General features: G+C 66.0%; 658 protein-coding genes, 9 tRNA genes, 8 pseudogenes and 2 riboswitches (1 of these 677 running past the window's edge). Of the genes and pseudogenes, 300 read left to right on the top strand and 375 right to left on the bottom strand.

The window, feature by feature from the left end:
* Positions 1–145, top strand: partial view of a TlpA family protein disulfide reductase gene (locus EAH76_RS08420; protein ID WP_140849792.1) — the 3' portion only. 362 nt of this gene lie to the left of the window's left edge; only the last 145 of its 507 coding nucleotides appear in the window; the start codon falls outside the window, past its left edge; its stop codon occupies positions 143–145.
* Positions 146–219: 74 nt separating this feature from the next.
* Here EAH76_RS08420 and EAH76_RS08425 read toward each other — a convergent pair whose 3' ends face one another.
* The 3 genes from EAH76_RS08425 to gap form a co-directional block, all read right to left on the bottom strand.
* Complete coding sequence (locus EAH76_RS08425) at positions 220–1410, bottom strand: phosphoglycerate kinase (protein WP_140849793.1); 1191 nt, start codon at positions 1408–1410, stop codon at positions 220–222.
* Positions 1407–1814: an MOSC domain-containing protein gene (locus tag EAH76_RS08430; RefSeq protein WP_140850432.1), complete on the bottom strand. Its 408-nt coding sequence runs from the start codon at positions 1812–1814 to the stop codon at positions 1407–1409. Before EAH76_RS08430 ends, EAH76_RS08425 begins: the two co-directional genes overlap by 4 nt.
* Before the next feature lie 140 nt (positions 1815–1954).
* On the bottom strand, positions 1955–2965 hold the full coding sequence (gene gap / locus EAH76_RS08435) for a type I glyceraldehyde-3-phosphate dehydrogenase (protein WP_140849794.1): 1011 nt from the start codon (positions 2963–2965) through the stop codon (positions 1955–1957).
* Positions 2966–3144: 179 nt separating this feature from the next.
* Between gap and EAH76_RS08440 the strand changes: the two genes are divergently transcribed.
* The 4 genes from EAH76_RS08440 (at position 3145) to EAH76_RS08455 (ending at position 4771) form a co-directional block, all read left to right on the top strand.
* Entirely contained in the window at positions 3145–3333 is a 189-nt protein-coding gene (locus tag EAH76_RS08440) for a hypothetical protein (RefSeq protein ID WP_140849795.1), read from the top strand.
* Entirely contained in the window at positions 3333–3620 is a 288-nt protein-coding gene (locus EAH76_RS08445; RefSeq protein WP_140849796.1) for a cell division protein ZapA, read from the top strand. Before EAH76_RS08440 ends, EAH76_RS08445 begins: the two co-directional genes overlap by 1 nt.
* 399 nt (positions 3621–4019) lie before the next feature.
* Complete coding sequence (locus tag EAH76_RS08450) at positions 4020–4565, top strand: 5-formyltetrahydrofolate cyclo-ligase (RefSeq protein ID WP_140849797.1); 546 nt, start codon at positions 4020–4022, stop codon at positions 4563–4565.
* Positions 4562–4771, top strand: coding sequence for a DUF2842 domain-containing protein (locus tag EAH76_RS08455; protein ID WP_140849798.1), 210 nt, complete (start codon positions 4562–4564; stop codon positions 4769–4771). Before EAH76_RS08450 ends, EAH76_RS08455 begins: the two co-directional genes overlap by 4 nt.
* Before the next feature lie 150 nt (positions 4772–4921).
* Here EAH76_RS08455 and EAH76_RS08460 read toward each other — a convergent pair.
* Both EAH76_RS08460 and EAH76_RS08465 read right to left on the bottom strand, forming a co-directional pair.
* A tRNA-Asp gene (locus EAH76_RS08460) sits at positions 4922–4998 on the bottom strand.
* Between the two features lie 44 nt (positions 4999–5042).
* Positions 5043–6257: an AI-2E family transporter gene (locus tag EAH76_RS08465; RefSeq protein WP_140849799.1), complete on the bottom strand. Its 1215-nt coding sequence runs from the start codon at positions 6255–6257 to the stop codon at positions 5043–5045.
* A gap of 55 nt (positions 6258–6312) precedes the next feature.
* On the opposite strand from EAH76_RS08465, the gene EAH76_RS08470 reads away from it, so the two are divergent.
* Together EAH76_RS08470 and EAH76_RS08475 are read left to right on the top strand one after the other, a co-directional pair.
* The gene (locus EAH76_RS08470; protein WP_140849800.1) at positions 6313–7779 is read left to right on the top strand and encodes an FGGY family carbohydrate kinase; all 1467 of its coding nucleotides are present in this window, start codon (positions 6313–6315) and stop codon (positions 7777–7779) included.
* Positions 7780–7906: 127 nt separating this feature from the next.
* Positions 7907–8875, top strand: coding sequence for a CPBP family intramembrane glutamic endopeptidase (locus EAH76_RS08475; RefSeq protein WP_140849801.1), 969 nt, complete (start codon positions 7907–7909; stop codon positions 8873–8875).
* 3 nt (positions 8876–8878) lie between these two features.
* On the opposite strand, the gene EAH76_RS08480 is transcribed toward EAH76_RS08475, so the two are convergent.
* Positions 8879–10204, bottom strand: coding sequence for a glycosyltransferase family 39 protein (locus tag EAH76_RS08480; RefSeq protein WP_140849802.1), 1326 nt, complete (start codon positions 10202–10204; stop codon positions 8879–8881).
* Positions 10205–10351: 147 nt separating this feature from the next.
* Positions 10352–12058 carry a class I adenylate-forming enzyme family protein gene (locus EAH76_RS08485; protein ID WP_194150990.1) on the bottom strand — a complete coding sequence of 569 codons (1707 nt, stop codon included), beginning with the start codon at positions 12056–12058 and terminating at the stop codon, positions 10352–10354.
* A 194-nt stretch (positions 12059–12252) separates the two neighbouring features.
* Between EAH76_RS08485 and EAH76_RS08490 the strand changes: the two genes are divergently transcribed.
* The 6 genes from EAH76_RS08490 (at position 12253) to EAH76_RS08515 (ending at position 20466) form a co-directional block, all read left to right on the top strand.
* Entirely contained in the window at positions 12253–13476 is a 1224-nt protein-coding gene (locus tag EAH76_RS08490; RefSeq protein ID WP_170208007.1) for a serine hydrolase domain-containing protein, read from the top strand.
* 119 nt (positions 13477–13595) lie between these two features.
* Positions 13596–15629, top strand: coding sequence for a 3-hydroxyacyl-CoA dehydrogenase NAD-binding domain-containing protein (locus EAH76_RS08495; RefSeq protein WP_140849804.1), 2034 nt, complete (start codon positions 13596–13598; stop codon positions 15627–15629).
* Between the two features lie 100 nt (positions 15630–15729).
* Positions 15730–17031 carry an amidase family protein gene (locus EAH76_RS08500; RefSeq protein ID WP_140850434.1) on the top strand — a complete coding sequence of 434 codons (1302 nt, stop codon included), beginning with the start codon at positions 15730–15732 and terminating at the stop codon, positions 17029–17031.
* Positions 17032–18213, top strand: coding sequence for an acyl-CoA dehydrogenase family protein (locus EAH76_RS08505; protein ID WP_140849805.1), 1182 nt, complete (start codon positions 17032–17034; stop codon positions 18211–18213). It begins immediately after the preceding gene.
* 107 nt (positions 18214–18320) lie between these two features.
* The gene (locus EAH76_RS08510) at positions 18321–19448 is read left to right on the top strand and encodes an acyl-CoA dehydrogenase family protein (protein ID WP_140849806.1); all 1128 of its coding nucleotides are present in this window, start codon (positions 18321–18323) and stop codon (positions 19446–19448) included.
* A 142-nt stretch (positions 19449–19590) separates the two neighbouring features.
* Positions 19591–20466, top strand: a complete 876-nt coding sequence (locus EAH76_RS08515) for an acyl-CoA thioesterase (protein WP_140849807.1) — start codon at positions 19591–19593, stop codon at positions 20464–20466.
* Positions 20467–20469: 3 nt separating this feature from the next.
* Here the strand turns inward: EAH76_RS08515 and EAH76_RS08520 are convergent, their stop codons facing one another.
* From EAH76_RS08520 to EAH76_RS08540, 5 genes are all read right to left on the bottom strand, one after another.
* A complete protein-coding gene (locus tag EAH76_RS08520; RefSeq protein WP_140849808.1) occupies positions 20470–21270 on the bottom strand; it encodes an SDR family NAD(P)-dependent oxidoreductase in 801 nt (266 codons plus the stop codon).
* A gap of 99 nt (positions 21271–21369) precedes the next feature.
* Complete coding sequence (locus EAH76_RS08525; protein ID WP_140849809.1) at positions 21370–22134, bottom strand: SDR family NAD(P)-dependent oxidoreductase; 765 nt, start codon at positions 22132–22134, stop codon at positions 21370–21372.
* Between the two features lie 127 nt (positions 22135–22261).
* A complete protein-coding gene (locus tag EAH76_RS08530) occupies positions 22262–23317 on the bottom strand; it encodes a phosphotransferase family protein (RefSeq protein ID WP_140849810.1) in 1056 nt (351 codons plus the stop codon).
* A complete protein-coding gene (locus tag EAH76_RS08535; RefSeq protein WP_140849811.1) occupies positions 23317–24402 on the bottom strand; it encodes a Zn-dependent alcohol dehydrogenase in 1086 nt (361 codons plus the stop codon). The genes EAH76_RS08530 and EAH76_RS08535 overlap by 1 nt, the downstream gene beginning before the upstream one ends.
* 98 nt (positions 24403–24500) lie before the next feature.
* A complete protein-coding gene (locus EAH76_RS08540; RefSeq protein ID WP_140849812.1) occupies positions 24501–25778 on the bottom strand; it encodes an acyl-CoA dehydrogenase family protein in 1278 nt (425 codons plus the stop codon).
* Between the two features lie 144 nt (positions 25779–25922).
* Here EAH76_RS08540 and EAH76_RS08545 point away from each other — a divergent pair, with 144 nt between their 5' ends.
* From EAH76_RS08545 to EAH76_RS08555, 3 genes are all read left to right on the top strand, one after another.
* Positions 25923–27179, top strand: coding sequence for a TetR/AcrR family transcriptional regulator (locus EAH76_RS08545; protein WP_140849813.1), 1257 nt, complete (start codon positions 25923–25925; stop codon positions 27177–27179).
* Between the two features lie 110 nt (positions 27180–27289).
* Positions 27290–28474 (top strand): acyl-CoA dehydrogenase, encoded by a 1185-nt coding sequence (locus EAH76_RS08550; RefSeq protein ID WP_140849814.1) that lies wholly within the window; start codon positions 27290–27292, stop codon positions 28472–28474.
* 105 nt (positions 28475–28579) lie between these two features.
* On the top strand, positions 28580–29707 hold the full coding sequence (locus EAH76_RS08555) for a CaiB/BaiF CoA transferase family protein (protein ID WP_140849815.1): 1128 nt from the start codon (positions 28580–28582) through the stop codon (positions 29705–29707).
* Here the strand turns inward: EAH76_RS08555 and EAH76_RS08560 are convergent.
* On the bottom strand, positions 29704–30987 hold the full coding sequence (locus EAH76_RS08560) for a sugar MFS transporter (protein WP_140849816.1): 1284 nt from the start codon (positions 30985–30987) through the stop codon (positions 29704–29706). The two genes, EAH76_RS08555 and EAH76_RS08560, sit on opposite strands and share 4 nt — an antisense overlap.
* 138 nt (positions 30988–31125) lie before the next feature.
* On the opposite strand from EAH76_RS08560, the gene EAH76_RS08565 reads away from it, so the two are divergent.
* Together EAH76_RS08565 and EAH76_RS08570 are read left to right on the top strand one after the other, a co-directional pair.
* Positions 31126–31887 (top strand): class II aldolase/adducin family protein, encoded by a 762-nt coding sequence (locus EAH76_RS08565; RefSeq protein WP_140849817.1) that lies wholly within the window; start codon positions 31126–31128, stop codon positions 31885–31887.
* A gap of 101 nt (positions 31888–31988) precedes the next feature.
* Positions 31989–32171, top strand: coding sequence for a hypothetical protein (locus EAH76_RS08570; protein ID WP_140849818.1), 183 nt, complete (start codon positions 31989–31991; stop codon positions 32169–32171).
* A gap of 37 nt (positions 32172–32208) precedes the next feature.
* Here the strand turns inward: EAH76_RS08570 and EAH76_RS08575 are convergent, their stop codons facing one another.
* The gene (locus tag EAH76_RS08575; RefSeq protein WP_140849819.1) at positions 32209–33006 is read right to left on the bottom strand and encodes a DODA-type extradiol aromatic ring-opening family dioxygenase; all 798 of its coding nucleotides are present in this window, start codon (positions 33004–33006) and stop codon (positions 32209–32211) included.
* A gap of 164 nt (positions 33007–33170) precedes the next feature.
* Here EAH76_RS08575 and EAH76_RS08580 point away from each other — a divergent pair, with 164 nt between their 5' ends.
* The 5 genes from EAH76_RS08580 (at position 33171) to EAH76_RS08600 (ending at position 37580) form a co-directional block, all read left to right on the top strand.
* A complete protein-coding gene (locus EAH76_RS08580; protein WP_140849820.1) occupies positions 33171–33710 on the top strand; it encodes a (2Fe-2S)-binding protein in 540 nt (179 codons plus the stop codon).
* A 111-nt stretch (positions 33711–33821) separates the two neighbouring features.
* Positions 33822–34844, top strand: a complete 1023-nt coding sequence (locus tag EAH76_RS08585; RefSeq protein ID WP_194150958.1) for an RcnB family protein — start codon at positions 33822–33824, stop codon at positions 34842–34844.
* 85 nt (positions 34845–34929) lie between these two features.
* Positions 34930–35610, top strand: a complete 681-nt coding sequence (locus tag EAH76_RS08590) for a prolyl hydroxylase family protein (protein WP_140849821.1) — start codon at positions 34930–34932, stop codon at positions 35608–35610.
* Positions 35611–35662: 52 nt separating this feature from the next.
* A complete protein-coding gene (recJ, locus tag EAH76_RS08595; RefSeq protein WP_140849822.1) occupies positions 35663–37426 on the top strand; it encodes a single-stranded-DNA-specific exonuclease RecJ in 1764 nt (587 codons plus the stop codon).
* Between the two features lie 79 nt (positions 37427–37505).
* Positions 37506–37580, top strand: a tRNA-Glu gene (locus EAH76_RS08600).
* Positions 37581–37864: 284 nt separating this feature from the next.
* On the opposite strand, the gene EAH76_RS08605 is transcribed toward EAH76_RS08600, so the two are convergent.
* On the bottom strand, positions 37865–38506 hold the full coding sequence (locus EAH76_RS08605) for a TetR/AcrR family transcriptional regulator (protein ID WP_140849823.1): 642 nt from the start codon (positions 38504–38506) through the stop codon (positions 37865–37867).
* A gap of 95 nt (positions 38507–38601) precedes the next feature.
* Between EAH76_RS08605 and EAH76_RS08610 the strand changes: the two genes are divergently transcribed.
* From EAH76_RS08610 to ggt, 4 genes are all read left to right on the top strand, one after another.
* A complete protein-coding gene (locus EAH76_RS08610; protein ID WP_194150959.1) occupies positions 38602–40077 on the top strand; it encodes an efflux transporter outer membrane subunit in 1476 nt (491 codons plus the stop codon).
* Entirely contained in the window at positions 40070–41233 is a 1164-nt protein-coding gene (locus EAH76_RS08615; protein WP_194150960.1) for an HlyD family efflux transporter periplasmic adaptor subunit, read from the top strand. Before EAH76_RS08610 ends, EAH76_RS08615 begins: the two co-directional genes overlap by 8 nt.
* A 180-nt stretch (positions 41234–41413) precedes the next feature.
* Positions 41414–42940 carry a DHA2 family efflux MFS transporter permease subunit gene (locus EAH76_RS08620; protein WP_140849825.1) on the top strand — a complete coding sequence of 509 codons (1527 nt, stop codon included), beginning with the start codon at positions 41414–41416 and terminating at the stop codon, positions 42938–42940.
* A 181-nt stretch (positions 42941–43121) separates the two neighbouring features.
* On the top strand, positions 43122–44873 hold the full coding sequence (ggt, locus tag EAH76_RS08625) for a gamma-glutamyltransferase (RefSeq protein ID WP_140849826.1): 1752 nt from the start codon (positions 43122–43124) through the stop codon (positions 44871–44873).
* Positions 44874–44896: 23 nt separating this feature from the next.
* On the opposite strand, the gene EAH76_RS08630 is transcribed toward ggt, so the two are convergent.
* Complete coding sequence (locus EAH76_RS08630) at positions 44897–47650, bottom strand: hybrid sensor histidine kinase/response regulator (protein ID WP_161988997.1); 2754 nt, start codon at positions 47648–47650, stop codon at positions 44897–44899.
* 285 nt (positions 47651–47935) lie between these two features.
* On the opposite strand from EAH76_RS08630, the gene EAH76_RS08635 reads away from it, so the two are divergent.
* Positions 47936–48277 carry a hypothetical protein gene (locus EAH76_RS08635; protein ID WP_140849828.1) on the top strand — a complete coding sequence of 114 codons (342 nt, stop codon included), beginning with the start codon at positions 47936–47938 and terminating at the stop codon, positions 48275–48277.
* A gap of 110 nt (positions 48278–48387) precedes the next feature.
* Here the strand turns inward: EAH76_RS08635 and EAH76_RS08640 are convergent, their stop codons facing one another.
* From EAH76_RS08640 to EAH76_RS08655, 4 genes are all read right to left on the bottom strand, one after another.
* Entirely contained in the window at positions 48388–49155 is a 768-nt protein-coding gene (locus EAH76_RS08640; protein ID WP_241659605.1) for a ThuA domain-containing protein, read from the bottom strand.
* Between the two features lie 266 nt (positions 49156–49421).
* Positions 49422–51785: a TonB-dependent receptor gene (locus EAH76_RS08645; protein ID WP_241659606.1), complete on the bottom strand. Its 2364-nt coding sequence runs from the start codon at positions 51783–51785 to the stop codon at positions 49422–49424.
* A gap of 364 nt (positions 51786–52149) precedes the next feature.
* Positions 52150–52605, bottom strand: a complete 456-nt coding sequence (locus EAH76_RS08650) for a DUF3237 domain-containing protein (protein ID WP_140849830.1) — start codon at positions 52603–52605, stop codon at positions 52150–52152.
* Between the two features lie 289 nt (positions 52606–52894).
* Positions 52895–54091, bottom strand: a complete 1197-nt coding sequence (locus tag EAH76_RS08655) for a LysR family transcriptional regulator (protein WP_140849831.1) — start codon at positions 54089–54091, stop codon at positions 52895–52897.
* A gap of 114 nt (positions 54092–54205) precedes the next feature.
* On the opposite strand from EAH76_RS08655, the gene EAH76_RS08660 reads away from it, so the two are divergent.
* Positions 54206–56071, top strand: coding sequence for a phosphoenolpyruvate carboxykinase (GTP) (locus EAH76_RS08660; RefSeq protein ID WP_140849832.1), 1866 nt, complete (start codon positions 54206–54208; stop codon positions 56069–56071).
* Positions 56072–56320: 249 nt separating this feature from the next.
* On the opposite strand, the gene EAH76_RS08665 is transcribed toward EAH76_RS08660, so the two are convergent.
* Positions 56321–57148, bottom strand: coding sequence for an alpha/beta fold hydrolase (locus EAH76_RS08665; RefSeq protein WP_140849833.1), 828 nt, complete (start codon positions 57146–57148; stop codon positions 56321–56323).
* 237 nt (positions 57149–57385) lie between these two features.
* Between EAH76_RS08665 and EAH76_RS08670 the strand changes: the two genes are divergently transcribed.
* The 9 genes from EAH76_RS08670 (at position 57386) to EAH76_RS08710 (ending at position 65875) form a co-directional block, all read left to right on the top strand.
* Positions 57386–58372 (top strand): alpha/beta hydrolase, encoded by a 987-nt coding sequence (locus tag EAH76_RS08670; protein WP_140849834.1) that lies wholly within the window; start codon positions 57386–57388, stop codon positions 58370–58372.
* A 150-nt stretch (positions 58373–58522) separates the two neighbouring features.
* Positions 58523–59323 carry an SGNH/GDSL hydrolase family protein gene (locus EAH76_RS08675; RefSeq protein WP_140849835.1) on the top strand — a complete coding sequence of 267 codons (801 nt, stop codon included), beginning with the start codon at positions 58523–58525 and terminating at the stop codon, positions 59321–59323.
* Positions 59320–60948 carry an alpha-L-fucosidase gene (locus EAH76_RS08680; protein WP_140849836.1) on the top strand — a complete coding sequence of 543 codons (1629 nt, stop codon included), beginning with the start codon at positions 59320–59322 and terminating at the stop codon, positions 60946–60948. Before EAH76_RS08675 ends, EAH76_RS08680 begins: the two co-directional genes overlap by 4 nt.
* Positions 60945–62171, top strand: coding sequence for an L-fucose:H+ symporter permease (gene fucP, locus EAH76_RS08685; RefSeq protein WP_140849837.1), 1227 nt, complete (start codon positions 60945–60947; stop codon positions 62169–62171). Before EAH76_RS08680 ends, fucP begins: the two co-directional genes overlap by 4 nt.
* The gene (locus tag EAH76_RS08690) at positions 62168–63133 is read left to right on the top strand and encodes an aldo/keto reductase (protein ID WP_140849838.1); all 966 of its coding nucleotides are present in this window, start codon (positions 62168–62170) and stop codon (positions 63131–63133) included. Before fucP ends, EAH76_RS08690 begins: the two co-directional genes overlap by 4 nt.
* Positions 63130–63426, top strand: a complete 297-nt coding sequence (locus EAH76_RS08695; protein WP_140849839.1) for a UxaA family hydrolase — start codon at positions 63130–63132, stop codon at positions 63424–63426. Before EAH76_RS08690 ends, EAH76_RS08695 begins: the two co-directional genes overlap by 4 nt.
* Positions 63423–64625 carry a UxaA family hydrolase gene (locus EAH76_RS08700; protein WP_140849840.1) on the top strand — a complete coding sequence of 401 codons (1203 nt, stop codon included), beginning with the start codon at positions 63423–63425 and terminating at the stop codon, positions 64623–64625. Before EAH76_RS08695 ends, EAH76_RS08700 begins: the two co-directional genes overlap by 4 nt.
* Positions 64622–65350 carry an SDR family oxidoreductase gene (locus EAH76_RS08705; protein WP_140849841.1) on the top strand — a complete coding sequence of 243 codons (729 nt, stop codon included), beginning with the start codon at positions 64622–64624 and terminating at the stop codon, positions 65348–65350. Before EAH76_RS08700 ends, EAH76_RS08705 begins: the two co-directional genes overlap by 4 nt.
* Positions 65351–65440: 90 nt before the next feature.
* Complete coding sequence (locus tag EAH76_RS08710; RefSeq protein WP_140849842.1) at positions 65441–65875, top strand: DUF4826 family protein; 435 nt, start codon at positions 65441–65443, stop codon at positions 65873–65875.
* Positions 65876–66187: 312 nt separating this feature from the next.
* Here EAH76_RS08710 and EAH76_RS08715 read toward each other — a convergent pair whose 3' ends face one another.
* Together EAH76_RS08715 and EAH76_RS08720 are read right to left on the bottom strand one after the other, a co-directional pair.
* On the bottom strand, positions 66188–69031 hold the full coding sequence (locus tag EAH76_RS08715; protein WP_140849843.1) for a TonB-dependent receptor: 2844 nt from the start codon (positions 69029–69031) through the stop codon (positions 66188–66190).
* 344 nt (positions 69032–69375) lie between these two features.
* Entirely contained in the window at positions 69376–70983 is a 1608-nt protein-coding gene (locus EAH76_RS08720; protein WP_140849844.1) for a DUF5597 domain-containing protein, read from the bottom strand.
* Between the two features lie 225 nt (positions 70984–71208).
* On the opposite strand from EAH76_RS08720, the gene EAH76_RS08725 reads away from it, so the two are divergent.
* Positions 71209–73551: a TIM-barrel domain-containing protein gene (locus EAH76_RS08725; RefSeq protein WP_140849845.1), complete on the top strand. Its 2343-nt coding sequence runs from the start codon at positions 71209–71211 to the stop codon at positions 73549–73551.
* Positions 73552–73628: 77 nt separating this feature from the next.
* Positions 73629–74444, top strand: coding sequence for an IclR family transcriptional regulator (locus EAH76_RS08730; RefSeq protein WP_140849846.1), 816 nt, complete (start codon positions 73629–73631; stop codon positions 74442–74444).
* 93 nt (positions 74445–74537) lie between these two features.
* On the opposite strand, the gene EAH76_RS08735 is transcribed toward EAH76_RS08730, so the two are convergent.
* From EAH76_RS08735 to EAH76_RS08775, 9 genes are all read right to left on the bottom strand, one after another.
* Entirely contained in the window at positions 74538–76799 is a 2262-nt protein-coding gene (locus EAH76_RS08735) for a glycoside hydrolase family 3 C-terminal domain-containing protein (RefSeq protein ID WP_140849847.1), read from the bottom strand.
* Positions 76800–76980: 181 nt separating this feature from the next.
* Positions 76981–77859 carry a hypothetical protein gene (locus EAH76_RS08740; RefSeq protein WP_140849848.1) on the bottom strand — a complete coding sequence of 293 codons (879 nt, stop codon included), beginning with the start codon at positions 77857–77859 and terminating at the stop codon, positions 76981–76983.
* A gap of 37 nt (positions 77860–77896) precedes the next feature.
* Complete coding sequence (locus tag EAH76_RS08745) at positions 77897–78070, bottom strand: CsbD family protein (RefSeq protein ID WP_140849849.1); 174 nt, start codon at positions 78068–78070, stop codon at positions 77897–77899.
* Complete coding sequence (locus EAH76_RS08750) at positions 78067–79599, bottom strand: helix-turn-helix transcriptional regulator (protein ID WP_140849850.1); 1533 nt, start codon at positions 79597–79599, stop codon at positions 78067–78069. The genes EAH76_RS08745 and EAH76_RS08750 overlap by 4 nt, the downstream gene beginning before the upstream one ends.
* 5 nt (positions 79600–79604) lie before the next feature.
* Complete coding sequence (locus EAH76_RS08755; RefSeq protein WP_140849851.1) at positions 79605–79970, bottom strand: CsbD family protein; 366 nt, start codon at positions 79968–79970, stop codon at positions 79605–79607.
* 184 nt (positions 79971–80154) lie between these two features.
* Positions 80155–80712, bottom strand: a complete 558-nt coding sequence (gene pnuC, locus EAH76_RS08760) for a nicotinamide riboside transporter PnuC (RefSeq protein WP_140849852.1) — start codon at positions 80710–80712, stop codon at positions 80155–80157.
* Positions 80712–81854, bottom strand: coding sequence for a phosphotransferase enzyme family protein (locus EAH76_RS08765; protein ID WP_140849853.1), 1143 nt, complete (start codon positions 81852–81854; stop codon positions 80712–80714). The genes pnuC and EAH76_RS08765 overlap by 1 nt, the downstream gene beginning before the upstream one ends.
* A gap of 4 nt (positions 81855–81858) precedes the next feature.
* Positions 81859–84105: a TonB-dependent receptor gene (locus EAH76_RS08770; RefSeq protein ID WP_241659662.1), complete on the bottom strand. Its 2247-nt coding sequence runs from the start codon at positions 84103–84105 to the stop codon at positions 81859–81861.
* Positions 84106–84197: 92 nt separating this feature from the next.
* Positions 84198–84307, bottom strand: a riboswitch (TPP riboswitch).
* 32 nt (positions 84308–84339) lie between these two features.
* Positions 84340–85032, bottom strand: a complete 693-nt coding sequence (locus EAH76_RS08775) for an RluA family pseudouridine synthase (protein WP_140849855.1) — start codon at positions 85030–85032, stop codon at positions 84340–84342.
* 69 nt (positions 85033–85101) lie between these two features.
* On the opposite strand from EAH76_RS08775, the gene EAH76_RS08780 reads away from it, so the two are divergent.
* Entirely contained in the window at positions 85102–85929 is an 828-nt protein-coding gene (locus tag EAH76_RS08780) for a M15 family metallopeptidase (RefSeq protein ID WP_140849856.1), read from the top strand.
* Here the strand turns inward: EAH76_RS08780 and wrbA are convergent.
* Together wrbA and EAH76_RS08790 are read right to left on the bottom strand one after the other, a co-directional pair.
* Positions 85919–86521 carry an NAD(P)H:quinone oxidoreductase gene (gene wrbA / locus EAH76_RS08785; RefSeq protein WP_140849857.1) on the bottom strand — a complete coding sequence of 201 codons (603 nt, stop codon included), beginning with the start codon at positions 86519–86521 and terminating at the stop codon, positions 85919–85921. The two genes, EAH76_RS08780 and wrbA, sit on opposite strands and share 11 nt — an antisense overlap.
* 176 nt (positions 86522–86697) lie before the next feature.
* Positions 86698–87396, bottom strand: coding sequence for a pirin family protein (locus tag EAH76_RS08790; protein WP_140849858.1), 699 nt, complete (start codon positions 87394–87396; stop codon positions 86698–86700).
* A 124-nt stretch (positions 87397–87520) separates the two neighbouring features.
* On the opposite strand from EAH76_RS08790, the gene EAH76_RS08795 reads away from it, so the two are divergent.
* From EAH76_RS08795 to ctrA, 3 genes are all read left to right on the top strand, one after another.
* A complete protein-coding gene (locus tag EAH76_RS08795; protein WP_140849859.1) occupies positions 87521–88426 on the top strand; it encodes a LysR family transcriptional regulator in 906 nt (301 codons plus the stop codon).
* Positions 88423–89487 carry an AI-2E family transporter gene (locus EAH76_RS08800; RefSeq protein WP_140849860.1) on the top strand — a complete coding sequence of 355 codons (1065 nt, stop codon included), beginning with the start codon at positions 88423–88425 and terminating at the stop codon, positions 89485–89487. The genes EAH76_RS08795 and EAH76_RS08800 overlap by 4 nt, the downstream gene beginning before the upstream one ends.
* Before the next feature lie 108 nt (positions 89488–89595).
* Positions 89596–90300: a response regulator transcription factor CtrA gene (gene ctrA, locus EAH76_RS08805; RefSeq protein WP_140849861.1), complete on the top strand. Its 705-nt coding sequence runs from the start codon at positions 89596–89598 to the stop codon at positions 90298–90300.
* 74 nt (positions 90301–90374) lie between these two features.
* Here ctrA and EAH76_RS08810 read toward each other — a convergent pair whose 3' ends face one another.
* A complete protein-coding gene (locus tag EAH76_RS08810) occupies positions 90375–92036 on the bottom strand; it encodes an amidohydrolase (protein ID WP_140849862.1) in 1662 nt (553 codons plus the stop codon).
* Between the two features lie 54 nt (positions 92037–92090).
* On the opposite strand from EAH76_RS08810, the gene EAH76_RS08815 reads away from it, so the two are divergent.
* On the top strand, positions 92091–93329 hold the full coding sequence (locus EAH76_RS08815) for a threonine ammonia-lyase (protein ID WP_140849863.1): 1239 nt from the start codon (positions 92091–92093) through the stop codon (positions 93327–93329).
* A 221-nt stretch (positions 93330–93550) separates the two neighbouring features.
* Positions 93551–94354, top strand: coding sequence for an arginyltransferase (locus tag EAH76_RS08820; protein ID WP_140849864.1), 804 nt, complete (start codon positions 93551–93553; stop codon positions 94352–94354).
* 13 nt (positions 94355–94367) lie between these two features.
* Here the strand turns inward: EAH76_RS08820 and EAH76_RS08825 are convergent, their stop codons facing one another.
* The 5 genes from EAH76_RS08825 to EAH76_RS08845 all read right to left on the bottom strand — a co-directional run bounded on the left by EAH76_RS08825 (position 94368) and on the right by EAH76_RS08845 (position 100627).
* Positions 94368–95180 carry a transglutaminase family protein gene (locus tag EAH76_RS08825; protein WP_140849865.1) on the bottom strand — a complete coding sequence of 271 codons (813 nt, stop codon included), beginning with the start codon at positions 95178–95180 and terminating at the stop codon, positions 94368–94370.
* Positions 95180–96115 (bottom strand): alpha-E domain-containing protein, encoded by a 936-nt coding sequence (locus EAH76_RS08830; protein ID WP_140849866.1) that lies wholly within the window; start codon positions 96113–96115, stop codon positions 95180–95182. Before EAH76_RS08830 ends, EAH76_RS08825 begins: the two co-directional genes overlap by 1 nt.
* Before the next feature lie 40 nt (positions 96116–96155).
* Positions 96156–97649, bottom strand: coding sequence for a circularly permuted type 2 ATP-grasp protein (locus EAH76_RS08835; RefSeq protein WP_140849867.1), 1494 nt, complete (start codon positions 97647–97649; stop codon positions 96156–96158).
* A 90-nt stretch (positions 97650–97739) separates the two neighbouring features.
* Complete coding sequence (gene bla, locus EAH76_RS08840; RefSeq protein WP_140849868.1) at positions 97740–98591, bottom strand: subclass B3 metallo-beta-lactamase; 852 nt, start codon at positions 98589–98591, stop codon at positions 97740–97742.
* Entirely contained in the window at positions 98588–100627 is a 2040-nt protein-coding gene (locus tag EAH76_RS08845) for a protein-disulfide reductase DsbD family protein (protein ID WP_140849869.1), read from the bottom strand. Before EAH76_RS08845 ends, bla begins: the two co-directional genes overlap by 4 nt.
* Positions 100628–100702: 75 nt before the next feature.
* Here EAH76_RS08845 and EAH76_RS08850 point away from each other — a divergent pair, with 75 nt between their 5' ends.
* Positions 100703–102349 carry an alkaline phosphatase family protein gene (locus EAH76_RS08850; protein WP_140849870.1) on the top strand — a complete coding sequence of 549 codons (1647 nt, stop codon included), beginning with the start codon at positions 100703–100705 and terminating at the stop codon, positions 102347–102349.
* 149 nt (positions 102350–102498) lie between these two features.
* On the opposite strand, the gene EAH76_RS08855 is transcribed toward EAH76_RS08850, so the two are convergent.
* From EAH76_RS08855 to EAH76_RS08875, 5 genes are all read right to left on the bottom strand, one after another.
* Positions 102499–103428 (bottom strand): right-handed parallel beta-helix repeat-containing protein, encoded by a 930-nt coding sequence (locus EAH76_RS08855; protein WP_140849871.1) that lies wholly within the window; start codon positions 103426–103428, stop codon positions 102499–102501.
* An 81-nt stretch (positions 103429–103509) separates the two neighbouring features.
* The gene (metH, locus tag EAH76_RS08860) at positions 103510–106191 is read right to left on the bottom strand and encodes a methionine synthase (protein ID WP_140849872.1); all 2682 of its coding nucleotides are present in this window, start codon (positions 106189–106191) and stop codon (positions 103510–103512) included.
* 159 nt (positions 106192–106350) lie between these two features.
* Positions 106351–107397 carry a homocysteine S-methyltransferase family protein gene (locus tag EAH76_RS08865; RefSeq protein WP_140849873.1) on the bottom strand — a complete coding sequence of 349 codons (1047 nt, stop codon included), beginning with the start codon at positions 107395–107397 and terminating at the stop codon, positions 106351–106353.
* A gap of 127 nt (positions 107398–107524) precedes the next feature.
* Positions 107525–108469, bottom strand: a complete 945-nt coding sequence (metF, locus tag EAH76_RS08870) for a methylenetetrahydrofolate reductase [NAD(P)H] (RefSeq protein ID WP_140849874.1) — start codon at positions 108467–108469, stop codon at positions 107525–107527.
* Positions 108466–109425 (bottom strand): ArsR/SmtB family transcription factor, encoded by a 960-nt coding sequence (locus EAH76_RS08875; protein ID WP_140849875.1) that lies wholly within the window; start codon positions 109423–109425, stop codon positions 108466–108468. Before EAH76_RS08875 ends, metF begins: the two co-directional genes overlap by 4 nt.
* A gap of 156 nt (positions 109426–109581) precedes the next feature.
* Between EAH76_RS08875 and EAH76_RS08880 the strand changes: the two genes are divergently transcribed.
* From EAH76_RS08880 to EAH76_RS08890, 3 genes are read left to right on the top strand one after another with little or no spacing between them, the layout of a single operon-like run.
* Positions 109582–109884 (top strand): hypothetical protein, encoded by a 303-nt coding sequence (locus EAH76_RS08880; RefSeq protein ID WP_140849876.1) that lies wholly within the window; start codon positions 109582–109584, stop codon positions 109882–109884.
* Positions 109884–110093: a hypothetical protein gene (locus EAH76_RS08885; RefSeq protein WP_140849877.1), complete on the top strand. Its 210-nt coding sequence runs from the start codon at positions 109884–109886 to the stop codon at positions 110091–110093. Before EAH76_RS08880 ends, EAH76_RS08885 begins: the two co-directional genes overlap by 1 nt.
* Positions 110090–111040 carry an aldo/keto reductase gene (locus tag EAH76_RS08890; protein ID WP_140849878.1) on the top strand — a complete coding sequence of 317 codons (951 nt, stop codon included), beginning with the start codon at positions 110090–110092 and terminating at the stop codon, positions 111038–111040. The genes EAH76_RS08885 and EAH76_RS08890 overlap by 4 nt, the downstream gene beginning before the upstream one ends.
* 229 nt (positions 111041–111269) lie before the next feature.
* On the opposite strand, the gene EAH76_RS08895 is transcribed toward EAH76_RS08890, so the two are convergent.
* The 4 genes from EAH76_RS08895 to acnA all read right to left on the bottom strand — a co-directional run bounded on the left by EAH76_RS08895 (position 111270) and on the right by acnA (position 118468).
* Complete coding sequence (locus tag EAH76_RS08895; RefSeq protein ID WP_140849879.1) at positions 111270–112865, bottom strand: isocitrate lyase; 1596 nt, start codon at positions 112863–112865, stop codon at positions 111270–111272.
* A gap of 142 nt (positions 112866–113007) precedes the next feature.
* Positions 113008–113793 carry an SDR family oxidoreductase gene (locus EAH76_RS08900; protein ID WP_140849880.1) on the bottom strand — a complete coding sequence of 262 codons (786 nt, stop codon included), beginning with the start codon at positions 113791–113793 and terminating at the stop codon, positions 113008–113010.
* Between the two features lie 122 nt (positions 113794–113915).
* The gene (locus tag EAH76_RS08905) at positions 113916–115301 is read right to left on the bottom strand and encodes a helix-turn-helix domain-containing protein (RefSeq protein WP_140849881.1); all 1386 of its coding nucleotides are present in this window, start codon (positions 115299–115301) and stop codon (positions 113916–113918) included.
* Between the two features lie 494 nt (positions 115302–115795).
* On the bottom strand, positions 115796–118468 hold the full coding sequence (gene acnA / locus EAH76_RS08910; protein ID WP_140849882.1) for an aconitate hydratase AcnA: 2673 nt from the start codon (positions 118466–118468) through the stop codon (positions 115796–115798).
* Between the two features lie 312 nt (positions 118469–118780).
* On the opposite strand from acnA, the gene EAH76_RS08915 reads away from it, so the two are divergent.
* From EAH76_RS08915 to EAH76_RS08930, 4 genes are all read left to right on the top strand, one after another.
* A complete protein-coding gene (locus tag EAH76_RS08915; RefSeq protein ID WP_140849883.1) occupies positions 118781–120529 on the top strand; it encodes an aspartyl protease family protein in 1749 nt (582 codons plus the stop codon).
* A 239-nt stretch (positions 120530–120768) separates the two neighbouring features.
* Positions 120769–121767 (top strand): ferritin-like domain-containing protein, encoded by a 999-nt coding sequence (locus tag EAH76_RS08920; RefSeq protein WP_140849884.1) that lies wholly within the window; start codon positions 120769–120771, stop codon positions 121765–121767.
* A 32-nt stretch (positions 121768–121799) separates the two neighbouring features.
* Positions 121800–122819 (top strand): ferritin-like domain-containing protein, encoded by a 1020-nt coding sequence (locus EAH76_RS08925; protein ID WP_140849885.1) that lies wholly within the window; start codon positions 121800–121802, stop codon positions 122817–122819.
* Positions 122820–122948: 129 nt separating this feature from the next.
* The gene (locus EAH76_RS08930) at positions 122949–123482 is read left to right on the top strand and encodes a superoxide dismutase family protein (protein WP_140849886.1); all 534 of its coding nucleotides are present in this window, start codon (positions 122949–122951) and stop codon (positions 123480–123482) included.
* Between the two features lie 4 nt (positions 123483–123486).
* Here EAH76_RS08930 and EAH76_RS08935 read toward each other — a convergent pair whose 3' ends face one another.
* A complete protein-coding gene (locus EAH76_RS08935) occupies positions 123487–125046 on the bottom strand; it encodes a spinster family MFS transporter (protein WP_140849887.1) in 1560 nt (519 codons plus the stop codon).
* 258 nt (positions 125047–125304) lie between these two features.
* On the opposite strand from EAH76_RS08935, the gene EAH76_RS08940 reads away from it, so the two are divergent.
* The 4 genes from EAH76_RS08940 (at position 125305) to EAH76_RS08955 (ending at position 128023) form a co-directional block, all read left to right on the top strand.
* The gene (locus tag EAH76_RS08940; protein WP_140849888.1) at positions 125305–126039 is read left to right on the top strand and encodes a Bax inhibitor-1/YccA family protein; all 735 of its coding nucleotides are present in this window, start codon (positions 125305–125307) and stop codon (positions 126037–126039) included.
* Positions 126040–126114: 75 nt separating this feature from the next.
* Positions 126115–126894 carry a transglutaminase-like domain-containing protein gene (locus EAH76_RS08945; RefSeq protein WP_140849889.1) on the top strand — a complete coding sequence of 260 codons (780 nt, stop codon included), beginning with the start codon at positions 126115–126117 and terminating at the stop codon, positions 126892–126894.
* A 56-nt stretch (positions 126895–126950) separates the two neighbouring features.
* Positions 126951–127268, top strand: coding sequence for a hypothetical protein (locus EAH76_RS08950; RefSeq protein WP_140849890.1), 318 nt, complete (start codon positions 126951–126953; stop codon positions 127266–127268).
* 215 nt (positions 127269–127483) lie between these two features.
* Positions 127484–128023 carry a hypothetical protein gene (locus EAH76_RS08955; RefSeq protein ID WP_431357977.1) on the top strand — a complete coding sequence of 180 codons (540 nt, stop codon included), beginning with the start codon at positions 127484–127486 and terminating at the stop codon, positions 128021–128023.
* Positions 128024–128033: 10 nt separating this feature from the next.
* Here EAH76_RS08955 and EAH76_RS08960 read toward each other — a convergent pair whose 3' ends face one another.
* From EAH76_RS08960 to EAH76_RS08975, 4 genes are all read right to left on the bottom strand, one after another.
* On the bottom strand, positions 128034–128783 hold the full coding sequence (locus tag EAH76_RS08960; protein ID WP_140849892.1) for an NUDIX hydrolase: 750 nt from the start codon (positions 128781–128783) through the stop codon (positions 128034–128036).
* Positions 128780–129628 (bottom strand): oxygenase MpaB family protein, encoded by an 849-nt coding sequence (locus EAH76_RS08965; protein WP_140850438.1) that lies wholly within the window; start codon positions 129626–129628, stop codon positions 128780–128782. Before EAH76_RS08965 ends, EAH76_RS08960 begins: the two co-directional genes overlap by 4 nt.
* Positions 129629–129758: 130 nt before the next feature.
* The gene (gene galU / locus EAH76_RS08970; RefSeq protein ID WP_140849893.1) at positions 129759–130628 is read right to left on the bottom strand and encodes a UTP--glucose-1-phosphate uridylyltransferase GalU; all 870 of its coding nucleotides are present in this window, start codon (positions 130626–130628) and stop codon (positions 129759–129761) included.
* Positions 130629–131745: 1117 nt separating this feature from the next.
* Positions 131746–132435, bottom strand: a complete 690-nt coding sequence (locus tag EAH76_RS08975) for a sugar transferase (RefSeq protein ID WP_140849894.1) — start codon at positions 132433–132435, stop codon at positions 131746–131748.
* Positions 132436–133122: 687 nt separating this feature from the next.
* On the opposite strand from EAH76_RS08975, the gene EAH76_RS08980 reads away from it, so the two are divergent.
* Positions 133123–133599, top strand: coding sequence for a PilZ domain-containing protein (locus EAH76_RS08980; RefSeq protein ID WP_140849895.1), 477 nt, complete (start codon positions 133123–133125; stop codon positions 133597–133599).
* Between the two features lie 742 nt (positions 133600–134341).
* Here the strand turns inward: EAH76_RS08980 and EAH76_RS08985 are convergent.
* From EAH76_RS08985 to EAH76_RS09010, 6 genes are all read right to left on the bottom strand, one after another.
* Positions 134342–135187, bottom strand: a complete 846-nt coding sequence (locus EAH76_RS08985) for a family 16 glycosylhydrolase (protein ID WP_140849896.1) — start codon at positions 135185–135187, stop codon at positions 134342–134344.
* 116 nt (positions 135188–135303) lie between these two features.
* Positions 135304–136002 carry a metallophosphoesterase family protein gene (locus EAH76_RS08990; RefSeq protein WP_161988998.1) on the bottom strand — a complete coding sequence of 233 codons (699 nt, stop codon included), beginning with the start codon at positions 136000–136002 and terminating at the stop codon, positions 135304–135306.
* A gap of 167 nt (positions 136003–136169) precedes the next feature.
* Complete coding sequence (locus EAH76_RS08995) at positions 136170–136745, bottom strand: polysaccharide biosynthesis/export family protein (protein WP_161988999.1); 576 nt, start codon at positions 136743–136745, stop codon at positions 136170–136172.
* A 50-nt stretch (positions 136746–136795) separates the two neighbouring features.
* A complete protein-coding gene (locus tag EAH76_RS09000; RefSeq protein ID WP_161989000.1) occupies positions 136796–137773 on the bottom strand; it encodes a glycosyltransferase family 2 protein in 978 nt (325 codons plus the stop codon).
* Positions 137770–139077 (bottom strand): outer membrane beta-barrel protein, encoded by a 1308-nt coding sequence (locus EAH76_RS09005; RefSeq protein WP_140849900.1) that lies wholly within the window; start codon positions 139075–139077, stop codon positions 137770–137772. Before EAH76_RS09005 ends, EAH76_RS09000 begins: the two co-directional genes overlap by 4 nt.
* A gap of 90 nt (positions 139078–139167) precedes the next feature.
* A complete protein-coding gene (locus EAH76_RS09010) occupies positions 139168–141333 on the bottom strand; it encodes a GumC family protein (RefSeq protein WP_277754267.1) in 2166 nt (721 codons plus the stop codon).
* A 196-nt stretch (positions 141334–141529) separates the two neighbouring features.
* Between EAH76_RS09010 and EAH76_RS09015 the strand changes: the two genes are divergently transcribed.
* The 3 genes from EAH76_RS09015 (at position 141530) to EAH76_RS09025 (ending at position 145027) form a co-directional block, all read left to right on the top strand.
* On the top strand, positions 141530–142681 hold the full coding sequence (locus EAH76_RS09015) for a glycosyltransferase family 4 protein (RefSeq protein ID WP_140849902.1): 1152 nt from the start codon (positions 141530–141532) through the stop codon (positions 142679–142681).
* Entirely contained in the window at positions 142678–143688 is a 1011-nt protein-coding gene (locus EAH76_RS09020) for a glycosyltransferase family 2 protein (RefSeq protein WP_140849903.1), read from the top strand. Before EAH76_RS09015 ends, EAH76_RS09020 begins: the two co-directional genes overlap by 4 nt.
* A 112-nt stretch (positions 143689–143800) precedes the next feature.
* A complete protein-coding gene (locus EAH76_RS09025; RefSeq protein ID WP_140849904.1) occupies positions 143801–145027 on the top strand; it encodes an acyltransferase family protein in 1227 nt (408 codons plus the stop codon).
* On the opposite strand, the gene EAH76_RS09030 is transcribed toward EAH76_RS09025, so the two are convergent.
* The gene (locus EAH76_RS09030) at positions 145010–146383 is read right to left on the bottom strand and encodes an O-antigen ligase family protein (protein ID WP_140849905.1); all 1374 of its coding nucleotides are present in this window, start codon (positions 146381–146383) and stop codon (positions 145010–145012) included. The two genes, EAH76_RS09025 and EAH76_RS09030, sit on opposite strands and share 18 nt — an antisense overlap.
* Positions 146384–146388: 5 nt before the next feature.
* Positions 146389–147639 carry a glycosyltransferase family 4 protein gene (locus tag EAH76_RS09035; protein ID WP_140849906.1) on the bottom strand — a complete coding sequence of 417 codons (1251 nt, stop codon included), beginning with the start codon at positions 147637–147639 and terminating at the stop codon, positions 146389–146391.
* A gap of 157 nt (positions 147640–147796) precedes the next feature.
* Between EAH76_RS09035 and EAH76_RS09040 the strand changes: the two genes are divergently transcribed.
* The 6 genes and pseudogenes from EAH76_RS09040 (at position 147797) to EAH76_RS09060 (ending at position 155799) form a co-directional block, all read left to right on the top strand.
* Positions 147797–149338, top strand: coding sequence for a lipopolysaccharide biosynthesis protein (locus tag EAH76_RS09040; protein WP_140849907.1), 1542 nt, complete (start codon positions 147797–147799; stop codon positions 149336–149338).
* Positions 149338–149673: pseudogene (locus EAH76_RS24835) on the top strand (glycosyltransferase family 2 protein); the annotation flags it as partial. The gene EAH76_RS09040 and the pseudogene EAH76_RS24835, both read left to right, overlap by 1 nt.
* A 204-nt stretch (positions 149674–149877) precedes the next feature.
* Positions 149878–151566 (top strand): glycosyltransferase, encoded by a 1689-nt coding sequence (locus EAH76_RS09045; RefSeq protein WP_241659609.1) that lies wholly within the window; start codon positions 149878–149880, stop codon positions 151564–151566.
* An 82-nt stretch (positions 151567–151648) separates the two neighbouring features.
* Positions 151649–153073 carry an alkaline phosphatase family protein gene (locus tag EAH76_RS09050; protein WP_140849909.1) on the top strand — a complete coding sequence of 475 codons (1425 nt, stop codon included), beginning with the start codon at positions 151649–151651 and terminating at the stop codon, positions 153071–153073.
* A gap of 500 nt (positions 153074–153573) precedes the next feature.
* Positions 153574–154800 (top strand): family 16 glycosylhydrolase, encoded by a 1227-nt coding sequence (locus EAH76_RS09055; RefSeq protein WP_161989001.1) that lies wholly within the window; start codon positions 153574–153576, stop codon positions 154798–154800.
* A gap of 141 nt (positions 154801–154941) precedes the next feature.
* On the top strand, positions 154942–155799 hold the full coding sequence (locus EAH76_RS09060; RefSeq protein ID WP_140849911.1) for a glycosyltransferase family 32 protein: 858 nt from the start codon (positions 154942–154944) through the stop codon (positions 155797–155799).
* Positions 155800–155842: 43 nt separating this feature from the next.
* Here EAH76_RS09060 and EAH76_RS09065 read toward each other — a convergent pair whose 3' ends face one another.
* Positions 155843–156262 carry a hypothetical protein gene (locus EAH76_RS09065; protein WP_140849912.1) on the bottom strand — a complete coding sequence of 140 codons (420 nt, stop codon included), beginning with the start codon at positions 156260–156262 and terminating at the stop codon, positions 155843–155845.
* Between the two features lie 85 nt (positions 156263–156347).
* A complete protein-coding gene (locus EAH76_RS09070) occupies positions 156348–156602 on the bottom strand; it encodes a hypothetical protein (RefSeq protein ID WP_140849913.1) in 255 nt (84 codons plus the stop codon).
* A 445-nt stretch (positions 156603–157047) separates the two neighbouring features.
* Here EAH76_RS09070 and EAH76_RS09075 point away from each other — a divergent pair, with 445 nt between their 5' ends.
* Positions 157048–157476, top strand: a complete 429-nt coding sequence (locus EAH76_RS09075; protein ID WP_140849914.1) for a hypothetical protein — start codon at positions 157048–157050, stop codon at positions 157474–157476.
* 13 nt (positions 157477–157489) lie between these two features.
* Here EAH76_RS09075 and EAH76_RS09080 read toward each other — a convergent pair whose 3' ends face one another.
* Entirely contained in the window at positions 157490–158554 is a 1065-nt protein-coding gene (locus EAH76_RS09080) for an acyltransferase family protein (protein ID WP_140849915.1), read from the bottom strand.
* A 424-nt stretch (positions 158555–158978) separates the two neighbouring features.
* Between EAH76_RS09080 and EAH76_RS09085 the strand changes: the two genes are divergently transcribed.
* Genes EAH76_RS09085 through EAH76_RS09095 form a run of 3 tightly spaced genes read left to right on the top strand, consistent with a single transcriptional unit; the run spans position 158979 to position 160548 of the window.
* Positions 158979–159896: a glycosyltransferase family 2 protein gene (locus EAH76_RS09085; RefSeq protein ID WP_161989002.1), complete on the top strand. Its 918-nt coding sequence runs from the start codon at positions 158979–158981 to the stop codon at positions 159894–159896.
* A complete protein-coding gene (locus tag EAH76_RS09090; protein WP_161989003.1) occupies positions 159890–160204 on the top strand; it encodes a hypothetical protein in 315 nt (104 codons plus the stop codon). The genes EAH76_RS09085 and EAH76_RS09090 overlap by 7 nt, the downstream gene beginning before the upstream one ends.
* On the top strand, positions 160168–160548 hold the full coding sequence (locus EAH76_RS09095) for a hypothetical protein (RefSeq protein WP_140849918.1): 381 nt from the start codon (positions 160168–160170) through the stop codon (positions 160546–160548). Before EAH76_RS09090 ends, EAH76_RS09095 begins: the two co-directional genes overlap by 37 nt.
* Here EAH76_RS09095 and EAH76_RS09100 read toward each other — a convergent pair.
* Together EAH76_RS09100 and EAH76_RS09105 are read right to left on the bottom strand one after the other, a co-directional pair.
* Complete coding sequence (locus EAH76_RS09100; RefSeq protein ID WP_161989004.1) at positions 160545–161372, bottom strand: glycosyltransferase; 828 nt, start codon at positions 161370–161372, stop codon at positions 160545–160547. The two genes, EAH76_RS09095 and EAH76_RS09100, sit on opposite strands and share 4 nt — an antisense overlap.
* An 841-nt stretch (positions 161373–162213) precedes the next feature.
* Entirely contained in the window at positions 162214–163041 is an 828-nt protein-coding gene (locus EAH76_RS09105; RefSeq protein WP_161989005.1) for a phytanoyl-CoA dioxygenase family protein, read from the bottom strand.
* A gap of 681 nt (positions 163042–163722) precedes the next feature.
* Between EAH76_RS09105 and EAH76_RS09110 the strand changes: the two genes are divergently transcribed.
* On the top strand, positions 163723–164205 hold the full coding sequence (locus EAH76_RS09110; protein WP_206667854.1) for an NUDIX domain-containing protein: 483 nt from the start codon (positions 163723–163725) through the stop codon (positions 164203–164205).
* A 533-nt stretch (positions 164206–164738) separates the two neighbouring features.
* Here the strand turns inward: EAH76_RS09110 and EAH76_RS09115 are convergent.
* Positions 164739–164814: transfer RNA gene (locus tag EAH76_RS09115), tRNA-Ala, on the bottom strand.
* Positions 164815–165058: 244 nt separating this feature from the next.
* Here EAH76_RS09115 and EAH76_RS09120 point away from each other — a divergent pair.
* Positions 165059–166075 (top strand): DUF2171 domain-containing protein, encoded by a 1017-nt coding sequence (locus EAH76_RS09120; RefSeq protein ID WP_140849921.1) that lies wholly within the window; start codon positions 165059–165061, stop codon positions 166073–166075.
* A gap of 139 nt (positions 166076–166214) precedes the next feature.
* Here EAH76_RS09120 and ypfJ read toward each other — a convergent pair whose 3' ends face one another.
* A complete protein-coding gene (ypfJ, locus tag EAH76_RS09125) occupies positions 166215–167141 on the bottom strand; it encodes a KPN_02809 family neutral zinc metallopeptidase (RefSeq protein WP_140849922.1) in 927 nt (308 codons plus the stop codon).
* Between the two features lie 152 nt (positions 167142–167293).
* On the opposite strand from ypfJ, the gene EAH76_RS09130 reads away from it, so the two are divergent.
* The 3 genes from EAH76_RS09130 to EAH76_RS09140 all read left to right on the top strand — a co-directional run bounded on the left by EAH76_RS09130 (position 167294) and on the right by EAH76_RS09140 (position 170040).
* Positions 167294–168451: a patatin-like phospholipase family protein gene (locus EAH76_RS09130; protein ID WP_140849923.1), complete on the top strand. Its 1158-nt coding sequence runs from the start codon at positions 167294–167296 to the stop codon at positions 168449–168451.
* A 28-nt stretch (positions 168452–168479) separates the two neighbouring features.
* A complete protein-coding gene (locus tag EAH76_RS09135) occupies positions 168480–169265 on the top strand; it encodes a 3-hydroxybutyrate dehydrogenase (protein WP_140849924.1) in 786 nt (261 codons plus the stop codon).
* Between the two features lie 97 nt (positions 169266–169362).
* Positions 169363–170040, top strand: coding sequence for a DUF4893 domain-containing protein (locus tag EAH76_RS09140; RefSeq protein WP_194150961.1), 678 nt, complete (start codon positions 169363–169365; stop codon positions 170038–170040).
* A 3-nt stretch (positions 170041–170043) separates the two neighbouring features.
* On the opposite strand, the gene EAH76_RS09145 is transcribed toward EAH76_RS09140, so the two are convergent.
* From EAH76_RS09145 to guaA, 3 genes are all read right to left on the bottom strand, one after another.
* Positions 170044–170994 (bottom strand): cation diffusion facilitator family transporter, encoded by a 951-nt coding sequence (locus tag EAH76_RS09145; protein WP_140849925.1) that lies wholly within the window; start codon positions 170992–170994, stop codon positions 170044–170046.
* A 58-nt stretch (positions 170995–171052) separates the two neighbouring features.
* Complete coding sequence (locus tag EAH76_RS09150; RefSeq protein ID WP_194150991.1) at positions 171053–172402, bottom strand: amino acid permease; 1350 nt, start codon at positions 172400–172402, stop codon at positions 171053–171055.
* Positions 172403–172525: 123 nt separating this feature from the next.
* Positions 172526–174082, bottom strand: coding sequence for a glutamine-hydrolyzing GMP synthase (guaA, locus tag EAH76_RS09155; RefSeq protein WP_140849927.1), 1557 nt, complete (start codon positions 174080–174082; stop codon positions 172526–172528).
* 49 nt (positions 174083–174131) lie between these two features.
* On the opposite strand from guaA, the gene EAH76_RS09160 reads away from it, so the two are divergent.
* A complete protein-coding gene (locus EAH76_RS09160) occupies positions 174132–175322 on the top strand; it encodes a 50S ribosomal protein L11 methyltransferase (protein ID WP_161989006.1) in 1191 nt (396 codons plus the stop codon).
* A gap of 8 nt (positions 175323–175330) precedes the next feature.
* On the opposite strand, the gene EAH76_RS09165 is transcribed toward EAH76_RS09160, so the two are convergent.
* The 35 genes from EAH76_RS09165 to rpsL form a co-directional block, all read right to left on the bottom strand.
* Positions 175331–177457 (bottom strand): prolyl oligopeptidase family serine peptidase, encoded by a 2127-nt coding sequence (locus EAH76_RS09165; RefSeq protein WP_140849929.1) that lies wholly within the window; start codon positions 177455–177457, stop codon positions 175331–175333.
* A gap of 77 nt (positions 177458–177534) precedes the next feature.
* Positions 177535–177957 (bottom strand): 50S ribosomal protein L17, encoded by a 423-nt coding sequence (rplQ, locus tag EAH76_RS09170; RefSeq protein ID WP_140849930.1) that lies wholly within the window; start codon positions 177955–177957, stop codon positions 177535–177537.
* A gap of 241 nt (positions 177958–178198) precedes the next feature.
* Entirely contained in the window at positions 178199–179263 is a 1065-nt protein-coding gene (locus tag EAH76_RS09175; protein WP_133189613.1) for a DNA-directed RNA polymerase subunit alpha, read from the bottom strand.
* 95 nt (positions 179264–179358) lie between these two features.
* Positions 179359–179748 (bottom strand): 30S ribosomal protein S11, encoded by a 390-nt coding sequence (rpsK, locus tag EAH76_RS09180; protein ID WP_010164557.1) that lies wholly within the window; start codon positions 179746–179748, stop codon positions 179359–179361.
* Between the two features lie 55 nt (positions 179749–179803).
* Positions 179804–180172, bottom strand: a complete 369-nt coding sequence (rpsM, locus tag EAH76_RS09185) for a 30S ribosomal protein S13 (protein ID WP_010185518.1) — start codon at positions 180170–180172, stop codon at positions 179804–179806.
* Positions 180173–180324: 152 nt separating this feature from the next.
* Entirely contained in the window at positions 180325–180909 is a 585-nt protein-coding gene (locus tag EAH76_RS09190; protein WP_140849931.1) for a Uma2 family endonuclease, read from the bottom strand.
* A gap of 29 nt (positions 180910–180938) precedes the next feature.
* Positions 180939–182294, bottom strand: a complete 1356-nt coding sequence (locus EAH76_RS09195) for a HAMP domain-containing sensor histidine kinase (protein ID WP_140849932.1) — start codon at positions 182292–182294, stop codon at positions 180939–180941.
* Positions 182291–182983, bottom strand: coding sequence for a response regulator transcription factor (locus EAH76_RS09200; protein ID WP_140849933.1), 693 nt, complete (start codon positions 182981–182983; stop codon positions 182291–182293). Before EAH76_RS09200 ends, EAH76_RS09195 begins: the two co-directional genes overlap by 4 nt.
* Positions 182984–183379: 396 nt before the next feature.
* Positions 183380–184030 (bottom strand): adenylate kinase, encoded by a 651-nt coding sequence (locus tag EAH76_RS09205; RefSeq protein ID WP_140849934.1) that lies wholly within the window; start codon positions 184028–184030, stop codon positions 183380–183382.
* Between the two features lie 28 nt (positions 184031–184058).
* A complete protein-coding gene (gene secY / locus EAH76_RS09210; RefSeq protein WP_140849935.1) occupies positions 184059–185411 on the bottom strand; it encodes a preprotein translocase subunit SecY in 1353 nt (450 codons plus the stop codon).
* A 258-nt stretch (positions 185412–185669) separates the two neighbouring features.
* Positions 185670–186212, bottom strand: coding sequence for a 50S ribosomal protein L15 (gene rplO / locus EAH76_RS09215; RefSeq protein WP_140849936.1), 543 nt, complete (start codon positions 186210–186212; stop codon positions 185670–185672).
* 260 nt (positions 186213–186472) lie between these two features.
* Positions 186473–186649, bottom strand: a complete 177-nt coding sequence (gene rpmD / locus EAH76_RS09220) for a 50S ribosomal protein L30 (RefSeq protein WP_010164564.1) — start codon at positions 186647–186649, stop codon at positions 186473–186475.
* Between the two features lie 5 nt (positions 186650–186654).
* Positions 186655–187401 carry a 30S ribosomal protein S5 gene (rpsE, locus tag EAH76_RS09225; protein ID WP_140849937.1) on the bottom strand — a complete coding sequence of 249 codons (747 nt, stop codon included), beginning with the start codon at positions 187399–187401 and terminating at the stop codon, positions 186655–186657.
* Positions 187402–187403: 2 nt separating this feature from the next.
* Positions 187404–187763, bottom strand: coding sequence for a 50S ribosomal protein L18 (gene rplR / locus EAH76_RS09230; protein WP_010185509.1), 360 nt, complete (start codon positions 187761–187763; stop codon positions 187404–187406).
* Positions 187763–188296, bottom strand: a complete 534-nt coding sequence (rplF, locus tag EAH76_RS09235; RefSeq protein WP_010185508.1) for a 50S ribosomal protein L6 — start codon at positions 188294–188296, stop codon at positions 187763–187765. Before rplF ends, rplR begins: the two co-directional genes overlap by 1 nt.
* A gap of 1 nt (position 188297) precedes the next feature.
* On the bottom strand, positions 188298–188693 hold the full coding sequence (gene rpsH, locus EAH76_RS09240; RefSeq protein ID WP_010185507.1) for a 30S ribosomal protein S8: 396 nt from the start codon (positions 188691–188693) through the stop codon (positions 188298–188300).
* A 10-nt stretch (positions 188694–188703) separates the two neighbouring features.
* Entirely contained in the window at positions 188704–189009 is a 306-nt protein-coding gene (gene rpsN / locus EAH76_RS09245; protein ID WP_010185506.1) for a 30S ribosomal protein S14, read from the bottom strand.
* A 1-nt stretch (position 189010) separates the two neighbouring features.
* Positions 189011–189604 carry a 50S ribosomal protein L5 gene (rplE, locus tag EAH76_RS09250; protein ID WP_029625217.1) on the bottom strand — a complete coding sequence of 198 codons (594 nt, stop codon included), beginning with the start codon at positions 189602–189604 and terminating at the stop codon, positions 189011–189013.
* Positions 189597–189914 carry a 50S ribosomal protein L24 gene (gene rplX, locus EAH76_RS09255; protein WP_140849938.1) on the bottom strand — a complete coding sequence of 106 codons (318 nt, stop codon included), beginning with the start codon at positions 189912–189914 and terminating at the stop codon, positions 189597–189599. Before rplX ends, rplE begins: the two co-directional genes overlap by 8 nt.
* A 1-nt stretch (position 189915) precedes the next feature.
* On the bottom strand, positions 189916–190284 hold the full coding sequence (gene rplN, locus EAH76_RS09260) for a 50S ribosomal protein L14 (RefSeq protein WP_010164574.1): 369 nt from the start codon (positions 190282–190284) through the stop codon (positions 189916–189918).
* 145 nt (positions 190285–190429) lie between these two features.
* Positions 190430–190702 (bottom strand): 30S ribosomal protein S17, encoded by a 273-nt coding sequence (rpsQ, locus tag EAH76_RS09265; RefSeq protein ID WP_010185503.1) that lies wholly within the window; start codon positions 190700–190702, stop codon positions 190430–190432.
* 10 nt (positions 190703–190712) lie between these two features.
* Positions 190713–190931 carry a 50S ribosomal protein L29 gene (gene rpmC / locus EAH76_RS09270; protein WP_140849939.1) on the bottom strand — a complete coding sequence of 73 codons (219 nt, stop codon included), beginning with the start codon at positions 190929–190931 and terminating at the stop codon, positions 190713–190715.
* A 1-nt stretch (position 190932) separates the two neighbouring features.
* Positions 190933–191367 (bottom strand): 50S ribosomal protein L16, encoded by a 435-nt coding sequence (rplP, locus tag EAH76_RS09275; RefSeq protein WP_010185500.1) that lies wholly within the window; start codon positions 191365–191367, stop codon positions 190933–190935.
* Positions 191368–191377: 10 nt separating this feature from the next.
* Positions 191378–192079 (bottom strand): 30S ribosomal protein S3, encoded by a 702-nt coding sequence (gene rpsC, locus EAH76_RS09280; RefSeq protein WP_010185499.1) that lies wholly within the window; start codon positions 192077–192079, stop codon positions 191378–191380.
* Complete coding sequence (rplV, locus tag EAH76_RS09285; protein ID WP_010185498.1) at positions 192079–192459, bottom strand: 50S ribosomal protein L22; 381 nt, start codon at positions 192457–192459, stop codon at positions 192079–192081. Before rplV ends, rpsC begins: the two co-directional genes overlap by 1 nt.
* Positions 192459–192734, bottom strand: a complete 276-nt coding sequence (rpsS, locus tag EAH76_RS09290; protein ID WP_010164582.1) for a 30S ribosomal protein S19 — start codon at positions 192732–192734, stop codon at positions 192459–192461. The genes rplV and rpsS overlap by 1 nt, the downstream gene beginning before the upstream one ends.
* Before the next feature lies 1 nt (position 192735).
* Positions 192736–193590, bottom strand: coding sequence for a 50S ribosomal protein L2 (rplB, locus tag EAH76_RS09295; protein WP_133189631.1), 855 nt, complete (start codon positions 193588–193590; stop codon positions 192736–192738).
* Between the two features lie 4 nt (positions 193591–193594).
* Positions 193595–193906: a 50S ribosomal protein L23 gene (locus EAH76_RS09300; protein ID WP_010185496.1), complete on the bottom strand. Its 312-nt coding sequence runs from the start codon at positions 193904–193906 to the stop codon at positions 193595–193597.
* Complete coding sequence (rplD, locus tag EAH76_RS09305; RefSeq protein WP_133189635.1) at positions 193899–194525, bottom strand: 50S ribosomal protein L4; 627 nt, start codon at positions 194523–194525, stop codon at positions 193899–193901. The genes EAH76_RS09300 and rplD overlap by 8 nt, the downstream gene beginning before the upstream one ends.
* 2 nt (positions 194526–194527) lie before the next feature.
* Complete coding sequence (rplC, locus tag EAH76_RS09310; protein ID WP_010185494.1) at positions 194528–195283, bottom strand: 50S ribosomal protein L3; 756 nt, start codon at positions 195281–195283, stop codon at positions 194528–194530.
* A 216-nt stretch (positions 195284–195499) separates the two neighbouring features.
* Positions 195500–195808, bottom strand: coding sequence for a 30S ribosomal protein S10 (gene rpsJ, locus EAH76_RS09315; protein ID WP_007406109.1), 309 nt, complete (start codon positions 195806–195808; stop codon positions 195500–195502).
* A gap of 201 nt (positions 195809–196009) precedes the next feature.
* Positions 196010–197200, bottom strand: a complete 1191-nt coding sequence (tuf, locus tag EAH76_RS09320; protein WP_010185493.1) for an elongation factor Tu — start codon at positions 197198–197200, stop codon at positions 196010–196012.
* A 118-nt stretch (positions 197201–197318) separates the two neighbouring features.
* Positions 197319–199415: an elongation factor G gene (fusA, locus tag EAH76_RS09325; RefSeq protein ID WP_140849940.1), complete on the bottom strand. Its 2097-nt coding sequence runs from the start codon at positions 199413–199415 to the stop codon at positions 197319–197321.
* Positions 199416–199495: 80 nt separating this feature from the next.
* Positions 199496–199966 carry a 30S ribosomal protein S7 gene (rpsG, locus tag EAH76_RS09330; protein ID WP_133189639.1) on the bottom strand — a complete coding sequence of 157 codons (471 nt, stop codon included), beginning with the start codon at positions 199964–199966 and terminating at the stop codon, positions 199496–199498.
* A gap of 55 nt (positions 199967–200021) precedes the next feature.
* The gene (rpsL, locus tag EAH76_RS09335) at positions 200022–200393 is read right to left on the bottom strand and encodes a 30S ribosomal protein S12 (RefSeq protein WP_019516007.1); all 372 of its coding nucleotides are present in this window, start codon (positions 200391–200393) and stop codon (positions 200022–200024) included.
* 262 nt (positions 200394–200655) lie between these two features.
* On the opposite strand from rpsL, the gene glpD reads away from it, so the two are divergent.
* The 3 genes from glpD to EAH76_RS09350 all read left to right on the top strand — a co-directional run bounded on the left by glpD (position 200656) and on the right by EAH76_RS09350 (position 204390).
* Positions 200656–202146, top strand: a complete 1491-nt coding sequence (gene glpD / locus EAH76_RS09340) for a glycerol-3-phosphate dehydrogenase (RefSeq protein ID WP_140849941.1) — start codon at positions 200656–200658, stop codon at positions 202144–202146.
* Between the two features lie 65 nt (positions 202147–202211).
* A complete protein-coding gene (locus tag EAH76_RS09345) occupies positions 202212–203276 on the top strand; it encodes an NAD(P)-dependent alcohol dehydrogenase (protein WP_140849942.1) in 1065 nt (354 codons plus the stop codon).
* 181 nt (positions 203277–203457) lie between these two features.
* Positions 203458–204390, top strand: a complete 933-nt coding sequence (locus EAH76_RS09350) for a rhodanese-related sulfurtransferase (protein WP_140849943.1) — start codon at positions 203458–203460, stop codon at positions 204388–204390.
* A 23-nt stretch (positions 204391–204413) separates the two neighbouring features.
* On the opposite strand, the gene EAH76_RS09355 is transcribed toward EAH76_RS09350, so the two are convergent.
* From EAH76_RS09355 to EAH76_RS09395, 10 genes are all read right to left on the bottom strand, one after another.
* Positions 204414–204794, bottom strand: coding sequence for a GFA family protein (locus EAH76_RS09355; RefSeq protein WP_241659610.1), 381 nt, complete (start codon positions 204792–204794; stop codon positions 204414–204416).
* Complete coding sequence (locus EAH76_RS09360; RefSeq protein ID WP_140849944.1) at positions 204791–206323, bottom strand: aminoacyl--tRNA ligase-related protein; 1533 nt, start codon at positions 206321–206323, stop codon at positions 204791–204793. Before EAH76_RS09360 ends, EAH76_RS09355 begins: the two co-directional genes overlap by 4 nt.
* Positions 206324–206371: 48 nt before the next feature.
* Complete coding sequence (locus EAH76_RS09365; protein ID WP_140849945.1) at positions 206372–206995, bottom strand: DUF938 domain-containing protein; 624 nt, start codon at positions 206993–206995, stop codon at positions 206372–206374.
* Entirely contained in the window at positions 206992–207198 is a 207-nt protein-coding gene (locus tag EAH76_RS24445; RefSeq protein ID WP_241659612.1) for a hypothetical protein, read from the bottom strand. Before EAH76_RS24445 ends, EAH76_RS09365 begins: the two co-directional genes overlap by 4 nt.
* Positions 207198–207494, bottom strand: a complete 297-nt coding sequence (locus tag EAH76_RS24450) for a hypothetical protein (RefSeq protein ID WP_241659613.1) — start codon at positions 207492–207494, stop codon at positions 207198–207200. The genes EAH76_RS24445 and EAH76_RS24450 overlap by 1 nt, the downstream gene beginning before the upstream one ends.
* A gap of 12 nt (positions 207495–207506) precedes the next feature.
* Entirely contained in the window at positions 207507–209075 is a 1569-nt protein-coding gene (gcvPB, locus tag EAH76_RS09375; protein WP_140849946.1) for an aminomethyl-transferring glycine dehydrogenase subunit GcvPB, read from the bottom strand.
* Positions 209072–210430: an aminomethyl-transferring glycine dehydrogenase subunit GcvPA gene (gene gcvPA, locus EAH76_RS09380; protein ID WP_140849947.1), complete on the bottom strand. Its 1359-nt coding sequence runs from the start codon at positions 210428–210430 to the stop codon at positions 209072–209074. The genes gcvPB and gcvPA overlap by 4 nt, the downstream gene beginning before the upstream one ends.
* Before the next feature lie 125 nt (positions 210431–210555).
* A complete protein-coding gene (gcvH, locus tag EAH76_RS09385) occupies positions 210556–210927 on the bottom strand; it encodes a glycine cleavage system protein GcvH (RefSeq protein WP_140849948.1) in 372 nt (123 codons plus the stop codon).
* Complete coding sequence (gene gcvT / locus EAH76_RS09390; RefSeq protein ID WP_140849949.1) at positions 210924–212177, bottom strand: glycine cleavage system aminomethyltransferase GcvT; 1254 nt, start codon at positions 212175–212177, stop codon at positions 210924–210926. The genes gcvH and gcvT overlap by 4 nt, the downstream gene beginning before the upstream one ends.
* Positions 212178–212339: 162 nt before the next feature.
* A riboswitch (glycine riboswitch) is annotated at positions 212340–212442 on the bottom strand.
* Between the two features lie 65 nt (positions 212443–212507).
* Positions 212508–213185 (bottom strand): hypothetical protein, encoded by a 678-nt coding sequence (locus EAH76_RS09395; RefSeq protein ID WP_241659614.1) that lies wholly within the window; start codon positions 213183–213185, stop codon positions 212508–212510.
* A gap of 104 nt (positions 213186–213289) precedes the next feature.
* On the opposite strand from EAH76_RS09395, the gene ispH (EAH76_RS09400) reads away from it, so the two are divergent.
* From ispH (EAH76_RS09400) to rnhA, 3 genes are read left to right on the top strand one after another with little or no spacing between them, the layout of a single operon-like run.
* Positions 213290–214252: a 4-hydroxy-3-methylbut-2-enyl diphosphate reductase gene (ispH, locus tag EAH76_RS09400; protein WP_140849950.1), complete on the top strand. Its 963-nt coding sequence runs from the start codon at positions 213290–213292 to the stop codon at positions 214250–214252.
* A gap of 3 nt (positions 214253–214255) precedes the next feature.
* On the top strand, positions 214256–215206 hold the full coding sequence (gene thrB, locus EAH76_RS09405; RefSeq protein WP_140849951.1) for a homoserine kinase: 951 nt from the start codon (positions 214256–214258) through the stop codon (positions 215204–215206).
* On the top strand, positions 215203–215667 hold the full coding sequence (gene rnhA / locus EAH76_RS09410; protein ID WP_140849952.1) for a ribonuclease HI: 465 nt from the start codon (positions 215203–215205) through the stop codon (positions 215665–215667). Before thrB ends, rnhA begins: the two co-directional genes overlap by 4 nt.
* Here rnhA and EAH76_RS09415 read toward each other — a convergent pair.
* The 3 genes from EAH76_RS09415 to EAH76_RS09425 are packed head-to-tail and all read right to left on the bottom strand — an operon-like array spanning position 215664 to position 217927.
* A complete protein-coding gene (locus EAH76_RS09415; RefSeq protein WP_140849953.1) occupies positions 215664–215837 on the bottom strand; it encodes a YegP family protein in 174 nt (57 codons plus the stop codon). The two genes, rnhA and EAH76_RS09415, sit on opposite strands and share 4 nt — an antisense overlap.
* A 45-nt stretch (positions 215838–215882) precedes the next feature.
* Positions 215883–216977 carry an NAD(P)/FAD-dependent oxidoreductase gene (locus tag EAH76_RS09420; RefSeq protein ID WP_140849954.1) on the bottom strand — a complete coding sequence of 365 codons (1095 nt, stop codon included), beginning with the start codon at positions 216975–216977 and terminating at the stop codon, positions 215883–215885.
* Positions 216974–217927: an alpha/beta fold hydrolase gene (locus tag EAH76_RS09425; RefSeq protein WP_140849955.1), complete on the bottom strand. Its 954-nt coding sequence runs from the start codon at positions 217925–217927 to the stop codon at positions 216974–216976. Before EAH76_RS09425 ends, EAH76_RS09420 begins: the two co-directional genes overlap by 4 nt.
* A 48-nt stretch (positions 217928–217975) precedes the next feature.
* Between EAH76_RS09425 and EAH76_RS09430 the strand changes: the two genes are divergently transcribed.
* From EAH76_RS09430 to EAH76_RS24250, 8 genes are all read left to right on the top strand, one after another.
* Positions 217976–218458 carry an A24 family peptidase gene (locus EAH76_RS09430; protein ID WP_140849956.1) on the top strand — a complete coding sequence of 161 codons (483 nt, stop codon included), beginning with the start codon at positions 217976–217978 and terminating at the stop codon, positions 218456–218458.
* A gap of 35 nt (positions 218459–218493) precedes the next feature.
* On the top strand, positions 218494–219516 hold the full coding sequence (gene cpaB / locus EAH76_RS09435) for a Flp pilus assembly protein CpaB (RefSeq protein ID WP_140849957.1): 1023 nt from the start codon (positions 218494–218496) through the stop codon (positions 219514–219516).
* The gene (locus EAH76_RS09440; RefSeq protein WP_140849958.1) at positions 219516–221195 is read left to right on the top strand and encodes a type II and III secretion system protein family protein; all 1680 of its coding nucleotides are present in this window, start codon (positions 219516–219518) and stop codon (positions 221193–221195) included. Before cpaB ends, EAH76_RS09440 begins: the two co-directional genes overlap by 1 nt.
* Positions 221196–221213: 18 nt before the next feature.
* A complete protein-coding gene (locus EAH76_RS09445; RefSeq protein ID WP_140850443.1) occupies positions 221214–221855 on the top strand; it encodes a CpaD family pilus assembly protein in 642 nt (213 codons plus the stop codon).
* Positions 221855–223141: an AAA family ATPase gene (locus tag EAH76_RS09450; RefSeq protein ID WP_140849959.1), complete on the top strand. Its 1287-nt coding sequence runs from the start codon at positions 221855–221857 to the stop codon at positions 223139–223141. The genes EAH76_RS09445 and EAH76_RS09450 overlap by 1 nt, the downstream gene beginning before the upstream one ends.
* A gap of 71 nt (positions 223142–223212) precedes the next feature.
* Entirely contained in the window at positions 223213–224187 is a 975-nt protein-coding gene (locus tag EAH76_RS09455; RefSeq protein ID WP_140849960.1) for a type II secretion system F family protein, read from the top strand.
* A 4-nt stretch (positions 224188–224191) separates the two neighbouring features.
* On the top strand, positions 224192–225190 hold the full coding sequence (locus tag EAH76_RS09460; protein WP_140849961.1) for a type II secretion system F family protein: 999 nt from the start codon (positions 224192–224194) through the stop codon (positions 225188–225190).
* Positions 225191–225268: 78 nt separating this feature from the next.
* Entirely contained in the window at positions 225269–225877 is a 609-nt protein-coding gene (locus EAH76_RS24250) for a hypothetical protein (RefSeq protein WP_194150962.1), read from the top strand.
* 34 nt (positions 225878–225911) lie between these two features.
* Here EAH76_RS24250 and ppdK read toward each other — a convergent pair whose 3' ends face one another.
* From ppdK to EAH76_RS09480, 3 genes are all read right to left on the bottom strand, one after another.
* Positions 225912–228575 (bottom strand): pyruvate, phosphate dikinase, encoded by a 2664-nt coding sequence (gene ppdK, locus EAH76_RS09470; RefSeq protein ID WP_140849962.1) that lies wholly within the window; start codon positions 228573–228575, stop codon positions 225912–225914.
* Between the two features lie 78 nt (positions 228576–228653).
* Positions 228654–231023, bottom strand: coding sequence for a glycine--tRNA ligase subunit beta (gene glyS, locus EAH76_RS09475; RefSeq protein WP_140849963.1), 2370 nt, complete (start codon positions 231021–231023; stop codon positions 228654–228656).
* Between the two features lie 214 nt (positions 231024–231237).
* Positions 231238–232107, bottom strand: a complete 870-nt coding sequence (locus tag EAH76_RS09480; RefSeq protein ID WP_133192043.1) for a glycine--tRNA ligase subunit alpha — start codon at positions 232105–232107, stop codon at positions 231238–231240.
* Positions 232108–232375: 268 nt separating this feature from the next.
* Here EAH76_RS09480 and EAH76_RS09485 point away from each other — a divergent pair, with 268 nt between their 5' ends.
* The 7 genes from EAH76_RS09485 (at position 232376) to EAH76_RS09515 (ending at position 237069) form a co-directional block, all read left to right on the top strand.
* Positions 232376–232591, top strand: coding sequence for a helix-turn-helix transcriptional regulator (locus EAH76_RS09485; protein ID WP_140849964.1), 216 nt, complete (start codon positions 232376–232378; stop codon positions 232589–232591).
* Complete coding sequence (locus EAH76_RS09490; protein WP_140849965.1) at positions 232578–233006, top strand: hypothetical protein; 429 nt, start codon at positions 232578–232580, stop codon at positions 233004–233006. Before EAH76_RS09485 ends, EAH76_RS09490 begins: the two co-directional genes overlap by 14 nt.
* A gap of 33 nt (positions 233007–233039) precedes the next feature.
* The gene (locus EAH76_RS09495; protein ID WP_140849966.1) at positions 233040–233963 is read left to right on the top strand and encodes a TraB/GumN family protein; all 924 of its coding nucleotides are present in this window, start codon (positions 233040–233042) and stop codon (positions 233961–233963) included.
* Positions 233960–234823 (top strand): TraB/GumN family protein, encoded by an 864-nt coding sequence (locus EAH76_RS09500; RefSeq protein ID WP_140849967.1) that lies wholly within the window; start codon positions 233960–233962, stop codon positions 234821–234823. Before EAH76_RS09495 ends, EAH76_RS09500 begins: the two co-directional genes overlap by 4 nt.
* Positions 234824–235116: 293 nt before the next feature.
* Positions 235117–235797, top strand: coding sequence for a 50S ribosomal protein L25/general stress protein Ctc (locus EAH76_RS09505; protein WP_140849968.1), 681 nt, complete (start codon positions 235117–235119; stop codon positions 235795–235797).
* A 94-nt stretch (positions 235798–235891) separates the two neighbouring features.
* Complete coding sequence (gene pth, locus EAH76_RS09510) at positions 235892–236467, top strand: aminoacyl-tRNA hydrolase (protein ID WP_140849969.1); 576 nt, start codon at positions 235892–235894, stop codon at positions 236465–236467.
* On the top strand, positions 236464–237069 hold the full coding sequence (locus tag EAH76_RS09515) for a TIGR02466 family protein (RefSeq protein ID WP_140849970.1): 606 nt from the start codon (positions 236464–236466) through the stop codon (positions 237067–237069). Before pth ends, EAH76_RS09515 begins: the two co-directional genes overlap by 4 nt.
* A 131-nt stretch (positions 237070–237200) precedes the next feature.
* Here the strand turns inward: EAH76_RS09515 and EAH76_RS09520 are convergent, their stop codons facing one another.
* On the bottom strand, positions 237201–237851 hold the full coding sequence (locus EAH76_RS09520; protein ID WP_140849971.1) for a hypothetical protein: 651 nt from the start codon (positions 237849–237851) through the stop codon (positions 237201–237203).
* A gap of 184 nt (positions 237852–238035) precedes the next feature.
* Between EAH76_RS09520 and ychF the strand changes: the two genes are divergently transcribed.
* The 4 genes from ychF (at position 238036) to EAH76_RS09540 (ending at position 241519) form a co-directional block, all read left to right on the top strand.
* A complete protein-coding gene (gene ychF / locus EAH76_RS09525; protein ID WP_140849972.1) occupies positions 238036–239136 on the top strand; it encodes a redox-regulated ATPase YchF in 1101 nt (366 codons plus the stop codon).
* A gap of 53 nt (positions 239137–239189) precedes the next feature.
* On the top strand, positions 239190–239651 hold the full coding sequence (locus tag EAH76_RS09530; RefSeq protein WP_241659615.1) for a GNAT family N-acetyltransferase: 462 nt from the start codon (positions 239190–239192) through the stop codon (positions 239649–239651).
* Positions 239652–239756: 105 nt separating this feature from the next.
* Positions 239757–241031 carry an ectonucleotide pyrophosphatase/phosphodiesterase gene (locus tag EAH76_RS09535; RefSeq protein ID WP_140849973.1) on the top strand — a complete coding sequence of 425 codons (1275 nt, stop codon included), beginning with the start codon at positions 239757–239759 and terminating at the stop codon, positions 241029–241031.
* Positions 241032–241069: 38 nt separating this feature from the next.
* Positions 241070–241519 (top strand): MaoC family dehydratase, encoded by a 450-nt coding sequence (locus tag EAH76_RS09540; RefSeq protein WP_140849974.1) that lies wholly within the window; start codon positions 241070–241072, stop codon positions 241517–241519.
* A 60-nt stretch (positions 241520–241579) separates the two neighbouring features.
* On the opposite strand, the gene EAH76_RS09545 is transcribed toward EAH76_RS09540, so the two are convergent.
* From EAH76_RS09545 to petA, 5 genes are all read right to left on the bottom strand, one after another.
* Positions 241580–241987, bottom strand: coding sequence for a hypothetical protein (locus EAH76_RS09545; RefSeq protein ID WP_140849975.1), 408 nt, complete (start codon positions 241985–241987; stop codon positions 241580–241582).
* Positions 241988–242079: 92 nt separating this feature from the next.
* Positions 242080–242616, bottom strand: coding sequence for an adenine phosphoribosyltransferase (locus tag EAH76_RS09550; protein ID WP_140849976.1), 537 nt, complete (start codon positions 242614–242616; stop codon positions 242080–242082).
* Positions 242617–242725: 109 nt separating this feature from the next.
* Entirely contained in the window at positions 242726–243544 is an 819-nt protein-coding gene (locus tag EAH76_RS09555; protein WP_140849977.1) for a cytochrome c1, read from the bottom strand.
* A 15-nt stretch (positions 243545–243559) separates the two neighbouring features.
* Entirely contained in the window at positions 243560–244867 is a 1308-nt protein-coding gene (locus tag EAH76_RS09560) for a cytochrome b (protein ID WP_140849978.1), read from the bottom strand.
* 10 nt (positions 244868–244877) lie between these two features.
* Positions 244878–245450 (bottom strand): ubiquinol-cytochrome c reductase iron-sulfur subunit, encoded by a 573-nt coding sequence (petA, locus tag EAH76_RS09565; protein ID WP_140849979.1) that lies wholly within the window; start codon positions 245448–245450, stop codon positions 244878–244880.
* A 188-nt stretch (positions 245451–245638) separates the two neighbouring features.
* Here petA and EAH76_RS09570 point away from each other — a divergent pair, with 188 nt between their 5' ends.
* From EAH76_RS09570 to EAH76_RS09580, 3 genes are all read left to right on the top strand, one after another.
* A complete protein-coding gene (locus EAH76_RS09570; protein ID WP_140849980.1) occupies positions 245639–246088 on the top strand; it encodes a tRNA (cytidine(34)-2'-O)-methyltransferase in 450 nt (149 codons plus the stop codon).
* A gap of 189 nt (positions 246089–246277) precedes the next feature.
* Positions 246278–247117, top strand: coding sequence for an oxygen-dependent coproporphyrinogen oxidase (gene hemF, locus EAH76_RS09575; protein WP_140849981.1), 840 nt, complete (start codon positions 246278–246280; stop codon positions 247115–247117).
* Positions 247118–247121: 4 nt separating this feature from the next.
* Positions 247122–247712 carry a GNAT family N-acetyltransferase gene (locus tag EAH76_RS09580; protein ID WP_140849982.1) on the top strand — a complete coding sequence of 197 codons (591 nt, stop codon included), beginning with the start codon at positions 247122–247124 and terminating at the stop codon, positions 247710–247712.
* Here EAH76_RS09580 and EAH76_RS09585 read toward each other — a convergent pair.
* Together EAH76_RS09585 and EAH76_RS09590 are read right to left on the bottom strand one after the other, a co-directional pair.
* A complete protein-coding gene (locus EAH76_RS09585; protein ID WP_140849983.1) occupies positions 247685–248425 on the bottom strand; it encodes a hypothetical protein in 741 nt (246 codons plus the stop codon). The genes EAH76_RS09580 and EAH76_RS09585 overlap by 28 nt on opposite strands.
* Positions 248422–249252 carry a hypothetical protein gene (locus tag EAH76_RS09590; RefSeq protein ID WP_194150963.1) on the bottom strand — a complete coding sequence of 277 codons (831 nt, stop codon included), beginning with the start codon at positions 249250–249252 and terminating at the stop codon, positions 248422–248424. Before EAH76_RS09590 ends, EAH76_RS09585 begins: the two co-directional genes overlap by 4 nt.
* Positions 249253–249365: 113 nt before the next feature.
* Between EAH76_RS09590 and lipB the strand changes: the two genes are divergently transcribed.
* The 3 genes from lipB (at position 249366) to EAH76_RS09605 (ending at position 251252) form a co-directional block, all read left to right on the top strand.
* The gene (lipB, locus tag EAH76_RS09595; protein WP_140849984.1) at positions 249366–250049 is read left to right on the top strand and encodes a lipoyl(octanoyl) transferase LipB; all 684 of its coding nucleotides are present in this window, start codon (positions 249366–249368) and stop codon (positions 250047–250049) included.
* A gap of 88 nt (positions 250050–250137) precedes the next feature.
* The gene (locus EAH76_RS09600; RefSeq protein WP_140849985.1) at positions 250138–250395 is read left to right on the top strand and encodes a hypothetical protein; all 258 of its coding nucleotides are present in this window, start codon (positions 250138–250140) and stop codon (positions 250393–250395) included.
* A 179-nt stretch (positions 250396–250574) separates the two neighbouring features.
* A complete protein-coding gene (locus EAH76_RS09605) occupies positions 250575–251252 on the top strand; it encodes a hypothetical protein (RefSeq protein WP_140849986.1) in 678 nt (225 codons plus the stop codon).
* A gap of 22 nt (positions 251253–251274) precedes the next feature.
* Here the strand turns inward: EAH76_RS09605 and queE are convergent, their stop codons facing one another.
* The 8 genes from queE to EAH76_RS09645 all read right to left on the bottom strand — a co-directional run bounded on the left by queE (position 251275) and on the right by EAH76_RS09645 (position 258375).
* Positions 251275–251907: a 7-carboxy-7-deazaguanine synthase gene (gene queE, locus EAH76_RS09610; RefSeq protein WP_140849987.1), complete on the bottom strand. Its 633-nt coding sequence runs from the start codon at positions 251905–251907 to the stop codon at positions 251275–251277.
* A gap of 4 nt (positions 251908–251911) precedes the next feature.
* Entirely contained in the window at positions 251912–252622 is a 711-nt protein-coding gene (gene queC / locus EAH76_RS09615) for a 7-cyano-7-deazaguanine synthase QueC (protein ID WP_140849988.1), read from the bottom strand.
* 179 nt (positions 252623–252801) lie between these two features.
* Entirely contained in the window at positions 252802–253233 is a 432-nt protein-coding gene (locus tag EAH76_RS09620) for a DUF3617 domain-containing protein (protein ID WP_140849989.1), read from the bottom strand.
* Between the two features lie 92 nt (positions 253234–253325).
* Positions 253326–254252 (bottom strand): Hsp33 family molecular chaperone HslO, encoded by a 927-nt coding sequence (locus tag EAH76_RS09625; RefSeq protein ID WP_140849990.1) that lies wholly within the window; start codon positions 254250–254252, stop codon positions 253326–253328.
* A gap of 117 nt (positions 254253–254369) precedes the next feature.
* Positions 254370–255287, bottom strand: coding sequence for an ornithine carbamoyltransferase (gene argF / locus EAH76_RS09630; protein ID WP_140849991.1), 918 nt, complete (start codon positions 255285–255287; stop codon positions 254370–254372).
* Positions 255288–255444: 157 nt separating this feature from the next.
* On the bottom strand, positions 255445–256644 hold the full coding sequence (locus EAH76_RS09635; RefSeq protein WP_140849992.1) for an aspartate aminotransferase family protein: 1200 nt from the start codon (positions 256642–256644) through the stop codon (positions 255445–255447).
* Positions 256645–256764: 120 nt separating this feature from the next.
* Positions 256765–257472 carry an efflux RND transporter periplasmic adaptor subunit gene (locus EAH76_RS09640; RefSeq protein WP_140849993.1) on the bottom strand — a complete coding sequence of 236 codons (708 nt, stop codon included), beginning with the start codon at positions 257470–257472 and terminating at the stop codon, positions 256765–256767.
* Positions 257473–257526: 54 nt separating this feature from the next.
* Positions 257527–258375: an ABC transporter permease gene (locus EAH76_RS09645; protein ID WP_431357978.1), complete on the bottom strand. Its 849-nt coding sequence runs from the start codon at positions 258373–258375 to the stop codon at positions 257527–257529.
* A 63-nt stretch (positions 258376–258438) separates the two neighbouring features.
* Between EAH76_RS09645 and EAH76_RS09650 the strand changes: the two genes are divergently transcribed.
* A complete protein-coding gene (locus tag EAH76_RS09650; RefSeq protein ID WP_140849994.1) occupies positions 258439–259188 on the top strand; it encodes a GcrA family cell cycle regulator in 750 nt (249 codons plus the stop codon).
* A 172-nt stretch (positions 259189–259360) separates the two neighbouring features.
* Here EAH76_RS09650 and EAH76_RS09655 read toward each other — a convergent pair whose 3' ends face one another.
* Positions 259361–260230 (bottom strand): outer membrane protein, encoded by an 870-nt coding sequence (locus EAH76_RS09655; protein ID WP_140849995.1) that lies wholly within the window; start codon positions 260228–260230, stop codon positions 259361–259363.
* Positions 260231–260390: 160 nt separating this feature from the next.
* Here EAH76_RS09655 and parE point away from each other — a divergent pair, with 160 nt between their 5' ends.
* The 3 genes from parE (at position 260391) to EAH76_RS09670 (ending at position 265097) form a co-directional block, all read left to right on the top strand.
* Entirely contained in the window at positions 260391–262373 is a 1983-nt protein-coding gene (gene parE, locus EAH76_RS09660) for a DNA topoisomerase IV subunit B (protein ID WP_140849996.1), read from the top strand.
* 112 nt (positions 262374–262485) lie between these two features.
* The gene (locus EAH76_RS09665) at positions 262486–263805 is read left to right on the top strand and encodes a serine hydrolase (RefSeq protein WP_241659616.1); all 1320 of its coding nucleotides are present in this window, start codon (positions 262486–262488) and stop codon (positions 263803–263805) included.
* Between the two features lie 95 nt (positions 263806–263900).
* Positions 263901–265097 carry a tetratricopeptide repeat protein gene (locus EAH76_RS09670; protein ID WP_140849998.1) on the top strand — a complete coding sequence of 399 codons (1197 nt, stop codon included), beginning with the start codon at positions 263901–263903 and terminating at the stop codon, positions 265095–265097.
* Here the strand turns inward: EAH76_RS09670 and EAH76_RS09675 are convergent.
* From EAH76_RS09675 to EAH76_RS09695, 5 genes are all read right to left on the bottom strand, one after another.
* Positions 265094–265369 carry a hypothetical protein gene (locus EAH76_RS09675; RefSeq protein WP_140849999.1) on the bottom strand — a complete coding sequence of 92 codons (276 nt, stop codon included), beginning with the start codon at positions 265367–265369 and terminating at the stop codon, positions 265094–265096. The genes EAH76_RS09670 and EAH76_RS09675 overlap by 4 nt on opposite strands.
* Positions 265366–265902: a GNAT family N-acetyltransferase gene (locus EAH76_RS09680; RefSeq protein WP_140850000.1), complete on the bottom strand. Its 537-nt coding sequence runs from the start codon at positions 265900–265902 to the stop codon at positions 265366–265368. Before EAH76_RS09680 ends, EAH76_RS09675 begins: the two co-directional genes overlap by 4 nt.
* A complete protein-coding gene (locus tag EAH76_RS09685; protein ID WP_140850001.1) occupies positions 265899–266690 on the bottom strand; it encodes a LysR family transcriptional regulator in 792 nt (263 codons plus the stop codon). Before EAH76_RS09685 ends, EAH76_RS09680 begins: the two co-directional genes overlap by 4 nt.
* A gap of 127 nt (positions 266691–266817) precedes the next feature.
* Positions 266818–267216: a Co2+/Mg2+ efflux protein ApaG gene (gene apaG, locus EAH76_RS09690; protein ID WP_140850002.1), complete on the bottom strand. Its 399-nt coding sequence runs from the start codon at positions 267214–267216 to the stop codon at positions 266818–266820.
* Positions 267213–268418: a trans-sulfuration enzyme family protein gene (locus tag EAH76_RS09695; RefSeq protein WP_140850003.1), complete on the bottom strand. Its 1206-nt coding sequence runs from the start codon at positions 268416–268418 to the stop codon at positions 267213–267215. Before EAH76_RS09695 ends, apaG begins: the two co-directional genes overlap by 4 nt.
* Before the next feature lie 93 nt (positions 268419–268511).
* On the opposite strand from EAH76_RS09695, the gene EAH76_RS09700 reads away from it, so the two are divergent.
* Positions 268512–269819 (top strand): phospholipid carrier-dependent glycosyltransferase, encoded by a 1308-nt coding sequence (locus EAH76_RS09700; protein ID WP_241659617.1) that lies wholly within the window; start codon positions 268512–268514, stop codon positions 269817–269819.
* A gap of 69 nt (positions 269820–269888) precedes the next feature.
* Here EAH76_RS09700 and EAH76_RS09705 read toward each other — a convergent pair whose 3' ends face one another.
* On the bottom strand, positions 269889–271778 hold the full coding sequence (locus EAH76_RS09705; protein WP_241659618.1) for a methyl-accepting chemotaxis protein: 1890 nt from the start codon (positions 271776–271778) through the stop codon (positions 269889–269891).
* Between the two features lie 72 nt (positions 271779–271850).
* Between EAH76_RS09705 and EAH76_RS09710 the strand changes: the two genes are divergently transcribed.
* Positions 271851–273059, top strand: coding sequence for a carbohydrate porin (locus EAH76_RS09710; protein WP_241659619.1), 1209 nt, complete (start codon positions 271851–271853; stop codon positions 273057–273059).
* An 83-nt stretch (positions 273060–273142) separates the two neighbouring features.
* Here EAH76_RS09710 and EAH76_RS09715 read toward each other — a convergent pair whose 3' ends face one another.
* From EAH76_RS09715 to EAH76_RS09745, 7 genes are all read right to left on the bottom strand, one after another.
* The gene (locus tag EAH76_RS09715; RefSeq protein WP_161989007.1) at positions 273143–273586 is read right to left on the bottom strand and encodes a Csu type fimbrial protein; all 444 of its coding nucleotides are present in this window, start codon (positions 273584–273586) and stop codon (positions 273143–273145) included.
* Positions 273583–274614, bottom strand: coding sequence for a fimbria/pilus outer membrane usher protein (locus EAH76_RS09720; RefSeq protein WP_140850006.1), 1032 nt, complete (start codon positions 274612–274614; stop codon positions 273583–273585). Before EAH76_RS09720 ends, EAH76_RS09715 begins: the two co-directional genes overlap by 4 nt.
* A 45-nt stretch (positions 274615–274659) precedes the next feature.
* Positions 274660–275832: a fimbria/pilus outer membrane usher protein gene (locus EAH76_RS09725; RefSeq protein WP_140850007.1), complete on the bottom strand. Its 1173-nt coding sequence runs from the start codon at positions 275830–275832 to the stop codon at positions 274660–274662.
* Between the two features lie 11 nt (positions 275833–275843).
* Positions 275844–276539 carry a fimbrial biogenesis chaperone gene (locus tag EAH76_RS09730; RefSeq protein WP_161989008.1) on the bottom strand — a complete coding sequence of 232 codons (696 nt, stop codon included), beginning with the start codon at positions 276537–276539 and terminating at the stop codon, positions 275844–275846.
* A 67-nt stretch (positions 276540–276606) separates the two neighbouring features.
* Positions 276607–277017: a Csu type fimbrial protein gene (locus EAH76_RS09735; protein WP_140850009.1), complete on the bottom strand. Its 411-nt coding sequence runs from the start codon at positions 277015–277017 to the stop codon at positions 276607–276609.
* A 328-nt stretch (positions 277018–277345) separates the two neighbouring features.
* Positions 277346–278860, bottom strand: coding sequence for a PAS domain-containing sensor histidine kinase (locus EAH76_RS09740; protein ID WP_161989009.1), 1515 nt, complete (start codon positions 278858–278860; stop codon positions 277346–277348).
* 4 nt (positions 278861–278864) lie between these two features.
* Positions 278865–279515 (bottom strand): response regulator, encoded by a 651-nt coding sequence (locus EAH76_RS09745; RefSeq protein ID WP_161989010.1) that lies wholly within the window; start codon positions 279513–279515, stop codon positions 278865–278867.
* A gap of 562 nt (positions 279516–280077) precedes the next feature.
* On the opposite strand from EAH76_RS09745, the gene EAH76_RS09750 reads away from it, so the two are divergent.
* Positions 280078–280737 (top strand): response regulator transcription factor, encoded by a 660-nt coding sequence (locus EAH76_RS09750; RefSeq protein WP_161989011.1) that lies wholly within the window; start codon positions 280078–280080, stop codon positions 280735–280737.
* Positions 280738–280886: 149 nt separating this feature from the next.
* Positions 280887–281528, top strand: a complete 642-nt coding sequence (locus EAH76_RS09755; protein WP_140850013.1) for a PilZ domain-containing protein — start codon at positions 280887–280889, stop codon at positions 281526–281528.
* Between the two features lie 41 nt (positions 281529–281569).
* Here EAH76_RS09755 and EAH76_RS09760 read toward each other — a convergent pair whose 3' ends face one another.
* From EAH76_RS09760 to recO, 3 genes are read right to left on the bottom strand one after another with little or no spacing between them, the layout of a single operon-like run.
* Complete coding sequence (locus EAH76_RS09760; protein ID WP_140850014.1) at positions 281570–282670, bottom strand: glycosyltransferase family 2 protein; 1101 nt, start codon at positions 282668–282670, stop codon at positions 281570–281572.
* On the bottom strand, positions 282667–283719 hold the full coding sequence (leuB, locus tag EAH76_RS09765; RefSeq protein ID WP_140850015.1) for a 3-isopropylmalate dehydrogenase: 1053 nt from the start codon (positions 283717–283719) through the stop codon (positions 282667–282669). Before leuB ends, EAH76_RS09760 begins: the two co-directional genes overlap by 4 nt.
* Before the next feature lie 46 nt (positions 283720–283765).
* Complete coding sequence (gene recO / locus EAH76_RS09770; RefSeq protein WP_140850016.1) at positions 283766–284392, bottom strand: DNA repair protein RecO; 627 nt, start codon at positions 284390–284392, stop codon at positions 283766–283768.
* A gap of 192 nt (positions 284393–284584) precedes the next feature.
* Here recO and EAH76_RS09775 point away from each other — a divergent pair, with 192 nt between their 5' ends.
* Positions 284585–285256: a hypothetical protein gene (locus tag EAH76_RS09775; RefSeq protein ID WP_140850017.1), complete on the top strand. Its 672-nt coding sequence runs from the start codon at positions 284585–284587 to the stop codon at positions 285254–285256.
* 44 nt (positions 285257–285300) lie between these two features.
* On the opposite strand, the gene EAH76_RS09780 is transcribed toward EAH76_RS09775, so the two are convergent.
* From EAH76_RS09780 to EAH76_RS09815, 8 genes are all read right to left on the bottom strand, one after another.
* The gene (locus EAH76_RS09780) at positions 285301–286218 is read right to left on the bottom strand and encodes a GNAT family N-acetyltransferase (RefSeq protein WP_241659620.1); all 918 of its coding nucleotides are present in this window, start codon (positions 286216–286218) and stop codon (positions 285301–285303) included.
* Positions 286218–287174, bottom strand: a complete 957-nt coding sequence (locus EAH76_RS09785) for a polysaccharide deacetylase family protein (RefSeq protein WP_140850019.1) — start codon at positions 287172–287174, stop codon at positions 286218–286220. Before EAH76_RS09785 ends, EAH76_RS09780 begins: the two co-directional genes overlap by 1 nt.
* A gap of 73 nt (positions 287175–287247) precedes the next feature.
* The gene (locus tag EAH76_RS09790; protein ID WP_140850020.1) at positions 287248–288651 is read right to left on the bottom strand and encodes an NAD(P)H-dependent flavin oxidoreductase; all 1404 of its coding nucleotides are present in this window, start codon (positions 288649–288651) and stop codon (positions 287248–287250) included.
* A 64-nt stretch (positions 288652–288715) separates the two neighbouring features.
* A complete protein-coding gene (locus EAH76_RS09795) occupies positions 288716–289858 on the bottom strand; it encodes a glycosyltransferase family 4 protein (protein WP_140850021.1) in 1143 nt (380 codons plus the stop codon).
* Between the two features lie 12 nt (positions 289859–289870).
* Positions 289871–290458, bottom strand: a complete 588-nt coding sequence (locus EAH76_RS09800) for an NADPH-dependent FMN reductase (protein ID WP_140850022.1) — start codon at positions 290456–290458, stop codon at positions 289871–289873.
* Positions 290459–290585: 127 nt separating this feature from the next.
* A complete protein-coding gene (locus EAH76_RS09805) occupies positions 290586–291701 on the bottom strand; it encodes a glycosidase (RefSeq protein WP_140850023.1) in 1116 nt (371 codons plus the stop codon).
* Positions 291698–292459: an SDR family oxidoreductase gene (locus EAH76_RS09810; protein WP_140850024.1), complete on the bottom strand. Its 762-nt coding sequence runs from the start codon at positions 292457–292459 to the stop codon at positions 291698–291700. The genes EAH76_RS09805 and EAH76_RS09810 overlap by 4 nt, the downstream gene beginning before the upstream one ends.
* Positions 292460–292627: 168 nt before the next feature.
* Positions 292628–293488, bottom strand: coding sequence for an alpha/beta fold hydrolase (locus EAH76_RS09815; protein ID WP_140850025.1), 861 nt, complete (start codon positions 293486–293488; stop codon positions 292628–292630).
* A gap of 62 nt (positions 293489–293550) precedes the next feature.
* Here EAH76_RS09815 and EAH76_RS09820 point away from each other — a divergent pair, with 62 nt between their 5' ends.
* From EAH76_RS09820 to EAH76_RS09860, 9 genes are all read left to right on the top strand, one after another.
* The gene (locus EAH76_RS09820) at positions 293551–294909 is read left to right on the top strand and encodes a protein adenylyltransferase SelO (protein ID WP_140850026.1); all 1359 of its coding nucleotides are present in this window, start codon (positions 293551–293553) and stop codon (positions 294907–294909) included.
* Positions 294910–295100: 191 nt separating this feature from the next.
* Entirely contained in the window at positions 295101–296513 is a 1413-nt protein-coding gene (gene astD, locus EAH76_RS09825; protein WP_140850027.1) for a succinylglutamate-semialdehyde dehydrogenase, read from the top strand.
* Positions 296506–296961 carry a GAF domain-containing protein gene (locus EAH76_RS09830; protein WP_140850028.1) on the top strand — a complete coding sequence of 152 codons (456 nt, stop codon included), beginning with the start codon at positions 296506–296508 and terminating at the stop codon, positions 296959–296961. The genes astD and EAH76_RS09830 overlap by 8 nt, the downstream gene beginning before the upstream one ends.
* 23 nt (positions 296962–296984) lie before the next feature.
* Complete coding sequence (locus EAH76_RS24090) at positions 296985–297197, top strand: hypothetical protein (RefSeq protein WP_140850029.1); 213 nt, start codon at positions 296985–296987, stop codon at positions 297195–297197.
* A gap of 92 nt (positions 297198–297289) precedes the next feature.
* A complete protein-coding gene (cobA, locus tag EAH76_RS09840) occupies positions 297290–298078 on the top strand; it encodes a uroporphyrinogen-III C-methyltransferase (protein ID WP_140850030.1) in 789 nt (262 codons plus the stop codon).
* Positions 298075–298371, top strand: coding sequence for a DUF2849 domain-containing protein (locus tag EAH76_RS09845; protein ID WP_140850031.1), 297 nt, complete (start codon positions 298075–298077; stop codon positions 298369–298371). The genes cobA (EAH76_RS09840) and EAH76_RS09845 overlap by 4 nt, the downstream gene beginning before the upstream one ends.
* A 261-nt stretch (positions 298372–298632) precedes the next feature.
* On the top strand, positions 298633–300264 hold the full coding sequence (locus tag EAH76_RS09850) for a nitrite/sulfite reductase (protein WP_140850032.1): 1632 nt from the start codon (positions 298633–298635) through the stop codon (positions 300262–300264).
* Positions 300257–300754: a DUF934 domain-containing protein gene (locus EAH76_RS09855; protein WP_241659621.1), complete on the top strand. Its 498-nt coding sequence runs from the start codon at positions 300257–300259 to the stop codon at positions 300752–300754. Before EAH76_RS09850 ends, EAH76_RS09855 begins: the two co-directional genes overlap by 8 nt.
* On the top strand, positions 300747–301502 hold the full coding sequence (locus EAH76_RS09860; RefSeq protein ID WP_140850033.1) for a phosphoadenylyl-sulfate reductase: 756 nt from the start codon (positions 300747–300749) through the stop codon (positions 301500–301502). The genes EAH76_RS09855 and EAH76_RS09860 overlap by 8 nt, the downstream gene beginning before the upstream one ends.
* Before the next feature lie 236 nt (positions 301503–301738).
* On the opposite strand, the gene EAH76_RS24840 is transcribed toward EAH76_RS09860, so the two are convergent.
* The 3 genes and pseudogenes from EAH76_RS24840 to EAH76_RS09870 form a co-directional block, all read right to left on the bottom strand.
* The gene (locus tag EAH76_RS24840; RefSeq protein ID WP_431357986.1) at positions 301739–302143 is read right to left on the bottom strand and encodes a hypothetical protein; all 405 of its coding nucleotides are present in this window, start codon (positions 302141–302143) and stop codon (positions 301739–301741) included.
* Positions 302135–303168: pseudogene (locus EAH76_RS24845) on the bottom strand (RNB domain-containing ribonuclease); the annotation flags it as partial. The gene EAH76_RS24840 and the pseudogene EAH76_RS24845, both read right to left, overlap by 9 nt.
* Positions 303131–304642, bottom strand: a complete 1512-nt coding sequence (locus EAH76_RS09870) for a replicative DNA helicase (protein WP_140850034.1) — start codon at positions 304640–304642, stop codon at positions 303131–303133. The gene EAH76_RS09870 and the pseudogene EAH76_RS24845, both read right to left, overlap by 38 nt.
* 112 nt (positions 304643–304754) lie before the next feature.
* Between EAH76_RS09870 and EAH76_RS09875 the strand changes: the two genes are divergently transcribed.
* Genes EAH76_RS09875 through EAH76_RS09885 form a run of 3 tightly spaced genes read left to right on the top strand, consistent with a single transcriptional unit; the run spans position 304755 to position 306398 of the window.
* Entirely contained in the window at positions 304755–305237 is a 483-nt protein-coding gene (locus EAH76_RS09875) for a UPF0262 family protein (RefSeq protein ID WP_140850035.1), read from the top strand.
* Positions 305238–305256: 19 nt separating this feature from the next.
* Positions 305257–305946, top strand: coding sequence for a glycoside hydrolase family 25 protein (locus tag EAH76_RS09880; protein WP_140850036.1), 690 nt, complete (start codon positions 305257–305259; stop codon positions 305944–305946).
* Positions 305943–306398, top strand: a complete 456-nt coding sequence (locus EAH76_RS09885) for a cytidine deaminase (RefSeq protein WP_140850037.1) — start codon at positions 305943–305945, stop codon at positions 306396–306398. The genes EAH76_RS09880 and EAH76_RS09885 overlap by 4 nt, the downstream gene beginning before the upstream one ends.
* Positions 306399–306550: 152 nt before the next feature.
* Here EAH76_RS09885 and EAH76_RS09890 read toward each other — a convergent pair whose 3' ends face one another.
* Positions 306551–307222: a hypothetical protein gene (locus tag EAH76_RS09890; protein ID WP_140850038.1), complete on the bottom strand. Its 672-nt coding sequence runs from the start codon at positions 307220–307222 to the stop codon at positions 306551–306553.
* Between the two features lie 115 nt (positions 307223–307337).
* Between EAH76_RS09890 and dcd the strand changes: the two genes are divergently transcribed.
* The 9 genes from dcd (at position 307338) to EAH76_RS09940 (ending at position 320981) form a co-directional block, all read left to right on the top strand.
* A complete protein-coding gene (gene dcd / locus EAH76_RS09895) occupies positions 307338–307892 on the top strand; it encodes a dCTP deaminase (protein WP_140850039.1) in 555 nt (184 codons plus the stop codon).
* Between the two features lie 1322 nt (positions 307893–309214).
* A complete protein-coding gene (locus tag EAH76_RS09900) occupies positions 309215–310897 on the top strand; it encodes a ShlB/FhaC/HecB family hemolysin secretion/activation protein (RefSeq protein ID WP_140850040.1) in 1683 nt (560 codons plus the stop codon).
* Positions 310898–310949: 52 nt separating this feature from the next.
* Entirely contained in the window at positions 310950–313595 is a 2646-nt protein-coding gene (locus EAH76_RS09905; RefSeq protein WP_206667856.1) for a filamentous hemagglutinin N-terminal domain-containing protein, read from the top strand.
* A gap of 4 nt (positions 313596–313599) precedes the next feature.
* Positions 313600–314418: a L,D-transpeptidase gene (locus EAH76_RS24290; RefSeq protein WP_206667857.1), complete on the top strand. Its 819-nt coding sequence runs from the start codon at positions 313600–313602 to the stop codon at positions 314416–314418.
* Positions 314419–314420: 2 nt separating this feature from the next.
* Positions 314421–316103 carry a DUF6065 family protein gene (locus EAH76_RS09920; protein WP_140850041.1) on the top strand — a complete coding sequence of 561 codons (1683 nt, stop codon included), beginning with the start codon at positions 314421–314423 and terminating at the stop codon, positions 316101–316103.
* A 316-nt stretch (positions 316104–316419) separates the two neighbouring features.
* Positions 316420–316971, top strand: a complete 552-nt coding sequence (locus EAH76_RS09925) for a Csu type fimbrial protein (protein WP_241659622.1) — start codon at positions 316420–316422, stop codon at positions 316969–316971.
* 16 nt (positions 316972–316987) lie between these two features.
* The gene (locus EAH76_RS09930; RefSeq protein WP_161989014.1) at positions 316988–317725 is read left to right on the top strand and encodes a fimbrial biogenesis chaperone; all 738 of its coding nucleotides are present in this window, start codon (positions 316988–316990) and stop codon (positions 317723–317725) included.
* 350 nt (positions 317726–318075) lie between these two features.
* Positions 318076–320127, top strand: coding sequence for a fimbria/pilus outer membrane usher protein (locus EAH76_RS09935; RefSeq protein ID WP_140850043.1), 2052 nt, complete (start codon positions 318076–318078; stop codon positions 320125–320127).
* Entirely contained in the window at positions 320124–320981 is an 858-nt protein-coding gene (locus EAH76_RS09940) for a Csu type fimbrial protein (protein WP_161989015.1), read from the top strand. Before EAH76_RS09935 ends, EAH76_RS09940 begins: the two co-directional genes overlap by 4 nt.
* A 197-nt stretch (positions 320982–321178) precedes the next feature.
* Here the strand turns inward: EAH76_RS09940 and EAH76_RS09945 are convergent, their stop codons facing one another.
* From EAH76_RS09945 to EAH76_RS09960, 4 genes are all read right to left on the bottom strand, one after another.
* Positions 321179–321607, bottom strand: a complete 429-nt coding sequence (locus EAH76_RS09945; protein WP_140850044.1) for an ExbD/TolR family protein — start codon at positions 321605–321607, stop codon at positions 321179–321181.
* A gap of 54 nt (positions 321608–321661) precedes the next feature.
* The gene (locus EAH76_RS09950; RefSeq protein WP_170208009.1) at positions 321662–322144 is read right to left on the bottom strand and encodes an ExbD/TolR family protein; all 483 of its coding nucleotides are present in this window, start codon (positions 322142–322144) and stop codon (positions 321662–321664) included.
* A 92-nt stretch (positions 322145–322236) separates the two neighbouring features.
* On the bottom strand, positions 322237–323025 hold the full coding sequence (locus EAH76_RS09955) for a MotA/TolQ/ExbB proton channel family protein (RefSeq protein ID WP_140850045.1): 789 nt from the start codon (positions 323023–323025) through the stop codon (positions 322237–322239).
* Positions 323026–323091: 66 nt separating this feature from the next.
* A complete protein-coding gene (locus EAH76_RS09960) occupies positions 323092–323760 on the bottom strand; it encodes an energy transducer TonB (RefSeq protein ID WP_194150965.1) in 669 nt (222 codons plus the stop codon).
* 221 nt (positions 323761–323981) lie between these two features.
* On the opposite strand from EAH76_RS09960, the gene EAH76_RS09965 reads away from it, so the two are divergent.
* The gene (locus EAH76_RS09965; RefSeq protein ID WP_140850046.1) at positions 323982–324833 is read left to right on the top strand and encodes a hypothetical protein; all 852 of its coding nucleotides are present in this window, start codon (positions 323982–323984) and stop codon (positions 324831–324833) included.
* A gap of 131 nt (positions 324834–324964) precedes the next feature.
* Here EAH76_RS09965 and EAH76_RS09970 read toward each other — a convergent pair whose 3' ends face one another.
* The gene (locus EAH76_RS09970; RefSeq protein WP_140850047.1) at positions 324965–325282 is read right to left on the bottom strand and encodes a Rossmann fold domain-containing protein; all 318 of its coding nucleotides are present in this window, start codon (positions 325280–325282) and stop codon (positions 324965–324967) included.
* Complete coding sequence (locus EAH76_RS09975; RefSeq protein ID WP_194150966.1) at positions 325279–325686, bottom strand: dihydroneopterin aldolase; 408 nt, start codon at positions 325684–325686, stop codon at positions 325279–325281. Before EAH76_RS09975 ends, EAH76_RS09970 begins: the two co-directional genes overlap by 4 nt.
* Before the next feature lie 112 nt (positions 325687–325798).
* On the opposite strand from EAH76_RS09975, the gene EAH76_RS09980 reads away from it, so the two are divergent.
* The 4 genes from EAH76_RS09980 to EAH76_RS09995 are packed head-to-tail and all read left to right on the top strand — an operon-like array spanning position 325799 to position 328727.
* Entirely contained in the window at positions 325799–326311 is a 513-nt protein-coding gene (locus EAH76_RS09980) for a GNAT family N-acetyltransferase (RefSeq protein ID WP_140850049.1), read from the top strand.
* 45 nt (positions 326312–326356) lie between these two features.
* On the top strand, positions 326357–326923 hold the full coding sequence (locus EAH76_RS09985; RefSeq protein WP_140850050.1) for a DUF1285 domain-containing protein: 567 nt from the start codon (positions 326357–326359) through the stop codon (positions 326921–326923).
* Positions 326920–327516 carry a CoA pyrophosphatase gene (locus tag EAH76_RS09990; RefSeq protein WP_140850051.1) on the top strand — a complete coding sequence of 199 codons (597 nt, stop codon included), beginning with the start codon at positions 326920–326922 and terminating at the stop codon, positions 327514–327516. The genes EAH76_RS09985 and EAH76_RS09990 overlap by 4 nt, the downstream gene beginning before the upstream one ends.
* Positions 327504–328727 carry a CCA tRNA nucleotidyltransferase gene (locus tag EAH76_RS09995; protein ID WP_140850052.1) on the top strand — a complete coding sequence of 408 codons (1224 nt, stop codon included), beginning with the start codon at positions 327504–327506 and terminating at the stop codon, positions 328725–328727. The genes EAH76_RS09990 and EAH76_RS09995 overlap by 13 nt, the downstream gene beginning before the upstream one ends.
* Here EAH76_RS09995 and EAH76_RS10000 read toward each other — a convergent pair.
* A complete protein-coding gene (locus EAH76_RS10000) occupies positions 328697–330412 on the bottom strand; it encodes a putative bifunctional diguanylate cyclase/phosphodiesterase (protein WP_431357979.1) in 1716 nt (571 codons plus the stop codon). The genes EAH76_RS09995 and EAH76_RS10000 overlap by 31 nt on opposite strands.
* Before the next feature lie 109 nt (positions 330413–330521).
* Complete coding sequence (parC, locus tag EAH76_RS10005; protein WP_140850053.1) at positions 330522–332768, bottom strand: DNA topoisomerase IV subunit A; 2247 nt, start codon at positions 332766–332768, stop codon at positions 330522–330524.
* Positions 332769–332881: 113 nt separating this feature from the next.
* Here parC and EAH76_RS10010 point away from each other — a divergent pair, with 113 nt between their 5' ends.
* The 7 genes from EAH76_RS10010 to purQ all read left to right on the top strand — a co-directional run bounded on the left by EAH76_RS10010 (position 332882) and on the right by purQ (position 339587).
* The gene (locus EAH76_RS10010; RefSeq protein ID WP_140850054.1) at positions 332882–333742 is read left to right on the top strand and encodes an alpha/beta hydrolase family protein; all 861 of its coding nucleotides are present in this window, start codon (positions 332882–332884) and stop codon (positions 333740–333742) included.
* 211 nt (positions 333743–333953) lie between these two features.
* Positions 333954–335168 carry a kynureninase gene (gene kynU, locus EAH76_RS10020; protein ID WP_140850055.1) on the top strand — a complete coding sequence of 405 codons (1215 nt, stop codon included), beginning with the start codon at positions 333954–333956 and terminating at the stop codon, positions 335166–335168.
* Between the two features lie 159 nt (positions 335169–335327).
* Entirely contained in the window at positions 335328–336179 is an 852-nt protein-coding gene (locus tag EAH76_RS10025; protein WP_140850056.1) for a hypothetical protein, read from the top strand.
* A gap of 99 nt (positions 336180–336278) precedes the next feature.
* Positions 336279–337058 carry a phosphoribosylaminoimidazolesuccinocarboxamide synthase gene (gene purC, locus EAH76_RS10030; protein WP_133189851.1) on the top strand — a complete coding sequence of 260 codons (780 nt, stop codon included), beginning with the start codon at positions 336279–336281 and terminating at the stop codon, positions 337056–337058.
* Between the two features lie 6 nt (positions 337059–337064).
* On the top strand, positions 337065–338606 hold the full coding sequence (locus tag EAH76_RS10035; protein WP_140850057.1) for a hypothetical protein: 1542 nt from the start codon (positions 337065–337067) through the stop codon (positions 338604–338606).
* 82 nt (positions 338607–338688) lie between these two features.
* Positions 338689–338919 (top strand): phosphoribosylformylglycinamidine synthase subunit PurS, encoded by a 231-nt coding sequence (gene purS / locus EAH76_RS10040; protein WP_010185224.1) that lies wholly within the window; start codon positions 338689–338691, stop codon positions 338917–338919.
* Positions 338916–339587, top strand: a complete 672-nt coding sequence (gene purQ / locus EAH76_RS10045) for a phosphoribosylformylglycinamidine synthase subunit PurQ (RefSeq protein WP_140850058.1) — start codon at positions 338916–338918, stop codon at positions 339585–339587. Before purS ends, purQ begins: the two co-directional genes overlap by 4 nt.
* Positions 339588–339717: 130 nt before the next feature.
* On the opposite strand, the gene EAH76_RS10050 is transcribed toward purQ, so the two are convergent.
* The gene (locus tag EAH76_RS10050) at positions 339718–340482 is read right to left on the bottom strand and encodes a queuosine precursor transporter (RefSeq protein ID WP_140850059.1); all 765 of its coding nucleotides are present in this window, start codon (positions 340480–340482) and stop codon (positions 339718–339720) included.
* An 80-nt stretch (positions 340483–340562) separates the two neighbouring features.
* On the opposite strand from EAH76_RS10050, the gene EAH76_RS10055 reads away from it, so the two are divergent.
* Positions 340563–340639, top strand: a tRNA-Arg gene (locus EAH76_RS10055).
* Positions 340640–340644: 5 nt separating this feature from the next.
* Here the strand turns inward: EAH76_RS10055 and EAH76_RS10060 are convergent.
* The 7 genes from EAH76_RS10060 to EAH76_RS10090 form a co-directional block, all read right to left on the bottom strand.
* Positions 340645–341649: an MBL fold metallo-hydrolase gene (locus tag EAH76_RS10060; protein ID WP_140850060.1), complete on the bottom strand. Its 1005-nt coding sequence runs from the start codon at positions 341647–341649 to the stop codon at positions 340645–340647.
* 150 nt (positions 341650–341799) lie between these two features.
* Positions 341800–342657, bottom strand: coding sequence for an RDD family protein (locus EAH76_RS10065; protein ID WP_140850061.1), 858 nt, complete (start codon positions 342655–342657; stop codon positions 341800–341802).
* On the bottom strand, positions 342638–343663 hold the full coding sequence (locus EAH76_RS10070) for a stage II sporulation protein M (protein ID WP_140850062.1): 1026 nt from the start codon (positions 343661–343663) through the stop codon (positions 342638–342640). The genes EAH76_RS10065 and EAH76_RS10070 overlap by 20 nt, the downstream gene beginning before the upstream one ends.
* Complete coding sequence (locus EAH76_RS10075; RefSeq protein ID WP_140850063.1) at positions 343663–344973, bottom strand: DUF58 domain-containing protein; 1311 nt, start codon at positions 344971–344973, stop codon at positions 343663–343665. The genes EAH76_RS10070 and EAH76_RS10075 overlap by 1 nt, the downstream gene beginning before the upstream one ends.
* 142 nt (positions 344974–345115) lie before the next feature.
* On the bottom strand, positions 345116–346096 hold the full coding sequence (locus tag EAH76_RS10080; RefSeq protein ID WP_140850064.1) for an AAA family ATPase: 981 nt from the start codon (positions 346094–346096) through the stop codon (positions 345116–345118).
* Entirely contained in the window at positions 346078–347313 is a 1236-nt protein-coding gene (locus EAH76_RS10085) for a hypothetical protein (RefSeq protein WP_140850065.1), read from the bottom strand. The genes EAH76_RS10080 and EAH76_RS10085 overlap by 19 nt, the downstream gene beginning before the upstream one ends.
* Positions 347310–347990, bottom strand: a complete 681-nt coding sequence (locus EAH76_RS10090; protein ID WP_241659623.1) for a DUF4129 domain-containing protein — start codon at positions 347988–347990, stop codon at positions 347310–347312. Before EAH76_RS10090 ends, EAH76_RS10085 begins: the two co-directional genes overlap by 4 nt.
* A gap of 238 nt (positions 347991–348228) precedes the next feature.
* Here EAH76_RS10090 and EAH76_RS10095 point away from each other — a divergent pair, with 238 nt between their 5' ends.
* A complete protein-coding gene (locus EAH76_RS10095) occupies positions 348229–348699 on the top strand; it encodes a DUF2141 domain-containing protein (RefSeq protein ID WP_140850067.1) in 471 nt (156 codons plus the stop codon).
* The gene (locus EAH76_RS10100; protein WP_140850068.1) at positions 348696–351290 is read left to right on the top strand and encodes an MMPL family transporter; all 2595 of its coding nucleotides are present in this window, start codon (positions 348696–348698) and stop codon (positions 351288–351290) included. Before EAH76_RS10095 ends, EAH76_RS10100 begins: the two co-directional genes overlap by 4 nt.
* A 337-nt stretch (positions 351291–351627) precedes the next feature.
* Here EAH76_RS10100 and EAH76_RS10105 read toward each other — a convergent pair whose 3' ends face one another.
* Both EAH76_RS10105 and EAH76_RS10110 read right to left on the bottom strand, forming a co-directional pair.
* Complete coding sequence (locus EAH76_RS10105) at positions 351628–352665, bottom strand: MlaA family lipoprotein (RefSeq protein WP_241659624.1); 1038 nt, start codon at positions 352663–352665, stop codon at positions 351628–351630.
* Positions 352666–352697: 32 nt separating this feature from the next.
* The gene (locus EAH76_RS10110; protein WP_140850069.1) at positions 352698–353303 is read right to left on the bottom strand and encodes an ABC transporter substrate-binding protein; all 606 of its coding nucleotides are present in this window, start codon (positions 353301–353303) and stop codon (positions 352698–352700) included.
* A 283-nt stretch (positions 353304–353586) separates the two neighbouring features.
* Between EAH76_RS10110 and ispH (EAH76_RS10115) the strand changes: the two genes are divergently transcribed.
* On the top strand, positions 353587–354543 hold the full coding sequence (ispH, locus tag EAH76_RS10115; RefSeq protein ID WP_140850070.1) for a 4-hydroxy-3-methylbut-2-enyl diphosphate reductase: 957 nt from the start codon (positions 353587–353589) through the stop codon (positions 354541–354543).
* A gap of 8 nt (positions 354544–354551) precedes the next feature.
* Positions 354552–355697, top strand: coding sequence for an adenosyl-hopene transferase HpnH (gene hpnH / locus EAH76_RS10120; protein ID WP_140850071.1), 1146 nt, complete (start codon positions 354552–354554; stop codon positions 355695–355697).
* Here hpnH and EAH76_RS10125 read toward each other — a convergent pair.
* From EAH76_RS10125 to hpnA, 7 genes are read right to left on the bottom strand one after another with little or no spacing between them, the layout of a single operon-like run.
* Positions 355617–356396, bottom strand: a complete 780-nt coding sequence (locus EAH76_RS10125; protein WP_140850072.1) for a phosphorylase — start codon at positions 356394–356396, stop codon at positions 355617–355619. The two genes, hpnH and EAH76_RS10125, sit on opposite strands and share 81 nt — an antisense overlap.
* Positions 356393–358453 (bottom strand): terpene cyclase/mutase family protein, encoded by a 2061-nt coding sequence (locus EAH76_RS10130; RefSeq protein WP_140850073.1) that lies wholly within the window; start codon positions 358451–358453, stop codon positions 356393–356395. The genes EAH76_RS10125 and EAH76_RS10130 overlap by 4 nt, the downstream gene beginning before the upstream one ends.
* A gap of 9 nt (positions 358454–358462) precedes the next feature.
* Entirely contained in the window at positions 358463–359716 is a 1254-nt protein-coding gene (gene hpnE, locus EAH76_RS10135) for a hydroxysqualene dehydroxylase HpnE (RefSeq protein WP_170208010.1), read from the bottom strand.
* Positions 359713–360552, bottom strand: a complete 840-nt coding sequence (gene hpnD, locus EAH76_RS10140; RefSeq protein WP_140850074.1) for a presqualene diphosphate synthase HpnD — start codon at positions 360550–360552, stop codon at positions 359713–359715. The genes hpnE and hpnD overlap by 4 nt, the downstream gene beginning before the upstream one ends.
* Positions 360549–361400: a squalene synthase HpnC gene (gene hpnC / locus EAH76_RS10145; protein ID WP_140850075.1), complete on the bottom strand. Its 852-nt coding sequence runs from the start codon at positions 361398–361400 to the stop codon at positions 360549–360551. The genes hpnD and hpnC overlap by 4 nt, the downstream gene beginning before the upstream one ends.
* Complete coding sequence (locus tag EAH76_RS10150) at positions 361397–362623, bottom strand: glycosyltransferase (protein WP_140850076.1); 1227 nt, start codon at positions 362621–362623, stop codon at positions 361397–361399. Before EAH76_RS10150 ends, hpnC begins: the two co-directional genes overlap by 4 nt.
* Complete coding sequence (gene hpnA, locus EAH76_RS10155) at positions 362620–363633, bottom strand: hopanoid-associated sugar epimerase (protein ID WP_140850077.1); 1014 nt, start codon at positions 363631–363633, stop codon at positions 362620–362622. The genes EAH76_RS10150 and hpnA overlap by 4 nt, the downstream gene beginning before the upstream one ends.
* Before the next feature lie 428 nt (positions 363634–364061).
* On the opposite strand from hpnA, the gene hpnI reads away from it, so the two are divergent.
* The 7 genes from hpnI to EAH76_RS10190 all read left to right on the top strand — a co-directional run bounded on the left by hpnI (position 364062) and on the right by EAH76_RS10190 (position 370570).
* Positions 364062–365219, top strand: a complete 1158-nt coding sequence (hpnI, locus tag EAH76_RS10160) for a bacteriohopanetetrol glucosamine biosynthesis glycosyltransferase HpnI (RefSeq protein ID WP_140850078.1) — start codon at positions 364062–364064, stop codon at positions 365217–365219.
* A 3-nt stretch (positions 365220–365222) separates the two neighbouring features.
* Positions 365223–366647, top strand: coding sequence for a hopanoid biosynthesis associated radical SAM protein HpnJ (gene hpnJ, locus EAH76_RS10165; protein WP_140850079.1), 1425 nt, complete (start codon positions 365223–365225; stop codon positions 366645–366647).
* Positions 366648–366722: 75 nt separating this feature from the next.
* Positions 366723–366920: a hypothetical protein gene (locus tag EAH76_RS10170; protein ID WP_140850080.1), complete on the top strand. Its 198-nt coding sequence runs from the start codon at positions 366723–366725 to the stop codon at positions 366918–366920.
* Positions 366917–367741, top strand: coding sequence for a hopanoid biosynthesis-associated protein HpnK (gene hpnK, locus EAH76_RS10175; RefSeq protein WP_140850081.1), 825 nt, complete (start codon positions 366917–366919; stop codon positions 367739–367741). The genes EAH76_RS10170 and hpnK overlap by 4 nt, the downstream gene beginning before the upstream one ends.
* A 14-nt stretch (positions 367742–367755) precedes the next feature.
* The gene (locus tag EAH76_RS10180; protein WP_140850082.1) at positions 367756–368658 is read left to right on the top strand and encodes a ferritin-like domain-containing protein; all 903 of its coding nucleotides are present in this window, start codon (positions 367756–367758) and stop codon (positions 368656–368658) included.
* A 356-nt stretch (positions 368659–369014) separates the two neighbouring features.
* Entirely contained in the window at positions 369015–369989 is a 975-nt protein-coding gene (locus EAH76_RS10185; protein ID WP_140850083.1) for a lysylphosphatidylglycerol synthase domain-containing protein, read from the top strand.
* A 62-nt stretch (positions 369990–370051) separates the two neighbouring features.
* On the top strand, positions 370052–370570 hold the full coding sequence (locus EAH76_RS10190; protein ID WP_140850084.1) for a hypothetical protein: 519 nt from the start codon (positions 370052–370054) through the stop codon (positions 370568–370570).
* Here EAH76_RS10190 and EAH76_RS10195 read toward each other — a convergent pair.
* Complete coding sequence (locus tag EAH76_RS10195) at positions 370554–370940, bottom strand: winged helix-turn-helix domain-containing protein (protein ID WP_140850085.1); 387 nt, start codon at positions 370938–370940, stop codon at positions 370554–370556. The two genes, EAH76_RS10190 and EAH76_RS10195, sit on opposite strands and share 17 nt — an antisense overlap.
* A gap of 116 nt (positions 370941–371056) precedes the next feature.
* Between EAH76_RS10195 and EAH76_RS10200 the strand changes: the two genes are divergently transcribed.
* The gene (locus tag EAH76_RS10200) at positions 371057–373108 is read left to right on the top strand and encodes an NAD(+) synthase (protein ID WP_431357980.1); all 2052 of its coding nucleotides are present in this window, start codon (positions 371057–371059) and stop codon (positions 373106–373108) included.
* 117 nt (positions 373109–373225) lie between these two features.
* Here EAH76_RS10200 and EAH76_RS10205 read toward each other — a convergent pair whose 3' ends face one another.
* The 4 genes from EAH76_RS10205 to EAH76_RS10220 form a co-directional block, all read right to left on the bottom strand.
* Entirely contained in the window at positions 373226–373666 is a 441-nt protein-coding gene (locus EAH76_RS10205) for a response regulator (protein WP_140850087.1), read from the bottom strand.
* Entirely contained in the window at positions 373663–374769 is a 1107-nt protein-coding gene (locus EAH76_RS10210) for a PAS domain-containing protein (RefSeq protein WP_140850088.1), read from the bottom strand. Before EAH76_RS10210 ends, EAH76_RS10205 begins: the two co-directional genes overlap by 4 nt.
* Positions 374770–374914: 145 nt before the next feature.
* A complete protein-coding gene (locus EAH76_RS10215) occupies positions 374915–375247 on the bottom strand; it encodes a DUF6481 family protein (protein WP_140850089.1) in 333 nt (110 codons plus the stop codon).
* 36 nt (positions 375248–375283) lie between these two features.
* A tRNA-Ser gene (locus EAH76_RS10220) sits at positions 375284–375373 on the bottom strand.
* A gap of 147 nt (positions 375374–375520) precedes the next feature.
* Here EAH76_RS10220 and hspQ point away from each other — a divergent pair.
* Entirely contained in the window at positions 375521–375901 is a 381-nt protein-coding gene (gene hspQ / locus EAH76_RS10225) for a heat shock protein HspQ (RefSeq protein ID WP_133189921.1), read from the top strand.
* 122 nt (positions 375902–376023) lie between these two features.
* Here the strand turns inward: hspQ and EAH76_RS10230 are convergent, their stop codons facing one another.
* On the bottom strand, positions 376024–378786 hold the full coding sequence (locus EAH76_RS10230; RefSeq protein ID WP_140850090.1) for a TonB-dependent receptor plug domain-containing protein: 2763 nt from the start codon (positions 378784–378786) through the stop codon (positions 376024–376026).
* A gap of 484 nt (positions 378787–379270) precedes the next feature.
* On the opposite strand from EAH76_RS10230, the gene rplU reads away from it, so the two are divergent.
* From rplU to EAH76_RS10245, 3 genes are all read left to right on the top strand, one after another.
* Entirely contained in the window at positions 379271–379633 is a 363-nt protein-coding gene (gene rplU / locus EAH76_RS10235; RefSeq protein ID WP_140850091.1) for a 50S ribosomal protein L21, read from the top strand.
* 13 nt (positions 379634–379646) lie between these two features.
* Entirely contained in the window at positions 379647–379919 is a 273-nt protein-coding gene (gene rpmA, locus EAH76_RS10240) for a 50S ribosomal protein L27 (RefSeq protein ID WP_140850092.1), read from the top strand.
* A gap of 170 nt (positions 379920–380089) precedes the next feature.
* A complete protein-coding gene (locus tag EAH76_RS10245) occupies positions 380090–380635 on the top strand; it encodes a GNAT family N-acetyltransferase (RefSeq protein WP_140850093.1) in 546 nt (181 codons plus the stop codon).
* 104 nt (positions 380636–380739) lie between these two features.
* On the opposite strand, the gene EAH76_RS10250 is transcribed toward EAH76_RS10245, so the two are convergent.
* Complete coding sequence (locus EAH76_RS10250) at positions 380740–381600, bottom strand: metal-dependent hydrolase (RefSeq protein WP_194150967.1); 861 nt, start codon at positions 381598–381600, stop codon at positions 380740–380742.
* A 54-nt stretch (positions 381601–381654) separates the two neighbouring features.
* Here EAH76_RS10250 and EAH76_RS10255 point away from each other — a divergent pair, with 54 nt between their 5' ends.
* The 10 genes from EAH76_RS10255 to lptG all read left to right on the top strand — a co-directional run bounded on the left by EAH76_RS10255 (position 381655) and on the right by lptG (position 392005).
* Positions 381655–382251, top strand: coding sequence for a TetR/AcrR family transcriptional regulator (locus EAH76_RS10255; RefSeq protein WP_140850094.1), 597 nt, complete (start codon positions 381655–381657; stop codon positions 382249–382251).
* A 28-nt stretch (positions 382252–382279) separates the two neighbouring features.
* A complete protein-coding gene (gene obgE, locus EAH76_RS10260; protein WP_140850095.1) occupies positions 382280–383320 on the top strand; it encodes a GTPase ObgE in 1041 nt (346 codons plus the stop codon).
* A gap of 44 nt (positions 383321–383364) precedes the next feature.
* Positions 383365–383925, top strand: a complete 561-nt coding sequence (locus EAH76_RS10265; RefSeq protein ID WP_140850096.1) for a Uma2 family endonuclease — start codon at positions 383365–383367, stop codon at positions 383923–383925.
* 42 nt (positions 383926–383967) lie between these two features.
* Positions 383968–385086 carry a glutamate 5-kinase gene (proB, locus tag EAH76_RS10270; protein WP_140850097.1) on the top strand — a complete coding sequence of 373 codons (1119 nt, stop codon included), beginning with the start codon at positions 383968–383970 and terminating at the stop codon, positions 385084–385086.
* Between the two features lie 43 nt (positions 385087–385129).
* Positions 385130–386047, top strand: a complete 918-nt coding sequence (locus EAH76_RS10275) for an NAD-dependent epimerase/dehydratase family protein (protein ID WP_140850098.1) — start codon at positions 385130–385132, stop codon at positions 386045–386047.
* 61 nt (positions 386048–386108) lie between these two features.
* Positions 386109–386351 carry an acyl carrier protein gene (locus EAH76_RS10280; protein ID WP_140850099.1) on the top strand — a complete coding sequence of 81 codons (243 nt, stop codon included), beginning with the start codon at positions 386109–386111 and terminating at the stop codon, positions 386349–386351.
* Between the two features lie 4 nt (positions 386352–386355).
* Positions 386356–387618, top strand: a complete 1263-nt coding sequence (spt, locus tag EAH76_RS10285; RefSeq protein WP_140850100.1) for a serine palmitoyltransferase — start codon at positions 386356–386358, stop codon at positions 387616–387618.
* A gap of 50 nt (positions 387619–387668) precedes the next feature.
* Positions 387669–389621 carry an ATP-binding protein gene (locus EAH76_RS10290; RefSeq protein ID WP_140850101.1) on the top strand — a complete coding sequence of 651 codons (1953 nt, stop codon included), beginning with the start codon at positions 387669–387671 and terminating at the stop codon, positions 389619–389621.
* 90 nt (positions 389622–389711) lie between these two features.
* Positions 389712–390911 (top strand): LPS export ABC transporter permease LptF, encoded by a 1200-nt coding sequence (gene lptF / locus EAH76_RS10295; RefSeq protein WP_194150968.1) that lies wholly within the window; start codon positions 389712–389714, stop codon positions 390909–390911.
* Positions 390908–392005 carry an LPS export ABC transporter permease LptG gene (lptG, locus tag EAH76_RS10300; protein ID WP_194150969.1) on the top strand — a complete coding sequence of 366 codons (1098 nt, stop codon included), beginning with the start codon at positions 390908–390910 and terminating at the stop codon, positions 392003–392005. The genes lptF and lptG overlap by 4 nt, the downstream gene beginning before the upstream one ends.
* 237 nt (positions 392006–392242) lie before the next feature.
* Here the strand turns inward: lptG and EAH76_RS10305 are convergent, their stop codons facing one another.
* Positions 392243–393340 (bottom strand): fatty acid desaturase family protein, encoded by a 1098-nt coding sequence (locus EAH76_RS10305; protein WP_140850102.1) that lies wholly within the window; start codon positions 393338–393340, stop codon positions 392243–392245.
* Between the two features lie 126 nt (positions 393341–393466).
* Here EAH76_RS10305 and EAH76_RS10310 point away from each other — a divergent pair, with 126 nt between their 5' ends.
* Positions 393467–394624: an N-acetyltransferase gene (locus tag EAH76_RS10310; protein WP_140850103.1), complete on the top strand. Its 1158-nt coding sequence runs from the start codon at positions 393467–393469 to the stop codon at positions 394622–394624.
* Positions 394625–394723: 99 nt separating this feature from the next.
* Here EAH76_RS10310 and EAH76_RS10315 read toward each other — a convergent pair whose 3' ends face one another.
* The 6 genes from EAH76_RS10315 to EAH76_RS10340 all read right to left on the bottom strand — a co-directional run bounded on the left by EAH76_RS10315 (position 394724) and on the right by EAH76_RS10340 (position 401034).
* Positions 394724–394978 carry a hypothetical protein gene (locus tag EAH76_RS10315; RefSeq protein WP_140850104.1) on the bottom strand — a complete coding sequence of 85 codons (255 nt, stop codon included), beginning with the start codon at positions 394976–394978 and terminating at the stop codon, positions 394724–394726.
* A 307-nt stretch (positions 394979–395285) separates the two neighbouring features.
* The gene (gene xth / locus EAH76_RS10320; RefSeq protein ID WP_140850105.1) at positions 395286–396056 is read right to left on the bottom strand and encodes an exodeoxyribonuclease III; all 771 of its coding nucleotides are present in this window, start codon (positions 396054–396056) and stop codon (positions 395286–395288) included.
* Between the two features lie 30 nt (positions 396057–396086).
* The gene (gene erpA / locus EAH76_RS10325) at positions 396087–396425 is read right to left on the bottom strand and encodes an iron-sulfur cluster insertion protein ErpA (protein ID WP_133189958.1); all 339 of its coding nucleotides are present in this window, start codon (positions 396423–396425) and stop codon (positions 396087–396089) included.
* Positions 396426–396472: 47 nt separating this feature from the next.
* Positions 396473–397666, bottom strand: coding sequence for a M23 family metallopeptidase (locus EAH76_RS10330; RefSeq protein ID WP_140850106.1), 1194 nt, complete (start codon positions 397664–397666; stop codon positions 396473–396475).
* Between the two features lie 222 nt (positions 397667–397888).
* Positions 397889–398359: a peroxiredoxin gene (locus EAH76_RS10335; RefSeq protein WP_140850107.1), complete on the bottom strand. Its 471-nt coding sequence runs from the start codon at positions 398357–398359 to the stop codon at positions 397889–397891.
* Complete coding sequence (locus EAH76_RS10340) at positions 398356–401034, bottom strand: glutamine-synthetase adenylyltransferase (protein WP_140850108.1); 2679 nt, start codon at positions 401032–401034, stop codon at positions 398356–398358. Before EAH76_RS10340 ends, EAH76_RS10335 begins: the two co-directional genes overlap by 4 nt.
* 106 nt (positions 401035–401140) lie before the next feature.
* Here EAH76_RS10340 and EAH76_RS23920 point away from each other — a divergent pair, with 106 nt between their 5' ends.
* Positions 401141–401299 (top strand): hypothetical protein, encoded by a 159-nt coding sequence (locus EAH76_RS23920; RefSeq protein WP_161989016.1) that lies wholly within the window; start codon positions 401141–401143, stop codon positions 401297–401299.
* 21 nt (positions 401300–401320) lie between these two features.
* Here the strand turns inward: EAH76_RS23920 and EAH76_RS10345 are convergent, their stop codons facing one another.
* The 3 genes from EAH76_RS10345 to EAH76_RS10350 all read right to left on the bottom strand — a co-directional run bounded on the left by EAH76_RS10345 (position 401321) and on the right by EAH76_RS10350 (position 403060).
* On the bottom strand, positions 401321–401965 hold the full coding sequence (locus EAH76_RS10345) for a sigma-70 family RNA polymerase sigma factor (RefSeq protein ID WP_140850109.1): 645 nt from the start codon (positions 401963–401965) through the stop codon (positions 401321–401323).
* Between the two features lie 76 nt (positions 401966–402041).
* Positions 402042–402185, bottom strand: coding sequence for a hypothetical protein (locus EAH76_RS24155; RefSeq protein ID WP_170208011.1), 144 nt, complete (start codon positions 402183–402185; stop codon positions 402042–402044).
* A gap of 68 nt (positions 402186–402253) precedes the next feature.
* A complete protein-coding gene (locus EAH76_RS10350; protein ID WP_140850110.1) occupies positions 402254–403060 on the bottom strand; it encodes a response regulator in 807 nt (268 codons plus the stop codon).
* 248 nt (positions 403061–403308) lie between these two features.
* Between EAH76_RS10350 and EAH76_RS24465 the strand changes: the two genes are divergently transcribed.
* From EAH76_RS24465 to EAH76_RS10360, 3 genes are all read left to right on the top strand, one after another.
* Positions 403309–403485, top strand: coding sequence for a NepR family anti-sigma factor (locus EAH76_RS24465; protein ID WP_229839242.1), 177 nt, complete (start codon positions 403309–403311; stop codon positions 403483–403485).
* 7 nt (positions 403486–403492) lie between these two features.
* Entirely contained in the window at positions 403493–405088 is a 1596-nt protein-coding gene (locus EAH76_RS10355; protein ID WP_140850111.1) for a sensor histidine kinase, read from the top strand.
* Between the two features lie 305 nt (positions 405089–405393).
* A complete protein-coding gene (locus tag EAH76_RS10360; protein WP_140850112.1) occupies positions 405394–405528 on the top strand; it encodes an entericidin A/B family lipoprotein in 135 nt (44 codons plus the stop codon).
* Between the two features lie 90 nt (positions 405529–405618).
* Here the strand turns inward: EAH76_RS10360 and tatC are convergent, their stop codons facing one another.
* From tatC to argS, 8 genes are all read right to left on the bottom strand, one after another.
* The gene (tatC, locus tag EAH76_RS10365; RefSeq protein WP_140850113.1) at positions 405619–406398 is read right to left on the bottom strand and encodes a twin-arginine translocase subunit TatC; all 780 of its coding nucleotides are present in this window, start codon (positions 406396–406398) and stop codon (positions 405619–405621) included.
* Entirely contained in the window at positions 406395–406847 is a 453-nt protein-coding gene (gene tatB, locus EAH76_RS10370; RefSeq protein WP_140850114.1) for a Sec-independent protein translocase protein TatB, read from the bottom strand. The genes tatC and tatB overlap by 4 nt, the downstream gene beginning before the upstream one ends.
* A 19-nt stretch (positions 406848–406866) precedes the next feature.
* Positions 406867–407103: a twin-arginine translocase TatA/TatE family subunit gene (locus EAH76_RS10375; protein ID WP_010183821.1), complete on the bottom strand. Its 237-nt coding sequence runs from the start codon at positions 407101–407103 to the stop codon at positions 406867–406869.
* 26 nt (positions 407104–407129) lie between these two features.
* A complete protein-coding gene (scpB, locus tag EAH76_RS10380; RefSeq protein ID WP_140850115.1) occupies positions 407130–407717 on the bottom strand; it encodes an SMC-Scp complex subunit ScpB in 588 nt (195 codons plus the stop codon).
* A complete protein-coding gene (locus tag EAH76_RS10385) occupies positions 407714–408457 on the bottom strand; it encodes a segregation and condensation protein A (protein WP_140850116.1) in 744 nt (247 codons plus the stop codon). Before EAH76_RS10385 ends, scpB begins: the two co-directional genes overlap by 4 nt.
* A 76-nt stretch (positions 408458–408533) precedes the next feature.
* A complete protein-coding gene (locus EAH76_RS10390; protein ID WP_140850117.1) occupies positions 408534–409541 on the bottom strand; it encodes a glycoside hydrolase family 3 N-terminal domain-containing protein in 1008 nt (335 codons plus the stop codon).
* A 187-nt stretch (positions 409542–409728) separates the two neighbouring features.
* The gene (locus EAH76_RS10395; RefSeq protein WP_194150970.1) at positions 409729–410400 is read right to left on the bottom strand and encodes an SPOR domain-containing protein; all 672 of its coding nucleotides are present in this window, start codon (positions 410398–410400) and stop codon (positions 409729–409731) included.
* A complete protein-coding gene (gene argS / locus EAH76_RS10400) occupies positions 410400–412124 on the bottom strand; it encodes an arginine--tRNA ligase (protein ID WP_140850119.1) in 1725 nt (574 codons plus the stop codon). Before argS ends, EAH76_RS10395 begins: the two co-directional genes overlap by 1 nt.
* A 149-nt stretch (positions 412125–412273) precedes the next feature.
* On the opposite strand from argS, the gene EAH76_RS10405 reads away from it, so the two are divergent.
* Entirely contained in the window at positions 412274–414190 is a 1917-nt protein-coding gene (locus EAH76_RS10405; RefSeq protein WP_140850120.1) for a CocE/NonD family hydrolase, read from the top strand.
* 153 nt (positions 414191–414343) lie between these two features.
* On the opposite strand, the gene EAH76_RS10410 is transcribed toward EAH76_RS10405, so the two are convergent.
* Together EAH76_RS10410 and EAH76_RS10415 are read right to left on the bottom strand one after the other, a co-directional pair.
* Positions 414344–415492: a DUF1501 domain-containing protein gene (locus EAH76_RS10410; protein ID WP_140850121.1), complete on the bottom strand. Its 1149-nt coding sequence runs from the start codon at positions 415490–415492 to the stop codon at positions 414344–414346.
* Positions 415493–415495: 3 nt separating this feature from the next.
* Positions 415496–417031, bottom strand: coding sequence for a DUF1800 domain-containing protein (locus EAH76_RS10415; protein WP_140850122.1), 1536 nt, complete (start codon positions 417029–417031; stop codon positions 415496–415498).
* Between the two features lie 210 nt (positions 417032–417241).
* Here EAH76_RS10415 and EAH76_RS10420 point away from each other — a divergent pair, with 210 nt between their 5' ends.
* Positions 417242–417532 (top strand): hypothetical protein, encoded by a 291-nt coding sequence (locus tag EAH76_RS10420; RefSeq protein ID WP_140850123.1) that lies wholly within the window; start codon positions 417242–417244, stop codon positions 417530–417532.
* 58 nt (positions 417533–417590) lie between these two features.
* Here EAH76_RS10420 and EAH76_RS10425 read toward each other — a convergent pair whose 3' ends face one another.
* The 20 genes from EAH76_RS10425 to EAH76_RS10525 all read right to left on the bottom strand — a co-directional run bounded on the left by EAH76_RS10425 (position 417591) and on the right by EAH76_RS10525 (position 441905).
* A complete protein-coding gene (locus tag EAH76_RS10425; RefSeq protein WP_140850124.1) occupies positions 417591–418763 on the bottom strand; it encodes a deoxyguanosinetriphosphate triphosphohydrolase in 1173 nt (390 codons plus the stop codon).
* Positions 418764–418791: 28 nt separating this feature from the next.
* On the bottom strand, positions 418792–421212 hold the full coding sequence (locus EAH76_RS10430; protein WP_140850125.1) for an SPOR domain-containing protein: 2421 nt from the start codon (positions 421210–421212) through the stop codon (positions 418792–418794).
* Between the two features lie 124 nt (positions 421213–421336).
* Positions 421337–422797, bottom strand: coding sequence for a cell division protein FtsZ (gene ftsZ, locus EAH76_RS10435; protein WP_140850126.1), 1461 nt, complete (start codon positions 422795–422797; stop codon positions 421337–421339).
* A gap of 111 nt (positions 422798–422908) precedes the next feature.
* Complete coding sequence (gene ftsA / locus EAH76_RS10440) at positions 422909–424171, bottom strand: cell division protein FtsA (RefSeq protein ID WP_140850127.1); 1263 nt, start codon at positions 424169–424171, stop codon at positions 422909–422911.
* Between the two features lie 29 nt (positions 424172–424200).
* Entirely contained in the window at positions 424201–425184 is a 984-nt protein-coding gene (locus EAH76_RS10445; RefSeq protein ID WP_140850128.1) for a cell division protein FtsQ/DivIB, read from the bottom strand.
* Entirely contained in the window at positions 425181–426086 is a 906-nt protein-coding gene (locus tag EAH76_RS10450) for a D-alanine--D-alanine ligase (protein ID WP_241659665.1), read from the bottom strand. The genes EAH76_RS10445 and EAH76_RS10450 overlap by 4 nt, the downstream gene beginning before the upstream one ends.
* A 130-nt stretch (positions 426087–426216) precedes the next feature.
* On the bottom strand, positions 426217–427077 hold the full coding sequence (murB, locus tag EAH76_RS10455) for a UDP-N-acetylmuramate dehydrogenase (RefSeq protein WP_431357981.1): 861 nt from the start codon (positions 427075–427077) through the stop codon (positions 426217–426219).
* A 134-nt stretch (positions 427078–427211) separates the two neighbouring features.
* A complete protein-coding gene (gene murC / locus EAH76_RS10460) occupies positions 427212–428630 on the bottom strand; it encodes a UDP-N-acetylmuramate--L-alanine ligase (RefSeq protein ID WP_140850131.1) in 1419 nt (472 codons plus the stop codon).
* Positions 428627–429772 (bottom strand): undecaprenyldiphospho-muramoylpentapeptide beta-N-acetylglucosaminyltransferase, encoded by a 1146-nt coding sequence (gene murG / locus EAH76_RS10465; RefSeq protein WP_140850132.1) that lies wholly within the window; start codon positions 429770–429772, stop codon positions 428627–428629. Before murG ends, murC begins: the two co-directional genes overlap by 4 nt.
* Positions 429769–430992 (bottom strand): FtsW/RodA/SpoVE family cell cycle protein, encoded by a 1224-nt coding sequence (locus EAH76_RS10470; RefSeq protein ID WP_140850133.1) that lies wholly within the window; start codon positions 430990–430992, stop codon positions 429769–429771. Before EAH76_RS10470 ends, murG begins: the two co-directional genes overlap by 4 nt.
* Positions 430989–432404, bottom strand: coding sequence for a UDP-N-acetylmuramoyl-L-alanine--D-glutamate ligase (gene murD / locus EAH76_RS10475; protein ID WP_241659625.1), 1416 nt, complete (start codon positions 432402–432404; stop codon positions 430989–430991). Before murD ends, EAH76_RS10470 begins: the two co-directional genes overlap by 4 nt.
* Positions 432401–433471 (bottom strand): phospho-N-acetylmuramoyl-pentapeptide-transferase, encoded by a 1071-nt coding sequence (gene mraY / locus EAH76_RS10485; RefSeq protein ID WP_133190014.1) that lies wholly within the window; start codon positions 433469–433471, stop codon positions 432401–432403. The genes murD and mraY overlap by 4 nt, the downstream gene beginning before the upstream one ends.
* Positions 433471–434874 carry a UDP-N-acetylmuramoyl-tripeptide--D-alanyl-D-alanine ligase gene (locus EAH76_RS10490; RefSeq protein ID WP_140850134.1) on the bottom strand — a complete coding sequence of 468 codons (1404 nt, stop codon included), beginning with the start codon at positions 434872–434874 and terminating at the stop codon, positions 433471–433473. Before EAH76_RS10490 ends, mraY begins: the two co-directional genes overlap by 1 nt.
* A 136-nt stretch (positions 434875–435010) precedes the next feature.
* Positions 435011–436426, bottom strand: a complete 1416-nt coding sequence (locus EAH76_RS10495; protein WP_140850135.1) for a UDP-N-acetylmuramoyl-L-alanyl-D-glutamate--2,6-diaminopimelate ligase — start codon at positions 436424–436426, stop codon at positions 435011–435013.
* Positions 436423–438162, bottom strand: coding sequence for a peptidoglycan D,D-transpeptidase FtsI family protein (locus EAH76_RS10500; protein ID WP_140850136.1), 1740 nt, complete (start codon positions 438160–438162; stop codon positions 436423–436425). The genes EAH76_RS10495 and EAH76_RS10500 overlap by 4 nt, the downstream gene beginning before the upstream one ends.
* Complete coding sequence (locus tag EAH76_RS10505) at positions 438159–438770, bottom strand: hypothetical protein (RefSeq protein ID WP_140850137.1); 612 nt, start codon at positions 438768–438770, stop codon at positions 438159–438161. The genes EAH76_RS10500 and EAH76_RS10505 overlap by 4 nt, the downstream gene beginning before the upstream one ends.
* Positions 438770–439729 (bottom strand): 16S rRNA (cytosine(1402)-N(4))-methyltransferase RsmH, encoded by a 960-nt coding sequence (gene rsmH, locus EAH76_RS10510; protein ID WP_194150971.1) that lies wholly within the window; start codon positions 439727–439729, stop codon positions 438770–438772. The genes EAH76_RS10505 and rsmH overlap by 1 nt, the downstream gene beginning before the upstream one ends.
* On the bottom strand, positions 439726–440226 hold the full coding sequence (locus tag EAH76_RS10515; RefSeq protein WP_140850138.1) for a division/cell wall cluster transcriptional repressor MraZ: 501 nt from the start codon (positions 440224–440226) through the stop codon (positions 439726–439728). Before EAH76_RS10515 ends, rsmH begins: the two co-directional genes overlap by 4 nt.
* Before the next feature lie 333 nt (positions 440227–440559).
* Positions 440560–440862: a hypothetical protein gene (locus EAH76_RS10520; protein ID WP_140850139.1), complete on the bottom strand. Its 303-nt coding sequence runs from the start codon at positions 440860–440862 to the stop codon at positions 440560–440562.
* 50 nt (positions 440863–440912) lie between these two features.
* Positions 440913–441905 (bottom strand): cysteine synthase A, encoded by a 993-nt coding sequence (locus tag EAH76_RS10525; RefSeq protein ID WP_140850140.1) that lies wholly within the window; start codon positions 441903–441905, stop codon positions 440913–440915.
* 37 nt (positions 441906–441942) lie between these two features.
* Between EAH76_RS10525 and EAH76_RS10530 the strand changes: the two genes are divergently transcribed.
* Positions 441943–442281 (top strand): type II toxin-antitoxin system VapB family antitoxin, encoded by a 339-nt coding sequence (locus EAH76_RS10530; protein ID WP_140850141.1) that lies wholly within the window; start codon positions 441943–441945, stop codon positions 442279–442281.
* Positions 442278–442673, top strand: a complete 396-nt coding sequence (locus EAH76_RS10535; protein ID WP_140850142.1) for a type II toxin-antitoxin system VapC family toxin — start codon at positions 442278–442280, stop codon at positions 442671–442673. Before EAH76_RS10530 ends, EAH76_RS10535 begins: the two co-directional genes overlap by 4 nt.
* Positions 442674–442676: 3 nt before the next feature.
* Here the strand turns inward: EAH76_RS10535 and EAH76_RS10540 are convergent.
* Positions 442677–442994: pseudogene (locus EAH76_RS10540) on the bottom strand (Mpo1-like protein); the annotation flags it as partial.
* A gap of 107 nt (positions 442995–443101) precedes the next feature.
* On the opposite strand from EAH76_RS10540, the gene EAH76_RS10545 reads away from it, so the two are divergent.
* The 5 genes from EAH76_RS10545 to aat all read left to right on the top strand — a co-directional run bounded on the left by EAH76_RS10545 (position 443102) and on the right by aat (position 447203).
* Positions 443102–443608, top strand: a complete 507-nt coding sequence (locus EAH76_RS10545; RefSeq protein WP_140850143.1) for a DUF1993 domain-containing protein — start codon at positions 443102–443104, stop codon at positions 443606–443608.
* Positions 443609–443678: 70 nt separating this feature from the next.
* On the top strand, positions 443679–445073 hold the full coding sequence (locus EAH76_RS10550) for a type VI secretion protein ImpB (protein WP_241659626.1): 1395 nt from the start codon (positions 443679–443681) through the stop codon (positions 445071–445073).
* Positions 445074–445174: 101 nt separating this feature from the next.
* Positions 445175–445552 carry a hypothetical protein gene (locus EAH76_RS10555; RefSeq protein WP_140850144.1) on the top strand — a complete coding sequence of 126 codons (378 nt, stop codon included), beginning with the start codon at positions 445175–445177 and terminating at the stop codon, positions 445550–445552.
* A 188-nt stretch (positions 445553–445740) separates the two neighbouring features.
* Complete coding sequence (locus EAH76_RS10560; protein ID WP_140850145.1) at positions 445741–446466, top strand: ParA family protein; 726 nt, start codon at positions 445741–445743, stop codon at positions 446464–446466.
* A complete protein-coding gene (gene aat / locus EAH76_RS24470) occupies positions 446463–447203 on the top strand; it encodes a leucyl/phenylalanyl-tRNA--protein transferase (RefSeq protein WP_194150972.1) in 741 nt (246 codons plus the stop codon). Before EAH76_RS10560 ends, aat begins: the two co-directional genes overlap by 4 nt.
* A gap of 35 nt (positions 447204–447238) precedes the next feature.
* Here aat and EAH76_RS24780 read toward each other — a convergent pair.
* From EAH76_RS24780 to EAH76_RS10590, 5 genes and pseudogenes are all read right to left on the bottom strand, one after another.
* Positions 447239–447472: pseudogene (locus EAH76_RS24780) on the bottom strand (DUF2155 domain-containing protein); the annotation flags it as partial.
* A gap of 194 nt (positions 447473–447666) precedes the next feature.
* A complete protein-coding gene (locus tag EAH76_RS10575; RefSeq protein WP_140850146.1) occupies positions 447667–448059 on the bottom strand; it encodes an NADH:ubiquinone oxidoreductase subunit NDUFA12 in 393 nt (130 codons plus the stop codon).
* Between the two features lie 42 nt (positions 448060–448101).
* On the bottom strand, positions 448102–448593 hold the full coding sequence (locus EAH76_RS10580) for a DUF192 domain-containing protein (protein ID WP_140850147.1): 492 nt from the start codon (positions 448591–448593) through the stop codon (positions 448102–448104).
* A gap of 8 nt (positions 448594–448601) precedes the next feature.
* Complete coding sequence (locus EAH76_RS10585; protein WP_241659628.1) at positions 448602–449192, bottom strand: cold-shock protein; 591 nt, start codon at positions 449190–449192, stop codon at positions 448602–448604.
* A gap of 103 nt (positions 449193–449295) precedes the next feature.
* Positions 449296–449847 carry a regulatory protein RecX gene (locus EAH76_RS10590; RefSeq protein WP_140850148.1) on the bottom strand — a complete coding sequence of 184 codons (552 nt, stop codon included), beginning with the start codon at positions 449845–449847 and terminating at the stop codon, positions 449296–449298.
* A 125-nt stretch (positions 449848–449972) separates the two neighbouring features.
* On the opposite strand from EAH76_RS10590, the gene EAH76_RS10595 reads away from it, so the two are divergent.
* From EAH76_RS10595 to EAH76_RS10620, 6 genes are all read left to right on the top strand, one after another.
* Positions 449973–451754: a fatty acyl-AMP ligase gene (locus tag EAH76_RS10595; RefSeq protein WP_241659629.1), complete on the top strand. Its 1782-nt coding sequence runs from the start codon at positions 449973–449975 to the stop codon at positions 451752–451754.
* 126 nt (positions 451755–451880) lie between these two features.
* Complete coding sequence (locus EAH76_RS10600) at positions 451881–454241, top strand: putative bifunctional diguanylate cyclase/phosphodiesterase (RefSeq protein ID WP_140850149.1); 2361 nt, start codon at positions 451881–451883, stop codon at positions 454239–454241.
* 47 nt (positions 454242–454288) lie between these two features.
* Positions 454289–454365, top strand: a tRNA-Trp gene (locus tag EAH76_RS10605).
* A gap of 407 nt (positions 454366–454772) precedes the next feature.
* Positions 454773–456074 carry a c-type cytochrome gene (locus EAH76_RS10610; RefSeq protein ID WP_241659630.1) on the top strand — a complete coding sequence of 434 codons (1302 nt, stop codon included), beginning with the start codon at positions 454773–454775 and terminating at the stop codon, positions 456072–456074.
* Positions 456071–456535, top strand: a complete 465-nt coding sequence (locus tag EAH76_RS10615; protein ID WP_140850150.1) for a (2Fe-2S)-binding protein — start codon at positions 456071–456073, stop codon at positions 456533–456535. Before EAH76_RS10610 ends, EAH76_RS10615 begins: the two co-directional genes overlap by 4 nt.
* Positions 456532–458841 (top strand): xanthine dehydrogenase family protein molybdopterin-binding subunit, encoded by a 2310-nt coding sequence (locus tag EAH76_RS10620; RefSeq protein ID WP_140850151.1) that lies wholly within the window; start codon positions 456532–456534, stop codon positions 458839–458841. The genes EAH76_RS10615 and EAH76_RS10620 overlap by 4 nt, the downstream gene beginning before the upstream one ends.
* A gap of 43 nt (positions 458842–458884) precedes the next feature.
* Here EAH76_RS10620 and lldD read toward each other — a convergent pair whose 3' ends face one another.
* From lldD to EAH76_RS10675, 11 genes and pseudogenes are all read right to left on the bottom strand, one after another.
* Positions 458885–460024, bottom strand: a complete 1140-nt coding sequence (gene lldD, locus EAH76_RS10625; RefSeq protein ID WP_140850152.1) for an FMN-dependent L-lactate dehydrogenase LldD — start codon at positions 460022–460024, stop codon at positions 458885–458887.
* Positions 460025–460241: 217 nt separating this feature from the next.
* Positions 460242–461204 (bottom strand): 2-hydroxyacid dehydrogenase, encoded by a 963-nt coding sequence (locus EAH76_RS10630; RefSeq protein ID WP_140850153.1) that lies wholly within the window; start codon positions 461202–461204, stop codon positions 460242–460244.
* A gap of 604 nt (positions 461205–461808) precedes the next feature.
* Positions 461809–462600, bottom strand: a complete 792-nt coding sequence (gene cobA / locus EAH76_RS10635; protein WP_140850154.1) for a uroporphyrinogen-III C-methyltransferase — start codon at positions 462598–462600, stop codon at positions 461809–461811.
* Positions 462587–465259, bottom strand: coding sequence for a nitrate reductase (locus EAH76_RS10640; protein ID WP_140850155.1), 2673 nt, complete (start codon positions 465257–465259; stop codon positions 462587–462589). Before EAH76_RS10640 ends, cobA (EAH76_RS10635) begins: the two co-directional genes overlap by 14 nt.
* Positions 465259–465603 (bottom strand): nitrite reductase small subunit NirD, encoded by a 345-nt coding sequence (nirD, locus tag EAH76_RS10645; RefSeq protein WP_140850156.1) that lies wholly within the window; start codon positions 465601–465603, stop codon positions 465259–465261. Before nirD ends, EAH76_RS10640 begins: the two co-directional genes overlap by 1 nt.
* The gene (gene nirB / locus EAH76_RS10650; protein ID WP_140850157.1) at positions 465600–468068 is read right to left on the bottom strand and encodes a nitrite reductase large subunit NirB; all 2469 of its coding nucleotides are present in this window, start codon (positions 468066–468068) and stop codon (positions 465600–465602) included. Before nirB ends, nirD begins: the two co-directional genes overlap by 4 nt.
* Positions 468065–469282: an alginate export family protein gene (locus tag EAH76_RS10655; RefSeq protein ID WP_140850158.1), complete on the bottom strand. Its 1218-nt coding sequence runs from the start codon at positions 469280–469282 to the stop codon at positions 468065–468067. The genes nirB and EAH76_RS10655 overlap by 4 nt, the downstream gene beginning before the upstream one ends.
* Positions 469282–470564 (bottom strand): annotated as a pseudogene (locus EAH76_RS10660) (nitrate/nitrite transporter). Before EAH76_RS10660 ends, EAH76_RS10655 begins: the two are co-directional and overlap by 1 nt.
* A gap of 184 nt (positions 470565–470748) precedes the next feature.
* A complete protein-coding gene (locus tag EAH76_RS10665; RefSeq protein WP_140850159.1) occupies positions 470749–471963 on the bottom strand; it encodes an ABC transporter substrate-binding protein in 1215 nt (404 codons plus the stop codon).
* Entirely contained in the window at positions 471960–472538 is a 579-nt protein-coding gene (locus EAH76_RS10670; protein ID WP_140850160.1) for an ANTAR domain-containing response regulator, read from the bottom strand. Before EAH76_RS10670 ends, EAH76_RS10665 begins: the two co-directional genes overlap by 4 nt.
* A 425-nt stretch (positions 472539–472963) precedes the next feature.
* Entirely contained in the window at positions 472964–474292 is a 1329-nt protein-coding gene (locus EAH76_RS10675) for an amidohydrolase (protein WP_140850161.1), read from the bottom strand.
* 11 nt (positions 474293–474303) lie between these two features.
* On the opposite strand from EAH76_RS10675, the gene EAH76_RS24480 reads away from it, so the two are divergent.
* Genes EAH76_RS24480 through EAH76_RS10685 form a run of 3 tightly spaced genes read left to right on the top strand, consistent with a single transcriptional unit; the run spans position 474304 to position 479638 of the window.
* A complete protein-coding gene (locus EAH76_RS24480) occupies positions 474304–474876 on the top strand; it encodes a hypothetical protein (protein WP_241659631.1) in 573 nt (190 codons plus the stop codon).
* Positions 474773–477823, top strand: coding sequence for a TonB-dependent receptor domain-containing protein (locus tag EAH76_RS10680; RefSeq protein ID WP_241659632.1), 3051 nt, complete (start codon positions 474773–474775; stop codon positions 477821–477823). Before EAH76_RS24480 ends, EAH76_RS10680 begins: the two co-directional genes overlap by 104 nt.
* A gap of 21 nt (positions 477824–477844) precedes the next feature.
* Positions 477845–479638 (top strand): amidohydrolase family protein, encoded by a 1794-nt coding sequence (locus tag EAH76_RS10685; protein ID WP_140850163.1) that lies wholly within the window; start codon positions 477845–477847, stop codon positions 479636–479638.
* A gap of 258 nt (positions 479639–479896) precedes the next feature.
* On the opposite strand, the gene asd is transcribed toward EAH76_RS10685, so the two are convergent.
* Positions 479897–480748 (bottom strand): archaetidylserine decarboxylase, encoded by an 852-nt coding sequence (gene asd / locus EAH76_RS10690; RefSeq protein WP_140850164.1) that lies wholly within the window; start codon positions 480746–480748, stop codon positions 479897–479899.
* A gap of 730 nt (positions 480749–481478) precedes the next feature.
* Between asd and EAH76_RS10700 the strand changes: the two genes are divergently transcribed.
* Both EAH76_RS10700 and EAH76_RS10705 read left to right on the top strand, forming a co-directional pair.
* Positions 481479–484247, top strand: coding sequence for a M16 family metallopeptidase (locus tag EAH76_RS10700; RefSeq protein ID WP_161989017.1), 2769 nt, complete (start codon positions 481479–481481; stop codon positions 484245–484247).
* Positions 484244–485737: a tetratricopeptide repeat protein gene (locus EAH76_RS10705; protein WP_140850167.1), complete on the top strand. Its 1494-nt coding sequence runs from the start codon at positions 484244–484246 to the stop codon at positions 485735–485737. Before EAH76_RS10700 ends, EAH76_RS10705 begins: the two co-directional genes overlap by 4 nt.
* 126 nt (positions 485738–485863) lie before the next feature.
* Here the strand turns inward: EAH76_RS10705 and EAH76_RS10710 are convergent, their stop codons facing one another.
* A complete protein-coding gene (locus EAH76_RS10710) occupies positions 485864–486229 on the bottom strand; it encodes a winged helix-turn-helix transcriptional regulator (RefSeq protein WP_140850168.1) in 366 nt (121 codons plus the stop codon).
* Positions 486230–486319: 90 nt separating this feature from the next.
* Between EAH76_RS10710 and EAH76_RS10715 the strand changes: the two genes are divergently transcribed.
* Positions 486320–487069, top strand: coding sequence for an SDR family NAD(P)-dependent oxidoreductase (locus EAH76_RS10715; RefSeq protein ID WP_140850169.1), 750 nt, complete (start codon positions 486320–486322; stop codon positions 487067–487069).
* Between the two features lie 108 nt (positions 487070–487177).
* Here the strand turns inward: EAH76_RS10715 and EAH76_RS10720 are convergent, their stop codons facing one another.
* Both EAH76_RS10720 and EAH76_RS10725 read right to left on the bottom strand, forming a co-directional pair.
* Positions 487178–487588, bottom strand: coding sequence for a VOC family protein (locus EAH76_RS10720; RefSeq protein ID WP_140850170.1), 411 nt, complete (start codon positions 487586–487588; stop codon positions 487178–487180).
* Positions 487589–487613: 25 nt separating this feature from the next.
* Positions 487614–488471: an SDR family oxidoreductase gene (locus EAH76_RS10725; RefSeq protein WP_140850171.1), complete on the bottom strand. Its 858-nt coding sequence runs from the start codon at positions 488469–488471 to the stop codon at positions 487614–487616.
* Positions 488472–488570: 99 nt separating this feature from the next.
* On the opposite strand from EAH76_RS10725, the gene EAH76_RS10730 reads away from it, so the two are divergent.
* Positions 488571–489290 (top strand): TetR/AcrR family transcriptional regulator, encoded by a 720-nt coding sequence (locus tag EAH76_RS10730; RefSeq protein WP_241659633.1) that lies wholly within the window; start codon positions 488571–488573, stop codon positions 489288–489290.
* Between the two features lie 103 nt (positions 489291–489393).
* On the opposite strand, the gene EAH76_RS24850 is transcribed toward EAH76_RS10730, so the two are convergent.
* From EAH76_RS24850 to traA, 8 genes are all read right to left on the bottom strand, one after another.
* Positions 489394–489582: a DUF6538 domain-containing protein gene (locus EAH76_RS24850; protein ID WP_431357982.1), complete on the bottom strand. Its 189-nt coding sequence runs from the start codon at positions 489580–489582 to the stop codon at positions 489394–489396.
* Positions 489583–490158: 576 nt separating this feature from the next.
* Positions 490159–490521 (bottom strand): DUF6883 domain-containing protein, encoded by a 363-nt coding sequence (locus EAH76_RS10735; protein WP_140850172.1) that lies wholly within the window; start codon positions 490519–490521, stop codon positions 490159–490161.
* Positions 490505–493789 carry a type I restriction endonuclease gene (locus EAH76_RS10740; RefSeq protein ID WP_140850173.1) on the bottom strand — a complete coding sequence of 1095 codons (3285 nt, stop codon included), beginning with the start codon at positions 493787–493789 and terminating at the stop codon, positions 490505–490507. The genes EAH76_RS10735 and EAH76_RS10740 overlap by 17 nt, the downstream gene beginning before the upstream one ends.
* Positions 493786–494730, bottom strand: a complete 945-nt coding sequence (locus EAH76_RS10745) for a GIY-YIG nuclease family protein (protein WP_140850174.1) — start codon at positions 494728–494730, stop codon at positions 493786–493788. Before EAH76_RS10745 ends, EAH76_RS10740 begins: the two co-directional genes overlap by 4 nt.
* On the bottom strand, positions 494727–496058 hold the full coding sequence (locus EAH76_RS10750; protein WP_140850175.1) for a type I restriction endonuclease subunit S: 1332 nt from the start codon (positions 496056–496058) through the stop codon (positions 494727–494729). The genes EAH76_RS10745 and EAH76_RS10750 overlap by 4 nt, the downstream gene beginning before the upstream one ends.
* Positions 496055–497890 (bottom strand): type I restriction-modification system subunit M, encoded by a 1836-nt coding sequence (locus EAH76_RS10755; RefSeq protein WP_140850176.1) that lies wholly within the window; start codon positions 497888–497890, stop codon positions 496055–496057. The genes EAH76_RS10750 and EAH76_RS10755 overlap by 4 nt, the downstream gene beginning before the upstream one ends.
* A gap of 362 nt (positions 497891–498252) precedes the next feature.
* On the bottom strand, positions 498253–498819 hold the full coding sequence (locus EAH76_RS10760; RefSeq protein WP_140850177.1) for a DUF6118 family protein: 567 nt from the start codon (positions 498817–498819) through the stop codon (positions 498253–498255).
* A gap of 9 nt (positions 498820–498828) precedes the next feature.
* Positions 498829–501786 carry a Ti-type conjugative transfer relaxase TraA gene (gene traA / locus EAH76_RS10765; protein WP_140850178.1) on the bottom strand — a complete coding sequence of 986 codons (2958 nt, stop codon included), beginning with the start codon at positions 501784–501786 and terminating at the stop codon, positions 498829–498831.
* Positions 501787–501956: 170 nt separating this feature from the next.
* Between traA and EAH76_RS10770 the strand changes: the two genes are divergently transcribed.
* The 3 genes from EAH76_RS10770 to EAH76_RS24095 are packed head-to-tail and all read left to right on the top strand — an operon-like array spanning position 501957 to position 502702.
* Positions 501957–502277, top strand: coding sequence for a conjugal transfer protein TraD (locus EAH76_RS10770; RefSeq protein WP_140850179.1), 321 nt, complete (start codon positions 501957–501959; stop codon positions 502275–502277).
* A gap of 19 nt (positions 502278–502296) precedes the next feature.
* On the top strand, positions 502297–502521 hold the full coding sequence (locus EAH76_RS10775) for a conjugal transfer protein TraD (protein WP_140850180.1): 225 nt from the start codon (positions 502297–502299) through the stop codon (positions 502519–502521).
* Entirely contained in the window at positions 502502–502702 is a 201-nt protein-coding gene (locus EAH76_RS24095; protein ID WP_140850181.1) for a DUF6771 family protein, read from the top strand. Before EAH76_RS10775 ends, EAH76_RS24095 begins: the two co-directional genes overlap by 20 nt.
* Here the strand turns inward: EAH76_RS24095 and EAH76_RS10785 are convergent.
* From EAH76_RS10785 to EAH76_RS10795, 3 genes are all read right to left on the bottom strand, one after another.
* The gene (locus tag EAH76_RS10785; RefSeq protein ID WP_140850182.1) at positions 502699–503622 is read right to left on the bottom strand and encodes a nucleotidyltransferase and HEPN domain-containing protein; all 924 of its coding nucleotides are present in this window, start codon (positions 503620–503622) and stop codon (positions 502699–502701) included. The genes EAH76_RS24095 and EAH76_RS10785 overlap by 4 nt on opposite strands.
* A gap of 73 nt (positions 503623–503695) precedes the next feature.
* Positions 503696–504019, bottom strand: a complete 324-nt coding sequence (locus tag EAH76_RS10790; protein ID WP_140850183.1) for a sigma factor-like helix-turn-helix DNA-binding protein — start codon at positions 504017–504019, stop codon at positions 503696–503698.
* Positions 504016–504939, bottom strand: coding sequence for an ArdC family protein (locus EAH76_RS10795; RefSeq protein WP_140850184.1), 924 nt, complete (start codon positions 504937–504939; stop codon positions 504016–504018). Before EAH76_RS10795 ends, EAH76_RS10790 begins: the two co-directional genes overlap by 4 nt.
* Before the next feature lie 839 nt (positions 504940–505778).
* Here EAH76_RS10795 and EAH76_RS10800 point away from each other — a divergent pair.
* Positions 505779–505982: a helix-turn-helix transcriptional regulator gene (locus EAH76_RS10800; protein ID WP_140850185.1), complete on the top strand. Its 204-nt coding sequence runs from the start codon at positions 505779–505781 to the stop codon at positions 505980–505982.
* A gap of 45 nt (positions 505983–506027) precedes the next feature.
* Here the strand turns inward: EAH76_RS10800 and EAH76_RS24485 are convergent, their stop codons facing one another.
* The 4 genes from EAH76_RS24485 to EAH76_RS10815 form a co-directional block, all read right to left on the bottom strand.
* Positions 506028–506414, bottom strand: coding sequence for a hypothetical protein (locus EAH76_RS24485; protein WP_241659668.1), 387 nt, complete (start codon positions 506412–506414; stop codon positions 506028–506030).
* Positions 506300–506665, bottom strand: a complete 366-nt coding sequence (locus EAH76_RS24490; protein ID WP_241659634.1) for a nucleotidyl transferase AbiEii/AbiGii toxin family protein — start codon at positions 506663–506665, stop codon at positions 506300–506302. Before EAH76_RS24490 ends, EAH76_RS24485 begins: the two co-directional genes overlap by 115 nt.
* Positions 506665–507522 carry a type IV toxin-antitoxin system AbiEi family antitoxin domain-containing protein gene (locus EAH76_RS10810; protein ID WP_140850186.1) on the bottom strand — a complete coding sequence of 286 codons (858 nt, stop codon included), beginning with the start codon at positions 507520–507522 and terminating at the stop codon, positions 506665–506667. The genes EAH76_RS24490 and EAH76_RS10810 overlap by 1 nt, the downstream gene beginning before the upstream one ends.
* A 442-nt stretch (positions 507523–507964) precedes the next feature.
* Positions 507965–508261 (bottom strand): exonuclease domain-containing protein, encoded by a 297-nt coding sequence (locus EAH76_RS10815; RefSeq protein WP_140850187.1) that lies wholly within the window; start codon positions 508259–508261, stop codon positions 507965–507967.
* Positions 508262–508504: 243 nt separating this feature from the next.
* Here EAH76_RS10815 and EAH76_RS10820 point away from each other — a divergent pair, with 243 nt between their 5' ends.
* Together EAH76_RS10820 and EAH76_RS10825 are read left to right on the top strand one after the other, a co-directional pair.
* Positions 508505–511171 carry a PD-(D/E)XK nuclease family protein gene (locus tag EAH76_RS10820; RefSeq protein WP_140850188.1) on the top strand — a complete coding sequence of 889 codons (2667 nt, stop codon included), beginning with the start codon at positions 508505–508507 and terminating at the stop codon, positions 511169–511171.
* Positions 511168–514323: a UvrD-helicase domain-containing protein gene (locus EAH76_RS10825; RefSeq protein ID WP_161989018.1), complete on the top strand. Its 3156-nt coding sequence runs from the start codon at positions 511168–511170 to the stop codon at positions 514321–514323. Before EAH76_RS10820 ends, EAH76_RS10825 begins: the two co-directional genes overlap by 4 nt.
* Before the next feature lie 52 nt (positions 514324–514375).
* On the opposite strand, the gene EAH76_RS10830 is transcribed toward EAH76_RS10825, so the two are convergent.
* From EAH76_RS10830 to EAH76_RS23930, 6 genes are all read right to left on the bottom strand, one after another.
* Positions 514376–515572: a hypothetical protein gene (locus EAH76_RS10830; RefSeq protein WP_140850190.1), complete on the bottom strand. Its 1197-nt coding sequence runs from the start codon at positions 515570–515572 to the stop codon at positions 514376–514378.
* Between the two features lie 89 nt (positions 515573–515661).
* Positions 515662–516102 carry a Mov34/MPN/PAD-1 family protein gene (locus EAH76_RS10835; RefSeq protein ID WP_161989019.1) on the bottom strand — a complete coding sequence of 147 codons (441 nt, stop codon included), beginning with the start codon at positions 516100–516102 and terminating at the stop codon, positions 515662–515664.
* A 2-nt stretch (positions 516103–516104) separates the two neighbouring features.
* Entirely contained in the window at positions 516105–516857 is a 753-nt protein-coding gene (locus tag EAH76_RS10840) for a multiubiquitin domain-containing protein (RefSeq protein ID WP_140850192.1), read from the bottom strand.
* A 102-nt stretch (positions 516858–516959) separates the two neighbouring features.
* Entirely contained in the window at positions 516960–520400 is a 3441-nt protein-coding gene (locus tag EAH76_RS10845; RefSeq protein WP_140850193.1) for a UvrD-helicase domain-containing protein, read from the bottom strand.
* On the bottom strand, positions 520400–520975 hold the full coding sequence (locus EAH76_RS10850) for a hypothetical protein (RefSeq protein WP_140850194.1): 576 nt from the start codon (positions 520973–520975) through the stop codon (positions 520400–520402). Before EAH76_RS10850 ends, EAH76_RS10845 begins: the two co-directional genes overlap by 1 nt.
* On the bottom strand, positions 520972–521778 hold the full coding sequence (locus EAH76_RS23930; protein WP_161989020.1) for a hypothetical protein: 807 nt from the start codon (positions 521776–521778) through the stop codon (positions 520972–520974). Before EAH76_RS23930 ends, EAH76_RS10850 begins: the two co-directional genes overlap by 4 nt.
* 171 nt (positions 521779–521949) lie before the next feature.
* Between EAH76_RS23930 and EAH76_RS10855 the strand changes: the two genes are divergently transcribed.
* The 3 genes and pseudogenes from EAH76_RS10855 to EAH76_RS10865 all read left to right on the top strand — a co-directional run.
* Entirely contained in the window at positions 521950–524259 is a 2310-nt protein-coding gene (locus tag EAH76_RS10855; protein ID WP_161989021.1) for an AAA family ATPase, read from the top strand.
* A gap of 227 nt (positions 524260–524486) precedes the next feature.
* Entirely contained in the window at positions 524487–525305 is an 819-nt protein-coding gene (locus EAH76_RS10860) for an endonuclease (protein ID WP_140850196.1), read from the top strand.
* Between the two features lie 232 nt (positions 525306–525537).
* Positions 525538–525663, top strand: a pseudogene (locus tag EAH76_RS10865) (transposase); the annotation flags it as partial.
* Between the two features lie 143 nt (positions 525664–525806).
* Here EAH76_RS10865 and EAH76_RS10870 read toward each other — a convergent pair.
* From EAH76_RS10870 to EAH76_RS10915, 10 genes and pseudogenes are all read right to left on the bottom strand, one after another.
* Positions 525807–526040: a hypothetical protein gene (locus EAH76_RS10870; RefSeq protein ID WP_140850197.1), complete on the bottom strand. Its 234-nt coding sequence runs from the start codon at positions 526038–526040 to the stop codon at positions 525807–525809.
* Positions 526040–527686: an IS66 family transposase gene (gene tnpC, locus EAH76_RS10875; RefSeq protein ID WP_140850198.1), complete on the bottom strand. Its 1647-nt coding sequence runs from the start codon at positions 527684–527686 to the stop codon at positions 526040–526042. The genes EAH76_RS10870 and tnpC overlap by 1 nt, the downstream gene beginning before the upstream one ends.
* Positions 527687–527735: 49 nt before the next feature.
* The gene (tnpB, locus tag EAH76_RS10880) at positions 527736–528077 is read right to left on the bottom strand and encodes an IS66 family insertion sequence element accessory protein TnpB (RefSeq protein WP_140850199.1); all 342 of its coding nucleotides are present in this window, start codon (positions 528075–528077) and stop codon (positions 527736–527738) included.
* On the bottom strand, positions 528074–528415 hold the full coding sequence (gene tnpA / locus EAH76_RS10885) for an IS66-like element accessory protein TnpA (RefSeq protein ID WP_140850200.1): 342 nt from the start codon (positions 528413–528415) through the stop codon (positions 528074–528076). Before tnpA ends, tnpB begins: the two co-directional genes overlap by 4 nt.
* A gap of 235 nt (positions 528416–528650) precedes the next feature.
* On the bottom strand, positions 528651–529973 hold the full coding sequence (locus EAH76_RS10890; RefSeq protein WP_140850201.1) for an ATP-binding protein: 1323 nt from the start codon (positions 529971–529973) through the stop codon (positions 528651–528653).
* Positions 529970–530674, bottom strand: a complete 705-nt coding sequence (locus EAH76_RS10895) for a GTP cyclohydrolase II (RefSeq protein ID WP_140850202.1) — start codon at positions 530672–530674, stop codon at positions 529970–529972. Before EAH76_RS10895 ends, EAH76_RS10890 begins: the two co-directional genes overlap by 4 nt.
* A gap of 475 nt (positions 530675–531149) precedes the next feature.
* Positions 531150–531476, bottom strand: a pseudogene (locus EAH76_RS24495) (amino acid permease); the annotation flags it as partial.
* A 39-nt stretch (positions 531477–531515) separates the two neighbouring features.
* Positions 531516–534455: a DEAD/DEAH box helicase gene (locus tag EAH76_RS10905; RefSeq protein ID WP_140850204.1), complete on the bottom strand. Its 2940-nt coding sequence runs from the start codon at positions 534453–534455 to the stop codon at positions 531516–531518.
* Complete coding sequence (locus EAH76_RS10910; RefSeq protein ID WP_140850205.1) at positions 534452–536263, bottom strand: phospholipase D family protein; 1812 nt, start codon at positions 536261–536263, stop codon at positions 534452–534454. The genes EAH76_RS10905 and EAH76_RS10910 overlap by 4 nt, the downstream gene beginning before the upstream one ends.
* Complete coding sequence (locus tag EAH76_RS10915; RefSeq protein WP_140850206.1) at positions 536260–537573, bottom strand: DUF6361 family protein; 1314 nt, start codon at positions 537571–537573, stop codon at positions 536260–536262. Before EAH76_RS10915 ends, EAH76_RS10910 begins: the two co-directional genes overlap by 4 nt.
* 390 nt (positions 537574–537963) lie before the next feature.
* Between EAH76_RS10915 and EAH76_RS10920 the strand changes: the two genes are divergently transcribed.
* The 3 genes from EAH76_RS10920 (at position 537964) to EAH76_RS10930 (ending at position 541492) form a co-directional block, all read left to right on the top strand.
* Entirely contained in the window at positions 537964–538875 is a 912-nt protein-coding gene (locus EAH76_RS10920) for an HNH endonuclease (RefSeq protein ID WP_140850207.1), read from the top strand.
* 1 nt (position 538876) lies between these two features.
* Positions 538877–540619, top strand: coding sequence for a class I SAM-dependent methyltransferase (locus EAH76_RS10925; RefSeq protein WP_161989022.1), 1743 nt, complete (start codon positions 538877–538879; stop codon positions 540617–540619).
* Between the two features lie 87 nt (positions 540620–540706).
* Complete coding sequence (locus EAH76_RS10930; RefSeq protein ID WP_140850209.1) at positions 540707–541492, top strand: hypothetical protein; 786 nt, start codon at positions 540707–540709, stop codon at positions 541490–541492.
* Between the two features lie 366 nt (positions 541493–541858).
* On the opposite strand, the gene EAH76_RS10935 is transcribed toward EAH76_RS10930, so the two are convergent.
* Genes EAH76_RS10935 through EAH76_RS10945 form a run of 3 tightly spaced genes read right to left on the bottom strand, consistent with a single transcriptional unit; the run spans position 541859 to position 543273 of the window.
* A complete protein-coding gene (locus tag EAH76_RS10935) occupies positions 541859–542251 on the bottom strand; it encodes a hypothetical protein (protein WP_140850210.1) in 393 nt (130 codons plus the stop codon).
* Positions 542248–543084 carry a hypothetical protein gene (locus EAH76_RS10940; protein WP_140850211.1) on the bottom strand — a complete coding sequence of 279 codons (837 nt, stop codon included), beginning with the start codon at positions 543082–543084 and terminating at the stop codon, positions 542248–542250. The genes EAH76_RS10935 and EAH76_RS10940 overlap by 4 nt, the downstream gene beginning before the upstream one ends.
* 9 nt (positions 543085–543093) lie before the next feature.
* On the bottom strand, positions 543094–543273 hold the full coding sequence (locus tag EAH76_RS10945) for a hypothetical protein (RefSeq protein ID WP_140850212.1): 180 nt from the start codon (positions 543271–543273) through the stop codon (positions 543094–543096).
* Positions 543274–543399: 126 nt separating this feature from the next.
* Here EAH76_RS10945 and EAH76_RS10950 point away from each other — a divergent pair, with 126 nt between their 5' ends.
* Positions 543400–544008 carry a hypothetical protein gene (locus EAH76_RS10950; RefSeq protein ID WP_140850213.1) on the top strand — a complete coding sequence of 203 codons (609 nt, stop codon included), beginning with the start codon at positions 543400–543402 and terminating at the stop codon, positions 544006–544008.
* Positions 544009–544036: 28 nt separating this feature from the next.
* Here EAH76_RS10950 and EAH76_RS10955 read toward each other — a convergent pair whose 3' ends face one another.
* From EAH76_RS10955 to EAH76_RS10965, 3 genes are read right to left on the bottom strand one after another with little or no spacing between them, the layout of a single operon-like run.
* Entirely contained in the window at positions 544037–544657 is a 621-nt protein-coding gene (locus tag EAH76_RS10955) for a hypothetical protein (RefSeq protein ID WP_140850214.1), read from the bottom strand.
* Positions 544657–544947, bottom strand: a complete 291-nt coding sequence (locus EAH76_RS10960; RefSeq protein WP_140850215.1) for a hypothetical protein — start codon at positions 544945–544947, stop codon at positions 544657–544659. Before EAH76_RS10960 ends, EAH76_RS10955 begins: the two co-directional genes overlap by 1 nt.
* A gap of 30 nt (positions 544948–544977) precedes the next feature.
* Positions 544978–545979 carry a hypothetical protein gene (locus EAH76_RS10965; RefSeq protein ID WP_140850216.1) on the bottom strand — a complete coding sequence of 334 codons (1002 nt, stop codon included), beginning with the start codon at positions 545977–545979 and terminating at the stop codon, positions 544978–544980.
* A gap of 449 nt (positions 545980–546428) precedes the next feature.
* Between EAH76_RS10965 and EAH76_RS10970 the strand changes: the two genes are divergently transcribed.
* The 4 genes from EAH76_RS10970 (at position 546429) to EAH76_RS10985 (ending at position 552050) form a co-directional block, all read left to right on the top strand.
* Positions 546429–547079: a DUF4062 domain-containing protein gene (locus tag EAH76_RS10970; RefSeq protein ID WP_206667858.1), complete on the top strand. Its 651-nt coding sequence runs from the start codon at positions 546429–546431 to the stop codon at positions 547077–547079.
* Positions 547069–548463: an RNA-binding domain-containing protein gene (locus tag EAH76_RS10975; protein ID WP_140850217.1), complete on the top strand. Its 1395-nt coding sequence runs from the start codon at positions 547069–547071 to the stop codon at positions 548461–548463. Before EAH76_RS10970 ends, EAH76_RS10975 begins: the two co-directional genes overlap by 11 nt.
* A gap of 805 nt (positions 548464–549268) precedes the next feature.
* Complete coding sequence (locus EAH76_RS10980; protein WP_140850218.1) at positions 549269–549529, top strand: hypothetical protein; 261 nt, start codon at positions 549269–549271, stop codon at positions 549527–549529.
* A 454-nt stretch (positions 549530–549983) separates the two neighbouring features.
* The gene (locus tag EAH76_RS10985) at positions 549984–552050 is read left to right on the top strand and encodes a hypothetical protein (RefSeq protein ID WP_140850219.1); all 2067 of its coding nucleotides are present in this window, start codon (positions 549984–549986) and stop codon (positions 552048–552050) included.
* Positions 552051–552472: 422 nt separating this feature from the next.
* Here EAH76_RS10985 and EAH76_RS10990 read toward each other — a convergent pair whose 3' ends face one another.
* The 3 genes from EAH76_RS10990 to EAH76_RS11000 form a co-directional block, all read right to left on the bottom strand.
* Positions 552473–553519, bottom strand: coding sequence for an IS110 family transposase (locus EAH76_RS10990; protein ID WP_140850220.1), 1047 nt, complete (start codon positions 553517–553519; stop codon positions 552473–552475).
* 278 nt (positions 553520–553797) lie between these two features.
* The gene (locus EAH76_RS10995; RefSeq protein WP_140850221.1) at positions 553798–555168 is read right to left on the bottom strand and encodes a S8 family peptidase; all 1371 of its coding nucleotides are present in this window, start codon (positions 555166–555168) and stop codon (positions 553798–553800) included.
* Between the two features lie 171 nt (positions 555169–555339).
* Positions 555340–556383 carry a hypothetical protein gene (locus EAH76_RS11000; RefSeq protein WP_140850222.1) on the bottom strand — a complete coding sequence of 348 codons (1044 nt, stop codon included), beginning with the start codon at positions 556381–556383 and terminating at the stop codon, positions 555340–555342.
* A gap of 828 nt (positions 556384–557211) precedes the next feature.
* Here EAH76_RS11000 and EAH76_RS11005 point away from each other — a divergent pair.
* A complete protein-coding gene (locus EAH76_RS11005; protein ID WP_140850223.1) occupies positions 557212–560901 on the top strand; it encodes an SIR2 family protein in 3690 nt (1229 codons plus the stop codon).
* A gap of 76 nt (positions 560902–560977) precedes the next feature.
* On the opposite strand, the gene EAH76_RS11010 is transcribed toward EAH76_RS11005, so the two are convergent.
* From EAH76_RS11010 to EAH76_RS11030, 5 genes are all read right to left on the bottom strand, one after another.
* On the bottom strand, positions 560978–562159 hold the full coding sequence (locus tag EAH76_RS11010; protein ID WP_140850224.1) for a hypothetical protein: 1182 nt from the start codon (positions 562157–562159) through the stop codon (positions 560978–560980).
* A gap of 129 nt (positions 562160–562288) precedes the next feature.
* Positions 562289–565309 (bottom strand): RelA/SpoT domain-containing protein, encoded by a 3021-nt coding sequence (locus tag EAH76_RS11015; RefSeq protein ID WP_161989023.1) that lies wholly within the window; start codon positions 565307–565309, stop codon positions 562289–562291.
* A 97-nt stretch (positions 565310–565406) separates the two neighbouring features.
* Positions 565407–565727 carry a thermonuclease family protein gene (locus EAH76_RS11020; protein ID WP_241659636.1) on the bottom strand — a complete coding sequence of 107 codons (321 nt, stop codon included), beginning with the start codon at positions 565725–565727 and terminating at the stop codon, positions 565407–565409.
* A 446-nt stretch (positions 565728–566173) separates the two neighbouring features.
* Positions 566174–567391 carry a tyrosine-type recombinase/integrase gene (locus EAH76_RS11025; protein WP_140850227.1) on the bottom strand — a complete coding sequence of 406 codons (1218 nt, stop codon included), beginning with the start codon at positions 567389–567391 and terminating at the stop codon, positions 566174–566176.
* A 149-nt stretch (positions 567392–567540) separates the two neighbouring features.
* A tRNA-Thr gene (locus tag EAH76_RS11030) sits at positions 567541–567616 on the bottom strand.
* A 198-nt stretch (positions 567617–567814) separates the two neighbouring features.
* Here EAH76_RS11030 and EAH76_RS11035 point away from each other — a divergent pair.
* Positions 567815–569128 (top strand): PAS domain-containing protein, encoded by a 1314-nt coding sequence (locus tag EAH76_RS11035; RefSeq protein WP_140850228.1) that lies wholly within the window; start codon positions 567815–567817, stop codon positions 569126–569128.
* Positions 569129–569217: 89 nt separating this feature from the next.
* Positions 569218–573822 (top strand): NAD-glutamate dehydrogenase, encoded by a 4605-nt coding sequence (locus EAH76_RS11040; protein WP_140850229.1) that lies wholly within the window; start codon positions 569218–569220, stop codon positions 573820–573822.
* 131 nt (positions 573823–573953) lie between these two features.
* On the opposite strand, the gene EAH76_RS11045 is transcribed toward EAH76_RS11040, so the two are convergent.
* From EAH76_RS11045 to EAH76_RS11065, 5 genes are read right to left on the bottom strand one after another with little or no spacing between them, the layout of a single operon-like run.
* On the bottom strand, positions 573954–575081 hold the full coding sequence (locus EAH76_RS11045; RefSeq protein WP_194150973.1) for a PepSY-associated TM helix domain-containing protein: 1128 nt from the start codon (positions 575079–575081) through the stop codon (positions 573954–573956).
* Positions 575082–575765, bottom strand: coding sequence for a Fe2+-dependent dioxygenase (locus EAH76_RS11050; protein ID WP_140850230.1), 684 nt, complete (start codon positions 575763–575765; stop codon positions 575082–575084).
* On the bottom strand, positions 575759–576490 hold the full coding sequence (locus EAH76_RS11055) for a tetratricopeptide repeat protein (protein ID WP_140850231.1): 732 nt from the start codon (positions 576488–576490) through the stop codon (positions 575759–575761). Before EAH76_RS11055 ends, EAH76_RS11050 begins: the two co-directional genes overlap by 7 nt.
* Entirely contained in the window at positions 576490–578955 is a 2466-nt protein-coding gene (locus EAH76_RS11060; RefSeq protein WP_140850232.1) for a TonB-dependent receptor, read from the bottom strand. Before EAH76_RS11060 ends, EAH76_RS11055 begins: the two co-directional genes overlap by 1 nt.
* 48 nt (positions 578956–579003) lie before the next feature.
* Positions 579004–579282: a ribbon-helix-helix domain-containing protein gene (locus EAH76_RS11065; RefSeq protein WP_140850233.1), complete on the bottom strand. Its 279-nt coding sequence runs from the start codon at positions 579280–579282 to the stop codon at positions 579004–579006.
* Between the two features lie 127 nt (positions 579283–579409).
* On the opposite strand from EAH76_RS11065, the gene EAH76_RS11070 reads away from it, so the two are divergent.
* On the top strand, positions 579410–580207 hold the full coding sequence (locus EAH76_RS11070; protein ID WP_140850234.1) for a COG4705 family protein: 798 nt from the start codon (positions 579410–579412) through the stop codon (positions 580205–580207).
* Between the two features lie 110 nt (positions 580208–580317).
* On the opposite strand, the gene cobT is transcribed toward EAH76_RS11070, so the two are convergent.
* Both cobT and EAH76_RS11080 read right to left on the bottom strand, forming a co-directional pair.
* On the bottom strand, positions 580318–582147 hold the full coding sequence (gene cobT / locus EAH76_RS11075) for a cobaltochelatase subunit CobT (protein ID WP_140850235.1): 1830 nt from the start codon (positions 582145–582147) through the stop codon (positions 580318–580320).
* A 144-nt stretch (positions 582148–582291) separates the two neighbouring features.
* Positions 582292–583308: an NAD-dependent epimerase/dehydratase family protein gene (locus tag EAH76_RS11080; protein ID WP_140850236.1), complete on the bottom strand. Its 1017-nt coding sequence runs from the start codon at positions 583306–583308 to the stop codon at positions 582292–582294.
* 122 nt (positions 583309–583430) lie between these two features.
* Here EAH76_RS11080 and acs point away from each other — a divergent pair, with 122 nt between their 5' ends.
* Positions 583431–585371 carry an acetate--CoA ligase gene (acs, locus tag EAH76_RS11085; RefSeq protein ID WP_140850237.1) on the top strand — a complete coding sequence of 647 codons (1941 nt, stop codon included), beginning with the start codon at positions 583431–583433 and terminating at the stop codon, positions 585369–585371.
* Positions 585372–585574: 203 nt separating this feature from the next.
* Here the strand turns inward: acs and EAH76_RS11090 are convergent, their stop codons facing one another.
* Entirely contained in the window at positions 585575–588406 is a 2832-nt protein-coding gene (locus EAH76_RS11090) for an Rne/Rng family ribonuclease (protein ID WP_241659637.1), read from the bottom strand.
* Positions 588407–588972: 566 nt separating this feature from the next.
* On the opposite strand from EAH76_RS11090, the gene EAH76_RS11095 reads away from it, so the two are divergent.
* The 4 genes from EAH76_RS11095 (at position 588973) to EAH76_RS11110 (ending at position 594927) form a co-directional block, all read left to right on the top strand.
* On the top strand, positions 588973–590187 hold the full coding sequence (locus tag EAH76_RS11095) for an N-acetylmuramoyl-L-alanine amidase (RefSeq protein ID WP_140850471.1): 1215 nt from the start codon (positions 588973–588975) through the stop codon (positions 590185–590187).
* 184 nt (positions 590188–590371) lie between these two features.
* Positions 590372–592915 (top strand): penicillin-binding protein 1A, encoded by a 2544-nt coding sequence (locus EAH76_RS11100; RefSeq protein WP_140850238.1) that lies wholly within the window; start codon positions 590372–590374, stop codon positions 592913–592915.
* A gap of 123 nt (positions 592916–593038) precedes the next feature.
* A complete protein-coding gene (gene prfB / locus EAH76_RS11105; RefSeq protein ID WP_140850239.1) occupies positions 593039–594166 on the top strand; it encodes a peptide chain release factor 2 in 1128 nt (375 codons plus the stop codon).
* On the top strand, positions 594166–594927 hold the full coding sequence (locus tag EAH76_RS11110) for a class I SAM-dependent methyltransferase (protein ID WP_140850240.1): 762 nt from the start codon (positions 594166–594168) through the stop codon (positions 594925–594927). Before prfB ends, EAH76_RS11110 begins: the two co-directional genes overlap by 1 nt.
* On the opposite strand, the gene EAH76_RS11115 is transcribed toward EAH76_RS11110, so the two are convergent.
* Positions 594922–595440 carry a JAB domain-containing protein gene (locus EAH76_RS11115; protein ID WP_241659638.1) on the bottom strand — a complete coding sequence of 173 codons (519 nt, stop codon included), beginning with the start codon at positions 595438–595440 and terminating at the stop codon, positions 594922–594924. The genes EAH76_RS11110 and EAH76_RS11115 overlap by 6 nt on opposite strands.
* On the opposite strand from EAH76_RS11115, the gene EAH76_RS11120 reads away from it, so the two are divergent.
* From EAH76_RS11120 to EAH76_RS11155, 8 genes are all read left to right on the top strand, one after another.
* The gene (locus EAH76_RS11120) at positions 595439–596233 is read left to right on the top strand and encodes a thymidylate synthase (RefSeq protein ID WP_140850241.1); all 795 of its coding nucleotides are present in this window, start codon (positions 595439–595441) and stop codon (positions 596231–596233) included. The two genes, EAH76_RS11115 and EAH76_RS11120, sit on opposite strands and share 2 nt — an antisense overlap.
* A 58-nt stretch (positions 596234–596291) precedes the next feature.
* A complete protein-coding gene (locus EAH76_RS11125; protein ID WP_140850242.1) occupies positions 596292–596810 on the top strand; it encodes a hemerythrin domain-containing protein in 519 nt (172 codons plus the stop codon).
* Between the two features lie 52 nt (positions 596811–596862).
* The gene (locus EAH76_RS11130) at positions 596863–597333 is read left to right on the top strand and encodes a dihydrofolate reductase (RefSeq protein WP_140850473.1); all 471 of its coding nucleotides are present in this window, start codon (positions 596863–596865) and stop codon (positions 597331–597333) included.
* Between the two features lie 100 nt (positions 597334–597433).
* Positions 597434–598600, top strand: a complete 1167-nt coding sequence (locus EAH76_RS11135) for a dipeptidase (RefSeq protein ID WP_140850243.1) — start codon at positions 597434–597436, stop codon at positions 598598–598600.
* 33 nt (positions 598601–598633) lie between these two features.
* Complete coding sequence (locus tag EAH76_RS11140) at positions 598634–599569, top strand: bifunctional riboflavin kinase/FAD synthetase (RefSeq protein WP_140850244.1); 936 nt, start codon at positions 598634–598636, stop codon at positions 599567–599569.
* Between the two features lie 769 nt (positions 599570–600338).
* Positions 600339–600659, top strand: coding sequence for a glycine zipper 2TM domain-containing protein (locus EAH76_RS11145; protein ID WP_140850245.1), 321 nt, complete (start codon positions 600339–600341; stop codon positions 600657–600659).
* Between the two features lie 72 nt (positions 600660–600731).
* Positions 600732–601160: an OsmC family protein gene (locus EAH76_RS11150; protein WP_140850246.1), complete on the top strand. Its 429-nt coding sequence runs from the start codon at positions 600732–600734 to the stop codon at positions 601158–601160.
* 108 nt (positions 601161–601268) lie between these two features.
* Positions 601269–601814, top strand: coding sequence for a glycine zipper 2TM domain-containing protein (locus EAH76_RS11155; RefSeq protein WP_140850247.1), 546 nt, complete (start codon positions 601269–601271; stop codon positions 601812–601814).
* Between the two features lie 55 nt (positions 601815–601869).
* Here the strand turns inward: EAH76_RS11155 and EAH76_RS11160 are convergent, their stop codons facing one another.
* Positions 601870–602100: a hypothetical protein gene (locus EAH76_RS11160; protein ID WP_140850248.1), complete on the bottom strand. Its 231-nt coding sequence runs from the start codon at positions 602098–602100 to the stop codon at positions 601870–601872.
* Between the two features lie 124 nt (positions 602101–602224).
* On the opposite strand from EAH76_RS11160, the gene EAH76_RS11165 reads away from it, so the two are divergent.
* The 6 genes from EAH76_RS11165 to EAH76_RS11190 all read left to right on the top strand — a co-directional run bounded on the left by EAH76_RS11165 (position 602225) and on the right by EAH76_RS11190 (position 606133).
* A complete protein-coding gene (locus tag EAH76_RS11165; RefSeq protein WP_140850249.1) occupies positions 602225–603004 on the top strand; it encodes a hypothetical protein in 780 nt (259 codons plus the stop codon).
* A gap of 105 nt (positions 603005–603109) precedes the next feature.
* Positions 603110–603484, top strand: coding sequence for a fluoride efflux transporter CrcB (gene crcB, locus EAH76_RS11170; protein ID WP_140850250.1), 375 nt, complete (start codon positions 603110–603112; stop codon positions 603482–603484).
* Positions 603481–604602 carry an RluA family pseudouridine synthase gene (locus EAH76_RS11175; RefSeq protein WP_140850251.1) on the top strand — a complete coding sequence of 374 codons (1122 nt, stop codon included), beginning with the start codon at positions 603481–603483 and terminating at the stop codon, positions 604600–604602. Before crcB ends, EAH76_RS11175 begins: the two co-directional genes overlap by 4 nt.
* Before the next feature lie 16 nt (positions 604603–604618).
* Positions 604619–605230 (top strand): FMN-binding negative transcriptional regulator, encoded by a 612-nt coding sequence (locus tag EAH76_RS11180; protein WP_140850252.1) that lies wholly within the window; start codon positions 604619–604621, stop codon positions 605228–605230.
* Positions 605231–605234: 4 nt separating this feature from the next.
* Positions 605235–605915, top strand: coding sequence for an HAD-IA family hydrolase (locus EAH76_RS11185; RefSeq protein WP_140850253.1), 681 nt, complete (start codon positions 605235–605237; stop codon positions 605913–605915).
* On the top strand, positions 605912–606133 hold the full coding sequence (locus EAH76_RS11190) for a hypothetical protein (RefSeq protein WP_140850254.1): 222 nt from the start codon (positions 605912–605914) through the stop codon (positions 606131–606133). Before EAH76_RS11185 ends, EAH76_RS11190 begins: the two co-directional genes overlap by 4 nt.
* Before the next feature lie 13 nt (positions 606134–606146).
* On the opposite strand, the gene EAH76_RS11195 is transcribed toward EAH76_RS11190, so the two are convergent.
* From EAH76_RS11195 to EAH76_RS11215, 5 genes are all read right to left on the bottom strand, one after another.
* Complete coding sequence (locus tag EAH76_RS11195) at positions 606147–606404, bottom strand: hypothetical protein (RefSeq protein WP_133186153.1); 258 nt, start codon at positions 606402–606404, stop codon at positions 606147–606149.
* Between the two features lie 111 nt (positions 606405–606515).
* On the bottom strand, positions 606516–607985 hold the full coding sequence (locus tag EAH76_RS11200; protein ID WP_241659639.1) for a sensor domain-containing diguanylate cyclase: 1470 nt from the start codon (positions 607983–607985) through the stop codon (positions 606516–606518).
* Between the two features lie 47 nt (positions 607986–608032).
* Positions 608033–608614 (bottom strand): hemerythrin domain-containing protein, encoded by a 582-nt coding sequence (locus EAH76_RS11205; protein WP_140850255.1) that lies wholly within the window; start codon positions 608612–608614, stop codon positions 608033–608035.
* A gap of 68 nt (positions 608615–608682) precedes the next feature.
* Positions 608683–608759 (bottom strand) — tRNA-Pro (locus EAH76_RS11210).
* Between the two features lie 66 nt (positions 608760–608825).
* Positions 608826–609488 carry a hypothetical protein gene (locus EAH76_RS11215; RefSeq protein WP_241659640.1) on the bottom strand — a complete coding sequence of 221 codons (663 nt, stop codon included), beginning with the start codon at positions 609486–609488 and terminating at the stop codon, positions 608826–608828.
* A gap of 262 nt (positions 609489–609750) precedes the next feature.
* On the opposite strand from EAH76_RS11215, the gene yajC reads away from it, so the two are divergent.
* From yajC to EAH76_RS11240, 5 genes are read left to right on the top strand one after another with little or no spacing between them, the layout of a single operon-like run.
* Positions 609751–610092 (top strand): preprotein translocase subunit YajC, encoded by a 342-nt coding sequence (yajC, locus tag EAH76_RS11220; protein WP_140850256.1) that lies wholly within the window; start codon positions 609751–609753, stop codon positions 610090–610092.
* A gap of 4 nt (positions 610093–610096) precedes the next feature.
* Positions 610097–611683 (top strand): protein translocase subunit SecD, encoded by a 1587-nt coding sequence (gene secD, locus EAH76_RS11225; protein WP_140850257.1) that lies wholly within the window; start codon positions 610097–610099, stop codon positions 611681–611683.
* A gap of 12 nt (positions 611684–611695) precedes the next feature.
* Entirely contained in the window at positions 611696–612655 is a 960-nt protein-coding gene (gene secF / locus EAH76_RS11230) for a protein translocase subunit SecF (RefSeq protein ID WP_140850258.1), read from the top strand.
* Complete coding sequence (locus tag EAH76_RS11235) at positions 612655–613035, top strand: Mth938-like domain-containing protein (RefSeq protein ID WP_140850259.1); 381 nt, start codon at positions 612655–612657, stop codon at positions 613033–613035. Before secF ends, EAH76_RS11235 begins: the two co-directional genes overlap by 1 nt.
* A 54-nt stretch (positions 613036–613089) precedes the next feature.
* Positions 613090–614304: a DUF3089 domain-containing protein gene (locus EAH76_RS11240; RefSeq protein ID WP_140850260.1), complete on the top strand. Its 1215-nt coding sequence runs from the start codon at positions 613090–613092 to the stop codon at positions 614302–614304.
* Here the strand turns inward: EAH76_RS11240 and EAH76_RS11245 are convergent.
* Positions 614290–615462 carry a glycosyltransferase gene (locus tag EAH76_RS11245; protein ID WP_140850261.1) on the bottom strand — a complete coding sequence of 391 codons (1173 nt, stop codon included), beginning with the start codon at positions 615460–615462 and terminating at the stop codon, positions 614290–614292. The two genes, EAH76_RS11240 and EAH76_RS11245, sit on opposite strands and share 15 nt — an antisense overlap.
* A 70-nt stretch (positions 615463–615532) precedes the next feature.
* Positions 615533–616357 (bottom strand): class I mannose-6-phosphate isomerase, encoded by an 825-nt coding sequence (locus EAH76_RS11250; RefSeq protein WP_140850262.1) that lies wholly within the window; start codon positions 616355–616357, stop codon positions 615533–615535.
* Positions 616358–616472: 115 nt separating this feature from the next.
* Between EAH76_RS11250 and EAH76_RS11255 the strand changes: the two genes are divergently transcribed.
* The gene (locus EAH76_RS11255; protein WP_140850263.1) at positions 616473–617426 is read left to right on the top strand and encodes an outer membrane protein assembly factor BamD; all 954 of its coding nucleotides are present in this window, start codon (positions 616473–616475) and stop codon (positions 617424–617426) included.
* 76 nt (positions 617427–617502) lie between these two features.
* The gene (gene recN, locus EAH76_RS11260) at positions 617503–619167 is read left to right on the top strand and encodes a DNA repair protein RecN (RefSeq protein WP_140850264.1); all 1665 of its coding nucleotides are present in this window, start codon (positions 617503–617505) and stop codon (positions 619165–619167) included.
* Between the two features lie 159 nt (positions 619168–619326).
* Here the strand turns inward: recN and EAH76_RS11265 are convergent, their stop codons facing one another.
* Positions 619327–619659: a hypothetical protein gene (locus tag EAH76_RS11265; protein ID WP_140850265.1), complete on the bottom strand. Its 333-nt coding sequence runs from the start codon at positions 619657–619659 to the stop codon at positions 619327–619329.
* Positions 619660–620007: 348 nt separating this feature from the next.
* Between EAH76_RS11265 and EAH76_RS11270 the strand changes: the two genes are divergently transcribed.
* The 3 genes from EAH76_RS11270 (at position 620008) to EAH76_RS11280 (ending at position 620967) form a co-directional block, all read left to right on the top strand.
* Entirely contained in the window at positions 620008–620214 is a 207-nt protein-coding gene (locus EAH76_RS11270) for a cold-shock protein (RefSeq protein WP_010185321.1), read from the top strand.
* 41 nt (positions 620215–620255) lie between these two features.
* A complete protein-coding gene (locus EAH76_RS11275; RefSeq protein ID WP_241659641.1) occupies positions 620256–620510 on the top strand; it encodes a hypothetical protein in 255 nt (84 codons plus the stop codon).
* 250 nt (positions 620511–620760) lie between these two features.
* Positions 620761–620967, top strand: coding sequence for a hypothetical protein (locus EAH76_RS11280; protein ID WP_140850266.1), 207 nt, complete (start codon positions 620761–620763; stop codon positions 620965–620967).
* Positions 620968–620994: 27 nt separating this feature from the next.
* Here the strand turns inward: EAH76_RS11280 and EAH76_RS11285 are convergent, their stop codons facing one another.
* Positions 620995–621300, bottom strand: a complete 306-nt coding sequence (locus EAH76_RS11285) for a hypothetical protein (protein ID WP_140850267.1) — start codon at positions 621298–621300, stop codon at positions 620995–620997.
* Between the two features lie 112 nt (positions 621301–621412).
* On the opposite strand from EAH76_RS11285, the gene ligA reads away from it, so the two are divergent.
* Both ligA and EAH76_RS11295 read left to right on the top strand, forming a co-directional pair.
* Positions 621413–623548, top strand: coding sequence for an NAD-dependent DNA ligase LigA (gene ligA, locus EAH76_RS11290; protein WP_140850268.1), 2136 nt, complete (start codon positions 621413–621415; stop codon positions 623546–623548).
* Positions 623549–623738: 190 nt separating this feature from the next.
* Complete coding sequence (locus EAH76_RS11295) at positions 623739–626498, top strand: TonB-dependent receptor (protein ID WP_140850269.1); 2760 nt, start codon at positions 623739–623741, stop codon at positions 626496–626498.
* Positions 626499–626562: 64 nt separating this feature from the next.
* On the opposite strand, the gene EAH76_RS11300 is transcribed toward EAH76_RS11295, so the two are convergent.
* On the bottom strand, positions 626563–627153 hold the full coding sequence (locus EAH76_RS11300) for an HD domain-containing protein (protein WP_140850270.1): 591 nt from the start codon (positions 627151–627153) through the stop codon (positions 626563–626565).
* Positions 627154–627355: 202 nt separating this feature from the next.
* On the opposite strand from EAH76_RS11300, the gene EAH76_RS11305 reads away from it, so the two are divergent.
* The gene (locus tag EAH76_RS11305) at positions 627356–628480 is read left to right on the top strand and encodes a sensor histidine kinase (protein WP_140850271.1); all 1125 of its coding nucleotides are present in this window, start codon (positions 627356–627358) and stop codon (positions 628478–628480) included.
* Positions 628477–629277, top strand: a complete 801-nt coding sequence (locus EAH76_RS11310; protein ID WP_133186090.1) for a LytR/AlgR family response regulator transcription factor — start codon at positions 628477–628479, stop codon at positions 629275–629277. Before EAH76_RS11305 ends, EAH76_RS11310 begins: the two co-directional genes overlap by 4 nt.
* A gap of 123 nt (positions 629278–629400) precedes the next feature.
* Here the strand turns inward: EAH76_RS11310 and EAH76_RS11315 are convergent, their stop codons facing one another.
* Both EAH76_RS11315 and EAH76_RS11320 read right to left on the bottom strand, forming a co-directional pair.
* Positions 629401–629673 carry a DUF3297 family protein gene (locus EAH76_RS11315; RefSeq protein ID WP_140850272.1) on the bottom strand — a complete coding sequence of 91 codons (273 nt, stop codon included), beginning with the start codon at positions 629671–629673 and terminating at the stop codon, positions 629401–629403.
* A gap of 96 nt (positions 629674–629769) precedes the next feature.
* Entirely contained in the window at positions 629770–630153 is a 384-nt protein-coding gene (locus EAH76_RS11320) for a hypothetical protein (RefSeq protein ID WP_140850273.1), read from the bottom strand.
* A gap of 235 nt (positions 630154–630388) precedes the next feature.
* On the opposite strand from EAH76_RS11320, the gene EAH76_RS11325 reads away from it, so the two are divergent.
* Positions 630389–631060 carry a peptidylprolyl isomerase gene (locus tag EAH76_RS11325; protein ID WP_140850274.1) on the top strand — a complete coding sequence of 224 codons (672 nt, stop codon included), beginning with the start codon at positions 630389–630391 and terminating at the stop codon, positions 631058–631060.
* Between the two features lie 17 nt (positions 631061–631077).
* Here the strand turns inward: EAH76_RS11325 and EAH76_RS11335 are convergent, their stop codons facing one another.
* The 4 genes from EAH76_RS11335 to EAH76_RS11350 form a co-directional block, all read right to left on the bottom strand.
* Positions 631078–632769, bottom strand: a complete 1692-nt coding sequence (locus EAH76_RS11335; protein ID WP_140850276.1) for a putative bifunctional diguanylate cyclase/phosphodiesterase — start codon at positions 632767–632769, stop codon at positions 631078–631080.
* Between the two features lie 66 nt (positions 632770–632835).
* Positions 632836–633405, bottom strand: coding sequence for a Smr/MutS family protein (locus tag EAH76_RS11340; RefSeq protein WP_140850476.1), 570 nt, complete (start codon positions 633403–633405; stop codon positions 632836–632838).
* Positions 633406–633461: 56 nt separating this feature from the next.
* Positions 633462–634652: a murein transglycosylase A gene (gene mltA / locus EAH76_RS11345; protein ID WP_140850477.1), complete on the bottom strand. Its 1191-nt coding sequence runs from the start codon at positions 634650–634652 to the stop codon at positions 633462–633464.
* A gap of 80 nt (positions 634653–634732) precedes the next feature.
* Positions 634733–635377 carry a Tim44/TimA family putative adaptor protein gene (locus tag EAH76_RS11350; RefSeq protein WP_140850277.1) on the bottom strand — a complete coding sequence of 215 codons (645 nt, stop codon included), beginning with the start codon at positions 635375–635377 and terminating at the stop codon, positions 634733–634735.
* Between the two features lie 190 nt (positions 635378–635567).
* On the opposite strand from EAH76_RS11350, the gene secB reads away from it, so the two are divergent.
* The 3 genes from secB to trpS are packed head-to-tail and all read left to right on the top strand — an operon-like array spanning position 635568 to position 638738.
* Positions 635568–636080: a protein-export chaperone SecB gene (secB, locus tag EAH76_RS11355; protein WP_140850278.1), complete on the top strand. Its 513-nt coding sequence runs from the start codon at positions 635568–635570 to the stop codon at positions 636078–636080.
* Between the two features lie 60 nt (positions 636081–636140).
* A complete protein-coding gene (murJ, locus tag EAH76_RS11360; protein WP_140850279.1) occupies positions 636141–637733 on the top strand; it encodes a murein biosynthesis integral membrane protein MurJ in 1593 nt (530 codons plus the stop codon).
* Positions 637734–637736: 3 nt separating this feature from the next.
* Positions 637737–638738 (top strand): tryptophan--tRNA ligase, encoded by a 1002-nt coding sequence (gene trpS / locus EAH76_RS11365; protein WP_140850280.1) that lies wholly within the window; start codon positions 637737–637739, stop codon positions 638736–638738.
* Here the strand turns inward: trpS and EAH76_RS11370 are convergent.
* The 5 genes from EAH76_RS11370 to mutM form a co-directional block, all read right to left on the bottom strand.
* On the bottom strand, positions 638735–639022 hold the full coding sequence (locus tag EAH76_RS11370) for a PIN domain-containing protein (RefSeq protein WP_206667859.1): 288 nt from the start codon (positions 639020–639022) through the stop codon (positions 638735–638737). The two genes, trpS and EAH76_RS11370, sit on opposite strands and share 4 nt — an antisense overlap.
* A gap of 95 nt (positions 639023–639117) precedes the next feature.
* Complete coding sequence (locus EAH76_RS11375) at positions 639118–639348, bottom strand: AbrB/MazE/SpoVT family DNA-binding domain-containing protein (RefSeq protein WP_140850281.1); 231 nt, start codon at positions 639346–639348, stop codon at positions 639118–639120.
* Between the two features lie 50 nt (positions 639349–639398).
* Positions 639399–640799: a chromosomal replication initiator protein DnaA gene (dnaA, locus tag EAH76_RS11380; protein WP_140850282.1), complete on the bottom strand. Its 1401-nt coding sequence runs from the start codon at positions 640797–640799 to the stop codon at positions 639399–639401.
* Positions 640800–641300: 501 nt separating this feature from the next.
* Complete coding sequence (gene rpsT / locus EAH76_RS11385) at positions 641301–641564, bottom strand: 30S ribosomal protein S20 (RefSeq protein ID WP_140850283.1); 264 nt, start codon at positions 641562–641564, stop codon at positions 641301–641303.
* A gap of 91 nt (positions 641565–641655) precedes the next feature.
* Entirely contained in the window at positions 641656–642465 is an 810-nt protein-coding gene (mutM, locus tag EAH76_RS11390) for a bifunctional DNA-formamidopyrimidine glycosylase/DNA-(apurinic or apyrimidinic site) lyase (protein ID WP_140850284.1), read from the bottom strand.
* Positions 642466–642721: 256 nt separating this feature from the next.
* On the opposite strand from mutM, the gene EAH76_RS11395 reads away from it, so the two are divergent.
* From EAH76_RS11395 to coaBC, 4 genes and pseudogenes are all read left to right on the top strand, one after another.
* A complete protein-coding gene (locus EAH76_RS11395; RefSeq protein ID WP_140850285.1) occupies positions 642722–643465 on the top strand; it encodes a class I SAM-dependent methyltransferase in 744 nt (247 codons plus the stop codon).
* Between the two features lie 145 nt (positions 643466–643610).
* Entirely contained in the window at positions 643611–645146 is a 1536-nt protein-coding gene (gene ubiB, locus EAH76_RS11400) for a 2-polyprenylphenol 6-hydroxylase (protein ID WP_140850286.1), read from the top strand.
* Positions 645147–645183: 37 nt separating this feature from the next.
* Positions 645184–646293 carry a hypothetical protein gene (locus EAH76_RS11405; RefSeq protein ID WP_140850287.1) on the top strand — a complete coding sequence of 370 codons (1110 nt, stop codon included), beginning with the start codon at positions 645184–645186 and terminating at the stop codon, positions 646291–646293.
* Positions 646290–647464: pseudogene (gene coaBC, locus EAH76_RS11410) on the top strand (bifunctional phosphopantothenoylcysteine decarboxylase/phosphopantothenate--cysteine ligase CoaBC). The gene EAH76_RS11405 and the pseudogene coaBC overlap by 4 nt, the downstream one beginning before the upstream one ends.
* Before the next feature lie 150 nt (positions 647465–647614).
* On the opposite strand, the gene EAH76_RS11415 reads toward coaBC, so the two are convergent.
* Positions 647615–647839 (bottom strand): DUF3072 domain-containing protein, encoded by a 225-nt coding sequence (locus EAH76_RS11415; RefSeq protein WP_140850288.1) that lies wholly within the window; start codon positions 647837–647839, stop codon positions 647615–647617.
* A 109-nt stretch (positions 647840–647948) separates the two neighbouring features.
* On the opposite strand from EAH76_RS11415, the gene dut reads away from it, so the two are divergent.
* The 6 genes from dut (at position 647949) to EAH76_RS11445 (ending at position 652899) form a co-directional block, all read left to right on the top strand.
* On the top strand, positions 647949–648407 hold the full coding sequence (gene dut / locus EAH76_RS11420) for a dUTP diphosphatase (RefSeq protein ID WP_140850289.1): 459 nt from the start codon (positions 647949–647951) through the stop codon (positions 648405–648407).
* Positions 648404–648784: a hypothetical protein gene (locus tag EAH76_RS11425; RefSeq protein WP_140850290.1), complete on the top strand. Its 381-nt coding sequence runs from the start codon at positions 648404–648406 to the stop codon at positions 648782–648784. Before dut ends, EAH76_RS11425 begins: the two co-directional genes overlap by 4 nt.
* The gene (locus tag EAH76_RS11430; protein ID WP_140850291.1) at positions 648781–649530 is read left to right on the top strand and encodes a HesA/MoeB/ThiF family protein; all 750 of its coding nucleotides are present in this window, start codon (positions 648781–648783) and stop codon (positions 649528–649530) included. Before EAH76_RS11425 ends, EAH76_RS11430 begins: the two co-directional genes overlap by 4 nt.
* A 34-nt stretch (positions 649531–649564) precedes the next feature.
* Positions 649565–650704, top strand: a complete 1140-nt coding sequence (gene wecB / locus EAH76_RS11435) for a non-hydrolyzing UDP-N-acetylglucosamine 2-epimerase (RefSeq protein WP_140850292.1) — start codon at positions 649565–649567, stop codon at positions 650702–650704.
* A 78-nt stretch (positions 650705–650782) separates the two neighbouring features.
* Positions 650783–652084, top strand: a complete 1302-nt coding sequence (wecC, locus tag EAH76_RS11440) for a UDP-N-acetyl-D-mannosamine dehydrogenase (protein WP_140850293.1) — start codon at positions 650783–650785, stop codon at positions 652082–652084.
* Positions 652085–652146: 62 nt separating this feature from the next.
* Positions 652147–652899 carry a metallophosphoesterase family protein gene (locus tag EAH76_RS11445; protein ID WP_140850294.1) on the top strand — a complete coding sequence of 251 codons (753 nt, stop codon included), beginning with the start codon at positions 652147–652149 and terminating at the stop codon, positions 652897–652899.
* A gap of 10 nt (positions 652900–652909) precedes the next feature.
* Here the strand turns inward: EAH76_RS11445 and galU (EAH76_RS11450) are convergent, their stop codons facing one another.
* The 4 genes from galU (EAH76_RS11450) to rpsU all read right to left on the bottom strand — a co-directional run bounded on the left by galU (EAH76_RS11450) (position 652910) and on the right by rpsU (position 655304).
* Positions 652910–653779, bottom strand: coding sequence for a UTP--glucose-1-phosphate uridylyltransferase GalU (galU, locus tag EAH76_RS11450; protein WP_140850295.1), 870 nt, complete (start codon positions 653777–653779; stop codon positions 652910–652912).
* 92 nt (positions 653780–653871) lie between these two features.
* Positions 653872–654429 (bottom strand): FKBP-type peptidyl-prolyl cis-trans isomerase, encoded by a 558-nt coding sequence (locus tag EAH76_RS11455; RefSeq protein WP_140850296.1) that lies wholly within the window; start codon positions 654427–654429, stop codon positions 653872–653874.
* Between the two features lies 1 nt (position 654430).
* Complete coding sequence (locus EAH76_RS11460; protein ID WP_140850297.1) at positions 654431–655018, bottom strand: FKBP-type peptidyl-prolyl cis-trans isomerase; 588 nt, start codon at positions 655016–655018, stop codon at positions 654431–654433.
* Positions 655019–655097: 79 nt separating this feature from the next.
* Positions 655098–655304 (bottom strand): 30S ribosomal protein S21, encoded by a 207-nt coding sequence (gene rpsU / locus EAH76_RS11465; RefSeq protein ID WP_010162663.1) that lies wholly within the window; start codon positions 655302–655304, stop codon positions 655098–655100.
* Positions 655305–655457: 153 nt separating this feature from the next.
* Between rpsU and cysS the strand changes: the two genes are divergently transcribed.
* A complete protein-coding gene (cysS, locus tag EAH76_RS11470) occupies positions 655458–656885 on the top strand; it encodes a cysteine--tRNA ligase (protein ID WP_140850298.1) in 1428 nt (475 codons plus the stop codon).
* A gap of 193 nt (positions 656886–657078) precedes the next feature.
* Complete coding sequence (gene era / locus EAH76_RS11475) at positions 657079–657984, top strand: GTPase Era (protein WP_140850299.1); 906 nt, start codon at positions 657079–657081, stop codon at positions 657982–657984.
* Positions 657985–658051: 67 nt separating this feature from the next.
* Here the strand turns inward: era and EAH76_RS11480 are convergent, their stop codons facing one another.
* Both EAH76_RS11480 and EAH76_RS11485 read right to left on the bottom strand, forming a co-directional pair.
* Complete coding sequence (locus EAH76_RS11480) at positions 658052–658327, bottom strand: GCG_CRPN prefix-to-repeats domain-containing protein (protein ID WP_194150975.1); 276 nt, start codon at positions 658325–658327, stop codon at positions 658052–658054.
* Between the two features lie 104 nt (positions 658328–658431).
* The gene (locus EAH76_RS11485; protein WP_140850300.1) at positions 658432–659133 is read right to left on the bottom strand and encodes an NAD-dependent deacylase; all 702 of its coding nucleotides are present in this window, start codon (positions 659131–659133) and stop codon (positions 658432–658434) included.
* A 172-nt stretch (positions 659134–659305) separates the two neighbouring features.
* On the opposite strand from EAH76_RS11485, the gene dapB reads away from it, so the two are divergent.
* From dapB to EAH76_RS11505, 4 genes are all read left to right on the top strand, one after another.
* Complete coding sequence (gene dapB, locus EAH76_RS11490; protein ID WP_140850479.1) at positions 659306–660034, top strand: 4-hydroxy-tetrahydrodipicolinate reductase; 729 nt, start codon at positions 659306–659308, stop codon at positions 660032–660034.
* On the top strand, positions 660031–660705 hold the full coding sequence (gene nth / locus EAH76_RS11495; RefSeq protein ID WP_140850301.1) for an endonuclease III: 675 nt from the start codon (positions 660031–660033) through the stop codon (positions 660703–660705). Before dapB ends, nth begins: the two co-directional genes overlap by 4 nt.
* A 1-nt stretch (position 660706) precedes the next feature.
* Entirely contained in the window at positions 660707–661075 is a 369-nt protein-coding gene (locus tag EAH76_RS11500) for a hypothetical protein (protein ID WP_140850302.1), read from the top strand.
* A 41-nt stretch (positions 661076–661116) separates the two neighbouring features.
* Positions 661117–661193, top strand: a tRNA-Arg gene (locus EAH76_RS11505).
* Between the two features lie 224 nt (positions 661194–661417).
* On the opposite strand, the gene EAH76_RS11510 is transcribed toward EAH76_RS11505, so the two are convergent.
* The 8 genes from EAH76_RS11510 to EAH76_RS11545 all read right to left on the bottom strand — a co-directional run bounded on the left by EAH76_RS11510 (position 661418) and on the right by EAH76_RS11545 (position 668281).
* The gene (locus EAH76_RS11510; protein WP_140850303.1) at positions 661418–662113 is read right to left on the bottom strand and encodes a sulfotransferase family 2 domain-containing protein; all 696 of its coding nucleotides are present in this window, start codon (positions 662111–662113) and stop codon (positions 661418–661420) included.
* Between the two features lie 530 nt (positions 662114–662643).
* Entirely contained in the window at positions 662644–662949 is a 306-nt protein-coding gene (locus EAH76_RS11515) for a UBP-type zinc finger domain-containing protein (RefSeq protein ID WP_140850304.1), read from the bottom strand.
* Positions 662949–664343, bottom strand: a complete 1395-nt coding sequence (locus EAH76_RS11520; RefSeq protein WP_140850305.1) for an FAD-containing oxidoreductase — start codon at positions 664341–664343, stop codon at positions 662949–662951. The genes EAH76_RS11515 and EAH76_RS11520 overlap by 1 nt, the downstream gene beginning before the upstream one ends.
* Positions 664340–664792, bottom strand: a complete 453-nt coding sequence (locus EAH76_RS11525) for a DUF4126 domain-containing protein (protein WP_140850306.1) — start codon at positions 664790–664792, stop codon at positions 664340–664342. Before EAH76_RS11525 ends, EAH76_RS11520 begins: the two co-directional genes overlap by 4 nt.
* Before the next feature lie 65 nt (positions 664793–664857).
* Positions 664858–666372, bottom strand: a complete 1515-nt coding sequence (locus EAH76_RS11530; protein WP_140850307.1) for a cation:proton antiporter — start codon at positions 666370–666372, stop codon at positions 664858–664860.
* A gap of 75 nt (positions 666373–666447) precedes the next feature.
* Positions 666448–667539: an extracellular catalytic domain type 1 short-chain-length polyhydroxyalkanoate depolymerase gene (locus EAH76_RS11535; RefSeq protein WP_140850308.1), complete on the bottom strand. Its 1092-nt coding sequence runs from the start codon at positions 667537–667539 to the stop codon at positions 666448–666450.
* Between the two features lie 120 nt (positions 667540–667659).
* Entirely contained in the window at positions 667660–667923 is a 264-nt protein-coding gene (locus tag EAH76_RS11540; RefSeq protein ID WP_140850309.1) for a hypothetical protein, read from the bottom strand.
* Between the two features lie 76 nt (positions 667924–667999).
* Positions 668000–668281, bottom strand: a complete 282-nt coding sequence (locus tag EAH76_RS11545; protein ID WP_140850310.1) for a CsbD family protein — start codon at positions 668279–668281, stop codon at positions 668000–668002.
* A 147-nt stretch (positions 668282–668428) separates the two neighbouring features.
* On the opposite strand from EAH76_RS11545, the gene EAH76_RS11550 reads away from it, so the two are divergent.
* Both EAH76_RS11550 and EAH76_RS11555 read left to right on the top strand, forming a co-directional pair.
* On the top strand, positions 668429–668692 hold the full coding sequence (locus EAH76_RS11550; protein WP_140850311.1) for a DksA/TraR family C4-type zinc finger protein: 264 nt from the start codon (positions 668429–668431) through the stop codon (positions 668690–668692).
* A 126-nt stretch (positions 668693–668818) separates the two neighbouring features.
* The gene (locus EAH76_RS11555; RefSeq protein WP_140850312.1) at positions 668819–669703 is read left to right on the top strand and encodes a DUF4886 domain-containing protein; all 885 of its coding nucleotides are present in this window, start codon (positions 668819–668821) and stop codon (positions 669701–669703) included.
* Between the two features lie 9 nt (positions 669704–669712).
* On the opposite strand, the gene EAH76_RS11560 is transcribed toward EAH76_RS11555, so the two are convergent.
* Positions 669713–670138, bottom strand: a complete 426-nt coding sequence (locus EAH76_RS11560; RefSeq protein ID WP_140850480.1) for a pyridoxamine 5'-phosphate oxidase family protein — start codon at positions 670136–670138, stop codon at positions 669713–669715.
* 17 nt (positions 670139–670155) lie between these two features.
* Positions 670156–670785 (bottom strand): PRC-barrel domain containing protein, encoded by a 630-nt coding sequence (locus tag EAH76_RS11565; RefSeq protein WP_140850313.1) that lies wholly within the window; start codon positions 670783–670785, stop codon positions 670156–670158.
* Between the two features lie 194 nt (positions 670786–670979).
* Here EAH76_RS11565 and EAH76_RS11570 point away from each other — a divergent pair, with 194 nt between their 5' ends.
* Complete coding sequence (locus EAH76_RS11570) at positions 670980–671528, top strand: hemerythrin domain-containing protein (protein ID WP_241659642.1); 549 nt, start codon at positions 670980–670982, stop codon at positions 671526–671528.
* Positions 671525–671671 carry a hypothetical protein gene (locus tag EAH76_RS23935; RefSeq protein ID WP_161989024.1) on the top strand — a complete coding sequence of 49 codons (147 nt, stop codon included), beginning with the start codon at positions 671525–671527 and terminating at the stop codon, positions 671669–671671. The genes EAH76_RS11570 and EAH76_RS23935 overlap by 4 nt, the downstream gene beginning before the upstream one ends.
* 4 nt (positions 671672–671675) lie before the next feature.
* Here the strand turns inward: EAH76_RS23935 and EAH76_RS11575 are convergent, their stop codons facing one another.
* A complete protein-coding gene (locus EAH76_RS11575; RefSeq protein ID WP_161989025.1) occupies positions 671676–671858 on the bottom strand; it encodes a hypothetical protein in 183 nt (60 codons plus the stop codon).
* A gap of 22 nt (positions 671859–671880) precedes the next feature.
* Positions 671881–672429 carry a division/cell wall cluster transcriptional repressor MraZ gene (locus EAH76_RS11580; RefSeq protein ID WP_241659643.1) on the bottom strand — a complete coding sequence of 183 codons (549 nt, stop codon included), beginning with the start codon at positions 672427–672429 and terminating at the stop codon, positions 671881–671883.
* 376 nt (positions 672430–672805) lie between these two features.
* Between EAH76_RS11580 and EAH76_RS11585 the strand changes: the two genes are divergently transcribed.
* On the top strand, positions 672806–675193 hold the full coding sequence (locus EAH76_RS11585) for a TonB-dependent receptor (protein ID WP_140850317.1): 2388 nt from the start codon (positions 672806–672808) through the stop codon (positions 675191–675193).
* A gap of 192 nt (positions 675194–675385) precedes the next feature.
* Positions 675386–676057: an outer membrane protein gene (locus tag EAH76_RS11590; protein WP_140850318.1), complete on the top strand. Its 672-nt coding sequence runs from the start codon at positions 675386–675388 to the stop codon at positions 676055–676057.
* 81 nt (positions 676058–676138) lie between these two features.
* Here the strand turns inward: EAH76_RS11590 and EAH76_RS11595 are convergent, their stop codons facing one another.
* Together EAH76_RS11595 and EAH76_RS11600 are read right to left on the bottom strand one after the other, a co-directional pair.
* A complete protein-coding gene (locus tag EAH76_RS11595) occupies positions 676139–678523 on the bottom strand; it encodes a TIM-barrel domain-containing protein (RefSeq protein ID WP_140850319.1) in 2385 nt (794 codons plus the stop codon).
* On the bottom strand, positions 678520–679773 hold the full coding sequence (locus EAH76_RS11600) for an MFS transporter (RefSeq protein WP_140850320.1): 1254 nt from the start codon (positions 679771–679773) through the stop codon (positions 678520–678522). Before EAH76_RS11600 ends, EAH76_RS11595 begins: the two co-directional genes overlap by 4 nt.
* Before the next feature lie 225 nt (positions 679774–679998).
* Here EAH76_RS11600 and EAH76_RS11605 point away from each other — a divergent pair, with 225 nt between their 5' ends.
* Entirely contained in the window at positions 679999–680766 is a 768-nt protein-coding gene (locus EAH76_RS11605; RefSeq protein WP_140850321.1) for a FadR/GntR family transcriptional regulator, read from the top strand.
* A gap of 161 nt (positions 680767–680927) precedes the next feature.
* Here the strand turns inward: EAH76_RS11605 and EAH76_RS11610 are convergent, their stop codons facing one another.
* Both EAH76_RS11610 and EAH76_RS11615 read right to left on the bottom strand, forming a co-directional pair.
* The gene (locus EAH76_RS11610) at positions 680928–681818 is read right to left on the bottom strand and encodes an HpcH/HpaI aldolase/citrate lyase family protein (protein ID WP_140850322.1); all 891 of its coding nucleotides are present in this window, start codon (positions 681816–681818) and stop codon (positions 680928–680930) included.
* Complete coding sequence (locus EAH76_RS11615) at positions 681815–682267, bottom strand: MaoC family dehydratase (protein WP_140850323.1); 453 nt, start codon at positions 682265–682267, stop codon at positions 681815–681817. Before EAH76_RS11615 ends, EAH76_RS11610 begins: the two co-directional genes overlap by 4 nt.
* Before the next feature lie 164 nt (positions 682268–682431).
* On the opposite strand from EAH76_RS11615, the gene EAH76_RS11620 reads away from it, so the two are divergent.
* From EAH76_RS11620 to EAH76_RS11650, 7 genes are all read left to right on the top strand, one after another.
* Positions 682432–683442 carry a S1/P1 nuclease gene (locus EAH76_RS11620; protein ID WP_140850324.1) on the top strand — a complete coding sequence of 337 codons (1011 nt, stop codon included), beginning with the start codon at positions 682432–682434 and terminating at the stop codon, positions 683440–683442.
* A 107-nt stretch (positions 683443–683549) separates the two neighbouring features.
* A complete protein-coding gene (locus EAH76_RS11625) occupies positions 683550–683639 on the top strand; it encodes a potassium-transporting ATPase subunit F (protein WP_081476845.1) in 90 nt (29 codons plus the stop codon).
* A 13-nt stretch (positions 683640–683652) separates the two neighbouring features.
* Positions 683653–685344 carry a potassium-transporting ATPase subunit KdpA gene (kdpA, locus tag EAH76_RS11630; protein ID WP_140850325.1) on the top strand — a complete coding sequence of 564 codons (1692 nt, stop codon included), beginning with the start codon at positions 683653–683655 and terminating at the stop codon, positions 685342–685344.
* Between the two features lie 14 nt (positions 685345–685358).
* Positions 685359–687386 (top strand): potassium-transporting ATPase subunit KdpB, encoded by a 2028-nt coding sequence (kdpB, locus tag EAH76_RS11635; RefSeq protein ID WP_140850326.1) that lies wholly within the window; start codon positions 685359–685361, stop codon positions 687384–687386.
* A 10-nt stretch (positions 687387–687396) separates the two neighbouring features.
* Positions 687397–687996, top strand: coding sequence for a potassium-transporting ATPase subunit KdpC (kdpC, locus tag EAH76_RS11640; protein WP_140850327.1), 600 nt, complete (start codon positions 687397–687399; stop codon positions 687994–687996).
* A 133-nt stretch (positions 687997–688129) separates the two neighbouring features.
* A complete protein-coding gene (locus tag EAH76_RS11645) occupies positions 688130–690769 on the top strand; it encodes a sensor histidine kinase (protein ID WP_140850328.1) in 2640 nt (879 codons plus the stop codon).
* A 130-nt stretch (positions 690770–690899) separates the two neighbouring features.
* Positions 690900–691577, top strand: a complete 678-nt coding sequence (locus EAH76_RS11650; RefSeq protein WP_140850329.1) for a response regulator — start codon at positions 690900–690902, stop codon at positions 691575–691577.
* Here the strand turns inward: EAH76_RS11650 and EAH76_RS11655 are convergent, their stop codons facing one another.
* Positions 691578–693008: a glycosyltransferase family 2 protein gene (locus EAH76_RS11655; protein WP_140850330.1), complete on the bottom strand. Its 1431-nt coding sequence runs from the start codon at positions 693006–693008 to the stop codon at positions 691578–691580.
* 101 nt (positions 693009–693109) lie between these two features.
* Between EAH76_RS11655 and EAH76_RS11660 the strand changes: the two genes are divergently transcribed.
* Entirely contained in the window at positions 693110–693673 is a 564-nt protein-coding gene (locus tag EAH76_RS11660) for a cytochrome b (RefSeq protein WP_140850331.1), read from the top strand.
* Between the two features lie 133 nt (positions 693674–693806).
* On the opposite strand, the gene EAH76_RS11665 is transcribed toward EAH76_RS11660, so the two are convergent.
* The 6 genes from EAH76_RS11665 to rpiA form a co-directional block, all read right to left on the bottom strand.
* On the bottom strand, positions 693807–694820 hold the full coding sequence (locus EAH76_RS11665; protein ID WP_140850332.1) for an acetamidase/formamidase family protein: 1014 nt from the start codon (positions 694818–694820) through the stop codon (positions 693807–693809).
* A gap of 46 nt (positions 694821–694866) precedes the next feature.
* On the bottom strand, positions 694867–695664 hold the full coding sequence (locus EAH76_RS11670; protein ID WP_140850333.1) for a Cof-type HAD-IIB family hydrolase: 798 nt from the start codon (positions 695662–695664) through the stop codon (positions 694867–694869).
* The gene (gene gnd, locus EAH76_RS11675; RefSeq protein ID WP_140850334.1) at positions 695661–696644 is read right to left on the bottom strand and encodes a phosphogluconate dehydrogenase (NAD(+)-dependent, decarboxylating); all 984 of its coding nucleotides are present in this window, start codon (positions 696642–696644) and stop codon (positions 695661–695663) included. Before gnd ends, EAH76_RS11670 begins: the two co-directional genes overlap by 4 nt.
* A 110-nt stretch (positions 696645–696754) precedes the next feature.
* Positions 696755–697864 carry a transaldolase gene (gene tal / locus EAH76_RS11680; protein WP_140850335.1) on the bottom strand — a complete coding sequence of 370 codons (1110 nt, stop codon included), beginning with the start codon at positions 697862–697864 and terminating at the stop codon, positions 696755–696757.
* 211 nt (positions 697865–698075) lie between these two features.
* Entirely contained in the window at positions 698076–700163 is a 2088-nt protein-coding gene (gene tkt, locus EAH76_RS11685; RefSeq protein WP_140850336.1) for a transketolase, read from the bottom strand.
* Between the two features lie 81 nt (positions 700164–700244).
* Entirely contained in the window at positions 700245–700913 is a 669-nt protein-coding gene (rpiA, locus tag EAH76_RS11690) for a ribose-5-phosphate isomerase RpiA (RefSeq protein WP_140850337.1), read from the bottom strand.
* A gap of 258 nt (positions 700914–701171) precedes the next feature.
* Between rpiA and EAH76_RS11695 the strand changes: the two genes are divergently transcribed.
* Positions 701172–701801: a DedA family protein gene (locus tag EAH76_RS11695; protein ID WP_140850338.1), complete on the top strand. Its 630-nt coding sequence runs from the start codon at positions 701172–701174 to the stop codon at positions 701799–701801.
* A gap of 89 nt (positions 701802–701890) precedes the next feature.
* Positions 701891–702547, top strand: a complete 657-nt coding sequence (gene msrA / locus EAH76_RS11700) for a peptide-methionine (S)-S-oxide reductase MsrA (protein WP_140850339.1) — start codon at positions 701891–701893, stop codon at positions 702545–702547.
* 186 nt (positions 702548–702733) lie between these two features.
* Here msrA and pdeM read toward each other — a convergent pair whose 3' ends face one another.
* Positions 702734–703423 (bottom strand): ligase-associated DNA damage response endonuclease PdeM, encoded by a 690-nt coding sequence (gene pdeM, locus EAH76_RS11705; protein WP_140850340.1) that lies wholly within the window; start codon positions 703421–703423, stop codon positions 702734–702736.
* A 137-nt stretch (positions 703424–703560) separates the two neighbouring features.
* Here pdeM and EAH76_RS11710 point away from each other — a divergent pair, with 137 nt between their 5' ends.
* Positions 703561–705495: a potassium transporter Kup gene (locus EAH76_RS11710; RefSeq protein WP_140850341.1), complete on the top strand. Its 1935-nt coding sequence runs from the start codon at positions 703561–703563 to the stop codon at positions 705493–705495.
* A gap of 117 nt (positions 705496–705612) precedes the next feature.
* Here the strand turns inward: EAH76_RS11710 and EAH76_RS11715 are convergent, their stop codons facing one another.
* The 5 genes from EAH76_RS11715 to EAH76_RS11740 form a co-directional block, all read right to left on the bottom strand.
* On the bottom strand, positions 705613–706785 hold the full coding sequence (locus tag EAH76_RS11715; RefSeq protein WP_140850342.1) for a zinc-dependent alcohol dehydrogenase: 1173 nt from the start codon (positions 706783–706785) through the stop codon (positions 705613–705615).
* A gap of 313 nt (positions 706786–707098) precedes the next feature.
* Positions 707099–708508: a M20/M25/M40 family metallo-hydrolase gene (locus tag EAH76_RS11720; RefSeq protein WP_140850343.1), complete on the bottom strand. Its 1410-nt coding sequence runs from the start codon at positions 708506–708508 to the stop codon at positions 707099–707101.
* 236 nt (positions 708509–708744) lie between these two features.
* Positions 708745–709698 carry an aspartyl protease family protein gene (locus EAH76_RS11725; protein ID WP_140850344.1) on the bottom strand — a complete coding sequence of 318 codons (954 nt, stop codon included), beginning with the start codon at positions 709696–709698 and terminating at the stop codon, positions 708745–708747.
* Between the two features lie 333 nt (positions 709699–710031).
* Positions 710032–712446: a ligase-associated DNA damage response DEXH box helicase gene (locus EAH76_RS11735; protein WP_194150977.1), complete on the bottom strand. Its 2415-nt coding sequence runs from the start codon at positions 712444–712446 to the stop codon at positions 710032–710034.
* 50 nt (positions 712447–712496) lie between these two features.
* Positions 712497–713225 carry a hypothetical protein gene (locus EAH76_RS11740; protein WP_241659644.1) on the bottom strand — a complete coding sequence of 243 codons (729 nt, stop codon included), beginning with the start codon at positions 713223–713225 and terminating at the stop codon, positions 712497–712499.
* A 233-nt stretch (positions 713226–713458) separates the two neighbouring features.
* On the opposite strand from EAH76_RS11740, the gene EAH76_RS11745 reads away from it, so the two are divergent.
* The gene (locus EAH76_RS11745; protein WP_140850345.1) at positions 713459–714457 is read left to right on the top strand and encodes a ligase-associated DNA damage response exonuclease; all 999 of its coding nucleotides are present in this window, start codon (positions 713459–713461) and stop codon (positions 714455–714457) included.
* 66 nt (positions 714458–714523) lie between these two features.
* Complete coding sequence (locus EAH76_RS11750; RefSeq protein ID WP_140850346.1) at positions 714524–715012, top strand: hypothetical protein; 489 nt, start codon at positions 714524–714526, stop codon at positions 715010–715012.
* Between the two features lie 21 nt (positions 715013–715033).
* On the opposite strand, the gene EAH76_RS11755 is transcribed toward EAH76_RS11750, so the two are convergent.
* On the bottom strand, positions 715034–715366 hold the full coding sequence (locus EAH76_RS11755; RefSeq protein ID WP_140850347.1) for a hypothetical protein: 333 nt from the start codon (positions 715364–715366) through the stop codon (positions 715034–715036).
* 187 nt (positions 715367–715553) lie between these two features.
* Here EAH76_RS11755 and EAH76_RS11760 point away from each other — a divergent pair, with 187 nt between their 5' ends.
* Complete coding sequence (locus EAH76_RS11760; protein WP_140850348.1) at positions 715554–715874, top strand: tetratricopeptide repeat protein; 321 nt, start codon at positions 715554–715556, stop codon at positions 715872–715874.
* Between the two features lie 57 nt (positions 715875–715931).
* On the opposite strand, the gene rpoN is transcribed toward EAH76_RS11760, so the two are convergent.
* Positions 715932–717430 (bottom strand): RNA polymerase factor sigma-54 (gene rpoN / locus EAH76_RS11765; RefSeq protein WP_140850349.1); only part of this gene is annotated, 1499 nt, incomplete at its 5' end.

A 717430-nucleotide genomic window follows, 5' to 3' on the forward strand; every position in this document is an offset into this window, starting at 1 on the left:
CTACGCCGCGATGGCGGGCGTGCCGACCAATTTCATCATCGATCGCGCGGGGCGGCTGCGCTACGCCAAGGCGAACGCGTTCGAACTCGACGAGCTGAACACATTGCTCGTGCCACTGCTGCAGGAACCCGTGCCGGCAGGTTGAGCCCCGACAATCCCCTTCCCCGGCCCCCTTCCCCGGCCTCTGCCGCGAAAGGGGATCGTCAGTGTCATCGGGACTTAGCGCGAAAGCGCAGCAACCCCCGGCAAGTCCTTGCCTTCCATCCATTCCAGGAACGCACCGCCCGCGGTCGAGACGAAGGTGAAGTCGTCCGCAGCACCCGCCTGGTTGAGCGCCGCGACGGTATCCCCGCCGCCAGCGACCGAGACGAGCGAACCGCTCTTGGTCAGCGCCGCAGCGGTCTTCGCCAGCGCGACCGTCGCCGTATCGAACGGCGGCGTCTCGAACGCGCCGAGCGGGCCGTTCCACACCAGGGTACGGCAGTTCTTGAGCACGTCGGCCAGCGCCTCGGTCGCCGCGGGCCCCACGTCGAGGATCATCTCGTCGGCGGCGACTTCGTGGACATTGACGATGCGGACCGGCGGATTGGCGCGGAATTCCTTCGCCACCACGACGTCATAGGGCAGATGGATCGTGCAATTCGCCTGCTCGGCCGCTGCAAAGATCTCTTCAGCAGTGCCGGTAAGCTCATGCTCGCACAGGCTTTTTCCGACATCGACACCACGCGCCGCAAGGAATGTGTTGGCCATGCCGCCGCCGATGATCAGATGATCGACGCGCGCGACGAGGTGCTTGAGCACGTCGAGCTTGGTCGACACCTTGGCGCCGCCGACCACGGCTGCGACGGGATGCTCGGGATTGCCGAGCGCCTTGTCGAGCGCGTCGAGTTCGGTCTCCATCGCGCGACCGGCGAACGCCGGGAGCAGATGCGCGAGCCCCTCGGTCGAGGCGTGCGCGCGGTGTGCCGCCGAGAAGGCATCGTTGACGTAGAAATCGCCGAGCGCGGCGAGCTCCGCCGCGAAGGCCGGGTCGTTCTTCTCTTCACCGGCGTTGAAGCGCGTATTCTCGAGGATCGCGACGTCGCCCGGCTGAAGGTTGGCCATCGCGTCGGCCGCGCCGTCATAATCGACGAACTGGACCGGGCGGCCGAGCACCGTCTCATACGGCTTGGTCAGCAACGCCAGCGACATGTCGGGATTGCGCATGCCCTTGGGCCGCCCGAAATGCGCGAGGATCAGCACGATCGCGCCCTTGTCCGACAGTTCGGTCACCGTCGGCAAGGTTGCGCGGAAGCGCGTGTCATCGCTGACTTTTCCGTCGGCCATCGGCACGTTGAGGTCTTCGCGGACCAGCACGCGCTTGCCGCGCACGTCGCCCATGTCGTCGAGGGTCTTGAAAGCTCTTGTCATGGTTCCACCCTGATAGAATCGCCGACGCGGATGATCCCGCCGACAAGAACACGCGAACAGGCGCCGCCGCGCCAATCGGGCAGCAGCGCCGCCTTGAGGCCCGGCGCGAGCGCTTCCATGCGCTCGCACGGATCGGTCTCGCGCGTGATGGTGAGGACGACATCGTCCCCGATCCGCAATTTGGTGCCGGCAATCTGTGGCAGATCAACGCCTTCGACGAGTAGGTTCGAACGCCGCTCGAACCACGGGAGGCTGTGCCCGACCTCGGCCATCGCGGCCTCCCAGTCGGCGCGCTCGAGCAAGGTCACTTGCCGCCGCCCCTTGCCGCCGGGCTTGATCGTCCCGCGGAAATCGCCGTGCAGACCGCCGTCGAGCGTGACCTCGACATGATCGATCGTCTCCATCGGCCCCTTGGGTCGGCCGTGGCGGGCGATACCCGCCAAAACCCCCGTCGCCCCGGCGAAGGCCGGGGCCGCTGCGGTATCGGGCGTAGAGCCCTCCAGCAGAGCGGCCCCGGCCTGCGCCGGGGCGACGGCGTCTTGCATCAGAGGAACTTCCCCATCGCGCCGGCGGTATCGACCATCCGGTTCGAGAAGCCCCATTCGTTATCGTACCAGCTGACGACGCGGACGAGCTTGCCGTCCATCACCGCGGTCTCGAGGCTGTCGACCGTCGACGATGCCGGCGTGTGGACGATGTCGATCGAGACGAGCGGCTCGTCCGAATAGACCAGGACACCCTTGAGCGGACCGCTCTCCGACGCTGCCTTGAGCACCGCGTTGACTTCCTCGCGCGTCGTGTCGCGCGACGGGACGAACGACAGATCGACGAGGCTGCCATCCGGCACGGGAACGCGGATCGCCGAGCCGTCGAGCTTGCCCTTCAGTTCGGGCAGCACTTCGGCGACGGCGCGGGCGGCACCCGTCGTGGTCGGGATGATGTTCATCGCCGCTGCGCGCGCACGGCGCAGATCGGGGTGGATCTGGTCGAGGATCTTCTGGTCGTTGGTGTAAGCATGAACCGTGGTCATCAGACCGCGCTCGATACCGATCGCATCGTTGAGCACCTTGGCGACGGGCGCGAGGCAGTTGGTCGTGCACGACGCGTTCGAGACGATCGTATGCTCGGCGGTCAGCTTGTCGTGATTGACGCCGAACACGACGGTCAGGTCGACGCCCTTGCCCGGTGCCGAGATCAGCACCTTCTTGGCGCCGGCGTCGAGATGCTTCTGGCAGCTCGCGCGATCGGTGAAGAAGCCGGTGCACTCGAGCACGATGTCGACGCCCAGTTCCTTGTGCGGGAGATTGGCGGGGTCGCGCTCGGCGGTGACGCGGATGCGCTTGCCGTCGACGACGAGGTCATTGCCCTCGGCCGAAACTTCACCGGGATATTTGCCGTGGACCGAATCGCGGCTGAACAGCCAGGCGTTCGACTTGGCATCGGCGAGATCGTTGATCGCCACCAGTTCGAGACCCGTGTCGCCGCGCTCGAGCACAGCACGCGCAACAAGGCGGCCAATGCGCCCAAAACCGTTGATCGCTACCTTGATCGTCATCGTCCTGGCTCCTTCAAGCACTTGCGGTCGATCGGCGGCGCGCCGCCGACTCTTCTTCGATGCGCGCGTCTTTGCGGGCGCGCGGCGAGCGCGTCAACCGCCCCGAACGCGCGGCGAGTCGGGCGGCGCGCGCACGAACCCGCCTTGTTCGGGCGGTGTGCCATGCTATCTCACTCGGAATGGCAGACACCTCCACCTCCTCGACCCTCGACCGCATCGACCGCGCGCTGGAGCGCATCGAAGCCGCCGCCGCCGCCCGCACCGCCAGCAACACCGCGCTGCAGAAGCGCCACGAAAAACTCCGCACCCGCATGGCCGAAGCCGTCTCCGCGCTCGACGCGGTGATCGCGCGCGAGAGCGAAGCCTGATGGCCGACGTCACGCTCGAGATCGGCGATCGTCGCCACGTCGTCGCCTCGCCCGACGGGCAGGAGGACCAGTTGCGCCGCCTCGCGGCGATGCTCGACGCGCAGTGGCCGATGGCGGTGCGCGCTTCGGGCGGGCTCAGCGGCGAGCGCACGATGATGTTCGTTGCTTTGATGCTCGCCGACTCGCTCGAGGAGGCCAATCGCCGCCCGGCCGAGATCAAGGACGAGGTGCTGCTCACCACGATCGCCGAGCGGCTCGAATCGCTCGCCAACTCCCTTGAGCAATAGCCGCACAGCGCCTATATCCTCTGGTGGCGGGCACTGCCCGGTACGAGCCTTTATTATCCCTGAGGCTATTCATCATCCAAGGGGGTTGTCCCTGCTAGGGTCTTGGCCCGAAGCACATGATCCCCACCTGACGTACCGCGCGTCAGAGGATAACCCGGCACACGGCCATGGCGGTCCCGCCACCGCTTCCCAAACCTTGCGACACCTCCGTCGCCCCGGCACAGGCCGGGGCCGGCCGGCGACGCGCACGCGGCCAGCCCAGCGCGCCCGGACCACCGCGTCCCCATCCTCGCAACATCCCCGTCGCCCCGGCGAAGGCCGGGGCCGGCCAGCGGTGCGCGCACGGCCAGCCCATCGCGCCCGACATAGCGGCCCCCGCCTTCGCCGGGGCGACGGGTGGTGATCGACAAGCGGGCCCTGCGCGCGCGTATCCGCGCCGCGCGCGACGCCTTCTTCGCAGGCGGTCCGCCCGCCATCGTGCCGCCGCCAGAATTGCTGGCGCTGCTCGCGCCCGGCCTGACCGTCACCTCCTACGTTCCGATCGGCAGCGAAGCCGACCCCTCCCCGCTCGCACGCGCCGCGGTCGAGGCCGGATGCAGCATCGCGCTGCCGCACGTCACGACGCGCAGCGAACCGATGCGCTTCCTCGCCTGGGATACCGAGGCTGCGCTTCAGGCGGGCCCCTACGGCCTCCACCAGCCCGCCAGCGAGGCACAGGCGCTCGCCCCCGACATCATCCTGACGCCGCTGCTCGCCTTCGACGCCAAGCTCGACCGGCTCGGCCAGGGCGCGGGCTATTACGACCGCGCCTTCGCGCAATTCCCCACCGCGCGCCGAATCGGCGTTGCGTGGAGCGTACAACAGGTCGAAACCCTGCCGACCGACGCGTGGGACATGCCGCTCCACGCGATCATCACCGAAACCGGATGGATCGAACGCCCATGACCCCAAGCTGGCGCAAACCGGTCGGGATGCTCGCCATCCTCGTCCTGATCGGCCTGTGGTGCGTGGCGGCGGCGAGTCTGTCGGGCGTGGTCGGTGGGTGGCACCCGCTGCTGCAGGCGCTGTTCTACCTTATCGCGGGAATCGCCTGGATCTGGGTTTTGCCGCTCCGGCGCATGTTGGCGTGGATGGAAACCGGCACCTGGTAGGCAGCGCATGATTCGCGGGGCCACATTCAAGCGCCCGAGACGATCCTGCAAAACACGACCGACTGAGCCGCGGCAGCACGACAGTTGGCCGGAGATTTGCGTCTAATGTCTGGGATCTAAGTCCGCGAAACGCCATCCCAAATCAGGGAATGGCGCGAGTGACGGGACTCGAACCCGCGACCTCCGGCGTGACAGGCCGGCGCTCTAACCAACTGAGCTACACCCGCTTATTCAGCGTGAGGCGCGTCTCTATGGGGGTGACTCCAGACTGTCAACCGCCCGTTTCACGTTCTTCCGAAGAATTTGCAAAATTGCCGGGACGGCGCTGGGTCAAAGTCCCGTGTTCAAACAGGAAACCGGCGATATCGGGTTTTCCCGCCGCTCCGAGCACGGTTTGCAGGATGATCAGCAACGGCACGGCGAGCAGCGTCCCCGCCGTCCCCCACACCCACGACCAGAACGAAATCGACACGAGAATCATGATCGGGTTGATCGTCAGACGGTGCCCGACGATCAGCGGGGTGATCGCATTGGCCTCGACCAGATGGCAGCCGATCATCACGAACGCCGGCACCAACGCGACCCAGATGTCCTGGAAGGTCATCAACCCACCGAGCGCGAGCAGCATCGCTGCGGTGATCGGCCCGAAATAGGGCACGTAATTGAGCAAGGCGACGATCCCGCCCCACATCAGCGGGAACGGCATCCCCATCAGATAGAGCAGCGCCGAAATCGCCAACCCGAGCGCGAGGTTGATGATCGTGATCGTGCCGAGATAGGCCGAGGTATCGTCGACGACATTCTGGATCACGCGCGCGGTCGCCATCGCGCCGCCGAAGCTTGAGCGGCTCGTGATCGTGCGGCGCCGCAGCCGCGTCCAGCCCGACAGGAAGAAGAACACCACCAGGATCCCGAAGAACACCTGAACGATCACCGATGGCGCAAAGCTCGCGGCGAGTTCGAGGATCGAGCTCGGCGGGGTCACCGCCGCGGTCGGCGGCGCCTTGACCGGTCCGGTCGCGGCGAGGTGCTGCACCGTGCGATTGAGATATTTCTGGAAGCTTGCGTAGAGGTCGATCAGCGGCGCGATATTCATCTGGATCCGGTCGATCCGCTCGGGCAGCCGGCGGAAGAATTCGGTCGCGGGAACGATGATCGCCGCGAGCGCGACGTTTGCGGCGATGAGGAACAGCAGCACGCAGGTCAGCGCGGCGAGCGCCGAAGGCACGCGCCGTCGCTCGAGCCACTCGAGCACCGGAACCAAGGCGATCGCAATCACCAGCGCCGCCGTGGTCGGCAGGAAGAACTCCGCCCCCGCCTTGAGTGCGAACGGCAACGCCACCGTCAGCCCCACCCCGGCAATCAGCGTCAGCGCCGCCAGCAGGCGATCGCGCCGCATCGCGATCCGCCATTCATCCTCGGGCTCCTCGGCGGGAACCGGGGGCAGTTCGAACGCCCCACTCATGCTGTTGTCGCGATCTGCCATACAGGCGACCGTAGCGGCATTCCCACGCCACGCAAACGGCGCTAGCCATACGCATATGTCCGATCTTCTTCTCGTCATCGACGAAGGCACGACCTCGACTCGTGCCATGCTGTTCCAGCCCGACGGCCAGTGCCGCGCGACCAGAGCGGTCGAGCTCACGCAACATTATCCCGCACCCGGCCGAGTCGAGCATGACGCGCGCGAGATCTGGGAAAAGACGCTCGCCGTCACACGCGCCGTGATCGACGAAGCGGGCGGCGCCGAGAAGATCGCTGCGATCGGCATCACCAACCAGCGCGAAACCGTGGTGTTCTGGGACCGCGAGACCGGCGAGCCCTTGAGCCCCGCGATCGTCTGGCAGGACCGCCGCACCGCGGCGACCTGTCGCGACCTGAAGGATGCCGGCAACGAGCCGATGGTCCAGGCAAAGACCGGCCTGCTGCTCGATCCGTATTTCTCGGGGAGCAAGATCGGCTGGGCGATGGCGAACTGGCCCGAGGTGAGGGCGGCGGGCAAGCGACTCGCGGTCGGCACGGTCGAGAGCTGGCTGATCTGGAAGCTCACGGGTGGCTTGCACATCACCGACGCAACCAACGCCAGCCGCACCGCGCTGATGGCGATCGGCAGCGGCAATTGGGACGACGGGCTGATCGAGCTGTTCGGCGCGCCGCGCGGCGCCTTGCCAGAGATCGTCGATTGCGCCGGCCGCTTCGGCGAAACGACGCTGTTCGGCGCGGCGATCCCGATCTGTGGCATCGCCGGCGACCAGCAGGCGGCGACGATCGGCCAATCGTGCCTCAAGATCGGCGAGACCAAGGCGACCTTCGGCACCGGCGCGTTCGTGCTGAGCCAGGCCGGCCCCACCCCACCGACCTCGCGCAACCGCCTGCTCTCGACGATCGCGTGGCAGCTCGACGGGCGCCGCGCCTATGCGCTCGAAGGTTCGGTGTTCGTCGCGGGCAGCCTGATCAAATGGCTGCGCGACGAGGTCGGGCTGATCGGCAGCGCGGCCGAGACCGAGGCGCTCGCGCATAGCGTGCCCGACAATGGCGGCGTCTATTGCGTCCCCGCGCTGTCGGGCCTCGGCGCGCCGTGGTGGGAGCCCGATGCGCGCGGGACGATCTCCGGCCTGAGCTTCTCGACCGGCAAGGCGCATATCGTCCGCGCCGCGCTCGAGGCGATGGCCCACCAGGCGCACGACCTCAAGACCGCCTTCGCCGCCGACGGCGTCGATTGGAAGAGCGTGCGGATCGACGGCGGGATGGTCGCCAACAATTGGATGGCGCAGGACATGGCCGATATCCTCGGCGTCTGCGTCGAGCGGCCGAAGTTCGCCGAAACGACTGCGCTCGGCGCGGCGATGCTCGCCGGGATCGGTTGCGGGCTGTTCGCCGATCTCGCCGCGGCGAGCGTCATGCGCGGCGCGGTCGAGAGTTTCGAGCCCGCCATCGCCGACGAGGATCGCGCCGCACGGCTCGACGGCTGGCGCGCGGCGGTCCAGCGGGTGATCGCGGTGCCGTGATCCGCTCCGGCGCGTACCGTCTCGTGTCGCGCGCAATGTGTGTCGCTTCGCAACGACTTGGCGGTATTGCCTGCGCTTGCGAATCGGCCGTCGGACGCGATCCCGGCGGAAATGCCAGGGATCCATGATGACCGATACCGACCTGCCAAGCCCAGCGCATAGCCAGCGATCTTTCGTCTTCATCGGCAAGGATGGCCTGCGCGCCGGGTGGAGCCTGCTACTCTATCTGATCTTCGTCGCGGTCTTGGCCGCGGTGGTGGCCGGGGTCACGATGGGCTTCCATCCCCCGACGCCGAAGGCCGGAACCCCGCAAGCCCCGCTGCCGACGATCGGCGGCGAGGCGGCGAGCTTCTTCGTCGTCGCCTTCGCGGCCTTCCTCGTCGCGGGGATCGAGCGGCGTCCGTTTTCGCACTATGGCCTGCGCGCCGCGGCACTCCTGCCCGATCTGCTCAAGGGCATGGCGTGGGGGCTGGCGATGCTGTCGCTGCTCGTCGGCATGCTCGCGCTGTCGGGCGTGCTGGTGTTCGACGGCGTTGCGCTGGGTCTCGGCGAGGCGCTTCGCTATGGCGGCTTGTGGTTCGTCGCCTTCTGCCTGGTCGGGCTGTTCGAAGAATTTCTCACGCGCGGGTTTCTGCAATTCACGCTCGCGCGCGGGATCGCCGGGATCGTCTCGGCGATATCGCCGACCAATACCTATGCGCGGACGATCGGCTTCTGGGTCGCGGCGGCGGTCTTCTCGGTCGGCCTGTTCGCGGTCGGGCACCTTTTCAACAACGGTGAGACCGCGATGGGACTGGTCAGCGTCGCATTGGCGGGGCTGACTTTCGCCTATGTGCTGTACCGTACCGGCTCGCTGTGGTGGGCGATCGGCTTTCACGCGACCTGGGACTGGGCGCAGTCCTTCCTCTACGGCGTGCCCGATTCGGGCGGCATGATGCAGGGGCATCTGCTGCTGACGCACCCGGTCGGCGCGACGTGGCTGTCGGGCGGCGCGACCGGCCCCGAGGGCAGCGTGCTGGTCATCCCCGTGTTGCTGCTGACAATCCTGATCATCCACCGCACGCTGCCGCGTCGCGCGACCGCGTTCGACGCCTGAGCCTCAGGCCAGGCGCGCGCGCAGCCGCCTCGCCGGCACGCGTGCGGCCAGGCGCCGCAGCAGCAGCGCCAGCATCCAGCCCGCCGCCAGGATCAGGAACGGCATCGCCGGATAATGATAGCGCGTCTGGCCGGTAAAGCCGAACGCCGTCAGCGTCGCGAACGCCGGCATGCACCCGAGCAGCAGCAGCGGCGCATGATCGAACCGCCCGCGCAGTCGATCGCGCACCGCCACGCCGAGCGCGAACAGGCCCAGCCCGACCAGCGCCATGTAATATAGCTGGTCGACGCCCTGCACCACGCGCCATGCGGTCGATCGATCGGGATAGGTCTTTTCGAGTGACCAGAAGGCGTCCGAGTCCTTCAGCCACAGCATCGCCATCTTGCGGACGCCGAGCAGGCTCCATTGCGCCGGATGCGCGGCGATCCAGGCGATCGCGCGCGCCTTGAAGCGACGGTCGAGCTCGACCTGCTGCGCGACACGCTGGCTATAGGGGATGCCGACCATTTCGTCCCAATACGGCGTCCGCTCCCACGCGAACCAGTCACCCGTCGCACGGTCGTTGGCGCCGTAGAACAGCGCAACGCCGCCATTGGTCGAGACCGGCACGAACGTCCCCATCCGTTCGCCGTTGCGCAGCGTCCATGGCAACACCACCGCCGCCAGCGTCACCTGCACCAACACCACCGCTCGCAACGCATCGCGCCACCGGAAATCGCGGAAACTCAGCAGCAGCGCGACGATCACGCCAAGCGGGAACACCAGCATCTGCGCACGCATCAGCGTCGCCAGCCCGAACAGCGCGCCCGCGGCGATCAGCGCGAGGCTGTTCTTGCGCCCGGCGATCAGCGCCACCACCGCAACCATGCTCAGCGCGGTCGATGCCGTCTCCGAACAGGGCTGCCCGACATAGGCGATGTGCGCCGGGTACAGCGCGTAGAGCAGCAGCGCGAGCCGCGTCGCCAGCGGCCCGGCGCCGAGCAACCGCCCGAGCCAGACGATCGCACCGAGGATCACCGCGACCGACACGAGGTTCAGCAGCAACGGCCCGAACAGCCCCGGCCCGAACAGCATCATGCTGCCCGCCAGCAAAGCGGGATAGCCGACCGGCCAGAACGCGGTCGGATATCCGGCCTCCTGATAGCCCATCCCGCGCGCCATCTCGGCGGCGCGCACTATATACCATTCGCCATCGGACACGGCGTCCTGCGGAAGCAGCACGAGCAAGGCGAGCCGCAGCAGCAGTGCGAGCGCAAACAGCGCCGGCACAACCCAAAGCGAGGTCTCGAATACCGCGATCCGTGTGCCGAGCGATCGACTCGCCGTCATGCCCTGCCCTCCCCGTCGTGTGCGACAGGACAAAGCGCGAAATACGCCCGAAGCGCCAGAGCGTTAAGAACGAATTTACCCGACGCGCGCCACCAATCGGTTACCGCCGCCTTAACGGAGGTGGTTAAGGTCTTGCCCCGGGAACGCTCAGGCGACCGCGCTCAACCGATCCTCGAACAGCACTTTCAGATCCTTTTTGAGGATCTTGCCATTGGCGTTGCGCGGCAGCGTGTCCGGAACGAAGCGGATCGCCACCGGCGTCTTGAAGATCGCGAGCCGCGCCCGCACCCACGCCTGCAGCTCGGCCTCGCTCGCGCTTGCGCCGGGGCGCAGATGCACCACCGCCGCCGGCTCCTCGCCGAGCGTGCGGTGCGGGATGCCGATCAGCGCGCAATCGGTCACCGCAGGATGCGCGTAGAGGACGTTCTCGACCTCGGACGAATAGATGTTCTCGCCGCCGCGGATGATCATGTCCTTGGCGCGATCGACGATATAGAGGAACCCCTCGGCATCGAGCCGCGCGAGATCGCCCGTGCGCACCCAGCCATCGACGAAGGTCGCCGCGGTCGCCTCGGGCTTGTTCCAATAGCCCTTCACGATCATCGGCCCGCGCGCCCACAGTTCGCCGACTTCGCCGGTTGGCAGCTCGGTCGCGCCATCCTCGTCCATGATCTTGAGGTCGGCGACCGGCGCGGGCGGCCCCGCGCTGGTCGGGCGTGCGAGATAGTCCTCGCCGCCATGCCCGGTGACGGTCGCCATCGTCTCGGTCATCCCCCAGCCGTTCGACGGCAGCGCGCCGAATTCGGTGTAGATCCGCCGCACCAGTTCGGGAGCCGACGGCGCGCCGCCATAGGCGATCGCCTCGAGCGAGGAGAGATCGTAGGTCGCGCGGTCGGGATGTTCGAGGATCTGCCACGCGATCGTCGGGACGCCGCCTGTAACCTGCACCTTCTCGCGCTCGATCAGCTCCATCGCGCGGACGGTGTCCCATTTGCGCATGAAGACGAGCGTGTTGCCGAGCGCGACCGACATCATCATCGTCGCGCTGCAGGCGGTGACGTGGAACATCGGGATCACGGTGAGGAAGGTCTTCGGCGCGGGCGCAGGCGGCGCCTCGCCGCGCCGCAGAAACGCGCGCGCGCCGCCGAACGCCGAGGTCAGGATGTTGGTGGTCAGATTGCGATGCGTGCCGAGCGCGCCCTTGGGGTGGCCGGTCGTGCCGCTGGTGTAGAAGATCGTCGCATCGTCGTCGGTGTCGATCGCGACCGAGGGCAGATCGCGCTCGGGGAGCGATGCATAGCCGTTGGGCGGGCCGACGAGATCCTCGAGCCGGACCGCGTCAGCGCCGAGGGCTACCGAGGCGCGCGCGACGATCGTGGTTTCGACCGCGGGGAACGCCGCGCCCTCCGCCACCAGCCGCTGATAGCGCTCGTCATCGACGAACAGCATCCGGCAGCCCGAATCGGTGATGCCGTAGGCCAGCTCGCCCGCGGTCCACCACGCGTTGAGCGGCACGACGATCGCGCCGATGCTGGCAGCGGCGAAGAAGATCACCGGCCATTCGGGCAGATTGCGCATCGCCAGGCCGACGCGGTCACCCTTGCCGATCCCCATCTCGACCAGTGCGTGCGCAAGCGCCGCGACCGCGCGGAAATTGGCGTCGTAGCTGACGCGTTCGTCCTCATAGACGGTGAAGATGCGATCACCATGCGCGCGCGATGCCGCGATCAGCCAGGCGAGCGACGGCGGCGCATGCTTCCACACGCGAGTCGGGATGCCGCGGATCGGGATCGTCTCGATCTCGAACTTTCCGCCCGGCGTGACCAGCGCCGCATCGACCTGATCGAGCGTCATCTTGGGCCAGGTCGGATCGAGCGCGACGAGCGGTTCGATATCCACGATAGTCTCTCCTGAAAGCCCGTCGAGCACGCCCGAGTTGAAACTCGGGTTTGCCGCGGAACAGCATTTGCGCAAGGTTAGTGTTGATTCGCGCGCCACTCAAGGCAATAGGGTATTCTCGCTTTCGAACAGGGGGTATGGAAACGCCGATGGCCGCAGACTTGCCCTCCCACACACGATTCGACTCAGGCCGGCTGGCGCGGATCGATGCGTTTCTCAAGGATCGCTATCTCGATTCGGGCAAATTGCCCAACGCGCAGCTGCTGATCGCGCGAGGCGGCGAGATCGTGCATTTCTCCTCGCAAGGCGCGGCGCGCGAGGGTGGCGGCGCGTCGATCGACGAGGGCTCGCTGTTCCGCATCGCCTCGATGACCAAGCCGATCACCTCGATCGCCTTCATGATGCTGGTCGAGGAGGGCAAAGTCGCGCTCGATACGCCGGTCCATCACGTGCTGCCCGAGTTCAAGGATATCGGCGTCTATAATGGCGGCGGCGCGGGCGCGCCGTTCCAGACCCGGCCGACGAGCGAGCCGATGCGGATGGTCGATCTGCTGCGTCATACGTCGGGGCTGACCTATGGCTTCCAGAACCGCTCGAACGTTGACGCGGCGTACCGCGAAGGGCGGATCGAGAATTGGCATGGCGGGCTCGATCTCGACGGGTTCGTCGCGGCGCTCGGCCGGCTGCCGCTCGAATTCTCGCCGGGCACGGCATGGAATTACTCGGTCGCGACCGACGTTCTCGGCGCGGTGGTCGCGCGCGTCTCGGGGCTGTCGCTGCCCGATTTCTTCGCGACCCGCATCTTCGCACCGCTCGGGATGCACGACACCTTCTTCGACGTGCCCGCCGACAAGATCGACCGGCTGACCGATTGCTACGCGCTCGCCGCTGGCAAGGGTCGCGTGCTCTACGATCGCGGCGAGGCGAGCGCCTGGAGCAAGCCGCCCAAGCTCGTCTCGGGCGGCGGCGGGCTCGTCTCGACCGCGCTGGATTATCATCGCTTCTGCACGATGCTGCTGAGCGGCGGCGAGCTGGAAGGCGCGCGGATCGTCGGGCGCAAGACGATCGAGCTGATGACGATGAACCACCTCCCCGGCGGCGCCGACCTCTCGCAAATGTCGAAATCGCTGTTCAGCGAGGCGGCGAATGCCGGCACCGGCTTCGGGCTCGGCTTTGCGGTCAATATCGATGTCGCGCGATCGATGATCCCGGGGTCGGTCGGCGAATATTATTGGGGCGGCATGTTCTCGACCGCCTTCTTCGTCGATCCGGTCGAGCGGCTGCACATGGTGTTCATGACGCAGGTCTCGCCGTCGAACGTCTATCCGATCCGACGTGAGTTGAAGACGTTGATCTACAGTGCGTTGACCTAACCCATCCGTCGTCCCGGCGCAGGCTGGGGCCGCTGGGTCGGGCGCGCGTCGCTGACGTCGCGGACCACCTCCAGCGGCCCCGGCCTGCGCCGGGGCGACGTTCGTAGCAGGAGAGAAAAATGACCGGCCCGATCACCACCGAACTCCACGACGACGTCCTTGTCATCATCTCGAACAACCCGCCGGTCAACGCGCTCGGCGCGGCCGTGCGGCAGGGGCTTGAGGCGGGGATCAAGCAAGGCCTCGCCAATCCGCAGGTCAAGGCGATGGTGATCCGCTGCGACGGCCGCACCTTCTTCGCCGGCGCCGACATCACCGAATTCGGCAAGCCGATGCAGGAGCCCGGCCTCCCCACCGTCGTCGACATGATCGAAGCGTCGGACAAGCCGGTCGTCGCCGCGATCCACGGCACCGCGCTCGGCGGCGGGTGCGAGGTTACGCTCGGCTGCCACTATCGCATCGCCGTGCCGAGCGCGAAGATCGGCACGCCAGAGGTCAAGCTCGGCCTGCTCCCCGGTGCCGGCGGAACGCAGCGCATCCCGCGCATCGCCGGGGTCAAGCTTGCGCTCGAAATGACCGCCAAGGGTGACCCGATCCCGGCCAAGCTCGCGCTTTCGGCCGGTTTGATCGATAGGCTCGCGGGCGAGGACAGCCTCGTCGCCGACGCGATCGCCTTCGCGCGCGACATCGCCGACACCAAGCCCCTGCCCCGCGCCCGCGATAAGGTCGCGCAGGCCGACCCCGATGCCGTCGCCGCATTCAAGAAGGACAATGCCAAGCGCTTCCGCGGCTTCGAAGCGCCCGCCGCCAACATCGCCTGCGTCGAGAAAGCCGCCGACGGATCGAGCTTCGACGAGGGCATCGCCTTCGAGCGCCAGGAATTCATGAAGCTGATGATGGGCGTGCAATCGGCAGCACAGCGCCACATCTTCTTCGCCGAGCGCCAGGCCGCCAAGATCGACGGCATCGACCCCAAGATCGCGCTGCGCGAGATCAAGCGCGTCGGCGTCATCGGCGCGGGCACGATGGGCGGCGGCATCTCGATGAACTTCCTGTCGGCGGGCATTCCGGTGACGATCGTCGAGATGGCGCAGGACGCGCTCGATCGCGGCGCGGGCACGATCCGCAAGAATTACGAGGCATCCGCCGCCAAGGGCCGCCTGAAGCCCGAGCAGGTCGAGGCGGCGATGGGCGCGCTCAACCCGACGCTCGATTTCGAGGCGCTAGCCGAGTGCGATCTCATCATCGAGGCGGTGTATGAGAATATGGACGTGAAGAAGGACATCTTCACCCGCCTCGACGCGATCGCCAAGCCCGGCGCGATCCTCGCCTCGAACACCTCCTATCTCGACATCGATGAGATCGCCTCGGTCACCAAGCGGCCCGGCGATGTGGTCGGCATGCACTTCTTCTCGCCCGCCAACGTCATGAAGCTGCTCGAGGTCGTCCGCGGCGCGCAGACCGAGGACGATGTGCTCGCGACCGTGATGGCGCTGTCGAAGACGATCAAGAAGGTCGCGGTGGTGGCAGGCGTGTGCGACGGGTTCATCGGCAACCGGATGCTCAAGCCCCGTCAGGTCGAGGCGATGAAGCTGCTGATGGAAGGCGCCACGCCCGAACAGATCGACAAGGTGCATGTCGCGTTTGGCATGCCGATGGGGCCGTTCCAGATGAGCGACCTCGCCGGCGTCGATATCGGCTGGCACCGCGATCCCAATCGGATCGAGAACATCCGCGACGCGCTCGCCGCCGAAGGGCGCTGGGGGCAGAAGACCGCCAAGGGCTTCTACGATTATGACGAGAAGCGGAACCCGACGCCCAGCCCCCGCGTGGCCGAGATCATCGAGGATTTCCGCTCGAAATCGAACCTGCAGAAGCGCGAGATCAGCGACGAGGAGATCGTCGAGAAGACGCTCTACACGATGGTCAACGAAGGCGCGCTGATCCTCGAGGAGAAGATGGCGCAGCGCGCGAGCGATATCGATGTGGTGTGGATCTACGGCTACGGATGGCCGGTCTATCGCGGCGGGCCGATGTTCTGGGCCGATACCGAGGGGCTGAAGACGATCGTCGCCGGGCTGGAGAAGCACGGCTTCGCCGTGGCGGAACTGCTCAAGTCGAAGGCGGAAAGCGGCGGCCGGTTCAATGGATGAGCAGACCGCCGTCGCCCCGGCGAAGGCCGGGGCCGCTGGGCGTGAGGCACCCGACCTGCACCACAACCGGCCGACCCCGGCCTCCGCTGGGGTGACGGTGATGCGCACCGCGCTCCAAACCGCCGCTGCGATTCGCGCGGGTGAAACCACCGCGATCGCCGAATGCGACGCCGCGATCGCCCGCATCGAAGCCGGCAACGGCGAGATCAACGCCGTCGTCGTCCACGATTTCGACCGGGCGCGCGACGCCGCGCGCGCCATCGACGCCAGCCCGAAAGATGACCGCGCGCTCCTCGGCGTGCCGATGACGGTCAAGGAAAGCTTCGACGTTGCCGGACTGGTGACGAGCTGGGGCTTCCCCGAACATGCCGACCACATCGCCACCGAAGACGCCGTCGCCGTCCAGCGCCTGAAAGCCGCCGGCGCCGTCATCCTCGGCAAGACCAACGTCCCCGTCGGCCTCGCCGACCTCCAATCCAACAACCCAATCTACGGCCGCACCCGCAACCCGCACAATCATGACCGTGTCAGCGGCGGCTCGTCAGGCGGATCGGCGGCGGCGCTCGCCGCGGGCTTCGTGCCGCTCGAATTCGGCTCCGATATCGGCGGCTCGATCCGCGTGCCCGCAGCGTTCTGCGGCGTTTGGGGTCACAAGCCGACCTTCGGCATGCTCGACACCGACGGCCATTATTTCCCGCGCACGCGCGGCGCGGCGCTCAATCTCAGCGTGATCGGCCCACTCGCGCGCGATCCCGACGATCTCGCGCTCGCGCTCGATCTGACCGCGGACCTGCCGCTCCCGAAGCCAGCCGCCCGTGACACGAGCGACTGGCGGATCCTGCTCCTGCCGCAGCATCCCCTCGCCCCCGCCGCGCATCCGATCCGCAGCGCAGTGGAGGCGATCGGCGCAGCCTTCGCCGCCGCCGGCGCGACGGTCGCTTATGAAAGCGACCTCCTCCCCGATCTCGTCGAGCAGCACGCCGATTACATGCGCATCCTCGCGGTCGCGATGGCGCGCGGCCAGCCGCCCCGCGCCGGCCCGCCCTCAACGCCGATGCCGGTGCTGCTCGATCGCCAGGCCGAATGCCGCCGCGCGTGGCGCCGCCTGTTCCGCGACTATGACGCGGTGATCGCCCCCGCCTGGGGCACCACCGCGTTCGCGCACGACGACACGCCGATCGAAACGCGCGAGGCGTGGATCGACGGCGCGCCCAGCCCGTTCGGCGCGCAGATCGCCTATCCCGGCCTCGCCACCTTCCCGCTGCTGCCCGCCACCAGCGTCCCCGTCGGCACCGACCCCGACGGCCTACCGATCGGCGTGCAGGTGATCGCCGACCGTTACGCCGACCATACCGCCATCGCCGTCGCGCGCCTCGCGCACGACCTTACTCGGAGCCGATAGATGACCCAGGATCTCGACACCTTCCGCAGCGAAACCCGCGCCTGGCTCGAAGCCAATTGCCCGCCCGAAATGCGCGAACCCGTGCGTTCCGAAAAGGACGCCAATTGGGGCGGCCGCAACCCCGATTTCCAGCCCGGCCAGAAAGAATGGATGAACGCGATGGCGTCGCGCGGCTGGACCGTGCCCGACTGGCCCAAGGCCTATGGCGGCGGCGGCCTCAACCCTGCCGAGACCAAGATCCTGCGCGAAGAAATGGCCGCAATAAAGGCACGCAATCCGCTCAATTCGTTCGGCATCTCGATGCTCGGGCCGGCGTTGCTCAAATACGGCACTGAGGAGCAGAAGCTCGAGCATCTCACCAAGATCGCCCGCGGCGAGATCCGCTGGTGCCAGGGCTATTCGGAGCCCAATGCCGGCTCGGATCTCGCTAGCCTCGCCACCTCGGCCGAAGATGCCGGCGACCATTACATCGTCAACGGGCAGAAGGTGTGGACGTCGTACGCCGACAAGGCCGACTGGATCTTCTGCCTCGTCCGCACCGACAAGAGCAGCAAGCAGGGCGGCATCAGTTTCGTATTGTTCGACATGGCGAGCGAAGGCGTCTCGACCAAGCCGATCCTGCTGATCTCGGGCTATTCGCCGTTCTGCGAAACCTTCATGGACAATGTGAAAGTGCCGAAGTCGCAGCGCATCCATGACGAGAACAAGGGCTGGGACGTCGCGAAATATCTGCTCGGGCATGAGCGCGAGATGATCTCGGGCATGGGGCTCGCGTCGAGCGGCGGCAATCCGTTGCTCGACGGCGCGATCGCGACGATCGGGCTCGATGCCGAGGGTCGGCTGGCCGACCCGCTGCTGCGCGGCGCGATCGCTATGTTCGAGGTCCGCGCGAAAGCGTTCGGGTCGATGTCCGAGCGTTTCATCGACGAATTGAAGGCCGGCCGCGCGCACCCCGCCCAGCCTTCGATGATGAAATATTACGGTACCGAGCTCAACAAGAGCCGCCATGAGCTGATGATGGCGGCGGGCGGATCGGACGCGCTCGAATGGGAGAGCGAAGGCTCGCGCGGCGGCGCCGAGGCGCGCGCCTGGCTGCGCACCAAGGCCAATTCGATCGAGGGCGGGACGAGCGAGGTCCAGCTCAACATCATCGCCAAGCGCATCCTGGAATTGCCGGCGTAAGCAACGTCGCCCCGGCGAAGGCCGGGGCCGCCGCGTTGCCGCGCGCAACGCCGCGAGTGCCCGTATCACAGCGGCCCCGGCCTTCGCCGGGGCGACGGAGTTTAGAAATGCCCCTCTATCTCAACGAAGACCAAACCGCCCTGCAGGACACCATCCGCGATTTCGTCGCGGAGCAGGCCCCCGTCAGCCACATGCGGGGCTTGCGCGACAGCAAGGACGCCGCCGGCTTCAGCCGCGACCTCTGGAAAAACTTCGCCGAAATGGGCTTCACCGGCATCCTGATCGGCGAATCCGAAGGCGGGCTCGGCCTCGGCCATGTCGAGGCGGGCGTCGTGCTCGAGGAGATCGGCCGCAACCTGTCGCCCTCGCCCTTCCTCACCACCGCGGTCGCGGCGGTCGAGGCGCTCAAGGGCACGGCGCATGCCGAGCGCTGGTTCCCCGGCATCATCACCGGCGACACCGTCGCCGCGCTGGCGATCGACGAAGGTGCCAAGCATCGCGACAGCATCGGCCTCAAGGCCGAGCGTTCGGGCAACGGCTTCAAGCTCACCGGCAAGAAGCAGTTCGTCACGCACGGCCATGTCGCCGACCTGCTGATCGTCGCCGCCCGCACCGCCGGCAGCGTCGACGATGCCGAGGGCATCACGCTGTTCGCCATCCCCAAGGACGCCGCCAACCTCACCGCCACCCCCGAGCGCCTTGCGGACGCGAGCCTCGCGGCGCGGCTCGAGTTCGACGGTGTCGAGGTCGATGCCGATGCGGTGATCGGCGAGATCGACGGCGGTCGCACCCCGCTCGAGCGGCTGCTCCGCGCCGGGCGGACCGGCGCCTCGGCCGAATTGCTCGGCGTCGGCGGCGGCGCGATGGACATGACGGTCGGCTATCTCAAGGAGCGCAAGCAGTTCGGCACGCTGATCGGCAGCTTCCAAGCGCTCCAGCATCGTGCCGCGCATCTCTATTCGGAGATGGAAGTCGCGCGCGCCGCGGTGATGAAGGCGCAGCAACTGCTCGATCTCGACAGCCCGCACGCCGACACCGCGGTGTCCGTGGCGAAAGCAATGACCGCGCTGGCGACGACGCTGTCGGTGCAGGAAGGCGTGCAGATGCACGGCGGCATCGGCATGACCGATGAGTATGACATCGGCTTCTACATGAAGCGCGCGCGCGTGCTGGCCGAGATGTTCGGCGATGCGAACTTCCATGCCGACAAGGTGGCGCGCGCGGCGGGGTACTAATCTCCCTCTCCCCTCAGGGGAGAGGGCAAGCGAGGCGAAGCCGAAGCGCGGGAGAGGGGCCGTCACGCGCACCGCCCGCCATCACACGCCCCCTCTCCCCTACCCTCTCCCCGCAAGCGGGGAGAGGGAGTAAGGACTGCTTATGACCGACCCCACCCCCGCCCAGCTGGCGCAGCAACTCGTCGACCTGCTCGACATCGAGCAAATCGACACCGACCTCTACCGCGGCCCCCGCGGCACCGACGGCTTCGGCCGCGTGTTCGGCGGACAGGTCATCGCCCAGGCGCTCCAAGCCGCGCAGCGCTCAACCGATGCCCCAAAGCAAGCCCATTCTCTCCACGCCTATTTCATGCGACCCGGCGACGAGAGCCACCCGATCCTCTACCGTGTCGTGCGCGATTTCGACGGCAAGAGCTTCGCCACCCGCCGCGTCATCGCGACGCAGCGCGGCGTGCCGATCCTCAACCTCGCCTGCTCGCTGCAAATCCCAGAGGATGGTCTCGCGCATCAGGACGCGATGCCCGACGTCCCTCCTCCCGAGGAGCTGACCAGCGACCGCGAGCTGCGCCTCGCGATGATCGAGCGCATCCCCGAGAAATTCCGCGCGATGTTCCTGCGCCCGCGCATGGTCGACATTCGCCCGGTTAGCCCACGCAGCTGGCTCGATCCGGTCCAGCAGGAGCCCCGCCAGAACAGCTGGTTCCGCGTGGTAGCCCCGATCGGCGACGATCCTGCACTGCACCGTGCCATTCTCGCTTATGCCTCGGACATGTCGCTGCTTGGCACGTCGACGCTCGCGCACGGCGTCAACTGGATGACGCACAAGTTGCAGACCGCCAGCCTCGACCATGCGCTCTGGCTGCACGAGGATTTCCGCGCCGACGACTGGCTGCTCTATGTCTGCGACAGCCCGTGGGCGGGCCATGCGCGCGGCTTCAACCGCGGCAAGATCTTCGCGCGCGACGGGCGGCTGGTGGCGAGCGTCGCGCAGGAAGGGCTGATCCGCCTGCGCGAGTGACCGCTATACCGCGGTCTTGCCATATTCCTGCTTGGTCACCGGATGGCTGCTCGACAGCCCGCCATCGACCGCGATCGCCTGCCCGTTGACGTAGCTCGCCGCATCCGACGCGAGAAACGCCGCCACTTCCGCCAGTTCCTCGGGCTGCGCCCCTCGCCGCAGCGGGTTGAGGCGGCCGATGCGGTCGGTCTTGCCCGCCTCGCGGGCATAGTCGAAGGTCGGCTTGGTCATCCCCGTCTCGGTCAGCCCGGGGCAGATCGCATTGACGCGCACGTTCGATCCCGAAAGCTGCTGCGCCGATACCATCGCAAGATTGATCACGCCCGCCTTCGACGCCGAATAGGCCGGCGACCCGGCGCCCGAGCGAATGCCCGCCACGCTCGCGGTCAGCACGATCGCGCCGCCACCGCGCTCCGCGATCTTCGGTGAGGCATGCTTGATCGCGAGGAACGGCCCGATCAGATTGACCCGCAGCACCTCGGTGATCAGCGCGACATCGGTGTCGAACAGGTTCGCCATCCCGCCCGAGATCCCGGCATTGGCGAACATCACGTCCAGCCCGCCATAATATTCGCACGCGACGTTCACCGCGCGGATCACATCGTCCTCGTTTCCCGCATCGATCTGGATCGCGTGCGCCGCGCCGCCCGCCCGGTCGATCATCGCCGCGGTTTCGTGGACCGTGTCGCTCTGGTCGGCCACGAGCACGCTGCCGCCCTCGGCCGCGAACAGCAGCGCCGTCGCGCGCCCGATCCCCGAGCCCGCGCCGGTGACGATGATCGATTTCCCGCTGAACCGTGCCATTGCATCCTCCGTCGCCCCGGCGGAGGCCGGGGCCGTTTCGTTTGAGGCACATTCGTGCCAAGCCACACACCGGCCCCGGCCTCCTCCGGGGCGACAGCGCTAGATGGTAACCCCGCCGTCGAGCACGATCGTCTGCCCGGTCATGAAGCTGCTCGCCGCACTGGCGAGGAACACGACCGCGCCCGCGATCTCCTCAGGCTCGCCGATGCGGCGCAAGGGCACCGTCTTGTTCGCCGCCTCGATCCGCTCGGGATCCTCCCACAGCGCGCGCGCGAAATCGGTCTTGATCAGCCCTGGCGCGATGCAATTGACGCGGACGTTGTCGGGCCCGAATTCATGCGCGAGATTGCGCGCGAGTTGCATGTCGGCGGCCTTCGAGATGCAGTACGCGCCGATCACGGTAGACCCGCGCAGGCCCCCGATCGAGGAGACGATGACGATGCTGCCCGATCGCCGCGCGCGCATCTCGGGCGCTACCATCGATATCAGCCAGTGGTTCGAGACGATGTTGTTGTCGAGGATCTTGCGGAACTGCTCGTCGGCGATCCCCGCCTGCGGGCCGTAATAGGGGTTGGAGGCGGCGTTACAGACGAGCACATCGATCTGCCCGAACGCCGCGCGGGTCGCGTCAACGAGGTGCTGCAGGCCCCCCTTGTCGGAGATGTTGGCGGCAACCGCAATCGCCGTGCCGTCGCCGAAGCGCGCGTTGAGCTCGGCGGCGACCGAGTCGCAGGCATCCTGCTTGCGGCTCGAGATGACGACCTTCGCACCATGCTCGGCGAGTTCGAACGCGCTGGCCTTGCCGATCCCGCGCGAGGATCCGGTGACGATGGCGACTTTGCCCGTGAGATCGAATTGCGACATGGCCTTCTTCTCCCCTCCCGCTTGCGGGAGGGGTCGGGGGTGGGCGCCCGCTCTCCTTCAAGCTGTGTTCTCGATCGTGAGCGCGAGCCCACCCCCAGCCCCTCCGGCAAGCGGGAGGGGAGGAAAACTACGCCCCCGCCTTCACCGCGAAATCCCACGCCGCATCCGCCAGCCGATACACCTCGGCCGCCGATTTCTCCGCCTGCGCGCTCGACGCTGTCCCCTCGACGATCCGCTTCTTGATCCCCTGGACGATCCCCGTCAGCCGGAAGAGGTTGTACGAGAAATACCAGTTGAGGTCAGGCACCCCGTCCCGCCCCGTCGCCGCGCAATAGCGCTCGACCATCGCCTCGATCGTCGGGATGCCAGTCTCGGGTCCAGTATGCCCGAGCACCCCCGAACGCCCCTCGGGCGCGGTCACCCAGCTCATCAGGAAATAAGAGAAATCCGCGAGCGGATCGCCGAGCGTCGACAATTCCCAGTCGAGCAACGCAATCACGCGCGGTTCGGTCTTGTGGAAGATCATATTGTCGATGCGGAAATCGCCATGCACCACCGACGTCCGCGTCTGCTCGGGCACGGTGCGGCCGAGATAGTCGATTAGCTTTTCGACCTGCGGCATAGGCTCGGTCTCGGACGCGCGATACTGCTTGGTCCAGCGCGCGACCTGGCGCTCGAAATAATTGCCCGGCCGCCCGTACTCGCCCAGCCCCGCCGCAACATGGTCGGTATTATGCAACGCCGCGAGCGTGTCGCACATCGCGTTGTAGACGCCCGTCCGCTCGTCGGGCGTGTAGTCGGGCAAGGTGCCGTCCCACAGATTGCGCCCATCGGCGAATCCCATCACGTAGAAATCGGTGCCGATCACCGCGGGATCGGTGCACAGCCCATAAGGCTTGGCGACCGGGAAACCCGTCGGATACAGACCCGCGATCACCCGATACTCCCGGTCGACCGCATGCGCCGAGGGCAGCAGCACGCCCATCGGCTTGCGCCGCAGCACATAGGTGCCCGAGGGCGATTCGATCTTGAAGGTCGGGTTCGACTGCCCGCCCGCGAACTTCGCGTAGGTCAGCGGCCCCACGAAGCCCTCGACATTGGCGACCATCCACGCCGTCAGCGCGGTCTCGTCGAGCCGGTCCTTCTCGGGAACCGCGATCGTCTGGGGCGCGAAATCGTCCATCACGAAAACTCGATAACGGAGCGCACGGTGTCGCCGGTGCGCAAATTGGCGAGCGCATGGTTGACGTCCTCGAGCTTGATCCGCTCGGCGACCATCGTGTCGAGGTCGAGCTTGCCGTCGAGATACATCTGCACCAGCCGCGGCAGATCGATCGGGAAGCGGGTCGAGCCCAGCAGCGAGCCTTGCAGCTTCTTGCCCGTCAGGAAGGTCGGCCCCGCGATCTTCACGTCATTGCCCGGCGCGATCATCCCGAGGATCGTCGCGGTGCCGCCGCGCCGCAGGATCGTCCAGGCGAGCTCGGCGGTGTTGGGCCGCCCCACCGCTTCGATCGCATAATGCACCCCGCCGCCTGTCATCCCGAACACCTTCTTGGCGAGATCGGCATCGTTCGAATCGAGCGTATGCGTCGCGCCGAGCTTCTCGGCGAGCGCGCGTTTGTCGGCGACCGGGTCGATCGCGATGATCTGCCCCGCCCCGGCGATCTTCGCGGCGTTGATCGCGGCGAGCCCGATCCCGCCGCAGCCAATCACCGCGACGCTTTCGCCGGGACGCAGCTGGCTATCGTTGAAGATCGAGCCCGCCCCCGTAATCACCGCGCAGCCGAGCAAAGCGGCGCGGTCGAGCGGCATTTCCTTGCTGATCGCGACGCAGGCGTTTTCGTGGACCAGCATCATCTCGGCGAACGCCGACAAATTGAGGAACGGCGCGAGCGGCGTGCCGTCTCGCAGGCTCAGTCGTGGCGGCGCGCCCTTGGGCCGCCGGGTCGAGGGATCGACGCACAGCGACGGCCGCCCGGTGACGCACATCTCGCACGCGCCGCAGAAGACCGTGAAGAAGGTGATGACGTGATCGCCGACCTTGAGATGCGCGACGTCCGAGCCGACCGCCTCGACGATCCCCGCCGCCTCGTGCCCCGGTACGGTCGGCATCGGATGCGGGAAGGCGCCATCGACGAAGTGGAGGTCGCTGCGGCACACCCCGCACGCCACGGTGCGGATCAGCACCTCGCGCGGGCCGGGGTCGGAGATCGCGACGTCGTCGATCACCAGCTCGGTGTTGGGGGCGTAGAGGATGGCTGCTTTCATCTCAACTCCGTCGCCCCGGCGAAGGCCGGGGCCGTTGCGCTCTGTGGCACGCGCCGCACGATAACCCAGCGGCCCCGGCCTGCGCCGGGGCGACGCCATTACCGCCGCACCGCATCCTTCGCCGCGACCGCCGCCGGCAGATCGGCGTACTTCCCGAACTCGTTCCGCGCGATCGCCCGGTTGTGCACCTCGTCCGGCCCATCGGCGAAGCGCAGCGTCCGCATCGCCGCCCAGTCGTGCGCCAGCGCGAAATCGCCCGAGACGCCGCCGCCGCCATGCGCCTGGATCGCATCGTCGAGGATCTTGAGCGCCATGTTGGGCGCCTGCACCTTGATCATCGCAATCTCTTGCTGCGCCGACTTGTTACCCGCTTTGTCCATCATGTCGGCGGCCTTGAGGCACAGCAGTCGCGTCATCTCGATGTCGATCCGCGCGCGCGCGATGCGCTCCTCCCACACCGATTGATCGGCGATCCGCTTGCCGAACGCGACGCGCGTCAGCAGGCGCTTGGCCATCGCTTCGATGCCCGTCTCGGCGACGCCGATCGTGCGCATGCAGTGATGGATCCGGCCCGGCCCGAGCCGCCCCTGCGCGATCTCGAACCCACGCCCCTCGCCGAGCAGGATGTTCTCGGCGGGAACGCGGACATTCTCGAGCACGACTTCGCCGTGCCCGTGCGGCGCATGGTCATAGCCATAGACCGACAGCATCCGCTTGATCGTCACGCCGGGCGCATCCATCGGCACGAGGATCTGGCTCTGCTGGCTGTGGCGCGAGGCGTCGGGGTTGGTCTTGCCCATGGTGATCGCGATCTTGCAGCGCGGATCGCCGACGCCCGACGACCACCATTTCGTGCCGTTGATGACATAGAAGTCACCGTCGCGGACGATCGAGGTTTCGATATTGGTCGCGTCGGACGATGCTACCGCGGGCTCGGTCATCAGGAAGGCCGAACGGATCTCGCCGTTCATCAGCGGGCGCAGCCAGCGCTCCTTCTGCTCAAGGGTGCCGTAGCGGTGGAGCACCTCCATATTGCCGGTATCGGGTGCCGAACAATTGAAGCATTCGCTCGCCCAGCCAACCTTGCCCATCTCCTCGGCGCATAACGCATATTCGAGGTTGGTCAGCTGCGTGCCTTCGAAGACGAACGAATCGTCGACATGGCTCTGCCCCGAATGCGGCGGCATGAAGAAATTCCACAGGCCGGCGGCCTTGGTCTTTTCCTTCATCTCCTCGATCACCGGAATGACCTTCCAGCGCTCACCGCCATGGTGCTGCTCGTCATATTCGGCCTGGCGCGGGCGGATCTGCTGGTCGATGAACCCCTTCACGCGATCCCGGAAATAGATCTCGCGTTCGCTGAAGCTGAAGTCCATCTGCTCTCTCCAATCGGGTCGTTGGGAGGCTGGGTATACCGTACCGCGTTTTCGGTAAAGCGTCTTTGGCGCGGAAAAGCCACGCATTGATCGTGCGCACAAAAGGGACTGTTTCTTCTAAAAGATGATGGTACAGGTTGCCGGATGGAGGCAAACGACACCATTCCGACCGCCGAGAGCCTGGACTCCGACACCAGCACCAAGCGCTTCCGCGCCAAGCGCGACGCGATCCTCGCCGCCGCCGCCGAGGCGATCAACGAACAGAGCGCGAAGGGGATGACCTTCGCCGATGTGGCGCGCCGCGTCGGGCTCAACACGACGAGCGTCACTTACTATTTCAAGCGCAAGGAAGACCTCGCCGCCGCCTGCTTCGAGTATACGCTCGAAAAGCTGCTGGCGATGCTCGACGAGTCGCTACTCGAACCGACGCCGCAGGCGCGCGTCGCGAAATACCTCTCGCTCAACATGACCCGCCTCGCGCGGATCCAGCGCGGCGAGGAAACCGCCTTCGCGATCCTGTCGGATCTGCGCGCGATGGAAGAGCCGGTGCTCGGCAAGTTGATGGCGGGCTGGCGCGAAGTGTTCCGCAAGACGCGCAGCCTGTGGGGCCCCGCCGTCAATCGCGCACAGACCGACCTCCACGGCGGCCGCGCGCATGTGCTGCTCGAGAACACGTTCTGGCTACCGATCTGGCTGACGCGTTACGATCCCGACCAATATGACCGCGTCGAGGAACGGCTGATGGACGTGTTCGCGCACGGCATCGCCGGACCGAAGGCGACCTGGGACCCCGAGCTGATCGACCTCGCGCATGACGAGCCCGAGCCCGGCCGCGAGGCGTTCCTGCTCGCGGCGACGCGGCTGATCAACCAGCTCGGCTATCGCGGTGCCTCGGTGCAGAAGATCGCGTCCGAGCTCAACGTCACCAAGGGCAGCTTCTACCATCATCTCGATGCCAAGGACGATCTGGTGCTCGCGTGCTACAAGCGCAGTCTCGACACCGTCGCCGATGCGCAGCGGCTCGCCGACGAGCGCGGCGGGAGCCATTGGGAGCGGCTGTCGGGGACGATCGCGACGCTGCTCGACGTCCAGTTTTCCGAGCGCGGGCCGCTACTGCGCACGACAGCGCTCTCGGGCCTGCCGACCGAATCGCGCACGCAGATGGTCGATCGCTCGAACCGCATCGCGCGCCGCTTCGCCGGGACGATGAGCGACGGCATCGCCGAGGGTTCGATCCGCCCGGTCGATCCGCTGATCGCCGCGCAGGCGCTGATGGCGATGCAGAATGCGGCGTTCGACATGCGCAAATGGGCACACACGATGACACGCGAGCGCGCGATCGGATATTATGCCTCGACGCTGGCGTTCGGCTTGTTCGACGACCGGATTTTGGATCAATAACCGTCGCCCTGGCGAGAGGCCGGGGTCGCTGAGTTTGTGGCACGGCCATCGTTTCACAACCCAGCGGCCCCGGCCTCCGCCGGGGCGACGCGCGAAACAAGGACACTCTCATGGCCGACATGGCGCGTTTCGATTGGGCTGACCCCTTCTTCCTCGACGATCAGCTCGAAGATGACGAGCGGATGATCCGCGATTCGGCGCGGGCGTACGCACAGGACAAGCTCGCCCCGCGCATCATCGACGCGTTCCAGAACGAAACCACCGATCCCGAAATCTTCCGCGAGATGGGCGCGCAAGGCCTGCTCGGGCCCACCGTTCCCGAGGATTATGGCGGGGTCGGCGCGTCCTACGTCGCCTACGGCCTCGTCGCGCGCGAGGTCGAGCGGGTCGATTCGGGCTATCGCTCGATGATGTCGGTCCAGTCGAGCCTCGTGATGTACCCGATCTTCGCCTACGGCTCGGAAGCGCAGAAGCGGAAGTATCTCCCCAAGCTGGCGAGCGGCGAATGGATCGGCTGCTTCGGCCTGACCGAGCCCGACGCCGGCTCCGACCCCGGCAGCATGACGACGCGCGCGAAGAAGATCGACGGCGGGTACCTGCTGTCGGGTGCGAAGACCTGGATCTCCAACTCGCCGATCGCCGATGTGTTCGTGATCTGGGCGAAGTCCGAGGCGCATGGCGACGGCATCCGCGGCTTCATCGTCGAAAAGGGCGCCAAGGGCCTCGCCACGCCCAAGATCGAGGGCAAGCTCAGCTTGCGCGCCTCGATCACCGGCATGATCCTGATGGACGAGATCGAACTGTCCGAGGACGCGTTGCTCCCCGACGTGCAGGGCCTGAAGGGTCCGTTCGGCTGCCTCAACCGCGCGCGCTACGGGATCAGCTGGGGCGCGCTCGGCGCGGCCGAATTCTGCTTCCATGCCGCGCGGCAATATGGGCTCGACCGCAACCAGTTCGGCACCCCGCTCGCCGGGCGCCAACTCTACCAGAAGAAGCTCGCCGACATGGAGACCGAGATCGCGCTCGGCCTGCAAGCATCGCTCCGCGTCGGTCGCCTGATGGATGCCGGCAAGTTCGCGCCCGAGATGATCTCGATCGTCAAGCGCAACAATGTCGGCAAGGCGCTCGATATCGCGCGGATGAGCCGCGACATGCACGGCGGCAACGGGATTTCGGGCGAATATCAGGTGATGCGCCACATGATGAACCTCGAAACGGTCAATACGTACGAGGGCGCGCACGACGTCCATGCGCTGATCCTCGGGCGCGCGATCACTGGGATCGCGGCGTTCTGATGGCGCGCCGCCCTTCCCGTCACCCCCGCGGAGGCGGGCGTCCCGCTTCTTCGGGCGGCGGGAAGATACGGGATTCGCGCCTTCGCGGGAATGACGGAGGATAGGATGAGCGGCCAAGCATCAGCCCCCCTCGCCGGTCTGCGGATCCTCGAAATGGCGGGGATCGGCCCCGGCCCGTTCTGCGGGATGATGCTGGCCGATCACGGCGCGGAGGTGATCCGCGTCGAGCGTCCCGGACCGCCGGGACTGACCGATCCGACGCGCGATCCGCTGCTGCGCTCCCGCCGGACGATCGCGCTCGATCTCAAAAATCCCGAAGCGGTCGCCGCGGTGCGCCGGCTCGCTGCCACGTGCGACGGGTTGATCGAAGGCTTCCGCCCCGGCGTGATGGAACGGCTCGGCCTCGGGCCCGAGCTGCTGCTCGCGGACAATCCCGCGCTGGTCTACGGCCGCATGACCGGTTGGGGGCAGACCGGTCCGCTCGCCGACGCGCCCGGCCACGACATCGATTATATCGCGATCTCGGGCACGCTCCACGCGCTCGGCGAAGCGGGGCGCAAGCCGAGCGCGCCGATCAACCTCGTCGGCGATTTCGGTGGGGGCGGGATGATGCTCGCCTTCGGAATGCTCGCCGCGATCCTGCAGGCCCAAGCGAGCGGCACGGGCCAGATCGTCGATTGCGCGATGACCGAAGGGTCGGCGGTGCTCGCCAGCATGATCTGGGGGTTTCGCGGCATGGGCCAATGGAGCGACGCGCGCGGGACGCACCTGCTCGATGGTGGCGCGCATTTCTACGACACCTATGAAACCGCCGATGGCAAATGGATCGCGGTCGGCGCGATCGAGCCGCAATTTTACGCCGCCTTGCGCCGCGTGATGCAGCTCGACGGCGCCGAATGGGACGCGCAATTCGCGCCCGCCGTCTGGCCGCGGCTCAAGCAGGAGCTCGCCTATCGCTTCAAGCAGCGCGACCGCGACGCCTGGGTCACAGCGTTCGAGGGCCACGAAGCCTGCGTCGCGCCGGTGCTCGGCTTCGAGGAGGCGGCCGCGCATCCGCACAATGTCGCGCGCCAGGCTTTCGTTACGGCGGGCGGCGTTACCCAGCCCGCCCCTGCCCCGCGCTATTCGCGTAGCGCGACGGTGCCCCCGCGCATGGCGGGCGGCACCGACAGTCACGCCATCCTGAACGAGGCCGGCTTCGACCCGGCCGAGATCGAAGCGCTGCTCGGTTAGGCGATCGCCGGCTTGCGCGCGAACACGCCGTAGCAGCCGATGATCGCATAGCAGGCAGCCGGCAGGATCATCGCGAAACGCAGGCTGCTGTGATCGGCAATCAGGCCGGTCAGCGGCGGGATGATCGCCCCGCCGACGATCGCCATCGCCAGCACGCCCGACCCTTCGGCCGCGCGCTTGCCGAGGCCTTCGCTGGCGAGGCTGAAGATCGTCGGGAACATGATCGAGTTGGTCAGCCCGATCGCGAGCAGCGACCAGCCCGAGACGAGCCCGGTGGTGTGCGTCGACAGCGCGATCAACGCGATCCCGGCGATCGCCACGCCGGCGAGCACCTTGCCCGGGGACACATACCGCAGCACCGCCGCGCCGATGAAGCGCCCGACCAGCGCGCCGCCCCAGTAGAACGGCACATGCTTGCCCGCCGCCTCGGCGCCCAGCGCCAGCGTATCGGCCTGGACGAGATAGCTCACGATCAGCGAGCCGATCGCGACTTCGGCGCCGACATAGAGGAAGATGCACAGCGTGCCGAAGCCGAAGCGCGGCAGGCGGAGCAGCCCGAATGCCTTGACGATGCTGCCCTGGTCATCGACCGCAGTCTGCAGCCGGTCGCGGCGCGTCCACACGACCGCGGCGACGATCACCAGCGCAACCGCCAACCCGATATAAGTGTGCACCACGGTCTGCGTCTCGGCGGTGCGATAGGCGTCGAGCGCCGCGCCGGTCAGCGTCTTGGGATCGATCGTCGCGAGCGAGCCGAGGATCACGATCGAGCCGACATACGGGAAGATCGTCGTGCCGAGCGAGTTGAACGCTTGCGCGAAGGTCAGCCGGCTCGACGCGGTCTTGGGCGGCCCGAGCAGCGAGATCAAAGGATTGGCGACGACCTGCACCATCGTGATGCCCGCCGCGAGCACGAACAAAGCGAGCAGGAACACCGCGAACGTGCCCGATTGCGAGGCCGGAATGAACAACAGGCAGCCCGCCGTCATCGTCAGCAGCCCGATCGACGCCGAGCGCATATAGCCCGCCTTGCGCACGACCGCCGCGGCGGGGATCGAGAAGACGAAATAGGCCGCGAAAAACGCCGATTGCACGAGCAGCGCCTGCGCGTAGCTCAGCGTGAACAGGTCCTTCAGCTTGGGGATGATCACATCGTTGAGGCTGGTGATGCCACCGAAGATGAAGAACAGGGCGAACACGAAAACCTGCAGATCGGGGGCGTTGATCCCCTTGGTCGCGATCTCGTCGGTGCCGTTCGGCGTGGCGGCATCTATGTGCATAAGCGGTCCCTAAAGTGGCCGCTTGCGCCGCCTGTCTCTCTTGGCGCCCTCCATGCCCGCGCAAAGCCCGGTCTGGCAATCCGCAGAATGCCATGCGATACTCTCCTGAGAGAACAATCCGGATCAGGAGAGTCCGCCATGGCAACCGCCGCCGTCGCTCGCGTCGAGATGTCCGAAGCCGAATGGGAAGCGCGCCAGGAGCTCGCCGCCTGTTACCGTGTCTTTGCGATGCTCGGCTGGTCGGAAATGATCTACAACCACATCACGCTGAAAATTCCCGGCGAGGATGGCGCCTTCCTGATCAACCCGTTCGGGCTGCATTTCAGCGAAGTGACCGCCTCGAGCCTGGTCAAGATCGACATCGACGGCAACAAGCTCGACGACAGCCCCTATCCGGTCAACCGCGCCGGTTTCGTCCAGCACGCGCTGTTCCATCGCCATCTGCCCGACGCGCATTGCATCATGCACACGCATACGACCGCGGGAATGGCGGTGAGCTCGCTCGAGGGCGGGCTGCGCGCGACGAATTTCTACGCGTGCAATTTCGCGGGGCAGATCGCCTATCACGATTTCGAGGGCGTGACGGTGCGCGACGAAGAGGGTGTGCGACTGCTCGAGCATCTCGGCTCCAAGCGCGTCATGCTGCTCAAGAACCACGGCATCCTGGTGATGGGTCGGACGCTGCCCGAGGCGTTCCTCAAGCATTGGTCGCTGCAGCGCGCCTGCGAAATCCAGGTCGCAACCATGTCGATGGGCACCGCGATCGAAGTCACGCCCGAAGTTGTCGCGGTGCATCAGCGCGATCTGCACATGGTGCAGATTCCGGGCGGCCCGGGCGCGGCCGACTTCGCCGCTATGGTGCGGCTCGTCGACAAGATCGACAACGGCTGGCGCGCCTGAGTTCCGACAAACCGAACCTAATCAGCAACGTACGTTATTAGCATTGCCTCCCACGCGGACGCGCCTAACCTCCGTTAGGTTCGTACCGTGTGGAGACAAAAATGCTCAAGATCCTGCTTGCCGCCGCAACGCTCTCGCTCGCCTCGGCGCCCGCCATGGCTGCGCCGTGCAAGGACGCGAAGGGGCGCTTCATGAAGTGCCCGCCAGCCAAGCCGGTCGCGACCAAGTGCCGGCTGAACGGCAAGTTCGCCAAATGCGGCACGCCCGGCGCCAAGCCTGCCTGATGCCTGTCGGGGCGGCGCCATGCCGCCCCGGGACGCTTCAGCCGAAGCGATAGCCCGACACCACCCAGCCGAGCACGACATCGCGGTAATCGCAGACTGCCGCATCGTCGCCACCGGCGCCGAGCGCGACCATCAGCGGCAGCAGATGCTCGGCCGCGGGATGCGCTAAATGCGCGTTGGGCAACGTCTCCCAGGCAGCGATGCGCGCGGCGCGCGCCACTGGATCAGGATCGGTCACCGCCGCGGTCAGCGCTGCATCCCACCCCTCGGCGACCGGCGTAACCTGCGGTCCGCGCGCGCGGAGGTTGTGGAAGCTCATCCCCGATCCGACGATCAGCACCCCTTCGTCGCGCAGCGGCGCCAGCGCGCGCCCGATCGCGATATGCGCTTCGAGGTCGAGATCGGCGCGCAGCGAAAGCTGGACGAGCGGAATATCGGCATCGGGCACCGCGACCATCATCGGGATGAACACGCCGTGATCCCAGCCGCGCTCCTCACCGTGATGCGCGATCCCCGCAGCCGCGAGCAAAGCGCTCACCCGCTGCGCGAGCGCGGGATCACCGTGCGATGGCCAGTCGAGCTGATAGGTATGCGGCGGGAAGCCGAAATAGTCGAAATCGAGCGGATGCCCGTCGCCGGTGTTGATCGCCAGTTCGGGCGTCTCCCAATGCCCCGACACGAGCAGGATCGCGCGCGGCCGTTCGGGCAGCGAGGCGACCAGCCCGGCGAGATAGGCCTGCATCGGCCGCCACATCGGATCGGGCGGACCGCCGGCCGGATCCATGAAGAAGCACGGGCCGCCGCCATGCGGGATGAAGAGCGTGGGGAGTTTCATGCAGACCTCTATCGCGCGCGGTGGCCGCGCCGACAATCGCACTGCGCGAAACGGCGCGTTTCGCGGGCGGCCTCCTCGCTTGCCCGGGAGGTCGGGCGCGGGCATGGTCGGTGCATGGTCCAGACGAGTGCCCCCTACCCTGCAACGGCGTGCGAGCGACGCGCATGACGCGCTTCACCGTCAACAACCAGCCGGTCCAGTACAAGATGGCGCCCGACACACCCTTGCTCTGGGCGCTGCGCGACGCGTCGAACCTGACCGGCACCAAATATGGCTGCGGCACGGGCGACTGCGGTGCCTGCACCGTCGATATCGATGGCGAAGCGGTGCGGTCGTGCCAGCGCACGATCGGCGCGGTCGAGGGCAGCTATGTCACGACGATCGAGGGCCTGTCTCGCGACCGGTCGCATCCGGTGCAGATGGCGTTTCTCGACAAGAACGTGGTGCAATGCGGCTTCTGCATCCCCGGCATCATCATGGCAGCGGCCGTCCTGCTCAAGAAGAACCGCAATCCGAGCGAGGACGACATTCGCGCTGGCATCACCAACCTGTGCCGCTGCGGCATCTATCCGCGACTCGTCGAGGCGATCCTGCTCGCGGCGAGCGTGCAGCGCGGCGACGAGACGATCGCGGCGCCGCCCCGCCCCGGGATCACGCCCGCCGACGCCGCGCGCGAAGTCCCGGCGCTCACCCCGCCAAGATGAGCCAAAGCTTTCGCAACGCTGTCACCCGAATTCAGCCACGGCTCATCGCGCGCAGAGCATAAGCAATTTAACGACCGGGCATGCTGTCCGGACGAAGATGAGGAAGTATCGATGCGCAAGTCTTTGCTCGCCGCGATCATGGCGGCTTCTGCGTTGATCCCCGCCGCGGCGATGGCGCAGGATAATGGCGACCGGCCGAATCGCGGCGACGGTCAAGGGCGCCGCGGCCAGCAAGAGGGGCAAGGCGAAGGCCGGCCCCAGCGCCAGGCGATCCCCGGCGCCGAAGGCCGTACCAATTGGCAGCGCTCACAAGGCCAGCAGCAGGCGCCCGCGCAGGTCCAGGCACCGGCGCAAGCCCAGCAGCAACCGCAGCAGCGCCCTGATCGCCAGGGTGGCGGCGGTCGCGACTTTGGCGGGCGTGGCGACTATCGCGGCCAGCCGCAGGGTGCACCGCCGCAGGGTGTCCCGCCCCAGGCGCAGGGCGGCGGCCAGCCCGGCTTCCAAGGCGGCCAGCCCGGCGGTCGCCCAGGCTTCGACCGCGGTCAGCGCGACGGTCGCCCCGATTTCAACGGCGGGCAACGCGACGGCCGCCAAGACTTCAACCGCGGTCCGCGCGATGGTCGTCCCGGCTTCGAAGGTGGCCCGCGCGACGGTCGCCCGGCTTTCGACCGGCAACAGCGCGGCGGTGATTTCCGCGGCAACGATCGCGGCGATCCCCGCAACGGACGCGGTGGCGATTTCCGCGGGAACGACGGGCGCTTCGGCGATCGGGGCAATGGTGGAAGCTATGCCGGCGGCTACGGCCGGGGCGACAATCGTGGCGACTGGAACCGCGATTGGCGGCGCGACAACCGCTATAACTATAACAGCTACCGCAGCCAGAACCGCAATGCCTATCACCTCCCGCGCTATTACGCGCCGTCGGGCTGGTCGGGTGGGTATCGCCGCTTCTCGGTCGGTTTCTCGCTGAGCTCGGTGCTGTTCAACCAGAATTACTGGATCGGCGACGCCGATTATTACCGCCTGCCGCCGGCCTACGGTCCGTATCGCTGGGTGCGCTATTACAACGACGCGCTGCTGGTCGATATCCGCACCGGCTACGTCGTCGACACGGTGTACGACATCTTCTGGTAAGCGCCGGAAGACCGACCTCGGGGTCCGCGGGCATTGGCCTTGCGGACCCCTTGTTTTTTAAAGCGCCAGCGACAAAGTCGCGCGCATGGCTCTCTTTGCAAAGAAACCCAACGGCGCCTCCCCGCTGCGGCGACAGTTCGGCGAAACCGTCGGGGCGCGGCTCGATGCCAATCCCGCGGTCAAGCGCTTCGCGGTCGACGGCGCGCAAATCTATCAGCACCCCGATTTCCTCGACGCTGCCACCTGCGACACGCTCGTCGCGATGATCGACGCCAACAAGCGCCGCTCGACCGTCCTCGCCGAGGAGAATATCCAGGAGTTCCGCACGAGCGAAAGCTGCGACATGGACCGCTGGTCGCCCGATGTCCGGCCGACCGACGAGGCGATCGCGCATCTGCTCGGAATCGACCCGGTGCAGGGCGAGACGATGCAGGGCCAGCGTTATGCCGTCGGCCAGCATTTCCGCGCGCATTTCGATTATTTCAACGAGAAGCAGGCCTATTGGCCGCAGATGATCGAGACCGGCGGCCAGCGCACCTGGACCGCGATGATCTACCTCAACCATGTCAAGGAAGGCGGCGCGACCTGGTTCCCGCAGATCGGCATCCGCGTCGCGCCCAAAAAGGGCCTGCTGCTCGCCTGGAACAACATGAACCGCGACGGCAGCCGCAACACCGAGACGCTCCACGAGGGGATGCCCGTGGTCACCGGGACCAAATATATCGTGACGAAATGGTTTCGCGAAGGGAAGTGGATCAAGGGCTGACGCCGGACGCTCCGATTTGCGCTCTTCGGCCAAGCGCGTAGGAGGGCGGGCAATGAACACCGTCCTCAACATCAGCCATTCGATCCTCGGACAGCCCTGGCGCTGGCGCATGCTCGAGACCGACGCACGCGACCCCGGCTTCGCGCCCGACGATCTCGTCACGCAATTGCTGCTCGCGCGCGGCTGCCCGCGCGACGCGCTCGACGCGCACAAGGCGCCGAGCATCCGCGGCTTCATGCCCGACCCCTCGATCTTCCGCGACATGGACCGCGCCGCCGACCGGCTCGCCGATGCGGTGCAGTCGGGCGAGCAACTCGCGATCTTCGGCGATTACGACGTCGATGGCGCGACGTCGGCGGCGCTGATGATCCTGCTGCTGCGCGATCTCGGGCTCGAGGCGCGGCCGTACATTCCCGACCGGATGCTCGAGGGCTATGGCCCGACCGGCCCCGCTCTGGTGCGCCTCAAGGACGAAGGCGCGACGCTGATCGTCACCGTCGATTGCGGCGCACAGGCGTTCGACGCGCTCGCCACCGCGCGCGATGCCGGAGTCGATGTGCTGGTCGTCGATCACCACAAATGCGCCGCGGCGCTTCCGCACGCGCATGCTTTGGTCAATCCCAACCGGCTCGATGAGACCGAAGGGGCAGAGCACGGCCACCTCGCCGCGGTCGGCGTCGCCTTCCTGCTCGGCGCGGCGTTGATCCGCACGTTGCGCGGTCGGGGCTATTTTGCCGACCGCGCCGAACCCAAACTGCTCGACCTGCTCGATCTGGTCGCGCTCGGCACCGTCGCCGACGTGGCGGCGCTGCGCGGCCTCAACCGCGCGTTCGTGGCCCAAGGCCTCAAGGTGATGGCGCAGCGCCGCAACATCGGGCTCAACGCGCTGATCACCGCGTCGCGCCTGACGCGCGCGCCGACCAGCACCGATCTCGGCTTCGCGCTCGGACCCAGGATCAACGCCGGCGGGCGCGTCGGCAAGTCGGATCTCGGCGTACGGCTGCTCATCACGCAAGACCCGGCCGAGGCCGAGCGAATCGCGGTCGAGCTCGATCGGCTCAACGAGGAACGCCGCGCGATCGAAGGCATCGTCCAGGAAGCCGCGGAGCTGATCGCACTCAACCAGAGCAACCGCGCAGTGCTCGTCGTCGCGGGGCATGGTTGGCACCCGGGCGTGATCGGAATCGTGGCCGGGCGACTCAAAGAAAAATACGGCCGCCCTGCCCTCGTCATCGCGCTCGACGATGCGGGGCTCGGCAAGGGCTCGGGTCGTTCGATCACGGGCGTCGATCTGGGCGCAGCAGTGCTCGCGGCGAAAGAGCAGGGCCTGCTCGTCGCTGGCGGCGGTCATGCGATGGCCGCGGGGCTGACGATCGCCGAGGACCAGGTCGATCCCTTCGCGGCCTTCCTCAGTGAGCGACTCGAAGCGGCGGTCACGCGCGCGATGGGCGACCGCGCCTTGCTGCTCGACGCAGTGCTGACCGCCGGCGGCGTCACGCCCGCTCTCGTCACCGCGATGGAGCTCGGCGGCCCCTACGGCATGGGCTGGCCGCAGCCGCGCGTCGTCGCCGGGCCAGTGCGGATCATCAAGGCCGATGTGGTCGGCAACGGCCATGTCCGCGCGATCGTCGCGGGCGATGGCGGCGGGTCGCTCAAGGCCGTCGCCTTCCGCCAGGCCGACACCGCGCTCGGCCAGGCGCTGCTCGGCGCTGCCCCGCACCGCCGCCTGTGGCTCGCCGGCCGCGCCAAGATCGACGATTGGGGCTCGCGCCCCGCGGCCGAACTCCACATCGACGACGCCGCCTGGGCCGATTGAGACGATTTCGTGCAAGAGATGGCTTGACCCGTGCCGCCAGTTTCCCTAACCGCCTCCAACCAACCGGCCACGCCGGCATGGCCCCTTCGTCTAGCGGTTAGGACGCGGCCCTTTCACGGCTGAAGCACGGGTTCGATTCCCGTAGGGGTCACCAAAGCCAAGCACACAATGGCTTGATCGCGTGCCTTCCACGAAAAAGCGCTCACCGTGCGCCCGCATTCCGTCCCACATTTTCGGCAGCCTTCAATGACCGTGATGAAGACTCCTGCCATCATTGGCCATGATCTCCAACCACTCCGCGTCATACACGTCTTCTCGACTTAACGCCGCCTCCAAAAGGCAGTCTGGACTCAAAGCTGACACCATTTGGGACTCGACTAAGCCGACACAGCCCAGAACCGACGTGATAACGCCCACTCGTCGCCTCAGACCCCGACCTTATCCCGCGCTCGTCGCGAAAAGCCGAAGGAAATAGCCGGTGAACCGCCGCGCATCACGCTCGGTCGTGTCGGGGGCATCGGGCGAGATGCCCCATAAGCGGCGATTATGCTGGGTCGTGCAAAGGCCCAGCAGCATCTGCGCCATATCGACCGGATCTTCGTCGCGCAGGCAGCCGGCGCTGATCTGGCCCCGCAGATATCCCGCCAGCGCTTGCTCGACCCGCATCGCTGCGCGTTCGTAGAAGATAGCGCCCAATTCGGGGAAGCGCCCGCTCTCCCCCGCGATCAGGCGCCACGCCGCGACCGCGTCGGGTTGCGCGGTCTTCTGGATGAACCTGCGGCAGAAGCTGAACAGCGTCGTCTCAAGGTCCGCCGAGGCGAGCAGACCGCCTTCGAGCTCCGCGCGAAACTCGGAGGTCACATCCTCGATCACGGCGGCGAACAGCTCCTCCTTCGAGCGGAAATAGCTCCACAAGGTCGCCTTCGATCCGCCCAGTTCGCTCAGCAGGCCAGACATCGACGTCGCGGCATAGCCGTCCTCGAGGAACGAGCGGCGGGCGGCGGCGACGATCGCCTGCCGCCGGTCCTGTTTGCGCGCCTCGCGCTTGCCGAGCGGCGCCGTGTTCGGTTCGATACTCATAATCGTACTATAAGGTACACTTTTTAATTGACAACCGCTCACGCCTCCCCCATTTCAAAACTGTACCTCTTAGTACGGTTTTAGATATGGCGCTCATGACACCCCGCACCGCGATCCGCCCGATGGCACCGCTCGCCCTGCTTCTGCTCTCCGCCTGCGCGACGGTCCCCAGGCTCGGCCCGACTCCGGTAATGGTGCCGTCGACGGCTTATGCCGCGGACACGACGCTTGCCGGCGTCGATCGCTCGGCCTGGCCCGACCAGGCGTGGTGGCACGATTATGGCGATCCGCAACTCGACGCGTTGATCTCCGAAGCGATGGCGGGCACGCCCGATCTCGCCGCCGCGGTGGCGCGCGTTCGCCAGGCCGACGCCTATGTCCAGCAGGCCCAGGCTGCGCGCCTGCCGACGCTCGACGCCAGCGGCAGCGTCGGGACCGCCAAGCAGAGCTACAATAACGGCTATCCCGCGGCCTTCGTGCCGAAGGGGTGGAAAGGCACCGGCAAGCTCGAGGCCGATCTCGGCTTCGACCTCGATCTGTGGGGCCGCAACAAGGCATCCTATGCGGCGGCCCGCTCCGACGCGGAGGCGGCGCGGCTCGACCTCGCGCAAGCGACGCTGACGCTCTCGACCAGCATCGCCGACGCCTATGCCACGCTCGCCCAGCTCTTTGCCGAGCGCGGCGTACAGGCCACCGCGCTCGACATCCGCCAGCAGACCGAGCGGCTCACCGCCGACCGCGTCGTCGCCGGGCTCGACACCCAGGCCGAGCTCAAACAGGCGCAATCCGCGGTGCCCACGGCGCGCGCCGACATCGCCGCGACCGACGAGCAGATCGCGCTGACCCGCAACCGCCTCGCCGCGCTGCTGGGCAAGGGGCCCGATCGCGGGCTCGCCATTACCGCACCGACCGCGATCATCGCCGCGCGCGGCCTGCCTGCAGACGTGACGACCAATCTGATCGGCCGCCGGCCCGACATCATCGCAGCCCGCACCCGTGTCGAGGCGGAGGCGAGCCGCATCAAGGTCGCGCGCGCCGATTTCTACCCGGACGTCAAACTCAGCGCGGTGTTCGGCCTCCAGTCGCTGGGGCTCGGTTCGTTCTTCAACAGCGGATCGACCTTCGGCAATGCCGGACCTGCGATCAGCTTGCCGATCTTCCGCGGCGGTGCGTTGCAGGGGCAATATCGCCATGCGCGCGGGCTCTACGAGGCCGCGGTCGCCACCTACGACCAGACGGTGACCGACGCCTATCGCGCCGTCGCGGATGCCGTCGTCAGCCAGCGCGCGCTGGCGACGCGCCTGTCCGAATCGCGCGCGGCGCTGGTGGCGGCACAGGCGGCGTATTCGGTGGCACGCCAGCGCTACGAAGGCGGGCTGTCGCGCTTCACCGACGTGCTCACCGCGCAGGACCGGGCGCTCCAGTCGCAGCGGACCGTCGCCGACCTCCAGGCGCGCGCCTTCACCCTCGATGTCGCGCTTGTGCGCGCGTTGGGCGGTGGTTTCTCCCCGACCGTGGCCATTTCCCGGACGCTCACGGACCCGACCAGCAAGGACCAGACCCATGGCTGATGCCGACCCCACGCCTCGTCAATTCCACCAGACCGCGACCCCCGAGACGGCCACCGAGAGCAAGATGCCGAACACGCGCAAGCGCCTGCTGACCGGCATTGCCGCTATCGTCCTGCTGTGCGGCGCAGGCTATGGCGGATGGTATGCGATGGTTGGCAGCCATCATGTCGAGACCGACAATGCCTATGTCGGCGCGGATACCGCACAGGTGACGCCGATGGTGTCGGGGCAAGCGATCGCGGTGCTCGCGTCCGACACGCAGCCGGTCAAGCGCGGCGACGTGCTTGTCCGGCTCGACGATAGCGATGCGCAGATCACGCTTGCCAGTGCCGAGGCCGATCTGGCCAAGGCGCGCCGCCAGTTCGGCCAGAGCGCGGCGACCAGCAACGCGCTGTCGGCGCAGGTCGATGCGCGCCGCGCCGACATCGCCAGCGCCCAGGCCCAGCTCGTGTCGGCGCGTGCGGGCTTTGCCAAGGCGCAAGTCGACTTCAATCGCCGGCAAAAGCTCGCGCCCAACGGCGCGGTCTCGGGCGACGAACTGACATCGGCGACCAATGCGCTGGCCGGCGCGCGCGCGACGCTTTATCAAGCGCGGGCTGCGGTGGCGCAGGCGACCTCGCAACAGGGCGCGGCGTCGGGCAATCTCGCCGCCAACCAGGCCTTGATCCAGGGAACCACCGCCGCCACCGCGCCCGACGTGCTCGCCGCCGAGGCCCGCGTTCGCCAGGCAAGGCTCGACCTCGACCGCACCATCGTGCGCGCGCCCGTCGACGGCGTGGTCGCGAGCCGCAGCATCCAGATCGGCCAGCGCGTCGCGCCGGGCACGACGGTGATGCGGATCGTCCCGGTCAACCAGATGTACGTCGATGCGAACTTCAAGGAAGGCCAGCTCGCCAAGGTGAAGCCGGGCCAGGCGGTATCGCTGACCTCCGACCTCTATGGCGACGATGTCGCGTATCACGGTCGTGTCGTCGGCTTTTCGGGCGGTACTGGTTCGGCCTTCGCGCTGATCCCGGCGCAGAATGCGACGGGCAACTGGATCAAGGTCGTCCAGCGCCTGCCGGTCCGCGTCGCGCTCGATCCCAAGGAACTCGCCGCGCATCCGCTGCGGGTCGGCCTGTCGATGACCGCGGAGATCGATACCGCCGCGCGCTAGCCCGAGCGTCGGCACGTGCTTGTCGGGGCGTTCCTTCCCGAACGCCAGAGCCCGGGGTCCCCCCTCCCGGCTCGGGAACGCCCCAACGAGGGCAGGCGGGATCGCGTCGGCGACCCGCCTGCCAGCCTCGATACGAACCCGTTAACCGGGCGCTCCGGCGCCGGCAGGAGTAAGGCGGCGATGGCCGTTCAGGAAGACTTCAAGCCCTTTACCGGGCCCACCCTGCTGTTGGCGGGCGTGGTATTGGCGCTCACCAATTTCATGGTCGTGCTCGATACCACCATCGCCAACGTGTCGGTCGCGCACATCTCGGGCTCGCTCGGCATATCATCGACGCAGGGCACGTGGGTGATCACGTCCTACGCCGTTGCCGAGGCGATCTGCGTGCCGCTCACCGGCTGGCTCGCCGGACGCTTCGGCACGGTGAAGACCTTCATCTTCGGGATGCTCGGTTTCGGCCTGTTCTCGATGCTGTGCGGTTTGTCGAACAGTCTCACCATGCTCGTCGCGTGCCGGATCGGCCAGGGCCTGTGCGGCGGCCCGCTGATGCCGCTCAGCCAGACGCTGCTGCTGCGCATCTTTCCCAAGGAACAGCAGGGCCAGGCGATGGGGCTGTGGGCGATGACCACCGTCACCGCGCCGATCCTCGGCCCGATCCTGGGCGGGACGATCAGCGACAGCTGGTCGTGGCACTGGATCTTCTTCATCAACATCCCGATCGCCGCATTGTGCGCGTTCGGCGCGCACCGCCTGCTCTCGCCGGCAGAAACCGGGACCGAAAAGCTGGCGATGGACAAGATCGGCCTCGCGCTGCTCGTGGTCTGGATCGGCGCGCTGCAGATCATGCTCGATATCGGCCGCGAGCATGACTGGTTTGGCGACGGCCTGATCGTGATCCTCGCCATCGTCGCGGCGATCGGCCTGGTGGTGTTCGTCGCCTGGGAAATCACCGAGCGCCAGCCGATCGTCGATCTGCGCGTCTTTCGCCACCGCGGCTTCACCGTCTCGGTGATCAGCCTCGCCTTCGCCTTCGCGGCGTTCTTCGCCTCGGCGGTGCTCATCCCGCAGTGGCTCCAGAGCAGCATGGGCTATACCGCGACCTATGCCGGCTATGTGACGGCCTTCACCGGGGTCGGCGCGGTCGCGATGTCGCCGATTGTCGCCAAGCTGATCGACAAAGTCGATCCGCGCGGCCTCGTCTGCTTCGGCATCCTCTGGCTGGGCGCGACCTCGCTGCTGCGGGTCCACTGGACCAGCGGCGCGGACTTCTGGACGCTCGCGATGCCGCAGCTGTTGCAGGGGATCGGCATGCCGTTCTTCTTCATTCCGCTCACCACGATCGGGCTCGGTGCGGTGGAGCCCGAGGAAACCGCCTCGGCGGCGGGCGTGATGAGCTTCCTGCGGACGATGGCCGGCGCGATCGGCACCTCGGTCGCGACCACGCTCTATGCCAACAACGCGGTGGTCGCGCGCAGCGAGATCGTGTCGAAGCTCAACGCCGACCCGACCAGCGCGGCGATGCAGGCGGGTGGCTTCTCGCTCGATCAGGTGCGGAGCACGATCGAGCAAACGGTGACGCAGGAAAGCTATGCGATGGCGATCAACCATCTTTTCCTGCTGTCGGCGATCGTCTTCGCCTTTGCCGCGATGATCATCTGGGTGTCGCCCCGCCCTACCCGCGCCGTCGAGGCTGGCGCAGCGCATTAACGTGGGGCTGCTGCCAGTCTCGTGCCCGGGAGCGATGACGAAGTTCGGCGAAGCGCAGATCGCGTTAGTGCGGAAGCAAGCCGCGAATTGTTCCGCGTTCGCTCCCGTTGCGCCCCGCACACGCGTGCGGTCAACTGCGTGGTGCTTTTCAACGCCTGCGGTTTGCGGCACCATCGGCGCCATGCGCACGCTCCTCCCCGCCCTTTGCTTCGCTCTCATTCCAGCGGTCGCGGCTGCTGCCGATCGCGAGCCGGTGGCGGGCTCTGGCGGGATGGTCGTCAGCGCGCAGCAGCTTGCGACGGATGTCGGCGTCGAGGTCCTGGCAAAAGGCGGCAACGCGATCGATGCAGCGGTCGCAGTCGGCTATGCGCTGGCCGTCGTTTACCCCCAGGCCGGCAACATCGGTGGTGGCGGCTTCATGACGCTGCATCTCGCCGACGGCCGCTCTACCTTCCTCGATTTTCGTGAGAAGGCCCCCAGTGCCGCCACCGCAACCATGTTCCAGGACAAAGACGGCAACCCCGTACCGAGCCGATCGACCGACAGCTGGCAGGCGGTCGGCGTACCGGGCACGGTGCTAGGCCTGGAAACCGCACGGGTCCGCTATGGCACCCTGTCGCGCGCGACCTTGATGACGCCGGCGATCCGCCTGGCGCGCGACGGCTTCCTGCTCGGCCAAGGCGATGCCGGTGTGATGGCACTCGAGGGACCCAAGCTCGCGCGCGATCCCGAGGCCGCACGCATCTTTCAGCCACGCGGCAGGCCGCTGACCAAAGGCGACCGGCTGGTCCAGGCCGACCTCGCCAAGACGCTTGCACTCATCGCCGCCAAAGGCCCCGACGCCTTCTACAAAGGATCGATCGGCGGCGCGATCGTCGCGGCATCGGCCAAGGGCGGCGGCATTCTCGCCCGGCAGGATTTCGCCGCCTACCGGGTGCGCGAACTGAAGCCGATCGAATGCGAATATCGCGGCTATCACGTCGTTTCCGCGCCGCCCCCGAGTTCCGGCGGCGTGTCGATCTGCGAAACGCTCAACATCCTGTCGGGCTATGACCTCACCGCGATGGGTTTCCACTCCGCCGCCGAGGTTCATGTGCTGGTCGAGGCGCTGCGCCGGGTCTTTGTCGACCGCAATAACAAGCTCGGGGATCCCGACTTCATCGCCAATCCGATCGCCGAATTGCTTGAGCCCGCTTATGCCGCGAAACTGCGCGCCACGATCGATCCCGAACGCGCGACACCATCCGCGACCCTCGGCCCCGCGGCGCCAGCGCACGAGGGCAAGAGCACCACGCACTATGATGTGGTCGATGCCAAGGGCAATGCGGTGTCGGTCACCTACACGCTCAACGACTGGTTCGGCGCGCACCGGGTCGCCGCCGGCACCGGCATCGTGATGAACGACGAGATGGACGATTTCACCTCAAAGCCGGGATCGCCCAACATGTTCGGTCTAGTGCAGGGCGCGGCCAATGCGGTCGCGCCCGGCAAGACCCCGCTCAGCTCGATGAGCCCGACGATCGTGCTGAAAGACGGCAAGGTCGTTTTGGTGATTGGCAGCCCGGGCGGTTCGCGCATCATCACCATCACGCTCGAGGCGATCCTCAACATGGTCGATCATGGCATGGACGTGCAGGAGGCGATCGACGCGCCGCGCATCCACGAGCAATGGCTTCCCGACACAGTTGCGCTCGAACCGTATGCACTGTCGGCGGACACGCGACGCCTGCTCGAACAGCGCGGCTATACCTTCTCCGACGAGGGACACTGGGGCATTGCCGAGGGCATCGCGCTGGGGGCGCCAAGGCTGCGCAGCCTAGCGGGCACGATGTCGCGATTCCTGTCGCTCGGTGCGCCGCCGCTGGCCGGAGCGACGATGTTCGGCGCGCACGATGCCCGCGGCGGCGCCGGATCGGCCGCGGCAGTGCGGTGAAAGGCTTGTCGATCCAGCGATCCTCAGCGTTTTTCCGCGTCTGACCTACGAAGCATTTCGCCGACCTTGATCCCGAGCGCTTCCATCGTGAAGGGCTTGGTCAGCAACTCCATGCCGGGCTCGAGATGCCCGTTCCCGACGGCCGCATTCTCCGCATAGCCCGTGATGAACAGCACCTTCAGATTTGGTCGAAGCGACCGAGCCGCATCGGCAACCTGCCGACCGTTCATTCCGTTGGGGAGGCCGACATCGGTGATCAGCAACTCGATCCTGGCGCCCGATTGCAGAACCTTCAAACCCGCCGCGCCATCGGCTGCGCCGATCACCGTATAGCCCAGATCTTCGAGCACTTCGTCAACGAGGTGGCGGATCGTTGCTTCGTCGTCGACGATCAGCACCGTCTGGCCGTGCGCGCTATCGCGACGCGTCGAGGCTTCTTCGATCTCGGCGACGGGCGCATCCCCGTGGTGCCGTGGCAAATAGATGCAGATGGTCGAGCCGCTGCCCACCTCCGAATAGATCCGTACCTGGCCACCCGACTGTCGTGCGAAGCCGTAGATCATCGAGAGCCCAAGGCCCGTGCCCTGCCCGATCGGCTTGGTCGTGTAGAAGGGTTCGAACGCGCGCTCGATCGTCTCGGGCGACATGCCGGTGCCGGTGTCGGTCACGCAGACGGAGAGGTACTGACCCGCGGAAAGGTCGCGTTCCCGGGCAGCCCGATCGTCGAGCCACTTGTTGGCGGTCTCGATCGTCAGCCGGCCGCCGTCCGGCATCGCATCGCGGGCATTGATGCACAGGTTGAGCAGCGCATTCTCGAGTTGCCCGGCATCGATGTTGGCCGCCCAGAGGCCAGCGGCGCCGACGACTTCGATCGTGTTGCCAGGACCGACCGTGCGCCGCAACAGCTCCTCCATGCCGCCGATCAGACGGTTCACGTCGGTCGGCTTGGGATCGAGCGTCTGCCGACGCGAGAAAGCGAGCAGGCGCTGCGTCAGCGACGCGGCTCTGCGGCCGGCACCTTGGGCGGCAAGCACGAAGCGATCGATATCGTCGAGCCGGCCGCGCGCGATCCGCAGCTGGAGGAGCTCGAGATTCCCCATCATGCCGGTCAGGAGATTGTTGAAATCGTGCGCCAGGCCGCCGGTCAGCTGCCCCACGGCTTCCATCTTCTGCGACTGGCGCAGCGCTTCCTCGATCTGTTGACGCTCGTCGATCGCCTGGGCGACGCGCTGCTCGAGCGTTCGGTTGAGCTCGCGGACGGCCGCTTCGGCCTGCTTCCTGGCAGTCACGTCGACCGACGAGCCGACGAGGCCGATCACCGCTCCGGCGTCGTCGAACAACGGCGCCTTGGTCGACAGCCAGGTCGCCGGTCTGCCATCCGGAAGCCGGACCTCTTCCTCGGCCTGTTCCTCTACGCCGCTTTCCATGATGCGGCGATCGGTCGCCATGATCCTCTCGCCCTCGACGCGGTCATCGAGGACGTCCAGGTCGGTGCGCCCGATATATTCGGCTGGCGGCTTACCGATGAGCTCGGTGGTCCCGCGGTTGCCGATGAGGAAGCGCCCCTCGCGATCCTTTGCATAGACCACGCCCGGCACGGCTTCGGTGAAAGTGCGCAGCAGCGCAGTCACGCGATCGCGCTCGGCTTCCGCGACACGCCCGGCCTCGATGTCGAGCAGCACGCCCGGAAAGCGAAGCGCGCGACCTTCCCCGTCGAGTTCGACCCGGCCGTTGGCTTCGACCCATCGATACACGCCGTCACTTTGGAGCACACGATACTCGCAGCAATACGGCCCGCCGCGCGCAAGCGCGTCCTCGATCGCGCTGCCGACCCTGCCGCGGTCTTCCGGATGGATCGACGCGGTGACCTGATCGAGCGGCAGGCCCGATCGGCACAGTTCGGGCGACAAACCGAACGATTCCGCGAAGCGATCGTCGGCGATGAAGCTGTCCGCGGGAACGTCCCACACCCAGGTGCCGACGATCGCACCGGCATCGAGCGCGAGCTTCAACCGCTCGGAGGCGTTCCGCTCCTCGGCAACGGGCACGAAGGTGCAGATCGCACCGCGATGCTCGCCCCCGCTGATGATCGGGATGACGCGATATTCGACGGGCAACGGAGGCGCGCCATTGACCGGAAAGAAGAGCTCGTTGCTGACATGGGCGCCGATGCCGTTGCGCGCGCATGTGTAGATCGGGCAGTCGGTGACGGGATAGTGCGATCCGTCGGGATGCTTGGAGTGGATCGTGTCGTGCAGCTTGCGGCCGAGCACGTCCTCCTCGCGCGCGAAGCCCATCATGCGCAGGAACGCGGCGTTGCAAAGCGTCGTCACGCCCTCGGTATCGACCGCGTAGAAGCCCTCCATCATCGAATCGAGCAACAGGCGGATGTTGCTCTGGCTGCCGCTCAGCCCTTCGGTCGCAAGCTTCTGCTCGGTCCTGTCGCGCAGCACCTTCACGAACCCGATCGCATTGTCGGCATCGTCGCGGAGCACGGTGATCTGACAATTGGCCCAGAAACGCTCGCCGCTTCTGCGCTGATACCAGCGCTCGTCGGTGCCGCCTCCCGCGATGAGCGCCTCGTGCAGTTCGGTATCGACGCGGCCGCTTGCAGCGTCCTCGGGTGTGAAGATGCGCGCCAGCGTCTGGCCGAGCATCTCCTCTTCGCTCCATCCAAGGATCAGCCGCGCGCCCGCGTTCCAGGCGGTCACCCGGCCCTCGCGGTCCGTAGCGATGATCGCGAAATCGGTCGCGCTGTCGATGATCCAGCGATTCAAGGCGGTGCTCGGCAAGGGAAGGTCCAACGTAAGATTGAGCGATCTAACGGGATCGACATTTGGCGTCGTAATGCCGGGTATCAATCCACCGCAATCCACCCTTGAGCAAGGTCTTTTGAGTAGCGGCATCGGCGGATCGTCTGCAGCTTCGCTTGGGCAGTTCGTGACCGCAGGCGTCTATGTCTCGAAGCCGACGATCCATTCGCGGTCACCCGCGACGGACTGGGCTGTCGTGGCGCCGGGCGCGCTGCTACAGGCTGCGATGATCTTGGAATTGAGAGACGCATGGCCCGCAAACATTCGAAACATGGCCCGTATGAGGAGCCACAGCTCGAGGAAGAGGATGTACCGGCGACGGTAGCCCCCTGCTGGCTCTGCGGCCGCGTGCTGGGCAAGACGATCGTCTGGCACCATCCCGTGCCGAAAAGTCGCGGTGGGCGCGACGTGGTGCCGATGCATCCGATTTGCCAACAGACGCTGGTCGCAAATTTCACCAATTCCGAGCTGCAGCGCCACGCGATGGATGTGGAGGCGCTGCTCGCAAATCCCGCCGTCCGGAAATTCGTCGATTGGGTCGCGAAGAAGGATCCCGACTTCACCGCGACCATCACCAAGAAGCAGCGCTAACGGCGCTCCTATCTGGGCCTTTTGATGCAGATCGGCGCTAAGCGATCTCATCTGGATGGCCTGGTTCCGGCAATCGTTCCGCGCGGGACGGAGCAGCGTCCTTCAGCGCGTCAATGCTGTCGCCCCAACCCCGTCGCCGTCCAATAGATGCCGCCCAGCAGATGCTGGAGATAGCGTTCGTCCCGATACATGTCGGGGGTATGGCCAAGGAGCGTGACGAACACGCGGCCTTTCTCATAATCCCGAAACCATGCTTCCGGGTGATCCTCGCCCATCCGCTTGCGGACCTGGCCCGGCCAGATCCTGGTCGGATCGTAGCTCGCCTCGTCGACTCTCAGGACTGGATTGATCCTGACGTCATAGGGATTGGCGGTGACGTAGAATTCGTCGCTCCAGATCCAACGGTCGGGAACGCCGAACGTCGCGGGAAACGCTTTGTCCGCGACCGTGACGACGGCGGTCTGGATCATGGGGTGATTGATGAAGGAGCGTCCGACCAGTTTCTCGTACCAGGGCCAGGCCTTGGGCGGGATGATTGCGGCGCGGTGCACGACCATGGCGTTGCCACCGGTGCGCATATAGTCTTCGAAATGGGCCCGCTGGGCTTCGCTCAACTGCTCGGCAGGTGTGTTGAGGAACACGACCGCCGCATATTGATGAAGGTCGCTGTCGAACACTCCGGGATCACTCGTCCAAGTGATCCCGAACGCATGGAGCCGGGCCAGACGTTCGAGGCTCTCGCGGGCGACGGGGATATACTCGTAATGGTATTTGCTCGGTGTCGCGATCACCAGCACCTTGAACTGGTCCTCGGCCCAGGTCGTCGCTGGCAAGCAAATACAGAATAGCGCGGCAAACACCCGAACCATGGCTTTCATCGCACTTTCTCCTCGATAGCTCAGGCTCTTGTACCGCCGGCTTGCGCGAATTCCAGCCAGACCTTCGTCGTGGGGCGAAGCCGATGAGGACCGCGAGTGAGGCTATGGGGATGTGCCCGCCGGGCAGCGTGTCCGCTTGCGCCGCTCGCAAGACGTTTCGACGTGGGGACGGCGCTCGTTTGGTCCTGCCGCCGGGCCTCGATCGTCACTCGGACGACCTCGGGGGACGCGAACCAAGGCGATCGTCGCGCCCCCTCCCCGCGTCGTTAGAAGCGCAGGCCGAAGCGCGCGCCATAGGTCCGGGGCGCGCCGATCGTGCTCGAGACAAAGCCGTTCACGAACGGGCTCTGGTCGCCGCCGCCGCCGGTATAGACCGTCGCGTTCGTGATGTTGCGGACATATCCCCCGATGAACCACCGTTCGCCGGGCGCATTGTAGGTCAGCGTCGCGTTCCAGTTTCCATAGGCACCCGCCAGCGAATTCGGCACGAAACTGGTCGAGGTGTAGCGTTTCGTCGCGAACGCCAGATCGGTGTCGAACGTGACGTTGGCGCCGTTCGTCAACCCGAACACTTGGGTCATGCCGACATTGCCCGAGACCTTGGGCGAGCGCACGAGCGGCTTGCCCGCGCAATTCACCGTTACATACGGACCGAGCGGCCCCGGCGGAATGCTGGCCGGCGATACGGCACAGCCGGTCGACCCGGGGGTGGTGAATTGCGCCGCCTGCACGAAGGCAAATTCCTGATAGCGCGAGTTCACATATTCGACGCCCGCGTGCAGCGTGGTCCCGGCGAACGGCTTGGCCACGACGTCGGCGTTGAAGCCGTAGATGCGCGCTTTGCCGGCATTCTGCGTGGTCAGCGACAGATTGCCCGACCCGTCGAGGATCAGCGAGGACAGCTGGAGATCGCGGTAATCCCAGTAGAACCCCTCAAGATTGAACTGCAATGTGTTGTGCAGGAACCGGTTGCGCAAGCCGACGGTGTAGGCCGTGATCGTCTCCGCCTTGAACGGCAACGCGCGGTTGGTGGCGACGGTATCGACGGCCTGGTTGAACCCGCCGGCCTTGAACCCGGTGCTCACCGTCGCGAACAGCATGCTCTGCGGCGCCAGATCGACCTCGCCGCCGACCTTCCAGGTCGCGCGGTTGAAGGTGCGTGAGCTGTCGAAATTGACCGGCGGCAGGAGGTTGCACTCGGTGCCCGGTGCAAAGGTCGGCGGAACGCACGGGGTGGCGAGCGGCGGCGAACCGGTGACCGTCGGCGAAATCGCAAACTTGCGGAAATTGGTCTGCGACCGCTGATCCGACGTGTAGCGAAGCCCGCCGATCAGGCGCAGCCGATCGGTAAGGCTGTACGTCGCTTCGCCGAACCCCGCGATCGACTTGGATTGCAGGTCCGACGCGATCCGAACGCGCTGGATGACACCGGCGGTGATCGCAAAATCGGTGCTCTGATTTTCCTGAAAGGCGAACGCGCCGATAACCCATTTCAGCTTGCCGCTGGTGCCGCCGAGCCGGGTCTCGAGCGAATATTGGTCGGACGTTTCGCCCTTCGTGCCCTTTCCGCCGGGCGAATAGTTGAAGCCCGGAGATACGGAGAAGATTGCGGTGGTGCGCCGATATGCCGGTATGACGGTGAGAATCGCTCCCCCGAAATCATAGTCCGCCTGACCGCTGATATTCCAGCTTCTCACGTTCTGGAACAGGCGTTCGCTATCCGGGCGGTCGAACACGGCAGCGGGCGGCGACGATCCGCCCGAGGCGACGAAGTTGGCGTTGATGACCGAGAAATAATAGTCCGCGGCCGCCTTCGACGTCGTGCCGGTCCACGGCGACTGCCCCGGAATGCTCGGAAGAACCGCCAAGCCCGAGCCTTTGCCGCCGAGATGGGTGTATCCGCCGAGCAGGTGGACGGACAGCCGGTCGAACTTGGCGAGCGCCTGAAGGCGGATCGACTGATGCTTGTCGTCATCGCCGCCGTCGGTGAGGTAGCCGCCGCGATCGGAGAGCTGGAACGATGCGCGCACCGCGATATCATCCGCGATGGGCAGATTGATCGCCCCTTCGCCGCCCAACGTATCGTAATTGCCGGCGGTGCCCTGCAGATAGCCTTCCGTTTTATTGAGGCGAGGCCGTGCCGCAATGAGGTTGAGCGCGCCGCCGCTGGCGTTGCGGCCATAGAGTGTCCCCTGCGGGCCTTTGAGCAACTCGATGCGGTCGAGGTCGAAGAAATTCCCCGAGATCGCCTGCGGCCGCGAGATCGGCACCCCGTCGAGGTTGGTCACGACGGCCGGGTTCGCGGTCGCGACGACGCCGAAATCGCCCACGCCACGGACATAAATCTGCGTCGAGGTTCCCCCGCCGACCTGCACGCCCGTGGCAATCTTGGTCAGGTCGTCAGGACGCGTCACACCACGATTGGCAATCTCCTGCCCGCTGAACGCCTCGATCGAGATCGAGGCACGCTGGACGCTTTCGGACCGCCGCTGCGCGGTGACGACGATGTCTGCGATCCCCTGGCTGTCAGCGGCCTGCGGCTGCGCTGCGGGCTGCGATTGCGCAGCGGCCGTGCCGCTCATCGACGCCACTGCCACGGCAAACATCGAGCCCGTGATATACCTTTTCATCGTGATCCCCTCCAGATGCCGCCGCGATTTCTTCGCGGCTGTTCTCGACCCCGTCAGGCACCCCTTCGCGCGACCGGCCTGGTAAACGTCGGCTGCCCAAACGTTTACGGCCGGTCAGGACGAGGGGCCGTATTATCGCCACGACGACGGCTAAGCCTCGGTCGTGGCCACATCGGAACGCCTGATCTCAATGTGACTTATTGTATCACTATTGTACTGTCTAGTCAGAATTGAGCCGGAGTCTGGAACGCTGTCACATCGGTCCGCTGCGAGGGTGTTCGGACCGTTCGGCATCTAAAACGGGAGGATCGCCTTGCGCCGGCGTGTCGATGATCCGCCGCCTTTACGAGCGTCCGCCTTCAATTCACGTGATTTCAAAAACGTCTATGGCCACCGCCGATGGTCCCTGTGGGGTCAGGTTTCCGACGAAAATGCGATTGTTGAGGAACGCGTATTTTTCGTGGGACACCTCGAACGTCGGGCGTGTCTTTGCGTACCAGTTGGTCATGTCGATTTCCTCGCCAGCCAGGATCTGCGCCATCATGTCGCGCGCGCCCGGCTGAAGGCCGTCGTTCGTGATCATGATCAGCGCGCCGTCGTCGGTCTGGAGCGTATAGCGGGCCCAGAGGTAAACGGTGCCGTCCGGCCGTTCCAAATTCCAATCCGCCCCGCCGGGCAGGATCGTTCCGCGAAGGCGTTCGCCGACAAAGCGCCCGCCCGTTATCGGAATAATCCGACGATACCCGCCAGGAACCGGACCAATATCGAGAACCGGCCCCAACTCGACGTCCAGGCGCATCAGATGATCGGCAGAAATCATGGTCACTCTCTCCACTATTATAGAATGATTTTTGGGCACACGCCGCCGGCACGTAGTTCGACAACCACAGTCGTCAATGAAAGTACCGCACCATCTGACGGCGTAACGCTCTTTTTTCTATAAGATGCACCCCACCGCTCGGCCTCACTGGCTCGCGCCCGAAGATTGGCTGTCGTCTCAAGTCCAGCAGCCTTCGCCGGATCGCGCATCGCTGTGACACGGTCAAACGGCAATCGCCTTTGCTTGCTTCGCATGCGGAACGGCGCGCTCCCGATGCGCGCTGGAACGCCTATTGCGGCGGCGCTTCGACATCGGCGGACGTTTCCCGGAGGCAGTGCAGGAACGCTTGCTGCGCTCGGGTCGGGAACCAGTCGCGACGCGATATCGCGCCGATCGTGCGCATCGTATCGGGCACGCTCGACTCGATCCGAACAAGCGTCCCCGAATCAATTTCCGCGCTCACCTGGTCGGTCGACAGCAGCGTCAGGAAGTCGCTGCGCACGAGCAGCCCCCGGATCAGCGCGACCGAACCGCATTGGATCGGCGCATCGGGTCGCGGCATCCCCGATCGATCGAACATCTTCTGCCAGCGGTCGAGCAATCCCGACGCGCGCCGCGCGACGATCCACGGATAGGTGGCGAGTTCCTCGAGGCCCGCGACGGCGCCCGCAAGCGGGTGACTGGCGCGCCCGATGATCGTGAGGCGATCGTGGAACAGCGGCTCCTGCAACAGATCCGCCCCGGGATGGTCGCGCAGCGCGCCGATCAGGACGTCGATCCGCCCGCTGCGCAGCAGTTCGACGAGCTCGAAATACGATCCTTCGACCACGTCGACCCGCACATCCGGGCGCTGTTGCAACAGGTTCGCGAGCGTCGCCGGCAACAGGAGCGAGCGCGACAATGCCATCGCCCCGAGCGACAGATACCCGCCGCGCTCGGTCGTCTCCTCAAGACCGGCAGCGAGTTCGGTGACGCCCATCATGAACCCGCGCGCGAGTTTCGACCCGGCGCGGGTCAGTTCGACGCCACGTCCGCGCTGCTCGACGAGCGGCGTCCCCGCCAGACGCTCGACATCGCGGACCGCGCGATGCAGCGAAGGGATCGAGATTCCGACATTTTCGGCAGCGCGCGAAAAGCTGCCGGCTTCCGATAGCGCGATCAGGCCCCGCACATGCGCGGTCGTGAGATACGATTCAAGTCGCTCGGCGGCCTGCGTCTTTCCGATCGCCCGGCACGCTTTGCCAAAACTGCGCATCGCGCGGCGGATTCGCTGCAGGACGGGCTTGCCCTCGGCGGTCGCGATCACGCCGCCTGCGCTACGGTGAAACAGCGACGCGCCGAACGCCTTTTCGAGACGCGCGAGCGCTTGGGTCAGCGCGGGCTGCGAAATCGCCGCCGTCCGCGCCGCGGCGCTCAGGCTACCGGTGTCGGCGATCGCCACGACCATGCGCAAGTGCCGCATATTGAGGTCATAGGGCGTCGCCATCGACTTACTTTAGCATGACCTTATGGCATTCCGATAAAGAAATTTGTTGTAACTCCCAGCGCCGACTAGCCTTGCACAAACACGCGAATGCAAAAGTCTGGAGAGGACGCGAACATGTCGAGCCAATCGACCAACCTGCTGGTTGCCGAGCCAGCGGCACCGACACGTCATCGCGCCCTGCTCGACTGGGTCGCGGAAATTGCGGCGCAGACGCTGCCGCAGAATGTCCATTGGTGTGACGGCTCGGAAGCCGAGGCGGATGCCCTCGCCGCGCAAGCCGTCGAGAGCGGCACGCTCATTCCGCTCAACCCCGCGCTGCGCCCCAATTCGTTCTACGCCCGATCGGACCCGCGCGATGTCGCGCGTGTCGAGAGCCGAACCTTCATCTGCTCGGAGTCGGAGAGCGATGCGGGGCCGACCAACAATTGGGCGCAGCCCGATGAGATGCGGCTTCGGCTCGACGATCTGTTCACCGGCTCCATGGCGGGTCGCACCCTGTATGTCGTCCCGTTTTGCATGGGGCCGCTCGGATCCGACAAGAGCCTGATCGGCGTCGAAATCACCGACAGCCCCTATGTCGTGCTTTCCATGCGCGTTATGACCCGGATCGGCACGCCGGTGCTCGATCTGCTCGGCGACGACGGCTTCTTCATCCGGTGCGTCCATTCGGTCGGCATGCCGCTCGCCGCTGGCGTCGCCGACGTGGCGTGGCCGTGCAACGACGAGAAGTGGATCGTGCATTTCCCCGAGACGCGCGAAATCTGGTCGTACGGCTCGGGCTATGGCGGCAACGCATTGCTCGGCAAGAAGTGCGTCGCGCTGCGCATTGCGAGCGTGATGGCGCGCGACGAGGGCTGGCTGGCCGAGCATATGCTGATCCTCAAGCTGACCGACCCCGAGGGCAGCAGCCATTACATCGCGGCAGCCTTTCCGAGCGCCTGCGGCAAGACGAACCTTGCGATGCTCGAGCCGAGCCTGGCCGGCTGGACAGCCGAGACGATTGGCGACGACATTGCCTGGATGCGGTTCGGCAAGGATGGGCGGCTGTATGCGATCAATCCCGAAGCGGGGTTCTTCGGTGTCGCGCCCGGCACCGGACCGAGCACCAACCGCAACGCGATCGCGACGCTGACCGACAATTGCATCTTCACCAACACCGCCCTGACCGCCGATGGCGACGTCTGGTGGGAGGGGCTGACCAAGACCGCGCCCGACGGGCTCACCGACTGGACCGGAGCGCCCTATGATCCGGCGAGTGGCCAGCCGGCCGCTCACCCTAACGCCCGCTTTGCCGTTCCGGCGGCACAATGCCCGAGCATCGCGCCCGAATGGGATTCGCCCGAAGGCGTGCCGATTGCGGCGATTCTGTTCGGCGGTCGTCGCGCAACCGCGGTGCCCCTGGTGACCGAAGCGTTCGATTGGGCGCACGGCGTCTATCTGGCGGCGAACATCGCGTCGGAGGGTACCGCTGCAGCCGAGAATGCGGTCGGGGCGCTGCGGCGTGATCCGTTCGCGATGCTGCCATTCTGCGGCTATCACATGGCCGACTATTTCAACCACTGGCTGCGGATCGGCGCAGCGGCGCAATCGGACGCATCCGTCCTGCCGAAGATCTTCCTGGTGAACTGGTTCCGCAAGGACAGCGCCGGCAAGTTCCTCTGGCCTGGCTTTGGTGACAACGCGCGCGCGCTCAAATGGATCGTCGAGCGGATCACCGGGACGGCCGCGGCGACCACGACACCCATCGGCCTGTTGCCCGATGTCGACGCGCTCGATCTCAGCGGACTTTCGCTTACCGAGAACGATGCGAACCTGTTGCTGACGGTGGATACGCCGGTGTGGATCGAGGAAGCACGCCTCAACCGGACGTATCTCGAGACGTTCGGCGACCGCCTGCCGCCCGCGCTCCTTGCGCAGCAATTGGCGCTCGAAGCGCGATTGGCTTCACCTTCGATCGATGGGTCTGGCACATCTGCATAGCCGCCGGAGGAATTGACCAGGGACCGGAGCTGAACGTCTGCCGATAGACAGAAGCGCGGCAGGATGGGCGGTGGCCGGAAGCAGGTTCAGCGGAGGCGTTCCGGCCTATTCCGAAACCGCAGAGTTCCGCGGCCCTCGAAGCTGGTCGACACCTCCCGTCGGAGTCGCAGGCGCGACACGCCTCGAAAGGTCGCGCGAAGTTCGCGCAAAAGCGTCGGGTGGCGCCGCGACCCCACCCGACGGCAAAGATCAGCCCGTGATGAACGCCAGCAGGTCCGCATTGATCTGCGCGGCATGCGTGGTCGGCATGCCGTGCGGATAGCCCGGATAGGTCTTGTACTGCGCACCCGGAATGAGTTTGGCCGACAGAGCGCCCGAGATCGCGATCGGCACGATCTGATCGTCCTCGCCGTGCAGCACGAGCGTCGGGACGGTGATCGCCTTGAGATCGGCGGTGAAGTCTGTTTCGGAGAATGCGGCAATGCCGCGGACATGCGCCAGCGCGCTGCCCATCATTCCCTGCCGCCACCAATTGCGGCGCACGCCTTCATGGACCTCGGCGCCGTCGCGATTGAAGCCGTAGAACGGCATGGTGAAATCGTAATAATATTGGGCGCGGTTGGTGGCGGTCTGCGCACGGATGTCGTCGAACACCGCCATCGGCACGCCGTTCGGGTTGGTCGGAGTCTGGACCATCAGCGGCGGCACCGCACTGATCAGCACCGCCTTGGCGACCCGGCCAGGCTTGGCGTGCGCGACATAACGCGCGACTTCGCCGCCACCGGTCGAATGGCCGATATGGATGCCATTCTGAATATCGAGCGCGTCGGTCAGCGCGACGACGTCGGCGACATAGCTGTCCATGTCGTTGCCCGTCGCGGTCTGGGTCGAGCGGCCGTGGCCGCGCCGGTCGTGCGCGATGACGCGATAGCCTTTGTCGAGGAAGAACAGCATCTGGCCGTCCCAATCGTCGCCGCTGAGCGGCCAGCCGTGATGGAACAGGATCGGCTGCGCATCGCGCGGGCCCCAATCCTTGTAGAAGATTTCGGTGCCGTCGCTGGTAGTGATGATGGGCATGATCGGTCTCCTCGGGGCGGGAAATGCACGTGTGGCGGCTACGCGGTACACTTTCGGGTCGGGAACCCTGGGACAGGATCATCGCAGATCGCACCTCGCGCTATCAACCGCGATGATCGCGCGACGGCAAGCGATCCGCGGTGGGGCGTTCGGTGATTGCCGCGGGATGGACGCTACGGCACTACAGCAGCGATCGGCGACGACCGGGCGTGCGCAACGACAGCGGAAGGATTGAGAATGTTCGAGGAATTGACCACGCGGCGGACCCTACTGCTCGGCGCGACGACGCTGGCGGCGGTCGCGTCGGTCGCCACGGTTGCAGCGCGGGCGCAGACCCGCCCGAACGACGAGCTCGTCCCGCTCTGGCCCGGCGCGATCCCGGGCGACCGCCACGCCGCGATCGTCCGCAAGAGCGCCGACCAGTCGCACGATCCCAAGCGGCTCGACCGCTGGATCACCGGGATCGCCCAGCCGATGCTGGTCGTGCGGCGCGCGGCGCAGCCCAACGGCGCCGCGGTGCTGGTGATGCCGGGCGGCGGCTATGGCTTCCTGTCGTACGACAATGAGGGCGAGGAACAGGCGGCGTGGCTCAACGCGCGCGGCATCACTGCGTTCATCCTGCTCTATCGCCTACCGAGCGAAGGCTGGGCGAACCAGGCGGTCGTCCCGCTGCAGGATGCACAGCGCGCACTGCGCGTGATCCGCGCGGGCGCGGCGCGCTTCAAGGTCGATCCCGGCAAGATCGCCGCGCTCGGCTTTTCGGCGGGCGGACACCTTGCAGGGTCGCTCGCGACGCGCTTCGCCGAGCCGACCTACGCGCCGGTCGACCGGACCGACACGCTGTCGGCGCGGCCCGATCTGGTCGCGCTGCTCTACCCCGTGGTCAGCCTCGAGGCGCCGTTCACGCATGCCGGATCGCGCGACAATCTGCTCGGCCGCGATGGGTCCGCCGCCTTGCGCCATGCGGGCTCGGTCGAAGCGCGGGTCACCGCCGATACGCCGCCGACCTTCCTCGTCCATGCCGGCGATGACGGGCTCGTTCCCGTCGCCAACAGCCTGACATTGTACGCCGCGCTGACCGCGCAGAAACGGCCGAGCGAACTCCATGCCTTCGACGGTGGCGGGCATGGGTTCGGCGTGCGCCTGCCGCGCACCAACCCGGCGTCGGCCTGGCCCGACCTGTTCCACACCTTCGGCGTCAGCAAGGGGATTTTCGCGGCCTGACGCGCCGAAGCGGGCCCCGCTGACCCGCGTTCAAATTTGTTCATATGTGCATTTGCGCTTCACAAGTGAACCGGATAGGACAGCCGCGTCACGTCCCGGTTTGCGCTTGCGCGGCCGGGGTGAAGACAGGGAGAGGATAGGATCGTGGATATGACCCGCACCGCGTGGATGCTGCCGTTTCTTGCCGTGTTGGCGAGTGCCGCGCAGGCGCAGACCAATGTCCCTGGCGACCCCTATGCCAGCGATCCGGTCGGCATCGTCACCGATCCCTGCCCGCAGCATCCCAACCCGACCGACGGCCCCGGCTGGGAAGCGTGGAAGCTCCACATGCTGACGCGCGACTTCGCGCAAGCCTGCCGCTACGCGGCCGCCAATCAGGCGCTCGCCAACAGCCGCGCGCCGGTCCGCGTCGTCTTCATGGGCGATTCGATCACCGATAACTGGATCCACTCCGACGCGGCGCTGTTCAGCGAAGGCGTGGTCGATCGCGGCATCAGCGGGCAGACCACGCCGCAGATGCTCGCACGCTTCCGCGCCGATGTGATCGCGCTCAAGCCCAAGGCGGTGCATATCATGGCGGGCACCAACGACGTGGCCGGCAATACCGGTGCCGCGACGATCGAGACGGTCGAGGGCAATATCATGACCATGGCCGAGCTCGCCCGGGCACACGGCATCAAGGTCATCCTCGCCTCGGTCCCGCCTGCAGCCGCCTTCCCGTGGAGCCCGTCGAAACAGCCAGTGCCACAGATTGCCGCGCTCAACAGCTGGCTGCGCGGCTACGCCAAGGCCGAAGGCTTCACCTATGTCGATTACTTCGCCGCGCTGGCGACGCCCGAAGGCGCGATGAAGCCGGGCCTGGCAAGCGACGGCGTCCATCCGACCGCGCAAGGCTATGCCGTGATGCGCCCGCTCGCGCTCGCCGCAATCGCGAAAACGCTCGGCAAGTGAGCCCTACCCGGCGTTCGATCCTCGCCGGCATGGCCGCGCTGCCGATGGCGCGCGGCGCGCTGGCGCAAAGCCCGATGGGCACCGCGCGCGGGCCGGTCGAGCCCAACTGGCCGTCGCTTGTCTCGAACTATCGCTACCCCGACTGGTTTCGCGACGCCAAGCTCGGCATCTGGTCGCATTGGGGGCCGCAATCGGTGCCCGAGCAAGGCGATTGGTACGGCCGCTTCATTTACATGCAGGGTCACCCGATGTACGCGCATCACCTCAAGACCTACGGCCATCCAAGCGTCGCGGGAATGAAGGACATCCAGAACCGCTGGACCGCCGACCGCTGGGAGCCGGAAGCGCTGATCGCGCGCTACAAGAAGGCCGGTGCGCGCTATTTCATGGCGCTGGCGAACCATCACGACAATCTCGATTGCTACGACAGCCGTTATCACGCGTGGAATTCGCTGCGCGTCGGCCCCAAGCGCGACGTGGTCGGCACCTGGGAAAAGGCTGCGCGCGCGGCGGGGCTCAAATTCGGCGTGTCGAACCATTCGGCGCATAGCTGGCACTGGTATCAGACCGCCTATGGCTATGATCCGACCGGTCCCAACAAGGGCGAGCGCTACGACGCGTTCCGGCTCCGCAAGGTCGACGGCAAGGGCCAATGGTGGGACGGGCTCGACCCGCAGGAGCTTTACACCGGCGGTCATGCCGTCATGCCCAACGGGATCGACACGATCGCCGGCATGGAAGCGTGGCACGACAAGCACGATGGCCAGTGGATCGAGACCGGCCCGACCGACGACCCGGCCTATGTCACCAAATGGCTGCTGCGGCAGACCGATCTCGTCGCCAAGTACAAGCCCGACCTCGTCTATTTCGACGATTACGGGCTGCCGTTCGGGTCGATCGGGCTCGAGGCGGCGGCGGATTATTACAACCGCTCGATCGCATGGTCGGGCAAGATCGACGTCGCCTTGTTCGCCAAGCAGTTGAAGCCGCACGAACGCTTTGGCGTGGTGCAGGACGTCGAGCGCGGCTTCAGCGACCATCTGTGGGACGAACCGTGGCAGACCGATACCTGCCTCGGCGACTGGTTCTACAACGTCGCGCGGTTGAACGACAAAAGCTACAAGACCGCCGAGCAGGTTGTGCAACGCCTCGCCGACGTCGTGTCGAAGAACGGCAATCTGCTGCTTTCGGTGCCGCAACCCGGCCACGGCGCGATCGACAGCGAGGAAGAGCAGATCCTCGACCAGCTCGGCGCCTGGACCGCGGTGAATGACGAGGCGATCTTCGGGTCGCGGCCGTGGCGGCTTTATGGCGAGGGGCCGACCAAACTCACGCCCGGGATGCAGAACGAGGCCGGCGCGGGCGCCTTCACGCCGCGCGACGTGCGCTTCACCACCAACAAGGGCGCGCTCTACGTGCTGTTCCTCGGCTGGCCGAGCGGCACTGCCTCGGTCGCCTCGCTCGCACGCGGGCGCGTGTCGGGCGTGATCGAACGCGCGACCCTGCTCGGCGGTGGGCACGTCGCGCATCGCCAGGATGCCGCCGGCCTGCATCTCGACCTGCCGCGCAAGCCCGCGGGCGGCTTCGTCCCCGTAATCCGTCTCGACGGGAAAGGATTGGTATGACGCCACACCCACAGGCTGCCGCACGGATCGTCCCGACCGTCCTGATCGTCGCGCTCTTCTTCCTGTGGGGCGCCGCCAACAATCTCAACGACGTGCTGATCGCGCATTTCAAGGGGCTGTTCAGCCTCGGCGATTTCGGCGCGGGGCTGGTGCAATCGGCTTTCTATCTCGGCTATTTCTGCCTCGCCATCCCGGCGGCCCTGTTTATGCGCGCCTATGGCTATCGCGCCGCGGTGTTGCTCGGGCTCGGACTGTACGGCGCGGGCGCCCTGCTCTTCTGGCCTGCTGCGGCGGCGCTGAGCTATCCCTTCTTCCTCGTCGCGCTGTTCGTCATCGCGAGCGGGCTCGCCTTCCTCGAAACCTCCGCCAATCCGCTGATCGCGCGGCTCGGCAGCCCCGAGACGGCGGCGCGGCGGCTCAACTTCGCGCAGGCGTTCAACCCGCTCGGCTCGATCACCGGCGTGCTGATCGGGCGCGCCTTCATCCTGTCGGACGCGCCGCACACGCTCGACCGCGCGACGCAGGCGGCGTCGGTGCAAATCCCCTATCTCGTCATCGGGCTCGGCGTGCTGTTCTGGGCGCTGCTGATCCGGCTCGCCCCCTTTCCGGCGATCGCGACGCAGCCCGAGCCGAATGAAGGGGTCGGCGCGGCGGCCGATTTCGCCGCGCTTGCCCGCACGCCGCGCTTCCTCGCCGGCGTCCTCGCGCAATTCTTCTATGTCGGCGCGCAGGTCGGGGTGTGGAGCTTCATGATCCGCTATGCCGAAGTCACCATCCCCGGCACGCGCGCAACGGAGGCGGCGGGGTATCTCACCGCCTCGCTCGTCGTATTCATGATCGGCCGCTTCGTCGGCGCTGCGCTGATGGGTCGGATCCGGCCGCTGCCGCTGCTGACGGCGTTCGCTGCGATCGCGGCAGCGTGTTGCGCGTTTGCCAGCCTCGCCGGCGGCATGGCGGGCGTGGTGGCGCTCGTTGCGAGCAGCTTCTTCATGTCGATCATGTATCCGACGATCTTCGCCGAGACGGTCGCTGGGCTGGGGACGCGCACCAAGGCGGGGTCGGCGCTACTCGTCATGGCGATCATCGGCGGCGCGGTGTTCCCGGCGGCGATGGGGCTGGTCTCGGACGCGAGCGGATCGATCGTCCCCGCGATGCTGGTGCCGGCCGGGTGTTTCCTGGTCGTCCTGCTGTTCGGCCTGAGCGCGCGGGGGGCGACACGATGATCGCGCTTCCTACGCTCGGCATGGGCTGTGCCGGAATCGGCAACCTCTATCGCGCGGTCGATGATGCGACCGCGCGCGATACCGTCGCCGCCGCGCTCGCGGGGGGGATCGGCTATTTCGACGTCGCGCCGCATTACGGCTTCGGGCTCGCCGAGACGCGGCTCGGCGCGGCGCTCGCCGAGCATGACCCGCACGGCACGGCGATCGTCTCGACCAAGGTCGGCCGCCTGCTCGAGCCGACCGACAGCCAGGCGGCCGAGCGGCACGGCTTCGTCGATGCGCCCGCGCTCGAGCCAGTGTTCGATTATTCGTACGACGCGGTGCTGCGGAGTGTCGATGCGAGCCGTGTACGGCTGCGGCGCGACCGGCTCGACGTATTGTTCGCACATGATCTCGGCGTGCTGACCCACGGCGACGACGCGGCGCGGCACATGGCCGATTTCGTGGAGGGCGGGTACCGCGCGCTGCGCGGCTTGCGCGACGCTGGCGAGGTCGGCGCGATCGGGATCGGCGTCAATGAGGTCGCGGTGTGTCTCGACCTGCTCGACCGGGTCGAGCTCGACGTCATCCTGCTCGCCGGGCGCTATACGCTGCTCGAACAGGATGCGGCGCGCCCGCTGATCGAGCGCTGCCGCGAGACCGGCACGCGGCTCGTGATCGGCGGTCCGTACAATAGCGGCATCCTGGTCGAGGGCAGCCGCGCCGCCAGCCATTTCAACTACGCGCCCCCGCCCCCCGCGATCGTCGCGCGCGTCGCCGAACTCGAGCGCGCCTGTGCGGCGTTCGACGTGCCGCTTGCGGCTGCCGCACTGCAATTCCCGCGGCGCGAGCCCGTCGTCGCCGGCGTCATCCCCGGTCTGGTCGGCGCGGACCAGGTCGCCGCGACGCTACGCTACGCCGCCTGGCCGATCCCCGATGCGCTGTGGGACGCTGTCGGCGCAGCATCTGAGGCAACGGCATGAGCGCGATCCTGCTGCACCCCGACGACACGATCCTCGTCGTCACCGCGGCGCTCGCGCCGGGCGACACCGTGCTGATCGACGACACGCCAAGCGTTATCCAGACGCCGATCGGCGTCGGCCACAAGATCGCCCGCCAGCCGCTCGCCGCGGGCGAGACGGTGATCAAATATGGCGCGCCGATCGGATCGATGACCGCGTCGGCCGGCCGCGCGGAGCATGTCCATCTGCACAATATGAAGAGCGACTATATCGCCTCGCACCTGCGCGATACGCTCGATCGGAGCCCCTCATGATTTCCGCCTGGTTGCGCGACGATGGCCGCAAGGGCATCCGCAACGTCGTCGCCGTCGCCTATCTCGTCGAATGCGCGCACCACGTCGCGCGGCGCATCGTCGACAAGACCGATGATGCCGACGTCCATCTGATCGGCTTTCCCGGCTGCTACCCCAACAGCTATGCCGACACGGTGATGAAGGCGATCGCGACGCACCCCAATGTCGGCGGGCTGGTGATCGTCTCGCTCGGCTGCGAGAGCTTCAACCGCGAGGGCCTCGCCGCAGTCGCCGCCGCAAGCGGTCGCCCGGTCGAGACGCTGGTCATCCAGCAGAACGGCGGCACCGCCGCCACGATCGCCGCCGGGCTCGCCGCGGTTGCGCGCGTGAAAACGATCGCCGACGCCGGCCCGCGTGGGCCGATGGCACCGAGCGAGCTCGTCATCGGCACGATCTGCGGCGGGTCCGACGGGACCAGCGGGATCACCGCCAACCCCGCGGTCGGCCGCGCGTTCGACCGCTTCGTCGCCGAGGGCGCGACCTGCATCTTCGAGGAGACGGGCGAACTGGTCGGGTGCGAGACGATCATGGCGGATCGCGCGCTGACGCCCGAACTCGGCGCCGCGCTGGTTGCCAGCGTAGAGAAGGCCGAGCGCTATTACACCGTGCTCGGCTTCGGCAGCTTCGCGCCGGGCAATGCCGAGGGCGGCCTCACCACTCAGGAGGAAAAGTCGATGGGCGCCTATTCCAAATCGGGCAGCTCGCCGATCTCGGGGATCGTCAAACCCGGCGACATCCCCCCCTCCCCCGGCCTGTACCTGCTCGACGTCGTGCCCGATGGCGAGCCGCGCTTCGGCTTCCCCAACATCTCGGACAATGCCGAGATCGTCGAGCTGATCGCGTGCGGCGCGCACGTCACGCTGTTCACCACCGGGCGCGGCTCGGTGGTCGGCTCGGCGATCTCGCCGGTCATCAAGATCTGCGCCAATCCCGAGACCGCGCGCAATCTGGCGGGCGACATGGACATCAACGCCGGGCGGATCATCGAGGGGCTCGCGACGATCGGCGATGTCGGCGACGAGATCTACGAGCGCACGATCGCGGTCGCGGAGGGTGCGCGCAGCGTCTCGGAAGCGCTCGGCCACCGCGAATTCATCCTGACCTACAAGACCTTCGAGCCGGTCGGTCCCGCCTGCCTGCCGCGGCGGGCCGCGGCGTGAGCGGGCGTCTGGTGGGCAAGACCGCGCTCGTCACCGCGGCGGGCCAGGGCATCGGCCGGGCGTGCGCCGAGCGCTTCATCGCCGAGGGCGCGCGCGTCTTCGCAAGCGACGTGGATGCCGCCAAGCTCGCCGGGCTCGACTGCGAGACGTTCGCGCTGGACGTGCGCGATGCGGATGCGGTCACGGCATTGCCCGCGCAGACCGGTCCGGTCGATGTGCTGATGAACTGCGCGGGGATGGTCCATAACGGCACGATCCTCGAGTGCGACGAAGCCGCCTGGGCTGCCTCGAACGACCTCAACGTCACCGCGCTCTATCGCACAATCCGCGCGTATTTGCCCGGGATGCTCGCGCAAGGGTCGGGCAGCATCGTCAACGTCGCGTCGATCGCGAGCTCTATCAAGGGCATCCCCAACCGCTTCGCCTATGGCACGACCAAGGCGGCGGTGATCGGCCTGACCAAGGCGGTCGCCGCCGATTTCGTGGCGCAGGGGATCCGCTGCAACGCGATCTGCCCGGGCACGGTCGATTCGCCCTCGCTCCAGCAACGGCTGCGCGACACCGGCGATTACGCGAAGGCGCGCGCCGACTTCACCGCGCGCCAGCCGCTCGGGCGGCTCGGCCGCCCCGAGGAGATCGCCGCCCTCGCGCTGTACCTGGCGAGCGACGAGGCGGCGTTCACGACCGGGCAGGCGCACGTGATCGATGGCGGTTGGGTGAATTAGGGGTGCGGTGGTAAAGGGGTAGGTCTACTTCCGGCCAAAGCCGGTCGGTCCCACGTTGCTCAGGTTTCGCGTGCGAGATACCGTGCTGGCGTGATCGACGATCCAGACAAAGAGGCGGATGACCAGTGGTGCGCCAAGCAGCGTAAGCAGGTCATTGCCTACCTGTCCGAGGAAGGCTTCCCCGCGCCAAATGTGGGGGATTGGCCAGCGTGGCACGTCACCCCTGTTGTATCAGTCTGGGCTGTTAAGAGCATTGAGTACCCCAGAGCCGTTGGCTGGTGGGCTGTTTCCGGCGACTTTCCAACCGATTACACAACTTGTTCAGGAGATCGTAACCCGCGCCAAGCGCTTCGCGACATCGGCGACCGTTGGAGGCAAGCCGCCGCCCGTTGGGTTGACGGGAAGCCTGCGGAAGGTTTCCAGCTACGAAACGCTGCGCACGAGCGTGAACTGGCGCCATTGCTTGCAACCCGTGCGCAACTATTCCTCGACTTCGCAGCTGACGACCGCAATTGGGAGGAATAGCCTCCCGTCGGCTTCCACCCAAAAGTAGACCCGCGCTATTCGTCGCCCCGGCGGAGGCCGGGGCCGTTCGGTGGCTTGGCATATGGCCCGTCCCAAGCGTAGCGGCCCCGGCCTCCGCCGGGGCGACGGTTGCTGGGCTCCAGCAACGCCCACCGCTCGCGATCAGGTGATCACTTCCGCCGATCCCGTCGCTACGCGCACAAAAAATGCCCGCCCGGACGACACCACCGAAGCGATGCCACCCGGACGAGCAGGGGGAGGAACTGAAGCGCCCGCCCGTCACCGGGCGGACCAGGCTGACCAGGTCAGCCGTTAGAAGGTAATGCGGGCGACACCGCTGATCTGGCGATCGCTCATGATCGAATCGCGCGGGCGCGTTTCGATCCCGTAATAGGTCGAGCGGATCGTGTTGGTGAGGTTGGTCGCGTTGAGCGTCAGCGAGAGATGCGGCGTCACGTTGGCAGTGATCGACGCATCGAGCTGGCCCGACGCCTTCTGGAAGATCGGCAGATTGCCGGTCCCGTTCGCCGCCGTCGTCACCAGGAACTTGTTGCGCCAGTTATACGCCACGCGCGCCGAGATGATGCCGCGTTCGTAAATGCCGATCAGGTTGAAATTGTACTTCGACAGACCCTCGAGCGGCAATTGCGTCACCGGGCCCTGGCTCGCCGGGCTAGGCGCCTGCGAATCGACATAGGTGAAGTTGGCCTGGACACCGAGGCCCTTCAGATCGCCCGGCAGGAAGTCGAAGAACTGCTGATAGGCGACTTCGGCGCCCTTCACCTTGGCCTTGGCGGCATTGTTGTAGGTCGTGATGTCGTAGGTCGCGGTGACACCGTCGTTGAAGGTGACCTGGCGCTGGTTGATCACCGTCTGGATGTAGTTCGAAATGTCCTTGTAGAAGCCGGCGACGGTCAGCGAACCGGTCCGCGAGAAATACCATTCGGCCGAGACATCGAAATTGGTCGAGGTCATCGGCTTGAGATAGGCATTGCCGGTCGAAGCGGTGTGCTGCTGGTCGATCTGCGCGGTGCCCGGCTCGGTGATCGTCAGGCTCGGATTGACCTGGCTGAAGTTCGGGCGCGAGATGTTCTTCGATGCGGCGAAGCGCAGCTGGAGCTTGTCGGTCAGATGCGCGCGCAGGTTCAGGCTCGGCAGGACCGAGGTGTAGGTGTTCGTTTCGCCGAGCGCGGTGAAGCTCGGTGCCGCCGTCGACTGGGTGCCGTCGGCCGCGGTGATCAGATCGACCTGTTGATAGAAGCCCGTCACCGCAGACTGGGTCCGCACGACGCGCACGCCGACATTGCCGTCGACCGGCACCGGCAGGTTGCTCGCCTTGAAGAAGGCCGCGACGTAACCGGTATAAGTCTTCTGCGACTGGGTGTTGGTCCCGCTCGGCAGATAGGCCGGCGTCGACCCGATGTTGAGCGCGGCGCGTGTGGCGTCGTAATCGAGCACGGTCGGCAGCGAGAAGGCCTGGATATCGCCGAACAGGTTCGCCTGGCCGCGGAAGAAATCGCCGAGGCCGACATAGGTCAGGTTGGTCGCGGCACCGGTCAGCCCGGTATAGCGATAGCCGGTGTCGCTGGTCGTGTTCTTGCGGTTGGCGTAGCGCAGGCCCGCCTTGATCGAGCTGAGGATGCCGCCGTCGAAGCGATATTCGCCGTCGAGCCGCGCGGCGGTGTCGGTGCCCTCGGAATGGTTGAGGTTATCGAGGTAGAAGCCGTTGCTATACGTCGCCGGGTTGGTCAGCCCGGCCGCCGATGCGATCTGGAACGACGGGATGGTACCCGAAATGTCCTGCGTCAGCGTCGTCGCGGTGCCGGAGAGCCCGACGATCGAGTTGAGGTTGTTGGTCTTGGAATCGACATATTGGAAATCGCCGGTGATCGTCAGATTGGCCGACGGCTTCCACTTGCCGTTGAGCGAGTAGTCGCTGGTCACCGAATGGCGCGTGCCGATCGAGGTGTTGTCGCCGATCGGCACGTTGGTGAAGGTGCCGCTCTGGAAATCGCCGTTCGACGCATAGGTGAAGGGCGCGCCCGCAAGCGGCGTGATCGAGGCGCCGCTGGTATAGGCGAAATAGCTGTAGCCGTACGACCGCAGCTTATAGTCGTTGCGGAAATATTCGCCGGTGAATTCGAGCGTGCTGGTCGGGCGCCACTGCACCGACACATCGACGCCGAGACGACGGCGGTCGCCATAGACTTCGCCGATGCCGGTGCCGTGCGGCAGCGTGGTCGTCTGGCCGGTGCGGCCGAGCAACGCTGCGGTCGCGACGTCGCTCGGGCTGTTGGGCGTGCCATCGGCCTTGCGCGTCTGGTCGAGCGTGTAGAACGGCTCGGTCGAGATCGTGTCCTGGCGGAAATTGGTCTTCTGGTACGAGGCGCTGGCGAGGATGCCGATCTCACCGATGCCGGTGTCCCAGCGATCGCTGATCAGCAGCGAGGCGGCCGGCTGGCTCTTGCCGATGAGATCGTAATAGGTGTTCGTCGCCGAGCCCGAGATCTTGAAGCCCGTGAAGTCGAACGGCTTGCGCGTGCGGAAGTTGATCGTGCCGCTCAGCTGATCCTCGATCAGCTCCGACGACGGGTTCTTGTAGACGTCGATGCCGGCGAGCAGTTCGGAGGGCACGTCCTCGAGGCTCAGCGAATTGCCCGATCCGCTCGCGGTGAAGATGTCGCGGCCGTTGAGTTCGGTGCGGACCTGCGTCAGGCCGCGGATCGCGACCGAGCTGCCTTCGCCGAAATTGCGCTGGATCTGCACGCCCGAGATGCGCTGCAGCGCCTCGGCGATGTTGCGATCGGGCAGCTTGCCGATGTCCTCGGCGACGATCGAGTCGACGACCTGATCCGCATTGCGCTTGATGTTCTGCGCCGAGCGGAGGCTTGCGCGAACGCCGGTGACGACGATGTCCTCGCCTGCGGCCGCTGCGGGCGCGGGCGTGGCGGCATCGGGCGCAGCTGCGGGCGCGGCGGCATCGGGGGCGGTTGCGGCGATCGGCGCCGACGTATCGCCCGAGGGCGCCGTGGTGCCGGTCGATGGCGTGGTCTGTGCGGCGGCGGGGGCAGCGATCGCGATGAACGGCAGGACCGAGGCGCCAAGCAACAGTGCCTTGCTCATCCCCGTGCGGCGGACGGCATCAACAGCAGACATTCGTATTCCTTCCAAGCGATACCTCGACGCGGCGAGGCTCATGAACATCTCGGGAAGGGTGCGACCATCGACGCCGCCTTGCCTCTCCCCTGTGAGCCTCCCTCGCTTCAACCGAAGTTTTGAGGAGGTCTCTCTCGATCGCGGCTCGCTACGCCCGCCAATCCCTAGGGTCAATCGAAATGTGGATAGGTGAGTTTTGTGTTCATATATGAACAAAATGACAGAATTGGTTAGCGCTATCATTATTTGACACGAGCGCGCGGCGCGGGCCGCCCCTGGGGAACGGCTCGATCCGTTTGATCATCACGTGCGAACAATGGCGGCGCGCGAGCGCGCCGCCGCGCTTAGTCGTAGCGCCCCATCGTCACGCGCAGCAGCACGGGATGGTCGATGAAGTTGAGGCCGTAATCGGTCTGGTCGCCATTCCACACGCGATCGACGACAAACGCGCCCTGCACCATCCGCCCCTCCTCGACGCGCAGCATCAGCGCGTTCTTCGGGGCACCTGCAGCAGGCGAGACTTCGATCCGGACATGGTCGCCCGCGACGAGATATTGCGTCGCCGACAGCTGCGCGACGACCGCACCGCCGACGCTCTCGTTCGCCCAGGGCGTCGGCTCGGACTTGATCCAGGTGTCGGTGCGATGGCCGAACTGCCACTCGCCATAGCTCGCAGTGATCTTGTACTGGCCGAGCGTGGTCGATTGCGGCGCGCCGTCGTCGCCCTTGGCGGTGCCCCAGGTGGGATGGTCGAACGCGATCTTCGCCCAGTCGCGCTGCATCCCGGCAAACAGCCCATACGGCGTGGCAAAGGCGTCGAGCGTCTGCGCGTCGAGCGTCTTGGCGCCGAGCGGGTAATTGTAGAAGCCCGTCGCATCCATCCCGAACGGCGCAAAGCCGATCGCGCCACGCCCGATCGCCGCCCAGAAGAAGCGCGCATATTCGGCGGCGTTGCCGATCTCGGGGATCGCCAGCGCATTGTCGGGGCGATGATAGCCGTCGAGAAACGCGAAGACGTTCGCACTCTTGCGGTCGTAAATGTCGGGCGCGGCGAAATCGATCGCGGGCGCGGCGGCCTTCCAGATGTCGAGCACGTCCTGCTGCGGGCCGCCGCTCGCGACGTCGGCCGGCGCGGGGATCTTGAAGGGATCGGCGAGTGCCGCGTTGACGTACATCGGCAGCGGCTTGATCGCCTTGCCCGCCGCCGCGAGCTCGTTGCAATAGGCCGCGGTATACCAGCTGTTGAACGCGCGGTCGGCCTGCGCGCCATAGACCTGTGTCCAGGTGCCGCGCTTGCGCAGCGCCGCCGGCACCTGCCCGTTGAACAGCGCTTCCGGCGCCGCGGCATAATCGCGCGGGCTGCCATAGCTGCCGGTTTCGTTCTCGACCTGCACCAGGATCGTGGTGTTCTGCTGGTCATGGTCGCGCAGATAGGTGATCAGCGTAAGGAACGCGCGCTTGTCGGCCTCGAGCGTGCTGCGGGCATGCGGCGACAGCACATAATGGTCGCTGCCGTCGCGCTTCTTCATCCGCGGGAAGCGCCGATTGTTCTGGCGGACCCAGTCGGGCGTGTAGTTCGGCCCGCTATTCTTGTACGCGCCGAACCACAGCAGCACGAGCCGCTTGTCGTGCGCGCGCGCCTGATCGAGCAGCGTCTGGACGAAGCTCAGGTCGAAATGCCCCTCGCTCGGTTCGATCTGCTGCCAGGCGATCGGCACCTCGACGGTATTGGCATGGAGCCGGTCGAGCATCGGCCACACCGCGGGGAGCGCCGCGGGATAGTTGCTCGAATTGTTGACCTGCGCGCCAAGCATCAGGAAGGGCGCGCCATCGACGATCAGCGCGTGATGGCCGCTGGCGCTCGTCGCGATGTGCGGAACGTCGCGCGATTGCGCCGATAGCGGCGTGGCGCCGAGCGCGAGTGCCGTGAGAAACAGCGGCATGGTCTTCATCGTGAATCCTCTCCCGACACGTCGCCCGTGGCGATCGCGCTTTGCGCGGCATATGCGACCATCGGAGCGATTGTGTTCGCCGCCGACCTGCCCCAAGCCACGCTCTGACGACGCAAGCGAATGACATTCTCACTTGCGCCAGTGAAACGAATACTCATAGGTGAACGCACTGCCCGGCAACCGCGAGTGCGTCAACCGCCGGCATCAAAGGTGAGGATCAGCGATATGGCAATGGTATCGGCACGCAGACGCGCGCTTGCAAAATGGGCTGGCGCAGCGGCTTTCGCGCTCGTCCCCGCAGTCGCAGCGCAGGCCGCGCCGCTCGGGTCGCTCGACCGCAACGGCAGCCACGTCTCGATCGAACCCTATGCCCCCAACATCGTCCGCGTGACGATCGCGGTCGATCGCGATCTCGCCGATGCGCCCCCCGGCCCCGGCCCCAATGCCAAGCCCGATGCCGCCGGCTGGAGCCACAGCACCGATGCGAGCGGCGACGTGTTCACCTCGTCGGCGCTGTCGCTGACGGTCAACGCGCAAGCCTGGCCCAAGGCGCCGAGCCAGATGGAGCGCTATTTCGCGCCGTCGCTGCCGCCGGTGTCGGTCAGCGTGAAGGGCGCCGACGGGCACCTCATCACGCAGATGAACGGCTGGGAAATGGCGCCGCACACCGTCGCGGGCGAGAAGACCTTCAAGGTCGGTGCGAGCTTCGCTGCCCCACTCGACGAGCATTATTACGGGCTCGGCCAGAACCAGGAGGGCAAGCTCGATCTGCGCGGCCGCACGATCGACTGCCGCCACAATTACGATGCGCCGGCGGGCGAAACGGTCTGCGTGCCGTTCATGGTGACCAACAAGGGCTATGGCATCGTGTGGGACAATCCGTCGGCGACGACGGTCTCGCCGGGCCTGCACAACAGCACGCATTGGCAATCCGACGTCGGGGAGCGCGTCTCGTTCTTCGTCATCACCGGCGCGACCACGGATGAACTCTATGCCGGCTATACCAAGCTGACCGGCAAGACCCCGCTCCCGCCCAAGGCCGCGTTCGGTCTGATCCAGAGCAAGGCGCGCTACGAGAGCCAGGCGGAATTGCTCGGCGTCGCGGAAGGGTATCGCAGCCGCGGCTATCCGCTCGACGTGATGGTGCTCGACTGGTTCTACTGGACGCGGATGGGGCAGCTCGACATCGACCGCACCTATTTCCCTGATCCCGCGGGCATGACTGCCAAGCTCAAGGGGCTTGGGATGCGCAGCATCATCAGCGTGTGGCCGCGCTTCGAGAAGGAATCGCGCTATTTCGACATGCTCGCCGCCAAGGGCTGGCTGCTGCATGACACCGACGGCACCGTCGTCGACGGCCTGCCGATCCGCGCCGACCGCGCCGGCGCGCTGCTCGACAGCACCAACCCCGATGCGCGCGGCTGGTTCTGGGGCAAGATCCGCGACAATATCGCCTCGCAGGGCTTCGACTGGTTCTGGCTCGACGAAACCGAGCCCGATCTGGTGCCCGACGGCCATCAATTCTCGATCGGTTCGGGCGATCGCTATCACAACCTGTTTCCGCTGGTGCATACGTCGGGCGTCGCCGAGGGATCGGCCAAGGATCGGCCCGATTTCCGCAACCTGATCCTGTGCCGCGCGGCGTATCTCGGCACGCAGCGCAACGGCTGCCTGTTCTGGTCGTCCGACGTCCAGGCGACGTGGGAAGCGCTCAAGCGGCAGGTGCCGACCGGGCTCAACTTCACCGCGTCGGGGATGGCCTACTGGAGCAGCGACACCGGCGGCTGGCAGAATCCCGCCGGCCCCAAGGCCGAGCATCCCGTGTTGCTCGATCCCGCCGGCGCGACCGCGATGGCGCCGAGTTATGCCGATTATCCCGAGCTGTTCGTCCGCTGGTTCCAGTACAATACCTTCACGCCGACGCTGCGCATCCACGGCCAGCGTCCGGGCACCGCGATCTGGGAATATGGCAAGGCGGCCGAGCCGGTGCTCGCGCAGTATCTGAAGCTGCGTTACGCGCTGATCCCGTATCTCTATGCGATGGGCCACCAGACCTACACGACCGGTGCGCCGTTCATGCGCGGGCTGTTCATGGATTTCCCGAACGACCCCAAGGTCGCCGATCTGGGCGACGAATATATGTTCGGCCCCGCCTTCCTCGTCGCACCGGTGACCGAGCAAGGCGCGACCAGCCGTTCGGTCTATCTGCCAGCGGGGGCCGACTGGTACGATTACTGGACCAACGAGCGCCACGCTGGCGGCCAGACGATCACCGCAGCAGCACCGATCGACAAGATCCCGCTGTTCGTCCGCGCCGGATCGATCGTGCCGATGGGCGCGCAGGTGCCGAGCACCGCGACGCGCCAGAAGCTCGACAGCATCCGCGTCTATCCCGGCCGCTCGACCAGCTTCACGCTGTATGACGATGACGGGGTGAGCAACGCCTATCGCAAGGGCGGCGGCGCGACCGTGCTGCGCTGGGACGATGCGAGCGGCCGGCTGACCGCGTCGGGCAAGCTGACCGGTGGTCAGGACGCCGCAGCGCTGGTGAGCGTGGTCGGTCGCTGAGGCGATGCTTGTGCGCGTTCGACGCCGCGCTCTATGACGGAGCGCGGCGCGCGAACGCGTACCGAACGGGGTGGGGCATGGACGAGCAGGCAAGCGATCCGACCAACGATCTGGCGGACGATCAGGATGGCGAAGACCGGCGCTACAAGGCGCCCGCGCTGGAAAAGGGGCTCGACATTCTCGAGCTGCTTGCCGACGCGACCGACCCGCTCCCGCTCGCGGCGATCGCCGACCAGCTCGACCGGTCGCGCGGCGAACTCCACCGCATGGTGCAGGTCCTGCAATTTCGCGGCTATATCGATCACGATGTCGGCTCGGAAGGCTATCGCCTGACCGACCGGCTGTTCGCGCTCGGCATGCGCCAGCCGCGCACGCGCAATCTGGTCGAACTGGCGCTCCCCGTGATGCGGCAATTGGTGCAGGATTCGGGGGAATCGTGCCACCTCGCTTTCCACAGCCGCGGCGAGATGGTCGTCGTCGCGCGCGTCGAATCGGGCGAGCAGGTCGGCTTTTCGGTGCGCGTCGGCTATCGTCGGCCGATCCCGAGCACCGCGTCGGGCGTCGTGCTCTACGCCTTCCAGGCCGAAGAGGTGCGCCGGCGCTGGGAGGGTCTGTTCGCGCCGAAACTCGGCAAGGACGCGCTGGCCGCCTTCCGCACCCGCGCCGATGCGGTCCGCGCCCACCAGGTCGAGCTGACGCAAAGCCCGCTGGTCAGCAGCGTGACCGACATTTCGGCGCCGATCATGCGCGGCGGTGCCGCGGCGGCGGCGCTGACGGTTCCCTATCTCGAGCGGCGCGAGCCGGTCCACAGCGCGGAGAACGTCGCGCTGATGCTGGTCGCGGCAACGACGACCATCGCCGCACAGCTGGTACAGAGCGACGAGCGATTGTAACGCACTGACGCTGATGGGATCACGCTCGCGTTGATCCGATCAGCCCCCCGCCGTCCCCCCGGTCTCGTGCCGGGGCGACGGTTCAGCTGAACCCTAGCGCGCGCGCCAGGTCGCCGGCATCGTCCGCGCCGGCACGCTGACGGTGACCGTCTGGCGGATGTCGGTCGCCGAATCCGCGAGCATCACCGTGTAGCGGCCACCCGCGATCCGCCACTGATGCCCGGCTTCGTCCCACGTCGCGAGCAGGCGCGGATCGACCGAGACCGACACCGTCTGCCGCGCGCCCGGCGCGAGCGCGACCTTGCTGAACCCGACCAACCGCTTGGGCGCTTCCCAGCCGCCCGCAACCGGCGCGACGTAGATCTGCGGCACCGTCGCACCGGCGCGCGCGCCGGTGTTGCGCACGGTGAAGCTCGCGGTCAGCACGCCGTTCGCGGCGGTTGCGGTCAGGCCGTCGGTCGCGAAGCGCGTGTAGGACAGGCCATGCCCGAAGGCGAAGAGCGGCGTGAGCGCCTTGGCATCGAACCATTTGTAACCGACCGCCGCGCCTTCCTTGTAGACGACATCGCCCGAATGCGGCTTGGCCGGATCGGGGAGTTGATCGACGCTGCTGGCAAAGGTCATCGGCAGGCGGCCCGACGGATTGGTCGTGCCGAACAGCAGATTGGCGATCGCCGCGCCCCCCGCCGTCCCCGGATACCACGCCTCGAGCACCGCGCCGACCTTGCCGAGCCACGGCATCGCGACCTGGCTGCCCGTTTCGAGCACGACGACGGTCTTGGGGTTGGCCGCGCCGACCGCCGCGATCAGCGCGTCCTGCGCACCGTCGAGCGCCATCGGCACGTCGAAAGATTCCCCCTGCCACTGCGTCGCGAAGACGATCACGATATCGGCATTCTGCGCCAGCGCCGTCGCCGCCGCCACGTCGGTCCCGTCGGCATAGCTGACGGTCGCGCCCGGCGCATGGCGCTTGATCTCGTCGAGCGGCGCCGAGGGATAATACATCACCGGGCCGGGCCAGCCCGTCGGCAGCAACCCGGGCACCGCATTGCCGCCGACCGGATAGACCAGCGACGATCCGCCGCCCGCGAGCACGCCCTTGTCGGCATGGCCGCCAATCACGACGATGCGCTTGGCGCTCGCCGCAACCGGCAGCAGGTCGCCGCTATTCTTGAGCAGCACGGCGCCCGCCTCCGCCGCGCCGCGCGTTACCGCAGCATGCGCGGGATAATCGATCGGCTGCTCGCTGACGGGATGCTCGAAGATCCCTTGTGCGAACATCGCGCGCGCGATGCGGTGCGTCATCAGATCAAGCCGCGCCGGCGTCACTGCGCCGCTGTCGAGCGCCTGGCGCAACGCCCCGCCGAAGAAGGGCTGCGTGTCGAACGGGAAGCCCGAATCCTGGTCGAGCCCGGCATTGGCGGCAGGCGCAGTGCTGTGCGTCGCCCCCCAATCGCTCATCACATAGCCCTTGAAGCCCCAATCGGTGCGCAGCACGTCGGTCAGCAGCCAGCTATTCTCGCAGGCATAGGCGCCATCGACGCGGTTGTACGAACACATGACCGAGCCTGGATCCGCACGCTCGATCGCCAATTGGAAAGCGAGCAGGTCGGACACGCGCGCGGCGCTGTGCTCGATCAGCGAATTGCCAGCGTTGCGGTCGGTTTCCTGGTCGTTGAAGGCATAATGCTTGATCGTCGAGACAACGTGGTTCGACTGGATGCCGCGCACCTGCTCGGCGACGATCGTGCCGGCGAGCAACGGATCCTCGCCGCCATATTCGAAATTGCGGCCGTTGCGCGGCTCGCGCAGCAAATTGACCCCGCCCGCAAGCATGACGTTGAAGCCCGAGCGGCGCGCCTCGTCGCCGATCATCGCGCCGCCGGCATGCGCGACGGCGACGTCCCAGCTCGCCGCGATCGCGAGGTTCGACGGCAATGCGGTGCGCTCGCGCTTGACCGCCGCGCCGCCCTGCGTCGCGACGCCCACGCCGGCATCGGTCTGGTGCTGTGCAGGGATCCCGAGCCGCGAGATCGGCGGCACGTAGCCGGCCGATCCGGCGCGCGCTCCGGCGGGCGCCTTGTACAGCGAGCTCGGGAAATCAGTGGCGAAATAGCCGAACACCATGGTCAGCTTCTCGTCTCGCGTCATCGCCGAAACGAGCGCCTTGGCACGCGCGTCGGGGTCGAGCTTGGCATCGTTCCATGCACCGCGGATCGCGGGCTTGGTCCAGGCGGGGAGAATTGGCGTTCCGGCGACCGGCGCGACCTTGGCCGGCGGCGGCGGCGCGGCGACCTGGGCGGACGCAGCGGCGGCAACAAGCAGCATGGGCATGGCGGCGACACGAAGCGTCATGAAGAAATCCTCTCTCGATGGGCGTCGCATCATGCTCGAGACCGTGCGCCGACGCGTGCTCGTATATGCGCGCATCTTTGACAGGTAAACGCCTTACCCGATCGCGCAACGGCGTGTGCGCGGCGGCCCTGCCCGATGAGAGGACGGTGCCACCCGCGATCGGGTGGCACCGTCAACGCCTTCAGAAGCGGCGGCGCGTTGCCGTGGTCGCCCCGAAGCTGGCGGCGCCAGCGCCGATCAGCAGCGCGATCACCAGCATGAACGACGTACCCGCTGCCACACCGGCGGCGGTGTCGGTCGCCGACTTGGCGGTGGCGATCGTGTCGTTCTTGGTCTTGACGAACTGCGCCTTGGCGCGCGTCACTTCGGCCTGCGCCTCTGGACGGCTGACCTTGCGCTGCGCGGCGACGATATCGACGATCCGGCTCTCGGCCTGCGCGCCGTCGGTGCCACCGCGGGCGAGCGCGGGGAGCTGCTTGGCGATTTCCTTCTGCGCCTGTTCGGGCGTCATCAGCGCCGGGTCGGCCGGTGCCGTCGAGAGATAGGCAGCGGCCTCGTTGCGGACGTCGGATGTATCGACCCCGGCGACATCGGCGACCTTGGGCGCCGCGGCACCGATCCCGCTACCGGCGGCACCCGCCACCGCACCGACAGTGCGGAATGCGCCACCGATGATCCCACCGACCGCCGAGGTCAGCAGGTACAGCGTCAGGATGAGGGTCACGCCCCACACGACCAGGCCGTGGACCAGCCCGTCGAAACGATCGTGAACGCCAGCAACGCGCGCTGCGGCATAACCGCCGGCGCCCAGCGCGATCACGGTCGTAACGATCCAGTACAGCCCGGCGCCGATGCCGAAGCCCGTCGCGCCTGGCGTCGTGCCCTCGACCGGATCGACCAGGCTCAGCCCGATCCCCGTGCCGAGAATGCCGAGCACGAGCTGGATCGCGATCGCCAGCACGACGCCGGCAAAGATCGCGCCCCACGAAATGCGCGTCGGCGTCTTCACCAGACGCGCGTCATCGACCGGCACGAAGCCGGGTGTCAGATTGGTAGCCATATTCACTCCTGTTGGTAGAAAAGTGCCGGGACTGGCGTCAGTCGTCGCCGTCCTTCTTCACGGGGCTTTCGCCCCGGGCCTGCTCGGCGCCGGCGTCGCTCTCGCGCCGCCCTTGCCGCTCGACATCGGGGTCGCCGATGATCTTGCCGATCGCTTCCTTGACCGAGCCCTTCGCCTGGCGCGCTCGGCCCTTGTCGGAATGCTGCGTCATGCTGCTATCTCCCGCTCTTGCTTGTCGCTCGCGGGCGCGGTCGGCATCGAATCGCCGTCGAAGCCGCGCGCCCGCGCCCAGACCGCGGCCGCGTTGCGGCGGTTGACCCCGATCTTGGCGTAGATCCGCGCGACATGGTTGCGCACGGTGTTGCCCGACAGATCGAGCGTCCGCGCGATCGACTTGTCGTCGAGCCCGCGGCAGATCAGCGCGAGCACTTCACGCTCGCGATGCGTCAGTTCGTCGAGCCCGACCCCGCTTGGTTCGACCTGCGGCGCACGGACCCGCGCGAGTTTCTCCATGATCGAGCGGCTCAGCCAGCTCGTATCCTGCATCACCGCCTCGATCGCGCCGACCAGTTCGCGCTCGGACGCCTTGCGCGTCGAGATGTCGCGCATCGCCCACAGCACACAGGCTTCGTCGCGCAGCAGGATCGGCTCGGTCGACACGATCGCGTCGATGATCGCGCCATCCTTGAGCCGGATCCGGACCTCCCTGTCGCGCAAGGCGTGCCCCGCGTCGATCTCGCCCTCGAGCGCGCTTTGCAGCGCGGGCGTCTCCCACAGACCGACCTCACCGAGCGGACGCCCGATGATCTCGTCGGCGCCGTAGCCGGTCAGCGCGGTGAAGGCTTCGTTGACGTCGCACAGCCGATGCCGGTCGAGCGCACCGATCGCCAGCGCGACGGGGGCGAGCGAGAAGGTCCGCGTGAAGCGCTCCTCGCTCTGGCGCAGCGCGGTTTCCGCTTTCCGGCGCGGTTCGAGATCGGCGAAAGTGAACAGCATGCACGGCTGATCGCCCATGTCGATCGGCTGGCCGGCGACGATAACGAGCTTGGTCCCGCCGTTCGGGAGATCGAGCTCGGCCTCCATCTGCGGGATCGTGCGCCCTTCCTGCAGCCGCTCCTTGGCGAGATCGCGCTTCTCGGCGCGCGCGAGCACGTCGATGTCGTACACGGTCCGCGCCAGGACCGTGTCGCGGTCATGCCCGGTCATTTCGAGAAAGCCCTGATTGACCTTGACGAAGCGCAGGTCGCTCAGCCGGCAGATGATCGCCGGTGCCGGATTGGCGTTGAACGACTGTTCGAAGCGGTCCTCCGCCTCGAAGCGCGCCGAAACATCCTGGATCACCAGGACGAGGCATTCGGGTTCCTCGTCGACGTTGGTCAGCACAAGGCTGCGCACCTGGTGGACCCAGCGCGGTTCATCCTCGCCCGCCACCGCGACTTCGACGACGACTTCGGAGAAAGCCTCGCCCGCGACGACGCGTTCGATCGGGTAATCGGCCCCGCGAAGGCGGTGGTTGTTGCGATAGCGCAGCTGGAAGCGACCGCGATATTCGTCGACGGTGGCCCCGAGCGCCTCGACCGTATCGACCCCGTGCATCCCGAGCGCCGCTTCGTTGGCCCACAGGATCGATTGGTCGGGGTCGACCAGGATGACGCCTTCGTCGAGCCCCGCGATGATCTGGCGCAGATGGCGCAGATCGGCGGAGTCACGGAGCGACTTGAGGGCCGGGGCCACGGTCACTCGGCTTAGTCGCGCTGCCCGTGGATCAGCCACGCCACGCCATAACCGAGCGCGACCGCTCCGAGCGCCCACAGCACCGGCGCCTGCTTGGCCGAATCCTGTGCCGTCCGCGCACCGCGCTTGGCCGCGTCGAGGGCGCGATCGCCGGCGACCCGCGCCTCGCTGCCGATCTTGTCGGCGAGTTCGGGCGCACCGTCGACGACGTCGCCGATCGCCGACTTGGCACGACCATAGAGGTTCTGCGCCCCGCCAGCGACCTGATCGACCACGCCATCGACCTGCCAGTCGCGGCTGTTGACGGTGTCGCCCACGGCCTTTTCGATCTTGCCGCCGACATAGCGTGCGCCGCCCTGGAATTCGTCCTTGTTCATCGTCTCGCTCCTTGTTCGAAAGGGATCCCCAATCGAGCCGCGCTGGAGGGCGAGATATGCCGCACTGCGCGTTTCGAATTTGGGTTCGGATCGGACCCATAGAACGGCGAAGTCGATGTGCGGTTCCTGGTATCTTTGCACCAGTCGTTGACCAAGAAGTACCAGAGCGGCGGTCGGGCGGGGCCTAAACCTGCTGCGCGCTGCGCCAGCTGCGATAGCCCAGGACCGCGAGGACGATCATCGCGGCATAGAGCCCGGCGGTGAGCATCAGCCCCTTGACCACGAACATGCCGACATAGACGATATCGACCGCGATCCACAGCAGCCAGCTCGCGCGGTGGCGGCGCGCGGTCCAATATTGCGCGACAAGGCTGAAGCTGCTGAGCGCGGAATCGATCCACGGTAGCGCCGCGTCGGTATAGTGGCTGGTGCCCCAACCGATCGTCACCGCGCCGATCGCGCCGGCCGCCAGCGCGAGTGCCGCGGGGACCGGGCGGAGGGGCTCGACCATGACCGCGCCGCTATCCTCCTTGCCGCGCGCCCAGACGATCCAGCCATAGAGGATGGCGATCCCGAACAGCGCCTGCAGCACCATGTCGGCATAGAGCCGCACGTCGAGGAATAGCTTAAAGTAGAGCGCGCAGGCCAGCAGGTTGATCGGCCAGCACAGCATCCGGCGCGCAGCGGTCAGCCAGATCCCCAGAAAACTGACGATGACAGCGACGATCTCGAGCGCGGACATCAGCCGAGCGCCCCACGCTCTGTGGCGTGCAGGAAGGCTTGTCCGTGCGGCGCGAGGAACCAGTCGGCGTGGCCGAGCAGATACTGCTCCCACGCCACGCTCGCCTCCGCGACATCGCCGACGACGCCCGCGAAATAGTCGATCTCGGACAGCGCGAATTCGAGATGGACGAGCGGGAGCACGCGCAACACCGCCTCCACCTTGCCTCGGTCGAGCGGGAGGACCGTGGCATAGCCCGCGAGCAGCGCTCGCGCGGTTTCGGGGTGGCCGATCGTCGCGTCTCTCCCCTGCCCCAACTCCAACCAGTCGATCGCGGTGCGCTCGATCGCGGTGGCGAGGTCGTGGACCGCGCAGGTGCGGTCGGCGAGACCGAAGTCGAACACCGTCTCCACCTGCCCGTCCGCGCTCCACAGCAAGTTCGAGGGGTGCCAATCGTTGTGCGTCCACACCTCTTCGCACCCCGCCAATGCATCCGACACGCCTTGGCCGAGCTCGGCGAACAGTCGCGCCACCGCCGACCGCCAGTCGCGTCGTTCTAGAAACGCCGCCAGCGCCGGCCTAGCGGCGACATACGCCTCGGTCGCGGCCAACGGGTCGGTGCTGGGGAGAATGGTGAAGCTCGCCACCAGGGGCTGCACCGCGCGTGCTGGTGCCAAGAAACCGCGCGATGCCGCGTGCAGCCGGGCGAGCGACGCGCCTGCCGCGTGCGCGTGCGAGACGGAGAAGAACGGCGTCCAGGAAAGCCGTTCGCGATACAGGTCCAGCCCCGCGCCCTGGCGGTGCAGTTCATAGGTCCACTCCCCGACCGTAATCGCGCTTGTCCCGTCGTCCGTCAGTAGGATTTCGGGCACCGGTATCCCGCCCGCCGCGAGATGCGCGATGAAGGCGTGCTCCTCCGCCAGAACCGCAGGCGCCCGCACCGCCGGGTGGTGCCGCTTGAGCACGAACACGCCCCGCGTCGTGCGCACCCGCGCCGCTGCCGAGAAGGGCCGCGGCGAATGCCATTCGAGCGCTTCGAGCTGCCCGGCCGCAGGGAAGCGCGCGAGCGCCGCCGCGGCTTCACCATGCGTGATCGCGGGCCAGGTCGGCGGCTCGAGCGTGGTGCCCATGCCGTGGACGAGATGCGGGGCGCTTGCGGCCATGCTATCAGAACACGCGCGACAGCGTCGCGATCAGCGCCGCGCCGCTCCCGACATAATAGGCCGGCGCAGCACCGGCGATGACGCTTCCGCCGCGCCCGATCGTGTCCTGCGCGTTGGTGGTGACCGCAGCGACGCCCGACAGCACGCGCGGATTGGTCACGTTGATCGCATTGAGCCGCAGATCGGTGCGCTTGCCATCGAGCCACTCGGCCAGATGCACGCCGACCGACAGGTCGAGCGTCGCGTAACCCGGGATGCTCTCGTCATTGACGAAGGTGGCATATTGGCGCGCGACATATTTCAGCGCGCTGCTGCCGAAGAACCGCCCATCGTCATAGGTCCCACCCATGCCAAGCTGGAAGGTCGGGCTCGACACCGCATGCTTGCCGCGCGTCGGCAGGAAATCGGCACCGACCTGCAGGTCATTGTCGAGCCGCGCGTGCAGATATTCGCCCGAAACGTAGAGGCTGACCCCGGCGGCAGGGCGGTAATCGATCTCGCCATCCATGCCGTACGACGTCTGGCTGCCGGCGTTGAGCGTCGAATTGACCTGCGCGCCGCCGACATCGATCAGCGTGCCGAGCTGGCGATTGCGGAAATGGTAATGGAAGGCGGTCACCGACGCCGACAGGCTCGGCCCGATGTAGCGATAGCCGATCTCCTGCGAGACCGAATACTCGTTCTTGAGCGCGTTCGTCCCCTGCGTGCTCAGCACCCCGCCGTCATAGCTGTTGTATAGCGTGAATTCGTTGGGGCCGCGGAAGTTGGTGGTGACGTTGGCGAACAGCTGCTGCCGATCGTCGAGCCGATAATGCAGCGCCGCGCGGGGCAAAGCGGCGAAGCTGTCGCGGCGCACCGCCGATTGCGGACCGGGCAAATAATTGCGCCCGTTGCGCAGCAGATCGACGCCCTTGAAGCCGAGATCGACGGTCAGCCGCGGCGTTAGCGTTATGCTGTCGGCAAGGAAGAAACCCTTGGTCACCGTGACGGTGCGCTGATCCTCATAGGCCAGAAGGCGGCCATCGGCAGTACGGATCGCCGTATTCTGATAGCCCCACGGATCGACCGGACGCCCGTCCGCGCGCACCGCGCCATAGGTCTGCAGCACGCGGTCCTTGCCGTAATCGAACCACAGGCCGGCGGTGATCCGGTGCGCCCCGACGGCCAGCGTGAGCTTGGCAACGGTGCCGCCGCGGAACTGGTCGCCGGTGTAATTGCCGAGCACCGTCGCCGCGCCATCGACCGCGCCGGGCAGCGCGACCGGCCCCAGCGCCTCGGTACCGAGATAATTGCCGGTGGTGGCGAGCTGCGTGGCGTAGGGCGAATTGCCGTAGCCGAACTGGAGATAGCTCGTCGTGTCGAGCGTCAGCCGGTCGCTCAGCGCCAGATGCAGCGGCGCCGCGAGATAGACGTTGCGGAACGGCGCGCGGTACAGCCGCCAGTAATTGGTGTTCCCCGCGCTGTAATCGCGGTCGTAGTTGAAGTCGCGCCCCGCGGCCTTCCAATCGGCGAGCGTCGGGCTGGGATAGGTCGAGGAATTGGCGTCGTTGAACGACACGGCAAGGCTCGCGCGATTGCCATTGCCCCATTCGTTGAGCAGCTTGGCGTCGACATGCTGGCGCGTATCAAACCCTGCCCCGCGCCAATTGTCGGCGCGGATATTGGAATAGGACAGGAATGCCTTGAGCCCGGTCTGGCCGATCGTGCCGGTATCGACCCGCACGAAGGCACGCCGCGCGGCGTAGGATCCGAGCGAGAGATTGACCAGCGCCTGCGGGCTCGCCTTGGGATCGTCGAGCGTCAGCGACAGCAGCCCCCCCGCCCCGCCGACGGTCGGCGAGTCGATATCGACCGCGCCTTGCGCGAGCGTGATCTGCTTGAGGTTCTCGGCATCGGCGAATTGCGCGGGATAGGCGTAATAATAGCCGATATCGTTCTGCGGCGCGCCCTCCATCAGCACGCCGATCTCGTCCTGACCGAGTCCGCGCAGCGTCAGGCTCGAGCTGGTCGAGAGACCGTAAGGGTCGCTCGACGAGACGTTCGCGCCCGGCAGCAGGCCGACCAGTTGGAAGGCGTTGAGCGTCGGCGCCTGCTTGGTGATGAAATCGGCCGAGATCGCGCTTTGCGCTTTCGGCGCGTGCTGGTCGGGCAGCAGGCCCTCGGGATCGGGATGGCCGGTGACGACAATGTCGCTAGGCTGGTCCTTGTCCTCGGCGAATGCCGGGACCGCGAGCACCGCAGCCGACAGCATCGCCAAACCCAGCGCCCTGCGCGAGACACAGCCACCGTCGATCCTGGAAAGCCTGCGCGTCATCCGTCGTCACTCCTACTCGGAGGGGTAACGGAGTCTGCCGCGACCCTCCCTACGCCGGTATCAACCGGATCAGGTTCAGCGGGTCGTGGGCTGCAGCCCACCTCTCAGCCGCGCATAAGCGGCCCCCCGGGGAGCGCGGGGCTTAGTCGGTCAGGTCGCGCGAGGAAAGCGCTATTGCGCGGGCGCCGCGTCAGCCTCGGTGAAACCCGCTGCGATGAAGCGCTCGGGCAGCGGTGCCTTGGCGATGATCGGCTCCTTGCCAGCACGCGGCACCATGAGCTCGGCGGCATGGAGCAACGTCGAGGCGCCGGCCGCCTTGGTGCCGGTGCCATAGATCGGATCGCCGACCACCGCCGCGCCGAGCGCCTCGGCGGCATGGACGCGGATCTGGTGCGTGCGCCCAGTCTCGGGAATGAACTCGACGAAGCTGCGTCCGTCCTTGATCGACAGCACGCGCCACGCGGTCCGCGACGCCTTGCTGCCCTTGGCGCCGAGCGGATCGCCGACCATCCGCCAGCCCGTCTCGGCGGTGCTGACCTTGGCGAGCGCCAAGTCGATCAGCCCGCTTTCGCCCTCGACCACACCCTCGAGCACAGCGAGATAGCGCTTGCGCACCAGCCCCTGCTCGAACGCCTGTTGCAGCCGCGCGTGCGCCTTGGGATTGCGCGACAGCAAAAGGCAGCCCGACGTATCGCGATCGAGCCGATGCACCGGAACCGGCCAGCGCTTGAAGGCGAAGGTCAGCCCGTCGAGATGGTTTTCGAGGGAGAGCGACCCGTCGCGCGGACGATCGACCGGGAGACCGGCGGGCTTGTCGATGACGAGCGCCTCGCCGTCGAGGAAAAGAACATGATTGGCTAGCATCCCACCCCCTTGCCACCGCAAGCGCCGACATGCCAGAGCCGCGCCGTGCGACGGACCGGAACTTGGGCAATGGGGATCGCGCTCGCGCTGTGGGCCGCCCCGCCGACGCGCGCGCAGATCGCGACTCCGCCGCCCGCTCCGACGAGTCTTCCGCCCGGCGTCTATCCCGGCGATTTGCCTGCGGCGATGGCCGATGGGCGGATGCTCGGCCATCTGCCCTATCCAGAAGTCGCGCGCACCGAATTGGTCGCGGCGCCGCCCGGCTTCGCGGTCGGCCAGCCATGCCTGGTCCACCGCGACGCCGCGCCGGATCTTACGCGGATGCTCACCGCCGCCACGCTGACGCCCGGCGTCGGTGCGACGCTGCGCGGGATTTCCTGCTTCCGTTCGATCGCGCACCAGCGCGCGGTGTTCTGCCACAATGGCCGGCCCGGCCGCTGCGGCGATCCGGCGATGCGCGCGCGCTCGGTCGGGCCGCCGGGCTTCAGCGAGCACGCGACGGGCTATGCGATCGATTTCGGGATCCGCCCCTCGGCGGGCTGCGGCGACGTCAACACCTGCATGGCCACAACGCCCGCCGGGCGCTGGCTGATCACCCACGCGCCCGAGTTCGGCTTCGAGCTATCCTTCCCGATGGGCAATGCGCAGGGCGTGACATGGGAGCCGTGGCACTGGCGCTGGGTCGGCGCGAACGTCAACGTGATGGGCGCGGCACGCGCGCGCCTCGCGGTCGCCCGCGCGCGCGCGACCTATCCGGCGAGTCCGCGGGTGACGGACATTTCGGACCTATGGCTCAAGCCACCGTCAGTGCCGCCACCCGTCATTCTACCGCAATTGCTGCCTCCGCCGGTCATAGCTCCGGTCGAGCGGCGGAGGCGCAAATGGTTCAGGCTTTGAGCTTCGCCGCGGTCTCGGCGATACGCTTGCCCTGGTAGCGGGCGCCGGCGAGCTCGTCAGCGTGCGGCTGGCGGCTGCCGTCGCCATCGGCGATCGTCGACGCGCCATACGGGGTGCCACCGACCACTTCCTTGACGCCGGTCATGCCCTGGAAGCCGTAATCAAGGCCAACGATCGTCATGCCGTGATGCATCAGGTTGGTGATGATCGAGAACAGCGTCGTCTCCTGCCCGCCATGCTGGCTCGCGGTCGAGGTGAACGCGCCGCCGACCTTGCCGATCAGCTTGCCGGTGAACCACAGGCCACCGGTGGTATCCCAGAACGACGCCATCTGGCTCGGCATGCGGCCGAAGCGCGTCGGCGCACCGACGATGATCGCGTCATAGTCGGCGAGCGCATCGGGGCTTTCGATCAGGTCGTGCGCGGTATCGGTCTTGAAGTGCGCGGCTTCGATCACGGCCTGCGGCGCAGTTTCGGCGACGCGACGGATGTCGACTTCGGCACCACCGGCGCGCGCGCCTTCGGCGACGGCATCGGCCATCTGCTCGATATGGCCGTAGGACGAGTAATAGAGCACGAGAACTTTGGTCATGGCATGGTCCTTCTTCTTCTAGCTTCCCTCCCGCTTGCGGGAGGGGCTGGTTTCTACTTGCTCCCCTCCCGCTTGCGGGAGGGGCTGGGGGAGGGAAGTCTGAAAGGGAGAGGTTGGCACCCGAGGCACGCCCCTCCCCTAACCCCTCCCGAAAGCGGGAGGGGGATACGCGTACGCTACTGGCTGTCGACGAGCACCAGTTCGGCATCTTCGAGCGCGGTGATCGTCACCGTCTGGCCGCCGTCCATCGCGGCGCCATCGCGCGCCTTGAAGGTCTGGCCGTCGATCTCGACCGAGCCCGTCGCCGGCACCAGATAGGCATGCCGCCCGGGGCCGACTTCGTGGGTGATCGTCTCACCCGCACGCACCAGCGCCGCAAGCACGCGCGCCTCGGCGCGGATCGGGAGCGCGTCGCTATCCTCGGCAAAGCCGCTCGCCAGCGTCACGAACTGGCCCGAACGATCGTCCTTCGGAAAAGGCTTGGCGCCCCAGCTCGGCGATCCGCCCTTGCGGCTCGGCTCGATCCAGATCTGGAAGATCGTCGTCTGCTCGGGCTCGAGATTGTATTCGGCATGGCGCACGCCAGTGCCCGCGCTCATCACCTGGACGTCGCCCGCTCCGGTGCGGCCTTCATTGCCCATCGAATCCTTGTGGGTGATCGCGCCCTTGCGGACATAGGTGATGATTTCCATGTCGCGATGCGGATGCGGCGGGAAGCCGCTGTTCGCGGCGATCTCATCATCATTCCACACGCGGATCGCGCCCCAGCCCATGCGGGCCGGCTCGTAATAATTGGCGAAGGAAAAATGGTGGCGCGCGTTGAGCCAACCATGCTCGGCATGGCCGAGGCTTTCGAACGAACGTTTCTCGATCATCGTGGGTCTCCCGAAGGAATTGCGTTGGGACCAAGATAGGCATTTGGATTGCGCGGTAAATGGAAACACTGGAAACCGATCGTTTCGACATGTAAGAGAACGCATTGCTTGGAGCTGGCACCGAATGCGTCTTCCCGATCTCGAAGCCTGGGCGATTTTCGCCAGTGTTGTCGAACATCGCTCGTTCAGCGGCGCCGCCGATTCGATCGGCGTATCGAAGGCGACGGTGTCGAAAGCCGTGACGCGGCTCGAGGCGCATCTCGGGCAATCGCTGTTCCATCGCACCTCGCGCCGGCTGACGCTGACCGAGACCGGCAAGGGTCTCGCCGAGCACGCCGCGCGCATCCTGGCCGAAGCCGTCGCCGCCGAGGAAGCCGCGCACGATGCCGCGACGACGCCGACCGGGCTCGTCCGGCTGAGCGCGCCGATGACGCTCGGCCTCGCGGTCGTCGCGCCGCTCATCGCCCAGTTTCTCGCGCTTCATCCCGGCATCGAGATCGAGCTGATCCTGTCCGACGCCAAGGTCGACATCGTCGCCGAAGGGTTCGACATCGCGCTGCGCATCGCCGATCTGCCCGACAGTTCGCTGCGCGCGCGCAGATTGGGGCCGATCGCCATCCATATCGTCGGCTCGCCCGCCTATTTCGCGCGACGTGGCCGGCCGACCCACCCGGCCCAGCTCGGCGAACACGCCTGTTTCGGCTATACCAACGTCACCGGCCCGTGGCGCTTCTTCGGCCCCGACGGCGCCGAAGCGGCAGTGCGGCCGAGCGGCCCGCTGTCGTCGAACAGCGGCGATGCCCTGCTACCCGCGCTGCGTGCCGGGCTCGGCATCGGCTTGCTGCCCGATTTCATCGTGGGACCCGACATCGCGGCGGGGACGCTGGAGGTGATTCTCGCCGACTGGCACGGCCCGCCGATCGCGCTGCATCTGATGACGCCGCCGAGTGCGCTGCGCCCGGCGCGGGTCGAGGCGTTGATGGATTTTCTTACGGAAAAAGTCCGCAACCCCTGCGTTACCGACGCGTGAAGCGCCTAGCCCCTGATGCCGACGACGCCCGGTTCATCCGCCGCGTCCTGATTGTCGTTCTGATCGTCGCGATAACCGCCGCGGTGTGGCGCGCGAGCAATCTGTTGATCCTCGCATTCGGCTCGATGCTCGGCGCGGTGGCGATCCGCGCGATTGCCGAGCTGTACGGCCGCGTCGTCCCGCAACGCGCGACGATGCCGCTCGCAGTGACCACCGTGCTCGCCGCGATTAGCTTTCTCGGCTGGCTGTTCGGCGTGCAATTCGCGCAGCAGATCAACCAGCTCGTCACGCAACTCCCGCATCTGCTCGATCAGCTTTCAAACTGGCTGTCGCAATCCCCGGTCGGCGCGAAGATCGTCGAGGCGGTCAAGGCGGCGTTCGCGGGGTCGCGCGTCGCGCGCGATATCGGCGGGCTGCTCAGCGGCGGCGGCGAGCTGATGCTCAACTGCATCCTGCTGCTCGTCGGCGCGCTATTCTTCTCGGCAGACCCGGAAATCTATCAGCGCGGCGCGTTGCTGCTCGTGCCCCCTTCGGTGCGGCCAGCCTTTGCCGATGCGCTGGTCGATGTCGGCACCACGCTACGGCTGTGGCTGCGCGCCGAGCTGATCGGCATGACGTCGATGGGATTGCTCGTCGGCACGGGGCTGTGGATCGCCGGCGTGCCCTCGGCCTGGGCGCTCGGATTGCTCGCGGGCTTGAGCGAATTCATTCCCTATGTCGGGCCGACTGCCGCGATGCTGCCCGCGCTCGGGCTTGCGGCGACCGCGGGAACGACACCCCTGATGGGCACGCTGATCACCTATGCGATCGTCCGCGTGATCCAGACCAACTTCGTCACCCCCTATGTTCAGAGCCGCGTGATCGACATCCCGCCCGCGATCACGGTGTTCGCGATCATCGCGATCGGCTTCGTGTTCGGGCTGTTCGGCTTGTTCTTCTCGGCCGGGCTGCTGGTCGTCGGATTTTCGCTCGTGCGCAGCCTGTATCTGCGTGACGTGCTTGGCGAGGACCTGATCGGCGATACCGAATCGCCACGCGACTCGCGGATTCAGGCCGATTAATGCGAAATTAACCTTTTGCCTTCATCACTGATCAGGTTAATGGTTTGTGTCAGGCAGATCGGGCCGCAGGGAGCTCCGAACGTCTGAAGAGAAACGGGGAACGCCCAGATGCGCGTATTGTTGATCGAGGACGAGCCGACGACCGCAAAGGCGATCGAGCTCATGCTGACGGCCGAAGGCTTCAACGTCTACAAGACCGACCTCGGCGAGGAAGGCTTGGATCTCGGCAAGCTGTACGATTACGACATCATCCTGCTCGACCTCAATCTGCCCGACATGCACGGCTATGACGTGCTCAAGAAGCTCCGCGTCGCGCGCGTCCAGACGCCGGTGCTGATCCTGTCTGGGATCAACGAGATGGACAGCAAGGTCCGCAGCTTCGGCTTCGGCGCCGACGATTACGTCACCAAGCCGTTCCACCGCGAAGAACTCACCGCCCGCATCCACGCCGTCGTGCGCCGCTCGAAGGGCCATAGCCAGTCGGTCATCCGCACCGGCAAGCTCGCGGTCAATCTCGACGCCAAGACGGTCGAAGTCGATGGCAGCCGCGTCCATCTGACCGGCAAGGAATATGCGATGCTCGAGCTGCTTTCGCTGCGCAAGGGCACGACGCTGACCAAGGAAATGTTCCTCAACCACCTGTATGGCGGAATGGACGAGCCCGAGCTCAAGATCATCGACGTCTTCATCTGCAAGCTGCGCAAGAAGCTGTCGCTCGCCTGCGAGGGCGAGAATTACATCGAGACCGTCTGGGGCCGCGGCTATGTGCTGCGCGAGGCCGACGAAATGATGCACCCTGCTGCCGTCGCATAATCGTTTAAAGGTTTACCGCTCCCGCTGCGGCGGGAGACAGGCCGCGACATCGGGGGACGTCGCGGCCTTTTTTGTTACTTGCGGCTCCACGCCTTGGCGCCGCCGATCCAGGTCTGCTCGACCTTGGTCGCGCGGAGTTCGGTGGGCGAGGCGAGCAGCGGATCGCGATCGACGATGATAAAGTCGGCGCGCTGCCCGACCCCGAGGCGTCCGAACTTGTCCTCGGCGAAGCCCGCATAGGCGGCGGCACCAGTGAACGCCCACCACGCCTGTTCGCGCGTGATGCGCTCCTCGGGGCGCCAGCCGCCGAACGGCTGCCCATCGGCATCCTGCCGCGTGAACGCCGCCGCCCAGCCCGCGAACGGATCGGGCTTCTCGACCGGGTAATCCGATCCAAACGCCAGCGTCGCGCCGTTCTTGAGCATCGAATTCCACGCATAAGCGCCGGCGAGCCGATCCGGCCCGAGCCGTGCCTCGGCCATCGCGCGGTCGCTCGTCTGGTGCGTCGGCTGCATCGAGGCGATGATGCCGTTCTTGCCGAAGCGCGGCAGATCGACCGGATCGACGATCTGCGCATGTTCGATCCGCCAGCGGCGGTCGCCCTTATAGGTGTCGGCCATGTCCTCGATCGCCGAGAGCACTTCGGCATTCGCGCGGTCGCCGATCGCGTGGACCGCGACCTGATAATGGTCGAGCGCGGCGCGGCTCAGGTAATTGCGGATCACGTCGTCGGACATGAACCCCGCCCCCGATTGGCCGGGCGCATCGCTATACGGTTTCTTGAGCCACGCGCCGCGCGAGCCCAATGCGCCATCGGCATAGAGCTTGACCCCGCCCATCCGCAGCCGGTCGCCATACAGCCACGGCGTCGGCCCGGCGCCACCGATCCGCACCGCGGTATCGACGCCCATGCCATAGCTCATGATCCGCACGCGCAGATTGCCCGCGTCGCCGGTGCGGCGATACGCCAGCCAGTCGTCCATGCTCGTGCCCATGTCGGCGGTGGCGGTGATCCCGTAGGACATCAGGATCTCCTGCGCCTTGAGGAAGGCGACGTCGCGCTCCTTGGGCTGCGGCCGCGGCACGACCTTCTCGACCAGCGCCTGCGCGGCATCGACGAACACGCCGTTCGGCTGGACGCCGGTCTTCTCGATCCGGCCACCCGCGGGCGAAACCGACTTGGCCGTGACGCCCGCAGCCTTCAGCGCCGCGCTGTTGCCCCAGCTGGCGTGCCCATCGGCGCGCGCGAGCCAGACCGGGCGATCGCTCACCACCGTGTCGAGCTCGGCCGCCGTCGGGAAGCGGCCGAGCCCCCACACTTCCTGGTTCCACCCGCCGCCGATGATCCACTTCTTCTCGGGGTTCGCGGCGGCATAGGCCGCGATCCGCGCCTTGGCCTCGTCGAGCGACTTGGTGCCCGACAGATCGAGCTCGAGCGCGCGGAAGCCGAGTTCCATCACATGCCCATGCGCGTCGATGAAGCCGGGGAGCAGCACCTTGCCATGTTCGTCGGCGCGCCAGTCGAGCTTGACCGGGCGCTTCTCGCTGTCGGCGAGCAGCTTGACGACCTTGCCCTCGGGCGAGACCAGCAGGCCGGTAAAGCGCAGCACCTTGCCGTCCTTGTCGAGCGTGATGCCGGTGACATTGTCGATCAGCCCATCGGCCAGTGCGACGGTCGGGAGCGAGAGCGCTGCGAGGACGAGCGCGGCGCGACGGGCGAAGGAACGGGTCTGCATCCCTAGCGCGATAAGCAATGTTCCTTCGGCGCGCCAGATGGTCTAGGCGGCGGCATGGCTACACATCCCCGCCCCGCGCCCGAAACCCTCCCCGTCACCCTCGCCGACGTCCAGGCGGCGCACGGCCGGATTTCCGACCAGATCGTGCGGACGCCGACCTTCATCAGCAAGACGCTGTCCGAGCTGACCGGGGCGACGGTCTATCTCAAGTTCGAGAACCTGCAATTCACCGCAGCGTATAAGGAGCGCGGCGCGCTCAACACGCTGCTCCAGCTGCCCGCGGGCACGAGCGGCGTGATCGCGGCATCGGCCGGCAACCATGCGCAGGGCCTCGCCTATCACGCCAACCGGCTCGGCATCCCCGCGACGATCGTGATGCCGACCAACACCCCAACCGTGAAGGTGACGCAGACCGAAGGCCACGGCGCGACCGTCGTCCTGTTCGGCGACACGTTCGACGCGGCATACGCGCATGCGCGCGAGCTCGAGGCCGAGTGCGGGCTGACCTTCGTCCATCCGTTCGACGACATCCGCGTGATCGCCGGCCAGGGCACCGTCGCGATCGAGATGCTGCAGGACGTGCCGAGCATCGACACCTTCCTCACGCCGATCGGCGGTGGCGGGCTGATCTCGGGCATGGCGGTCGTCGCGGCCGCTGCCGACCATCCGGTCGAGGTGATCGGCGTCGAGGCCGAGCTGTTCCCCTCGATGTACAACCGCATCAACGGCACCGACATGCCGTGTGCAGGCGATACGCTCGCCGAGGGCATCGCGGTCAAGGAGCCGGGCGGGATCACCTCGGGCATGGTCAAGGCGCTGGTCGATGACATCGTGCTCGTCAGCGAGCGCAATCTCGAACGCGCGGTCAGCCTGTTGCTGCAGATCGAGAAGACCGTGGTCGAGGGCGCGGGCGCCGCTGGCCTCGCCGCGCTGCTCCAGCATCCCGAGCGCTTCGCCGGCAAGACCGTCGGCGTCGTTTTGTGCGGCGGCAATATCGATACGCGACTGCTCGCCAACGTCCTGCTCCGCGATCTGGCGCGCTCGGGGCGGCTCGCGCGGTTGCGGATCCGGCTGCAGGATCAGCCCGGCGCGCTGTTCAACGTCGCGCGGATCTTCGATGCCGAACGCGTTAATATCATCGAGATCTACCATCAGCGTGTCTTCACAACGCTGCCCGCCAAGGGGCTGATCACCGATGTCGAATGCGAGACGCGCGACCGCGCGCATCTCGACCGGCTGATGGGCGCGCTGCGCGCCGGCGGCTATGAAGTGAGTACCGTCGAACTCGCGTGACGAAACGAATCTGGCGTGCGGCCAACCGAGTCCCGCGACTCTATCGCCGGGGCGCGGATCAGTGCATTTTATTGCCAGGGCGCTGAATCGATTCAGCAAATGCGGCATTAACCACCAATCTTGGTAAAGCCGCTTTTCATCACGTTCGCGACGATTCATAACAGCCATGCGAGCTGGCCGCGGGGGGCAGCGGGACGCGCCATTTCAAGGGACCTTACGCGGTGACAGCGCCATTCCGCTTTCCACGATTCTTCGTCACCAGCCCGTCGCCCTGCCCGTATTTGCCCGGCCGCCAGGAGCGGAAGGTGTTTACCGAGTTGCGCGGCGAGCAAGCGAGCGATCTTAACGATGCGCTCGGCCGGATCGGGTTCCGCCGCAGCCAGTCGGTCGCCTATCGCCCGAGCTGCTCGGGCTGCACCGCCTGCGTTTCGGTGCGCGTCGTGGTGTCGGACTTCGAGGCGAATGCGACGCAGCGCAAGCAGCTGCGCAAGAATGCCGATCTCGAAGTCTCCGCCTGCCGCCCCTGGGCGACCGACGAGCAATTCCAGCTGCTGCGCCGCTACCTCGCCTCGCGCCACCCCGGCGGCGGCATGGCCGAGATGGACGAAGGCGATTATGCCGACATGGTCGAGCATTCGCCGGTCAACAGCTTCATCGTCGAATATCGCGAGCCCTCGCTCCACGGCGAACGCGGCCGGCTGATCGGCGCATGCCTCACCGACCAGCATGCCGATGGCCTGTCGATGATCTACAGCTTCTTCGACGCCGACAGCGAGGATCGCCCCGGGCTCGGCAACATGATCATCATGGACCACATTCTCCGCGCGCGCGCCGTGGGCCTCCCCTATGTCTATCTCGGCTATTGGGTGAAGGGATCGCCGCGGATGGCGTACAAGATCCGCTATCGCCCGATCGAGGTGCTCGGGCCGCAGGGCTGGAGCGTGCTGGTCGACGAAGATGCGGTCTATTCGCCGCCTGCCGAAAAATACGCGATCATGGCCGAACAGCTGGTGACGACGCGCTGATCTCCGTGCGGGGCTACTGCCCCGACGTGCGATCGACGTGCAGGTCGACGTCGAGCAATTCCTCGCCCTCGCCGAGCCGCGACCCCGCGACCGGCGCGGCGCCGGCGGAATCGAGCGCGACGGCAACGCGCGCATAGGCTTCGTCGGCGCACAGCCCGGTGCAGGGATCGAACGCCACCCAGCCGAGCCCCGGCACATGCGCCTCGGCCCAGCCATGCGGCGCGGGGCGCGCATCGGCGACATCGACGCACGCCGGGCTGTAGCCCGAAACGTAGCGCGCCGGAACGCCGAGCGTCCGCGCCGCGGTCACGAACACCTGCGCCAGATCGCGCGCGCTCACCTCTCCTTCGGCAAACGCCTCGATCGCGGTACGCCCGGCGACCGGCTTGCCGCGACACAGCGCGAAGCGGCGATGCACCGCGAGGTTCAACGCATGCAACCGCGCGACCGGATCGCTCTCGTCGATCGTCTGCGCGAAGCTGGCGATCTCGGCATTGGGCGTGGTCAGCGGCGTTTCGCGCAGGAACAGTTGCGGCGGCAACGGCTCATGCCCGCCATGCACGATACCGTGCGAGCGATTGGTCAAAACTTCGCCCGACACATGGATCTCGATGCTGTCGATCGGTCCCTCGACATAGAGCATCGTCGTGCGATTGCCGAACCCGTCGCGCCCATATCGCAGCCGCGCGTCGCAATCGACATGGAGGTGCCACCCCGCGACCGACTGGTCGTGCGTGTCCTCGGGCGTCAATCGCAGCAATTGCGTCAGCCGCGCCTGCGGGCTGGTGAAGCGATACGTCGTGCGGTGATCGATCGCGAGCCGCATCAGCTGAACTTGAACTGGCGGCCGACCGCCAGGTGGAGATTGTCGTTCTCGGCGATGAAGCCCTGCAGATATTGGTGCAGACCCTGCGTGATCACCTCGCCCGATTTGGTGCGCGACAGGCGCTGGTGCCGGTTGCGCGCCATCCGGTCGGCTTCGCCGTGCAGCCCGGTCCGCTTGGCGAGCAAATTGAGGATCTCGACCGCTTCCTCGACCGAGGCGGCAAGGCTGCGCGGCAGCTCGGAGCGCGCGATCAGCAGGTCGATGACGTTCGCCGGCTTCAACCCCTCCGAATAGAGCCAGCGATATGCGGTCACCGCCGACACGGTCTGCAGGATCGTCGTCCATTGGTCGCGATCGACCACGCCGCCGACCGACTCACCCTTGGGCAGCAGGATGTGATATTTGACGTCGAGCAGCCGTGCCGTGTTGTCCGCACGCTCGATCGCCTGGCCGAGGCGGATGAACCACGTCGTCTGGTTGCGCAGCATGCGGTGGACCGCGCCCTCGAACCCGCGCGTCTCGGCCTTGACCGCCTCGACCAGATTGAGCGTCGCCATCGCGCCGCCCGGGCTCGAGCGGTTGTCGAAGATCAGCCAGGCGCGGTTGATGCCGGTCCAGGCTTCCTTCGTCAGCGCGGTCCGCACGGCGCGGGCATTATTGCGCGCCATGTCGAGCGCGCGGACGATCGAACCGGGATGACTCGAATCGACCGTCAGGAAGCGCGCGACGGGGTTCTGCGAGATGCTCTGCCCGGTCTTGGCGAAAGCGGCATCGGTCTCGGTAACCGCCAACGCCGAGGCCCACGCCGCCTCGCCCGCCGGGCGCGGCGAGAGGACGTCGAGCCGGACGGTCGCCTCGACGAGTCGCGCGATGAAATCGGTCCGCTCGACATAGCGGCCGAGCCAGTAGAGCGACGATGCGGTGCGGCTCAGCATTGCGGATCGCCCCGGTACGCCGAGAGTGCGACGGGCCCGCTCACGAAACCTGTTCCTGCGATTGCGTCTGCGACTGGAGCTGTCCCTTAGGTTCGGCCCCCGCGCCATTGTCCATCAGCACGAAACTGTCCTTGGTGCCGCCGCCTTGCGAGGAATTTACCACCAGCGATCCCTCCTTGAGCGCGACGCGCGTGAGCCCGCCGGGCACGACCTGTACGCCCTTCGATCCGGTCAGCACGAACGGCCGGAAATCGACGTGCCGCGGCGCCAGGCCCGCCGCGGCGAGCGTCGGCACGGTCGACAGCGCGAGCGTCGGCTGCGCGATGTAACGGTGCGGCTCGGCGATCAGCGCGGCGCGGAAGCTCTCGATTTCGGCCTTGGTCGCGGTCGGGCCGACGAGCATGCCGTATCCGCCCGACCCATCGACCAGCTTCACCACCAGCTCGGGCAGCCGCTCGAGCACATATTTCAGCGCCTGCGGTTCGCGGCAGCGCCACGTCTCGACATTGGGCAGCTTGGGGTCGCCGCCCGAATAGAATTTCACGATCTCGGGCATGTACGAATAGATCGCCTTGTCGTCGGCGATGCCGTTGCCCGGCGCGTTGAGCAGCGCGACATTGCCCGCGGCATAGGCTGCGATCAGCCCCGGCACGCCGAGCATCGAATCCGGCCGGAAGACGAGCGGATCGAGATAGTCGTCGTCGATCCGGCGGTAGATCACATCGACCTTCACGCGGCCCGCGATCGTGCGCATCCACACCACATCGTCATCGACGACGAGATCGGCCGCCTCGACCAGTTCGATTCCCATCGAATCGGCGAGGAAGCTGTGTTCGTAATAGGCCGAATTATAATGCCCCGGCGTCAGCACGACGCAGACCGGCGCGGCGACGCCGACCGGCGCGACCGACTTCATCGTCTCGAGCAGGCGATCGGGATAGGAATCGACTGCCGCGACGTGGAAATCGCGGAACAGTTCGGGGCACAGCCGCAGCATCGCCTCGCGATTCTCGAGCATGTAGCTCACCCCCGACGGGGTGCGCGCATTGTCCTCGAGCACGAAGAAATCGTCGGGCCCGGTACGCACCAGATCGATCCCGCAGATATGCGCCCAGATGTCGTGCGGCGGGCGGATGCCGGCGATCTCGGGGCGGAATTGCGGATTGCCGAAGATCAGGTCGGGCGGCAGCACGCCTTCGGCGAGGATCCGGCGCTCGCCGTAAATGTCGTGGAGGAAGGCATTGATCGCCTCGACGCGCTGGACGAGGCCGGCCGAAAGCCGTTCCCATTCGTCGGCAAGGAAGATGCGCGGGACGATATCGAACGGGATGATCCGCTCGCTCGCATCGCTCTCGCCGTACACCGCGAAGGTGATGCCCAATTGGCGGAAGGTTGCCTCGGCCGATTGTTGGCGCCGCCGCAGCTCGGCGTCGGGCGTGGTCTCGATCCAGGCGCCCAAGGCGGCAAGTTCGTCCCGCGGGGTCGTCGACCCCGCCTGCCCCATGATTTCGTCAAACGCCGGTCGTGTCCCCATCGAGATGATAAAGCCCCCAGATACATCCTGGGTTCCATGCTGCGATGGATTGTTGCGCCGCACAAGCGCTGCTGAAAAGAAATCCGCTGCCTAGCGCTTTGCTGCGCGCGCCAGGGCGCTTGCAAAGTCGCGCCGCGCCTCCGCCACCAGACGCGGGAGCACCGCGCGATCGACGAACGCATCGGGCGCACCCGCATCGCGGCGCTTGGCCTGTCCGAGCAAATCGACCAGATCGGGGTGCATCGGCAGCACGATATCGGCGGGCAGCGTCGCCAGGCGATCGAAACTGCCACGATAATCGGCGACGATGCCGGGATAGGCGCGATTGCCGACCAGGTGATTGCCCGCAACGGTCACGCTGCACGGGAACACCACCATCAATCGCCGCCCCCGCTCGACCACCGGCATCGTCCAGGTCGTGCAGCCCGGCGTATGTCCCGGCGTCAGCACGGCGGTGAGCGCGACGCCACCGACGCTGACCTGCTCGCCATCGCGCACGACCCGGTCGACCGGCACCGGCGCGAAGCGGGTGTGCCCGTTCTCATTGTCGGCCTCGTGCCGACCACGACGCAGCGCAGGCGCATCGCCAGCCGAGGCGACGAGCTTGGCACCACTCCAGCGGCGCAGTTCGGCGAACGCCGCGGCATGGTCGAAATGCGCGTGCGAATTGAGGATCCATTTGATCTGGCGCGGGCGCACCCCAATCGTCGCCAAGTTGCGCTCGATCAGCCCGGCGCTTTGCGCGAGCGGCCCACTGACGAGGATCGTGCCGTCGCGCGTGACCACCGCATAGACACCCAGCCCCTCGGTCCCGACATACCAGATCGGTCCAGCGATATGGAACGGCGCGGTTGGTCGCGACCATGCGGGCGAGGACTGCGCACCCGCCGGAGCGATCCCGACGAACAGCGCGGCCAGTGCGGCGAGAATGCGGGCGATCATAGCGCCGCCAGCATCCCCGGAGTCAGCACCTGTGGCAAGACTCGCGGTTCGGCAGCGCCGGGCGCGTAATAGAGGTACAGCGGCACGCCGGCGCGGTTATGCGCCTCGATGAAGCGCCCCATCGTCGCATCGCCATTGGTCCAGTCGCCGAGCAGCACCGCGACCTTGTGATCGGCGAAGGCCTTGCGCGTCGCATCGGTCTCGATCGCAGCCTTCTCGTTGACCTTGCAGGTCAGGCACCAGTCGGCGGTGAAATAGACGAACACCGGCCGGTTCGCCTTGCGCAGCGCATCGAGCCGCGCCTCGGTGAAGGGCTCGCTGCCCGCCTCCGCCACCGCCGCCTGCGCCGGTGCGCGCGAGACGAGCGCCGCGCCGCCGATCGTCACGATCAGCAGCGCGATCAGCGCGCCCCAGCCGAACGCCAGCCCGCGCGCCTGCCGACGACCGCCGATCCACAGTGCGAAGCCCGCGAACAGCGCCGCGCCGAGGCCGAGCGTCAGCCCGTTCACCCCAGCCTGCCGTCCGAGCACCCACGCCAAGGCAAGCGCGGTCAGCCACATCGGCACCGACAGAATGTGGCGGAAGGTCTCCATCCACGCGCCGGGCTTGGGCAGCCGCTTGCGCAACGCCGGCACGAAGCCGAGCGCGAGGAACGGGATGGCGAGCCCGAGGCCCAGCCCCGCGAACACCGCCAGCGCCGCCGGCCACGGCAGCACCAGCGCCGCCCCCAACGCCGCGCCCATGAAGGGCCCTGTGCACGGTGTCGCGATGAACGCCGCGAGCGCGCCGGTCGCGAACGCGCCGCCCGCCCCGCCCGAGCGGTTGACGAATTGCGGCGTCGGAATCTCGAACAGCCCGCCGAGGTTGAGCGACAGTGCCACCGTCAGCAGCAGCAGCACGACGATCGCGCGCGGATCCTGCAGCTGGAACGCCCAGCCGACCGCAGTGCCGCCAGCGCGCAACGCGAGGATCGCCGCGCCAAGCCCGACGCACACCGCGACGACGCCGCCGGTATAGGCCAGTGCCTCACGCCGCGCCGCGCCCTCGTCGAGATGCCCGCGCGCGAGGCTCAGCGCCTTGAGGCTGAGGATCGGGAAGACGCATGGCATGATATTGAGGATCAACCCGCCGAGCATCGCCCCGGCAAAGGCGATCAGCGTCGCGAGCAGCACGCCGCCCGCAGGCGCCGTCGATGTGGCCGCCGTCGCAGCGACGGAGCCGGCATCGGCGGTCACGCGCAGCCCCTGCTGCGCGCCGATCTGCAGCACGCCGACGAGCGGGCCTGCCCCGCCGGTCGCGCCGGCCTTGGTCTCAACGATCAGACGGTCGCCATCCTGCGTCACCGTCTGCGGCGCGTTGTAATCGAGCAGCCCGGTCGTGACCGGGTAGAAATAGGCATCCTTGAGTGCAGCACCCGCCGGGTAAGGGATCGCGATGCGAATGCGACCGTCGCTTGCCTGGAAGACGCCCTTCGCATCGAGCGGCTTGGGCACGGCGCGGCGCCACGCATCGAAGCGCGCCTGCGTGTCGGGCGCAATCGCGCCGTCGCCGACGGTCAGCGCGAGCGACAGATCGGCCGCTTCGGGCACGCACACCGTCGCGGAACAGACGAGATAGGTGGTGTGCAGCTTGATCGGCAGCGCGGTCCCGGCGGCAAGACCAGCCGGCACCTTCAGCGTGACGAGCGGCGCATAGGGCTTCTCGAACACATAGTTCATCAAATCGGCGACGACGAGCCGCCCCGGCACCGGATAGACCGGCTCGCTTGCGGTCATGCCCTTGGGCAGGCTCCACTCGAGCTTGGCGGGAAAGCCGGCATCGCCGGGATTTTCCCAATAGCCGTGCCAGCCGGCCTCGGGCACCGTCGCCAGCGCGACCGTGACGGTCGATCCCGCGGCGGGGGTCACGCTTTCCGCCACCAACGTGATCGCGAGGTGATGCGCGCCCGGCGCACCGATCGGGCCTCCATCGGCTTGCGCGGCACTTGCCGTCAGCAACGCCAGAACCGTCATCAAGCCGAAATGAAACCAGCGCATTCGCACATCCTTGTAGGTCGCGCGCACCAAGGGCATAGCTCGCGCGGGGTCAAGTATATGGCGCGGAGATCACCGATGAAACGACAGGCTTCCCTCTTGGCGATGGCGCTCGCGCTGCTGTCGGCCCCGCTCTCCGCCCAGCAAGCCGCGCCGTTCACCCCGCCCGCCAGCGCGCCGAAACTGATCGTCGTCATCTCGGTCGATCAATTCTCCGCCGACCTGTTCGCCGAATATCGCAAATCCTTCACCGGCGGTTTCGCACGGCTGCAGCAGGGCGGCGTCTTCCCGAGCGGCTATCAGAGCCACGCCGCGACCGAGACCTGCCCCGGCCATTCGACGATCCTGACCGGCTTCCGCCCCGAACATACCGGCATCATCGCGAACAACTGGACCGACCTCAGCGTCGCGCGCGCCGACAAGGTGGTGTATTGCGCCGAGGACGAGACCGTCCCCGGCACGACGCATGACGGCCAGTACACCGTGTCCGACAAGCACCTGCTCGTCCCCACGCTCGGCGAGCGGATGAAGGCCGCCAATCCGGCGATCCGCGTCGTCTCGGTCGCGGGCAAGGATCGCGCCGCGGTGATGATGGGCGGACACAATGTCGACGAGCTCTGGTGGTGGAACGGCAAGGCGTTCGTCAGCTATGCCGGCCGCGCCACCCCCGCCGTCGTCACGCGCGCCAATGCAGCGACCGCCGCCAGGATCGCCGCGCCGCAAGCCGCGCTCGACGTGCCCGAGGTGTGCACATCGCACGACCGCGCGGTGCAACTCGGCGGCGGCAAGACCGTCGGTGCGGGGCATTTCGAGCGCGCAGCGGGCAGCGCCACGGGCTTCCGCGCCTCGCCCGCATTCGACGGCGCGATCGTCGCGCTGGCGGCGGGGCTCGTTCAGGACATGAAGCTCGGGCAAGGTCCGACCACCGACATCATCGACGTCGGCGCCTCGGCGACCGATTATATCGGCCACACCTATGGCACCGAGGGCGCCGAGATGTGCATCCAGCTTCAGCAGCTCGACGCGACGCTCGGCTCGTTCTTTCAGGTGCTCGATTCGACGGGCGTCGATTATGAGGTCGTGCTGACCGCCGATCACGGCGGCAACGACCTTCCCGAACGCGAAGTCGATGCCGGGCTCCCGGATGCGCAGCGCGCGAAGGTCATGCTCGCCCCCGCCTTCGCGGGGAAGGAGATCGCGGCCAAGCTCGGCATCGCCAAGCCCGTGCTGTTTGGCGACATTCCCAATGGCGACGTCTACATCGCCAAGGACCTCACGAGCGCGCAGCACAAGGCGGTCGAGACCGCAGCGATCGCCTATTACAAGGCTGCACCGCAGGTGGCCGAGGTGTTCACCGCGGCACAGATCCGCGCGACGCCGAGCCCCAAGGGGCCGCCCGAAAAGTGGACCATGCTCGAGCGCGCGCGGGCGTCGTTCCTGACCGGGAGGTCGGGCGACTTCGTCGTGTTGCTCAAGCCGCGCGTGACGCCGATCCCGAGCGCGACGGGCGGCTATGTCGCGACGCATGGCAGCCCGTACGATTACGATCGCCGCGTGCCGATCCTGTTCTGGCGCAAGGGGATGACCGGGTTCGAACATACCGCCGGCGTCGAGACGGTCGATATCGCACCGACGCTCGCACGCCAGATCGCGCTGCCGCTGACCGCGCCGAAGATGGATGGGCGGTGTTTGGATTTGGCCGCTGGCGGAGCGCCCTGCCGCTGAAACAAACCCCTCTCCCTTTGGGAGAGGGTGGCCGAGCAAAGCGAGGTCGGGTGAGGGCAGTCCACGCCGTTGAGGTGTGCTGCCCTCACCCTTCCCACCGGCTACGCCGGCGGGCCGCTTCCCTCTCCCGAAGGGAGAGGGAGAAAAGCTTACCGCACCTCGTACGACCGGATCCCAGCCCCCAGCCGGTTCGCGCCGATCGCAAGCTGATCCCCGCTCATATTGGCAATGAACGCCGGATTGGTCGGCGCACCCGGCGCGAGGCTCGCGTCGTTGTCCTCGATCCGCAGCCCCGCCGCGCTATACGTCTTCGCCTCGGCCGATACGACGATCAGCCCGCTGTGATTTTCCTTGTGCGCCCCCTGCACGAAGGTGTTGCGCGCGATCAGCCCGGTCGCGCCTTGCGACAGATCGATCATGTAATTGGTCTTGCTGCCCTTGGTATCGTCGAAGCTGTTGTCGGTGATCGTGACGTGCGGCGTGCGCAGCTTGACGTAATGCCCGCCGGTACCGCGCTCGAAGCGCGAATTGGTCACCGTCACCGATCCGAGATTGGCGAGATAGATGCTGTGCGAGCAGCTCGGCGTGATGTCGCATTGGCCGAGGCCAGCGAAGGTCGAATGGTCGATCGTGATCTTCTGCCCGCTGGGCTGGCCACCGAGGATACCCTCCTGATTGTCGAGGAACATCGAATTGCGCACGACGAGATCGCCGACCTCGCTGCGGATCCCCGCGCCATTGCCGTCGCCGACCGCGATCTTGCGGAAGACGATGCCATCGACCACCGAGCTCTGCCCGCGCAGCACGAATGCCGCCTTGTCCTCGCACGCCGTCCCCTCGAAGATCGCAGTGCCCGGCGTCACCGCCTTGAAGGTGATGTGCCCGCCCGACTGGATCGTGCACTGGTGATAGACGCCCGGCGCGATCAGGATCGTCGCGGTGCCCATGCGGATCGACTGGACCGCCTCGTCGATCGTCTGGAAGCCTTGGCCCGTCCCCTCGATGGTGAAGGGCGCGCGCTGCTGCGCGGCGGCTGGGGCGGCGATCGCGATGGCGAGCAGGGGTAGAATGCGACGCATGAGGCTGGCTCCTTTGCGCGGCACGATGCCCGCGCAAAGGCCCGGTGAGAAGGCTAATTGAGGGTTAACCCTCCGCGTTCCTCAGTCCAGATTGGGACGCAACCAGCGTGTCGCGGTCGCGAGATCCACCCCGCGCCGCGTCGCATATTCCTCGAGCTGGTCGGGCCCGACGCGTGCCACGCCGAAATACTCCGCCTGCGGGTGGCCGAAATAGAAGCCCGACACCGCCGCGGTCGGCAACATCGCGAAGCTCTCGGTCAGCGTGATGCCGGTCGCGTCGGTCGCGCCGAGCAGCTCGAACAGCATCGGCTTCTCGCTGTGATCGGGACAGGCCGGATAGCCCGGCGCGGGGCGGATACCGCGATACTGCTCGCGGATCAGCGCCTCGTTGGTGAGCTGCTCGCCCTCGGCATAACCCCACAGCGTCGTGCGGACATATTGGTGGAGCCGCTCGGCGAACGCCTCGGCGAGACGGTCGGCAAGCGCTTTCAGCAGGATGTCCGAATAGTCGTCATTGTCGGCCTTGAAGCGCGCGAGATGCGCGTCGATGCCGTGCCCCGCGGTGACCGCGAAGCCGCCGATCCAGTCGCCTGCCGGATCGATGAAATCGGCGAGACACATGTTCGCGCGCCCCTCGCGCTTGGCGATCTGCTGGCGCAGGAAGGGCATCCGGACGCTCGCCTCGTGCGTCCGATCGAGATTGGGCGTGTGGAGGTCGGCCGGGAAGCTCGCGCCGTCGGGACTGCGCTGGGCATCGGCGTGGCTGGTATAGATGTAGACGTCGTCACCATCGCGGTGGCACGGCCACAGGCCGGCGACGCCCTTGGCGGTCAGCCATTTCTCGGCGATGATCTGGTCGAGCATCTTCTGCGCGTCGGCGAACAGCGAAGTCGCGCTCTCACCGACCACCGCGTCGGTCAGGATCGCCGGGTAGTTGCCCGCCAGCTCCCACGCCCGGAAGAAGGGCGTCCAGTCGATCAGCTCGCGCAGATCGGCGAGATCCCAATCCTCGAACACATGCACGCCCGGCTGCTTTGGTGCGTCGGGCTTGAGCGCCATGTCGGCCGGGAACGCATTGGCGCGCGCCGCCTCGATCGGGATGAGCTCGCTCTGTCCCTTATTGGCGCGCGCGATGCGCACCGCTTCATATTCGTCGGCGGTCTTCTGGACGAAATCGTCGCGAATCGTGTCGCTGACGAGCGTCGAGGCGACACCAACCGCGCGGCTCGCGTCGAGCACGTGGACGACCGGCCCATCATAAGCGGGCGCGATGCGCAGCGCGGTGTGAACCTTCGACGTGGTCGCGCCGCCGATCAGCAGCGGCATCGTCATCCCGGCGCGCTTCATTTCCTCGGCGACGGTCACCATCTCGTCGAGCGACGGCGTGATCAGCCCGGACAGGCCGATCATGTCGGCGTCATTCTCCTTGGCCGATTTGAGGATGTCCGACCACGGCACCATCACCCCCATGTCGACCACGTCGAAGCCGTTGCACTGGAGCACGACGCCGACGATGTTCTTGCCGATGTCATGCACGTCGCCCTTCACGGTCGCCATGATGATCTTGCCCTTGCCGCGCGCGCCGGGCTCCTTCGCCGCCTCGATGAAGGGCAGCAGATGCGCGACCGCCTTCTTCATCACACGCGCCGACTTCACCACCTGCGGCAGGAACATCTTGCCCGATCCGAACAGGTCGCCGACGACGTTCATGCCGTCCATCAGCGGGCCTTCGATCACCTCGATCGGGCGCGCGAACAGCTGGCGGCATTCCTCGGTATCCTCGACGACATGCGCGTCGATGCCCTTGACCAGCGCATATTCGAGCCGCTTGCCGACATCGAGGCTGCGCCATTCGGCGGCGGCCTTCTCGGCCACCGCATCGGTGCCCTTGAAGCTCTCCGCCATCGCGATCAGCCGCTCGGTCGCGCCTTCGTCGCTATTGAGGATGACGTCCTCGCACGCCTGACGCAGCTTGGGGTCGATCGCATCGTAAATGTCGAGCTGCCCCGCATTGACGATCGCCATGTCGAGCCCGGCGGGGATCGCATAATAGAGGAACACCGAGTGCATCGCGCGGCGCACCGGCTCGTTGCCGCGGAAGCTGAACGACAGGTTCGACAGACCACCCGAGATATGCGCGTGCGGGCAACGTGCCTTGATGTCGCGGCAGGCTTCGATGAAATCGACCGCGTAATTGTTATGCTCCTCGATCCCCGTCGCGACCGCGAAGATGTTGGGGTCGAAGATGATGTCCTCGGGCGGGAAGCCGATGCCCATCAGCAGATCATACGCCCGGCCGCAGATCTCGAGCTTCCGCGCGCGCGTATCGGCCTGGCCGACGGTGTCGAACGCCATCACCACCACCGCGGCGCCGTAGTTCATCACCTTGCGCGCCTGGGCGAGGAACTGGTCCTCGCCTTCCTTCATGCTGATCGAATTGACGATCGGCTTGCCCGAGACGCACTTCAGCCCCGCCTCGATCACCGACCATTTCGAGCTGTCGACCATGAACGGGATGCGCGCGATGTCGGGCTCGGCGGCGATCAGCTTGAGGAAGGTCGTCATCGCGTACTCGGCGTCGAGCAGCCCCTCGTCCATGTTGACGTCGAGCACCTGCGCGCCGCTCTCGACCTGCTGGCGCGCGACTTCGACCGCGGCGGGGTAGTCGCCCGCCATGATGAGCTTCTTGAAGCGCGCCGATCCGGTGACGTTGGTGCGTTCACCGATGTTGACGAACTGGGCGGTGGAGATGGTCGCGGTCATCTTTGCTTTCTACTCCCTCTCCCGCTTTCGCGGGAGAGGGTCGGGGTGAGGGCCTTCTGCTTGATCGAGACGACCCAATTGAAGACGTAATAGAACAAGAAGGCCCTCACCCTGCCTCTCCCGCACGCGGGAGAGGAGAAGAAGGGCGGTCGCTCGCGGCTAAGCCGCCATCGTCATCGGCTCCAGCCCGGCGAGCCGCGTCACCACCGGCGGCACCGGAAGCGCGCGCGGGGTCAGCCCACCGACCGCCTTGGCGATCGCCGCGATATGCGCCGGGGTCGACCCGCAGCAGCCGCCAAGCACATTGACCTGCGCGTTGGCCGCCCATTCGCGCACCAGGCCCGCGGTGGTCGAGGGCTGCTCGTCATATTCGCCGAGCTCGTTGGGCAGCCCGGCGTTCGGATACACCATGATCAGCGTGTCGCAGATGCCCGACAGCGTACGCACATGCGGCCGCAACTGCTCGGCACCGAACGAGCAGTTGAGCCCGATCGTCACCGGCTTGGCATGCCGCACCGCGTGCCAGAACGCCTCGACCGTGTGCCCCGACAGGTTGCGCCCGGAAAGATCGGTCAGCGTCATCGACAGCATGATCGGCACGTCGCGCCCGAGCGCCTCCGCCGCCTCGAGCACCGCCATGATCCCGGCCTTGGCGTTCAACGTATCGAACACCGTCTCAATCAGGATGAAATCTGCCCCGCCTTCGAGCAGCGCATCGACCTGCTCGCGATAGACGTCCTTCAGATAATCGAAGTCGATCTCGCGGAAGCCCGGATCGTTGACGTCGGGGCTGAGCGACAGCGTCTTGTTGGTCGGCCCGACCGCGCCTGCGACGAAGCGCGGGCGGCCGTCCTTGGCCTGGAACTCGTCGGCCAGCCGGCGCGCGAGCTTGGCGCTCTCGACGTTGATCTCGCGCACGAGATGCTCGGCGGCGTAATCGGCCTGACTGATGCGGTTGGCCGAGAAGGTGTTGGTCTCGGCGATATCGGCGCCCGCTTCGAAATAGGCGCGGTGGATCGCTTCGGGCACCTCGGGCTTGGTCAGCGCGAGGATGTCGTTGTTGCCCTTCTGGTCCTTGGCGAGGCCGAGGTCCCCGGCATAGTCGGCCTCGGAGAGCTTCCAGTTCTGGATCTCGGTGCCGAACGCGCCGTCCGTGATGAGGATGCGCTTCGCGGCTTCGGCGAGGAAGGTCTGGCGGGTGGTCATGATCTTATTCCTTCTAAGCCCCTCCCCTTCAGGGGAGGGGTTGGGGTGGGGAAGTCCGGCAAGCCGATGGCTCAGTGAGACATCCCCCACCCCCTGCCCCTCCCCTGAAGGGGAGGGGTGAAATCCGTTACGCCGCTTGCGCCGCGACCAGCGCCGGCTGCGCACGAATGCCGAGCAGGTGGCAGATCGCGTAGCTCAGCTCGGCACGGTTGAGCGTGTAGAAATGGAAGTCACGCACCCCGCCCGCGTACAGCCGCCGGCACAGCTCCGCAGCGATCGTCGCCGACACCAGCTGGCGCGCCGCGGGACGATCGTCGAGGCCATCGAACAGCGTGCCCATCCAAGGCGGCACCACCGTGCCGCACATCGCCGACATGCGCTGCACCGCGCCGAAGTTCATCACCGGCATGATGCCGGGCACGATCTCGGCGTCGATCCCGGCCTTGGCGGCGGCATCGCGGAAGCGGAAGAATGTCTCCGCCTCATGGAAGAACTGCGTGATAGCCCGCGTCGCGCCGGCATCGAGCTTGCGCTTGAGATTGTCGAGATCGGCCGCCTCGCTCGGCGAATCGGGATGGCATTCGGGGTAAGCCGACACCGAGATCTCGAACGGGTGGAGCTTGCGCAACCCCGCGACGAGCGCAGCAGCATTCTCATAGCCGCCGACCGGCGAGACGAACGGCTGCCCTGCCACGGGCGAATCGCCGCGCAACGCGACGATATGCCGCACGCCCGCCGCCCAATATTCATGCGCGACCGCGTCGATCTCCTCGCGCGTCGCATCGACGCAGGTGAGGTGCGCCGCCGCCGGGATCGTCGTCTCGCGCGCGATCCGGGCGACCGTCGCATGCGTGCGTTCGCGCGTGCTGCCGCCCGCGCCGTACGTCACCGAGACGAAGCGCGGGCCGAGCGGTGCGAGCGTCTGCACCGATTCCCACAACGTCTCTTCCATCTTCTCGGTCTTGGGCGGGAAGAATTCGAAACTCACCCGCGCGTCGCCCGCCAAATCCGCGAACAGCGGCGTCGCCAGAGCGAGCCGCGCTTCCTGCATCTGCGCTACCGAAACCGTCATGCCGCCTTCACCTTTGATACGCTTTGCCCGACCTTGCGGGCGAGCCACAGTTTCACCGTCAATTCGCCGCCCTCGAGCGTCTCGATCCGCGCCGGGGCGAGTCCGGCCGCAGCGAACCACGTCGCCATCTGCTCGTCGGCAAAGCCCAGGCGGGTATGCGCATCCTTGGCGCGCAGATCCTCGCGATCATGCGCCGCGAAGTCTGCGATCAGCAGTCGCCCGCCGGGCTTCAACACGCGCGCCGCCTCGGCGATCGCCGCGCCGGGTTGCTGCGCGAAGTGCAGCACATGGTGGACGATCGCGACATCGGCCGCGTCGTCGCCGAGTGGCAGCGCGTACAGATCGGCCTGGCGCAATTCGGCATTGGCGAGCCCGCGCTCGGTCAGTTTCGCGCGTGCCAGCCGCAGCATTTCCGAGCTGCGATCGATCCCCAGCGCCTGCCCTGCCCGCCCGCCGAACAGTTCGAGCATCCGCCCGGTACCCGTGCCGATATCGATCAGCTGCCCGATCGGCGCGTCTCCCAACACCGCCGACATCGCCGCCTCGACCTCGCTTTCTGCGATGTGGAGCGAGCGGATCGCATCCCATTGCCCGGCATTGGCCTCGAACCAGCTCGCTGCGGAGGCCGCGCGATCGGCGCGCACCGCCGCCAGCCGCGCCGCATCCGCCACCGCCCAATGATCGGGCTCGATCACGCCCCACGCATCGAGCGCGGCGATCACCGGCGCGACGGTCGCGCCGCTGCCGAGCGCAACGAACACCCAGCTGCCTTCCTTGCGCCGCTCGGCGACGCCCGCATCGCACAGGATCTTGACGTGACGGCTGACGCGTGGCTGGCTCTGCCCGAGCACCTGCGCGAGCTCGCCAACCGACAGCTCCATCGTGCGCAGCAAAGCGACGATCCGCAGCCGCGTCGCGTCGGCGAGCGCGCGGAAGATATCGAGGGCGATGGTCATTGTGCCACCTCATATAAAGATATCTTTATATGAGGTCAACGCGGTTCGAACGTCCATAATCTGCAACGCCAGCGCAACAACATGGCGCAGCCGGAGTTGAAGCCCCCGACCCCATCCTCTAGCGTTGCACCCACTTCTGGGAGCCAAGGACCCGCCATGATCAAGACCCGCATCCTCCTGCCGCTCACTGTGCTTGCCGCAATCGGCCTCGCCGCGTGCAGCCCCAAGGCACAGAACGACATCAGCGAAGCCGCCAACAGCGTGGCTGCCGATGCCAATGCCACCGGCGCCAAGGCGGTCGACGATACCGACGCCGCGCTGGGCGCTGCCGAAACGCGGCTCGACAATGCCGGCGCCGTGATCGGCAACAAGGCCGACCGGCTGTCCGACAAGGCCGACCGCGCGGCCGATCGTGCCGGCGCCGCGATTTCCGATTTCGGCAACGACATCCGCGATTGATGCGCATCGGGTCTCAGCGGCGCGCGCTGCTCGTCCCCTTGCTGCTGGTCGCCGCCTGTTCGGGCGGCACCTCCTCGACCGGCGCACCGCCGGGCGAGGACAAGGCGCTTGACGAGGCGGCCGCGTCGCTCGACGCCAATTCTCCCGACACCAACGCCGCGGTGATCGTCGACGACGACGCACCCGGCAACGAGGACCAGCCGCAATGACCACCCTCCGCCGCCTGGGCGCCACCGACCTGCACATCGCGCCCCTGGTGCTGGGCGGCAACGTCTTCGGCTGGACCGCCGACGAAGCGACGAGCTTCGCCGTCCTCGATGCCTTCGTCGCGGGCGGCGGGACTATGATCGACACCGCCGACGTCTATTCGGCGTGGGTCCCGGGCCATAAGGGTGGCGAGTCCGAGAGCGTGATCGGCGCGTGGCTCAAGCAATCGGGCAAGCGCAACCAGGTGCAGATCGCGACCAAGGTCGGGATGCTGCCGGGCGAAGGCGGCGAGAAGCTCGCGCCCGCGCGGATCGCCGCGGCGTGCGACGCCTCGCTCAAGCGGCTCGGCGTCGAGACGATCGATCTGTATTTCGCGCATCAGGACGACGATGCCGTCGCGCAGGAGGATGCGCTCGCGGCGTTCGGCAAGCTGATCGACGCCGGCAAGATCCGCGCGCTCGGCGCGTCGAACTTCCACGCGGCGCGGCTCAAATCGGCGAACGACGCCGCCAAGGCGCACGGCCTGCCGCACTATCACGTGCTCCAGCCCGAATATAACGTCGTCAGCCGCCACAAGTTCGAGGGCCAGCTCCAGGATTATTGCGTCGAGCATAACATCGGCGTGGTGCCCTATTACGGGCTCGCCTCGGGCTTCCTGACGGGCAAATATCGCAGCGCCGACGATTTCGGGAAAAGCGTGCGCGGCGGGCGGATGCAGGCGTTTCTCGATGGAACGGGGCCGGCGGTGTTGGCCGTTATGGACGAGGTCGCTGCGGAGACGGGTGCCAGCCTTGCGCAGATCGCGCTGAAGTGGCTTGCTGAGCAGCCGGGCGTGACTGCACCGATCGCGAGCGCGACGAGCGTTGCGCAGGTCGAGGAGTTGCTCGGGTCGATCACGCTGGAGTTGAGCGCCGAGCAGATCGAGCGGCTGTCGAACGCGGGGGCTTAAGCCCCCTTACGAAAGACGGTCCCCGGCGACGGCCGGGGCCCAGGCGGTATGTCGGAAGTGGCGGGCATTGCGCCAGTTGCCCCGACTTCCTCTCCCGGGCCCAGCCTTCGCCGAGGAGCATCTATAGATCCCGACGCCGCGGCAAAGCCGCGTCGTCGGACGGGGCTGGTGGCCCCGCCGGCCGGGCCTGCCGCGGTTCCGCGCCCGAGCTTGCGCTCGGGCTTGGGCGTCAGGCCGCGAACTGGTTCATCGTATTGTGCGCGCCGCCAGCCTTGAGCGCCGCCTCACCCGCGAAATACTCCTTGTGATCGTCGCCGATGTCCGAGCCCGACATGTTCTGGTGCTTCACACAAGCGATACCCTCGCGGATTTCCTTGCGCTGGACGCCCTTCACATAGCCGAGCATCCCCGCATCGCCGAAATACTCCTTGGCGAGATTGTCGGTCGACAGCGCCGCGGTGTGATAGGTCGGCAGCGTGATCAAATGATGGAAAATCCCGGCCCGCGCCGCGGCATCCTTCTGGAAGGTGCGGATCCGTTCGTCGGCCTCGTCGCCGAGCGCAGTGCCATCATAATCGACCGACATCAGCCGCGCCCGGTCATAGGCCGACACGTCCTTCCCCTCGATCACCCACGCGTCATAGACCTGCTGGCGGAAGTTGAGCGTCCAGTTGAAGCTCGGCGAATTGTTGTAGACCAGCTTGGCGTTGGGGATGACCTCCCGCACCCGGTCGACCATCCCCGCGATCTGCTCGATATGCGGCTTCTCGGTCTCGATCCACAGCAGGTCGGCGCCGTTCTGTAGCGAAGCGATGCAGTCCATCACACAACGATCCTCGCCGGTTCCGGCGCGGAACTGGAACAGGTTCGAGGCGAGCCGCTTCGGGCGAAGCAGCTTGCCGTCGCGGTTGAGGATGACGTCGCCGTTGCGCGCCGTCGCCGGATCGATTTCCTCGCAATCGAGGTACGAATTGTACTGGTCGCCGAGATCGCCCGGCTCCTTCGACACCGCGATCTGCTTGGTCAGACCCGCGCCGAGCGAGTCGGTGCGCGTGACGATGATCCCGTCCTCGACCCCCAGTTCGAGGAAGGCGTAGCGGCACGCACGGACCTTCGCGAGGAAGTCCTCGTGCGGCACCGTGACCTTGCCGTCCTGATGGCCGCACTGCTTTTCGTCCGAGACCTGGTTCTCGATCTGCAGCGCGCAGGCGCCCGCCTCGATCATCTTCTTGGCGAGCAGATAGGTCGCCTCGGCATTGCCGAAGCCGGCATCGATATCGGCGATGATCGGCACGACATGCGTCTGGTAATTATCGATCGCGTTTAGCAGGCGCTGCTCCTCGATTGCGTTGCCGCTCGCGCGCGCCGCATCGAGATCGCGGAACATCATGCCGAGCTCGCGCGCATCGGCCTGCCGCAGGAAGGTGTAGAGTTCCTCGATCAGCGCCGGAACGCTGGTCTTCTCGTGCATCGACTGATCGGGCAGCGGGCCGAATTCCGAACGCAGCGCCGCGATCATCCAGCCCGACAGATACAGATAGCGGCGCTCGGTCGAGCCGAAATGCTTCTTGATGCTGATCATCTTCTGCTGGCCGATGAAGCCGTGCCAGCAGCCGAGCGACTGGGTGTAGGCCGAGGGATCGGCATCGTATGCCGCCATGTCGCGGCGCATGATCGCGGCGGTGTAGCGCGCGATGTCGAGCCCGCTCTGGAACCGGTTCTGCACCCGCATCCGCGCGACGCTCTCGGCGTCGATCCCATCCCAGGTGCCGTTGTAGCGCTGGATCAGGTTCTTGGTCTGGGCGATGTCGGTCTGGTAGGTCATGCTGGCACCCTCGCTGTCGGAATGGGAGGATAAGTACACGAATTGACATTCGCGACAGCCAACAACCTCCCTTTTCAAGGGTCTCGATGTCAAATACTGGCCAATTGGGATGTGACGGTGTAAATTCGTGACATCCCATATTTTAGCTTCGCGCTGGACTTGCAGCCGACCCTGCGAGGATTCCGCCGTCGATCGTCAGCTCGGATCCGGTAATGTAGCAGGCCTCGTCGCTTGCCAGCAGCACCGCGACCGCAGCGACTTCCTCCACCGTGCCGAAGCGTCGCAACGGCGTGTCGGCAGCAAGGGCCGCGTCGCGCGCCGCGCGATCGGCCCCATCGCCGAGCATCGGCTCCCACATCGGCGTCAGGATCGCCGCGGGGTGAATCGCGTTGCAGCGGATCGCAAGCCCCTGTTGCGCGCAATAGAGCGCAACGGTCTTGCTGTGGTTGCGCACCGCGGCCTTCGACGACGCATAGGCTGCCGCGGCCGGGATCCCGATCATGCCCGATCGCGACGAGATGTTGATGATCGACCCCGCCCGCTTCGCGCGCATCGCGGCGATCGCATAGCGACAGCCGAGAAAGGTCCCGTCGAGATTGACCCGGTGGACCGCGCGCCAGTCTTCGAGCGTGGCATGTTCGGGATCATGCGGCACCGCGCCCTGCTCGAACCCGGTCACGCCGGCATTGTTGACGAGCACGTCGATCGCCGGCCACGCGTCCGCGAACCGCGCCCAGTCTTGCTCGACCGCGACGTCGAGCGTCGCCGCGCTCTGGCCGAGATCTGCCGCCAGCCGAAGCGCGCTCTCCGCGTCCTTGTCGGTCACCACTACGCGCGCACCTTCGGCAACGAACGCCCGCGCGATCGCCGCACCGATGCCGCGCCCTGCGCCGGTCACGACGCACAGTTTGTCTTCCAATCGTTTCACGGTAAAATTCCAGAGCTGAGAGGCCGCGATGTCGCGGCGGGATGGTCAGGCAGTCGGCTGCGTGTTCATCGATCTCACTCCGGTCGTGCGCGGTCGAGCGCCGCGCACGGCCAAGCCTGCGCTCAATCCCCCCCGAAAGTAAAGGCACTGACGCCGCGCTCGCGCTCGTTGAACACCAGCGCGCGTCCCGCCGGGGGCAGCGAGCGCTGCGGACAATGGCCCCGCCCACAGGCGCGACATCCCAGGCCGATCGGCATCGCCTCACCCTTGAGATCGACGCCGCGCGCCATCGCCAGCGCGCCGCCATGCTCCGCCGCGACGCCCAGCCCGACGACGAACTCGGCGGTCACCGCGCCGAACCGCCGCCCCTGCGGAGCGACCGTGCGTCCGATCGTGAACCAGCGCGCGCCATCCTCGAGCTCGACCAGCTGCGCGACGAGCTTGCCCGGCCGGTCGAACGCGGCGTGGATCTGCCAGAGCGGGCAGCGGCCATCGGCCTCCGCCAGCGGCGACGCGCTCGCACCCGAGAAGCGCTTCGACGCCTGCCCTGCCCGGTCGAGCCGCACGAGGAAGAACGACAGCCCGCGCGCGCCGACGCGCTGCAATGTCGTCAGGCGATGCGCGACCTGCTCGAACCCCGCGCCGAAGCGGCGCTGGAGCAATTCGATGTCGTAGCCCGTCGCCTCGCACGCCCGCAGGAAGCGCGCATAGGGCATCATCACCGCCGCCGCGAAATAGCTGGCGAGATGGCGGCGATAGAGGCGCTCGGCGGCGCGATCGGTGAAGCCCGCGCCCTTGACCAGGCCGTCGATCTCGCTGCGCGCCTCGATCTCGGCGAGCTGATAGGCGACGGCGAAGGTGCGCGACGCGGGGTCGAGCATTTCCGAGACCTGGACTTGCCGCGCATGCAGATCGGTGCGGCGCAGCAGATCGGGCATGACATCGACGGGCAGCACGCGGATGGTGAGCTGATGCTTGACCCGCAACCGCTCGGCGATCGCGCCGTACAGGTCGCCGGCGCCGAGCCGCAGTTCGTCGGCGAGCTTCTCGGCGATCGTGTCGAGATCGGAAAAATAGCCGCGCCACCGCTCGATCTCGCGCCGAACCTCGCCGACCGAGTCGAGCGCGCCGGGCGCCACCGGGCCGCCGGCACCGATCCGGTCGAAGGCGCGGGCAAAGGCTTCCGCCCCGCCAGGTGCTGCCGCGAGCCATTCCTCGAGCTCGTTGCGGTCGATCTCGAGATCGGCGAACATCGGGTCGGCGAGCCGCCGCCGCAGCGCGGCCTCGCCCCCGCCCGGCTCGCCGGCCGCGAGCGCACGCGGGTCGAAGTCGAAACTCTCGGCGAGCTTAACGATGAGCGAGCCCGAGAGCGGGCGCTGGTTCTTTTCGACGAGGTTGAGATAGCTGGGCGAGATCGTCAAAACTTCTGCCATCGCCGCCTGGGTCAACCCGGCCTGGCGCCGCAAGCGGCGGATGGCGTGGCCAGCGAAGAGTTTGCGATCGGCCATGACACGTCCTCGGATCTGCTACGCGCTCCACCGGAGTCGCAGGCGCACCATGCCCCTATCTGTCACATCTTTACAAGATCACCCGGTATTACATCTAGATTAGTCACGCCTTTACCGATCGCACTGTCGAATCCCGCTAGGCGCCGACCTGACTTCGCCCCTAGTGGCGCAACGACTGGCCGGCAGCTTGTAAAAAGTGCCACAGATCGAATGGCTTTGAGAGTTTCCTGGGGAGGAAAGGATGCCCGTCGCGCTTCGTGCGCGGCGGGCATTTCCTGTTTTATCCCTCTCCCGTCGGGAGAGGGTGGCCGAGCGCAGCGAGGTCGGGTGAGGGCAGCGCACGGTGGTGAGATGTACTGCCCTCACCCTTCCCACTCGGCTTCGCCGAGCGGGCCCCTTCCCTCTCCCAAAGGGAGAGGGAGTTTCTAATCAGCCCCAGATACGAAAAAGGGACGGGCGGCAGCGCCACCCGTCCCCTCTTCATTCCCCGCAGATCAGGCTGCGAGCCTGCGCAGCACGTACTGCAGGATCCCGCCGTTGAGGAAATATTCCAGCTCGTTGACGGTATCGATCCGGCAACGCGTCAGGAACGTCTCAACCGTGCCGTCAGCGCGCGTCATCACGACTTCGACATCCTGCCGCGGACGGATTTCCGAGACCTTCATGATCGTGAAGCTCTCCGACCCGTCGAGCTTGAGCGTCTTGCGATCGACACCTTCGGCGAACTGCAGCGGCAGCACGCCCATGCCGACCAGGTTCGAACGGTGGATACGCTCGAAGCTCTCGGTAATGACGACGCGCACGCCGAGCAGATTGGTGCCCTTCGCCGCCCAGTCGCGCGACGAGCCCGTGCCATATTCTTTGCCCGCGATGACGATCAGCGGAACGCCGTCCGCCTTGAAGCGCATCGCCGCGTCATAGATCGGCATCGTCTCGCCCTTGTACGAGGACATGCCGCCTTCGACGCCGGGGACCATCTCGTTCTTGATACGGATGTTGGCGAAGGTGCCGCGGACCATCACGTTATCGTTGCCGCGACGCGCGCCATACGAGTTGAAGTCGGCACGGTTGACCTGCCGCTCCATCAGCCACGCGCCTGCGGGGCTGTCGGCCTTGATCGAACCGGCTGGCGAGATGTGGTCGGTGGTGATCGAATCGCCGAGGATCGCGAGCGGACGCGCCTCGATGATGTCCTGCACTGGCGCCGGGGTCATCGACATGCCGTCGAAGTATGGCGGGTTGGCGATGTAGGTCGAGGCCGGCGGCCACGCATAGGTGTCCGAGCCTTCGATCGCGATCGCCTGCCACTTGGTGTCGCCGAGGAACACGCTGGCGTAGCGCGACTGGAACATGCCGCGGTCGATGTTGGCGTCCATCACTTCGCGGACTTCGGCGTTCGAAGGCCAGATGTCCTTGAGGTAGACGTCGGTGCCGTCGGTCGCCTGGCCGATCGGGGTGGTGGTGAAGTCTTCGGTCACCGTACCCTTGAGCGCATAGGCGACGACGAGCGGCGGCGAGGCGAGGAAGTTGGCGCGCACGTCAGGCGACACGCGGCCCTCGAAGTTGCGGTTGCCCGAGAGCACCGAGGCGGCGACGATGTCGTTGCCGTTGATCGCCGCCGAGATCGGCGCGGCGAGCGGGCCCGAATTGCCGATGCAGGTGGTGCAGCCATAACCGACCAGGTTGAAGCCGACCGCGTTGAGGTCTTCGCTGAGCCCGGCCTTGTCGAGATAGTCGGTGACGACCTGCGAACCCGGCGCGAGCGAGGTCTTGACCCACGGCTTGGGCTTGAGGCCGTATGCATTGGCCTTGCGCGCGACGAGGCCTGCAGCGACGAGCACCGACGGGTTCGAGGTGTTGGTGCAGCTGGTGATCGCAGCGATCACGACGTCGCCGTCGCCGATGTCATGGTCAAGGCCATCGACCGGAACGCGCTTGGCGTTCGAATGGCCGTAGACCTTGGCGAGATCAGCGTTGAACGTGTCGTCGACCTCGGTGAGGATGACCTTGTCCTGTGGGCGCTTGGGGCCGGCGAGCGACGGCACGACGTTCGCCATGTCGAGCTCGAGCGTGTCGGTGAACACGGGATCAGGCGCATCGGCGAGGCGCCACATGCCCTGTGCCTTGGCATACGCCTCGACCAGAGCGATGTTTTCCTCGCTGCGGCCGGTCAGGCGCAGATAGGTGAGCGTGGCGTCGTCGATTGGGAAGAAGCCGCAGGTCGCGCCATATTCCGGCGCCATGTTGGCGATCGTCGCGCGATCGGCGAGCGACAGCGCGTCGAGGCCAGGACCGTAGAACTCGACGAAGCGGCCGACGACGCCCTTGGCGCGCAGCATCTGCGTGACGGTGAGCACCAGATCAGTGGCCGTAATGCCCTCAGCGAGCGAGCCGTGCAGCTTGAAGCCGACGACTTCGGGGATCAGCATCGAGACGGGTTGGCCGAGCATTGCGGCCTCAGCCTCGATCCCGCCGACGCCCCAGCCGAGCACGCCGAGGCCGTTGACCATCGTGGTATGGCTGTCGGTGCCGACGCAGGTGTCGGGGTACGCGATGGTCTTGCCGTCGGGCGCGACCGAGGACCACACCGTCTGGGCGAGGTTCTCGAGGTTGACCTGGTGGCAGATGCCCGTGCCGGGGGGCACGACCTTGAAATTGTCGAGCGCCTTCGAGCCCCACTTGAGGAACTCGTAGCGCTCGTTGTTGCGCTGATACTCGAGCTCGACGTTATCCTCGAACGCCTTCGGCGTGCCGAATTCGTCGACCATCACCGAGTGATCGATCACGAGATGGACCGGCACGAGCGGGTTGATCTTGGCGGCGTCGCCACCGAGCTTGGTGATCGCATCGCGCATCGCGGCGAGATCGACGACGCAGGGAACGCCGGTGAAATCCTGCATCAGCACGCGCGCGGGGCGATACTGGACTTCGCGGTCGGACTTGCGCTCCTGCTGCCAGTCGATGATCGCCTGAAGATCCTCGGTGGTGACGGTCTTGCCGTCCTCGAAGCGCAGCAGATTCTCGAGCAGCACCTTCATCGAGAATGGCAGGCGGCTGATGTCGCCCAGCTTCTCGGCAGCGGTGGCGAGGCTGTAATAGTCGTACGACGTGCCGCCCACGTCGAGCGTGGTGCGTGTACCGAGTGTATCCTGGCCGATGGCGGTCATAAGCAGCGGGTCCTTCCCTTTGCGTCTGGCCGCGGCGGGGAGGCGAAACCACAGGTTCCGCGCGGGCGCGACCGACTATGCGAATGCGAGAGTCGGGAGGCCGATAGCAGCGAGGTGCGCCTTGGGGAAGGGCACGCGACCGCCGCAGCGCGCCCGCACGGTCATTCCTGCCGCCACAGCAACATTTCGATATGCGACGCCCTGCCCGTTCGGCTATGTCGGCCACACCGAACCGTTGAGGTTGCCGTTGATATCGCTCCCGTTTTGAAGGGGTGGATCAGCGGCAAGACGGTTTTGAAACGGGGAATTGCGATGCGGATGCTGCGCCTGATCCTTCCTGCTCTTGCGCTTGCCGCGCCGGTGCCGGCGATGGCGGGCTGTCAGATCAGCAAAATGCTCGAGCTGCCCGTGACGATGAACGGTCGATCGCCGATGGTGCTCGCCAAATTCGGCGCCAAGGATGCGCGCTTCATTCTCGACAGCGGCGCTTTCTACAGCACGATCTCGCGCGCCAATGCCGCCGAATTCGGTGAGCATGTCATGGCCCTGCCGAGCTATTTCCGGGTCCGGGGAATTGGCGGGGATTCGACCGCGGGCTTCATCACCGCAAAAGACTTCTCGATCGGCGGGATCGCGATCCCCAAGGCCGATTTCGTCGTCGCCGGCAGCGATACCGGCACCGCCGGGCTGCTCGGCCAGAACGTGCTCGGGATCGGCGACGTCGAATATGATCTGCCGCACGGCGCGGTGCGGCTGATGAAAACGACCGGCTGCGCGAAGCTCAGCCTTGCCTATTGGGCGGGCGACAAGCCCGTCACGATGGTGCAGCTCGCCGCGCCTGGGCTGGGTCCGTGGAAGCCGCACACCATCGGCACGATCCTTCTCAACGGCGTCAAGATCCGCGCGATGTTCGACAGCGGCGCGCAAGGCTCGCTGGTGTCGCTCGCCGCCGCGAAGCGCGCCGGGGTCACCCCCGACTCCCCCGGCGTCATCCGCACCGGGTCGAGCCGCGGGCTCGGCGCGCGGCAGGTGCCCGCCTGGCTCGCGCCGTTCGATTCCATCGACATCGGCGGCGAAGCGATCCGCCGCCCGCGCCTCACCATTTCCGAGATCGGGATGGAAAATATCGACATGCTGGTCGGCGCCGATTTCTTCCTGACGCACCGCCTCTTCGTGTCGAACGCCAACCGCGCGCTGTTCATCACCTATGAGGGCGGCCCGGTGTTCAACCTGGCGCCGAAGGGCGCGATGTCGGCCGACGGCAAGGCGCTCGACCTTTCGAACACCGCCCCCGAGCCGACCACCGCGGAGGAATTCAGCCGGCGCGGCGCGGTCTCGTTTTCCAACCGCCGCATCACCGAGGCGCTGCTCGATTTCACCAAGGCCTGCACGCTCGCCCCGACCGAGGGGCGCTATTTCTACCAACGCGCGATGGCACGGCTCGCCAATCGCCAGCGCGACGCGGCGCTCGGTGATCTGGCCGAATCGATCCGGCTCGCGCCGAACGATCCCGACGCGCGGATCGCGCGCGCGCGGCTGACCGTGTCGGGCAGCGCCGCGGCCGAGGCGCTCGACGACGTCAAGGTCGCCGACCACGCGCTCGCGCCTTCGTCGGACAAGCGTCTCGCGGTGGCGAGCCTCTATGACCGGCTCGATACGCCCGAGGCCGCAATTACCAATTACGATCTGTGGCTTGCCAGCCATCCCGAAGACAGTTCGCGGGCGAGCGCGCTCAACGGACGCTGCTGGGCCCGCGGCCTGCTGGGACGCGATCCCGACAAGGCGCTGGCGGACTGCAACGCCGCGCTTCGGATCGAACCCAAGAACCCATCCTATCTCGACAGCCGCGGCCTGATCCGGTTGCGCCGCGGCGAGCTCCGCCAGGCGCTCGCCGATTACGACGCCGCGCTGGCAATCGCCCCGAAGAACGCCTGGACGCTCTACATGCGCAGCCTGGTCGAAGCGAAAAACGGCAACGTCCCCGAGTCCGAGCGCGACCGCGCGCTCGCGCTGAGCCTCGAGCCCAAGGTCGTCGACCGGGCGCGCAAGATCGGACTGTAGCCAGCCGGCGGCTCGGACGCACCGTTCGAAATATCCTGCAATATTTGTTTATAGATGGTGCGTCCCAGGCGTCGTTCTCCCCGTACCTGGCGCGACATGGTGAGCCGAAGCAGTCCCGCTGCGGCGAACGTCATGTCGTGTGTAGGCGCAGCGGTGCGATCGTCGAACCAGGCCTGATGCGGAGCGAAATCCGCGACCCTGGTTTGAGCGATTGACCACACCAGGGGAGGTCTGAACCGATGACCGACGATACAAGCAAGCAGATGCTCGACGTTCTCGACCGGCGCGTCGAACGTCGCAACGAACGCCGCGATTTCTTCAAGACCGCCTTTGGTGCCGCCGCCGTTGCCGGTGCCGGCATCGGCGCAATGTCGATGGGCAGCCGCGCCTCGGCCGCCGATCCGACGACGCCGACCGACGCCGACGTGCTCAACTTCGCGCTCAACCTCGAATATCTCGAGGCGCAATTCTACAGCGTCGCCGTCAACGGCACGGGCCTCGCGGCATCGGTCCTGACGGGCACCGGCACGCAGGGCGCCGCAACCGGCGGCCGCAAGGTCGTCTTCACCGATCCGCTCGTCGCCGCTTACGCCAAGGAAATCGCTGCGGACGAAATCACGCACGTGACCTTCCTGCGCACCGCGCTCGGCAGCTCGGCCGTCGCGCAGCCGACGATCGACATCGGCGTCTCGCCGACCGGTGCGTTCAGCTCGGCTGCACGTGCCGCTGGCCTGATCGCCTCCGCCCCCACCGGCACCGCGCAGACCTCGTTCTTCGACCCGTATGCCGACGACAATAGCTTCCTGCTCGGCGCCTTCATCTTCGAAGACGTCGGCGTGACCGCGTACAAGGGCGCAGCGCCGCTGATCACCAACAAGACCTATCTCGAGGCCGCCGCCGGCATCCTCGCGGTCGAGGCGTATCACGCCGGTCTGGTGCGCACCGCGCTCTATTCGCGTGGCGTCCAGGCACCGTCGCTGCGCACCTCGGCCGATGCGATCTCGAACGCCCGCGACTCGCTCGACGGGACCTCGGATCTCGACCAGGGCATCTCCCCCACGACGATCAACGGCGGGTCGGCATCGAACATCGTGCCGCTCGACAATAACGGCATCGCGTTCAGCCGGACCACCGGCCAGGTGCTCAACATCGTCTATCTGAACAATGCTTCGGTCACGATGGGCGGGTTCTTCCCGGCTGGCGTGAATGGCAACATCAAGACGAGCGCCGCGAACTAAGCCGCGCCGTTCCCATTTGGGGAGATATCGACATGACCGATCAGACCATCCTTACGCAGGTCCTCGAGGCCGGCGAACGCCGTCGCCACGAACGCCGTCAGTTCATGCGCACCGCCGCGACCGCCTCGATCGCGGTTGGCGGACTGTCGTTGCTGGCAGCCTGCAACGACGACACCACCTCCGCGCCGACTCCGACCCCGACGCCGACCCCGACCACCTCGGCGAGCCAGCAGACCGATCTCGACGTGCTCAACTTCGCGTTGAACCTCGAATATCTCGAGGCGCAATTCTATGTGAACGCAGTGTACGGCCAGGGTCTCCCGGCCGCCGCGCTGACCGGAACGGGCACGCAGGGTGCCGTCACCGGCGGCCGGCAGGTAACCTTCACCGATCCCGTCGTCGCGCAATATGCGCGGGAAATCGCGGCGGACGAATCGGCGCACGTCAACTTCCTGCGCTCGGCGCTCGGGTCGGCGGCGGTCGCGCAGCCGGCGATCAACATCGACGGCGGTGCGAACGGCGCGTTCACCTTGGCGGCGCGCGCCGCGGGAATCGCGACCAATGCGAGCGGCGCGATCGACAATGTCGCGGGCACGTTCGATCCGTACGCCAACGACATCAACTTCCTGCTCGGCGCCTTCATCTTCGAAGACGTCGGCGTGTCGGCCTATAAGGGCGCAGCGCCGCTGATCACCAACAAGACCTATCTCGAGGCGGCCGCCGGCATCCTCGCGGCCGAAGCCTATCATGCGGGCCTCGTCCGCACGGTGCTCTATGCCAAGGGACTGGCGACCCCGTCGATCGTGACCGCGGCGGGCAAGATCAGCGACGCGCGCGACAGCCTCGATGGCGCAAGCGACGACGATCAGGGCATTGCCGGCCCCGATGCATCGCAGTCGAACATCGTACCGACCGACGCGAACGGCATCGCGTACAGCCGGACGACGGGCCAGGTGCTCAACATCGTCTATCTGTCGAAGTCGGCCTTGGTCGGCGGCGGGTTCTTCCCGAACGGCATCAATGGCAACATCCGGACGAGCGCGGCGAACTAAAGCGCCCGACCGATCGATCCTGGCCCGCGCGATTCCGGTCGCGCGGGCCTTTTTCGTGTCTGACGGGTTGTACGGTTGCGCAACGCAGCGTTCGCGCGCAGCAAGCCCATTCAAAACACGGAGGATCCTATGCGTAAGGTGATGATCGCGACGACAGCGCTATTGGGCCTGGCAGCCTGCAACACCGAGCATCCCGCCGCCACCGGTGCGCCGATCGCGCAAGGTGCGCACGCTACTGCGATGCTGCGGACCGCCGACGGCGCCGACCTCGGCCGCGCCACTGTCACCGAAGTGTCGGGCGGCCTGCGCGTGACGCTCGACCTGCACGGTTTGCCGCCGGGCACGCACGGCGCGCATATCCACACCGTCGGCCAGTGCGACGCCCCCGATTTCGCCACCGCTGGCGGCCATTGGAACCCGGCCGGCGCAAAGCACGGCTCGATGAACCCGCAAGGGCCGCATGAGGGCGACATGCCCAATCTGATCGTCGGCGCGAACGGACGCGGCACGATCGGCGCGGTGCTGCCCGGCGCGACGATGGCGGGCCTGCTAGATGCCGATGGCGCCGCGATCGTCATTCACGACAAGCCCGACGATCTGATGACCGACCCTTCCGGTAATAGCGGCGGTCGGATCGCCTGCGGCGTGTTCGCCGCGAGCTGATCGGTTAGATCGGCTCCCCTGCCGCGCGCGCCCAGGCCTCTCGATTGGCCTCGGCGCGCGGGACGAGCTTGTACGCGGCGATCCCCGCCGCGATCGTGATCGGTGACACGAGCAGCAGCGCCAGCATCCCTGTCGAGAGACTCCCCGAGAGCGTCGAGATGCGCCCCGCCAGATACGGCCCCATCGCCAGGCCGAGCAACGTCGTGCCGATGAAGAACGTCCCCGTCGCCGTCCCGCGCATCCGCGGCAGCACCAGGTCCTGCATCGTCGCGCCCGCCGCCCCGAGCGCTGTGCTCGCGCAGATCCCGGCGAGGAACACCGCCGGATAGAAGACCAGTGTCGAGGTCGCGGTGAAGGCGAGGATCACGAACGGTATCGGAACGGTCGCACCGAACAGCACGACGAGCAGCCGCCCCGCCGGATTGCGCCGCCGCAAGCGATCGGCCGCGATCCCACCGAGCGTCACGCCAAGGAACCCGCCCAGCGCCCCGCTCGAGCCGACCATCAGCCCCGCCAAGGCCGGTGTCTCGTGCAGCGTACGCAACACGTAAGGCGACGCCCAGAAGCTCACCGCATAGCTCACGAACGCGTTGAGCCCGTAAGCGATGACGACGCAGAGGAAGGCCGGGTTGCCGACGATCAGGCGGAAGGTCGGCGGATCGCGGCGTTTCAGCGCGCACGCCCAGGAAAACACCGCATAGGCGCCGATCCCGATCGCCACCCATTGCGGCCAGGGTTCACCGAACGCGAGCAGGAGCGTGACGCAGCCGACCACGACGCCGAGCCCGAGCAGGTTGACGAGCAGCGCCCTGCCCCCGCCCATCGCCGCGCCGATCAGCGTCAGCGGCGGCAGGATCGTGACGAGCTCAGCGAGGAATTCCTTGAACGGTGCGGGATGCGCGGGCGGCTCGGGGAGCCCTTCCACCGCACCGCGGATCGGCTCGCGCAAGGTTGCGATGACCAGCGCGAGCGCCAGCCCCGGAACGCCGACGATCATGAACGCCGCTTGCCAACCGTGCAGTCCGAACGGGCCGCCGTCGGGATAGGCATGGTTCCAGCGCTGGACGATCAGCCCGCCAATACCGAGCGACAGTCCGCCACCGACGTACAGGCCCGAGGAATAGATCGCGAGCGCGGTCGCGCGCAGCCGCTTGGGGAAATAGTCGGAGATCAGCGAATAGGCCGAAGGGCTCGCGGTCGCCTCGCCGACGCCGACGCCGATCCGCGCGGTCGCCAACATGCCGCCACTGCGCGCCATCCCCGAAAACGCCGTCATCGCCGACCAGAGCGCCAGCCCGAGCGTCATCAACCGGACCCGGTGCCAATTGTCGGCGAGCCGCCCGAGCGGAATCCCGAACAACGAATAGAACACGCCAAAGGCGGTGCCGTAGAGAAAGCCGAGATCCTCGTCCTTCAAATGCAGGTCGCGTTTGATGTCCTCGGCGAGGATCGAGATGATCTGCCGATCGACGAAATTCAGCACATACACAAGGAAGAGGATGCCGAGCACATACCAGGCGTACGCTGGCGCGCGCGTCGGGGCGGAGCCCGCAGGGGTGGCCATCACTCTTTCCTCTCGGCAGTTTCTGCTCTGCCGACCGGCCTAGCAGACCATACCCGAAATACGAAAGCGATTTCCGCACGCGTACAACCAGCCGTTCGCCGGTAACCCGCGCCGTGCTGAGTGCGACAGCTTTTGTAACAAAGTGCTGCTGCCGCCTGAGGCCATCACACGGCCCGGCCGGATTCGCTTGAAATGCCCCCTACCAAGTCCGATATTGCAGCTATCCGGCACTTGGCCGGTCATTAGGAGCTTTTCGCAATGGCAAACTGGTCTGATCCCCGTTCGAATGCTTCGGCATTCCAGACGGCCGGGACCACGCGCACCGACGCGTATGACGCGGGTCTGCGGCGCTACATGCTGTCTGTCTACAATTACATGGCGTCGGCCGTGCTGCTGACGGGTATCGTCGCGCTCGGCTTCGTCGCCAGCGGCTATGCTGCGCAGGTCTTCACCGGCCCCGGCATCCTCAAGTGGGTCATCTCGCTCGCTCCGCTCGGCTTCGTGTTCGGCATGAGCTTCGGCCAGGCGCGTATGACCAACGGTACGCTGCAGGCGATGTTCTGGGGCTTCGCGGTCGCGATGGGCCTGTCGCTCTCGACGATCTTCCTGGTCTATTCGCCGGTCGCGATCGCACAGGCGTTCTTCGCCACCGCGGCGTCGTTCGGCGCGCTGAGCCTCTACGGCTACACCACCAAGCGCGACCTCTCGGCGTTCGGCACCTTCCTCATCATGGGCGTGGTCGGCCTGTTCGTTGCGAGCCTGCTCAACCTGTTCCTGCAGTCGGGTCCGCTCGGCTTCGTGATCAGCCTGGTCGGCGTGCTGCTCTTCGCAGGCCTCACCGCCTATGACACGCAGCGCACCAAGAGCCTCTACGCGCAGGTCGCCGGCACGTCGGACGAGCAGCGCGTGACGATCATGTCGGCGCTCAGCCTCTATCTCGACTTCATCAACATGTTCCTGTTCATCCTGCGCTTGTTCGGCAACCGCAACTAAGCGTAACACGGACACCATCTTCCAGGGCCCGGCGGACCATCCCGCCGGGCCCTTTCTTTTGCGTGAAAGACCAACATGCGGCTCGGGATCGATGTGACGCTCGATTATACGATCGATGGCGCGGCCGACGTGCTGCTGCTGGTCGAGGCGGCCAAGGGCAGCGACCAGCGGCTCGAACTGCAGGACCTGCGCGTCTATTCAAACGATCCGATCCGCGCGGTGCCCGGCGAAGACGGCATCGGCCAGCGCTGCTGGGCGCGCGGCGACGGCCCGTTCCGCGCCGAATATCGTGCGATCGTCGAGATCGTCCGCTCGCCCGTCGATCTCGCGACGCTCGGCGACACGCCGATCCGGCTGATGCCGCCCGAGACGATCCCCTATCTGCTCCCCAGCCGCTATTGCGAATCGGACCGGCTCGAAGGCTTCGTTCAGCAGAAATTCGCCGACCTGACCGCGGGTCCGCTCGCGGTCGCCCTGACCGATTGGGTGAGCGACCACCTCACCTATGCGTGTGGCACTTCGACCGGCACGACGACGGCGATGATGACCTTCGCCGAACGCCGCGGCGTGTGTCGCGATTATGCGCATCTGCTCGTCGCGCTCGCCCGCGCCGGCGGCATTCCGGCACGCTGCGTCTCGGCCTATGCGCCCGGCGTCGATCCGCCCGACTTCCATGCGGTCGCCGAACTGTGGATCGGCGGCGGCTGGCATCTGATCGATGCGACGCGGATGGCGTCGTGCGCTGACCTCGTGCGCGTCGCTGTCGGACGCGATGCCACCGACATCGCCTTTATGACCGTCTTTGGCTCGGCGACGCTTAACTGGCAAAATGTTGCGGTTACGAAACTTCCCTGAGGGAACACCGCAGCGCGTTCAAGTGTTGGGTCTTTCTGCTATTCAGGAGAGCCACGATGACCGAAGACACCAAACTGGTTGATCAAAAGGCGCTCGACAGCCTGTCGGTCGCGCCCGGTGATCCGGCTGACACGTCCGACGAGAACAAGGACATCCACCACCCCCGTCAGAATGCGGGCCAGGATGAATCGATCGCCAAGCGGCTCGAACGCAATCCCGACAGCCCCGATGCGGCGCTCGACAACGCGCTCGACGAATCGATGGACGCATCGGATCCCCCCTCGAACACGCAACCCGGCGGCAATAGCGACGCGCCGAAGTCTTCGGGATACGACGCCGACGCCGAAGCGAAGCGTTCGAGCGACCACGACTGAGCATCCGCGGCGATGGCGCAAATGTTGCGCCGTCGCCGCATGTTCCGAAATTTTCGCGCGTTCGCCGCGAAACCCTCACAAGCTATGTTGCGTTGCATCAAGAAACGTGGTCGCTTGGCGACGGCGGATGTTGTGACGTTAACCATGCCGAAAGGCGTTAGGGCGCAGCATTGCCGGACTGCACTTGATAGTGGGGTGACGGAATGGGCTCTCGAATGAAACCGGCCAATGGCGCGATGACGCTGTCGGAAATCAAGGAATTTGCGACCTTCGCATCGGCGACCCAGCGGTATGTTCGGCGCTCGCTCGATATCGGGCTCGACCGCGCCGACGCGATCGAACGCTGGTCGCGCGACGGAGTCGAGACGGCTAGCATCCGCGCCCAGGCCCGGCTCTACGTCCGGCTCCCCGCCATCCGCGCCTTGCTTCCCGACGATACCGGGCTCGAGGCGATCGAACCTTTCCTTGCCCCGCTGATGACGGTGACGGCGTTCGATCTCGGCCAGGGTCGGCTCACCACCTTTGCCGCGTATCGCTTCCTCTACGAACGCCTGATCGGCGCCGAAGTGCGGCCATGGCTGCCGGCGGCGTTCTGCTCGGCGGCGGCGCTACCGCATCTGCATCCCGATCTGCGCCGCAAGCTGCTGCAATCGATCAGTGAAGCCGCAGCGACCGCATCGGGATGGTCCAACCGCCAGCCCGCTTTCTACCCGAAATGGGTTGAGAAGGTCGAAACCACCGCGCTGCCCAACTGAACGCCTATTGCTATCCCCGAACCGCCGCGCTCATCGGCTCGGCGGTTACGGGATAGCCGAGGTCGTCGGGGATGCAGAGATACTCGACGCCGTCGCGGGTTTCGACCCACGGCGTCACGGTGCGGATTTCGTGGCGTTCGGCATCCGCCACCGCAGCTCCGAAATCCGCGAAGCGCGCCAGCCGCTCGAGGTTGCGGCGCGTCGGAAAGATGATCGTCGCCCGGCCGGCATCGGCCTCGTCCAGCACCGCCTGCGCGGTCGACCAGAAGGTGCGGACGTTCTCGGTATCATCGACCACCGCCGCAGCCGCCGCTTCGGGCAAGCGCGCGAGATAGAAGCGGGTATCGAAGATCCGGCTCGCCGCATGCGCCGGAAGCCACCGCGCAAAGGCGGTGAGCGCCGTAGGATCGAGCGTCAGCGCAAGATTGCGGAGCATCGTCCCGAATGCGACACCGTCGTGCAGCCCCGCCCGCAGACGCTGCAGCGTCGCGTCGGGCATCGACGAAACCCCGACCGCCACGCCGACCTCCTCGATCGTCTCGCGGATCGCGGCGATGCGGGCGGCCAGATCCTCGGCATCCCCGTCAAATTCGAGCGCGAGCGCGTGATCGCCCGGATCGACGCGCCCGCCAGGGAACACCAGCGCCCCGCCCGCGAACACCATCGCGCGCGAGCGTTCGACGAACAGAAGTTCGGGCGCCCCGCCCCCGCCCGTCTCGCGAAACAGCACCAGCGTCGCAGCGGGGATCGGCGCGCTCATGCGCGGAACGCCCAGCGCAGCGTGCTGGCCACGCCGAAGGTCCCCGCGCGCAACAGCGGCAGGCCGAGACTGGGTTGCGCAAGGCCATGCATCTCGCGCGCCCAGCCGGGGAGCAGATCGACGCCCGCGTGCAAGGTCATCGTCGCGAACGGCCCGGCGGCGATCGACGGCGCCGGCTGGTCGAGCAGCACGCTCGCCACGTCGCGGGTGCGCGCATCGACGACGAGCTCTGGCCGCATCGCCGCCATGATCGCCTCGGCCTCGGCGCGGCTGTGCGGCACCGGATCGACGCCGAGCGGCTCGGCGATGCGCGCCATCTCGGCGACGTAGCGATCCTGATCGGCACGCGACATCATCGGCTCGCCATAGCGGATCCAGCCGTCGAGAAAGCTCAGCACCTCGCTGACATGCACCCACGCCAGCAGCGCCGGGTCGCCGGCGCGGTACGGCGTGCCGTCGGGCAGCGTGCCGCCGATATGATCATGGATCTGGCGGACGCGTGCGATCATCGCGCGCGCATCGTCGGGCGCGCCGAAGGTCGTCACTGCGATGAAGCGCGCGGTGCGGCGCAGTCGCCCCTGCATGTCGTCGCGAAAGCCTGAATGGTCCCACACGCCGGCGAGCACCTTGGGATGCAGCATCTGCAGCAGCAAAGCCGCGATGCCACCGACGAGCATCGTCGTGACGTCACCATGGACGCGCCATGCGACCGAGTCGGGCGGAAACAGCGCCTGCGGGTTGCGCTGGACGGGCTTCTCGCCGCGCGCGGAATCGTTGAACAGAGCGCGCACCTGGCCGACGATCAGGCCCTTGAGCGGGCGGGTCAGGCGATCGGCGGAGGTCATGCGGCGCATCGTGCCTGAATGGATGGGACGCCGATAGGGTCCGCGAGGTGCGCGGCATTACCCGCGCAGCTCCGCCAATCCGCGCGACAGGATCGAAACCCGCGCCGCCTGTTATCCTACGGCTCGAAAGCTAGTTGAGCAGGCCGCGTGCGAAACGCTCAACTGCCGGCCCGATATCCTCGCGCGCCAGTGCAAGCGCAAGATTGGCCTGGATATAGCCGGCCTTGTCGCCGCAATCGAACCGTTGTCCGTCGAACGTGAAGCCATGAAACGGCTGATTGCCGATCAATTGCGCCATCGCGTCCGTCAGCTGGATCTCGCCACCCGCTCCCTTCTCTTGGTTCTCGAGGATCCGCATCACCGCAGGCTGGAGGATATACCGCCCGGGGATCATCAGATTGGATGGAGCGCTGCCGAGTTTCGGCTTTTCGACGAGCGCCTTGACCTCGGTCAAACGGCCATCGATGGCCCCTGGCGAGATGATGCCGTATTTGTCGGTTTCGTCGTCCGCCACCTCCAGCGCGCCGACAATGTTGCCGCCGACCTGGTTATAGGCCTCGACCATCTGCGCGAGGAACCCCGGCTTGCCGACCATCAGCTCGTCGGGGAGCAACACGGCAAACGGCTCATCGCCGACGATATCGCGGGCGCACCAAACGGCGTGGCCAAGGCCGAGCGGCCGCTGCTGCCGCACATAGACGGGCGATCCCGGCTTCTGGCGGATCACCTCGATCGCGCTCAGCGACTTGCCGCGCGAGCGCATCGTGTCCTCGAGCTCGTAGGAAATGTCGAAATGATCCTCGAGCGCGCCCTTTCCACGCCCGGTGACGAAAATGATCTGCTCGATCCCCGCCTCGAGCGCCTCCTCGACGGCATATTGGATCAGCGGCTTGTCGACCACCGTGAGCATTTCCTTCGGCATCGCCTTGGTTGCCGGAAGAAATCGCGTGCCGAGCCCCGCAACGGGAAACACGGCCTTGCGTACTCGCGTGATCGTCATTGGTACCTCTTTCCCGACAAGCGGCTCAGTCAGTTCGAGACCCTGCACCGACGTCGACTAGTGCGCCGTTCGCATCTTATCCACGCGCTGGGTCCACATCGGACATACCAGTCGATTGCTCGTGCGGGTAGCGTTATTAAGTTGGGTCTAGTTCAGGAATTGCCTTAAAGAATAAGTCCGATCGCGGGGGCTCCGTATTGGCGGAATCGAGCGAAACGCACACTTCCGAAATTGAACGCTCGATCGATCAACCTTGGTTAGCCCACTCAGATGATAGCGATCCGGGTCGTCTGACTGCCGATACCCCGACATACCGATACCCTAACAAGGTTTGGTGCCTCGGTAAATAATCTTGGAACTACACGTTAGATCATTGATAGCACTGCGATTCGCGCCCATGTTCAGTTGGCGAACAAGGGTGGAAGCGTTGTTTATCCCCTCCACCGCACGGAATGCGTTGCCAGATCGTCGGTATGGTACCCTACGCCGCCGAATTTAGGAACAGATCAAGTGCGCCGGACGCGCCCTTTTGAAGCCGTAAGAGGCACGAACAAGCGTCAGGTTCAATGGTCGGTAGCCACCGATCCGGTTTGGCGCGGAACAACGGGAATAGCAGAACGTTAATTGAAGAACATACGGAGAGGTTATGAAAAAGCATATCGTAACGCGGATGCGTATCCGCCACCATCGCATTCACACGATGCCGTCCCTCATGCGGACACCTACAGATAATAGCGAAGTTATTGCGCATCGATCACGTCCGATCGACGTACCACGCAGTATTTTCCTGGCGTTCGGTGTGTCCGGTATAATTTGGGTAGCTTTGATAGCTGCTGTTAGCCTTTGAACCCGCGCGGTATGCATCAGCCGGGTTAGGGTGTTATTTTCGTTACCGTGGGCAGGGTGAGTGATTGAATCGCGCCATTGTCCTATTGCGCTCGATTTTGATACAGGACGAACCGATAGAACTTTTCTGCGCTGACCGAGCTGAGTGCTCGGGGAGCGGATATACAGCTTGTGACGTCTTTGGTCTTTTAGGCCGGCTTACACAAAGTATAAGTGCACTTTTAGTTTCCGTTGCCTCGCCAACATAGGCGAAGCGATATAACATTTCTGATCAGTACGAACCACGCTGTAAGATTACGGCTGGCAAGGTGAGAACCAAAATTCTGAGATACAATTTAAGCGAACGTGAGCGCGCGAATGCTACGTCCAAGGCGACGCGGCGCCTGTAGCTGACATTGTTTCGACCGCTGATTTGCCATAGACCGCTAATGCCCGGCCGGGTGCTCATGTAATCGGCGATATACCGGCCGTATCGCGGAACCTCAGCCTGTACGATGGGGCGCGGACCGATAAGGCTCATTTCCCCGCGCACGACATTCCAGAGCTGCGGTAATTCGTCGAGACTCGTTTTACGCATGAAACGCCCAATTCCGGTTATGCGGGGGTCGTTCGTAAGCTTGCGATCGCGCTCCCACTCCGCCCGAGCGTCTGGATCGGATTGCAGCAACCGGAGCAAGCGCTCTTCAGCATCTGTGACCATCGTGCGAAACTTAAGGCAATGAAAGGCGCGACCGCCCTTGCCAATTCGCACATGGCCGAAAAAAACCGGGCCGGGATCTCCTAGCCATGTCACGATGATCAGGACAATCATCAGCGGCAACAGGAACAGTAGCCCTAACCCGGCCAGAGATACATCGAGCCAACGAATCACAGCCAGATCAAATCGAGTCGACGATACAGGTTGCTCATATCGTGGAACGCCGACCGGCTTGTCCTGCTTTGCATGTTCCGGCCAACTCACATGCCTATCTCACACCCATAAATGGACATCCGGTCCATACAAACGGCATGGCTAGTCAGGATGTACCAATAACCTAGCGTCGAAACGTTACAAGATCATTTATTTAATTGAAATCGGTTATATCAACAGCCTTGCAGGCTGGCTGCAACCGTCTGCGCCATAGCCGCGAAGGTGCCAGTAACAGACACTGGCGAGCGTGCCGCGCCGCCTTGCGATCCGTCGGTTGATGAAGCGCCGCCGTATCGCCGCTCGAAAACCTTTTCCGAGGCGGAGTAACGAATGCTCTACATTTCTCTCGCATAGTCGCGGATCGCCAAGTGAAGCGATCGATTTCTACCTTACTTTTCGTCACTTTTCGTCCGGCTAATTCGGTCCGTTTTCATAGCACCATATTCCCGCAACGAGGGTAAACTTGTTCTCTGATGTGCGTTCCGCGGGCGCGCTTTCAAAATCGTTCTACCTCGACCGAATACGACCCCGACCACACGAAACTGGCGTTTTGTAATCTCCGACTTAAGCTTGCCGCTTAGATTGAGCCGCCCTTTTGGGGTTGAGACTATGACGGTCGACCTATCATTCACATCGCGGCAGCCCGCCCGCTTTCGAACGCTATGGGCAAACAGTCCTATGTTAACTTTATTTTATCGCTTTATTCCTAGATAGGACGTATCTTAGCAGGACTAGATTATGGCACTGATCGCAAAGCTTGTTAGAGACAGTCGCGGAGCAGAACGCGAGACTCTCGATGTCGCCGGAACATTGCGGCACGTGCGCAACGGGCCGATCGACGTGGTCGTTGAGGATCTGTCTGTAACGGGCTTTCGCGTGCGGACAGAAGTCGGTCTTGATCTTCACGAAAAGGTGACGGTCGGAATTCCCGGCATCGGTCAACGTACTGCATATATCGTTCGTCAGACTGGTGATGGATTTGGCTGTGAATTCCTCAAACCGATCGATCCACAATTGGTGTCCGCGCCGGCAAACGCGCGATCGGTTGTCGAAGTTGATTTCGGCGGGCAACTCGATCAGGCGATGGTACGCGAATGGTCGCGCCAAACCCCTCCAGAAGTCGAACGCGTTTCGCGAGGCCAGCGCTTGCTGGTGGTCGGTGGGCTCGGGGTCGCTGGCTGGCTTACCGTCATCGGGATCATTGCGCTGCTGTAAACGCGTCTGCACCAGGCAGTGAGGCTAACGGCCTAACGCCTTTGAACGACGCGCATGGAGGCTCAATAAGGCTAGAGCACCGGCACGGGCTCGAAATGCGCGACGACCATCAGGCCCTCATCCGCCGGTCTACCAAATTGCGGCGAAGTAAGGTTGTGCCGATGTGTGGCGGCAGACCGCGCCGAAAGCCTCACCTTTTTCTGCAAGCGCTTTCAAGAGCGTATATTCCATACGAACGCGCGATCTGGAGATACGCTTCCCCGGCCCCCTACCGCCTAGAGCGTTTTCAGGTTAGATAGCGACATATCCAGCATTGAGCAGATAGTTGGCGCATTCTGCTGGTGTGAAGCGTTCGAGCGATGCGCATGCAGCGGCGAGCGCACACGCCCACCTGCGACGCTGGTGATACATCACCGCGTTCTCGATACCGCGCCATCCACTTGATCGCGCTCGACGGGCAACCCCAGCGCGCAGCGCCGCCGACCGGGCCGAAGCCCCCGACACCACTGCCTTCACCACACGCTCGCGCAAATCGTTCGAACAGGCTTTCGGCATGACTGCTGGCCTCCCTGTCCAGCAGTCATCTTAAATCAAAAAAATCCTCTCCCCGGAAATCTTCGGTTCAACTCAGCACACAGCCGGTCTGGAGCTGCGCTTTATATCGCAACAGACCAGGCGCGCCTTTGCGCAGACGCCGGGTCTCTCATGCCGCGCGTAAGCGATCAGCGGCGGGGCGATCGGACTAACTGTACCGATAGCCATGAATGATCAACTGCATCTGATCGGCCTGCGACGAAAATCCGTTCCAATGGCCCAGCCAGCTATCCTGTGCGGGTGTGCCCGGCTGGAGATCGAAAAAAGGCTTCATCGCTGACGCTGGGAAGACCGGAGCCGTTGCACGCTGAAAACGATGGACTTCGCGACCATCGATCATCATCGCGATATAGCCGTTCGACTGATCGATCTTGATCCCCAGCCGCGCGCGACGGCCATTGAAATCGGCGGCTTCCGCGACTTTGATCGAATCCGACGACTTCCCGCCCGAATGTAGCGTCGCGAACAAACCAAGCGTACCAAAGAACTCGAAATCTACCTCGTCCTTAGTATCATTCGAATATAAATAGAAAGCCGCGACATCTACGCCCGATCGGAGCGTCGGGATCGACACATCCGCTTCCCACAGTCCTTGGCTATATGCAGGCGTCGCGCCCTGTGCCTGCAGTTGCGCTGCACCCGACTGATTCATCGTGAGTACGACATCAGTGCCAGCCGTCGTTACGTGGTCGAATTTCCATGGCACGACACCCAAGACGCTACCCCATTCGGAGGCGAGCCAAGGCGCCGACCAGTTCCACAATACATTGCCGCGCATGTCGAGTGCCGGGAGAGTCGCCATCGCAACAGAAGCCGCCGACGCCGAACTAGCCGCCGCGGTGGGTGTCGGTGTGGGGGCCGGAGTTTGCAATGGTGCCGGAGTTGGCGTCGCAGTCGCCGCTGCGGGCACCACACTGATCGCCGGAGCGCTCGCCGACGCATCTCCGCCACCGCATGCGGACAAGGTCAAAGCGAACGAGGACAAAAAGGACATTGGTCTACTAACGCTCATCACACACACCCCGTAGCGAGGGGTTCACCTTCCGAGGGTGTGCTTAAAATTATATGACTTTTCCGGATTTTTGTGCCGAAACCGCACAAAACGCCTGCTTAGTCGGTGTTCTGGATGATCCAGCGATCTTCGCCCGCCAACCCCACTGCGGTCAAGATGCCCGTTCGGTACGCACCGGTATCGACCCCGATCCGATATCTGAGCATTTCAGGGCCTGATTCGACGATCGTATGACCATGGACTATGACGGCCTGATGGGGCCCATCATAGTCGAGGAAGGCGTCGCGGATCCACAATAAGTCCGTATCTTCCTGTTTTTCGATTGGGACCCCGGGTCGGATGCCGGCATGTACGAAGAGGTAGTCGCCGATGCGAACCTTGAACGGCAGCGACCGCAACCACGCTACGATCGGTGGCGCGATCGCCTGCTGCAACGCAGCAATCAACTCCCTCATCCGATCGGGATCCATCAGCGCCTCGTCGATAGCGAAGCTGCCTAGGAACTCACGCCCACCATGGCGCAGCCATAGGGCAAGTGCATCATAGCTTCCATCGAGCACGTCGAGCAGCATCTGTTCGTGATTCCCACGAATAACGATGACGTTATCGCGGGTCTGACTGAGCTGATGCATCGTACGCAGCATCTTTTCAGAGTCTGGGCCCCGGTCGATAATATCACCGAGCACGATCATCGTCACTGCACGCCCCATTCGAGCGGTCGTGTCGTCGGCGATCCGATCAAGCAATGCCCAGAACAAGTCGGCGCACGCGTGAATATCGCCAATGGCGTAAACCAAGCGTCCCGGGGGGATCGCCGATGGTCGTTCGCCATCATAACTTGGAAACGAGAGCGTCCGCGATCGTCGCCCGAACAGCGCCCACACTCGTTCCAACAGGCCCTTCCGTGGCCCGGACCTAGCCATGCTTATGCCTTGCTGATATCAGAGCACCGCTGATCCGGAGGTCAGAAGAAACGTTCGCTAACGCGGATGGTATCACCGGGCATGATATTGATAGGGCCGGCCTTAGCATTCACGACAACCTCCGTATCCTGACCCTGCCGCCTTAGATAGATCTTCTTGAGATTGGCCCGGTACGTGAAGCCACCCGCCGCGGCGACCGCCTGCTGCAGCGTAAGGCTGGTCGCGAACGGGTATTTGCCAGGCTTCTGAACTTCGCCAAGGATATAGAACGGACGATAATCGACCACTTCCGCGCTAACCCGCGGATCCTTGATATACCCCTCGGCCAAGCGCCGCGTAATCACCGACGTGACGTCCTTTAGCGACAGGCCGCCGGCAGGCACCTTGCCGACAAGCGGGAAGTCGATGAAGCCCGCATCCGTCACGCTGTATTCGCCAGTCATCGCGTCTTCGCCGTAAACGATGATCCGAACCTTGTCGCCCGATGCCAGCTTATAATCATCGATCATCGTTGCAGTGGTCATCTTGGCGGGCACGCCCATCGCGGTCTGGGCGTTTGCCGTGCCGACGAAACCAGTCATGGCAATCAATGTGATCGCCCCAAACACGCGATTCATGTGGTTCCTCCCCAACAGCACAGCCAAGCTGTGCATTTCTCTTGAACGATTCACGAAGGCAGCGCTAGTCTGACACGGCGCACTGCTTCCTGCAGAAGCATGCCTACCAAAAAAACCGAAACGGCGCCTGAACGCGAAAATGTAGCGACTGCCGCCTTGGCGTCGCGTCGCTTGACCGCTTCGATCAGGAGGCGCCACTGCAGACGCCGATCAACGCTCTGATAATGATCATCGAGCGCTTTTCTTTGCGCGGTCGTCAGGCCAGGAATGGTGGCAAGACCTTGGTCACAATCGCGCAGCATCCGCAGCGCATCAATCGTATGCTCACCGCTCAGCGACGTTGGCCTCACGGTATAAACATATCCCGCCGCCGGAACGAGCAACAGCCGGCCACCGAGCAACAGCGCCCGCGTATAGAGCTCGTAATCCTCACCAAGCCAGAGCGCATCGTCGAACCGAACCGCGTGCCGAACCAGCAGCTCTCGCCGTATCAGCGGCTTGATGAAACCTAAATCACGGCGCCCCTTCGCACCATGGCTGATATTTCCGTTTATGAATGCCGCGGCATCGAGCGCTTGCGGACGGTCCACCGGCGGGAAAAACATCGGGCGTGTCTCGGCCGCCCCTTCGTCGCGAACGAGCAGATCATCGGCAATGAGATCGGCTTCGTCGGCATGCTGTAGCAACGCCGCGAGCCGGCCGGGAAGGAACACGTCGTCGGCATCAAGTACGGTGAACCAGGGCGCCGAACATACTGCGATTCCCCGGTTGCGCGCGCGCGAGGGACCACCGTTGCGGTCCTGGCGCAAGACCTGGAGCCGTCCCGTCCCGTCATCACGGGCGGTCGCCACCGCGACGGTATCGTCGCGGGATGAATCGTCGACGACGATGACGGATGCGGTCTCGGGTTGAGCCAACGCCGACTTTATCGTTTCGCCGATCGTCGCGGCCGCATTATATGCGGCGATTACGATATCGACCGTCCGTATCGGATCGGTGCGCCGCGAAGGATCGTCAACGATGCTCACAGCGTCAATGCGACCCCGACCCGGGCGGTGTTCCCGTTGACGGGCTGGAAAATGCCTGCGTTTCGGTCGAAATGGCGAAGGTTGGCCGAAATCGAGAATTGCCGGTTGAGCCGGTAGATCGCGTCGAACGTGGCTTCCTTTTCGAAGTTCGAACCTTCGATCCCGATCGCATCGATCCGCGACACGCGGATCGCGGGCGTGATGATCAATGGGCGCAACACTTCGTAGCTAGCGCTGAGCTGCCCCGTCGAGCGCAGGTTGCCCGGGCTTGCCAGCGTCGCCGAATTCTCGATATCGCGATTGGCCGTCAGGCGGATGGATAGCAGCCGTGTCAGCGACCAACTTACGTTTGCGAAGAATGAAATTCCGCTGAGGTTGCGTAGGAGCGGGTTGGCATTGTCGCGATGCAGATATCCAACCCGTATGTCGCCGACGAGCTGATGCGTGATCGCCAACCCCACACCCGCCTCGAGGCGATAGCCGGTCGTGTCGCGATCGCCGAGCAGCGATCTGCCATAGTTGATCGTGTCGTATTGGCCGGCAAGAATCAGCGCTGCATTGTGCGTAACGTCATACCGGACGGATCCCTGGTACAACACGCGCAGGTTGTTGCGGTCGGTTTCGTTGATTGGTCCCGCCAGTGTCCTGGCGTTCTCATAAGAGGAATCGACCACTTGAATACCGCCCCGTACGGCGAACGCGCCGAAGCGTTTGTCCGCACGTACATTGCCGTTCAGCATCAACGTTTCGACCGGCTTAAGCGTGAAGGCCAGATTGTCGACGCTGAAGCGATCCTCCGGCTGATGGTCTGCGCGGAAGTTGGCCGAGACAGCCGTATCGTGGCTGATGTCATACCGACCGTTGACCAACGCGCCATAGGCTTCGGTGTTTTCCGTGCTCAATCGATAATAGCGCCGGGCCTGACCGTAAGCGAGGAATTCGAGCTGATGACGACCCCAGTCGGACACAAGCTGCACATCGGCACGCGCGGTCGAGAAACCATCGCTCTTCGCCGCGGTCGGCGTACCCAAGACGTTGTCGCTATACCCCGTGCTGACGGTGAAACGTGGGTAGAGGAAAAAGCTGCCGAGGCGTCCGCCCACCGGGTCGAATTCGGGCTGCCGCCGGGTCAGGACGTCATCATCGGTCTGATCTGGATTGACTGGCCGATAGGCCTCGGTGATCTGTGCGGCGGCCGGCGACGCCGTCGCGACAAAAGCCCCTACGCTCATGATGCCTGCAAGCAGGCGGTATTTACGTATGGACAATGTCACCCCTTTCCACCTTATTTCTTGCTCGGCCACAGGCCCGCGCCGCGATCGCAGACGGCGGTAATAGTATCTGTAGGCAAATGACCCGCTCAAACCGCCCCGTTGACCGAAGCGAGATCGCTCTCAATTCACGTAGTAACCGGCAAACTTCTTATGATAGCTGAAGGTATCTTCCGGCCCGGTGCTGGCAAACTTCTTGACGTCGACGCGCGAGAGCGCGAGACCACGCAAGCGAGCGCCAGCATGAAGCAGCAGCTCAATCGCCGCGTCGACCGCCTTGCGCGAACTCTTGCGCCAGCGCGTCACGATCAACACGGAGTCAGCAGCGGCTGCCAGATCCCGGGTCTCGGCGAGCGCCAGCACCGGCGCGGTATCGAGCAGGATGACGTCGAAGAGCGGCCGCAGATCTTGGAGCATGCGATCGATGTTCGCCTGGGTCATGACGTCGTGACCAACATCGGGGGCAAGTGTCGTACCAAGGATGACTAGGTCGGTGTCCTTGTCCTTCACGAGCGAGTCCTGCATCGAGGTTTCGCCGCGGAAATATTGCAGCAAGCCCTGCGAGCCTTCCGCCAACAGCGCGTCGCTGCTTGAACGGCGTCGGACATCGCAATCGACGAGCACAGTCCGCATGTTTGACGAGACGAAAGTCCGGGCTAGACAGATCGATGTGGTCGATTTGCCCTCGCGCGGCATGGCGGAGGTGATCGCTATAACACGCGCCCCGCTGCCGCCGCGCAGCATCAGGATGGCCCGCAGACTCCGGAACGCTTCGGCAAAGGCCGAATTCGGATGATCGATCAAATAATCCTGCGGGCTCTGCACGTTGCGCATGCCGTCCAGCGTCGATTTGAGCTCCGGCACCGCCCCAGCATAGCGAACGCGCAAGCGCCGCTCCACGTCCGACTTGGTGCTCACCCCGCTGTCGAGATATTCGGCGACAAATACGCCGGCGCAGCCAAAGCCGATGCCGGCCAGGATCGCAACAAGAACCGCAAGCGGGATGTTGGGCGAAACGGGTGTCGTGGGAACGCCTGAGAGAGTCCCGATCCGCGCGTCGGTCGTATTCAGGCCCTTGCGCGAGATCATTTCCTTGGAGCGGTTAAGGTACGCCGCGTAAATCGCGCTCGCGCCTTCGGCCTTGCGCTGCAGTTCGAGCAATTCGATCTGCGACACGCCGTTGGAAGCAAGCTGGCCATGGGCTTGCGCTTGGCTTTGTGTCAGCGATGACAAGCGCGATCCAGCAATCTGTGCTTCGCCGCTCAGGCTGGCGACGATCCGTTGCAGTTCGCGGCTGATCTGGGTCCGGATGTCGCTCAGCTCCTTTTGCGTGCGAACGACTTCGGGGTAGAGATTGCCGTAATGCGCCGTCAAATCCGCGAGGCGGCGGCTGGCTTCCGCTTCCTTACTGCGAAGATCTGCGATTGTGGGGGATTGCAGCGCGGTTTGAAGATCCTGCCCGCCGCCCTGCCCGGCAAGCGAACGCGCCGAATTTAGACGGCCGAGCTTCTCAGCATAGTCCGCACGCGCCTTGGCGATCTCTTCGTTCAACGACGAAACTTCCTGCTCCGCCATCGTTGCGCCCTCGGCACTCATCAGTCCATGCTGAACCTTGTAGCGCTGGACGGCGGCATCTGCCGCGACAGCCCCGTTACGCAGCTCGTCGAGCCGGCTTTGCAAAAAATCACCGGTTGTTTCAGCTGCGGAGTTTTTCCGGTCGAGCCCAGCAGCGATATATTGCTGCACATATTCGTTAGCGATTCGCGCTGCGAGCGCTGGATCCTTTGATTTCGCGGAGACCGTAATAACGAAGGTCAGGCCCACACGCTGGATCAGCATGTGCTGCAGTAGCTTGCGAGCAAGCGGGTTTTGGCTCGGAACCTTGTGATTGTAGACGAGAGGGACTGCGCTGCGATATTCGGCATATTGCTCGAGGTGCAACGCCTCAGCGACGCGGCCCGCCATCGCGGTCGAGGTGAGGATTTGGACTTCCGTGTCCATCTCGTCGTTGCCGGGGGGAGAATCAGCGATCGGCGCCGTGTTCGGATTGCTTGTGATAAATTCAGTTTTACGCGGCTCGATAACAACTGACGCCTCGGCCGCATAACGCGGATGCACCAGCAACAGATAGACGGTAAGAGCGGCTGCGGCGAGCAGCACTGGGATAAGGAACCACCAGATTCTACGCCGAAAAACAGCGAGAATTGTTCTGGGATCGGGAAACAAGGACCTGCTGTCGGACGCACGCTCCGGAGACGGCTCGTTCGCGTCGATCGATTGTGTATTCACCAGCCCAACCCTTATGTAGCGAGGTCTTCTTTGGTTGTGATGGCCCCACCCCAACGCATTTATATAACCTCTTTGCAGTACATCGGCTTTAAGGCAATCAGTTTAAGAGGCGATGAAGGATCGAGCGTTTGAAAATGGGACCGATAAGTTCGTGCTCGATATTGGGCCCGCACGGCCCTAGCGTAGCGCCCTATAAATGAGCGGCGAAACCGGCATGGATCGGACCGTTGGGTATCTCGTTCACGACCTGAACGATGCGGCCGTCGAACGACGCGTCGGCTTGTTCGTCGAAGGCGGCGCGCGGGTGCGCATAGGCGGATTTCGACGCCGGGCGCTGCCTGATACCGTCGGAGCCGCAGACTGTGTGATCGATCTGGGCGTGACCCGCGACATGCGCCTCGTGCAGCGGATCGGGGCGATCATGGCGAACCTCGCCAAGCCAGCTGACGCGCGCCGCGTCGTGGTCGGCGCCGATGTCATCGTAGCGCGCAATCTGGAGATGCTGGCGATCGCTGTACGGATCCGCAAACCTGAGCAAAGGCTTGTCTATGAATGCCTCGACCTTCACCGGCTCTTGCTGTCGGACGGCACCGCCGGGAAGCTGCTGCGTAAGATAGAGCGCAGGTTGCTCGCCGACGTCGCGATGATCGTGACCAGTTCACCTGCCTATATCGAGAAATATTTCCATTCTGTTCAAGGGTATCGCAAGCCCATTCTATTAGTCGAGAATAAGGTGCCCCGCGACGCGTCCAAGGCACTTCCCGCGGTACGACCGGCGCACGGCCATCCCTGGCAGATCGGCTGGTTCGGGATCATTCGATGCCGGAAGAGCCTGATGATACTGGCGAGCTTTGCAGCGGCGTCCGCTGGGCGCGTGGAAGTGCTGATCGCCGGTCGTCCGAACCTGACCGAGATCCCCGATTTCGACGCGATCGTTGCGGCGTCGCCGGGGTTGCGCTTCACCGGCCCCTACCGACTCGAGCAATTGCCTTCGTTATACGCGTCGGTCGATTTTGCCTGGGCCGTGGACTTTTACGAAGAAGGACTGAACTCGAAATGGCTGCTACCGAACCGACTGTATGAAAGCCTGGCGGCGGGCGTTCCCCCCCTCGCGCTCTGCGCTGTCGAGGTCGGACGCTGGCTCGACCGGACACGTGTCGGGCGCACCTTCAATGACTTGGAAGCAGAAGTTATGCCGTTCCTGATGGGGCTGGAACCGACCGCGTACGCCTCTATGCGCGAAGCGGTCGCGGCGTTGCCGGCCGAAAAGACGCGCTTCGTCCAAGGCGAATCGTTGCGGATCGTCTCGACCCTTCTCGGCACGACCGGCATGGAGAACGGCGCATGAAGCCCGATCTGAGCGACGTGCTGGTCGTCATCCCCTGCCTCAACGAAGAAGCTCATCTTCCTCGGTTGCTCGGCCAGTTGCTTGACGACGTCGGCTCCGCAACAATCGTCGTCGCCGACGGCGGCAGCACCGATCGAAGCCGCGCGATCGTGGCTGCGGTTGCAGTCGAACACCCCAACGTCATCCTGCTTGAAAATCCCGCCCGGGCGCAGGGCCCCGGCATCAACTTGGCAGTCAAACGATACGGCGCCGAGCGGCAATGGCTCGCGCGCATAGATGCGCATGCCGACTATCCGCAGGCTTATGTCTCGACATTGGTATCGCGCGCTACTGCGCTTGGCGTATCCTCAGTCGTTGTCTCGATGGAAACGCGCGGGATCGGATGCTTTCAACGCGCCGTCGCGGCCGCGCAGAATTCGGTGCTGGGAACCGGCGGGTCGGCGCATCGTCACGGCGGCGAAGGGCGCTTTGTCGATCATGGCCATCACGCCTTGATGCGGATCGATGCATTTCGGGAAGCCGGGGGATATTGCGAAAGCTTTACACACAATGAGGACGCCGAACTCGATCATCGGATCGGCTTGAACGGCGGCAAGATCTGGCTCGAACCATCGCTGTCGATCATCTATTATCCGCGTGGCGATCCGGCTTCGTTGTTCCGGCAGTATCGAAAATACGGCCAGGGACGCGCGCGAAATCAGCAGCGCCATAAGATGCCGATCAAGCCACGTCAGCTCGCGCCGCTGGTCGTCGTGCCGGCCATCCTCCTGTTGCTGCTGATCCCAGTCTGGGTAGGCTTTGCCCTGCCCTTTGTCGGCTGGGCTGGGGCGTCGATCGCGTTTGGTCTGTATCTTGGCATCCGCGCGCGCAGCGGTTGCGTCGTATGGGGGGGAATTGCGGCGATGATCATGCATAGCGCATGGGCGTTCGGATATCTGCATCAGCGCCTGTTCGGCCGCCCCCCCGGCGCCTCGCCGACCGCCTGGCCGGCCATGGAGCATCCCTAAACCCGCCGTTTTCTTAGGGCGCGTGTCTATCCGCAAAACTATCGGATAGGGCATCCGCCACCATTGCCGAAGATACTGCATCAAGCCCGAGCAAACGATCATAGGATCAATTATGTCGATCGCATCAACCCGGCCGGAATCAAAAATAACGGCTTGGTTCCGAGCGCTGCATCGCGTCGTGATCCACGGCTCGTATCGCCCCGAAGTCGACGGGGTGCGGTTCCTCGCAATCGCCTTCGTGATTGTCGGCCACCTGATGGAGCATGTCGTCCATGAAGTCGGCCGCGCGCGCGCTCTTACTGCATCGGAAGATCTGCTTGCCCGTCTCCTGCCAGCGGCCCAGACCGGCGTGCTGCTTTTCTTTGCTATCAGCGGCTATATTCTCGCCGCACAGTTCAAGCGGCGCTGGCTCCGCAAAGAGCGGCTCGCTTATGGAGCGTATTTTCACCGAAGGTTGGTGCGGATCGCCCCTCCCTATCTGGTCGTCCTGGTCCTCGGCAATATCGCCATTCTCATTGCACCGAGCCTTTCAAAGGCCAGCGGCGGCGATTTCTTTCCCCATCTCGTTGCCAGCGTGCTGTACGTCCACGGCATCGTGTTCGGCGAGTTGCCGCGTGGCTTCCCCCCAGGCTGGTCGCTTGAGATAGAGGTGCAGTTTTATCTGATCGCGCCCTTCTTGTTCTTCTCATATTTCCGATTTCGGCCCCGCGGCCGAGAGATCATCGCCGGCGTGATAACCACGATCCTCTTCGCTTGCTGGATGGTCGCCGGCCAATATGTCTTCGGCGAAGTCGGACGCTATTATTTTGCTTTTCCGAAATTCCTGGGTTTCTTCTGGATCGGGCTATGGCTGGCGGATCTCTATCCGGACGCCGTCACCGACCGTCCCGCCGCCTTCGATGTGATCGATGTCCTAGGGCTGCTCGGCTTGACGCTGCTGGGCGCGCTCGGAACGCTCACTCACTTCATTTCGAGCTGGAATGTCGTCGCGGCGGTCGAAGTTGCCAGGATGCTGGCCGTCCTGCTCGTCTTCTTTGCAGCAATCAGGGGCCAGTTCTTCCGCAGACTGTTCTCGATCCGCCCCATCGCGTTCCTCGGCAGCGCCTGCTACTCCTTCTATCTCGTACACCTCCAGATCGTCCAAATCATGACAACCGTGCTGGTCAAGGTCATCGGCGCACATTCCGTCGGCGGACTCTATTGTCTCCTCCTGCTGCTCGAGACGCCGATTATCGTGCTTGCAGGTTTGATATTCTATGGGCTGGTCGAACGCCCGTTCCAGCTTGGCGATCCGCTGTCGATATTCCGTCGAACCACGCCTCTAGAGTCGTCGCGGTGAATTCGGATAGGAGCGCTGACCCGCTCGGACCTTCGGGACGATCAGATTGTCCTTGATTTCTGTTGACATAGCACCGCGCGACATACGAGCGGGCGCGCTCAGAAAGAAGAGCATGATGATCGTGTCGGGCTGCCAGAGCCCGAGATCAACGCTCTCGGTGAAAATCCGTGAAACATAGTAAGCGGTAATCGCCACGCCTAACGCGTCGACCGGGTTGCCGTGCAGCACGGTCCGTATCAATTGCTTCACGATCAGCGTACCGATCGTCGTGACGACCACGACCATTCCAACGATTCCGCCGGCGACGAGGATCTCTCGACCGGTGTTGTGGAAATTGATGCCCGACCGGCCTGGAATGTTATAAAGCTGCCAAAGCCCTTCGGCGGCTGGATTACCGTGAGTCCAGAAGGCGTCGTAGCCGATACCGAGGAGCGGATGGTCGGCGATGATCTTGTCCGCGGTCGCCCAAAAATAGAGCCGCCCACTCAGCGCCGGCGTTTTGTGGAACGTCTGGAGAATAAGCCCGGTAACGCTTTCTTTGATCGCTTCGCCAAACAATACGTACAGCAAGACAATGCTGACGGCCGCAAAAAGAATAAGAAAGCGGATGCTTCCCGACGCGCGACCGGAGAGCAATGCGACGAAAAACGTAAGCGTTGCGAGTCCGAGTGCGATAATGGAACCGCTGGCACGGGCGATTACGACCGCGTAGGCGCTTATCAGAAAGATCCCGAAAAAGACTGCGAGGGCCATCGTGCGCATCGCAAGCGGGCGCTTCCCATCCCAGACCCAGCTAAGCAGGCAGAGCGATGTGATCGCCGTCAACGCCGAGGTGTGGCCGAACACGTTCTTGCCGCCGCCTAATCCCGCAAAGGCGGTCAGCCCCTCGGCTTCCCAATAAACGCGCCCCCCGAATATCAGCGAGAAGAGCGTAAAGGTGGCATAGGCCGCCCAGACGCCGGTGGCCGCCGAGCGGCGATCCGGCGCGGCGGCGATGGCGATCGCTAGAACGAACGTGGCAACCAAAGCCGCGTCGGAATACAAGGTCTTGAAGGGGAAGATTGACCAGGTCGAAGAGACGAAATAAAAGAGCGGCAGGGCAAACAGGATGGCGTTTCGGCGCAGGGCCGCTATGCTCGCATCAGGTTTCGCGATGATCCACAATGTCGCTATCAGGATGAAGGCGACGATACATAGGCGACTGCCGACTGACGCAAACAGCAGCGCCCCTTCGCACGACCATATCAACAAAAACGACTGCCACGCCGGAGAAAGCGCAGGGCCTGCTGACGACTGGGGTAATCTGACCGAGGGGAAATCGTCTGACGCTTGTATCATAAAGTTTGTCGAACCCATCAAGATCAATCCACGTCGTCGCGATCGATCATCTCGCCGCGGATGATCGCAACGTATCGATCGAGGCTACAATGCTGCACCACCCAGTCACGATTGCGCTGGCCCCATGCGGCGCGGGTTTCCAGGTCGGTGTCGGCCAGGAGTTGCACGGCCTCCGCCATGCGATGCGCATCGCCGGGGGGCACGCGCAGCCGGGGATCGATCTGGCCAAGATACTCCGCGATTCCGGTCGTCTCGGTTGCGATCACCGGACGACCGCACGCCATCGCTTCGACCGCACCCGTCACCCCGGCCGCATAGGTCACGCCGTTCAGCGGAACGACCACCGCTTCAGCACTGCCGTAATAATTGCGCAATTCGGCAAAGCTCACCCGCGGCATGGCGACGACATTGCTCGGACCGTCCTTGTGACGCTCCGCCCCGGCAACGCCGGTCCCGAAGAAACCATGGCCGAATATGCGCATGACATGCTGCGGCGTCTCCGCAAACGCGCGGCGAAGCCCGGCATAGTCACGATTCTCGGCGCCGCACGCGACAAAACCGACATCCGGGATCTTGTCGACAAGCGCCGGATCGAAAAAGCGATCGTCGACCCAATTGTGCAACGCGCGAACGCGCGTGGCTGGAAATCCGGCCAGAGTGACCAGGCTGGCAGCTTGCGCCTGCGACACAGTGATGACCCGATGGAAGGCACCGGCACCGATCCGCTTGAATATCCGTGCGCGACGCGGGGTTATATAATGTGCGAGGCAAACAAGCCGACCGCGCCAGCCGCGCAAGCGAAGCAGCAGCGCAAGCGGCATGCCGACATCTTCCCCCGTCACATAGATAGCATCGTACCGGTGCGCGACGCAGGCGGCATGTACCGCAGATCCAAGATTCGGCCGCTTTGCAAAAAGGCGACAAAACCAGCCTCCGTGCTTAGCCGCACCCGACGTGTAAGACAGGCAATCGCCACCGGTCGCCCGTGCGATCTCGATAAACTCGATGCGGGGCTCGTCGCGACCCGCCGTCCCTGCCAAATACGCACTAAAGTCGCCGTTCCCGACGACAACAGCGCACCTCACCTGTTTGCCTGCTATCATTGCCTGAGCTTTGCTCGCCGGACTTTCGATCGATAACCGCGGATCACGGGTGAGCCTCGCATTCTTGAGGGCAATGCATCTGCGGCCTGCTCGACCGATGCTGCCTTGCAGCGGTAATGCAGGGCAAGCTGCATTGCAACGCAAGCGACCTGAGCCGGCGCGAAAGGGCATTGGGAGGGGTCAGGTACCGGCATGGGACATCCGTCCTTAGTGCAGAACAATAACTAATCTATTGCGGCGCAGAAAAAATCGTCAGAGATCGCGCGAATGATGCTACCCGCTGAATCAGTAGAAATGCAGGCCGTGGCGTAAACGTCGAGGAGTAACGATGCCGACCGATGCCGCTGCCGATACCGAAGTTCCGGCAAACCCCGAAGATTCACCGACCAGCCCAGAGGGCTTTTCACACCGCGCCATGGGTGGCGCGTTGATGCTCGGATCCGCTCAGGGCGTGAAATTCCTGTGCCAACTGGCATCGACCGTTATCTTGTCAAGATTGCTAGCACCAACCGATTTCGGCTTGTTTGCGATGTTGATGCCGCTCGTCTGGTTCGTGATGATGATCCAGGATTTCGGCCTTTCTAACGCGGTGATCACCGTTCGCAACGTGACCCGGGCACACGAAACCACGCTTTTCCTGATTAACGTTGGCTTGTCGGTCGTGCTCGCCCTAGCGTTGGCCGTGGCGTCGCCGCTGATCAGCGATTTCTACAATGCGCCGGCAGTAGTGCCGCTGGCGATCGCGCTGGCGGGGACGATCGTTCTTTCCGGGCTTGCAACCTTGCAGTTCGCGATTCTCGCCCGCGATTTACGCTTTGGCGCGATGATGGTTGCGGAGATCGGGGGAGCGGTCGGCGGTCTTGCGGCTTCAATCGCGATCGCAGTGATTTATCCCAGCCCGTGGGCGCTCGTTGCTTCTGTGATCGGTAATATGGCGATCGGGCTGGTGTGCGGTTGGGTCGCAACTGGGTGGCGGCCGGTACGCCCGGCTCGACTTTCGGAGGTGCGCCACCTCCTCGCCTTCGGGGGTGGCATTGCCGGCGCCAACATCGCAAACTTCATCGCGCGCAATGCCGACAATATCCTGATCGGCCGATATCTTGGCGCCCAACAGCTCGGCTTCTACGACCGGGCATACAAGCTGCTGCTGTTCCCGCTTATGCAGATCGTCAGCCCGCTGTCGCGGACGGTGGTGCCGATTCTATCGCAACTCGCCGATGACGCGCCGCGCTATCGTTCGGCATATCGCCGCGCTGCCAACCAAATCATGCTGGTCGCGATTCCGGGGATGGTGGTGCTAGTGGTCATGGCCGACCAACTGATCCCGCTGGCGATGGGGAAGCAGTGGGTCAACGTCGTGCCGATCTTCCGCTGGCTGGGACTGGCTGGGATCTACATGCCGCTCACGCAGACGTTACCGTGGCTGCTCGTCAGCCAGCAGCGCACACGCGACCTTTCGACCGTGACGACGTTGCACACCATCGTCTGCGTCGCGGCCTTTATTGCCGGGCTGCAATTCGGGGTGACTGGGGTTGCGGCATCGTTCGCACTGGTTGATCTGTTTGTCGGGCTACCGCTGATGATCTGGTATGTCGGTCGATCGGGGCCCGTGTCGACCTGGGATCTCGCGAGCCTGGCGAGTTCGCATGCCGTCGCCGCCTGCGTCGCGGCGGGCGCGTTGATGCTCTTCCGTCACCTAACCGCACTCGACGCGATCCCGGCACTGATCCTGGGGGGCATTATCGGCTATGCCATCTCGTGGCTGGTCATCGCATTGATGCCGGGCGGTCGCGAGACGATCGGTCAGCTCGTCATGCTGGTCCGGCGTGCGGCAGGTTTGCGGTTTCGCCGACGCGCGACGGCCGCGTGATGCGACAGCCCCATGCGGCGCCGCGTGTGTCCGTCGTCATCGCCAATTACAATGGCGCGCGTGATCTTGCTGCGGCGGTTCAGTCCGCTGCGCGACAAACGGTATCTGACCTCGAGATCCTGATCGCCGACGACTTGTCGAGCGACGCGAGCCCGGCAATAGCGCAAGAGCTCGCCGCGGCGGATCCGCGCATCCGCTTCCTCACCGCCGAGCGTAACACCGGGCCCGCCGGCGCGCGAAACCGCGCGATCGCGGTTGCACGCGGCGACTGGATCGCCGTCCTTGATAGCGACGATCTGATGCACCCGTCGCGGCTTGAAAAGCTGATCGCGGCGGCCGAGCATCGTGGAGCGGATATCGTTGCGGACGATCTGCTCGTATTCGACGATCAAGTCGGCGGCGCGATCGGGCGTTTCCTCGAACGGCCCGAAAGCGACGGCCCCTTCGCCCTGACGCCCGAGCGATATTTCGCGCAGACCGTCATGTATGGGCGCAAGCCCAATCTCGGTTTCCTAAAGCCCGTCTTTCGCCGCGCAGCGTTGGCCGCGGCGGGCATAAGCTACGACGAACGCCTGCGGATCGCCGAGGATGACGATATCGTGATCAGAGCGCTGGCGGCGGGTCTGCGCTATTGGATCGTTCCGTCGCTGACCTATTTCTATCGCAAACATTCGCGGTCGATTTCGCACCGGACATCGATCGCCGACCTGAACGCAATGGTCGTCGCTTCGAATCGGATCGCAGGGTTGTTCCCCAATGCCGATCGCGCGACGGCAAATGCAATCTCGCACCGAGTCGCCGCGACGCGCGACGCGCTGGCTTTCCAACACTTCCTTGACGCTGCGAAGGCACGCCGCGTTCCCGCCGCACTTGGCGCGCTGGCCAAACGCCCGTCTGCGGCCCGTCTGCTGCGGCTGCCGCTCGCGGCACGCCTGCGCCGACGCAAGCGAGATCATGCGGTGCCTGATCGGACCGATGGCCGACACGTGCTCTTCGTAAGTCGTCAGCGGATCGTCGGGCGGACCAACGGCAGTTCGACCTATCTTCTCGATATCGCTGCAGCGGTGCGCGCTGCTGGGCTGACGCCGCATCTGTTGCAGCCCGCACCATCGGTGACTGGACGACGGCCGGTGCTGCGGCTGAGCCCCGATCTTGCCGTGTTCGAGACGCACGAGGTGCGCGGCGTATGGAAATATGGTTCGGTGATCGTGTCGCGCGACTTGCGCGTATGGAGCGACGCGTTGCGCGGTATTGCAGCGCGTCTCGTGAAACGGCTGGGGGTTCGCCTGGACCTGGCCGACACGCCATATCCCCACACGATCACAGTGCCCTGGACCGACGCCGACCGGTTGTTCGTCGCACGCCACGGCCGCAGATACGCCGATGCCATCCTTGCCGACTATGTCTTTCAAGCCGAGGCGATCCCGTTATTACTACGCCCGGATGCTCCGAACGCGATCGTCATGCACGATCTGTATGCCGAACGTGCCGGAAGCTTCGGCGACGACGCTTCGCGTGATTCGGTCGCGATGCTGGATGCCGATCAGGAAGTCGCATTGATGCGTCAGGCAGCAGCCATCATCGCAATTCAAGAGCAGGAGGCCGAATGGGTGCGCCGCCACGTTTCCGGCGTCCAGGTCTTCACAGCGCCGATGGCCGCGTATCCGGTTCCGGCCGCCCAGCCTGGAAACGACCGCGACGTCTTATTCGTCGGTAGCAACACATCGCCCAACGTAATAGCGATCGAGTGGCTCCTGTCGGGCGTGTGGAATCGCGTTCGCGCGGCGATTCCTAACGTGCGATTGGTCATCGCGGGCTCGGTATCCGCGGCGTTCCCAGAGACGCAGGGGGACTGGCGCGGCCAAGGCATCGAATTCTGCGGCATGGTGCCTGATCTCGCACCGCTCTACCGCGACGCAGGGGTCGTTATCTCGCCCCTCACGGTCGGTTCGGGCCTAAAGATCAAGCTGATCGACGCGCTGGCGCAAGGCAAGGCGATCGTCGCCACATCGGTTACTCTACAAGGCGTCGAGCGCCAGGCCGGACCCGCGGTGATACGGGTCGACGATGATGCTGGCTTTGCCGACGCCATCGTCGCGCTCTTGCGCGATCCGGCAGAACGTGCCCGTCGAGCCGAGCAAGCCCTCACGGTCGCACGGTCCGCCTTCTCGGCGGAAACGTGTTACGGCCCCCTCATTTCTTGGCTTAGCCCAAAGCGGGACGAATGAACGGGTTACTTCGGTAATAAACTCATGGTATTCACATGGTGCTGTCGACACCGGCGCGCATCAAAATCTTTGGGAAGATTGAATGACAAAAGATGTCATTGTCTTGGAATTCAACGAGCTGACGCCGTCGCTTGTCGATAGATTCATCAAGATGGGCAAGCTGCCCAATTTCGCGAGGCTGAGGCAGGAGTCGCTCGTTGCCGTAACCGACGCCGAGGAGGCGCCACCGGCGCTAGAGCCCTGGATTCAGTGGGTTACGGTCCATACCGGCCTGTCGTACGCAGAACACAAGGTCTTCGACCTGGGTGATGGTCCGAAACTTTCTGAACCGCGTATCTGGGACATGGTATCCGACGCGGGTGAAAAGGCGTGGATCTGCGGCAGTATGAACGCGGCGGTACAAGGTGATCGGTTCAACGGGTTGGTGCTTCCGGACCCGTGGGCCACCGACGTCAAGTCGCAGCCGGCTGGGCTCTTTGAGCCCTATCTCGACTTGGTGCGAACCTATGTGCAGGAATACACTACCAGCCGCCCGAACGTCAGCAAGGCGACGATGATCCGTTTCGCCCGCTTCATGGCGACGAACGGCCTGTCAACCCGGACGATATTCCAGGCGATGCGCCAATTGGTCGGCGAGTTGAGTCAGCCGATCCAGTGGCGGCGTGCGACGATCCTGGATCGTCTGCAATGGGACATCTTCCGAAAATTTTACCGGAGCGAGCGTCCGGTGCTCTCGACGTTCTTCCTCAACAGCACCGCCCATTTCCAGCACTATTTCTGGCGCAACCTTGATCCGGATGCCTTCGCAGTCACGTCCGATTCCGAGACGCAGCAAAAATATGCCGACGCCATCCCGTACGGGTATGAGAAGATGGACGAGATCATTGGCGAAGCCTTGGCGCTTGCAGGGCCGCAAACCTCGATCGTCCTGTGCACCGCGCTCAGCCAGCAACCGATGCTCGATCACGAGGACATCGGCGGCAAGCAGATCTTCAAGATGCACGACGCCGCCGCGTTCTTTGCCTTTGCGGGCGTGCCCGAAGGTTACACCTATGCGCCGGTTATGGCGGAGCAATTCCATCTGATCTTCGATTCCGAAGCGGCAGCAGGTGAGGCGGCCGAGCGGCTTCGTGGCGTCAAGCTGCGCGACGGTACGCAGGTCATGATGGCGCGGAACGAGGGTGATCGGGTCTTTGCCGGTTGCGATCTCGTCGCGCATCCCGTCGCTGGCGCGACGATCTTATCGACCGCGTCGAATGAGTCGCCGGCATTCAACGCAATGTTCTACCCGGTCGAGGCTGTGCGCAGCGGGATGCATCATCCAGATGGCATGTTGTGGATCCGCACGCCCGAACACGTCCATGCCAAGATCGATCGCCGCGTATCCCTGCGCGAAGTTGCTCCGACGCTGTTGGCGCTGACCGACATCGCGCCCCGTCACGCGTTCGCCTGTCCGGCGATGCCGGAACTCGAATGGGCTAAGTCTGTCGAACGCAAGGCGGCCTGATCAGAAACGAGCGATAGGATGACCGCCGCCGGCCACAGTGCTCGTCTTGCCCGAGCAGGCTGCGGGCGACACCCGGCCGTGCGATGCCACAGGTCATACTCAAGCCTGCTCGGTCGTCCGGCCGTAGCCGAATGATAAGGTTCGGCAACGATTATCAGACCTGGGCCCGGGTCGCGCTCGCACTGCTCGCGGGAGCAGCGCTGACCGCGGCGGTAGTGTTGTATCGCGCAGAGCGAAGCGGCCCGGTAACGTCGCGGTTCAACGCGGTCGGGGTCGAGCTCCCTTATTCCAAATCGGTCGACAGTTGGATCGTCAACAGTCCAGCGAAGGAAACCCAGCACGGCACGTCGCTGAAGGACCAGTTTCACGGCGTCGGCGGTGACGTGCTGATTGGTGGCCAAGGAGACGATACCTACACCTTGTGGGATACCGGCAACCTCGTCGTCGAGAGTCCCGGCGAAGGCGTCGACACAGTCGAAAGCTATGGCAATGGCGCAACCGTGCTCGCCGACAACGTAGAAAATCTGACGCTGAAAGGCGACCGGTCGAACTATGCGGGGGGCAACGCCCTCGATAACATCATCACCGCCGGCGATACCGGCGCAACGCTCGACGGCGGTGGCGGCAATGACGTCCTTGTCGGTGGTCGGGGCCCCGACATCTTCCAAATTCGCGCGGGCAATGGAAGCGATGCGATCATCGACTTTACGCAGGGCACCGACAAAGTCCGGCTTGGTGGCTACACGATCGACAGCTTCGACAAGGTCCGCGCCACGATGCGACAGGTCGGCGCGGACACCGTAATCAGGCTCGACAAGACCGAGAAGCTCATCTTGCGCGGCGTTTCTGCAAAAACGCTTACAGCCGGGGACTTTCAGCTACCGATCGACATGTCGAAGCTCAGATTGTCGTTCACCGACGAATTTTCGACGCTTCGCTTGAGGGCCCAGGGCGGCATCTGGATCCCCAATCTGGCGGAAGGCGGCATGACCGACCATGGTCATGTCGACGAACAGCAAGTTTATGTCGACGCCGGTTATGCCGGGAGTGCGACCAACCCGCTCGGCATCAATCCGTTTGCGGTCAGCCCCGACGGCGTCCTTTCCATCATTGCAGCCCCGATCGAAAAGGCCAACGCCGCGGCGCTTGGGCGCGCCGCTTACAGTTCGGGCCTGCTGAGCAGCAAGACCGGTTTCTCACAACAATATGGCTATTTCGAAATTCGAGCCGCATTGCCGAAAGGCCAGGGATTCCTACCCGAATTCTGGCTGATGCCCGCTACGGGCGGATGGCCACCCGAGATCGACGTCATGGAGTCACTCGGCCGCGATCCAGGCATGGTTTACATGACGATGCACGACATCGGCGGCGTCCGGAAGGGTTCCGCCGCGTATTTCGATCATACTGAACGGATGCACACCTATGGCCTGAATTGGACCAAGGAAAAGCTGACTTGGTACGTCGATGAAATGGAAGTGGCGCAGCAACCCGCACCGGCCACTTTCCGCCAGGAATTCTACGTCAATATCAACTTGGCGATCGGCAACCCCTGGGCGGGCAAGGTCGATTCAAGCACGGGTATCGGGGCGTTCAAGATCGACTATTTGCGGGTCTATGCGAATGCCGAGACGGTCAGTCGGAGCGTACATGGCGTAAAGACGCCCCTTACCGGTGCGTCAGCACAGCGACTGAGCGTCGTCAGCGCAAGCCGAAGCGATGCGCGCTGAGTCGCTGCCCCCTCTACGCTTAGCCTGTTCACGAAGCGGGGGAAATGCGTCGATCCTAGTGGTCGGGCGCCCTTGTCCTGATACCGACCTGCTCTATCCCCAGCCAATCGCGGCGAACGACCATTATTTCAGGAGCTCACGATGCCTTCCTCGCCGATGTCCGATATCCCAATCGTGCCGAAAGGCGAGACAATCCCGCGGATCATCCACCAGGCGTTTCCCACGAAAAACCTCCCGGCCCCGATGCGCGCCCTGATCGATGAGCTGTGCGCCAACAATCCGACTTGGGAGCATCGCCTCTACGACCATGACGATATCCGCGAATTCATCCGACGCGAATACGGCCCGAAAATGCTGAAGGCATTCCTGCGGATCGATGAGCGCTATGGCGCCGCTCGGATCGATTTCTGGCGCTATCTCCTGATTTACAAGGTCGGCGGCGTGTACATCGACATCAAGAGCACTTTTAGCAAACCGCTCGATGAAGTGCTGCACACGGATGACGAATATATCCTGAGCAGTTGGGATCAGTCTGCAGGTGCAGAATTCTCCGGCTATGGCATCCATCCCAAACTCGCTCATCGCGAAACCGGCGAGTTTCAGCAATGGCATGTTATCGCGGTAAAGGGGCACCCTTTCCTTCGCGCGGTAGCCGAACGCGTGCTTGAAAGCATCGAGCATTACAATCCCTGGCGAGACGGAGCAGGAAAGGTGGCAGTGCTCAACGTGACCGGGCCGGTTCCATACACGCTGGCGATCGAACCGCTGCTAGCGCACTATCCGCACCGCTTGGTCGCCGACGAAACACATCTGTCATTGGTCTATAACGCGTTGGGCGGGGTGACTTACCAACAGTATCTGCCGCCGCATTATTCTTTGCAAAAAATGCCGCTGATCGACCAAGGCCCGGTCGGCCAAGCCGCTTATGCATCCTATCTCATGGCGAAGCGGGGATATCTCACGGTGAGAGATTTCGGACGCCGCATCATCAAGCGATAAGCACAGGGAATTGGGCCGCACGTCGTATGCGTTGCCCGTCGGGCTAATTGCCCGCAGGCTCGCCGGATCTCGCACCGCGCTGCGTTGCATTCGCCCGGGCCCTGCCCCGCTTGGCGGCTGCCGCGCGACGCTTACCGGCGGAGACCAAATCCTGTTCGGGGATTTCGGCCGGCGTACCTCGGATCAGGCTGCGAACGGTGACATCGGCGGCCATCCTATTCGCGACGACGATGCGATTGTCTCGAACCGCACGCGAATTCCTGTATCGCGCGCCCGGCAAGCCACAGCTTACCGTAAACCCGCGCTTGTCGATGCAGTTTTGGGTATCTCGCCCAGCATCGTCGCAATAAACGAGACGGCCCTGCCCGTCCCGACATCCGTCGGCCAATGCGGCGCCGCCCATCGATAGCGCCACGGCCGCCAAAAGCGTCTTTGCGACGAAGCGCATACGTATTGTGCTCATCGGTTTGCGATAGGCGACGCACAACGCTTAAGCAATCATTTGATCGCCGCAGACGCGTCTGGCCGCCCCACCGTCGAGCCGTTACTCAATGGGTTATCTTGCCCTCAAGCGCAACTTTCATGGCGACGATCGCGATGGTTACGGCGACGAGGCTCGCCATCGTCGATCGGATCGAAACGGGCTTCCCGACGGCAGGCCGGATCAACAGTTCGTAGACGACAATCGCAGACCAGAAGGCGACGATTTGCCAGCGTGTCTCCACGTCTCGCAACAGAAACCGGACGGTCGCACCGGCTGCGGAAAAGATAAGGGCATTTCGCAACGCAAATCCTGTCGACATGCGCGGCTCCGTAGCCGCTAACGTCTGGCCTCACCAGCGCTATTGCGAACATTTAAGGTTGGAAAGACGGGCGGCGCATCAGCCGGCCTTACCCGATATTCGCCTACCGGTTGCGAACAGACAACTATCTCCCTCGACGCAATACGCGCGACGACGATGCTTAATCATGGTATCGTTGCAGTATGCAGGCCTATTGCCCGACGATCATCATACGCATTCGGTCTTCCCAATACGAAGAACGCGTATGCGGATTCAGTATTAGGAGGTTGCGTTGCCACCAGGATCACAAGAGGCCGACGAGCAACGCCTTGCCCGGGACCTATTGATCGAGCGTGTTCTGGGATCTTACACGGCGCCCCCGCCTTCATCACAGCCCCGGCCCCGGCCCGCTACAAAACGCTCAAGTCTATTTAATCGCAAGGGTCTAGTCTCGACCCTGATCGCTTTGGCCTTCGGCGTTGGTGGCGCCACCGCACTCGTCGTTTCGCAGCAGATGGGCGATGGCATATTGCGACATCGGTCGCTTGCGATGCCTGCCTCTGCGCGCTCGATCGTCGCACAAAGCCTTGCGGTGCCGACCGCGCCAGCCGTCGTTACGTCCGCTGTGCCTGCAATGACAGCACCGCGCTCCTCACCCAAACGGCCGAATTGGGCAGCAATCGCGTTGTATCGCGAAAATCGGGAGCGCTTAGCGCGTGAAACCTTGGCGCATGAAACGAACTCGCAGATGGTCGATTACACCGACGTGCCACGTGATGGAGCACCGGCAGTCCACCTCGAAGGGGAAGCGCTGCGGCAGGCTATCATCGCCGACGCCGAGGCTACACGAAAGGCGAACTCGGCCGCCATACCCGTTCAGAACCCACCACGCTGAGCGCCTGACGATGTTACGGTGCGGCGGCAGGTTGAGCGATCGCCCGATTGCCGCGGATCGCCTTTAGGCGACGCCGCAACGCCATATCGATAGCGAGGCACAGGCAGGCGATCACGATCGCTAGCGCGACGATGATCGGAACCGAAATATACTCGACAATTCGCGACGGGCCGGTCCGGTTCAGTAGGCTCGCCGCCTTGATCACAATCGGGTAATGAACGATGTAAAGCGGATAGGACAACAAACCGAGCCACCGCGATATCCGTTGCACGAACCCGCTCGGCCGCTCGTTCATCGCAGCGGTCAGCAACAGCGGAAAGACCAGAATAGCGCAGGCTAAATCGCGCAGCCCGTTGACGGTCGTGAGAAGCGGCGTCGGGATACAAATCGTGGCAAGCAACGCCAGAACGACGAGCCAAAGCGGCGCTGTAATCTGTGGTAGTCGAAACTGAACGCGCATCCGGTACAACAGGATGCCACAGGGGTAGCAAAAGGCGAAGATCGCTACGCCGCCAACCAGCGTTTCAAACGACCAGCCGATGTTGAGCCCACCGAAGTACACGCCGCATGCCGCCATCGCCAACCCGCCCAACCCGACCAGCAGCATCAGGTTGCGATCGCTCAAACGGCCGAGGATCAAACGGTGTACGAGATTCCCCCATATCTCGATTGCAAGCGACCATTGAGGGGCAAGCAGGGGGAACACCGAACTGCCGGGCCACGGAATAAGGCAAATCGCCGCAAGCAGCATCAACCATATCTCGTGGTTGATAGCCCCATCGCCAAAGCCAATCCGAATACCGAGCGATACTGCCAAGCCAAGGAGCAGCAGCGGATAAAGCCGCTCGATCCGAATAGCCAGAAACGCAAACGGCGAACTGGTGCGCATAATGCGGTTTTCGTAAGCGTGCGCGATCACGATCCCGCTCAGCATAAAGAAGAACGGCACCGCCATATACGCATGCGGAATAGCGTATACCAAACCGTACTGATCGCTCGTATGCATGATCACGACTGCGATCGCTGCGATCCCGCGCAGCCCATCCAGCAATTCAAACGTTTCGCGACGCGCCGACATCCGATCTTCCCCTGTCGACGCGGTCTCTTAACCTGGCGTTCGATCGGCGCTTATGGCGGGAAGCCCTTGAAACGGCAAATACAATTACATCGGTCTGCGATGAGCGTGTGATTAGTGAGGCGGAAGAGGACGTACGAGCTTACTTCGACGCCGCAATCTTAGATAGGCCAGCCCTTCGCGCCGCCGACCAGACTGGCAGCCGATTCAGCAGCACGAGCGGGCTGGTGCGCTCGCACCGCGCTAGGCGGCGCCCGGGCGCGGGTATGTCTCTAACCGCGATGCGGCGCCGACTTCTGAAATATCGTTAACCATCCCTTAGCGTCCGTTGCCTAGAGCGGGTCCGTCTTCAGCCGGGATAACGCGAATGCGCAGCGAACGAACCGCGGATTTCGAAGCGGCAATCATGGCAAATCTTGCGATCGACGTGACGATCGTGATGCCGTGTCTCAACGAGGTAGACTGCCTTGCGCATTGCATCGCCAATGCGCGAGTCGCTCTCGCGGCGATTGAAAACGAACTCGGCCTGCTGGGTGAGATCGTTATCGCCGACAACGGGTCGACCGACGGCAGCCAGACGCTTGCCGTGGGTCTCGGCGCCCGCGTCGTCGCAGTCATCGAACGCGGCTACGGCGCCGCGCTCAACGGCGGCGCGAGCGCGGCCTTTGGCGGCTACGTATTGATGGGCGACGCGGACGGCAGCTACGACTTCACTGACGGCGTGGCGATGATCTGCTCGCTCCATCAGGACAGCGCTGATCTGTGCATGGGATCGCGCTTCCTGGGCGGGATCGCGCCCGGTGCGATGCCGTGGAAGAACCGCCATATCGGCAATCCTTTACTGACGGGCCTTCTCAACTTCCTGTTCCGCGCAAGGATCGACGATGCGCATTGCGGTTTTCGCGCGATCCGCAAAGATGCGTTCTTGCGCTTGGGGCTTACTGGTACCGGCATGGAATTCGCCAGCGAAATGGTGATCAAGGCCGCGATAAAACGGCTGAGGATCACCCAAGCACCCGCCAGACTGCTCGCCGACCTGCGCGACCGGCCGCCGCATCTCCGGCCGTGGCGCGACGGTTGGTCACATCTGCGCTATCTCTTCATGCTAAGCCCGACCTGGCTGTCTGCCTTCCCGGGGGGAGCGGCGATCGCGCTCGCGGGCGTCGTGATGCTTGTCGCGCTCGCGCATCTGCTGGGTATGATGCACGCGAGACGCCGTTCGGCACAAGCTGGACGATCGCGGCGGGCTTCTTGTTCACGACTGGCCATCTATCGGCGATCCTCGCGCTTGCCACTCACCTGTCGAGCGTGCGTCAGAGCTATCGACCCTTGGGTCGCGTGCTAACGCGTCATGCACGCGCGCTGACCCTCGAGACGATGCTGATCGCCGGAACCGCAATGATCCTGGTGTCGCTGATCGGCTTGCTGGGAATTGGCACCTATTGGCACAGCAGCGGTTTCGCTGCCCTGCCGAACACGCTGCCGCTGGTGCTCGCAGCGCTGATTGGCGCGGTCGGCGCACAGAACGTCCTTGGCGGATTTCTATTAGCAATCATTGCAGGGCATGAGGCGAAGTTCATGCGTGCAGAGCAAATCGGTTTGCTGCCGTTTGTTTGGTGGGCGAAGCACGCGCGCGGTACCTTGAAAAGCTGAACAATCGGCTAGCGCATTTTCATTATCTATCGACACCAAGCTGGCACACGCTGTGTGCCCGCCATGGCCTGACGGTCGACGCCACCGCTGGCTACCTCGACTATCCCGAGACGCGGCGCTGGGAGACGCTATCGAATATGACCGGCGGCCTGCTCCACAAGCTGGCGGGCGGCAAGGATCGCCCGATCGAGCTACAGCGCAAACTCAAAGTCCGGCAGCTGCAGAACAGCGTGCGGATACCGCGCCCGATCGCGTCGGCGGTCGCGCATGTCGTCAAGATGCATATGGCCGAAGATACGGGGCAGAGTCGGCAATCCTGCCTGCTCGTCACAGGGCGGCGCTAGGATTGGAACGCCGCCGCCGCGTCGGCAAGGACTCTTTCGGTCGAGGCTTCGATCGAAAGCCGGGTTTGGTTGCGCGCATACCATTCACGCGTCGCCGCGCGCAGCGCCGGCCCGCCCCGGTCGCAGGCCATGATCGGTTCGGCAAGCGCTGCGGGCGTATCGTCCGCCGCGACGAACCCGTTATCGCCGGGCTCGACGAGTTCGACCGCGGCGTTGTCTGGCCCGACGACGACGACGACCGGAACGCCTCGCGCGCTCGCTTCGACCACGCCCATGCCATAGCTCTCGCGCGCCGACGGCTGGACGATCGCGGTTGCCCCGGCCATGCCGTCCTCAACGACCGACTGGTCGACGAACCCAGGCAGCGCGATCCATTCGCTGAGGCCGAGCCGGGCGATCTTTGCGGAGATCGCGGCGTGATCAGGCCCCTGCCCGAACAAGGTGGCGCGAAGGGCCGGGTGCCGTTCCATCGCCACGGCCAGCGCGTCGATCAGAAGCGATAGCCGCTTTTCGGGGATGAACCGCCCCGCATAGACGATCGTCGCGGGCGTCGCGGCTTCTGATTGGCTGCGGTAGTTACCGCTCGTGTCCAGGCCGGTCAGCAAGACAGCAAAGCTTTCCAGACCGATCTCACTGAGTCGTGAACGATGCAGTGCGCTAAAGCTGTAGGCAGTCTGCGACACCTTGGCGCACAGCCGCTGGATGCACCAGCCCACGGCGCCGAGCCTACCGAGATATTCGTCCCAATAGCCCCTACTCCAGACCCCGAGCCAGTCGACCGCGATCGTGAACCGGCCGATGGGGCGCAACACCGCTGCGGCCAACAGAGAGAAAAAGGGGAACGATGCCGTATGGACGCGGTCGTAGCGGCGGCCGTGGCGCAGTAGATGGAAGAACACGCCAATCCCGAAGCGGATTGGGGGCCAGATGCGGCGCTTGCCGTTGCGATATAGCGGCATGCGCGGTTCGACCGCTACCACGCGGACCCCGGGGCAGATCGGGCGCGTTGCCCGCGTCCCACTGTGTGAGCGTAAGATAGGTGACGTCGTGGCCAGCGCGCGCCAGCGCCAGCGCCAGGTTGCGATACCAGCGTTCTCCACCGCCGATTGTCCAGGGATATAGACAGTCGTATAGGATGCAAAACCGCATCGTGACCGCTCGCGGCTCGATCTCGATCACGTTGACGTCACTCCTTCGAACCATCCGTCGCCCGACGCCCTGCGGTCGAACCATCGATACCTCGAGCCCGCGGAGCGTGCTAGGCCACTGCGCCCCCGGGAAGTGATGAAGGCCGGGCGTGTCGTCCCCGCTCGGATCGCAGATCCCCGATGAGCGCAGCTAGCAATGTCCTGGACGGGAATGCCTTCGCTGCGTCGATCGACCGTCAGGTGCGCGGTGTCTTAGCGCATGGCGGTCGTGTCGGCATGGTCTTGCAAATGCACAGGTTCGACGCGCAGGCGTTTTCGCACGACTAGCAAAACGCGACGCGGATCCAACTCGTGCGCCTTGATTGGCTGGATCCTATCCGACTGCTGCGCCCTTTTTGCGTCAATGTGCGGACTGCCAGATCGGCAAAGCCCCGATCAGCTCGCGCTGCAGCGCGGACACACCCATCGGCGGCGTATCGGCTGCTTGAGGGCCGTCACATCTGCCCGATCGTGCAAATCAGCCGAGCACGCCATAGCGGTAACTGGGACTCGGATCATAGGGGCCGAATTCGAGTTCGAGAATGAGCCTCGGGCTCGACCGTGCGACCGTGCCGGTGTGGAAGACAAAAGGATCCTCCGAGAAGCCGCTGCCGGCAGGCCCTGTAATCGATGTAAACATGTCGAGCCCATAATAGGATTCGAGGTCGCCCCGCTCCTGCCCATGAAAAAGCGTGTATTGGTGGCGCAGGCCGCGATGCCGGTGGCTGCCGCGAATATAGAGATGCGGCCCGGAGAACTCATCGACGTCTGTAAGGTAGAAGAAGAATTTGAGCGTTCGCCAATCGTTCAAATCGAAGTGGAAACGGTCCTGGGCGGCTCTGCGCAGATCACCGTCGTCGAACCGCCTCGCCGGGAAACTCCACCATAGCCGGACCCGAATATTCTTTGCGTGCTGACCAAGATAATTGCGCGCTACGGCGAGAAGACGCGGATCGACCAACAGTCTATTGACAGCGTCGGAGCGTTCGACCGCCGAGAAATAGTAGCCGGCGAGGATGTCGTTGGAGCGCTCGTGATTGGCCCCGGCAACGTCTTGAGGCAGGAAGCTCATGCCGTCTGCGTCCCGTGAGGAGCAGCAATTTTCATTGGCGAACGTCCGGATTTCCTCAAATGTCGCCGCGGACAGCGAGAAGCCCTCGCAGACGCCATCGCTGTGCAAGCGGCGCGTGACGATATCGGCGTCCGGAGAATCGACGTCGCTGCTAGCTGGCAACGGCGTTTGCAGCGTAGGCTTCGTCCGCAGCTTGCGCTCGATCCAACGCGCCCATTTCAATCGCCCGAACACGATGAGGAAGACCCATCCGGGCCGCTCTCGTGCATATGTCGCATACGAAGGCGCGCGGACCGCTATACGCCTAGCTGAAGCAAGCATCGTTATAGCCTTTGGACACACGCACTATCAAGCGATAGTATTATCGAAGTGACCCGATATCGGCAAAGCTATTATGAGGCATAAGAGATGACAAATTTTTAATGTTACAGAATGAAGCTTCAGCCTACAGCGCTGTTCCTGCGTTTCTAGTTGCGTAATTTTTCATTTTATCCTTATTTATTAGATCCATATAAATCGAAGTTTGGATCACAAAGTAGGCAAGTGGGAAAGCCGGCAAAGGATCTGGCGCCGCCACATACCGGGGTTACGATTGCGGAAGCGAACCAAGGGAGAAGGGCATATGGTCGCTTGCCGGAGCGCGCGGATTGCCATCTTACGCGGGGTAGTGTCGTTTGGATCGAAACAGATTGGTCACTACAGATTTGGGTGGCATCGTCGACTTGAACCCAATGGCATCCATGCCGCCGCACGTACATCCTCACCGAAGCTCTCTCGTCTCGTACCCACAAAAGACGGTCGGCTTAGCCACTTCGTCGTACAATGAAGCAGGGCCGTTTGGTCATCTTTCCAGCCGAGAGGCTCAGCCTGGTGCGGTGTGTTGCACCATGTTTTTTGCAGCGTTAGGGTCAGCCAATGCTGGCTGGCCTTTTGAGATTGACGATGCAAACTGCCGATGGGGTACGGCAGCGGTATTGGCGGTGGCGAGGCCGCCCTCGGCTTGCCACGGCGGCGCTGGCCTATACCCCCGACGGCGAGCTGCTCTTCGTCAGGCAGACCTATACCGACGGTTGGTGCCTGCCGGGGGGCGGGCGTCGGGCGACGGAGGAGCCCATTGCGGCGGCGTTACGTGAATTGCGCGAAGAGATCGGACTGTTCGGCTGGGGTGAGACGCAGTGGCGTACAACCATTCATCGCCCCTTCTCCGGTGTACCGGTCGCGACCGACGTCGTGATCGTGAGCGATGTAACATTTGCGTTCAGACGAAACCTCGAAGTCGAAGCGGTATCGTCTTTCGCTCCTGCTGCATTGCCCGTGGACCTCAACCCTTGGGCTATCACCGTACTCACAGTCGTCGGCCTCTTGCATCCCGTAGAGAAGGCGGCTTTTTTGCCCTGACGCGACTGGGCGGCGACGCGCGATAGCGATGGGGTAACTGGCCCCACTGTTCCGGGAACGTCGATTGCCGGATGCGGCCTGCCGATCAACCTTCGCGAGCGCTACCGCTTGGTCCGCGTAACTCGCACCTTGCCACAGCGGACACATCGCGCGACGATAGTTAGCGGCCGCGCTGTTGCCGGCTTCCGAAGCCAACGGTGGATATCGAAGCGACAGAGCCACCCTAACACATTACGACCTTCTCGTGGCGTCCATCAAGCCGACCGCAATAGCCGAATATTGTCAATTTAGCATTTAAGCTTTCGGCCTTTCGTATCCGGGCGATTCGCTAGCGATTTTCTAAACGCCGCGGCCGAGACAGGACGGTTTGGCATTTTAATGACCAGTTAGGCACAAAGGCTGATCCCCGCGGCGCAATTCAAACTGGAAGCATGTACTACATTGCGTTTACCGCAATGAGACTTCAATCGATCCGCACTAGGCGAACAGTATCCTCAACTTCAAAGCTTGGCTTGGCTTGGCTTGGCGTGGCGTGGTGGAGCTGAGCGGAATCGAACCGCTGGCCTCTGCAGTGCGATTGCAGCGCTCTCCCATCTGAGCTACAGCCCCGCACCACGCCCGGCCCATCCTGTGGGCGGAATGCCGCCTTAGCGGGGCTTTTCTGGCGATGCAACTCCCGGATTTTCCGCCACGATAACCGGCTTGCGACGAAGCGTAGCCGCCGTGCGATGATATGCCGCCGCGTTGCGCGCGAGCCCCGGAACGCTTGGCGATCTCCTGCGCTTGTACCCACAGCCCCGCCGACACGGGCAGATCGTGCGGCGCGGCGTCACCGTCTCAGGAGGACGATATCATGGCTTATGAACGTTATCCCCGCAGCAACTCGGGTGGATATGACGATCGCGACCAGCGACAGGGTTATGGGCGAGACTCGAGCAACCGCGATTCCTACGGCTCGCACCGCGATTCCTATGGTAGCCGCGAGTCCCAGCCATGGGGCGCGTATAACGAGTTCGGACAGCGCGACCGCTATAATGCCGACGATCAGCAGGACCGCCAGCAGCGCTCGAACCGCGACCATGGCTATCAGGGCCAGGGCAATTATGGCCGCGATGGCTACCCCCAAAGCGACGGCCAAAACGATCGCTACGGCGCGCGCGATTATGGTCGCCCCGACATGTACCGCGGCACGACCAACGATCGCTTTCAGCAAGATCGCGGCCGCCAGGATCGCGGGCAGCAAGGCTATGGCCGTCAGCCGCAGGGCTATGACTATGACGATCGCGGTTTCTTCGACCGTGCCGGCGACGAGGTTCGCTCGTGGTTCGGTGACGAGGACGCCAATCGCCGCCGTGATCTCGACGCCCGCTACGACGAGCAGCGCTCCGGCCACCCCAGCGATGACCATTACAGCGACTGGCGCCGTTCGCAGATCGACGCGCTCGACCGCGACTATCACGAGTATCGCCAGGAAAACCGGACCAAGTTCGACAGCGAATTCGGCTCATGGCGCACCCAGCGCCAGACGCAGCGCGGCTCGCTTGGCCAGGTTACCGAGCATATGGAAGTCGTCGGGTCGGACGGCGCGCATGTCGGCACGGTCGACAAGGTGCGTGGCGACCGCATCATCTTGACGAAGACCGACGCGGATGCCGGTGGCCGGCATCACTCGATCCCGTCGCGCTGGCTCCAGTCGGTCGCCGACAAGGTGACGATCTCGAAGACCGCAGAGGACGCAAAGGCGCACTGGCGTGACAAGGAGCGCAACCAGGCGTTCTTCAACGAAGACGGCACGCACCGGAACGAGAAGAGCGACGACAAGACCGCGGCCGGGACGCAGGGTTTCGGCCAGAACACGCGGACCTATTGACGCGAGGCGCCCCGCTCCCGGTGGGAGCGGGGCCAGCCGCGCGAAAGGTGGCGCAGATCACGGAAGCCGCCCCCCCCTTCCGTCGCGCCGCTCCTCGGCCCCTCTCCCACCGGGAGAGGGGCTTTTTGTTGACCTGGGCTTACAGTGCGCCCGAGAAGGTGTCGCACTGCGCGGGGTCGCCGCTGTCCATGCCCTTGCGCAGCCACGCCATGCGCTGCGCCGAAGTGCCGTGGGTGAAGCTGTCGGGAACGACGCGGCCCTGCGACTGCTTCTGCAGCGTATCGTCGCCGATCGCCTGCGCTGCCGTCATGCCTTCCTCGACGTCACCGGCATCGAGCCGGTCCTTGTTCTGCGCGGCCCAGACGCCGGCATAGCAATCCGCCTGCAGCTCGAGCTTGACCGAGGCCTGGTTGCCCTCGACTTCGCTGCCACGCTGCTGGATCGCGGCGACCTGGTCCGACGTGCCGAGCAGGTTCTGGATGTGATGGCCGAATTCATGTGCGACGACATAGTCCTGCGCAAAATCGCCCTTCGCGCCGAAGCGGGTGCCGAGTTCGTCGAAGAAGCTCGTGTCAAGATAGACGCCCTGATCACGCGGGCAATAGAATGGCCCCATCGCGCTCTGCGCCGCGCCACAGCCCGAACGACCGCTGCCGCCATAGAAGACGAGCTTCGGCCGCTGGAAGGTCTTGCCCTCGCGCTGGAAGATCGACGCCCAGGTCTTGTCGGCCGAGCTGAACGCGTTGCACGCCACCTTGCTTGCCGCATCGGCGGTGCAGCTTGCGGTGACACTCTTTCCCGAGCTTGGCTGCCCGACCTGTTCGGTCGGGGCCGAGCGCTGGCTGGTCCCGCCACCGCCGAGCATCCCGAGCCCGCCGCCGAAGAAGAACAGCACCGCGAGCAGAATCGCGACGCCGCCGCAACCGAAGCGGCTGAACACCATCGGCAGCAGGCCGAGCAGCAAGCCGCCGCCACCGCCTCCGCCACCAAAGCCGCCAAAGCCGCTGCCGCCCTGACCGCGTTGGTCCTCGACATTGATGTTGGGGTCGAAATCGTCGAGGCGCATTGGATCAGTCCCGGGGTCGTTGCCGCTTTCTGCTGAATGCTTCGCGCGCCCGCTTGTTGCAAGCCGCTGTTGCCTCCGATCCGCCGCCGGATGACACGGGTTTCATCAAACTGTCGTTGATCCGCTACGGCAACTCGCGCATGTCGAGCCGCATGGCAGATGCAGGCACAGTCCGTCCGAAACGTCACGCCAAGGCGCTTCCCCTCCCCGATTGCGTTGCTTTGGTGCTGCAAGGCGGCGGCGCGCTCGGGAGCTATCAGGCGGGCGTGATCGAGGGCCTCGCGGCGAGCGGGATCGAGATCGACTGGGTCGCGGGCATTTCGATCGGCGCGATCAACGCCGCGATCGTCGCGGGCAATCCGCCCGATCGCCGCGTCGAGCGGCTCAACATCTTCTGGGACAAGGTCACTTCGGCACTGCCGAGCTTCCCGATCTTCCCCGACGACCGGATCCGCGAGTTCCTCCACGAATGGTCCGCGGGCTTCGTGCTCGCGGCGGGCGTGCCCGGCTTCTTCAAGCCGCGGCTCGTCTCGCCGATGTTCGCAGTGCCGGGCACGCCCGGCGCGATGAGCTTCTACGACACCGCACCGCTCAAGGACCTGCTCGATTCCTTGGTCGACTGGGATCTGCTCAACCACGGCCCGGTCCGGCTGTCGGTCGGCGCGGTCGATGTCGAGAGCGGCAATTTCAGCTATTTCGATACGACCGAGACCAAGATCGACGCGCGCCACATCATGGCGTCGGGTGCCCTGCCGCCCGGCCTCCCGCCGGTCGAGATCGACGGGCGGCTGTGGTGGGATGGCGGGCTCGTCTCGAACACCCCGCTGACACACGTGCTCGATCACCAGCAGGGCGCGCTGCTCGCCTTCCAGGTCGATCTCTTCTCCGCCGCGACCGAGCGCCCGCGCACGATCATGGACGTGATGGCGCGCGAAAAGGAAATTCGCTTCTCGAGCCGCACGCGCCAGGTCTCCGACCAGGTGATGCGCATCCGCAAGGACCGCGAACTCGCGCGCCGAGTGCTCGCCAAGCTGCCGCCCGAACTCGCCGACGACCCCGATGTCGTTGCCTTGCGCAACCAGTCGAACGAGGATCCGGTCAACCTCGTCCACCTGATCTACCGCGCCAATGCGTGGGAGGGCGGCAGCCGCGACTTCGAATTCTCGGCGCGCACGATGCGCGAGCATTGGGAAGCGGGCCAGGAAGCCGTCGCCGAGACGATGGCCAACGCCCGGCTCGTCGCCGAGAATATCGAGACCGGCAAGAGCGCCGCGTTCGATCTGACCGTCCACCGCACGCCGCTCCCCTGATCCTACCCTGACCGAAACGGAGATACGCATGTTCCTCAAGGGCAAGACCGCCATCGTCACCGGCTCGACCTCGGGCATCGGGCTCGAATATGCCAAGCTGTTCGCCGCCGAGGGCGCGAGCGTCGTCATCAACGGCTTCGGCGATGCCGCCGCGATCGAGACCGAGCGCGCCAAGCTCGAGGCGGCGAGCGGCGCCAAGGCGCTCTACGACGCTGCCGACATGACCAAGCCCGAAGAGATCGCCGCGATGGTCGCGCGCTGCCATGCCAAGCTCGGCGGCCCCGACATCATCGTCAACAATGCCGGCATCCAGCACGTTGCCAAAATCGAGGATTTTCCCGCCGACAAGTTCGAGGCGATCATCAAGATCAACCTCAATTCGGCCTGGTACATGATGCAGGCCGCCGTCCCGCTGATGAAGGCGAAGAAGTGGGGCCGCATCATCTCGACCGCCTCGGCGCACAGCCTCGTCGCGAGCCCCAACAAATCGGCCTATGTCATGGCCAAGCACGGTCTCGCCGGCCTGACCAAGACGATTGCGCTCGAAACCGCGACCTACGGCATCACCGTGAATTGCATCTCGCCCGGCTATGTCTGGACGCCTTTGGTTGAGGCGCAGATCCCCGACACGATGAAGGCGCGCGGCATGACCAAGGAGCAGGTGATGAACGACGTCCTGCTCGAGGCACAGCCGACCAAGGAATTCGTCACCGTCGATCAGGTCGCCGCGCTCGCTTTGTTCCTGTGCCGCGACGAGGCGAAATCGATCACCGGCGCCAATCTCTCGGTCGATGGCGGTTGGACCGCCGCCTGATCAGGCTTTTCGGCCGCGGCGGCGCGTGGTTGGCAACCTAGCGCTGCCGTGGTTAGTTGTGCTTCCGTATACCGGTCGCAACGAAAGAAGGATCGCCTTGAAGAGATTTGCCCGGGGTTTGGGATCTACGCTGTGTACGCTTCCGTTCGCCCTGTTCGGTCAATGCGGTGCCGAGGCGCATAAGACGGTCGAAGTCCGGATCGAACCGCGCTCGTTGATTGGCGTGTCGAGCGACACGACCGATTGGCGCCGCGTCGCCACCCCCAACGATCGCGAGCGGCTGCGCGGCTGGCGCCAGGCGTGGATCGCCGCGCTCGCCAAGGCATCGGCCAGCGCCAATGCTGGGACGCTGACCGCCGATCCGCTGCTGTTCGACCCCGACCGCGCGCTGCCCGGCGCGACCCCGCCGCCGGGCGCGTATCGCTGCCGGGTGTTCAAGCTCGGCGCGAACGGCACCGCGATGCGCAACGTCACGACCTATCCCGAGGTCGATTGCCACGTCACGCGCGATGGCGCGGTGTCGAGCCTCTACAAGGTTTCGGGTCCGCAGCGCCCGGTCGGTCTGCTCTTTCCCGAAAGCTCATCGCGCGCGGTTTTCCTCGGCACTATGGTGATCGGCGACGAGACCCGCCCGCTCAATTACGGGCAGGACGTCAATCGCGATCTCGCCGGCTATGTCGAGCGGATCGGCGAGCAGCGCTGGCGCCTGGTGTTGCCGCGGCCGCGCTTCGAATCGTTGCTCGACGTGGTCGAGATCGTCCCGGCGCCGCGCTGAGCCTCAGTCCGCCGGCGCCGCCGGCAGCCGCGCCGCGTCTTCCTTGCGCTCGGGGCGGATATAGATCGACGACAATTTGGGTTCGGCCGCCTTCAATTCGGTCTCGATGTCCTCGATCAGCAATTCGGCCTCGCCCATCGTCAGCGAATCCTCGAAATCGGCGCTGATCGCGAGGAAGATGCTTTCGGGCGCGGTATGGATCGAGCGGACATGGTTGACCGCGGTGATCTGCGGCCGGCGATCGACGATCGCGTGCACCTTGGCGACGATCTCGGGGTCGGCGCCCTCGCCGATCAGCAGGCCCTTGGCCTCGCGCGCCAGCAGGGCCGCGACCACGCCGAGCAGCACGCCGATGACGATCGACGCGATGCCGTCGATCCGCGGATCGCCATAGGCATGGCTGAGGAACACGCCGGCACCAGCGACGATCAGGCCGGCAATCGCAGCCGAATCCTCGAACAGCACGATGAAGCCTGCCGGGTCCTTCGATCGGCGCACTGCCTTCCACCAGTTCACGCCGCGATTAGCTGCGGCGAATTCGCGGATCGCGAAGAACCACGACCCGCCCTCGAGCGCGAACGACACGCCGAGCACGATGTAATTGACCAGCGGATCGCGCAGCGGTTCGGGGTGCTTGTAATGCTCCCAGCCTTCATAGATCGAAACGCCCGCGCCGACCCCGAAGATCAGGATCGCGACGACGAAGCTCCAGAAATAGAGTTCGCGGCCATAGCCGAACGGATGGGCTTCGTCGGGCGGGCGCTTGCCGCGATGCTGGCCATAGAGCAGCAGCAGTTGGTTGAAGCTGTCGACCACCGAGTGGAAGCCCTCGGTCAACATCGACGACGATCCCGTCAGCGCCGCCGCGACGAACTTCGCGACGGCGATCCCGAGATTGGCGACGAGCGCTGCGATGACGACGAAGTTCGAGCCACCTTCTTTGGTCGCGGACATGATGGAAGCTCCCTTTGAGCGCGACATAAGCGCGCCGCCGGGCGCTGACCAGTGCGCGTTACTGCGCGACCGTCGCGCGCGCGCGGCCATAGGCGAAATACACCGCCAGCCCGATTGCGTTCCACACCAGGAACGACGCCTGCGTCACGACCTGCAGGCTGGTGAACAGATAGACGCATCCAAGGATTGCGAGCGGCGCGACCAGCCAGGCGAGCGGCGTGCGGAACGGGCGCCGCGCCTTGGGATCGCGCCGCCGCAGCACGAGCACGCACGCGGCGACCGCGACGAAGGCGCACAGCGTTCCCGCATTGGCGAGGCTGGCAATCACGTCGAGCGGGGTCAGCGCGGCGATGACGCTGACGAACACTGCGGTGACGAGCGTGATCCGCGCCGGCGTCCCGCGCGTCGACAGCCGCGCGAGCGCGGGCGGCAGGAAGCCGTCGCGCGCCATCACCAGGAAGATCCGGCTCTGGCCATACAGGAAACCGAGCAGCACGGTCGGCAGCGCGATCGCCGCGGCGGCCGCTACGATCGTCGCGACCCCGCCCTGCCCGATCTGGCGCAGGATCAACGCGAGCGGCTCGCTGCTCTTGCCGAACACCGAGAAATGCACCGCGCCGACCGCGACCGCGGCGACGATCATGTAGATCGCGGTGCACGCGACCATCGATCCGATGATGCCGATCGCTAGGTCACGCTCGGGGTTGCGGGTTTCCTCGGCCGCGGTCGAGATCGCGTCGAAGCCGTAAAAGGCGAAGAAGATGATCGCCGCGGCGCCCATCACGCCGTATTTGACCCCGCCATCGCCCGCGACGCTGCCATAGCCATAGGGCGCGAACGGGTGCAGGTTCGCCGGATCGAAATGCGGCAGCGCGACCGCTACGAACAAAGCGAGCGTGACGATCTTGACCAGTACGAGCACGGTATTGATCCGAGCGCTCTCGCGCGTGCCAATCGTCAACAGCCCCGCAACAATGGCGATGATGAACACCGCAGGCAGGTTGATCCCGAACGCACCGCCGATGCTCGGCCCGTGCGTCGCCCAGTCGGGCAAATCGATGCCGAGGCCATGCAGAAAACCGACCGCATAACCTGACCAACCGACCGCGACGGTCGAGACGACGAGCGAATATTCGAGGATCAGGCTCCACCCGACGACCCAGGCGATAACCTCGCCGAGCACGGCATAGCTATAGGTATAGGCGCTGCCCGAGGCGGGGATCATCGTCGCCATCTCGGCATAGCAGAGCGCGGCACACGCACAGATCGCACCCGCGATCGCGAAGCTCAGCAACACCGCGGGGCCAGCGCGATCGGCGCCCACGCCGATCAGCGTCAGGATGCCCGTGCCGACGATCGCGCCGACGCCGAGCGCGACGAGATGCGGCCACGACAGCGTGCGCGCCATGCGCTCTTCGACCGGCTGGTCGTCGCCGTGGAGGATGATCTTCTTACGGAACAGATCGGTCACAATGCTTTCCCCCCGGACCGCGACGCGATCGTACGCTCAAAACCCCCTAGTCGCGGGAAATCACTCCCACTCGATCGTGCCGGGCGGCTTGCTCGTGTAATCGTAGGTCACGCGGTTGATGCCCTTGACCTCGTTGACGATCCGCGTCGCGACGCGCGGCAGGAAGTCGCCGGGGAACTGGAACGCCTCGGCGGTCATGCCGTCGGTCGATGTCACCGCACGCAACGCGAGCACGTTGTCGTAGGTGCGGCCATCGCCCATCACGCCGACGCTGCGGACGGGCAGCAGCACAGCGAACGCCTGCCAGATCGTGTCGTAGAGACCCGCCGCGCGGATCTCCTCGAGATAGATCGCGTCGGCCTTGCGCAGGATGTCGCAGCGTTCCTTGGTCACTTCGCCGGGAATGCGGATCGCGAGGCCCGGCCCCGGGAACGGATGCCGGCCGACGAACGCCTGCGGCAGGCCGAGCTCCATGCCGAGCGCGCGGACTTCGTCCTTGAACAGTTCGCGCAAAGGCTCGACGAGCTGCATGTTCATCCGCTCGGGCAGGCCGCCGACATTGTGGTGGCTCTTGATCGTCACCGACGGACCGCCGGTGAAGCTGACGCTCTCGATCACATCCGGATACAGCGTCCCCTGCGCGAGGAAATCGGCACCGCCGACCTTGCGCGCCTCTTCCTCGAACAGATCGATGAAGGCGCCGCCGATGAACTTACGCTTCTTCTCGGGGTCGGTCTCGCCCGCAAGCCCGGCGAGGAAGGTATCCTCGGCGTTCACATGGACGAGCGGGATATTGTAGCTGTTGCGGAACAGGCTGACGACCTGCTCGGCCTCGCCGGTGCGCATCAGGCCGTGGTCGACGAACACGCAGGTCAGCTGCTCGCCGATCGCCTCGTGGATCAGCACTGCCGCGACCGCGGAGTCGACGCCGCCCGACAGGCCGCAGATCACCCGGCCGCTGCCGACCTGCGTGCGGATCTCGGCGACCTTGGCGGCGCGGAACTCGGCCATCGTCCAGTCACCGGTGAGGCCACAGACGTGACGCGCGAAATTGGCGATCAGCTTGGCGCCGTCGGGGGTGTGCGCGACTTCCATGTGGAACTGCGTCGCATAATATTTGCGCGCGTCGTCGGCGACGACGGCGATCGGCGAGCCGGGGCTGACCGCGACCGGGCGGAAGCCGGGGGCAAGCGCGCTGACCTTGTCGCCATGGCTCATCCAGACGGTGTGGTTCTCGCCGGTCTTCCACACGCCGTCGAACAGCACGCAGTCGTCGGTCACCTCGATCACGGCATGGCCGAACTCGCCGCTCTCACCGAGCGTCACGTTGCCGCCGAGCTGCTGCATCAGCACTTGCTGGCCGTAGCAAATGCCCATGATCGGCACGCCGCTGTCGAGAATCGCCTGCGGAATCCGCGGAGATCCCTCGTCGAGCACCGAGGCCGGGCTGCCCGACAGGATCACGCCCTTGGGCGCCATTCGCGCAAAGGCCGCTTCTGCGGTGGTGAACGGGGCGATCTCGCTGTAGACGCCAGCCTCTCGCACGCGCCGTGCGATCAATTGCGTCACTTGGCTGCCGAAATCGACGATGAGAATGGAGTCGGTCGGATGGGTCATGCCGCCAGATAGCAGAAGCGCGCGGCGGGGGAAGAGCTTTGGGGGCCAAATGCACGACAAGTATATGAAAGCCGCCGCGCGCGCCGGGTTCGAACCGATGGTCACCGCGGCCGCGGGCGATGGGCGCAAGCTTGCCGGGCTCGCCGGGCTCGCCGCCAAGATCGGCCTGGGTGGTCGCGTCTATTCGCTGGCGATGGCAGCGCGCACGCACGAACCCGACGATGTCGAGGTCGCCGCGCGCACCCAGCAACTGATCGGCCAGAGCGTCCCACGCTGGCATTTCAACATGCTGCGTGACGAACCGCGCAACGCCGCGTTCGACGCCGCGATCCGCCGTGCGGTGACGCCGGGCACACACGTGCTCGACATCGGTGCGGGGAGCGGCCTGCTGTCGATGATGGCGGCGCGCGCCGGTGCCGGGCGCGTCGTCGCGTGCGAGGAGAACCCCGCGATCGCCGACATGGCGCGTCAGATCGTCGCGACGAATGGGTTTGCCGATCGGGTGCGCGTGGTGACGGGCAATTCGACCGAACTCGATATGGAATCCGATCTCGAAGGCCGCGCCGATGTGATCGTCTCGGAAATCGTGTCGAACAATTTGCTTGCCGAGGGCGTGCTCAAGACGCTCGCCGATGCCGCGACGCGGCTGCTCGCGCCGGGTGGGCAGATGATCCCGGCGGGTGGCGACGTGATGATCGCGCTCGGCAGCTGGGCGGCGGCGGAGGACCACCGGATGACGATGGTGTCGGGGTTCGATCTCGGCGGCTTCAACGCGCTGACGCAGGTGCCGCGCAACGTCGCGGTGAGCGATGCGACGCTTACCCTGCAAAGCGAGCCGGCGGCGTTGCTGTCGTTCGACTTCACCGGCGAGGCCGCACGCGAGCCGCATCACGGTGCGGCGACGCTCGTCGCGCAGGGCGGGCCGATCGGCGGGATCATGCAGTGGATCCGGCTGCAGCTCGACGATGTGATCGACTATGAGAACCGGCCTGGCCCGGATGCGAAATCGCATTGGGGGGCGCAATATTATCCGTTCGATGTGCCGCTGGAGCTGGCGGCGGGGACTGAGCTGCGCGTCGTCGGGGTGCATGACGGGCACCAATTATTGGTGTGGCGCGAAGACGCCGGCGCGACAGAGCTCCCCTCCCCTTCAGGGGAGGGGTTGGGGTGGGGCTGTAACGGGCACCCGCGCGCCCAGCACGTCCCCACCCCACCCCCTCCCCTGAAGGGGAGGGGCTAAGAAGAAACCTACTCTACCGGCTTCACGCTCAACCCGGTCCACTTCGCCGCGAACGCCCACGCATCCGCGGTCTCGGCAATCACCTTGTCGGTCGGCTTGCCCGATCCATGCCCGGCGCGCGTCTCGATGCGCACCAGCCGCGGCTTCGGCCCAAGATCGGCCGCCTGCAGCGCAGCGGTGTATTTGAACGTATGCCCCGGCACGACGCGGTCGTCGGTATCCGCCGTCTCGGCCAAGATCGCCGGATACGGCTTGCCCGGCCGGATATTGTGGTACGGCGAGTACGCATAGAGCGTCTTGAAATCGGCTTCCTTCGACGGATAGCCATAGTCGTCGACCCAATAGCGCCCCGCGGTGAAGCGATCGAAGCGCAGCATGTCCATCACGCCCACGGCCGGCAGCGCCGCCGCGAACAGGTCAGGCCGCTGATTGGTCACCGCACCGACCAGCAAGCCGCCATTCGACCCGCCCTGGATGACCAACTGGTCCGCCCCGGTGATATGCTGCGCCTTGAGATACTCGCCCGCGGCGATGAAATCGTCGAACACGTTCTGCTTGTTGGCGAGCCGGCCGCCGTCATGCCACGGCTTGCCATATTCCCCGCCGCCACGAATGTTGGCGACCGCGAACACCCCGCCCTGCTCCAGCCACGCGATCCGCGTCGCCGAAAACGCGGGCGTCACCGAGATGTTGAAGCCGCCATAGGCGTAGAGCAACGTCGGCGCGGGCCCCGTCACGTCCTTGCGCTTGACGACGAACATCGGGACCTTGGTGCCGTCCTTCGACGTATAGAAACGCTGCTCGACCGCGTAGCGCGATGGATCGAACGCGACCTTCGGCGCTGCCCAGGGCGTCGCCTTGCCCGTGCTCACATCGTAGCGATAGATCGTCGTCGGCGTAGCGAAACTGGTGAAGGCGTAGAAGGTCTCGGGATCGTCGGGGTCGCCGCCGAAGCCGCCGACATCGCCGATCCCAGGCAGCGGCACGACACCATCGGGCTTGCCGTCGAGCGTGTAGCGGCGGACCTCGCTCTTCACGTCGGCGAGATAGGAGAGCAGCAGCTTGCCCCCGACGATCGACGCGCCGTCGAGCACGTCCTTGCCCTGCGGCACCACTTCATGCTCGGGCACTTCGGCCGAGCGCGCATAGAGCTTGGTCGCGACGATCCGCAGCCGCGGCGCGTCCTTGTTCGTCACCCAGTAGAAGTTGCCGCCGACATTGCCCGCGAAGGTCCACTGGTTCTGCAGCCCCTTGAAGATGGTGCGCGGGGCGGGCCTGGGCGCGGTGAGATCGATAACGGTGATCTCATAGCGATTGTCGGTGCCCTCATGCGTGGTGATGACGAGCCATTTGCCGTCGTCGGTGACGTTCGCATTGTGCCCCATCTTCGGCCGGTCTGGCGTCGCGTAGATCAGCAGGTCGGAGCTTTGCGGCGTGCCGAGCTTGTGGAAATAGACCTGCTGGTTCTCGTTGAGCGCCTGGAACTTCGCGCCCTCGGCGGGGGCTGCAAAGCGCGAATAATAGAAGCCCGACCCGTCCTTCGCCCAGGACAGGCTCGAGAACTTCACCCAATCGATCTGGTCGCTGATCGCGCCGCTGGCGACGTCGAGCACCTTGACGGTGCGCCAGTCGGTGCCGCCGTCCTGCACGGCGTAAAGCAGCTTGTGGCCGTCCTCCGACGGCGTCCATTCGGCGAGTGCGGTCGCGCCGTCCTTCGACCAAGTGTTGGGATCGACCAGCACGCGGCCCTCGCCGTTCACGCTGTCGCGGACATAGAGCGCCGCCTGGTTCTGCAGCCCGGCGTTGCGCGTGTAGAAATAGCGCCCGCCCTTCTTCACCGGCACGCCGAAGCGCTCATAGTTGAGCAACTGCTTCAACCGCGCCGCGAAGATGTCGCGCCCGGGCAATGTCGCCAGATAGGCGTTGGTGACGGCATTCTCGTCGGCAACCCACTTCGCGACCTCGGCATCGGTGCGTACGTCATTCTCGAGCCAGCGATACGGATCGGCGACCTTGACGCCGAACTGTTCGTCGACCTGAGGGACGCGACGGGTCTCGGGATATTTCATGCTTTGGGCCTGTAATTGCGCGGGAGCCGCGAGAACGAGAGCGATCAGCGGCAAGGTAAAGCGCATGTAGGGCTCCGAAACGAAAAAAGGAGCCGCACTCTACCGAGCGCGACTCCTTTCTCAACCTGCAAAGCAATTACGGCTTATGCGGCCTCGTCATACTCGCCGTCGATGATCACCGGGCCCGAATCCTGGCCCTTGGCGCTCACGTCGCGGTCGACGAATTCGATGACCGCCATCGGCGAGGCGTCCGACATGCGGATGCCGGCCTTGATCACGCGGGTGTAGCCGCCGTTGCGATCGGCATAACGCGTCGCCAGAACGTCGAACAGCTTGATCAGCTGCGCATCGTCGAGCAGCCGTGCGTGCGCCAGGCGGCGGTTGCTGAGACCACCCTTCTTGCCGAGCGTAACCAGCTTCTCGATGTACGGGCGCAGTTCCTTCGCCTTGGCGACGGTGGTGGTGATCTGCTCGTGCTTGATGAGGGCAGCGGACATGTTGCGGAACAACGCAATGCGATGTGCCGAGGTACGCTGCAGTTTACGACCGCCTACGCGATGACGCATGGTGATTTCCTTCGTTCGTTAGGGGGCCGTGTGAGGTACCCCAGACCAGGTGGCCGTTATGGCCGCCACCCATCGCCATCTTGCTTACCTTAGCCCTCTCCCATTCTTCATGGGAGAGGGTTGGGTGAGGGTCTTCTTCTTCTACTCGAGCCCGCCGCGGCAAAGCCGCGTCGTCGGACGGGCCAAGCGGCCCGCCGGCCGGGTCGATTTCATCTCCGGCGCAGCATGCGCCAGTGTGAAATCAACCCATGATTTCCTGCTCGAGCTTCTTGGCCATCTCTTCGATGTTCTCAGGCGGCCAACCCGGGATTTCCATCCCGAGGCGGAGCCCCATCGAAGACAGCACTTCCTTGATCTCGTTGAGCGACTTGCGGCCGAAGTTCGGCGTGCGCAGCATCTCGGCTTCGGTCTTCTGGACCAGATCGCCGATATAGATGATGTTGTCGTTCTTGAGGCAATTGGCGCTGCGCACCGAAAGCTCGAGCTCGTCGACCTTCTTGAGCAGGTAGCGGTTGATCTGCTGCGTGTCGCCCGACACTTCGCCAGCGGCAGCCGCCGGAGCAGCGTGACCGATCGGAGCCGAACGCGTCACCGACGAATCGTCGAAGTGGACGAACAGTGCGAGCTGGTCCTGCAGGATGCGACCGGCATAGCCGACAGCGTCCTCAGGCGTGATCGTGCCGTCGGTCTCGATCGTCAGCGTGAGCTTGTCATAATCGAGCTCCTGCCCGACGCGGGTGTTCTCGACCTTGTAGCTCACCTGCTTGACCGGCGAATACAGCGCGTCGACCGGGATCAGGCCGATCGGCGCGTCAGCCGGACGGTTGGCGACGGCAGCGACATAGCCCTTGCCGACGTCAGCGGTGAATTCCATGTTGAGCGTCGCGCCCTCGTCGAGATGGCACAGCACCAGCTTGGGGTTCATCACTTCGATGTCGCCGGTCACTGCGATGTCGCCAGCCGTGACTGCACCCGGACCGGTTGCCGAGAGCTGGAGCCGCTTGGGGCCCTCACCCTGCATGCGCAGCGCGATCTGCTTCACGTTGAGCACGATGTCGGTCACGTCTTCGCGCACGCCGGCGAGCGACGAGAACTCGTGCAGCACGTTCTCGATCTTGATCGAGGTGACCGCTGCCCCCTGCAGCGACGACAGCAGAACACGGCGCAGCGCGTTGCCGAGCGTCAGGCCGAAACCACGCTCCAGCGGCTCGGCGACGAAGGTTGCCTTGCGCTTGCCATCACCGGACTTCTTCTCGAGGCCGGACGGCTTCTTCAGTTCCTGCCAGTTCTTTGCATTGACGGACATAGGCTATCCCTTGGTTTTGGGCCGGCACTGCGCAATGCCGACCAATTACGAATCTCGGGCGTGCAGCGCGATCAACCGCGCACGCCCGAGAGAAATCAGACGCGACGACGCTTCGAAGGACGCACGCCGTTGTGCGGGATCGAGGTCACGTCGCGGATCGAAGTGATCTGGAAACCGACCGCCTGCAGCGCGCGAAGCGCCGACTCACGGCCCGAACCCGGGCCCTTCACTTCGACTTCGAGCGTGCGGACGCCGTGCTCGGCAGCCTTCTTGCCCGCGTCTTCCGCTGCAACCTGCGCTGCGTACGGAGTCGACTTGCGCGAGCCCTTGAAGCCCATTGCGCCGGCCGACGACCACGAGATCGCGTTGCCCTGGGCATCGGTGATCGTGATCATGGTGTTGTTGAAGCTTGCGTTCACATGGGCGACGCCCGAGGTGATGTTCTTGCGCTCGCGCCGCTTAATGCGCTGTGGTTCACGTGCCATTTTGAAATCCTAAATCCTGAACGAGGAGCGAGCCGCGGTCACCCGCGGCTCAAGCTCACTTCTTCTTACCGGCGATCGGCTTAGCCTTGCCCTTGCGGGTGCGCGCATTGGTATGCGTGCGCTGGCCGCGGACCGGCAGGCCCTTGCGATGGCGCAGGCCACGATAGCAGGCGAGATCCATCAGACGCTTGATGTTCATCGCAACCTGGCGACGCAGATCGCCTTCGACGGTGTAATCAGCGTCGATCGCCTCACGGATGTGGAGCACTTCCTGATCGGTCAGGTCCTGCACACGCGCCGTCATCGGGATGTTCAGCTTGGTGACGATTTCCTTGGCCTTGGTGTTGCCAATGCCATGAATGTAGGTGAGCGCGATAACGACGCGCTTGTTGGTCGGGATGTTGACCCCGGCGATACGTGCCATGAACTTTTTCTCCTGCTCCACGGGGCTGCATGGCTGCAAACCCCATCTCGACGCGTTGAATACCGTAACGCACGACACCGGCGCACGCAAACAGCGCCGCCGGAGACCGGTGTTTCGGAATAGAGGCTCGGTAACGGCCGACTCGGCTGGTGTCAAGCGAGGGCTGTGGTGTCGATCGCAATTTGCGGGATAGTGATCGCAGTGATGCGGTCACCGAACCGGATCTCGCTGATAACGCTGTAAGCTCCGTCGATCGGCGCCGTCATTTGGACGATCCTGCGCCCCGTCACATCGACAACCCAATATTCGGGAATATCGCTTCGCGCGTAAAGCTGCGCTTTCTTGCCGAGGTCGAAAGCAAGCGAGCTTGCCGAGACCTCGACGGCGAGCCGGACGGACCGCCCAGACACAAACTCTTCCCGTTCGATCGTTGCAATAACCAGATCAGGCTCTGGCAGATTGTGCTCGTCCAGCTTGGTTGAGACAGGCGTATAGACCTTGAGGGCAAGGCCCGACGCTCGCACAGCGTATACGAGGTCGGCGTTGATATCCGCCAGAATAGCCGCGTGCGGTCGATGGATCGCGTTCACGGTGTAAATGTCTCCGTCGATCAACTCGGACTTCGCGAACGCGTCGAGCGCCCCGCTTTCCTGAAGCACGATGAAATCCTCCACACAAAGCGGCAGCTTGCGGGGTTCGATCAGTTGCTCCGGGGTCAGCTTGGCCAGGACATTCATGCATCGAACCTACGCTTTTTCAGCGGGATTCACAACGTCGCCGGCACCACGATCGCCGCCACCAGCCCCGGCGCATTGTCCCCCAACTCGATCCGCCCGTCGTGCAACCGCGCGACCGCCTCGACCAGCGCCATCCCCAGCCCTGCGCCCGGCAGACTGCGCGCGGTGTCGAGCCGGCCGAAGCGGCGCAGCGCCTGCGCGCGGTCGGCCTCGGCGATGCCGGGTCCGCGATCCTCGACCTGGAAGCGCGCCTCGCCGCCCGCGATCGCCAGCCGCAAGGTGATCGCCCCGCCCGCCCCGGCATGACGCAGCGCATTGTCGATCAGATTGGCGATCGCCTGGGTCAGCAACTCGCGGTGCAACACGATACGAGGCGCGCCGGCCTCGATCACCGCCTCGAAGCGCATCCCTTCGTCCTCGACGACGGGTGCGTAGAGTTCGGCAATCTCCTCCATCAACGTCGCGGGATCGATCGGCGCGAGCCGGTCGCGCGGCACCGATTCGGCGCGGGTGATCTCGATCATCGTCGAGAGCATCCGCATCACGAGATCGGTCTCGATCAGCAGCCCGCCCATCGCCGCCTCGCGCTGCGCGGGATCAGCCTGCAGTACCGCCGCCTCGGCCTTGGCGCGCAACCGCGCGAGCGGCGAGCGCAGGTCGTGTGCGAGGCCATCGGTGACGATCCGCAATTCGGTCATCAGCCGCTCGGTCTTATCGAGCATCGCATTGAGCCGCAGCGCGAGGCGATCGAACGCATCACCGGCGCTCGCCGCATTGGGCACGCGCCGCGACAGATCGCCCTCGGCAACGCCCTCGATCACGTCGGTCACGCGGTTGAGCCGCTGCCCGACGTAGCGCGTCACGACCAGCCCGCCGCCAATGCCGAGCGCCAGCGACAGCAAGGTCGCCGCGGCGAGCGCGCGCTCGATGCCGCGCTGTTCCTCTTCCCAATCGTCGAGCAGATGCCCGCTGACGAGCCGGTTGGGCCCGATCTGCCGCACCGCATAACCAGCCTCGCGATCGGACCAGGGCCGCGAATCGCCTACCTGACCGATATGGAAGCCGATCGAGGGCGCCTGCCCGTCCTGCCCGATCGCGGGGCCGACCTGCGCCAACCGACGACCGTCGGGGCCGACCACCATCACGATCCGGGTCGGATCGCTGGGCGCCTGCGCATCCTCGATCGCACGACTGAGCGCGGCCAGCCCGCCGGTCCGATAGACCGCGACCAGCGCGTCCGATTCCTCGATCGTATCGCGTCGCACCGCATCGATCGCATCGTCATGGACGAGCTTCCACACGAACGCGACGAGCACGAGGTTGGAGATCAGCGCCAGCCCGATCGCGAGCAAAGCGATCCGCGCAGTGACCGAAAGCCGGATCAAGGCTCGGTCGACAGCCGATACCCCGCGCCGCGCACGGTGTGCAGGATCGGTGCGGCAAAGCCCTCCTCGAGCTTGCGCCGCAACCGCCCGATATGGACGTCGACCACGTTCGATCCCGGGTCGAAATGATAGTTCCAGATCTTCTCGAGCATCATCGTGCGCGTCACCACCTGCCCGGCGTGCCGCGCAAGATATTCGAGCAGATTGAATTCGCGCGCACCCAGCGCGATCGCGCGCCCCTGCCGGACGACGGTACGCGCGAGCAGGTCGATCTCGAGGTCGCCGACCGACAGCTTGGTCGGCTGCCCTTCGGTGCCGCCGCGATCGACGCGGCGGAAGATCGCATCGATCCGCGCGGTTAGTTCGGCGAAGGAGAAGGGTTTGACGAGATAATCGTCGGCACCGGCGTTGAGCCCGTCGATCCGGTCATCGACCGTACCGAGCGCGGACAGGATCAAGGCGGGCGTCGCAACGCCCGCAGCGCGGATCGCGCCGAGCATCGCCAGGCCATTGAGGCCCGGCAGCATACGGTCCGCGACGATCAGGTCGAAAATGCCCTCGCTCGCGAGGAACAGCCCATCGCGGCCGTCGGCACAGGTCTGGACGACATAGCCCGCCTCCCCCAGCCCCTTGGCGAGGTAGGCGGCGGTCGAGGCATCGTCTTCGACGATCAGAATCTTGCGGGACATAGGTGGCATTCCGGGCGGTTTCCTCGTGCCTAGAATGAAATGAGGCTGGCGGAAAGCAAGCCTTCCGCCAGCCAACGACACTCCCGGGAGTGCGAGTGCCGATCTCGTGAAGTTTTCCCGCCGCATGCACCCGGCGTTGGGGCTCTTATGCCGCGCGGCGGCTGCCACGACGGTGACGGCGACGTGACGAAAGCGTCATTTGCAATGAAATGGCGGCGGAGCGGCCAGAAAAAGCGAGCCGCGAGAGAACCCGTTCCCTCGCGGCTTGCTCTCGAGCAGACCTACAGCGGTTCGCCCCGAATGTGTCGAAGCACGGCTCTTTCCAGCCTCACGAAGGCCTGGCCTTCGACAGGCCCAGCGCGAACGGAAAGAGCGCGGCGCCGCGCGGCAGCGCGATCAGACGGCGTCGAGGATCGCTTCGATCGCCTTGGTCACGGCACCGATCTCGCCCATGCCATCGACGCGCGCCAGCAGGCCGTGGTCCTGGTAGATCGGAATGATCGGCTCGGTCTTCGCGCGATATTCGGCCATGCGCGTGCGCACGGTCTCTTCATTGTCGTCGGGGCGGCGCTTGAACTCGTGGCTGCCGCAGACGTCGCAGGTATCGGCGAGCTTGGGCTGCTTGAAATGGTCGTGATAGCCAGCACCGCACACTGCGCAGGTGTAGCGACCGACGATCCGCGCGACGAGCTTGTCCTCGTTGACCTCGAGCTCGATCACCTTGTCGAGCGTGCGGCCACGGCCTTCGAGGATCGTGTCGAGCTGCTCGGCCTGCGCCGCGGTCCGCGGATAGCCGTCGAAGATCACGCCTTGCGCGGGATCGAGCGACGCCAGCTTCTCGTCGATGATGCCCGAGACGATAGCGTCGGAGACGAGCTCACCCGCTTCCATCACGGCCTTGGCCTGCAACCCGACCGGGCTGCCCGACTTGACCGCCGCACGCAGCATGTCGCCGGTCGAGAGCTGGATCATGCCGCGCGTCGATTCGAGGTGCGCCGCCTGGGTGCCCTTGCCCGCGCCCGGAGGCCCCAAAAGAATGATGTTCACGCCACAATCCCCTTCCGAAACGTCTCGCTTAGCGGAGACGTCCGCCCTTCAGCTTCGCCTTCTTGATCAGATCGCCATATTGATGCGCAAGCAAATGGCTCTGGATCTGCGTCACCGTATCCATCGTTACGTTGACCACGATCAGGAGGCTAGTGCCACCAAGGTAGAACGGGATCGCGAGCGCCGACACGAGATATTCGGGCAACAGGCAGATAATCGCGAGATAGCCCGCACCGATGACGGTGATGCGCGTCAGCACATAGTCGAAATAATTCTCGGTGTTCTTGCCCGGGCGGATGCCGGGGATGAAGCCGCCATGACGCTTGAGATTGTCGGCGGTCTCTTCCGGATTGAACACCACGGCGGTGTAGAAGAACGAGAAGAAGATGATGCCGGCGCCATAGAGCAGCATGTACACCAGGCTGCCGTGCTGGAGGTACTGGTTGAGCGTGATGACCAGGTCACCATACCAGGTTTCCTTGGCACCGGTCGTCTGCTTGCCGGCGAGCTGCATCACCGTCAGCGGCATCAGCAGCAGCGACGAGGCGAAGATCGGCGGGATCACGCCAGCGGTGTTGATCTTGAGCGGCAGATGGCTGCGGTCCGACTGCATCCCGCGCTGCGTCTGGCGCTTGGGATACTGAATCAGGATGCGGCGTTGCGCGCGCTCCATGAAGCAGATGAACAGGATCAGGCCTGCGACGGCGACCGCGATCGCGACGATCGTGAAACCGTTGAGGTTGCCCGCGCGGCCACCCTGGGCGAGGTTGTAGAGCGTCGTCGGCAGGTTCGCGACGATACCCGCCATGATGATCAGCGACATGCCGTTGCCGATGCCGCGTGCGGTGATCTGCTCACCGATCCACATCAGGAACATCGTGCCGCCGACGAGGCTGACGATCGAGCCCGCGACGAACATGAAGCCGGGATCGACCACGACGCCCTGGCTCTCGAAGCCGAGCGCGAGGAAATAGCCCTGGATGATCGTCAGCGCGACGGTGCCGTAGCGCGTATATTGGTTGAGCTTCTTGCGCCCGCTCTCGCCTTCCTTCTTGATCGCGGCCAGCGTCGGTGACAGCGAGGTCGCGAGCTGCACCACGATCGAGGCGGTGATGTACGGGGTGACGCCCAAGGCGATCAGGCTGGCGCGCTTGAGCGAGCCACCCGAGAAAGCGTTGAAGAAATCGAGCACGCCGCCGCTGGTGCGGTTGGCCAGCTCGGTCAGCGCGGTCGGGTCGATCCCCGGCAGCGGCACGTAGCTGAGCAAGCGGAACACGATCAGCGCGCCGATGGTGAACCACAGCCGCTTCTTGAGGTCGGTCGCCTGTGCGAATTTCGACAGGCTGATGCTGGAAGCCATCTGGTCGGCTGCGGATGCCATGCTGCGTATCGTCCCGGTAACTCAGGTGTCAGGAAACAAAAAACGGCGGAAAGCGTTACCGCCCCCGCCGCTCATATAGGGGCCCGAACGGGCTTGTCTAACCTTGCGGTCAGATTTCCTGCCGATGCCGCCTTCCCGTCATTCCCGCGAAAGCGGGAATCCCGCTTCTTCTAGCGAACGCTAAAGGAGAAGCGGGACCCCCGCTTTCGCGGGGGTGACGGCGGAGAGCACAGGCCGGGAAATTCAGGCCCGAAGCGTTCAGGCCTTGAACGATTCCTTGTGCGCCTTGCGCTCGCGATACTTAACGCCCTTCTTGGCGGCAGCCTTTTCAGCTGCGGGCACGACGTGGATCACGTCGACCTTACCGCCGAGCTTCTCGACTGCCTCGATTGCGCCCTTCGACGCGCCGGCAACGGTGAAGCTGAGAACAGCCGTCATCTCGCCCTTGGCGAGCAGACGGACGCCGTCCTTGCCGCCACGCGCCAGGCCAGCGGCCTTGAGCGCGTTGTGGTCGAGCGTCGCGCCAGCTTCGATCTTGCCTGCGTCGACCGCAGCCTGGATCGCACCGAGGTTCACCTCGGCATAGTCCTTGGCGAAGATGTTGTTGAAGCCACGCTTAGGCAGACGCATGTGGAGCGGCATCTGGCCGCCTTCGAAGCCTGCGATCGAGACGCCTTCACGGCTCTTCTGGCCCTTCTGGCCACGACCGGCAGTCTTGCCCTTGCCCGAACCGATACCACGGCCGACACGCATCTTGGATTTACGCGCGCCCTGATTGTCGCGGATTTCATTGAGTTTCATGTGTGCACTCGCTTTCGCTTTTGTCGCGCTGATAAAATGGAGAAGGGGGCCGTTAGCCCCCTGCCCCGCGTTTGTCTATATCCGACTAGCCCCAGTATCCTCTCCCGCATGCGGGAGAGGCAACGGAGACTTGGTCCGCCTTCTTCAGGCGGGCCTAGTCGTAGTCGGTGAGGGCCTTCTTTTTCTGCGAGCTTCGCAAAAGAAGAAGGCCCTCACCCAACCCTCTCCCGCAAAGGCGGGAGAGGGCGTCAGATCTCGGCTTACGCCTCGATCTTCACCATGTGCGCGACCTTGCGGATCATGCCCCGGACTTCGGGGGTATCCTCGAGCTCACGCGTCTTGTGCATCTTGTTGAGGCCGAGGCCGATCAGCGTTGCACGCTGGTCGGCTTCGCGGCGGATCGGCGAACCGGTCTGCGTGATCTTGATGGTGGCCATCTATCTTACTCCACAACCGCGGCCGCATCGGCCTCGGCAGTCTCGGATCCACCACGGCCCAGCAGGTCGGCAATCTTCTTGCCGCGACGCTGTGCAACCGACTTTGGCGAAACCTGCGAGGTCAGCGCCTCGAAGGTTGCCCGGATCATGTTGTAGGGGTTCGACGTGCCGACCGACTTGGTCACGACGTCGGCGACGCCGAGCGACTCGAACACGGCGCGCATCGGACCACCAGCAATGATGCCCGTACCAGCCGGCGCCGAGCGCAGCGTGACGAGACCGGCACCGAAGTGACCGTTACCGTCATGATGCAGCGTGCGGCCTTCCTTGAGCGGAACGCGGACCATTGCCTTCTTGGCAGCAGCCGTCGCCTTAGAGATGGCTTCGGGCACTTCGCGCGCCTTGCCATGACCGAAGCCGACCCGGCCCTTGCCGTCGCCGACGACGACGAGTGCCGCAAAGCCGAAGCGCTTGCCGCCCTTAACCGTCTTCGAGACGCGGTTGATGTGAACCAGCTTCTCGATCAGCTCTTCGCCGCCATCGTCGGCACCGGGGCCGCCACGACCGCGATTGTCGCGACCGCCACGGTTGTCACGGCCGCCACGGTTCGCACCGCCGCCAGGACCACCACGACCGCCGCCTGGGCCACGGTTGCCGCCAGGACCACCGCGACCGCGCGGTGCATCCTGCTGCGGAACCGGTGCGCCGTCGGGCGACGCTGCGATTTCGTTCGGAATGTTGTCGTCAGCCATAATTAGAACTCCAATCCGGCTTCACGCGCGGCAGTCGCCAGCGCCTTGACCCGGCCGTGGAACAGGAAGCCACCGCGATCGAACACGACCTGCGTCACGCCAGCAGCCTTGCAGGCCTCGGCGATGCGCGTGCCGACACCGGTCGCTGCGTCGAGGTTGGCGCCGGACGTGTCGCGCACGTCCTTTTCCAGCGTCGAAGCGGCAGCGATCGTCACGCCCTTGGCGTCGTCGATGATCTGCGCATAGATGTGGCGGCCCGAGCGGTGGATCGACAGCCGCGGACGGCCCGAACCCCGTGCACGAAGCGCGGTGCGGTTGCGGCGGCGCCGCTTCTCGAAGAGAGACATACCCTTGGTCGACATTACTTCTTCTTCCCTTCCTTGCGGAAGATGAACTCGCCGTCGTACTTGATGCCCTTGCCCTTGTAAGGCTCGGGCTTGCGCCAACGACGGATTTCAGCTGCCAGCTGGCCGACCTTCTGCTTGTCCGAACCCGAGATCTCGATCGTCGTGTTGTCGGGGGTCTTGACTTCGATCCCCTCCGGCACGTCGATGTTGACGTCGTGGCTGTAGCCGAGCTTGAGGTTCAGGTTCTTGCCCTGCGCCGCAGCACGATAGCCAACGCCGTTGATCAGCAGCTTCTTGGTGAAGCCGTCCGACACGCCGGTGATCAGGTTCTGCACGAGCGTCCGCTGCATGCCCCAGAACGCGCGAGCGCGCTTGGTCTCGTTTGCGGGGTTGACCGAAACGCCACCCTCTTCGAGCACATAGCTGATCTCTTCGCGCAGCGGCATCGCGAGGGTGCCCTTGGGCCCCTTCACGGTGAGCTGCTGGCCTTCGATCGTCGCGGTCACGCCGCTGGGGATCGCGACCGGCTTTTTACCGATGCGGCTCATATCAGAACACCTCCGCGAGGACTTCGCCGCCGACATTCTGTTCGCGCGCTTCGGCGTCGGACAGAACGCCGCGAGGCGTCGAGACGATGGTGATGCCGAGGCCGTTCATGACGCGCGGCAGTTCGGTCGAAGCCGAATAGACGCGACGGCCAGGCTTCGAAACGCGGGCAACGTGCTTGATCGCAGGCTGGCCCTCGAAATACTTCAGCTCGATGCGGATGCCGGCCGCAGGGCCCATCTGCTCTTCGCTATAGCCACGGATGTAGCCTTCGCGCTGGAGGACGTCGAGAACGCGGGCCCGCAGCTTGGAGCCCGGCGTCAGGACGGAGTCCTTGCGCGCGCGCTGGCCGTTGCGGATGCGGGTGAGCATATCACCCAGGGGATCGGTCAATGCCATCTGTTGATCCTTACCAGCTCGACTTCGTAACGCCCGGGATCAGGCCCTTGTTGGCCAGATCGCGCAGCTGAATACGGCAGAGGCGGAACTTGCGATAATAAGCGCGCGGACGACCCGTCAGCTCGCAGCGGTTGCGGATGCGCGTCGGGTTCCCGTTGCGGGGAATCTCGGCCATCTTGAGGCGTGCCTCGATCCGCTCGCCGTCGCTCAGCGAGTTGTCGCCAGCGATTGCCTTGAGCGCCGCATACTTAGGCGCGTACTTCTTGACGAGCATCTTGCGACGCTCGTTCTTGTTGACAGAACTTACCTTCGCCATCTTATGCCGCCTTCTTTTCGGTCGCGTCTTCAGTGACTTCCGGCGGGAACGGGAAGCCGAACAGGCGGAGCAGCTCGCGCGCTTCGTCGTCGGTCCGTGCCGTGGTCGTGACGATCACGTCCATGCCGCGGATCTTGTCGATCCGGTCGTAGCTGATTTCCGGGAACACCAGCTGCTCCTTCAGGCCGCAGGCATAGTTGCCGCGTCCGTCGAACGACTTGGGGTTGAGCCCGCGGAAATCGCGAACGCGCGGGAGCGCGATCGTGATGAAACGGTCGAGGAATTCGTACATGCGCTCGCGGCGAAGAGTAACCTTCACGCCGATCGGCATGCCTTCGCGCAGCTTGAACTGTGCGATCGACTTCTTGGCCTTGGTCACGACGGGCTTCTGGCCGGCGATCAGCTCCATTTCCTGGGCTGCCTGGTCGACCTTCTTCTTGTCCTGCGTCGCTTCGCCTACGCCCATGTTCAGGACGATCTTGTCGATGCGCGGAACTTCCATCGCGTTCTTGTAGCCGAACTTCTCGGTCATCGCAGCGACGATCTTGTCGTCGTACATGCCCTTCATCCGGGGCTTGGTTGCAGCATCAGCCACTGATCTTCTCCCCGGTCTTGACCGCAACGCGGACCTTCTTGCCGTCCTGGGTCTCGAAGCGAACGCGCGTCGGCTTGCCGCCGGCGGTCACATGCGCAACCTTGGAAATGTGCATCGGTGCTTCCGAACGCTTCAGGCCACCCTCGGGGTCGCCCTGGCTCGGCTTGGTGTGGCGCACGGCGACGTTGACCCCCGAAACGATGACCTTGCCGTCCTTCGGGAACGAGGTCGTCACTTCGCCGGTCTTGCCCTTGTCGCGGCCCGACAGGACGATGACGCGATCGCCCTTCTTGATCTTAGCGGCGGCCATTTTACAGCACCTCCGGTGCGAGCGAGATGATCTTCATGTGCTTCTTGCCGCGGAGCTCGCGCACCACTGGGCCAAAGATACGCGTGCCGATCGGCTCTTCGTTCTTGTTGACCAGCACGGCTGCGTTCGAATCGAAGCGGATCACGGTGCCATCGGCCCGGCGAATGTCCTTCGCCGTACGCACGATGACGGCACGGTGCACGTCGCCCTTCTTCACGCGGCCACGGGGGGCAGCTTCCTTGACGCTGACGACGATGATGTCGCCCACGCCTGCAACACGACGCTTGGAACCCCCAAGCACCTTGATGCACATAACCCGCTTCGCGCCGCTGTTGTCAGCGACCTCGAGATTGGATTGCATCTGGATCATTGGATCCGCTTCCTTCTCATTCCAGGCACCGATTCCGACCGGTGCCGCCTAAACTCAGTCGTCACCCCAATACCGGGGCAGCACGACTATTGCCTGACCCTTTCCATGCGGCCCCGGCTTTCACCGGGGTACCGCGACGGAGGTGTCAGGCGTCGACGTCGACCCGCTCAGGCGTCGCGTGGGTGTTAACCCGATCGATCACCTTCCAGGTCTTCAGCTTGGAGATCGGTGCGGTCTCTTCGATCCGCACGGTTTCGCCCTGCTTGAACTCATTGCCCTCATCGTGGGCATGATACTTCTTCGTACGACGGATGATCTTGCCGTAGAGCGCGTGCTTGACCTTGCGCTCCACGTTCACGACCACCGTCTTGTCGCCCTTGTCGGAGACGATCAGCCCCGTCAGCACGCGCTTTGGCATGTCTAAATCCTTACTTTGCCGCAGCGTCGCGCGAACGCGTCGACTGCAGGGTCTTGATGCGAGCGATGTCGCGACGGACTTCCTTCACCCGGCTCGACTTTTCGAGCTGGTTGGTCGCCGCCTGGAAACGGAGGTTGAACGCCTCACGCTTCAGGTTGCCGAGCTCTTCGCCCAGCTGGTCTTCGGTCTTGGCGACCAGGTCGGAACGACGCGTGTCGATCTTGGCCATCTTATGCAACTCCCAGATGCGAGGTGTCGCCGAGACGGGCAACGACCTTCACCTTGATCGGCAGCTTCATCGCTGCGCGGCTGAACGCCATAGCGGCGATATCACCCGGAACGCCATCCAGTTCGAACAGGATGCGGCCCGGCTTTACGCGAGCTGCCCAATATTCCGGCGAACCCTTGCCCTTACCCATGCGGACTTCGGCAGGCTTGCCCGAGACGGGAAGATCCGGGAAAACACGGATCCACAAACGCCCCTGGCGCTTGATGTGACGCGTGATCGCGCGGCGAGCCGCCTCGATCTGGCGTGCGGTGATCCGGTCCGGCTCCATCGCCTTCAGCCCGTACGAGCCGAAGTTGAGGGTCGTGCCGGACTTGGCGTCGCCATGGATGCGGCCCTTGAAGGCCTTGCGAAACTTGGTCTTTTTCGGTTGCAGCATGATCTATTCCTTAGCGGCGCGGATCAGGCCGGACGCCGGAAGTCTGTGCTTCCATCATCAGCCGGTCGGTCGCCATCGGGTCATGACCCAGGATTTCGCCCTTGAAGATCCAGACCTTCACGCCGCACACGCCATAGGCAGTGTGTGCAGTCGCTTCGGCATAATCGACGTTGGCGCGCAGCGTGTGGAGCGGAACGCGACCTTCGCGATACCATTCCGAACGCGCGATTTCAGCACCGCCGAGACGGCCACCGCAGTTGATCCGGATGCCCTCGGCGCCGAGACGCATCGCCGACTGCACCGCACGCTTCATGGCGCGGCGGAAAGCGATACGACGCTCGAGCTGATCGGCAATGCCCTGGGCGACGAGCTTCGAATCGACTTCCGGCTTGCGGATTTCGACGATGTTGAGGCTCACGTCGGACGTGGTCATCTTGCCGAGCAGACGGCGCAGCTTTTCAATGTCTGCGCCCTTCTTGCCGATGATCACGCCGGGGCGTGCTGCGAAGATGGAGACGCGGCACAGCTTGGCCGGACGGTCGATTACCACCTTGGAGATCGCTGCCTGCGGCAGCGTCTTCATGATGAACGCACGCATCTTGAGATCTTCGAGCAGAAGACGACCGTAATCGGCGCCCTCGGCATACCAGCGGCTGTCCCAGGTGCGGTTGATCTGCAGGCGCAGACCGATGGGGTTCGATTTCTGACCCATTACGCTTCTTCTTCCATTTCGCGAACGACGATGCGCAGGCGGCTGAAGGGCTTAAGGATGCGGGTCGACTTGCCGCGGCCGCGCGTGGCGAACCGCTTCATGACGATCGACTTGCCGACCGAGGCTTCCGAGACGACGAGCGAGTCGACGTCTAGGTTATGGTTGTTCTCAGCGTTGGCGATGGCCGAGGCCAGCACCTTGCGCGCTTCGATGGCCATGCCCTTGGTCGAGAATTGCAGGATGTTCATCGCTTGGCCGACCGGCTTGTTGCGAATGAGTGCTGCAACCAGGCCGAGCTTCTGCGCCGAACCACGGATCTGCGTGCCGACCGAGAGGGCTTCCTTCTCGCCGACCTTGCGGGGGGATTTCGCCTTAGACATTAGCGCTTGCCCTTCTTGTCCGCGGCGTGGCCGGGGAAGTAACGGGTGGGCGCGAACTCGCCGAGCTTCATGCCCACCATGTCCTCGTTGACCGAGACCGGCACGAACTTGCGGCCGTTATAGACGCTGAACGTGAGGCCCACGAACTGCGGCAGGATCGTCGAGCGACGCGACCAGGTCTTGATCGCACCGCGCGCATTGGTTTCCTGCGCGGTTTCTGCCTTCTTGAGCAGGTGGAGGTCCACGAAGGGACCCTTCCAGACTGAGCGAGCCATCTTAGCCCTTCCTCTTCGTCGAATGACGCGAACGGATGATCATCTTATCCGTCGACTTATTGTGACGGGTGCGCGCACCCTTGGTCGGCTTGCCCCATGGCGTAACCGGATGACGGCCACCCGAGGTACGGCCTTCACCACCGCCGTGCGGATGGTCGACCGGGTTCTTGGCGACACCACGCGTCAGCGGGCGGATGCCCAACCAGCGGCTGCGGCCTGCCTTGGCGAGGTTGGTGTTGCCGTTGTCGGGGTTCGACACGGCGCCGACCGTGGCCATGCAGTTCGCATGGAGGTAGCGCTGCTCGCCCGAGTTGAGGCGGACCATGACCATGCCCTTGTCGCGACCGACGACCTGCACATAGGTGCCGGCCGAACGTGCGATCTGACCGCCCTTGCCCGGCTTCATCTCGACGTTGTGGACGATCGTGCCGACCGGCATCTGGCCCAGCTCCATCGCGTTGCCCGGCTTCACGTCGGTCTTCTTGTCCGCGATGACCTTGTCACCGACGGCCAAGCGCTGCGGTGCGATGATGTAGGCAACGTTTTCCTTGCCATCGGCGGTCTGACCATAATTGATCAGCGCGATGAACGCGGTGCGGTTGGGATCATATTCGATCCGCTCGACCACGCCATCGACGCCCCAGTTACGGCGCTTGAAGTCGATGATGCGGTAGCGCTGCTTGTGACCGCCGGCGATGCCGCGCGACGTGATGTGGCCCTTGTTGTTACGGCCACCGGTCTTGCGCTTGCCTTCGGTCAGCGCCTTGACGGGGCCGCCCTTGTGCAGTGCCGAACGATCGACGAGGATGAGCCCGCGTCGTGCCGGGCTCGTCGGGTTATAATGCTTCAGTGCCATCGGATCAGATCCCCGTCGTCACGTCGATGGACTGGCCGTCCTTCAACGTCACGATCGCCTTCTTGATGTCGGACCGCGTGTAGGGCGCACCCTTCCACTTCTTGGTCTTGCCCTTCTGGACGATCGTGTTGACCCCCAGAACGGTCACGTCGAACAGCGCTTCTACAGCAGCCTTGATCTGCGGCTTAGTGGCGTCGTTGGTGACCTTGAACACGACCGCATTGTGCTCGGAGAGCAACGTGGCCTTTTCGGTGATGTGCGGAGCAACGATCACGTCATAATGACGTGCGTCGATCCCGGTTTTTGGCTTAGCCATTGAAGCGCGCCTCCAGCATTTCGACGGCAGCGCGGGTCAGGACCAGCGTGTCGTGCTTCAGGATGTCATAGACGTTGGCGCCGGCGGCCGGCATCACGTTGATCGTGTGCAGGTTGCCCGCAGCCAGTGCGAAGCTGGTGTCGACCATGTCGCCGTCGATGACGAGCGCGGTCTTGCCGGTGCCAAGCTTGGCCCAATCCGCGATCAGCGTCTTGGTCTTGTTCTCGGCAACGCCAAGGCTGTCCATGACGACCAGCGTACCGGCCTGTGCATGGGTCGACAGCGCCATCTTGAGACCGAGCGCGCGGATCTTCTTGTTCAGGCCAGGGTTGAAGTCGCGGGTCCGCTGACCGTGCGCCTTACCACCACCGACGAAGATCGGAGCGCGGCGATCGCCGTGACGAGCCGTACCGCCGCCCTTCTGGCGACCGAACTTCTTGCCCGTACGTGCAACGTCGGAACGCTCACGCGTGCCGCTTGCGGTCGCACGGCGCTTCTCGAGCTGCCAGGTGACGACGCGGTGCAGGATGTCGGCGCGCGGATCGAGACCGAAGACCTCGTCGTTGAGCTCGACTTCCGTGCCGGCTGCGCCGTCGAAAGACTGAGATGTAACCTTCATGATCAGCCCTCCTGGCCGTCGGTCGCGTCCACGGTCGCGACGTCAGCAGGCGTCTCGGCGGGAGCGGTGTCGTTGGTGTTGGCAACCTGGCGGAGACCGGCGGGGTACGGCGCATCAGCGTGACGCGCGACCTTGACCGAATCCTTGACCAGCAACCAGCCGCCCTTCGAGCCAGGGACCGAACCCTTGACGAAGATCAGGCCACGCTCGACGTCGGTCGAGACGATTTCGAGGTTCTGCTGGGTGCGGTTCTTGTCGCCCATGTGACCGGCCATCTTCTTGTTCTTGAAGACCTTGCCCGGATCCTGGCGCTGACCGGTCGAACCGAGCGAACGGTGCGAGACCGAAACGCCGTGGGTCGCGCGCAGACCGCCGAAGCCCCAACGCTTCATGCCGCCCTGGAAGCCCTTACCCTGGGTCACGCCCTGGATATCGACGATCTGGCCGGAAACGTAATGGTCGGCAGAGATGGTCGCGCCGACTTCGAGCACGGCATCATCGCTCACGCGGAATTCAGCCAGCTTCGCCTTGGGCTCGACTTCGGCCTTGCCGAAGTGGCCGCGCTGCGGCTTGGCGACATTCTTTGCTTTTGCGGTACCTGCGCCCAGCTGGACTGCAACATACCCATCTCGATCGGCCTCGCGAACGGCCACAACTTGAAGATTTTCCAGTGCCAGAACGGTCACGGGCACATGGCGCCCGTCGTCCTGGAACCAGCGGGTCATCCCCATCTTTTTCGCGATCACGCCAGTGCGCATGATCAATGCTCCATTCAATGCAGAGGCACCCCTCGGACCATTCCGAAGGGTGCGTACTCAGCCCAAACTTATTTTATACTGCGGCCCCGACCCGGGCTGGTGCTCCCCGCGTTGGCGGTGGAGCGTGTCGGGGGACGCAGACCCGGATAAATCCGGCGGTATCCCGTCTATCTGGCGCCGCCCTGGGGCGTCACCGAATCTCGTGGAGGCGCGCTATTACGCGAGCTTGATCTCGACGTCAACGCCTGCGGCGAGGTCGAGCTTCATCAGCGCATCGACCGTCTGCGGGGTCGGCTGAACGATGTCGAGCATGCGCTTGTAGGTACGGACCTCGAACTGCTCGCGCGACTTCTTGTCGATGTGCGGGCCGCGGTTGACCGTGAACTTCTCGATGCGCGTGGGCAACGGAATGGGGCCACGGATGAGCGCGCCAGTGCGGCGGGCAGTGTCGGCGATGTCGCCGGTAGCCTGGTCGAGCACGCGATGATCGAATGCCTTCAGACGAATGCGGATATTGCTGTCCATAGTCCCTACCGATGCGAAAGAGCGGGGCAACTCACCCAATCGTCATCCCGGCATCTAGCGCCGGGGATGACGGCTGATTGGCCGCCTCTACTGATTAAAACCAAAACTGGAGGCGGGCCACTACAGGGCCCTTCCATAAAAAGCAACAGCCCGCGCCTCTCATCGAGGCGCGGGCTGCACTTTTTTCTATTGCTAGAAAATTTAGGCCGAAATGCCCGAGACGATGCCCGAACCAACGGTACGGCCGCCTTCGCGGATCGTGAAGCGCTGGCCGACGTCCATGGCGATCGGTGCGATCAGCTTGACGCCGAGCGCGATGTTGTCGCCAGGCATGACCATTTCGGTGCCCTCAGGCAGCTCGACGGTGCCGGTGACGTCGGTCGTGCGGAAGTAGAACTGCGGGCGGTAGTTGGCGAAGAACGGCGTGTGACGGCCACCCTCGTCCTTCGACAGCACGTAGACTTCCGACGAGAACGCCGTGTGCGGCTTGATCGAGCCGGGCTTGCAGAGAACCTGGCCACGCTCGACTTCTTCACGACCAACGCCGCGGATCAGCGCGCCGATGTTGTCTCCAGCCTGGCCCGAGTCGAGCAGCTTGCGGAACATTTCGACGCCCGTGACCGTGGTCTTGCGCGTGTCGTTGATGCCGACGATCTCGACTTCCTCGCCAACCTTGACGATGCCGGTCTCGACGCGGCCGGTGACGACCGTACCACGACCCGAGATCGAGAAGACGTCCTCGATCGGCATCATGAACGGCTTGTCGAGCGGACGCTCGGGCTGCGGCAGGTACGTGTCGACAGCTTCCATCAGCTTGAGGACGGCGTCATGGCCGATCTCAGGCGTCGTGTCGTTGAGGGCAGCCACAGCCGAACCGCGGATGACGGGGATGTTGTCGCCGTCGAAATCGTACTTCGAGAGAAGCTCGCGGATTTCCATCTCGACCAGCTCGAGGATTTCCTCGTCGTCGACGAGATCGACCTTGTTCATGAACACGACCATCGTCGGCACGCCGACCTGGCGTGCGAGCAGGATGTGCTCGCGGGTCTGCGGCATCGGGCCGTCGGTCGCCGAAACGACGAGGATCGCGCCGTCCATCTGAGCTGCGCCGGTGATCATGTTCTTCACATAATCGGCGTGGCCCGGGCAATCGACGTGCGCGTAGTGACGTGCAAGCGTCTCATACTCGACGTGTGCGGTCGAGATGGTGATGCCGCGCTCGCGCTCTTCGGGAGCCTTGTCGATGTTGGCATAGCTGGTGAAGGTGGCGCCACCGGTCTCGGCGAGCACCTTGGTGATCGCAGCCGTGAGCGACGTCTTGCCATGATCGACATGGCCGATCGTGCCGATGTTGAGATGCGGCTTGTTCCGCTCGAACTTTGCTTTCGCCATGATTTCCTACCTTATTGATTCGCTCGCGGCCTTCAGAGCTCCACGCGAACGCGGGCCCATAGCGACCTATTTCGGGATACGCTAGCCCTAGCGCCCAACCGGGCGCCAGGGCTTGCAATTACGCCAGCTTTGCCTTGACCTCGTCCGCGACGTTCGCCGGGACTTCTTCGTAGTGCGAGAACTGCATCGAGTAGTTCGCGCGGCCCTGAGTGAACGAGCGCAGCGCGTTCACATAGCCGAACATGTTCGCCAGCGGGACCATCGCGTCCACCGACTGCGCGTTGCCGCGCGTATCGGTGCCCTGGATCTGGCCACGACGGCTGTTCATGTCACCGATGACGTCGCCCAGATAATCTTCCGGGGTCACGACTTCGACCTTCATGATCGGCTCGAGCAGCTTGATGCCGGCCTTCTGCGCGACTTCACGCATCGCGCCACGCGCACAGATTTCGAACGCCAGCGCCGACGAATCGACGTCATGGTAGGCGCCGTCATAGACGAGGATCTCGAAATCGATGATCGGGAAGCCGACCAGCGAGCCCGTAGCCGCCGTCTCGCGGAAGCCCTTTTCAATCGCCGGGATATATTCCTTCGGAATATTACCGCCCTTGATCTCGTCCTTGAAGATGATGCCCGAACCGCGCTCACCCGGCGTGACCTTGACCTTCACGCGACCGAACTGGCCGGTACCACCCGACTGCTTCTTGTGCGTGTAATCGACGTCGACCGGCTTGCCGAGATACTCACGGTAAGCAACCTGCGGCGCGCCGACATTGGCCTCGACCTTGAACTCGCGCTTCATGCGGTCGACCAGGATCTCGAGATGGAGCTCGCCCATGCCCTTGATGATGGTCTGGCCCGACTCGGCGTCCGACGAAACGCGGAACGACGGATCTTCGCGTGCGAGACGATTGAGCGCGACGCCCATCTTCTCCTGGTCGGCCTTGGTCTTGGGCTCGACCGAGAGCTCGATCACCGGCTCGGGGAATTCCATCCGCTCGAGGATGATCGGAGCGTTCATCGCGCAGAGCGTGTCGCCGGTCGTGGTGTCCTTGAGGCCCGCCAGAGCGACGATGTCGCCTGCATAGGCCACCTGGATGTCCTCGCGCTCGTTCGCATGCATCAGCAGCATGCGACCGACCTTTTCCTTCTTGTCCTTGACCGAGTTCGTGACCTGCGACGCGGTCTCGAGCTTGCCCGAATAGATGCGGGCGAAGGTCAGCGTGCCCACGAACGGATCGTTCATGATCTTGAACGCGAGCGCCGAGAACGGCGCTTCATCCGACGAAGGACGCTCGTCGACGGTCGTGCCGTCGAGCTTGAGGCCCTGGATGGCCGGAACGTCGAGCGGCGAAGGCAGATAGTCGACGACGGCGTCGAGCAAAGGCTGGACGCCCTTGTTCTTGAACGCCGAACCGCAAACGACCGGCACGAACGAGAAGTTGAGCGTGCCCTTGCGGATCAGCTTCTTGAGGTCGGCGGTCGAAGGCTCGTTGCCCTCGAGATACGCTTCCATCAGCACGTCGTCCTGCTCGACAGCCATTTCGATCAGGTCGCTGCGATACTTCGCTGCCTTCTCAGCGAGGTCCTCGGGGATCTCGGCATATTCGAACTTCGCGCCGAGGCTCTCTTCGAGCCAGATGATCGCACGGTTCTCGACGAGATCGACGAGGCCCTTGAAGCCGCCTTCCATGCCGATCGGGAGATACAGCACGGCCGGACGCGCACCGAGGCGATCGATGATCGACTGGACGCAGAAATAGAAATCGGCGCCGGTACGGTCGAGCTTGTTGACGAAGCACATCCGCGGCACTTTGTACTTTTCAGCCTGACGCCACACGGTCTCGGACTGCGGCTCAACGCCGGCAACGCCGTCGAAGCATGCAACCGCGCCATCGAGCACGCGGAGCGAACGCTCGACTTCGATCGTGAAGTCGACGTGGCCCGGGGTGTCGATGATGTTGATCAGATGCTCTTCGCCCTTGCCTTCGCTGGCGCGCCACTTGCAGGTCGTTGCAGCCGACGTGATCGTGATCCCGCGCTCCTGCTCCTGCTCCATCCAATCCATCGTCGCGGTGCCTTCATGCACTTCGCCGATCTTGTAGGACTTGCCGGTGTAATAGAGGATACGCTCGGTCGTCGTCGTCTTGCCGGCGTCGATGTGCGCCATGATGCCGATGTTGCGATAGCGTTCGAGCGGATGGCTGCGGGCCATGTCAGTGCTTCCTTAGCGATGTGGGGAGCCGGATGGTACAGCTCCCCACTATATAGGTTACGATTGCAGCGAGCGCTAGCTTACCAGCGGTAGTGCGAGAACGCGCGGTTGGCCTCGGCCATGCGGTGCGTGTCTTCGCGCTTCTTGACCGCGTTGCCGCGGTTATTGGCGGCGTCCATCAGCTCGCCCGACAGGCGGGCCGACATGGTGTTCTCGCTGCGCGCACGGGCAGCCGAGATCAACCAGCGAATCGCCAGAGCCTGCGCGCGCTCGGGGCGCACTTCGACCGGGACCTGGTAGGTCGCACCACCGACACGGCGGCTGCGGACTTCGATGCCGGGCTTCACGTTGGTGAGCGCGTCATGGAAAACCGCGACGGGATCCTTCTTCGCACGGGCTTCGACGGTTTCCATCGCGCCGTAGACGATCAGTTCTGCGACCGACTTCTTACCGTCGAGCATAACCGAGTTCATGAACTTCGAGAGGACCTCATCACCGTACTTAGGATCGGGGAGGATGATACGCTTTTCTGGGCGACGACGACGTGCCATTTCAATTTCCTTCTAAACTTCAGCCATTCGGTGATCGGCTATCGAGCCGACCGGCTTACTTCGGACGCTTGGCGCCGTACTTGGAACGCGACTGGCGACGATCCTTGACACCCTGTGTATCGAGGACACCGCGCAAGACATGGTAGCGCACGCCGGGAAGATCGCGAACGCGACCGCCGCGGATCAGCACGACCGAGTGCTCCTGCAGGTTGTGACCCTCGCCCGGGATGTAGCTGATGACTTCGCGCTGGTTGGTCAGGCGAACCTTGGCCACCTTGCGCAGAGCCGAGTTCGGCTTCTTCGGGGTCGTCGTGTAGACGCGGGTGCAAACGCCGCGCTTCTGCGGGTTCTGCTCCATTGCAGGGACCTTGGACTTGGCCTTCTGCGGATCGCGGCCCTTGCGGACCAGCTGGTTGATTGTCGGCATTGAATCTCTTCACCTTGACTGTTGGTTACTTTGCTGGAGCCTTGACGCCCCCCCAGAACAATTCGGGGAATACAAAAAGGGCCGTTGGCGGCGAAACCGCCACCGGGCCCTGGAATGCATCCAGCAATGTTCAAGCACCGTCCCGGAGCAAAACTCCGGTCGAGCGGGGGTGCGCATACAATGCGACTCGGTTTGGGTCAACCGCGCGCGCTGCCTATCTTCGGTGCTTCCGGTGCCACCCCCTAGCTGGTAAGGCCAGTTCATGACAATCAAACCCTATGACCTGCTCATCATCGGCGGCGGGATCAACGGCTGCGCGATCGCGCGCGAGGCATCGCTGCTCGGGCTCACCGTCCTGCTGGTCGAGCGCGACGATCTTGCGGCGCATACCTCCTCGGCCTCGACCAAGCTGATCCATGGTGGCCTGCGCTATCTCGAATATTACGAGTTCAAGCTCGTCGCCGAGGCGCTGCGCGAGCGCGAGCGGCTGGTTAAGGCCGCGCCGCACATCATTCACCCGATGCGATTTGTGCTGCCGCAGACCAATGCGGTGCGGCCGTGGTGGATGGTGCGGCTTGGGCTGTATCTCTACGATTTCCTCGGCGGCAAGATGACGCTGGCGCGTTCGCGCGGGCTCCGGAAAAGCGACACTGCGTATCTCGCACCGCTCAAGGGTGCTGCATCGGGCTTCGTCTATTCGGACGCATTCGTCGACGATGCGCGGCTGACCGTCCTCAACGCGATCGATGCCGCCGCCAATGGCGCCGACGTGCGAGTCGGCACGGCGGTCGAGTCGGCACGGCGCGAGGATGGCCTGTGGCAGGCCGCGCTTTCCGACGGCAGCACGGTGAGCGCCCGCGCGATGGTCAACGCGGCGGGCCCGTGGGTCCACCAGATGCTCGGCAAGCTCGGCGTCAACGCCGCCTCGGGAGTGCGACTCGTCAAGGGCAGCCATATCGTCGTGCCCAAGCTGTTCGAGGGGACGCACTCATACATCCTCCAGCAGCCCGACCGCCGGATCGTCTTCGCGATCCCCTATCAGGGCGACTTCACCGAGATCGGCACGACCGACATCCCGGTCGATGCGCCCGAGGACGCCAAAATCGACGATGCCGAGATCGCCTATCTCTGCGATGCGGTGAACCTGCACTTCACGCAGCAGATCTCCCCCGCCGACGTCACCTCGACCTGGTCGGGCGTGCGCCCGCTCTATGACGATGGCGCGAGCGAGGCGAAGGCGGTGACGCGCGATTACGTGCTCGAGCTCGACACCAATGGGCCCCCGCTCCTGTCGATCTTCGGTGGCAAGATCACCACGGCGCGCCATCTCGCCGAAGAGGCGATGGAGAAGCTTGCGACGCCGATGGGCTTCACCGCCCATCCGGTGAGCCGCGCGCGCGTGTTCCCCGGGGGAGCGATCGCCGATTTCGGCAGCTTCCTCGCCAGCGTACGCGCGACCTGGCCGTTCCTTGGTGACGCGCGATCGGAGCGGATGGCGCATGCCTATGGGTCGATGCTTGCCGAGATGCTGCGCGACGTGAAGAGCGCGGACGATCTCGGATCCGATCTGGGCGGCGGCCTCACGCAAGTCGAGGCGCGCTGGCTCCACGACCGCGAATGGGCGCGCACGCCGGACGATGTTCTCAAGCGCCGCAGCAAGCTCGGGCTCCACCTGTCCGATGCCGCGCAGGCGCGCTTTGCCGATCATTGGAACGCGCTCTTTTCTGCTGCAGCGCAGCAAGACGCCTTGTAACGAGCGGTACACAACCCGATCTGGGGTGCCTCGACATTCTGTTTCCAAAGCCGAGGTACCCCAAAATGACAACAACCGCCCACGCCTTCGCGGCGCCATCCGTCGACGCGCCCTTTGCGCCCTTCTCGTTCAAGCGGCGCGATCTGCTCGCCGACGACGTCGCGATCGACATCCTGTTCTGCGGGGTCTGCCATTCGGATCTTCACACCGCGCGCGGCGAATGGGGCTCGGTCAACTATCCGTGCGTCCCCGGCCATGAAATCGTCGGCCGCGTTTCCGCGGTCGGCAGCGATGTGACCAAGTTCGCCGTCGGCGATCTCGCCGGCGTCGGCTGTATGGTCGATAGCTGCGGGCATTGCCCGTCGTGCACCGATGGCGAGGAGCAATATTGCGAGACGACCGGTTTCGTCGGCACCTATGACGCGCCCGACACGCGTTCGGGCGGCTACACCTTCGGCGGCTATTCCGACCATATCGTTGTGAAGCAGGATTTCGTGCTCAAGGTCGGGCATGACGAAGCCGATCTCGCCGCGGTCGCGCCGCTGCTGTGCGCGGGCATCACGACGTACTCGCCGCTGCATCACTGGAAGGTCGGTCCGGGCCAGAAGGTTGGCGTGGTCGGCCTAGGGGGGCTCGGCCATATGGGCGTCAAGATCGCCAAGGCGATGGGCGCCGACGTCTATGTCTTCAGCACCTCGCCGAACAAGCGCGAGGATGCCAAGCGGCTCGGCGCGACCGACCTGATCGTGTCGAAGGACGAAGCGGCAATGGCAGACCATGCCAACAGCTTCGACTTCATCCTCAACACCGTCGCGGCGAGCCACGATCTCGACCCGTTCCTCAACCTGCTCAAGCGCGACGGCACGATGACGCTGGTCGGGGTTCCCGAGACGCCGCACCCCTCGCCGAGCGTCGGCGCGATGGTGTTCAAGCGTCGCTCGATCGCGGGCTCGCTGATCGGCGGGATCCGGGAGACGCAGGAAATGCTCGATTTCTGCGTGAAGCACGGCCTGACTGCGGATATCGAAATGATCGATATCCAGAACATCGACACCGCCTATGACCGGATGGTGAAGAGCGACGTGAAGTATCGCTTCGTCATCGACATGGAGTCGTTGAAGGCCGCTTAAGTCAGGGGCGGGTTTGGCGTCAGCGCCCCGCACGCCTCACCTCCGTCACCCCGGCCTCGTGCCGGGGTCCACCGCGCACCATCCGCTACAGTGTTTGTGGAGAGGTGGCCCCCGGCACGAGGCCGGGGTGACGATGGGTATATTTTACCCTCCGCCCAAATCCTTCTACAGGGGCCGCGTCATGACAGGCCCCTCCCCCATCACCGTCGCCGCGCTCTACCGCTTCGCGCGCTTTCCCGATCCGGCGGTGCTCCGCCAGCCCTTGCTCGATCTCTGCGCCGCCAATGGCGTGCGCGGCACCCTGCTGCTGGCGAACGAAGGCATCAACGGCACGATCGCCGGCCCGCAAGCCGGTATCGCCACGGTCGTCGCCCACATCCGCACTCTGCCCGACTGCGCCGAGCTCGCCCCCAAATACAGCCATGCGGAAACGATGCCGTTCCACCGCCTCAAGGTCCGCCTCAAGCGCGAGATCGTGACGATGGGCGAACCCGACATCGATCCGCTCGCTAGCGTCGGCACCTATGTCAAACCGGCCGACTGGAACGCGCTGATCGACTCGCCCGACACCGTCGTGATCGACACGCGCAACGCGTACGAAGTGAAGGTCGGCACCTTCGCCGGCGCGATCGACCCGGAGACCGCGAGCTTCAGCGATTTCCCCGCCTGGGCGCGCACGCACCGCGCCGAGCTCGAAGGCAAGAAGATCGCGATGTTCTGCACCGGCGGCATCCGCTGCGAGAAATCGACCGCCTTCCTCAAGGCCGAGGGGCTGGAGGAGGTCTATCACCTCGACGGCGGCATCCTGAAATATCTCGAGGACGTGCCCGAGGCCGAGAGCCGCTGGCAGGGCGAATGCTTCGTCTTCGACGAGCGCGTCGCCGTCGGCCACGGGCTGGCGCCGGGCACACACGAGCTGTGCCGCGGCTGCCGCATGCCGGTCAGCCCGGAGGACCGCGACTCGCCCCTATATGAGGAAGGCGTCGCCTGCCCGGCCTGTGCCGAGACGATCGATGCGACCAAGCGCGCCTCAGCCGCCGAACGCCACCGCCAGGTCAAGCTCGCCGAAGCCCGCGGCGAGGCGCATGTCGGAACGGGCGGCGGTAAGAAGTAGCGCCTACGCCGCTTAACGCGGGGCTATGCCATTCCCTTGCCGACGGTCGCCCGTACGGGAATCCCCGCCCGATCGAAATCGGCCAGGCAGAACACGTTGATTCCGACGAAATCGGGCGTCACGCGCTTGCGGTGAAACGGATAGATACCGCACGTCCCGCAGAAGAAATGCCGCGCGGTGTGCGTGTGGAAGCGATATTCGACCAGCGCGTCTTCCCCCCGCAACAGGCGGAAGTCGCGCTCGTGCACCTTCACCATCAGCGCGTTCTTGCGCCGGCAGATCGAGCAGTCGCAGGTCGTCAGTTCAGTAAAGTCGCTGTCGATCTCGAACGCGACGGCACCGCAGTGGCAGCTCCCGGCATAGGTCCGCACCGGTCGCGCGCCACTGCGCTCGCCGTCGCTCAATAGGACCGCCCAATCAGCACGCGCTCGACCGCGGGCTCGCCGGTGAACACGCACGGCCCATCGATCGCGGCCTGCGTCATCGGCGCGTTGCGGATGGTGAGCTTGAGCTTCTTGAGCCGCTCGACCACGCCATCGAGCGCCTCGCCGGTCGGCTTCGACCATTGCACTTCGAGCCACCCGGGGTTCTTCACGCCCTCGGCGAAATGCGTCTCGAGCGCTGCGAAATCGGCACCCGGAACAATGCTGGCCTCAAGCCGCGCACGCGCCTCACTGTGGAGCGACGCCTGGATCTCGCTCAACGTCGCCGAAACCGCCCCGACGAAATCGCCCTTCGCGACGACCGCGCTGTCGAGCTTGCCATCCGCGCGGTACAGCCGGTCACGGCGGATCACCGAGACGTTGCCGCCCGCGACATCGCGCCCGCCGACTTCGATCACGATCGGCGCGCCCTTCTTGACCCAGCCCCAGCGCTTGGTCGCAGCCTTGCCGAACTTGAGGTCGAGCAACGCGCGCACCGGCTCGCCCAGCGCCGATTGCTGCGCCAGCTCGGCCTGCAGCGCCTTGCAATAATCGACAACCACAGCATCCTCGGGCTGATCGCGCAGCATCGGCACGATCACCACCTGCCACGGGGCGATCCGCGGCGGCACGCGCAGGCCGTCGTCATCGCCGTGGACCATGATCACCCCGCCGATCATCCGCGTCGACACGCCCCAGCTCGTCGTATTGGCGAGCTCGAACACGCCTTCCGAATTCTGGAACTTGATGTCCTGCGCCTGCGCGAAGTTGGTGCCCAGGAAGTGCGAGGTGCCCGCCTGGAGCGCCTTGCCGTCCTGCATCATCGCCTCGATGCTGTAGGTCGAAACCGCGCCGGGGAAGCGCTCGTTCTCGGGCTTCTCGCCCGCAACCACCGGCAACGCGAGGCAATCCTCGGCGAACGAGCGATAGACTTCGAGCATCTTGAGCGTCTCTTCGCGCGCCTCCTCGGCCGTGGCGTGGGCGGTGTGCCCCTCCTGCCAGAGGAACTCGCTGGTGCGCAGGAACATCCGCGTGCGCATCTCCCAGCGCACCACATTGGCCCATTGGTTGATCAGCACGGGCAGGTCGCGCCACGACTGCACCCAGCGCGCGAACGCCGCGCCGATCACCGTCTCCGAGGTCGGGCGCACGACGAGCGGCTCCTCGAGTTTGGCGGTCGGATCGGGCATCAGCCCGCCCTTGCCGTCGCTCACCAGCCGGTGATGCGTGACGACCGCCATCTCCTTGGCGAAGCCCTCGACGTGATCCGCCTCCTTCTCGAAATAGGAAAGCGGGATGAACAGCGGGAAATAGCAATTCTCGTGGCCGGTCGCCTTGATCCGGTCATCGAGCAGGCGCTGGATGCGCTCCCAGATGCCATAGCCCCAAGGCCGGATCACCATGCAGCCGCGCACGCCCGATTCCTCGGCGAGATCGGCCTCGGAAATGACGGACTGGTACCAGGCGGAAAAATCGGCCTCGCGGGTGACGGGGAGTGCATGCTTGATCATGCTGGCGCGGATAGCGCGGAGAAGCGGCCCCGTCACCCCCGCCGCGCGCTACTCCGTGCGGCGGAAGACCAGCAGCAGGTTGTTCGCGGGCATCGAGATCGTCGCATCCAGCACGAACCCGGCCGCCGCTTCCCGCATCGCATCGACTGAACGGATCCCCCAACGCGGATCGCGCGCACGTAGCGACTCGTCGAACTGGAGATTACTCTGCGCGGTCGGCACGTCGTATTGCAGGAACGGTCCGTAGAGGATGAGCGGAGTTCCTGCTGGAAGCAGCCGCGCCGCGCCGGCCATCAGCCCGAGTGTCGCCTCCCACGGGCTGATATGCACCATGTTGACGCACAGCACCGCATCGGCGCGATCGACCGGCCACGTAGCGGTCGCAGCATCGATCTCAAGCGGCGGGAGAACATTGTCGATACCCTCGCACCACGCCGCGATCGACACGCGCGCGGCGGGGTCGGGATCGCTCGGCTGCCAGTCGAGCGCGGGGAACTCGCCCGCGAAATAGGCGGCGTGCTCGCCCGATCCGCTGGCGATCTCGAGCACCGTCCCCGACAAAGGCAGCACGCCGCGCAGCGTGTCCGCGATCGCCATGCGATTGCGCAGCGTCGCGGGCGCATGGCGGCGTGGCTCGACGCCCGCCTCGGCCGGGATCCAGGGCTCGCTCAGACGCGCGCGCCTTCGAGCAGGCGTTTCGCGCGCAGGTACATTTCGAGTCGCCCCATGGCGAAGATGCCGAGCGACAGCGTGGCCAAGCCATCGACCAGCATGCCGACGTCAAAATGGAGCGCTTGGCCCTCGGTCTGCGCGATCGTCTTGACCGCGATCAGCACGACGATGATCGCCAGCGCCCAGATCGAGCCCTTCTGCATCAACAGCCCGGTCGCGGATCGATATGGATCCGCATCGTCTTGCCGCGCTGCCAGCCGATCGCGCCACCGATTACCAGACCGAGCATCGCGACGCCCCAGCCGAGCGGCGTCGGCGGGAACCGGACGAACAGATAGGCGACGACCACGGCGTAGATCGCGGGCACGATCCACAATTGTTCGACCTTGAGCGGTCGCACGCGCATCAAGCTCCGTCCGCGGATCGCGAAGACGATGACGAAGACCACCGCCATGATGGCATATTGCTGCCAGCTGGCCTGAACCTGATGCACCTGCATGTATTCCCCCCGTTATTCCGCGGCTTGCGCGAGTCCCGGGTCCTTCCATACCAGTATCGGCTTGCGCGCCGCCAGCGTTTCGTCGAGCCGGCTGCGCGGTGCGAAATGCGGCGCGGACTTGAGGCTGACATCACCCGCCTTCGCCCGCTCGGCGACTGAGCGAAGCGCCACGATGAACTGGTCGAGTGCGGCCTTCGACTCGGTCTCGGTCGGCTCGATCAGCATTGCGCCGTGGACGACGAGCGGGAAGTACATCGTCATCGGGTGGAAGCCCTCGTCGATCAGCCCCTTGGCGACGTCGATCGTCGAGAAGCCGTCGGCGAGGTTCTCGTCGGAGAACAAGGCTTCGTGCATGCACGGCCCCGAACCACCGAACGGCGCGTCGAGCGTCGTGTCGAGGCTGCGCAGGATGTAGTTGGCGTTGAGCACCGCATCTTCCGACACCTGCCGCAGCCCATCGGCGCCGTGGCTGAGAATGTACGTCAGTGCGCGCGTGAACATGCCCATCTGGCCATGGAACGCGACCATCCGGCCGAACGCGCCGGCATGATGCTCGCCCGCGGTTTCCTCTTCGACGAGGTGGAAGCCGTCGTCGGTCTTCTCGACGAAGGGCAGCGGCGCGAAGGGGCTGAGTGCCTTCGAGAACACCACCGGTCCCGAGCCCGGCCCGCCGCCACCATGCGGCGTCGAGAAGGTCTTGTGCAGGTTGATGTGCATCGCATCGATGCCGAGATCGCCCGGCCGCACGCGCCCGACGATCGCGTTGAAGTTGGCGCCGTCGCAATAGACGAGACCGCCCGCCGCATGCACCGCATCCGAGATCACGCGCATGTCGCGCTCGAACAGGCCGCAGGTGTTGGGGTTGGTGATCATCACGCCCGCGACATCGGGGCCGAGTCGCGCGATCAGCTTCTCGGTGTCGACACGGCCATCGGCGGTCGCGGGGATGTCCTCGACGCTATAGCCGGCGAACGCCGCGGTCGCCGGGTTGGTGCCATGCGCGCTCTCGGGGACGAGGATGATTTTCCGGTGCCCCTCCCCGCGCGCCTCGAGCGCCGCGCGGATCGCGAGGACGCCGCACAGCTCGCCATGCGCGCCGGCCTTGGGGCTCATCGCGACCGAGTCCATGCCGGTGAGCGTCACCAGCCAGTGCGCGAGCTGCTGGATCACCTCGAGCGCGCCCTGCACGGTCTGCACCGGTGCGAGCGGATGGATGTCGGCGAAACCGGGGAGTCGCGCCATCTTCTCGTTGAGCCGCGGGTTGTGCTTCATCGTGCACGAGCCGAGCGGGAAGAAGCCGAGGTCGATCCCGTAATTCTGGCGCGACAGGCGGGTATAGTGGCGGACCGTTTCGGGCTCGGACAGGCCGGGCAGGCCGATCGACGCGGTGCGGGCGAGGTCGCCAAGCCGCGAGGTGGCGGCGACAGGTTCGACAAGGTCGACACCGGTGGTCGTCGTATCGCCGATCTCGAAGATCAGCGCTTCCTCGAGCATCAGCGCCTTGTTGCCAGTGGTCGTCGGGCTAGCCTTGCCACCCGAGATCGGCGCTTCGGGGCGCCATCCGCTTGCGTTGATGCTCATGCCAGTACCTCCTGAAGCGCGGCGGCAAGCGTTTCGACGTCCTCCGCGGTGGTCGTCTCGGTGACGGCGACGACCAGGCCGTTCGCCAGCGCATCCTCGCCCGGATAGAGCCGCCCGAGCGAAACGCCCGCGAGGATCCCGCGATCGGCGAGCGTCCGCACGATCGGCCGCGCCTCGACCGGCAGTTTCAGCGTGAATTCGTTGAAGAAGCTCGTCGTCACCAGCTCGACACCCGGCACCTGCGACAGCCGCTCGGCCGCCGCCACCGCGCCCGCATGGTTGATCGCCGCGAGCTGGCGCAGGCCAGCCTCGCCGAGCAAGGTCATGTGGATCGAGAAAGCCAAAGCGCACAGGCCGCTATTGGTGCAGATGTTCGACGTCGCCTTCTCGCGGCGGATATGCTGCTCGCGCGTGCTGAGCGTCAGCACGAAGCCGCGGCGACCATCGGCATCGAGCGTCTCGCCACACAGCCGGCCCGGCATCTGGCGGACGTACTTTTCCTTGCAGCCGAACAGGCCGACATAGGGCCCGCCGAACTGCAGGCCGACGCCGAGCGACTGCCCCTCGCCCACCACGATATCCGCGTCCATCTCGCCCGGCGCCTTGATCGCGCCAAGCGCGACCGGCTCGGTCACGACCGCGATCAGCAGCGCCTTATTGGCATGGCATGCATCGGCGAGCGGCTTCAGATCGGCGATGCGGCCGAGAATGTCGGGATATTGCACCACGACGCACGACGTATCCTTGTCGATCGCCGCGATCAGCGCGTCGATATCGGTGTCCGCGCCCAGCGTCGGCGCCGAAGTCTCGAGCGCGTCGCCGGTGAACTTGGCCATCGTCTTGGCGACCGAGACGTAATGCGGGTGGAGCCCCGACGAGAGAATCGCCTTGCCGCGCTTGGTGATGCGCCGCGCCATGCCGATCGCTTCCCAGCAGGCGGTCGAACCGTCATACATCGAGGCGTTCGCCACGTCAGTGCCGAGCAGACGCGCGACTTGCGTCTGGAACTCGAACAGCATCTGCAGCGTGCCCTGTGCGATCTCGGGCTGGTACGGCGTGTAGGCGGTGAGGAACTCACCGCGCTGGATCAGGTGATCGACGCTCGCGGGCACGTGGTGCTTGTATGCGCCGCAGCCGAGGAAGAAGGGCGCGTCACCCGCGGTGAGGTTCTTGCGCGAGAGTGCGCTCATGTGGCGTTCGACCGCCATTTCGCTGGCGTGCATCGGCAGGCCGTGGATCGGGCCGTCGAGCCGCGCGGCTTCGGGCACATCGACGAACAGATCGTCGATCGTCGCGACGCCGATCACGCCGAGCATCGCGTCGCGATCGATTTGGGTCAGGGGCAGGTAGCGCATCAATCAATCCTCTCCCCTCCCTGGAAGGGAGGGGCTGGGGGTGGGTCGGCATGAGGCTGGCGTGACGTTCCCATTGAGAGCGACCCACCCCTCGATCCCCTCCCTTCCAGGGAGGGGAGGAAGGCTCAGAGCTTCTCGACGAACGCCGCGTAGGCGATCTCGTCCATCAAGCCGCTCAGCTCGTCGGGATCGGACAGCGTCAGCTTGAAGAACCAGCCGTCGCTCTCGGGCTCCTCGTTGACGAGGCCCGGCGTGTCGGCGAGCGCGGGGTTGCCCTCGATCACGGTGCCCGACACTGGCGAATAGACGTCGGATGCCGCCTTGACCGATTCGACCACGGCGGCTTCGTCGCCCTTGGTCAGTTCCTTGCCCTCTTCGGGGACATCGACGAACACGATGTCGCCGAGCTGGCTCTGCGCATATTCGGAGATACCGACGGTACCGATATCGCCATCGACATCGACCCACTCATGGTCTTCGGTGAAATAACGGCTCATTTTGGACCTCCTGCACGGACGTAGCGGTGGGGAATGAAAGGCATTGCGGTGACGGTCGCGGTGTGGACCTTCCCGCGCTGCGACAAAGTAACGGTGGTGCCCGGCGCCGCGAGCTCGGTCGGCACATAGGCCATCGCGATCGCCGCACCGACGCTCGGCGCGAAGCCGCCGCTGGTGACGCGGCCGATGTCGGCGCCGCTGTCATCGACGACGGTGGCGCCCTCACGGACCGGCTGGCGACCGGCGATCAGCAGGCCGACGCGCTTGGACGCGGCGCCGGCGGCGCGCTCGGCGAGGATCGGTGCGGCACCCATGAAATCGCCCGCCTCGCGGCGGCGCTTCGACAGCGCGAAGCCGAGATCGGCCTGGACCGGCGTCGTGTCGGGGTCGAGGTCGTGCCCGTAGAGCGGCAGCCCCGCCTCGAGCCGGAGCGAATCGCGCGCGCCAAGGCCGATCGGCTTGACCTCGGGCTCGGCGATCAGCGCATCGGCAAGCGCGACGACATGCTCGCCCGGCACCGAAATCTCGAAACCGTCCTCGCCGGTATAGCCCGAGCGGCTGATCCACAGCGGCACGCCGTTCCAGTCGAACGCGCCCGCGGTCATGAACACCATCGCCTCGACACCCGGCACCAGTCGCGCGAGTGCATCGACCGCCTTGGGCCCCTGCAGCGCGAGCAGCGCCTGCTCCTCGAGATGGTTGATCGCGATGCCGTCGGGCAGGAATTCGAGCAGATGCGCGATATCGTCGATCTTGGTCGCACCGTTGACGACCATGTAGAAAGTTGGCGCATCGGGATCGGTCGGCGACGCGTCGAGCGGCGACCATCCCGCGGGCTCGGCGGGTTCGCCAGCTTCCTCGTCCACCGCGAACGGGCTCGCGGCGGGCAGATGCGTGACCATCAGATCGTCGAGGATACCGCCATTCTCGGCGAGCAGTAGCGAATAGCGCTGCTTGTTCTCGCCCAGCCCGGCGATATCGGCCGGGAGCAAAGCTTCGAGCGCAGCGACGACGTCGGCGCCGCCCTCGGCGCGGAAGACGAGCTGGCCCATATGGCTGACGTCGAACAGCCCGGCCGATTCGCGCACCCACAGATGCTCGGCCATGATGCCTTCATACTGGACGGGCATGTGATAGCCGGCGAATTCGACCATCCGCCCGCCCTGCGCGCGGTGCCAGCCGTCGAGCGGCAGCGTCTGCGCCGGAAATTCAGTTGGGGCGATCTCGTCGGGAATCTCGGTGTCGCTCATGTCGGGCCTTCCGTGCTGGGACTACGGCGCGGCTCGACGCCCCAGCGCCGAATCTCACACCGCCCCCTCTGTCACGGATACCTGAGAGCTTTGACCTGCGTGTTGCAGGCTTACCCCTTCGGTGGCCCCACCAACGCGGCGGAAGCGCTTTCCAGAGTGTCGTTAGCCCGCGCGGTCCGGTTGCCTGAGAGATTCCGGGGCGGTTGCTCCTTCGGCGGCCCGGCTGATCCTTGCGGATCCCCGGACACTCTCCCGCGCGTGCCTATGAAGGTTGCCCTCCATCGACCAATTCGGTTTGACGCGCTGCAGCAAGCGAGTCAACGCGGCATATCAGCGCGTCGCGTTATATTTCAGCTGGTCGTCGGTGAGCTGGAAACCGACCAGCGCTTCGAAGGTCGCGCGCAGTACCGCCTGGCGCACTTCGGGGCGGCTCAGCGGATCGATCGCGGCATCGTCGCCGCCCGCCTTGCGCTTCTCGGTCAGCTTCTTGCGGACGTCGTCGGGAAGCGTCGCCGCGGCGCGCGACACCGTCGCGGTGCCGGTGGCCTGCACCACAGCGCGTGCCTGGCCGGCGTCGAAATGGAGCACCGCACGCCCGACCCGCTTGGCGACGACGGCGTTGCCGCCCTGCACCACCGTCACGAAATAGGGCAGCGTAACGTCGCGCGGCGCTTCGGTGCGGACGCGGCGCCCCTCGACCGAGAAGGTGACGTTGGTCAGCACGTCGGCGCCGGTATCGTCGCAGGTCGAGCGCACGTTGGTGAGCACCGCGGTCACGTCGATCGCGCTCGAGTCGCGGCTGGTGGCGGGGTCGAACAGCGTCACGTCGCCGGTATGCGCGGGCACTTCGACGCTCGGGCAGGCGCTGCGGATCGCGGTGATGCCGCCGGTCTCGTCGAAATCGCCGGTATGCTTGCACCCGCCCAGCAGCGAAAGCGCCGACAGCAGGAGCACTGGAGCGGCGATGGTCGATTTCCGGACTGTCACGGGGGCACGCACCTTATTCATGCAAAAGGAATCCGCTGACCGAGGAGGTTTTTCGGTGCAGATGGCGCGCACACCATAGGAACCGCCTTCCGCCCGCGCAAGCAATCGCGTAGGCTCATGCCCTGATGGTGACCGCTTCCAAGCCAAGACTCGACTTGATCATCGCGGCGCCGCGCGGCTTTTGTGCCGGGGTCGATCGCGCAATCCAGATTGTCGAACTGACGATCGAGAAATATGGCGCGCCGGTCTATGTCCGCCATGAGATCGTCCACAACCGCTTCGTCGTCGACATGCTCCGCGGCAAGGGCGCGGTGTTCGTCGAGGAACTCGACGAGGTGCCCGAGGGCGTCCCCGTCGTCTTCTCGGCGCACGGCGTGCCCAAGGCGGTTCCCGACAAGGCGACCGAACGCGGGATGATCTTTCTCGACGCGACCTGCCCGCTCGTCTCGCGCGTCCATCGCCAGGCCGAGCGGCTGGTCGAGGCCGGGCGCCACATCGTCTTCATCGGCCATGCCGGGCATCCCGAGGTCGTCGGCACTTTCGGCCAGGTACCCGAAGGATCGATGTCGCTGATCGAAACCGTCGCCGATGCCGAGGCCTATACGCCGGCCGACCCCGACAGCCTCGCCTTCCTGACGCAGACCACGCTATCGATCGACGACACCGCCGCGGTGGTCGCGACGCTGCAGCGGCGTTTCCCCGCAATGCTCGCGCCGCGCGGCGAGGACATCTGCTACGCCACCTCGAATCGCCAGAGCGCGGTCAAGGCGATCGCGCATGCCTGCGACGCCGTGCTGGTGATCGGCGCACCGAATTCGTCCAATTCGGTCCGGCTGGTCGAAGTGGCGGAGCGCGAGGGCACGCCGGCATTGCTCATCCAGCGCGCGGCCGAGCTCGATTTTGCCTTTCTCGATGGCGTGAAGACGCTCGGCATCACCGCCGGCGCCTCGGCGCCCGAGGTGCTGGTGCGCGAACTGGTCGATCTGCTGGCGACGCGCTATGCGGTGAGCGAGCAGGAGGTCGAGACCAAGCGCGAGACGATCGTCTTCAAGCTGCCGCGCGAACTCGACGCCGTCGCCGCGGCCTGAACGATGGCCGTCTACACACCCGTTTCGGCCGAGCTGCTGGCCGCCTTCCTCGCACGCTATGACGTCGGCGAGCTCGTCTCCTCGAAAGGGATCGCCGAGGGGGTGGAGAACACCAATTACCTCGTCGACACGACCACCGACCGCTTCATCCTGACGCTCTACGAGAAGCGCGTCGAGGGCGGCGACCTGCCCTATTTCATGGATCTGCTCGATCATCTCGCGGCGCGCGGCAATCCGGTGCCGCCCGCGATCAAGGACCGCGACGGCGTCTCGATCCAGATGCTCGAGGGGCGGCCCGCCTGCCTGATCCAGTTCCTGCCGGGCGTCTCGGTGACGCACCCGACCCCGGCCCAGGCGTTCGCCGCCGGGCAGGCGATGGGCCGGATGCACGCCGCGTTCGCCGATTTCGCTGCCGTTCGCGCGAATTCCATGGGGGTGGCGACATGGCAGCCGCTGCTCGAGCGCTGCGGGGCCGATCTCGACACGATCGCGCCCGGGCTCCACGCCGAAGCAAGCGCGATGCTCGATACCGTGCTGCTCGACTGGCCGCGCGATTTGCCGACCGCGACGATCCATGCCGATCTGTTCCCCGACAACGTGCTGATGCGCGGCGACCAGGTCAGCGGGCTGATCGACTTCTATTTCGCCTGCACCGACATCCGCGCGTTCGACGTCGCGATCCTGCACACCGCCTGGTCGTTCGATGCAGAGGGCCGGTCGATCGACCGTGCGGTCGGCGATGCGCTGATAGAAGGCTATGACGCCACCTTCGGGCTGTCGGGCGCCGAACGCGCGCAGCTCGGCACGCTCGCCAAGGGCGCCTGCCTGCGCTTCTTCCTGTCGCGCGCGTGGGACTGGCTCAACACGCCGGCCGATGCGCTGGTGACACGCAAGGATCCGCTGGCCTATCTGCGCCGCTACCAAACCTATGCCACGGACGACCTGTTTACATGACCGACACTGCCGCTGAAATGACTTCCGTTGAAATCGCCACCGATGGCGCGTGCAAGGGCAATCCCGGCCCCGGCGGCTGGGGCGCGCTGATTCGTTCGGGCGGGACCGAAAAGGAACTGTCGGGCGGCGAAAATCCGACAACCAACAACCGCATGGAATTGATGGCGGCGATCGAAGGGCTCAACGCGCTCAAGCGTCCGTGCCGCGTGACGCTGTCGACCGACAGCCGCTATGTGATGGACGGCCTGACCAAGTGGATCAAAGGCTGGCAGAAAAACGGCTGGAAGACCGCCGCGAAGCAGCCGGTCAAGAATGCCGATCTGTGGCAGGCGCTGCTCGACGCCGCCAAGCCGCACCGGATCGAATGGACTTGGGTCAAGGGCCATGCCGGCCATCCCGACAACGAACGCGCCGATCGCCTGGCGAGCGACGCCGCAGTGCTGGCAGGGCGTCGCGGTTAGGCTTCTTCGATCGGCGCGCCAGGGCCGTTCTTGAGCACCGATTCGATCGCGTTCTTCGCGCCGGCCTTGCTCGAATAGCCCTCGGTCCACCAGATCAGCTCGGCATTGTATTTGAACTTGGCGACATATTCGCCAGCCTTGTTCTGCTCGATCACGAATGTGTGCGCCATCGTCGCCCTCCCCGATACGCGGCAATGATAGCGCGAATCGGCTCGTTACGCCACCGTGACGAACCGATCAGGCGCGTAGCGTGCGGGGTCGATCGCGGCGACGCTCGGATCGGGCGCGGTGCCGAGCAGCAGCGCGGCGGCCACCGCGGCGGCGGCGGGCGCGGTCTGGATGCCGAAACCGCCCTGCCCCGCAAACCAGAAAAAGCCCGGCGATTCGGGTGCAAAGCCGTACACCGGCAAGCGATCGGGCGCGAAGCTGCGCAACCCCGCCCAGCGCCGCTCGACGCGCGTGATCGTCCAATCGACGACATGCTCGAACCGATCGATCGCGATCGCGACGTCGAGCTCCTCGGGCTGGGCATCGCCCGGCGCCGCTTCGGTCTCGTCATGCGGGCTCAGCCACAAACGCCCGCCCGCCTCGGGCTTGAAATAGAAATTGCCCGAAATGTCGGCAATGTGCGGCAGCGTATCGGGCGCGGCCGGATCGGTCGCGAGCTGGACGACGGTGCGGCGATAGGCGGTGATGCCGATCGGCGCCGCTCCCGCCAGCCGGGCGACCTCGTCGGCCCAAGCGCCCGCCGCATTGACGAGGATCGTCGCGCTGACGCTGCCGGCGCCGGTCTGAACCTCCCAGCCCGCATCGCGGCGCGTAGCACCTTGCAGCGGTGCCGACACCAGCAGCGTCGCGCCCGCGCGCTTGGCCTGGGCGAGATAGTGCGCGTGGAGCGCGGCGACGTCGATATAGGTGCTGCTTGCCTCGAAGATGCCGAGGCTCCATTCGGCGCGCAGGCCCGGCACGTAAGCGTGCGGGTCGACACGCTCGAGCGCGACGCCGCTGCCAGCGAAGGCGGCGATAAACGCGTCGATCGCTGCCGCATCCTCGGCCCGGCCGATATGGAGCGAACCGAGATCCTGCAGGAAGCCGCCCGCGCGCAGCGCCGGCCCCGAAGCGGTGGTCAGCGGCTGGATCCCCGGTCCGCCATAGGTTTCCGACCAGAACGCCGCGGATCGTCCGGTCGCGTGATAGCCCGGCAGATCCTCGGCCTCGAGCAAGACGACCGAGGCGTGCGGCGCGACTGCGGCGGCAAGGCTCGCGCCCGCGATCCCCGCCCCGACGATCGCGACATCATAGTGCGTCATGCGCGTTTCCCGAAGGCGCGTTGCGCCAGAAAGCCGTCGATCGCACCGATCGCGCGGCTGCGCACCGCATCGACCTCGCGCAGGATTTCATGCGCTGCTTCCTTGCCGAAGCGCGCGACCTGCGCATCGGGCAGCTTGGCAGCCACGCTGTACGCCGCCTTGGGCGCGACCAATTTGTCATTCTCGGGGACCACGAACAGCAGCGGCACGGCAAGCGTCGTCAGCCGCGGATCGGCGCGCAGCCGCCGAGTCGAGCCGAAGGCTTCGGCCACCCAGCGCCAGCTCGGCGGGCCGAGCAGCAGGTCGGGCTTGCTCGATTGCCAGAAGATCTCGTCCTCATACCGCTCCTGATCGTGCGTCAGCAGCGCCTGTCGCGTCTCGGTCGTCGCGGGCTTCTCGTTGCCGCGCCATGCCGGCCGCGCGGCGTCGCCGATCCCCGCCAGCATCCCTGCCAGCCGCTCGCCAAGCGTCGCGCCGAGCGGGCTGTGCAGCCCGAGCATCGGGGCGACCAGCACCGCCGCGTCGGGCGCGACCGCGCCCTCGACAAGCGCACGCAGCAGCAGATGCCCGCCCATCGAATGCCCGATCGCGACGTGCGGTCCAGTGCCGCCCTCGGCGATCCACTCCGCCCAGAACGCCCGGAAATCGTCGATATAGTGTTGAAAATCCTCGACATGCCCGACATGCGGATTGGGCGACAGCCGGCCCGATCCGCCCTGCCCGCGCCAGTCGAACGAGGTGATCGACCAGCCTTGCGCCTGCCAATGCGCGAACGCCTCGAGATATTTCTCGAAGATATCGCCGCGCCCGCCCTGGAACAGCATCCGCCCGCGCGCGCGCCCGTTTGCCGGCCAGTCGAACCGCCGCAGCACCCAACCGTCGGGCGCGGTCCAGCGCGTGATCCGCGCCGCAGCGGGAATCGCGCGTCGATACAGCTGGGGGGAAACCATGGATCGTGGTTACGGTTTTGAAAGGCCTGTCGTCTAGGGCTTTCCCGCATGAGTGGGGACTCTCTTGCAACGGTGCTGCTGGCGATGCTGGCGCTGCTCCTGGTTTCGGCCGGGATCCAGGATGCGCGCACGCGCGAGATCGCCAATTGGAAGAACGCCGCGATCGCTGTGCTCGCGCCCTTCTATTGGTGGGCGTGCGGGCTCGCGGTCTGGCCCGACATGGCAGCCCAGCTCGGGATCGCGCTGGTCGTGTTCGCGCTGTTCGTCGCGGCGTTCCAGTTCGGCTGGATGGGCGGCGGCGACGTCAAGATGATCGGCGCGCTCGCCCTCTGGCTGCCGCTGGTGCCCTTGGTGTGGATGCTGATCGTGATGTCGCTGATCGGCGGGGTGCTGACGGCACTGCTGATGATCGAGCATCGCCTGCGTCGCCGCACCACGCAAATCGAGATTCCCTATGGAGTCGCGATCGCGATCGCCGCGCTGTTCGCGCTTCGTGAACCGCTTTTTAACCACTTCGGTGTGATTGCTTAACGCGGGCTCAACCGCCCACGTTCGAAAGGTTCGAGATGGATAGTCGCAAGGTCCTATTGCTGGTGGGAGCGCTGATCGTCGCTGCGATCACCGCGTTCATGGCGCGATCGCTGATCGTCGGCAGTGCGGCACCGCAGGCTGCCGCCATGGTCGCCCCGCCCATCAACGGGCCCGAAGTGCTCGTCGCGACCAAGGCGCTGCCGGTCGGGACAATCCTCGACGCCACCGCGCTGAAGTATCAGCCGTGGCCCAAGGAACTCGTCGAGAACGCCTATTTCATCAAAAAGGACGGGTTCGACCAGCGCACGCTGATCGGCACCGTGGTGCGCAACGCGATCACCGCCGGACAGCCGCTGACGCAGGGCGCCCTGGTCAAGCCGGGCGACCGCGGGTTCCTTGCCGCGGCGCTCGGGCCAGGCATGCGCGCCGTCACCGTTCCGGTCCAGACGCAGACGAGCGTCGCGGGCTTCGTGTTTCCCGGCGACCGGATCGACCTGATCCTGACGCAAGCAGTCCCCGGCGGCGGCGACGGCCCGCCGCTCAAGGCGGCCGAGACGATCATGCGCAACCTGCGCGTGCTCGCCACCGATCAGCGCACCGACAATGGCGTCGGCGAGGATGGCAAGTCGGTCGTCCGCACCTTCTCCAACGTGACGATCGAGGCGACGCCCAAGATCGCCGAACAGATTGCGGTCGCGCAGACGCTCGGCTCGCTCTCGCTGTCGCTGCGCTCGATCGCCGACAATAATAGCGACCTCGAACAGGCGATCGCCAGCGGTAACGTCACGATGCCCGACGATCCCAAGGCCGAAAAGGCGATGCTGACGCGGATCGCGAGCTCGCCCTCGGCGGGCAGCGGCACGATGGCGACCGGCGCCGACGTCTCGCGCTTCCAGCGCAGCACGGTGCCCGGAAAGGCGGCCCAGGCCGGCCCGGCGGGCGCTTCGATGCCCGCTGCAGCCAGTTTCCCCGGGGGGGGTGCGGTGTCCGCCGGACCGATGGTCCATATCGTTCGCGGCAATGCGGTGACCGACGTCGCCGTCGAAGGGAAGAAGTAATGCGCAGCCTCAGCTTTCTGCACCGCGCCGTCTCGGCGACGGTTCTGACGGCGCTGGTCGTCGGCGCGCCGATCCCGGCGCTGGGCGCGGGCGCCAAGCCGCCGCGGCGGGGTTCGCCCGCCCACCCGGCCAGCCACGCCGTGACGCATATCGGATCGGCCCCCACGGGCACGGTGCGGCCGACCAACGAGGTCACGCTGTCGACCGGGCAGGGCGAGCTGATCAATCTGCCCGGCAATGTCAGCGACGTGTGGATCTCGAACCCGGGGGTGGCCGACGTCTATGTCAGCAACCCGCGCCAGATCCATCTGTTCGGCAAGGATTTCGGCGAATCGACGCTCTTCGCGACGTCGTCGAACGGCGCGGTGATCTATTCCGCCAACATCCGCGTCAGCCAGAATTTGACATCGATCGACCGGATGGTGAAGCTCGCCATGCCCGACAGCGACATCCGCGTCACCACGGTCGGCCAGATTGCGGTGCTGACCGGCACCGTCGTCTCGCCCGAGGATAGCGCGGCGGCGCAGCGGCTTGTCACCGGCCTGCTCAACCCCGGCGTCGCGCCGGGAACCGAGACCGGCCTCAAGATCGGCGTGATCAACCGGCTGCGCGCGGCGACCCCGCTGCAGGTCAATCTGCAGGTGCGCATCGCCGAAGTCAGCCGCAGCTTCGTCAAGAAGATCGGCGTCAACCTGAGCTCGGCCGACAGCACCGGCGGCTTCAAGTTCGGCCTGGGCCAAGGTCGCGGGCCAACGCAGTACACGCCCGGCGGCGCGCTGGGCACCGGGGTAACCACCGGCAACACCGGCACCAGCGTGATCTCGGCTGTCGCGTCGGGCACCACGCTGGCCGCGGCGGGGCGCGTGCTCGGCGTCGATCTGATCTCGTCGCTCGATCTCGGCGAGACCGACGGCCAGGTCAGCACGCTTGCCAATCCGAACATCACCGTCATTTCGGGTGAGACCGGCTCGTTCCTGGCGGGCGGCGAATTCCCGATCCCGATCTCGCAGGGGCTCGGTGCGGTTTCGGTCGAATATAAGCAATATGGCGTCAGCCTGTCCTACACCCCGACGGTGCTCTCCGACGGGCGAATCTCGCTCCACGTCCGCCCCGAAGTGTCGCAGCTCTCGTCGCAGGGCGCGGTCACGCTGTCGGGCACCAACATCCCGGCGCTGACGACGCGGCGCGCCGAAACGACGGTCGAACTCGGCTCGGGCCAGAGCATGATGATCGCCGGGCTGTTGTCGAACAACCACAACAACTCGATCGACAAGGCACCGGGCCTGGGGGACATGCCCGTCCTCGGCACCCTGTTCCGCTCGAACAATTTCCAGCGCAACGAGACCGAGCTGGTGATCGTGATCACGCCGTATCTGGTCAAGCCGGTCAATGCGGCCGACATCGTCCTGCCGACCGATGGCTACAAGGCGCCGACCGATCTCGGCCGCGTCATCATGGGCCAGCTCGGCGAAGGCACCAATGGCGGCGATCGTCCCAAGCCGACGATGGCACCGGTCGATGCTCTGCCGCAGGGCTTTGGCGACGCGGCATCCGCCACGCCGATGCGCGCGCCGATGGCGCCGGGCGAGCGGACCACCGCCGCGCCGCTGCAGGCGCTGCCCGCCCCGGCACGCACCCCCAAAAAGGGCGCGACCGCAGCGCCCGGTTTCAGCAATTAAGGCCGGAGGAACATGACCATGGTCAAGCGCACCTTGTTGATCGCATCCGCCCTGCTCCCCGCCTTGCTCGTCACGGCGTGCGCGGGGACGCAGAATCGCGGGCTCGAATCGGTTCACCAGCCGGTCGTCAGCCGCACCGATTACGCGCTCGACGTCGCGACGAGCGGCGGCGACCTCGCATCGGGTGAGGAACAGCGCCTCGCCGGCTGGATGAGCTCGCTGCGCGTCGGCTATGGCGACCGCGTCGCGATCGACGACCCTGCCCCATACGGCGCCGGAGTGCGCGACGCGGTCGCACGGCAGGTCGCGCATTTCGGGCTGCTCGTGTCCGACGATGCACCGGTCACCAATGCGCCGGTCCAGCCGGGCACGATCCGCGTCGTCGTCACGCGCATGAAAGCACGCGTCCCCGGCTGCCCCGACTATAGCCGCAACAGCTCGACCGATTTCGAATCGAACACCTCGTCCAATTACGGCTGCTCGAGCAACGCGACGCTTGCCGCGATGATCGCCAATCCGGCCGATCTCGTGCTCGGCCAGACCGGCACCGGCGTCGCCGATCAGGTCGCTTCGGCCAAGGCGATCGACAGCTTCCGCAAGGCCGTGCCGAGCGGCGCGGGTGGCACCACCATCAAGGCCGAAAGCGCCGGGGGCAAATAATGAACGCACCGTTCAATCCAGGCCGGATAGGTCTGCGCGATCCCTTCTCCGCCTATGTCTGCGACGAGACCACGGCCGAGACGCTGCGGCCGATCGCGATCGAGATGGGCTGGGCGCCCGAAAAGGTGAACAAGGGTGGCCTGCGCAATGCGGTCCAGTCGCTTTCGGTCTCGGCCTCGCCGCAGATCCTGTTCGTCGATCTTTCGGAAAGCGGCGATCCGCTCAACGACATCAACGCGCTCGCCGAAGTGTGCGAGCCCGGCACGGTGGTGATCGCGGCGGGCCAGGTCAACGATGTCCGGCTCTACCGCGATCTGGTCGTCAGCGGGATCCAGGATTATCTGCTGAAACCGCTCAACCCCGACATGCTGCGCGAGGCGTTCACCAACGCGCAGGCGATCCTCAACGCGCCCAAGGCGGTCGAGGCCTCGACCGAGCGGCCGCACATCTCGACCGCGTTCATCGGCGCGCGCGGCGGTGTCGGCGCGTCGAGCATGGCGACCTCGGTCGCCTGGGTACTGAGCGAGAAGGGCGCGCGGACCACCGCCCTGCTCGATCTCGACGTGCATTTCGGCACAGGCGCGCTGTCGCTCGATCTCGAGCCCGGGCGCGGCCTGACCGACGCGATCGAGAATCCGAGCCGGATCGACGGCCTGTTCATCGAACGCGCGATGGTCAAGTCGAGCGAGCGGCTCTCGGTGCTGTCGGCCGAAGCGCCGATCAATTCGCCGCTGATGACCGACGGCTCGGCCTTCTACCAGTTGCAGGAGGAGATGCGCGCCGCGTTCGAATGCACTGTGGTCGATCTGCCGCGGGGCATGCTGGTGCAGCATCCGCATCTCATCTCCGACATCCAGGTCGCTGTGATCGTGACCGAACTCACGCTTGCCGCGGCGCGCGACACGATCCGGCTGCTGTCGTGGATGAAATCGAACGCGCCGCAGACGCAGGTCGTGGTCGTCGCGAACCGCGTGCAGCCGACCGCGCAGCTCGAGATCAGCCGCAAGGATTTCGAGGGCTCGATCGAACGCAAGATCGATATCAGCGTCGTCTTCGACCAGAAGCTCGCGGCGCAATCCGCCAAGCTCGGCAAGCCCTTCGCCGAGGCGGGTAAGGGCTCGAAGACGGTCCTGCCGATCATCGACCTCGCGACGAAATTGATGGCGGTCGGCGATTCGGCCGAGCCGATCGACAGCGTGGAAAAGAAGAAACCGGCGGGCAAGGGCCCCTCGCTGGTCGGCAAGTTCGACTTCAAGGCGATGGTTTCGCGCAAGAAGAAGGCGTGATTGCACGCCAATGTCGGGTTTTGGGGGCGCCGTAAACGCCGTCGTAACGAAGCGGAGCGCTTGATAGGCCAATGGACTTGATGCCCGTTCTTTCGCTGTGTGGCGGCGCGCTGATCATGCTGATGCTGATCGCGTTCGCCTTTGCCGGCCCCTCGCCCGAACGTGCTCGCACGCGCCGGGTCGCGGCGCTGCGCGCGCGGCACAGCGACTCGGCCAATACGCTGGCCGATGCGCAGCTGCGCCGCATCTCGGCGATGCAGGGCACGAAGATGGATGCCGCCGCGGCGCGCTTCCTGCCGCGCCCCGCCTTGCTCAAGAAGCGCCTGGCGATGACCGGCAAGACCTGGACCGTCGGCCAATATGGCATGGCGACGATCGGCATCGCGATGACGGTGACGATCCTGCTGTCGATCGTGGGGCTGCCGGTGCTGCTCGGCCTGCTGCTCGGCATCGTCGTCGGCGCAGGCATTCCGCACATGGTGGTCGGCTTCTACATCAAGCGCCGGATCGCCAAGTTCACCGCCAAATTCCCCGACGCGATCGAGCTGCTCGTGCGCGGCCTGCGCTCGGGCCTGCCGATCACCGAGACGATCGCGGTGGTCGGCGCCGAGGTCGATGGCCCGGTCGGCGTCGAGTTCAAGAACATCACCGACAAGATGAAGATCGGCCGGACGATGGACGCGGCGCTCCAGGAAACCGCCGACCGGCTCGGCACGCCCGAATTCCAGTTCTTCGTCATCACCATCGCGATCCAGCGCGAGACCGGCGGCAACCTTGCCGAAACGCTCGCCAACCTCGCCAACGTGCTGCGCATGCGCAGTCAGATGAAGCTCAAGATCAAGGCGATGTCGTCCGAATCGAAGGCCTCGGCCTATATCGTCGGGTCTTTGCCGTTCATCGTGTTCGGGCTGATCTGGATGATCAACGGCAACTACATGCAGAACTTCTTCGTCGATCAGCGGCTGATGGTCGTCGGCGGTGGCGGGCTGATCTGGATGGGGCTCGGCGCCTTCATCATGAGCCGCATGGTCAATTTCGAGATTTGATGCGATGAACCCCGTCAGCTCGCCCACCGGCCCGCATATCCTCGGCATCGACGTCTATACCGTCGCGACCCTCCTGGCCGGCGTCGCCGCGTTGATGGTGCTGCTCGCAGTCTATGCCGCGACCACCGCGCGCGACCCGATGACCAAGCGCGTCAAGGCGCTCAACGACCGGCGCGAGCAGCTCAAGGCGGGCATCACCGCCTCGACCAAGCGCCGCGCCAAGCTCGTCACCAAGAACGAGACGACCGACCGCATCAAGGCGCTGCTGTCGGGCCTCAAGGTGTTGCAGGACAGCCAGGTCAAGGCGGCGCAGATCAAGCTGATGCAGGCCGGCATCCGCTCGAAGGAATACGCCGTCGCGGTCATTTTCGGCCGGCTCATGCTCCCGCTGACGTGGGGCGTGTTCGGCGTCTATGTCGTCTACGGCACGTCGATGTTCGCAGGGTGGACGCCGTGGAAGGCGTATGCGCTGGTCGCGATGAATTTCGTGCTGTCGTACAAGGCACCCGACCTCTATCTCAACAATCTCGTCACCAAACGCTCGCAGGCGATCCAGAAGGGCCTGCCCGATGCGCTCGACCTGCTGGTGATCTGTGCCGAAGCGGGACTCACCGTAGATGCCGCGTTCCAGCGCGTCGCACGCGAACTGGGCCGCGCCTATCCCGAACTGGGCGACGAATTCACGCTCACCGCGATCGAGCTCGGCTTCCTGTCCGAGCGCCGCCAGGCGTTCGAGAACCTTGCGCAACGCGTCAAACTGGACGCGATCAAGGGCGTCGTCACGACGATGATTCAGACCGAGAAATACGGCACGCCGCTGGCCAGCGCGTTGCGCGTGCTGTCGGGCGAGTTCCGCAACGAACGCATGATGCGCGCCGAGGAAAAGGCTGCGCGACTGCCGGCGATCATGACGATCCCGCTGATCCTGTTCATCCTGCCGGTGCTGTTCGTCGTAATTCTCGGACCGGCTGCCTGCTCGATCTCCGACGCGCTCATCCACTGAGGCCAGGCGCGAGCGCTCTTGCCGCGGGGCGTGGTTAACGGCATTTTATCTCACGATATTATGTCGGGGGATGAGGCCATGCTGTTCACCTCAGCGGAACAGGTCGTCATGCTGGCGGTCGCGCTGCTAGCCGGTTGGCTGCTCGGTTTGGCGAGCGCGCCGCGGGCCGCCAGATGGAAGCGGCGCGCGCAGGGCCAGGCCGCGCGCTTCGCCACCTATCACCGCGATGTCGAGGACCGGTTGCGCGCAGCGCAGCAGCGCGCGACCGACCTGAAGGACGAACTGACGGCGCTGCACGCCGACCATGCCGATGCCGAACAGACGATCGCGCGGCTGCGCGGCGGTGCCGCTGCGAGCGGCGCTGCCTTGGCCGAGGCCGCGACCGCGGAGCCGCTCGCGATTCCACCTGCACCTTCCCCCACGCCGCAACTGCCAGCGCCGACCGACCGCCCGCGCGACGATCTGACGCGGATCAGCGGGATCGATCCGATGCTCGCGATGCGGCTGTTCAGCCTCGCCCTGGTGCGCTTCGAGGATATCGAAACGCTCTCGGCAGAGGACGAACTGGCGCTTGAGCCGCGGCTCGATCTGCCCGCGGGCTATATCGCGCGCAACCGCTGGCGCAGCGAAGCGGCTTCGCTGCGCGCTGGGTCGATGGATGCGGAGGCGGAAGGACTCGTGGCGTAGCCGGCGCGCAACGCCGCCGGCTCCGCCACGAGACTTACCCCTGCTTCGCTAGCGCCGCCTGCGCCGCCGCCAGCCGTGCGATCGGCACGCGATACGGCGAGGCCGAGACGTAATCGAGGCCGGTCGCCTCGCAGAACGCGATGCTCGCGGGATCGCCGCCATGCTCGCCGCAGATGCCGAGCTTGATGCCGGGCCGTGCCGCCCTGCCCCGCTCCGCCGCCATCCCGATCAGCTGCCCGACGCCCTCGACGTCGAGCGAGACAAACGGATCGCGCGCGTAGATGCCGCGCTCGACATAGGTGGTGAGGAAGCGCGCGGCGTCGTCGCGGCTGACGCCCAAGGTGGTCTGCGTCAGATCGTTGGTACCGAACGAGAAGAACTCGCCGATCTCGGCGATCTCGCCCGCCATCAGGCAGGCACGCGGCAGCTCGATCATCGTGCCGACGAGATATTCGATGCGTTGCCCCTTGTCGGCGAAGACGGCTTCGGCCGCCTTGTCGACCACGGCCTTCATCAGCTCGAGCTCGCGCGCGGTGCCGACGAGCGGGATCATCACCTCGGGGATCGGTGCGGCGCCCGATTTGACCGCGACCTCGATCGCCGCCTCGAAGATCGCGCGCGCCTGCATCTCGTAGATTTCAGGGTAGGTCACGCCGAGGCGGCAGCCGCGATGGCCGAGCATCGGGTTGAACTCGTGGAGCTCGGCGGCACGACGCTTGAGCACCTCGATATCGATCCCTGCCGAACGCGCGACTTCGGCGAATTCGGCTTCCTCATGCGGCAGGAATTCGTGGAGCGGCGGGTCGAGCAGACGGATCGTGACGGGCAGGCCCGCCATCACCTCGAACAGCTGCACGAAGTCGCTGCGCTGTTCGGGCAGCAATTTGTCGAGCGCAGTGCGGCGGCCGGCTTCGTCCTCGGCGAGGATCATCTGGCGGACGTCGGTGATGCGCTGCGCATCGAAGAACATATGCTCGGTACGGCAGAGACCAATGCCCTCGGCGCCGAACTCGCGCGCGACCTTGGCGTCGAGCGGCGTCTCGGCATTGGCACGGACTTTCAGACGACGCACGCCGTCGGCCCACACCATCAGCGCCGCGAAATCGCCCGACAGCTCGGGCTGCACGGTCGGGACTTCGCCCGCCATCACTTCGCCGGTGGTGCCGTCGATCGTGACGAGATCGCCCTCGCGGATCTCCCGCTCGCCGACCTTCATCACGCCGGCCTTGGCGTCGATCGAGATCGACCCCGCGCCCGAGACGCATGGCCGCCCCATGCCGCGCGCCACCACGGCGGCGTGGCTGGTCATCCCGCCACGCGCGGTCAGGATGCCGCGGGCGGCGTGCATACCGTGAATGTCTTCAGGCGAGGTCTCGGTGCGGATCAGGATCACCGAATCGCCCGCATTGGCGCGCTTCTCGGCGGTGTCGCTGTCGAACACCGCGAAGCCCGAGGCCGCGCCGGGCGACGCCGGCAGGCCCTTGGTCAGCACGTCGCGCGTGGCCTTGGGGTCGAGCGTCGGGTGGAGCAGCTGATCGAGCGCGGCAGGGTCGATCCGCGCGACCGCCTCTTCGCGGCTGATGAGGCCCTCTTCGGCCATGTCGACCGCGATCTTGAGCGCGGCCTTGGCGGTGCGCTTGCCCGAGCGCGTCTGGAGCATCCACAGCTTGCCCTGCTGCACGGTGAATTCGATGTCCTGCATATCGCGATAATGCGTCTCGAGCAGGTCGAACACCTTCGCCAGCTCGGCGAACACGACGGGCATCGCCTCTTCCATCGACAGCGGCTTGGCGCCCGCCGCCTCACGCGCCGCAGTCGTCAGATATTGCGGGGTGCGGATGCCGGCGACGACGTCCTCGCCCTGCGCATTGATCAGGAACTCGCCGTAATAGGCGCGGTCGCCCTTGGCGGGGTCGCGCGTGAACGCCACGCCCGTCGCCGAGGTGTCGCCCATATTGCCGAACACCATCGCCTGGATGTTGACCGCGGTGCCCCAGCTTGCGGGGATGTCGTTGAGCCGGCGATAGACCTTCGCGCGCTCTGACTGCCACGAGCCGAACACCGCGCCGACCGCGCCCCACAGCTGATCATGGACGTCCTGCGGGAAGGGCTTGCCCCACTGCTGCTCGACCAGGCCCTTATATTCGGCGACCAGTTCGCGCAGGTCATCGGCGGTAAGATCGGTGTCGAGGAAGTAGCCGCGGTCCTCCTTGGCGATCTCGAGCGCTTCCTCGAACGCGCCATGGTCGAGCTCGAGCACGACGTCGGAATACATCTGGATGAAGCGGCGATAGCTGTCCCACGCGAAGCGCGCGTCGCCCGACGTAGCGGCGAGGCCTTCGACGGTCTGGTCGTTGAGGCCGAGGTTGAGGACGGTGTCCATCATGCCCGGCATCGACGCGCGCGCGCCCGAGCGGACCGAGACGAGCAACGGGTCGGCGGCGTCGCCGAAGCGCTTGCCGGTGATGCCCTCGATATGCGCGATGCCGGTGGCGACCTCGTCGCGCAGACCCTGTGGGAACTGCCCGCCCTCGTCATAATAGACCGCGCAGAAATCTGTCGAGATCGTGAACCCCGGCGGGACCGGCAGGCCGATCGACGCCATTTCGGCAAGATTCGCGCCCTTGCCCCCCAGCAAGTTCCGGTCGCCCTTGCCCCCGTCCGAAACGCCGCCGCCGAACCGATATACGTACGTCATGGAGTATCCCTACCTAGTGCCTGGTTTTCGCTGGGGAGGCGTCGGCAAAAGTCGCAGTAAAGTCACACCATCGCGGGGCTAGCCCTCGATCTTCGAGAAGTCGGCCACATTGTGCACCGCAGCACGAACGCGATCAAGCAACCCGAGCCGCGCCGTGCGCTTGGCGGGTTCGGGGTCGTTGACGATGACGCTTTCGAAGAAGGCGTCGATGGGTGCGCGCAGCGTCGCGAGGGCTGCCATCGCGGCTTCGAAATCCTCGCGCTCGATCGCAGCGGCGGCTGCCGGTTCGGCCGCGTCGAGCGCGGCGGCGAGTGCGGTCTCGGCGGGTTCTGGGGTGTAGCCAGATGCCGTCGCCCCGGCGGAGGCCGGGGCCGTTGCGTTGGTGGCACCCGTTTCACCCGGTGGTAGAGCGGCCCCGGCCTGCGCCGGGGCGACGAAGCCCTCCTTCTTCAGGATATTCGCCGCACGCTTGTACCCGGCGAGCAAGTTCGCCCCATCCTCGGTCCCGACGAACCCCTGCAACGCCCGCACGCGCGCGAGCAGGCGGACGAGATCGTCCTCCCCCCCGAGCGCGAACACCGCGTCGATCAGGTCGTGCCGGACACCGGCTTCGCGTTGCTGGACTTTGAGGCGATCGGCGAAGAAGTTAGTCAGCGCGGCGCTCGTTGCGGCCTCGTCGACAAGCGTTTGCGGAGACGCAACAATCCCGGTTGCAACGTCACGGGCGGCAAATTCTTTTTCACCCCAAATCCAGCGCCGACCGGTGTCTTCTTTCGGTGCCAAAATATCAATAACGAAAGTCACCGCGTCAGAGAGCCGAAACCGCAGATCATTATTGGACGTCAGACTTTGCGCCGCAAGCATCGCTCGCCTTAGCGCGAACGGATCTTTCGATCCGGTTGGAGGCAGACCCGCTGCGAAGAATCCGACCAGCGTATCCAGCTTGTCCGCCAAGCTCACCGCCACCGTCACCGGATCGGTCGGCACGTCATCGCCCTGCCCGACCGGCTTGTAGTGATCGCGGATCGCCGCCGCGACGGCGGGGTGCTCGCCTTGCGCTGCAGCGTAATAGCCGCCCATCAGGCCCTGCAGCTCGGGGAATTCGCCGACCATGCCGGTGACGAGATCGGCCTTGCACAGGCGCGCGGCGCGCTCCGCGAGGTCGGCCAGATTTCCCTCTCCCCTTGTGGGAGAGGGAGGGAGGAGCGAAGCGACGGAAGGGTGAGGGGGCGTGGCGGCGGACGCCCCATCAGCGTCCCCCTCACCCTTCCCATCCGCAAGGGCGGATGGGCCCCTTCCCTCTCCCACAAGGGGAGAGGGAGAAGGCAGCACGATCCCCTCCTCCACCAACCACCGCGCGAGCTTGGCGACGCGGTCGACCTTGTCCGCCACCGTGCCAAGCTTTTCGTGGAACACGATCCGGTCGAGCTTGGCCGCCTGCTCTTCGAGCGGCACCTTGAGATCGGTCTCGTAGAAGAATTTGGCGTCGGACAGCCGTGCCGCGAGGACCTTGCGGTTGCCCTCGACGATCTTCGCGCCGCCATCGGCCGCGTCGATATTGGCGGTGCAGACGAACGCATTCGCCAGCGCGCCCGCGGCATCGCGGCACACGAAATACTTCTGGTTCACGCGCGCGGTGAGCTGGATCACCTCGGGCGGCACTTCCAGAAACGCCTCGTCGAAGCGGCCGAGAAGCGGCACCGGCCATTCGGTCAGCCCGGCATTTTCGCTCAACAGCCCCTCGTCCTGCACCAGCTCGAGCCCGGCCTTGCGCGCGGCCATCGTCGCGCCGAGCGCGATGATCTGGCGGCGTTCGGCCTGGTCGACGATCACGTGGCAGGCGCGCAATTTCTCGACATAGTCGTTGGCATTGCCGATCGTGATGACGTGCGGATGGTGGAAGCGATGCCCGACGGTCGCGGCACCGCTGGTGATGCCGGCGATCTCGCACTCGATCACGGCGTCGCCGAACAGCGCGACGATCCCCTGCAGCGGGCGGACCCAGCGCAGCGATTCCATCGTGGTCGAGGCAGCACCCCAGCGCATCGCCTTGGGCCAGGGGAAGGCGCGGACGATCGCGGGGATTGCTGCTGCCAGCACGTCGGCGGTGGCGCGGCCGGGCTTGTCGATCACCGCGAACAGGATGCCGTCGCGCTCGACCAGTTGCTCGCGCGTGAGGCCGGTCTTGCGCAGGAAGCCCTCGAGCGCCTGCGGTGGGGCGCTGGTCTTGGGGCCCTTGGTCTCTTCCGACACGGCATCGGTCTGCGCGGGGAGATCGCGTGCGATCAGCACGAGGCGGCGCGGCGTGGCATAGGTCTGCAGCTCGCCTGGCTGGAGGCCGGCCTTGGCGAGCTCGGCAGTGAAGAGTTTAGCGAGATCCTCGCGCGCGCGATCCTGCATCCGCGCGGGGATTTCCTCGGAGCGCAGCTCCAGCAGAAAGTCCGTCATGCGCACACCCCGTCAGCGATCGAAACGCAACGGCTTCGCGTCTTCGCGTCTTCGCGTGAAAAAGAAGGTTGGTTCACGCGAAGGCGCGAAGACGCGAAGAACCTCTTCTTCTCCGCGTCTCCGCGTCTCCGCGTGAACAAGAAATTTGGTTCTCGCGGAGACGCGGAGACGCGGAGAGAAGAAGGAAGAGGCAGAATGCCTGCGGCGACGAGCATCACGCGGCGCTCCACGCCGGATATTCGGCCTTCCAGCCTTCGGCATTCTTGTCCATCCACGCCTGGCAGCTGCCCTTCGCGAGATCGCGCACGCGGCCCATATACGCTTGGCGCTCGGCGACCGAGATCACCCCGCGCGCCTGGAGCAGGTTGAACACGTGGCTCGCCTTGATCGCCTGCTCATAGGCCGGGATCGGCAGCTTGGCGGCGAGGCTGTTCTCGCACTCGGCGACATGCTTGCGGAACTGGTCGAACAGGCTGTCGGTGTCGGCCACCTCGAAGTTCCAGGTCGACATCTCGACCTCATTCTCGTGGAACACCTCGCCATAGGTCACGCCAGCGTCGTTGAACGCCAGGTCGTACACATTGTCGACATTCTGCACATACATCGCGAGCCGCTCCAACCCATAGGTGAGCTCGCCCGCGACGGGCTTCATGTCGAAGCCGCCCATCTGCTGGAAATAGGTGAACTGGGTGACTTCCATCCCGTCGCACCAAACTTCCCAGCCCAGGCCCCACGCGCCGAGCGTCGGGCTTTCCCAATCGTCCTCGACGAAGCGGATGTCGTGGACCAGCGGATCGATGCCGATCGCCGCCAGGCTGCCGAGATACAGCTCCTGCAGGTTCGACGGGCTCGGCTTCAGGATCACCTGATATTGGTAATAATGCTGCAGCCGGTTGGGGTTCTCGCCGTAGCGGCCGTCGGTCGGGCGGCGGCACGGCTGGACGAAGGCGGCGTTCCACGGCTTGGGGCCGAGCGCGCGCAGCGTCGTGGCGGTGTGGAACGTCCCCGCCCCCATCTCCATGTCATAGGCCTGGAGGATGAGGCAGCCATGCTGGCTCCAGTATTCGTGGAGCTTGAGGATCATGCCCTGGAAGCTGAGGGGTCTGTCGGTCACGCCGCGGGCTTTGGCGCAGGGCGGCGGAAATTTCAACAGCGCGCTGGGCCTTGCTGCTGCCCCGTCAGCCTGCACTGACCTTTTGTAAGGGGTTCTTGACATGGACACGACTCGCTGTCATTTAGTCATGGACAGCTGACATAGTGTCAGTGTCGCATGATGGAGGGACAGATGTTCGATGATCCAAGCAGCCCCCTGTCGCCGCTCGATTGACGATGCGGCTCCGATGGAAACCGACATGAAGAACCGCTTGAAGGTGCTGCGCGCCGAACGCGACTGGAGCCAGGCCGAGCTTGGCGGCCGGCTCGGCGTGTCGCGGCAAGCGGTCAACGCGATTGAAACCGGCAAATACGATCCGTCGCTGCCGCTGGCGTTCAAACTGTCGCGCCTGTTCGAAATGCCGATCGAGGAGATTTTCGATGATCAGACCGGAAATACCCATGACGCAGAATGACATCGGCCCCGGCGAGGCCGCCGATCGCGCGCGCTCGCGCCGCACGTTCATCACGGTTGCCGTGCTCAGCCTGCTCGGCGGCGCGGTCGGCTTCACCGCCGCGCTGATCGAGCCGCACGAGGCGACGCTCACCACGGGCGGTTCGCTGCCCGCGTGGTTCGCGATCCTTGCCGCGCTGCTGATGATCGGCGCGGTGACCGCGGGGAGCCTCGTCTATTACCGCACGATGGACGAGCTCCAGCGACTCGACAATTACTGGGCGGCGACGATCGGCGCCAACGTGCTGCTGATCGCCTATCCCGTCTGGTTGATCCTGTGGAAGGGCGGGCTCGTCCCCGCCCCCGATGCGATGACGCTGTATCTCGCGGTGCTGGTCTCGACCGGCCTTGCTTATGCCTGGCGCAAGCTGCGCTGACCTCGACACACGCCTTTTGATAAGGATTTGAACATGAAGACGCTCGATTTCGGGCAGACGGCGATCACGCTCGCCGCGCTGCTGCTCGCCGCCAACAGCGCGCCGCAAACCGCCGCGCCGGCCCCCGCCCCCACGCCCGCCGCCTCGGTTCCTGCCGACCCTGCGCTGTGGGTGGTCAAGGACAAGGACACGACGATCTATCTGTTCGGCACGGTCCATGCGCTCAAGCCTAACCTCAGCTGGTTCGATTCGGCGGTGCGCAAGGCGTTCGACGCGAGCGGTCAGCTCGTTCTCGAAATCCCGCTGCCCACCCCTGAGCAAGCCAAGAAGGTGATCGGGCCGCTGGCGATGGACCCGACCGGCCCGACGCTGACGCAGAAGCTGCCCGAGAAGAGCCGCGCCGCTTATGCCGCCGCGCTCACGAGGCTCGGCGTACCCGCCGCCGCGCTCGACCGTTTCGAGCCGTGGTTCGCCGCGGTGACGATGGGGCAGATATCGCTGCAAAAGGCGGGCTACAGCACCGCCGACGGCGCCGAGATGGCGCTCGACGCCGCCGCCAAGGCCGCGGGCAAGCCGGTCACCGGGCTCGAGACGCTCGAACAGCAGCTCGGCTTTTTCCACGATTTGCCGCAAGCCGACCAGATCGCCTTCCTGCTCGAGAACGTGAAGGACCTCGACAAGTTCGACACCACGATCAACGCGATGGTCGACAAATGGAAAGCGGGCGACGCCGAGGGCTTGAGCAAGCTGATGAACGAGGATCTCACCGGCCAAGAGAATCTCTACAAGGTGCTGCTGGTCGATCGCAACGCGCGCTGGGCCGACTGGATCGACACGCGGCTGAAGACGCCGGGCACGGTGTTCATCGCGGTCGGCGCGGGGCATCTGGCGGGCAAGGACAGCGTACAGGCGCAGCTCGCCAAGCATCGCATCGTCGCGACGCGGATCCGCTATTGAGACGCGCGGGCGTCGCGATCGGGCTGGCGCTGGCGCTGGCGGGGTGTGGACCGGCGCCTGAGATCCCGGCGCATCCCGCGCTGTGGCGGGTGGCGGATGGCGATACGACGATCTGGCTGTTCGGATCGATCCACGCGCTGCCGCCACGCGTCGCCTGGCAGACGCCCGCGGTGGCCGGCGCGATCGCGGCGGCGGATACGCTGATCCTCGAAGTGCCGCCCGCCGACGATGGCGCGGCGCGCGCGCAGTTCCTGGCGCTGGCGGAGCAACCGGGTTTGCCGCCGTTGCTCGAGCGGGTGGCGGCGGATGATCGCGGGGTGCTGGCACGTGGCATGGCGGTCGCGGGGCAATCGCCGGAAACGCTCGATGGGTTGAAGACCTGGGCGGCGGCGCTGACGATCGGCGCGGGGGCCGGGCATATCGCCGATGCCGATGCGGCCAATGGCGTCGAGGCGGTGCTGACGCGGGCGTTCGCGGGCAAGGCGATTGGCGCGCTGGAGAGCCGCGACGGGCAGTTGCGGATGTTCGACCGCCTCCCCCCCGAGTCGCAGCGCACGCTGCTGATCGCCGCGGCGCGCGACGCCCTTTCGGCGGCGAAGGGCGATGCCGCGCTGCTAACGGCGTGGACGGCCGGCGATGCGGCGGGGCTCGCCGCCGATGTCGCGCCGTTGCGGCGCGATCCGGCGATGGGGGCGGCGCTGGTGACCGATCGCAACGCCCGCTGGGCGAGCGCGATCGTGCGCCGGCTGGCGCGGCCCGGGCGGGTGTTCGTCGCGGTTGGTGCGGGGCATCTGGTCGGGCCGGAATCGGTAGTGTCGATGCTGCAGGCGCGGGGGCTGAAGGTCGAACGGGTCGAGTGATATCCTTCTCCCTTTGGGAGAAGGTGGAGCGAAGCGCCGGATGAGGGTGGCTGGGTGTTCCGCTTCGACCCTCACCCTTCCCACGCCTGCGGCGCGGGCCCAGTTTCGGGTGAACAGCGCCCCGCGCTGTTCAGGCCATGCGGGGCATGGCCGACCCGAAACTCCTCTCCCGATGGGAGAGGGCGTTGCGATATTGCACTTCCCGCCCCGCTCCCCTATAGCGCCGCGCTTCGGCCAGGGTCATCCCTGGAGGCTTGGCCGGAAACACCACAACCGTATTTCGGAGTAATGCAATGAGCGACCAATTGGAGCTCGCAGCCGAGACGCGCGAACAGGTTGGCAAGGGAGCCTCCCGTTTGCTTCGTCGCGAAGGCCGCGTCCCCGCCGTGATCTACGGCAACAAGCAAGAACCCCTCTCGATCCACGTCGAGGAAAAGGCGCTGATGCGTCTCCTCATGACGGGTCACTTCATGAATTCGGTCGTCATGGTCGACGCCGGTGGCAAGCAGATCCGCACCCTGCCGAAGGACGTCTCGTTCGACGCCGTCACCGATCGTCCGACGCATGTCGATTTCCTGCGCATCGGCGCGCACACCACCGTGCACGTCAACGTGCCGATCGTCTTCGCTGACGAGGACGATGCCCCCGGTATCGCCAAGGCTGGCGGCGTGCTCAACATCACGCGCCACGAACTCGAGCTGGTCTGCGACGCCGCCGACATCCCCACCGAGATCACGATCTCGCTCGCGGGTCTCGACGTCGGTGCCTCGATCCACATCTCGGACGTGAAGCTGCCCAAGGGCGTCACCCCGGCGATCGCCGACCGCGACTTCGCGATCGCGACGATCGTTCCGCCGACGGTCCCGACCGTCGAGGACGAAGAGCTCGAGGCTGCGGTTGCCGAAGCACAGTCGGCTGAAGCAGAGGCCGAGGCCGCTGCAGAAGACGACGCCGAAGGCGACAAGGCCGAGTAAGCAGCTGCTGTCCCCTTGCGGGATGCACACAATCGGGGCAGCGGAGGCAGAAGCTTTCGCTGCCCCGTTCGTTTGAAGAAGGTAGGCTTTCGCCGTGCAAATCTGGGTCGGCCTGGGCAATCCCGGCGCGCAATATGCGCTCAACCGGCACAATGTCGGCTTCATGGTGCTCGACACGATCGCCGACCTGCACGGCTTCGGCGCGGTCAAGAAGGCATTCCAGGGCTGGACCCAGGAAGGCCGCATCGGCGCGCAAAAGATCCTGCTCCTCAAGCCCGCCACCTTCATTAACGAAAGCGGCCGCAGCGTCGGCGAGGCGATGCGCTTCTACAAGCTGAGCGAGGGCGACGTCACCGTCTTCCACGACGAGCTCGATCTCGACCCGTTCCGCGTCAAAGTGAAGACCGGCGGCGGCACCGCGGGGCATAACGGCCTGCGCTCGACCGAAGCGCATATCGGCAACGCCTTCCGCCGCGTCCGCCTCGGCATCGGCCACCCCGGCCATAAAGACAAAGTCAGCCCGTATGTGCTCGGCAATTACGCCAAGGCCGAGATGGATTCGCTCGCCGACATGCTCGGCGCAGTCGCGGCCGAGTCATCATGGCTCGCTAGCGGCGACGACGGGCGATTCATGAGCGACGTCGCGTTGCGACTGGGAGACAAGAAGTGACCACGCGCAGCCTGTTCGCCACCCCGCTCTACGAAGCGAAGCTCAAGAACGCGGCGCTGGTCGCCGAGCTCGAACGCTCGTGCCACGCGCTCGCAGAGGATGATCGCGCCGGGCGCGGTTGGTCGAAGGCGCATGGCTATCGCGGCTACACCTCCTACGCCTCGCTCAACGATCTGCCGGTCCGCGACCCGGCGTTCGGCGATCTGGTCAAGCTGCTCAACAAGCATGTCGCCAAGTTCGCCGAGGAATGCGCGTTCGAGCTCGACGGCGGCAAGCTCAAGCTCGACAGCCTGTGGGTCAACGTGATGAAGCCGGGCGGCATGCATGCCGGGCATATCCACCCGCACAGCGTGGTCTCGGGAACGGTCTATATCGCCGTCCCGCCGGGCGCGGGCGCGATCAAGTTCGAGGATCCGCGCCTCCCGATGATGATGGCCGCCCCGCGCCGCCGCGACGACGCGATCGAGGCGCTCAAGACCTTCGTTTCGGTCGAGCCGCAGGCGGGCAGCGTGCTGCTGTGGGAAAGCTGGCTGCGCCACGAAGTCGCGCCGGGGACCGCCAAGACCGAGCGGGTGAGCATCAGCTTCAACTATCGCTGGTAGGCGGCGCTACCCCCTAACCCGTCACCCCGGGCTCGTCCCGGAGTCCACCGTGATACGAACGCTGCAGCCGCAGTGCGCGCGGCACGGTGGGCCCCGGCACGAGGCCGGGGTGACGGGTCAGGCGCTGGCGCTCAAAACGCGTAGGTCATCACCAGATCCGCCACCGGATTGCGCGCTGAATGACTGTCGTCGCGCAGCCCCGGGACCGTCTCGTCGGCATACATCGCGGTCGAGCGGCCGACCATCATGCCGCCCTCGACGCCGATCTTCATCCGGTCGCTAAGCGCGGCGTCGTACCCCACCATCGCGACGGGCGCGTAGTTTTCATAGCCGTCGCGCAGGTTCACCGCGCCGACCGGAAGCCGCATCAGCGCCGCCCTCCCCGCCGCCGCGCCCGGCCCGACATCGGAAGCGCGGTAGCGCATGTGATAGCTCGATCCGACCGACACTCGCAGACCGCGATCGCCATGCGCATAGGCATCCTTCATGCCGGTGCCGCGCGCGCGCAGATTCTGTTTGAGCGTCTTCACCGCGTTCGCCTGATAGCCCCGCGCGAGCCGCAGATCGTACGACACCGCAGGCTGGGCCCCCGTTTCGATATGCGGGGACAGCGACACGAGAGCGGAAGCGGTCGTGCCGCGCGGAACAGTGGGGTCTACCGCGGACGCCGGATCTTCGAGCGAAACGATGTGCGATTCGAACTCGGCTGCATTGGCGAGGCCCGGCGCCACGCCCGAGAGCAGGATCGTGACACAACAGCTCTGCAGAGACTTTCGGCGCATCGCATTGACCCCAGCAAGAAACTCCAACGTACGACTCGGCGCGCGAGCGCCTTGATCCAGAATCAACAGCCTATGCCTTTGCCGGTTCCCAGCAAGGGCCTTCGTAGTGCGACAGGCTGGTCTTTCGCGGCACAAAGCCGTATCGGGCGCGCATCACGCACATCATCGCACACCAAGGAATATCATGGGTTTTCGCTGTGGCATCGTCGGGCTGCCCAATGTCGGCAAGTCCACCCTCTTCAACGCGCTGACGCAGACCGCGGCAGCGCAGGCGGCGAACTATCCGTTCTGCACGATCGAGCCGAACGTCGGCAACGTCGCGGTGCCCGATCCGCGGCTCGATAAGCTCGCCGCGGTCGCGGGTTCGCAGAAGATCATCGAGACGCAACTCGGGTTCGTCGACATTGCCGGGCTGGTGCGTGGCGCGTCGAAGGGCGAGGGTCTGGGCAACCAGTTCCTCGGCAACATCCGCGAAGTCGACGCGATCGTCCATGTGCTGCGCTGCTTCGAGGATGACGACGTCACGCATGTCGAGGGCAAGGTCGATCCGATCGCCGATGCCGAGACCGTCGAGACCGAGCTGATGCTGTCGGATCTCGAAAGCCTCGAGAAGCGCGTCCCCAATCTGCTCAAGAAGGCGACGCAGGGCGACAAGGAAGCCAAGGTCGCCGCATCGGTGCTCGGCCAAGCGCTCGAACTGCTGCGCGAGGGCAAGCCCGCGCGGTTGACCGTACCCAAGGACGAGGATGAGACGCGCGCCTTCAGCCAGGCGCAGCTGCTCACCGCCAAGCCCGTCCTCTATGTCTGCAACGTCGAGGAGGCGAGCGCCGCCAACGGCAACAGCCAGTCGGCGCGCGTGTTCGAGAAGGCCAAGGCCGAGGGCGCCGAAGCCGTCGTCGTCTCCGCCGCGATCGAGGCCGAGATCGCGACGATGGACCCCGCCGAACGCGGCGAGTTCCTCGCCGAGCTGGGCCTCGAAGAGACCGGCCTGACGCGCGTGATCGTCGCTGGCTATCGGTTGCTCAAGCTGTTCACCTTCTTCACCGTCGGCCCGAAGGAAGCGCGCGCCTGGACGGTCCATGCCGGCGCCAAAGCTCCGCAGGCGGCCGGCGAGATCCACACCGATTTCGAGCGCGGCTTCATCCGCGCCGAGACGATCGCCTATGACGACTATGTCGCATTGGGCGGCGAAACCGGCGCGCGCGATGCCGGCAAGCTTCGCCAGGAGGGCAAGGAATATGTCGTCCATGACGGCGACGTGCTGAACTTCCGCTTCAACGTGTGAGGCCATCGCCGGTCGCCATCACCACGTTCCGCGCCGAGTCCCAAGCGGACGTCGTGGCGCTGATCGTGGGGATCCAGGCCGGCGAATTCGGCGTGCGGATTACCGCCGCCGACCAGCCCGACCTCGCCGACATCCCCGGCTTCTATCAGTCGGGCGCCGGCGGGTTCTGGACCGCGGTGGTGGACGGAGAGATCGTCGGGACGATCGCATTGCGCGATTGCGGCGGCGGGCTGGGCGCGTTGCGCAAGATGTTCGTCGCGCCCGCCTGGCGAGGGCGCGAGCATGGCGTCGGCGCGGCGTTGCTGGCGCACCTGCTCGCGCATGCGCGAACCGTGGGGCTGGAGACGGTGATGCTCGGCACCACGGCGCAATTCGTCGGCGCGCATCGCTTCTATGAGAAGAACGGCTTCGTCGAGATCGCCATGGACGCGCTGCCGCCGTCGTTCCCCCGAATGCCGCTCGACACCAAATTCTATCGGCTGACGCTGGGCGCTGCCGCGTCCTTGCCCGAATGATCCCGCGCTGTTTGGCGGCCTTTGCCTTCGCGGCGTGACGAAGGCTAGGCGGCCCCGCGATCGCCTGTCATAGCGCCGACGCAATCGTGTCGCAGGGGATCGCATATGCGTTGGACCACCAAGATCTTTGCCGCCGCCTTGTGCGCTGCCCTGCAAGCCTGCGTGACCGCACCCGCCCCCGGGCCACGCCCCACCGCACTGCGCGAGGAAGCGCGTACGCCCGTCACGATCCTCGTCTCGATCGATGGTTTCCGCCCCGATTACCGCTCGCGCGGCGTGACGCCCAACCTCGATGCGCTTGCCGCGAGCGGGATCAGCGCGGCGATGCGGCCGTCTTTCCCGTCCAAGACCTTCCCCAATCACTGGACGCTCGTCACCGGCCTCAGGCCAGACCGCAACGGCATTGTCTCGAACGCGATGGAGGACGTCGCGCGCCCCGGCGAGAAGTTCACGATGGAGGATTCGAAGGATCCCTTCTGGTGGAACGCCGCCGAGCCGCTCTGGGTCACCGCCGAGCGCGGCGGGGTGCGCAGCGCGACGATGTTCTGGCCAGGCGCGAACGTTGCCTGGGGCGGCACGCTCAAGGGCCATGGCGCGACCAGTGGCGGGGTGCGCCCCGAGGATTGGTGGCCGTTCGACCAGGCGGTACCGAGCGAGCAGCGCGTCGCCGGGGTGATCGACTGGCTCCGGCGTCCTGCGGCGCAGCGGCCGCGCTTCATCACGCTCTATTTCGATACCGTCGACAGCGCCGGGCACAGCTTCGGCCCCGATGCGCCCGAGACGACCGAAGCGGTCAAGCAGGTCGATGCGCAGATCGGCGCGCTCGTATCGGGGCTCCGCGCGCTCGGCCAGCCCGCCAATCTGGTGATCGTCGCCGATCACGGCATGGCGGCAACGAGCCCGGCGCGCACCATCGCGATCAACAGCATCGCCAACCCGGCGGACTATCGCCTGTTCGAATCGGGGCCGTTCGCCAGCCTCTACGCAGTGCCTGGCCACGAGGCCGCGCTCGAAAAGGCGCTGCTCGGCCATCACACGCATTACGATTGCTGGCGCAAGAGCGAGATCCCGGCGCGGCTGCACTATGGCACCAACCCGCGCATCCCGCCCTATTTCTGCCTCGCCGAGACGGGCTGGTCGCTGAGCGCGACCCCGCCGCGCGCCGATGCGAAGGCGGGTGGCAATCACGGCTTCGACAATGCCGCGCCCGAAATGGCGGCTTTGTTCATCGCCAGCGGCCCCGCGATCAAGCCGCTCGGCACGCTGCCCGGGTTCGACAATGTCGATGTCGCGCCGCTGATCCGCGATCTGCTGAGGCTGCCCGCCGGGACCGGGCTCGACGGCGACGATGCGCCGTTCCGCGCGGCGCTCGCCAAGTAGGACTTGCCTTCGCCGCGAGAGCGCTAGACACTCGCGCGATGCAATATTTCGAAGATATCGTGGTCGGCAGCAAAGCGTCGTTCGGCCAGTATGCGGTGCTGCACGACGAGGTCGTCACCTTCGCCAAGGCCTATGACCCGCAGCCGTTCCACCTCTCCGATGCGGCCGCCGCCGAAACGCATTTCGGGCGGCTGTCGGCGAGCGGGTGGCACACCTGCGCGATGACGATGGCGATGGTGGTGGAGAACCTCAAAGCCCACGATCAGGCCGGCCTGGGATCGCCCGGGATCGACGAATTGCGCTGGCTCAAACCCGTCTATCCCGGCGACACGCTGCGCTGCGAGACCGAGATCCTCGACAAGCGCGCGTCGCAGAGCCGCCCCGAGATGGGGAGCTATCGCAGCCGGATGACGGTGCTCAACCAGCACGACGTCGCGGTGATGACCTTCGTCTCGATCGGCCTGATCCGCACGCGACCCGTTGGCTGACGCCGCTACGCCCCGCCCTCGGGCGAGGGCGACGGGCCAGCACCATCCGGGGTGCCGCTCCTAGCGGCGGTGACCGCCTCCACGCCCGGGCCCGCCGCGCCCACCGAAGTTTCCGCGATTGCCACCGCCTGGCCGCCCCTGGATCCCATAGTCGCGCCACATCGGGCGGATCTCGCGACGCGCGCCGCGCCACGGCTGCGAGCGGCCCTGCCAATAGCCGCGCTGCTGGTTATTCCAGCGATGCCGGACGTTGTAGCGATCGTAGACGTAATAGCCCGAGCCCGGGTAATAATAGTCGTTGTTCCAGCCCCAATAGGGATCCGCGCGGTATCCGCCATAATAGGGGTCCCACCCGCCTGCTCCGTATCCGACCTGAACGCCGCCATAACCATAATCGTCGACGCAGGCGGATAGCCCGCCGAGCGACACCAAGGCAGCGGCGGCAAGTGCGAGTTTTTTGAGCGGCATGACGCGATCCTTGAGCGGAGGCGCGCCGGACGGTTCGTGGGGCGCGGTGATACAGGTCAACCCGGACGCGCCCGCTTTGGTTCCTCTGCGGCTCAGTGCCCGGGGTAGGCGATCAGCGAATCGACCGTGATGCCATCCGAGCGGAGCGCATCGGCGCCGCCGAGATCGGGGAGATCGACCAGGAACTGCGCCTGTTCGACCACCGCGCCCGCCTTGCGCAACAGCCGCAGCGCGGCGCGCGCGGTGCCGCCGGTGGCGATAAGATCGTCGACCAGCAGGACGCGCTTGCCGGGCGTCAGCGCATCGGCATGCATCGCGATCCGGTCGATGCCGTATTCGAGCGCATAATCCTCGGCGATCGTCGCGCCGGGCAGCTTGCCGTCCTTGCGGATCAGCAGCACGCCGGCGTTCAGCGGGCGGGCCAGGGCGGCTGCGAAGAGGAAGCCGCGCGCCTCGATCCCGGCGATGAGATCGATCGGCCCGAGCGTGGTCGCCGCCATCCGCGTGATCGTCTGTGCGAAGCCATGGGCATCGAGCAGCAGCGTCGTGATGTCGCGGAACTGGATGCCGGGTTTGGGGAAGTCCGGGATCGTCCGGATCAGCGCCTTGAGATCGTCATTGTCAGCCATAAGATCCTCGTCGCCCCGGCCAAGGCCGGGGCCGTTATGCCGCGCTGCGAAACGACTGTCCCGCAGTCAACGTAGCGGCCCCGGCCTTCGCCGGGGCGACGTCTATGGATCAGTGCTTAATGTCGCGCCAGATGTTCTGATACGCGCCGTAGGACAGCACGCAGAACAGCAGCAGGAAGCCGAGCACCGCGAGGCCATAGCCATGCCGCGCGGGCAGGTTCGGCTCAGCCGCCCAAGTCAGGAACGCCGTCACGTCCTTGGCATTCTGGTCGACGGTCGATTTGGTGCCGTCGAGATAGGTGACCTGCCCATCCTGCGTCAGCGGTGGCGGCATCGCGAGGTTGAGGTTCGCGAAATACGGGTTGTAATACAGGCCGTCGGGGACCTTTGCGTCGGGGAAATGCTTGAGCAAGGCGGCCGGCTGATCCTGATAGCCCGTCAGCAGCGAATAGACATAGGCCGGGCCTTCATGCCGCGCCTTGGTGATCAGCGACAGGTCTGGCGGGTTGCCCGTGCCGGGATAATAGACCGTCGGGAAATAATCGGCTGGCGTGTTGGGCCGATCGGTCGTGTCGCCCGACTTGGGGTCGAACTGCTTGGCCTTGACCGCCCAGTCGGCGGCGAACTTCTTCACCTGGCCCGCGGAATAGCCGAGCTGCGTCAGGTCGCGGAACGCGACGTGCTTGAGCGAATGGCAGTTCGAGCAGACTTCCTTGTAGACCTGCAAGCCCCGCTGGAGCTGGCGCTCATTAAAGGTGCCGAGCAGACCGTTCGAGGCAAGCTCGACCTCCTTGGGGTGGCGATGGAATTCCTCGACCGCGGTCGGCGGCGCCGGATCGGTGACCGCGCTGTAGACGGTGCCGAACAGCGCCCAGGCGAGGCAGGCGACGATACCGGCGCCGATGAGGATTGCGATTGCGCGAACCATTGGTCTGATTGCCCCTTATTCGGCCGGAACCGGGCTACCGCTGAGCGCGGTATGAGCCGGACTGGTGCCACCCTTTTTCGCCAAGACCGCCTCGGTGATCGAGTTCGGCAGCGGCCGCGGCCGCTCGGCGCGCGAGACGATCGGCAGGATGATCAGGAAGTGCGCGAAATAATAGGCCGCGGTGATCTGCCCGAGCGCGACCTTGAACGGCGAGATCTCCGACCCGCCGACCCAACCGAGCACCAGCACGTCGAGCACCAGCACCCAGAAGAAGATGCGGTACAGGGGGCGATAGTTGGACGAGCGCACCGGCGAGCTGTCGAGCCATGGCAGGAAGAACAGCAGCAGGATCGACCCGAACATCGCCAGCACGCCGAGCAGCTTGGCCGGAATGAACAGGAAATCCGCGGTGAACGAGCGCAGGATCGCGTAGAACGGCCAGAAATACCATTCGGGGACGATGTGGGCGGGCGTCTGCAGCGCGTTGGCCGGGATATAGTTATCCGGATGGCCGAGGCTGTTGGGTGCGAAGAACAGCAGCGACGCGAAGATCAGCAGGAACACGCCGAGCCCGAAACCGTCCTTCGCGGTATAATAGGGATGGAACGGGACCGTGTCCTGCTCGCCCTTCACGTCGACCCCGGTCGGGTTGTTCGAGCCCGGAATGTGCAGCGCCCAGATGTGCAGGATGATGACGCCCGCGATCACGAACGGCAGCAGATAGTGGAGCGAGAAGAAGCGGTTGAGCGCGGCGTCGTCAGGCGCATATCCGCCGAGCAGCCAGATCCGGATCGTGTCGCCGACCACGGGGATCGCCGAGAAGAAGCCGGTGATGACCTGCGCGCCCCAGAAGCTCATCTGCCCCCAGGGGAGCACATAGCCCATGAACGCGGTCGCCATCATCAGCAGGAAGATCGTGACGCCGAGCAGCCAGATCATCTCACGCGGCGCCTTGTACGATCCGTAAAAGAGCCCGCGGAAAATGTGGATATAGACCACGACGAAGAACATCGAGGCGCCGTTCGCGTGCGCATAGCGCAGGAACCAGCCGCCATTGACGTCGCGCATGATGTGCTCGACCGAATCGAACGCGACGCCGCCATTGGCGGCGTAATGCATCGCCAGCACGATGCCGGTGACGATCTGGATCGCGAGCGCCGCGCCGGCGAGCACGCCGAAGTTCCAGAAATAGTTGAGGTTGCGCGGCACAGGATAGCCCGCACCGACCGCGCCGTAGACGAGGCGCGGGAGCGGCAGGCGCTCGTCGATCCATTTGGTGAACCCGCTCTTGGGTTCGTAATGCTTGGCCCAGGGAAAGCTCATCTCTCTATCCTCAACCCACCACGACCGTCGACGGCGACGTGAACTTGTAATCCGGCACGAACAGGTTCTTCGGCGCCGGTCCCTTCCGGATGCGCGCCGCAGTGTCGTATTGCGAGCCGTGGCATGGGCAGAAATAGCCGCCGAACTGGCCGCGATCCTCGCCCGACGTGATGCCCTGCGGAATGCAGCCGAGATGCGTGCAGACGCCGAGCGTGATCAGCCAGTTCTTCTTGCCGCGCGTGCGCTGTTCGAGCGTCTCGGGGTCGCGCAGCGACTTAACGTCGACCTTGTCGGCCTCGGCGATTTCCGCGGGCGTCAGGTTGCGCACGAACAACGGCTGCTTGCGGAACGAGACGACGATGCCCTGCCCGGCCTCGACCTTGCTCAGATCGACTTCGGTCGTGGCGAGCGCGAGCACGTCGGCCGAGGGGTTCATCTGGTTGATCAAGGGGACGATGATGGCGATCGCGCCGACGCCGGCGACCGAGACCGCGGCGATGCTGAGGAAATCGCGACGGCGTGGCTCCCCGTCATGGTGCGGTTCCTCGTGCCGGGGAACTTCCAGGGTGTTACCGCTTGCCATCCACTCGCCCTTGTTCTTCGCTCCCCCGCCACAGCGCGCGGTTGAGCGATCGATTTTGACACGGCGGCCTGCATGACGGATCGACAAGCGCGCCTGAACGCTTCCCTCGATTGGGGAAGCTTGAACGCTCTGTTAGCCGGGCCGCCAAGCTTTTGCCAACTGCATTTTAAGAGTGCTAGCGGGGCGGCATGCGTATTGCCCTTTATCAACCCGACATGGCCGGCAATGTCGGTGCGATCTTCCGGCTCGGTGCCTGCCTCGGCGTCGGGGTCGATGTGATCGAGCCGACCGGCTTCACGTGGAGCGAGAAGGCGCTCGCACGCTCGGGGATGGACTATGCCGAACTGGTCGAGGTGCGGCGGCATGTCGACTGGGAGGCGTTCGTCGCGACCGTGCCGGGGCGAATCGTCTTGCTCTCGACGCGCGGCGGGGTGCGGATCGATGCCGCTGCGTTCCGCGCCGACGATGTGCTGCTGATGGGATCGGAGGGGAGCGGCGTGCCCGATGCGGTGCACGACCAGGCCGATCTGGCGGTGCGGATCCCCTTGGTCGAGGGAATGCGCTCGCTCAATATCGCGGTGGCGGCGGGAATCGCGCTGAGCGAAGCGCTACGCCAGACGGGCGGATGGCCCACCTAAATCCTCCCCCGGGAACCGGGGGAGGGGGACCGCTCGGCTTCTTCAGCCGAGGGGTGGAGGGGGCCTCTCCACGAGCGTTACGCTAGTGGCGGCCCCCTCCACCACCAGCCTGAAGAAGGCTGGCGGTCCCCCTCCCCCGCTGCGCGAGGGAGGATTGAAGAAGCATCAGATTCTCGGCACAACAGCGGCATGGACCTCGACCCCGAACAAACCACCGCCCGCATCTGGTTCGAGCAATTGCGCGACCAGATCTGCGCCGAATTCGTCGCGATCGAACGCGAAGCCGGATCCGACGCCGATTTCGACTACACCCCCTGGGACCGCACCGACCCGAGCGGCGGTGACGGTGGTGGCGGCGTGCGCGGCGTGATGAAGGGCAAGGTCTTCGAGAAGGTCGGCGTCAACGTCTCGACCGTCGGCGGCGCGTTCGAGGGCGAGTTCGCCAAGTCGATCCACGGCGCGGCGGAGGACCCGACCTTCTTCGCCACCGGCATCAGCCTCGTCGCGCACATGGCCAACCCGCACGTCCCCGCGGTCCATATGAACTGCCGCTTCCTCGTCACGACCAGGCGCTGGTTCGGCGGCGGCGCTGACCTCAACCCGCCGCTCCCCTACCCGGAGGACACCGCCGAGTTCCACGCTGCGATGAAGGCAGCGTGCGACCCGCACGGCGCGGACTATTACGAACGCTATTCGAAATGGGCCGAGGACTATTTCTACATCCCGCACCGCAAAGTGCACCGCGGCGTCGGCGGCATTTTCTGCGACCATCTCGAGGGCGATTTCGCCGCCAATTTCGCCTTCATCCAGGATCTCGGCCGCGCGTTTCTCGACGTTTACCCGAAGATCGTGCGGCGGCGGATGAACCTGCCCTTCACGCCAGCCGACACCGCGCAGATGCTCGAATGGCGCGGGCGCTATGCCGAGTTCAATCTGGTCTATGATCGCGGCACGCTGTTCGGGCTCAAGACCGGCGGCAATATCGATGCGATCCTGATGAGCCTGCCACCGCTCGCGACCTGGTCGTGAGCCGATGGGGCTGACCCCGGTCCGCGACGACGCGGTCGCCGCGATCGTCACCACGCTCGAGATGCGGCAGAAGCCGCCGCTGCGCCCGCTGCCCGCCTCGCGGTTGCGGCTCGCACGCTGGGAGGCACCGACGCCCGATCGCTACCGCGCGCTGTTCCGCCGCGTCGGCGCGCCGTGGCTGTGGTTCTCGCGCCTCGTGATCGACGAGGCGGCGCTCGTCGCGATCATCCATGATCCGGCCGTCGCTATCTACGCCGCGGTCGATCCCGCGGGGATCGAAGTCGGCATGGTCGAGCTCGACTTCCGCACCCCGGCGACATGCGAAATCTCGTATTTCGCGCTTATCCCCGAACTCGCCGGCCAGGGCCTCGGCCGCTGGCTGATGGCCGAAACGCTCGCGCGCGCCTGGACGAAGGGGATCGAGCGCGTCTGGCTGCACACCTGCACGCTCGATCATCCGAGCGCGCTCAATTTCTACCGCGCGCAAGGGTTCACCGCGATCAAGCGGACGATCGAGACCTTCCCCGATCCGCGCGTCACCGGGCATCTGCCGCCCGAGACGGCGCCTCAGATCCCGCTCTTGAGCCGCCGATAGAGCGCGATCTCGATGAGGATCGCGGCGAGCGTCGCGATCGTCCGCGCGGCGCCATTGCCGACATCGAGCACTGCGGCGACCACCGGATTGGCCATCGGCGCACCGTTCAGCGCACTGCCGAGCAGTTCGAACGGCAGCGCGAGCAGGTCGCCCGCGATCAACGGCACGCAAGCGAACGCCATCAGCGTCAGCCCGTGCCCGCGCGTCAGCGCGAAACTGCGCCGCCACGCTGCGATCACGCCGAGCGGGCGCTCTGCGACGAACGCCGGGCCGATCGGCATCAACCGGCCTTTGAGGTACAGGCCCGGGATCAGCAGCAGCGACGCGATATTGACCGGAAACGTCACCAGCAGCGCGAGCAGGAGGTAGCGCGGCAGCAGCGGCAGCGCCTGGCGCAGCGCGGTGGCGACATCGGGGCGGTCGCGATCGGTATAGAGCAGGAACAACGTCAGCGTGCCGAACAGCGACGCCAGCGTCAGCGCCAGCACGAGCAGGTCGTTCTGCTTCGACCAGACCGCCACCGCATCGAGCCACGCCTGCAGCGCGGCCGGATCCGAGCTCGACGCAGGCAGCGGCGGGGTCGGATCGACGAACATCACCTGCGCCACCTTGGGTACCAGCAGGAACACGCCCCCGACCCCGATCAGCAGATCGCGATCGCGCTTGGCCATCGCCCAGGCGTCGCGCAGCACGGCAGCAGCATCGAGTTTCATGAGCGCGCGACGATCGCCTCGCGGGCGGCGAGATAGAGCTTGGCGAGGAACACCACCGCGAGCAGCGAGAACAGCGTCGAGACGCCGGCGACGACGATCTGCGTCAGCGTGCTGGCGAGCGTTACCCGCCCCTCGCCGCCGAGAACGAGCGCGAACACCGTCCCGAATACGCTCTTGGCAGCCGCCGAAGCGACCCACGAAACCACGCCATACAGCAACACCACGCCGATCACCTTCCACGCGATATGCCGCGTCAATTCGAAACTCCGGCGATAGACGCCCAATCCGCAGCGCTCTTCGAGCAGGATCGGGGTCACCAGCACCACGCAGCGCGCATAGGCCCAGAACAGCAGGACGGCCAGTACGAGACTGTAAAGCGTCACGAATGCCATCGCGCCACCGTTTACGTCGCCCGGCTGCAGCGTGCCGGCGGCGAGCGCGGCCATGTTCATGCCGCTGAGCCCGAACGCGATCCCGATCGGCGCCACGAGCACGAGCACCACCGCGAGCGTCACCAGCCCGATCCCGAGCACGGGCAGGAAGCGACGATTTGCCGCCTGTACCGCGGCGGCGCGCGGAATTGCCGGATCGAGCGCGAGCGCGGTGATCGCCAGCCCCGCCCAGCTCGTCAGCAGCGACAGCAGCAACACGATGATTCCGAGCAGCACGTCGCCCGCCTGCCCGCTCGATCCCATCAACGGCATCAGTATGCCGAGCAGCGCCAGCGGCACGAACAGTCCGAGCAACACCAGCGGGGTCATCGCGCCACGGCGCTCGCTCAGGCATTCGGTGGTGCGATCCCACACGGTGCTCATCGTCACGGTCACGTCGTCTCTCCCCGGTTCCGCGCACGGCCCGCCCCGAGCGCCCGCTATTAGCGCGACGCGGCGGCGCTTGCCAATCACTTGCGTCCGGCTGGCAGCCGGGCCACATCGCGCAGGTGACCGATCTTCGCGACGACATCGAATGGCGCATCACCCCAGCGCCTGTCCCCTATGCCGAGGCGCTCGCCGAAATGGAGGCGCGCGCGCTCGCCGTGGCGGAGGGCCGCGCGCCCGAACTCGTCTGGCTGCTCGAACATCCCGCGGTCTATACCGGCGGGACCAGCGCCGATCCGAGCGAGCTGCGCGACCCGCAATTCCCGGTGGTGCAGACCGGGCGCGGCGGCCGCTACACCTATCACGGCCCGGGCCAGCGGATCGGCTATGTCGTGCTCGATCTCAACAAACGCGGGCGCGACGTTCGGCAGTTCGTCCACGGTCTCGAGGGCTGGGTGATCGACACGCTCGGCGATCTCGGCATCACCGCATTCCGCGCGCCGGGGCGGGTCGGCATCTGGACACACCTCCCCGCCCCGCTCGGCGCCGCGCCGGCCGAGGCCAAGATCGGGGCGATCGGGGTGCGCGTGCGGCGCTGGGTGACGCTCCACGGCTTCTCGGTCAATCTGTCGCCTAACCTCTCGCATTTCGACGGAATTGTGCCGTGCGGGCTCCCCGACTTTGCGGTGACGAGCGCCGAAATGCTCGGCCGGCCGACCGATTATGCAACTTTCGACGCGGCCTTGGCGTTGCGCCTAGCAGCGTTCCTGCAAACTCATTCTATCAGCCAACAAAACTGGGCTTGAGGGCCAGGCGTTTCCGGACTAATGTCCACCACGGTTTGGGTATTAAAGGTCTCGAGGCCAACCAACCATTTATCTAGGGAGCTTTCCAATGCGTGCATTCATTTCCAAGGTCGCTGCTGGTTCGATGATCGCTGTTGCAGCGATCGCGATTTCGGCATGCACCCCGAAGACCGAGACGACGACGACCGACAACACGATGGTCACCGACATGAACTCGACCGACACGATGGGCGCGACGACCAACGACACGATGACGTCGACGGACGCCGCTGGCAACGACGGCATGATGTCGAACGACACCATGATGACGTCGAACACCACGACCACGACCACCAACGCAATGTAATCTTCCCGTCAGGGATTGATTACGGCGGAGGGCCGCCCGGGCAACCGGGCGGCCCTTTTCGATTCCGCCGCAATCGATTTCGTCGCAGATCACGCCCAAAGCGCGATGCGACGAAACGAAAAGAGTTGGGTTGCGCGACAAAAAGCCGTAATCGCAGCATCGTTAATGAGAGGCTTTCAATGACCGTGTTGCGTAAATTGGCTGCGATCACCGCAATCGCGGGCGCCGCCCTCGCCGTTACCCCTGCGTCGGCTCAGTTCTTTTTCAAGCCGCATGATTTCAGCGGCCCACCGATCCGCGGCGACGAGCCCGGCCTGCCGACGCTGCCCGGCGCGACCGATGAGGAAGTCCGCGCGAACCTGGTGTGGAATATGCGCTCGGCGCTCAACGTCGCGGCGCTGCAGTGCCAGTTCGAACCGAGCCTGTTGACGGTCGAGAATTACAACATCTCGCTGATCAACCATAAGGACGAGTTCAAGAAGTCGCTCGACATCATCACCAAATATTTCACGCGCACCAACAAGGGGCTCAAGCCCGGCCAGGCCGCGATGGACCGCTATGGCACCAAGACCTATTCGGCCTTTACCACGGTCAACGCGCAGCTGGGTTTCTGCCAGACCGCAGCAGCGGTCGCGACCGACGCCGCCTACGCCCCGCGCGGCGAGCTGTACAAGGTCGCTGCGCGTGACATGAGCTCGCTGCGCAACGCGCTCATCCCGTTCGGCGAGGAGCGCTTCTCGCGCCGCGTCCGCGTCGATACGCGGCTGTCGCTGGCGCGGCTCGACGACGCTTGCTGGGATAAGCGCGGCACGTGGGTTTCGCGCAAGTGCGGGCAGTTCTCGACCACGTTCCGCTAAGCGGGCGGGTCGGCGGCCTGCCTCAGCGCAGGCCGAGCGCCTTGTGCGCCTGTAGCGTCAGCCGCCACTGCGGGCGCGCCATGACGAGGTCGATCGCGGCGGCGTGATTGGCCTCGGCGGCGATGCTGTCGAGCGGTTGAATGAGGTAGTGCGCGAAGTTCCAAGTCTCGAGCTCGGCGACGTCGCTGCCCGGCTGCGGCCAGACGAGCTTCAGTTCGTCACCGCTGCGCTGGACGACTTGGCTGCCCGCCTTGGGGCTGATGCACACCCAGTCGATGCCGGGATGCACCGCGAGCGTCCCGTTGCTCTCGATCGCGATCTCGAAACCGGCGGCGTGGAGTGCATCAACGAGCGCATCATCGACCTGCAGCATCGGCTCCCCGCCGGTAAGCACGACGAAGCGATGCGCCGGATCCGCGCCCCAGAACTCCGCGACCGCCGCGACCAGCTCCGCGGCATCGGCGAACTTGGCCCCGCCCGCGCCGTCGGTCCCGACGAAATCGGTGTCGCAGAATTGGCAGATCGCGCTCGCGCGGTCCTGCTCGCGCCCCGACCACAGATTGCACCCGGCAAAGCGCACGAACACCGCGCGCCGCCCGGCCTGCACCCCCTCCCCTTGCAGCGTGAGGAACATTTCCTTGACCGCGTAGGACATGCGCTCAGACCGCGTAGGCGGTGGGATCGGGCAGCCCGGCTTCCTCGAAGCCCTTCTTGCGCAACCGGCAGCTGTCGCACACGCCGCAATGCAGCCCGCCCGGCGCCGGATCGTAGCACGACCAGCTGAGCGCCGGATCGATGTTCAGCCGCGCCGCTTCGCGGACGATGTCGGCCTTGGTCATGTCCTGCAGCGGGGCATGGATGCGGAACGGGCTACCCTCGACGCCCGCCTTCGTGGCGAGTTCGGCGAGCCCCTCGAACGCGGCGATGAATTCCGGCCGGCAATCGGGATAGCCCGAATAATCGAGCGCGTTGACGCCGATGAACAGATCGCGCGCGCCCGCCGCCTCGGCCCAGCCGAGCGCGAGGCTGAGGAAGATCGTGTTGCGTGCGGGCACATAGGTCACTGGGATGCCGGGCTGCACGCCATCCTTGGGCACGTCGATATCGGCGGTCAGCGCCGATCCGCCGAACGCCGCGAGATCGAGCGGCAGGACGACATGCCGCTCGGCCCCGAGCACATGCGCTATGCGCCGCGCCGAGGCGAGTTCGAGCCGATGCCGCTGGTTATAATCGACCGACAATGCGAGCAGGCGATAGCCCGCCTCGCGCGCAAAGGCCGCGGCGACCATCGAATCGAGACCGCCCGACACCAGGACGACGGCGAGCGGCGCGACGCCCGCAGGCGCTGCTGAAACAGGTTGGTTTGTCATAGTGTCCCGCGGGTACCCCCCGCTTTCGCGTTACGCAAGCGCAGCCCCCTTAGAAAAACGGGCCGCCCTTAGGCGGCCCAGGGGGTGCCCATCTCTGGGCGATTGGGAGAAAAGCGTGCGGTGATAAGAAGTGCACGCCCCGATCTAACCACCAAAGATTGAAAAGACCCTTAACGCGGTTATTTCAGCCGCACCGCACCCGTCGCGCAATCGCCGACGCGACGCGCCTCATATTGCTCGTCGAACGGCGCGCCGCCGAGAATGCCCTGCGTCTCGAGATTGAAGTTGCGCTGCGTCGCGACCTTCACGCTGGTCTGCCCGTGGCCGGTGCCGGGGCAGACATAGCTCACGCGGGCAAGATTGGCATCGTCGGCCAGGACGGTGTGCTGGCATTGCGCGCTGCCATGCCCGAACTGGATCAGCGGGCGCGCATCGCCGATGCAGATCGACCGCGCCGGCACGTCGCCATCGAGCGCCTTGAACTGCCACTCACCCGGCTCGATCCGCGCAAGCGCGGCCAGGGTCGGCGCGCCCGCGGGCGCCGCGGCGGCCAGACCACCCGTCGCTGCCAAGCCCGCAATCATTGCGTGCACCACGTTCCGCACTTGCATTGTATCGATCCCCGTCCGGCGTCGCGCAGATGCGCGCTCAGCCTGCTTTCCAGACCCGTATCTGGGGATACACCCGTGCTGTTACAATGCGTTTACGTAACGATCTCGCTCGCGGCGGGGACCGGGAACTTGGTCGCGCAGAAGGCGCAATCGACGAAGATCATGCCATTTTCGTCGGCCATCGCTTGTTGCTCGGACGGCGGGAATTTGCCGAGCACCTGCGCGATGTAATCGGGCGAGCAGCGGCAGCCGCGCGCGAACGCGGTCTCGCCGTGGAGGCGGACCTCCTCCTCCTCGTTGAACAGCCGCCAGACGAGCGTCTCGAGCGGCAGCGCGGGATCGGCAAGTTCGTCCGCCGCCATCGTTCCGCCGAGGATCGCGACATGCTCCCATTCGGGATGGTCGAGCCGCGTGTGGAGCCGCTCGCGGCCATCCTCGCCCTCGGGGAGATGCTGGAGCAACAGCCCGCCCGCGACGCGCTTGCCATCGGCGGCGCGGCCGACACCGACGCGGACCAGCGTCGGGATCTGCTCGGACTGGAGGAAATAATGCTCGGCGGCTTCGCTGAGCGAGCTGCCGTCGAGCGGGACGATACCCTGATAGCGCTCGCCCGTCGTCGCCTGGTCGAAGGTGATCGCGAGATAGCCTGCGCCGAATAGAGCGAACAGGCTCGGGTCTTCCGGCCCCGCGGCGAGCCGCTCGGCATCGTATTGGACATAGCCGCGCAACTCGCCGCCGCGGTAATCGCACACCAGCAAGGTGACGATGCCGTTCTGCGTCTGCGCCTGCATCGTCAACTGGCCGCCGGCATCCTTGAGCGTCGAGCCGATCAGCGCGGCGAGCGTCAGCGCCTCGGCGAGCAGCGCCTCGATCGCCGGCGGATAGGCGTGCGCGGCGAGGATGGTGTCGAGCACCGGCCCCAGCCGCACGATGCGGCCGCGCGCGTGGCGCTGCGGGATGGTGAAGCCGAGCGCGCGGTCGGTGTCGGTGCCGGTCGGGGCGGAGGAGATATCAGTCATCGGAAACTTTCGTCACCCCGGCGGAGGCCGGGGTCTCATGGGGCTCGGAAGCGCCCTACAACCAGGAGATCCCAGCCTACGCTGGGATGACGAATATGGTGGATGCTCAGGCGGGGTTCAACCGATCTGCCCGAAGCACCAGCGCAGCACCGATTTCTGCGCATGAAGCCGGTTCTCCGCCTCGGGCCAGATCAGCGATTGCGGGCCGTCGATCACCTCGGGCGTCACTTCCTCGCCGCGATGCGCCGGGAGGCAGTGGAGGAACACCGCACCGGGATTGGCCTGCGCCATTAGCGCGGCATCGACCTGATACGGCAGCATCGCCTTGAGCTTGGTGTCGGCATGCGCCTGCCCCATCGAGATCCAGGTATCGGTGATGACGACATCGGCGCCCGCCACCGCCTCGGCAGGATCCGAGACGACGCGCGCGCGCCCCGAGCCATTGCCGATCACCGCTTCGTCGGGCTGGAACCCTTGCGGGCACGCCGCGACGACGTCGAACTGCATCAGCCCAGCGGCCTCGACGATCGAGGCGAGCACGTTGTTGCCATCGCCAAGCCAGGCGACCTTTAGCCCGGGGAGCGGCTTGCCCGCCTCGAGGATCGTCAGCAGATCGGCCATGATCTGGCACGGATGCGAATCGTCGGTCAGGCCGTTGATGACGGGGATCGTCGCGTAATGCGCCATTTCCTCGAGCTTGGCGTGATCGTCGGTGCGCAGCATGATCGCATCGCAATAGCCCGACAGCACGCGTGCGGTATCCGCCACGGTCTCGCCGCGGCCGAGCTGGGTGGTGCCCGAATCGAGGATCACCGAGCTGCCGCCGAGCTGGCGGATCGCCATGTCGAAGCTGACGCGGGTGCGGGTCGAGCTCTTTTCGAACACCATCGCCAGCGTGTGGCCGGCGAGCGGCGCGTCGGCGTCGGGCTTGCCCTTGGGCCAGCCCGCGCGCGCCGCCTTGCGGTCGAGCGCATCGGCCAGCATCGCGGCCACGCCGTCGGGACCGGCATCGGAAAGCGAGAGGAAGTTACGCATCCTAAATCCTTAATTCCCTCTCCCTCTGGGAGAGGGAGGGAGCGGCGAAGCCGCGGAAGGGTGAGGACAGGGTGTCGGCGTGCGCTGCCCTCACCCTTCCCACCCGGCTGCGCCGGGCGGGCCCCTTCCCTCTCCCAAAGGGAGAGGGCGTTTCTCGTTACGCAGCCACCGCCACGGGGGCGAAACTGCGCGCGCCGTCGCTCAGTTTCTGGACGAACTCGGCGATGTGCGCTTCCTCGATCACCAGGGGCGGCAGCACGCGGACGACGTTCTCGCCCGCCGACACCGTCAGCAGCCCGTGATTATCGCGCAGATGCGCCACGAAATCGCGCGCGACGACCGCGTCCTTGAGCTTGATCCCGAACATCAGCCCCTTGCCGCGCAGGCTGTCGAACATGTCGTCATGATTGGGCATCATCTGCTCGACCGAGGCGCGCAGCCGGTCACCCATCGCGGTGACATGGTCGAGAAAGCCCGGCTCGAGCATAACGTCGAGGATCGCCTCGCCCGCCGCCATCGCCAGCGGGTTGCCGCCATAGGTCGAGCCATGCGTGCCGAACACCATGCCCTTCGCCGCTTCCTCGGTCGCGAGGCACGCGCCGAGCGGGAAACCGCCGGCGATGCCCTTGGCCGAGGACAGGATATCGGGGGTGACGCCGTAATGCTCATACGCCCACATCTTGCCGGTCCGGCCATAGCCGCACTGGACCTCGTCGAGCACCAGCAGCAGGCCATGCTCGTCGCATGCCTTGCGCAGGCCCTGCAGGAATTCGGTCGTCGCCGCCGAGACGCCGCCCTCGCCCTGGATCGTCTCGACCATGAAGCCCGCGGTCGTATCGTCGATCAGCGCGAGCGCCGCCTCGAGATCGTTGAACGGCGCATAGGCGAAGCCCGGCAGCAGCGGCTCGAAGCCGTCGCGCATCTTGGACTGGTTGGTCGCCGAGATCGCCCCCATCGTGCGCCCGTGAAAGGCGTTGTTGAAGGTGATCAGCGTGGTGCGCTGCGGATCGCCGGTGACGAAATGATAGCGCCGCGCGGTCTTGATCGCACATTCGACCGCTTCGGTCCCCGAATTGGTGAAGAACACCGTGTCGGCGAACGAATTCTCGACGATCCGCTGCGCGAGATGCTCGCCCTGCGGGCTGCCATAGAGGTTCGACACGTGCATCAGCGTCGCTGCCTGCTTGGCGATCGCCTCGACCAGTTTGGGGTGGCCGTGGCCGAGCGCGTTGACCGCGATGCCGGCGGCGAAATCGAGATATTGCTCGCCTTGTTCGCCGTACAGATAGCAGCCTTCGCCTCGCACCGGGCGTACGCCGCACCGCGGGTACACAGGCATCAAAGCGGGGGTCGACACGGGCCGTCTCCTGAAAAAGCAAAAGGGCGACCCAACCGGTCGCCCGAGTCCCGTTTTACGAAGATGCCGCCGCAAGCGCAACACCGTGCGGCAACCCGCGGGTTATAGGCCCGGACGAGGCTATTGCGACGGACCGACCGGCGCGATCTTCATGCCGTCGTGGAGTTGATCGACTCGCGTCAGCGCGACCCATTCGCCCTTCTGCAGCCCTGCGCTCACGCCGATGCCGTCGGGCGTCTGTTCGCCGAGCGTCACCGCGCGCCGCTGCACCCGCGCGCTCGCCAGATCGACGACATAGACCGCCGCCGCGCCGCTATGCGGGCCGAGGATCGCGCTTGGCGGGACCGCGAGCATCGTCGTGCCGGCGCCCTTGGCGATGATCCGCGCGCTGGCGGACTGGCCGGCGGCGAAGCGCGAATCGCGGGGCAAGGTGATTTCGACCTCGGAGGTCGCATCCTTCCCCGGTGCGATCTTCACGACGCGGCCGACGACGACGTCATAGGCGAAAGCGGGAAAACGGACCTGCGCGGTCGCGCCGAGCGTCACGCGCGCCGCGGCATCGGCCGGCAGCGTCGCGATCAGGCTGAAGCCGTTGGGCGCGCCCTTCGTGCTTGGGACCGCGCGGCCCGGAATGGCCTCGGCAGCGCGCGCAACGACCTTGCCCGGCCCTGTGACGGTTGCGGCAAAGACGGTGCCGCCGACCTGCGCCATACGGACCTGCGGGGCTTGTGGGGCCTGCGGCGCTTGCGCGGTCGCTGACTGGCGCGGCTCCGGCTTGCCGCACGCAGCGACGAGCAGGCCCATTCCCAATCCGATCCAAATCCGCATCGCCGACTCCTCTTGGCCGGGCGATACGCGATTCGCCTGCAAAAGAAACGCCCCTTAGTTCTTGATCTTCCAGCCTGAGCGCAGCAGCGCGTAGCACAGGATCCCGAGCGCGACGTCGATTGCGAAGATCACTGCGCCGCCGACCAGGACGGGCGAATCGGCGGTGCCGAGGAAGCCGTAACGGAAGCCCGAGATGATGTAGAAGAACGGGTTCACATGGCTGAACGCGCGGAAGGCGGGCGCGAGCGTATCGACCGAATAGAAGGTGCCCGACAGCAGCGTCAGCGGCGCGATCACGAAGTTCTGGACTGCCGCGGCATGATCGAACTTCTCCGCCCAGATCGAGGTCAGCACGCCGACCAGCGCGAGAAACGCCGAGCCGAGCAGCCCGAACCACAGGATCGCGAGCGGGTGATGCGGCACGATATGGACGCCCGGCCACAAGGCCATCGCGAGCGAAACGGCGAGCCCGACGCAGATCGCGCGCGTCACCGCGCCACCGACCATCGCGACGAGCAATTCGGCGGTCGACAGCGGCGGCATCAGATAATCGACGATCGTTCCCTGGATCTTGCCGACCAGCAGCGAGAAGCTCGCATTGGCAAACGCGTTCTGCAGCATCCCCATCACGATCAGCCCGGGCGCGATGAAATCGGCGAAGGGAACCGCGACACCGCCAACCATCACGGGGCGTTTTCCGCCGGTCGCGACGGTGAAAATGATCAGAAACAGCAGGGTCGTGATCGCCGGCGCCCAGATCGTCTGCAGCTGCACCTTGAAGAAACGGCGCACCTCCTTGATATAGAGCGTTCGAAGACCGCCCCAATTGACATTCCGGATGACCGGAACGCCGGGAGCGTTCATCATTGGACGAATTTCGCCGATTGGGGGCTGGCTGCTCATGGGGGTGTCGCTAAAGACTGCCGCCGCCGCCCGCAACCCCGGCATGACGATTGGGAAAATTGAATGAGCTGGACCGACGAACGCATCGATACGCTGCGCAAAAGATGGGAAGCAGGCCAGACCGCGAGCCAGATCGCCGAGGAACTGGGTGGCGTCAGCCGCAACGCCGTCATCGGCAAGGCGCATCGCCTTGGCCTGCAGTCGCGCCCCTCGCCGGTGAAGCCGAACGATCCTGCCGCCACCGCCGCAGCACCTGCGCCGACGCCAGCGCCCGCTCCGGCAGCGCCGCCCAAGGCCGCAGCCCCGCCCGCGCCGGCACCCAAGCCAGCCCCCCCTGCCCCGCGTCCTGCGGTCGTCGCAGCGCCCCCGGTCGCTGAGGTCGAGGACGAGGAAGAAGAGGAAATCGCAGTCGAGGCCGATAGCGACGACGACACCGACGAGGCCGACGCCGCGCCCGCCGTCGTGCGTCCCGCGCCCCCGATCCTGCGCTCGGTCGGCCCCGGCGGCTTCCTGCGCCAGGCGCCCGGCGAGCAGCAGGCGCCGATCACGCCCGCGCCGCCGCGCCGTCTCGTGCCGGCCAAGCCCTCGCCCGAAATGGCGGGCAAGACGACCTTGCTCGATCTCAACGACAAGATCTGCAAATGGCCGATCGGTCACCCGGGCGAGCCCGACTTCCACTTCTGCGGCGACAAGGTGAACCCCGGTTTCCCGTATTGCGTCGGGCATTGCGGCCATGCGTATCAGGCGCAGCTCCCGCGCCGCGATCGCCGCCCTGCGCCGCCGCTGCCGTTCGGCGGCCCGCGCGCACGCTGATCGCTTTCTAGCGGATACAAAAAAGGGGCGCTCGGCAGATGCCGGGCGCCCCTTTTTCTTTACTTCGTCACCCCGGCCCTGTGCCGGGGTCCACCGTGCCGCGCGAACCGCCAGGGCAGACCAGGCGTCCCGGTAGACCCCGGGACAAGCCCGGGGTGACGGTCGAAGAATTCTAGAAGCGGAAGTTCGCCGTCGCGCGGACGGTGCTCCAGCGGAACTTCGGATCATTGCGACGGAAGTCGGTGCCCGTGGTGTTGGGCGCGAGCACGAACGGGTTGGTCGCCGGCCCCGTACCGCGCGTCACGCGGACGCGGTAATCGTCGTCGTTATACTGGTTGTATAGATACTCGAGACCGATCGAGAAGTGACGACCGAGCTTCTGCTCGATGCCGCCGCCTGCGACGAAGCCCCACGCGTCATGCTTGCTGCCATTGTCGGCAAAGGCATTGGCGGTGTTGCTCGTGGTGAAGCTCGAGCTGGTCTTGGCATAGGCGCCGCCGCCGGTCGCGTAGAACAGCGTCTTGTCGAACGCATAGCCGGCGCGCAGGCGGGCATTGGCGTTGAAATCGATCTTGCGCGTCATCGTGTAGCTGGCGGGCGTGGTGCTGAACGCCGAGACGCTGTCGCGCACTTCGCTCTTGCCGAACTCACCGACGACACCGAACACGAGATGGCCATACTGCTTGTCGAAGCCGATGCGGCCCGAATAGCTGATATTGTCCTTGTCGTTGGTGCAACCCGTCAGCTTCCCGCTGCTGGTCGCGCGACCGTTGCAGAAGCCGGCGCCGGGCTGCGCAGTGGTCGGAGCGAAGGCGTTGGCGCCGGTCGCGGTGACGACGGATTCGGTGAACGCGCCGTCGAGGTTGCGGTCGAAAAGGATCGCCGAGCGCGTATCGTTGGGCTGCGCGTCGAAGCCGACGGTGCCGCCGACATACAGGCCGTCGAACGGCTTGGGATCGGCTTCCTGCGCCATGGCGGGGCTGGCGAACGCGAGGCCGGCAACGAGCATCGTCGCGGCGGAGAGCAGAGATTTGGTACGCATGGAAACTCCTGAACAGCTGGATCAGCGCCGGAGAGACGTGCGAAGGGACGCTTTGGCCGCATCAACATGAACATTCTGTCATGTTGATGTTAATATATCACACTGGTTTCGTATGACGCGGCAGTTGGCAGCGGCGCCACCGCGGCCCTATAGCGGTACCATGTCCGAAGACCTGTTCGCCGCCACCCCGAAACATCAGCCGACCGATTATGACGCTTCCTCGATCGAGGTGCTCGAGGGGTTAGAACCCGTCCGCCGCCGGCCTGGCATGTATATCGGCGGCACCGACGAGCGCGCCTATCACCATCTCGCCGCCGAAGTGCTCGACAATGCGATGGACGAGGCGGTCGCGGGCCATGCGACGCGGATCGAGATCGAGCTGCATGTCGGCAACAAATTGGTGATCGTCGATAATGGCCGCGGCATGCCGGTCGACCCGCATCCCAAATTCCCCGGCAAGTCGGCGCTCGAAGTGATCATGTCGATGCTCCATTCGGGCGGCAAGTTCGAGGGCAAGGCCTATGCGACGAGCGGCGGCCTCCACGGCGTCGGCGTCAGCGTGGTCAACGCGCTGTCGAGCGACACGGTGGTCGAGGTCGCGCGCAACCGTGAGCTCTACCGCCAGCGCTTCTCGCGCGGCGAGACGCTGGGGCCGCTCGAGCATGTCGGCGCCGCCCCCAACCGGCGCGGCACCTCTGTCAGCTTCGTCCCCGACGAGCAGATCTTCGGGCCCGAGATGCACTTCAAGCCGGCGCGGCTCTACAAATTGGCGCGCTCCAAGGCGTATCTGTTCGCCGGCGTCGAGCTGCGCTGGAAATGCGCGCCCGAGCTGATCAGCGACGACACGCCGGCCGAGGCGGTGTTCCAATTCCCCGGCGGCCTCGCCGACCATCTGCGCGAGCAGATCGGCACGCGCGAATGCGCGACGACCGACTTCTTCGTCACCCGCCAGGATTTCCCAGGCAGCGCCGGTCGCGTCGAATGCGCGGTCGCCTGGCCGCTGTGGAGCGACGGCTCATACAGCTGGTATTGCAACACCATCCCGACCCCCGACGGCGGCACGCATGAGGCTGGCCTGCGCAACGCGTTGGTCAAGGGCATCCGCGCGTTCGGCGAGCTCGTCGGGCAGAAGAAGGCCAAGGACATCTCGGCCGAGGACATCATGACCGGGAGCGAGCTGATGCTCTCGGTCTTCATCCGCGAGCCGCAGTTCCAGAGCCAGACCAAGGATCGGCTCTCGAGCCCCGAGGCGACGCCATTGGTCGAGAAAGCGGTGCGCGACCATTTCGACCATTTCCTCAGCAACAATATGGAGCGCGGCAAGGCGCTGCTGACCTATGTCATCGAGCGGATGGACGAACGCCTCGCGCGCAAGGCCGAGCGCGAGGTCAAGCGCAAGACCGCCACTAGCGCGCGCAAACTCCGCCTGCCGGGCAAGCTCACCGACTGCGCCTCGGCCGGCCCCGAGGGCACCGAGATCTTCATCGTCGAGGGCGATTCGGCCGGCGGCTCGGCCAAGCAGGCGCGCGACCGCAAGACGCAGGCGATCCTGCCGATCCGCGGCAAGATCCTCAACGTCGCCTCCGCCACGATGGCGAAGATCGCCGGCAATTCGGAAATCGCCGATCTGATCCAGGCGCTCGGGTGCGGCACACGGAAGACCTGCGTCGCCGAGAACCTGCGCTACGAACGCGTCGTCATCATGACCGACGCAGACGTCGACGGCGCGCATATCGCGACGTTGTTGATGACCTTCTTCTTCCAGGAAATGCCCGAGATCGTGCGCGCTGGGCACGTCTATCTCGCACAGCCGCCGCTCTATCGGCTCACCTCTGGCACCAAGAGCCTCTACGCGATGGACGACGCGCACCGCGAGTTGCTCGAAAAGACCGAGTTCAAGGGCAAGAAGGTCGAGATCGGGCGCTTCAAGGGTCTCGGCGAGATGAACCCGATGCAACTGCGCGAAACGACGATGGACCCCAAGTCGCGCGCGATGCTGCGTATCACGCTGCCGCAGGAATATGAGGGCCGCGCGGTGACCAAGGACCTGGTCGACCGGCTGATGGGCACCAACCCCGCGCACCGCTTTGCCTTCATCCAGGAAAACGCCGCACGGCTCGACGAGGCGGCGATCGACGCCTGAGCGTTGCAGCGGCGGTCTTTGTTGCCCTGCAAGCGACGGACGCGCAACGATTTCCGCTTGTGCTATCCTGCGCTACTCTCCGCCAGCCGTGCCGTGCGGCAGGAGACGAAACGTGATTCGCAGCTTCGCATTGGCCCTGGCGCTGGTCGCATCCACCCCGCCCGCGCTCGCCCAGACGGCCCCGGCGGCGGCCCCGACACCGAGCGATCCGCTACGGATGCGCGCCGAGGCGCTGCTCGGCATCCTCGCCGGCGGCGGCGATACCGCGACGAGCTTCGACCCGACCTTCCTCGCGCAACTGCCCGACGCCAGGATCCGCGCGGTCGCCAAGCAATTGTCGGATGGCTTCGGCCAACCGCTGGCGATCGAAATGCTGACCGCGGCGACACCGCAAAAGGCGCTGATCGCGGTGCGCTACGCACGCGGCACGGTCGCGATGACGATGGTGATCACACCTGCGGCGCCGTATCGGATCATCGGTCTGTTGGTCACTGGCACGACATCGGGCGAGGCGGCGCTCGACGCGATCGCGGCGACCGTCGCCACCCTGCCCGGCACCGCAGGCTTCTCTGTCGCGCGGCTCGGCGATGGCGCACCGCAACCGCTCGGGGCGAGCAAACCCGACACCGATTTCGCGATCGGCTCTGCGTTCAAGCTCGCCATCCTCGCCGAGGCGATCCGTGCGACCAATGCCGGTGAACGGCGGTGGGACGATCTGGTGACGCTCGACGGCGCGCCCCTTCCGGGCGGTCTTTACACCGCGAAACCGGCGGGCACCAAGGTGACGCTGCGCGAGCTTGTGCAGAAGATGATCTCGGTCAGCGATAACAGCGCCACCGACGTGCTGCTCGCTGCGCTCAGCCGCGCCAAGGTCGAGGCGATGCTGCCGGTGATCGGCTGGCACCATGCCGCGCGCAACCGCCCCTTTCTCAGCACGCTCGACATCTTCAAGCTCAAGGGCACGCCGGGCGGCGCGCTCGGCAAGCGCTGGCTGACGCTCGACGAACGCGGCCGTCGCGCGCTGCTCGCCAAGGAAATCGCCGCGACGCCTTTGAGTGCGATCGACCCGCGGATGTTCCAGCGGGGCGTGCCGGTGATGCTCGACATCGAATGGTTCGCGAGCCCCGCCGACCTGGTCCGCACGATGGACTGGATCCGCCGCAACACCGAGACCGGCCCCGGCGCCGAGGCGCGCGCGATCCTCGCGATCAACTCCGGCATCGGCCCGGCGCAGGCGGCGCGCTGGGGGTATGTCGGTTACAAGGGCGGGTCGGAGCCGGGCGTGATCGAGATGACGCTGTTGCTGCGCTCCAAGGCGGGCGGCTGGTATGCGCTGGCGGCGAGTTGGAACAATCCCGCGGCCGCAGTCGATGAGGCGCGTTTCGTGGGGCTGGTGAGCCGGGCTGCCGACTTGATCGCAAGCCACGAATAAAGGGGCCATATTCCGCGCATGTCGGGCGCGTGAGCGCTGGACCCGACGCAAAAGCCGACATACGCTGTGGCACGATTACGATGGGGGACGCTGCGATGGTTCGACTGCTCTGGCTCCTCGCACTGACCGCCGCGACCCCCGCGGCTGCGCAGCAGGCCAAGCCCGTGCCCACCACCGGCCCCGACATCGTGGTGACGGGAGCCTCGCTCAAGGACGCGGAGGCCGCGCTCGCGCGCTGCCTCGAGCAGCATTGCCCGCCCGACCGCGATATCGCCGCAACGCTCGCGGTTGCCGAAACGCAGTTCGTCGCGGGCGACTATCAGGCCGCGCGCACGGTCATGCTCAAATCGATCGGCCGCAACCAGCGTCATGCCAAGAGCTACCCGGTCGCGGTCTCGGACCTGCTGCGTGCCCATTCGCGCGTCGCGGCGCATCTCGGCGAGCAAGGCGCGTATCGCTCTGGCGCGCTCGACGTCATCAGCGCGCTCAAGGCGGGTATGCCCGAGACCGACCCGCGCGTGCTCGACGCACGCATCGAACTTGCCGATGCTTATTTGAAGACCGGGCGGTCCGACGGCGCGATCGATCTGTATCAGACCGTCGCGCACCGGGCGCACGATCTTCAACTCGCGCAGGTCGAGGGCAATGCGCTGCTGCGCGTCGCCGCGGCTTATATGGCGATGTCACAGTCTCGTAACGACGCATTTTTCTCGGCCGCGCTCACGGCGTGCGACAAGGTTATGGCGCTGCACGATCCGGCGGCTGCGCCGTTCGTTGGTGCAGCGAGGCTGTTGAAGGCCAAACTCGCCGTCAAAAAGGGCGATCCGGGGGCGATCGACCGGCTGGTCGATACCTATCGCACGCTTGCAGTCGATGCGAAGATCCCGATCCTGCTCTATGCGCCCAAAATCCAGCAACCCGAATTGTCGGGCCGCGAAACCGCGGATGGGGAGACGCTCAACAAGATGGCGATCGGCGATTTCGAAGGGCAATGGGTCGATGTCGGCTTCGAAATCGACGCTAACGGAAAGACCAGCGATGCCGAAGTGCTCCGCCAGAGTCCGACGCTTTCGGGCAATTGGATCAAGCCGATCCTGACCGCGATCGCCGGGCGCCGCTACGCCCCGCTCGCGACCGGCAGACAGGCGATCCCCCGCGTCGAGCGCTATACCTATACTGCGGGCTGGACGACGATGACCGGTTCGCGGATCCGCGTCCGCTCGCCGATCCCCACGATCGAGATTCTCGACCTGTCGCGCAACCCACCGCCGGCCGAGCCCAAACCGCGTTAGCGCCGCATCCGCGCCTGATGATATTTCGCCCGCACGACGATCCCGGCGAGCAGATGCAGCGCCGCCACACCGAGCAGGAACAACGGCAGGATCATCGGCACCTGCGGCCAGTAGCGCGCCCGCAAAGCGGCGAGCAGCGCGCCCGCGACGGCGAGCGCGACGCCCATCCAGCGGATCGGCCGCGCGACCATGCGCAGCTCGGCCTTGTAGGCGGCGCGCTCTACAGGGTCGTTGAGATTGGGCGGCGGCGCGGCGGCCTGGTCTTGTGTCATCGATCGGTCCATTCGCTGGCAAGCAGGCCCCACAGGACGGTGTCGCGGATGCCGATATGCGTTTCCCACTCGGCTCGCAGCAGACCCTCGCGCTGGAAGCCGAGCGTTGCGAGCAGCGCGTTGGAGGGCGTATTGTCTGGGTCGGTATCGGCGAACACGCGGCGCTGCCGCTCGACGCGGAAGAGCTGGTCGAGCACCGCACGCACCGCTTCGCGCGCAATGCCGCAGCCCCAATGCTCGCGGGCGAGCATGTAACCGATCTCGCAGACGTCAATGCGCTTCTCTCCGACCCAGACGAAGCCGATCGCGCGATCGTCATCGGTAAGAGTTATCGCCCAGGCGCGCCACGTGGCGTCGCGTTCGGGCGGCTTGGTGAGCTCGGCACGCGTCTGTTCGACCGAGTCATGGGGTGCAGTCGACCAATAGGTCATCGCGTCGACATCGGCGAAGATGGGAAACAACGCGTCGGCATCGTCTGGCGTCCGCTCGCGCAGGCGCAGCCGAGCTGTTTCCAGAACCGGCACCGACCTCATGTGGTCAGCGCGGCGACGAGCGTCTTGACCTTCTTCTGGCGCCATTGCGGCGTCGGCGCGACGAGCCAATAGCCGAGCCGGTAGGCCTTGGCCTCGCCCAACGCGACGACGCGCCCGCTCGCGAGATCGGTGGCGGCGAGCAGTTCGGGCACGGTCGCGCGCCCCAGCCCTTGCGCCGCGGCATCGAGCGCGAGCCCGGCATCGCCGACGCGCACCAGCGACGGCGACTCGTCGTCGATACAGCCGGGCCAGGCAATCCGCGTATCGACCCCGCCGCCGGCGCGCTCGACCGTAACCATGCCGGCCGAGGCGATCGCCTCGCCCTCATGCCCGCCCGGGCCATCGCCCCAGCGGATCGCGAGATCGAGATTGGCCTCGGTGAAGTCGATCGTCTCGTCGGCCGAGATCAGCACAAAGCGCAGCTCGCCATCGGCGCGCGCGATATCTGCAAGGCGCGGCATCAGCCACTTCTCGGTCAGGTCGCGCGGCGCGGCGATCGTCAGCGACTTGCTCGTCTGGCCGGCCTGCATCGCGCGGACGGCTTCTTCGAACTGCAGGAAACCGTGGCGCAGCGGCGCGAGCCCGGCCTCGCCCTCCGGCGTCAGTTCGAGCCCCTTGGTGGTGCGGCGGAACAGCACGACGCCGAGCGTATCCTCGAGCGCACGGATCTGCTGCCCGACCGCGGCGGGGGTCACCGCGAGCTCGTCGGCAGCGCGGGTGAAGCTCAGGTGCCGCGCGGCGGCATCGAGCACGCGCAGGCCGTTGAGCGGGAGATGCGTGCGTTTCATGTCTCGCTCCCCTCCCGCAAGCCGGAGGGGCTGGGGGAAGGAAGTGCCTTATTCGAAGCGCTGCGCCTGAGGCACGCCCCTCCCCTAACCCCTCCCGCAAGCGGGAGGGGGATAAGCGCGCGCGCCCTCACGCCCCCACCGCAGGCGCGAGCAAGGCGAATTTCGGGATATCGACGTCGAACGCCGAACCGTCCTCGGCGATCATGCGATAGCTGCCGAGCATCGAGCCGGTCGGCGTCGAGAGCGGGCAGCCCGAGACGTAATCGAAGCTCTCGCCCGGCGCGATCATCGGCTGCTCGCCGATCACGCCCTCGCCCTCGACCGAATGGCGCGCGCCGCGGCCATCAGTGATGATCCAGTTCCGCGTCAACAGCTGCACGCCCATCACGCCGGCATTCTCGATGCGGATATGATACGCCCAGAACCAGCGCCCGCGCGCCGGCTCGGACTGTTCGGGCAGGAAACTGACCGCGACGCGGACGACCACGCCGCGCGTCTCGGCAACGTAGGGAAACAGCGCCTTCACAGGCCGACCGCCGTCAGCGCCTGATCGAGATCGTCGATCACGTCCTGCGCATCCTCGAGCCCGACGTTCAACCGCAGCAGCCCCTCGGTCACGCCCATTTCGAGGCGCTTGTCCTCGGCGACACCGTAATGCGTGGTCGATGCCGGATGCGTCATCAGCGAGCGCGAATCGCCGATATTGTTCGAGATATCGACGAGGTTGAGGCCATCGAGCAGGCCGTGCGCCTGCTTGCGATCGGCGACTTCGAACGCGAAGATCGGCCCGCACGCGTCCATCTGCGACATCGCGAGATTGTGCTGCGGGTGGCTGGCAAGCCCCGGATGGAGGATACGCGGCACGCGCGATTCCAGAAACGCACCGACCTTGAGGCTGTTCTCGCTCTGCCGGCGGATACGCAGGTCGAGCGTCTCGAGCCCCTTGAGCACCACCCAGGCGTTGAACGCGCTGAGCGTCGGCCCGGTGTTGCGCGTGAAGGGCAGCAGCGTGTTGGTGATGAAATCCTCGGTCCCGCACACCGCACCCGCGAGCACGCGCCCCTGCCCATCCATCATCTTGGTCGCGCTATAGGCGGTGACGTCGGCGCCGAACTCCATCGGTCGCTGGAGCGCGGGCGTTGCAAACGCATTGTCGACCACCGAGGTGATGCCACGCGCCCGCGCAATGTCACAGACCGCTTTGAGGTCAACGATATCCATCGTCGGGTTGGCAGGCGTTTCGAAGAAGAACACCTTGGTGTTCGCCTTCGCCGCATCCGCGAACTGCTGCGGATCGCGCGCGTCGACGACGGTCGTCTCGATCCCGAATTTGGGGAGCAGCGTATCGACCAGCCAGCGGCACGAGCCGAACGCCGCGCGGCCCGCGACGACATGGTCGCCGGTCTGCAACTGGCACAGCAGCACCGCGGTCATCGCCGCCATGCCCGTCGTCATCGTGCGGCACGCTTCCGCGCCTTCGAGCAGCGCGATGCGGCCCTCGAGCATCTCGACCGTCGGGTTCTGCAACCGCGAATAGGTCATGCCCTGCTGCTCGCCGGCAAACCGCGCGGCAGCGTCGGCGGCGCAGTCGTACGCATAGCCCGAAGTGAGGAAGATCGCCTCGGACGTCTCCCCGAATTCGCTGCGGGCGGTACCACCCCGCACGGCTTGCGTAGCGGGGCGCCATTGGCGCGTGATGCTCTGGTCCTGGCCGGTGCGACGTTTCATGGGCGTTGCTTTGCCGGGGGCAAGGGTGGTGCGTCAATGGGGTGCGCGTGTACGCGCTTGAAAGCCACGCTGTTCGGCTGGATAGAAAGGCGGGTGAGCCCCCCCTCCCCCAAAACCGCGACCAGCCCGTATCGCGCGGCGGCGCTGATCGCGCTGCTCGCGCAGCTGCTGTTCAGCTATCGCCTGACGGTCCCGACCAAGCTGATGTTCGACGAGGTCCATTACGTCCCCGCCGCACGGATGCTGATCGCACTGTCGGGGCCGCGCAACATCGAGCATCCGTTGCTCGCCAAGGAGATCATCGCGGGCGGCATCCTGCTGCTCGGCGACAACAGCCTGGGGTGGCGCTTCTTCTCGACGCTCGCCGGCACCGCGACGGTGCTCGGCGTATTCGCGATCGTGTGGCTTATGCTCGGTCGCGTGCGGCCCGCAGTGTTCGGCGCGCTGTTCGCGCTGTTCAATTTTACCGTCTTCGTCCAGGCGCGGATCGCCATGCTCGACGGCTTCATGGCGGCGTTCACGCTGCTCGGCGTCGCCAGCCTGCTCTGGGCGATGCGCGCCGAAACGTCACGCGGCGCGTGGGGCCGCTGGATCCTGGGGAGCGTGCTGCTCGGCCTCGCGGTCGCGGCGAAGTGGATCGCAGCGCCGTTCGTGGCCTATGCCGCGATCGGTTTCGTCGTCGTGCGGCTCGCCGAGGCGCAGCGCACCGGCCGCTCGGTCTATGCCGCGCTCAACGCCCAACCGGCGCGGGGGCGGCACCGCCACTGGCCGGGCATGGCGGCGATCCCGGCGATCCTCATGCTCGGCGTGGTGAGCATCGCGACCTATTTCGCGACCTTCGCGCCGGCCTTCTTCTACACGATCGAACCGCTGACATGGCGCACGCTGTTGCCGTTCCAGCTCACGATGTACGGCCAGCAGACGCAGGTGCTCCCATCCCACACCTATCAGTCGCGCTGGTGGAGCTGGCCTCTGATGCTCCGCCCGATCTGGTATCTCTACGAACGCACCGACGGCGCGCAGCGCGGCGTGCTGATGATCGGCAATCTCGCCATCCTGTGGGGCGGGCTCGTCGCCATCGCGGCGTGCCTGTATCGCGGGGTGCGCGCGCGCGATCTGCGGTTGCTCGCGGCGGCGGGGTTATGGATCGGCAGCTATGTCGTGTGGATCGTCATCCCCAAATCGCTCGGCTTCTTTTATTATTATTATCTGCCGAGCATCTTCCTGTGCGTCGCGCTCGCGGTGGCGCTCGACCGGTTCCGGCGGGGGCGGCAGTGGGACATGGCGGTGCTCGGTGCCGCAGTGGCCCTGTTCGCGGTCTTCTATCCGATCCTTTCGGGGGTCCCGTTATGGGGACCGAAGGCGTTCCGGGTGTGGACCTGGTTTCCGAGCTGGGTCTAGCCAGCCCGTATTCGCCCCGCAGCCCTTCAGCAGAACCCCGTCATCAGAACCCCGTCTCAGAACCCCGTCTCAGAACGAGGTCCAGTCGTCGCCGCCACCTGCGGCGACCGCGATCGCAGGCATGGCTCGCGCCGGTGCCTTGGCCGGGCTCGGCAGCTTGGCCGGGCGCGCGGGAGCGTGCGCCGCTGGCGCCGCGGCCGGACGCGCATGCTGGTGCCCGCCGCGACCGATCGTGAATTTCGCGGTCTGCTGCGCAAGCCCGACGGCTTCGGACGCGAGGTTTCGGGCCGAGGCCGACGCCTGTTCGACCATCGCGGCATTTTGCTGCGTCGCCCGGTCCATCGAATTGACCGCGGTGGTCACCTCCGTCACGCTGGTCGACTGCGCCAGATTGTCGGCGGCGATGTCGGCCAGCAGCCTGTGGACTTCGCCGACGTCATTGGAGATGTCCGACAGCGCGCCGTCGACCTGCTGGACACGGCTGACCGCGGTGCCGATTTCGGCCTGGGTCGCGGTGAGCTGTTCGCGCGCATGGCCGGCTTCTTCCTCGGCACGCATCGCGAGCGCCGAGACGAGATCGGCGACGACCGCGAATCCCCGCCCGGCATCGCCGGCACGCCCGGCCTCGACCGCGGCGTTCATCGCCAGCACACGCGTCTGGAACGCGATCTTGTCGAGCCCCTCGATCACGTCGTCGATTCCCTTCGCGCTTTCGCTGACGCGCAGCATTGCCTGGACCGACTCGTCGGTGACCGCGCGACCGCTCGCGACGGTCGTCATCGCGCCGTCGGCACGATCGACGGTGCGCGCCGCGGCGCTCGCCGTCGCCTGCAGCCGCTTGTCCATCTGGGCGATCGCCGCCGCCGTCTCCTCGAGACTTGCGGCAGTATTCTCGGTCCTCCGCGCCAGATCCTCGCTCGCATGCGCGATCTCGTCGGAGCCCGTCCGGATCGTCGCAGCGCTTTCGGCGACCGAACCGATCAGCGTCCGCAACGTGCCGACCGCGCTGTTGAAATTGTCCTTGAGCCCAGTGAACGGGTGCTGAAGGTCTGCATCGACCGTCGCGGTCAGATCGCCCTCGGCCAGCGCGGTAAGCGCGGTGCCGAGGCTTTCGACGATGAGCTGCGCTTGCGCGCGTTTCGACGCCTCGGCCGCCTGCAGCTGATCGCGGAACGCCAGCATCGCCTTGGCCATGTCACCCAGTTCGTCGCCGCGATCGGCACCGGCCACCGCGACGTCGAGGTTACCGCTCCCCAACTCGCGCATCGTCCCGGCGAGGATTTCGATCGGGCGAACGACCCGGCTCGTCGCCATTCGCACAAAGGCAAAGGTGCCCGCGACCCCGACCGCCAGGACGATCACGAGCAGGACCATCGCATAGGTGCCGAGCTTCCTGGCGTTGGCGGATGTCTCCTGGGCATGCGCGATGATCGCGTCGGATGCCTTGCCCATCGAGGTTTCGAGGATGCGGAATTGGACGAAGAAGGCTGGCAGGTCGCGCTTTGCCGCCGCTGGATCGTTTTCGGACTCCGTGAAGATGCGCGCCGCCGCGTTGGCATAGGTCTCCATCGGCGCGGCAAGCTGCGATGTCACCGCCTCGACGTCGGCCGAACCTCGATACGCCGCATCGGCCGCGATCCCCTTGCGGAGCTCTTTCACATGGTCGTCGAAATCGGCCTGGATGTCCTTGCGCTTGAGCCCGCTTTGCGGATCCGCCGCCTGCAGGATCGCCAGAATGTCGGAGCGGACGGCATCGTGCATCATGTCGGCCAATTCATGGTTGGCGAGCAGCGATGCCGCTTCATCCTGTCGGGCGAAGGAACTCGATTGCAACCACGCAGCGCCGATTCCGGTGCCGCCGCACACGACCATCAAGGCCAACAAGGCGGCGCCCGACAACCGGATCGCTCGGCTGAGCGACATCTGGCTGCGTACCTGCATCATCGTTGAGGAAGTCATCGACCCGCGCACTCCGTCCAAGGGGGAATTCATCCTATAATAGGAAGAACTACCCCAGTCGGGCGATTGATGATGAAGATAGCCTATAAACCTCTGATTTTCTGGTACTTTATCGCTGCAATAGGCGGTTGGACAGGCCCCGCGCTCGCTCAATCCCCCGCGGCGGAAACGACACCGCCGCCGCGCGCGATCACGCTCGACGGTCGCTATGTCTTCGACGTCATCGACGTGGCGGCCGGCGGCGACAAGCGTGGCGCGGGGGTGCTCGGCAATCTCGAGCTGACCGCCGAGGGCGATTTGGGCCGACTGGTCGGCTGGCGCGGCGCACGCGTTCACGTCCATCTGCTGAGCAATCACGGACGCGCGATGAACGATTTTGCGGGCACCTTGCAGGGCATCGACAATATCGAAGTCGCCGACGGCCGCACCAAGCTTTACGAAGCGTGGATCGAGCAAGGTTTCGCGAACGATCGGCTCTCGCTGTTGGTCGGCCTGTCGGATCTCAACGCCGATTTCTATCAGAACGACGCCGCAGGATTGTTGATCGCTCCGGCGTTCGGAATCGGTTCGGAATTCGCGGCGACCGGCCCCAATGGCCCGTCGATCTTCCCGTCGACGGCGCTCACCGCCCGGCTCAATATCGCGGTGACGCCGTCTGCCTATCTGCGCGCCGCCGTCGTCGATGCGCGCGCCGGTGTCCTCGGGGACGACGACGGCGTCGATCTGACGATGCAGGAAGGCGCGTTGCTGATCGCCGAGGGCGGCAGCACGCGCGGCGGTGGCAAGCTCGCGCTCGGGCTATGGCAATACACGCGGCGACAGGACGATCTTTACGCGGTCGATCTGACCGGCGCGCCGATCCGCCGGATCGCGCGCGGCGCCTATGTCCTGCTCGATCAACGCCTGTCGGGGAGCGATGCGCGGGGCCTCTCCATGTTCGTGCGGGCCGGCGTGTCCGACAGTGCGACGACGCCGTTTCGCGGCGGGTTCCAGGCAGGTCTGCTCGCGAACGGGATCATCCGGGGGCGGCCCGACGGGCAGCTCTCCATTGGCGTGGCGCATGCGCTGCTGTCCTCGGGCATGAAGGCGCAGTTGCGCGACGCGGGCGATCGTCCGGGCGCGGGCGAAACCGGACTGGAACTGACCTATCAGGACCGCGTCGCACCCTTCCTGTCGGTCCAGCCCGACGTGCAATATATCCGCCGGGCCCATGGCTCGGGCACGGCGCGCGGCACGCTGGTCTTCGGGTTGCGGATCATCGCGGCGTTCGCGCGCCGATGACGGCCCGCGGAAAGCGACGTGGTAACGCGGCGAGTACCACCGACGGCGTGCAGGGCGGACGGTTTTCGAGCGGGTTCGAGCGCTCAATAGGTGACGGTGAGCGTGATCACATCGGTATAGCTCCCGGCGGTCACCCGCTGCCGCGCCCGGATCGCGCCATAGACCGAGCGATCGACTATGGTGCCGTTGAAGGACACGGTTTGCGATCCGCCCGTCCCATCCCCCCACACGCCGGCGCGCTGCGCATCGACATACAGGTCATAGGCGAGTTCGCTGGTGCCGTTGCGCATCACATGGTCGAGCGACGAGGCACCCCCGCCGTTAAGCGCGACCGTGGCGTTGACCGACTGGTCGCAGCTCAGCCGGATCATGCCGGTGCCGCGGGTGTCGGCGGCATCGACCGGATCATAGGCCCCGAAACTCACGCCCGACGAGGACACGCTGCAGCTCGCCGCCAGCGCTGGCCGGCTTTCCACGCACCCGAACAGCAACGCCAGCGCGCCGCCGAGCGATCGGGCCCATGTCATGCGGGTTTGAGCACGCATGTGAACGGCCCCAGCCGCGGCTGCGGGGCACCCCCGGCGGGAAGCGTCACGACGAAACTGCACAAGGCCTTCTCCAGCTGGACCGTAACGGTGTTCTTGGCGCGCAAGCTGGCGAGATAGATTTCGCCGCCGGGCGCCGATATCGTTTTCTCGCCGCCGCCGGTCACGACGCGCAGGCCCTTGGGCAGCGGCGATCCGTCGGCGAGCACGACGGTGAGCATCGCATCGCGATTGTCGGCGACCGCGAAATCGACATGGACGCCGGCACGCCGCGGCGGTCGGACGCTCTGCTTGTCGGTGGCGAGCTGCGCGGTCATCGGCAGGTCGTCGGTTTCGATGCGGATAGGATTGTCGTCGAACATCCGCAGATTGGGGACGATCATCAGACCGTTGCGACCCGTATGGCCGACCAGCTGGTTGTCGGCATAGACGCCGACATCGGGGAAAGCCCCGACGCGCACCGCGGCGAAGCTCTGCGTCAGCTGCCGCGCCGCGAACACGCTGCCGTCGATCATCCCGATCGAGCCTGACGCCGAGACCCGCACGCCGCCGCCCTGATCGGTCGCGCTGCCCTCGACCGTATAGGTGCCGAACCCTGTCTGCAGCGCGACCTCGCCGTCGAGCCGGTTGACCTCGCCGACCTCGCCCGCGAGCCGATAGCCGACCCCCGTCCCGACCGGGAGATTGCGCTGCAACGTCGCGGTCGCCGATTGCCCGTCGCCATGCGTCCGCACGCCCGCCGTGGCCGACGTTCGCCGCCCCAGCGGTACGATCACGAGCAGTTGCAGCGCGGTGTCGGCGACCGCGCCCCAGGTCTTGCTGCCGACCAGGTTGAGCGTCGCGAAGCGCGAAACCTTGATCGTCGCGTTCAGGCTGGCGATCTCGAGCCCGCGCGAAGTGCGGTAGCTGCGCGTGCTGAACGACCCGCCGACCGAGCCGAAGCGGAACGGCATCCCGACGAACGCCGTGGCCGAACGCCGCGGGGTCCGCGACGACGATCCGTAGGTCACATACGCATCGCTCAGCAGCTCGGCGGTGACGCCGTACGAGATGCGCTATCCGCTGCGCTGGATCGCCGCGCTCAGCATTGCGCCAACGCCGCCGGACGCATGGCTTGCGGCGCCACCGAGCGAGACGAGCGCAACGCCCGGCACGACGAAATCGGCCGCCACCCCGGCCTGCTGGATGCTCGGCGTCAGCTCGCCATGCGCTTCGCCGGTGAGCGTGTTGGACAGGCCATAGCGATAGGTCGCCGACGCGAAGAACGATCCGTAATCGAAGCTGCGCGTCCCGTAATCGCGCCGCGCGAACCCCGCCTCGGCGGAATAGTCGTCGAGCCCGGCGCGCAGCAGTTCGGGTGAGGTATAATACGACTGGCTGATCGTCGTCTGGCGGCCGAGCATGTCGCGCACCACCAGGCTGACCTGCCCCGCCCCGCTGACCACCGGAACGTCGGTGATGGCAAAGGGGCCGGGCCGGACGTCCTGATGCCCCATCAGGACATTGTTGACATAGACATCGGCGACCGACGGAAGCGCGGCAGAGCCGTTGAGCGAGGGCAGCGGCAGCGTCACGTAGCCCGGCTGGGTCTCGAAGCTGCGCCCGAACTGCACGCCGCCGAAGCGCAGCGGTGTCCCGCCGATCCCGCCGCGGCTGATGCTGTCGCCGATCCGCAGCGATCGCAACCGGTCGGGATCATCGATCGTCCAGGCCGAATCCAGCCGCACGACCTTCGCGCCGGAGCCCGAGGATCGCGCGACGACGGTGGTCGAGCCCGAGCCGAGCGGCGAGAACAGGCCGACTTCGAACAGCCCGCTCACCGTGCTGGCGCCGTAGCTCCGGTCCGCCAGCACGTCGTAATTGACAAACCCGCCCCAACCGCTGCGCGCCACCGCCCCGTGCGACGTGCGACGCGCCTGCACCGACGTCGCCACCAGTCGCGCCGGCGCGATGCTCAGCGCCAGCGCCTGGGTCGATTCGTCGATGCTATAAGCGAGCCCGTCGCCGCCCAGCGCGACATAGGGCTGATGGTTGAGCTCGACGATCGCCAGCCCCGCCATCTCGACGCCCCAGCGGCGCAGTGCATCCGCCGGGACATAGACGCGTCCCTGCCGCCGCTGCACCATCACATCGGCCTGCGCGACGCCGTTCATCGTCACGGCAAGCCATGCCGCCTGCAGCGTGTCGGGCGCCGCGGGCTGGACCTCCGCTATCGGGGCTGCATCCATGCGCGAGCGGCCTAGCGCGGACCCAGCGTCACCGGCGCGCGGGTTTCGAGACCGTCACCGCCGCGGATGCTCAGCTCGAACGGGCCGTTGCCGCTGAGTTCGGGATGCGCGCCGACGCTCCAGCGCTGGGTGCCGCCGGGGAGCACCACGCCGAACCGCGCGCTGAGCGGCACCTCGGTGTTTGCCGCAGCGACGGTGCCTATCGACACGACGGTCTGGTAGCGCGTGCCATCGTTCTGCGCCTGCAGGACGATCTTGCCGCCGGCATCGCGCCAGCCCGACCAGCGCAGCATGGCCTTCGCACCCTTTTGCGGCATGATGTACAATGGCAGGTTCAGGCGCAGCGCGAGCCGGACCTGGCCTTTCTCGACCGGGGGCGGGAGAATTTCTTCGAGGATCACGCGATACGCCCCCGAGAGCGCGGCGCCGCGCGGGCCGACGCGGACGAGTTGCGAGCCCGAGCCGGGAATGGTGAGAATCGGCGGCGATGCGATCAGCGCTTCGCTCGGCTCATAGACATCCTCGCCGTCGCGCTGCGTCCAGCGGAACAGCCGGATGCGGACCGAGACCGGATCGGTTTCGCTGTTGCGGATCGTGAAGACGGCATTGTGGCCACCCGCGGGCACTTCGAGCACGACAGGGTTGACCTGGAAGGTGCTGGCATCGGCGGGGACGGCGCCAAGCGAAGCCAGCGCGGCCAACGCCATGCCAAGGGTGGCCGTGCGAACACGACCACCCCCGCCCGTCAGACTGATGCGGTGACGGATCGGCATTTTAGTAGGTGACGGTGACGTTGATCTGGTCGGCATAGGTACCGGCATGCGCCGTGACCTGGCCTGGCAGAACGCTGGCGTAGATCACCTTGTTCTGGACGCTGCCGGTGCCGGTGTCGGCGATCGCCTGCGTGCCGGCGGTGCCGTCACCCCAGAGGATCGTCCGGGCGGCGTCGCTGTACAGGGCATAATCGAGCACGTCGGCACCGCTCACCATCTGGCGCGCGCCAGGGGTTGCGCCGGTGCCATTGCCGGCATCCGCCGCTGCCGACCAACCAGCACCGTTGGTGCAGGTGACCGCCATGCCGCCGGTCGCGTCGCGCGCGGCCGTGCTGATGAGATCGACGTTGACGAGGTTGATCGCCGTCGTCGACACGACGCAGCTGTTGGTGACAACTGCGCCGATATCCATCGTCGAGGTTGCCGTCTGCGCCGAAGCGGGGCAGCCGCAGCAGCCACGGTTGCGGCAGTCGCCAGAAGGGCGATGCGCAGCGGGCGCGAAAAAATCGAGGTAGTGGACATGAAAGTCTCCCGTTGGTGATCGCGACGACGCGCTCGCATCGAGCCCACCGCGCACCTCGCAGTGCCGCAAGACGCTGCGCACAATAAGCTCGGGGGAATACCGCCTGCCGCGTTAACCTCTTGTTCAGACTGCACGAACGAGGATTACCGCGAACGATGCAACGTGCGATGTCGCGGGTTCCTCGCCATCGCATCGGCGAGACGAAGCGATCGTGATCTCAGCCGATCGAAGCGTCGGCGTCGCTGCGCCCTTCGGTCTGCGGCACGGTGAAATAAAATGCCGCGCCACCGACAGGATGCGGCTCCGCGCGGATCTCGCCGCCGTTCGCCTCGATGATCATCTGGCAGATCGAAAGGCCGAGGCCGACGCCATTCGCCTTGGTCGTGGTGAACGGCGCGAACAGCGCCTCGGGCTTGTTCGCGCCGAAACCCGGCCCGTTGTCGATCACCGCGACGCGCACGAACTCACCCGCCGGCGCCACCGACACCGAAACGCGCGGATCGGGGGTGTCGATCAGCGCCTCGACCGCGTTGCGAAACAGGTTCAGGAACACTTGGCGGATCTGGAGACGATCGCCGATCACCTCCAGATCGCCGAGGTCGCCCGCGATCTCGATCCGGACCCCGCCGCCGGCGGTGTCGAGGCAGGTCAGCGCGCGAGCGTCGTTCGCCGCCTCCCACAGGTTCTGCGCGGACAACCGTCCCTCCCCGTGCGAGACGAGATCGCTCAGCCGATGGACGATCGCGCCGGCGTCCGAGGCGCTCGCCGCCGCCGCGTCCATCGCCATCAGAACGCGGTCGCGTGCGGTCGGATCGTCCTGCTCGAGCAGCCGCCGCGCGCCCCGGACGAAATTCGCCAGCGCGGTCGGCGGTTGATTGAGTTCATGCGACAGCATCGCGAAGGCTGCCGCCGCGCCCGATCGCGAACTGTCCGCCATCTCGGATTGCAGCCGCTCGATCCGCCGTTTGGTCGCCCGCTCCTCGGTCAGGTCGGTCAGCGCGCCCGTGACGCGGACGGGGCGCCCATGCGCATCGCGCAGGATGAAGGCCCGCGCCTGCATCGGCATATAGCTGCCGTCTGCCCGGCGCATCCGATAGTCGCAGATCCACCGCTCGCCTGGGGGGCATGCCCGGAAGGCTTGCGTCACCCGGTCGATATCATCGGGATGGACTTGCTTGCGCCACCAGGATGCCGCGCTGGTATGCGAGGCATCGTACCCCAGCGCCGTCGCCAGGCACTCGCTGAAGGTAACGGTCGAGGTTGCGAGATCGAGATCCCAGATGACGTCGCGGGTGGCAAAGGCGGCGGTGCGAAAGCGCGCTTCGCTGTCCTGCGCGGCGGTGCGCGCGCGGCAGAGCTCGTCGATATCGGTCAGCAAACCGCGCCAGCGCAGCGGCTCGCCGGGCAATTGATATTTCTCGGAGGCGCAGCGGAACCAGCGATACGATCCGTCCGCCATCCGCGCGCGATGATCGAGCAGGAACGCGTCGGCATGCGCCATCGCATCGATCCAGGCGACTTTCACCATCGACCGATCGTCATGGTGGATATAGTGGAGAAACCCGAAACCCAGCGCCTCGGACGGCGCCGCGCCCGCCCATTCCCCCCAGAGCGGATCGATGCAGAGCACCGCCCCCCCCGCATCCGCGACGAACGGAATCTGGCGATTGATGCGCATGGTGAAGCGATAGAGCTCCTCGAGTGCGGCGGATCGCTCAGCCTGGTCGGTCACGGTCTTAACCGCCGTTCCACGCATCATCGGGCTGCAGCGGCACCAGTCCGGCGCGCTTTCCGATCGCGATCGCATGGTGCACGTCGGTCGCCGCGATCCGCGCCTTGAGCGCAACCCGGTCGCGGCGAATGAGCGTTTCGGAGACCCTCATTCGCCGCGCCAGCGCGGTGGTGTCCATCCCGGCGATCAACCCGCGCAGGATGCGCGTCTGGTTCGGCGTCAGCAGCGCAACCGCATCGCGGGCGCTCGTCGCATCGGTTTCCGAGCCGGAGGCCAGCACCTCGAACCCGCTTTCGAGCGCGGACACCAACGCGGTCTCGTCGAATGGCTTTTCGAGCAGCGCATGGGGACCGATGTTTTCGGCGAGCCGCAGCCGCGACGCACTGGTCGCCGCGGTCATCAGGATGATCGGCATCTTGCGGTCGAGCGCATTGAGCCGGTGGATGACCTCAAGACCGCTGACGTGCGGCATCACGCGATCGATCAGCAGACAGCCGTCAGGCAGATCCTCGATCTCGGCAAGGAACGCGGCGCCGTCGTCAAAGGCGCGACATCCGATTCCGATCGTGCCGAGGAGAAAGGCGGTCGATTCGCGAACGAGGGCATCGTCATCGACAAGATAGACAGGAGGTACGGTGATGGGACTGAATAGCAAAACAGTGTCCTCGGGCAAGGGGGTGACCACGGACGTCTTCGTTCGGATGGTGGGACAATACCGGGTGTCTGCCGACCGCACTGATCGACAGTGGGCAATCGGGCATACCGCAGAAATTGACCAATAGGATTTCCAGAGCGACGGTCACGTCAGATATTTCGTGGATACCGTATCCCTCAACTTATCGGATCAACAACGGATCGGTTCGGCATCCTTAATCAACCCTTAAAATATTGGAGAGGGGTCGCTACGCTACAGGATCTAGGGTATAACGTCTTGTTATTCCGAAAGGTTGCGCTGATCAGTCGATCTATATTACTTGTACCGATCTGGTCCTATCTCAGGATGATCATTGTCAGATCTTTCGGTTCCTTGCCACGACGACGACTTGCGGACAGCGCCAATCTCGAGCGCAGCGGCGCCCGCCCCAGGGGGGCGCCGCCTTGCGACGTGCCGCACCATGCGATCGGCTCGTGTATCCAGCTGATCCCGCGGTATTTTTCGTCGGATGCGCCGACCCGGCTGCTTGAGCCGGCGGATCATCCATCGTACGACCTTACCCATGACATCTGAGAGGCTCGCCACGACCCTACCGCGCCCCACGATCGTCTATATCGTCGACGACGATGCCCAGGTCCGCAGTTCGACCTGGTTCATGCTGTCCGCCGCCGGGTTTCAACCGCGCGTGTTTGCGGGCGGCTCGGACTTTCTCGATGCCCTGCCCGATCTTCCACGCGGCGCCGTGTTGCTCGATCTGCAGATGCCCGATGTCGGCGGTTTCGACGTGCTGCAGGCGATCATCGCCACCGAGACGGCGTTCCCGGTGATCGTCGTGACTGGGTTCGGCGGCGTCATCGGCGCGGTGCGCGCGATGAAATTGGGGGCGGTCGATTTCATCGAAAAGCCCTACGTCGAAGACGTGCTGATCGGACTGATCGACTCCGCAATGGTCGTCTCGCGCGATGCCGATGAAGCGAACAAACGCCGCCGCGCCGCGCGACGCAAGCTTGAGCAACTGACCCCGCGGGAACGCGAGGTGCTCGAACTGATGGTCGCCGGGCTGCCCAACAAGCTGATCGCGTACCGCCTGCAGATCAGCAACCGGACGGTCGAGATGCACCGCGCGAGCATGATGGAAAGGCTCGGCCAAACCAGCTTTTCCGCCGCGATCCGGCTCGCGATCGCAGGCGGGCTCGACCCCCTCCCCGCCGAGCCGCTCTAACCGCTGCTTTCGCGGCTCCGACGCGGGCACGGCACACCCGCCATGGAGGTCATAATATTATGGTTAAGTCTTCGTTACGCTGTCGGCGGCGTTTTCCACAGCTATGACGCGCGCCCGCTCTTTCCGATCGTAGATCGAGGGAGAAGCATATGGACACCAAGTTTAACCGGCCCCAAACGCAGCTGGCCGAAATCGAGACCGCCCCCGAGATCGCCCCCGAGATCGTCCCGGCGCAAGCGTCGGAGCGCAGGGACAGCCAGCGCCTGCGCACGGTCTATCGCGTCGCGCGGGTCCAGGCGCATGGGGTATGGGGCCTGGCCCGCGTCCACAACGTGTCGAACGAAGGCCTGATGCTCTCGACCCAGCTCCCGATCGGGCTCGGCAGCGCGATGGCGATCGATCTGTCCGAGACCTGCACGCTGAGCGGGCATGTCGCGTGGCATGCCGCCGGACGCTGTGGCGTCAAACTGTCGGCGCCGATCGACAGTCCGGCGCTGTTGCGCCGGCTGTACAACGAGCAGCAGACGACGACATCGCGGCATCTACGCCTGCCGCTCGAAAAGGCCGTGATGGTGACGAGCGAACTCGGCGTCCAGATCGCACGCGCGCGCGACATTTCGCAGCGCGGCATCAAGCTGGTGCATGACGGGCGGTTCAGCCCCGGGCTTCACGTCAAGGTGCAGATCACCCGCGAGATCGAGCGGCGCGGCGTGGTGCGCTGGTCGCGCGACGGGATCGCCGGCTGCATCCTGACCGAATATCTGAGCGTCGAGGATCTCGGGGCGATTTGATTGCAGCAAAGCGCGCGGCTGGGGTGCGGAGGCGTACCCGCTTAGTACCGCCCCCACACGAAGCGCGATGAAAGCGCGTAATTCCACACCGCCGCGACCATTAGCCCCGCCATCGCCGATATCGCCCAAGTGCCGTGCTCCATTTCGTACAGGAACGACGCCACGCCGACATTCGCCGCCGCGCCGACCGAGCAGACCAGGCAGAACGAGATCCACCCGTCGATCAGCCCGCGCGCGCCGGTCAGCCGACGCTCGCGATAGGTCAGCGCGTTGTTGAGGAAGAAGTTGAAGGTCATCGCCACGACGGTCGCGATGATCGTCGCGCCGACGAAATTGACCGCTTCCTTGCGGAACAGCGCGTAGAGCACGGTCAGATGCACCAGCGCGCCGAGCGCCCCGATGCCCGAAAACATCACGAAGCGCACCGGCACGATCCGCCCGAACAACCGGTCGTAGATCGCGATCAGGAATTCCATCGCGACGACGTAATCGAGCTTGCTTTCGCCCTCGGTGCGCAGCCGGAAGGTGTAGGGCAGTTCGAGATACTTCAGCGGCCGCGGACTCGCGGTCATGATGTCGAGCAGGATCTTGAAGCCGATCGCCGAGAGATGTGGGATCAGGTCGCGCGCGATCTGCGTGCGCATCATGAAGAAGCCGCTCATCGGATCACTGAGATCGGCCTTGAGCACGCGCCGCGACAGCCGCGTCGCCAGCGCCGATTTCTTGACGCGATCCTGGTCCCAATCACCCGTCCCGCCGCCCGCAACGAAGCGCGAGCCGATCACCACGTCGAGCGCAGCATCGGCCTGCAGCGCATCGAGCATCGTCGGCAGGATCGTCTCGTCATGCTGAAGATCGCCGTCGATCACCGCAACCACCGGCGCGGCGGTCGCGCACATCCCCTCGATACACGCCGAGGACAGACCGCGCCGCCCGAAGCGCTGGATCACGCGGACGCGCGGATCGGTCAGGCCGAGGTCGCGCGCCGCCTGCGCGGTGCCGTCGGGGCTGTCGTCATCGACGAAGATCGCCTCCCACGCGCGCCCCACCAGTGCCGCGTCGAGCTTGGCGATCAGCAAGGGCACGTTGCGCAGCTCGTTGAACGTCGGAATGACGACCGCGAGCTCGAGGCGTGGGATCATTGCAGGGCGGCCAGCACCGCATCGCCCATCGCCGTCGTCGAATGGCTGCCGCCGAGATCGGGGGTGCGCGCGCCGCTGCCGATCGCCGCGATCACCGCCGCCTCGATCCGCTGTGCCGACGCCTCGTCCGACAGCGAATGCCGCAGCAGCATCGCCGCCGACAGGATCGCGGCGCACGGGTTCGCCTTGCCCTGCCCGGCAATGTCGGGCGCCGAGCCGTGGATAGGCTCGTACAGCCCGCACGTGCCGGTCCATTCGTTGAGCGAGGCCGAGGGCAGCATCCCGATTGAGCCGACGCACATGCTCGCCTGGTCGGACAGGATGTCGCCAAACAGATTGCCCGTCACCACCACGTCGAACGCGCCAGGATTGCGCACCAGCTGCATCGCGGCATTGTCGACGTACATATGGGTGAGCTTGACCTCGGGATAATCGAGCGCGACCTCGTTGACGATCTCGCGCCACAATTGCGACGTCTCGAGCACATTGGCCTTGTCGACCGAGGTCAGGATCTTCTTGCGACGCTTGGCCATCTCGAACCCGACGCGCGCGATGCGCGCGACCTCGGCCTCGTCATAGCGCATCATGTCATGGCCTTCGCGCAGGCCCATCTTGGTATGGCCGCGGCCCTTGTCGCCGAAATAGACGTCGCCGGTGAGTTCGCGGACGATCACCATGTCGATCGAGCGCGCGACTTCGGGGCGCAGTGCCGAGGCATCCTCGAGCCCCGGGAACATCGTCGCGGGGCGCAGATTGGCGAACAGGCCGAGCGCCTTGCGCAGGCCCAGGATCGCCTGTTCGGGGCGCAGCGTGCGTTCGAGCCCGTCCATCTCGGGATCGCCGACCGCGCCGAACAGGATCGCATCGGCGCGGTGCGCGAGTTCGAGCGTCTGCGGCGGCAGCGGATGGCCGAGCGCGCGATAGGCGGCGCCGCCGACCAGGCCGTCTTCGAACTGATGGTCGAGCCCGAGCGCGTCGAGTACGCGGCGGGCTTGGGTGGTGACTTCGGGGCCGATGCCGTCGCCGGCGAGGATCGCGATCAGTGCCAAGGTGCAATTCCCTTCAATTGCCCCGCCAATGCCGAGCCGCGACGCGTCACGCAACCGCCCTTTTCAGCCGATCCACCAGGCGAGCGCGCGCGGGAAGCGTCACCGCGCGACGATCGACCAGGATCGAGCGCGCGAGCGCATCGCCCGTCAGCGCCAGCGCATCGAGGATTTCGGCCCATTCCGGCGCGTGCCCACTGGTCAGCGCGGGCGGCAGCATGTCGCGCTCGAGCCCATAACCGAGCTCGGCGAGCAGCAGCAGTTCGTAGCGCGCGAGCGCCAGCGCCCAGCCGCGCGCCGCGGGCGCCGCCTCGATCACGCCGATCGTTCCGTCGAGCGCGGCATAGAGCCGCGGATAGGGCTGCGCCTCCGGCAACGCCGCGGCGGTGAGCGTCGTCACCCATTCGAGCGCGAGCGCAGGCAGCGGCTCGGCGAACAGCGGCGCGCGGCTGGTGACGAGCTCGACCGTGAGGCTCGCGAGTTGATCGTCGGTCCGCGACCGCCATTCGCCGATCACGCGGTTGGCGGGCTGCAGGATCGGCCGAATCCGCGTCGATCGCCCGCCGCGGACATAGCCCGCCTGGAGCCCGTGCTCGGCAGTCAGCGCGCGCACGATCGCGCCGTGTTCACCGTGATGGCGGCTCGCGAGGATCAGGGCTTCGACGCGCAGATGCATGGGCGGCGGTGTAGCGCGGGTGGGGGGATACGCTAGGGGGTGTGGATGTTGGGCAGCCGAGCAGAACGCCGCGCGCCGTTTCGCGTCACGCGCGGTTGCAGGGTCAGGCTAATGCGCAAGAAGATCACGGCCTGTCGCAGCGCGCGTCGCGCCCCCTTCGCCTTGCGGCATCACACGCCTATGGCGGCGCCCATGCTCATCCTTGCCACCGTGCTGATTTCGGCACTCACCCCCGCTGACGGCAATGGAGCAACCCCGCTCGCATGGCGCGGCGATGCGACGGGTCGGGTCGAGGCTCTCGCTGTGCTTCAATCGCTGCAGCTCGACTTGTTGACGCGCGACAGCGCCACGCTGACGCTGGATGATTGGTGCACGCGCCATCAGATCGATGCCCCAGGCAGCAAGATCGTCGCCGATCGCAACACCACGGTGGTGAAACCGGCAACTGCCGAACAGCGCCGATTGCTCGGTGTCTCCGATCAGGAGCCGATCCGCTATCGCCGCGTAAGCCTGCGGTGCGGCAGCCATATTCTGTCGGAAGCCGACAATTGGTACGTCCCGTCGCGGTTGACGCCACAGATGAATGCCGCGCTCGACCAGAGCAACACCGCGTTTGGCAGGGTCGTCCAGCCGCTGCACTTCCGGCGTCAGACGCTTTCGGCGCAGCTGCTATGGTCGCCGCTGCCGCGTGGCTGGGATAGCGGCACCCCGATCGTCAGCGACTCCGCGCCACTGACCATCCCCGACCATGTCATCGAGAACCGCGCATTGCTCGTCACGGCCCGCGGGGTGCCGTTCAGTATCGTCGTTGAAAGCTATACGAAGAGCGTGCTCGATTTTAGGCCACCGTCGCAGCGGAAGTAATGCGCGCGCGGGGGCCAGAACAACCGCATCCGGCAAAATCGCCGCTAACGCCGCACCCGCCGCGCCACCCGTTCCAACCCCAGCCGCGCCACCGCACGCTTCGCCCACAGCGCCCCGCGGTCGAATGCCTCTAGCGCGGCGATCGTCGCGCGGTTGGCGAGCGTCGGGCGGAGCAGCAACAGATCGACGCATGCCACCCCAGCGGTCGCGAAGCTGCGCTTGTGCTGGCCGTCGCCCTCGGTGAAGTCGAAGCGCCGGAGGCCCGGCTCGGCATAGAGGTCGCGCATCGCCTCGAGCATCAGCACGCCGCCGGGTGACAGATCGTTGAACGCCGGGTCGTGCCCGACATGGTCGTAGCGCACCGTCCCGCCTGCGATCGGGCAATAGAGATACGCAGCCGGCTCGCCCGCGACGTAGAGCAGCCAGGCGCGCACCTGGTCCGCCGCCGCCTGCTCGGTCATGGCGCGGACGAACGCCGCATCGTCGGGCAATCCGCCGCCGAGCAAACGCTCCTGATAGGTCCGCTGCGAGATCCCCCGCGCGACCGCGTGGAAATCGCCGAGTTCGGCCGCCGTCCGGAACCGCCGGACATCGAGCGCGCCGCCCGAAAGCTCGATCACGCGCTTCGTCTTGCGCTTGAGCCCCGAGCGCGTGTTGCCCGACAGCGCCGCTTGGTATGCCGCAAAGCCGATCGTCAGATCGGCATAATGCCGCGGATAGCGCTGGCGGACATAGCCAATCATCCCGCCCGCGCCACGCAGCAGCGCGTCGAGCCCCGCCGCGGGAAGCGAGGTCACGAGATACCCGTCATCGCCACGCCCGAGCGGCGGCAGCGCCGGCTGCGCGCCCGCGATGATCGCGTCGAGCGACAACGAAACGCGCACCAGCCGTCGCTCGATCGACCCCAAGGTCCGCGCGCCGATCTGGAAGCGCAGCGGCAGCGGTTCCGCGCGCAGCGGCATCACGCCGCGCGCTCGGCCACCATGTTCGACCATAATTGCTCGGCCTGCCGCCAACGCGTGCGTAAGGGATCGGGGCCGAGCGGCACGTCGTTCTGCTCGAGCCTGAGCTTGGGCCGATCGGCGAAATGCACCGTCGGCATCGCCTCGCCACGCTCGGCAAGCAAACCGCACAGCGCTTCGAAGCGCCGCACGTGCACGGTATTGGGTCGCGTTCCCGCGCGATTGGCGAGTTCGAACCCATGGCTGACGATGCTCACCGCGGCATGGCGGCACAGCTCGGCATGGTCGAGCGCAGCGCGCATCTCACCGACCGAGAGCGCACAAATCTGGAAATTGCGCAGAGCGCCGGGCCGTTCCTCGATCACCGTGACGGGCACTTCGATCACGCCGTCGCGGCTTACGGGCGAAATGTGCCGCGCGGGCAAGTCGATCGCGCTCGGCCAGGGATGCTCGCCGCCATTGTGGCTCGCGTCATAGACGAAACCGAGCTCACCGAGCGCGCGCAGCGTGTCGTCATTGGCGCTGTACGACCCGGCGCGGAACGCGATCGGATGCGGCGCGCCGGTCGCGACGAGCAAATCGGTCGCACCGGCGATCAACGCGCGCTGTTCGGCAAAGCTGTATTCGGCCAGCTCGAAGCGCGAGGCGCTCGCCCCGCCATCGCCCGACACTGCGCTCGTCCAGTTCGGGTGGAGGTGGAGCTGCACCTCCTGCCCCGCCGCGAGGATCTTTTCGACGATGCTGCGCAGGGGCGCGATGCCGAAGGTCATCGCCGGCATCGGATCGACGAAGAAGCACGCCTTCAACCCGTGCTGCGCGAGCATCTCGAGCTTGTAGCTGACGCCCACCCCGGCGGGTTCGAGCGAGCGCGCGAAGATCTCGGCACTCGCCAGCCCGTCGCTGTGGTGCCGCCACATCACTTCGGTGTCGATCGTCAGGAAAACGGGCGTTGTCATCCCGTCCAGCGATAGCCGGACGGGCGTAAACAATTGGCAAAGTCCGTCTGTTGCATTTTGTTTCTGACCAGGATCAATCCCCGGTCAGAATGCGATCGACCAACTGTTTCACGGTCGGCACGAAGCCGTTCGAGTAGAACGGATCGCGCTTGAACTGATACGCGCCGTGGCCGGCGAACATCAGATTCTGCTCGACATCGCCGCCATGCGCGATGTCCTGAAGCGTCTTCTGAATGCAGAAGCTGCGCGGATCGGCGAGGCGTCCGGTCGAATTGGTCTCGGTGTCCGACCAGGACGAGAAGGCGCACTGGCTGAGGCAGCCCATGCAATCGGCCTGGTCCTTGCGGATCACGCCCTTCTCGGGCGTCGTCACGAAGACGAGCGTGTTGTCGGGGGTCTTGAGCGCATCGGTAAAGCCCTCGCCGAACCACTGCCGGGCGCGCAGCAGGTCGTTGCGCGTTACCCAGAAGTTCTTGCCCTTGACGCCGACGTCGAGCTGATAGGTGTGATCGCCAGCACTTTGCGTCGAGAAGGCGATCTGCCGCTCCGAGCGTTCCTGCAGATGGCGGAGGAACGGATTGAGCACCGCGCTCGAATAGAAACCGGTCGGCGAGAAGCGATGCAGCAGCACTTCGCCTTCCTGGATGTTGGTCAGCCGCGCCTTCCACTCTTCAGGGATCGGGCTTTCCTGCGTCAGCAGCGGGCGCGTGCCGAACTGGAAGGCGATCGTGCCGAGCTCGGGATTGTCGATCCAGTTCGACCAGTCGCGTAAGTACCAGACGCCGCCGGCCATCACGATCGGCACGCTGTCGGGAATCCCGCCCTCGCGCATCGTGTCGCGCAGCGCCTTCACGCGCGGATACGGGTCCTGCGGCATCAGCGGGTCTTCGGCGTTCGACAGGCCGTTATGCCCGCCCGCGAGCCACGGATCCTCATAGACCACCGCCGACAGCCAGTCGGCCGCCTTCGAATAGGCACGCTTCCACAGCGCGCGGAAGGCCCGGCCCGAGCTGACGATCGGGAGATAGCTGACCTCGTAAGACGCCGCGATCTCGGACAGCTTGTACGGCATCCCCGCGCCGCAGGTCACGCCCGCGACGAGCCCACGCGTACGCTCGAGCACGCCGTGCAGGATCCGCTGCGCGCCGCCCATTTCCCACAACACGTTGATGTTGATCGCGCCCTTGCCGCCGGCGATGTCGAACGCCTTGCGCACCTGCTGGACCGCGCCCTCGATCGCATATTCGATCAGCTCTTCGTGGCGCTCGCGGCGCGTCAGCGCCTTGTAGACCTGCGGGATGATCTTGCCGTCGGGGTCATAACTGTCGGCATTGACCGCCGACACCGTGCCGATGCCGCCGGCCGCCGCCCAGGCGCCCGCGCTCGCATGATTGGTCGCGGCGACGCCCTTGCCGCCCTCGACGAGCGGCCAGACCTCGCGGCCGCCATAGACGATGGGCTTCAAACCTTTGAACAACGTGACGGCCTCCGACTTAACTTACGTTCTGTTATACGCTTTGGACGCCCGATCGGGCAAATCTCTAATCCCCGAACGCCCCGGGGCGTCCGATAACGCTGCCGTAGAGATGTGCATAGCGGGCGATCATCGTCGCTTCGTCATATTCGGCGACGGCCTTGCGCCGGTTGAGCTCGCCGAGCCCCTTGCGGCCCTCGGGCGTCGCCTGCGCGAGCGATTCGAGCGCGTCGCGGATCAGCACTTCCTGGTCGCGGCGTTCGATGAAGCTGCTGTTTTCGGGGGCGACCATTTTCAGGATGTCGCCGACCGGGGTCGAGACGATCGGCAGCCCCGCCGCCATGCCCTCAAGCACGCAAATCGGGAACTGCTCGGACCTGGACGACAGCGCCATGATGTCGAACAACCCGATATACTCGTGCGGGTTGGGCAGGAAGCCGGGCATGACGAGCTGATCGGCGACCCCCATCCGCTCGGCGGCATCGAGGATCGCCTGCTGCTCGGGCCCCTCCCCCACGATGATCAACCGCGCGCGGCTCGACATGCCGCCGAACGCGCGGACGAGCAGCGGGAGGTTCTTGACCTCGCGCAGACCCGCCAGCGTGCCGATCACCAGCTCGCCGGGCTTGCGCTTGAAGCCGGGGATCGCATTGGGCTTGGGCGGGATCGCGTAGCGCGCGGTGGCGATGCCGTTGGCGATGCGGTGGACGCGCTCGCGCGGCTGCTTCCAGGTCTTCAGCGCGATGTCTTCGAGCGTCTCGGACGGAACGACGAGGGCCGCCGCCTTGGTGAGCGCGAAGCGGCGATAGATGTTGCGCTCGGCCTTGAGGCCCTTGGCTTCGTCGGCATTGAAGCCGTCTTCGTGATGGACCAGCGGCGGCACGCCCTTCGACGAGACGCGCCGCGCCATCGCCCCGTCGATCGCGCCCCAATTATAGGTCAGCACCAGATCGAAGCGGCGCATATACGCCGCGATCGCCTCGTAGCGCTTGACCGAGGGCGAGCCCGTCAGCGCCGGCGGGTTCTGCGCGATCTCATAGTCCACGCCCTTGGCGATGGCACCCTGCGCGCCATACTCGCCGTCCATGCTCGACACGATCGTATGGCGTGCGCGGTCGCCGAACGCGTTCATCAGACGCACCGCGCGCGCTTCCTTCCCGCCAAGCGAGAAAGTCGAGTGCAAGTGCAGGATGTTGACCGGCCGGTTCATTTCCGCGCGGCGTTAGCGCGAAATGACAGCGGCGTCATCTGTTGCGAGTACGGCAGCATATTCGGCCAAGGCCGTGCCGATTTCGTCGCGCTGCGAGGCAAACGCTACCGCGGGGTCGATCTGGCCGTCATTGGCTTCGATCCGCTCGCGGGGAAGCGTCAAAGCGGGCCTGGTTTCCAGCGGTTTCATTTTCACGAAGCTGCACACCTGGGCGAGCTGCTCGCCACCGCGCCCACCGCCGTGCCCGCCATAGGTGACGATCAGCGCGGGCTTGCCGGCCCATTCGCGATAGAGATGGTCGATCGCGTTCTTGAGCGGCGCGGGATAGCCGCCGTTATATTGCGGCATGACGAAGACGAAGCCGGGGGCGGCGGCGATCTTGGCACTCCAGGCGCGGGTGTGGTCTTGGGTGTAGTGGCCGGACTGCGGCATGCCGGGTTCGTCGTCCATCGGGAGAGGCCAGTCGGCGAGATCGAGCGTTTCGAAGAGCGCGTGGGTGGCTTCCTCGCCGAGCGCTGCGATCCAGGCGGCGATCTTGGGGGAGATGCGCGTCGGGCGGAGGCTGCCGGCGATGACGAGGGTGGGGGAAGTGTAAGTCATCCGCTTGCTCTAACACTCCCCTCCCGCTTGCGGGAGGGGCTGGGGGAGGGGCGTGCCGCGGGCGCGGCGTAGGGGTTCCAGGTCAGTCCCTCCCCTAGCCCCTCCCGCAAGCGGGAGGGGGATAAGGTCAGGCGAACGCGGTCTTTGGAATATGCGTGATCCGGCAGCCGAGATCGGCCTCGCCGCTCGCTACGACATAAAGGTCGCCGGCATCCGCGATACCCGTCGTGAAGACCACATTGTCGAGATACATCAGATCCTTGATCGGCTCGGTCAGCGCCGGATTCGCCTCGATCAGCGGATCATGGCAGGTCCGCAGCACAACGCTCGGATCGTCGCGATCGAGAATCGACCAATAGGTGCGATACACGCCGACCACGCCCATCGGCTCGACGCCGTGCCACAGCGTTAGCCAGCCCTCATCGGTCAGGATCGGCGGCGCGCCGCCGCCCATCCGCGCGGTCGCCATCGTCTTGGCGTGCGGGCGGATGCCGGGCTTGTCGTACGGCTTCCAGTGCAGCGCATCGGGCGAGCTGGCGAGGTTGATCGAGGGCCCCGAACGCCACTCGCTCCCCGGCGGATAGGCGAAGTACAGATCGCCGAGCGGGCGCGTCTGCGCGTAATAGGTGTCGCCGATCATCCCTTCGAAGATCAGCATGTCCTTGTTCTGGTGATCGAGCACGATCCCCTGGAGCTTCCAGTCGAGCGCATCCGCGGACGTGTACAGCGTGGTCGAATGCCGTTCGGGGCTGACCGAGCACGTCGTCATCAGATACCGATCGCCGACCTTGCTGATCCGCGCATCCTCGACGCCGTAGCATTGATACGACGTGCGCGGCGCGATCGCCTTGTCGTAATGGACCTGCTCGACCTTGGTCCCGTCGGCATTGAGCTCGACCGGCAGCAGCCACGACAGCGAGGTCAGCGCCATCACCTTCCACCCGCCGCCGCGCATCATGAATTTGCGCGGGTCGGCGGTATCGACATGTTCGAGCGGCCAGGCGTCGAGCGCATAGCTGTGCTCGGTCCAGCGGATCGCATGGATGTGCTGATCCTTGATCGGCATCTTGAGCGCCTCGGCGACACGCACCATCAGCAACAGATTGCCGTTGGGCAGCCGCGTCATCCCCGGGTTGAACGCGCCGAGCACATAGGTCTCGGCATCGACCTTCCCCGCGAGTGGCGAGCGGGAAAGATCGACGTCGCCGGGCGAGAAGATCAAGGCATCATGCGAAAAGGTCATTCACCCTCCTGCGCCCGCGGGGAAATCACGAGCTGTTGGATCACGGTCCGCCGTGGCTGGGTCAGCATATAATGCACGCCGACCGCAATGTCCTCGGCGCGAAGCGAGGTTTCCTCTTGGATCATCTTGCGCTGCTCCTCGGGGGTGATGTCGGGGAGCTGCATGTTCGAGCCGGTCTTGCCGGGCTCGATCAGACCAACCTTGATCCCCTTGGGACCGAGTTCGCGGCGCAGCGCCTCGGAGAAAGCGGCGATGCCCGCCTTGATCCCGGCATAGACGGTCGAGCTTGGCCCGAGCACGTGGGCGCTCATCGAGCCGATCAGGATGATGTCGCCATGCCCTTCGAGCTTGTCGACCGCAGCATGCGCGCTGAGCAGATAGGCGGTAAAATCGACCGCGATCGCATAGCGCAGTTCGGGTTCGCTCATCTGCGTCAGGCCGCCCGCGGCGACCGCGGCGTTGATCACCGCGCAGTCCATCCCGCCGAGATAGTCGCTGGCTTGCTTGAAGAAGCTCAGCACGTTCTCGGGATCGGACAGCTCGGTGGTGATCCCGTCGGCCTCGCCGCCGACTTCGCGGATGCGCTCCAGCGCGTCGTCGAGATATTCGGGATTGCGGCCGCAGATGAACACCTTGGCGCCCTCGGCCGCAAGCAATACGGCGATCGCGCGGCCGATCCCGGTGGTGCCACCGGTGATGGCGACGCGCTTGCCCTTGAGGCTCGTCATTGCGGTATGCGCGTCGGTAACGGTCTTCATGCAAGGCTCCTGTTATGCAAGCGAGACGCGTGGTTGCACGCGCGGTTCCGCTTCTTCTTCTCCCCTCCCTGGAAGGGAGGGGTCGGGGGTGGGTCGGCCTAATGCGGGCGTCCGACTCTCCACGGGCCAACCCACCCCCAGCCCCTCCCTTCCAGGGAGGGGAGGAAGCTAGGCCGAAATCCGTGACAGCAATCGATCGATCCCCGCCACCGCGGCGGGTTCGCTCAGGGTCGGGGCATGGCCGACTTGGTCGATCGTGACAAGCTCGCCATATTCGAGCGCGGCTACCATCTTCTCGGCAGTCGCGGCCGACAGGACATCCGACGTGGCGCCGCGCACGATCAACGTCGGCACGGCCTTCAGCACGTCGAGCGCGCGCCACATATCGAGGCCGGCCTCATTGCCGGGCACGCGGAAGGGTTCTGCGATCTTCATGTCGTAATCGAGCACGATCCGCCCCGCGCTGTTGAGCCGGTACAGCCGCTTGGCCATCGCCAGCCAGTCCTCGAGCGTGAAGGCGGGATAGACGTCGCCATTCGCCTCGGCGACCGCGCGCGCGGCGTGGAGCCAGGTCGGCCAGGTGTTCGACTTGCCGACATAGCCGCGGATCCGCGACAGCCCCTCGGCCATGATGTCGGGCCCGACATCGTTGAGCAGCACGCCAGCGAGGCTCTCATGCGCGGTGCCGGCGAGCAGCATCGTCACGATTCCGCCGAGCGAGGTGCCGAACGCGACATAGCGCGCGACGCCGAGTTCGCCGAGCAACGCCTCGATGTCCTGGACGTAGCTGAGCGGGACATAGCTCATCGGGTCCTTGGCATAGCCGCTCTCACCGCGCCCGCGCAGGTCGATCGCGATCACGCGCCACTCGGGCGATAGCCGGCGGGCGAGGTCGTCATAATCGCGGGCGTTGCGCGTCAGGCCCGGCAGGCAGAGGATCGGCGGACGATCGGCGGGCCCGGGATAGTCACGGTAATGCAGCCGGACACCGTCCTTGGACCACCAATATCGATTTTCATAAGGCGACATTGTCGAGTCCTGCGCCGGATCCTGGGGTTGCGCCGCGCTACGGGCGCCCTCCATATCCACGCATGAGCATTTCCCCGCAAGGCTGTCGCCCCGAAACGAGCATCCTCGAACTGGGGGACGGCTTCTATGATCCGGTCTCGGCCGCCGACTTTCCGCAGACAGTCCTGCGGTTTCGCAACGATCGCGCGGCGGCCGAAGTCGGGCTCGACAAGGTGAGCGACGCCGACTGGCTGCGCTATTTCGGCCGGTTCGAGCCGCTTCCCGGGAGCCTCGAACAGCCGCTCGCGCTGCGCTATCACGGCCATCAGTTCCGCAACTACAATCCCGAGATCGGCGATGGCCGCGGCTTCCTGTTCGCGCAGCTGCGCGATGAGCGCGGCCGGCTGATGGACCTCGGCACGAAGGGATCGGGCACCACGCCGTGGAGCCGTTTCGGCGACGGGCGCCTAACGCTCAAGGGCGGAATGCGCGAAGTGCTCGCCACCGAGATGCTGCAGGCTTTGGGCGTCAACACTTCGCGGACCTTCTCGCTGATCGAGACCGGCGAAGCGCTCGAGCGCGGCGACGAGCCCTCCCCCACCCGCTCGGCGGTGATGGTGCGGCTCAGCCACGGGCATATCCGCATCGGCACCTTCCAGCGCCTCGCCTATCTGCGCGATGCCGAGGCGATGGAGCGGCTCGTCGGCTATGTGCTGCGCAATCTGTACGGCGAAGAACCCGAGGCCGATGCGCCGGTCCGCCTGCTTGATCTGGTGGTCGATCGCACCGCGACCCTCGCCGCCAGCTACATGGCGGCAGGCTTCGTCCACGGCGTCCTCAACACCGACAATATCAACGTGACCGGCGAGAGCTTCGACTACGGCCCTTGGCGCTTCGCCCCGACCTGGGACCCGGCCTTCACCGCGGCGTATTTCGATCACGCCGGGCTCTACGCCTTCGGCCGCCAGCCCGAGGCGATCCACTGGAACGCGACACAGCTCGCGATTTCGCTGCGCGCGCTGGTCGAGGCGGAGCCGCTGATCGCGGTGCTCGACACGTTTGCCGAGCGCTATCAAAGCGCGGTCTCGGCTGCGATCCTGTGGCGGCTCGGCGTCGTCCCACGCGATGCGACGAGCGACCGCGCGCTGGTCCAGGCGATCGAGCGCGGGTTGCGCACGAGCGGCATGGCGATCGACCGCTTCTATTTCGACGCGTTCGGCGGCGTCGCGCTCGAGGGCGAGCCGTTCGACGAACTGCGCGCGGCGCTCGAACCCTATGCGCCGCGCAAGACCCGCGATCACGCCTATTGGCAGGGCGATCCGTGCGCGATGCTGATCGACGAGGTCGAGGCGATCTGGGCGGCGATCGACCAGCGCGACGACTGGGCGCCCTTCGACGCCAAGATCGCGCAGATCCGCAATATGGGCGAAGCGCTGGCGTAAACCCCTCTCCCCCTGTGGGAGAGGGAGGGAGCGCCGCAGGCGCGGCAGGGTGAGGGGGTGTGGCGGCGGCCACGCCATCAACGTCCCCCTCACCCTTCCCACTCGCTACGCGAGCGGGCCCCTTCCCTCTCCCACAAGGGGAGAGGGAGAAGAGTGGATTCCCGTCGCGATCTAAGGCAAGGACCGAGTAAATGTCGTCCGAACTTCTCTCCTACGAACCCGCCACCGGCGCCGAGCTCTGGCGCGGCGCGATCGGCGATGTCGACGCCGAAGTCGCCGCCGCGCGCGCGAGTTGGGCGGGCTGGGCGGCGCAACCGCTCGCGTATCGCGTCGAGGCGCTGCGCCGCGTCGCCAATGTCGTGCGCGCCCGCGCCGACGCCTTTGCCGACATCATCGCACGCGAAACCGGCAAGCCGCTCTGGGAAGCGCATACCGAGGTCGATTCGGTCATCGCCAAGGTCGATATCTCGGTCACCGCCTATGCCGAACGCACCCCGCAGCGCCGGCTCGAGGCGCAGATGGGCAGCCGCATGGCGCTGCGCCACAAGCCGCACGGCGTGCTGGCGGTGCTCGGACCGTATAATTTCCCGGCGCATCTGCCCAACGGCCACATCATTCCCGCGCTGCTCGCAGGCAATGCGGTGGTGTTCAAGCCCTCCGAAAAGACCCCCGCGACCGGCGAATTCCTCGTCGGCTGCTTCCATGCCGGCGGGATCCCCGAAGGGTGTCTCCGCCTGCTGATCGGCGGCGCGGCCGAAGGCAAGGCGCTCGCCGCGCATGACGGGATCGACGGGCTGCTGTTCACCGGATCGGCGCATACCGGCATCGCGCTCAACCGCGCATTTGCGACGCGCCCTGAGAAGATCCTCGCGCTCGAAATGGGCGGCAACAACCCGATCATCGTGTGGGATTCACCTGATCTGCACGCCGCCGCGGTCGTCGTCGTACAGTCCGCCTTCACCTCGGCGGGCCAGCGCTGCACCGCCGCGCGACGGCTGATCGTCGATCAGAAGCTCTACGATCCGCTGATGGCCGAGATCATCAAGATCGTGAAGCGGATCATCGTCGACGAACCGCACGCCAGCCCCGCGCCGTTCATGGGCCCGGTGATCGACAATGACAGCGCCGACCTGCTGTCCGAAAGCTTCCTCGAGCTGATGATGCGCGGCGGCCGCCCGATCCAGCATCTCGAGCGCCCGATCGCCAACCGCCCCTTCCTGCGCCCCGCGCTGATCGACACGACCGACCTCAACGATCGGCCCGACATCGAACTGTTCGGCCCAATCCTGCAGGTGATCCGCAAGACCAGCTTCGCCGATGCGATTACCGAAGCGAACAACACGCGCTACGGCCTGTCGGCGTCGCTGCTCAGCCAGGATCCGGCGCTGTACGACCAGTTCTGGGCGAATGCGCGCGCCGGAATCGTCAACTGGAACAAGCCGACCAACGGCGCCTCGTCCAAGGCGCCGTTCGGCGGGATCGGCTGGTCGGGCAACCACCGTCCGAGCGCCTATTATGCGGCCGATTATTGCGCCTATCCCGTGGTATCGAGCGAAGCCGATCAGGCACGGGCGAGCATTGGGGTGGGGTTACGCGATGGGTGAAGACGCATCCCGCGTCGAACGGTTGCGGGAGGATCCCGCGGTCACCGCGATGCTGGAGCGGATTTGCGACATCTCGACGATGGGCTTCGCCGCCGTCGCGCGCGTGACCGACAGCCAGTGGATCGCCTGCCAGGTCGTCGATCGGATCGAATTCGGGCTTGAGGCGGGCGACGAACTCGCGCTGAAGACCACGATCTGCGACGAGATCCGCCAAAGCGGGCATGCCGTCGTCATCGACACCGTATCGGGCGACCCCGCCTGGCGGACGCATCCGACGCCGATGCTCTACGGGTTCGAAAGCTATATCTCCTTCCCGATTCGCCTGCCCGATGGTGCGTTCTTCGGAACGCTGTGTGCGATCGATCCGCAGGCCCGGCCGATCGGGACCCCGGCCATCGCGATCCTGTTCGAACGCTTCGCCGCAGAAATCGGGGCGTTGCTGGCCTGAGCGAAACCTTTGGTCGCAAAGCCATGGAACCGCTGGCGTTCCAATGCTTTGGGCCTGGCGTGAAACACGACAAAGTGGCCGATGGCCCCACTCCCCGCGCCCGCAAGCTCAAACTCGAGTCGGACAACTGCCTGGCCATCGCGATCCTCGAACGCGAACCCGAAGTCGCCGCGATGCTGATCGACGAAGCCGCCAAACTCGCGCGCCGCGTCAAGGAGTTGCACGACAAAGCGTGATCCCCCAGCGGACAGGTCGGCAAAAGTTTGGCTACCCCGCCCCCAAGCAAGCTTGAATTGAAGCGCGCGCTGGTCCAGCCCATCTGACAACGATGGCCACATTGCTCGATCCTACCGCGCGCGGGCGCGTCATCCTGGTTGGCGCCGGTCCCGGCGACCCCGGTTTGCTGACCGTCCGCGCGGTTGCAGCGCTCGGTCAGGCCGATGTCGTGGTGCATGACGGGCTGATCGATCCACGCGTGCTCGATCTCGCGCCGCCCACCGCGCAGCGCGTCTCGGTCGCCAAGCGCCGCGCGCGACACACGCTACCGCAAGAGGCGATCAACGCGCTGATCGTCGCACATGTGAAGACCGGCGCGATCGTCGTGCGGCTCAAGGGCGGCGACCCGTTCATCTTCGGGCGCGGCGGCGAGGAAGTCGAAGCGGTGCGCGCCGCCGGGCTGCCGGTCGAGGTGATCCCGGGCGTCTCGGCGGCACTCGGCTGCGCGGCCGAGGCGATGCTGCCGCTCACCCACCGCGACCATGCGAGCGCGGTCAGCTTCGTCGCCGGCCAGTGCAAGGGCCTTTCCGACCAGGACTGGTCGGGGCTCGCCGGCAAGGGCCGCACGCTCGTCATCTATATGGGCGTCGCCACCGCCAACGACATTGCCGACAAATTGATGCGCGATGGCGTTGCCCCCGAAATGCCGGTCGCGGTGCTCGAGCGCGGGACGCTCAGCGGCGCACGCGCGATCCGGACGTTGCTCGCCGATCTCGGCCATATGGTCGATCGCGAGAGCGTGGCGAGCCCGGCGATCATCGTCGTCGGCGAAGTCGTCGAATTGTCGGACGCCGAGGACAAGCTCGGCGCCTGGGCCAAGATTGCGGAGTCCGTTGCGTGAGAGTGTTGACCGGGAATGATTTGCCGACGGGCGACGTGGTGTGGTGGACCGGCTCGGGCTGGTCGCGCCATATCGAGGATGCGTGCGACGTCGCCGACCAGGGCGAGAGCATCGCGCATGCCGAGCAGGGCGCGCGGCGCGTCAACGTCCCCTATGTGATCGACGCGACGCTCACAGCCGACGGCCCCCGCCCCGCGCACATCAAGGACCGCATCCGCGCGCTCGGGCCGACGGTGCGCGCCGATCTGACGTTGAAGCCGGCTGATCCCAATGCTGGCAGCTGGGTGATATGAGTTTGGTTCACGCGAAGGCGCGAAGGCGCGAAGAAGGGTTTGTTCGCGCGGAGACGCGGAGACGCGGAGGTGTTGCGCCTGCCGCACAGCGGCTCTCATCCCTTCGGGCGATGGGACCAGGTGATTGCGCTGACGCGCGCGGTCGTCACGACCGCATCCTCTCCGCGTCTCCGCGTCTCCGCGCGAACCAGATTTCTTCTGCCTTCGCGCCTTCGCGTCTTCGCGTGAACCACCCTTCTTCGACCGCCCCCGGAATCGATCATGTATAAATACGACCAATACGACCAGCAGATCGTCGACACCCGCGTCGAGGAATTCCGCGACCAGGTGAAGCGCCGCCTCGCCGGCCAGATCACCGAGGACCAGTTCAAGCCGCTCCGGCTGATGAACGGCCTCTATCTGCAGCTCCACGCCTATATGCTGCGCGTCGCGATCCCGTATGGCACGCTCGACAGCCGCCAGATGCGCATGCTCGCGCACATCGCGCGCAAGTACGACCGCGACTATGGCCATTTCACCACGCGGCAGAACCTCCAGTTCAACTGGATCAAGCTCGAGGACGCGCCCGACATCCTCGCCGAGCTCGCCACGGTCGAGATGCATGCGATCCAGACGAGCGGCAATTGCATCCGCAACATCTCGTCTGACCAATATGCCGGCGCCGCCGCGGACGAAGTAACCGATCCGCGCGTGTGGGCCGAACTGCTGCGCCAGTGGAGCACCTTCCACCCCGAATTCACCTACCTCCCGCGCAAGTTCAAGATCGCGGTGATCGGCGCCGACGAGGATCGCGCGGCGATGCGGCTGCACGACATCGGCATCCAGATGGTCCGCCGCGACGGTGAGCTCGGCGGCAAGATCTTCGTCGGTGGCGGCATGGGCCGCACGCCGATGATCAGCCACGAGATCCGCGATTTTGTCGGCAGCGACGATCTGCTGAGCTATCTCGAGGCGTGCCTGCGCGTCTACAATCGCTACGGGCGGCGCGACAATATCTACAAGGCGCGGATCAAGATCCTGCTACACGAGATCGGCCCCGACGAATATCGCCGCCAGGTCGAGGAGGAGTTCGTCGCGGTCAAGGCGCTCGGGCTCGATCCGCCCAAGGCCGAGTTCGACCGGATTACCGCGTTCTTCGCCGATCCAGGCTTCGAGCCGGAAGCACCCGAAGCGATCGATCGCAGCGACCCTGATTTCGCATTGTGGGTCGATCAGAACACCGCCGCGCACAAGCAGCCGGGCTATGCGATCGTCACGATCAGCCTCAAGCCGACCGGCGGCATCCCGGGCGATGCGACCTCGGCGCAGATCGACCTGATGGCCGATCTCGGCGAGCGCTACAGCTTCGACGAGCTGCGCGTGACGCACGCGCAGAACATCGTGCTGCCGCACGTCCGCAAGGCCGATCTCTACACGATCTGGCAGCAGCTCGACGCGGCCGGCCTTGCGCCCGCCAATCTCGACCTGATCAGCGACATTATCGCCTGCCCCGGCCTCGATTATTGCAGCCTCGCCAATGCGCGCTCGATCCCGCTCGCCCAAAAGATCACCGAGCGCTTCGCCGATCCCGCACGGCAGCGCGATATCGGCGAGTTGAAACTCAAGATCAGCGGCTGCATCAATGCCTGCGGGCATCACCATGCCGGGCACATCGGCATTCTCGGCGTCGACAAGAAGGGCGTCGAGAACTACCAGCTCTCGCTGGGCGGGTCGGGCGCGGAGGATGTCAGCCTCGCCAAGATCACCGGCCCGGGGTTCGACGAGGACGGCGTGGTCGATGCCGTCGAGAAGGTCACCGAGGTCTATCTGGCGCAGCGCGAGGGCGGCGAACGCTTCCTCGATACCTATCGCCGCATCGGCATGGAGCCGTTCAAGGAAGCGCTTTATGGATAAGCCCCTCACCGTCGCCCCGGCGCAGGCCGGGGCCGCTGCGTTGGACGCGGATCGCCAGCCCCAGGGAGGCCCCGGCCTGCGCCGGGGCGACGCGACTTTCGACGAGCCTGCCGTCACGCTCGACGCGTTTCTCGATGCGCAAACCAACGCGACCGCGGTGCGGCTCGAGGCAGGCGACGATGCGCGCGCGCTGCTGCCGTATCTCGACCGGATCGCGCTGATCGAGGTGAGCTTCCCGAGCTTCCGCGACGGCCGCGGCTATTCGTCGGCGCGGATTCTCCGCGAGGCGGGCTATACCGGTGAACTGCGCGCGCAGGGTGACGTGCTGGTCGATCAGATGCCGCTGATGCAGCGCTGCGGCTTCGACAGCTTCGCGCCCGAGTCCGAGATCGATCCGGCAACGCTCGAGGCGTCGCTCAAGCGCTACGAGAATGTCTATCAGAAGGCCGCCGACGGGCGCGTGCCAATCTGGGCACTGCGGCATGGGTAACGCGCTGCGCAAACCCGACCTGATCGACGTTGCGCCCTTCTCGCCCGTCGATGCCGCGGCGATGGAGGCGCGCTTCGCGGGCGTCGACACGCGCGACATGCTCGGCGAGTTGCTCACCGGCGAGCTCAAGGGGCGCGTTGCGGCGGTATCGTCGTTCGGTGCCGAAAGCGCGGTCCTGCTCCACCTGATCTCGCAGGTCGACAAGGACATTCCGGTCATCTTCCTCAACACGCAGAAGATCTTCGGCGCGACGCTCGCGTATCGCGACGAACTGTCGGAGACGCTCGGCTTCACCGACCTGCGCGTGTTCCGCCCCGATCCGCGCTTGCTCGCGGCGAAGGATGCGACCGGCCTGCGTTGGAATTACGACCCCGACGGCTGCTGCGACATTCGCAAGGTCGAGCCGCTGCGGCGCGCTTTGGCGCCGTTCGATGCGTGGATCTCGGGCCGCAAGGGTTTCCAGGCGGGCACGCGCCAGGCGATGCCGCGCTTCGAGGAGGATGAGGGCCGGCTGAAGCTCAATCCGCTCGCGGCGTGGGACAAGGCCAAGCTCGACGCCTATTTCGACGAGCACAAGCTGCCGCGCCATCCGCTCGAGGCTGAAGGCTATCCCTCGATCGGCTGCGCGCCTTGCACCAGCAAGGTGCTGCCGGGCGAAGACCCGCGCTCGGGCCGCTGGCGCGGGTGGGAGAAGGTCGAGTGCGGGATTCACGTGCCGGAGAAGCCTGGCGAAGAGCCGGTTTTTTAGGGGGCCGACCGCCTGCATCGAATGCAAACGGCTCTGGCGAGACCGCCGTTCTGACTCCCCTCCCTGGAAGGGAGGGGTTGGGGGTGGGTTGCTCTCAATGGGAACGTCACGCCTGCCACGGGCCGACCCACCCCCGGCCCCTCCCTTCCAGGGAGGGGAGGCAAAACACGGCGCACCGCCATTTGAGCCTCCGTGTGCCGGTCCGTTGCTTCGTCGCCTCTCCGCGTGAACTCGCGTTAAGAAACCCGCTCGAACTGCAGCGTCCGCGCCGCCGTATCCGCCGCAACAAGCCGCACCGAGATCGCCTCGCCCGGCTTACCCTCAGTCTTGACGCTGGTCAGCACCGCAAGGTCAGACAACTGAATCCGCGCGCCATGCGCATCCGCATCGACAATCACCGCGGCGAAGACCTCGCCCTCGCGCCCGTGCAGTACCGCCGTCTCGGCCAGATCGATCACCGCGCGGTCAATCCGCCCGCCGATCGCATCGGCGCGCGCCATCACAGGAGGCAGTGTCTCGAACGCTTGCGTCACAACCTCGGGCACCGGCTCCCCGTTGGCGATCGCCAGCGCAGCCCGCACCACATAGCGGTCGGCCAGCCGCCGCAGCGGGGCGGTCGCGTGCGCATAGGACGCGGCCATCGCCGCGTGCCACGGCACCACGCCATCGCGATACGGCGTGTAGCTCGCCCCGCCGCCGCTCCGGCGCTCGGCGATCATGAAGGCGGCCTGCGCCGGGTCGGACGCGGACAGCGTCGCCACGAAGTGCGGCAGCGACAGCGCAGCGAGCCAGTCGAACCCAAGCCCCAGCGCGACATTGCGCAGCCGCTGCACGGCGCGATCATCAGGCCCGGCCATCACGCGGAACAGCCCGGTGTGATGCGCCTGCAGCAACCCGGCAACCGCCAGATTGGTCGCGAGCGACAGCGCGGCATTGCGATCCTCCGACAGCAACCGCGGTTCGAACGCCAGCCGATACCCACCCTTCCCGTCGGCGATCACGTCCTGCTGCGGTGGATCGACGCGACTCGCGCCGCGCTTATCCTCGGCCGCCGCCATCCGGTTGGCCAGCTCGGCGAATTCAGGCGGCAGATCGGCATCGGTCACGCTGTCATAAGCGAGCTTCGCCCGACTGCGAATGATCGCGCGTTCCGCCCCCTCGAGCGTCGGCGTGCCATCGGGCGCAACGCGCACGGTGAACACCACCGCCGGCCGCGCCCGCTCGGCAACAGGCTCGCCGCGGCTTCGGCGAGCACCGGCGGATAGAGCCCGGCCTTGCCGTCGGGCAGATACAGCGTCGTCCCGCGTTTCCACGCCTCGGCGTCGATCACCCCGCCATCGTCGACGAACCACGCAACGTCAGCGATCGCATAATGCAGCAATAGATCAGCGCCGCTCCGCTCGATCGCGAACGCCTGGTCGAGATCGGTCGAACTCGCCGGGTCGAGCGTGACGAACGGCATTGCCGTCCGATCGACATGCGCATTCGGCACGCGCTTGGCGGCGTCCTCGGCAGCGGCGAGCACCGCGGGCGGGAACCCTACAGGCACGCCGAACTGCTCGCGGATCAGCGGCAGCCCGGCGGCCAGCACCGCGTTCGAATCGACGAGCGTCTTCAACCGCGCAGCCTCAATAGCCGCCGCCGCCACCACCGCCGACCACGACATCGCTGAAGCGCGTGATGTGCGGCTCGAACTTGAGCATCACCTTGCCGGTCGAACCGTGACGCTGCTTGGCGATGATGAGTTCCGCCAGGCCATCGACGCGCGAGAGATGCTCGGACCATTGCGCATGCTTGTCCTGCACCCCCGCCGGGCTGTTGGCGCTCGGGATCTCTGGCTGCGCCATGTTGAGATAATAATCCTCGCGATAGACGAACATCACCATGTCGGCGTCCTGCTCGATCGACCCCGATTCGCGCAGATCCGACAGCAGCGGCCGCTTGTCCTCGCGCTGCTCGACCGCGCGGCTGAGCTGCGACAGCGCCATGACCGGGACGTTGAGATCCTTCGCAACGCCCTTCAATCCGCGGCTGATCTCCGAGATTTCCTGCACACGCCCGTCTCCCGATGCCTTGGCCGAGCCCGACAGCAGCTGAAGGTAATCTACGATGATCAGCCCGAGCTGATTGTTGTGCCGCCGCTGCAACCGCCGCGCACGCGTGTGGAGCGAGGCGATCGACAGGTTCGCGGTATCGTCGATGAACAGCGGGAGATTCTCGAGCTCGGCCGCGGTTGTCGCGAGCGCCTGGAATTCATGCCGGCTTATCTTGCCCGAACGCAACACGTCCGAATTGATTCGCGCCTGCTCGGACAGCACGCGCCCCGCCAACTGATCCGCCGACATTTCGAGGCTGAAGAACGCGACCTTCGCCCCGAGCGAGCGTTCCGGATCGATCCCGTCGGCCATGTCGCGCATCCAGCGCTGCGCCGCGTTGAACGCGATGTTGGTGGCGAGCGAGGTCTTGCCCATGCCCGGACGCCCGGCGAGAATCATCAAGTCGGAGCGATGCATGCCGCCGATCTTGGTGTTGATGCTCTCGATGCCCGTTGTGATGCCCGAGATATGCCCGCCCGAATTGAGCGCGATCTCGGCCATCTTGAGCGTCGTCTTGGCGGCCTGCAGGAAGCTCTTGGTCTGACTCTCGGTCGCGCCGTCCGAGGCGACCTTGTAGAGTTCTTCCTCAGCCGCTTCGATCTGCGCGCGCGGATTGACCTCTTCGGACGTATCCATCGCGCGATCGACGAGGCCGCGGCCGACCGTCACCAGCGTGCGCAACATCGCCAGATCGTAGATCTGCTTGGCGAATTGCCGCGCGCCGATCAGGCCCGCGCCCGAGCCGGTGAGCTGCGCGAGATAGGCCGGGCCGCCCAGCTCGCGCATCCCGGCATCCTGCTCGAACATCGGGCGCAGCGTGACGGGGCTGGCGAGCATGTCGTTGCCGCGCAGCGTCTTGATCGCGCTGAAGATGCGGCCGTGGAGCGGCTCGAAGAAATGCTCGGCGTCGAGTCGATCGATCAGATCGTCGGCAAGGCGGTTGTCGATCATCATCGCGCCGAGCATCGCGGCCTCGGCTTCGACGTTCTGCGGGAGCGAGACGGTTTCGGGAACGGGTGGTGTGGGGAGGAATGCTGTGGCCATGGCGCCCTCATTCCACTCGCCGCCTGCCCACTCAAGCGGATTGCGCTGGGACGGGTGTGAATCCCGTGGGTGGATGTTGTCCCCGCCCCCCGGCCCGGCTACGGCTGCAACAATGGCCGATCCACGCATCATTGCCGTGACTCTCGACGAACGCACGATCCTGTGGCGGTCGGCCGATATCGAGCAAGAGCGCCGCATCGCGATCTTCGACCTGATCGAGGGCAACCATTTCGCCCCGCAAAAGACCTATCCCGACGGTTATGCCGGCCCGTACAAGATCGAGCTGACGGTCGAGGAAGGCCGGCTCGGGCTGGCGTTGCACCGCGAGGATGGCAGCCATCTCGAGACCTATGTGCTCGGCATGGGGCGCTTCCGTCGGCCAATCAAAGACTATTTCGCGATCTGCGACAGCTATTACCAAGCGATCCGAAACGCGACACCGGCGCAGATCGAGACGGTGGACATGGCGCGGCGCGGCATCCACAACGAAGCGGCGGAGCTGCTGAAAGAGCGGCTGGAGGGCAAGATCGAGATCGACTTCGACACCGCCCGTCGGCTGTTCACGCTGATCTGCGTACTTCATATCAAGGGCTGACCGCCCGAACGGGACTATCGTGGTAAAATATCGCCTTTGGGGCATCCGGGTCGGGCTGTACGCCACGATCGTCGGCGTACTCGCCCTTGCTGCCATCATCCTCTGGGTTCTCGCATTGAGCTGGCGCCCGACCGACCGCTTCGCGTTCCAGGGGCTCGACGTGTCCGCCGCGAATGGTGAGATCGACTGGTGGGCGGTCAAGCGCGGTGGCGCCGACTTCGCTTATGTCCGTGCGACCGCCACCGACCAGCGCGACCCGCGCTTCGAGGCGAATTGGGCGGCGGTTGCCGAGACGGGGATGCGCCGCGGTGCGAGCCATGCCTATTCGCTGTGCCGCCTCGCCGCCGATCAGGCGAACGCCTTCAACACCATGGTCGCGCGCGACGACGGCGCGCTGCCTGCCGCGGTCGAGCTCGACTTCAGCCAGGATTGCACCGCGCGCCCGACCGCGCCGATCGTGCTCGACGAGTTGCGCCGCTTCATCGCGATGGTCGAATCGCACACCGGCAAGCCGATGCTGCTCAAGGTCAGCAAGCGCTTCGACGCGACGTACGGCGTGACGCTGGCGATTGCGCGCCCGGTCTGGGCGATGCAGGATTTCTTCCCGCCCGATTATCCGGCAAGGCGCTGGCGGATGTGGCAGGCAAGCGACATGCGGCACATCGACGGAGTCGATGGGCCGGTACATTGGGACGTAGTGGCACCATGACGATGCAAGAGACTTTGATCGCGGCGGCGCGCACGGCGGCGCTGAATGCGCACGCGCCCTATTCGCGCTTCGCGGTCGGCGCGGCGGTGCTGCTCGTCGATGGGCGGATCGTCACTGGCGCGAATTTCGAGAATGCGAGCTATGGCCTTTCGCTCTGCGCCGAGACTGTCGCGCTGGCGACGGTCAACAGCGCGGGCGATTTCCGCGACGTGGTCGAGATCGGCGTGATCGGCGGCGCGATGGACGCCGACGGCCGCCCGACCGGGACCGCACCGGTCGGCCCGTGCGGCCGCTGCCGCCAGGTAATCAACGAAGCCGCGCAGATCGGCGGGCGCGACATCGTCGTGTGGTGCGGCGCGGCCGAGGGCGATTCGGTCGAGCGCTATCTGCTGAGCGAACTACTGCCGCACGCGTTCGGGCCGGCGGATTTGGGGTTGGGGCCAAAGGCGTAGGGCCGCGCCAGTTCGGTCGACGATGTCCGCTGCATCCTAACCGTCACCGCGGCCCTGTGCCGGGGGCTACCTTGCCGCGCGTTCTGAGCGTGCAGTATGGGCATCCCGGTGGACCCCGGGACGAGCCCGGGGTGACGGAGATTGGCCGAACGTCAGTCCTCCTTCAATACCGCCGCGAACAGCGCATCGACCGACCCACCATTCGCCCGCAACGCCGCCTCCACCCGCTTGCGGCCATCGTAATACAGCAAGGCGGGCACCGTCCGGTGCTGCGCCTTGAGCCGCGCGGCATCGCGATCCGACAGGCTCCCGCCGCCCGCAACCAGGTCGCAATAGCCCTCGCGCAGCCACGCCGGATAGACGATGTCGGCGGTCACGCCGTAGCGCGCGCGGATCAGCCCATGCGTGCGCTCGTGCGCGATCACGCCCGACAGGCTGCGCGCGCCCGCGATCGACCCGCCGTTGAACGCAACGTCGCGCGCGACATCGCTGCAATTGACGACGATCGTCTCGCCCAACGCGCTCGAAAACGCGAACGCCCCCGCCGATTGCAGCGCCATCACCCGCCAGCGCCAGCCGCCATCGGTGAGGAAGATGCGGCGCCCGTAGCCCGGCCCGTAGATCGCGCTCTTCTTCAGCAGCCCATCGGACTTCGCCAGGAGGTGCGGCAGCGTCGCGGGCAACGGATGCTCGGAATAGACCACGGTATCGCCGATGATCTGGCGATGCGGGAAGGCGAGGACCTCGGGCGCGAGCACGACAGTCCCGAGCACCACCCCGACCACCAGAAGCGCGCGGTTGAAAAGGGTGTGCCACAGTCGCATCGTTTAGCCTCCCAAGGTGTCCTATCGTAGCAGCACACCACACCCTTCGCAACAGCGCTTGCCCGCCCGGGCGATTCCGGCGACAGGCTGGCCGCAACCAAGAGGGAGCTTTCACATGGCGATCATGTCCGACCGCTGGATTCGCGAGCAGGCGCTGACCACCGGCATGATCGAGCCGTTCGTCGACGGCCAGAAGCGCGACGGCTGCATCAGCTACGGCCTGTCGTCCTATGGCTATGACGCGCGGGTGTCGAACGAGTTCAAGGTGTTCACCAACATCGACAGCGTGATCGTCGATCCCAAGGATTTCGCGTCGAACAGCTTCGTCGATCGCAAGACCGATTGCTGCATCATCCCGCCGAACAGCTTCGCGCTCGCGCGCACGGTCGAATATTTCCGCGTGCCGCGCGACGTGCTGGTGATCTGCCTCGGCAAGTCGACCTATGCGCGCTGCGGGATCATCGTGAATGTCACCCCGCTCGAGCCCGGCTGGGAGGGGCATGTCACGCTCGAATTCTCGAACACCACCCCCCTGCCCGCCAAGATCTACGCCAATGAAGGCGCGTGCCAGTTCTTGTTCCTCGAGGGCAACGAGCCGTGCGAGACGAGCTACGCCGACCGCGCGGGCAAATATATGGGGCAGCGCGGGGTGACGTTGCCGCGGCTGTAGGGCACATCGGCCGCTCGATATAGGGACGCTGCGTCGACCCGTCTCCGACATCCGCAGCAGCCGCCGAGAGTGTGCACAATGTTGCGGCCAGGTGCGAACGCCGACGGCTCCTCTCTGTTGGCGAAGTTTTAACGGACTCGGGGAATCGACCAGAGCGGTCGTGCCGAGCGCGGCTGCTCGATAAGCAGATCGCAGCCGAGCGCCATTGGATGGAAATGACCGTCAGGATACACCGAGCTATCCTGTTGAGTTGGCTCGATCTGCAGACGACTGCCAACCTCGTCCGCATCGCCGTCGCGGCCAGCCTGTAACGGCGTACTCTCGGTACAGCACAAAGCCCGTATAGGCGGTAGCTCAGCTCCAGTCTAAACCTGTTATGTCGCCACAGCCGAGTTGCCGTGCGCCTTCAGCCATTCGGTGTGCGGTCAGGCTGACCCTCGGCCATCTGACACTGCTGTGGCGACATATTCGGGAGATACGACTCCGTCTCAACAGCGTTGGGCGAGATCCTGGATCGAGCCTACCCGGCGCACCCGTGCCGCGGATCAATGCGACGGAGACTCCCATCGACATCGTCACGCACTTACGATTCTCGCTCGTTTCCCATGCATCTGCTGTCACCTTTGTGGCAATAGGAGCTGCCACCGCCTTCCTCTGGCTCAGTCGCTTCTTGGTTTCGCCTTCCGCGGTATCAACGGCGAAGCCGATGTGGTCGGCCTGGTTTCCGGCGCGCTTTTCGCCTCTTGGAGACCATCGTCGCCGAGCATCGTCAACACGCGCGCGGACGGCGCTGGCGACCTCGCCCACACGATATCAACCGGCCCGGCAGCACTATGCGGGTTATTATTCCCGCGGCATCCCAAGATGCTCGCATCCCTGACGTTACCGGGCGCTGGGGCGATTTGCGCTACGGACGCCAAGTCCCTTTATTCCGAACAGGCAACTCACAAACCAATGTCGCAGCTATACCGGAAATATCCGAAAACATAGATTACTTAGTCCGCCTAAAATCATCATAGAAACAAGCTCAATTGCCGTTGAATTATGGCGCAAAATACCCGCCTCAGTAGATTCCGAAGCTATGATTTTATTCGTGAAAACTACATGCAGTTTTACGCAATATTGTCTTACGAATAAGAAATATCCCGATCCAAGCCCCGATTGAGCCGAATGTCCACGCGTCTCGCGAGATTGCGCCTGTGACGTCCGGTCAATGCTCATGCGCCCGATACCCGTACCCACGCCCCCGTCATTCCGGATGCGAATCCGGAATGCGCAAACGCCCCGCACCCGTGGCGCCTTCGACGATAGAGGATTGCTTTATGGACGCGCATCTCAGGATCCTCTTCTTCGTATCGGCAGTCGCGGGATCGTTCGGCGGAAATGGCGCTGCGGCGCAAACCTCCGGGCCCGTCCCCGCTCAGCTTTCGCAACTCCCCTCGGCACCGGTCCCACCCGCATCGGTACCCGATCTGCGCATCACTACGCCTGATGTCGCCGCCGAGCAGGGGCCGACGGGGATCCCGTTCTCGCTCCATGCGCTGCATGTCAGCGGGCAAACGCGCTTCACCGAGGGGGAACTGGTCGCCGCGACGGGCTTCGTACCCGACCGGATGCTGACCCTGCCCGATTTGCGGAACATGGCGTTGCGCATCACGCGGTTCTACAACGCGCACGGCTATATCGTCGCACAAGCCTATGTGCACGCGCAGAAGATCCTCGATGGTGCCGTCACGATCGCGGTGATCGAGGGCCATTATGGCGCGATCACGCTCCAGAATGGATCGCATCTGCGCGACGGCACGGCCAAGGCGGTGCTCCGCGGGCTCGACCACGGCGATCTCGTCGCCGCCGCGCCGCTCGAACGGCGGCTGCTGTTGCTGTCCGACCTGCCGGGCGTGCGCGTCCGCTCCACACTGAGCCCGGGCGCGGATGTCGGCACGTCGGATCTGCTGGTCGATGTCACCCCCGGCCACCGGATCACCGGCGACGTCGAAGTCAGCAATGCCGGGAACCCCTATACCGGCCTGTACCAGGGCGGCGGCACGATCAATCTTAATGAACCGCTCGGGATCGGCGACGTGCTGAGCCTGCGCGTGCTGACCTCGGGCGGCGGCCTGCAATATGGTCGCGTGTCGTATCAGGCGCAGGCAGGCAATCTCACGCTCGGCGCGGCCTATGCCTATTTCCACTACCGGCTCGGCGAGCAATTCGACGTGCTCGACGCAACCGGCAGCCAGCAGATCGGTAGCCTCTACGCGGCCTACCCGCTGGTCCGCAGCTACGACAACAATCTGCAGCTGCGCGGGCAATTCGATTATCGCGCGATGCGCGACAATATCGACGCGTTCGCGAGCGTCAGCCGGCGCCGCGCCGAAGTGCTGTCGATCGGGCTGACCGGCGATCATCATGATCGCTTCGGCGGCGGCGGGTGGGACAGCTATTCGCTGTACCTCAGCGGCGGCAATCTCGACATCCGCACTCCGCTCATCCGCGTGAACGACGCCGCGACCGCGCGCACCAACGGCCATTTCGGCAAGCTCCGCTTCAGCGCCGACCGCTTGCGGACCGTCACCGGGCCGCTGTCGCTCTATGCCGGAGTGCGCGGACAGATCGCGTTCAACAATCTCGACGTGACCGAGAAGATGGAGCTGGGCGGCGCGAACGGCGTGCGCGCCTATCCCGAAGGCGAGGTTTACGGCGACGAAGGCTATATCGCCACCGCCGAAGCGCGCGTGATGCTCGATCCGATCAAGGGTCTGCCCGGCCGGCTGCAGGTCGCGGGCTTCTACGATTATGGCCAGATCTGGCTGAACCACACGCCGTGGCTCGGCGGCGACAACCGCTTCACGCGCCACGGCGTCGGCGCCTCACTGACCTGGTTGCGCAACGACAGCTTCCTCGCCCGCGCATCCTACGCCTTCCAGCTCGGCGCGCAGGCGACCTCTTACCGTCCCAACTCGACCGGCCAGTTCCGGTTCGAGGTCATCAAGTTCTTCGGGTGATCGCGAAACCTCGCGACCAGCACGCAATGATCATCCCTCGGGAGCCGCTCTCATGACACGAAAAACCTCAAGCTCGCGTCCTTCCCGCCTCACCGGCACGGTTCCGGCGCGCAAATGGCGCCCGCCCAGTGCGTGGTGCGCGAGCGCGCTCGCCGGATCGCTCGGCCTCGGCCTGATCCCTGCCGCTTATGCCGAGCCGACCGGCGGCGTCGTATCCGCGGGCAGCGCGACGATCGTGACCAATCCGAATGCGGTGACGGTGACGCAATCGTCGGCGAACGTCGCGATCAACTGGTCGAGCTTCAATATCGCCCCCACCGAGACGGTGACCTTCGTCCAGCCGAGCAGCACCTCGGTCGCGCTCAACCGTGTCACCGGCCCCGATCCCTCGGCGATCCTCGGCACGCTCAACGCCAATGGCCAGGTGTTCCTGATCAACCCCAACGGCATCCTGTTCGGCAAGGGCGCGCAGGTGAATGTCGGCGGGCTGGTCGCCTCGACGCTCGGGCTGAGCGACGGCGATTTCATGGCCGGACGCTACAAGTTCTCGGGCGACAGCACCGCATCGGTGCTCAATGAGGGCAAGCTGAGCGCGGATGGCGGTTACGTCGCCTTGCTCGGCGCGAACGTTGGCAATACCGGCGTGATCTCGGCGCGCCTCGGCACCGTCGCGCTTGCCGCGGGCAAGGCCGTGACGCTCGACGTTGCGGGCAATGGCTTGCTCAACGTCACCGTCGATGCCGGCGCGCTCAATGCGCTGGCGAGCAATGGCGGGATGATCGTCGCGGATGGCGGGAACGTCCTGCTGACCGCAGTCTCAGCGAGCGCGCTGATGCACGCGGCGGTCAACAATAGCGGTGTGATCCAGGCGCGCACCGTCGAGAACAAGAGCGGCACCATCACTTTGCTCGGCGACATGACGAGCGGAACGGTTTCGGTCGGCGGCACGCTCGACGCCAGCGCGCCGACCAGCGGTTCGGGCGGCATGATCGAGGCCTCGGCATCGAAGGTCTCGATCGCCGACAACGCTGTGATCACGACGCTCGCGCCGTTCGGCACGACCGGCACCTTCACGATCGATCCGTACGATTTCACCATCGCGCCGATTGGCGGCGATATCTCCGGCGCGACGCTGTCGGCGCTGCTCGTCACCAACAGCGTGACGATCAGCACCCAGACCGGCTCGACCGCGACGGTGGCGGGGGCACCGCCTGTCACCACGATCAATTCGGGGACGACCGGCAATGGTGACAACACCGTCAACGATGCGATCAGCTGGACCGCCTCGCCGAGCACGACGACGCTCAAGCTGCTCGCCGACCGCGACGTCAACGTGAACCGCGCGGTCACCGCGACCAACGGCAATTTCGTGATCTGCTGTGGGCGCGACATCACCGTGCGCGCTGCGATCACCACGACCAACGGCAGCATGTTGCTCAACGCCGGCCGCACCTTCGCGCTCACGAACGCCGGCGTCCTGACGGTGACCGACGGCAACATCACGTTGTGCGCGGGGCTCGACATCACGATTGCCGGCGCGATGACGCTGACGCGCGGAACGAACGTTCCCGCGCAAAGCCTCGGCCTGGCGCCGGGGCTGGTCCTGATTGCCGGCAATGCCGGGACCGGGCCGGGCGTCGCCGGGGGTACGGTGATCTTTGCACCGGGCACGCCGCGCGTCGCCGTCACCGGACCGAACGCACCGGTCGCGATCTATTACAACCCGATCTCCTATGCGACGCCAGGCGACTATCTCCTCAATTTCACGCTGACGAACGGCGCGACGCTGAGCCAGTTCATGCTGGTCTACCCCGGCGCGACCAAGACCGCCGACGGCACGACCAACGCGGTCCTGTCGGGGTTCAACAGCACGGCCGCCAGTGGTCTCCCGACCGGCGTGGCGCTGGTCGCGGGCACCGGCGCGACCGCTACCTATGACAGTGCCGGCGAGGGCACCGGGATCGGCGTGACCTTTACCGGCTACAGCCTGAGCGGGACCAACGCCGCCCAATACGCCCTCGCCGCGGCATGCTGCACGACCGGGTTCAGGACCGTAGGAACGATCGCTGCGGCCCCGCCGCCGCCAACTCCGACTCCGACTCCGACGCCGACCCCAACGCCTACGCCAACGCCTACGCCTACGCCAACTCCAACCCCAACTCCGACGCCGACGCCGACGCCGACTCCGACTCCGACGCCAACTCCAACTCCAACTCCAACTCCAACCCCAACCCCGACGCCAACTCCAACTCCAACTCCAACCCCGACGCCAACTCCAACTCCAACCCCGACGCCAACGCCGACGCCAACTCCAACTCCAACTCCAACTCCGACGCCAACGCCGACGCCAACTCCAACTCCAACCCCGACGCCAACGCCGACGCCRACGCCGACGCCRACCCCAACCCCAACGCCGACCCCAACCCCAACGCCGACGCCGACGCCGACGCCGACCCCAACGCCGCCACCGACACCACCACGCGTGCCGCCGATCCTGCCACCGTCACCGCCTTGGTTCCCGCCGACGTCCAACACGCCGCCACCGGTCATCGTCCCGCCACCGCCGGGGGTCAGGATGCCACCGCCCGTCGTCGAAACGCCGCCGCCGGTCGTCGAAGTCCCGCCACCGCCGCCTGTCGTTACCCCGCCGCCGCCACCACCGCCCGTGAAGCGGATCCCAAAGCAGGATCGTTTCTAAGGCCATGCCGCGGACGCACATCTTCGAGAAAGTCCGGGTCGCAGCCCGGCAGGCCGGCCTGGTGCTGGCGATCGCAGCATGGATCCCAGGGGTAGCTGCAAGCGCGGCCCCTGGGACGGCCGATGGCGAGAGGCTTCAGAGCGTCGCGCCAAACGCTCAGGCGTCCTCGCCGAACCAGGCCTCGGCCGCGCTTGCTCCCCTGCAGGCGAACTTCCTCAGCGAGCGTCCCTCCCCAGAGGCACGGCGCGTGGCGGACTGGGCGGTTGGATCGCGCGACGCTGGCGGCCTGCCGTTCGTGGTCATCGACAAGGTCAGCGCGCGGGTATTCGTCTTCGAAGCAAGCGGCGTCCTGCGCGGCGCGAGCACGGCGCTGTTCGGCCTTGCCCGCGGCGACGATAGCGTGCCCGGCATCGGCTCGCGCAAGCTGTCGACGATTCGCCCGGAAGAACGCACCACACCCGCGGGCCGCTTCGTGGCCGAACTGGGGCGGGACTTCCACCAGGACATTCTGTGGATCGACTATGACGCCGCGCTTTCGCTGCACCGCGTCGTCACCGGCAATCCGGGCGATCGCCGGCAGGCGCGCCTGTTGAGCCCTTTAGCCGCCGAAAAGCGCATCTCCTATGGCTGCATCAACGTGCCGGCGGCGTTTTACGATGGCGTCGTGCTCGGAGCCTTCACCGGAACCAACGGGATCGTCTACATCCTGCCCGAACAGCATGCGCTGGAAGACGTCTTTCGCCCGCTCCGGACGTGGCCCTCCCCACCTGCACCCGCCCCACCTGCGCCCGCCCCGCCTGCCCTCGCTCCAGGACCGCGCTGACCATGGAACTGACCGCATATCTGCATCCCGGATGGGCGCCGCTGGTCCGCCCCGCCCCTGCCACGCGCGCGTGGATGGACAGGACGCCGGAAAGCTTCGCCTATCGCTGCCTGCCGCTCAACATCGCCAATGCGCATGGCTGGGAAGTGCTGAGCCCGTGCGGCTTCACCGCCATCTGGGACGGCGGAACCGAGCCATCCGCCGTGACGATCGCGCTCGATGAGGGTACCGATCCAGCGCGCGCGCCGGTCTCGCTGTTCGGCCAGGGCATCGTCACCTTTCATATCGAGGCGATCTTCCGCACGCCGCCGGGATGGAACCTGTGGATCGGCGGGTCGCCCAACCGCGCCAAGGATGCGATCGCACCGCTGACCGGCATCATCGAGACCGACTGGTCGCCCTTCACCTTCACCATGAACTGGCGCTTCACCCGCCCGGGCACGCCGATCCGGTTCGAGCCGCTCGAGCCGTTCTGTTTCCTGTTCCCGGTGCAACGCACCGCGATCGAGGCTTTCGAACCCGCATTCGCGCCGCTCGACGCCGATCCCGCCACCGCCGCCCGCTTCCAGGCGTGGAGCGCGGCCCGCGACGCGTTTCACGGGCAGCTGCAGCGCGACCCGCCGAAGGCGCCCGCCGACCGCTGGCAGAAGCATTATTACCGCGGTGAAGATGTCGCCGGCGAAAAGCTGGTGACCGATCACCGCACCAAGCTGAAACTGCGCGCGTTCGATCGGAGCACGGCGGCGCATGTCCCGATTGCCCCGATGGACGATCCGGCGATACCGGCCGCGACCCCACCCGAAATCGTACCCATGCCCGCCGCATCCGTCGCGACGCACGTCGTCGAAATCCAACGCGCGCTCGACAAGCGCGAATGGCTGCTCGAGGCGCTCGAACGCCAGCGCGCGCTGGCGCCCGGCGGCGGTGCGATCGAACGGCGCAGCGGCATGGGCACCGACGAGTTCCTGAAGGACTATTACGCCCCTGCCCGGCCGGTCATCCTCGGCGGCGCGATGGACGATTGGCCAGCGCTGAAACGCTGGTCGCCGGCCTATCTCAAGGCGCTGATCGGCGCGGCCCCCGTCGAATATCAGGGCGGGCGGAGCGAAAACGCGCGGTTCGAGCTCGACAAGGATCGCCACCGCCGCACCGCGCCGTTCGAGGCCTTTATCGACACGATCACCGGTGCGGGTGCGGGCAACGACGCGTATCTGACCGCCTATAATTCGGACCGTAACCAGCAGGCGCTGGCGCCGATGATCGCGGACATGGGCTTTCTCGATGCGTTCCTGACGCGCGATGCCGCGATGCCCAACGGCATGCCGTGGATCGGCCCGGCCGGCACCGTCACGTCGCTGCACCACGATCTGACCAACAATTTCATCGCGCAGATCGTCGGCCGCAAGCGCCTGACGCTCGTTCCGGCGGCGCAGGTCGGGCGTCTCTACAATGCCCAGCACGTGTTCAGCCAGATCGCCGATCTCGACGATCCCGACCTGGACATGGCGCGCTATCCCGCGCTCGCCGACGCGACCCAATATGACGTGATCCTCGAACCCGGCGAGATTCTGTTCGTGCCGCTGGGATGGTGGCACCAGGTCAAGGCGCTGGATTTCAGCGTAACGCTGACCTTCACCAACTTCCGCTGGGCCAACGACGCGTATGCCTCCTATCCCGCTGGGTGAGGCAGTGGCCGATGCGGACAGGTCACGTTCCGGTGAAATTCGCACAGCACGACAGGCGCAAAAGTCATGACCTGCACGCGTTGGAATTCGCAAATCGAAATAGCTTGCACGTACTTCTAGGTAGATGCCGAATCTTGTGACCGGTTAAGGTCAGGTTCAGAAGCGACGCAACGGATAATGTCTTGAATATTTCATGATCCGTTGTTCACGGACCCATCATTCCAGAATTCTAGTCTCCCATATTCACGCTTCCGTCGCACGAGATAGGTAGAATGATATCGGAAATCGGATCTTGGTCTGAGGCAGGAGCTTCATAATGACCCAATTTCGAGATGTTTCCGCCAGCTGGGTTCCAGCCCTGGCGCATGGTTCCGGGCGGCGCCGCGTCGTGCGGTCGGCGCTGTTTGGACTGAGCTTGGCCGGCATGGCCATCGCCTCGTCCGCATCCGCCGCGACCGTCACGACGACCGTCGCCGTCACCGCGACGGTCCAGGCGACGTGCCTCGTCTCGGCGACAAGTCTCGCGTTCGGGACCTATGCCGGCGTGCAGGTCGATGCGACATCGACGGTGTCGGTCACCTGCACCAACACCACCCCTTATAATGTCGGGCTCGATGCGGGCTTGGCGACATCTGCCACGGTAACGACACGCAGCCTGACCGGCCCGGCGGCGGCGGTGCTGAGCTATTCGCTCTTCTCGGACACGGCGCGCACGGTCAATTGGGGCAGCACCGTCAGCACCGATACGCTCGCCGGCGTCGGCTCCGGCGCGGCACAGGCGCTCACGGTCTATGGCCGAATCCCCGCCAGCCAGTTCGTCACGCCTGGGGCGTACACCGACACGATCACCGCGACCGTGACCTTTTGACATGGAGATTTCTGCGATGACCCGTCCGTCGATCCTGCGCGGTGGCGTTGCCACCGGCGCGCTTGCCGCAGCCTTGCTGTGCCTTTCCCCCGCCGCGCAGGCGCAGTCGCTCGCGGTCAACCCGATCAACGTGCTGATGGCGCCCGGCCAGATGGCCACGCTGCTGACCGTGATCAACCAGGGCCAGGCCGAAACCGCTGTGCAGATCCGCGCCTTTGTCTGGAGCCAGAAGGATGGGATCGACGTGCTCACGCCCTCCGACGACGTCGTCGCCAGCCCGCCGCTGACGCGAATCGTCCCGGGCGGTACGCAGATCGTCCGGCTCGTGCTGCGCAAGCCCGTCATCGGCCGTGAGGCGACGTACCGTATCCTGCTCGACCAGATCCCGGCCGCGGCCGAGGCGGGCGTCGTGCGGGTCGCACTGCGGATGTCGCTTCCGGTGTTCGCCCAGCCGACGACGCGCGTCGCTCCGAAGGTTTCGTTCCATATCGAGCGCGATGCCACGGGTAGCTATCTCGTCGCGCTCAACGATGGGGCGCACCATGATGCCATTCGCGATCTGACCCTGTCGACGGCGAACGGGACCGCGTTGAAACTGGAAGATGCCCAGCTTCCCTACATCTTAGCAGGCGCGACGCGGCGGTGGCACATCGCTCCCGACGCGGCGCTTGCGAGTGCCACGGGTCCCTTCATGCTGACCGCATCGACCGAGACCGGCGTTCTCAAGCGGCTGCCGGTCGCGTTTCGACCTTAAGCGATGGCCGGGACGTGGTTATTGCTGTGGGGATCCATGGCGCTGACCACGCCCGGTCAGGACGTGGCGGCAACGTCGCAAGTATCGGTGCCGACGCCGACACCCGCCAGGCAGACGCTGATGCTCGACGTCTCGATCAACGGCTATCCGACCGACAAGATCGGCGCGTCCTCGAAGGCGGAGTCCTGCGCGCGCGCCGCGCGGAGTGGCTCGACCTCGGCGTCAAGGCGCCCAGCTCAGCCACGGCGGGGGCGGATGACCTGCTGGGTCTTGCCGATCTGCCGGGCATCACCTGGGTCCTCGACGCAGCGCGTCAAAGCTTGTCGATCACAGCCGCAATAGCCCGACTGGTGCCCACCGTGCTGACAGAGCCCGCAACCAAAGACGATGTTCTCTCGCCTAGCAGTACCGGATTCACGCTCAACTACGATCTTGACGCGACCGCGGTCGGGACCGCCAGGCTGGCCAACGGACTGTTCGAAGCACGGCTGTTCTCGCCTTGGGGGCGCGTCAGCTCCGGCCTGCTCGCCCGCATCGTCCGCGGCGGCGGCACCCGACACCAAACCTCGGCGATCCGGCTCGACACGGTATATAGTTATTCGGATCGCGCCACCCTGCGACGCTACCGCATCGGCGATTTCATCACCGGCGCGCTGAGCTGGACCCGCCCGGTCCGGATGGGCGGTGCGCAGATTACCGCGGATTTCTCGACCCGGCCCGACCTGATCACCTTTCCGCTGCCCTCGCTTAGCGGGAGTGTCGCGGTCCCCTCGACGGTCGACATTCTCGAGAATGGCAGCCGGCTGTTCTCGCGCGAGGTCGCCGCCGGACCGTTCGAGGTGCCGCAACTCCCCGTCATCACCGGCGCGGGGACGCTTTCGATCACGGTTCGCGACGCGCTTGGCCGCCAGGTGACGGTGACGCAGCCGTTCTACGCCAGCGCGACCTTGCTCGCGCCGGGGCTGCAGACCTTCTCGCTACAGGCCGGCGCGGTCCGCAGGAATTGGGGAGTCAAAAGCAATGACTATGCCGGCCTCGCCACCAGCGGGACGTGGCGCCGCGGCCTGTCCGCGATGGCGACTGTCGAGGCAAGCATCGAGGCAACGCGCGGCGCCGCGATGGGCGGTGCCGGGCTAGTGCTAAATCTTGCCCAGATCGCGATCCTGAACATCGTGGGTGCCGCCAGCACCGGCGGCACGGGCACGGGTACGAAGGTCACGGCGGGGCTCCAGCGCGTCGGGCGGGTGTTCAGCTTCGCCGCATCGGCGACGCTCGTCAGCCGCGGCTTCCGCGATGTCGCGGCGGTAACCGGTGATCCTGTCGCCCGGCTGCAGGTCAATACCAGCACCGGGCTAACCTTGGGTCGGCTGGGATCGCTGGGGGTCGCCTTTGTCGCCGTCAACCGCGATGCCTATGTCAGCCGCGATCAGACGTGCCCAGCGAGCACGCTCGGGTCCGACTGCAGCAGCTACGGCTTGCCCGCCCAACGGACGCGGACGGTGTCTGCCAGTTATTCGGTGCAGCTGGGGCGGATCGCGCTGTACGCGACCGCCTATGGCGACCTGCGCGATCGTCGTACCCGCGGCGTGATCGCGGGGCTGACGCTGCCGCTCGGCCAGCGTAGCACCGCCAGCGTCAGCGCGGGCGCGGGCGGCGGGGATCGCTATGGGCAATTCGACCTTTCGCGCTCGCCCAGCACCATCGGCGACTGGGGCTATCGCGCCTATGTATCGGTCGGCAGTGCGCCGCATCAGTTCGGGCAGCTGCAATATAAGGCGCCATGGGCCTTGCTGACCGCGGGTGCCGATCACATCGCCGGGCAGACCTCGCTGCGCGGCGCGCTCCGTGGCTCGCTTTCGCTGGTCGATGGTGGCGTGTTCGCGGCCAATGCGATCGACGACAGCTTTGCAGTGGTCGACACCGACGGCTTGCCCAACATCCGCGTGTTCCACGAAAATCGCGCCGTCGGTCGCACAAACGCGCATGGCCTGTTGTTGGTCCCAGAACTGCGCGCGTTCGACCTCAACCATATCGGCATCGAAGCGACCGATATTCCGCCCGATATCGCGATCGAAACCGATGCGCGGGCGGTCCGTCCGCCGGATCATGCTGGCGTGATCGTCAAATTTCCCGCGCGGATCAGCTCGGGTGCATTGCTGATCCTGGTCGACGCGGCAGGCGTGGCGATCCCGGTCGGCAGCACCGCGACCCTGCGGCAAACCGGCGTGATCGCCCCGGTCGGCTACGATGGCCAAAGCTATCTCACCGGGCTTCAGGCGCACAACGTGATCGACGTCGGATTGGCCAATGGATCGACCTGCTCGCTCGCGTTCGCGTATCACGCGACAGCCGGCGAGCTCCCGACGATCGGTCCGATTTCCTGCACGGGGCCAGCAAAGTGAAGTGGCTTCGAACGCTTGCCGCGCTGATCATCCTGGCATCGCTTTCAGGGACTGCCGGTGCGGCATGCACGATCTCGGTAGTTTCGGCCAATTTCGGTTCTTATTCCGGTAGCGCGCTCGATCCCGGCGCGGTGCCGGTCACGATCAGTTGCGCTTCGGGCGAAGCGTACGATGTGGGGTTGAGCGCCGGCATGGGACAGGGCGCGACGGTCAGCAGCAGGAAACTGACCGGCCCGGGCGGCGCCGTCCTGGCCTATACCCTGTTCCAGGATCCCGGGCGGTCGATCGTATGGGGGAACACCAGCGGGACCAATTCGGAAACGGGCACCGGGACGGACTCGGAGCAGATTCTCAACATGTACCCCAGATTGGCCGCGGGCCAGTTCATCGCGCCCGGGACCTATACCGACACGGTAACCGCGCGCGTTTCGAGCAGTTCGACCGAGACGACCACTTTCACCATCACCGCGATCGTCCAGGCGGCATGCACCGTCGAGTCGCAAAGCCTGAGTTTTGGAGGCTATGCGGGCCTGGAGACAGATGGCGTCGCCGTAGTGACGGTCACCTGTACCAACACGACGACATACAATCTCGGGCTGAGCGTCGGCGACGGGAACGGCGCCACGATCACGACCCGCAGAATGACCGGACCATCGTCCGCGACACTCGATTACCAACTGTTCCAGGATAGCGGCAGGACCACCAATTGGGGCGATACGGTGGGCGCCGATACCATGGCCGGCACCGGCACGGGGAGTGCGCAGAGTCTCTCCATCTCGGGCCGCATCCCAAGCGCCCAATGGGTGCGCCCCGGTTCCTATAGCGACGTCGTCATCGCGACCGTCAGCTACTGACTCGAGCGGGCGCCGTCGGGTCGCTGGTCGCGGCCGGCACGGTGTCCGGGCGATCGCGCGCGCGCCGCAACCGCGCCGCCGGGCAGCATGCGAATATCCCGCCTACGTCTGTCCCGACCTGGGTTCGACGCGCCCCCAACAAAAAAGGCGGCCCCGAAGGACCGCCCTGATTGCGTTCAAACCGCACGGCAAGCGACTTAGAAGTCGTTGCGATACTGTTCGTTGCCGATGAAGCCGAGCTTCGAAACGTTCGACCGCTTGATGATCGCGAGGATCTGGTCGACCTTTTCGTAGCGTGCCGCCGGGTCGGGCTGGAAGTGCAGCTCGGGCTCGGGGTTCAGCTGCGTCGTCTGCGTCAGATACTGCTGCAGCGTCGCCGGATCGGTCGCCGCACCGTTCCACAGCACGACGCCGTCGGGCTGGATCACGATCTTGTTCTTTTGCGGATCGATCAAGGGCTTGTTCTGGTTCGGGTCGTTGATCGGAAGATCAACCTTCACCGCGTGCGTCTGGATCGGGATGGTGATGATGAACATGATGAGGAGAACGAGCATGACGTCGATCAACGGCGTCGTGTTCATGTCCATCATCGGCTGGTCGTCACCACGGCCTGCGCTCATTGCCATGTCAAATACTCCCTGCGGCAAAGCCGCCAGTCACTAAGGCTGCTACCGCAGCGATCACGAAGACGGGCCGCCCGTGGGAGGGGGTTCCGAAATGAAGCCGACCTTGGCGAACCCTGCCGACTGCATCGTGTAGATCGCACCGCCAATGCAGCGATACGGGGTCTCGACGTCGCCGCGGATATGCGCTTCGGGAAGGTCCTCGGTCGTCAAGTTCGCGGCGCCGCCGGCCTTGTCGACGATTTCCTTGAGCTTGTCGGTCGCACGCTTGAGCAGTTCCTCATGCGTCACCGGAGTCTGACCCCAGAACACCGCGCAGCTGCCGTCGGGCTTGCGCGTGATCGAGAGCGACACGTTCTCGGGCTTTGTCACGGTCGGATCGTAGCGCACGTCCGGGAGCTTCAGCTTGACGGTCTGCACGATCGCCGGGATCGTGATGAGGAAGATGATGAGCAACACCAGCATGACGTCGACGAGCGGCGTCGTATTGATGTCGGACATCGGGGCGTCATCGCCGCCGCCACCTGTACTAATCGCCATGAAAGGCCATCCTATTCGTATCGGTCAGGCCGCCCGACATACCGGGCGGCGAAGGAAGCGGGGCCGCCGACCGGCGGCCCCGTTCGGTACTCTTAGACGCGGGTCTGCACGCCGCCGGCCTGGCCAGCCGTCGTGGTCGTCACAGCGGGCTTCGCTGCAGCAACCGGAGCCTTCTTGCCCGGTGCATGCGGACGAACCGCACCATTCGAAGCGAGATAGCCGAGCACGTCGTTCGAGAAGGCCGAGAGATGCTCAGCGATCGCCTTGTTGCGACGCTGCAGCCAGTTGAAGGCGAGCACGGCCGGAACCGCGACGACCAGACCGAAGGCGGTCATGATCAGCGACTCACCGACCGGGCCTGCGACCTTGTCGATCGATGCCTGGCCAGCCTGGCCGATGCCGATCAGTGCGCGGTAAATACCGAGAACCGTACCGAACAGACCGACGAACGGTGCGGTTGCGCCGACCGTTGCGAGGAAGGCGAGACCGCCACCAAGCTGCGAGTTGATGATCGCTTCCGAGCGAGCGAGCGAGCCGTGCAGCCAGTCATGCGCTTCGACCGGATCGGTCAGACGCGAATGCTGCTCCTGGGCTTCGATGCCGTCGTCGACGATCTGCTTGTAGGCCGAGTTCTTCTCGAGCTTGGCAGCGCCTTCACGCAGCGAGTTCGACGCCCAGAAGGTCGCACGAACGCGACGGCCCTGGTTGATGATCTTCTGCTGCTCGAAGATCTTGGTGAACAAGATGTAGAGCGTGAAGAACAGGAAGATCGTGAGGATCGCAGCGGTCGTCCAGGTGACGGGGCCGCCCTGCTTCATGGCGTTCAAGAAGCCGAAATTGTCTGCGGCAGAGGCACCGGCAGTAAGGATGATGGTGGACATTGGGGGGACTTCCTTCTCGACAAGATGACCATGGGCCCCTCCGCGGGGCCACACGGCTAGGTTGGTTTATTCGGGCAAGCGCCACACGACGTTGCGCGACGAAGCGGAACGGATCGGGTTGCCGCTCTGGTCCATCGCCGGCGAATAGCGCCCACGACGGGTGATGTTCGAGCACGCAGCGCGATCGAGCGATGCATTGCCGCTAGAAGCGGTGACGACGCAGTTCTCAACACGACCGGCGGTATTGATTTCCCACTTGATCTTGCTGGTACCCTGCGCCTCTGCGCTCAGCGCGTCGGAAGGATAATCGTCGGTGGTGACCCACTGCGACGGATCGCCCTTGGGGCCCGCGGCCTTGCTGACCACGGGTGCGGGGGGTGCCGCGACCGGGACAGGAGCAGGCGCAGCAGCGCGAACGGTGATCGGCGCAGCCGGCGGCGGCGTGACGACCGTAGCGATCGGCGGCGGCGGCGACTGGACGCGAACGATCGGCGGCGGCGACACGACCGGTGGGGTCTGCAGCTGCGGCTGTTCGGGCGGCGGGGGGGGCGGCTTGTCTGGTGGAGGGGGCGGCGGTTCGACGACGTCGAAGGTGTTAAGCTTCTCGGTCACCTTTTTGATGTACTTGAAGGTCAGCCCGTTCACGAAACCCCACGCGAACAGCGCGACAATGACCGAAACGATCACGATCGACACCACTTTGCTGCCACTCGTATTGCGATCAGCGTATGCCATTCAGAAACGAAACTCCTCTATTCCGGCACGACGGTCCAAGCCGATCCGTAACGTCCGCTCGTTATCCGGCCTGTCATGGGCTAGTGTATCCTGGACAGACCACAACCTCTATCGCGCCAAAAACCACGACGCAAACGCTTTGTCTCACGCAACAAACGTACAACCTCACCGTGGCAGAATTATTTCTGTTTAAAAAAGTTGTTAACGGCTAGTCGTACGGCATGCGAAATATGCTCAAAATCACGCTTGCGGCCCTCCTGCTCGGCCTGCCGGCATCCCTTCCCGCGGGCCAGCAAACCCGCGCAAAACCGACGGATGTTGCAGCCCCGGCGTTATTCTACGCCGATTACGCCGACTTGAGCGTGGCGGCACCAGTGATCGTCGATGCGACGGTGCGCAGCCAGCTGCGGCTCAAACCCGTCGATGCACCGAATCTTCCACCGAATATTGTCCGACTTTATGTCGAGGCCGATGTCACCGCCCTGATTCGCGGCACGAATGCGGTCCCGCCGCGGCTCGGGTATACGCTCGACGTGCCGCTCGATGCGCGCGGCCGCGTACCGAGCTATCGAAAGGCGCGCGTCCTGCTGTTCGCGCGTGGGGTGTCCGCGAATGCCGGGCAGGTGCAGCTCGTCCGTCCCGACGGCCAGCGCAGCTGGACCCCGGCGGGCGACGCCCTCACCCGCCGAATCGTCCGCGAAGAGCTCGCCCCCGATGCGCCGCCGACGGTTACCGGGATCGGCAATGCGGTCCACACGCCGGGCGATCTGCCGGGTTCGGGCCAGACGCAGATCTTCCTGACGACCGCCGACAGCCGGCCGATCTCGTTCGACATCGAGCGCAAGCCCGATCAGCCACCGCATTGGGTGATCGCGCTCAGCGAAGTGGTTGACCAATCCGCCCCGCCACCGGCGCGCGACACACTGTTATGGTATCGCCTCGCCTGCACCCTGCCGGCGACGCTGCCCGACACCTCGGTCCCGCAAAGCGGCGACGACGCGACGATCGCGCGCGAGGATTATGCGCTGGTCGTGCGTGAGCTGGGCGCGTGCGATCGCGGGGGACGGCGTTAGAGCCCGACCGTACGGGAGATCAGTCCCGCTTCGGCACACCTGCATTGTGTCACGGCCCATCGTGCCGAACGCTCTACGAAGGGAGTATGCGGTTCGCGGTAAGCCCGGGATGACGGATTTCCGTGAAATCGCTAACGAATCTCGATCACCTGCCCCGTCGTCGACCGCGCGCCGACGAGATAGTCCGCCGCGGCAACCACCGCGGCGGGCTTGGCATCCGAGCCAATATCGAGCGCCGCAAGCCGCGTTTCCGGCGCGAGTTCGACCGCAAGCGGCGCGACCGCGGCAATCAGCATCGCGCGATCGAGTGCGGTGACGGCGGCATCGATCACCAGCAAGACCATCCCCGAATCGCGCGGCGCAGCCCGCACCGCCGCCACGGCCGCCAAGTCGTCGCCGAAGACCAGCGCCGCCCGCCCCCCGAGCGCCGCGGCGAGCGCCGCCCTCACCGGCGGTTTCGCACCAAGGTGATGCCGATCGATTCGCCCGCCTCGGCGATCGCGAGCTTGACGATCGTCACCTCGACGCGCGTAACGCGGCTGTCCTGCAGAAACAGCGTCTCGCAGATATGATCGGCGACCGCCTCGACCAGCTTGAAATGGACGCCCTGCGGCAGCGCGGTCGTCGCGGCGTGCTTGAGATCGAGATAGTTCTTCGATTCGCTCAGCGGCGTCTCAGGGTCGAAGCGATCGGGCACCGTCAGATCGACCGTCAGCGAGATACGCAGCGGTTGCGGAAGATGCGTCTCTTCGGAATAGATGCCGGTCAGCACCATCACTTCGAGGTCGTGCACGTTGAGCGTCAAACGGTCGGTCAAATCGATCCCAATCCTGGTCGTATCGCGGCGCGCCATAGCAGATGTCGGCGCCCAAGGAAGCTTTGCCCCGTCATGCCGCTTGCGTTCCGGCCGATCGCGGGTAAAGCGCCCGACCGCCCGGTGCCCGGGTCTTGAAGGATCAACGCCCGTGATCGAGGTCTTGCCGATTGCCGCTGTCGCGCCCGCCGCCGTCGAGCAATTGCTCGACCGCGCCTTCGGGACCGACCGCCATGGCCGCACCGCGTACAAGATCCGCGAGGGAATGCGCGCGATCCCGGCGCTGAGCTTCGCCGCGGTCGAAGCGGGTGCGCTGATCGGCACGATCCAATGCTGGCCGATTCGCTTTGCCGGCGACGATGGCCGCGACGTCGCGATGGTGCAGCTCGGCCCCGTCGCGGTCGCGCCCGATCGTCAGCAAGCCGGCATCGGCCGGATGCTGACGATGCGCGCGCTGGCCGCCGCCGAAGCTGCAGGTCTGGCCGATGCGCTCACGCTGATCGGCGATCCCGAATATTACAGCCGCTTCTTCGGCTTCGACGCCGCGCGCACGGCGGACTGGCGCGTCCCCGGCCCGGTCGAGCGGCACCGCTTGCTCGCGCGCGGCGCGAACGTTCCGATCGGCGCGGGCGTGCTCGCGCCCCGGATCGCCGCCTTGGCCTGACGCAGGCGGCTTTACGCGACCGCGCACCTGTCCTACCGCGCCCCCATGCCCATGGAGCCGATCCCCGACCTTTCCGCTTTGTCGCTCGCCGACATCGCCCGCCTTGCCGAGGAGCAGAAGCTCCCGCCGGTCGAGCGCTGGAACCCGACGCATTGCGGCGACAGCGAAATGCGCATCGCGCGCGATGGGACCTGGTTCCACCAGGGGTCGCCGATCGGGCGCGCGGCAATGGTCCGGCTGTTCTCGACGATCCTGCGGCGCGAGAGCGATGGCAGCTATGTCCTCGTCACCCCGGTCGAGAAGCTCGATATCGAAGTCGAGGATGCGCCGTTCGTCGCGGTCGAGCTCAAGGCATCGGGCGAAGGACGCACCGCGATGCTGACCTTCCGGCTCAACACCGGCGACCTCGTCACCGCCGATGCCGAGCATCCGCTGCGCTTCGAACCGCGCGACGACGGCCCCCGCCCCTATCTCCATGTCCGCGGCGGGCTCGACGCGGTGGTCGCGCGCACGGTGTATTACGAACTCGCACAACGCGCGATCGACAGTGGCGACACGCCGCCCGGCGTGTGGAGCTCGGGCGCGTTCTTTGCCTTGGAGCCCGTGGCATGACGCTCGTCGAACGCCTCCGCCAGGCAATGGCGGTCGGCCATGCCGACACCGTGCTGCTGACCGGCGACCATGTCGACGTCGAGTCGATCGCGACCCCGCTCGCGCAGGCCGCAGTGCTCGTTCCCGTGACCGATCGCGCCGAACCCGGCGTGATCCTGACGCGGCGCACCGATACGCTGTCGCGCCACGCCGGACAGGTCGCCTTCCCAGGCGGCCGCGTCGATTCGGGCGATATGGATGCGATCGCCGCTGCCTTGCGCGAGGCCGAGGAAGAGATCGCGCTGCCGCGCGACCGCGTCACGATCGTCGGCGAGGCCGATCGCTATCGCACCGTCACCGGCTTCGAGGTGACCCCGGTGATCGGCGTCGTCCCGCCCGATCTCGTCTTCACCCCCGCGGCCGCTGAGGTCGCCGAAGTGTTCGAAGTGCCGCTCGGCTTCCTGCTCGATTCGGGCAACCACACCGAAGCGAGCGTCGAATGGCAGGGCCGCAACCGGCATTTCTACGAGATCCACTGGGACGGCCACCGCATCTGGGGCGCGACCGCGGCGATGATCGTCAATCTGTCGCGCCGGTTGCGATGGAACGGCTGACGCTGCCCGACGCCGCGTGGCGCACGCGGCCGGGATTGCCCGAACTGTGCGACGTGCTCGGCGCGGGCGCCGGGGAGACGCGCTATGTCGGCGGCGCGGTGCGCGATACCTTGCTCGGGATCGACGTTTCCGACGTCGATCTGGCGACGCGTCACGCGCCTGAGGATGTGATCGACCTGCTCGCGCGCGCGCGGATCAAGGCGGTCCCGACCGGCCTCGCGCACGGCACGATCACCGCGGTGCTCGCCGACGGCGCGCCGATAGAAGTCACCACGCTGCGCCGCGACACTGCGACCGACGGCCGCCACGCGACGGTCGCCTTCACCGACGATTGGCGCGAGGACGCCGCGCGGCGCGATTTCACGATCAACGCGCTCTATGCCGACCCGGCGACGGGCGAGATCTTCGAGTATTTCGGCGGGCTCGATGATCTCGCGGCACGGCGCGTGCGCTTCATCGGCGACCCGTTGCAGCGCATCGCCGAGGATCATCTGCGCATCCTGCGCTTCTTCCGCTTCCATGCGCGCTTCGGCGACGAACCCAATGCGGCGGCGCTCGACGCCTGCACGCAGCGCGCCAACGATCTGATGGCCTTGTCGCGCGAGCGGATTTCGGCGGAATTCCTCAAGCTGCTCGTCGCGCACAACGCCGTCGCTACCCTGACGCTGATGATCGAACGCGGCATCCTGCGCCCGGTGCTGCCCGAGATCGACGAGGCCGGCGTCGCGCGGCTCGCGCACGTCGCCGCGGTCGAAGCGCAGGCCGAGCTCGCGCCCGACCCGCTTCGCCGCCTCGCCGCCGTGCTGCCGCGCGATCCCGCACTTGGCGAAAACGTCGGCGCACGGCTCAAACTGTCGAACGCACAGCGCAAGCGGATCGTGTCGGCGCTGACCGATCCGACCGGATCGCCGCACCCGCTCGCCTATCGGCTGGGGCGCGACGGGGCGCTCGACCGCTGGCTGCTGACAGTCGAGGAACCCTTCGATGCCGTGATCGGCGCGCGCGATATCCTGGCGTGGCCGATCCCGAGCTTCCCGCTGACCGGGGGTGCGCTGGTCCAGCGCGGCGTCGGCAAGGGCCCCGACGTGGCGCGCTTGCTCAAGCAGGTCGAGGATCAGTGGGTCTCCGAGAATTTCCCCGACGCCGACCGCGTGGGCGAGATCGCCGACGCAGCGGTCGCTCAGTGGCGGTCCTCGACCAGCATCGCATAAGCGGCTTCGGCCTCGAGCGGCCGGGCATAGAGATAGCCCTGCCCATAGGTGCACCCCAAGGCCGCGAGCGTCTGTGCCAGTTCGTTGGTCTCGATCCCCTCGGCGGTGGTCTTCATGCCGAGCGCCTGTGCCAGCGACAGGATCGCGCGGACGATCGCGATCTTGTCGCGATCGGCGAGCATCCCCGTCACGAAGCTGCGGTCGATCTTGAGCACGTCGATCGGCAGTTTCTGGAGATAGGCGAGGTTCGAATAGCCGGTGCCGAAATCGTCCATCGCGATCGTCGTGCCGAGCCGCTTCAGCGCGTGCATGATCCCCGCGATCCGGTCGGGATCGGTGACCAGCGCGCTTTCGGTCAGCTCGAGCGTGAAGCGAGAACCTTCGAGGCCATACGCTTTTAGCGCAGCCTCGACGACCGGCGCGATCGTATCGCGCTGGAGCTGGATCGCCGAGAGATTGACGGCAAGGCGCACCCCGCAATTGCCGCCGCAGCGCGCATCCCATTCGGCGAGCGTCGCCGCGGCTTCCTGGATCGCCCAGCGCCCGAGCGGCACGATCAGCCCCGATTCCTCGGCGACCGGGATGAAATCGTTGGGCGAATATTCAATTCCCGCCTCATCGCGCCAGCGCGCAAGCGATTCGAACGCGACGAGTTGCCCGGTCGAAAGGTCGCGGATCGGCTGATAGGTCAGCCGCATCTGCCCGCGCTCGATCGCGCGGCGCAGCGCGGTTTCCATCCCGAACTGCTCGCGCGCAATGTCGAACGCCTGCGTCTGATAGGCTTCGGTCTTGCCGCTCGCCTTCGAGCGCTTGACCGCGAATTGCGCGTGGCGGATCAATTCCTCGGCATCTTCGATTTCGGCCGCGCCGAACGAAATGCCGATCGAGCAGGCGACGCGAATCTCGAAATCGGACAGGCGGAACGGCGTCGACAGCGCGCCCTGGATCCGCCGCGCGACGCGCTCGGCATCGCCGATCCCGTCCTCGAGCGTCAGCAGAATGCCGAATTCGTCGCCGCCGGTGCGTGCGAGCACGTCCTGCGCGCGCAAGGCACCCTTGAGACGCCGCGCCACGGTGATGAGCAGTTCGTCGCCCGCCATCGACCCGAGACAGGCATTGACCCGGCTGAACCGATCGAGGTCGATCACCAGCACGGCATAGGTCGCGCGCGTGGCCGGATCTTCGAGCAGCATCTCGAGTCGGTCGCTGAACCCGGCGCGGTTGGGCAGGCCGGTCAGGCTGTCGGTGAGCATCTCGCGCCGCAGATTGTGTTCGGTGCGGAGTTCGGCGGTCTGGTCGACCAGCGCCAGCATGCAGCGTTGCAGCGGGTTGCGCTCGAGCCGCGCGAGCGTCGCGTGGTAATAATGGCAATCGACCTTGTCGCCGAATTCGACCGAGAATTCGGCGCGCAGCGTATCACCCTCGATAAACGCGACGATCTGCGCTTCGATCTGCGCGACGAGCGAGCGCCGCCGGTCGTTCATGCCGAGTCCGGCAATCTCGTACGCGCGATTGGCGATCTGGACGACGACCCCCGACTCGCTAAGCGCGACCATCGCCGCCGGGATCGGCAGCAGGTCGATCAACCGCGCCGCCATCGCGACCGAGGTCGGATAGGGTTCCAGCGCCGCCGGGAGCACCGGCGGAGTCGGATGTGTCAGCACGGATTGGGACGTCGGCGCCATTGTCCCGGCGATAGGGTCGATTCGTTAACATCCCTCTTATCCGCGACGAATTTCAGGCACTTGCGCCAAAAACCCGAAGTTTTGCAACGCGATGTATCGGTGCGGCAACCTAGAAACGATTGTCGCGCGGGAAACCGTTGGGCGGCATCCGCCCGGCCGCCCCGCGCGCCGCGCGCCACGGTCCGAGATCGGTCTCGGTCCGCGTACGCCCGCTCTCGCCGCCCATCGGCCAGCTCAGCCCCTCGGCAAAGACGAAGGTGATCGCGTCGGACAGGCCGCCGTCGCGGAAGCGCATCAGCTGGACGCCCTGCCCGCGCGCCAATTCGGCCAGCTCGCTCAACGGGAAGACGAGCAACCGCCGATTGTCGCCGATCGCCGCGACGTAATCGTGCGCCGGGTCGACCGGGCGGACGAGCTTGAGCTTCGCGCCGAGTCGCGGCGTGACGACGGTCTTGCCCTTGCGCGTCTCGGCGACGATGTCGGCGGTGCGCACCAGGAAGCCGCGCCCGTCGGTCGCCGCGACGAGCAGTTTCTCGGCGATGCTCGCGCGGAAGATATGGACGATGCCGACATCGCCATCGAGGTCGATCATGAGTCGCACCGGCTCGCCGAACCCGCGCCCGCCCGGCAGGCGATCGGCCGCGAGCGTGTAGAAGCGGCCGTTCTCCGCCGCGATCATGATCTTGTCGGTGGTCTGCGCGGTGAAGTCGAACGCGGCGGCATCGCCATCCTTGAACTTCACCGCCGCCACGCCCGCGGCATCGAGATGCCCCTTCATCGCGCGAATCCAGCCGCGCTGCGACAGGATCACTGTGATCGGCTCGCGCTCGATCATCGCTTCGAGCGGGATGTCGCGTGCCGGTGCCGCCTCGGCGACGGTGGTGCGGCGGCGGCCGAGCTTGGTCTCGGGGCCGTAGCGCTCGCGCAGCTTGCCGAAATCCTTCTTGAGCCGCGTGCGCTGCCGCGCCTCACTGCCGAGCAGCGCCTCGAGCCCAGAGCGTTCGTTCTCGAGCCCGTCGCGCTCCTTGCGCAGCTCCATTTCCTCGAGGCGGCGCAAGCTGCGCAGCCGCATGTTGAGAATCGCCTCGACCTGCCGGTCATTGAGGTCGAACTCGGCCATCATCACCGGCTTGGGTTCGTCCTCGGTGCGGATGATCTCGATCACGCGGTCGAGGTTGAGATAGGCGATGATATAGCCGTCGAGCAGCTCGATCCGATCGCGGATCTTGTCGAGCCGATGCGCGGTGCGGCGCTGGAGCACGATGAACTGGTGCGCGATCCACGCGAGCAGAGCCTCGCGCAGGCTCATCACGCGCGGGGTGCGGTCGGCGTCGAGCAGATTGAGGTTCATGCTGAAGCGGACCTCGAGGTCCGTCATCTTGAACAGGCTCTCCATCAGCATGTCGGGCTCGACCGAACGGCTGCGCGGCTCGATCACGACGCGGATTTCCGAGTCCGATTCGTCGCGGACATCGGCCAGGATCGGCAGCTTCTTGTCGTTGATCAGCCCGGCGATCTGCTCGATCAGCTTGCCCTTCTGAACGCCGTAGGGAATCTCGGTGACGATCGCGTTCCAGCCGCCGCCCTTCTCCTTCTCGATGCTCCAGCGCGCGCGGAGGCGAAAGCCGCCGCGGCCGGTGGCATAGGCCTCAGCGATCGCCGCGGGCGAATCGACGACGAGCCCGCCGGTCGGGAAGTCTGGCCCCTGGATATGCTGCAACATCGCGGCATTGTCGGCCTCGGGCTGGTCGATCAGCATGATCGCCGCATCATAGAGTTCGGCGACATTGTGCGGCGGAATGTTGGTCGCCATGCCGACCGCGATCCCCGCCGCGCCATTGGCGAGGAGATTGGGGAAGGCTCCGGGGAAGAGCTCGGGCTCCTGCTCTTCATTGTTGTAGGTCGGCTTGTAGTTGACGGCGTCCTCGTCGAGGCCCGCCATCAGATCCATCGCGACCTGCGTCAGCCGTGCCTCGGTGTAGCGGAAGGCGGCGGCGCCATCGCCGTCGATATTGCCGAAATTGCCCTGACCCTCGACCAAAGGGTAGCGGACCGAGAAATCCTGCGCGAGGCGGACCATCGCGTCATAGACCGACGAATCGCCGTGCGGATGGTATTTGCCGATCACCTCGCCGACGACGCGCGCCGATTTCTTGTACGGCGTGCTCGGGTCCATCCGCAGCTGGCGCATCGCCCACAGCAGGCGGCGGTGCACCGGCTTCATCCCGTCGCGCACGTCGGGCAGCGAGCGCGCGGTGATCGTCGAGAGCGCATAGACGAGATAGCGATCGCTCAGCGCGCTATCGAACGGCGCGTCGACGATGGCGTTGAAGGGATCGGTTACATCGGTGGGCATCGCACGGCGATAGCAGCGCTATTCCCCGGTGGCGAGATGCCAGCGCGGCGTTTACCGGCGGAGGCATGCAGCGGTGTCTTCCGCTCGCTTTGCCGCCGCTATAGACCGGCGCGATGTCCGAGACCCAGCCACCCGATGCCGCCGGCCCGCTGCTGACCTGGCCCGATCTCATCGGGCGCGCGAGGCCCGTGCCCGATGCGACGATCGCATACGGCCCCGATGCGCTGCAGATCGTCGACGTCTGGCGCCCCGCCGGGCCGGGCCCGCATCCTGTCGTGGTGATGGTGCATGGCGGCTGCTGGACGACGAGCATCGCGGACCGGACGCTGATGAACTGGATCGCCGACGATCTCCGCCGCGACGGGATCGGCGTGTGGAATGCGGAATATCGCGGAGTCGATCGGCCGGGCGGCGGCTATCCGGGGACGTTCGCGGATGTCGGCGCGGCGGCGGATGCGGTGCGGACGCATGCGGCAGAGTTCGGCTTCGAGGCCCAGCGGATCGTCGTCGTCGGGCATTCGGCGGGCGGGCATCTCGCTTTGTGGCTCGCGGCGCGCCCGCGGATTACGCCGACGAGCCCGCTGCATACGCCGCAGCCGCTGAAGATCGCGCGTGTCGTCAGCCTGGGTGGGCTGCCCGATCTGGAGGCGACCGCGGCGAGCCCCGACAACGGCTGCGGCGTCGAGGTGGTGGCGCGGCTCGTTGGCCAGCCGGGCGAGAGGCCGGATGTCTATGCCGATACATCGCTCCCGCGGTTGCTGCCGCTGGGCGTGCCGCAGGATCTGGTCAATGGGCATGAGGACCGGATCGTCCCGGTGCGATTCGGGACGGGGTATGTGGCGACGGCGCAGGCGAAGGGGGATGCGGCGAGGCTGCATCTGGTCGAGCGCACGGGCCACGTCGAACTGATCGCGCCCGAGAGCGCGGCTTGGGCGCAGGCGAAGGCGCTGATCAAGGCGGGGTTGAATAAGTGAGCACCTCAACCTCCATAATTTTGACTGACGGCCGCGGTTACGCGCCTCCCTTCCCTGAAAGGGAGGGGCTGGGGGTGGGTCGGCCTAGGTCGGGCGCTACCCGCGATAACGGGCCGACCCACCCCCTACCCCTCCCTTCCAGGGAGGGGAGCAGGTTGCGCTCGGCTTCGCGCACCGCGTCCATACAATACCTCTCCACCAAGGCCCACGCATGACCCGCGACGACGCCCGCGCGCTAGACGCCGCCGACCCGCTCCGCCCCTATCGCGACCGCTTCGCGCTGCCCGACGGCGTGATCTACCTCGACGGCAACTCGCTCGGCCCCCTCCCCCGCGAGACCGCCCCCGCGCTCGCCGACATGGCAGAGCGGCAGTGGGGTGAGCGGCTGATCCGCAGCTGGAACGAAGGCTGGATCGACGCGCCGCAGCGCATCGGCGGCAAGATCGCCGCGCTGATCGGCGCCGAGCCCGACGAAGTGATCGTCGCCGATTCGACCTCGGTAAACCTGTTCAAACTTCTTGTGGCCGCGCTGCGCCACGCAGCCCCGCGCACGACGATCGTCAGCGAGACGGGCAACTTCCCGACCGACCTCCACATCGCCGAGGGCGCCACAGACTGCGTCCCCGGCGCGCGCCTCAACGCTGTCGCACGCGCCGATCTCTCCACAGCGATCGACGACGACACCGCGCTGCTGATGCTCACCCACGTCCACTACAAGACCGCCGAGCGCTTCGACATGGCAGCCTGGACCACCCGCGCCCACGACGCCGGCGCGCTCGCACTGTGGGACCTCAGCCACAGCGTCGGCGCGATCCCGCTAGATCTCAACGCCGCGGGCGCCGATCTCGCGATCGGCTGCGGCTACAAATATCTCAACGGCGGCCCCGGCGCGCCCGCCTTCCTGTTCGTCTCGCGCCGGCTGCAGGAGCAACTCGCCAGCCCGCTGTCGGGCTGGATGGGGCACGCCGCGCCGTTCGAGTTCGGCGACGCCTACAGCCCCGCCCCCGGCATCAAGCGCTGGCTCGCCGGCACTCCCTCGATGCTGGCGATGGTCGGGCTAGAGGCCGGGATCGACCTGTGGCGCGACGTCGACCAGCAGCACGTCGCCGCCAAGAGCGCCGCCCTGTTCGACGCGCTCGCCGCGATCGGGGGGCGCCTCGGCCTCGAATGCGTCTCGCCGACCGACCCGAGCGCGCGCGGCAGCCATATCAGCTTCCGCCACCCCAAGGCCTATGCGCTGTGCCAGGCGCTGATCGAGCGCGGCGTGATCGGCGACTTCCGCGCCCCCGACGTCGTCCGCTTCGGGCTCACCCCGCTGTACCTCGGCTTCGAAGACATCTGGCAGGCGGGCGAGATCCTCCGCGACGTGCTGGAAAGCGGCGCCGCCGACGATCCCCGCTTCGCGACGCGCGCCGCCGTCACCTGACCTAACAGCTAGACCCGAAACGCCCCCCCCAATCCGCAGCATCCGTTGCAGCGGAGAGGACGGCGCTGTGCCACAGCCAAATGTGGCGAGAATGTGGCAATTCGCTTGACGGTATTTCCGCCCAATGTGATGGTGTATCGAAGTCATGGGAGAGCGACGATGCGGAAGCTGGCGGCGGTAACCTTGTGCCTGGGTCTGGCAGCCTGTTCCCAAAAACCCGAGTCGAGCGAGCAACGGTCCGAGGCGGTAATAACCGCCGACGTCACCTCGCCGAGCGAACCATCGGCACCCGGCATCGCCCTCACCGCCGCCCCCGGCGTGGCGTTCGCCTATCGCTATGCCTTCCGCATGCCCGCCGCCAAGATCGCGCAGGCCCAGGAAGCGCATGCGCAGGCGTGCGAGAAGCTCGGCCCGGCGCGCTGCCGCATCACCGGCATGCGCTATCGCCTGCTCGGCGAGAACAATGTCGAGGCGATGCTGGCGTTCAAGCTCGATCCCGGTCTTGCGCGCGGCTTCGGGCGCGACGCGATCGCGAGCGTCACCGCCGAATCGGGCAAGCTGGTCGATGCCGAGATCAGCGGCACCGATGCCGGCGCGGCGATCAAGCAGCTCGAGACCGACGCGGCGCGACTCGACGAGCAACGCAAGCGCAACGCGGCGCTGCTCGACAATCCCAAGCTCAAGGCAGACCAGCGCTCCGAACTGTCCACCCGCCAGGCGGAACTCGACCAGACCGCCGCCGCGACACGCGACAGCAAGGCCGCGCAGCAGGAGAGCCTCGCGGTGACGCTGATGGTGTTCGACTATGGCGCCGGCCCCGCCGTGCGCGGCTTCGACCCGAGCGCACCGCTAACCAGCGCCGCCAACACCGCGATCGGATCGGCGCAGTTCACGCTCGCGCTGTTGCTCGGTGGGCTGGCGTTGTTCGGCCCGCCCGGGCTGGTGGCAATCGTCGTCGTGCTGCTGTGGCGGCGCTGGCGGCCGCGAAAGATAGCTACGGCAAGCGATTGATTGCGTGCTCCGCTGCGTTCCGGTATGGGCTGCAGCTTATCGCCCCGGCCCGCGTTTGCCCGCGTCGCCGGGGCCGCTCATTTGAGGGTTGCTGCATTTATGGCACGTCGCCGCCAGATTTACGAAGGCAAGGCCAAGATCCTCTATGAGGGTCCCGAGCCGGGTACGCTGATCCAATATTTCAAGGACGACGCCACCGCCTTCAACGCCCAGAAAAAGGGCACGATCAGCGGCAAGGGCGTGCTCAACAACCGGATTTCCGAGCACATTTTCACGCTGCTCGGGCTGATCGGCGTGCCGACGCACTTCATCCGCCGGCTCAACATGCGCGAGCAGCTGATCCGCCAGGTCGAGATCATCCCGATCGAAGTCGTCGTGCGCAACGTCGCGGCGGGCTCGATCTCGACTCGCCTCGGGATCGAGGAAGGCACGCAGCTGCCGCGCACGATCATCGAATATTATTACAAGGACGATGCGCTCGGCGATCCGATGATCACCGACGAACATATCGCCGCGTTCGGTTGGGCGGGCCAGGAGGAGATGCACGACATCGCCGACCTCGCGATCCGCATCAACGATTTCCTGTGCGGGCTGTTCGCCGGGATCGGCATCCGCCTCGTCGACTTCAAGCTCGAATTCGGCCGAGTGTGGGATAACGACTATCCCCGCATCCTGCTCGCCGACGAGATCAGCCCCGATGGCTGCCGTTTGTGGGACATGACCACCAACGAGAAGCTCGACAAGGATCGCTTCCGTCGCGATCTCGGCGGTGAAGTCGAGGCCTATCAGGAAGTCGCGCGCCGTTTGGGCCTGCTGACCGAGGAGACCGACGGCGCGGTGCTCGATCTCGAGCAGCATCGTCTGAACAAGGGCAAGTAAGCGCGAATGCGCGCGCGGGCGCTGGCGCGGGCGGCCTGGCCGTTCGCGGCGCTCGCGCTGGCGTATCTGCTGACGGTGTGGCGTGTGGTCGGGTTGCCCGGCCTGCGCGATCCGGCCTTGCTCTACTGGCACGACTGGCAGGACCAGGCGCTGTATGTGCGCTCGGCGAGTGCGTTGGCGGCGGGGAATTTTGACGCTGCGGTGCATTATTATCCGCTGCTCTACCCGCTGCTTGGCATGCCGTTCCTGTCGGTGTGGCCGAGCCAACCGTTCTTCTTGATCGATCTGGCCTGCTATCTGCTCGCCTTTGCCGGTTTCAGAAGCGTTGCGCGCGCATTCGGCGTGCTCACCTGGGGGGCCGCGCTGCTGTTCGCCGCGACGACGCTCGCGCAATTCGGCATCGCCAAGCTGTGGATCGAACCCTGGACGACGACGCCATCGGCGGCATTGCTGTGGCTCGCGCTCGGCGCGATGGCGCGATTGTGGGGAGGTCTTCCCGGCACCCGCGATGCCACCGCGTCGTCCTCGCGCTGGCCCGCCGCCATCCTCGGCATCGCGCTCGGCCTGATCGCGTTCGCGCGTCCCGGCGATGCGATCATCGGCGCGATCATCGCGCTTTCGGCAGCAGCAGCGCTCTACCGCGCGCGCGACGGCCGCGCCGTCATCACCGCAGTCGCGAGTTTCGCGATTGCCTTTGGCCTCATCGCCACGCTCTACGGCCGGATCTACGGCGCCGCCCCCAGCCCCTATATGCTCTACTCGGCGCAATACGGCTTCAACTTCGCCTGGCTGGGCTGGAAGGCGTATGTCGTGCTGGTCGATCCGCACGGCTGGTTTGGCGAGGGGATGGGGTTGCTCGAATATGCGCCGTGGCTGCTGCTCGGCGGCGCCGGGCTGATCGCGGCGTGCGTCGCGACTCCCCCTGCCCGGCGACCAGTGACGCTCGCCGTCGCCGCTGCTGGGGTGATCTACAGCGTGCTGATGCTCGCTTATGTCGACCTGCTCCCGACTGGCCTGTGGCGCTTCAACAATCTCCACTATTTCAAATGGGTGTTGCCACTGTTCGGCCTGTTCGCGCTGCGCTTCGTGCTCGACGTGCGCCGCCGCCCGGTCTTGCTGGTCGCGCTCGCGCCTGTGCTGCTCGCGCTGACGATCCGGCTCGAGCCAATCCGAGTCGGCCCGAGTGCCCCTGCGCGCATGGTAATCTTCCCCGCCCCCAATGGCGCCGAGTGGACACCGACCTATTTCGCCACCGCCTGGATGGCCGATACGACCGGCGAGCTGCGCAATTCGTTCGACTATCACCAGATTCTCGTCGCGGGCCGAGTCCATGCCGTCGCGCTGCGCCGCCCCTTCACCGGCGACGAACGCTGGCTCGGCGACGCGCATGTCCGCGCCTTGCTCGCAGGAAAGGATGATGGCGGGTTCGCGCCGCTCTATCTGACCGGCCCGTGGCCCAAGCCCGCGCTCGCCCGCTACGGCATCGCGACGACGATCAGCCTGCCGCACTGGTTCAGCGGCGCGCCGGCCGTGCCCAAGCCGGAGTGAGCGGCGCGCTTGAAAGCTTGCGACACGGGCCGCGGGTCGCCATAGGCTTGCGCGCTCACCGATCGTAGCCAGGACAAGCCCCATGAAGCTCCGCATTTTCGTCACGCTGAAGCCCGGCGTGCTCGATCCGCAGGGCCGCGCGATCCACAAGGCGCTCGGCACCCTTGGTTTCGCCGGCGTCAACGACGTCCGCGCGGGCAAGCTGATCGAACTCGACGTCGCCGACGACACCACCGACGAACGCGTCGATGCGATGTGCCGCGAGCTGCTCGCCAACACCGTCATCGAGAATTATCGGGTCGAGCGCGTATGAAGACCGCGGTCCTCGTCTTCCCCGGCTCGAACTGCGATCGCGACATCGCGACCGCGCTCGAGCGTGTCGGTGGCACCAAGCCGACGATGGTGTGGCACGCCGAAACCGAGCTGCCCGACGGCATCGGCCTCGTCGCCGTGCCCGGCGGCTTTTCCTATGGCGACTATCTCCGCTCGGGCGCGATCGGCGCACGCTCGCCGATCATGCGCGCGGTGAGCGACGCGGCGGGGCGTGGGGTTCCGGTGCTCGGCATCTGCAACGGCTTCCAGATCCTGACCGAGGCGGGGCTGCTGCCGGGCGCGCTGATGCGCAATGCCGGGCTCGACTTCGTCTGCCGCGAAGTCGCGCTGACGGTCGAGAACAGCCAGAGCGTCTTCACCAGCCGCTACAATGCCGGCGAGCAGATCGTCTATCCGGTCGCGCATCACGACGGCAATTACTCGGCCGACGAGGAAACGCTCGACCGGCTCGAGGGCGAGGGCCGCGTTGCGTTCCGCTATGCCGGCACGGTCAACGGATCGGCACGCGGCATTGCTGGCGTGCTTAGTGCGGCTGGCAATGTGCTCGGCCTGATGCCGCACCCCGAGCGCCGCATCGAGACCGCCGCGCATGGCGGCAATGACGGCCGGCGGATGTTCGAAGGACTGTTCGAGACCGTCGGGGCCTGAACCCGTCGTCACCCCGGGCTTGTCCCGGGGTCCACCGGGATGCGCGTGCTACGCCCGTTGCGAACGCGGCACGGTGGGCCCCGGCACAAGGCCGGGGTGACGGTAGTTCCCGCGGCGAACGAAAGCCCAGCTACACCCGCGCCCGGAACGGCGAGAAGTCGGTCCCGCGGTCGTATACGTCGACCCCCTCCCCACGCTTCAGGAAGCCGACGACGAGATAGGTGAACGGCGTGAGGATCACCTCCCACGACACCTTGAGCACGAACTGGCTGACCATCACCGCGAGCATCGCCTCGACCGGCCAATCGGGCGCGCCGTAAAAAGCGAGCGGGTAGAAGATCAAACTGTCGAACCCCTGCGCCACGACGGTCGACCCGATCGTCCGCGTCCACAACATCCGCCCCTCGGTCAGGATCTTGAGCTTGGCGAGCACGAAGCTGTTGGCGAACTCGCCGACCCAGAAGGCGGTTACCGAGGCGAGGATGATGCGCAGGCCCGTCGCCGCTGCAGGATCGACGAAGATCGAGCGACCGAAGACATATTCGTACGCCGCCTGCCCATTCCATGCCGCCGCCGGTGGCAGCGCGACGACGATCTGCTCCATCACCGCCATGAAGATCAGCGCGCCGAACCCCGCCCACACGCAGCGCCGCGCGCGGGCATAGCCGTACACCTCGGTCAGGATGTCGCCGATCACATAGCTGACCGGGAAGAACAGGATCCCCGCGCCGAACGGCCACGGCCCGATCCACGGCAAGTCGATCACCGAGCGTTTCCCCGCGCCGACGACGTTCGACAGCAACAGGATGACGACGAAGGCGACCATCACGAAATCGAAATAGCGGAATTCGCGGCCGCGCGTTTCGGCGGCGGTGATCGTCTTCAAACCGGCCATGTCGTTTCGTCCCCTGATCGAACCAAGCTATGAAGCCGGTTTCGCGCGCGCGCAATCCGCGCTAATGGCGAAGCCAGCGCGCGCCCGTAGCTCAGTTGGATAGAGCAAGGAGCTTCTACCTCCTCGGTCGGGGGTTCGACTCCCTCCGGGCGCGCCAATGCTTCAGGCGGTCGAGCCGCTCCCCCGTCGATCCATGTCGTACACGCCGCCCGGTTCCGCCGCGACGAAGCGCGATGGCGCGATCCCCGCCGCCGAAAGCTCTGCGCCCAGCGCCAGCCGCGGCGCATCGCGCGCTTCGTCGGTCAGCTGGAACGTTCCCCAATGGATGCCGAGCGCCTGGCCCGCTTCGACATTCTGGAAGATCCGCACCGCTTCCGCCGGATCGACATGCTGCTCGGCCATGAACCAGCGCGGCTCGTACGCGCCGATCGGGATCAGCGCGACGTCGGGCGCGCCGAGCCGGTCGCGGACGCTGCGGAAGATCGCGCCGTCGCCATAGCCCGTGTCTCCGACGAACCACACCGTCCCCACCGGGGTCGTCAGGTAGTGCCCGGCCCAGAGCGCCATGCGCACGTCGGTCGGCCAGCGATTCGCCCAGTGCCGCGCGGGGGTCAGCGTGGTCGCGAAGCCGTCGGCAAGCGCAAGGCTGTCCCACCAGTCGCCCACTACGCAGCGCGCCTCGGGGATCGCCGCGCGGACGATCGCGTCATTGCCGAGCGGCATCGCCATCAGCGGCGCGTGCGCGGCGTGGAGGCGGCGCAGCGTGGCGATGTCGAGATGGTCGTAATGGCAATGGCTGAGCAGCACGACGTGGATCGGCGGCAGATCGTCGAACGCGATCCCCGGCGCGGTGACGCGCTTGGGGCCGAGGAAGGAGAAGGGACTCGCGCGCTCCGACCACACCGGATCGGTCAGGATGTTGACCCCCGCCGCCTGGATCAGCAGCGATGCGTGGCCGACCATCGTGACGCGCAAGCCCGCGTGTCTCTCTACTGGCTTGGCCGGGACCACCGGCACCGACGCCGGCCAGCGCGCCGCGCCGTTCGCGAGCTTCCAGCGCAGCACCGCGCCGAGCCCGGCATCGCTTGGTGGCTGTCCGGGGTTGAAGAAGCGCACGCCGTCGAAATGGTCGCTCGGCGGGCCGGAATAATAGCGGTTACGGGGCATGCGGCGGGCCTAGATTGGCGGTGAACAAACACCACCCCCCGTCGTCACCCCGGACTTGTTCCGGGGTCCACCGGGACGCGCGTACTGCCGCGGAAGGGTGCGCGGCACGGTGGACCCCGGCACGAGGCCGGGGTGACGACGCGTCTGGGATCACGCGAACTTGTCCGCCCGACGCCGTCCGACGAGCAGCCCGCGCTCCAATCGCCCGCACAGCGCCGCATAATAATCGGTCAGGAAGCCGCGATCGTCGCGGTCGTCGGGCAGCCCCGCCTTGCGCCGGATCGTCGCGGCGACGGTGACGATCGCCTCGTCGGTCCCGCTGCGCAACACCTCCTCGAGCATCTGCAGCTCGTACACGCCGTACAGCCCGAGCGCCGCCTCGCTGAACACGCGCCGGTCGCGCTCGACCGGGACGACGAGATCGGAACCAAGCTTCCCGCGCACCGTGTGCACCACCCACGTCCCCGCAAGCAGATCCCCGACGCGCAGCCGGTCGCGGTTGAACAGCGGAAAGAACAGGAAGATGCCGCTCCAGCCCAAAGCGAACAGCGTCATCGCCCCATCGGCCCAGCCATGCGCCGCCTGGCTGCCGAGAAAGCTCAGCGGCAGAAACAGCTCGATCTCGCGCATCGCATTGCGCGCGATCACCGCGCCGCCGGTCAGCCGCGCCCCGTCGCGCGCGACGACGCGCAGGCCGACCAGCCGCTTGCCCGGCGTCGCCCCGCTACCGCTCAGCTCGAACAAAGCGAACCAGCCGTTGCGCAGCACGAAGAAGCCGAGCAGCCACAGCACCGCAAACGCGCTCTGACGGCTCGACCAGGCGAGATAGGCGATCGCGATCGTCGCGCCGATCAGCACGACGAGGATCGCCAGAACGTCGATGACGAACGCCGCGGCCCGCTCGCCCGCGCTGCCGAGCTCGATCCGCAGATCGACGCCCTCGGGCGTGACGAAGCTGCGCCGCAGCGACAGCGGCGCCTTGCGCGCGTTACGCCGCAGCCATGCCATCGCGGCGACTCCTCGGCAGGTAGAAATAGAGCAGCCAGCCGACGAGCATGACGAGCCCGATCGCATAGCGCGCCAGATCGTTCGTCACTGTCTGCCGCCCGATCCCTTCGAGCAGCCCGGCGACGAGCAACATGACGACCGCGCCGCCCATCACGGTCGCGCCGGTCTTGCCCGCCTGCACCGCCGAGTCGCCTCGCGTCGCGCGCCCGGGAAAGGCGATCGCGGTGCCGATGCGGAACCCCGCCGCGCCCGACAAGATGATCGCGAACAATTCGGTCGTGCCGTGGATCGCGATCCAGCCGGCAAAGCCGAACCCCAGCCCCTTGGGCACGAACACCGCGAGGAAAGCGCCGAGCATCAACCCGTTATACGCGATCAGCAGCGCGGTCGGCACCGCAAAGGCGAAACCCAGCGCGAACGAGAAGATCGCGATCTGCGCGTTGTGCGTGAACAGATAGGCGGCGAAGATCGTCAGCATGTCGTCATGCTTGCCGTAGAGCGTGCCCCGCAGCGTCTCGACCGAGGCCGACGGATCGCGCCCGCCCGCCATGCCCTGCCCGACCAGCCCGAAGAACCAGCCGGGGTCGCTGCGTACCAGCAGATAGCCGACGACAGCGCCCGCCACCGTCAGCAGCAACGAGACGAGCGTCTCGCGCCACAGCGCGCGGACCGCGGCGGGCCATGTCTGCGTGAAGAAAACGCCCAATTGCCGAACCGCCGAGGTCGGCACGCCGTACAGCTGAAAATAGGCGCGCGTGCACAGCTGTTCGAGATACGTCACCAGCGCGCGGTCGAGCGAGGTCTCGCGCGCGATCGACAGCGACGACAAGGCTGTGCGGTACAGCACGGGAAGCGCGAGCAGATCGTCATCGCTCAGCACCCGAATCGAGCGCTTCTCGATCCGCGTCACCAGCGTTTCGAGCCGCTGCCAGTCGGCGTCGTGCGCAGCACGGAAGCGGCTGGCGTTGACCAAGGCGGGTTGCCCGGCGAGGAGAGCGGTAGCCATCAGAGCAGGTTCCTGCGTTTCAGCGCGACATAACCCGCGACGAGCTCCTCGCCGACGCGGTCATGCGCACTTTCGATCACATGCACGCCGAGATGCTGCAGCCGGGTGAGCACGAGCTTGCGATCGCGCAGCAACGCGGCGGCGGTCACCGCGCGCGTCACGTCGTCGGCGTTCGCCGGGGCCGCATCGACGAGGCGCTCGACCTCTTCGTCGCGCAGCACGACGACGAGCAGCAAATGCCCCTTGAGCAGCCGGGCTGCCGCACGGACCAGAAAATCGGCCGAGGTCAGATCGGTGAATTCGGTGAACAAGACGATCATCGAGCGCCGCGTCAGCCGCGCGGCGAGCGTGGTCAGCGCGAAGCTGTAATTGGTTTCCTCGCCGCTATAATCGATTGCGGCCGCGAGCCGCTGGAGATTGGCGAAGGCGGGCATCCCCGACACCAGCCCGCTCGCGATGCGCGGGCGCGAATCGAACGCGTGGAGCGACACGCGGTCGCCGAGCTTGAGCGCGATCCACGCGGTCAGCAGCATCGCCGACACCGCGCGATCGACACGCGGCAGGCCCGCGACGGGCTCGGACATCTGCCGCCCGGAATCGATCGCGAAGACGATCTGGTTGTTGCGCTCGCTGCGATATTCCTTGGCGTGGAGCTTGGTCTGCCGCGCCGACTGCTTCCAGTCGATCGCGCGGCGGTCCATCCCCGAGCGGAACTCGACCAAAGCGTCGAAATCGGTGCCGTCGCCGCGGTCGATCTGCGCGAGCAGGCCCGACAGTGCGTGACGCTGGAAGATCTGCGCGCCGCGGTCGTGCAGCGCGCGAATGTCGGGGAGGATTGGGAGCGTCACGTCGGCAGGGAGGATCCGCTGCTGCCACGCGAGGCCGAAGGACCCGCGCCACCGCAACCACAGTCGGTCGATCCGCGCGGTGCCGCGCCGCAGCGTAGTAATCGGCAGCAGCGCTTCGCCGCGGCCGTCGTGCAGCGTGAGCCAGAGCCGCCCGTCATTCTCGAGCGCCAGCAACGAACCGCCATCGAGCGCGACCTCCGCGCTGCGCGGTGGCCGCCCGCCCGCAATCGCAACGCGGATCGTCGCGTCGATTGTGGCGCCGACCGGCGCGGTCGTCGGCAGCGCGAGGCTGGCGGTCGCCGTGCGGCGCCCGCTCCAGGCGTCGAACGCGGTGAGCAGCAGCACCGCGATCGGCCAGGCGAGCCCGACATACCAGCGACCGGGGAGCGCGACGGCGATCAACAACGCCACCGGCGCGCCGGCAGCTGCGGCAAGGACCGCGGTGCGTGTGGGGTAGATCACGGCGCGGTCGTCCGCTGTACGCGCACCAGCCCCGCCCCCGTCATCGCCGCGAACGCGGGGATCCCGCTTCTTCCCGCCGCCGAAGGAGAAGCGGGACCCCCGCTTTCGCGGGGGTGACGGAGGACAGGCACGACGCGCAAGATCACCGCGGCGCTTCGATCGTCTCGATGATGTGCGTCACGACATCCTCGATCGCGCGTCCGTCGATCTCGGCGGCGGGCGACAGGATCAGCCGGTGCCGCAGCAACGCCGGCGCGAGCGCCTTCACATCGTCGGGGATCACGAAATCGCGCCCGTCGAGTGCCGCGCGCGCGCGCGCCGCACCCGCCAGCATCGCGCCCGCGCGCGGCGACGCGCCGCTCTCGAGATCGGCGACGTCGCGCGTGCCCCTGATCAGCGCGGTGATGTAATCGATCACCTCGTCGGCGAGCCGCACTTGCCCGACCGTGGCGATCGCCGCGCCGATGATCCCCGCATCGGCGACGCGCGCGACACCCCATTCCGCGGGCTCCATCGCGTGCGCGGCGCTGCCGTGCGCGGCGATGATCCGGCGTTCCTCGGCGGCACTCGGATAATCGACCGTCTGCTTGAACAGGAAGCGATCGAGCTGTGCCTCGGGCAGCGGGTACACGCCCTGCTGCTCGATCGGGTTCTGCGTCGCGACAACCATGAAACGCTCGCCGAGCGACAGGCTCTGCCCGTCGATCGTCACGGTGCGCTCCTGCATCGCCTCGAGCAATGCCGCCTGCGTCTTAGGCGGGGTGCGGTTGATCTCGTCCGCCAGCAGCAGATCGGTGAAGATCGGCCCGCGCGTCAGCGTGAATCTGCTCGTTTGGAAGTTGAACAGGTTCGCACCGATGATGTCCCCCGGCATCAGATCCGGCGTGAACTGGATCCGCCCGTAATCGAGCCCCGTCACCCGCGCGAAACTGCGCGCGAGGAGCGTCTTGGCGGTCCCCGGCGGCCCTTCGAGCAGCACGTGCCCGCCTGCGAACAGCGCGACGAGCAGGATCTCGACGGTCTGTTCCTGCCCGACCACCGCCTTGCCGATTTCGTCGCGGATCGCCACGCCGAGCGCCGCCACGTCTTCGACCGTTTCGAATGTCACCGCGTCTTCTCCCATAACCAATGATGCAGCGCTTGCGCCGCCGCGAGCATCGCGCGCGGATCGCGCGCCGCCTGTGCCTCTGCTGCCAGCGCGCTGAAACGCGACCGCCCGCGCAGGCCATCGAGATAGCCGTCGATCGCCTCGCCCTGCAGCCGCGCCGGCACGCCGAACACGCCGCCGGCGCGCTCGCGCACCAGATCGACATAGCGCGGGCCGAGCCGTCCCTGCCGCCCGGCCTTGCGGACGAGCGCGGCGGCATTGTCGATCAACGCGGTCTTGCCGAATGCGATCGCGCGCGCGCGCCGCCGCGCCGGGCCGAAGCGCGCGGCCGCCTGGATCGCGGCGAGCAGCACCGCCGCCGCCAGCGTCAGCGTCATCGCGAGGAACGGCGGATCGAACAGCAGCTTGAGCGGGCTTGGTGTGGCGCCGAAGCCGTTGAGCGTCACGTCGAAGGTGATCGTCTTCGCACCCGTCGCATTCAGCCAATCGAGCAGGTCGAGCGCCGCGCGCGCCTGCGCTGCGTCGCGCATGCCAATGTTCGACAGCAGATCGGGATCGGCGAGCACGTAGAGCGGCCCGCTACCGATCTGGCCGAGCACGACATGCCCATCGGCGTCGGTCAGGATCGGGCGCAAATCGACGCCCGCGCCTGCCTCGGCGCCCGCGTCGACGATCGTCTGCACCGGGCGCGGCGCAGCAAAGGCGATCGTCCCGGGCATCCACGACAGCGCCTGCAGCGGGCGCCCGCCGCTCGCGTAGCGCGTGACCTTGAGCTTGTATTGCGGCGCTAAGACGCGCTGGGCGTCATCCACGTCGCGGAAGGCGACGAAGCGCGCCCAGCCGGGATGCGTCGGATCGACCGAGGTGCGCCATTTCGGCAGGATGACGAGCGTCGGCTTAGGGCCGCGCGCGGCAAGCGCCTTGGTCATGTCGGTCGCGCCCGATTCGGGCGTCAGCACGACGAGATCCTCCCCCGCCAGCTGCCGCGGATTGCGGACGATCTGCGGGTTGCGCCCGGTCGCCTCGGCAAGCCGCACGATCCCGCTATAGCCGATCGCGGCGTTCGACAGCGCATGCGCACGCCCGTCGCGCCCCGAGCGCAGGTCGGGCGCATAGGCGCCGAGCACGAGCATCCCGATGAACGCGAGGATGCCCACCGCGAGCAAGATCGCGACGGTCCGCACGCTGAACGCGCCCGTCCCGCTTGCTCCGCTGACCGTAACGTCGCTCATCCGCGCCATGCCCCCGGCAGCGCGAAGTCGCGATAGGCGGCGCGGGCCTGCGTCCAGTCCGACGCATCGACCGGGCGCCCGCCGAACAGGCTGCGCTCGACCAGCCGCGCGATCCCCGCGAACAGGTCGCGCGCCGAAAGCGGGAGCGCGCTCGATGCGCTGAGCTCGCGACTGGTCAGCGCCGGACGGACGAGCTGCGGGCGGCGGCGCGCGATATCGTCGATCGAGCGGCGCAGCAAATGGTGCACCGCCTCGGCATAGCGCCCCTCCGCTGCGAGCAGATCGGCCTCGCGCAGCCATTCCTGCACCGGCGCGGCATCGGGCGCCCACGCCTCGTCGATCGGCTGCGACACCGTCGGACGCCGCCGCACGAAACGCGGCCAGCGCCATTCGCCGTGCCGCACGCGGTGATACACCGCCCAAAGGATGGCGATCGCGAGCAGTGCCAGCACGCCCCACAACAGGATCCGCGCATACGGCCAATGCGGCATGCGGCCCGCGATCCACTGCAGCGCGCGCCCAACGGGCTCGAACAGCTTGTCCAGCCATTTGCCGAGCTGCACCAGCCATTCGGGCGGCTGGGGCGGCGGCGGGGCGCGCTGGAGCGTGAACTGGACCGCCGGATCGGCCTTGAGCGCGGCATGGGCGGCGGCAAAGCGGTCGGTGGCGGTTGCCACCTGCGATGTCCCTTCGCTCACGTGAAATCCCCTGGGCCGCACCGGTGCGCTGCCCGTAAGAGTAGAGCAACCCGACCGCCGCGCAATCGCCAATCGCCGCTGCGCGCGCGCCCCAATCGCCGCTGGGCGCGCACCATGGTGCGGTGCGGCGCGGCTTAAGCCGGGGTTCAGCGCGCATCCGCCAGACGGCCGCGTCCGCCGGTTTCATTCCGGCCTCAATCTGGTCTAAAGGGCCGCCATGCATCCTATCTCCTCGCTTCCGCGCTCCGCAAAGCTGCTGATCGCCACGCTGCCGTTGTTCGCGCTGACCGCTGGCCAGGGGTCGAGCGGGCAGCTCCACATCGCGGTCGACAACGTCCGCGCTCATACCGGACGGGTCCATGTCGATCTCTGCACGCAAGCGCAGTATCTCAAGGATTGCCCGATCTCGGGCGATGCGGCCGCGCATCTCGGCGAGACCGTCGTGACGGTGAGCGGGCTGAAGCCGGGGCGCTACGCCGCAGAGGTGTATTACGACCAGAATGGCAACAACAAGCTCGACCGCGCCTTATTCGGCGTACCGAAGGAGGGGGTAGGTTTCTCCAACGATGCCAAGATCAAGCTCGCTGCGCCGAAATGGGAGGAAGTCGTGTTCGACTATGACGGGCAGGATCGGACGATCCGGCTGAAGCTGCGCTATTTCATGGGCCCGGACGCGACCGCCAAGTGATCGCGCGCTTGCTCCAGCAGCTTGTCGCGCTCGGCGTGCGGCGTCCGTTCGCGGTGCTCGGCCTGTGCCTTGCGCTCGTCGCGGGCGCGGCGGTCTATGCCGTGGGGCATTTCGCGATGACCACCGATACCGCAGCGCTGATCTCGCCGAAGATCGCGTGGCGGCAGAACGAGAAAGCGGTCGAGACCGCATTCCCGCAACTGTCCGACGTGCTGCTGGTGATCGTCGACGGCAAGACCCCCGAACTCGCCGAAGCCGCCACCGCCAAGCTCTCCGCCGCGCTCGCCACGGACACGACGCATTTCCGCCGCGTGCAGCGACCCGATGGCGGCGCCTATTTCGACCGTGAGGGGCTGTTGTTCGGCTCGACCTCCGAGGTTCAGGCATCGACCAAGGCGCTGATCGGTGCACAGCCGCTGCTCGGGCCGCTCGCGAGCGATCCGTCGCTGCGCGGGATTGCCGGCGCTTTCTCGACGATGCTCAGCGGGGTCGATCGCGGCGACGTACCGCTCTCGCGGATCGCGCGGCCGATGCGGACGATGGCGGCGGCGCTCGATGCCTCGGCGGCCGGCAAGCCCGCCTATTTCTCGTGGCAGGAGCTGTTCACCGAGCCGGGTTCGGGCGCCACGCCGCCGCGCCGCCGGCTGATCCTCGCGCAGCCCAAGCTCGATTACGGCGCGCTCCAGCCAGGCGAAGACGCCGTCGCCGCGATCGTCGCGCAGGCGGCCAAGCTCGGGCTCGATCCCGCGCATGGCGTGACCGTGCGCACCACCGGCGAAGTCCCGCTCGCCGACGAGGAGTTCGCGACGCTCGAGGAGAATATCGGGTTCGTCGGGCTGGTGATGGCCGCCGCGATGCTGCTCACCTTGTGGTTCGCGACGCGCTCGGTGAAGATCGTCGCGGGGATCGTCGTGACGATCGTCGCTGGGCTCGTGCTGACGACCGCGCTCGGGCTGTTTGCGGTCGGCGCGCTCAACCTGATCTCGGTCGCGTTCATTCCGTTGTTCGTCGGGCTCGGAGTCGATTTCGGCATCCAGATCTCGGTGCGCTTCAATGCCGAGCGGCTCGAGGGCGCCGACACCGGCGCCGCGCTCCAGCGCGCTGCGACCGCGCTCGGCGCACCGCTCGCGCTTGCCGCGGGGGCGGTGTTCCTCGGCTTCGGCGCGTTCCTGCCGACCGACTATATCGGCATTGCCGAGCTCGGCATCATCGCCGGGCTCGGGATGGTCGTCGCGCTGGTGGCGAGCGTCACGCTGCTGCCCGCGATGCTGATGCTGCTCAAGCCCGGCACGCCGCGCCGCGAGGTCGGCTTCAGCGAGGCCGCCCCGCTCGACCGCTGGCTGCACACGCATCGCAAGACCGTGCTGTGGGCGTTCGCCGCGTCGATGGCGGGAAGCATCGCGCTGCTGCCGTTCGTACAGTTCGACTTTAACCCCCTCCATCTGCGCGCCAAGGACGGCCCGGCGATGGTTGCGCTGACCGATCTGATGCGCGATCCGCTGCGTACCCCCAACACGATCAACGTGCTCGCGCCCAATGCCGATGCGGCGAAGGTGCTCGCGGCAAAACTCAGTGCCTTGCCCGAGGTCGCCGAGGCGGTGTCGGTCGATGGGTTCGTCCCCGAGGACCAGGCGGCCAAGCTGGCGGTGGTGCAGGATGCCGCCTTGCTGCTCGATACCACGGTGAACCCCTTCGATGTGATGCCGCCGCCGAGCGATGCCGACGCGATCGGCGCGTTGATGAAGACCGCGGGCGAATTGCGCGCGAGCGCGACCGCGCATCCCGGCGCCGCCGCCGCCGATGCACGCCGGCTCGCCACGGCGTTCGATCGCCTGGCACGCGCCGCGCCGACTGAGCGGACCAAGGCGACCGCGCTGCTCGTCACCCCGCTCGGCACGATGCTCGACCAGATCCGCGCGATGCTCCAGGCCGAACCCGTGACGCGCGCGACGCTGCCGCCCGAAATCGCGGGCGATTGGGTGTCGAAGGACGGCCGCGCGCTCGTCCAGGTTTTCCCCAAGGGCAATAGCAACGACAATGCCGTGTTGCGCCGCTTCACCAAGGCGGTGCGCGCCGTAGCGCCGACCGCGAGCGGCCTGCCGGTCGCAACGCAGGAAGCCGCGGGCACCGTTGCCTGGGCGTTCGTCGAGGCGGGGATTCTGGCGCTGGTGCTCGTCAGCGGCCTGCTGTTCGTAGTGCTGCGCGATGTGAAGGAAGTCGCCTTCACGCTCGCGCCGGTCGTGCTGTCGGGCTTCCTGACGCTGGGGAGCTGTGTGCTGATCGGGCAGCCGATCAACTTCGCCAACATCATCGCCTTCCCGTTGCTGTTCGGCGTGGGGGTCGCGTTCCACATCTATTTCGTGATGGCGTGGCGCGGCGGTGCGACCGATCTGCTGCAATCGAGCCTCGCGCGCGCGGTGCTGTTCAGCGCGCTTGCCACCGGCAGCGCGTTCGGGAGCCTGTGGTTGTCGCACCATCCGGGGACCGCGAGCATGGGCAAGATCCTGATGATTTCGCTGGCGTGGACGCTGGTGTGTGCGCTGATCTTCGAGCCCGCGCTGCTCGGCCCGCCGCGGGCGAAGAAGGCTTAGCCCTCTTGCTCCCCTCCCGCCTGCGGGAGGGGCTGGGGGAGGGAACGACCTGGATCCCCTGCGCTCCGTCCGCGGCACGCCCCTCCCCTAACCCCTCCCGCAAGCGGGAGGGGGATTGTTTGGAGCTGGCGGCGCGCAAGAAGCGCGGCGGCGCGCCTGAGGTCTCGCGAGAAAGGGCGCGACCCAAAGCTCCCCTCCCGCTTGCGGGAGGGGCTGGGGGAGGGAGCGACCTGGATCCCCTGCGCCGCGCCTGCGGCACGTCCCTCCCCTAACCCCTCCCGCAAGCGGGAGGGGGGTTCTGTGGGGCTGGCGGCGCGCACGAAACGCGGCGGCGCTACTACTGGGTGGCGGCCTTCGCCGGAGCGGCGGGAACCGACGGCGTCTGGCTCACAGGCGCTGCACGATCAGCCGGAAAATCGTCCACCGCCGGCTTATCGGCAGACCGCGGCGCAGGGCTAGCCGCCGGCGCCGCCGGATCGGCCGGAAAATCATCCACCGCAGGCTTCGCAGCCGGGGTTGCGCCCGCAGGCGGAGCCCCAGCCGCCGGATCCGTCAGCGGATCCGCCGCCGGATCGGTCAACGGATCGTCGAGCGCACTCGCCGCGGCCGCCTTGGCGCCGTGCGTCTCGGCGATGCTCACCGCGCGGTCCTGCAGATAGGCCGAGCGCAGCGTGGCATACGGATCGATCGCACTGGCGAGCAGCGCCTTCAGCGCACCATCGGCCTCGACGCGCATGTCGAGCCCGGTCAGCACCGCCTCGGACACGCGATATTCGGCGCGGTCGAACGGCGTGCCGATCGTGAAGGCATAGGTCTGCCCCTGCGCCACACCCGCACCGAAATCGCGGAAATCGCTCGGCCCGACCAGCGGCAGGAAGATGTAGGGCCCCGGCCCGATGCCGTAATGCCCGAGCGTCGTGCCGAAATTATTGTCGTGATGCGGCAGGTTGAACTCGGACGTCTTCGCGACATCGAGCACGCCGCCAATGCCGATCGTCGAATTGACCAGGAACCGTCCGACCGTCTTGATCGCGCGCTTCGGCTTCAGCTGCAGCACGTCGTTGGCGAACACCAGCGGCTCGCCGACGTTCGAGAAGACGTGGCGGATGCCGGTGCGCAGCGGCTTGGGGACCACCGCCTTGTACACCATCGCGATCGGCCGGAACGCGATCCGGTCGAGGAACTGGTGGATCGAGAACATCGTCCGGTTGAAGCCCTCGAGCGGATCGCCCTTGGTCCGGTGATGCCGCGGGCGCGCCTCGGGCGCCGCGGTGGGCGCCGCTGCAGACGCGGCGGTTGCAAGCGCCACCGATACCGGCGCCGCAACGCCCTGCGCCGTCGCCGCGGGCGCAGCGAACAGCGCAAGCGCGATCACGATCGCGCTGCTCGAGCCCCCCAGCCGCAAGGTCAGCGCCCGCCCTTGGCCGAAAGCGCGTTGAGATGGCTGATCAGCGCCTTCGCACCGCCCTTGGCGAAGATGCTCGCGAAATCGGCGCGGCGCGTGGCGAGCTGGCTGATGCCGTTCTTGTAATAGACATCGACGATCCGCCAGCTGCCGCCGCTCTGGCGCATCCGATAGTCGATCGGGACCGCATCGCCCTTCGGCGCGGCGAGCGTGGTGCGCACGACCTTGTCGCCGCCGCGCATCTCGACATTAGGATTGATCGTGAAGCTCTCGCCGCCATAGCTGTCGAAGTTCGCCGCATATTGCGCGACCGTCAGCCGCCGCATCGCCGCAACGAGCGCGGTCTGGTCGGCGGGCGCGACCTTGAGCCAGTCGGCGCCGACCGACAGCCGCGTGATCAGCGGCACGTCGAAAGTCTGATCGACCACCGGGGCGATCCGCGCGGCGCGCCCGGCCGCGCCGAGCGCCTTGCCACCCTTCATGATCGCGAGCAGCCCGTCGTCGAGCGTTTGCACCGGGGCGCGTGCCGGATCACCGGCCTGGGCGGAAAGCGGTGCGGCGATCGCCAGCACCGCAGCAGGCACGATCATGCGCAGGAAAGTCGTCATCGAAAGCTCCTATGGGGACATTCCGGAAGGCCCGCTCGGGCAGCGCCGGTACCACCGTCGTGCCGCTAGCACAAACGGCTGTAGCGGCGATGAACGCGCGCGTCGCGCACCGGTTGCACCGCACTCGTCGGACCAACGCCCCGCATCGACGGCTTTTTTCCGTTCCCCTCATGTTGCAACGCGGCTAAGATATCTATCTGGGAGGCATAGATGACGAATTCGCGCGAATGCTGTAGGGCGTTCGTGCCCGGTTCGGCATTCGAGCGGACGGAAGGAACGGTGTTTGCAGGTCATTCTCGCCAACCCACGCGGTTTTTGCGCTGGGGTCGTACGGGCTATCGAAATCGTCGAGCGGGCGATCGATCGCTATGGCGCGCCCGTGTATGTCCGCCACGAGATCGTGCATAATCGCCACGTCGTCGATACGCTGCGCGCCAAGGGCGCGGTGTTCGTCGAGGAACTGTCCGACGTGCCCGAGGGCGCGATGACGGTCTTCTCGGCGCACGGCGTCGCACGCTCGGTCGAGGACGAAGCCAAGGCGCGCAAGCTGCCGGTGTTCGATGCGACCTGCCCGCTCGTCACCAAGGTCCATCTCCAGGGCCGCCGCTACGCCAAGGACGGCCGCACGCTGGTGATGATCGGCCATGAAGGCCATGCCGAAGTCGTCGGCACGCGCGGTCAGGTCGATGCGCCGGTGCATCTCGTCTCGACCGAGGCCGATGTCGCTGCGCTCGACCTGCCGACCGATACGCCGATGGCCTATATCACGCAGACCACACTCAGCGTCGACGACACCAAGAACGTCATCGCCTCGCTCGGCGAGCGCTTCACCAACCTCATCGGCCCCGACGTGTCGGAGATCTGCTACGCGACGCAGAACCGCCAGAGTGCGGTGCGCGATCTGTGCAAGGTCGCCGACCTGATCCTCGTCGTCGGCTCGGAAAACAGCTCGAACTCGAGCCGCCTGCGCGATCTCGGCGCCGACGAAGGCCTGCCGAGCTATCTCGTCGCCGATGGCAGTGCGATCGATCCCGCCTGGTTCGAAGGTGTCGAGCGCGTCGGCCTGACCGCGGGCGCCTCGGCCCCCGACGAACTCGTCGAGAGCGTGATCGCGGCGTTGCGCAAGCTCGGCCCGGTCGAAGTGACGCAACTTTCGGGCGTGGTCGAATCGCTCGAATTCGGCCTGCCGCGCGAACTGCGCGACCCCGCCCCTACCAAACGCGCCGCCGTCGGCGCATAGGAACAGCCATGACGCTTCCCCTCGCTCCGCTGATGCGCATCGGCGCCTACACGCTCAAGAACCAGATCAAGGGCGGCAAATATCCGCTCGTGCTGATGCTCGAGCCGCTGCTGCGCTGCAACCTCGCCTGCCCCGGCTGCGGCAAGATCGATTATCCCGACGCGATCCTCAACCAGCGCCTGTCGTACGAGCAGTGTATGGAAGCGATCGACGATTGCGGCGCGCCCGCCGTCTCGATCGCCGGTGGCGAGCCTTTGCTCCATCGCGACATGCCGCGCATCGTCGAGGGCTATATCGCGAAGAAGAAGTTCGTGATCTTCTGCACCAACGCGCTGCTGCTCAAGAAGAAGATCGACGACTACAAGCCGTCGCCGTACTTCACCTGGTCGATCCATCTCGATGGCGACAAGGGCATGCACGATCACGCCGTCGACCAGGACGGCACCTACGAGATCGCGATCGACGCGATCAAGCTCGCCAAGTCGAAGGGCTTCCGCGTCCAGGTCAATTGCACCGTGTTCGAGGGCGCTTCCGCCGAGCGGCTCGCCGGGTTCTTCGACATCATGGAAGAGCTGGGCGTCGAGATCACGATCTCGCCGGGCTATTCGTACGAGCGCGCCGCCGACCAGGAGCATTTCCTGACGCGCGAGCGCACCAAGAACTTCTTCCGCGACGTCTTCTCGCGCGGCGATGGCGCACGCGCGTGGAGCTTCACCAACTCGCCGCTGTTCCTCGATTTCCTCGCGGGCAACCAGACCTATGAATGCACGCCGTGGTCGATGCCGCTGCGCACCGTCTTCGGGTGGCAGAAGCCGTGCTACCTCGTCGGCGAGGGCTATGTGCCGACGTTCGCCGAGCTGATGGAAGGCACCGACTGGGATCAGTACGGCGTCGGCAAGTATGAAAAGTGCTCTAACTGCATGGTGCATTGCGGCTTCGAGGGCACCGCCGCGGCGGATGCCGTGCGCAACCCACTGAAAATGTTCACCGTCGGCCGCAAGGGCATCCGCACCGAGGGCCCGATGGCGCCCGACATCGACCTCAGCCATGCGCGCAAGGCCGAGGACGTCCACTCAACGCATGTCGAGGCCGAGCTCGCGAAGATCAAGGCGGCCGATCCCGACGGCTTCAAGCGCACCCAGCGCGCGGCCTAAAGCGCGGAACGCCGCACCGGCATCGCGGCCGGTGCGGAGGAGCGCGGGGAGCTGCGCGGGGTTTTTCGCCAGCGACTTGAGGATGGCGCCGAGCGCGACACTCCCGTCGGGGTTCATGCCGACGAGCGCCGCCGGTGGGAGCGCGTGGTCGGCGCTATCGGAAATGGTGCGCAGGATCGCGAAGGGCAGGTTGTGCCGCGCGGCCACTCGGGCTGCGATGTGCGATTCCATGTCGACGGCGATTGCGCCGGTTTGCGCATAGAGCGCGGCTTTTTCTGCGGCGGAAGCGATGATCGTATCCGCACCGATGATTGTGCCAGAGTAAGCTTCGGGAAGATGGCGCGCGAGCCATCCAATGAATTCGCGCCCAGCCCCCACCCTCTCCGTCACCCCGGGCTCGTCCCGGGGTCCACCGTGCCGCGCGTGCTCGGGCCGTAGATCTCGCGGCACGGTGGACCCCGGAACAGGTCCGGGGTGACGGCTGTGGTGGAGGGTGCCCACCACGACATCGCCGGCCCGCAACCTCGGATCGAGCGCCCCCGCTACGCCGCACGACAAGACGGCAAACGCGCCAGCCACAGCCGCCTCCAACTCGCGCTCCAACCGCGCCGAATCCCCGCCACCAGCGACCACCACCACACCCGGCCGCGCGATAATAGCCGCCTCGCGGTGCAGCCCGCAGGCGACAAGCAGCGTCACATCCCGAACGCCGGCCGGCCCGCGTTCGAGCGCTTCAGATTCCGATACCGCGCCACCGCCCAAAGCGGGAAATACGCCGGATACCCGTGATACCGCAGGTAGAAGACGCGCGGAAAACCGCCGCCCGTATACTTCTCCTGCCCCCACAGCCCATCGGCCGCCTGCGTGGCGATCAAATGCCGCACGCCGCGCTCGACCGCGGGATGATCGACCTTCCCCGCCGCCATCAGCGCGAGCAGCGCCCAGCCGGTCTGCGACGCAGTCGAAGGCGCGGGCGTATAGCCCTTGTAATCAAGCGCATAGCTCTCGCAATCCTCGCCCCAGCCGCCGTCGAGGTTCTGGATGTGGAGCAGCCAGTCGGCCCCTTTCCGCATCATCGGATGCTTCGCATCGAGCCCCGCGGCGTTGAGCGCACACAGCACCGACCAGGTGCCATAGATGTAATTCACCCCCCAGCGCCCGAACCAGCTGCCGTCGGCCATCTGCTCCTTCTCAAGGAACGCCAAGGCCGCCTTCATCCGCGGCGAATCGGTCTCGCCCAATTGCGCCAGCATCGACACGACGCGCGCGGTGACGTCGCTCGTCGGCGGGTCGAGCAGCGCGCCATGATCGGCAAACGGGATGTTGTTGAGGTAATGATAGCTGTTGTCGGCATCGAACGCGCCCCAGCCGCCGTCCTTGCTCTGCAAGCCCACGGTCCATTCGACGCCGCGCGCGATCGATTCGGCATAGTCCTCTCCCCTCCCCTTCAGGGGAGGGGCTGGGGGTGGGGACGTGGTTTCGGCACCCATCGTCCGATTCGCGGCACGGCCCCACCCCAACCCCTCCCCTGAAGGGGAGGGGCTAAGGGTCGCGAGATCCTTCGCGCGGTCCATCGCCATCACCACGACGGCGGTATCGTCGAGATCGGGATAATGCGCGTTGTTGTACTGGAACGCCCAGCCGCCCGGGCGGACGTCGGGTTTCTCCTCGGCCCAGTCGCCCTTCACGTCGAGCACCTGCAGCGGCTTGAGCCACGCCAGCCCCGCCATCGCGCGCGCCTCGGCCTCGTCGCCGCCCGCCTCGAGCATTGCATGCGCGGCGAGCGCGGTGTCCCACACCGGCGAGACGCACGGCTGGCAATAGGCCTCGTCGTCCTTGATCACGAGCAAGCGCTCGACCGATTCGCGCGCGATCATCCGCATGCGGTCATCGGCCGGGCAGCCCAGGCAATCGAGCATCATCACGCTGTTCGCCATCGCCGGGTAGATCGCGCCCAATCCGTCCTCGCCGTTGAGCCGCTCGGTCACGAAGCTCAGGCACGCCCGGATCGCTCGGCGGCGGGTGCGCTTGGGCCAGAGCGGCTCGGCCGCCTTGAGCACCATGTCGACCCCCCCGAAGAACGCCGTCCAGGCGCGCTTGGTCCCCGCCGCCCGGCTCTCGAGCGGCGCGCGCTTGTGCGTGTAGAGCTCGTCGACCCGCACGCCCGAAAGGTTGCGCGCGACCGGCTTCTTCGCCGCGAGCACGAGCAACGGCACGATCACCGTCCGTGCCCAATACGACATCTTCGAAAGATGCACCGGGAACCAGCGCGGCAGCAGGATCAGATCGACCGGCAGCGTCGGCACGGTCTTCCAATCGGCGCAGTCGAACAAAGCGAGCTGGATCCGCGTGAACACGTTGACCGCGGCCGCGCCGCCCGCCTTGTGGATGGCGGCGCGCGCCTGCACCATGTGCGGCGCATCGACCGGATCGCCGATCATCTTCAGCGCAAAATACGCCTTCACGCTCGCACTCACGTCGAACGACCCGCCGTGGAACAGCCCCCAGCCGTGATGGCTCGGCGACTGGATGCGGCGCAGGTAGTTGCCGATCTTGCGCTCGATCTCGGCGTCGCGCGGCTCGCCCAGATAGTGCTTCAACAGCACATATTCGGCCGGGATCGTCGCATCGGCCTCGAGCTCGAACACCCAATGCCCATCGGCGCGCTGCAGCTCGCCCAAAGCCGCCGCGGCACGGTTCGCGGTGGCGTCCGCCTCGTTCACCAGGCTCGCGCGGTCGATCGTCTCGATAGTCATGCCCCGCCCTTAGCCGAGAGCGCGCCCACGCGCCAAGCGGGCAGCGGTTTCGCCCGATCGCAAAGCGCCCTCGATCGTCGCGGGCAGCCCGGTCTGGGTCCAGTCGCCCGCCAGGAACAGGTTGCGCCAGCGCGTTTGCGCGGGCGGGCGCTTGGCGTCCTGCTCGGGCGTCGCCGCGAAAGTGGCGCGCTTTTCCTTCACGATCTGCCATGGCGGCAGCGTGGCCGGGAGCCCGTGGATCGCGGCGATATCCGCCCAGAAGGTCGCTGCGAGGTCTGCGCGATCGGTATCGACGAGATGGTCCGCCGCGCTGACGGTCACCGACAACCGATCGGGAAAGGCGAAGATCCATTCCGCCGTCCCCCCGATCACCCCGAGCATCGGCGCGACACCCGCCGGCGGGGTGTAGGCGAAGTGCGCGTTGACGATCGCGCGGAACACGTCGGGCACGACGAGATCAGGCACCAGCGACTCGGCAACCCAGGGCGGCACCGCGAGGATCACCGACTCGTCCGACGCCAGCGGCTCCTCGCCCGCTCCGAAATCGAGCGCGACGACGCGGTCGTCGGCGAACTTCAGCGCGCGCAGCCGCCGCCCCAGCGTCAGCCGCGCCCCCTGCCCCTCGAGCCACGCCAGCGCGGGATCAACGAAGGCAGCAGCCAGCGTCGGCTCGGCGATGCGCGGCCGGCTCGCACGTCCGCCCATGGCGAGCGATTCGCGCATCACCGCCGCGGTCAGCCGCGCCGACCCGTCCGCCACCGCGGTGTTGAGCACCGCGAGCAGGATCGGCTCGATCAATTTGTCCCACACGGCGCCACGCGGCGCGACGCGATCGCCGACGGTTTCCGCGGCGCCAGCGCCGAGCAATCTGCCGAACCGCAGATAGTCTCCCGCCCGCGTTCCCGGCACGCGGCGGCCGTCGCGGAAGATCCACCACGGCAGGCGCCCGTCATTGACGCGCACTGCCCAGCGCGCGCCCGTCTGGCGGTCGACGAACGCGAAATCGGCGTGGAGCGGTCCGCTCAGCCAATCGCTCGCGCCGATCGTCGCGAGATAATCGTTCACCGCGCGATTGCCCGACAGGACGAGATGATTGCCATTGTCGATCGTCCGGCCGAGCTGCGGATCGTGATAGCTGCGGCAGCGCCCGCCGGCCTGCGCCGCGCCGTCGATCAGCTCGGCGGCGATCCCGGCGCGCGCGAGATCGACCGCGGCGCCGAGCCCCGCCATCCCCGCGCCGATGATGCGGACGCGCGCGCTCAACGGAACAGCATCAGCCGCAGCACGGTGAAGATCAGCGCTGGCTTGTTGACCTTGATCCGCGTCCGCGGCGGCGCCCAGCCGATCGCCTCCATCCGCACCAGGATCGGCTCGTACACCGCCGCCATCAGCCGCGGCGCGATGAGATGCCCGCGCGGCCGCTGTGCCAGGATCGCCTGTGCCGCGGCGAAATGCGTATGCGCCTTGGCCGCGAGCACGCGGCACGCCGCATCAACGCGCGGATCGCCGACCACGGTGATCGGATCGAGCAGCTCGATCCCTGCCGCCAGCAGCGCCTCGCGTGGCAGATAGACGCGCCCGATCGCCGCATCCTCGTCCACGTCGCGCAAAATGTTGGTGTATTGCAGCGCGAGCCCGAGATGATGCGCCAGCGCGATGCCGACCTCGTCCTCCATCCCGAAGATCTTGACCGACAATCGCCCGACCGCCGAAGCGACGCGGTCGCAATAGAGCTCGAGCTCGGCCATCGGCGGCCAGCGGACGTCGCGTTCGACATCCATCGCCATGCCGTCGATCACCGCGAGGAAATCGGCCTTGTCGAGCGCGAAGCGGCGCACCGCCTCGGCGACCAAGGCAGCTCGCCCGGGATTGCCGCCGGCATAGAGCGACTCGATATCGGCGCGCCACGCATCGAGCGCGGCGGCGCGCTCGGGCCGGTCGCCGACCTCGTCATCGGCGATGTCATCGACCTCGCGGCAGAAGCCGTAGACCGCGTACATCGCCTCGCGCTGCACCTTGGGCAGCACGCGCATGCCGGCATAGAAGGAGCTGCCCGAGACTTGCGCCTGGAGCTGCGCGGGGGTCGCCTTGGGGTTCATGCCCGCCCCTTAACCATTTGTGATGCCGCCGCCAACGCCGCGAGACCGAGCGCCTCGTACGGGCGATGGTGGACGCGCTGCGACAGCGGATCGCGCGTCTTGAGGCGCTGCGTCAGGCTTACTGCGAGTCGGTGGATGATCGCGACTTCGACCGCGAGGCGGCGATCGCGGATCTGCCCGGCAAACCCCGCCGATTCGTCGAGCAATTGCGCACTGCGCGCGGCGAGATCGCGGATCGTCGCCAGCAGGCCCGGCGTGGCGACAGGCTGTTCGAGGTCTTCGAGCTTGGCGCCATGCTGCGCCATCAGGTCGAGCGGAAGGTAGACCCGCCCGATCGCGCGATAATCCTTCGCACAATCCTGCGTGTGGTTGATGACCTGCAACGCCGCGCACAGCGCATCGGACGCGGGCCAGGTTGCATGGTCCTCGCCGTGCACATCGAGCACGTAGCGCCCGACCGGCATCGCCGAATAGCGGCAATAGTCCATCAATGCCGCCCAGTCGGCGCAGCGGTCGACGGTGCAATCGCGCTCGAATGCGGTGAGCAGGTCGAGTGCGTGCTGCGGGCTGATCCGGTGCGCGCCCATCGTCGTGCGGAGCGCAACCGAGGCGGCGTCGGCATCGCTCCGGCCTAGGATCGTCGCGCGCATGGCGCCAAGCAGCGCGAGCTTCGCGTCGGCCGAGACCGCCGGATTGTCCGCGACGTCGTCCGCCCCGCGCGCGAAGCGGTAGAAGGCCATCACGGGCGCGCGATGCTCGGGCTTGAGCAGCACCGAGGCGACCGGAAAATTCTCGTCCTTATGCCCCTTGCCCGAGGCGAGCGCATCGGCGGTGGTCGCGCCGCTCATGCCGCGAGATCCGCCTGGACGCGGCCCTTCCAAAGCCCGCCGCGGCCGCGGACATGCTGCCACGCCGAGAGCAGCGTGCAGCCCGCATAGAAAGTGGCAATGGCCGGCAAAAGCAGTCCCCAGATCGGCGAGCGGCGGTAGAAGCGCAACATCGGCTGAAACGCCAGCGCCATCAGCGCCCACGCGGCGATCGCAGCATATTGCGCCGGCCCGCGCGCGGCAATCGCCAGCATGGGCGGCGCGAGATAGGTGAGCGCGAGGCCGAGCGTCGTGCCGGCAAGCAGCAGCGGCGAATAGTGAAGCTGGGCATAAGCCGAGCGCGAGATCATCGCCGCGACCGATCCCCATGTGTCGTAGCGCCGGATGCTCAGCGCGCGGTCGGTCAGCCCGAGCCAGACCGCGCCTTGCGTCTTCATCAACGCGCCGAACGCGCAATCGTCGATCAGCGCGGCGCGCACCGCGGCGATCCCGCCCGCCGCTTCGAGCGCCTTCCGTTCGACCAGCATGACGCCGCCCGCCGCCGCGCCCAATCCGCGCCCGCGGCGATTCACCGTGGCGAACGGGTAGAGCATCTGGAAGAACCAGACGAACGCCGGGATCAATGCGCGCTCGGCCAGGCTCTCGCAGCGCAGCCGCGCCATCAGCGAGACGAGCACGCGCTCATCCTCGACCGCGCGCGTGACGAGGCTGCGCAGCGTGTCGGGCGCGTGCGCGATGTCCGCGTCGGTCAGCAGCAGGTAATCTGGCGCGTCGCCGGCGGCGGCGATGCCCTGCGAGACGGCCCATAATTTACCGGTCCAGCCGGGCGCGAGCGGCGCGCCGGTGACGACGCTTAGCCGGTCCGACCCGAGCGCGCGCGCGATGTCGGCGGTGCCGTCGCTGCTCGAATCATCGACCAGCACAATGCGGAAATCGTCGGGGTAATCCTGCGCGGCCAGACTCCCGATCGACCGCGCAATCACCTCCGCCTCGTCACGCGCCGGAACGATCGCGGTAACCGATGGCCAAGCCCCCGCGCCTCCCCTCCCTGGAAGGGAGGGGCTGGGGGTGGGTCGGCCCGTGGAGAGGGTAACGCCCGCATTAGGCCGACCCACCCCCGCCCCCTCCCTTTCTGGGAGGGGAGGAAGAGAGTCCAGCTCCCGCGTCAGCCAAAACCCATCGCGCGCAAAAACCAGCACCAGCCAGATCGCCAGCGACAGCAGCGCAACACCCAGCCCAATCACGCCAGCATCCCCGCCTGCGCGAACCAAGCGATCGCCTCGGCCAGCGCCTCGCGGTACGGCCGCGCGCGATACCCCAGTTCCACCTCGGCCTTGGCGCTCGAATAATACATGTCGTGCGCTGCCATCCGGAGCGAATCGAGCGTCAGGAACGGGTCCTTCCCCGTCACGCGCGCTACCTGCTCATTGACCCAAGCCAGCGGAAACAACGGCGCGCGAGGAATCCGCACCGTCGGCGGCTTGCGCCCGACGATCCCCGCCACCGTCGCCAGCATCTCGCGCAACGCGACATCCTGCCCGCCAAGCACATAGCGCTCCCCGATCCGCCCCTTGGCCATCGCCGCGATATGTCCATCGGCGACGTCATCGACATGGACGAGGTTCAACCCGCTCTCGACGAACGCCGGCATCCGCCCGCTCGCCGCCTCGACGATGATCCGCCCGGTCGGCGTCGGGCGCGCATCGCGCGCGCCGATCGGGGTCGAGGGATTGACGATTACCGCGGGCAGGCCCTGCTCGGCGACCATCGCCTCGACCAGCCGCTCGGCGACCACCTTGCTGCGCTTGTAAGCCCCGACCGCCTGTTCGGGCGTCGCGGGCCGAGTCTCGTCAGAAGGTCGGCCCCCAGACGATTTATGGTCACCGGGCAGCAAGGTCGCGACGCTGCTGGTATAGACGATCCGCTCGACCCCGGCGGCCAGCGCCGCCTCCATAACGGTCGCGGCGCTCGCGCGGTTGTTGCGGACGATCTCCTCGGGATCACGTGCCCAGATGCGGTAATCGGCGGCGACGTGGTACAGCTGCCGCACGCCCGCCATCGCGCGCGCCATAGCTACGGGATCGCGCGCATCGCCCTCGACCAATTCGCCGGGGAAATCGTGGAGGTTCGTTCGCGCGCTGCTCGCCCGCACCAGCCCGCGCACGCGCGCGCCCGACGCCGCCAGCTTGAGCGCGACCGCCGAGCCGACAAAGCCGGAAACCCCGGTTACCAATATGATGTCCGCGTCCGCCACCGTATCTCCTCACCCGCCGCGCTGTAGAACGGCGCGGCGCAAGATCAAACCTCCGCGATGCGTCCCGCGCCTCGCCAACGGCAATCCTCCCCCACCAGGGGGAGGTGGCGCGTATGGGCCGGAGGGGGAGGCAAGCGAGCGCTCGATAAGCGGGCGCGACGCTTCCGCCCCCTCCGTCAGCCTGCGGCTGCCACCTCCCCCTGGCGGGGGAGGATCGAATGCCGGAACCTCTGCCCCCGCCGTCACCCCGGCCTCGTGCCGGGGTCCACCGCGCAGCGCGCGCATCGCAGCACGTCAGGGCGCAGCGTCGTTGCCCGGTGGGCCCCGGCACAAGGCCGGGGTGACGAAGCGGCGGCACAAAGAGATGACGCGCTTTTCACACGCCCAGCGCCTAGCCCGCCTCTATCGAGCAGCGTAAGGGTCGCATCGTGCAGCCTTTCCTGATCCTTCTCGTCGCAGCCCTCGGCTGGCTGGCGATCCTGCTGACTGCGTGCGGGGTCGGCTTCCTGCTCGTCGCCGCGCTCGCATTCCGCCGCTTCTTCGCCGCTGCGCGCCCAGCACCAGTGCGTGGCGAGGCCGTCACCCTGCTCAAGCCGCTCTACGGTGCCGAGCCGCGGTTGTTCGACAATCTCGCGACCTTCCTCGCGCAATCGCATGACGCCCCGCTCCAGCTGGTGCTGGGCGTGCAGCGCGCCGATGACCCCGCGATCGCGGTGATCGCCGACCTCAAGGCGGCCCACCCACACGCCCAGATCGACCTCGTCATCGACGCTACCAGCCACGGCGCGAGCGGCAAGCTGTCGAACCTCATCAACATGGACCGCGTCGCGTGCCACCCGATCGTCATCCTCAGCGACAGCGATATCGCGGTCGCGCCCGACTACGTCGCGCAAGTTCTCGCCGCGCTGGATGCCCCCGGCGTCGGCGCGGTCACGTGCCTGTATCGCGGGCGCGGCGACGCCGGTTTCTGGTCGCTTATGGCTGCCGCCGGCGTGAGCTATCAGTTCCTGCCCGGCGCGACCTTCGGCGTCGCCAAGCAGCTCGCCACGCCGTGCATGGGCTCGACGATCGCGCTGCGGCGCGAGACGCTCGATGCGATCGGCGGCTTTGCGCGCTTCGCCGACGTCCTCGCCGACGATTATGCCATCGGCGAAAGCGTCCGCGCGCTCGGGCTCACCGTCGCGGTGCCGCCGATGCTCGTCACCCACGCTTGCGATGAAGCCAGCTTCCCCGCCCTGTGGCGCCACGAACTGCGCTGGGCCGCGACGGTACGCGATCTGACCTTTTGGCCCTATGTCGGCAGCATCGTCGGACTGCCCTTGCCGGTCGCGGTGCTGGCCGCCCTCTATTGGCCGGCCGCCGGGCTCGCGCTCGCACTCGCAGCAATTTTCGCGCGCTGGGTGGTTGTGCGAACCATCGATGCGGCGGTAGGGACGCGGGTCGCGTCGTTCGGAATCGCGTTGCTGCATGATTTCGCCGCTTTTGCGGTCTATATCGCCAGCTTCTTCGTCCGGTCGGTTGATTGGCGCGGGGCGACCCTTACAATGAAGCAGGACGGCCGCATCGCAGCGGTCACGGAGCACTAAATCATGTTGCGGACCCTTTTTCTCCAGGCTCCCTCGTTCGACGGTTACGACGGCGGTGCCGGCGCGCGCTATCAGATGAAGCGCGAAGTGAAGTCCTTCTGGTATCCGACCTGGCTCGCCCAGCCCGCCGCGATGGTCGAGGGCTCGAAGCTGATCGACGCCCCCGCGCACGACCAGTCGTGGGACGACATCAAGCATGAGATGGACGAGCGCGACCTCGTCATCCTCCACACCTCGACGCCTTCGTTCCGCCAGGACGTCCACACCGCCGAGCTGATCAAGCAGCGCAACCCGCGCATCAAGATCGGCTTCATCGGCGCCAAGGCCGCGGTTGAATCGACCAAGGTGCTCGAAACCTCCACCGCGATCGACTTCGTCGCGCGCAACGAGTTCGATTTCACGATCGTCGATGTCGCAAACGGCATGCCGCTGCGCGAAGTCGAAGGGATCAGCTGGCGCGACGACGACGGCGCGATCATCCACAACAAGGACCGCAAGGTCATCGAGGACATGGACAGCCTCCCCTTCGTATCGCCGATCTACAAGCGCGATCTGCAGATGGAGAAGTATTTCGGCGGCTATCTGCTCCACCCGTACGTCTCGTTCTACACCGGCCGCGGCTGCAAGAGCCGTTGCACCTTCTGCCTGTGGCCGCAGACCGTCGGCGGGCACAACTACCGCACGCGCTCGATCGGTCATGTGATCGAGGAAGTTAAGTACGTGATGGAGGCTTTCCCGCAGAACAAGGAAATCTTCTTCGACGACGACACGCTGACCGACAACCTCCCGCGCGTCGAGGAACTCGCGATCGAGCTCGGCAAGCTGGGCGTGACCTGGTCGTGCAACGCCAAGGCGAACGTGCCGTACAAGACGCTCAAGATCCTCAAGGAGAACGGCCTGCGCCTGCTGCTCGTCGGCTATGAGAGCGGCAACCAGCAGATCCTGCACAACATCAAGAAGGGCCTGCGCGTCGATGTCGCGCGGCAGTTCACCAAGGATTGCCACGAACTCGGCATCGTCATCCACGGCACCTTCATCCTCGGCCTCCCGGGCGAGACCGAAGAGACGATCGAGGAGACGATCAACTACGCCAAGGAGATCGATCCGCACACGATCCAGGTGTCGCTCGCGGCGCCGTATCCGGGGACGTTCCTCTACAAGCAGGCGGTCGAGAACAATTGGTTCGACGGTGGCGATCACCTGCTGACCGATGGCGGCACGCAGATCGCGCAGCTGTCCTACCCGCATCTGCCGTCGGCGCTGATCTTCGACAAGGTCGAGGAGTTCTACAAGCGCTTCTACTTCCGCCCGTCGAAGATCTGGGATATCGTCCGCGAGATGCTGACCGACTGGCAGATGATGAAGCGGCGCCTGCGCGAGGGCGTCGAATTCTTCGACTTCCTGCGTCGCCGCAAAGAGCCTGCGTAACGAGGCCGGGGACACCCCTCTCCGTTCGGGCTGAACGGAGACGGGTCTTCCGAAGAGTAGATTGTGGTTCTGGGTATGACGACACTGGCGGGCATGACGGTCAACGAGCGGCTCGCCGCGACGGGCCGGGTCGAGCTGTGGGAAGATGCGGTCCGCGCGCGCGACCGTACCGCGATGATCGCAGTTCTGCGCCGGATCGCGGTGCCCAATCCGCAGAACGTCGCGGATGCAGTGCTCGCCGATCCGGTCTTCTACGGGTTCGCCCCGGCGTGAAGACCGCCATCATCACCGCCGACGATTTCGGCGTTTCGACTGAGGTCAACGCCGCGGTCGAGCAGGCGCATCGCGAAGGCGTGCTGACCGTCACCAGCCTGATGGTGACGGGCGCGGGCGCGGCCGATGCGGTCGAACGGGCTCGCCGCACCCCGACGCTCGGGGTGGGACTGCACGTCGCGCTCGCCGAGACGCCGCCCGCGCTGCTGCCGTCGCAGATCCCCGATCTGGTCGATGCGCACGGCAAGTTCCGCATCGAATCGCTCCCCGTCGCGCTGAAACTCGTCGGGTTGAAATCGGTGCGTCGCCAGCTCGAGGCCGAGATCGAAGCGCAATTCGCGCTGTTCGCGGCGACCGGCCTCCCGCTCGATCACGTCAACACGCACAAGCACATGCATCTGCACCCGGTGATCGTCGGCGTGCTGCTCGAGGTCGGCCTGCGCCACGGCATGACGGCGATGCGCGCGCCGGTCGAGGATCGCACGACGCTGGCCAAGTTCGAGCCCGTCACCGGCTTCGACATCGCGCGGCCCTTCGCGCAGCTCGTCCAAGTCGCGGCGCGCAAGCGTGGCGTGAAGGTCCCCGACCGCGTCTTCGGTCTCGCCTGGTCGGGCGCGATGCATGCCGAGCGGCTGCGCGGCGTGCTCGACCATCTGCCCGACGGGGTGAGCGAAATTTATCTGCATCCCGCGACCGGCGCCTATCCGCTTTCGGCCCCGGGCTACCAATATGAGGCCGAGCTCGCAGCTCTGCTCGACCCCGAAGCCCGCGCGATCGTCGCGCGGCGGGACATCACTCTGGCGCGTTTTGCCGATCTGTAACCGGGAGATACCCGATGAACTTCATTCCCAAATCCATGGCCCCCGCAGGCCCCGCCCCCGGCACGCGCGTTCCGCTCGGCAGCGATGCGCACAAGACGCTGTTCTGCCGCACGATGCTCGACACGCACGATCCGTATCGCCCCGCGCTGATCGACTGGCCGGTGCTCGACGAGGAAACGCGCCAACGCATCGTCTCGCTGCCGATCTGGGACATCGCGGTCGCGACCGAGGGTCGCGCCGGCATGAACGTCAAGACCTATGGCCAGCAGATCCACGACCCGCTGCTGCGCGACGCGATCGACATGAACGCCTATGAGGAGAGCCGCCACAAGATCGTGCTCGCCGACATGGTCACCTTCTACGGCATCGAGCTTCAGCCCGAGGAAGAATATAAGGTCCCGCGCGATCCCGAATTCGCCTTCATGCGCACCGGGTTCTCGGAATGCATCGACAGCTTCTTCGGCTTCGGGCTGTTCAAGATCGCCAAGGACACCGGCTTCTTCCCCGACGAACTGGTCGACACGTTCGAGCCGGTGATGCGCGAGGAAGGGCGGCACATCCTGTTCTTCGTCAACTGGGTCGCTTGGCATCGCCGCACCATGCCGCTGTGGCGCCGCCCGTGGTTCGAGCTGAAGGTGTGGGCGGTGTGGATCGCGCTGATCTGGGAGCGGATCGACATGGCCAAGGGCATGGGCGAGGACAATACCCGCGCCGCCGAGAACAATTTTACGCTCAACGGCTCGAAGGAGCTGGGCGTCGAGATCGAATTCCCCGAGCTGGCAGCGATCTGTCTTGCGGAAAACGACCGGCGTCTGTCGGTCTATGACGAGCGGCTGATCCGGCCGAAGTTCGTTCCGGGTGCGATTCGACTGGTCTTGCGCTTTATGGGAAAGAAGAAAGCTGCCACAGCGGCTTAAGTCTTTCGGGGGTGGCGATACGTGGTGGGGGTTGATGTGTTCGCGCAGAGGCGCAGAGGCGCAGAGGGGGGGCGCGCGTCGCGAAGCGACCTTGCCCTCCCCAGCCTGAAAGAAAGCGCATCGCGCGACGCACGCGCTCCCTCTCTGCGCCTCTGCGCCTCTGCGCGAACCCTTGCCCGGCCAGCCCCGGCGGGCCGCACCATAGAGGGCGACCCCGCCCCCCAACACTCGTCACCCCGGCCCCGTGCCGGGGTCCACCGTGCCGCGCCCGCTGAGCCCGCACGCCGCGCATCCCGGTGGACCCCGGGACAAGCCCGGGGTGACGAAGGTAGCCGCGCACCAGTATCGGGCACGCCATGAGCCGCTCCGCCCGCATCGGCCTCCTCCTCGCGACGATCGTCGGCCTCGCCGTCGCCGCCGGGACCGTCGGCACCGTCGGGCTCGGGCAAGTCCTGGCCGCAATGGGCTCGATCGGCTGGGTCGGCATGGCGACCTTCGTCCTCTGGTCGGGCGGCGTGCTGGGGCTGCTCGGCATGGCGTGGCTCGCGGTCGCGACCGACCAGCCGAGCGACCGGCTGTGGCTGTTCGTCTGGGCGCGCACCACGCGCGAGGCGGCGACCGACATCCTGCCCTTCTCGCAACTCGGCGGCCTGGTCGTCGGCGCGCGCACGCTCGCCGCGTTCGGCGTGCCGCAGCCGGTGATCTACGCCTCGATGATCGCCGACATGACGACCGAAATGGCGGCGCAACTGATCTTCACGCTCGGCGGCGTCGCGGTGTTGCTGATGGTCCTGTCGCATGCCCCCGTGCAGCAAGGCCTCGTGCCACTCGCGCTCGGCGGGGTCGCGGCGATGATCGCGCTGATGGCGCTGTTTGTCTTCGCGCAGAAGCCGGTGCTTAAGCTCGCCGGTTCGCTCGGCGCGCGGATGCTGCCGGGATCGGTCGCGGCGATGGCGGCGGTGCGTGACCAACTCGATGCGATCTACCGCGAGCCCCGGCGCGTCCTCGCCGCCTTCGCGTTCAACCTCGCCGCCTGGCTGGCGAGTGCGGCGGGCGCGTGGATCGCGCTCCAGTTCATGGGCTCGCACGTCCCGCTGTGGGCGGTGCTGATGATCGAGGCGCTGATCTTCACGCTGCGCAGCGTCGCCTTCGCGATCCCCGGCGCGATCGGCGTGCAGGAGGCGGCCTATGTGCTGATCGGCCCGCTCGTCGGCCTGCCGCCCGCGACCGCGCTTGCGCTGTCGCTGCTCAAGCGCGCGCGCGACGTGATCATCGCGGTGCCGGCGCTGCTCGCCTGGCAGATCGGCGAGGCGCGACGCGTCGTCTCGTGAATTGCTCGGCTTCTCGGGCAATCGTATAGCCCGAACGATCCTCCGGCCAAGGCGACAACCCGATGCGTTCCCTGTTCCTGCTGTTCGCCCCCGTCCTCGTCGCCGCGCAGGCGGCACCGATGCAGCATGCGCCCGAGACCTGCCCGACCCCCGCCGCGCCGCTCCCCGCCGATCTCGCGGCGTGGAAGACCGGCCCGAGCCTCGCCGCCGCGACCGACCGCAATACGCTCGCCCGCACGCGGCTGACGGTCGGCCGCCGCACCGAGCTGATGCTCGCGCCGAGCGACACCGTTCGCTATCCCTTCACCCCGTCCAAGCTGGGCGAGCCGACCAGCCTCGGCGGCATGGCGAGTTTTTCGATCGCGCGCGCTGGCACCTACCGCGTCCTGCTCGGCACCCCTGCGTGGATCGACGTCGTCAAGGGTCGCAAGGCCCAGACCTCGACCGCGCACGCGCACGGCGCGGCGTCCAGCGGTATCGCCAAGATGGTCGATTTCAAACTCGCGCCCGGTCGCTACACGCTCCAGATCGCGGGCAGCAAGGCCGCCGCCGCGTCGGTGCTGATCACGAATCGTCCCTGACCGGCGGCAGCGGCGCAGCCCTGAGCAGCGCGTCAAGCTCGGCCATCGCACCGCTCCCGGCTGATTCGGCGAGCGCCGCCTCCAACGCGCGATACGCATCGAGCACCGCCCGCCCGGTCGGCGTGAGCGAAGCCCCCCGCCCCGCCCCGCCACCGGCGACGGTCTCGACCAGCCGCTCGACGAAACACCGGTTCATGCTGTCGACCAGCAACCAGCTACGCCGATAGCTCATCCCCATCGCGCGCCCCGCCGCCGAGATCGACCCTTCGCGCGAGATCGCCTCGAGCAAATCGGCCTTGCCCGGCCCCATCGCCAGCTCGTCGCCGCAATAGAGCTGCGCCTTGATCTTCAGGCGGCCGATCCGGCTCATCGCGCCAGCCGGACGCGCGCGCGGACGCGGATCTTCATTGTCGAACCTCCTGGTGATGGCCAACCGACCGTGCAGGCTGTCGCTTTCAAAAGCAAAGCCCGTTAAGCGCTATGCCCATGGCGAAGGCGCACCCGTTCCATTCGATCCACAGCCACGGGCTGATCCGCGTCGGCGCAGCGACCCCGCGGGCGACCGTCGGCGATTGCGCCGCTAACGCCGCGGCGACGATCGCGCTCGCCAAGGACGGCCACACCAAGGGCGCCGACCTGCTCGTCTTCCCGGAGCTCAACCTCACCTCTTACGCCATCGACGATCTGCACCTACAGACCGCGCAGCAGCGCGCGACCGAAGCCGCGATCGCCACGGTCGCGGAGGCGACCGCCAAGCTGCGCCCCGTGCTCGTGCTCGGCGCGGCGCTGGTGCGAAACGGCAGGCTCTACAATTGCGCGGTGGTTATGGCGCGCGGGCGGATCCTGGGCGTGGTGCCCAAGACCTTCCTGCCGAATTACCGCGAATATTATGAGAAGCGCTGGTTCGCGAGCGGCGCCGGCTTGCCGATCAGCGACATCACGCTCGCCGGGCAAACCGTACCGTTCGGCACCGACCTGCTCTTCGCCGCCGACGACCTCGCCGATTTCGTGCTCCATGCCGAGATTTGCGAGGATTATTGGGCCCCCACCCCGCCCTCGACGATGGGCGCGCTGGCGGGCGCGTTGATCTGCTGCAACCTGTCGGCATCGAACATCGTCGTCGGCAAGGCCCGCGAACGCGCGATGCTGTGCGCCTCGCAATCCGCGCGCGCGGTGTGCGCCTATGTCTTCTCCGCCGCCGGTTCGGGCGAGAGCACGACCGACCTCGCTTGGGACGGCCAGGGCATGGTCCACGAACTCGGCGATCTGCTCGCCGAATCGACACGCTTCGGGCGCGAGTCGGAACTCGTCCTCGCCGATGTCGATGTCGGGCGAATCGCCCAGGAGCGGATGCGCGTCGGCACCTTCAACGATTCCGCACGGCTCGCCGGCGACCCCGAGACGCGCTTCCGCCGCATCGGCTTCACGCACCAGCCCGATTTCGCCGATATCGGCCTGCTGCGCGAGCAGCGCCGTTTCCCGTTCGTGCCCAACACGCCCGAGAAGCTCGACGAGGATTGCTACGAGGCGTTCAACATCCAGGTCGAGGGCATCCTCAAACGCTTCGAGGCAGCGCATGCCGAGCGGCTCGTCATCGGCGTGTCGGGCGGGCTCGATTCGACCCACGCGCTGATCGTCGCCGCCAAGGCGATGGACCGACTCGGGCGCCCGCGCGACCATATCCTCGGTTTCACCATGCCGGGCTTCGCCACCAGCGACGGCACCAAGGAAAACGCCTGGGCGCTGATGCGCGCGCTGGGCGTGAGCGGCGCCGAGATCGACATCCGCCCCGCAGCGCGGCAGATGCTCAGCGACATGGGCCACCCGTTCGCGGATGGCGAACCGACCTACGACGTGACCTTCGAGAACGTCCAAGCGGGCCTGCGCACCGATTATTTGTTCCGCCTCGCCAACCAGCGCGGCGGGCTGGTGGTCGGCACCGGCGACCTGTCAGAGTTGGCGCTCGGCTGGTGCACCTACGGCGTCGGCGACCAGATGAGCCATTATGCGGTCAATGCCGGCGTGCCCAAGACGCTGATCCAGTTCCTGATCCGCTGGTGCATCCGCACGAAACAGTATGACGGCGCGACCGACGCGATCCTCGCGGCGATCCTCGCCACCGAGATTTCGCCCGAACTGGTCCCCGCCGGCGCCGACGGCGCGATCCAGAGCACCGAGGCGCGAATCGGGCCGTATGCGCTCAACGATTTCTTCCTGCACCACGTCGTGCGCCACGGCATGGCGCCGTCGAAGATCGCGTTCCTCGCCCTCCACGCCTGGCGCGATGCGAGCGCGGGGCGCTGGCCGCGCGATTTCCCGGCGGCGGGCCGAGTCGCCTATGACCTCCCGACGATCGCCGGCTGGCTCGAGAAATTCCTCCACCGCTTCTTCGCGACGAGCCAGTTCAAGCGCTCGGCGATCCCCAACGGCCCCAAGGTCTCGTCGGGCGGCGCGCTCAGCCCGCGCGGCGACTGGCGCGCGCCGTCGGATGGCACGGCGCGGGTTTGGCTCGAGGAACTGGCGCGCGGGTTGCCGTAAAGCCGGCCCACCCGCCCCGACGCTGGCCCTGCGACGCAATGCCGGCGCAAGCAGCGTAAAAAGTCGTCACGCCACCAACATCACCAACCCCGCCCGCTTTATCGGAAAGACCGCGCCTTATTCCCAGCGCGCCTTGAGATGCGGCGAGGCGAGAAGGCTAGGGGGGCGCGGGATGCTGGGCGGCGGATCGAACACCCCCGCAGCCAGATATTTGATCGCGTTGACTACGCCGGCATGCGAAAACGGCTTCGCAATGACGCCATGCGCACCCGAAAAATCGGCCGGAATTTTCGCCACGTTGGCGGTGACGAAAATGATCAGCGCGTCGGGCCAGTGGCTACGGATATAGGAGCAGACATCGAGCCCGTTCGAATTCTGCGCGAGGTGGATGTCGACGAAGGCGAGCTGCGGATTGAGCGAATCGGGCAGCGCCTCGACATCCTGCAGGCTCGCCGCGCCGGCCAGCACGTGATGCCCGCTATCCTCGATCATCGCCTCGATATCCATCGCGAGGAGCATCTCGTCCTCGACGACCAGGACTTCCATGATGTCGCTCATGACGGTGCCTCGCTGCGGGGAAAGGCGATCGTCACGCAGGTGCCCGGCCGGTTGTCGTTCCACGTCGCCTCGGCGCGCGCCTGACGCGCGAGCCGCGTGATGAGCGCAGTTCCGATGCTCTTGCTCCGCTGTGCCGACGGCATACCCGGGCCGTCGTCGCAGATCCTGATGATGCCCTGGTCGTCCTCGCGTTCGACCTTCAGACTAAGCGTCCCCGACCGCCCGTCGGCGAAGGCGTGCTTGACGGCGTTCGTGAGGATCTCGTTGAGGATCAGCCCTAGCGCCGATGCGTTCTCGGCATCGATAAACAGCGGCTGCGGCTTGATGTCGAGGACGATGTCGCTCCGTCCGCTCGAGCCGACGACATCGGACACAAGGCTCTCGGCGAAACCGCCGATGTCGAACCGCGCGATATCGGATGATTGATACAGCTGGCGATGCACCACCGCGAGCGCATCGACGCGCTCGAGCATCGATTCGAGCTTGGCCGCGACCGACGGATCATCGATCGTCCGGACCTGTAAGCGCAGCAGCGAGCCGATCATCGTCAGGTTGTTTTTGACGCGGTGGTCGACTTCGTGGAGCAATATGGTCTTGGCCTCAAGCGCCGCGCGCAGATCGGCGGTGCGGCGTTCGACCTCGCGTTCGACCAGCAGCTTCTGGTCGTTGATGATGGTTTGCGCCTCGACCCGATCGGTCACATCGAACTGCGAGGCGAAAAAGAACCGCACGATTCCGTCGGCGTCGCGCACCGGGGACAGATAGAGCGCGTTCCAGAAAGTCGTGCCGTCCTTGCGATAGTTGAGCAGATCGACGTCGATCGCGTGCCCGGCCTTGATCGCGTGGCGGATCGCCGTGATCTTGGCGGGGTCGGTATCGGGGCCTTGGAGGAAGCGACAGTTGCGGCCGACGATCTCCTCGCGGGCATAGCCCGTCAGCCGCTGAAACGCGACGTTGCAGAAGACGATCGGATTGTCGGGCTGCGCCGGGTCGGTGATGACCATCGGCATTCGCGTGGCGCGGACCGCGGCGGCGAACGGATCGCCCCTGCCATGGTCGTACTCGAGCGCGTCGGTAAGGTGCCAGTCGTCGCGTTGTTTCAAAGCTGCCTCCGGCGTAGGCCCGGATGGCTTCGCGCCGGAATGTAACGTCAGTTAAGAAAAAGCGTTCCTGATGGCGGCACGCACAGCGGCCTCCGCGCCCGCATGCACCCAATCGGGGGCCGGGCGCGTCGCTTTCAAGCCGCTCTTACTTGCGGCTCTTGCGCGCAGCGTAACGCGCATCGCGCGCCGCCTTCTTGTCGATCTCGGCCTGGATCGCGGCCTGCTCGGCATCCTTGATCGCCTGTTCGGCGGCGGCGGCCTTGGCGAGCTTGTCGAGCCGAGCCTGTTCGAGCGCGGCCTTCTTCTCTTCGCGCTTCTTGGCTTCGGCGGCTTCCTTCGCTTCGCGCGCGGCGGCGCGGGCGGCGACGACGGCGGGATCGACCGGCGGCTTGGCCTTCAACTTCTCGAGGGCGCGCTGCTTGGCGTCGGCCGAGAGGGCGGCGCGGTCTTTGAAGGAAGGTTCTTTGTAGGATGCCATGTGGCGGGCTTTAGCCTTGTCTTGCAGATAAGGAAATGGCGGAGAGGGTGGGATTCGAACCCACGGTACCCGTGAGGGCACGCCGCATTTCGAGTGCGGTACATTCGACCACTCTGCCACCTCTCCGCGAGGTCATATGATGCCGTCTGTGAGGGAGACCCACGAAGCGGCACCGGTCGGTGAGCGGGGGCCACTAACGCAGTCGGTTGGGTTGCGCAAGCGTTTGCCGCAGCATTCTCTTGTGCAGCGCGGAACAGGGCCTAAGTTATACCCATGCACCGCACCCCGATTACCTCCCCGCCCTTCTCTGCCGAGATTCCGCTCGCGCCGATCAGCCATGCGCGCTTCGCCATCGGCGACGTCGTGCGTCACCGCATGTTCGATTTCCGCGGCGTGGTGTTCGATGTCGATCCGGTCTTCGCCAACAGCGACGAATGGTATGACGCGATTCCCGAGAACATCCGGCCGCGCAAGGACCAGCCCTTCTACCATCTGCTCGCCGAGAATATGGAGTCGAGCTACGTCGCCTATGTCAGCCAGCAGAATCTGGTCCCCGACGATCTCGACGAGCCGGTCGATCATCCCGCGATCTCAGGGCTGTTTGGCGAATATGAGGACGGCAAATACCCGCTACGGCGCGAACACCGCCACTGATTCGCGCCTGCGTGTGACCTGAAAAAAAGGGGCGGTGGATCGTGCGATCCGCCGCCCCTTTTCGTTCGTCGTATCGGAGCACAAGCGTCCGGGAGCATTGCTAGCCCCGGACTATGCGATCCTCAGTATTTGACGCGGATGCGGGCGTAGTAGAACCCGCCGTTCATGCCGAACGGTCCGCCCGAGCGCGGGTAGACCTGCCCGTCGTTCAGCCCGCCCGAAAGCGCATAGATCGGGTTGACCGCCGATGCCTGGATCTTGTCGGGGTAGGTGTTGAACAGGTTGTTCGCGCCCAAGGTCAGCGTGAAATGCTCGGCAAAAGTGTAGCTGACGTCGAGGTCGAACAAAGCCTTCCCCCCGAAGATCTGCGACGCCGGTGCCGTTGTTGCGCCGGCGGCCGGTGCGACGAGGTTGTACTCGAGCGCGTTCGACCATTCGCCGAAATAATTGGCGCGGGCATTGATCGAGAAGTCGTCGATCTGCCACCCCGCCGACGCGGTAATGCGGTGTCGCGGGGCGAGGTTGGCGATATTGTACTGCTGCTGCAGGCTGACCAGCGGCTGTCCGGTGGTCGTCAGCTTGATGTTCTTCGCCTTCAAATTGTTGTAGCTATAGGCCAGCGTGAAGTTGATCGGCCCGCCCAGCAGCTTGGTGCGATAGTTCGCCACCGCCTCGATACCCTTTGACGAGACGTCGAAGCCGTTGGTGAAATAGTTCACCACGCCGCCGAGACCCACCGACGCCAGCGCCGGCAGCGCCGTGATGTTTGCCGGGGTCACCGTGAAGTTCTGCGAAATGCCGATGCGGTTCCTGATCTCGATGATGTAGCCGTCGACCGTCAGCGATAGCGCGCTGGTCGGTTTCAGCACGATACCCGCACCATAATTGGTCGACCGCTCGGGCTTGAGCAGCCCCGCGCCATAGAATTGCGCGATCGCGCTCGACGTTGGATAGGTGCCGGTCTGCACCTGATTGCCGCCGAGGAAGTTCGTCGTCACCACCTGCGTGTTGTTCTGGCCTGGCGAAGGCGCGTGGAAGCCGTTGCCGACCGTTGCGCGCAGCGAGACCGCGTCGGTCACGCGGAACAGCGCGTTCGCCTTTCCGACGACGACGCCGCCGAAGGTGTTGTAGTTCTCGTACCGGCCCGCAAAGCCGACCGTCAGCGCCTTGGTGATGTCGGTTTCGGCACCGACGTAGAAGGCGTAGCTTTTCTGGGTCGACACGCCCGCAAAGTTCGGGCTGGTGCCGCCATAGCCGCTCGCGGCCGGCGACTGGGTGGCGGTGACAGGCTGGACGGCGCCGTTGAGCAGGACCGGCGCGCCCGTCGCGTCGCGAACGACCGCGCGCTGGTATACGCCGGGCGCGATCTGGTCGTAGAGCGGCTGCGAGGCGTAGGGCCCTGCCCCATAGGATTGCAGGTCACCGGTCGTCTTCTCATACCGCTCGCGGCGATACTCCGAACCTGCCGACAGCACGATCGGGCTGTCGAAGCCGACTTCGAGCGGATAGGTGAAATCGGCGTTCAGCGTGATTTCGCTTTGGATCAGCTTGCCGAACTGGAAGCTGGTCTGGCTCTGCGGGCCGTACGACGCCGACAGCGAGTTGGTCATCGACAAGTCGAGCGAGTTGCGGCTCAACGTCCCCGACAGGTCGTAGGTAAAGCCGCTGTCGGCCTTGCCCTTGAAGCCAAGCGTTCCGTAGATCTGATCGACTTTCCCGATGAAGCGCGGCGTGAAGCCACCCGGATAGATGCTCGCGAAGCTGAACGTCGCGCCGTTGTTCAGCGGGAACAGCGTCGACGCCGAATTGACAAAACCACCCGTCGGGCAGCTCGCATTGCCCGCGGGGCAGGCCGTCGTGAAGATCGGGTTGAATGCTCCGTTGCGGCTCAATGACACCGTTTCGTTGGTGGTCCCGTTGTTACGGACGAACCCGCCATTGGTTTGCGAGGGACGATAGTTGAAGCTCTGGTCCGTCTCGCTGTGTGCCAGGTTTCCGGTGAAATAGATCTGGCTCTGCGCGCCCACGTCGAGCGCCGCATTGGCAAACAGCTTGTAGCCATGGCCTGGCGACGTTCCCCAGATCTGCGCCGGGTTCGGCACAGCGACTGAGGGGTTGTTCGCCTGGATCGTGATCGCGCTGGCACGCGTCACGCCGCGGCTGGTCTGCCCCTGGTCGTAATATTCACCCGCAAGGCTGACGAAGCCGCGGTCGCCGATCTTCAGCCCGCCATATCCCGAAAAGATCTTGCTTTCGCCGTCGCCGCGATAGGTCTGTCCGTAAAGGGCCTGCGCCTCGAAGCCTACGTCCTTGCGGATCGAATAGTTGAGCACGCCCGCCAAAGCGTCGGCGCCATATTGCGCGGTGGCGCCGTCACGCAGCACCTGCAGGTTGCCAATCGCGATCGCGGGGATGTTGCCGATGTCGGAGCCCTGCGACCCGAACGACAGCGCCGTGTCGGCACCGGTGTAGACGTTGACGAGCGCCGAACGATTGTACCGCTTGCCGTTGATCATGACCAGGATCTGGTCCGCACCCAGGCCGCGCAGCGACGGCGCGCGCACGAAGGTCGATGCGTCAGAGATGGTGTTCTGCGGGACGAAGAAGGACGGAACAAGGTTCCTGACGGCGTCGAGCATGTTCACGGCGGGCTGCGAGGCCAACTCGGCTGAGCTGATCACATCGATCGGGGATGCCGAATCGGTGATTGATCGATCGGTCCGGCGCGTGCCGATTACGACGATATCGCTTGGCGCGTCCTGCGGCTCGGCGGCGGCCGGTGGGACTGGTGCGGGTGCTGCAGGCGCCGCGGGTGCGGCAATCGCAGGCGAAGCGGCAAGGCCGGCAATCAGCGCAAGCGTGGAAATGGACTGTCTCAAAATCACGGCTAATCCCCCAAGGTTCGGTATGTTTCGGTGTATCGATCCCGTCGCATGTGCTGTCGCATGGCGGCGGACACAGTTCCCCCTGCCGCAAAGCTCGGCATTGCAATATTACTTCCAAACATCTGACACGTTCATCTTAGGCGAGCACAACCACATCTGTGCCGCATCGTGCGCTCTGGAAACGTCGTGTTGCTGACCACAACTCGGCACAGTCAAGTCGCCGGAGTCATCATCGCCGCATCTGTTCCGAATCGGATTGCGCCACAGGTCGTTTCACGATGCAATATAAAGTTCACGTACGGACACAAACGGACAGCAATTAGGCCGATTTCGGCCCCACTATTGCGTTTGGGCAACGCTTTTGCAGCTGACCCTCCGCACCTCGACAGTTGACAGCGCGCGCCGTCTCGCATAGCTGGCGCTTCTTTCCCGCGCCCGGCGTGCCGAGCGTGGGGCACAGGTATTTTTGAAAGTGATGAGGGCCATGTTCGCAATCGTGCGCACAGGCGGCAAGCAGTATCGCGTTGCCGCCGGAGACAAGATCGTCGTCGAGAAGCTCGACGGTGAAGCTGGGGCGTCGATTACGCTCGCAGACATTTTGCTGGCGGGCGAAGGCTCGGAGATGGCATCGCTCGAGGGCCTGACGGTCACCGCCGAGATCATCGCGCAGGCGAAGGCCGACAAGGTCATCGTCTTCAAGAAGCGTCGTCGCCACAACTATCGTCGCAAGAACGGTCATCGCCAGCGTCACACGATCCTGCGCATCACCGCGATCGGCGACCATAAGGCAGCTGACAAGAAGTCCACCGAAGCAGCGGCGCCCGAAGCGTCGGCCGCTCAGGCGTAAGGAGTAATCCCAGATGGCACATAAGAAAGCAGGCGGCTCTTCGCGCAACGGTCGCGATTCGGCCGGCCGTCGCCTTGGCGTCAAGAAGTTCGGTGGCGAAGCCGTCATTCCGGGCAACATCCTCGTGCGTCAGCGCGGCACCAAATTCTATCCGGGCGTCAATGTCGGCATCGGCAAGGACCACACCCTGTTCGCGCTGACCGAAGGTCGCGTGACCTTCCACCAGGGCAAGCTCGGTCGCAAATTCTGCTCGGTAGAAATGCCGGTAGCGATTGCTGCTGAATAACATCGGGTAACCGGACGGGTTGCCCACCAGGGCGATCCGGGTTCTCTAGCAGAGAACCGAAACAAGGGAGACGGGTCGCCCCGGCTCCCTTTTTTCATGCTCCCTCCCCCACCCATTGTCCTCTGTTCGTCACGCAAGACGGGCAAAGGGCGGAGACGAGGAGAGTATAGATGTTCGCTCGGACCCCGAGACTGACGCTGCGGCCGCCTTGGCCGGAGGACGCGCCTGCGCTGACGCGGGCGATCGCGCATGAGAGCGTGGCGATGAAGCTGGCACGGCTGCCCTGGCCCTATACCGAGGCCGACGCCGCGGAGTGGCTCGCCTTCCCCCGCACTTCCACCGACGCGACCTGCCTGATCCTGAGCCATGACGACGCCTACCCGACGGTGATCGGGGCGATGTCGATCGAGGCGCGCTTTGACGGGCACGAGCTCGGCTATTGGCTGACGCCCGACGCCTGGGGTCGCGGCTATGCGACCGAGGCGGGCGAGGCGATGCTGGGCATGGCCCGCCACGCGCTGGGGCTGAAGCGGCTGCAGTCGGGCTATTTCCTCGACAATCCCGCATCGGGCAAGGTGCTGGCCAAGCTCGGCTTCGAGCGAACCGGCGAGGAAATGCGCCATAGCGTTGCGCGCGGCCACGCCGTGCCCTGCGCCACGCTGGAGCTCGACCTCGCAATCGCGGCACGAACGCCGGTTTTTAGCTTGGCGGCCTGAACCTACCCGTCACCCCGGCCTCGTGCCGGGGTCCACTGTCGCCCGAACCCGCCAGTTGCGGCACGGTGGATGCCGGGACACGCCCGGCAGGACGGAGCGTGGACTCAGGCCGCGACCGCCAGGCGCGGCAGTACCGCAGCGGCGTAATCGCTCTCAGCGAGCGCGATGAGCTTGCGATCATCGTGATTCCACGGATGGAAGCCCGGCAGGAAGAACGCCAGCCAGGCGCCGAGGATCTTGCGCGCCATGCCCGGCTTGCCTAGCGCGTACCACACGATCCCGCGATGCGCGCGCCAGCCGGTGATCCCGTCCTGCCGCAGCAGCTCGAGCATCCCCTTGTAACGCCCGGCAAAGAACTTCTGCGTCGTGCCAATCATCACCAGCGCCTTGATCTTCCAGCGCTTGCCACGGCTCCACTCGCGCGTCGCGTGCAGCCAAGTGTCGTAGGCGACGCCCTTATGCTCGATCTCTTCGGCGGCATGCCAGCGCCACAAGGCCGCGGCCTGCTCGTCGCCGCCAGCAAGGTGGCGCGGATCGGCGATCAGTTCGTGCGCCAGCATCGCGGTAAAATGTTCGAGCGCCATCGTCGCGGCGAGACTCGCGATCGGCGGGCGGCCCTTGGTCAGCGCGAGCGCCTGGTCGATATGCTGTTCGAGCAGCTTGGTGTCATAGCCCTGGTCGGTGACATGGCGGTTGAACGCGACATGCTCGCGGGTGTGGATCACTTCCTGCTTGATAAAGGCCTGAATCTCGGCGTGGAGCCGCGGCGGCGTGCCCTCGCGGAAATTGCGGACGCTGTCGACGAAGAACCCCTCGCCCTTCGGAAAGGTCACCGACAGCGCGTTGTAGAACGCGGTCGCGAACGGATCGTCGTTGAGCCACCAGCGGCGCATCTGGACGCCGCGACCGAAGCGCAGGTCGCGCGGGGTGATGGTCAGATCGGCGGGACTGGTTGCTTTCGCCACGAAAACCTCCAAACAGCAGGACAACAGGCCTCGAATTAAGCGTTACTTACACCAGTGTCAATAGTCCGCAAACGTCTCAGCCCCGAAGAATCGCGCGAGGCCGCGATCGAAGCCGCCCGTGCCTTGCTCGTCGAACAAGGTCCGCAAGCCGTAACGCTCAAGGCCGTCGCTGCGCGAATCGGCCGGACGCACGCGAATCTGCTCCACCATTTCGGCTCGGCGGCGGATCTGCAGAAGGCGCTGATCACCCACCTCGCCGACACGATCACCGCGCAGATCGGTGCGGCAGCCCGGCGTGCCCGCGCCGGCGAGCAGGATCCGCGCGTCGTCGTCGACATGACCTTCGACGCCTTTGCGCAAGGCGCGGGCGCGATGGCGAGCTGGATGATCCTGACCGGCAACGAGGATGCGCTCGACCCGATCCTCGAGGCGATCCACCGCCTGGTCGACGATCTAGCCGCCGATCCCGACATGGTCGGCGGCAAGCCGATCCATGAGGAAACGCTACAATTGGTGCTGATGGCACTGGGTGATTCGCTGCTCGGCGGACCGATGGCGAAGGCGCTCGGCCTGCCGCTCGGGACCGCGCGCGAGCTCGCACTCGAACAGCTGATCTCGGCGCGCGCGCCGGCGCTCGCAGCGACTGGCTAAAAATCGCATCTTCGGCTATGGGCCGCCGATGCATTTTCTAGACCAAGCAAAGATCTTCGTCCGGTCGGGCGCGGGTGGCCAAGGCGCCGTCAGCTTCCGCCGCGAAAAGTTCATGGAATATGGCGGCCCCGACGGCGGCAATGGCGGTAAGGGCGGCGACATCATTTTCGAGGCCGTCCCCGGTCTCAACACGCTGATCGACTTCCGCTACACCCAGCATTTCCGCGCCCCGCGCGGCCATGGCGGGTCGGGCTCGAACCGCACGGGTGCCGGCGGCGACGATCTCCTCATCCGCGTGCCGGTCGGCACGCAAGTGCTTTCCGAAGACAAGGAAGAGGTGCTCGCCGACTTCACCGTGCCGGGCGAGCGCGTCGTGTTCCTGCGCGGCGGTGACGGCGGCCGCGGCAACGCGACCTACAAGACCTCGACCAACCGCGCGCCGCGTCAGCACGGCACCGGCTGGCCGTATGAAGAGATGTGGATCTGGCTGCGGTTGAAGCTGCTCGCCGATGCGGGTCTCGTCGGGCTGCCGAACGCGGGCAAATCGACCTTCATCAACGCGGTGACCAATGCGCAGGCCAAGGTCGGCGCCTATCCCTTCACCACCGTTCGCCCGCAATTGGGCGTGGTGCGCCGCCACAATCGCGAATTCGTCATCGCCGACATTCCCGGCCTGATCGAGGGCGCGGCCGACGGCGCGGGGATCGGCGACCGCTTCCTCGGGCATATCGAGCGCTGCAAGGTGCTGCTCCACCTGGTCGATGCGACCGAGGAAGACCCTGTGGGTAACTACCGGATCGTGCGTGGAGAACTCGACGCGTACGGCGGTGGGCTTGTGGATAAGCCGCAGGTGATCGGCCTCAACAAGATCGATGCTTTGGAGCCCGCCGAGGTCAAGAAGCTCGTCACCAAATTGAAGCGCGCAAGCAAGGCGGATGTCCTGCCGATGTCGGGCGCAGGCGGCACGGGTATCGAGGCGGTGGTCGAGCGGCTGATCGAGGAAATCGGCCCGCCCGAAGGCGCACCCGCGCGCGACGATGACACGCCGGGGGAATGGTCGCCGGTTTGAGGATCATCCTTGGTGCCGTACCCTCGAGATGATAGTCTCGTGTGATGCGACACGATCCCGTTTATCGCCCGATCACGGCCGACGAATTCCTCGAAATGGATTTCGGCACCGACAAGCGATTCGAACTGCATCGTGGCGTCATCTACATGATGGCGGGCGGCACCGAGCCGCACGCTTGGGTGCAGCTGAATATCTCGACTTGGCTTCGCACCCGACTGCGCGGGTCGGGCTGCCGACCGTATGGCCCGGACATGGCGATGCGGATCAGCGAGATCGATATTCGCTACCCCGATATCAGCATCTATTGCGATCAGCCGCCGCGCGATGCGCTGACGCAAGCCAAATTGCTCGATAAACCCACGGTCGTGATCGAAATCCTCTCGCCAACCACAGCGATGTTCGATCAAGGCACGAAGCTCGAGGAATATCAGGCGATACCGAGCATCAGGACGATCGCCTTCGTCGATACGTCGAACGAAATGTGTCGCACGATTGAGCGGACCGACACGGGTTGGTTCGATCAGATGTTTTCGGGCGAACGCGGCATTCCGATCCCGGCGCTCGACCTGACGATCCCCCATGCCGAGATTTTCGCGCGCGACTAACGGTGATTGGCGCGCGCGCCGCCACGCGCTAACGCAAGCGCAATGTCCGCTTTCTCCCCCACCTCAGTGCCGCGCCTGATCGTCAAGGTCGGCTCGTCGCTGCTCGTCGCGCCCGATGGCACGGTACGGCGCGCCTGGCTGGCGAGCCTCGTCGCCGATATCGCCGCACGCGCGCGTGCCGGACAGGAGATCGCCGTCGTATCCTCAGGCGCGATCGCGCTCGGCGCGCGGCGCCTGAAGCTCCCCAAAGGCGGCCGCGCCAGCTTGGAAGACGCGCAGGCCGCCGCCGCGACCGGGCAGATCGCGCTATCGCAAGTCTGGGCCGAGCTTCTCGGCGCCGAAGGGCTTACCGCGGCGCAGATGCTCGTCACGCTCGACGATCTCGAGGATCGCCGGCGCTATCTCAACGCCTCGGCGACGCTCGGACGCCTGCTGTCGCTCGGCGTGGTGCCGGTGATCAACGAGAATGACAGCGTCGCCACCGCCGAGATCCGCTTCGGCGATAATGACCGGCTCGCCGCGCGCGTCGCGCAAGCCGCGGGCGCGCAGGGCGTGATCCTGCTGTCCGACATCGACGGGCTGTACGACGCCAACCCCAACACCAATCCGGACGCAACGCTGATCCCGCGCGTCGAGCGGATCGACGCGCGGATCGAGGCGATGGCCGATGGCGGCTCGGGCTCGGGCATGGGGTCGGGCGGCATGGTCTCGAAGATCGCCGCCGCGCGGATCGCGACCGCGGCCGGCGCACATCTCGCGATCGTGTCGGGGCATGTCGACCATCCCCTCGCCGCCTACGATTCGACCGGGCGCGGCACGGTGTTCGTCGCCGAGAAAGCCGCGCCTGCGCGGAAAGCCTGGCTCGCGGGCGGGCTGACAGCCAAGGGCGAAATCGCGATCGATGCCGGCGCGGCCGCCGCACTGACCAGCGGCAAGAGCCTGCTCGCGGCAGGCGCGACCACGGTGTCGGGCGGCTTCGCGCGCGGCGATCTGGTCGCGGTGGTCGGCCCCGACGGGCGCACCCTCGCGCGCGGCTTGAGCGAATATGACATGGCCGACGCCGCCGCCATCACCGGCAAGCGCAGTGCCGAGCATGCCGCGATCCTCGGCTATGCACCGCGCGCCGCATTGATCCATCGCAACCATATGGCGCTGCTGTGAGCCATCGCGACTCGGCCGGCATCGGCAAGGGAGACCAGATTTCATGAGCGTCCTGGCCATCACCGGCGGCACCGGCTTCGTCGGATCGCACGCGATCACGCTTGCGCTCGCGGCGGGACATGACGTCCGCGCCCTCACCCGCCGCCCGCAACCGCCGCGCGCTGGCGTGACCTGGATCGAGGGCGCGCTCGACACGCCCGATGCGCTCGATGCGCTCGATCGCCTCGTTATGGGGTCGGATGCGGTCGTCCACATCGCGGGCGTGGTCAACGCGCCCGATCGCGCCGGCTTTGCCGCGGGCAATATCGCCGGCACCCAGGCGATGATCGACGCCGCGACTCGCGCGGGCGTGCGCCGCTTCGTCCACGTCTCGTCGATCGCCGGACGCGAACCTTTGCTGTCCAACTACGGCTGGTCGAAAGCCGAATCGGAACGCGTCCTCGCCGCGTCGGGGCTCGACTGGGTCGTCGTCCGCCCGCCCGCGATCTACGGGCCAGGCGATATGGAGATGCGCGACCTGTTCCGCATGGCGAAGCGCGGCGTTGCACTATTGCCGCCAGGCGGCCGCGCCTCGGTGATCGCTGCCGACGATGTGGCCGATCTGCTGATCGTGCTGGCCACCCACGCGACGCCGCGCCTGATCATCGAGCCCGATGACGGCCGCCCGGGCGGATGGAGCCATGCCGAGATGGTCCGCGCGATGGGTGTCGCCGCCGGCCAACATCGCGTGCTGCCGATCGCGCTGCCCAAGGCGATCCTAACGCTCGGCGCGAAGCTCGATGGAGCCTTTCGCGGCAAGGGTGCGAAACTTACCGCCGACCGCGTCGGCTATCTGTCGCATCCCGATTGGGTTGCCGACCCCGCCAAACGCCCCGACCCCGCTTTGTGGCGCCCCAAGGTCGATACCGCGACAGGCTTTGCCGAGACGGCAGCATGGTATCGCGCGAACGGCTTGCTATAGGCGTGCTACAAAGCTGCCGCATTTATGCGGCATCGACGACAAGAGTGATCAAGGACCGACCATGAGCGACCGCCAGGCCATTTACGATACCGTCACGGCACAGATCGAACCTTTCAACAAAAAGGGTGTGACGCTGAGCGATGCGACGACGTTCCAGGGCGACCTCGAATGGGACAGCCTGACCGTGATGGATTTCGTCGCCGCGATCGAGGACGAATTCGAGATCATCATCACGATGAACATGCAGGCCGAGATCGAGACCGTCGGCCAGCTCGTCGACGCCGTCGCCAAGCTGAAGGGTTGATCCGATGAGCGATGCCGGCCTCGTCACCGAAAAGCTCCCCGCCGACCCCGTCGAGGTCGCCCCCGAGCACGACCTGATGTCGAAGTTCGACGCGCTCATCGCCGAGCGCCAGGCCCTGATCGACACCGGCGTCACCGATCCGTTCGCGATCGTGATGGAACAGGTCAAGTCGCCGACCGAGGCGGTGATCGCCGGCAAGGACACGATCCTGCTCGGCACCTACAATTACATGGGCATGACCTTCGACGCCGACGTGATCCAGGCGGGCAAGGATGCGCTCGACCAGTTCGGCTCGGGCACCAACGGCAGCCGGATGCTCAACGGCACCTTCCGCGACCATATCGAGGTCGAGGACGCGCTGCGCGATTTCTACGACGTGTCGGGCGCGATCGTCTTCTCGACCGGCTATATGGCCAATCTCGGGATGATCTCGACGCTCGCCGGCAAGGGCGAGTATGTCATCCTCGATGCCGATAGCCATGCGTCGATCTATGACGGCTGCAAGCAGGGCAATGCCGAGATCGTCCGCTTCCGCCACAACGACGTCGCCGATCTCGACAAGCGCCTCGGCCGACTCCCCAAGGATGCGGGCAAGCTGGTCATCCTCGAGGGCGTCTATTCGATGCTCGGCGATATCGCGCCGCTCAAGGAGATGGTCGCCGTCGCCAAGAAGCACGGCGCGATGGTGCTCAGCGACGAAGCGCATTCGATGGGGTTCTATGGCCCCAACGGCCGCGGCGTGTATGAGGACCAGGGCTGCGAAGCCGATGTCGACTTCATCATCGGCACCTTCTCCAAGTCGGTCGGCACTGTCGGCGGCTTCTGCGTGTCGAACCACCCGAAGTTCGAGGCGATCCGCCTCGCCTGCCGCCCCTACATCTTCACCGCCTCGCTGCCGCCGTCGGTCGTCGCGACCGCAGCCACGTCGATCCGCAAGCTCAAGCACGCACACAAGAAGCGCGCGCAACTGTGGGACAATGCCCGCTCGCTGCACGGTGGGCTCAAGGCGCTCGGCTTCCAGCTCGGCACCGAGAATCCCGACAGCGCGATCATCGCGATCATCCTCGACGATCAGGAACGCGCGGTCGCGATGTGGCAGGCGCTGCTCGACGGCGGACTCTACGTCAACATGGCACGCCCGCCAGCGACGCCCGCAGGCACCTTCCTGCTGCGCTGCTCGCTCTGCGCCGAGCATACGCCCGCACAAATCGCCACCGTGCTCAAGATGTTCGAGGCAGCGGGCCGAAGCCTGGGTGTGATCGGCTGAACCGCCGCCCGAGCCTATCCACGAGTCTTGCCATAGGTTAGACTGATCCGATGAGCGGGACAGCGGGCGAAGCGAGCGACGACGACCCGTCACGGTCGATCTGGCGCACCATCACGCTGGTCGTGGTGGCGGCGCTGGGCGTCTTCGTGCTCGTCGCACTGATTCTGACGCTCGGCGACGCCAACCGCCAGCGCGACCGCGCGCTCAAACTCCAGACGCACAGCTATGAGGTGATGATCCTCTCGGCGAACCTTTCGGGGACGATCGCGCGCGCCGAGGCGTCGCTCGGCCGCTACGTCATCAGCGCGGATACCAATCTCGGCCAGACCTATTCGGCCAATTGGCAATTGGCCGGCCAGCAACTTGGGCGGCTCGACCGGATCACGCGCGACAATCGCGAGCAGCAAGCGCTGATCATCCCGCTGCGTCGCGCCTTCGATGCGCGCGGCGCCGAACTGTCGACGATCGCGCTCAACACGTTCTACAAGCGCAACGGCCAGGCGATCCCGCTCTATTACAAGGCGCGCCAGTCGGCGTCGCTCACCGAGATCGACGATCTGCTCGACAAGATCGGGACGCAGGAGCGATCGCTGCTGGCCGACCGCACCGGCGACGCCATGCGATCGGTGGCGCGGTCGAGCGGGCTTGCCAGCACGCTGTCGGTGCTCGGCATCCTGCTGCTGGTCGGCGCGGTGGCGCTCGGCTGGCTGACCGTGACCGCGCTCGGCCAGCGCGCGGTTGCGCGCGCCGAGGCCGATGCCGAGCGCGATCGCGCGATCGAGCTCGAGGCGGCGGTCGAACGCGCTTCGGCGGTGCTGCTCGCGCAGGAAAGCAAGCTGCGGCAGGTCCAGAAGATGGAAGCGGTCGGCCAGCTCACTGGCGGCATCGCGCATGATTTCAACAATATGCTGGCGGTCGTGCTCGGCGGACTCGAACTCGCCAAGCGCCAGCTCGGCGCCGATTCGAGCGCCGCGCACCGGCACATCGACAATGCCACCGAAGGCGCCAATCGCGCTGCCGCACTGACGCGCCAGTTGCTCGCTTTCTCGCGCGAAGAGGCGCTGCGCACCGAACCGATCGAGCCGGTCGCCTTGGTGCTCGGCATGTCGGACCTGCTCGACCGCACGCTCGGCGACGGCGTATCGGTCGCGGTCGATGCCGCGCAGGACGCCGCCTGGCTGGTGCGTTCGGATCGCCACCAGCTCGAAAACGCCGTGCTCAACCTCGCGGTCAATGCGCGCGATGCGATGAACGGGCGCGGCACGCTGACGATCACCGCGGCGGGGGTGACGCTGACCGAGGGCGCGGTCGGAACGTGCCATGCCGGCGACTATGTCGCGCTGCGCGTCGCCGACACGGGCTGCGGGATGAGCGCCGATCTGCTCGAACGCGTCTTCGAGCCGTTCTTCACCACCAAGCCGGCCGGCAAGGGCACCGGCCTGGGCCTGAGCCAGGTCTTCGCCTTCGTACGCCAGGCCGATGGCCAGGTCGGGCTCGAATCGGTCGTCGGGGAAGGGACGACGGTGACGATCTACCTCCCGCGCTATCACGCCGAGGCCGCCGGCACGCCGCGCCCGGAAGCCAAGGCCGACGCGCCCGTCGAGCAGCCCGCGCTCGACATTCTGGTCGTCGAGGACGACCCCCGCGTGCTCGCCGCGACGATGGGGGCGCTTGCCGAACTCGGCCATCGCCCGATCGCATGCGACGATCCGCTCGCCGCGCCGGCGATGCTCGCGCAGGCCGGGCATGTCGACCTGCTCGTCTCCGACGTGCTGATGCCGGGGCAGACCGGCCCCGAAATGGTCGCCGCACTGCTGCCCGGCCACCCCGAGCTCGCGATCCTGTTCGTCACCGGCTATGCCGGCGAGGCGGGCGGCGAGGCCGAATTCGGCGGGCATCACGTCCTGCGCAAGCCCTTCACGCTGATCGCGCTCGAACGCGCCGTCGCGGCCGCGATCGCCGCGCGCGCGGCGACCATGCTCGACCGCATCGCGGCGGAGTGATTTGGTAGCTGACGCGGCCCCTGCGCCTCGATATAGCCGCTCGATGCGGGTGTTCCCTTCCCTCCGGCCAGAAGCCCTTCGCCCCAGCTCATGAAATCCATCGACCGCTATCTGGTGCGACTGATCGCGGTGCCGCTCTTTGCGACGCTCGTCATCTTCGCGATGCTGCTCGTGCTCGATCGCATGCTGCGGCTGTTCGATTTCGTCGCGACCGAGGGTGGCCCGGTCAGCGTGGTGTGGCGGATGCTCGCCAATCTGCTGCCCGAATATTTCGGCCTCGGCATCCCGGTCGGGCTGCTGCTCGGCACGCTGCTCGCCTTCCGCAAGCTCGCGACCTCGTCCGAGCTCGACGTGATGCGCGCGGTCGGCATGAGCTACACGCGGATGTTGCGCGTGCCCTACATGTACGCGGTGGCGCTCTGCCTGCTGAATTTCGCGATCGTCGGCTTCGTCCAACCCGACGCGCGCTACAATTACGAGAAACTGCGGTTCGAGCTGCGTACCGGCGCGCTCGGCGCATCGATCAAGGTCGGCGAATTCACGCATTTCGGCAATGGCATGACGCTGCGGATCGAACAGAGCCACGACAATGGCCGCCGCCTGTCGGGCATCTTCCTGCGCAAGGACGACAATAAAGGCGGTTCGATCGCGGTGACCGCCGAGACAGGTCAGTTCTTCGCGACCGACAATCCCGACGAGATCATCTTCCGCCTGACCAACGGGACGCTGGTGCGCACCGAAGCGAAGGTCGCGACGCCGCGCGTGCTGCGCTTCAGCAGCAACGACCTGCCGATCCCGCTGCCCAAGACCGAAAATTTCCGCGTCCGCGGCGGCGAGAATCTCGAGCGCACGCTGCCCGAGCTCGCGCGAATCGGCAGCGACCGCAAGGCCGACAAGGAACTGCGCGACACCAGCCGCGCGGCGTTCCACTTCCGCACCGCCGAAGTGCTGTCGATCCTGCTGCTGCCGCTGCTTGCGCTCGCGCTCGGCATCCCGCCCAAGCGCTCGACCTCGGCGCTCGGCGTGTTCCTCGCGATCATCATGATCGTCGCCTATCACAAGGTGAACGAATATGCGCAGGCGGTCGGCGGGCTCGGCAAGATCGATCCGGTGCTGGCGATCTGGATCCCGTTCACGGTGTTTGCGGGGCTGACGCTGTGGATGTTCTACACGATCGCCTATGTCCCCGGCGGGCAACCGATCGGCGCGCTCGAGCGGGTCTTCTCGAAGCTCGGCAAATTCGTCCGCAAGCTGCTCCCCGGTCGTCGCGATAAGGGCGCCAAGGCATGATCTCGTTCGAGCTGTTCCCGTCGCGCACCGTCTCGCTCTACATGGGCAAGATGTTCCTGATCCGCACCTTCGCGGTGCTGGCGATGTTCGTACTGGTGCTGCAGGCACTCGACCTGCTGAGCGAGAGCGGCCACATCCTGGCCTATGCCGGCAACGGCCAGGCCGAGATCACGCGCTACCTGACACTGCGCATCCCCGAGATCATCGCGACCTTCCTGCCCTTCTCGGTACTGCTCGGCACGATCATCACGCTGTCGACCCTCAACCAGAACAGCGAAGTCATCGCGCTCAAGGCATCGGGGCTGTCGGCGCACCAGATTCTCGCGCCGTTGCTCGTCGCGAGCCTCGGCGTCGCGATCATCTCGTTCAGCTTCAACGACCGCATCGTCAGCCGCGCGACCGCGACGCTCAACCAATGGCAGAAGGTAGATTACGGCCCCTTGCCGATCGACCGTGGCGACCGGGCCAATGTCTGGGTGCGCGATGGCGACGACCTGATCCAGGTCGAGCAGGTGCGCGGGCATGGCGATGCCGCCAAGCTTGGCGGGATCACCCTGTTCGACCGCGAGGGCGGCAGCCTGGTCGCGATCGTCTCGGCCAAGACCGGGGTGCGCGTGTCCGATGGCTGGAAGGTCGGCCCGGCGACACGCTTCGACGTGGCGACCGGCAAGCTGACGCGTCTCTCGTCGATCGTGATCGGCCGCGACGTTCGGGCCGACCAGTTCACGCTCGCGACGATCGACGCCAACGGCCTGTCGTTCGGCGGGCTCCACGCCGCGATCGCCGATCTCAAGGCCGGCGGACGCCCGACCAAGGCGCTCGAGGGCGCGATGTGGCACAAATTGTCCGGCCCGCTGTCGTCGATGCTGATGCCGCTGCTCGGCGCGGTCGCGGCGTTCGGGCTAGCGCGCTCGGGCAAGCTGTTCGTCCGCGCGGTGATCGGGATGATGCTCGGCTTCTTCTACTTCGTCGCCGACAATTTCGCGCTGGCGATGGGCAATCTGGGCGCCTACCCGCCGTTCCTTGCGGCGTGGGCGCCTTTCCTGCTGTTCCTGATGATCGGCGAAGCGGTGCTGATCCGCACCGAGGAATAAGCGCACGCCGTAGCGATTGCCGGGAGCGATGAGGCCCGGAGTTTGATTCGGCGGTCAGGGTTTCAGCCGCGACCGCCGCCTAGTGCAGAGGTCAGCCATGCCTCCCGGCAGGATAGGTCGGTCCCCGAAAGACGGCATGGGTTCGCTTCAAACGCACCCGATCAGGCTATCGATCGCACCCCGCCCCCGTTCGCCCGGAGCCCGGACGGGAGTAGGAAGCCTAACCGAAACACCGTGTCAGGCGCGGCGTCCCATCGTGCTGCGCACCAGCCGCGAGACCAGTCCCGGCAACCCGGGATAGCTCGCCTTGTGATACGGCGATTCAGGCGCCAGCGCGGCTGACAGGCGACGATGCGCCTCGGCCAGGCCATGATACGGCACGCCGGGGATCAGATGATGCAGCGCGTGATAGCGCAAGCCAACCGGCGCCCAGAGAACCGGCAGCAAGGCCGGCGGCGGCACGTTCACCGTGTCGAGATATTGCGCGGTGACGGTCATCGTCTCTCCCTCATTCTCCCACAGATGCGCGACAAGCGTGCGAATCTGGTTGAGAACATAGGTGACCGACAGGATGCCGCCGAAGATCAGGGCCTGATGCAGCGGCAGCACACCCGTCGCGATCACGCCGATCAGGACGATCGCCCATACGCTGCACGCGATCTCGAGCCGCAGCATCTGCCGCGCGACATCGCCCTCGGGCATGCGGCGGCGGAACGACGGGTTGATCGACAGCGACGAATAGCGCTCGACCAGCGTGCGGCGAAGCCCGGGCACGACCAACGACAAGGGGCTCAGCACACCGAAGCGGACCAGCAGCGCGATCGGCGCGAGCACCGCGGTCAGGATGAACACCGGCAACGTCCACGGCTTCATCAAAGCGAGCGGCAGATATTCCGGATCCTCGACCGTGCCGTAGCGCGTGCGCGCATGGTGAAGGTTGTGGACGCCTTCGTACATGAAGCTCGGCACCAGCAGCGGCACGCCGGCAATCATGTTCCAGCCGAGCCGGAAGCCCGGCACCGACGCATGGCGCATATGGGTGATTTCGTGGATGAAGCTCCCCGCGCGGTACAAGGCCAGGATCGCGACCAAGGCCGCCACGAGTCCGACGCCAAGCGACAGCGTCGTCATCGCGACCGCCAGCCCGGCATAGCCGATCCCGGCCGAGAGCAGGAAGTCGGTCCAATAGACGAGCGGGCGTGGCGCGTTGAGATCGCGCGTCAACTCGGCAACGGTGCGCAGCATCGCGCGGTCGTCGGCAATGCTCGACAGCGCCACGCGCGGAGCAACGGTTGGCGCCGCAGCGCGCAGGTCCAGGGAAATCGAAGCGTTCATGGAGTGAGCCATTGCAAGAAGATAGTGGCTAGATGGTGGCAAAACAGGGGGGAACCGAGCGATTGCTTGACAGCGACCTGCCGGACCGGGAAGGGCTCGGCGCGATCTCCTCAAGGTGAACCGCTCATGGCCCCTGCCCCGCTAACCATCCGGCCGATCGACAGCAAGGCCGATCGCAAGCGCTTCGTCGATCTGCCGTTCCGGCTTTACGCCAACGATCCCAATTGGGTGCCGCCGCTCAAGGGCGAAGCGCTCGGGCTGATCACGCCCGAGAAGAATGGCTGGTTCAGCCATGCGATCGCACAGCTTTTTCTTGCCGAGCGCGGCGGCAAGGTCGTCGGGCGGATCTCTGCGCATATCGACACGCTCGCGCTGACGATGGATCCGGCCAAGGGCTTCGGCCCGGGATGCGGACAATGGGGCCTGTTCGACGCGGAAGATGCGACGATCGCGGCAGCTTTGATCGCGGCGGCCGAGGGCTGGCTGCGCGAGCAGGGCATGACGCGGGCGCTCGGGCCGATCAGCATGTCGATCTGGGAAGAGCCGGGTCTGCTGATCGAGGGCTTCGATCATCCGCCGACGATCATGATGGGCCATGCCAAGCCCGAATATCGCGGCTGGATCGAGGCGGCGGGCTATCACAAGGTCAAGGAACTACTTACCTACGACCTCGACATCACCAAGGATTTTCCCCCGCTGCTCCAGCGGATCATCGCGTCGGGCGAGAAGAATCCGCGGATCCGGATCCGCAATGTCGACAAGACCAAGTTCGAGGAAGAAGCCGCGATCATCCTCGCGATCCTCAACGATGCCTGGGCCGACAATTGGGGTTTCGTGCCGCTCACCCCGCCCGAGATCAAGGATGTCGGGGTCAAGCTCAAGCCGATCGTGTTCAACGACCTGATCCGCATCGCCGAGGTCGACGGGCGCCCGGTCGCGTTCATGATCGACCTTCCCGACCTCAACGAGGTGATCAAGCCGCTCAAGGGCAATCTGCTCCCGTTCGGCTGGGCCAAGATCCTGCTATGGCTGCGCAAGCCCAAGGTGCGCACGGTGCGCGTGCCGTTGATGGGGGTGCTCAAGGAACTGCAGTCGTCGCGGCTCGCCAGCCAGCTCGCCTTCATGCTGATCCAGTACATCAAGGATGCCTCGGTCGAGCATTATGGCGCGACGCGCGGCGAGATCGGCTGGATTCTCGAGGACAATCAGGGAATGCGCTCGATCGCCGATGCGATCCAGTGCACGATCAACAAGCGCTACTGGATCTTCGAAAAGACGCTGTGACCTGATCGGGGGGACCTGATCGGGGGACCTGATCGGGGGGGGACCTGATCGGGAGGACGACGCACCAGCGCCTCCCCCCGATCGATCGGGCACGATCGCTCAGTTCTTGGCAAGCGGATCGAAACCCTCGTCGATCCATTGCGCGCGGGTGCGGCAGGTCTTGTGCGGGATCCGCGACCCGGTGATCGTTTCGACGATGCAATAGCGCGGATTGGACTGGCGCTGCGTCGCAGTCGGCGAAGCGGCGTCGATCGGCACCGCGACGCCGGTAGCTGCCGGGCGTGCTTCCCGCGCGATGACGGGCGAGCTCAGGATGCTCAAAGCGCTCGTGGCAAGAATCAGAAGCTTGGTCATGGTCGGTCCTCCGCAAAGTGGGCGGGTCCGGTAAGTGGCCCGCTACCCTACCACTGCATTAGTCGTGCCAAACACTTAAAGCCTTGAAATCCGAGGTTTTTGATCGATTCTACGAGACAATTGACGGTGCCGATTACCAAGAACCGGCGCAAATTCCCAATTTGGCGTTCCGTGTGCGATGTGCCCGATTCCGGCGCCACCTCGGCCTTGCGCCGGGGCCCGAGGTGCCGCGCGGTCTACCCCTCCGAAATGTCAAAACCGGGGTGACGAAGAGGGATAGGCTATGCCGACGCCAATGTGCGCCCTGCTATCGCAGCGTCACCCAGGTCGGCGCATGGTCGCTCGCTTTCTCGCGCGCGCGATAGTCCTTGTCGACGCCGGCATCGAGCAGCCGATCCGCCGCTATCGGGCTGAGCAGCAGATGATCGATCCGGAACCCCGCATCGCGCTGCCATGCGCCCGCCTGATAGTCCCAGAAGGTCCACACGCCGCCGCCAGGGTGACGCGTGCGCAGCGCATCGGTCCACCCCTGCGCGACCAGCGTGCGGAAGCCCGCGCGGCTCTCGGGCTGCATCAGCGCATCGTCCTGCATCGCGCGGACCGAATAGGTGTCATCGTCATTGGGGATGACGTTGTAGTCGCCCGCGAGCACGACCGGCAGTTCCTCGGCGAGCAAGACGCGCGCGCGCGCCGCGAGCCGATCGATCCAGCGCAGCTTATAGTCGAATTTGGGGCCGGGCCGCGGGTTGCCGTTGGGGAGGTAGATCGAGGCGATCACCAAGCCGTCGATCTCGGCCTCGAGATAGCGGCTATGCTCATCCTCGGGCTCACCCGCGAGGCCGCGCTGGCGCTCGACCGGGTCCTGGCCTTTCGCCAGGATCGCGACGCCGTTCCAGCTCTTCTGGCCATGCCACAGCACGCCGTAGCCGGCATCGCGGATGTCGGCTTCCGGAAAGGTCTCGTCGCTGGTTTTGAGTTCCTGCAGGCAGACAATGTCAGGCTGCTGCTCGGCGAGATATTCGAGCAGGCGCGGCAGTCGCGCCTTGATGCCGTTGATGTTGAAGGTAACGATCTTCACGTGGTGCAGCCCCTTGGTTGGGGCCGGACGTTACACCGAGAAGCTGGAACCGCAACCGCAACCCGACGCAGCCTGCGGGTTGGTCACCTTGAACGCCGCGCCGCCGAGTTCCTCGACATAATCGACCGCGGCCCCACGGACGAGATCGAGGCTGATCGAATCGACGACGAGGCGGACACCGTCCTGCTCGGCGACGGCATCATCGGCATCGACCGAATCGGCAAAACCGAACTTGTACTGGAATCCCGAGCAGCCGCCGCCATCGACCGACAGGCGAAGGATCGGCGGCTTGCCCTGCTTGCCCGCGATCATCGCGACGCGAGCGGCTGCGGAGGGCGTGAGCGCGATTTCGGGAGCGAGTGTGGCCATGCCGGTAAGATAAGCCTTTGCAGCGACAACGGCAACCAGCGCCGCGATCAGTCCGCTGCGGCGGGCCCGCCGATCGACACCGGGATCGTCGTGATCGACTTGTCCTGCGCCGCGACGAGATAGTCGGCGGTCTGCAGGAACGGCACCGGGTTCACCGCATGGCCGTCGATGCGGACCTCATAATGCAGATGCGGCCCGGTCGAACGCCCGGTCGATCCCATCAGCGCGATCAGCTGGCCGCGATGCACGCGCGTGCCCGATTCGACGAGGATCTTGGAGAGATGGCCGTAACGCGTCTGGATGCCCTTGCCATGATCGAGCTCGACCATGTTGCCATAACCGCCCGCACGCTCGGCGCGATCGACCAGGCCGTCGGCGGTGGCATAGACCGGCGTGCCAACTGGCCCCGGAATATCGACGCCGGCATGCATCGCCGCGGTGCCGCGGAATGGATCCGAGCGGATGCCGTAATTGCTGGTGAAATTGAGATGGGCGACGGGCTGTGCCGAGGGGATCGCGATGACGCCCTGCTGGAGCGTGTCGAGCTTCTTCCAGGTCATGAACAGCGAGCGGAATTGCGTGTCGGCGCGCAGATCGGCTTCGGTCGCGGCGCTGTCGGCGGCCTCGAACGGACCACCCATCGCGGGCTGCCGGGCGACGATCCGCGCCGGGTTGAGCCCGAGGCTGCGGACATGCGCAACGGCCTTGGCAAAGCGCTGATCGACGACGCGGCGCGCTTGGACGGCGACGGCGACCTGCTGCTGCTCGACCTTCTTCAGCGGAGCGACGACATCGGCGGCGAGCGCATCGGCCTTGGGGTCGATCGTCGGGGTCGGCTTGGTCAGCCCAGTGACATCACCCTTGCCCGAAACGACTGCGACGAGCAGCGCCTGGCGCTGGTCGATCCGTTCGGCATGCGCCTGCGCGGCGGCCTTGATCGTCGCGACATCGGCCTGCATCTTGCTGACGCGGACGCGCATCTGCGCGACCTTGGCTTCCGGCGAGAGCGGGGCATCGACGATGCCGCTCATCGCCGCCGCGCCAACCGCGGCCTGCGCCACGCCATAGGCCGAGAAGCAGAGCGTTACACCCGCGACCCCGGCCATCATCGCCTGTGCGCGACCGCCCAGGCTGAAGCGCTTGAGATCACGTCCGTCATGGAAGATGAAATCGCGAGTCTTGAAATAGGCCTTCAGGCGCGACGCCAGTCGCACACCAGACTCGATCGAAATTCGGTTCATTGGACCCCGGCGATCAAATTGCGTTTGCCGGATAATGCCAGCGCCCGCCCCACTTTCGACCCGGGTACAACCCCCTGCACCCGGACGGACAGTGTGTGGTCGATAGCGCGGCTGTCACGCAAGCGTTCGACAGGTCCGGAGCGGCCAAACGGCTGATCGCCACGGCGAACCGTTCATTGTACCGCAATTATACTGATAGAATCGGCAGATGGGCCGGAACCTTCATGCGATCGCGCGAACGGCGTCGAGCACTTCGGCGACATGGCCGGGTACGCGGACTTTGCGCCAGGCGCGGACGAGGACGCCTTTGGCATCGAACAGGAAGGTCGCGCGCTCGATTCCCATATAGGTCTTGCCGTACATCTGCTTCTCGACCCACACGCCGAACGCCTCGAGCACGACCGCGTCTTCGTCGCTCGCGAGCGGCACGCTCAGATCGTATTTGGCGATGAACTTCTGGTGCTTCGCGGGCGTGTCACGCGACACGCCGAGCACGTCGGCGCCGAGCGCATCGAAGTCGGCCTGATGCGCGCTGAAATCCTGCGCCTCGCGCGTGCAGCCGCTCGTGTCGTCCTTCGGGTAGAAATAGAGCACGAAGGCCCGCCCGATCCGCGCACGCAGGTTGGTGCGCGTTCCGTCGGGCAGGACGAGCTCGAGATCGGGAAGTGTGGCGCCTTGTTCGATCGTCGTCATCGCGTCGGTTCCTCCACCTGCTTGAGCCAGGCGGACACCTCCTGCCGCGTCGCCGCGAGCGAGGCAACCACCGCCGCCCAGTCCGCCATGCCGAGCGCGTGCGCGACGAGCTCCTGCGTCGCGGGGCCCGGCGCGCTTGCATCGGGGGCGACCAGCCGCAGCGTGACGAGCAAGCGCGTCAGCAGATCGTGCGCCGGGAGCATCGCGGGCGGCGCCAGCCCCGCCGCGACGAGCGCCGCGAGCGCGCGGCGCAGATTGGGATCGAGCCCCTGCCCGCTTTGCAGCTGGACCATGTGCACCGCGAATTCGAGATCGACGAGCCCGCCGGGCAGCAGCTTGGCATCGAGCGGCCCGAGTGGCGGCTTGTGCGCCGCCATGTCGTCGCGCATCTTGGTGCCCTCGGCAACGACGTCGCGCTCGGGCCGGTCGCCGCGCAGCACGGCGCCGATGATCGCCCCCACCGCCGCCTCTGCCGATTCGCTGCCGAACACACAGCGCGCGCGGGCGAGCGCCATATGCTCCCAGGTCCAGGCGCTTTCGCGCTGATAGCGTGCGAACCCGTCGAGCGAGACGCTGAGCGGCCCTTGCGTGCCCGACGGCCGCAACCGCGTGTCGATCTCGTAGAGCGGCCCCGACGCGGTCGGTACCGACAGCGCCGCGCTGATCCGTTGCGCTAGCCGATTGTAATAGAGCACCGCGCCGAGCGGCTTGGCGCCATCCGATTCGGCAAGATAGTCGCCGGTAAACAGGTAGATCAGGTCGAGATCGGAGGCGTGCGTCAACGCCCCGCCCCCCATCCGGCCGAGCGCGAGGATGACCAGTTCGCTGCCCGGAACCCGGCCATGCACGCTAGCGAATTCGGCGATCGTCGCGGCGGCCAGCACGGTAATCGCCGCCTCCGCGACGCGCGCATAGCCGGCCGACACGTCGAGCGGATCGGACACGCCCGCGATGATCTGCGTACCGAGCGCAAAGCGCTTCTCGCCGACGACGCGGCGGACATGGTCGAGCTGGAGCTGATAATCGGCACCGCCGCGCATCTCGTCCGCCAGCGTCGTAACGTCCTCGACCGGATCGAGCGCCGTCGCGTCGATCAGCCCGTCGATCAGTTCGGGCCGCCGCGCCAGGTCTTCGGCAAGTGTCTCGGCATGGCTCAGGATCAGGCCCAACAGCCGCGCGAGCGCCGGCCGCGCCTCGAGCAATCGGAAGAAATTGACCGCGCTCGACAGTCGCGCGAGCATCCGGTCGAGCCGCACGATCGCGCCCTGCGGATCGGGCGAACCGCCGAGCGCGGCGATCAGCCCGGGCAACACCGCCTCGAGCGCCGCACGCGCGGCGGGACTGCGCAACGCCGGATAGCTGCCGCCGCGCCATTGCTCGATCCGCTGCGCCGCGAGCTTGCTCTCGCCGAAACCGGCCTGCGCAAGTTGCGTGTCGAGCCGGTCGGGCTCGAACGACAAGGCGTCGCCCTCATCGGGGTCGAGCGCGTCGTAGCTGCGCGCGGTCGCCACCACCGCCGGGCGCAGCAGATCGAGCAACGCCCCTGCATCGGCAAGACCATGCAGTTTCGCCACGCCATCGAGCGCGTCGCCGGTCGGCAGCGCGTGCGTCTGGCGATCCTCGATCATCTGGACGCGGTGTTCGATCGTGCGCAGCAGCGTGTAGGACGCGGACAGCGCATCGGCTTCGACCGGATCGACCCAGCCCGCAGCCGCCAGCGCGACGAGCGCCTCGCGCGTATTGCCGACGCGCAGCGCCGGATCGCGCCCGCCGTGAATCAGCTGGTGGATCTGCGTGAAGAATTCGACCTCGCGGATGCCTCCGCGCCCACGTTTGAGATCGAAGCCCGCGCCGAACGCCTGCCCCTGTGCATAATGATCGCGGATTCGCCGAGAAATACCGCGGATCTCGCCGATCGCGCCGAAATCGAGCGCGCGACGCCACACGAACGGCTGCACCGCGGCGAGAAAGCGTTCGCCCAGCACGACATCCCCTGCCGCCGCCCGCGCGCGGATGAAGGCGGCACGCTCCCACGGCAGCGCGAGCGATTCGTAATAGGAAATCGCCGCATCGACCGACAGCGCGATCGGCGTGATCTCGGGCGATGGTCGCAGCCGCAGATCGACGCGCAGCACATAGCCATCGCCATCGCGCGCCTGCAGGATCTCGACGACGCGCTTGGCGATCCGCACCGCGGCTTCCTCAGGCGCCTCGCGCGGGCGGTGCGGCAGCGTCGCGGGGTCGAACAGCAGGATCGGATCGATATCGGAGGAATAATTGAGTTCGCGGCTGCCCTGCTTGCCGAGCGCGATGCCGGTGAAACCAAGCGGCGCGGCGCCCGGCGTGCGCTCATCGATTGCGGTCAGGATCGCGGTGTGAAGCGCGCGGTCGGCAAAGTCCGACAGCGCGCGCGTCACGGCAGTCAGATCCTCGCGTCCCGACAGATCGCCGATCGCGACACGCAAAGCGAGCCGCCGCCGCTCGATCCGCAGCCGGCGCGCGGCCGGCACCGTCGGATCCTCGACCGCAAGCGTGGCCAAACGCGGCAGCACGCCCGCCGCAAGGTGCTGCGCCAAGTCCGGCTCGCGATCGAGCAATAGCGCAAGAAATGGCGACCATTGCCTTGCGCGTTCGACCGCTGCGACAACATCTTGATCGTGAAGAGGCTTTTTCATCGGTCCGATCATGTTTGGACCAAACTGGGCCGAATGACACGCAACTAACGCAGACGTCGACCGTTGTTAATATATGTCAATACCGCATGCCTTGATCGGAGACCCGATGCCCGCCACGGCCTATGCCGTCGCCGCGCCGAACCGCTCAGACGTCCTGTCGGCGACATTGCGGTCCGCCTATTGCGGCGTACCCGAGACCAGCGACACTTTCGCCGAAATGATCGAGATCCTCGACAGGATCGACGTGAACAGACAGCAGCGCTGAACGAGACGCGTGAGGCGGCGCTCAGCGCCGCTCGCGGCTCAATTCGTCGACTTCACCCATAATCGTATCGAGCGCGGACATGCCCGGCTCGTTGCTGTGCGTCCGACGCGACGCGAGCGAATTGTCGTTCATCACCGCTTCGAGCGCGACGCGACCGCGCGCAACGCGGCTCTTGATCGTCCCGACCGCGACGCCGCAGATTTCGGCAGCTTCCTCATAGGCGAAACCGCCCGCGCCGACGAGAATGAGCGCCTCGCGCTGCGGCTGCGGCAGGTGCAGCAGCGCACGCTGCATGTCTCCCAGCTCAACATGCTTGTCCTGGCTCGCCGGCGCAGCGAGAATCCGGTCGGCGACCAGATCGTCCCACTCACCCTTGAAGCGCGAGCGCCGCATCTGGCTCAAATAGAGGTTGCGCAGGATGATGAAGGTCCAGGCGCGCATGTTGGTGCCAGCCTGGAAACGCAACCGCGCCGCCCATGCCTTCATCAGCGTTTCCTGGACGAGATCGTCGGCCAGATCGCGATTGCCCGACAGCGACCGACCGAATGCCCGCAGATGCGGGATAACCTGCGCAAGCTGCGCCTTGAACTCGGGGTCGGAGAGCGAAACGTGCTCTACAACGGCCCCGGGAGCGTCATCTTCATCGTGATCGATCGCGTCGGTCATGTAATCCAGTCTCGGCTATGCGAAGCTCAAATGGGGGCGCGGGACGGCAATGTCCAACGTGCGCGGCTAAGCGCTTCTATCGTTGAGAAAAAAGCAGCAGGACCGCGAAGATCACGATGATCAGGCCCAGCGAAATCCCGAGCACGTACCGCGTGACATGGGGGGTCGAGCCAGCGCGGGCGTCTTGCTTGCTCAGCTCGATCTGTTCGTCGTCGGCCATCCGCGCCCCCTGTCGTTGTGGTTCCGTATCGTATGGAACCCAACACCCAGGGGCGCGAATCGGTTCCGTTAGACGACGGGAACGGTCGCCTGGTCGAAGAACAGCGCCTGCGCGATCGCCGCCTTGACGGTCGAGCGCTGGAACGGCTTGGTGATGAGGAAGGTCGGCTCGGGCCGCTCGCCCGTCAGCAGACGCTCTGGGAACGCAGTGATGAAGATCACCGGGACCTCGAATTCGGCGAGGATATCCTTCACCGCATCGATTCCCGAACTGTCGTCGGCCAACTGGATGTCGGCGAGCACCAGACCGGGACGATCCTCCATCGCCAGGGCGACGGCTTCGTCGCGCGTCACGGCAACGCCGGTCACGTCATGGCCGAGATCGCGGACGATCGTCTCGATATCCATCGCGATGATCGGCTCGTCCTCGATGATCAGCACGCGCGCGCGCGTCTGCTTCTCGATCTCGGCGAGCGCCTCGGTCACCAGCGTTTCGACTTCGCTCGTATCGACGTCGATCAGATACGCCGCGTCCTCGGGCGTGAAGCCTTCCATCGCGGTGAGCAGCAACGCCTGACGCGACAAGGGCGTCATCCGGGCGAGCCGTGCGCGCGCAATCGACTCCTGACCGTCGAGATCGCCTGCGCTCATATTCTCGGGCGTCTCGTCATAGTTGGTCGAGGTCCAGATCGCCTGGAACATGCGGTACAGACCCAGGCGCGGGTCGACTTCACGCGGAAATTCGTCGGGAGCGGCAACGATCGCTTCGAGCGTCGCGCGTACATACCGGTCGCCATGCGTCTGGCTCCCGGTCAGCGCGCGGCCGTAGCGGCGCAGGAACGGAAGATGGGGGGCAAGCTGCTGTCCTAGCGACATGACTGTCGGGGTCTCCCTGAGGTAATGAGCGGAGGACCTTGTGGAAGCGACCCCCTGGCAATGCAACGCGTTTTCGCACCCGAAAAAAACCGGAATTTAAATCGCGTCGGGTCCGGAACCAACGAAGCGGTATTTGGTTTCATGCTTCAACATCGATCGTTGCGATTGTCAGACACTCGCTCTACGAGCCGCTTGTTACGGTACCACATCAACTCTACCGGGTCATCCGGTGACCCAGGGGGACTGCATTGCGTTCGGGCGACGAATCTTCAAAGAAGCCGGTAGCGGCGCGTGCGTCGAACCCTGGTGCGAAGGTTCAGAGCAAGGACCGCGATATGGGCGCGGCGTTGCGGACGGTGTATCAACGCACCGTCGAGGAAACGATTCCGCCCGAGATGCTGGACCTTCTGGGCAAATTAGACTGAGCGTTGCATGAACGACATCGCTGGCGACACCGCCCCTCCTTTTGAGTCCGGGCGGCCCGGCGGCATGTTCGACCGCATCCCGACCGGCGCCAAGGTTTTCCTGATCCTCGGCATCTGCCTGCTGCCGCTTGCGATCATCGCTTTCTTCGCCACCGTCCGAACCGCACAGCTCGCCGAAGAGGCGACGCGCGCGCAAATGCAGGTCAACGCCACCGAGAGCGCGCGCAAACTCGCGATCGAACTGGTCGGCGACCTGACCGCGCTGCGGGTTTCGCTCAACGCCCTCGAGATCGATCCCGGCGACGCGCCGAGTTGCGCGCGCGCGCAGGGCGTGTTCGCGCCACAGACGGCGAATGGGACACGGTTCGTCATCACCGATGCACGCGGGGGCGTGATTTGTGGCGAGGCGCTGCCGCGCGCAACCGCGCCCGGCGCCTCGCAGCCCGGCACCGCGATCACCGCGCGTCTTATTCCCGGCCAGGGCCTGACGCTTTCCACGACGAGCACGAGCGGGCGTACCCGTGCCGCCGCCTTCTTCCCGACGCGCGTGCTCGCGACCACCGCAATGCCCACTAACGCTCCACAGCCATACGAAGCGCAGCTGGTGCTGGACCGTGACTCGCTGCTGCTCCACGCCTTGCCGCCGCGGACCGCGCTTGAACGCCGTGCGACGATCAACACCGTGATCGGCATCGGAGCATTGACGCTCGCGACCGAAGTGCAGAGCGCGCCGATCACGTCGCCGGTGCTCATCGCCTTGTTGCTTCCAATCATCATGTGGGCCGCCGCCGCCGGTATCAGCTGGTTCGTCGTCGATCGTCTGCTGATCCGCTCGCTGCGGCAGTTGCGCACTCGTGTCGCCAACTTCGTGCCGGGCGAGGAGATCGATCCCGGCACGATGCAGGCGCTGCCCGCGCAGGAAATCCGCGAACTCGGCGAGACCTTCCGCGCGATCAGCCGAACCGTCGCCGAGCACGAAGCCGGCCTTGCCGAAGGGCTGGTGCGCCAGACCAAGCTGACGCGCGAGGTGCATCACCGCGTCAAGAACAACCTCCAGGTCATTTCGAGCCTGATCAACTTCCACGCCCGCGCCGCGCGCAGCGTCGAGGCGACGCAGGCCTATGCCTCGATCCAGCGCCGCGTCGACGCGCTCGCCGTGGTGCATCGCAACCACTTTGCTGAGCTCGAGGAAAATCGCGGGCTCTCGCTGCGCTCGGTTCTGGGCGAACTGGCGGCAAACATCCGTGCGACCGCGCCCGAGGACGCGCCGATCGCGATCCAGCTCGACATCGCCCCCTATCTCGCCAATCAGGACGTCGCGATCGCGATCGCATTTCTGCTCACAGAAATCATCGAACTCGCGATGACGGTGAGCCCAACCGCCAATCTGCGCATCTCGATCGCCGCCGCAGACGTTCCCGATCGCGCCGTGCTGCGCATCAATTCGCCCGCGCTGGTCGACAACGACCGGATGCGCGCGCTGATCGCCGAGCGCTATGGCCGCGTCATCGAAGGGCTGTCGCGCCAATTGCGCTCGAAGCTGCATTACGATCCGATGGTCGGTGCCTACGAAATCGCAGTCGCGGTGACCGGGCGCGACTGATCGCGCCGAGGCTCCCAGAAAAAATGCACGGGCGGCGTTTTTTCTGGGAACCGATGATCGCGATGGCCGTTTTGATATTCGGATAGCGAATTTATGCCCCCCCGCTCTCGCTATCCAAGACATGGGCCCGGACGCGCTACCCTCCCCCCCCGGTAGCGTTTCCGGGCCCAATTACTTTCCAACATCGCCGCATCGAAACATCCGCCCCGCCCGTTCGGGTTGCGGAACGATTTTACAGGTCGATCATTGGATCGCTTGAGGCAGCCGGCTGATGGCCGGGCCCGGCATCTTTCAGGAGTTACACCATGCGTAAGGTCACCACGTTCGCAGTCCTCGCCGCCGCTCTGCTGGTCGGCGCGTGCAACACGGTCGAAGGCGTCGGCAAGGACGTGCGCTCGGCTGGCGACACCGTCGCCAAGACGGCCGACAACTCGAAGTAAGCCACGCCGCAAGGCCATAGCAAAAGGGCTGTTCCCGAAGCTCGGGAGCAGCCCTTTTTCATGTCAGAGGCGGTTCGGCCGCCCGAGCGATCAGCTCTCGACCAATTCGGTCGACGCGACCTTGACGCGCTTGCGCTCGGTGAACCAGATCGCGATCAGCGCCAGCTCGTAGAGCCCGACCAGCGGCACGGCGAGCATGATCATCGATCCGGCGTCTGGCGGCGCCAGCACCAGCGCCAGCGCGAAACAGCCGACGATCGCGTAGCGGCGCCCGCTGACCAGCTGCTTGCGCGTGACGAGCCCGGCGCGCTCGACCAGCATCAGCAGGATCGGCATCAGGAAGGCGAGGCCGAACGCAAACAGGAACTGCATCACGAAATCGAGATAGGACGCGACCGAGGTCATCGCCTCCTGCTGGACGCCGCCGAGATTGCCCTGAAAGCTGTAGAAGAAGCGCAGCGCAGACGGGATGGCGACGAAATAGGCCATCGTCGCGCCGACGATGAACAGCACCGGCGTCGCAAACAGGAAGGGGAGCAGTGCGCGCTTCTCCTTCATGTACAGGCCAGGCGAGACGAACGCCCACAATTGCATCGCGATGACCGGGAAGGCGATCATCAGCGCGGCGAACAGCGCTACCTTCAGCTGGACGAAGAAGCCGTCGAACACGCCGACCGTGATCAGCTTGGTCTGCCCGGCGAGCAGCAGCGGATGGACCAGGACGGTGAAGATCTCGCGCGAGAAGACATAGGTGCCGATGAACACCAAAAGGATCGCGACGAGGCAGAAGAACAGCCGCTTGCGCAGTTCGACCAGGTGATCGAGCAGCGGGGCGCGGCTGGCCTCGAGATCATCGACGGGTGCGTTCACGGATGGGCCTTGGTTTCGGGCTCGGCGGGGTGCGGCGCGCCGGCATGCGCGCCTGGGCCGGCAGGTTCGGCGATGACCGGCGGTGCGGTCAGCGCCGGGGTCTCGACCATCATCGGCGGGGCATCGCCCTCGGTGCCGTCATAGCCGACGTCTGGCATGTGCTCCGCCCCATGGTCAGGATGGCCGGAAAGCGCGGCACGCTGCGAGGGCTCTGGCGGATGCTCGCGCATGATGCGCTCGTTCTCCGCCGCCCACTTCTTTTCCATTTCCTGCAATTCGGCCTCGCGCACCATCGTGTCGAAGCCCGAGCGGAACTGGTTGGCAACACCGCGCACCTTGCCTACCCAATGGCCAGCAAAGCGCATCGCCTTAGGCAGATCCTTGGGCGGTATCACCAGCAAGGCGACGACGCCCAGCAGGATCACTTCGGACGAGGCGACGTCGAACATGGCAGCGCTGTGCCGCTGATCAGACTTCGGTGTCGCGGATGCGATTGCCGTCGCGGTCGAACACGGGGTCCGCCGAGGCCTTGGCTTCGATCCGGCTCGGTTCGCGTTTCGGCTCGTCGTCCTCGGCCATGCCCTTCTTGAACGATTTGATGCCCTTGGCGACATCACCCATCATGTTCGAGAAACGGCCGCCACCCAGGACGAGGATCGCGATCCCGCCGAAGATCAGCCAGTGTACAATACTCAAACCACCCATGATCGATCTCCTAACCTTTACCCTATCTAGTCGTCCTCGTCGGAAACTTCCACCTCCGCTTCCGAGTCGAGCCGCTCGAAGGCGAGATCGACCGGGTCGAGCAGCCCCGCCGCGCGCAGATCGTCGATTCCCGGCAGGTCGCGCCGGCTCGCCAATCCGAAATGCGCGAGGAATTCGGGAGTGGTCGCATAGAGCAACGGCCGCCCCGGCACCTCGCGCCGCCCGGCAGGCCTGATCCAGCCCGCTTCCATTAATACGTCCAAGGTGCCCTTAGAGATGCCCACCCCGCGAATCGCCTCGATTTCGGCGCGCGTCGTCGGCTCGTGATAGGCGATGATCGCGAGCGTCTCGATGCCCGCACGGCTGAGCTTGCGCGGTTCCTCGTGCGTGCGGCGCAGCAGGTGCGCCATGTCGGGCGCGGTCTGGAAATGCCAGCGCTCGCCGCGGCGGACGAGCTCGATCCCGCGCCCGGCATAATCGGCCTGCAGCGTGGCGAGCGCGGCGCGGACCTCGACGCCTTCGAGGTGCGTGCGGATCGCATCGGCGGTCATCGGCTCGGTCGCGGCGAACAGGACGGCTTCGACCGCGCGGACGATCGGGTCGGGCGCGCTCATGCGCGCGGCTCGACGGGAGTCCGCAGGTATAACGGCGCGAAGGGCGATTGCTGGCGGAGTTCGGCCCTGCCCTGCTTAGCGAGCTCGAGCGCGGCGACGAAGCTCGAAGCGAGCGCCGATTTGCGAAACAGGCCGACAGCCGCCGGCGGCAGGAAGGTCTCGATCGTCCGCCATTCCATCGTGATGCCGAGCAGCCGCCCGACGCGTTCGAGCGCCGCCTCGAGCGTCATCACCTCGCGGTGCGCGACGACGTGCATGACGGGGCGCGTTCGTGCGGTGATCACGCCGTAGGCGGCGATCAGATCGTAGATCTCGGCCTGCCACAACGCCTTGCGCTGCGTGCGCAGCCCCTCGGGCGCCCCCCGCGCGAACACGTCGCGCCCGATCCGATCGCGCGTGACAAGCCGCGCGCCCGCCTCTCGCATCGCGCTGAGGCGTTCCAGCCGCAACTGCAGCCGCAGCGCGAGTTCTTCGGGGTTGGGTTCGACCTCGGGGTCGCGCGGCAGCAACAGCCCCGATTTGAGATAGGCGAGCCACGCCGCCATCACGAGATAGTCGGCGGCGAGCTCGAGCTTGATCGCGCGCGCCTGCTCGACGAAGCGGAGGTACTGGTCGACCAGCGCCAGGATCGAGATCGCCTTGAGATCGACCTTCTGGTTGCGCGCGAGCGCGAGCAGGACATCGAGCGGGCCTTCCCAGCCATCGAGATCGAGCGTCAGCGTTGCGGGGTCTTCGGTCATTGCGGTGACGGTAGCAAAGACATGTCGCAAGCGGCAGCCCTTCTAAATCCTCCCCCGGGTACCGGGGGGGGAGGATTTAGGTGAGCGCGAGCAGCGCGTCGCGTTTGGCGATCAGCGCCGCCATGTCGCCCTCGCCCCGCGCGGTCGCGATCGTCGCCATCGCGCGATCGAGCCGTGCGCGCGACACGGCGGAAATATCCGCCAGCCGACCGACGATCTCGTCCATCTCCTCCATCCGCGCCCAGCAATCGAGCACCAGATCGCATCCCGCCGCGATGGCGCCGGCCGCCTTGTCGCCAGCGGTCCCGGAGAGCGCCTTCATGTCGATGTCGTCGGTCATCAGCAGCCCGTCGAAGCCGATCCGCTGGCGGATGATCTGCTCGATCACCGTCGGCGAGAGCGTCGCCGGCCGTGCCGGATCCCATGCCTGATAGACGATATGCGAGGTCATCCCCATCGGCGCATCGTTGAGCCGCGTGAACGGCTGAAGATCGATCTCGAGCTCTTCATCCGAGGCGGTGACGGTCGGCAGATGATAATGCGTGTCGAGCTTCGCCCGGCCATGCCCCGGCATATGCTTCACGACCCCGACCACGCCGCCGCGCTGGAGCCCGTCGAGGATCGCCTTGCCGAGCGCCGCGACGCGCATCGGCTCCGATCCGAGCGTGCGGATCGAGACGGCCTCGGTCGTATCGGGTTGCGCCACGTCGAGCAGCGGCAGGCAATCGACGGTGATGCCGACCTCGGCGAGCATACGTCCGATCGCTTCGGCATTGGCCCGCGCCGCCTCGATCGCCGAGATCGGCGCGATGTCGTAGAGCCGGTCGAATGCGGGGCCGGCGGGAAACTCGGGCCATTCGGGCGGCCCCATCCGCGCGACGCGGCCGCCTTCCTGGTCGATCAGGATCGGCAGATCGTCACGACCCGAGATCTCGCGCAGGCTGTCGGTCAGCGCGCGGACCTGCGCGCGGTTCTCGATGTTGCGCTTGAAGAGGATATAGCCGGCCGGGTCGGCAGCGGTGAAAAAGCTGCGCTCGGCGGAGGTGAGGTCGAGGCCGGACAGGCCGAAGATTACGGGCTTCATGGGTCGCGTTTAGCAACAAGCACGCGGCTCCGCACTATTCCGAATGCGATCCGCGCTATTCCCCTGGTTCGTCACCCCGGGCTCGTCCCGGGGTCCACCGGGATGCGCGCGCTACGCTCGCAATACTAGCAGCCCGGTGGACCCCGGCACAGGGCCGGGGTGACGGACATTGCGCAAGGTCCGGCGATCAGCCCCTCGGCACGAAGCAAGCTTGCCCCGCCGCCGCGAGCTTCGCGCACAGGCTGCTCGCCTGCCCCGCGCTGCCGGCGTTGACGCGCAGCCGATAGACGGTCTTGCCGCCGACCTGTGCCGCCTGGACCGACTTGCCCATCGGCGCGAGCTCGGCATGCGTCTTCGCGATCGTGCGCCAATTGGTATCGGCCTCGGCCTCGCTGCCGAACGAGCCGAGCTGGACGAGCGCGCCGCCCGAGGCTTTTTCGGCCGACGGGATCGTCGCGACCGCTTTGCTCGCGCCGGGGTCAGCTTTCGTCGGCGGGGCCTTCTTGCCCGCGACCGGCGCTTCGGGGAGCGCCTTCATGTCGATCGCAGCGTTGCCGGTCGCAGCGCCGTTGCTCGTCGCGATCGCGCTGTCGCCCTCGCCCTCGACCTTGAGCCCGCCGGGATCGTCGGGCTTGACCTTGTAGTCGCCCTCTTGCGCCGCGATCAGCGCGCCATTGCCGTCGCTGCCCTGATGCAATTTGTAATATTGATAGCCGAAAATCACCGCCGCGACGACGAGCAGCGCGGCGACGATCAGCCCGATGATCCGCACCACCGAGGGGCCATCGTCATAGTCATCCTCGACCGTTTCGAGCCAGGGAAGGCGATCCTCATCGCGCATTTCGTATTCGCCTGCCATCAGTTCATCTCCTGGACTGCCTGGACGCCCATGATTGCCAACCCGTTACGGATAATCTGCCCGATTGCATCCGCCATGAAAAGCCGCGCACACGTCATCGCGGGATTATCGGGCAGCAGGAAGCGGCGGTCGGGCCGATCGTTGCCGACATTCCACAATGCGTGGAGGGTAGCAGCCAAGTCATAGAGATAAAACGCAATTCTGTGCGGCTCGCGCGCTGCGGCGGCGGTGTCGACGATCCGCGGGAATTGCGCGGCGAACTTCACCAGCGCCAGATCCTCCGTGTCAAGTTGGGACAAGTCGATCGAATCGCACACGATTCCGGCCTCGGCCGCGCGGCGGTGGAGCGAGGCGACGCGGGCATGCGCGTAGTTGACGTAGAAGACGGGATTGTCCTTCGACGCCTCGACCACCTTGGCGAAGTCGAAGTCCATCTGCGCATCGGCCTTGCGCGTCAGCATGGTGAAGCGGACGACGTCCTTGCCGACCTCGTTCACGACATCGGCGAGCGTGACGAAATTGCCCGACCGTTTGCCCATCTTGATCGATTCGCCGTTGCGCATCAGCCGCACCATCTGGACGAGCTTGACGTCGAAACGCGTCTTGCCGCCGGTCAGCGCCTGCACCGCGGCGACGATCCGCTTGACCGTACCGGCATGGTCGGCGCCCCAGATGTCGATCAGCGCGTCGGCCGACTGCGCCTTCTGGAAATGGTAGGCGAGATCGGCGCCGAAATAGGTCCATTGCCCGTTCGACTTTTTGATCGGGCGATCCTGATCGTCGCCGAACTGCGTCGAGCGGAACAGCGGCAGCACGACCGGTTCCCAATCCTCGAGCTCCTGGCCCTTGGGGGCTTCGAGCACGCCGTCGTAGATCAGGTCGCGGCTGCGCAATTCGGCCTCGGCCTCCTCGGGCTTGCCCGCTGCCTGCAGCTCGGCTTCGGACGAGAACAGGTCATGATAGATGCCCAGCAGTGCGAGATCGGCCTTGATCAGCACGAGCATCGCCGCGACCGCCTTGGTGCGGAACAGCACGAGCCATTCTTCCTCGGGCTTGCCGACATAGGCGTCGCCGAATTCGGCGGCGAGCGCCTGGCCGACCGGGATTAGATAGTCGCCCGGATACAGGCCCTCCGGGATCTCGACGGTTTCGCCGAGCGCCTCGCGGTAACGCAGGTGAACCGAGCGTGCGAGCACGTCGACCTGGCCGCCGGCGTCGTTGACATAATATTCGCGGATCACCTTGTGCCCGGCGAATTCGAGCAGAGCGGCGAGTGCATCGCCGACCACCGCGCCACGGCAATGCCCCATGTGCATCGGCCCGGTCGGGTTGGCCGAGACATATTCGATGTTCACCGTGGTGCCGGCACCGCGGTTCGAGCGGCCGTAATCGTCGCCCCCGTCGCGGATCGCCGAAAGTTCGGCGCGCCAGGTGTCGTCGGTCAGGCTCATGTTGATGAAGCCCGGGCCGGCGATCGATACCTTCTCGACCTCGTCGAGCGATGCCAGATGCGCGACGATCTTCTCGGCGAGCGCGCGCGGATTGGTCTGCGCGGGCTTGGCGAGCACCATCGCGGCGTTGGTGGCGAGATCGCCATGGCTCGTGTCGCGCGGCGGCTCGACCGTGATGTTCGCGCGGTTGAGCCCGGCGGGCAGGTCGCCGCTGGCTTCAAGAGCATCGAGCACCGCATCGATATGCGCGGCGAAACGGGTGTAGAGGGTCATTGGGGCACGTCCGGTGGTGTCTGCGAGCGCGCGCCTTAGCGGATACGGGGGACGGCTTCAAATCATGGCGTATCGCAGGGCTACGACACGGTTGATCCCGCAGCGATCCTGCGCGTACGACACGCCATCTCCCTTCCGAAAGGTCGCCCATGAATCGCACCGCTCTTCTGCTCGCCACCACCGCCGCGGCGATCGCGCTCACGCCGGTCCTTGCCCAGCAGAAGGCCCCAACCGCCGCTCCGGTCGGCGGCGACATCCCCGCCAAGTTCAGCCCGCCCGAGGCGCAGAACGACTACGTCAAGCGCGAGGTGATGATCCCGATGCGCGACGGGACCAAGCTCTACACCGTGATCGTCTACGCCAAGGGCCTGACCAACGCGCCGATCGTGCTGACGCGCACGCCCTATAACGCCAAGGGCCGCGCCAACCGCACCGACAGCGCGAGCGAGCTGTCGACGCTGCCGCTCGCCGACGAGATGTTCGTCAAGGGCGGCTATATCCGCGTCTATCAGGACATCCGCGGCAAATACGGCTCGGAGGGCGACTATGTCGTCACGCGGCCCGTCATCGGCCCGCTCAACCAGACCAAGGTCGATCACACCACCGACGCCTATGATACGATCGACTGGCTGGTGAACAAGGCCAACCTGCCGGAATCGAACGGCAAGGTCGGGATGATCGGATCGTCCTACGAAGGCTTCACCGTGGTGATGGCTTTGCTCCACCCCCACCCCGCGCTGAAAGTCGCCGCGCCGCAGAGCCCGATGATCGACGGCTGGATGGGCGACGACTGGTTCCATTACGGCGCGTTCCGCCTGCCCAATATCGGCTGGCTCGGCGCGCAGACCGGCTACAAGGGCGCAGGCAAGGCGCCGCCCTCGGGTGGCTATGACGATTACGACAATTTCCGGAAGATCTCGGCGGGCGATTGGGCGAAGAAGTCGGGCTACGACCAGCTCCCCTATTGGAACCGCATGGTCCAGCATCCCGCCTATGACAGCTTCTGGTCGGGCCAGGCGCTCGACACGCTGCTCGCCGCGAGCCCGTCGAACGTCCCCACGCTGTGGGAACAGGGCCTGTGGGATCATGAGGACATGTGGGGCGGAATCCACAGCTATGAGGCGCTGGTCAAGGCCGGCCACCAGTCGAACAACTATCTGGTGATGGGCCCGTGGCGCCACAGCCAGGTCAATCGCGACGGCCGCACGCTCGGCCCGCTGACGTGGAACGGCGACACCGCGCAGCAATATCGCGAAGACATGGTGCTGCCCTTCTTCAACCAGTATCTGAAGGACGGCCCCGCGGTCACGCTGCCCGCCGCCGCGATCTACAACACCGGCGCGAACCATTGGGACAGCTTCCCCAAATGGCCGCTGTCGTGCGACACCGGCTGCGACACGCCGCTGACCCCGCTCTACCTCCAGGCCGACAAGGGCCTCGGCTTTGAACGCGCGGCGAGCGGGGGCGACAGCTATGTGTCCGATCCCGCCAACCCCGTCCCGTACCTCCCGCGTCCGATCAATTTCGATGATGGTCGCTGGGGCGACTGGCTGGTGTCGGACCAGCGCTCGGTCGACGGCCGCACCGACGTGATGAGCTATTCGACCCCAGTTCTGACCAAGACCGTCAAGGTCTCGGGCGTGCCCTGGGCCGACATCTTCGCCAAGACGACCGGCAGCGACGGCGACATCGTGGTCAAGCTGATCGACGTCTATCCCGACGAGGTGGCGAGCAACCCGAAGATGGGCGGTTATCAGCTCGCGATCAGCCTCGACATCTTCCGCGGTCGCTATCGCGAGAGCTTCGCCAAGCCGAGCGCGATCCCTGCAAACAAGACGCAGCAATATCGCTTCCGTCTGCCGGCGGTGAACCATGAATTCCTGCCGGGGCACAAGATCATGGTGCAGGTGCAGTCGTCGTTGTTCCCGGTCTATGATCGCAACCCGCAGACCTTCGTGCCCAACATCTTCCTGGCGAAGCCCGCGGATTACAAGAAGGCGACCGTGACGATCGAGCATGGCGCCGCGGGCGCGAGCGCGGTGTTGCTGCCGGTGGTGGCGAAGTAACGCCCACGTCCGTCGCGCGCGGGCTTAGGCGCTTACCACCCTCCTCCGTCACCCCGGCCTTGTGCCGGGGTCTACCGTCTTGCGCGCGCTACGCCGGCAGGATGCGCCTCACGGTGGACCCCGGCACGAGGCCGGGGTGACGATGGGTGGGGTTCACACCAGCCCGCTCACCGCCTTCGTCCCCTTGCTCAGCGGGAACAGCGCCGCCATCGCGCGCGCCGGCTCGACCCCGAAATGGCCCGCCACCGCGCCGGCGATGAAAGCATCGAGCTGCAGCGTCGGCCTCAAATCGCGCCCCTCGAACAGCGCCGCCGCTTGCAGCCCCGGCCAGTCCGCCAGCACCCGCCCGCCGCGCACCGCGCCGCCGAGCAGCATCGCCGAACTGCCCGTGCCGTGATCGGTCCCGCCGGTCCCGTTGACCGCGACGGTGCGCCCGAATTCGGTCGCGACGAGCACCATCGTGTCGCTCCACAATGGCCCCAGCCCCGCCTGCAGCGCGCCGATCATCCCGTCGAGCCCCTTCAACTGCGCGCCCAACCGCTGACGCTGCTGCGTATGCGTATCCCAACCGCCGGTCTCGATCATCGCGATCCGCGCGCCATTGGCGGGCGCGAGCAGCCGCGCGGCCAGCGCGCCCGTCGCCACCGCATTGGCCCCGCCACCCGCGGCGAGATCACTGGTCAATTGCCGCGTGCTCATCGCCTCGCTCCACAGGCCGTGGAGCTGGCTGTCACCCTGATAGAGCATCGCCACGCGCTGCATCAAATCGTCCGACGCCTGCGGCAGGTTCGAGGGCGCATAGGACGAGACGTCGATCTTGCCGCGGAGCGCAAGCGGCACCGTCGCCGACACCGCGATCGCCTTGGCCTGGGTCGGCGGCAGTACGCCGAGCAGCCGGTTGAGCCAGCCGTCCTTGACCTGATAGGCGTTCAAACCCCCGCTCTCGAGCACGTTCTGCCCGTCGAAATGCGAGCGATCGCGATACGGCGAGGCGACGGCATGCGCGAACAGCGCCTGCTTCTGGCCGTACAGGCCGTGGAGCGCCACCATGCTCGGGTGCAGCGCGAACATGCCGTCGAGCCTGGGCGCACTCGCAAAATCCGCCGCCAGATCGCCGCGCGCGCCGGCAAAGGCGGGGTCGCCGACCGGCGCGACGATCCCCATCCCATCGGCCGCGCCGCGCTGGATGATGAAGATGAAGCGCTTGTCGGTTTCGGCCTTGGCGAAGGCCATCCGCGGCGAGAGCGCGAGCACGAGCGCACCCATCGCGCCGGCACCGATAAAGGAACGTCGATCGTACATGATCTATCTCCGCATGAATTCGGGCGCGACCAGCAGCAAGGCAAGCGCCTGCGCCGGACTCTCGCAATTGGCGAGCGCCGTGGTGGTGCCGGGGCTCACCGCGCCGGGGAGGATCCTGGGGGCGAGCGTGCGGGCGTCGGTCACCGCAGCGCGCGAGGCGAAGCGCTCGGCCGCCTCGACGCGGCGCAGCACCGCGTCGGGTCCGGCCCAGCTGCCGGCGATATCGTCATACCCGATCGGCTGCCCGGGCTTCCAAGTCGGCTGGCCGAGCTGGTTGAGCAACCCGACCATTGCCTGTGGATCGGCGGTCTTGACGTTCAGCGCGCGCATCGAGGAGATCGTCCACTCCCACGGCGTCTTGAACTTGAGCGGTTGCTCGACCCAGGCCTCGGGCGAGGCGATCAGCGCGCGGTACACCGTCGGCAGATCGCCGCCCGATTTGAGGAACGCCGCCTGCAACCGCGCGACCATCGCCGGCGGCGGGGTGTCGCCGGCGAAATGGCGTGCGAGCTTGGTCGCGATGTGGCTCGCGGTGGCGGGTGAAAGCGCCACGTCGGCGAGCACCGCACTCGCCTGCTCGACTCCGCCTGCGGGATAGGTCTTCCCCATCACCATGCGGTCGCCTGGCTCGTGCAGCGGCGCGGCAAAGACGAAATCGCCCGGCAGACCGTCGGTCCCGGCGGCGCGTGCGCCCGGCCCCTGCCCGATCCCGGCGACGGTCCAGCCGGTCATCGCGCGCGCGAATTCGGTGACGTCGGCCTGACTGTAGCCGGTGCGCACGCCAAGCGTATGCAGCTCGAGGATCTCACGCGCGAGATTTTCGTTGAGCCCGACCTTGCGATTGCCGCGCGCGGCGATCTTCTGCCCGAGCGGCGAATTGGGGCCGACCGACACCGCCTGGTCGAGATAGAGCAGCATCGCGGGATGTTGTTCGACCGCCATCAACATGTCGTGGAACGAGCCCAGCACATGCGGCCGGATCGCCTCGAACTCGAGCGTGCCGGCCAGGCCGACAACCTGCAATTTGTCGGCCGACACCGCGAAATGGTTCGCCCAGAAATGGACGAGTCGCTCGACGAACGGCGTATCGGTGATCAACGCCTGCGTGGTGCGCGCGCCGACCGCGCCGGCATAATCCTCACGACCGGTCCGCGCGGCGAACTGGCGGGCCTGCTTCATTGCATCGTCGCGCACCGGCTTGGCGGGCGCAGTGACCATCGGCGGCGCCATCCCCGGCGGCTGGACCGATTGCGCGCCCATTTGCAGACCAGCCGGTGCCGACCCGGCCATCGGTGCGACCGCGGCAGCAGGTGGGCCCGCTCGGCCACCCTGCTGCATCCGCAAGGCGCGCTGCTGGCGGAAATAGTCGGCGAGTCCCGCCGAGACCGCAGCGCTGCTCGCCGCCGCCGCGATCGCGTCGGGATGCGGATCATAGCGCGCGAACTGCCCGGTCAGCCAGGCGACCGGGTCGGCCGGAACCGGCTGGTCGCCGCGCGCGCCCAAACCAAAGCGGTTCAGCGCGATGCTTGCCTTTGTCATGATCGCGTCCTTCTTTGCGTCGTGAGTCCGTATGGACACGACCTGTCGCAAAATTATCCCCGGTTACGTCCGACGCGTTCGTTTCGTGCAACTGGTCGCGCGTTCTTTGCGCTTGGGCATATGCTGCAGTGCAATATGATAGCGCCATCAGCACAATCCATCTTCGGGGAGAGGATGCGGGATCGGCCTTCGAAATTCGAAAGGAAGATCATGCTCAAGACCATCTTCGCCGCAACGGCCATCCTCGCTGCTTCGGTTTCGCCTGCGCTTGCCAAGGACTCGACCAGCCACACCTTCACGCGCGATGGCGAGACCTACACCTACAAGACGATCGACAAGGGCGACCATGTCCTGATCAGCGGCCGCCGCCAGTCGGGCAGCGCGTTCGAGCTCAACGTGCGCGGCGATCAGGTGACCGGCGTTTCGGGTGGCGTGCCCGTCTCCTTCTCGGTTCCCAACGCACAGACCAAGCTCACCTCGACGGCGCTCGCACTGCGCTAAGCCGCTCGGCCGGGCGTGTCGCAGGGTCGACACGCCCGGACTATAGCATCGAAGTGGTTCAGAACCCTTCGGGCAGGTCGATCGGCCCGACCACCTCGCGATAGCGCGAGACGGCATAATGGTCGGTCATCCCGGCGATGAAGTCGGCGATGTGGCGGCTGCGCCACGGCTCGTCGGCCGGCACCCGCTCTGCCCAATCCGCTGGCATCAAGCCCGGATCGGCGCGATAGGCGCCGAACAACCCCGTCACGATCCCCTCCGCCGCGCGCGCCGCCGCCATCTGGCGCGGGTGGTGGTAGAGGTTGGCGTACATGAAGCGTTTCAGCACGCGCTCGTCCTCGCGCATTTCAGGCGAGAAACCGACCAGGCAGCGCCCCGCCGCGCGCACATCGGCGCTATCGCCGATCCCGACCAGGCGCGTCCGCGTCTCCGCGATCAGATCGTTGACCATCGCGCCGATCTGCGAGCGGATCAGCTCGCCGACCAGCCGCGCCGGCGCGACATCGGCAAAGCGCGCACGCACCGCATCCCACCCACGCGCGATCAACGGAACGCTGAGCAATTGGTCGAGCGTCAGCAACCCCGCGCGCAGCCCATCGTCGATGTCGTGATTGTCATAGGCGATGTCGTCGGCGATCGCCGCGACCTGCGCCTCGAGGCTCGACCAGCCGCGCAGATCGAGCGGGAACGCCGCATCGCATTCCGCTAGCGCCCAGCGTGGCTTCTTGACCGGCCCGTTATGCTTGGCCAGCCCCTCGAGCGTCTCCCAGGTCAGGTTGAGCCCGTTCCAACGCGGATACGGGCTGTCGATCGTCATCAGCGCGCGCAACGTATTGCCGTTATGATCGAACCCGCCCTGCCCGGCGAGCGCCGCCTCAAGCGCATCCTCGCCAGCGTGGCCAAACGGCGGGTGGCCGATATCGTGCGCGAGCGACAGCGCCTCGGTCAGATCCTCGTTGAGGCCGAGCGTGCGCGCGATCGTCCGTGCGATCTGCGCGACCTCCAAGCTGTGCGTCAATCGGACGCGAAAATGGTCGCCGTCGGGCGCCATGAACACCTGCGTCTTGTGGCGCAGCCGGCGAAAGCTGATCGAGTGGATGATGCGGTCGCGGTCGCGCTGGAAGGCGTCGCGCGGGCCCCGCACAGAATCGGGCGCGCTCCCCTTTTGTTCTTCATGGAGGCGACCGCGGCTGCGCTCCGGGTGAGAGGCCCAGGGCGCAAGCTGCGTCATAACGGTCGGTATTCCATCGATCGAAGGGTCATTTGCCGCCGAGCTTGGTGATCTTCTGGCCGGCATCGCTGACGAAGACAAAGCCCGACTGGCCGTCCTTGGCGATCTTGTTGACGAACGCCTGCGCCTCGTCCTCGGTCTTGAACGGGCCCGTCAGGATGCGGTTGGTCGCGCGCAGCGGGGTGGTCCAGCCGCCGCGGCCGGCGAGCTGCTTGTTGCCGGAGCGCAGCTTCGACCATTGCTTGGGCAGGTCGTTCTCGTTTGCGCCGCCCGCCACCTGGACCCAGACGCGCGACGGTTCGAGCAGCTTGGGATCGTTCTTGCGCTTTTCCTCGGCGGCCTTCTTGGCATCCGCGATCTTCTTGTCGGCGACCGCCTTCTTCGCGTCGGCAATCTTCTTGTCGGCCGCCGCCTTCTTGGTGTCGGCGAGCTTCTTGTCCGCCGCGACCTTCTTCGCCTCGGCGAGCGCGGCTTGGTCGGCTGCCTTCTTGTCCGCGAGCTTCTTTTCGGCGGCCAGCTTCTTCTCGGCCGCAAGCGCGTCGGCGCGCGTCGTATCGGCGAGCGGGGCGGACGCGCGCGCGCGCTCGATCGGCGTGGGCGCGACGCCCGGCTGTGGCTCGGCCTGCTGTTCGGTGGCGGGCACCTTGATGTCGGAGATAATCGCCGCGAGGATCGTATCTTCGCTGCGCACCGGTGTCGCGGTGACGGGGGTGGGCGTGATGGGTGTCGGCGTGATCGGCGCAGCGGCCAACGGCGTCGGCGTCACCGGCGTTGCGACCACGGGCGCCGGCGTCGCGGAGACGACGGTCGAGCTTTCCGCCGCCGCGGCGAGTGTGCCGACGGACGGCGGTGTCGGCGTTTGCGCCGCCACGCTCGGACTGGTCGCACCGGCGCTTGGCGGCGCGACTGCCGCGCCCGGCGGCGTCGTCACCGGCGCAACGCCGAGCTGGCTGGTGAGCGGCACGGCGCTGCGATTGCCGAACGGCAACGGCGTATTCGAGGCAGCGAGCACCACCGGCGACGCGGTCGCGCCCGAGGGCGGCGTTACGGCTGCAGAACCGCTCGGCTGGGGCGTCGATGCCGCAAGCGCGGTTCCCGGCGGAGTCGGATATTGGACCGAGGGCGAAGCCGGAACCGCTGCGAACTGACCCGACCGCGCGGGCGTGGACACACTCGGCGCAGGCACGGCGGTCGAGCGCGCCGCCGCAAGGTTCGCCGCCTGCGCGCTCGTCATCGGCGCGCGCTGGACATAACGCGGCGCGGGCAGCGCTTGCCCGTACGGCGCCGACGGAAGCGGCTGGACATAGGGTGTGACAGGCGCGCGCTGCGGCTGCGCATAAGGCGAAGTCGCGGCGGACGTCCCCGGCACACGCTGGACGTAGGTCACGCCTGACGTGCCACCCGGCATGTTCGCGGCCAGCGCGACGCGCGACCCGAGCGCGCCATAAGCGGGCGGCGCCGGCAACGGCTGTGGCGGCGGGGTCGTGGCGGCCGCGATCTCGACCTTCCCGCGGTTTCGGCGCGCTTCCTTGGCACGCCGGCGAGCCTCGCGCGCGTCGATCACGACGGGCGCCGCGACCACCGCCGCCACCTGCACCGGCGCGGTCGGATCGGGACCGAGCGCCGCGAGCGGCGGGACGAGCCGTGCGTCGTTGACGCGGTCGATGCTCGGCCGCACCTCGCCGAAATGCACCGCGAAGGCACGGTCGGCGGGGCGCAGATTGGGGAGAATGTCGAAGAACGGCTGCAGCCCCTGCGCCATCCCGGCCGGCATCATGCTCGTCGCGATCTTCTCGGCGCCGGCCTTGTCGCCGCCCATCGCGAGGATGAAGGCGCGTGCGCGCCACGCGCCGCGGTCGCTCTTGCGGAGCAACGGGTCGATCTGCGTAAGCGCGAGCTCGCGCTTGCCCGAAATGCCGAGCGACAGCGCATAGCGTCGCTGCGTCTCGTCATTGGCGGCGGTGCGCAAGGCGAGGCGGTAATCGCGCTGTGCACGGTCCTGTTCGCCGACAAGATCGTAAGCGAGGCCGCGATCGGCCGCAAAACTGCGCGGATCGCCGCCGAGCCGTTCGGCCTCGGCGAAGTGGCGCAGCGCGTCGCCCGGGCGCTCGGCCGAGACGAGCAGGCTCCCCTCGCCCGCCTTGACGCGCGCATTGCGCGGATCGATCCGTTCGGCCCGCGCGAAGAAGGCGGCAGCGGCGGTATCGTCGTCGAGTTTGAGCGCGAGCTCACCCGCGCGGATCAGCGCCTGCAAATCCTGTGGATTGGCGGCGAGCAGCCGGATCTGGCTCGCCAGCAGATCGGCGTCGGACAGCGGCTGCACCGTATAAGGCGACGGCGCACCGGCATAAGGCGAGGGCGTGTAGGGCGAAGGATAGCTGGTCTGCGCGCTCGCGGCGGCGGCCAGCGTCAGCGCGGATACAGAGACGGTGAGACGAACGGCGCGCATGATCAGTCCTAAAGCGGTTTATGGCGCAAGCGGCAAGCGACCGCCCGGCCGCGCTGCGACCAATCGACACACAGTGACGGCGAGCGGCCCATCGATGCCGCTCGCCGTGATCCGCCAGGGATCGTTACTGGTTGTTCTGCCGATGCAGGAAGCGCGGGATATCGAGCGGATCCTTGTCGGCGGCCGGCTCTTCGTCGCGTGCGGCGCCGCGCGAGACGCTCGACATGCGCTCGAACAGCGTGCCGCCGAGCTTGACGCGCGGTGCGGGTGCGACCGGCTCTGGGGCAGCCGTTGGGGCGGCGGGCGCTTCCTCGGCGACGGGCGCACCCGGCGACAGCCAGCGGCGGCGTGTGGGCGCCTCGGCCGGGGTGTCGTCGGCTGCCGGCGCCGACGGTGCGGGCGCCGTATCGTCGAAGGTCTTCACCGGTGCGGGCGCGGGCGCGGCTGCCTCGGGGGCGACAACGGTCTCGCTGCCGAGCACGAGTTCGTCTTCCTCGGCGGCGACCGGCTCGGGCGCGGGCTCGCTTGCCGGCGCGGCATCGGCCGGAGCCTCGGTCTTCTTGGTGCCCGAGAAGCTGAACGCGCGCGACACCGGGGGCGCCACGGGAACGGGACGGGTTTCAGCCTCTATACCGGTGGCGACCACCGAGACGCGGATCTTGCCCTCGAGATCGGGATTGAACGCCGAACCCCAGATGATGTTGGCGTCTTCATCGACCAGCTCGCGGATGTGATTCGCGGCTTCGTCGACTTCGAGCAGGCGCATGTCGTCGCCACCGGTAATCGACACGATGACGCCCTTGGCGCCCTTCATGCTGACGCCGTCGAGCAGCGGATTGGCGATCGCCTTCGACGCCGCTTCGATCGCGCGATTGTCGCCCTCGGCCTCGCCGGTGCCCATCATCGCCTTACCCATTTCCTGCATCACCGAGCGAACGTCGGCGAAATCGAGGTTGATGAGGCCGGGCATGACCATCAGATCGGTGATCCCGCGAACGCCCTGCTGCAGGACTTCGTCGGCCATCTGGAACGCTTCCTTGAAGGTCGTGTTCGCATTGGCGACGAGGAACAGATTCTGGTTGGGGATGACGATCAGCGTATCGACATATTTCTGCAGCTCCTCGATGCCCGCCTCGGCGCTCTTGGCGCGACGCGTGCCCTCGAAGGCGAACGGCTTGGTGACGACGCCGACCGTCAGGATGCCCATATCCCGCGCCGCCTTGGCGATGACCGGCGCCGCACCCGTGCCGGTGCCGCCGCCCATGCCCGCGGCGATGAAGCACATGTGCGAGCCTTCGAGCATCTTGGTGACCTGCTCGATCGTCTCCTCGGCGGCAGCGCGCCCGATCTCGGGGCGCGACCCGGCGCCGAGCCCTTGCGTGATCTTCGCACCGAGCTGGATCTTGTGGCTCGCGGTCGACTGCTTGAGCGCCTGCGAGTCGGTGTTGGCGACGAGGAACTCGACGCCCTGCACATCGGCACGCATCATGTTCGCGATCGCGTTGCCGCCTGCGCCGCCGACGCCGATTACGGCGATGCGCGGCGTGAGCTCATCGACTTCTGGCGGCAAAAATTCGATGCTCATGTCCGGTCTCCAAACGGCGCCCACACCCCGGCGCGAAACTAATATAGGTGTATTCTTGCACCATCGCTCGCGGTCGTTCCAGAGCGAACCGCACAATCGAGTAGCAAATCTTTAATAATTCGCGCGGGCCGCCGCCATCAAGCGTCGGAACAGCGCAAAACCTTTCGGGCGATGCACCAGTTGCTGCTTGCCCGACAGGGCGCGCAGATCGACCGGATCGGCCGCGGCGTAGAAAGCGAGGCCGGCGAGCGTCGCGAAGGCCGGCCCGGCATGCGCCTCGGGCAGAGCGGTCAGCCCGCGCGGGCGGCCGATCCGTACCGAACGACCGAGCGCCTGCTGCGCATAATCGGCGATGCCCTTCAATTCGGCGCCGCCGCCGGTCAGCACGACCTGGCGCCCGACAGGCCCTTCGAACTTGAGCTCGGTCAGCGCCTTGCCGACTTCGCCGATCAGATGGTCGAGCCGCTGGCGGATCACCGAGATGAGCTGCGCCTTGGTGATGCGCGTGCCGTCATGCGCATCGTCCTCGGCCGAGATCGGCGCGACGTCGATCATCTCGTGATTGTCGCGCGGGGACGCATTGGCCGAGCCGTGGACGCACTTCATCCGCTCGGCCTGCGCACGGCGCGTGCCGAACGCCGAGGCGATGTCGTCGGTGATATCCTGCGCGCCGATCGGGATCGACATCAGTCCGACGAGCATCCCGCCGGCGAACAGCGAGACGTTGGTGATCCCTGCGCCCAGTTCGACCAGCGCGACACCGAGTTCGCGCTCCTCGTCGGACAGGCACGCCATGCCGGTCGCGACCGGCGAAGCGATGATCGACTTCACCTCAAGATGCGCATTCGCGACGCACAGCCCGAGGTTGCGCACCGGCGAGCCGTCGGCGGCGACGACATGGATGTGGACGCCGAGCCGATCGGCATGGAGCCCGAGCGGCCGCTTGACGCCGGTGAGGCCGTCGAGCGTGTAGAGCGCGGGCTGCGCATGGAGCACCATCCGCCCCGCCGGATCGATCGAATCCCGCCCCGCCTGCAACAGCGCATCGATATCGGACTGTTCGACGCGGTGGCCGCCCAGCTCGAACTCGATCGAGGCGACGTCGGACACGAGCCCACCGGCCGAGAAGCTGACCCACACGTTCTCGATATTGGTGCCCGCGATCCGCTCGGCCTGCTCGACCGCCTCGCGCACCGCGACTTCGGTCGCCGCGGCATCGGCGATATAGCCGCGCTTTACGCCACGGCTCTCGCGCTGGCCGGTGCCGAGCACGATCAACTCGCCGCCGTCACCCTTCTGCGCGATCATCGCCGACACCTTGGACGACCCGATGTCGAGCGCGGTGATGAGGCCTTCCGGTGCTGTCTTCGCCATCTGCTTGTCCCCTGTTCCGCCCGCTTACGCTATACCTGGCCTGCTGGCCCCGATTGTTTCGCTTCGATCACGCGCGATTTTGCCGCGGGCGTCGCCTGGCCCGTCACCGGAGTCCCGGCCGGCGTCGTCGCCGAGGGATCGGTGATCGCCTTGTTATCGACCAACCCCGGCTTTCGTGCGACGAGCCGCGTCGGATCGCGCATGTCGAAGCCGAGCCACCCCTTGCCGAGCAGCGGCTTGACTCCGTCGAGCTGCGCGAACCGGACCAGCGCCTTGCCCGCTGCGGTATCGCCCTCGGGCAACGCCAGCGTCTCGCCGCTCTCGAAGGTCAGCGTCCAGCGGCGATTGCCGACCCAGGTCGCCGCCTTGACCTGCCCGCGCAGCGCCGGCGCGACGTCGAGCAATTGCCGATACGCCGGCTCCTGCTCATTGGCATGCGCGCCGATCACCAGCGGCAGATCGGGCATCGCCTCGGGATTGACCGGTTCGAGCCAGGTGCCGTTCGCCGAGATCAGCGCGAGCTGGCCCTTGTTCTGCCAGATCGCGCTCGGCGTGCGCTCGATGACATTGACCATCAGCGTATCGGGCAGGCGGCGCGAGACATGCGCGTCCTCGATCCAGCCGCTATGCGCGAGCAGATCCTGACGGATCTTCTCGAGGCTGACGAGCGGCATCGCCATCGACGGCTGGTTCGCCGCGATCTTGTAGATGACGTTATGGTCCATCCGCTTGAGACCGGTGATCTGGATGTTGGTGACGCGGAAACCGGCATCGCCGATCCCCTCGCCGATCGCGCTGCCGATCGCCGCGGGAACGCCGAGATAGGTCGCCGCGCCGAGCAGCGCCGCGCCGACCGCACCCATGATCGACCAGGTCGCGATCTTGTGGAGCGTGGCTTCGCTGACCGGCAGCATCGCGATCAACTTGTCGATCGTCGACGCCTTGGGCGGCTTGCGCCGCTTGGGCTGGACCGGGCGACGCGCGGTGCCGCGCTTGATCGTGCCGCTGGTCATGGCGCTTTTTCTTTCAGCGCTTCATCGACGATCGCCTGGACGAGCTGCGGATAGGAGATGCCGCAATGCCGCGCCTGCTCGGGCACCAGGCTGAGCGGCGTCATCCCCGGCTGGGTGTTGACCTCGAGCAGGAACAGCCCGTCGACCCCGGCCTCGTCGTCCCAGCGGAAATCGGAGCGCGAAGCGCCCTTGCAGCCGAGCAGGCGATGCGCGTCGAGCGCGATCTGCTTGCAGGCGGCGGTGATCTCGTCGGGGATCGCGGCGGGGAAGATGTGCTCGGTCTTGCCGTCGGTGTATTTCGATTCGTAATCGTACCAGCCGCTCAGCGGCTTGAGTTCGGTCACGCCGAGCGCGGTTTCGCCGAGCACTGCAGTCGTGAGTTCGCGGCCGCGGATATACGGCTCGGCGAGCAGGTCTTCGAACTCGGTCCACGGGCCGGGCGTGCTGCGCGCGATCGGGTTGCCGTAATTGCCCTCGGCGGTGACGATCGCCACGCCGACCGACGAGCCTTCGTTGACGGGCTTGAGCACATAGGGACGCGGCAGCGGGTCGCCGTCGAACAGCGTCTCCGACTTGACGATCCGGCCGCCCGGCATCGGGATACCCGCGGGGACGAGCAGCAGCTTGGTCAGCTGCTTGTCGATCGCGATCACCGAGGTGGCGAGCCCCGAATGCGTATAGGTCAGCCCCATCAGGTCGAGCATGCCCTGCACCGAGCCGTCCTCGCCGGGTGTCCCGTGGAGCGCGTTGAACACGACATCGGGCTTGGCCTCGGCGAGCTTCGCCGCAACGTCATGCCCCATATCGATCCGCGTCACGCGGTGACCAAGCGATTCGAGCGCCTCGGCGACGCCGGCGCCCGACATCAGCGACACTTCGCGCTCGGCCGACCAGCCGCCCATAAGGACTGCGACGTGGAGGACGTTGCTCACAGCCCGTCGCCCCGGCGCAGGCCGGGGCCGCGCTGCGATGACAGGGTACGCCCGAAACCGAGCGGCCCCGGCCTGCGCCGGGGCGACGAGAGAGTTCCGTTCACTGCGCTTCACCCACCCGCTGAATTTCCCACTCGAGCGTCACCCCGGACTGCGCCTTTACGCGCGCGATGACGTCCTCGCCCAAGGCCTCGATATCGGCGCTCGTCGCCGCGCCGAGGTTGAGCAGGAAGTTGCAATGCTTCTCGCTGACCTGCGCATCGCCGCGCCGCAGGCCCCGGCAGCCGGCCGCATCGATCAGCGCCCAGGCCTTGTGGCCTTCCGGATTCTTGAAGGTCGAGCCGCCGGTCTTCGAGCGCAACGGCTGCGACGCCTCGCGCTCGGCGGCGATGCGGTCCATCTCGGCCTGGATGACTGCCGGTTCTTCGGGATGGCCGCGGAAGGTCGCGCTCACCACGACAGCGCCCGCGGGCAGCGTCGAGTGGCGATAGGTGTAGCCGAGCGCCTCGACCGCGAGCGTCTGCTGCTCGCCCGAGCGCAAGACGATCTCGCATTCGACGAGCACGTCCTTGGTCTCGCGCCCGTACGCGCCGCCATTCATCCGCACGAAACCGCCGACCGTGCCGGGGATAGACCGCAGGAACTCGACGCCGCCAATGCCGGCGTCGCGCGCGCTCGACGAAACGAGGATCCCGCTCGCGCCGCCGCCGCAGCGGAGCGTCGTAGCGTCGAGCGTCTCGACCTTGGCGAAGGGCTTGCCGAGGCGGATCACCACGCCGGGCACGCCGCCGTCGCGGACGATCATGTTCGAGCCGAGGCCGAGCGGGAGGACGGGTATGCTCGGGTCGAGCGCAGCGAGGAAGGCGCTGAGGTCGGCCACGTCCTTGGGTTCGAACAGCCACTGTGCGGCGCCGCCGGATTTGAACCAGACGAGCGGGGCGAGCGGCGCGGATGCGGTCACGCGACCTTCTATTCCCCTCCCGCTTGCGGGAGGGGCTAGGGGAGGGAATGACCTGGAAGCTTGGGCGACGCCTGAAGAAGGCCCTCCCCCAGCCCCTCCCGCAAGCGGGAGGGGGGAAGAAGAAGCGCGTACGTTCATCGCGCAGCCTCGATACCGGCGGCCAGTCCAGCCGCCCACTTCGTGATATCCCCGGCCCCCAGACACACCACCATATCCCCCGGCTGCACCACCTTCGCCAGCGCACCCGCAAGCTCTTCCGGCCCAGCAATCGTCGCCGCCGACCGATGCCCCCGCCGCTTCAGCCCCTCGACCAGAGCCTCGGCATCGACACCCTCGACCGGTGCCTCACCCGCCGCATAGACCGGCGCCACGAACACCATATCGGCATCGTTGAACGCGCCTTGGAACTCCTCCATCAAATCGCCGAGCCGCGAGAAACGATGCGGCTGCACCACCGCGATCACGCGGTTCTCGACACCCTCGCGCGCTGCCGACAGCACCGCGCGGATCTCGACCGGGTGATGCCCGTAATCGTCGATGATCGTGACGGTGCCGGTCTCGCCGACCCGCACTTCACCAACTTTCGTGAAACGCCGCTTCACGCCGCCGAACTTGGCAAACCCCTGCTGGATCGTCGAATCGTCGATCCCCAGCTCGAGCGCGACGCCGATCGCGGCGAGCGCGTTCTGGACGTTGTGGCGCCCCGGCATCGGCATCTCGATCCCCTCGATCGAACGGCTCGTCCCGTCGCGATGCCGGACGATCACCTCGAAGCGGTTGCCCCCGGGGATCGGTGTCACGTTCACGCCGCGCACGTCGGACTGCGCCGAAAAGCCATAGGTCACGACGCGCCGGTCGCGGACGCGCGGGATGATGTTCTGCACCTCGGGATGATCAAGGCAGAGCAAGGCCGCGCCATAGAAGGGCACGTTCTCGACGAACTCGACGAACGCATCCTTAACCGCGTCGAACGAGCCATAGTGATCGAGATGCTCGGGATCGATATTGGTGACGACCGCGATCGTCCCGTCGAGCCGCAGGAAGCTGCCGTCGCTTTCGTCGGCCTCGACCACCATCCAGTCGCTCGCGCCCAATCGCGCGTTCGAACCGTAGGAGTTGATGATCCCGCCATTGATCACCGTCGGGTCGACCCCGCCCGCATCGAGCAACGCCGCGACCATCGAGGTCGTCGTCGTCTTGCCGTGCGTTCCAGCGACCGCGACGGTCGATTTCAGCCGCATCAGCTCGGCGAGCATCTCCGCGCGCCGCACCACCGGGATGCGCCGTTCGAGCGCCGCCTCGACTTCCGGGTTGCCGCGCTTGATCGCGGTCGACGTGACGATCACCGCGGCATCGCCGAGATTGTCGGCGTGGTGCCCGATCAGCACCTTGATCCCCTTGGCGCGCAGGCCTTCGACGACATAGCCCTCGGCCACGTCGGAGCCCTGCACCGCATAGCCGAGGTTCTTCATCACCTCGGCAATGCCCGACATGCCGATGCCGCCGATGCCGACGAAGTGGATCGTCCCGATATCGGTTGCGACGCCCCTCATGCGAAAGCTGCCTTCACGGGTTGAGGCTTGCCGATCGGCATGTCGCCGAGCGGATCGGCGAGGCTCTCGACCAGATTGGCGAGGTCGCGCACGGCGTCGGGCCGCCCGCACGCGCGCGCACGGCCGGCAGCGTTCTGCAGCGCCTCGGGGTCGAGCCCGAGCTTCTGCATCTGCTTGGCGAGTTCGACCGGCGTGAAGTGGCGCTGGTCGATCGTCCGCCCGCCGCCCGCCTGCGTCATCTCGCGCGCATTGGCAGTCTGATGGTCGTCGGTCGCCGACGGCAGTGGGACCAAGATCGCCGGTCGCCCGGCACAGGTCAGTTCGGCGAGCGTCGAAGCACCGGCACGCGCGATCACGAGATGCGCCCAGGCAAGCTGTTCGGGCATGTCGGGCAGATAGGTGGCAAGGTCAGCGGCAATCGACAGCTCGGCATATTTGGCGCGGCAGGCTTCGATATCCTCGATCCGCGCCTGGTGGGTGACTTGCAACCGCCGCCGGAAGGCGACGGGCAACATCGAAAGGCCGTCGGGGACGACTTGGCTAAGGACGCTCGCGCCCTGGCTGCCGCCGGTGACGAGGACGCGGAAGATGCCGTCCTCCTCGAGCAGCGGATAGGGCTTCGAGCGCAAGGCGAGCACCGCGTCGCGCACCGGATTGCCGACGAGATGCGTCTTCGCCTGCAGCTTCGGCGCGAGCCGCGCGACTTCGGCGTAGGATGTGGCGATCGCATCGACCTTGCCCGCGACGAGCCGGTTGACGCGGCCGAGCACGGCATTCTGCTCGTGCACCGCGGTCGGGATACCCTGGTTGAACGCACCGAGCAGCGCCGGCAGCGCGGGGTAACCGCCGAAGCCGATCACCGCATCGGGGCGGAAGCTCTTGTACAGCTCGATCGCCATCGCGCGGCCGTTGAGCATCGCGCGCGCCGCCTTCAGGTAACCGATCGGCCCGCCGGTGAGGCGCCCGGCGGGGAGGATATGCGTCTGGATCCCCTCGAACAGCCCGGGAAAGCGCACGCCGCGCTCATCGCTGACGAGCGCGACATAATGCCCGCGCTGGATCAGCTCGGCCGCCAGCGCCGCGGCCGGGACCATGTGCCCGCCGGTGCCGCCTGCTGCCAATACGAAATGCTTTGCCGTCATATGCCGCTCCGATGCGCGATATATTTGGATCGCGTAACGAACGGATTGCGCCGGGTAAACGCCAGCAGCAACCCCATCCCGATCGACAGCGCGACCAAGGACGACCCGCCATAGCTGATGAAGGGCAGCGTCATGCCCTTCGACGGTGCCAGTCCGGTGTTGACCGCCATCGAAATGAGCGCCTGGACGCCGAACTGCGTCGCGAGACCCGCTGCCGCGAACAAACGGAATTCATCCTGCTCGTCGAGCAGCTTGACGAATACGCGCACGACGATCGCGAGGAACAGCATCGCGATGATGACGCACGCGATCAGCCCGAATTCCTCGCCGATCACCGAGAAGATGTAGTCGGTATGCCCCTCGGGCAGCCGAAACTTCATCGCGCCGCCCCCCGGCCCCGTCCCGCGCCAGCCGCCCGCGGTGATCGTGTCGTGCGCGGCATTGGTCTGGAAATGGTCGGCCGCGCCGATGCCCTCGGCATCGGGAAACAGGAACGCGTTGATCCGCGCGCGCGCCGTTCCGTAGAACATATACGCCGCGCCGAGCCCCACCGGCACCGCCGCGATCAGCCCGCCGATCACCTTGGGCGACGTGCCCGAGATCATCAGCAACGCCATCCACACCGCGCAGAAAACGACGGTCTGCCCGAAATCGGGTTGGAGCATCAGCAGCAGCGCGACGAGCGCGGTCATCCCGCCGGTGATCGTCACCACTGGGAGCGCCTCGTCCTGCGCGCGCATCGACAGCACCCAGGCGGCGGTGACGATGAAGAAGGGCTTGAGAAACTCGGACGGCTGGAGCAGCGACACGCCGAGATTGAGCCAGCGCGTCGCGCCGTTCTTCTGTACGCCGATCACCGGCACCAGCATCAGCAAGACGAGACACGCGACCGTCCCGATCAGTGCCATCCGCCGCGCGACGGGCACCGGCAACATGGAGACGACGAGCAGCACAGGTAGCGACACGCCAACCCAGGCGAGCTGCCACCACAGATAGAAAAGCGGCGGGACGATATGCTTGCCGTCCGAATAGCGCGTCGCGGCGGCAGGCGACGCCGCACCGACCGCAACCAGCCCGACCGCGACGAGCAGCAGCGTCAGCAGCAGCAGCATCCGGTCGATGTCCCAGAACCACATGCCGAGCGCCGAGCGATCACCACGACCGCCGCGATGCTTCATGCCCTTCCACAGTTTGGGCGGCGGGGTCCGCTGCTCGTTCATGCCAGCGCCTCGACGATGCGGCGGAACTGGTCGCCACGATCTTCGAAATCGCGGAACTGGTCGAACGAGGCGCAGGCCGGCGAGAGCAAGACGGTATCGCCCGGCTGCGCGTTGGCCGCGGCCTGCGTGACGGCGGTGGCGAGATCGCCGCTCACCGTCACCGGAAGCTTGCCGTCGAGGATCGCGGCGAAGGGCTTGGCAGCGTCGCCGATCGTATAGGCGTGGACGACATGCCCGAAGGACGGCGCGCAGGCATCGAGATCGTCCGACTTGGCCTTCCCGCCGAGGATCCAGTGGATCCGCGGGAACGCGGCGAGCGCGGGCGCGGTCGATTCGGGGTTGGTCGCCTTGCTGTCGTTGACGAAGGCCACGCCGTTCCTGACGGCAACACGCTCCATGCGGTGCGGCAGGCCGGCAAAGCTTTCGAGCCCGCGGTCGATCATCGCCTCGGGCACGCCGAGCGCCTGGGCGACCGCGATCGCGGCGAGCGCGTTCTGCGCATTGTGCGGGCCCTGGAGACTCGGCCAGCGCGACTGGTCCATGCACACGCCGGGCGCGATCTTGGTGAGATGCTCGCCACGCGCCGACAGGCTTCGCGCGATCAGCGCGGAGGGGGTGTCGCCGATGCCGATCACCGCAGCGTGCGTCTTGGATTGCATCGCAAACAGCCGGGCCTTGGAGGCGGCATAGCCTTCGAACCCGTCATAACGGTCGAGATGGTCGGGCGTGAGGTTGAGCAGCACCGCGACATCGCAGTCGAGGCTGAAGGTCAGATCGATCTGATAGCTCGACAGTTCGAGCACATAGACGCCACCCTCTGGGAGAGGGGCCTGTTCGAGGATCGGCAGGCCGATATTGCCGCCCATCAGGCTGGGCACGCCTGCGGTCTGCAGGATGTGGTGGACGAGCGCAGTGGTGGTCGACTTGCCGTTGGTGCCGGTTATGCCGACGACCTTGTGCGCGGGGAGGCTGCTGCGCGCCTGTGCGAAAAGTTCGATGTCGCCAATGATCGGGATGCCTGCGGCGCGCGCCTTGGCGGCGACCGGGTGCCGGTTGAGCGGCACGCCGGGCGAAACGACCAGCGCGTCGAACCCGGCGAGGTCGATCTCGAGCGGATCGGACAATACCAAATCCTTCCCCGCTTCAGCGGGGGAGGTGGCGAGCGCAGCGAGACGGAGGGGGTTGGGGCTGGGTGCAGCCTCGAGCGTCGCTCCCCCTCCACCATTCGCTGAATGCTCATGGTCCCCCTCCCCCGGTTCCCGGGGGAGGATTTGGTCGCGCTTCGCCGGATCCGAATCCCACGCAACGACCCGCGCCCCGCCCGCCAACAACGCGCGCACGGACGCCGCGCCCGAGCGTGCAAGCCCCAGCACAGCGAAGCTCTTGCCGCGCCAGAGGGGCGAGACGATCACCGGAGTTTCAACGTCGAGAGCCCCGCCAGCGCGAGCACCAGCGCGATGATCCAGAACCGGATCACGACGGTCGGCTCGCTCCAGCCGAGCTGTTCGAAATGATGGTGGATCGGCGCCATCTTGAATACGCGTTTTCCCGTGCGCTTGTAGAAGAACACCTGGATGATGACCGACATCGCCTCGACGACGAACAGCCCGCCGATGATGCCGAGCACGATCTCGTGATGCGCCACGACCGAAATTGCGCCGAGCGCACCGCCGAGCGCAAGGCTCCCGGTATCGCCCATGAAGACCGCCGCGGGCGGCGCGTTGAACCACAAGAAGGCCAGCCCCGCCCCGACGATCGCGCCGCAGAAGATCGCGAGATCGCCGGCATGTGGCACGTGCGGAATGCCGAGATAATGCGCGAAATCGGCGCGCCCGACGAGGTAGACAATCGCCATGAACGCAACGCTGGCGATGATCACCGGCATCGTCGCGAGGCCATCGAGCCCGTCGGTGAGGTTCACCGCATTGCCGAACGCCACGATCGTGAACGCCGCGAACACGACGTAGAAATAGCCGAGGTCGATCACGGATCCGGTGTAGAACGGCAAATACAGGTGCGTGCCGTTCTGGTGGACGATCAGCATCGCCGCGATCCCGGCAATGACGAATTCGCCGATCAGCCGCATTCGGCTCGAGACGCCCGCGGTGCTCGCCTTGCGGACCTTGTCATAGTCATCAAGGAACCCGATCGCGCCGAACCCGAGCGTCACGAAGGTGCACGCCCAGACATACGGGCTCGACAGATCCATCCACAACAGGATCGAGGCGACCATCGAGGTCAGGATCATCAGCCCGCCCATCGTCGGCGTGCCGCGTTTGGCGAGATGCGATTGCGGGCCATCCGACCGGATCGGCTGCCCCTTGCCCTGGCGCAGCCGCAGCCAGCCGATGAAACGCGGGCCGATCAGCAGGCCGAGGAACAGCGACGTCGCGACCGCGGCGCCGGTGCGAAAGCTCTGATAGCGGATCAGGTTGAGCAGCCCGGGGAAGCCCAGATAGTCGGCGATGAAATAGAGCATTACAGTGTCCCGCTGCGCAGGGTGTCCGGTATCCTGCTTCGCAGGTCGGCGACGATTGCCGAAAGCCCCACGCCGTTCGATCCCTTGATGAGTACCGCATCGCCCGGCGCCAGCATCTGGGTCAGCTTGGCGCGCGCCGCGGCGGCGTCGGCGACATGGACGAAATCGCCCTTCCCCTCAAGCGCGTTCACAAGCGGCGCCATCGCTTCACCGACCAGAATGCCCGCTTCGACGCCAGCGGCGAGAATTGGTTCGACCAGCGCGGCGTGATAGCCGTCGGAGCGCTCGCCCAATTCCCGCATCTCGCCGAGGACGACGATCTTGCGGTCGGCGCGCTCCGCGCCGAGCACGGCGAGCGTCGCGCGCATCGACGACGGGTTGGCGTTGTAGCTTTCGTCGATGATCAGCGCATCGCCGTCGCCGACGGGCAGCGTGAAGCGTGCCCCGCGCCCAACGAGCCCGCCGAGTTCGGCGAGCGCGAGCCCAGCGGCCGCCAGATCGCCGCCAACCGCATCGACCGCGGCGAGCACAGCTAGGCTGTTCGACACCCAATGCTGCCCCGGCTGGCTGATCGTGAAGCTCAGCTCGCGCTCGCCCACCACCGCGGTGACGAAGGTCGCGCCACTCGCCAGCCGCATCGATTCGATCGCGCGAACGTCGGCGCCCTTGTCGAGACCGAACGTCACGGTCCGCGCGGCGTGCGGCGCGGCGGCGGCGATCAGCCGGTCGCGGTGCGGGCTGTCATATGGCACGATCGCGACGCCGCCGGGTTCGAGCCCGGCGAAGATCTCGCCCTTGGCGTCGGCGATCGCGGCTTCGTCGCGGAAGAAGGCGGTGTGCGCCGGGGCGATCGTGGTGACGATCGCGACGTGGGGGCGCACGAGCTGCGTCAGCTGCGCCAGTTCGCCGGCATGGTTCATGCCCATTTCGAACACGCCGAAACGCGTCTGCGCGGGCATCCGCGACAGGCTGAGCGGCACGCCGGTATGGTTGTTGTAGCTCTTGACCGAGCGATGGGCCTGCCCACGCGCACCGCGATCGAGCGCTGCGAAGAGGGCTTCCTTGGTACCGGTCTTGCCGACCGAGCCGGTGACGCCGATGATTTTCGCGTCCGTGCGGGCGCGGGAGGCTCGGGCGAGCGCGTCGAGCGCTGCCGTGGTGTCGGAGACGAGGACGTGCGGGTGCTCGACCGGGTGCGAGACGATCGCGCCGGCTGCGCCTTGCGCGAAGGCTTGCGACAGGAAGCGGTGGCCGTCGGTCGCCTCGCCGGTCAGCGCGATGAACAGGTCGCCCGGGCCGACTTCGCGTGAGTCGAAGGTGACGCCGGTGGTGGTAAAGGGTGTCGATGCCGTGCCGCCGGTGGCGACGGCGATGTCGGCGGAGGTCCAGAGGCTCGCGCTCACGACTCCCCTCCCGCTTGCGAGAGGGGCTGGGGGAGGGAAGTCCCGAACATGGAGATCGCGCCGCTTGAGGCACACCCCTCCCCTAACCCCTCCCGCAAGCGGGAGGGGGATAAGAAGCAGGAGAAGCGGGAGTAAATCACGCCGCCATCTCGCGCGCGACGCTGACATCGTCGAACGGCAGCACCAGATCGCCGACGATCTGCCCCTGCTCATGCCCCTTGCCCGCGATCATCACGATATCCTGTGCCCCCGCCGCCGCGATCGCCGCGCTGATCGCCTCGCGCCGCGATCCGATCTCGGTCGCGCCGGGCGCGCCTTCGAGCACCATCGCGCGGATCACCGCGGGATCTTCCGAGCGCGGATTGTCGTCGGTCACGATCACCTGGTCGGCCATCGCCGCCGCTATCGCACCCATCGCCGCGCGCTTGCCCTGGTCGCGGTCGCCGCCCGCACCGATCACGACGATCAGCCTGCCCGCGGCATGCGGTTTGAGCGCCGAGATCGCCGCCTCGAGCGCATCGGGGGTATGCGCATAATCGACATAGACCGGCGCACCGCTGCGCGCGATCACCGCGCGCTCGAGCCGCCCGCGCACCGGCTGCAGCCGCGACAGCGCCGCCAGCGTCGTCGCGACATCGCCGCCCGCCGCGATCACCAGCCCGGCCGAGACCAGCGCATTGGCCGCCTGATACGCGCCGATCAGCGGCAGATTGATCGTGTAGGTCTTGCCCTCGGCTTCTATCTCGAGCCCCTGCCCGAGCAACGTCGGCACGCGCCCGACAAGCTTGAGCGTCTCGCCCTGCGTCCCGACCGAGATCACCCGGATGCCGCGCGACCGCGCGACCTCGGCGACACGCGCCGCCATCGGATCGTCGGCCCACACCACCGCGACGCCATCCTCGACCAGCACCTCGGAGAACAGCCGCAGCTTGGCCTCGAGATACGCCTCCATCGTGCCGTGATAGTCGAGATGATCGCGGCTGAGATTGGTAAACGCCGCTGCCGAGACGCGCAGGCCCTCGGTCCGATATTGCGACAGGCCATGGCTCGACGCCTCGAACGCGACGTGGCTCACGCCTTCGCGCGCGAGCCCCGCAACGTTCGACAGGAAGGTAACGACGTCGGGCGTGGTAAGCCCGGTCGAAACGCGATCATCGGCGGTGGTGACGCCGAGCGTCCCGATCGATGCGGCATGGAACCCCGCCATCCGCCAGATCTGCCGCACCATCTCGACCGTCGAGGTCTTGCCGTTGGTCCCCGTCACCGCGACCGCAGTCGCCGGGAACGGCGCGAAGAAACGCGCCGCCAGCTCGGCGAATTTCCGCCGCGGTTCGGCGTCGGCGATGTGTACGGCGCCCGTGACGCTTGCCTCGGGCCGGGCCACCACGGCGATCGCGCCACCGGCAACCGCCGCGGGCACGAAATCCTCGCCATTGACGACCGCACCCTGAAACGCGCCGAACACGACGCCTGGCGCAACCTTGCGATGGTCGATCGCAAAGCCGGTGATCGTCACGTCGGGCGCGCCGGGAACCAGCGCAGACAGCTTCACTGTTCCTCCCCGCCGGTCGGCGGCGTGGCGCCTGCGACGAGGCTCAGCATCGGCCGCAGATCGGCGAGATTCACCTCGCGCCGCGTATCAGGCATCACGCCCAGGATCGCCCCCGTGCGCGCGATCACGCGCCCGACGACGGGCGCCGCGTTCCACGCCGCGGTCTTCCAGCCGCCGGTTTCCTTCGTCCCCTGCGGCGAATCGAGCATCGCCAGCACGACGTAGCGCGGCGCATCCATCGGGAAGGCAGCGACGAAAGTCGCGACGTTGCGATGATGGTCATAGCCGCCGTTCGACGCCGCCTCGGCCGTCCCGGTCTTGCCGCCGACGCGATAGCCCGGCGCGTCGCCCTTGCGGCCGGTGCCGTAGAGGCAGACGAGGCGAAGCAGTTGGCGCATCCGCGCGCTGGTCTGCTCGCTGAGCACGCGCCGCCCCGCCGCCGCCTGCCCCGGCGCCACCTTGAGCAGCGTCGTCGGCCGCCAGATGCCGCCATTGACCATCGTCGCATAGGCATTGGCGAGGTGCAGCGGCGTCACCGCGATGCCGTGGCCGTACGCCGTCGTCATCACCGTGGTGCGGCCCCAATAGCGCGGCCAGATCGGCCCGGCGCGCTCGCGCAGCTCGATCGAGGGCCGCTCGCCAAAGCCCATCGCGGTGAACATCGCCGAAAGCTTGTCCTTCCCGATCTCGTCGGCGATCCGCGCAGTCGCGACGTTCGACGAATAGATCAGTGTCTCGGGGATGTTGAGCCAGCGCTTGGGGTCGCCGCGCTCGTCATGGATCGTATAGCTGCCGACCTTGAGCGGCGCGGTCGCATCGAAGCGGCGCGCCATCGAGGTGATCGTGCCGGTCTGGATCGCGGTCGCCATCGTGATCGGCTTGAAGGTCGAGCCGAGCTCGTAGACCGACTGCGTGACGTTGTTGCGCAGCGCGTCGCTGCTCGTGCCGGTCAGCTTGTTGGGATTGTACACCGGCAGCGATGCCATCGCGATGACCTCGCCGGTCCGGACGTCGAGCACGAGGCCAGTCGCCGCGCGCGCCTGGAACATCACCATCGCGCGGCTGAGTTCGCTCTCCATCGCGCCCTGCACGCGCGCATCGACCGACAGCGCGATCGCGTCGCCGCGCCGCGTCGGGTCGGTCAGGCGCTGCTCGAAGGCGCGCTCGACGCCGGCGCGGCCGAGGATCTTGGGATCGGTCCCGGTCGGCCCGATATACCCGAGCACGTGCGCCGCCATCGTCGATTGCGGATACAGCCGCTCGGGCTCGCGTGCGAAGACGATGCCGGGCTCGCCGAGCGCGTGGATCTGGTTCACCATCGCGGGCGAGGCGTGCTTGTCGAGATAGGTGAACTTGGCCTTCATCGTCAGCCGGTCGAGATACCAGGCCGAATCATGCTCGGGCATCAGCCCGGCGAGCCGGCCCGCCAGTTCCTGCCGATCGCCGAGCACGTCGCCCGGCCGCACGCCGATCGTCCACGCCTCGATCGTGCGCGCGAGCGGCTGGCCGTTGCGGTCGAGAATGTCGCCGCGCACCACCGGATTGATCGCGAGCGTCGCCGCGCCCGCCGGGCCACCAAACAGCCCGAGCAACGCGATCCGCCCGATCACCAGCAGGAAGCCCGCCGCGATCAGCAGCATCAGCATCATCAGCCGCACATGCGCCACCGCGACCAGCGCATGGCGCTGATCGTTCGACCGGCGTGCCGGGACCGGACGTGCGACCAAAGTGCTCATCGCGTTCCCTGTTTTTCGGCGCGCGCGCTGCTGCGCAGGTCACCGATCACGCTGTCGTCGAGCAAGGCGCGATCGAGCAGGGCGACCGCGGCGCGTGGCCGCTCGCGGCTGACCGACGCCATCGCGGTGCGGGCGGGTGCGGCGACGGGGCGCGTGGTAGGCGCCGGCGCGGTGCGTGGAGCGGGCGCTGCGGTGCGCGGCGCGCTCGGCGCGGGGGCGGTCGCAACTGCGGGCTGGATCACCGGCTGCTGGCTGGTCGTCGCGGTCAACGGCGCGGCGGGAACGAACGATGCCATCTGCGGGACCGTGCCACGCTGCGTCGGCTCGATCGAGGCCAAAGCCGTCTCGTCGGCGACGAACTGGTCCGCCGCCGGGGCGACCAGACCCAAGGTCTCGGCATTCCATTTGTCGAGCTGGGCGAGATTGGCGCGCGTGTCGAACTCGGTTTCGAGCGCACGGATGTCGCGCTTGGCGCGCAGGATCTCGGCGGCGGTCCGGTCGAGCTTCTTGCGCTCGGCCGCGACCTGGAGCGGCACCAGCAGGAAGCCGAGCGCCACCGCGACGCCGGCGAGGAACCAACCGAGACTCTTGCCCGCAAGACCAAGCATTACAAACTTCCTTCTGACCATGCGGCGGCACCGGTCCGTCGTGCCGTCCGCAACGTTGCCGACCGCGCGCGGGGGTTGCGCGCGATCTCGTCTTCGCTCGCCTTCACCGGGCGACCGACCTCTTCGAAACTGGGGGCGTGCTTCGCCGCGACTTCGGGCAGATGCCGCGAGCCCGACGGCAGCGACCCCGAGCGTTCGCGCAGGAAGCGTTTGACCATGCGATCCTCCAGGCTGTGGAAGGTCACGATCGCGAGCCGACCGCCCGGCGCGAGCGCACGCTCGGCTGCGGCCAGCCCGTCCTCGAGTTCGCCGAGCTCGCGATTGATATGGATGCGGATCGCCTGGAAGGTGCGCGTGGCGGGGTCCTTCTTGTCGTGCGGCTTGTAGCCCAATGCCTTGCGCACGATCCGGGCGAGCTCGCCGGTGCGTGCGATCGGACGGTTGTAGACGATTGCCTGCGCGACGCGGCGCGCGCGCGGCTCCTCGCCATAGTCTTTGATGACCCGCGCGATCTCGGCTTCGTCGGCGGTGTTGAGGAAATCGGCCGCGCTCTCCCCCTCCTGGCTCATCCGCATGTCGAGCGGGCCATCCGACTGGAACGAGAAGCCGCGCTCGGCCTGATCGAGCTGCATCGACGACACGCCGATATCCATCGCCACGCCTTGGACCGGCACGGCGTCTCGCGCTGCAAGTTCGCTATCGAGCGCCGAAAAGGTCGCCGGGACGAGCGTCAGCGCGCCGGCCGCGGACTCGACGAGCGCCGCGCCCGCCGCGATCGCGCCGGGGTCGCGATCGAAGGCGAACACGCGCGCGCCCAGCGCGAGCATCCCCGACGTGTAGCCGCCCGCGCCGAAGGTCGCATCGACATGCGTTTCGCCGGCCTCGATCGCGAGCGCGTCGAGCACTTCGGCGATCAGCACCGGGATGTGCGGGGCATCGTCGTGGATCAGGTCGCTCACAGCGCGATCCCCTTGGCCTTGCAATGATAGCGGCACGCCGCCTGCATCGCGTCATCGACGCCGACCGCGTCGAGCAGCGTCTTGGGGTCCCAGATGTCGATCCAGTCGAACGTGCCCCAGAAGAACGCGTTCTCGCCGATCTGGGCGTAATCGCGCGGGAAGCCGGGCATGATGAAGCGCCCCGAGCCGTCGAACGGCACCGCCTCGCCGCTCGCGTTGCGGCGCTTCAGGTTGAAGTCGGGCTTGCCATGTTCGGCGATGTGGCGCGCCTGGAGATCCTCGACCTCGGCCTTGAGGATGCGGACATAGCCGGGATCATAGGCGCGCAGGCAGGTCTGCTCGGGATGGACGCCAATGATGACGGTGCCGCCGTCCTTGCCGTCGGCACGCGGGCTGTTGGCGGCAAGCGCCTGGCGCAGCGAAACAGGAATCGCGACCCGGCCCTTGTCATCGACAAGACCCAGTCCCTCCCCCTGATAATCGCTCCGGTCTTCCACGCTTCCCCCGCACACGGCGGACAAGCCTCTCCCGAACCGAAAAGCACGAGAGTCGCGGATTTCGGTGCCTGTAGTGTCAGCGCATGACGCGCAGGCGAGATGAGTCTGTCCCTGTAGCGAACAGGTACCATGGGGCCGATCGGGGACACAAGGGGAAATCCGGGGATTTGCCGGGAAACGGGCCTAATCGCTGCGATTCAACCGCGACCTTTGTCGGGGCAAATCAGATTGTTCTCGGTGTGTTCGAAGACGCTGCGCGACGCGCGCGCGATATCCCGCGAAAATCGCAGGCAGCGGAGCGGCGTCCCGTGAAATCCCCACCGATCCCATAGTTCAGCGCGCGGCCGCGGCGGGGGGCGTTTCGCTGGTGTTGCCACCGGCCGTGGCCGCACTCGGCGCGACGCCGAGCTCGGCGAGCGGCTCCTTGGGGGCGTTCGGATCGGTGGTGTTGGCCGCGACCATATTGGCGACGACATCGGGGCGCGCACTGCCGATCGCCGCGACCTGCCGATCATGGTTGGCGGTCGCGAAAATCGCGGAGGCGAGGCCGATAAGGAGCAAAACGGCGGCGAGGCCGATCATGCCGACCTTGGCGCGCTGGCTCGTCTGAGCCGGATCCTGGGCGATGATTTTCATAAGCTGTGGCATAAATGTAACGCGTTAAGACGCGGTTGTCGATCCCGCGATCAATCGTGCTGCAACCAGGGTGGAACGACGAGCCCCTTGGCCTCCAACCATGCACGATTGTAGAGCGTTGAGAGGTAACGGAAACCGGTGTCGCACAGGATCGTCGCGACTCGGCTCCCGGGGCCGAGATGACGCGCGAGGCGAACCGCCCCGGCGACGTTGATTCCCGACGACAGGCCGAGGCACAGCCCTTCCTCGGCGAGCAGGCGAGTCACCCATTCCATCCCCTCGGCATCCGAGATGCGGAACTGCGTGTCGATCGGCGCGCCTTCGAGATTGGCGGTGATTCGGCCCTGCCCGATCCCTTCGGCGACCGAAGACCCTTCCGACTTCAATTCGCCATGCGCGTAATATTCGTAGAGCGCGGCACCGTGCGGATCGCTGAGCGCGATGCACACCGCCTCGTCCTTGGCCTTTAGCCCCATGCCGACGCCCGCGATCGTCCCGCCCGTCCCCGCCGCACAGGTGAAGCCATCGATCCGCCCGTCCATCTGCGCCCAGATCTCCTCGGCGGTGCCGGTGATGTGCGCCTTGCGGTTGGCGATATTGTCGAACTGGTTGGCCCAGACCGCGTTCGGCGTTTCCTCGGCGATGCGGCGCGATGTGTGGACGAAATGCGCCGGGTTCGAATAGGGCGCCGCCGGCACCAGCACGAGCTCCGCGCCGAGCGCGCGCAGCGTGTCCATCTTCTCGCGGCTCTGCGTCTCGGGCATGACGATGATCGTCTTGTAGCCCTTGGCATTGGCGACGAGTGCGAGCCCGATCCCGGTATTGCCCGCGGTCCCCTCGACGAAGGTCCCGCCCGGCGCGATGCTCCCCCGCGCCTCGGCATCCTCGACAATCCCGAGCGCGGCACGGTCTTTCACCGAGGCGCCGGGGTTGGCGAATTCGCATTTGCCGTAGATTTCGGCGCCGGCCGCTTCGCTCGGCCCCTTCAACAGGACGAGCGGGGTGTTGCCGATGAGCGCGAGCGTGTTGGGCGTGGTGTGCATCGCGCAGACATAGCGTGCCTGCCCGCCCCTGCAATGGATGCTCGACCCGGCTGACGACAAATCCGGCCTGTGCTACAAGGCGCGGACGCTGGAGGTGGCGATGACGGTTCAACAGTTGAACATCCGGGATGCCGAGACGATTCGCCTTGCGCAGGCGCTGGCGGATAGGCTGGGCAGCTCACTGACCGCGGCGGTTCGCGAGGCGCTAGAGGCCAAGCTTGGCGCGGCTGCGCACGCGCCAGTGAAGCCCTCGATCGACGAAACCCTCGACCGACTCAAGCATCTGCAACAGCATTGGCGCCCGGAGTTTGACGGACAGGACCTGTCGCTGACCCACGCCGACCTGCTGTATGACGAGAGCGGGTTGCCGCGGTGATCATCGACACTTCGGCCCTCATCGCGATCCTGCGCAGCGAGATCGAAGCGCGGACATTCCTTGAGGCGATGCGCGATGCGCCCACGGTCCGGCTTTCTGCAGGATCCTGGCTCGAACTGACCGCCGTGACAACGCGCGCCGCCGAGGGCGACGAAATCGCCAAGGCCGCCGATGCGCTGATCGAAGACTTTGGGGTCGTCATCGAAGCCGTGACCCGCGAAATCGGCGCCATCGCCCGCACCGGGTATCGCACCTACGGCCGCGGCACCCAGCACCCCGCCAATCTCAATTTCGGCGATTGCTTCGCCTATGCACTCGCCAAGGCGACCGGCGAGCCGCTGCTCTTCAAGGGCGAGGATTTCGCCCGCACCGACGTGGTCGCGGCGCGCTAGGCGACCCCCGCCGCGCAAGTGCGGCCCGAGCCGTCCGCTCAGCCACAGGAAGAACATCCGGTAATCGCTCGCCAGCGACCAGAGCGGATAGGTGAAGGTCGCCGGACGGTTCTTCTCGACGCCGAAATGCGCGCCCCAGGCAAAGCCATAGCCCGCCACCGGCAGCGCCAGCCACCACCACCCGCCCGACCGCAGCGCGATCGCGAGGAACAGGAAGGTCAGCGCGGTGCCGGCATAATGCAGCGCGCGCGTCTCGCGCCGGGCATGCTCGCGCAGATAATGCGGCCAGAAGTCGGCAAAGCGGGTGATCGGATGCGCCATGCCGCAGATGCTATCCTGACCCGCGCCCGTTGCAAGCCCCGTTGCATGCCCCGTTGCATGCCCCGTTCGGCGCCCCATCTTGGCGGCACCACAAGGGGGAGCATGCCATGTCGACGTCGCTATACGATCTCACCATCCCGATCTTCATCCGCAATCTCGAGTCGCTCGACGCGGTTCTCAGCAAGGGCGAGGCGTTCGCCAGCGAGAAGGGCATCGATCCGTCCGAGCTGCTCGAAGCGCGTTTGTACGAGGACATGGCGCCGCTGATCAGCCAGATCCAGCGCGTCAGCGACAGCGCCAAGGGCACCGCGGTCCGGCTCGGCGGGGTCGAGAATGTCGTGATGGCCGATGAGGAAAAGACCTTCGCTGATCTCCACGCGCGCATCGCCAAGACGATCGCCTTCCTCAAGACCGTCCCGCGTGATGCGATCGATGGCAAGGAGGAGGCGCAGGTCACGCTCCAGACGCCGCGGCAAACCTTCGACTTCACCGGCCTCAGCTTCGTGCAGACCTTCGTGCTGCCGAACTTCTATTTCCACATGACCACCGCGTACGGTCTGCTCCGCATGAAGGGCGTTCCCCTCGGCAAGCTGGATTATCTCGGCGGGATCTGACGTACGATGACGCCAGGGCACGCCGGCGCCAGCGCTGGCGCGCCCTGGCGAGCGCTGCTACGTTCCTGACATGTTCTCGCCAGATTCCGAGTCGGCCGCCGATCGCGCCGCCACGTCCTACGGCGCGGAACATCGCGACCACGCCGTGCCCGCCCCTGCCCCGCAGGCGCCCGACCTTCACAGCTTCCCGCCGCGCCCGCTGCGCTGGCTGTTCCTCGATCTCAACAGCTATTTCGCCGCAGTCGAGCAACAGCTCGCGCCCGAGCTGCGCGGCAAGCCGATCCTCGTCGCGCCGGTCGACAGCGACACCACCGTCGCGATCGCCGCGAGCATCCAGGCGAAGCGCTACGGCATCCGCACCGGCACGCCGGTATGGGAGGCCAAACGGCTCTGCCGCGAGCTGATCGTCGTCCCCGCGCGCCACGACAAATATGTCGAATTCCACGAAGCGATCGTCGCCGAGATCTGGAAGCATATCCCGGTCACCAAGGTCTGTTCGATCGACGAGGTCGCCTGCCGGCTGCTCGACAATGAAAACAGCGTCGCCGATGCGACCGCACTGGCGCGGCGGATCAAGGCGGGGATCCTGGCCAATGTCGGCGAATGCCTGACGAGCTCGGTCGGGATCGCGCCCAACCGCCTGCTGGCCAAGCTCGCGTCGGATATGCAGAAGCCCGACGGGCTCGTCGTGCTCGAAGCCGCCGCCCTGCCGCAGCGGCTCTACAATCTCCAGCTGCGCGACATCAGCGGCATCGGCGCGAAGATGGAGCGGCGGCTCGCGCAGGACGGGATCAACGACATCCGCCAATATTGCGAGCGCCGCCCGCGCGACGCCGGCACCGCCTGGGGCGGCACCAATGGCGACCGGCTCTGGTATCAGCTCCACGGCGTCGATCTGCCCGAAAAGGCCACGCAAAGTCGCAGCATCGGCCACAGCCACGTCCTTTCGCCGGGCAAGCGCGGCGGCGTGCCGGTGCGGCTTACCGCGCGCCGGCTTGCGTTCAAGGCGACCAGCCGGTTGCGCCGCAAACAGTGTCGCGCGCGGCTCCTGGTGCTCCATGCGCGCTTCGAGGATGACAAATCGACGTGGCGAACGTCGGTCAAATTGCCCGCTACGCAGGACAGTTTCGTGGTGCTCGCCGCGCTCGAATCGCTCTTCCCGCGACTGATCGCGGCGGGACGGACGCGGCCGGGCGATTTCCAGATCCGCATGGTCGGCGTGACGCTCGCCGAGATCGAACCCGTTGCGGGCGAACAGGATTCACTGTTCGGCCTGCTCGACCCCGACGATCCGCTCGCGCGCGAAACGCGGACGCTCGCGCTGAGCCGCGCGATGGACCGGATCAACGAGAAGTTCGGTCGCAACGCGGTCAGCCTCGGTCCCCAGCATGGCGAGCGAATCGACCGGATCGGGACCAAGATCGCCTTTGGCAGAATCCCGGACCTCGACGAATTCCATGAATGAAGATGAACCTCAGATGACCAATTTATTGCAATGCAAGAAAGTGTAGGCCGCGGTAACACTACCCTCTTGACGCACAATGTTGCGTGCGCGAAGCCTCTGGCATGACCAATCGACTCTTCCCCACCGCCGCGTTCGCGCTCCTTGCCCTTTCGGCCTGCGACAGCAAGCCGACCGAAGTGACCTCGGTCACGCCCGACCCGATGGCGTCGGTGCTCGCCAACAAGGCGCCGGTCGAGCTCCCGCCCGCGATCAAGTCCGAAGCGACGCTGCGCTGCAAGGACAACAGCCTCGTCTACGTCACCTTCTTCGAAGGCGACAAGCAGGTGCTGGTCAAGTCCAAGCCCGACGCGACCCCGGTCAAGCTTACCGCCGACAAGGCCGGCGATCCGCTCAAGGCCGATGGCTATGTGCTGACGGGCAACCCCAAGGCTGTCACGCTCACCCAGCCGGGCAAGCCCGCCCAGCTCTGCGACCTCTAAACTTTTTCCTTAAAGCCCCTCCCCTTCAGGGGAGGGGTTGGGGTGGGGAAGTGACGGCCGCCGTTGCTCTCGGTGAGACACGGCCCCACCCCCTCTCCTTAAGGGGGGGGCATTTCGTTCCCCCCAAAACCTTGCCTCTCCCGCCACCATTGGCCACGATGGGTCGTTCGATACTGTAAGGACCCTTCATGTCGACGATCGCGATCTACAGTCTCAAGGGTGGCGTCGGCAAAACGACGCTGACGGTGAACCTCGCCTGGTGCGCGGCCACGCTGTCGTCGCGCCGCACGCTGCTCTGGGATCTCGATCCGCAGGCCGCCTCGAGCTTCCTCCTGTCGAACCGCCCCGCCGGCACCAAGCCGCGCGACCAGGCGCAATCGGTCTTCGCCAAGGATGTTGAACCCGAAAAGCTGATCGAGCGGACCGCGGTCCCGCGACTCGACCTGCTCGCCGCCGATGCGTCGCTGCGCGGGCTCGACCTGCTCTTCCACGAACTCGACAAGAAGAAGCGGCTGCAGAAACTGCTCGTGGGTTTGCGCAAGAATTATGACCGCGTGCTGCTCGATTGCCCGCCCGGGCTGACCGAGACGAGCGACCAGGTGATGCGCGCCGCCGACCTGATCGTCGTTCCCGTCATCCCCTCGCCGCTGTCCGAACGCGCGCTGGCCGAGGTTACAAAGCATCTGGGGACCAAGGTCCAGCTGATGCCCGTGCATTCGATGGTCGATCGCCGGCGCAAGCTCCATGCCGAAGCGCTCGCGCGCCATCCCGACTGGCCGGTGATCCCGATGGCGAGCCAGGTCGAGCAGGTCACCGTGCGCCGCTCCGCAGTCGGCAGCTTCGCGCCGCGCTCGGCGGGGGCGCAGGCGTTTGCCCAATTGTGGCAGGCGATCGAGCGCCGCCTCGCCGCGTGAGGCCGCGCATCACGCCGCTCGACCCTAATCTCGTGCTCGGCGCCTATTCGGTCGGGGTGTTCCCGATGGCCGACGGGCGCGACATTGACGAGGTCTATTGGGTCGAGCCCAATGACCGCGCGATCCTGCCGCTCGACGGGTTCCACCTCTCGCATTCGCTGCGCAAGACGATCGCCGCCGAGCGCTACCGCGTCACCGCCGATCAGGCCTTCGGGCAGATCCTGCAGCTCTGCGCCGAATCGGTTGGGGACCGCCCCGACACCTGGATCAACGGGCCGATCGAGCAGGTCTTCAACACGCTCCACACGCTCGGCTTCGCGCATTCGATCGAAGTGTGGGACGGCGAGACGCTGGTCGGCGGGCTCTACGGCCTCGCGCTCGGCCACGCCTTTTTCGGCGAGAGCATGGTCAGCCGCGCGCGCGACGCCTCGAAGGTGGCGATCGCCTGGCTCGTCGCGCGGCTGCGCGTCGGCGGGTTCAGCCTGCTCGACTGCCAGTTCATGACCGATCACCTCGCCTCGCTGGGCGCGATCGAGATCAGCCGCGACGCCTATCTGGCGTTGCTGACGCCCGCGGTATCCTCGGCGATCGGTTCGTCGGCATCGTCCTCGGGTGCCGCCGATTTCTTCGCGCTCGACCGTGGCTTCCCGCTCGCGTCCCCCGCCCCGCCGGCCGCGACCGAATCGGGGCCGCCTTCGGGGAAGGTCATCGCGCAGCTCTTAACCCACACGTCGTAGATCGGGTGCGGCACGACGTTGAGCGCCGGGCGTTCCTTGAACAGCCAGCCCGAGAACGGACGGCGCCACACCTTGTCGGTCCCCTGCACATCGAGCTGGACGAAAGCCCCGGTATAATGCTCCTGCTCCCACGGCGCGGTCTGCTCGCACGCGCGCAGCCGAATCACGACATCACCGACCCGCACCGAATTGCCGGGCTTGAGCACCACGTCGCGCGCCACGCCGTTGCGCTTGTTGAGCAGGCCGAGCGTCGCGACGCGCTGCGCCATCGGGGTCGCGCCGAAGCTCGGATCTACCCCGCCGGCGACATCGACTGTCACGATATTGCTAGCGCTCGTATCGGCATCGAGCGCGGTTTCGGGGGTCGGCTGCTGCGTCGGCGCGGCGGTCTTGGTCGGGCCGCAACCGCTCACGGCGAGCGAGGCCGCCGACGCCAGCAGCGCGCCCGCCAGCGCGCGGCGAATCACGCGTCGGGGGTCCAGGCTTCGTAATCGCCCGTCGCGGCGGCGCGGACGCCACCCTTTTCGAGCGCACCGCTCGGCCGATAGGCGGCGATCGTGCCGGTCAAATTGGGCTCGGCCGGGATCTGCCAGGCGCGTGGCGCGGGCAAGGCGCGCGACGGCACATCGGCGACCTGATGGTGCAGCCAGCCGAACCATTCGGGCGGCACGCGGCTGGCATCGTTGATGCCGTTATAGATCACCCAGCGCCGCGGGTTGCCCGCGGTATCGGCGCCGCCTTCGTAATAGACGTTGCCGAGCGAATCCTCGCCGACACGCGCCTTGCCGCGCAGACCGAATGCCGTGCCCCAGCTCGCGCCGGTCCACCAGGTGAAAGGATTGAGATTGATGCCCATGGCGTAGCGCTTAGCGCGGGCTCGCGCCGCCTTCAACCGCGATCACTGCGCGGGACGCCCGGCCCAGCTGACACGATCGCCTTCGCTGATCCCGAGATCGAGCGCACGACCACCGCGCAGCTCGAGCACCGCGCTGACCGGCTCGCCCGAGGGGATCTGCGTTTCGGATTGCGGAACGGTGTTTTCGGCGATCCGCGCGATCGTGCCGTCGGGGCGGATGAACAGGATGTCGAGCGGGCTCGGCGTATTCTTCATCCAGAAGCTCGCCTCGCGCGGCGGGCCCTTGGGCGGATAGGGCGCGAACAGCATCCCGCCATTAAGCGGAATGTCGGTGCGGAACATCAGGCCGCGCTGCTGCGCTTCCTCGGTCTTGGCCACCTCGACCGCGAAGGCGTGGGCGCCGTTGCTGCTGGTGATCGTCAGCGCGATCGTCCCGGCCGCCGCCTCGGCCGGTGGCGTGGACGGCGCCGCGCCGCATCCCGCGGTCGCAAGCAGCAAGGCGAGCGCCGATACACGCGCGATCAAAACCAACATGGGTACGCTCAGCCTTCCTCTTCGACCGCCACGGCGAGCGGCCCCTTGTCGCCCGCGATCATCCGCGCGCGGAGCCGCTGGCCGGGCTCGACTTCGGTGAACCCGGCGCGGCGCAACGTCTCGACATGGACGAAGATATCGCCCGTATCGCCGTCGCGCATCAGGAAACCATAGCCTTTGAGGCGATTGAACCATTTCACGCTCACCGGCTCGAACGGCCCGGCCTGGTCGAGCAAGCCGAGCACGTCGCTCCGCAACGAATCGCCGCGCGCGCGCTGCGGCGGTTCGATCGCGTTGGTCAGGTCGATCGACAGGATTTCGGTCGCCTGCAAGCCACGGTCGCGCATCCCGGCGAGACATTCGAGCCGCGCACCCTCGGGCAGGCTGCGGCGGTTATGCGCACGCAGGACCGAGAAATGGATCAGGATGTCGCCGACCGACGCATCGTCAGCGACGAGAAAGCCGAACCCGCGCGTCATATCGAACCATTTGAGCACGCCAGTATAGACGCGCGCAGACTCATCCGACGTCGCGTCGCTGTCCGCCGCGTCTTCTGTCCGATCCAGTGCCCCAAGCGCCGGAATCGTATCGTTTCGCATCTTCACTACCCCCGGCACGATGATTAGCATGGTCCGTGCGGGAGGCAATATCTTCCGCTGTTCGGGCCGAACCGGTACTTTTATTTGAACTATACAGTATTCATTAACTAAGCGTATCAAAAATGTCACCTGGTGCCATCGACGCGATGCGACGGGCCAGGGTGAAATCATGCCCGGCGCGAATCATCGCCGCGATGTGCTTCTCGCGCAGTGGTCGTTCGGCGGCGACGAGTGCGAACGGGCCGATCCGCTTGCGGCGCGCGAACGCCAGCGCGGTCTCGACCGCGCGCTCCTCGACCGCGGGAACGATCGCGGCGCTGTCGGCTTCGTCGATCCCGTCCTGGTGCAGCGCGCCGGTGACGCGGCGCTTGCCCAGGCCACGCCGCCCCATCGCCGCCGCGCGCGCCTCGCCAAACGCGCGATCGTCGATATAGCCGAGCTCGGCGAGCTTTTCGGCGAGGTCTTCGGGCGCAGCGTTCGCCCCTTCCCAGCCGCGTTCGCGGATCTTGCGGACAAGGTACGCCGCCAACCGCGCACGGGTCGTCGCAAAGCGCTCGACATAGCGCAAAGCGAGCCGTTCGAGCGCCGCCGCATCTAACGGCGGCGGTACGCGTATCTCTTTGCGAGCGGGTCGTTTCGGGGCTGGTTCACGCATGACGCCATCATTGTGCCATAGTCGGCCCCGATTTTGAACGCTTGGCATAAGCAGGGGTGCGTGCTGAAGACGAGACATAGAGGCGCGGCCAGAACAGGACGCCGCGATCAAGGGCGCAAAGACCGATGAATTTCAAGACCATAGACACTCAGGCGGGCGAGCGGACGGACGCGGCGGCAGCGCCTGCGCTGCGCGCGACGCCGACCGAGGACACGCTTACGCGTCGCTTTGCCGATTTCGAAACGCTGGGGGCAGCGCTCGATTATGCGGCAAGCGGGCAACGTGGCCTCAATTTTCACGATGCGCGCGGCGCGCTCGCTCGCGCCTATCCGTTCGCCGAATTGCGCGACGACGCGCTCGAGACCGCACGGCGCCTGATCGCCTCGGGGATCAAGCCCGAAGACCGTATCGCGGTCGTCGCCGAGACCAGCCCCGAATTCGCCGCGCTCTTCTTCGGCGTCATCTATGCCGGCGCCTGGCCGGTGCCGCTGCCGCTGCCGACGTCGTTCGGCGGGCGTGATTCCTATATCGAACAGCTCCGCGTCCAGCTCGCGAGCTGCGATCCCGTGCTGCTGATCTACCCGCCCGAGCTCGCGCAGATGGGTGCCGACGCCGCTACCGTCGCGGGCGTCACCGGCATCGACTGGTCCGAACTCGCGACACGTGCCGCACCCGACGTCGCGCTGCCGCAGGCGAACGGCGACGACATCGCCTATCTGCAATATTCGAGCGGCTCGACGCGCTTCCCGCACGGCGTCGCGATCACGCATCACGCCTTGCTCAACAATCTCGCCGCGCACGCTTATGGCATGCAGCTGATCGAAGGCGATCGCTGCATTTCGTGGTTGCCGTGGTATCACGACATGGGGCTGGTCGGCTGCTTCCTGTCGCCGGTCGCCAACCAGGTTTCGACCGATTACCTCAAGACCGAGGATTTCGCGCGGCGCCCGCTGGCGTGGCTCGACATGATCAGCCGCAATCCCGGCACCTCGATCAGCTATTCGCCGACCTTCGGCTACGACATTTGCGCGCGACGCATGTCGAGCCAGACCAAGGCGTCCGAGCGCTTCGACCTGGCGCGCTGGCGGCTTGCCGGCAATGGCGCCGACATGATCCGTCCCGACGTGATGCAGAGCTTCGTCGATGCCTTCGCCGATGCCGGCTTCAAGGCGAGCGCGTTCCTGCCGAGCTACGGGCTGGCCGAAGCGACGCTCGCGGTCTCGATCATGCCCCCGGCCGAGGGGATCCGCGTCGAACTGGTCGAGGAAACCCAGCTCTCGGGCGTCGCCGCCGGCGAGGATCGCCCGCAGCGCTACCGTGCGATCGTCAATTGCGGCAAGCCGGTGCGCGACATGAAGATCGAGATCCGCGAGGAAGACGGCACTCCGCTTCCCGAGCGCGCGATCGGCAAGCTGTGGTGCTCGGGTCCGTCGGTGATGGTCGGCTATTTCCGCGACCAGGCCTCGACCGATGCGTGCCTCGTCGATGGCTGGCTCGACACCGGCGACATGGGCTATTTGAGCGACGGCTATGTCTATATCGTCGGCCGCGCCAAGGACATGATCATCATCAACGGCCGCAACCATTGGCCGCAGGATATCGAATGGGCGGTCGAGCAGCTCCCCGGCTTCAAGGCCGGCGACATCGCCGCCTTCGCGATCACCACGCCGGGCGGGGAAGAGACCCCCGCCGTGCTCGTCCAGTGCCGCAGCTCGGACGATGCCGAGCGCGTCCGCCTGCGCGAGGAAATCCGCGAGCGCGTCCGGTCGGTGACGGGCATGAACTGCGTGATCGAACTGATCCCGCCGCGCACGCTGCCGCGCACCAGCTCGGGCAAGCTCAGCCGCGCCAAGGCGCGCAACCTCTATCTCAACGGCGACATCAAGCCGTACGACCTGGCGGCGTAAGCACCGCGCCGGTCGCGGGGAGCGGACGGCGCGCCTGCGGGCGCGCCACCGCTCCCCGCAACACACCGCAACGCCCCGCATGCGCGCCTAACCTTACGGTAACGCTCGCTGCGCTATAGGCGGCCGGTGAGCACGGAAAACACATCGCAATTCGCCAAGCCGCATATCGATGCGCGAGCGTTGCTCGGGCTGTACGATCCGGCCGACACCACCGACTGGGCGCCGATCCGCGCGGCGCAGGTCCATGCCGGCGGGCAATTGGCGCTGTTCCTGCTCGCCACCAATCTCATCGGTGCAGCGCTTGCCACGCTGATCCTCGACACGATCGCACCGCTCTGGGCGCTCGCCTGCTGGGGTGCGGTGGTCGCCGCGATCGCGGTGGCGATCACCTTCCGCCGGCTTGCCGCCAAGCAGCGCGCGAGCAGCGCCGCGACGCTCGCCGATGTCCGCGATACCGTGCTCGAGGGCGTCGCACTCGCCGCGATCTGGTCGGTGCCGCCGCTGGTCTTTGCGCCGCATTCCGACGTCGGGACCGCGTTCGGGCTGTGGATCGTGCTCGCAGTGCTGATGGCGGCCTCCGCGGTGGCGATGGCGGCGCTGCCGCTCGCCACGCTGAGCTTTCTCGGGATCCTCGGTCTCGCCGTGTCGGTGATGGTGCTGCGCGTGGCGGGCCCGGTGCTGGCAGCGTCGGTGGCGCTGTTCACCACGCTGCTGATGATCGGCTGCTTCACCCGCGCACGCGCGCTCGTCATCGTCCGCGCGGGCGAGATCGCGCTCGCCGAGCGCGACGAAACCGTCAGCCTGTTGCTGCGCGAGGCCAAACAAGAAGATGGCGCCGACTGGCTGTGGGAAACCGATGCGGCGCGTCGCGTGTTGCGCGCCTCGCCGCGCTTCGCGCTGTCGGTCGGGCTCGATCCCGCCGGGGTCAACGGCAAATCCCTGCTCGAAGTACTCGCCGGCAAGACCTGGGAAACGGGCAATTTCGCGCCCGCGCTGCGCACGCTTGCCGAGAATCTCAAGGGCCGCGCGGCGTTTCGCGGGCTCGTCCTGCCGGTCCGCGTCGCCGAGCAGGAGCGCTGGTACGAGATTGCCGCCAATCCGCGCTATGACGACCAGGGCGCGTTCCTAGGCTTTCGCGGTGTCGGCGCAGACGTCACCGAACAGCGCGCCTCCGAGGAAAAGATCAACCGCATGGCGCGCTTCGACACGCTCACCGGCTTGCCCAATCGCCTCCACGTCAACGAATCGCTGGCGCGCGCGATGGCCAATGCCGAGAAATGGGGCAGCCGCTGCGCCTTCATGATGATCGATCTCGATCGCTTCAAGGCGGTCAACGACACGCTCGGCCACCCGATCGGCGACCGGCTGCTCGGCCGCGTCGCCGAGCGACTCGCGACGCTGATGACCGATAACGAGGTCATCGGCAGACTCGGCGGCGACGAATTCGCGGTCGTGGTGCGCGACGCGAGCGATACGCAGCGGCTCGAGACGCTTGCGCAGACGATCGTCGACGCACTCGCCCGCCCCTACGATCTCGATCATCACACGCTCTATACCGGCGCGAGCGTCGGCGTCGCGACCGGACCGCGTGACGGCCGCACCACCGAGATGCTGATCCGCTCGGCCGACCTCGCGCTGTATCGCTCGAAGGACGCCGGCGGCGGCAAGTTCCATCATTACGAGCCGCAGCTCCACGTCGCCGCCGAGGAGCGCCGCGTGCTCGAACAGGCACTGCGCAAGGCGCTGACCAACGACGAACTGCACCTCACCTACCAGCCCGTCGTCGATGCCGGCAGCGGGCTGTTGACGGGGTTCGAGGCGCTGGTCCGCTGGACGCATCCCGAGCTCGGCCCGATCTCGCCGGTCAAGTTCATCCCGCTCGCCGAGGATGCGCGGCTGATCGGCCCGATCGGCGAATGGGTGCTGCGCTCGGCCTGTGCCGAGGCGGCGAATTGGCCGGGCGATGCGCGCATCGCGGTCAACGTCTCGCCCGAACAGCTCCACAATCCCGGCTTCGTCGCGGTCGTCGCCTCGGCGCTGGCGAATAGCGGCCTGCCCGCGCGCCGGCTCGAGCTCGAAGTGACCGAAAGCGTGTTCATGCGCGACGATACCGGCGCGGTGAAGGTGCTCGAGCGGATCCTCGACCTGGGCGTGCGCCTCAGCCTCGACGATTTCGGCACGGGCTATTCGTCGCTCGGCTATCTCAGCCGCACGCGCTTCTCGACGATCAAGATCGACCGCAGCTTCGTGATCGGCGCGTCGAAGAAGGTACCCGAGGCGATCGCGATCATCCGCGCGGTGGTGGCGCTCGCGCAGAGCCTCGGCATGGCGACGACCGCCGAGGGGGTCGAGACCGAGGACGAGCATGTCATGGTCCAGCAATTGGGCTGCACCAAGGTCCAGGGCTATTATTTCGGCCGCCCGCTCCCGGTCGAGGAAGCGCGCGTTTTGGCACAGCGTGCGGCGTACAATCGCGAAGCTGCATGAGGACGCTTGCAGCGCGGGCAACCTCTCGCTAAACGAGCCCACCTGATAGGGGTGTAGCTCAGTTGGTTAGAGCGTCGGTCTCCAAAACCGAAGGCCCTCGGTTCGAGTCCGAGCTCCCCTGCCAGTCGCCTGGCGTTCCTCGCTTCAGGCCGCGCCATCTTTCCTGATGCGGACAAAGCCTCGATTATACGTCGGAATTCGAGCGCGAAGGCCAGCAGCGGATGGCCCGTTCATAGTATCACGATGGTCCCCCACGACGCCGCCAGATCCGCGTCGAGACGGGGCTGGTCGACCGACCGGTCGCACGACGCGCCGGGTGCGCTCGATGGGCTCCACGCATGCCAGATTCGAACACGCCGGCGCGACCTTCCAACGCCCCCGACAGCGATGCACCCAGCGCTGGGGACCGACCACGGCCCCCGCGGTTCTGCGGATACCCCGTAGTTACAAAGGACCACTGGACGGGAGATGAATACGGGTCGATGACGCCACCGTGGACGTCATCGATTCAAAAGGGCTGTGTATGGGATCGTGTTCGCCGTGCTGAAGCGCGTGCTGATCGGCATCGTCGGCTGTGTCGCGGTCGCGCTTGTCGCGCTCTGCATCTTCGCCTGGCGCCCGGCGATCGCCGAGATCACCCCGCCCGCCCCCGCCAGCTTCGCGCCCGCGCTGATCGCGCAGGGCGAAGTGCTGGCCAGTGCTGGCTATTGCGCCTCGTGCCACACCGCCAAGGGCGGCAAGCCGTTCGCCGGGGGCTATGCGATGGCGACGCCGTTCGGCACGATCTATTCGACCAACATCACCCCCGACGTGGCGACCGGGATCGGCACCTGGTCCGAACCCGCCTTCCGCCGTGCGATGCACGAGGGCGTCGCGCGCGACGGCGCGCATCTGTTCCCCGCTTTCCCCTACGACCATTTCACCAAGCTCACCGATGGCGATGTCGCCGCGCTCTATGCCTATGTTATGACGCGGCCGCCGGTGCGGCAGGAGGCCAGCGCCAACACCGTCCCCTTCCCGCTCAACATCCGTCTGTTGCAGGCCGGATGGAAGACGCTGTTCTTCACCCCCGGTCGCTTCCGCCCCGAACCCGCGCAGAGCGCGGCGTGGAACCGCGGCGCCTATCTTGCGGAGGGGCTGAGCCATTGTGCGGCCTGTCATACCCCGCGCGGCAAGCTCGGCGCCGAGCTCAAGGATCGCGCCTATGCCGGCGCGCCGATCGACGGCTGGATCGCGCCGCCGCTGGGCAAGACCAACCCCTCGCCCGCGGCATGGACGCAGGCCGAGCTGGTCGCCTATCTCGGCACCGGCGTCAGCCGCTATCATGGCACCGCGGCCGGCCCGATGAGCGCCGTGGCGCGCGGCCTGTCGCAGCTCCCCGCGGCCGACATCGCCGCGATCGCCACCTATTTCGCCAGCAGCAACGGATCGGCGGGAGCGGGTGCGCGCGACACGGCGGCCATCGCGCACGCGCTCGCCGCCGACAGAATCGGCACCGGGCTGAGCTACGATCCCGCCGCGCGGCTCTATGCCAGCGCGTGCGCGTCGTGCCATTATAACGGCCGCCAGTTGAACCCGCTGCGCCCCGATCTGGCGCTCAACAGCGCGGTCAACCTCGACGATCCGACCAACCTGATCCGCGTCATCCTGTACGGCGTGAGCGCGCGCGACGGGGCGCCGGGCATCGTGATGCCGGGCTTCGCGCACGGCTTCACCAACGCCGACGTTGCCCGCATCGCCGCCTATCTGCGCAGCACCCGGACGGCCAAGCCGGCCTGGACCGATCTCGAAAGCAAAGTCGCCACCATCCGCGCGCAGGGCCAGGGCCAATGACCAGCTTCACCATCAACGGCCGCACGGTGACCACCGACCTGGACGACGACACCCCGTTGCTGTGGGTGATCCGCGATCATATCGGGCTCACCGGCACCAAGTTCGGCTGCGGGATCGGCATGTGCGGCGCCTGCACCGTCCATGTCGGCGGGCGTGCGACGCGCTCGTGCATCACCCCGCTCGCTGCGGTCGAGGGCGCGGCGGTCACGACGATCGAAGGGCTCGACCCGGCGTCGAACCATCCGCTGCAACAGGCGTGGCGCGCGCTGCAGGTGCCGCAATGCGGCTACTGCCAGTCGGGCCAGATCATGCAGGCGGCAGCGATGCTGCAGGATTTCCCCGCCCCCAGCGACGCGGAGATCGACGCGGTGATGACGGGCAGCCTGTGCCGCTGCATGACCTATGTCCGCATCCGCGCGGCGATCAAGCAGGCCGCCGCCGAGATGGGAGCCAAGCCATGAGCCGCCTCGCCTCGCACGCCGGCACCGCCTCCCCGTTCAGCCGCCGCAGCTTCCTCGTGGCGAGCGGCGCGGCGGGCGTCGCGTTCGGCTTCTCGCGTGTGCTCGCGGCGATCGACCCGTCGGTGCCCGGCAGCGTGCCGGCGGCCGCCACCGGGCCGCTGTTCGAACCGACGATCTGGTTCGGCATCGATGCGGCCGGCATCGTCACCGTCAACATCATCCGCGCCGAGATGGGCCAGCATGTCGGCACCGCGCTCGCGCGCATCCTTGCCGACGAGCTCGAGGCCGATTGGGACAAGGTCCGCATCGTCCATGTCGACAGCGATCCGAAATGGGGGCTGATGGTCACCGGCGGCAGCTGGTCGGTGTGGCAGACCTTCCCGGTGTTCAGCCAGGCGGGCGCGGCCGGCCGGATCGCGCTGATCGAAGCGGGCGCCAAGTTGATGGGCGCCAACCCCGCCAACTGCACCGCCAAGGGCGGCGCGGTCCATGCCGGTGGGCGCTCGATGTCCTACGGCGACATCGCCAAGAGCGGCAGCGTTGCGCGGCAGTTCACCCCCGACGAGCTCAAGGCGCTGCCGATCAAGCCGGTCAAGGATCGCCGCCTGATCGGGCGCGAGACGCACGGCCTCGACATCGACGCCAAGACCAACGGGACAGCGATCTACGGGATCGACGCGAAGCTGCCGGGAATGGTCTATGCCCGCCCCAAGCTGCCGCCGACGCGCAACGGATCGAAGGTCGTCTCGGTCGACGACGCAGCGGCCAAGAAGGTCAAAGGCTATCTGCGCTATCTGGTGCTTGACGATCCGTCGGACACCGTGCCCGGCTGGGTGATGGTGATCGCCAGCTCCTATTACGCCGCGCTCAAGGCGACCGACCTGCTCGAGGTCACCTGGACCACCGGCCCCGGCGCCGACATGACCGAAGCGTCGCTCCAGGACCATGCCCGCGCGCTGGTCGCCAAGGCCGATGGCGGCATCCAGCTCGACATCGCCGACGACGACAGCACGCCCAATTTCGGCGCGGCCGCGGCGAGCACGATCGAGCAGATCTACACCACCGCGACCGTGCTGCATTTCCAGCTCGAACCGCTCAACGCGCTCGCGTTCGAGAAGGACGGCGTGTTCGAGATCCACACCGGCAACCAGTGGCAGAGCCTGATCCTGCCGACGCTCGCCAAGGCTTTGGCAGTCCCCGAAACCAAGGTCGTGCTGCGCAGCTATCTGCTCGGCGGCGGGTTCGGTCGGCGGCTCAACGGCGACTATACGATCCCCGCCGCGCTCGCGACCAAGGCGCTCGGCCGCCCGGTCAAGATGATCCTGACGCGCGAGGACGATGCGCGCTTCGATTCGGTACGCTCACCCTCGGTGCAGCGGTTGCGGATGCAGTTCGACGGCAGCGGCCAGATCCAGACGATGGAGCATCACGCCTGCGCCGGCTGGCCGACGCAGGTGATCGCCGGCCCGACGCTGCTCGCCAAGACCAAGAAGGGCGGGCAATACGATCCGTTCGCGATTGCGGGCGCGGACCATTGGTACGATGTCGGCCACCAGAAGGTCCGCGCCGTCGCCAACGATCTCGCCAACGCGACCTTCCGCCCGGGCTGGCTGCGCTCGGTCGGACCAGGCTGGACCAACTGGGCGCTCGAAAGCTTCATGGACGAGGCGGCGCACCACACCAAGACCGACCCCGTGGCGTTCCGGCTCAAGCTGCTGAGCGGCGAGGGCCGCAACGCCGGATCGGCGCCCAACGCGGTCGGCGGCGCGCTGCGCCAAGCCGAAATGGTGCGCCAGGCCGCGACCAAAGCCGGCTGGGGTCGCCCATTGCCCGCCGATACCGGGCTCGGCATGGCGACCAGCTTCGGCCAGGAACGTGACATGCCGACCTGGGTCGCCTGCGTCGCACAGGTCCATGTCGATCGCGCGAGCGGGATCGTCCGGGTCGAAAAGCTGACCCTCACGGTCGATGCCGGGACGATCGTCGATCCCGACGGCGCGTTGGCGCAGGTGCAGGGCGGCGCGCTGTGGGGATTGAGCATGGCGCTGCACGAAGGGACCGAATTCGCCGCAGGCCAGGTGAAAGACACTAACCTCAACACCTATACGCCGCTGCGCATCGCCGACGTGCCCGAGCTCGACATCAGCTTCGCCGATAGCGCGGAGGTGCCGGTCGGACTCGGCGAACCCGCGACGACCGTCGTCGGCCCGGCGATCGGCAATGCGATCTATGCGGCGACGGGCGCGCGACTGCGCCACATCCCGATAACGCCGGCTGCGGTCCTGGCGGCGCTGCGGGCCCGCTGAGCCTATCGCGCGGCGCCCCGCCGGGTGCCGCGCGATGCATCGGTCATTCGGCGATGTTGGTCCGGTCGAGCGCCTCGATCCCGTTGCATCCCGCGAGCGTCATCACGACGCGCATCTCGTGCGTCAGCATCGTCAGCATCTCATCGACGCCCGCCTCGCCGCGCGCAGCCAGCGCCCACAGCCATGCCCGGCCGAGCAGCACGCCGCGCGCGCCGAGCGCGAGCAGCCGCACCACGTCGAGTCCCGAGCGCACGCCGCCATCTGCGAACAGCGTCACGTCGTCGCCGACCGCATCGGCGATCGCCGGAAGCGCGCGCGCGGTCGAGAGCACGCCGTCGAGCTGGCGCCCGCCATGGTTCGACACCACGATCCCCTGCGCGCCGAAGCGCACCGCGTCGCGCGCATCCTCGGGGTCGAGGATCCCCTTGATGATCAACGGCCCGTCCCAGGCGGCGCGCAGCCAGTCGAGATCGGCCCAGCGGATGCCGGGATCGAAATTCTTCGCCATCCAGGCGATGTAATCGTCCATCCCGCTATCCGCGCCGAGCACGGGGACGAGATTGCCGAGCTGGTGCGGCCGGCCGTGCAGGCCGACGTCCCACGCCCAATTGGGCTTGCCGATCGCCTGCAACGTCCGCCTGGCGGGGCCGCCGGGGCCCGACATGCCCGAATGCGGATCGCGACGGCGGATGCCGGGGGTCGGCATGTCGACGGTGAAGACGAGCGCCTTCGCCCCCTTCTCGCGCGCCTGCGCGATAAGATCGCGCATGAACCCGCGATCGCGCACCATGTAGAGCTGGAACCACAGGCTCGCCTCGGGGACGCCCGCGCGCAGTTCGTCGAGCGAACAGATGCCGACGGTCGACAGAGTGAACGGAATGTCGTGCCGCGCCGCCGCCCGCGCCGCCTGGACTTCGCCGCGACGGCGGAACATCCCGCCGATCCCGATCGGCCCCAGCGCCACCGGCAGCGGGACGCGCTCGCCGAACCACTGGGTCGAGAGGTCGATGTTGGCGACGTCCTGCAACACCCGCTGGCGGATCGCGATGCCGGCAAGGTCGGAGACGTTGCGCCGCATCGTCTCCTCGCCGAGCGCGCCGCCATCGGCATAATCGAACAGAAACCGCGGCAGCCGGCGCCGCGCGACCGCGCGATAATCGTCGATCGAGGCAATGATGCTCATCTGTCGCAGTCCTTCGTGGCGGCGTCGTCGTATCGTGCTCCGCAGCGCGGCTAGCAGCTTTCATCGTCGTCCGCGACGTGACGCGTGCGGCAGCCGCAGCGCCAATTGGCCTGAGTGTTCCGGCGCTCGCGAAGACCGCACCGGCCAAACCGCATAGCCTCAGCCAACGCCACGCAGCCCGAGTCTTAGAGGCGTAGCGCGGCGTGATCGTCGAAGGTCACTTCGCGACCGGGGTCTCGGGAACCGCAGTCAGCGGCCGACCCTCGGCGAACCAGGCGATCAGATTGTCGGCAACGAGCCGCGCCATGGCGCTCCGCGTCGCCTCGGATGCCGAGGCGATATGCGGCATCACCACCGCATTGGGCAGATCGAGCAAGGCGGGCGGGACATGCGGCTCGTCTTCATAGACGTCGAGCCCGGCGGCGAGGATGGTCCGATCCTGCAGCGCGGCGATCAGCGCGTCCTCGTCGACGACACTCCCGCGCGCGACGTTGACGAGAACCCCGTTCGCACCCAGTGCCGCGAGCACTTCGGCATTCACGATATGCCGGGTCGCCGCCCCGCCGGGCACGATCGCGATCAGCGTGTCGCACGCCTGCGCCAACTCTAACGGGCTCGCATACCAGGGATAGCGCACCGCCGCCTGTTTGGTGCGCCCATGATAGGCGATCGCGACGTCGAACCCTTCCAGCCGCCGCGCGATTTGCTTGCCGATCCCACCGAGCCCGAGGATCCCGACCGTCCGCCCGCGCAGCGTCGGCGACAGCGCAAAGGCGCCGTCCGGCCACTGTCCGGCGCGCAAGAAGCGGTCGGCCTGCGGCAGGCGCCGGATCGTCGCCAGCAGCAGCCCGATCGCGAAGTCGGCGACCTCGGCGTCGAGCACGCCCGGCGTGTTGGTGACGACGATCCCACGCGCAGCCGCGGCCGCCACGTCGACATTGTCATAGCCGACGCCGAAACTCGCGACGATCTCGAGCGCGGGCAGACGGGCAAACAGCGCGTCGTCGATGCGTCCGTAGAGCGTGCTCGTCGCGACGCCGCGGATCCGCGCGCCGTGGCTTTGCAGGAACGCGGCGGGATCGGGCTGCTCCCACAGCCGATGGACCGTGAAGGTCTCCGCCATTTTGCCGAGGGCGGCGGCGTGCATCGGGCTGGTGACGAGGATTTCCGGACGGGTCATCGGGGCGCGGTAGCACGCGGCAGCCGATCGATCACCGACGCATTTTCGTGAGGGATACGCCGCAACCATGGCCGAACTGGCAGCTGCCGGCCGGTTGCCCAGTCTTCTGTCACTGGTTGAGCGGTTCAGTTGGCAGGGCTTGATGCTCTAGCAGCACGATCTGCCAACACGGGCGATGTCGGTGCGAACGAGCTCGAATTTGGAGGGATCGCAAGTGCTTTGCTGATCGATCCCGCTTACGGACGCTCTTTGGCGGAAACGCCTGGTCGTCGGATTAACGAGGTATCTGTGGCGTCGATATTTCCGAGTCGAGCGACAAAACGGCTCACAGGATCGAACGTAACCTAACGAGCAACGATGGCGCGCCTCACGCCCGGCGCCTTAGTGACGATCTGGCAGATAGCTGCCTTTCCCTGTCCCATCGACGTGACGCCCCAATAACCGACACTCAAACCGTGCCAAGCGTTTCCCGAAATTCGCCGTTCGTTCATAACGCACTCGATCCTTTGCACGGCTGGCAACGCCCGTAAGGACGGGTGGCGATTTGTCCTTCGTCGAAATTGCTGGTTTGATCGCGATCCTGGCTGGACCGTGATACCATTGACTAAAACACGGCTGATGCCGCCGCAGGCACCGCGAGGAGGAGCTTCGCCATCGGTTGTGCCCGCATTGCGTCTCCAACCAGGATCAGTGCGGGGCCAGCACCTGCCGCACGATCGATCGCCAGGTCCAATAAATCGAGCCGCGTGTGGACGAGACATTCCGACGGAAGGCTGACGTCGCTTGCAATCAGCACCGAAGTCGCCGGGTCGAGGCCGTTAGCGATCAATTGGCGCGAGATGTCTGCTGCCGCGCCGCGTCCCATGTAAAAGGCAACGGTCGCGGAGCCATCCGACAGCGCCGCCCAGTCGAGATCCAGCGGCTCGCCATCGCGCGCGTGCGCGGTGACGAAACGCACCTGTCGTGCCGCTCCGCGCAGCGTCAGCGACACACGGGCGCTCGCGGCAGCGGCGCTCGCCGCGGTGATGCCGGGGCAAATGTGGACGCGAAAGCCGTGCGCGGTCAGCGCGTCGATCTCCTCGGTCGAGCGGCCAAAGATCGACGGATCGCCACCCTTCAACCGCACCACCCGCTCCCCCGCGCGCGCTGCCGCGACCAGCAGGGCGTCGATCGCGGGCTGCGTCTTCGAATGCCGCCCCGAGCGCTTGCCGACCGAGACGCGCCGAACGTGTGGCGGGATCAGCTCGAGCACGCCCGGTCCGACCAGCGCATCGTAGAAGACGATGCTCGCCGCGCCGATCAGCTTTTCGGCCTTGCGCGTCAGCAGATCGGGGTCGCCGGGGCCGGCGCCGACCAGCCACACGTCGCCGGGTGCGATGAGCTCAGACATGGACACTCTCCTGGACGGTCAGCAATTTGGCGATCACGGGGCGGCACGAGCCGCAATTGGTGCCGGCGTTGAGCGCGGCGCCGACCGCTTCGACGCTGACGAGCCGCTGGCCGGTGATCGCTGCGAGCAAGCTGTTGAGACCGACGTCGAAACACACGCAGACGATCGGCCCGCGATCGGGCGCGGGCGTGGCCGGGCGGCCGGCGAGCACTTCGAACGATGACGCATCGGGCACGCCGAGCTGGTCGAGCAGCCAGTCGCGCGGCGGCAGGCCGGCGCCCCGCGAAACGAACAGCGCGGCCTCCATCTGGCCTTCCGAGACCACCGCCGCCCGCACCACGCCACGCCGCGCGTCGATCATCTCGGCGCGCTCGCCCGGCGGCAGCAGGGCGGTGAGCGCGGCGGGATCGTCCTCCCCCGCCAGCTCGATCAGCCAGCCGTGCGGGGTGCGGATTCGCGTCCAATAGGCGCAATCGGGGGCGTTCGGTCGCTCGCGCGACACGAGGAAGCCGGTCCAGTCGGGCTTGTACGATCCAGCGCGCGCGGGCGTATTCTTGAAGCCGGGCTGGCCCGAGACGGGGTCGCGATCCTTGCCGGGGAGCAATCCGGCGCGGCCGCCGGCGCTGGTCTGGTCGGTCCAGTGGATCGGCACGAACAGCTCGCGGCGGCGCTGATCGAGGGTGATCGCAGCACGGAAGATGCTCGCGCCGTGCGGCGTCTCGACCCGCGCGAGCGCGCCGTCGGTGAGGCCAAGCCGCTGCGCGGTGTCGGGATGGACATCGACCAGCGGCTCGCGGCGATGCTGCGAGAGCTTGGGCGACAGGCCGGTGCGCGTCATCGTGTGCCATTGGTCGCGGTAGCGGCCGGTGTTGAGCCGCAACGGAAAGGCGCGGCTGGCGTCGTCGCGCGGGGCGTGGACGACGGGCACGAGCCGCGCCTTGCCGTCTGGCGTCGGGAAGGCGCGCTCGGCAAAGGGCGAAGCGCCGCCCCATTGGAACGGCGCCATGGCCGCATAGGCGGCGTCGGAGATCGTCGCTTGGCCGGAAATGTCGAGCATCCGCGTGCCGTCATTCTCGAACCCGGTCTGCGCGGCGAACTCGCGGAACACGCTGGCGGCGCTGGGATAGTCGAAGCCTGCGAACCCCATGCGGCTGGCGACCTCGTTAACCTGCCACCAGTCGGCGCGCGCCTCGACCGGCGCGGCGAGGAAAGCACGCTGGCGTGACACCCGGCGTTCGGAATTGGTGACCGTACCGTCCTTCTCGCCCCAGCCGAGCGCGGGCAGCTTCACTTGCGCGAAACGCAGCGTATCGGTCTCGGCGATGCAGTCCGACACCACGACGAACGGGCAATTGGCGAGCGCGACGCGCGCCATGCGGGCATCGGGCATCGATACGGCGGGGTTGGTCGCCATGATCCACACCGCCTTGATCTTGCCCTTGGCCATCGCCTCGAACATGTCGACCGCCTTTAGCCCGGGGCCGGGGCAGATCGTCGGCGACTGCCAGAAGCGTTGCGCGCGGTCGCGCTCGGCACCCGAGAAGCCCATATGCGCGGCGAGCGTAGAGGCGAGGCCGCCGACCTCGCGCCCCCCCATCGCATTGGGCTGGCCGGTGATGCTGAACGGCCCTGCCCCTGGCTTGCCAATCCGGCCAGTGGCGAGGTGAAGGTTGATGATCGCGTTGGCCTTGTCGGTGCCGCTGGTCGACTGGTTCACGCCCTGGCTGAACAGCGTGATCGTGCGCGGGTGATCCGCGAACAGATCGTAGAACGCCTGCAGATCGGCGGGCGCGATGTCGCAGGTGCGTACGACGTCTGGGTTCGGGAGCGACTTCCAGAAGCCGTCGGGGACGTGCACGCGCTCGGCCAGTGCCTTGCCGTCGAGCCGCCAGCTCTGTCGCATGTGCGCGAGCAGTCCGGTGAACAGCGCGACGTCGCTGTCGGGCGCGATCGCGAGATGCAGGTCGGCGCGCTCGGCGGTCTCGGTGCGGCGCGGGTCGATCACGACCAGCTTGGTGCCGCGCGCCGCCCGGGCGGCATCGATCCGCTGCCAGATCACCGGATGGCACCAGGCGGTGTTCGATCCGACCAGCACGATCAAATCGGCCGCGTCGAGATCGTCATAGCTGCACGGCACGACATCCTCGCCGAATGCACGGACATGCGCCGCCACCGCGCTTGCCATGCACAGCCGCGAATTGGTGTCGATATTAGCGGTGCCGATAAAGCCCTTCATCAGCTTGTTGGCGACGTAATAATCCTCGGTCAGCATCTGGCCCGAAGCGTAGAAGGCGACGCTGTCGGGGCCGTATTCGGCGATCGTCGCGGCGAAGCGTTGCGCGACATGGTCGAGCGCAGCGTCCCAGCTCGCCTGGCGGGTGCCGATCGTCGGGTGGAGCAAGCGGCCTTCGAGGCCGATCGTCTCGCCGAGATGAGTGCCCTTGGAGCAGAGCTTGCCGAAATTGGCGGGGTGGTCGGGGTCGCCGGCAATGTGCGCGGTGCGGCGGCCGGTGGGCGTGGCGAGTACGCCGCAGCCGACGCCGCAATAGGCGCAGGTCGTTTTGATCCCCCTCCCGCTCGCGGGAGGGGTTAGGGGAGGGCATGTCGGATCGGCGGCAGGGACAGGCCCTCCCCCAGCCCCTCCCGCAAGCGGGAGGGGAGCCATCACGCCACCCCCGCGAGGGCTTCGGCGCGGCCGATCAGGATGCGCCCGCCGTCGATCTTGACCGGGATCACCGGCACGCACCCCGTGTCCTCGCCGAGCGCCTCGCCCGTCACCAGCGAGATCCGCCAGTTATGCAGCGGGCACGTCACCGTGGTGTCGTGGACGATCCCCTGGCTGAGCGGTCCCTGCTTGTGCGGGCATTGGTTGGCGAGCGCATAGACCTCGCCATTGGCGGTGTGGAAGATCGCGATCTCGCGCCCGCCGCGCACCGGCAGCGTCCGCGAGCCGAGCGCGGGGAGCTGGTCGACAGGACCAATGTCGAGCCATTCGCCGACCGCGCTCATGCCGTCACCAACGCAGGCGCCGTGAGCGGACGGATTTCGGCGAGATGCTGATGGAGCTTGTAATCCTCCCCCGCCGCGCGTTTCGCCCACGGGTCATCCTGCATGAAGCGCTGCGAATGATGGAAGCGTGCGGTCAGCGCCACGCGGCCCTCCACATCCTCGACGATCCGCGCCTTGATATAGTCGAGGCCGACACGCTCGACCCACGGCGCGGTACGATCGAGATAGCGCGCTTCCTCGCGGTACAGCTGGATGAACGCGGCGCAGTGATCGAGCGCCTCCTGCTCGGTCGCGACCTTGCACAGGAAATCGGTGCCGCGCAGCTTGATCCCGCCATTGCCGCCGATCGACAGTTCGTAGCCGCTGTCGACGCAGATCACCCCAAAATCCTTGATCGTCGCCTCGGCGCAATTGCGTGGACAGCCCGACACCGCGATCTTGAACTTGTGCGGCATGAAGCTGCCCCAGGTCATCTGCTCGGTCTTGATCCCGAGCCCGGTCGAATCCTGCGTGCCGAAGCGGCACCATTCCGAACCGACGCACGTCTTCACGGTGCGCAACGCCTTCGCATAGGCATGGCCGCTGACCATGCCGGCGGCGTTGAGATCGGCCCATACCGCGGGCAGATCCTCCTTCTTGATCCCGAAAATGTCGAGCCGCTGGCCGCCGGTCACCTTGACCATCCGCGCCTCGTATTTCTCGGCGACATCGGCGATCGCGCGCAATTCCTTGGGGTTGGTGACACCGCCCCACATCCGCGGCACGACCGAATAGGTGCCGTCCTTCTGGATGTTGGCGTGCATCCGCTCGTTGACGAAGCGCGACTGGTTGTCGTCGACGAACTCGCCCGGCCAGGCGCACAGCAGATAGTAATTGAGCGCGGGGCGGCACGACGAACAGCCGTCGGGCGTCGTCCAGTGCAGCGCCTGCATCACCTGCGGGATCGCCTTGAGCTCTTTCTCGTGGATCAGCCGGCGGACGTCCTCATGCGTGAAGCTGGTGCATTTGCACACGGTCGGCGCGCTGCGCTCGCCGTCGAACGCCTCGCCCAGCGTCACCGCGAGCAGCCCTTCGACCAGATTGGTGCACGACCCGCACGAGGCCGAAGCCTTGGTGCAGGCGCGCACCGCGTCGAGCGTGCACGCGCCGCCCGCGATCGCGCCGACCACCCTGCCCTTGCTGACGCCGTTGCAGCCGCAGATCTCGGCGTCATCCGCCAAAGCCGCGACTGCCGCGTTAGGGTTTGCCGATGCCGCTCCTCCGCTGGCGAAGGCCTGGCCGAAGATCAAAGCGTCGCGGATCTCGGCGACGTCCTGCTGCTTCTTGAGCAAGTCGAAATACCAGTTCCCGTCCTGCGTATCGCCGTAGAGCACTGCGCCGATGACGCGGTCGTCCTTCACCACGACGCGCTTGTAAATGCCGCGCGAAGCATCGCGCATGACGATGTCCTCGCAGCCCTCGCCACCCGAGAAATCGCCCGCCGAGAAGACGTCGATCCCCGAGACCTTGAGCTTGGTCGAAGTGACCGAGCCGGTATAGCCCGAGGGCGTCGCGACGAGCCCGTCGGCGAGGCTGCGGCACATGTCCCACAGCGGCGCGACGAGGCCATAGACGAGGCCGTTATGCTCGACGCACTCGCCGACCGCGAGCACGTTGGCGTCGGACGTGGCGAGATGATCGTCGACATGGATCCCGCGCCCGATCGCCAGCCCGGCGCCGCGCGCGAGCTTGACGTTGGGGCGGATGCCGACCGCCATCACCACCAGCGACGCGGGGATGTCGCGCCCGTCCTTGAGGCGCACGCCCTCGACCTTGCCCTGGCCATAGATTTCGGCGGTGTCGGCACCGGTCAGGATCGTCTGTCCGCGCGCCTCGAGCGCTTCCTTGAGCAGCCACCCCGCCGCTTCGTCGAGCTGGCGCTCCATCAGCGTCGGCATGATGTGGAGCACCGTCACCTTCATACCGCGCAGCGCGAGACCATGCGCAGCCTCAAGCCCGAGCAGCCCGCCGCCAATCACCACCGCATCGCCGCCGGCGTCCGCTGCGCGCAGCATCGCGCCGACATCGTCCATGTCCCGGAAAGTGACGACACCCTGCAGATCATGCCCCGGCACCGGGATGATGAACGGGTCCGAGCCAGTCGCGAGGATGAGCGTGTCATAGCTCTCAACCCTGCCCGACCGCGCCGTGACGGTCTGGATCTTGCGGTCGATCGCGACGACGGGGTCGCTCGCCACCAGCTCGATCGCATTGTCGGCGTACCAGGCGAGATCGTTGATCACGATGTCGTCGAACGCCTTGTCCCCGGCGAGCAACGGCGAGAGCATGATGCGGTTGTAGTTCACGTGCGGCTCGGCGCCGAAGATCGTGATGCGATAGCGGTCGGCATCGCGCGCGAGGATCTCCTCGACCGCGCGGCAGCCCGCCATGCCGTTGCCGATGACGATGAGATGCGGTTTGGTCATGAGAAAGCCCAATCCAGGGAGAGCCAGAGTTTCTTGGTGTCGGTCGCGTAGCGATCGGCGCGATAGTCGGCATATTTGAGGAGCGCGGTGTATCGGCCCTGCTTGACGCTCAGCTGCGCATCGACCTCATCGCCGTAATGTTGGCCGAGCCGGTCGCTGTCGAAGCGGTGATAGGCGGCGACCAGGGCGATCGCGTCGAGCCCGGCGACCTTCTTCCAGCCATAGCCGACCGAGCCATAGGCATCGCGCAGGCCGTTGGGCGGGGTGACGAGGAACTTGTCGGCCCAGCCGTTGAACTTGTGCAACGTGGCGAGCGGAGTCTGGAAGCTGGTGACCGCGACACCCCTGTCCGCGCCGAGCACTTCATAGCCTCCGGTCAGCGTCAGCGCCTTGGCGGCGATGCCGAGTTCTCCCGCATAATAGTCCGCGTGATAGCGGTTGGGGTTGCGGTGATAGTCGCGCTGCGACGCGAAGCTCGCGAGGTAGCTCAGTCTGAGCGTCTTGCTCAGCGGATAGGCCCCGGCGAAGCGGCCGCCATAGCTCTGGCTCGAATTGACGAACACCTGCCGCTGGTCCTGGTCGACCAGATAAACAAATCCCGTCAGCGTGCCGAGGCTGGTCTTGTAGCCGAGATTGGCGAAGACATTGTCGCCGCCGATCTCGCCCAGCCGCGCCGGGCCGAAGCGATTGCCGCCGTCGATCCCCCAGATCGTGCGGACATTGTTCGAATAGGTGACGTCGGCCTTGAGGTTCTTGATCGCCGACCATTCGACGCGCACCGCATCGAAGGTCTGCTCATTGTCGCGCCATGCGACCGCGCCGACGAAGCGCTGGTCGTCGAGGTTGATCGCCTGTCGCCCGATGGTGACGACGGTCTGCTTGAGCCCGCGATATTGCAGCTGCAGCCGGTTGAGCTCGATATTCTGCGGATCGGAAACGATCGGGTACGCCGTCTTGCCGTTGACCCCGCTGTTGTACGCCGGGTTGATCGCGAGCGTCGCCTCGGATTCGGCGAGAAAGCTGAAATCGCTGAGCTTCGCCTCGAACCCGCTGCGGAGCCTGAGCGTGACGGCGTCGGCGTCCTTCGCAAGCGGCGCCTGCTCGACATGTTCGTAGCGCAGCCGCGCATCGATCAACGGGGTGAAGGTGAGCGGGTCGGCGAGGGCCGGTGTCGCCACCAGCCCTCCCAGCGCGAGGAGCGACAGCGCGCGCATCAGATCCGCGCTCCGTTCGCCGCGGTCCAGCTGCCGCGCCAGTGGCGCTTGACCTTGAGGATACCGAGCAGGGCGACGATCGCGAGCCCGGCGAAGATCAGGAAGCCGGGCGAGGTGCTGCCGGTCCATTGCTTGGCAAAGCCGAGCGAGGAAGCGAGGTAGAAGCCGCCGATCCCGCCGCCGAAGCCGACCAGGCCCGTCATCACGCCGATCTCGCTGCGGAAGCGCTGCGGCACGAGCTGGAACACCGCGCCGTTGCCGAAACCGAGCGTCGCCATCACCAGCAGGAACAGGCCGAGCGAGACGGTCAGCGAGGCAGGCGCGGTGCTGATCGCCACCAGCACGAGCGCCGCCAGCAGATAGACCGCGGTCAGCGTGCTGATCCCGCCGATCCTGTCTGCCACCGCGCCACCGATCGGCCGCACCAGTGATCCCGCGAAGACGCACGCCGCGGTGCAATAGCCCGCCGTCACCGGGGTCAGCGCGAAACGGTCAGTGAAATAGACCGGCAGGCTGGCGGCCAGCCCGACAAAGCCGCCAAAGGTAACGCCGTAGAACAGCATGAACCACCAGGTGTCGGCTTCCTTGAGCACCGACAGATAAGCGGCGAACGGCTTGGGCGCGGGCTGGCTCGGCGAATCCTTCGCCATCGCCATGTAGAGCAGGAACACGATCGCCAGCGGGATCACCGCGAGCCCCAGCACCGCGTTCCACCCGAACGCCTTGGCGAGCATCGGCGCAACAGCGAGGCGAGCACGGTGCCCGAATTGCCCATGCCGGCAATCCCCATCGCCTTGCCCTGATGCTCGGCCGGATACCAGCGCGACGCGAGCGGCAACGCAACCGCAAAGCTCGCGCCCGCGAAACCAAGCACGACGCCGAGCGCGAGCGTGCCCGCAAAGCTGTTGACCCCGAACAGCCAGCCGATCGAAAGACCGGCGATGACGATGATCTGCCCGATCGCGCCGGTTTTCTTCGGCCCGATCTTGTCGACCAGCAGCCCGTTGACGAGCCGCAGCACCGCGCCCGCAAGCGTCGGCACGGCGACCATCAGCCCCTTCTCGGCAGGCGACAGCGCCAGCTCCTTGGCGATGATCGGCGCGAGCGGCCCGAGCAGCACCCACACCATGAAGGCGAGGTCGAAATAGAGAAAGGCGGCGATCAGCGTCGGGCGGTGCCCGCTCTGCCAGAAGCCCGTCGCGCCCGCTGCGCTCGGTTTCGCCTTGGGTCGCGCGCTGGCCCCCACCAGCCCCGCGTCAAACTCTGTTTGCAGCTGCGTCATCGTCCCGATTCCCCTCGAGCAAACGCAAAAAAGCCGCCGCGGCGCTCGATCATTCGAGACGCGACGGCGACTTTGCCAGAATGTTGGTGATGCCGAAGACGCTACTCCGTTGCAGCGTCTCGACTATGACCGAAAACTGCCGCGATTCGCGCCGCAACGCAACAATTTTCTGCAGTGCGGCCGATTATGCTTCGAATCCGCCCAAATAGCCCGTGAGGTCGGCCGGATCGAAACTCCGCGCATCGAAGAATCGGTCGGCGCCGAGGATCAATCGGCCCTGCGTGGTGCCGACGCCGAGCGCTTCGACGATGCCGCCCTCGAGCTTCGAACTCGCCCCCGGTAGCGGCACGCCGAGCGGTCGCAGCGCGGCGCGGTAGACGTCGGGGCGGAAGACGCGTTGCGCCGCATCGTAATCGGCCGGGTTCGGTGTCGCGTGGCCGGCGATGCACATCTGCGCATAGAGCCACGCCGCCTGGCTGACCCAGGGGAAATTGGCGGCCTCGCGGTGCTGGAACATGAAGTCGGGCACGTCGATCGGCGCCGCCCCTTGCGCAAACACGATGCGGTCCGAAATGGCGTGGCCGATCAGCGTCGCCGACCCGTCGAGATAGTCGGGCCCGGCCAGGATCGCGGCGATCTCCTCGCGCCGCGCCGGATCGACGAAGGCGACGCCCGCGCGGTACAGCGCGCGCAGCAGCCGATGCGTGAGGTCGGGATCCTCCTCCATCCGCGCGGTGCGCATCGCCAGCACCTTTTCGACGCCGCGCAGCCAGATTTGCGAGGTCACAGCGACGATCACCCCGACGCCGCGGTCGACCGCCACGCTGTTCCACGGCTCGCCCACACAGATCCCGTCGATCTCGCCCGCGGCCAGCGCGTCTGCCGCGAACGGCGGCGCGACCGTGACGATGGAGACGTCGTGGTCGGGGTCGATACCGCAGCCGATCAGCCAGTAGCGCAGCATGTAATTGTGGCTCGAATAGCGGTGCACGACGCCGAAGCGCAGCGGCGCGCCACGCTCTCGCGCCGAACGCGCGACCGCGGCAAGCCGCGCCCCGATCGCCGCGACATCGCCCGGCACCCCCACCGCAGTGACTTGCGCTGCGAGATCGGGCCGCAGCGTGATCGCATTGCCGTTGAGCCCGAGCACGAACGGCACCGACAGCGGAGTCGCCGGCCGCCCCAGCCCCAGAGTCGTCGCGATCGCCAGCGGCGCGAGCAGATGCGCAGCATCGCTATGGCCATAGAGCAGCCGGTCATTGACCGTCGCCCAGCTCATGTCGCGCACGAGCTCGAGCGCGATCCTCTCGTCCTCGGCAAAGCCCAGCTCGCGCGCGAGGATCGGCAAGGCGGCGTCGACCAGCGGCAGGAATCCGATGCGGAACGGCGTGGTCGTCATAGGTCCCCCATCAGCCGATTGGCGGTGACGATCGCGTCGGCGACGTCGCCGATCCGCCGCCCACTATCCATCGCCGCCTTGCGCAGCGCGGCATAGGCCGCGGGCTCGTCGATCCCGCGCTTCTTCATCAGCAGCGCCTTTGCCTCGTCGATCGCCTTGCGCTCGGCGAGCGCGGAGCGCGCTTCGTCGAGTTCGGTGCGCAGCCGCGAATACGCGCGAAAGCGGCGGATCGCGAGTTCGAGGATCGGCCGGATCCGCTCCTTCTTGAGTCCGTCGACGACATAGGCGGAAACGCCCGCATCGATCGCCGCCTCGATTCCGGCGACATCGCTTTGGTCGACGAACATCGCGACCGGCCGCGCCATCGCCTTCGACAGCGCGAACAGTTCCTCGAGCTCGTCGCGGTGCGGATTAGCCAGATTGATCAGCACGACATCCGGCGACAACGCCTCGAGCCGTGCGGCGATGCCGCGGCGATCGACGAAGATTGTGACATCGCTGAGGCCCGCATCATGCAGGCCTTCCGCAATCACCGCCGCGCGTGCGGCACTTTCATCGACAATCGCAATCCGCAAACGCGTGTCCTCCGCCAGTGTCCATACACCCAGGATCCGACAGGCCAAGCTGATTGAAAATGGCCAGATCCTATGCCGCCGTCCTATTTTTCTGCGCTACCGCTTTTCTCGGGGTGGCAGAGTGCCCCGGGTAGCGGCGGGTCCAGCGCACATCTACCGACAAGCCGTTCCGCAGAAAAGTCCGCTGTGCTTTGGCAATTTGACCCAGTTACAGCCATTCGCGATGCTCTTCGACTACCCGGCTTCGGTCGTTTGTTCATCGCAATCTCAAGTGATCTTGGTTCGATGTATTCGGTGTAGAGCCGAATAAGCGTGCTCACGCTGCCAACTGTCGTATCGATCGTATTGCGCGAGAGTGACCGATCGACGGTCATCGATTGGAAGGCAGACGTGGCGATATGGAACCGTTGATCAGAGCTCGCGGGCTAACGCGTTAGCGCGGTTAGGGTCGCCAGCGAGAGGGTGCGTATCCCGGTCGGGATGGCTCGGGTATAGTCGGGCGCGAAAAATGGGGAATGATTGCTCGGTACCGGCAGATGGTTTGCGGTGTCTTTCGCGATCACTGCCGGATCATACCCGCCAATCGAGAAATAGACCGACGGGACGCCCGCTTCGATAAAGGCCGAATAGTCTTCGCTGGCCGTCCAGCCGGGGGCGGTAGCGGGTTGCCAGACGATCGTGTCCGAGCCGCCTGCCGCAGTCAGCGCGTCGAAGGCCTTGCTCGACAGCGCGTGATCATTGACCACCGAGGTGGTACCATGGAGCCAATTGACCTCGGGCGCCGGGGCGAGCGCCATGGCGGCGGCGGCGTCGGCGGTGCGCTTGACGCCATCCAGCAGCAGCTTGCGAACCTCGGGCGTATAAGAGCGGAGCGACAGCTTGAGATCGGCGGTATCCGGAATGATGTTGCCGACGCTTCCGGCCTGGAAGCTGCCGACGGTCACGACACCGAACGCGTTCGGGTCTTTCTGACGGCTGATCACGGTCTGCACATCGCTGACGAAATGCGCGCCCATCACGATCGGATCGATCGATGCCGCGGGCATCGATCCGTGCGCACCGCGACCGTGGAAGATCACCTCGACCGAGTCCGAATTCGAGGTCGCGACACCGTCCTTGATGACGACCTCGCCGGCCGGCCCGTTCCCGACATGCGCGGCGAAGCCGATGTCGGGCTTGGCGAACCGGGTGAACAGGCCGTCGTCGATCATCGCCTTGGCGCCTTTGACCAGTTCCTCCGCCGGTTGCGCCACGAACATCAGCGTTCCGTGCCAGCGCGCCTTCATTGCCAGCAGCGCCTGGGCGGAGCCCAACCACCACGCCATGTGATTGTCATGGCCGCAGCTCATCGCGACGAAGGTCTGCTTGCCGTCGTCACCCAGGGTCTGGACGCGGCTGGCGTACGGCAGCCCCGTCTTTTCCTCCATCGGCAGGCCGTCCAATTCGGTGCGGACCATCACCACCGGCCCGTCGCCGTTTTTGAAAATCGCGACCACGCCCGTTCCACCCACCTTCTCGGTCACCATGAAACCCAGCGTCCGCATCTTCGCCGCCAGAAGCGCGGCGGTGCGCTGTTCATGCATGCCGAGTTCGGGGTGCTGGTGGATGTCCTTGTACAGCGCTTCGAGCTGCGGCCAGGTCTTCGCGATCTGCGCATCGATCTCCACGCGCGCGGCGGCCGGGTCGATCGGCTGTGCGGCGGCGGCGGTGGACAAGGCACAACAGGAAAGCAGGCCGAGGATGAAGCGGGTCATGCAGGGGATCCTTGGAGAATGGGATCGTTCCCTATCCAGCGCCGGACCAGCCGCCAAGCGCCGCGGAGCCTTGCCGTGAACGTTCGCATGACCTGACGGAAATCGCGGGCTTTCGCAATGTTGCCGTACTGCAACAGCTGCCGAAACAAACCGATCGCGATGCGCCGATGCATATAAAGTTTGTTGCTAACTTGTTTCTGGAGCGTCATGGTCGCGTGCGAAACGACCTGCGCGACAACGACAGGGACGGCATTGGGGAGCGGGGGTTGGAGCGCTGCTGCGCGCAACCCGATCATGCGGCAAACGGCTTTAACGGGCCAAACATACTGTACCCGGAGACGTTCGGGCGCACCGGACGCCTGTCGGATCGGACGCGCAGGGTGACGGCCGGGGCACTATTCCATCAGGGGGCAATGATTGATGAATTGGACGAGGTTTCGCGCGATGCTGGCCTGCACCAGCGTTCTCGCCACGGGGAGCGTGGCAAGCGCCGCCTGGGCACAAAGCGTACCGGCCGCACCCGAGCCGAACAGCGCCGACCCAACGATCCCGTCCGCATCGGCACCCGCGAGCGCCGCAAGTGACCAGGACATCGTCGTCGTCGGCTCGCAAATTCGGGGACGCGCGTCGGAGGCGCTGCCGGTAACGGTCATCGGACAGGCCCAGATCGCCACCACCGCCGCGGTATCCGGCGAGGAACTGTTCCGCGCCATCCCGCAGATGGGCAGCCTGACGTTCAACAGCTCGTACCTGCCGGGCAGCAGCAACTCGGCGCGTGGCGACGTCGGCTCGGTGAATCTGCGCGAGCTCGGGCCCGGCAACACCTTGGTGCTGCTCAACGGTCGCCGCGTCGTCCAGCATCCGGTCAGTCAGGCCGACGAGAATCTGGTGCCTGTCATCTCGTACAACACCAATGCGATCCCGGTCGGCGGGATCTCTCGGCTCGAAGTGCTGCGCGACGGCGCCGCGGCGATCTACGGTACCGATGCGGTCGCCGGCGTGGTCAACACCGTTTTGCAGCAGGATCTGCACGGCGTTTCGCTCAATACGCAATACGGCGTCGCGGAGGGAACGTCGCTGCGCGAATCCTCGACCACCTTCACGGCTGGACACAATTTCGAGCATGGCAATATCAGCCTGATCGCGAGCTATACGCATCGCGATCCGCTCTATTCCGCCGACGAGGACTATACCGCGACGAACGACCTGCGTCCGCTGTTCGCGGATACGCGGTTCGCAGGCACGGCTTCGCTCGACGGACGCAGCACGACGAGCGACTATGCGAGCCTCTCGACCCCCACAAGCGCCGGCACGATCCGCCGCGGCACCACCGCGCTGACGAGCGCCGCGGGCGCGTTCCACATCCAACCGTCGGCGCAGACCGGCTGCGCCTACACCTTCACCAACGGCACCTGCCTTGGCACCGGGGCACTGGCGACGTCGGGCGCCAATCGCGATGCGCGCTACGATTCCTCGCTCGCGGATGGCACGACGGTCATTCCCCGGCTCGACCGGCTCAACCTGTTCGCGAGCGGCCATTACGATGTTTCGCCCGACGTCACCGTCTATAGCGAGGTAGGCTATTACCGCGCAGTGACGCGCAACGTCGTGCCCTCAACCGGCACACTGTCCTCGGTGACGATTACGGTCCCCGCCTCGAACTACTGGAACCCGCTGGGTCCGGTCACTTTCGCGAACGGCACCGCGAACCCGAACCGGATCCCCGGCCTCACCAATGTTCCCGCCGCCGGGCTGCCGGTGTCGATCACGGGGTACGATTTCTCGGACGTCGGGCCCAACATCGTGACCGACCGCAACTACCAATACCGCCTGCTGTTGGGCACCCGCTTCAATCTGTTCGGCTTCAAATGGGACAGCGCGGCGGTCTATTCGCAGGCCGGCGTGACCGATATCTCGACCGGGGTGAGCGCCACGCTCCTCCAGCAGAATCTCGCGCTCTCGACGCCCGACGCGTACAACGTCTTCAACGGCGGCAACACGAGCACGTTCAGCCTGGCCGACACGTCGCCGAGCAGCCAGGCGGCGATCAACGCCATTCGCATCACCTCGGTCCGCAAGGACACGTCGACGCTGGCGATGGCGGACCTGAAGGGCAGCAACGCGCATCTGCTCACCCTCCCCGGTGGCGACCTCGGTATCGCGATCGGCGGCGAAGTGCGCCGCGAGACGCAGCGCGACGATCGCGATCCGCGCGTCGATGGCACGATCACCTTCACCAACAGCACGACCGGGGTCGTCTATCCGAGCGATCTCGTCGGAACGAGCCAGACGCCCGACGCGCGCGGCTCGCGCGTGGTCGCGTCGGCGTTCGGCGAACTGGCGATTCCCCTGATCTCGCCCGAAATGCACATCCCGCTGGTGCGCCATGTCGAACTGCAGGTGGCCGGCCGGTTCGAGCATTACAGCGATTTCGGCTCGATCGCGAAGCCCAAGGTGGCGGGCGCCTGGGACATCGTCGATGGCCTGCGCGTCCGCGGCTCGTGGGCGCAGGGGTTCAAGGCGCCCAATCTCGAGCAGATCAATGCGACGCTCGTCTCGCGCTCGAACACTCGCAAGGATTATTACCGTTGCGAGGCGGAGATCGCCAACAAGCTCACCACCAGCATCGCCAATTGCACGGGCAGCAACGAGAGTTTCTCGGTCGCCGAGAACCGCTCGGGCAACAAGGACCTGCAGCCCGAGCAGAGCGAGACGTGGTCGGCCGGCGTCGTGCTGCAACCGCACTTCATCCCTGCCCGCTTCGGTCGCCTGACGCTGACGGCGGACATCTGGCATGTCCAGCAGACCGGCGTCGTCGGTCTGTTCGGCGGCGCCAACGCGCTGATCCTCGACGATCTGCTGCGCAAGCAGGGATCGTCCAATCCCAACGTCGTGCGCGCCGCGGTAACGGCGGACGACATCGCTGCGTATGCCGGGAGCGGTCTCGCGCCCGCCGGCAAGGTCCTCTACATCAAGGATCAGTACCGCAACTTCCTGCCGCAAAAGGCGCAGGGGATCGATATCGGGCTCAACTATCAGCTGCGCAACACGCCGATCGGCAGCTTCACGCTCGACATGAACGCGGCCTATCTGATGAAATTCTATCGGGATCCGTCGCCCGACGTCGTGCCACTGATCACCGCTCAGGCGGCCGGACAGATCAATGCCGGCATCCCGATCACGGGCGGCGGCGATCTCATCGAGCAGAACGCTCGGCCGCGCTGGCGTGCGACGTCGTCGCTGATATGGGATCTGAACAGTTTCGAACTCGGTGCTTTCGCGAACTACACCGGCAAGGTGAACGACACTGGCTTGGTCGATAGTTCCGGCGTGACCTGGGTCGTCAGCAGCCAGATCGTCGGCAACGTCTATGCGCAGTGGAAGGTGCACGGCTTCGCCGATTACCGTTTCCGGGTCGGCGTTCGCAACATCGCGAACACCAGCCCACCCTTGTCGTCGACCGGCTATACCGGCACGCTGTACGATCCGTACGGTCGCTATCTGTACGTCAACGTCGGCGTGAACTTCTGATCCCGAGTGCGGAGACTCCGAATGACGAAACGCTTTCTCTGCACGCTCGCCGTCGGCGCAGCGGGCATCGCGCTGATCGGGGCGCGGGCGCCGATCTCCGCGCAAGGGACCACCGCGATCGTCGGCGCGGTGGTGTTCGACGCCACGGGAGCGCCGCCGCACCCGGCGACCGTGCTGATCGAGGGGGACCGCATCGTCGCAGTTGGCCCGGACTTGAAGGTGCCCGCCGGCGCGAAGGTCATCGACGCCACGGGAGAGGCGTTGCTCCCGGGCTTTTACGACCTGCACACGCATTGGACGCCGAGTGGCGATCCGGGCGTGACCCCGGCGATCGCGAGTGCCTATGTCGCCGCCGGGGTGACCACCAGCAACGATTTCAACTCGGCTCCTGAAGCGTTCGAGGCGCGGCGGCGTTGGTTGGCCTCGCTGGCGGTGGCCCCGCACGTCAATCTGTGCGGGCGGCTCTCCACGCCGGGCGGCCACGGTGCCGATTGGGCGGACACCGCCACCACCAAGATGATCGTGACGCCGCAATCCGCGCGCGCGGGGGTGGACCAGATCCTTCCCTACAAGCCCGACTGCCTCGGCGAGGTGATGACCGACGGCTGGCGCTACGGTCTTTCGCCCGACAATACGAGCATGAACGAGGACGCGCTCACCGCGCTGGTCGACGAGGCGCACAAGTCCAATATTCCCGTCCTGACGCACACATTGCGGACGGAGAAGGGCGCAGAGGCCGGGCGCGCCAAGGTGGATGTGATCGCGCATGCGCTGCAGGATCTGCCGCTGACCGACCAGCAGGTCGCCACGATCCGCGCAGGCGGATCCGCCTTCGCCCCGACCCTGGCGGTGTACGACCCGAGCAAGCCCGGGCATCGCACGGCGCCGGGTGCCGACGAGGCACGTCGCGTCCGCGCCGCGGCCAATTGGAGCAACGCGCGGTCGAACACCAAGAAGCTCTATGACGCGGGCGTTCCGGTCGTGTCGGGTACCGATGCGGGTATGCCGGGCACGCCGCACGGCATTGCGGTGCTCCGCGAACTGGAGCTGCTCGTCCAGGCCGGTTTGCCGCCAGCAGGCGCGCTGACCGCGGCCACCGCCAACAGCGCCAGGGTGATGCATCAGCTCGACGATCGCGGCACCATCGAGACGGGCAAGCGCGCCGACCTCGTGCTGATCAAGGGTACTCCTTGGAAAACCATCGGCGACGTCGAGAAGATCGATCGGGTCCTGGTCGACGGCAGGCTCGTCTATGGTCCGGGTGCGCCGCCGCCCAATCCCGTCCAGCCGATGCCGGCGGTAGCCGTCGGCCCGCTGGTTGATGATTTCGAGCGCACGGACGGCCGGTCCAACCTCGACACGCTGGTCGTGACCGATCCCGACGGCGGGATCGAGCGCAGCGTGGAAGTGATCGACATCGTCAGCCGCGAGGATGGCGGTCATGCGCTGAGCATGATCGGCAGGATGGCGGTCAAGCCCGATCCTCAGATCGCGATCGTGCTTCCGCTCACCAAGGGTGCGATCCAGCCAGCCGATCTGCGCCGGTATCACGGGATAAAAGTCGAGCTACGGGGCGTCGGTTCATATGAGGTCGCACTGAACACATTGAGCGGCACTTACGCTGCGGCGGTATCGGCCGGAACGAAATGGCAGACCATCGAGGTGCCTTTCGACAGTCTCAAGAAGGACCGCGGAAGAGTCGAATTTCCGACCGAGGGCTGGACAGGAAGCGACGTGTTGAGCCTCGAAATCAAGGCCAAGCGCAAGAGCGGTGAAACGGCCTGGCTCATGCTCGACACTGTACGATTCTATTGACGGTGTTGTAAGGCGCCGACCTGTACGACATGTTTGAAGCCGGTGACAGACCGCCGCTAAGCCATGCATAAGAGAACGGTCGTGGCCCGCTATGGGAGCGGGGTACGACATCTAGATCGCTCTGCTGTCGACCCTCCAAAAGGCTTTGTTCGCTCATCTTACGGATCCGACGAATATGGCCGGTCTCAATGAAAGGGTCGAGAGCACGATGCAAAACTGCCGCTCCGTCGGCACAATCCACGGGATCGGTCTCGGGCGTCAAATCGGGCGATCGCCCATGCGCTCACCAAGCCGCACCGGTCGCGCTGGCATCCAGCTTTGATTAAACGCGATCGTTCCCCGCGGGAATAGCATCACGACCGTCGAGCCCAGCAGGAAGCGCCCCATTTCCTCGCCCTGCTGGAGAGCAACCTCTTGATCGGCGTAGCGCCATTCCATCGGCTTGCCGGCACGCTCAGAATTGACCGTGCCGTGCCATGCCGTAGCTATGCTCCCGACGATAGTGGCGCCGACGAGCACCATCACGAATGTGCCGTGCTCCGAACTCTCGAATACGCACACGAGGCGTTCATTTCGCGCGAACAGATTGGGCACGCCGCGTACAGTGACGGGGTTCACTGAAAACAGGGTGCCCGGAATGTAGCGCATGCTGACCAAGCTGCCGGCGCACGGCATATGGAGACGGTGATAGTCACGCGGCGACAGATAGAGATTCGCAAAACTGCCATGACGGAACTCGGCCGCCAGTGTGCCGTCGCCGCCGATGAGTTCGGTCGTGGTGAACCGGTGTCCCTTGGCCTGCACGATGTGATGGTCGTCGATCGCCCCGACTTGGCTGATCGCGCCATCTACTGGGCAGATGAAGTCAGCCTGCGCTAGTGGGCGAATGCCCTTCATCAAAGGCCGCGAAAAGAAGTCGTTGAAGCTGGCATAGCTGGCGATATCCGAATTCTCGGCTTCGCTCATATCGACCCCGTATCGGGCGACGAACCACCGGATCAGTCGAGTGGTCATTGCACCGCCTCGCGCTCGGGCGATGCGACCAGCCAGAAGGGTTAGGCGCTGTTTTGGCAGCGCATATTGAAGCAGGACAGCAAAGCGATCGAACATCTTGGACCCTCGTGTTTCGGCCAGCGGATGTGACGGTCGATTGTTCCGCTACACGAGCGTCCGATCAAGCACATCCCTAGACGCGCCCTCGAAAGTGCACGCAGAATCACCATATGGCGAGAATGGGCGGTCGGGTGAAACGGATAACCGGGCTAGCGGAGGCTGCCGCAAGAACGGCGATAGAGCACGAAGACTTGCGCTGCGCATTATGCGGCCGGCTTCTTGGGCAACGTGTAGAGCGGCATCACGTTGTTCCGAAGAGCGAGGGAGGCACGAAGACTGCGCCAGTGCATCCCATCTGCCACCGGACCATCCATGCCTTTGTGACGAACCGCGAGTTGGCTTCGACATATGGTTCGATGGATCAGTTGCGAGACCGTCATGATATACGGGAATATCTCCGGTGGATCGCTAGAAAACCGCCCGATTTCCGCGCCCCTACACGGCGACGCAGTGCGTAACGACAACCCAGAAGGCGAGATTCGCACACCCTGGGCGCCTTGCCGAAACGCGACGATCGGGGTGTATAAAAGCGGTCCCAACCGCCACTTGCTACTGGCAGGAAGCGCCTGTCCCAGGCTAACAATTGCCGGGGGACAAGATGACAGCATTCAAGAAGACATTTGGCGCGACGTTGCTTGCATCCGTCTCGGTTTACACGACGGTTCCGGCAGACGCGCAAAAGGCTGAAGCCACGAAGATATCCGCTATCATCCCAAGACGAGCAGCCGTGGCTGATCCCGATGTTCGATTTGGCACGCTGCCCAGCGGCATGCGCTACGCGATCAAGCGCGCCTCCATCCCGAACCATGGCCTATCCCTTCGGCTAGGCATTGATGTCGGCAGCTTCGAGGAGCAGGACAAAGAGCGCGGCTTCGCCCATTTGGTCGAGCACGCCGCGTTTCGCACGACGCGCTCGGCGCCGGATGGCGGACTCGACCGGCGCTTCGCAGCGCTCGGGGTGGCATTCGGACGCGACCAGAACGCTGCGACGACCCTCTACAAGACGACCTATCGGCTCGATTTTGCAACGACCGACGCTGTAGGAATGGCGCAGGGGCTTGGCTGGCTGCGGGATGTCGGCGATGGGATCGTCTTCACGCAAGCGGGCGTCGCGAGCGAGCGCGGTGTGGTCCAAGCCGAATTGCAGAGCCGGGGCGGCGCGGGCACCGCGGCATCGCGCGCGGTCTCGCATTTCCAGATGCCGGACGCCCGCACTGTTGCGCGCAGTCCGGAGGGGACCCTGGATACGATCGCAGGCGCCACCGCCGACACGCTGCGGGCATTTTACGACCGCTGGTACCGACCCGAGAACGCCGTGCTGATCGTGGTCGGCGATCAGCCGGTCGATGCGATCGAGGCGCAGGTGCGGACGACCTTCGGCACTTGGACCGGCAAGGGGACAGCGCCGCTGCACGCGAAGCCCGGCACGATCGATTTCGCGCGCGAGCTCGACAGCGTCGAGGTCGCCGCGCCGTCGCTGCCGACCACCGTGTCGGCGTGTCGCCTGCGTCCGCCGCGTCCCCGGAACGAGGACGAGTCGATCCGCTCCGCGCGCGAGGTGCACACCACGCTCTGGCGCAACATCTTCCACGACCGGATCACGCGTGTGATCGACGCGGGGCACAGCGGACTGCTCGGCGCAGTTATCGTCGGGCAAGAGAGCGACGAATTTGTCAGCACCTGTCTCATCGCCATGCCCACCGGCGATGAATGGGAGAAGGGCATGGCGGTCGCGCAGGCCGAGCTTCTCCGCCTGATCCACGATGGTCCGACCGAGCAGGAAATCGAGGCCGAGGTGGTCGAGCGGCGCGCTGTCTTGCGCTCCGCAGTGTCAGGCGCCGCTGCGCGAACCACCGACGATTTGGCCGATACGATGCTCGCGCGCTTGCTCGACCGACGCCCGGTCCTCGCCCCGCGCGAAGCGATGTATGCCTTCGACGCGGCGGTCGAAGATCTCGATCCGGCCGGGATGAAACGCGTGGTCGATGCCGACTGGAGCGGCAGCGGTCCGCTGCTGGCCGTCGTGGCCCCCAAATCGGGCGACAGCACGAGACCCCGCGGCCTCTGGAGCCAGAACGCCCATGCAGCGACGCTGGCGGCCTATGCTGACCGCGGCGCCGTCGTGTGGCCCTATACCAGCTTCGGTATCCCCGGCCGCGTCGTCGAACGCGCGGAAATTTCCGATCCGGGCTTCGTCCGCCTGCGCTTTGCCAACGGCCTCGTCCTGAATTTCAAACAGACACCGCTTGAGGCCAACGACATCGAGCTTCGCGCCCGCTTCGGAGCAGGCCGGCGCGAATTGCCCGCCAATGGCTATATAGGCGCCATGCTCGGCACCCAATTGTTCGCGCTGGGCGGGCTTGGTCGGCTGTCGGCGGAGGAAATGACGCGCGCGCTGCACGAGGTCACATGGCCCTTCCGCTACGATCTCGGCCTCGACTTCTTCCAGTTTTCACAATCGACCAATCCCGTCAGCCTGAAGAGCGAGCTTCAGGTGTTCGCGGCGTTCCTGACCGATCCCGGCTTCCGCACGACGATCGACGAACGCCTGCCGAGCGCGATCGACATTATGTATCGGACCATTGGCAGCCAGCCGATGATGGCTGCCAATGAGGCCTTTCTGGCGACGGTCGATCCCGATGCGCCTGAACGGATCCCGCCGCCTGCCGCGATGCTCACGCTGCGGACCGCCGAATTCGCCCGGCTGCTGCGTCCGGCGCTGACCGAGGCGCCGATCGAACTGACGATCGTCGGGGATATCGCAGAGGCGGAGGCGGTACGCTTGGTCGCCGCGACCTTCGGTGCGCTTCCGCCGCGCGGCGCCGCCGAGCGGCCGTCTATCGAGAAGCATTTTCTGCGTATTCCCGAGCGCGCCTTTCCGGTGATCCGCACCACCTATACCGGCACCCCCGATCGCGGTGCGGCGAGCCTGATCTGGCCACTGTTCGTCGCCGAACCCCCACGCCGGCGCGAGGAATATGCGCTCAAGCTCGTGGCGGGCGTCTTCAACGACGCGCTGCGGCAACGCGCCCGGGTCGAGCTCGGCAAGACCTATTCACCCATGGTCGTCACGGTAATGCCCGATCATGCAGATCAGGGCCTTCTTATTGCTCAAGTCGAGGCGCAGCCCGGCGATCTCGACGGTCTTGCCGCTGTCGTGACGTCGGTGGCCGACACTATCGCACACGGCGCGATCACCGCCGAGGCAATAGACGCCGCGCGCAAGCCGTTGCTGGCTCAAGCCGCCGCAGCGCGGGGCAAGAATGCATGGTGGGCGGCCGCGATGAGCGGCTCGGCGCGGAGCACCGCGGTGACCGAGGAACTGGTAAACTTCACGCCTTTGCTATCGGCGGTGACGCTCGACGAGGTTAAGGCCGCCGCCGCAAAATGGCTCGCTCGGCCACCGATCGTGGTTTTAGCGACACCCAAGGGCCCTGACAGCAATCCGCCCCCATCCGCCGCGCATCCGACCGCCAGCCATGGAGCGGCACGATGATCGTCTCGCTTCTTGCAGCCGCACTGGCCCTGGCCGCGTCGGTCTCCGCCGCAGCCCCCGATGCAGCACGGCTCGTCCAGCTCACGGCAACTCAGCGCGAGCATGATCCGCGGCAGGCGCTGCAGACCAGCGAACGCGCGCTCCGCCTTGACCCATCGGTCAAGGGCGGCCAGGCCGCGCGGGCCGCCGCGCTCGCAGCGCTGCGCCGCGATGACGAAGCGCGTGTCGCGTACCGCATGGCCCTCACGGCAGATCCCAAGGACCGCGATGCCATTCTCGGGCTTGCCGATCTCGACCGGCGGCATGGCGATCCTGCTGCCGCGGTGGCATTGCTCGATCCGCTGGTTGCGAACCGCGACGATCGCCAAGCCCGCTTCTACCGAGCGATGGCCTTCACCGACGCCGGCGAAACCGATAAGGCATTCGCCGATTACAGCACGCTAATTGCCGGCAAGCCGACCGCATCGAGCTTGTACAATCGCGGCTGGATCCTCAACGATCGCAAGGACTATGCGAAGGCGCTGAGCGACTTCGAGCAAGCGCTCGCGCTCGACCCGACCGATGTCGACACGCTCGACGCGATGGGAACGACGCTTCTTTCGCTCGAGCGCGACGCCGCCGCGCTCGAGCGCTTCACCGCCGCGTTGACCCTTGCCCCAGCCGACACGGCGGCGCTGACCGGGCGCGCCGATTCGCAATACAATCTGAAGCAGTGGCGCGCTGCGGCGGAGAGCTATCGCGCCGCGCGCAAGGTTCAGCCGAAACGCGCCCATCTCGCGGTCATGGAGGCGCGCGCACTCGATCAGATCGGAGACCGCAAGGGCGCGCTCTCCGCATATGACGCGGCGTTGCGGTTCGAGCCGACGTTGCTCGATGCGCTCCAGGGTAAGGCCGAACTGTACGAGGCCATGGGCGACCGCAAGCAGGCCCTGGTCGCGTTCACCCGCGCTATCGCCGCCGCGCCGAACAACGCCGACCTGCTGACCGAACGCGCCTTGCTCTACCGCAAGCTCGGCCGCGGGGCCGAGGCGCAGGGCGATCTCGACGCTGCGCTGAAGATCGATTCGAAATCGACTTATGCGCTCAATGCGCTCGGGCTGGTGCTCGGCGACGCGGGCAAGACTGGCGAGGCGGTCGCTGCCTATGATCGAGCGCTGGCGATCGATCCGGGCCTGGAAGCAGCCTATTACAATCGGGGGAATCGCTATGTCGATCTCGAGCGCTACGATCGCGCGATCCGCGATTACAACCGGTCGCTCGCGCTGTCGCCCGGCGACGCCATGACGCTCGCCGCCAAAGGTGAGGCATATCGCCTGATCAACGACGATGTGCGCGCGATCGAAGAGTTCAGTGCCGCGATCGAGAGCGATCCGAAAATGGCACTGGCGTATTGGCGGCGCGCGCTGGCGCGCAAGGCGATCGGCGATACGGAAGGCGCGGTGGCAGATCGTGCACTCGCCCTCGCGCTCGATCCGGAATTGGCATCCTGAGTCCAGCTTGACCGACGATCCGACATTCGCGCTACCTTGGCGTGGTCTCAGAAGCGGACGGCTTTTCATCGGTTTCGTTTGGCATTCATAGTTCCCTGAAACCGACTGGAACGACCCGCGGCGGCTCTAGGTAGCGGCGGTGACATCATTGCCGGCGCGATTGGCCACGAGGTGCTCTACCTCAGTGATATGTTCGGTGCCCCACGAACATAGCGGTACGAGCGCATCGGACAGCGTCATGCCGAAAGGCGTTAGCGAATAGTCGACTTTGGGCGGGACCTGCTGGTGATCGCGGCGATCGACGACGCCATCTGCATTCAACTCCTTGAGTTGCTGGATCAGCACCTTGTCGCTCACGCCACCGATCGCACGCTTGAGCTCTCCGTAGCGCCGTGTTTCGTGCGCCAGATGGAACAGGATCAGCGGCTTCCACTTACCGCCAATCACCGACAGCGCTACATCCAGACCGCAGCTGAAAATCCTGCTCTCCACCGATGACTCCAGGCACTTACCAAAAGGTGCATACTAGTAAGCGAGAAAGCGCATGTCTACTTCTGCATCATTCGATGTTCGGAGCACCACATGACCAGACTGCAAGGCAAAACAGCCCTCATCACCGGCGGCACCAGTGGCATTGGCCTCGCAACCGCAAAGCGCTTCGTCGCTGAGGGCGCGTACGTCTTCGTCACCGGCCGCCGCCAAGCCGAACTGGACAAGGCCGTCGACGAGATCGGCGGCGCCGTCACGGGCATTCGAAGCGACGTTGCCAGCCTCCATGATCTCGACCCGCTGTTCGACGTCGTACGGGAAAAGCGTGGTGGATTGGACATCGTGTTCGCCAATGCCGGGGGTGGCGATCTGGCGCCGCTCGGCGCGATTACAGAAGAGCAGTTCGATCTCACCTTCGATACCAACGTTCGCGGCACGCTGTTTACGGTACAAAAGGCGCTGCCCCTGATGCAGTCGGGCGGATCGATCATTCTCACCGGCTCGACCACTGGATCGAAAGGCACACCGGCGTTCAGCGTCTACAGTGCGAGCAAGGCCGCGGTGCGCAATTTTGCGCGAAGCTGGGCGCTCGACCTCAAGGACAGCGGCATCCGCGTCAACGTGCTTTCGCCGGGAGCGACCTTGACGCCGGGCCTCCAAGGTCTCGCGGGCTCGCCCGAGGAGGAAAAGGCGCTCGTCGCTGCCCTGACGGCCCAGACGCCGCTAGGTCGGATCGGCCAGCCCGAAGAGACGGCCGCGGTCGCGCTCTTCCTGGCCAGCGAAGACAGCAGCTTCATGACCGGTGCCGAGGTGTTCGTCGACGGCGGCATGGCCCAGGTCTGAGCTACCGGTCTTTGACCGCCCGCTGGTGAGCCGGCATTCTCGAAAACGCTGGTGAACCGGGAACACGTCTGGCGGCCGGCGACCGGCCGCTGGCCGGCCGCCATAGCGTTAGGCGGGCTGGTAAAGCTCGACCAGCATCTGCGCGTTGTCGTGGATGAACGCGAAGCGGCTGCCGCCACTGTTCGGAACCTCGCGCGGCGGGGAGACGATTGCAACGCCCTTTGCCGCCAACGCCGCGACGGTCGCATCGAGATCGGGAACCTCGATGGCGAAGTGGTTCATGCCGCCGATTTTCAGGTTGGTTTCGGCGCTGCGTCGGTCCTCAGCCATCGGTGCCGCCGCTTCGTTCTGGAAAAGTTCGAGCTTCAAGGCGCCGCGGCCGATAAAGGCTGCTTGCACGCCCGGCCAGCCGAAGGTGAAAAGGCGCTCGAAGCCGAGATGCTCGACATACCATGTCGTGCTCGCTTCCACGCTTTCGACGACGATGCCGACGTGATGGATGCCAGAAAGTACAGTCATTCCAGTTGCCCTTGTAGGTTGAGGTTCAAGCGATTGCTGCCGAAAGCACGTCGCGCATCGTGCGTGGTGGCCGGCCGAGCAGCGTCTCCAGGGTCGGATCGGTGGCGGCGAAGTCGCCGCACCGTGCCGCCCGGAACATCCCCAGAAGCATGTCGACGTAAAAGGACGGCATTCCGGCTGCGACCTTGGCGTCCCGCCATTCGTCGTCGGGAATGATGGTATGGCGTACCTCACGTCCGGTCACTGCGGAGGCGATGACGGCGATCTCTGCCATGGTGATCGCCGTGGCGGCGGTGAGTGGCGGCGTGGTGCCGTTCCAATCGCGGTCGGCCACGAGGATCGCTGCGTCGCCTTCCGCAAGGTCGGCACGCGCCGTCCAGCTTGTCGGGCCGTCCTCGGGAGTGCGTAGCTCTCCGCTCGTCAGGTCATCGCCGATCATCTGAAGGCAGCTTTCGGCATAGAAACCGTGGCGTAGCGCGGTGTAGGCCAGACCGCTTTCGGCCAGTTCCGCCTCGGTGCCCGCGTGCTGATCGGCTGGCGGGAACGGCGACCCTACGCGTGCGCCCATGTGGCTGGTGTAGAGGACGCGGCGGACGCCCGCACGCCGAGCTGCCTGGATCGCGCTGCGGTGGAGCCGTAGCGCCTCCTCACCGAGCTTGTCGGCGGAAACGATCAGGACCTGATCGGCATTCGCGAAAGCTTTCGCGAGACCGTTCGCATCCGCGAAATCGCCGACACGGACATCTACGCCCTGTGCGGCCAGACCGGATGCCTTGTCGGCGTCGCGCACGCTGGCGCCGATCTGATCGGCAGGAAAGCGCCGAAGCAGGTTCTGAACGACCGCTCTACCAAGCTGACCGGTCGCGCCGGTAACGATAATCATGATCGATCCTTTTCGACGGTAACAATAGTTTGTTATCATCGATAAGAGATTGGGGCAATCACCGCTACCGTTCGAAACGGATCGATGATAATCCGAAGCATGGCGATGGAAACGGACAACGGGCCGGAAACGCAGGATGTTCGAACGCGGGTTCTCGATGCGGCATCCAGGCTCATCATCATTGGTGGCATCACTGCCCTGACGACGCGTGCGGTGGCGGCGGCGGCCGGGATCCAGGCCCCTACCTTATATCGCCTGTTCGGGGACAAGCGGGGGCTGCTGAACGCGGTTGCGGAACATGGGCAGGCGGCATTCATCGCCGACAAGGCGGCGATGCCCCCCCATCCCGATCCGGTGCAGAATCTGGCCAACGCCTGGGACAGCTATGTCGCTTTCGGTCTCACCAATCCGGTCGCCTTCGCGATCATGAATGAAGTGGGTGCGCTTGCGTCCGAGTCACCGGCCATGCTCGCCGGCCTTGCCATCCTGCGCGAACGGGTTGAGCGGATCGCTCGCGCAGCACGGCTGCGGATGCCCGTCGAACGCGCGGTGGCATTGATCCATGCCGCCGGGGTCGGCACAGTGACGACCTTGCTCGCGATCCCCGCGGAAGAACGCGATCCGCAGCTCTCGTCGGTCGTACGAGACAGCGTGATCGCGTCCATCGTCACCACCTCCCCTGACCAAGACCATGCCGATCTTGCATCGTTGGCAGTAGGGTTGCGCGCCCACCTTGATAGCACCAAAGCGCTGACGCCGGGCGAGTCCCTGTTGCTGAGCGAATTCCTCGACCGTCTTGCCAGACCTGGTGAGGGTTGAGGGTTCCTAGACGAGATCTCTTTCGGGAAAACCGGTGCTGCCGGCAGACGGCTGCTATCGCCGCTTGCTTTGCTTAAATCTGCCTGACCGGCAACCGCCCGACTCACCCCGGAACGGGCGTTACAGCCCCCTGCTCTGCCAATCGCGATGCGACGGTGAATGATGTCGTCCGCAGCGAGCGATCGATCTGCGTGGCACCCACCACTGACTTCAGGTCGGCCGGAACCCGAACTCGATATTGATAAACAGCACCTCGACGCCAAAGGCCGCAATGCCGTTTGTGCAACACCACTGTGCTACAGCGAACCTTCTCATTCCGCCCCAGATTTTACGATATTAGCGTCGTTTGAGCAGGTATATTGTGCGACAGTCGTGGGCTACGATTAGGACGAGATCGCGGCGCAAGCTGTCGTATTTAAGGAATTTTTGGAATGGTGCGCTTACAGGACTCACACCGGACGCCGTATGGCGCAGAAAACCTTGCGTATTGGCCGGCCGGACAAGCCGTGGTCCCTGCGTGGCCCACCCAACAATTCGGTCCCACTTTCGGCTTCGAACCCATGCCATATGGGACACCGTGCATTGCTTTCGCGCGCAGTGCGACACCGATTCGGTTAAGGCTTGCAAATCCTCCCGGCCGGCAACCGGGGCCACACAAGACAACCCCGGACTCTACTCATAAGTGACGATAAAAGCGGAACGGTTCAGTGGCGAACCGTGGGCCGGTCGCCGGTTTGTCCGGCACGCAACTGTAGCTGGCGCTTAGCATTTTCGCTCTGGCACCGCTCGTTCGGCTAAATATGAAATAGATGACCTTCGTGCATCGGTGCCGTTCTGACCTGTTCCGGCTCACCATAGCTTGCTTCTTCTAGTTCGTTGCTTCCTTTTTAAGCTCAGATGGGTAGGCGGTCACGGGTCGATTTGCCTCGCAGCCGTGTTCACGGATCCAAATTACTTGGATGCATGGGTTTCGCCCGTCTGGTGTCGGAATGTGGCACCGAACGATGTGCTTCGTACCGAAGTTGCTGTGGACCGTTTCTTCAATGTAATTCAACTCGGCATGTGCGTGGATAGCATCTGCCAAGATTTGCGGCTGCGCCGCACGGAAACCATGAGCCATCAAAAACTTCGCTTTCCCACCACCCTCTGGATGATTGAGGTCAAGCAGATAGCTGGTAATCTTCTGTGGCGAGATGTCTCGCTCACCGAGGAGCTTAGTGGACGACTTCAAGTTCTGAGCGCTCCAAGGTTACAACGGCGTGAAAGGGACTGGAGAACTCCACCTCATAGGCGAGCGACTTTTCATAAACGTAGACCACCGTGCCAGTGCTCCCCGCAGGGAGGTCCTGCTCACCAACACGTTTGGGTACCCTCAACCTGACTCGGCTTAACTCGCCGATTTCCCCAGTCTCAGCAGCGCGATCTCGAAGCAATTCGTACAGGTGGCCAGGGCCCAGTAGGACATCCTTCAGGCCTGCTCGGACGGCAGACGAGCCCAGCGCCTGCTGGCTCATTTTCTGGTGGGCGTCGAGCGCCTCAATAACCGCGTTGAGTAGCTCATTGTCTAGGGTCGGCGACGCGGCGAACTGCGATTTGCTATTATTCAGTGCCTGGGTGACGAGCTCATCGGACTCCAGCAGCTTGCCCTTGATGACGTCATTCACATAGACGAGCTGATCACCCTCGGTGAGTTCGCCTTCAAATAGGTCGTTTACGCGCTGGATGATCTCGCGGAGGAGAGCATTCTGCTTCTCCTGTATCGACCCCGACCCTGCGTCGCCTACTGGGGCGAGTTTCGGGGTCTCTCCGCCCATCTGCATTGGCTGCTTGTGAAGCTTGCTCAGCAAATGGTGCGTGAGCTGCAGCTGCGACACATCCACCGCCACGCGCTCCCGCCCGAAATCGAGGAGCCGCACGAGGTATTTGAAGAACAGGAAGCGCTTCTCGATATCCGTGTTGCCGTAGTCGAACATCTGGCTGAGGAAGGTGTAGATGCGGATAAAGGTCTGCGCGTCCGTCTTGAAGAGCGTCAGCGTGCCCATCTCATCGCTTGCCGTATGCGCAGCCTTCTCGTCCCCGAGCGCATCAGCGGCCTCCTTGGCCGCTTTGGCTGCGGCGAAGCGCTTCAGCAGCCGATTCGCGACCGGCCCGAGCGCCCCAGCAAGGTCCCCCTGGGTGGACTTCGGGTCCATCGCCACGTTCGCCACGCGATCCACCTCAAAGCTGTCGTACCAGCCGCCGGCATCGAGCTTTGCGCGCATGTCGTAAATGAGGTTAGGATCGGTTACGCCTTCGAGTTCGGCCGTCTCATAGTAGGTGCGGAACGCGGCCAGCACCTCCTGGGAGCTGTTCACGAAATCGAGGATGTAGGTCGTGTCCTTCCCCGGATGGGCGCGGTTGAGGCGCGATAGCGTCTGCACTGCCTGGACGCCCGCCAGGCGCCGGTCGACATACATGCCGCACAGCAACGGCTGGTCGAATCCAGTCTGGAATTTGTTGGCCACGAGCAGCAGGTGATAGTCGGTGGCCTTGAAGGCGTCGCGGATGTCGCGGCCCTTCAGGTTCGGGTTGAGCTCCTTGCTCGCCTCGCTCAGCGGCTCCGGCGACGAATCCGGGTCGTTCACCTCGCCCGAGAAGGCGACGAGCGTGCCCAGCGGGTAGCCCTTGCCCTTGATGTAGCGGTCGATGGCGAGCTTCCACCGAACCGCTTCCTTGCGGCTCGCCAGCACCACCATGGCCTTGGCCTTGCCGTCGAGCAGGAGCTGCACGTTCTCGCGGAAGTGCTCGACGACGATCTGGACCTTCTGCGCGATGTTATAGGGGTGCAGGCTTACCCACTGCATGATCCCCTTCGTCGCTGCCGAACGCTCGACCTCGGTGTCCTCCAGCTCCTTGCCGTCGTGCGCCAGGCGGAACGCCAGCTTGTAAGGCGTGTAGTTCTTGAGCACGTCGAGGATGAAGCCCTCCTCGATGGCCTGCCGCATCGAGTAGACGTGGAAGGGCTCCGGCAGGCCGTCCGGCTGCTTCAAGCGCCCGAAGAGCTGGAGCGTCTTCGCCTTGGGGGTGGCCGTGAAGGCGACGTACGTCACCCCAGTGTCGCTCGCCCGCGCGGCCATCTGCGCCGCCAGCAGGTCTTCGGTGTCGATCTCGCCGCCGTCCTGGAGCTCTGCAATCTCCTCGGGCGAGAGCACTTCCTTGAGCTTCGCCGCTGCTTCGCCCGTCTGCGAGCTGTGCGCCTCGTCCGCGATAACCGCGAAGCGCTTGCCGTCAGTCGCGGCGAGCTCTCGCACCGCCTGGAGCGCATAGGGGAAGGTCTGGATGGTGCAGACGATGATCTTCTTGCCGGCCTTCAGCGCGTCGGCCAGCTGCGCGCTCTTGCTGCCGCTCTCGCTCTTGATCGTCTCGACAACGCCGGTGGTGCGTTGGAAATCGAACAGCGCGTCCTGAAGCTGCCCGTCGATCACCCGCCGGTCGGACACGACGATCACCGTTGAGAACAGCTTCTCGTCGGTCGTGTCGTGGAGCTCGGAGAGGAAGTGCGCGGTCCAGGCGATGGAGTTGGTCTTGCCCGATCCCGCCGAGTGCTGGACCAGGTACTTGGCGCCGACGCCCTCCTGGAGGATCGCGGCCTGGAGCTTCCGCGTCACGTCGAGCTGGTGATAGCGCGGGAAGATGATCGCGCGAATTGCCTTCTTGTCGTCGCGCTGGGTGACGAGGTAGCGGCCCAGCAGCTCCAGCCAGCTGTCGCGTTGCCAGACCTGTTCCCACAGGTACGACGTGGCATGGCCGAAGGGCAGCGCGGGGTTGCCCTTGCCGCCATGATCGCCCTGGTTGAATGGCAGGAAATGTGTGGCCGGCCCCGCAAGCTTGGTCGTCATCATCACTTCGCTGTTCGAAACGGCGAAGTGCACCAACGCACCCGATGGGAAGCTCAGCAGCGGCTCGCGCTCATGCCCCTTCTGCTGCGGCAGCCGGTCGTGCCTGTACTGGTCGACCGCGTCCTGCACCGACTGGGTGAAATCGGTCTTCAGCTCCACGGTGGCGACGGGGAGGCCGTTGAGGAACAGCACCAGATCGATGCAGTTCTCGTTGGCCAGGCTGTAGCGGACCTGACGCACGACGCGAAGCCGATTGGCGCTGTAGCGTGCCACGATGTCCGGGTTCATCCCCATCGCCGGTTTGAACTGGGCAAGCTGGATCGTGCCGCGCACGCCGATAGTGTCGACGCCGTTCCGCAGCACGTCGAGCGTCCCACGGTCGTCCAGCGACTTGCGCACGCGTTCGAGCAGCAGTGCCTCTGCCGAAGCGCCGTGCAGCTTGTTCAGGCTTTCCCAGGCCTTTGGCTGGGTTTCCTGTAGCCAGGCGAGCAGATCGGCCGGGAACAGCGCGCGCTTGCGGTCATAGGCCTGCGCGTCGCCTGCCTCATACAGCCAGCCCTTGGAGGCGAGGATGGTGCAGACCTCGCTCTCGAAGCTGATTTCTTCATGGAGGCGGTTCATTCGCTCGCTCCCAGGAGATCTTCGAACGTATCCTCGATCCTGGCCGCTTCCCATTCCTTGTAGGTCATCTCGCTACCTTCGAGGCGCCACGATTGAGGGCCACTTGCGGCACGGCCGAAAACGACCGTCGCGGCGGCACTTGGGCTGCTGAAAGCATAGCTCTCGGTGAACACGCAGTGGTTGCCTTGGGGTGCGAGCACGCCCGAGCGGATCAGTTCGGAATAGAGGCCGACATAATTATGATGGGCGAGTCCCGCCCAGCTTCCACGGGCGGTCGATCCCGCTTCAACGATGAACTCCCCGTCTCGAAGCACAGCCGTCGCGTGAATGTCGTGCCTTCGGTTCTCCAGCACAAATCGCTTCGCCTCTGGCGCATCGGTAGAGGTTTCGACAGCGGGCGCAGCATCCGGCTGCGTCTTCGCCGCAGTGGGGCGGGCACGACGGATGAACATGTCAACCCGAACGGCTGGTAGCACGATGAAGAGGTTCTCCAGGAACGCCTCCATCTTCGCCACGTCCGCCTCGCTGAGCGCGGCAAGGGTCGGGTTGGTGCCGTTGTCGAGCGGCACGCGACCGATGGCCCGCGCCTCGGCGATCAGCCGGGCCTCTAAGTAGCGGACATGGGCCTTGTTGAGCTTGTTGGCGGCTGCGGTTATCAGGACGGCGCTCGTCCACCATTCCTTGCGGACGTCGTGGCTGCGGATGCGGGCGGAGATATCCTCACCCTCGCCGACATAGGCGCGGGGCTCGCCCTCCTGCTCACCGATCAGCAGATAGACGCCGGCATAGCTCGCCTCAGGTCGCGCCAGCGCCTCGGCGATCTGGGTGCGCGGCGTCATCAGGACGTGGCCGGTCCAGTTGAACAGCTCGGCCGTGAGCATGCCGTCGGGCCGGCCGTCGATATAGTAGAGCTCCAGCGAGCGTCCGATGGCGCGCGTCATGCGGCTTCAGCCCGCTGGATAGCCGCATCCCGTACATCGATCTTGCCGGTGACGGCGGCGGAGATGAGGGCGGCGCGGCGTTCTTGCAGGAGTTTGACAGCGCCTTCGGCGGTTTCTCGCATTTCTGCCAGCGTCAGAACAATCTCACCAACGCGCGCGACGAGACTGGCCTGCTCCGACGGTGGCGGAAGCACCACCGGCAGGTTCATCACATTACGTGACGAGATCGATGCAAGGTTGGTGCTCTGCTTTGACCGGGTCATGAAATATTGCTGAGCGTAACTCGACGAGGTGATCAAGTTGAGCCACTCCGCCGATACGCCAGTCGGTCTGACCGCAAATACGTGGTTCTGGTGAACGCACGGGTCAATCTGGCCTTGCCAGATGTCACCGCGGCCAAGTTTGTCGAAGTCCCCGCCTTCGTTCATCAGCACGTCCCCCCTCCTGAGTAGGTAACGGCTGACATCATGTTCTGCGATTTCAATCTCGGCCACGTCCGTAAGGTCGATGTGGCCATCTTGAACGTTCGCAACCCGCAAATAGGGCACGGTCCGAGCGATGCGCCCCTCCAGATCCTTACCCTTCGCGACCCCCGTTTGGACCCGCGCAACATATCGAAGGGGGGCAACACTCCAATGGGCTGGCACCCCGCCCAGCCATTCCACGCCGGAGTCCTTTATGGGCGCCGTCAGGTCGAGTCCCTTGGTAACTGCGTGGGAGATAACGGCCTGGCGCTTCTCCTTGAGCAGCTCGATGAGCCGCCGCTGCTCCTCCACCAGCGCATCAATCTTGGCCGTCTCGCGGTCGAGGAACGAGACTATCTCTCGTTGCTCGGATAGTGGTGGGCAAGGAAGGTCCAGCACGCTCGCGTCCGACCATCTAAAATCGGTCGAGCGCTCACGCACCCCTTTGGCCAGAGCCGTCACGAATCCGCTCAGCGCCATATGCCGCAGGAGCAGCGCGAAATAACGAGCGTCCGCATTGAGCGCTGGCGTGCAAACCGAGTACACTGGTGTAGACTTCCCGTCCGCGTCCGACACTCCAATCGCTCCGGCAAAACCGTCCATCGCATGGATGACGAGATCGCCGGCCAGAACGCGTTGATAACCGATCTCTTGGAGCGCATTTGTGAAGCCCTCCTCCCGTCGCCGCTCTCGCAGCGTGACCTGCCCATCCCGGAACGCAGTGACGATTTTGTCGCCCTCCTCTGGATGACGCTTCATCAACTGGAAGAGCGTCTTTAATCGACGAGTAATCCAATGGCTCGGTAGTTGAGAGCACCACACAATGTCGGTTGCCGTATAGCTGGGATATGCGGGAAAGCTCACGCTGCCAGCCTCTCGATCATCGCCTTGATCCGGTCGGTCACGTGTTTGAGGTCCGCGTCGATCTCCTCAAGCGCCCTCGGCGGCTCGAACACGTAGAACTGGCGGTTGAATGGCACCTCGTAGCCGACCTTGGTTTTGCTCTCGTCGATCCAAGCATCCGGCGCGTGCGGCAGCACCTCGCGCTTGAAATAGGCATCGACGTCCTCAGTCAGCGGCACATTCTCGGTGTCGCGCAGGGCGCTGTCCGCCTGCGGCTTTCCCTTGTTCTTGCCGCGTTCGCCCAAGACGATTTCGCCCGCCGCGTCGCGAAGTGGACGCTCCACGGTGATCGTGCGGTAGCCGAAGGCACCGTTGGGGAAGATGCTGGACAGCGGCGCGAGCTTCACCTTGCCGCCCTGCGGTGCCTCCGGGGCCTTCTCGCCGGCCCAGACGATCTCGCGCGCCACTTCCTTGCCGTCGGCGTCGAGCACGGTGGCAATCTCCGCCGCTTCCGCGCGGCCGAACAGCTCGGTGATCTGCCGGATATGCTCTTCGCCCAGCTCCTTGCGCTTGGAGCCGAGCGACTTGCGCATTTTGCGCCAGAAGCCCGAACCATCGATCAACTGCACCTGGCCCTTGCGGCCGGCCGGCTTCCGGTTCGAGACGATCCAGATATAGGTCGCGATGCCGGTGTTGAAGAACATGTCGGTCGGCAGCGCGATGATGGCTTCGACCAGGTCGTTCTCCAGCACATAACGCCGGATTTCGCTCTCGCCGCTGCCCGCGCCGCCGGTGAACAGCGGGGAGCCGTTGAGCACGATGCCAAAGCGGCAGCCGCCCTCGGTCGCCGGGCGCATCTTCGCCAGCATATGGAGCAGGAACAGCATCGAGCCGTCCGAGACTCGGGGCAGGCCGGGGCCGAAGCGCCCGTTGAAGCCCTGCTGCTCATGCTCGCGGCGAACTTCCTTCTCGACCTTCTTCCACTCGACGCCGAACGGAGGATTGGCCAGCATATAGTCGAAGGTCTTGCCGGGGTGCCCATCCTCAGAGAGCGTATTGCCGAAGGCGATGTTGGAGACGTTTTGCCCCTTGATAAGCATGTCCGCCTTGCAGATCGCATAGGACTCCGGATTGAGCTCCTGGCCTGAGATGGTGAGGCGCGCGCCGGGGTTGAGCGCCGCCAGATGCTCTTCGGCAACCGACAGCATCCCGCCGGTGCCTGCGGTGGGATCGTAAATCGTCCGCACCACGCCGGGCGTGGAGAGTGCCGCGTCGTCCTCGACGAAAATCAGGTTAACCATCAGGTTAATCACCTCACGCGGCGTGAAGTGGTCGCCTGCGGTTTCGTTCGAGGCCTCGGCGAACTTGCGGATCAGCTCCTCGAACACCAGCCCCATCTGGCTGTTCGCCACCTTGTCCGGGTGGAGGTCGATCCCGGCGAATTTCTCGGTGACCAGGAACAGCAGCTTGGCACGGGCGAGCTTGTCGATCTGGTTGTGGAACTCGAACTTCTCGAAGATGTCCCGCACCTCTTCCGAGAAACCCTGGACGTAGGACGTTAGGTTCGCGGCGATGTTGTCCGGGTCCCCCAGCAGCTTCTGGAGGTCCATCGAGGAGGTGTTGAAGAAGTGTGTCCCGGACTTGCGTCGTAAAAAGTGCTCCGGGTCGAATCCAGCCTTCGAGCGCAGCTCAAGCTCGGTCAGCACATCCGCCTTCGTGGGCTCCAGGACGCAGTCGAGCCGCCGTAAAACTGTAAAGGGCAGGATCACCGAGCCGTAGTCGGCCGGCTTGTAATCGCCGCGCAGAAGGTCGGCCACAGACCAGATGAAAGCCGACAGCACCTGATGGTTCAACAAACGTTCCTTCAAATTCACAGGATCTCTATCACCGCCACGTTGCGGCCTGGCAACCCTGACCCGGCGCAAGTGCACGATAGCGAAAGGGGCCTTTTAGCTCACCGCCTCTCAACCAAAGAAACGGCTATTTATGACGATTTTTGGCCCATAGCGGCAAGCTTTCTTCACCAGGAAAAGCAGATCAAGGCCGCGCCCCGCCGTCGAACGAACGGCTACTTATCGCCGATCGCCACCTGATAGCAGACCGGCCCTTTCCACCCCGCATTGCCAAAATACGACAGTCTTCATCTGCCCGACCCAACCGAACCTCAGGCAAGACTGCCCTCGTCGGCATGGCGGCCGCCCTTACCGGCCAAGCATCAATTGTCAGGAGCAGTCGCAACCATGCGCTGCCCGGCCTGCTTTTGCCCTAGCCCCATCGTCCGAGCCGCCATCCATTCCGGCACGTGCCAGCTGGCGGGTAAATTGCGCGCAATTGCCCCCGGCACGACCGCCATCAGCAGCATCCCGCCGATCGCACCGCCCGCAGCCGCGCGCCACACCCGCTGCCACTGACGATCAGCCGCCTGGCCACGGTGGACGATGCCATCGATGCGCCCGATCGAGCGCGAGAGCGTATCCCGGGCATCGCTTAACAGTGCCCGGTCCTCTGCCCGAGCATCGACACTCGCCTTGACGATCGCGGTCGTCAGCGAGGCGGGCGACAATCGGGCCGCCGGACTCTGCTCGAGCCGTTCGATGCCGCTAGCGGCGTCCGCCAGCTCCTTTGCGATCTGCGACAAAGTGACGCTGTAATCGGGTATTCGCTCGCGCGCGGCAGTCAGGCCCTCAAGCGCTGCGCGGGTGAGGCTGACCTCGCCGCGCAGCGCTGCAAAAGCGCGCGCAATGTCATCGTCCGGGGCGTTTTGAGCGGGTTCCTGGGTCATGAAACGAGCTTACAACCCCAGTCCGCGACCACGCGAGAGGGCGGGATGATGGAGGAGCTCATGGGACAACGATCCGCCTGATCGACCACCGATTCCTAGCTCCTGGACCCGGTTTCGCAACAGCGACTCGAGTTGCGGGTCGCGGTGCAGCGCGTTCGCCATCTCGGACATGCTTTCCTTGATCCGGTAAGTCGTGTCGTAATCTCCGCTGCGGCTGAGCGCCTGAAGCTGCCGGGTTCCCTGCTGCCAGTCAGCTACGAAGCGGTCGGCACGCGTTCCCAAATCGACGCGGATCTCCGCCTCCAACGCCATCGCCCGAATCGCCGCCGCCGTTTTACCGGCGACGGCCTGCTGCATCAGTGTGGGGTTGCCCTCCATCGCACGGCCAAGATCCTGCGACGCGTGCGGTCGCACAGCGTCGAGCGCGGCGCGCGCATCGGCAAAGGCGTTCTTCTGATGCGGCAGTTCAGGAAGATTGGCCTCGCGCATTCGTAGGAGATCGGCCGCTGTGCGCGCGTAGCGCTCCACTGCCTTGTCGAGCGGCGATGGCGGCGGTGCCAGCTCAGGGGCCGGTGTGATCGTGATGCCGGAAAAGCGGCTACGAGGCGCGGGTGCCGGCGGCGATGGCGGCAGATGCAGGTCCAGATCGCCGAGCTTCAACCGCAGGCCGGCGAACCGGTCGCGCACTTTCTCCGGTACGGACTTAACGATCTCCACAATGCGCTCGCGGATCTTAATTCCGCGCCGCTCGGCGAAGCCCTGCTCAGGCGAGACGTCACGACCATAGTCGCTCGCCATATCCTTGGCGCGCTCGCGCGATAGCGTGCGAACCAGCTTGCCCTGATCAGCGAAGTCATCCTTGCCGTAATGCAGGTCCATCCCCTCGCGGTGCCGCGAAAGCGCGACATAAGACGCGTGGCTATCCATGCCCGGCGTGGCGAGCACATGCGTACGGTCGACCGTCATCCCCTGCGCCTTGTGGATCGTCGCGGCGTAGCCGTGATCGACCTGCGAATAGTCCTTCGTGTCGAACGCGACCGATAGGCCGTTGTCGAGCTGCACCACCATCCGCGCACGGCTGACGTTTTCGACGGTACCGAGCGTGCCATTCTTCACGCCTAGGTCGCGCTCATTCTTGAGAAACATCACGCGGTCGCCGGGCGCGAAGTCGCGCGAGCCACGCTCAGTCGCGATGGTAACGTCCTCGCCGAACTGGCCCGCCGTACGCAGCCGCTCGCGTGCGGCTTCATTGAGCGCCTGCACATCATCGCGGGTGTGGGTGAGGATGATCCGCGACAGGTCGGGATTGGCGATCCGGTCGCGATCCCAGCGATCGACCAGCGCTTCGCGCGCGTCGTCACGCGACGCCGCTTCGTGAACGCTGTCATGTTGGTCATAGGCATGGATCGCTTCGCCGGTTCGGCCCGTTGCGAGGTGCCGCGTCGCGTCGCGTTGCCAATCCTGCTGCTGGCGCCGGATGTCGGTAATCTCGACCGCACCGTGACGCTCGGCGACCGAGCGGAACGCCGCGCCCGCCTCGATCGACTGAAGCTGCTCGGGATCGCCGACCAGAACGATCTTGGCTCCACGCTTTTCGGCTTCGCTGACCACGCGTTCCATCTGGCGCGTGCCGATCATCCCGGCCTCGTCGATCACCAGCACCGAGTTCTGGTCGAGCAGCTCGCGGCCCTGATCCCACTGATGTTCCATGCTCGCGATCGTGCGCGACGCGATACCAGATCCGCTTTCCAGATTCTCAGCGGCAATGCCGGACAGTGCGGCGCCGTGAACGTCGTAGCCGGCGCTCTCCCAGGCCTCGCGCGCAACGCCCAGCATCGCGGACTTGCCGGTGCCGGCATAGCCGACGACGACGCTCAGACCGTCACCGCGCGTGACGTGGTCCAGTGCAGATCGCTGCTCGTCCGACAGGACCAACCCAGCGCGTTCGGCTTCAGCAATCGCACGCTCGCGATCCTGCTCGCGCACGCCGTGACGTTCGCGCTCGGCCATCATCTGGGTCGCGCGCTCGAGCTGCTGCTCGGTGTGGATCATGTCACGGCTGGTGAAACGATCTTCGCCCTTCCCGTCCTTGCCGAGTGCGACGAGGTCGGGCGAGCCGCGCACCGCGCCCATCGCCTGGTCGAACTGATCCTGTCCGTCGCTGTGGCGGTGGATGAACATGGCGAGATCACGGTTGGTGAAGGTCGCTTGGTTCCGGGTGATTGCATCGAGCGCGATGCCGGGGTTGGCGATGATCTTGTCGCCATTGGCGCGTGCGATCTCGTAATGCTCTTCGAGCCGTTCGGTCTCGATGCCCGCCGCCTCCATGCGCGCGGCAGCGGGACCGATCTTGTTCTGCGGTTCGAGCTCGATCCCCTGCGCCTCGAACGAGCGGTGATCGATCTGCGCATCGATATCGAGTTCGACGAACCGCTGGTTCGCATGCTCGGCCCAGCGCTCGCGCCACTTCTCCAATAAATCGGTGCGGTTCCAGTCGCGGTTCTTCTGCCCGAACCCGTCTTCGTTCACTTCGCGCATCGTCAGCATGACGTGGGCATGCGGCTTGGCCAGCCCGTCGGCGCCGATGTCCCAATGCACGTTGAGATCGGCGACCATGCCGTGATCGACAAACTCGTCGCGGACGAAGTCGCGCGCGAGCGCGATGCCGTCCTCCTTCGACAGTTCGCGCGGAATGGCGAACTCGATCTCGCGGGCGAGCTGCGCGTCCATGCGCTTCTCGGCTGCCTCGACGTCGTTCCAGAGCTGCTCGCGATCAGACCATGCGTCGGGCGCGCCGTCGGGCAGCATCACTTCGGAATGCACGACGCCGCTCTTATTGGAGAAGTCGTGATGGCGATCGAGCCGCTGATCGTAGAGCCGCGAGGCGGAGCGATAGGCGGCGGCCGCGAGCGCGCTGGAGCCGCTGCCGCGCGAGATGACCTTTGCCGAGAAATGGTAGATCGCCATGACGGCAATCCACTTACACCTCAAAGCGCACGTCGGCACGACGTATAAGCGCGCCCTCAAAAGATTTCATCTTTCTCGGGACTGGGCAATCCCAAGAGATTTCAGGATATTGTGCCTGATCGACGCACCCGATAACTGGTTCGTCCTCACACCGCAATGAGGACGATCCGATGCGCAAACCCCGGGACTTTGATGCAGAACTGAAGACGCTGAGCGACAAAGCAAGGCAACTCAAGGAGCAGCGGCTGCGCCAGCTCGGTGAGCTCGTGATCGCCACCAGCGCCGATGCGCTTCCGCTCGAGCAGTTGGCCGGCGCGTTGCTTGCCGCGGTAGAGGCGGAAGACAAGACGACGAAGGAGGGTTGGCGGCGGAGCGGTGCCGCCTTCTTTCAGGTCGCACGCAAAGCTGGCGGCGGCGCTCGCGGCAGTTCGCGCCGCGAGCGGGCGGACCGTGGCGGCGCGCCATCGGCTACAGGCGAGGATCGCGCGTGACGACAGCCGGGCATGGGCGGTGAAGCGTCGCGAACGAACGCGTCAACTGATCGAGCTCGGTGGTCTAATTGCCAAGGCTGGTCTGATCGAGCTGACCGATGACGATCGCGCGGTGATCTTCGGCCTGCTGCTGGGAGGCGTCGCGAAGTTGCAGAGCGAACGCCGCGATGAGACGGTCACGCTCTGGCGACGCCGCGGCAAGCGCGCCTTCGAGCTTGCCGCCGATGCAGACACATCCGGATAAGGGGGCGATGAACAACGACTTTCAAGCCACGATCACCGCCACGATCGCGCGTGCGCCCGAGTGGATTCGGCAGGAACTGCTATCGAAGGAAAAGGCCACGCGTGCCCGGGCAGAGGAAGCGCTCGCTGCAATGATCGCCGTCGCGCTACAGCAGACCGACGGCGATATGTTAGGGCGCTAAGCGGCGGCCTTCTGTTCGAGCGCCGCGATGCGTTCCGAACAGATCGCGTGAACAACGCGACCCAGTTCATCGACCTGCTCGCCAAGCCAGAAAAGCTCTTCCTCGCTAATCTGATAGTGCTTCGAGTAGCGCGCTTTCACGTAGGCTTCCCGAAGCTTTTCGAACATCGCCCGCTGCTTGTGATTGTCGCGTGGCCAGACGTGGGTCAGCCTTCGGTCGATGCGCTCTGCCTGCGTGCGCAGGAATCCCAGATTGTGGACGTGCGGAGTGTAGAAGGTCGCGACTAAAAGTACGCAATGATAGAGCTGCTCGGTCGCCTGATGCAGCAAAAACGCGGATCGCTTAAAGCGTCCCTTGCCGATGAGATGATCAGCGCTCTCCTTGAAGTCGGCTGCGGCTGGATAAAACTCCTCGAAATATTCCTTGGCCATGCACAACGCCTGCTCCGGCGTCTTGGGCTTGGGCTCGTGAAGTTCGCTATCTTCGCTCTGGTAAAGCGCGATGCCGTCCTTCGCGACGTCCATGAAAAAGTAGCGGCCGTGGGCCAGCCCGTCGTTCACCTCGCCCAAGGTGTGGACGATGAAATTGACCGGTGTGCGCAACGTCTTGGTGACCGACAGCTCGCGGATCAGCCGGTCGTCGAGCTTTGACCAATATTCGACCCGGTCGGTCAGGCGCTTATCGTTGACGATGATCAGCAGATCGAAGTCGGATTGATAGCCCTTGGCGGTATGGGGCTCGTCGACCCAGCCGCCGCGCGCATAGCTGCCGTACAAAATGACCTTCTGGATGCGGCCCTTCTTCTTCCACGGGTGCGTGGACAGCGCAAAGGCATCCTCGAACTCCTCGAAGATGATCTGCACGACACGCTCCAGCTCGCGCTGCTTGGCTGCCGGCAAATGATCGAGCTCGGATTTCATGGTGTCATCCTAACCTGATGGAGGCGCTGCGCCAACATCGCCCGGCATGCGTTGGACGATGTTGGCGCTTGGTTCACGGGAACCACCGCTGACATTGCGCATTCCACCAGCGCCGCCATGGCGTGCGCTCGTCGCCGTCCATGAAGCGCGACAGCCGCAGCAGCGCTTTCGCCATGTGTCGTTCGACCTGCCGAATGCTCAGCCCCGTTGCCCCGGCGATCTCGAAGTAGCTCGCGCCATCCAACCGATGGGCGAGGAACACCTCGCGCGTCATGCGCGGAAGCGACAGCATGGCGCGCTCCATCGTTGCCAGCTGTTCGGGAGGAACTGGCCCTTGCCATTCGCCTTTGTCGCGCTCGGTCGAGCGCGCCTTCACATCTTCGCGGTCGCCGGTCATGCTGCAGACTCCAGCCAGGGGTCGGCGATGCTTCCGTCATGGAAGGCGAGCAGGTAATCCGCAGCCTTGCTCGCGGCGCTCGCCGCGCGGAAGATCGCCTTCTCGTCCCCGCGCAACACCGCCAGCCAGCTGCCGATATAGTCCGCATGCCGCACGGTCGGCCGGATCGACAGCGACGCACAGGCGAACGCGCTGGCCATCTCCGCGACCAGCTCCTCACGGGCATAATCGCCACTGCCGAAACTGCCACGCTGTTCGCGATCCAAGCGGCTCTTGTGCCCGGTCCAATGGCCAAGCTCATGCAACGCCGTACGATACCAATTGATTGGTTCGCCGAATGCGCCCTGCGGCGGTACCGCGACGTAATCGCGACCGGGGGAATAATAGGCTTCGACGCCACCGATCCGGAAGTCGGCGCCGCTCGCGTCGATCAGCGCCTGCACCTGCGGCAGGATATCCGTCTCCACCGACATATCCGGCACGCCGGCCAGCGCTTCGGGCAGGCCCTCGCACTGATCGACGTTGAACACAGTGAAGCGCTTGAGAAAAGCAATCTGCCGCGCATCGCGGTCCTCGTCCTGCGCCCGCGCCTGCTCGCCTTTGGGTATGAAGCGATCGGCATAGCAAACAGTCGTCCCCCGCTCGCCCTTGCGGACGTTGCCGCCGGCCGCCTGCGCCTGTCGATAGGTCAGCCAGCGCTGCGACTGATAGCCGCCGTCGATCACGGCTGCCCACAGGATCAGCACGTTGATTCCGGAATAGCGCCGCCCGGTCCCGGCGTTGTGCGGCATCGAACACCCGCACGCCGCCCCGTCCCAGGGCTGCACCCAAGGCAGCCGGCCCGCTTCCAGCTCGGCAATCACGCGCGACGTCACCTCGGCATAGAGGCTCGCCCGGTTGGTATCGGTCCTGTCCTTCATCTTCCTCACTCCAGACCACCGCAACCGGCGCCGGAATGGCGGGGTGGGCGGCAGGAGCGGACCGACAGTCCTGCCGGCAGAGGCGGGCCGCACCCGCAGGGCCGAAACGAAGTGTAGGAGCCGGCGCAGCCGGCTTGCGGCCCGCCGCGGCGGGACTACAGGGCAGCGACGCCCACCCCGCTATTCTACGTGCCGGAGGCACAACGCCGCCGCGTGCAGCGCGGCGACCGCAGCAACTGCAGCGCGCGAGCGCTGCCCGGCTCCCGCCGGGAGCCCACCACAAGCCCTCTCGAATCCGGACGGCCGGCGCGGCGGCGTGCGCGCGGGCCTGTAAGCCAGCCGCCGCCATGCCCTCCGATCGGATCGAGCGGGCCACGCGGAAACGAAAGCGCGCGACCTCTGGCGGCTTCGCAGAAGTCCGCCAGTGTGCGCTCGATTGATCCTCGCGTTCCGTTTCGCCCGGCACCCGCCGGCCCTCCGCGTCAGTCGATCGTCATCCGCAGGACCGGGACGCGAAGCGGCACGGCAACGCGCCAGCGGCGTAGAGCACAGTCCCGCGCAAGCGGGAGACGCCTTACCTCGAGACAACGAAATGCTGATCAGACGTCTCGCCCTATCAGGCCGCTCAGCCGTTCCAAGCCTATCCGCGCCCAACAGCGCCATTGCCGGGTAGACCAGACCCGTCGCACATTATCGCAGTTGTCGAGTGTGAGACCAAGACGTTCCCCGCCGGGGGGGGGGGGGCGACATTTCCGGCTCCCCGGACACGGCCGCTCCCCCGGTGTCAGCGACGTGCATAGAAGAACTGTCGAAGCCCATTCCAGACCAGGAGATCTTCGATGCCCGAAAACCACGAAAGCTTCGTAAGGCTGCCTGCTGTCCTGAAGCGGACCAGCCTTAGCCGTTCTACCCTCTATCGGAAAATGGACCAGGGCACCTTCCCGCGACAGGTCAAGATCGGCGAGCGATGCGCTGCCTGGCGCCAATCCGACATCGACGAGTGGGCACACAATCCGATGTTCTACGAACAGGCGCGAGACTGATCGTCGAACGGCCGGACCGCGGAGCCAGAACCCTGTGCTTCGAGGCTAGCCGACCAGGACCTCGTCGAGCCTGGCGCGCTGCTCCTCGAACTTTCCGATCTGTTCCGCCTGCAGGCGCTGGAGATTCTGCAACTTCCACTGCACGGCCGGGAGCTGGCTTGCGTCGGTCGGTAGCGAAAGCTGCGACCAGTCCGGCTCCCGCGCAAAAAACGAGCGAAGGAAGGCCGTCGGCGAGGCCTCGCGAACGCGGGTCTGAATGTCCGCGACGAGTTTCGCCCGGATGCCAAGCAAGGTCTCGAGGGGCACCGGTTCGATCGTCATGCTGCTGAACTCGCCCAAATAGGCGGCGTCCAGGTCGAGCAAATGCGGGGCGAGCAGCTCGTGCGGCGGCCGGTTGTGGCTGACCAGATAGACGAGGAATGCCTTGAAAATATCCTCGGTAACGCCCTCGTTGTCGTAGAGGTGGAGGATATCGAAGAGATCGCGCGGATGCTGGCAAGTGACTCCCCTCGACCCGCCACCGGCAGATATACGAGATCCATGTCGACCGAGAGCCGCGGCAGATCCCGGACAAACAAATTGATGGCGGTGCCGCCTTTGAGCGCAAAGATCTCCTCCCGAACAATTTCGGGGATCGTTCGTACGAGAAGGGTTACCTGTGCGGCATAGATCTCTGTCGACATCAGCTAGCCCTCGGCGCCCCTTCGTGTTTCTCTGACCTAGGCACTGTTATCAGATACTCAGAATCGAGCTTCCCGCCCGGAATGATCTGGCGTTTGCCCGAGCCGATGTCGATATCACCAGTCTGCAGCCGCCGGGCCCAGGCGTGGCGGTGCTGCCCGGAGAAATAGAGGAACAGCCGCTTGGCCTTCACGCTGCGGCATTCCAGCAGCAGGGCTTCCATCAGCTTCGGCCTGAGTGTCGTCAGGCCTTCGAACTGCTCGGCGCCGTGTTGAAAGCTCACCTTTTTCGGGACCTCTTCTAAGGTCTCAAGGATGGCACGCTCCAGGCTCGCCACACTTAAATGTTGTCGATGCGGAACGGTTGAACCAGCCGACGTTGCCACCGGACCCAGTGCGCCCATCACCAGATCGAGCGCGCGGCTTTCCACGCCGAGGTCCGGGTCGGCATTACCGAATAGCTTGCGCGACCTGACATCGATATCAGCGTCGAGATCGAGGCGACGAAGATAGGAGCGCACGGCTGGCGAGTCGGTGTAGAGCCAGATCCGCCTCCGACCGAGCGGCGCATATTGCCAATAACCGGCCAGTTCGAGCGCGGACATTCCGCCGACATGCAAAGGCGCGGCCATCATTTGGAGAGAAAGCATCGCAATCTCCCATCGCACCGGCTTGCCGATTTCGCGTTCGGGGCGCCGATAGAGACGCGATCCGACCCGCTCCAGCCAGCCGCGCCGGACGTAGTCCCGAATGGACGACGCACCAAGCCCTAGGCCCGAAAGCCAAGCTGCATCGACCACGTACCGCTCGGGCAGTTCATGCAGCAGTCGGTTTAAAAGGGATGCTCTTCTCACAGGCATGACGCATATTATGCCCGATATTTAAACTTATCACGAGAAGTGGTTTATAAGCAGCGTATTTCTAGGGTCATGCGCGCAATAAGATGATCAGACATAAATCGTATTTGCTCGAACCGATGCTTGAGGCCGGCGCTCATGCGCGGCTGCAGCCGACATCGACAGCCACGTCGCGCTCTCCTGTATCGGTCACCGATCGCCAGCGTGGCAAATCCGGCTTGCTGACGATCGATCTGAGCAAGTGCCATGTCATCATTCGGCCAAATTAGCAGGGTCGGGTGGAAACCGGAATGGCCGCTTACAGGCGCTGAAGTGGGGTGAGCGGCCTTTCGTTCATACTCTCCGACCCGGCAGCTAAGCGGCCGAATTTCGGACATTCCCGGCAATCCCTCGCGGCCCCAGTAGCGGACGTCACCTAACCGCCCAGCGCACGGCAATTCGGGCATCAATAGCAGCCGTATCGGTTATGCGCGACGAGCATATCAACTCCAGGCTCGATCAGCGAGCCGCGCAGCTGCCCCGGCGAACACGGAAAGGTCAGCAGTCCGAAGTCGCTTTCGGTCAGATGATGCACTGCCTTGGTCTCCGGCGGGATGCCGTGCTGAGGTCGATAGAGCCAAGACCTGGGCGGGCCGATCGCCATACCGCGCTCGTCCCCCAGGAGATCGGCTATGCCGAGTTCGATTACCTCTGCGGGTGGCTCAAAGCCGGTCGTCTCGAGATCAAGGACACGAAAGCGCATTTCGGTTTCAATCTCTCACCGGCATCATCGCGCAGCCAATTAGATTGCAAAATCGCAGCTTCGGCGAAACAATTTTTCCGATAGGTCGATACCGCTGCGATTGCCCGCTTATGCGGAACCATAAAATACTTTTGCAGTCTTTGGCCTCTCGCCGGTGGGCGGTAAAATCCTCGAAACTGATGACATTGAATGTTGCAGCGTTGCCGCACATGCTGACATGCTCGGCGCACTAGGGGGGATGGCATGGACGTAGTTTTTGGGCTGTGGGCCGACGGCGGCGCATGCCCCGATCATGGCGGCGGCGAACATGGCGCGTTGGGACAACCGGTCGTCGGACCGCGCGGACTCATCGACATCATCGAAACCATGCTCGGCAATGGCGGGCCGCCCAGCGCGCAGGTGGTGCGCATTGCGCGACTGCAGGCCTACCTTGCGGGCCTAGACGGCGAGTTCTTCTGGTCTAAGTCCTTTGCGCTCGACCCTTGGTCGAGCGCGCGCACCTTGCTTAGCTGGCGCGATGAACTTGTCGGCCTTGGCTGGCGCGATGATGCGACCTGGACCAGCCCGCGTCTGGCGGACCTGGCGACGTTATCGCACGCAGCCCGTGACCTTCCTGACAGTCTGAGCGATCGTATTGTCGGAATATTGCAGTCCCTTGAGGCAGCGACGCGCCCGCCAATCGCGCGCGTTCGCCTGATCGACCAGCGTAAGATGTGCCCAAAGCCCTTGCGCCGACTCTTGTCGCGGCTTGAGCAGATCGGGTGCCAGATTGAGGAGATCGCACTGGCGCCGGCGCCACCCACAACACGCTCGCTGGGACAGTTGCAACGCTGGATGCAGGGCGCGGCGGACGACCTGACCCGTACCGATGACAGTGTCACCGTCGCGACGGCGGCAAGCGCCACGCTTGCTGCCGAAACCGTTGGTCAGTGGATTGCTGGACAGGACGCGGACGGCTTCGCGCTGATTGCGCAAGGGGGTGATACGGACCTTCTCGATCACGGACTGGTCGCGTCCGGGCAGCCGCGCGCAGGCCGCAGCGCGCAGTCGGTCCACCGCGGCTCACTCCAGTTACTCCTGCTGGCATTCACCTCGGCCTGGGCTCCCTTCGATGCGCGCGCGATGATGGAATTGCTGGTTCTTCCAAATCCGCCGATCTCCCGCCGTGCCGCATGGCGGCTTGCTGCTGCGCTGGAGCAAGCGCCAGGCCGCGGAGGCGAGGCCTGGCGTGACGCGTGGGATGCGATCGAGGCTGAGGAAAACATACGGGCAGCAGAGGACAGCGACGCTCTGAAGAAAATCGCGCCCCGTCTCGCACGGTGGCGGCGTTGGGCCGAGCCTAAACTGGCGGATCCCACGGCGGGCATGCCGGTCGAGCAGGCGCTGGAGTTGTGCGATGCCGTCGCGCAATGGGCAGGGCAACGCTACGCCTTGGCGGATGATATGTTGGCGGCGGCAACCGCCACGCTTGCCAACGAGGTTCGGGCTGCCTTGGCTGCGCTTGGGCGCGAGCGACTTCCCCGTTTGTTGGTGGAACGCATCATCGAACAGGCGCTCGATGACGGGCAGCCCAACCCGATGGCGCAGGCCGAAGCAGCTGGCTGGCGCGCCGTAACGCATCCGGGCGCGGTCTGGGCCCCCACTCCCGCAGTCGTGTGGTGGAACTTCAGTGCGACGAGTGACGGCACCGGGCGCTCCCCCTGGAGCGAGAGCGAGCGCACCGAACTTGCAGCAGCGGGCTGCGCGGCTGATCCCATCGATTTGCCGGCGCGCGCGGTCAGTGCTGCGTGGGAGCGCGCCGTGATGCATGCCCGCGACCATCTGCTGCTGATCAGCGCCGGGCCAGATTGCGCGAGCGATGAAGCCAGCCATCCGCTGGCGCATCGTCTCAAACCGGCGCTCGATACCCTTGCTACTCGTATCGCGCTGGAGACAGCGCTCGCCCGGCCAGAAATTGAGCTTGCCGGGCATTCGCTTTCGCGTTTGGCGATCGCGCCCAGCGCCTTGCCGGCCGCGCGGCTGCAGTGGCCGACCCCGCCAAAATTTGCCGAGCGATTGGTCGATCATCAGGATTCGGCGACATCGCTTGAAGCCTTGTTGTCGTGCCAATTGATGTGGGCGCTGCGCCATGTCGCCAATCTGCGCCCGGGCCGCGTCCGCGCGATCCCCGATGGCAACCAGCTATTGGGAAACCTGGCACACGCGTTGGCGCGCACAATCTTCACACCGGGGCCGCCTCCCGACCCGGCAGCGGCTGAGACCACGGCGACTGAATTGCTCGATGCCCATATCGACGAACTTGCGGCACCGCTGCGCCAGCCTGAGCTGGCAGAAGAGTTGAACCTCGCGCGGCGGCGATTACCGCGCGCGATGGCAAGCTTGGCACGCTGCCTTCAGGACAATGGGTTGCTGGTGGAGGCTACCGAGCAACAGGTCAGTGGCACGTTCGAAACGCTGCTGGCGCTGCGCGGCGCGGTCGATCTCGTCGCACGCGATCCCGCCGGTAATGCCGTGATTGTCGATCTCAAGTGGACACGGAGCGACAAGAACCGCGTCGACGAGCTGGAAAGCGGTCGGGCCGTTCAAATCGCAACCTATGGCGCGTTGGTCGCCGGCGACGCGCCCTATCGTGCCGGCTATTTTCTGCTCAACCAGCAGCAATTCGCAACGCTGGCTGGCGAAGGGCTTATCGGCCGCGAGGTTGCCGCCCAGCGGGACTTTGGCGAAACATGGGCGGCCATCCTCAGCTCGTGGCAGAGCTGGCGCACCGCGGCTGATAACGGGCAACTGCTGTCAACAGGCGTGCCGGGGGCGGCCGACCTCGCGCCGCTCGACATTGCGTTGGTGCGCGAAGTGCGGTGCGAATGGTGCGATTATGCCACGCTATGCCGCGTGCGAGGCCTGTCATGACGGAGAATGCCGTGCTCAACCCAGTCAACACGATCGTTGCGAGCGCCGGGACCGGCAAGACCTACCGGCTGGTCGAGGATATCGCGGCGGCAGTAATCGCCGGCATGCCCCCGCACCGTGTTCTCGCAACGACGTTCACTAAGAAAGCCGCGGCCGAGCTCGCCGGGCGGGTGCGCGCGCGGCTGATCAGCGCCGGTCATCCTCAGCTCGGCGCCGCCATGCTGTCGGCGCGGATCGGCACCGTTAATTCGGTCTGCGGCACCCTCATCGCTGAATTTGCCTTTGAGATGGGTTTTGCGCCTGTCGCCGACGTCATCGCCGAGGATCAGCAAGCTGCAATCTTCGCGCGCGCCGCTGGCCCGGTTATTGAGGCGCATGGCCGGGCGATTAGTGACATTGCCGAGCGCCTCGGAATCCCCGCGCGGAGCTACGCGGGCCAAGGGCGCAAGGTCAGCGGCTGGCACGATGAGGTGTTTCGCATTGTCGATCTGGCGCGCTCCAACGGTATCGCCGCCGACCGCCTTGCGCTGAGCGCGGCGCGATCGAGTGCGGGCCTGCTTGCGCTCTTTCCAGAGCCCACGCGCACTGCGCAGGATCTGGACAATGCACTCAAAGCGGCGCTGCAAACCTGCATCGCCCAGATCAACCAAACACGCGACAGTTTGAAGGCAGGCACGGTCAAGGAAATACTGACGGTCGAGAAAGCGCTCCGGGCCCTCGACAATGGCGACGCGCTTGCTTGGGCCGACTGGGCCCGGCTCACAAAGGTCGGGTCGATCAAGGCGGACGCGGCGCTGTTCACTGACGTCCTGGCAGCCGCAGTCGAACATCCATCGCATCCACGGCTGCGCGACGACATCGACCAATATATCCGCCTCATGTTCGAATGCGCGCGCGAGGCAATGGCCGCCTACGACGCCTATAAGCGAGCGCGCGGCCTCGTCGACTTCGTCGATCAGGAGATGCTCGCCCTGGACATCGTGCGTGCGCCGCAAAACGCCGAGCGCCTCAAGGAATTGATTGGCGCGGTCTTCGTCGACGAGTATCAGGATTCGAGCCCGATCCAGATCGCGATCTTCTCTGCGCTTGCGCGCGTCGCGGGGGCGAACCTGTGGGTGGGCGACCCGAAACAGTCGATCTACGGGTTTCGCGACGCCGATCCCGCGCTCACATCGACGGCTGCGGCCGCGATCACCGCGGCCAGTGATGGCACCGTCAATTTTCTCCGTCGATCGTACCGAACGCGTCCGCAACTCGCCACTTTCGTCAACGCCGCGATCACGCCCAACATGCTGCGCGCCGGCATGACCGTCGACGAAATCGCTTTCGATGGTTGCGAACGACCTGAACTGGAAGGCACGCCGGCTGCCCTGTCGGTGTGGTCGGTTGCCGGCAAAAATAAGAACGATCGCGCTGCGCTGCTGGCGGCTCGCGTCGCCGGGTTGCTCGACGAAGCGACCACCTGGCCAGTAACCAATAAGGATAATACCACGCGGCCGGCGCATGGCGGCGATATCGCCATACTGTGCCGCGGCAATGCGCAGGTGATCGATCTCGCTGTCGCGCTGGCGCAGCACGGGGTCAAGGTTGCGGTCGACCAACCCGGGCTGATCGACCAGCCGGAGATCGAGCTGATCTTGGCGGCGTTTCGCTGGATCGCGGATTCCAGCGACAGCCTCGCTTTGGCCGAACTTGCGCGATTGTCCTCGGATGACGATTTGTGGTTCGAACATGTGTTCGAGGGCGATGCTCGCGACAAGCTTGCTGACGCCTTGCCGTTTGCCACTGCGCTCGGCGCAATCAGAGAACGAGCTGCGAGCTATACACCAGCCGAGGTGCTCGACGCCGTTCTCCATGTCGATACGCTGATGGCAAGCCTGCTGCGCTGGGGAGATGCCGAGCGCCGGCTCCAGAATATCGAAGCACTGCGCGGCTTGATGATCCTGTACCAGGATGAGCAGCGCAGCGAGCGGCAAGCAGCGACGCTCGCGGGTGCCAGTGCGTGGCTGGCCGAGCGCGGCGATGCACGCCAGCCGCCAAGCCGCGATCCGCAGGCGGTCAATATCCTGACCTATCATGCCGCCAAGGGACTGGAGTGGCCAATCGTCATTCTCGCGGCACTCGACGACCCAGCCAAGGCTTGGCCGTTCGGCGTATCTGCGGAAGATGAGACCCCACCCCATTGGGCAGATCCGCTGGCCGCACGCATCCTCAGTTACTGGCCGTGGCCGTACGGCGAACAGCGCGCCAAGGTGCATCTCGACGAGGCCGCAGCGCAGTCGCCGCAAGGTGCGGATGCCATGCGGGATGAGCGGCTCGAACGTGTGCGCTTGCTGTACGTCGGACTGACTCGCGCACGCGATCATCTTGCGCTCGCGGTCACCAGCGATAAGCAGCCGTGGCTTTGCGAGCTCACCGGCGATGACGACGCACCGCTCATTGCCGCTCAGGCCGGCATGCCGCTCAGCGTCGCGGGCACGGCGATACCGACGCGCGATCAGCCAACCCCTGCCACGATAGCCGAAACGCCGCCGGCTCCGCCCACCGAATATGCGCGTGTGCCGGTCGCCCCGGTTGACCATCTGCCGCTACGCGTGCGTCCCAGCGCGACGCGTTTCGATGGCCTGACCGTCAAGCTGACACTAGGCGAGCGACTTGGTCCGCGCTTTGCGCTGACCGGCGATCCGGACCTTCAGCTGCTCGGGGAAGCGGTGCATCGTTTTCTCGCCGCCGACAATGTTACAGCGGCGCCGGATGTGCGCTTGAAGCGCGCTGGCGCCATGCTGGCGCGGTGGGGCGCGCCGCAGCTGCGCGGCGAGGATCTGGTTGAGATATCCAACCGGCTGCACGCGTTTATCACGCGGCAATTTCCTGACGGCACCCGGCATGACGAATGGCCGGTGCACGCGCTTGAAAATGGCCAGGTTATCGCCGGCCGCCTCGACCTGTTGATCGATCTTGGCGACGGCTATGCCATCATCGACCACAAAAGCTTTCCAGGCTCTATGGCGGTCGACAGCGATCGGTTGCGCGCCTTCGCCGGGCAGGTCGAACTCTATGCGCGCGCGCTCGGCCAGATCACGGGTCGCACGCGCTTCGAATATTGGCTGCATCAGCCCGTCAGCGGCATGATGTCGCGCGTTGAATTTTGATGCGTTAAGGGGCGCCCGCGTAGCGAACGCCCCTTTTTTTATGCTGCGACGTTCAGGCGGCGTGTCGAACACGGCTCGCCCGGCAGCCGACCGGGCAAGCCGCGTTGCTGGCCAAGGGCATGGCAGAATAGGCCCAGCCTTCGGGGCGCAGCGCATTCAAGAATTGCTGCTGGTCGCGCAGCGCCGGGCCTTCGTGTCCCAGTGTGCGCTGCCAGCGTGCCACCAACAGCAAGCCCGACAGGAGCGACACGAACGCCGCGGTCGGGATAGGACCGGTCGGCATCGCGGCAACCGGGTGCAGGCAGCCAACGCAAGGCTGATCGGGTGCGTGCGATGACACCATCACGGCATAGCCTTCGGTTGCGCCCACGCCGAGCCAATCGGGCCCCGCCGCCTGGGCCGCCCAGCGCGACGCGATATCATCAACCCCCACCAGCACGGTCGATCCGAGCGGCATACCAGCTTCGTAACGCGACGGTGTCGGGGACAGCGTGACGCCGTCGATCATCTTTGCCAGGTCGACGACCTTATACTCATCGAGCGCACCGCGGCGCAGCAGGGCATTGCGGTTGAGGTTGCTGAGCGCGGAGCGATCGTCGTCGAGGACACGTCCATCGCCGGTCACACCAGGTAATCTGGCCAATGCGAACAAGGCAGCGTTTGCGATAGCGCCTCCGCTGATCAAATCGAACGACGCAAGCGCGACCGATTGCGGCGTGTCAGCCGGCGCGAGATTGAAAATAGTTTCTCCGGCGGGTGCGTAGAGTTCATCGAAATATTCGCGCGCATGCGCATGCGGCGCGAGCCGGCGCATCGCCATCTTGAAGCCCTCGGCCGCGGCCAGCACGCCGGCGGCAATGCCGCCAAGCGGCCAGGCGTCCCCCGACCAGCGCGTCGGCTGGGTCGACAGGCGTGCCGACCAGGAGCCAGCGTCGAGCATGATGGCACTTTGCGCCTGCGGTGGCACTGCAGCCGCGCCGAAGACGATCGCCAGATCGGTTGCGTCCGGCATGCCCAAATGAAAAGCCCGGCCGGGCAAGAGATTCTCTCCGGCATCGACAAGGCCAGCTAACAGCGCGGCACCGCGCAGGGGTGGCTGCGCGCCCAAACGTGCGGCTTCGGGTGCCGCGATCCACACCTCATGGCCCGAGCGTGCCAGGGTCAGCGCGGCGGTCACCAGCGCCGACTGCCCGGAATGCGTGGCCAAGGTGTCTGGCCCAGCGCTCAAGGCGACGCGCGTCGTCGTCAACGCCTCGAGCAAAGCCGTGTCATCGACTTCGGGAACCAGGTCGTTGCGCATCAGCAGGAGCGTGCGCGACAAACTCTCGACTAGGGACATCAGATGATCTCCAGATGATCGTGGATCGAAACCTCGGACCAACGGCCGGCGTCGTCCAGCTGGGCAAGAAAGGCTGCATCAAATCCGATGTCGCCCGTAGCGAAGCGCGGGATGACGAGGCTCAGAAACCCCGGTACGGCCAGAATCGGAAATGCGTCGTCGGTGGCGGAGTGATAAGCGGCGCCAGGGTGGGTGTGAACCTGCACGCGAACGCCCTCCCCAGCCTCGCCCAATTCCGTCCAGAAATGTGTCAGCCAGGCCCCGTCGAGCTGGAACCCGCCCGCACTCGCGCTGTGGGTAGGGTGAACCATGCGCGTGATCAGCTCTGGGTCGGACCAAGGTCCGACCCAAAGTGCCTGACATTCTCTGCGGCCAGCGCCGCAGCACCGCAGCTGCTCGAAACTTTGCGCGAACAGCTGCCGGGAGATCTTGACAGTCACGGTCAGCCGCCCTGAACTGCGCGGGGACGCAACAGGAGCTGGCCGTCGGGCACAATCGCTTCCTCGGCCACGGTGTGGTTGGGATCAAGAATGCGCCCGCTTGCCGGCTCGACCAGCACCAGATCGCCGCCAGGGTTGCCGAACAAGGGTCGCGCGGCAGCCAGCACCTCGGCGATTCGCTCCTGGGGCTTTACGCGCAGGCGGCGCAACACACCGTTGAAATTGATCGTGACTTCAAAGCCGGGCACGGGCCTGGGTGCAGCGACGAAGCGTTCGACACCCGGCGTAGCGAGATTGATGACGCTGTCGGGCGTTATGGGCACATCGGTGCCGCCGGGGGTATCGATGAAAAGCATCTCGCTCGCATCAAGCGTCGCCAGGCTGTAAAGTTCTTCGCCGGTGATGGTGGCGCGGCCCCACAGCAATTCTTGTCCCTGAAGGAAGGCGGGGAACAAGATATCGGTGCGGAAGGCGATCACGCGCTCGATCCCACGCGCCCTCAAGTCGAGTGGTTCACCGAGGCGGACGTCTTCCATCGGACCGCTGGGCAACAGCGCAACGAGGGCGACCTGTTCGACGCCGCGGATACCTGCCGCTTCCAGGATTTGGCGCCCGAGCGGCACCGGATCAGTGAACGTCAACGGGCGAAAGTTCAGGTCGCCATCCCCGAAATGCAGGATGTAGCGGGTGGCCTGACCGCGCTCGATGCCGTCATCGCGGGCCTCGGTGAGGCCGTCCAAATGTTCGTAATTCATTGATCAACTCCAACCGTGAAGCCTTCAATTGGGCTCTGGTTGGTCAATCGCGCCGGGTGTGCTCGACCGGAACGACAAGCGCGGGCATCACGACGATTTTTTTCAGTCGGCGCGCAGGTTGAGCGCGCCAGCCGGCAGCGCATTGCATTGCAGGAGCGCGGGACAATTTGCGCAAACGCTGTGATGGGGCTGGGTCGGGAATACGCCCTCCGCGATCCGTTCGACAGCCGTAATGAGCATTTTGTTCAAGGCATTTTGAGCGCGCGTGTCCCGCTTGGTAGAAACGGCTTCGGGAGCAGCGGCATCCGCCAGATACAAAACTTCGACACTTGCCTCAGGGATATCGAAGCCGGCTTCAATCACGATCATCCGTGCCTCGACCGTGTCACCAAATTTCTTCGCGGCATGCCCGGTTTTGAGCAGGCGGAGGACCGTCCCATCCGGCGTTTCGAGGATTTCATGCGGACGGGCAGACACGATGACGCCGGCCACCGACATCTGGAACTCGGGATGATCGCGCCGCGTAGTCTGGGCTCGCGCGTCGGCGTAGCGCTGCACTAGGCGCGTCGCCAGATCGAGCAGGCCATAGGCGTTCCCATGGTCGGCAATGTCGGGATGACTGCACGCAGCCGTGACCATGTCGCGCAGAGCGTCGCACTCGGGCATCACGACGCGATCGGCGAGGACATTGCACACGTCATGGACTGCGTCGTGCACACGGCGCAGCACGGTTTTTTGCAAAGCGGTCCCCGCGCCGAGCAGATGCACATAGAGAAACCGCCGCTGGCATTTGCGATACACATCGATTTGCCAAGCCGGAACGCTCCACTTCTCCGGCAAAGTTATGGAGACCGCGTTAGCGCACGGAGCCGGCGGCAGCGCACGGCTGGGCTCGAGGGAGCGTTCCGTGATGAACGGTTTCAACCGCTCGACAAACGACGATGGCGGACGCCGCGTCTCTCGCTCGTCTTGGTCCGCGCGATAGAGATACAAGCGCTCTTGGGCACGCGACAGCGCCACGTACAGCAAGCATTCCTGTTCCTCGCGGTGGCTGGCGTCGAGTTCCTCGCTACAGGATCCCCGCGCATGCTGGATCATGCCCTCGGGCGGGGCAAAGCCCTTGTCGCGCTGTGTCTTCGGCAACGTGTCTTCGTTGAGGCCCAACAGGTGAACACTGTTGAACTCCAGGCCTTTGGCGCCGTGAATGGTCATCAAGCGGACCGCATCGATCGATTGCGCGGCCGCCGGCAATTGACTGAGTTCACGACCTTCACCCAACTGGATCAATCGCCGGATACGCGCGATCATGCGCGAAATGTCGTGGCTTTCGCGCCCGCGCTGGGTGCGCGTGAAGTTGACCAGCTGCCACACCGCCATTGCCGCTGTAGTGCCGGCTGGGTCGGTCCTCGCGGCAAGCCGCGCGGCGAGGCGGCTGTGATCGAGGAGCAGCTCACACACAATTCGCGATATGAACTGTGTACGATCGACGGCGTTAAGCGTCGCCGCAAGCGCGCGAACGCCGGCGCCGCCGCTTTCCGACTGCGCATTGGCCACGGTATCGGGATGGCGGATCCAGTCGGGCGCCTCCGCCGTGCTTCGCAGCGTGCGCAACATAGTCGCAACGTCGTCGAGCGACATGGCGAATTCCGCCATGCACGCAACTCTGACGATAGCGCCCGCGCGTTTGTCATTGAGCAAGGACAAAAGACTGAGAACATCTTTGACTTCGCCGCGCTCGAATAACGAGCCGAGGAAAAGGGTCGGGATCTCGAGCTCTTCGAGCTGACGCGCGATGGTCGCGAGTTTCACATTGCTGGTCACCAGGATGCAGTGATCGCGGTAGCTGGCGTCTTGCGTCACCGAGGCCGCGATCATGTCTGCCAGCGCGGGCGCAGCGCATGAGGTGCGCGGATAGACGATCAGTTCGGGTGTGACACCGCATGGCCCGCGCACCGGGCCAAGCTTTTCATACGGCCTGAAAGCGGGATCGCCCGAACCGGCAACCCGCGTCATACCGGTACCGAAATGTGAGACGAGCTTTACAATCTCTTCGCGCGACCGGTGGTTGCGCGCCAACGTGCTGCCGCGACCGCTGGGAAAATCTACGCCGAACCGCGCGATATTGCGCGAGGAAGCGCCGCGAAACCGGTAGATAGACTGGCGCGGATCACCGACTGCCCACAGCCCCCTGCCGCCGGGGCAAAGCGCCTTGAGCAGCCGGACACTGGCTTCGTTCACATCCTGATATTCATCGACAAGGACGTGAGCGTAGCGTCGCGCATAGTTTTGCGCGTCGGCGTCGGTTTCGAGCAAGCGCGCACCGAGCATGACATAGTCGCCATAATCCACCAGCGACTGCTCGCGCTTCAGCGCTTCGTAGCGCGTGTAGATGGTGGCGATATCGCAAGCGACTTCGGCGTTTTCGAGCGCCTCTACGTGTGAGTCACTGCCGTCATCCGGCAGAGCGCGCGCGCGATCCAGCTGCGCCTGTGCCAATGCGGTGTACGTGGCTGCATCGCACATTTCATCTTGCGCGCGCGCAATCGCCTCGAGCGCTTTGTCGAGGGTCTGCGTCGGGTCGTAGAGCTCTCCCAACCGGTAGAGATCGAGTTTGGGCACCTCATGTTCGAGTAGCTCGATGCCGCGCACACGATCGATGAAATGCGGCGTGCGTGACCGATGCACTCGGTCGCCAAAAGCATGGATCAGGTCGCGCCCGAACGCGTGGAAGGTGCCGATCCACATCTCGGCAAGGGCATCGACATTATCGCCGGCAATGCGCGCCGACAGCTCGCCCGCCGCCTTGTTGGAATAAGTCAGCACCAGGATCTCGCCGGGCAACACCGTCTGATTGCCGAGCAGCCACGTTACGCGCCCGACGAGTGTCTCGGTCTTGCCGGTCCCTGGTCCTGCCTCGAGAAGGTACGGTGTGATCTCGCTGTAAGCGGCCTGCGTCTGTTCGGACTGGAGCTTGATCGTAGGGCGCGCCTTGCTTGGCGGCGCTTCGGGCACCAGCAACGCGTCAAGCAGCTGCTGAGCGACACTATCATAGTGCGCGCCCATCCGCAGCGCGATGTCCATCGCACCCAGATCATGCTCGAGATGCTGCGCGCGCACGAACGGGCGCGGCAGCACGAGCTCGCGCGCGAACATGTCCATCTGGATCTCGCGACGTTGGCGCGGTCCATGCGCAATGACATGCCCGGTATCATCTGCACTTTCGTCACCCTGGCGATCGGGTTGGACGTCGCAGCGTTCGACAGCGTCCCCGAATAAGGCATGCCCTAGTTCGTGCGCCACGAGCAACGCATGCTGGAAGGGATCGCCGGTGTCGCTGTAAAGAATAAGCCCCATATCGGGCAGCAGCTTGGCCAGCGCACCGTCGAGTTGCGCCGACCCTGGTTCAATCGCTTCGGCGACATAACCGGCGCGCTCGACTTCACTCAGCACGAGCTGGAAGGGCGTCCAGGGATCGAGCCCACGCGCAACCGCCTGCGCATGATACGAGGCCGCCGGGCGGCGAACGGCCTCGATCCCATCCATCAATCGCGGTCCGCGAGGATCGCCAGTCTGCGTTCGTCAGAGACCCGCGCATCGATCAGAATGCGCTCGAACGGGACCGGCTCTTGGAGTGTCGGCCGATCGACTGACTTGTAGCTGCTCGTGGCGGTGCGCGGCGCACCGATGCTGAACAGCAGATCGTCGACGCTGCCATTGAGCGCGGTCGCCATGCGCCGCAGGAAGCCCGATGGAATCGTGCTTGGGATAGCACGCCGGTTGCGCACGGCGGCGATGACTTGAAGCGGCACATCCAGCGTACGCGCAAGCTCGGCATAGGCGGCGCGGCCAAGTACGGCGAACACGTCGCGCTCGCCGGGTGCGGCCGCCGGCCAGACGTCACCGACTTTCGTCAACGCCCGCTCGACTGCCGCTTGTTCGATCGGCCCGAGTGCGCCGATGTCGTCAACCGGGCTGAGCTGGAATTGATGCACCAAGTCGAGCAGGTCGAGCGCATGATCGGGATAGGCGGTGAGATAGCGCCGCAAGGCGTCCGGCTCAGCGCTGTCGAGCAGGAATGATTCGAGCACATCATCCAGTGTCGGGACGGTCGCGCTCACAGCTCGTCTCCCAGAACGGCACGCCGCACGGCGGCGATCGCCTTGAGTTTGTAGTTCAGAATCGTGCGCGGTGTCCGGTTGAGCACGCCAGACATTGATATCTCGCCTGCCGCGCCGGTCCCGACGGGCATCTCTTCGCGCATCATGGTCAGAATCCTGTTTTGTTCCGTTGGCAGCGCATTAATCGCAGCCCACACACGCGATCGGAAATCATCCTCGGCGTCCCGCGCAGGATCAAACGGATCGAACGCACCGCGCGCGCGCTCTACCTCAGCGGCGAGCGCCGCATCATCGCCCAGGCTGACCGCTTCGCCCACTTCATCGCCCGAAGCATGGCGGCGGAATGCATCGCGCCGCAGATTGGCGAGCGCGAGATCAAAGCGCGCTTCCCAGATATCGAGTCGCTCGTCATAGCCCGCGAGGTCGGGGCCCAGCATGCCGACGAAACGATCAAGCGCGTAGTCGGTCAACTCGATCGTCCGTGCAGCAACAGCCTCGCCGTCCGCGCGCGGCAGCCCAGCGCGAACGCGCTCGAGAATGAGCGTGCACCACTTGTTGTAAGAGCGCTGGTCACGACGGCGCCCGGCCCGGCGCAGCATGTGGATCAGACATTCACCGGGCAACCAGCCCGGCGCACTCCGGCGACGGATCCTGGCTCGGGCCAATGCATCGTCTTCATCGATTTTTACGAGAACACCAAGCAGGCCCTCGATGTCGGGCGGGCGCACGTACGGCGTCCCGTCGACCTTTTGCTTGCGCAATGCCGGAATGCCGCCCTCGCTAGCGTCGTTAATGTCGGTCATCCCCATCCTCATCTCACGATAGCCATGGCGAATGCGCGTGCCAATGTGACAATCGCTAAAACCTATGCGGATCGGAAAACTTCGCGCCTTTTCAGCCGAGCACTCGCCTTAACCGCCGCCACGCGGCATGACGGCACAAAATGCGGCAACCGCACGTGGAGAGCGCTAAGCGTGATTGTGATCGACCGGTCCGAGGAGCCGGCACCGGCGTGCCTGCTCGATGAGCGTACGCGCCGCGCGCGCGCGATGCTCCGCGCGGCGTTTTCAAGCGATACCGACGTTGCTGCGCAAACTCGCTACGCCATGGAAGGCTTGGCGATCGTCGACCAGGAACTCCAGACGTCGCTCGAGCGCTTGTTCAAAGGCCACTGCGCGTTTTGCGAGCGCGCCGTTCCCACCAGTGCCTACCGATTTCGCCCAACCGAGGAAGCGGGGCCAACCAGCGACGCGCCGACCGAATATGGCGATCGCGCCCATCTTTATTACACGTGGCTCGCGAACAGCTGGAGCAACATCTACCCTATCTGCTCGGGTTGCCGACCCGAGGAAGCTTCGATCTTCCCGGTCCGCGGCAAACGCTGCGCGTTGCCCGAGCGTTATGAAATCGAGGCGTACGCCGAACAGCCAACCGGCAGCTGGCGAACCCAGCCGAGCGAAAATCCGCTTCTGCTCGACCCGAGTGGCGACGAAGATTTGCGCAAACATCTGCTCGTGCTGCCCGATGGCCGAATGCTGGGGTTGGATGAACGCGGCGCGTTCACCATCACGCATTTCGCGCTCGACCGCGGCGACGTCACCAATTCACGGCGTAGCGCGCTGTCGCTCTATCTCGAACGGCTCACGAATGGCGACGGTGTCGCGCCATCAGCGCTGTTTCGCTATGGCGAGTTGCTCCACGGTGGCGCGTGGATGCTGTTGCTCTACCAGCTGGCGCGGCGGCTCGGTGGCGACGCTTCGCGAGTGAACCTGTCGAGCAAGCGCATTGAGACATATTATCTCTCGCGGCTGCGCCGACCGGGCTTTGCCGACGAACTGCGTGCCGCGGCCTTTGACCTTAATGATGATTTTGAGGACTTGGTGGGCGGTCGAACGCGCATCCCGCCCGTGCAATCGACCCATGCGCCGCGACCGACCCATGTCACGATCCGCAATTTTAAAAGCATCGAAGCGCTCGACCTCGCCTTGCCCAATCCGCCGTCATCGGCGCCGGGCGATCTCACACGGGCGAGCACGCTTATCATCCTCGGGGAGAATGCGACGGGCAAGAGCTCGATCCTCGAAGCCATCGCGCTGGCGCTCGGCTCTCAGCAACAACGTCGCGCGCTTAAGCAAGAAGCCGCGCGCTACATGCTACAGCCCGCTTATCTCGGCGGTGACGGCCCGGCGCGCGGCGGGTCGATTGAGATCACCTATGAAGACGGTTTTATCGAGCACGTGCAGATTGCGCCCGGCTGGCCGCGCAACGAAAGGCAGCAGGAAGAGCGGCCCCGGCTTCCGGTGTTCGCTTATGGCGCGTACCGATTGTTCACCGACGCAGTCCGGCGTGACGGCAGTGGCTACCGAGTCCGGTCGCTTCTCGAGCCAGGCCACGTCTTGTCCAATCCCGAAACCTGGCTGGCGAGACTTTACGACAAGCCTGAATTCGCCGAAGTAGTGCGCGCCTTGCGCTCCATTTTGGCGGTCGACCAAGCGTTCGAGGTAATCGAACGCGACGAGCGCGGCACCTTCGTTCTGTCGATCGCCACCGAATTGGCGAACGGCATTGTTGCGCGCGTGCATACACCGCTCGACGCCTTGTCGTCGGGGTTTCGCGCTGTCCTGGCAATGGCGTGCGATATCATGCGCGGGTTGCTGGACGCCCAGGATTCGCGCAGCCCTTCGCTCGCACGGGCGCGCGGCATCGTCCTGATCGACGAAGTCGAGGCCCATCTCCATCCACGCTGGAAGATGCGAATCATGACCGGTCTGCGTCAGTCGCTGCCGGGCGTCAGCTTCATCGTGACGACCCATGACCCATTATGTCTGCGAGGCGTTGCCACGCATGAGGTCGTCGCGCTTCGCCGCCGGCGCCGCCCGTCACCCGCACACGGTGAATTGCCCGAGACTGTCGAGATATTGAGCGATCTGCCCGAAATCGACATGCTCACCCTCGAACAATTGCTGACGTCCGACCTGTTCAACCTGTTCTCTACTGATGCAAGCGATGCCGAAGACAGCTTGGCGCGAACGGCCGACCTCGTCGCGCTCGAGCGCGCGGATCGTCTGCAGCCCGAAGACGTGCTTCAGCTGCGCGATCTGCGGACGAAACTACGTGCGCAAGTCAGGCGGTCGATTCCGATTGGATCGACCCGGGTCGAACAGCTGATTCAAGAGGCTGTCGAGCAGTTTTTGGCGGAGCGCCGCGCGACACGATCGGAAGATTTGGGCAAATTGCAGGATCACACACGCTCGGCCATCGCCGCGGCACTGGCGGAGCTCTAGACGCGGTGCGCAAGGTCAACCGCTACGATGTCGCGAGCCCGTCGAGCCTGGCTGGCCTCCGCACGGCCGGGGCGCGCGAACTTGCGCGGGCTCGCACCTATTATGCAAACCCAGCCCGCACCAAAAGCTACGGTTTCACTGCCTATAAAGGCGACGATGTCCGTCACGCGCTCTATGCGTTATTCCACGGAAAATGCGCCTATTGCGAAGCGCGCTACGAAGTCGGCATGCCGGTCGATATCGAGCATTTCCGGCCCAAGGGCGAGGTTGCCGAAACACCCGGCCATCCCGGCTATTGGTGGCTGGCCGGCCATTGGGAGAATTTGCTGCCGAGCTGTATCGATTGTAATCGGCGTCGCTATCAACCGACGCCGGCGTCGCTTGCCAGCGTGAGCGGCGTGCTTGATCATCAGAGGGTTCGTGGGTTTCGCGCGATCCTCACTGGAAAAGAGAGCTGCTTCCCGATCAGCGGCGCGCGCATGGCGGCCGAGCCTTTGCCTGCCAATTTGCCTGCCTCGATAGCTGCCGAGAGCGCGCTGTTGATCAACCCGTGCAGCGACGATCCTGAAGAGCATCTCCGTTTTTACATCGACCGCCAGAATCCTTTAGGGCTTGTCTATCCGGCGCCGACATTGCTGCCCGGCCAACCGCGCCCAGCTATGCCAATCGCTTTGCCCGCGCTCTCGGACGACGTTGCCGCTATCGAACGCGCCGCACAGCATGCCGGGGTCAGCGTGCGCGGCGCCGTCTCGATCCAAATCTTTGGCCTCAACCGGCTCGCACTCGTCCAGGAGCGGACACGGATCTTGCGTCGCCTCGATGTTCTTGCAACCTTGCTGGTCGATGTCGCGGGCGCTGCCGATACCCTTGAGCTTTTGCCGCTTGCCGCGGCCGCCGACGAGCCAGCCCGTCAGCGCTCTGTCGCCAAGCTGCGCGCGGTAACCGCGCGGTTGCTGTCGGAGATCAAGGCCATGGCGCAACCCGATGAACCGTTTGCGTCGATGGTGTCGGCGTGGATTCGCACTTTTGCGGCGGAGTTAATTTGACACATTTCGTAGCTAATTGACCTCGCGGCGGAATTTGCGCTTCGTTAAAGCGGCAAAGCGCGACAAAATCGTCGATCGAATTACGCACGGACGATAGCTGAGCACGACGCGTCGTTTCACCTAACCGACTATATTTGGTGCGACCTCACAGTCTTTGGTCTAGGGCGCGCACTCATAAAGGTCTGGCGTATCGATGTGATTGATGATGCAAGCTCCTTGAGAGGAGCGGTGAATGAGCCAGCGTCGATACGAGCTATCGAACTTCGAGTGGTCGGTGATCGAGCCCCTGTTGCCGAACAAGCCGCGCGGTGTGCCTCGGGTGGATGATCGACGCGTGCTGAACGGCATCTACTGGCGGCTACCGGAATGCAGAAATCCAGGTCACTTCGCCCGCTTGACCGGACGCCGAAGCCTGTCGGTGCCTAAGATTAACGAGTGACCGCTTTCGAGGAGCTCAAAAGCGCGTCTAAACGTACCCATCCGGCGAAGGCCGCGGCGGAGTCACAGGTCTCCAACGAACTGTAACCGACGTTCGTCTAGAAGTTCGTCGAGGTAGTCGAGGCCTTGGCGGGTGAAGCCGGTAACGGACTCTGCTGTTTCGTCGAGGCTGTTAATGATGCTTAGGCAGCCGTCTTCGGGTGCCATCTGTTCCGCAAGTTGTTCGATCACGTCGATGTCGACGCCCAGTCGGCTGGCGGCGAAGCGAGCGGTGAAGACCATCGATGGGGCTGCCATCAGGCGGCTTTCGCGACCTGATGCGAAGGCTCCCAGTTCCACGGGAGCAGTTCGTGGAGCCGGATAGCAGAGTGATCGGCAATGCGCGCGAGGATGTCGGCGAGCCAGGCTTGCGGATCGATGTCGTTGAGCCGGGCGGTCTGGATGAGCGTGTAGAGGATCGCGGCGCGCTGGCCGCCGCGATCGGAGCCGCAGAACAGCCACGCCTTCCTGCCCAAGGGTATGCAACGCAGGGCGCGCTCGGCCGCGTTGTTGGAGAGGCAGACCCGGCCATCCTCGAGAAACCGCGTGAACGCGTCCCAGCGGCGAAGCATATAGTTGATCGCCTTGGTGAGATCATGGTTGCGAGACAATACGGCTCGCTGGGCGGTGAGCCAGGCGTGAAGCTCGGTCATCAAGGGTGCGCTGAGATCCTGGCGTACCGCGAGACGATCGGCGGCAGGCTTGCTGTTGATGGCGCGTTCGATGTCGAACAGGGCATCGAGCCGTCGCACTGCCTCGAGCGCGATCGGGTAGATCATGCCAGCCTGTTCGCCGCGGCTCTTCTTGCGCGCGGCACCTTCGACGTCGGCAAGCTCGAAGAACTTGCGCCGGGCATGCGCGAAGCAACCAGCCTCGCGCACCGAACCGGGCAAGCGCCCTTCGCGATACAGCGCACCATAGCCACCATAAGCATCGGCTTGCAGGATCCCGGACCAGGTCGCGAGATGCGCCTGGGGATGTTCGCCGCGTCGGTCGCGCGAGTAATGGAACAGTGCCGCCGGCGGATCGGCCCCCGCGAACGGTCGATCGTCACGGACGTACACCCACAAGCGACCGACGTCGGTCTTCACCTTGGCCATGACCGGCACGGTCGTGTCGTCGCCGTGCAGCCGCTCGGCGGCGAGGACATGCGCCTCGATCCGCTTGTAGAGCGGATCGAGCGCAAAGGCGGCCGCGCCGACCTGATCGGCGAGCGTGGAGACGCTGAGCGGCACGCCTTCGCGGGCGAACCGTTCGGCCTGGCGGTTCAGCGGCTGGTGCTGGCCGTACTTCTCGAACAGGAGCATCGCGAGGAAGCTGGGGCCGGCCCACCCCCGGGGCACGACATGGAACGGTGCCGGCGGTTGGGTGATCTTCTCACAGTCCCGACAGGCGACCTTCTCGCGCACGGTCTGAATGACCTTCCACGCGCGCGGGATCACCTCGAGCGTCTCGGTCACGTCTTCGCCGAGCTTCGACAGGCGCGTGCCGCCACAGGCCGGGCACGCGCACGGCGCTGCGATGACGACGCGCTCGCGCGGCAGGTGTTCGGGGAACGGCTTGCGGACGGGTCGCTTGCGCTCGAACGGGGCGACGCTGGTCGCCCTGGCGGCGGTGATCTCGGCGGCGAGATCGTCCTCGCTGGCATCGGTCTCCAGCTCTTCGAGCTGCAGCTCCATCTGCTCGAGCAGACGCCGGCTACGCTCGGCGCTGGCGCCATATTGTTCGCGCCGGAGTCTGGCGATCTGCAGCTTGAGGTGCGCAATCATCGCCTGGGTCGCGCTCTCGCGCGCCGCGGCGTTAGCGAGGCGCGCCTCGGCCTCGTCGGCGCGCTGGATCGTGGCAGCAAGCAACGCCTTGAGCGCTGCAATATCATCCGGAAGAGGCGAAACGACGGCTTCCATGACGCAGAGTGAATCATCCTCCACGCCCTCATGCAAGCCGCAAAATGCGCTATCCCGCACTCGCCGGGCGCCAGCTATACTGCGGATTACGCCAGTCTATCCCGTCGAGCAGGCAGGCCAGCTGCGAGCGCGTCAAGGACACCACGCCATCCTTCGCCGAAGGCCAGATGAAGCGGCCGCGCTCGATCCGCTTGGCGTAGAGTGATGCGCCGATCCCGTCGTGCCAGATGATCTTCACCAACGATCCGGCACGGCCGCGGAACACGTACAGGTCGCCGCCATGCGGATCGCGCCCCAAACCTTGCTGCACCAGCAGAGCCAGACCCTGCATCCCCTTCCGCATATCGGTGTGGCCCATCGCGATCCACACCCGCGCATCCGACGGGATCATCGCATCGCCTTCAAGGCCGCTGCCGCCAACGCCGGTGACGCTGAAGCAAAGATCTTCAGCCGCCCGCCGTCGGGCAGATCGAAAACGGCAGCGACAACGGGCTCGCACACTTGCTGGGGTCGCTCATCCACCAGCACCGCCGGCACGAAGGCCGGGTCCGCGTGGCGCCGCATCACTTGCCGCCACTCGTAGATCTGGCTGCGGGCAACGTCATGGCGCCGCGCCACGTCGCAGACCCGCGCGCCCGACTGAAACGCCTCTGCGACAATCTGCTCGCGCTGCTCATCGCTCCAGCGACGGCGACGCTCCGGTCCCGCTAGTATCGTTACCTGCGCCATGATCGAAACCGACGTCCTTACGTGCGACTGTAAGGACGTCCTCTAGCTCCAGCTCACAATCAGCAAGGCGGCCCCCGCCGGATGGCTACGTCTAAACCGCGACTTATGAGTCTTTGCGTTTGAACGGCGTTCGGTAAATAGCGAGCAATTGCGAAAGCCGTCACTCTCCGGATGAAGGTTACAATGTCCGTCGCCTGTCAGCAAACGGCCGGCAGAATCCGGATGACCCTGCCGGTTACTGCAAGTGGTCGATGTTGCGGAAGAATCTCGCGATCTCGAGATAGCCGGAAGGGATGTAGGTCCACTCTTCTTTTGCGGCTTTGCGACGACGCATCAACCCTTGATCAGCGAGTTCCCCGAGCGCGACAATTAGCTCCTGCTCAGACGCGTAGCCAAATCGGCGGTGATCTTGCGCAGTCACCTGATCGATCTGGATTGAGACCACCTGCTTAACGAACTTCATTAGGTGCGGTTCGTTAGTCGCTAGGTTTGACATGTATCTTTCGACTTGCGTCCGCGCCATGCGCAGCCATGCCTTGTCATCCTGGGTCACCGGCTCGCGGTGGTCGGCAACGTACTCTGAGATAGCTGACTCTAGGAAATCCATAGTCATCCTGATGTCGCCGTTGCTCATCAAATATATACTGGACGCAAGCTTCAGAGAAATCGGCAGCGCAGTCTCTGGTGATACCGTGAAATACTTTCTGCGGAGCTCTAAAAGGCTCGCGAACTCGGCGACGGTGAGGTCTGCAACATCGAGGCCTTGAGCGACGTATCCCCTTAGTCGTCTTACGCCCGGCGATAGCAACCCGCCCAGCCCATGTCGGCCGATCACGATCCACCATAGGCCTTCAACGGCAAGCGCGGTGTCGCGGAGTGCGCTGAGCGTCTCGCAAAGAAAGGCGTCCTCCAGCAGTTCGGTGTTATCGATCACGATAACTGCGCCCGCGGACTCAAGCTCGTCGCGTACGAGTGCGGCAATCTCGCTTATCCGGCTTGCCAGCGCGAACTCGTCGGTAAGAAACGCTGAAGAAGTCGAACTTGAAGAGCCGTACGCAACGTTGGCACCATGGCCAAGCCATGATCCGCCGATTGCAAGGTTTTTGCCACCCGCCTGGTGCCCGGTCAGCGCTTGCAGCAGCCCTTGCACCTGCTTGGGTGTGGACTTCCCGTACCGCTTGCAATGGTCCTCTACCGATCTGCAAAGCGACGTGAGCGCCTTGCGGAGCACTTCGACAGCCCCGTCGTCCGGCCGAACTTCAAAGGGGGCGCTGCACGGAACGGCGCGATGGAAGCTGACGCCTTCGAGGTGCTCGGTTGACCGACCCGTCACTAGGAGCCGCTGGACGAAATTAACAAAGGTACTCTTGCCGGTTCCCGGATGACCGCCAATCGGTATCAGTCCGCCGCGGCGTCTGGAGAAAAACACGAGAAGGCGGCGCACCTCGTCGTCACGCCCGACAAACAGCTCCTCCAAGTCTTCGTCCGCCTTCAAAGGATTGGAGAAAAGAGGGTTTTCCCTGAATCCCAAGTAGGTCCAGAAGTTCGCAGCCGTCACGCCGGCTCGCCCTCGCCCGACCGGTCGGGTTCGCCCCGGCTCGCTTTCGCCTCCCGCATGATTTCCGCCAAGGCGTCGGCGTTCATGTCGTTGCCCATCAAGTCGTGCTTGGCTTTTAGATAGTTGAGCAGCCGAGTTGGGTCCCGACCGCCGGTGAACCGGATCAGCCGCTTGAAATCGATCGGCTCCTCTAGCATCGTCCGCTTCCGCACATCCAAGCCGACGGCGCTCAGAGAATCTACCTTTTGGTCGTCGCCGGTAAGTAGGAAGAAAGTGCCCAGTTCGAGCTGACGGATGATGTCGACGGCTAAGTCGTAGTTCCTTAAGTCGGACGAGGGAAAACCTAGGATCCTAAACGCTTCGACCGTGTTGCACTTGTGCTCTTGCTCGACGGCATACGCCCGAACCTTGTCGACGAGTCCAATTCCGCGCCCCTCTTGGAACAGATAGATGAACGCGCCTGACCCGGCCTCCTCAATCAGATCCAGTGAGTGATGGATTTGCCATCGGCAGTCGCAGTCCACGGAACCGAAGGTCTCCCCGAACAGGCAAGAACTCTGAATGCGCACGATCGTCTCAGGGGTAACGCCGTCGAGGCCGCGGGTCAGCACCAGCGCCATCTCGTCACCGCGCCCGTAGACGGTGAGATCAAAGCTGCCATGCAGTGTCGCCAATTCGGCGCTAGCCAACCGTTCGATCATGAGCTGCGCTTCGCCTCCGCTAAGACAACACTACCTGTCCCTTGCTTGCCTTTCAACTGAATGCGCCCGTTCGGCTGAGATCGAGTGGAAGTTAGTATCAATACCGAGCAAGGATCCACGCCCCCGATACCTTTACCTATCCGCATTGTACTGGTTGGCTTCGTAGCAAATCGCCCTCGCAAGACGGGTGGTAAAATCTGATGAAGGTGGGCGCCATAGCTTCGTTGAATACGCCAAGGACCGAAATCGCGGCGATGCGTCACCATATAGGACGCTGCCTGAACAAACGTCCGATTGCGAGGAGCAGTGATAGGGCCGCCAGTGACCGCATTTGGGTCACTCTGCCGGTACTGCTACTCAGGCGAGCGTACCTCCCGGTCAGGCCAGTGCGGCGACCAACTTCGCCCGCTTGGCGACCGTGTTCATGTTTCGGGCCGTACCCTTTTTTCGCACGGTATGCGTAGCCGGGCGTTGGCCATACGCCCGGCGTGCGGAAGGGCCGGTGGCGGTGCGGATCGCGAATCCGGAGGACCATCACCGAAACCGCTACTAGAAGGAAGGCGAACAGCGTTCCGGGGTTGGAGACGTCGACGAAATGGCCGACCGGGAGCAGCGCGGCGGCCGCGGCCACGAAGATGCCGGTGATGATCGTCATGCCGTGCGGCGTCTTCCACTTCGGGTGGACATCCGCGAGGCTGTCGGGGAGCAGTCCGTCCCGCGCCATCACGAAGAAGATGCGCGTCTGGCCGTAGAGCATCATCAGGATGACCGACGGGAGCGCCAAGCTGGCCGCGAATCCCATGATGTCGCCCAGTATCTTGGGAAACCACCCGGAGCCTGGCTACGGCGCTATTCTCGCAAATCTCGAGATGGCGGAAAGATCGATCGCAAGGCTGCGCGCGTCCTCGCCTTCGGCTCCCACCCGCTTCAGCATCTCGAGGAACGCTTCAGGGTCTGGCTGGCCCAGCGCGAGGCGGTAGTAGAGCAGGTCCTTGAGCATCTGCTCCTTTCTGACGGACCTCAGGCTGAACCGCCAATCGAAGCTGATGCTCTCGGGAAGACCCGCGTCGGGCAGCCACCAGCGTTCCAGGCCGGTGTCGCCAGAGGGCTGCTCCCGCGCGACCTGAAGCAGGCTGGAGAAGGGGCTGCCCTTTTCCGCTCGTGCTAGCGCGGCATCGCGGTGGCTGCTGGCGAGCGACTGCCTGACGGCGAGGCTGCCGAACCGGGCTATCCGACCTTCCCGCTGTTCGAAGTCCACCGGGTCCGAGGGAAGGTCCCAATGCACGATGCGACGGCACCAGAGGTGGAAGTCGAGTCCTTCTTGGCCGACGGACGTCGTGCACAGGACATGTGGCCAGAATGGGGAGTTGAAGGCGCGGCGAAGCGTGTCGCTGCGCAGCCTCCCGCCCTTCTTCTTTCCCGTGCGCCTCTGCTCGCCTCCAGCGAAGGGTGCCACCGCCTGAACGGGAACCCGGTGCCTTCCCTTCGCCCGCTTGAACTGCACGAGACCGGGGCGGTCGAGAAGGCAGCTGGAGAGTTGCTCCACGATCTCCAGCCCACGTGCGTCGCCGAGTTGCCCGACCAGGCAGATCTGCTCATCCAGCACGGCCTCGAAGCCGCCCTTGAGCATCGCCTCGCACAGCGCGTCCGGGTAGCGCGGGCGCGGCGAGGCCGCGAGGATCAGCTCGGCGAAGGAGCGATGTCCGAGATAGCTCCGCAGCCGGTTCCACGCGAAGTCGAAGACGCGCGCGTATTCGCGCTTCAGGTTCTGCGGAATGCCGTGCCGGTTGACGCAGCGTGCGACGATCGATCCCGGGGCGGAGACGATGTGGTCTGCTAGAGCCGCGAGCTCAGCCCGCGAGATGGACGCGATCGGCTGGATTGACCTCCAATCCTTCGACTTGCCACCGGTTCGAGTGCTCGCGGCGAGCGAGACGACGCGGTTGAATGCCTGCGTGGAGATTCGCCGCTCGATGCCGCAGGCGACGATCCAGGTCGGCCTCTTTTCGTCGCCATCGAAGCGCACACCCTTCCCGGCGAGGAACTCCTCCAACTGCTCCTCCGCCTCCAGCCGCACTGCTTTCAGGCCCGCCTTGCTTGCCTTTATCGGGTCGATAGCCAGGGATAGGTTCGGCCATTGCATGAAGATGCCGACCAACGCGCCTGTCTCGCTGCCGCCGGGCCTGAGGAAGGGCGCCTTCTTGCCGTGGCCGCCGACGCCTCTCGTGAGATCGATCGAGAGCAGCGCTGAAATGGAGGTTGGCGCTCCTCGCCACTTGCTGAAAAGGAGCGTCTTCCCGGGATGGGTCCGCTTCGAGGACCAGGGGCCTTCTAGCCGCCACCATGGCACCGTTGGCGGCTGCCACGGCAGAGCGAGACTTTCAGATCCTCCCGCCATGTCCGAGAGCACTCGCAGCTGGGGATGGGCCAGTCTCCCGCGGCCGGAGCCGGCCTCGAAGGGCGGTGCCTTCGCGTCCGACAGCTTATCCCAGACCTTGTATCCATGCAGGGTCTGGGCGGGATAGGGAATCGAACTCCACATAGCGGGCGCCCAACCCGCGAACTCCTTGCCGCAGTTCTCGGCGAGGTGCCGGAAGAGCATCAGGTCGCGCGCCTCGATGTCGACCGGATGATTGTCGCGCTTGAACAGATCCTCCTTGTGGACGAGCGCGCGCTCGGTGCGCGCCATGAGCGGCGCTAGCAGCGTCTCTAGGCGGGATTTTGCCTTGAGCACTTGCTCCCGCACCACTTTCGGGGATCCAGGCGCAGCGAGCGCGTCGTGATAGTCCCGCATCGCGGCCTCCACCGTCACACGGCAATCGGGATCGTCCGCGAGGAACCCGGTCAGGTCGACCAGAGCCCGGTAGTGCTCGACAGGATGCATCTCCTCGCCGGTGAGCCGCCGAAGCCGGTAGGGTGTTGCGGAGAGCAGCAGGACCGCGGGCTTCTGCTCGCCGTTCAAGAGTGCATCGACGAGAAGCTCGTGCACCCGCGCGCGTTCACGCTTGAGCCGGTCCTCCGATGCGTCCGGCCGCGGGATGATAAGGTCGGCGTAGCGATGGAACTCGTCCAGGATGACAAGGTCGGGACGGACTGCCTTCGAGCGCAGGGCGGCCAAGGCGAGCGCGGATCGGAAGCGGGCGATAAATTCCGCGAGATCGACGTTCTTTGGTTCGAGCCAGGCGATGATGGCCTTCTCGAGGTTCCCGGTCTGACAGTCGAAGATGTCGCGGAGCGCGCGTTCGATGCCGATCTGGGTATATCCATCGAGGCTTGCCGCCCGCTCGTCGAGTAGTGGTCTTGCCTTTGGTCCCCTTTCGCGGTCGAGCCGCATGACGATCGGTCTCAGGAGGTCGAATCTGTCAAGCACCCGGCGGATTACGGCACGCTCAGCCTTGCGGCCCGTCCGAGGGCCAGGCTTCCATCCAGGTAGGCTGGTCTCGGGCGTGAAGGTGAATATGCGATAGCCCTTGCCTTCATCGGGCAGCGCCCCGGGCACGAGCACGAGCCGGTCCTCTCCCGTCTTGTAATCCTTCTCGTCGATCTCGGTAAGCGACACGAACTTCAGGCGGTTCTGCCCCACGATCTCCAGGCTGGGGCAGAGATACATGACGTTCAGCCGGCGGCGGTTCTTGCGAAGCCCTTCGGCGACGGAGCGGGCGATGACCGTCTTGCCCAGGCCGACCTCGTCCGCGACAAGGAAGCGTCGCGGTCCATCCGCCTCGAGGCGATCGAGTGCGACCTGGACGGTCCTCTTCTGGAATTTCGCGAGCGTCGTCACGAGCTTGTGCCGATCGCGTCATGGACGGCCTGCAGAAACGGCCGCACGTCCTCCACGTCGGCGAGCGCCGCCGTTCGCTCCTGGTCGTCGGGTATCGACGCGAACACGTCCGCGAAGGAGTCCAGCATCGACATCATTCCCGCTACGCGACTCTCGAACGCCTTGTGGTCGCGGGCCCACGCGGCGAGCATCGTTTCGAGCGTGAAGATCTGAGCCAAATGGCCTGTTGGGTCCCGTGGTCCAGGAGGAAGGCCGGCGTCAGACCAGCGCTGCCCGCCGGTGCCATCGACCCCGTCGAGAAGCGATCGAAGCCAATCGCGGAACCTGTTCGCCCCGACATACCGCGCGAGTAGGGCCCGATCCCTCCGCTCAAGATCGACGCCTTCGACGTCCAGGGTCTGGACCCAGGCGCGGCACACTTCCGGGCCGCCGAGGCTTCGGGCGCGGAAGTTCACGAGGCATGTCTGCTCGCTCGTCGGTGGCGCGTTCGCGATCAGCAGGATGGACCGGTCGCCCGGTTCGATCGCGGACCAAGCCTCCAGGTCGAGAAACGGCGACACCTCGAACCGGGCTAGCTGCAGCGCCTCGTCTTCCCCTCCGCCGATCAGCAGGTGCAGGCCGTCCTCCCTGTAGGATAGGCTGAAACCGACTTCGAGGAACTGGCTGATGAGGTCGTCGAGTTCGCGCGTCGCGCGCTCCTTTTCCTTCTCCTCGGTTGTGTCCACGTCGACAGCGGCGAGGTCGATGCCGCCATTGACGAACCCGTAGAGTGAATCCGCCAGGGCGGGATCGGTGATGTCCAGGATCGCGACGGCCTCCGCGTTGGGGCCGGTCAGGCCTCGCCCCGTCAGGTTCGCGCTTCCCAGCATCAGTGCGGTGCGGCTGCCCTTCGATACCGCGAGGAGCTTGGCGTGGATTCCGGTCGAGGGAGGGTCGTCGAATTCCCCGACCACCTCGTCCTGCTGCTGCTCGACGGATACAGGGGCGGCTGGCTCAGGTGCCGCATCGACGCGGAACCGGACCCCGTCCACAGGTGCGCATCCGGCTCCGGCCAGTTCCGTTGTCAGGAGCGAGAGGTCGGGCGCGCCGGCCTTCAGCACCTCGGCGAGGCCACCTCGGTCGATGAAGGGGCTGACCGCGCAACACCGGTCGGCGCGCGCCAGCAGTGGCGTGTCGATGAAGCGCCGCGTCTGGCCATGGCGGCGCCACAGGATGCTGCGCACGCTGGTGCCTGGAGGGGCCAGCCAGCGCGCGGACTTCAACTCGGCGAGTTCGGCTGCGGAGAGGTGCGCGTCCGACAGTAGATCCTCCGCGAGCCCCGCGATGTCCGGCACTGGCCGCGCGGTTCTGGCCTTCGACGTCACCAGCAGCAGGCCGGCGTCCCGATCAGTCGATCCGGTCAGATTTCTGCTGCCGATCCAGAAGCGCCACTCGACGCCAGTGTCCGAGGCATACCGCACCAGGGCCGTCTTGGGGTGCCAGCTCTCCCTGCGCTCATTCGAGGCGACGGCGCGCACCATCGTGTCGAGGAGCGGCAGAACTGACCGGTGCGCGCTGGGCGCGACGACGCGGCTTAGCTGGTGCAGGACGAGGAGCTTGCCGCGCACCCTGTCGAACGCCTTAACCAGCCCGAGGGGCGAGGCCTCGAATTCCGTGTCCGCATCGCCGCCGAGCGCGAGCACGAGGCCGAGCATCGCGATCAGGTCGAGCGAGTAGGTCGTGACGACCGCGCGCGACACAGTCTGGCCGGTGATCGGGCGCAGCGCTCCGAAGATCGAGACGCGGTCGTCGCGCCGCCCGAACGTCACAAGGCCTCCATGACGCACTGGATCATCCCGCGCACGACCGGCCATCGGTAGTCGAGCGGGGTCGCGATGCCCTTCTGCCAGTCGCGGCGGCGCTGCTCGTTCACGAGATAGGCCCGCACGTCCTTCAGGTCGCGCTCCCTTATGGTCAGCGCGTTGGCGATGGCGTCGAGGGGGCGTCGCTCGCGCACCCATTCCATGACGGTCTCGATGAACGCGGCGAGGTCATTGTCGATGCGGGTCTCGGTCCGGAGCGCTGCTACATCGAGGTCGAGCGCCATGTCCCGGTGCTCCTCGATGAGGCCGGGCAGGGCGTCGGCGTGGCGGTGGTCCTCGGCGTTGCGATCCGCGTTGCGCCGCTGCTCTATAAGCGCGGAGTGTGCGGCCCGAGCGATGCACGCCACTGAAGCGGCGCGTTCGGCGAGCGCAAGGGCCTCGCGGTCTGGCTTCGTCGCGGCGTTGCGGACCTTTGCCGACCACAGCGATTCCGTCGTGACTCCTTGCTCGATCAGCCTGCTGAGGAGTGGCTGCGTGCCGCCTCTTCCGGCCGCCTCCCAGAGCCGCCGCAGGTATCTCGCCTCGCGCGCGAGAAGCGCGAACTCGAGCTTGCCCGTCTTGTTGCGCCAGCCGGGCGGCGGGGCGGGCAGTCCCTCGAAGAGGTCGGCCGTTCTCGACTTGCCGTCGTCGCCGTCCTCCCTCGTCACCAGGCGCGGCCACAGAGCCCTTAGCTGGGTTTCGGTCGGGGCTTCGCCGAGGCCGGCGACAGGGGTGGCTATCCGCCACGAACGGAGCGCGGTCCAGTAGATGGTGCTCGCACGCACGACTGGACGCTGATCCGCCTCGTATTTCGTCCATCCCGAGATGCCCGAACCTTCCAACGTCTCGACCGACTTGATCAGGCGGCGCGAGTATCGCCGCTCTATCTCGAACAGCCGGTCGATCGAGAAGCGCTCGCCAGCCGTGCTGGAGAGCAACTCCTGGTAGGACCATGCTACGAAGAACACGTATCGGAGCTGGGCGTGCTGGACCGATGTCCCGGGGAAGAAGCGGTCTGCGAACGCGAAGTGGATCGGGGCGAAGCCGAGCTCGTCGCGCGTCCCGTCGGACGAAGCGCTGGCGAGCAGCCGGTTGGCGGCCGCCCGGTCCGCCTCCGACAGCATGAACCAGCCGATCGCGGGCGCGGCGCTACGCATCATCCGCTCCTGCTTGGCCACCCGCGAGCGGACTTCGCCGGCTGACTTCTTCGCGGTCGAGGTCGGGGCCGCCTCGGCCGCCGTCCCGAGCCCAGGTTCCGGCGCGAGGCCGTAGTTCACAGCGAGGCCTCGGCCTGCGTTGAAAAACGAGGTCCGTCCGGGTAGCGGTGTTGTAGACCGCCATAGAAGAGCACGCAGTTCCTCCCCCCGAGAACACCATGAAGATGTCGGGACCGAGTTGACCGAAGAGCTGCGGACGCACTGTGTCCGGCAGAGAAGCCAATGCGGAGCTTGCCAAGAATCACACCCCCGCGGCGAATAGGCCGCAAGCTCCTGATCGGGTCAAGGAGGACGTTTTCGTTTTCAATGGATTACAACAGAATCGGATCGGATTCCGAATGCATTGGGGACTAGGCGCGGGTCGCTCGACGAGATTATCGGTCGAGGTGATCGCGTTGCTTGCGTTTTAGCTGTCGCACTGTGATGACTGCGCCGTTGGGAGGTTGTCGGATGAAGGGCGTGTTCGAGATCAGTGGCACGTCCCGCTACGACGACCTCATCGCCGAGCGATACCACTTCCCGCGGGTCTATCTCCGGGTCGCGGAGCGCTTCGTCGGCGACTGGGTAGTCTACCGCGAGACGGGATCGGACGGCGGACGCAAGGCCTACGTCGCGGTGGCCCGCGTGCAGCGGATCGATCCGGATCCGAACGACTCCGGCCTCTTCTACGCACGCGTGACCGACTTCCTCGAACTCGGTCACGCGGTGCCGTATCGCGACAACGATGGCCGCTTCGCGGAGCGCTTCCTCCGGGAGCTGCCCACCGTCTCGGTCGTCGGACGGGCGCTGCGGGGCCGCTCGGTCCGCGAGATCGGCGCCGCCGATTTCGTGGCGATTGTCGATTCCGGCCTCAGCAGGACGCTGGATCAGCAGAACGCGATCCGTCTGGAGCTGGAACCTAGGTTCCTCGACCCGGCGACGGAGAGCCTGATCCAACAGCCGCCGACCGAACGCCGGATCGAGGAGATGCTGGTCAACCGCAAGATCCGCGACGCCGCCTTCCGCGGTCTCGTCCTCGACGCCTACGATAGCACCTGCGCCGTCACTGGCCTGCGGATCGTCAATGGCGGCGGCAAGGCCGAGGCTCAGGCCGCGCACATCTGGTCGGTGGCCGACGGCGGGCCTGACGAGGTCCAGAACGGCATCGCGCTATCCGCGACGGCGCACTGGCTATTCGACCGCCACCTGATCAGCCTGGACGACAAGTTCGGGCTGCTCGTCTCGCACAACAAGGTCCCGGCGGAGCTTCGACAACTGTTCCCGTCGTCCGGTCGTCCGATTCGGCTGCCGTCCGACGCGCGGCTGCATCCGCGGCCCGAATACGTCGCACGGCATCGTGAGCGGTTCGCAGGTATGGCCTGAGGTGGCGGACGAAGCTGAGACGATCGGGGCCTATGACGGCGCGGCGGCCGAGCTGGCGGAGAGCTACGACCGGCCCGAGCTTACTGGGATTTACGCAAGCATCGAAAGCCTTCTCCGCGATCCGGTCGCGGGAGGGCTGGCGCTCGACGTCGGCGCCGGCTCAGGTCGCGACGTGCAGTGGCTCGCAGACCTCGGATACGAGGTGGTGGCGGTGGAACCGGCCGCCGCGATGCGCGCGGAAGGTGTCAGGCGGCATCCGTCGGAGCGCATCCGCTGGATCGACGATCGGCTTCCGGCCCTGGACGCGGTCCACAGGCTCACGCTCGCCTTCGACACGATCCTGGTAGCGGGCGTCTGGCAGCACGTCGCGCTTGGCGGGAGAGAGCGGGCCTTCCGGAAGCTCGGAACGCTTCTGAAGCCGGGCGGTCTCATGGTTGTCACGCTGCGGGATGGCCCTGCGCCACCCGGGCGTCCGATGCATCCAACGCCGCTCGGGGAGATGGAAGTGCTGGCCCGCTCCCATGGGTTGGAGATCCTGCGCGTCGAACGCGCGGCGGACGCGATGGGCAGGGCCGATGTGTCGTGGACCACCGTGGTCCTGCGCGTGCCCGACGACGGCGGGGGTGCGCTGCCTCTGCTGCGCGGCATCATCCTGTCGGACGACAAGTCCTCCACCTACAAGCTGGGACTTCTGAGGGCAGTCGCGCGTGTCGCCGAATACGCACCAGCCACCGCCCGTCCGTGTGTTGACGCCCTCGATCCGGACGTCGTCGAGATACCCTTGGGCCTCGTCGCGGCGAATTGGATTCGGATGTATCTTCCATTGGTGCGTTCGGGGCTCCCCCAGGCACCGGGGAATAGCGGACCTGATGGTCTCGGCTTCGCGAAGTCGGGGTTCAGGGCTCTCGTCGAGCTCGGCGCATCGGCGCAGGATCTTCGGCCTGGAGCGGTGAACTCGGGTGACCGGGCGGCAATGGTCAGGGGGGCGATCGGCGAGGCCGCGGCGACGATCGCGTCGATGCCCGCCAACTTCACGCGCTTCCCCAACTCGGATCGGCGGGTCTTCGGTGCGCAACGCGCGCGCGGGCGTGGACCACAGGGGACTTTGGTTCTCGACGTGCCGACGCTTCGTGGCTGGGGCACGATCACGGTCCCCGGAAGCGTGTGGCGCGCGATGACGCGCTTCGGCGCCTGGATCGAGCCGGTCCTTGTCGCCGAGTGGGCCAGGCTCACGCGCCGCTATGCCGCACGGATGGGGATGGTGGTCGAACCTGGACAGGTGGAGGCGGCTCTCGAATGGCAGGAACCAATGCGGAGCACCGTCGCGGGGCGCATGGCCGCGCAGCGTCTGTTCGCGTCAGGCAGGACTGTCGAATGTGTCTGGAGCGGCCGGCGACTTACAATGGCGAGCCTCGACGTCGACCACTGCCTGCCCTGGTCGGCGTGGCCCTGCGACGACCTCTGGAACCTGCGGCCCGCCGACCGGCGCGTGAACCAGCACCAGAAGCGCGACCTCCTGCCGTCGGCCGCCCTCCTGGCGTCGTCGCGCCCACGGATCGTGGCCTGGTGGGAGTACGCCTGGCTCGAGGACCCATTGCTCGGCCAGATCTTCGTGCGGGAGGCGGCCGCGGCGCTCCCCATCGAGACCGCCGCGACCCCGGAGGATGTCTTCTCCGCCCTGGAGTGGCGGCGCCTCCGATTGCGTCAGGATCAGCAGTTACCGGAGTGGCGACCAGTCCTCTGAATGCTGGCGGCAATCCTAGACTGGCTTCGCGCGCCGTCTGCGCAGTTGCCACTCGTCAGCGAACGCGCAACGTGGCATCCGACGTCGATGACGCCGCTCACAGTCTATGATCTGACCGCCTTGGGCGCCTGGCTGGTAGATCAGAACTCGCATCCGGATCTGGTTGGGGCGGTCCGGCGGGCGATGGATGTATCGTCCGCCCACCGCGACCTCGATGAGGCGCTGTTGGCCTTGCGGCTGCTACGTCGCCTCACGAGCGGCAGTGACGAGACGGCGCTCGACGATGCGGACCTCACCACGATCGTCGGGTCGTTGATGACGAACGCCGTCATCCTCTACGCGCGCGCCACCGACACCCAGCCTATCGACCGCAGGCCTTGGTTCGGCATCTCGAAGCTACCGCAGTCCCTGCGCGCCGCGCACCGCGAGCTGATGCGGCTGAGGAACAAGGAGGTCGCGCACTTCGGCAAGGGCGAGCCGGTTGACGGCGCCCCGCTGCTTGTCGAGGCCCTGGTGCTGAGGCCTTTCGACAAGGAGCACCCGATCGGTCATCTCTCGAGCCGCGCCCACAACAGGGCGGCGCTCGCGAAGCGGGCCGAGGGCCTCGTCGAGCGGGTGTTGGCGCTTGCTACGCAGGCCGTGAGCGACCGCCACACCGAGGTCTGCAGGGCTCTCACCGAGCTCGCGAAGAACCACGACCCCGTAATGGCGCGGCTGCGCGGCTTGCCCCTAGCCGACCCCCGACTTCTGGCGGCCGAAGCGCACAGTCAGGAGGGCGCGACCAGGTCGACCTCTGCCAGAAATTATAGCCGCGTCGCGGTGGTCGAGATTCACGACGAGGCCGCGCCCGACGACGAGTCCGGTCCAGTCTGATCGGCCGCGCCCATCGAGATCGCTGTTGCAGCGTCACCGTGCCGCGCTAGTCTTTCGCCATGTGCAATCTCTAGGCTCCTCGCTGCGCGTGTGCATGGCGCGAGTGAACCGTGGGAAGCCCCAGATCATCGTGCGAAGATGGCGCTTCCCGCCGCTCTCGAAGACGACGGGGCCCGGGAGCCCCTCGACCGTCTCGACAGGCATCTCGATGCTCGGGACCGGTTCAACGCCGAAGTGGCTGGCGACCTCGGCTGCGGTGCTGGCGAATGCGTGCCGCTTCGACATTCGACCTTCTCGTTTCGACTCGGAGAAGGGCATTTTATGGCGCGAACGAAGAGAGAACAAACTTCCCTTGCGGGCCGATCCTCAGATCTCCGCCGATGGCGCTGAATAGGCGTCGCTCTGTTCGCGTCGACGTTCTCGGAAGATGAAATCGCGGGCTTTCTGCTTCGGCCCCCCGGTTGCCGGGGCGAGTCTCCGCGCGATCAGGTTTGCCAGGGGGATGGCTGCCAGGGGAGTGACGTAGATGCCAGCTAGGACCGCAAGCGGCGACATGAAGTGCAGCCCGAAGATGACGCGGAGAAGTCCCGTGACGGCCAGCAGGACGACAAACGAGACGGCGCCGACGAGGCGTCCCCGGATCGCGAGAAGCCAACACCAGTTCGCAGCGGCCCGAATCCAGGCGACCAGCAGCAAAGGGGCGCCGAACGCCAGCAAGAGCGTGAGGACGAGGAACGCGAGGTCTATCGCCGTGCTCATGCGCCGTCATCCTGGCCACCGGTGGCCGAAGCGGGAGATTCCTCATCCTCGTTTGCTTCGTGCTCGACTTCATCGATCACGATCTCGGGGATGTTCTGGATCACGATGTTGAGGATGACGGCGCTCTCCAGCACGACGACGCCGCCGACCCAGTCGCGGTCGTGCGTCTCGATGTGCGGGATCAGGTCGGGCTCATCGGCCTTGGTGTGCACCACCTGGTAGACGAAGCGTTCCGGGTCCGCGAGACTGATCGACTTAAGCTCGCCGTTGTCTCCCTGGCGGATGTCGGCGACGACACCCTGGTAGCCGATGCCGTATTCGCCGTGCAGCGTGTTGGTGAGGATGTAGGCGATCGGCTTATAGCCGTGGCGAAGCGGTCGCACGACGTGCTGGAACACCCAGCCCTGCGAGCGGACGTCGAATTCGTCGAAGACGATGTCCAGACCCTGCGATGTCACCAGCTGCCAAGCCAGCAGGCACTCGAAAAGGACGGACATGGCGAAGGCGAAGATCGACGTTGTCGAAGGTTTCGAAGCGCCCAGCGCCAGGCCGACCGCCATGTCGTAAGGATTTTGGATGAGTGGCCCGAGGGAATGCCCGAGGCTGTCGCCGAGTTGGGCGGCGGCGGCCCAGCCCAGGCTCACCAGCCCATATCCCAGGATGTGCATGACCAGCGCGATGCCGAGGGCGACGAATAGGGCCGTCACCGACGTCAGCTGCAGCTCAGGCCGCTTCGCTCCGTGGTGGACGTTCTGGAAGTTCCAGCTGACCAGGGCCGTGATACCCGGCAGAAGCAGCACGAGCCCTGCGAGAAGGGCGAGCGTGAAGTTCAACTTGGGCTATCAGTCCGCTTTGCGGTCGGGACGAACGCCCCAGCGGCCCGTCGTCGCGTCACGCGTGACCGTGCTGCCCTCGGAATGGCGCCGCTCGTTCGCGAGACGCACGAGTTCCTGATAGCCTCCGACACGACGGGCCGCCGCGGCGGTGTCGCGCTGGTCTCGGCGGGTGGTGATGGTCGACATGTTGGAAAGATAGGTCTTCCTGCTGTTCACGTAAAGGACCTGGTTTGAATGGAGACCGGGCGTTACGTGAAGATGCCGAGATCGACGGAAAGTCGCCACCGTTACGTCCCGTGGGGAAGTCATGAAATGAGCCAGGAGGCACTAACCGCTTTCGGACGGGCCGACGCACTTCAGTCGGCACTCGGCCTCACGCCGGCGGTGGGCGTAAAGATCGCTGCCATCATCTCGTTTGCGGGCGGCATCGAGTATCATCTGGAACGTGCGCTGTGGCGAATCCGCGGCATCGACCCGAAGGGAACGAAGCCCGACACGGACGCGCGGATGATCACCGACCTCATCACAATGCTGGAGAGCGCCGCTGCGGCGCAGGCCGATGGCGAGAGGCAGCTTCTGCAGCTCTGGTGCGCCGCCGCGAGGTCGGGATTCACGATCCGGCACAACATCGCGCACGGCGTTCCGATGAGGATCGGCGGTGCATTGGCCTACATGCGCAACCCCCGATGGGAGGGCGAGCAGCGCAAGCGTGAGTTCGGCGACTTCTGGGCCGAGGACAACACGCTAGACCTCGTGCGGGAAGCGATGGCGACACTGCTGAGGATCATTGCAACCTTGTCCAAGGACGACGACCTTTCGGCCGTCGCGACGCAGCCGGCATTGCGGGCGTTGCGGGCGGCGCGGTCGGTCCTCGGCGAATTCGCCAGCCAGACCTACAATCCCAGCTACGAGAAGTATTGATGACGGTCGCATCTGCGACCGGTCGCGGTCAGCTTACGTTTGTCGGCACCCTCAGCAGCAGGTAGCGGAGCTGCCGCGTGGCTTCGGTCCAGGCGAAATCATAGTCATTCCTGAGCGTGATGGACGCCAGCTTGGATCCCGGGGTTCGGTAGGTCATCACGGTCCCACCGGCGTATCTGCGCCCGTGTCGGAAGTCGAAATCGGCGGTGTCGGGCGAGTAGTTTTCCCAGTCGATATAGTGCGGGTGGTTGGTCGCGACGAGCATGAACCCGATGTCGGCGACGTCGCCGCATTTCTCGAGGCGGGCGATGTCCAACATCGCTTTGTGCCGGTTGACTGGTTCGGCCTGGCTCGCCTTTTTGAAGAACTTTAGTTCCATCGCGCACCGCCACTCCCGATCGTCGTCAGTCGTGAGCCGAAACCAGATATCGATCCTCCCGCGCCCGGACCCGCCGAGCGGCTTCTCCAGTTCGATCGAGAACGTCTCGCGCGGATGGACCATCTCCAGGTCGGCGACAGTCATGATGATGCGGCCGAGGTGGAGTTGGAGGGAGGCCTCGCTCTGGACCGGCACGCGGCCGCCTTCGATCTGGTCAAATAGGATCGGGACCGCTTTCTCCACGATCCGCTGCAGCCGCTCGATGCACATCAGCCGAACCGCTCGTGAAATTCGCGCGCCTCGTCCTCGCGCTCGAACTCGAAGGTCATCGAGTTGTAGTGGGTGCGCTCGAAATCCTCGCCGGGCCGGTCCGGATCGTGATCACGAACCAGGGGCTGCTGACCATCCCGGCGGTAGCCGCCGACACGGAGCCCCATGCTCTTGTCCTCGATGTTCCCATAGACGAGCACCCAGCCGTGCAGGCGCAAGACAAACGCGTTGATGGCTTCAAGTGTCTCGCCGTCCGCTACTTGGGGAATCGATACATTTGAACTCGCCATCCAATCCTCTCCGGTTGCGGCAGGTCATGGTCACTTCGGCGCGGAAAAAAGTGATACCAACTCCGCATAGTCGCTGTAGAAATATTCCCCTTCCGATCCACTCAGCTTGGGCTTGTATGGCGCCCTTTGGATCGTCCGCTTCGTTTGGTAGTCCTCGATGCTCAGGGAGCGGAAGAAATCCCCGTCCATGTAGAGGTCGTGAGGATCGTGATCCCCGTTCCTGATCGCCTTCCTCGCGGCCTCATCGATGAGCATGATCTGCGCGAAGGGTAGGCCTAGGCTGTTGAGGCAGATGTGGTTGTGACTTGGGGAGATGTGGAGCAGGGCATCGTCGTAGTATTCGTTCGATCCCGATGCGAACACCGCATAGACCTCTAGACCGAGAGTGTCCCTGAAGACCTCCCGGACTTCGGCAAACAGCTCGATCAGCTTTTCAGGGGCATAATTGTAGGCGCCCTTGTCGAACATCCCAACCGTCCAGTTCGTTTTAAGCAGTAGGCTGTCCGCGAACGAGATGAATGAGATGTCGGGATGTGCGGCCGCCAACGTATCGAGCCTGTCACGCAGTGCGATGAGCTTGCCCGTCTCGAGCCTGCCGTTCTGGAGTTCGTCACCCATCGCGACCACGTCGATCATCGCGAACAGGGAGTTGCTGCGCAGGTGCACCATCTCGAGCCAGTCGCCTTTGACGAAGACGGTTGGCTTGCCGTCGTATTTGTGGACTTCGACGCACTGCACGATCTCGGTCAGCGGAAGGACGATCTTCAATTCGTGGAAGCGTTCGTGGGTGTTCGGATACCAGGAGATTTCCAACCCGTGCGTCAGCTGACGTATGACCGACGCCGGCATGATATATCCTACCTCGTAGGGACGGGCTGAGGGGCTGGCGCCACCGCTCTCTTCGTCCAAGGCATCGTTGATTAGCCAAGCCTGCTCCCACTCAAGGAGATACTTCTCATCCATCAGGGCGATGTCTTGATCGATCGGCAGGTCCTCTGGGTCGTATGTGTCGAAAAGGCCGCTGCTGAACATCCTGGATCCCGCCTGTTAGATTGACGGAGACCGGACGAGACATCCACCCTCCGCCAAGGCTGCCAAGATGCCTCATGGCGACCGTATCCGCTAGGTCGTTCTTGGCGTGCGAGGTTCCCGTCATCGGAAATCGCTCGTCTTGACCTTGATGCCCTCGACTGGCTCGCCGGGGATGATGCCCGATCCCATCAGCCCATGCGTCGAAGTCCGCTTCATCCACGTTGCATTACCTCTGCCTTACAATAGACACTGCTGCGCTCGCGCACCGAGATGAACAAGCGTCCACTTCCGGACGACGGCAAGATGCACCTGAACGGCTGTTTGTGGGTCTTGCCGTCGTAGGCCTGTCGGTCAGGAGGCACGATCCGCACTGACATGTAGCCCACTTGCGAAGAACAGACTGGATTTTACCAGCCTTCTCGGCCTTAAAGCCCCTGCGGGAGGATCAAATGGCGCGGCAGCCTACAAAAAAGAAGAAATTGCCCGTGATGGTGTCCTCGACCGTTTACGGCATCGAGGATCTTCTCGACCAGCTATACGCGCTGCTCGACAAATTCGGCTATGATGTCGTGATGTCGCATAAGGGAACGATCGCGGTTAATTCGACGGAACACGCATTCGAAAGCAGTCTGAAGGCAGTCGAAAAATGTGATTTGTTCGTCGGACTGATCATGCCCCATTACGGTTCGGGCGTGATCCCGGGTCAGTTGTCGATTACGCACCAAGAAATGCGCCGCGCGATCGAGATCAACAAGCCGCGATGGTTTCTCGCCCATGAGTTTGTGGTGTTTGCGCGCCTTCTGATGCGAGGCTCGGGTTTCAAGACAAGCGATGCCCGGGCGAAGATCGCCTTCACGGGCGCCGGTGCGCTCGACGATTTGCGGGTTATCGACATGTATGAAGCAGCGACGCTGCAGGATAAGGCCTTCCAGGAACGCCAGGGCAATTGGGTCCAGAAAGTCCATTCCGCCGAGGATGCATTGCTGTTCGCGAGCGCACAGTTTCACCGCTATGCGGAGATCGAAGAGTTTCTTCGCGATCATCTGGGCGACCCGGACACAGTGAAGGCGAGCGTCGAGGCAAAATCCGGTGGTAAGTAGTTTCATCGCAAAGCAGATCAGGGCCGGCGAGGGCCAGCATACCGAATTCAAATCGGATGCGCGCGCGGTCGACACGATCGCTCGGACAGTCTGTGCTTTTCTCAATACGCAGGGCGGCACGATCTTTTGCGGCGTCAGCGATGACGGAATTCCCACCGGACTGGCGGATGCGGAAGGCGATCGAACCTGGCTCGAATCGCGGCTGCAAAAGGCCATTTCGCCCAAGGCTTTGTTCACGATGAGCGTCGAGCTCATCGCCGGCGCACCTGTTGTCATCATCGAAGTCCCAGAGGGTAAGGATCGTCCCTACGTTCATGCCGGTGCCGTGTACGTCCGGCAGCGCGCCGTAACGCGGGCAGCAGACGCTCGCACGTTGCGCTCTCTCGTGCAGAACGAGGCGGCGCAGACCGAGCGTTGGGAGCGAAGGACGTCGCCGGCGCTGGAGCTCGAAGACCTGGACGGCGACGAGATAGAATCGACGGTTCGGGAAGCGCAGACCTGGGGGAGATACGTCTTCGGCACCGACCATGATGCACGCGGTGTTCTGGGCACGCTGGCAATGTTGACCGCGACCGGCTTCACCAATGCCGCCGACGTCGTCTTTTCAAAGCTTCCTGCGCGTCGTCAGCCCCAATGTCGCATCCGGGTCATTCGTTTTGAAACGGAGAAGAGCGGAGACACTTTCCTCAATGACCAGTGGTTCGACGGACCATTGGTCCGCAGTTTCGAAACAGCGTTTGCCGCGGTGTCGACTCAGGTTCCGGTCCAGCATTTTTTCCCCACCGGGCAGGTCCGCCGCGAGGAGCGCCCGCAATATGCTTTGGAGGCACTGCGCGAAGGCTTGGTGAATGCCGTGGCGCATAGGGATTATGCTTCCTTCTCAGGCGGCGTCACGGTCTCGATCTACCCTGGTCGCATCGAGATCTGGAACTCGGGGCGTTTGCCGAGCGGGCTGCAGCCGAGCGACCTGAAAGGCGTGCACCCGTCCATCCCGACAAATCCGGACATATCACATGTCCTTTATCTGCGCAGGCTGATGGAAAAGATCGGCCGAGGCACCCAGAAGATCATCGCTGCGAGCAAGGAGCTGGGAGCCCCCTCGCCGCGCTGGACCGACAAGCCCAGCGGCGTCACGCTTACCTTGTTTGCAGCGCGCGAAAGTAGCGACGCCGCGCTCGGTCTGAACTTGCGCCAGCTGGAACTGTTGCGGGGATTGAATGCCGGAGATCAGGTTCACCCCCTGGCCTACACACAGTCTCTGGAAGGGAACGTGTCCGAACGTCAGGCGCGCAGAGACCTCTCCCTTCTGGAAGAAGCTGGTTTCCTGATACGAAGGGGAGCGGCACGAGCCACTTATTACGAGCGGACGGATCGCGAGATTTGAGGGAGCAATTCGGCGTTATCCGGACATATCCGGTCTCGGAAACAACGCGACCATAAGGCTGATTAATTTGCCGCAGCAAGTAGCCAGGTTCTCTCTCGAACAGGGGAAACCGGACAAATCCGGACATTGCGTTCGGAGCGCATAGCTTGCCCGGCCATATCGCCGAGCACTCCCTACGGTCCTTTCCGCTTCGCTCTCGGCGATATGGCGGGCAAGCTATACCATTAGCTTCGCCTCGCTCCGATGATATGGCCGGTCCGGAAAGGCGTCCAATCATATTCGCTTTACTGTGGCATTCCTCGGACCAGCTGATCTGGAAGGAATGTCGTAACGGCGAATCCGGCCAATCTGATCGGCGAACTGGCGCTTACTTCAGGAAGCTCCAACGACGATCTCTTACGCTACGCATCCATTTCGGTCTTTTGCCCGGCAAACCATCACGGCTGAGCGAGTTTCCTCCAAAAGATCGCTATGATCGGCTGCGCCGGTTTGAGATAACGTGCTCACGCTCATTGCGCGCCCGTAACCAAGCCGCTCGAGGTTCTGGAATCTTGGCTGGACGACCTGCGTCAGACCTTCAAAAACCGCTTGCAACCGAAGGGGCGTCCACAGATGGGTCACCGCCGCCGCGAGGCTGGCGGCGGCTCTCGACCAGAATTGGTCGTTCGCTTTGGATTTGGTGAACGTCCGGTCCTGACGGAAGCTGCCGACCGGATCTGTTTATGCGGATCCGACCATCGCGACCAGCGTGCCGAAGGCGAAGTAAATATCGCGAGGACCGATGGTGGTGGGTTATCCTCTACGAATGGACGACAACAACAAAATGCCCGGTCCCGCCGGAGTGACCCCCACGCGAGCGCAGATGGCCGGCTTCGACGCGAATGTCTGCGCCTCGCCCTTTAAGATCGCGCCGGAACGGAATGCCGAACTGCTCAAGGAAGTCATGAGCGGCACGGCATGGGAACTGGAGTTCAATGCATCGCTTTATCGGGAGGACAACACCTTCCGCGCAAGGCCCGTCTCGAAGATCGTCGAGGTGAACTACGCCGCTCTCGCTAGTGTCTAGCTTTTCGCGAAGGCGGCGTGGCTTGTCGCGCGCGACGGGATGGGGCCGCACAGGAGCGACTTGCCGGCGCTCGTTGCCGGACCGGGGACGACAGTGTTTGAGGCACGACACCTTGCAGACGCCGCACGGACGATTATCGCCAACAGCGGTACGCAATGGCCATCCGACATATCTCCACCGGTTCCTGGAGCTGTGGAGAGAGAGGAGGAGTGGTAAGTCAACAACGTCGTCCTCGGCGCCACGGGTGCTGAGGGAGCGAACCTGTGGTACGCTACGGAGACGATGAAGGCGCTTGTCCACCTGTCCCTGCTCGTAGCGATCAGCGTGCCTTCGGCTGGCGTGGGCGCGGGAATGGTGGCTTGGCACTTCGCGAGATGCACCGTCCCCATCGGATAGCTGACGGCGATCGACCGTTCTCTCCCATCAAAAATCTACCGGAGCACCGACAACCACAATGCTGCGTACCGCCGAAATCGATTCGATTCTGTTCCGCCATCTGACCGGGAAAGCGACGCCGGCGCTTATCCATCCGACTAACAGCGCCTTCGACCCGGAAGGGTGGCGTCAGGTGGTGGACAACGAAGGTAAAGACAGGCTGGAAGATCGTGACGTCTGCCTCGTGCGGGTAGCGATGCTGGTCGGACTTCAAAACGCCGTTCTCCGCACGGACTACACCGCCGATCTCTTCGCTGGCTTCACGCCCAGCCAGGTTCTGATCCTGGCCATCGCCAACGCGAACCGAGGCTTCCTCATTCTCCACGAGAAGTCGCGTTCGGCGCTGCACGATGCGCTGGAGGCGGCAAGGCTCGAGGGGCGGCCGATCGATCTCGGCGCGGCCAACCAGATGTTGATCGAGCCCGCTGAGGGTATTTCGCCTGCAACCGGCGACGACATTCACACGGCGCTGATCGATTCCCTGCCCCACTGGTTCGCGCTGGCGTTGGCGCCGCCGGCTGGGACGAGAGCTGCCGACGAGAACCTCGGGGACGTCGCGCAGCGCGCCGGAGCGATACTCTCGCTCGAGCACGCCTTCCGCATTGTGTGGCAGGAGGCGCTCTGGTCGCCATGGAGGTTCGCGCGGCTGCCCGAAGGCGGATGCGTCATGATGCCGGAGAACGAGGACTGGAAAGCCGGCTGGCGGATCTGGAGCCTTCGGGACCAGACGCTGCACATCCAGGGGGCGATGCTGAACAGGCAGATCGAGCGGATGATACCGGGTGTGCCAGTGGATCAGCCGCTGCAACTGACCGTTGTCGCGATAGACTTCGATACAACGCCGCCAACGCCAACCTTGGCCGAGCCTTCGGAGGCGCAGTCGCTCGCCCACCGGATGGCGCTTGATGCCCTCGACGACACCTACACGATCACCTTCGCCGATCAGGACGTCGGAGGCCCCGGCGTCACGTGCTCGCTCCTCTCGCGGGTGGTCATCGTGCTGCATGATCTCGTCGAGGCGGCGCTTCCGACAAGCTACGATCCGTCCGATCCCGACTGGGTCGAGATGGAGCGCCTGGCGTGTCGGCTCCCAATCGCGATGGTCGCAAAGGCCATCGCCAGCTGCCTGAGGATCGGGATCGGGCTTGCGACATCCTGCATCGACTCCCTCACCTCGGATCCGGCCGCAGGCCTGTCTGAGCTTTTCAGGATCGGTCTGTGGCACCGTCCTCTTGTTCGCATGCCCGATGGCGAGACCGTGCTGGTGGTGGCCGGCCCCCTTACTTGGGGCTCCGCGATCAGGAGGACCGAGCGCTGGCTCCAGTCAAAGAGCGGCGACGACCTGACGAAGACTCCCAACGGGCTCGTCCACGAGGCGCGCGTCCGCGAGGACGTCGCCCGCGCGCTGGCGGGGAACGACGTCCTCGCGCCCGGCGAGCGGGCCACCTCCCATCTACCCCGGGGCCGCGCTAAGGAGGAGATCGATCTCCTGGTGCGGATCGGGGAGACAGTACTGGTCTGCGAGATCAAGTGCCTGCTGGCCCCTGCCGAGCCGAGCGAATGCTTCAACTACGTACGCAAGCTGGAAAAGGCGGCCGAGCAAGCTTCGCGCAAGGCGACTTGGCTCGAGGGCGAGCAGACGCTTGCGTGCGATCTGCTCGGTGGATCCAGCGCCCTTCGGATGATTCCGCTGGTCGTGGTCAACCAGAGCGCCGGGGTCGGTCTGAATTTCGACGGCTGTCAGATCACCGACGCCCACTTCCTGCGGATCGTGATGGGCAGCGGCGAGTACCACTCCGGCGCCAAATTCAACGGCGACGAGCAGCCCGAGTTCAATCTAGTGACCCTCTATTCCTCGCTGGCGGAGGCGCAGGCCGTGCTTCCTAACGTGTTTGCGGACAATCTCGGCGTGAAGCGCTACCGGGACGCGGTGGAATGGGCCTTCCAGCGCATTCCGCTCGCCGGCGATGAGGGGGAGCTGATGATCTCCTACCCCGTCGTGGACGAGGAGGCATATTTCGCCTCGGGCCCGTTCGCCCACCAGGAAGAAGTTGACGGGGACAAGGCCGAAGAGACCGAAAGCTGAGGGGAGCGGGCGCCGAGCCTGACCCCCAGGCGCAGTCCGACGCCAGCGTTGGTCCGGTAGCAGTCGACCAGCTCGGGACATTCGGCTTCGTTAATGTCAACGTCGGCTTCTCTATCGCGGCTTAAGTCAACAGGCAGACGCCCCTCTCCGCCGCCGCGAGTGCGCCGGTCGTGACGGATGGGCAGGGGACTAAGTGAAATACTGGGTTTCTGCTGGGCTCGAGGTTGCCGCACGGGGTTCGTGCTTCTCTCCGGGGTCGGCACGCAACCGCCCCATGATGGGGTAAGAGAAAGCGACGTGGATCAATCTTTTGGACGCCCTCTCGATGGGGCTGCCGACGTTACGAACTCACGCCACCTTCGTCCCCGTGGGGACCTCTTTCTGCCGAGGCAGAACCGTAAAAACTCCTGTCTGAAATCGTATCAGGCGGCCGCGACCGCGGTGGTGGGTTCACTGCCCCAACGGAAGTCGGTGCCATCCGTCCACATGCGGTGCAGGACGACGGCCAGGCGACGTGCGACCGCGACGATGGCGCGCCGCATACCCCGGCGCTGCGCGACCTTCATCCCCCAGGCCTTGAGCCACGACCAATGCCGGCTCTGGGTCATCAGGATCTGCGCCGCTTCGTACAGCATCGTTCGCAACATGGTGTCGCCCGACTTGGAGATACCGCCGTCATAGTCGATTTCGCCCGACTGGTGCCGCCGCGGCGTCAACCCGACATGCGCGCCGACCGCTCTGGAATGGACGAAGCGCTGGGGTTGATCGATCGAGGCCCGATAGGTGAGCGCAACCACCGGGCCGACGCCGGGTGCGGTCATCAACCGCCGGCACACCGGATCGTGCCGGACCGTGTCGAGCAGCATCTTGTGGAGCGTGGCCAGCTGCTGGCGCATTACCCGTCGCACCGTCAACAGCGGCTCGACGATCGCCGCCAGCCGCGGGAAGCCCTCGACCAGGTGACGGATACGAGCCTCGTACCTGATCGTGCTGACGACACCCACCTTGAGCCCGAAGTTGCGCAACGTGCCGCGCATGTCGGACTCGATGTCGATCAGCTTGCGCTGGACGAGCTTGCGGCTGGTCAGCAGCATGCGCTGTTCCTGCGCGGCCAGCGTCTTCACGTGCACCGGTTTGAACAGGCCGACCCGCATCATCTGGGCGATCCCGCGCGCGTCGTTGCGGTCCGACTTGTTGATCTGCTGCGCCTGCAACAGCGCCTTCATGTGCCGTGTCTCGACGCAGATCACCGGGAGGCCCGCCTCGCTCAGACCGTTCACCAACCACTGCGACAGCGGCCCGGCCTCGATCCCGACCCGCATGTAATCGCCGCCGACCGAGGTCAGCAGCACGGCAATGTCATCGGGCTCGGTCGGCACCTTGCGCTCGCACACGACCTTGCCGGCATCGTCCACCACGCAGACCGACGTCTCCTTAACCGAGACGTCCAGACCTACAAAATGCGCCATCGCTCACACTCCTTCCCTCGATGCACGAGGTCAGGTCGACCCCGATCCAAGCATCGTACGTGAAGGGGCTGCAATCTCATCTGCTGTCGAAGTGCAGCCGCCGCGATACACCATCTTTTGCCGAATCCCGCCATTCGGGCTATGTAAACCGGTCGGTCGGCTAAACGTCTTAATTCGGTCATTCAGCGGCAGCGACACGATTCCTAAAGCTGGCAATTATTGATATGCTCGCGCCGCTGGTGACCATCACGCTTACGCGGTCTCATAGGCGGCCTTTTTCAGACCAGTGGGAGCAAGGCGGCGAGGTCCGGGCGGGTTCCGATATTCTGAGTGAACGGTGCCAGAGCCGAAGCAGTCTGGGGCGATCCCGTCGTCCTTAGGTGAGCACGCACAGCATTGGGGGTTAACGGCCGGCCGCGCGCGCGCGCGACACCCTGGAGGCAGGCAACCACGCCGGTTACGATCGGCGATGCGCTCGAAGTGCCGCTGAAGGTACTCGTGAACCATTCGTCCTCGCCGGTGCCGGCATAGAGGTCACCATAGCCCGTACTTACAACTTCGCGTCCCCAACCCTGACAATCCACTCTCGAGCCGAAGTTGGAGAAGTCCAGCCGCGACCGATCAGGTCCGAACGTCCCGCTTGGGGGGGCACCTGCACCGACAATGATCGCGCCTGAATCAGCCGCACCTCGGAACGGATTTTTCCATGTTGCAGGAAATCCGGAGCCGGCCGCATCGTAGAAGATGTCATCGAGGTCTTCCGCGCCGTTCCCAGCCGCCTCCACGACAATTATGCCCTTTTCGGCTGCCAACTGGATCGCGAGAAAATCGTCCGGCCACCACTCGACAGCGATAAAGCCGCGCTGGTCGGCTCGCGACGCATAGTTGAAGCGCGGACCCGGTCGATGCATCTCGAGAAGGATGATGTCGCCAGCGGCCAGCAGTGATGCAGCGGTCTGGATCGCTTTCGCGGAACCGAGACCATTATGGGAGACGCCGGCGAACGGCGCGGCCGGGGCTATGCCCGTAACGCCGAAAGAGTTTGTCGCGCCGACGATTTCACCGAGCACGGCGGTCCCATGATTGCGCCATGACAGCTGTGGATAGGGCGTGCCGGCCCTGCATCCTCCGTTCCCGACGGTAGGAAGATCGATATGGGTGAAGCACCAGCCGCCTTCCACATCGACGATCGCAACGCCCGCGCCATCACCGCCCGGCTGGGACCAGGCAGCGTTCGCATCGATGCCGCCCGGCGCTACGCCAAGATAGCCCTGCTGCGGGACGAAATCCGGGATGATGCCGGCGGGCGCCATTGGTGCGGCAACTTTCGCCGCCAGGTCAAAAGGGGCGATCGGATTTTCCACTTCCGGCTTTACGTAGGCGCTTTCGACTTGAGGCAGCGCCTGCAGCCGAGCGGCCAGCGCGTCCGCGTTGCCATCGTCGATCTCCGTTCGGAAATAGCGGGAAAGCGCCTGCTCGGCCTCGGTCCGTGGACGCTCGATCAGATCGGGGGCGCCGACGTCCTGAAGCACGGGCTCAAGCGCGACATTGAAGGCGTTGAGCACGTCGGTGAGCAAAGGTTCACCGGCCTCCGGCGCGAGCGCAGCGGGGGCAGCTTCATCCGAGAAGACGACGACGACTTCCTTCATGCTCGTGCTCCTTGTTAACGGTTCGAAACGGGCCAATCCGGACAGCCAGCGATCGGGTGTTGGCGAGACGGTTGGGCCCGCCCTCTCGTACCCTAGAATTGCAGCGGATCGAGAATGTCGTTGCCGCGACGATCATGACGGCGACGACGAGCAGCGCCTCAATCATGCGGACTAGGCTACCCGCGCCTGATACGAGCAGGACATCGGTGCGCTGGCGGCATTGTCGACCGCGTCGCGAACCTTGCTGAGACGCGATGGCGGCAGGAAGCAGCGCACGAGGCCAAGGGCAACGACCTTGCCGGTTGTCGGGTCGCTGAGCCTGAACGAGGTGAGCAGGCCGGAGCTGATGACGGCTGCGCCCGGAAAGCCCAGCGTGTAGATAACGCCGGTCCGCGTGAGCAGCGTGCCTCCGGCCTGTTCGACCGCCACCCGGAGCACCAGCGTGCTCGCGCCCCGAACGGTCTCCAGCTGCACGGCATTGATGAGAGCGCTGGGGGCGCCCTTGTCGCCGGGAGCGTTAAGGCTTGTCACCAGAGCGTCGGCGGTGGTCAGCGCCGTCTTGGCCTCGGTCGTGTCACAGCTGCGGAACGACGTCTCCAGTGCCAGGAGCGCCTTATACTGACGATAGACCTCGCTGCCCGACAGCTTCGCCATCGTGACGTCGGCGGGAGCGGCGAAGGCGGCGACAGCCGTTCCTGTGGGTGCTGCCACGAAGGCCGCCGGCTTTGACCAGCCTGATTCTGGGATGAGCGGTGTCGCGTTTCCGTTGATCAGGACCGCGTCGATCAGCATGCGGTCGGCGACGCTGAGCGTGATCGGGCTAATGCTGGTATCGACGGCGGTGGCGGCGATCACGTCTTTCGGCAGGACAGGTCCCAGCGATGGTGCGGCAGGAGCGTCGGGCGCAGCGATGGCAGGCCCGTTTGGCCCGGACTTACATCTGACGGAAAACAGAGCCGTGACCGCCGCCAAACGTTCGAGCACGACATCGGGCTGGTTGAGGTTGACGCTCTCGTCCTGCGCAAGAACCAGAACAGTTCGGTTGCCAGCGGCCTTATTCGTGATGCCGGCAATGATTCCTCCTGTCTGGAGGACAGCATCGCTACCAAGGATCCCGGCCTCGATGGCTCCGGATCCAGTACTTGCCGTCGTCTTGCCGCTTGCGGCAGCGATGCCGAGGCCGGCAATGACGCCTGTGGCCGGATCGTCAGCCATGGCTGCGGTGGGTACCAACGTCGCAAGCATTGCGAACGCCACGCAAGAGGCGGTCGAGTGTCGGACGGATCGTGAAATTCGCATGCAATCCCCTCCCCAAGGATACGCAACGGCCACGCGTCGTGAACTTTCGACATTCCAACTATATTATGGAACGCCTCGTTTTGCTATCGGAATCGGAGCCGTTTGCCTGATTGTTTCTTTTGCGCATCGGTCGCGCAGTCGAACTCCAGAGCAGTGACAGTCTCGCTGCATCAGGGATCCACGTCTTGCCTAACCACTGACGTGATAGCTTGCGGCGAATCCGAATATGCAGCCTGCCCGGCCAACTACGGGTGTTTCTACCATGCCTGGGACAAATTGCTCATTCAAAATGCCTGAACTGAAATAGATTGGTCGCGCTCAGCGATATGAATGAGTGACAGTTCTCTGAAAGCGCCGAAGCCTGGCTGATTGTCTAGATCTGACAAGAGCTGACTTTCAACTTGTGGCATTGGAACGACGGGTTTGTCCCACGAACGAACGGCGGCGGTCGACCCAAAGCCCGTCGTTCACTTCATGTGCGGTAAACGTCCGTTATTTATGGAAGCTGCCGATCGCGCCGGTCAATGCGGACAATCGGCAATGGGCCCTCATAGCGATCGCTAGCTGGACCCGCGAAATTTCCCGAAAGATGAATTCTTGGAGACGTTGCGGGTTCTGCCCCTGCAAATCGGATAGGGCGAGACCGAGGGCTCGCGCTCTGGGGAAAATCTTCCCCTCCCGGATGCGCACGAAGATAGTAGATACACTGGATCGCTTAGGGCGAAGTACTGCATAGATGTCCCCATGTTGTTCGTCCCGGACGGCCCCGATATTCCGCAGTCGCTTCTCAGTGAGCAGCGCAACGGCAATTTGATGTTCGTGATCGGCGCCGGCGTGTCCGTGGCCGCGGGGCTACCATTGTTCGGGCGTCTGGCGGAACTCGCCTATGAGCGCCTGGGCCAAGCCATCCCCGGGAAGCCGGACAGCCTCGCTACCGAGGCAGAGGTCGAGGCACTCGCGGCGGGTCAATATGATCGCCTGATCGGTCTGCTCGAGCGCAGGCTGGTCTATCGCGGGGCCGATTGGCAGCAGCCTAGGAACGAAGTCCGGAACGCGATCGCGGATCTGGTGAAACCGAAGCGCGGGGCTTCATTCGCCGCCCATCGCGACTTGCTCGATATCGCGCGCAGCGGCGACGGCATTCCAAGGATCGTCACGACCAACTTCGACACGATCTTCGAAAGGGCCTGGTACCGTCACACCAACCAGCGACTTCCAAGCAGTGCCGGCCAAGGCATGCCGGCTGTCGGCTCGCCGGAGTTTGTCGGCGCGCTTCATCTGCATGGCCGCGTTGCCGATCGGATGCTCAATCTGTGCCAGACCGATCTCGTCCTGACCGCTCCGAACTTCGGCGAAGCGTATATGCGCAACGGCTGGGCCTCGCGGACGGTCTATGACCTGATGCGCCGCTACACGCTCGTGCTGGTCGGCTACTCCGCCGACGATCCTCCAATGCGCTACATGCTCGAGGCGACCGAGGAGGGCCGGCTCAACTTCCCGGATCTGAAGCCCGCCTATGCGCTGGTCGCCGACGACAAAAGCGATGCGGGTGGATTGCGCGAGATGTGGCGGGGCAAGGGACTGCATCCGCTCATCTTCACCGTCCGGAACTACGACTATTCGCCGCTCTATCGTACGCTGCGCGAATGGGCCGATATGGTCCGCGACCCGCTTGCATGGTCCGAAACCAAGATCGCGGAGATCACCGCCACCGACCATGCGGCCAGCCCCGAGACCGAACGCGACCGGCTACGCTATCTGAACAACGCGATATCCAACACCGCGGTCGTGGCTGGCCACGCCGCCGACCCTGCGTGGTTGGAGGCGCTCGAGAGCGAGAACGAACCACTGGATGACTGGTCCTATCGCGCATGGTTCAAGGATCGGCTGACCTCCGCGCGGGCGGCACGCTACGCGGTGGGATTGCAAGGCCGCGCCTCGATACGCGTGGTGCAGTCGATCGATGTCCTTTTGCGCTTCCAAAGCGACCCGTTGCCCGAGCCTTATGCCACGTTTTGGCCTCTCTTCGTCGAAGCGCGTCTGCGACCCGAAGCAAATTCGTTCGGACGGCGGCGCAGTTCGGGCGCGGTGAGCGCGAGACGCGTCGCCGACATGGTCGCTGCCGTACAACCGCGCCTGACAGTCAGCAGAAAGCTCAGCTTCCGAGAACCGGAAACACCGCAGGGGCCGCCGCAGAATATTCACGACCTCGGACATTTCGAGTTCCGGGCCGATGAGCGCGATTGGCAGCGCCGGCTGGATAATTGGCCCAAGACGTCGCAAGCCGAGGTGAGACTGATTGAGGCGCTCGACCGGGCCTTAGTGGAGGCGCTTGAGACCGCGTCCGACGCGGGTCTTCTCGAGCACAATGGCGACCTGCCATCGTGGGACATTGCGCTGGTGCATGCCCCGGAGCCAGACGATGGTCTTGCCGAGCCCGACGATCGTCACCGTCGCGGCTGGCGACGCAATCCCCCCGATCAGTACAACAATCACTTCGGACCGCTGATTCGGCTGATGACCGGTCTGTGGCGTCGGCTGGCCGAGCGGGATCGGGTCCTGGCAGCGCGTGTCGCCGAGAGCTGGGCGAGCCGCGACGCGATGATCTTCAAGCGGCTTGCCGCATGGAGCGCGACGATATCAAAGGCTGGTCCGGCGGAAGCGATCGAGCGCTACCTACGATCGACCACGCGCGACCGCTACTGGTCTGGCGACGACAATCCTGAGCTAGTCCGCTTCTATTGCCGGCGGTGGAACCGGCTCGACCAGCGGACTCGCGACCGGCTCGAGGCCGCGATTTTGACCGGGATGAAAGTGGAATCGGTGCGGCGCTTCACCGATGCCGGGCATCGAAAGCGCGCACGCGCTCATTATACAGTGCGAGAATTGACGCGGATCGCTACCGCGGGCGGACGCCTCTCTGCCAATGCGCGATCGCGGTTGGCGGGTTTCCACAAAGCGTTTTCCGGCTTGCCCAAGAAAATGCCGGTCTTCGCGCACCTGCTGAACGCCAGCTATTCCGGATCGGGATATTCCGCGGACACCCGGGTATTGGCGCAGGTACCCGACGAAGAGTTGATCGCGAGCGCGGCGCAGGCCGAGGATTCGGATCGGATCGGTCAATCTGACGTATGGCAGGTGCTCGTGCGCGACGACCCGCAAAGGGCATTTCGAGCGCTGCTTGCGGACCAGCGTCGGGGCCTTTTCGAAGCCACTCGGTGGCAACCATTGCTGAGCCAATACTCCTATCAGGATTCGATCGTGAATCCGCCGCCCCTGCCGGATCTTACCAGGGTGATTGCAGCTGTGATGTCAGGCCCCGACGCGGCAATTACGACCATGGCCTATACGCTCGCCAATGTGATCGAGCGACGGGCTGACGCGCCGGGAAAACGCGTGTTCCCCGCCGTGCTGCGACTTTGGGACCGGTTGGTTCCGCTGGCGGCCCAAATCGACGAGCGAGACGAACAGCCTCGCGCCCTGTCCGAAGTCATCCTGTCGCACCCGTTGGCAAACCTCGCGAGCGCATTGGCGCGGATGCAGAGTAGCGTGCCGCGCACCGAAGGCGGCGGGTTCGCGAAGAGATTTCGTTCGCGGTTTAATCTGCTCGCGAAACTCGATGCGCGCGCAGGCATGATCGCACGGGCCTCGTTGACCCGAGAACTGGCATTTCTCCACTGGCTCGCGCCGGACTGGGTCGACCGCTACCTGTTTCCGATGCTCAATGCGGGCGGCGAGGCTGCGATCGACCTGATGAGCGTGGTGTCGGTTTCCGATGCTCCGCAATATTCGCCGCTGTTCAATCGCCTCAAGCGGCCAATCTTCCAGGCGCTGGAGCACGACAAAACCGACGGCGCGGCGCGGGAGCGGTTGTCGGGCACCGTGGTCAGAGCCGCCTTCGCGGTCATTCGGAAGGAAGAGGGGTTCGAACTCTCACCTGTCGAATGCCGCCATGCCCTGACACGCATGCCCAACAATGTGCTGGCGGCGATGGCATGGGAAATCTGTTCGATATTGCGTCAGATCGATGGACAGCGGGATCGCGCTACCACCTGGACAAATGTCATCAAGCCATTCCTGATCGACTATTGGCCAAACGACGTCGCGGCCCGGACGGCTGAAGTGTCCGACGATCTGGCAAAGCTTCCGGGGCTCGCGGGCCCGGCATTCGACGAGGCCGTCGATACCGTCCTCGGACTGATCCGGCCCGCAAAATTCTACGATTTGCGCCATGGGCTGGAGCTGGGCGAGTCCAACGATCCAATCGCGACATACCCGCGAACTGCATTGCGACTGATCGCTTCCGTCATCGATCGGGATGCGTCCCCGCCGAGCGACCTTGGGGAAATCATACGCGATCTCCTCGCAGCAGATCCGAATATCACCTCCGACCCTGCCTTCTGGCGGATGCGCCAACTACAAAGGCCGAACTAGGCAGGAGAGTCGGCCGGCCCGCACTGCGGATTCGGGTGTGGCACCGTCGGCACCAAGAGCGCTCTAGGGAAACGGCTCATACCTTTGGGGCGGCCCCGGACATGATGTTCCACCGCCATTCGCCGTCACGGCAATCGATCAGGAGATGGTGGGATAGCCGGGGGCGAGGTTCAGGCAACGAAATGCCCAGCGGCGTGAGGTAGGAGGTCTCGACCTTGGCGCGACGAAGCGCCTGGAAGGTGATGTTCTCCATCGAACCGCCTTTGACCACGTTCGCCGAACCGCTCAGCACCTCGCACGTATCACCCAGGCCCATATAGACCTTGGCGTGTGAGTCCTGCTTGCGCTTTCCGTCCCCCACGATCCGGTTCTCCAGCCCGAAGCGGGAGAGCATGTCATGATCCAGGCCGAATTCGATGAGAGCGGCTCGATATTCCTTGAAGGTCGCGCCGCGCGTCATCAGCATCGTGCGGGACGGATCGAGCTGAGCCAGGAGGCGCTCCCAAATGGCGAGCCGCTCAGCCTTGGTCTTCCACTGATGGGCAACAAACGGTGTCGCGAGCAGGATCTGGTCACTGAACAGCCGCCAGCGCGCGATCAGCTTCTCCAGCGCCTGCATCACATCGGTCTTGCTCAGGACGCCGGTCAGGACATCGGTCAGGTCGGTTCCGCTGACGTCGGCCAGGAGCAGATCGTCAAGCGGCGGCATATCCGACCCATCCAGGCGAAACGCGTGGTAGAAGATCGCACGATGCGGCTCGCCGCAGGAACACGGGACATCGACTGCAAAGACGGCATGCTCGACAGCGGGAAGCTGCGATCGGGCCAGCATCTGGTTCGCGGCTTGCGCGCGCCCATCGGCAACTCTCAGCCACGACTTGCCGAGCGCTAAGAACGCTGCCGCCTCCAGATCTTCGCCCGTTTTCGCGCATTTGAAGATCGCGAAGGCGTCGAGCTCGAACCGCGGCTCGTCGGGATTCATATCCAGCTGATAGACCGCGCTCGCGCCCGGCCGGGGGGCGTTACCCGTATATGGGCCGACGTCATCGTCGAACCGCTCGACGATGACGCAGTCCGCCGAATAGGATTCCATAGGATTGCGCAGATCGAACGCGAAGTGCTGGGCACATTTGCGGCACGCGACAAGCCAGCTCCCCCGATCGTTGATCATGGGAAACTTGAGTTCAGTGTAACGGTGCGGTGTATCGCACTTCGGGCAATTTGCGACGTGCTGCCGCTCTCTAGTTTCGAACATCATGCCCAAGTCTACCAAAGGCAGAGCGGCCTTCGCCATATTCTCGTGCACCGTGCAAAACCACAGCGCCGCACCAGAAGCTCAACGACAGATCGGGATCGCAGGCGCGCTTAAGAGGCGAGCGACCGTGACCTAGTCGCCCTTTACCCCATCGGCGGACGTCGCAACCTCCGGTACGCCCCAGTCCCGCGCCATCTGCTCGACATCCCGCTCGGCGCGCCGCTGCTCCGAGGCCATCCATTGCTCCAGCCGCCGCCTTTCTTCGCTGGCAAACGCCTGAACCTTGAGGCGAGGATCAGTCATCCACCCGGTGAGATGCTCATGCTCGGCGCGATTGGCCTCGACCGAACCGAAGTGGCCCATGAGAATGCCGCGTTCGCCGAGTACGCCCGATACCCGCCCGAGTAGTTCGTCGCCATCATCAAGGCGGTCGACCACGTCCATGCAAAGCCCGAAAATACCCTTATCACCGTCATAGGCGGCGAGCGTTTCGAGCACGAAGGCCAGATCGTCGCGGTCGCCCTTCTCGATCATATTCCCAAGTGGCTCGGCCACCTCGGCAGTGAGCTTTGGAAAAACATTCCCGACGAGGCGGCCGCCCCGGAAGACATGATACAGGGGACTGCGGGCGTACCAGTCGCGGGTTGTGCCGAGCAGCCGTCCCGGATGCTTGGCCAGCGCCTCGCCAAGGTCATGGATATCGAACGGAATCGGTTCGAAGCGGCGCCCGTCGCCGTTCACATCGCGATCGACACGCGTGCCGAAGAAACCGAAGACGAGGTCCGGATATTTTCCGGCGACGATCGCCAACACGCGATCGGCTTCGAAATCGATGGCCGGGATCCCGACAAAGGAATCTAGCAGCGTCCGCGATTGCGCTTCGTCCAGCGCGGTCACCATCGAGCCATCGACAATACCCCAGGCTCGGCCGATCCAATCCGGCATCCGAGCTGCGCCAAGATAGGTGACGGAGGGCAGGAACACGGCGTCGATCAACCGGGCGTCGGGCACGCGCTGATAGATATTGCCAGCCGAGTTGATCGATTCCAGCACAGCATCAACCTCGCGCAGTTCGCGGGCGCGATCCGCGACGGTCATAAGCAGATCGATATCCGCCTCCTCCCGGCGCCGGAGCCAGTCCACCAGCTGGGCCAGAAACCTGCCCTCGCCGATGAAGCGGGCGATGTGCCGCCAAACGAAATCCCGCTGCCCTCCGGCCTCGAGACCCTTGAGCAGCCCGACAAGCACCGGCGACAATTCGGCATCCATCTGCTCCAGGAAGCGCTGGCCGATATCAGGCTGCAGCTCTGCAAGCCGAGCGATGAAATCCGCCATCGGCCAGCGCTCATTACTGCCTGCCTGCTCCCCAAGGTAACGCCGCGTGCGCGAAATCCAGGCGTCTGCGTCCTCGGCCTTGGCCTGCCCAGCAATCTCGGTGAACCGCTCGGCTCGCCATGCCTCGGTAGCCTTGTGGTCAAAGACCGAGTCGCCCCAGCCCTCCGGGCGTACCGAATCACGTCCGACCATGGTTTTGTAGAGCGAGAATTCGTCGTCGGCATTGAGCGTCTCCCGCAGCGCCGACAGTTCGGCGAGCAACGCTTTCTGGGCCGCGACCAAAGCCTCGTTCTTCTCCATTTCGGCGGGTACGACATGAAAATTGCGATAGGTGTTCCGCGCGGTCACCTCGGCCTTGCGGCGAAGCTCAAGGCCCCAGCCGGCCGACATGGCGCGCACGATCGGCACGACCCGCGCCGCATCCTCCATGACAATAATCCGCAGCGCTTCGTTGCCCCCGTGGAACGGCGGGCTGGTGGCAGACCACAGTGCCGTCAAAATGGTGCTACGCGTGGAGTCGTCCTCGGCATCGCCGAGCAACTGCTCGAGCATGTCGATTGCACCCGACCGAACCTTGCGCAGCGGTTCCCCGGCGCCGACGGGACCATTGTGAAGGAGGACGGTGTTCAGCGCGCCGCGCTTGGTGCCGCTCACTTCGCACGACAGGATCTTCGCAGACATTGCGACGATCAGGCCACGCGCAGCGCGGCGCTGCTCCGCGCCGAGACCGGCGATGCCATCAACCACAGCCTGCTGCACGGCCGGACCGGCTGCCTGCCAAGCATCAAGATCATGGTCCGCGAAGCGGGCGCCGGCATCAGCCCAGATCTTCCGCTCGGCATCGCTTTGCGCGCCGGCATAGAGCCGGATCAGGGTTTCTAGGCTCAGCGTGAGATCGACGAACCACCCGCGCGACAGCAAATCCGCGGCGCGGCGGGCAACGATCTCGCCGCTCTTTCCGGGAAACTCGCCGAAGACCGACTCCACCGTGCCGGCTTCGGATCCGCGCACCCGCTCCACTGCGTCCGCGAGCCTTGGGATCACCTTCGCGAACACATCACGCCCGTCGGCCATGACCGGCATGACGAGGGTGTCGAATGTCTCAAAGGCCCCGAGAAGCTCGTCGTTGCTAGCTGAGGTCTCGATCGTCGCGAGCGTGTCCTCGAAGCTCGCATCGGCGCGGACGATACGGTCGAAGTCGCGGGCTATCTTGTCGAAGTCGTGCCCGGCAGGGAGCAGATGCTCGCGCATCACCGTCTTCATGCGCTCGTTTATCGCCTCCAGATGGCGGGGATCGACATGGTGCAGCTTGGGCTCCTTGTAGATGGTATCATGCCCCATCTCGGCCCAGGCATGATTGAGCAACGTCTGCACCTGGATCTCGGCGCGCATGCCCGTAAAGCGGCGATATTCAGGGAGAGCGGCACGATCGGGCTTCAGCTCGACGAGATAGTTGGTGCTGTCGAATAGCTTCTCCTCGGTCGCGGTGCCGGGTACGGCATGATGCTCGTTGATGTTGATGACATTGAAATTCTCGTGGATCGCGCCCGAGCTGCGAAATTGATCGACCTGCGAATTGGTGAGAAAAACGATGCGGGCGCCCGCTAGATCCTTGAGCACCTCGTCGATCGCCGATGCCGGATCAATCTTTCGGTCCGCGAGCTTTTTCTTGAGCGAGACGGGGTCCTTAGCGCGCCCTGTGATGCCGTGGGGAACCAGGTCGTGCGCGTCGACTAGCGCGGCCAGGATCGTGCGAATGGCTTCCACGAACGCCGCGTATTTCGCGCGGCCGTCCAGTTGATAATCTTCAAAGTTCATCAGCCGCATCCTGGATTAATTAACGCTATACCTTTCTGACCCAAGAAATTGGCACGGTCGACAGGCTAGACAATGACCGCAAGCACGGAAGCGGCCGCTAAGCGATCGGCCAAGGCGCGGAGGCCGTCCCGCTCTTGGGCGCGGCCGGATAAATCCGCGCAAGCTGGCCACCATTGTCCCACCAAGGCTTGTAGGTGTCTTGGCCATTCCGGAGCTGCCAGCAGCTCAGGTCGCCCCGGTCAGCGCTGAATAGCGCAAGGGTGCGGCCACAATGATCGGTCCCGAACTGCTGGAACCGGATCGATTCCATCGTCAGCGCCGCGCGCAGTGCGCTCGTCGACGCATGGGGATCGCCGGGCGCGCAACGCCGCCTCTGCTGGCAATGGCTCGCCAGCGCCGGGGCGTCGATGCCCAGCAAACGGACGCGTTCCCTCTCGCGACGCAGCGCGTCGCCATTGATGGCGGATGCAAGCGCCGGCCGCTACCGGTCTGCTTGCCTGGAAGCCGACAGTCCTTAAACGGCCCAGTTGCAGTTACAGTGCGCGGCCGATCAGCGCTCGCTGAGTGTCGGGTATTGGCAAACAACCTGCCGCTAAACATGCCGCGCGGGAATGACTGCAAAGTCCCACTTTCAGCGCTTCATCGCCTCCTTCGGCGGCAGCTCTACAGCCCTTTGCGGAGATGAATCGATGTAACGATCTGAGGTCGTGGATCGCGAAAGCACCGCTGAGCGTCGCCTCAAGGGTCTGCGGACCGAGCCTCGGGCTGCGCAACTCTGTTTGAGGCAAACTCTTAAGCAAGAACGAAAGAAATCCTTCCTCCCCAGAACCAGCAAGCCGGCGATCGATGAACCCGTCGCTTTCGCTATACTTTTCTACGAAATTTTCCCTTGATCACCTCTCCGCCGACACGAAGCTGGTCAAGATAGTCTGACCACCACTGCGCCATCCGAACCCTCTCCTCCCAGTGCGCGCCGCGATGGTAAGCAGCGCGCACCCTATCCTTCTCGCCATGCGCGAGAGCGCGCTCGATCGCATCAGGGTGCCAAAGCCCTGATTCGTTGAGCAGCGTACTAGCCATTGCCCGGAAACCGTGGCTGGTCATCTCGTCATTCTCAAAGCCCAGGCGCCGCAAAGCCACATTTAAGGTATTATCGGAGAGCGGCCGCTTCGTCGTGTGGAGCGCCGGAAACAGATATTCGCTCGTTCGGGCAAGCGAGCGCAGGTCCTGCAGAATAAACAGCGACTGGCGAGACAGCGGTACCGCGTGCGGCTGCTTCATCTTCATCCGCTCAGCCGGCACACGCCAGACCTTCTCGGCGAAGTCGATCTCGTCCCACTTGGCTTGGCGCAGTTCGCCTGGGCGCAGGAAGACATGCGGCGCAATCCTCAGCGCATGAAGGGTCTCGGGTCGCCCTTTATACTCTTCGATCGCTCGCAGCAGCTCGCCAACCTTTTTCGGCTCGATGATGGCGGCGTGATGCTTGACCTTCGGGACTGTCAACGCGCCCCGCAGAATGTCCGCGGGATTACGCTCGGTGCGCAACGTGGCAAAACCATAGCGAAACACGCGTCCCGCAAACGAACGAAGTCGGAGTGCCGTCTCGTGATGCCCACGGCGCTCCACCCGCTTGAGCACATCGAGAAGCTCGTGCGGCGTCACCAGCGCAATTGGACGCTTGGCGATGCCGGCAAGGAGCTCAAGGAACCACCGCGCCTTCTTGATGGTAGCCGGCGAGCGGCCTTCGCGCTCCATCTTCTGGATGTATTCCTCAGCGACGAGGCCGAAGGTGGTCTGCGCCGCCAGTTCGGCCTTCAACCGAGACTGACGCTTCTCCTCGACAGGATCGATCCCGTCCTCCAGCTCGGCCTTGGCCTCGTCACGCTTGCGGCGGGCTTGGGCCAGCGAGACCTCGGGGAAACTGCCAAGCGAGAGTTTGCGCTCAATACCCGAGCTTCGGTAGCGAAAACGCCAGAGCAGTGCGCCGGACGGCTGGACCAGAACGTAGAGACCGTCTGAGTCGGAGACCTTGAAGGGTCGTTCTGCTGGTTTGAGAGCCTTGATCTGAACAACGGTAAGCATGGGGCCACGCCTTCTGCAAAGTTCGTGGTCCCATGATTCGTGGCCCCTTTTTGCCGGGCCTTAGCGGAACAAAGTGAGAAATCATGGGACCGCCGACAGGCAATATACCGCAGATTTCTGCGGTTTTCCAGCATGTTCTCTTTATGTACTGGTGCCGCTTACAGGACTCGAACCTGTGACCCCCGCATTACGAATGCGATGCTCTACCAACTGAGCTAAAGCGGCGTCGACCGCGTTCGGGTGAACGGGGGCGAGGGCGGGCGCTTACCAGCTGGATTCGATGCTGACAAGCGGCCTCGGCGCCAATCATCGCCGACACCAGCAAAAACCACAGGCTTTACTCCGCGTTTACCACGCAGGGCGCACACGTGGCCAAGACAGGCGCCCGATCAAGACGGGCGGGCCAAGTGGGACGGTTGCGCAATGGACAATGTTCGCGGATTCGGGGACGATCGCTTCGAGATGGACGGCGACATCGATGCCGCCGAGGATAGCGCCGCCAACGGCGGCGGCGTGGCGGAAACGCAGATCGACGTCGGCACCGACGAGCGGCGGATGCATGTGCGCGCCTATAACCATTGGGTGTCGCTGCTCGGCGGGCGCGCCTATCCCTCGATCGAGGATCTCGACCCCGCCAATATCGCCGATTTCGGGCCGCACAGCGTGCTGCTCGATTTCTCGCTGGGGATCGAAAACCCCGCAATCGCCTATCTCGGCCGCGCGCTGCGCGAGGAATGCAGCCTCGATTCGACCGTCACGCACATTTCGGACGTGCCGAGCCGATCGCTGCTCTCGCGCCTCACCGACCATTATCTGCAGATCATCGCGAATCGCTCGCCGATCGGATTCGAGGCCGAATTCGTCAACACGCGCGGGCACAACACGCTGTATCGCGGCATTCTGATGCCCTTCTCGTCCGACGACGAATCGATCGACTTCATCTATGGTGTGATCAACTGGAAGGAGCTCGTCGACGCCGAGACCCAGGCCAAGCTCAACGCCGAAATCGCCGCGGCGGTCAGCGCTGCGCCGACCGGGCCCGCCGCGCCGATCTGGGCCGACGGTCCGAGCGGCGGGTTTGACGGCGCCGAGGCCGACGACGCCGAAGCGGACGACGCGCCCGAGCACGACGCTGCCGCCAGCCCGATCGTCCCGGCAGGCCTCGCCGATCACCTGATGCTCGCGCAGCAGACCGCCGCCGCGGTGCGCGCCGCCGATGTCCGCGGCCGCGCGACGCTCTATCGCGCGCTCGCCCGCGCGCATGATTTCGCCGCCGCGGCCGATGCCGATCCGCAGGGCTATGCCGCGTTGCTCGATTCGGCCGGGATCGCCGTCCAGCTCCGCGCGCCGATGACGCCGGTGGTGAAACTCGTCTTCGGCAGCGATTACGACAAGACGCGGCTGACCGAATATGCGGCGGTCCTGTCGCATGCGCGCCGGATCGGCGTTGCACCGGGGCAGCTCGGCGCTTTCCTCGAAGGCTTCGAGGGCGGCATCAAGGGCGTGGTCAAGGCCGAGCGCGCGGCGCGGACCCCGAATCCGAAACCGCGCGAAAGCCGCGCGCGGCTGCTCGCCGAACGCCCGACGATCGCCAGCGTCGCGATCGATACGACGGCGACGCACGGCAGCTATGTCGTCCTGCTGGCGCGCGCCGCCGATGGCGGCCGGCTCGACATCGTGGCAACGCTTGGCGACGATCCGGCATTGACCGAACGCGTGATCAACAAAGCGCTATAATAGGCCTCAGGGGGCGGTGTGCCCCCGCCCGAAATTGTGCAGCGCCACAAGTCTTGAGGTCGCGCAGTGTCGGGCGCATAGGAGCGCCCATGGCTAAAACCACGCTGAAATCGCTGTCGGACACGCTCGCTGCCCGGCTGACCAAGGGTGCGCTTCCGGGCGAAATACAGGGGTTCGGCAAGACCGAGCGACTCGACGCTGCCGCGTTCGTCGCCGCGACCGCCGAGCAGCGCAGTCCCGGCACCGCCAAGGTCGCGCTCGAACCGCTGCCGGGCACCGACCCGCGGCGGCGGATGCGCCTCGCGATCGTCAATGACGACATGCCCTTCCTGGTCGATTCGATCGCCGCGACGATCGGCGCGCACGACATCTCGATCGACCGGATCATCCACCCCGTGCTCGGCGTGACGCGCGACGCGAACGGGCAACTGGTCAGCGTCGATGATTCGGGCCCCGCCGAATCGATGATCTATATCGAGCTCGAGCGCGCCGATGCGCGTGACCGACGCGATCTGGTCGCCACGCTCGAGCGCAACCTCGCCGATGTCCGCGCCGCGGTGCAGGACTGGCAGGCGTTGCAGGACGCGATGGCGGAGGACATCGCCGCGCTCCCGCCGGGCGAAGGCGCTGCGATGCTCGCCTGGCTGCTCGACCGCAACTTCACCTTGCTCGGCCACGAGTTATGGCGCGGCACGACCGAGACGACGCTTGGCCTGGCGCGCAACCCGCAGCCAGTCCCGATGCTTGCCGAGGCATCGCGGGCGCTGGCGATCGAATGGTTCGAAAAGGGCGGCGAGGCACCGCTGCTGCTCAAGTCCAACCTCATCTCGAGCGTGCATCGCCATCTCCCGCTCGATCTCGCGGTGGTGCCGGTGCGCGAGAAAAAGAAGATCGTCGGCGTTTCGATCCATGCCGGTCTGTGGACGAGCAGCGCGCTCAGCGCCGCGCCGCAGGACGTGCCGGTGCTGCGCAAGCATCTCGCCGACCTCGAAAAGAAGTTCGGCTTCGACCCCAAGGGCCATACCGGCAAGGCGCTGACGCATGCGCTCGCCGCGCTGCCGCACGATCTGATCACCGCCTTCACCCCCGAAGCGCTCGAAGAGGTCGCGCTTACCGCGATGTCGCTGGCGGACCGCCCGCGGCCGAAGCTCGTGCTGGTGCGCAGCGTGCTCGGGCGACATCTGTTCGCGTTCGTCTGGCTGCCGCGCGACGACCTCACCACCGCGCGACGGATCGCGATCGGCGACTTGCTGGTCGAGGCGGCGCATGGCGGGCTGCTCAACTGGGCGATCGCAATGGACGACGTCACCGCGCTGATCCGCTTCACGATCGACGTGCGCGGCGGCGGGGTGATGCCCGATACGGCTGCGCTCGATGCGCGGATAGCGCGGATGGTGCGCGGCTGGGTCCCCGCGGTCGAGGCGGCGCTGGCCGAACTGGTCGAGCCGGCCCGCGCGACGCGACTGGCGCTGCGCCACGCGGCGACCTTCCCGGCAGGCTATCGCGCGGCCAACGCCGCCGAGGAAGCGGCGCAGGACATCATCCGCCTCGCGCGGCTCGAAACTCCCGAGGATCGCTCGGTGCGGATGTACCGCGACGCGAAAGGCGCGGCGCGGTTGAAGATCTATCGCCAGGGCGGCGCGCTCGCTTTGTCCGACGCGGTCCCGGTGCTCGAGAATTTCGGCTTCCGCGTGATCGAGGAACTGCCGACCGCGCTCGCCGATGACGAGAAGGGCTTCGTCCATGAGTTCCTCGTCGAGGCCGCCGGCGTGCGGCTCTCGGCGGATACGACGGTGCTCGAGGATGCGATCCAGGCGGTGCTTGAGGGCAAGGCCGAGAACGACGCGTTCAACCGGCTGATCGTCGATGCCGCGATGGCGCCGGCGTCGGTGCTGCTGTTCCGCGCCTGGTTCCGCTATCTGCGCCAGGCAGGGCTGACCTACGGCCTCGTCACCGTGGTCGATGCGCTGCGCCGCGCGCCCGAGGTGGCGGCGGCGCTGATCGAGCGGTTTGCCGCCGCGCACGATCCGGCACACGCGCGCACCGGCGTCGAAGCCGCCGATGCGGCGATCGACACCGGGCTCGACGCGGTCTCGGCGATCGACGACGACCGCATCCTGCGCAGCTTGCGCAGTGTGATCGCGGCGACGCTGCGCACCAACGCCTTCGCCACTGCCGGGCAGACCGCGCTGGCGTTCAAGCTCGACAGCCATCTGATCCCCGGCCTCCCCGCCCCCGTGCCATGGCGCGAGATCTGGGTCTATTCGCCGCGGGTCGAGGGCATCCATCTGCGCGCCGGCCCGGTCGCGCGTGGGGGCCTGCGCTGGTCCGACCGGCGCGACGATTTCCGTACGGAAATCCTCGGGCTGATGAAGGCGCAGCGCGTCAAGAACGCCGTGATCGTGCCGACCGGTGCGAAGGGTGGCTTCTATCCCAAGCAGCTCCCGCTCGCGTCGAACCGCGATGCGTGGCTTGCCGAGGGGACCGAGAGCTACCGCGTGTTCATCCGGACCTTGCTGTCGATCACCGACAATATCGTCGAGGGCGCGGTGGTGCATCCCGCCGACGTCGTGATCCATGACGGCGACGATCCCTATTTCGTCGTCGCCGCCGACAAGGGCACCGCGACCTTCTCCGACGTCGCCAATGCGATCGCGCTCGAGCATAATTTCTGGCTTGGCGATGCCTTCGCCAGCGGCGGCTCGGTCGGATACGACCACAAGGCGATGGGCATCACCGCCAAGGGCGCGTGGGTCTCGGTCCAGCGCCACTTCGCCGAGCGAGGGCTCGACGTGCAGACGCAGCCGATCCGCGTCGTCGGCTGCGGCGACATGTCGGGCGACGTGTTCGGCAACGGCATGCTGCTCAGCCAGACGCTCAAGATCGTCGCGGCGTTCGACCATCGCCACATCTTCCTCGATCCCGATCCCGATCCCGCGGCAAGCTGGGCCGAGCGCGAACGCATGTTCGCCCTGCCGCGCTCGTCCTGGGCGGATTACGACACGTCGATCATCTCGAAGGGCGGCGGCGTGTTCGCGCGCACCGACAAGGTCATCAAGCTCTCCAAGCAGATCCGCGCCGCGCTGGGTATCGAGGCGAGCGAGATCGAACCCGGTGCTTTGATATCGCTGATCCTGAAAGCCCCGGTCGATCTGATCTGGTTCGGCGGCATCGGCACCTATGTGAAAGCGCGTGCCGAGAACAATATCGCGGTCGGCGATCCGGCGAACGACCGCCTGCGCGTCGATGCCGAGGACCTGCGCGCCACCGCGATCGGCGAAGGTGCGAATTTGGGCGTCACGCAGGCCGCGCGCATCGCGTTTTCGGCCTATGGCGGGCGGATCAACACCGACTTCATCGACAATTCCGCAGGCGTCGATTGCTCGGATAACGAGGTCAACATCAAGATCGCGCTCAATCGCGAGATGATCGAGGGCCGGCTCGGCTATGAGAAGCGCAACAGCTTCCTCGCCAGCATGACCGACGACGTCGCGCACATCGTGCTCGAGGACAATCGGCTGCAGACGCTCGCTTTGTCGATCGCCGAGGCCGACGGCGCGCGCGACGTGCCGAGCTATGTCCGGCTGATCGAGATCTTCGAGGCAGGCGGCTCGCTCGACCGCGTCGTCGAGGGGCTGGCGGGCAATGACGATCTGCTGCGCCGCTCGGCCGAAGGGCGTGGGCTGACGCGGCCCGAGCTTGCCGTGCTGCTGGCGACCGCCAAGCTCGCGCTGCAGGCGGCGATCGAGCAATCGGAGTTGGGGCTCGATCCCGAGCTCGTCCCCGATCTCCACGCCGCCTTCCCGCCGGCGATGCGCAAGAAGTTCGGCGCCGCGATCGACCAGCATCGCCTGCGCGGCGAGATCGTCGCGACCAAGCTCGCCAACCGCATCGTCAACCGGATGGGCGTGCTCTATCCGTTCGAGCTGGCCGAGGAGGAAGGCGCGGCGATGAGCGACATCGCGGCGAACTTCGTCGTCGCCGAGCGGCTGTTCGACCTTCCCGCTCTGTGGCGCGAGATCGAGACCGCCGAGATGCCCGAAGCGGCGCGGATCGCGCTGTTCGACGAGGTCGCGGTGGCGACGCGTTCGCAGATCGCCGATCTGCTCCGCGTCACGCGCAGCGGCACCGGGCCGGGCGAGGTGCTCGCGCGGCTGTCGAAGGGCATTCGCGCGCTCGACAAGCAGACCAAGGCGCTGCTGCTCGAGGAAGCGAGCGCGCAGAGTGCGCGGATCGCATCGACGCTCGAGACGGCAGGCGCGCCGACCAAATTGGTGCAGAAGGTCGTGCGGCTGTTCGAACTCGACGGCGCGGTCGGCCTCGCCGATCTGGGCGAGCGGCTCGGGATCGACGAGACGGTGCTGACGCGCGCGTTCACGCGGTTGGGGCAAGCGCTCGGGCTCGACTGGGCGCAGGCCAATGCCGCGCGGATCGCGTCGAGCGATCCGTGGGAGCGGCTGCTCATCGCGGGCCTCGCGCGCGACTTCCAGCAGTTGCGGCTCGAGTTCCTCGGCCGCGGGGCGAACGGTGTTGCGGGCGATCCTCAGGCGCTGGTCGAGCGCTGGCTCGCCGAGAATGCCGGGCGCGTCGCGCAGTTCAAGGCGGTGGTCGATCGCGCACGGCTAGCGCCGGCGCCGAATGCCGCGATGCTCGCGCAGATCGCAGGCCAGGCGCGGGTGTTGCTGGGGCGGTAACGGCCCGCCCAAACCGTCACCCCGGAGCTGTTCCGGGGTCTACCGTACCACTCGAGCTGCCGAGGCAGGTCGCGCGGCACGGTGGACCCCGGGACGAGCCCGGGGTGACGGGAACTATCGATCGCGCAGGATCACGTCGCGACAGCTTCAACCCGCGCGCGCTGTCGTGCCTTGAGCTGCGCGCGCCAGCCGCGCGAGCGCCACCACATGATGATCCCGGTCACCGCCAGGATCGCGGGGAGCAATCCGCCGAGGAAGATCAAGATCTGCCAGACGAGCCCCATCCCGGTACCGTCGTGGATCCGCCGCATCGTCCGCGCGAGCGGTTCGCGCGGCGGCGGCACGAGCTTGGCGGTACCGTCATCATCGGCGACGGTGATCGCGCGATCCCCCTGCGCAAGCGCGATTTTCCACACCGGCTTCTGATCGGTCGGCCAATCGATCTTGGTGATCGCGCCCGGCGACGCGGCGATGCCACGCGCGATCACCGCGTCGAGCGCGAGCTTCGGTGTCGCGAGCGGCAGCGGGCGCTGACCACCCGGCCGCGCACCGGGCCTGCCGCCCGCCCCGCCCTGCACCCCACCCTGCGCCCCGCCGAACACCTGCGGGAACGAAATCCAAGCGCCGGTGAGCGACAGAACGAAGAGCGGCAACGCGATCCAGAAGCCGAGCAGATGATGCAGATTGGTGTCAATGTTGCGGTGCCGCCGCCAACGAAGCCCGCGCACCCAGCGCCCGACCGTCGGCCACCACAGCCACAGCCCCGACAGCGACGAAACCAGCATCGCGACGCCGATCCAGCCGACCACCTGCCGTCCGACACCCGGAATCATCAGCGATCCGTGGATCATGTGGAAGGTGCGGATCAGCCCGCCCCCGCTCCCCGCGCTGTCGAGCACGCGCGCGGTCGCGGGATCGATCCACACGGTCTTGCGCGGCGGTGGTCCGGCCATGCGCTTGGGCTTGGCGGCCACGCTCGCGACCACGATGACGGGCTCGCCCGCCGCCGCCGGCAGCGCGAGCGAGGCGATCCGGTCGCCCCGCGCAAGCACGCCGCGCGCCGCCGCGACATAGCGCTGCATCGGCAGAAGCCCGCTTCCGCTCGTCGCGTAGCGTTGCGGGTTGAGCGCATGGTCGAGCGCGTCGTCCCACACTAAGGCCGCCCCCGTCACCGAGAGCGGGATGATCAGCACGGCAAGGAGCAGCCCGATCCATTTGTGCACCTGGAACCAGGCGTTGCGCATTCCGATCTTGCTCACTCAGACCTCCGCCCATCGGCGTAACAGATTGTGATAGACGCCGGTCAGCCGGACGATCTCGGCGTCCCCCTGCCCCAGCCGCGCACCGACCGACTGGATCGCGGTATCGAGCTCGAACAGCATCGCGCGCGCATCGCTATCGCGCACCATCGACTGGATCCAGAAGAACGACGCGACACGCACCCCGCGCGTGACCGGCGCTACATGGTGCAGGCTCGACGCCGGGTAGAGCACCATCTGCCCGGCGGGCAGCTTGACGCTCTGCTCGCCGAACTGCGTCTGGACGACGAGCTCGCCGCCGTCATAGCTGTCGGGATCGGCGAGGAAGAGCGTCGCCGACAGGTCGCTGCGGATGCGATAGTCGCTGCCGCGCCGGATGCGGATCGCGCTGTCGACATGCGCGCCGAAACCGTCACCGGTCGCGTAGCGGTTGAACAGCGGCGGGAAGACCTTGAGCGGCAGTGCCGCCGCGACGAACAGCGGCGACGCCGCCAGCGCGTCGAGCACGATCGCCCCGCCCTTGCGCGCGGCCTCCGAATCCTCAGGCAATTGCGCATTCTGCTTGGCGAGCGCGGACTGATGGCCTGACGTGGCGTTGCCGTCGATCCAGTCGGCGGCATCGATCGTCGCGCGCAACGCAGCGACCTGTGCCGCATCGAGCAAGTCCGGGATGACGGTCAGCATGCTGCCGCCCGGATCGCCTGGACACCGCGCACGCGAAACGCCGGCAACTCGGATGTGGCGAGCCACGCCGCGGCTTTCTCGACGAACGCCGGTGTCGCGCTCGCACCGGCGCGCTTGAGCCAGCCGATCGCATCGTCGATCCGACCCGCCGCGCCGAGCATCCGCGCATGGTTGAACGCGCCGCGAAAATCTCCGCCCTGCGCGGCGCGCGCGTAGCAGAGCGCCGCCGCTGCCATGTCGCGCTCGACCACCCAACCATCCTCGTGGAAGCTGCCGACGAAGTTGATCGCCTTCGCATTGCCGAGTGCGGCAGCCTTACGGAACCACGCCAGCGCCGCCTGTCTGTCCTCGGCCACACCGTCGCCGAGCGCGAGCAAGGTCGCGTAATTGTACATCCCCCAGTCGAGCCCACGCTCGGCGGCGATGCGGTAGCAATCCGCCGCGCGCACCTTGTCGGGCACGGTGCCCCAGCCGAGATCGTAGCAGCGCCCGACCATGTTGATCGCCATAAGGTGATGCTGTGCCGCGGCGCGCACGAACCAGCCGAGCGCTGCGGCGGGATCCTTGGCGACACCGATCCCGTCGAGCAGCATCTGCCCGTACACCGCCTGCGCCTCGGCCTCGCCCGCTTCGGCACAGGCGCGGATGAACGCCGCGCGCTCCGCAGGCGGCGCAGCGAGTCGCGCGGCGATCTCGTCGCGCGACAGCGTCGTCACATCTTCCATCAGAACTTGGCCGTGACGGTGCCGAACACCGTGCGCCCTGGCGCGATCGCGGCATAATGGTTGGTGAAGGTCTGGTTGAAATAGACCTTGTCGGTCAGGTTCTGCGCATTGACCGAGAGCTGCAGGTTGGGCGTCAGCTGATAGCTCGCGCGCGCATCGAAGCGCCAATAGGCGGGCACGCCGCGCGCGAACTGGACGGTCGCGGGCGTAACCGTCACCACGCCTGCCGCGTTTTGGGTCGCACTGCGATTGTCGGCATAACCGCCATAGACGCGGCTCGAATAGATCGCGCTGCCGCCGAGCTGGAAGCGCTTGGTGACCTCGTAATTGGTCGTCGCGGTGAAGCTGTGCTTGGCGATCTGCGGGACCTGCTTGCCGGTGTTGACCGAGGTGACATAGACCGTCTTCGCCGCCGCAGCACCATTCGCGGCAACGCTGAGCGCGCTCAGCCCGCCGTCGACGACCTTGGCATCGAGATAGGTATAGCCGCCGAACACCGTCCACCCTGGCAGGACCGCGCCCGAGGCGGTCAGCTCGAGCCCGCGGATGCGCGTGCTGCCGATAAAGGCGACGCTGCCGCTGTCGGCGGTGACGCGCGCGTTCTGGATGTCGGTCTGGAACACGGCTGCGGCGAGCGCGAGCTTTTCGTGGAACACATTGGCCTTGGCGCCGACCTCGTACGACTTGGTCTTCTGGACCTTGAGCGAGTCGAGCACGCTCAGCGTGGCGGTGGTCGTCGGCAGCGCATTATCCTCGCGCCCCTCGCCGAGCAGGCTGTTCGGCGGCGTCGCGGCGGTGGCGTAGCTCGCGTAGAGGCTGGTTTCCTTGGTCGGCTTGAAGACGAGCCCGGCCTGCCAGTTGAACAGCTCGTCGGTGCGCGACACGCGTAGCGGCACCGCGCCGACCGCAAAGGGCAGCGTCACCGTCGATTTGAACCGATCGAACCGCGCGCCGACATTGAGGATCAGCTGCGGGAGCAGCGTGATCGAGTCGAAGCCGTAGAGCGCAACCGTCTGCGCGTCGTTCTGCGTCTCGGTGTTGCTTGCGCCGCGCACGATCGGCGTCTGCACGCTCGACGTGTCGCTGGTGTAATTGACCCACGGGTCGTTGGGGTTCGGGTTGAACAGGCTCGTGCAATAATAGCGCGCGACCGACTCGGTCGTGCAGCGCGGCGTCAGCGTCGAGCCCGACGCGACGACATAGGTGCCGCGCCGCGTCTTCTCCCACGCCAGTTCGGCGCCGGCCGCGAAGCTGTGCTTGATGCTGCCGGTCGTGAACGTGCCGCTCAGATCGGTCTGGTTGATCAGCGCCTTGCTATAGCCATAGCGCGTATTCGCGCGCCGCCAGACATAGCCGCCGCTCGTCAGATTGCTGCCGGTGTTGGTCGTGGTCGTGCCGTAGACATTGCCCGTGCTGTCGTCGGGCAGCAGGAAGATATAGGCCTGCGTATCGTGGTTGAAGCGCGCGGTGTTGCGCAGCGTGATCCCGCTGCCGAAATCATGCTCGACCCGCAGCGTCGCCTGGTTGGTCGTCGCATCGCGGAAATCGCGATCCTTGAGGCCGTAGAAAGTGTTGCGCGAGATCGTGCCGGTCTGGCCGCCGCGCGTCGTGACGGTGCCGATCGCGGGCGTCGCGAAGAAATTGCCCGCGGGCAGCGCGCAATTGGTCGCCGAACAGACGTTGAGATAGGGGATGCCGCTGTCGGGGAGCTCATGGCTCTCGAGCCGATAGAAGCCGACCGTGAGGCGCGTCGGCGTGCCGAGCCCGAGCGTGAAGCTCGGGGCGATGCCCCAGCGCCGCGCATACACCGCATCGCGCCCGGCGACGTTCTGGTCGTGCCACACGCCCTCGATCCGGAACGCTGCGGTGTCGCTGACGCGGACGTTGAGATCGGCGGTGACGCGCTTGTAATCGGCATTGCCGTACGAGGCGCTCGCCGAGCCGAAGGTGCTCGCCTGCGGCAGTTTCGACATGATGTTGATCGTGCCGCCCGCGCTGCCACGCCCGCCGAGCGTCGAATCCGAGCCGCGCACGATCTGCACCGAATCGACGGCGAACACTTCGCGGCTCTGCGAGGCGAGGTCGCGCACGCCGTCGACATAGATGCTGCCCTGGCTGTCGAAGCCGCGAATGAACGGCCGGTCGCCGATCGGATTGCCGCCCTCGGCCGCGCCGAAGGTGATGCCGGGCACGGTGCGCAGCGCGTCGGCGAGGCTGTTCGAGCCGGTCTGCGCGATCGTGTCCTTGTTGAGCACGAGAATCGACTTGGGCGTGTCGAGCAGCGGCGCCACCTGCTTGGGGTCGGGACGGCGCTGGCCATGGACGATAATGTCGAGCTTGGCGTCGGGATCGGCGTCGTTTGCGGGGGCCGGCGGCGCATCATCGGCGAACGCCGGAAGGCTGGCGAATGCGCCGACGCATGACAGCGCGAGATAGACGGGCTTGCGAACGGTAGAGAGTGTCAAAGCGATTTCCCCTTATGGAAATCTCGCTATTGCGAGTCACTCTCATTGTCAATGTTGTTGCGAATGATTATCACTATTGATGCTACACAAGTCGGACAGGATCCAGCTTCGCAGCGCACTGGCCAGGTTTGGCGGGTCTTCGGCGACGATCCGTAACGCATCGATCTGGGCTATCAGGGCATTGAGCGGTAGCGCGCGACGGGCCGCCGCTTCTTCGAGTGCACGCCAGAAGATCGGTTCGAGGCTGATCGACGTGGCATGGCCCGCGATCGTCACCGAGCGTTTGACGGGGCCGATAAAGCCGGCGGCGGGTGGCGTGACGGTCATGCCATCGACATACCATGCGCGCCGCCGGCTGGCTTAAAATAGCTGACCGCCGGGATCGACGGCTTGCGGACAAGTGGCGATCACCTGATACCACCATCGTCGAGAAGTCCGCTGGAGCGTGTTGGCAATGAAAGATCCGCTCTCCGGGGTTAGCAAGGTGCCTGCCCTGACGCTCGCATTCTGGATCATCAAGATCCTTGCGACGACGCTCGGCGAAACCGCTGGCGATGCGGTGAGCATGGGGTGGCTGGGCGAGACCACCCCACGCGCCGGCAACGCTGGGCTGAACGGGTATCTCGTCGGCACAGCTTTTTTCGGGCTGTTTCTGGTGGGCTTTGTCTGGTTTCAGATCAGGGCGCGGCGCTTTCACCCGTGGTTGTACTGGGCGACGATCATCGCATCGACGACCGCAGGGACAACGCTGGCCGACTTTGCGACACGATCCGTCGGCTTGGGGTATCCCGGCGGTTCCGTCTTGCTGTTGAGCCTAATGCTCGCGTCGCTTTTTACATGGTATCGGGCGGTCGGAACCGTCGATGTCGACGCGATTGACACTGCACGGGCCGAGACGTTCTACTGGATCACCATCACCTTCTCCCAGACGCTCGGCACGGCTCTCGGCGACTGGGTGGCCGATGGCGCGCTCGGATATTCAGGCGGCGCCTTGCTGTTCGGGGCGGCATTGGCGCTGTTGGGCGTGCTGTATCTAGCAACCAGGACCTCGCGCGTGCTGCTCTTCTGGGCGGCGTTCATTCTCACGCGACCGCTCGGCGCAACCGTGGGAGATTTTCTCGACAAACCCTTCGCGAAAGGCGGTTTGGAATTCAGTCGCCCGCTTGCGACCGGGTGCCTCGCACTCGCCATCGCGCTGCTGATCCTGTTCGTGCCACAGCGCGCCGGCGGGGGGCACGGGCGGCGGGCGTAGCGCTCTGGAGCGGCTGCGACGGATTCGGGCGACGCCATTGCGAAATCGAACGACGCCGCGCCCAGACGCTCTATTCTGCCGCGACGGCCTCGCCGCCGCACCGTCCCCCGTCACGGCGTATCGAACAACGCCGCCAACTGCTCGATGATCGTGCCCCCAAGTTGCTCCGCATCCATGATCGTCACCGCGCGCGCATAGTATCGCGTGACGTCATGCCCGATCCCGATCGCCGCCAGCTCGACCGGCGATTTCGACTCGATCCAGCCGATCACCTGCCGCAGATGGCGCTCGAGATACGACCCGGAATTGACCGACAGCGTCGAATCGTCGACCGGCGCGCCGTCCGAGATGACCATCAGGATCTTGCGCTCCTCGGGCCGCGCGATCAGCCGCGAATGCGCCCAGAGCAGCGCCTCGCCGTCGATATTCTCCTTGAGCAGCCCCTCGCGCATCATCAGCCCGAGCGACGGGCGCGCACGGCGCCACGGTTCGTCGGCCTTCTTGTAGACGATGTGGCGCACGTCGTTGAGCCGTCCCGGCTGCGGCGGGCGCCCCGCGGCGAGCCACGTCTCGCGGCTCTGCCCGCCCTTCCAGGCGCGCGTGGTGAAGCCGAGGATCTCGGTCTTGACGCCGCAGCGCTCGAGCGTGCGCGCGAGGATGTCGGCGCTGATCGCCGCGATCGAGATCGGGCGGCCGCGCATCGACCCCGAATTGTCGATCAGCAGCGTGACGACGGTGTCGCGGAAATCGGTCTCACGCTCGATCTTGTAGCTCAGCGACAGCGTCGGGTTGACGATGATCCGCGCCAGCCGCGCGGCGTCGAGGATGCCCTCCTCCTGGTCGAAGTCCCAGCTGCGGTTCTGCTGCGCCATCAGCCGGCGCTGGAGCCGGTTGGCGAGCTTGGTCACCGCACCCTGGAGATGGACGAGCTGCTGGTCGAGATACGAGCGCAGCCGCTGGAGTTCGTCGGCGTCGCACAGATCGGTCGCCGCGATCACCTCGTCATAGGTGGTGGTCCACGCCTTATAGTCGAACTGCGCCGCCGGGTCGGACAGCGGGCGGTTGGGGCGAACCGGGAGCATCCCCTCCTCGCCTTCGTCGCCGGGCTCGCCGTCCATGTCGTCGAACGAATCGTCGCCGCGCTCGGTGCCCTCGCCTTCCTCGCTCTCGGCGTCGCTTTCGGAGCCGCGCGCCTCGATCTCGCCCCGGCCCTGTTCGCCTTCGTCCTCGCCTTCGTCGCCTTGGTCGTCCTGCTGTTCCTCGGCGCCTTCTTCCTCCGAACCGCCTTCGTCGGCCTCGTCAGGGATCATGTCGCCTTCGATCAGCTCGAGATCCTCGAGCAGCTTGGTGGCGAGCCCGGCAAAGGCGCGCTGGTCGTCGATCGCGAGGCCGAGTGCGTCGAGGTCGCGACCCGCCTTCTGCTCGATCCAGTCGCGCACCAGGTCGAGCCCGGCGATCGTTCCCTCGGGCGGCGCCGCGCCGGTGAGGCGCTCGCGCACCATCAGCGCGAGCGCGGTCGACAGCGGCACTTCGTCGCGGTTACGCGCGCGCGTGATCGGATCGGCGCGCAGCCGCGTTTCGAGCGCGACGTCGAGATTGGCGGTGATCCCGGCATAGCCGCGGCTGCCGAGCGCCTCGACCCGCGCGGTCTCGACCGCGTCGAACACCGCGCGCGCGACGGCTTCGTTCGGCGCGGTCTTGGCGTGAAGCGCGATATCGTGGTGGCGCAGCCGCAGCGCGAAGCCGTCGGCGAAGCCGCGTGCCTCGGCGACCTGCTCGGGCGGGAGCGTCCGCGCGGGCATCGGCACCTTGATATGCTTGCCGCTTTGCGCGGGCGCGTCGGCGGTGAAGGCGAGCTCGATCTCGGGCTCGTGCGCGACCGCGCGCGCGGTGCCGCCGAGCACCGCCTTGAAGCGATCGAGCGGGGTATCAGCGGCCATGGGGCACCTCCGACACGATGGCGCGCCCGTAGGCAGGAGGAGCAGAGCGATAGATCATCCGCCCCTGCTATCAGATGAGGGCGTTCCGGAAAGCCGCAATCTTCGGCCACGCGCCACGCAACGGGGGTTTGGCGCGACGAAAGCTCACACTTTGACGATACCGCGCTCGATCAGGCTATGCGCGGTATCGAGGATCGTCGTGCGGACGTCGCGCGTCTTCCAGTCCAGTCGTGCGAGCGCATGGCCCGAATCGACAGCGCGCGTACGGCCAAGCTCGTCGGTGATCTGGCGGATCGTCGAGTCGAACAGCGCGAGCAGGCGCACGACGAAATCGGGAATGCTGCGCTTCGGGACCTTGCGCGCCTGCGGCCCGAGACCATCGCGCAGGATCGCCGCGACGTCCTTCATCCACATGAATGGGCCGGCCGCGATGAGGCGTTCGCCGTCGAGCCCCGGCGTCTGGAGCGCAAGGACATGCAGCGCCGCCAGATCGCGGACATCGACCACCGCGAAGCCGAGCCGCGGCATTCCCGGCATCGAGCCGTCGAGCAGGCGCTGGACGATCTGGAGCGAGGTCGAGAAATCATCGCTGAGCAACGGTCCCAGCACTGCCGAGGGGTTGACCGAGCAGAACTCCATCGCGCCGCCCTGCGCCGCCATCCAGTCGCGCGCGGCGCGCTCGGCGATCGTCTTGGACTTGATATAGGCGCCGACACCGGGCGCGGTCGGATCGGTCCAGTCGGCTTCGGTATAGGCGCGCACGTCGCTGCCATGCCCATAGGCGACCGCCGCCACCGACGATGTCAGCACGAACCGCGACACCCCCGCCGCCTGCGCGAAACGCAGCGCGCGCAGCGCCCCTTCGCGCGCCGGGACGACGAGTTCGTCGTCGCTCTTCGGCGCCGCCGCCGGGAAGGGCGAGGCGACGTGCGCGACATGGCTGCACCCGGCAACCGCCTCGGCCCAACCGGTATCGTCGAGCAGGTCGGCGGCGAAAAAGGTCAGCGCCTCGTCCGCGACGCCGAGCGTCGCGCGCACCTCGGCCTCGCGCGTCAGTGAACGCACCGTCGTACGGACGTGCCACCCGCGCGCGACGAGATCGCGGATCAGGAAGCCCGCGATATAGCCGCTGCCGCCGGTGACCAGGACGGTCTTCGTCATCACGCGCTCCCCCAAGTGCCTGTCGTTGCGAATGTAGAACGAAACCCAAGACACGCAAAGCGCGCTTGAGCTTGCCAAGGCGCCCGCTCCCGTCGCACATGGCGCGCGCAGGAGAGTGCGCAATGGCCGATCAGGACCTCTATCCCGTCCCCCCCGAATGGGCCGCGCACGCGCGGGTCGATAGCGCGGGCTATGACCAGATGTACGGCCGCTCGCTCGCCGATCCCGGGACCTTCTGGCTCGACCAGGCGAAGCGGCTCGACTGGATCAAGCGCCCCGAGATCGCGGGCGACTGGTCGTTCGACAAAAGCGATTTCCACATCCGCTGGTTTGCCGACGGCAAGCTGAACGTGTCGGCCAACTGCCTCGACCGGCACCTCGCCAAGCGCGGCGGCGAGACCGCGTTGATCTGGGAACCCGACGAGCCCAGCGAAGAGCCGCGTCGCTTCACCTATGCCGAGCTCCATGCAGAAGTGTGCCGCTTCGCCAATGTGCTCAAGGGCCAGGGCGTGGTGAAGGGCAACCGCGTCACGATCTACATGCCGATGATCCCCGAGGCGGCGTTCGCGGTGCTCGCCTGCGCGCGGATCGGGGCGATCCATTCGGTGGTGTTCGGCGGCTTCTCGCCCGAGGCGCTCGCGGGACGGATCGAGGATTGCGGATCGACGATCGTCATCACCGCCGACGAAGGCCGGCGCGGCGGCAAGCGCGTTCCGCTCAAAGCCAATGTCGATGCCGCCGCGGCGCACGCGCCCGGCCTCACCACCGTCATCGTCGTCAAGGCGACCGGCGGCGCAGTGACGATGCAAGCCGAGCGCGACGTCTGGTATCACGAGGCGGCCGAGGGTGTCGCCACCACCTGCCCGCCCGAGCCGATGGGCGCCGAAGATCCGCTCTTCATCCTCTACACCTCGGGCAGCACCGGCCAGCCCAAGGGCGTGCTCCACACCAGCGGCGGCTATCTGCTGTGGGCGAGTCTGACGCACGAACTCACCTTCGACTATCGCCCCGGCGACGTGTGGTGGTGCGCCGCCGATATCGGCTGGGTGACGGGGCATACGTATATTCTGTACGGCCCGCTCGCCAACGGTGCGACGACGCTGATGTTCGAGGGGCTGCCGACCTGGCCCGACGCGAGCCGGATGTGGCAGATCGTCGATCGCCACAAGGTCACCACTCTCTACACCGCGCCGACGGCTTTGCGTGCGCTGATGAAGGAAGGCGACGGCTTCGTCACCGCGACCGACCGCAGCTCGCTGAAACTGCTCGGCACGGTCGGCGAGCCGATCAACCCCGAGGCGTGGCGCTGGTATCACGATGTGGTCGGCCAAGGCCGCTGCCCGATCATCGATACGTGGTGGCAGACCGAAACGGGCGGCGCGATGATCGCGCCGCTGCCGGGCGCGACCGCATTGAAACCCGGTTCTGCGACCATGCCGCTGCCGGGCATCGACCCGCAACTGCTCGATCCCGAGGGCGTGGTGCTCAACGGCGCGGCTTCTGGCAATCTCGTCATCGCGCGGAGCTGGCCGGGCCAGATGCGCGGCGTGTGGGGCGATAGCGATCGCTTCTTCCAGACCTATTTCACCACTTATCCGGGCAAATACACCACAGGCGATGGCGCGCGGCGCGACGAGGACGGCTATTACTGGATCACGGGCCGCGTCGACGACGTCATCAACGTGTCGGGACACCGCATGGGGACGGCCGAAGTCGAGAGCGCGTTAGTGCTGCATCCGCACGTCGCCGAGGCCGCGGTCGTCGGCATGCCGCACGACATCAAGGGCCAGGGCATCTATGCCTATGTCACGCTCAATTCCGGGCAGGATCCGTCCGACGATCTGCGCAAGGAGCTGGTCGGCTGGGTGCGCAAGGAAATCGGCCCGATCGCCGCGCCTGATAAAGTGCATTTTGCGCCGGGGCTGCCCAAGACGCGCTCGGGCAAGATCATGCGCCGCATCCTGCGCAAGATCGCCGAGGGCGACGTGTCGAGCCTCGGCGATACCAGCACGCTCGCCGATCCGGCGGTGGTCGATGATCTGGTGGCGAACCGGGTGGTGTGACGGGCGTTTGCCCCCAATAACGCCAAACCGTCACCCCGGGCTTGTCCCGGGGTCCACCGTGCCGCGCGCACCCCCGACTCGGAATTGCCATCGCGGTGGACCCCGGGACAGGCCCGGGGTGACGAAGAAGACCAGGTCTCGGACAGAAACCTAGAATGACGTGGTCGCAGCCCCTTCACTCGGAAGGGACTGCGACCCGTTCATCATGCGCCGAAGGTGCGCTGCCACCAGCCGCGACGCGGGCTGCCGGCTTCACCCGGATCGGGATCGATCCCGCCGTCGGGACCGGCCGCGGCGTCGTCCGCGGGTGCCGCACCGTCGAGGCCATCGGCCAGCACGACCGCCGGGGCTTCGGCTTCAGGCGCTGCCGCTTCGCGCGTCACGGCTTCGACAGCCGCTGCCTTGGGCTTGCGCGTGCGCTTGGGCTTAGGCGCCGGCTCTTCCGACACCGGCACGTCCATCGTCGCGCTGGTTTCGTCCGCAGGCGCCGCTTCGGCCACCACGGGCTCGACCGCCTTCTTGCGACGCGTGCGCTTCGGCTTGGCGTCGGCGTCGACCGGCGCTTCAACCGCGACCTCGGCCGGAGCCTCGACCACGGGTGCAGCCGCGGGCTTGGCCTTGGCGGGCTTGGCCTTCACCTCGGTATCGCGCGCCTTGGGACGGCGGCGACCCTTTTTGGGTGCCTCGGCCTCGGCTTCGACTTCGGGCTCGACCACCGGTGCTTCGGCAACTTGTGCCTCGGCTTCGACGGCTTCGCTCGCGACCGCGTCCTCGGCATCGGGCGCGCCGGTGTCGCTCGCGACCTGCTCGCCCTCGTTGCGACGTCCACCGCGACGACCGCGACGGCCGCGACGACGACGCCCACCTTCGCCGCCGACGTCGCCATCGGCCGCAATCGGTGCCTCGGCGCCCTCGTCCTGCTCAGCACCGTCCTGCTCGACAGTCTCGAGCTCGGCTTCGGCCTCGACCGAATCCTCGGCGTCGGACACTTCGCCATCGCCAAGCACCTCGCCCTCGGCACCCTCACCCTCGGGACGTGCGCGACCGCGACGTCCGCGACGGCGACGGCGACGGCGCGAACCGGCCTCGTCCTCACCGGCCGCAGCCTCGCTACGCTCGCGCGGCTCGCGCGGAGCACGCGGCTCGCGCGCGGCCTTGGGCTGCTCCTCTTCCTCTTCCTCGATCTCGTCTTCGATCTCGTTCTCGACGAAATCTTCCTCGATCTCCTCGATCGGCGCATCGAAGCGCGGCGTGTAGGCCGGCGGCGGTCCCGAGACCTCGACCGAGACGCGCGCGCCCTCCTGCTCGCCGTCGGGCGCGATCTCGATCATCACGCCGTAGCGCTCCTCGATCTCGGCCAGCTCGCCGCGCTTGCGGTTGAGCAGGTAGAACGCCGCTTCCTGGCTCGCGCGCAGCAACAGCTGCGACCCGCGACCCTGCGCGGCTTCATCCTCGAGCATGCGCAATGCGGCGATCCCCGACGACGACGCGGTGCGGACGAAGCCCGTCCCTTCGCAATGCGGGCACGGCCGGGTCGAGGCTTCGAGCACGCCGGTGCGCAAGCGCTGGCGGCTCATTTCCATCAGCCCGAACGACGAGATGCGGCCGATCTGGATGCGCGCGCGATCGTTCTTGAGCGCTTCCTTCATCGCCTTCTCGACCTTCCGGACGTTGGACCCATTGTCCATGTCGATGAAGTCGATGACGACGAGCCCGGCCATGTCGCGCAGCCGCAGCTGGCGGGCGATCTCGGCGGCAGCCTCGAGATTGGTCGCGGTCGCGGTCTGCTCGATCGAATGCTCGCGCGTCGACCGGCCCGAGTTGATGTCGATCGACACCAAGGCTTCGGTCGGGTTGATGACGAGATAGCCGCCCGACTTGAGCTGCACCACCGGGTGGTACATCGCGGACAATTGCTCCTCGACGCCGGCGCGCTGGAACAGCGGCACGGGGTCGCTGTAATGCTTCACCTTGCGCGCATGGCTCGGCATCAGGAGCTTCATGAACTCGCGGGCGTGCTGATAGCCCTCGGTGCCCTCGACGATGACCTCGTCGATCTCCTTGTTGTAGATGTCGCGGATCGCGCGCTTCATCAGGTCGCTGTCGCCATAGACGAGCGCAGGCGCCGACGAGGTGAGCGTGGTCTCGCGGATCCCGTCCCACAGCCGGGCGAGATAATCGAAGTCGCGCTTGATCTCCTGGCGCGTACGCTGGAGCCCGGCGGTGCGCACGATGCAGCCCATCGACGGGGGCAGCTTCATGTCGGCCATGATCGACTTCAGACGCTTGCGATCGCCCGCGTTCGAAATCTTGCGGCTGATCCCGCCGCCATGCGACGTGTTGGGCATCAGCACGCAATAGCGGCCGGCGAGCGACAGATACGTCGTCAGCGCGGCGCCCTTATTGCCGCGCTCCTCCTTGACGACCTGGACGAGCAGCACCTGGCGGCGCCGGATGACGTCCTGGATTTTGTAGCGATGGCGCAGCGAGGTGCGGCGCTGCTGCAGATCGTCGGCGGCATCGTCCGAAGCCGAACGCTTGCGGCGACGGCCACGGCCTTCGCCACCACGCGCTTCGCCCTCGGCGACGACTTCGGTGTCGGGCTCGTGCCCGCCATCGTCGTCGAAGCGCTCGACCGAGGCTTCGTCGATATCCGAATCGCGCTCGAAGCCATCGTCTTCGTGTTCGTCGTCATGGAGATCGTCTTCGGCGTCCTGCTGGGCGCGCAATGCAGCTTCTTCAGCGGCATGCTCGGCCTCTTCGCGCAGGAGCGCGTCGCGATCTTCCTTGGGGATCTGGTAATAATCGGGATGGATCTCGCTGAAGGCGAGGAAGCCATGGCGGTTGCCGCCGTAATCGATGAATGCGGCCTGCAGCGACGGCTCGACGCGCGTCACTTTGGCCAGATAGATATTTCCCTTGAGCTGCTTGCGCTCGGCACTCTCGAAATCAAACTCTTCGATTCGGTTTCCCTTGACGACAGCAACGCGGGTTTCCTCCCGGTGCCGTGCGTCGATCAGCATACGCGTGGTCATGTAATCTTCTCCGGTCGCGCGACTCAGGGTCCGAGGGCGCTGAGCGCCGTGGCGCTGGTCGCGCGCGATGTATGAAAGGGCTCGCCCCGGCGAAAAGGTCGCCTGGTTCGCCGCCCTGGGTTGTTACGAAAACTGCCTCTGCTCGCGTTGCACGCTCCGCCTTCCGGCCTGGAGCACCCCGCGCGCTCGCGATTCCGCCGGCGAAAGCCGGGCGGAGCGAGGGACGGAATAAATGCAGCATGCGAACGTCAACCTGGATGGGCCGCGCCAAAGGATATTGGGGCGGCCAAGTGGCCCTGAACGCTGCCTGAACCAGGCAGAGATCGGGGTACTGTCTATTGCGTAGCATCCCCTGTCGCGCGCAGCAACTGGCAGGATTTTGCCGGCAGGCGGCAAATTCATGCCTACCCCGGCGTTAACCGCGCCCGGCAAGGAGGTCTTGCGACCTAATCGCCTAGCCAAGCGACATGATCGCCGCTTCCGCCCTTCTCCGTCACCGCGCCCAGACCGGGCAGCGCACGCCTTTTCGCTTTACCGGCCCCGCGATCCGGCTGCATTACAAGGCGGTGTCGTTCCTCCTTGCATTGCTGGCCTGCTGGTTCGCCGGCGCCCCCGGGTGGGCGGCGTCGATCGAACGCGTCGAGGTGAAGCACGACCGGATCGTCCTGCGCTTCGACCAGCCGATCGGCGATGCGTCGAGCTTTATTCTCGGCCAGCCGCAGCGGATCGCGCTCGATCTCAAGGGTGCGCGGCCGGGCGGCGCGCTGACCAGTGGCGGCGCGATCTCGGCGATGCGGCTCGCGCCACGCGGCACCGACGGCGTGCGGATCGTGTTCGACCTCGCGCGGCCGACGCTGATCACCGAAGGCAAATTCGGCCGCGACGGGCGGCAGTTGACGCTCGAACTGCGCACCGTCGATGATGCGACCTTCGCGCGGGCGGCAAACGAGCGCCGGATGCATTTCCTGCCGCCGTTCGGCATGGGGCTCGCCCAGGCGGTCGATACCAGCGCCTATCAGGTCAGCGTCCCGATCCCGCCCGCGCGGCGCAGCCCGGGCCTGCCGCGAATCTATGGCGACGATGACAACCGTCCGTTGGTGGTGATCGATGCCGGGCATGGCGGGGTCGATCCCGGCGCGATCTCGCCGATCGACGGGCGGCGCGAGAAGGACGTGACGCTCAAGATCGCCAAGGCGATCCGCGACGAACTGCTCAGGTCGGGCCGCGTGCGCGTTGCGCTGACGCGCGACGACGATCGGTTCCTCGTGCTGCAGGAGCGCTTCGGGATCGCACGGCGGCTGCGCGGCGATCTGTTCATCTCGATCCATTGCGACAGCGTCGGCTCGGGCAATGCCAGCGGCGCGTCGGTCTATACGCTGTCCGAAATCGCCTCGGATAAGGAATCGGCGCGGCTCGCGGCGCGCGAGAACAAGGCCGACATCATCGCGGGCGTGAATCTCGCCTCGACCTCGGCCGACATCTCGTCGATCCTGATCGACCTGACGCAGCGCGAGACGATGAACGCCTCGGCAAGCTTCGCCCGGCTGCTCGGCCGCGAGGCGCAGCCGCTGATGCCGCTCAAGCCCAATTTCCACCGCATGGCGTCGCTGATGGTGCTAAAAGCGCCCGACATGCCCTCGATCCTGTTCGAGACGGGCTATATCTCGAACCCGCACGACGCCGATTTCATCGACAGCGCCGACGGCCGCCACAAGATCGCGCAGAGCATCGAGCGCGCGGTCGAGGTCCATTTCGCACGCCGGATGGCGTCGAAGGACTAAACCTCCCTCTCCCAACGGGAGAGGGTGGGGCCCGCTCGACGCAGTCGAGTGGGAGGGTGAGGGCAGCCTCCGTTACTCACTGGCCTCACCCTCCCGTCGCTTCACTCCTCCTTCCCTCTCCCAAAGGGAGAGGGACTAAGGCGGCTGGCAAGCCTAGAGAAACTTGCTAGAGCCTCACCCCGATATGGCCGAACCCGAAAACAGCGTGCAATTCCGGATTCGTCGCGAGCTCGACGGGTTCGCCGGCGTCGTCCAGCGTGTCTGGGGCCGCTGGTGGGTCAAGACGCTCGCCGCGCTCGGCGTGCTCGGCGCGATCGGGGCGACGGTGTTCTATTTCGCCTTCGCCGCGGGGCTGCCCTCGGTCGACAAGTTGCGCACCTATGAGCCGCCGCTGCCGACCAACGTGCGCGACATCGACGGCATGCCGATCCACTCTTACGCACGCGAGCGCCGCGTTGAACTCAGCTACGCCGAATATCCGCCGCTGCTCGTGCGCGCGTTCCTTGCCGCCGAGGACAAGAACTTCTTCGAGCATCACGGCGTCGATTATCTCGGCATCGCGAGCGCGGCGGTCAACAATCTGACGAGCCACAAGCGCCCGGCGGGCGCCTCGACCATCACGCAGCAGGTCGCCAAGAACCTGCTGATCGGCAACGAGACGAGCTATGCGCGCAAGATCAAGGAGGCGATCCTCGCCTACCGGATCGAGGACACGCTGACCAAGCCGCAGATCCTCGAACTCTACCTCAACCAGATCGCGCTCGGCCGCAACGCGTTCGGCGTCGAGGCGGCAAGCTATGCCTATTTCGGCAAGGACCTGACCCAGCTCGATCTCGCGCAGATGGCGTATCTCGCGATCCTGCCCAAGGGCCCGTCGAACTACGATCCGATCCGCCATCCCGACCGTGCGCTCGGCCGCCGCGCCTATGTGCTGCGCGAGATGCTCAAGAACGGCTTCATCACCCAGGCGCAGCACGATGCCGCAAGCGCAGAGCCGCTCGGAACCGTCCCGCGCCAGACGCCCAAGACCGAGACCGCGGGATCGGGCTATTTCGTCGAGGAAGTCCGCCGCCAGCTGATCGACAAGTTTGGCGAGGACGAGCGCGCGGGTCCGTACAGCGTCTATTCGGGCGGGCTGTGGGTGCGCACCTCGCTCGACGAGAAGATGCAGGACTACGCGCAGACCGCCTTGCGCCAGGGGTTGCTGCGCTTCGACCAGGGCCGCGGCTGGTCGGGGCCGATCGGCCATGCCGAGATTACCGATGACCGGTGGCAGGGCGCGTTGCTCAACACCAATATCGGGCTCGACTATGACGATTGGCGCGCCGCGATCGTGATCGCGCGCGACGAGAGCGCGGCACAATTGGGCTTCTCCGACGGCAGCACGGGCACCCTCCCCCGCTTCGCCGCGCAGATGCCGGTACGTGGCGGCGGCGGCACCGCGTTCGCCGCGATGAAGGCGGGCGACATCATCGCGGTCGCCCCCAGCGGCGGCGAGTTCGCCTTGCGCTCGGTGCCCAAGATCTCGGGCGCGTTCGTTGTCGAGCAGCCGCAGACCGGCCGCGTGCTGGCGATGCAGGGCGGGTTCGATTTCCGCGTACAGGCGTTCAACCGCGCGACGCAGGCGATGCGCCAGCCGGGGTCGACGATCAAGCCGATCGTCTATGCCGCCGCGCTTGAGGGCGGGATGACCCCCGCCTCGATCATCGTCGATGGGCCGTTCTGCGTCTATCAGGGCGCACGGCTCGGGCAGAAATGCTTCCGGAATTTCGGTGGCGTCGGCGGCTCGGGCGGGCACACGATGCGCTGGGGCGTCGAGCAGTCGCGCAACCTGATGACGGTGCGCGCCGCCGCCACCACGGGCATGCCGCATGTCGTGTCGCTGATGGACCGGATCGGCGTCGGCAAATATCCGCCCTACCTTTCCTTCGCGCTCGGCGCGGGCGAGACGACGGTGTCGCGGATGGTCAATGCCTATGCGATCCTCGCCAATCAGGGCCGCTCGCATCCGTCGTCGCTGATCGATTTCGTCCAGGATCGCCACGGCAAGGTAGTCTGGCCCGAAAATTGGCACGCCTGCGACCGTTGCAATGCGCCCGACTGGAACGGGCGGCCGATGCCGCGCCCGGTCGCCGGCGGCAAGCAGATCGTCGATGCGATGAGCGCCTACCAGATGGTCCATATCGCCGAGGGCGTGATCCAGCGCGGCACCGCGACCGTCCTTCGCGATCTCGACCGGCCGATGTTCGGCAAGACCGGCACCAATACCGGCCCGACCGACGTGTGGTTCATCGGCGGCACGCCGCAGATGATCGGCGGGCTGTATATCGGCTATGACACGCCACATTCGCTCGGTGGCGGCGCGCAGGGCGGCACGCTCGCCGCGCCGATCTTCAAGGCGTTCGCGGTGAAAGCGTATGAGGGGATGGACAAGCTGCCGTTCCGCGCGCCCGCCGGCATCCGCATGGTCCGCATCGATCGGCAGAGCGGCAAGCCGGTGTTCGGCGCCTGGCCAACCGACGACCCCAAGGCATCGGTGATCTGGGAAGCGTTCAAGCCCGAGAGCGAGCCGCGCCGCGTGATCCATCGCGGCACGATTTTCCCAGACCCGGCGGCAGCGGCAACCGCCGCAGCCGCAGCGGCGGCACGTGCGCGGGCGGCGACGCAGGCGCAGAGCGAGGCGCGCAAGGACAGCGATTTCTTGCAAAAGCAGGGCGGCATCTACTAGCCATGTGCGTCGCCCCGGCGAAGGCCGGGGCCGCCCGGTTGTCGCGGGACAATTGGCGTCTTGCATCCTATATAGCGGCCCCGGCCTTCGCCGGGGCGACGAATTCAAGTCTGGAGTAACCCCATGCGCGCTGAAGCGCAGGCTCATATCGATTCGATCAAGGACGCGCTCGCGCTGCTCCGCCGCTTCCTCGACTGGGACCGCGCGCTGCGCCGGCTCGACGAGCTCAACGCGCGCGTCGAGGATCAGGCGCTGTGGAACGATCCGAAGGCCGCCCAGGCGGTGATGCGCGAGCGTCGCCGGCTCGAAGAGGCGATCACCGCGACGCGCGCGATCGAGAGCGAGCTCAACGACACCGCCGAGCTGATCGAGATGGCCGAGGCCGAAGGCGACACCGAGATGGAGGCCGAGGGTGTCTCCGCGCTCGCCGATCTCGCCGCGCGTGCCGACAAGGACAAGGTCAAGGCGCTGCTCGCGGGCGAGGCCGATGGCAACGACACCTATATCGAGGTCAATGCCGGTGCCGGCGGGACCGAGAGCCAGGATTGGGCGGGGATGCTCAGCCGGATGTATTCGCGCTGGGGCGAACGCCACGGTTTGAAGGTCGAGCTGATCGACCAGCATTCGGGCGAGCAGGCCGGGATCAAGTCGGCCACGTTGCTGCTCAAGGGCGAGAACGCCTACGGCTATGCCAAGACCGAGAGCGGCGTCCACCGCCTGGTCCGCATCAGCCCGTATGACAGCGCCGCGCGCCGCCACACCTCGTTCGCGAGCGTGTGGGTCTATCCGGTCGTCGACGACAATATCGAGGTCGAATATAACGAGAGCGACCTGCGCATCGACACCTATCGCGCGAGCGGAGCCGGCGGGCAGCACATCAACACGACCGATTCGGCGGTGCGCATCACGCACATCCCGACCGGCATCGTCGTCCAGTGCCAGAACCAGCGCAGCCAGCACAAGAACAAGGCCGAGGCCTACAACCAGCTCCGCGCGCGGCTGTACGAGCGCGAACTGGCGATCCGCGAAGCTGCCGCCAATGCCGAGAATGCCGGCAAGACCGACATCGGCTGGGGCCACCAGATCCGCTCCTACGTGCTCCAGCCGTATCAGATGGTGAAGGACCTGCGCACCGGCGTCACCTCGTCGAGCCCGTCCGACGTGCTCGATGGCGACCTCGAGGCGTTCATGGCCGCCGCCCTCTCGCAGCGCGTGACCGGCGAGACGGTCGAGGTCGAGGACGTCGAGTAATGCGCGACTCCGCCGTCTCTGCAGCCCCGGCGAGACGGGGGAAGGCCGCTCTTGCGGGGGTGGCGCTGCTCGCCCTCGCCGCGTGCGACGGCGGTTCGGCGACCGTCCCCGATCGCAGCCCGAAGGTCGGCCCCTTCCCCGCCGCCGACCGCCCGGTCGCGGCGATCGTCTCGGCGCGCTGGTCGACCGAGGAGGATCGCGATCGGCTCAATGAAGCGGGCGAAGTGATGGCCAAGGCCGGGATCAAGCCCGGCATGACCGTCGCCGATATCGGCGCGGGCGAGGGCTATTACACGATCCGCCTCGCCAACCGCGTCGGCAAGGAAGGCCGTGTGCTGGCCGAAGACATCGTCGCCGATGTCCGCGATGCGCTCGCCTTGCGCGTCGCGCGCGAGCATCTCGAGACGGTCAGCGTTCGGCTCGGCGCGCCGAACGACCCGCGGCTGCCGGCCGCCAGCTTCGACCGGATCCTGATGGTTCATATGTATCACGAGATCGAGCAGCCCTACGAATTCCTGTGGCGGATGCGTCCCTCGCTCAAGCCCGACGGGCTCGCGATCGTCGTCGACGCCAATCGCCCGACGCAGAATCACGGCACCCCGCCCGCGCTGCTCAAATGCGAGTTCGCCGCGGTCGGCTATAGCGAAGTCGCGACCTACGACATGCCCTCGGCGGGCGGCTATCTCGCCGCCTTCCGCGCGACCGGCGCACGCCCCGAGCCGGATGCGATCAAGGCCTGCCGGCTGCACGGCGCTTCATAACAGACCGCGCGCGCGAAAACTGCAATAGCCGTGCGCAGCGATCACCAGATGGTCGAACAACACGACCTCGATGAACTGCAGCGCCTGCGCCACGCGGCGGGTAAGCCGGTAATCGGCGTCGCTCGGCGTCGGATCGCCGCTCGGATGGTTGTGTGCCATCACCACCAGCGCGCAATCGAACGCGAGCGCATCGGTGAGGATGGCGCGAAGCGGGATCGTCACCGCGTCGACCGACCCGGCGCGCAGCTGCCGCATCCCGAGAAGCCGCCATTCCGGATCGAAATAGCCGAACATCGCCACCTCGCGCGCCGCCGCAGCAATCGGTCGAAACAAGGCGAGCACGCCGTCGGGCAGGTCCGCGGCCGCGACATCGGCCGGATCGGCAAGCGGATCGGAAAGCGCGGTCGCCATGGCACCGGTCTGCGCAACCACCGTGCGCCGCGCCAGCCAAAGCGACTCCGAAACGGCGCAACGGTTGGCGCGGCGGCCGCGGCACGCTAGACCGCTCGGCATGCAAGCCTATCTCGACCTGATGCGCCGCGTGCTCGACCACGGCACCCCCCAGATGGACCGCACCGGCACGGGGACGCTCTCCGTCTTCGGCCACCAGATGCGCTTCGACCTGGCCGATGGTTTCCCGCTGCTCACCACCAAGAAGCTGCACCTGCGCTCGATCGTGATCGAATTGCTGTGGTTCCTGCGCGGCGACACCAATGTCGAGTGGCTGCGCGAGCGGAAAGTCAGCATCTGGGACGAATGGGCCGACGAGAAGGGCGATCTCGGCCCGGTTTACGGCAAGCAATGGCGCGACTGGGAGACGGCGGACGGCCGCCACATCGACCAGATCGCCGAGCTGATCGACCAGATCAAGACCAACCCCGCCTCGCGCCGCCAGATCGTCAGCGCATGGAACCCGGGCGATCTCCACGCGATGGCGCTCGCGCCGTGCCACTGCCTGTTCCAGACGCATGTCGCGAACGGCAAGCTCTCGCTCCAGCTCTATCAGCGCAGCGCCGACATCTTCCTCGGCGTGCCCTTCAACATCGCGAGCTATGCGCTGCTGACGATGCTGCTCGCGCAGCAATGCGGGCTCGAGCCCGGCGAGTTCATCTGGACCGGCGGCGATTGCCACCTCTATTCGAACCACCTCGACCAGGCGCGCGAACAGCTTTCGCGCACCCCCGGCGCGCCGCCGCGGCTCGAAATCCTGCGCAAGGCGGATGCGATCGATGGCTATGCGTACGAAGATTTCGTGCTGCACGATTATGTCGCGCAACCGCACATCAAGGCGACCGTCGCGGTCTGACACGGAACCGCGCGGCGTCGTGCGCGCTTAGCTCCTGAATTTCTTTCAGGGGCCGATCATGGACATCACGCAACTCATCCTCGACGAACATGGCCAGCAGCGCGCGCTGTTCGCCCAGATCGAACAGATCGATCCCAAGGACACCGGCGCGCTGTCGGCTTTGTGGAACCGTCTGCACGCGCTGCTCGATTCGCATGCCGAGGCCGAGGAGCGCTTCTTCTATCCGCGCCTGATGCAGGTCGGCGAAGGCGGCAACGACGCCGATTCGGCAGCCGAGGAGACCGAGGACGCGATCGAGGATCATAACGACATCCGCGACACCGCCGCCGCGGTCGACAAGGAAAAGGTCGGCAGCAAGGCCTGGTTCGAGGCGCTCGGCGAATGCAACAAGGCGAACAGCGATCACATGGCGGAGGAAGAACGCCAGGGCCTGACCGACTTCCGCCTCAACGCGACGCTGCAGGAACGCCACGATCTCGGCGTCAAGTTCGCGACCTTCGAGGCCGAGCATCTGACGGGCGTCAAGGCGGTCGACAAGGACCCGAAGAAGTGGGTCAAGGACCACGCGCCCGACTGAGGGCGTGAGCGACCCTCTCGCCATTGGCGGCGCGTGCGGGCATGACGGCGGGATGATCACGCTGTATCTCGCGCGCGCCGACAATGGCGTCATCGGTGTCGATGGCAAATTGCCGTGGCACCTCCCCGCCGATCTCAATCGCTTCAAGGCGCTGACGATGGGCAAGCCGATGGTGATGGGCCGCAAGACCTTCGAGAGCTTTCCCGCGCCGTTGCCGGGGCGCCGCCACATCGTGCTGACGCGCGATCCGGCCTGGGCGGCGGAGGGCGCGGAGGTAGCCCATTCGGTCGATGCAGCGCTCACGCTGGCGGGCGATGGCGATGTCGCGGTGATCGGCGGCGCCGAGATTTTCGCGCTGCTGCTGCCCCGCGCCGATTCCATCGAGCTGACCGAGGTGCATGTCAGCCCCGCCGGTGATGCCGTGGTCCCGGCCTTTGCTGGCTGGCAGGAAGTCGCCCGAGAATCCCACCCGGCCGAGGGCGCGCGTCCAGCCTACGCCTTCGTGACGCTCATCAGGAGCTGACGGCGGCCGCCTTGTCGCGGCCCCGACGATCCCGCATACCGGTCGCTGACCGGACGCGGCAGCCCCTGCCGCAAAGGGCCGGCACGACGGGGAGAGCAAGATGCGCAAGGTCCTGGCTGGGGTAGCGGTGCTGATCGTGCTCGGCCTGATCGCCTTTTTCACGCTCGCCCCCGGCATCGTCGAGCGATCGATGAACGAAGTCGAACCCGTCGCGCTCACCATCAGCCCGCGCGCCCACGCGCTGCACGCCACGCTGCAGATCGCCGACATGCACGCCGATACGCTGCTGTGGCAGCGCAGTCTGCTCGCCCGCGCCGACCGCGGGCAGATCGACCTGCCGCGACTGCTCGCGGGCAATTACGCGCTGCAGATCTTCTCGTCGGTGACCAAGACGCCGAAACACCAGAATTACGATTCTAACGGCGCCGACAGCGACAATATCACCGCGCTCGCCATCGCCGACCTCCAGCCGCCGCGCACCTGGACGTCGCTGCTGCAGCGCTCGCTGTGGCACGCGCAAAAGCTCGATCGCTATGCCGCCGCCTCGAATGGCCAGTTGCGCGTGATCCGCACCCCCGCCGAGCTCGACCACCTGCTCGGCGACCGCGCGCGCGGCCAGAAGGTCGTTGGCGGGATGCTGTCGATCGAGGGGCTGCAGGATCTCGAGGGCAAGCTCGCTAATCTCGACACGCTCCACGCCGCCGGCTTCCGCATGGCGGGGCTCGCGCATTTCTTCGATAACGAGATCTCCGGCTCGATGCACGGCGAAGCGAAGCGCGGACTCACCCCGCTCGGGCGGCAGGTCGTGCGGCGGATGGAAGCGCTCGGCATGATCGTCGATGTCGCACATTCGAGCCACGGGACGATCGCCGAGGTCATCGCCATGGCGCACCGCCCGATCGTCGCGAGCCACGGTGGGGTGCAGGCGACGTGCAAGGTCAACCGCAACCTGACCGACGACGAGATCCGCGGCATCGCGCGCACCGGCGGCGTGATCGGCATCGGCTATTGGGATGCCGCGATCTGCTCGACCAAACCCGCGGCGGCGGCCGCCGCGATCGCGCATGTCCGCGATCTGGTCGGGATCGACCATGTCGGGCTCGGTTCCGATTTCGACGGCGCGGTGACGACGGGCTTCGACGCGAGCCAGCTTGCCGCCGTCACACAAGCGCTGATCGACCGCGGCTTCAGCGACGCCGATATCGCCAAGGTGATGGGCGGCAATGTGCTCCGGGTCGTTCGCGCCGGGATCGCGCCCGCCCCCTAGCGCGCGCGCAAAGCCGTCCGTATAGCCGGTGGCATGCAGCGGCTCGACGGCGGCTCGGCGGTTCCGGCGGCGATGCGCGCCGGCATCGTCGCGCTCGGCAATTTCGATGGATTTCACCTGGGGCATCAGGCCGTGGTCGGGCGTGCCGTCGCGCGCGCGCGCGCCGAGGGGCGGCCGGCGCTGGTCGCGACTTTCGATCCGCATCCGGTGCGGCATTTTCAGCCCGACAGCGAGCCCTTCCGCCTGACCACGCTCGACCAGCGCGAGCGCTTGTTCGCCGCGGCGGGCGCCGATGCGATGATCGTCTTCGGCTTCGATGCAGCGCTGGCGGCGTTGACCGCGACCGAATTCGTCGGCGATCGGCTGATCGACAAGATCGGCGTCGGTGGCGTGGTGACGGGCGAGGATTTCACTTTCGGCAAGGCCAAGAGCGGCAATGTCGCTGTGCTCGCCACGCTCGGCATAGAGAATGACTTCGCGGTCGAGACGGTCGGTGCGGTGTCGCTCGACGGGATTCCCGTGTCGTCGAGCCGGATCCGCGACCTGCTCAAGGCGGGCGACCCGCGCGGCGCGGCCAAGCTGCTGACGCGGCCCTTCACCGTGGCGGGCACGGTGCAGCATGGCGACAAGCTCGGCCGGACGATCGGCTATCCCACCGCCAATCTCGACATGGGGAAATACCTGCGGCCGGCCTATGGCATCTATGCCGCCCGCGGGCGGCTGGCCGATGGGCGCGTGCTCGACGGCGCGGCGAACCTCGGCATCCGGCCGAGCTTCGATCCCCCCAAGGAATTGCTCGAGCCGTATTTCTTCGACTTTTCGGAGGATTTGTACGGCCAGCCGATCGAAGTCGAGCTGATCGACTATCTTCGCCCCGAGGCGAAGTTCGACACGCTCGATGCGCTGACCGCGCAGATGGATTCGGATTGCGCCCGCGCGCGCCAGATCCTGGCGAACGAGCGCCGCTAAGGCGTTTGCCGCGAGATCGACCAAGACAAAAGGGGCCGGCATTGCTGCCGACCCCTGTCGCCGGACCTCGATCCGCTCGGCGCGCCCCTGGGAACGCCACCCGCGCCATCCGGTTTCGGCGGCTCGCGCCACCCCGCGCCGCGAGCGACGCCAGGTCTTACGTTCGGTCGCCAGGGTCGGGTCGGTGCTTTCGCGCCGTGGTACCCGTGACCCTGGTGGCCAGCATCGCGGTCGCGTTGCCGTGACCGCCCTGCTTTCGGCATCTTGGATCGAGGCCGCTTCCCTCCGAAAAGGGGACTGCCGCGTCGTCCGATACCGGCATCGCTTCGCGTCATTCCGAAGAAAAGGCGGTTCGCGATACCTTTGGAAGCCCGTGTCCGGCGCACCACGGCCGAGCTTGCGCGCGGGCTCGTGGATTTGCCGTCACCGTTCCTCCGCCGCGACACCGACCTGGTTTCCGAAAGGCACCATGGCCAGCTTCGCGACATAAGCGCCTGATGTCCCGCCAGTTTCCTGTCACGCCATCGTTTGCCTACAGTCGAGAGGCTCTCACGACTTGCGAGTCGCACCAAGCCGGCAAATGCTGTCGACGGGCTGTGAATAGTGTGGATATCGTGGACAGATCAGCACTGTCTTTCCCGGCGATATCGGCAGCCTTCGACTTCCTGAACGCGAGGTTGTTTCAGGTTCATGCAACCTGACTAAAACGCCCATCGTTACCTCTTTGGAATTCATCCAGAGCATAACGCATTCCATGGGAGCCTTACCAATGCGTACCTTGATCCTCGCGCTCAGCGCCGCCGCCGTCACCATCCCCGCAACGATGGTCGCCCCCGCGACGCACGCCGAAGCGCGCGAGCGCCATCATTATCAGCCGCGCGTTTATGAGGGCCGCGATGGTCGCCGCTATTGCCGCCATTCGGATGGCACGACCGGGCTGCTCGTCGGCGGTGTCGGTGGCGCACTCCTCGGCAATTCGATCGCGGGGCGCGGTGACAAGACGCTCGGCACGGTGCTCGGCGGTGTCGCCGGAGCCTTCGGCGGCCGCGCGCTCGATCGCGCCAGCACCGCGGATCGCCGCTGCAACTAAGGCGTCGCATACGGCGTATAGCACAGGCGCGGATCGGCAACGGTCCGCGCCTTATCTTTTGGAGAAGACCCCATGACGACTCGCAGCGGATCGGCCAGCTATGATGGCCTTGGCAAGGACGGCAAAGGCCATGTCTCGACGCAATCGGGCGTGCTGTCCGACACGCAATACGGCTTCAACAGCCGTTTCGAAAACGGCGCGGGCACCAACCCCGAGGAATTGATCGCGGCCGCGCATGCGAGCTGCTTCACCATGGCGCTGAGCTTCGCGCTCGCCGGTGCCGGTTTCAGCGACGGCAAGCTCGAAACGACCGCCAAGGTGACGATCGACAAGGATGGCGATGGCTTCACCATCACCAAGTCCGCGCTCGACCTGAAGGCGACGATCGAAGGCATTTCGCCCGAGCAATTCGAGACGATCGCCTTGGATGCAAAAGAAAATTGCCCGGTTTCCAAAGTGCTGAAGGCCGAAGTGACGCTGACGCACAGTCTCAACGGCTAAACGCTTGCGGGGGCGTGAACGGACTGTAGTTTTCCGTTCACGCAACCTCTGCCTGCGCGTACCGTTCTACCTGTAATCCAGCACGGATTGCCTCAAGGAGCATTCGACATGCGCAAGTTTTTTCTCGCCGCGGTGATGGCCGCGACCTCGCTTTCCGCGATCCCCGCTACCGCCCAGGATTATCGTGGCGACCGGCAGGATCAGCGCGGCGATGATCGCGGTGACCGTCGCGACGACCGCGCTGACCGCCGCGACGACCGCCGCGATTATCGCCAGGACGCGCGTCAGGACTGGCGCCAGGACCGCCTCCAGGACGCACGTCAGCGCAATTGGCAGCAGTATCGCGGCTATGATTATAATCGGTTCGAGCCAGGCCAGCGTACGTATCTCGCCGACCGCTACTATCGCGACGGCAGCTACTACCAGCCGCGCCGCCTGGGTCGCAACGACCGCATCTATCGTGGTGGCGACAACCGGTATTACTGCCGCCGCAGCGACGGGACGACCGGCCTGATCATCGGCGGTCTGGCAGGTGGCCTGCTCGGTAATTCGCTCGCGAGCGGCGGATCGCGCACGCTGGGCACGTTGATCGGCGGCGGTGCGGGCGCGCTGCTCGGCCAGTCGGTCGATCGCGGCCAGGTACAGTGCCGCTAAGCGCGACACGCAGCTGAACGAAGGGCCCGGCGTGAAAGCGTCGGGCCTTTTGGTGTCAGAGCAGGCCGCCGCCGAGGATCAGGCGGATTACCGCGACGACGAGCACGAACAGGTTGAAGTTGCGCCCCGAGCGATACCCCGACAGCATCCCGATCGCCGCGCCGACGATCGCGAGCGGGATCGCGAGATAATTGGCGAGGCCGAAGAACGGCACCAGGCCGACGAGCGCCACCGGTAAGGCGACGAGCCCGACGAAGATCGAAATCAGATTGACGATGAGTCCCATATCCGGACCATGAACCAAGATAAGATGCGTGCGCAAGCCACGGATCGGCGGCTATGCTATGCAGAACCGATTATTAACCGCGCACGCGCCATAGCGCTGGGTGGATGGGGGAGCGTGGACGTCGATGGGTCGTAGCCGGGTCTTGCTGAGCGTCGTGATACTGCCATTGGCGTTGGCCGCATGCGGCAAGCGCGAGGGCGAGCGCGATCTCGACACGCTCGACAACGAACTGGTCGATGCCGGCGCCGCCGCCCCGAACAGCAGCGACCCGGCGATGACCGCAGCGCTACATGATCAGATCATGGTCGATCCGTCGCTCGCGCAGCGTTCGAACGCGAACAGCGTCCGCCCCCCGGCCCAGCCCTATTCGGGCGGCGTCCCGCCGGTGACGATCGCGCAGAGCGCGGGCAGCGCCGCCGGGACCGACGGCGCCGCGGTGAGCCAGCGCGCCAAGCAGGCCCCCGCCCCCACTTCGAAGACCTGCCCCAATTGCCAGGTGGCCCGCGATTCGCTGACGCTCGGCGCACTCGCCGCCGGCCAGAGCGACAAGCGCACCAGCGGTTGCGCCGGCGCAATGCGCTATTCGGCCAGCTGGGCCGACCGCGTGCCTGCCGACGTGCCGCTCTATCCGGCCGCGCGCGTCGTCGAAGCGGCCGGCGCGGAGACCGGTGCCTGCCATCTGCGCGCAGTCAGCTTCGCGACCAACGCGTCGCTCAAGACGGTGATCGACTGGTATTATACCCGCGTCACCAATGCCGGCTTCAGCGCCGATCATCAGTCCGACGGCGCCGAACATACGCTCGGCGGGACGCGGCAGCGCGATGGCGGAGCCTATGTGCTCTACCTCACCAGCCGCCGCGACGGCGGGACCGATGTCGATATGGTGGCGAATAACGGGCGCTAGGCAATTCCTGCCCCGCGAACCGGGGGAGGCATAAGCACTCGCGCAAAATAAGCGCTTTCGCGCGCGAGGTTCTCATTGCGTGCGATTCGCGCTAACGGACGCAGCATGTATCATCTCATCCTCGTCATGGCGGGCGGCGCGCTCGGTTCCGCCGCGCGTTTCCTCGTCGGACACGCCACGCTCGCGCGCTTCGGCCCCGATTATCCCTTTGGCACGCTGACCGTGAATATCGTCGGCGGTTTCGCGATGGGGCTGCTCGCCGGAATCCTCGCCCGCCACGCCGCCAGCGAGAGCTGGCACCTGCTTCTCGGCGTCGGCGTGCTCGGCGGCTTCACCACCTTTTCGACCTTCGCACTCGACGTCGTCACCTTGGCGCAGCGCGGCGACATGGCAACCGCGCTCGGCTACACGCTCGCCTCGGTGGTCGGTTCGATCGTCGCGGTGTTCCTCGGCCTTTCGCTGACGCGGGTGTCGGCATGAGCAAGGCTCCCACCACCGCCACCACCAAGGCGACTTCCGACGTCCGCCAGTTCAACGTCGGCGCCGACGATGACGGCATCCGGCTCGACCGCTGGTTCAAGCGGCATCTGCCCGACACCAGCTTCACCACGGTCGCCAAATGGGCGCGCACCGGCCAGCTGCGCATCGACGGCGCGCGCGCCAAGCCCGGCGATCATGTCGTCGCCGGCCAGTCGATCCGCGTGCCCCCGGCCGAGCCGGTCCGCGTCGATGCCCCCGTCAAGCGCGAGCGCCCGCCGCTCAGCGACGACGAAATGACCTTCGCGCGCGAAATGGTGATCCACCGCGACGCGCAGGTGATCGTGCTCAACAAGCCGCCAGGCCTCGCGACGCAGGGCGGGACCAAGACGATCGAGCATGTCGACGGCTTGCTCGACGCGCTGCAGGACGATCTCGAGGGTCGCCCCAAGCTCGTCCACCGTCTCGACAAGGATACGTCGGGCGCGCTCGTCATCGCCCGCACCGCGCGCGCGGCGGGGTTCCTGTCGAAATCCTTCTCGTCGCGCACCGCGCGGAAGACCTATTGGGCGCTCGTCGTCGGTGTTCCCTCGATCGAGGACGGCACGATCGAACTGCCGATCGGCAAGCAGCCCGGCTCGGGCGGCGAGAAGATGCACGTCGACGAGAAGGAGGGCAGCCCGGCTCGTACGCGCTACCGCGTGATCGAGATGGCGGGGACGACCACCGCCTGGGTCGAGCTGATCCCGTACACCGGGCGCACGCACCAGCTGCGAGTCCATCTCGCGGCGATCGGCCATCCGATCGTCGGCGACGGGAAGTATGGCGGTCAGGCCGCGTTCCTGACGGGCAACATCAGCCGCAAAATGCATCTGCATTCGCGCCGCATCCGCATCGATCACCCCGATGGCGGGCAGATCGACGTCCAGGCCGAACTGCCGACGCATTTCGCCGAGAGCCTCAAGCAGCTCGGTTTCGACGAGATGCTCGGCAACACCATGCCGCTCGAGGAGCCGCCACCCCCAAGCCGCGCGGTCAAGAAGCAGCAGGCGCGCCAGCACAACAAGACGATGCGCAAGGACCGCAAGGGCGAGCGCCGCCGCCGCGGCGCGGCGACGTAAGCGCCGCGCGCGGCTGATGCACCCCGATTCGACCTTCCGCTGGGAAGATCGCGCGGCGATGCGCGATCTGGTGCGCGAGCTTGGTTTCGGGACGCTGTTCGCCGCGACGCCCGACGGGCCGCGCGTGGTCCATCTGCCGGTGGTGTGGCTCGATGAGACCACCCTCGCGCTCCATGTCTCGCGCGGCAATGGCATCACCAAGCATCTCGATGGCGCGACCGGGCTGTTCGTCGCGCAAGGGCCTGACGGCTATATCAGCCCCGACTGGTACGATCTCGGCAACGAGCAGGTCCCGACGTGGAATTACGTCGCGGTCGAGCTCGAGGGCCGGATGCGTCGGATGGATCAGGCGGGACTGGTCGCACAGCTCGACCAGCTCTCGGCCGAACAGGAGGCACGGCTCGCCCCCAAGCCCGCCTGGACGCGCGCGAAGATGACCCCTTCCGTGTTCGAGCAGATGACGCGCGGGATCGTCGGCTTCACGCTCGAGGTGCAAGGCTGGCGCGGCACGCGCAAGCTCGGGCAGAACAAGCCCGAGGCGGCGCGGCTGTCGGCGGCGGAGGGTGTCGAGGCGGCCGGACGGCGCGGGATCGCCTATTGGATGCGCAACCCCGGGATGCGGAGTTAGACCGATGCCGAACCCCCTCCCCAACCGCCTCGCACTGTTCGATTGCGACGGCACGCTGGTCGACAGCCAGGACAATATCTGTCGCTCGGTCGAGGAAGCCTTCGGCATCGCGCAGATCGCCGCGCCGTCGCGCGCCGCGATCCGCCGGATCGTCGGGCTGAGCCTGGTCGAGGCGATGCAGACGCTGCTGCCGGGCGGTGAAGACGCGCTGCACCGCAGCCTGGCGCAGGATTACAAGGACGCCTTCTTCCGCCTGCGCACTTCGGGCGCGATGGCGGAGGAGCCGCTGTACGATGGCATCATCGACGTGCTCGATACGCTCGCGGCGGACGGCTGGGTGCTCGGCGTCGCCACCGGCAAGTCCGACCGTGGCCTCGCGCATATCCTCGCGCATCACGGGATCGCCGCGCGCTTCGTCACGCTGCAGACCGCCGATCGCCACCCCTCGAAACCGCATCCCTCGATGATCGAGACCGCGATGGCCGATGCCGGCGCGGTGCCGGCAACGACGGTGATGATCGGCGACACCAGCTTCGACATGCTGATGGCGCGCGCCGCGGGCGTGCGCGCGCTCGGCGTGGCATGGGGCTATCACCCGACCGACGAGCTGACCGCCGCCGGTGCGCATGCCATCGCCGAGGCCGTGCCGGCGTTGCCGACCCTCATGCAGGAGCCGATCGCGTGACCGATCCCGACACGACCGCGCGCAATCGCTATTTCCTGATAACGGGCACGCGCCTGGCAGGGGCTGCGGGCGCGATCCTCGGGCTGATCCTGATCGCGCGCGCCGAGGCGACGCTGCCCAAGGTGATCGGCACCGCGCTGGTGCTCTTGGCGCTGCTGATGATCGCGATCGTCCCGCGATCATTGGCGCGCCGCTGGCGCACCCCGCCCGAGGCCTGACGCGCAAACCGCCTCAGGGCTGCGTCTCGACCAGCTCGGCAATCTCGAAGACATGGCTCTTCCAGCCGCGCTGTGCCGCTGCCTCGGCGAGCGCCGATTTCTTGCGCTTGGCCTCCGCAAGCGACTTGGTATGCCCCCAGAACACCTCGCTCTTGCCATTGGCAAGCAGCGCGACGATCCGCCAGTAATGCGTGAACGCCGTGCTCGTCGGCCCGATCGTCTTGACATAGCCATCGGGCAGGGTCGCGGTGAGGTAGCGCTTCTTGGCCACCGCTAGGCCGTCGCGCGGGGCGCACTAGCGCGATTGACGATCATCGGAACTCTCCTGCCATCGCGTCCCTTACGCCATGGCACGACGCTCCCGCCATCCCTTGCGCGACCGCTACGCCGCACCGCGCCGATAGACATGGACCGTCCCGCGGCAGGCGCGCTTGGCGTCGTACAGCGCGAGATCAGCGCGATGCAGCAGGTCGCTGCGATCGCGCACGTCGCAGTCGAGCCAGGCAGCACCGATCGTCGCCGACACGGTGCATCCCCCGCAACCCTCCGCGCCGAGCGTGCGCATATCGCCGACCAGCCGTTCGAGCAGTCCCGCCAGATCCCGCAACGCCGCATCGCGCGTGATCAGCAGGACGAACTCGTCGCCGCCGAGCCGCGCCGCGAAGGTTCCCGCGAGATAGTCGGCGCCGAGGCAGGTCGCCACCTGCCGCAACACCGCGTCGCCGGCGAGATGCCCCTGCGTGTCGTTGACCGCCTTGAAGTGATCGAGATCGATCAAGGCGAGCGCGAGCCGCGTGCCCTCCCGCCGCGCGGCCCCCAGCGCATCGTCGAGCACCTCGTTGAAATAGGCGCGGTTGGCGAGGCCGGTGAGATCGTCGCGACGCGCACTGTGGCGCAATTGCTGCTCCATCCGGTACCGCGCGGTGATGTCCTGCATCACGCCGATCACCGCGACAGGCTGGCCATCGCGCACCTCGAGCTCGCCCATCGACCGGATTCGCCGGACATTGCCCTGCGCGGTGATGAAGTCGGTCTCGAGCGCGAACGGATCGCCCGTCGCGATCGTCCGCGCCAGCCCATCGACGACCTGGGCACGCGCCGCTGGCGGATAGAAAGCGAGCGCGTCGTCGAGCGCGGGTTTGACGCCCGGCGGCAGCCCGTGGATCGCATAGATCTGCTCGGACCATTCGGCACAATTGTCGGCAAGCGTCAGCCGCCACGATCCGATATCGGCCATCCGCTCGGCCTGGCGGAACTGGCGATGCGTGATGTCGAGGCGCTGCAACGCGGCGCCGCGCGCGTCCGCTATGGCGATCGCGCGGGCGGCGAGCGCGCGCGCAGACAGGAGCGATTCGGCGAGCTGGCCGAGCTCGCCCAGCAAGGTCGCTTCCTCGGCGCTCAGCGTGCGGGGATGGTCATCGATGATGCACACCGTCCCCATGGCATACGCCGTTCGGGGGTCCACCGGATCGCGCGCATGGATCGGGACGCCGGCGTAGAACCGGATATTCGGCTCGCCCAGCACCAACGGATTGTCGGCGAAGCGCGGGTCGCGAGTCGCATCGGGCACGACGAGCAAGCCGCCGTCGCGGATCGCATGCGCGCAGAAGGATTGTGTCCGCGGCGTCTCGCACGCTGCCAGGCCGCGCCGCGCCTTGAACCATTGGCGATCCTCGCCGACCAGCGAGAGCAAGGCGATCTTGGTGCCGAACAGACGCTGCGCACAGGCGATGATCGTCTCGAACTCCGCTTCGGGCGGGGTGTCGAGGATCTCCAGGCCATCGAGCACTTCGAGACGCCGCGACTCCCCGGTCTGTGCGAGGATGCCAGCGGCCAAATCCAACTTGGTCATAGCCTATGATAGGATTCGGCCGGTTAAAGAACCGCTATCGCCCCGCCTCAGCTGACGCGGCGCTCGCCATGTTCGAGCATCGCGGGGATGACCACGTCTTCCTCGTCGGACAGATGCCGGCCGAGCAGCGCGAACAGCCGCTGGCTGGTTTCGGCATAGCCATCGACCGCCGCGCGCGAGTCGCCCGGCGTGCCGAGCGCGTGCAGCATCGCGCGCGCCTTCTCGACCGTCGCTTCGAGGCTTTCATGGATGATCCGATGATCGCTTTCGAGCACGTCGAAGCCCGCCGCCATGCGCGAATCGAGCGCGCGGAATTTGGGGAAATAGGCCTGGTCCTCGATCCCGTGATGCCCGTTCAGATGCTGCAGGAAGTGGTTGAGCGCGGGCACGACCGCACTTTGGAACGCGCCAGGCGTGCTGCGCCCTTCGCGAAAGTCGGCGGTGATTCGATCGAGCCGCTGCGCCTGCTCGCGCAGGCTGGCGTGAACGTGCAGCCAGAAGGCGGTGAGCTCGCCATAATTGCGGTGGGCGGGCCATCCCGGCGCCGGGTACGCCGCGCGCAGATAGGCGATGACATCGGGCAACCCGATGCGGTCGGGCAGCAGGAGTGCAGGTGGAGAAAGCGACATTGCGTGGCTCTCGGGCGACGCGCTGTCCGCGTCAAGCGCCCGGCACGCGGGCTAAGGGGGGAAATCTCTGGTCGGGGCGACAGGATTCGAACCTGCGACCCCCACACCCCCAGTGTGATGCGCTACCAGGCTGCGCTACGCCCCGACCGAGGGAGGCGCGTCTAGGACGACCTGCGCGCGGATGCAAGCGCCTTCGCGCGCCTTCTGTCGGTCAGCCGAACTGGCCGAGCGGCAGCAGGCGATTGGCGAGCGCCTGGATCAGTTTGGCATCGCCGCCCTTGACCACGAGTTCGAGCTGCGCCGCGCGGCGCTGGATCAGGCGGTCGACCGGCGTCACTGCCCCGGCGCGCGCCGCCTGGCCGATCAAAGCGACGCCGCGCGCGTCGCCCGGATCGATCGCGAGCCGCAACAGGCCCGCGATTCCAGGGAACAGCGCACGGTCGCCGCCGGCGGCGAGCGCGCGGTCGATCGCGTCGAGCCCGACCGCCTTGCGCGCGCCGAGCCCGCCGCGCGCGACCAACGCACCGAGCGCCTTGACCGCGCTCAGATGCCACGCCCCGAGGGCGGCCAGCGCTTCGGCATCGCGCGGGTTCTTCGCCACCAGCGCCTCGAATTGCGCCTTGGCCGAGAGCGCTTCGCTACGGCTGCGCGTCAGTTTGGCGTGGTAGCTCGTCGCCATTGCGCGCGACAGCAGGGCTTCGCTGTCGCCCGGCGTCTTGGCCAGGGTCGACGACGCCGCCGCCTCGATGCCGGCGAGCTGGGTCAACGCGACGCTGCGATCGCGGACGACGAAGGCAGTTTGGATCAGCATGTCGCGCCCGCTCTCGGCCTGCGCGAGGCCCGGCGCGGTCGCAAGACAGAGGGCCAAGGGCATGAAGAATTTCATCATGGGCTTCGCTACTCAACGGGAAGGACCGAAAGGGTACGATGTTTCGGCGCGCAATCAACCCGTTGCTTTGCGCCGCCGGCGGACCGTAGCGGCGGCCCCGCGCACCGCCCCCACGGAGCTGGCCGCACGAGAGAGCGTTGCGCGGGCGCACCGTACCTGATAGCGCGACGGGCTTGTGGCGTGCCCGAAAGGGTGCGCGATCCCGCGTGTCAGCATGCAGGCGGGTCCAGTCTTACCAAGGTAGCCCATGTTCGCCACCCCAGCCTTTGCCCAGACCGCAGGCGCCGCCGCCGGCCCCGATGGTTTCCTCGCGATGATCATTCAGTTCGCGCCGTTGCTGCTCGTCTTCGTCGTCTTCTATTTCCTGATCCTGCGCCCGCAGCAGAAGCGCGCGCGCGACCAGGCCGCGACAATCGGCGCGGTCAAGAAGGGCGATTCGGTCGTCACGGCGGGCGGCGTGCTCGGCAAGGTGACCAAGGTCGAGGACGCATTCGTCGAGGTCGAAATCGCCCCGTCGATCAAGATCCGCGTCGTCAAGTCGACGCTCGCCGACGTTACGCCGCTCGGCTCCAAGCCCGCGAACGACTGATCCGATGCTCGATTTCCCGCGCTGGAAGGTCGTCTCGATCCTGGGGTTCCTCGCCTGCTTGATGGCGCTGGCGGTCCCCAGTTTCCTGCCTGATTCGGTCACGTCGAAATGGGGTGGCTTTCCACACCCCAAAGTAAACCTCGGGCTCGATCTCGCCGGCGGCAGCTACATGCTGATCGAGGCCGACACCGACGAGCTGGTCAAGAACCGGCTCGAGGCGATGCGCGAGCAGATCATCACCGAAATGGCCAAGGGCCCGCCAATCTCGATCGGCGACATCGCGACCGACGGCGGCAAGCTCAGCTTCCTGCTGCGCGACGTGACGCAGCTCGATGCGGCGCGCGAGCGGCTCAACAAACTGACCGGCGGCGTGGGCTATACCGGCCAGCGCGACTGGGACCTGCAGGTTATCGATTCGTCGCGCGTCGTGATGACGCCGACCCAGGCGGGCATCGCGGCGGCGATCAACACCGCGATGGCGACCGCCACCGACGTCGTGCGCACGCGTATCGACAAGCTCGGCACCAAGGAGCCGACGATCGTCCGCCAGGGCAATGACCGCATCGTCGTCCAGGTGCCGGGTCTCAAGGATCCCAAGGCGCTCCGCGAATTGCTCGGCAAGACCGCCAAGCTCGAATTCAAGATGGTCGATGACACGCCCTACGTGCCCGGCGGCATCGTGCCCGCCGGCAGCCAGGCGCTCCCCTATTCCGAGGCCGGCCCCGGCGCGCAGATCCTCGTCAAGCGCCAGGCGATCCTCACCGGCGACCAGCTGCTGACCGCGAGCCAGGGCTTCAAGCAGGATACCAACGAACCGATCGTCAATTTCGGCTTCAACAGCGAAGGCGGCAAGAAGTTCGCGCGGATCACGCAGGAGCAGACCGGCAAGCGCTTCGCGGTGATCGTCGATGACAAGGTCATTTCCGCGCCGCGCATCAACACGCCGATCCTGGGCGGTTCGGGCTATATCGAAGGCTCGTTCACGGTCGAATCGGCGAACAATTTGTCGATCGCGCTGAGCTCGGGCAAGCTGCCGATCTCGCTCAAGGTCGTCGAGGAACGCACCGTCGGTCCCGATCTCGGCGCCGATTCGATCCATGCCGGCATCCTCGCCTCGGGGATCGCGGTCACGCTCGTCGTGCTGTTCATGATCGCGACCTACGGCCGCTTCGGTTTCTATGCCGACTATGCCGTGGTCATCAACGTCATGGTGATCATGGGCGTGCTCGCCTTGCTCAACGGCACGCTGACGCTGCCGGGGATCGCGGGCTTCGTGCTGACGATCGGCACCGCGGTCGACGCGAACGTCCTGATCAACGAGCGTATCCGCGAGGAACGCCGGCGTGGCCGCAGCGTGATCCAGTCGGTCGAGCTGGGCTATAAGGAAGCGAGCCGCACGATCTTCGAGGCGAACGCGACGCACGCCATCTCGGGCCTGATCATGCTGATGCTCGGCTCGGGCCCGGTGAAGGGTTTCGCGGTCGTTCTGCTGATCGGTATCGCGACCTCGGTATTCACCGCGGTCACCTTCACGCGGATGCTGGTCGTGCTGTGGATTCGCAAGAACCGCCCGACCGAAATCAATATTTGATCGGCCAGAGACATGCGCCTGCTGAAACTCGTTCCCGATAACACCAACCTGCCGTTCGTTTCGCTCCGCAAATGGGCGTTCGGGCTGACCATCCTGCTGTCGCTCGCCGCGATCGGCCTCGTCTTTGCGCGTGGCCTCAATCTCGGCGTCGATTTCGTCGGTGGCTTGATGATCGAGGAGAAATTCTCGACGCCGCCATCGACCGACAAATTGCGTAGCACGATCGACCGGCTCAACCTCGGCGAGGTCCGCCTGCAGACCGTCGGCAATGACGGCAAGACGATCTCGATCAAGCTGCCGCCGGTCAAGAGCCAGGAGAAGGACGCGACCGATCGCGTCGTCGCCACGGTGCAGGCGGCCGTCGTCAAGGATTTCCCCGACGCCAAATTCTCCAAGCAGGATGCGGTGAGCGGCAAGGTTTCGGGCGAGTTGATCTGGAAGGGCATCCTCGCGGTCGTGCTCGCGGTGGTCGGGATCGGCCTGTTCGCGATCTTCCGCTTCGAATGGCAGTTCGGCGTCTCGACCGTCGTCGCGATCGTCCACGACGTGCTGATGACCTTGGGCTTCTTCGCGCTGACCTGGTACGAATTCGACCTCAACATCGTCGCCGCGGTGCTCACGATTATCGGCTATTCGATCAACGACAAGATCGTGATCGACGACCGTATCCGCGAGAACATGCGCCGCTATCGCAAGATGGACATGCCGAGCATCGTCGATCTGTCGGTCAACGAGACGCTGCCGCGGACCGTGATGACCTCGCTGACCATCCTGCTGGCGCTGTTCGCGCTGCTGATCTTCGGTGGCCACGTGCTGCGCGGCTTCACCGCGGCGATGATCCTCGGCATCTTCGTCGGCACCTATTCGTCGATCTACGTGTCGTCGTCGCTGCTGATCACGCTTGGCCTGCGCCCCGATCCGCGCGGCGAGGACGTCCCCGCCGCCACTGCCGGAACGCCCAAGGCGCGCTGATGCGGGTCGAGCGCGAGCGCGGCGTCGGGCCGGTGATCACCGCCTTTTCGGGCGGTGGCTTCAAGGTCGAGGCGGGCGAGTTCATCGGCGTGTATCGCGCGCTGCGGATCTGGCCCGACGGGTCGGAGGAATGGGCGCCGCCGCCGATCGAGACGCTGACCATCGAAGCGCTGGGGCCGCTGCTCGCCATCGAGCCGCGTCCCGAATTCCTGCTGCTCGGCACCGGGGCGACGATGCAGCGCCCTCCCCCCAGCTTCGTCCGCGCGTGCGAAGCGCTCGGCATCGGGGTCGAGGCGATGGACAGCCGCGCCGCGGCGCGCGCCTGGGCGGTGCTGCGCGGTGAGACGCGCTGGGTCGTGGGCGCGCTGTATCCCCTTTGAAGGCGCGCGCCGCGGCGCTATTCTTCCGCCAACGATATGGGGGAGAATAGCGTGATGAAGTCGTTCCTGGTTGCGCTGACGATCATCGCCGCCCCAGCGCTCGCGACCCCACAGGCGGGAACCCCAGCCCCACCATCGGTCTATCCCGCCCCCGTTCCGCCGCCACCGCCCACCGAGCCCGATTATGGCCAGTCGCAGAATTGGCTTTGTCGTCCCGGCCGGCTCGACGCCTGCGATGGCGAACAAACCGCGACGATCATCAAGGCCGACGGATCGCGCAGCATCGAGAAGTTCGGTCCGACAAGTTCGCCAAAGTTCGATTGCTTCTACGTCTATCCGACCGTGTCGTTCGACCGCACCCCCAATAGCGATATGATCGCGGGCCCCGAGGAAAACACCGTCGCCGCATTCCAGGCGGGGCGCTTCGCCGAGCATTGCCGCGTGTTCGCACCGCTCTACCGCCAGGTGACGCTCACCGCGCTCCAGGCGCTGCTCGTGGGCAAGCCGGTCGTCGCCGACCGCGCGATGGCGTATCGCGACGTGAAGGCGGCCTGGGAGGAATATCTCGCCTATGACAATCACGGCCGCGGCGTCGTGCTGATCGGGCACAGCCAGGGCTCGGGCATCCTCAAGCAGCTCGTCGCGGACGCCATCGAAGGCACGCCACAACAGAAACTGATCATCTCGGTGCTGATCCCGGGCACCAATGTCGCGGTACCGGCGGGCAAGGACGTCGGCGGCGACTTCAAATCGACGCCGCTGTGCCACAACGCCAAGGATGTCGGCTGCGTGGTCAGCTATGTCAGCTTCCGCGCCGAATCGCCGCCGCCTGCGAACAGCCGCTTCGGCGTCGTGCCGGAGCCGGGCATGGTCGCGGCCTGCGTCAACCCGGCAGCGCTCGAGGGTGGATCAGCGGTGAGCGACGCCTATCTCGGCGCACGCGGCGCAGGGATGGCGAGCGCGCCGATGGGGCCGTGGACGACCGACGGCGCGGCGGTGACGACACCGTTCGTCAAGGTGCCCGGCCTGATCAGCATCGCCTGCACCACCAGCGGCAGGTTCAGCTATCTGGCGGTATCGGTCAACGCCAAGCCGACCGACAAGCGCACGCAGACGATCGTCGGCGATGTCGCCGTGCGCGGGCGGACGCTTCCCGAATGGGGGCTGCATCTGATCGACCTGCCCATCGCGATGGGCGATCTGGTCGAGCTGAGCGATGCCCAGGCGAAGGTCTGGGCGGGCAAGCAGCCGATTTCAGCGGCGCAGTGAGACCAGCCCACCAAGATGATTGACCAGCGCGGCGGTGTTCGCTGCCCAGGTAAAGCGCGCCGCGCCCTGCCGCACCAGCTCGGGCGGCAGCGGATCGGCGAGCACCGCCGCGATCCCCGCGGCAAACGCGCCCGGAGTCCGATCTACGATGCGGCCATAGGCCGGGTCGGTGACGACCTCGCCCGCCCCGCCTGCCGCGGTGATGACGATCGGCGTGCCACACGCCAGTGCCTCGACCCAGGCGTTGGCGAGCCCTTCGGACGCCGACGCCAAAGCCATCACATCGGCCGCGGCGAGCAGACCGGGTAGATCGCCATGCGGGATCGCGCCGAGCAAGCGCACGCGATCCGCCACGCCACGCACCGCGATCTGCGTTTCGAGCGTGCCGCGCGCAGGCCCTTCGCCCGCGATCAGCAACGTCGCGTCGGGGAGCGAGGCGACCGCATCGATCACAACGTCATGCCCCTTTCGCGCGATCAGCGCCCCGACCGAGACGATCAGCGGCCCGGTCACATCGTAGCGCGCCTTTCCGACGCCTCGGTCGCGCGGCGCGAAGCGGTCGAGATCGACGCCGGTATGGTGGACGCGGATCCGCTCGGCCGGAATGCCGAGCGCGATCATGTCGGCGCGCATCGCTTGCGAAACTGCAAGGGCGCCATCGGCAGCCTGGCCCGCCGCGACGACCTGCGCGCCAGTCGCCGGCGCGGTGCCCCAATGGTGGATATCGGCACCGCGCGCCTTGATCGACACCGGCACGCCGAAATGCCGGCCGAGCGCGACCGCGGCGGGGCCGTCGGGGAAGAAGAACTCGGCATCGATCACGTCGAACGCAAAGTCGCGGCGGATTTCGGCGAGCTGCGGGATCAACCGCCGGGTCAGCGCGCCCGCGTGGAACCGCCCCGCCGTGCCCGGCAGCGTGGTGAAGCGCGGACGATAAGTCGTCAGTCCCTTCCACGTCTCGCGCTCGGGGAGCGCCGCCAGTGCAGCATAGTGCGCGTGGCGCGACAGCGGCCACGGCGGCAGCCCGACCGGCGCGATCAGCCTGAGATCGATGTCCGGATGCGCGGCCAGCCCCACCGTCTGCCGCTCGACGAAAACGCCGAAGTTCGGCCGCGATATATCGGGGAACAGCGTGGCGAGGGTCAGGACGCGGAGCATGGCCGCATCGCTAGCACGAGAGTGTAAAGGTCTTCTCCCCTCGCGTTTGCGCGAGGGGAGACGCGATCGATCAAATCCGCTTGTCGCCGGGATAGGCGAGCAGCAAGTCGCTCGCGGCGTCGGACGAAATCTCGCAGCGCCCGGTGAGCAGCAGGCACTCGCCCGCCTTGAACGCGACGCCATCGACCGTGCCGGAACCCGCGACCGGAACGAACCAGCCCGGAACGCCCTCGGGAAGATTGATGACGCGATGGCCGCCGGCGAAACGCTCGGTCACGAACTTGGGCCCCTCGGACAGGATCTGGTGGTCCTTGCCGTCGGAGGCGGGCGTCGGCAGCGGCACGAACGGGACCGGATCCGACACCTTGACCCCGGCATCGAGATGCAGCTCGCGATCGCTGCCGTAATCGTACAGGCGATAGGTCAGATCGACATTCTGCTGAACTTCGATCGTCGTGATCCCCGCGCCGATCGCATGGATCGTCCCGGCCTTGTTGTAATAGAATTCGCCCGCCTTGACCGGCTTCCAGTCAAGCAGATGCTCGATCGAGCCGTCGAGCGAGGCGGCGCGCAGTTGCTCGTGCGTCATCGGCTCGAGCGTACCGATCGCGATCGTCGAATTGGGTTCGGCGGCGAGGATCAGCCACGCCTCGTCCTTGCCGCGTGGATAGCCGGCGGCCTGCGCGGCGGCATCGTCGGGATGGACCTGGACCGAGAGCTTCTCGCTGGTGAACAGATATTTGATCAGCAGTTCGGGTTCGCCGGCATGCGGCGTCTGGAACCACACTTCGCCGACCTTTTCGCCGCCGGGCGCGGGATCGGCAAAACCGGGCCACAAGGTGTGACGCCCCCATGGCTTTTCGACGCGTTTGGTGGCGAGCAAGATGGCAGTCACGGTTCCGATTCTCCTGTGGGGGGCTTGATACCGCCAACGCATCGTCACGTCCAAGCGATCCGTGCGCGTTAAAAGGATTGTTCGTGCATCGGGGGTTGCGCTAAGGCTGGCGCCAATGCGCACCCCCCTGCCCCGCTCGCCCTTTCTCCGCAGCCTCGCGATCGGTCTGATCGCCGCGACCGCGCTCTCCACTACGGGGTGCGCGCGCAACAAGACCAAGGGCGACATTCCCTATGTCGCGCGCGACGTCGGCACGCTCTACACCGCGGCAAGAAAGCAGCTCGACCAGCGCAACTACAAGATCGCGGCGGCACTGTTCGACGAGGTCGAGCGGCAGCATCCTTACTCGGTCTGGGCGCGCCGCGCGCAGCTGATGAGCGCGTTCAGCTACTATCTGGCGCATGATTACACCGCCTCGATCCAGTCGGCGCAGCGCTTCCTGACGGTCCATCCCGGCAACCGCGACGCGCCCTACGCCTATTATCTCGTCTCGCTCGGCTATTACGAGCAGATCAGCGACGTCACGCGCGACCAGAAGATCACGCAGCAGGCGCTCGATTCGCTCGGCGAGCTGATGCGCCGCTATCCCAATTCGCGCTATGCCGCCGATGCGCGGCTGAAGGTCGATCTGGTCCGCGACCATCTCGCCGGCAAGGAAATGGAGATCGGGCGCTTCTACGAAGTGCGCGGGCAGTGGCTCGCCGCCAACGGCCGCTTCCGCAAGGTGGTCGAGGAATATCAGACGACGACGCACACGCCCGAGGCGCTGATGCGGATGACCGAGACCTATCTCGCGCTCGGCGTGCCAGACGAGGCGCGCAAGTCGGCCGCGGTGCTCGGCGCGAACTATCCCGGCACGCAGTGGTATGAGCGCGCCTACAAGCTCAGCAACGAGCATCCCCCGGTTTCGGTCGCAGCGCTCGCGCCGGGCCAGTTGATCGTCCCCGACAAGAAGAGCGTTGCCGATTCGATCCCGGGCAAGAGCAACGACATCAAGCGCGACACCAGCGCAGCCGCCCCGATCGGCGGCGGATCGGGCACCAACCCGGGCAACCCGAACCCGAACTGAGCCGCACCGACGCCTGTGCGCGCAAAAAGAACGTTACCGGAACGCGGTCAACTCGGCTAAAGGGTAAGGTGACCCCATGCTGATTTCCCTCGCCATTCGCGACGTCGTGCTGATCGAGGCGCTGGACCTGCAGTTCGGGCAGGGCCTCGGCGTGCTGACGGGCGAGACGGGCGCGGGCAAATCGATCCTGCTCGACGCGCTCGGGCTCGCGCTCGGTGCGCGTGGCGAGGCCGGGCTCGTGCGGCAGGGCGCGACGCAGGCGATCGTCACCGCGACCTTCGACACGCCCGAAGCCGACGGACCGATCGTCGCTCTGCTCACCGAAAACGGGCTCGAGCTCGACCCCGGCGAGCCGCTGATGATCCGCCGCATCGTCAAGGCTGATGGCGGCAGCCGCGCCTTCGTCAACGATCAGCCCGCCTCGGCCGGGCTGCTGCGCGAACTCGCGCCGTATCTCGTCGAGATCCACGGCCAGCATGACGATCGCGGGCTGCTCAACGCGCGCGGCCACCGTGCGCTGCTCGACGCGTTCGGGCGCGTCGCGGCGGGATCGACCGCGGCGAGCTACAAGGCGTGGCGGGATGCCGAGGCCGCAATCGCCAGCGCCCGCGCGACGATCGACACCGCAGCGCGCGACCGCGAGTGGCTCGAACATGCTGTCGGCGAATTGCGCGCGCTCGCGCCCGAGCCCGGCGAGGAGGAGGCGCTCGCCGATCGCCGCCGCACGATGCAGCGCTCGGAAAAGATCGCCGAGGACCTGCTCGCGATCGAGAATTGGCTCGAAGGCTCGGACGGCGGCCTTGCGCAGCTGCGCCAGGCGGCGCGCGTGCTCGAACGGATCGCAGAGGATCATACCGCGCTCGCCGATGCGCTCGCCGCGGTCGATCGCGCGGTGATCGAGGGCGCGGTCGCCGAGGAGCGGTTGCGCGAGGCCAAGACCGACCTGTGGTTCGATCCCGCCAGCCTCGAAGACGACGAGACGCGGCTGTTCGAACTGCGCGCGATGGCGCGCAAGCACCGCGTCCAGCCCGATGAGCTCGCCGAGCTGGCGAGCGAGCTTGAGGCCAAGCTCGCCGCGCTCGAGGCCGGCGAAGAGGGTCTCGCCGCGCTAGAGGCGAAGCTGGCCAAGGCGCGCACCGCCTATGACACCGCCGCCGCTGCGCTGACCAAGGCGCGCACCGCGGCCGCGCTGCAGCTCGATGCCGCAGTGAAGGGCGAGCTTGTGCCGCTCAAGCTCGATGCCGCGCGCTTCCGCACCGTCGTCGCGCCTGCCCCGGCCGAGGCGTGGTCGGCGGCGGGCAAGGACCGCGTCGAGTTCGAGATTTCGACCAACCCCGGCGCGCCCTTCGCGCCTTTGGTCAAGATCGCGTCGGGCGGCGAATTGTCGCGCTTCATCCTCGCGCTGAAGGTCGCGCTCGCCGAGCAGGGCGGGGCTGCGACGATGATCTTCGACGAGATCGACCGCGGCGTCGGCGGTGCCGTGGCGAGCGCGATCGGCGAGCGACTCGCGCGGCTCGCTGACGCCACGCAATTGCTCGTCGTCACGCACAGCCCGCAGGTCGCTGCGCGCGGCGGGCATCATTTGCTGATCGCCAAGCGCCACGACGGTGTGGTCACGCGCACCGGCGTGACCGCGCTCGACATCGACCAGCGCCGCGAGGAAATCGCGCGGATGCTATCGGGCGCGACGATCACGCCAGAGGCCCGCGCGCAAGCGGAACGGCTGATCGAGACGGCGTAGACTTCGGTCCGAAGACCGGATCGGAAGCCGTCCTCCCTTCGTCACCCCGGCCTCGTGCCGGGGCCCACCGGGACGCGCATGCTGCGCGGGCAGGATGCGCGGCACGGTGGACCCCGGCACAAGGCCGGGGTGACGGCGATGGAGAAGGGCGGCGCCCCCTCAGAACGGCATCGTCACCGTGAACATGATCCGCTTGGCGACCTTTCCATCGGTCGTTCCGCCCGGCTCGGCATGGAGATTGCCGCGCGCGCCCTTGCCGAGATCGATCCCGATCCCGGGCCCACCGACCTCGGCATATTTTTCCGGCAGCGGGTGCACACGATACTGTTCGCCCGCATCGCGCTTGCCGCACACGACGATGTCGCGCGACGGCTCGGTGCTCGAACACCCGCCGGGATGCCACCGCGCCGGCAAATCGACACTCACACGCCGATCGGCGGGAGGATCGGGCGGCACGCTCGTTTGCAGCGCCAGTAGGATCATCAAGATCATCGCACACCACCTCCGCCTCGACGCCACGATGCTATACACAACCCACCGCGCGTAAAGCCCGCGACATTTGCGGAACACTCTGCTATACGCTCCGCATCGCGCGGTTCCATTTGAGCGACGCGCGACTGAGAGACCCCCTGCGCTCCCGCTTGCATCGCATCGGACGCGCGTTCTGGTTCTTCTGTTTACCCTGTTTCGTCACCCTGCCCGCTGCGGACTCTCCGCGCGCGGGTGACACCATGATCGGATGCGCCGGCCGGGGCCGGACGTCGCATCCGTCTTTGATCTCGGCCCCACTCCGCTGCTTTCGCACGCGTTGCGCGGCGATCCGGCACTAAGGAATACACTATGGCTATCGGCACCGTTAAGTTCTTCAACGCCGACAAGGGTTACGGTTTCATTGCGCCTGAGGGCGGCGGCGGCGATGCGTTCGTCCATATCAGCGCGGTCGAAGCCGCCGGCATGGCGACGCTCGATCGCGACCAGCGCGTTTCGTACGAGCTGGAAGAGGATCGCCGCGGCAAGGTCTCGGCCGTCCGTCTCGCCCAAGCCTGACGCGATTTTGGGGTGTCGCCAGCCGGCGGCACCCCTTTTATTTGGCCCCTCCCTCGATCAGGAGACCTCCGACGAACACCACCGCCATCTTCTATCGCGACCGCGCCCGCCAGGCCGAGTCCGAAGCTGCCACCGCCACGCTCGACAACGTCCGCACGCGCCATCTGCGCGCCGCCAAGGCCTGGGACGAAATGGCGACCCGCGCCGAAAAGACCGCCGAGCGCAAGTCGACCAACGAAGAAGCCAAGCTTGCGGCCGAGATGACCGAGGATGACGACGAGGTCGTAACCCCCTAGCGGCGGATGGCCGCTAGCGACCCCGTCCGGACATCGCGACCCGCGAAGCGCGTGTCGCGTGCTTGGCCCGATTGACCCCAAGACGCGGTATGTACAACGGTGATCGTTCCGTTTTTCCACCAATGCGTTCGTGCAGCCCCGACAATTTCAAAGCGCGTTCCGGTCCACATCATGAACGCAACGTGTAGGACAGCGCCGCGTCCGCTTTCGCCCAATTGCAGCCGTCCCAGACTGATGACATCCTAGCAGAGTGGAATTTGCTTTTTGGCTCCTGCTGCTCTTTTTTGTGCCCGCGCTGATCCTGTGGTCGCCCGTGTTCGCGTTGGCTTGCTGGCGGTTTCGCGAGGGAAAATTCCGACATTACGCGTGGGTATGGGCATGGATGCTTCCTGCCTCCGCTACAGTCGTGCTTCTCGGATTGACGGGGTTCATCGGCGACGTGTTCGGCTCGGCATGACACTCAGATGTCAATGTCTGCTTCCTGTCATTGGGCTTCCTGTTGAAACACGATGTTCAATCTGTCGGCACGCCTAATAAGCTCTTGATCCCCTGATCGCGCAGCAAAATCGAGCATAGCATCTAGGAGATCAGAGCCCAATAATTGCCGAGTTTCGGCAGTTTCCAACAAAGCCCACGCCTTCTCATACTCCGCGAAGGCTCCTTCGAAGTCGCGTTGATGATCCGCTTTGTAGTCGCCCTCGATTACAAAATGACATACAGCTTGGTAGTTCTCGGAACCGATTTCGGTCACGATCTTGCCCTGCGCTTCCGTTTTAGCGGTGGGCGTCATGGTGCTTCGCTGCCATCGTATCATGTCCGGTTTCCACCAGTTATCGCTATTCGTTCTCTCTACGTCGCGCCACGCCTTGATGCCGCCCCCCGCTCTCCGGTAACGCCGAGCCATGAGCGCTCCCCTCCCCGCCACCGACACCGAAGCCGCCGCCGAACTCGCGCGGCTGGCGGAGCAGATCGCCTATCATAACGCGCGCTATCACACCGATGACGCGCCCGAGATCAGCGACGCCGACTTCGACGCCCTGCGCTCGCGCAACACCGCGCTCGAGGCGGCCTTCCCGCAGCTCGTCCGCGCCGATTCGCCCGCGCTGCAGGTCGGCGCCGCGCCCGCCGCGCATCTCGCCAAGGTCGCGCATGCGCGAGCGATGACCAGCCTCGACAATGCCTTTACCGACGAGGACGTCGCCGAATTCGTCGCGCGCGTGCGGCGCTTCCTCGCGCTGCCCGACGATGCGCCGGTAGAGCTCACCGCCGAGCCCAAGATCGATGGCTTGTCCTGCTCGCTGCGCTACGAACAGCGCCGGCTCGTCCAGGCGCTGACGCGCGGCGACGGGCAGGTCGGCGAGGACGTCACCGCCAATGTCGCGCACATCCCCGACATCCCGCAGACCCTCCCCGCCGACGCGCCCGACATTTTCGAGGTCCGCGGCGAGGTCTATATGGCGAAGGCCGATTTCGCCGGCCTCAACGCCCGCCTCCTCGCCGAGGCCGAGGCCGCCGGCAAGGAGGCCCGCCAGTTCGCCAACCCGCGCAACGCTGCCGCCGGGTCGCTCCGCCAGAAGGACGCCGCGGTCACCGCGACGCGACCGTTGCGCTTCTTCGCCTGGGGCTGGGGCGAGACCAGCGCGCTTCCCGGCGAGACGCAGAGCGCCAACGTCGAAGCGATCCGCGGCTGGGGTTTCCCCATCGCCAGCGGCTTCGCGCACGCCGCGACCACCGACGCCGCGCTCGCCGTCTATCGCGCGATCGAACACCAGCGCGCCGACCTCCCGTTCGACATCGACGGCGTCGTCTACAAGCTCGACCGGCTCGACTGGCAGGCGCGGCTCGGCACCGTCGGGCGCACCCCGCGCTGGGCGATCGCGCACAAATTCCCCGCCGAGCGCGCCGAGACCACGCTGACCGCGATCGACATCCAGGTCGGCCGCACCGGCGCGCTGACCCCGGTCGCGCGGCTCGCGCCCGTCACCGTCGGCGGTGTCGTCGTCACCAATGCGACGCTGCACAATGCCGACGAGATCGAGCGGCTCGGCGCGCGCGTTGGCGACCGCGTCGTGCTGCAGCGCGCGGGCGACGTCATCCCGCAGATCGTCGAAGTGCTGACGCGCGACGAGGAGCGCCCCGCCTTCGCTTTCCCGACCGCCTGCCCCGAATGCGGCTCGCTCGCCGAGCGTGGCGAGGGCGAGGTCGTGGTGCGCTGCACCGGCGGGCTGATCTGCCCGGCGCAGCGCGTCGAGCGGCTGATTCATTTCGTCTCGCGCCACGCCTATGACATCAGCGGCTTGGGTCTGGTGCGGATCGAGGATTTCTTCCGCGACGGGCTGATCGGCTCGCCCGCCGACATCTTCCGGCTGCACGAACATCGCGCGTCGCTGGTGACGCGCGAGCGGATGTCCGAGCTGGTCGTCGACAAATTGCTCGCCGCGATCGACCTGCGCCGCCAGATCGGGCTCGACCGTTTCCTGTTCGCGCTCGGCATCCGCCATGTCGGCGAGATTACCGCACGTGACCTCGCCCGCCGCTATGTGTCGATGGCGGCGTTTTCGGACATGATCGAGCGCGTCCTCGCGGTGCGCGCCGCGACCGTGCCGGCGCTGGGCGAGACCGACGCGAAGTTCGTCGTCCGCCGCGGCCGCGCGCTCGCCGACGCGATCGAGACTGCGGGGATCGGCCCCGAGGTCGCCGACGCGCTGCTGGAGTTCTTTGCCGAGCCGCACAATCGCGACGTGGTCGAGTCGCTGCTGCGCGAAGTGACGCCGACGGATGTCGTCCATCAGACCCGCGAGTCGCCGGTCAGCGGCAAGATCGTGGTGTTCACCGGCAGCCTCGAGACGATGAGTCGCGACGAAGCCAAGGCGCAGGCCGAGGCGCTCGGCGCGCGCGTGGCGGGATCGGTGTCGGCCAAGACCGATCTCGTCGTCGCGGGCCCCGGCGCGGGTTCGAAGCTGAAAAAGGCGGCCGATCTGAAGGTTAGGGTGATCGACGAAGCGGGTTGGGCAGAGATCGTCGCCGCTGCGGGATAAGTCCGTACAAACCCGCCTGCTAAACTGTGATGCTAATATGCAACGGTTCCCGACCGTTTTTAACGGGAGGTGAACAGTCTGCATGACTTGTCATCGAACAGAAATATAACAGGTGCAGGGGCTCCGATCGATGGAGCGTGACGGCCACAGGCCGAGCGCTGACGATCACGATATTCTGTGGGGAACAAGCATGAAGATGAAGCTATTCACTGGCGTGGCCTTTGCCGCGATCCTGGTACCGGGCGTAGCCTTCGCACAGTCGACGGGTTCGACCGATTTCGACGGCGGCACCGACATCGTCGTCACCGGCACCAAGGCGAACAAGGGTGGCATCACCGTTCCCGACGTTCCCAAGACGCGCATCACCGTCGGTGCGGATACGATCAGCCGCCAGCGCCCCGGCCAGACCGTCAACGAGATCATCAACCTCGTCCCCGGCGTCAGCTTCCAGAATAACGATGCGACCGGCGCGGCCGGCGGTACCTTCACGATCCGCGGTTTCGACAGCTCGCGCATTTCGCAGACGCTAGACGGTGTTCCGCTCAACGACACCGGCAACTACGCAATCTATTCGAACCAGCAGCAGGATCCCGAGACGCTCGACTCGATCAGCGTCAACCTCGGTTCGACCGACGTCGACAGCCCGACCGCTTCGGCCGTCGGCGGCACCGTCAACATCCGCACGCGCAAGCCGACGCAAGAATTCAGCGCAATGATGAGCGGCACCTACGGCACCTATCTCGGCCAGGGCGACCCGCTCAACCGCTCGATCTACCGCGTCTATGGCTCGGTCGACACCGGCGAGATCGCGCACACTGGCGTCCGCGCCTTCTTCACGGGTTCGAGCATCAGCGCCGACAACCCCTTCAGCAACTATTCGCGCCTGAAGAAGCAGCAGTATAACGCGCGCATCTTCAAGGATCTCGGCGACAATGGCGACTTCCTGTCGCTCGCTGGCCAGTGGAACGAGAACCGCAACAACTTCCTCGGCTCGGTGCCGCTGCGCAACGATGTGGTGCAGAGCCCGACCAACCCACTCGCGCGCGTCGTCGGCCCGAACTCGAACAACCGCGCACCGCTGACCGGTGCCGAGCGCTTCTACAACATCAACTATCCCTGCACGATCGGCGGCGCGACCCCCGGCCTCAACACCGCCGGCGCCGCCTGCGGCACCGAGTTCGACCGTCGCTTCAACCCGTCAAACACCGGCAACGTCCGCTTTGGATCGCGCTTCACACTCACCCCGAAGCTCGTGCTCACGGTCGACGCCAGCTATCAGTACACCAAGGCTAATGGCGGCGGCACGGTCTCGCTGCTGGAAGGCTGCGGCAACCTCGGCAGCACGACGAACCGCGCCTGCGGTCCGACCAGCGTACTCGGCGTGATCAACACGACGGGCAACACCGGTAACGGTTCGCCCGGCGGCTTCGGCTATTACACCGGTCGCGATCTCAACGGCGACGGCGTGATCAGCCCGACGACCAGCGTGCTCGCCATCGCTCCGAGCCAGACCCAGACCCGCCGCTTCGTCGGCGTCGCCGGTCTCGCTTACGAGTTCGACGAGAACAACCGCGTCCGCATCGCCTATACCGGCGACTATGGCCGTCATCGCCAGACCGGCGAAGCAGGCTTCCTATCGACCAATGGCACCCCGCTCGACGTGTTCCCGGTTAACAACGGAATCCGCGACGCAACGGGCGCGCTGATCGAGAAGCGCAACCGCAAGTCGCTCGCGATCCTCAACCAGGTTTCGGCCGAATATCGCGGCAAGTTCTTCGACGACAAGCTCGTCGCGGTCCTCGGCGTGCGTGGCACCTTCTTCCGCCGCGACCTGACGCAATATTGCTTCACGGTGGCTGCCAACACCAACGTGTCGTGCGTCTCGCCAAGCCAGACGGCTGCCTATGCCGCGGCGAACCCCTACACCTACTTCGCGCCTGGCGTGACGACGGTGAACGGCGTCAACCGTCCGATCGTCGCCGGCAGCTCGTGCGCCGTTGTGACCTCGGCCTGCGTAGTCGGCTTCGCCCCGCCGCAGCAGCGCGTGAAGAACTACAACCGCGCACTCCCGAACGTCGGGCTGACCTACAACTTCACCAGCGCCATCAGCATGTACGCGAGCTTCTCGCAGGGCCTGTCGGTGCCGAGCACGGACAACCTCTACAGCTCGTTCTATTACGCCAACGGTTCGCCGCAGTCGTCGCCCAAGCCTGAAACGACCGACAGCTACGAACTCGGCGCGCGCTACACGACCGGCAAGGTCCAGGCGCAGCTCGCAGGCTGGTACACCAAGTTCAACAACCGCACCGTCACCGTCTATGACATCGAGAGCGACAGCAGCGTGTCGCGCAACCTCGGCACGGTGGACAAATACGGCTTCGACGGCTCGGTGTCGTACACCCCGGTTCGCAACCTGACGGCGTACGTGTTCGGTTCGTACCTGCACTCGAAGATCCGCGACAACACCGAGGCGGGCCGCACCGGCACGACGATCAACTACTTCCAGACCGCGGGCAAGCGCGAGGGCGGCTCGCCGACCTGGATGGGTGGTGGTCGTCTGCAGGGCACCGTCGGCATCGTCGATCTCGGCGCGCAGGCCAAATATACCGGTTCGCGCTTCGTCAACGACGAGAACCTGCCGGTCTACACCTGCACCGGCACCGTCTCCGGCGGCCTGTGCCCGGTGGCTTCGCAGAACCAGATCTACGGTGCGAAGATCCCGAGCTATACGATCGTCGACCTCGACGTTCGCATCAACGTCGGCCAGCTGCTTGGCAACAACCGCAAGACCTTCTTCCAGGTCAACGTCAGCAACCTGTTCGACAAGGTCTATATCGGCGGCCTGAGCGGCTCGAGCGGCTTCGTCGGCCTGCCGAACCGCTACTCGATCGGCAACGCCGTCATCGGTACGCCGCGCTCGATCACCGGTTCGCTGGTGGTCGCGCTCTAAGACTTCTACAGTTCGTCACGACGGCCGCCGTCCCCGCAAGGGGGCGGCGGTTTTCGTTTGGGGGTTATGCCTCCGCCGCCGCCTTGGCGTAGAGCGACTGGATCGGGCGGGCGAACACGCGCCCAACCATCGGCTCGAAGAACGACAGCGGCGCGCTGTCATAGGTCGGGTCGAACGCCGCCTGATCGTATTTCTCGCAGAATTCGGCGCACGCCTCGAAATGCGGGTGGCCGCGATATTGCTCGCGCAGGTCGCGATCACCGCCGATGTAATGAAAGAAGTAATAGCCCTGGAACACGCCGTGGGTGTTGGCGATCCAGTGCACTTCCTCCGACACGAACGGCCGCAGCATCGCCGCGCCGATCTCGGGATGGTTGTAGGTGCCGAGCGTGTCGCCGATGTCGTGGAGCAGCGCCATCACGACATAGGCCTCGTCGCGCCCGTCGCGGTGCGCGCGCGTGGCGGTCTGGAGCGAGTGTTCGAGCCGGTCGACCGGGAAGCCGCCGTAATCGCCGTCGAGCAGGCGGAGGTGGGTCAGCACGCGGTTGGGCAGCGTCTTGGCGAACTGGCCGAAATGGCCGGCGATGAGGCTCCAGTCGGCCTGGGTGCCATGCTCCATCGCGGTGAACTGCGCGCGGTCGGGCTGATCGTTCATGGTGTCGCTCTCCTCTTCCTTCCTCCCTCCCTGGAAGGGAGGGGCTGGGGGTGGGTCGGCCTAGGGCGGGTGTTGCGCGCTCCAACGGGCCGACCCACCCCCGACCCCTCCCTTACAGGGAGGGGAGGTCCGCGTCGTTGCGTGGTGTCCGGCTAATACCCGACTTTGCGCATTGCGCCCAGCCGGGCTAAGACCCGTGCCCATGCCCCTCTTCACCCGACCAGCGATCTTCTCGCGGCCCTTCTTCGAAGACAAGGGCCGCGCCTTCTGGACACTGCAGGCGGCGGGGTGGACCGGGTATCTGATCCTGCGAGGCGTCTCGAGCGTCTCGAACGCCGCCGACGTGTCGGTGGTAGTGCCGGTCGTGATCGAATCGATCGTCGGCTACAGCATCACGCTACTGCTCGCGACGGTGTACAATTACTACAGGCGGCAGCCGCGTTTCGCGATGGCGATCCTGACGATCATCACGCTCGCCGCGGCGACGCTGCTCTACGCGGTGCTCGACGCCTTCTCCTTCTCGTTCATCAAGCTGCAGAGCCCGGGGCTCAACGTCAGCCTGGTGCTCGGCACGATCTTCCTCAACTTCACCGTGCTCGCCGGATGGACCGCGCTCTATTTCGGGATCAATTTCTATCTGATCGTCGAGGACCAGATCGACCAGCTCGCCACGCTCGAGAACACCGCGTCGTCGGCGCAGCTGGCGATGCTGCGCTATCAGCTCAACCCGCATTTCCTGTTCAACACGCTCAACTCGATCTCGACGCTGGTGCTGCTAAAAGAGACCGAGCGCGCCAATGCGATGCTCGGGCGGCTGTCGTCGTTCCTGCGCTACACGCTCGCCAACGAACCGACCGCGCACGTCACGGTGCAGCAGGAGTTCGAGACGCTGAAACTGTATCTCGAGATCGAGAAGATGCGCTTCGAGGAACGCCTGCGGCCGACCTTCGACGTCGACGTGCGCGTGTCGAAGGCGCGGTTGCCGTCGCTGCTGCTCCAGCCGCTCGTCGAAAACGCGATCAAATACGCGGTCACTCCGCAGGAAGATGGCGCCGAAATCGCCGTTACCGCGCGGCTCACCGGGGATCGGGTGCAGATCGTCGTATCCGACACCGGCCCCGGCTTGAACGAAACAAAGGCGCGGCAGAGCGTTTCACAGAGCCAGGCTCTTTCAACCGGGGTTGGCCTTGCCAATATCAGGGAGAGGCTGGCCCAGGCTTACGGGCCTGACCATAGATTCGAGACTCGATCGATCCCGGGGGGCGGTTTCGGGGTCGAGATTGAAATCCCGTTCCAGCTCGAGGAACCGAAGAAAGAGTTTGCATGACGATCCGCACCATCCTCGTCGACGACGAAAAACTAGCTACCCAGGGCCTCGCGCTGCGCCTCGCCGCGCATGAAGACGTCGAAATCGTCGACACCTGCATGAACGGCCGCGAAGCGATCCGCGCGATCAAGACGCACAAGCCCGATTTGGTCTTCCTCGACATCCAGATGCCGGGGTTCGACGGCTTCTCGGTCGTCCAGGGCCTGATGGAGGTCGAGCCGCCGCTGTTCGTGTTCGTGACCGCCTATTCCGACCATGCGCTGAAGGCATTCGAGACCGACGCGGTCGATTATCTGATGAAGCCGGTCGAGGAATCGCGCCTCGCCGACACACTCGACCGCGTGCGCCAGCGGCTGACCGAGAAGCGTGGGGTCGAGGAGGTCGATCGCCTCAAGGAAGTGATCGCCGAGATCGCGCCCGATTCGGTCGAAAACCTTGCCGATGGCGGCGAGCAGGTTTCGGCCAATCGTTTCGAGAAGCTCATCAACATCAAGGATCGCGGGCAGATCTTCCGCGTCGATGTCGACACGATCGAGCGGATCGATGCCGCGGGCGATTACATGTGCATCTACACCGGCGACAACACGCTGATCCTGCGCGAGACGATGAAGGATCTCGAAAAGCGGCTCGATCCGCGCCGTTTCCAGCGCGTGCATCGCTCGACGATCGTCAATCTCGACCTGGTCAAGGAAGTGAAGCCGCACACCAATGGGGAGTGCTTCCTCGTGCTGCAGTCGAACGCGCAGGTGAAGGTTTCGCGGAGCTATCGCGACGTGGTCGCGCGGTTCGTACACTAAGCGCCTTACTCCCCTCCCCTTCAGGGGAGGGGCTGGGGGTGGGGGAGGTCTCACCGAGACCAAAGACCGCAGTCACTTCCCCACCCCAACCCCTCCCCTAAAGGGGAGGGGCTTTAGGGCCGCTCAACCTTCGGCCGTATCAGCACCCTCGGCGGGCCGTTCGAACCACGCCTCGACCTCGCCCGACAGCTTGAGCGTCAGCGGTTGCCCATGGCGGTCGACCTTCTTGCCGAGCGCGACGCGGATCCAGCCTTCGGAGCGGCTATATTCTTCGACGTCGTGGCGCTGCTGGCCCTTGAAGCGGATGCCGATCCCACGCGCGAGCGCCGCCTCGTCGTAATGCGGGCTGCGCGGGTTGGAGGACAGGCGGTCTGGGGTCTGATCTGTGTCGGTCATGACCCGGGCTCATGACGCAAAATGCGCCCCCACGCCAGACACGAAAACGGCGCGGAACTGAAGTCCCGCGCCGCATCGCGTCGCGCAGCCGCCCGTTTAGCGGCAGACGCGGACGTTGACCGGACGATCGTAATAGCCGTCCCAGCGACGCTCGATGAAGCAGCGCTGCTCGTAAACCGGCTCGGCATAATAGCCACGATAGTAGCCGCGATCACGATAATAGCCGTCATTGTAATAGCCATCGCGATAGTAGCCGCGGTCGCGGTAATAGCCACGGTCGCGGTTCGACGCGAGCGCCGCGCCGACGGCTAGGCCGGCAATCCCGGCAACCACCGCGGTGCCAGCACCGCCACCGCGACCATAATAGCCGCCATGGCCACGGTACCCGCCCCAGCGCTGGGCCTCGGCGGGGGCTGCTGCGGTCAATGCGGTCGCGCCAAGGGCAAGGCCGAGACCGATCTTCTTCATCAAGTGGTTCATCTCGTATCTCCTCATTCCAAGCATTCCCCGTGCATCGCCAAATAACGCATCAGCGGGCTAGCTTGTTGCAACATGTATGCGAGTCGGTCTGAACGTGTCCGGAATGCCCCATTTATGGGGCGTTCACCAAGCGGTTTGCACCGTGCGGCCCTGCACGGTTGCGCCCGCGCCATCGCGCTGTATCGCCAGGATTTCGGCCAGGGCGCGCGAGCGAACGACAAGAAGGTTCGGTGTAATGCAGTTTCGAGTGAGGCTTTTGGCGCTGGTGATGGCGGCCACGGGTGTTGCGGCGGGCGCCTCCCCCGCGGCTGCCCCGCGCGAGCCCGCGATCGTGCGCGTGCGCTTCGTCACCGCGGCCGGGCCGATCGTCGTCGCGCTCGATGCGCGCCGCGCCCCGGGCACCGTCGCCAATTTCCTCGCTTATGTCGATGACGGCCGCTTCGAAGGCACCAGCTTCTACCGCGCGACACGGCGCAAGACCGCGCCCCATACCGGATTCGTCCAGGGCGGGATCGGCACCGATTCGCACCGCATGCTCGGCGTCGTCCCGCTCGAGCCGACCAACAAGACGGGTATCAAGCATCTCGACGGCACGCTCTCGATGGCGCGCTACGAACGCAGCGATTCGGGGTCGGGCAATTTCTCGATCATGGTCGGCGCCAATCCGTCGCTCGATGCGCGGCCGGGGTTCGTCGGTTATGCGGCGTTCGGGCGCGTCATCGTCGGGATGGATGTGGTCAAGAAGATGCTCGCGCTGCCGACGCTCCCCGGCGGCGACGGCGCGTTCAAGGGGCAGATGATGGCCAAGCCGGTCACGATCGTGCGCGCAGAGCGGCTCGACGGCGTGGCCAAGCCGACCGGCGGGATGAAGGTGTGGCAGATGCTGCACGGCGTGAAGCGCGGCTAGCGCGGCGGCTCAGCCCGTCAGCGCGCGTCGCCGACCGCCCGGCGGACCGAGCCGCGGCTCCAGCTGACGAACGCCGATTCCTCCATCGGTGCGGCGATCGCATAGCCCTGCATCACGTCGCAGCCGATGATGCGCAGGATCTCGACCTGCGCCGGCGTCTCGACCCCCTCGGCGACCGCTTCGCAGCCGAGCGCGTGGATCACGCCCACCACCGCCTGCGCGATCGTCCGCGCCGCAGTATCGTCGGCGACGTGCGCGACCAGGCTGCGATCGAGCTTGATCCGGTCGATCGGCAGCGCGCGCAGCCGTGAGAGGTTCGAATAGCCGGTGCCGAAATCGTCGATCGCGATCGTCGCACCATCGGCGCGGAGCTGCTCGATCGCTGCCAGCACCGCATCGCTGCACTGCATCGCGAGCGTCTCGCTGATCTCGAGCTCGAGCAGATGCGCCGGCGCGCTCGCCCGTCGTAGCGCCGCGCGCAGCCCATGGAAGAAGTCCGCATGATCGATCTGCCGCGGCGAGACATTGACCGCGAGGCGTTGCTCGATGCCGATCCTACCCCAGCGCGCGATCGTTGCGGCGACCGATTCGACGACCCAATCACCGATATCGACGATCATCCCGGTCTCCTCGGCGCAGTCGAGAAAGGTCAGCGGCAGGCGTAGCCCCTCGCGCGGGTGGCGCCAGCGCAGCAGCGCTTCGGCGCCGACGACGCGGCCCTGCTCGATGCTGATCTGCGGCTGGAAGACGAGCGCGAACTCGTCGCGGTCGATCGCCTCGCGCAGATCGCCCTCGAGCGTAGTGCGTTCGGCGATGCGGGCGGCGAGCTCGACGCTGAACGGCTCGGCGCGGCCCCGCCCATTGCCCTTGGCATGATACATTGCGGCGTCGGCGGCGCGCATCAGGTCGGCGAGCGTGCTGCCATGGTCGGGGCAGAGCGCCATGCCGATCGATGCGCCGATCGAGACATGCGTGCCGCCGAGCTCGAACGGCTCGGCCAGCGCGCGCAGCACCGCATGGCCGACCTCCGCCGCCTCGCCGGGATCGCCGATCGCGGGGAAGAACATCGTGAACTCATCGCCCGCAAGGCGGCCGATCAACGGCGCCGCCGCAGCCGGGGCGTGCGCGACACCGTCGGCCACTGCGCGCAGCCGGTTCGCGACCATGCCGAGCAGCGCGTCGCCACAGGCGTGGCCCATAGTGTCGTTGACCGTCTTGAAACGATCGAGATCGATGAAGAACAAGGCACCCGTGCTTTCGCCACCGTTTGCGGGGGTTGCCGCGAGCATCCGCTCGCACGTCGCGCGAAAATTGCTGCGGTTCGCCAGCCCGGTCACCGGATCGAACATCGCGAGCCGGTGAACGCTGTCGAGATTGTTGGTCATCTGCGTGAACAGGCCTTGCATCGCGCGCGCGAGCTGCGGCACGGCCTCGCCGATTTCGGCGGGGATCGCGCTGTCGAGATCCCCCTCGCCGGCGCGCGCCAGCCGCGCGATCGCAGCGTCGATGGCGCCGGCCGTCCCGGCGATGCTGCGTTCGGCCGAGGCCCAGCACATCGCGGCGCAGACCACCGCCGGAATCAGCGCGCGCGCGATATTGTCGAGATCAAAGCCGCGTGCCGAGGTTGCAAGCACAGCCAGGAAGAAGGCCACCGCCCCGGCGCACATCGCAAACACGACGGCGCGACTCTTGAGCGTGACCTCGTCCATTGGGGTGATGCGCGGCTCCCTGCCCGGCAGCGTGCGCGAGCTTGGCGTGACCGTGCCAGCAAAAGGTTAAGAGTTTTGCGCCGTCCGCAAGCGCTTGAGGACGATATATAAAGCGCCCGCGCCGCCATGCCGCGGATGCGCCCCGCGGACCGCCGCGATCGCCGAGGAATGGCGCGATCCGGCGAGCCAATCCCCTGTCGCGGCGCGGATCGCACCGCGCGCATGCGGACGTTCGCTGGCCGGGCGCGGCGGCTTGCCGGTGACGAGCAGGATCACGCGGTCGCCCGCGCGGATCGCGGCATCGAGCGCGGCGTCGAGCAGGTCATAGGCCGAATGCAGCGTGTGGCCGTGCAGGTCGATCGTCCGGTCGGGCGACACGAGGCCGCGCGACAGCTGGCGATCCCAACTCCCGTCGAGCGTGTTGCCCGGCGGCTTTGGCGGTGCGGCGATCGAAACGGTCTTGCGGCCAAGCGGCGGCACCGAGCCGACGGTCCCCTTGCCGAGCAACGCGCCGAACGATGGAACCGGCTTTTCAGGGAGGCGCATTGCCGGAACGGGGCGCCGTTCGACCGCCGGCGCGATCGGGACCGCCTTGGCGGCGGGCGCTACCGCGCGCAGCGGGCGGACCCCCGCCATCACGCGCGCCCAGAGCGCGGCCTCTTCGGGGCGAAGCGGGCGCGATCCCACTCCTGTCAGCCCGCCGTCGCGGCACCCAGGCGCTGCAGCGTGCCGACCGGCAACAGCAGGAACGCGGTGCCGCGCGCCGCCATTCCGCCCGCAATCGCCGCCGCATCGGCGCCTGCGCCCCAGAAGGTATCGATCCGGTTGGCACCCTTGATCGCGCCGCCGGTATCCTGTGCGATCCACAGCCGGCTCGCATCGGCGCGGTCCATCGACAACAGCACCGGCGCGCCGAGCGGCACGAAATGCGGATCGGCCGCGGCACTCACCCCACCGGTCACCGCGATGCCGAGCGCGCCGAGCGCTGGCCCGGTCTGTTCGCGGAAGAACACATAGCTCTTATTCTCGCGCATGATCGCGCGGCCCTCTTCGGGATGGTCGTGCAGCCAGCCGACGATGCCCTGCATCGAGCTCTGCCCGGGCGCGAGCAGCCCGCGCTTTTTCATCAGTGCGCCGATGCCGGTGTAATCGCGGCCATTCTGGCTCTCATAGCCGATCCGCATCACCGACCCGTCGGGCAGCCGCAGCCGCCCCGAGCCCTGGACCTGCAGGAAGAACAGCTCGATCGGATCGGCGGCCCAGGCGATGATCGGCGCACGGCCTTCGAGCGATCCCTGCTCGATCGCGGTGCGATCGTCATAGGGGACGAAGGTCTTGCCCTCGACACGGCCGCGGATCTTCTTTCCTTTGAGCGTATCGCTGAACAGGCCGAGATCGACATCGACGAGGTCGGACGGGCGCGCGTAGATCGGCACTTCGTAGCCGCGCCGCCGATCGCGCGAGCCGCGGATCTCGGGCTCGTAATAGCCCGTTGCGAAGGCCTTGCCGTCGCCGACCTGCACCGCCTCGAAATATTGCGCGAAGAATGCGCGCGCGCCGCCCGGACGGACAGTGGGTGCCGCGGCACAGGCCGGCTGCCAGTCCGATCCCTGCGTCAGGCCCGTTACGTCGGTGCGGCGTTGCAGCGACGGACAGGTCGCGCGGAACGCCACGAGCGCGCGCTCGGCCTGTGCATCGTCGATCGGCAAGGAGTAGAGCGGCGGCCCGGCGATGACGCCGGCGCTGCGCGCAGTCGGCCCGGGCGCGGTGACCGCTTGGGTCGGGGCGATCGGCGTTGCCGGCACCGGGCGACGGACCGGAGTCTGTCCGTTGCCGATCGCGCGCGGGCGTTCGATCTGACCACCGCCGCACGCCGCAAGCAAAAGCGCCAATGCGGTTACGCCAACGGACTTTCCGTGTCGAAGGCTGCAAAGCGAAGCCCGGACGTCCCCCCTCACCGCACTCACGCCTCGTCGGTGTCGGCGAGCTTCCAGTTCGGATCGCTGCTCTTGAGCGTCCGCGCGAAGGTCCAGGCGTCGTGCGTCTCGACCGCGTCGCTCATCGAGCCGGCGATGACGGTATTCTCGGCATCGCGCGTGATGGCCGCGATATCGGCGTCGAAGCGCACCGTGATCCGCGCGATCTTGCCCTCGAGCGTCGCGTCGGAGATCACCGCGCGCTCGATCGAGACCAGGCGGTTTTCGAGGACGTGGCCGGCGGTGTTGCGGGCTTCGATTGCAGCGACGAAGGCCTCGCGCACATCGTCCTCGGCTAGCCAGGCGAGTTCTTCCGCGTCACCCTTCCAGAACGCCTCGAGGATCATGCGGTAGGCCGCCTTCGATCCGTCGAGGAAGCGTGCCACGTCGAAGCTGGAATCCCCGGCGATGATCGCGCGGATGCCGGCTTCGGCCTTGGGTTCGACCAGACGGCTGGCGGGCTCGCGGCTTTCGCCGATCATTTCGGTCGGGCGTTGCACGACGGTAAGCGGCGCGCGGTCCTCGGCGGGCTTGGGCAAAGGCTGCTCATGCCCGGTGCGCTTGCCGAGCACCATATAGAGACGCAGCGCCAGAAAACCGGCGACCATCGCGAGGATAACAATCAGGAACACGCGGCCTCCGGGGCTTTCACTAGACAGGCTACATAGGCATAAATGGCCGATGTTTCAAACGACGTGATTGTACGCCGCGCCTGTCAAAGCCGTGGGCCGTGTGTTGAACTCGGTCCCACCCCCTGCTAGGCGCGCGCCTTCCATGCCACAACGCTGTGGCGACTATACGGCCAAAGCAAGGACGAGTTCCATGAGCGAGCAGGATGACGGCTTCATCTCCACCACGGTCGACGGCGCGCCGTTGGCAAACGGGGCCGACACCACCCCCGCAGCGGGTCTAATCTCGCAGTACGTCAAGGACTTCTCGTTCGAGAATCCCAATGCACCGGCGATCTTCCAGAACCCGACGCCGCCCGCGATCGACGTCCAGTTCAACATCGCCTCGGCGCAGGTCGGCGAGGACGTCTATGAAATCGTCCTGCGGATCGAAGTGAAGGCCGAGGCCGAGGGCACCGTCGCGTTCCTCGTCGACCTTTCCTATGCTGGCCTGTTCGGCTTGCGCAATTTCCCGCTCGAGCATCTCCAGCCGTTCCTGCTGGCGGAAGCGCCACGGCTGATCTTCCCGTTCGCGCGCCGCGTGCTCGCCGATGCGGTCCGCGACGGCGGCTTCCCGCCGCTGCTGCTCGAGCCGATCGATTTCGGTGCGGTGTTCCTGCAGCAGCAGGAAGCCGGCGAAGCCTCGGGCACGTTCGGCACGGCGTAATCTTGCTTCTTAAGCCCCTCCCCTTCAGGGGAGGGGCGTAAGCTGGATCGAGGGCACCCAATGAACCTCGTCAAATCCCTCGGCTCGGTCGGCGGGCTGACGCTCGTCAGCCGAGTGCTCGCGCTGCTGCGCGACTCGCTCGCCGCGCGCTATGTCGGTGCGGGGTTCGCGTCGGATGCGTTCAACGGCGTCGCCTTCCGCTTGCCCAACATGTTCCGCGCCTTGTTCGCGGAGGGCGCCTTCTCGGCCGCGTTCATCCCGCTGTTCAACAAAAAGGCCGCGGGGCCCGAGGGCCTTCCCGCCGGCTACGCCTTTGCCGAGCGCGCGCTGGCCGTGCTGCTGCCGGTGCTGATCCTGTTCACCGTTGCGATGCTGCTCGCCGCCTGGCCGATCACCTATCTCCTCTCGGGCGGCTTCGCGCGCCAGCATCCGACGCATGAGCAATTCGCCTTCGCGGTGATGCTGTCGCGGATCACCCTACCCTATCTGGCGCTGATCTCGCTCGCCTCGCTGCTCGGCGGGATCCTCAATTCGCTCGACAAATTCTGGGTCAATGCCGCCGCGCCGATCCTGCTCAACCTCGCGATGATCGGCGGGCTGTGGTTCTTCCACGGCGCCGACGAATATGAGACCGCGCGCGTCCAGGCGATATCCGTCACCGTCGGCGGCGTGCTGCAGCTCGCGTGGCTGATCCTGGCATGCCACCGTGCCGGGGTCGACATGCGGCTGCGGATGCCGCGGCTCGACAAGGATGTGCGCGAGATGCTGCGCCTCATCGTCCCCGCCGCGGCGGGCGCGGGCGCGTCGCAGATCAATTTGCTGATCTCCACCTCGCTTGCCGGAAGCCTGCTCGCGTCGGGCTCGATCACGTACATCTATTATGCCGACCGGCTGAACCAGCTCCCGCTCGGGCTGATCGGCATCGGGCTCGGCACGATCCTGCTGCCAACGATCTCGCGGCTGCTGTCCTCGGGGCAGGACGCAGCGGCGATGGAGACGCAGAATCGCGGGATCGAGCTCGCGCTGTTCCTCACGCTGCCTGCGACGATCGCCTTCCTGATCGCGGCCGAGCCGATCGTCCGCGGGCTGTTCCAATATGGCCATTTCACCGCACTCGACGCGAAGCGCTGCGGCTGGGCACTGAGCGCCTTCTCGATCGGGCTGCCGTCCTACGTGCTCGTGAAAGTGCTGACGCCGGGCTATTACGCGCGTGGCGATACCAAGACGCCGGTGCGCTATGCGATGCTGTCGATCGGGATCAATATCGTCGGCAACCTCATCCTCATCCCGCTGATCGGCCATGTCGGCCCGCCACTCGCGACCGCGCTCGCCTCGACCGTCAACGTGGCGATGCTGTACCGCACGCTCGCCGCGCGCGGGCATTTCGTTGCCGATGCGGGATTGCGCCGCAAAGTGCCACGCCTGCTACTGGCCGCGTTGCTGATGGGTGCGACGATCTACGCGTTCGAGCAACTGCTCGATCCCTATCTCGGCGGGCCGCTGATCGTGCGCTATGCCGCACTCGGCGTGCTGGTCGGCGCAGGCGGCGCGGTCTATGGCGTGGCGTGCTTCGTCACCGGCGCGTATCGCATCGCCGACATCAAGGGATTGCTCCGCAAGCGCGGCGCCACCTCCAAACCCGTTCAGGAATAACCCATGCGCGTCCTTTCCGGCATCCAGCCCACCGGCAACCTCCACCTCGGCAACTATCTGGGCGCGATCAAGCAATGGGTCGCGATGCAGGACGCGATGGCCGCGGGCGAAGAATGCCTGTTCTTCCTCGCCGACCTGCACGCGCTGTCGCAGCCGGTCGTCCCGGCCGAGCTGAACGCGCACACCACCGAGATGGCGGCGACCTTGCTCGCGTGCGGGATCGACCCGCAGCGCTCGATCCTGTTCAACCAGGCGCGCGTGCCAGCGCATTCGGCGCTCAACTGGATCCTCGGCGGCACCGCGCGGATGGGCTGGCTCAGCCGGATGACGCAGTGGAAGGACAAGGCGGGTAAGAAGGGCGAGACGCAGAGCGTCGGGCTGTTCACCTATCCCGTGCTCCAGGCCGCCGACATCCTGCTCTACCAGACGACGCATGTGCCCGTCGGCGACGACCAGAAGCAGCATCTCGAGCTAGTGCGCGACATCGCGATCAAGTTCAACACCGACTATGGCGATACCTTCGTCCTGCCCGAACCGCTGATTTCGAAGGCCGCGCCGCGCATCATGAGCTTGCGCGATGCGAGCGCGAAGATGTCGAAATCGGACCCGAGCGATGCGTCGCGGATCAACCTGGTCGATTCGGACGAGCTGATCGCGAGCAAATTCCGCAAGGCCAAGTCGGATGCCGACGGTCTGCCGGGCGAGGTTGCAGGGCTCGCCGAGCGGCCCGAGGCGAAGAACCTCGTGACGATCTATGCCGCGCTCGAAGGCAGTACGCCCGACGCGGTGCTGTCGCAGTTTGCGGGGCAAGGCTTCGGCGCCTTCAAGCCCGCGCTCGCCGATCTCGCGGTCGCGACGCTGGCGCCGATCCGCGAGCGGCTGACGGCGTTGCTGGGGGATCGCGCGGCGGTCAGCGCGGTGCTCGCCGACGGCGCGGCGCGCGCGGCGGTCTTGGCGGCACCGACGCTCGCCAAGGCGCAGGCGGCGGTGGGGCTGCAGGTCTAAGCGGCGAACGGGTTGCGGATCGTCAGACGGCCTTCGATCACGAGGCCGTGGTGCATGTCTTCGGACCACAGGGTGTCGCAATCCGCCAGCAGTGCCGCAGCGACGATCAGGCAATCATATATGGCGAATCGGTAGCGTGCATGAAGCTGCAGAGCGAGTTCGGGCGTCTCGATCGTGAGCGGCACGACAGTGGCGACCGCGCGCAATCGATCCAACACATCGAGCACCTCTGGAAACGAAAACGCGAGTTTGCGCAGGACGACCGTTGCGACCTCGTTGAGCACTGACGACGCCGCGCGGAGCGAGCAGCGCCTCGGCGCGCGGCCCCTTGATGGCGTCGCCTGCCGCCGCATAGATCGGCACGTTGCTGTCGAAGAAGCTACCGGGCATTCGCCTCGTCGCGGTCGAACTTGAAATCATCCGGCATACGCCCGCGATAAATCCGCAAGCCTGCAAGCGCCTCTTCGGGCGTCATCTTGCGCGCGATGCGAAGCGAGCCATCGAGCTGAACCCGGACGTCCAACTCCTCGCCCAGCTCCACCGCGAGCGCCTCGACCATTTCCTTGGGCAAACGGACCGCGAAGTCGTCGCCCCACTTCGCCAACTGCATCGCCTGTCTCCGAATGTGGGCCCAGCCATACCGGAATTTCGGCGCTCTCGCTATCCCTCGAGCTCGCGCAGCAGCACGCGCACCGCGGTGTCGATCTCGCGGTCGGTGTCGCGCAGTTCCTCGATCCGGCGGACCGCATGGATCACCGTCGAATGGTCCCGCCCGCCGAACTTGCGGCCGATTTCGGGGAGCGAGCGCGTGGTCAGGCGCTTGGCGAGGTACATCGCGATTTGGCGCGGGCGGGCCACCACCACCGCGCGACGTGCCGACACCAGATCGACCGGCTTCAATTCGAAATGCGCCGAGACCGCCTTCTGGATCTCGTCGATCGTCACGCGGCGCTCGGCGCCGCGCAACACGTCGCCCAAGGTCGCCACGGCGAATTCGAGATCGACCTCGACCCCGGTCAGCTGCGCATAGGCGACGACGCGGTTGAGCGCGCCCTCAAGGTCGCGGATGCTCGCGGTGATCCGCGCGGCGAGCAGGTCGAGCACCTCGCCCGGCACATGCGCGCCGGGCATGTCGAGCAGCTTCCGCTCGAGCACCGCGCGCCGCAGCGACAGGTCGGAATTCTTGATGTCGGCGACGAGGCCGCACGACAGCCGCGACATGATCCGCGCCTCGACGCCGTCCAACCCCTGCGGGCAGCGGTCGGCCGAGATGACGAGGCGTTTGCCCGCGCCCATCACTTCGTTGATCGTGTGGAAGAACTCCTCCTGCGTCGAATCCTTGCCGGCGATGAACTGGAGATCATCGACCAGCAGCAGATCGGCCGAGCGCAGCCGCAGCTTGAAGCTGTGCGTGTCGCGGTTGCGCAGCGCCTGGACGAAATCGAACATGAAGCGCTCTGCCGACATCATCAGCACACGCGCCTCTGGTACGGCGCTGAGATAGGCCGCGGCGATCGCGTGCATCAGGTGGCTCTTGCCCTGCCCGGTGCCGCTGTGGAGGAAGAGCGGGCTGAAGCGCGGCACGCCGGGTTCGGCCAAAGCCTTGGCGGCGTTGAAGGCGACGCGGTTCGAGGCATCGACGACGAAGCGGTCGAAGGTGAAGCGCGGGTCGAGCGTCGGGCGATCAGCGATGACCAGCGGCTCGGCGGGGGCGACGGGCGCCGGTGCGGGCTCGACCTTGAGCACCGCGGTCGGGGCTGCCGCGAGGCCGGTCTCGATCGAGACGCTGCGCACGTTCGGCAGCAACGCGCGGAATTCCTGGAGCAGCCGGTCGCCATAATGGTTGCGGACCCAGTTGGTCATGAACGCCGAGGGCAGCGTCAGCCGCACCGTCTCGCGCTCACCGCCCGCGACCAACGCGATCGGCTTGAGCCATTGATCGAACAACCGCACCCCGGCCGATTCGCGCAGATGCGTGCGCACCGTGTTCCAGGCGCGCGCGACGCTCTCGTCCTGCCCGCTGGCAAAGTCGGTATCGTGCGCGCCTACCCCCCTGTTCACCGTCAAGACCACGCCAAAACCTTTGCATTGCGAACCGCGGGAGGTCCCGCGCCGCTATAATTACGACAGACAAACTTCCCCCCAGGCGGAATCACAATCCGTCTGACGTTTGCTATTCAAAGTGAGTCGCGAGCCAGAAACATCGCTCGCGGCGGATGGCCATTTATGAAGATCGCAGCGAGTCGAGCAAGGGGCTCGCCTGTCACATTTTCTAAATATACCCGGTTGACTCGGATTGAGCGAAGGTTTCGCGTCGGAAATCTCACAACCCTATGAATTCAGGGTATTTTTTGCGTGACACTTTGATGAAGGTTCTGCGAATCGCGGTAAACCGCGCCTTTGCGGTTTCGCCCGTTGGCAGCGTTCGCGCAACGTTCCTTAATAGGGGTTATAGCGGCACCTTAACGCGCCATCGCCGGCTTCGCGGCGCCGCGGACACGACAAAAAGCCCGCCGGACACATGTCCAGCGGGCGATCAGCCGTTGCGTAACCCGATTGGGATTAAGCGAGCGCGGTGAGGCGCTTGGTCAGGCGCGAGAACTTGCGGCTCGCGGTGTTCTTGTGCAGCACGCCCTTGGCGACGCCACGCATCAACTCGGGCTGAACCATCGCCATTGCGGCGGTTGCAGCAGCCTTATCGCCCGCTTCGAGCGCATTCTCGACCTTCTTGACGAAAGTGCGAATGCGACCGGTACGGTTGCCGTTCACGATGGTCCGCGCGGCGTTACGACGGATGCGCTTTTTCGCCTGTGGCGTGTTCGCCATGAAGCCCTCTGATCTGTAAATAAGAAAGGGCGGGAGGTAACTCCCGGCCCCGGAAGCCGTGCGCCTTACGCAGAACCGGGGTGGCGGTCAATCATTTCTGGCATTTCGGGCACCAGAAAGTCGAGCGGCCGCCCTCGGCATAGCGTTCGACCGTGCCGCCGCAGCTGCACGGCTCGCCCTCGCGGCCATAGACCGCGAATTGCTTGGAGAAATAGCCGAGTTCGCCGTCGGGGCGGGCGTAGTCGCGCAAGGAAGAGCCGCCGGCGTCGATCGCCGCGAGCAGCACCTCGCGAATGGCGGGTACTAGGCGCGCGAGCTTGGCGCGCGACACGCTGCCGGCGGCGCGCTTGGGCGAAATGCGGGCGGCGAACAGCGCTTCGCAGACATAGATGTTGCCGAGTCCCGCGACGAGTCGCTGGTCGAGCAGCATCAGCTTGATCGACGCGATTCGCCCGGCGAGCTTGTCGTGGAGATAGGGGACGGTCAGCTCTGGCCCGAGCGGTTCGGGGCCGAGCGCCTTGAACGCAGGGAACTCGGCGAGCGATTCGGTCGGCAGAAGATCGACCGAGCCGAAGCGCCGCGGATCGTTGAGCGCGAGCCGCTGCATCGCGGTTTCGAGAATCAGGTGATCGTGCGGGAGCAGCTCGGACGGATCGACTCGCCACCGCCCCGACATGCCGAGGTGGAAGATCATGGTGTCGCCGCGATCGGTGTCGATCAGCCCATATTTCGCGCGCCGCGACAGGCCGGTCACCGTCGCGCCGGTCAGCCGCTGGCCGAGATCCTCGGGAAACGGCCGCCGCAGATCGCCGCGACGCATCTGGACGCGCGTAATGCGCTGGCCGTCGAGCACGGGCCGCAGGCCGCGCACGGTGGTCTCGACTTCGGGAAGTTCTGGCATCCCCCGTCCCTGCCCGTTTCCACGCCCGCCGCGCAAGCGGCTACCCACACCGAGACCACTCGGCGCTCGGGCGAAGGCGCGCTTTCATTGCGTAGCACCCAACGCGCCTTTCTTCTTCTCTCCGCGTGAACAAAAGACTTGATTCACGCGGAGACGCGGAGACGCGGAGAAGAAAGAGTCGGGTCGCGCGGGACGATTTGTCCGAGCAGCAACGCAGCGGTTTGCGCTGCCGCTTTGCTCGGCTAGAGCGTGCGGCATGAACGATCCAAACTCTGGCACCGTCTCCTTCGGCTACGAAGACATCCCCGCCACCGAAAAGACCGCCCGCGTCGGCGGCGTCTTCTCGAGCGTCGCGCGCAGCTACGACATCATGAACGATGCGATGTCGGGCGGGATGCACCGTGTGTGGAAGGACCGCTTCGTGCGCCGCGTGAAGCCGCGCGACGGCGAGCAGATCCTCGACATGGCGGGCGGCACCGGCGACATCGCCTTCCGCCTGGCCGAATCGGGCGCGAGCGTCACCGTCGCCGACATCAACCCGCAGATGCTCGAAGTCGGCATCGACCGCGCGGCAAAGCGCGGCATCGACGGCCTGGTCTGGACCGAGGCCAATGCCGAGACGCTGGTCTTCCCCGACCGCTTTTTCGATGCCTATACGATCGCGTTCGGCATCCGGAACGTGACCGACATCCCCAAGGCGCTGCGCGAGGCAAACCGCGTGCTGCGGCGTGGCGGGCGGTTCTACTGCCTCGAATTCTCGACCACGCTGTGGCCGGGTTTCGCCGATGTGTACGACGCCTATTCGCACAAGCTCGTCCCCAAGCTCGGCAAGCTGCTCGCGCAGGACGAGGACAGCTATCGATATCTGATCGAGTCGATCCGTCGCTTCCCCGACATGCCGACCTTTGAAGGGATGATCCGCGACGCGGGTTTCGTGCAGACCGGCGTCGAGCCGATGCTCGGCGGGCTGGTTGCTATCCACCATGGGTGGAAGATTTGATGGGGTGTTCCCTTAATCCCTCTCCCATCGGGAGAGGGTGGCCGAGCGCAGCGAGGTCGGGTGAGGGCAGTTTACGGCTTCGCCCTGTCCTCACCCTTCCGTCGCTTCGCTCCTCCCTCCCTCTCCCACAGGGAGAGGGAAAGAAGTGACCGCCCCCGCAACGCACGTCTGGCGCCTGCTCAAATGGGGCCGGATCCTCGCCCGGCACGGCGCGCTCAGCGGCATCGAGCGCGACGCCAACACCCCGCTGCCGATCCGCCGTCTCGCGCGGATCGCCCGCATCGGCGCGCGTGTGCCGAAAGTGCCGCGCTATGCCGATGCGCTCCAGGCGATCGGCCCCGCCGCGATCAAGCTCGGCCAGACGCTCGCGACGCGTCCCGACATCGTCGGCGAGACGGCGTCGAACGATCTGATGCGGCTTCAGGACGCGCTCCCGCCCGTCCCCTACGAAACGATCCACGCCGCGATGACGCGCGCCTTCGGGCGCGATCCGGCCGATCTGTTTGCCTCGATCGACCCGGTGCCGGTCGGCGCCGCCTCGATCGCGCAGGTGCATCGCGGCGTCACCACCGACGGCCGCACCGTCGCGATCAAGGTGCTGCGCCCCGGCGTCGAGGAAGATTTCACCCGCGCGATCGAGACCTATCAATGGGCCGCGGCGCAGGTCGAGGGCTATGGTGGCGAACTCGCGCGGCTGCGCCCGCGCCTCGTCATCGAGACCTTCAAGCGCTGGACCGCGCGCGAGCTCGATCTGCGGCGGGAAGCCGCCTCGGCCTCCGAACTCGCCGATGCGATGACGGCTGAGCCCGATTTCCTGGTGCCCAAGATCGACTGGCAGCGCACCAGCGGCAAGGTGCTGACGCTCGAATGGATCGACGGCATCAAGCTGTCGAACCGCCCCGCGCTCGTCGCGGCGGGCTATGACCTCAAGGCGCTCGCCAACACGCTGGTCCATGCCTTCCTGCGCCAGGCGATCGCCGAAGGCTTCTTCCATGCCGACATGCACCAGGGGAACCTGTTCGCGCTGCCCGGCAACAAGATCGCCGCGATCGACTTCGGCATCATGGGCCGGATCGACCGGCGCGCGCGCGTCTGGCTGGCCGAGATCCTCTACGGGCTGATCACCGGCAATTATAAGCGCGTCGCGGAGATTCATTTCGAGGCGGGCTATGTCCCGGCACACCACAATGTCGCCGAATTCGCGACCGCGCTGCGTGCGGTCGGCGAGCCGATGCGCGGCATGTCGGTCAAGGACATGTCGATCGGGATGATGCTCGACGGGCTGTTCAACATTACGCGCGACTTCGACATGCAGACCCAGCCGCATCTGCTGCTGCTGCAGAAGACGATGGTGATGGTCGAGGGCGTGGCGACCAGCCTCGATCCCGAGATCAATCTGTGGGACGCAGCGGCGCCGTTCGTGCGCGAATGGATCCGCACCGAGCTCGGCCCCGAAGCGGCGGTCGCCGACCGGCTGGTCGAGGATTTCCGCACGCTCGCGCGGCTGCCCGAGCTGATCCGCAACATCGAACGCCGCTTCCCCAATGCGCCCGGCGCGCCACCCGAACCGCCGCTGCGCGAGATCGAGGTCGTGCGGATCGGCGGCGGCTGGCGCTATGCGCTCGTCGCGGCGCTGAGCGCGGGCGCGAGCCTGGGGCTGGGCTGGATGCTGTGGGGGTGAGGCGGCACGCCCTTTCGACGCGCCGCAACGCGCACGCATGACGCCGCGGGCGCCCGTCTGGCTGACCGAGCCATCGCGCTACGCGGCGCTGTCGCAACCGCGCGCGCGGATCGCGCTGGTGGCGCTCGCCCTGCTGCTGCTCGCAACGTTGCTCGCGCTCGCTAGTCCCGCCGCGCCGCTGGCGAACCCGACGGCCGGCGACGATCAGCACGACATCCTGCTCTACGAGACGATCGTCCAGGGGCTTCGCGGCGGGGGCGATTATTACGGCGTCACCGGACAGGCGCTGCGGACGGCCGAATATCCGATGCGCCCGTTCTTCGCCTTCCGCTTGCCGACCTTGGCGGTCGTCGAGGCGGCGCTTCCGCTCTTCGTAACGATGACCTTGCTGTACGCGTTGGTCGCGGGTGTCGGCTACGTCTGGTATCTGCGGCTCGGCGGCGTGTTCGATCGGCCAGCGCCGCGGCTGATCGCGTTGGCGCTGCTCGCAGGGGGCCTGATCGCCTTTACCCAAGGCGACCTTTTCGCGCTTCATGAGATCTGGAGCGGGCTGCTGATCGCGCTCTCGCTGGCGCTGCGACGCGAGGACAAGTGGATCGAGGCGGTCGCGATCGGGCTGATCGCGATGCTGATCCGCGAGACCGCCGCGCTCTATGTTTGCGTGATGGCGCTGTTCGCGATCGCCGAGGGTCGCCGCCGCGAAGCGCTCGGCTGGGCGGCGACGCTCGGCGTGCTGGCGATCGTCGTCGCGCTCCACGCGCATGCCGTGGCGATGGTGGTGCGCGAGACCGATCCCGCCGCGCCCGGCTTGGCGGCACTGCCCGGCTTCGGCATCTTCGTCACGACGATGCAGCAGTCCACCGCGCTCACCTTCGCGCCCTTCTGGCTCGCCGCGCCGCTCGTCGCGCTGGCGCTGTTCGGCTGGTCGGCGTGGCGCAGCGCGCTGGCGCTGCGCGCGCTGGCGGTGTTCGTGGCGTATGCGCTGCTGCTTGCGCTGTTCGGGCGGGCCGACAGCTTCTATGGCGGGTTGATGATCGCCCCCACTTTCCTGATCGGCCTCGCCTTCGCGCCAGATGGCCTGCGCGACCTGATCGCCGCTGCGCGCGGGCCGCGGCGGAAAATCATCGTGACGCGGGTGACGCGGTGAAGATCCTGCTGATCGTCGGCGGCGGCATCGCCGCGTACAAGGCGTGCGAGCTGATCCGGCTGTGCCGCAAGGCCGGGATCGGCGTGAAAAGCGTGCTGACCGCGGGCGGTGCGCATTTCGTCACGCCTATGACGCTGGCGGCACTGTCGGAAAACCAGGTTTATACCTCGCTGTGGGACCTCAAGGACGAGGCCGAGATGGGACATATCCAGCTCAGCCGCGAGGCCGATCTCGTCGTCGTCGCGCCTGCGACCGCCGATCTGATGGCGAAGATGGCGGCCGGGATCGCCGATGATCTCGCGACGACGCTGCTGCTCGCGACCGACAAGCCCGTGCTCGCCGCGCCGGCGATGAACGTGCGAATGTGGCAGCATCCCGCGACGCGCCGCAATGTCGCCACTCTGCGCGGCGACGGGGTAACGGTGCTCGAGCCCGACGAAGGCGCGATGGCGTGCGGTGAATTTGGGCCAGGCCGATTGCCCGAGCCGGCAGAGATCTTCGCGGCGATCCAGGCGGCGTTGGCGGCGTGAGCGCGCTTGCTGGACTGCACATCCTCGTCACCGCCGGACCGACGCACGAGCCGATCGATCCGGTGCGCTATCTCGCCAATCGCTCGTCGGGGAAGCAGGGTTTCGCGATCGCCGCGGCGCTCGCTGCGCGCGGCGCGCGGGTGACGCTGATCGCTGGGCCAGTGACGCTCGCGACCCCCGACGGGGTGACGCGCGTCGATGTCGAAACCGCCCTCCAGATGGAGACCGCAGTAGCGGCTGCGCTTCCCGCCGATGCCGCGGTGCTTGTGGCTGCCGTCGCCGATTGGCGCGTCGAAGGTGCGGGGCAGAAGATCAAGAAGGGGGCGGACGGTCCGCCCGTGCTGCAGCTGGTCGAGAACCCCGACATCCTCGCAGGACTCGCTCGAAGCCAGGATCGTCCGCGACTCTTGATCGGCTTTGCGGCCGAGACTGAGCGGGTCATCGAGCACGCCACGGCGAAGCGGACGCGCAAGCAGGTCGATTGGATCGTCGCCAATGACGTGTCGGGCGACGTGATGGGCGGCGCGGCGAATACCGTCCATATCGTCACCGCCGATGGTGTCGAAAGCTGGGAACGACTGCCCAAGGAGGCGGTCGCAGAGCAGCTTGCCGAGCGGATCGTGCAGGCGCTGACGCGCTGACGGACGATTTGCGCGACGGCCTGATGTGTCGTCCGCCACCGTCACCCCGTCTTGTGCCGGGGTCCACCGTGACGAGAATCGCGGTGCTTGCGGCGCGGTGGCCCCCGGCACAAGGCCGGGGTGACAGGTCAAGGTCTCGGTCCCGACCCCTTACAGGTCGAGCTTGCCCTTCAGCTCGTCGATCCGCTTCGACGCATCGGCCTTGCTGAGATCCGGGCTCGGCGGCTCGACATGCGCTTCTTCGCTCAGCGTCGTCAGATAGGATTCCTGTGCGCCGGTCATCGGGTCACCGCCCGAAACCCACTGCGCGGGGTCCTTTTCGGTGTTCGAACCGGGATGCTCGTCGAGTTTTGGATTGTGCGGGGTGTCGGCCATGGGATACTCGCATGTTGCTGGTATGTTCTGAACCGCTGAAGCGCCGCCCGGTTCCATGCCGCGGCGCGAGGCTTCGACACGGCGTGCCAGACTTGCTAAGGCGAGCCCGATGAATACGCCGACCCCCACGCCGATCACGATCGCGCTCAAGCGCCTGCCGCACGGCGAAGGCCTGCCCCTGCCCGCTTATGCGACCGAAGGCGCCGCCGGGCTCGACGTCGTCGCCGCCGAGGCGCTGACGCTCGCGCCGGGCGCCCGTGCCGCGGTCGCGACGGGCTTTGCGATCGCGATCCCACATGGCTTCGAGGTGCAGGTGCGCCCGCGCTCGGGGCTCGCGCTCAAGCACGGCGTCACCTGCCTCAACACCCCCGGTACGATCGACAGCGACTATCGCGGCGAAGTGAAGGTGATCCTCGCCAATCTCGGCCAGGCGCCGTTCGAGATCGCGCGTGGCGACCGGATTGCCCAACTCGTTCCGGCCCCGGTTCAACGCGCGACGCTCGACGAGGTCGCCACGCTCGACGATACCGGGCGCGGAACCGGGGGCTTTGGATCGACCGGACGATGATACTTTTCCTGCTGCTCCAGGCCGCCGAGATCCCGGCGGTCCCCGTCGATTGGGCGGCGCTCGCGCCGCTCCCCTATGTCGCCGCGCCGCAACTCACGCCGCAGCTGACCAGCTTCGTCGCGGGCGAGATCACCGCCAATCGCTGCCCGATCGCCAAGCCCGCCGACGGCCATTATGTCGTCAAGGTCGATGTCGCGACGCTGGTCGGCACCGATGGCCTCGTCCGCCGCACCGTTCCGCACGCGATCAACTGCCCGACGGTCGAGCAATATGCCGCGGGCCTCGTCGCCGGCTTTGCGCGTAGCAACCTCGCGCTGCGCGCAGGGAGCGGCGACAATTGGTATCGCGCCACGATCGTGTTCGACTGGCGCGGATGACGCTCTCCGACGCCGAGCTCGAGCGCTATGCGCGCCATATCGTGCTGCGCGAGGTTGGCGGCGCGGGACAGCTTGCGCTGAAGGCAGCGAGCGTCGCTTTGGTCGGCGCGGGCGGGATCGGCAGCCCGGCGATCCAGTATCTCGCCGCCGCCGGTGTCGGACGGATCGTGCTGATCGACGACGATACGGTCGACCTGTCCAATCTCCAGCGCCAGACGGTGTTCGACGAGGCCGATCTCGGCGCATCGAAGGTCGGCGCAGCGGCCAACGCGGCGCGCGGGATCAATCCGCATGTCGTGATCGACCAGCATGCCGTGCGGCTCACGCCCGCCAATGCCGCCGATCTGCTCGGCGGCGTGTCTGTGGTGCTCGACGGCAGTGATTCGTTCGCGACCAGGCTTGCGGTGTCCGATGCCGCGCAAGCGCTGCGTATTCCCCTGGTGTCGGCCTCGGTCGGGCAGTTCGAGGGCCAGCTCGGCGTGTACCGCGGCTGGGAGCAGGACAAGCCCTGCTACCGCTGCTTCGTCGGCGATGCGCGCGACCGCGCCGGCGACAGTTGCTCCGAGCAGGGCGTGCTCGGCGCGATGGCGGGCGTCATGGGCAGCCTCGCAGCCCTCGAAGCCCTGCGCGCGATCGTGGGTTTCGGCGAGGACAGCGCGGGCAAGCTGCTGCTCGTCGACGCGCTCGCCTTCCGCTTCCGCACGATCGCTTTGCCAAAGGATCCCGGCTGCCCGGGCTGCGGTTAGCAGCACCTTAAGGGTGACCCGCTAGGACAGGCCCATGAAACGCGCGCGCATCCTCGTCATCTTCGGCACCCGGCCCGAAGCGATCAAGCTCTTCCCGGTCGTCGCCGCGCTCAAGGCGGTGCCGGGGCTCGACGTGCGCACCTGCGTCACCGCGCAGCATCGCGGGCTGCTCGACCAGGTGCTCGCGATCGCCGGGCTTACCCCCGATGTGGACCTCGATCTGATGGAGCCGGGCCAGTCGCTCGACCGCCTCACCGCGCGATTGCTGACCGGCCTGGGCGACGTGATGGACGCCGAGCAGCCCGACCGCGTGATCGTCCAGGGCGACACCGCGACAGCGATGGTCGGTGCGCTCGCAGCCTATTACCGCAAGGTGCCGGTCAGCCATGTCGAGGCGGGTTTGCGCTCGGGCGACATCTACCAGCCCTGGCCCGAGGAAGTGAACCGCCGGATCGTCGCGCCGATCGCCGACCAGCATTTCGCACCGACCGACACCGCCGCCGACGCACTGCGCCGCGAGAATATCGATCCGGCGATGATCCACGTCACCGGCAACACCGTGATCGACGCGCTCCACGCGACCGAGGCGAAGCTCGCCGCCGATCCGTCGCTCGCGGCCGGGCTAGACGATATCGCCACTCGTTTCGCGGGCAAGAAGATCGTGCTCGTCACGACCCACCGCCGCGAGAATTTCGGCGGCGGGATGGACAATATAGCGCACGCGGTCGGGCAGATCGCGGCGCGTGACGATGTCGCGATTCTCTTCCCGATGCACCCCAACCCGAACGTCGTCGAGGCGATGAACCGCGTGCTGGGGGATCGCCCCAATATCGCGCGGATCGACCCGCTCGATTACCCGCATTTCATCCGCGCGCTCGGCCTGTGCCACATCGCGCTGACCGATTCGGGGGGCGTGCAAGAAGAAGCGCCCGCACTTGCCAAGCCCGTGCTGGTGATGCGCGAGACGACCGAGCGCCCCGAAGGCGTCGTCGCCGGCACCGCCAAGCTGATCGGCACCGACCCGCAGCGGATCGTCGCCGAGGTCAGCACGCTGCTCGAAGACCCCGCCGCGTATGCCGCGATGGCGCGCGCGCACAATCCGTTCGGCGACGGGCACGCCAGCGCGCGGATTGCCACGATCGTCGCAAACGGCTTTGGTGTGCCCACGACGTGAGCGCGCCCTTAGCGTTTTCGAAATATCAACGCTCCTCGCGCATTAGCCGGAGCGTGAGCAAGTAAAGGCGCAGAATCGATGATGTCGCACGCTGACCTGAAGGTCGTTGTCGTTGGCCTGGGCTATATCGGCCTGCCGACCGCGGCGGTGATCGCGCGGACGGGCGCGAGCGTGCTCGGCATCGATGTCTCGGCGCATGTCGTCGAGACGGTCAATTCGGGCAAGGTGCATATCGAGGAGGTCGATCTCGACGGTCTCGTCTCGGGCGTCGTCGCGCGCGGTGCTTTGCGCGCCTCGACGCAGATCGAACCCGCCGATGTGTTCGTCATCGCCGTGCCGACGCCCTTCGCCGACGATCATGCGCCCAATATCGGCTATGTCCTCAACGCCGCGACGACGATCGCGACCGTGCTCAAGGCCGGCGACGTCGTGGTGCTCGAATCAACGTCGCCGGTCGGCACGACCGAGAAGGTGCGCGATCTGCTCGCGCAGCTCCGCCCCGATCTTAAGGTGCCGGGCAAGAGCAATGGCGACAGCCCCGACGTGGCGATCGCCTATTGCCCCGAACGCGTCCTGCCTGGCCGGATCCTCGTCGAACTGATCGACAATGACCGTGTGATCGGCGGGATCACGCCACGCTGCGCACGCAAGGCGCTGCAATTCTACCGCCGCTTCGTGCGTGGTGCCTGCGTCACCACGACGAGCCGCGCGGCGGAAATGACCAAGCTCACCGAGAATGCGTTCCGCGACGTCAACATCGCCTTCGCCAACGAACTCAGCCGTGTCGCCGATACGATGGATGTCGATGTGTGGGAGGTGATCCGCCTCGCCAACCGCCATCCGCGCGTCAACATCCTGTCGCCTGGCCCCGGCGTCGGCGGGCATTGCATCGCGGTCGACCCGTGGTTCCTGGTCCATGCCGACCCCGCCAACACGCCGCTGATCCGCACCGCACGCGAAGTGAACGACGCCAAGATCGACTATGTCGTCGAGCGCGCCGAGGCGATGGTCGCGGCCAATCCGGGCGAGCGCGTCGCGTGCCTCGGGCTCGCCTTCAAGGCCAATATCGACGATTTCCGCGAGAGCCCGGCGTTGAAGGTCGCGCTCGCACTGGCGGCGCGCTTCGGCGACAGGCTGCGCATCGTCGAGCCCTATACCGATACGCTCCCGCCGAGCTTCGACGGCAGCGGCGCGACGCTGATCGACATCGACAGCGCGATCGAGACCTGCGGGATCATGATCGTCCTGGTCGATCACGATGTCTTCAAATCGGTGCCGGTCGACGAGCGTGCCGACAAGCTCGTCTATGACACTCGCGGGATCTGGCCCGACCAGCCCCGCGCGCCGACACGCGGCGCACCGTTGCGACTCGCGAGCTGAGCGGCGCGTGGCGGCCGCCCGCACGTTTGCTCCGGGTCCGGTCGCCAGGAAAGGTTTCACGAGTGTCATCGGCTAGCCCCCTCCCGCGCGCCTCCCCGCCCAGCGGACCGCCCGAGTCGCGCGCCTATGCGATCGGCGATGTGCATGGCCGGCTCGACCTGCTCGACGCGTTGCTCGAACAGATCGCCGACGATCGCCGGCACCAGCCCTGCCCGCGCGAATTTCTCGTCTTCCTCGGCGATATGATCGATCGCGGCCCCGATTCGAAGGGCGTCGTGGAGCGGTTGCGCGGGCTCGACGATCCGACGCTCCATCCGGTCTTTCTGATGGGCAATCACGAGGAAATGCTGGTGCGTGCGCTCGGCACGCAACCGCAACGGCTGCGCGATTGGCTGACGTTCGGCGGCGCCGAATATGTCGAGAGCTACGGCGTCGATCCGGCGCGCGTTGCCGAGCTCGACCCCGCCAGCGCCGCAGCGGTGATCCGCGCGGCGATTCCGCGCGGCGATCTCGCCTTTATCGATGGGTTCGCCGACAGTTTCCGCTTCGGCGACTATCTCTTCGTCCATGCCGGCATCCGCCCCGGCGTCGCGCTCGACCAGCAGCGCACCGGCGACCTGCGCTGGATCCGCGAGGATTTCCTTGGCAGCCAGGTCGATCACCCGCTGTTCGTGATCCACGGCCATACGATCAGCGACGGCCCCGACGAGTGCGCGAATCGCATCGGCATCGATACCGGCGCCTATGCCAGCAACGTGCTGACCGCGCTGTGCATCGAAGGTACCCGCCGCCGCTATCTCGCGACGGCGGCCTGAACGACACGCGTTAACGCAGCAGGTCCACCGCGAACGCGCGCACCGTATCGCCGATATCCGCCCGCGCGACCGCGACCGCGAGATTGGCGGTGACATATCCGGCTTTGTCGCCGCAATCGTAGCGCTTGCCGTCGAAGGTCAGGCCGTGGAACGGCTGGTCGCCGATCATCCGCGCCATCGCGTCGGTCAGCTGGATCTCGCCACCCGCGCCCTTGCCCTGATTCTCGAGCACGCGCATCACCTCGGGCTGGAGGATGTAGCGGCCGATCACCGAGAGGTTCGACGGCGCGGTCCCCTTGGCGGGCTTTTCGACCAGCCCCTTCACTTCGGTCAGCCGCCCGTCGCGCGTGCCGGGCGTGATGACGCCGTACATGTGCGTCTGGTCCTCGGGCACTTCCTGTGCGCAGATGAGATTGCCGCCGACCTGCCTGTAGGCATCGACCATCTGCTTGAGGCAGCCGGGCTCGCCGAGCATGAAATCGTCGGCGAGCAGCACGGCGAACGGCTCGTCGCCGACGATATCGCGCGCGCACCACACCGCATGGCCAAGCCCCATCGGCTCCTGCTGGCGAACATAGGCGACCGCGCCCGGCGCAAGCCGCGTATGGTCGAGCACGCCGAGCGACTTGCCGCGCGCTTCCATCGTCGCCTCGAGCTCATAGGCGATGTCGAAATGATCCTCGATCGCCGACTTGCCGCGACCGGTAACGAAGATCATCTGCTCGATCCCCGCCTCGATCGCCTCGTCGACGGCATATTGGATCAACGGCCGATCGACGATCGGCAGCATCTCCTTGGGCATCGCCTTGGTTGCCGGAAGGAAGCGCGTGCCCAACCCGCCAACGGGGAAGACGGCCTTACGCAGGGGCTTGATCGACATCAGCGTCCTTCGATTTCAAGAGAAACTGGGCGCGTCATACCCGGCGCCATCCCGCATGGAAAGCGGCGACGCGCGGTGCGCAAAGGGTGGGCTTATGGCGCCGCCGGAGCGGATGCCGCGGCCTGTTGCTGCATCTGCTGGAATTGCGCGCCCGAAATGAAATCGAGCAGTTCGATATCGAACACCAGCACCGATCCGGCGGGGATCGGCCCGGTCGCCTGATCGCCATAGCCGAGGCTCGGCTTGATCCAGACGCGGTATTTCGCGCCCTTCGGCATCGCCTTCAAGGCTTCGCTAAAGCCCGGAACGACCCCCGAAACGGGCATCGGCGTCGGGCGGGCGCTCTGGTCGAAGGTCGTGCCATTGGTCAGCTTGCCGACATAATTGACCAGCGTGACATCGGCATCGGTCGGCTTGGCGGGGCCGGTGCCCGGCGTCAGCACGCGATATTGCAGCCCCGACGGTGTCGTCACCACGCCGCGCTGCTTGGCGTTGGTGGCGAGGAACGCGTCGGTTGCGCTGAGCGGCGGTACGGTCGCCAGGCGCTTGGTGCTGGCGGCGCGATGCACCACCTTGCGCGGCGCGGCGTGGGTTGCCGCCGCGGGCAACAGGATAGCGCCGATCAGACCAGCGATAGCGAACGTCCGCATCTCAGCGACCGGTCGGCGGTCCGCCCGCACCCGGGGGCATGCCACCGCCCGCACCCTGCTGCTGCATCATCTGTTGCTGCTGCTGGATCTGGCGATAGGTGCTCATCGGGATGAATTCGAGCATCTCGACGTCGAACGCGAGCGTCGAATTGGCCGGAATGCCGGGGGGCGACTTGTCGGCATAAGCGAGGCTCGGCTTGAGCCAGATGCGATACTTCGCACCCTTGCGCATCAGCTTGAGCGCTTCGCTGAACCCCGGCACGACGCCCGCGACGGGCATCGGGGTCGGCTGCTGCGACTTGTCGAACACCGTACCGTCGAGCAGGCGCCCCTCATAATTGACGAGCGCGACATCGTCGTCGGTCGGCGACGCGCCGGCGCCTGCGCTGAGCACCTGATATTGCAAGCCTGACGGCGTCGTCATCACCCCGGCCGCGCGGGCATTGCGCGCCAGGAAGCTGGTCGACGGATCGAGCGGCGTCTGGAACGCCAGCGCGATCGCGCCGATCACCAGCACGGCGATGCCGATCCACAGATACACCAAGATACCCCGCTTCACGGGCTTTAGCGGGACAGCGGTGATCGACATGGTGGCTCCCGGGCGGGGGTCGAAGGTCTTGTACGGGCTTCAGGCAGGCGCAGCGGACGCTTAGGTCCGCTTCATCGTCTTACCGTGCGCCGTCGCGTTCCATGCGCTTGCGCTCGAGCTTGCGCGCGCGGCGGACGGCAGCAGCGCGCTCACGCGCGCGCTTCTCGCTCGGCTTTTCGTAATGCCGGCGCAGCTTCATCTCGCGATAGACGCCCTCGCGCTGCAGCTTCTTCTTGAGCGCGCGCAGCGCCTGGTCGACATTGTTGTCGCGTACGATGATTTGCATAAAACCGAACAGCTCCGAATCGATAGAAAAGCGCCGCCGCAAACCCACGGCCCGCGTCGCAAGGTGGGCGCCCTACACGGGAGGACCCCAAGTTTCAAGCGATCCGTCACCTTTTACGTGACTTTGGGCTCGCCCGGTCTGTAAGCGAGCGGGATGACCGCCACACAGCTTATGCTCTATAACAGCCTCACGCGCAGCCTAGAACGCTTCGTTCCGATCGATCCCGCGCTGGTGCGAGTCTACACCTGCGGGCCGACGGTCTACAATTACCAGCATATCGGCAACATGCGCGCCTTCCTGTTCGCCGATACGCTCGGGCGCGTGCTGCGCTGGAAGGGCTATCCGACCAAGCACGTCATCAACATCACCGATGTCGGTCACCTTACTTCGGACGCCGATGCCGGCGACGACAAGATGGAAAAGGCCGCCGCGGCGCAGGCCAAGTCGATCTGGGAGATCGCGGCGCATTATACCAAGGCGTTCAAGGACGACATCGCGCGGCTCAACATCGATCCGCCGGCGGAGTGGACCGTCGCAACCGAGCACATCCCGCAGATGATCGCCTTTGCGCAAGCCATCGAGAAGGATTGCTACCTGATCGAGGGCGGCCTCTATTTCGACACGACGCGCGTGCCCGATTACGGCAGCCTGGCGCGCGCAACGTCTGATGAGGGCGAAAGCCGGATCGACCCGGTCTCGGGCAAGCGCCATCCGCAGGACTTCGCGATCTGGCGGCGCTCGCCGCCGGGCGAGCAGCGCCAGATGGAATGGGATTCGCCGTGGGGCAAGGGCGCGCCGGGCTGGCATCTCGAATGCTCGGTGATGAGCCGCCAGCATCTCGGCCATCCCTTCGACATCCACACCGGCGGGATCGACCACCGCGAGATCCACCACCCCAACGAAATCGCGCAGAACCAGTCGTTCTGCGGCTGCGACGACAGCGGCGCCCGCATCTGGATGCACAACAATTTCCTGGTCGACCGCGGCGCGAAGATGTCGAAATCGACCGGCGACTTCCTGCGTCTGCAGACATTGGTCGATGCCGGCGTCCATCCGCTCGCCTATCGGCTGATGTGCCTCCAGGCGCAGTATCGCAGCGAATTGGAATTCACCTGGGAGAACCTCGCTGCCGCCTTCACCCGGCTCAAGCGGCTGGTGATCGCGCGCGACGCGTTGCGCGCGCGCGATGATTATGTGCTGAAGGGCGATGCGGAGCCGTACCTCGCGCAGCTCGACGAAGCGGTGAGCGATGATCTCAACACCCCGCGCGGCCTGATCGCGCTCGACGCGCTGCTCGCCGACAAGCGGCTGTCGCCGGCGACGCGGCTGCGCGCACTCGAGAGTTTCGACGCGGTGCTCGGGCTCGAGCTTGTGACCCTGAAACGCGCCGAGCTGCGCCTGCGGCCGACCTCGGCAACGCTCGACGAAAGCGCGATCGACGCGCAGCTCGCCGCGCGCAAGGACGCCCGCGCCGCGAAGGATTTCGCCGCGTCGGACGCGATTCGCGACGCTCTGGCCAGCGCCGGGGTCGAGGTTATGGACGGCGATCCGCTGGGTTGGGATTGGAAACTCGCGCTGTAAAGGCGGCGCAGACCGCACATCTTCCCCGCCTCCGCTTATCGCTGGCGATTGGGCGCGGCTTTCTTTACTGGCGCGCACTTGCCAGGTTCGAACGCACGCTTCGACGGGCTAAGGGCGAACGGGCTGCGATGACCGCGTCCCGTCGCCTCCGCCCCGAGCCTGTTGCAGAGCCTGTACCGCCCAAGGACCGCTGATGACTGACACCCCCACCCAGAAATGCGGCCTCGTCGCGATCCTCGGCGCGCCCAATGCGGGCAAGTCGACGCTGGTCAACGCGCTGGTCGGCCAGAAGGTCGCGATCGTCTCGCCCAAGGCGCAGACGACGCGCGTCCGGCTGATGGGCGTCGCGATCGAGGGCGACACGCAGTTGCTGCTGGTCGATACGCCCGGCATCTTCGAACCCAAGCGCCGGCTCGATCGCGCGATGGTGCAGGCCGCGTGGGGCGGTGCCGAGGGTGCCGACGTGCTGGCGCTGGTGGTCGATGCCAAGGGCGGCCTGGGGTCGAAGGTCACCACCATCGCCGAGGCGATCGCGCATCGGCCCGAGCCGAAATATCTCATCCTCAACAAGGTCGATCTCGCCGACAAGGGCAAGCTGCTGCTCCATGCCGAGAAGCTGACCGCGATGGTGCAGTTCGACGAGGTGTTCTTCGTCAGTGCCTCGACCGGCGATGGCCTGCCCGAACTGAAGGCGCATCTGGCCCAGCGGATGCCAGCCGAGCCGTGGCATTTCCCCGAGGACCAGGTCTCCGACGCGACCGAGCGCAGCCTCGCCTCCGAAGTGACGCGCGAGCAGCTCTACCTGCAACTCCACGCCGAACTGCCCTACGCCTCGACGATCGAGACCGAGCAATATCTCGAGCGCGAGGACGGATCGGTCGAGATCCACCAGCAGATCCTGGTCGAACGCCCGACGCAACGCGCGATCGTGCTCGGCAAGGGCGGCGCGCGGATCAAGGAAATCGGCGCGCGCGCGCGCGCCGAGCTGGCCGGCATCATGGGCCGCCCGGTGCATCTCTATCTGCACGTGAAGGTTCGTCCCGGCTGGGACGACGAACGCGACGTCTATCGCGACATGGGCCTCGACTGGGTCGAGTGATCCCCGCGCACGCGAAAGCCCCGCGCCGCACTTTGCGGCACGGGGCTTTGCACACCAACGTCAGAGCTTAGCGGTAGCGCCAGCCGCCATGGTGGCGATAACGGTTCTGCCAATAGCGGCGACCGTCCCAATAGCCGCGATCGTAGCGGCGTCCGACGATCAGGCGTGGACCGCCGCGATAGGCGGGACCACCGACAAAGGCAGGGCCGCCGCGCATCACGCGGCAATGGCCACCCGGTCCGCGAAACGCGCCACGCCCGCACCCGTCGCGCGCATCGGCGGCGGTGGTGGTGCCGAGCGTCGCGGCCCCGGTGAGGAGGATGGCGGCAAGAAGCTTTTTCATGATACCCTCTCGATATAGCGTTTAGAGCAAGAGCCCGTCGGGCTGACATGACAAACGAGGGGGTCGGCAACCCGTTCCAAAATGGCCATGCCGGGCCTGCCCGCTCATCCCGCCAGGATCGCTTCGACCCACTCGGGCACCAGCGTTCCTGCTGCGCCGAGCCGGGTTTCGTCAAAGAACGCGCTCCCCGCCGATCGCTCGAGATTGAGCTCGAGCGTGCGCGCGCCGGCATGCCGCGCGCCCTGGACGAAGCCCGCCGCGGGATAGACCGCGCCCGACGTGCCGATCGACACGAACAGGTCCGCCGACCCGAGCGCGCGTTCGATCGTGTCCATGCCGTATGGCATCTCGCCGAAGAAGACGATGTCGGGCCGCAGCGCCGCCGCCCCGCACGCCGGGCAGACCGCCCACGGCGGCATCGCGCCCAGCCAGCGTGTCCGCACGTCACACGCCGAGCACAGCGCCGATTGCAGCTCGCCGTGCATGTGCAGCAGGCGCCTGGCCCCTGCCCGCTCGTGCAGGTCATCGACATTCTGCGTCACGATCAGCAATTCGCCGTCCCATTCCGCGTCGAGCCGCGCCAGCGCGCGGTGCGCAGGATTGGGCTCGACGCGTGCCAGCGCCGCGCGTCGCGCGTCATAGAAGCGGTGGACGAGTTCGGGATCGTGCGTGAGCGCCTCGGGCGTACAGACGTCCTCGACGCGGTGCCCCTCCCACAGCCCGCCGGGCCCGCGAAACGTCGCGATGCCGCTTTCGGCCGAAATACCGGCGCCGGTGAGAACGACGATGGCGCGAATGTCCTGCATCCGTCGACCTTAGTCCATCGGACGATCCGCTGCTATTGTCGCCGCGGGCAAACCGCCGCCGCCGCGCAAGACGGGCAACGCGCCGGCACGCGAGGGCCTGAGGCAAATCGCGCATGGCATGTCGCCCGGCCATTGGCTAAGGCGCCCGCGAACCTATCGGAAGGGAATGTGCGTGACCGCGATCGGGATCATTGGCAGCGCTGGGCGCATGGGGCATGCCTTGGCGGCGATCGTCCCCGATCTGGGCGCGACGCTGGCCGGCGGAATCGATGCGGGCGGCGACCCTGCTGGCCTCGCGCACGATTCGGACGTGCTGGTCGATTTCTCCTCGCCCTCGGCGCTCGAGCGTACGCTTGCCGCCGCGCGGCAGACGGGGACGCCGATCCTGATCGGCACGACCGGGCTTGCCACAACGCATCACGCGATGATCGACGCCGCGGCGACCGACATTGCGGTGCTGCAGACCGGCAACGTCTCGCTCGGCGTGACGCTGCTGGCGAAACTAGTGCGCGAGGCGGCCGCCCGGCTCGGGCCCGAATGGGATATCGAGATCGCCGAGTTCCACCACCGCCACAAGGTCGATGCCCCGTCGGGCACCGCCTTGCTGCTCGGCGAGGCGGCGGCGGCGGGCCGCGGCATTCCGCTCGCCGAGGCGCGCGTCGCCGATCGCGCGGGGCTGACCGGCGCGCGCTCGGAAGGGACGATCGGTTTCGCCAGCCTGCGCGGCGGGTCGGTCGCGGGCGATCATCAGGTCGTCTTTGCCGGCGAAGGCGAGCGGATCGAGCTCGGCCACCGCGCCGAGAATCGCGCGATCTTCGCGCGCGGCGCGATCACCGCGGCGCTGTGGCTCGTCGGCAAGCCCGCCGGGCGCTACGGAATGGACGAGGTGCTGGGCGTGTGAAGCGCGCCGACGTCGTCGAATTCTACGCGCGGCTCGCGGCCGACAATCCGCACCCCGAGACCGAGCTCGAGGCGGGCAACCCGTACCAGCTCGTCGTCGCGGTCGCGCTGTCGGCGCAGGCGACCGATGTCGGCGTCAACAAGGCGACGCGGCGGCTGTTCGAAACAGTCAAGACACCGCAGCAGATGCTCGATCTCGGCGAGGACGCGCTCAAACAGCACATCAAGACGATCGGCCTGTTCAACACCAAGGCGAAGAACGTCATCGCGCTCTCGCAGCGGCTGGTTGACGTCTACGGCGGCGAAGTGCCGAACGACCGCGACGCGCTCGAGACGCTGCCCGGGGTCGGGCGCAAGACCGCCAATGTCGTCCTCAACGTCGCGTTCGGCGCCGAGACCTTCGCGGTCGACACGCACATCTTCCGCGTCGGCAATCGCACCGGTCTGGCGCGCGGCAAGACCCCGCTCGCGGTCGAGCTGAAACTCGACAAGGCGACGCCGCAGCCGTTCCGGCTCCATGCGCATCACTGGCTGATCCTGCACGGCCGCTATGTCTGCAAGGCGCGGCGGCCCGAATGCTGGCGCTGCATCGTCGCCGATCTCTGTGCGTTCAAGCCCAAGACGCCGCCGCCCAAGGCCGCGCTGCCCGCCATACTGCCAAAGGAGCCCTGACATGCGCTTGTTGCTCGCCGCCCTCACCCTCGCCGCCTTCGCCGCCCCGAGCGTCGCCCGCGACCGCACTCCCGCAGCGACCCCGGCCGGCGTGCCGCAAAGCTGCATCCCGCTCGCATCGATCCGCGAAACGCGCGTGCGCGACGACCGGACGATCGACTTCATCACGAGCGGCAAACGCGCCTATCGCAACACCTTGCCCTTCGCGTGCCCGAGCCTGGGGTTCGAGGAGCGCTTCAGCTATGCGACGAGTCTCAGCCAGTTGTGTTCGACCGATACGATCACCGTGCTGTACTCGGGCGCTGCGTTGTCGCCCGGCGCGACCTGTGGCCTCGGCCAATTCCAGCCGGTGACGCTCGCGCACAACTAGGGCTGGCGTCGCCGCGCGGGCTTTGCTAGTCGGAGCTTCAGGCACCCGTAGCTCAGCTGGATAGAGCGCTGCCCTCCGAAGGCAGAGGCCACTGGTTCGAATCCAGTCGGGTGCACCAGCTTTGCAATATCCTCAAGATCCTGCGCGCAAGTTCCGCGACCATTCGGCGTGGACGACGCGGCACGTTCGGTACGATGCCGAGATTGGGATATTAACGGGATTTACTGATGCAGCATGGCTGCACGGGGAGCGGAGGACGTACGCTAGTGGCCAATATTGTGCACTAGGTGCCCAAATGCCGAGCGGAGATCGCCCCGCTACAGCAAAGCCGGTAGCGTCTCTTCAGACAGGATCGCTGGCAAGTGCGAGCTTTACGGCATTGAAGATCGCCACGTCGCGTGCGTTTCGGTCATGAATAATCTCGACCAGATCCGAATCGATGGTGGCAGGCTTATCCGCCGTAACATTTGCAAGGCCGATTTCAGCTGGGGGTGATCGGCCGAACAGCTTTGCAAGCGCATCGACCGAGGCGGTAAGCCGGTCGGTAAACCCGACAAAGGCATAGAGATTCACCAGCCTGTCCGCGATCCGATCCGCTGGCTCTCCGCGATACGATTCCAAGAACCGCGCTATGACTTCAGTCTCAGTATTGGTCGTTACGAAGTCCCGAAATGTCGGAAACAGCCGGCGTGTCGCATCCGCACCATTGTGCGTTTTTGATATGCTATAATAATATTCTGATACCAATCTCTCTACCGGATCTCGCAACGTCGTTGCAAAACGCAGACCGGATTCAGACCCAATACTTCGTATTACGTCTCGCTGCGAGAAATGCCCAAGTATCAGATCATATTCGTCTGATATCTTCGCGCTCGCGTCTTCGCGCAACGAGGTCTCGTAATTCCCGATAAACGCATCATATTCAGCAACATAGACCCCGGCGGGTACATGCCACCACTTGAGATCCAGCCGATTTACGACGCTTACCATCGTCGTACCAGCGCATTTCGGAATGTGAATATAGGCTATCGTAGTCATTAAAATTCTATTTATTTAATTTCGGTTGTATAACGAATTTATTGATCTCCCAATCAACCTAAACGCCTAATAATTGAAATGGATCCTATTTTCGCCCGAATATCGAATCGATCGCGGTACCTTGATCATACACGATCCCTATTACCCCGCCAGAAGGATATGGTACTGCTCATCGAGCGAGATCGGGCGCTCAAGCCTTTCTGCAGGGACATCGACTGACGAATTCTACGACGATACAGAAAAGGCAGGGAGCGTGAATCGCCCCCCTCCATCGTCCAGCGCGACCTGCGCAGTTAGCGAGCGGGGGGATTTCGGGAACGGCCAGGCACGATAAGCTCTGCGTTGTTCTCGACGACCCGTCGCTCGCGGTTGCGGAGGTCGGAACGGAGAAGCAAATGCAAGCCTCGGTCTGCCTGACGATCAGGTGGCGGCGGTGTACCGAAGACAAGATTCCGCCCGCGCGAAGCTACGCACCGGCGGTTTCCAAAATCAAAGGCCACCCTGGCGAAGGGCTTGGGGCCTACCCTGCCTTAATAGAAGCGCGGGATCGGCCCCCGCCGCGGCGTCTGGCCGGGCAGATCGACCATGATGCGATCGACGTAGCACCAGCCCCATCCTTCGGGCGGATCATAGCCCTCGATGATCGGATGGCGCGTCGCATGGAAATGCGCGGTGGCGTGGCGGTGCGGCGAATCGTCGCAGCAGCCGACATGGCCGCAGCTGCGGCAAATCCGGAGGTGCAGCCATGCGCTGCCGATCGCGAGACATTCCTCGCATCCCTTGGCGCTCGGCGTGACGGCGTTGACCGTCGCCATATGGTCGCACGTCTGGGACATCAGGCTTGCTTCGGGTCCGCGCTCGGCGGCGCGAGGCTTTGGAGCACGGTGGGGATCAGCTCGGACACGGTCGGATGGATCGGCACTGCCCAGCGCAGCACATCGATCGGCTGATCGGCGTTCATCATGTCGAGGATGCCGTGGATCGCCTCGTCGCCGCCGGTCCCCAGGATCGCGGCGCCGAGGATGCGCTTGGTCTCGGCATCGGCGACGATCTTGATCATCCCCTTGGTCTCGCCTTTCTCCACCGCGCGGCCGACGCGCGTCATCGGGCGGGTGGCGACCAGGATCGGGCGGCCCGACTCCGCTGCCTGCACCTGCGTAACGCCGACGCGACCGAGCGGCGGGTCGATATAGAGCGCATAGCCCGGGATACGCGCGCTGACCTTGCGGTGCTCGCCATCGAGCAGATTAGCGGCAACGATCTCGAAATCGTTATAGGCGGTGTGGGTGAAGGCGCCGCGCCCGTTGCAATCGCCGAGCGCCCAGATGCCGGGGACATTGGTCTGCAACCCGTCGTCGACCGTGATGTGGCCATGCGCGTCGGTCTCCACGCCCGCAGCGTCGAGGCCGAGATCGTCGGTATTCGGGCGCCGCCCGACCGCGAGCAGGACATGGCTGCCGATCACAACCGGCTCGCCGTCATGGCAATCGACCGACACCGCGACACCGTCCGCGTGCGGCGCAAAGCCGATGCAGTTCGCGCCCGCCCGCACCGCAATGCCTTCGTCCTCAAGGATCTGGCGGACTGCGTCGGAGATTTCTGGGTCCTCGCGCGCGATCAGGCGGTCGCCGCGTTCGACCACGGTCACCGCAGCGCCGAAACGGCGGTACATCTGCGCGAATTCGAGCCCGATATAGCTGCCGCCGACGACGACGAGATGCTCAGGCACCTGCGCCAACACGACCATGTCGGTATTGTCGAGATGCGGCACCTCGCTCACGCCCGGCATGTCGGGCACCGCGGCGCGGCCGCCGACATTGAGGAAGATGCGCGGCGCGGTCAGTTCCTCGCCATCGACGTCCACGGTGGTGGGCCCGGTGAGGCGCGCATGGCCGCGCAGGAAGGTCAGCCGCTCCATCTTGGCGAGCCAGCGCTCGTTGCTGCCGCGCGCATCGAGCGTCACCTTGTGCGCGCGTGCCGCGACCGCGGGCATATCGATCGTCACCGCGCCGACCTGCACCCCGAAATCGGCGGCACGCCGGGCGAGATGCGCGGCATAGGCGCTCGCCACCAGCGTCTTGGTCGGCATGCATCCGGTGTTGACGCAGGTCCCGCCGACCAGCTTGCGCTCGATCAGCGCGACGGTCATTCCCGCCGCGGTGAGCCGCCCGGCCAGCGGCGGCCCCGCCTGCCCCGCGCCGATGATGATCGCATCGAACTTGCGGGTCACAGCGCGAACACCACGATTGCGGCCGCGGCAAGCGCGAGCGCATCCTCGACCAGCGCAGCAGGCAGATCGCGCCCGAACGCCACCGCCAGACGGGTGCGCAGCGCCGCGCCACCGAGCGTGCCGACCACGGCACCGATCAGCCCGAGCCCCAGCCCGACCAGCGGCATCCCCGCGCCGACCCCGATCGCCGCGCCCGATACGCCGCCGCTCACCAGCCGCGCGCCGAACGGCCCGGCCAATTTGCGGCTCGGCGTGGTCGGCAAGACATCGCCGACGAACTCGCCGAGCGCGAGCAGCGAGAAGATCCAAGGCGTGAAGCGCCACCCGAAAAAGGCGAGCCAGCTGCCGTCGAGCGCAAGTCCGCGCGTTGCGGCCCAGGCGATCGCGGCGGGCGCGAGCATCGTGCGCGACCCCGCGACGATACCGATCAAGAGCGCGAGCATGATCATCGAGTTGTTCCTTCGAGCGGAGACCTCCGTCCCTCCCATGCGCGCCGCGCGCGGTCAAACGAGTCCTAGCTTTCCTCGATGCGACGCTCGCCCTCGGGGAGCAGCGACAGCTCGCGCCAATCGACCTCTTCCTGCAGGCGGTAATAGCTGTCGTCGCCAAGCGCGTCGTCGGTGCGCAGCGCCTCGAGCCGTTTGCGTTCGGCGGCGATGCCCTTGAGGCCGATCTTGCGATAGCGTTTCTCGTCCGCGGTGCCGAGCATCGAATAGGCATAGCGGAACTGATCGGCCTCACGCCCCTCGACATCGTCGAGCGCGGCAGCGCCCGCCTTCGCCAGATCGCGCCGCGCGTCGGCGAGCTCGGCGTCGGGATCATCGACCGAATCGAGCCCGAGCCAGCGGATCAACGGCGCAAGTGTCATACCCTGGACGATCAGCGTGGCGAGCACGACCGCGAACGCGGTCAGCACGACGACGTCGCGCTGCGGGAAATCCGCGGGCAGCGCAAAGGCCGTTGCCAGCGTGATCAGTCCGCGCATCCCGCACCACGACACGAACACGCCTTGCGCCAGCGTCGGCGGCGAGAGATCCCCGCGCACGGCCGCGAAGCGCGCCGCGAGCAGGTTCCACGCCATCACTACGAAGATCCGCGCGCCGATCACAGCGAGGATCACGACGCCTGCAACCTCGAGCGAATCCCACAGATGCACCGCGTTCATCCGCCCGACGATCAGCCGCGCCTGCATGCCCATCAGCAGGAAAGCGAGCACGTTGAACAGAAACACCACGGTCGCCCACACCGCGAAGCTGTGGACGCGCATCCGCGGCGATCCATCACCGCCAGCGCGTGCGATCGTCATCGCGCAGCCGACTACGGCGAGCACGGGCGAGAGTTCGAGATGCTCGGCGACAATCCACACCGCGAACGCGTTGATGAACTGCAGGATGTTGCCGCCGAGCGTCCCCGCGACGAATTTGCCGAGCCACTGGAAGGCGAACGCGCTGGCGATGCCGAGCACGATCCCGCCCGGCGCGGCAAAAGCGAGCCGCAGCGCGACACCGGTGCTGAACCCGCCATTCGCCTGCACCGCGAGCGCGGCGCCGAACAGCAATAGCGCGGTCGCATCGTTGAACAGGCTTTCGCCCTTGAGCACCGCGATCGTCCGCTTGGGCAGCGAGACCGTGCCGAGCACCGCGGTCGCCGCCGCGGCATCGGGCGGCGCGACGATCGCGCCGAGCGCCACCGCCGCGGCGAGCGGCAGGCCGACGAACGCGACGCCGATCCACGCCACCGTCGCGGTGGTGACGAGGATCGCCCCCACCGCGAGGATCGACAGCGGTCGCCACAGGCGCCGGGCGGCGTGGAGCGGAAAATCGAACGCCGCATCGAGCAGCACTGGCGCGATGAACAGCGCGAGCACGGTGCTGGGATCGATCACGATCGTTGGCGCGCCGGGAATGAACGCCACGATCACCCCGCCCATCGCCAGCATCGCCGGATACGGCAAATTGAGGCGGCGCGACGCCTGGAGCGACACGATCGCCGCGAACAGGAGCGCCAACAGGCTTTCGAAAAAGGTCATCGCGCGAGGCTATCAAGCGGCGACGGCGGTGTCAGGCACAGCGCGGCCGCCAGCCGGCCGGGGTCGGCAGCCGGCTTAATGCAACAGCCCCGCGGCACGCAGCGCACGCGCGATGACCGCCTGTACGCCGTTCGCCGGATCTTCCGCGCGATCGCTGGCCGGGCGCGCGGTTGTGCGGTCCGGGCGAGGCTTGGGTTTCGCGCCGCTGCTCGCGCGGTGCAATCCCCACGACTCGGCGATCGCGCGACTGCTCGAAAGCCCGACATCGAGCATATAGGGGCCGGCCTCGCCAAGTCCTTCGGGGCCGGCTGGATCGATCGGCACGCCGTGGCCCATTCCCGCCACCGTCCATTGCTCGACCGCCGCGCGCCCGGTCGCGTCGCGCCACACGCGCTGCTCCCAGTTCGGGCCGCCCCGCGTCTCGCTCGGCGCGGCGGGCAGGCCATGCACGGCGCGCCACTGGCCGGCGAGCTGATCGGCGTTGAGCGGCACGACGGTCCGATCGGCATCGCCCTGCCAGATCGACACGGCAGGAAGCCGGCGCGGCACCTGCCCCGCGGCGTCGCGCACCGCGTCGGCCGCATCAGTCGCGCTCGCGGCGCCGTGCCCGCGCATCCGGTCGAGCGCCTGCAACATGCCGGTCGCGCCGCCATAAGGCAGCCCGCCGATGATAGCGCCTGCCGCAAACAGATCGGGATAGGTGGCGAGCATCACCGCCGCCATCGCGCCGCCGGCCGAGAGACCGGTGACGAAGACGCGATTGCGGTCGAGCTGGTGCGTCGCGATCATCGTCTCGACCATCTGTGCGATCGACTGCGCCTCGCCCCCCGAGCGCGCGATGTCGCTCCGCTCAAACCAGTTGAAGCACAGGTTCATGTTGTTGGCGCGGCGCTGCTCCGGGTAGAGCAAGGCAAAGCCTTCGCGATCGGCGAGCGCCGACCAGCCGCTGCCCTGATCGTACCCCGCGGCCGTTTGCGTGCAGCCGTGCAGCACGACCACCAGGGGCGCGTGGGGCCGGAGATCGGGGGGAAGGTAGCAATAGGCACCGAGCGCGCCGGGATCGCTGCCGAAATCGGCGAGCGGTGTCAGCCGGCTCGGCATGTCGGGGGTGTTGGTCGGATAGGAATATGCCGCCATGCGGGCGAGCGTGTCTGAGATGCGCCGCATTCCGGGCCTCGTCGATAGTGCCCGCAAACTGCCGGCTGGTTTCTAGAGATAGGGATTATGCTGCAGTGCACAATGAAAAAAGGGCATCGCCTGCTGCGATCACGTCGCGACGCGCCATCGCTAGCCGACCGGATCCGGAGTCCGGCGCAGATTGATCGCATCATATTGCTCGAGCAAAAGCGCGACTTCGCGCACCGTCGTTTCGAGTTCGCGCCGATGGCGCTCGGTCGCGTCGGCGGTCGGGACGCCGTGACGACCGTCATGAATCGAAAAGCCATTCTCGATCAACCAGAGCGCGTCGCTCGCGCGCGAGCGTTCGCGGCGCAAATGCATCGCCCATTGCTCGACCAGGCCGGAGGGAACGAGACGATCGATTTCACCCATAGTCAGCCGTTCGATTGTCTTCGTCCCCCAACAGCGTTTCGCCACCGTGCCGTCGCGGCACGGTGGCGATCTGGCGTTACTTGCCGCGCAGCGTGTTCATCACGGCGAGGCCGAGCACGCCGACCAACGCTGCCGTAGCATAAGGCCGCTCGCGCGCGAAGGTACGGGCCTTGTCGAGCAGCGGACCGGGGTTCGAGACGGCATCGACCGCCGCGCCCGCGACCTGCTTGGCATTGCCGACAACCTGATCGGCGACGCCCGAACCCTGCAGCGACGTATCGCCCGTCAGCTTGCCCGCAGCTTCCTTGACGGTGCCACCGAGATCCTGAGCTTCACCCTTGAACGTCGTGCTGTTCATAATTGACCTTTCCATGCGCTATGCCGGTCTTGGCGCGCGTGCGGCGATAACGAGCATTTGCGGCAGAAGGTCCCGACACAGAGCCGGACACCGGTGGAAAAGCGCCGAACCTTTCCTATTTCGTATCATTGAGAATGGGATACGGACATGGCGAACGGCTGGGCGCAGGACGGCGCGATACAGGATCAGATCGACGATACGGTGGCGGACGCGGTCTCCGCAGCCCGGGCTCAGTTGCTCGCGGGCGAGGCGGCGCACTCTTGCGCGCAGTGCGGCGAGGATATTCCTGAAGCGCGCCGTCAGGCGCTGCCCGGCGCACGCACGTGCATCGCCTGCCAGTCGAAGCGCGATGCCCAGATTCGCAGCGTCGGGATCAACCGGCGCGGCAGCAAGGATAGCCAGCTGCGCTAGCCCCGCAGTCGGAACGGCCGCGCACCGGCGCGCCGTCGCCTGTCTGTCACTTTCCCGAACGATCCGTTGCAGTCGCGCGCGACATTGCCGATAGGGCCGCACCGGGATCGACGAGACAGGGGCAAGATGACGATGAACGGCTTCAGGGCGCTTGCCATGGTGATGGCGCTGTGCGCGATCACCCCTGCCGCCGCGCAACCGCGCCAGCGTACGATCCTCTTCATCGGCAACAGCTTCACCCAAGGCGCGCATTCGCCGGTGCGCAACTGGCACGCCGGCAATGTCGTCGACCTCAACCGCGACGGCTATGGCGGCGTGCCGGCGCTGTTCAAGGAATTCACCGAGGAGGCCGGGCTCAATTACGCCGTCAGCCTCGAGACGCAGGGCGGCAAGACGCTCGCCTTTCATTATGACGAGCGCCGCGCGCTGTTCGAACGCGCGTGGGACGTCGTCGTGCTCCAGGAATTCAGCACGCTCGACAGCGGACGCCCCGGCGACGCCAGCGGCTATCTGCGCAGCGTGCCACGCCTCGCCGGCTTGTTCCGAAGCTACAATCCTGCGGTGCAGATCGAACTGATGGCGACGTGGAGCCGCGCCGATGAGACCTATCGGCCGGGCGGGCATTGGTATGGCCACCCGGTCACCGCGATGGCGCTCGATCTGCGCGGCGCCGCCAACCGCGCGCGCGTCGCGACGCGCGGGCTCGGCGTGCTACCCGTCGGCGAGGCGTGGAACCGCGCGATCCTGACCGGGGTCGCCGACGCCAATCCCTATGACGGTGTGACCTATGGCAAGCTCGATCTGTGGAGCTACGACCAATACCATGCGAGCGTGTACGGCTATTATCTCGAGGCACTGGTCGTGTTCGGCCGCATCACCGGGGTCGATCCGCTGACGCTCGGCAAGGGGGAAAGCGCCGCCGACGAGCTTGGCCTGTCGCCGGCGCAGGCCACCGCGCTGCAACGCGTCGCGCACGACCAGCTCGCCGCAGAGACGCGTCCGCGCCGCTAGCGGACGCCGCTAGGGCCGGACCTCGCCCTGGTCCTCGCCGTTCCAGTAATGCAGCCGTTCGGCATGGACCTTGATCAGCACGAGCCCGGGCGTGTCGACGCCTTGCTCGAACCAGCGCTCGAGATCGGGATTCCAATGCTCGGCGAACATCGCCTTGTCGCGGATCAGCTCGGCCTCGCCCGCCGCCGCGATGAACAAGGGCGGCTTGCCGAGCAGCCCCGAATTGCCGTGGAGCGTCAGCCCGACCTTGGGATTCGCCGCGATCTCGGCCACGGTCTGCGTATCGTCGAGCGCGAAGAAATAGCTGTCGCCATCATAGTCGACATCGGCGTTATTGCTCATCGGGCGCGCGGCGAGCCCGCCATCGGGTGCGACCGTCGTCAGCATCGTGAAGTCGATCTTGCGCATCGCCGCGGAAAGATCCTCGAGGGTCATCGGCACCGGCTGCTCTCCTATTGTGTGAGGGCGACAACCGGCGGTCGCGACGAGGGTTCCGCCAGAGCCTCGAGCGAAACCGGCCAGGCGCCGGGTTCAAGCAATGGTCGCCGCGAGAGCGCCGCGGCGTCGAGATCGCAGATCGGACCCTGGGCAGAGAAACGCACCTCGCCCGGATCCAACGCGCGCAGCCGTTCGCCGACGCCGCCGACCCCGCCTTCGCTGATCACGACATACGCCAGCGCCGAGTCACTGCACCGCATCATGCCATCGACCACGGTGCCGATCACCGCGCCGTCGCGCCCGGTGAGCCGTGCCCCGGTGATGGCACCGATCGAGAACAGGCTGGGCACGCGCGCGGCCTGACTGCGCGACGCGGCCGTGCGGCTGCCATCCTCGTAGCGCGCCTGGCGCCCGAGCCAGCGCCAGATACCGACGAGATTGACCAGGGTGAGGAAGCCGTTGGTCCACAGCAGATTCTGCTGCCCCGTGCCGATCGCAACGCTCGACCAGGCGACCGAACCGATCGTGAATACGATGAACCCCCAGCCCGTCACGCGCGTGCCGAGGTTGGCGGCGGTCATCACAGCCGCGATCATCGTCGCCGCCGGTGCCACCCAGCCAGCCATGTCGCCGAGCGTCGCCATTTCGAAGAGACCTTCTGTCAGAGGTGCTGCGCACCCGTAACGGGCGGGATCAGCAATGTGTCCGGCTGCGACGCTAGAATATCCGGTGACTTGAGCGAGGTTAATTCTCTTTTTCTTTCGGTATGTTGGCGCAATTTTCCCGGAACGGGCCGGCGCGCTGGCGGGTTGAAGGTGGAGAACCCGCCAATCGGAGAATGCCCGTGTCTATTCTGGACAAAGCCATCGCCGCAATCACGCCGCCGGAAAGCGATGCAGCCCGCGCGGAAGCGCGCGCCAAGGCCGAAGCCGCGGCAACACCCGGCAGTTGGCTCGCGCAGATCCTCGATCACCATCGCCAGATCGAGAGCGCGTTCGCCGCGGTGAAGGCGGCCAGCACTGCCGAGGCGCGCCGCGCCGCGCAAAAGGCGCTCGCGTTGATCCTCACCGGGCACGCAATCGCCGAGGAAGCCGCGATCTACCCGGCGCTCGCCGCCGACAAGCAGGTCGGCCATGCCGAGCTCGCCTATCAGGAGCAGGCCGCCGCCAAGATGGAGATGGGGCTGCTCGAACGGCTCGACCCGATGAGCCAGGATTATCTCGACAAGCTCGAGCATATCCGCGGCGCGGTCGCGCATCACGTCTATTCGGAGGAAGGCACTTGGTTCCTCGAACTGGCCGATGATGTGGACGCGACCGAACAGGCGCTGATCACGCAGCGCTATTCGGAAGAATTCGCGCGCTATACCGGGAAGGTCGCGGCATGACCGACCCGCGCGCATCAGAGGATCAGGCGGACGATGCCGTGACCGACGGCGGCCTCCCGCAGGAGGACGTCGCCGATCGCCCGAACATCGCCCCGGTGAGACCCGAAGACTATCCCGAGGCGGATCGCGCCAAGGGCGGCTAATCGCTCACTCGGCGGTCAGCCGCAGGATTCGGGGGCGTTTCTGGCGCTCGCGAAGCGCATCCTGCGCCATCCAGAACAAGGCGATCGCGCCGATCCGCAGGAGGTCGGGCGTGCCCGAGCGTGGCGCTCGAGGGCTTGGTACGGCGCGCTCTGCTGCGGTGCGCCGCACCCGCATGCCCGCTGGCACGCGCCGCCACCCTCGCACCGGGTCAGCCGATGCCCCGCCGCCGTCCGATCGGATCATGTCGTGGCGACAGCGGAGGCAGTGGCTGAACACAAAGCGCTGGTTGCGTTGCAGCGTGAGGGCTGGCGCATGACCGAGCAGGAGACACAATACCGTCATTAGCGACATCCTTGGTAACCGGGTTGGATTGCAACAGCGTCGCGAGCGTGACCAAGTCCGACGGCCCGTGCGCGAGCACCTGCGCCAGATCCCAAATCTCGAACCGCGGACCGCTCGCGACCAGCAGCGCCGCGCTGCCGATACCGCCGCGTACGCGCATCATCGCGGGGAGCTGGAGCATCCCATCGGGGGCGAGCGGCGCCTCGTCGACGAAGCCGTAGAGCCGCCGCAGCCGATGATGATCCTGGTATCCGCCCGGCGATTTGGCAAACCGCTCGGCGACGTCGAATTGGCGTTGCAATACATAGACCCGGTCGAACGCGACGAGGCAGGGCGATTCCTCGTGCAGGCCGATCAACAGGAAGTCATCGATGCAGCGCGCTCGCGCGGTGTCGAAAAATCGGCGCGGCAGCATCAGCTCGCCGCCCGACGTCACTTCGCACAGCGCACTGCCAATATACATTTCGTCCATCGCCGATCCCTTGACTAAGCACGACGATGGTTAACGCGACAGGCACGTCAGTCGGAATATCGTAAGTCTACCCAGATGGTTTCCCTGTTGAAGTAAAAAATCGTTTCGTGCGAAGCTGTTAGGATATCACCAAGTCGCCGTATGATGAGCGCCCGTGTTTTTACCGTATCCCCGTTTCGGCGGTAGCAGGTATTCCGCTGAAGGTTATCGGCAATGTTAGCGGTATCATTAGCGAAACCTACCTTACCACTTGACGAAAAACGAGAAAATGTGGTCAGGCCGAGACAACGCAGCCAAAGAGCATGTCTGAGGGGAATCCATGAAAACCGTATATATGTCGGCAAGTATGCTGGCTCTGGCGAGCCTCATGGCCGCCCCTAGCGCAGCGGCAGCGCAGACCGCACCGCCAGCCCCTGCCCCGCAATCCGCCGACCTCGCGCCCGTTGATACGGGCGATATCGTGGTCACCGCGCAGCGCCGTTCGGAAAACCTGCAGACCGTCCCCGTCGCGATCACCGTCGTCAGCGGCGACGCGTTGCGCGCGCAAAATATCAACAGCACCGAGACGCTCGACAAGGTCGTCCCGTCGCTGACCTTCAAGCGCGGCACCGCCAACGTCAATTCGACGATCGCGATCCGCGGGCTCGGCACGCAGTCCTTCGCGTCGGGCGCCGAGCCGAGCGTTTCGACGATCATCGACGGCGTCGTCTATGGCCGCTCGGGCATGGCGACGCAGGAATTCGCCGATCTCGACCGGATCGAAGTGTTGCGCGGGCCGCAGGGCACGCTGTTCGGCAAGAATGCGAGCGCCGGAGCGCTCAACATCGTCACGCGTGCACCGACCAAGACGTTCAAAGCCGAAGCCTCCGCCGCCTATTACGACCGCGCCGAATATCGCGCGAGCGCGACCGTCTCGGGCCCGCTCAGCGAAAACGTCGGCGCGCTGCTCAGCGGCTATTACGGCAATTACGACGGCAACGCCAAGAACGTGTTCAACAACAGCTGGGTGAACGGCTATGAGAAGTTCGGGATCAAGGGCAAGCTCAAGGGCGAGTTCGGCGATCTGACCGTCGGCATCGCCGCCGATTACAGCCACGAAAAGGACGATTGCTGCGGTGACATCCTGGGGACGTTCATCCCCAACGCGCAGTTCAGCAACATCTTCCTGCCGCAGCAGCGCCCAGTCGTGCCACGCTACGGCAATCGCGACCTCAACAACAATTTCACGCCGGGCACGACCGACACCAATACCGGCGTCTCGGCGACGCTCGACTATAAGCTCGGCGATTACACGCTGACCTCGATCACCGCCTATCGCAACTGGAAGAACCGCCAGCTGCGCGACGGCGATTTCGGGTCGCAATCGGGGCAATATGTCGCGGTCGCCTCGGCGGCGACGCCCGCTGCGGCGACGCAGAATATCGACCAGCGCGACGACGGCCGGCTCAACTTCAAGCAATATAGCCAGGAAATCCGCATCGCCTCGCCGAGCGGGCGCCGCTTCGAATATGTCGCGGGCGGCTTCTTCTGGTGGACCGACGAGGACGACACTTTCACGCGGTCGGACAGCTTCTGCTCGGCATCGACGCTCGCAATCGATGCCACCGGCTTCCGGCCGTGCAGCACCGCGCCCGGCGTCAGCACCTTCGTCAGCTCGAACGGCCCCGCGGCGTGGAACACCAAGTTCCGCAGCCAGGCGGGCTTCGCCCAGGCGACGTGGGAGGTAGTCGATCATCTCAAGCTGATCGGCGGCATTCGCTATACGCACGACAGCGTGTCCTACAGCTTCGCGCGCACCGTCTCGGTCGCCGACGCGACGCTTCGCCCCGGCATCCAGGGCGCCTTCACCTCGGCGCAACGCACGAGCGCGAACGGCGTATCGGGCAAGGCCGGGCTGCAATATCAGGTCACGCCCGACCTGATGGCGTACGGCACCTATTCGCGCGGCTATAAGGGGCCGGCGCTCAACGTCTTCTATTCGATGACCGCGAACAATACCGCGCCAATCTCCCCTGAGACCAGCAACGCCTTCGAGCTCGGCATCAAGTCGAAATTCTTCGACCGCCGGCTGACCCTGAACGCCGCGCTCTACAGCCAGGTGCTCGACAATTTCCAGGCGAACAGCTTCGTCACGCAGGGCGGACAGACCTTCGTCACGCTGACCAATGCCGGGCGCGTCCGTTCGCGCGGGTTCGAGGCGGATTTCAGCCTGCGGCCGACCGATCATTTCACGCTCAACGGCGGCTACACCTACAACGAAGGCACGATCCGCGCCTTCGCGTGCGCACCGACGCTGTCAGCGGCCAATCTCGCCACCTGCCTCGCGCATAACGGCAAGCCGCTGCCCTTCGCGCCCAAGCACAAGTTCAACCTCGGCGCCGACTGGCGGCTGCCGCTCGAGGATGCGCTGCCCTTCACGGTCAAGCTCGGCTCGCAGGTCAGCTATTCGAGCCGGATCAATTTCGACCTCGACCAGACGCCGCTCGCCCAGCAGGCGCCGTATGCGCTGCTCGATGCCAACATCACGCTCGGCAGCAAGGACGGCAAGTTCGAGCTGAGCCTGATCGGCAAGAACCTGACCGACAAATATTATGTCAGCTTCGTCACGCCGGCGGGCAATGGCGTGTCCGCGCCCTCGTATCAGCGTCTGCAGGTGCCGCGCGATGCGCAGCGCTATTTCGGGGTGCGCGGGACGGTAAAATATTGATCCCAGCGCTCTGCACCCTTGGAGACCAGATAGGCGGCGCTTCCGGGAGGAGGCGCCGTTTTGGTTTGCAAGGGGCCCCGGCACGACAGTTGCCCGAAGGACACACTGCGCGAAGCATCGCATCGGACCCGCGGAACTCTCCGGTTTGCATCGGGTTAAACCGCCACTCAATGCAATTTCAGAGGCCAAGCCATGTACAAGTTCATCACCGCGTCGCTCGCAGCAACCTTCCTCTCGGCGGTCCCCGCGCTCGCGCAGGACACTGCCGCACCGATGGCCACCCAGGAGTCGACCGCGGCCACTCCGGCCGAGGCAGCAGCCAATAGCGGCTCGGGCAGCTTCCGCGGCTTCCGCATCGAAGGCAATTTCGGCGGCGATCGTTTCCAGTCGCAGGGCGTCCATCGCGACAAGTTCGGTTACGGTGCGACCGTTGGCTTTGACGGCCAGCTGGGCGAGCGTTTCGTCGTCGGTCCGGAAGCGACCTACTGGCGTTCGAACAACTGGAGCGAGAACTGCACCGGTGCCGCGGGCGGCGCGCTGTGCACCAAGTCGTTCGAGGAACTGGGCGTTGGCGTTCGTGCGGGCATCCAGGCAACCCCGCAGCTGCTCGTCTTCGGTAAGGGCGGCTATGTGAACAACCAGCAGCGCAAGCGCTTTACTGCGCCGGTCGCCAGCCAGAGCTTCTACGATCGCTACTCGACCGATGGCTATCAGCTCGGTGGCGGCGTCGAATACGGCATGGGCAGCCGCTTCTCGGGTCCGCTCTCGGGCCTCTATGTCTCGGCGCAGTATGTCTATTCGCAGTATTCGGACCACACCTCGCGCCAGCGCATCATGGGCGGCGTCGGTATCCGCTTCAAGTAAGCACCGGTCGGACGGCGGCGACGCGTCGCCGTCCGCCATGCGCTACGATGACGGGCGCTCTCACGAGAGGGCGCCCGTTTTCTATGCGCGATCGATCCGCACCGAGCGGCGGCCGGCGATGTCGTTACGCGCTTGCGTCACGGCGCCGGGCACAACGAGCGTCCGGTCGTCGCCCTGCGGAAGCACGATCGTCAGCGGGCGCCAGTCGTTCGCGCTGACCTCGAGCACGATCTCGCTGTCCGCACAGTGGCCCGCGACGCGCCACTCGCGCGGTTCGGTGCACGCCTCGTCGTCCTCGAGCGCGGTGAGCACGAAGCTGCCCGCCCCCGCCGGCGGAAACAGCCAGAGCCCGCGATCGAGCGGGTCGGGGGTGAAACCGCCACGCGCGAGATCGACCAGCATCGCCGAGCCGGCGCGCGCGAACAGCGGCGGGTTGCCCGCTACCGGCGCATCGACCTCGATCACGCTTCCCCCGGCATGGCGGGTGCCGCTCCACACATCGTACCAGTCGTCGTGGCCAGGCAGCTGGACGCTGCGCGTCGCGGCACCCTGTTCCACAACGATCGCCGCCAGCACATCGCGGCCAAGCATATGGTCGTCGCCGTCGATCCACGCGGCCGCATCGCCAGGATGATCGAGCCACACGGGTCCGACGATCGGCGCGAAGTCGCGGCTGTAGCGCAGCAGGAGATCGCCGAAGAATGGCAGCAGCGTTTGCCGCAGCGCCATCAGCCGATGGATCGCCGGGAGCGCGTCGGCGTACATCCACGGCTCGTTGACGCTGCGGTCGTCGTTCCAGCTGTGGATGCTGAAACGCGGCATCAGCACGCCCGCCTGGACCCAGCGGACCAGCAGTTCGGCGTCGGGCGGCGGCCCGGCGAATCCGCCGACATCGTGCCCGCTGTTCGAAATGCCCGACAGCGCCAGCCCCAACCCCATCTTGAGATTGTAGCGCAGCGTCTTCCAGTCGGTGCGATTGTCGCCCGACCAGGTCTGTGCGTAGCGTTGCAGGCCGGTCATGCCCGAACGGGTCACGACATAGGGCCGCCTGCCCGGCGCATGGGCGACCTGCGCGGCGCGCGATGCGCGCATCATCAGCAGCGCCTGGAGCGGCAGTGCCTCCGCCGCCGCGCGCGGGGTGCCGAAGCCGTGGATCCGCGCGCGCGCGTCCCAGACTTCATATTCGTTATTGTCGTTCCACGTCGCTTCGATGCCGGTGTCGAGCAGCGCCGTGGTTACCTGCCCCTTCCACCAGGTCGCGGTCGCTGGGTTGGTGAAGTCGAGATAGACGCCGGGCGCATCCCAGAATTGCGCTTGAGTCTCCACGCCATCCGCGTCGGCGACCAACAGCCCGCCCGCCCGGACATCGTCGATCAGCGGATGGTCGAGCAGCATCGCCGGCTTGATGTTCGGGACAAACCGGACACCGACATCGGCATAGCTTTTGACGAATGCCGCCGGATCTGGAAACTTGGTGCGGTTCCAGTGGAACACGTAGCGCTTGTCGCCGATCGAGGTGTAGCCCGACGACAAATGGAACGACGTGCAGCCGATGTCATGCTCGGCGAGCTTGGCGGTGAAGGTCTGCATCTGCACCGCGGCATCGGGCGCGTCGGTATAGGTCATTGTCGAGCCCGAATAGCCGAGCGACCAGGCCGGCATCAGCGCCGGGCGCCCGGTCAGCCAAGTGAAGCGCTTGGTCACCGCGAGCGGATCGGGGCCGGCGATCATCCACAGGTCGACGTCGCCATGGTCGGCGACGACGTGGCGATAGGCCCCGTGATAATTGTCGAGCTCGCGCCCGAAATCATAGGTCACGCGCGCGAGCGTGTCGTGGAATTCGCCGTGGCAGCGGCCGGCGCTGTCGGCGACCAGGACATAGGGTATCGACTTGTAGAGCGGGTCGCTATGCTCGGCGTCGTAGCCCATCGGGTCGAGGCTGGTCAGCCGGAAGCGGCGGCCAGTGCGGTCCATCGCGCCCGCGCGCTCGCCGAGCGCATAATGGCGCTCACCCGCGCGGCGCTCGAGATAATGGTGCGCGCGACCATCCCACCAGCCGAAGTCATAAGCCTGGGTCGGGCGGTCGGCGGCCATCGGCTGCCATGCGGCGCCGTCATACTGCTCCCATGTGCAGTGCAAGCCATGCAGGGCGATGGTCACGCGAATCTGTGCGGTCGCGATGATGAGCTTGCCCTCAGTCTCCTCGACCGAAGCCTCGGGGCAGGCGAAGCCCGCGACGTCCATCCGGTCGCGCCCCGGCTCTTCGATATCCTCGGCCCCGGCGGCGATCGCCCAGCTCGGCGGGCTCGTCACCATCCCGTCCGCGAGCAGCAACAGCCGCACGATATCGTCCTCGAGCACGAACAGATGCGCCACCGCGCCGGTATCGGCGGTGAGCGTGATCCGGCCACGCGTACGCTCGGTCAGCGCGAAGAGCGGGGGGTTGGCGATCGTGGCGCGTCTCATATGCGGGCCTCCGGCAGGGTCAGACGATGGACAAAGACGATCAGCACCACAGCGCCGATCAGATCGAACACGGCGAGCGCACCGAACAGCGGCGCATAGCCGATGCTGTCGGCAAGCTGGCCGATCAGCAGCGAGAAGAGCAGCCCGCCGATCCACCCCGCCTGCCCGACGAAACCGTTGGCAGTGCCGACTTCCTCGGGCGTGAAGACATCGGCCGAGAGCGTGTTGATCAGCACCGAGATCATCTGGTGCGCAAACCCGCCAATGCAGAACAGCGCGATCGCGGTGTAGGGGCTGGCGGCGAGGCCGATACAGCCCGGCGCGATCATCAACACCGCGGCCAGGCTGATACCGAGCACGCGCGACGGGATCAGCCGCATCCCGAAATGCTTGATGAAGAAGGGCGAGAGATAGCCGCCGAGCACCCCGCCGAGATCGGCGGCGAGGAAAGGCAGCCACGCAAACAAGGCGATCTGCTTGAGATCCATGCCGCGCTCGGTGGCGAGATAGAGCGGGATCCAGAAGCTGAAGGTCTGCCATGCCGGCTCGGCGAGGAAGCGCGGCACCGCGATCACCCAGAATTTCGCGCTGCCCAGAATCTCCTTCGCGCTCGCGCGGCGCGACGGCACCAACGGGCGGTCCTCGGCGATCAGCGCGCGTTCTTCCGGCGTGATCGACGGGTGGTCGCCCGGCGAGCGATAGAACGCATACCACGCGCCCGCCCAGACCAGCCCGACCGCACCGGTCACGACGAAGGCCAGTCGCCAATCCCCCCAGAGCGTCACCGCGACGACGATCGGCGGCGCGATCAGCGCGCCGAGCGAAGTGCCGGCGTTGAACCAGCCCGTCGCGACCGAACGCTCGCGCGCTGGAAACCATTCGGCGATCGCCTTCATCCCCGAGGGGATCGCCGCTGCTTCGCTCATGCCGAGCAAGGCGCGGAAGAAAGCGAGACTCAGCCAGCCGCCCGCCAGCGCGCTCAGCATGTTCGCTGCCGACCAGGCGACGCCGAAAAAGGCGAACCCCGCGCGCAGCCCGAAATGATCGACGATATAGCCGGCAATCGGCTGCATCACGGTATAAGCGAGCTGGAACGCGCCGACGACATAGCTGTATTGCTGCGTCGACATCGCGAAGCTCGCCTTCAGCTGCGGCGCGAGCACGCCGAGTGAATTGCGCGCGAGATAATTGGCGATCGTGCCGACGCAGATCAGACCGACGATCCACCAGCGCAGATGACGGATCTTCACGCGCACCCGCTCCCCATCGTGTCGCATACGCTCCCCCACGGCGCTGTGGCGATGACGCGGGCGTCCTGATCCTGCACGGTGCGTCCTCTCCGACGATTTGTGACGATGCTAAACAGGTGACGGCGCTCTGTCGATGGTGGTAAGGCCAAATTGGCCAGGGAAGAAACGGTGGGTTAAGATGCTGCACATATTGCGCTCCTGGCAAAGCTCGGCCACGATCTGGCAATGACTGACCAGCCGCGCCGCGTGACCAGGCTCTATGAACGGGTCGCATCCGACGTCCGCGCCGCCCTCGCGAGCGGACGCTATGCGATCGGCGACCGGTTGCCGTCGGAGCGCGACCTCGCCTTGCACTACAAGGTGTCGCGCCCGACCGTGCGTGAGGCGATCATCGCGCTCGAGGTCGATGGCATGGTCGAGGTGCGGACCAATTCGGGCGTCTATGTCGCGGCGCTGCAACCGGCGGGCGGGGTGCTTGCCGAAACCGATGTCGGCGGGTTCGAGCTGCTCGAGGCGCGACGGCTGATCGAATCGCAGGTCGCCGGGCTCGCCGCGGAACAGATCGACGCAGAGCGGATCGCACGGCTGCGCACGCTGGTGGTCGAGATGGAGAATGCCGATCTCGTCACCGCCGAAGTCGCCGACCGCGAGTTCCACCTTGAGATCGCGCGCGCCACCGGCAACAGCGCACTCGAGATGACGGTGGCGATGCTGTGGGACACGCGCAGCCGCTCGCCGCAATACAAGCTGCTGACCGAGAAGGTGCGCGCAGCGGGTGTCGCACCGCGCCAGTCGGAGCATCTGCGGATCGTCGAGGCGCTCGCCTCGGGCGATGCCAGCCGCGCGCACAATGCGATGTGGGAGCATCTCGGCCGCGTCATCGATGCCCTGCTCGAGGCGACCGAAGTCGAGGCGATCGAGCGCGCGCGTGCGGATGTCGATGCCAAGCGGCGGCGCTTCCGCGACAAGGTGGCGGTGGCGAGCTCGGGCTGACGGCCGGAACGCCGCACGACGCGATTGCGTGCCACCTATCTTTACCGTCCCCCCGGCCTTGTGCCGGGAGCTACCAGGATGCCCAGCACTACGCCGGCTGCGTTCGCGGCACGCTGGGCCCCGGCACAAGGCCGAGGTGACGGGGGTCCGATCGTCGGACCCTAGCGCGTATAGGCGGCCGCCAATGCGAGCAGACCCTCGGCCTGCTTCAAATGCGGCAGATCGACCATCCGCCCATCGAGCCCGACCGTCCCCACTCCCGACGCCGCTGCGAAGGCCGCGACGATCCGTTCGGCGTGCGCAATCTCTTCGGGCGACGGCATGAAGCTCGCATTGATCGCGGCGACTTGCGCCGGATGGATCGCCAGCCGGCCGGTAAAGCCCTCCGCCCGTGCCGCGCGCGAGCTGTCGCGCAGGCCCGCTTCGTCGCGGAAATCGACATAGAGGGTGTCGATCGCCTGCACCCCCGCCGCCTTCGCGCCGAGCAGGGTGAGCGAGCGCACCAGGCGATAGGTCAGTGCCCAGCCGCCTGCGGAATCGAGATTGCTGCTCGCGCCGAGCGCGGCGGACAGATCCTCGGCGCCCCAGGTTAGACCGAGCAGGCGATCGAGCCCCGCCCCCGCATAAGCGCCGAGCGTGAACGGGGCCGCGGCGGTTTCGGTCGCGACCGGCACGATCTTGATCGATCCCGGCGCGACGCCGGCCTGCGCCTCGAGCGCGTCGAGATAATGCGATAGCCGACGGATGTCGTCCGGCCCGTCGCATTTGGGCAGCATGATCCCGTCGGGCGCGGCGCCGACCACCGCGACCAGATCTTCGAGTGCGAGGCCACTGTCGAACGGGTTGATCCGCACCCACAACTGGCACGCACGGGCCCCGCGCGGGCGCGCGCCGACAAAGGCTGCGACCAGCGCGCGGCCTGCGGGCTTGTTCGCCGCCGCGACCGAATCCTCGAGATCGAGGATCACCGCATCGGCGCCGCAATCATCGACCTTGCCGAGCTTCTTTTCGCTGTCGCCAGGAATGAACAGCCAGGAGCGCAACGGCGTCATGCCGGCCGCCGCCGCTGCAGGCCCGAGCGCTTGCAGGAGGCGACGAGTTCGTCGCGCTGATTGTAGGCACGGTGGAGGAAGGTCACGATCCCGGCATTGGGCCGCGACTTGGATTCGCGCAGCTCGGCGACCTCGGTCTCGATCCGCAGCGTGTCGCCGATGAAGACGGGGGCGGGAAAACGCACCTCGTCCCAGCCGAGATTGGCGACCGCGGTGCCGAGCGTCGTGTCGCCGACCGACACGCCGACCATCAGCCCCAAGGTGAAGGTCGAATTGACGATGATGCGACCATAGTCGCTGTCCTTCATATATTCGGCATCGAGATGCAGCTGCGCGGGGTTATGCGTCAGCGTCGAGAAAAGCAGATTGTCGGTCTCGGTCACCGTCCGCCGGATCGCATGGGCGAAGGTCTGCCCGACCTGCAATTCCTCGAACCACAATCCTGCCATCACGCTCCGCCTTTTTTCTGTGCCGCCGCCTTACCATCGATGGGCGGTCGCCTGTCAACGCACCCGCGGTGGCGAAGATTGGATCATGCCGAATCGCCCGGTTTCTGTTATAGTTGGCCTGCATCCGAGCCGGCGCCGTCGGCCCGACGAACCGAGGGGTCGTCATGCACCGTATTGCCATGCTGTTCGCGCTCTGTGTCGCTGCCATCCTGCTGCTTCCCGCCAAGGCGCAGGCGTGGGGCAAGGTCGGCCATCTGACGGTATGCGATCTCGCCTATCGCAACCTCACCCCGACGACGCGCGCAGCGATCGGCGAGTTGCTGCAAAGCAAGCATGGCGGGATCACCGTGCCCGGCAAGGGCCGGATGCCCGACGAGCATTATAGCTCGTTCAATTATGGCTGCCTCGAAGAGGATGTCCTGCCGCGCCGCCATCCCGACGACCATTTCATCAATGTCGCGCGCAGCGTGACCGCGATCGGCGATCCGGCCTGTCCCGGCACCGGCGAATGCATCCTCGCCGGCATCACGCGCGATCTCGCTGTGCTCAAGGATCGCAGCCGGTCGCGCGAAGACCGCGTGTTCGCGCTGATGGCGATCGGCCATTGGATCGGCGACATCCACCAGCCGCTCCACGTGTCGTTCGCCGACGATCGCGGCGGCAACGGCATCGACGCCAAGCTTGCCGGCAAATGCGGGACGTCGAAATATCGGCCCGACAATCTCCACGCGATCTGGGACAATTGCCTGCTCGAGGCGGGGATGTTCGAGCGCGTGCGCAAGCGTGCCGATTATAAGAAGAGCTGGAGCGCCTATACGATCACCTATCGCGCGGTCGATACGCTGCAGGCGAACACCACGTTGGCCGAGGAGCAGGCCATGGTCGGGACCGATCCCGTGCCGTGGGCGAACGAATCGTTCCAGATCACGCGATCGCCCGAGATCCTCTATTGCACCCAGGTCGATGACACCTGCCGCTATTCGCCGACCGACGCGACGCGGCCGGCTGGCGCGCCCAAGCGCCTCCAGGCGATCGACCAGGCCTATCTCCAGCGCTTCGATGAAGTGGTGCAGGAGCGCGTGCGGCACGCCGGCTTCCGGCTCGCGCATCTGCTCAACCTTGCGCTCGACCCCGCTTATGCCGGCCCGGTGCGCAATTCGACGCAGCCCGGCTGACGGCACACTTTACGCGGACTTTACGCTCCGCGCCTTCTATCCCTCGCGCGCGCTAATGCGCCTCGGGTCCAAGCGGGCCGCCTGAAACCATAACAGGCGGGCTCTCCATGTCCTTCGACCTTATCCTTGGCGGCATCGTTGCCGTCTTAGTCCTGATCTACCTGCTCGCTGTGCTCGCACAGCCCGAGCGGTATTGAGGAGCGCGGCACCATGACCTTTGCCGGCTGGAGCATGATTCTCCTCTTCGTCGTGCTGATCGTCGCGCTGGCCAAGCCAGCGGGCGCCTGGATGCACGCCCTTTATGCCCGCGAGACGCTGCCCTTGGGCTTCGTCGAACGCGGCTTCTACAAACTCGCCGGGATCGATCCCAAGGCCGAGCAGAGCTGGGTCGGGTATGCCGTCTCGCTGATGGTGTTCAACCTCGGCGGCATTGCCTTGCTGTTCGCGATCCTCAAGCTGCAGGGCGTTCTGCCGATGAACCCGCAAGGGTTCGGGGGCATGGAGACGTTGCTCGCGTTCAACACTGCGGTCAGCTTCGTCACCAACACCAACTGGCAGAATTACGGCGGCGAATCGTCGCTGTCGAACCTCAGCCAGATGGCAGGGCTGACGGTGCAGAACTTCCTGTCGGCCGCGGTCGGGATCGCCGTCGCCTTCGCCTTCATCCGCGGCTTTGCCCGCAAGCAGGCTTCGGGCATCGGCAATTTCTGGGTCGATGTGACGCGCGCCACGCTGTACCTGCTGCTCCCGATCTCGGTCGTGCTGGCGCTCGTCTATGTCGTGATGGGCGTTCCGCAGACCTTCGGGCCGTCGGTCGTCGCCACGACGATCGAAGGCGCCAAGCAGACCATCGCGGTCGGCCCGGTCGCGTCGCAGCTTGCGATCAAGATGCTCGGCACCAATGGCGGCGGCTTCTTCAATGCCAACTCCGCGCATCCGTTCGAAAACCCGACTGCGCTCAACAACTTCCTGCAGATGCTGTCGATCTTCGTGCTCGGCGCTGGCCTGACGCTCACCTTCGGCAAGGCGGTCGGTAATGTCCGCCAGGGCTGGGCGATCCTCGCGGCGATGCTGCTGCTCTTCATCGCCGGTGTCGCAGTCGCTTACGGCGCAGAAGCCGCGGGCAACCCGATCCATCACGCGCTCGGCGTCGCCGGGGGCAATATGGAGGGCAAGGAAGTCCGCTTCGGCATCGCCGCGACCGCGCTGTTCGCGGTCGTCACCACCGCCACGTCGTGTGGTGCTGTCATCGGCATGCACGACAGCTTCACCGCGATCGGCGGTCTGGTGCCGCTGTTCAACATGCAGCTGGGCGAACTCGTCATCGGTGGCGTCGGCTCGGGGCTCTATGCGGTGCTGATCTACTGCATCCTCGCGGTGTTCATTGCCGGGCTGATGGTCGGACGCACACCTGAATATGTCGGCAAGAAGATCGAATCGCGCGAGATGAAGCTGGCAGTGATTGCCATCGCCATCCCGCCGCTCGCGATCCTCGGGCTGACCGCGGTCGCGTGCATCACCGGCGCGGGGCTTGCCGGTCCGGCCGCCAAGGGCGCACACGGGTTCAGCGAGATCCTCTACGCCTTCACCTCGGGTGCGGCCAATAACGGCTCGGCGTTCGGTGGCCTGAGCGGCAACACGCCGTTCTACAATCTGCTGCTCGCGCTCGACATGTTCGTCGGTCGCTTCGGGGTGATCCTGCCCGTCCTCGCGATCGCCGGGGGCCTCGCCGCCAAGCGTCGCGTGCCCGAGGGCGCGGGGTCGTTCCCGACCACCGGGCTGCTGTGGATCGGCCTGCTCGCGGCGATCATCGTGATCGTCGGTGGCCTCACCTTCCTGCCCGCGCTCGCGCTCGGTCCGATTGCGGACCAGGCACAAGTCGCCGCCGGCACCTTGCTCTAAAAGGTCATAGCCCCATGGCAAACCAGAACGCTTCGCTCTTCACCGGCCCGCTGCTTGCCGCAGCGGCCCGGGATGCCGTCTTCAAGCTCGATCCGCGCAAGCTGATCAAGACCCCGGTGATGTTCGTCACCGCGATCGTCGCGAGCCTCTCCACCGTCCTGCTCGTCAAGGGCCTGGTCACCGGCACCGGCCATCCGGTATTCGAGGGCCAGTTGGTCGTCTGGCTGTGGCTGACGGTGCTGTTCGGCAACGTCGCCGAGGCGCTCGCCGAAGGGCGCGGCAAGGCGCAGGCTGCCTCGCTGCGCGCCACCAAGGCCGAGCTCCGCGCCAAGAAGCTGATCGGCGTGGCGGGCGCCTGGGAGATGGTCGATGCGACCAGCCTGCAGGTCGGCGACGAGGTGCTGGTCGAGACCGGCGACCTCGTACCCGCTGACGGCGAAGTCATCGCCGGCGTGGCCTCGGTCAACGAAGCCGCGATCACCGGCGAGAGCGCGCCGGTGATCCGCGAAGGCGGTGGCGACCGTTCCGCTGTCACCGCGGGAACGCGCGTCATCGCCGATGCGATTACGGTGCGCGTGACCGCAGGCGCCGGCCAAGGCTTTCTCGACCGCATGATCGCGTTGGTCGAGGGTGCGCAGCGCCAGAAGACGCCGAACGAGATCGCGCTGACGATCCTGCTCGCCGGCCTGACGCTGATCTTCCTGATCGCGGTCGGCACCTTGCCGGCGTTCGCCTCCTATGCCGGCGGGATGCTCGCCATTCCGGTGCTCGTCGCCTTGTTCGTCACGCTGATCCCGACGACGATTTCGGCACTGCTGTCGGCGATCGGCATTGCCGGCATGGACCGGCTGGTGCGCTTCAACGTGCTCGCCAAGTCGGGCCGCGCGGTGGAAGCCGCGGGCGACATCGACACGCTGCTCCTCGACAAGACCGGTACGATCACGATCGGCGATCGCCAGGCGACCGCCTTCCTCCCCGTCCCCGGCGTGACGGTCGCCGAGCTGACCGCCGCCGCGCGCCTCGCCAGCCTGTCGGACGAGACGCCCGAGGGTCGCTCGATCGTCGTGCTCGCCAACCAGGACGGCAGCGCCGCCGTCGCGATGCCGGCGGGTGCGGAGGAGATCAAATTCACCTCGCAGACTCGCGTGTCGGGTCTCCAGATCGGCGACCGCGCGCTCGTCAAGGGCGCGGTCGACGCGATCCTCAAGCGGCTCCCCGATGCGCCCAATGCCGACGCGCTTCGGAAGATCGCCGACGAGATCGCGCGCGGCGGTGCCACCCCGCTCGCGGTCGCCGATGGCAATCGCCTGCTCGGCGTCGTCCAGCTCAAGGACATCGTCAAGGCCGGCATCCGCGAGCGCTTCGGCGAGCTACGCCGGATGGGCATCCGCACGGTGATGATCACCGGCGACAACCCGCTCACCGCCGCCAGCATCGCCGCCGAAAGCGGAGTCGACGACTTCCTCGCCGAGGCGACCCCCGAGGACAAGCTCGCCCTGATCCGCAAGGAGCAGGAAGGCGGCAAGCTCGTCGCGATGTGCGGCGATGGCACCAACGACGCCCCCGCCCTTGCCCAGTCGGACGTCGGCGTCGCGATGAACACCGGCACGCAGGCCGCTCGCGAGGCGGGCAACATGGTCGATCTCGACAGCGATCCGACCAAGCTGATCGAGATCGTCGGGCTCGGCAAGCAGCTGCTGATGACGCGCGGCGCGCTGACCACCTTCTCGATCTCGAACGACGTCGCCAAATATTTCGCGATCCTGCCGGCAATCTTCGTCGCGCTCTATCCGGGATTGGGCGGGTTGAACGTGATGCGGCTCGCGAGCCCCGAAAGCGCGATCCTGTCGGCGATCATCTTCAACGCGCTGATCATCCCGGCGCTGGTGCCGCTGGCGCTCAAGGGCGTGAAGTACCGCCCTGCTCCGGCCGGCACGCTGCTCGCGCGCAACCTCGCCATTTACGGCGTCGGCGGGCTGATCGCGCCGTTCATCGGCATCAAGGCGATCGACCTCGTCGTCGCCGCTTTGCACCTTGCTTGAGGATCCTCAGATGTTGACCGAAACCTTTCGCGCGCTGCGCCCGACCGTCGTCCTGCTCGTGCTGGTCACGATCGTGACCGGCCTGCTCTACCCCGCCGTGATCACCGGCATCGCGCAGGTCGCGCTGCCGGTGAAGGCCAATGGCAGCGTCCTGAGCGACGTACACGGGCAGCCGATCGGCTCCGCGCTGATCGCGCAGAATTTCACGGGCCCGACCACCTTCCATCCGCGTCCCTCTGCCGCCGGCAAGGATGGCTACGATGCAAGTTCGTCGGCCGCGACCAACCTAGCGCCGGGTTCGAAGGACCTGCGCGATGCCATCGCCAAGCGCGTTTCGAGCGCGCGGGCGGAAGGGATGACCGGGGATCTACCCGCCGACCTGGTCACCACTAGCGCCTCGGGGCTCGATCCCGATCTGAGCCCCGAGGCGGCTTTTTTGCAGGCTCCGCGCGTCGCAAAGGCGCGTGGGCTGGATGTCGCCAAGGTTAAGTCCCTCATCACCGCGCAGATCGAGGCGCCGTTGCTCGGCATTATCGGCGAGCCCCATGTCAATGTCCTGCTGCTCAATCGACAGCTCGCTACGCTTTCCGCTACCACGCCGGGGAAATGATCCTGGCGCGCTCCTCCTCCAACCGTCACCCCGGGCTCGTCCCGGGGTCCACCGTGCCGCGCATGCTGCAACTGCTGCGCGCGCGGCACAGTGGACCCCGGAACAAGTCCGGGGTGACGGAGGGGCGCGTGCGATGAACGACACCCGCCCCTCCCCCGACGCGCTGTTGAAAGCCGCCCGGCGCGAGGGGCGCGGTCGCCTCAAGATCTTCCTCGGCGCGGCCCCAGGCGTCGGCAAGACCTTCGAGATGCTGCGCGAGGGCGCCGAACTACTCCGCAGCGGCACCGATGTCGTCGCCGGCGTGATCGAGACGCACGGCCGCGCCGACACCGACCGGCTCACCGCCCCGTTCGAGATCCTGCCGCGCGCGAAGATCGAGCATGGCGCGCATACGCTCGAAGAGTTCGACCTCGACGCGATGCTCGCGCGGCACCCCAAGGTCGCGCTGATCGACGAGTTTGCGCACACCAATGCGCCGGGCAGCCGCCACCCGAAACGCTGGCAGGATATCGAGGAGCTGCGCGAGGCCGGCATCGACGTGCTCAGCACGCTCAACATCCAGCATGTCGAGAGCCTCAACGACGTCGTCGCCGGGTTCACCCGCGTTCGCGTGCGCGAGACGGTGCCCGATGCGGTGCTCGACGATGCCGAGATCGAAGTCGTCGACGTCCCCCCCGACGAGCTGATCGCGCGGCTGAAGGAGGGCAAGGTCTATATCCCGGCCGAGGCGACGCGTGCGCTCGGCCATTTCTTTTCCAAATCGAACCTGTCGGCGTTGCGCGAACTGGCGCTGCGCCGCGCCGCGCAGACCGTCGACCGGCATCTGCTCGATCACGTGGCTAGCCTCGGCGAGAGCGGCACCTGGGCGGGTGGCGAGCGGCTCGTCGTCGCGGTCGGCGACCAGCCGGGGAGCGACGTGCTGATCCGCTCGGCCAAGCGGCTCGCCGATGCACTGCATGCGAGCTGGACCGCGGTCGTGGTGGAAACGCCGCGCTCCGCCACGCTCTCCGCACCGGCCCGCGCGCGGATGGCCGCGGCGCTCGACCTCGCGACCGGGCTCGGCGCGACGATCGCGACGGTACCCGCGGGCAGCGTACTCGAGGGGCTGTGCGCGCACATCCGCGAGGCGCGCGCGACCGCGGTCGTGATCGGCAAGTCGCGGCGGTCGTGGTGGTTCGAGCTGCGCCACGGATCGGTGGTCGATCGGCTGGTGCGCGCGCTCGATGGCGTCGCGATCCACGTCGTCCCCGTTGCTGAGGCCAGCGAGACGCGGCGCGAAACGCCGACGACGCGTCCGATCCTGGCGCGTGGCAGCGCTATCGGGCTCGCCTTCGTTGCCGCCAGCACCGCTCTGTCGCAATTGCTGCTGCCGGTGGTCGGGGCGGATGCGATCGACCTGCTCTATCTGCTGCCGGTGATCGCGACCGCGACGCTGTACGGCCTGCGCTCGTCGCTGATCGCGAGCGTCGGCGCGGCGCTCGCCTACAATTTCTTCTTCCTGCCGCCGCTCTACACGCTGACGATCACCGATCCGCACAATGTCGTGACGCTGACGGTGTTCGTGATCGTCGCGGTCGTGGCGAGCCAGCTGGCGGGACAGGTGCGGCGCGAAGCCAATGTCGGCGCGCGCACCGCGACCGAGAATGCCGCGCTTGCCGCGTTCGGCCAGCGCCTTGCCGGGGTCTCCGACGAGAATGGCACCGCGACGGCAACGTGCGAGGAGATTGCCGCACTGCTTGGCGTTTCGACGATCCTCCTTGCCAATCGCGACGGCCGCCATGTCGCGATCGCCGCGGCGCCATCGATGGTCGAGCTGAGCCCGATCGACACCGCCGCCGCCGAATGGGCGTTCGACCGTGGCGAAGTCACCGGGCGCGACAGCGGCACGCTCACCGCGAGCGAGTGGCAGTTCCACCCGCTGAAGACCGCGCTTGGCGTGCTCGGCGTGCTGGGGGTCGCACGCGAAGGCGGCGACCCGATCCCCGCCGACAAGCGCGTGCTGTTCGCGACGCTCGTCGGCCAGGCCGCGCTGGCGCATGAACGGCTGCAGCTCGAGGCGCAGGCGCGGGAGGTGAATGCGCTCAAGCAACGCGACGATCTGCGCGCGACCTTGCTCTCGTCGATCGGGCACGATCTCAAGACGCCGCTGACCGCGGTCGTTGCCGCCGCCGACGAACTCGCGGTCGCGCACGGGGCCTCCCCCGCCACCGCGACGCTCAAGAGCGAGGCGCGGCGGTTGCGGCGGGTGTTCGACGATCTGGTCGAGATGACGCGGATCGAAGCGGGGGCGCTCGTCGTCAAGCGCGAGGCGACCGACCTGACCGACGCCGTCGCCGCCGCCGCGCGTGATCTGCGCGCCGAGCTGGCACGGCACCGGCTGGTGCTCGACGTGCCACCGACGCTGCCGTTGGTCGAGGCCGACCCGCGGATGCTGCATCACGTGCTGATCAACCTGCTCGGCAATGCCGCCAAGTTCGCCCCGCCCGATACCGATATCGTGATCGAGGGGCGGCGAACGCCCGACGGGCTGACGCTAGGCGTGCTCGATCAGGGACCGGGCCTGCCGATCGGCGGCGAGGCGCATCTGTTCGACCGCTTTACGCGGGTTGATGGCGATGACCGCAGCGGCGGGACGGGGCTTGGTCTGGCGATCGTTCAGGGGTTCGCGCATGCGATGGGGCTCAGCGTGAGCGCGGCCAATCGCGAGCAGGGGGGCTCGGCGTTCGTCGTGGCGTGGCCGAATGCGCTGATCCGGCGTACGGGTAGCGAATGACCCACCTTCGTCACCCCGGCCTTGCGCCGGGGCCCACCCCTCCGCACGCGCCCCCTTTGAGCTGCCGGCCGCACCGCTCGCAGCACGGTGGGCCCCGGCACAAGGCCGGGGTGACGGCAGGGGGCAGCCGATGACTGCGCAAATCCTGATCGTCGACGATGAGTCCGCGATCCGCCGCCTCGTGCGCGGCGCGGTCGAGCGCGCCGGGATGACCGCCGACGAAGCCGCCACCGCCGCCGATGCGCTTACGCTCGCGCATCGGCCGGGGTGCGAGCTGGTGCTGCTTGATCTCGGTCTGCCCGATCGCGACGGGATCGAGCTCGTCCCGCTGCTGAAAGCGATGGATCGCGCGGTAATCGTCCTCACCGCGCGCGATGCGACCGCGGAGAAGGTCGCAGCGCTCGATCTCGGCGCCGACGATTATGTCGTGAAGCCGTTCGATACCGAGGAATTGTTGGCAAGGATGCGGGTCGTGCTGCGGCGGCACAATGCCACACCAGCGGGGCAGGACCGATTGAAGGTCGGGCCGGTCGAGATCGACCTGTCGGCGCATCAGGTGTGGCGCGATGGCGCGGTGGTGAAGCTGACGCGCAAGGAATTCGCCTTGCTCGCCGAGCTGGCGCGGCATGCCGGCAAGCTGCTGACGCACGCGCATCTGCTGCGCGTGGTGTGGGGCGACGGGCATCTCGACGATGTCGAATATCTGCGCGTCGCGGTGCGCGCGTTGCGCTTGAAGCTCGAGCTCGATCCGGGCGCGCCGGCGCTGCTGCTCAACGAGCCCGGGATCGGCTATCGACTGGTCGCGTAGCTATTCGGCGGGCGCGACGATCGCGGTGCGCTGTTGCCGCCCCCAGCTTTCGCGGCCCGTCAGGAAGGCGTGCCAGCCCCACACCGCACCGGCATGGCGCAGCAGCTGGAAGCTGAACGGCTCGAGGATCGCCGCGATCAGCGCGGGGAACAGCGCCAGCCCCTCGCGTTGCCCGGTCCAGCGCTTGTACATGCTGAGCGACCAGAGGTGGAAGGTCAGGTCGATCGCGATCTTGGCGAGCATCACGAGCAGGATCGGGAAAGCGAGCGTGAAGCGCCCGCTGACCACCAGCCCGACGAGGATCGCGAATGCCGCGAGCCCGTAGATCGGCTGCACGGTATCGAGCGCCTTGACCGGCAGCATCGCGGTGCCGAGCCAGCCGAAGCGCCGCGCGCCGACCATGTCGCGGTTCCAGTGCTGCGTCTGGAGGAAGCCGCCGAACCAGCGCCGCCGCTGGCGCAGGAACGCCATCGGGCTGGCCGGCGCATCGGTCCGCGCCAGCGCGCCGCCGACGACGCGGATCGTCCAGTCGCGATCATGATCGGCGGCGTGGCGGTAGAGCCGATGGATCAGCTCATAATCCTCGACCATGCAATCGGGATCGAACCCGCCGACCGCGACCACCGCCTCGCGCCGGAACGCGGCGAACGCGCCCGAGATCAGCAGCAAACTGTCGAGCCGCTCCCAGGCATGGCGCGACAGGAAGTTGCGGACATATTCGTAGGTCTGGAACCACTCGAAGAAGCGCCCCTGCAAGTCGCGCCCGCAGATCGGCGCAAGCACCCCGGTCGCCGCGACCAGCGTCGGCTCGGCGGCGAAGGCGGCGCGCATCGCGGCGATCGCACCGGGTTCGAGGAGGGTGTCGGCATCGACCGTCAGCACGATCTCGGTCTCGACCTGCAGCATCGCGGCATTGAGCGCACGCGCCTTGCCGGCGTGGCGCAGCCGCAGCCAGCGCAGCGACGGCAGGACCGATGAGGGCGGCGTCATCGTCCCGAGCGGGGGCACGGCGAGCCCGTAGCGCCGCGCGAGCACTTCGGCGGTGGCGTCGCTCGATCCGTCATCGGCGATCAGGATGAGGTCGGGCGGCATGTCCTGCCCGGCGAGCCGATCGATCGCGGCGGCGATCACCCCCGCCTCATTGTGCGCCGCGACCAGCACGCCGAAGCTCGGCAGCATCGCCGGTGCCGGGTGCGGCGCCTGGCGCAGGTCGCGGATGTTCCACGCGGTGAACGCGAGCAAAGCCGTGTCGTAGAGGATATAGGCGATGCCGATCGACCAGACCGCGAGGCTCTGCCGCGTGAACGCCTGGACGAACAGCGCGAGGAACAGGATCGGCCCGATCGCGCCTATCAACCGACTCGCGATCGGCACGCGCCGCGGGGTCAGGCGCGGCGATTCCGCAACGAGCGTTTCGGCAAGCGAGGTCATTGCGGAGGCGTTACCGATACTGGATGAACGGGCGATGACGCGCCTAGCGCAGCCAGCGCCGCGCCGCTAGGCTCGATCCAAACTGTCGCCGGAGCGGGTCCATGTTGCAGCGTTATACTACCGTCGCCATCGTGCTTCACTGGATCATCGCCGCGCTGATCGTCGCCAATGTCCTGCTCGCCTGGACCTGGCCGAACCTCGCCGATGCGCAGGTGCGCCCGGCGATCGATCTGCACAAGTCGATCGGCATCACGATCCTCGGGCTCGCGCTGCTGCGTATCCTGTGGCGCCTGGGCCACCGCCCGCCGCCGCTACCGCAGGGCTATGCGCGCTGGGAAGTCGGCGCATCGCACATCGTGCATTGGGGGCTGTACCTGATCCTGTTCGCGATGCCGCTGACAGGGTGGATCATGGATTCGGCCTACAAGGATGCGGCGAGCCATCCGATGTTCCTCTACGGCCTGTTCGAGTGGCCGCGGCTCGGCTTCATCATGGCGCTCGACCCGGCGACCAAGAAGGCGGTGCATGACGGGTTTGGCGAGGCGCACGAGATCATCGCTTACGCCGTCTATGCGCTGGTCGCGCTGCATCTGGCGGGGGCGATCAAGCACCAGTGGCTCGATCGGTCGCAAGAACTGCAGCGGATGTGGTTCGGGCGGCGGTAGGGGGGCGGGAGTCCCACCCCAACCGTCACCCCGGACCTGTTCCGGGGCCTACCGCGACGCGAGACCTGCCGCCGCATGTGCGTGGCACGGTGGACCCCGGCACAAGGCCGGGGTGACGTGAGGCGCCGCACCGCTACCGCTTGGTGAAGACCGCCTTGGGCAGCATCACGTGGACGCCCTTGTTGCGATCGACGAGTTCGGTCACCTCGACATCGCCCGCCACGCTGACGAGCATGTATGCGTCGTCGCGCGTCATACCCTTCGTCGCCACGAGGAAGTCGATCATGTTGCGCAGCGCTTTCCGCGTCGCATTGCTGAGATCGTCGTCGAAGCCCATCGCGATATAGTGCGTCGGTGTTTCCGCACGTGGGTACGGCGCCGCGACGCCCTTGTGCAGGATGAACTGCAGCGTCCCCGTCAGCGAGGTTTCGAGCGCGGTGATATCGACTTCGCCATTGCCCTGCGCGGCATGGCCGTCGCCGACCTGGAACAGCGCGCCGCTGGCATGCACCGGCAGGAACAGCGTCGTTCCCGCGACGAGCGCCTTGTCGTCCATATTGCCGCCATTGATCGTCGGCGGCGCGGAGTCATAGCGACCGAAGGAAGGCGGCGGTGCCACCCCCATGCTGCCGAAGAACGGCCGCAGCGGCACATCCACGCCCGGCGCGAAGCGGCCGAGCATCGCCTTGCGGTCGAGCGGGACGATCTTCATCCGCGCATAGGGGAAATCGTCGGTCAGGAACCCCGCGCCATAGCGGAACGCGTTGTAGGCATAAGGGATCGCGAGATCGATCTTGAGGATGCGGATCTCGAGCGTGTCGCCGGGTTCCGCACCGGTGATCGCGATCGGGCCGGTGAGCACATGACCGCCCGGGCCGCGCTCGGTCGCGGGCACGCCGGCATAGACCGCGCGCAGCGCCGGCTCGACATCGGCGGGCGCGACGCCGGCTTTCTCGAGACCCGCCGGGCTGTTGGTCAGCAGTGTGTGGACGACGACGGTATCGCCCGACTCGATCGTCAGGACGGGCTTCGAGGTTGCATCGTAATGGCCCCAGGCGACTGTCTGCGGCGTGGCGGCGAGGTCATGCGTCTTGGCCACCAGCGGGCTGGCGACGGCCAGCCCGATCCATCCCATCCAGTATCGCATGCGTCCCCCTTTTCACCCGTTCGGGCAAAGGTGGCGCACGCCGCGTTCAGCGTCCAGCGAGGATCGCGTCGATCGCCTCGGCGACGCCGTCTTCGTCGTTGCTCGCCACGACATGCGTCGCCTTGGCGCGGACCGCTTCTGGCCCCTGCCCCATCGCGTACGAGACCGCCGCGCGCGCGAACATCGGCAAGTCGTTGGCCTGGTCGCCGAGCACGGCGATCTCGTCGAGCGGGACGCCGAGCGTTTTCGACAGCGCCGCGACGCCGTCGCCCTTGTTGCCGGCGAGCGCGGTGACGTCGAGATAATAGACTTGCGACTGCGCGATCGTCGCGCGGTCGCCATAGCCCTTGGCCTGTTCGGCGAGCGCCTTGAGCAGATCGGCGTCGTCGCTGACGAAGGTCAGTTTGTCGACGCGGTCGAACAGATCCGAGAAGTCCTGCGTCACAATCGGGGCCTGGTTCGAAGCGAGCTTTTCGCTGCCGACATGCCCGCCCTGATCGGTGCTGGCATACCATTTGTCGTCGGCGAAGACCCAGGTGTCGACCGCGGCGCCTTTGACGACCGCGAACACGCCCTCGACCACCGCGCGGGGGACGTAATGCTGGCTCGTAACGGTGCCGTCGCGGGTGAACACCGTGCCGCCGTTGAACGCGCCCATCGGCGCGTCGATGCCGAGTGCCTCGGCGATCGGCATCATCCCCGAGCGTGGCCGCGCGCTGACGATCGTGAACTGCACGCCCGCTTCGCGCAGCCGCGCGACCGCCGCCTTGACGCCAGGCGTGACCTGCTTCTTCTTGTCGACCAGCGTGCCGTCGACATCGGAGACGACGAGGTTGACGCTCATTGCGGCATCTCGACATGCCCGCCGAAGCCGAAGCGCATCGCCGACAGCAGCTTGTCGCCGAAAGTATGATCGACGCGGCTGCGATAACGCGCGAACAGCGCGGCGGTGAGCACGTTGGCGGGGACCTTCTCCTCCATCGCGGCGTCGATCGTCCACTGGCCTTCGCCCGAATCGGCGACGCTGCCGGTGAACTGTTCGAGGTTCTGGTCCTTGGCGAGGCCGATCGCGGTGAGATCGAGCAGCCACGACGAGATAACGCTGCCGCGGCGCCACACTTCGGCGATGTCGGTCAGATTGAGATCGAAGCGCTCGTCCTCGGGCAGCTTGTCCGACGCTTTGCCCTTGAGGATGTCGAAGCCCTCGGCATAGGCCTGCATCAGGCCGTATTCGATGCCGTTGTGGACCATCTTGACGAAATGCCCGGCGCCCGCGGGGCCTGCGTGAATATAGCCCTGCTCGGCGCGCGGATCCTCATTCTCCTCGATCCGGCCCGGCGTGCGCGGAATCGTGCCGATGCCCGGTGCGAGGGCGGCGAGGATCGGGTCGATCGTGTCGACCGCTTCCTTCGACCCGCCGACCATCATGCAATAGCCGCGCTCGAGCCCCCAGACGCCGCCCGACGTGCCGACATCGACATAGTGCGTGCCCTGCTCGGTCAGCGCCTTGGCGCGGCGGATGTCGTCCTTGTAGAAGCTGTTGCCGCCATCGATGATGATGTCGCCCTTGGTGTCGAAGCCGCCGATCGTCGCGATCGTCTGCTCGGTCGGGTCGCCGGCGGGGAGCATCACCCAGTAGATACCGGGCTTGTCGAGTTTGTCGCGCATGTCCTCGAGCGAGGTGGCGCCGACCGCGCCATCGGCGACGAGCCCCTCGACTGCGGGGGCGTTGCGGTCGAACACGACCGTCTCGTGCCCAGCGCGCATCAGCCGCCGCGCGATATTGCCGCCCATGCGGCCAAGGCCGATGATCCCGATCTTCATGGCTAAACTCCGCCGACTGTTTGAAAAGGTGAGAGGATTTCTAGGAGCGCGAGACCCGCCGTTCGCGCCGACCATGTCGATGCGCGAACAGCGGGTGTGCGATCACACGCTCAGGCGTGCGCGGGGTGCTTCGCCGCGATCGCGCCGAGCAGATCGTCGAACGCCTTGGAGAAGGATGCGACGCCCTCCTCGACCAGCGTGTCGGTGACGCCGTCGAGGTCGAGCCCGAGCCGCTCGGCATCCGAGATGACCTGGCGCGCGCCTGCCACGTCCTGGTTCAAGGTCGCCGCCGCAGTGCCGCGCTCGCGATACGCGTCGAGCGTCTTGGGCGGCACGGTGTTGACCGTATCCTTGCCGATCAGCGTGTCGAGATACAGCGTGTCGGGATAGTCGGGGTTCTTGGTGCCGGTCGACGCCCAGAGCAGCCGCTGAACCTGCGCGCCCTTGGCAGCGAGCGCCTGCCAGCGCGCCGACGCGATAAACTCTTCATACCAGGCATAGGCCAGCTTGGCGTTGGCGATCGCGACCTTGCCCTTGAGCGGCTTGGCGGCATCGCCACCGACGCCGGCGTCGATCTTGTCGTCGATCTTCGAATCGATCCGGCTGACGAAGAAGCTCGCGACGCTGGCGATGCGGTCGATCGGCTCGCCGCGCGCGGCGCGCTTCTCGAGGCCTTCGACATAGGCTTCGGCGACCGCCTGATACGCGCTTTGCGAGAAGAGCAAAGTGACGTTGACGTTGATCCCGGCATCGATCGTCGCGGCGATCGCGGGGACGCCGGCGGGGGTGCCGGGGATCTTGATCATCAGGTTCGGGCGGTTGACCGCCTTCCACAGCTTCTGCGCCTCGGCGATCGTGCCGTCGGTGTCGTTGGCGAGATAGGGGGAAACTTCGAGGCTGACATAGCCGTCCTTCGAACCGAGCCGGTCGTAGACCGGGCGCAGCGTGTCGGCGGCGGCCTGGATGTCGAGGATCGCGAGATGCTCGTAGCGGTCCATCGTCGGCGCTTCGGGATTGGTCTTGTCGTAGGCGGCGAGCTCGGCGTCGTACGCGTCGCCGTGGCCCATCGCCTTTTCGAAGATCGACGGGTTCGACGTGACGCCGGTCAGCGAATCCTCATCGACCATCTTCTGCAGTCCGCCCTCGGCGAGGAACTTGCGGTCGACGAAGTCGAGCCAGACGGCCTGACCCAATGCTGCGAGATCGTTCAAACGGCCCATCTGTGCTTCTCCGTAAATCTGTATCGTGCGCCCTTGTAGCCCTGCATTTGGGCACGGCGGTTACGCGAACAACCCCAATGGGGCGATTAGTGTTGGGTCCCCTCCCCGTCATCCCCGCGAAGGCGGGGATCCCGCTGCCTGGCCCGCGCTCGGAAAAAGAAGCGGGACCCTCGCTTTCGCGAGGGCGACAGGGAGGTCGGCCCAGGCTTCCTTACTTCGCCGCGTTGACCATTTCGGTCGCGAGCTTGACGGCATTGTCGACGGTGAAACCGAACTTGTCCTGCAGCTTGGCGATCGGGGCCGAGGCACCGAAGGTCGACATGGTGATCGTCTTGCCGTGCGTGCCGACATAGCGGTCCCAGCCGATCTCGCTGCCCATCTCGATTGCGAGCCGCGCGGTGACCGCCTTTGGCAGGACCGATTCCTTATAGGCTTCGTCCTGACTCTCGTAGCGATGCCAGCTTGGCATCGAGACGACGCGCGATGCGATGCCCTGCGCGACGAGCTTGTCATGCGCCTCCAGCGCGAGCGACACTTCCGAGCCGGTCGCGATCAGGATGACCTGCGGGTTCTCGCTATCCGCGAGGACATAGCCGCCCTTCATCAGCCCCTCGGCGCTCGCATATTTCGAACGGTCGATCGTCGGCAGAGCCTGGCGCGACAGGATCAGCGCGGTCGGGTGGTTGGCGGACTGCATCGCCGCCTTCCACGCCCAGGCGGTTTCATTGGCATCGGCCGGGCGGATCGTGTCGAGGCCTGGGATCGCGCGCAGCGAGATGACCTGCTCGATCGGCTGATGCGTCGGGCCGTCTTCGCCGACGCCGATCGAGTCGTGCGTGAAGACATAGGTCGCGCCCAATTCCATCAGCGAACCGAGCCGGATCGGCGGGCGCATGTAATCGGAGAAGACCAGGAAGGTCGCCGAATAGGACCGCAGATAGGACAGTGCCATACCGTTGACGACCGCGCCCATGCCATGTTCGCGCACGCCGAAATGCAGGTTGCGCGCGGCATAGTCGTCGGCCTGGAACGAACCGCCGCCGTCGATCAGCGTCTTGGTCGAGGGCGCGAGATCGGCCGAGCCGCCGACCAGCCACGGCACCTTGGCGGCGATCGCGTTCATCACCTTGCCGCCGGCATCGCGCGACGCCATGCCCTTGGGATCGGCATCGAACACGGGCACGTCGGCATCCCAGCCCTCGGGGAGCTGGCTGGTGAGCAGCGCGTCGAGTTCCTTCGACAGTTCGGGATACGCATCGGCATAGCGCGCGCGCATCTCGTCCCATGCTTCGCGAAGCGGCGTGCCGCGATCGGCGACCGCCTTGTGGAAGCCTTCCTTGGCCCCGTCGGGCACCAGGAACTTCGCTTCGGGATCCCAGCCATAGGCTTTCTTGGTGTTGGCGATGTCGTCGAGCGTCATCGCTTCGCCGTGCGCCTTCGCGGTGCCCTGGATCGAGCTGCCATAGCCGATGATGCTGTGGACGACGATGAAGGTCGGCTTGTCGTCGCAGGCCTTGAAGCTGTCGAGCGCCGCCGCCATCGCCGCGCAATCATTCGCGTCGTTGACGTGGAGGACGTGCCAGCCATAGGCCTCGAAGCGCTTGCCGACATCCTCGTCGAACGCGAGATCAGTGCCGCCCTCGATCGAGACATGGTTCGAATCGTAGACCCAGCACAGGTTCGACAGCTTGAGGTGACCGGCGAGGCTGGCGGCTTCGCTCGCGACGCCCTCCATCAAGTCGCCGTCGCCCGAGAAGACGTAGACGTCATGATCGAACAGCTTGAAGCCGTCGCGATTGTAGCGCGCGGCGAGCCAGCGCTCGGCGATCGCCATGCCGACCGAATTGCCGCAGCCGGCACCAAGCGGACCGGTCGTCGTCTCGACGCCGGTGGTGTGGCGATATTCGGGATGGCCCGGCGTCTTCGAGCCGAGCTGGCGGAAGGCCTTGATGTCGTCGAGGCTGACCGCGGGTGCGCCGGACTTCTTGCCATCGCGATCGATCTCCTCGACGCCGGCGAGGTGCAGCAGCGCATAGAGCAGCATCGAGGCATGGCCAACCGACAGCACGAAGCGGTCGCGATTGGGCCAGTCCGGGGTCGACGGGTCGGTGCGCAGGAACTTGGTCCACAGCGTGTGGCCGACCGGCGCGAGCGCCATTGGCGTGCCGATATGGCCCGATTTAACGGTCGACACCGCATCCATCGCCAGCGTGCGGATCGTGTCGATCTGGAGCCGTTCTGGGCTGCCATCCTCGTGGAGCGCAGTTGCGGGGTTCGATGGGGTCTGGGTATCGGCCATGCAGTGGGTCGCCTTTTGCTGTGGTCGGTGAACGCTCGCGCGTCGGTCGGGTTGCCCGAGGTTGAAGATAACGGTCGCGCTTTAAGCGCTCGCGTCGCCGCGTTCCAGCCGCGTAACGACTCCATCGGTCGCGATATAGGCGGCATCGACCTCGGTGAGGAACAATCCTTGGCCAAGCGCGCCGGGAATCGCGTCGATAGCAGCGGCGAGCGTGGCGTGGTCGATGTCGGCGGGGAAGCGGCAATCAAGGATCGGGTTGCCCTGATCGCTGACGAATCCGGCACGCGGGATCGGCGCGCCGCCGAGCTCGGCGAGTCGCGCGGCCACGAACGCCTGCGCAAAAGGCAGGATCTCGACCGGGATCTTCGCCGCGCCGATCGCGGCGACGCGCTTCGAGCCATCGGCGATCACGATCATCCGCTCGCTCGCCGCGGCGACGACCTTCTCGCGCAGCATCGCCCCACCGGCGCCCTTGATGGCGTTGAGCGCGGCGTCGATCTCGTCGGCGCCATCGATCGTGAGGTCGATCCGCGCGGGCATCTCGATGAGCGGGATGCCGGCCTCGCGGGCGCTCGCTTCGGTGGCGAGGCTGGTGGCGACGGTCTGGATCTGCAGGCCAGCGCGGACCTGTTCGCCGAGCGCCGCGATCGCGAAGGCAGCGGTCGAGCCGGTGCCGAGACCGACGATCATGCCGGGGCGGACCTCGGCGACGGCAGCCAGCGCGGCGAGGCGTTTGTCGGACTCGTTCATGACGGCAGTCCTTAGCCCTTTCGTCGCAAGCTTGTCGAAGGCGCTTCTCGCTTTTCGACGTTCGCTGGAAGCGAAACGCCACCGATTGAGCCTCCCCTCCCTGGAAGGGAGGGGTTGGGGGTGGGTCGGCCCGTTGTCGCGGTTGGCACCCACCCTAGGCCGACCCACCCCCAGCCCCTCCCTTCCAGGGAGGGGAGAAGAAGCCGTGCCGCACTTTCCCCTAGCCCCCGCCCCCACGCCACGGCAAAGCACGCGGCTATGATCGAACGAATCCTCGGCATTCTCGCCACCTTCACCATCGGCGTCATTTCGAGCGGCGGCTATCTCGGCATCGCGCTGCTGATGGCGATCGAGTCGGCGTGCATTCCGCTGCCGTCCGAGATCATCATGCCGTTCGCCGGCTATCTCGTCTCGACCGGGCGCTTTGACCTGTTCCTCGCCGCCACCGCCGGCGCAATCGGGTGCAATCTCGGGTCGATTGTCGCCTATGAGATCGGCAAGCGCGGCGGGCGGCCGCTCGCCGAGCGCTGGGGCCGCTATGTGCTGGTGGGTCCCGGCGAGCTCGACGCCGCCGATCGCTTCTTCGCGCGCTTCGGCAATATGGCGGTGCTGATTGGGCGGCTGCTGCCAGTGATCCGCTCGTTCATCGCCTTCCCGGCGGGCGTCGCGCGGATGCCGCTGGTGCCGTTCCACATCTACACCTTTCTCGGATCGTGGCCGTGGTGCTTCGGGCTTGCCTGGGTCGGCATGAAGCTCGGCGATCAGTGGAACAAGAGCCCCGCGATGAAGGCGGCGTTCCACAGCGCGGATGCGGTGATCGCGGTCGTGCTGGTCGGCGCGGTCGTTTTCTACATCTGGCACCGCGTGCGTGGCTTGAAGCGGCACTGATTCGACACGACATCTTTGTGGACCGTCAAAGCGTAACTTGACGCGTGCATGAGGCGAATGCCGTCATGTCTGTTTTCAGAGGTGTCCCGATGTTCAAGCCCGTCCTGATCACTGCCGGCCTCGCCGGAATTGCCGTCTTCGCACTCGGCGGCGGCACGGCGAAAGCCGAGCGCGCGGTGCCGATCCCCGCGTCCAAGACCGACGTCACCGCGAGCGGCCCGCAGACCGCTATCTTCGCGGGCGGCTGTTTCTGGGGAATGGAAGCGGTGTTCGAGCATGTGAAGGGCGTCCGCAAGGTCACCGCGGGCTACGCCGGCGGCACGCGCGAGACTGCGACCTACGACCAGGTTTCGACCGAGACGACGCAGCATGCCGAGGCGATCCGCGTGGTCTATGATCCCGCCAAGGTCAGCTATGCGACGCTGCTGCGCGTTTATTTCTCGGTCGCGCACGATCCGACGCAGCTCAACCGCCAGACGCCCGACAGCGGCTATAGCTATCGCTCGGCGATCTTCCCGCAGAGCCCGGCGCAGCGCGGCGTGGCGGCGGCGTATATCGCGCAGCTTGGGCAGGCGCATGTGTTTGCCAAGCCGATCGTGACGAAGATCGAGAGCGGGTCGTTCTTTCCGGCGGAGGACTATCACCAGCGCTTCTTCGACCGGAACCCGAACCACCCGTATATCGTGACCTTCGACAAGCCCAAGGTGGCGGCGTTCCGGGCGGGGTTCCCGCAGCTGGCGAGCTGATCCTTCTTCTTAGCCCCTCCCCTTTAGGAGCAACAGGTAAACCGCCCCCCGGGCGGTTTAGGTCAGGCCGGGGGCCTGACCGACCTGTTGCTGGGTTTGGGGTGGGGACGTGCCTCGTAGAGAGCTAGCGCCCGTTACAGCCCCACCCCAACCCCTCCCCTGAAGGGGAGGGGCTCATCCTAAACCCTAAGCCGCGACCTTGAAGCGCAGCAGCTTGTCCTCGACCGGGATCAGCGCCTCCGCTCCCGGCCCGACCGCGCGGATGATCTCGGGGTGATCGACGTCGAGCCCGCCGGTCAACGCGCCGAAGGCGGGCAGGATCAGCTTGGTCGGTGTCGCGACGAAGCAGATGCGCGAGACGTTGCGGCCGCGCACGCGCAGGCGTAGCTTGGGATGGAAATGCCCCGACAGTTCGGGCCGCGTCTCGCGGGCGCTCGCCTCATGGCGCAGGACCAGTCCGTCGACCACCGCCTCGTCGAGCACCACGCCGCCGCAATGATCGACCAGCCCCGCCTCGGCCCCCGCATCGTGATTGCCCGTGATCCAGGTCCAGCGCGCCGCCCCGGTCAGCCCGCGCAGCGTCGCCTGCGCCGCCGCGGGCAACCGCTCGCAGCCCTTGGGATCGTGAAAACTGTCGCCCAGGCACCAGATCTCGCGGGGGCTCAGCGCCGCGACCAAAGCGCTCAGATCGGCGAGCGTCGCGAGCGAATCATACGGCGGCAGCATCTGCCCGCTCCGCGCGAACCAGCTCGCTTTCTCGAAATGCAGGTCGGCCACCAACAACGCGCCGCGTTCGGGCCAGAACAAGGCGCCGCTCCGCAAGGCGAGCAAGGAATGGCCCCCGAAGCTGAGAGGGGCGAACGAAAAGGGAACCATGCCCTTGCCTATGTCGCAATCGATGCAGCCATGCAACGCCGTCCCGCCCAACGCACCCCCACGCCGGTCAAACCGCTTGCGCAAAGGCGTGACGGGCGTAAAGCGCGCCGTCCTCCTCGGCGAGCCATCACCTGCTTATGACCTCTGCCACTGACAGCATTGCTGCAAAAACCGCACCCCACCCCGCGCTCGTCGCGCTGACGATCGGCGCGATCGGCGTGGTGTTCGGCGATATCGGCACCAGCCCGCTCTACGCGTTTCGCGAGGCGCTCAATCTGACCGCCAAGGATGGGCTCGACCCCAGCGAGATCCTCGGCGTGCTGAGCCTGGCGATCTGGTCGCTGATCCTCGTCGTCACGGTCAAATACGTCATCTTCCTGATGCGCGCCGACAATCAGGGCGAAGGCGGCGTGCTTGCGCTGACCGCGCTCGCCAGGCGGGCGCTCGGCAAGCGCTCGCTGATCGCGCTGGTGCTCGGCGCGGCGGGCGCGTCGCTCTTCTATGGCGATGCGATCATCACCCCGGCGCTGTCGGTGCTGTCGGCGGTCGAGGGGCTGAAGACGATCCCGGGTCTCGACGGCATGTTCACCGATTCGGTGATCCTCGGCGTGACGATCGTCATCCTCGTCGCGCTCTTCTTCATCCAGAGCCGCGGCACGGCGAGCGTCTCGGCGCTGTTCGGCCCGGTCTGCATCGTCTGGTTCCTCGCGATCGGCGCGCTCGGGCTGTGGCACATCACCGACGAGCCCTCGATCCTGCGCGTGATCTCGCCGCATTACGGCGCGATCTTCCTCGCGACGCACGGCGTGACCGGGCTGTTCGTGCTCGGCGCGGTGTTCCTCACCGTTACCGGCGCCGAGGCGCTGACCGCCGACATGGGGCATTTCGGGATCCTGCCGATCCGCATCGGCTGGTTCGTGCTCGTCTTCCCGTGCCTGATCCTCAATTATCTCGGGCAAGGCGCCTATGCGCTGAGCGCGCTCGAGTCCGCCGCCGCGGCGGGCAAGCCGTTCGTCAACCAGGACTGGTTCTTCCTGATGGCGCCCGAGGGGATCCGCCCGTGGCTGATCGTGCTCGCGATGATGGCCACCGTCATCGCCAGCCAGGCGGTGATCACCGGGGCGTACTCGCTGACGCAGCAGGCGATCCAGCTTGGGCTCCTCCCCCGCCTGCGGATCCGCCAGACCTCGGCGACGCAGGCCGGGCAGATCTACCTCCCCTCGATCAACTGGCTGCTGCTGGTCGGCGTGCTGGTGCTGGTGATCCAGTTCCGCACCTCCTCGGCAATGGCCGCGGCGTACGGCATCGCGGTGACGGGGACGATGGTGGTGACGACGCTGCTCGCGTACATCGTCGTGCGGCATCGCTGGAACTGGGGGCGCCCGCTCGCGCTCGCCGTCATCCTGCCGTTCCTGACGCTCGACCTGATCTTCTTCGGCGCGAACATCCTGCGCGTGATCGAGGGTGGCTGGGTGCCGCTGGTCGTCGCCGCTGTGATTGGCCTGATCATCTACACCTGGAACCGCGGGCGCGGGATCGTCCGCGCGTTCGAGCTGCGCCAGAGCGTCCCGCTCGCCGACCTGGCGGCAGCACTCGCCAAGCGCCCGCCCGAGCGCGTCGAGGGGACCGCGGTGTTCCTCACCGCCAACCCCGACAGCGCACCGGGCGCGCTGCTGCACAATCTCAAGCATAACAAGGTGCTCCACGAGAAGAACCTGATCTGCAGCATCCGCACCGCCGACCGCCCCTCGGTCGAGCAGGACGAGCGCGCCGAGATCCGCCCGGTCGACGCCAATTTCACGATCATCGTGCTGACCTATGGCTTCATGGAATCGCCCGACGTGCCGCGCGACCTGGGGCTGGAGGCGGTGAGCCACAAGAAGTCGCTCAACCCCGCCAAGACGAGCTATTTCATCGGCCGCAACACGATCAAGCCCGCCGCCGACCAGGGCATGCCGCTGTGGCAGGACCGGATCTTCATGTTCCTGCAAAGGAATGCGAGCGACCCGACCGACTTTTTGCGCATCCCGCCGGGGAAGGTGCTGGAGTTGGGGGAGCAGGTTACGGTTTGATTTCGGCGGAGCCGTGCTCCGGTCATCCCCATCGCGGCGCGATCTGCATCTACAAGACGCCCCCCGCCGGCATAGCCGACGAGGGGCGGTTGGCAGCGTAATGGGTCGCAGCGCGCCTTACGGTCGCAACACCACCTTGATCACCCCGTCCTCCTTGTCGCGGAACTTCTTGTACATCTCGGGCGCATCCTCGAGGCTCGCCGGGTGCGTCACGACGAAGCTCGGGTCGATGTCACCGGCCTCGATCCGCGCGAGCAGCGGTGCGGTATAGGCCTGGACGTGGGTCTGGCCGGTCTTGATCGTCAGCCCCTTGTTCATCATCGCGCCGAGCGGGACCTTGTCGCCCATCCCGACATAGACGCCGGGGATCGACACCGTGCCGCCCATCCGGCAGCTCATGATCGCCTCGCGCAGCACGTGGATGCGATCGGTGGCGAGGCCGACCGCCGCCTTGGTCTTGTCGAGCACCGCATCGAAGCTGCCATGGCCCGATGCCTCGGCGCCGACCGCGTCGATGCAGCTGTCGGGGCCGCGGCCCTTGGTGCGGAATTGCAGCTCGTCATAGACGTTCTCGGTCTCGCTGAAATCGATCGTCTCGGCGCCGCCGGCTTGCGCCATCAGCAGCCGCTCGGGGACTTCGTCGATCGCGATGACGCGGCCGGCACCCAGTATCAGCGCCGAGCGGATCGCGAACTGGCCGACCGGGCCGCAGCCCCAGATCGCGACCGTGTCGCCGGGTTCGATCTGCGCATTCTCGGCGGCCATATAGCCGGTCGGGAAGATGTCGGAGAGGAACAGGGCTTGTTCGTCGGTGACGCTGTCCGGCACCTTGATCGGGCCGATATCGGCCATCGGCACGCGCAGATATTCGGCCTGGCCGCCGCAATAGCCGCCCAGCATGTGGCTGAAGCCGAACAGGCCGGCGGGCGAATGGCCCATCGCCTTGATCGCCATTTCGGCATTGGGGTTGGTGCGCTCGCACGCCGAGAACAGGCCCTTGCGGCAGAAGAAGCAATCGCCGCAGCTGATCGTGAAGGGGACGACGACGCGGTCGCCGATCTTGAGGTTGGTGACTTCCGAGCCCAAGGCGACGACTTCGCCCATGTTCTCGTGGCCGAGGATGTCGCCGGCCTGCATCGTCGGCTGATAGCCGTCGAGCAGATGGAGGTCCGAGCCGCAGATCGCGCAGGCCGTCACCTTGATGATCGCATCGCGCGGATGCTGGATTTCGGGGTCCTTGACGGTGTCGACGCGGACGTCGCCTTTGCCGTGCCATACCAATGCGCGCATGTTTCGTCTCCGATTGTTGGATGCTTCCGCCGGGGGGTGCGGAAGAGTCTTCAAGCGGCCCAACGCGTCAGGGTGCGGAATGGGGGGCGTAAGCTTTTGTTTTTCAGGCTGATCGGGATCAGGTTCGGGACGAAGCGCGCCGCGCGCGCAACACGAGGCAAGGCGAGGATCAGTGGCCAGGTTGCCCCCAAGCCGTCACCCCGGCCTCGTGCCGGGGTCCACCGTGATGCGCGCCTTGCGGGTCAGCACACGCGGTGCGGTGGACCCCGGGACGGGCCCGGGGTGACGGTTGGGGCGGGGAGCGGAACGCCCCCTACCCCGCGTAGGCCTTGACCAGATCGAACAGATAATCCCGCCCGTCATATAACGACTTCACGTTGATCCGCTCGTTCAGCCCATGCGCGCGGTTGAAGTCGCCGGTCATGAAGATCCCCGGCACGCCATAGACCGGGATGCCGATGCCCTCGAAGAAAATGCCGTCGGTCGCGCCGGTCGACATCAAGGGCAGGATCGTCAGGCCGGGGAAGTGCTTGGCGGCAACGGCTTGCGCCGGGCGCATCACCTTGGGGTCGAGCGTGGGCGGGACCGCGACGGGGCGGATCGGCGCGTTGGCGCTGACCTTCACCGCGGCGCCGGCGAGCTGCTGGAGCTTGGCGAGCGTGCCCTCGACGGTCTCGCCCGGGAAGATGCGGCAGTTGATGTTGGCGGTGGCGCGCTGCGGGAGCGCGTTCTCGGCATGGCCGGCGCTGAGCAGCGTCGCGACGCAGGTGGTGCGCAGCGTCGAGTGGAAGGTCTTGTCGGTGCTGACGATCTTGTCGGCCGCGGCGTCGGCGGGGTTGGCGACGAGCTTGAGCATCGCGTCGCGCATCGCAGGCGGCTGCGCGGGGGCGGCGCCCGTGAAGAAGGCGCGCGTCGTGTCGGTGAATTTGATCGGGAATTCGTAAGCGCGGATCGCCTCGATCGCGTCGGCGAGCTGGTAGATCGCATTGTCGGGGACGGGCTGCGAGCTGTGGCCGCCGGGGTTGGTGGCGGTGAGCGTGAAGTTCTGCGCGGCCTTCTCGCCGACTTGCATGAACATCGCGAGGCGCTTTCCGTCATCGGTCATCTGGCCGCCGCCGCCTTCGTTGAGGCCGAATTCGGCGGCGATGAGGTCGGGCTTGTTCTGCGCGAGCCACTGCGCGCCGTTGAAGGCGAAGGTGGTCTCCTCGCCGCAGGTGAGCGCGAGCTTGATCGTGCGCTTGGGACGGTACTTCTCGGTCTTGAAGCGGATCAGGCTGTCGGCCCAGATCGCGGCCATCGCCTTGTCGTCGGTGCTGCCGCGGGCGTAATAATAGCCGTCTTCCTCGATCAGCTTGAACGGATCGCGCGTCCAGTCCTCGCGCTTGGCCTCGACCACGTCGAGATGGGCGAGGAGCAGCATCGGCTTGGCCTTGGCATCGCTCCCTTTGAGGATCGCGACGAGGCCGCCTTCCTTGGGATGATCGGGGACGCTGAAATAGGTGAGGTCGGAATCGGCGAAGCCCGCCGCCTTCAATCGCGCGCCGATCTGCGCGGCGGCGGTGGTGCAGCTTCCCGAGGACAGCGTGGTGTTGGTTTCGACCAGCTCCTTGTAGAGGCCGAGATAGGCCTTCTGGTCGGGGCGGTCCTGCGCGGTGGCGGCGCTGGCGAGCGCGGTGGTGGCGAGCAAGGTCGTGGCGAGGATCTTGGTGATGCGTGCGAACATGGACAGCCCCCTGTGTTTGGACGCGAGGCTAGCGCGGTCGCGGGGGAACGCAACGGGCGACTAAAAGCCCCTCCCCTTCAGGAGCGTCAGGTAAACCGCGCGCCTCGCGGTTCAGGTCAGGCCGGGGGCCTGACCGACCTGACGCTGGGTTGGGGTGGGGAAGTCGCGAGCGCCGATCTCTGCGAGGCGTCCCCCACCCCCCTTCCCCCCCCCCCTGAAGGGGAGGGGCTTAAGAGCTACCGCTCCGCCTTCGGCTGGGCGAGGCGGAGTTCGCGGTTGGCGAAGTCGATCCGCACGCGGCCGAACAGCCGCAGCGCATCCATCCCGAGCAGCAAGGCCGGACGGCCGCGCAAGCCGAGCCGCGCGAACGGCGCTGCATCCGAAAAGGCGACGGGCAGATGCGCGAGCCCGACATCGCCGATCTGAACCTTATCGAGCTCGGCATAATCCGCGCGCAGCACCGCGCCGGTGACGCTGGTCAGCGTGATCGCGGGCAAGGCGACCGCATCGGCGGCGACGAGCTGGCGCAGCGCGACATTGCCCATGCTGGTATCGGCGCCGGTGTCAATCACGACGCGCACCTTGTGGCCGTGATAGGTCGCATCGGTGACGACGAGCTGGCCGAACAAATTGCGCGCGCGGATGACGATGTCGTCGCGGCCGAAATGCTCCTTGCGCGTGCGTTTGGTCGAAGGCGTGACCGTCATCGTCGCGCCGGCGAAGTCGATCGTCACGGCATGGCCCTGCAGCGTGTCGATCCCGACCAGCCCGGACGCGCCGAGATGCCGCTCGACAAAGGCCGGCGCCTCGATCTGCGTGCCCGTCAGCCGCGCGCCGCCGATCGGCGAACCGATCCGCAGATCGGGGATGACGACGGTCGCGAACTGCGCCGATCCCGCCATCGCGGTGACGTGGACGCTGCGCCCGGGGGCGAGGCCGAGCGTCGTCGCGAGCTCGCGCGCGATGACGGTGCGTTCGGATCCGGTGTCGACGACGAAGCGGTACGGGCCTGCGGGGCCGATCGTCACGGGGACCGTCATGCGTAGGCCGTCGGTGACGAACGCGAGCTGGTCGGCGGGGGTTTGCTGCGGCTCATGCTGCGCAGCAGGATCGGGCGGAGGCTGCAGCACGGGTTGGGGCGTGGCCAGCAATGCGGCGAGCGGAACAGCTAGAAGCAGCGCCGGAAACATGCCCGCAAACTACGCCCGTTTCGGGCGCTTCACAAGCGGGGGAGCGAGCGCCAGACCGGCACCACCCGCTCCGTTACCCACTGCGAGACCCAGCGCGTCACCCACCGCGCTACCCACAGCGTCACCCCAGCGAAAGCTGGGGTCTCGCGACGCTGGCGCGGTGCCCGTTGCGGGGAGATCCCAGCTTTCGCTGGGATGACGGTAGGCAAGATGGCGCTCGTCGGGAGACCTGTTACCCCGGGCTTGTCCGGGGTCCACCGGGATGCGCGCACGATCCTCCGCATCGCTCGCGGCACGGTGGGCCCCGGCACAGGGCCCGGGTGACGAATCGGCTCAGTCGGGGCGCATCGCCTCGGCGGCGAGCGCTTCGGCCTCGATCAGCAGCGCGTCGTCGGCGAGGCCGGTGGCGATCTTCTCGCGCCCGATCAGCGTGAGGACGGGCACCGCGAGTGGCGAGACGCGCTCGAGATCGACGTGGAGCATCGTGTCGGCGGCGCGGTCGAGCAGATCGGCGAGGCGCCCGACATCGGTCATCCGCGCGCGGGCGTCGGCCCAGGCGGCTTCGAGCAGGAGATGGCCGGGCTCGTATTTGCGCAGCACGTCGTAGATCAGGTCGGTCGAGAAGGTGACCTGCTTGCCGGTCTTGCGCTTGCCGGGGTGCTGGCGCTCGACGAGGCCGCCGATCACCGCGACTTCGCGGAAGGCGCGTTTCAGAAGCGCCGAACTCTGTACCCAGTCGACGAATTCGTCCTCGAGGATGTCGGCCGAGAAGAGCGATTGCGGGTCGGTGATCGGCTCGAGCCCGTAGCACGCCAGCGCATAGTCGTTCGAGACGAAGCCCATCGGTTTGAGCCCGAGCGTCTCCATCCGCCGCGTGACGAGCATGCCGAGCGACTGATGCGCGTTCCAGCCCTCGAAGCTGTAGGCGACCATGTAATGCCGCCCCTCGCGCGGGAAGGTCTCGACGAGCAACTGGCCGGGCGCGGGGAGCGTCGAGCGGCGCTGCTGCATTTCGAGCCATTCGCGCACGTCGTCGGGGAAGCGCGGCCATTCGGAAGGGTCGGCGAGGAAACCGCGGACGCGCTGTGCGAGGTTGGTCGACATCGCCATCCGCGCGCCGCCATAGGTCGGGATCCGCGCCGGGCGGGCGGTGGCACGGACGAGCAGATCCTCGGTGTCCATGCCCATCACCTCGAGGCTCATGCCGGCGAAGAAGAAGGTGTCGCCGGGGCTGAGCGTTGCCGCGAACCCCTCCTCGACCTTGCCTAGGCTCCGGCCGTTCTTGAAGCGGACGGTGAGCATCGTCGCCTCGACGATGATCCCTGCGTTCAATCTATGCTGCGCAACAAATTTGGGGTGGCTGACGCGCCACAGGCCGTCGGCATCCTGCGTCAGCCGCTTGAACTTGTCATAGGCCTGCAACGCATAGCCGCCGTCGCGGATGAAGCCGAGCACGCGGCTGAAGGTCTCGTCGGTGAGCGCCGAATAGGGCAGCGCCGAGCGGATTTCGCTGAACATCTCGTCCTCGCGGAACGGCGCGGCGCAGGCGCACGCCATGATATGCTGCGCGAGGACGTCGAGCCCACCCATGCGGAAGATATCGGGGTCGAGCTCGCCCGCATCAACCGCGTCGAGCGCGGCGCGGGCTTCGAGATATTCGAAGCGGTTGCCGGGGACGAGCACCGCCTCCGATGCCTCGTCCATGCGGTGATTGCTGCGCCCGATCCGCTGCAGCAATCGCGACGATCCTTTCGGCGCGCCCATCTGGATGACGCAATCGACATCGCCCCAATCGACCCCGAGATCGAGGCTGGCGGTGGCGACAAGGCCGCGCAACTTGCCATCCGCCATCGCGCCTTCGACTTTACGCCGCGCTTCCAGCGACAGCGAGCCGTGGTGGATGCCGATCGGCAGGCTCATTGCGTTGACCTTCCACAGATCCTGGAAGATCAGCTCGGCGAGGCTGCGCGTGTTGCAGAAGACGATCGAGGTCTTGTGCGTCTCGATCTCGGCCATCACCTGCTCGGCGGCGTAGCGGCCCGAATGGCCCGACCAAGGCACACGCCCCTCGGGCAGCAGAATCGCGATATTGGCGGGGACGCCGGGTTCGCCCTGCACCAGATCGACCGTATCGATATCGCCATCGGGCGCGAGCCAGGCACGATAGCCGTCGGCATCGGCCACCGTCGCCGACAGCGCGACGCGGCGCAGATCGGGCGCGAGGCGTTGCAGGCGGCCCATGCACAGCGACAGCAGGTCGCCGCGCTTGCCGGTGGCGAAGGCGTGGACTTCGTCGACGACGATCGTCCTGAGGTTCTCGAAGATCAGCCCGCTGTCGGGGTAGCTGAGCAGCAGGCTAAGCGATTCCGGGGTGGTCAGCAGGATCTGCGGCGGCTTGATCCGCTGGCGCGCCTTGCGGTCCGACGGGGTGTCGCCGGTGCGCGTCTCGACGCGGATGTCGAGGCCCATCTCGGCAATCGGGGTGAGCAGGTTGCGCTGGACGTCGACTGCGAGCGCCTTCAGCGGCGAGACGTAGAGCGTGTGGAGCCCCTGCGTGGGGCTTTCGATCAATTCGGTCAGCGTCGGGAGGAATCCCGCGAGCGTCTTGCCCGCGCCGGTGCTCGCGACGAGCAGGCCGTGATGCCCGGCGCGCGCGACGTCGAGCATCGCGAGCTGGTGCGCACGCGGAGCCCAGCCCTTGGCAGCGAACCAGTCGGTGATCGGGGCGGGAAGGTCGAATACGCTCACGCCCCGATATGGGGTGCGCGGCGCGCCAATGACCAGCCCCGCGCGCGCGATCACGGAATTGCGCGAAACTCGGTGTAGCTCGTGGTGGTGCGCATCGTCCCGGCCTTGCCCATCATCGCGCCCGTCAGCGCGCTGGTCGCATCCGACGGCACCGCGATTCCGTCGCCGAGCAGCCGATAGCGCTGGTCGACCGTGATGCTGCGTAGCGAGGCGACCAGCATGACGCTGAAGCTCTTGTTTGACGTCATCCGCACATGCTCGACGAACGGCACCGCGCCGCTGGTGTTGACCATCGCCTCGACCTGCGTATCGGCGGACGCATCGTGCGACCCGATCTTAAAGGTGCCCGCCGGCAGCCGCGCAAAACGATACAGCACGCCGCCGCCCGTTTCGCTCCGCGTCGCGGGGCCGCCGAACCAGTCCGCGAGTTTAGCGTAGGACGGAATCGGCCCGTGATTGGTTTTGCGCGACTTCTCGATTTCCTTGGGCGTCGGCGCGCGGCCGTCGATGCTCATCAGCGACCAGCGCTCTGCGGGCGAGCGGCTGGGATCGAACTGCTCGACATAGGTCGTGCGCGGGGCGCCGGTCCGCTCGAACGCCAGCGTGCGGCGAAAGGCATGGCGCGCGGTCGGCGTGGCGCGGGCTGTGGCGACGATCCGGGTTTGCAACGCGTCGGCGTGGGCGGCGGTGCTTGGCGCGGCCGTCGCCAGCGCGATCAGGGCGAGGGCGGGGATCCTGCTGCGATGGCGGGTTGCACGGGCGAAGGGTGAGCTGGTCATACCGCATCGATCCTACAGCAATGGGGCCAATCCAAGGCGTTTCCGCCGTCCGTGCGCGCCCAAGTCCCTCTCCCTGTGGGAGAGGGAGGGAGGAGCGAAGCGACGGAAGGGTGAGGGCAGAGCGTCGTAACTGCCCTCACCCTTCCCACTCGGCTACGCCGAGCGGGCCCCTTCCCTCTCCCGATGGGAGAGGGAGATTTGGAACTCAAACGCGTCCCACCCATATAGCCTTGATGGCAAAGCTCGGCGACTGGATCGATCCGCACCCGCACGGAATTTACGTGAAGCCCGCCGACGTGTGGATCGACCCGTCGCGCCCCTCCCCTGTAGCGCTCGTCACGCACGGTCATGCCGACCACGCGCGCGGCGGGCACGATGCGGTGTGGGCGACGCCTGAGACGCTCGCGATCATGGACGCGCGCTACGGCCCGCAGCCCGGGAACGCTGTCGCGTACGGCGACAGCCACACCTTCGGCGACGTGCGAGCCACCTTCGTTCCCGCCGGCCACGTGCTCGGCTCGGCGCAGATCCTGCTCGAATATCGCGGCGAGCGCGTCGTCGTGTCGGGCGATTACAAGCGCCGCGCTGACCCGACCTGCGCAGCGTTCGAGCCGGTCAAATGCGACGTGTTCATCACCGAGGCGACGTTTGGATTGCCGGTGTTCCGCCACCCCGAGACCGGCGACGAGATCGACAAATTGACCGCCGCGCTCCACGCCAATCCGACGCGCTGCGTGCTGGTTGGCGCGTACGCGCTCGGCAAGGCGCAGCGCGTCATCGCCGAGCTGCGCGCGCGCGGGCATGACGCGCCGATCTACATCCACGGTGCGCTCGAGAAATTGTGCGCGCTGTATCAGGCGCACGGCGTCGAGCTCGGCGACCTCCGCCCCGCGACGGTCGCCGCCAAGGCCGAGATGATGGGGCATGTCGTGATCGCGCCGCCCGGCGCGATGGCCGATCGCTGGTCGCGGCGCCTGCCCGATCCGATCACCGCGATGGCGTCCGGGTGGATGCGCGTGCGGCAGCGCGCGGTGCAGCGCGGGGTCGAGCTGCCGCTGATCCTCAGCGACCACGCCGATTGGGACGAACTGACCGACACGCTGACCGAGATCGCGCCCAAGGAAGTGTGGGTGACGCATGGGCGCGAGGATGCGCTCGTCCATTGGTGCCAGACCCGCCAGATCAAGGCACGCGCGCTCGCGCTGTCGGGCTATGAGGATGAGGACGACTGAGCCGATCGCGCTGGACGCTCTTTCTCCGCAAGCATAGATATCGCTTGGGTTTTGGGGGAAAGCAGCATGGTGACGCGATCGATGCAGGCTTGTTTGGCGGGCGCACTTCTCGCCGCCGTCGCGCCGACGATGGCCCATGCCAGCAGCTTCGGCGACGCCCTGTCGCAATGCCTGGTCGATCACAGCTCGCAGGCTGACCAGACGCTCCTCGTACAATGGGTCTTCTCGGCGATATCGGCGGGGCCCGCGGTCAAGGCCTTGTCGTCGATAACCCCTGCGCAACGCGAGGATTTCAACCGGCGGACCGGGGTGTATTTCAATCGGGTGCTGACGGTAGACTGCCGCCCGCAGGCGCTCGAAGCGATCAAATATGATGGCGCATCGACGATCGAGGCGAGCTTCGGAACGCTAGGCAGCGTCGCGATGCGCGGCCTGATGAGCGACCCGCTGGTGCAGAAGGAACTGCAGCAACTGGGCAAGTTCGCCGATTCCAACGCGCTCGGTGCGCTGATCGGCGAGGCGGGAACGCCGAAGGCGGCACCGCCGGCAAAATAGCCGGCGGCGCCACCGCGCGCTTTACAGCTTGAGGTGGTTCCGCCCGCGCTGGCTGTCATGCTTCTGGTGCGTGATCGCGCGGTCTGCCTGGGCCTGGCGATCGTGGATCATGCGCTTGTCGGCCGATGTCAGGCGTCCGCCGTGGCGGGCGCGCTGGCGGGCCTCAAGCCGCTCGATCGAGCGCTGCTGCGCCTTCAACCGTGCGCTTTCCACGCGCGTCAGCTTGCCCGAGCGATCGCCCGCGTCGATCCGACGTTCCTGATTCCGCTGGCGGAGGTTGACCTGGGCGGTCGCCGGCAGCGCCGCGCTCACCGTCAACGTCGCGGCGAGCGCCGCCATGATTGCCTTACGCATTCTCGATTCCTTCACGGCTCCGAACGAGCCGCACCCCCAACGCGCCACGGCGAACTTCGATCAAGCCGATCGAAAACATCGCCTCCACCCGCGTAGATTCCGCATCTTCACGTAAGTGAAATTATAGCTTCACAGATATGCAGCAAATGTGTCATCATTCTGTAACAGACCAAATAGGAGACTCATCATGACCCTGAAATTCGCTATCGCCATCCTTGTCGCAGGCGCGGCCGTCGCTCCGGCCGCAGCCGCTCCGTCGCGCGATCCCGCCGCAGCCGTGCGCACGCTCGAAACCGTCTCGCAGATTTCGCCGCGCGATGGCGGTGTCGCGATCGAACTCGCCGCCGCCTATCAGCGCGCAGGCCGCGCCGCCGATGCCAATACCGCGCTGCGTCGCGCGCTCACGCTCGACAATGCGATGCTCGAAACGCCGACCGGCGATGCCGTCTGGTCGCACCAGGTCGCCAAGCGCGCGCTCGCGCGCGACGTTGCGCTGACCGCACGCTGAGCTTGCCGCCGGCCTGACCTCGGTCGGGCCGGCTCGCGCTCCAATCAGGCGTCCCCTTTACGCGCCCTCAAGCGCCCGCGCCCGCCGGCGCTGCACCGACGATCCGATCCCGAGCGCCTCGCGATATTTCGCGACCGTGCGCCGCGCGATGTCGAAGCCCTTGGCATTGAGCAATTCGACCAGCGTGTCGTCCGACAGGATCTTGTCGCCCTCGGCCCCGATCAGCGCCTTGATCGCCGATTTCACCGCTTGCGCCGACACCGCATCGCCCCCCTCGGACGACTGGATCGCCGAGGTGAAGAAATATTTGAGCTCGTAGAGCCCGCGCGCACACGACAGATATTTGTTGCTGGTGACGCGCGACACCGTCGATTCGTGCATCTCGATCGCATCGGCGACCTGACGCAGCGTCATCGGTTTGAGATGCGCGACGCCATTGAGGAAGAAGCCTTCCTGCTGCTTCACGATCTCGGCGGCGACCTTGATGATCGTGCGCTGGCGCTGGTCGAGCGCCTTGACCAGCCAATTGGCGCTGGCGAGCATGTCGCCGAGCCACGCCTTCGACGCCTTGTCGCCGCGCGCGCTCGACAGTTCGGTGTAATAGCTGCGGTTGACCAGCACGCGCGGGAGAGTCGCGGCGTTGATCTCGATGCCCCAGCCGTCCTTGCGCTTGGCGACGAACAGATCGGGCACCACTGCCTGGGTCGGCTCGCCGCCGAAGCGGCAGCCGGGCTTGGGATCGTAGCCGCGGAGTTCGCGGATCATGTCGGCGAGATCCTCGTCATCGACATTGCACAGCCGCCGCAACCGCGCGAGATCGCCGCGCGCGACGAGATCGAGATTGTCGATCAGCCGCGCCATGCAGGGATCGTAGCGATCGGCCTCCTTCGCCTGGAGCGCGAGGCATTCGGCAAGATCGCGCGCGCCGACGCCGGTCGGCTCGAAGGTCTGGATGATGCCGAGCACCTGCTCGACGCGGACGAGTGGCACGCCGAGCCGCGTCGCGATGTCGAGCAGCGACGCGGTGAGATAGCCGCATTCGTCGATCTGATCGATCAGATGCGCGGCGATGAACAGGTCCGCGCCATCGACCGCGGTGCCGGCCTGCGCAAGCAGATGGTCCGACAGGCTGAGCCCGGTATCGGCGAAACCGTCGAAATCGGGGCCGTCCTCGCCTAACCCGCCGCCGCTGCTCGCTCCATTGAGGCCGAGCGATCCGTCCATCCCCGCGCCGCCCGCCTGATCGGCGGGGCCGTCATGGTGGAAGCTCTCGGCGGTGAAATCGACGTCGAGCGACGCCTCGCCCGAATCGCCGCCGCCCAGCAGCAGTTCGTCGGCGGTGGCGGGTTCGTCGCGGATCGGCGTTTCGGCCTCGCGTTCCTGCGTCGGGCCGTCGTCCTCGGGCGCGCTCGCCTCGAGCAGCGGGTTGCGCTCGATCTCCTCGGCGAGGAAGCCCTCGACCTCGAGGTTCGACAGCGCGAGCAGGCGAATCGCCTGCTGGAGCTGCGGCGTCATCACCAGCGATTGCGACTGGCGCAGGTCTAGGCGCGGGGCGA

The sequence above is a fragment of the Sphingomonas glacialis genome (assembly GCF_006439055.1).
In the GTDB taxonomy this organism is placed as follows: domain Bacteria; phylum Pseudomonadota; class Alphaproteobacteria; order Sphingomonadales; family Sphingomonadaceae; genus Sphingomonas; species Sphingomonas glacialis_A.

Coding starts and splice junctions, on each gene's coding strand:
- murG (WP_140850132.1), bottom strand. CDS start 429,772: ATGACGGCAAAGCATTTCGTATTGGCAGCAGGCGGCACCGGCGGGCAC.
- EAH76_RS08955 (WP_431357977.1), top strand. CDS start 127,484: ATGAAACCGGCCAATGGCGCGATGACGCTGTCGGAAATCAAGGAATTT.
- EAH76_RS11525 (WP_140850306.1), bottom strand. CDS start 664,792: ATGATCATGCTCGCGCTCTTGATCGGTATCGTCGCGGGGTCGCGCACG.
- EAH76_RS08965 (WP_140850438.1), bottom strand. CDS start 129,628: ATGACCTCCGCCGATCGCCTGACCCGCCCGCTCAAGGGCCTGATCGTC.
- EAH76_RS10945 (WP_140850212.1), bottom strand. CDS start 543,273: ATGTCGACCATCACCACCCGCCGAGACCAGCGCGACACCGCCGCGGCG.
- EAH76_RS11115 (WP_241659638.1), bottom strand. CDS start 595,440: ATGCCGAGCGGTCTAGCGTGCCGCGGCCGCCGCGCCAACCGTTGCGCC.
- EAH76_RS10425 (WP_140850124.1), bottom strand. CDS start 418,763: ATGACGCAGCTTGCGCCCTGGGCCTCTCACCCGGAGCGCAGCCGCGGT.
- EAH76_RS10720 (WP_140850170.1), bottom strand. CDS start 487,588: ATGACTGTACTTTCTGGCATCCATCACGTCGGCATCGTCGTCGAAAGC.
- EAH76_RS11185 (WP_140850253.1), top strand. CDS start 605,235: ATGCCGAACCCCCTCCCCAACCGCCTCGCACTGTTCGATTGCGACGGC.
- EAH76_RS10405 (WP_140850120.1), top strand. CDS start 412,274: ATGAATCGCACCGCTCTTCTGCTCGCCACCACCGCCGCGGCGATCGCG.
- EAH76_RS10390 (WP_140850117.1), bottom strand. CDS start 409,541: ATGAAGCCCGTAATCTTCGGCCTGTCCGGCCTCGACCTCACCTCCGCC.
- EAH76_RS11405 (WP_140850287.1), top strand. CDS start 645,184: ATGACGCCGCGGGCGCCCGTCTGGCTGACCGAGCCATCGCGCTACGCG.
- EAH76_RS11055 (WP_140850231.1), bottom strand. CDS start 576,490: ATGGAAGATGTGACGACGCTGTCGCGCGACGAGATCGCCGCGCGACTC.
- EAH76_RS08920 (WP_140849884.1), top strand. CDS start 120,769: ATGACCGACGATACAAGCAAGCAGATGCTCGACGTTCTCGACCGGCGC.
- kdpB (WP_140850326.1), top strand. CDS start 685,359: ATGGCAAACCAGAACGCTTCGCTCTTCACCGGCCCGCTGCTTGCCGCA.
- EAH76_RS08620 (WP_140849825.1), top strand. CDS start 41,414: ATGGCCGTTCAGGAAGACTTCAAGCCCTTTACCGGGCCCACCCTGCTG.
- EAH76_RS09135 (WP_140849924.1), top strand. CDS start 168,480: ATGTTCCTCAAGGGCAAGACCGCCATCGTCACCGGCTCGACCTCGGGC.
- EAH76_RS09065 (WP_140849912.1), bottom strand. CDS start 156,262: ATGAGCACAATACGTATGCGCTTCGTCGCAAAGACGCTTTTGGCGGCC.
- dut (WP_140850289.1), top strand. CDS start 647,949: ATGAATACGCCGACCCCCACGCCGATCACGATCGCGCTCAAGCGCCTG.
- ppdK (WP_140849962.1), bottom strand. CDS start 228,575: ATGACGTACGTATATCGGTTCGGCGGCGGCGTTTCGGACGGGGGCAAG.
- EAH76_RS08960 (WP_140849892.1), bottom strand. CDS start 128,783: ATGAGCGCGCCGATCCCCGCTGCGACGCTGGTGCTGTTTCGCGAGACG.
- EAH76_RS11180 (WP_140850252.1), top strand. CDS start 604,619: ATGCACCCCGATTCGACCTTCCGCTGGGAAGATCGCGCGGCGATGCGC.
- cpaB (WP_140849957.1), top strand. CDS start 218,494: ATGGATAGTCGCAAGGTCCTATTGCTGGTGGGAGCGCTGATCGTCGCT.
- EAH76_RS11215 (WP_241659640.1), bottom strand. CDS start 609,488: ATGCCCTTGGCCCTCTGTCTTGCGACCGCGCCGGGCCTCGCGCAGGCC.
- EAH76_RS08580 (WP_140849820.1), top strand. CDS start 33,171: ATGACGCGCTTCACCGTCAACAACCAGCCGGTCCAGTACAAGATGGCG.
- EAH76_RS10825 (WP_161989018.1), top strand. CDS start 511,168: ATGACGGAGAATGCCGTGCTCAACCCAGTCAACACGATCGTTGCGAGC.
- EAH76_RS08930 (WP_140849886.1), top strand. CDS start 122,949: ATGCGTAAGGTGATGATCGCGACGACAGCGCTATTGGGCCTGGCAGCC.
- EAH76_RS10180 (WP_140850082.1), top strand. CDS start 367,756: ATGAACTTCATTCCCAAATCCATGGCCCCCGCAGGCCCCGCCCCCGGC.
- EAH76_RS08775 (WP_140849855.1), bottom strand. CDS start 85,032: ATGCTAGCCAATCATGTTCTTTTCCTCGACGGCGAGGCGCTCGTCATC.
- EAH76_RS11050 (WP_140850230.1), bottom strand. CDS start 575,765: ATGCTGACCGTCATCCCGGACTTGCTCGATGCGGCACAGGTCGCTGCG.
- EAH76_RS09455 (WP_140849960.1), top strand. CDS start 223,213: ATGGACTTGATGCCCGTTCTTTCGCTGTGTGGCGGCGCGCTGATCATG.
- EAH76_RS10930 (WP_140850209.1), top strand. CDS start 540,707: ATGACGCCGCTCACAGTCTATGATCTGACCGCCTTGGGCGCCTGGCTG.
- EAH76_RS09520 (WP_140849971.1), bottom strand. CDS start 237,851: ATGCGCCGAAAGTCTCTGCAGAGCTGTTGTGTCACGATCCTGCTCTCG.
- EAH76_RS10310 (WP_140850103.1), top strand. CDS start 393,467: ATGGCCCCTGCCCCGCTAACCATCCGGCCGATCGACAGCAAGGCCGAT.
- EAH76_RS11335 (WP_140850276.1), bottom strand. CDS start 632,769: ATGGACGAGGTCACGCTCAAGAGTCGCGCCGTCGTGTTTGCGATGTGC.
- tuf (WP_010185493.1), bottom strand. CDS start 197,200: ATGGCGAAAGCAAAGTTCGAGCGGAACAAGCCGCATCTCAACATCGGC.
- EAH76_RS10215 (WP_140850089.1), bottom strand. CDS start 375,247: ATGGCATCCTACAAAGAACCTTCCTTCAAAGACCGCGCCGCCCTCTCG.
- EAH76_RS09950 (WP_170208009.1), bottom strand. CDS start 322,144: ATGGCGATTAGTACAGGTGGCGGCGGCGATGACGCCCCGATGTCCGAC.
- EAH76_RS11555 (WP_140850312.1), top strand. CDS start 668,819: ATGACGATGAACGGCTTCAGGGCGCTTGCCATGGTGATGGCGCTGTGC.
- EAH76_RS11515 (WP_140850304.1), bottom strand. CDS start 662,949: ATGTCCCAGACGTGCGACCATATGGCGACGGTCAACGCCGTCACGCCG.
- EAH76_RS09300 (WP_010185496.1), bottom strand. CDS start 193,906: ATGGCTAAGCCAAAAACCGGGATCGACGCACGTCATTATGACGTGATC.
- EAH76_RS09160 (WP_161989006.1), top strand. CDS start 174,132: ATGCACGACAAGTATATGAAAGCCGCCGCGCGCGCCGGGTTCGAACCG.
- EAH76_RS10665 (WP_140850159.1), bottom strand. CDS start 471,963: ATGACGACCACGCCGTTCCGCATCGGATTCCTGCCGCTGGTCGACGCC.
- EAH76_RS09730 (WP_161989008.1), bottom strand. CDS start 276,539: ATGGCGTTGGCCGCGCTGGCTTCGCTTGGCGCCGTCCCCGCCGATGCC.
- EAH76_RS08605 (WP_140849823.1), bottom strand. CDS start 38,506: ATGAGTATCGAACCGAACACGGCGCCGCTCGGCAAGCGCGAGGCGCGC.
- msrA (WP_140850339.1), top strand. CDS start 701,891: ATGTTCAAGCCCGTCCTGATCACTGCCGGCCTCGCCGGAATTGCCGTC.
- EAH76_RS08530 (WP_140849810.1), bottom strand. CDS start 23,317: ATGGACGATTTCGCGCCCCAGACGATCGCGGTTCCCGAGAAGGACCGG.
- EAH76_RS09995 (WP_140850052.1), top strand. CDS start 327,504: ATGGAACGGCTGACGCTGCCCGACGCCGCGTGGCGCACGCGGCCGGGA.
- EAH76_RS09800 (WP_140850022.1), bottom strand. CDS start 290,458: ATGACTTACACTTCCCCCACCCTCGTCATCGCCGGCAGCCTCCGCCCG.
- rpsH (WP_010185507.1), bottom strand. CDS start 188,693: ATGGCATTGACCGATCCCCTGGGTGATATGCTCACCCGCATCCGCAAC.
- EAH76_RS08425 (WP_140849793.1), bottom strand. CDS start 1,410: ATGACAAGAGCTTTCAAGACCCTCGACGACATGGGCGACGTGCGCGGC.
- acnA (WP_140849882.1), bottom strand. CDS start 118,468: ATGACCGCCATCGGCCAGGATACACTCGGTACACGCACCACGCTCGAC.
- EAH76_RS24840 (WP_431357986.1), bottom strand. CDS start 302,143: ATGGCCGCGTCCTATGCGCACGCGACCGCCCCGCTGCGGCGGCTGGCC.
- EAH76_RS09670 (WP_140849998.1), top strand. CDS start 263,901: ATGGTTCGACTGCTCTGGCTCCTCGCACTGACCGCCGCGACCCCCGCG.
- EAH76_RS10245 (WP_140850093.1), top strand. CDS start 380,090: ATGTTCGCTCGGACCCCGAGACTGACGCTGCGGCCGCCTTGGCCGGAG.
- EAH76_RS10845 (WP_140850193.1), bottom strand. CDS start 520,400: ATGGATGGGATCGAGGCCGTTCGCCGCCCGGCGGCCTCGTATCATGCG.
- EAH76_RS08565 (WP_140849817.1), top strand. CDS start 31,126: ATGGCAACCGCCGCCGTCGCTCGCGTCGAGATGTCCGAAGCCGAATGG.
- gap (WP_140849794.1), bottom strand. CDS start 2,965: ATGACGATCAAGGTAGCGATCAACGGTTTTGGGCGCATTGGCCGCCTT.
- EAH76_RS11725 (WP_140850344.1), bottom strand. CDS start 709,698: ATGTTTCCGGCGCTGCTTCTAGCTGTTCCGCTCGCCGCATTGCTGGCC.
- EAH76_RS09715 (WP_161989007.1), bottom strand. CDS start 273,586: ATGACATGGGCCCGATCGCTCGGCGGCGCGCTGGCGTTGCTGTTCGGG.
- EAH76_RS08545 (WP_140849813.1), top strand. CDS start 25,923: ATGGAGGCAAACGACACCATTCCGACCGCCGAGAGCCTGGACTCCGAC.
- EAH76_RS24450 (WP_241659613.1), bottom strand. CDS start 207,494: ATGCAGGTGCATCAGGTTCAGGCCAGCTGGCAGCAATATGCCATCATG.
- EAH76_RS08490 (WP_170208007.1), top strand. CDS start 12,253: ATGGCCGCAGACTTGCCCTCCCACACACGATTCGACTCAGGCCGGCTG.
- EAH76_RS11535 (WP_140850308.1), bottom strand. CDS start 667,539: ATGCGGCGCATCTCAGACACGCTCGCCCGCATGGCGGCATATTCCTAT.
- EAH76_RS10000 (WP_431357979.1), bottom strand. CDS start 330,412: ATGGCGCCGACGTCCCAATCCGTGCTGACACATCCGACTCCGCCGGTG.
- EAH76_RS10385 (WP_140850116.1), bottom strand. CDS start 408,457: ATGACCGAAGACCCCGCAACGCTGACGCTCGATCTCGATGGCTGGGAA.
- EAH76_RS09605 (WP_140849986.1), top strand. CDS start 250,575: ATGACCGTGTTGCGTAAATTGGCTGCGATCACCGCAATCGCGGGCGCC.
- EAH76_RS10420 (WP_140850123.1), top strand. CDS start 417,242: ATGCTCAAGACCATCTTCGCCGCAACGGCCATCCTCGCTGCTTCGGTT.
- EAH76_RS08725 (WP_140849845.1), top strand. CDS start 71,209: ATGGCAATGGTATCGGCACGCAGACGCGCGCTTGCAAAATGGGCTGGC.
- EAH76_RS08540 (WP_140849812.1), bottom strand. CDS start 25,778: ATGGACTTCAGCTTCAGCGAACGCGAGATCTATTTCCGGGATCGCGTG.
- EAH76_RS09505 (WP_140849968.1), top strand. CDS start 235,117: ATGAGCGACCAATTGGAGCTCGCAGCCGAGACGCGCGAACAGGTTGGC.
- EAH76_RS10065 (WP_140850061.1), bottom strand. CDS start 342,657: ATGGCATGGCTGCGGCGTAACGCGCGCAAGGCGCCGCTGTCGCTGCGG.
- EAH76_RS08700 (WP_140849840.1), top strand. CDS start 63,423: ATGATTTCCGCCTGGTTGCGCGACGATGGCCGCAAGGGCATCCGCAAC.
- era (WP_140850299.1), top strand. CDS start 657,079: ATGACTGACACCCCCACCCAGAAATGCGGCCTCGTCGCGATCCTCGGC.
- EAH76_RS11130 (WP_140850473.1), top strand. CDS start 596,863: ATGATCACGCTGTATCTCGCGCGCGCCGACAATGGCGTCATCGGTGTC.
- mutM (WP_140850284.1), bottom strand. CDS start 642,465: ATGCCAGAACTTCCCGAAGTCGAGACCACCGTGCGCGGCCTGCGGCCC.
- EAH76_RS11455 (WP_140850296.1), bottom strand. CDS start 654,429: ATGCGGACGTTCGCTATCGCTGGTCTGATCGGCGCTATCCTGTTGCCC.
- EAH76_RS11175 (WP_140850251.1), top strand. CDS start 603,481: ATGAGCAAGGCTCCCACCACCGCCACCACCAAGGCGACTTCCGACGTC.
- ftsZ (WP_140850126.1), bottom strand. CDS start 422,797: ATGAGCATCGAATTTTTGCCGCCAGAAGTCGATGAGCTCACGCCGCGC.
- EAH76_RS11665 (WP_140850332.1), bottom strand. CDS start 694,820: ATGCGATACTGGATGGGATGGATCGGGCTGGCCGTCGCCAGCCCGCTG.
- EAH76_RS11200 (WP_241659639.1), bottom strand. CDS start 607,985: ATGACCAAGTTGGATTTGGCCGCTGGCATCCTCGCACAGACCGGGGAG.
- EAH76_RS09070 (WP_140849913.1), bottom strand. CDS start 156,602: ATGTCGACAGGATTTGCGTTGCGAAATGCCCTTATCTTTTCCGCAGCC.
- rplU (WP_140850091.1), top strand. CDS start 379,271: ATGTTCGCAATCGTGCGCACAGGCGGCAAGCAGTATCGCGTTGCCGCC.
- EAH76_RS10195 (WP_140850085.1), bottom strand. CDS start 370,940: ATGAGCCGGATCGGCCGCCTGAAGATCAAGGCGCAGCTCTATTGCGGC.
- EAH76_RS11255 (WP_140850263.1), top strand. CDS start 616,473: ATGCGCACCCCCCTGCCCCGCTCGCCCTTTCTCCGCAGCCTCGCGATC.
- EAH76_RS10955 (WP_140850214.1), bottom strand. CDS start 544,657: ATGTGCATCGAGCGGCTGCAGCGGATCGTGGAGAAAGCGGTCCCGATC.
- EAH76_RS09760 (WP_140850014.1), bottom strand. CDS start 282,670: ATGATCCCACGCCTCGAGCTCGCGGTCGTCATTCCGACGTTCAACGAG.
- EAH76_RS11310 (WP_133186090.1), top strand. CDS start 628,477: ATGACGATCCGCACCATCCTCGTCGACGACGAAAAACTAGCTACCCAG.
- EAH76_RS10450 (WP_241659665.1), bottom strand. CDS start 426,086: ATGGGCGGCTGGTCGGCCGAGCGCGAAGTGTCGCTGATGTCGGGCGCC.
- EAH76_RS11145 (WP_140850245.1), top strand. CDS start 600,339: ATGCGTACCTTGATCCTCGCGCTCAGCGCCGCCGCCGTCACCATCCCC.
- argS (WP_140850119.1), bottom strand. CDS start 412,124: ATGACCCTCTACACCCGTTTCGCCGCGCATATCGATGCGGTGCTCGAT.
- EAH76_RS08535 (WP_140849811.1), bottom strand. CDS start 24,402: ATGAAAGCAGCCATCCTCTACGCCCCCAACACCGAGCTGGTGATCGAC.
- EAH76_RS10345 (WP_140850109.1), bottom strand. CDS start 401,965: ATGACCGACGCGATCGATCACGATGAAGATGACGCTCCCGGGGCCGTT.
- EAH76_RS10655 (WP_140850158.1), bottom strand. CDS start 469,282: ATGCGCGCGCTGTCGCTCCTCGCGCTGGGAGGGCTGGTGGCGACACCG.
- EAH76_RS08720 (WP_140849844.1), bottom strand. CDS start 70,983: ATGAAGACCATGCCGCTGTTTCTCACGGCACTCGCGCTCGGCGCCACG.
- EAH76_RS11240 (WP_140850260.1), top strand. CDS start 613,090: ATGAAGTCGTTCCTGGTTGCGCTGACGATCATCGCCGCCCCAGCGCTC.
- EAH76_RS11320 (WP_140850273.1), bottom strand. CDS start 630,153: ATGAACCACTTGATGAAGAAGATCGGTCTCGGCCTTGCCCTTGGCGCG.
- EAH76_RS09875 (WP_140850035.1), top strand. CDS start 304,755: ATGGCCGATCCACGCATCATTGCCGTGACTCTCGACGAACGCACGATC.
- parC (WP_140850053.1), bottom strand. CDS start 332,768: ATGCCCACCGATGTAACCGATCCCTTCAACGCCATCGTCGACGCGCCG.
- EAH76_RS09030 (WP_140849905.1), bottom strand. CDS start 146,383: ATGGGTTCGACAAACTTTATGATACAAGCGTCAGACGATTTCCCCTCG.
- EAH76_RS11035 (WP_140850228.1), top strand. CDS start 567,815: ATGGACAATGTTCGCGGATTCGGGGACGATCGCTTCGAGATGGACGGC.
- EAH76_RS08835 (WP_140849867.1), bottom strand. CDS start 97,649: ATGGGGACACGACCGGCGTTTGACGAAATCATGGGGCAGGCGGGGTCG.
- EAH76_RS10760 (WP_140850177.1), bottom strand. CDS start 498,819: ATGACCCAGGAACCCGCTCAAAACGCCCCGGACGATGACATTGCGCGC.
- hpnJ (WP_140850079.1), top strand. CDS start 365,223: ATGTTGCGGACCCTTTTTCTCCAGGCTCCCTCGTTCGACGGTTACGAC.
- EAH76_RS09675 (WP_140849999.1), bottom strand. CDS start 265,369: ATGACACAAGACCAGGCCGCCGCGCCGCCGCCCAATCTCAACGACCCT.
- pdeM (WP_140850340.1), bottom strand. CDS start 703,423: ATGGTTCCCTTTTCGTTCGCCCCTCTCAGCTTCGGGGGCCATTCCTTG.
- EAH76_RS11395 (WP_140850285.1), top strand. CDS start 642,722: ATGAACGATCCAAACTCTGGCACCGTCTCCTTCGGCTACGAAGACATC.
- EAH76_RS11660 (WP_140850331.1), top strand. CDS start 693,110: ATGTTGCAGCGTTATACTACCGTCGCCATCGTGCTTCACTGGATCATC.
- EAH76_RS11270 (WP_010185321.1), top strand. CDS start 620,008: ATGGCTATCGGCACCGTTAAGTTCTTCAACGCCGACAAGGGTTACGGT.
- EAH76_RS08495 (WP_140849804.1), top strand. CDS start 13,596: ATGACCGGCCCGATCACCACCGAACTCCACGACGACGTCCTTGTCATC.
- EAH76_RS10790 (WP_140850183.1), bottom strand. CDS start 504,019: ATGACCGGCGACCGCGAAGATGTGAAGGCGCGCTCGACCGAGCGCGAC.
- EAH76_RS09885 (WP_140850037.1), top strand. CDS start 305,943: ATGACGATGCAAGAGACTTTGATCGCGGCGGCGCGCACGGCGGCGCTG.
- EAH76_RS10615 (WP_140850150.1), top strand. CDS start 456,071: ATGACCAGCTTCACCATCAACGGCCGCACGGTGACCACCGACCTGGAC.
- EAH76_RS09545 (WP_140849975.1), bottom strand. CDS start 241,987: ATGCCGCTCAAAAAACTCGCACTTGCCGCCGCTGCCTTGGTGTCGCTC.
- EAH76_RS08940 (WP_140849888.1), top strand. CDS start 125,305: ATGGCAAACTGGTCTGATCCCCGTTCGAATGCTTCGGCATTCCAGACG.
- EAH76_RS11245 (WP_140850261.1), bottom strand. CDS start 615,462: ATGCTCCGCGTCCTGACCCTCGCCACGCTGTTCCCCGATATATCGCGG.
- EAH76_RS11425 (WP_140850290.1), top strand. CDS start 648,404: ATGATACTTTTCCTGCTGCTCCAGGCCGCCGAGATCCCGGCGGTCCCC.
- EAH76_RS09850 (WP_140850032.1), top strand. CDS start 298,633: ATGTATAAATACGACCAATACGACCAGCAGATCGTCGACACCCGCGTC.
- rnhA (WP_140849952.1), top strand. CDS start 215,203: ATGACCGACACTGCCGCTGAAATGACTTCCGTTGAAATCGCCACCGAT.
- rpsQ (WP_010185503.1), bottom strand. CDS start 190,702: ATGCCAAAGCGCGTGCTGACGGGGCTGATCGTCTCCGACAAGGGCGAC.
- EAH76_RS09035 (WP_140849906.1), bottom strand. CDS start 147,639: ATGCCCTTTCGCGCCGGCTCAGGTCGCTTGCGTTGCAATGCAGCTTGC.
- EAH76_RS08875 (WP_140849875.1), bottom strand. CDS start 109,425: ATGACCATCGCCCTCGATATCTTCCGCGCGCTCGCCGACGCGACGCGG.
- EAH76_RS08795 (WP_140849859.1), top strand. CDS start 87,521: ATGCGTCTTCCCGATCTCGAAGCCTGGGCGATTTTCGCCAGTGTTGTC.
- EAH76_RS11485 (WP_140850300.1), bottom strand. CDS start 659,133: ATGCAGGACATTCGCGCCATCGTCGTTCTCACCGGCGCCGGTATTTCG.
- EAH76_RS11710 (WP_140850341.1), top strand. CDS start 703,561: ATGACCTCTGCCACTGACAGCATTGCTGCAAAAACCGCACCCCACCCC.
- EAH76_RS09820 (WP_140850026.1), top strand. CDS start 293,551: ATGAGCATTTCCCCGCAAGGCTGTCGCCCCGAAACGAGCATCCTCGAA.
- EAH76_RS10185 (WP_140850083.1), top strand. CDS start 369,015: ATGAGCCGCTCCGCCCGCATCGGCCTCCTCCTCGCGACGATCGTCGGC.
- EAH76_RS10580 (WP_140850147.1), bottom strand. CDS start 448,593: ATGTTGGTTTTGATCGCGCGTGTATCGGCGCTCGCCTTGCTGCTTGCG.
- EAH76_RS23935 (WP_161989024.1), top strand. CDS start 671,525: ATGACCGACCCGCGCGCATCAGAGGATCAGGCGGACGATGCCGTGACC.
- EAH76_RS08520 (WP_140849808.1), bottom strand. CDS start 21,270: ATGGCACGGTTCAGCGGGAAATCGATCATCGTCACCGGCGCGGGCTCG.
- EAH76_RS10170 (WP_140850080.1), top strand. CDS start 366,723: ATGACGACACTGGCGGGCATGACGGTCAACGAGCGGCTCGCCGCGACG.
- EAH76_RS11565 (WP_140850313.1), bottom strand. CDS start 670,785: ATGGCGACGCTCGGCGACATGGCTGGCTGGGTGGCACCGGCGGCGACG.
- EAH76_RS08755 (WP_140849851.1), bottom strand. CDS start 79,970: ATGAACAAGGACGAATTCCAGGGCGGCGCACGCTATGTCGGCGGCAAG.
- EAH76_RS11120 (WP_140850241.1), top strand. CDS start 595,439: ATGCAAGCCTATCTCGACCTGATGCGCCGCGTGCTCGACCACGGCACC.
- EAH76_RS09415 (WP_140849953.1), bottom strand. CDS start 215,837: ATGGCGCACACATTCGTGATCGAGCAGAACAAGGCTGGCGAATATGTC.
- EAH76_RS08895 (WP_140849879.1), bottom strand. CDS start 112,865: ATGACCTACCAGACCGACATCGCCCAGACCAAGAACCTGATCCAGCGC.
- EAH76_RS08455 (WP_140849798.1), top strand. CDS start 4,562: ATGACCCCAAGCTGGCGCAAACCGGTCGGGATGCTCGCCATCCTCGTC.
- kynU (WP_140850055.1), top strand. CDS start 333,954: ATGACCCGCGACGACGCCCGCGCGCTAGACGCCGCCGACCCGCTCCGC.
- EAH76_RS11650 (WP_140850329.1), top strand. CDS start 690,900: ATGACTGCGCAAATCCTGATCGTCGACGATGAGTCCGCGATCCGCCGC.
- EAH76_RS08735 (WP_140849847.1), bottom strand. CDS start 76,799: ATGACGCTTCGTGTCGCCGCCATGCCCATGCTGCTTGTTGCCGCCGCT.
- rplR (WP_010185509.1), bottom strand. CDS start 187,763: ATGTCGACCAAGGGTATGTCTCTCTTCGAGAAGCGGCGCCGCCGCAAC.
- EAH76_RS10815 (WP_140850187.1), bottom strand. CDS start 508,261: ATGCGCTTTCGTGTCCTTGATCTCGAGACGACCGGCTTTGAGCCACCC.
- EAH76_RS11315 (WP_140850272.1), bottom strand. CDS start 629,673: ATGACCGACACAGATCAGACCCCAGACCGCCTGTCCTCCAACCCGCGC.
- EAH76_RS10410 (WP_140850121.1), bottom strand. CDS start 415,492: ATGTACGATCGACGTTCCTTTATCGGTGCCGGCGCGATGGGTGCGCTC.
- queE (WP_140849987.1), bottom strand. CDS start 251,907: ATGTCCTACGCGGTCAAGGAAATGTTCCTCACGCTGCAAGGGGAGGGG.
- EAH76_RS10340 (WP_140850108.1), bottom strand. CDS start 401,034: ATGAAAAAGCCTCTTCACGATCAAGATGTTGTCGCAGCGGTCGAACGC.
- EAH76_RS10505 (WP_140850137.1), bottom strand. CDS start 438,770: ATGCTTGGTCTTGCGGGCAAGAGTCTCGGTTGGTTCCTCGCCGGCGTC.
- rplV (WP_010185498.1), bottom strand. CDS start 192,459: ATGTCTAAGGCGAAATCCCCCCGCAAGGTCGGCGAGAAGGAAGCCCTC.
- gcvPB (WP_140849946.1), bottom strand. CDS start 209,075: ATGAGCATCAACGCAAGCGGATGGCGCCCCGAAGCGCCGATCTCGGGT.
- EAH76_RS08480 (WP_140849802.1), bottom strand. CDS start 10,204: ATGACGGCGAGTCGATCGCTCGGCACACGGATCGCGGTATTCGAGACC.
- EAH76_RS08575 (WP_140849819.1), bottom strand. CDS start 33,006: ATGAAACTCCCCACGCTCTTCATCCCGCATGGCGGCGGCCCGTGCTTC.
- rpsT (WP_140850283.1), bottom strand. CDS start 641,564: ATGGCGAACACGCCACAGGCGAAAAAGCGCATCCGTCGTAACGCCGCG.
- EAH76_RS08635 (WP_140849828.1), top strand. CDS start 47,936: ATGGCCCGCAAACATTCGAAACATGGCCCGTATGAGGAGCCACAGCTC.
- EAH76_RS11265 (WP_140850265.1), bottom strand. CDS start 619,659: ATGATCTTGATGATCCTACTGGCGCTGCAAACGAGCGTGCCGCCCGAT.
- EAH76_RS24155 (WP_170208011.1), bottom strand. CDS start 402,185: ATGGCCGACGACGAACAGATCGAGCTGAGCAAGCAAGACGCCCGCGCT.
- EAH76_RS08790 (WP_140849858.1), bottom strand. CDS start 87,396: ATGATCGAGAAACGTTCGTTCGAAAGCCTCGGCCATGCCGAGCATGGT.
- EAH76_RS11040 (WP_140850229.1), top strand. CDS start 569,218: ATGGCTAAAACCACGCTGAAATCGCTGTCGGACACGCTCGCTGCCCGG.
- kdpC (WP_140850327.1), top strand. CDS start 687,397: ATGTTGACCGAAACCTTTCGCGCGCTGCGCCCGACCGTCGTCCTGCTC.
- nirB (WP_140850157.1), bottom strand. CDS start 468,068: ATGACCAAACCGCATCTCATCGTCATCGGCAACGGCATGGCGGGCTGC.
- recO (WP_140850016.1), bottom strand. CDS start 284,392: ATGCATCTGCGCGTCGAAGCCCTGATCCTCGCGAGCCGCCATCACGGT.
- EAH76_RS08465 (WP_140849799.1), bottom strand. CDS start 6,257: ATGGCAGATCGCGACAACAGCATGAGTGGGGCGTTCGAACTGCCCCCG.
- EAH76_RS09930 (WP_161989014.1), top strand. CDS start 316,988: ATGACCCGTCCGTCGATCCTGCGCGGTGGCGTTGCCACCGGCGCGCTT.
- EAH76_RS11590 (WP_140850318.1), top strand. CDS start 675,386: ATGTACAAGTTCATCACCGCGTCGCTCGCAGCAACCTTCCTCTCGGCG.
- EAH76_RS11340 (WP_140850476.1), bottom strand. CDS start 633,405: ATGGCGGGGGTCCGCCCGCTGCGCGCGGTAGCGCCCGCCGCCAAGGCG.
- hpnC (WP_140850075.1), bottom strand. CDS start 361,400: ATGAGCGGCGCGACCACCGCCGATGCGCTCGCCTCGGGCAAGGGGCAT.
- EAH76_RS09830 (WP_140850028.1), top strand. CDS start 296,506: ATGGGTGAAGACGCATCCCGCGTCGAACGGTTGCGGGAGGATCCCGCG.
- EAH76_RS08470 (WP_140849800.1), top strand. CDS start 6,313: ATGTCCGATCTTCTTCTCGTCATCGACGAAGGCACGACCTCGACTCGT.
- EAH76_RS24250 (WP_194150962.1), top strand. CDS start 225,269: ATGCTGTTCACCTCAGCGGAACAGGTCGTCATGCTGGCGGTCGCGCTG.
- EAH76_RS10280 (WP_140850099.1), top strand. CDS start 386,109: ATGAGCGACCGCCAGGCCATTTACGATACCGTCACGGCACAGATCGAA.
- EAH76_RS09570 (WP_140849980.1), top strand. CDS start 245,639: ATGCGTATTGCCCTTTATCAACCCGACATGGCCGGCAATGTCGGTGCG.
- rplP (WP_010185500.1), bottom strand. CDS start 191,367: ATGCTGCAACCGAAAAAGACCAAGTTTCGCAAGGCCTTCAAGGGCCGC.
- EAH76_RS11015 (WP_161989023.1), bottom strand. CDS start 565,309: ATGAACTTTGAAGATTATCAACTGGACGGCCGCGCGAAATACGCGGCG.
- EAH76_RS11655 (WP_140850330.1), bottom strand. CDS start 693,008: ATGACCTCGCTTGCCGAAACGCTCGTTGCGGAATCGCCGCGCCTGACC.
- EAH76_RS11745 (WP_140850345.1), top strand. CDS start 713,459: ATGGCAAAGCTCGGCGACTGGATCGATCCGCACCCGCACGGAATTTAC.
- ggt (WP_140849826.1), top strand. CDS start 43,122: ATGCGCACGCTCCTCCCCGCCCTTTGCTTCGCTCTCATTCCAGCGGTC.
- EAH76_RS08715 (WP_140849843.1), bottom strand. CDS start 69,031: ATGTCTGCTGTTGATGCCGTCCGCCGCACGGGGATGAGCAAGGCACTG.
- EAH76_RS11375 (WP_140850281.1), bottom strand. CDS start 639,348: ATGCAGTTGGCGAAGTGGGGCGACGACTTCGCGGTCCGTTTGCCCAAG.
- EAH76_RS11025 (WP_140850227.1), bottom strand. CDS start 567,391: ATGCTTACCGTTGTTCAGATCAAGGCTCTCAAACCAGCAGAACGACCC.
- EAH76_RS08650 (WP_140849830.1), bottom strand. CDS start 52,605: ATGATTTCTGCCGATCATCTGATGCGCCTGGACGTCGAGTTGGGGCCG.
- EAH76_RS09990 (WP_140850051.1), top strand. CDS start 326,920: ATGACGCTCGTCGAACGCCTCCGCCAGGCAATGGCGGTCGGCCATGCC.
- metH (WP_140849872.1), bottom strand. CDS start 106,191: ATGACCGCGACCATCTCCACCGCCCAGTTCGTCAACATCGGTGAACGC.
- EAH76_RS08815 (WP_140849863.1), top strand. CDS start 92,091: ATGGCTACACATCCCCGCCCCGCGCCCGAAACCCTCCCCGTCACCCTC.
- EAH76_RS11695 (WP_140850338.1), top strand. CDS start 701,172: ATGATCGAACGAATCCTCGGCATTCTCGCCACCTTCACCATCGGCGTC.
- EAH76_RS09015 (WP_140849902.1), top strand. CDS start 141,530: ATGAGCGGCGAAACCGGCATGGATCGGACCGTTGGGTATCTCGTTCAC.
- rpsN (WP_010185506.1), bottom strand. CDS start 189,009: ATGGCGAAGGTAAGTTCTGTCAACAAGAACGAGCGTCGCAAGATGCTC.
- EAH76_RS09780 (WP_241659620.1), bottom strand. CDS start 286,218: ATGCCGCTGCGCGCGGAACCGCTGCCGCTGCGCTTCCAGATCGGCGCG.
- EAH76_RS24090 (WP_140850029.1), top strand. CDS start 296,985: ATGGAACCGCTGGCGTTCCAATGCTTTGGGCCTGGCGTGAAACACGAC.
- acs (WP_140850237.1), top strand. CDS start 583,431: ATGGCCGATCAGGACCTCTATCCCGTCCCCCCCGAATGGGCCGCGCAC.
- EAH76_RS09655 (WP_140849995.1), bottom strand. CDS start 260,230: ATGCGTACCAAATCTCTGCTCTCCGCCGCGACGATGCTCGTTGCCGGC.
- rplC (WP_010185494.1), bottom strand. CDS start 195,283: ATGCGCACTGGCGTGATCGCGAAAAAGATGGGGATGACCCGCTGGTTC.
- EAH76_RS09785 (WP_140850019.1), bottom strand. CDS start 287,174: ATGACAACGCCCGTTTTCCTGACGATCGACACCGAAGTGATGTGGCGG.
- EAH76_RS08670 (WP_140849834.1), top strand. CDS start 57,386: ATGTTCGAGGAATTGACCACGCGGCGGACCCTACTGCTCGGCGCGACG.
- EAH76_RS09445 (WP_140850443.1), top strand. CDS start 221,214: ATGGTCAAGCGCACCTTGTTGATCGCATCCGCCCTGCTCCCCGCCTTG.
- EAH76_RS08570 (WP_140849818.1), top strand. CDS start 31,989: ATGCTCAAGATCCTGCTTGCCGCCGCAACGCTCTCGCTCGCCTCGGCG.
- rpsL (WP_019516007.1), bottom strand. CDS start 200,393: ATGCCGACAATCAACCAGCTGGTCCGCAAGGGCCGCGATCCGCAGAAG.
- kdpA (WP_140850325.1), top strand. CDS start 683,653: ATGACCTTTGCCGGCTGGAGCATGATTCTCCTCTTCGTCGTGCTGATC.
- EAH76_RS10960 (WP_140850215.1), bottom strand. CDS start 544,947: ATGGCGAGTTCAAATGTATCGATTCCCCAAGTAGCGGACGGCGAGACA.
- EAH76_RS10950 (WP_140850213.1), top strand. CDS start 543,400: ATGAGCCAGGAGGCACTAACCGCTTTCGGACGGGCCGACGCACTTCAG.
- lptG (WP_194150969.1), top strand. CDS start 390,908: ATGATCTCGTTCGAGCTGTTCCCGTCGCGCACCGTCTCGCTCTACATG.
- EAH76_RS09200 (WP_140849933.1), bottom strand. CDS start 182,983: ATGTCCCGCAAGATTCTGATCGTCGAAGACGATGCCTCGACCGCCGCC.
- EAH76_RS09480 (WP_133192043.1), bottom strand. CDS start 232,107: ATGATCCTCAAGCTCCACGAATACTGGAGCCAGCATGGCTGCCTCATC.
- EAH76_RS08525 (WP_140849809.1), bottom strand. CDS start 22,134: ATGTCGCAATTCGATCTCACGGGCAAAGTCGCCATCGTCACCGGATCC.
- EAH76_RS09640 (WP_140849993.1), bottom strand. CDS start 257,472: ATGCGGATTTGGATCGGATTGGGAATGGGCCTGCTCGTCGCTGCGTGC.
- EAH76_RS10730 (WP_241659633.1), top strand. CDS start 488,571: ATGGCGATGGAAACGGACAACGGGCCGGAAACGCAGGATGTTCGAACG.
- rplQ (WP_140849930.1), bottom strand. CDS start 177,957: ATGCGTCATCGCGTAGGCGGTCGTAAACTGCAGCGTACCTCGGCACAT.
- EAH76_RS24490 (WP_241659634.1), bottom strand. CDS start 506,665: ATGTCGACAGAGATCTATGCCGCACAGGTAACCCTTCTCGTACGAACG.
- yajC (WP_140850256.1), top strand. CDS start 609,751: ATGTTCGCCACCCCAGCCTTTGCCCAGACCGCAGGCGCCGCCGCCGGC.
- EAH76_RS09975 (WP_194150966.1), bottom strand. CDS start 325,686: ATGGCGCGCCGCGATACGACCAGGATTGGGATCGATTTGACCGACCGT.
- rpsK (WP_010164557.1), bottom strand. CDS start 179,748: ATGGCACGTGAACCACAGCGCATTAAGCGGCGCGAGCGCAAGAACATC.
- EAH76_RS09805 (WP_140850023.1), bottom strand. CDS start 291,701: ATGACCTTTTCGCATGATGCCTTGATCTTCTCGCCCGGCGACGTCGAT.
- rpmD (WP_010164564.1), bottom strand. CDS start 186,649: ATGGCCACCATCAAGATCACGCAGACCGGTTCGCCGATCCGCCGCGAA.
- EAH76_RS09890 (WP_140850038.1), bottom strand. CDS start 307,222: ATGCGACTGTGGCACACCCTTTTCAACCGCGCGCTTCTGGTGGTCGGG.
- EAH76_RS09430 (WP_140849956.1), top strand. CDS start 217,976: ATGAGTGGGGACTCTCTTGCAACGGTGCTGCTGGCGATGCTGGCGCTG.
- EAH76_RS09775 (WP_140850017.1), top strand. CDS start 284,585: ATGCTCATCCTTGCCACCGTGCTGATTTCGGCACTCACCCCCGCTGAC.
- EAH76_RS08850 (WP_140849870.1), top strand. CDS start 100,703: ATGAAACGACAGGCTTCCCTCTTGGCGATGGCGCTCGCGCTGCTGTCG.
- argF (WP_140849991.1), bottom strand. CDS start 255,287: ATGCGTAACTTCCTCTCGCTTTCCGATGCCGGTCCCGACGGCGTGGCC.
- EAH76_RS09560 (WP_140849978.1), bottom strand. CDS start 244,867: ATGAGCTTTCCCTGGGCCAAGCATTACGAACCCAAGAGCGGGTTCACC.
- EAH76_RS10585 (WP_241659628.1), bottom strand. CDS start 449,192: ATGCGAAACGATACGATTCCGGCGCTTGGGGCACTGGATCGGACAGAA.
- rpsC (WP_010185499.1), bottom strand. CDS start 192,079: ATGGGTCAGAAATCGAACCCCATCGGTCTGCGCCTGCAGATCAACCGC.
- murJ (WP_140850279.1), top strand. CDS start 636,141: ATGAACCTCGTCAAATCCCTCGGCTCGGTCGGCGGGCTGACGCTCGTC.
- EAH76_RS09495 (WP_140849966.1), top strand. CDS start 233,040: ATGAAGACGCTCGATTTCGGGCAGACGGCGATCACGCTCGCCGCGCTG.
- EAH76_RS08695 (WP_140849839.1), top strand. CDS start 63,130: ATGAGCGCGATCCTGCTGCACCCCGACGACACGATCCTCGTCGTCACC.
- EAH76_RS09955 (WP_140850045.1), bottom strand. CDS start 323,025: ATGTCCACCATCATCCTTACTGCCGGTGCCTCTGCCGCAGACAATTTC.
- EAH76_RS11550 (WP_140850311.1), top strand. CDS start 668,429: ATGGCGAACGGCTGGGCGCAGGACGGCGCGATACAGGATCAGATCGAC.
- EAH76_RS10080 (WP_140850064.1), bottom strand. CDS start 346,096: ATGGGAGAAGACGCGGTGACATTCGAAACGGTCGAAGACGTGGCGGCG.
- wrbA (WP_140849857.1), bottom strand. CDS start 86,521: ATGACCAAAGTTCTCGTGCTCTATTACTCGTCCTACGGCCATATCGAG.
- EAH76_RS23930 (WP_161989020.1), bottom strand. CDS start 521,778: ATGACCGACATTAACGACGCTAGCGAGGGCGGCATTCCGGCATTGCGC.
- EAH76_RS09555 (WP_140849977.1), bottom strand. CDS start 243,544: ATGGTTCGCGCAATCGCAATCCTCATCGGCGCCGGTATCGTCGCCTGC.
- ychF (WP_140849972.1), top strand. CDS start 238,036: ATGGGTTTTCGCTGTGGCATCGTCGGGCTGCCCAATGTCGGCAAGTCC.
- EAH76_RS11585 (WP_140850317.1), top strand. CDS start 672,806: ATGAAAACCGTATATATGTCGGCAAGTATGCTGGCTCTGGCGAGCCTC.
- EAH76_RS09685 (WP_140850001.1), bottom strand. CDS start 266,690: ATGAAACGCACGCATCTCCCGCTCAACGGCCTGCGCGTGCTCGATGCC.
- tnpA (WP_140850200.1), bottom strand. CDS start 528,415: ATGGCGCAGGTAACGATACTAGCGGGACCGGAGCGTCGCCGTCGCTGG.
- ypfJ (WP_140849922.1), bottom strand. CDS start 167,141: ATGCGCCTCGACGATTTCGACCCCAACATCAATGTCGAGGACCAACGC.
- EAH76_RS11595 (WP_140850319.1), bottom strand. CDS start 678,523: ATGAGACGCGCCACGATCGCCAACCCCCCGCTCTTCGCGCTGACCGAG.
- guaA (WP_140849927.1), bottom strand. CDS start 174,082: ATGACCCATCCGACCGACTCCATTCTCATCGTCGATTTCGGCAGCCAA.
- EAH76_RS11625 (WP_081476845.1), top strand. CDS start 683,550: ATGTCCTTCGACCTTATCCTTGGCGGCATCGTTGCCGTCTTAGTCCTG.
- cysS (WP_140850298.1), top strand. CDS start 655,458: ATGACCGCCACACAGCTTATGCTCTATAACAGCCTCACGCGCAGCCTA.
- EAH76_RS09580 (WP_140849982.1), top strand. CDS start 247,122: ATGGGGCTGACCCCGGTCCGCGACGACGCGGTCGCCGCGATCGTCACC.
- recN (WP_140850264.1), top strand. CDS start 617,503: ATGCTGATTTCCCTCGCCATTCGCGACGTCGTGCTGATCGAGGCGCTG.
- EAH76_RS11080 (WP_140850236.1), bottom strand. CDS start 583,308: ATGACGAAGACCGTCCTGGTCACCGGCGGCAGCGGCTATATCGCGGGC.
- EAH76_RS09810 (WP_140850024.1), bottom strand. CDS start 292,459: ATGAAGACCGTTACCGACGCGCATACCGCAATGACGAGCCTCAAGGGC.
- EAH76_RS08430 (WP_140850432.1), bottom strand. CDS start 1,814: ATGGAGACGATCGATCATGTCGAGGTCACGCTCGACGGCGGTCTGCAC.
- EAH76_RS10010 (WP_140850054.1), top strand. CDS start 332,882: ATGTCCGAGACCCAGCCACCCGATGCCGCCGGCCCGCTGCTGACCTGG.
- EAH76_RS11295 (WP_140850269.1), top strand. CDS start 623,739: ATGAAGATGAAGCTATTCACTGGCGTGGCCTTTGCCGCGATCCTGGTA.
- EAH76_RS10595 (WP_241659629.1), top strand. CDS start 449,973: ATGAATTTCAAGACCATAGACACTCAGGCGGGCGAGCGGACGGACGCG.
- EAH76_RS11005 (WP_140850223.1), top strand. CDS start 557,212: ATGTTGTTCGTCCCGGACGGCCCCGATATTCCGCAGTCGCTTCTCAGT.
- EAH76_RS08950 (WP_140849890.1), top strand. CDS start 126,951: ATGACCGAAGACACCAAACTGGTTGATCAAAAGGCGCTCGACAGCCTG.
- rpsU (WP_010162663.1), bottom strand. CDS start 655,304: ATGCAAATCATCGTACGCGACAACAATGTCGACCAGGCGCTGCGCGCG.
- EAH76_RS10085 (WP_140850065.1), bottom strand. CDS start 347,313: ATGAGCGACGTTACGGTCAGCGGAGCAAGCGGGACGGGCGCGTTCAGC.
- EAH76_RS10275 (WP_140850098.1), top strand. CDS start 385,130: ATGAGCGTCCTGGCCATCACCGGCGGCACCGGCTTCGTCGGATCGCAC.
- EAH76_RS08740 (WP_140849848.1), bottom strand. CDS start 77,859: ATGGCTACCAATCTGACACCCGGCTTCGTGCCGGTCGATGACGCGCGT.
- hpnD (WP_140850074.1), bottom strand. CDS start 360,552: ATGAACCCCAAGGCGACCCCCGCGCAGCTCCAGGCGCAAGTCTCGGGC.
- EAH76_RS09870 (WP_140850034.1), bottom strand. CDS start 304,642: ATGGCCACAGCATTCCTCCCCACACCACCCGTTCCCGAAACCGTCTCG.
- EAH76_RS09855 (WP_241659621.1), top strand. CDS start 300,257: ATGGATAAGCCCCTCACCGTCGCCCCGGCGCAGGCCGGGGCCGCTGCG.
- purC (WP_133189851.1), top strand. CDS start 336,279: ATGGCACGTCGCCGCCAGATTTACGAAGGCAAGGCCAAGATCCTCTAT.
- EAH76_RS11285 (WP_140850267.1), bottom strand. CDS start 621,300: ATGACGCCCACCGCTAAAACGGAAGCGCAGGGCAAGATCGTGACCGAA.
- EAH76_RS09680 (WP_140850000.1), bottom strand. CDS start 265,902: ATGAGGTCGGTGCCGGTTCTGGAAACAGCTCGGCTGCGCCTGCGCGAG.
- EAH76_RS08905 (WP_140849881.1), bottom strand. CDS start 115,301: ATGGCCGATCGCAAACTCTTCGCTGGCCACGCCATCCGCCGCTTGCGG.
- EAH76_RS11605 (WP_140850321.1), top strand. CDS start 679,999: ATGACTGACCAGCCGCGCCGCGTGACCAGGCTCTATGAACGGGTCGCA.
- EAH76_RS09535 (WP_140849973.1), top strand. CDS start 239,757: ATGCGTTGGACCACCAAGATCTTTGCCGCCGCCTTGTGCGCTGCCCTG.
- EAH76_RS09985 (WP_140850050.1), top strand. CDS start 326,357: ATGCCCATGGAGCCGATCCCCGACCTTTCCGCTTTGTCGCTCGCCGAC.
- mraY (WP_133190014.1), bottom strand. CDS start 433,471: ATGCTCTATTTCATCGCCGACTATCTGGGCTTCCCCGGGCTGCTCAAC.
- secF (WP_140850258.1), top strand. CDS start 611,696: ATGCGCCTGCTGAAACTCGTTCCCGATAACACCAACCTGCCGTTCGTT.
- EAH76_RS09755 (WP_140850013.1), top strand. CDS start 280,887: ATGGACACCAAGTTTAACCGGCCCCAAACGCAGCTGGCCGAAATCGAG.
- rplN (WP_010164574.1), bottom strand. CDS start 190,284: ATGATCCAGATGCAATCCAATCTCGAGGTCGCTGACAACAGCGGCGCG.
- EAH76_RS09600 (WP_140849985.1), top strand. CDS start 250,138: ATGCGTGCATTCATTTCCAAGGTCGCTGCTGGTTCGATGATCGCTGTT.
- EAH76_RS11715 (WP_140850342.1), bottom strand. CDS start 706,785: ATGCGCGCATTGGTATGGCACGGCAAAGGCGACGTCCGCGTCGACACC.
- EAH76_RS08440 (WP_140849795.1), top strand. CDS start 3,145: ATGGCAGACACCTCCACCTCCTCGACCCTCGACCGCATCGACCGCGCG.
- murC (WP_140850131.1), bottom strand. CDS start 428,630: ATGAGGGGCGTCGCAACCGATATCGGGACGATCCACTTCGTCGGCATC.
- secY (WP_140849935.1), bottom strand. CDS start 185,411: ATGGCATCCGCAGCCGACCAGATGGCTTCCAGCATCAGCCTGTCGAAA.
- EAH76_RS11760 (WP_140850348.1), top strand. CDS start 715,554: ATGACCCTGAAATTCGCTATCGCCATCCTTGTCGCAGGCGCGGCCGTC.
- EAH76_RS11000 (WP_140850222.1), bottom strand. CDS start 556,383: ATGGCTGACGATCCGGCCACAGGCGTCATTGCCGGCCTCGGCATCGCT.
- EAH76_RS10355 (WP_140850111.1), top strand. CDS start 403,493: ATGAACGACATCGCTGGCGACACCGCCCCTCCTTTTGAGTCCGGGCGG.
- EAH76_RS09345 (WP_140849942.1), top strand. CDS start 202,212: ATGACAACAACCGCCCACGCCTTCGCGGCGCCATCCGTCGACGCGCCC.
- EAH76_RS09750 (WP_161989011.1), top strand. CDS start 280,078: ATGACATCTGAGAGGCTCGCCACGACCCTACCGCGCCCCACGATCGTC.
- glpD (WP_140849941.1), top strand. CDS start 200,656: ATGACAATCAAACCCTATGACCTGCTCATCATCGGCGGCGGGATCAAC.
- spt (WP_140850100.1), top strand. CDS start 386,356: ATGAGCGATGCCGGCCTCGTCACCGAAAAGCTCCCCGCCGACCCCGTC.
- crcB (WP_140850250.1), top strand. CDS start 603,110: ATGTATCATCTCATCCTCGTCATGGCGGGCGGCGCGCTCGGTTCCGCC.
- rpmA (WP_140850092.1), top strand. CDS start 379,647: ATGGCACATAAGAAAGCAGGCGGCTCTTCGCGCAACGGTCGCGATTCG.
- tnpC (WP_140850198.1), bottom strand. CDS start 527,686: ATGGAAGCCGTCGTTTCGCCTCTTCCGGATGATATTGCAGCGCTCAAG.
- EAH76_RS09795 (WP_140850021.1), bottom strand. CDS start 289,858: ATGAACCGGCCGGTCAACATCCTGCACTTGCACTCGACTTTCTCGCTT.
- rplB (WP_133189631.1), bottom strand. CDS start 193,590: ATGGCACTGAAGCATTATAACCCGACGAGCCCGGCACGACGCGGGCTC.
- EAH76_RS10740 (WP_140850173.1), bottom strand. CDS start 493,789: ATGAACCGCCTCCATGAAGAAATCAGCTTCGAGAGCGAGGTCTGCACC.
- EAH76_RS09150 (WP_194150991.1), bottom strand. CDS start 172,402: ATGGCGCGCACGCTGTCGTGGCCGCATCTCGTCGCGCTCGGCGTCGGC.
- EAH76_RS08915 (WP_140849883.1), top strand. CDS start 118,781: ATGCGGATGCTGCGCCTGATCCTTCCTGCTCTTGCGCTTGCCGCGCCG.
- EAH76_RS10980 (WP_140850218.1), top strand. CDS start 549,269: ATGGACGACAACAACAAAATGCCCGGTCCCGCCGGAGTGACCCCCACG.
- EAH76_RS10705 (WP_140850167.1), top strand. CDS start 484,244: ATGATCGTCTCGCTTCTTGCAGCCGCACTGGCCCTGGCCGCGTCGGTC.
- EAH76_RS10315 (WP_140850104.1), bottom strand. CDS start 394,978: ATGACCAAGCTTCTGATTCTTGCCACGAGCGCTTTGAGCATCCTGAGC.
- EAH76_RS10205 (WP_140850087.1), bottom strand. CDS start 373,666: ATGAGCGACATCATGGAAGTCCTGGTCGTCGAGGACGAGATGCTCCTC.
- rpsJ (WP_007406109.1), bottom strand. CDS start 195,808: ATGGACAGCAATATCCGCATTCGTCTGAAGGCATTCGATCATCGCGTG.
- EAH76_RS08830 (WP_140849866.1), bottom strand. CDS start 96,115: ATGCTGAGCCGCACCGCATCGTCGCTCTACTGGCTCGGCCGCTATGTC.
- EAH76_RS09420 (WP_140849954.1), bottom strand. CDS start 216,977: ATGACGCACTATGATGTCGCGATCGTCGGGGCGGGGATCGCGGGCGCG.
- EAH76_RS08505 (WP_140849805.1), top strand. CDS start 17,032: ATGACCCAGGATCTCGACACCTTCCGCAGCGAAACCCGCGCCTGGCTC.
- EAH76_RS11300 (WP_140850270.1), bottom strand. CDS start 627,153: ATGAACGATCAGCCCGACCGCGCGCAGTTCACCGCGATGGAGCATGGC.
- recJ (WP_140849822.1), top strand. CDS start 35,663: ATGAACACCGTCCTCAACATCAGCCATTCGATCCTCGGACAGCCCTGG.
- EAH76_RS09695 (WP_140850003.1), bottom strand. CDS start 268,418: ATGAAACGTCGCACCGGCCAGGACCAGAGCATCACGCGCCAATGGCGC.
- EAH76_RS11570 (WP_241659642.1), top strand. CDS start 670,980: ATGCCCGTGTCTATTCTGGACAAAGCCATCGCCGCAATCACGCCGCCG.
- EAH76_RS11480 (WP_194150975.1), bottom strand. CDS start 658,327: ATGAAAAAGCTTCTTGCCGCCATCCTCCTCACCGGGGCCGCGACGCTC.
- EAH76_RS08515 (WP_140849807.1), top strand. CDS start 19,591: ATGACCGACCCCACCCCCGCCCAGCTGGCGCAGCAACTCGTCGACCTG.
- EAH76_RS11065 (WP_140850233.1), bottom strand. CDS start 579,282: ATGACCGTCACGCCACCCGCCGCCGGCTTTATCGGCCCCGTCAAACGC.
- EAH76_RS10265 (WP_140850096.1), top strand. CDS start 383,365: ATGCGACACGATCCCGTTTATCGCCCGATCACGGCCGACGAATTCCTC.
- EAH76_RS10840 (WP_140850192.1), bottom strand. CDS start 516,857: ATGAATTACGAACATTTGGACGGCCTCACCGAGGCCCGCGATGACGGC.
- tkt (WP_140850336.1), bottom strand. CDS start 700,163: ATGGCCGATACCCAGACCCCATCGAACCCCGCAACTGCGCTCCACGAG.
- fusA (WP_140849940.1), bottom strand. CDS start 199,415: ATGGCCCGCAGCCATCCGCTCGAACGCTATCGCAACATCGGCATCATG.
- EAH76_RS09425 (WP_140849955.1), bottom strand. CDS start 217,927: ATGGTTTCCCCCCAGCTGTATCGACGCGCGATTCCCGCTGCGGCGCGG.
- EAH76_RS08810 (WP_140849862.1), bottom strand. CDS start 92,036: ATGCAGACCCGTTCCTTCGCCCGTCGCGCCGCGCTCGTCCTCGCAGCG.
- EAH76_RS11010 (WP_140850224.1), bottom strand. CDS start 562,159: ATGATGTTCGAAACTAGAGAGCGGCAGCACGTCGCAAATTGCCCGAAG.
- EAH76_RS10935 (WP_140850210.1), bottom strand. CDS start 542,251: ATGAGCACGGCGATAGACCTCGCGTTCCTCGTCCTCACGCTCTTGCTG.
- fucP (WP_140849837.1), top strand. CDS start 60,945: ATGACGCCACACCCACAGGCTGCCGCACGGATCGTCCCGACCGTCCTG.
- EAH76_RS10995 (WP_140850221.1), bottom strand. CDS start 555,168: ATGAAGGAAGTCGTCGTCGTCTTCTCGGATGAAGCTGCCCCCGCTGCG.
- EAH76_RS11645 (WP_140850328.1), top strand. CDS start 688,130: ATGAACGACACCCGCCCCTCCCCCGACGCGCTGTTGAAAGCCGCCCGG.
- EAH76_RS08980 (WP_140849895.1), top strand. CDS start 133,123: ATGGCACTGATCGCAAAGCTTGTTAGAGACAGTCGCGGAGCAGAACGC.
- thrB (WP_140849951.1), top strand. CDS start 214,256: ATGGCCGTCTACACACCCGTTTCGGCCGAGCTGCTGGCCGCCTTCCTC.
- EAH76_RS10545 (WP_140850143.1), top strand. CDS start 443,102: ATGTCGACGTCGCTATACGATCTCACCATCCCGATCTTCATCCGCAAT.
- EAH76_RS11110 (WP_140850240.1), top strand. CDS start 594,166: ATGCGCGACTCCGCCGTCTCTGCAGCCCCGGCGAGACGGGGGAAGGCC.
- EAH76_RS11545 (WP_140850310.1), bottom strand. CDS start 668,281: ATGAACAGCACGACGTTCAAGGGTGAAGCTCAGGATCTCGGTGGCACC.
- EAH76_RS10360 (WP_140850112.1), top strand. CDS start 405,394: ATGCGTAAGGTCACCACGTTCGCAGTCCTCGCCGCCGCTCTGCTGGTC.
- EAH76_RS10895 (WP_140850202.1), bottom strand. CDS start 530,674: ATGATCGAACGGTTGGCTAGCGCCGAATTGGCGACACTGCATGGCAGC.
- EAH76_RS10395 (WP_194150970.1), bottom strand. CDS start 410,400: ATGGCAGGCGAATACGAAATGCGCGATGAGGATCGCCTTCCCTGGCTC.
- EAH76_RS09050 (WP_140849909.1), top strand. CDS start 151,649: ATGACAAAAGATGTCATTGTCTTGGAATTCAACGAGCTGACGCCGTCG.
- rpsG (WP_133189639.1), bottom strand. CDS start 199,966: ATGGCACGTCGTCGTCGCCCAGAAAAGCGTATCATCCTCCCCGATCCT.
- EAH76_RS10985 (WP_140850219.1), top strand. CDS start 549,984: ATGCTGCGTACCGCCGAAATCGATTCGATTCTGTTCCGCCATCTGACC.
- hspQ (WP_133189921.1), top strand. CDS start 375,521: ATGCACCGCACCCCGATTACCTCCCCGCCCTTCTCTGCCGAGATTCCG.
- lldD (WP_140850152.1), bottom strand. CDS start 460,024: ATGAGCATCATTGCCTCGATCGACGATTATCGCGCGGTCGCGCGGCGC.
- gnd (WP_140850334.1), bottom strand. CDS start 696,644: ATGAAGATCGGGATCATCGGCCTTGGCCGCATGGGCGGCAATATCGCG.
- EAH76_RS08445 (WP_140849796.1), top strand. CDS start 3,333: ATGGCCGACGTCACGCTCGAGATCGGCGATCGTCGCCACGTCGTCGCC.
- EAH76_RS09735 (WP_140850009.1), bottom strand. CDS start 277,017: ATGGATATCGGCGCAGTTGTCACCAACAGCTGCGTCGTGTCGACGACG.
- EAH76_RS11305 (WP_140850271.1), top strand. CDS start 627,356: ATGCCCCTCTTCACCCGACCAGCGATCTTCTCGCGGCCCTTCTTCGAA.
- EAH76_RS10715 (WP_140850169.1), top strand. CDS start 486,320: ATGACCAGACTGCAAGGCAAAACAGCCCTCATCACCGGCGGCACCAGT.
- astD (WP_140850027.1), top strand. CDS start 295,101: ATGTCGTCCGAACTTCTCTCCTACGAACCCGCCACCGGCGCCGAGCTC.
- secB (WP_140850278.1), top strand. CDS start 635,568: ATGAGCGAGCAGGATGACGGCTTCATCTCCACCACGGTCGACGGCGCG.
- EAH76_RS10820 (WP_140850188.1), top strand. CDS start 508,505: ATGGACGTAGTTTTTGGGCTGTGGGCCGACGGCGGCGCATGCCCCGAT.
- parE (WP_140849996.1), top strand. CDS start 260,391: ATGTCCGAAGACCTGTTCGCCGCCACCCCGAAACATCAGCCGACCGAT.
- metF (WP_140849874.1), bottom strand. CDS start 108,469: ATGACGGTTTCGGTAGCGCAGATGCAGGAAGCGCGGCTCGCTCTGGCG.
- EAH76_RS11750 (WP_140850346.1), top strand. CDS start 714,524: ATGGTGACGCGATCGATGCAGGCTTGTTTGGCGGGCGCACTTCTCGCC.
- EAH76_RS11755 (WP_140850347.1), bottom strand. CDS start 715,366: ATGCGTAAGGCAATCATGGCGGCGCTCGCCGCGACGTTGACGGTGAGC.
- EAH76_RS10350 (WP_140850110.1), bottom strand. CDS start 403,060: ATGTCGCTAGGACAGCAGCTTGCCCCCCATCTTCCGTTCCTGCGCCGC.
- EAH76_RS23920 (WP_161989016.1), top strand. CDS start 401,141: ATGCCCGCCACGGCCTATGCCGTCGCCGCGCCGAACCGCTCAGACGTC.
- EAH76_RS08640 (WP_241659605.1), bottom strand. CDS start 49,155: ATGAAAGCCATGGTTCGGGTGTTTGCCGCGCTATTCTGTATTTGCTTG.
- EAH76_RS10130 (WP_140850073.1), bottom strand. CDS start 358,453: ATGACTATCGAGACGATCGACCGCGCGAGCCTGGTGAACGAGGCGGAC.
- bla (WP_140849868.1), bottom strand. CDS start 98,591: ATGATCGCCCGCATTCTCGCCGCACTGGCCGCGCTGTTCGTCGGGATC.
- EAH76_RS11720 (WP_140850343.1), bottom strand. CDS start 708,508: ATGTTCGCACGCATCACCAAGATCCTCGCCACGACCTTGCTCGCCACC.
- EAH76_RS11100 (WP_140850238.1), top strand. CDS start 590,372: ATGGCCGAACCCGAAAACAGCGTGCAATTCCGGATTCGTCGCGAGCTC.
- EAH76_RS08675 (WP_140849835.1), top strand. CDS start 58,523: ATGACCCGCACCGCGTGGATGCTGCCGTTTCTTGCCGTGTTGGCGAGT.
- EAH76_RS09440 (WP_140849958.1), top strand. CDS start 219,516: ATGCGCAGCCTCAGCTTTCTGCACCGCGCCGTCTCGGCGACGGTTCTG.
- secD (WP_140850257.1), top strand. CDS start 610,097: ATGCTCGATTTCCCGCGCTGGAAGGTCGTCTCGATCCTGGGGTTCCTC.
- hpnH (WP_140850071.1), top strand. CDS start 354,552: ATGACGCTTCCCCTCGCTCCGCTGATGCGCATCGGCGCCTACACGCTC.
- EAH76_RS11740 (WP_241659644.1), bottom strand. CDS start 713,225: ATGACCAGCTCACCCTTCGCCCGTGCAACCCGCCATCGCAGCAGGATC.
- EAH76_RS10445 (WP_140850128.1), bottom strand. CDS start 425,184: ATGACCAGCGGCACGATCAAGCGCGGCACCGCGCGTCGCCCGGTCCAG.
- EAH76_RS08475 (WP_140849801.1), top strand. CDS start 7,907: ATGACCGATACCGACCTGCCAAGCCCAGCGCATAGCCAGCGATCTTTC.
- EAH76_RS11560 (WP_140850480.1), bottom strand. CDS start 670,138: ATGACCCTCGAGGATCTTTCCGCGGCGATGCGCAAGATCGACTTCACG.
- ispH (WP_140849950.1), top strand. CDS start 213,290: ATGGTGACCGCTTCCAAGCCAAGACTCGACTTGATCATCGCGGCGCCG.
- EAH76_RS09175 (WP_133189613.1), bottom strand. CDS start 179,263: ATGTCCGTCAATGCAAAGAACTGGCAGGAACTGAAGAAGCCGTCCGGC.
- EAH76_RS08485 (WP_194150990.1), bottom strand. CDS start 12,058: ATGACGCTCGATCAGGTCGATGCGGCGCTGGTCACGCCGGGCGGAAAG.
- EAH76_RS08770 (WP_241659662.1), bottom strand. CDS start 84,105: ATGCTGTCGGCTGCGGTGCTCGCGGTCCCGGCATTCGCCGAGGACAAG.
- EAH76_RS08585 (WP_194150958.1), top strand. CDS start 33,822: ATGCGCAAGTCTTTGCTCGCCGCGATCATGGCGGCTTCTGCGTTGATC.
- EAH76_RS10860 (WP_140850196.1), top strand. CDS start 524,487: ATGCCGGTCGATATCGAGCATTTCCGGCCCAAGGGCGAGGTTGCCGAA.
- EAH76_RS10555 (WP_140850144.1), top strand. CDS start 445,175: ATGACCAATCGACTCTTCCCCACCGCCGCGTTCGCGCTCCTTGCCCTT.
- gcvPA (WP_140849947.1), bottom strand. CDS start 210,430: ATGCGCTACCTGCCCCTGACCCAAATCGATCGCGACGCGATGCTCGGC.
- EAH76_RS10520 (WP_140850139.1), bottom strand. CDS start 440,862: ATGAAAATCATCGCCCAGGATCCGGCTCAGACGAGCCAGCGCGCCAAG.
- ctrA (WP_140849861.1), top strand. CDS start 89,596: ATGCGCGTATTGTTGATCGAGGACGAGCCGACGACCGCAAAGGCGATC.
- EAH76_RS10620 (WP_140850151.1), top strand. CDS start 456,532: ATGAGCCGCCTCGCCTCGCACGCCGGCACCGCCTCCCCGTTCAGCCGC.
- EAH76_RS10590 (WP_140850148.1), bottom strand. CDS start 449,847: ATGCGTGAACCAGCCCCGAAACGACCCGCTCGCAAAGAGATACGCGTA.
- EAH76_RS10335 (WP_140850107.1), bottom strand. CDS start 398,359: ATGACGACGATCGAACAAGGCGCCACACTTCCCGATCTCGAGCTCGTC.
- EAH76_RS08745 (WP_140849849.1), bottom strand. CDS start 78,070: ATGACGCAGCATTCCGACAAGGGCCGAGCGCGCCAGGCGAAGGGCTCG.
- EAH76_RS09705 (WP_241659618.1), bottom strand. CDS start 271,778: ATGACTTCCTCAACGATGATGCAGGTACGCAGCCAGATGTCGCTCAGC.
- EAH76_RS10795 (WP_140850184.1), bottom strand. CDS start 504,939: ATGAAGGACAGGACCGATACCAACCGGGCGAGCCTCTATGCCGAGGTG.
- EAH76_RS10290 (WP_140850101.1), top strand. CDS start 387,669: ATGAGCGGGACAGCGGGCGAAGCGAGCGACGACGACCCGTCACGGTCG.
- EAH76_RS09025 (WP_140849904.1), top strand. CDS start 143,801: ATGTCGATCGCATCAACCCGGCCGGAATCAAAAATAACGGCTTGGTTC.
- EAH76_RS10965 (WP_140850216.1), bottom strand. CDS start 545,979: ATGTTCAGCAGCGGCCTTTTCGACACATACGACCCAGAGGACCTGCCG.
- glyS (WP_140849963.1), bottom strand. CDS start 231,023: ATGACGGACTTTCTGCTGGAGCTGCGCTCCGAGGAAATCCCCGCGCGG.
- rpmC (WP_140849939.1), bottom strand. CDS start 190,931: ATGGCCAAGATCGACACGCGTCGTTCCGACCTGGTCGCCAAGACCGAA.
- EAH76_RS10810 (WP_140850186.1), bottom strand. CDS start 507,522: ATGCCTGTGAGAAGAGCATCCCTTTTAAACCGACTGCTGCATGAACTG.
- rpsE (WP_140849937.1), bottom strand. CDS start 187,401: ATGGCTGACGACAACATTCCGAACGAAATCGCAGCGTCGCCCGACGGC.
- EAH76_RS08510 (WP_140849806.1), top strand. CDS start 18,321: ATGCCCCTCTATCTCAACGAAGACCAAACCGCCCTGCAGGACACCATC.
- EAH76_RS11205 (WP_140850255.1), bottom strand. CDS start 608,614: ATGTCGCTTTCTCCACCTGCACTCCTGCTGCCCGACCGCATCGGGTTG.
- EAH76_RS09585 (WP_140849983.1), bottom strand. CDS start 248,425: ATGAAACTCGATGCTGCTGCCGTGCTGCGCGACGCCTGGGCGATGGCC.
- EAH76_RS09080 (WP_140849915.1), bottom strand. CDS start 158,554: ATGTCGGCGCGTCGCGAAACGTTTGAATTGCTGGATGGGCTGCGCGGG.
- hemF (WP_140849981.1), top strand. CDS start 246,278: ATGGACCTCGACCCCGAACAAACCACCGCCCGCATCTGGTTCGAGCAA.
- EAH76_RS10375 (WP_010183821.1), bottom strand. CDS start 407,103: ATGGGTGGTTTGAGTATTGTACACTGGCTGATCTTCGGCGGGATCGCG.
- EAH76_RS10800 (WP_140850185.1), top strand. CDS start 505,779: ATGCCCGAAAACCACGAAAGCTTCGTAAGGCTGCCTGCTGTCCTGAAG.
- EAH76_RS10675 (WP_140850161.1), bottom strand. CDS start 474,292: ATGACCCGCTTCATCCTCGGCCTGCTTTCCTGTTGTGCCTTGTCCACC.
- EAH76_RS09710 (WP_241659619.1), top strand. CDS start 271,851: ATGAAGATAGCCTATAAACCTCTGATTTTCTGGTACTTTATCGCTGCA.
- dcd (WP_140850039.1), top strand. CDS start 307,338: ATGGCGATCATGTCCGACCGCTGGATTCGCGAGCAGGCGCTGACCACC.
- EAH76_RS08935 (WP_140849887.1), bottom strand. CDS start 125,046: ATGGCCACCCCTGCGGGCTCCGCCCCGACGCGCGCGCCAGCGTACGCC.
- EAH76_RS11620 (WP_140850324.1), top strand. CDS start 682,432: ATGCACCGTATTGCCATGCTGTTCGCGCTCTGTGTCGCTGCCATCCTG.
- EAH76_RS11415 (WP_140850288.1), bottom strand. CDS start 647,839: ATGGCCGACACCCCGCACAATCCAAAACTCGACGAGCATCCCGGTTCG.
- EAH76_RS10530 (WP_140850141.1), top strand. CDS start 441,943: ATGCTCGACCCGGCTGACGACAAATCCGGCCTGTGCTACAAGGCGCGG.
- EAH76_RS11430 (WP_140850291.1), top strand. CDS start 648,781: ATGACGCTCTCCGACGCCGAGCTCGAGCGCTATGCGCGCCATATCGTG.
- EAH76_RS08560 (WP_140849816.1), bottom strand. CDS start 30,987: ATGCACATAGATGCCGCCACGCCGAACGGCACCGACGAGATCGCGACC.
- obgE (WP_140850095.1), top strand. CDS start 382,280: ATGCATTTTCTAGACCAAGCAAAGATCTTCGTCCGGTCGGGCGCGGGT.
- EAH76_RS09020 (WP_140849903.1), top strand. CDS start 142,678: ATGAAGCCCGATCTGAGCGACGTGCTGGTCGTCATCCCCTGCCTCAAC.
- EAH76_RS08615 (WP_194150960.1), top strand. CDS start 40,070: ATGGCTGATGCCGACCCCACGCCTCGTCAATTCCACCAGACCGCGACC.
- EAH76_RS08890 (WP_140849878.1), top strand. CDS start 110,090: ATGACCACCCTCCGCCGCCTGGGCGCCACCGACCTGCACATCGCGCCC.
- EAH76_RS08500 (WP_140850434.1), top strand. CDS start 15,730: ATGCGCACCGCGCTCCAAACCGCCGCTGCGATTCGCGCGGGTGAAACC.
- EAH76_RS08555 (WP_140849815.1), top strand. CDS start 28,580: ATGAGCGGCCAAGCATCAGCCCCCCTCGCCGGTCTGCGGATCCTCGAA.
- EAH76_RS11235 (WP_140850259.1), top strand. CDS start 612,655: ATGCGGGTCGAGCGCGAGCGCGGCGTCGGGCCGGTGATCACCGCCTTT.
- EAH76_RS10110 (WP_140850069.1), bottom strand. CDS start 353,303: ATGACGACTTTCCTGCGCATGATCGTGCCTGCTGCGGTGCTGGCGATC.
- proB (WP_140850097.1), top strand. CDS start 383,968: ATGTCCGCTTTCTCCCCCACCTCAGTGCCGCGCCTGATCGTCAAGGTC.
- rpiA (WP_140850337.1), bottom strand. CDS start 700,913: ATGAACGAGTCCGACAAACGCCTCGCCGCGCTGGCTGCCGTCGCCGAG.
- EAH76_RS08690 (WP_140849838.1), top strand. CDS start 62,168: ATGATCGCGCTTCCTACGCTCGGCATGGGCTGTGCCGGAATCGGCAAC.
- ligA (WP_140850268.1), top strand. CDS start 621,413: ATGAGCGCTCCCCTCCCCGCCACCGACACCGAAGCCGCCGCCGAACTC.
- wecB (WP_140850292.1), top strand. CDS start 649,565: ATGAAACGCGCGCGCATCCTCGTCATCTTCGGCACCCGGCCCGAAGCG.
- EAH76_RS10430 (WP_140850125.1), bottom strand. CDS start 421,212: ATGCGCGCCGTTCGTCTCACCGTCTCTGTATCCGCGCTGACGCTGGCC.
- EAH76_RS08985 (WP_140849896.1), bottom strand. CDS start 135,187: ATGTCCTTTTTGTCCTCGTTCGCTTTGACCTTGTCCGCATGCGGTGGC.
- cobT (WP_140850235.1), bottom strand. CDS start 582,147: ATGGCCGCTGATACCCCGCTCGATCGCTTCAAGGCGGTGCTCGGCGGC.
- EAH76_RS10060 (WP_140850060.1), bottom strand. CDS start 341,649: ATGCCCCGTAACCGCTATTATTCCGGCCCGCCGAGCGACCATTTCGAC.
- EAH76_RS10415 (WP_140850122.1), bottom strand. CDS start 417,031: ATGACAAAGGCAAGCATCGCGCTGAACCGCTTTGGTTTGGGCGCGCGC.
- EAH76_RS09960 (WP_194150965.1), bottom strand. CDS start 323,760: ATGGCATACGCTGATCGCAATACGAGTGGCAGCAAAGTGGTGTCGATC.
- EAH76_RS11160 (WP_140850248.1), bottom strand. CDS start 602,100: ATGGGACTCATCGTCAATCTGATTTCGATCTTCGTCGGGCTCGTCGCC.
- tal (WP_140850335.1), bottom strand. CDS start 697,864: ATGGGCCGTTTGAACGATCTCGCAGCATTGGGTCAGGCCGTCTGGCTC.
- petA (WP_140849979.1), bottom strand. CDS start 245,450: ATGGCAAGCGGTAACACCCTGGAAGTTCCCCGGCACGAGGAACCGCAC.
- trpS (WP_140850280.1), top strand. CDS start 637,737: ATGCGCGTCCTTTCCGGCATCCAGCCCACCGGCAACCTCCACCTCGGC.
- EAH76_RS10630 (WP_140850153.1), bottom strand. CDS start 461,204: ATGACCCGTCCGGAAATCCTCGTCACCAGCCCGATGCACGCCGCCGCC.
- EAH76_RS08865 (WP_140849873.1), bottom strand. CDS start 107,397: ATGACCACCCGCCAGACCTTCCTCGCCGAAGCCGCGAAGCGCATCCTC.
- EAH76_RS10870 (WP_140850197.1), bottom strand. CDS start 526,040: ATGGCAGCCCCATCGATGGTCTTCACCGCTCGCTTCGCCGCCAGCCGA.
- EAH76_RS10095 (WP_140850067.1), top strand. CDS start 348,229: ATGCATCCTATCTCCTCGCTTCCGCGCTCCGCAAAGCTGCTGATCGCC.
- EAH76_RS08730 (WP_140849846.1), top strand. CDS start 73,629: ATGGACGAGCAGGCAAGCGATCCGACCAACGATCTGGCGGACGATCAG.
- EAH76_RS11610 (WP_140850322.1), bottom strand. CDS start 681,818: ATGACGCCGTTGCGCTCCTGGCTGTTCATTCCTGGCGACAGCGAAAAG.
- lptF (WP_194150968.1), top strand. CDS start 389,712: ATGAAATCCATCGACCGCTATCTGGTGCGACTGATCGCGGTGCCGCTC.
- EAH76_RS08550 (WP_140849814.1), top strand. CDS start 27,290: ATGGCCGACATGGCGCGTTTCGATTGGGCTGACCCCTTCTTCCTCGAC.
- EAH76_RS11460 (WP_140850297.1), bottom strand. CDS start 655,018: ATGTCGATCACCGCTGTCCCGCTAAAGCCCGTGAAGCGGGGTATCTTG.
- EAH76_RS24445 (WP_241659612.1), bottom strand. CDS start 207,198: ATGCAGAAGGGCTCGATCTGGGCGCTGGCGATCATCGTCGTGCTGATC.
- EAH76_RS09925 (WP_241659622.1), top strand. CDS start 316,420: ATGACCCAATTTCGAGATGTTTCCGCCAGCTGGGTTCCAGCCCTGGCG.
- prfB (WP_140850239.1), top strand. CDS start 593,039: ATGCGCGCTGAAGCGCAGGCTCATATCGATTCGATCAAGGACGCGCTC.
- EAH76_RS08655 (WP_140849831.1), bottom strand. CDS start 54,091: ATGGCGACGCCCTATGACCTCAATATGCGGCACTTGCGCATGGTCGTG.
- EAH76_RS09650 (WP_140849994.1), top strand. CDS start 258,439: ATGAGCTGGACCGACGAACGCATCGATACGCTGCGCAAAAGATGGGAA.
- purS (WP_010185224.1), top strand. CDS start 338,689: ATGAAGCTCCGCATTTTCGTCACGCTGAAGCCCGGCGTGCTCGATCCG.
- erpA (WP_133189958.1), bottom strand. CDS start 396,425: ATGGCCACACTCGCTCCCGAAATCGCGCTCACGCCCTCCGCAGCCGCT.
- EAH76_RS10525 (WP_140850140.1), bottom strand. CDS start 441,905: ATGCACACCACGCCCAACACGCTCGCGCTCATCGGCAACACCCCGCTC.
- EAH76_RS09165 (WP_140849929.1), bottom strand. CDS start 177,457: ATGCGCTTTACCTTGCCGCTGATCGCTCTCGTTCTCGCGGCTCCCGCG.
- EAH76_RS10470 (WP_140850133.1), bottom strand. CDS start 430,992: ATGAACGAGCAGCGGACCCCGCCGCCCAAACTGTGGAAGGGCATGAAG.
- EAH76_RS09110 (WP_206667854.1), top strand. CDS start 163,723: ATGCTGGCTGGCCTTTTGAGATTGACGATGCAAACTGCCGATGGGGTA.
- EAH76_RS11670 (WP_140850333.1), bottom strand. CDS start 695,664: ATGAGCGTCAACCTCGTCGTCTCCGATGTCGACGGCACGCTGGTCGAC.
- EAH76_RS09490 (WP_140849965.1), top strand. CDS start 232,578: ATGACGCAGAATGACATCGGCCCCGGCGAGGCCGCCGATCGCGCGCGC.
- EAH76_RS08995 (WP_161988999.1), bottom strand. CDS start 136,745: ATGAATCGCGTGTTTGGGGCGATCACATTGATTGCCATGACTGGTTTC.
- EAH76_RS08855 (WP_140849871.1), bottom strand. CDS start 103,428: ATGCGTCGCATTCTACCCCTGCTCGCCATCGCGATCGCCGCCCCAGCC.
- EAH76_RS09945 (WP_140850044.1), bottom strand. CDS start 321,607: ATGGCAATGAGCGCAGGCCGTGGTGACGACCAGCCGATGATGGACATG.
- EAH76_RS08825 (WP_140849865.1), bottom strand. CDS start 95,180: ATGCGGCTCGCGATCGATCACCGCACGACGTATCGCTTCACCAGCCCG.
- rplF (WP_010185508.1), bottom strand. CDS start 188,296: ATGAGCCGCATCGGTAAAAAGCCGGTCGCGATCCCCAGCGGCGTGACC.
- EAH76_RS10035 (WP_140850057.1), top strand. CDS start 337,065: ATGCGCGCGCGGGCGCTGGCGCGGGCGGCCTGGCCGTTCGCGGCGCTC.
- EAH76_RS08645 (WP_241659606.1), bottom strand. CDS start 51,785: ATGAAAAGGTATATCACGGGCTCGATGTTTGCCGTGGCAGTGGCGTCG.
- EAH76_RS09625 (WP_140849990.1), bottom strand. CDS start 254,252: ATGACTGATATCTCCTCCGCCCCGACCGGCACCGACACCGACCGCGCG.
- EAH76_RS10070 (WP_140850062.1), bottom strand. CDS start 343,663: ATGGCTACCGCTCTCCTCGCCGGGCAACCCGCCTTGGTCAACGCCAGC.
- EAH76_RS09120 (WP_140849921.1), top strand. CDS start 165,059: ATGGCTTATGAACGTTATCCCCGCAGCAACTCGGGTGGATATGACGAT.
- EAH76_RS10725 (WP_140850171.1), bottom strand. CDS start 488,471: ATGATTATCGTTACCGGCGCGACCGGTCAGCTTGGTAGAGCGGTCGTT.
- purQ (WP_140850058.1), top strand. CDS start 338,916: ATGAAGACCGCGGTCCTCGTCTTCCCCGGCTCGAACTGCGATCGCGAC.
- EAH76_RS09540 (WP_140849974.1), top strand. CDS start 241,070: ATGCAATATTTCGAAGATATCGTGGTCGGCAGCAAAGCGTCGTTCGGC.
- wecC (WP_140850293.1), top strand. CDS start 650,783: ATGATGTCGCACGCTGACCTGAAGGTCGTTGTCGTTGGCCTGGGCTAT.
- EAH76_RS11530 (WP_140850307.1), bottom strand. CDS start 666,372: ATGACCTTTTTCGAAAGCCTGTTGGCGCTCCTGTTCGCGGCGATCGTG.
- EAH76_RS10050 (WP_140850059.1), bottom strand. CDS start 340,482: ATGGCCGGTTTGAAGACGATCACCGCCGCCGAAACGCGCGGCCGCGAA.
- EAH76_RS09450 (WP_140849959.1), top strand. CDS start 221,855: ATGAACGCACCGTTCAATCCAGGCCGGATAGGTCTGCGCGATCCCTTC.
- galU (WP_140850295.1), bottom strand. CDS start 653,779: ATGTCGATCAAGCCCCTGCGTAAGGCCGTCTTCCCCGTTGGCGGGTTG.
- EAH76_RS09860 (WP_140850033.1), top strand. CDS start 300,747: ATGGGTAACGCGCTGCGCAAACCCGACCTGATCGACGTTGCGCCCTTC.
- EAH76_RS09645 (WP_431357978.1), bottom strand. CDS start 258,375: ATGAGCAGCCAGCCCCCAATCGGCGAAATTCGTCCAATGATGAACGCT.
- EAH76_RS11150 (WP_140850246.1), top strand. CDS start 600,732: ATGACGACTCGCAGCGGATCGGCCAGCTATGATGGCCTTGGCAAGGAC.
- EAH76_RS09190 (WP_140849931.1), bottom strand. CDS start 180,909: ATGAATGTCCTGGCCAAGCTGACCCCGGAGCAACTGATCGAACCCCGC.
- EAH76_RS08610 (WP_194150959.1), top strand. CDS start 38,602: ATGACACCCCGCACCGCGATCCGCCCGATGGCACCGCTCGCCCTGCTT.
- EAH76_RS10500 (WP_140850136.1), bottom strand. CDS start 438,162: ATGAGCACTTTGGTCGCACGTCCGGTCCCGGCACGCCGGTCGAACGAT.
- pnuC (WP_140849852.1), bottom strand. CDS start 80,712: ATGTCCGCGCTCGAGATCGTCGCTGTCATCGTCAGTTTTCTGGGGATC.
- EAH76_RS10575 (WP_140850146.1), bottom strand. CDS start 448,059: ATGGGCATCAATCTCAATCCTTTCACCTGGTGGACCGGCGCGAGCTGG.
- cobA (WP_140850030.1), top strand. CDS start 297,290: ATGGCCACATTGCTCGATCCTACCGCGCGCGGGCGCGTCATCCTGGTT.
- EAH76_RS10190 (WP_140850084.1), top strand. CDS start 370,052: ATGCGTTCCCTGTTCCTGCTGTTCGCCCCCGTCCTCGTCGCCGCGCAG.
- EAH76_RS09725 (WP_140850007.1), bottom strand. CDS start 275,832: ATGGATGCAGCCCCGATAGCGGAGGTCCAGCCCGCGGCGCCCGACACG.
- EAH76_RS11135 (WP_140850243.1), top strand. CDS start 597,434: ATGCGCAAGGTCCTGGCTGGGGTAGCGGTGCTGATCGTGCTCGGCCTG.
- nirD (WP_140850156.1), bottom strand. CDS start 465,603: ATGAGCGCGGTCGGCGAATGGCTCGACATTGGTCCTGTCGACCAGCTC.
- EAH76_RS09395 (WP_241659614.1), bottom strand. CDS start 213,185: ATGAATAAGGTGCGTGCCCCCGTGACAGTCCGGAAATCGACCATCGCC.
- scpB (WP_140850115.1), bottom strand. CDS start 407,717: ATGAGCGCGCCCGACCCGATCGTCCGCGCGGTCGAAGCCGTCCTGTTC.
- EAH76_RS11580 (WP_241659643.1), bottom strand. CDS start 672,429: ATGCTGCCGCGCCGATTTTTCGACACCGCGCGAGCGCGCTGCATCGAT.
- EAH76_RS09460 (WP_140849961.1), top strand. CDS start 224,192: ATGAACCCCGTCAGCTCGCCCACCGGCCCGCATATCCTCGGCATCGAC.
- EAH76_RS09965 (WP_140850046.1), top strand. CDS start 323,982: ATGCGAAATATGCTCAAAATCACGCTTGCGGCCCTCCTGCTCGGCCTG.
- EAH76_RS08845 (WP_140849869.1), bottom strand. CDS start 100,627: ATGCGCTGGTTTCATTTCGGCTTGATGACGGTTCTGGCGTTGCTGACG.
- asd (WP_140850164.1), bottom strand. CDS start 480,748: ATGTTCGATCGCTTTGCTGTCCTGCTTCAATATGCGCTGCCAAAACAG.
- EAH76_RS11090 (WP_241659637.1), bottom strand. CDS start 588,406: ATGACCACGCGTATGCTGATCGACGCACGGCACCGGGAGGAAACCCGC.
- EAH76_RS10550 (WP_241659626.1), top strand. CDS start 443,679: ATGTTCTCGCCAGATTCCGAGTCGGCCGCCGATCGCGCCGCCACGTCC.
- rpsM (WP_010185518.1), bottom strand. CDS start 180,172: ATGGCACGTATCGCCGGGGTCAACATCCCGACCAACAAGCGCGTCGTT.
- EAH76_RS10305 (WP_140850102.1), bottom strand. CDS start 393,340: ATGAACGCTTCGATTTCCCTGGACCTGCGCGCTGCGGCGCCAACCGTT.
- EAH76_RS11325 (WP_140850274.1), top strand. CDS start 630,389: ATGCAGTTTCGAGTGAGGCTTTTGGCGCTGGTGATGGCGGCCACGGGT.
- EAH76_RS10770 (WP_140850179.1), top strand. CDS start 501,957: ATGCGCAAACCCCGGGACTTTGATGCAGAACTGAAGACGCTGAGCGAC.
- EAH76_RS09145 (WP_140849925.1), bottom strand. CDS start 170,994: ATGTCCGCGACCAAAGAAGGTGGCTCGAACTTCGTCGTCATCGCAGCG.
- EAH76_RS09060 (WP_140849911.1), top strand. CDS start 154,942: ATGCCTTCCTCGCCGATGTCCGATATCCCAATCGTGCCGAAAGGCGAG.
- EAH76_RS08765 (WP_140849853.1), bottom strand. CDS start 81,854: ATGGCCGCAAGCGCCCCGCATCTCGTCCACGGCATGGGCACCACGCTC.
- EAH76_RS24290 (WP_206667857.1), top strand. CDS start 313,600: ATGCCGCGGACGCACATCTTCGAGAAAGTCCGGGTCGCAGCCCGGCAG.
- rplX (WP_140849938.1), bottom strand. CDS start 189,914: ATGGCCGCCGCTAAGATCAAGAAGGGCGATCGCGTCATCGTCCTGTCG.
- EAH76_RS08665 (WP_140849833.1), bottom strand. CDS start 57,148: ATGCCCATCATCACTACCAGCGACGGCACCGAAATCTTCTACAAGGAT.
- EAH76_RS10200 (WP_431357980.1), top strand. CDS start 371,057: ATGGCGAAGGCGCACCCGTTCCATTCGATCCACAGCCACGGGCTGATC.
- gcvT (WP_140849949.1), bottom strand. CDS start 212,177: ATGAGCGACACCGAGATTCCCGACGAGATCGCCCCAACTGAATTTCCG.
- galU (WP_140849893.1), bottom strand. CDS start 130,628: ATGACGATCACGCGAGTACGCAAGGCCGTGTTTCCCGTTGCGGGGCTC.
- EAH76_RS09550 (WP_140849976.1), bottom strand. CDS start 242,616: ATGGCTGACAATGACGATCTCAAGGCGCTGATCCGGACGATCCCGGAC.
- EAH76_RS10560 (WP_140850145.1), top strand. CDS start 445,741: ATGTCGACGATCGCGATCTACAGTCTCAAGGGTGGCGTCGGCAAAACG.
- EAH76_RS08660 (WP_140849832.1), top strand. CDS start 54,206: ATGTCGAGCCAATCGACCAACCTGCTGGTTGCCGAGCCAGCGGCACCG.
- EAH76_RS10640 (WP_140850155.1), bottom strand. CDS start 465,259: ATGGCTCCCCTCCCGCTTGCGGGAGGGGCTGGGGGAGGGCCTGTCCCT.
- EAH76_RS11155 (WP_140850247.1), top strand. CDS start 601,269: ATGCGCAAGTTTTTTCTCGCCGCGGTGATGGCCGCGACCTCGCTTTCC.
- EAH76_RS09040 (WP_140849907.1), top strand. CDS start 147,797: ATGCCGACCGATGCCGCTGCCGATACCGAAGTTCCGGCAAACCCCGAA.
- rplD (WP_133189635.1), bottom strand. CDS start 194,525: ATGAAGGTTACATCTCAGTCTTTCGACGGCGCAGCCGGCACGGAAGTC.
- EAH76_RS10970 (WP_206667858.1), top strand. CDS start 546,429: ATGGCGCGGCAGCCTACAAAAAAGAAGAAATTGCCCGTGATGGTGTCC.
- EAH76_RS08925 (WP_140849885.1), top strand. CDS start 121,800: ATGACCGATCAGACCATCCTTACGCAGGTCCTCGAGGCCGGCGAACGC.
- EAH76_RS10785 (WP_140850182.1), bottom strand. CDS start 503,622: ATGAAATCCGAGCTCGATCATTTGCCGGCAGCCAAGCAGCGCGAGCTG.
- EAH76_RS10920 (WP_140850207.1), top strand. CDS start 537,964: ATGAAGGGCGTGTTCGAGATCAGTGGCACGTCCCGCTACGACGACCTC.
- EAH76_RS08880 (WP_140849876.1), top strand. CDS start 109,582: ATGATCAAGACCCGCATCCTCCTGCCGCTCACTGTGCTTGCCGCAATC.
- EAH76_RS10685 (WP_140850163.1), top strand. CDS start 477,845: ATGACGAAACGCTTTCTCTGCACGCTCGCCGTCGGCGCAGCGGGCATC.
- ftsA (WP_140850127.1), bottom strand. CDS start 424,171: ATGGCGAAGACAGCACCGGAAGGCCTCATCACCGCGCTCGACATCGGG.
- EAH76_RS24095 (WP_140850181.1), top strand. CDS start 502,502: ATGCAGACACATCCGGATAAGGGGGCGATGAACAACGACTTTCAAGCC.
- EAH76_RS09920 (WP_140850041.1), top strand. CDS start 314,421: ATGGAACTGACCGCATATCTGCATCCCGGATGGGCGCCGCTGGTCCGC.
- gcvH (WP_140849948.1), bottom strand. CDS start 210,927: ATGAGCCGTTATTTCACCGAAGACCATGAGTGGGTCGATGTCGATGGC.
- EAH76_RS09350 (WP_140849943.1), top strand. CDS start 203,458: ATGACAGGCCCCTCCCCCATCACCGTCGCCGCGCTCTACCGCTTCGCG.
- EAH76_RS10025 (WP_140850056.1), top strand. CDS start 335,328: ATGCGGAAGCTGGCGGCGGTAACCTTGTGCCTGGGTCTGGCAGCCTGT.
- rpsS (WP_010164582.1), bottom strand. CDS start 192,734: ATGGCTCGCTCAGTCTGGAAGGGTCCCTTCGTGGACCTCCACCTGCTC.
- traA (WP_140850178.1), bottom strand. CDS start 501,786: ATGGCGATCTACCATTTCTCGGCAAAGGTCATCTCGCGCGGCAGCGGC.
- EAH76_RS08945 (WP_140849889.1), top strand. CDS start 126,115: ATGCGGCTCGGGATCGATGTGACGCTCGATTATACGATCGATGGCGCG.
- EAH76_RS10990 (WP_140850220.1), bottom strand. CDS start 553,519: ATGGCGCATTTTGTAGGTCTGGACGTCTCGGTTAAGGAGACGTCGGTC.
- EAH76_RS11510 (WP_140850303.1), bottom strand. CDS start 662,113: ATGACTACGATAGCCTATATTCACATTCCGAAATGCGCTGGTACGACG.
- EAH76_RS09900 (WP_140850040.1), top strand. CDS start 309,215: ATGGACGCGCATCTCAGGATCCTCTTCTTCGTATCGGCAGTCGCGGGA.
- EAH76_RS08590 (WP_140849821.1), top strand. CDS start 34,930: ATGGCTCTCTTTGCAAAGAAACCCAACGGCGCCTCCCCGCTGCGGCGA.
- EAH76_RS09360 (WP_140849944.1), bottom strand. CDS start 206,323: ATGATCAAGCATGCACTCCCCGTCACCCGCGAGGCCGATTTTTCCGCC.
- EAH76_RS09130 (WP_140849923.1), top strand. CDS start 167,294: ATGGCAGATGCAGGCACAGTCCGTCCGAAACGTCACGCCAAGGCGCTT.
- EAH76_RS11070 (WP_140850234.1), top strand. CDS start 579,410: ATGAAAGATCCGCTCTCCGGGGTTAGCAAGGTGCCTGCCCTGACGCTC.
- EAH76_RS08885 (WP_140849877.1), top strand. CDS start 109,884: ATGCGCATCGGGTCTCAGCGGCGCGCGCTGCTCGTCCCCTTGCTGCTG.
- tatB (WP_140850114.1), bottom strand. CDS start 406,847: ATGTTCGACGTCGCCTCGTCCGAAGTGATCCTGCTGGGCGTCGTCGCC.
- EAH76_RS11165 (WP_140850249.1), top strand. CDS start 602,225: ATGGGTCGTAGCCGGGTCTTGCTGAGCGTCGTGATACTGCCATTGGCG.
- EAH76_RS09815 (WP_140850025.1), bottom strand. CDS start 293,488: ATGTCGCCTTATGAAAATCGATATTGGTGGTCCAAGGACGGTGTCCGG.
- EAH76_RS09485 (WP_140849964.1), top strand. CDS start 232,376: ATGAAGAACCGCTTGAAGGTGCTGCGCGCCGAACGCGACTGGAGCCAG.
- queC (WP_140849988.1), bottom strand. CDS start 252,622: ATGACAAACCAACCTGTTTCAGCAGCGCCTGCGGGCGTCGCGCCGCTC.
- EAH76_RS09620 (WP_140849989.1), bottom strand. CDS start 253,233: ATGCAAGTGCGGAACGTGGTGCACGCAATGATTGCGGGCTTGGCAGCG.
- EAH76_RS10330 (WP_140850106.1), bottom strand. CDS start 397,666: ATGAACCGAATTTCGATCGAGTCTGGTGTGCGACTGGCGTCGCGCCTG.
- EAH76_RS11500 (WP_140850302.1), top strand. CDS start 660,707: ATGCGCTTGTTGCTCGCCGCCCTCACCCTCGCCGCCTTCGCCGCCCCG.
- EAH76_RS11540 (WP_140850309.1), bottom strand. CDS start 667,923: ATGGGTGAAATCGATCGTCTCGTTCCCTCCGGCCTGGTCGAGCAATGG.
- EAH76_RS08780 (WP_140849856.1), top strand. CDS start 85,102: ATGGGGATCGCGCTCGCGCTGTGGGCCGCCCCGCCGACGCGCGCGCAG.
- tnpB (WP_140850199.1), bottom strand. CDS start 528,077: ATGATCCCGTCGGATGCGCGGGTGTGGATCGCGATGGGCCACACCGAT.
- rplO (WP_140849936.1), bottom strand. CDS start 186,212: ATGAAACTCAATGAAATCCGCGACAATCAGGGCGCGCGTAAATCCAAG.
- EAH76_RS11140 (WP_140850244.1), top strand. CDS start 598,634: ATGCAGCGGCTCGACGGCGGCTCGGCGGTTCCGGCGGCGATGCGCGCC.
- EAH76_RS11125 (WP_140850242.1), top strand. CDS start 596,292: ATGGACATCACGCAACTCATCCTCGACGAACATGGCCAGCAGCGCGCG.
- EAH76_RS11615 (WP_140850323.1), bottom strand. CDS start 682,267: ATGGCAGGATTGTGGTTCGAGGAATTGCAGGTCGGGCAGACCTTCGCC.
- EAH76_RS10745 (WP_140850174.1), bottom strand. CDS start 494,730: ATGACGCGCGCCATCGGACGCTCGCTGGAGCTCTACTATATCGACGGC.